836 protein-coding genes, 13 tRNA genes, 2 other RNA genes and 6 pseudogenes (2 of these 857 running past the window's edge) are annotated in these 903,110 nt (G+C 66.5%); 450 read left to right on the top strand and 407 right to left on the bottom strand.

Annotated features, from left to right (window positions below):
- Nucleotides 1-407, bottom strand: the 5' portion of a protein-coding gene (locus ACZ1H8_RS21380; protein ID WP_465179255.1) for an NfeD family protein. The gene continues 49 nt to the left of window position 1, outside the view; the window shows 407 of its 456 coding nt (coding positions 1-407); its start codon is at nt 405-407; its stop codon lies beyond the left edge, outside the window.
- Nucleotides 404-1,396: an SPFH domain-containing protein gene (locus ACZ1H8_RS21375; protein WP_465179254.1), complete on the bottom strand. Its 993-nt coding sequence runs from the start codon at nt 1,394-1,396 to the stop codon at nt 404-406. The genes ACZ1H8_RS21380 and ACZ1H8_RS21375 overlap by 4 nt, the downstream gene beginning before the upstream one ends.
- A 53-nt stretch (nt 1,397-1,449) precedes the next feature.
- On the opposite strand from ACZ1H8_RS21375, the gene ACZ1H8_RS21370 reads away from it, so the two are divergent.
- From ACZ1H8_RS21370 to ACZ1H8_RS21350, 5 genes are all read left to right on the top strand, one after another.
- Complete coding sequence (locus tag ACZ1H8_RS21370) at nt 1,450-2,265, top strand: HpcH/HpaI aldolase/citrate lyase family protein (protein ID WP_465179253.1); 816 nt, start codon at nt 1,450-1,452, stop codon at nt 2,263-2,265.
- A 9-nt stretch (nt 2,266-2,274) separates the two neighbouring features.
- On the top strand, nt 2,275-2,568 hold the full coding sequence (locus tag ACZ1H8_RS21365; protein ID WP_465179252.1) for a hypothetical protein: 294 nt from the start codon (nt 2,275-2,277) through the stop codon (nt 2,566-2,568).
- 70 nt (nt 2,569-2,638) lie between these two features.
- Nucleotides 2,639-4,096, top strand: a complete 1,458-nt coding sequence (guaB, locus tag ACZ1H8_RS21360) for an IMP dehydrogenase (protein WP_465179251.1) — start codon at nt 2,639-2,641, stop codon at nt 4,094-4,096.
- 54 nt (nt 4,097-4,150) lie between these two features.
- Complete coding sequence (locus ACZ1H8_RS21355; RefSeq protein ID WP_465179250.1) at nt 4,151-5,338, top strand: RsmB/NOP family class I SAM-dependent RNA methyltransferase; 1,188 nt, start codon at nt 4,151-4,153, stop codon at nt 5,336-5,338.
- 29 nt (nt 5,339-5,367) lie between these two features.
- A complete protein-coding gene (locus ACZ1H8_RS21350) occupies nt 5,368-5,892 on the top strand; it encodes a tetratricopeptide repeat protein (protein ID WP_465179249.1) in 525 nt (174 codons plus the stop codon).
- A 6-nt stretch (nt 5,893-5,898) separates the two neighbouring features.
- Here the strand turns inward: ACZ1H8_RS21350 and ACZ1H8_RS21345 are convergent, their stop codons facing one another.
- Nucleotides 5,899-6,951, bottom strand: coding sequence for a hypothetical protein (locus ACZ1H8_RS21345; protein ID WP_465179248.1), 1,053 nt, complete (start codon nt 6,949-6,951; stop codon nt 5,899-5,901).
- A 149-nt stretch (nt 6,952-7,100) separates the two neighbouring features.
- Between ACZ1H8_RS21345 and ACZ1H8_RS21340 the strand changes: the two genes are divergently transcribed.
- A complete protein-coding gene (locus ACZ1H8_RS21340; protein WP_465179247.1) occupies nt 7,101-7,727 on the top strand; it encodes a DUF1287 domain-containing protein in 627 nt (208 codons plus the stop codon).
- Between the two features lie 26 nt (nt 7,728-7,753).
- On the opposite strand, the gene ACZ1H8_RS21335 is transcribed toward ACZ1H8_RS21340, so the two are convergent.
- Both ACZ1H8_RS21335 and ACZ1H8_RS21330 read right to left on the bottom strand, forming a co-directional pair.
- Nucleotides 7,754-8,224: a hypothetical protein gene (locus ACZ1H8_RS21335; RefSeq protein WP_465179246.1), complete on the bottom strand. Its 471-nt coding sequence runs from the start codon at nt 8,222-8,224 to the stop codon at nt 7,754-7,756.
- A 57-nt stretch (nt 8,225-8,281) separates the two neighbouring features.
- Nucleotides 8,282-9,175 (bottom strand): hypothetical protein, encoded by an 894-nt coding sequence (locus ACZ1H8_RS21330; RefSeq protein ID WP_465179245.1) that lies wholly within the window; start codon nt 9,173-9,175, stop codon nt 8,282-8,284.
- A gap of 121 nt (nt 9,176-9,296) precedes the next feature.
- On the opposite strand from ACZ1H8_RS21330, the gene ACZ1H8_RS21325 reads away from it, so the two are divergent.
- Nucleotides 9,297-10,610 carry an SLC13 family permease gene (locus ACZ1H8_RS21325; RefSeq protein ID WP_465179244.1) on the top strand — a complete coding sequence of 438 codons (1,314 nt, stop codon included), beginning with the start codon at nt 9,297-9,299 and terminating at the stop codon, nt 10,608-10,610.
- On the opposite strand, the gene rsmA is transcribed toward ACZ1H8_RS21325, so the two are convergent.
- The 4 genes from rsmA to ACZ1H8_RS21305 all read right to left on the bottom strand — a co-directional run bounded on the left by rsmA (nt 10,607) and on the right by ACZ1H8_RS21305 (nt 16,212).
- On the bottom strand, nt 10,607-11,449 hold the full coding sequence (gene rsmA / locus ACZ1H8_RS21320; protein ID WP_465179243.1) for a 16S rRNA (adenine(1518)-N(6)/adenine(1519)-N(6))-dimethyltransferase RsmA: 843 nt from the start codon (nt 11,447-11,449) through the stop codon (nt 10,607-10,609). The two genes, ACZ1H8_RS21325 and rsmA, sit on opposite strands and share 4 nt — an antisense overlap.
- Nucleotides 11,446-12,459 (bottom strand): 4-hydroxythreonine-4-phosphate dehydrogenase PdxA, encoded by a 1,014-nt coding sequence (pdxA, locus tag ACZ1H8_RS21315; protein WP_465179242.1) that lies wholly within the window; start codon nt 12,457-12,459, stop codon nt 11,446-11,448. Before pdxA ends, rsmA begins: the two co-directional genes overlap by 4 nt.
- 17 nt (nt 12,460-12,476) lie before the next feature.
- Complete coding sequence (locus ACZ1H8_RS21310) at nt 12,477-13,805, bottom strand: peptidylprolyl isomerase (RefSeq protein WP_465179241.1); 1,329 nt, start codon at nt 13,803-13,805, stop codon at nt 12,477-12,479.
- Between the two features lie 109 nt (nt 13,806-13,914).
- Nucleotides 13,915-16,212, bottom strand: coding sequence for an LPS-assembly protein LptD (locus ACZ1H8_RS21305; RefSeq protein ID WP_465181446.1), 2,298 nt, complete (start codon nt 16,210-16,212; stop codon nt 13,915-13,917).
- Nucleotides 16,213-16,381: 169 nt separating this feature from the next.
- Here ACZ1H8_RS21305 and ACZ1H8_RS21300 point away from each other — a divergent pair, with 169 nt between their 5' ends.
- The 3 genes from ACZ1H8_RS21300 to ACZ1H8_RS21290 all read left to right on the top strand — a co-directional run bounded on the left by ACZ1H8_RS21300 (nt 16,382) and on the right by ACZ1H8_RS21290 (nt 19,069).
- Complete coding sequence (locus tag ACZ1H8_RS21300) at nt 16,382-16,822, top strand: DNA polymerase III subunit chi (protein ID WP_465179239.1); 441 nt, start codon at nt 16,382-16,384, stop codon at nt 16,820-16,822.
- Between the two features lie 103 nt (nt 16,823-16,925).
- The gene (gene ndk / locus ACZ1H8_RS21295) at nt 16,926-17,348 is read left to right on the top strand and encodes a nucleoside-diphosphate kinase (RefSeq protein ID WP_465179238.1); all 423 of its coding nucleotides are present in this window, start codon (nt 16,926-16,928) and stop codon (nt 17,346-17,348) included.
- 95 nt (nt 17,349-17,443) lie between these two features.
- Nucleotides 17,444-19,069 (top strand): NAD(P)/FAD-dependent oxidoreductase, encoded by a 1,626-nt coding sequence (locus tag ACZ1H8_RS21290; RefSeq protein WP_465179237.1) that lies wholly within the window; start codon nt 17,444-17,446, stop codon nt 19,067-19,069.
- A 9-nt stretch (nt 19,070-19,078) separates the two neighbouring features.
- Here ACZ1H8_RS21290 and ACZ1H8_RS21285 read toward each other — a convergent pair whose 3' ends face one another.
- From ACZ1H8_RS21285 to ACZ1H8_RS21265, 5 genes are all read right to left on the bottom strand, one after another.
- Entirely contained in the window at nt 19,079-20,470 is a 1,392-nt protein-coding gene (locus ACZ1H8_RS21285; RefSeq protein ID WP_465179236.1) for a sensor histidine kinase, read from the bottom strand.
- Nucleotides 20,467-21,186 (bottom strand): response regulator, encoded by a 720-nt coding sequence (locus tag ACZ1H8_RS21280; RefSeq protein WP_465179235.1) that lies wholly within the window; start codon nt 21,184-21,186, stop codon nt 20,467-20,469. Before ACZ1H8_RS21280 ends, ACZ1H8_RS21285 begins: the two co-directional genes overlap by 4 nt.
- Nucleotides 21,187-21,269: 83 nt before the next feature.
- On the bottom strand, nt 21,270-21,770 hold the full coding sequence (locus ACZ1H8_RS21275; protein ID WP_465179234.1) for an EF-hand domain-containing protein: 501 nt from the start codon (nt 21,768-21,770) through the stop codon (nt 21,270-21,272).
- A 171-nt stretch (nt 21,771-21,941) separates the two neighbouring features.
- On the bottom strand, nt 21,942-22,715 hold the full coding sequence (locus tag ACZ1H8_RS21270; protein WP_465179233.1) for a thioesterase family protein: 774 nt from the start codon (nt 22,713-22,715) through the stop codon (nt 21,942-21,944).
- Nucleotides 22,712-24,235: a class I adenylate-forming enzyme family protein gene (locus tag ACZ1H8_RS21265; RefSeq protein WP_465179232.1), complete on the bottom strand. Its 1,524-nt coding sequence runs from the start codon at nt 24,233-24,235 to the stop codon at nt 22,712-22,714. Before ACZ1H8_RS21265 ends, ACZ1H8_RS21270 begins: the two co-directional genes overlap by 4 nt.
- Nucleotides 24,236-24,320: 85 nt before the next feature.
- Between ACZ1H8_RS21265 and ACZ1H8_RS21260 the strand changes: the two genes are divergently transcribed.
- Complete coding sequence (locus tag ACZ1H8_RS21260; protein WP_465179231.1) at nt 24,321-25,112, top strand: SDR family NAD(P)-dependent oxidoreductase; 792 nt, start codon at nt 24,321-24,323, stop codon at nt 25,110-25,112.
- Between the two features lie 92 nt (nt 25,113-25,204).
- Nucleotides 25,205-25,696, top strand: coding sequence for a hypothetical protein (locus ACZ1H8_RS21255; protein ID WP_465179229.1), 492 nt, complete (start codon nt 25,205-25,207; stop codon nt 25,694-25,696).
- A gap of 50 nt (nt 25,697-25,746) precedes the next feature.
- Here the strand turns inward: ACZ1H8_RS21255 and ACZ1H8_RS21250 are convergent, their stop codons facing one another.
- Both ACZ1H8_RS21250 and ACZ1H8_RS21245 read right to left on the bottom strand, forming a co-directional pair.
- Entirely contained in the window at nt 25,747-26,454 is a 708-nt protein-coding gene (locus ACZ1H8_RS21250) for a glutathione binding-like protein (RefSeq protein ID WP_465179228.1), read from the bottom strand.
- Nucleotides 26,455-26,502: 48 nt separating this feature from the next.
- On the bottom strand, nt 26,503-27,717 hold the full coding sequence (locus ACZ1H8_RS21245; protein ID WP_465179227.1) for an MFS transporter: 1,215 nt from the start codon (nt 27,715-27,717) through the stop codon (nt 26,503-26,505).
- A gap of 170 nt (nt 27,718-27,887) precedes the next feature.
- Between ACZ1H8_RS21245 and ACZ1H8_RS21240 the strand changes: the two genes are divergently transcribed.
- The 5 genes from ACZ1H8_RS21240 to ACZ1H8_RS21220 all read left to right on the top strand — a co-directional run bounded on the left by ACZ1H8_RS21240 (nt 27,888) and on the right by ACZ1H8_RS21220 (nt 35,034).
- The gene (locus tag ACZ1H8_RS21240; RefSeq protein ID WP_465179225.1) at nt 27,888-29,111 is read left to right on the top strand and encodes an acyl-CoA dehydrogenase family protein; all 1,224 of its coding nucleotides are present in this window, start codon (nt 27,888-27,890) and stop codon (nt 29,109-29,111) included.
- Between the two features lie 52 nt (nt 29,112-29,163).
- Complete coding sequence (locus ACZ1H8_RS21235; protein WP_465179223.1) at nt 29,164-30,234, top strand: acyl-CoA dehydrogenase family protein; 1,071 nt, start codon at nt 29,164-29,166, stop codon at nt 30,232-30,234.
- Nucleotides 30,235-30,514: 280 nt separating this feature from the next.
- Nucleotides 30,515-33,247: a TonB-dependent receptor gene (locus tag ACZ1H8_RS21230; RefSeq protein WP_465179222.1), complete on the top strand. Its 2,733-nt coding sequence runs from the start codon at nt 30,515-30,517 to the stop codon at nt 33,245-33,247.
- 67 nt (nt 33,248-33,314) lie between these two features.
- Nucleotides 33,315-34,598, top strand: a complete 1,284-nt coding sequence (locus ACZ1H8_RS21225) for a spinster family MFS transporter (protein WP_465179221.1) — start codon at nt 33,315-33,317, stop codon at nt 34,596-34,598.
- Between the two features lie 64 nt (nt 34,599-34,662).
- A complete protein-coding gene (locus ACZ1H8_RS21220) occupies nt 34,663-35,034 on the top strand; it encodes a hypothetical protein (RefSeq protein WP_465179219.1) in 372 nt (123 codons plus the stop codon).
- Nucleotides 35,035-35,043: 9 nt separating this feature from the next.
- On the opposite strand, the gene ACZ1H8_RS21215 is transcribed toward ACZ1H8_RS21220, so the two are convergent.
- Nucleotides 35,044-36,285 carry a TetR/AcrR family transcriptional regulator gene (locus ACZ1H8_RS21215; RefSeq protein ID WP_465179218.1) on the bottom strand — a complete coding sequence of 414 codons (1,242 nt, stop codon included), beginning with the start codon at nt 36,283-36,285 and terminating at the stop codon, nt 35,044-35,046.
- Nucleotides 36,286-36,439: 154 nt separating this feature from the next.
- On the opposite strand from ACZ1H8_RS21215, the gene ACZ1H8_RS21210 reads away from it, so the two are divergent.
- The 5 genes from ACZ1H8_RS21210 to ACZ1H8_RS21190 are packed head-to-tail and all read left to right on the top strand — an operon-like array spanning nt 36,440 to nt 41,460.
- Nucleotides 36,440-37,723 carry an acyl-CoA dehydrogenase family protein gene (locus ACZ1H8_RS21210; protein WP_465179217.1) on the top strand — a complete coding sequence of 428 codons (1,284 nt, stop codon included), beginning with the start codon at nt 36,440-36,442 and terminating at the stop codon, nt 37,721-37,723.
- Nucleotides 37,724-37,763: 40 nt separating this feature from the next.
- Complete coding sequence (locus ACZ1H8_RS21205; protein ID WP_465179216.1) at nt 37,764-38,849, top strand: Zn-dependent alcohol dehydrogenase; 1,086 nt, start codon at nt 37,764-37,766, stop codon at nt 38,847-38,849.
- Nucleotides 38,846-39,868, top strand: coding sequence for a phosphotransferase family protein (locus tag ACZ1H8_RS21200; protein ID WP_465179214.1), 1,023 nt, complete (start codon nt 38,846-38,848; stop codon nt 39,866-39,868). The genes ACZ1H8_RS21205 and ACZ1H8_RS21200 overlap by 4 nt, the downstream gene beginning before the upstream one ends.
- Before the next feature lie 15 nt (nt 39,869-39,883).
- Nucleotides 39,884-40,648, top strand: coding sequence for an SDR family oxidoreductase (locus ACZ1H8_RS21195; RefSeq protein ID WP_465179212.1), 765 nt, complete (start codon nt 39,884-39,886; stop codon nt 40,646-40,648).
- Nucleotides 40,649-40,659: 11 nt separating this feature from the next.
- A complete protein-coding gene (locus ACZ1H8_RS21190) occupies nt 40,660-41,460 on the top strand; it encodes an SDR family NAD(P)-dependent oxidoreductase (RefSeq protein ID WP_465179211.1) in 801 nt (266 codons plus the stop codon).
- 21 nt (nt 41,461-41,481) lie between these two features.
- On the opposite strand, the gene ACZ1H8_RS21185 is transcribed toward ACZ1H8_RS21190, so the two are convergent.
- Entirely contained in the window at nt 41,482-42,540 is a 1,059-nt protein-coding gene (locus ACZ1H8_RS21185) for a DUF1176 domain-containing protein (RefSeq protein ID WP_465179209.1), read from the bottom strand.
- 43 nt (nt 42,541-42,583) lie between these two features.
- Here ACZ1H8_RS21185 and ACZ1H8_RS21180 point away from each other — a divergent pair, with 43 nt between their 5' ends.
- Complete coding sequence (locus ACZ1H8_RS21180) at nt 42,584-43,441, top strand: TonB-dependent receptor (protein ID WP_465179208.1); 858 nt, start codon at nt 42,584-42,586, stop codon at nt 43,439-43,441.
- 20 nt (nt 43,442-43,461) lie between these two features.
- Nucleotides 43,462-44,175 (top strand): TonB-dependent receptor, encoded by a 714-nt coding sequence (locus tag ACZ1H8_RS21175; RefSeq protein ID WP_465179207.1) that lies wholly within the window; start codon nt 43,462-43,464, stop codon nt 44,173-44,175.
- A gap of 11 nt (nt 44,176-44,186) precedes the next feature.
- Here the strand turns inward: ACZ1H8_RS21175 and ACZ1H8_RS21170 are convergent, their stop codons facing one another.
- The 5 genes from ACZ1H8_RS21170 to ACZ1H8_RS21150 all read right to left on the bottom strand — a co-directional run bounded on the left by ACZ1H8_RS21170 (nt 44,187) and on the right by ACZ1H8_RS21150 (nt 50,751).
- Entirely contained in the window at nt 44,187-45,071 is an 885-nt protein-coding gene (locus ACZ1H8_RS21170; RefSeq protein WP_465179206.1) for an acyl-CoA thioesterase, read from the bottom strand.
- Nucleotides 45,071-46,195, bottom strand: coding sequence for an acyl-CoA dehydrogenase family protein (locus tag ACZ1H8_RS21165; protein ID WP_465179204.1), 1,125 nt, complete (start codon nt 46,193-46,195; stop codon nt 45,071-45,073). The genes ACZ1H8_RS21170 and ACZ1H8_RS21165 overlap by 1 nt, the downstream gene beginning before the upstream one ends.
- Before the next feature lie 16 nt (nt 46,196-46,211).
- On the bottom strand, nt 46,212-47,372 hold the full coding sequence (locus ACZ1H8_RS21160; RefSeq protein ID WP_465181445.1) for an acyl-CoA dehydrogenase family protein: 1,161 nt from the start codon (nt 47,370-47,372) through the stop codon (nt 46,212-46,214).
- A 61-nt stretch (nt 47,373-47,433) separates the two neighbouring features.
- Nucleotides 47,434-49,467: a 3-hydroxyacyl-CoA dehydrogenase NAD-binding domain-containing protein gene (locus ACZ1H8_RS21155; protein WP_465179203.1), complete on the bottom strand. Its 2,034-nt coding sequence runs from the start codon at nt 49,465-49,467 to the stop codon at nt 47,434-47,436.
- Between the two features lie 63 nt (nt 49,468-49,530).
- A complete protein-coding gene (locus ACZ1H8_RS21150) occupies nt 49,531-50,751 on the bottom strand; it encodes a serine hydrolase domain-containing protein (RefSeq protein ID WP_465179202.1) in 1,221 nt (406 codons plus the stop codon).
- A gap of 156 nt (nt 50,752-50,907) precedes the next feature.
- On the opposite strand from ACZ1H8_RS21150, the gene ACZ1H8_RS21145 reads away from it, so the two are divergent.
- Entirely contained in the window at nt 50,908-52,653 is a 1,746-nt protein-coding gene (locus ACZ1H8_RS21145) for a class I adenylate-forming enzyme family protein (protein WP_465179201.1), read from the top strand.
- Nucleotides 52,654-52,659: 6 nt separating this feature from the next.
- Here ACZ1H8_RS21145 and ACZ1H8_RS21140 read toward each other — a convergent pair whose 3' ends face one another.
- From ACZ1H8_RS21140 to glpK, 3 genes are all read right to left on the bottom strand, one after another.
- Complete coding sequence (locus ACZ1H8_RS21140; RefSeq protein ID WP_465179200.1) at nt 52,660-53,490, bottom strand: EcsC family protein; 831 nt, start codon at nt 53,488-53,490, stop codon at nt 52,660-52,662.
- A 70-nt stretch (nt 53,491-53,560) separates the two neighbouring features.
- On the bottom strand, nt 53,561-53,935 hold the full coding sequence (locus tag ACZ1H8_RS21135; RefSeq protein ID WP_465179199.1) for a ribosomal maturation YjgA family protein: 375 nt from the start codon (nt 53,933-53,935) through the stop codon (nt 53,561-53,563).
- Between the two features lie 8 nt (nt 53,936-53,943).
- Nucleotides 53,944-55,404, bottom strand: a complete 1,461-nt coding sequence (gene glpK, locus ACZ1H8_RS21130) for a glycerol kinase GlpK (protein WP_465179198.1) — start codon at nt 55,402-55,404, stop codon at nt 53,944-53,946.
- A 113-nt stretch (nt 55,405-55,517) separates the two neighbouring features.
- Here glpK and ACZ1H8_RS21125 point away from each other — a divergent pair, with 113 nt between their 5' ends.
- The gene (locus tag ACZ1H8_RS21125) at nt 55,518-56,756 is read left to right on the top strand and encodes an AI-2E family transporter (protein WP_465179197.1); all 1,239 of its coding nucleotides are present in this window, start codon (nt 55,518-55,520) and stop codon (nt 56,754-56,756) included.
- Nucleotides 56,757-56,801: 45 nt separating this feature from the next.
- Nucleotides 56,802-56,878: transfer RNA gene (locus ACZ1H8_RS21120), tRNA-Asp, on the top strand.
- Between the two features lie 14 nt (nt 56,879-56,892).
- On the opposite strand, the gene ACZ1H8_RS21115 is transcribed toward ACZ1H8_RS21120, so the two are convergent.
- The 6 genes from ACZ1H8_RS21115 to ACZ1H8_RS21090 all read right to left on the bottom strand — a co-directional run bounded on the left by ACZ1H8_RS21115 (nt 56,893) and on the right by ACZ1H8_RS21090 (nt 59,040).
- On the bottom strand, nt 56,893-57,324 hold the full coding sequence (locus ACZ1H8_RS21115; RefSeq protein ID WP_465179196.1) for a DoxX family protein: 432 nt from the start codon (nt 57,322-57,324) through the stop codon (nt 56,893-56,895).
- A gap of 11 nt (nt 57,325-57,335) precedes the next feature.
- Nucleotides 57,336-57,584, bottom strand: a complete 249-nt coding sequence (locus ACZ1H8_RS21110) for a hypothetical protein (RefSeq protein WP_465179195.1) — start codon at nt 57,582-57,584, stop codon at nt 57,336-57,338.
- The gene (locus ACZ1H8_RS21105; protein WP_465179194.1) at nt 57,581-57,799 is read right to left on the bottom strand and encodes a DUF2842 domain-containing protein; all 219 of its coding nucleotides are present in this window, start codon (nt 57,797-57,799) and stop codon (nt 57,581-57,583) included. Before ACZ1H8_RS21105 ends, ACZ1H8_RS21110 begins: the two co-directional genes overlap by 4 nt.
- Entirely contained in the window at nt 57,796-58,350 is a 555-nt protein-coding gene (locus ACZ1H8_RS21100; RefSeq protein WP_465179193.1) for a 5-formyltetrahydrofolate cyclo-ligase, read from the bottom strand. Before ACZ1H8_RS21100 ends, ACZ1H8_RS21105 begins: the two co-directional genes overlap by 4 nt.
- A 205-nt stretch (nt 58,351-58,555) precedes the next feature.
- Nucleotides 58,556-58,858 carry a cell division protein ZapA gene (locus tag ACZ1H8_RS21095; RefSeq protein WP_465179192.1) on the bottom strand — a complete coding sequence of 101 codons (303 nt, stop codon included), beginning with the start codon at nt 58,856-58,858 and terminating at the stop codon, nt 58,556-58,558.
- Nucleotides 58,858-59,040: a hypothetical protein gene (locus ACZ1H8_RS21090; protein ID WP_465179191.1), complete on the bottom strand. Its 183-nt coding sequence runs from the start codon at nt 59,038-59,040 to the stop codon at nt 58,858-58,860. Before ACZ1H8_RS21090 ends, ACZ1H8_RS21095 begins: the two co-directional genes overlap by 1 nt.
- Before the next feature lie 184 nt (nt 59,041-59,224).
- On the opposite strand from ACZ1H8_RS21090, the gene tkt (ACZ1H8_RS21085) reads away from it, so the two are divergent.
- The 7 genes from tkt (ACZ1H8_RS21085) to ACZ1H8_RS21055 all read left to right on the top strand — a co-directional run bounded on the left by tkt (ACZ1H8_RS21085) (nt 59,225) and on the right by ACZ1H8_RS21055 (nt 65,866).
- Nucleotides 59,225-61,138 (top strand): transketolase, encoded by a 1,914-nt coding sequence (gene tkt, locus ACZ1H8_RS21085; protein WP_465181444.1) that lies wholly within the window; start codon nt 59,225-59,227, stop codon nt 61,136-61,138.
- Nucleotides 61,139-61,155: 17 nt separating this feature from the next.
- Nucleotides 61,156-62,163, top strand: a complete 1,008-nt coding sequence (gap, locus tag ACZ1H8_RS21080) for a type I glyceraldehyde-3-phosphate dehydrogenase (protein WP_465179190.1) — start codon at nt 61,156-61,158, stop codon at nt 62,161-62,163.
- Nucleotides 62,160-62,618 carry an MOSC domain-containing protein gene (locus tag ACZ1H8_RS21075; RefSeq protein WP_465179189.1) on the top strand — a complete coding sequence of 153 codons (459 nt, stop codon included), beginning with the start codon at nt 62,160-62,162 and terminating at the stop codon, nt 62,616-62,618. Before gap ends, ACZ1H8_RS21075 begins: the two co-directional genes overlap by 4 nt.
- Complete coding sequence (locus ACZ1H8_RS21070) at nt 62,615-63,805, top strand: phosphoglycerate kinase (RefSeq protein WP_465179188.1); 1,191 nt, start codon at nt 62,615-62,617, stop codon at nt 63,803-63,805. The genes ACZ1H8_RS21075 and ACZ1H8_RS21070 overlap by 4 nt, the downstream gene beginning before the upstream one ends.
- Complete coding sequence (locus tag ACZ1H8_RS21065; RefSeq protein ID WP_465179187.1) at nt 63,802-64,449, top strand: TIGR02466 family protein; 648 nt, start codon at nt 63,802-63,804, stop codon at nt 64,447-64,449. The genes ACZ1H8_RS21070 and ACZ1H8_RS21065 overlap by 4 nt, the downstream gene beginning before the upstream one ends.
- 125 nt (nt 64,450-64,574) lie before the next feature.
- Entirely contained in the window at nt 64,575-65,489 is a 915-nt protein-coding gene (locus ACZ1H8_RS21060) for a class I fructose-bisphosphate aldolase (protein ID WP_465179186.1), read from the top strand.
- Nucleotides 65,489-65,866, top strand: coding sequence for a putative quinol monooxygenase (locus ACZ1H8_RS21055; RefSeq protein WP_465179184.1), 378 nt, complete (start codon nt 65,489-65,491; stop codon nt 65,864-65,866). The genes ACZ1H8_RS21060 and ACZ1H8_RS21055 overlap by 1 nt, the downstream gene beginning before the upstream one ends.
- 25 nt (nt 65,867-65,891) lie before the next feature.
- On the opposite strand, the gene ACZ1H8_RS21050 is transcribed toward ACZ1H8_RS21055, so the two are convergent.
- On the bottom strand, nt 65,892-66,641 hold the full coding sequence (locus ACZ1H8_RS21050; RefSeq protein ID WP_465179183.1) for a DUF72 domain-containing protein: 750 nt from the start codon (nt 66,639-66,641) through the stop codon (nt 65,892-65,894).
- Between the two features lie 100 nt (nt 66,642-66,741).
- Between ACZ1H8_RS21050 and thiE the strand changes: the two genes are divergently transcribed.
- From thiE to ACZ1H8_RS20930, 24 genes are all read left to right on the top strand, one after another.
- Nucleotides 66,742-67,434 carry a thiamine phosphate synthase gene (gene thiE / locus ACZ1H8_RS21045; RefSeq protein ID WP_465179182.1) on the top strand — a complete coding sequence of 231 codons (693 nt, stop codon included), beginning with the start codon at nt 66,742-66,744 and terminating at the stop codon, nt 67,432-67,434.
- Between the two features lie 104 nt (nt 67,435-67,538).
- Nucleotides 67,539-68,171, top strand: a complete 633-nt coding sequence (locus ACZ1H8_RS21040; protein ID WP_465179181.1) for a M23 family metallopeptidase — start codon at nt 67,539-67,541, stop codon at nt 68,169-68,171.
- A 40-nt stretch (nt 68,172-68,211) separates the two neighbouring features.
- On the top strand, nt 68,212-68,775 hold the full coding sequence (gene efp / locus ACZ1H8_RS21035; RefSeq protein WP_465179180.1) for an elongation factor P: 564 nt from the start codon (nt 68,212-68,214) through the stop codon (nt 68,773-68,775).
- Nucleotides 68,776-68,876: 101 nt separating this feature from the next.
- A complete protein-coding gene (locus ACZ1H8_RS21030) occupies nt 68,877-69,692 on the top strand; it encodes an inositol monophosphatase family protein (protein WP_465179179.1) in 816 nt (271 codons plus the stop codon).
- A gap of 377 nt (nt 69,693-70,069) precedes the next feature.
- On the top strand, nt 70,070-70,444 hold the full coding sequence (locus ACZ1H8_RS21025; protein ID WP_465179178.1) for an NADH-quinone oxidoreductase subunit A: 375 nt from the start codon (nt 70,070-70,072) through the stop codon (nt 70,442-70,444).
- Nucleotides 70,435-70,974: a NuoB/complex I 20 kDa subunit family protein gene (locus tag ACZ1H8_RS21020; protein ID WP_346245986.1), complete on the top strand. Its 540-nt coding sequence runs from the start codon at nt 70,435-70,437 to the stop codon at nt 70,972-70,974. Before ACZ1H8_RS21025 ends, ACZ1H8_RS21020 begins: the two co-directional genes overlap by 10 nt.
- The gene (locus tag ACZ1H8_RS21015) at nt 70,971-71,882 is read left to right on the top strand and encodes an NADH-quinone oxidoreductase subunit C (protein ID WP_465179177.1); all 912 of its coding nucleotides are present in this window, start codon (nt 70,971-70,973) and stop codon (nt 71,880-71,882) included. Before ACZ1H8_RS21020 ends, ACZ1H8_RS21015 begins: the two co-directional genes overlap by 4 nt.
- Before the next feature lie 17 nt (nt 71,883-71,899).
- Entirely contained in the window at nt 71,900-73,111 is a 1,212-nt protein-coding gene (locus tag ACZ1H8_RS21010) for an NADH-quinone oxidoreductase subunit D (RefSeq protein ID WP_465181443.1), read from the top strand.
- Complete coding sequence (locus ACZ1H8_RS21005; RefSeq protein ID WP_465179176.1) at nt 73,108-73,446, top strand: nuclear transport factor 2 family protein; 339 nt, start codon at nt 73,108-73,110, stop codon at nt 73,444-73,446. The genes ACZ1H8_RS21010 and ACZ1H8_RS21005 overlap by 4 nt, the downstream gene beginning before the upstream one ends.
- On the top strand, nt 73,446-74,114 hold the full coding sequence (locus tag ACZ1H8_RS21000; RefSeq protein WP_465179175.1) for a complex I 24 kDa subunit family protein: 669 nt from the start codon (nt 73,446-73,448) through the stop codon (nt 74,112-74,114). Before ACZ1H8_RS21005 ends, ACZ1H8_RS21000 begins: the two co-directional genes overlap by 1 nt.
- 1 nt (nt 74,115) lies before the next feature.
- A complete protein-coding gene (locus ACZ1H8_RS20995) occupies nt 74,116-74,286 on the top strand; it encodes a hypothetical protein (RefSeq protein WP_465179174.1) in 171 nt (56 codons plus the stop codon).
- Between the two features lie 88 nt (nt 74,287-74,374).
- Nucleotides 74,375-75,679: an NADH-quinone oxidoreductase subunit NuoF gene (gene nuoF, locus ACZ1H8_RS20990; protein ID WP_465179172.1), complete on the top strand. Its 1,305-nt coding sequence runs from the start codon at nt 74,375-74,377 to the stop codon at nt 75,677-75,679.
- Complete coding sequence (gene nuoG, locus ACZ1H8_RS20985; protein ID WP_465179171.1) at nt 75,679-77,697, top strand: NADH-quinone oxidoreductase subunit NuoG; 2,019 nt, start codon at nt 75,679-75,681, stop codon at nt 77,695-77,697. Before nuoF ends, nuoG begins: the two co-directional genes overlap by 1 nt.
- The gene (gene nuoH / locus ACZ1H8_RS20980; protein ID WP_465179169.1) at nt 77,694-78,746 is read left to right on the top strand and encodes an NADH-quinone oxidoreductase subunit NuoH; all 1,053 of its coding nucleotides are present in this window, start codon (nt 77,694-77,696) and stop codon (nt 78,744-78,746) included. Before nuoG ends, nuoH begins: the two co-directional genes overlap by 4 nt.
- A complete protein-coding gene (gene nuoI / locus ACZ1H8_RS20975) occupies nt 78,743-79,228 on the top strand; it encodes an NADH-quinone oxidoreductase subunit NuoI (protein WP_346245995.1) in 486 nt (161 codons plus the stop codon). Before nuoH ends, nuoI begins: the two co-directional genes overlap by 4 nt.
- Nucleotides 79,229-79,261: 33 nt before the next feature.
- Nucleotides 79,262-79,873 (top strand): NADH-quinone oxidoreductase subunit J, encoded by a 612-nt coding sequence (locus tag ACZ1H8_RS20970; RefSeq protein WP_465179168.1) that lies wholly within the window; start codon nt 79,262-79,264, stop codon nt 79,871-79,873.
- Nucleotides 79,870-80,175 (top strand): NADH-quinone oxidoreductase subunit NuoK, encoded by a 306-nt coding sequence (gene nuoK, locus ACZ1H8_RS20965; RefSeq protein ID WP_465179167.1) that lies wholly within the window; start codon nt 79,870-79,872, stop codon nt 80,173-80,175. The genes ACZ1H8_RS20970 and nuoK overlap by 4 nt, the downstream gene beginning before the upstream one ends.
- On the top strand, nt 80,175-82,271 hold the full coding sequence (gene nuoL / locus ACZ1H8_RS20960; RefSeq protein ID WP_465179166.1) for an NADH-quinone oxidoreductase subunit L: 2,097 nt from the start codon (nt 80,175-80,177) through the stop codon (nt 82,269-82,271). The genes nuoK and nuoL overlap by 1 nt, the downstream gene beginning before the upstream one ends.
- A gap of 4 nt (nt 82,272-82,275) precedes the next feature.
- On the top strand, nt 82,276-83,865 hold the full coding sequence (locus tag ACZ1H8_RS20955; RefSeq protein ID WP_465179165.1) for an NADH-quinone oxidoreductase subunit M: 1,590 nt from the start codon (nt 82,276-82,278) through the stop codon (nt 83,863-83,865).
- Nucleotides 83,865-85,325: an NADH-quinone oxidoreductase subunit NuoN gene (nuoN, locus tag ACZ1H8_RS20950; protein WP_465179163.1), complete on the top strand. Its 1,461-nt coding sequence runs from the start codon at nt 83,865-83,867 to the stop codon at nt 85,323-85,325. The genes ACZ1H8_RS20955 and nuoN overlap by 1 nt, the downstream gene beginning before the upstream one ends.
- Before the next feature lie 47 nt (nt 85,326-85,372).
- Entirely contained in the window at nt 85,373-86,032 is a 660-nt protein-coding gene (locus ACZ1H8_RS20945; protein ID WP_465181442.1) for a biotin--[acetyl-CoA-carboxylase] ligase, read from the top strand.
- A gap of 14 nt (nt 86,033-86,046) precedes the next feature.
- The gene (locus ACZ1H8_RS20940) at nt 86,047-86,838 is read left to right on the top strand and encodes a type III pantothenate kinase (RefSeq protein ID WP_465179161.1); all 792 of its coding nucleotides are present in this window, start codon (nt 86,047-86,049) and stop codon (nt 86,836-86,838) included.
- 33 nt (nt 86,839-86,871) lie between these two features.
- Nucleotides 86,872-88,512, top strand: coding sequence for a ribonuclease J (locus ACZ1H8_RS20935; RefSeq protein WP_465179159.1), 1,641 nt, complete (start codon nt 86,872-86,874; stop codon nt 88,510-88,512).
- 4 nt (nt 88,513-88,516) lie between these two features.
- The gene (locus ACZ1H8_RS20930) at nt 88,517-88,786 is read left to right on the top strand and encodes a DUF1467 family protein (protein WP_465179157.1); all 270 of its coding nucleotides are present in this window, start codon (nt 88,517-88,519) and stop codon (nt 88,784-88,786) included.
- 157 nt (nt 88,787-88,943) lie between these two features.
- Here ACZ1H8_RS20930 and ACZ1H8_RS20925 read toward each other — a convergent pair whose 3' ends face one another.
- The 9 genes from ACZ1H8_RS20925 to ACZ1H8_RS20885 all read right to left on the bottom strand — a co-directional run bounded on the left by ACZ1H8_RS20925 (nt 88,944) and on the right by ACZ1H8_RS20885 (nt 100,357).
- Nucleotides 88,944-91,250 (bottom strand): coiled-coil domain-containing protein, encoded by a 2,307-nt coding sequence (locus tag ACZ1H8_RS20925; protein ID WP_465179155.1) that lies wholly within the window; start codon nt 91,248-91,250, stop codon nt 88,944-88,946.
- 93 nt (nt 91,251-91,343) lie between these two features.
- Nucleotides 91,344-92,021: a hypothetical protein gene (locus ACZ1H8_RS20920; protein WP_465179153.1), complete on the bottom strand. Its 678-nt coding sequence runs from the start codon at nt 92,019-92,021 to the stop codon at nt 91,344-91,346.
- 34 nt (nt 92,022-92,055) lie between these two features.
- Entirely contained in the window at nt 92,056-93,234 is a 1,179-nt protein-coding gene (locus tag ACZ1H8_RS20915; RefSeq protein WP_465179151.1) for a vWA domain-containing protein, read from the bottom strand.
- Nucleotides 93,235-93,276: 42 nt separating this feature from the next.
- Nucleotides 93,277-94,128 carry an AAA family ATPase gene (locus ACZ1H8_RS20910; RefSeq protein WP_465179149.1) on the bottom strand — a complete coding sequence of 284 codons (852 nt, stop codon included), beginning with the start codon at nt 94,126-94,128 and terminating at the stop codon, nt 93,277-93,279.
- A gap of 81 nt (nt 94,129-94,209) precedes the next feature.
- Nucleotides 94,210-94,833, bottom strand: coding sequence for a DUF6975 family protein (locus ACZ1H8_RS20905; protein ID WP_465179147.1), 624 nt, complete (start codon nt 94,831-94,833; stop codon nt 94,210-94,212).
- 631 nt (nt 94,834-95,464) lie between these two features.
- Nucleotides 95,465-97,495 (bottom strand): RNA polymerase sigma factor RpoD, encoded by a 2,031-nt coding sequence (rpoD, locus tag ACZ1H8_RS20900; RefSeq protein ID WP_465179145.1) that lies wholly within the window; start codon nt 97,493-97,495, stop codon nt 95,465-95,467.
- A gap of 43 nt (nt 97,496-97,538) precedes the next feature.
- Nucleotides 97,539-99,422, bottom strand: coding sequence for a DNA primase (dnaG, locus tag ACZ1H8_RS20895; protein ID WP_465179143.1), 1,884 nt, complete (start codon nt 99,420-99,422; stop codon nt 97,539-97,541).
- Nucleotides 99,419-99,850, bottom strand: coding sequence for an endonuclease domain-containing protein (locus ACZ1H8_RS20890; RefSeq protein ID WP_465179141.1), 432 nt, complete (start codon nt 99,848-99,850; stop codon nt 99,419-99,421). The genes dnaG and ACZ1H8_RS20890 overlap by 4 nt, the downstream gene beginning before the upstream one ends.
- 54 nt (nt 99,851-99,904) lie before the next feature.
- On the bottom strand, nt 99,905-100,357 hold the full coding sequence (locus tag ACZ1H8_RS20885; RefSeq protein WP_465179139.1) for a GatB/YqeY domain-containing protein: 453 nt from the start codon (nt 100,355-100,357) through the stop codon (nt 99,905-99,907).
- A gap of 143 nt (nt 100,358-100,500) precedes the next feature.
- On the opposite strand from ACZ1H8_RS20885, the gene carA reads away from it, so the two are divergent.
- The 4 genes from carA to greA all read left to right on the top strand — a co-directional run bounded on the left by carA (nt 100,501) and on the right by greA (nt 105,826).
- Nucleotides 100,501-101,664, top strand: coding sequence for a glutamine-hydrolyzing carbamoyl-phosphate synthase small subunit (carA, locus tag ACZ1H8_RS20880; protein ID WP_465179137.1), 1,164 nt, complete (start codon nt 100,501-100,503; stop codon nt 101,662-101,664).
- Entirely contained in the window at nt 101,661-101,795 is a 135-nt protein-coding gene (locus ACZ1H8_RS20875) for a hypothetical protein (RefSeq protein WP_465179135.1), read from the top strand. Before carA ends, ACZ1H8_RS20875 begins: the two co-directional genes overlap by 4 nt.
- Complete coding sequence (gene carB / locus ACZ1H8_RS20870) at nt 101,795-105,121, top strand: carbamoyl-phosphate synthase large subunit (protein ID WP_465179134.1); 3,327 nt, start codon at nt 101,795-101,797, stop codon at nt 105,119-105,121. The genes ACZ1H8_RS20875 and carB overlap by 1 nt, the downstream gene beginning before the upstream one ends.
- Nucleotides 105,122-105,349: 228 nt before the next feature.
- A complete protein-coding gene (gene greA, locus ACZ1H8_RS20865) occupies nt 105,350-105,826 on the top strand; it encodes a transcription elongation factor GreA (RefSeq protein WP_465179133.1) in 477 nt (158 codons plus the stop codon).
- A 252-nt stretch (nt 105,827-106,078) separates the two neighbouring features.
- On the opposite strand, the gene ACZ1H8_RS20860 is transcribed toward greA, so the two are convergent.
- The 5 genes from ACZ1H8_RS20860 to ACZ1H8_RS20840 all read right to left on the bottom strand — a co-directional run bounded on the left by ACZ1H8_RS20860 (nt 106,079) and on the right by ACZ1H8_RS20840 (nt 108,098).
- The gene (locus ACZ1H8_RS20860) at nt 106,079-106,291 is read right to left on the bottom strand and encodes a DUF4170 domain-containing protein (RefSeq protein ID WP_465179132.1); all 213 of its coding nucleotides are present in this window, start codon (nt 106,289-106,291) and stop codon (nt 106,079-106,081) included.
- A gap of 172 nt (nt 106,292-106,463) precedes the next feature.
- Complete coding sequence (locus tag ACZ1H8_RS20855; protein WP_465179131.1) at nt 106,464-106,790, bottom strand: hypothetical protein; 327 nt, start codon at nt 106,788-106,790, stop codon at nt 106,464-106,466.
- Nucleotides 106,791-106,823: 33 nt separating this feature from the next.
- Nucleotides 106,824-107,132, bottom strand: a complete 309-nt coding sequence (locus ACZ1H8_RS20850) for a DUF3618 domain-containing protein (protein WP_465179130.1) — start codon at nt 107,130-107,132, stop codon at nt 106,824-106,826.
- Nucleotides 107,129-107,479 (bottom strand): phage holin family protein, encoded by a 351-nt coding sequence (locus tag ACZ1H8_RS20845; RefSeq protein WP_465179129.1) that lies wholly within the window; start codon nt 107,477-107,479, stop codon nt 107,129-107,131. The genes ACZ1H8_RS20850 and ACZ1H8_RS20845 overlap by 4 nt, the downstream gene beginning before the upstream one ends.
- A gap of 13 nt (nt 107,480-107,492) precedes the next feature.
- Nucleotides 107,493-108,098 carry a hypothetical protein gene (locus ACZ1H8_RS20840; RefSeq protein ID WP_465179128.1) on the bottom strand — a complete coding sequence of 202 codons (606 nt, stop codon included), beginning with the start codon at nt 108,096-108,098 and terminating at the stop codon, nt 107,493-107,495.
- 115 nt (nt 108,099-108,213) lie between these two features.
- On the opposite strand from ACZ1H8_RS20840, the gene eno reads away from it, so the two are divergent.
- The 4 genes from eno (at nt 108,214) to ACZ1H8_RS20820 (ending at nt 112,821) form a co-directional block, all read left to right on the top strand.
- Nucleotides 108,214-109,488: a phosphopyruvate hydratase gene (gene eno, locus ACZ1H8_RS20835; protein ID WP_465179127.1), complete on the top strand. Its 1,275-nt coding sequence runs from the start codon at nt 108,214-108,216 to the stop codon at nt 109,486-109,488.
- A 56-nt stretch (nt 109,489-109,544) separates the two neighbouring features.
- Entirely contained in the window at nt 109,545-109,862 is a 318-nt protein-coding gene (locus ACZ1H8_RS20830) for an FtsB family cell division protein (protein ID WP_465179126.1), read from the top strand.
- Nucleotides 109,863-110,366: 504 nt separating this feature from the next.
- Nucleotides 110,367-111,416, top strand: a complete 1,050-nt coding sequence (pdhA, locus tag ACZ1H8_RS20825) for a pyruvate dehydrogenase (acetyl-transferring) E1 component subunit alpha (protein WP_465179125.1) — start codon at nt 110,367-110,369, stop codon at nt 111,414-111,416.
- Nucleotide 111,417: 1 nt separating this feature from the next.
- Nucleotides 111,418-112,821, top strand: a complete 1,404-nt coding sequence (locus ACZ1H8_RS20820) for a pyruvate dehydrogenase complex E1 component subunit beta (protein WP_465179124.1) — start codon at nt 111,418-111,420, stop codon at nt 112,819-112,821.
- A gap of 187 nt (nt 112,822-113,008) precedes the next feature.
- Here the strand turns inward: ACZ1H8_RS20820 and ACZ1H8_RS20815 are convergent, their stop codons facing one another.
- The 3 genes from ACZ1H8_RS20815 to ACZ1H8_RS20805 are packed head-to-tail and all read right to left on the bottom strand — an operon-like array spanning nt 113,009 to nt 116,123.
- On the bottom strand, nt 113,009-113,701 hold the full coding sequence (locus ACZ1H8_RS20815; RefSeq protein ID WP_465179123.1) for a TadE/TadG family type IV pilus assembly protein: 693 nt from the start codon (nt 113,699-113,701) through the stop codon (nt 113,009-113,011).
- Complete coding sequence (locus ACZ1H8_RS20810; protein ID WP_465179122.1) at nt 113,692-114,285, bottom strand: TadE/TadG family type IV pilus assembly protein; 594 nt, start codon at nt 114,283-114,285, stop codon at nt 113,692-113,694. The genes ACZ1H8_RS20815 and ACZ1H8_RS20810 overlap by 10 nt, the downstream gene beginning before the upstream one ends.
- On the bottom strand, nt 114,282-116,123 hold the full coding sequence (locus tag ACZ1H8_RS20805; RefSeq protein WP_465179120.1) for a pilus assembly protein TadG-related protein: 1,842 nt from the start codon (nt 116,121-116,123) through the stop codon (nt 114,282-114,284). Before ACZ1H8_RS20805 ends, ACZ1H8_RS20810 begins: the two co-directional genes overlap by 4 nt.
- A gap of 111 nt (nt 116,124-116,234) precedes the next feature.
- Here ACZ1H8_RS20805 and ACZ1H8_RS20800 point away from each other — a divergent pair, with 111 nt between their 5' ends.
- Together ACZ1H8_RS20800 and ACZ1H8_RS20795 are read left to right on the top strand one after the other, a co-directional pair.
- Nucleotides 116,235-116,894: a squalene/phytoene synthase family protein gene (locus ACZ1H8_RS20800; RefSeq protein ID WP_465179119.1), complete on the top strand. Its 660-nt coding sequence runs from the start codon at nt 116,235-116,237 to the stop codon at nt 116,892-116,894.
- A 45-nt stretch (nt 116,895-116,939) separates the two neighbouring features.
- Complete coding sequence (locus ACZ1H8_RS20795) at nt 116,940-117,431, top strand: EF-hand domain-containing protein (RefSeq protein WP_465179118.1); 492 nt, start codon at nt 116,940-116,942, stop codon at nt 117,429-117,431.
- Between the two features lie 31 nt (nt 117,432-117,462).
- Here the strand turns inward: ACZ1H8_RS20795 and trmFO are convergent, their stop codons facing one another.
- Nucleotides 117,463-118,788, bottom strand: a complete 1,326-nt coding sequence (trmFO, locus tag ACZ1H8_RS20790; RefSeq protein WP_465179117.1) for a methylenetetrahydrofolate--tRNA-(uracil(54)-C(5))-methyltransferase (FADH(2)-oxidizing) TrmFO — start codon at nt 118,786-118,788, stop codon at nt 117,463-117,465.
- Nucleotides 118,789-118,845: 57 nt separating this feature from the next.
- Between trmFO and ACZ1H8_RS20785 the strand changes: the two genes are divergently transcribed.
- From ACZ1H8_RS20785 to ACZ1H8_RS20775, 3 genes are read left to right on the top strand one after another with little or no spacing between them, the layout of a single operon-like run.
- Complete coding sequence (locus ACZ1H8_RS20785) at nt 118,846-119,466, top strand: lysoplasmalogenase (protein WP_465179116.1); 621 nt, start codon at nt 118,846-118,848, stop codon at nt 119,464-119,466.
- Complete coding sequence (locus ACZ1H8_RS20780) at nt 119,463-119,897, top strand: DUF488 domain-containing protein (protein WP_465179115.1); 435 nt, start codon at nt 119,463-119,465, stop codon at nt 119,895-119,897. Before ACZ1H8_RS20785 ends, ACZ1H8_RS20780 begins: the two co-directional genes overlap by 4 nt.
- A 15-nt stretch (nt 119,898-119,912) precedes the next feature.
- Nucleotides 119,913-120,305, top strand: a complete 393-nt coding sequence (locus ACZ1H8_RS20775) for a VOC family protein (RefSeq protein WP_465179114.1) — start codon at nt 119,913-119,915, stop codon at nt 120,303-120,305.
- Between the two features lie 2 nt (nt 120,306-120,307).
- On the opposite strand, the gene ACZ1H8_RS20770 is transcribed toward ACZ1H8_RS20775, so the two are convergent.
- Nucleotides 120,308-120,664 (bottom strand): DUF952 domain-containing protein, encoded by a 357-nt coding sequence (locus ACZ1H8_RS20770; RefSeq protein WP_465179113.1) that lies wholly within the window; start codon nt 120,662-120,664, stop codon nt 120,308-120,310.
- 101 nt (nt 120,665-120,765) lie between these two features.
- Complete coding sequence (gene gyrA, locus ACZ1H8_RS20765; RefSeq protein ID WP_465179112.1) at nt 120,766-123,504, bottom strand: DNA gyrase subunit A; 2,739 nt, start codon at nt 123,502-123,504, stop codon at nt 120,766-120,768.
- A 352-nt stretch (nt 123,505-123,856) separates the two neighbouring features.
- On the opposite strand from gyrA, the gene ACZ1H8_RS20760 reads away from it, so the two are divergent.
- A complete protein-coding gene (locus ACZ1H8_RS20760; RefSeq protein ID WP_465179111.1) occupies nt 123,857-125,095 on the top strand; it encodes a tetratricopeptide repeat protein in 1,239 nt (412 codons plus the stop codon).
- Between the two features lie 106 nt (nt 125,096-125,201).
- Here the strand turns inward: ACZ1H8_RS20760 and ACZ1H8_RS20755 are convergent, their stop codons facing one another.
- Complete coding sequence (locus ACZ1H8_RS20755) at nt 125,202-125,666, bottom strand: Lrp/AsnC family transcriptional regulator (RefSeq protein WP_465179109.1); 465 nt, start codon at nt 125,664-125,666, stop codon at nt 125,202-125,204.
- Between the two features lie 328 nt (nt 125,667-125,994).
- Between ACZ1H8_RS20755 and ACZ1H8_RS20750 the strand changes: the two genes are divergently transcribed.
- Nucleotides 125,995-127,347, top strand: a complete 1,353-nt coding sequence (locus ACZ1H8_RS20750) for a sensor histidine kinase (RefSeq protein ID WP_465179108.1) — start codon at nt 125,995-125,997, stop codon at nt 127,345-127,347.
- On the opposite strand, the gene ACZ1H8_RS20745 is transcribed toward ACZ1H8_RS20750, so the two are convergent.
- Nucleotides 127,326-127,402 (bottom strand) — tRNA-Ile (locus tag ACZ1H8_RS20745). The two genes, ACZ1H8_RS20750 and ACZ1H8_RS20745, sit on opposite strands and share 22 nt — an antisense overlap.
- A 99-nt stretch (nt 127,403-127,501) precedes the next feature.
- Here ACZ1H8_RS20745 and ACZ1H8_RS20740 point away from each other — a divergent pair.
- A tRNA-Pro gene (locus tag ACZ1H8_RS20740) sits at nt 127,502-127,578 on the top strand.
- A gap of 56 nt (nt 127,579-127,634) precedes the next feature.
- On the opposite strand, the gene ACZ1H8_RS20735 is transcribed toward ACZ1H8_RS20740, so the two are convergent.
- The 4 genes from ACZ1H8_RS20735 to ACZ1H8_RS20720 form a co-directional block, all read right to left on the bottom strand.
- Complete coding sequence (locus tag ACZ1H8_RS20735; RefSeq protein ID WP_465179106.1) at nt 127,635-128,996, bottom strand: outer membrane protein assembly factor BamB family protein; 1,362 nt, start codon at nt 128,994-128,996, stop codon at nt 127,635-127,637.
- Nucleotides 128,997-129,250: 254 nt separating this feature from the next.
- The gene (locus ACZ1H8_RS20730; protein WP_465179105.1) at nt 129,251-130,858 is read right to left on the bottom strand and encodes a GNAT family N-acetyltransferase; all 1,608 of its coding nucleotides are present in this window, start codon (nt 130,856-130,858) and stop codon (nt 129,251-129,253) included.
- A gap of 72 nt (nt 130,859-130,930) precedes the next feature.
- Nucleotides 130,931-132,247, bottom strand: coding sequence for a sensor histidine kinase (locus ACZ1H8_RS20725; protein WP_465179104.1), 1,317 nt, complete (start codon nt 132,245-132,247; stop codon nt 130,931-130,933).
- Nucleotides 132,237-133,640 (bottom strand): sigma-54-dependent transcriptional regulator, encoded by a 1,404-nt coding sequence (locus ACZ1H8_RS20720; RefSeq protein WP_465179103.1) that lies wholly within the window; start codon nt 133,638-133,640, stop codon nt 132,237-132,239. Before ACZ1H8_RS20720 ends, ACZ1H8_RS20725 begins: the two co-directional genes overlap by 11 nt.
- Nucleotides 133,641-133,781: 141 nt before the next feature.
- Between ACZ1H8_RS20720 and ACZ1H8_RS20715 the strand changes: the two genes are divergently transcribed.
- The 4 genes from ACZ1H8_RS20715 to ACZ1H8_RS20700 are packed head-to-tail and all read left to right on the top strand — an operon-like array spanning nt 133,782 to nt 138,543.
- A complete protein-coding gene (locus ACZ1H8_RS20715; protein ID WP_146233644.1) occupies nt 133,782-133,997 on the top strand; it encodes a hypothetical protein in 216 nt (71 codons plus the stop codon).
- Complete coding sequence (locus tag ACZ1H8_RS20710; RefSeq protein WP_465179102.1) at nt 133,994-135,313, top strand: efflux RND transporter periplasmic adaptor subunit; 1,320 nt, start codon at nt 133,994-133,996, stop codon at nt 135,311-135,313. Before ACZ1H8_RS20715 ends, ACZ1H8_RS20710 begins: the two co-directional genes overlap by 4 nt.
- 11 nt (nt 135,314-135,324) lie before the next feature.
- Nucleotides 135,325-136,005: an ABC transporter ATP-binding protein gene (locus tag ACZ1H8_RS20705; protein WP_465181441.1), complete on the top strand. Its 681-nt coding sequence runs from the start codon at nt 135,325-135,327 to the stop codon at nt 136,003-136,005.
- 36 nt (nt 136,006-136,041) lie between these two features.
- Nucleotides 136,042-138,543 (top strand): ABC transporter permease, encoded by a 2,502-nt coding sequence (locus ACZ1H8_RS20700; protein WP_465179101.1) that lies wholly within the window; start codon nt 136,042-136,044, stop codon nt 138,541-138,543.
- A 211-nt stretch (nt 138,544-138,754) separates the two neighbouring features.
- Here ACZ1H8_RS20700 and ACZ1H8_RS20695 read toward each other — a convergent pair whose 3' ends face one another.
- From ACZ1H8_RS20695 to ACZ1H8_RS20685, 3 genes are all read right to left on the bottom strand, one after another.
- Nucleotides 138,755-138,967, bottom strand: a complete 213-nt coding sequence (locus tag ACZ1H8_RS20695; RefSeq protein ID WP_110151699.1) for a hypothetical protein — start codon at nt 138,965-138,967, stop codon at nt 138,755-138,757.
- 225 nt (nt 138,968-139,192) lie between these two features.
- The gene (locus ACZ1H8_RS20690) at nt 139,193-139,423 is read right to left on the bottom strand and encodes a hypothetical protein (RefSeq protein ID WP_110151698.1); all 231 of its coding nucleotides are present in this window, start codon (nt 139,421-139,423) and stop codon (nt 139,193-139,195) included.
- A gap of 201 nt (nt 139,424-139,624) precedes the next feature.
- Complete coding sequence (locus ACZ1H8_RS20685; RefSeq protein ID WP_465179100.1) at nt 139,625-140,992, bottom strand: M20/M25/M40 family metallo-hydrolase; 1,368 nt, start codon at nt 140,990-140,992, stop codon at nt 139,625-139,627.
- A gap of 83 nt (nt 140,993-141,075) precedes the next feature.
- Between ACZ1H8_RS20685 and ACZ1H8_RS20680 the strand changes: the two genes are divergently transcribed.
- The 3 genes from ACZ1H8_RS20680 (at nt 141,076) to ACZ1H8_RS20670 (ending at nt 145,049) form a co-directional block, all read left to right on the top strand.
- Nucleotides 141,076-142,134 (top strand): 50S ribosomal protein L11 methyltransferase, encoded by a 1,059-nt coding sequence (locus ACZ1H8_RS20680; RefSeq protein ID WP_465179099.1) that lies wholly within the window; start codon nt 141,076-141,078, stop codon nt 142,132-142,134.
- 134 nt (nt 142,135-142,268) lie between these two features.
- Nucleotides 142,269-143,948 carry an energy-dependent translational throttle protein EttA gene (ettA, locus tag ACZ1H8_RS20675; protein ID WP_110151695.1) on the top strand — a complete coding sequence of 560 codons (1,680 nt, stop codon included), beginning with the start codon at nt 142,269-142,271 and terminating at the stop codon, nt 143,946-143,948.
- A gap of 108 nt (nt 143,949-144,056) precedes the next feature.
- Nucleotides 144,057-145,049: a M28 family peptidase gene (locus ACZ1H8_RS20670; protein ID WP_465179098.1), complete on the top strand. Its 993-nt coding sequence runs from the start codon at nt 144,057-144,059 to the stop codon at nt 145,047-145,049.
- A gap of 7 nt (nt 145,050-145,056) precedes the next feature.
- Here the strand turns inward: ACZ1H8_RS20670 and ACZ1H8_RS20665 are convergent, their stop codons facing one another.
- The 6 genes from ACZ1H8_RS20665 to ACZ1H8_RS20640 form a co-directional block, all read right to left on the bottom strand.
- Entirely contained in the window at nt 145,057-145,761 is a 705-nt protein-coding gene (locus ACZ1H8_RS20665; RefSeq protein WP_465179097.1) for a DUF899 family protein, read from the bottom strand.
- A gap of 56 nt (nt 145,762-145,817) precedes the next feature.
- On the bottom strand, nt 145,818-147,461 hold the full coding sequence (locus ACZ1H8_RS20660) for a M28 family peptidase (protein ID WP_465179095.1): 1,644 nt from the start codon (nt 147,459-147,461) through the stop codon (nt 145,818-145,820).
- Between the two features lie 90 nt (nt 147,462-147,551).
- On the bottom strand, nt 147,552-147,932 hold the full coding sequence (locus ACZ1H8_RS20655; RefSeq protein WP_465179094.1) for a DoxX family protein: 381 nt from the start codon (nt 147,930-147,932) through the stop codon (nt 147,552-147,554).
- A gap of 165 nt (nt 147,933-148,097) precedes the next feature.
- Entirely contained in the window at nt 148,098-148,379 is a 282-nt protein-coding gene (locus ACZ1H8_RS20650) for an acylphosphatase (RefSeq protein ID WP_465179093.1), read from the bottom strand.
- A 121-nt stretch (nt 148,380-148,500) separates the two neighbouring features.
- A complete protein-coding gene (greB, locus tag ACZ1H8_RS20645) occupies nt 148,501-148,977 on the bottom strand; it encodes a transcription elongation factor GreB (protein WP_465179092.1) in 477 nt (158 codons plus the stop codon).
- A 44-nt stretch (nt 148,978-149,021) separates the two neighbouring features.
- On the bottom strand, nt 149,022-151,022 hold the full coding sequence (locus ACZ1H8_RS20640; RefSeq protein ID WP_465181440.1) for a lytic transglycosylase domain-containing protein: 2,001 nt from the start codon (nt 151,020-151,022) through the stop codon (nt 149,022-149,024).
- A gap of 71 nt (nt 151,023-151,093) precedes the next feature.
- Between ACZ1H8_RS20640 and dapA the strand changes: the two genes are divergently transcribed.
- From dapA to ACZ1H8_RS20605, 7 genes are all read left to right on the top strand, one after another.
- A complete protein-coding gene (dapA, locus tag ACZ1H8_RS20635) occupies nt 151,094-151,975 on the top strand; it encodes a 4-hydroxy-tetrahydrodipicolinate synthase (RefSeq protein ID WP_465179091.1) in 882 nt (293 codons plus the stop codon).
- Between the two features lie 118 nt (nt 151,976-152,093).
- Nucleotides 152,094-152,576: an SsrA-binding protein SmpB gene (gene smpB / locus ACZ1H8_RS20630; RefSeq protein WP_110151688.1), complete on the top strand. Its 483-nt coding sequence runs from the start codon at nt 152,094-152,096 to the stop codon at nt 152,574-152,576.
- Entirely contained in the window at nt 152,542-153,126 is a 585-nt protein-coding gene (locus tag ACZ1H8_RS20625; protein WP_465179090.1) for a DUF2062 domain-containing protein, read from the top strand. The genes smpB and ACZ1H8_RS20625 overlap by 35 nt, the downstream gene beginning before the upstream one ends.
- Before the next feature lie 104 nt (nt 153,127-153,230).
- Nucleotides 153,231-155,309 carry a M13 family metallopeptidase gene (locus ACZ1H8_RS20620; protein WP_465179089.1) on the top strand — a complete coding sequence of 693 codons (2,079 nt, stop codon included), beginning with the start codon at nt 153,231-153,233 and terminating at the stop codon, nt 155,307-155,309.
- A 129-nt stretch (nt 155,310-155,438) separates the two neighbouring features.
- On the top strand, nt 155,439-157,832 hold the full coding sequence (locus tag ACZ1H8_RS20615) for a hybrid sensor histidine kinase/response regulator (RefSeq protein ID WP_465179088.1): 2,394 nt from the start codon (nt 155,439-155,441) through the stop codon (nt 157,830-157,832).
- Nucleotides 157,833-157,870: 38 nt separating this feature from the next.
- Nucleotides 157,871-158,224, top strand: a complete 354-nt coding sequence (locus tag ACZ1H8_RS20610; RefSeq protein ID WP_465179087.1) for a response regulator — start codon at nt 157,871-157,873, stop codon at nt 158,222-158,224.
- 1 nt (nt 158,225) lies between these two features.
- The gene (locus ACZ1H8_RS20605) at nt 158,226-158,951 is read left to right on the top strand and encodes a polysaccharide deacetylase family protein (RefSeq protein WP_465179086.1); all 726 of its coding nucleotides are present in this window, start codon (nt 158,226-158,228) and stop codon (nt 158,949-158,951) included.
- A 9-nt stretch (nt 158,952-158,960) separates the two neighbouring features.
- Here ACZ1H8_RS20605 and ACZ1H8_RS20600 read toward each other — a convergent pair whose 3' ends face one another.
- The 3 genes from ACZ1H8_RS20600 to ACZ1H8_RS20590 all read right to left on the bottom strand — a co-directional run bounded on the left by ACZ1H8_RS20600 (nt 158,961) and on the right by ACZ1H8_RS20590 (nt 162,821).
- A complete protein-coding gene (locus ACZ1H8_RS20600) occupies nt 158,961-160,391 on the bottom strand; it encodes a cell wall hydrolase (RefSeq protein WP_465179085.1) in 1,431 nt (476 codons plus the stop codon).
- A gap of 190 nt (nt 160,392-160,581) precedes the next feature.
- Complete coding sequence (gene cysK / locus ACZ1H8_RS20595; RefSeq protein ID WP_465179084.1) at nt 160,582-161,502, bottom strand: cysteine synthase A; 921 nt, start codon at nt 161,500-161,502, stop codon at nt 160,582-160,584.
- Nucleotides 161,499-162,821: an MFS transporter gene (locus ACZ1H8_RS20590; protein ID WP_465179083.1), complete on the bottom strand. Its 1,323-nt coding sequence runs from the start codon at nt 162,819-162,821 to the stop codon at nt 161,499-161,501. The genes cysK and ACZ1H8_RS20590 overlap by 4 nt, the downstream gene beginning before the upstream one ends.
- 220 nt (nt 162,822-163,041) lie before the next feature.
- Here ACZ1H8_RS20590 and ACZ1H8_RS20585 point away from each other — a divergent pair, with 220 nt between their 5' ends.
- From ACZ1H8_RS20585 to ACZ1H8_RS20565, 5 genes are all read left to right on the top strand, one after another.
- Complete coding sequence (locus ACZ1H8_RS20585) at nt 163,042-163,509, top strand: carboxymuconolactone decarboxylase family protein (protein ID WP_465179082.1); 468 nt, start codon at nt 163,042-163,044, stop codon at nt 163,507-163,509.
- On the top strand, nt 163,509-164,399 hold the full coding sequence (locus tag ACZ1H8_RS20580; protein WP_465179081.1) for a sigma-70 family RNA polymerase sigma factor: 891 nt from the start codon (nt 163,509-163,511) through the stop codon (nt 164,397-164,399). The genes ACZ1H8_RS20585 and ACZ1H8_RS20580 overlap by 1 nt, the downstream gene beginning before the upstream one ends.
- 65 nt (nt 164,400-164,464) lie before the next feature.
- Nucleotides 164,465-165,238 carry a TSUP family transporter gene (locus ACZ1H8_RS20575; RefSeq protein ID WP_465179080.1) on the top strand — a complete coding sequence of 258 codons (774 nt, stop codon included), beginning with the start codon at nt 164,465-164,467 and terminating at the stop codon, nt 165,236-165,238.
- A 141-nt stretch (nt 165,239-165,379) separates the two neighbouring features.
- On the top strand, nt 165,380-166,462 hold the full coding sequence (recA, locus tag ACZ1H8_RS20570; RefSeq protein WP_465179079.1) for a recombinase RecA: 1,083 nt from the start codon (nt 165,380-165,382) through the stop codon (nt 166,460-166,462).
- Nucleotides 166,463-166,700: 238 nt separating this feature from the next.
- On the top strand, nt 166,701-167,366 hold the full coding sequence (locus tag ACZ1H8_RS20565) for a glutathione S-transferase family protein (protein ID WP_465179078.1): 666 nt from the start codon (nt 166,701-166,703) through the stop codon (nt 167,364-167,366).
- A 310-nt stretch (nt 167,367-167,676) separates the two neighbouring features.
- Here the strand turns inward: ACZ1H8_RS20565 and ACZ1H8_RS20560 are convergent, their stop codons facing one another.
- The gene (locus ACZ1H8_RS20560; protein WP_465179077.1) at nt 167,677-169,014 is read right to left on the bottom strand and encodes a dicarboxylate/amino acid:cation symporter; all 1,338 of its coding nucleotides are present in this window, start codon (nt 169,012-169,014) and stop codon (nt 167,677-167,679) included.
- Nucleotides 169,015-169,101: 87 nt separating this feature from the next.
- Here ACZ1H8_RS20560 and ACZ1H8_RS20555 point away from each other — a divergent pair, with 87 nt between their 5' ends.
- The gene (locus tag ACZ1H8_RS20555) at nt 169,102-170,355 is read left to right on the top strand and encodes a M24 family metallopeptidase (protein WP_465179076.1); all 1,254 of its coding nucleotides are present in this window, start codon (nt 169,102-169,104) and stop codon (nt 170,353-170,355) included.
- A gap of 87 nt (nt 170,356-170,442) precedes the next feature.
- Complete coding sequence (alaS, locus tag ACZ1H8_RS20550) at nt 170,443-173,106, top strand: alanine--tRNA ligase (protein ID WP_465179075.1); 2,664 nt, start codon at nt 170,443-170,445, stop codon at nt 173,104-173,106.
- Nucleotides 173,107-173,151: 45 nt separating this feature from the next.
- Here the strand turns inward: alaS and ACZ1H8_RS20545 are convergent, their stop codons facing one another.
- The 3 genes from ACZ1H8_RS20545 to ACZ1H8_RS20535 form a co-directional block, all read right to left on the bottom strand.
- Nucleotides 173,152-173,667, bottom strand: coding sequence for a hypothetical protein (locus ACZ1H8_RS20545; RefSeq protein ID WP_465179074.1), 516 nt, complete (start codon nt 173,665-173,667; stop codon nt 173,152-173,154).
- Nucleotides 173,668-173,752: 85 nt separating this feature from the next.
- The gene (locus ACZ1H8_RS20540) at nt 173,753-175,540 is read right to left on the bottom strand and encodes a cation:proton antiporter domain-containing protein (RefSeq protein WP_465179073.1); all 1,788 of its coding nucleotides are present in this window, start codon (nt 175,538-175,540) and stop codon (nt 173,753-173,755) included.
- Between the two features lie 147 nt (nt 175,541-175,687).
- A complete protein-coding gene (locus ACZ1H8_RS20535; RefSeq protein ID WP_465179072.1) occupies nt 175,688-176,908 on the bottom strand; it encodes an NADP-dependent isocitrate dehydrogenase in 1,221 nt (406 codons plus the stop codon).
- Between the two features lie 158 nt (nt 176,909-177,066).
- On the opposite strand from ACZ1H8_RS20535, the gene ACZ1H8_RS20530 reads away from it, so the two are divergent.
- Nucleotides 177,067-177,795: a phosphatidylserine decarboxylase gene (locus ACZ1H8_RS20530; RefSeq protein WP_465179071.1), complete on the top strand. Its 729-nt coding sequence runs from the start codon at nt 177,067-177,069 to the stop codon at nt 177,793-177,795.
- Complete coding sequence (pssA, locus tag ACZ1H8_RS20525; RefSeq protein WP_465179070.1) at nt 177,792-178,622, top strand: CDP-diacylglycerol--serine O-phosphatidyltransferase; 831 nt, start codon at nt 177,792-177,794, stop codon at nt 178,620-178,622. Before ACZ1H8_RS20530 ends, pssA begins: the two co-directional genes overlap by 4 nt.
- Here pssA and ACZ1H8_RS20520 read toward each other — a convergent pair.
- Nucleotides 178,555-178,776 carry a hypothetical protein gene (locus tag ACZ1H8_RS20520; RefSeq protein ID WP_465179069.1) on the bottom strand — a complete coding sequence of 74 codons (222 nt, stop codon included), beginning with the start codon at nt 178,774-178,776 and terminating at the stop codon, nt 178,555-178,557. The two genes, pssA and ACZ1H8_RS20520, sit on opposite strands and share 68 nt — an antisense overlap.
- A 472-nt stretch (nt 178,777-179,248) precedes the next feature.
- On the opposite strand from ACZ1H8_RS20520, the gene rpsB reads away from it, so the two are divergent.
- The 20 genes from rpsB (at nt 179,249) to ACZ1H8_RS20420 (ending at nt 198,781) form a co-directional block, all read left to right on the top strand.
- On the top strand, nt 179,249-180,070 hold the full coding sequence (gene rpsB / locus ACZ1H8_RS20515; RefSeq protein WP_465179068.1) for a 30S ribosomal protein S2: 822 nt from the start codon (nt 179,249-179,251) through the stop codon (nt 180,068-180,070).
- A gap of 201 nt (nt 180,071-180,271) precedes the next feature.
- On the top strand, nt 180,272-181,195 hold the full coding sequence (gene tsf / locus ACZ1H8_RS20510; RefSeq protein WP_465179067.1) for a translation elongation factor Ts: 924 nt from the start codon (nt 180,272-180,274) through the stop codon (nt 181,193-181,195).
- Nucleotides 181,196-181,298: 103 nt separating this feature from the next.
- Nucleotides 181,299-181,895: a hypothetical protein gene (locus tag ACZ1H8_RS20505; protein ID WP_465179066.1), complete on the top strand. Its 597-nt coding sequence runs from the start codon at nt 181,299-181,301 to the stop codon at nt 181,893-181,895.
- 117 nt (nt 181,896-182,012) lie between these two features.
- The gene (pyrH, locus tag ACZ1H8_RS20500; protein ID WP_465179065.1) at nt 182,013-182,747 is read left to right on the top strand and encodes a UMP kinase; all 735 of its coding nucleotides are present in this window, start codon (nt 182,013-182,015) and stop codon (nt 182,745-182,747) included.
- Nucleotides 182,748-182,759: 12 nt separating this feature from the next.
- Nucleotides 182,760-183,317, top strand: coding sequence for a ribosome recycling factor (gene frr, locus ACZ1H8_RS20495; protein ID WP_465179064.1), 558 nt, complete (start codon nt 182,760-182,762; stop codon nt 183,315-183,317).
- A gap of 52 nt (nt 183,318-183,369) precedes the next feature.
- Nucleotides 183,370-184,101, top strand: a complete 732-nt coding sequence (locus ACZ1H8_RS20490) for an isoprenyl transferase (RefSeq protein ID WP_465179063.1) — start codon at nt 183,370-183,372, stop codon at nt 184,099-184,101.
- A 44-nt stretch (nt 184,102-184,145) separates the two neighbouring features.
- Nucleotides 184,146-184,883 (top strand): phosphatidate cytidylyltransferase, encoded by a 738-nt coding sequence (locus ACZ1H8_RS20485; protein WP_465179062.1) that lies wholly within the window; start codon nt 184,146-184,148, stop codon nt 184,881-184,883.
- On the top strand, nt 184,880-186,037 hold the full coding sequence (locus tag ACZ1H8_RS20480) for a 1-deoxy-D-xylulose-5-phosphate reductoisomerase (protein WP_465179061.1): 1,158 nt from the start codon (nt 184,880-184,882) through the stop codon (nt 186,035-186,037). Before ACZ1H8_RS20485 ends, ACZ1H8_RS20480 begins: the two co-directional genes overlap by 4 nt.
- The gene (locus ACZ1H8_RS20475; RefSeq protein WP_465179060.1) at nt 186,034-187,170 is read left to right on the top strand and encodes a M50 family metallopeptidase; all 1,137 of its coding nucleotides are present in this window, start codon (nt 186,034-186,036) and stop codon (nt 187,168-187,170) included. The genes ACZ1H8_RS20480 and ACZ1H8_RS20475 overlap by 4 nt, the downstream gene beginning before the upstream one ends.
- 90 nt (nt 187,171-187,260) lie before the next feature.
- The gene (bamA, locus tag ACZ1H8_RS20470) at nt 187,261-190,035 is read left to right on the top strand and encodes an outer membrane protein assembly factor BamA (protein WP_465181439.1); all 2,775 of its coding nucleotides are present in this window, start codon (nt 187,261-187,263) and stop codon (nt 190,033-190,035) included.
- Complete coding sequence (locus ACZ1H8_RS20465; RefSeq protein ID WP_465179059.1) at nt 190,035-190,808, top strand: OmpH family outer membrane protein; 774 nt, start codon at nt 190,035-190,037, stop codon at nt 190,806-190,808. Before bamA ends, ACZ1H8_RS20465 begins: the two co-directional genes overlap by 1 nt.
- Before the next feature lie 56 nt (nt 190,809-190,864).
- The gene (gene fabZ / locus ACZ1H8_RS20460; RefSeq protein WP_465181438.1) at nt 190,865-191,287 is read left to right on the top strand and encodes a 3-hydroxyacyl-ACP dehydratase FabZ; all 423 of its coding nucleotides are present in this window, start codon (nt 190,865-190,867) and stop codon (nt 191,285-191,287) included.
- Nucleotides 191,288-191,386: 99 nt separating this feature from the next.
- Nucleotides 191,387-191,620, top strand: coding sequence for a 50S ribosomal protein L31 (rpmE, locus tag ACZ1H8_RS20455; protein ID WP_346246837.1), 234 nt, complete (start codon nt 191,387-191,389; stop codon nt 191,618-191,620).
- Between the two features lie 141 nt (nt 191,621-191,761).
- Complete coding sequence (locus tag ACZ1H8_RS20450) at nt 191,762-192,646, top strand: LysR family transcriptional regulator (protein ID WP_465179058.1); 885 nt, start codon at nt 191,762-191,764, stop codon at nt 192,644-192,646.
- 70 nt (nt 192,647-192,716) lie between these two features.
- The gene (dgcN, locus tag ACZ1H8_RS20445) at nt 192,717-193,751 is read left to right on the top strand and encodes an N-acetyltransferase DgcN (RefSeq protein ID WP_465179057.1); all 1,035 of its coding nucleotides are present in this window, start codon (nt 192,717-192,719) and stop codon (nt 193,749-193,751) included.
- Nucleotides 193,709-194,698: an N-acetyl-D-Glu racemase DgcA gene (gene dgcA, locus ACZ1H8_RS20440; protein ID WP_465179056.1), complete on the top strand. Its 990-nt coding sequence runs from the start codon at nt 193,709-193,711 to the stop codon at nt 194,696-194,698. The genes dgcN and dgcA overlap by 43 nt, the downstream gene beginning before the upstream one ends.
- Nucleotides 194,695-196,263: an N-acyl-D-amino-acid deacylase family protein gene (locus ACZ1H8_RS20435; RefSeq protein WP_465179055.1), complete on the top strand. Its 1,569-nt coding sequence runs from the start codon at nt 194,695-194,697 to the stop codon at nt 196,261-196,263. Before dgcA ends, ACZ1H8_RS20435 begins: the two co-directional genes overlap by 4 nt.
- On the top strand, nt 196,260-197,501 hold the full coding sequence (locus ACZ1H8_RS20430) for a dicarboxylate/amino acid:cation symporter (RefSeq protein ID WP_465179054.1): 1,242 nt from the start codon (nt 196,260-196,262) through the stop codon (nt 197,499-197,501). Before ACZ1H8_RS20435 ends, ACZ1H8_RS20430 begins: the two co-directional genes overlap by 4 nt.
- Nucleotides 197,502-197,539: 38 nt before the next feature.
- Nucleotides 197,540-198,379: a TIGR02587 family membrane protein gene (locus tag ACZ1H8_RS20425; protein WP_465179053.1), complete on the top strand. Its 840-nt coding sequence runs from the start codon at nt 197,540-197,542 to the stop codon at nt 198,377-198,379.
- 9 nt (nt 198,380-198,388) lie between these two features.
- Nucleotides 198,389-198,781: a hypothetical protein gene (locus tag ACZ1H8_RS20420; protein ID WP_465179052.1), complete on the top strand. Its 393-nt coding sequence runs from the start codon at nt 198,389-198,391 to the stop codon at nt 198,779-198,781.
- A 3-nt stretch (nt 198,782-198,784) separates the two neighbouring features.
- On the opposite strand, the gene ACZ1H8_RS20415 is transcribed toward ACZ1H8_RS20420, so the two are convergent.
- Together ACZ1H8_RS20415 and ACZ1H8_RS20410 are read right to left on the bottom strand one after the other, a co-directional pair.
- The gene (locus ACZ1H8_RS20415; protein WP_465179051.1) at nt 198,785-200,059 is read right to left on the bottom strand and encodes an amidohydrolase family protein; all 1,275 of its coding nucleotides are present in this window, start codon (nt 200,057-200,059) and stop codon (nt 198,785-198,787) included.
- Nucleotides 200,056-202,125, bottom strand: a complete 2,070-nt coding sequence (locus ACZ1H8_RS20410) for a S9 family peptidase (RefSeq protein ID WP_465179049.1) — start codon at nt 202,123-202,125, stop codon at nt 200,056-200,058. Before ACZ1H8_RS20410 ends, ACZ1H8_RS20415 begins: the two co-directional genes overlap by 4 nt.
- A 127-nt stretch (nt 202,126-202,252) precedes the next feature.
- Between ACZ1H8_RS20410 and dacB the strand changes: the two genes are divergently transcribed.
- On the top strand, nt 202,253-203,701 hold the full coding sequence (gene dacB, locus ACZ1H8_RS20405) for a D-alanyl-D-alanine carboxypeptidase/D-alanyl-D-alanine endopeptidase (protein WP_465179047.1): 1,449 nt from the start codon (nt 202,253-202,255) through the stop codon (nt 203,699-203,701).
- 75 nt (nt 203,702-203,776) lie between these two features.
- Here the strand turns inward: dacB and ACZ1H8_RS20400 are convergent, their stop codons facing one another.
- On the bottom strand, nt 203,777-204,133 hold the full coding sequence (locus ACZ1H8_RS20400; protein ID WP_465179046.1) for a hypothetical protein: 357 nt from the start codon (nt 204,131-204,133) through the stop codon (nt 203,777-203,779).
- Between ACZ1H8_RS20400 and ACZ1H8_RS20395 the strand changes: the two genes are divergently transcribed.
- Nucleotides 204,123-204,257, top strand: coding sequence for a hypothetical protein (locus ACZ1H8_RS20395; RefSeq protein ID WP_465179045.1), 135 nt, complete (start codon nt 204,123-204,125; stop codon nt 204,255-204,257). The genes ACZ1H8_RS20400 and ACZ1H8_RS20395 overlap by 11 nt on opposite strands.
- On the opposite strand, the gene ACZ1H8_RS20390 is transcribed toward ACZ1H8_RS20395, so the two are convergent.
- The 3 genes from ACZ1H8_RS20390 to ACZ1H8_RS20380 are packed head-to-tail and all read right to left on the bottom strand — an operon-like array spanning nt 204,239 to nt 208,001.
- A complete protein-coding gene (locus tag ACZ1H8_RS20390; RefSeq protein ID WP_465179044.1) occupies nt 204,239-205,432 on the bottom strand; it encodes a dipeptidase in 1,194 nt (397 codons plus the stop codon). The genes ACZ1H8_RS20395 and ACZ1H8_RS20390 overlap by 19 nt on opposite strands.
- Nucleotides 205,433-205,452: 20 nt before the next feature.
- Nucleotides 205,453-206,457, bottom strand: coding sequence for a serine hydrolase domain-containing protein (locus ACZ1H8_RS20385; protein ID WP_465179043.1), 1,005 nt, complete (start codon nt 206,455-206,457; stop codon nt 205,453-205,455).
- On the bottom strand, nt 206,454-208,001 hold the full coding sequence (locus ACZ1H8_RS20380) for an MFS transporter (RefSeq protein WP_465179042.1): 1,548 nt from the start codon (nt 207,999-208,001) through the stop codon (nt 206,454-206,456). Before ACZ1H8_RS20380 ends, ACZ1H8_RS20385 begins: the two co-directional genes overlap by 4 nt.
- Before the next feature lie 283 nt (nt 208,002-208,284).
- On the opposite strand from ACZ1H8_RS20380, the gene ACZ1H8_RS20375 reads away from it, so the two are divergent.
- Together ACZ1H8_RS20375 and ACZ1H8_RS20370 are read left to right on the top strand one after the other, a co-directional pair.
- A complete protein-coding gene (locus ACZ1H8_RS20375) occupies nt 208,285-211,326 on the top strand; it encodes a TonB-dependent receptor domain-containing protein (RefSeq protein WP_465179041.1) in 3,042 nt (1,013 codons plus the stop codon).
- 105 nt (nt 211,327-211,431) lie between these two features.
- On the top strand, nt 211,432-212,649 hold the full coding sequence (locus ACZ1H8_RS20370) for a serine hydrolase domain-containing protein (RefSeq protein ID WP_465179040.1): 1,218 nt from the start codon (nt 211,432-211,434) through the stop codon (nt 212,647-212,649).
- Here the strand turns inward: ACZ1H8_RS20370 and ACZ1H8_RS20365 are convergent.
- From ACZ1H8_RS20365 to ACZ1H8_RS20340, 6 genes are all read right to left on the bottom strand, one after another.
- Nucleotides 212,609-214,201 (bottom strand): sensor histidine kinase, encoded by a 1,593-nt coding sequence (locus tag ACZ1H8_RS20365; RefSeq protein ID WP_465179039.1) that lies wholly within the window; start codon nt 214,199-214,201, stop codon nt 212,609-212,611. The genes ACZ1H8_RS20370 and ACZ1H8_RS20365 overlap by 41 nt on opposite strands.
- Nucleotides 214,198-214,920, bottom strand: coding sequence for a response regulator transcription factor (locus ACZ1H8_RS20360; RefSeq protein WP_465181437.1), 723 nt, complete (start codon nt 214,918-214,920; stop codon nt 214,198-214,200). The genes ACZ1H8_RS20365 and ACZ1H8_RS20360 overlap by 4 nt, the downstream gene beginning before the upstream one ends.
- Before the next feature lie 2 nt (nt 214,921-214,922).
- Nucleotides 214,923-216,584 carry a DUF4153 domain-containing protein gene (locus ACZ1H8_RS20355; protein ID WP_465179038.1) on the bottom strand — a complete coding sequence of 554 codons (1,662 nt, stop codon included), beginning with the start codon at nt 216,582-216,584 and terminating at the stop codon, nt 214,923-214,925.
- Between the two features lie 293 nt (nt 216,585-216,877).
- Nucleotides 216,878-217,396, bottom strand: a complete 519-nt coding sequence (locus ACZ1H8_RS20350) for a Dps family protein (RefSeq protein WP_465179036.1) — start codon at nt 217,394-217,396, stop codon at nt 216,878-216,880.
- A 113-nt stretch (nt 217,397-217,509) separates the two neighbouring features.
- A complete protein-coding gene (locus ACZ1H8_RS20345) occupies nt 217,510-218,532 on the bottom strand; it encodes an MBL fold metallo-hydrolase (protein ID WP_465179035.1) in 1,023 nt (340 codons plus the stop codon).
- Between the two features lie 66 nt (nt 218,533-218,598).
- Complete coding sequence (locus ACZ1H8_RS20340) at nt 218,599-218,886, bottom strand: UBP-type zinc finger domain-containing protein (RefSeq protein WP_465179034.1); 288 nt, start codon at nt 218,884-218,886, stop codon at nt 218,599-218,601.
- Nucleotides 218,887-219,085: 199 nt separating this feature from the next.
- On the opposite strand from ACZ1H8_RS20340, the gene ACZ1H8_RS20335 reads away from it, so the two are divergent.
- The 4 genes from ACZ1H8_RS20335 (at nt 219,086) to ACZ1H8_RS20320 (ending at nt 222,791) form a co-directional block, all read left to right on the top strand.
- Nucleotides 219,086-219,751 (top strand): sensor histidine kinase, encoded by a 666-nt coding sequence (locus ACZ1H8_RS20335; RefSeq protein ID WP_465179033.1) that lies wholly within the window; start codon nt 219,086-219,088, stop codon nt 219,749-219,751.
- Between the two features lie 95 nt (nt 219,752-219,846).
- On the top strand, nt 219,847-221,721 hold the full coding sequence (locus ACZ1H8_RS20330; protein ID WP_465179032.1) for a PAS domain-containing sensor histidine kinase: 1,875 nt from the start codon (nt 219,847-219,849) through the stop codon (nt 221,719-221,721).
- Entirely contained in the window at nt 221,718-222,377 is a 660-nt protein-coding gene (locus ACZ1H8_RS20325; protein ID WP_110154176.1) for a response regulator transcription factor, read from the top strand. Before ACZ1H8_RS20330 ends, ACZ1H8_RS20325 begins: the two co-directional genes overlap by 4 nt.
- 48 nt (nt 222,378-222,425) lie before the next feature.
- Nucleotides 222,426-222,791, top strand: coding sequence for a response regulator transcription factor (locus ACZ1H8_RS20320; RefSeq protein WP_465179031.1), 366 nt, complete (start codon nt 222,426-222,428; stop codon nt 222,789-222,791).
- 4 nt (nt 222,792-222,795) lie between these two features.
- Here the strand turns inward: ACZ1H8_RS20320 and ACZ1H8_RS20315 are convergent, their stop codons facing one another.
- Nucleotides 222,796-223,983: a benzoate/H(+) symporter BenE family transporter gene (locus tag ACZ1H8_RS20315; RefSeq protein WP_465179030.1), complete on the bottom strand. Its 1,188-nt coding sequence runs from the start codon at nt 223,981-223,983 to the stop codon at nt 222,796-222,798.
- Nucleotides 223,984-224,517: 534 nt separating this feature from the next.
- On the opposite strand from ACZ1H8_RS20315, the gene ACZ1H8_RS20310 reads away from it, so the two are divergent.
- Entirely contained in the window at nt 224,518-225,576 is a 1,059-nt protein-coding gene (locus ACZ1H8_RS20310) for a hypothetical protein (RefSeq protein WP_465179029.1), read from the top strand.
- Between the two features lie 3 nt (nt 225,577-225,579).
- On the opposite strand, the pseudogene ACZ1H8_RS20305 reads toward ACZ1H8_RS20310, so the two are convergent.
- The 4 genes and pseudogenes from ACZ1H8_RS20305 to ACZ1H8_RS20290 form a co-directional block, all read right to left on the bottom strand.
- Nucleotides 225,580-225,667, bottom strand: a pseudogene (locus tag ACZ1H8_RS20305) (IS5/IS1182 family transposase); the annotation flags it as partial.
- A gap of 193 nt (nt 225,668-225,860) precedes the next feature.
- Nucleotides 225,861-226,781, bottom strand: a complete 921-nt coding sequence (locus ACZ1H8_RS20300) for an LAPAL motif-containing putative phage structural protein (RefSeq protein ID WP_465179028.1) — start codon at nt 226,779-226,781, stop codon at nt 225,861-225,863.
- A 79-nt stretch (nt 226,782-226,860) separates the two neighbouring features.
- Nucleotides 226,861-227,541: a hypothetical protein gene (locus ACZ1H8_RS20295; protein WP_465179027.1), complete on the bottom strand. Its 681-nt coding sequence runs from the start codon at nt 227,539-227,541 to the stop codon at nt 226,861-226,863.
- A 12-nt stretch (nt 227,542-227,553) separates the two neighbouring features.
- Nucleotides 227,554-227,643 (bottom strand) — tRNA-Ser (locus ACZ1H8_RS20290).
- 167 nt (nt 227,644-227,810) lie between these two features.
- Between ACZ1H8_RS20290 and ACZ1H8_RS20285 the strand changes: the two genes are divergently transcribed.
- The 11 genes from ACZ1H8_RS20285 to ACZ1H8_RS20235 all read left to right on the top strand — a co-directional run bounded on the left by ACZ1H8_RS20285 (nt 227,811) and on the right by ACZ1H8_RS20235 (nt 238,840).
- Nucleotides 227,811-228,818: a lytic murein transglycosylase gene (locus tag ACZ1H8_RS20285; protein WP_110154181.1), complete on the top strand. Its 1,008-nt coding sequence runs from the start codon at nt 227,811-227,813 to the stop codon at nt 228,816-228,818.
- Nucleotides 228,819-228,940: 122 nt separating this feature from the next.
- Nucleotides 228,941-230,107: a D-alanyl-D-alanine carboxypeptidase family protein gene (locus ACZ1H8_RS20280; RefSeq protein WP_465179026.1), complete on the top strand. Its 1,167-nt coding sequence runs from the start codon at nt 228,941-228,943 to the stop codon at nt 230,105-230,107.
- A gap of 58 nt (nt 230,108-230,165) precedes the next feature.
- On the top strand, nt 230,166-231,149 hold the full coding sequence (locus tag ACZ1H8_RS20275; protein WP_465179024.1) for an AAA family ATPase: 984 nt from the start codon (nt 230,166-230,168) through the stop codon (nt 231,147-231,149).
- 54 nt (nt 231,150-231,203) lie between these two features.
- A complete protein-coding gene (gene metG, locus ACZ1H8_RS20270) occupies nt 231,204-232,712 on the top strand; it encodes a methionine--tRNA ligase (protein ID WP_465179023.1) in 1,509 nt (502 codons plus the stop codon).
- Nucleotides 232,709-233,488, top strand: coding sequence for a TatD family hydrolase (locus tag ACZ1H8_RS20265; RefSeq protein WP_465179022.1), 780 nt, complete (start codon nt 232,709-232,711; stop codon nt 233,486-233,488). Before metG ends, ACZ1H8_RS20265 begins: the two co-directional genes overlap by 4 nt.
- Nucleotides 233,489-233,600: 112 nt before the next feature.
- Nucleotides 233,601-234,365, top strand: a complete 765-nt coding sequence (locus ACZ1H8_RS20260; protein WP_465181436.1) for an MBL fold metallo-hydrolase — start codon at nt 233,601-233,603, stop codon at nt 234,363-234,365.
- Nucleotides 234,362-234,658 (top strand): hypothetical protein, encoded by a 297-nt coding sequence (locus tag ACZ1H8_RS20255; protein WP_465179021.1) that lies wholly within the window; start codon nt 234,362-234,364, stop codon nt 234,656-234,658. Before ACZ1H8_RS20260 ends, ACZ1H8_RS20255 begins: the two co-directional genes overlap by 4 nt.
- A 47-nt stretch (nt 234,659-234,705) precedes the next feature.
- Nucleotides 234,706-235,362 carry a retropepsin-like aspartic protease family protein gene (locus ACZ1H8_RS20250; RefSeq protein WP_465179020.1) on the top strand — a complete coding sequence of 219 codons (657 nt, stop codon included), beginning with the start codon at nt 234,706-234,708 and terminating at the stop codon, nt 235,360-235,362.
- Between the two features lie 31 nt (nt 235,363-235,393).
- Nucleotides 235,394-235,744, top strand: a complete 351-nt coding sequence (locus ACZ1H8_RS20245) for a hypothetical protein (RefSeq protein WP_465179019.1) — start codon at nt 235,394-235,396, stop codon at nt 235,742-235,744.
- 489 nt (nt 235,745-236,233) lie between these two features.
- Complete coding sequence (locus tag ACZ1H8_RS20240) at nt 236,234-237,925, top strand: ATP-dependent nuclease (RefSeq protein WP_465179018.1); 1,692 nt, start codon at nt 236,234-236,236, stop codon at nt 237,923-237,925.
- A 399-nt stretch (nt 237,926-238,324) separates the two neighbouring features.
- Nucleotides 238,325-238,840 (top strand): hypothetical protein, encoded by a 516-nt coding sequence (locus ACZ1H8_RS20235; protein ID WP_465179017.1) that lies wholly within the window; start codon nt 238,325-238,327, stop codon nt 238,838-238,840.
- A gap of 60 nt (nt 238,841-238,900) precedes the next feature.
- Here the strand turns inward: ACZ1H8_RS20235 and ACZ1H8_RS20230 are convergent, their stop codons facing one another.
- Nucleotides 238,901-239,428 (bottom strand): YcxB family protein, encoded by a 528-nt coding sequence (locus ACZ1H8_RS20230; RefSeq protein ID WP_465179016.1) that lies wholly within the window; start codon nt 239,426-239,428, stop codon nt 238,901-238,903.
- A 134-nt stretch (nt 239,429-239,562) separates the two neighbouring features.
- Between ACZ1H8_RS20230 and mazG the strand changes: the two genes are divergently transcribed.
- The gene (gene mazG / locus ACZ1H8_RS20225; protein WP_465179015.1) at nt 239,563-240,312 is read left to right on the top strand and encodes a nucleoside triphosphate pyrophosphohydrolase; all 750 of its coding nucleotides are present in this window, start codon (nt 239,563-239,565) and stop codon (nt 240,310-240,312) included.
- 101 nt (nt 240,313-240,413) lie between these two features.
- Here mazG and hflX read toward each other — a convergent pair whose 3' ends face one another.
- Nucleotides 240,414-241,703, bottom strand: coding sequence for a GTPase HflX (gene hflX / locus ACZ1H8_RS20220; RefSeq protein WP_465179014.1), 1,290 nt, complete (start codon nt 241,701-241,703; stop codon nt 240,414-240,416).
- 11 nt (nt 241,704-241,714) lie between these two features.
- A complete protein-coding gene (gene hfq / locus ACZ1H8_RS20215; protein WP_110154197.1) occupies nt 241,715-242,200 on the bottom strand; it encodes an RNA chaperone Hfq in 486 nt (161 codons plus the stop codon).
- A gap of 240 nt (nt 242,201-242,440) precedes the next feature.
- Here hfq and ACZ1H8_RS20210 point away from each other — a divergent pair, with 240 nt between their 5' ends.
- On the top strand, nt 242,441-242,758 hold the full coding sequence (locus ACZ1H8_RS20210) for a DMT family transporter (protein ID WP_465179013.1): 318 nt from the start codon (nt 242,441-242,443) through the stop codon (nt 242,756-242,758).
- A gap of 47 nt (nt 242,759-242,805) precedes the next feature.
- On the opposite strand, the gene ntrX is transcribed toward ACZ1H8_RS20210, so the two are convergent.
- Genes ntrX through dusB form a run of 5 tightly spaced genes read right to left on the bottom strand, consistent with a single transcriptional unit; the run spans nt 242,806 to nt 250,035 of the window.
- Entirely contained in the window at nt 242,806-244,182 is a 1,377-nt protein-coding gene (gene ntrX / locus ACZ1H8_RS20205) for a nitrogen assimilation response regulator NtrX (protein ID WP_465179012.1), read from the bottom strand.
- On the bottom strand, nt 244,179-246,434 hold the full coding sequence (locus ACZ1H8_RS20200; RefSeq protein WP_465179011.1) for a sensor histidine kinase NtrY-like: 2,256 nt from the start codon (nt 246,432-246,434) through the stop codon (nt 244,179-244,181). Before ACZ1H8_RS20200 ends, ntrX begins: the two co-directional genes overlap by 4 nt.
- A 60-nt stretch (nt 246,435-246,494) precedes the next feature.
- Nucleotides 246,495-247,961 (bottom strand): nitrogen regulation protein NR(I), encoded by a 1,467-nt coding sequence (gene ntrC, locus ACZ1H8_RS20195; RefSeq protein WP_465179010.1) that lies wholly within the window; start codon nt 247,959-247,961, stop codon nt 246,495-246,497.
- Nucleotides 247,958-249,061 (bottom strand): two-component system sensor histidine kinase NtrB, encoded by a 1,104-nt coding sequence (locus ACZ1H8_RS20190; protein WP_110154202.1) that lies wholly within the window; start codon nt 249,059-249,061, stop codon nt 247,958-247,960. Before ACZ1H8_RS20190 ends, ntrC begins: the two co-directional genes overlap by 4 nt.
- Complete coding sequence (gene dusB, locus ACZ1H8_RS20185) at nt 249,037-250,035, bottom strand: tRNA dihydrouridine synthase DusB (RefSeq protein ID WP_465179009.1); 999 nt, start codon at nt 250,033-250,035, stop codon at nt 249,037-249,039. The genes ACZ1H8_RS20190 and dusB overlap by 25 nt, the downstream gene beginning before the upstream one ends.
- A gap of 129 nt (nt 250,036-250,164) precedes the next feature.
- Between dusB and ACZ1H8_RS20180 the strand changes: the two genes are divergently transcribed.
- From ACZ1H8_RS20180 to ACZ1H8_RS20165, 4 genes are read left to right on the top strand one after another with little or no spacing between them, the layout of a single operon-like run.
- Complete coding sequence (locus ACZ1H8_RS20180; RefSeq protein ID WP_465179008.1) at nt 250,165-251,316, top strand: bifunctional 2-C-methyl-D-erythritol 4-phosphate cytidylyltransferase/2-C-methyl-D-erythritol 2,4-cyclodiphosphate synthase; 1,152 nt, start codon at nt 250,165-250,167, stop codon at nt 251,314-251,316.
- A gap of 18 nt (nt 251,317-251,334) precedes the next feature.
- Nucleotides 251,335-251,889 carry a hypothetical protein gene (locus ACZ1H8_RS20175; RefSeq protein ID WP_465179007.1) on the top strand — a complete coding sequence of 185 codons (555 nt, stop codon included), beginning with the start codon at nt 251,335-251,337 and terminating at the stop codon, nt 251,887-251,889.
- Between the two features lie 43 nt (nt 251,890-251,932).
- On the top strand, nt 251,933-252,481 hold the full coding sequence (locus ACZ1H8_RS20170) for a hypothetical protein (protein ID WP_465179006.1): 549 nt from the start codon (nt 251,933-251,935) through the stop codon (nt 252,479-252,481).
- A 7-nt stretch (nt 252,482-252,488) separates the two neighbouring features.
- Nucleotides 252,489-253,016 carry a CinA family protein gene (locus ACZ1H8_RS20165; RefSeq protein WP_465179005.1) on the top strand — a complete coding sequence of 176 codons (528 nt, stop codon included), beginning with the start codon at nt 252,489-252,491 and terminating at the stop codon, nt 253,014-253,016.
- Here ACZ1H8_RS20165 and ACZ1H8_RS20160 read toward each other — a convergent pair.
- Complete coding sequence (locus tag ACZ1H8_RS20160) at nt 252,950-253,438, bottom strand: type II toxin-antitoxin system RatA family toxin (RefSeq protein ID WP_465179003.1); 489 nt, start codon at nt 253,436-253,438, stop codon at nt 252,950-252,952. The genes ACZ1H8_RS20165 and ACZ1H8_RS20160 overlap by 67 nt on opposite strands.
- A complete protein-coding gene (gene lipA, locus ACZ1H8_RS20155; RefSeq protein ID WP_110154208.1) occupies nt 253,438-254,370 on the bottom strand; it encodes a lipoyl synthase in 933 nt (310 codons plus the stop codon). The genes ACZ1H8_RS20160 and lipA overlap by 1 nt, the downstream gene beginning before the upstream one ends.
- A 56-nt stretch (nt 254,371-254,426) precedes the next feature.
- On the opposite strand from lipA, the gene ACZ1H8_RS20150 reads away from it, so the two are divergent.
- Both ACZ1H8_RS20150 and ACZ1H8_RS20145 read left to right on the top strand, forming a co-directional pair.
- Complete coding sequence (locus ACZ1H8_RS20150; protein ID WP_465179002.1) at nt 254,427-255,056, top strand: carbonic anhydrase; 630 nt, start codon at nt 254,427-254,429, stop codon at nt 255,054-255,056.
- 82 nt (nt 255,057-255,138) lie between these two features.
- Nucleotides 255,139-255,726: a DUF805 domain-containing protein gene (locus ACZ1H8_RS20145; RefSeq protein ID WP_465179001.1), complete on the top strand. Its 588-nt coding sequence runs from the start codon at nt 255,139-255,141 to the stop codon at nt 255,724-255,726.
- Between the two features lie 6 nt (nt 255,727-255,732).
- Here ACZ1H8_RS20145 and ACZ1H8_RS20140 read toward each other — a convergent pair whose 3' ends face one another.
- Together ACZ1H8_RS20140 and aspS are read right to left on the bottom strand one after the other, a co-directional pair.
- Entirely contained in the window at nt 255,733-256,506 is a 774-nt protein-coding gene (locus ACZ1H8_RS20140; RefSeq protein WP_465179000.1) for a polyphosphate kinase 2 family protein, read from the bottom strand.
- A 70-nt stretch (nt 256,507-256,576) separates the two neighbouring features.
- Nucleotides 256,577-258,373 (bottom strand): aspartate--tRNA ligase, encoded by a 1,797-nt coding sequence (gene aspS / locus ACZ1H8_RS20135; protein WP_465178999.1) that lies wholly within the window; start codon nt 258,371-258,373, stop codon nt 256,577-256,579.
- 89 nt (nt 258,374-258,462) lie between these two features.
- Here aspS and rnd point away from each other — a divergent pair, with 89 nt between their 5' ends.
- Both rnd and ACZ1H8_RS20125 read left to right on the top strand, forming a co-directional pair.
- Nucleotides 258,463-259,638: a ribonuclease D gene (gene rnd, locus ACZ1H8_RS20130; protein WP_465181435.1), complete on the top strand. Its 1,176-nt coding sequence runs from the start codon at nt 258,463-258,465 to the stop codon at nt 259,636-259,638.
- The gene (locus ACZ1H8_RS20125) at nt 259,635-259,940 is read left to right on the top strand and encodes an I78 family peptidase inhibitor (RefSeq protein ID WP_465178998.1); all 306 of its coding nucleotides are present in this window, start codon (nt 259,635-259,637) and stop codon (nt 259,938-259,940) included. The genes rnd and ACZ1H8_RS20125 overlap by 4 nt, the downstream gene beginning before the upstream one ends.
- Before the next feature lie 10 nt (nt 259,941-259,950).
- Here ACZ1H8_RS20125 and ACZ1H8_RS20120 read toward each other — a convergent pair whose 3' ends face one another.
- Genes ACZ1H8_RS20120 through ACZ1H8_RS20105 form a run of 4 tightly spaced genes read right to left on the bottom strand, consistent with a single transcriptional unit; the run spans nt 259,951 to nt 265,482 of the window.
- Entirely contained in the window at nt 259,951-261,450 is a 1,500-nt protein-coding gene (locus tag ACZ1H8_RS20120; RefSeq protein WP_465178997.1) for a Ppx/GppA phosphatase family protein, read from the bottom strand.
- Entirely contained in the window at nt 261,447-263,624 is a 2,178-nt protein-coding gene (locus tag ACZ1H8_RS20115) for an RNA degradosome polyphosphate kinase (RefSeq protein ID WP_465178996.1), read from the bottom strand. Before ACZ1H8_RS20115 ends, ACZ1H8_RS20120 begins: the two co-directional genes overlap by 4 nt.
- The gene (locus ACZ1H8_RS20110; RefSeq protein WP_465178995.1) at nt 263,621-264,235 is read right to left on the bottom strand and encodes a P-loop NTPase family protein; all 615 of its coding nucleotides are present in this window, start codon (nt 264,233-264,235) and stop codon (nt 263,621-263,623) included. The genes ACZ1H8_RS20115 and ACZ1H8_RS20110 overlap by 4 nt, the downstream gene beginning before the upstream one ends.
- Nucleotides 264,232-265,482, bottom strand: coding sequence for a heavy-metal-associated domain-containing protein (locus ACZ1H8_RS20105; protein WP_465178994.1), 1,251 nt, complete (start codon nt 265,480-265,482; stop codon nt 264,232-264,234). The genes ACZ1H8_RS20110 and ACZ1H8_RS20105 overlap by 4 nt, the downstream gene beginning before the upstream one ends.
- A gap of 127 nt (nt 265,483-265,609) precedes the next feature.
- On the opposite strand from ACZ1H8_RS20105, the gene purM reads away from it, so the two are divergent.
- From purM to ACZ1H8_RS20075, 6 genes are all read left to right on the top strand, one after another.
- Nucleotides 265,610-266,704 carry a phosphoribosylformylglycinamidine cyclo-ligase gene (gene purM / locus ACZ1H8_RS20100; RefSeq protein ID WP_465178993.1) on the top strand — a complete coding sequence of 365 codons (1,095 nt, stop codon included), beginning with the start codon at nt 265,610-265,612 and terminating at the stop codon, nt 266,702-266,704.
- Between the two features lie 78 nt (nt 266,705-266,782).
- Complete coding sequence (purN, locus tag ACZ1H8_RS20095) at nt 266,783-267,304, top strand: phosphoribosylglycinamide formyltransferase (protein WP_465181434.1); 522 nt, start codon at nt 266,783-266,785, stop codon at nt 267,302-267,304.
- A complete protein-coding gene (locus tag ACZ1H8_RS20090; protein WP_465178992.1) occupies nt 267,295-267,672 on the top strand; it encodes an MmcQ/YjbR family DNA-binding protein in 378 nt (125 codons plus the stop codon). Before purN ends, ACZ1H8_RS20090 begins: the two co-directional genes overlap by 10 nt.
- 90 nt (nt 267,673-267,762) lie before the next feature.
- Nucleotides 267,763-267,936 carry a hypothetical protein gene (locus ACZ1H8_RS20085; RefSeq protein WP_465178991.1) on the top strand — a complete coding sequence of 58 codons (174 nt, stop codon included), beginning with the start codon at nt 267,763-267,765 and terminating at the stop codon, nt 267,934-267,936.
- A 43-nt stretch (nt 267,937-267,979) separates the two neighbouring features.
- Nucleotides 267,980-268,675 carry an endonuclease/exonuclease/phosphatase family protein gene (locus tag ACZ1H8_RS20080; RefSeq protein WP_465178990.1) on the top strand — a complete coding sequence of 232 codons (696 nt, stop codon included), beginning with the start codon at nt 267,980-267,982 and terminating at the stop codon, nt 268,673-268,675.
- Nucleotides 268,672-270,984, top strand: coding sequence for a patatin-like protein (locus ACZ1H8_RS20075; protein WP_465178989.1), 2,313 nt, complete (start codon nt 268,672-268,674; stop codon nt 270,982-270,984). The genes ACZ1H8_RS20080 and ACZ1H8_RS20075 overlap by 4 nt, the downstream gene beginning before the upstream one ends.
- Nucleotides 270,985-270,990: 6 nt before the next feature.
- On the opposite strand, the gene ACZ1H8_RS20070 is transcribed toward ACZ1H8_RS20075, so the two are convergent.
- Both ACZ1H8_RS20070 and ACZ1H8_RS20065 read right to left on the bottom strand, forming a co-directional pair.
- Nucleotides 270,991-272,553 carry a GH39 family glycosyl hydrolase gene (locus ACZ1H8_RS20070; protein WP_465178988.1) on the bottom strand — a complete coding sequence of 521 codons (1,563 nt, stop codon included), beginning with the start codon at nt 272,551-272,553 and terminating at the stop codon, nt 270,991-270,993.
- A gap of 116 nt (nt 272,554-272,669) precedes the next feature.
- The gene (locus tag ACZ1H8_RS20065; RefSeq protein ID WP_465178987.1) at nt 272,670-275,642 is read right to left on the bottom strand and encodes a TonB-dependent receptor; all 2,973 of its coding nucleotides are present in this window, start codon (nt 275,640-275,642) and stop codon (nt 272,670-272,672) included.
- Here ACZ1H8_RS20065 and ACZ1H8_RS20060 point away from each other — a divergent pair.
- From ACZ1H8_RS20060 to ACZ1H8_RS20010, 11 genes are all read left to right on the top strand, one after another.
- Nucleotides 275,641-275,817, top strand: a complete 177-nt coding sequence (locus tag ACZ1H8_RS20060; RefSeq protein ID WP_465178986.1) for a hypothetical protein — start codon at nt 275,641-275,643, stop codon at nt 275,815-275,817. The two genes, ACZ1H8_RS20065 and ACZ1H8_RS20060, sit on opposite strands and share 2 nt — an antisense overlap.
- Nucleotides 275,818-276,095: 278 nt before the next feature.
- Nucleotides 276,096-276,494, top strand: a complete 399-nt coding sequence (locus ACZ1H8_RS20055) for a LapA family protein (protein WP_465178985.1) — start codon at nt 276,096-276,098, stop codon at nt 276,492-276,494.
- A complete protein-coding gene (gene pyrF, locus ACZ1H8_RS20050; RefSeq protein ID WP_465178984.1) occupies nt 276,491-277,165 on the top strand; it encodes an orotidine-5'-phosphate decarboxylase in 675 nt (224 codons plus the stop codon). The genes ACZ1H8_RS20055 and pyrF overlap by 4 nt, the downstream gene beginning before the upstream one ends.
- A gap of 33 nt (nt 277,166-277,198) precedes the next feature.
- Complete coding sequence (locus ACZ1H8_RS20045; RefSeq protein ID WP_465178982.1) at nt 277,199-277,708, top strand: GNAT family N-acetyltransferase; 510 nt, start codon at nt 277,199-277,201, stop codon at nt 277,706-277,708.
- 16 nt (nt 277,709-277,724) lie between these two features.
- On the top strand, nt 277,725-278,351 hold the full coding sequence (locus ACZ1H8_RS20040) for a phosphoribosylanthranilate isomerase (protein WP_465178981.1): 627 nt from the start codon (nt 277,725-277,727) through the stop codon (nt 278,349-278,351).
- Nucleotides 278,352-278,353: 2 nt separating this feature from the next.
- Nucleotides 278,354-279,586 (top strand): tryptophan synthase subunit beta, encoded by a 1,233-nt coding sequence (trpB, locus tag ACZ1H8_RS20035; protein WP_465178980.1) that lies wholly within the window; start codon nt 278,354-278,356, stop codon nt 279,584-279,586.
- On the top strand, nt 279,583-279,879 hold the full coding sequence (locus ACZ1H8_RS20030; RefSeq protein ID WP_465178979.1) for a hypothetical protein: 297 nt from the start codon (nt 279,583-279,585) through the stop codon (nt 279,877-279,879). Before trpB ends, ACZ1H8_RS20030 begins: the two co-directional genes overlap by 4 nt.
- Nucleotides 279,876-280,664: a tryptophan synthase subunit alpha gene (trpA, locus tag ACZ1H8_RS20025; protein ID WP_465178978.1), complete on the top strand. Its 789-nt coding sequence runs from the start codon at nt 279,876-279,878 to the stop codon at nt 280,662-280,664. Before ACZ1H8_RS20030 ends, trpA begins: the two co-directional genes overlap by 4 nt.
- Entirely contained in the window at nt 280,661-281,515 is an 855-nt protein-coding gene (gene accD / locus ACZ1H8_RS20020; protein ID WP_465178977.1) for an acetyl-CoA carboxylase, carboxyltransferase subunit beta, read from the top strand. The genes trpA and accD overlap by 4 nt, the downstream gene beginning before the upstream one ends.
- A gap of 284 nt (nt 281,516-281,799) precedes the next feature.
- The gene (locus ACZ1H8_RS20015) at nt 281,800-283,119 is read left to right on the top strand and encodes a bifunctional folylpolyglutamate synthase/dihydrofolate synthase (protein WP_465178976.1); all 1,320 of its coding nucleotides are present in this window, start codon (nt 281,800-281,802) and stop codon (nt 283,117-283,119) included.
- A 113-nt stretch (nt 283,120-283,232) separates the two neighbouring features.
- Nucleotides 283,233-283,691 carry a DUF6628 family protein gene (locus ACZ1H8_RS20010; protein WP_465178975.1) on the top strand — a complete coding sequence of 153 codons (459 nt, stop codon included), beginning with the start codon at nt 283,233-283,235 and terminating at the stop codon, nt 283,689-283,691.
- Here ACZ1H8_RS20010 and ACZ1H8_RS20005 read toward each other — a convergent pair.
- From ACZ1H8_RS20005 to ACZ1H8_RS19995, 3 genes are read right to left on the bottom strand one after another with little or no spacing between them, the layout of a single operon-like run.
- A complete protein-coding gene (locus ACZ1H8_RS20005; RefSeq protein ID WP_465178974.1) occupies nt 283,672-284,178 on the bottom strand; it encodes a DUF2939 domain-containing protein in 507 nt (168 codons plus the stop codon). The genes ACZ1H8_RS20010 and ACZ1H8_RS20005 overlap by 20 nt on opposite strands.
- Nucleotides 284,175-284,927 (bottom strand): tetratricopeptide repeat protein, encoded by a 753-nt coding sequence (locus tag ACZ1H8_RS20000; RefSeq protein ID WP_465178973.1) that lies wholly within the window; start codon nt 284,925-284,927, stop codon nt 284,175-284,177. The genes ACZ1H8_RS20005 and ACZ1H8_RS20000 overlap by 4 nt, the downstream gene beginning before the upstream one ends.
- A 3-nt stretch (nt 284,928-284,930) precedes the next feature.
- Nucleotides 284,931-286,280, bottom strand: coding sequence for an AmpG family muropeptide MFS transporter (locus ACZ1H8_RS19995; RefSeq protein WP_465178972.1), 1,350 nt, complete (start codon nt 286,278-286,280; stop codon nt 284,931-284,933).
- 71 nt (nt 286,281-286,351) lie between these two features.
- On the opposite strand from ACZ1H8_RS19995, the gene ACZ1H8_RS19990 reads away from it, so the two are divergent.
- Nucleotides 286,352-287,482, top strand: coding sequence for an aromatic ring-hydroxylating oxygenase subunit alpha (locus tag ACZ1H8_RS19990; RefSeq protein WP_465178971.1), 1,131 nt, complete (start codon nt 286,352-286,354; stop codon nt 287,480-287,482).
- Nucleotides 287,483-287,491: 9 nt separating this feature from the next.
- On the opposite strand, the gene ACZ1H8_RS19985 is transcribed toward ACZ1H8_RS19990, so the two are convergent.
- Nucleotides 287,492-287,923 carry a response regulator gene (locus tag ACZ1H8_RS19985; protein ID WP_465178970.1) on the bottom strand — a complete coding sequence of 144 codons (432 nt, stop codon included), beginning with the start codon at nt 287,921-287,923 and terminating at the stop codon, nt 287,492-287,494.
- 193 nt (nt 287,924-288,116) lie between these two features.
- Between ACZ1H8_RS19985 and ACZ1H8_RS19980 the strand changes: the two genes are divergently transcribed.
- Both ACZ1H8_RS19980 and rsmD read left to right on the top strand, forming a co-directional pair.
- Entirely contained in the window at nt 288,117-289,514 is a 1,398-nt protein-coding gene (locus ACZ1H8_RS19980) for a pseudouridine synthase (RefSeq protein WP_465178969.1), read from the top strand.
- A complete protein-coding gene (rsmD, locus tag ACZ1H8_RS19975; RefSeq protein ID WP_465178968.1) occupies nt 289,514-290,065 on the top strand; it encodes a 16S rRNA (guanine(966)-N(2))-methyltransferase RsmD in 552 nt (183 codons plus the stop codon). Before ACZ1H8_RS19980 ends, rsmD begins: the two co-directional genes overlap by 1 nt.
- Here the strand turns inward: rsmD and ACZ1H8_RS19970 are convergent.
- Nucleotides 290,046-291,338: an MFS transporter gene (locus tag ACZ1H8_RS19970; protein ID WP_465178967.1), complete on the bottom strand. Its 1,293-nt coding sequence runs from the start codon at nt 291,336-291,338 to the stop codon at nt 290,046-290,048. The genes rsmD and ACZ1H8_RS19970 overlap by 20 nt on opposite strands.
- A gap of 118 nt (nt 291,339-291,456) precedes the next feature.
- On the opposite strand from ACZ1H8_RS19970, the gene ACZ1H8_RS19965 reads away from it, so the two are divergent.
- Nucleotides 291,457-291,642, top strand: a complete 186-nt coding sequence (locus tag ACZ1H8_RS19965; RefSeq protein ID WP_465178966.1) for a hypothetical protein — start codon at nt 291,457-291,459, stop codon at nt 291,640-291,642.
- A gap of 31 nt (nt 291,643-291,673) precedes the next feature.
- On the opposite strand, the gene ACZ1H8_RS19960 is transcribed toward ACZ1H8_RS19965, so the two are convergent.
- Nucleotides 291,674-293,317 (bottom strand): inorganic phosphate transporter, encoded by a 1,644-nt coding sequence (locus ACZ1H8_RS19960; RefSeq protein ID WP_465178964.1) that lies wholly within the window; start codon nt 293,315-293,317, stop codon nt 291,674-291,676.
- 123 nt (nt 293,318-293,440) lie between these two features.
- Between ACZ1H8_RS19960 and ACZ1H8_RS19955 the strand changes: the two genes are divergently transcribed.
- The 3 genes from ACZ1H8_RS19955 to ACZ1H8_RS19945 all read left to right on the top strand — a co-directional run bounded on the left by ACZ1H8_RS19955 (nt 293,441) and on the right by ACZ1H8_RS19945 (nt 298,366).
- Nucleotides 293,441-294,772 (top strand): class I SAM-dependent methyltransferase, encoded by a 1,332-nt coding sequence (locus tag ACZ1H8_RS19955; RefSeq protein ID WP_465178963.1) that lies wholly within the window; start codon nt 293,441-293,443, stop codon nt 294,770-294,772.
- Between the two features lie 44 nt (nt 294,773-294,816).
- Nucleotides 294,817-297,135 (top strand): ATP-dependent helicase, encoded by a 2,319-nt coding sequence (locus ACZ1H8_RS19950; RefSeq protein ID WP_465178962.1) that lies wholly within the window; start codon nt 294,817-294,819, stop codon nt 297,133-297,135.
- A gap of 67 nt (nt 297,136-297,202) precedes the next feature.
- On the top strand, nt 297,203-298,366 hold the full coding sequence (locus ACZ1H8_RS19945) for an aspartyl/asparaginyl beta-hydroxylase domain-containing protein (protein WP_465178961.1): 1,164 nt from the start codon (nt 297,203-297,205) through the stop codon (nt 298,364-298,366).
- 15 nt (nt 298,367-298,381) lie between these two features.
- Here ACZ1H8_RS19945 and ACZ1H8_RS19940 read toward each other — a convergent pair whose 3' ends face one another.
- Nucleotides 298,382-298,741 (bottom strand): WYL domain-containing protein, encoded by a 360-nt coding sequence (locus tag ACZ1H8_RS19940; protein ID WP_465178960.1) that lies wholly within the window; start codon nt 298,739-298,741, stop codon nt 298,382-298,384.
- Nucleotides 298,742-298,858: 117 nt separating this feature from the next.
- Nucleotides 298,859-300,592: a DUF885 domain-containing protein gene (locus ACZ1H8_RS19935; RefSeq protein ID WP_465178959.1), complete on the bottom strand. Its 1,734-nt coding sequence runs from the start codon at nt 300,590-300,592 to the stop codon at nt 298,859-298,861.
- 127 nt (nt 300,593-300,719) lie between these two features.
- Here ACZ1H8_RS19935 and ACZ1H8_RS19930 point away from each other — a divergent pair, with 127 nt between their 5' ends.
- Entirely contained in the window at nt 300,720-301,583 is an 864-nt protein-coding gene (locus tag ACZ1H8_RS19930) for an alpha/beta fold hydrolase (protein WP_465178958.1), read from the top strand.
- 41 nt (nt 301,584-301,624) lie between these two features.
- Here the strand turns inward: ACZ1H8_RS19930 and ACZ1H8_RS19925 are convergent, their stop codons facing one another.
- The 6 genes from ACZ1H8_RS19925 to hisI all read right to left on the bottom strand — a co-directional run bounded on the left by ACZ1H8_RS19925 (nt 301,625) and on the right by hisI (nt 307,003).
- Nucleotides 301,625-303,082 carry a PH domain-containing protein gene (locus ACZ1H8_RS19925; RefSeq protein ID WP_465178957.1) on the bottom strand — a complete coding sequence of 486 codons (1,458 nt, stop codon included), beginning with the start codon at nt 303,080-303,082 and terminating at the stop codon, nt 301,625-301,627.
- Nucleotides 303,079-303,570, bottom strand: coding sequence for a PH domain-containing protein (locus tag ACZ1H8_RS19920; protein WP_465178956.1), 492 nt, complete (start codon nt 303,568-303,570; stop codon nt 303,079-303,081). Before ACZ1H8_RS19920 ends, ACZ1H8_RS19925 begins: the two co-directional genes overlap by 4 nt.
- Before the next feature lie 100 nt (nt 303,571-303,670).
- On the bottom strand, nt 303,671-305,476 hold the full coding sequence (locus tag ACZ1H8_RS19915) for an acyl-CoA dehydrogenase C-terminal domain-containing protein (RefSeq protein WP_465178955.1): 1,806 nt from the start codon (nt 305,474-305,476) through the stop codon (nt 303,671-303,673).
- 18 nt (nt 305,477-305,494) lie between these two features.
- A complete protein-coding gene (locus ACZ1H8_RS19910; protein ID WP_465178954.1) occupies nt 305,495-305,920 on the bottom strand; it encodes a MerR family transcriptional regulator in 426 nt (141 codons plus the stop codon).
- Nucleotides 305,921-306,131: 211 nt separating this feature from the next.
- Complete coding sequence (locus tag ACZ1H8_RS19905; protein WP_465178953.1) at nt 306,132-306,647, bottom strand: hypothetical protein; 516 nt, start codon at nt 306,645-306,647, stop codon at nt 306,132-306,134.
- A complete protein-coding gene (hisI, locus tag ACZ1H8_RS19900) occupies nt 306,644-307,003 on the bottom strand; it encodes a phosphoribosyl-AMP cyclohydrolase (protein ID WP_465178952.1) in 360 nt (119 codons plus the stop codon). Before hisI ends, ACZ1H8_RS19905 begins: the two co-directional genes overlap by 4 nt.
- Before the next feature lie 117 nt (nt 307,004-307,120).
- On the opposite strand from hisI, the gene purF reads away from it, so the two are divergent.
- Nucleotides 307,121-308,581 (top strand): amidophosphoribosyltransferase, encoded by a 1,461-nt coding sequence (gene purF / locus ACZ1H8_RS19895; RefSeq protein WP_110152298.1) that lies wholly within the window; start codon nt 307,121-307,123, stop codon nt 308,579-308,581.
- Nucleotides 308,582-308,606: 25 nt separating this feature from the next.
- Nucleotides 308,607-309,317, top strand: coding sequence for an SDR family NAD(P)-dependent oxidoreductase (locus ACZ1H8_RS19890; RefSeq protein WP_465178951.1), 711 nt, complete (start codon nt 308,607-308,609; stop codon nt 309,315-309,317).
- A gap of 74 nt (nt 309,318-309,391) precedes the next feature.
- Here the strand turns inward: ACZ1H8_RS19890 and ACZ1H8_RS19885 are convergent, their stop codons facing one another.
- The 7 genes from ACZ1H8_RS19885 to ACZ1H8_RS19855 form a co-directional block, all read right to left on the bottom strand.
- Nucleotides 309,392-310,588 (bottom strand): serine hydrolase domain-containing protein, encoded by a 1,197-nt coding sequence (locus tag ACZ1H8_RS19885; RefSeq protein ID WP_465178950.1) that lies wholly within the window; start codon nt 310,586-310,588, stop codon nt 309,392-309,394.
- Between the two features lie 26 nt (nt 310,589-310,614).
- Complete coding sequence (locus ACZ1H8_RS19880) at nt 310,615-311,844, bottom strand: class I SAM-dependent methyltransferase (protein WP_465178949.1); 1,230 nt, start codon at nt 311,842-311,844, stop codon at nt 310,615-310,617.
- Between the two features lie 53 nt (nt 311,845-311,897).
- The gene (locus ACZ1H8_RS19875) at nt 311,898-313,238 is read right to left on the bottom strand and encodes a cryptochrome/photolyase family protein (protein WP_465178948.1); all 1,341 of its coding nucleotides are present in this window, start codon (nt 313,236-313,238) and stop codon (nt 311,898-311,900) included.
- 61 nt (nt 313,239-313,299) lie between these two features.
- The gene (locus ACZ1H8_RS19870; RefSeq protein WP_465178947.1) at nt 313,300-313,698 is read right to left on the bottom strand and encodes a GxxExxY protein; all 399 of its coding nucleotides are present in this window, start codon (nt 313,696-313,698) and stop codon (nt 313,300-313,302) included.
- Between the two features lie 56 nt (nt 313,699-313,754).
- Nucleotides 313,755-314,789: a 2-oxoacid:ferredoxin oxidoreductase subunit beta gene (locus ACZ1H8_RS19865; RefSeq protein ID WP_465178945.1), complete on the bottom strand. Its 1,035-nt coding sequence runs from the start codon at nt 314,787-314,789 to the stop codon at nt 313,755-313,757.
- Complete coding sequence (locus tag ACZ1H8_RS19860) at nt 314,786-316,660, bottom strand: 2-oxoacid:acceptor oxidoreductase subunit alpha (protein ID WP_465178944.1); 1,875 nt, start codon at nt 316,658-316,660, stop codon at nt 314,786-314,788. The genes ACZ1H8_RS19865 and ACZ1H8_RS19860 overlap by 4 nt, the downstream gene beginning before the upstream one ends.
- 74 nt (nt 316,661-316,734) lie before the next feature.
- Nucleotides 316,735-317,670, bottom strand: a complete 936-nt coding sequence (locus ACZ1H8_RS19855) for a histone deacetylase family protein (RefSeq protein WP_465178943.1) — start codon at nt 317,668-317,670, stop codon at nt 316,735-316,737.
- Between the two features lie 107 nt (nt 317,671-317,777).
- Here ACZ1H8_RS19855 and ACZ1H8_RS19850 point away from each other — a divergent pair, with 107 nt between their 5' ends.
- The 7 genes from ACZ1H8_RS19850 (at nt 317,778) to ACZ1H8_RS19820 (ending at nt 323,736) form a co-directional block, all read left to right on the top strand.
- A complete protein-coding gene (locus tag ACZ1H8_RS19850; protein WP_465178942.1) occupies nt 317,778-318,269 on the top strand; it encodes an RNA pyrophosphohydrolase in 492 nt (163 codons plus the stop codon).
- Between the two features lie 43 nt (nt 318,270-318,312).
- A complete protein-coding gene (locus ACZ1H8_RS19845) occupies nt 318,313-319,206 on the top strand; it encodes a DUF481 domain-containing protein (RefSeq protein WP_465178941.1) in 894 nt (297 codons plus the stop codon).
- Nucleotides 319,207-319,229: 23 nt separating this feature from the next.
- On the top strand, nt 319,230-320,438 hold the full coding sequence (locus ACZ1H8_RS19840; RefSeq protein WP_465178940.1) for a hydrolase: 1,209 nt from the start codon (nt 319,230-319,232) through the stop codon (nt 320,436-320,438).
- Nucleotides 320,438-321,448 carry an arginine N-succinyltransferase gene (locus ACZ1H8_RS19835; protein WP_465178939.1) on the top strand — a complete coding sequence of 337 codons (1,011 nt, stop codon included), beginning with the start codon at nt 320,438-320,440 and terminating at the stop codon, nt 321,446-321,448. Before ACZ1H8_RS19840 ends, ACZ1H8_RS19835 begins: the two co-directional genes overlap by 1 nt.
- Nucleotides 321,449-321,616: 168 nt before the next feature.
- A complete protein-coding gene (locus ACZ1H8_RS19830; RefSeq protein ID WP_465178938.1) occupies nt 321,617-322,870 on the top strand; it encodes an N-succinylarginine dihydrolase in 1,254 nt (417 codons plus the stop codon).
- 65 nt (nt 322,871-322,935) lie between these two features.
- A complete protein-coding gene (locus tag ACZ1H8_RS19825) occupies nt 322,936-323,148 on the top strand; it encodes a hypothetical protein (RefSeq protein WP_110151733.1) in 213 nt (70 codons plus the stop codon).
- 93 nt (nt 323,149-323,241) lie between these two features.
- Nucleotides 323,242-323,736 carry an Imm30 family immunity protein gene (locus tag ACZ1H8_RS19820; protein ID WP_465178937.1) on the top strand — a complete coding sequence of 165 codons (495 nt, stop codon included), beginning with the start codon at nt 323,242-323,244 and terminating at the stop codon, nt 323,734-323,736.
- A gap of 548 nt (nt 323,737-324,284) precedes the next feature.
- Here ACZ1H8_RS19820 and ACZ1H8_RS19815 read toward each other — a convergent pair.
- The 4 genes from ACZ1H8_RS19815 to ACZ1H8_RS19800 all read right to left on the bottom strand — a co-directional run bounded on the left by ACZ1H8_RS19815 (nt 324,285) and on the right by ACZ1H8_RS19800 (nt 329,169).
- Nucleotides 324,285-326,318, bottom strand: a complete 2,034-nt coding sequence (locus ACZ1H8_RS19815) for a S9 family peptidase (RefSeq protein ID WP_465178936.1) — start codon at nt 326,316-326,318, stop codon at nt 324,285-324,287.
- Nucleotides 326,319-326,380: 62 nt separating this feature from the next.
- Nucleotides 326,381-326,875 carry a DUF2497 domain-containing protein gene (locus ACZ1H8_RS19810; protein ID WP_465181433.1) on the bottom strand — a complete coding sequence of 165 codons (495 nt, stop codon included), beginning with the start codon at nt 326,873-326,875 and terminating at the stop codon, nt 326,381-326,383.
- 43 nt (nt 326,876-326,918) lie between these two features.
- Nucleotides 326,919-328,478: a TolC family outer membrane protein gene (locus ACZ1H8_RS19805; RefSeq protein WP_465178935.1), complete on the bottom strand. Its 1,560-nt coding sequence runs from the start codon at nt 328,476-328,478 to the stop codon at nt 326,919-326,921.
- 31 nt (nt 328,479-328,509) lie between these two features.
- Nucleotides 328,510-329,169: a protein-L-isoaspartate O-methyltransferase family protein gene (locus tag ACZ1H8_RS19800; protein WP_465181432.1), complete on the bottom strand. Its 660-nt coding sequence runs from the start codon at nt 329,167-329,169 to the stop codon at nt 328,510-328,512.
- A gap of 169 nt (nt 329,170-329,338) precedes the next feature.
- Here ACZ1H8_RS19800 and ACZ1H8_RS19795 point away from each other — a divergent pair.
- Nucleotides 329,339-329,412, top strand: a tRNA-Cys gene (locus ACZ1H8_RS19795).
- A 73-nt stretch (nt 329,413-329,485) separates the two neighbouring features.
- On the opposite strand, the gene ACZ1H8_RS19790 is transcribed toward ACZ1H8_RS19795, so the two are convergent.
- Complete coding sequence (locus ACZ1H8_RS19790) at nt 329,486-329,902, bottom strand: glycine zipper 2TM domain-containing protein (protein WP_110151729.1); 417 nt, start codon at nt 329,900-329,902, stop codon at nt 329,486-329,488.
- A 213-nt stretch (nt 329,903-330,115) separates the two neighbouring features.
- Here ACZ1H8_RS19790 and ACZ1H8_RS19785 point away from each other — a divergent pair, with 213 nt between their 5' ends.
- The 3 genes from ACZ1H8_RS19785 (at nt 330,116) to ACZ1H8_RS19775 (ending at nt 332,855) form a co-directional block, all read left to right on the top strand.
- The gene (locus ACZ1H8_RS19785) at nt 330,116-330,334 is read left to right on the top strand and encodes a hypothetical protein (protein ID WP_465178934.1); all 219 of its coding nucleotides are present in this window, start codon (nt 330,116-330,118) and stop codon (nt 330,332-330,334) included.
- Between the two features lie 82 nt (nt 330,335-330,416).
- Entirely contained in the window at nt 330,417-331,868 is a 1,452-nt protein-coding gene (gene cysS / locus ACZ1H8_RS19780; RefSeq protein ID WP_465178933.1) for a cysteine--tRNA ligase, read from the top strand.
- A 51-nt stretch (nt 331,869-331,919) separates the two neighbouring features.
- Nucleotides 331,920-332,855, top strand: a complete 936-nt coding sequence (locus tag ACZ1H8_RS19775) for a D-2-hydroxyacid dehydrogenase (protein ID WP_465178932.1) — start codon at nt 331,920-331,922, stop codon at nt 332,853-332,855.
- A gap of 12 nt (nt 332,856-332,867) precedes the next feature.
- Here ACZ1H8_RS19775 and rnk read toward each other — a convergent pair whose 3' ends face one another.
- A complete protein-coding gene (rnk, locus tag ACZ1H8_RS19770; protein WP_110150284.1) occupies nt 332,868-333,278 on the bottom strand; it encodes a nucleoside diphosphate kinase regulator in 411 nt (136 codons plus the stop codon).
- A 224-nt stretch (nt 333,279-333,502) separates the two neighbouring features.
- Nucleotides 333,503-334,147, bottom strand: a complete 645-nt coding sequence (locus ACZ1H8_RS19765) for an HD domain-containing protein (RefSeq protein ID WP_110150285.1) — start codon at nt 334,145-334,147, stop codon at nt 333,503-333,505.
- Nucleotides 334,148-334,473: 326 nt separating this feature from the next.
- Here ACZ1H8_RS19765 and ACZ1H8_RS19760 point away from each other — a divergent pair, with 326 nt between their 5' ends.
- A complete protein-coding gene (locus tag ACZ1H8_RS19760; protein WP_465181431.1) occupies nt 334,474-335,847 on the top strand; it encodes a class II 3-deoxy-7-phosphoheptulonate synthase in 1,374 nt (457 codons plus the stop codon).
- 81 nt (nt 335,848-335,928) lie between these two features.
- On the opposite strand, the gene ACZ1H8_RS19755 is transcribed toward ACZ1H8_RS19760, so the two are convergent.
- Nucleotides 335,929-338,232 (bottom strand): TonB-dependent receptor, encoded by a 2,304-nt coding sequence (locus ACZ1H8_RS19755; protein ID WP_465181430.1) that lies wholly within the window; start codon nt 338,230-338,232, stop codon nt 335,929-335,931.
- Between the two features lie 269 nt (nt 338,233-338,501).
- Here ACZ1H8_RS19755 and ACZ1H8_RS19750 point away from each other — a divergent pair.
- Nucleotides 338,502-338,576, top strand: a tRNA-Glu gene (locus tag ACZ1H8_RS19750).
- Between the two features lie 216 nt (nt 338,577-338,792).
- Here ACZ1H8_RS19750 and ACZ1H8_RS19745 read toward each other — a convergent pair.
- The 4 genes from ACZ1H8_RS19745 to groES form a co-directional block, all read right to left on the bottom strand.
- Entirely contained in the window at nt 338,793-339,779 is a 987-nt protein-coding gene (locus tag ACZ1H8_RS19745) for a TerC family protein (protein WP_465178931.1), read from the bottom strand.
- Between the two features lie 3 nt (nt 339,780-339,782).
- Nucleotides 339,783-339,953, bottom strand: a complete 171-nt coding sequence (locus ACZ1H8_RS19740; protein WP_465178930.1) for a hypothetical protein — start codon at nt 339,951-339,953, stop codon at nt 339,783-339,785.
- 317 nt (nt 339,954-340,270) lie between these two features.
- A complete protein-coding gene (groL, locus tag ACZ1H8_RS19735; RefSeq protein ID WP_465178929.1) occupies nt 340,271-341,890 on the bottom strand; it encodes a chaperonin GroEL in 1,620 nt (539 codons plus the stop codon).
- Between the two features lie 51 nt (nt 341,891-341,941).
- Nucleotides 341,942-342,256: a co-chaperone GroES gene (groES, locus tag ACZ1H8_RS19730; RefSeq protein ID WP_465178928.1), complete on the bottom strand. Its 315-nt coding sequence runs from the start codon at nt 342,254-342,256 to the stop codon at nt 341,942-341,944.
- Nucleotides 342,257-342,512: 256 nt separating this feature from the next.
- Here groES and ACZ1H8_RS19725 point away from each other — a divergent pair, with 256 nt between their 5' ends.
- The 5 genes from ACZ1H8_RS19725 (at nt 342,513) to ACZ1H8_RS19705 (ending at nt 344,563) form a co-directional block, all read left to right on the top strand.
- Nucleotides 342,513-342,749: a hypothetical protein gene (locus ACZ1H8_RS19725; RefSeq protein WP_465181429.1), complete on the top strand. Its 237-nt coding sequence runs from the start codon at nt 342,513-342,515 to the stop codon at nt 342,747-342,749.
- Nucleotides 342,746-343,015, top strand: a complete 270-nt coding sequence (locus tag ACZ1H8_RS19720; RefSeq protein WP_465178927.1) for an usg protein — start codon at nt 342,746-342,748, stop codon at nt 343,013-343,015. The genes ACZ1H8_RS19725 and ACZ1H8_RS19720 overlap by 4 nt, the downstream gene beginning before the upstream one ends.
- A 44-nt stretch (nt 343,016-343,059) precedes the next feature.
- Nucleotides 343,060-343,416: a hypothetical protein gene (locus ACZ1H8_RS19715; RefSeq protein WP_465178926.1), complete on the top strand. Its 357-nt coding sequence runs from the start codon at nt 343,060-343,062 to the stop codon at nt 343,414-343,416.
- A 119-nt stretch (nt 343,417-343,535) separates the two neighbouring features.
- Nucleotides 343,536-344,030, top strand: coding sequence for an Hsp20 family protein (locus tag ACZ1H8_RS19710; RefSeq protein WP_465178925.1), 495 nt, complete (start codon nt 343,536-343,538; stop codon nt 344,028-344,030).
- Between the two features lie 392 nt (nt 344,031-344,422).
- Nucleotides 344,423-344,563, top strand: a complete 141-nt coding sequence (locus ACZ1H8_RS19705) for a hypothetical protein (protein WP_465178924.1) — start codon at nt 344,423-344,425, stop codon at nt 344,561-344,563.
- A gap of 102 nt (nt 344,564-344,665) precedes the next feature.
- Here the strand turns inward: ACZ1H8_RS19705 and ACZ1H8_RS19700 are convergent, their stop codons facing one another.
- Complete coding sequence (locus tag ACZ1H8_RS19700) at nt 344,666-345,961, bottom strand: chloride channel protein (protein WP_465178923.1); 1,296 nt, start codon at nt 345,959-345,961, stop codon at nt 344,666-344,668.
- A 379-nt stretch (nt 345,962-346,340) separates the two neighbouring features.
- Between ACZ1H8_RS19700 and ACZ1H8_RS19695 the strand changes: the two genes are divergently transcribed.
- Nucleotides 346,341-347,282, top strand: coding sequence for a hypothetical protein (locus tag ACZ1H8_RS19695; RefSeq protein ID WP_465178921.1), 942 nt, complete (start codon nt 346,341-346,343; stop codon nt 347,280-347,282).
- Nucleotides 347,279-348,133: a sulfotransferase domain-containing protein gene (locus ACZ1H8_RS19690; protein WP_465178920.1), complete on the top strand. Its 855-nt coding sequence runs from the start codon at nt 347,279-347,281 to the stop codon at nt 348,131-348,133. The genes ACZ1H8_RS19695 and ACZ1H8_RS19690 overlap by 4 nt, the downstream gene beginning before the upstream one ends.
- A gap of 9 nt (nt 348,134-348,142) precedes the next feature.
- Here the strand turns inward: ACZ1H8_RS19690 and ACZ1H8_RS19685 are convergent, their stop codons facing one another.
- Entirely contained in the window at nt 348,143-350,074 is a 1,932-nt protein-coding gene (locus ACZ1H8_RS19685; protein ID WP_465178919.1) for an asparagine synthetase B family protein, read from the bottom strand.
- A gap of 12 nt (nt 350,075-350,086) precedes the next feature.
- Nucleotides 350,087-350,245, bottom strand: coding sequence for a hypothetical protein (locus tag ACZ1H8_RS19680; RefSeq protein ID WP_465178917.1), 159 nt, complete (start codon nt 350,243-350,245; stop codon nt 350,087-350,089).
- Between the two features lie 224 nt (nt 350,246-350,469).
- On the opposite strand from ACZ1H8_RS19680, the gene ACZ1H8_RS19675 reads away from it, so the two are divergent.
- A complete protein-coding gene (locus ACZ1H8_RS19675) occupies nt 350,470-350,754 on the top strand; it encodes a PqqD family peptide modification chaperone (protein WP_465178916.1) in 285 nt (94 codons plus the stop codon).
- 9 nt (nt 350,755-350,763) lie between these two features.
- Here ACZ1H8_RS19675 and ACZ1H8_RS19670 read toward each other — a convergent pair whose 3' ends face one another.
- The 6 genes from ACZ1H8_RS19670 to rpiA all read right to left on the bottom strand — a co-directional run bounded on the left by ACZ1H8_RS19670 (nt 350,764) and on the right by rpiA (nt 357,009).
- Complete coding sequence (locus ACZ1H8_RS19670) at nt 350,764-351,414, bottom strand: 2OG-Fe(II) oxygenase (protein ID WP_465178915.1); 651 nt, start codon at nt 351,412-351,414, stop codon at nt 350,764-350,766.
- Nucleotides 351,415-351,480: 66 nt separating this feature from the next.
- Complete coding sequence (locus ACZ1H8_RS19665; protein WP_465178913.1) at nt 351,481-352,239, bottom strand: HAD-IIB family hydrolase; 759 nt, start codon at nt 352,237-352,239, stop codon at nt 351,481-351,483.
- Nucleotides 352,240-352,300: 61 nt separating this feature from the next.
- A complete protein-coding gene (locus ACZ1H8_RS19660; RefSeq protein WP_465178912.1) occupies nt 352,301-353,110 on the bottom strand; it encodes a Cof-type HAD-IIB family hydrolase in 810 nt (269 codons plus the stop codon).
- A gap of 34 nt (nt 353,111-353,144) precedes the next feature.
- Entirely contained in the window at nt 353,145-354,131 is a 987-nt protein-coding gene (gene gnd, locus ACZ1H8_RS19655; protein WP_465178910.1) for a phosphogluconate dehydrogenase (NAD(+)-dependent, decarboxylating), read from the bottom strand.
- Between the two features lie 60 nt (nt 354,132-354,191).
- A complete protein-coding gene (tkt, locus tag ACZ1H8_RS19650) occupies nt 354,192-356,267 on the bottom strand; it encodes a transketolase (protein ID WP_465178909.1) in 2,076 nt (691 codons plus the stop codon).
- Nucleotides 356,268-356,298: 31 nt separating this feature from the next.
- The gene (gene rpiA, locus ACZ1H8_RS19645) at nt 356,299-357,009 is read right to left on the bottom strand and encodes a ribose-5-phosphate isomerase RpiA (RefSeq protein ID WP_465178908.1); all 711 of its coding nucleotides are present in this window, start codon (nt 357,007-357,009) and stop codon (nt 356,299-356,301) included.
- A gap of 200 nt (nt 357,010-357,209) precedes the next feature.
- On the opposite strand from rpiA, the gene ACZ1H8_RS19640 reads away from it, so the two are divergent.
- The gene (locus ACZ1H8_RS19640; protein WP_465178907.1) at nt 357,210-359,246 is read left to right on the top strand and encodes a S46 family peptidase; all 2,037 of its coding nucleotides are present in this window, start codon (nt 357,210-357,212) and stop codon (nt 359,244-359,246) included.
- A gap of 9 nt (nt 359,247-359,255) precedes the next feature.
- Here the strand turns inward: ACZ1H8_RS19640 and ACZ1H8_RS19635 are convergent, their stop codons facing one another.
- Both ACZ1H8_RS19635 and ACZ1H8_RS19630 read right to left on the bottom strand, forming a co-directional pair.
- The gene (locus ACZ1H8_RS19635) at nt 359,256-359,528 is read right to left on the bottom strand and encodes a hypothetical protein (RefSeq protein WP_465178906.1); all 273 of its coding nucleotides are present in this window, start codon (nt 359,526-359,528) and stop codon (nt 359,256-359,258) included.
- Nucleotides 359,525-359,977 (bottom strand): hypothetical protein, encoded by a 453-nt coding sequence (locus tag ACZ1H8_RS19630; RefSeq protein WP_465178905.1) that lies wholly within the window; start codon nt 359,975-359,977, stop codon nt 359,525-359,527. The genes ACZ1H8_RS19635 and ACZ1H8_RS19630 overlap by 4 nt, the downstream gene beginning before the upstream one ends.
- A 215-nt stretch (nt 359,978-360,192) precedes the next feature.
- Between ACZ1H8_RS19630 and ACZ1H8_RS19625 the strand changes: the two genes are divergently transcribed.
- From ACZ1H8_RS19625 to ACZ1H8_RS19595, 7 genes are all read left to right on the top strand, one after another.
- Nucleotides 360,193-361,788, top strand: coding sequence for a tyrosinase family protein (locus ACZ1H8_RS19625; protein WP_465178904.1), 1,596 nt, complete (start codon nt 360,193-360,195; stop codon nt 361,786-361,788).
- 182 nt (nt 361,789-361,970) lie between these two features.
- Entirely contained in the window at nt 361,971-362,417 is a 447-nt protein-coding gene (locus tag ACZ1H8_RS19620) for a hypothetical protein (protein WP_465178903.1), read from the top strand.
- 73 nt (nt 362,418-362,490) lie between these two features.
- Nucleotides 362,491-362,862: a nuclear transport factor 2 family protein gene (locus tag ACZ1H8_RS19615; RefSeq protein WP_465178902.1), complete on the top strand. Its 372-nt coding sequence runs from the start codon at nt 362,491-362,493 to the stop codon at nt 362,860-362,862.
- A 205-nt stretch (nt 362,863-363,067) separates the two neighbouring features.
- On the top strand, nt 363,068-363,940 hold the full coding sequence (locus ACZ1H8_RS19610) for a hypothetical protein (RefSeq protein WP_465178901.1): 873 nt from the start codon (nt 363,068-363,070) through the stop codon (nt 363,938-363,940).
- The gene (locus ACZ1H8_RS19605) at nt 363,933-364,937 is read left to right on the top strand and encodes a hypothetical protein (protein ID WP_465178900.1); all 1,005 of its coding nucleotides are present in this window, start codon (nt 363,933-363,935) and stop codon (nt 364,935-364,937) included. The genes ACZ1H8_RS19610 and ACZ1H8_RS19605 overlap by 8 nt, the downstream gene beginning before the upstream one ends.
- Nucleotides 364,934-366,637: a Dyp-type peroxidase gene (locus ACZ1H8_RS19600; protein WP_465178899.1), complete on the top strand. Its 1,704-nt coding sequence runs from the start codon at nt 364,934-364,936 to the stop codon at nt 366,635-366,637. Before ACZ1H8_RS19605 ends, ACZ1H8_RS19600 begins: the two co-directional genes overlap by 4 nt.
- A 29-nt stretch (nt 366,638-366,666) precedes the next feature.
- Nucleotides 366,667-368,031, top strand: a complete 1,365-nt coding sequence (locus tag ACZ1H8_RS19595) for a cytochrome P450 (protein WP_465178898.1) — start codon at nt 366,667-366,669, stop codon at nt 368,029-368,031.
- Between the two features lie 65 nt (nt 368,032-368,096).
- On the opposite strand, the gene ACZ1H8_RS19590 is transcribed toward ACZ1H8_RS19595, so the two are convergent.
- From ACZ1H8_RS19590 to ACZ1H8_RS19580, 3 genes are read right to left on the bottom strand one after another with little or no spacing between them, the layout of a single operon-like run.
- Entirely contained in the window at nt 368,097-369,563 is a 1,467-nt protein-coding gene (locus ACZ1H8_RS19590) for an efflux transporter outer membrane subunit (RefSeq protein WP_465178897.1), read from the bottom strand.
- 10 nt (nt 369,564-369,573) lie between these two features.
- Nucleotides 369,574-371,142 (bottom strand): MDR family MFS transporter, encoded by a 1,569-nt coding sequence (locus ACZ1H8_RS19585; protein ID WP_465178896.1) that lies wholly within the window; start codon nt 371,140-371,142, stop codon nt 369,574-369,576.
- The gene (locus ACZ1H8_RS19580; RefSeq protein ID WP_465178895.1) at nt 371,139-372,290 is read right to left on the bottom strand and encodes an HlyD family secretion protein; all 1,152 of its coding nucleotides are present in this window, start codon (nt 372,288-372,290) and stop codon (nt 371,139-371,141) included. The genes ACZ1H8_RS19585 and ACZ1H8_RS19580 overlap by 4 nt, the downstream gene beginning before the upstream one ends.
- A 91-nt stretch (nt 372,291-372,381) precedes the next feature.
- Here ACZ1H8_RS19580 and ACZ1H8_RS19575 point away from each other — a divergent pair, with 91 nt between their 5' ends.
- The gene (locus tag ACZ1H8_RS19575; RefSeq protein WP_465178894.1) at nt 372,382-372,825 is read left to right on the top strand and encodes a MarR family winged helix-turn-helix transcriptional regulator; all 444 of its coding nucleotides are present in this window, start codon (nt 372,382-372,384) and stop codon (nt 372,823-372,825) included.
- Nucleotides 372,826-372,837: 12 nt separating this feature from the next.
- Here ACZ1H8_RS19575 and ACZ1H8_RS19570 read toward each other — a convergent pair whose 3' ends face one another.
- The 4 genes from ACZ1H8_RS19570 to ACZ1H8_RS19555 all read right to left on the bottom strand — a co-directional run bounded on the left by ACZ1H8_RS19570 (nt 372,838) and on the right by ACZ1H8_RS19555 (nt 376,979).
- On the bottom strand, nt 372,838-373,857 hold the full coding sequence (locus ACZ1H8_RS19570) for a glycosyltransferase family 4 protein (protein ID WP_465178893.1): 1,020 nt from the start codon (nt 373,855-373,857) through the stop codon (nt 372,838-372,840).
- Entirely contained in the window at nt 373,857-375,470 is a 1,614-nt protein-coding gene (locus ACZ1H8_RS19565; RefSeq protein WP_465178892.1) for an alpha-amylase family glycosyl hydrolase, read from the bottom strand. Before ACZ1H8_RS19565 ends, ACZ1H8_RS19570 begins: the two co-directional genes overlap by 1 nt.
- Nucleotides 375,471-375,542: 72 nt before the next feature.
- Complete coding sequence (locus tag ACZ1H8_RS19560) at nt 375,543-375,941, bottom strand: hypothetical protein (RefSeq protein WP_465178891.1); 399 nt, start codon at nt 375,939-375,941, stop codon at nt 375,543-375,545.
- A gap of 123 nt (nt 375,942-376,064) precedes the next feature.
- Nucleotides 376,065-376,979, bottom strand: coding sequence for an iron-containing redox enzyme family protein (locus ACZ1H8_RS19555; protein WP_465181428.1), 915 nt, complete (start codon nt 376,977-376,979; stop codon nt 376,065-376,067).
- A 112-nt stretch (nt 376,980-377,091) separates the two neighbouring features.
- Between ACZ1H8_RS19555 and ACZ1H8_RS19550 the strand changes: the two genes are divergently transcribed.
- Nucleotides 377,092-377,319, top strand: a complete 228-nt coding sequence (locus ACZ1H8_RS19550) for a hypothetical protein (protein WP_465178890.1) — start codon at nt 377,092-377,094, stop codon at nt 377,317-377,319.
- A 279-nt stretch (nt 377,320-377,598) separates the two neighbouring features.
- Here the strand turns inward: ACZ1H8_RS19550 and ACZ1H8_RS19545 are convergent, their stop codons facing one another.
- The 3 genes from ACZ1H8_RS19545 to ACZ1H8_RS19535 all read right to left on the bottom strand — a co-directional run bounded on the left by ACZ1H8_RS19545 (nt 377,599) and on the right by ACZ1H8_RS19535 (nt 381,306).
- A complete protein-coding gene (locus tag ACZ1H8_RS19545) occupies nt 377,599-379,821 on the bottom strand; it encodes a hypothetical protein (protein ID WP_465178889.1) in 2,223 nt (740 codons plus the stop codon).
- 202 nt (nt 379,822-380,023) lie between these two features.
- Entirely contained in the window at nt 380,024-380,617 is a 594-nt protein-coding gene (locus ACZ1H8_RS19540; protein WP_465178888.1) for a hypothetical protein, read from the bottom strand.
- Nucleotides 380,614-381,306 (bottom strand): Crp/Fnr family transcriptional regulator, encoded by a 693-nt coding sequence (locus tag ACZ1H8_RS19535; RefSeq protein WP_465178887.1) that lies wholly within the window; start codon nt 381,304-381,306, stop codon nt 380,614-380,616. The genes ACZ1H8_RS19540 and ACZ1H8_RS19535 overlap by 4 nt, the downstream gene beginning before the upstream one ends.
- Before the next feature lie 253 nt (nt 381,307-381,559).
- Between ACZ1H8_RS19535 and ACZ1H8_RS19530 the strand changes: the two genes are divergently transcribed.
- From ACZ1H8_RS19530 to ACZ1H8_RS19520, 3 genes are all read left to right on the top strand, one after another.
- Entirely contained in the window at nt 381,560-382,114 is a 555-nt protein-coding gene (locus tag ACZ1H8_RS19530; protein WP_465178886.1) for a DUF4142 domain-containing protein, read from the top strand.
- A 61-nt stretch (nt 382,115-382,175) separates the two neighbouring features.
- Nucleotides 382,176-383,033, top strand: a complete 858-nt coding sequence (locus ACZ1H8_RS19525) for a glucose 1-dehydrogenase (RefSeq protein ID WP_465178885.1) — start codon at nt 382,176-382,178, stop codon at nt 383,031-383,033.
- Between the two features lie 384 nt (nt 383,034-383,417).
- Nucleotides 383,418-384,143: an MBL fold metallo-hydrolase gene (locus ACZ1H8_RS19520; RefSeq protein ID WP_465178884.1), complete on the top strand. Its 726-nt coding sequence runs from the start codon at nt 383,418-383,420 to the stop codon at nt 384,141-384,143.
- On the opposite strand, the gene pncB is transcribed toward ACZ1H8_RS19520, so the two are convergent.
- Together pncB and ACZ1H8_RS19510 are read right to left on the bottom strand one after the other, a co-directional pair.
- Nucleotides 384,140-385,423, bottom strand: a complete 1,284-nt coding sequence (gene pncB / locus ACZ1H8_RS19515) for a nicotinate phosphoribosyltransferase (RefSeq protein ID WP_465178883.1) — start codon at nt 385,421-385,423, stop codon at nt 384,140-384,142. The two genes, ACZ1H8_RS19520 and pncB, sit on opposite strands and share 4 nt — an antisense overlap.
- 27 nt (nt 385,424-385,450) lie before the next feature.
- Nucleotides 385,451-387,832, bottom strand: coding sequence for a membrane-bound PQQ-dependent dehydrogenase, glucose/quinate/shikimate family (locus ACZ1H8_RS19510; protein ID WP_465178882.1), 2,382 nt, complete (start codon nt 387,830-387,832; stop codon nt 385,451-385,453).
- 325 nt (nt 387,833-388,157) lie between these two features.
- Between ACZ1H8_RS19510 and ACZ1H8_RS19505 the strand changes: the two genes are divergently transcribed.
- Genes ACZ1H8_RS19505 through ACZ1H8_RS19485 form a run of 5 tightly spaced genes read left to right on the top strand, consistent with a single transcriptional unit; the run spans nt 388,158 to nt 390,788 of the window.
- Nucleotides 388,158-389,069, top strand: coding sequence for a manganese catalase family protein (locus ACZ1H8_RS19505; RefSeq protein ID WP_110150317.1), 912 nt, complete (start codon nt 388,158-388,160; stop codon nt 389,067-389,069).
- A gap of 4 nt (nt 389,070-389,073) precedes the next feature.
- Nucleotides 389,074-389,595: a ferritin-like domain-containing protein gene (locus ACZ1H8_RS19500; RefSeq protein WP_465178881.1), complete on the top strand. Its 522-nt coding sequence runs from the start codon at nt 389,074-389,076 to the stop codon at nt 389,593-389,595.
- Between the two features lie 6 nt (nt 389,596-389,601).
- Nucleotides 389,602-390,387 (top strand): ZIP family metal transporter, encoded by a 786-nt coding sequence (locus ACZ1H8_RS19495; protein ID WP_465178880.1) that lies wholly within the window; start codon nt 389,602-389,604, stop codon nt 390,385-390,387.
- Nucleotides 390,388-390,390: 3 nt separating this feature from the next.
- The gene (locus tag ACZ1H8_RS19490; RefSeq protein ID WP_465178879.1) at nt 390,391-390,603 is read left to right on the top strand and encodes a hypothetical protein; all 213 of its coding nucleotides are present in this window, start codon (nt 390,391-390,393) and stop codon (nt 390,601-390,603) included.
- The gene (locus tag ACZ1H8_RS19485; protein ID WP_465178878.1) at nt 390,600-390,788 is read left to right on the top strand and encodes a hypothetical protein; all 189 of its coding nucleotides are present in this window, start codon (nt 390,600-390,602) and stop codon (nt 390,786-390,788) included. The genes ACZ1H8_RS19490 and ACZ1H8_RS19485 overlap by 4 nt, the downstream gene beginning before the upstream one ends.
- Nucleotides 390,789-390,836: 48 nt before the next feature.
- Here the strand turns inward: ACZ1H8_RS19485 and ACZ1H8_RS19480 are convergent, their stop codons facing one another.
- A complete protein-coding gene (locus ACZ1H8_RS19480) occupies nt 390,837-391,556 on the bottom strand; it encodes a Crp/Fnr family transcriptional regulator (protein WP_465178877.1) in 720 nt (239 codons plus the stop codon).
- 437 nt (nt 391,557-391,993) lie between these two features.
- Between ACZ1H8_RS19480 and ACZ1H8_RS19475 the strand changes: the two genes are divergently transcribed.
- Nucleotides 391,994-392,497 (top strand): Ros/MucR family transcriptional regulator, encoded by a 504-nt coding sequence (locus tag ACZ1H8_RS19475; protein ID WP_465178876.1) that lies wholly within the window; start codon nt 391,994-391,996, stop codon nt 392,495-392,497.
- A gap of 61 nt (nt 392,498-392,558) precedes the next feature.
- Here the strand turns inward: ACZ1H8_RS19475 and ACZ1H8_RS19470 are convergent, their stop codons facing one another.
- A complete protein-coding gene (locus ACZ1H8_RS19470) occupies nt 392,559-393,419 on the bottom strand; it encodes a metallophosphoesterase family protein (RefSeq protein WP_465178875.1) in 861 nt (286 codons plus the stop codon).
- A gap of 154 nt (nt 393,420-393,573) precedes the next feature.
- Between ACZ1H8_RS19470 and ACZ1H8_RS19465 the strand changes: the two genes are divergently transcribed.
- Nucleotides 393,574-393,771, top strand: coding sequence for a hypothetical protein (locus tag ACZ1H8_RS19465; RefSeq protein WP_110150378.1), 198 nt, complete (start codon nt 393,574-393,576; stop codon nt 393,769-393,771).
- A gap of 191 nt (nt 393,772-393,962) precedes the next feature.
- On the top strand, nt 393,963-394,412 hold the full coding sequence (locus ACZ1H8_RS19460) for a hypothetical protein (protein ID WP_465178874.1): 450 nt from the start codon (nt 393,963-393,965) through the stop codon (nt 394,410-394,412).
- Between the two features lie 16 nt (nt 394,413-394,428).
- Here the strand turns inward: ACZ1H8_RS19460 and ACZ1H8_RS19455 are convergent, their stop codons facing one another.
- The 10 genes from ACZ1H8_RS19455 to ACZ1H8_RS19410 form a co-directional block, all read right to left on the bottom strand.
- Nucleotides 394,429-395,517, bottom strand: a complete 1,089-nt coding sequence (locus ACZ1H8_RS19455) for a S1C family serine protease (RefSeq protein WP_465178873.1) — start codon at nt 395,515-395,517, stop codon at nt 394,429-394,431.
- A gap of 13 nt (nt 395,518-395,530) precedes the next feature.
- Nucleotides 395,531-396,388, bottom strand: a complete 858-nt coding sequence (locus ACZ1H8_RS19450) for an HpcH/HpaI aldolase/citrate lyase family protein (protein WP_465178872.1) — start codon at nt 396,386-396,388, stop codon at nt 395,531-395,533.
- Between the two features lie 47 nt (nt 396,389-396,435).
- Nucleotides 396,436-397,518, bottom strand: coding sequence for a cysteine protease StiP family protein (locus tag ACZ1H8_RS19445; RefSeq protein ID WP_465178871.1), 1,083 nt, complete (start codon nt 397,516-397,518; stop codon nt 396,436-396,438).
- Nucleotides 397,505-398,278 carry an HAD family hydrolase gene (locus ACZ1H8_RS19440; protein ID WP_465178870.1) on the bottom strand — a complete coding sequence of 258 codons (774 nt, stop codon included), beginning with the start codon at nt 398,276-398,278 and terminating at the stop codon, nt 397,505-397,507. The genes ACZ1H8_RS19445 and ACZ1H8_RS19440 overlap by 14 nt, the downstream gene beginning before the upstream one ends.
- On the bottom strand, nt 398,275-399,405 hold the full coding sequence (locus ACZ1H8_RS19435) for a phosphoribosyltransferase domain-containing protein (protein ID WP_465178869.1): 1,131 nt from the start codon (nt 399,403-399,405) through the stop codon (nt 398,275-398,277). The genes ACZ1H8_RS19440 and ACZ1H8_RS19435 overlap by 4 nt, the downstream gene beginning before the upstream one ends.
- The gene (locus ACZ1H8_RS19430) at nt 399,402-400,397 is read right to left on the bottom strand and encodes an ATP-grasp domain-containing protein (RefSeq protein ID WP_465178868.1); all 996 of its coding nucleotides are present in this window, start codon (nt 400,395-400,397) and stop codon (nt 399,402-399,404) included. The genes ACZ1H8_RS19435 and ACZ1H8_RS19430 overlap by 4 nt, the downstream gene beginning before the upstream one ends.
- Before the next feature lie 73 nt (nt 400,398-400,470).
- Nucleotides 400,471-401,049 carry a TerD family protein gene (locus ACZ1H8_RS19425; protein WP_465178867.1) on the bottom strand — a complete coding sequence of 193 codons (579 nt, stop codon included), beginning with the start codon at nt 401,047-401,049 and terminating at the stop codon, nt 400,471-400,473.
- 101 nt (nt 401,050-401,150) lie between these two features.
- On the bottom strand, nt 401,151-402,233 hold the full coding sequence (locus tag ACZ1H8_RS19420; RefSeq protein WP_465178866.1) for a DUF475 domain-containing protein: 1,083 nt from the start codon (nt 402,231-402,233) through the stop codon (nt 401,151-401,153).
- A gap of 25 nt (nt 402,234-402,258) precedes the next feature.
- Entirely contained in the window at nt 402,259-403,431 is a 1,173-nt protein-coding gene (locus ACZ1H8_RS19415) for a TerD family protein (protein WP_465178865.1), read from the bottom strand.
- A gap of 19 nt (nt 403,432-403,450) precedes the next feature.
- Nucleotides 403,451-404,044: a TerD family protein gene (locus tag ACZ1H8_RS19410; protein WP_465178864.1), complete on the bottom strand. Its 594-nt coding sequence runs from the start codon at nt 404,042-404,044 to the stop codon at nt 403,451-403,453.
- A 248-nt stretch (nt 404,045-404,292) separates the two neighbouring features.
- On the opposite strand from ACZ1H8_RS19410, the gene ACZ1H8_RS19405 reads away from it, so the two are divergent.
- Nucleotides 404,293-405,660, top strand: coding sequence for an MFS transporter (locus tag ACZ1H8_RS19405; protein WP_465178863.1), 1,368 nt, complete (start codon nt 404,293-404,295; stop codon nt 405,658-405,660).
- A gap of 68 nt (nt 405,661-405,728) precedes the next feature.
- Nucleotides 405,729-406,490, top strand: coding sequence for a class II aldolase/adducin family protein (locus tag ACZ1H8_RS19400; protein WP_465178861.1), 762 nt, complete (start codon nt 405,729-405,731; stop codon nt 406,488-406,490).
- A 7-nt stretch (nt 406,491-406,497) separates the two neighbouring features.
- Here the strand turns inward: ACZ1H8_RS19400 and ACZ1H8_RS19395 are convergent, their stop codons facing one another.
- The gene (locus ACZ1H8_RS19395) at nt 406,498-407,298 is read right to left on the bottom strand and encodes a DODA-type extradiol aromatic ring-opening family dioxygenase (protein ID WP_465178860.1); all 801 of its coding nucleotides are present in this window, start codon (nt 407,296-407,298) and stop codon (nt 406,498-406,500) included.
- A gap of 94 nt (nt 407,299-407,392) precedes the next feature.
- Between ACZ1H8_RS19395 and ACZ1H8_RS19390 the strand changes: the two genes are divergently transcribed.
- From ACZ1H8_RS19390 to ACZ1H8_RS19370, 5 genes are all read left to right on the top strand, one after another.
- Entirely contained in the window at nt 407,393-407,878 is a 486-nt protein-coding gene (locus tag ACZ1H8_RS19390; RefSeq protein ID WP_465181427.1) for a (2Fe-2S)-binding protein, read from the top strand.
- Between the two features lie 108 nt (nt 407,879-407,986).
- The gene (locus ACZ1H8_RS19385; protein WP_465178859.1) at nt 407,987-408,979 is read left to right on the top strand and encodes an RcnB family protein; all 993 of its coding nucleotides are present in this window, start codon (nt 407,987-407,989) and stop codon (nt 408,977-408,979) included.
- A gap of 131 nt (nt 408,980-409,110) precedes the next feature.
- Nucleotides 409,111-409,803 (top strand): prolyl hydroxylase family protein, encoded by a 693-nt coding sequence (locus tag ACZ1H8_RS19380; RefSeq protein WP_110150326.1) that lies wholly within the window; start codon nt 409,111-409,113, stop codon nt 409,801-409,803.
- Nucleotides 409,804-409,810: 7 nt separating this feature from the next.
- Entirely contained in the window at nt 409,811-411,574 is a 1,764-nt protein-coding gene (recJ, locus tag ACZ1H8_RS19375) for a single-stranded-DNA-specific exonuclease RecJ (RefSeq protein ID WP_465178858.1), read from the top strand.
- Between the two features lie 50 nt (nt 411,575-411,624).
- A tRNA-Glu gene (locus ACZ1H8_RS19370) sits at nt 411,625-411,699 on the top strand.
- 333 nt (nt 411,700-412,032) lie between these two features.
- Here ACZ1H8_RS19370 and ACZ1H8_RS19365 read toward each other — a convergent pair.
- The 6 genes from ACZ1H8_RS19365 to ACZ1H8_RS19340 all read right to left on the bottom strand — a co-directional run bounded on the left by ACZ1H8_RS19365 (nt 412,033) and on the right by ACZ1H8_RS19340 (nt 419,688).
- Nucleotides 412,033-412,533, bottom strand: a complete 501-nt coding sequence (locus ACZ1H8_RS19365; RefSeq protein WP_465178857.1) for a hypothetical protein — start codon at nt 412,531-412,533, stop codon at nt 412,033-412,035.
- 38 nt (nt 412,534-412,571) lie between these two features.
- On the bottom strand, nt 412,572-413,858 hold the full coding sequence (locus ACZ1H8_RS19360) for a BNR-4 repeat-containing protein (protein ID WP_465178856.1): 1,287 nt from the start codon (nt 413,856-413,858) through the stop codon (nt 412,572-412,574).
- A gap of 80 nt (nt 413,859-413,938) precedes the next feature.
- A complete protein-coding gene (locus tag ACZ1H8_RS19355; RefSeq protein ID WP_465178855.1) occupies nt 413,939-415,384 on the bottom strand; it encodes a 2-dehydro-3-deoxy-6-phosphogalactonate aldolase in 1,446 nt (481 codons plus the stop codon).
- Nucleotides 415,381-416,295: a 2-dehydro-3-deoxygalactonokinase gene (locus tag ACZ1H8_RS19350; RefSeq protein WP_465178854.1), complete on the bottom strand. Its 915-nt coding sequence runs from the start codon at nt 416,293-416,295 to the stop codon at nt 415,381-415,383. Before ACZ1H8_RS19350 ends, ACZ1H8_RS19355 begins: the two co-directional genes overlap by 4 nt.
- Nucleotides 416,279-417,007, bottom strand: a complete 729-nt coding sequence (locus tag ACZ1H8_RS19345; protein ID WP_465178853.1) for an SDR family NAD(P)-dependent oxidoreductase — start codon at nt 417,005-417,007, stop codon at nt 416,279-416,281. Before ACZ1H8_RS19345 ends, ACZ1H8_RS19350 begins: the two co-directional genes overlap by 17 nt.
- A gap of 23 nt (nt 417,008-417,030) precedes the next feature.
- Nucleotides 417,031-419,688: a TonB-dependent receptor gene (locus ACZ1H8_RS19340; protein ID WP_465178852.1), complete on the bottom strand. Its 2,658-nt coding sequence runs from the start codon at nt 419,686-419,688 to the stop codon at nt 417,031-417,033.
- Between the two features lie 178 nt (nt 419,689-419,866).
- Here ACZ1H8_RS19340 and ACZ1H8_RS19335 point away from each other — a divergent pair, with 178 nt between their 5' ends.
- The 4 genes from ACZ1H8_RS19335 to ACZ1H8_RS19320 are packed head-to-tail and all read left to right on the top strand — an operon-like array spanning nt 419,867 to nt 423,969.
- Nucleotides 419,867-420,784, top strand: coding sequence for a dihydrodipicolinate synthase family protein (locus ACZ1H8_RS19335; protein ID WP_465178851.1), 918 nt, complete (start codon nt 419,867-419,869; stop codon nt 420,782-420,784).
- 2 nt (nt 420,785-420,786) lie between these two features.
- The gene (locus ACZ1H8_RS19330) at nt 420,787-421,953 is read left to right on the top strand and encodes a mandelate racemase/muconate lactonizing enzyme family protein (RefSeq protein ID WP_465178850.1); all 1,167 of its coding nucleotides are present in this window, start codon (nt 420,787-420,789) and stop codon (nt 421,951-421,953) included.
- A gap of 48 nt (nt 421,954-422,001) precedes the next feature.
- Nucleotides 422,002-422,724, top strand: coding sequence for an IclR family transcriptional regulator (locus ACZ1H8_RS19325; RefSeq protein ID WP_465178849.1), 723 nt, complete (start codon nt 422,002-422,004; stop codon nt 422,722-422,724).
- Nucleotides 422,725-423,969 carry an MFS transporter gene (locus ACZ1H8_RS19320; RefSeq protein WP_465178848.1) on the top strand — a complete coding sequence of 415 codons (1,245 nt, stop codon included), beginning with the start codon at nt 422,725-422,727 and terminating at the stop codon, nt 423,967-423,969.
- Here ACZ1H8_RS19320 and ACZ1H8_RS19315 read toward each other — a convergent pair.
- The 6 genes from ACZ1H8_RS19315 to ACZ1H8_RS19290 all read right to left on the bottom strand — a co-directional run bounded on the left by ACZ1H8_RS19315 (nt 423,966) and on the right by ACZ1H8_RS19290 (nt 432,299).
- On the bottom strand, nt 423,966-424,979 hold the full coding sequence (locus ACZ1H8_RS19315) for an alpha/beta hydrolase (protein WP_465178847.1): 1,014 nt from the start codon (nt 424,977-424,979) through the stop codon (nt 423,966-423,968). The two genes, ACZ1H8_RS19320 and ACZ1H8_RS19315, sit on opposite strands and share 4 nt — an antisense overlap.
- Before the next feature lie 396 nt (nt 424,980-425,375).
- Complete coding sequence (locus tag ACZ1H8_RS19310; RefSeq protein WP_110150338.1) at nt 425,376-426,278, bottom strand: NAD(P)H-dependent flavin oxidoreductase; 903 nt, start codon at nt 426,276-426,278, stop codon at nt 425,376-425,378.
- Entirely contained in the window at nt 426,275-427,426 is a 1,152-nt protein-coding gene (locus tag ACZ1H8_RS19305) for a thiolase family protein (RefSeq protein ID WP_465178846.1), read from the bottom strand. The genes ACZ1H8_RS19310 and ACZ1H8_RS19305 overlap by 4 nt, the downstream gene beginning before the upstream one ends.
- A complete protein-coding gene (locus ACZ1H8_RS19300; RefSeq protein ID WP_465178845.1) occupies nt 427,423-428,448 on the bottom strand; it encodes an NAD(P)H-dependent amine dehydrogenase family protein in 1,026 nt (341 codons plus the stop codon). The genes ACZ1H8_RS19305 and ACZ1H8_RS19300 overlap by 4 nt, the downstream gene beginning before the upstream one ends.
- 40 nt (nt 428,449-428,488) lie before the next feature.
- On the bottom strand, nt 428,489-429,967 hold the full coding sequence (locus ACZ1H8_RS19295) for a carotenoid oxygenase family protein (protein ID WP_465178844.1): 1,479 nt from the start codon (nt 429,965-429,967) through the stop codon (nt 428,489-428,491).
- A 70-nt stretch (nt 429,968-430,037) separates the two neighbouring features.
- A complete protein-coding gene (locus ACZ1H8_RS19290; RefSeq protein WP_465178843.1) occupies nt 430,038-432,299 on the bottom strand; it encodes a TonB-dependent receptor in 2,262 nt (753 codons plus the stop codon).
- Nucleotides 432,300-432,457: 158 nt separating this feature from the next.
- Between ACZ1H8_RS19290 and ACZ1H8_RS19285 the strand changes: the two genes are divergently transcribed.
- The 10 genes from ACZ1H8_RS19285 to ACZ1H8_RS19240 all read left to right on the top strand — a co-directional run bounded on the left by ACZ1H8_RS19285 (nt 432,458) and on the right by ACZ1H8_RS19240 (nt 442,026).
- On the top strand, nt 432,458-432,868 hold the full coding sequence (locus tag ACZ1H8_RS19285) for a nuclear transport factor 2 family protein (RefSeq protein WP_110150343.1): 411 nt from the start codon (nt 432,458-432,460) through the stop codon (nt 432,866-432,868).
- Between the two features lie 12 nt (nt 432,869-432,880).
- Complete coding sequence (locus ACZ1H8_RS19280) at nt 432,881-434,257, top strand: MFS transporter (RefSeq protein ID WP_465178842.1); 1,377 nt, start codon at nt 432,881-432,883, stop codon at nt 434,255-434,257.
- Nucleotides 434,254-435,474, top strand: a complete 1,221-nt coding sequence (locus ACZ1H8_RS19275; RefSeq protein ID WP_465178841.1) for an acetyl-CoA acetyltransferase — start codon at nt 434,254-434,256, stop codon at nt 435,472-435,474. The genes ACZ1H8_RS19280 and ACZ1H8_RS19275 overlap by 4 nt, the downstream gene beginning before the upstream one ends.
- An 80-nt stretch (nt 435,475-435,554) precedes the next feature.
- Nucleotides 435,555-435,983, top strand: coding sequence for a nuclear transport factor 2 family protein (locus ACZ1H8_RS19270; protein ID WP_465178840.1), 429 nt, complete (start codon nt 435,555-435,557; stop codon nt 435,981-435,983).
- Between the two features lie 2 nt (nt 435,984-435,985).
- Nucleotides 435,986-437,779 carry an AMP-binding protein gene (locus tag ACZ1H8_RS19265; RefSeq protein WP_465178839.1) on the top strand — a complete coding sequence of 598 codons (1,794 nt, stop codon included), beginning with the start codon at nt 435,986-435,988 and terminating at the stop codon, nt 437,777-437,779.
- Nucleotides 437,776-438,303 (top strand): nuclear transport factor 2 family protein, encoded by a 528-nt coding sequence (locus ACZ1H8_RS19260; protein ID WP_465178838.1) that lies wholly within the window; start codon nt 437,776-437,778, stop codon nt 438,301-438,303. Before ACZ1H8_RS19265 ends, ACZ1H8_RS19260 begins: the two co-directional genes overlap by 4 nt.
- Nucleotides 438,303-439,067 (top strand): SDR family oxidoreductase, encoded by a 765-nt coding sequence (locus ACZ1H8_RS19255; RefSeq protein WP_465178837.1) that lies wholly within the window; start codon nt 438,303-438,305, stop codon nt 439,065-439,067. The genes ACZ1H8_RS19260 and ACZ1H8_RS19255 overlap by 1 nt, the downstream gene beginning before the upstream one ends.
- A 31-nt stretch (nt 439,068-439,098) precedes the next feature.
- Nucleotides 439,099-439,899, top strand: coding sequence for a DUF1295 domain-containing protein (locus tag ACZ1H8_RS19250; protein WP_465178836.1), 801 nt, complete (start codon nt 439,099-439,101; stop codon nt 439,897-439,899).
- Between the two features lie 13 nt (nt 439,900-439,912).
- Complete coding sequence (locus ACZ1H8_RS19245; RefSeq protein WP_465178835.1) at nt 439,913-441,616, top strand: class I adenylate-forming enzyme family protein; 1,704 nt, start codon at nt 439,913-439,915, stop codon at nt 441,614-441,616.
- Nucleotides 441,613-442,026, top strand: a complete 414-nt coding sequence (locus tag ACZ1H8_RS19240; RefSeq protein ID WP_465178834.1) for a nuclear transport factor 2 family protein — start codon at nt 441,613-441,615, stop codon at nt 442,024-442,026. Before ACZ1H8_RS19245 ends, ACZ1H8_RS19240 begins: the two co-directional genes overlap by 4 nt.
- A gap of 13 nt (nt 442,027-442,039) precedes the next feature.
- On the opposite strand, the gene ACZ1H8_RS19235 is transcribed toward ACZ1H8_RS19240, so the two are convergent.
- The 6 genes from ACZ1H8_RS19235 to ACZ1H8_RS19210 form a co-directional block, all read right to left on the bottom strand.
- Nucleotides 442,040-442,954: a winged helix-turn-helix transcriptional regulator gene (locus ACZ1H8_RS19235; RefSeq protein WP_465178833.1), complete on the bottom strand. Its 915-nt coding sequence runs from the start codon at nt 442,952-442,954 to the stop codon at nt 442,040-442,042.
- Nucleotides 442,955-443,099: 145 nt separating this feature from the next.
- Nucleotides 443,100-444,626 carry a class I adenylate-forming enzyme family protein gene (locus ACZ1H8_RS19230; RefSeq protein ID WP_465178832.1) on the bottom strand — a complete coding sequence of 509 codons (1,527 nt, stop codon included), beginning with the start codon at nt 444,624-444,626 and terminating at the stop codon, nt 443,100-443,102.
- Complete coding sequence (locus ACZ1H8_RS19225; protein ID WP_465178831.1) at nt 444,581-445,357, bottom strand: SDR family NAD(P)-dependent oxidoreductase; 777 nt, start codon at nt 445,355-445,357, stop codon at nt 444,581-444,583. Before ACZ1H8_RS19225 ends, ACZ1H8_RS19230 begins: the two co-directional genes overlap by 46 nt.
- A gap of 146 nt (nt 445,358-445,503) precedes the next feature.
- Nucleotides 445,504-448,245, bottom strand: coding sequence for a M14 family metallopeptidase (locus ACZ1H8_RS19220; RefSeq protein ID WP_465178830.1), 2,742 nt, complete (start codon nt 448,243-448,245; stop codon nt 445,504-445,506).
- A 77-nt stretch (nt 448,246-448,322) separates the two neighbouring features.
- On the bottom strand, nt 448,323-450,815 hold the full coding sequence (locus ACZ1H8_RS19215; protein ID WP_465178829.1) for a S9 family peptidase: 2,493 nt from the start codon (nt 450,813-450,815) through the stop codon (nt 448,323-448,325).
- A 69-nt stretch (nt 450,816-450,884) separates the two neighbouring features.
- Nucleotides 450,885-453,689 carry a TonB-dependent receptor plug domain-containing protein gene (locus ACZ1H8_RS19210; RefSeq protein ID WP_465178828.1) on the bottom strand — a complete coding sequence of 935 codons (2,805 nt, stop codon included), beginning with the start codon at nt 453,687-453,689 and terminating at the stop codon, nt 450,885-450,887.
- A 369-nt stretch (nt 453,690-454,058) separates the two neighbouring features.
- Here ACZ1H8_RS19210 and ACZ1H8_RS19205 point away from each other — a divergent pair, with 369 nt between their 5' ends.
- Nucleotides 454,059-454,922 carry a helix-turn-helix transcriptional regulator gene (locus tag ACZ1H8_RS19205; protein WP_465178827.1) on the top strand — a complete coding sequence of 288 codons (864 nt, stop codon included), beginning with the start codon at nt 454,059-454,061 and terminating at the stop codon, nt 454,920-454,922.
- Nucleotides 454,923-454,931: 9 nt separating this feature from the next.
- On the opposite strand, the gene cobA (ACZ1H8_RS19200) is transcribed toward ACZ1H8_RS19205, so the two are convergent.
- The 8 genes from cobA (ACZ1H8_RS19200) to ACZ1H8_RS19165 all read right to left on the bottom strand — a co-directional run bounded on the left by cobA (ACZ1H8_RS19200) (nt 454,932) and on the right by ACZ1H8_RS19165 (nt 465,931).
- Nucleotides 454,932-455,735 (bottom strand): uroporphyrinogen-III C-methyltransferase, encoded by an 804-nt coding sequence (cobA, locus tag ACZ1H8_RS19200; RefSeq protein WP_465181426.1) that lies wholly within the window; start codon nt 455,733-455,735, stop codon nt 454,932-454,934.
- Nucleotides 455,722-458,325, bottom strand: coding sequence for a molybdopterin-dependent oxidoreductase (locus ACZ1H8_RS19195; RefSeq protein WP_465178826.1), 2,604 nt, complete (start codon nt 458,323-458,325; stop codon nt 455,722-455,724). The genes cobA (ACZ1H8_RS19200) and ACZ1H8_RS19195 overlap by 14 nt, the downstream gene beginning before the upstream one ends.
- Nucleotide 458,326: 1 nt before the next feature.
- A complete protein-coding gene (gene nirD / locus ACZ1H8_RS19190) occupies nt 458,327-458,662 on the bottom strand; it encodes a nitrite reductase small subunit NirD (protein ID WP_110150360.1) in 336 nt (111 codons plus the stop codon).
- Complete coding sequence (gene nirB / locus ACZ1H8_RS19185) at nt 458,659-461,172, bottom strand: nitrite reductase large subunit NirB (protein WP_465178825.1); 2,514 nt, start codon at nt 461,170-461,172, stop codon at nt 458,659-458,661. The genes nirD and nirB overlap by 4 nt, the downstream gene beginning before the upstream one ends.
- 224 nt (nt 461,173-461,396) lie before the next feature.
- Nucleotides 461,397-462,599 (bottom strand): alginate export family protein, encoded by a 1,203-nt coding sequence (locus ACZ1H8_RS19180; protein ID WP_465178824.1) that lies wholly within the window; start codon nt 462,597-462,599, stop codon nt 461,397-461,399.
- 53 nt (nt 462,600-462,652) lie between these two features.
- Nucleotides 462,653-463,915, bottom strand: coding sequence for a nitrate/nitrite transporter (locus tag ACZ1H8_RS19175; RefSeq protein WP_465181425.1), 1,263 nt, complete (start codon nt 463,913-463,915; stop codon nt 462,653-462,655).
- A gap of 220 nt (nt 463,916-464,135) precedes the next feature.
- Entirely contained in the window at nt 464,136-465,353 is a 1,218-nt protein-coding gene (locus tag ACZ1H8_RS19170) for a CmpA/NrtA family ABC transporter substrate-binding protein (protein ID WP_465178823.1), read from the bottom strand.
- Entirely contained in the window at nt 465,350-465,931 is a 582-nt protein-coding gene (locus tag ACZ1H8_RS19165) for an ANTAR domain-containing response regulator (protein WP_465178822.1), read from the bottom strand. The genes ACZ1H8_RS19170 and ACZ1H8_RS19165 overlap by 4 nt, the downstream gene beginning before the upstream one ends.
- A 147-nt stretch (nt 465,932-466,078) precedes the next feature.
- On the opposite strand from ACZ1H8_RS19165, the gene ACZ1H8_RS19160 reads away from it, so the two are divergent.
- From ACZ1H8_RS19160 to ACZ1H8_RS19145, 4 genes are all read left to right on the top strand, one after another.
- Nucleotides 466,079-466,975, top strand: coding sequence for an ABC transporter ATP-binding protein (locus ACZ1H8_RS19160; RefSeq protein ID WP_465178821.1), 897 nt, complete (start codon nt 466,079-466,081; stop codon nt 466,973-466,975).
- Nucleotides 466,976-466,989: 14 nt separating this feature from the next.
- Entirely contained in the window at nt 466,990-470,580 is a 3,591-nt protein-coding gene (locus tag ACZ1H8_RS19155; protein ID WP_465178820.1) for an ABC transporter permease/M1 family aminopeptidase, read from the top strand.
- Between the two features lie 100 nt (nt 470,581-470,680).
- Entirely contained in the window at nt 470,681-470,947 is a 267-nt protein-coding gene (locus ACZ1H8_RS19150; protein ID WP_346245530.1) for a DUF6356 family protein, read from the top strand.
- A gap of 22 nt (nt 470,948-470,969) precedes the next feature.
- A complete protein-coding gene (locus tag ACZ1H8_RS19145; protein WP_465178818.1) occupies nt 470,970-472,322 on the top strand; it encodes an FAD/NAD(P)-binding protein in 1,353 nt (450 codons plus the stop codon).
- A gap of 10 nt (nt 472,323-472,332) precedes the next feature.
- On the opposite strand, the gene ACZ1H8_RS19140 is transcribed toward ACZ1H8_RS19145, so the two are convergent.
- On the bottom strand, nt 472,333-472,935 hold the full coding sequence (locus tag ACZ1H8_RS19140; protein WP_465178817.1) for a TetR/AcrR family transcriptional regulator: 603 nt from the start codon (nt 472,933-472,935) through the stop codon (nt 472,333-472,335).
- A gap of 141 nt (nt 472,936-473,076) precedes the next feature.
- Here ACZ1H8_RS19140 and hppD point away from each other — a divergent pair, with 141 nt between their 5' ends.
- From hppD to ACZ1H8_RS19125, 3 genes are all read left to right on the top strand, one after another.
- The gene (gene hppD / locus ACZ1H8_RS19135) at nt 473,077-474,114 is read left to right on the top strand and encodes a 4-hydroxyphenylpyruvate dioxygenase (RefSeq protein WP_465178816.1); all 1,038 of its coding nucleotides are present in this window, start codon (nt 473,077-473,079) and stop codon (nt 474,112-474,114) included.
- 157 nt (nt 474,115-474,271) lie between these two features.
- Complete coding sequence (hmgA, locus tag ACZ1H8_RS19130; RefSeq protein ID WP_465178815.1) at nt 474,272-475,552, top strand: homogentisate 1,2-dioxygenase; 1,281 nt, start codon at nt 474,272-474,274, stop codon at nt 475,550-475,552.
- A 23-nt stretch (nt 475,553-475,575) separates the two neighbouring features.
- The gene (locus ACZ1H8_RS19125) at nt 475,576-475,929 is read left to right on the top strand and encodes a Rieske (2Fe-2S) protein (protein ID WP_465178813.1); all 354 of its coding nucleotides are present in this window, start codon (nt 475,576-475,578) and stop codon (nt 475,927-475,929) included.
- A gap of 6 nt (nt 475,930-475,935) precedes the next feature.
- Here the strand turns inward: ACZ1H8_RS19125 and ACZ1H8_RS19120 are convergent, their stop codons facing one another.
- A complete protein-coding gene (locus tag ACZ1H8_RS19120; protein ID WP_465178812.1) occupies nt 475,936-477,993 on the bottom strand; it encodes a M13 family metallopeptidase in 2,058 nt (685 codons plus the stop codon).
- A 100-nt stretch (nt 477,994-478,093) separates the two neighbouring features.
- Here ACZ1H8_RS19120 and ACZ1H8_RS19115 point away from each other — a divergent pair, with 100 nt between their 5' ends.
- Entirely contained in the window at nt 478,094-478,546 is a 453-nt protein-coding gene (locus ACZ1H8_RS19115; RefSeq protein WP_465178810.1) for a MaoC family dehydratase, read from the top strand.
- Between the two features lie 16 nt (nt 478,547-478,562).
- Nucleotides 478,563-479,792 (top strand): flavin monoamine oxidase family protein, encoded by a 1,230-nt coding sequence (locus tag ACZ1H8_RS19110; RefSeq protein ID WP_465178809.1) that lies wholly within the window; start codon nt 478,563-478,565, stop codon nt 479,790-479,792.
- Here the strand turns inward: ACZ1H8_RS19110 and ACZ1H8_RS19105 are convergent.
- The 9 genes and pseudogenes from ACZ1H8_RS19105 to ACZ1H8_RS19065 form a co-directional block, all read right to left on the bottom strand.
- Nucleotides 479,789-480,570: pseudogene (locus ACZ1H8_RS19105) on the bottom strand (IS5 family transposase). The gene ACZ1H8_RS19110 and the pseudogene ACZ1H8_RS19105 sit on opposite strands and share 4 nt — an antisense overlap.
- A gap of 76 nt (nt 480,571-480,646) precedes the next feature.
- Entirely contained in the window at nt 480,647-481,168 is a 522-nt protein-coding gene (locus ACZ1H8_RS19100; protein ID WP_465178808.1) for a hypothetical protein, read from the bottom strand.
- 46 nt (nt 481,169-481,214) lie between these two features.
- Nucleotides 481,215-482,681 (bottom strand): flavin-containing monooxygenase, encoded by a 1,467-nt coding sequence (locus ACZ1H8_RS19095; RefSeq protein WP_465178807.1) that lies wholly within the window; start codon nt 482,679-482,681, stop codon nt 481,215-481,217.
- A gap of 79 nt (nt 482,682-482,760) precedes the next feature.
- A complete protein-coding gene (locus ACZ1H8_RS19090) occupies nt 482,761-487,017 on the bottom strand; it encodes a translocation/assembly module TamB domain-containing protein (RefSeq protein WP_465178806.1) in 4,257 nt (1,418 codons plus the stop codon).
- Nucleotides 487,017-488,999: an autotransporter assembly complex protein TamA gene (locus ACZ1H8_RS19085; RefSeq protein WP_465181424.1), complete on the bottom strand. Its 1,983-nt coding sequence runs from the start codon at nt 488,997-488,999 to the stop codon at nt 487,017-487,019. Before ACZ1H8_RS19085 ends, ACZ1H8_RS19090 begins: the two co-directional genes overlap by 1 nt.
- Before the next feature lie 299 nt (nt 489,000-489,298).
- Nucleotides 489,299-489,745, bottom strand: a complete 447-nt coding sequence (locus tag ACZ1H8_RS19080) for a MarR family winged helix-turn-helix transcriptional regulator (RefSeq protein WP_465178805.1) — start codon at nt 489,743-489,745, stop codon at nt 489,299-489,301.
- A 264-nt stretch (nt 489,746-490,009) separates the two neighbouring features.
- Nucleotides 490,010-491,416, bottom strand: a complete 1,407-nt coding sequence (locus ACZ1H8_RS19075) for a coniferyl aldehyde dehydrogenase (RefSeq protein WP_465178804.1) — start codon at nt 491,414-491,416, stop codon at nt 490,010-490,012.
- Nucleotides 491,416-492,177, bottom strand: coding sequence for a prepilin peptidase (locus tag ACZ1H8_RS19070; protein ID WP_465178802.1), 762 nt, complete (start codon nt 492,175-492,177; stop codon nt 491,416-491,418). Before ACZ1H8_RS19070 ends, ACZ1H8_RS19075 begins: the two co-directional genes overlap by 1 nt.
- Nucleotides 492,178-492,196: 19 nt before the next feature.
- Nucleotides 492,197-492,688 carry an SH3 domain-containing protein gene (locus tag ACZ1H8_RS19065; protein ID WP_465178801.1) on the bottom strand — a complete coding sequence of 164 codons (492 nt, stop codon included), beginning with the start codon at nt 492,686-492,688 and terminating at the stop codon, nt 492,197-492,199.
- 99 nt (nt 492,689-492,787) lie between these two features.
- Between ACZ1H8_RS19065 and ACZ1H8_RS19060 the strand changes: the two genes are divergently transcribed.
- Nucleotides 492,788-493,786, top strand: coding sequence for a 2-hydroxyacid dehydrogenase (locus tag ACZ1H8_RS19060; RefSeq protein ID WP_465178800.1), 999 nt, complete (start codon nt 492,788-492,790; stop codon nt 493,784-493,786).
- Nucleotides 493,787-493,840: 54 nt separating this feature from the next.
- Here the strand turns inward: ACZ1H8_RS19060 and ACZ1H8_RS19055 are convergent, their stop codons facing one another.
- The 3 genes from ACZ1H8_RS19055 to ACZ1H8_RS19045 form a co-directional block, all read right to left on the bottom strand.
- Entirely contained in the window at nt 493,841-495,244 is a 1,404-nt protein-coding gene (locus ACZ1H8_RS19055; protein ID WP_465178799.1) for an NAD(P)H-dependent flavin oxidoreductase, read from the bottom strand.
- A gap of 65 nt (nt 495,245-495,309) precedes the next feature.
- A complete protein-coding gene (locus ACZ1H8_RS19050) occupies nt 495,310-496,440 on the bottom strand; it encodes a glycosyltransferase (protein WP_465178798.1) in 1,131 nt (376 codons plus the stop codon).
- A 53-nt stretch (nt 496,441-496,493) separates the two neighbouring features.
- A complete protein-coding gene (locus tag ACZ1H8_RS19045; protein ID WP_465178797.1) occupies nt 496,494-497,381 on the bottom strand; it encodes an alpha/beta fold hydrolase in 888 nt (295 codons plus the stop codon).
- Nucleotides 497,382-497,399: 18 nt separating this feature from the next.
- On the opposite strand from ACZ1H8_RS19045, the gene ACZ1H8_RS19040 reads away from it, so the two are divergent.
- The 11 genes from ACZ1H8_RS19040 to ACZ1H8_RS18990 all read left to right on the top strand — a co-directional run bounded on the left by ACZ1H8_RS19040 (nt 497,400) and on the right by ACZ1H8_RS18990 (nt 506,319).
- Entirely contained in the window at nt 497,400-498,746 is a 1,347-nt protein-coding gene (locus ACZ1H8_RS19040; RefSeq protein ID WP_465178796.1) for a protein adenylyltransferase SelO, read from the top strand.
- Nucleotides 498,747-498,830: 84 nt separating this feature from the next.
- A complete protein-coding gene (astD, locus tag ACZ1H8_RS19035) occupies nt 498,831-500,246 on the top strand; it encodes a succinylglutamate-semialdehyde dehydrogenase (RefSeq protein ID WP_465178795.1) in 1,416 nt (471 codons plus the stop codon).
- A 224-nt stretch (nt 500,247-500,470) separates the two neighbouring features.
- A complete protein-coding gene (locus tag ACZ1H8_RS19030; protein WP_465178794.1) occupies nt 500,471-500,686 on the top strand; it encodes a YdcH family protein in 216 nt (71 codons plus the stop codon).
- A gap of 8 nt (nt 500,687-500,694) precedes the next feature.
- Nucleotides 500,695-501,411, top strand: coding sequence for a Bax inhibitor-1/YccA family protein (locus ACZ1H8_RS19025; RefSeq protein WP_110153858.1), 717 nt, complete (start codon nt 500,695-500,697; stop codon nt 501,409-501,411).
- A 2-nt stretch (nt 501,412-501,413) separates the two neighbouring features.
- Nucleotides 501,414-501,734, top strand: a complete 321-nt coding sequence (locus tag ACZ1H8_RS19020) for a TFIIB-type zinc ribbon-containing protein (RefSeq protein ID WP_465178792.1) — start codon at nt 501,414-501,416, stop codon at nt 501,732-501,734.
- 203 nt (nt 501,735-501,937) lie between these two features.
- On the top strand, nt 501,938-502,723 hold the full coding sequence (gene cobA, locus ACZ1H8_RS19015; RefSeq protein WP_465178791.1) for a uroporphyrinogen-III C-methyltransferase: 786 nt from the start codon (nt 501,938-501,940) through the stop codon (nt 502,721-502,723).
- Nucleotides 502,720-503,016, top strand: a complete 297-nt coding sequence (locus tag ACZ1H8_RS19010; RefSeq protein ID WP_465178790.1) for a DUF2849 domain-containing protein — start codon at nt 502,720-502,722, stop codon at nt 503,014-503,016. Before cobA (ACZ1H8_RS19015) ends, ACZ1H8_RS19010 begins: the two co-directional genes overlap by 4 nt.
- 1 nt (nt 503,017) lies before the next feature.
- Complete coding sequence (locus ACZ1H8_RS19005) at nt 503,018-504,649, top strand: nitrite/sulfite reductase (RefSeq protein ID WP_465178789.1); 1,632 nt, start codon at nt 503,018-503,020, stop codon at nt 504,647-504,649.
- Complete coding sequence (locus tag ACZ1H8_RS19000) at nt 504,642-505,067, top strand: DUF934 domain-containing protein (protein ID WP_465178788.1); 426 nt, start codon at nt 504,642-504,644, stop codon at nt 505,065-505,067. Before ACZ1H8_RS19005 ends, ACZ1H8_RS19000 begins: the two co-directional genes overlap by 8 nt.
- Nucleotides 505,060-505,839 (top strand): phosphoadenylyl-sulfate reductase, encoded by a 780-nt coding sequence (locus tag ACZ1H8_RS18995; protein ID WP_465178787.1) that lies wholly within the window; start codon nt 505,060-505,062, stop codon nt 505,837-505,839. Before ACZ1H8_RS19000 ends, ACZ1H8_RS18995 begins: the two co-directional genes overlap by 8 nt.
- 144 nt (nt 505,840-505,983) lie before the next feature.
- A complete protein-coding gene (locus ACZ1H8_RS18990) occupies nt 505,984-506,319 on the top strand; it encodes a hypothetical protein (RefSeq protein WP_465178786.1) in 336 nt (111 codons plus the stop codon).
- Between the two features lie 27 nt (nt 506,320-506,346).
- Here the strand turns inward: ACZ1H8_RS18990 and ACZ1H8_RS18985 are convergent, their stop codons facing one another.
- A complete protein-coding gene (locus ACZ1H8_RS18985; RefSeq protein ID WP_465178785.1) occupies nt 506,347-507,858 on the bottom strand; it encodes a replicative DNA helicase in 1,512 nt (503 codons plus the stop codon).
- Between the two features lie 81 nt (nt 507,859-507,939).
- Here ACZ1H8_RS18985 and ACZ1H8_RS18980 point away from each other — a divergent pair, with 81 nt between their 5' ends.
- The 4 genes from ACZ1H8_RS18980 to dcd all read left to right on the top strand — a co-directional run bounded on the left by ACZ1H8_RS18980 (nt 507,940) and on the right by dcd (nt 511,595).
- Entirely contained in the window at nt 507,940-508,419 is a 480-nt protein-coding gene (locus ACZ1H8_RS18980) for a UPF0262 family protein (RefSeq protein ID WP_110153849.1), read from the top strand.
- 126 nt (nt 508,420-508,545) lie between these two features.
- Entirely contained in the window at nt 508,546-508,989 is a 444-nt protein-coding gene (locus tag ACZ1H8_RS18975) for a cytidine deaminase (protein ID WP_465178784.1), read from the top strand.
- 61 nt (nt 508,990-509,050) lie between these two features.
- Nucleotides 509,051-511,003 (top strand): sialate O-acetylesterase, encoded by a 1,953-nt coding sequence (locus ACZ1H8_RS18970; protein ID WP_465178783.1) that lies wholly within the window; start codon nt 509,051-509,053, stop codon nt 511,001-511,003.
- A 40-nt stretch (nt 511,004-511,043) separates the two neighbouring features.
- On the top strand, nt 511,044-511,595 hold the full coding sequence (gene dcd, locus ACZ1H8_RS18965; RefSeq protein WP_110153846.1) for a dCTP deaminase: 552 nt from the start codon (nt 511,044-511,046) through the stop codon (nt 511,593-511,595).
- A gap of 134 nt (nt 511,596-511,729) precedes the next feature.
- Here dcd and ACZ1H8_RS18960 read toward each other — a convergent pair whose 3' ends face one another.
- The 5 genes from ACZ1H8_RS18960 to ACZ1H8_RS18940 all read right to left on the bottom strand — a co-directional run bounded on the left by ACZ1H8_RS18960 (nt 511,730) and on the right by ACZ1H8_RS18940 (nt 514,922).
- Entirely contained in the window at nt 511,730-512,098 is a 369-nt protein-coding gene (locus ACZ1H8_RS18960) for a tetratricopeptide repeat protein (RefSeq protein WP_465178782.1), read from the bottom strand.
- A 250-nt stretch (nt 512,099-512,348) separates the two neighbouring features.
- Nucleotides 512,349-512,774 (bottom strand): ExbD/TolR family protein, encoded by a 426-nt coding sequence (locus tag ACZ1H8_RS18955; protein WP_465178780.1) that lies wholly within the window; start codon nt 512,772-512,774, stop codon nt 512,349-512,351.
- Between the two features lie 24 nt (nt 512,775-512,798).
- Nucleotides 512,799-513,269: an ExbD/TolR family protein gene (locus ACZ1H8_RS18950; protein ID WP_465178779.1), complete on the bottom strand. Its 471-nt coding sequence runs from the start codon at nt 513,267-513,269 to the stop codon at nt 512,799-512,801.
- 100 nt (nt 513,270-513,369) lie between these two features.
- Complete coding sequence (locus tag ACZ1H8_RS18945; RefSeq protein ID WP_465178778.1) at nt 513,370-514,155, bottom strand: MotA/TolQ/ExbB proton channel family protein; 786 nt, start codon at nt 514,153-514,155, stop codon at nt 513,370-513,372.
- 80 nt (nt 514,156-514,235) lie between these two features.
- The gene (locus ACZ1H8_RS18940) at nt 514,236-514,922 is read right to left on the bottom strand and encodes an energy transducer TonB (RefSeq protein WP_465178777.1); all 687 of its coding nucleotides are present in this window, start codon (nt 514,920-514,922) and stop codon (nt 514,236-514,238) included.
- 219 nt (nt 514,923-515,141) lie between these two features.
- Between ACZ1H8_RS18940 and ACZ1H8_RS18935 the strand changes: the two genes are divergently transcribed.
- Nucleotides 515,142-515,984, top strand: coding sequence for a hypothetical protein (locus ACZ1H8_RS18935; RefSeq protein ID WP_465178776.1), 843 nt, complete (start codon nt 515,142-515,144; stop codon nt 515,982-515,984).
- Between the two features lie 83 nt (nt 515,985-516,067).
- On the opposite strand, the gene ACZ1H8_RS18930 is transcribed toward ACZ1H8_RS18935, so the two are convergent.
- Complete coding sequence (locus tag ACZ1H8_RS18930) at nt 516,068-516,439, bottom strand: dihydroneopterin aldolase (protein ID WP_465178775.1); 372 nt, start codon at nt 516,437-516,439, stop codon at nt 516,068-516,070.
- A gap of 142 nt (nt 516,440-516,581) precedes the next feature.
- On the opposite strand from ACZ1H8_RS18930, the gene ACZ1H8_RS18925 reads away from it, so the two are divergent.
- Genes ACZ1H8_RS18925 through ACZ1H8_RS18910 form a run of 4 tightly spaced genes read left to right on the top strand, consistent with a single transcriptional unit; the run spans nt 516,582 to nt 519,473 of the window.
- Nucleotides 516,582-517,103 carry a GNAT family N-acetyltransferase gene (locus ACZ1H8_RS18925; protein WP_465178774.1) on the top strand — a complete coding sequence of 174 codons (522 nt, stop codon included), beginning with the start codon at nt 516,582-516,584 and terminating at the stop codon, nt 517,101-517,103.
- Between the two features lie 41 nt (nt 517,104-517,144).
- Nucleotides 517,145-517,714, top strand: coding sequence for a DUF1285 domain-containing protein (locus ACZ1H8_RS18920; protein ID WP_465178773.1), 570 nt, complete (start codon nt 517,145-517,147; stop codon nt 517,712-517,714).
- On the top strand, nt 517,711-518,301 hold the full coding sequence (locus ACZ1H8_RS18915; RefSeq protein WP_465178772.1) for a CoA pyrophosphatase: 591 nt from the start codon (nt 517,711-517,713) through the stop codon (nt 518,299-518,301). The genes ACZ1H8_RS18920 and ACZ1H8_RS18915 overlap by 4 nt, the downstream gene beginning before the upstream one ends.
- On the top strand, nt 518,298-519,473 hold the full coding sequence (locus ACZ1H8_RS18910; RefSeq protein WP_465178771.1) for a CCA tRNA nucleotidyltransferase: 1,176 nt from the start codon (nt 518,298-518,300) through the stop codon (nt 519,471-519,473). The genes ACZ1H8_RS18915 and ACZ1H8_RS18910 overlap by 4 nt, the downstream gene beginning before the upstream one ends.
- Here the strand turns inward: ACZ1H8_RS18910 and ACZ1H8_RS18905 are convergent.
- The 3 genes from ACZ1H8_RS18905 to ACZ1H8_RS18895 form a co-directional block, all read right to left on the bottom strand.
- Nucleotides 519,443-521,152: a putative bifunctional diguanylate cyclase/phosphodiesterase gene (locus tag ACZ1H8_RS18905; protein WP_465181423.1), complete on the bottom strand. Its 1,710-nt coding sequence runs from the start codon at nt 521,150-521,152 to the stop codon at nt 519,443-519,445. The genes ACZ1H8_RS18910 and ACZ1H8_RS18905 overlap by 31 nt on opposite strands.
- 73 nt (nt 521,153-521,225) lie before the next feature.
- Entirely contained in the window at nt 521,226-523,466 is a 2,241-nt protein-coding gene (gene parC / locus ACZ1H8_RS18900; RefSeq protein ID WP_465178770.1) for a DNA topoisomerase IV subunit A, read from the bottom strand.
- 82 nt (nt 523,467-523,548) lie between these two features.
- On the bottom strand, nt 523,549-524,481 hold the full coding sequence (locus ACZ1H8_RS18895; protein ID WP_465178768.1) for a LysR substrate-binding domain-containing protein: 933 nt from the start codon (nt 524,479-524,481) through the stop codon (nt 523,549-523,551).
- 154 nt (nt 524,482-524,635) lie between these two features.
- Between ACZ1H8_RS18895 and ACZ1H8_RS18890 the strand changes: the two genes are divergently transcribed.
- The 6 genes from ACZ1H8_RS18890 (at nt 524,636) to ACZ1H8_RS18865 (ending at nt 529,164) form a co-directional block, all read left to right on the top strand.
- A complete protein-coding gene (locus ACZ1H8_RS18890; protein WP_465178766.1) occupies nt 524,636-524,905 on the top strand; it encodes a UrcA family protein in 270 nt (89 codons plus the stop codon).
- Between the two features lie 371 nt (nt 524,906-525,276).
- Entirely contained in the window at nt 525,277-526,056 is a 780-nt protein-coding gene (purC, locus tag ACZ1H8_RS18885; protein WP_465178764.1) for a phosphoribosylaminoimidazolesuccinocarboxamide synthase, read from the top strand.
- A 6-nt stretch (nt 526,057-526,062) separates the two neighbouring features.
- Nucleotides 526,063-527,895: an acyltransferase family protein gene (locus ACZ1H8_RS18880; RefSeq protein ID WP_465178763.1), complete on the top strand. Its 1,833-nt coding sequence runs from the start codon at nt 526,063-526,065 to the stop codon at nt 527,893-527,895.
- Between the two features lie 72 nt (nt 527,896-527,967).
- On the top strand, nt 527,968-528,198 hold the full coding sequence (gene purS, locus ACZ1H8_RS18875; RefSeq protein ID WP_346245476.1) for a phosphoribosylformylglycinamidine synthase subunit PurS: 231 nt from the start codon (nt 527,968-527,970) through the stop codon (nt 528,196-528,198).
- Nucleotides 528,195-528,860, top strand: a complete 666-nt coding sequence (purQ, locus tag ACZ1H8_RS18870; RefSeq protein WP_465178762.1) for a phosphoribosylformylglycinamidine synthase subunit PurQ — start codon at nt 528,195-528,197, stop codon at nt 528,858-528,860. Before purS ends, purQ begins: the two co-directional genes overlap by 4 nt.
- Before the next feature lie 226 nt (nt 528,861-529,086).
- Nucleotides 529,087-529,164: transfer RNA gene (locus tag ACZ1H8_RS18865), tRNA-Pro, on the top strand.
- Nucleotides 529,165-529,364: 200 nt separating this feature from the next.
- Here the strand turns inward: ACZ1H8_RS18865 and ACZ1H8_RS18860 are convergent.
- Both ACZ1H8_RS18860 and ACZ1H8_RS18855 read right to left on the bottom strand, forming a co-directional pair.
- The gene (locus tag ACZ1H8_RS18860; RefSeq protein ID WP_465178761.1) at nt 529,365-529,781 is read right to left on the bottom strand and encodes a hypothetical protein; all 417 of its coding nucleotides are present in this window, start codon (nt 529,779-529,781) and stop codon (nt 529,365-529,367) included.
- Entirely contained in the window at nt 529,778-530,524 is a 747-nt protein-coding gene (locus ACZ1H8_RS18855) for a queuosine precursor transporter (protein WP_465178759.1), read from the bottom strand. Before ACZ1H8_RS18855 ends, ACZ1H8_RS18860 begins: the two co-directional genes overlap by 4 nt.
- 61 nt (nt 530,525-530,585) lie before the next feature.
- On the opposite strand from ACZ1H8_RS18855, the gene ACZ1H8_RS18850 reads away from it, so the two are divergent.
- The 3 genes from ACZ1H8_RS18850 to ACZ1H8_RS18840 all read left to right on the top strand — a co-directional run bounded on the left by ACZ1H8_RS18850 (nt 530,586) and on the right by ACZ1H8_RS18840 (nt 532,424).
- Nucleotides 530,586-530,662: transfer RNA gene (locus tag ACZ1H8_RS18850), tRNA-Arg, on the top strand.
- Nucleotides 530,663-530,884: 222 nt separating this feature from the next.
- A complete protein-coding gene (locus ACZ1H8_RS18845) occupies nt 530,885-531,469 on the top strand; it encodes an alpha/beta hydrolase (protein ID WP_465178757.1) in 585 nt (194 codons plus the stop codon).
- A 520-nt stretch (nt 531,470-531,989) separates the two neighbouring features.
- Nucleotides 531,990-532,424 (top strand): hypothetical protein, encoded by a 435-nt coding sequence (locus tag ACZ1H8_RS18840; protein WP_465178755.1) that lies wholly within the window; start codon nt 531,990-531,992, stop codon nt 532,422-532,424.
- A 70-nt stretch (nt 532,425-532,494) separates the two neighbouring features.
- Here the strand turns inward: ACZ1H8_RS18840 and ACZ1H8_RS18835 are convergent, their stop codons facing one another.
- The 6 genes and pseudogenes from ACZ1H8_RS18835 to ACZ1H8_RS18810 all read right to left on the bottom strand — a co-directional run bounded on the left by ACZ1H8_RS18835 (nt 532,495) and on the right by ACZ1H8_RS18810 (nt 540,989).
- On the bottom strand, nt 532,495-534,561 hold the full coding sequence (locus tag ACZ1H8_RS18835; RefSeq protein WP_465181422.1) for an ATP-binding protein: 2,067 nt from the start codon (nt 534,559-534,561) through the stop codon (nt 532,495-532,497).
- Nucleotides 534,538-536,343, bottom strand: a pseudogene (locus tag ACZ1H8_RS18830) (PAS domain-containing protein); the annotation flags it as partial. The pseudogene ACZ1H8_RS18830 and the gene ACZ1H8_RS18835, both read right to left, overlap by 24 nt.
- Before the next feature lie 71 nt (nt 536,344-536,414).
- A complete protein-coding gene (locus ACZ1H8_RS18825) occupies nt 536,415-537,308 on the bottom strand; it encodes a dienelactone hydrolase family protein (protein ID WP_465178753.1) in 894 nt (297 codons plus the stop codon).
- Nucleotides 537,309-537,424: 116 nt separating this feature from the next.
- The gene (locus ACZ1H8_RS18820; protein ID WP_465178751.1) at nt 537,425-538,744 is read right to left on the bottom strand and encodes an alginate export family protein; all 1,320 of its coding nucleotides are present in this window, start codon (nt 538,742-538,744) and stop codon (nt 537,425-537,427) included.
- A gap of 23 nt (nt 538,745-538,767) precedes the next feature.
- Nucleotides 538,768-540,168 carry a chromate efflux transporter gene (gene chrA, locus ACZ1H8_RS18815; protein ID WP_465178749.1) on the bottom strand — a complete coding sequence of 467 codons (1,401 nt, stop codon included), beginning with the start codon at nt 540,166-540,168 and terminating at the stop codon, nt 538,768-538,770.
- The gene (locus ACZ1H8_RS18810) at nt 540,165-540,989 is read right to left on the bottom strand and encodes a chromate resistance protein ChrB domain-containing protein (protein ID WP_465178747.1); all 825 of its coding nucleotides are present in this window, start codon (nt 540,987-540,989) and stop codon (nt 540,165-540,167) included. Before ACZ1H8_RS18810 ends, chrA begins: the two co-directional genes overlap by 4 nt.
- A 252-nt stretch (nt 540,990-541,241) precedes the next feature.
- Between ACZ1H8_RS18810 and ACZ1H8_RS18805 the strand changes: the two genes are divergently transcribed.
- A complete protein-coding gene (locus ACZ1H8_RS18805) occupies nt 541,242-543,314 on the top strand; it encodes a catalase (RefSeq protein WP_465178746.1) in 2,073 nt (690 codons plus the stop codon).
- A gap of 37 nt (nt 543,315-543,351) precedes the next feature.
- Here ACZ1H8_RS18805 and ACZ1H8_RS18800 read toward each other — a convergent pair whose 3' ends face one another.
- Genes ACZ1H8_RS18800 through ACZ1H8_RS18790 form a run of 3 tightly spaced genes read right to left on the bottom strand, consistent with a single transcriptional unit; the run spans nt 543,352 to nt 547,965 of the window.
- On the bottom strand, nt 543,352-544,275 hold the full coding sequence (locus ACZ1H8_RS18800) for a DMT family transporter (RefSeq protein WP_465178745.1): 924 nt from the start codon (nt 544,273-544,275) through the stop codon (nt 543,352-543,354).
- Between the two features lie 46 nt (nt 544,276-544,321).
- Nucleotides 544,322-545,593: an aminotransferase class V-fold PLP-dependent enzyme gene (locus tag ACZ1H8_RS18795; protein WP_465178744.1), complete on the bottom strand. Its 1,272-nt coding sequence runs from the start codon at nt 545,591-545,593 to the stop codon at nt 544,322-544,324.
- Entirely contained in the window at nt 545,593-547,965 is a 2,373-nt protein-coding gene (locus tag ACZ1H8_RS18790) for a TonB-dependent receptor plug domain-containing protein (RefSeq protein ID WP_465178743.1), read from the bottom strand. Before ACZ1H8_RS18790 ends, ACZ1H8_RS18795 begins: the two co-directional genes overlap by 1 nt.
- Before the next feature lie 541 nt (nt 547,966-548,506).
- Between ACZ1H8_RS18790 and ACZ1H8_RS18785 the strand changes: the two genes are divergently transcribed.
- Nucleotides 548,507-550,930 carry a TonB-dependent receptor gene (locus tag ACZ1H8_RS18785; RefSeq protein WP_465178742.1) on the top strand — a complete coding sequence of 808 codons (2,424 nt, stop codon included), beginning with the start codon at nt 548,507-548,509 and terminating at the stop codon, nt 550,928-550,930.
- Nucleotides 550,931-550,970: 40 nt separating this feature from the next.
- On the opposite strand, the gene ACZ1H8_RS18780 is transcribed toward ACZ1H8_RS18785, so the two are convergent.
- From ACZ1H8_RS18780 to ACZ1H8_RS18745, 8 genes are all read right to left on the bottom strand, one after another.
- Entirely contained in the window at nt 550,971-552,332 is a 1,362-nt protein-coding gene (locus ACZ1H8_RS18780) for a sensor histidine kinase (protein ID WP_465178741.1), read from the bottom strand.
- Nucleotides 552,333-552,334: 2 nt separating this feature from the next.
- Nucleotides 552,335-553,018 (bottom strand): response regulator transcription factor, encoded by a 684-nt coding sequence (locus ACZ1H8_RS18775; RefSeq protein WP_465178740.1) that lies wholly within the window; start codon nt 553,016-553,018, stop codon nt 552,335-552,337.
- A gap of 122 nt (nt 553,019-553,140) precedes the next feature.
- Nucleotides 553,141-553,995 (bottom strand): RDD family protein, encoded by an 855-nt coding sequence (locus ACZ1H8_RS18770; RefSeq protein WP_465178739.1) that lies wholly within the window; start codon nt 553,993-553,995, stop codon nt 553,141-553,143.
- Nucleotides 553,988-555,016 carry a stage II sporulation protein M gene (locus ACZ1H8_RS18765; protein ID WP_465178738.1) on the bottom strand — a complete coding sequence of 343 codons (1,029 nt, stop codon included), beginning with the start codon at nt 555,014-555,016 and terminating at the stop codon, nt 553,988-553,990. Before ACZ1H8_RS18765 ends, ACZ1H8_RS18770 begins: the two co-directional genes overlap by 8 nt.
- Complete coding sequence (locus ACZ1H8_RS18760; protein ID WP_465178737.1) at nt 555,013-556,308, bottom strand: DUF58 domain-containing protein; 1,296 nt, start codon at nt 556,306-556,308, stop codon at nt 555,013-555,015. The genes ACZ1H8_RS18765 and ACZ1H8_RS18760 overlap by 4 nt, the downstream gene beginning before the upstream one ends.
- Nucleotides 556,308-557,264 (bottom strand): AAA family ATPase, encoded by a 957-nt coding sequence (locus ACZ1H8_RS18755; RefSeq protein WP_465178736.1) that lies wholly within the window; start codon nt 557,262-557,264, stop codon nt 556,308-556,310. Before ACZ1H8_RS18755 ends, ACZ1H8_RS18760 begins: the two co-directional genes overlap by 1 nt.
- Nucleotides 557,251-558,396 (bottom strand): hypothetical protein, encoded by a 1,146-nt coding sequence (locus ACZ1H8_RS18750; protein ID WP_465178735.1) that lies wholly within the window; start codon nt 558,394-558,396, stop codon nt 557,251-557,253. Before ACZ1H8_RS18750 ends, ACZ1H8_RS18755 begins: the two co-directional genes overlap by 14 nt.
- A complete protein-coding gene (locus ACZ1H8_RS18745) occupies nt 558,393-559,013 on the bottom strand; it encodes a DUF4129 domain-containing protein (protein WP_465178734.1) in 621 nt (206 codons plus the stop codon). Before ACZ1H8_RS18745 ends, ACZ1H8_RS18750 begins: the two co-directional genes overlap by 4 nt.
- 136 nt (nt 559,014-559,149) lie before the next feature.
- On the opposite strand from ACZ1H8_RS18745, the gene ACZ1H8_RS18740 reads away from it, so the two are divergent.
- Nucleotides 559,150-560,013 (top strand): hypothetical protein, encoded by an 864-nt coding sequence (locus tag ACZ1H8_RS18740; protein ID WP_465178733.1) that lies wholly within the window; start codon nt 559,150-559,152, stop codon nt 560,011-560,013.
- Between the two features lie 26 nt (nt 560,014-560,039).
- Here ACZ1H8_RS18740 and ACZ1H8_RS18735 read toward each other — a convergent pair whose 3' ends face one another.
- Complete coding sequence (locus tag ACZ1H8_RS18735) at nt 560,040-560,249, bottom strand: hypothetical protein (protein ID WP_465178732.1); 210 nt, start codon at nt 560,247-560,249, stop codon at nt 560,040-560,042.
- An 86-nt stretch (nt 560,250-560,335) separates the two neighbouring features.
- Here ACZ1H8_RS18735 and ACZ1H8_RS18730 point away from each other — a divergent pair, with 86 nt between their 5' ends.
- From ACZ1H8_RS18730 to ACZ1H8_RS18710, 5 genes are all read left to right on the top strand, one after another.
- Nucleotides 560,336-561,487 carry an aminotransferase gene (locus tag ACZ1H8_RS18730; protein WP_465178731.1) on the top strand — a complete coding sequence of 384 codons (1,152 nt, stop codon included), beginning with the start codon at nt 560,336-560,338 and terminating at the stop codon, nt 561,485-561,487.
- 239 nt (nt 561,488-561,726) lie between these two features.
- A complete protein-coding gene (locus ACZ1H8_RS18725; RefSeq protein ID WP_465178730.1) occupies nt 561,727-562,455 on the top strand; it encodes a murein L,D-transpeptidase catalytic domain family protein in 729 nt (242 codons plus the stop codon).
- A gap of 130 nt (nt 562,456-562,585) precedes the next feature.
- Nucleotides 562,586-564,637, top strand: a complete 2,052-nt coding sequence (locus tag ACZ1H8_RS18720) for an NAD(+) synthase (protein ID WP_465178729.1) — start codon at nt 562,586-562,588, stop codon at nt 564,635-564,637.
- A gap of 194 nt (nt 564,638-564,831) precedes the next feature.
- Nucleotides 564,832-565,113 carry a hypothetical protein gene (locus ACZ1H8_RS18715; RefSeq protein WP_465178728.1) on the top strand — a complete coding sequence of 94 codons (282 nt, stop codon included), beginning with the start codon at nt 564,832-564,834 and terminating at the stop codon, nt 565,111-565,113.
- Entirely contained in the window at nt 565,110-565,844 is a 735-nt protein-coding gene (locus tag ACZ1H8_RS18710) for a polyamine aminopropyltransferase (RefSeq protein WP_465178727.1), read from the top strand. The genes ACZ1H8_RS18715 and ACZ1H8_RS18710 overlap by 4 nt, the downstream gene beginning before the upstream one ends.
- 13 nt (nt 565,845-565,857) lie before the next feature.
- On the opposite strand, the gene ACZ1H8_RS18705 is transcribed toward ACZ1H8_RS18710, so the two are convergent.
- The 3 genes from ACZ1H8_RS18705 to ACZ1H8_RS18695 all read right to left on the bottom strand — a co-directional run bounded on the left by ACZ1H8_RS18705 (nt 565,858) and on the right by ACZ1H8_RS18695 (nt 570,001).
- On the bottom strand, nt 565,858-567,804 hold the full coding sequence (locus ACZ1H8_RS18705; protein WP_465178726.1) for a glycoside hydrolase family 97 protein: 1,947 nt from the start codon (nt 567,802-567,804) through the stop codon (nt 565,858-565,860).
- Nucleotides 567,801-568,547: a GDSL-type esterase/lipase family protein gene (locus tag ACZ1H8_RS18700; RefSeq protein WP_465178724.1), complete on the bottom strand. Its 747-nt coding sequence runs from the start codon at nt 568,545-568,547 to the stop codon at nt 567,801-567,803. The genes ACZ1H8_RS18705 and ACZ1H8_RS18700 overlap by 4 nt, the downstream gene beginning before the upstream one ends.
- Nucleotides 568,548-568,648: 101 nt before the next feature.
- A complete protein-coding gene (locus tag ACZ1H8_RS18695) occupies nt 568,649-570,001 on the bottom strand; it encodes an MFS transporter (protein ID WP_465178723.1) in 1,353 nt (450 codons plus the stop codon).
- A 126-nt stretch (nt 570,002-570,127) separates the two neighbouring features.
- On the opposite strand from ACZ1H8_RS18695, the gene ACZ1H8_RS18690 reads away from it, so the two are divergent.
- Nucleotides 570,128-572,365 carry a glycoside hydrolase family 3 C-terminal domain-containing protein gene (locus ACZ1H8_RS18690; RefSeq protein ID WP_465178722.1) on the top strand — a complete coding sequence of 746 codons (2,238 nt, stop codon included), beginning with the start codon at nt 570,128-570,130 and terminating at the stop codon, nt 572,363-572,365.
- A gap of 43 nt (nt 572,366-572,408) precedes the next feature.
- On the opposite strand, the gene ACZ1H8_RS18685 is transcribed toward ACZ1H8_RS18690, so the two are convergent.
- The 6 genes from ACZ1H8_RS18685 to hutI all read right to left on the bottom strand — a co-directional run bounded on the left by ACZ1H8_RS18685 (nt 572,409) and on the right by hutI (nt 579,972).
- Nucleotides 572,409-573,659: a cysteine dioxygenase gene (locus ACZ1H8_RS18685; RefSeq protein ID WP_465178721.1), complete on the bottom strand. Its 1,251-nt coding sequence runs from the start codon at nt 573,657-573,659 to the stop codon at nt 572,409-572,411.
- A 106-nt stretch (nt 573,660-573,765) separates the two neighbouring features.
- Nucleotides 573,766-574,788 carry an oxidoreductase gene (locus ACZ1H8_RS18680; RefSeq protein ID WP_465178720.1) on the bottom strand — a complete coding sequence of 341 codons (1,023 nt, stop codon included), beginning with the start codon at nt 574,786-574,788 and terminating at the stop codon, nt 573,766-573,768.
- A 63-nt stretch (nt 574,789-574,851) separates the two neighbouring features.
- Complete coding sequence (gene hutU, locus ACZ1H8_RS18675) at nt 574,852-576,504, bottom strand: urocanate hydratase (protein WP_465178719.1); 1,653 nt, start codon at nt 576,502-576,504, stop codon at nt 574,852-574,854.
- A complete protein-coding gene (gene hutG, locus ACZ1H8_RS18670) occupies nt 576,501-577,301 on the bottom strand; it encodes an N-formylglutamate deformylase (RefSeq protein WP_465178718.1) in 801 nt (266 codons plus the stop codon). The genes hutU and hutG overlap by 4 nt, the downstream gene beginning before the upstream one ends.
- A complete protein-coding gene (gene hutH / locus ACZ1H8_RS18665) occupies nt 577,298-578,788 on the bottom strand; it encodes a histidine ammonia-lyase (RefSeq protein ID WP_465178717.1) in 1,491 nt (496 codons plus the stop codon). Before hutH ends, hutG begins: the two co-directional genes overlap by 4 nt.
- Nucleotides 578,785-579,972, bottom strand: a complete 1,188-nt coding sequence (hutI, locus tag ACZ1H8_RS18660) for an imidazolonepropionase (protein ID WP_465181421.1) — start codon at nt 579,970-579,972, stop codon at nt 578,785-578,787. The genes hutH and hutI overlap by 4 nt, the downstream gene beginning before the upstream one ends.
- A 52-nt stretch (nt 579,973-580,024) precedes the next feature.
- On the opposite strand from hutI, the gene ACZ1H8_RS18655 reads away from it, so the two are divergent.
- From ACZ1H8_RS18655 to ACZ1H8_RS18630, 6 genes are all read left to right on the top strand, one after another.
- The gene (locus tag ACZ1H8_RS18655; RefSeq protein ID WP_465178716.1) at nt 580,025-581,350 is read left to right on the top strand and encodes a formimidoylglutamate deiminase; all 1,326 of its coding nucleotides are present in this window, start codon (nt 580,025-580,027) and stop codon (nt 581,348-581,350) included.
- Nucleotides 581,347-582,003 carry a UTRA domain-containing protein gene (locus tag ACZ1H8_RS18650; RefSeq protein ID WP_465178715.1) on the top strand — a complete coding sequence of 219 codons (657 nt, stop codon included), beginning with the start codon at nt 581,347-581,349 and terminating at the stop codon, nt 582,001-582,003. The genes ACZ1H8_RS18655 and ACZ1H8_RS18650 overlap by 4 nt, the downstream gene beginning before the upstream one ends.
- A gap of 184 nt (nt 582,004-582,187) precedes the next feature.
- Nucleotides 582,188-583,669: a L,D-transpeptidase family protein gene (locus tag ACZ1H8_RS18645; protein WP_465178714.1), complete on the top strand. Its 1,482-nt coding sequence runs from the start codon at nt 582,188-582,190 to the stop codon at nt 583,667-583,669.
- Nucleotides 583,670-583,687: 18 nt separating this feature from the next.
- Nucleotides 583,688-584,008 carry a hypothetical protein gene (locus tag ACZ1H8_RS18640; RefSeq protein ID WP_465178713.1) on the top strand — a complete coding sequence of 107 codons (321 nt, stop codon included), beginning with the start codon at nt 583,688-583,690 and terminating at the stop codon, nt 584,006-584,008.
- Between the two features lie 189 nt (nt 584,009-584,197).
- Complete coding sequence (locus ACZ1H8_RS18635) at nt 584,198-585,250, top strand: bifunctional nicotinamide-nucleotide adenylyltransferase/Nudix hydroxylase (RefSeq protein ID WP_465178712.1); 1,053 nt, start codon at nt 584,198-584,200, stop codon at nt 585,248-585,250.
- Between the two features lie 62 nt (nt 585,251-585,312).
- Complete coding sequence (locus ACZ1H8_RS18630) at nt 585,313-586,713, top strand: nicotinate phosphoribosyltransferase (protein ID WP_465178710.1); 1,401 nt, start codon at nt 585,313-585,315, stop codon at nt 586,711-586,713.
- Here the strand turns inward: ACZ1H8_RS18630 and ACZ1H8_RS18625 are convergent.
- Nucleotides 586,710-587,888, bottom strand: coding sequence for an MFS transporter (locus ACZ1H8_RS18625; protein WP_465178708.1), 1,179 nt, complete (start codon nt 587,886-587,888; stop codon nt 586,710-586,712). The genes ACZ1H8_RS18630 and ACZ1H8_RS18625 overlap by 4 nt on opposite strands.
- 97 nt (nt 587,889-587,985) lie before the next feature.
- Between ACZ1H8_RS18625 and ACZ1H8_RS18620 the strand changes: the two genes are divergently transcribed.
- The 7 genes from ACZ1H8_RS18620 (at nt 587,986) to ACZ1H8_RS18590 (ending at nt 592,656) form a co-directional block, all read left to right on the top strand.
- Nucleotides 587,986-588,882 carry a LysR family transcriptional regulator gene (locus ACZ1H8_RS18620; RefSeq protein WP_465178707.1) on the top strand — a complete coding sequence of 299 codons (897 nt, stop codon included), beginning with the start codon at nt 587,986-587,988 and terminating at the stop codon, nt 588,880-588,882.
- 161 nt (nt 588,883-589,043) lie between these two features.
- Nucleotides 589,044-589,436 carry a 30S ribosomal protein S6 gene (gene rpsF / locus ACZ1H8_RS18615; protein WP_465178706.1) on the top strand — a complete coding sequence of 131 codons (393 nt, stop codon included), beginning with the start codon at nt 589,044-589,046 and terminating at the stop codon, nt 589,434-589,436.
- Nucleotides 589,437-589,450: 14 nt separating this feature from the next.
- Nucleotides 589,451-589,675, top strand: coding sequence for a 30S ribosomal protein S18 (rpsR, locus tag ACZ1H8_RS18610; RefSeq protein WP_010543816.1), 225 nt, complete (start codon nt 589,451-589,453; stop codon nt 589,673-589,675).
- Between the two features lie 12 nt (nt 589,676-589,687).
- Nucleotides 589,688-590,299 carry a 50S ribosomal protein L9 gene (gene rplI, locus ACZ1H8_RS18605; RefSeq protein WP_110153213.1) on the top strand — a complete coding sequence of 204 codons (612 nt, stop codon included), beginning with the start codon at nt 589,688-589,690 and terminating at the stop codon, nt 590,297-590,299.
- Nucleotides 590,300-590,412: 113 nt separating this feature from the next.
- Nucleotides 590,413-590,976: a hypothetical protein gene (locus ACZ1H8_RS18600; protein ID WP_465178704.1), complete on the top strand. Its 564-nt coding sequence runs from the start codon at nt 590,413-590,415 to the stop codon at nt 590,974-590,976.
- Between the two features lie 197 nt (nt 590,977-591,173).
- Complete coding sequence (locus ACZ1H8_RS18595) at nt 591,174-591,830, top strand: CAP domain-containing protein (protein WP_465178702.1); 657 nt, start codon at nt 591,174-591,176, stop codon at nt 591,828-591,830.
- 124 nt (nt 591,831-591,954) lie between these two features.
- Complete coding sequence (locus ACZ1H8_RS18590; protein WP_465178700.1) at nt 591,955-592,656, top strand: CAP domain-containing protein; 702 nt, start codon at nt 591,955-591,957, stop codon at nt 592,654-592,656.
- Nucleotides 592,657-592,668: 12 nt separating this feature from the next.
- Here ACZ1H8_RS18590 and mutL read toward each other — a convergent pair whose 3' ends face one another.
- Complete coding sequence (gene mutL, locus ACZ1H8_RS18585; protein WP_465178698.1) at nt 592,669-594,495, bottom strand: DNA mismatch repair endonuclease MutL; 1,827 nt, start codon at nt 594,493-594,495, stop codon at nt 592,669-592,671.
- Between the two features lie 148 nt (nt 594,496-594,643).
- Here mutL and ACZ1H8_RS18580 point away from each other — a divergent pair, with 148 nt between their 5' ends.
- From ACZ1H8_RS18580 to ACZ1H8_RS18535, 10 genes are all read left to right on the top strand, one after another.
- A complete protein-coding gene (locus tag ACZ1H8_RS18580; protein WP_110153219.1) occupies nt 594,644-595,684 on the top strand; it encodes a rod shape-determining protein in 1,041 nt (346 codons plus the stop codon).
- A gap of 19 nt (nt 595,685-595,703) precedes the next feature.
- Entirely contained in the window at nt 595,704-596,591 is an 888-nt protein-coding gene (mreC, locus tag ACZ1H8_RS18575) for a rod shape-determining protein MreC (protein WP_465178696.1), read from the top strand.
- Nucleotides 596,588-597,103 (top strand): rod shape-determining protein MreD, encoded by a 516-nt coding sequence (gene mreD, locus ACZ1H8_RS18570; protein WP_219997920.1) that lies wholly within the window; start codon nt 596,588-596,590, stop codon nt 597,101-597,103. Before mreC ends, mreD begins: the two co-directional genes overlap by 4 nt.
- 6 nt (nt 597,104-597,109) lie before the next feature.
- Nucleotides 597,110-599,104 carry a penicillin-binding protein 2 gene (mrdA, locus tag ACZ1H8_RS18565; protein ID WP_465178694.1) on the top strand — a complete coding sequence of 665 codons (1,995 nt, stop codon included), beginning with the start codon at nt 597,110-597,112 and terminating at the stop codon, nt 599,102-599,104.
- Nucleotides 599,101-600,225 (top strand): rod shape-determining protein RodA, encoded by a 1,125-nt coding sequence (gene rodA, locus ACZ1H8_RS18560; RefSeq protein ID WP_465178693.1) that lies wholly within the window; start codon nt 599,101-599,103, stop codon nt 600,223-600,225. The genes mrdA and rodA overlap by 4 nt, the downstream gene beginning before the upstream one ends.
- 111 nt (nt 600,226-600,336) lie before the next feature.
- Nucleotides 600,337-600,412: transfer RNA gene (locus ACZ1H8_RS18555), tRNA-Lys, on the top strand.
- A 373-nt stretch (nt 600,413-600,785) separates the two neighbouring features.
- Nucleotides 600,786-602,291 carry a TolC family protein gene (locus ACZ1H8_RS18550; RefSeq protein ID WP_465178691.1) on the top strand — a complete coding sequence of 502 codons (1,506 nt, stop codon included), beginning with the start codon at nt 600,786-600,788 and terminating at the stop codon, nt 602,289-602,291.
- Nucleotides 602,288-603,316, top strand: coding sequence for an HlyD family secretion protein (locus tag ACZ1H8_RS18545; RefSeq protein WP_465178689.1), 1,029 nt, complete (start codon nt 602,288-602,290; stop codon nt 603,314-603,316). The genes ACZ1H8_RS18550 and ACZ1H8_RS18545 overlap by 4 nt, the downstream gene beginning before the upstream one ends.
- Nucleotides 603,316-604,434: an ABC transporter permease gene (locus ACZ1H8_RS18540; RefSeq protein WP_465178688.1), complete on the top strand. Its 1,119-nt coding sequence runs from the start codon at nt 603,316-603,318 to the stop codon at nt 604,432-604,434. The genes ACZ1H8_RS18545 and ACZ1H8_RS18540 overlap by 1 nt, the downstream gene beginning before the upstream one ends.
- Nucleotides 604,431-605,567 (top strand): ABC transporter permease, encoded by a 1,137-nt coding sequence (locus ACZ1H8_RS18535; protein ID WP_465178686.1) that lies wholly within the window; start codon nt 604,431-604,433, stop codon nt 605,565-605,567. The genes ACZ1H8_RS18540 and ACZ1H8_RS18535 overlap by 4 nt, the downstream gene beginning before the upstream one ends.
- A gap of 21 nt (nt 605,568-605,588) precedes the next feature.
- Here ACZ1H8_RS18535 and ACZ1H8_RS18530 read toward each other — a convergent pair whose 3' ends face one another.
- Genes ACZ1H8_RS18530 through ACZ1H8_RS18520 form a run of 3 tightly spaced genes read right to left on the bottom strand, consistent with a single transcriptional unit; the run spans nt 605,589 to nt 608,870 of the window.
- A complete protein-coding gene (locus tag ACZ1H8_RS18530; protein WP_465178685.1) occupies nt 605,589-606,530 on the bottom strand; it encodes a family 43 glycosylhydrolase in 942 nt (313 codons plus the stop codon).
- Nucleotides 606,531-606,543: 13 nt separating this feature from the next.
- Nucleotides 606,544-607,689: an endo-1,4-beta-xylanase gene (locus ACZ1H8_RS18525; RefSeq protein WP_465178684.1), complete on the bottom strand. Its 1,146-nt coding sequence runs from the start codon at nt 607,687-607,689 to the stop codon at nt 606,544-606,546.
- Nucleotides 607,690-607,721: 32 nt separating this feature from the next.
- Nucleotides 607,722-608,870 (bottom strand): aldose epimerase family protein, encoded by a 1,149-nt coding sequence (locus ACZ1H8_RS18520; protein WP_465178682.1) that lies wholly within the window; start codon nt 608,868-608,870, stop codon nt 607,722-607,724.
- A 276-nt stretch (nt 608,871-609,146) separates the two neighbouring features.
- Here ACZ1H8_RS18520 and ACZ1H8_RS18515 point away from each other — a divergent pair, with 276 nt between their 5' ends.
- On the top strand, nt 609,147-611,858 hold the full coding sequence (locus ACZ1H8_RS18515) for a TonB-dependent receptor (protein WP_465178681.1): 2,712 nt from the start codon (nt 609,147-609,149) through the stop codon (nt 611,856-611,858).
- Nucleotides 611,859-611,900: 42 nt separating this feature from the next.
- Here the strand turns inward: ACZ1H8_RS18515 and ACZ1H8_RS18510 are convergent, their stop codons facing one another.
- From ACZ1H8_RS18510 to ACZ1H8_RS18495, 4 genes are all read right to left on the bottom strand, one after another.
- Nucleotides 611,901-613,160, bottom strand: a complete 1,260-nt coding sequence (locus tag ACZ1H8_RS18510; RefSeq protein WP_465178680.1) for a YihY/virulence factor BrkB family protein — start codon at nt 613,158-613,160, stop codon at nt 611,901-611,903.
- Between the two features lie 64 nt (nt 613,161-613,224).
- On the bottom strand, nt 613,225-616,335 hold the full coding sequence (locus ACZ1H8_RS18505) for a helicase-related protein (RefSeq protein WP_465178679.1): 3,111 nt from the start codon (nt 616,333-616,335) through the stop codon (nt 613,225-613,227).
- Nucleotides 616,332-616,940: a PRC-barrel domain-containing protein gene (locus ACZ1H8_RS18500; RefSeq protein ID WP_465178677.1), complete on the bottom strand. Its 609-nt coding sequence runs from the start codon at nt 616,938-616,940 to the stop codon at nt 616,332-616,334. The genes ACZ1H8_RS18505 and ACZ1H8_RS18500 overlap by 4 nt, the downstream gene beginning before the upstream one ends.
- 74 nt (nt 616,941-617,014) lie before the next feature.
- A complete protein-coding gene (locus tag ACZ1H8_RS18495; protein ID WP_465178676.1) occupies nt 617,015-617,794 on the bottom strand; it encodes a transglutaminase-like domain-containing protein in 780 nt (259 codons plus the stop codon).
- Between the two features lie 167 nt (nt 617,795-617,961).
- Here ACZ1H8_RS18495 and ACZ1H8_RS18490 point away from each other — a divergent pair, with 167 nt between their 5' ends.
- Together ACZ1H8_RS18490 and ACZ1H8_RS18485 are read left to right on the top strand one after the other, a co-directional pair.
- A complete protein-coding gene (locus ACZ1H8_RS18490; RefSeq protein ID WP_465178675.1) occupies nt 617,962-618,261 on the top strand; it encodes a hypothetical protein in 300 nt (99 codons plus the stop codon).
- 143 nt (nt 618,262-618,404) lie between these two features.
- A complete protein-coding gene (locus tag ACZ1H8_RS18485; RefSeq protein ID WP_465178674.1) occupies nt 618,405-618,809 on the top strand; it encodes a hypothetical protein in 405 nt (134 codons plus the stop codon).
- A 346-nt stretch (nt 618,810-619,155) separates the two neighbouring features.
- Here ACZ1H8_RS18485 and ACZ1H8_RS18480 read toward each other — a convergent pair whose 3' ends face one another.
- From ACZ1H8_RS18480 to trhO, 3 genes are all read right to left on the bottom strand, one after another.
- On the bottom strand, nt 619,156-619,686 hold the full coding sequence (locus ACZ1H8_RS18480; protein ID WP_465178673.1) for a dihydrofolate reductase family protein: 531 nt from the start codon (nt 619,684-619,686) through the stop codon (nt 619,156-619,158).
- A 1-nt stretch (nt 619,687) separates the two neighbouring features.
- Complete coding sequence (locus ACZ1H8_RS18475) at nt 619,688-620,017, bottom strand: hypothetical protein (protein WP_465178672.1); 330 nt, start codon at nt 620,015-620,017, stop codon at nt 619,688-619,690.
- 289 nt (nt 620,018-620,306) lie between these two features.
- Nucleotides 620,307-621,098 (bottom strand): oxygen-dependent tRNA uridine(34) hydroxylase TrhO, encoded by a 792-nt coding sequence (gene trhO / locus ACZ1H8_RS18470; protein WP_465181420.1) that lies wholly within the window; start codon nt 621,096-621,098, stop codon nt 620,307-620,309.
- A 133-nt stretch (nt 621,099-621,231) separates the two neighbouring features.
- On the opposite strand from trhO, the gene ACZ1H8_RS18465 reads away from it, so the two are divergent.
- Nucleotides 621,232-622,566, top strand: a complete 1,335-nt coding sequence (locus ACZ1H8_RS18465; RefSeq protein ID WP_465178671.1) for an ABC1 kinase family protein — start codon at nt 621,232-621,234, stop codon at nt 622,564-622,566.
- A gap of 12 nt (nt 622,567-622,578) precedes the next feature.
- Here the strand turns inward: ACZ1H8_RS18465 and ACZ1H8_RS18460 are convergent, their stop codons facing one another.
- Nucleotides 622,579-623,289 (bottom strand): SDR family NAD(P)-dependent oxidoreductase, encoded by a 711-nt coding sequence (locus ACZ1H8_RS18460; RefSeq protein ID WP_465178670.1) that lies wholly within the window; start codon nt 623,287-623,289, stop codon nt 622,579-622,581.
- Nucleotides 623,290-623,415: 126 nt separating this feature from the next.
- Here ACZ1H8_RS18460 and ACZ1H8_RS18455 point away from each other — a divergent pair, with 126 nt between their 5' ends.
- From ACZ1H8_RS18455 to ACZ1H8_RS18445, 3 genes are all read left to right on the top strand, one after another.
- On the top strand, nt 623,416-624,975 hold the full coding sequence (locus tag ACZ1H8_RS18455; RefSeq protein ID WP_465178669.1) for a cryptochrome/photolyase family protein: 1,560 nt from the start codon (nt 623,416-623,418) through the stop codon (nt 624,973-624,975).
- 88 nt (nt 624,976-625,063) lie between these two features.
- Nucleotides 625,064-627,178: a malate synthase G gene (locus ACZ1H8_RS18450; RefSeq protein ID WP_465178668.1), complete on the top strand. Its 2,115-nt coding sequence runs from the start codon at nt 625,064-625,066 to the stop codon at nt 627,176-627,178.
- Nucleotides 627,179-627,252: 74 nt separating this feature from the next.
- On the top strand, nt 627,253-628,881 hold the full coding sequence (locus ACZ1H8_RS18445) for an alpha-L-fucosidase (protein ID WP_465178667.1): 1,629 nt from the start codon (nt 627,253-627,255) through the stop codon (nt 628,879-628,881).
- A gap of 41 nt (nt 628,882-628,922) precedes the next feature.
- On the opposite strand, the gene ACZ1H8_RS18440 is transcribed toward ACZ1H8_RS18445, so the two are convergent.
- Complete coding sequence (locus ACZ1H8_RS18440) at nt 628,923-631,775, bottom strand: glycoside hydrolase family 31 protein (protein ID WP_465178666.1); 2,853 nt, start codon at nt 631,773-631,775, stop codon at nt 628,923-628,925.
- Nucleotides 631,776-632,053: 278 nt separating this feature from the next.
- Between ACZ1H8_RS18440 and ACZ1H8_RS18435 the strand changes: the two genes are divergently transcribed.
- The 4 genes from ACZ1H8_RS18435 (at nt 632,054) to ACZ1H8_RS18420 (ending at nt 635,529) form a co-directional block, all read left to right on the top strand.
- Nucleotides 632,054-633,517 carry a UxaA family hydrolase gene (locus ACZ1H8_RS18435; RefSeq protein WP_465178665.1) on the top strand — a complete coding sequence of 488 codons (1,464 nt, stop codon included), beginning with the start codon at nt 632,054-632,056 and terminating at the stop codon, nt 633,515-633,517.
- Nucleotides 633,518-633,711: 194 nt separating this feature from the next.
- The gene (locus ACZ1H8_RS18430; protein WP_110148775.1) at nt 633,712-633,936 is read left to right on the top strand and encodes a hypothetical protein; all 225 of its coding nucleotides are present in this window, start codon (nt 633,712-633,714) and stop codon (nt 633,934-633,936) included.
- Nucleotides 633,937-633,965: 29 nt separating this feature from the next.
- Nucleotides 633,966-634,490: a gamma carbonic anhydrase family protein gene (locus tag ACZ1H8_RS18425; protein WP_465178664.1), complete on the top strand. Its 525-nt coding sequence runs from the start codon at nt 633,966-633,968 to the stop codon at nt 634,488-634,490.
- A 94-nt stretch (nt 634,491-634,584) separates the two neighbouring features.
- Nucleotides 634,585-635,529, top strand: a complete 945-nt coding sequence (locus ACZ1H8_RS18420) for an NAD(P)H-dependent flavin oxidoreductase (protein ID WP_465178663.1) — start codon at nt 634,585-634,587, stop codon at nt 635,527-635,529.
- A 17-nt stretch (nt 635,530-635,546) separates the two neighbouring features.
- On the opposite strand, the gene ACZ1H8_RS18415 is transcribed toward ACZ1H8_RS18420, so the two are convergent.
- Together ACZ1H8_RS18415 and ACZ1H8_RS18410 are read right to left on the bottom strand one after the other, a co-directional pair.
- Nucleotides 635,547-636,011, bottom strand: coding sequence for a DUF1465 family protein (locus ACZ1H8_RS18415; RefSeq protein ID WP_465178662.1), 465 nt, complete (start codon nt 636,009-636,011; stop codon nt 635,547-635,549).
- A gap of 67 nt (nt 636,012-636,078) precedes the next feature.
- Nucleotides 636,079-636,273, bottom strand: coding sequence for a YdcH family protein (locus ACZ1H8_RS18410; RefSeq protein WP_110148785.1), 195 nt, complete (start codon nt 636,271-636,273; stop codon nt 636,079-636,081).
- 152 nt (nt 636,274-636,425) lie between these two features.
- Between ACZ1H8_RS18410 and ACZ1H8_RS18405 the strand changes: the two genes are divergently transcribed.
- Nucleotides 636,426-636,578: a YdcH family protein gene (locus tag ACZ1H8_RS18405; protein WP_110148771.1), complete on the top strand. Its 153-nt coding sequence runs from the start codon at nt 636,426-636,428 to the stop codon at nt 636,576-636,578.
- Between the two features lie 171 nt (nt 636,579-636,749).
- On the opposite strand, the gene ACZ1H8_RS18400 is transcribed toward ACZ1H8_RS18405, so the two are convergent.
- From ACZ1H8_RS18400 to ACZ1H8_RS18390, 3 genes are all read right to left on the bottom strand, one after another.
- Nucleotides 636,750-637,097, bottom strand: coding sequence for a PilZ domain-containing protein (locus ACZ1H8_RS18400; RefSeq protein WP_465178661.1), 348 nt, complete (start codon nt 637,095-637,097; stop codon nt 636,750-636,752).
- Nucleotides 637,098-637,209: 112 nt separating this feature from the next.
- The gene (gene dksA, locus ACZ1H8_RS18395) at nt 637,210-637,668 is read right to left on the bottom strand and encodes an RNA polymerase-binding protein DksA (protein WP_110148769.1); all 459 of its coding nucleotides are present in this window, start codon (nt 637,666-637,668) and stop codon (nt 637,210-637,212) included.
- Between the two features lie 525 nt (nt 637,669-638,193).
- On the bottom strand, nt 638,194-638,652 hold the full coding sequence (locus tag ACZ1H8_RS18390) for a host attachment family protein (protein ID WP_465178660.1): 459 nt from the start codon (nt 638,650-638,652) through the stop codon (nt 638,194-638,196).
- Between the two features lie 143 nt (nt 638,653-638,795).
- Between ACZ1H8_RS18390 and serS the strand changes: the two genes are divergently transcribed.
- The 6 genes from serS (at nt 638,796) to ACZ1H8_RS18360 (ending at nt 645,521) form a co-directional block, all read left to right on the top strand.
- The gene (gene serS / locus ACZ1H8_RS18385) at nt 638,796-640,082 is read left to right on the top strand and encodes a serine--tRNA ligase (RefSeq protein WP_465178659.1); all 1,287 of its coding nucleotides are present in this window, start codon (nt 638,796-638,798) and stop codon (nt 640,080-640,082) included.
- A 129-nt stretch (nt 640,083-640,211) separates the two neighbouring features.
- Nucleotides 640,212-641,210, top strand: coding sequence for a potassium channel family protein (locus ACZ1H8_RS18380; protein WP_465178658.1), 999 nt, complete (start codon nt 640,212-640,214; stop codon nt 641,208-641,210).
- Nucleotides 641,211-641,251: 41 nt separating this feature from the next.
- Complete coding sequence (locus tag ACZ1H8_RS18375) at nt 641,252-641,608, top strand: DMT family protein (RefSeq protein WP_465178657.1); 357 nt, start codon at nt 641,252-641,254, stop codon at nt 641,606-641,608.
- Between the two features lie 66 nt (nt 641,609-641,674).
- Nucleotides 641,675-643,003: a 30S ribosomal protein S12 methylthiotransferase RimO gene (gene rimO, locus ACZ1H8_RS18370; RefSeq protein WP_465178656.1), complete on the top strand. Its 1,329-nt coding sequence runs from the start codon at nt 641,675-641,677 to the stop codon at nt 643,001-643,003.
- Between the two features lie 109 nt (nt 643,004-643,112).
- The gene (locus ACZ1H8_RS18365) at nt 643,113-644,048 is read left to right on the top strand and encodes a hypothetical protein (RefSeq protein WP_465178655.1); all 936 of its coding nucleotides are present in this window, start codon (nt 643,113-643,115) and stop codon (nt 644,046-644,048) included.
- 78 nt (nt 644,049-644,126) lie between these two features.
- On the top strand, nt 644,127-645,521 hold the full coding sequence (locus ACZ1H8_RS18360) for a leucyl aminopeptidase family protein (protein WP_465178654.1): 1,395 nt from the start codon (nt 644,127-644,129) through the stop codon (nt 645,519-645,521).
- Here ACZ1H8_RS18360 and ACZ1H8_RS18355 read toward each other — a convergent pair.
- Both ACZ1H8_RS18355 and ACZ1H8_RS18350 read right to left on the bottom strand, forming a co-directional pair.
- Complete coding sequence (locus ACZ1H8_RS18355; RefSeq protein ID WP_465178653.1) at nt 645,518-645,718, bottom strand: hypothetical protein; 201 nt, start codon at nt 645,716-645,718, stop codon at nt 645,518-645,520. The genes ACZ1H8_RS18360 and ACZ1H8_RS18355 overlap by 4 nt on opposite strands.
- Before the next feature lie 191 nt (nt 645,719-645,909).
- On the bottom strand, nt 645,910-646,098 hold the full coding sequence (locus tag ACZ1H8_RS18350) for a hypothetical protein (protein ID WP_465178652.1): 189 nt from the start codon (nt 646,096-646,098) through the stop codon (nt 645,910-645,912).
- 78 nt (nt 646,099-646,176) lie between these two features.
- On the opposite strand from ACZ1H8_RS18350, the gene ACZ1H8_RS18345 reads away from it, so the two are divergent.
- Nucleotides 646,177-647,610, top strand: coding sequence for an MFS transporter (locus tag ACZ1H8_RS18345; protein ID WP_465178650.1), 1,434 nt, complete (start codon nt 646,177-646,179; stop codon nt 647,608-647,610).
- Here the strand turns inward: ACZ1H8_RS18345 and tpiA are convergent.
- Nucleotides 647,582-648,328, bottom strand: a complete 747-nt coding sequence (gene tpiA, locus ACZ1H8_RS18340; RefSeq protein WP_465178648.1) for a triose-phosphate isomerase — start codon at nt 648,326-648,328, stop codon at nt 647,582-647,584. The two genes, ACZ1H8_RS18345 and tpiA, sit on opposite strands and share 29 nt — an antisense overlap.
- Before the next feature lie 126 nt (nt 648,329-648,454).
- Between tpiA and ACZ1H8_RS18335 the strand changes: the two genes are divergently transcribed.
- On the top strand, nt 648,455-650,395 hold the full coding sequence (locus ACZ1H8_RS18335) for a peptidylprolyl isomerase (RefSeq protein WP_465178647.1): 1,941 nt from the start codon (nt 648,455-648,457) through the stop codon (nt 650,393-650,395).
- A gap of 7 nt (nt 650,396-650,402) precedes the next feature.
- Nucleotides 650,403-651,890, top strand: a complete 1,488-nt coding sequence (trpE, locus tag ACZ1H8_RS18330) for an anthranilate synthase component I (protein ID WP_465178646.1) — start codon at nt 650,403-650,405, stop codon at nt 651,888-651,890.
- Nucleotides 651,891-651,908: 18 nt separating this feature from the next.
- Here trpE and ACZ1H8_RS18325 read toward each other — a convergent pair whose 3' ends face one another.
- Nucleotides 651,909-652,340 (bottom strand): hypothetical protein, encoded by a 432-nt coding sequence (locus ACZ1H8_RS18325; RefSeq protein ID WP_465178645.1) that lies wholly within the window; start codon nt 652,338-652,340, stop codon nt 651,909-651,911.
- Between the two features lie 109 nt (nt 652,341-652,449).
- Here ACZ1H8_RS18325 and ACZ1H8_RS18320 point away from each other — a divergent pair, with 109 nt between their 5' ends.
- The 5 genes and pseudogenes from ACZ1H8_RS18320 to ACZ1H8_RS18300 all read left to right on the top strand — a co-directional run.
- Nucleotides 652,450-653,214: a phosphodiester glycosidase family protein gene (locus ACZ1H8_RS18320; protein ID WP_465178644.1), complete on the top strand. Its 765-nt coding sequence runs from the start codon at nt 652,450-652,452 to the stop codon at nt 653,212-653,214.
- Between the two features lie 44 nt (nt 653,215-653,258).
- Entirely contained in the window at nt 653,259-654,215 is a 957-nt protein-coding gene (gene pip / locus ACZ1H8_RS18315; protein ID WP_465178643.1) for a prolyl aminopeptidase, read from the top strand.
- A 262-nt stretch (nt 654,216-654,477) separates the two neighbouring features.
- Nucleotides 654,478-658,635 carry a DNA-directed RNA polymerase subunit beta gene (gene rpoB / locus ACZ1H8_RS18310; protein ID WP_465178642.1) on the top strand — a complete coding sequence of 1,386 codons (4,158 nt, stop codon included), beginning with the start codon at nt 654,478-654,480 and terminating at the stop codon, nt 658,633-658,635.
- An 81-nt stretch (nt 658,636-658,716) separates the two neighbouring features.
- Nucleotides 658,717-662,997, top strand: a complete 4,281-nt coding sequence (rpoC, locus tag ACZ1H8_RS18305; protein WP_465178641.1) for a DNA-directed RNA polymerase subunit beta' — start codon at nt 658,717-658,719, stop codon at nt 662,995-662,997.
- A 192-nt stretch (nt 662,998-663,189) separates the two neighbouring features.
- Nucleotides 663,190-663,458, top strand: a pseudogene (locus ACZ1H8_RS18300) (transposase domain-containing protein); the annotation flags it as partial.
- 35 nt (nt 663,459-663,493) lie between these two features.
- On the opposite strand, the gene ACZ1H8_RS18295 reads toward ACZ1H8_RS18300, so the two are convergent.
- Nucleotides 663,494-663,904, bottom strand: a complete 411-nt coding sequence (locus ACZ1H8_RS18295; protein ID WP_465178640.1) for a hypothetical protein — start codon at nt 663,902-663,904, stop codon at nt 663,494-663,496.
- Nucleotides 663,905-664,070: 166 nt separating this feature from the next.
- On the opposite strand from ACZ1H8_RS18295, the gene ACZ1H8_RS18290 reads away from it, so the two are divergent.
- Entirely contained in the window at nt 664,071-666,278 is a 2,208-nt protein-coding gene (locus tag ACZ1H8_RS18290) for a TonB-dependent receptor (protein ID WP_465178639.1), read from the top strand.
- 2 nt (nt 666,279-666,280) lie between these two features.
- Nucleotides 666,281-667,384, top strand: a complete 1,104-nt coding sequence (locus tag ACZ1H8_RS18285) for a PepSY-associated TM helix domain-containing protein (protein ID WP_465178638.1) — start codon at nt 666,281-666,283, stop codon at nt 667,382-667,384.
- 21 nt (nt 667,385-667,405) lie between these two features.
- On the opposite strand, the gene ACZ1H8_RS18280 is transcribed toward ACZ1H8_RS18285, so the two are convergent.
- From ACZ1H8_RS18280 to ACZ1H8_RS18270, 3 genes are all read right to left on the bottom strand, one after another.
- Nucleotides 667,406-668,713 carry a PepSY-associated TM helix domain-containing protein gene (locus ACZ1H8_RS18280; RefSeq protein ID WP_465178637.1) on the bottom strand — a complete coding sequence of 436 codons (1,308 nt, stop codon included), beginning with the start codon at nt 668,711-668,713 and terminating at the stop codon, nt 667,406-667,408.
- A gap of 2 nt (nt 668,714-668,715) precedes the next feature.
- Nucleotides 668,716-670,686 (bottom strand): TonB-dependent receptor family protein, encoded by a 1,971-nt coding sequence (locus ACZ1H8_RS18275; RefSeq protein ID WP_465178636.1) that lies wholly within the window; start codon nt 670,684-670,686, stop codon nt 668,716-668,718.
- Between the two features lie 83 nt (nt 670,687-670,769).
- Nucleotides 670,770-671,159 (bottom strand): hypothetical protein, encoded by a 390-nt coding sequence (locus tag ACZ1H8_RS18270; RefSeq protein ID WP_465178635.1) that lies wholly within the window; start codon nt 671,157-671,159, stop codon nt 670,770-670,772.
- Between the two features lie 74 nt (nt 671,160-671,233).
- Here ACZ1H8_RS18270 and ACZ1H8_RS18265 point away from each other — a divergent pair, with 74 nt between their 5' ends.
- The 3 genes and pseudogenes from ACZ1H8_RS18265 to ACZ1H8_RS18255 all read left to right on the top strand — a co-directional run bounded on the left by ACZ1H8_RS18265 (nt 671,234) and on the right by ACZ1H8_RS18255 (nt 673,589).
- On the top strand, nt 671,234-671,740 hold the full coding sequence (locus tag ACZ1H8_RS18265; protein ID WP_465178634.1) for a DUF1993 domain-containing protein: 507 nt from the start codon (nt 671,234-671,236) through the stop codon (nt 671,738-671,740).
- Between the two features lie 114 nt (nt 671,741-671,854).
- Nucleotides 671,855-672,205: pseudogene (locus ACZ1H8_RS18260) on the top strand (YciI family protein); the annotation flags it as partial.
- Nucleotides 672,206-672,329: 124 nt separating this feature from the next.
- Nucleotides 672,330-673,589 (top strand): RNA polymerase sigma factor, encoded by a 1,260-nt coding sequence (locus ACZ1H8_RS18255; RefSeq protein WP_465178633.1) that lies wholly within the window; start codon nt 672,330-672,332, stop codon nt 673,587-673,589.
- A gap of 3 nt (nt 673,590-673,592) precedes the next feature.
- On the opposite strand, the gene ACZ1H8_RS18250 is transcribed toward ACZ1H8_RS18255, so the two are convergent.
- The 3 genes from ACZ1H8_RS18250 to modA are packed head-to-tail and all read right to left on the bottom strand — an operon-like array spanning nt 673,593 to nt 675,673.
- Nucleotides 673,593-674,201: an ATP-binding cassette domain-containing protein gene (locus tag ACZ1H8_RS18250; protein ID WP_465178632.1), complete on the bottom strand. Its 609-nt coding sequence runs from the start codon at nt 674,199-674,201 to the stop codon at nt 673,593-673,595.
- Nucleotides 674,191-674,880 carry a molybdate ABC transporter permease subunit gene (modB, locus tag ACZ1H8_RS18245; RefSeq protein ID WP_110156124.1) on the bottom strand — a complete coding sequence of 230 codons (690 nt, stop codon included), beginning with the start codon at nt 674,878-674,880 and terminating at the stop codon, nt 674,191-674,193. The genes ACZ1H8_RS18250 and modB overlap by 11 nt, the downstream gene beginning before the upstream one ends.
- 1 nt (nt 674,881) lies before the next feature.
- Entirely contained in the window at nt 674,882-675,673 is a 792-nt protein-coding gene (gene modA / locus ACZ1H8_RS18240) for a molybdate ABC transporter substrate-binding protein (protein ID WP_465178631.1), read from the bottom strand.
- 117 nt (nt 675,674-675,790) lie between these two features.
- On the opposite strand from modA, the gene ACZ1H8_RS18235 reads away from it, so the two are divergent.
- Nucleotides 675,791-676,243, top strand: coding sequence for an MAPEG family protein (locus ACZ1H8_RS18235; protein WP_465178630.1), 453 nt, complete (start codon nt 675,791-675,793; stop codon nt 676,241-676,243).
- 21 nt (nt 676,244-676,264) lie between these two features.
- Here the strand turns inward: ACZ1H8_RS18235 and ACZ1H8_RS18230 are convergent, their stop codons facing one another.
- The 3 genes from ACZ1H8_RS18230 to ACZ1H8_RS18220 form a co-directional block, all read right to left on the bottom strand.
- Nucleotides 676,265-676,981: a hypothetical protein gene (locus ACZ1H8_RS18230; RefSeq protein WP_465178629.1), complete on the bottom strand. Its 717-nt coding sequence runs from the start codon at nt 676,979-676,981 to the stop codon at nt 676,265-676,267.
- 10 nt (nt 676,982-676,991) lie between these two features.
- Nucleotides 676,992-677,591 carry a hypothetical protein gene (locus tag ACZ1H8_RS18225; RefSeq protein ID WP_465178628.1) on the bottom strand — a complete coding sequence of 200 codons (600 nt, stop codon included), beginning with the start codon at nt 677,589-677,591 and terminating at the stop codon, nt 676,992-676,994.
- Nucleotides 677,592-677,653: 62 nt separating this feature from the next.
- Nucleotides 677,654-679,612, bottom strand: a complete 1,959-nt coding sequence (locus tag ACZ1H8_RS18220) for a glycoside hydrolase family 127 protein (RefSeq protein ID WP_465178627.1) — start codon at nt 679,610-679,612, stop codon at nt 677,654-677,656.
- Between the two features lie 87 nt (nt 679,613-679,699).
- Here ACZ1H8_RS18220 and ACZ1H8_RS18215 point away from each other — a divergent pair, with 87 nt between their 5' ends.
- Nucleotides 679,700-679,849 carry a DUF2256 domain-containing protein gene (locus ACZ1H8_RS18215; RefSeq protein WP_465178626.1) on the top strand — a complete coding sequence of 50 codons (150 nt, stop codon included), beginning with the start codon at nt 679,700-679,702 and terminating at the stop codon, nt 679,847-679,849.
- A 95-nt stretch (nt 679,850-679,944) separates the two neighbouring features.
- The gene (locus tag ACZ1H8_RS18210; RefSeq protein ID WP_465178625.1) at nt 679,945-680,277 is read left to right on the top strand and encodes a hypothetical protein; all 333 of its coding nucleotides are present in this window, start codon (nt 679,945-679,947) and stop codon (nt 680,275-680,277) included.
- Nucleotides 680,278-680,310: 33 nt separating this feature from the next.
- Here the strand turns inward: ACZ1H8_RS18210 and ACZ1H8_RS18205 are convergent, their stop codons facing one another.
- Entirely contained in the window at nt 680,311-682,794 is a 2,484-nt protein-coding gene (locus tag ACZ1H8_RS18205) for a TonB-dependent receptor (RefSeq protein ID WP_465178624.1), read from the bottom strand.
- 183 nt (nt 682,795-682,977) lie between these two features.
- Here ACZ1H8_RS18205 and ACZ1H8_RS18200 point away from each other — a divergent pair, with 183 nt between their 5' ends.
- Nucleotides 682,978-683,778 (top strand): hypothetical protein, encoded by an 801-nt coding sequence (locus ACZ1H8_RS18200; protein ID WP_465178623.1) that lies wholly within the window; start codon nt 682,978-682,980, stop codon nt 683,776-683,778.
- A 161-nt stretch (nt 683,779-683,939) separates the two neighbouring features.
- On the opposite strand, the gene ACZ1H8_RS18195 is transcribed toward ACZ1H8_RS18200, so the two are convergent.
- Genes ACZ1H8_RS18195 through ACZ1H8_RS18185 form a run of 3 tightly spaced genes read right to left on the bottom strand, consistent with a single transcriptional unit; the run spans nt 683,940 to nt 688,158 of the window.
- On the bottom strand, nt 683,940-685,469 hold the full coding sequence (locus ACZ1H8_RS18195) for a DHA2 family efflux MFS transporter permease subunit (protein WP_465178622.1): 1,530 nt from the start codon (nt 685,467-685,469) through the stop codon (nt 683,940-683,942).
- Between the two features lie 12 nt (nt 685,470-685,481).
- Nucleotides 685,482-686,690 (bottom strand): EmrA/EmrK family multidrug efflux transporter periplasmic adaptor subunit, encoded by a 1,209-nt coding sequence (locus ACZ1H8_RS18190; RefSeq protein WP_465178621.1) that lies wholly within the window; start codon nt 686,688-686,690, stop codon nt 685,482-685,484.
- Nucleotides 686,683-688,158 carry an efflux transporter outer membrane subunit gene (locus tag ACZ1H8_RS18185; protein ID WP_465178620.1) on the bottom strand — a complete coding sequence of 492 codons (1,476 nt, stop codon included), beginning with the start codon at nt 688,156-688,158 and terminating at the stop codon, nt 686,683-686,685. The genes ACZ1H8_RS18190 and ACZ1H8_RS18185 overlap by 8 nt, the downstream gene beginning before the upstream one ends.
- A 92-nt stretch (nt 688,159-688,250) precedes the next feature.
- On the opposite strand from ACZ1H8_RS18185, the gene ACZ1H8_RS18180 reads away from it, so the two are divergent.
- On the top strand, nt 688,251-688,883 hold the full coding sequence (locus ACZ1H8_RS18180; RefSeq protein WP_465178619.1) for a TetR/AcrR family transcriptional regulator: 633 nt from the start codon (nt 688,251-688,253) through the stop codon (nt 688,881-688,883).
- A 93-nt stretch (nt 688,884-688,976) separates the two neighbouring features.
- Nucleotides 688,977-689,052: transfer RNA gene (locus ACZ1H8_RS18175), tRNA-Thr, on the top strand.
- 40 nt (nt 689,053-689,092) lie between these two features.
- On the opposite strand, the gene ACZ1H8_RS18170 is transcribed toward ACZ1H8_RS18175, so the two are convergent.
- From ACZ1H8_RS18170 to glsA, 3 genes are all read right to left on the bottom strand, one after another.
- On the bottom strand, nt 689,093-690,025 hold the full coding sequence (locus ACZ1H8_RS18170) for a serine hydrolase (protein ID WP_465178618.1): 933 nt from the start codon (nt 690,023-690,025) through the stop codon (nt 689,093-689,095).
- A gap of 271 nt (nt 690,026-690,296) precedes the next feature.
- On the bottom strand, nt 690,297-690,488 hold the full coding sequence (locus tag ACZ1H8_RS18165; protein WP_465178617.1) for a ComEA family DNA-binding protein: 192 nt from the start codon (nt 690,486-690,488) through the stop codon (nt 690,297-690,299).
- A complete protein-coding gene (gene glsA, locus ACZ1H8_RS18160) occupies nt 690,485-691,408 on the bottom strand; it encodes a glutaminase A (protein WP_465181419.1) in 924 nt (307 codons plus the stop codon). Before glsA ends, ACZ1H8_RS18165 begins: the two co-directional genes overlap by 4 nt.
- 198 nt (nt 691,409-691,606) lie before the next feature.
- On the opposite strand from glsA, the gene ACZ1H8_RS18155 reads away from it, so the two are divergent.
- Nucleotides 691,607-691,903, top strand: a complete 297-nt coding sequence (locus ACZ1H8_RS18155; protein WP_465178615.1) for a DUF6916 family protein — start codon at nt 691,607-691,609, stop codon at nt 691,901-691,903.
- 18 nt (nt 691,904-691,921) lie between these two features.
- Here the strand turns inward: ACZ1H8_RS18155 and ACZ1H8_RS18150 are convergent, their stop codons facing one another.
- The 4 genes from ACZ1H8_RS18150 to ACZ1H8_RS18135 are packed head-to-tail and all read right to left on the bottom strand — an operon-like array spanning nt 691,922 to nt 694,088.
- Nucleotides 691,922-692,389 (bottom strand): GNAT family N-acetyltransferase, encoded by a 468-nt coding sequence (locus ACZ1H8_RS18150; RefSeq protein WP_465178613.1) that lies wholly within the window; start codon nt 692,387-692,389, stop codon nt 691,922-691,924.
- On the bottom strand, nt 692,389-692,940 hold the full coding sequence (locus tag ACZ1H8_RS18145; protein ID WP_465178611.1) for a phage tail protein: 552 nt from the start codon (nt 692,938-692,940) through the stop codon (nt 692,389-692,391). The genes ACZ1H8_RS18150 and ACZ1H8_RS18145 overlap by 1 nt, the downstream gene beginning before the upstream one ends.
- 16 nt (nt 692,941-692,956) lie before the next feature.
- Nucleotides 692,957-693,523: a phage tail protein gene (locus tag ACZ1H8_RS18140; protein WP_465178610.1), complete on the bottom strand. Its 567-nt coding sequence runs from the start codon at nt 693,521-693,523 to the stop codon at nt 692,957-692,959.
- 31 nt (nt 693,524-693,554) lie between these two features.
- Complete coding sequence (locus tag ACZ1H8_RS18135; RefSeq protein WP_110156143.1) at nt 693,555-694,088, bottom strand: phage tail protein; 534 nt, start codon at nt 694,086-694,088, stop codon at nt 693,555-693,557.
- A gap of 299 nt (nt 694,089-694,387) precedes the next feature.
- On the opposite strand from ACZ1H8_RS18135, the gene ACZ1H8_RS18130 reads away from it, so the two are divergent.
- From ACZ1H8_RS18130 to ACZ1H8_RS18115, 4 genes are read left to right on the top strand one after another with little or no spacing between them, the layout of a single operon-like run.
- Complete coding sequence (locus ACZ1H8_RS18130; RefSeq protein WP_181402492.1) at nt 694,388-694,555, top strand: hypothetical protein; 168 nt, start codon at nt 694,388-694,390, stop codon at nt 694,553-694,555.
- Between the two features lie 51 nt (nt 694,556-694,606).
- Nucleotides 694,607-696,514: an asparagine synthase-related protein gene (locus ACZ1H8_RS18125; protein ID WP_465178609.1), complete on the top strand. Its 1,908-nt coding sequence runs from the start codon at nt 694,607-694,609 to the stop codon at nt 696,512-696,514.
- Nucleotides 696,507-697,427, top strand: coding sequence for a hypothetical protein (locus tag ACZ1H8_RS18120; protein WP_465178608.1), 921 nt, complete (start codon nt 696,507-696,509; stop codon nt 697,425-697,427). Before ACZ1H8_RS18125 ends, ACZ1H8_RS18120 begins: the two co-directional genes overlap by 8 nt.
- Nucleotides 697,424-698,260 (top strand): sulfotransferase domain-containing protein, encoded by an 837-nt coding sequence (locus ACZ1H8_RS18115; RefSeq protein WP_465178607.1) that lies wholly within the window; start codon nt 697,424-697,426, stop codon nt 698,258-698,260. Before ACZ1H8_RS18120 ends, ACZ1H8_RS18115 begins: the two co-directional genes overlap by 4 nt.
- Before the next feature lie 4 nt (nt 698,261-698,264).
- Here ACZ1H8_RS18115 and ACZ1H8_RS18110 read toward each other — a convergent pair whose 3' ends face one another.
- From ACZ1H8_RS18110 to ACZ1H8_RS18090, 5 genes are all read right to left on the bottom strand, one after another.
- The gene (locus tag ACZ1H8_RS18110) at nt 698,265-698,546 is read right to left on the bottom strand and encodes a PqqD family protein (protein ID WP_465178605.1); all 282 of its coding nucleotides are present in this window, start codon (nt 698,544-698,546) and stop codon (nt 698,265-698,267) included.
- 28 nt (nt 698,547-698,574) lie between these two features.
- Entirely contained in the window at nt 698,575-700,236 is a 1,662-nt protein-coding gene (locus ACZ1H8_RS18105) for an ABC transporter ATP-binding protein (protein WP_465178604.1), read from the bottom strand.
- 86 nt (nt 700,237-700,322) lie between these two features.
- The gene (locus ACZ1H8_RS18100) at nt 700,323-701,654 is read right to left on the bottom strand and encodes a pectate lyase (RefSeq protein WP_465178603.1); all 1,332 of its coding nucleotides are present in this window, start codon (nt 701,652-701,654) and stop codon (nt 700,323-700,325) included.
- 64 nt (nt 701,655-701,718) lie between these two features.
- Nucleotides 701,719-705,027 carry a TonB-dependent receptor domain-containing protein gene (locus tag ACZ1H8_RS18095; RefSeq protein WP_465178602.1) on the bottom strand — a complete coding sequence of 1,103 codons (3,309 nt, stop codon included), beginning with the start codon at nt 705,025-705,027 and terminating at the stop codon, nt 701,719-701,721.
- A gap of 307 nt (nt 705,028-705,334) precedes the next feature.
- Nucleotides 705,335-706,366 carry a LacI family DNA-binding transcriptional regulator gene (locus ACZ1H8_RS18090; RefSeq protein WP_110156150.1) on the bottom strand — a complete coding sequence of 344 codons (1,032 nt, stop codon included), beginning with the start codon at nt 706,364-706,366 and terminating at the stop codon, nt 705,335-705,337.
- A 156-nt stretch (nt 706,367-706,522) separates the two neighbouring features.
- Here ACZ1H8_RS18090 and ACZ1H8_RS18085 point away from each other — a divergent pair, with 156 nt between their 5' ends.
- Both ACZ1H8_RS18085 and ACZ1H8_RS18080 read left to right on the top strand, forming a co-directional pair.
- Nucleotides 706,523-707,875, top strand: a complete 1,353-nt coding sequence (locus tag ACZ1H8_RS18085) for a pectate lyase family protein (protein WP_465178601.1) — start codon at nt 706,523-706,525, stop codon at nt 707,873-707,875.
- Nucleotides 707,876-707,955: 80 nt separating this feature from the next.
- Nucleotides 707,956-708,309, top strand: coding sequence for a cupin domain-containing protein (locus ACZ1H8_RS18080; protein ID WP_465181418.1), 354 nt, complete (start codon nt 707,956-707,958; stop codon nt 708,307-708,309).
- Nucleotides 708,310-708,563: 254 nt separating this feature from the next.
- Here the strand turns inward: ACZ1H8_RS18080 and ACZ1H8_RS18075 are convergent, their stop codons facing one another.
- The 6 genes and pseudogenes from ACZ1H8_RS18075 to ACZ1H8_RS18050 all read right to left on the bottom strand — a co-directional run.
- Nucleotides 708,564-710,132 carry a carboxylesterase/lipase family protein gene (locus tag ACZ1H8_RS18075; protein WP_465178600.1) on the bottom strand — a complete coding sequence of 523 codons (1,569 nt, stop codon included), beginning with the start codon at nt 710,130-710,132 and terminating at the stop codon, nt 708,564-708,566.
- 46 nt (nt 710,133-710,178) lie between these two features.
- On the bottom strand, nt 710,179-711,180 hold the full coding sequence (locus ACZ1H8_RS18070) for a PfkB family carbohydrate kinase (RefSeq protein ID WP_465178599.1): 1,002 nt from the start codon (nt 711,178-711,180) through the stop codon (nt 710,179-710,181).
- A complete protein-coding gene (gene kduD / locus ACZ1H8_RS18065) occupies nt 711,177-711,932 on the bottom strand; it encodes a 2-dehydro-3-deoxy-D-gluconate 5-dehydrogenase KduD (protein ID WP_465178598.1) in 756 nt (251 codons plus the stop codon). The genes ACZ1H8_RS18070 and kduD overlap by 4 nt, the downstream gene beginning before the upstream one ends.
- A 136-nt stretch (nt 711,933-712,068) precedes the next feature.
- Entirely contained in the window at nt 712,069-712,911 is an 843-nt protein-coding gene (gene kduI, locus ACZ1H8_RS18060; RefSeq protein ID WP_465178597.1) for a 5-dehydro-4-deoxy-D-glucuronate isomerase, read from the bottom strand.
- Between the two features lie 20 nt (nt 712,912-712,931).
- Nucleotides 712,932-714,380 (bottom strand): glucuronate isomerase, encoded by a 1,449-nt coding sequence (gene uxaC, locus ACZ1H8_RS18055; protein ID WP_465178596.1) that lies wholly within the window; start codon nt 714,378-714,380, stop codon nt 712,932-712,934.
- 250 nt (nt 714,381-714,630) lie between these two features.
- Nucleotides 714,631-715,944, bottom strand: a pseudogene (locus tag ACZ1H8_RS18050) (MFS transporter); the annotation flags it as partial.
- A 392-nt stretch (nt 715,945-716,336) separates the two neighbouring features.
- On the opposite strand from ACZ1H8_RS18050, the gene ACZ1H8_RS18045 reads away from it, so the two are divergent.
- The 14 genes from ACZ1H8_RS18045 (at nt 716,337) to ACZ1H8_RS17980 (ending at nt 730,067) form a co-directional block, all read left to right on the top strand.
- Nucleotides 716,337-717,461, top strand: coding sequence for an 8-amino-7-oxononanoate synthase (locus ACZ1H8_RS18045; RefSeq protein WP_465178595.1), 1,125 nt, complete (start codon nt 716,337-716,339; stop codon nt 717,459-717,461).
- Entirely contained in the window at nt 717,458-718,081 is a 624-nt protein-coding gene (gene bioD / locus ACZ1H8_RS18040) for a dethiobiotin synthase (protein ID WP_465178594.1), read from the top strand. Before ACZ1H8_RS18045 ends, bioD begins: the two co-directional genes overlap by 4 nt.
- On the top strand, nt 718,078-719,328 hold the full coding sequence (locus ACZ1H8_RS18035) for an adenosylmethionine--8-amino-7-oxononanoate transaminase (RefSeq protein ID WP_465178593.1): 1,251 nt from the start codon (nt 718,078-718,080) through the stop codon (nt 719,326-719,328). The genes bioD and ACZ1H8_RS18035 overlap by 4 nt, the downstream gene beginning before the upstream one ends.
- A 77-nt stretch (nt 719,329-719,405) precedes the next feature.
- Nucleotides 719,406-720,407, top strand: a complete 1,002-nt coding sequence (locus ACZ1H8_RS18030) for an SPFH domain-containing protein (protein WP_110156161.1) — start codon at nt 719,406-719,408, stop codon at nt 720,405-720,407.
- Nucleotides 720,408-720,411: 4 nt separating this feature from the next.
- Nucleotides 720,412-721,086, top strand: a complete 675-nt coding sequence (locus ACZ1H8_RS18025) for a DUF4178 domain-containing protein (protein ID WP_465178592.1) — start codon at nt 720,412-720,414, stop codon at nt 721,084-721,086.
- 7 nt (nt 721,087-721,093) lie between these two features.
- Nucleotides 721,094-722,476 carry a DUF4178 domain-containing protein gene (locus tag ACZ1H8_RS18020; protein WP_465178591.1) on the top strand — a complete coding sequence of 461 codons (1,383 nt, stop codon included), beginning with the start codon at nt 721,094-721,096 and terminating at the stop codon, nt 722,474-722,476.
- Nucleotides 722,476-722,619, top strand: a complete 144-nt coding sequence (locus tag ACZ1H8_RS18015; protein ID WP_181402494.1) for a hypothetical protein — start codon at nt 722,476-722,478, stop codon at nt 722,617-722,619. Before ACZ1H8_RS18020 ends, ACZ1H8_RS18015 begins: the two co-directional genes overlap by 1 nt.
- 12 nt (nt 722,620-722,631) lie before the next feature.
- Complete coding sequence (locus tag ACZ1H8_RS18010) at nt 722,632-722,844, top strand: DUF350 domain-containing protein (protein WP_110156164.1); 213 nt, start codon at nt 722,632-722,634, stop codon at nt 722,842-722,844.
- Complete coding sequence (locus ACZ1H8_RS18005; RefSeq protein WP_465178590.1) at nt 722,837-724,372, top strand: polyamine aminopropyltransferase; 1,536 nt, start codon at nt 722,837-722,839, stop codon at nt 724,370-724,372. The genes ACZ1H8_RS18010 and ACZ1H8_RS18005 overlap by 8 nt, the downstream gene beginning before the upstream one ends.
- Entirely contained in the window at nt 724,362-725,969 is a 1,608-nt protein-coding gene (locus ACZ1H8_RS18000; protein ID WP_465178589.1) for an FAD-dependent oxidoreductase, read from the top strand. Before ACZ1H8_RS18005 ends, ACZ1H8_RS18000 begins: the two co-directional genes overlap by 11 nt.
- A complete protein-coding gene (gene speD, locus ACZ1H8_RS17995) occupies nt 725,966-726,349 on the top strand; it encodes an adenosylmethionine decarboxylase (RefSeq protein WP_465178588.1) in 384 nt (127 codons plus the stop codon). The genes ACZ1H8_RS18000 and speD overlap by 4 nt, the downstream gene beginning before the upstream one ends.
- Before the next feature lie 61 nt (nt 726,350-726,410).
- Complete coding sequence (locus ACZ1H8_RS17990; RefSeq protein ID WP_465178587.1) at nt 726,411-728,327, top strand: asparagine synthase-related protein; 1,917 nt, start codon at nt 726,411-726,413, stop codon at nt 728,325-728,327.
- Nucleotides 728,320-729,246: a hypothetical protein gene (locus ACZ1H8_RS17985; protein WP_465178586.1), complete on the top strand. Its 927-nt coding sequence runs from the start codon at nt 728,320-728,322 to the stop codon at nt 729,244-729,246. Before ACZ1H8_RS17990 ends, ACZ1H8_RS17985 begins: the two co-directional genes overlap by 8 nt.
- A complete protein-coding gene (locus ACZ1H8_RS17980; RefSeq protein WP_465178585.1) occupies nt 729,243-730,067 on the top strand; it encodes a sulfotransferase domain-containing protein in 825 nt (274 codons plus the stop codon). Before ACZ1H8_RS17985 ends, ACZ1H8_RS17980 begins: the two co-directional genes overlap by 4 nt.
- 13 nt (nt 730,068-730,080) lie before the next feature.
- Here the strand turns inward: ACZ1H8_RS17980 and ACZ1H8_RS17975 are convergent, their stop codons facing one another.
- Nucleotides 730,081-730,365 carry a PqqD family protein gene (locus tag ACZ1H8_RS17975; RefSeq protein ID WP_465178584.1) on the bottom strand — a complete coding sequence of 95 codons (285 nt, stop codon included), beginning with the start codon at nt 730,363-730,365 and terminating at the stop codon, nt 730,081-730,083.
- Nucleotides 730,366-730,474: 109 nt separating this feature from the next.
- On the opposite strand from ACZ1H8_RS17975, the gene ACZ1H8_RS17970 reads away from it, so the two are divergent.
- Nucleotides 730,475-732,136 carry a tryptophan halogenase family protein gene (locus ACZ1H8_RS17970; protein ID WP_465178583.1) on the top strand — a complete coding sequence of 554 codons (1,662 nt, stop codon included), beginning with the start codon at nt 730,475-730,477 and terminating at the stop codon, nt 732,134-732,136.
- A gap of 101 nt (nt 732,137-732,237) precedes the next feature.
- Nucleotides 732,238-732,387 (top strand): hypothetical protein, encoded by a 150-nt coding sequence (locus ACZ1H8_RS17965; RefSeq protein WP_465178582.1) that lies wholly within the window; start codon nt 732,238-732,240, stop codon nt 732,385-732,387.
- Nucleotides 732,388-732,502: 115 nt separating this feature from the next.
- On the opposite strand, the gene ACZ1H8_RS17960 is transcribed toward ACZ1H8_RS17965, so the two are convergent.
- The gene (locus tag ACZ1H8_RS17960) at nt 732,503-733,402 is read right to left on the bottom strand and encodes a LysR family transcriptional regulator (protein ID WP_465178581.1); all 900 of its coding nucleotides are present in this window, start codon (nt 733,400-733,402) and stop codon (nt 732,503-732,505) included.
- Nucleotides 733,403-733,501: 99 nt separating this feature from the next.
- Here ACZ1H8_RS17960 and ilvD point away from each other — a divergent pair, with 99 nt between their 5' ends.
- Nucleotides 733,502-735,355 carry a dihydroxy-acid dehydratase gene (ilvD, locus tag ACZ1H8_RS17955; protein ID WP_465178580.1) on the top strand — a complete coding sequence of 618 codons (1,854 nt, stop codon included), beginning with the start codon at nt 733,502-733,504 and terminating at the stop codon, nt 735,353-735,355.
- Nucleotides 735,356-735,361: 6 nt separating this feature from the next.
- On the opposite strand, the gene ACZ1H8_RS17950 is transcribed toward ilvD, so the two are convergent.
- Nucleotides 735,362-735,445, bottom strand: a tRNA-Leu gene (locus ACZ1H8_RS17950).
- A gap of 154 nt (nt 735,446-735,599) precedes the next feature.
- On the opposite strand from ACZ1H8_RS17950, the gene ACZ1H8_RS17945 reads away from it, so the two are divergent.
- Together ACZ1H8_RS17945 and ACZ1H8_RS17940 are read left to right on the top strand one after the other, a co-directional pair.
- Entirely contained in the window at nt 735,600-736,085 is a 486-nt protein-coding gene (locus ACZ1H8_RS17945; protein WP_465178579.1) for a hypothetical protein, read from the top strand.
- Between the two features lie 76 nt (nt 736,086-736,161).
- Nucleotides 736,162-736,536 (top strand): SH3 domain-containing protein, encoded by a 375-nt coding sequence (locus ACZ1H8_RS17940; protein ID WP_465178577.1) that lies wholly within the window; start codon nt 736,162-736,164, stop codon nt 736,534-736,536.
- Between the two features lie 1,196 nt (nt 736,537-737,732).
- Here ACZ1H8_RS17940 and ACZ1H8_RS17935 read toward each other — a convergent pair.
- Together ACZ1H8_RS17935 and mscL are read right to left on the bottom strand one after the other, a co-directional pair.
- Entirely contained in the window at nt 737,733-739,241 is a 1,509-nt protein-coding gene (locus ACZ1H8_RS17935) for a YifB family Mg chelatase-like AAA ATPase (protein WP_465178575.1), read from the bottom strand.
- A gap of 102 nt (nt 739,242-739,343) precedes the next feature.
- Nucleotides 739,344-739,778 (bottom strand): large conductance mechanosensitive channel protein MscL, encoded by a 435-nt coding sequence (gene mscL, locus ACZ1H8_RS17930; RefSeq protein WP_465178574.1) that lies wholly within the window; start codon nt 739,776-739,778, stop codon nt 739,344-739,346.
- A gap of 149 nt (nt 739,779-739,927) precedes the next feature.
- On the opposite strand from mscL, the gene ACZ1H8_RS17925 reads away from it, so the two are divergent.
- From ACZ1H8_RS17925 to yihA, 6 genes are all read left to right on the top strand, one after another.
- A complete protein-coding gene (locus tag ACZ1H8_RS17925; protein ID WP_465178573.1) occupies nt 739,928-740,236 on the top strand; it encodes a PGPGW domain-containing protein in 309 nt (102 codons plus the stop codon).
- 97 nt (nt 740,237-740,333) lie between these two features.
- A complete protein-coding gene (gene rpmH / locus ACZ1H8_RS17920; RefSeq protein ID WP_066793417.1) occupies nt 740,334-740,468 on the top strand; it encodes a 50S ribosomal protein L34 in 135 nt (44 codons plus the stop codon).
- A gap of 86 nt (nt 740,469-740,554) precedes the next feature.
- Nucleotides 740,555-740,821 (top strand): ribonuclease P protein component, encoded by a 267-nt coding sequence (gene rnpA / locus ACZ1H8_RS17915; protein ID WP_465178572.1) that lies wholly within the window; start codon nt 740,555-740,557, stop codon nt 740,819-740,821.
- Nucleotides 740,818-741,030, top strand: a complete 213-nt coding sequence (yidD, locus tag ACZ1H8_RS17910) for a membrane protein insertion efficiency factor YidD (protein WP_465178571.1) — start codon at nt 740,818-740,820, stop codon at nt 741,028-741,030. Before rnpA ends, yidD begins: the two co-directional genes overlap by 4 nt.
- A gap of 49 nt (nt 741,031-741,079) precedes the next feature.
- Nucleotides 741,080-742,789 (top strand): membrane protein insertase YidC, encoded by a 1,710-nt coding sequence (gene yidC, locus ACZ1H8_RS17905; RefSeq protein ID WP_465181417.1) that lies wholly within the window; start codon nt 741,080-741,082, stop codon nt 742,787-742,789.
- Nucleotides 742,786-743,430 (top strand): ribosome biogenesis GTP-binding protein YihA/YsxC, encoded by a 645-nt coding sequence (gene yihA / locus ACZ1H8_RS17900; RefSeq protein ID WP_465178570.1) that lies wholly within the window; start codon nt 742,786-742,788, stop codon nt 743,428-743,430. Before yidC ends, yihA begins: the two co-directional genes overlap by 4 nt.
- Before the next feature lie 24 nt (nt 743,431-743,454).
- Here the strand turns inward: yihA and ACZ1H8_RS17895 are convergent, their stop codons facing one another.
- Nucleotides 743,455-744,246 carry a DUF3108 domain-containing protein gene (locus ACZ1H8_RS17895; RefSeq protein ID WP_465178569.1) on the bottom strand — a complete coding sequence of 264 codons (792 nt, stop codon included), beginning with the start codon at nt 744,244-744,246 and terminating at the stop codon, nt 743,455-743,457.
- 173 nt (nt 744,247-744,419) lie between these two features.
- Between ACZ1H8_RS17895 and ACZ1H8_RS17890 the strand changes: the two genes are divergently transcribed.
- A complete protein-coding gene (locus ACZ1H8_RS17890) occupies nt 744,420-744,755 on the top strand; it encodes a gamma-glutamylcyclotransferase family protein (RefSeq protein ID WP_465178568.1) in 336 nt (111 codons plus the stop codon).
- Between the two features lie 9 nt (nt 744,756-744,764).
- On the opposite strand, the gene ACZ1H8_RS17885 is transcribed toward ACZ1H8_RS17890, so the two are convergent.
- A complete protein-coding gene (locus ACZ1H8_RS17885; protein WP_465178567.1) occupies nt 744,765-745,325 on the bottom strand; it encodes a YqgE/AlgH family protein in 561 nt (186 codons plus the stop codon).
- Between the two features lie 99 nt (nt 745,326-745,424).
- Between ACZ1H8_RS17885 and ACZ1H8_RS17880 the strand changes: the two genes are divergently transcribed.
- From ACZ1H8_RS17880 to ACZ1H8_RS17870, 3 genes are all read left to right on the top strand, one after another.
- Nucleotides 745,425-745,907 carry a redoxin family protein gene (locus tag ACZ1H8_RS17880; RefSeq protein ID WP_465178566.1) on the top strand — a complete coding sequence of 161 codons (483 nt, stop codon included), beginning with the start codon at nt 745,425-745,427 and terminating at the stop codon, nt 745,905-745,907.
- A 74-nt stretch (nt 745,908-745,981) separates the two neighbouring features.
- The gene (locus ACZ1H8_RS17875) at nt 745,982-746,254 is read left to right on the top strand and encodes a hypothetical protein (RefSeq protein ID WP_110152089.1); all 273 of its coding nucleotides are present in this window, start codon (nt 745,982-745,984) and stop codon (nt 746,252-746,254) included.
- A gap of 127 nt (nt 746,255-746,381) precedes the next feature.
- Nucleotides 746,382-747,824 carry an AMP nucleosidase gene (locus tag ACZ1H8_RS17870; protein ID WP_465178565.1) on the top strand — a complete coding sequence of 481 codons (1,443 nt, stop codon included), beginning with the start codon at nt 746,382-746,384 and terminating at the stop codon, nt 747,822-747,824.
- Nucleotides 747,825-748,051: 227 nt separating this feature from the next.
- Here the strand turns inward: ACZ1H8_RS17870 and ACZ1H8_RS17865 are convergent, their stop codons facing one another.
- The 4 genes from ACZ1H8_RS17865 to ACZ1H8_RS17850 form a co-directional block, all read right to left on the bottom strand.
- Nucleotides 748,052-749,908 (bottom strand): M2 family metallopeptidase, encoded by a 1,857-nt coding sequence (locus ACZ1H8_RS17865; protein WP_465178564.1) that lies wholly within the window; start codon nt 749,906-749,908, stop codon nt 748,052-748,054.
- 60 nt (nt 749,909-749,968) lie between these two features.
- Nucleotides 749,969-750,730, bottom strand: coding sequence for an alpha/beta fold hydrolase (locus ACZ1H8_RS17860; protein WP_465178563.1), 762 nt, complete (start codon nt 750,728-750,730; stop codon nt 749,969-749,971).
- A gap of 127 nt (nt 750,731-750,857) precedes the next feature.
- Nucleotides 750,858-751,886 carry an aspartate-semialdehyde dehydrogenase gene (locus tag ACZ1H8_RS17855; protein WP_465178562.1) on the bottom strand — a complete coding sequence of 343 codons (1,029 nt, stop codon included), beginning with the start codon at nt 751,884-751,886 and terminating at the stop codon, nt 750,858-750,860.
- Between the two features lie 87 nt (nt 751,887-751,973).
- Nucleotides 751,974-753,113, bottom strand: a complete 1,140-nt coding sequence (locus ACZ1H8_RS17850) for a LysR family transcriptional regulator (protein WP_465178561.1) — start codon at nt 753,111-753,113, stop codon at nt 751,974-751,976.
- Nucleotides 753,114-753,222: 109 nt separating this feature from the next.
- On the opposite strand from ACZ1H8_RS17850, the gene ACZ1H8_RS17845 reads away from it, so the two are divergent.
- Nucleotides 753,223-754,365, top strand: a complete 1,143-nt coding sequence (locus ACZ1H8_RS17845; protein ID WP_465178560.1) for a GNAT family N-acetyltransferase — start codon at nt 753,223-753,225, stop codon at nt 754,363-754,365.
- Nucleotides 754,358-754,708 carry a helix-turn-helix domain-containing protein gene (locus tag ACZ1H8_RS17840; RefSeq protein ID WP_110152084.1) on the top strand — a complete coding sequence of 117 codons (351 nt, stop codon included), beginning with the start codon at nt 754,358-754,360 and terminating at the stop codon, nt 754,706-754,708. Before ACZ1H8_RS17845 ends, ACZ1H8_RS17840 begins: the two co-directional genes overlap by 8 nt.
- Here the strand turns inward: ACZ1H8_RS17840 and ACZ1H8_RS17835 are convergent.
- The 4 genes from ACZ1H8_RS17835 to soxR all read right to left on the bottom strand — a co-directional run bounded on the left by ACZ1H8_RS17835 (nt 754,683) and on the right by soxR (nt 758,431).
- Nucleotides 754,683-754,862, bottom strand: a complete 180-nt coding sequence (locus ACZ1H8_RS17835) for a hypothetical protein (protein WP_110152083.1) — start codon at nt 754,860-754,862, stop codon at nt 754,683-754,685. The genes ACZ1H8_RS17840 and ACZ1H8_RS17835 overlap by 26 nt on opposite strands.
- 230 nt (nt 754,863-755,092) lie before the next feature.
- The gene (locus ACZ1H8_RS17830) at nt 755,093-755,644 is read right to left on the bottom strand and encodes an aspartyl/asparaginyl beta-hydroxylase domain-containing protein (RefSeq protein WP_465178559.1); all 552 of its coding nucleotides are present in this window, start codon (nt 755,642-755,644) and stop codon (nt 755,093-755,095) included.
- Nucleotides 755,645-755,658: 14 nt separating this feature from the next.
- Nucleotides 755,659-757,839 (bottom strand): S9 family peptidase, encoded by a 2,181-nt coding sequence (locus ACZ1H8_RS17825; RefSeq protein ID WP_465178558.1) that lies wholly within the window; start codon nt 757,837-757,839, stop codon nt 755,659-755,661.
- A gap of 136 nt (nt 757,840-757,975) precedes the next feature.
- A complete protein-coding gene (soxR, locus tag ACZ1H8_RS17820; RefSeq protein ID WP_465178557.1) occupies nt 757,976-758,431 on the bottom strand; it encodes a redox-sensitive transcriptional activator SoxR in 456 nt (151 codons plus the stop codon).
- 92 nt (nt 758,432-758,523) lie between these two features.
- Here soxR and ACZ1H8_RS17815 point away from each other — a divergent pair, with 92 nt between their 5' ends.
- Nucleotides 758,524-758,925 (top strand): VOC family protein, encoded by a 402-nt coding sequence (locus ACZ1H8_RS17815; protein WP_465178556.1) that lies wholly within the window; start codon nt 758,524-758,526, stop codon nt 758,923-758,925.
- Nucleotides 758,926-759,015: 90 nt separating this feature from the next.
- On the opposite strand, the gene ACZ1H8_RS17810 is transcribed toward ACZ1H8_RS17815, so the two are convergent.
- The 6 genes from ACZ1H8_RS17810 to ACZ1H8_RS17785 all read right to left on the bottom strand — a co-directional run bounded on the left by ACZ1H8_RS17810 (nt 759,016) and on the right by ACZ1H8_RS17785 (nt 764,141).
- Nucleotides 759,016-760,635 carry a cation:proton antiporter domain-containing protein gene (locus ACZ1H8_RS17810; RefSeq protein ID WP_465178555.1) on the bottom strand — a complete coding sequence of 540 codons (1,620 nt, stop codon included), beginning with the start codon at nt 760,633-760,635 and terminating at the stop codon, nt 759,016-759,018.
- A gap of 83 nt (nt 760,636-760,718) precedes the next feature.
- On the bottom strand, nt 760,719-760,847 hold the full coding sequence (locus tag ACZ1H8_RS17805; RefSeq protein ID WP_465178554.1) for a hypothetical protein: 129 nt from the start codon (nt 760,845-760,847) through the stop codon (nt 760,719-760,721).
- A gap of 78 nt (nt 760,848-760,925) precedes the next feature.
- The gene (locus ACZ1H8_RS17800) at nt 760,926-761,315 is read right to left on the bottom strand and encodes a hypothetical protein (protein WP_465178553.1); all 390 of its coding nucleotides are present in this window, start codon (nt 761,313-761,315) and stop codon (nt 760,926-760,928) included.
- A gap of 126 nt (nt 761,316-761,441) precedes the next feature.
- Nucleotides 761,442-761,828 (bottom strand): 50S ribosomal protein L19, encoded by a 387-nt coding sequence (gene rplS / locus ACZ1H8_RS17795; protein ID WP_465178552.1) that lies wholly within the window; start codon nt 761,826-761,828, stop codon nt 761,442-761,444.
- Nucleotides 761,825-762,559 (bottom strand): tRNA (guanosine(37)-N1)-methyltransferase TrmD, encoded by a 735-nt coding sequence (trmD, locus tag ACZ1H8_RS17790; protein WP_465178551.1) that lies wholly within the window; start codon nt 762,557-762,559, stop codon nt 761,825-761,827. The genes rplS and trmD overlap by 4 nt, the downstream gene beginning before the upstream one ends.
- A 37-nt stretch (nt 762,560-762,596) precedes the next feature.
- Nucleotides 762,597-764,141 (bottom strand): serine hydrolase domain-containing protein, encoded by a 1,545-nt coding sequence (locus ACZ1H8_RS17785; protein WP_465178550.1) that lies wholly within the window; start codon nt 764,139-764,141, stop codon nt 762,597-762,599.
- Nucleotides 764,142-764,320: 179 nt separating this feature from the next.
- Here ACZ1H8_RS17785 and ACZ1H8_RS17780 point away from each other — a divergent pair, with 179 nt between their 5' ends.
- The gene (locus tag ACZ1H8_RS17780) at nt 764,321-765,394 is read left to right on the top strand and encodes a suppressor of fused domain protein (RefSeq protein WP_465178549.1); all 1,074 of its coding nucleotides are present in this window, start codon (nt 764,321-764,323) and stop codon (nt 765,392-765,394) included.
- 2 nt (nt 765,395-765,396) lie between these two features.
- Here ACZ1H8_RS17780 and ACZ1H8_RS17775 read toward each other — a convergent pair whose 3' ends face one another.
- From ACZ1H8_RS17775 to ffh, 5 genes are all read right to left on the bottom strand, one after another.
- A complete protein-coding gene (locus ACZ1H8_RS17775) occupies nt 765,397-766,239 on the bottom strand; it encodes a TIGR04222 domain-containing membrane protein (protein ID WP_465178548.1) in 843 nt (280 codons plus the stop codon).
- Nucleotides 766,236-766,817, bottom strand: a complete 582-nt coding sequence (locus ACZ1H8_RS17770; protein ID WP_465178547.1) for a glycine-rich domain-containing protein — start codon at nt 766,815-766,817, stop codon at nt 766,236-766,238. Before ACZ1H8_RS17770 ends, ACZ1H8_RS17775 begins: the two co-directional genes overlap by 4 nt.
- 502 nt (nt 766,818-767,319) lie before the next feature.
- Nucleotides 767,320-767,799 carry a ribosome maturation factor RimM gene (rimM, locus tag ACZ1H8_RS17765; protein WP_465178546.1) on the bottom strand — a complete coding sequence of 160 codons (480 nt, stop codon included), beginning with the start codon at nt 767,797-767,799 and terminating at the stop codon, nt 767,320-767,322.
- Between the two features lie 6 nt (nt 767,800-767,805).
- Nucleotides 767,806-768,231, bottom strand: coding sequence for a 30S ribosomal protein S16 (gene rpsP / locus ACZ1H8_RS17760; protein WP_465178545.1), 426 nt, complete (start codon nt 768,229-768,231; stop codon nt 767,806-767,808).
- Nucleotides 768,232-768,278: 47 nt separating this feature from the next.
- Entirely contained in the window at nt 768,279-769,772 is a 1,494-nt protein-coding gene (gene ffh, locus ACZ1H8_RS17755) for a signal recognition particle protein (RefSeq protein WP_465178544.1), read from the bottom strand.
- 279 nt (nt 769,773-770,051) lie between these two features.
- Between ffh and ACZ1H8_RS17750 the strand changes: the two genes are divergently transcribed.
- The gene (locus ACZ1H8_RS17750) at nt 770,052-771,698 is read left to right on the top strand and encodes a putative bifunctional diguanylate cyclase/phosphodiesterase (RefSeq protein WP_465178543.1); all 1,647 of its coding nucleotides are present in this window, start codon (nt 770,052-770,054) and stop codon (nt 771,696-771,698) included.
- A gap of 4 nt (nt 771,699-771,702) precedes the next feature.
- Here ACZ1H8_RS17750 and ACZ1H8_RS17745 read toward each other — a convergent pair whose 3' ends face one another.
- Nucleotides 771,703-772,281 carry a DUF924 family protein gene (locus tag ACZ1H8_RS17745; RefSeq protein ID WP_465178542.1) on the bottom strand — a complete coding sequence of 193 codons (579 nt, stop codon included), beginning with the start codon at nt 772,279-772,281 and terminating at the stop codon, nt 771,703-771,705.
- Between ACZ1H8_RS17745 and mtaB the strand changes: the two genes are divergently transcribed.
- The 4 genes from mtaB to ACZ1H8_RS17725 are packed head-to-tail and all read left to right on the top strand — an operon-like array spanning nt 772,282 to nt 776,070.
- Complete coding sequence (mtaB, locus tag ACZ1H8_RS17740; protein ID WP_465178541.1) at nt 772,282-773,514, top strand: tRNA (N(6)-L-threonylcarbamoyladenosine(37)-C(2))-methylthiotransferase MtaB; 1,233 nt, start codon at nt 772,282-772,284, stop codon at nt 773,512-773,514. It abuts the gene before it with no gap.
- The gene (ftsY, locus tag ACZ1H8_RS17735) at nt 773,511-774,446 is read left to right on the top strand and encodes a signal recognition particle-docking protein FtsY (RefSeq protein ID WP_465178540.1); all 936 of its coding nucleotides are present in this window, start codon (nt 773,511-773,513) and stop codon (nt 774,444-774,446) included. Before mtaB ends, ftsY begins: the two co-directional genes overlap by 4 nt.
- On the top strand, nt 774,436-775,056 hold the full coding sequence (locus tag ACZ1H8_RS17730) for a septation protein A (protein WP_465178539.1): 621 nt from the start codon (nt 774,436-774,438) through the stop codon (nt 775,054-775,056). The genes ftsY and ACZ1H8_RS17730 overlap by 11 nt, the downstream gene beginning before the upstream one ends.
- A 3-nt stretch (nt 775,057-775,059) precedes the next feature.
- Complete coding sequence (locus tag ACZ1H8_RS17725; RefSeq protein WP_465178538.1) at nt 775,060-776,070, top strand: 2-hydroxyacid dehydrogenase; 1,011 nt, start codon at nt 775,060-775,062, stop codon at nt 776,068-776,070.
- Between the two features lie 39 nt (nt 776,071-776,109).
- Here ACZ1H8_RS17725 and ACZ1H8_RS17720 read toward each other — a convergent pair whose 3' ends face one another.
- Complete coding sequence (locus ACZ1H8_RS17720; RefSeq protein ID WP_465178537.1) at nt 776,110-777,015, bottom strand: LysR family transcriptional regulator; 906 nt, start codon at nt 777,013-777,015, stop codon at nt 776,110-776,112.
- A gap of 143 nt (nt 777,016-777,158) precedes the next feature.
- Here ACZ1H8_RS17720 and ACZ1H8_RS17715 point away from each other — a divergent pair, with 143 nt between their 5' ends.
- Genes ACZ1H8_RS17715 through ACZ1H8_RS17700 form a run of 4 tightly spaced genes read left to right on the top strand, consistent with a single transcriptional unit; the run spans nt 777,159 to nt 781,464 of the window.
- Nucleotides 777,159-777,650, top strand: a complete 492-nt coding sequence (locus tag ACZ1H8_RS17715) for a DoxX family protein (RefSeq protein WP_465178536.1) — start codon at nt 777,159-777,161, stop codon at nt 777,648-777,650.
- 29 nt (nt 777,651-777,679) lie between these two features.
- Nucleotides 777,680-778,285 (top strand): (2Fe-2S)-binding protein, encoded by a 606-nt coding sequence (locus ACZ1H8_RS17710; RefSeq protein WP_465178535.1) that lies wholly within the window; start codon nt 777,680-777,682, stop codon nt 778,283-778,285.
- Nucleotides 778,286-778,288: 3 nt separating this feature from the next.
- Nucleotides 778,289-779,290 carry an FAD binding domain-containing protein gene (locus ACZ1H8_RS17705; protein WP_465178534.1) on the top strand — a complete coding sequence of 334 codons (1,002 nt, stop codon included), beginning with the start codon at nt 778,289-778,291 and terminating at the stop codon, nt 779,288-779,290.
- The gene (locus ACZ1H8_RS17700) at nt 779,290-781,464 is read left to right on the top strand and encodes a xanthine dehydrogenase family protein molybdopterin-binding subunit (protein WP_465178533.1); all 2,175 of its coding nucleotides are present in this window, start codon (nt 779,290-779,292) and stop codon (nt 781,462-781,464) included. Before ACZ1H8_RS17705 ends, ACZ1H8_RS17700 begins: the two co-directional genes overlap by 1 nt.
- 27 nt (nt 781,465-781,491) lie before the next feature.
- Here ACZ1H8_RS17700 and ACZ1H8_RS17695 read toward each other — a convergent pair whose 3' ends face one another.
- From ACZ1H8_RS17695 to pspF, 4 genes are all read right to left on the bottom strand, one after another.
- Complete coding sequence (locus tag ACZ1H8_RS17695) at nt 781,492-781,935, bottom strand: LysR substrate-binding domain-containing protein (protein ID WP_465178532.1); 444 nt, start codon at nt 781,933-781,935, stop codon at nt 781,492-781,494.
- A gap of 202 nt (nt 781,936-782,137) precedes the next feature.
- Nucleotides 782,138-782,524, bottom strand: coding sequence for a hypothetical protein (locus tag ACZ1H8_RS17690; RefSeq protein ID WP_465178531.1), 387 nt, complete (start codon nt 782,522-782,524; stop codon nt 782,138-782,140).
- 126 nt (nt 782,525-782,650) lie between these two features.
- Nucleotides 782,651-783,271 carry a superoxide dismutase gene (locus tag ACZ1H8_RS17685; protein ID WP_465178530.1) on the bottom strand — a complete coding sequence of 207 codons (621 nt, stop codon included), beginning with the start codon at nt 783,269-783,271 and terminating at the stop codon, nt 782,651-782,653.
- 132 nt (nt 783,272-783,403) lie between these two features.
- Complete coding sequence (gene pspF / locus ACZ1H8_RS17680; RefSeq protein WP_465178529.1) at nt 783,404-784,450, bottom strand: phage shock protein operon transcriptional activator; 1,047 nt, start codon at nt 784,448-784,450, stop codon at nt 783,404-783,406.
- A 398-nt stretch (nt 784,451-784,848) separates the two neighbouring features.
- Between pspF and pspA the strand changes: the two genes are divergently transcribed.
- The 10 genes from pspA (at nt 784,849) to ACZ1H8_RS17630 (ending at nt 788,830) form a co-directional block, all read left to right on the top strand.
- Nucleotides 784,849-785,517 carry a phage shock protein PspA gene (pspA, locus tag ACZ1H8_RS17675; RefSeq protein ID WP_465178527.1) on the top strand — a complete coding sequence of 223 codons (669 nt, stop codon included), beginning with the start codon at nt 784,849-784,851 and terminating at the stop codon, nt 785,515-785,517.
- Nucleotides 785,518-785,521: 4 nt separating this feature from the next.
- Nucleotides 785,522-785,794 (top strand): envelope stress response membrane protein PspB, encoded by a 273-nt coding sequence (gene pspB, locus ACZ1H8_RS17670; protein WP_465178526.1) that lies wholly within the window; start codon nt 785,522-785,524, stop codon nt 785,792-785,794.
- Nucleotide 785,795: 1 nt separating this feature from the next.
- Nucleotides 785,796-786,173, top strand: coding sequence for an envelope stress response membrane protein PspC (gene pspC / locus ACZ1H8_RS17665; protein ID WP_465178525.1), 378 nt, complete (start codon nt 785,796-785,798; stop codon nt 786,171-786,173).
- Nucleotides 786,174-786,204: 31 nt separating this feature from the next.
- Nucleotides 786,205-786,492 (top strand): hypothetical protein, encoded by a 288-nt coding sequence (locus tag ACZ1H8_RS17660; RefSeq protein ID WP_465178524.1) that lies wholly within the window; start codon nt 786,205-786,207, stop codon nt 786,490-786,492.
- Nucleotides 786,493-786,509: 17 nt separating this feature from the next.
- Complete coding sequence (locus ACZ1H8_RS17655) at nt 786,510-786,833, top strand: hypothetical protein (RefSeq protein ID WP_465178523.1); 324 nt, start codon at nt 786,510-786,512, stop codon at nt 786,831-786,833.
- A 16-nt stretch (nt 786,834-786,849) separates the two neighbouring features.
- The gene (locus tag ACZ1H8_RS17650) at nt 786,850-787,119 is read left to right on the top strand and encodes a hypothetical protein (RefSeq protein WP_465178522.1); all 270 of its coding nucleotides are present in this window, start codon (nt 786,850-786,852) and stop codon (nt 787,117-787,119) included.
- A 198-nt stretch (nt 787,120-787,317) separates the two neighbouring features.
- Nucleotides 787,318-787,590 (top strand): hypothetical protein, encoded by a 273-nt coding sequence (locus tag ACZ1H8_RS17645; protein WP_465178521.1) that lies wholly within the window; start codon nt 787,318-787,320, stop codon nt 787,588-787,590.
- A gap of 11 nt (nt 787,591-787,601) precedes the next feature.
- Nucleotides 787,602-787,850, top strand: a complete 249-nt coding sequence (locus tag ACZ1H8_RS17640; RefSeq protein ID WP_465178520.1) for a hypothetical protein — start codon at nt 787,602-787,604, stop codon at nt 787,848-787,850.
- Between the two features lie 147 nt (nt 787,851-787,997).
- Entirely contained in the window at nt 787,998-788,402 is a 405-nt protein-coding gene (locus ACZ1H8_RS17635) for a SufE family protein (protein WP_465178519.1), read from the top strand.
- A complete protein-coding gene (locus ACZ1H8_RS17630) occupies nt 788,399-788,830 on the top strand; it encodes a SecDF P1 head subdomain-containing protein (RefSeq protein ID WP_465178518.1) in 432 nt (143 codons plus the stop codon). The genes ACZ1H8_RS17635 and ACZ1H8_RS17630 overlap by 4 nt, the downstream gene beginning before the upstream one ends.
- Nucleotides 788,831-788,838: 8 nt before the next feature.
- Here ACZ1H8_RS17630 and ACZ1H8_RS17625 read toward each other — a convergent pair whose 3' ends face one another.
- From ACZ1H8_RS17625 to ACZ1H8_RS17580, 10 genes are all read right to left on the bottom strand, one after another.
- Nucleotides 788,839-789,261: a hypothetical protein gene (locus ACZ1H8_RS17625; protein WP_465178517.1), complete on the bottom strand. Its 423-nt coding sequence runs from the start codon at nt 789,259-789,261 to the stop codon at nt 788,839-788,841.
- 72 nt (nt 789,262-789,333) lie between these two features.
- A complete protein-coding gene (locus tag ACZ1H8_RS17620; protein WP_465178516.1) occupies nt 789,334-789,636 on the bottom strand; it encodes a thioredoxin domain-containing protein in 303 nt (100 codons plus the stop codon).
- The gene (locus tag ACZ1H8_RS17615; RefSeq protein ID WP_465178515.1) at nt 789,633-790,169 is read right to left on the bottom strand and encodes a J domain-containing protein; all 537 of its coding nucleotides are present in this window, start codon (nt 790,167-790,169) and stop codon (nt 789,633-789,635) included. Before ACZ1H8_RS17615 ends, ACZ1H8_RS17620 begins: the two co-directional genes overlap by 4 nt.
- Before the next feature lie 72 nt (nt 790,170-790,241).
- Nucleotides 790,242-790,622, bottom strand: an RNA gene (rnpB, locus tag ACZ1H8_RS17610) — RNase P RNA component class A.
- Between the two features lie 59 nt (nt 790,623-790,681).
- Nucleotides 790,682-791,380: an N-acetylmuramoyl-L-alanine amidase gene (locus ACZ1H8_RS17605; RefSeq protein ID WP_465178514.1), complete on the bottom strand. Its 699-nt coding sequence runs from the start codon at nt 791,378-791,380 to the stop codon at nt 790,682-790,684.
- Nucleotides 791,381-791,444: 64 nt separating this feature from the next.
- On the bottom strand, nt 791,445-792,299 hold the full coding sequence (locus ACZ1H8_RS17600) for a CheR family methyltransferase (protein ID WP_465178513.1): 855 nt from the start codon (nt 792,297-792,299) through the stop codon (nt 791,445-791,447).
- A 5-nt stretch (nt 792,300-792,304) separates the two neighbouring features.
- A complete protein-coding gene (locus tag ACZ1H8_RS17595; RefSeq protein WP_465181416.1) occupies nt 792,305-793,261 on the bottom strand; it encodes a chemotaxis protein CheB in 957 nt (318 codons plus the stop codon).
- Nucleotides 793,262-793,392: 131 nt separating this feature from the next.
- Entirely contained in the window at nt 793,393-793,758 is a 366-nt protein-coding gene (locus ACZ1H8_RS17590) for a response regulator (RefSeq protein WP_465178512.1), read from the bottom strand.
- A 64-nt stretch (nt 793,759-793,822) separates the two neighbouring features.
- Nucleotides 793,823-794,269 (bottom strand): chemotaxis protein CheW, encoded by a 447-nt coding sequence (locus ACZ1H8_RS17585; RefSeq protein WP_465178511.1) that lies wholly within the window; start codon nt 794,267-794,269, stop codon nt 793,823-793,825.
- Nucleotides 794,266-796,590, bottom strand: coding sequence for a chemotaxis protein CheA (locus ACZ1H8_RS17580; RefSeq protein WP_465178510.1), 2,325 nt, complete (start codon nt 796,588-796,590; stop codon nt 794,266-794,268). Before ACZ1H8_RS17580 ends, ACZ1H8_RS17585 begins: the two co-directional genes overlap by 4 nt.
- 272 nt (nt 796,591-796,862) lie before the next feature.
- Between ACZ1H8_RS17580 and ACZ1H8_RS17575 the strand changes: the two genes are divergently transcribed.
- A complete protein-coding gene (locus ACZ1H8_RS17575; RefSeq protein WP_465178509.1) occupies nt 796,863-798,086 on the top strand; it encodes an RtcB family protein in 1,224 nt (407 codons plus the stop codon).
- A 47-nt stretch (nt 798,087-798,133) separates the two neighbouring features.
- Here ACZ1H8_RS17575 and ACZ1H8_RS17570 read toward each other — a convergent pair whose 3' ends face one another.
- Together ACZ1H8_RS17570 and ACZ1H8_RS17565 are read right to left on the bottom strand one after the other, a co-directional pair.
- Nucleotides 798,134-798,775, bottom strand: a complete 642-nt coding sequence (locus ACZ1H8_RS17570; protein WP_465178508.1) for a histidine phosphotransferase family protein — start codon at nt 798,773-798,775, stop codon at nt 798,134-798,136.
- A gap of 110 nt (nt 798,776-798,885) precedes the next feature.
- Nucleotides 798,886-799,290 (bottom strand): M67 family metallopeptidase, encoded by a 405-nt coding sequence (locus ACZ1H8_RS17565; RefSeq protein WP_465178507.1) that lies wholly within the window; start codon nt 799,288-799,290, stop codon nt 798,886-798,888.
- A gap of 18 nt (nt 799,291-799,308) precedes the next feature.
- Here ACZ1H8_RS17565 and ACZ1H8_RS17560 point away from each other — a divergent pair, with 18 nt between their 5' ends.
- From ACZ1H8_RS17560 to mtgA, 3 genes are all read left to right on the top strand, one after another.
- Nucleotides 799,309-800,259 (top strand): RluA family pseudouridine synthase, encoded by a 951-nt coding sequence (locus ACZ1H8_RS17560; protein WP_465178505.1) that lies wholly within the window; start codon nt 799,309-799,311, stop codon nt 800,257-800,259.
- Between the two features lie 56 nt (nt 800,260-800,315).
- Nucleotides 800,316-801,218 carry an RNA polymerase sigma factor RpoH gene (rpoH, locus tag ACZ1H8_RS17555; RefSeq protein WP_465178504.1) on the top strand — a complete coding sequence of 301 codons (903 nt, stop codon included), beginning with the start codon at nt 800,316-800,318 and terminating at the stop codon, nt 801,216-801,218.
- Nucleotides 801,219-801,562: 344 nt separating this feature from the next.
- Nucleotides 801,563-802,225, top strand: coding sequence for a monofunctional biosynthetic peptidoglycan transglycosylase (gene mtgA, locus ACZ1H8_RS17550; protein ID WP_465181415.1), 663 nt, complete (start codon nt 801,563-801,565; stop codon nt 802,223-802,225).
- Between the two features lie 36 nt (nt 802,226-802,261).
- Here the strand turns inward: mtgA and ACZ1H8_RS17545 are convergent, their stop codons facing one another.
- From ACZ1H8_RS17545 to ACZ1H8_RS17510, 8 genes are all read right to left on the bottom strand, one after another.
- On the bottom strand, nt 802,262-802,540 hold the full coding sequence (locus ACZ1H8_RS17545) for a hypothetical protein (protein WP_465178503.1): 279 nt from the start codon (nt 802,538-802,540) through the stop codon (nt 802,262-802,264).
- Between the two features lie 67 nt (nt 802,541-802,607).
- On the bottom strand, nt 802,608-802,931 hold the full coding sequence (locus ACZ1H8_RS17540; RefSeq protein ID WP_465178502.1) for a YbaB/EbfC family nucleoid-associated protein: 324 nt from the start codon (nt 802,929-802,931) through the stop codon (nt 802,608-802,610).
- Between the two features lies 1 nt (nt 802,932).
- The gene (locus ACZ1H8_RS17535) at nt 802,933-804,588 is read right to left on the bottom strand and encodes a DNA polymerase III subunit gamma/tau (RefSeq protein ID WP_465178500.1); all 1,656 of its coding nucleotides are present in this window, start codon (nt 804,586-804,588) and stop codon (nt 802,933-802,935) included.
- A gap of 121 nt (nt 804,589-804,709) precedes the next feature.
- Nucleotides 804,710-804,804: signal recognition particle sRNA small type (gene ffs / locus ACZ1H8_RS17530), an RNA gene on the bottom strand.
- A 109-nt stretch (nt 804,805-804,913) separates the two neighbouring features.
- Nucleotides 804,914-805,270, bottom strand: a complete 357-nt coding sequence (locus ACZ1H8_RS17525; protein WP_465178499.1) for a hypothetical protein — start codon at nt 805,268-805,270, stop codon at nt 804,914-804,916.
- Between the two features lie 113 nt (nt 805,271-805,383).
- Nucleotides 805,384-805,719, bottom strand: a complete 336-nt coding sequence (locus ACZ1H8_RS17520) for a 2Fe-2S iron-sulfur cluster-binding protein (protein WP_465178498.1) — start codon at nt 805,717-805,719, stop codon at nt 805,384-805,386.
- Nucleotides 805,716-806,807 carry a cysteine desulfurase family protein gene (locus ACZ1H8_RS17515; RefSeq protein WP_465178497.1) on the bottom strand — a complete coding sequence of 364 codons (1,092 nt, stop codon included), beginning with the start codon at nt 806,805-806,807 and terminating at the stop codon, nt 805,716-805,718. The genes ACZ1H8_RS17520 and ACZ1H8_RS17515 overlap by 4 nt, the downstream gene beginning before the upstream one ends.
- Nucleotides 806,804-807,889: a cysteine desulfurase family protein gene (locus ACZ1H8_RS17510; protein WP_465178496.1), complete on the bottom strand. Its 1,086-nt coding sequence runs from the start codon at nt 807,887-807,889 to the stop codon at nt 806,804-806,806. Before ACZ1H8_RS17510 ends, ACZ1H8_RS17515 begins: the two co-directional genes overlap by 4 nt.
- Before the next feature lie 89 nt (nt 807,890-807,978).
- Between ACZ1H8_RS17510 and ACZ1H8_RS17505 the strand changes: the two genes are divergently transcribed.
- Genes ACZ1H8_RS17505 through ACZ1H8_RS17490 form a run of 4 tightly spaced genes read left to right on the top strand, consistent with a single transcriptional unit; the run spans nt 807,979 to nt 810,332 of the window.
- Nucleotides 807,979-808,635, top strand: a complete 657-nt coding sequence (locus ACZ1H8_RS17505; RefSeq protein WP_346248804.1) for an alpha/beta hydrolase — start codon at nt 807,979-807,981, stop codon at nt 808,633-808,635.
- Entirely contained in the window at nt 808,632-809,108 is a 477-nt protein-coding gene (locus ACZ1H8_RS17500; RefSeq protein ID WP_465178495.1) for a GFA family protein, read from the top strand. The genes ACZ1H8_RS17505 and ACZ1H8_RS17500 overlap by 4 nt, the downstream gene beginning before the upstream one ends.
- Nucleotides 809,109-809,149: 41 nt before the next feature.
- Nucleotides 809,150-809,404, top strand: a complete 255-nt coding sequence (locus tag ACZ1H8_RS17495) for a hypothetical protein (protein WP_465178494.1) — start codon at nt 809,150-809,152, stop codon at nt 809,402-809,404.
- Between the two features lie 4 nt (nt 809,405-809,408).
- The gene (locus tag ACZ1H8_RS17490; RefSeq protein WP_465178493.1) at nt 809,409-810,332 is read left to right on the top strand and encodes an ADP-ribosylglycohydrolase family protein; all 924 of its coding nucleotides are present in this window, start codon (nt 809,409-809,411) and stop codon (nt 810,330-810,332) included.
- Here the strand turns inward: ACZ1H8_RS17490 and ACZ1H8_RS17485 are convergent.
- Genes ACZ1H8_RS17485 through ACZ1H8_RS17470 form a run of 4 tightly spaced genes read right to left on the bottom strand, consistent with a single transcriptional unit; the run spans nt 810,329 to nt 811,882 of the window.
- Nucleotides 810,329-810,547 carry a DUF2093 domain-containing protein gene (locus tag ACZ1H8_RS17485; RefSeq protein ID WP_465178492.1) on the bottom strand — a complete coding sequence of 73 codons (219 nt, stop codon included), beginning with the start codon at nt 810,545-810,547 and terminating at the stop codon, nt 810,329-810,331. The genes ACZ1H8_RS17490 and ACZ1H8_RS17485 overlap by 4 nt on opposite strands.
- A gap of 1 nt (nt 810,548) precedes the next feature.
- Nucleotides 810,549-810,734: a hypothetical protein gene (locus ACZ1H8_RS17480; RefSeq protein WP_465178491.1), complete on the bottom strand. Its 186-nt coding sequence runs from the start codon at nt 810,732-810,734 to the stop codon at nt 810,549-810,551.
- Nucleotides 810,731-810,895 (bottom strand): hypothetical protein, encoded by a 165-nt coding sequence (locus ACZ1H8_RS17475; protein WP_465178490.1) that lies wholly within the window; start codon nt 810,893-810,895, stop codon nt 810,731-810,733. Before ACZ1H8_RS17475 ends, ACZ1H8_RS17480 begins: the two co-directional genes overlap by 4 nt.
- Nucleotides 810,896-810,913: 18 nt before the next feature.
- Nucleotides 810,914-811,882, bottom strand: coding sequence for a threonine ammonia-lyase (locus ACZ1H8_RS17470; protein WP_465178489.1), 969 nt, complete (start codon nt 811,880-811,882; stop codon nt 810,914-810,916).
- A 152-nt stretch (nt 811,883-812,034) separates the two neighbouring features.
- Here ACZ1H8_RS17470 and ACZ1H8_RS17465 point away from each other — a divergent pair, with 152 nt between their 5' ends.
- Both ACZ1H8_RS17465 and ACZ1H8_RS17460 read left to right on the top strand, forming a co-directional pair.
- Nucleotides 812,035-813,219, top strand: a complete 1,185-nt coding sequence (locus tag ACZ1H8_RS17465) for a type III PLP-dependent enzyme (protein WP_465178488.1) — start codon at nt 812,035-812,037, stop codon at nt 813,217-813,219.
- Nucleotides 813,220-813,362: 143 nt separating this feature from the next.
- Nucleotides 813,363-814,415 carry a 1,9-bis(guanidino)-5-aza-nonane synthase gene (locus ACZ1H8_RS17460; RefSeq protein ID WP_465178487.1) on the top strand — a complete coding sequence of 351 codons (1,053 nt, stop codon included), beginning with the start codon at nt 813,363-813,365 and terminating at the stop codon, nt 814,413-814,415.
- A 74-nt stretch (nt 814,416-814,489) separates the two neighbouring features.
- Here ACZ1H8_RS17460 and ACZ1H8_RS17455 read toward each other — a convergent pair whose 3' ends face one another.
- On the bottom strand, nt 814,490-815,368 hold the full coding sequence (locus tag ACZ1H8_RS17455) for a DUF1444 domain-containing protein (protein WP_465178486.1): 879 nt from the start codon (nt 815,366-815,368) through the stop codon (nt 814,490-814,492).
- 159 nt (nt 815,369-815,527) lie between these two features.
- Here ACZ1H8_RS17455 and ACZ1H8_RS17450 point away from each other — a divergent pair, with 159 nt between their 5' ends.
- Both ACZ1H8_RS17450 and ACZ1H8_RS17445 read left to right on the top strand, forming a co-directional pair.
- Nucleotides 815,528-817,231, top strand: coding sequence for an Hsp70 family protein (locus tag ACZ1H8_RS17450; RefSeq protein ID WP_465178485.1), 1,704 nt, complete (start codon nt 815,528-815,530; stop codon nt 817,229-817,231).
- Between the two features lie 70 nt (nt 817,232-817,301).
- Nucleotides 817,302-819,530, top strand: a complete 2,229-nt coding sequence (locus ACZ1H8_RS17445; RefSeq protein WP_465178484.1) for a hypothetical protein — start codon at nt 817,302-817,304, stop codon at nt 819,528-819,530.
- A gap of 34 nt (nt 819,531-819,564) precedes the next feature.
- Here the strand turns inward: ACZ1H8_RS17445 and lepA are convergent, their stop codons facing one another.
- On the bottom strand, nt 819,565-821,376 hold the full coding sequence (gene lepA, locus ACZ1H8_RS17440; protein WP_465178483.1) for a translation elongation factor 4: 1,812 nt from the start codon (nt 821,374-821,376) through the stop codon (nt 819,565-819,567).
- An 80-nt stretch (nt 821,377-821,456) separates the two neighbouring features.
- On the opposite strand from lepA, the gene ACZ1H8_RS17435 reads away from it, so the two are divergent.
- Nucleotides 821,457-821,942 (top strand): SixA phosphatase family protein, encoded by a 486-nt coding sequence (locus tag ACZ1H8_RS17435; RefSeq protein WP_465178482.1) that lies wholly within the window; start codon nt 821,457-821,459, stop codon nt 821,940-821,942.
- Between the two features lie 24 nt (nt 821,943-821,966).
- Here the strand turns inward: ACZ1H8_RS17435 and ACZ1H8_RS17430 are convergent, their stop codons facing one another.
- The 3 genes from ACZ1H8_RS17430 to pnuC are packed head-to-tail and all read right to left on the bottom strand — an operon-like array spanning nt 821,967 to nt 824,115.
- Nucleotides 821,967-822,536 (bottom strand): DUF4291 domain-containing protein, encoded by a 570-nt coding sequence (locus ACZ1H8_RS17430; protein WP_465178481.1) that lies wholly within the window; start codon nt 822,534-822,536, stop codon nt 821,967-821,969.
- On the bottom strand, nt 822,533-823,498 hold the full coding sequence (locus tag ACZ1H8_RS17425) for an AAA family ATPase (RefSeq protein ID WP_465178480.1): 966 nt from the start codon (nt 823,496-823,498) through the stop codon (nt 822,533-822,535). Before ACZ1H8_RS17425 ends, ACZ1H8_RS17430 begins: the two co-directional genes overlap by 4 nt.
- Nucleotides 823,495-824,115, bottom strand: a complete 621-nt coding sequence (gene pnuC, locus ACZ1H8_RS17420) for a nicotinamide riboside transporter PnuC (protein WP_465178479.1) — start codon at nt 824,113-824,115, stop codon at nt 823,495-823,497. Before pnuC ends, ACZ1H8_RS17425 begins: the two co-directional genes overlap by 4 nt.
- A 185-nt stretch (nt 824,116-824,300) precedes the next feature.
- On the opposite strand from pnuC, the gene ACZ1H8_RS17415 reads away from it, so the two are divergent.
- The 8 genes from ACZ1H8_RS17415 to ACZ1H8_RS17380 all read left to right on the top strand — a co-directional run bounded on the left by ACZ1H8_RS17415 (nt 824,301) and on the right by ACZ1H8_RS17380 (nt 834,159).
- A complete protein-coding gene (locus ACZ1H8_RS17415) occupies nt 824,301-825,275 on the top strand; it encodes a beta-propeller fold lactonase family protein (protein ID WP_465178478.1) in 975 nt (324 codons plus the stop codon).
- 21 nt (nt 825,276-825,296) lie between these two features.
- Nucleotides 825,297-826,601 (top strand): FAD-dependent oxidoreductase, encoded by a 1,305-nt coding sequence (locus ACZ1H8_RS17410; RefSeq protein ID WP_465178477.1) that lies wholly within the window; start codon nt 825,297-825,299, stop codon nt 826,599-826,601.
- Nucleotides 826,602-826,700: 99 nt separating this feature from the next.
- Nucleotides 826,701-826,777 (top strand) — tRNA-Pro (locus ACZ1H8_RS17405).
- A 115-nt stretch (nt 826,778-826,892) separates the two neighbouring features.
- Nucleotides 826,893-827,552 (top strand): hypothetical protein, encoded by a 660-nt coding sequence (locus ACZ1H8_RS17400; RefSeq protein WP_465178476.1) that lies wholly within the window; start codon nt 826,893-826,895, stop codon nt 827,550-827,552.
- Nucleotides 827,549-829,903: a hypothetical protein gene (locus ACZ1H8_RS17395; protein WP_465178475.1), complete on the top strand. Its 2,355-nt coding sequence runs from the start codon at nt 827,549-827,551 to the stop codon at nt 829,901-829,903. The genes ACZ1H8_RS17400 and ACZ1H8_RS17395 overlap by 4 nt, the downstream gene beginning before the upstream one ends.
- 43 nt (nt 829,904-829,946) lie before the next feature.
- Nucleotides 829,947-832,304: a hypothetical protein gene (locus ACZ1H8_RS17390; RefSeq protein ID WP_465178474.1), complete on the top strand. Its 2,358-nt coding sequence runs from the start codon at nt 829,947-829,949 to the stop codon at nt 832,302-832,304.
- A gap of 62 nt (nt 832,305-832,366) precedes the next feature.
- Entirely contained in the window at nt 832,367-833,647 is a 1,281-nt protein-coding gene (locus ACZ1H8_RS17385; protein ID WP_465178473.1) for a serine hydrolase domain-containing protein, read from the top strand.
- 74 nt (nt 833,648-833,721) lie between these two features.
- Nucleotides 833,722-834,159: a hypothetical protein gene (locus ACZ1H8_RS17380; protein ID WP_465178472.1), complete on the top strand. Its 438-nt coding sequence runs from the start codon at nt 833,722-833,724 to the stop codon at nt 834,157-834,159.
- Here the strand turns inward: ACZ1H8_RS17380 and ACZ1H8_RS17375 are convergent.
- Nucleotides 834,149-835,024 carry a DUF1444 family protein gene (locus tag ACZ1H8_RS17375; protein WP_465178471.1) on the bottom strand — a complete coding sequence of 292 codons (876 nt, stop codon included), beginning with the start codon at nt 835,022-835,024 and terminating at the stop codon, nt 834,149-834,151. The genes ACZ1H8_RS17380 and ACZ1H8_RS17375 overlap by 11 nt on opposite strands.
- Nucleotides 835,025-835,268: 244 nt before the next feature.
- Between ACZ1H8_RS17375 and dinB the strand changes: the two genes are divergently transcribed.
- Nucleotides 835,269-836,303, top strand: a complete 1,035-nt coding sequence (dinB, locus tag ACZ1H8_RS17370) for a DNA polymerase IV (protein WP_465181414.1) — start codon at nt 835,269-835,271, stop codon at nt 836,301-836,303.
- Nucleotides 836,304-836,440: 137 nt separating this feature from the next.
- Here the strand turns inward: dinB and ACZ1H8_RS17365 are convergent, their stop codons facing one another.
- Both ACZ1H8_RS17365 and ACZ1H8_RS17360 read right to left on the bottom strand, forming a co-directional pair.
- Complete coding sequence (locus ACZ1H8_RS17365) at nt 836,441-837,322, bottom strand: type II secretion system minor pseudopilin (protein ID WP_465178470.1); 882 nt, start codon at nt 837,320-837,322, stop codon at nt 836,441-836,443.
- Nucleotides 837,319-838,929, bottom strand: a complete 1,611-nt coding sequence (locus ACZ1H8_RS17360) for an ABC transporter substrate-binding protein (RefSeq protein ID WP_465178469.1) — start codon at nt 838,927-838,929, stop codon at nt 837,319-837,321. Before ACZ1H8_RS17360 ends, ACZ1H8_RS17365 begins: the two co-directional genes overlap by 4 nt.
- 83 nt (nt 838,930-839,012) lie before the next feature.
- On the opposite strand from ACZ1H8_RS17360, the gene ACZ1H8_RS17355 reads away from it, so the two are divergent.
- On the top strand, nt 839,013-839,642 hold the full coding sequence (locus ACZ1H8_RS17355; RefSeq protein WP_465178468.1) for a hypothetical protein: 630 nt from the start codon (nt 839,013-839,015) through the stop codon (nt 839,640-839,642).
- 21 nt (nt 839,643-839,663) lie between these two features.
- Here ACZ1H8_RS17355 and ACZ1H8_RS17350 read toward each other — a convergent pair whose 3' ends face one another.
- Genes ACZ1H8_RS17350 through gspL form a run of 4 tightly spaced genes read right to left on the bottom strand, consistent with a single transcriptional unit; the run spans nt 839,664 to nt 843,969 of the window.
- On the bottom strand, nt 839,664-840,887 hold the full coding sequence (locus tag ACZ1H8_RS17350; RefSeq protein ID WP_465178467.1) for a type II secretion system F family protein: 1,224 nt from the start codon (nt 840,885-840,887) through the stop codon (nt 839,664-839,666).
- Nucleotides 840,888-842,372, bottom strand: a complete 1,485-nt coding sequence (gene gspE / locus ACZ1H8_RS17345) for a type II secretion system ATPase GspE (RefSeq protein WP_465178466.1) — start codon at nt 842,370-842,372, stop codon at nt 840,888-840,890.
- On the bottom strand, nt 842,369-842,863 hold the full coding sequence (gene gspM / locus ACZ1H8_RS17340; RefSeq protein WP_465178465.1) for a type II secretion system protein GspM: 495 nt from the start codon (nt 842,861-842,863) through the stop codon (nt 842,369-842,371). Before gspM ends, gspE begins: the two co-directional genes overlap by 4 nt.
- On the bottom strand, nt 842,860-843,969 hold the full coding sequence (gspL, locus tag ACZ1H8_RS17335; RefSeq protein WP_465178464.1) for a type II secretion system protein GspL: 1,110 nt from the start codon (nt 843,967-843,969) through the stop codon (nt 842,860-842,862). The genes gspM and gspL overlap by 4 nt, the downstream gene beginning before the upstream one ends.
- A 9-nt stretch (nt 843,970-843,978) precedes the next feature.
- On the opposite strand from gspL, the gene gspG reads away from it, so the two are divergent.
- From gspG to gspD, 5 genes are read left to right on the top strand one after another with little or no spacing between them, the layout of a single operon-like run.
- Nucleotides 843,979-844,449, top strand: coding sequence for a type II secretion system major pseudopilin GspG (gspG, locus tag ACZ1H8_RS17330; RefSeq protein ID WP_465178463.1), 471 nt, complete (start codon nt 843,979-843,981; stop codon nt 844,447-844,449).
- 5 nt (nt 844,450-844,454) lie between these two features.
- Nucleotides 844,455-844,931 (top strand): GspH/FimT family pseudopilin, encoded by a 477-nt coding sequence (locus tag ACZ1H8_RS17325; RefSeq protein ID WP_465178462.1) that lies wholly within the window; start codon nt 844,455-844,457, stop codon nt 844,929-844,931.
- Entirely contained in the window at nt 844,928-845,287 is a 360-nt protein-coding gene (gene gspI / locus ACZ1H8_RS17320) for a type II secretion system minor pseudopilin GspI (protein WP_465178461.1), read from the top strand. Before ACZ1H8_RS17325 ends, gspI begins: the two co-directional genes overlap by 4 nt.
- On the top strand, nt 845,284-846,117 hold the full coding sequence (locus ACZ1H8_RS17315) for a type II secretion system protein N (protein ID WP_465178460.1): 834 nt from the start codon (nt 845,284-845,286) through the stop codon (nt 846,115-846,117). The genes gspI and ACZ1H8_RS17315 overlap by 4 nt, the downstream gene beginning before the upstream one ends.
- A gap of 11 nt (nt 846,118-846,128) precedes the next feature.
- The gene (gene gspD, locus ACZ1H8_RS17310) at nt 846,129-848,255 is read left to right on the top strand and encodes a type II secretion system secretin GspD (protein WP_465178459.1); all 2,127 of its coding nucleotides are present in this window, start codon (nt 846,129-846,131) and stop codon (nt 848,253-848,255) included.
- On the opposite strand, the gene ACZ1H8_RS17305 is transcribed toward gspD, so the two are convergent.
- Genes ACZ1H8_RS17305 through ACZ1H8_RS17295 form a run of 3 tightly spaced genes read right to left on the bottom strand, consistent with a single transcriptional unit; the run spans nt 848,249 to nt 849,707 of the window.
- The gene (locus ACZ1H8_RS17305) at nt 848,249-848,710 is read right to left on the bottom strand and encodes a hypothetical protein (RefSeq protein ID WP_465178458.1); all 462 of its coding nucleotides are present in this window, start codon (nt 848,708-848,710) and stop codon (nt 848,249-848,251) included. The two genes, gspD and ACZ1H8_RS17305, sit on opposite strands and share 7 nt — an antisense overlap.
- Complete coding sequence (locus tag ACZ1H8_RS17300) at nt 848,707-849,153, bottom strand: hypothetical protein (protein WP_465178457.1); 447 nt, start codon at nt 849,151-849,153, stop codon at nt 848,707-848,709. The genes ACZ1H8_RS17305 and ACZ1H8_RS17300 overlap by 4 nt, the downstream gene beginning before the upstream one ends.
- Nucleotides 849,150-849,707: a hypothetical protein gene (locus tag ACZ1H8_RS17295; RefSeq protein WP_465178456.1), complete on the bottom strand. Its 558-nt coding sequence runs from the start codon at nt 849,705-849,707 to the stop codon at nt 849,150-849,152. The genes ACZ1H8_RS17300 and ACZ1H8_RS17295 overlap by 4 nt, the downstream gene beginning before the upstream one ends.
- Nucleotides 849,708-849,875: 168 nt before the next feature.
- On the opposite strand from ACZ1H8_RS17295, the gene ACZ1H8_RS17290 reads away from it, so the two are divergent.
- Complete coding sequence (locus ACZ1H8_RS17290; RefSeq protein ID WP_465178455.1) at nt 849,876-852,347, top strand: PhoX family protein; 2,472 nt, start codon at nt 849,876-849,878, stop codon at nt 852,345-852,347.
- A 132-nt stretch (nt 852,348-852,479) separates the two neighbouring features.
- On the opposite strand, the gene ACZ1H8_RS17285 is transcribed toward ACZ1H8_RS17290, so the two are convergent.
- From ACZ1H8_RS17285 to ACZ1H8_RS17275, 3 genes are read right to left on the bottom strand one after another with little or no spacing between them, the layout of a single operon-like run.
- A complete protein-coding gene (locus ACZ1H8_RS17285) occupies nt 852,480-852,887 on the bottom strand; it encodes a hypothetical protein (RefSeq protein WP_465178454.1) in 408 nt (135 codons plus the stop codon).
- Nucleotides 852,888-852,936: 49 nt separating this feature from the next.
- A complete protein-coding gene (locus ACZ1H8_RS17280) occupies nt 852,937-854,244 on the bottom strand; it encodes an amidohydrolase family protein (RefSeq protein WP_465178453.1) in 1,308 nt (435 codons plus the stop codon).
- The gene (locus ACZ1H8_RS17275) at nt 854,244-855,650 is read right to left on the bottom strand and encodes an amidohydrolase (protein WP_465178452.1); all 1,407 of its coding nucleotides are present in this window, start codon (nt 855,648-855,650) and stop codon (nt 854,244-854,246) included. The genes ACZ1H8_RS17280 and ACZ1H8_RS17275 overlap by 1 nt, the downstream gene beginning before the upstream one ends.
- Nucleotides 855,651-855,873: 223 nt before the next feature.
- On the opposite strand from ACZ1H8_RS17275, the gene ACZ1H8_RS17270 reads away from it, so the two are divergent.
- The 4 genes from ACZ1H8_RS17270 to ACZ1H8_RS17255 all read left to right on the top strand — a co-directional run bounded on the left by ACZ1H8_RS17270 (nt 855,874) and on the right by ACZ1H8_RS17255 (nt 859,503).
- On the top strand, nt 855,874-856,542 hold the full coding sequence (locus tag ACZ1H8_RS17270; protein ID WP_465178451.1) for a dTMP kinase: 669 nt from the start codon (nt 855,874-855,876) through the stop codon (nt 856,540-856,542).
- Between the two features lie 107 nt (nt 856,543-856,649).
- Nucleotides 856,650-857,762: a fumarylacetoacetate hydrolase family protein gene (locus tag ACZ1H8_RS17265; protein WP_465178450.1), complete on the top strand. Its 1,113-nt coding sequence runs from the start codon at nt 856,650-856,652 to the stop codon at nt 857,760-857,762.
- A 72-nt stretch (nt 857,763-857,834) separates the two neighbouring features.
- Entirely contained in the window at nt 857,835-858,614 is a 780-nt protein-coding gene (locus tag ACZ1H8_RS17260) for an SDR family NAD(P)-dependent oxidoreductase (protein ID WP_465178449.1), read from the top strand.
- Nucleotide 858,615: 1 nt separating this feature from the next.
- Nucleotides 858,616-859,503 carry an SMP-30/gluconolactonase/LRE family protein gene (locus tag ACZ1H8_RS17255; RefSeq protein ID WP_465178448.1) on the top strand — a complete coding sequence of 296 codons (888 nt, stop codon included), beginning with the start codon at nt 858,616-858,618 and terminating at the stop codon, nt 859,501-859,503.
- Between the two features lies 1 nt (nt 859,504).
- On the opposite strand, the gene ACZ1H8_RS17250 is transcribed toward ACZ1H8_RS17255, so the two are convergent.
- Nucleotides 859,505-859,894, bottom strand: a complete 390-nt coding sequence (locus ACZ1H8_RS17250; RefSeq protein WP_465178447.1) for a MerR family transcriptional regulator — start codon at nt 859,892-859,894, stop codon at nt 859,505-859,507.
- 68 nt (nt 859,895-859,962) lie between these two features.
- On the opposite strand from ACZ1H8_RS17250, the gene ACZ1H8_RS17245 reads away from it, so the two are divergent.
- Nucleotides 859,963-860,715, top strand: a complete 753-nt coding sequence (locus ACZ1H8_RS17245) for a MauE/DoxX family redox-associated membrane protein (protein ID WP_465178446.1) — start codon at nt 859,963-859,965, stop codon at nt 860,713-860,715.
- Between the two features lie 32 nt (nt 860,716-860,747).
- Nucleotides 860,748-861,212 (top strand): MarR family winged helix-turn-helix transcriptional regulator, encoded by a 465-nt coding sequence (locus ACZ1H8_RS17240; protein WP_465178445.1) that lies wholly within the window; start codon nt 860,748-860,750, stop codon nt 861,210-861,212.
- Here the strand turns inward: ACZ1H8_RS17240 and ACZ1H8_RS17235 are convergent.
- From ACZ1H8_RS17235 to ACZ1H8_RS17225, 3 genes are all read right to left on the bottom strand, one after another.
- Complete coding sequence (locus ACZ1H8_RS17235) at nt 861,206-862,984, bottom strand: IlvD/Edd family dehydratase (RefSeq protein ID WP_465178444.1); 1,779 nt, start codon at nt 862,982-862,984, stop codon at nt 861,206-861,208. The two genes, ACZ1H8_RS17240 and ACZ1H8_RS17235, sit on opposite strands and share 7 nt — an antisense overlap.
- Nucleotides 862,985-863,133: 149 nt before the next feature.
- On the bottom strand, nt 863,134-864,543 hold the full coding sequence (locus ACZ1H8_RS17230) for a sugar porter family MFS transporter (RefSeq protein ID WP_465178443.1): 1,410 nt from the start codon (nt 864,541-864,543) through the stop codon (nt 863,134-863,136).
- Nucleotides 864,544-864,631: 88 nt separating this feature from the next.
- Nucleotides 864,632-865,699: a LacI family DNA-binding transcriptional regulator gene (locus ACZ1H8_RS17225; RefSeq protein ID WP_465178441.1), complete on the bottom strand. Its 1,068-nt coding sequence runs from the start codon at nt 865,697-865,699 to the stop codon at nt 864,632-864,634.
- A gap of 188 nt (nt 865,700-865,887) precedes the next feature.
- Between ACZ1H8_RS17225 and ACZ1H8_RS17220 the strand changes: the two genes are divergently transcribed.
- From ACZ1H8_RS17220 to ACZ1H8_RS17210, 3 genes are all read left to right on the top strand, one after another.
- A complete protein-coding gene (locus tag ACZ1H8_RS17220; RefSeq protein ID WP_465178440.1) occupies nt 865,888-868,305 on the top strand; it encodes a glycoside hydrolase family 3 N-terminal domain-containing protein in 2,418 nt (805 codons plus the stop codon).
- Nucleotides 868,306-868,443: 138 nt separating this feature from the next.
- The gene (locus ACZ1H8_RS17215) at nt 868,444-868,740 is read left to right on the top strand and encodes an endonuclease domain-containing protein (protein WP_465178439.1); all 297 of its coding nucleotides are present in this window, start codon (nt 868,444-868,446) and stop codon (nt 868,738-868,740) included.
- A 411-nt stretch (nt 868,741-869,151) separates the two neighbouring features.
- Complete coding sequence (locus ACZ1H8_RS17210) at nt 869,152-870,369, top strand: Gfo/Idh/MocA family protein (protein WP_465178438.1); 1,218 nt, start codon at nt 869,152-869,154, stop codon at nt 870,367-870,369.
- 141 nt (nt 870,370-870,510) lie between these two features.
- Here ACZ1H8_RS17210 and ACZ1H8_RS17205 read toward each other — a convergent pair whose 3' ends face one another.
- The 4 genes from ACZ1H8_RS17205 to ACZ1H8_RS17190 all read right to left on the bottom strand — a co-directional run bounded on the left by ACZ1H8_RS17205 (nt 870,511) and on the right by ACZ1H8_RS17190 (nt 877,394).
- Nucleotides 870,511-872,346 (bottom strand): glycoside hydrolase family 9 protein, encoded by a 1,836-nt coding sequence (locus ACZ1H8_RS17205; RefSeq protein WP_465178437.1) that lies wholly within the window; start codon nt 872,344-872,346, stop codon nt 870,511-870,513.
- A gap of 113 nt (nt 872,347-872,459) precedes the next feature.
- The gene (locus tag ACZ1H8_RS17200) at nt 872,460-874,130 is read right to left on the bottom strand and encodes a glycoside hydrolase family 43 protein (RefSeq protein ID WP_465178436.1); all 1,671 of its coding nucleotides are present in this window, start codon (nt 874,128-874,130) and stop codon (nt 872,460-872,462) included.
- Between the two features lie 205 nt (nt 874,131-874,335).
- Nucleotides 874,336-875,865, bottom strand: coding sequence for a tryptophan halogenase family protein (locus ACZ1H8_RS17195; RefSeq protein WP_465178435.1), 1,530 nt, complete (start codon nt 875,863-875,865; stop codon nt 874,336-874,338).
- A complete protein-coding gene (locus tag ACZ1H8_RS17190) occupies nt 875,862-877,394 on the bottom strand; it encodes a tryptophan halogenase family protein (RefSeq protein ID WP_465178434.1) in 1,533 nt (510 codons plus the stop codon). Before ACZ1H8_RS17190 ends, ACZ1H8_RS17195 begins: the two co-directional genes overlap by 4 nt.
- Nucleotides 877,395-877,762: 368 nt before the next feature.
- On the opposite strand from ACZ1H8_RS17190, the gene ACZ1H8_RS17185 reads away from it, so the two are divergent.
- Together ACZ1H8_RS17185 and ACZ1H8_RS17180 are read left to right on the top strand one after the other, a co-directional pair.
- On the top strand, nt 877,763-881,056 hold the full coding sequence (locus ACZ1H8_RS17185; protein ID WP_465178433.1) for a TonB-dependent receptor: 3,294 nt from the start codon (nt 877,763-877,765) through the stop codon (nt 881,054-881,056).
- 98 nt (nt 881,057-881,154) lie between these two features.
- Nucleotides 881,155-882,156 carry a cupin-like domain-containing protein gene (locus tag ACZ1H8_RS17180; RefSeq protein ID WP_465178432.1) on the top strand — a complete coding sequence of 334 codons (1,002 nt, stop codon included), beginning with the start codon at nt 881,155-881,157 and terminating at the stop codon, nt 882,154-882,156.
- Between the two features lie 52 nt (nt 882,157-882,208).
- On the opposite strand, the gene ACZ1H8_RS17175 is transcribed toward ACZ1H8_RS17180, so the two are convergent.
- The gene (locus ACZ1H8_RS17175) at nt 882,209-885,307 is read right to left on the bottom strand and encodes a TonB-dependent receptor (RefSeq protein WP_465178431.1); all 3,099 of its coding nucleotides are present in this window, start codon (nt 885,305-885,307) and stop codon (nt 882,209-882,211) included.
- Nucleotides 885,308-885,542: 235 nt separating this feature from the next.
- Nucleotides 885,543-887,708: an alpha-glucuronidase family glycosyl hydrolase gene (locus ACZ1H8_RS17170; RefSeq protein ID WP_465178430.1), complete on the bottom strand. Its 2,166-nt coding sequence runs from the start codon at nt 887,706-887,708 to the stop codon at nt 885,543-885,545.
- Nucleotides 887,709-887,857: 149 nt separating this feature from the next.
- On the opposite strand from ACZ1H8_RS17170, the gene manD reads away from it, so the two are divergent.
- The 4 genes from manD (at nt 887,858) to ACZ1H8_RS17150 (ending at nt 892,764) form a co-directional block, all read left to right on the top strand.
- The gene (manD, locus tag ACZ1H8_RS17165; protein WP_465178429.1) at nt 887,858-889,069 is read left to right on the top strand and encodes a D-mannonate dehydratase ManD; all 1,212 of its coding nucleotides are present in this window, start codon (nt 887,858-887,860) and stop codon (nt 889,067-889,069) included.
- Nucleotides 889,070-889,083: 14 nt separating this feature from the next.
- The gene (locus tag ACZ1H8_RS17160) at nt 889,084-890,238 is read left to right on the top strand and encodes an endo-1,4-beta-xylanase (protein ID WP_465178428.1); all 1,155 of its coding nucleotides are present in this window, start codon (nt 889,084-889,086) and stop codon (nt 890,236-890,238) included.
- A gap of 178 nt (nt 890,239-890,416) precedes the next feature.
- Nucleotides 890,417-891,694 carry a patatin-like phospholipase family protein gene (locus ACZ1H8_RS17155; protein ID WP_465178426.1) on the top strand — a complete coding sequence of 426 codons (1,278 nt, stop codon included), beginning with the start codon at nt 890,417-890,419 and terminating at the stop codon, nt 891,692-891,694.
- A gap of 35 nt (nt 891,695-891,729) precedes the next feature.
- Complete coding sequence (locus tag ACZ1H8_RS17150; protein WP_465178425.1) at nt 891,730-892,764, top strand: P-loop nucleotide/nucleoside kinase family protein; 1,035 nt, start codon at nt 891,730-891,732, stop codon at nt 892,762-892,764.
- Nucleotides 892,765-892,797: 33 nt separating this feature from the next.
- Here ACZ1H8_RS17150 and ACZ1H8_RS17145 read toward each other — a convergent pair whose 3' ends face one another.
- Entirely contained in the window at nt 892,798-893,145 is a 348-nt protein-coding gene (locus tag ACZ1H8_RS17145; protein ID WP_465178423.1) for an ArsR/SmtB family transcription factor, read from the bottom strand.
- A 100-nt stretch (nt 893,146-893,245) separates the two neighbouring features.
- Between ACZ1H8_RS17145 and ACZ1H8_RS17140 the strand changes: the two genes are divergently transcribed.
- Nucleotides 893,246-893,830, top strand: a complete 585-nt coding sequence (locus ACZ1H8_RS17140; RefSeq protein WP_465178422.1) for an alpha-ketoglutarate-dependent dioxygenase AlkB — start codon at nt 893,246-893,248, stop codon at nt 893,828-893,830.
- A 108-nt stretch (nt 893,831-893,938) separates the two neighbouring features.
- On the opposite strand, the gene ACZ1H8_RS17135 is transcribed toward ACZ1H8_RS17140, so the two are convergent.
- The 8 genes from ACZ1H8_RS17135 to ACZ1H8_RS17100 form a co-directional block, all read right to left on the bottom strand.
- Nucleotides 893,939-895,282 (bottom strand): lipopolysaccharide biosynthesis protein, encoded by a 1,344-nt coding sequence (locus ACZ1H8_RS17135; RefSeq protein WP_465178421.1) that lies wholly within the window; start codon nt 895,280-895,282, stop codon nt 893,939-893,941.
- A 179-nt stretch (nt 895,283-895,461) separates the two neighbouring features.
- Nucleotides 895,462-896,166 (bottom strand): NTP transferase domain-containing protein, encoded by a 705-nt coding sequence (locus tag ACZ1H8_RS17130; protein WP_465178420.1) that lies wholly within the window; start codon nt 896,164-896,166, stop codon nt 895,462-895,464.
- A complete protein-coding gene (locus tag ACZ1H8_RS17125; protein ID WP_465181413.1) occupies nt 896,163-897,257 on the bottom strand; it encodes an inositol-3-phosphate synthase in 1,095 nt (364 codons plus the stop codon). The genes ACZ1H8_RS17130 and ACZ1H8_RS17125 overlap by 4 nt, the downstream gene beginning before the upstream one ends.
- A 16-nt stretch (nt 897,258-897,273) precedes the next feature.
- Nucleotides 897,274-898,116 carry a CDP-alcohol phosphatidyltransferase family protein gene (locus ACZ1H8_RS17120; RefSeq protein WP_465178419.1) on the bottom strand — a complete coding sequence of 281 codons (843 nt, stop codon included), beginning with the start codon at nt 898,114-898,116 and terminating at the stop codon, nt 897,274-897,276.
- Nucleotides 898,117-898,493: 377 nt separating this feature from the next.
- A complete protein-coding gene (locus ACZ1H8_RS17115; protein ID WP_465178418.1) occupies nt 898,494-898,820 on the bottom strand; it encodes a hypothetical protein in 327 nt (108 codons plus the stop codon).
- 175 nt (nt 898,821-898,995) lie between these two features.
- On the bottom strand, nt 898,996-899,355 hold the full coding sequence (locus tag ACZ1H8_RS17110) for a hypothetical protein (RefSeq protein ID WP_465178417.1): 360 nt from the start codon (nt 899,353-899,355) through the stop codon (nt 898,996-898,998).
- 168 nt (nt 899,356-899,523) lie between these two features.
- The gene (locus tag ACZ1H8_RS17105; protein ID WP_465178416.1) at nt 899,524-901,398 is read right to left on the bottom strand and encodes an ABC-F family ATP-binding cassette domain-containing protein; all 1,875 of its coding nucleotides are present in this window, start codon (nt 901,396-901,398) and stop codon (nt 899,524-899,526) included.
- A gap of 47 nt (nt 901,399-901,445) precedes the next feature.
- A protein-coding gene (locus tag ACZ1H8_RS17100; RefSeq protein WP_465178415.1) for an acetyl/propionyl/methylcrotonyl-CoA carboxylase subunit alpha crosses the window boundary here: on the bottom strand, nt 901,446-903,110 show its 3' portion. It continues 324 nt past the right edge of the window; only the last 1,665 of its 1,989 coding nucleotides appear in the window; its start codon lies beyond the right edge, outside the window; the stop codon is at nt 901,446-901,448.

The raw sequence follows: 903,110 nt of genomic DNA, 5'->3' as shown, positions 1-903,110 counted from the left end.
ATCCGCACGCGCGCGCCGGCGGGTGCATCGAGCCCGCGCGCCGGCCATTCGCCGTCACCGACCCGCACCCGGCCCTCACCGGCGACGATCGCATGCGACACCGTGACCGTCTGGCCGATCAGCCTTGCTATACGATCGTTCAACAAGGGGTCGGCGCTGGGCACCGGGCGATCGACATACCAGCGGCGACCGATCGCAACCGCGACCGAGGATGCGACCGCGAAGATGCCGATCTCGACGAAGACCGGCAGCGGCAGGACCAGCGCGATCAGCCCGGTCGCCGCCGCGCCTGCGGCGATGAAGACCAGGAAGATGCCGGGAACGATCAGCTCGACGATCGCCAGAACCGCCGCCAGCGCCAGCCAGGCGATGCCCGGCTGCGCCAGGATGGCCTGCAGCTCGTTCATTGATTGGGCTCCGGCGTCAGGAACGGCTGCGGCCGCTCACGCCGCGGCGGCGTGGGCGGGGCGGGGGGCGTGGGACCATTGCCCAGCGCTTCCTTCGCCAGCTCGCCGATGCCGCCCAGCGTGCCGATCAGCTGCGTCGCCTCGACCGGGAACAGGATCGTCTTGGCATTGGGCGAGGTCGCGAACTTGGCGACCGCATCGACATATTTCTGCGCGACGAAATAGTTGATCGCGCTGGCCGACCCCTTGGCGATCGCGTCCGATACCAGCTCGGTCGCCTTGGCCTCGGCCTCGGCGGCGCGCTCGCGCGCTTCGGCGTCGCGGAAGGCAGCTTCCTTGCGACCCTCTGCCTCGAGGATCTTCGACTGCTTCTGACCCTCGGCGCGCAGGATCTCGGAGGCGCGGGTGCCTTCGGCCTCGAGGATGTTGGCGCGCTTTTCGCGCTCGGCCTTCATCTGGCGGCCCATCGCGTTGACGATGTCGGCGGGCGGGCGGATGTCCTTGATCTCGACGCGGGTGATCTTCACGCCCCACGGCGTCGTGGCATGGTCGACCACCGACAGCAGCCGCGCGTTGATCTCGTCGCGCTTCGACAGCGTCTCGTCCAGGTCCATCGAGCCCATGACGGTGCGCAAATTGGTCGTCGTCAGCTGGAGCAGCGCGACATAGAGGTCGGAGACCTCATAGGCGGCCTTGGCGGCGTCGAGGACCTGGAAGAACACCACGCCGTCGGTGGAGATCATCGCATTGTCCTTGGTGATGATCTCCTGGCCGGGGATGTCGATCACCTGCTCCATCATGTTCACCTTGCGGCCGACACGGTAGAAGAAGGCGGGGTAGAAATTCAGGCCCGGCGAGGCGACCGCGGTGAAGCGGCCGAAATGCTCGATCGTGTATTGATAGCCCTGGGTGACGATCTTGAGACTGGAGAAGAGGTAGAGGATCACGACGGCCAGCGCGAGCATGGCCAGGATAAACAGCGGGTCCATTGTCGATTCTCACCTCTCGCAAAACCGGTCCCTTGCTAGCATAGGCATTGGCCATGACCACAGCCCTTGCGCCCCGCACCGCCCTGTTCCTGCCCGCCTCCAATGCCCGCGCGATCGAGAAGGCGCGCGGCCTAGATGTCGAGATGGTGATCCTCGACCTGGAGGATGCGGTGAAGCCCGAGCAGAAGGACGAGGCGCGTGTGATGGCGGTGGCCGCCGCCAGCGAGGATTGGGGCAGCCGCATCTTCGCCATCCGCGTCAACGGCGGTGGCAGCGCCTGGCATGACGCCGATGTCGCGGCGGTGCGCGACAGCGCCTGCCGGCTGGCGGTGCTGCCCAAGGCCGAGTCTGCGGAACAGGTCGCCACGGTCATCGCCGCGCTGGGCGGTGCGCGGGTGATGGCGATGATCGAGACGCCGCGCGGCGTGCTCGATGCGGCCGCGATCGCCGCGGTGCCGGGCGTGATCGGGCTGCTCGCCGGCACCAACGACCTGAGGGCCGAGCTGCGCGTGCCCCCCTCGGCCGGCCGCGAGAGCCTGTCACATGCGCTCCAGTCGATCGTGCTTGCCGCGCGCGCAGCCGACATCTGGGCGTTCGACGGCGTGTTCAACGGTCTGGACGATAGCGAGGGTCTGGCCGCCGAGGCGCGTCACGGCCGCGCGCTGGGCTTCGACGGCAAGTCGCTGATCCACCCGAACCAGATCGCGATCTCTGCGCAGGCCTTCGGGCCGACCGATGCTGAACTCGCCGATGCCCGTGCGCTGATCGATGCGGCGACCGGCGGGGCCGAGCGGTTCCGCGACCGCATGATCGAGGCGATGCATGTCGACCAGGCACGCGCCTTGCTGGCCCGCGCCGATCGATCCTAGGATGATGTCATGGTGTTCGATCTTCGCGGCGCATTGCTGAAGAAGGAGGAAATCGAGTCCGCGCGGCTGATGGACTTCGAATTCCGCCTGCGTGCCCGGACGATGCGGCTGCTGGCGACCATGATCGGGCAGGCCCCCGACGCCATGGTCGGACAGATCGCGGTGCAGGAGGACGAGGCGATCCTCGCCGATCTGGAGGCCGCCCATCCCGATATCCGCGCCGCCTTCGCCGCCGCCCGAGACGAAGCGAGGCGCCAGCTGATTGCCGAGCGCGGCGATCCGACGCCGCATAAGCTGGCCTGACCCCCTAGCGTTTCCGGGAGGGCGCGTTTACATGGCTCGCCAACCTCCGACTCAGGACCTTGGCACCCACATGGAAATCCCTCTCGGCCTAACCTTCGACGATGTTCTGCTGCTCCCGGCGGAATCCGAAGTCCTGCCCAGCCAGGCCGACACCCGCACCTTCGTGACGAAGGAACTGGCGCTCAACATCCCGATCCTGTCGTCGGCGATGGATACCGTCACCGAGATGGACATGGCGATCGTCATGGCCCAGCTGGGCGGCATCGGCGTGCTTCACCGCAATCTCGACGTCGACCAGCAGGTCGAGGCGGTCCGCCAGGTCAAGCGGTTCGAGAGCGGCATGGTCGTCAACCCGATCACCATGACTCCCAGCGGAACGCTGGCCGAGGCGCAGGCGCTGATGGAGCGCCACCGCATCAGCGGCATCCCGATCGTCGAGGACAGCGGCAAGCTGGTCGGCATCCTGACCAACCGCGACGTCCGCTTCGCCGGAAACCCGGACCAGCCGGTTTCCGAGCTGATGACGCACGAGAATCTGGCGACCGTGTCGGTCGGCGTGTCGCAGGAGGAAGCGCGCAAGCTGCTCCACCAGCGCCGGATCGAGAAGCTGCTGGTCGTCGACGACGCCTATCGCTGCGTCGGCCTGATCACTGTCAAGGACATCGAGAAGGCGGTCACCTACCCGCACGCCACCAAGGATGCCGCAGGCCGCCTGTGCGTCGCCGCCGCGACCACGGTCGGCGACAAGGGGTTCGACCGCACCGAGGCGCTGGTCGATGCCGAGGTGGACCTGATCGTCATCGACACCGCGCATGGCCATAACCGCGACGTCGCGCGCGCGGTCGAGCGGGTGAAGAAACTGTCCAACCGGGTCCAGGTGATCGCCGGCAATATCGCCACCGGCGATGCCGCGCAGGCGCTGATCGACGCGGGCGCGGACGGTCTGAAGGTCGGCATCGGCCCCGGCTCGATCTGCACCACGCGCATCGTCGCCGGCGTCGGTGTGCCGCAGCTGACCGCGGTGATGGAAGCGGCCAAGGTCGCGCAGAAGGCCGGCGTGCCGGTGATCGCCGATGGCGGCATCCGCACCTCGGGCGACATCGCCAAGGCGCTGGCCGCCGGCGCGTCGAGCGCGATGATCGGTTCGCTGCTGGCCGGCACCGCCGAGGCACCGGGGGAGACCTTCCTGTACCAGGGCCGCGCCTACAAGGCGTATCGCGGCATGGGTTCGGTCGGCGCAATGGCGCGCGGATCGGCCGACCGCTATTTCCAGCAGGACATCAAGGACCAGCTCAAGCTGGTGCCCGAGGGCATCGAGGGCCAGGTCGCGTTCAAGGGCCCGGCCAAGGACGTGATCCACCAGCTGGTCGGCGGCATCAAGGCGGCGATGGGCTATACCGGTTCGCACACGATCGCCGAACTGCAGGAGCGCGCCCGCTTCGTCCGCATCACCAATGCGGGCCTGCGCGAGAGCCATGTCCACGACGTGACGATCACGCGCGAGGCGCCGAACTATCCGACGCGCTGATCCCCGCGTCATGCGGGCTTCCCGTCGCAGGGCTTTTCCTGTCTGGAGGGCGGCATGACCCCCTCCGCACGTGCCCAGGCCGCCATCGACCTGCTCGATCTGATCGTCGCCGCTGCGCGTGGGCAAGGGGCGGCGGCGGATACGATCATTGCGCGCTGGTTTGCGGGGCGGCGCTATGCCGGGTCGAAGGACCGGCGGGCGATCCGCGAGCTGGTCTATGATGCGATCCGTCTGGTCGGCGAGCCGCCGGTCAACGGGCGTGCGGCATTGCTGGCGCTGGCCGAGGGCTCGCCCGAGCTCAAGTTCGCCTTCGACGGGTCGCCTTACGGCCCCGCGACGATCGACCCGGCCGAGCCGGTGGCTGAGCCAGGCGTGGCGCCGCGCTGGCTGATCGCCGCGCTCGAGGCGTCGGGGCTGGACGCCGAGGAGCAGGCGGCGCTGCTGACCCGTGCGCCGCTCGATATCCGCGTCAACCGGCTCAAGGCGGATCCGCTGGGCGTGGCGGCGCAGCTGCCAGGCGCCGAGCCGCTCGACTTTGCGCCCGATGCGCTGCGCCTCCCCTCCGACACTCGCGTCGAGACCTTGCCCGCGTTCGAGCGGGGCGAGATCGAGGTGCAGGATGCGGGCAGCCAGCTGGTCGCGCTCGCTGCACGACCCGAGCGGGGTCAGCATGTCATCGATCTATGCGCGGGCGGCGGCGGCAAGACGCTCGCGCTCGCCGCGGCGATGGGCGGTCATGGCAGCATCCTGGCCTGCGACATCGATCGCGCGCGCCTCCAGCGCCTGCCGCCGCGCGCGGAGCGGGCTGGCGTGTCGATCATCGAGACCCGGCTACTCGATCCGGGCAAGGAAACGCAGCAGTTGGCCGACCAGACCGGCCGCGCGGACCTTGTACTGGTCGATGCGCCCTGTTCGGGCACCGGCACCTGGCGCCGCAATCCCGAGGCACGCTGGCGGCTCACCCCCGATCGGCTCGATCGCTACGTCGCGATGCAGCGCAATGTGCTCGACGTGGCGGCCGACCTCGTCCGGCCCGGCGGATCGCTGGTCTATATCGTCTGTTCGCTGCTCGATGCCGAGGGGGCGGGGCAGGTCGACGCCTTTCTGGCGGCGCATCCGGGCTGGCAGGTCGCGGCGCCCGAGTTCGAGGGCGGCACGGCTCGCGGCGCGGGCGTGCGCCTCACCCCGCTGACCCACTCGACCGATGGCTTTTTTGTCGCGAAACTGGTGCGGCAATGGTAGCGAAAACGACTAGAGTTTCGGAGATGGTGATGCGGTTCACTGCGATTTCGGCGGCGCTTGCGTTGATGCTGCTGTCGGTTTCCTCGGCCCTGGTCGCGCAGCGGCCCGACGATCAGATCGATCCGCGCTCGATCGCCCTGGTCAGCGAGGGCCGGGCCGCCCAGGCTGCAGGTAATTTCGATCGCGCCACCGACGCCTATGAAAGCGCGCTGGCGATCGATCCGCGCAACCGCGAGGCCTTCACCGCGCTGGCCGAAGTCGCCACTGCCCGCGGCCTGCCTGGCAAGGCAATCCGCATGTATGGCGAGGCGCTGCGCCTCGAGCCGAACGACGTCCAGGCGCTGCGCGGGCAGGGCGTGGCGATGGTCCAGAAGGGCGCGGTCGAACGCGCCAACCAGAATCTCGCCAAGATCAAGACGATCTGCGGATCCAAGGCGTGCGCCGACGGCACCATCCTGGCGGCGGCGATCGCCAAGGGCCCACCGGTGACGACCACTGCGGCGGCCGAGCCGGCGGCGGCGACCCCGGACAAGCCGGAGTCGGCGAAGCAGTAATCGGCCTCAGCTGGCGCTGCCGCCAAGGCGCTGCGCCAGCCATCCTTCCCAGTCCTTTTTCAGCCCGGCAACGGTGTCCGGCAGGTGAAGCCGTGCGCCGCTTGTCCTCAGCCAGCCGGCGCTGTCCTTGCCCGCTGCAAAGGCATCGGCGGCGGTGCGGAAGGCCGCGGGGTCACCGCTGCGATCGAGCACATAGTCGGCGAACAACCGCGCCTGGAGGTAGAAGCTGCCGGCGACCCGCGCGACGCGTGCCGCCTCTTCGCCGGTCAGCACGTTGACCGCGGTGCCCGAGGTCTTGGGAAGGTCGAGCCTGGGCAAAGCGGGGTGACCGCCCGACAGGAAGGTGCCGAGGTCCAGCAGCCGCGACTTCGCTTCGGCATCGCTGCCGCGGTAGATCGCCGCGAACTGGCTGCGGCGGCGCTCGGCCAGCGCATCGCTTTCCATCAGCACGGCCGCGGTCTCGTCCATCCAATCGGGTGCGGGGCCGCCATAATGATCGCCGCCCGTCGCGGTGGCGGCTGGCCAGAATGCCTTGATGAACCAGCCATGCCCGAGCTCGTGCGGGAAGGTCCCGGTTTCGGTATCGGCGAGTTTGGCCGGATTCCATTTCGCCGACTGCTGCGACAGCGCCGAGTCGATCAGTGCCCGGGTCTGTTCGGCGGTCAGGTTGCGCGCCGCCGCCTGGGCGGTCACCGCGCGGCTGATCGAGGCGCGATAGGCGTTCGCCATCTCTTCGGGAGAGAGCCAGGGCAGACGTGACACATAACCCTGCTTGTCCAGCACCGCATCGAGCGCGGCGTTTCGCGTACCGTCGCCGGTTTCGACCACGGCATAGGCCGGCACCTTTCGCCCGAAGCGCTGTTCGAACCGGGCCTCGCCGAGAGCCGCGAGCCGGGAGAGTTGCGCCGCGCGGTCGGCCGAGCCGGCGATGATGATGCCACCCGGCGTCGCGAGACAGCGCTGCGTCGAGGGAATCGCGGCGGCCAGCGCGTCGCACCGCGCCGGGGCGGCGGTCGGGATGGGCGTGACGACAGAGAAGAACAGCGCAGCAAAGATCATGATCGCTCCATGGCCAATCCGAGACGCACTATCGATGACTACATTTGTAGTCGTTGTCCAGCCGCGGCGCTTGAGGTAGGTTCCTTACCGGCGCGCGGCGCGCCCTTTCGGCGATGGTGCTGGACGATGACGATGAGCGAGCGAAGCTGATGGCGGAAACATCCGCGGACCCGATCGATCATGGCGTGCGCCTGTCGCGGCGGATGGTGGTTGCCGGGTTGATCGCTGCCCCCTGGGGCCTGCCGGCCGAGGCCGCGCCCGCGCGCTCCGCAGCGACGCTGATCGCGGCGGCGCGGCGGCAGGTCGGTGTTACGGTCGCCTATGATCCTGCCTATAGCCGCCTGGCCTTTCCCGGTGGCGACGTGCCGCGTGCCAAGGGGGTGTGCACCGACGTGCTGATCCGCGCCTATCGCGACGCCTTCGGGCTCGATCTCCAGGCGCTGGTCAATGCCGATATGCGCAGCGCCTTTTCGGCCTATCCCAAGCGCTGGGGGTTGAAGGCGCCCGATCGCAATATCGACCATCGCCGCGTGCCGAATCTGGCGGTGTTCCTGTCCCGCAAGCGGGCGCGACTTCCGATCCCCGCCAACGAGCAGGGCTGGCGGCCGGGCGATATCTTCACCAGCCTGATCGGCCGCCGGCTGCCGCATACCGGCATCGTGTCCGATCGGGGCCCGGGCTGGGTGATCCACAATATCGGCCGCGGCGCGCGCGAGGAGCGCGCGCTGTCGGATCACCAGCTGACGGGCCGCTTTCGCTGGGCGCTGGACGGCTGATCGTCGGGTGGAGAGACCGAGCCGTTCTACTTCGGCTTCGAATAGGTCAGCGTCACCATCGTCGTGCCGTCCTGCTGCGAGGCCATAGCCGACACCTTGGTGCCATTGCCTTCGGCCGACAGCATCGTCACCTGGTCGGACGGCACGTCGGAGGTCAGCTTCATTCCGTTCTTCGTGAAGGCGTCGCGGTAGAATTTGGTGACCGCAGCAGGCGCGTCCCTAGTCTCGAGACTGGCCACGGTGGAGGTGCCGCTATTCGTCTTGCTCTCGATCACAGTCTTGATCGTCGCGCCGGGATAGCGGGGCGCATAGGCAGGCAGTTCGGCCTTGTCGGCGGCGGCGCCGTCGACGGTGCGCATCTCGCCCTCGCTCGTCTTGATCGTGGCGGTGCCGGCCTTCTCGTCGCTGCTGTAGGTGGTGCCGGCGACCGTCGTCGACTCCTCGGACGAGTTGCAGCCGGCAAGAACGACGAGACTGGCAAGCATCAGGAAACGCATGGTGGAACCTCATCCTCGGTTGGGGGCGGAACTGCCCGATAAGTCGATTGCGTTGGATCAGCGCGCGCTGCGACGCTCGGTCGACGGTGTGTCGCCGCTTGCCACGTCCCAGGTAGCGATTACCTCGCCGGACGCGGCACTTTCGATCGCGACCTGATCGAAGACGACGCCGAGCAGGCAGACGGGCCGCCGGTCGCGGCCGCCCGGCTGGTGACAGCGCACCGGCCCCGTGCCGCCCGGCATGCCGGCGATCCGGCCGGACAGGCGCAGATGAAAGCCGCGCGACGTGTCGAGCCGGTCGTCCGCGATGCGTTTTGTGATCTGATAGGGCTGGCCGTCGCGACGCGCCTGACGCGGGCCGTCGGTCAGGAAGACCTGGCCGATCGCCAGCGTTTCCTCCGCCGGGGTTGCGGGCCCACCTTCTGCCTGTGGTGTCTGCGGACAGGCTTCGCTGGCAGTCCAGGGCCGGGGGATCCAGAACCCCTCGATCGTGGCGATCCCCTCAGGCGCGCTCTGGCGCCACCAATCTGCGGTAGCCCAGTCGGTCGGCGTCGCCTGGACGCGCAGGGTGCGGCGCTCGGCATCGTAGCGCCAGCGCATCGGGGCGGTGCTGGTCTGGTCGGCCGGACCGTCGCATCCGAACGGCAGGCGCAGCTCGAACCGCTTGCCGACCGCATCCGTCAGGCGATCGTCGATGCCGTCCCCCTGCGGGTCGGCGGCGAGGCGAGCGAGGTCGAGAAGCTCGGCACGGCCGATCATGGTGCGAACCACCGGCGGCGGCACCGGTGAGGGTGCGGCGAGCGGCGTGGGCGTCGCCACCGGTACCGGCGCGGTTGCGGTCCGCTCGCTGGTGTTGCGGCCCAGCAGGAAGCCGCCGCCGGCGAGCAGAATTGCCGCGGCGAGGGCGCCGGCAATGGCAAGGCGGCTGGTCCGTGAGCTTGGCTCCTGCATGAACTCTTGATAGCGAAACCTGGCGCAGCCTCCAGACCCTAATCGGTCGACATTTTCCGGCGGCGTCGAGGAGAGGCACGATCACGCGTCACAACATCACCGTCAGGCGTTTGGACTCGCGATGAACATCGACCAGATCCTGACGTTGCTGGTGCTGGCGGCCGTGGTGGCAGCGCTGATCTGGGACCGGGTCCGCTCGGACGTGGTCGCGCTGAGCGGCGCTGCGGTGCTGCTGATGACGGGCGTGGTCCGGCCGGTCGAGGTGCAGAGCGCCTTTGCCAGCCCCGCGATCCTCGCGCTGGCCTCGTTGTTCGTCATTGCCTATGCCCTCGAACTGTCCGGCCTGCTCGACCGCGCGATCGCGGCGGGGGTCAGGCTGTGCAAGCGAGCCGGGTCGGCCGGCATCTGGATGCTGCTGACGGCGATCGGATGCGTGTCCTGCTTCCTCAACAGTACCCCGATCGTGGTGCTGGGGGCGCCCGTGATCCGCGACGTCGCCGTGGCGATGAAGAAATCGCCCAAACTCTATCTGATGCCCCTGTCCTACATCACCGTGCTGACGGGCTGCTGCACGCTGATCGGTACCTCGACCAACCTGCTGGTCGACGACATGGCGAGCAATGCCGGCCAGCCGCGCTTCGGGATTTTCGAGATTACGCCGGTGGGATTGCCGATGGCGCTTGCCGGCGGGCTGTACCTGTTCCTGTTCAGCGCCCGGCTGATGCGCCGGAGCATCGGCCCGGACGATGCCGAGACGGTGACGACCGACTATGATCCCGACCTGACGATCGGCGGCGCCCAGGTCGGCCATGCGGAGCTGTTTGCCGAGCCGCGCCCGTTCCAGCCGGGCAAGGCGGCGATCGCCGGGGCGGTGTTCGTCGGCGCGATAGCCATCGCGGCCTTCGGCATCGCGCCGATCGCGGCCACTGCCTTTGCCGGGGCGGTGTTGCTGATCCTGCTCAAGGTCATCTCGGCCGACCAGGCCTATGGCGGACTGAAGCCCGACATCCTGATCCTGATCGCGGGCATGGTCGTGATCGGCATCGCGATGGACGAGAGTGGGCTGGCGGAGATCGCCACCCGCGCGCTGGTCGGATCGATGCACGAATTCGGGCCGCTGACCGCGCTGATCGTACTCTATCTCGCGACGATGGTGCTGACCGAGCTTCTGTCAAATGCGACCGTCGCGGTGCTGATGACGCCGATCGCGGTCGCGCTGGCCGAGAGCCTGGGGGTCAGCTCGCGCCCGTTCCTGGTCGCGGTGATGATGGCGGGCAGCGCCGCCTTTGCCACGCCGTTCGGCTATCAGACCAACGTCATCGTCTATCAGATGGCGGGCTATCGCTACATGGACTTCGTGCGGGTCGGACTGCCGCTGAACATCATCACCTTCGCGGTGGCGGTCGCGGCGATCACGATCTTCTTTCCGTTCTAGGACGTGCGCTCGCTCGAAAGGACACGGGCCAGTGCGACGAATTCGTCGACCGACACCGTTTCGGCACGGCGGCTGGAGTCGATGCCCAGTTGCTCCATCGCCGCCAGCGCACCGGGCACGGACTTCAGGCTCTGGCGCAGCATCTTCCGGCGCTGGCCGAAGGCGGCAGCGGTGAGGGATTCGAGCGTCTTGAAACGCACGCCCTCGGGTGCGTCGGTCGGCACGATATGGACGACCGCCGACATGACCTTGGGCGGCGGGGTGAAGGCCGAGCGATGGACGGTCATCGCGATCCGCGCGGTCGAGCGCCACTGCGACAGGACCGCGAGCCTGCCATAGGCGTCGCTGTCGGGCGTGGCCGCGATCCGTTCGGCAACTTCCTTCTGGAACATCAGCGTCAGGCTGGCCCACCAGGGTTTCCATTCCGCCGACAGCCAGCCGACCAGCAGCGCGGTGCCGACATTATAGGGCAGGTTGGCAACGATGTGCGGCTTGCCCGCGAACAGGGCAGGCGCGTCGACCTCCAGCGCATCGCCCTCGATCACGCGCAGCTTGCCCGGAAAGGCATCGGCCAGTTCGGCAAGCGCCGGGATGCAGCGCCGGTCGCGCTCGACCGCGATGACATTGCCGCCGGCCTGAAGCAACGCGCGGGTCAGGCCGCCGGGGCCGGGGCCGACCTCGAACACGTCCTGTCCGGCAAGGTCGCCCGGCACGCGCGCGATGCGGCCGAGCAACTGGCCGTCGAACAGGAAATTCTGCCCCAGCGCCTTGCTGGCCGAGAGGCCGTGGCGCTGGATGACGTCGCGAAGCGGAGGAAGATCGGGGAGCGAGTCGGTCACTGGCCTGCGCTGGCAGCGAGTTCGGCGCGGCGCAAGGCCGCCGAATGCGCCATGTGGATCGCGGCGATCATCGCGCCGGGATTTGCCTCATCCTTGCCGGCGATGCCGAACGCCGTGCCGTGATCGGGCGAGGTGCGGACGATCGGCAGGCCCAGCGTCATGTTGACGCCGTCATCGAAATGCAGCGTCTTGAGCGGGACTAGCCCCTGATCATGATAGGTGCACAGCGCAACGTCATAGCCGGCGCGGGCGCGGGCATGGAACATCGTGTCGGCCGCGAACGGTCCGACGGCGTCGATCCCCTCGGCGCGAAGCTGCTCGATCGCGGGTTCGAGAAACTCGATTTCCTCGCGCCCCAGCGCGCCGCCTTCGCCGGCATGGGGGTTCAATCCGGCAAAGGCGAGCCGCGGCTTCTCGATCCCGAAATTGCGGTACAGGCCGCGCGCGGTGACGCGGGCCTTCGCCACGATCAGCTCGACCGAGAGCATCGCCGGGACCTGGGCCAGCGGGACATGGACCGTAATCGGGACGACCCGAAGCGTCGGCCCGGCGAGCATCATGACTGCGTTGTCGACCGACACGCCACAGCGTTCGGCGACGAATTCAGTCTGGCCGGGATGGGTGAAGCCGATGCCGTAGAGCTGACCCTTGGACACGGGGCCGGTCACCAGCGCGCCGGCGGCGTCGGATCGGGTCAGGCCGACCGCCAGCTCCAGCGACTGGAGCGCGCAGCGGGCCCCCTCGGTATCGGGCAGGCCGGGAGCGATGTCGCCGCTGTCGGAGACCGACAGCACCGGCAGGGCAGTGTCGAATACGCCCAGGGCTTCGCGCGGATCGTCGATGCGCGCGACCGGACCCTGCCAGACTGCCTGCACCGCGCGGACATCCCCAATGGCGAAGAACGGCGCGAGGCTCTGTGCCTCGCGCGCCGCCCAGGCCTTGGCAGTGATCTCGGGGCCGATCCCGGCCGGGTCTCCCATTGCGATGGCCAGCGGGGCAAGACCGGTCATGCCCGCCGCCCCCCGCATCACCGATATTCGATCAGCGCGTCACGCCGCAGGTCGCGCATCATGCGAGAGGCGCGCAGGTTGGTGCGCTGGTCTTCCAGCTGCTCGCGGACCTGGTCGACCGACGGCTCCACATATTCGGTCGGATCGTCGCGGCCGCACAGCACCAGCACGCGCACGCCCTGTTCGAGCGAGCCGAAGGGCTGGGTGGTCTGGCCGACCTGGAGGTTGAGGATGATCTGCTGAAGCGCGGGCGGCAGGTCGCGGATCTTCATCGAATCGTTGTTGACCACCTCGGCGCCCAGATCCTTGGCGACCCGATCGACATCGCCGCAGCCCTTGATCCCGCGCGTGCCCTCGGCGAACTGCGCGGCGCGGCTCTGCGCCTGTGCCTCGCTGATCCCGGCTGGGAAGGCGATGGTCAGCTGCTTGAGGCTCAGCTTGGCATCGAGCGGGTCGGCAACGGCGATCTTGCGCTTCTCGGCCAGGTAGAGGACCGAATAGCCGCCCGGCACCTCGATCGGACCGGCGACCTGGCCGGGCTGCATCTCGCGGCCGGCGGCGGCCAGCTGATCGGGCAGCGTCGCGAGGCGGATCCATCCCAGGTCGCCACCGACTGCGGCGGTCGAGGACTGGGAATTGACGCGCGCCAGATAATCGAAGCGATCGCCCTTTCGCAGCTGCTCGATCACGCGCTGCTGCGCCGCGAACACCTCGTTGGCCCGGTCGGGCGTGGCGTTCATGTAGATTTCGAAGAAATGATATTCCTCGGTGCCGCGCGCAGCGCGCAGACGCTCGAGCATCGCATTGATCTCCGCATCCCCGACCGACACGTCCACGCGGCGGCGCAGCACGCGGCTCCAGGCAACCTCGCCCTCGATCTGGCGGCGGACCGAGCGTTCGGACGATCCGACCTGGCGCAGCCAGTTGCGCATCTGGTCGGGGCTGCGGTTCATGCGGCGACCCAGGCCGTTGAAGCTGCGGTCGATATCGGCCTTGTCGATCGTGATCTTGTCGGCGGCGGCCGCCTGGATCTGGAGCGTCTCGTCGATCAGCAGGCGCAGCACCTGAAGGCGGAGCTGGTCGCGATCCTGCGGCGTCAGCTTCCAGTCGTTGAGCGCGACCAGCCAGGCCAGGCGCTGCTCGACATCGGTGCCGGTGATGACATAGCCGTTCACCAGCGCAGTGGGCTTGCGGATGTTGGGATCGGCCTTGCCGAACAGCTGGAGGTTCGCAGGCATGTCCAGTCCGGACGGCGGCGGCGCAGTCTGGTCGTCATTCACCGTCTGAGCGGCGGCGGGCAGCGCGATCGCCGCCAGGCCAAGCATCAGCACGGTCTTGCGGGCCATGCGGATTGCGTTTGCAGCACCAGTCTTCACGTGGATATTTACCCTCATCCCATCCGGAGAATGCGGCGATTAATCGCCAATTGTGCCTGAACCAAGGCTTAGCGAAGCGCTACCGGCCCAGATTCTTGAACGACAGCGACAGGAGATAGCCATTGCCGCGTCGTGCGTCGCCGGTCGTCTGATAGTCGCGCCGCCACGTCAGGCCCAGCCTGAGGCAGTCATCCTCATAGGTCACGCCAAGCCGGTGACGCACCGGCTGGAAGCCGTCGGCGTCGGACAATATGTCCTCGTTGCGATCGGTCAAGTCGATCAGCATCGATCCCGACAGCGACCAGAAGCGCGCGACCTGCACACGGGCGCCGACCCGCGCTTCCTCGCGATCCTGAAGGTCCTCGAGCTCGGGGCCAATATTGCGGTTGAGGCGCAGATAGCCGAGCTGGACATAGCTGGCACGCGAACCGAGCGTCAGGTCGATCTCGTTGCGGCGGACCGCGAAATTGTCCTTGTCCAGCCGGTAGCGGTGGGTGAAGGTCACGAAGTCGCGGAAGCGCACCACGGTGCGGCCGACGAAGTCGGACACCTGGTCGCTCAGCCCCGTACCCTGGGGGAAGATCGACAGCTGGCCCGAGGCGAAGCGATAGCTCTGGCCGATATTGGCATCGATGCTGAAGCCCGGCAGGTACAGCGCATAGTCCACGCCCCAGGTCACACGGCTCGATCCCTCGAACCGGTCATAGCCGGGAAAGCGGTTGAGCGCGAAGAGGTTGGAATCCTCCAGGTCGACCGCGCGCGCGTCCTCGTTGGGGACGTTCAGGTTCGACACCTTGGGCGCGCCGACTACCTGCACGCGCGGGGTGATCCGCTGGGTCCCGCCCAGGAACTCGCCGACCAGCGGCCATTTCATGTCGAGTGCGACCGCGCCGACCGCGCGGAACTGGAACCCCTCGTCGCCGCGATAGCTCTCGACCGTGGTCAGCAGCGAATCGCGGGTGTTGTAGACATCGCCGCGGCCATAGGCGGTGAGGGTGATTTCCTGACCCCAGGCGGTCAGCCGGCGCAGGTCCCAGCGCAGCGAGGCGAAGGCGCGCTGCGAATCCTGGCCCACGTCGCGGGCAATCGCCAGCGTATTGAGCTGCATCTCGACCCGGCCGCCGATCAGGCCCTCGTCGAACCGCTTGCGATAGTCGATCTCGGGCAGGACGAAGGGCTGCAGCGCCTGGCGCTCTCCGACGCGCAGCGTCTGCACCGCCCAGCCATTGATCGCGAAATAGCTGTCGTCGGTGATCCGCTCGACACGGATATTGTTGCGCAGCCGGTCGTCGCGGCTGATGTCGTAGCGGCGCATGAAGGTGCGGTCGCTGGCGACGCGGATCGAGCCGCTGACGCTCCAATAGGGATCGAGCTGATAGCGGCCATTTCCGTCGATATAGCCGCGGAACGCATTCTTCGTCGTGAGTTCGGAGACCGGGACGGTCAGGTCGTCGGAGCGGCGGCTATAGGTCGCGTAACCGGCGATGCGGAACGCGCCGAGCGAGTTGAGCTCGCGATATTCGGCCTGCATCATCGGCAGCACGCCGGTATAGATGTGCGGCGTGACTGTCAGGTCGCGATTGGGCGCCAGCGCGAAGAAATAGGGGGCCGCGATCTGCAGCCCGTTCACCCGGGTGATGCGGACATCGGGCATCAGGAAACCCGAATCGCTGCGCCCGCCCGCGGGGTGCGAGAAGACGGGCAGCGGGATGGTCAGCAGATTGAAGATCGAGACGCGCGCCCCGGTATAGCGCAACCGCCCGCGATTGGGGTCATACACCACCTTCTCGGCGGTGATCTTCCAGCTCGGCTCCTTGGGACAGCCTTCCGAATTGGTGACCGAGCAGGGAGTATAAGCCGCGTTGCGGACGGTGATGATGTCGCCCTTGCGCTCGCCCTTCTCGGCGGCGATGCGACCGCCCGCCTCGAGCACCACCAGCATGTTGTCGACCACGCCGTCCTTCAGCGAGTCGGTCAGCTCGATCCGGTCGCCATAGGCCTCGTCCCCCTCCGGGTTGACGATGACGATATTGCCCTCGGCCACGACCTGGCCGGTCTTGCGGTTCCACACGACCTTGTCGGCGCGGAGCCGGTCGCTGCGCCGGTACATGCGCACGTCGCCGCTGGCGGTGACGGTGTCGACCCCTTCGTCATATTCGAGGAGGTCGGCGGAGAACTGGACCTGGTTGGGATCGTCGGGCGTCCCCGTGGGGGAGGGCGGCGCAGGCTCGACCGGGCGGTCCTGAAGATTGGCGGCGGGGACGTCCTGGTCCTGCGGCGCGACCTGTTGCGCGTCAGGCTCTGATGTCGGGGTAGAGGGTGCCGGTACAGGGTCGGCAGCTGGCGGCATGGTCTGGGCATGCGCCTGCGCCGTCATGCACAATGCCAGCGGCAGCGCACCCGAAAGCAACAGCGCAGTGCGCGTCACGTTCAATCCCACCTTTTTACTCACTCCCGCGCGACGCCTGATCTGCTGCCCTATCGCACCGGTTCGTGCGTCGCAACGTCGCGTTGCTCTCCAACGCACGAGCGGGCAAACAGGGGCCATGCAGGTCGATTTCTACCATCTGACACAGCTTCCGCTCGAGCGTGCCTTGCCACAGATCGCCCAGAAGATACTGGAAAGCGGCGGAAGATTGCTGATCGTGGCCGATGACGAGGCGCGCCGCGGACAGATCGACCAGCTGCTCTGGACCTATTCGCCGGAAAGCTTCCTCCCGCATGGCCAGGCGGGCGGCGAGGATGATTCGCGCCAGCCGGTGCTGATTGCCGGGTCGCCTGACCCGACCAATGGCGCACGGCACATCGCGCTGATCGACGGCATCTGGCGCGACGAGGCGCTCGATTTCGACCGCGCCTTTCACTTCTTCGACGAGGAGCGGATCCGCGAGGCGCGGGCGGCGTGGAAGGGGCTGGCCGAGCGCGACGGGATCGAGCGGCGCTACTGGAAGCAGAACGACACCGGCCGCTGGGAACAGGCGGCCTGACGCGACTGCATCATTATGGCATCTCCCGCGGGTTGCATCAGAGGCCGCCCGCGACTAGAGAGCCGCGACTTTTCCACAATCTAGCATATGGAGCCGCACGGCCATGGCCGCGACCCGGACCTTTTCGATCATCAAGCCCGATGCCACCCGCCGCAACCTGACCGGTGCGGTCACCAAGATGCTCGAGGAAGCCGGCCTGCGCGTCGTCGCTTCCAAGCGCCTCCTGCTCACCAAGGAGCAGGCCGAGGGCTTCTACGCGGTCCACAAGGAGCGCCCCTTCTTCAACGACCTGGTCAGCTTCATGACCTCGGGTCCGGTCGTGGTCCAGGTGCTGGAAGGCGAGAACGCCGTGCAGCGCAACCGCGACATCATGGGCGCGACCAATCCGGAGAATGCCGAGCCGGGCACGATCCGCAAGGAACTGGCCGAATCGATCGAGGCCAACTCGGTCCATGGTTCGGACTCGGAAGAAAATGCCGCGATCGAGATCGCCTATTTCTTCAAGCCCGAAGAGATTGTCGGCTGAACCCGGCTTCTCTCGAAGCTTTTCGGAAAAGGCCGGGGCGGCGCCTCGGCCTTTTTCATTTGGGGGCCGCCAGCGCCCCGGTCTAGGAATTTCCGATGCTGCGCCTGTCCGGCCTTTCCGTCCCGCTCGACCATCCGCCCGAGGCGCTGCCCCAGGCAATCTGTCGCCGGCTGGGCATCGAGGCCGAGGCGCTGCACGGTTTCTCGATCTATCGCCGCGGCAATGATGCGCGCCGGCGCAGCGCGATCCAGCTGGTCTATACGGTCGACGTCGAGCTGGCGGACGAGGCGGAGGTGCTGGCGCGCTTCGCCGGCGACAAGGATGTCCGGCCGACCCCCGACATGACCTATCGCCCGCCGGTCCGGGCGCCCGGGGGCTGGGGCGGGCTGCCCCCGGTCGTCATCGGCGCGGGGCCCTGCGGATTGTTCGCGGGGCTGATCCTGGCGCAGATGGGGTTCCGCCCGATCATCCTCGACCGCGGCAAGGTGGTGCGTCAGCGGACCAAGGACACTTGGGGCCTGTGGCGCCAGGCGAAGCTCGATCCCGATTCCAACGTCCAGTTCGGCGAGGGCGGGGCGGGGACCTTTTCCGATGGCAAGCTCTATTGCCGGGTGAAGGATCCGCGCTTTCTGGGCCGCAAGGTTCTGGAGGAATTCGTGCGGGCCGGCGCGCCCGACGATATTTTGTGGGAGGCGCATCCGCATATCGGCACCTTCCGCCTGGTCTCGATGGTCGAAAGCATGCGGCGAACGATCGAGGAACTGGGCGGCGAATATCGCTGGCAGACGCGCGTCGACGATATCGAGCTGGAACGGCTCCCCGATGGTCGTCAGGGCGTGCGCGGGCTGCACCTGCACGACGGCAGCTTCCTGGAGGCCGACCATGTCGTGATGGCAATCGGTCACAGCGCGCGCCCGACCTTCGAGATGCTGCACCGTCGCGGCGTCCATCTGGAGGCCAAACCCTTCTCGATCGGGGTGCGAATCGAGCATCCCCAGGCTTGGATCGACCAGGCGCGCTTCGGCAATTGCGCCAACCATCCCGACCTGGGTGCGGCGGCCTATAGCCTGGCGCATCACTGCGAGAATGGCCGCACCGTCTACAGCTTCTGCATGTGCCCTGGCGGCCGCGTCGTCGCGGCGACCTCGGAAGAGGGCCGCGTCGTCACCAACGGCATGAGCCAATATTCACGCGCCGAGTTCAACGCCAATTCCGGACTGGTCGTGGCGATCGACCCCGAGCGCGACTATCCGGGTGGCCCGCTGGCCGGCATCGATTTCCAGCGTCACTGGGAGGATCTGGCGTTCGTCGCCGGCGGATCCAGCTATCACGCGCCGGGCCAGACGGTCGGCGACCTGCTGGCCGGGCGCGCCTCGAGCGCGCTGGGTGAGGTGACGCCGTCCTACAAGCCGGGCGTGACGATGACCGACCTCGCGCACTGCCTGCCGCCGTTCGTGATCGAGGCGTTTCGCGAGGCGCTGCCGGTCTTCGGCCGCCAGATCCCGCGCTACGATCATCCGGATGCGATCATGACCGGAGTCGAGACGCGCACCTCGTCGCCGGTGCGGATCACGCGCGGCAAGGACATGCACAGCCTGAATGTCGCGCGGCTGTTCCCCGCCGGAGAAGGCGCGGGCTATGCCGGTGGCATCCTGTCGGCCGCCATCGACGGGATCAAGGCGGCCGAGGCGGTCGCGGCGAGCATCACCGCCGCGCGCTGACCCGCCGGGTCAGCGGCGGGGCAGGGCGATCGTCGCGACCAGCCCGCCGCCATCGCGATTGGCCAGGCTGATCTCGCCGCCTGCATCGCGCACGATCGCCTGCGCCAAGGCGAGGCCCAGCCCGATGCCGCCCGTCTCCCGGTTGCGCGATTCCTCCAGCCTGATGAACGGCGTGAAGACATGGCCCAGCTTGGCCTCGGGAATTCCCGGTCCCCGGTCGCACACCCGGATCGCCACGCGCTCGGCCGACGGATCGAGCACTACCTCGGCACCGCCGCCATATTTGACCGCATTCTCGATCAGGTTGCGCACCGCGCGCCGCATCAGCGCGGGCCGCAGGTGCATGCGCAGCTTCGGCGCCTCCTCGAAGGTTACCGGCTTTCCCAGGTCGCGGAAATCGTCGACCACCGCGTCGATCAGCGACGACAGGTCGACATCGATTGGCGGCTCGCTCGGTCGGCCCAGCCGCGCCAGCGACAGGATATCGTCGAGCGTCCGGTTCATCTCGTCGATCGTGTCGGCCATGCGCTGGCGATCCTCGTCGTCCTCGACCGATTCGATCCGCACGCGAAGCGCCGCCAGCGGGGTGCGCAGGTCATGGCCGATCGCACCGAGCATCCGGTCCTTCTCCTCCAGCATCGCGGTCACGCGGCTGCCCATGCCGTTATAGGCGGCGATCACTGACCGCACGTCGCGCGGGCCGCGCTCCTCGACCGGTTCGGTATCGCCGCCGGGACGGAAGTCGCGCGCCGCGGCAGCAAGCGTGCGCAAAGGACGGGCGATGCGCCGCGCGGCGAGCAGCACCGGGATCAGCACGCAGATATAGAGGATCAGCGTCTGCGCCGCGAGCTGCCATGCCAGCACCGAATCGCTGCGCGGCCAGGGGCTCGATGCCGCCAGCCACTGGCCGCTCTTGAGATGGGCCATGACATGAAGTTCGGCACCGAACCGGCGCATCCGCTCGAGCCGTTCTGGATTGAGCCGCCGGATCAGCGGCCGCCGCTCGTCGATCGGGCGGACGACCGCGACGACCTGGTCGACATCGACGCCGACCTCCCTCAGCTCCTTGAGGATCACGTCCTCGATGTCCGATCGGCGGTTCTCAGTCGGGATCTGGGGCGGCGAGGGGAGAAGCTGGACGCGGGTCCGCGGGTCGTAGCCGGGCGGGAGTCGGCGGCGACCATTGTCCGCCTGGCGCGGCTGGAACTCCGCGGGCGCATTGACCGCGCGGTCGGCCGCCCCGGCCAATCGGGTGGCGGCGGGCACGATGATCTGGCTGAAGAGAACGTTGCGCCGCTCGTTCAGCAACAGGCCGAAATTGATCGCTTGCGCCAGGAACAGCGCGGCCGCGACAATCAGGCCGATCTGGCCGGTCAGGCTTTTCGGCAGGAAGCGCTTCAAAGCCGGGTGACCTCGGACGCCAGCGTATAGCCGCCGCCCCAGACGGTTTTGATCAGCGTGGGATTCTTCGGATCGGCCTCGATCTTCTTGCGAAGGCGGCTGACCTGATTGTCGATCGCCCGATCGAAGGCGGCGGCCTCGCGCCCCTGGGTCAGGTCGAGCAGCTGGTCGCGGGTGAGCACCGCACGCGGACGCGTCACCAGCGCCAGCAGCAGGTTATATTCGCCGGTCGACAGCGGGAGCGACACGCCGTCCCGGTCGACCAGCGCACGCTCGCCCGTCTTGAGCACCCATCCGGCAAAGGCATAGCTGCCCGCCTCGGGCGCATTCTGGCGGGTGCCGCCCGCCTGGAGGCGACGCAGCACGACCTTGATCCGTGCCGCCAGCTCGCGCGGCGAAAAGGGCTTCACGACATAATCGTCGGCGCCCATTTCGAGCCCGACGATCCGGTCGGTTTCCTCGCTGCGCGCGGTCAGCAGGATCACCGGCGTGTCGCTGGTCTCGCGGATGTGACGGCACAGGCTGAGCCCGTCCTCGCCCGGCATCATGATGTCGAGGATCACCAGATCGATGGCATAGGCGGACATTCGCGCACGCGCGCCCTCCGCGTCGCCGGCCTGGGTGATGCGAAAGCCCTGCTTGGTCAGATACTGAGCCAGCGGTTCGCGGATCGAGCGCTCGTCGTCGACGAGAAGGATGTGGGGAATCTCGGACATGGCAGGGTGATAGCAACTCGTCGGGGGGAGGAAAGTGCCGGGGCGGGGGAGGAGGCAGGTCCCCGCCCCGGCGTTCCGGCAGGTCAGGCGCCTTGCGCGTCGCCCGAAGGTCCCGCCGGGGAGGTATGTGCGCCGCGGCGACCGCCCATCTTGCCTGCGGCATCGCGCAGCGCCGCGATCTCGGACGCGTCGATCTTGCCGTCCTTGTTGCGATCCAGCCGGTCGAAGGTGCGCGCAGCCTGGGCGCGCTGTTCATCCAGCGTGACCACGCCGTCGCCATTGGCATCGGCCGTGGCGCCCATCCGCCCGCCGCGACGGCCCTGGCGTTCGTCGGCGGTCAGCTTGCCATCCTTGTTGGCGTCCATCCGGGCGAAGCGCGCATCGGATGCGGCCATGAACTCCTGGCGCGTGATGACGCCATCGCCATTGGTGTCGGCCCGCATCAGCATGCCGCCGGGTCCGCGCCCGGGAGGCGCATCCTGCGGCGCTGCGGCCATCTGGTCGGTGGCGGGCGGATTGAGTGCATAGGCCGTTCCGTCCGCGGCGAGCGTGATGACGGCGGCGATGATCAGGGGCTTCTTCATTGCCGAACTCCCGAGAAAAGGGCGGTCGCGATGTCGACCGTGGCCCGTTTTCTGAAGCATGGCTGTCGCAGGCGTTTGTCAGGGGTTCAGCAAAATGTCGCAAGATGTCGCAGGCCGGGAGGGGCTTGGGGTGGGTCGGCTTCGGTCCTTGCGAGCCCTAGCCATCACCCCTCACGCAAACACCGCCACCGCCTGCATCGCCTCCGCAATCGGCTCACCGGCTGCGTTCCATATCGTCATCCGCTGGCTGGCGCCGCCATCGCGTGCCTGGTCGGAAATGGCGTGGAGCAGCCACCAGCCATCCTCGGTCGCGGGGGTCGGGGTGAGCAGGTTGATCTGCCAGTTGAGCGAGCTGACGGGTGCCTGCTGCCCCTCGATCAGCTTGAACGCCGCCGGCGGAAGCGCATCGCCGATCGCCATCATTTCGATCATCGGGTGCAGGGCGTCCCGCGCACGAAGGCGCGCCCAGCGCAGCCACTCGGCCTGGCCCTGGGCCGCCTTGGGATCGAAGAAATTGAAGTTGCCGGTGAAGAAGGTCTCCGGCCCCGTATGGAGTTCGGCATCGGCAGCTGGCGGGCCGAGCGGAGCGCGGGCGGCGACGTCATGGACGATGCGCGACGGCATCTGCGCCATGAAGATGAAGATCGCACGGTAGCCGAGGCCGGCTTCGGAAACGATATCAGCCTGGATATAGGCTGCGTTGCGTCCGCGGCGCAGCTTCGTCGCGGTGACGGTCACCTCGCCCGACAGCGGTCCGATGAACGCGACCTGCGCAGAGCGGAGCGGCGGCAGGTCGGGCTCGACCTGCATCGCGGCATGCAGCGCCAGTGCCGAGGACAGGCCGCCATAGGCGGTCCGCCCCTGGAGCCAGTCGGCGGGGATCGAGGTGACGAAGCCGGCGTCGCGCGGGCTGGCGGCGGCGAGGAGATCGGAAATCGGGGTCATGTCGTGAGATACCGGTCGCGCAGTTCGCGCTTCAGCACCTTGCCGATCGCGCTGCGGGGGAGGGTGTCGATCGCCTCGAGCGCGACCAGCCGCTGGGTCTTGCGGACGCGGGCATTGAACCAGTCGAGGATCGCCGCGGGATCGCCGTCGCCGACATAATAGCCGACCGGGCTCTCGCCCCACTCCGCCGAGGGGATTCCGATCACGGCGCAGTCGCGCACCTGCGGATGCTGGATCAGCACCGACTCCAGGTCTGACGGATAGATGTTGAAGCCGCCGGAGATGATCAGGTCCTTCTTCCGGTCCATCAGGACCAGGAACCCGTCCTCGTCGAACCGGCCCAGATCGCCGTGGCGCAGATAGGCATTGCCGTCGGCATCGTGCCAGATGCTCGCGGCGGTCGCATCGGCACGGCCGTGATAGCCGCTCATCATCGCCGCCGAGCGCCCCACGACCTCACCGGTCTCGCCGTGCGCAACCTCGTTGCCGTCCTCGTCGATCAGGCGGATGTCATGGCCCTCCAGCGGGCGGCCGACGGTGTGCAGCTTGTCAGGAAAGGCATTGCAGATCAGGATGCAGGTGCCGCCGCCCTCGGTCAGGCCATAATATTCGATCAGCAGTCCGGGCCAGCGCGCCACAATGTCTGCCTTCAGCTCGGCGCTGAACGGGGCGCTGGTGCAACTCTTGAACTGATAGCTGGACAGGTCGAAGTCGTCGAAATCGGGCAGCGCCATGATCCGCTGATACTGGATCGGGACCAGCATCGAATGGGTCGCGCGATGCCGCTCCGCAAGTTCGAGATAGGTGCGCGCGTCAAAGCGCGGCATCAGCACCGCTGCGCCGCCCCGCGCCAGCGTCGGCAGGAAGCTGACGAGCGTGGTGTTCGAATAGAGCGGCGTCGCGATCATCGTCACCGCATCGCGGAAACTGGCCGGCGACCGCCCGATATGCTGCCAGCGCATGCTGTGCGGCTGGACGATCCCCTTGGGCGTCCCGGTGGTGCCCGACGAGTAGATGATGTTGAAGGGGTCGGACGGTGCGATCGGGACCGGATCGGGAATGGTGCCATCGGGGGCGAGGAACGCGTCCCAATCGGCCCCCTCGGCCATTTCGTTGAGGGAGACGCGCTTCGCCGCGATCGGCGTGCCTGCGATCCGCTCGGCGCCATCGCTGTCGAGAAACAGCAGCCTGGCACCGCAATCGTCAATCATCGCCGCCAGCTGGTCGGGGGTCGCCGACGGCGCCAGCGGTGCGGGCACGCAGCCCGCGCGCAGTGCGCCGAGGAAGATGCCGCCATAGCGGATCGACGCGGCAGCCAGGATCGCGACCGCGTCCCCCTTGCCCAATCCCTCACGCTGCAGCGCCGCCGCGACGCGGTCCATCATCGCGTCCAGACCTGCATAGCCCAGGACCCCGGCCTCGCTGATCAACGCGGGCCTGTCGCCGCGTTCGATCGCGTTCGCCCGGATCAGGTCGGACAGCGTTGCGAAATCGCTGGCCAGCATCGCGTCTGCGTTCATTCACCCTCGCTCGTTGCGACCAGCGCTAGGCGAGCGGGGCGGCAAATGCCATACGCGATCTTCGAAAAAGTGGATGGAGCGTGACATGGCGGATGCGATGCAGGGCATGGCGGCGATCGTGACCGGGGGCGGCACCGGGATCGGCGCGGCCACGGTTCGGAGACTGTCGGCGCGGGGCGTGCGCTGCGTCGTCAATTACGCCAGCAGCCGCGACGAGGCCGAAGCGCTGGCGGGGGAGGTGGGCGCGATCGCGGTTCAGGCGGACGTCGCCGAGGATGCCCAGTGCCGCGCGCTTGCCGCGGCCGCGCTTGATGCGTTCGGCCGGATCGACCTGCTGGTGAACAATGCCGGCCGGACCAAGTTCGCCAATCACGAGGATCTGGACGCGCTGAGCGCCGAGGACTTCATCGACCTGTACCGGCTGAACACGATCGGACCGTTCCAGATGATCCGCGCCTGCGCCGATGCGATGCGCAAGGGGCCGGCGAGCGCGGTGGTCAATATCGCGTCGGTTGCGGGGATCTCGGGTCATGGATCGTCGGTCGCCTATGCCGCGTCCAAGGGCGCGCTGACGACGATGACGCAGAGCCTGGCGCGCGTTCTGGCGCCCGCGATCCGGATCAACGCGGTTGCGCCCGGCTATGTCGGCACCGGCTGGTTCGAGAAAAGGCTGGGCGCCGAAGGGTTCGCTGCGCTCAACCAGCGGATCGCCGCCGGCGTGCCGATGGCGATGGCGCCGATGGCCGATGATATCGCGGTCCATGTCGTCCATCTGCTGGATCCGGCCAGCCGGGCGCTCGCCGGGGAGATCGTACGGGTCGATGCTGGCGCGCATCTGGATGTCGGTCAGTCTCGCCGGCCGGGACGCGAAGGATAGGGCCATGCCTGCCTCGGAGCGGCGGGGTTCGTCATCCCAGGATCGTCCCGCGTCATCGCGCGTTTGCGGAGCGGACGGAAAACGGGGGCGGCATGGACGGAGCAGGCGTGATTGCGGGTGTCGTGGTGCTGGTGGCGCAGGTCGCCATCGCCTGCGTGGTCTGCATGGCCATCTATCGTGCGTGGAAGAAGCGATCCTCGGCAGTCGCGCGAGGCAGTCTTTCCGCCGGTCCAGACGGCGGCACGACCTTCCCGCTGATGGCCAGCTTTGCCGGCGTTCGCGGGCTCCCATGGTGGTTCGCGGTCGCGACCAACAATGCCCGCCCGTTGCTCGAGATACTCCCGTCGGGCCTGCGCTACCGGGTGATCCGCAAGCGGGAGCGCGCATTTTCCGAAATCGAGCGGGTCGACGTGCGGACCTTCTGGCAGACGGTGAACATCGACATCGCTTTTCGCGGCGCGTTGCTGACCATGGTCGGTAATGTCGGAACGCTGGAGCAGGCCAGGGCGGCGCTGGCGCTGTTCCCGCCCGGCGTTCCGCTGACGCCGCGGGCGCGGGCGGTGCTCGCCGGGGAAACGCCCTGATCGCGGTCCCCGGCCGTGGCGATGGCAGGGACCGTGACCGGACTGCGTGATCAGGGCTTCGGCGTGTTTGCTGCGGTCTGGCCGAACAGGACCGCCTTCTGCTCGTCGGTCAGCGGCTTGGCCTCGGCCTGGATCGTCTTGCCCTTCTCATAGGCGCGCTGCGTTGCCGGGCGGGCGGCGATCGCATCGAACCAGCGCTTCACATTGGGGAAGTCGTTGAGGTCCTGCTTGTGCGCCTCGTGCGGCACGATCCAGGGGTAGATCGCCATGTCGGCGATCGAATAGCCGCTGCCCGCGACGAACTCGCGGCCTTCCAGCCGGCGGTCGAGCACGCCGTACAGCCGGTTGGTCTCGTTCGTGTAGCGGGTAATGGCATAGGGCACCTTCTCGGGCGCGTAGATGTTGAAATGGCCATTCTGCCCGGCCATCGGGCCCAGCCCGCCCATCTGCCACATCAGCCATTGCAGGATGTCGGTCCGCTCGCGCAGCGTCTCGCCATAGAATTGGCCATGCTTGAGCGCGAGGTAGATCAGGATCGCGCCGCTTTCGAACACGCTGACCGGCTCGCCGCCATCGGCAGGCGCCGTGTCGATGATCGCCGGCATACGGTTGTTCGGCGCGATCTTCAGAAAGTCGGGCTTGAACTGGTCGCCGGCGCCGATGTTCACGCCGTGCAGCGTGTAATCGACCCCCGCTTCCTCGAGAAACAGGGTGATCTTGTGGCCGTTCGGCGTGGGCCAGTAGAAGAGATCGATCATCGCATCAGGCTCCCAGGGATGGAGCCCGCAAATGGGGTCCGCGTTTCGTTACGCAACCGGCTTTGGCAAGATTTTCCCGACGACCTTCGACAGGACGATCGCCAGCGCGGTGAAGGCGAGCAGCGACGCCATAACGAAATTGCCCGAGGGGAAACCGTTGCGCGCGCCGATCGACAGCGCATAGCCCAGGATCAGCGGCGACAGGATCGCGGCGATCGCCGACAGGCCCTGCATACCGCCCTGAACCGCACCCTGATGCGAGGCATCGGTGGCGCGCGACAGCAGCGCGTTGATCGAGGGGAAGACGAACCCCTGAAGCGCGGCGGGCAGGATGACGAGATAGACCAGCCAGCCCTGACGGATGAAGACATAGCTGAGGAAGACCAGCCCGGCGACGGTCATGCCGATCACCACCGTCTTTTCCTCACCGAAGCGGGTTATCGCCCGGCCGGTGACGAAGCCCTGGATCAGCGCCATCGACAGCCCCGATGCCGCCAGCGACCAGCCTATCTCGCGCGGGCTCCAGTCGAGCGCGATTTCCGCCCAGAAGGCCCAGGTCGCGGGATAGACCATGTGCGCGAATTGCCAGCAAAAGGCGGCGAGCAGCAGCCATTTGGCGGCTCCCGAACCCATCAGCGGGCGGAAGGCGCCGACGATATGCGCCTGGCGCCAGACAAAGGGGCGGCGCCGGTCGGCGGTCATCGTCTCGGGCAGCGCGAACAGGATCCAGATCGCGTTGATCCCCGCCAGCACCGCGGCGGCGATGAAGGGTGCGCGATTGCCGAACTCCGCCAGCAAACCGCCCAGCGCCGGACCGAGGATGAAGCCGATGCCGAACGCTGCGCCCATCAGGCTGAATGCCTGCCCGCGGCGCTCGGGCGGGGTGACGTCTGCCAGCACGGCATTGGCGGGTCCATAGACCGCACCCGCCAGTCCCGCGACCACTCGGCCGAGGAACAGCCATGCGATGGTGGGCGCCGCCGCCATCAGTGCATAGTCGGCGGCGAAGGCGAGCATCGACACGAGGATGACCGGGCGCCGGCCGATCGAATCGCCCAGGCTGCCCATGACCGGGCCGGCCAGGAACTGCGCTGCGGCATAGGCCGCCAGCATCCACACGCCGATCTCGGTCGCGCCGGCCAGCGTCATCCCGCTGAGCTGGACGATCAGGCTGGGCAGCACCGGCATCACGATGCCGAAGCCGATCGAATCGATCAGCACGGCCATCAGCACGATCGGTACGGCGCGGTGGTGAAAACGCATCCCAGTCTCCCCCGGGGACCAGCGACTCGTGTTTCGCCGACCGCCCGGCGGCACTGGAACATGAAAGGAACATTCGCGCAAGTGAAGCTGTCTTCACGCAGCACGCTTGACGCGGACGGAACCGTACCGCAAATTCGAAACCAAAGTAACGGCCATCGGGAGAGAATGTCTTGGCCTCCGCAGCAACAATCGACGCGCCGGCGACTTCGCTGGACGCGTTCCGCACCGAAGTCCGCGACTGGATCGCGGCGAACTTCCCGCAATCGCTGAAGGGCAAGGATCGCGGATTGTCCGCGGTCGAGGGCCCGGTCGAGGAGACGCCCGACGAGACACGGTGGCGCGAGGCGCTGGGCAGCAAGGGCTGGACAGTGCCGACCTGGCCCAAGGACTATGGCGGCGGCGGCCTGGGCCGGGCGGAGGCGCGCGTGGTCCAGGAGGAACTGGCCCGCGCCGGCGCGACCAATCCCGTCGCCGGCACGATGGGCGTGATGATGTTCGGCCCCACGCTGCTGGAATATGGTTCGGAGGAGCAGAAGCGCGAGCATATCCCGGCGATCGCCATGGGCACGGTCCGCTGGTGCCAGGGTTATTCGGAGCCGGGCGCGGGTTCGGACCTCGCCAGCCTCCAGACCTTCGCCGAGGACGCCGGTGACCATTATATCGTCAACGGCCAGAAGACCTGGACCTCGGGCGGGCAATGGGCCGACAAATGCTTCATGATCGTCCGGACGGACCGGTCGAAAAAGCATGAGGGCATCACCTTCCTGCTGTGCGACATGGACACGCCGGGAGTCGAGACACGGCCGATCCGGCTGATCTCGGGCGCGTCGCCCTTTTGCGAGACCTTCTTCACCAATGTCCGCGTGCCCAAGGCGAACCGCGTCGGCGAAGAGGGGCAGGGCTGGACGATCGGCAAGCGGCTGCTGCAGCACGAACGCAACAGCCTGTCGGGTGGTGGATCGACCGCGGGGCGGATGTTCGCCGGCCCGCCCTTGTCCGAAATCGCCAAGCAGGCGGTCGGGGTCGATGGCGAGGGGCGGATCGCCGATCCCGAGCTCCGCACCCGGATCATCCGCCACGACATGGAGGCGCGCGCCTTCATGCTGACGCTGCGCCGGGCGCAGATGGAGGCCAAGTCGAACCAGGGGCCGTCGGCCGCGACCTCGATCATGAAGAATGTCGGCGCGCGGATCATGCAGGAACGGTCCGAGCTGCTGATCGAGATCCGCGGCCTGGCCGGGCTGGGCTGGGAAGGCGAGGGTTTCAGCGAGGACGAACTGGCGCAGGTGCGCATGTGGCTCTTCGGCAAGGCGGTGTCGATCTATGGCGGATCGACCGAAATCCAGAACAACGTGATCGCCAAGCGCATCCTCGGGATGCTCGACCACCAGTGACACTTTGCCTGCGCAGCGCCGCGCGGCGCGCCGGGATGTGAGGATAGAGACAATGGCCGTACTGACCGAAGAACAGACGATGCTGCGCGACATGGCGCGCGAATGGGTCGACAATGAAGCGCCGGTGACCGCCTTCCGCAAGGTCCGCAATGCGGCGCCCGCCGCCGGCTATGACGAGGCCGCGTGGAAGGAGCAGGCCGAGATGGGCTGGGCCGGGGTGCTGATCCCGGAGGAGCATGGCGGCGTCGGCATGGGCTTCCTGTCGCTCGCGCAGGTTCTGGAGCAACTCGGCCGCAACCTGGTCGCGACCCCGTTGTCGAGCACGGCGGCGGCATCGAGCGCGATCCTGCTGGGCGGGTCCGACGCGCAGAAGGCGCAGTGGCTGCCCAGGATCGCCAATGGCGAACTGGTCGCGACGCTGGCGATCGACGAAGGTCCGCGCTTCGCGCCCGACCGCATCGAGACGCAGGTCGAGGGCGGGCGACTGACCGGCACCAAGGCGTTCGTCGCCGAGGGCGACAGCGCCGGGCTTTTCGTGGTCGCGGCGCGTGATGGCCTGTATCTGGTGAGTGGCGACGAAAGCGTGACCCGGTCGCGCCGGCACCTCGTCGATTTCCGCAGCCATGCCGAGATCCGCTTCGACGGCGCGCGGGCGGAGCGGCTGGAGGGGGGTGGCGACCTGCTGACCGCGGTGACCGACCGCGCCGCCGCCGCGCTGTGCGCCGAGATGCTCGGCATGGCGGAGGCAGCGTTCGCCCAGACCAACGACTATCTCAAGACGCGCGTGCAGTTCGGCCAGGTGCTGGCCAGCTTCCAGGCGCTGCAGCACCGCATGGCGAAGATGTTCACGGAGCTGGAGCTTGCACGATCCGCGGTCGAGGGCGCATTCGAGGCGATCGATGCCGGGCGGCCCGATGTCAGCATTGCGGTCAGCCTTGCCAAGGCGGTGATGAACGACACGCTCAACCTGGTCAGCCGCGAGATGGTCCAGCTGCACGGCGGCATCGGCATGACCGACGAGCATGATGCCGGCTTCTATCTCAAGCGGTCGCGCGTGCTGGAGGCGATGTGGGGAAGCGCATCCTGGCATCGCGAGCGCTTCGCTCGACTGAGCGGCTATTGAGCTTTCGCAAGGGGTGCCGTCGGCACCCCTTTCTTGTTGCGGCGCATTACCCGTTTCGAAGATCGGTTCAGTTCGGACCGATTGCCCGCGCTTTCCTATGACATTCCTGCAACACCTCAGAACAGTCCTGCTTTGCAACGCGTGTTGCGCTTGACGTCCTTCGCGTAAACCGGCTTATTCGAGTTTAGGGTATGGAGCCGAAAAGTGCTCCGGCCATGGTGGGAGAGAGATGATGATGCGGATTCGCCTTTTGTCGGCGTGTGCGGTTCCTGCGTTCGTGATGGCACTTTCGGCTCCTGCCTATGCGCAGGATGCCGACACGCAAACGCAGGCGCAGTCGCAGGATGACGCCAACAACGAGATCGTCGTCACCGCGCAGGGCCGCGCGCAGGTGCTGTCCGACGTTCCGGTGGCGGTCACCGCGATCGCGGCCGAGAACCTGGAGCTGACCGGAGCGACCGACATCCGCCAGCTCAACCAGATCGCGCCGTCGCTGCTGGTCTCGTCGACCGGTTCGGAGGCCAATGGCTCGGCCCGCATCCGCGGCATCGGCACCGTCGGCGACAACCCGGGCCTGGAAAGCTCCGTCGCGACCTTCATCGATGGCGTCTATCGCTCGCGTTCGGGCATCGGCCTGAACGAACTGGGCGATATCGAGCGCGTCGAGGTGCTGCGCGGTCCGCAGGGCACGCTGTTCGGCCGCAACGCATCGGCGGGCCTGATCAACATCGTCAGCAAGGCGCCGGCCTCGACCTTCGGCGCGGGTGCCGAGGCGACCTATGGCAATTACAATCTGTGGCGCGTCGGCGGCTATATCAACGTGCCGCTGGGCGACACGCTGTCGAGCCGCGTCGACGGCATCTATGTGAAGCGCGACGGCTATTATCGCGACGTCACCAACAACACCGACGTCAACGATCGCGACCGCTATTTCGTGCGCGGCCAGTTGCTGTTCGAACCGTCGAGCGCGCTGTCGGTACGGATCATCGGCGACTATACCAAGCGCAACGAGAGCTGCTGCGCCGCCGCGTTCATCGACGAGACGGTCGCACCGGCCAATCTCGGCCTGCTCAACCCGGCGACCAACCCCATCGTGCGCGTGCTGCGCGACCTGGGTCAGCCGCTGGCGGCGTTCACCAACGCCTATGACCGCAACATCTATACCTCGCCGGGCCGCAGCTATGCCGGCGAGACGCGCGACTGGGGCGTGTCGGGCCAGATCGACTATGATCTGGGCGGCGCCAAGCTGACCTCGATCACCGCCTATCGCGGCTATCACAGCGATCAGGGGTCGGACACCGACTATAGCTATGTCGATATCCTGTACCGCGCGGCGGACGGCAATTCGGCACGCGAATTCGGTACCTTCTCGCAGGAACTGCGGCTTCAGGGCGAGGCGTTCGGCGGCAAGCTCGACTGGATGGTCGGCGCCTATTACGCCAATGAAGACCTGACGGTCACCGACAATCTGCGCTTCGGCAGCCAATATGGCCGGTTCGCGGCGTGCCGCATCATCACCAGCGGCGCGCTCGCCTTCGCCTATGCGCCCAACGCCACGGGCTGCATCAACCCCGCGCTTCGTCCCACCGTGTCGGGCGCGTTCGGCGCGGCCGGGCCGCTGGTGCTGGCCGGGTTCGACCGCCTCGACGGGGTGCGCAATGTCGGCGACACGCTGTCGACCTATCGCCAGAACAGCTCGAACTACGCATTCTTCACGCACAATATCTTCGAGATCACCCAGGGCCTGAACCTGACGGTCGGCCTGCGCTACACCAACGAGCGCAAGAAGTTCGACGCGACCTTCGGCAACGACAATACCGCCTGCGCGGCGCAGCAGGCTGCGCTCAGCCCGCTGCTGGCCAATGCCGGCCTGGCTGCGGTCGCGGGCGGCCTGATCAACCTGACCTGCCAGGGCAATTCGAGCAGCGAACTGAATGGCGTCAGCATCAACCGCGAGCGCAGCGAGGACGAATGGACCGGCACGGCGATCCTGTCTTACAAGCCGACCGAGGACCTGATGGTCTATGCCAGCTATGCGCGGGGCTACAAGGCGGGCGGCTTCAACCTCGACCGCTCGGCGCTGAAGGGACCGATCCCCAGCTTCGCCAGCCTGGGCGGCGCACAGGCGCTGGTCGGCAACCTGGAATTCGACCAGGAAATCAACAACGCCTATGAAATCGGCCTGAAATATTCGACCGGCCCGTTCTCGCTGAACGTCGCGGCGTTCCGCCAGGACTTCAAGAATTTCCAGCTGAACACGTTCAACGGCTCGGTCTTCCTGGTCCAGAACATCAATTCGTGCGGCACCGACCTGAACGGCGCGGACCGCGACCAAAGCATCAACCCGGGCCTGCCGAACTATGTCGCGCCGACCGCGACCAACAGCAATCCGGCGGCGACGACCGGCGGCTGCGCGGCGGGCGACGTCAAGCCGGGCGTGCGGTCGCAGGGCGTCGAGGTCGAGGCATCGCTGGTGCCGCATCGCGACATCCGCGTCAGCCTGGGCTTCACCTATTCGGACACCAAATATCGCGACAATCTGATCGGCAACCAGCGCGGCACGCCGCTCGACCCGGCGCTGCGCCTGCTGCCCGGCGACAATATGTCGAACGCGCCGGAAATCGTCACCACCAGCAGCTTCGCCTGGACGCCGGAGATCGGCAATTCGGGGCTCAGCGCGCTATTCTATGTCGATGCGCGCATGACCGGCGACTTCAACACCGGTTCCGACCTGTTCCCGCAAAAGGAGCAGGACGGCTTCGTGCTGGCCAATGGCCGTGTCGGTATCCGCGGTCCGCAGCAGAAATGGGCGCTGGAATTCTGGGCGCAGAACATATTCAACGAAGGCTATACCCAGGTCGCGTTCAACTCGCCGTTCCAGCAGGGGCCGACCGCCGGCGCCGCGCTGAATTCGCTCTACAACAACGCGCGCTATCCGGGCGGGACGCAGATCTTCTCGGCCTATCTCGCCGAGCCGCGGACCTACGGCATCACCGGACGCTTCCGCTTCTGAGGCGACCGGACGGGAGGGGCGCGGACCGGCAGGTTCGCGCCCCTCCTCCCTTGTATGGAGTAACCGCATGCCAGCCATCGATACGCTCGCCCAGGATCAGCGGGCGCTGCGCCGCCGCGGGCTGACGCTGGCATTGCTCACCATCACCTATTTCTTCAGCTATATGGATCGGCAGATCCTCGCGATCCTCCAGGAGGACATCAAGCGCGAGCTGCTGCTGGCCGACTGGCAACTGGGCCTGCTCGCTGGCCTCGCCTTCGCGATCTTCTACGCGACCTTGGGAATCCCCGTCGCCTGGCTGGCGGACCGCGCCAACCGCAAGAACATCGTCGCGATCAGCCTGGCGATCTGGAGCGCGATGACCGCTTTCGGCGGCCTTGCCCAGAATTTCGGCCAGTTGCTCGCCGCGCGCATCGGCGTCGGCATCGGCGAGGCGGGGTCCTCGCCGCCCAGCCATTCGATGATCGCCGATCTCTATCCGCCCGAAAAGCGCGCAGGGGCGATGGGCATCTATTCGCTCGGCGTGGTGCTGGGCTCGGCGTTCGGCACGTTCATCGGCGGGCTGGTGGCGCATCATTATGGCTGGCGCGCGGCGATGTATGTCATCGGCCTGCCGGGCATCGCGCTGGCGGTGATCGTGTGGCTGTTCGTGGTCGAGCCGCGCCGCGGCCTGTCCGATCCGAACCAGGCCGCGGCGGCGGCCGCGCCGATCCCGCCGCTGCGCGACGGCTTTGCCGCGATCCTGCGCAACCCCGCCGCGCTCCATCTGGTGATGGCGGTCACCATCACCTCGATGATCGGCTATGGCCTGACCGCCTTCGGCCCCAGCTACATGCAGCGCTCGCTCGACTTCACCAAGGCCGAGATCGCGCTCTACATCGCGCTGCCCGGCGGCCTCTGCGCGACGCTCTCGGCCGTGCTGGGCGGGAAGCTGGCCGACCGGTTCGCGCGGACGCATGGCCTGCACATGCAAAGCACGATGGTCGCGGTGCTCAAGACCCTCGCGCTGCCCTTCACGCTGGGCTTCCTGCTGATCGACCACCCCGGCCTGGCGATCGCCGCCTATTTCATCAACCTGCTGCTCGCCAATTCCTATCTCGGCCCCAGCTTCGCGCTGATCCAGGGACTCGCGCCGGTGCGGCAGCGCGCCTTGTGGGCTGCGATCACGCTGCTGGTGATCAATCTGGTCGGGCTCGGGCTCGGGCCGACCTTGGTCGGGACGATCAGCCATGCGCTGCGCGGCCCGCTGGGCGAGGATTCGCTGCGCTGGTCGATGGTGCTGTTTGCCGCGGTCACGCCTTGGGCGATCTGGCATTACTGGCGCGCCGGCGTGCTGCTGCGCGAACGCTGACCTGCTCAGCCGGCGTTCACCCGGATATCGCGACACTGATCGAACTGATCCGGGAGACGCCGACGTGAAGATGCTCGTGACGATTGCCGCACTCCTGTCGCTCCCGGCCATGCCGGCGGCCGCCGCCCCACAACGCGGCGTGCCTGACACCTGCAGCCTGACCGTCTCGTTCGGCAGCTACGCGATGGGGATCGACCAGCCGGCGCTGCAGCGGACCCAGCGGCTGCTGAAGCGCGAACGGCTGGTGCGAAACGTCACCAGCCACCGCTGGGGCCGCGAGGGCGAGGTGACCTTGTGCGCGATGACCCGGCGGTCGTCGGATACGCGCCGGCTGTTCCAGCGCGTGAAGTCCAGCCTGCCGCGCGACCCGCGCGGACCGATCACGATCGAGGCGCGCACAGGGCAGAGCTTTACCGCCTCGCGCCCGATGCGCTGATCGCCCGGATCAGCCGCTCAGCACGCGGTCGTCGAACAGGCCATAAGCGAGGGTGGAGGCATAGAAGGCCACCGCCCGGTCGCGCGGCATGGTGCTTGCCCATTTGCGCATGTCGAACGCGGCATTCTGCATCGCCATCATCGCCTGGCTGGCGACGAGCGGGTCGATCGCCCGGATCGATCCCTCCGCAATGCCATCCGCCAGCATGCCGGCATAGCGGCGCGCGATCCGGTTCGACCGATCGATCATGACCTCGCGCTCGCGCGGGGGCAGGCCGGACAGGGCGGTGGTGCGCAGCAGCGGCCCCCGCTCGGAGAATTGCACGTCGAGCAATGTCGCCATGATATTCTCGAGCCGGTCCCAATAGGTCCCGCCCCGTTCCTCGGCGAGGCGCTGAGCATCGGCGATGATGTCGAAGCTGCGCTTGTAGCAGGCGATGACCAGCTCGTCCTTGGCATCGAGATGGTGGTAGAAGCTGCCCTTGGTGACGTTCAGCTCGCTCGCGATCTTCTGGACCGATGCGCCGCGATAGCCGAGCTCGTTGATCAGCCGGGTCGCCGCGAGCAGGAATGCCTCGCGGCCGGGCTCGGCCTCGTCATGGACAAGGTCGAGCAGGTGCGGTTGCCAGCGCGCGCCGGGCGCGGCGAAGCCATGGGTGAAGACTTCCATCAACCGCGCCTCGACGCGGGGATATTCGTCGATTTCGTATCGGGTCAGCCACGCGGTCAGCCAGAAGGTATTCTCCAGCAGGACATGCGCGCGCGCGCCGCGCAAATCGGTCTCCGCACGACTGCCCTCGCTGCCCCACAGGCTACGCGTCAGGCGGAACACCTCGCGCCACCCGGCGAGCAGGTCGCGCTTCACGTCCCCGTCCATCGCGCGCAGGTCCGACAGGATCGCCAGCGCCTTGGCCTCGCCGCGCGCGATCGCCGCCAACCGCTCGAAGTTGATCGAGAGATACCGCGCCACCCGCCGTTCCGGCGTCGGCTCGCGCAGCGCCTCGTGCAGCATCTCCTTCAGCTTTTCGAGCGTCTGCTCGAACGCCGCAGCGGCCAGGTCTTCCTTGCGCTTGAAATAATAGGTGACGCTGGTCGTGTTGAGCCCGACGCGCCGAGCGACGTCGGCGAAGGTCATGCCCTTCGCGCTTTGTTCGTTGATCGCATCGGCGGCGGCTGCAAGGATGGCGTCGCGCTTCGCCAGGAAGCGCTTGGTTCCCCCCTCCGCCGCGCTCGCTTTGTCGGGCGCGTTCATCGCACCACTCTAGCCAATTTGTCATAATCCAAAAGAGGCTTTTTGGAATTGTGCGATGCGCGACGAGCGACGTAATTTCAGGGATCAAATCGCTTTACCGAATATCGGGTACGCTCTAAGCCCCGAGTCCGAGAGCAATCAGGAGAGCGATGCCATGGACTTCACGCTGACCGAGCGCGAGACCTATTTCCGCGATCGCGTGAAGGCGTTCATCGACACGCGGATCCGTCCGCGCGATGCCGATTATCATGCCGAGGCGAAGTCCGGCGAACGCTGGAAGGTGAACCGCGTACTCGAGGAGGTGAAGGCCGAGGCGAAGGCGGAGGGGCTGTGGAATTTCTTCATGCCGCCGCATTCGGGCCAGGCGCATGTCGACGACAGTTTCGAGTTTCAGGGCACCCAGCTCACCAACCTCGAATATGCGCTGTGCGCCGAGGAAATGGGCCGGATCGGCTGGGCGTCGGAGGTGTTCAACTGCTCCGCGCCCGACACGGGCAATATGGAGGTGTTCCACCGCTACGGCAGCCGCGCGCAGAAGGATCGCTGGCTCAAGCCGCTGATGGAGGGCGAGATCCGCTCCGCCTTCCTGATGACCGAGCCGGCGGTGGCATCGTCCGACGCGACCAATATCCAGACCCAGATGGTCCGCGACGGCGATGACTATGTGATCAATGGCCGCAAATGGTGGTCGTCGGGCGTGGGCGACCCGCGCTGTGCGGTCGCGATCGTGATGGGCAAGACCAATCCAGATGCGTCGCGCCACGCGCAGCAAAGCATGATCCTGGTGCCGATGGACGCGCCCGGCGTGAAGATCGAGCGGATGCTTTCGGTTTACGGGTATGATCACGCCCCGCACGGGCATGGCGAGGTGCTGCTCGACAATGTCCGGGTCCCGGCCGACCATATCCTGCTGGGCGAGGGGCGTGGTTTCGAGATTGCGCAGGGGCGTCTCGGGCCGGGCCGGATCCACCATTGCATGCGCACCATCGGCGTTGCGGAGGAAGGGATCGAGGCGATGGCCAAGCGACTGCTCAGCCGCGTCGCCTTCGGCAAGCGGATCGCCGACCATTCGATCTGGGAACAGCGGATCGCGCGTGCTCGCATCGATATCGAGATGACCCGCCTGCTGTGCCTCAAGGCCGCCGACATGATGGACAAGGCGGGCAACAAGGCGGCGCAGCTCGAGATTGCGATGATCAAGGTCCAGGCGCCGACAATGGCGTTGCAGATCCTCGACGACGCGATCCAGGCGCATGGCGGCGGCGGCGTGTCGGACGATTTCGAGCTGGCGCACAACTGGGCGAGCCTGCGGACCTTGCGCTTCGCCGACGGCCCGGACGAGGTCCACAACCGCGCGATCGCGCGCAACGAGTTCGGCAAATATGCCGAGTTCAAGGCGGATCGCGCGTCGTCGGGGGATGTCGGCGTCAGCCGCTGAACCCCCGGCTGTCGCCCAATCGAAGCGGAATGGAGAGCGCATGAAGGCTGCAGTCCTGCGAGAGGCGAAGACGCCGTTGCAGATCGAGGAGGTCCAGGTCTCGAAGCCCGGTCCGCGCGAGGTGCTGATCCGCACCGCCGCGGCGGGCGTGTGCCGGTCCGACCTCCACTTTGCCGATGGCGCATGGCCCTATCCGATGCCGACCGTGCTGGGCCACGAGGCGGCCGGCGTGGTCGAGGCGGTCGGCAGCGATGTCGGCCATGTGAAGGTCGGCGACCATGTCGTGACCTTCTTCACTGTCTTTTGCGGTCAGTGCGAATTCTGCGTCAGTGGGCGGCCCTCGCTGTGCGTCGATCCCTCGACCCGGCGATCGGCCGATGCCGAACCCCGGCTGAAACTGGCCGACGGGACGCCGGTCAATCAGTTCATCAACCTGTCGGCATTTGCCGAGCTGATGCTGGTGCACGAAAACGCCTGCGTCGCGATCAGCAAGGACATGCCCCTCGACCGTGCGGCCCTGCTCGGATGCGCGGTGGTGACCGGTGCCGGCGCGATCTTCAACGACAGCCAGGTGCGGCCCGGCGAGACGGTCGCGGTCGTCGGTGCCGGCGGCATCGGGCTGGCGGCGATCAATGCGGCGAAGATCGCGGGCGCCAGTCGGGTCATCGCGATCGACCCGGTGCCCGAGAAGCGCGACCTTGCACTGCGCATGGGTGCGACGCATGCGATCGACGCCGGCGATGCCGATGTCGTCAAGCAGGTGATGAAGCTGAGCGACGGCGGCGTCCATTATGCGATCGAGGCGGTCGGGCGCGGCAATACGGCCGAGCTGGCCTGGAACGTCCTGCGCCGCGGCGGCACCGCGACGATCCTGGGCATGATCGCGCCGGGCAATATGGTGAACATCCCCGGGCCGACCTTCCTCAGCGGCAAGAAGCTTCAGGGATCGTCGCTGGGATCGACCCGCTCGCCGATCGACATGCCGCGGCTGGTCCAGATGTATCTCGACGGCGTGCTCGATCTCGACACCATGGTTGCCGAGCGGATCGGCCTGTCGGACGTCAACGACGCGCTGGAAAAGCTTCGCAAGGGCGACAGCGCGCGGTCGGTGATCGTCTTCCCATGAGCGATCTCGACGAAGCGAAGCTGGAGTCGTGGCTGGCGGCGAATGTCGCCGGATTTGCCGGGCCGATCACCGTCACCAAATTCGCGGGCGGGCAGAGCAATCCGACCTACCGGATCGATGCGAACAGCAGTGCATATGTCCTGCGCCGCAAGCCGTTCGGGCCGATCCTGCCCTCGGCGCATGCCGTTGATCGCGAGCATCGCCTGATCGAGGCGCTGCACCCGACCGGCTTTCCCGTCGCCCGGCCCTATGGGCTGTGCGAGGATGACGGGGTCATCGGATCGTCATTCTACATCATGGAGATGGTCGAGGGGCGCACATTGTGGGACGGGTCGCTGCCCGGCATGGCGCCTGCCGAGCGGACCGCCACCTACGACGCGATCACCGACACGCTGGCCGCGCTTCACCGGATCGACCCGGACGCGGTCGGCCTTGGCGATTACGGTAAGCCCGGCAATTATTTCGAGCGGCAGGTCGGTCGCTGGTCCAAACAGTACAAGGCCAGCCAGACCGACGACCTGCCCGAGATGGAGAAGCTGATCGAGTTCCTGCCGCGCACCGTGCCCGAGCAGACCCGGACCAGCATCGTCCATGGCGACTTCCGCATCGACAACATGATCTTCGCGCCGGCCCAGCCGCGCGTGCTGGCGGTGCTCGACTGGGAATTGTCGACGCTGGGCGACCCGCTGGCCGACTTCTCCTATTTCCTGATGAGCTGGGTCACCGAGCCCGAGAGCCGATCGGGGGTGATGGGGCTGACCGGGCCCGAGAGCGGCATCCCTACGCTCGAGCAGGTCGTCGACCGCTATTGCGCGGCCACCGGCCGCGACGGCGTTCCCGATCTCGACTGGTATTTCTCCTATAATTTGTTCCGCCTGGCGGGCATCGTCCAGGGCATCAAGAAACGGATGATCGACGGCAATGCGTCGAGCGACAATGCCGCCGCCACCGTCGCGCGCATGCCGGGCCTGGTCGCCGCGTCCTGGGAGTTTGCGCGACGGGCCGGGGCGCCGGCATAACGGAGGGACAGGGCAATGAGCTTGTTCGATCTGAGCGACAGGGTCGCGATCGTCACCGGGTCGACCAAGGGCATCGGCAGGGCATCGGCCGAGGCGCTGGTCTCGCAGGGCGCCAGGGTCGCGATCTCCAGCCGCAACCAGGATTCCTGCGATGCGGTCGCGGCCGAGATCAATGCCCGGTTCGGTGAAGGACGCGCGATCGCCATCGCCGCCAGCCTGTCCGACAAGGCGGCGCTGCAGCGGCTGGTCGACGGTACCCGCGACGCGTTCGGCCGGATCGACGTGCTGGTCTGCAACGCCGCGTCCAATCCCTATTACGGGCCGATGGACGGGATTTCGGACGACCAGTTCCGCAAGATCCTCGACAACAATATCCTCGCCAATCACTGGCTGGTGCAGATGGTCGCGCCGGAGATGCGCGCGCGGCGTGAGGGATCGATCATCATTATCTCGTCGATCGCGGGGCTGCGCGGCACGCCGGTGATCGGCGCCTATGGCATCTCCAAGGCGGCCGACATGCAGCTGACGCGCAACCTGGCGGTCGAGTTCGGTCCGGACAATGTCCGGGTGAACTGCATCGCGCCTGGGCTGGTGAAGACCGATTTCGCCCGCGCGCTGTGGGAGGATCCTGAACGGATCAAGGCGACCAACTCGAGCGTGCCGCTGCGCCGCTTTGGCGAGCCCGACGACATTGCCGGGGCGGTGGTGTTCCTCGCCAGCCGCGCGGGAGCCTTCATGACGGGTCAGGCGATGGTGATCGACGGCGGCGTCACGATCTGACGGAGAGACATATGGGCAGGTTTCAGGGCAAGTCGATCATCGTCACCGGCGCCGGATCGGGCATCGGCCGCGCCACCGCGACCTTGTTCGCGGCCGAGGGCGGGCAGGTGGTGGCGGCGGACAAGATCGACGCCGTCGACGCGACCGTCGCCGCGATCAAGGACACGGGCGGCACTGCGATCGCGGTGCAGATGGACGCCGGGATCGAACGCGACGTCGAGGATCTGGTCGCGCTGGCGTGCAGCGAGTTTGGCGGTCTCGACATCTTTTACGCCAATGCCGGCATTTCGGGCGGGATCACCGGGCTGTTCGAGTCCGACGTTGCACTGTGGACCGAGGTGCTGCGCGTCAACCTGATCGGCCCGTTCCTGGCGATCAAGCATGCCGCCCCGAAGATGGTCGATCGCGGGGGCGGCAGCATCATTTGCACCGCCAGTGTCGCCGGCCTTCGGTCGGGGGCAGGGGGACCCGCCTATTCGGCGTCGAAGGCGGGCGTGATCAACCTCGTCCAGACCAGCGCGCAGCAGCTGTCGGGATCGAACGTCCGGGTCAATGCGATCTGCCCCGGGCTGATCGAGACCGGCATGACCCAGCGCGCCTTCGACTATGCCCGGGAAAAGGGCGTCGAGGAAAAGATCGGCCGGCTCAACCCGCTCCGCCGCGCCGGCGTGCCCGAGGAGATCGGCCGGGTCGCGCTGTTTCTCGCATCCGACGAGGCAAGCTATGTCAACGGCCAGGCCTGGGTCGTCGATGGCGGACTGTCGTCCAGCCATCCGGTGACGCGCCAGGAGTTCGGCAAGACGGCGGCTTGAAGGCGGGCCGCGCCGATTCGATCACTGCCGCGACTGGAACAGCGTCGGCCAGTCGCCCGGATCGCCGAGGCCGCCGCAGGAATTCTGCATCGTCATCGCCGAGAGCTGGAAGGCGCGGCCATTCCAGATCCAGCTGGCCGACATGCCGCAATCCGCCATCGCCCGTCCGCGTGCGCCCATGCTCAACGTGCCGGTCTTGGGATCGAACCCGCCTTCGGTGAGATACGCAGTCTCGGCGGGATCGCTGGCGTCACCGCGATAGGGCAAGGGCGGGATCAGCCGTTCCGCCTTGCCGCCGCCGCGCGGCGCGATGAAGGCCAGGGCCGATCCCTGATAGGCGCCCACGAGACAGGGGATCAGGACAAGGGCGCGATTGTCGTCGAGCGCATGGGCTTCGGGCGGCTGCACCGTCTCGCCGCATTCTTCCTTCTCGAACAGCGCCTTCCAGTCGGTCCGGACGCGCTGGACCAGTCGGCTGTCCTCACCGGGTTCGAGGCGAGCCTGGACCGGATGCGCGGGGATGCGGGGAAGCGGCGGCGCTGCCGGAACCCGCGACGCGGGCTGCGCGCCCGGTCGGATCAGCGCGGTGACGCCGCCGATCCTGCCTTGGCGATCGTCGAGGCGGAGCATCGCCGCGCTGAACCCGTCGAGCGGGATCGATGCGTCGCCGCCCAGCGTGATCGTTTTCGCATTGCGCAACTTGCCGATCAGCGCACGGATCGCGGTCATGTCGGAACTGGTGACCGAACTGCCCTCCTCCCCGATCGAATGGCTCCAGGCCGATCCGGTCAGTCCCGCCGGCGCGCCGTCGATCCGGATGTCGCCCGGCACGAAGCGATCCTTGCTGCTGATCGTGACCAGGAGCGAGCCCGACGGACCGGCGTCGCGCTCGATCCGCATCTCCGATCCGATGCGGTCCTCATCGAAGCCCTTCGCGACGCAGCTCAGCATGTTGTCGCATGCGACGAACCAGCGCTGGTAGCTGTCATAGGACTGGATCGGTTCGAAAGACTGCGCGAGCGCGGATGCGGGACAGCCGGTCAGGGCGATCAATATGGCGTGCCCGACCGTCGACCTCATCGATTTCCGCATCTCGCCTCCCGCTCGTTCAATGGCTACGCCAGTGTCGCAGCGCAGAACGATACGGGTCCCGGAAATGATCCGGATTGGTGCCATCGCCTCGATTGACACGCTTATCTGCCACGCGCAGTCTTCCGCCAACGAGGGGGCGTGGGGCATGCGTGGACTTGTTCTCGGAATCGTCGCGGCGAGCCTGCTGATGGGAGCGGCGCCCGCATGGGCGCAGGACGGCAGTGAAGAGATCGTTGTCACGGGCATCCGGCGGATCGACCGCGATGGCGAAGACGACGTTCGGGAAAAGCCTGTCCCGGTCCCGGCCGCGGTGCAGATGCTTCGGCGCACCGCCGACTTCGCCGTCCAGCAGGTCATCGTCATCTCCGACACGATCGATGACGAAGAAGCGCGCAAGGAAGTCTATGCGATGACGCGCGGGGCGATCGGCCTTGCCGCTAGCTCGGGCGTCCAGCTGGCCAGCGGAGAGGTGGTCGTCGAGGCGCTGACCCCGGCCAACTACACCAATCTCGATATCGGTGATGACGAAGATGATGAAGAGGACGGGCAGGCAGTCAAGTTCCTGGTGAAGGTACCGCTGGCGCCCGGCATCGACGCCCGCACCGCACTTTCCCGGATCGAAAAGTTCCTCAAGGCGGTACCAGCGGTGGGTCGGGCCCAGATCAAGCCCTATAGTGAGCTGACGTTGTCGGTCGTGAACCCGGAGCAATATCGGACCGCGATCATCGACCTGATCGCCAAGGATACTGCCGCCACCAGTGCGCGCTTCGGTCAGGGCTATGGGGTGGAGGTCAGCGGGCTGGACCGGCCGATCCAGTGGAAGCGGGCGAGCCTGACCGAGATCCATTTGTTCCTGCCGTCGAGCAGTATTGTCCGGCCGCGCAACTGACCGGGCTCAGGGGGTAAGACATGACCATGATGTTCCGCTTCATGATTGCCGCCGCCGCCATCGGCGTCGCGGCTCCTGCTGTCGCGCAGGAAGTGATCGTCACTGCCAACAGGCGCAGCGCGGATACCGGCTATGTCGGACTCATCATCCCCGCGCAGCGTCCGATCATCGTGCTGAAACGGCCTGCGGATTATGTTGTCCAGGAAGTCCGCATTGCCGGGGACACGCGCGATGCTGCTGCCCGGGCGGAGGAAATCAACGCCACATTACGCAATGCGATCGCCGCTGCTCCGAAGGGCGGGGTCGAGCTTGCGGTCGGCAACTATGTCGTCGAACCGCTGACCTCGGCCAATTATCGCAACCTGTCCTATGGCTCCGACGGGCGCCCGGACACGTCGCAGACCTCCATCCTCGTCAAGGTCCGGCTGGAACCGGGCATGGATATCGCCGCGGCGAAGGACCGCGCCGCGCGTTTCGCGAAATCGGTCAACACAGTCGGGCGTTCGACGATAAAATTGTGGGGCGAACCGACGCTCAGCATCGTGAACCCGGATCAGTATCGCAGCGCGATCATCGACCTGATCGCCGCGGATGCGGCGAGCCAGGCCGCGAAGTTCGGCCCGACCTATGGGGTCGATGTCACCGGCCTGGACCGCCCGGTCGAATGGTCGCGCGCCGGCCTGACCGAGGTCTATCTCTATCTGCCGTCGAGCTACACCGTCACGCGGAAGTAGCCGCTTCCCGCTCAGTCGCGAACGCGGATCAGACCTTCCTGTGCCACGCTGGCGATCAGCCGGCCGTCGCGGGTGAAGATGCGGCCGCGGTTGAAGCCGCGGGAATGGCCCGACCAGGGGCTGTCGGTGGTGTAGAGCAGCCATTCGTCGAAGCGCATCGGTTCGTGGAACCAGATGGCGTGGTCGAGGCTGGCGGTCTGGACATTGCCGGTCATCCAGCTGACCCCGTGCGGCAGCATGCAGGTGCCGAGCAGGGTCATGTCGCTGGCATAGGCGAGCATCGCGCGGTGCAGCGCGGGGTCGTCAGGCAGGGGCGCGACGACGCGGAACCAGCTGTGCTGGACCGGTTCGGTGGGATCGGGCCGGAACCAGTTGCGCGGCGCGACCGGGCGGATTTCGACCGGGCGGGAGCGCAGGAAGAAACGGCGATATTTCTCCGGCACCTGGTCGCGAATTTCCTCGCGCAGCTCGCGCTCGGAGCGCAGCATGTCGGGGTCGGGCACATCGGGCATCGGGTCCTGATGGTGCAGCCCCTCGGCCGGCAGCTGGAACGACGCCGCCATGTTCAAGATCGGCTGGCCCTTCTGCATCGCGATCACCCGGCGCGTCGCGAAGCTACGCCCCTCGAAATCGCGCACCACGCGGTAGATGATCGGGTGGTTCTCGTCGCCCGGCCGCATGAAATAGGCGTGAAGCGAGTGCGCCGCCTTGCCATCCTCGACCGACCGCTGCGCCGCCTGCAACGCCTGGCCGATCACCTGTCCGCCGAACACCCGGCCGACCCCGCCCGGCTGACGCGGGCCGCGATACAGGTCGGTATCGATCTGCTCGACGTCGAGTAGCGCGGTCAGCTGTTCGACCAGTTGCTGCGGGGTCAGGGGCGTGTCGTCTGCCATCAGTATCCGGCTGCCAGCGCGATCTGGTTCGCGTGATAATTGGTGTCGCCGAACATCTCGGCCAGGACGCGGGCGCGCTTCATGTAGAAGCCGATATCATATTCGTCGGTCATGCCGATGCCGCCATGCATCTGCACCCCTTCCTGCACCGCCAGTGTGGTGGCAAGTCCCGTCATCGCCTTCGCCACCGCGACAGCCTCGGTCGCATCGAGCCCGGCATCGAGCTGCTGCTGTGCCTTCAGCACCGCGGCGCGGGCGACTTCCATCTCGCTGTAGAGATGCGCGGCGCGATGCTGCAGCGCCTGGAAGCTGCCGATCGCGACACCGAACTGCTTGCGCTGCTTGAGATAGCCATAGGTCAGGTCGGCGGCACCGGCGCCGACGCCGACCATCTCGGCCGATGCGCCGGTGCGCCCGGCGGCGAGCAGGCGGTTCAGCACGGTGCGCCCCTGATCGACTTCGCCGATCACCGCATCGGCGTCGACCTCGACATCGGCAAGCGTGATCCGCGCGGCGATGCTGGCATCGGCCAGCCGCTCGGGCGTGATGTCCAGACCGGCGGTCTTGGGATCGACCGCGAAGATGGTGACACCGTCAACATCGTCCGCAGTGCCGGCGGTGCGTGCCGAGACCAGCAGCAGATCGGCGACGTGACCATGGGTGACGAACTGCTTCACCCCCGACAGGCGGAAGCCATTGCCGGCGCGCTCGGCCTTCGCCGCCACCGCATCGCCGAACTTGCGCCCTTCGTCGAGCGCGAGTGCGGCGACCATCTCGCCCGCGACGATCCCGGGATACCAGCGCTCGCGCGCGGCACTTCCCTTCAGCGCCTCGACCGCCGCAACCGCGGTCGAGAGGAACGGGGAGGGGGACAGGTTGCGCCCGATCTCCTCCAGCACCAGACCGGCCTCGACATGGCCGAGGCCGAGGCCGCCATCGGTTTCGGGAACGAGGATGCCGGTGAAGCCGAGCTCGGCAAACTGCTTCCACAGGTCGCGCGAAAAGCCGGTCGGATCGTTGGCGTCGCGCAGCGCGCGCATGTGACCCACCGGGGCATGTTCCGCCACGAAATCGCGCGCGGTGTCGCGAAGCAGCGTCTGATCGTCGTCGAGATAGAGGGGCATGTCGGGGACTTTCGTGTCAGGCGCCGGGCAGGTCGAGGATGCGCTTGGCGATGATGTTGAGCTGGATCTCGCTGGTCCCGCCCTCGATCGAATTCGCCTTGGTGCGCAGCCAGGCACGGGCGGCGCTGCCATGGTTCGATGCGTCGCTTTCCCATTCCAGCGCGTCGCTGCCGCCCGCTGCCATCAGCAGCTCGTGGCGGGTCTTGTTCAGCTCGGTGCCGTAATATTTCATCATCGATGGCTGGGCAGGGTGCGCCTTGCCCGCCTTGAGTTCGTCGATGAACTTTTCCGACATGGCGGCGAAGGCCTTGGCCCGGACCTGGAACAGCGCGATCTGCGCGCGCAGGATCGGGTCGGTGCCGTTGCCCGCCGCCTCGACCAGCGCATCCTTGCCGCCGCCCGCCAGGCCGAAGCCCGAGATCATCTCGCGCTCATGGCCCAGCAGATATTTGGCGACGTCCCAGCCCTTGTTGAGCTCGTGGACCAGATTTTCCTTCGGCACCTTCACATTGTCGAAAAAGGTCTCGCAGAAGGGGGAATAGCCCGAGATCAGCAGGATCGGCCTGGTCGACACGCCTTCGCTGGCCATGTCGAACAGCAGGAAGCTGATGCCGCCCTGCTTCACGCTCTTGTCGGTGCGGACGAGGCAGAAGATCCAGTCGGCCTCGTCGGCATAGCTGGTCCACACCTTCTGGCCGTTGACCAGGAAATGGTCGCCCTTGTCCTCGGCCGAGGTCTGGAGCCCGGCAAGGTCCGATCCGGCATTGGGTTCGGAATAGCCCTGGCACCAGCGGATCTCGCCGCGGGCGATCTTGGGCAGATGCTCCAGCTTCTGCGCCTCGGTGCCATATTTGAGCAGCGCCGGCCCGAGCATCGAGATGCCGAAGCTGTTGAGCGGGTTGCGGCATTTCAGCCGCGCCATCTCCTCGCGCAGGATCTTGGTCTCGGCCGCGCTCAGCCCGCCGCCGCCATAGGCGCTGGGCCAGTCGGGCACGGTCCAGCCGCGCGCGCCCATCCGGTCGAGCCAGACCTTCTGGTCGGGATGGGCATAGACCGGGTTGCGCCCGCCCCAGGTGGTTTCCTTCTCGCTGCGCGGCGGGGTGCGCATCGTTGGCGGACAGTTCGCCTCCAGCCAGGCCCGCGTCTCGGCGCGGAAGGCCTCGAGATCCTCGCTCATCATCCTCTCCCGCATCGTCGCCGCCGCCGGCGGGTGCCGACGGCGACGCGATGCCTGTTCGTTACTTGTTGAAGCGCTCGCCCTTTTCGGCCTTTTCGCGCAGCAGCGGGGCGACGTCGAAGCCGTGCTTCTCCAGCCCCGCGACGATCTTCTTCAGCCCTTCGGTGTCGGCCCAGAACATCGGGCCGCCGCGATAGACCGGCCAGCCATAGCCATAGATCCACACCACATCGATGTCGCTGGCGCGCTGCGCCATGCCCTCGGCCAGGATCAGCGCGCCTTCGTTGACCATGGTATAGAGCGTGCGCTCGACGATCTCCTCGTCGGTCACCTCATGCTGGGCAGCACCGCTCTTGGCGCGGAATTCCTCGATGATCTCGGCGACGCGGGGCGAGGGGCTGGGGTTGCGCTTCTCGTCATAATCATACCAGCCCTTGCCCTTCTTCTGGCCCCAGCGGTCCTCGGCGGCCAGCGCATCGCGGATATTCTCGATCCTGGTCGGGTCGCGGTGCCATCCGATGTCGACGCCGGCGAGGTCGCTCATCTGGAACGGGCCCATCGGCATGCCGAAGGCGACATGGACGCGGTCGATCTGCTCGGGCGTGGCGCCTTCCATCAGCAGCTTCATCGCCTCGACCTGGCGCGGCATCAGCATGCGATTGCCGATAAAGCCATAGCAGACGCCCGCGACGACGGCGACTTTCCTGATCTTCTTGGCCAGCGCCATTGCGGTCGCCAGCACGTCGTCAGCGGTCTTCGCGCCGCGCACGATCTCGAGCAGCTTCATGACATTGGCCGGCGAGAAGAAGTGCAGCCCGAGCACGTCCTGCGGCCGCGAGGTGCTGGCGGCGATCTCGTCGACATTGAGATAGCTGGTGTTCGACGCCAGGATCGCGCCCGGCTTGGCGATCTTGTCGAGCCGGCCGAACACCTCCTTCTTGACGTCCATGCTCTCATAGACCGCCTCGATGATCAGGTCGCATTCGGACAGATCGTCGAAGTTCAGCGTCGGCTTCAGCAGACCCATCGCGCCTTCGACCTGCTCCGCGGTCATCCGGCCCTTGGCGGCGGTCGCTTCGTAATTCTTGCGCATCACGCCGGTGCCGCGGTCGAGCGCCTCCTGCGCCATCTCGACGATGGTCACGGGGATGCCGGCCGACAGGAAGTTCATGCTGATGCCGCCGCCCATCGTGCCGGCGCCGATCACGCCGACCCGCTTGATGTCGCGCAGCTTGATGTCATCGGCAATGCCGTCGATCTTGGCGGCCTTGCGCTCGGCGAAGAAGATGTGGCGCAGCGCGGCCGACTGAGTGCCCATGATCAGCTTCATAAAGCCCTGGCGCTCGAGCTGGACGCCCTCGGCAAAGTCCATGCCGGTGGTCTTCTCGATCAGCGCGATGATGTCGGCCGGCGCCTCATAGCCGCGGAAGCGCTTGGCGTTGGTCTTGCGGAACGTCTCGAACAGCTCGGGCGAGGCGCTTGCCTGCTTCTGGCTGGCGCGCGGCAGCGGTCCGCCGGCCGCTGCCATCTCACGCGCAAACGCGACCGCATCCGCCAGCAGGCTGTCCTCGCCCGCCAGGCGATCGACCAGCCCGGCATCCTCGGCCTTGGACGCGGGGATCGGGTCGCCTTTCGCCGCCATCTCGAGCGCCAGCTCGACGCCGGCGACGCGCGGCAGGCGCTGGGTGCCGCCGGCGCCCGGCAACAGGCCCAGCTTCACTTCGGGCAGGCCGAACTTCGCGCTCGGCACAGCGATGCGGTAGTGACAGCCCAGCGCGACTTCGCACCCGCCGCCCAATGCGGTGCCGTGGACCGCGGCCACGACCGGCTTGTCCAGCGCCTCGATCGCATCGACCAGCACCGGCAGCGACGGCTCCTGCATCGGCTTGCCGAATTCGGTGATGTCGGCGCCTGCGAAGAAGGTCTTGCCGGCACAGGTGATGACGACTGCCTTGATGCTGTCGTCGCTCTTCGCTTCCTCGATGCCCGCCTGGAGGCCCTGGCGCACGGCGGCGCCCAGCGCATTGACCGGCGGGTTGTCCGAAGTGATGATCAGGACGTCGCCCTGGCGGCTGGTGGTGATGGGGGAGGTCATGTTTCTCTCCGTTTCTGGATCAGGTCCGACAGGCGCCGGGAAAAGGGGTGAGGGGGCGCCGGCTCAGGTCAGCGCGGCATAGATCTGCGTCTTCAGCTCGCGGCGGATCGGGTACAAGCTCGACGGCGAAAACTGGGTCATGAACACCATGGTGATATGCTCGACCGGGTCGACGAAGAAGGCGGTCGAGAACATGCCGCCCCAATAATATTCGCCGACCGATCCTGGCACCAATGTGCGCGCCGGATCGGTGGTGACGGCGAAACCCAGCCCGAAGCCGACGCCGGCATTGGTCGCCTCGCTGAACAGCGACCGCGACATGCTCGCCAGGTCCGATCCGCCGGGCAGGTGGTTCATCGTCATCAGATCGATCGTCTTGCGGCCGATGATCCGCACCCCGTCGAGCTGGCCCTTGTTCAGCAGCATCGTGTTGAACCGGTGATAGTCGAGCGCGGTCGAGACCAGCCCGCCGCCGCCCGACAATAGTCGCGGCGGGGTCGCCCAATAGCTTTCGGCGCCGCGATCATAGATCACCCGCTCGCGGTTCGGCCCCAGCGTCCAGCAATCGGCCAGCCGGTCCAGCTTGTCCGCGGGCACCTGGAAGAAGCTGTCATGCATGCCCAGCGGCTGGAAGATCCGCTCGGCAAAGAAGCGGTCTAGCGGCATGCCCGACAGGCGCTGGACGATCAGGCCCAGCACATCGGTCGACACCGAATAATTCCACGCCTCGCCCGGCGAGAATTCGAGCGGCAGCTTGCCCAGCGCCGCGGCGAACTCGTCGAGCGTGAGATTGCCCCACCAATTCTCGATCCGGCCCTCGCGGTGCGCCGCGTCGATATTGCTGCGGTTCTGGAAGCCATAGGTGAGGCCAGAGGTATGGCGCAGCAGGTCGACCATCCGCATTGGTGTGAGCGCCGGCCTGGTCACGAACGGCACGCCCGCGCCGCCGCCGTCATAGACCGCCACGTCCTTCAACTCGGGGATCACATGATGCACCGGCGTGTCGAGCGCGACCTTGCATTCCTCGACCAGCATCATGAACGCAACGCTGGTGATCGGCTTGGTCATCGACGCGATGCGGAACAGCGTGGCCTCGTCGACCGTCTTGCCTCCGTCACGCGCCGCGCCCTGATGGCTGAAATGGACGATCTCGCCATCGCGCGCGATCAGCAGCTGGGCATGCGGCAGCTTGCCCGAATCGAGATAGCGGTCCTTCACGAACGCATCGATCCGCGCGAGCCGGCTGGGGTCGAAGCCATGCGATTCCGGCCGTGCGATCTTCATGCGTACTCCATACCCTTGTTTCGAATCTTGTCTCAAGCGTTTCCGCTCGTTGCGCATCCCCTATTGCCTTGAGTGCCGCTTGAATCAACACTAGGTCAATCAGGAATCACAGATCGCGGGACAAACCCGACATTCAACAATTGGAGAGATGCCGTCGTGTCGACCGATCCGATCGTGCCGCTGGACCCGAACTGGCCCAAGGCTTCCCTAGCGGAAATCCGCGCGCTGCTGACCGCTCCCGGCGCGAAGTTCGAACTCGACACGGTCGATATCGGCGGCGTGCCTACCAAGGTGTGGAAGAACGCGCCGCCGACGCTGCGCATCCTGACCCAGCTGGTACGCGCCTATGGTGCGCGAGAGTTCACCATCTATGACGACGAGCGCGTCACCTATGAGGCCAATTACCGCGCGGTGAGCCATCTGGCGCACAAGCTGCGCGAGATGGGGGTCGAGAAGGGCGACCGCGTGGCGCTGGCAATGCGCAACCTGCCCGAATGGCCGGTCATCTATTTCGCGTGCGTCAGCATCGGCGCGATCATCGTGCCCCTCAATGCCTGGTGGACCGGCGGCGAGCTCGAATATGCGCTCAACGATTCGGGTTCGAAGCTGCTGTTCGTCGATGGCGAACGGCATGAGCGGCTGAAGAGCTGCTACGACAAGATCCCGGCGCTGGAGCGGGCGATCGTCAGCCGGGCGCGCGGCGAGCTGGACGGCGCGACGCCGCTCGACGACCTGATCGGCACGCCCGGTTCCTGGGCGGCACTCGACGATATCGGCCTGCCCGAGGCGGATGTCCTGCCCGACGACGACGCGACCATCTTCTATACCAGCGGCACCACCGGCAGCCCCAAGGGCGCGCTCGGCACGCACCGCAACTTCGTCACCAACATCATGTCGAGCGGCTATACCGCCGCGCGCGCGATGCTGCGCCGGGGCGAGATCCCGCCCGAGGCGCCCGAGCACAAGACGATGCTGCTGGTCATCCCGCTGTTCCACGTTACCGCGTGCAGCGCGGCGATGATGACGCTGGTCGCGGCGGGCGGCACGATGATCTTCATGCGCCGCTGGGACCCGGAACAGGCGATGGAGATCATCCAGCGCGAGAAGGTCAATGCGACCGGCGGCGTGCCGACGATCGCCTGGCAGCTGATCGAGCATCCCAACCGCGCCAGTTATGACCTCTCCAGCCTGGAGAATATCTCCTATGGCGGCGCGCCGTCCGCGCCCGAGCTGGTCAAGCGCATCTATGAGGAGTTCGGCGCGCTGCCCGGCAATGGCTGGGGCATGACCGAGACGACCGCGACCGTCACCCAGCATACCGGCGAGGATTATCTGGCGCGGCCGAGCAGCGCCGGCATTCCGGTTGCCGCCGCGGACATCAAGGTCATGGACCTGGACGGCCGCGAGGAGCTGCCGATCGGCGAGGTGGGCGAGCTGTGGGCGCGCGGGCCGATGATCGTGAAGGGCTATTGGAACAAGCCCGAGGCGACCGCCGAGACCTTCGTCGACGGCTGGGTCCGCACCGGAGACCTCGCACGGATCGACGAGGAGGGGTTCCTGTACATCGTCGATCGGGCCAAGGACATCATCATCCGCGGCGGCGAGAACATCTATTCGTCCGAGGTCGAGGACGTGCTCTACGCCTTTCCCGGCGTCATGGACTGCGCGCTGGTCGGCGTGCCCCACAAGACGCTGGGCGAGGAGCCGGCCGCGGTCGTCCATCTGGCGCCCGGTGCCAGCGCCAGCGAACCCGAGCTACAGGACTGGGTCCGCCAGCGCCTGGCGGGCTTCAAGGTGCCGGTGAAGGTCCTGTTCGCGCCCGAGACTTTGCCGCGTAACGCCAATGGCAAGATCCTCAAAAAGGATCTGAAGGCGCTGTTCGTTTCCGACGCGGTCGCCTGACCGGAGTTACGTTGCGGTCTCCGGCTCGGATCCGGGCTTGCGGATCGATTGGACCATCCGCTCGAAACAGGCCTGGACCTGAGCCGGATCATGGTCGCGTTCCAGCCGGCGCAGGCGGAAGCGGACATGCGCCATCTTCTGGTAATAGCGGGTGAAGATCGGGTTGATCGCCGCGCCCGCCACTGCGCCCAGCAGCGGTGCGGCCTGGGCCACCGCCTTTTGCGACACGACCACGCCGAAGCGCGGCGCCACGCTGAGGATGATGTCGCCGATCGCCTTGCCCGTCAGCGCGGTGCGTGCGGCATAGAGGCTCATCTCCCGATCGTCATCGGCCGGCGACGGCCCGCCCATCGCGAAGACCGCGATACAGTCTGCGCGCACATCGGGCGCATCCAGATCCTCGCCATAGTCCAGCGCGATCTGCTGGATCGATCGCAGGATCAGCGTCGTCGTTGCGGGCAGATCGACCAGCACGGTCGTCATAGCGCCGCCGGCGCCGCCCACGGCACCGCTGAGCGCGGTGGCTGCCCTATGAAAGTGCTCGCCAGTGGTGTTCGACAATAGCCGGCCGACCCGGCCGCGATGGCGCTGGGGCTGGGTGGTGCCCGCCGCCGCCCAGGCCGCCTTCAGCGCCGTCGCCGACGCCTTCTGCACCATGTCCTGCCAGCCTTCGGGCAGGCGCGACAGCACGCTGCCCGTCACCTTTCCCGCGCGATTGGCGAGCTTCATGAACAGCGTGTCGGCGGCGATATGCGCACGGGCGATCGATTCGAGCTGATCCAGCTCGGCCGCGCTGAAGCCGCCGCACGAATTGCTCGCTCTCGCCTGCTCGATCATTGCCCGACTGCCCCTTCGCGATTCGCACCCTGTCGCCCGACCAGACGCATGGCGAACGAATCGGCTCCGCCTATCGCCTGCGGCCCGGCCAGCTGCGCTCGATCGCCACGACGATCAGCGCGCCGGCGGCATAGGCGAGCAGGTCATGGAGGTCGAAGCCGGTACCGAAGACGATCCGCGCGACCCGGTTGTGGCCCAGGCCGATCCGGTCGACGACGCCGAAGAGCTGGCCGAACTCGACCAGGAAGGCGATCGCCAGCGCGCAGATCGCCGCGGCGGTCACCCGCAGCCGCGTCAGCGTGCGCAGGCCGAGATAGACCAGGATGACCGCAAGCACGTCACCCAGATAGGGCCGCACGAACCGGTCGCGGACATAGAGCGCGATGACGACCTCGATCGCGAAGACGGCAAGGGCGAGGACGGCATAGCCGCGATGAAACTGCATCGATCGGCTCAGGGCAGGGTGCGTTCGATTGCGGATTTCCATCCGCTCAGTCGCGCGTCGCGCACCGCTCGGTCGACCCGCGGCTCGAAAGTCCGAATTGCCCCTCGCATCGTCGCCGCTTCCTCCAATCCCGCAAACCAGCCGCAACCGACGCCGGCGAGCATCGCCGCGCCCAGCGCCGTCGTCTCGGCGAAGTCGGGCCGTTCGACCGGCAGGTCAAGCATGTCGGCCAGATCCTGCGCGATCCAGTCGTTGGTCACCATGCCGCCATCGACGCGCAACATCGCCCAGTCCGCGCCGTCGGCGGCAAAGGCCTGTTTCAGGTCATGGCTCTGATGCGCCATCGCCTCCAGCGCGGCGCGGACGATATGCGCGCGGCCGGTCGAGAAGCTGAGCCCGGTAATCGCCGCGCGTGCCTCGGGCTGCCACCAGGGCGCGCCGAGTCCGGACAGGGCAGGGACGAGATAGACACCGCCATTGTCCTGGACGGATCGCGCGATCGCCTCGGTCTCCTGCGCGGTCTCGACCAGCTTCACCGAATCGCGCAGCCACTGGATCAGGCTGCCGGCGACGAACACCGACCCCTCCAGCGCATAGGTCCGCCGCCCGCCCAGCTGCCACAGGCAGGTGGCGAGCAACCGGTGCTTCGACGTCGGCTGGGTCGTGCCCGCATTGGTCAGGATGAACGCGCCGGTGCCATAGGTCGATTTGGTCTCGCCCTTCTTCAGACAGGCCTGGCCGATCGTCGCCGCCTGCTGGTCGCCGGCCAGGCCGCAGATCGGGATCTCGCCGCCGAACAAGGTCGTCGTCCCGAACGTACCGGCGCAATCGACGATCTCGGGCAGCGCGTCGCGCGGGGCGCCGAACATGTCGACCAGCCCGTCGCTCCAACCGCCGCTGCCCAGGCCCATCAACAGGGTGCGCGAGGCGTTGGTCGCATCGGTCACGTGGAGACCGCCGGTCAGCTTCCACACCAGCCAGCTTTCGACCGTTCCCAGCGCCAACCGGTCGCCCGCCTCGCGCAGCTGTGGCCAGTTCGCCATCGCCCAGGCAATCTTGGTCCCGCTGAAATAGGGATCGAGCAGCAAGCCGGTGCGCGCCTGGACGCCGGGTTCCTCACCCGCTTCCTTCAACTCGCGGCAGAGCGCCGCGCTGCGCCGGTCCTGCCAGACGATCGCCGGGGCCAGCGGCTCGCCGCTGACCTTGTCCCAGAAGACCAGCGTTTCGCGCTGATTCGTGATCCCGATCGCCGCGATTCGATCGGGGCCGCCGGCCTGCTCGACCATCCTGCGCGCGCAGCCGAGCGTCTTTTCCCAGATTTCGGCGGCGTCATGCTCGACCAGGCCGGGCCCCGGATAATGCTGTTCCAGCTCGGCGGAATGCGATCCGAGGACGGTTCCATCCGGTGCGAACAGCATCGCGCGGGTCGATGTCGTCCCCTCGTCGATGACCAGCAATATCTCTCCCATCCTGCGACGCTAGCGCAAGGGCAGGGCAGGCGGAAGTCATGTGGCGGGCGACATGATTGCTCGCTTGTTGCTGGCGACCGGCGCGATGTACATTGCGGCATGAGGTTGAGATCATGAACGATGCGGCAGATCAGGGTGTCGGACTGTCCCACGGTGCGGCGGCATCGACGGTGCCTGCGCCGGAGCCGGTACCGCCCAGTCCGCTGTTGCCCGAACCGACCGGCAGCGACGCGCAGCGCGACCGGCTGATCGCGTCGCTGACGCTGATCGCCGGCATCGGGCTGGTGCTGGCGCTTCCCTTCGCGCTGAAGGCGGGCAGCGAGTTCTTCCTCCCGCTGACCGCGGCGATCGTCATCGCGATCGCGCTGGTGCCGCTGCTGGAATGGCTGGAGCGACACCGCATGCCGTCGGCGCTGGCGGCGTTCACCTGCGTGTTGCTGTTCCTGCTGGCGGCGAATGTCGCGCTGGCGTCGATCGTGATGCCGGCGATCCAGTGGATTCGCGACCTGCCGGCGCGCATTCCCCAGATCCAGAAGAATCTCGCGCCGCTGATCGAGCTCTATGCGAATCTCGACCAGTTCGTGAATCGCACGCTCACCAATTTTGCGGCCGAGCCGATGAAGCAGCCTGCGGTGATGGCGGCGACGCCACCGCGCTCGCTGCTCGACCTGTTCGCCACCTCGGCGCCCTCGGCGATCATCGAGAGCTTCTTCGCGATTCTCGTCATCTATTTCTTCCTCTCGGGCTGGACCCGGCTGCGGCGCGGGGCGATCACCAGCCGCGCCAGCTTTGGCGGCGCGATGGCGACGGCGCGGGTGATCCAGGACGTGGTCGATGACACCTCGGCCTATCTGGGCACGATCACGCTGATCAACCTGACTTTGGGCCTGATCGTTGCCGGAGCGCTGTGGGCGGTTGGCATGCCCAGCCCGCTGATGTGGGGCGGCATGGTCGCGCTGCTCAACTATATTCCCTATTTCGGGCCGATCCTGGCGGCGTTCCTGATGGCGCTGGGCGGGCTGATGACCTTTCCCGACATCTGGTGGGCGCTGGCGCCGGCGGCGATCATGATCGGCGCGCACCTGATCGAGGCGAATGTCGTGACCCCGCTGATCGTGGGCCACCGCCTGACGATCAGCCCGATCCTGATTCTCATCTCGCTGAGCTTCTGGGGCTGGGTGTGGGGTACGCCGGGCGCGCTGATGGCGGTTCCGATTCTCATCATCGTGCAGACGGTGATGAACGCTGCGGGCAAGCCGGACATCGCCGGATTCCTGTTCGAGCATGGAACTTTGGTGGGGGATCGGGCCGCAAGCAGATTTCGTCGCACAAATCGCGATCAATCCGGTTGACACCCATTTGAGGGCCGGGTAGTGGCCGCCTCCTCGCTGGTTCAAGCGGGTGTAGCTCAGTTGGTTAGAGCGCCGGCCTGTCACGCCGGAGGTCGCGGGTTCGAGCCCCGTCACTCGCGCCATCGCCTTGAAAGGCTTAGTCTTTTCCAAGTGCGATGGCGTCGGCCCCAAAGCGGCCGCCGCCGATTGTAGCGAAGATCAGACCGAACAGGATCAGGCAGGTCGATGGCAATGCGCCGCGCACGCCCAGGTTCGAATCCACCATCGCAACCGCCACCGCGAAATTGATCGCGCAGACCAGTCCGGCCCAGCGAATCGCGAAGCCGGTCACGAATCCGACCCCGCAGAAAAATTGGGCCCAGACCGATAGTCGCGCGGCGATTTCGGGACTCGGAAAATGATGGCGCCGCACGAAGTCGACGAATTCGGCCATGCGCGCCGCGCTGACGATATTGTCCCACACGCCCCAGATCAGGAAGCCGCCGATCACCAGCCGGGTGACAAGAAGGACGATGTCGCCGCGCGTTGCCCAGCGCGGTTGCGCCACCAGCGTCCTCCACTCGGCCATCGATCTCTCCCTTATCGGTCGGTGCGGGTACGAATCCTGTCGATCACGAGAATCGGGGCGCCGATCGCCACCGCGACCAGGCACAGGGTCACGAAGGATGAGACGAGCGGCCAGCTGAACGACGGCCCCATGGTCAGCCAGGCAAGCCCGACCAGCGCCAGCGACACCAGGCCGCCGCCAAAGCCGAAGGTCGCGGCGACGACGATCGCCTCCCAGCGGCCGCCCTGCGACCCTGGAACGGGGCCCTGAGGGTCGTTCACCGCCAGCGGCCGAGCTCCATCCAGCGCAGCAGCGGCTTCAGTGGCAGGATCCACACGATTCCCAGCACCAGATAGATGATCAGCTGGACGAGGACGGGCAGCGACCCGATCTCCGCGGAAAAGGTCGCCACCAGCACGATCCACACCAGGATCAGCGTCAGGATGGCCATCATGCCGGCGGGCTTGCGCCAGGTGGGTTCGGGTCCGGTACTCATGTCTCCGGATGCCATAGCATGCCGCGCTCGGTAATGACCGCATGAAGCGGCACGTCCCAGATATCGGTCGGGATCGCCGGCACCTCCTGGACGCTCCACGCGCAGCCGACGCGCCATGCATCGGGAAAGCGGGCAAAGGCGCGGTCATAATAGCCCGCGCCCTGGCCGAGCCGCCCCAGACGCGAATCGAACCCGACCAGCGGCGTCACGATGATGTCGGGGACGACTTCCTCGGCATCTGCACGCGGCTGCTTCAGGCCCATCGGTCCGGGCGCCAGCGGTTCGGTCATGTCCCACAGCAGGAACCGCATCGGGGTGGCGCGGGTCGTGACATGGGGGAGGGCGATGCGACAGCCGCGCTCCGCCGCTGCGGCGGCGAGCAGGGTCGGATCTGCCTCGCTGCCGACCGCAATATAGCTGGTGACGACAAGTCCGGGACGCAGGCGTTCGAGAAAGTCGGGTGGCGCCATTATCCCGCTTTCCGATTCGCTCGCGAAACGGTCGCGTTCGGCGCGAAGGCGCGCCCGGAGTGCCAGCTTGTCGGGAATCATGCGGTCTCCCGTCGGTTCGAGGGTGAGACAGTGCGGTGGCGGGACCGCCCTGGCCGTTTGCCAGAATATCCTCTGACGCCCGTTACGTCAGGTGGGGACCATGTGCCGCAGACCAGGATCTGCACAGGGACAGCCCCCATGGATGATGAATAGCCTCAGGGATAATGCCAAGGCTCGTACCGGGCAGTACCCGCCGCCGACCTATCTAGGCGTCCTCATCGTCTTCCTCAAGGGCCGCGGCGACCGCTTCCAGTCGATCGGCGATCCGGTCGAGAAGAACCGGCGAGACGCCAGTCGATGGATGGCGCTGCGCCTCGTCGAGCAGGTCGGCCAGGATCAGCGCGAGATAGACCAGGGTCTTCTCCGCACTCAGCCCGCCCGAGGCACGCAATGCGGTCGCTGCATGCTTCTCCAGCAGCGATTCGAGATGCCGCAGATGCGGTTCGTCGCCGTCGCGGGCGGCGATGGTATAGCTGCGGCCCGCCACGCTCAGCGTGATCTCGGCCATTACTCGCCATCCCCTTTTTCGCGGGCGATCAGGATGTCGAGCGACTGGACCGCGTCCTCGATCCGATCGCGAAGCCGGGCATGACGCCGGGCGAGTCGTGCATGAGCAAAGGCACGCGACGCGGCTGCCGCCTCGATCCGTTCCAACGCCTTTTCGATGCGGTTCGATACAATGTCCGCCATGACATTTCGCTTACGATCCCCCCGGGGGCGCGGCAACCCGCTATCGTTGCGGGCGGTGACGCTATTCGGCGGAGCGGTTGACGCGCGCGCCCATGCGTCCCAAAGGCGTGCGCGCCAGCTATCCGGGGGAGTTCCAGTGACCGCATCTTTCACCGATTGCGCGAATGCGATCCGAGCGCTTTCGATGGACGCCGTGGAGGCGGCGAACTCGGGACATCCCGGCATGCCGATGGGCATGGCCGATGTCGCGACCGTCCTGTTCCAAGAATATCTGAAGTTCGATCCGACCGATCCGCACTGGGCGGATCGCGACCGTTTCGTGCTGTCGGCCGGTCACGGCTCGATGCTGATCTACTCGCTGCTCCACCTGACCGGCTATGCTCGCCCGACGCTGGAGGATATCCGCACCTTCCGCCAGGTCGGCAGCCCCTGCGCCGGCCACCCCGAGAATTTCGAGCTGCCCGGCATCGAATGCACCACCGGCCCGCTCGGTCAGGGCCTGGCGATGGCGGTCGGCATGGCAGTGGCCGAGCGTCACCTGAACGCAGGCTTCGGCGATGACGTCGTCGACCACCGTACCTGGGTGATCGCCGGCGACGGCTGCCTGATGGAGGGAATCAACCATGAGGCGATCGGCCTTGCCGGTCACCTGAAGCTCGGCCGCCTGATCGTGTTGTGGGACGACAACAAGATCACGATCGACGGATCGGTCTCGCTCTCGTCGAGCGAGGACATTCCGGCGCGCTACACCGCCACCGGCTGGCAGGTCGTCGAATGCGACGGTCATGACGCCGACAGCATCCGCGCCGCCTTCGACGCCGCGATCGCCGACGATCGGCCGACGCTGGTCCGCTGCCGCACGATCATCGGCAAGGGTGCTCCGAACCTTCAGGGCACGTCGAAGACCCATGGCTCGCCGCTGGGCGCCGGCGAGATCGCGGCCGCTCGCGAGACATTGGGCTGGGACCATGCCCCGTTCGAGATTCCCGAGGACATCCGCCAGGCGTGGCTGGATGCAGGCAAGCGCAATGTTCAGGGCCATGCCGACTGGTCGGCACGGCTGGCCGGCCATGCCGACCGCGCTGAGTTCGAGCGTCGCATGGCGGGCGACCTGCCGGCCGACTTCTCGCTCGACGATTATATCGCCGGCCTGCTCGCGGCGCCGCAAAAGGTCGCGACCCGCAAGGCGAGCGAGATGGTGCTTGACGCGATCAACGCGCAGATCCCCGAGACCGTCGGCGGCTCGGCCGACCTGACCGGATCGAACAACACCAAGACCAAGCAGACCGGCCCGCTGACCGCGGAGGATTATTCGGGCCGCTACGTCTATTACGGCATTCGCGAGTTCGGCATGGCCGCGGCGATGAACGGCATGGCGCTGCACGGCGGCGTCATTCCCTATGGCGGCACCTTCCTTGTCTTCTCCGACTATGCCCGTCCGGCGATCCGCCTGTCGGCGCTTCAGCAGACCCGCGTCGTCTATGTCATGACGCATGATTCGATCGGCCTGGGCGAGGACGGCCCGACGCACCAGCCGATCGAGCATGTCATGAGCCTGCGCGCGATGCCGAACCTCGAAGTGTGGCGCCCGTGCGACGTCATCGAGACTGCCGAGGCCTGGGCCGAAGCGCTCGCGACCAAGGCGACGCCGTCGCTGCTGGCGCTGACCCGGCAGAACCTGCCGCAGCTGCGCGAGCAGGCTGGCAACCTGTCGGCCAGGGGCGCCTATCGCCTCCGCGCCGCGCAGGCCGATCGCAAGGTCGTGCTGCTCGCGACCGGATCGGAAGTCGAGATTGCGGTCGAGGTGCGCGACGCCCTTGAAGCGCAGGGCATCGGTGCCGATGTGGTGTCCATGCCATGCTGGGAGCGGTTCGATGCGCAGGACGCCGCCTATCGCGCCGACCTGATCCCGGCGGACGCGCTGAAGGTCTCGATCGAGGCCGGCACGACCTTTGGCTGGGAGCGCTATGTCGGGACTGACGGCCTCAGCTTCGGCATCGACCGGTTCGGCGCCTCGGGCCCGGCGCCCCGGCTGTACGAGCTGTTCGGCCTGACCGCCGCGGCGATCGTGCCGCAGATCACAGAGAAACTGAACTAAGCAGGAGAAGCTGGGACATGACGAAGGTTGCGATCAACGGGTTCGGACGTATCGGCCGTCTGGTGGCGCGCGCCATTCTCGAGCGTGCCGACAGCGGTCTGGAACTGGTGACGATCAACGACCTGGCCGACGCCAAGTCGAACGCCTGGCTCTTCTCGCGCGACAGCGTCCACGGCAAATATCCGGGCACGGTCGAGGCGGACGGCAACGACCTGGTCATCGACGGCAAGCGCATCAAGGTGACTGCCGAGCGCGATCCGGCCAACCTGCCGCACGCGGAGAACGGCGTCGACCTGGTGCTGGAATGCACCGGCTTCTTCACCGACCGCGCCAGCGCCCAGAAGCATATCGATGCCGGCGCCAAGAAGGTGCTGATCTCGGCACCGGGCAAGAATGTCGACCTGACCGTCGTGTACGGCGTCAATCACGACAAGCTGGAGGCCGGCCACACGATCGTGTCGAACGCCAGCTGCACTACCAACTGCCTGGCGCCGGTCGCCAAGGTGCTGAACGACAGCGTCGGCATCGAGCGCGGCCTGATGACCACGGTCCACGCCTATACCAACGATCAGAAGATCCTCGACCAGATCCACCCGGACCTGCGTCGTGCCCGCGCCGCGGCGATGAACATCATCCCGACCACCACCGGCGCCGCCCGCGCCGTGGGCGAGGTTCTACCCGAGCTGAAGGGCAAGCTGGACGGCTCGGCGATCCGCGTGCCCGTGCCGGACGGCAGCCTTGTCGATCTGACCTTCACGCCGAAGCGCGACACGACCAAGGAAGAGATCAACTCGATCCTGAAGGCTGCGTCCGAGAGCGGCCCGCTGAAGGGCGTGCTGGTCTATTCGGACGAGCCTTTGGTCTCGATCGACATCGTCCACACCCCGGCATCGTCGACCGTCGACAGCCTGGAGACGGCGGTGATCGACGGCAAGCTGGTCCGCGTCGTCAGCTGGTACGACAATGAATGGGGCTTCTCGAACCGCATGGTCGATACCGCATCTGCGATGGCCAAGCTGGGGTGACCGGCACGCTCGCCGGCATCGCCCGCCATCAACGGAAGCGGGGACCGATCGAGACGATCGAATCGGTCAGGGTGACGGTCGAGCAGGGGATCGAGGGCTGCTATCGCGGGCCCTTGAAACCCGGTGGCAGGAACCGCCGCCAAGTCACCGTGATGGAAGCGGAAGACTGGGCGGCGGCCCTGGCCGAAGCGGGCGCCGACCTGCCCTGGTGGCAGCGGCGGGCGAACCTGCTGGTCGAGGGCGTCGACCTGCCCCAGACGGACGGGGCACGGATCCTGATCGGCGATGACGTGGTGCTTCGCGTCACCGTCGAATGCGATCCGTGTGTCCGGATGGACGAACTTCATGACGGGCTGCAGGCTGCGCTTCGGCCCGATTGGCGCGGCGGCGCCTGTGCGCGTGTCGTCACGGGCGGCGACATCAGGATCGGTGACAAGGTCAGGATCGAATTATGAGCCGTAATTTCAAGACGCTGGACGACATGGGTGAGATTGCGGGACAGCGCGTGCTGGTCCGCGAGGATCTGAACGTGCCGATGGCGGACGGGCAAGTCACCGACGACACAAGGCTGCGCGCCGCGGTACAGACGGTCGCCGAACTCGCCGATCGCGGTGCGAAGGTCGTGGTGCTCGCGCATTTCGGCCGGCCCAAGGGCCAGCGCAATCCCGAGATGAGCCTGGCGCTGGTGACCAAGCCGTTCGAGCAAGTGCTCGGCCGCCCGGTCCGCTTCATCGACGATCAGGACGCCGCAGACAGCATCGCCAAGATGGCCGATGGCGAGGTCGGCATCCTCGAAAATACCCGCTTCGATCCGGGCGAGGAGAAGAATGCGCCCGAGACCGTTGAACGTCTCGCGGCGCTCGGCGACCTCTATGTCAACGACGCCTTTTCGGCGGCGCACCGCGCCCATGCCTCGACCGAGGGCCTGGCACACAAGCTGCCCGCCTTTGCCGGCCGTCAGATGGAGGCCGAACTCGATGCGCTCGACAAGGCGCTGGGCAATCCCGAACATCCGGTCGCCGCAGTCGTCGGCGGTGCCAAGGTCTCGACCAAGCTCGACGTGCTCAAGCATCTGGTGGCGCAGGTCGATCACCTGATCATCGGCGGCGGCATGGCCAACACCTTCCTCGCCGCGCGCGGCGTCGATGTCGGCAAGAGCCTGTGCGAGCACGACCTGACCGGCACGGCCGAGGCGATCCTCGACGCGGCCGATGCGGCCAACTGCACCGTCCATCTTCCCTATGACGTGGTCGTGGCGAAGGAGTTCAAGGCGAACCCGGAGACGCGCACCGTCAACGTCCATGAAGTCGCGGCGGACGAGATGATCCTCGACATCGGCCCGGCGGCGACCGAGGCGCTGGCCGATGTGCTCAAGACCTGCCGGACGCTGGTGTGGAATGGGCCGCTCGGCGCGTTCGAGACGCCGCCGTTCGACACCGCGACCATGTCGCTTGCCCGCACGGCAGCAGCGCTGACGCGTGAAGGTTCGCTCGTGTCGGTCGCTGGCGGCGGCGACACCGTCGCTGCCCTCAATCAGGCCGGCGTTTCCGGCGACATGACCTTCATCTCGACCGCGGGCGGCGCCTTTCTGGAATGGATGGAAGGCAAGGAGCTGCCGGGCGTCGCGGCGCTGACACGATGAGCGCGCAGGTGGTCGGCCTGTTCGAGACCCCGGTGGTCATCGATGAGGTGCCGAACGCCGAAGCGCTCAATGCGGTGCTCAAGCCCACGATCCTCGATCGCCGGGCTGCGTCGCGCGGGGTGACCATCTCGAATATCGGCGGGTGGCAGTCCGAACATGACATGGTGCAATGGGGCGGCGATGCGCTGGACGCGGTCGTGCGCCATGTAATCGCGCTCGCTGATGCTCACTGCGTTGACATCGTGTCCCCGGCGGCGCCCCGGCACCGCTGGGGTACGGACATCTGGGCCAATGTCTCCCCGCCGCATGCCTCGAACCAGATGCATACCCATCCCGGAGCATTCTGGTCCGCGGTCTATTATGTAGACGATGGCTCGGACGGGAGCGGACCGGCCAAGGGCGGCGAACTGACCATCGAGGATCCGCGCATGCCAATGATCCTTATGACGATGCCCAATCTCCGGTTCCGGCGACCCGATGGTGCGCCGCACGAACCTCAGCTCGGGCTGCGGCCGAAAAGCGGACGCGTGATCCTGTTTCCCGGATGGCTCAATCACGGCGTGATGCCGCACGGTGGTCCGGGCGAACGCATCTCGATCGCGATTAATCTTCACCCTTTTCCCGGCGGTCAAGGCGCCGGCTGAGCCCCCGGGTCGAGCGAGATCTAGACCTTATTTCGCTGCAGGTGCGAACGTCACCGTTGTCAGCCTTTTCGCCTGCGAAACGGGAGGATAGGGACCGGTCCATCCGACCGAATCAGGGGATCCCAATGAGCATCACGCCCGTCGTCAAGGCCATTCTCGACAATTACGAGTCCGACAACCCGGGCGTGAAGGCGAACCTCGCCCGCATCCTGATGCAGGGGCGGCTGGGCGGCACCGGCAAGCTGATTATCCTGCCGGTCGACCAGGGCTTCGAACATGGCCCGGCGCGCAGCTTCGCGGTCAACCCGCCGGCCTATGACCCGCATTATCATTTCCAGCTCGCGATTGACGCAGGGCTCAGCGCCTATGCCGCGCCGCTCGGCATGCTCGAAGCCGGGGCAGGGACCTTTGCCGGCCAGATCCCGACCATCCTCAAGGTCAACAGCTCGAACAGCTGGGCCAGCGGCGCCAACCAGGCGGTGACCGGCGGGGTCGATGACGCGCTGCGCCTCGGCTGCTCGGCGATCGGCTTCACCATCTATCCGGGCAGCGACGACGTCTTCGACATGATGGAGGAGATCCGCGAACTGTCGGCCCAGGCCAAGTCGGTTGGTATCGCCACCGTCATCTGGTCCTATCCGCGCGGCGGCATCCTGCCCAAGTCGGGCGAGCTTGCGCTCGACGTCGGCGCCTATGCCGCGCACATGGCGGCGCTGCTCGGTGCGCACATCATCAAGGTGAAGCTGCCCAGCGACCATATCGAGCAGAAGGACGCGCAGAAGTCCTATGAGGGCACCGACTGGTCGAAGCAATCGGACCGCGTGCGCCACGTCGTCCAGTCCTGCTTCGCCGGGCGCCGCATCGTCGTCTTCTCCGGCGGCGCTGCCAAGGGCACCGACGCGGTCTATCAGGACGCGATCGACATCCGCGACGGCGGCGGCAACGGTTCGATCATCGGCCGCAACACCTTCCAGCGCGAGCGCGGCGAGGCAATGGCGATGCTCGACAAGCTCGTCCGCATCTACAAGGGCGAGGAATAATGGTATCGCGCCGCCCGGTGCTCGCCGGCCTTGCGCTGACGGTGCTGGGCGGCCCATCCTGGGCCGGGGAGATCGCGGGGATGGATGACACCGAACGCTATGGCCTGATCGGCAAGATGAAGGCCCAGCCGGGCAAGCGTGCCGAGCTGATCGCGATCCTCAGCAAGGGTACCCGCTCGATGCCCGGCTGCCAGGCCTATCTCATCGCCGAGGATGTGAAGGATGCCGACGGCATCTGGATCACCGAAGTGTGGGAAACGAAGCAGCATCACGCGGACTCGCTGAAGCTGCCCGAAGTCCAGGCGGCGATCGCCGAAGGGCGGCCGATGATCGCCGGCTTCGAGAGCCAGATCGAGACCCGTCCGATCGTAGGCTGATCCTGTTGTACGATCGTATAACTGCCTAGCCGAGCGTCTGACGCACCATCGCGCGGAGCGTCTGCGCGTCGGGAATCGCGGCGGTGTCGATGTCGTTGTTGAAATAGACCCAGACCGGTCGGCCGCTTCGGGCTTCGCCGGCGATCCAGTCGGCCCAGTCCCGCAGCACCGCGTCGCGGTAGCGGCCTTGATATTTCCCGCCGCCGCCATGGAAGCGCAGATAGGCCAGCGGCCCGGTGGCCAGCCGCGGACTTTCCAGCCCCGGCATGTCATGCACGCAGAACCCCGCCGAATAGCGGTCGAGCAGCTCGAAGACGGCGTCGCAATACCAGCTGGCGTCGCGAAACTCGAAGACCGCTCGCACGTCCTGGGGCAGCAGGCCGAGAAACGCTTCGAGCCGCTCCAGATTGACCCGAAACCGCGGCGGCAGCTGGAACAGCAACGGTCCCAGCGCGTCACCGAGGTGACGAACCGGCGCCATCATCCGCGCCAGCGGTTCCTCGCAATCCTTCAGCTTCTTCGCCAGGGTCAGGAACCGGTTGGCCTTCACCGCATAGCAGAACCCCTCCGGTGCCTGCTCGCGCCAGGCATCGAGCGTCTCCGCCTTGGGCAGGCGGTAGAAGCTGTTGTTGATCTCGACCGTGTCGAACTGCTCGGCATAATAGTCGAACCAGCGCTTCATCGGCAGCGTCTCGGGATAGAAGCTGCCGCGCCAGTGGCGATAATTCCAGCCGGAACAGCCGATGCGGACGGGAGCGGGAAGGGGCGGTTTCATCCGATCTCCGACGGTGCGAACCAAGGTCGGGGCTCAACGCAGTCGGGGCAGGAAGGATCGGCCCCTTGCGTCGATTTGCGATGCGGGCGATTGGGGCGGGATGATCGACGATGACGATGCTCCCGAATTCACCCCAGAGATCGCGGCCGAGTTCGCCGCCACTTTCAAGCGCGACGATCGCCGGCCGCCGTGCCAGCTCTATCTGATCTCTCCGCAGGACGTGACCGGCGGGTTCGATGAGCGACTGAAGCGTGCGCTTGGGGCGGGGCCGGTGGCTGCGTTCCAGTTCCGGGTGAAGGGCGTTGACCAGCATGAGGCGGCACGCCTGGCCGAGCCGCTGCGGCGGATCTGCGCCGACCATCAGGTCGCGTTCATCGTCAATGACAGCATGTCACTGGCCAAGCGTCTGGGCGCTGATGGCGTTCATCTGGGGCAGGGCGATGGCGATCCGCGTGAGGCGCGGGCGATGCTGGGGCCGGAGGCGCAGATCGGCGTGACCTGTCACGACAGCCGCCACCTGGCGATGGAAGCGGGTGAGGCGGGCGCCGATTATGTCGCGTTCGGCGCCTTCTACCCGACAACGACCAAGGACGTGCAGCATCGCCCCGAGCCGGCGATCCTGTCGTGGTGGACCACCTTGTTCGAAATCCCCTGCGTCGCGATCGGCGGCATCACCCCGGACAATGCCGTGCCGCTGATCGCGGCGGGGGCCGACTTCCTTGCGGTCGCGAATTCCGTCTGGGGCGGCGACGAGGAAAAGGCGGTCAGGGCGTTCGCCGAGTTGCTGGGATGATCCGCGCCGGATAGAATCGGTCGCAAGGTCGTTGTGCAGGTGAACCGATCCCTGCCGGAGCCTGTGCCGATGTCTCACCCGCGCTGTTCCACCCGGATCCGCCCGTGAAGGCGAGCACGCTGATCACCGCGATTGGTGCAGGCGGGCTGGTCATCATGGCAGCCTCGATGATCCGGATCGTGCCCGCCGAAACGCCCGCGGCACAGCCGACGCCGCATCCCTCGCCGGCGACGGCTTCCGCGAGCGCGGCGCCCGCGCGATCGGGCGCGCAGCCTGCGGGCGCGGCCTCGCTCACCGTTCCGGTGTCGGGGGTGGAGCGGTCGCAGATCACCGACAATTATGGCGACCCGCGCGGCGACGGGACGCGGGCGCATGAAGGGTGCGACGTGATGGCACCCGGCGGCACGCCCGTCGTCGCGGCGGCCGACGGGCAGGTCGAGAAGCTGTTCTTTTCCGAAGGCGGCGGCGGGATCAGCCTGTACGTCCGCTCGCCCGATCGCCTGTGGAGCTATTATTACGCCCATCTCCAGGGCTACGCACCCGGACTTCAGGAAGGGAAATGGGTGCGTGCCGGCGATGTGGTCGGCTATGTCGGCGATACCGGCAATGCCGGCGCCGGCAATTTCCATCTGCACTTCGGCGTTTCGCGGATGACCCCCGAGCAACGCTGGTCGCAGGGCGAGCCGGTCAACCCCTGTCCGATGCTGATGCTTGCCCCGGGCGGCGCGGGAAGCTAAAGGGCCGCCTCGCTCTTTCTCAAGCTACAGGCACGATCCCATGAAGATCAGCGGCGTGGACATCCGTCCCGGCAATATCATCGAATATGAAGGCGGCATCTGGCGTGCGGTCAAGATCCAGCACACCCAGCCCGGCAAGGGCGGCGCCTATATGCAGGTCGAGCTGAAGAACCTGCGCGACGGCCGCAAGAACAATGTCCGCTTCCGCTCCGCCGAAACGGTCGAGCGCGTGCGCCTCGACACCAAGGACTTCCAATTCCTGTTCGCCGACGGCGATGTCCTGACCTTCATGGACAAGGAAACCTACGACCAGATCACGCTGCCGCGCGACCTGCTCGGTGATGCTGCGGCGTTCCTGCAGGACGGCATGGACGTGGTGATGGAGCTGTATGACGAGGATCCGATCAACGTGCAGCTGCCCGACACGATCGAAGCGACGATCGTCGAGGCCGATGCCGTGGTGAAGGGCCAGACCGCTTCGTCCAGCTACAAGCCCGCGCTGCTCGAGAATGGCGTGCGCGTGATGGTGCCGCCGCATATCGCCAGCGGTACCCGTATCGTCGTCGACGTCTACGAACAGACCTACGTCCGCCGCGCGGACTGATTGACCGTCGGGGCGGGCCATGGTGCTCGCCCCTGCGGCGTTTCGTCCGCGCCGAGCGGGCGGCCACCCCAGCGCTTCCCAGGGGAAGCGGGAGACTATCCTTGGTTTCGCATTCCGGCATCATCACCGTCATCGAACGCGCCTGCCGCAAGGCCGGCCCGCGGCTGCGGCGTGACTTCAACGAGGTCCAGCACCTCCAGGTGAGCCGCAAGGGTCCCGCCGACTTCGTGTCGATCGCCGACAAGCGCGCCGAAGACACGATGATCGAGGAACTCCAGAAGGCGCGTCCCGACTGGGGCTTCCTGGTCGAGGAGCGCGGCGAGATCGCCGGCGATCCCGACAAGCCGCGCTGGATCATCGATCCGCTCGACGGCACCAGCAACTTCCTTCACGGCATCCCGCATTTCGCGATCTCGGTCGCGGTCGAGGATCCGCACGGGGCGCAGGGCAAGCCCGAGATCACTCACGGCTATATCTATCAGCCGCTGACCGACGAGAGCTTCTGGGCCGAAAAGGGCCGCGGCGCCTGGCTGCAGGACCAGCGGCTGCGCGTGTCGTCGCGCCGCCATCTCGACGAGGCGCTGATCGCGACCGGCATCCCGTTCCTGGGCCATGGCAATTTCGCCCAGTGGAGCCGCATTTTCGGTGCGGTCGCGCCGGAAGTCGCGGGCATCCGCCGGCTGGGCTCGGCCGCGCTCGACTTGGCCTGGGTCGCAGCGGGGCGGTTCGACGGCTTCTGGGAAGCCGATCTGAAGCCGTGGGACGTCGCGGCCGGCATGCTGCTGATCAAGGAAGCCGGCGGCTTCGTCACCGATTTCCGCGGCCAGGACATGGCGATGCAGCGCAACCAGTTCCTGGCGGCGAACGACGCCCTCCATTCCAAGCTGCACAAGCTGGTCGCCAACGCGCTGCGCTGAGGCGGCGGCGGGGGGCTGCCTACTGTCGGTGCGCTTCAGGGCCGCTGCATGAACACCCGGCGCTGGCTCGGCCAGCGCCGGGTTTTTCGTGGTCATGGCAGGGCGGGGCTATCGGGATGGAGCCCAGCGACGCGGGGCGCGACGTCTCGCGAGAGCCCAAAGGGCTTTCGCGGCTGGGCTCCGGCCTCCGCCGGAACGCGGCATGGTGCGCCGGGGACGCTTGCCGGAGACACCGATGGACTGTGTTTGCCCGAGGCACCGACCAGCTGGATCCTAACCTGTCCATAGTTGCGAGTCATTCTCATGGCTGCAGGCGTTGCGTCCCGGGGTTCAGAGTCCTAAAGCCGCCTCAGATTCCGCACTCGCGAGAAGAGACATTGATCGACCTTTCGCAATATCTGCCGATCCTGCTGTTCCTCGGCATTGCGCTCGTGCTTTCCAGCGCGTTCGTGTTCCTGCCGATGGTGGTCAGCCGGCTCACCGGCTCGCACAAGCCGACCCCGGAGAAGCTCACCGAATATGAGTGCGGCTTCCCCGCGTTCGAGGATTCGCGCAGTCAGTTCGACGTGCGCTTCTACCTCGTCGCGATCCTCTTCATCATCTTCGACCTCGAAGCTGCCTTCCTGTTTCCGTGGGCGGTGTCGGTGTTCGATCTGGGCTGGGTCGCCTGGATCTCGATGATGGTCTTCATCGCCGAGCTGACGCTCGGCCTCGTTTACGCCTGGAAAGTGGGAGCCCTAGATTGGGAGTAGATCTGACGCAGGCACCGCCTCCGGGCACGCTTCCGGATGTCGGCTTCCTCAACGACATCAACGCCGAGCTCAATGACAAGGGCTTCCTGGTCACCTCGACCGAGGAGCTGTTCCAGTGGGCGCGTACCGGCTCTTTGTGGTGGATGACGTTCGGCCTCGCCTGCTGCGCGGTCGAGATGATCCACGTCAACATGCCGCGCTACGACATGGAGCGCTTCGGTGCCGCACCGCGCGCGTCGCCGCGCCAGTCGGACGTGATGATCGTCGCCGGCACGCTGTGCAACAAGATGGCACCGGCGCTGCGCCGCGTGTACGACCAGATGTCCGAGCCGAAATATGTCGTCTCGATGGGGTCGTGCGCCAATGGCGGCGGCTATTATCATTATAGCTACAGCGTCGTTCGCGGTTGCGACCGGATCGTTCCGGTGGACATCTATGTCCCCGGCTGTCCGCCGACTGCCGAGGCGCTGCTGTACGGCATCATGCAGCTGCAGCGGAAGATCCGCCGCTCGGGGACGATCGAACGGTGAAGGCACCCGCACCCAGATACGCCGCCAATGACGGCGTGATCGACGCGGCGAAGGCTGCGCTCGGCGACATGCTGGTCGACACGCTCGATGCGGTCGGCGAAGTGACGCTCACGGTCGACCGGCCCCGGCTGGTGGAGGCGATGATCGCGCTGCGCGACACGCCGGGCCTGGAATATCAGCAGTGCATGGAAATCGCCGGGGTCGATTATCTCGACCGCGAAGAGCGGTTCGACGTGTGCTACATGCTGCTCAGCCTCACCCGCAACCACCGCATCCGCGTCCGCGTCATTACCGATGACGTGAAGCCGGTTCCGTCGGTAACGGGAATCTGGCCGGTCGCCGGCTGGCTCGAGCGCGAAGTGTACGACATGTACGGCGTGCTCTTCTCGGGCAATACCGACCTGCGCCGCATCCTGACCGACTACGGGTTCCAGGGGCATCCGCAGCGCAAGGACTTCCCGCTGACCGGGTTCGTCGAGCTGCGCTATTCGGAAGAAGCGAAGCGCGTGGTCTATGAGCCGGTCAAGCTGGCGCAGGACTTCCGCAATTTCGACTTCATGAGCCCGTGGGAAGGCGCCGCCTATATCCTGCCGGGCGACGAGAAGGCTGCCGGGACGGGGCCGGGCGATACGCCGCAGGGCAAGCCTGCGCCTGCGCCGACCCCCGCCGCACCGCCGCCGCCGCCCGTTCCCCAGGAAAAGGGTGCGCCGACGCCGGTGACCGCCGACGATGTGGTCAAGGCCGATGAAGCCGCAACCAAGGATGTCGAACCGAGCGCGAAGACGGCCAAGACCGACGACAGTCCGGCCGATACCGGCGAGGGCAAGGCTGAGCCGAAGCCGAAGCGCAGCAGGAAGCCCAAGGATCCCGACGTGGTTCCGACCAAGGGCAAGGGCCAGAACCAATGACCGATACCGTTCAGGGCATGATGGAACGTGGTGGACCGGAGAATCCGCCCACCGACGTCGAGATCCAGAACTACACGATCAACTTCGGCCCGCAGCATCCCGCGGCGCACGGCGTGCTGCGTCTGGTGATGGAGCTGGACGGCGAGATCGTCGAGCGGCTCGATCCGCATGTCGGCCTGCTGCATCGCGGCACCGAGAAGCTGATCGAGTACAAGACCTATCAGCAGGCGCTGCCCTATTTCGACCGGCTCGACTATTGCTCGCCGCTGGCGATGGAGCACAGCTATGTGCTGGCGGTCGAGAAGCTGCTCGACCTGGAAGTGCCGCTGCGCGCCCAGTATCTGCGCGTGTTCTTCGCCGAGCTGACCCGCATCTGCAATCACATGCTGAACCTCGGTTCGCATGTGATGGACGTCGGCGCGATGACGCCGAACCTGTGGATGTTCGAGATCCGCGAGGACTGCCTCAACTTCTTCGAGCGCGCCTCGGGCGCCCGCATGCACGCGAATTATTTCCGCGTCGGCGGCGTCCATCAGGACGTGCCGCTGAAGCTGCTGACCGATATCGGCGAATGGCTGGACACCCGCCTGCCGCAGCTGTTCGGCGACGCCATCAGCCTGGTGGCCGAGAACCGCATCTTCAAGCAGCGCAACGTCGACATCGCGGTCGTCAGCCGCGAGGATTCGATCAAATGGGGCTTTTCGGGCCCGATGATCCGCGGCGCGGGCATCCCCTGGGATATCCGCAAGTCGCAGCCCTATGACGTGTACGACCGGATGGAGTTCGACGTTCCCGTCGGCACCCGCGGCGATTGCTATGACCGGTTCATGGTGCGCGTCGAGGAAGTCTATCAGTCCGCGCGGATCATGAAGCAGTGCCTGGCGCAGATGCCCGAAGGCCCGGTCATGACGCTCGACCGCAAGGTCGGCCCGCCCAAGCGCGGCGAGATGAAACAGTCGATGGAAGCGCTGATCCATCACTTCAAGCTCTATTCGGAAGGCTATCACGTCCCCGCGGGCGAGGTATATGTCGCGACCGAGAGCCCGAAGGGCGAGTTCGGCGTGTATCTGGTCAGCGACGGCACCAACAAGCCGTATCGCTGCAAGATCCGTCCGACGGCGTTCAGCCACCTCCAGGCGATGGACTTCATGTCGCGCGGCCACATGCTTGCCGACACCACTGCCATCCTGGGTGCGCTCGACATCGTGTTCGGGGAGTGCGACCGGTGAGCGAGGCGCGCATCGCGACGGCGACGGCCATGATCGAGCGCTACAATGCGCAGGATCCCGATGGCTATGTCGCGCTGATGACCGATGGCGCGTGCGAGGCGACCTATCGCGGCGCGGTGCTGCGCGAGGGGCGTGAAGGCGTCCGCTCTGGCCTGGCCGACATGTTCGCCCAGTTTCCGGAGAACCGGGCCGAGATCCTCGGCTCCTATGCCCTGGGCGAGACGGTGGTCCTGCACGAGCGTGTGTCGCGCTCGGCCGATGCCGAGCCGTTCGAGGTGATGTCGATCTATTCTTTCACCGACGACAAGGTCGATCGGGTGGAGTTCATTCGCTGATGGCTGAGAAACCCCCTCTTCTCGATACGCCGGAGCTTCGCGAGCGCTGGGGTGCGTTCGCCTGGACCGCGGAGAATGCGGCCAAGGCTCAGGAAATCCTGGCACGCTATCCGGCAGGCCGGCAGCAGTCCTGCTCGATCCCGTTCCTCGACCTGGCGCAGCGCCAGGTGGGTGCGGAGACGCAGACCCAGGGCTGGCTGCCGATTCCGGTGATGGAGTTCGTCGCCGCGGAACTGGGCATGCCCTATATCCGCGTGCTGGAAGTCGCGAGCTTCTACACGATGTTCAACCTGCACCCGGTCGGTCGCTTCCATGTCCAGGTGTGCGGCACGACGCCGTGCTGGCTGCGCGGGTCGGACGATGTGTTCGAGGCGTGCAAGGCGCGTGGGCTGAAGAAGGGCCACACGACCGAGGACGGGCTGTTCACGCTGACCGAGGTCGAGTGCATGGGCAATTGCTCGTCGGCACCGATGGTCCAGATCAACGACGACAATTACGAGGATCTGACCTACGATCGCACGCTCGCGATCCTCGACGCGCTGGCGAAGGGCGAGACGCCCAAGGCCGGCACGCAGGAGCCGGGTCGCCATACGGTCGAGCCGGTGGGCGGTCCCACCACGCTGACCGCGATGGTCGACGCGAACCACGACTATCGGACGGAGTGGTAGGATGAACGCCGAGAACAAGAACCTGATCGTCACGGTCCTGGCCATCATCGGTGGCCTGGTAGTGCTGGGCTGGGTGCTGCGGGTGACGTTCGCGCTGATCGGCCCGCTGCTGCTGATTGCGGTCGCGGTCGGCATCTATCTGCTGTTCGTGAAGAAGGGGCCTGGTCGATGAACCCGGTCTGGATCGCACTGGCGGTCGTCTTCATCGGATCCCTTGTCGCGATCTTCGCCGGGATCACTGCCAGGAAGGGCAAGAACTAATGCTGGCGGACAAGGACCGCATCTTCACCAATCTGTACGGCTATCAGCCCTGGGGGCTGAAGGCCGCGATGGGGCGTGGCGACTGGGATCAGACCAAGGCGCTGCTGGAGATCGGCAACGACACGATCATCGACCGGATCAAGGCGTCGGGCCTGCGCGGCCGCGGCGGCGCCGGCTTCCCGACGGGCATGAAGTGGAGCTTCATGCCGAAGGAGCCGCGTCCCGATCGTCCGAACTTCCTGGTGATCAATGCCGACGAGTCCGAGCCGGGTTCGTGCAAGGACCGCGAGATCATCCGTCACGATCCGCACAAGCTGATCGAGGGCGCGCTGGTCGCCGGCTTCGCGATGCGCGCGCGCGCCGCCTATATCTATATCCGCGGCGAATATATCCGCGAGGCCGAGACGCTGTTCGCGGCGGTCAAGGAAGCCTATGACGCCGGCCTGATCGGCAAGAACGCCTGCAAGTCGGGCTATGACTTCGACGTGTTCGTCCACCGCGGCGCCGGCGCCTATATCTGCGGCGAAGAGACCGCGATGCTGGAAAGCCTCGAGGGCAAGAAGGGCCAGCCGCGACTGAAGCCGCCATTCCCGGCGGGTGCGGGCCTGTATGGCTGCCCGACGACGGTCAACAATGTCGAATCGATCGCGGTCGTGCCGACGATCCTGCGCCGTTCGCCCGAATGGTTCGCCAGCTTCGGCGCGGAGAACAACAAGGGCACCAAGCTCTTCCAGATCTCGGGCCATGTCGAGAAGCCGTGCGTGGTCGAGGAGGCCATGTCGATCCCGTTCCGCGAGCTGATCGAGAAGCATTGCGGCGGCATCCGCGGCGGCTGGGACAATCTGCTGGCGGTGATCCCCGGCGGATCGTCGGTGCCGCTGGTGCCGGCCGAGCAGATCATGGACTGTCCGATGGACTTCGACGGCCTGCGCGGCGTCGGGTCGGGCCTGGGCACCGCGGCGATCATCGTCATGGACAAGTCCACCGACATCGTGAAGGCGATCAGCCGGATCAGCTATTTCTACAAGCATGAGAGCTGCGGCCAGTGCACGCCGTGCCGCGAGGGCACCGGCTGGATGTGGCGCGTGATGGAGCGGCTGCGCACCGGCGACGCCGACATCAGCGAGATCGACACGCTGTTCCAGGTGACCAAGCAGGTCGAGGGCCACACCATCTGCGCGCTGGGCGACGCGGCCGCATGGCCGATCCAGGGCCTGATCCGTCATTTCCGTCCCGAACTGGAGCGCCGCATCGTCGAGCGCAACGGCGGCGGCGACACCGCATTCCAAGAGGCGGCAGAGTAATGCCAAAGCTTAAAGTCGACGGTATCGAAGTCGAGGTCCCCGCCGGCGCCACCGTGCTCCAGGCCTGCGAGGCCGCGGGCAAGGAAATTCCGCGCTTCTGCTATCACGAGCGGCTGTCGATCGCCGGCAATTGCCGCATGTGCCTGGTCGAGGTGAAGCCCGGACCGCCCAAACCGCAGGCAAGCTGCGCGCTGCCCGCCGCTGACAATCAGGAAGTCCGCACCGACAGCGCGATGGTCAAGGCCGCGCGCGAAGGCGTGATGGAATTCCTGCTGATCAATCACCCGCTTGACTGCCCGATCTGCGACCAGGGCGGCGAGTGCGACCTGCAGGACCAGTCGGTCGCCTATGGCCGCGGCCATTCGCGCTACACCGAAAACAAGCGTGCGGTGACCGAGAAGTATATGGGTCCGATCGTGAAGACGGTCATGACCCGGTGCATCCAGTGCACCCGCTGCGTGCGCTTCGCCGAGGAAGTCGCCGGCGTGGAAGAGATCGGTGCGATCTATCGCGGCGAGGACATGCAGATCACCTCCTATCTCGAAAAGGCGGTGACCAGTGAGCTTTCGGGCAATGTCGTCGACCTGTGCCCGGTCGGTGCGCTCACCTCGAAGCCCTATGCGTTTGAGGCGCGTCCGTGGGAGCTGAAGAAGACGCTGTCGATCGACGTCAGCGACGCGGTCGGCACCAATATCCGCCTCGACAGCCGCGGCCGCGCCGTGCTGCGCGCGCTGCCGCGCATCAACGAGGACGTCAACGAGGAATGGGCGCACGACAAGACGCGCCACCATGTCGACGGCCTGTCGCGCCGCCGCCTGGACAAGCCCTATGTCCGCAAGGACGGCAAGCTGGTCGAGGCAAGCTGGGACGAGGCGTTCGAAGCGATCGCGGCGGTGGCGAAGACCGTCGGCGCGAGCGTCGCGGCGATCGCCGGTGACCTGGTCGATTGCGAGACGATGTACGCCGCCAAGGCGCTGGTGGCGTCGATGGGCTCGACCCTGCTCGAAGGCCGCCAGACCGGCATGGCCTATGACACCAGCAATCTGGGCGCGGTCGCGTTCAACACGACGATCGCAGGCATCGAGGATGCCGATGCGATCCTGCTGGTGGGCAGCAACCTGCGCTGGGAAGCGCCGCTGGTGAACACCCGCGTGCGCAAGGCGATCAAGAAGGGCGCGCGCGTCTTCGCGATCGGGCCCGAGACCGACCTGACCTACAAGGTCGAATGGCTGGGCAACGATCTCGGCCTGCTGGGCAAGCTGCCCGACCGTGCGGCCGAGGCGATCGACGCGGCGAAGAAGCCGGTGCTGATCGTCGGCCCGGGCGCGCTGAAGGACGGCCACGGCCCGACGCTGGCGATGGCCGAGGGCTTCATGCGCGACGCGGCCGAGACCGAGGCGGCGTGGAACGGCTATAATGTCGTTCACCTGGCCGCGGCGCGGATGGGCGGGCTGATGCTCGGCTATGCGCAGAAGGGCGGCATTGCCGACATCGTTGCAGCGTCGCCGAAGCTCGCCTTCTTCCTGGGCGCCGACGAAGTCGATTTCAGCGCCTTCGCCGGCAGCTTCAAGGTCTATATCGGCCATCACGGCGATGCCGGCGCACACCATGCCGACGTCATCCTGCCGGGTGCGACCTATGCCGAGAAGCCGGGCACCTATGTGAACCTGGAAGGCCGGGTGCAGCGCGCCGATCGCGCCGTCTATGCCCCGGGCGATGCCCGCGAGGACTGGACGATCCTGCGCGCGCTGTCCGACAAGATCGGCCGGACGCTGCCGTTCGACAGCCTGGTCGAGCTGCGCGCGGCGATGGCGTCCGACGTTCCCGAACTGGGGCAGGAGGGTCTTGTCCGTTACGACTGGGCGCCGCCCAGCCTGGCGAGCTCGGCCAGCGGCGAGGTCGCCTATCCGGTCAAGGACTTCTATCTCACCAACGCCATCTGCCGTGCGAGCCCGACGATGCAGCGCTGCTCGGCTGAACTGATCCACGGCGAAGACTTTGCGGAGGCGGCGGAGTGACCGCGTTTTTTGAATGGCTCGGACTTCCGTTCGAGGCGGCCTGGCTGATCGCGACGATCGCGGGCATCCTGCTGATCGCACTGCCGCTGATGCTGGCGGTGGCGATGATCATCTATGCCGATCGCAAGATCTGGGCGGCGATGGCGCTGCGCCGCGGCCCGAACGTGGTCGGTCCGCTCGGCCTGCTCCAGTCCTTCGCCGACGGCCTGAAGGTGTTCCTGCAGGAAACGATCATCCCGTCGGGCGCCAATCGCGGGCTGTTCATCCTGGCTCCGATCATCACCTTCACGGTCGCGCTGATCGTCTGGGCGGTGGTGCCGTTCCAGGCGGGCGTGATGTTGTCGAACATCAATGTCGGCCTGCTCTACGTGCTCGCGGCCTCGTCGCTCGGCGTGTACGGCATCATCCTGGCCGGCTGGGCGTCGAACTCGAAATATCCCTTCTACTCGGCGATCCGCGCCGCGGCGCAGATGGTCAGCTATGAAGTCTCGATCGGCTTCGTCCTGATCGCGATCGTGCTGTGGTCGGGCAGTTTCAACCTGTCGGTCATCGTCGGTCAGCAGCAGGGCCATGTGCTCGGCTTCCTCAACGGTTTCGGGTTCAACCCGCTGCTGTTCCCGATGGCGGTGGTGTTCTTCATCTCGTCGCTGGCCGAGACGCAGCGCGCCCCGTTCGACCTGACCGAGGCCGAGTCCGAGCTCGTCGCCGGCTATCAGACCGAATATTCGTCGATGTCGTTCGCGCTCTACTGGCTGGGCGAATATGCAAACGTCATCCTGATGTGCACGCTGAACGCGACGCTGTTCTGGGGTGGCTACCTGCCGCCGTTCGACTGGGCGCCGCTCTATTACGTGCCGGGCATCCTCTGGCTGTTCGCAAAGATCCTGTTCTTCTTCTTCTGCTTCAGCTGGGTGAAGGCCACCGTCCCGCGCTACCGCTATGACCAGCTGATGCGGCTGGGCTGGAAGATCTTCCTCCCTCTGTCGCTGTTCTTCGTGTTCCTCGTTTCCGGGTACCTCATGGCCACCCGGGTTGGATTTGCCGCATGAGTATCGCCCAGACCATCCGGTCGTTCACGCTGTGGGAGTTCGTCAAGGCGCATGCCCTTACGCTGAAGTATTTCTTCAAGCCCAAGGCGACGATCAACTATCCGTACGAGAAGAACCCGATCTCGCCCCGCTTCCGCGGCGAGCATGCGCTGCGCCGCTATCCCAATGGCGAAGAGCGCTGCATCGCGTGCAAGCTGTGCGAGGCGGTGTGTCCGGCGCTGGCGATCACGATCGAGGCCGAGCCGCGCGACGACGGCAGCCGCCGCACGACGCGCTACGACATCGACATGACCAAGTGCATCTATTGCGGCCTGTGCCAGGAGGCATGCCCGGTGGATGCGATCGTCGAGGGACCGAATTTCGAATTCGCGACCGAAACCCGTGAGGAGCTGATCTATCAGAAGGACAAGCTGCTCGCGAACGGCGACCGCTGGGAGCGCGCAATCGCCGCGAACCTTGCCGCCGATGCACCGTACCGTTAAGCGCACGCCAATTCTCAGGGGCCGTTCGATTCCGTGATCCAGGTTCTAGCCTTCTACCTGTTCGCCATCGTCGTCGTCGCATCCGCGGCGCTGACGATCCTGTCGCGCAACCCGGTCCATTCGGTGCTTTGGCTCATCATGGCGTTCTTCAACGCCGCGGGGCTGATGGTGCTGGCCGGTGCCGAGTTCATCGCGATGCTGCTGGTCATCGTGTATGTCGGCGCGGTCGCGGTCCTCTTCCTGTTCGTCGTCATGATGCTCGACATCGACTTCGCCGAGTTGCGTGCCGGCGTGATGCGCTATGCCGCGGTCGGCCTGGCGCTGGCCGTCGCGCTGGCGGCCGAGATCGTCATCGCGATCGGCGCCTATTCGGCGGGCGGTCTCGAACTGGGTCGCCGCATCGCGCCGATCGAGGGCGCCGTGCCGAACATCGAGGCGGTCGGGCGCCTGCTCTACACCCGCTACCTGTTCATCTTCGAGGGTGCGGGCCTGGTCCTGCTCGTCGCGATGATCGGGGCGATCGTGCTGACGCACCGCCAGCGCGGCGACGTGCACAAGCAGAACATCAACCGTCAGATCAACCGCCGTTCGAAGGACGCCGTGCGCAAGGTCAATCAGCCCGTGGGGCAGGGGGTCGAGCTGTGATCGGCATCACCCATTATCTGGTCGTCTCGGCCATTCTCTTCACGCTGGGCGTGCTCGGCATCTTCATGAACCGGAAGAATTTGATCATCATCCTGATGGCGATCGAGCTCATCCTGCTGGCCGTGAACCTGAACTTCGTCGCCTTTTCGGCACAGCTTCAGGATCTGGTGGGCCAGGTGTTCGCGATGTTCGTGCTCACCGTTGCCGCAGGTGAGGCCGCGATCGGCCTCGCCATCCTCGTCATCTATTTCCGCGGCCGCGGCACGATCGCGGTCGACGACGTCAATCGGATGAAGGGCTGATGTCGGCGATTCATTTCATCGTCCTCCTCCCGCTGCTCGCAGCGGCGATCGGGGGCCTGTCGAACAAGGCGTTCGGGATCACCTTCCCGAAGCTCGTGACCACCGGCGCGCTGTTCGTCGCCTGCGCCCTGTCCTGGGTAATCTTCATCCGCTTCCTCGGCGGTGCCGATGCGGATGTGGCGCCCGCCTTCACCTGGATCATCTCGGGCGAGATGAACGTCCAGTGGGCGCTGCGGGTCGACGCGCTGACCGCGGTGATGCTGGTGGTGATCACCAGCGTCTCGGCGCTCGTCCACCTCTATAGCTGGGGCTATATGAGCGAGGATCCGGACCAGCCGCGCTTCTTCGCCTATCTGTCGCTGTTCACCTTCGCGATGCTGATGCTCGTGACCGCGAACAATCTGGTCCAGATGTTCTTCGGCTGGGAAGGCGTCGGTCTCGCCAGCTATCTGCTGATCGGTTTCTGGTTCAAGAAGCCCAGCGCGAACGCCGCGGCGATGAAGGCGTTCGTCGTCAACCGCGTCGGCGATCTCGGCTTCATGCTCGGCATCTTCGGCACCTTCCTGGTGTTCGGCACGATCTCGATCCCCGAGATCCTGGCCGCAGCGCCGGGCATGGCGGGGTCGACGATCGGCTTCCTGGGCATGCGCTTCGACACGATCACGGTGCTGTGCCTGCTGCTGTTCGTCGGCGCGATGGGCAAGTCGGCGCAGCTTGGCCTGCACACCTGGCTGCCCGACGCGATGGAAGGCCCGACCCCGGTGTCGGCGCTGATCCACGCGGCCACCATGGTGACCGCGGGCGTGTTCATGGTCTGCCGCCTGTCGCCGATGTTCGAGACGAGCATCGTGGCGCAGGGCGTGGTGACCTTTGTCGGCGCCGCGACCTGCCTGTTCGCCGCGACGGTCGGCACGACGCAGACCGATATCAAGCGCGTGATCGCCTATTCGACCTGTTCGCAGCTGGGCTACATGTTCTTCGCCGCCGGCGTCGGCGCGTACGGTGCGGCGATGTTCCACCTGTTCACCCACGCCTTCTTCAAGGCGCTGCTGTTCCTGGGTGCCGGCTCGGTGATCCATGCGATGCACCACGAGCAGGACATGCGCTATTATGGCGGGCTGCGTAAGCACATCCCGATCACCTTCTGGACGATGACCGCGGGCACGCTCGCGATCACCGGCCTGGGCATCCCGGCGGTGTTCGGCAACCATCTCGCCATCGGTTTTGCGGGCTTCCACTCGAAGGACGCGATCATCGAGGCGGCCTGGGCTGCCGGCTATCCCAGCGCCTTCTGGGTCGGCGTCGGCGTCGCACTGCTCACCAGCTTCTACAGCTGGCGGCTGGTGTTCCTGACCTTCTTCGGCGCGCCGCGCTGGGCCGGCTCGGAGCATATCCAGCACGCGGTCCACGATCATGGCCATCACCATGACGATCCGTCACAGGAAGATGCCGGCCACGCGCCGCACGAGGATGCGCACGGTCATGCGCACGACCACGACCATAGCCATCATCATGGCCCGGTCACCGGCACGGCGGGCTATCACCCGCACGAAAGCCCGCTGGTCATGCTGATCCCGCTGCTGGTCCTGACGATCGGTGCGATCGCCGCCGGCTTCGTGTTCCACGGCTTCTTCATCGAGGCGGAGACCGGTGCCGAGTTCTGGCGCGGTGCGCTGGCGTTCGACACGCACCTGATGCACGCGATGCACGAGGTGCCGACGCTGGTGAAGCTGTCCGCCACCATCGCCATGGTCAGCGGCCTGCTGATCGCCTGGCTGGCCTATGTGAAGAACCCGGACTTCCCCGCGAAGTTCGCCGACGCCTTCCGTCCGCTGTACCTGTTCCTGCTGAACAAATGGTATTTCGACGAACTCTACAATGTGGTGTTCGTGAAGCCTGCCCAGGCGATCGGCCGCTTCCTGTGGAAGCGCGGCGACGAGGGTACCATCGACCGGTTCGGGCCCAACGGGCTCGCCAGGCTGGTCCAGCTGGGCAGCGTCGGCGCGGTCCGCCTGCAATCTGGATATGTCTATAGCTATGCGTTCGTCATGCTGATCGGCCTCACTGCGGCCATCACCTGGTTCATGGTGGGCTGACCCGATGTTTGACGGTTTCCCCATCCTCTCCGTGATGCTCGCCATTCCCGCCCTGGCGGCGGTGGCCTGCATCTTCGTCGATGCCGAGCGGGCACGCTGGATCGCATTGGCGGCCACGCTGATCGATCTGGTGCTGGGCGCTTTGCTCTGGGCCAGCTTCGACCAGGGCCTGCATGCCGCGCAGTGGCAGTTCGTCGAGAATTATCCGGTGTTCGGCAGCTTCGCCTGGGCGCTGGGCATCGACGGCTTCGCGCTGATGCTGATCATGCTCAGCGTGTTCCTGATGCCGATCTGCATCCTGGCCAGCTGGCAGTCGATCGAGAAGCGCGTGCCGGAATATATGGCCGCCTTCCTGCTGACCGAAGTGCTGATGATCGGCACCTTCGCCGCGCAGGACATGCTACTGTTCTACATCTTCTTCGAAGCCGGCCTGATCCCGATGTACCTGATCATCGGCATCTGGGGCGGGGTGAACCGCATCTACGCCTCGTACAAGTTCTTCCTGTACACGCTGCTCGGCTCGCTCGTGATGCTGATCGCGATGCTGTACATGATCAACGTCGCGGGCACGTCGGACATTCCGACGCTGATGGCCTATGACTTCCCGCCAGAGGTCCAGACCTGGCTATGGCTCGCCTTCTTCGCCTCGTTCGCGGTGAAGATGCCGATGTGGCCGGTCCATACCTGGCTCCCCGACGCGCACGTTCAGGCGCCGACGGCAGGTTCGGTCATCCTGGCCGGCGTGCTGCTGAAGCTGGGCGGCTATGGCTTCCTGCGCTTCTCGCTGCCGATGTTCCCCGAAGCCTCGGCACAATTCACCTGGCTGATCTTCGCCCTGTCTGCGGTCGCGGTGGTCTATACCAGCCTCGTCGCGCTCGTTCAGAGCGACATGAAGAAGCTGATCGCCTATTCGTCGGTCGCGCACATGGCGATCGTGACCATGGGCCTGTTCGCCTTCAATGCGCAGGGTATTGAGGGCGCGATGATGGTGATGCTGGGCCACGGGCTGGTGTCGGGCGCGCTGTTCCTGTGCGTCGGCGTCATCTATGACCGGCTGCACACCCGCGAGATCGACCGCTACGGCGGCCTTGCGATCAACATGCCGAAATATGCCGTGCTGTTCCTGCTGTTCACCATGGCCGCGGTCGGCCTGCCGGGCACCAGCAACTTCGTCGGCGAGTTCCTGGCGCTGGCCGGCACCTATCAGGTGTCGACGACGATTACGCTGATCGGCACGACGGGCATCATCCTGGGCGCCGCATACATGCTGCTGCTCTATCGCCGGGTCGCGTTCGGCGACCTGACGAAGGACGATGTCCGGGCAATGCCCGACCTGAACCGTCGCGAGCTGCTGACGCTGGCGCCGATCGCCGCCGTGGTGCTGTGGATGGGCGTCTATCCGGAAAGCTTCATGAAGCCGATGCGCCCCGACGTCGCGCGCCTGGTCGAACGGATCGAGCGTGCCCGCCCCGCGGGTGACTCGCAGCCGACCCCGGGCAACCCCGCAGCCGCCAAGGCCGCTCATGGCGACCATCATGGCGCGGCTCCTGCAGCCGCTCACGGCGAACCCGCCGCAAAGACCGAGACGCATTGATGTCCTATTCGCTCCAGCTCGCAATGACCCTGCCCGAGATCATTCTCGGTCTGGGCGCGATCCTGCTGATGCTCGTCGCCGCATGGGGCGGGCAGGGCTCGTCCCGGTCGGTCAGCTATGCCGCGGTCGCCATCCTGGTCGGCGCGTTCATCGCGCTGTTCGGTCCGGCCTCGGCCGGCGGCACCGCCTTTGACGGGCTTTACCGCGCGGACATGTTCGCCGCCTTCTCGAAGGGCGTGATCTACATCGCCGCCGCAGTCTGCATCCTGATCGCGCCGGGCTTCTTCCAGCGCACCTCGGGCGACGACCTGCGTCCCGAATATCCGGTGCTGATGCTGCTCTCGACCGCCGGCATGGGCATGATGGTGTCGGCGTCCGACCTGCTCACCCTCTATGTCGGTCTCGAACTGCAGAGCCTTGCCGCCTATGTGCTGGCCAGCTTCATGCGCCGTGATGGTCGTTCGGCCGAAGCCGGCCTGAAATATTTCGTCCTCGGCGCGCTCGCCTCGGGGATGCTGCTGTACGGCATCAGCCTGGTCTATGGCTTCAGCGGCACCACGATCTTCTCCGGCATTGCCGAGGCCTATGCCGCGGCAGCGGGTGAGGGCGGTCGCTCGATCGGTCTGCTCGTGGGTCTGGTGTTCGTGTTCGCCGGCCTGGCGTTCAAGATCTCGGCCGCGCCGATGCACATGTGGACGCCGGACGTCTATGAAGGCGCTCCGACCCCGGTAACGGCGTTCTTTGCAAGCGCGCCGAAGATGGCGGCGATGGCGATGGCAGTCCGCGTCGCGATCGACGCGATGGGCCCGGCAATCGCGGACTGGCGTCAGATCGTCGTGTTCGCGGCGTTGGTCTCGATCATCTGGGGTGCGTTCGGCGCCATCGGCCAAAAGAACATCAAGCGGCTGCTCGCCTATTCCTCGATCAACAATGTCGGCTTCGCGCTGATCGGCCTGGCGGCCGGATCGCAGGCGGGCGTCGCCGGCGTGCTGTTCTACATGGCGGTATATGTCGTGATGACGCTGGGCTGCTTCCTGATCGTGCTGCAGATGCGCGATTCCCACGGGCAGCAGGTCGAGACGATCGACAGCCTGTCGGGCATGTCGACCACCCGTCCCGGTCTGGCGCTGGCGCTGGCGATCTTCATGTTCGCGCTGGCGGGCATCCCGCCGCTGCTCGGCTTCTTCTCGAAGCTGGCGGTGTTCAACGCCGCGGTCGAGGCGAACCTGTTCTGGCTCGCGGTGATCAGCATCATCGGCTCGGTTCCGGGCGCCTATTATTATCTCAGCATCGTCAAGCGGATGTATTTCGATGCCGCCGCGCCGAAGTTCGAGGGCACGCCGGGCCCGGTCGAGGGCGGCCTGATCGTCCTGACCGCAGCGGCGATCTCGCCGATCGGCCTGATCGGCCTGTCGTCGCTGTCCGCCTTCACCATGCTGGCGGCACGGTCGCTGTTCTGAGCGAGCGCGTCCGTACCGTCGCCGAGACGGGATCGACCAACGCCGATCTGGCCGATCTCGCCCGCACCGGCGCGCCCGAGGGCGTGTGGCTGCGGGCGGATCGCCAGACCGCCGGCAAGGGGCGACAGGGGCGGGCGTGGGAGTCTCCCCCCGGCAATCTGTTCGCCAGCACGCTGATCCGGCTGCGTTCGACCGATCCGACGCCGGCGACGCTGGCGCTGGTCGCCGCGGTCGCGCTGGAAGAGGCGGTTCGCGTATTCCTGCCCAGCGGGGCGATGCTCAAATGGCCCAACGACCTGCTGATCGGCGGGGCGAAGCTGTCAGGGATATTGCTGGAGCGCGTGGGCGACGCAGTAATCATCGGCTTCGGCGTGAACCTGGCGCATCACCCGGACGGGCTCGAGCGGCCCGTCACCAGCCTGGCGGGGCAGGGGATCGAACCGCCCGATCCGCAGCTTTTTGCCGAAACGCTGGCCGAGAGCCTGGAACGCTGGGTCGCGCGCTGGCGCGGCGAGGGGCTGGCGCCCGTGCGCGATCACTGGCTGGCGCGAGCGCATCGGGCGGGGACGGCGCTGACCGCACGCCTCGCGGACGGTAGCGCAATGGACGGGCTGTTCGGCGGACTGGACCGCGATGGCGCGCTCATCCTTCGCTTGGCCGACGGCACCAGTCATGTCATTCACGCTGCCGACGTGTTCCTGATCTGAGAAGGGCCGGATCCATGCTGCTTGCGATCGATGCCGGCAATACCAATATCGTTTTCGCGCTGGTCGATGTCGAGGCTGGCCGGGAAATCCGCGCCCGCTGGCGGATTGCCACCGACCCGCGCCGCACCGCAGACGAATATGCCGTCTGGCTCAGCCAGTTGCTGGCGCTCGAAGGCTATGAGCGCAGCGACGTCACCGCGGTGATCGTCGGTACGGTCGTGCCGCGCGCGCTCCACAATCTGGAAGTGCTTGCGAGCAAATATTTCCGCACCGAAGCGGTGATCGCGGGCAAGGGCGCGGCGCAATGGGGCTTCCCACTGGACGTCGAGGAGCCGAACAATCTCGGCGCCGATCGTGCGCTGAACGTCATCGCGGCGCATGCCAATCATCCGGGCGACCTGATCATCATCGATTTCGGCACCGCCACGACGTTCGACGTGGTCGATTTCCGCGGCGCCTATAAGGGCGGGGTGATCGCTCCCGGCATCAACCTGTCGCTCGACGCGCTGGTCAGCGCCGCGGCGAAGCTGCCGCGCATCGCGATCGAGGCGCCGCGCGACGCCAGCGTGATCGGCCGCAACACGGTCGACCAGATGCATATTGGCATCTTCTGGGGTTATGTAGCGATGATCGAGGGGCTGCTGGCGCGGACCAAGGCCGAGATCGGACGCCCGGCCAAGGTGATCGCCACCGGCGGCCTCGCCGTCCTTTTCGAAAAACACACCGATGTGTTCGACATGGTCGAACATGACCTTACCATCCAGGGCCTCGCAATGCTCTGGGAACGCAGCCATGGCGCCGGATGAGCGTCGGCTGGCGAAAGAATAGACAGGAAAACAGTGACTCCCGGTAACGAACTTCTCTTTCTCGCGCTCGGCGGCTCCGGCGAGATCGGCATGAACGTCAATCTCTACGGCACCCAGGGCAAATGGCTGATGGTCGATTGCGGCATCACCTTCGGCACGCCGGAATATCCCGGCGTCGACGTGATCCTGCCCGACCTGCAATTCATCGAGGAGCGTCTCGACGACCTGCTCGGCATCGTGCTGACCCATGGGCATGAGGATCATATCGGTGCCTTACCCTATCTCGCCGGCGACCTGGGCGTCCCGCTCTATGCCACGCCGTTCACCGCGGGCCTGATCCGCGGCAAGCTGGAAGAGGAGGGGATCGAGGACCGGGTCGAGCTGAACATCGTCGATGACGAACAGCCGTTCCAGATCGGCCCGTTCGGGCTGCGCTACGTTCCGCTGGCCCACTCGATTCCCGAGGGCAATGCGGTGCTGATCGAGACGCCCTATGGGCGGATCTTCCACACCGGCGACTGGAAGCTGGACGATGCTCCGGCGCTCGGCGGCTCCTCGACCGCCGAGGAACTGAGCGCGATCGGCGATGACGGTATCCTCGCGCTGGTGTGCGATTCGACCAACGTCTTCAATCCCGAGGCATCGGGGTCGGAGGCCGAGGTGCGCGAGGGCATCGACGAGGTCATCCGATCGGCCAAGGGCCGGGTGCTCGTCACCACCTTCGCCTCCAACGCAGCGCGGCTGCAGACGCTGGGCCAGGCGGCGATCGATACGGGGCGCCAGCTCTGCGTCGCGGGGCGCTCGCTCGACCGGATTCTGCGCGTCGCCAAGCAGACCGGCTATCTGCGCGACTTTCCCGACACGATCGATTTCGACACGGCGATGACCCTGCCGCCCAGTCGCGTGCTGATCGTCGCGACCGGCGGCCAGGGCGAGCCGCGCGCTGCGCTGGCGCGCATCGCCGACGGCACGCATGCGCTGAAGCTCAGCCAGGGCGACCGCGTCGTCTTCTCGTCACGCCAGATCCCGGGCAACGAGATCGCGATCGGGCGGATCATGAACGTCCTCGCCGATGCCGGGGTCGAGATGATCACCGACCGTCAGGCCTTCGTCCATGTCTCCGGCCATCCCGGCCGTCCCGAGCTGGCGGCGATGTACAAGTGGATCCGGCCCGAGATCATCCTGCCGGTGCATGGCGAGGCCCGCCACATCCACGAGCAGGCGCGCTTCGCGCAGGAACAGGGCGTGCCCCAGGCGGTCGTCCAGAAGAATGGCGACCTGATCCGTCTGGCCCCGGGCAAGCCGAAGAAGCTGACCGAGATCGCAGCCGGGCGGCTGGTGCTCGACGGCGACGTCATCCTGCCGGCCGACGGCACGACCATCGCCGAGCGCCGCCGCCTGTCGCTCTATGGCCAGATCTCGGTGGCGGTCGCCATCGACAGCTCGGGCAAGCTGAAGGGCGCGCCGGAGGTGCGCGTCCAGGGCGTGCCGGTCGAGGAGGATCGCGACCGCTTCATCGAGCAGGCGGCGCAGGCGGCCGCCGAGGCGGTGCGCGAAGAGCGCGGCAAGAGCGAGGAACGGCTGCGCGAGGCGCTCCGCCTCGGCGTACGACGCTGCGCGACGCGCTTCACCGGCAAGAAGCCGGTCGTCGACGTGCTGATCGTCCGGGTCTGACGCCATGCAGTTCCAGTCGGCCCTGGCGATCTACATGCTGTTCTGGACGCTGACGGTGTTCCTGGTGCTGCCGTTCGGCGTCCGTACCGCGCATGAGGCCCAGGCCGATCTGGTGCCGGGCCAGGCGGAAAGCGCGCCGGTCAACTTCAGCCTGAAGCGGGTGCTGATCCGCACCACGATCGTCTCGGCGATCCTGTTCGGGCTGTTCTATCTCAACTATGTCTATGGCTGGGTTACGCCCGAGATGCTCGACTGGGTCAATCACGGCCAGTGACGCGCGTCCCCTGCTTTAGGGCATAGTCACTGTTCTCCGGCGAAGGCCGGAGCCCAGTTACGGTGAGCGCGAGGGTCTTTATCCACTGGGTTCCGGCCTTCTTCGCCGGAACACGTTGCGTGATGGGACCGAAGGTGCCGGCCGCCCATTCGATCGATCAGCCGCGCAGCCGCTCGATCGCCTGAGCGAGCGCGACGTAGAGCTTGCCCATGTCCGACGACAGCAAAGTCACGCCCATCGACGACCCGTCGCGCAGCGCCAGGATCTGGCGCAGCATCGCCTCGAAATCGTGGATGTAGCGGTTGACGTTGTCCCGGAACTCCGGATCCTCGCCGTAAAGCTTCGCGACCTCGCGCGTTTCGCCGCCGTCCAGGATCCGAACGGCGCGACGGGTGAACACGCCGCGATCGCCCTTCAGATAGGCCGACCAGGCGCTGTCGCTCACTTCGGTCGAGAAGCGCTTGGTGATGTCGATCGAGGCCGAGTTCAGCGCCTCGATCAGCAGCGTGACGCGGCGGGCGAAATTGTCGCCATCCTGCTTCTCATGCTCGCTGCGCGCCCGCTCGATCTGGCGATCGATCTGGGCCGTGGTCTCGGCCAGCGCCAGCATCTGCTGGGTAAGGCGCTCGGAGGCGCGAGTGGTTGCGGTGACCGCCGCCTCGGTGGTCTCGGCCAGTTCCGTGAGCTGATGCCGGATCGGGCCGCCCACGGCGCGGTGCAGCGCGGCCTCGCCGGCCTGCTCCAGCGCCGCTTCGGCCTCGGGCACGATGCTGGCGAGCGTGGCGCGGGCGTGTTCGGCCGCCTGGGCCGACGTCTCGCGCACGCGCAGCAGCGTCTCGATCAGCTGCGGCGCTGCCTCGGCGGCAAAGCGCCGCGCGGTAGAGACGGTATCGTCGACGATCGATTCCAGCGCATCCGCCCGTTCACGCCCGTCGGACAGTGTTTCCAGCAGCTGGACCTGGGTCTTGGCCAGCGTGTCGCGCTGCTGCCGGACGACCTCGGCAATCGCCTCGATCGCGTCCTGCGTATGCTCCGCCGCCGAGACCAAGGCCAGCAATTCGGGCTTGCTCTCCGCGATCACGCCGCGGCTGACCTGAATGCGATTGTCGAGGCGCTCGAGCGCCGCCGGCAGCGTCTCGTCGATCTCGCGCGCGGCGGCATCGAGCGCGGTCAGCAGCGTCTCGGAGGTTGCGATGACCTCACGGGCGACCGCGTCGCCGCCGCGGATGGACGCGCTGGTCGTCTCGAACGCGGTGCCCAGCGTCTCGACCTGATCGGCGAGCGCACGGGTACGCTCCATGCCCAGCTCGTGGAGCATGTCGAGTTCGCGGTCCGCGCGTTGCGTGCCGTGCGACAGCGTGTCGAACAGCGCTTCGCCCCGGCCGCGCTCCTCGCCCAGCCGGGTGGAGATGCGGTCGATCGCCGCGTCGATGATCCGGATGCGCTGGGCAAGCGCCTCGGCGCTGTCCTTGCTGACCCGGTCAAGCGACGCCTGATTGGCCTCGAGCATCGCCAGCATCGCTTCTCCTTGCGCGGCGATCCCGCGGCGCGCCTCGTCGACCGCATGGGCGGCGCGGTCGAGCATCATGTCGACCGCCGCCGACATGGTGTCGGTAACCTGTTCCAGCCGGAGGCCGGCGGTGTGGGTGCTCGCTTCCATCCGCGCGATATGTGCGGCCAGACGGTCGGCCGCGCCGCCCGCCACGGCATCGGCCTCGCGACCGCGCTCGGACAGGGCGGTCAGCTGGGTATCCAGTGCTGCGGCACGCTCGCTGGCCATAAGACCCGCGGCCTCGACCCGGGACGCCATGCCCTGCATTTCGGAATTGGCCTTGGGCAGCGAGGCGAGCACGATGCCGACGCTCTTCTCGGCTTCGGCCACCGTGTCGTGCAGCGATCGGGTCGCGGCATCGACGATCCGCGACTGCTGGCTCATGTCGTTGGCCAGGCTGCCCATCCGGTCGGTCGCGGCCTCGCCCATCGCCATCAGCGCGGTCGTCTGGCGCGCCAGCTCAGCGCGGTTCTCTTCGATCCGGCGCGACAGCGTCCCGACGACGCGTTCGAGGCTCGCCGCCTCGGCGCGCATCGCTCGCGCGCTGTTGCCGAAGCGGCGCGCCTCGGCGGTGCTGCTGCGCATCGCGAGCAGGTAAAGGATGCCGATCAAGGCGGGCGGCACGCACAGCGCGGCGATCAGCTGGACGATCTGCGGCGCCGTCAGCGCGGCGCCCAGGCTGTCGCGCAGCAACCAGGCCATGCCCGCGAACCAGGCGATCGTCGTCAGGATGGCGATCGTCGGGGCGACCCAGCCGAACGAGCGTTCGACGTCCTCTTCTTCCCAGGCTTCCTGCAAGTAAGTCGGTTCCTCTTGGGGCGCGCTGGCGGTCGCCGCCGCCTCGTGACGCTGCGGAGTTTCGGCGACCTGAACGGTGGACGCGATGGGATGGATGCGATTGGCCCCTGTCATGAGGCCGGTTTACCATATTTCGCAGCCGGTCCAACTCCCGGCGGACGGCGAAAAAGCGTTAATCGTCCTGTGCGAGGACCGCACACCATCGCTTCATCGCATCGGATAGCCGCCGAATTCGAACTCCTCCGCAAGGATCCGGTTGATCCGGTCGATCTGGTCGCGGCGGAAGACTTGCGTCGGATCGATGCGATTGGACATGATGCCGGGCTTGGCATGGGGCAGGAGGATCGGTGCCAGGCCAAGCTCGCCCAGAAACGCATCGAGATCGGCCTGCAGCCGCTCGTAGCGCAGCGCGGTCGCGACCAGCTCTCCGGCGCGATTGCGATAGCGCCAGACGCTGCGCAGCTGCGGCAGGAAATCGTCCGCGGCTGCATCGAGCCGGCCCGCCAGGTTTTCGACCCCGCCCAGCGCCGAGATGACACGGGCATAGGGATCGCGCTCGATCCCGATCACGCGAAACCCGTCGACCGGACCGAACTCGGCCTCGATCGCCGCCAGCGGCATATGCGCCTTGTACCGGGCGGGCGGGCGCGACAGGCCGGCACGCCCCTGGCGGACCAGCTGGAGATAGGCCTGTTCGAACGCCGGATCGTCGGAATAATTGCCGCAAAAGCCGCCCATCGCCTGACGCCGAAGCTCGTCGGCGGGCACCATCGGGCTGGCAATGTCGTCGGGACCGCACAGCGTGGACAATGCCGTTTCGACGCTGGTCCCGGCTACCTTGCGCCCGCGCACGAGGATGAAGCCGTGACGACGCGACAGGATCATCGCGTGCGGCGCCGGTCGCTGTCGCGTTCGGGCATCAGCGCTTGCGGCTCAACTCGCGCATCGCGTCGTCCAGCCCGTCCAGCGTCAACGGGTACATGCGGTCGTGCATCAGTTCACGCAGGATCCGCGTCGACTGCGAATAGCCCCATTGGGTCTCGGGGATGGGGTTGAGCCAGACACAGGCCGGATAGGTGTTCACCACCCGCTGCATCCACACGCCGCCTGCCTCCTCGTTGAAATGCTCGACCGATCCGCCCGGATGGCTGATCTCATAGGGGCTCATCGCCGCGTCGCCGACGAAGATCACCTTATAGTCATGGCCATATTTGTGGAGCACGTCCCAGGTCGGGGTGCGATCGGTGAAGCGGCGCACATTGTCCTTCCACACGCCTTCGTACAGGCAGTTGTGGAAGTAGAAAAATTCGAGATTCTTGAACTCGGTCGTGGCTGCCGAGAACAGTTCCTCGCACAGCTTGATGAACGGATCCATCGATCCGCCGACATCGAGGAACAGCAGCAGCTTGACCGCATTGTGCCGCTCGGGCCGCATGCGGATGTCGAGCCAGCCCTGGCGCGCGGTTCCCTCGATCGTGGCGTCCAGGTCGAGCTCGTCGGCCGCGCCTTCGCGCGCGAAGCGGCGCAGGCGGCGCAGCGCGACCTTGATGTTGCGCGTGCCGAGTTCGCGCGTGTTGTCGAGGTTGCGGAACTCGCGCCCCTCCCAGACCTTCAGCGCGCGCTTGTGCCGGCTCTCGCCGCCGATCCGCACGCCCTCGGGATTATAGCCGCCATTGCCATAGGGGGAGGTGCCGCCCGTCCCGATCCACTTGTTGCCCCCCTGATGCCGGCCCTGCTGTTCCTCGAGCCGCTTCTTCAGCGTCTCCATGATCTCGTCCCAGCTGCCCAGCGACTCGATCTTCGCCATCTCCTCGGGGCTGAGATATTTCTCGGCGATCGCCTTCAGCCACTCCTCCGGAATCTCCGCCGGTGCGACCCCATAGGTCGAGGCGACGCCCTTGAAGACCTTGGCGAAGACCTGATCGAACCTGTCGAGCAGCCCCTCGTCCTTCACGAAGGTGGCGCGGGCCAGGAAGTAGAATGCCTCGGGCGTATGCTCGATCACGTCGCGGTCCAGCGCCTCGAGCAGCATCAGATGCTCCTTCAGACTGGCTTGGATGCCAGCGGCGCGTAGCTCGTCGAGAAAGGAAAAGAACATGCGTTCAGCACCAGCGTTCCGGGGCGTGGCCGCGCGACATGCTCAGCCCTTGTTCTGCTGGCGCCGGGCCATGAAGGCGAGGCGTTCGAACAGCATCACGTCCTGCTCGTTCTTCAGCAGCGCGCCGTGGAGCGGCGGGATCGCCTTGGTCGGGTCGCGATTTTGGAGGACGTCGAGCGGCATGTCCTCGTGCAGCAGCAGCTTCAGCCAGTCGAGCAGCTCGCTGGTCGACGGCTTTTTCTTCAGCCCCGGCACCTCGCGCAGGTCGTAGAAGATATCCATCGCCCGGCTGACCAGCAGCTTCTGGATACCGGGGAAATGGACATCGATGATCGCCTGCATCGTCTCGCGATCGGGGAATTTGATATAGTGGAAGAAGCAGCGGCGCAGGAACGCGTCGGGCAGTTCCTTCTCGTTGTTCGAGGTAATGACGACGATCGGCCGCTCCTTCGCGCGCACGGTCTGGCCGGTCTCGTAGACATGGAATTCCATGCGATCGAGTTCCTGCAACAGGTCGTTGGGGAATTCGATGTCGGCCTTGTCGATCTCGTCGATCAGCAGCACGGGCAGCTCGGGCGCCTCGAACGCCTCCCACAATTTGCCCTTGCGGATATAGTTGGCGATGTCGTGGACCCGGGCCTCGCCCAGCTGGCCGTCGCGCAGCCGGGCGACCGCATCATATTCGTACAGGCCCTGCTGCGCCTTGGTCGTCGACTTGACGTTCCATTCGATCAGCGGCGCGCCGACCGCCTTGGCGATCTCATAGGCGAGGACGGTCTTGCCAGTGCCGGGCTCGCCCTTGACCAGCAACGGGCGGCGCAACGTGACCGCTGCATTGACCGCAACCTTCAGGTCATCGGTCGCGACGTAACTCTGAGTGCCTTCGAAGCGCATCGGTGGTCCTTTGAAACCTGTTGCGATGCGTAAAGGGAAGGAGTGGGGGGTGGCAAGGGGCGGCGAGCGCGCCCGACGGGGTCAGAGCGCGGCGCGAGCGCCCGCGCGAGCCTCGAGAAGGTCGAACAGGCCGCGATGCTGGGCGAACAGCTGCTGCGCCCCGAACAGCATCGCACGCTCGATCCCCGGGTGCGCGATCAATGTGGCGACCACCGTCGCCGTCTCCTCCGGCGGAGGCAGAGCGCATGGCGACGCCGCCAGGCCAAGTCTGGCGACGCCGACCTCGAACAGATCGCGGATCGCGCGCCAGTCCAGCGCGAGTGCGAGCGCCGCGCCGGTCGCACATCCGGCTCGCGCCGACTGGGCAAGCGTCGCGATGGCATAGCGTTGCTGATGGGCCGCGGCCTCGCACGCTGCCTGGCCCGGGGTGCTGGGCGCAGATCCGGCCGCGGCGGCCAGTCGCACCAGCAGCTCGCGTTCCTCGGCAAAGGCGCGCGCGGCGCTTTCCAGCCAGCTGCGCTCGATGTCGTCGCGCGCCTGACGGACCGCATGATCGATCACGCCGGGATAGGCGCCGTGAAGCTGACAGAGATAATGCGCCGCATCGGCAAGGTCGCGGCCGGGCTCGGGATTGGCGAGCAGAGCCAGGTACCAGCGATGGCCCGCGACACCGTCCGAAATGGTCAGCGTATCCAGCGACTCCATGGCGCCGCCAGGCTTGGCGATCTGGAAGGAAGCAAGCGGCATAGGTCCTCGGGTATCAGCTCGGCGTTGCGCCGCTGCGGGCGCGACGCAACCATGCGCCACGGGGTGATACCGAACCCCCTAAGGACATGGTTAGCGGGCCGTTGACCATGTCCGGCGGGGCAGATGCTAAAGAGGATCATGGCCCTGATCGCAATCGTCGGGGCGGCCGTATGGGTGCTGACCGCGGCGCGCTCGGTTGTCGCTGACTCGTCCGGCCGTCGGCCGACCCACCCCATCCCCCTTCCTCGGAGGGAATCCGGCTTGTTCCGGGTGGGTCAGGCTCACCTCCTTGGAAGCAGGGCAATCGCATTTGGCTCAGACTGGCCATGTGCTCCGGCGTAGGCCGGAGCCCAGTCGCGCTGACCACGAGGTTTCGTGAGACCCGGAAGGGTTTCCCAACTGGGTTCCGGCCTTCGCCGGAACACGGATGTGCCGATAGATCCGCGCGGAACATCGAGATGCGATAGCCCGTGCCCGGAAGGGAGGGGCAGGGGGCGGGTGTCGCGGATTTGCGCCGACGCTTGCCACATACGAAAACGCCGGCCGGAGCCTTGCTCAGACCGGCGTTTCGCTGAACCGAACCTGTTCCTTACTGGTCGAGGAACGAGCGCATCTTGCGGCTGCGGCTCGGGTGCTTGAGCTTGCGCAGCGCCTTTGCCTCGATCTGGCGGATACGCTCGCGCGTGACCGAGAATTGCTGGCCGACTTCCTCCAGCGTGTGGTCGGTGTTCATGCCGATGCCGAAGCGCATGCGCAGCACGCGTTCCTCGCGTGGGGTCAGGCTGGCCAGGACGCGGGTAACCGTTTCCTTCAGGTTCGCCTGGATCGCCGCATCCACCGGGATGACCGCATTCTTGTCCTCGATGAAATCGCCCAGGTGCGAATCCTCCTCGTCGCCGATCGGCGTCTCGAGGCTGATCGGCTCCTTGGCGATCTTCATCACCTTGCGCACCTTCTCGAGCGGCATGCTCAGCCGCTCGGCCATTTCCTCCGGCGTGGGCTCGCGACCCTGCTCGTGGAGGAACTGGCGGCTGGTGCGCACCAGCTTGTTGATCGTCTCGATCATGTGGACCGGGATGCGGATCGTGCGCGCCTGGTCGGCGATCGAGCGGGTGATCGCCTGGCGAATCCACCAGGTCGCATAGGTCGAGAACTTGTAGCCGCGGCGATACTCGAACTTGTCGACCGCCTTCATCAGGCCGATATTGCCCTCCTGGATGAGATCCAGGAACTGCAGCCCGCGGTTCGTATACTTCTTCGCGATCGAGATCACGAGGCGCAGATTTGCCTCGACCATCTCCTTCTTCGCGATGCGCGCCTCGCGCTCGCCCTTCTGCACCATGTTCACGATGCGGCGGAACTCGATCAGCGCCATGCCGGTCTGCTGGCTGATCTCCGAAATCTCGGCGCGGATGCGATCGACCGCTTCGGACTCGTTCTCGACGAATGCGCGCCACTTCTTGTCGATGCCGGCGACCGTGGTCAGGAAGCTCTCGTCCAGCTCATGGTTGATATAGCGGTCGAGAAAGTCCTTGCGGCTCACCTTGTGGCGCTCGGCCAGGCGCAGCATCTGCCCCGCCAGCGCAGTCAGGCGGCGGTTGAAGCTGTACAGCTGGTCGACGAGATACTCGATCTTCGCCTGATGGAACTGGACCGACTCGACTTCGGCGGTCAGCTCCTCGCGCAGCTTGTGGTACTTGCGCTCCTCGGCCGAGGGCAGTTCGCCGCCGGCGGCCATCGAATCGAGCCGCTGCTGCTGGATCTTCGAGAATTTCTTGTAGACCGACGTGATGTTGGCGAACTTCTCCAGCGCCTGCGGCTTGAGCGTCTCCTCCATCTGCGCGAGGCTGAGGGTATTGTCCTCCTCCTCGTCGTCCGACGGGCGCGGGGTGCGCCGTTCGGTCATCGAATCCTCGTCGCCGTCGGCGGATTCCTCCTCGGGCTCGTCCTCTTCCTTGAACGAGGGGCCGGCATTCTTCTCGCTGATCTCGCCGTCATCGTCCTCGCCGTCTTCCGACAGCGCTTCCGGGGCGGGATCCTTCGACAGCATGGCGTCGAGATCCAGGATCTCGCGCAGCTGCATCGTGCCTTCGTTGAGGGCGGTCGACCAGGCGATGATCGCGTTGAAGGTGATCGGGCTCTCGCACAGGCCCAGGATCATCGTGTCGCGACCGGCCTCGATCCGCTTGGCGATGGCGATCTCGCCCTCGCGCGACAGCAGCTCGACCGCGCCCATCTCGCGCAGGTACATGCGCACCGGGTCATCGGTGCGGTCGACCGTTTCCTTCTTCTTCGCAGTCTCGAAGGCGGGGGCCGAATCGTCGTTCGAATCGGTCGACTCGGCTTCGTCCGCCGAATCTTCCTCCTGCTCGCCGTCTTCGCCAGCTTCCTCATTCTCGACGACGTTGACGCCCATGTCGTTGAGCGCCGACATGACGTCCTCGATCTGCTCCGAGGTCATCTGGTCCTGCGGGAGCATCTCGTTGAGCTGGTCGACCGTAATATAGCCGCGCTTCTTCGCGCGTGCGACCAGCTTCTTGATCGAGCCTTCGTTCAGATCGATCAGCGGCGCGTCGCCCGTCTCACCGGTATCCGCGTCCGCCATGTTCGCCTTCGCCATCTAAAATCCTCGAAAATCGGATGGCGGCTATTTTAACTGCCGCCTAATCGTCAAATTCCTCTTCATCCGCAAGCATCAGATTTGCAAGCCGCGCCTGGAGCTCCTGTCGCTGCTGCAACAGGGACACCTGGCGGGCGAACGCATCCTCGGTGAAATGCTCGGCAACCACTGAGGTTGCCTGCGCCAGGGCCGCATCCACCATGGGTTGCGTCACCATCACCTCGATCGCTTCCTTCAGATCCTCGCGCGCCCGGACTTCATCCGCCACCTGCGGCCTCGTGAACGAGAAGGGCAGCGTATCGGCCCTCAACAGATCGACAGCCACCTGATCGAATCCGGACCGCGCCAATATGGTGAGGATGCGCGCGCTATCAAGTTGCCGGTCCTCCAGCGCCACGTTGATCACCGCTTCGAACAATTTGCCCAGCGCGCCAGAGGCGGACCGAAGGCTGCCCAACACCTCCATATGCCGGGCGATTTCGGCGGGGTGGCGGATCAGACCGGCCAGCACCGCGCGGGCCAGGATCGGGTCGAGCCCGCCGGCATGGACGCTGCGCGCGCGGTCGGAGGGTGGCGGCTCGGGCGGTTGCCACTTGCCGGCACGGAAGCTGCCGCGGGTGCCGCCCGAAGTCCCGCCGCCGCCCTGGCGCGGGCGGAACTCGCGCTGCGGCGGCGCGAACAGCGCATCGGCGCGGTTGCGGAACTCGGCAATATATTCGTCGCGCACGTCCGGGTCGCCGATCGACTTGGCGAGCGCCATCAGCCGCTTCTTCAAGCCCGCACGCCGCTCGGGCGTATCGACCGGCTCGGCGGCCAGCTCGTGCGCCCAGATCCGATCTGCCAGCCCCTGGGGTTCGCCCAGCAGCGCCTCGAACGCCTGACGGCCGCGGCTGCGCACCAGATCGTCGGGATCCATCCCGTCGGGCAGAGTGACGAAGGCCAGGCTCTGGCCAGCCTGCAGCATCGGCAGCGCCCGGTGCGCCGCGCGGATCGCCGCCTTCTGCCCGGCGCTGTCGCCGTCGAAGCACAGCAGCGGAATGTCGGCCATTCGCCACAGCCGTTCGAGCTGATGTTCGGTCAGCGCGGTCCCCAGCGGCGCGACCGCCTCGGCGAACCCCGCCTGGGCCAGGGCGATGACGTCCATATAGCCCTCGACCGCAATCACCCGGCCGGCCTTGCGCGCCGCTGCCTGGGCCCGATCGAGATTGTAGAGCGTGCGCCCCTTGTCGAAGAGCGGGGTGTCGGGCGAGTTGAGATATTTTGGCTCGCCCTCGCCGATCACGCGTCCGCCGAACGCGATCGTCCGCCCGCGGGCGTCGCGGATCGGGATCATCAACCGGCCGCGGAACCGGTCGTACGGCTCCTTGTTCTCGACCGAGATCAGCAGCCCCGCCTCGACGAGCACCGGATCGCCATAGGCCTTCAGCGCATCCTTCAGCTTGCCGCGCGAATCGGGTGCGAAGCCCATGCCGAAGTCGCGCGCGGTCTCGGCACGGATCCCGCGGCGCTCCAGCACCGCGCGCGCCTCGCTGCCCTCGATCCCGTTCAGCTTCTCGGTGAACCAGGCGGCAGCATCCGCCATCGCCTCGTGCAGTCCCTTGGCCCGCTCCGCCTTCTCCGCCGAATGCCGGTCCTGCTCGGGCATCTCCATGCCCGCCGCCTGCACCAGCTCCTTCACCGCATCGATGAAGGGCAGGCCGCGCTGATCGGTCAGCCATCGGATCGCATCGCCATGCGCGCTGCACCCGAAGCAGTGGTAAAAGCCCTTGTCGTCGTTGACGTAGAAGCTGGGCGTCTTCTCGTTGTGGAACGGACAACAGGCACGAAACTCCCGCCCCGCCTTCTGCAGCTTCACCGACTTGCCGATGAGGCTGGAGAGCAGGGTGCGCGAGCGAAGCTCGTCGAGGAATTGGGGAGTGAGGCTCACCGACTCCCCCTCCCGCTTGCGGGAGGGGGCTGGGGGGTGGGCACCCGATCGCCCTCAAACGCAACGCCGCGATCATCAACCCGCGCGGCCGCCAGGATCGCCTCAAGCACCCCGGCCATATTCGTCGTCAAATCATTATTCCAGAACCGAATCACCTTGTAGCCTAGAGCCTCGATGCGCCGCGTCCGTTCGGCATCCCCATCGGACATGTCGCCATGCTGGCTGCCATCGAGTTCGACGACCAGCTTCACGCTCCGGCATGCGAAGTCGGCGAAATGCCCGGCAATCGGCATCTGGCGGCTGAATTTCAGTCCACCCAGTTGCGACTTTCGCAGTCGCGACCACAGCAACTCCTCGGCCGCAGTCGGATTGTTGCGAAGCTCGCGCGCCCGCTCGGTCGGCCGGCCAAGCCGATAGCGGGGGCCCACCCCCCGACCCCCTCCCGCATGCGGGAGGGGGAGAGGATCGGCGTCATCCATGGCTCACCCCAACGCCGCCTTCACCAGGCTGCTCGCCTTGCTCATGTCCAGCGTCGTCGCGTGGCGCGCCTTCAGTTCGGCCATTACCCGGCCCATGTCCTTCATGCCGCCCGCGCCCAGTTCCGCCTTGATCGCCTCGATCGCGGCGCGGGTCTCGTCCTCGCTCATCTGCTGCGGCAGGAAGCGTTCGATCACCGCGACTTCGGCAGCCTCGGCCGCGGCCAGTTCGGCGCGGCCGCCCTTTTCGTACATGTCGATCGATTCGCGGCGCTGCTTCACCATCTTCTGCAGAACCTCGACCACCAGGGCGTCGTCGTCGTCGGGCGCCTTGCCGGTGCGCGCCTCGATATCGCGATTCTTGATCGCGCTCTGGATCAGGCGGATGGCGGCCACGTCCTGCTTCTCGCCTGCCTTCATGGCGGTCACCAGCGCGGCCTTGATGTCGTCGCGAATCATGCGTCTCTCTGTCGATAGTCGGAAAGCGAAGCACGATAGACGAAGCGCGGCGGTGCGTGAACCGGTTGACGGGCGGGGGCAGGGGGTCTAGCGGGCGGGCCTTAGCGACATCGCCGCAATTCTAACTGGAGCGCCACCCCTCAATGGCCGAAGCCAAACCCATGTCCGTGCCCGCTGGAGCGACCGGAATCCTGGTGCTTGCGAGTGGAGACGTGGTGTTCGGACGAGGGTTCGGGGCCGAAGGCCAGGCCGTCGGCGAGGTCTGCTTCCACACCGCGATGACCGGCTATCAGGAGATCATGACCGATCCCAGCTTCGCCGGTCAGATCATCAACTTCACCTTTCCGCATATCGGCAATGTCGGCGCGAACCCCGAGGATATCGAGGCCGACGATCCCCATGCGCTGGGCATGATCGTCCGCGAGGACGTGACCGACCCGTCCAACTTCCGCAGCACCGAGCGGCTGGATGCATGGATGAAGAAGCACGACCGGATCGGGCTGGCCGGGATCGACACCCGCGCGCTGACCCGCCGCATCCGCATGGACGGCGCGCCCAACGGCGTCATCGCCCATTCGCCGACCGGCGAGTTCGACATTCCGCTGCTGCTGCAGATGGCGCGCGACTGGCCGGGGCTGGAGGGCATGGACCTGGCGATCACCGTCAGCTGCAAGACGCATTTCGGCTGGGAAGGCGGCGTGTGGCGGCTGGGCTTCGGCTATGATGGCGGCGCCGCGCAGGACGACCGCCCGCATGTCGTCGCGATCGATTACGGCTCGAAGCGCAATATCTTCCGCAACCTCGTCCAGGCCGGCGCCAAGGTGACCGTGCTGCCGGCAACCGCGACCGCCGAGCAGGTCCTCTCGTTCGATCCGGACGGCATCTTCCTGTCCAACGGTCCGGGCGATCCCGCCGCGACCGGCGACTATGCCGTTCCGGTCATCCGCGAGCTCCTCGACACCGGCAAGCCGCTGTTCGGGATCTGTCTTGGTCATCAGCTGCTCGGCCTCGCGGTCGGCGCCCGCACGACCAAGATGTTCCAGGGGCACCGCGGCGCCAACCATCCGGTCAAGCGCCTGTCCGACGGCACGGTCGAGATCACCAGCATGAATCACGGCTTCGCGGTCGAGACCGCGACGCTGCCGGCCAATGCCCGCGAGACGCATGTCTCGCTGTTCGACGGCTCCAATTGCGGCTTCGAGCTGACCGACCGCCCGGCGTTCAGCGTCCAGTACCATCCGGAGGCGAGCCCCGGCCCGCAGGACAGCTTCTACCTGTTCGAGCGCTTCGTCGGGATGATGCGGTGAGGATCACGCTGCTCGACCCGATGGGCCTGGGCACCGATGCCGTAACCATTTCGTATTTGAATTCAGACATTTGCCAGGCGTCGTTCAGTACGCCGCTTCATGTCCGCCTGTATCGCGAGAGCGCCAACTGATGCCAAAACGCACCGACATCTCCTCCATCCTCGTCATCGGCGCGGGGCCCATCGTCATCGGCCAGGCATGCGAGTTCGACTATTCGGGCACGCAGGCGATCAAGGCGCTGAAGGAAGAGGGCTATCGCATCGTCCTGGTCAATTCGAACCCGGCGACGATCATGACCGATCCCGAGCTGGCCGATGCGACCTATGTCGAGCCGATCACCCCGGCGATCGTGGCGAAGATCATCGAGAAGGAGCGCCCCGATGCGGTGCTGCCGACGATGGGGGGGCAGACCGCGCTGAACACCGCGCTGGCGCTGGCGAATGACGGCACGCTGGAGAAGTTCGGCTGCGTCATGATCGGCGCCGATGCCGAGGCGATCGACAAGGCCGAGGACCGCCAGAAGTTCAAGGAAGCGATGACCAAGATCGGGCTGGAAAGCGCCCGGTCCGCCATCGCTCATACCGAGGCCGAGGCGCTGGCGGCGCTGGAGACGGTCGGACTGCCGGCGATCATCCGCCCCAGCTTCACAATGGGCGGGTCGGGCGGCGGCATTGCCTATAATCGCGAGGAATTCATCGGGATCGTCCGCAACGGTCTCGACTTGTCGCCGACCACCGAGGTGCTGATCGAGGAATCGCTGCTCGGCTGGAAGGAATATGAGATGGAGGTGGTCCGCGACCGTGCGGACAATGCCATCATCATCTGCTCGATCGAGAATGTGGACGCCATGGGCACCCACACCGGCGACTCGATCACGGTCGCGCCCGCGCTGACGCTGACCGACAAGGAATATCAGATCATGCGCAACGCCAGCATTGCGGTGCTGCGCGAAATCGGCGTGGAAACAGGCGGTTCGAACGTTCAGTTCGCAGTCAATCCGAAGGATGGGCGCCTGGTTGTCATCGAGATGAACCCGCGCGTCAGCCGCTCTTCGGCGCTGGCATCCAAGGCGACCGGCTTCCCGATCGCCAAGGTCGCGGCCAAGCTGGCGGTCGGCTATACGCTGGACGAGATCACCAACGACATTACCGGCGCGACCCCGGCCAGTTTCGAGCCGACGATCGATTACGTCGTGACCAAGATCCCGCGCTTCGCCTTCGAGAAGTTCAAGGGCGCCGAGGCGACGCTCGGCACCGCGATGAAGTCGGTCGGCGAGGTCATGGCGATCGGTCGCAACATCCACGAGTCCATGCAGAAGGCGCTGCGCGGGCTGGAAACCGGGCTCGTCGGCTTCAACAATGTCGATCGCCTCGCCGGTGCGCCGCGCGCCGAGATCGAGGCGGCGCTGTCGGTCCGCTCGCCCGATCGCCTGCTGATCGCCGCGCAGGCATTGCGCGAGGGCTTCACCGAGGCGGAGGTCCACCAGTTCACCAGCTACGACCCCTGGTTCCTGGCACGCATCGGTGAGATCGTCGCCGCCGAGCAGCAGGTCTGCAAGGACGGCCTGCCGCAGGACGCAGCCGGCATGCGCCGCCTGAAGGCGATGGGCTTCAGCGACAAGCGTCTGGCCTGGCTGGCGCTCCAGTCCGCCAACATGCGCAGCGGCAGCGAGGCGATGGCGCGCAGCTCGGGCCTGATCGGCGAGGTCGTCCGCGCGATGACCGGCGCCGCGACCGAGGCCGATGTCCGCGCGCATCGCCACAAGCTGGGCGTGCGTCCGGTGTTCAAGCGGATCGACACCTGCGCCGCCGAGTTCGACGCGCGCACGCCGTACATGTACTCGACCTACGAGGCGCCCTTCTTCGGCGAGCCCGAGAACGAGGCGATGCCGTCGGACCGCCGCAAGGTGGTGATCCTGGGCGGCGGTCCCAACCGCATCGGTCAGGGGATCGAGTTCGACTATTGCTGCTGCCATGCCTGCTTCTCGCTGGCGGATGCCGGCTATGAGACGATCATGGTCAACTGCAATCCGGAGACGGTGAGCACCGACTATGACACCTCGGACCGCCTCTATTTCGAGCCGCTGACCGCTGAGGACGTGCTGGAAATCCTGCATGTCGAACAGTCGCGCGGCGAGCTTGCCGGCGTGATCGTCCAGTTTGGCGGCCAGACCCCGCTGAACCTCGCGCGTGCGCTGGAAGAGGCGGGAATCCCGATCCTGGGCACCAGCCCCGATGCGATCGACCTGGCCGAGGATCGCGAGCGTTTCGCCGCGCTCATCGCCAAGCTCGGCCTGCGCCAGCCGGCCAACGGCATCGCCCGCAGCCGCGACGAGGCGGTCGCGGTGGCCGAGCGCATCGGCTATCCCGTGCTCATGCGGCCCAGCTACGTTCTGGGCGGCCGCGCGATGGAGATCGTCGACGGCGTCCAGCAGCTCGACGACTATATCCAGACCGCAGTCCAGGTGTCGGGCGACTCGCCGGTGCTGATCGATCAGTATCTGCGCGATGCGGTCGAGGTCGATGTCGACGCGATCTGCGACGGCGATGACGTCGTGGTCGCGGGCGTGCTGCAGCATATCGAGGAAGCCGGCGTCCATTCGGGCGACAGCGCCTGCTCGATCCCGCCCTACAGCCTGCCGGCCGAGATCATCGCCGAGATCGAGCGCCAGACCGAGGCGCTGGCCCACGCGCTGAGCGTCAAGGGGCTGATGAACATCCAGTTCGCGGTGAAGGACGGCCTGGTCTATCTGATCGAGGTCAATCCGCGCGCCAGCCGGACGGTCCCGTTCGTCGCCAAGGCGATTGGCGTACCCATCGCCAAGATCGCCAGCCGGGTGATGGCTGGCGAGAAGCTGAAGGACCTGCCCAGGATCGATCGAGACATCGATTATATCGCGGTCAAGGAGGCGGTATTCCCGTTCAATCGCTTCCCCGGCGTCGATCCGGTGCTCAGCCCGGAAATGAAGTCGACTGGCGAAGTCATGGGAATCGATCGCGATTTCGCGACCAGCTTCGCCAAGGCGCAGCTGGGGGCAGGGACCGTGCTGCCGTCGTCAGGCACGCTGTTCGTCAGCGTCAAGGACACCGACAAGACCGTGATCCTGCCCGGCGTCCAGCTGATGGCGTCGATGGGCTTCTCGATCATCGCGACCAGCGGCACCGCGGCCTATCTGCGCGAGCACGGGCTGGAGGTCGCCGAGGTCAACAAGGTGGCGCAGGGCCGGCCGCACATCGTCGACCGGATCGTCGATGGCGAGGTGGCGATCATCTTCAACACCACCGAAGGCTGGCAGTCGCTGAAGGATTCGTCCGACATCCGACGCTCGGCGCTGAACCTGAAGATCCCCTATTTCACCACCGCGCAGGCAAGTATCGCCGCGGCGCAGGCGATCGAGGCGCTGGGCCGCGAAAGCCTGGGCGTGCGTCCGCTCCAATCCTATTACGCGGACCGGTAACCCCGCTGTCCGGGCTGCCGGGCACGCGGCATGGCAAATTCTCCAGTCGCTCCGTCCGGTTAGCCGGGCGGGGCGCCCGGGACTTGTGTGCGCGACCCTTGCGAAGCCCGTTTCGCAGGCTTATCATTCGCAAACGCACAATTTGGCTCCCCCCAACTTATCTTGGTGTGCGGGCGTCTCGTTTCATGGGACGCTTGGGAGAGACGTATTGACGAAGGACGATGTGTAATGGCCACGGTCGATAAGCTGCCGATGCTGGCGGAAGGCTATGAAAAGCTCAGCGAGGAGCTGAAACGCCTGAAAGCCGAACGGCCGTTGATCGTGGACGCGATCGAGGAAGCGCGCGCGCACGGCGATCTTTCGGAAAATGCCGAATATCACGCTGCCAAGGAGCGCCAGGGCCAGATCGAGGCGTCACTCGCCGATATCGAAGGCAAGCTGAGCCGCGCGCAGATCATCGATCCGCGCGAGCTGTCGGGCGACCGCATCGTGTTCGGCGCGACCGTCACGCTGCTCGACGAGGACGACAAGCCGATTCGCTACCAGATCGTGAGTGAGACCGAAGCGGATGCCAGCAAGGGCCGCATCTCGTACAACTCCCCGCTCGGCCGTGCGCTGATCGGCCGCAAGGTCGACGAGGATGTCGAGGTTTCGGTCCCGGCCGGCGACCGCTATTATCTGGTGTCGAAGATCGAGTTCATCTGATCTCGACCCGTTCGCAAACGGAGCGCCGGCACCTGCCTGCGCTCCGTTTTCGTTTGCGGGCAGCCGGTCGTCATTCGCTCGGCCTGCGGGAATCTTAATTCGCGCAGAGACGCAGAGGCGCGGAGAGGATGTGCCTGCGGCAGCCGTTTTGTCTGCCTGAGCAGGCCGGCTCCGGCGGGTCTCCGGACTAGCTCTCTGCGTCTCCGCGTCTCTGCGCGCAAATATTACTCTGCGCCTGCAGCGCAGGCGACTTCAGGCCTCGGGCTCGAGCAGGCGATGCAGGTGCACGACGACATAGCGCATCTCGGCATCGTCGACGGTGCGCTGCGCCGCGCCGCGCCAAGCCTTTTCGGCCTCGGCATAGTCGGGGAAGATGCCGACGATATCGAGCTTCGACGGATCCTGGAAATCGAGCGCCTGGGGGTCCTTCACGCGACCGCCGAAAACGAGGTGGAGCTTGCTCATGGAATGCCTTCCGGGGATGGAAATTTCGCCCCTCCCTTAACGGCTGGGGCAGGGGGCTCAAGTCCCCAGGCGCATTGCCTTCGCGGTTATGAGCGCCGGACATGAAAAAGGCGCGGATCGCGCCGCGCCTTTTCCCTTTGATACGGATCGGGGGCCGTTCGGCCCGGCCGGGTCAGACCTGGCGCGCGTCGCCCTTGTGCTTCGATGCGTCGATCACGTTGCCGATCAGCTGGCTGACCTTCTCCTTGGTCGATTCGCGATTGGGGATCAGCGCCTCGATCTCGGCGCGGCCCGCTTCCTTGGCTGCGGTGATCGTGTCGCTGGTGCGCTGCGCGATCCGCTGTCCGACGGGGGCAAGCACCTCGCGCTCTTTTTCGGTGCGCGGCAGCAGCGCGCCGGCGATCACGCCCAGTGCGGCGCCGCCCGCGACCAGCGCCAGCGGGTTCTGCGCCGCCAGGTCGCTCACGCTCCTGTTCTTTCGACCGGTCTCGTTCGTCATCGTCTTCGTCCTTTCGAATGCGCCGTTTCAGCGTCAACCCGCCTGCGAGGCATCGGTTTCACGCGTGTCCGCGGCTTTCTTTCGCTTCGTGAGTGCGCGGCTGATCCAGCCGCGCGACAGGAACAGGCCGACCGCACCCGCAACCGCTGCAGCGGCAACCGGACGCGCGCGAACCTCGGCCGCGCCCTTCAGTGCGACCGACTTGGCGCTTTCGGTGGCATTGTCGATCGCGCCCTGCGCCAGGGTCGACGGTTTCAGCCGATACTGGAGCTGGTTGATCGTCTTCGTCAGCCGCTCGCGCGCGGCCTTGGCGCGTGCCTCCGCCAGTTCGACATTGGTCATCGGAACAGCCCCATCACCCGCTTGACGTGGCGCCACGCCAGCCTGCCCATCAGATAGGCCGCACCGCCGCAGACGCCGACCACGATCAACGTGGCGAAGCCCGGCCCGACCAGCGGGATCAGCGTGAGCACCAGCCCGACCGACAGCGCGACGAAGGCGGCCATCATCAGCGTGGCCGCCGCCGCACCCATCCACAGGCTGGCCCGGACATCGTCCAGCCGCGACTGGGCGAGCGCCCGGTAATAGGCGATCTCGGCAGTCCCGACTGCCTTGGCATCCTCGACCAGCCGACCGAACAGCTCGCCCAGGCCTTCCTCGCCCGGGGGCGTCGGCTTCAGTTCGGGCATGCCTATGCCGCCCTTATGCCTGTACGCCGGCGCCGCTGGCTCCGCCCAGTTCGTCGCCCGTGGTCGGCTCCGGCACCTTGGTGGTCGTCCCGTCCTTAGGCTCGGGATCGGCCAGGTCGGATGCCGCGTCGATGCCCGACTTGACCAGGCGCGCCAGCACGAAGCCGACGGCCGCGGCCGCGCTGACCGCGATGACCGGGCTCTTCTTCACGAAGTCCGACGCGTCGGCGATCAGGTCGTCGACTTCCTTGCCGCGGATGCCGTCGGAGAAGCGGGTGATCCCGTCCGCTGCCGAGCGGGCATAGCGGCCATATTGTTCGCCCAGCCGCTCGTCGACGTCGTTCGCCGCCTGCTGGACCAGCTTGGCGACCTCGTCGAGGGCGCCGGTCGCCTTGTCCTTGTTCTCGCTGGCGAAGCTGCGCGCCTTGTCGGCCGCCTTGGCGCCCAGCTTGCTCGCTTCGTCCTTGATCGTCTGCGTCGCGGTACGCTTGGTCTCGCCGATTGACTCGTCCGCATCGAATGCCACGCCCGCATCGGTACCGCCGGTGGTCCGGGTCTCGAGAGCGGGATCCGCGTCGAAGCTCACATCGCCCGGGTTGATCGTGTTCTGGTCAGCCATGCCGAAGCCCTTCCTTGTTTCATGCCGAACAACCGCGCCAGCGTTTGCGAGTTCCCTTGCAAGTGGCTAGAGGCACGCCCGCAAGGCATCAGCCCTTACCTAGGGAGACCATTACGTGACCGCAATCATCGACATCCACGCCCGCCAGATTCTCGACAGCCGCGGCAACCCCACCGTCGAGGTCGACGTGATGCTCGAGGATGGCAGTTTCGGCCGCGCCGCAGTCCCCTCGGGTGCCTCGACCGGCGCGCACGAAGCGGTCGAAAAGCGCGACGGCGACACGTCGCGCTGGATGGGCAAGGGCGTCACCAAGGCGGTCGAGGCGGTCAATGACGAGATCGCCGACGCGGTGCTCGGCCTCGATGCCGAGGACCAGGCCGATGTCGACCGCACGATGATCGAGCTCGACGGCACCGCCAACAAGGGCCGACTGGGCGCGAACGCGATCCTGGGCGTCAGCCTGGCGGTGGCCAAGGCGGCCGCCGATGCCCGCGGCCTGCCGCTCTATCGCTATGTCGGCGGCGTCAACGCGCATGTCCTGCCGGTGCCGATGATGAACATCATCAACGGTGGCGAGCATGCCGACAATCCGATCGACATCCAGGAGTTCATGGTCGTCCCCGTCGGCGCCGCGAGCATTGCAGAGGCGGTCCGCTGCGGCTCGGAGATCTTCCACACGCTCAAGAAGAAGCTGTCGGAAAAAGGGTTGGCCACGTCGGTCGGCGATGAGGGCGGCTTCGCCCCGGCGCTCGCCTCGACCACGGATGCGCTCGACTTCATCATGAGCTCGATCGAGGCCGCCGGCTACAAGCCCGGCGACGACGTCATGCTCGCGCTCGATTGCGCCGCGACCGAATATTTCAAGGACGGCGCCTATCGCATGACCGGCGAGGGCAGGACCTTCACCCCGGCGGAGAATGCCGAATTCCTCGCCGATCTGTGCGCCCGCTACCCGATCTTCTCGATCGAGGACGGCATGAGCGAGGATGATTTCGAAGGCTGGAAGATCCTGACCGACCGTATCGGCGGCAAGGTCCAGCTGGTCGGCGACGACCTGTTCGTGACCAACCCGAAGCGCCTGGCCGACGGCATCGGTCGCGGCCTGGCCAACTCGCTGCTGGTCAAGGTCAACCAGATCGGATCGCTGACCGAGACGCTCGAGGCGGTCAGCCTGGCGCAGCGCTCGTCCTATACCGCGGTCATGTCGCACCGTTCGGGCGAGACCGAGGATGCGACCATCGCCGACCTGGCGGTTGCCACCAACTGCGGTCAGATCAAGACCGGCTCGCTGGCCCGCTCGGACCGGCTTGCCAAGTACAACCAGCTCATCCGTATCGAGGAAGAACTGGGCGATGCGGCGGTCTATGCCGGAAAATCGATCCTGAAGTGATTTGGGCAGCGCCTCATGGCTTGATTAACCTTCTCAATTGAGCGAAGAATCAAGCCATGGGGCGTCAAACCGGCCGTTTCCGTAACATCCTCCGCAGCGCGGGCCTGCCCGCGGTGGCGATCGTCATCATGGGCTTCTTCGGCTACAATGCCGTGCTCGGCCCGAACGGCATCATCGCCATGAAGGACGTGTCGCAGGAAGTCGGCACGCGCACCGCCGAATATCAGCAGCTTGACAAGAAGCGCGCCGAACTGCGCAACCGCGTCAACCTGCTCGACCCCCAGAAGGGCGCCGATCCCGACCTGGTCGAGGAACTGCTGCGCAAGCAACTCGGCGCCGCCCGCTCCGACGAGGTCGTCGTCAAGCTGAAATAGGCCAGGGCGCTCAGGTACGCTTTCCCGCGACGGTGTCGGTAGGGAGGCGCTTACCCAAGAAACCGCGTCACCCCGGCCGGAGTGCCGGGGTCCACCGATCCTCCATCCCGGCTCATCGGTTGCCGCAACTGGTGTCCAGCAGCGCTGGATGCGGACATCGCGCCACATCGCGCCTCCGGAATTTGCCGCCCAGTAGATGCCGGCACTTCGGCTGGTATGACGGCGGTGAGGTGCGGACGCGAGCCTCTACCAGCCCCTGATCCGACATGCGAAAGGCGCGGTCTGCGAGTTGTACCAATCCATGGCCGCCCGTTCACAAAATGAAACAATCGCACCGGCCAGCCGCACCAACCCGCCTCTCCCGCGAACCAATTCCCCGGTAACCGGTATCCGCTACGTTACCCTTGCACTCAACCCATGCGCGTTGACGTTGCGTCCGGGCCATGAACCCGCTTATAGGCACCCCCCTGACACCCCCTCCCCGGGAATGAGGATCATCTGATCGTGGCAAAAGCGCCGGCGAAGACGCCAACCCCCCAGCCTGCCGTATCCAATCGCGAACGGCCCAGCGAACCGGATCGGTACAAGGCTTCCAAGGAAGAGCTGCTCCAGTTCTACAAGGAAATGCTCCTGATCCGCCGTTTCGAGGAAAAGGCGGGCCAGCTTTACGGCCTCGGCTTCATCGGCGGTTTCTGCCACCTCTATATCGGCCAGGAAGCGGTTGCGGTCGGCCTGCAGTCGGCGCTGGACGGCGAGAAGGACTCGGTCATCACCGGCTACCGCGACCATGGCCACATGCTCGCTTACGGCATCGATCCCAAGGTGATCATGGCCGAGCTGACCGGTCGCGCCGCGGGCATTTCGCGCGGCAAGGGCGGCTCGATGCACATGTTCTCGACCGAGAAGAAGTTCTATGGCGGCCACGGGATCGTCGGCGCTCAGGTGTCGCTCGGCACGGGTCTGGCGTTCGCGCACAAATATAACGAGGATGGCGGCGTCGCCATGGCCTATTTCGGCGACGGTGCGTCGAACCAGGGCCAGGTGTATGAGAGCTTCAACATGGCCGAGCTGTGGAAGCTCCCGATCATCTATGTGATCGAGAACAACCAGTACGCCATGGGCACCAGCGTCAACCGCTCGTCGTCCGAGGATCAGCTGTACAAGCGCGGCGAGAGCTTCCGCATCCCCGGCATCCAGGTCGATGGCATGGACGTGCTGGCGTGCCGCGGTGCCGCCGAAGAGGCGCTTGCCTGGGTTCGCGCCGGCAAGGGCCCGATCATCCTCGAGATGAAGACCTATCGCTACCGCGGTCACTCGATGTCCGACCCGGCCAAATATCGCAGCCGCGAGGAAGTCCAGTCGGTCCGCGACAAGTCGGACCCGATCGAGGCGGTCAAGCGCGAGCTCGAGGCGATGGGCGTCAAGGAAGACGAGCTGAAGCCGATCGAGGCGGAAATCCGCAAGGTCGTCAACGCCTCCGCGGACTTTGCGGAATCCACGCCGGAGCCGGATCCGGCAGAATTGTATACCGACGTGCTGGTGGAGTCCTACTGAGATGGCGATCGAACTGAAGATGCCGGCGCTGTCGCCCACGATGGAAGAAGGCACGCTCGCCAAGTGGCTGGTGAAGGCCGGCGACACGGTGAAGTCGGGCGACATCCTGGCCGAGATCGAGACCGACAAGGCGACGATGGAATTCGAGGCGGTGGACGAAGGCACGATTGCCGAAATCCTGATCGCCGAGGGCACCGACAATGTGAAGGTCGGCACCGTCATCGCGACGCTGAACGGTGACGATGAGGAAGCCTCGCCGGCACCGGCTCCGGTGGCCGACAAGGCCGAGGCGCCTGCCACCGAGCAGAAGGCCGCCGAGTCCGAGACCGCGGAAACGCCCAAGAAGGCGGAGAGCGGCACGTCGAAGCTGGCCAGCGACAAGTCGGCCACCGTGCGCGACCCCGACCTGCCCGAGGGCACCGAGCTGATGAAGCAGACCGTCCGCGAGGCGCTGCGCGACGCGATGGCTGAGGAAATGCGGACCGATCCGCGCGTCTTCGTGATGGGCGAGGAAGTCGCCGAGTATCAGGGCGCCTACAAGGTCACCCAGGGCCTGCTCGACGAGTTCGGCCCGAAGCGCGTGATCGACACGCCGATCACCGAGTACGGCTTTGCCGGCGTCGGCACCGGTGCGGCGATGGGCGGGCTGAAGCCGATCGTCGAGTTCATGACGTTCAACTTCGCGATGCAGGCGATCGACCACATCGTGAACTCGGCCGCCAAGACCAACTATATGTCGGGTGGCCAGATGCGCTGCCCGATCGTGTTCCGCGGTCCCAACGGCGCGGCCAGCCGCGTCGGCGCGCAGCACTCGCAGAACTATGGTCCCTGGTACGCCAGCGTCCCTGGCCTGATCGTGATCGCGCCCTATGACGCGGCCGATGCCAAGGGCCTGATGAAGGCGGCGATCCGCAGCGAGGATCCGGTGGTCTTCCTCGAGAACGAGCTGCTCTATGGCCGCAGCTTCGACGTGCCCAAGGTCGATGACTGGGTCCTGCCGATCGGCAAGGCGCGCATCGTCCGCGAGGGCAAGGACGTCACGATCGTCAGCTACTCGATCGGTGTCGGCGTCGCGCTCGACGCGGCCGAGACGCTGGCGGGCGAGGGGATCGAGGCCGAGGTCATCGACCTGCGCACGCTGCGTCCGCTCGACACCGCGACGGTGCTGGAAAGCCTGAAGAAGACCAACCGCATGGTCGTGGTCGAGGAAGGCTGGCCGGTCTGCTCGATCGCATCGGAGATCGTCACCGTGGCGATGGAACAGGGCTTCGACGACCTCGACGCTCCGGTCCTGCGCGTCACCAACGAGGACGTGCCGCTCCCCTATGCGGCAAACCTCGAGAAGCTGGCCCTGGTCGACGCGGCGCGCGTCGTCGCGGCGGTCAAGAAGGTTACCTATCGCTAATTGGATCTGGGGCCGGGCGGGTTCCGTCCCGGCTCAGACCGACCTGTAGTTCGAAAGAGCGCTGTCCGGGATGCCGGGCGGCGCTCTTTCTGCATGAGGGCGGTCGCAGGAGATACGGACGGCGGGACAACCATCCCGAACCCCCCAGGCATTGAGCGCGCTGCAGCTGGCGATCGCCCGTGTGCGCCTAGGCGCTGTACAGATTGCAGGTCGAACGCGTTGCGGCGGGCGAGGGGTTGTAGAGCTGGGTCAGGTCGCGATTGTCGCGGACGATGAACGAGGCGACATATTGCAGCCGCCGCGGGGAGGCGAACCAGCCGTTTCCGATCAGCGGCGTGTAGAGGTAATTGACCTCGACGAACATCACTGCCGAGTTGGTTGGCGCGTTCACCTTGGCGCCCGCTTCCCCCATGCCGGTCGGGGCAGGCGTTCCTGCGTCGCTGGCGTTCGTGGTGGTGCCGGCGGTCGTGATGGTCGTGCCGTAGCTCGAATCATAGCCCGCCCCGCTCCTGGCGCCGATGCAGCGCTGCCAATGGATGCGCTGGGTGCCGCCCACATTCTCCAGGCTGGACAGGATCACCCGGCCATTGGCGGTCAGGTCGATGTTCTGGCCATGGGTGCGGGTGGCCTGCAGCACGTCATTCAGGTCGACCTCGCGCAACTGGACCGTCGCCTGGTTGCTGTACAGGCCGACGCGCGAGGCGTTGTCGGCAAGCTCGAGTGCCAGCTGGCTGAGCCTTTGATGGGTGATGGCCAGGTTGGTCAGTTCGACGCCCCACATGCCGGCGGTCAGGAACATGGGCAGGCCGAAGGCGAATTCGAGCAGGGTCACGCCCGAGCGATCCTCGCGGAACCGGCGAAGGAAAGGGATCAGTTGCATCGGTTCACCACCGTCGGCACTGCCTGGGACGCATAGGGCTGGTTCTTGAGCAAGGTGCTCGCGGAAACCGTTTCCTTGTCTGGCCAGCCCAGCAGCTTGCCGAGCGGGAACAGCCGGTCATAGGTCGCGGTCACGGTGTATAGCGTGACGTCGCTCGCGCCGCCCTGACCGGTCTTGCCCGGATCGGCGTCCCACCGCTGGTTGCCATTGATGTCGTCATAGCATTCGGTCGGATCGCGCCGTCCGTTTCCGTTGGTATCGGTGAAGCGTTCAGGCTTCATGTTGCTGAACGTCGAATAGCTCTTGCGGTCGAAGGTCAGCACCGCGCTCTTCGCGACCTGCTTCACCGCGGCGGTCACCTTGGCATCGATCACCGACGACTGCGCGGCCTCGATACCCGAATCGCGCCCGGCCTTCTGGATCGCGCCTTCCAGCACGGCGCGGGTATAGGCCTGGTAGGTCAGGTCCATCAGCCCGAGCAGCAGCACGACGAACACCGGCGCCAGGATCCCGAACTCGGTCACTGCGATGCCGCGCCGGTCGCGGGCGAACCGGCGCAGCGATCGGACCAGAGCGGCCGTCATTTGGAGAGCCGCAGCATCGCGACACGTGACGCGATCGACTGGAAGGCGGAGTTCAGCTCGGCGTCGCTGCTGGCGAAGAAGGCATGGGCCGTGCTCGACGCGCACTGCCTCATCTCGGGGGTCAGCGCCTGACCGAAGGCGATCACCCAGACGGTGATGTTGCGGTTCTTCGCCGCTTCGCACTCGGCAACGAACCGCGCATTGTGCCTGGTGGCGAGGATCGAGGAATTGCCGTCGGTCACCCGCTTGTCGTGGCGTTCGAAGCCATAGGTGCCGTACAGGTCATATTGCGGCTGCATGATGCCGTCGGTCATGAACACGATATGGCGAATCGGCGTCTTGCGGCCCGGCCAGGCTGCGGTGTCCGACGCGAAAGGGCCATTGGGGTCGAGGAAGCGGGTGCCCCAGATCATGCCGACATCATGGTAGGTATAGCCCATCGGCCGGAAATCGGGGTCGTTGAGGAAAGATGAGAGCTCGCTGCGGCTCATCTCGCGCAGGCGGCGCGCTTCCTTGCCGCAGGTATAGATGTTCGTGCTGCCCTTGGCGCCCAGATTCTCATAGGCGTTGCCGGCGGCGGCGGTGCTGGTGATTTCGATCGGGCCGACCTGGTTGTTTCGCTCGTAGATGATGTCCGGCCACATCGGACGCCAGCGAGTATCATCATTGGTTGCGGCGCGTGTGGGGTCGAGGTCATAGGGCAGCGCCGACTGGCTGAAGGATGCCCACGGGTCCGTGTGGCGCTCCTCGATGCACCCCTGCCATTTGCTCATGCCACTCGTCTTGCTCGGGTCACGAACCCAGTCGCCGCGGACATATTGCGAGATGTCGACCGGGAGCTGCCCGAAGCGATAATATTGCTGCCAGGTCTGCGTCGTGACGACGCAGTTCCCGTTGCCATTGCGGGTCGCCGTCCAGGCGACGGTCTTCGTCACATATTGTCCTGACGAATTATACCCGCTCGACGGCGTCCGGCTGGCATAGGCGTCGCAGCTGGTCTGCGAAATCCCGCTATAGGTGTTGCTGCTGGCACTTCCCGACCGTTGATCGGCGCTCGGCTCGCGTGTCTGATACTGGTAGGTCCCGGACATCAGGAAGCTGGACGGGATGATCTTCCCCACATTCACGGACGAGGAGTAGGGGACGATACCGTAACGAATCTTCGTCGACGCGTCGGCCGCGCTCACCATCGTGTCGTAGAAGTTCAGCACCGACGATCGCAGCGCCTTGATCCGCGCGTTGCTTTTCTCGACCGTGTAATAGCCGGTTGTGCCGTCGGCGCGGGTGTAGGTCTGGACCGACTGGCCGCTCGAACTGGTATTCGATGCCTCATAGGCCATCGACCCGGTGGTATCGAGCACGAACATGATGTCGAGATCGGCAACGTCGAAGCGTGCTTCGCAGGTCACCGAAATACGGGTCGGGCCGAACCCCATCATCTGGGTGAGCGTCATCGGCACCGTCACGCTGGCGCTGCCGGCGACCTGATTGTCGGCGGTCTTGCTGGGCGTGAACGACACCGAGCTCGACGCGAAGGTGCCGGCCTTGAAGTTGTTGTTGAAGAAGGCATTTGCCTGGTCCGTGGCGTTCTGATCCAGCGTCGTCGATGCGCTGCTCGACATGAACTTGCGGCCGGCGAGGACCCCGGCGTCACAAGCCTGTTGCAAACGTACCTTGACGACGTAGAGCCGGGCCGTGTCCACCGCCGAACCGACCAGCCCCAGCAGCGGGATCAGCGCGATCGCCAGCATCGCCAGCGTGTTGCCGCGCTTGTCGCGGGCCAGGCGCGTGAGGAACGCGGGAGCTCCGGATCGATTGCTGTCCTGTGATGCCGACATGCTGAATGCTCTTCCCCGATCAGGCCCGGACATGCGCCGGCTGGCGTTAATCGCGGGTAACCCGATGGGGTTAAGCGGGCGTTATCGATCTGCGCCGGACGGATGTGCCGCATGACCGCGCTGCATCCCGAGCGAGACTTGATCCTGACCTATGCACCGGCGGACGGTCGTGGGGCGCTTGCCGCGCTCCTCGCGCTGGACGATGCGCTGGCGCAGCTCCTTCAGACCACGCGCGAGCCGGCGCTGGGCCAGATCCGCTTGGCGTGGTGGCGTGAGCGGCTGGCCGACCTCGACGTCAAGCCGCCGCCGGCCGAGCCGGTGCTTCGCGGTATTGCCGATCATGTCGTGCCACGGGGCGTATCGGGCGCTTCGCTGGCGCCGATCGTCGATGGCTGGGAAGTCCTGCTCGAAGAGGACCTCGACGCCGATGCCTTGCAACGCTTCGGCGAGGGGCGCGGGCATCTGTTCGTTGCCGCGGCGCAGGCGATGGGTGCCGGCGACGATCCGCTTGCAGAGGCAGGGCAGGGCTGGGCGCTCGCCGACCTGGCGCGCCACCTGGGCAATGCCGGCGAATCGGAGATTGCGCGCGAACTGGCCCGACCGCGCCTCCAGGCAGCGATAGGGCGTCGCTGGAGCGGCGCGGGCCGCGCATTGGGGGCAATGGCGCATCTGGCACTGCGCGATCTCGACCTGCCTGCAGGCACGCCGGCGCCGGTCGGGGCACCAGGACGGCTAATGCGTCTGATTTGGTTCCGATTGAGCGGGCGCTGAGCGTCCGACGCGCTAGTCTGGTCCCGGGCCAAGGGGAGTCGGACGATGTGGCGATATCTTGTCGGAGCCGCGGGCGCGCTGGTGCTGGCGCTGGCGGGGATGTTCATGTTCCGCGGGGTCGCAGCGACCGAGGCCAGGACCGCACCGCCGCCCGCTCCTGCTGCGGCTGCTGCGAATGCCGAGGAAGGCCCGCTGCCGGCGGAGGCGCCGCGCGCCGCCGACAAGACGCGCGAGCAGAAGCGCTTCGACCGGGTCGACAAGGATCGCAACGACACCATCACGCGCGAGGAGTATCTCGCGACCCGGCGAAAGGCCTTTGCCAAGCTCGACACCAATGGCGACGGGCAACTGAGCTTCGACGAGTGGGCGGTCAAGACGACCACCCGCTTCGCCCAGGCAGACAAGGATCGATCGGGATCGCTGACCCGCGCCGAGTTCGCGACCACCGCGCCGAAGCGTCGTGCCGCTCAGCCGCGCTGCGCCTGTCCGAAACCGGCCGCAAGCCCCGCCGCCGACGACGGGAATGACGACGGCTGACAGGAGATGCTGACGGGCAGGTCGCCCAATTTCAGGCCGCGACCCAGTCCTTGAACGCGTCGCGAGCCCGCGACGTGTACATCAATTTCCGGTCTGCCTTCTTGCTCTTGCCTGGGATTGGCGGGAACAGCCCGAAATTGACGTTCATCGGCTGATAGGTCTCGACCTCGGCATCGCCGGTGATGTGGCGCAGCAGCGCGCCGAGCGCGGTCTGCGCCGGGGGCGGGGTCAGCTCGACACCCTGGAGTTCCGCGGCAGCAAAGCGGCCTGCGAGCAGGCCGATCGCCGAGCTTTCGACATAGCCCTCGCACCCGGTGATCTGCCCGGCGAAGCGGATATGCGGCGCCGATTTCAGTCGCAGCGTCGGGTCGAGCAGCTCGGGCGACTTGATGAAGGTATTGCGGTGCAGGCCGCCCAGCCGAGCGAACTCGGCATTTTCCAGACCAGGAATCGTCCGGAACAGAGCGACTTGCTCGGCATATTTGAGCTTCGTCTGGAATCCGACCATGTTCCACAGCGTGCCGTTGGCATTGTCCTGCCGCAGCTGGACGACGGCATAAGGCCAGCGCCCGGTCTTCGGGTCGTCGAGTCCGACGCCCTTCATCGGCCCGTAGCGCAGCGTATCGACGCCGCGCTCCGCCATCACCTCGATCGGCATGCAGCCTTCGAAATAGGGGACGTCCTCCCATTCGCGGAACTCGGTCTTCTCGCCGGCCATCAGCCCGGCGTGAAAGGCGAGATACTGGTCCTTGGTCATCGGGCAGTTGATATAATCCTTGCCCGTGCCGCCCGGGCCAACCTTGTTCCAGCGCGACTGGAACCAGGCAGTCTCCATGTCGATCGAATCGAAATGGACGATCGGCGCGATCGCATCGAAAAAGGCGAGCTGATCCTTGCCGGTCGCGCTGCCGATGCTCCCCGCCAGGCTTTCGGCGGTCAGCGGTCCGGTGGCGACGATGGTCAGGCCGCTTTCGGGCAGCGCATCGACCCGCTCGCGCACGATGGTGATGTTGGGGTGGCCTTCTAGCGCTAGGGTGACACCCTCGGCAAAGCCGTCGCGATCCACCGCCAGTGCCGAGCCCGCGGGGACCTTGTGCATGTCGCCCTGCGCCATGATCAGCGAGTCGAGGTCGCGCATTTCCTGATGGAGCAAACCGACCGCATTGCGCTCGGCATCGTCCGAGCGGAAGCTGTTCGAGCAGACCAGCTCGGCCAGCCGGTCGCTCTGGTGTGCCGGGGTCATGCTGCCCGATCCGCGCATCTCCGAAAGACGGACCTTGAACCCTGCCTGGGCAAGCTGCCAGGCGGCTTCCGAACCGGCGAGGCCGCCGCCGATGATATGGATATCGTGAGTCATTGCCCGCCAGATAGCGGCCTGCTTGGCAGAGGGCCAGCCGCCGGGCATGGTAACGCAATGCGCAGCACGGTCTTCACCTTCGCGCTGGCGGCCGGCGCCAGCTTTTATCTGAGCCGGTGGCTGATGGTGCCGCCCGATCTGCTGGTGGTGTGGAAGGGGGCGGGGGTCGCGCTGCTGGCGCTGTGGGCTGCCCTCCATGCGAGAAGCCTCGATGGATGGATGATCACCACGGCGCTGGCGCTATGCGGTCTCGGCGATGTCCTGCTGGAGACGCATGGCTTAGCGGTCGGCGCGATCGCATTTCTGGCCGCGCATCTGGTTGCGATCGGCCTTTACCTGCGCAACCAGGCGGTGCCGCTGTGGCACGGGCTGATCATCGCGGCGGCGGTCGTGGTAGTATCCTGGCTGTTGCCGGTCGAACGCGAGGCGGCGACAGGGGTGGCGGTCTATGCCGTAGCGCTGGGGTTGATGGCAGGCACCGCCCGCACCAGCCGCTTCCCTCGCTACAAGGTTGCACTCGGCGCGATGCTGTTCGTGCTGTCCGACCTGCTGATCTTCGGTCGGGGCGGGGCGTTCGGCACGACGATCCCCGAGTTGCTGATCTGGCCGACCTATTTCATCGGTCAGGCGTTGATCGCGCACGGCGTCGTCACGACGCTGGAGCGGGAGAAGGCATGACGCGCATCTTCACCATCGGCTATGAACAGACGACGATGGCCGATTTCCTGGCGGCGCTGAAGGCGGCCGGGGTCGAACAGGTGATCGACGTCCGCGCGCTGCCGCTGTCGCGCCGGCCTGGCTTTTCCAAGAGCATCCTGGCGGCCAGCCTGAAGGATGCCGGGATCGGCTATGTCCATCTGCGCGCGCTGGGTACGCCCAAGGCGGGGCGCGACGCCGCCAAGAAGGGCGATGTGAAGACGCTGCGCGCGGTCTATGACATCCAGCTCGGCCTGCCCGAGGCGCAGGTGGAGGTGGCACGGATGCGCGAGCTTGCCCGCGAGAAGCCGTCGGCGCTGCTGTGCTACGAACGTGATCCCTGTCATTGCCACCGCACGCTGCTGCTGCAGGCTGAGGGTGGCGACATGGACGTCGTCGATCTGGTTCCCTGAAGCAAAGGTCCCATCATGCTCGATCATGTCGGTTACACCGTGTCGGACATCGCCGCATCCAAGGCATTCTATGACGCCGCGCTGGCGCCGCTCGGCCTGTCGATCCAGATGACGGTCACGCCCGAGATGACCGGCGATGGCAGCAGCCATCTCGGCTACGGCCAGAGTGACAAGCCCGACTTCTGGATCGGCGATGCCGGTGGACAGGTCAGCAAGGGCACGCATATCGCGCTGGCCGCGGCCAGCCGAGCCGAGGTCGACGCCTTCTACGCGGCGGCGATCGCGGCAGGCGGCCGCGACAATGGCCCGCCGGGCATCCGCGCCCATTATCATCCCAATTATTACGGGGCGTTCGTGCTCGATCCCGACGGGATGAATGTCGAGGCGGTGTCGCACCGCCCCGAATAAGGTCAGCCGGTAACGGGCAGGGCGACGCTGCCGTCCGCCTCGCGGTGAAGCGGCGAATAGGCGGTCACGACCGACAGCGGAAGCTTCGCATAGATATGCGGGAACAGCTCGCCGCCGCGCGAGACTTCCCATTTCACCTCGTCGCCCAGCGCCTCCAGATCGACCGCGGCGATCCACAGGTCGGCACGGCCGGCGAAATGCTTGTCGAGCGTCCCCTGCAGCTGGGCGGCGGTCGAGAGATGGATGTAGCCGTCGGCGAGATCGACCGGCGCGCCGGCGAATTCACCGTCCTGCTCCAGCTGTTCCATCTCCTGGTCGCTCAGGATCTTGTAGGCGGTGGTCTCGGTGGGCGTGCTCATCGGTCTTCAACTCGCCGGTTCGGGTGATGGTTTCCGTGGGACAAGCGAAAGGCCGGGGATCGCTCCCCGGCCTTCCATCTTGTTCAGTGATCGTGCTGCGCTCAGGCCTCGCCCTCGGCAGCATCCTCGCCGATGATCGCGTCCGGCGTGGGTTCGCCTGCGACCGGACCGTCGCCGAGATTGGCCTCGGCCTCCTCTTCGCTTTCCTCGATCCGCGCCGCCGAAACGACATGCTCGTTGGTCGCGACGTCGAACAGGCGGACGCCGGCCGAGCCACGGCCCGTGACGCGCGTATCGCCGACCGACATGCGGATCAGCTTGGCCTGGTCGGTGACCAGCATCAGCTGTTCGCCATTATGCGCCGGGAAGCTGGCGACGACCGGGCCGTTGCGCTTGAGATTGTCGATATTGGTGATGCCCTGGCCACCGCGACCGGTACGGCGATATTCGAACGCCGAGGACCGTTTGCCATAGCCGTTTGCGCAGACGGTGAGGATGAATTCCTCGATCGCCTCGAACTCGGCCATCCGCTCGGGCGACAGGGTCCGCTCGCGCTCGCCTTCCTTCCACGGCGCAGCCTTCAGATAGGCTTCGCGCTCCTCGGTGGTCGACACGAACCCGCGCAGCACCGACAGCGAGATCACTTCGTCATCGCCCAGCAGGGTGATACCGCGCACGCCGGTCGAGTTGCGGCTCTGGAACTCACGCACATCGGTCGAGGCGAAGCGGATCGCCCGACCGCCGCGGGTGGCGAGCAGCACGTCATTCTGTTCGTCGAGCAGCGCGACGCCGATCAGGCGGTCATCGGTATCGTCACCCTCGAACTTCATCGCGATCTTGCCGTTCGACGGCACGTTGGTGAACGCATCCATCGAGTTGCGGCGCACCGACCCCTTGGCCGTCGCGAACATGACGTGGAGCGCGCCCCACTCATTCTCGTCCTCGGGCAGCGGCAGCACGGTTGAGATCGTCTCCCCCGCCGCCAGCGGCAGCAGGTTGATCATCGGCCTTCCGCGCGTGGCCGGCCCGCCCTCGGGCAGGCGCCACACCTTCATGCGATAGACCTTGCCGGCGGTGGAGAAGAACAGCACCGGCGTGTGCGTCGAGGTGACGAACAGGTTGGTGACGACGTCCTCGTCCTTGGTCGCCATGCCCGCGCGGCCCTTGCCGCCGCGGCGCTGCGCGCGGAAGGTCTCGAGCGGCGTGCGCTTGATATAGCCTTCCATGGTCACGGTGACCACCATATCCTCGCGCTCGATCAGGTCCTCGTCCTCGATCCCGTCGGCAGCGGCGGCGATCTCGGTCCGGCGCGGGGTCGCGTACTGATCGCGGACGAGTGTCAGCTCCTCGACCATCACCTCGTACAGGCGCGCGCGGTTGCCCAGGATCTCAAGCAGCTCGCCGATCGTGTGCGCCAGTTCGCGCAGCTCGTCGCCGATCTCGTCGCGGCCAAGCGCAGTCAGGCGGTGCAGGCGCAGGTCGAGGATCGCGCGGACCTGGACGTCGGACAGCCGATAGGTCTCGCCCGTCGCCTCGACCTCGACCGCCTCGACCAGCTTGATGTACGGCGCGATCTCGGCGACCGGCCAGTCGCGCGACAGCAAAGCCTCACGCGCGACGGCGGGGCTGGACGAGCCGCGGATGATGCGGACGACCTCGTCGAGATTGGTGACCGCGATGACTAGGCCGAGCAAGATGTGCGCGCGGTCGCGTGCCTTGGCCAGCTCGAACTTCGAGCGGCGGGTGATCACTTCCTCGCGGAACTTGACGAACGCCTCGACGATGTCGCGCAGGTTCAGCAATTCGGGGCGGCCGCCGCGGATCGCCAGCATGTTGGCCGGGAAGCTCGACTGGGCGGGGGTGTGCCGCCACAGCTGGTTCAGCACCACCTCGGGCGTCGCGTCGCGCTTCAGGTCGATGACGATGCGGACGCCCTCGCGCGAGGATTCGTCGCGAATGTCGCTGATCCCTTCGATCCGCTTGTCCTTCGCGGCCTCGGCGATCTTCTCGACCAGCGCGTTCTTGCCCTGCTGGAACGGGATCTCGGTCAGCACGATCGAACGACGTTCACCACGCTGTTCGGTGATGTAGCGGCTGCGCACCATGATCGAGCCGCGGCCGGTCTGATAGGCAGAGCGGCAGCCGGAACGACCGAGGATCTGGGCACCGGTCGGGAAGTCCGGACCGGGGACGATCTCCATCAGTTCCTCGATGGTGATCGCGCCATTGTCGATATAGGCGAGGCAGGCATTGACGACTTCGCCGAGGTTGTGCGGCGGAATATTGGTCGCCATGCCGACCGCGATGCCGCCGGCGCCATTGACCAGCAGGTTCGGAAAGCGCGCGGGCAGGACCGTCGGCTCGCTTTCGGAGCCGTCATAATTGTCCTGGAAGTCGACCGTATCCTTGTCGATATCGTCGATCAGCGCCGACGCAACCTTGGCCAGGCGAGCCTCGGTGTAGCGCATGGCGGCGGGCGGATCGGGATCCATCGATCCGAAATTGCCCTGGCCGTCGATCAGCGGGACGCGCATCGACCAGTCCTGGGCCATGCGGGCCAAGGCGTCGTAGATCGAGCTGTCGCCGTGCGGGTGATATTTACCCATCACGTCACCGACCAGGCGGGCGGACTTGCGATAGGGCCGGCCGGCGACATAGCCGCCTTCCTGCGCCGCGTGGAGGATGCGGCGGTGGACCGGCTTCAGACCGTCGCGGACATCGGGGAGCGCGCGCGCCACGATGACGCTCATCGCGTAATCGAGGTACGAGGTCTTCATCTCGTCGACGATCGAGATCGGCGTGATATCGGACGGGTCGGCGAGGGTAGTCTCGTCGGTCAAGGGATCGGGTTTCCGGTAGGTTGGTGTTGCAGTTTCATGGCGGCTCTAGCGGGCCGAGGCGTGACTGCCAAGCCTCGCGCCCACGCGTGCGCGCGCATGTGCGCGAGAGAACATGGTCCGGCGGCCGAACGGGAGTGCGCAGAACCCTGAATCCATGCATGATTTTCGATTCGTCCTGTGAAGGCACCGGTTCGTCATCGGAACGGATAGGAATCGATCGTTCAACGCTTGTTCACCCGACGATTGTCATTTCCAGGGAGCAATGCACGCGCTTGTACGGGGACGGCTGGGCCTCTAGAGCGTGCGCAGATCCCCCTACCAAGCGGCGACCCGTGCAGGAGAGTTTTAGATCATGAAGATGGTTTCGAAGCTGGCGATTGCCATGGCCCTCAGCCTCGGCGTCTCGGCGACGCCGGCCCTGGCCCAGAAGAAAGACGACAAGGCCCCCGCGATCAAGGTCAGCGAGGAGTTCCGCAAGCCCGCAGAGGCCGCGCGCGTCGCGATCGGGGCAAAGGACTGGGCGACCGCCGACACGCAGCTGACCGCCGCAGAAGCCGTCGCGAAGAACGACGACGAGAAGAATTACGCGCAGATCCTGCGCTTCGAGGTCGAGGTCAACCGCAACCCCCGCAACAACCAGCGCCTGATCGCGGCCGCCGATGCGATGCTTGCCAATCCGGCAGCACCGCAGGCCAATCTGCGTGCGTACAACTTCTATCGCGGCCAGGCGTCGTTCGAAATGAAGCAGTACGCCCAGGCCGAGCCGTTCCTGGTCAAGGCGCGCGAGCTGGGCATGAACAGCCCCGACGTGTCGCTGATGCTGGCCCAGATCTATGATTCGACCAATCGTCGTCCGCAGGGCGTGGTCGAGATGGGCAAGGTGATCGAGGCGGTGAAGGCTTCGGGCCAGCCGGTTCAGGAGAGCTGGTATCGCTGGGCAGTGTCGCGTGTCGCGGCTTCGGGCGACCGTGCTGCGCTCGCCGATTGGCAGCTGCGCCAGATCCGTGACTTCCCGACGCTGGCCAACTGGCGCCAGATCATCGTCCAGTATCGCAATTCGGTCGCCGGCGGCGCCCAGCTTGACCGCAACGCCAAGCTGGATGTCTATCGCCTGCTTCGCGGCACCGGCGCGATGGCCGATCTGAACGACTATCTCGACTATGCCTCGCTTGCCCAGTCGGCCGGTCAGCCGCAGGAAGCGATCGCCGTGATCGACGAAGGCCGCAAGGCGGGCAAGATCCCGGCGAACGAGCCGACCGCCGCGCAGATCGATCGCCTGTCGAAGGATTCGGCGGCCAAGGACGGTACGCCCGACGCGCTGGCCAAGGCAGCCAAGACCGGCAAGGAGCAGGCAAGCGTCGGCGACATCTTCGCCGCGACCGGCAATTATCCGCGCGCGATCGAGCTGTACCAGACGGCGCTGGGCAACGGCGCTGCCGCCGACCAGACCAACCTGCACCTGGGCGTCGCGCTGGCCAAGGCCGGCCGCAAGGACGAGGCCAAGGCGGCACTCGCCAAGGTCCAGGCCGCACCGCTGAACGACATCGCCAAATACTGGACGATGTGGATGGACCTGCCGCCGCTCAAGTAAGCGGCGTCGATCCGGAACAAGAAAAGGGGCGGCCATTCGGTCGCCCCTTTTTTCATTGGGTCATTGGGCTCAGCGCGATGCCGCCGGTCGCGGCCGGCGCGAAGCCTCAGGCGGGGACGGGAACGCCCGGCAGCGACTTCGACGTGCGGATCGTGAAGCTGGTCTTCACATGCGCGACGTTGGGCGCGGTGGTCAGGTGTGAGGTCAGCATGTTCTGGAAGGTCGGCAGGTCGGTCGCAACGATCTTCAGGATGAAGTCTATCTCGCCGTTCAGCATATGGCATTCGCGTACTTCAGGAATTTCGGCGACCAGCTTCTCGAACGCCTGAAGATCGGTCTCGGCCTGGCTCTTCAGGCTGACCAGTGCGAAGACGATCAGATTATAGCCAAGCTGGGCGGGTTCGAGTGCCGCATGATAGCCGCGGATCGCGCCGGCTTCCTCCAGCGCGCGGACCCGGCGCAGGCAGGGCGGGGCGGTCAGCCCGACGCGTTCGGCCAGCTCGACATTCGTCATCCGGCCATTTTCCTGAAGCAACGCGAGAATCCGCATGTCGATGTCATCGAAACGCATGTCGCGCGTTCACTCCCTTGTAACTGCAGCGTTGATGGATTGCATTCGTGCTGTTGTCATCGCGTTACGCATAATATTATTACAACGCAACGAATTTGTCCCGCATCGCGCCCGCCGTCAGGGTCGTATCGCACGAAGCGAAAGTCAGCCGCGCCAGCCCGAAGCAGTGACGCAAGCCAGTCCTCCAGTTCCCGGATATTCGCCAATTTGAGCAATTACGCTCTTGCGAAGATACGGCTTCGGGTTGCCAAGTTGCGCGCGCGGAACGAAGCGGCCCGGTGAGCTGCGCCGCAGCCACAGCAGAACCGACCGATAGGAATCAGGCGACTTGGGCATCATCGACGTCCCTCTACCCGCACGTGCAGCGGACGCAGCGGAATCGCTCGCTGCGCTGCTGAAGCGGATCGAGGCGTTGATGGCCGCCGAGGATGCGCAGGCACGCGATCGCACGGTACATCCGATCGGGCAGGGCGCCACCGAGGCACCGTTCGACCGGCCGACCGACCGCCGCGCGGCGCGATCGCCGACATCGGCTGCAATCGATGCCGGATCGCAGGATAACGCCGCTTCTGCTGATCCCGTCCAGGCCGCGGATGGCGAAGGCCCCTTCCGGATTGCCGATATAGTCGCGCGGATCGATGCATTCCGCCGTGAGCATGAGCGATCCGGCGGCGAAGCGCGCCAGGAGCCGCCGGTTCGGGCGCAGCGGTTCCGCTTCGAAACCGACAGCAGCGGCATGATCCGCTGGGTCGAGGGTGCGACTCGCGGGCCGCTGATCGGTCTTGCGCTCCGGCAGGACATGCTGCCGGTCGCGGCACCGTTGCACGATGTCCGAATCACTGTCGGCGGCGACAGCGACGCCGCTGGCCCCTGGCTGATCTCCGCGCTGCCGGCCTTCGATGCGGCGACCGGGCGGTTCACCGGCTATCGCGGTGCCGCGCGACGGCCGCGAAGCGCTGCATCCGCCGCGACGATGCCCGATCCGTCTGCGACGCAGATGGATTCGCTGCGTCAGCTGGTCCACGAGCTGCGCACCCCTGCCAACGCGATCGCGGGCTTTGCCGAGATGATCGAGACCCAGATGCTTGGGGCGGTCGCCGATCCCTATCGCCGACGCGCCGCTGTCATTCGGTCGGAGGCACGCGACCTGATCGGTGCGATCGACGATCTGGATCTGGCCGCGCGGATCGACGGCGGTGCGCTTTCGCTGGTGGCTGCGCCGGTGCGCCTGCGCCCCTTGTTAAAGGCGGCGGTCGAGGATCTGGCGCCGCTCCTCCTGCTGCGCGGCTCGGCGATCCGGGTGCAGGGGGAGGACGCCGCGGTCAGCGGCGACCGCCGCGCGATCGAACGGCTGGTCGCCCGGCTGATGGCGACGCTCGTATCGGCGAGCGGGCGGGGCGAGCAGATCGGTGTACGGATCGGTGCTGCCACAGACCGACAGGTGGTGGTGACGATCGACCGTCCGGCCGCGTTGGCCCATCGCCGCGGCAACGGGCGGCCGAAGCTCGACGAGGAGACCGGCGACACGGCGCAGCTCGGCACCGGCTTCGCACTGCGGCTGGGCCATGATCTGGCGCGCGAACTGGGCGGGAGCCTGTCGCTCGATGCGGATCGCGTGACCCTGTCGCTGCCTGCGGCACGAAGGTCTGACGAAGACGCTGGTGGGCCCGGCAGGACTTGAACCCGCAACCTAGCCGTTATGAGCGGCCAGCTCTAACCAATTGAGCTACAGGCCCCGCCAGCGCTGGCCGGCGATAGCGGAAGCGCGATGCAGTCCGCAAGATGGCGCGAGACGACTAGGCGCGGCGAAATTTCTCGTCTAAGCGCCGTCGCGTCGGGGAGTGGCGCAGCCTGGTAGCGCATCTGGTTTGGGACCAGAGGGTCGCAGGTTCGAATCCTGTCTCCCCGACCAACTGCCTGGCAGCGGTCGCTAGCTTGGCCGTCGGCCGGCCCTATGGCCGGCCCATCTCATTTCAGTTTTGCGGCATGTAGTCCGGTAGCGGTCGAGATGATCAGATAGCCCTCTGGGGTAATTGCCAGCGGACCACCGAAAGCGGTTTTCCAGGCCACTGGGAAATTGGTCTTTGTCAGGTCAACAGCGAACGTGGTGGTGGGGCTCGAAACGAACAGGTGGCTGTCGGAGACAATCACGTTGCTGGTGAGATTGCTGCTTCCGCCCACGTTGATGGAGGCGGAGACCAGACCGGTCGAGGCATCGATCACGTCGACGATCGTGCTCGACGAACGGGCAGCGTACACCCGGTCGGCCCGCACGGCCGGGTCTCCGACATAGCTGTATCCAGTGCGCCACAACGGCTTTTCCGCAAACAGCGAAAATGCTGCAATCGGGAGCGCGTCACCGCGCTGGCGATTGTCGGTAAAGACGTAAATGCGGCCCGCCGCGTCGAGCATCGGTGCGCCGACATATTCACCGAAATAGCTGATGAAATTGCGAGTGAAGAAGGGGTTCTGAATGATCTTGGCAAGAGTACCGTCCCGCTTCAGCACCACGATCGAGCCAGCCTGAAAGAAATAGACATATTGCTGGTCGACGGCGACGCTCTCGCCTTGCATGACATAACCGCCATATTGCGTCGGGTTGGTCGTGCTCCATATCCGGTCGCCAGTCGCGGCATTAGCATTGAAGATGGCGTTGCCGTAATAGCCTGAGGTAAAGAAGATTTCGTCGCCGACCATCGTCGGCATACTGCCGTCACTGAATTGGGCGTCATAGGTGGGCGTGCTGATATAGCCGCCAGTCGCGGCATTGATCACCTGCATCGGTGCGGCGCTCGACGTAGAATTATAGGTGATCGACGCGACGCGGCCGTTCGAATAGGCGGGCCCGTATGGGCGCCGGCCCACGGCATAATTCCCCTGGCCGATATCGAAGGTCCAGAGCACTGAACCGTTCGAAGTCGCTACGCTGTGCGTGTAGGTGTGATTGTCAGCGTGCAGGTCGTTGAAGAAAACGCTGCCCGCTCGCGCAGTTACTTCGCTGGGCGCCCCGTCCGTGGTGATCGTCCAAGCATCTGCGAAGTTCGCGGACACGAAGCTTGTTGGGACATAGCCCGTATGGGCGGGATCGCGCTGCAACGCCGACCAGTTTGCGTCTGCCGCAATTGGGATCGGCGTGGCCAGCGCTGTGGGCGTTGGCGATGGTGTTGGTGTTGGCGTCGGAGCGGGAGTCGGCGTTGGGGTGGGAGTCGGCGTCGGTGCGACGATAACCGTTCCGCCGCCAGAGTTCCCGCCCCCTCCTGAACTTCCGCCGCCACTGCACGCGCCTGCGAGCATGCACACCGAGAGTGCAATCAGCGCTGAATTTTTCATGTTTCCCCCAAGCAACTACCCCGTTCAAGGACTCCTACTGGATCGTATTCAATTTCACATCAATGCCATGTCACATTTTTTGTAGATTAATGGGTTTGTGACGTCACTTTTCGGACTGAACTGTCGCGATAGGCTGCAGATTTCGGCTTCGTCTTCTGGCCAACGGCGCGAGTGTCCGGCGAATATTCAGACGCGCAGGCGCGAGGATCGGGACGTAGTGATTTGCTCACGCCGACCAACTCCCCGGCTCTTCCTCACCCGCCGCCCGGCGCCTTCGTCCCGCGCGGCTTTTTGGGTTCGCGCCGGGTCACGCTGCGCGGGGGTTTCTTCCAGTCGATGCGGTAGAGGTCGAAGCGGCGGTCCGACAGGTTGCGGACGGTGCCTTCGGCGCGGGCCCAGGTCAGGTCGGCCAGGTTGACGTCGGCGATGGTCAGCGTCTCGATATTCTCGCTCGCCTCGGCGGCGATGCCGTCGCGGGCGAAGGGGAAGTCGCACGGGGTGAGGATGCAGGACTGGGCATATTGCACGTCCATATTGTCGACCCCGGGCAGGTTGCCGACATTGCCCGACAGCACCACGAAACACTGATTCTCGATCGCGCGCGCCTGTGCGCAGTAGCGCACCCGCATATAGCCCTGGCGGTTGTCGGTGCAGAAGGGGACGAAGATGATCCGCGCGCCTTCGTCGACCAGCCGGCGGGCGAGTTCGGGGAACTCGCTGTCATAGCAGATCAGGACCCCGATCGGGCCGACATCGGTCTGGATCACCTCGACCGAGCTGCCGCCCTTCACCTTCCACCAATAGGCTTCGTTGGGGGTCGGGTGAATCTTTTCCTGGGCGTGGACCGATCCGTCGCGCAGGCAGACATAGGCGACATTCTGGATGCTGCCGTCATCGGTCCGCGTCGGGTGCGATCCGCCGACGATGTTGATATTGTAGCGCAGCGCCATGCGCGACAGTTCGGCGACGATCGGCGCGCGATGCTCGGTCATCCGGTCGATCGCCTCCATCGGTGACAGGCCTGCAGGCTCGAACGACAGCAAAGATAGCGTGAACAGTTCGGGAAAGACAACGAAATCGGAGCGGTAATCGGCAGCGATATCAACGAAATATTCGATGTTCTGGACGAATTCCGCGAAGTCCTTCACCGCTCGGGCCTGAAGCTGGACGGTCGCCAGACGCACGCTCTCCACGTCGCGCGGCACACGGAAGGCGGCGGGCTCGCCCGGATCGACATAGGGATTGCGCCAGACCATGTGCGCGGCATAGCCGGCCGATTGCTTGTCCGACGGCAGGTAGCGGGGGAGCACGCCGATCGGGGCGAAGCCGTTGGCGATCTGGAAGCCGATGACGGGATCGCGGAACTCGCCGGCCTGGACGCGAGCGAGATAGTCTTCGGGCCCATCGACCTTGCGACGGACGCGGGCATAGCCCGGCATGCGTCCGGCGAAGACGATGCCGCGCAACTCCAGCCGTTCGGCCAGTGCGCGGCGCGCCTCGTACAGACGTTTGCCGATGCGCAGGCCGCGCATCCGCTCGTCGACCGCCATCTCGATCCCGTAGAGCCAGTCCCCGGTCGCATCATGGCGGCTGCCGAACCCGTCGCCGCTGATCGTGGCCCAGTCATGCGGGGCGAGCGCGACGGCTTCGTCGATCCGCGAGGAGGCGCAATAGCCGACCACCTGATCCTCGAAGATCGCGACGAATTGTCCTTCGGGGAAGTTGTTGATCTGGCCGCGAATCTGACCCGAGCTGTAATTCTCCGCATCGGGATAGGCACGGGCGATCAGGGACAGGATGCCGGGAATATCGGCGGGGACGGCGTTGCGGACACTGAGCCTGGCGGGGCTTTTCCTGGGCATGGTTTCTCCTTGGGGCCGGCGCATGAACGCACATCCCAGCCGATCGGAGCCATGGCCGGCGAACGCCGCGCCTCAGAGCAGGATTTCGAACCGGGCGCCGCCCAGCGCATCGTCCTTGAGATCGATCGTGCCGCCATGGGCGAAGACGATCTGGCGCACCAGATTGAGACCGACGCCGGTGCCGGTGGCGCGGGTGGTGAAGAAGGGCAGGAAGATGTCGCGACGCAGTTCGGCCGGGACGCCGGGGCCGTTATCTGCGACGGCGATGGCGACGTCCCCGACGCTCGACCGGTGCAGGTCGAGCAAAACGCGCGGCGCAGCGGCGTGCCCGACCGCCGCCTCGCCTGCGTTGCGCAGCAGGTTGATCAGCGCCTGGGCGATCAGGTCGGGATCGGCGTCGATCGCAAAATCGTCCGGGTCCACGCTGACATCGAGCGTGACGTCGGGACGCTCGGCGCGGAACAGCCGGGCGAGTTCGGCTGCGAAGGGTGCGGCCTGGAACGGGCGGCGGTCGACGACCGGCTCGCTCGCAACCTGGCGATAGCTGTTGATAAAGCGGGCCAGCCCCTCGGCCCGACGCTCAAGCGTCGCGACTGCCAGCCGCGCATCCTCGAGCCGCGGGTCGTCGACCTGCGCGATCAGGGTGGAGGCGGTCGCGGCGAGCGAGGTCACCGGGGTCAGCGAGTTGAGGATCTCGTGGGTGAGGACGCGGACGAGATCGGTCTGCGCCGCCATCTCGACCGCGTTGAGCGTTTCCTGGATCGGCTGGACGATCACGACATGAACGCTGTTGCCCAGTCGGGCGAGAGCGGCCGAGCGGACGATTGCGCGGCGGGCACGGCCGCCCAAGGTGAGGATCAGCACTTCCTCGCGCAGCAGTGCCGCGGTGTCGAGCCGATTGGCGAAGGTCGCGCCATAGCGGCGGAACGCGTCCTGGGTCAGCCCCTCATGTTCGGTGAACAGCCGCCGGGCGGCCTTGTTCGCCAGGGTGATCCGCCCGCCGGCCTCGACCGTGAGCAGCGGGACCGGCGTGTCGTCGACCAGCGCCTGGAGAAAGCCCAGTTCATCCACCGCGGCGCGCCGCTCGTCACGCAGCGCGCGCATCGTCTCGTCGAAGGCGCGGCCCATCGCGTCGAAGCCGGAACCCGAGCGCCCCCCGAAATGCGCCGATCCGTCACCATGGCGTAGCGCCTCGACGAAGCGGGCAACCTGCTGGTTGGTGCGTTGGACATGATGCCATAGCAGCCAGCAGGCACCGGCGATCAGCAGTGCGAGGACGATCCGCACTGCCGCCAGCCCGGGCGTCAGCACGGCCCAGGCCAGCGCAGCGAGCAGCAGCTGGACCAGCAGCAGCCGCAACACGAGCTGGACCGTGAAGTTAGAGCCCATGTTTTTCCATGCGGCGATACAGCGCGGCGCGCGAGAGGCCGAGTTCCGAGGCTGCGAGCGAGATGTTGTAGCCGTGCTTCAGCAACGCGCTTTCCACCAGCCGACGCTCGACGCGATCGAGATTGAGATCCTCGGTCGGCGCCGACACCACCGCCTCGCGCGACAGGCGAGGCGCGGCCTGGGCGGGCGGTGACAGCGAGAAATCGTCGGCGTCGAGTTGCCCGCCGCGCCCGAGGATGACGGCGCGTTCGACCGCGTGACGCAGCGCCCGGACATTGCCGGGCCAGTCATGCGCGACCAGGGCGCGCATCGCGCTGTCGGCGACGCGCGGAACGTCGCGCCCATATCGGCGCGCATAGAGATCGAGAAAATGGGCGACGAGCATCGGCACATCCTCGCGCCGTTCGCGCAGCGACGGGAGCAGGATCTCCACTGTGTTCAGGCGAAAGAGCAGATCCTGGCGGAACACGCTCTCGTCGGTCAGGCGCGCGTGCGACAAATTGGTTGCGGCGATGACGCGGATATCGACCGGCACCGACTTGTTCGCGCCGACCGGGGTCACCTGCCGTTGCTCCAGAACGGTCAGCAGCTTGGGCTGAAGGTGGAGCGGCAGGTTGCCGACCTCGTCGAGGAACAGGGTGCCGCCATCGGCCGCCTGGACCCGGCCGATGCGATCGGTCCGCGCGTCGGTGAAGGCGCCCTTCACATGGCCGAACAGTTCGGAATCGATCAGGTCCTGCGACACGGCGCCCAGGTCGACGGTCAGCATCGCCCGCTCTGCGCGGCGCGAATGGCGGTGGAGCGCGCGCGCGACCAGCTCCTTGCCGGTGCCATTCTCGCCCAGCACCAGCACATTGGCATCGGTCGGCCCGGCGCGCTGGATCAGCGAATGCACGCGCGCCATTGCCGGGGATTCGCCGAGTAGCGGAAAGGGATCGCCCGGCGCTGCGCTGGCCACCGCCAGCTTGGCCCGCTCGGTCCGGACCGCCCCGCGCGACCGGCGCAGTGTAGCGGCGGTGCGCACCGTCGCCAGGAGGCGCTCGTTCGACCAGGGCTTGGCCACGAAATCGGTCGCGCCATGCTTCATCGCCTCGACCGCGAGCTGGATCCCGGCATGGGCGGTGATCATCACCACCACCATGTCCGGATCGGCGGCGAGCAGACGGTCGAGCCAGGCCAGCCCTTCCTTCGCATCGGTCGCGCCGCGCGCGAAATTGGCGTCGAGCAACAGCACGTCGGGCTCGCGGCCAGCCATCGCCACGATCGCCTCCTCGGGCGAGCGTGCGGTGAGGACCTTCGCGAAAATCCGCTTAAGCAGCAACCGTGCCGCCAGCAGGATATCCTCGTCGTCATCGACGATCACGCAAAGATCGAATTCGGCACTGCTCCCCATGAACCCTCCGTACAACTGGTGTGCGGAGCCGGACAATCAATTTGCATGCCAGATCAGTCCGATGCTGGGGGCGACGGCGCCGATCGCAATTGGCACGGGTCCTGCAAAACACCTCTCGACAGCAAAGGCTGGAGGATGACGATGCGCGACAAGCCGACGATGACGAACTGGGGAAGGACGGTGCTGGTGCTCGCCGCCGCGCTGACCGCCGCGGTCTCGTTCGGTGCCCAGGAGAGCGGGCTGACGCTGGCCATGCAGCCGGGCGGGATGTCGGTGGAGCTTCGCGCGGCGTTCGTCACGCTGGCGTTCGATATCGGACGCGACTGTCCGGAAGCGGACACAAAGGCCGCGGCATGAGCGTGCTCAAGCTCAATCGCGCGAAGGAAGCCGAGGCGAGCGCGGCAGTGAGCGGCAGCGGCATGGACCGGGTGGTTGCGCGGCGGACGATCCCGAAACGCTACAAGATCGCGGCTGGCATTGCCGCCCTGATGCTGGTGGTTGCGGCGTTCATCTGGTTCGCGCCGCGCGGCGGAAGTCAGACGATCGATGCGAGCCGGCTGACAATTTCCGAAGTGCGCAACGGCACGTTCGACGATTATCTGCCGCTGCGCGCGCGCGTCACGCCGCTGCTGACTGTCTATATCGACGCGGTCGAGGGCGGCCGGGTCGAGAAGATGCTGGTCGAGGACGGGGCGACGGTGAGCGAGGGACAGCCGATCGCCTTGCTCTCCAACGCCGAACTCCAGCTGTCGACGCTGGCACGCCAGACCGAGGTCGAGCAGCAGATCAACAATATGCGCAGCCAGGAACTGGCATTGTCGCAGACCCGGCTGGGGAACGAGCGCGCGGTGCTAGAGGCCGAACTCGCGCTGCAGCGGTCGCGCCGGCAATATGAACGCGAGAAGCCGCTGGCCGAGCGTGGCTTCGTCTCCGGCCGCCAGTTTGCCGATACCGAGGACGAATATCGCTACCAGACGCGCCGGCTGGCGGTGCTGCGCCGGAGCCAGTCGACCGACGAGCGGCTGCAGGCGGGGCAATTGTCGCAACAGCAGCAGGCGGCCAGGTCGATGCAGTCGGGGCTGGCGATCGCCCGCGCCAATCTGGATGCACTGCAGCTGCGCGCGCCGGTGGCAGGCCAGTTGTCGGGCTTCTCCGTCCAGGTCGGCCAGTCGCTGCGCCGGGGTGAGCGGGTCGGTCAGATCGACAGCCCGGGCCGCAACAAGCTTATTGCCGGGGTCGACGAATTCTATCTCGGGCGCGTGCGGCTGCAGCAGAAGGCGACCATCGAGATGGGCAGCCATCGCTACGACGCGCGCGTGACGAAAATCTATCCGCAGGTGCAGAACGGCCAGTTCGAGGTCGATCTGCAGTTCGTCGGCGAGGAGCCGAAGGACATCCAGCGCGGTCAGTCGCTTCAGGCCAGGCTCACGCTCGGCGACTCCGCCCGGGCGCGGCTGATCCCCAATGGCGCCTTCTACAGCGAGACGGGTGGCGCCTGGGTGTTCGTCGTCGCCGCCGACGGGCGCAGCGCGGTGAAGCGGCAGGTCCGTCTCGGCCGGCGCAACAGTGACTTTATCGAGGTGCTCGAAGGGCTCGATCCCGGCGAACGCGTCATCACCAGCCCCTATACCGGTTTCGCCGACAAGGATCGGCTCGACCTGCAGGCCCAATGAAAGGATCAATGATGCTTCAGATGCGAAAGCTCGCGCGGGTCTACCGCACGGACATGGTCGAGACGACGGCGCTCGATGGGATCGACCTCGACATCGCCCAGGGCGAATTCGTGGCGATCATGGGCCCGTCGGGCTGCGGCAAGTCGACGCTGCTCAACCTGATCGGCATGCTCGATAGCCCAAGCAGCGGCTCCTATCTGTTCAACGGGCAGGAAGTGGCCGGGCTGGGCGAGGCCAGGCTGGCCGAGACGCGCAAGGCGAATATCGGCTTCATCTTCCAGAGCTTCAATTTGGTCGACGAGCTGTCGGTCCAGGAGAATGTCGAGCTGGCGCTGCTCTACCACGCGGTCTCGGCGGCGGAGCGCCGCCGGCGGGCCGAGGAAGTGATGGACCGCGTCGGCATCGCGCACCGCGCCCGGCACCGGCCGAGCCAGCTGTCGGGCGGACAGCAGCAGCGCGTCGCGGTCGCCCGGGCGCTGGTCGCCAGCCCCAGGCTGATCCTGGCCGACGAGCCGACCGGCAATCTCGACACCCAGCATGGCGAGGAGGTCATGCGGATGATCCAGCAGCTGAATGCCGAGGGGTCGACGATCGTGATGGTCACCCACTCGCCGGCGCATGCCGATTACGCGACGCGCGTCGTCAACATGCTGGACGGCCGGATCCTGCAGGAGCGCCGACGCGCCGCCTGAGGCACGCGTCGTTCGGATTGAGGGAGGAGACGCTTTATGTGGCGCAACTATCTGACGGTCGGCGTGCGGGCGCTGCTGAAGCATCGTACCTATGCGTTGATCAATATCCTGGGTCTGGCGATCGGCATGGCCGCCTGCCTGATGATCCTGCTCTTCGTGCGATACGAGTTCAGCTACGACAAGTGGCTGAATGGCGGCGAGAATGTCTACCAGATCCAGAGCTGGTACAAGAATCTTGGCACCGGGGGCGACCCCGAATTGCAGATGGCCCCCTATGCCGCGGGGCCCGCGATGAAGAAGGATTTCCCCGAGGTCGAGGCGTGGGTCTATGGCATGATCGCCAATCCGGTCGTGCTGAAGGACGGCGTTCCGAGCCGGTCGGAACGGTTCATGATCGCGAATGACGACCTGTTGAAGGTGCTCGATCTGCCGCTGGTTCGCGGCGATCGGCGGGCGCTTAACCAGCCCAATGCCGTGATCCTGAGCCAGGCCGAAGCGACGCGTCGCTTCGGAACCGAAGACGTTGTCGGCCGGACGCTGACGATCGTCGCTCGGGGCCAAAAGCGGGATCTGCGCATCACCGGCGTGTTCCGCGACCTGCCCAAATACTCCCATCTCGGCCTGAACGCGATCACCCGGCTCGATCTGCCCAGCTATCTCGGCGACGATCAGAGCATGATGCAATGCTGGGGATGCCAGGGCGGCTATATCTGGATGAAGCTGAAGCCCGGTGCCGATGTCGCGGCAATGCAGTCGCAAATGGCGGCGTGGGAAAAGCGCAACATCCCCGATCAGACATCGGGCACGATGCGCTACAATCCCGGCGACGATCAGGACTTCGTGCTGGTGAATGCGCGCGACATCCATCTCGGCACGGCGCAGGGCGGGGCGATGACGCCCGGCAACGATCGCGGCACGATCCTGACTTTTGCCGTGATCGCGTTGCTGATCCTGGGCATGGCGATCGTCAACTTCACCAATCTGGCCACGGCGCGGGCCAGCCAGCGTGCGCGTGAGGTCGCGCTTAGAAAGGTTCTGGGCGCGACTAGGGGCCAGTTGGTCCTGCAGTTCATCGCCGAATCGATCCTGATTTCGGCACTGGCGATGCTGATCGCACTCGCCCTGGTCGAACTGACGATGCCGGCGCTCGCCAATTTCCTGAACGCCGACATGCGGGTGTCCTATTTCGGTGCGGATGGTATCATCCTCCCGGTCCTGGCTCTGATGCTGGTCGTCGGGGTGTTGAGCGGGCTGTATCCGGCCTTCTTCCTGTCGCGCTATCAGCCGGCGCAGGTGCTGCGCGCCAACAAGTCGGCGGCCGAAACCGCGGGGGCAGGGCGGCTGCGCACCATATTGGTCGTCGGCCAGTTTGCGGTGTCGATCGGCCTGATCGTGTGCACTGCCGTCATCTACAGTCAGACGGTCTATGCGCGCTCGGTGGACCCCGGGTTTAAGCGGGACCATTTGCTGCAGGTGTCCGGGCTCGACCGCTATTCGATGCTGACCCGCGGCAAGGCGATCGAGGACCGCGTGCGGCGGATTCCGGGCGTCACCGCCGTCGGTCGCACCGGCATCGGCATCTCCACCCCGAACAACAGCAACACCAATGTTCTCGTCCCGGGCAACCCCCAGCCGGCGACGATCAACTATTATCCGGTCAGCGCCGGACTGAAGGACGCGATGGGCCTGTCGATGGTCACGGGTCGCTGGTTCGCGCAGGATCGCGAGGCCGATCTGATCGATCTGCCCTATCCCCCCGGCGATCTGGACGCGGAAAGAAAGGCGCAGGCGCGCGGCGGCGTGGTCGTGATCAACGAGATGGCGGCACGGCGGCTGGGCTTCGCCAAGCCCGAAGATGCCGTGGGCAAGCCGCTCCAGGTCGGGCTGCTCGACGACCGTGTCGGGATGATGCCCGTGCGGATCATCGGCGTCGTGAAGGATGCGCGCTTCCGATCGGTGCGCACCCCGCTGGATCCGATGCTCTTCTACGCGGCCAGCGAGCGGGAGTCGCACATGCTGGTACGCTTCGACGGCGATGCGCCGGCGGTGCGCCGCGCGGTCGAGCAGGCCTGGCTCAGCATCGCGCCCGACGTTCCGTTCCAGGCGGAGTATAGCGAGGATGTGATCGGCCGGCTCTATGCGGCCGAGGATGCACGGGCGAAGACCTTTGCCGGGTTTGCATTGCTTGCGGTCGTCGTTGCCTGTCTCGGCCTGTTCGGACTGGCCGCATTCACCGCCGAGCGTCGGACCAAGGAGATCGGGATGCGCAAGGTGCTGGGGGCCCGAACGATCGACATCGTCCGGCTGCTGGTCTGGCAATTCTCCAAGCCGGTGGTGATCGCCAACCTGATCGCGTGGCCGGTCGCCTGGTGGGTGATGCGTGACTGGTTGAACACGTTCGACGGCCGGATCAGCCTCACGCCGGCGCCCTTCATCCTTGCCGGCGGTCTGGCCCTGGTCATTGCCGGCGGCACCATCGCCGGACATGCCATCCGCGTCGCGCGGGCCAATCCGATCAACGCGCTGCGCTACGAATAGACGATCGCCAACGATCCGGTGGAGGTGCAGTCCCCCGCCACCGGCTCGGTCGCCCGGAACCGCATGGGGCGCCTGCCTTGCCCTGACGGTTCCGGGCGACACCCTGTGCCCGGTCGGTCACGGTGGCCGATAGACCGCAAAGAAAAAGGGCGCCCCGCGAGGGACGCCCTTTTCGCTGTCGATCCCGGCACGGACCCGCGCCGGGTGCGAATTACATCGCGTTCGACGAGTTCATCTCGACGACATTCGCCTCGACGGGGGCGACCACGTTGTCAGCCATCATGGTGGTGTTGGCATCGACCTGGACGTCGTTGATGACGACATCGGTGTCGTTGATGACGGTGGTGTTGTTGGTGTTCGACGGCGTGCAGGCGGCGAGAGCGGTCAGGCCGGCGGCAGCAGCAACAATGAGGACCTTCTTCATTTCGGTTGCTCCCAATGGAAACGTTTAAAGTTTCGCGGCGGCCCGAATGCCGGTCGCGAAATTCGTGCAATAACGGTCGTTACGCCTGCGTCAATTGCAATTCGATGGCCGGAATGCGGCCGTTTCGGATTGGATGCGCCGGTAGTTCATACCGCACTGCAAAACGGGGCGCCCCGAAAGGCGCCCCATGCAAAACCTCCATCCCTTCATGGGATGAAGAGAGACTTACTGCTTGTTCTCGAGAGCTTCGGCAGCGTTCTCGGCAGCGGCCTCGGCGTTCTCGAACGCATTCTCGGCAGCCGGCGTGGTCGCGTTGTCGCCCATCGCGTCATACATTTCCGCGTTGGCTTCCTGGTTCGCGATTGCGTTATCGACCGCAGTGTTGGTCGAACCGCCGTTGCAGGCGGCGAGCGAGACGAGACCGGCCGCCGCGGCGACGATAAGGACCTTCTTCATTCGATTGCTCCCAATGCAAAATTCTGTGCACGCCCCCGGTAACCCTACGGCGCGACGGGGGATTGAATACCGCAGCGCGCAACGGGGTCAATGTCAAATTCATCCAAGCGCAAGGCTGTGGACAAATTTCTGCCCGATTTGAGCCGCCAACCCGCCACGAACGCTTCGTCGACGTTGAGGTTCCGTAACGTCAGGCCGAGGTCAAGGGCGCGGCGTCACCGGCCCGATTTCCTCGGACGCGTTGGCGACGATCGACAGCATCGCAGTCCAGGCGGCGACGTTCTGGCGGAGCTGCTCGGGATCGATCTTGTCCAGCGTATCGTCAGGGGTGTGATGGAGGTCGAAATAGCGGCTTCCGTCCTGCGACAGGTCGATCGCCGCGACACCACGCTGCATCATCGGACCGACATCGGCCCCGTCGCCGGCAATGTCGCGACCGCGCGTGATTCCCAGCGGGAACAGCGCGGTGGCGAGCCGATCGCCGACCGCTGCAGCGGACGCCGGCAGGTTCACGTCGAACTTCCAGATTCGGTCGGCCCCGAAATCCGACTCGGCCGCCGCGACATGGCGTTCGCCCTTGTGCGCCTCGGCATAGGCGCGGCCGCCGAAGACGCCGACCTCCTCGGCACCGAACCAGACGACGCGAATCGTGCGGCGCGGCTGACCGGCGTCCATGATGCGCTTGGCGGCGGCGGTTGTGATGGCGACGCCCGAGGCGTCGTCGATTGCCCCCGTGCCCAGGTCCCAGCTGTCTAGGTGACCGCCGATCAGCACGATCCCGGCATTGGGATCGCTGCCCGGTACCTCAGCGATGACATTGCCCGAGTCGCGTTCTCCGACGAACTTAGGGGTCAGCGTCAGGCGGATCGTCACCGGTTTTCCGCGCTTCAGCACGCGTTCGAGCTGTTCCGAATCGGGCAGCGACAGTGCCGCCGCGGGAATCGGCTTGACCCCTTCGGACCAGCTGGTGCCGCCGGCATGGGGATTGCGGTGATAGTCGGTCCCGATCGAGCGGATCAGGATCGCGGCAGCGCCCTTGCGCGCCGCGACCGCCGGTCCGGCGCGACGAACTTGGCCGTAAGGACCATAGGAAGAGCCGTCCTGGGTGCGGTGCATCGCGTGGCTGACGAAGGCGATCTTGCCCTTCAGGCTGCCGTCGGGCGCCGCCTGGAGGTCAGCGAAGGTCGGGAAATAGACGATTTCCGCTTCGAGCGGGCGCGTGCCTGTCGAACCGGAATTGCCGAGTGCGGTCAGCACGAGCCGCTGGGGGAAGGGGCTCAGGATCTCGGCCTTTTCCTCGCCGCGCACCCACACGGCCATACGAAAGGGCTCGATCCGGACATTCTGGAAACCGAGCGCCTTCAGCTTTTCGACCGCCCAGGTGCGAGCACGCGCCTCGTCTGGCGTGCCGGCGAGCCGCGGTCCGATCTCGGTAGTAAGCCCTTCGGTAATGTCCCAGGCGATGTCGTCCTTGAGCGCTGCATCGCGCAGCTCGGCGGGCGAGGTCTGGGCCAGGGCCGGGAGAGGCAGGGCGAGGGCGGCGACCGCCGCGAGCAGGAAGGTGCGCATCGCGCATGGCTATCGCTGCGCGCTGGTTTTGCCAATCCGCCAAACGGCTTGTTCGCCCACGCCGCCGATGGCACAGCCCGACCATGAAGCCGGGCCCCGAGACGATCGATGCCTTTCTGCGCCAGGCGCAGGGCAATGCGCGGGCGATCTTCCGGGTGGCCGCGCTCCTCCGCACGCATGGCGACGATGTCCGCGCGACCGACCTGTGCTGCGACCTGCTTGCGCAGGGCGATCTCGATCCCGGGCTGGCGACCGAGATCCGCCGCTTCCTGAGTGTCGGCGTCCCCGACTGGCATCTCGTGATCCTGCGCGATTCGCCGCGCAGCGCAGCCTATGATGCGGCGCTGCGCACACTTGTCAGGCCCGGCATGCGGGTGCTCGAGATCGGTACCGGATCGGGGATCCTGGCGATGATGGCGGCGCGTGCGGGCGCGGCGGAGGTCATCACCTGCGAGCGCAATCCGTCGATCGCTGCCGCGGCGCGCGAGGTCATTGCGCGCAACGGCTTTGCCGACCGGATCCGTGTGGTGAACGTCCAGTCGGACGCGCTGGACCTGGATCGCGACCTGGGCGGCCAGCGCGCCGACCTGCTGATGTCGGAGATCATCAGCAACAATCTGCTGAGCGAGCATGTCCTTCCGGCGCATGAGGATGCGGTGCGTCGGCTGGTGAAGCCCGGCGCGCCGGTGATTCCGGCGCGGGGGGCGGTGCGCATCGCGCTGGTCGACGATCAGCGCGAACAGTCCCAGCCGCTCGGCGAGGTCGCGGGCTTCGACCTGTCGCCCTATAACCGCCTGGCGCCCGTCGTGCGCACGGCGCGGCCGAATGCAGCAGGGATCACGCTGCGCAGTGAGGCGATCGACCTGTTCGACTTCGACTTTTCCGGCCGGCGATACGAGGCGTCGGAGCGCGTGATGAACCTGCCGTCGCTGGGCGGGCGGGTGACGGGTGTGATCCAGTGGCTTCGGCTCGACATGGACGGGCAGGGGGGCATCTACGAGAATCGTCCGGGTCCCAGATCGGTCTCGTCCTGGTCGGCGATGGTGACCGCCTTTCCCGAGCCGGTCGAAACGGCAGCCGGCGAGCCGGTCCGCGTCCGCGGCACGCATGATTGCCGCAACACCGAGCTCTACCGCGCCTGACCCGCGCAACTGAGCCGGAGCCCGGTCCCGGCACGATGGACGACATCCCGGCCGCGTTGCCAATCGGCTCGCTCGTCGCTACATCGCAGCCGGATTTTCCCGCAGACAATTTTCCCGAAAAACGGAGCTAGCCCGTGGCAGCGCAATACGCCTTCGTCATGAAGGACATGACCAAAACCTTCCCCGGCGCGCCGAAGCCGGTGCTGAGCAACATCAACCTGCAATTCTACCAGGGTGCCAAGATCGGCATCGTCGGCCCCAATGGCGCCGGCAAGTCGACCCTGATGAAGATAATGGCGGGCATCGACAAGGATTTTACCGGCGAGGCATGGCCGGGTGAGAACATCACCGTCGGCTATCTGCCGCAGGAGCCGCAGCTCGATCCGGCCAAGACCGTTCTGGAGAACGTCAAGGATGGCGCGCGCGAGACCGCGGACATGCTCGACCGCTTCAACGCGATCTCGGCCGAGATGGGCGATCCCAAGGACGACACCGATTTCGACGCGCTGATGGAGGAGATGGGCGATCTCCAGGCCAAGATCGACGCAGTCGATGGCTGGACGCTCGACAACCAGCTCGAGGTGGCGATGGAAGCGCTGCGCTGTCCGCCGTCGGACTGGCCGGTCGACAATCTGTCGGGTGGTGAAAAGCGCCGCATCGCGCTGACCCGCCTTCTGATCCAGAAGCCGTCGATCCTGCTGCTCGACGAGCCGACCAACCATCTTGACGCCGAAAGCGTCAACTGGCTGGAAAACCACCTGAAGGAATATGCCGGCGCGGTGCTGATGATCACCCACGACCGTTATTTCCTCGACAATGTCGTCGGCTGGATCCTCGAGATCGATCGCGGCAAGTATTTCCCGTACGAGGGCAATTACTCGACCTATCTGGAAAAGAAGTCGAAGCGCCTGCAGCAGGAGGACCGCGAAGCGTCCGGCCGCCAGAAGGCGATCAACGACGAACTCGAGTGGATCCGCCAGGGGCCAAAGGGCCGCCAGACCAAGTCGAAGGCGCGTATCGCCAAGTTCGAGCAGCTGGTCGCAGCGCAGGAGAACCGGTCCCCGGGCAAGGCTCAGATCGTCATCCAGGTGCCCGAGCGCCTGGGCGGCAAGGTGATCGAGGCCAAGAACCTGACCAAGGCCTATGGCGAGAAGCTGCTGTTCGAGGACCTGTCCTTCTCGCTGCCGCCGGGCGGCATCGTCGGCGTCATCGGCCCGAACGGCGCCGGCAAGTCGACGCTGTTCAAGCTGCTGACCGGTCAGGAAACGCCGGATGCGGGCGAGATCGACATCGGCACGACCGTCCGCCTTGGCTATGTCGACCAGAGCCGCGACCATCTCGACCAGTCGAAGAATGTCTGGGAGGAAATCTCGGACGGGCTCGATTATGTGAAGGTCAACGGCCACGACATGTCGACCCGCGCCTATGTCGGCGCGTTCAACTTCAAGGGTCAGGACCAGCAGAAGAACGTCGGCAAGCTGTCGGGCGGCGAGCGCAACCGCGTTCACATCGCCAAGATGCTGAAGCGCGGCGGCAACGTGCTGCTGCTCGACGAACCGACCAACGATCTCGACGTCGAGACGCTGGCCGCGCTGGAAGAGGCGATCGAGAATTTCGCGGGCTGCGCCGTGGTCATCAGCCACGATCGCTTCTTCCTCGATCGTCTCGCCACCCACATCCTCGCCTTCGAAGGCAATAGCCATGTCGAATGGTTCGAGGGCAATTTCGAAGCCTATGAAGAGGACAAGCGCCGCCGCCTGGGCGACGCCGCGGATCGTCCGACCGCATTGTCCTACAAGAAGCTCACGCGCTGATACCGATTGGAGAAGCCCTGTCCCTCGGGATCGGGCTTCTCCGATAGATGCCGGTGACTACGGCTTATGGATCGCCTAGCCTGTTCCTGACACTGGGTGGGGGCGGCGATGATCAGCTGGCGGACGCGACTTGTTGCACTGGCGATCCTGTGCGGGCTGTTCGCGGCTCCGATCCTGGCGCTGCTATGGATGACGTCGTTTCCGGGCACCTCCTATCGAGGCGCATTTGCCAGGCTGAGCCCGTCGGAGGCCCAGCTTTCGACAAGGTTGCGGCGCCACGTCGAGGCGATCGGGCGCGAGCCGCACAATCTGGCGCATCCGGACGCGCTCGAGCGTGCGGCGGTCTACTTGGAGTCGACCCTCTCCGGCATGGGGCATCAGGTCCGGCGCCAGACCTTCCTGAACGGTCGGGCGCGCAATCTGGAGGTCGTGATCGCGCCGGCTCGGGCCGACGCCGCGACCCTGGTGGTCGGCGCCCATTACGACAGTGCCTCTGGAGCGCCCGGCGCGAACGACAATGGCAGCGGCACCGCCGCCGTCGTCGAACTGGCGCGCAGCCTGGCGGACCTGAAGGGCAAGGCGCCCGTTCGCATCAGGCTCGTCCTGTTCGTGAATGAGGAGCCGCCCTTCTTCAAGACCGAGGAAATGGGCAGCCTGGTCTATGCCAGGGCACTCAAGGCTTCCGGCGAGGCGGTGTCCGGCATGTTCTCGCTGGAAACAATGGGCTTCTACAGCGATCGGCCCGGCAGCCAGCGTTACCCGTTTCCGCTGAGCCTGCTCTATCCCGCCACCGGCAATTTCATCGCGTTCGTGGGTACCACCTCGTCGCGTCCGCTGGTGCGGCGCGCGGTCGGATCGTTTCGGCAGGTGGCGCGCTTTCCCAGCGTCGGCGGGACCGCGCCCGGCTTTGTGCAGTGTATCGACTGGTCGGATCACTGGGCATTCGAGCGTAACGGCTTTCCCGCACTGATGATCACCGACACCGCGCCGTTCCGCTATCCCTATTATCACAGCGTCGAGGATATGCCGGACAAGGTCGATACTGATCGACTGGCGCGCGTCGTGACTGGACTGGAACAGGTCATCCGTCGCTGGCGCTGAGCAGGCGTTAGTCGTAGCGAAGTTTGGGATACCAGTCGGTCCCGCGGCCCTCTGGGGTCAGGTCGAGGATCGACCAGAGGCTGGCGATATCGGGCGCGTCGCGCGGATCCTGGCCGGGGTCGGCCATCTCCATCCGCATCTCGCTCGCCCAGAACAGGCGCACAATGTCGCCGTCGCGGCGATAGACGGTGAGGGCGGGATATTCGCTGCCGTCGCCGGGAAGGACGCCCAGATCGTCCGGATACTCGTCTCCGACGGTCTGGAGGAAGTCGAGGTCGCGCCAGCCGCGTTCCTGCGCGAAGGCGATCTGGCGGGCGACCGGCGAGCGGCCGAGGATCTTCAGTGCCGCGCGCTGCTTGATGTCCGCCGCATTGCCGTTCACCGCGCCCAGCCAGTTGGTGCACATCGGGCACGGCCGCTCGCGCTGCGGCCCGTACATCCAGAAATAGGTGATCAGTGTGTCATGCGTGCCGAACAGGTCGAGCAGGCTGCGCTCGTCGCCATTGGCGTCGATGAAGCGATAGGGCTTCTCGATCACCGGACCGTCGGGAAGCCCACGGCGCTGCTCGACGACGCGCGTCATGTGGCGACGCAGTTCGATCTCCTCGGCCAGCAATGCCTGGCGCGCGCGCGCATAGGCCTCGCTCTCGTTGGCGAAGGTCGGTACGCGCGCTTCCGCCAGCATCTCCGCCGGTTTCAGGGATTCGGTCACAGATCGCCCTCCATCCTCTCATGGCCGGAAGTGTCGAGGTGCCGCCGTCCTGTCGCTCAGCGGCGGCGCGCCGCGCTTTCCTCCCGGATCTTCTCGAACTCGAATCCCTGCCGCCAGGTCGGCCAGTCGCGCGAATTGGCGATCCGGCTACCCATGGCGTGGAACAGGTCGATGTCCTGGGCGGCAGCCGCGAAGTTCCACCCCGCAGCCCAGGCATCGCACGCCTGATGATAGCATTTCATATAGCCATCGAGCCAGCGCTGACCGGCCGGCAGCCCTCCCTCGACCAGATCGGGTGCGCCGCCCAGTTGCATGATCAGCAGCGACGGGACGCCGCGCCGTGCGACCGAGAAATGATCGGCGCGGAAGAACAGGCCTTTCTCGGAGAAGGTCTCGGGGGTCACGACGCGCCCCTGCGTCCGCGCGGCGTCGGCCAGCATCGCATCGAGCGAGGAGTTGCCGTTGCCGACGAGCACGACATTCTTCGACAGCCCGCCGGTGTTGAGAATATCGAGCGTCAGGTTCGCGGCGGTCGTCTCCAGCGGATAGAGCGGGTGCGCGCCATAATATTCGGAGCCGAGCAGGCCGCGCTCCTCGCCAGTCCACAGCGCGAAGACCAGGGTGCGCTCGGGCCGCTTGCCCGCCTTGAACTGGCGCGCAAGGTCGATGACTCCGGCGCTGCCCAGCGCGTCGTCATTGGCACCGGGACGGACCGTGCCGTCGGCGGCCTTGCCATAGGCATCCCAATGGGCGCCGAACATCACCGTTTCCTGAGGATATTTCGACCCGGTCAGCTTGGCGATCACATTCCGGCTCTCGATCCGGTCGACCTTGACCGACAGGTCGGCGCGGAAGGGAATGTTCTTCAGCTCGACCGGGCGGAAATCGGCCTGGCGGGCCTTGGCGCGCAGCTGAGAAAGATCGAGCCCGGCGCGGGCGAACAGACCATCGGCGACGTCATGTTCGATCCAGCCCTGAAGCGCCAGGTTGCGATCCTCGGGGCCGCGGACGATGTCGTAATATTCGCCGTTATTGGCGGTGACCGTCGACCAGCCATAGCCGACCCCGGCGCTGTCATGGACGATCAGCGCGGCGACGGCGCCCCGCCGGGCCGCTTCCTCGAACTTGTAGGTCCAGCGACCATAATAGGTCATGCGGCGACCGCCGAACTTGCCGGCGGCGTCGTCGCCCGGCTGCGCCTCGAAATCGGGATCGTTGATCAGGAAGACTGCAACCTTGCCCTTCAGGTCGACGCCCTTGAAGTCGTCCCAGCCGGCCTCGGGCGCATGAACGCCATAGCCGACGAACACCATCGGCGCATCGATCGCGACCTTCGGCGCGGGCCGGACGGTGGTGACGCTGACCGACTTGAATTGCTCGGCCGCTTCGCCGCCGAAGGCCGTTGCGCCGCCCGCGATGCGGGTGTGGACCATCGGCACCCGCTGGGTGAAGCCGCCATCCTCGCCGCCGGGTTCGAGCCCCAGTGCCTTGAACCGCTCGACCAGCCAGGCGACGGTCTTTTCCTCGCCCGCCGTGCCGGGGCCGCGCCCCTCGAATTCCGGCGAGGCGAGGGTGCGCACCATCTCGGACAGCGCCGCAGGGTCGGTCTTGGTCGCCGGACCGGCGGACACGAGCAGGGCCGCGATGACGGGCAGGGGAAGCAGACGCGCCAGCGATGCCGACCAGGAGTGGGTATTCATGTTTTCGCTGTTTCCTCTGCCACTTGCGCGTCGATGTGCCGCCACCGCTAGCGCGGGGCGGCGCACCGGGTCAAATGGCGAGGCGCTGGTTCAGGGGCGCTTGCGGGCAGCGTCGACCGAAAGCGAACCGCCGCCGGCTGCTGCCAGATAGAGGAAGATGAAACAGAACAGCAGGATCGCCTCGCCGCCATTGGCCGCGGGAAAGAAGCCGCCGCCGGCATGGGCCAGGAAATAGCCGACCGCGCACATACCCGAGGCGATAAACGCCACCGGCCGCGTGAACAGGCCGAGCACCAGCAGCGCGCCGCCGACCAGTTCGATCGCTCCCGCTGTGTAGAGCAGCGGGTTGAGCGGCATGGGGAAGGGCGGGATGCCGAAGAATTTCGACAGGCCATGCTGAAGAAAGGCGAGGCCGGCGACGATGCGCAGCACGCTGAGCAGCAGCGGCGACCAGGAAGCAGGAATGGGCATTGCGGGAACTCCCGTTCGTGACAGGAGCGGAACGTCTCATGACGCCGGGCGATCGTCAATCGACGCCCGGGAAACGGAAAGTTGACGCAATGATCGCGATCAAGGTGCAAGCCTGTCGGGATCGCCTCTGCGCATTCGGCACGGAGGCGATCCCGATTGCACGGCTCAGACCGAAGCGGTGAACCGCTTGGTGAAGCCCTTTACCGGCTTGTCGGTGTCGGGCAGCGCCGACACATTGTCGACGCGCGCCATGGTTGGCCCCTCCCGGCAGGCTTCGACCAGCTGACCGATCGCCTCTTCCTCGCCATCGGCCAGGATCTCCACCCGTCCGTCACTCAGATTTCGGACCCAGCCGGTGAGGCCAAATTTCTTCGCCGTCCGCACGGTCCAGTCCCGATAGGTCACGCCCTGTACGCGTCCCGACACGAAAATACGCTGTGTCGCCATAGTCCCCTCGCTCACACGAGCCGGTCTCTCCCCGGCCCGGCGCGACCCTTAGCATGACCTTCGCAATGCGCAGCACGGCATCTGGTCGTTTCGCCGCAAGTGCGCCATTTCCCGCCGCTTTTCAGGAATAGGCGATCTCGATCACCTCATATTCGCGTTCGCCCGCGGGTAGCTGAACGCGGCGCAGGTCGCCTACCGACGCGCCACGCAGCGCGCGCGCCAGCGGCGAGTTCCATCCGATCCGGCCGGCGCCGGCATCCGCCTCGTCATCGCCGACCAGGGTCAGGGTGCGGTGATTGTCGTCCTCGTCCGCGATCGTGACCGTCGCGCCGAAGAAGACGCGGCTGCGATCCTCCTGCCGCGTCGGATCGACGACCTTCGCCGCCTTCATCCGCCGTGACAGCCAGCCGAGCCGGCGGTCGATCTCGCGCAACCGCTTGCGGCCATAGATATAGTCGCCATTTTCCGACCGGTCGCCATTGCCTGCTGCCCAGGCGATCGTGTCGACCAGCTTGGGCCTTTCGTCGCCGAACAGCTGATCATATTCACTCTTCAGCGCGGCATAGCCGGCCGGCGTGATGTAATTGGGGCGATCCATCGCGCCGCTATGCGACTGGCGACCGGCGGGCTCAAGCCCGGCGATCAGCCCGGCCGCTTGCCGAGATACCAGCTGAGATTGGCGGGCGCCTTGCTCCGCGCATGCTGCGGATTCATCAGGTCATAGACGACCGCGTTCTCGAGCACGCGCTGGACATAGTTCTTGGTCTCGAAGATCGGAATCTGCTCGACCCAGCGGACGACATCGACGCCCGACTGTCGCGGATCGCCATTGGCGCGCAGCCATTTGTTCACATTGCCGGGCCCGGCATTGTAGGCCGCGACCGCCAGCGGATAGCTGCCATAGAGCGACAACATGCGCTGGAAATAGCTGGAGCCAAGCTGGATATTGTAATCGGTATCGACGGTCAGCGCGTCGCGATTATAGCCCAGGCCCAGCTTGCCCGCGGTCTCGCGCGCGGTGCCCGGCATCAGCTGCATCAGCCCGCGCGCGCCGGCATGGCTGACCGCGGCGCGATCGAACTGGCTTTCCTGGCGCGCGATCGCGTGGATGATCGACCAGTAATCCTGCTGCGTCGCGGGGACTTTCACCGAGGGGTAGCCGGCGGCGGTATAGTCGGACAGACCATTCTCCAGCGCGCTGCGCCCGACCATCACGCCCAGGTCGGGCCGGCCGATCGCGCGGCTGAGCTCGGCTGCCAGGACATGGTCGTTATCGGTGGTCGCGTCGCGGGCGATCTGACGGATGAACAGGCCCTGCTCGTCATAGCGGTTGAGCGTGCCTAGAAATTGCGCGGCGCGCACCGTCTCGCGCCGGTAGAAGGCATCGCGAACTGCCGCGTCGGTGACGCGATTGGTCAGCACCGCCGGCGCGCGGAGCGGCCGGCCGAGCCGTTCGAGCGCGAGCTGGCCATAATAAAGGTCGGGAAAGCCCGAGGCGCGTTCGTAGAAGCCGGTGGCGGCTGCCTGCTGCCCGGCGGCTTCCGCGGCGCGGGCCGCCCAGTACAGGCCCTTCGACCGGGTCTGCGGCGTCTTCGAACCGCGGCCATAGCGATCGAACATCCCGATCGCGTCCTGCGGGCGGCGCAGATCGTACAACGCGACCGTGCCGGCCAGCCAGGTCAGGCTGGTATAATCGTCGCGCTCGCCCAGCGACTTGTCACTGACGTCGGTTCCGGGGGCATAGGCGTCGTCGACCTGGCTGGCGATCCGATAGGCGACGTCATACTGGCCGTCGGCCTGCGCACCCCGCGCGGCGGTCAGCAACACTTCGTACCATTTCTCGACATGGCCGGGCAGCGAGGACAAGCGGCGCGGCTGGGCAAGATAGGATCGCGCGGCCACGCCCTGATTATTGGCGCGCAACCAGGTCGCGCGATCGGCGATATAGCCGGGGTCGCTGCGGCCGACCGCCTCGACTGCCGCACCCTTGGCGGCCGCGTCGGCGGCGTTGGTGCGATAGGCGATGCGCGCCTCGAGCAGCGGGCGCCGACCGGGTGATGCCATGCCGAGCAGCCGCTGCGCCGCGACCGCCTGGCCCTGCCAGATCAGCATGTCGGCGCGGGCGTCGTAATCCTGGGGCGACAGCGCGCCGGAGAAGGCGCCGAGCAATCGGGCCTCGTCGGCCGCGCGCATTGTGCCGGCGCGCCAGGCGCGACGTGCCTGCTCCTCGGCTTCCGCGCGGCGGCCTGAGGCGGCAAGTGCCTCGGCATAGCGGACGCGGCCCGCGGCGGTCAGCGGCGGAAAGCGCTGGAAGAAGCGAACCGCAAGGCCCGGTGAATCGCTGCCGCTGGTAAGGACCGTCTCGGCCGCGGCACGGCGGCTGGTCTCGCCCGGCCAGCCGGGATGGGCGAGCAGGAAATTGGCATATTCGGCGAAGGGCCAATTGTCCGATTGCTGAAGCCGGCGCCATTGATCGAGCGCTGGCGCGATCTGGTCGGCCTGAACATAGGATGGCGCGCTCGGCAGCTCTCCGGCGAGCGCGGCTTCATACCAGGCAAGTTGCCCTGACATCATCTGCGACGAGACGGCGAGAGCGGATACGCCTACAAACAGGGCTGCGCTCTTGAGTACGGGAGCAAGCATGCTGGACATGATACGGAATCCCGCCCTATTGGCCACCCCTGAATTCTCGAAAAAGGGACATTTTCGCGATCATGTTCTCGGGCTCCATTCCTGCGCTCGTCACGCCGTTCCGTAACGGCAGCTTCGACGAGTCGGCGTATCGCGATCTGGTTGAATGGCAGATTGTCGAGGGATCCTCGGCGCTGATCCCGTGCGGGACGACCGGCGAGAGCGCGACCATGCCCAAGGACGAGCATTTCGAGGTGGTCCGCGTCTGTGTCGATCAGGCGAAGGGCCGGGTGCCGGTCATCGCGGGGGCGGGGTCGAACGACACCCAGGTGGCGATCGCCAATGTCCGCGCCGCGCGGGAAGCGGGCGCCGACGCGGTGCTCATGGTGCCACCCTATTACAACCGTCCGAGCCAGGAAGGCATCTTCCGCCATTTCGAGGCGGTCGCCGCGGCAAGCGATCTGCCGATCATGCTCTATAATGTTCCCGGCCGGACCGTGACCGATATCCAGCCCGCGACCATGGGCCGGATCGTCGCTGCCTTTCCGGGCAGGTTTCCGGCGGTGAAGGATGCGACCGGCAATCTGGCCCGCGTCAGTGAACAGCGCGCCGCCTGCGGGCCGGACTTCGTCCAGCTGTCGGGCAATGACGATACCGCGCTGGCGTTCAACGCGATGGGCGGGGTGGGCTGCGTGTCGGTGACCGCCAATGTCGCGCCGCGACTGTGCGCCGAGTTTCAGGCGGCGATGACGGCGGGCGACTATGCCAAGGCGCTGAGCTATCAGGACCGGCTGTTTCCCTTGCATGGCGCGATGTTCAGCGACGCGTCGCCGGGGCCGGTCAAATATGCGATGGGCCGGGTCCGCCCCGGGTTTCCGGAGGAATTGCGCCTGCCGATGACGCCGGCGAGCGAGGCGAGCCGGGCCGCGGTCGATGCGGCGCTGGCGCATGCCGGACTGATCTGACCGGGCAGCGACGAGTCGCCCGAGCACGGGCGACAAGCCCCTGCGATCGACCGGCTTGTCGGACGAAATAAAGACGGCGCTTTCCCTTTTCGTTTCGCCTCCCTACATCGCACCTCCCATGGCCCGTCCTCGTCCCGCAACATTCGACAAGGTAAAGACCGTCGCCGAGAACCGGCGCGCGCGTTTCGACTATTTCATCGAGCAGACCTATGAGGCCGGCATCGCGCTGACCGGGACCGAGGTGAAGTCGCTGCGCTTCGGCGAGGGCTCGATCGCGGAGGCCTATGCCGAGGTCAACGACAGCGGCGTGTGGCTGATCAACGCCAACGTCCCCGAATTTTCGCACGGCAATCGTTTCAATCACGAGGCGAAGCGCCCGCGAAAGCTGCTGCTGCACGAGCGCGAGATCAACAAGCTGCACGGCGCGGTCGCGCGTGAGGGCATGACGCTCGTCCCGCTGTCGATCTACTTCAATGGTCGCGGTCGGGCGAAGGTGGAACTCGCGCTGGCCAAGGGCAAGAAGACCCACGACAAGCGCGAGACGATCAAGGAACGCGACTGGAAGCGTGACCAGCAGCGGATCCTTCGCGATCGTGGCTGACGAGATCGATCCACGATCCCGTCTGCGGCGCTGGGTCGACAATAACGTACCGACCCGCGACTCGATCGAACAGAATCGCTGGCTGCGCCCGCTCGCGCACCGGCTGCTCCATTCGTCGCTGTGGCGGTTCAACCGAAGGTCGGTGCCGCGGGGCGTCGCGCTCGGCATGGTCACCGGCATCCTGGTGCCGATGGGACAGATTCCGGCATCGGCTCTGCTGGCGCTGCCGCTGCGCGCCAATATCCCTGCCGCGGCTGCGACGACCTTCTTCACCAATCCGCTGACCACCCCGCCGCTCTGGCTGTTCGCCTATTGGGTCGGCAGCCTGATGCTGGGCCAGCGCGCCGGCGGATCGGGCAAGCCGCCGGTCGAAGGGCAGGGCTGGTTCGATTGGCTGTTCAACGATGCCGGTCCCGCGCTGCTGCTAGGCCTGGTGACGGTCACCGCGGTCCTGACCGTGCTCGGCTATTTCGTCACACGGTTGGCATGGCGCTGGTGGATCGCCAGCAAGTGGAAAAAGCGCGCGCTTGCCCGCGCGGAAAAAGCCTAGAAACATTGCGGCTTAGGGCTGGACGCAGCGCCGGCCCGCTCGATTGACGAACCGTCATGGTGGCGTAAGACGGCGCATCCAGATTTCTGACGGGATATGCCCAAATGCGCCTTTCGCTGCTTTCCACTTCCATTCTGGCGGGCTCGCTGATGCTCGCTTCGTGCGCGACCGACCAGGCCGCACAGACTGCCGGTCCGGTGGTCGACGTCGTGACCCCGCCCCCGGCGCCCGAGCCGATGCGCCCCAAGCCGCAGATCGGTTCGTTCGGCTTCGACGAGGCGGGCATGAACCGCAGCACGGCACCGGGCGACAATTTCTATGACTTCGCCAACGGCACCTGGGCGAAGACCACCCCGATCCCGGCGGACAAGTCCAACTATGGCGCGTTCAACGTGCTCGCCGACCTGTCCCAGTCGCGCACGCACGAGATCCTCGAGGCGGTGAAGGGCGATCCCAATTCGAACATCGGCGCCGCCTATGCCGCCTTCCTCGACACCGCCACGATCGAGGCCAAGGGGCTGACGCCGATCGCGCCCTGGCTGAACCAGATCAAGGGGCTCTCGTCGAAGGCCGGCTATGCCGCGCTGCTGGCGCAGGCCGATCGTAACAGCGTGCCGACCCCGTTCGGCAGCTATGTCGGTCAGGACGACAAGCAGCCGGAGGTCTATGCGCTCAGCCTGTATCAGTCGGGCCTCGGCATGCCCGATCGCGACTATTATCTGTCGACCGACGCCAAGATGGTCGAGACGCGCGCCGCCTATCTCAAGCATCTGACCAATGTGCTGACGCTGGCCGGCGAGCCGAATGCCGCCGCCCGGGCCAAGGCGATCCTCGATCACGAGACGAAGATCGCGCGGGCGCACTGGACGCGCGTCGACAGCCGCGACGCGACGAAGACCTATAACAAGATGACCGTGGCCGACCTGACCCGCACCGCGCCGGGCTTCGACTTCAAGGCCTATTTCGCGGGCATCGGGGCGCCGGTCGACACGGTGATCGTGGCGCAGCCGAGCGCGGTGAAGGGCATTGCGGCCCAGGTCCGCTCGGCGCCGCTGTCGGTGCTGAAGGATCAGTTGCTGGTGCGCAGCATCGACGGCTTTGCCGACGTGCTGCCCGCGGCGTTCGACAAGGAGCAGTTCGCGTTCTACGGTACCACCCTGTCGGGCACGCCCGAGCAGCAGGTCCGCTGGAAGCGGGCCGTCGACTTCACCTCGAATGCGCTCGAGGACGAGGTCTCCAAGGTCTATGTCGCGAAATATTTCCCGCCCGAAACCAAGGCGGCGGCCGACAAGCTGGTGAAGAATGTCATCGCCGCCATGGGCCGCCGGATCGACGCGCTCGACTGGATGGCGCCCGAGACCAAGGTGAAGGCACATGCCAAGCTGGCGGCCTTCACGCCGAAGATCGGCTATCCGGATCGCTGGCGCGACTATTCGAGCCTGCGGATCGTACCGGGCGACGCGTTCGGCAACAATGTCCGGGCGAACAACTGGGCGCACGACTATAATGTCGGCAAGCTGGGCAAGCCGCTGGACCGCGCCGAATGGGGCATGACCCCGATGGAAGTGAACGCCTATGCCAATTTCGGCATGGTCGAGATCGTCTTCCCCGCCGCGATCCTGCAGCCGCCCTTCTTCGATCCGAATGCCGACGATGCGGTCAATTATGGCGGGATCGGCGCGGTGATCGGCCACGAGCTGAGCCATCATTTCGACGATCAGGGCGCCAAATATAACGCCGAAGGTCGCCTGACCGACTGGTGGACGCCGGCCGATGTCGCCGCGTTCAAGAAGCGGACCGATCAGTTGGTGGCGCAATATGACGCCTATGAGCCGCTGCCAGGCCTCCATGTGCAGGGTGCGCTGACGCTGGGCGAGAATGTCGCCGATCTGGCCGGTCTGACCGTGGCCTATGACGCATACAAGGCTTCGCTCAACGGGGCCGAGGCGCCGGTGATCGACGGCTTCACCGCCGACCAGCGTTTCTATCTCGGCTGGGCCCAGGTCTGGCGCCGCAATTACCGCGAGCCGAACCTGCGCCAGCGGCTGCTGACCGACCCGCATTCGCCGTCGGAACAGCGCGCTGCGGTCGTGCGCAACCTGGATCCCTGGTACGGCGCGTTCCAGCCCCAGGCCGGCCAGAAGCTGTTCCTAACGCCCGACAAGCGCGTCCGGATCTGGTAAGCCATAGCCGCCCCCTTTCGTCGGTCGAAAGGGGGCGGGATCATGGTGAGAGCAGGGCCGAACCGCCCGAGCGAACGAGATTTTCGTCGCTCTCTTGACCGCCAAGCCCCGCCGTCTCAACACCGGGACATGGCGACCCTTCCCGCAACTCCGCCCCCTCCGTCGCGATCGCTGCTGCCCCTGCTGGCAGCGGTGATGGCCGGGTTCGTCGCGGGGGCGGTGATCCTGCTGAGCCTGGGCGAACGGCCGGTGGCGATCGGCTTCGTCGCCGCGGGCATCCTTGCCGCGGGGGTGCTGGTCGCGTCGCGTCGTCTGTTCCAGACCGTCGAGACACCCGAGACGATCATCGACTGGTCCGTCGCCCACGCGCTGGCCGCCGCGTCTGACGATGCGCTTGCGGTGACGGACCGAGCCGGACGCCTGGTTTGCGCAAACAACCGCTACGAAGTCCTTTTCGCCGGATTTCCGACGCCTCCCGACTTGCCGATCGGCGAGATTGCCAATGCCCGGCTGACCGAGGCGGGCCATGCCGCATGGCGCGACGGCGAGGCGCGGATGGCTGGAATCCGGGTGTTCGGCGCGCCGGTGACGGCGCAGATCGCCCGGGTGGGCGAGGACACATTGGTCTGGCGCTTCATCGGGGTCCAGGCACTGGACCTGGCGGCTCAGGTGGAGACCTTGCTGTCGGGCCCGACCGGCGACCGGATGGGGGCCGGCGGGATCATGCTTGCGATGATCACTCCGGATGGGCGGGTCCGCGCCGCCAATCGTGTGTTTCGCGCACGCGCGACCGGCAATGCGGAGTCCAATGTCGTCGGACGCGATTTCGCCAAACTGCTCGTGACCGACACGACCGGTCGCGTGCATTTCGAGCGCGACGGCGTCGCCGGATTGCCGATCCGAATCCTGCAGATTCCCTTTCTGGACGGCGAGGAGGCGCCGATCCTCGTCTCGATCCTGGACGAGGAGCCTCAGAATCTTCCGGCGCCGGCGATCAGCGGAAATGCGGCAACGCACGTCCGGTCGCTGATCGCGCTCCTGCCTGCGGGCATGGCGTTGATCGACCGGGATGGGCGCTTCGTGCATATGAACGAGGCGTTCGTCCGCGCCACGCGGATCAGCACTTCCAATCCGCCGCTCTATCCCGGCGATCTGGTCGTGCGCGAGGACAAGTCGGCGCTGGCCGATGCGGTGCGTCGCTTCGCGGGCGGCGCCGCCCAGTCGGCAGAGATGACCGTGCGCCTGACCGATGCGCCCGAGGAGCCGGTCGCGCTGACGATTGCGGCCGCGCGAGGGCTGGGCGACGCGGCGGTGCTGATCAGCCTGAAGGATTCAGGCGAGGAAGGGAAACTGAAGCGTCAGGTGGCGCAGGCGAGCAAGATGCAGGCTGTGGGACAGCTTGCCGGCGGCGTCGCGCACGACTTCAACAATATCCTGACCGCGATCATCGGGCACTGCGACCTGATGATGTCTCGCCATTCGCCGGGCGACAGCGACTATGACGATATCCAGCAGATCCGTGCCAATTCGAATCGTGCCGCCAGCCTGACGCGCCAGTTGCTCGCCTTTTCACGCCAGCAGACATTGCGGCCTCAGGTGCTGCAGCTGCCCGACGTGATTTCCGAAGTATCGAACCTGCTGAAGCGGCTGCTGGGCGAGACCGTCCATCTGGAGGTCCGCCACGGCCGCAATCTCGGGCCCGTGCGGGCCGACCCGGGCCAGCTGGAGCAGGTGGTCGTCAATCTGGCGGTGAACGCACGGGACGCGATGCTGGCGCAGAATGAGCGCGGCGGCGGAACCGTGACGATCGAGACTGCGGCGGTGGCGGCGTCGCAAGTGCGCCAGATGGACGAGGATTTCCTGCCCGTCGCCGACTATACGTCGCTGCGCGTCGCTGACACCGGGGCGGGCATCCCGCCAGACATCATCGGCAAAATCTTCGAGCCGTTCTTCACCACCAAGGAGAAGGGCAAGGGAACGGGCCTCGGCCTGTCGACAGTCTATGGCATCATCAAACAGTCCGGCGGGTTCATCTTCGCCGGCAATCAGCCGTCGGGCGGCGCCGAGTTCGTCATCTACCTGCCAGTCCACACCGCAACCGAGAAGGTATCGGCCAAGCCCCAGATGCCGGCAAAGGAGCGGTCGCTCGACACCTGGGGCAGCGGAACGATCCTGCTCGTCGAGGATAACGACATGGTCCGCGCAATCGCGGAGCGGGCCCTGACCCGCCAGGGCTATACCGTCGTGACCGCGGAGAATGGCGAGGCCGCGCTGGAATTGCTCGATCAGGTCGAGCGCCCCGAATTGCTGATCTCCGACGTGGTGATGCCGTCGATGGACGGCCCGACCATGGCCCGGCATGTCCGCGAGCGCTACCCCGACCTGCCGATCCTGTTCATGTCGGGCTATGCCGAGGAACAGTTGCGCCGGTCGATCGATCTGGACAATGTCGCCTTCCTGCCGAAACCCTTTTCGGTGCAGCAACTTGCGGAAGCGGCGCGGGACGTTCTCGCACCGAAATAGCTTGGCCTCGGCGTGGCAATCTGCGAAGGCGGGCATCTATGTCAGTGCTCAACCGCATCCTGATCGTCGAAGACGAACCGCTTATTTCCATGATGCTCGAGGATTTCCTCGAGATGCTCGACCGTCAGGTTGCCGGCACTGCCGACAGCGTCTCGGGCGCGCTCGACCTCATCGACCAAGGTGGCATCGATGCAGCGATCATGGACGTCAACCTGCGCGGCGGTGAACAGAGCTGGCCGATCGCCGACCGGTTGGCGGCGGACGGCATCCCGTTCATCCTGGCGACCGGCGGCAGCGGTGAGACGGTGGTGGACGCGCACAAGGGCCGGCCGGTCCTCGGCAAGCCGTTCACGATGAACGCGGTCGAAAAGGCACTCGAGGCGCTCAACTGAGATGATGCGGATCCGCCGGCGGTGGTGGATCCCCGGCATCTTGCTGATCCTCGCGGCTGCGCTGGTGCTGGTCGCGTTCCTGACGAGCCGTGCACGCTGCTGGCAATGGGTCGGCACTTCGGTCTGCCGGGTGGAGACCAGCGAGAAGATCGTCGCGCTGACCTTCGATGACGGTCCGACCGCTGAGGGTGTCGACTATTTCCTTCAGACGCTGACGCCCGCGGGCACGAAGGCGACCTTCTTCCTGACCGGTGCCGACCTCGCCGCCAATCCAGGTCAGGCGCGTCGCCTGGTCGCGGCGGGTCACCAGATCGCCAATCACAGCTATCGTCACGAGCGCCTGTGGGGCCTGTTCCCCGATGCCTATGAAGGCGACATCCGCCGCACCGACGCGCTCCTGCGCCAGGAGGGCGGTGACGCGGCACTGCTGTTCCGGCCGCCCTATGGCAAGAAACTGACCGGTCTGCCGATCGCGCTTGCCCGCACCGGGCACCGCACGATCATGTGGTACATCGAGGATCCGGAGACGAGCGATCCGAAGGCGTTCGCCGATCGGGTGCTGGAGCAGGTCCGCCCCGGCTCGATCATCCTGATCCACGCCATGTACCGCCGCCGCGATACCGCGCGCCGGGCGCTGCCGCTGATCCTCACTGGCCTGAAGGACCGCGGCTATCGCACCGTGACCATGAGCGAACTGCTCAGCCTGGAGCGACCTGCCAACAGCTAGACGATCCCGTCAGCGTGACGCGGGCGTCGGGGTGGGTGCGGGGCCGGCGGCCTGCATGCTGAACCTGCGCTGCGCCCGTCCGGACCGGGTCGGTTCGATGACCGGCGCGGCAGCCGGGGGTGTCGGTATCGGCGCCGGCGTCGGTGCCGCCGCCGGCTCCTTGCGCCGTACGCCGCTCAGGCCTGCAGGGCTGGTCGGCTTGCCCTCGGCATCGACCGGCGCAGCCTCGACGGCGGGCGTCGCGGGACGGCCCAGCGGCTGGTCGCGCATGCACTGGACGGGGCTCGGCCGGCGATGGATCCGGCAGTTCCACAGCGCCTTGGCATAGCCGGTGTCGAGATCGCGCAGATAGCTGAATGCCATCGCCGACACCTGATTGCTGTCGAGCGGGAGCGCGCGCGGCGTCTGCGCGGCATCGGTCCAGGCCATGAACTTGCACTTCTTGCGCTCGCCGCAGGTGCGGATCGCCAGGCTGGCGAAATTGTCGGCGCTCATCCCCTTGGGCAGCGTGACGAGGAAACTGTCCGAATCCGCGGCCATCGCCTCGGGCACATCGGCCGCCTTGATCGAGTCCGGGTCGACCGAGGCAAGCGGGTCCAGCGACGCTTCGGGCTCCGCCGTCGTGCCCGGAGGGGCGCCGGGATCGCCGGAGAAGGATGCCGACAGCAGCGACATGCGCGCGATATTGGGCTCCGACCCCGCATAGCCGCGGTTGAACGCCGGCGGCGTGCCCCACCAGCCGGCCCAGCGGAAGAAGAGATGGGTGTGGACCTCGGTGATCTTCTCGAGGCTGGACGACCAATAGGGGACGACCCAGTCGGTGTGATAATGGGTGGCGTGGCCGACGGGCGCATAGACCGACCCGTTCAGCGCCATGCGCGCCACGTCGCGCGCGCGGTTCCATGACGCGGCGGCCGGCTTGTAGCGGAACATCGCGCCGTCGCAGGTGAAGGTGAATTGGCACCCGGTACTGCGTTCCCATCCCTGGAACACCACGCCGCACACGCTCTTGGGAAAGGCCGGATGACGCATGCGGTTGAGGATGACCTGTGCGACCGCGCGCTGCCCGACGACGTCGTTGCCCGCCTCGTAATAGACCGCGGCGGCCAGGCAATCGACCGCGCGTGCCTGGCTGTCGGCGCTGCCGGTGATGCGGAACGGCCGCGCCGCCGGATTGGGCTTGGTCGAGAAGGGGATGGCGGCATTGATCGACCGCGCATCGTCGGGATCGACCGCCTGCAGCTCGACCGGCTCGACCGGCGGCAGCTCGGTCCGGGGGACGACCCGGGTCGAGATCACCACCTTGGGCTTGTTGGTCACGACGACGCGCGGCGTGGTGCTGACGATCACGATCGGCGCGATGATCGCAGTCAGGCCGATCAGCAGCAGGATGACGAGCAGGGGCAGGGGCGTGCCCGATCGAATGGCGGCGATCTTCATGCGCGCAGTCCGGCTCTCAGCGTGCGACGGGCAGGTGAGGGGAAGTCGGACGGTCGGTCAAGATCATGCTCCATGGGGCGTCGGGCCGCGCGCCTTAACGCACGGATGCGCAAGTTGGAACCATGCCGAAATAACCAAGACGCCGGGCGGGATCGGCAAGTGGATCGACCCCGCCCGGACGGTCAGGCAATCAGGCTTCCGGAAGGAAATCGGGCACGCTCAGATAGCGTTCGCCGGTGTCATAGTTGAAGCCGAGCACGCGGCTGCCCTCGGGCAGGTCCGGCAGCTTCTGGAGGATCGCGGCGAGCGTCGCGCCCGACGAGATGCCGACCAGCATGCCTTCCTCGCTTGCGGCACGACGTGCCATATCCTTGGCCACGCCGGCATCGACCTTGATCACCCCGTCGATCGCGTCGGTGTGCAGGTTGCGCGGAACGAAACCGGCGCCGATGCCCTGGATCGGGTGCGGACCAGGCTGGCCGCCGGAGATGACCGGCGAGAGTTCGGGTTCGACCGCATAGACCTTCACGCCCGGCCACGCCTTTTTCAGCGTCTCGGCAACGCCGGTGATGTGGCCGCCGGTGCCGACGCCGGTGATCACCACGTCGATCGGGCTGTCGGCGAAGTCGTTGAGGATTTCCTGGGCAGTCGTGCGGATATGGATGTCGATGTTCGCACCATTTTCGAACTGCTGCGGCATCCAGGCGCCGGGGGTCGATTCGACGATCTCCATCGCCCGCTCGATCGCGCCCTTCATGCCCTTCTCGCGTGGGGTCAGGTCGAAGGTTGCGCCATAGGCAAGCATCAGGCGGCGGCGCTCCAGGCTCATGCTTTCCGGCATGACCAGGATCAGCTTGTAGCCCTTGACCGCGGCGACCATCGCCAGGCCGACGCCGGTATTGCCGCTGGTCGGCTCGACGATCGTGCCGCCGGGCTTCAGGCTGCCGTCCTTTTCCGCCGCCTCGACCATCGCCAGCGCGATGCGGTCCTTGATCGATCCGCCGGGATTCGACCGTTCCGACTTGATCCAGACTTCCGAGCCGGGGAACAGGCGCTGGACACGAATATGGGGCGTGTTTCCGATCGTCTCGAGGATCGTGTTCGCCTTCATGTGGTCATCTCCTTGGGGGGCAATTCCAGAGTTTCAGGGGGATCAAAGGTGCGTGCCCGCCGAAGTTCCGGAAATAGCCTGCCCCAGGCGATCGTGACAAGGATCGCACCGATCCCGCCGCCGACGACTGCGGCGACCGGCCCGACCAGCGCGGCAAGGAAACCGGACTCGGCTTCGCCCAGCTCGTTCGATCCGGAAATGAACAGGGTCGATACCGCACCGACCCGCCCGCGCATCTCGTCGGGCGTATAGATCTGGATCAGCGACTGGCGGACATAGACCGAGACCATGTCGGCCGCGCCCAGCACGAACAGCGCGGCAAGCGCCAGCAGCACGGCAGGCGCGAAATCGCTTCCCACTGCAGAGGGGCCGAGCGCCGGGACAAGCAACGGCGCCGACAGCCCGAACACGATGGTCGCGAGGCCGAAGACGCCGACCGCGATCAGCATCTTCCTGCCGACCTCGGTCTTGAGCGGACGCCAGGAGAAGATCAGCGCCGTGCTGACCGCGCCCAGCGCAGGCGCGGCGCGCAGATGGCCGAGCCCGTCGGCGCCGACCATCAAGATGTCGCGGGCATAGACCGGCAGCATCGCGGTCGCGCCGCCCAGCAGCACCGCGAACAGGTCGAGCGAGATCGCGCCAAGCACCAGCCGGTTGCGCCGCACATAGAACAGGCCATCGACCATCTGCCGCCACGGGCTGGTCGTGCTGACGACCTTCGTCCGCGGCACCGGGCCGATCAGCATCAACATCGTGAAGGACAGCAGGAACAGCGCGCCGGAGACTGCATAGGGCAGCCAGTCGGTGGCGGCATAGAGATAGCCGCCCATTGCCGGCCCCAGCACTGCCGCGCCCTGCCACGCGCTCGAACTCAGCGCGATCGCGGTCGGCAGGATCTCGCGCGGGACCAGATTGGGCGCCAGTGCACTCAGCGACGGTCCGGCAAAGGCGCGCGCCACGCCCAGCAGCGAGGCGATACCGAACAATGCGGGCAGGCTGACCGTTTCGGTCCAGGTCAGCCAGGCGAGGCTGAGCGCGCAGAACGCCTCCAGGGCGACCGCCGCGCGCGCGATCCAGCGCCGGTCGATCCGGTCCGCGACCCAGCCGGCGAACAGCGAGAGCAGCAGTAACGGGATGAACTGCGCCACGCCGATCAGCCCGAGCTGAAATGCCGCTTCCTTGATCCCCATGGTCCGGCGGGCAATGTCATAGACCTGCCAGCCGATGACGATGACCATCGCCATCTGTGCCAGGGTCGAAGCGAAGCGGGCGACCAGATAATAGCGGAAATTGGCAAATCGGAGCGGATGCTGAGCCATGATGCGCCTCTAGGCCTTTCGGCGCGGACCGCAACGCGCGATTTCGTTACCGCGCGTCTTTCCCGGTTGCGTATGGAAAGATGGTCCTCCGCCGGTCTCGCACCGGGAAATTATCGTCGGTTTGTCAGGTGGTTGTGAGAAATCGTCGGGCGCCATGTCACGATTCCCCACTGCCGTCTCGTCATGGCAGCGGGAATGCCCCCGACACAGGATCGTGACGATGACCGAACGCATGAACCCCTATCTCGCCCAGCCGCAGCTGACCCAGCCGCTGATCGACTTCGCGATGACCGCCGCAAAACAGAGCGGGATCGAGCCATCACTGCAGGAGCTGGTGAAGATCCGCGCGTCGCAGCTCAATCACTGCGCCATCTGCCTCCACATGCATGCCCGCGACGCGCGCAAGGCCGGGGAGAGCGAGATGCGCATCGTCATGCTGGACGCATGGCGCGAATCGCCGTTCTATAGCGCGCGGGAACGTGCGGCACTGGCCTCGACCGAGGCGCTGACCCGCTTGACGCCGCATGGCGTGACGGACGAGGATTATGCGATGGTCGAGGCCGAGTTCAGCGAAGCCGAACGGATCAGCCTGACGCTGATGATCGGCGCGATCAACGCGTTCAACCGGATCGGTGCCGGCTTCCGGCTGAGCCATCCGGGCAGCGCGCCGGCACGGGCGGCTGCCTGATGTCGGGCAGGGCAGGGGATCGCGGCGCGAGTGACGCGGCGGTCAGCTTCGATCCGCTGCGTCCCCGGCTCGCCCGGGTCGCCTATCGCATGCTCGGCTCGGTCGCCGATGCCGAGGATGTGGTGCAGGAAGCCTATCTCAAATGGCATGGCACCGATCGCTCGACCATCGTCGAGCCCGAAGCCTGGCTGCGCCGTGTCGTCACTCGCCTGTGCCTCGACCAGCTGAAATCGGCGCGGGTCCGGCGCGAAACCTATGTCGGGCCTTGGCTGCCCGAACCGGTGATCGAGGAGGATGACGGCGAGGTCGAGGACGTGACCCTGCCGCTGCTCCTGGCGCTTGAGCGGCTGTCGCCGCTGGAGCGCGCCGCCTTCCTGCTGCACGACGTCTTCGGCGTCGGCTTCGACGAGATCGCCTCGACCATCGGTCGCGAGCCCGCGGCCTGCCGCCAGCTGGCGACCCGCGCCCGCGCCCATGTCCGCGCCGACCGGCCGCGGTTCGAGGTGAGCGAGCCGCACGGGATGGACATTGCGCGCGCCTTCTTCGCAGCCTCGCGCAGCGGTGACATGAAGGGACTCAGCGCGTTGCTGGCGCACGACGTTGCCATGCATTCGGACGGCGGCGGGGTGCGGCCGGCGGCACCGGCGGTGATCGAGGGCGCCGATCTGGTGGTGAAGCTGCACAAGGGGCTTGCGGTGCTGCTTCGCAAGCAGCCGTCGCAATTGGTGCGCTATGCGCTGATCAACGGCCTTCCCGGCTTCGTGACGCGCGAGGCGGACGGGCTGATCCAGACGACCGCCTTCGACATTCGCGACGGCCGGATCGCGGGCATCTATGTCCAGCGCAATCCGGACAAGCTGAAGCATCTGGAGAGCGCGGCGCTGCATTGACGCGGTTCGGCCGCGGTCCCGATCGGGGCTGGCCGTGGCGGTGCCTGCCGACTATCCGCGCCGCGATGGATCTGTCGTACGAGCTGCTCGCCCTGTTGATGATGGTGGCCCTGGTGTCGGGAACGATCGACGCGATGGCGGGCGGCGGCGGGTTGCTGACCATCCCCGCGCTGATGGCGGTGGGCGTCCCGCCGGTCTCGGCGCTGGCGACCAACAAGCTGCAGAGCAGCATCGGCACCGCCTCGTCCTTCCTTGCTTTCTGGCGGGCGGGTCATGTCGATCTGCGTCGCTTCGCGATTCCCGCCGCCGCGGCCTTTGCCGGCTCGGTTGCGGGCGCCGTCACGGTCCAGCATGTCGATCCGTCGATTCTGGCGGGGCTGGTGCCGGTGTTGCTGATCCTGATGGGGCTCTATTTCCTGCTCGCACCGCCGATGAGCGATGTCGATCGCCGCGCGCGGTTCGGGCCGCTGGGGCTGTCGCTCGCCGTTGCCGGCGTCGGATTCTATGATGGTTTCTTCGGTCCCGGTGCGGGATCCTTCCTGATCACGGCGATGGTGGTGCTGGGCGGGCTGGGGCTGGTGCGGGCGATCGCCAATGCGAAGCTGCTCAACCTGTCGACCAACGTCGCCGGGCTGCTGGCGATGACGGCGGGCGGCAAGGTGATCTGGGTGATCGGCCTGTCGATGGCAGCGGCCAATATCGTCGGCAATCAGCTTGGCGCGCGGCTGGCGATCCGCTTCGGCGGGCGCGGCGTGCGGCCGCTACTGGTCGTGATGTCGGTGGCGCTCACGATCAAATTGCTGGCGGACCCGGCCAACCCGCTGCGCCATCTGTTCTGATCGCACACCCCGCCGGTCCATTCCGGACACTTTTTGTTCCAAAATCTCGGTTCCACTCTTGTTCCGGCGGAACAAATGGAATACGTGGTTTCCAACACGGTTGTACCCACGACCCAAACCGACTAGCGACGGGGACCTCGAATGGCTGCTTCACTCAAGGTGATCGACAACAAGATGGCGACTTCGAACGACCGTCAAAAGGCGCTGGACGCCGCGCTGGCACAGATCGACCGCGCGTTCGGCAAGGGTTCGGCGATGAAGCTGGGCTCGAAGGAGACGATGCAGGTCGAGGCGATCTCGACTGGATCGCTGGGGCTCGACATCGCGCTCGGCGTCGGCGGCCTGCCGCGCGGCCGCGTGATCGAGGTCTATGGACCGGAAAGCTCGGGCAAGACGACGCTGGCGCTCCACGTCATCGCCGAGGCGCAGAAGAATGGCGGCACCGCTGCCTTTGTCGACGCCGAGCATGCGCTCGATCCCGTCTATGCCAAGAAGCTGGGCGTCAACATCGACGAGCTGATCGTGTCGCAGCCGGATACCGGCGAGCAAGCGCTGGAGATCACCGACACGCTGGTCCGCTCGAACGCGATCGACGTGCTGGTGGTCGACTCGGTCGCCGCGCTGGTGCCCCGTGCCGAGATCGAGGGCGAGATGGGCGACAGCCATGTCGGCCTCCAGGCCCGGCTGATGTCGCAGTCGCTGCGCAAGCTGACCGGCTCGATCAGCCGCTCGCGCTGCATGGTGATCTTCATCAACCAGCTGCGCATGAAGATCGGTGTGATGTACGGCAATCCGGAAACCACGACCGGCGGCAACGCGCTGAAATTCTACGCTTCGGTCCGCCTCGACATCCGCCGTACCGGCCAGATCAAGGACCGCGACGACATCATCGGCAACGCGACCCGCGTGAAGGTGGTGAAGAACAAGGTCGCCCCGCCGTTCAAGCAGGTCGAATTCGACATCATGTATGGCGAGGGTATTTCGAAGATCGGCGAGATCCTCGACCTCGGCGTGAAGGCCGGTCTGGTCGAGAAGTCGGGCGCCTGGTTCAGCTATGACAGCGTCCGCATCGGCCAGGGCCGCGAGAATGCGAAGAACTTCCTGAAGGAAAATACCGAGCTTTGCGCCCGGCTGGAAGCCGCGATCCGCAACCGCACCGCCCAGGTGGCCGAAGAGATGATGACCGGCCCCGACGCGGATGACGGCGACGACGACGATCTCTGAGTAGGGCAGGGGCGGCCGAGCGCCGTCCCGCCTTCTCCCGACAGTTTCGGCCGCGCCGGCATGCTCGTGCCGGCGGTGGTCACGGGACCCGTCCCATCGGGAAGCCCGGCGCCCGCCCGCGCCGGGCTCTCGGTGTTGGCGGGAGGCGGTGTTTAGGACGTGCGGCACGCGGGCCTCGGACACGTCGACAATGGTTACGGCTTCGCTAGGCTGCCTGCAAAGGCCAAGGAGTCGCAACATGACGATCACCGTGCATCATCTGGAAAATTCGCGCTCTCAGCGGGTGCTGTGGCTGCTCGAGGAACTGGGGCTGCCCTACACGGTCATGCGCTATGAGCGGGACAAGGCGACGATGCTGGCGCCGCCTCAGCTTCGCCAGGTCCATGCTCTGGGCAAGTCACCGGTGATCACCGATGACGGACAGACGATCGCCGAGACCGGTTCGGTCATCGAGTATCTGGTCGAGAAGGCCGATGGCCGGCTAGGCGCGCCGGGCGGTCGCGTCGATGCGCTACGCTACCGCCACTTCCTCCATTATGCCGAAGGCTCGCTGATGCCGGTGCTGTTCGTCACGCTGGTGCTCGGCAAGGTCCCGCTGCTGGGCAAGGTCGCGCTCAAGAAATTCCGGCCGATGGTCGACGTCCATCTCGACTGGATCGAGTCGGAACTGGCGACCCGCCAATGGTTCGCCGGCGACGAATTCACCGCGGCCGATGTGATGATGAGCTTCCCGCTCGAGGCAGCGGTGACGCGATCGGGCGCGACCGAAGGCCGCCCGGCGATCAAGGCCTGGCTCGACCGCATCCACGCCCGCCCGGCCTATCAGGCAGCGCTGGAGAAGGGCGGGCCTTACGCCTATGCCTTAGGTTCAGGTCGAGAACCGGGCAGCCACATAGCGGGGTAGCGGACTCCGACGTCACCAAAAGCTCGCCGATTAGGCCTTGAGAGGCCCAAACGATTAAGGCCCCCAAATCCTCTCCCGGAGGGAGAGGGGGACCATGCGCAGCATGGTGGAGAGGGAGTTGCCTCAAACGGGACCTGCGTTGGTGGGAAATCCCTCTCCACCGCTTCGCGGTCCCCCTCTCCCTCGGGCAGAGGATTGTCGCTTTGGATCGACGCGTCAGCGATATCGAACTGGCTGCGCGCGGGGCCACTTCCCCAAACTATCCGATATCGTTCAGCCTCGAAGTCCCGAGAAGCGGTCCCGCCGCAAATCACCCCCGCGGCGTCTCGCCATAATCCTCGAACTTGTCGACCTCCGGCGTCACCGGCGTACCGGTCGCGGGGACGATATCCATGTCGGGCGGCTGCGGCGTGTCGAGCTGGCCTTCCCAGCGGGCGACGACCGCGGCGGCCACGGCATTGCCGACGACGTTGGTCGCGGTGCGGCCCATGTCGAGGAAATGGTCGACCGCCAGGATCAGCAGGATGCCCGCCTCCGGAATGTCGAAGTGCGACAGCGTGCCGGTGATGACGACCAGGCTGGCGCGCGGCACGCCGGCGATGCCCTTGCTGGTGATCATCAGCATCAGCAGCATGGTGATCATCGTGCCCCAGTCGAGCTGGATGCCATAGGCCTGGGCGATGAAGATCGACGCGAAGGTCATGTACATCATCGAGCCGTCGAGATTGAACGAATAGCCCAGCGGCAGGACGAAGCTGGCAATCTTGGGCGGGACGCCGAACCGGTCGAGCGCGTCGAGCGTGCGCGGATAGGCGGCCTCGGACGATGCGGTCGAGAAGCCGAGCAGGATCGGATCGCGCAGGTAGCGGAACAGCGTGCCCGTGCGCCGGCCGATGACGAGGTAGCAGGCGCCCAGCAGCACCGCCCACAGCACGACCAGGCCGATATAGAAGCTGCCCATGAAATAGGCGAGCTGGCCGACCACGCCGAACCCCTTTGTCGCCAGCGTGCGCGCGACGGCGCAGAACACCGCGATCGGCGCGAACAGCATGACATAGCCGGTCACGGTCAGCATGACCGACACCAGAGCCTCCATCCCGCGCACGATCGGCGCGCCCTTTTCCCCCACCGCGGCCAGGCCGACGCCGAAGAACAGCGAGAAGATGACGATCTGGAGAATGTCGTTCTTCGCCATCGCGTCGATGGCGGAGGTGGGGATCAGGTGGATGAAGAATTTCGCGGCATCGAAGCCGGAGCGGTCGACCCCGCTGGCGGCATCGCGCGCGGGCAAAGCCAGGTTCACCCCGACGCCCGGCTCGAGCAGATTGACCAGCAACAGGCCCAGCGTCAGCGAGACCAGGCTGGCGGTCACGAACCACAGGAACGCCTTCAGCCCGACCCGGCCGATCGCGCCGCCGCCGCCCATATGGGCGATGCCGACGACCAGCGTCGAGACCACCAGCGGCGCAATGATCATCTTGATCAGATGCAGGAACATCTGGGTCGGGATGTCGAGATAATAGGCGATGTCGGCCAGTTGGCTGGAGCCTGCGCCGCCATTGTCGTCCAGGCTGATGTTCAGAACCCAGCCGATCAGCCCGCCGAAAATCAGGCCGGCGAGAATGAACCAGGTTAGTCGCTTGCCCACTCGGGATCCCCTTTACACACGTGCGCGCAAGGAAGGGGATTGTTGTCGCCGGGTCAAGGACCGTATCGCGGCACCAGGAGGAACCCGATGACCCTGACCCGACGCTCGCTGATCGCCGCTGCCGCCACCTTGCCCTTGCTCGGCGTCCCGTCGCTGCTGCGCGCAGCGGAGCCGGATCTCGACGCGCTGCAGGACCTCACTCGCGGTGCGGTGCCGATCGGTCCCGACGAGCGCGCGCGGCGCGTCGCCCGGGCCCAGGCGCTGATGAAGGCGAACGGGATCGGCGCGGTGCTGATCGAGCCGGGGTCCTCGCTGATCTACTTCACCGGGGTGCGCTGGAGCCGCAGCGAGCGGCTGACCGCCGCGATCCTGCCGGTCGAGGGCGAGCCCTGCATCGTCACCCCATTCTTCGAGGAGCCCTCGGTGCGCGAATCGCTCGGCATTCCGGCCGAGGTGCGCGTCTGGCAGGAGCATGAGGATCCGCTGGCGGTCGTGGCCGGCTTCCTGACGGACCGGCGCTTGGCGACCCGCCCGGTCGGAATCGAGGAAACGGTGCGCTATTTCGCGGTCGCGGGGCTGCAGCGCGCGCTGCCCACCGCCAGGCTGGTCCCGGCCAATCCGGTCGTGCGCGGCTGCCGGATGATCAAGACTCCGGCCGAGATCGCGCTGATGCAGCTGGCGACCGACGTGACGATCGCCGCCTATCGCTTCACAATGCCCAGGATCGAGGCGGGCATGACCCCGGCACAGATCGGCGCGCTGATGAATGCGGCGACGGCGAAACTGGGCGGACGGCCCGAATTCGCGCTGGTCCTGCTGGGCGAGGCGGCCGCCTATCCGCACGGATCGGGCAAGCCTCAGGAAGTTCGCCGTGGCGAGATCGTGCTGATGGACTGCGGCTGCACCGTCCAGGGCTATCAGGCCGATGTCTCGCGCAGCTTCGCCTTCGGCGAGGCGATCGCGGAACAGCGCAAGGTCTGGGACCAGATGCGCCGCGGCCAGCAGATCGCCTTCGATGCCGCGCGCATCGGCGCGACCGCCGGCAGCGTCGATGACGCGGTCCGCGCCTATTATGCGACGCTTGGCTATGGTCCCGATTACAAGCTGCCCGGCCTGTCGCACCGCACGGGCCACGGCATCGGCATGGACGGGCATGAGCCGGTCAATCTGGTCCGCGGCGAGACGACCCGGCTGGCGGCGGGCATGTGCTTCTCGACCGAACCGGGCATCTACATCCCCGGCAGCTTCGGTATCCGGATCGAGGATTGTTTCCACATGACCCCGGCGGGCCCGAAATGGTTCAGCGAACCGCCCTCGTCGATCGACCGGCCGCTCGGCTGACGCATCCGGGCAACAGCCATGCGATCCGATCGCGCTCATCGAAGTGTTTCACTTGAGCGAAGCCGCGCTCGGCCCTAAGTCGCACGCATGACGTCCACCAACGATATCCGCCGCTCGTTTCTCGACTATTTCGAAGGCCAGGGCCATGCCCGGGTGGCGTCGGCGCCGCTCGTCCCGCACAACGACCCCACGCTGATGTTCGTCAATGCGGGCATGGTGCCGTTCAAGAACGTCTTCACCGGGCTCGAGACGCGCCCGTACAACCGCGCGACCAGCAGCCAGAAGTGCGTGCGCGCCGGCGGCAAGCATAACGACCTGGACAATGTCGGCTACACCGCCCGGCATCATACCTTCTTCGAGATGCTCGGCAATTTCTCGTTCGGCGACTATTTCAAGGAACAGGCGATCACCCACGCCTGGACGCTGCTGACGAAGGAGTGGGGCATCCCCGCGGCGAAGCTGACCGCGACCGTCTATCACACCGACGATCACGCGTTCGACCTGTGGAAGAAGATTGCCGGCCTGCCCGAGGAGCGGATCATCCGCATCCCGACCAAGGACAATTTCTGGGCGATGGGTTCGGACGGCCCGTGCGGTCCCTGTTCCGAGATCTTCTACGACCATGGCGATCACATCTGGGGCGGCCCGCCGGGATCGCGCGAGGAGGATGGCGACCGCTTCGTCGAGATCTGGAACCTCGTCTTCATGCAGTTCCTGCAGGAGAATGACGAGATCATCGGCGACCTGCCGCGGCCCAGCATCGACACCGGCATGGGGCTGGAGCGCGTCGCCGCCGTGCTGCAGGGCGTGCACGACAATTACGACACCGACACGTTCAAGGCGCTGATCGCCGAGAGCGGCGCGCTGACCGGCACGGTGACGACCGGCGACAATCAGGCGAGCCACCGCGTGATCGCCGATCACCTGCGTTCGGCCGGGTTCCTGGTCGCCGACGGCGTGCTGCCGGCCAATGAAGGCCGCGGCTATGTGCTTCGCCGCATCATGCGCCGCGCGATGCGCCATGCGCATCTGCTGGGTGCCAAGGATCCGCTGATGCACCGCATGGTGCCCAGCCTGGTCGCCGAAATGGGCGCGGCCTATCCCGAACTGGTCCGCGCGCAGCCGCTGATCGAGGCGACGCTGCTTCAGGAGGAGACCCGCTTCCGCCAGACGCTGTCCAACGGCCTGCGCCTGCTCGACGAGGCGACCCAGGGCATGGGTGAGGGCGATACGCTGCCCGGCGCGACTGCGTTCAAGCTCTACGACACCTATGGCTTCCCCTATGACCTGACCGAGGACGCGCTGCGCGGCCAGGGCCTTCAGGTCGACCGCGCCGGTTTCGACGCGGCGATGGCCGAGCAGAAGGCCAATGCCCGGGCCGCCTGGAAGGGGTCGGGCGCGAAGGCGAGCGAGGAAGTCTGGTTCGACATTGCCGACGAACTCGGCGGGACCGAGTTCACCGGGTACAGCTCGAGCGAGGGCGAGGGGCAGGTCGTCGCGCTGGTCAAGGACGGCGCGCGGGTCGACCGCGCCGCCGCGGGCGATTCGGTCGTCATCCTGACCAACCAGACGCCCTTCTACGGCGAATCGGGCGGCCAGATGGGTGACGCCGGAATCATCAGCGGCGACAAGGGTTTGCGCGCGACCGTTGAGGATACGTCGAAACCGCTGGGCCGCCTTCATGCGCATCACGCCACGATCGAATCGGGCGAGATCGCGGTCGGGGACAGCGTTCATCTGGCGATCGACGTGGCGCGCCGGGATCAGTTGCGGTCGAACCACTCGGCCACGCACCTGCTGCACGCCGCGCTGCGCCACCGGCTGGGCGCGCATGTCACGCAGAAGGGCAGCCTGGTGGCGCCCGATCGGCTTCGCTTCGATTTCTCGCACAATTCGGCGCTGAGCGCGGACGATATCGCCGCGATCGAGGCTGAGGTAAACGCCCATATCCGTGCGAACCAGGAAGTCTCGACCCGGCTGATGACGCCCGACGACGCGGTCGCCGCGGGCGCGATGGCCCTGTTCGGTGAGAAATATGGCGACGAGGTTCGCGTGCTCTCGATGGGGCTGGGCGAGGATACGTCCTATTCGGTGGAGCTGTGCGGCGGCACCCATGTCAACGCGCTGGGCGATATCGCGATCTTCAAGATCATCTCCGAAAGCGCGGTGTCCTCGGGCATCCGCCGGATCGAGGCGCTGACCGGTGACGCTGCGCGCATGTGGCTGACCCAGCGTGACGAGCGGCTCCGTGAGGCCGCTTCAGTGCTGAAGTCGACCCCGGACGAGGTCCCGGCGCGTGTCGCTGCGCTGCTCGACGAGCGCCGCCGGCTGGAGCGCGAGCTGGCCGAGGCGAAGAAGGCACTGGCGCTGGGCGGCGGAGCCGGTTCGGCACCGGCGGCGGGTCCGGAGCAGATCAACGGCATCAACTTCTCGGGCCAGGTGCTCGACGGCCTGGAGCCCAAGGCGCTGCGCGGTGCGGTCGACGAGGCCAAGACGCGGATCGGTTCGGGCGTGGCCGCGCTGGTCGCGGTCAATGACGGCCGCGCGTCGGTTGCGGTCGGCGTGACCGACGATCTGGTCGGCAGCCTGAGCGCGGTCGATCTGGTCAAGGCAGCGGTCGCTGCGCTGGGCGGGCAGGGCGGCGGCGGCCGTCCCGACATGGCCCAGGGCGGCGGACCCGATGGCGACAAGGGCGCCGAGGCGATCGAGGCGGTGAAGGCTGTCCTCGCCCAGGTGCGCGCCGCGGCCTGATCGCCGGGAACGGGCCGGGCGCTCATCGCGACCGGCCCGGTTCGCTTACATGCCGGTGCGGTAGCCGTCCTCGGGCGACACCCAGATGGCGCGCTGGCGCAGATCGGCGGTGTAGACGCCGTTGACGGTGACGTCGGAGATCAGGACATTACCTTCCGCCTTGTCGCGGTAGCAGCGCTTCTTGCCCGCCAGCGGCTGGAGCGCGGCCATGATCCGCGGCCGCACCGTCGCCTCGACCGCGGCGGTCACGGGGGCGCTGTCCTTGGTCAGCCGCCCGGCGTTGAAGTCGGCGGGGCGGACGACCGAACAGACCGCACCATCCTCGATCGTGCCGCTGGTCTTGTAGTCGATCACCACCAAGGGCGCGAGATTGACCACGCCCGAAATGGCTGCATCGAACCCGCCATCGTCGCGCACCGTATAGCGCACGATCGTCGCGCAGGTCCTTGCCGCGACATCGGGCTGGACGCAGCGCAGCTTGCCCGCGCGCGCGGGCGCCAGCGGATCGGCATCGGCCTGGCCCCCGAGAAGGGCGGCGATCAGCAACGCGGCTTCGATCATGGTCTTTCCTTCGCTCGGTTGGCGGCGGGACTTGGGCCCATAGCCGCCGGCGGATGTCACCCGCCTGAACTGCACCGGTTCGGCGTCACGCGCCAGCCTCGACTTCGCCGCCCCGGCGAACGCGGCGGATGCGGGGTTCGCGTTCCAGCCCGGCGGCTTCCTTGATCGCCTTGCGCATCCGGTCGCGTTCCTCGTGGATCGATGCGATCACTGGGCCGACGGCAATGCCGAGATCGACCAGCAGCGCCTCCGACAATTGCAGTGAGCTTTCCAGCGTCTCGGGCACGGCATCGGTGGCGCCTGCCTTGTAGAGTTCGGCGGCGTGCTTGGCGTCGCGGGCGCGGGCGATGATCGGCAGATTGGGCACCCATCCGCGGACGCGCCGCGTCAGCCGCACCGTCAGTACCGGATCGTCCATCGTCAGGATCAGCGCCTTGGCATGGCCCAGGTTCAGCCGGTCGACCAGCTCGGCGCGCGTCACGTCGCCGAACATGACGGTGTAGCCCTCCTTCCGGGCCATGTTGACGTTGTCAACATCGGCATCGACCCCGATATAAGGCAGGTCATGCCGCTCGAGCATGTCGGCGATCGTCCGACCGACCCGGCCGAAGCCGATGACGACCGTCCCGACCTGGCTGGCGTCGATCTCGACCCGCGACGCGGCGGTATCGACCTCTCGCCGCTCGATCCGCTCGGCCAGGATCCGCCCGACCTTGGCCAGCACCGGCGTCATCGTCAGGCCGATCGCGGTGACCGTGGTCCAGAAGGCCATGCTGTTCGGGCTGAGCAGCCCGGCCGCGCCGGCGACGCCCAGAACGATCAGCGTCGTCTCGGACGGGCTGGCCATCAGCACGCCGGTCTCCGCCGCCGTGCCGGTGCGCGCGCCGGACAATTTCAGCAGGCCCATCGTCACGCAGGTCTTCACCACCATCACCAGCAGGCTGGCGCCGAGCAATGTCGCCCAGTGATCGATCACGAATTCCAGGTCGAGCCGCATGCCCACGGTGATCAGGAAGACGCCGAGCGCGAGCCCCTTGAACGGCGCGGTGATCGCCTCGACCTCGGTATGATATTCGGTCTCCGCAATCAGCAGGCCTGCGATCAGCGCGCCGACGATCGGCGACAGGCCGGCGGCGGCGGTAGCGAGGCTGGCGGCGATCACCACCAGCAGGCTGGCGGCGAGGAACAGCTCCGGGCTCTTGGTCCGCGCTGCCTGGCCGAACATGCGAGGCAGCAGGAAGCGCCCGCCGACAAAGAGTATTGCCACGGTCACCGCGCCCTTGGCCAGGATCATCAGCAGCGGCGCCCAGCCGGCGGCGCTGGCGGCAGGCGCCATCGCGCCGAGCAGGAAGATGATCGGGACCAGCGCCAGATCCTCGAACAACAGCATCGCGAAGGCGGCGCGGCCCACGGCGCTGGTCGTTCCCGCGAGCGGCACCACCAGCGCGGTCGAGGACAGCGCCAGCGCAAGGCCAAGCCCGACCGCACCACCCGCGCTGAGCCCGGTGAGGTACAGGGCCGCAGCGAGGATCAGCCCCGCGCCGAACAGCTCCGCCGCGCCGACCCCGAACACCAGCCCGCGCATCGCCCATAATCTGCGGAACGACAGCTCCAGGCCGATCGAGAACAGAAGCAGGATGATGCCGAACTCGGCGAACGGCTCGATCGAGTGCGGGTCGGAGATGGTGAAATAATAGAGCCAGGGCGCATAGTCGACCAGCTTGCCGAGGCCGGCTGGACCCACCAGCAGCCCGATCAGGATGAAGCCGATGACCGGGCTGATCCGGAACCTGGCAAAGGCGGGGATGACGATCCCGGCCGCGCCGAGGATCACCAGCGCGTCGCTGAAACTGCTATTCTCCAGGCTGAGCATGACGGCATTAAAGCGTCTCGTTCCGCGCTTGTCATGATGTCCATTGGCGAGCCGGCAGAAAAAGTCGCGGTGTGGCGCGTGCTCGATAAGAAAAAGGCCGCGACACCCGGGGTATCGCGGCCTTTTCCATCGGTCGGAGCCGGGGGCTCAGTTCCAGCTAGCCATCTCGGTCTCGAGATTCTCGCGGATCGCCTCGAAGAACTGCTCGGTGGTCATCCAGGGCTGATCCGGACCGATCAGGATCGCGAGATCCTTGGTCATCTTGCCGCTCTCGACGGTCGACACGCAGACCTTCTCCAGCGTCTCGGCGAAGCGGGTGACGTCGGGAGTGTTGTCGAACTTGCCGCGGAACGACAGGCCCTGGGTCCAGGCGAAGATCGACGCGATCGGGTTGGTCGAGGTCGCCTTGCCCTGCTGATGCATGCGATAGTGGCGGGTGACGGTGCCGTGCGCCGCCTCTGCCTCTACTGTGCGGCCATCCGGCGACATCAGCACCGAGGTCATCAGGCCCAGCGAGCCGAAGCCCTGCGCGACGGTGTCCGACTGAACGTCGCCGTCATAGTTCTTGCAGGCCCAGACGAACTTGCCGTTCCACTTCAGCGCCGATGCGACCATGTCGTCGATCAGGCGGTGCTCGTAAACGATGCCGGCTTCCTTGAACTTGTCGGCGAATTCGGCGTCGAACACTTCCTGGAACAGATCCTTGAAGCGGCCGTCATAGGCCTTCAGAATCGTGTTCTTGGTCGACAGATAGACCGGCCACTGGCGCGACAGGCCGTAGTTCAGGCTGGCCTTGGCGAAGTCGCGGATCGATTCGTCGAGATTGTACATGCCCATGGCGACGCCGGCCGCCGGGAAGTCGAACACCTCATATTCCAGTTCCTGGCCGTCGGTGCCGACCCACTTCATGGTCAGCTTGCCGGCGCCGGGCACCTTGAAATCGGTCGCGCGATATTGGTCGCCGAATGCGTGACGGCCGACGACGATCGGGTCGGTCCAGCCCGGGACCAGGCGCGGTACGTTCTGGATCACGATCGGCTCGCGGAAGACGACGCCGCCCAGGATGTTGCGGATCGTGCCGTTGGGCGACTTCCACATCTTCTTGAGGCCGAATTCCTCGACGCGTGCCTCGTCCGGGGTGATCGTCGCGCACTTCACGCCGACGCCATACTGCTGGATCGCCTTGGCGGAATCGATCGTGACCTGATCCTCGGTGGCGTCGCGATTCTCGATCGAGAGGTCGTAATATTTCAGGTCGATATCGAGATAGGGCAGGATCAGCCGCTCGCGAATCCACTGCCAGATGATCCGGGTCATCTCGTCGCCGTCGATCTCCACGACCGGCGTTGCCACCTTGATCTTCGCCATATGCTCGCTTTCCTGTCTATGGGAGGTTTGGCGTGGTCCCTAGGAGCAAAGCGGGCAGGGGATCAAGCGCCCTGGCGCGTTTCGTCGCGGGAACCGGGCGCCGCACATCGCGCTTTCACAAACTAGGCAAGCGCAAGAGAGGCGGCTAGACGCAGCGGATGGCATCCCTAGACAAGCCCCCCGTCGGCACCACCACCGTGAAGTGGCGGTTCCCCAGCGTTCATCCCGAAGGCCGCAAGTTCGTGGCGATCGCGCTGGTCATCACGCTGATCGTGTTCTGGTTCACCGATCTGCTGATCTGGCCGATGCTGGGCATCACCCTGTTCATCGCCGCCTTCTTCCGCGATCCCGTGCGCGTCACGCCGCAGGGCGACGGGTTGATCGTCTCGCCGGCCGACGGGCTGATCACGATGATCGAGCGCGTGCCGCTGCCGCGCGAGCTGGCCGGGCCGAACGCGCTGGGCGACCAGCCGATGGTGCGCGTGTCGGTGTTCATGTCGGTGTTCGACGTGCACATCAACCGCACGCCGATCACCGGCACCGTCCGCCAGGTCATCTATGTGTCGGGCAAGTTCCTCAACGCCGACCTCGACAAGGCGAGCGAGGAGAATGAGCGGCAATATTTCGTGGTCGAGGACCGCAACGGCGTGCGCGTCGGCTTTACCCAGATCGCCGGCCTGATCGCTCGCCGCATCCTTGCCTTCACCAAGTCGGGCGACATGGTCGTCGCCGGCCAGCGCATCGGCCTGATCCGTTTCGGCAGCCGCGTCGACGTGTTCGTGCCCGAAGGCTATGGCATCAACGTCGCACTCGGTCAGCGCGCCGTCGCGGGCGAGACGGTGCTCGCCGCGCGCGGCATCGCCAATGCGAGCGGCGTCGCCCAGTGAGCGATCCCTTGCCCCGTCCGGCGCGGCGCAAGCGCGCACCGCGGGCCCAGCGGGGCATCCCGCTTCGCGCGATCCTGCCCAATGCGGTGACCGCACTGGCGCTGTGCTTCGGCCTGTCGGGAATCCGCTTCGCGATCGGCGGGATGTGGGACACGGCGGTCGTCATGGTGCTGATCGCCGCCGTGCTGGACGGGATCGACGGCCGCATCGCGCGCCTGGTCCGCGCCGAGAGCCGGTTCGGGGCCGAGCTGGACAGCCTGTCCGACGCCATCTCGTTCGGCGTCACGCCGGCGCTGATCATCTTCCTCTGGTCGCTGCACGATGTGCCGCGGATCGGCTGGCTGGTCGCCCTGGTCTATGCGCTGTTCTGTGCGCTGCGCCTGGCGCGGTTCAATGCCCAGATCGATCAGACCGAGCAGCCGCACAAATCGGCCGGCTTCCTGACCGGGGTTCCCGCGCCGGCGGGGGCGATGCTGGCGATGGTGCCGATCTATCTCTGGCTGGTCACCGACCTGCCGCTGTTCCGCGAGCCGATGCTGGTCGCGCCCTGGCTGTTCCTGGTGGCGGTCCTGATGGTGTCGAGCATCGCCACCTGGTCTGGCTCGGCGCTCAAGCTGCGCCAGCGCATCCGGTTCGAGGCGATCGCCGTGCTGGTCGTGCTGGCCGCCGCCATCGTCTCGGCGCCCTGGCAGTCGCTGACCGCGATCGCGCTGATCTATCTCGGGTCGATCCCGTTCAGCGTGCGGTCCTATCGCCGGGTCAGGCGGTTGCGCGCAGCCGGGCAGGCACCTGCATCCGCAGCGGAACCGAGCGTCCGCGAACCGTGACGCGCGGCTGCTGAGGCAGCGTCGGCGCGATCACCGGACCATAGCGAAGCATGAACAGGATCCGGCCCATGCGCGGCCGGACCGTCTCGACGATCGCCCAGAGCGAAGCGGCCGTCACCGCGAGGAAGAACATCGTCCCGAGAAGCGTCACCATCGTACGTTCCTTTGCAGTCACCGACCTGGCCGGTGTCGAGCCCTTTATGTTCCCTCAATGTTTCCATTGTCAATGTATTTGTTCTCATGATGTTCGCGGCGTTCCGCATGAGCATCGAGCTCGCAATGCACTGGCTAGTATCTTGTTCCACAACGGGAATTTCCGCTGCGCCGAAATGACGCGCGCATGAGTCGATCCGAGGCTTCACGACCATGATGACGTGACGGAGGAACATTTCCTGCGCTCGCGGCGGCCGAGCAGGCGCTCGCAGCGCTTGCAAACATCCCCACCGATCCCGATGTACCAACGCTCACGGCGCCACCGTGAACGGCCATTCCGCGCAAATGCTTGCATTCCGTTCGGCTTGGCGCTAACGGCGCGCCCTCAACCCCGCATGGGAAGCATCATAACCCGGTGCCAGGCATTGCCTGGTGCACGCTTCCCAGAGGAACAACCGGAAGGATATATCCCTATGGCGGCACCTGTCGTCTCCATGCAGCAATTGCTCGAATCGGGCGCGCACTTCGGCCACCAGACGCACCGCTGGAACCCGAAGATGAAGCCCTACATCTTCGGCGATCGCAACGGCGTCCACATCATCGACCTCTCGCAGACCGTGCCGCTGTTCGCGCGCGCGCTCGAGTTCGTCTCGTCGACCGTCGCCGGCGGCGGCAAGGTGCTGTTCGTCGGCACCAAGCGCCAGGCCCAGGAAGCGATCGCCGATGCGGCGAAGCGCGCCGGTCAGCACTATGTCAACCATCGCTGGCTGGGCGGCATGCTCACCAACTGGAAGACCATCTCGAACTCGATCAAGCGCCTCAAGGCGCTCGAAGAGCAGCTCTCGGGCGACACGCACGGCCTCACCAAGAAGGAAGTGCTGAACCTGACCCGCGAGCGCGACAAGCTCGAGCTGTCGCTGGGCGGCATTCGCGACATGGGCGGCGTTCCCGACATCATGTTCGTGATCGACGCGAACAAGGAAGAGCTGGCGATCAAGGAAGCCAACACGCTGGGCATCCCGGTCGTCGCGATCCTCGATTCGAACGTCTCGCCCGATGGCATCGCCTTCCCGGTTCCGGCGAATGACGACGCCAGCCGCGCGATCCGCCTGTACTGCGAGGCCGTTGCCGTCGCCGCCAGCCGCGGCAACCAGGACCGCCAGGCACGCTACGGCGTCGACCTGGGCGCGCAGGAAGAGGCTCCGGTCGAGCCGGCCCTGAGCGAGCCGGAAGCGCCTGCCGCTTCGACCGAGCCGGCTGCGGCCGCCGAAGGCGAGCGTCAGCTCGACGCCTGATCCGCGTCGCGGAACTGTCATGCGGGAAGGGTAGCGGCGTCGCACCCTTCCCGTTTCGCCCCGGGCCAGTCGCGGGGCGGTTCCTTCGCCGGGATCGCGCCAGTCGCGCGCCGGCGAAGATGCGCCCCTCGACACGCTCGGGGCGAACGGAATTTTCTGAACAGCGTCGCGCATGGGCGCGACCATATCGAGGATAGAGACATGGCCGAGATCACCGCTGCTGCCGTGAAAGAGCTCCGCGAAAAGAGCGGCGCCGGCATGATGGACTGCAAGAAGGCGCTGGCCGAGAATAATGGCGACATGGAAGCGGCAGTCGACTGGCTGCGCACCAAGGGCCTGGCCGCTGCCGCGAAGAAGTCGAGCCGCACCGCGGCCGAGGGCCTGATCGGCGTTGCCGTCGCGGGTCCGAAGGGCGTCGCGATCGAGGTCAACTCGCAGACCGACTTCGTCGCGAAGAACGAGATCTTCCAGAACTTCGTCCGCGACGTGACCGCGATCGCGCTCGAAAAGGGTGACGATCTGGCCGCGCTGAAGGGCGAGGCGATGCCGCAGGGCGGCACCGTCGAAGAGGTGCTGACCAACAACATCTCGACCATCGGCGAGAACCAGGTGATCCGCCGCCTCAAGGCGGTCGAAGTCGCCAAGGGCGCCGTCGTTCCCTATGTCCACAATGCTGCAGCCCCTGGCCTCGGCAAGATCGGCGTGCTGGTCGCGCTGGAATCGGACGCGGGCGCTGACGTGCTCGAGCCGCTGGGCAAGCAGATCGCGATGCACATCGCCGCTGCCTTCCCGCTGGCGCTGGACGAGACCGGCCTGGACCAGGACGTGATCGAGCGCGAGCGCGCGATCGCGACCGAGAAGGCGTCGGAGAGCGGCAAGCCGGCCGAGATCATCGCCAAGATGGTCGAGGGTTCGGTGAAGAAGTTCGCCAAGGAAAACGCGCTGCTCAGCCAGCTGTTCGTCATGGACGGCAAGACCCCGGTCGCCGACGTCGTCGCGAAGGCGGGCAAGGACGCCGGCACGACCATCGTGCTGAAGGACTATGTCCGCTTCCAGCTCGGCGAAGGCATCGAGAAGGAAGAAAGCGACTTCGCAGCCGAAGTCGCGGCAGCCGCCGGCCTCTGAGCGTCGGCTGAAGGATCGACGGGCGCGGCCGCCATGCGGTGGCCGCGCCCGTTTTCATGTCCCGCCGGCTTGGCGGGGCAGGGGGCGGGCGCTAGGCAGCGGCATGATCCTCGCGCCCGTGCTTCTTCTCCTCGCCGCGTCACCGGCGATGCCGCCCGATCCGGAGGCGCATGCCCGCAGCCGCGATGCCAGTTGCACGCCGGCGCTCTTCGACATCACCGCGCTGCCCGATGGCAGGCGCAACTATCGTGACAAGCGCAGCAGGCGGGCATTTCCGTCGTCGGTGGGACGGCTGACGCTGGTCGCCTGTGCCGTCGGGCCTGAGGGGTTCGAAGTCTATTACGAGAGCGACCCGGCCAACCCGGTCCATGAACGCTGTCCCCAATTGTTCCAGATCCGCTATATCCCCGACCACGGAAGCGAGGCACGCACTGCGGTCGAGGCACTGACGCGACAATGGGGCGGCGGGGCCAACCCCGCGTTCGGCACGCGGCGCTTCGGCAGCGGCGACCATCTGGTCGAGGTGCGCCATGCCAGCGCCACTACGGTCGAGGAGCGCGGCCGCGTCCGCCGCACCCAGTTCGCCTATGACCGCGACGGCGCGCTGGTCCTGGGCGGCGAGACCAGCCTGGAGGATCCGATGTGCAACCAGGCATCGCAGAACAGCCAGACCTTCCTGCGTGAATTTCCCTGGTTCTGACGCCGATCTCGATCCGGCTCGGTTGAAAATCCGCGCGATCTGCATCCCATCTTCGCTTGGCATCCCGGGCGGTCGCATCTAAGGTCCGCGCCGCTCCCCAACAGCATTACGGAACTCATGACGCTTCCCCGCTTCAAACGCATCCTGCTCAAACTCTCGGGCGAGGTCCTGATGGGCCAGGGTCAGTTCGGCATCGACCCGGCGACCTGCGAGCGCGTCGCGCTGGAAGTGAAGGCGGCCAAGGAAAGCGGCCTGGAAATCTGCATGGTCGTGGGCGGGGGCAATATCTTCCGCGGCCTGGCCGGTGCGGCGCAGGGCTTCGACCGCGCCTCGGCCGATTATATGGGCATGCTGGCCACCGTGATGAACGCGCTGGCGATGCAGAATGCGCTGGAAAAGGTCGGGGTCGATACCCGCGTCCAGTCGGCGATCCCCATGGCCTCGGTGTGCGAGCCCTATATCCGCCGCCGCGCCGAGCGGCACATGGAAAAGGGCCGGGTGGTCCTGTTCGCCGCGGGCACCGGGCTGCCCTTCTTCACCACCGACACGACTGCGGCGCTGCGCGCGGCGGAGATGAACTGCGAGGCGCTGTTCAAGGGGACTTCGGTCGACGGCGTCTATGATGCCGATCCCAAGAAGGTCGCCGGCGCGACGCGCTATGAATCGCTCAGCTTCGACCGCGTCCTTCAGGACAATCTGAAGGTCATGGACGGCACCGCCGTTGCGCTGTGCCGCGACAACGACATTCCGATCGTCGTGTTCAACATCCGCGAATCCGGCAATCTCGCCGAGGTTCTGGATGGGCGGGGCACCTCGACGATCGTCCGCAACGAACCCGAATCGAACGCATAAGGAGAGCCCGCAATGGCCGCCTACGACAAGTCCGACCTCGAACGCCGCATGAACGGTGCGGTCGAAGCCCTGAAGCATGACCTGGCGGGTCTTCGTACCGGTCGCGCCAGCACCGCATTGCTCGATCCGGTGACGGTCGAAGTGTACGGCGCGCACATGCCGCTGAACCAGGTCGCCACCGTCTCGGCACCCGAGCCGCGCCTCCTGTCGGTCCAGGTCTGGGACAAGTCCAATGTCGGGCCGACCGACAAGGCGATCCGCTCCGCCGGGCTCGGCCTCAACCCGATCGTCGACGGGCAGACGCTGCGCCTGCCGATCCCCGACCTGACCGAGGAGCGTCGCAAGGAACTGGCGAAGCTGGCTGGCCAATATGCCGAAAAGGCCCGCGTCGCCGTGCGCAACGTGCGCCGCGACGGCATGGACAGCCTGAAGGTCGATGAGAAGAAGGGCGTGTTCAGCGAGGACGAGCGCAAGCGCCACGAGACCGAGGTGCAGAAGCTGACCGACGCGACGATCGCCGAGCTGGATGCTGCGGCCGCTGCGAAGGAAAAGGAAATCCTGGGCAAGTGAGCAACTTGTCCGGCCTTTCTCATTCTGACTTCAAGCGGATCTAGGTCGGCCTATGGCCACCAGCGCCGTTCCTTCACCCAAGACGGGCGCCGTCCCGCGGCACGTTGCCATCATCATGGATGGCAATGGTCGTTGGGCGAAGAAGCGCCTGTTGCCGCGCATCGCCGGGCACAAGCAGGGGGTCGAGGCTGTCCGCCGCGTCAGCCGCGCAGCCCGCGCGATGGGGATCGAGGTCCTGACGCTCTACGCCTTTTCCTCGGAGAATTGGCGGCGCCCGGCGGAGGAGGTCAGCGACCTGATGGGTCTGCTGCGCCTGTTCCTGAAGCGCGAGGTCGAGGAACTGATCTCCGAGAATGTCCGGCTGAAGGTGATCGGCGGATGGCAGGCGCTGCCGGCGGATCTGGTCGAGATGATCGAGCAGGTGATGGTGCGCACCGCGTCGAACACTGGCCCGATGCTAGTGATCGCGCTCAACTATGGCTCGCAGGCCGAGATCGTCGCCGCGACCCGGCGGCTGGCGGAGCGTGTCGCGGCAGGGGAACTGACCGCCGACCGCATCGACGAGGCGATGTTCGAGAGCGAGCTGGCGACGCATGACCTGCCGCCGCTCGACCTGATGATCCGCACCTCGGGCGAGCAGCGCCTGTCGAACTTCCTGCTGTGGCAGGCGGCCTATGCCGAGCTGTTGTTCGTCGATGCGCTGTGGCCCGATTTCAACGCCGACACGCTGGCCGACGCGATCGACCAGTTCAGCCGCCGGCAGCGCCGGTTCGGCGGGTTGTGAGCCCCAGTCCCGATCTTCCCAGGCGATTATCGGCTGCGATCGTGATGATCGCGGTCGCGTTCAGCGCGCTGTGGTGGGGCGGCTGGATCTTCTTCGTCCTGGTCGCGGTCGGCGGCATCCTGATGGTCTATGAATGGGCCAATCTGGTCGGGGCCAATGACGGCCAGCGCAGGCTTGCCCAATATGCGCTGACGGTTCCGATCGCCTTGATGTCGCCCGCGGCGGCGGGCCCCGGTTTCCTGGCGCTGGGCTTCATCATCGGCGCGATGTTCTTCGTCGGGGCGGTGACTCGGCATTCGCGGCTTGCCTGGGGCATGCTCTATGTCGGTATTCCAGTGCTGGCCCTGGTCACGCTGCGCGATCAGCCCGATGCGGTGACGCCGTCGGGCTTCCTGCTGACGCTGTGGGCGATGGCGCTGGTCTGGGCCAGCGACAGCGGCGCCTATTTCGCCGGTCGCGCGATCGGCGGGCCGAAGCTGGCGCCGTCGATCAGCCCGAACAAGACCTGGGCGGGGTTCTTCGGCGGCGTGGCCGCGGCCGCACTGTTCGGGGCGGTGCTGGCCGCCTGGTTCCATCTTCCGGTCGCCCTTGCCGTCGCGACGCCGTTCCTGGCGATGCTGTCGCAGGCGGGCGACCTGTATGAAAGCCATCTGAAGCGGGTGGCCGGTGTCAAGGATTCGGGTACGCTGCTGCCCGGTCATGGCGGACTGCTCGATCGGCTGGACGGCCTGGTCGCGGTCGCGCCGGTGGCCGCGCTGCTGGTGGTGCTTCTGCTGCGATGAAGACGGTGACGATCCTGGGGGCGACCGGATCGGTCGGAAGCTCGACGCTCGACCTGGTCGAACGCGAGCCCGAACGGTTCGAGGTCGTGGCGCTGACCGCAAATTGCGATGTCGAGAAGCTCGCCGCTGCGGCGGTCCGCACCCGCGCGAAGATGGCGGTGGTGGCCGACGAAACCTGCCTGGACGGATTGCGCGAGCGTCTGGCCGGCACCGGGATCGAGGCACGCGCGGGTGTCGATGCGGTCTGCGATGCGGCGCGGATGGGCGCCGACTGGACGATGGCGGCGATCGTCGGAACGGCCGGGCTGAAGCCGGTGATGGCGGCGCTCCAGGCCGGGGGCACGGTTGCGCTGGCCAACAAGGAATCGCTCGTGTCGGCAGGTGACGTCGTGATGGCCGCGTCGCGTGCCCGCGGCACCACGCTGCTGCCGGTCGATTCCGAGCATAATGCGGTGTTCCAGTCGCTGGAGGATGGGTCGCCGGATCGGATCGCGAAGATCATCCTGACGGCGAGCGGTGGGCCGTTCCGCACCTTCTCGCTGGACGAGATGAAGGCGATCACCCCGGCGCAGGCGGTCAAGCATCCCAACTGGTCGATGGGGGCGAAGATCTCGGTCGATTCCGCGTCGATGATGAACAAGGGGCTCGAGCTGATCGAGGCATTCCACCTGTTCCCGGTGAGCGCCGACCAGCTCGACGTGATCGTCCATCCGCAGTCGGTGATCCACTCGATGGTCGAATATGTCGACGGATCGGTGCTCGCGCAGCTCGGCGCGCCGGACATGCGAATCCCGATCGCGCATGCGCTGGCCTGGCCCGACCGGATGAAAACTCCGTGCGAGCGCCTGAATCTCGCCCGAATTGCCCGGCTCGATTTCGAGGCGCCCGATTATGAGCGGTTCCCCTGTCTGGCGCTGGCCCGTGAAGCGCTGAAGGCGGGGGGCGCTCGTCCGGCAATCCTCAATGCGGCGAATGAGATCGCCGTCGCGGCGTTCCTGGCGGGCAAGGTCGGTTTTCTTGAAATTGCCGCAATCGTTGCCGATACGCTGGGCCGCTACGATCCGCCCGCACCGGAGACGCTCGACGCCGTGCTGGCGGTCGATGCGGAAGCCAGGCGGGTGGCGATCGAGCGAGTGAAGGACTGCGTCGCTTGAGCCAATCCCCCGGCATCCTGATGATGGTCATCGCCTTCGTCCTGGCGCTGGGCCCGCTCGTCTTTTTGCACGAGCTTGGCCATTATCTCGCCGGACGCTGGTTCGGCGTGAAGGCCGAGGTGTTCTCGGTCGGCTTCGGGCGCGAGATTGGCGGCTTTACCGATCGTCGCGGCACGCGGTGGAAGTTCGGTGCGCTGCCGCTGGGCGGCTATGTCCGCTTCGCCGGCGACATGAACCCGGGCAGCCAGCCCGATCCCAAATGGCTCGAGCTTCCGCCGGCCGAGCGGGCGAAGACCTTCCAGGCGAAGCCGCTGTGGCAGCGCGCGATCATCGTCGCGGCCGGCCCGATCGCCAATTTCCTGATCGCGATCGTCATCCTCGGCGCCTTTGCCGCTGCCTATGGCACGATCACGATCCCGCCGGTCGCCGGGCCGGTGAAGCCGGGTACGCCCGCCGCTGTCGCGGGGCTTCGGGAAGGCGACCGGATCCTGTCGATCGGCGGGCGTAAATTCGACAATTTCAACGATATGGCCGCCTATACCTCGATGCGCGCGGGCATGCGGGTCGAGATCGACTATGTCCGCAATGGCCAGCAGGCGCGGACCGAGACGGTGATCGGCCAGGACGTGTCGACCGACCGGTTCGGCAACGAGATGCGCCGCGGCATCCTGGGCATCGGCGCGCCGTCGGAGATCGTCCGCTCGACCGTTCCGATCTGGGAAGCTCCGGTCGTTGGCGTCCGGCGCACCTTCTCGCTGGTCGGCCTGATGGTCGACGGGCTGGGACAGCTGATCGCGGGCCGCGTTCCGGTCAGCGAACTGGGCGGGCCGATGCGCATCGCCAAGATGTCCGGCGAAAGCCTGTCGCTCGGCTTCGAATCCTTCGTGGTGTTCGTTGCCCTCATTTCGATTAATCTGGGCTTCATCAACCTGTTGCCAGTACCGATGCTGGATGGCGGACACCTGTTGTTCTATGCCATCGAGGCGGTGCGACGGCGCCCGGTCGAGCCGCAGGTGATGGAATGGGCCTTTCGCGGGGGGCTGGTCGCGATTCTTGCATTGATGCTTCTGGTGACATTCAACGATCTGGGTGCCTTCGGCGTGTGGAGGAACTTGGCCGGCTTGATCGGCTGACGCGCTTGGGGCAGGGCGGTGCACCGCCGTGCGGACCGGCTGGATGATTGATTTCCGACTAGGGTGGGTTTGGTGACTGCTAAAAAGGCGATGATTATGGGCGTGAGCGCCAAGACGCTCCTCGCGGGCACGATTTTGTCGGCCGGCGTGGCGGTGATGCCTGCCGGCGCGCAGACCGCCCCGGCTGCGCCTCCGGCGGCCGCTCCGTCGGCTGCCCCCGCGGCCCCACCGCAGACGGTGCCGGCGGTTGCGCCCCAGGTGCAGCGCACGATCCGCTCGCTGCGGGTCGAGGGTGCTCAGCGCCTCGAGCCCGAGACGATCCTGTCCTACACGCAGCTGCGCGTCGGATCGTCCTACACCAACGAGACGATCGACCAGGCGATCAAGGACCTGATCGCGTCGGACCTGCTGGCCGATGTCGAGATCCAGGGCGTCGAGACGGGCGACATCATCGTCCGCGTTCGCGAGAATCCGATCATCAACCGCGTGATCTTCGAGGGCAACAAGCGCCTGAAGAGCGACAAGATCACCAAGGAAGTGAAGCTGGCGCCGCGCCAGATCTTCACCCGCACCGCGGTTCGCGCCGACGTGGCGCGCATCGTCGAGCTGTATCGCCGGCAGGGCCGCTTCGCCGCTCAGATCGAGCCGAAGATGGTGATGCTCGACCAGAACCGCGTCGATGTCATCTTCGAGATCCGCGAGGGGCCGAAGTCGAAGGTTCGTCAGATCAACATCATCGGCAACGAGGTGTTCTCGGACGGCAAGCTGCGCGGCGAGATGGCGACCAAGACCGCCAGCCTGATGCACATCCTGAGCTCGAACACGAGCTACGACCAGGATCGCATGGCCTATGACCAGCAGAAGATGCGTCAGTTCTATCTGACCGAGGGCTATGCCGATTTCCGCGTCGTGTCGGCCGTCGCCGAGCTGACGCCGGACAAGAAGGACTTCATCATCACCTACGTGGTGGAAGAAGGTCCGCGCTACAAGTTCGGCGATATTACCGTCGACAGCGCGATCCGCGACTTCGACGACAAGCGCATGGCCGCCAGCCTTTCGATCAAGAAGGGCGACTGGTACAATGCCAAGGCGGTCGAGGACACGGTCGAGGGGCTGAGCGAGACCGCCGGCCTGTTCGGCTACGCCTTTGCCGACGTCCGCCCCGAGTTCCAGCGCGACCGTGAATCGCTCACCATGTCGCTGAACTTCCACATTGCCGAGGCGAACCGCACCTATATCGAGCGGATCGAGATCACCGGCAACACCCAGACCCAGGACAAGGTGATCCGCCGCGAGATGCGCGTGGCCGAGGGCGACGCCTTCAACACCTTCCTGGTCAAGCGGTCGCAGGATCGCATCAACTCGCTCGGCTTCTTCCAGGACAAGTTCGAGATCGAGCGCAAGGAAGGCTCGGCACCCGACCGGATCGTGCTCGCGGCCAATGTCGAGGAACGCGCCACCGGCGAACTGACGCTGTCGGCCGGTTTCTCGAGCCTCGAGCGATTCATCCTCCAGGCGTCGATCCGCCAGCGCAACTTCCGCGGCAAGGGTCAGACGCTGTCGGCGTCGGTCGATTATTCGAGTTATTCGAAGTCGGTCGAGCTGGGCTTTACCGAGCCCTATCTGTTCGACAAGAATGTCGCGCTGGGCGTCACGGTCTTCCGCCGCGACTTCAACGCGTTCAACTATATCGGCTCGGACCGCAACACGACCTACAGCCAGATCTCAACCGGTGCCCAGGTGGTGGCCGGCGTGCCGCTGACCGAATATTGGACCTTCTCGGGCCGCTATTATCTGGCGCAGGATGACGTCACGCTCAACGAGGCGAACTTCTACACCAATGGCCAGTGCGACCCGCGTAAGGCCGGCATCTATTACTGTGACGCTATCGGTACGCGTACCACCTCGCTGGTCGGCCTGTCGCTGATCTATGACAGCCTCAATAGCCGCCTGCGTCCGACGCGCGGCCAGCGCGTCGTGCTCGGTGCCGACTTTGCCGGTCTCGGCGGCGATGTCCGCTATGCCCGCGGCCGGTTCAACGCCAACAAATATTGGGGCCTGGGCAGCGGGTTCATCTTCTCGCTGGCGGCGGAAGGCGGCTATATCCACTCGTTCGAGGGGGATCGCGGCAACGGCATCGACAGCGTCCGCATCACCGACCGTTTCTATCTGGGTGAACCGCAGTTCCGCGGCTTCGACATTCGCGGCGTCGGCCCGCGCGTGCTGCGCGTCTACTACACTGGCGATCCGAAGCTGGGTACCCAGGCGCTGATCACCGACCGCGAACAGTTCCAGGACGACGCGCTGGGCGGCCGGGCCTATTATCTGGGCAAGGCCGAGCTCGAAATTCCGCTGGGCGCCGGTGCGGCAGAGATGGGCCTGCGTCCGTCGATCTTCATCCAGACCGGGGCGCTTTGGGGCGTTCGCCAACCGGCCAAGACCATCGTCTTCGACCAGGCGAAGGGCGGTCCGAACGGCACCACGCCGCTGTTCAATGCCGACGGTTCGCCCACGTTGCTGCCGAAGGACAATCCGATCAAGGATTCGTTCGGTCGACAGCTTTATACGGTCAGCCTCAGCGACCCGGTCAACGGAGGCTCGCAGACGACGTGCCAGGTCGGCTATTCGGCGACCTCGGGCGGTCCGTGCGTCGGTACGTCGATCAACGCGATCTACAACATTCCGATTCAACCCTTCTACGAGCAGTTCCTGGGCAATTCGGCCCGGCCGCGTCTCTCGATCGGTGCCGGCGTGAACTGGAACTCGCCATTCGGCCCGCTGCGCATCGACATTTCCAAGGCCCTGCTGACCCAGCCGGGCGACGACCCCAAGCTATTTACATTCAACGTAGGGACCCAGTTCTGATGACCAGCAAGTTCATTCTCGCGGGCGTTCTCGCAGCCCCCGCCATCCTGGCCGCCGCGCCGGCCGCCGCCCAGAGCCAGGGGATCGCCACCGCGACCCCGGCACTCGCGATCCTTCAGTCGAAGGCCTATCAGGCGGCGATGCAGCAGATCAGCACCGCGCAGAAGCCGGCGATCGACCAGATCAATGCCCGCCAGACCGCGCTGCAGACCGAAGTGCGTCCGCTGTACCTGCAGATGGACACCAACAAGGACGGCCAGGTGTCGCAGCAGGAGCTGCAGGCCGCGCAGACCGCCCGCAACCCGGTGCTGAACACGATCCAGACCGCCGAGCAGAAGGCCGAGGCCGACATCAACCGTCTCAGCGTGCCGCTGATCCGCGCGCAGATGTTCGCGATCGAGAAGATCCTCGAGAAGTACGGCACGGCGCAGACCAATGTCGTCAACGCGCGCAAGATCAGCGTCATCCTGGCGCCGTCGGCGGTGCAGTACGGCCCGCAGGGAACCGACGTGACCCAGCTGATCGTCGCCGAGCTCGACAAGGTGGTCCCGACCGTCGCAACGACCCCGCCGGCCGACTGGAACCCGTCGCAGACCGTGGCGAACGTGTATCAGCAGGTCCAGGAGCTCGAGAACCGCATCGCCCAGGTCCAGGCGGCTCGCCAGCAGCAGGCCCAGCCGGCAGCGGGTGCAGCTCCCGCCGGCACGCGCCCGGCAACGCCGGCACCGGCTCCGGCCCGTCCCGCAACCCAGACGCCGCCCCCGGGCCGGTGAGCGAGGCGGCAGCGGCTGCGGGTACCGATATCGGCCCGCTCGACATCGGGCGGGTGATGGCGGCACTGCCGCATCGCTACCCGCTGCTGCTCGTCGATCGGGTCGAGGAACTGATCCTCGACCAGCGCATCGCCGCGATCAAGGCGGTGACGATCAACGAGCAGTTCTTCCTCGGGCATTTCCCCGGTCGTCCGATCATGCCGGGCGTGCTGATCGTCGAGGCGCTGGCGCAGGCCGCCGGCGTGCTCGCGGTCGAGTCGCTCGGCCTGGCCGGGTCGGGCAAGCTCGTCTATTTCATGAGCATCGACGGGGTGAAGTTCCGCAAGCCGGTCGAACCCGGCGTGCTGCTCCGCCTCGAGGTCGAATTCGTCCAGAAGCGGTCGCGCGTCTGCAAGTTCGTCGGCAAGGCGAAGCTGGGTGACGAGATCGCCGCGGAATGCGAGTTCACCGCCATGATCGCGGATCCGCCCAAGGCCTGAGGCCCGGCGGATACCGCCAAGGTTGCGCTTCGGCGCGCGTGCTGCTACGCGCGCGCCTCCGCTGCTGGTCGGAACCAGCGGCTTTTCAAGGAATTCGACGTGAAGAAGAACATCCACCCCGATTACCACACGATCAAGGTGCAGATGACCGACGGCACCGTGTACGAGACCCGCTCCACCTGGGGCAAGGAAGGCGACACGATGCAGCTCGAAATCGATCCGCTGGCGCACCCGGCATGGACCGGCGGCCGTGGCCAGATGCTCGACGCAGGCGGTCAGGTGGCTCGCTTCAACAAGCGCTTCGGCGGTCTGTCGCTCGGCGGCAAGAAGTAAGACGGAGTTTCGCGTGGCTGCGGCCGTCCGGCGCCATGCGCGGGCGGGTCGCGGTCACGTGTCCGGCTGTCTGCGGACAGCCATTCGCTGTGAGCGGCCACGCCGCTTTTCCCGCGCGGCGCTTGGGTCTAGGCTGACCCGATGAACCTTCGACACATCGAGATTTTCCACGCGGTCTATGTCAACGGATCGGTGAGCGCCGCCGCGCGCGCGCTGAACGTCTCGCAGCCTTCGGTCTCGAAAATGCTGCGCCATGCCGAGAGCCTGCTCGGTTTCCAGCTGTTCCAGCGCACCAATGGCCGGCTGGTCCCGACCGAGGATGCGCACGCGCTGTTCACCGAGGTCAGCGAGATCCAGGACCGGGTCCATGCGCTGCGCGAAGGTGCCCGCAACCTGCGCCGCGGGTCGGGCGGCACGCTGCGCGTCTCGGCGCTGCCGTCGCTGGCGCTGTCGGCGCTGCCGACTGCGGTCTCCTGGTTCATGCGCACCCATCAGGACGTGAAGTTCGACCTCCAGACGGTCCATCACGACGATCTGCTGCGCAAATTATACGAGCGTGAAACAGACATCGCGATTGCCTATGAGGTGCCGCCGGCGACGCCGCTCGGCAATCGCTGGCTGGGCGAGGGCGAGTTGGTGCTGCTCTACCGCGAGGAGGACATGCCCGACGCGCCGCCGCGCATCGAGCTGGAGGCGCTGCGCGGAAAGCGGTTCATCAGCGTCGGCAATAGCGGGCCGATCGGCCAGATCTTCAACCAGGAACTGGTGCGGATCGACCTTGAGCTGGACGAGATCGTGTCGGCACGCACCTTCTACATCGCAACCGCGCTGGTGAGGCAGGGGGTGGGGATGACGATCGTCGACAGCTTCACGGCGCAGGCGTCGCTGACGCCCGGCCTGTCGATGCGCCCGCTGCGGCCGCAGATCACCTTCGACGTGCAGGCGATGTTCCTGCTCAACCGCCCGCCCACGGCGCTGGCGACCGATTTCCTCAAGACGCTCGCCCAGGTCATCAACCTGCCATAACGGAAAAGCATATCCGCCGTGGCAGAGACTATGATGGTCCGGCGACCGGGCAAGTTACGGTCGGATCAACATGATACCAGCACCCTATCTCCTCTATCTCGGCCACAGCACCGACTTTGCGGGCATCAAGACCTCGCGCGGTCTGGCCGCCTTCCGCCCCGATGACTGCGTCGGCGAATTCCGCCACGACGATTGTCCGCTGACCCTCGGCCTGCCGCGTCTGACCATCGCCGAGGGCGCTGCGAAGGGCGCGAAGACGCTGGTGCTCGGCATCGCCAATTCCGGCGGGACGCTGGGCGGCGACCTGGTCGAGGATGCCGCCGCAGCGCTGGAGGCGGGGATGAACGTCGCCGCCGGGCTGCACCAGCGGCTGCGCGACGTGCCGCGCCTGGCCGAACTGGCGAAGGCGAAGGGGCTGCAGCTGTTCGACGTGCGCGACGCGCCGGCGAACATGGTGGTGGGCAACGGCAATCCGCGCGCCGGCCACCGGCTGCTGACCGTCGGCACCGATTGCTCGGTCGGCAAGATGTACACGACGCTGGCGCTGACCGAGGGGCTCCGTGCCCGCGGCATCACCGCCGATTTCCGCGCGACCGGCCAGACCGGCATCCTGATCGCGGGATCGGGCGTACCGATCGATGCGGTGGTCGCCGACTTCATCTCGGGCGGGATCGAGATGATCACCCCGGCCCGCAGCGATGACGGCTGGGACCTGATCGAGGGGCAGGGGTCACTGTTCCACCCCAGCTTCGCCGGCGTCTCGACGGGGCTGCTTCACGGCGCCCAGCCCGAAGCGATCGTGATGTGCCACGATCCGCTGCGCGAGCATATGCGCGGCATCCCCGGCCGCAAGCTGCCGGGGCTGAAGGAATGCCTGGAAGCGAACCTTCAGGTCGCGCGGCTGACCAGCCCGAATGTCCGTGCGGTCGGAATCTGCCTCAACACGTCGCAGATGGACCCGGCCGAGGCGCGTGACCTGTGCGCGCGGACCGCCGATGAGCTCGGCCTGCCGACGACCGATCCGATCGCCTTCGGCACCGACATCATCCTCGACGAGCTGCTATGCCTCGCTCCCTCCGCGCGCAGCACGACCGCTTCGCGCTGAGCCGCCCGTTCCGCATCTCGCGCGGGGTCAAGACCGCGGCGGATGTGGTGACGGTGACGATCGCGCAGGGCGATGTCGCCGGGCGCGGCGAGGGCGTTCCCTATCCGCGCTATGGCGAGAGCATCGAGAGCGCGCTGGCCGAGATCGAGACGGCGCGCGCCGCGATCGAGGCAGGGGCGACCCGCGACGATCTGCTGACGACGATGCGGCCGGGCGCGGCCCGCAACGCCGTTGATTGCGCACTGTGGGACCTGGAGTCGCGACTGTCGGGCCGCAGTGTCGCGGCGATGATCGGCAATCCCCAGCCCGAAATGCTGGCAAGCGCGCTGACCATCGGCATCGACCAGCCCGGCGCGATGGGGGCCGCGGCGCGCGAGATCGCCGGCGCCCCGCTGATCAAGGTGAAGGTCAACACCGACGCACCCGACACACAGCTTGCCGCGGTTCGTGCGGCGGCGCCCGATGCGCGGCTGATCGTCGATCCCAATGAAAGCTGGGACGAGGCGCTGGTGCGCGCGATCCAGCCGCTGCTGGTCGAACTCAGGGTCGACCTGCTCGAACAGCCGGTGGCGGCCGAGGATGATGGCTGGCTGGAGGGCTTCACGCCCGATATCCCGATCTGCGCGGACGAATCCGCGCATGTCGCAGGCGATATCGATCACCTGGCGCGGCGCTATCAGGTGGTGAACGTCAAGCTGGACAAGACCGGCGGCCTCACCGCGGCGCTGCTCCTGGCCCAGGCCGCACGCTCCCGCGGCCTGGGCCTGATGACCGGATGCATGATCAGCAGCTCGCTGTCGATCGCGCCGGCGCTGCATATCGCGCGCATGTCCGATTTCGTCGATCTTGACGGGCCGATCTGGCTCGGGGAGGATCGGCCGGGCGGGGTTCGCGACCGGGACGGCTATCTGGTTCCGCCCGAACCGGGTTTCTGGGGAATGGCATGACGGCATGGCGCACGGCGCTCCTGTGTGGATTCGCGGTACTGACGCTGGGCGCGGCCGACGCGCCGAAGGTCGAGGCGGACTTGCTGATCCGCGGAGGTACGGTCTATAGCGGGTCGGGCGAACCCTTCGTTGGCGACGTCGCGGTCCGCGGCGACCGGATCGTCGGCGTTGGCAAGGCGCTGAAGATCGCCGCGAAGCGGACGATCGACGCGCGCGGCATGATCGTCGCACCGGGCTTTATCGATCCGCACACCCATATGGGCGACGATCTGGCCTCGGACGATCCGGCCAAGCGACTGATCCCGGCCTTCCTGATGCAGGGCGTGACGACCGCGTTCATCGGCAATGACGGCGGCGGGACGCCCGAGGTCGGCAAGCTGCTGGAAAGCGCGGCGACGAAGCCGGTCGGGATCAACTACGCCTCCTATGTCGGCTTCGGCGCGGTCCGGTCGCAGGTGATCGGCGCCGACGATCGCGCCCCGACCGATGCAGAGATGACGGCGATGAAGGGGCTGGTCGGCTCGGCGATGTGCCAGGGGGCGCTGGGCCTCTCAACCGGTCTGTTCTATGCGCCGCAAAGCTTTGCGAAGACAGGCGAAGTTGTCGAACTGTCGCGCGTCGCAGCGGCGCATGGCGGCGTCTATGACAGCCATATGCGCGACGAATCCAGCTATACGGTCGGGCTGGTCGGTGCGATCGAGGAGGTGCTGACGATCGCGCGCGAGGCGTCGATCCCCGCGCATATCGCGCATATCAAGGCGCTGGGCGTCGACGTGCAGGGCGAGGCACCGCAGATCATCGCCAAGGTGGAGGCCGCGCGCGCTGCGGGGCTGAACATCACCGCGGACCAATATCCCTGGTCGGCATCGGGCACGAGCCTGGTCGCTTCGCTGATGCCGATCTGGGCGCAGGATGGCGGGCGCCCGGCGCTGCTGAAGCGGTTCGACGATGCAGCGCTGACGGAAAAGCTGCGCGCCGGCATCACCGAGAATCTGCGCAAGCGCGGCGGGGCGGACAAGCTGCTGATCGTCGAGGGCAAGTATCTCAACCGCACGCTGGCCGATGTCGCGAAGGAGCGGGGCGAGGACCCGGTGACGGCCGCAATCGCGGTGATCCGCATCGCCGATTCCGGCGTCGTCTCGTTCAACCAGAGCGAGGCGGACATCACCGCCTTCATGAAGCGGGCTTGGGTGATGACGGGATCCGACGCATCGGGCGGCCATCCGCGCGTCTATGGCAGCTTCGCGCGGAAATATGACAAGTATGTCAAGGCGGAGCATGTCATCAGCCTGAAGGAGTTTGTCGAGCGCAGCGCTACGCTGACCGCCGACTGGTTCGGCCTTGAGGGGCGCGGACGGTTGCGCGCCGGGAATTTCGCCGACATCGTCGTGTTCGATCCGAAAAGCTACGCCTCGCAGGCGACCTATGAACAGCCGACCCGGCTTGCCTCGGGCGTCCGCACCGTCGTCGTCAACGGCGTCCTCGCGGTCGACAATGGCGCGCTGACCGGCAAGGCCGCGGGCCGCGCACTGCCGCACAGGCCGAAGCCCGGCAGCTGCCCATGAGCTGGTGGTTCGCGGTGCCGCTGTGGAAGCGCGTGCTCGGCGCGCTTGCGCTCGGCCTCGTCTTCGCGATCGTCTGGCCGGCAGGCACCCCCTATGTCGCCTTCATGGGCGACCTGTTCGTCCGCGCGATCCGCATGCTGGTCGCGCCGATCGTGCTGGTCACGATCGCTGCCGGGATCACCGCGCTGGCCGATCCCAAGCGGCTGGGCGGGCTGGGCGGCAGGACGATCGGGCTGTTCGCGCTGACCACCGCGGTCGCCGTCTCGATCGGCATGCTGGTGGCGACGCTGATCCAGCCGGGGGTGGGCGCGCCGCTCGGCACCGCGACCGCGCACGCGCTGGGCGAGCCGGTCACGCCCTATCAGCAGCTGATCGGCATCATTCCGCTCAACATCGTCGACGCGCTGGCCAAGGGCGACATGCTCGCGCTGATCTTCGTCGCGATCCTGGTCGGGTGCGGCACGGTGGTGGCGGGCGAGGCGGGCAGGCCGTTCGCCGCCTTGCTCCAGTCGACCTCCGCCGTGCTGCTCAAGATCGTCACGATCGTGATGGAGGCGACCCCGTTCGGCGTCTTCGCGCTGGTCGCCAACGCCGTCGCGTCCAAGGGCGTCGAGGTGTTCGTCAATGTCGGCTGGCTGGCGCTCGCCGTCGTCGTCGGTTCGCTGATCCAGATCCTGCTGGTCCACAGCCTGATCCTGAAATTCTTCGCGCGCCTGCCGCTGCTGCCCTATTATCGCGGCATCGTCGATGCGCTGGTCGTCGCCTTTTCGACGGCGTCGAGCGGCGCGACGTTGCCGGTGGCGATGCGCGTCGCCGAGCAGAATCTCGGCATCGCCCGGCCGGTCTATTCGACCGTGCTGCCGCTGGGCGCCAGCATCGGCAAGGACGGGACGGCGATGTATGTCGGTCTGCTCAGCATGTTCGCGTTGCAGGCGTTCGGCGTAGCGCTGACGCCGACCGTCTATGGTCTGGTGCTATTGACCGGGGCGCTTGCCGCCTTCGGCACGGCGCCGGTGCCCTCGGCCTCGCTGTTCATGCTGGCGGCGGTGCTGTCCGCGGTCGGCGTGTCGCCCGAGCAGACGGCGTTGGTGGTCGGCTTCGTCCTGCCGTTCGACCGGCTGCTCGACATGACCCGCACCGTGCCCAGCGCCAGCGCCAACCTTACCGTCGCGACGACGGTCGCGCGCTGGGAAGGCGAGCTCGACGAAACCGTGTACCGATCGACCGCCGACGCCTGACGGAACCGCGGGTCCTGCCCGATGGTTTCAAGGGCGGAATGATCGACCGAGCCGCCACCCCCAATCGCGACTATGCTTTGGGCCTGGCGCGCGCCTTTGCCGGCGCGATCCTGTTCGGCCTGCCGCTGCTGATGACGATGGAGATGTGGACCATCGGCTATAGCGCGCAGCCCGGGCGGCTGCTGGCGTTCCTGATCGCCAATTTCGCGGTGCTGGTGGTATTGTCGCGCTTCGGCGGGTTCGAACGCACCTCCACGCTGGTCGAGGATGTGCTCGACGCGCTTGCCGCCTATGCCGTCGGCATCTTCGCGGCGGCGCTGATCCTGACGCTGTTCGGGCTGATCGGGCCCGAGCTGTCGCCGTCACAGGCGATCCGCATGATCGCGGTCCAGAGCGTCCCCGCCAGTTTCGGGGCGATGATTGCGCGCAAGCAGTTGAGCGGCGACGAGGAAGAGGAAGGCGATGAGGATCGGGACGCACGCTCGGCGGGCTATGCCGGGCAGCTGTTCCTGATGCTGGCCGGCGCGCTGTTTCTGGCGTTCAACGTGGCGCCGACCGAGGAAATCCTGCTGATCGGCTACAAGATGAGCGCGTGGCACGGCATCGCGCTGCTGGCCTTTTCGCTGGTGCTGCTGCACGCACTGGTCTTCGCGATCGGCTTTACCGGGCAGGAGGAAGCGCCGGAGGGCTATGGCGCGTGGCGTCTGTTCCTCGCCTTCACCTTGCCCGGCTATGCCATCGCGCTGATCGCCAGCTCTTATGTTTTGTGGACGTTCGGCAGCCTGGACGGGCTGGGTCCGGAGGCGGTTGCGGGTGCGCTGGTCGTGCTCGGTTTTCCCGCGTCGATCGGCGCGGCGATCGCCCGGCTGGTGGTCTAGGAGATGGCGATGGACGATCGCGAGGGGGACGCAGGCGGCCGGACGCCCTTACTCGAATGGATCGCGGCCGGCATCGGCCTGATTCTGGCGATCGGCATGTTCGGTCTGCTCGCCAAGGAAGCGCTCTCCGGCGAGTCCGAGGCACCGCCAGTGATCGAGGTGGTGGCGCGCAAGGTGACGCCGGTCAGCACCGGCTTCGTGCTGGAATTCGAGGCGCGCAACCGATCGACCGCGCCGGCCGCAGCGGTCGTCATCGAGGGCCGCGAAGCCGGAGGCAGCACCAGCACCGTCACGATCGATTATGTACCGGCCAAGGGCACCGCCACCGGCGGGTTGTTCGTCAAGGCGGATCCGGCGAACGGGCCGATCGAGTTGCGCGCGGTCGGCTACCAGAACCCCTGACGCCTAGCGTGCGGGGAGGGCGATCTCCTTGCCCGATACCCAGACTCGCCGCACCTGATAGATATCCTCGATCCGCTGGTCGGGCATGCCACCGATCAGCACCAGGTCGGCGCGCTGGCCGGGCAGGATGCGGCCTTGGGTTGGGGCTTTGCGCATGATCGCCGCGCTCGTCGCGGTCGACGCGCGCAGCGCCTCGGCCGGCGTGAAGCCCAGCGACACGAACAGGCGGATCTCGCGGATCAGCGAGATGCCGGGATAGACGCCGCCGATGCCGGTATCGGTGCCGGTGGCGATCGGGATGCCCGCCTTGTGCAGGATGCGCAAATTCTGCTGGAGCATCGCCCAGCGCTTCGCCGCAAAATCGGGCACCGGCTCGATCGGCCGGGCCAGTCGTGCTTCCTCACGCGCGCGATCCTGCGGGCGCAGCCGGACCCATTCGACGTTCAGGAACTTGCGGTCCTGTTGCGGCTCATAGACCGCCATGGTCGGGATGTAGGCGGTGCGGTGGCGCTTCATCAGCGCGATCAGCTCGGCGTCCGCGGGCAGATCGCCGATGCCATGCGCCAGCGCATCGACCCCGGCGCGCGCGGCGATCTTGGCGCCGGCCAGCGTCACCGTATGCGTCACCACCGGCACGCCCTGCGCATGCGCCGCCTCGACGATCGCGGTCAGCGTGGGCAGGTCCATGCTCGGCCGGTCCTCATCGCGGCCATAGCGCCAGCCATCGGTGAACACCTTGATGACGTCGGGCCTGTACGGCAGCAGCCGGGCCATCTCGGCGCGCGCCGCCTCGGCAGTGGTGACCTGGGCAGTGATGCTGTTGGTGAAGTCGGACTCGGTGCCATGACCATGCGGCACGCCCAGCCGCAGCGCGAGCGACAGATGCGGCAGCGGGGCGGAGAGGCCGCGGATCTGCGCCAGCGTCTCCTGCCCGACCGAAAACTCGTTCACCGAGGTGACGCCGGCGGCGAGATAGGGGCCGTAGCCGGTGGCGATCGCGTCGGCCGACCCGAAATACTCGCCCGGGGTATGGATGTGCAGGTCATGCAGGCCCGGGATCAGCGTCATGCCCCGACCCTCGATCACCTCGGCGTCGCCGGCCTTCAGGTGAGATCCGACCTGGACGATCCGGTCGCCGCGGATCAGCACGTCGCGGACCTGGGCCGGCCGACCACTGCCGTCGAAGACGCGCGCGCCGTGGATCAGCGTGGCGCGTTCGGCGGGCGCGGCGCCGACACAGCTGAGGGCAGCGGCCAGGGCGAGGAAAAGGCACTTCATGGCCGCTTGTCCTTCAGGTTGCGGTTCAGGAAATCGACCGTCGCGCGGTAGCTGGTCAGCCAATTGCCCCAGACGATGAAGTCGTGCCGATCGCCGGGAAAGGCCAGATCCTCATAGCGAATGCCGCGCGCGGCGAGTTCGCGGGCGAGCAGGGTGGATTGGGCAAAATCGACATTCTTGTCGTCGTCGCCGTGGATCAGCAGCACCGGCGAGCGCCAGCGGTCGATCGCGGCGATCGGCGACGCTTCCCACTGAAGCCGCCGCGCCTTGTCCTGCGCCTCGGGCGACTGGCTGTTCGACGGGCTGCGCAGCAGCGAATGGACGCCGTGAAAATCGACACCCGCGGCGAACAGGTCGCTGTCGCGCGCCAGTGCCAGCGCGGTCAGGTAGCCGCCCCAGCTTCCGCCCCAGATGCCGATCCGCCTGGGATCGACATGGCCCTGCGCCGCCAGCCAGCGTCCGCCCGCGACCACATCGCGATATTCGGAAGCCCCGTCGCGGCCCGTCTCCGGCGCATCGCGGAAATCGCGGCCATAGCCGGTGCCGCTGCGATAGTTGATCGACAGCACGTCATAGCCCTGCGCCGCCAGATGCTGGTTCAGGATATAGGCGTTGGAATAATAGACATAGGGGTGGAAGCCGAGCAGCATCTGTCGGCGCGGCCCGCCATGGACGAAGATCACCGCCGGATGCCGGCCGCTGCCCGAGGCGCGGAACAGCTGGGCGTGGACGGTGACGCCGTCCTCGGCAGTGTAGGTCACCGGCTGCGGCTCGACGAAGCGGCGCAGCGCAGGCGCCTGGCCGAGCGCGGTCAGCCGCCCGCCGGAGATTCGCACCGGATGCGCCGGCTGCGAGGCGCTGGTCGCGATGGCCGCCAGCGTTCCGCCCGCAAAGACCGGCAGGGACTCGCTGCCGGTGCCGCCGGTCAGCCGGACGAGCTTCCCGTCCGGGCCCAGCTGCCACAGATGGCGGCGATCGGCCTCGTCGCGATTGGCGGCGAACACCAGGCTGCGCCCGTCGGGGGCGAGGATGAAGGTCTCGACCTCGAACGCCCCCGGCGTCAGCTCGCGCGGCTCGCCGCCCTTGCCGGCGTCGATCGCATAGGCATGGAGCCAGCCGCTGCGCTCCCAGGGGAAGATCAGCCGGTCGTCGCGCGTCCAATAGAGGTTGCGCATCCGCGTGCCGGCATAGCGGCGGCCCATCCCGGCCGGCGCACGCCACAAGGTGCGGGTCGTACCGCTCGCGACGTCGGCGATGCGCAGCGACCAATAGGGGCCACCCTCGGCCCCGGGGCCGCCGGGCGGATCGAGATACTGGATGAACGCGACCTGCCGGCCGTCAGGCGAGAAGACCGGCTCGACCGAATAGCCGAGCGCCGGGCCGAACCGCTTCAGCGCGCCCGAGGCGGGGTCGAGCAGCGTGACGAACGCGTGGTCGCCCTGATTGTCGACGAACAGCAGCGTCGCGCCGTCGGGCGACCAGTGGAGATCGCTGGCGGTGCCACCGATCACCGACACCCGCCGGGCGCCGCCGGCGTCGTGCAACCAGATCTCGCCGCGGCGGACGAAGGCGATCCGCGCGCCGTCGGGCGAGAAGGTCGGCGAATGGCCTTCGCCGATCGCGACCGGATCGGCGCCGGGACTGGATTGAAGCCAGAGCTGCTGCTTCGGCACGACCGCCTCGGCCGCGGCGTTCAGCGGGGCGCCGTCGGGGAACTCGTCATCGCCGCCCTTGACCCAGGCGAGGCGCTGGCCATCGTCGCTGATCGCGACATGATAGAGCGGCTGGCCGTCATCGCTGCGGTATCGGGTGACCGGCTCCGCCGGCTTGCCCGCATCGGCGACCCACAGGTTGCGCACGCCGGCCTGATTGACCACCCAGGCGAAGCGTTCGCGATCCTTGGCCCCGGTCAGGCCGTTGGCGAAGGGAAGCGCCAGCGCCTCGGCGAGCGGATCGGATGCTCGGGGCGTGGACGCCGGCGTGGCGGCGGGCTGGGCCGCCAGTGGCGCTGCCGCGATCAATCCCAATGCGCCGATCGCGCCGCGAAGCCAGTTGTGCAGACCCATGGCGGCAGACTAGGCGGCGGCACGATCCGGGCAAGCCATCAAACCCGCAACCATTCCCGGCGGTTATGGCCGCGCCAAGGCTCTGAATGAATTGCGTCGGCAGGTTTTGGCTCTAGGGTCGCGCCCCATGAACAAACCGGTTCTGGCGCTCGCGCTTCTCGCCTCCGCTTCGCTCACTCACCCGGCCCTGGCGCAGACCGCGCCGGCGCTGCAGCAGCGGGTGGAAACCGTGCTCGCGACCGCCGGCCCCGGAGTCCGCTACGGCCTGATCGTCACCGATGAGGCGGGGCGCGAGATCGTCGCGGTCAATCCCGACCAGCGCTTCATTCCCGCATCGAACACCAAGATGTTCACGACCGCGGCCGCATTCCACCTGATCCCGGCGATCGACCAGCCCGACGCTGCCGGCGGCGCGGCCGTGCGGATCGAGGGGCGCGACGTGGTGCTGGAAGGGCGCGGCGACGCGCGATTGTCGAGCGCGGCCGACTGCGTCACCGATTGCCTCGCCCAGCTCGCCGACGCAGTCGCGGCGCGCACCAAGCGGGTCGAGGACGTGGTGGGCGACGACACCCTGTTCCCCGACCAGCGCTGGAGCCTGGGGATGAGCTGGAACAACATCCCGTCGCGCTACGGGACCGGCATTTCGGCGTTGACGCTGGACGATAACGAGATCGCGCTGACGGTGACGCCGGGCAGTGTCGGCCAGCCGCCGAAGATCGAGAGCCTGGGCTATTACACGATCGACAATCGCGCGGTGACGGTGGCCGATGGCGCCACGGACCTCGGCTATGATCGCTACCCTAATAGCATGATGCTGCGCATCACCGGCACGATCAAGGCGGGTGCTCCGGCGGACACGCTGCGCGTCGGGATCGACGATCCGGCCCATTATGCCGCCTGGCGGCTGAAGGCGCTGCTCGAGGCGCGCGGCGTGCGGGTCACCGGCCTGGTGATGTCGCGCCATCGCACGCCCGAGGCCAGCGACGATCCCGCGATCCGCAAGGGCGCGCCGGTGGTCCGGCCGCCCAGGACCCAGCCGCTCGCCGCACTGACCCCACCGCCGCTGGCCGAGGATCTGACACTGACCAACAAGGCCAGCCAGAACCTCCACGCCGAACTATTGCTGCGCCGGGTCGCTTTGGTGCGCGGCACCGGATCGACGCAGGACGGCCTGGCCGAGGTGCGGACGATGCTGGCGACCGCGGGGGTGCCGCGCACTGCCTATGACTTCTCCGACGGGTCGGGCATGTCGACCTATAACCGGGTCGCGCCGCGCGGCATGGCGCGCTTCCTCGGCTGGATCGCGGCGCAGCCCTGGGGCGCGGCCTATCGCGCCACGCTGCCGATCGGCGGCAGGGACGGGACGCTCAGCCGCCGCTTCCGCGGCACCTCGCTGGAGGGGCGGGTGTTCGCCAAGACCGGCACGATCAACGCAAGCAACGCGCTGTCGGGCTGGATGGTGGCGAAGAGCGGCCGCACGCTGACCTTCTCGGCCTATGCCAATGACGTGCCCGACGGCGTCAACGCCACCCAGGCGATGGACGCCGCGCTTGTCGCGATCGCCGAGGCGAACTGACCGGCGCTGGGCCGCGCTGCGTCAGGGCCGGCTTTGCCTGGTGCCGCCGGTCGACGAGCTTCGACCGGGTGCGCTCTATTTGTAACGAACCATCCTCAGGAATCTGAGGGATTCAGCATCGTCTTCATACCAGTTCTCGGCATCTTTCATGAGACGATCGTCATAGGTCAGAGTTGCCAATCTGATCGCATAGGGCCTGACCCGTTCCTGATAGTCCAGGTCCGTGAACTTCCGTTCCATGTGCAGCCCGACGTAGAATTTCAGGTTGCGCTTGTCGAAAGCGATTTCGTGCCCGGCGGCGTCCTCGTCGTAGATATATTCGAGGATCCCGGCCTTATGGCAGGGCTTCCTGAACAGGCCTTCCTGATCGGACAGGATGAAATCGATGACGGTCGACCGGTGCTCGTTGCCGAGGAACTTCATGATCGACACGATCGAATTCCTATCGGCCGAGCATGCCGCGGAATTGGCAAGAAATGGCGAGAGCATCACCGCGATAATCAAGCCGATGACCGCAATTCTTTTCATCTGGCGGGATCAGCGCCTGGCAGCATAGGCCTCCGCCTGGCGCAGCAGGCGCAGTGCGTTGCCGCTCCAGATCTTGGCGATGTCCGCCTCGCTATAGCCTTCGCGGCGCAGCCGGGCGGTGATGCGGGGCAGGGCGGTGATGTCCTCCATCCCGCGCACCCCGCCGCCGCCGTCCCAATCGGCGCCGATGCCGACATGATCGACGCCCATCACTGCAATGGCATGGAGCAGGCTCTTCATGAACAGTTCGAAGTCGGCGCCGGCATAGGGATCCCTGGCCAGCGCCGCGGTGCGGTCGGCGATCAGCTTGCGCTGGTCGGCATTGCTGAGCGCCCACCACCCGTCCTGCCGGTCGGAAACGGCATTGCGCGCCTCGTTGCGGTCGCCGGCGACCAGATAGACGCTGTTGATCTGGAGCACGCCGCCCGACTTCGCCAGCTTGCGCATCCGGTCGTCGTCGAGGTTGCGCGGATGGTCGTAAATGGCGCGCGGCCCCGAATGCGACAGGATGATCGGCGTCTTCGACAGCGCCAGCATCTGGTCGAACACCGCGTCCGAGGCATGGCTGGCGTCGAGCACCATGCCCAGCCGGTTCATCTCCGCCACCCATTGCCTGCCGAGCGGGCTCAGGCCGTTCCAGCGCGGCTGGTCGGTGGCGCTGTCGGCGAACTGGTTGTTGCGGAAATGGACCGGGCTGGCCATCCGCACGCCCATGTTGAAGAAGGTCTGGAGCAGGCCCAGATCCTCGCCCAGCGGATAGCTGTTCTCGATACTCTGATAGACGATGCGCTTGCCAGCCTTGTGCAGCCGATCGGCATCGGCCGCGGTGGTGGCGAAGGCGAGCTTGTCGGGATTGGCGGCGACCACCCGCTGGATCCACATCGCGCGGGTCAGCGCGCCGTCGCGTGCCTTGGCATAGCCCGCCGGGGTCAGCTCGCCCTGCGCGGTGTAGATCACGAAGAAGCCGCCATCGAGCCCGCCGGCCTCCATCCGCGGCAGGTCGACCTGGCTCTTGTCGAAGCGCCAGTCATGCCAGCGATCGAACCGCCAGCCGGGATGTTCGAAGAATTCGGGCGTATCGAGGTGGGTGTCGAGCACCAGCATCTGTTCGTGGATCAGCCTATCCTCGGCGCTGACCTCGTCATCGGCGGCGCCGGTGAGCGCGAACAGCAAAGGCAAAGCGAGCAGCGTCCTGGCAATCATCGTCTTTCCCCTTTTCCTGATCACGCAAAGGCAGCGGCGACCGCGTCGCCCGTCTCGGGCCGAAGCTCGAAGATGCCGCTGTCGAAATGGCGGGTCGGATGGACCCGGTTGGTCAGCAGCGTCCAGGCGATCCCGCGTTCGAAATCGACCCACAGCCCGGTGCCGGTGAAGCCGGTATGGCCGATCGTCTCGTTCGAACAGCCCTGGCCGCCCGACCAGCCGGCGAACTTGCGTTCCCAACCGCAGGTCCGGTGGTCGTAGAAGGGCGTGCGGATCGCCTCGATCATCGCCGGGCTGGCGCCGCTGCCGTCGAGCAGGCCCCGGGCGAAGTCGAGCACGCCGGCGACGGTGCCGAACAGGCCGGCATGGCCCGTCTGGCCGCCCATCGCCGCGCAATTCTCGTCATGCACCTCGCCCTTCAGCACGCGGCCGCGCCACATGCACCGCTCGGTCGCGACCGCGGGGCCGGGGGGCGGGCCGAAGCTCAGCCCGTCGCCCAGCGGCCAGTCGCCCAGCGGTCGTCCGGTGATCCGCTCGACCGCGATGCCCAGCAGGATGAAATTGATGTCCGAATAGACCGGCGGCCCGTGCCGCCATTCACGCTGCAGCACGAAGGCGCGCAGCCGGGCGGGATCGTCGCCATAGGTGTAGATCGGCTCGACCGCGGGAAAGAAGCTGCGATGCGCGAGGCAGTCGCGAAAGCTCAGCTTGCGCTCGGCCGCATTGGCGACGTCATACTGGCGCAGGTCGGGGATCGCGTCGGTCAGCGGCCGGTCGAGATCGATCAGCCCCCGGTCCGCCAGCGTCAGGATCATCGTGGTGGTCGCGACGACCTTCGAGACAGAGGCGAGGTCGAACCAGTGATGCTCGGTCAGCGGCTCGGCCTCGGGCACCAGTGCGGCCATGCCCGCGGTCCGCGTCCAGCGTTGCCCGTCGGCGGTCACCACGCCCAAAGTCGCACCGGGAATGCGCCCCTCGGCAAGATAGCGCTCGGCGGGCGCGAAGGCGCTGTCGATCGCGCTCATGCCCGGTCGTCCGGGCGCGGCGTCGCGCGGGCGACGATCGGCAGGAAGAGCAGGGCGGCCAGGCTGATCACGCCCGATGCGAGGAAGAACATGTCGAACCCGTTATAGCCCGCCGCGTCCAGCCGCTCGATCACCGCGCCGCCCGCGCCCGACAGGAGGCGCGAGAGCAGGAAGGCGAAGCCCGACAGGAACGCATATTGCGCCCCCGGATAGCGCGGATTGACCAGCATCGAGAGGTAGACGACGAACACCGCCCCGGCCATGCCGTTGCCGAACTGGTCGAGCGCGGTGGCGATGTAGAGCGCCAGGTCGCTCTTGGGCACATGCGCCAGCCAGACGAAGCCGAAATTGCCGAGCGCGGCGAAGAAGGCGCCGATGCTGAGCGTCACGGCGAAGCGCAGCTTGGTGGTCATGAACCCGCCGATGCCGACCCCGACGATGCTGGCGATCAGCGCGACCAACCCGTCGGCCAGCCCGATCTCGGTCTTGGTATAGCCCAGGCTCAGGATCATCGGCTTGGACAGGTTCAGCGCCAGCACATCGCCCATGCGATAGACCGACACGAACGCCATCAGCGCGATCGCGGTGAAGCCGTAGCGCCAGAAGAAATCGATATAGGGGCCGATCGCGGCGGAGTTGCGGATCGTCGAGTCCGGCCCCGCCTTGCGGATGCGCGGCAGGGCGATCGCCATCAGGACGAAGGGCAGCATGCAGATGCCCAGCACCCAGGGGGTCACGTTGGTCTTGCTGCTGAACCCCATGCCGCCGGCGGCCTCAAGCACGACCCAGCCGATCGCGGCGGTGCCCAGCGCGACCAGGCCGAGGATCAGGATGCTCGCGACGATGCCGGTCAGCAGCGCGACCACCCGGCCGCCGCCATGCGCCGGATCGCGCCGCATCGCCGCAAGGATCGGGAAGGGGATGAACGCGGCGACCGCGATCAGCAGATAGGAGGATGTCCAGCCCGGCAGGATGCCGACCGACCCGAGCGTGGCGGAGAAGCGACCGGCCTGGTCGGCCAGCAGCAGCGCGCCGCTGCCCGCCGCGACCATCGCGGTGCGATAGCCCCATAGATTGGCGGCGGCGACCGGACCCTGTTCCTCCTGGGTCGGCGCCAGCTCGATGCGCCACGCGTCCGCCGCGACCTCCAGCGTGGTGGTCCAGAAGGCGAGCAGGATCGCGAACAGCGCGGTCAGTGGCAGGCTGGCATCGGACGAGGTGAACGCCATCGCCAGCATCGAGGTGAAGATGCCGAGCTGCGACAGCATGATCCAGCCGCGTCGCTTGCCCCAGAAGCGGCCAAAGCCGGGAATGTCATAGCGGTCGAGCAGCGGCGCCCACAGGAACTTGAAGGTCGGCAGCAACTGCACCCAGGCGAAGAAGCCGATGACCGCCAGCGCCACGCCATGTTCGGTCAGCCGCGCCGACAGGATCGTCGAGAACATGTAGAAGGGCAGGCCGGCCGAGAAGCCGAGCAGGACATACAGCGCCATGCGCGCGCCGCGCGACTGCACCACCGGCGCGGTCGCCGCGATTCCACTCATTTTGGCGTCAATCACGCGTAACGCCTGAAATCGTCGGACAAATTCACGTGCATCTCAAGGTTCCCGCACCCGGTTTCGCACAGGTTCCAGCGACGCGGCGGGACAGTCAATGCGCTTTATCCCGCGACTGTTGCCGCGACATCACGCTTTCAAGGGGCGCGGGGGCAGCGGATGCCGACAGGTTATGGCGGGCGGAACAGAAACTATGGCGCGCCGCAACATTCTTGTTACTTAATATCGGGGTACGCATCGGGGAATGCGGGGGTACAAGGGGGTTTAGCACATGGTACGATCGACGTCGCTTCGACTGGCGCTGGTTACGGGAACGGCGCTGATTGCCCTTGCCGCATCGCCTGCAGCGTTCGCACAGGAAGAGGATACGCCACCGGCGGTGACACCGACCGGCGCGGCCACGCCGCAGACGGATGCCGATAGCGGCGACGAGGCGCAGGGTAACCAGATCCTTGTCACCGGGTCGCGCATTCGACAGAATCCGAACAACAGCGCCTTGCCGCTGCAGGTCATCACCACCGAAGAGATCGAGCGAAACGGGATCAGCAGCCCCGAGCAGCTGATCATGTTCCTGAGCACCAACGGCTCTGGCGCGGACAATCTCGCTTCGAATTCGGATGTGACGACCGGCGCGCAGCGCGGCACCAACGGCCTGTCAGCCGCCAATCTGCGCGGTCAGGGCTCGGCCGGAACGCTCGTGCTGCTGAACGGACGACGCGTTGCGGCGCACGGTTTGTCCGGCTCGGCAGTCGACGTGAACCAGATTCCCTTCGCTGCGATCGAGCGCGTTGAAGTACTCAAGGACGGCGCATCGGCGATCTACGGCACTGACGCCGTCGGCGGCGTGATCAACTTCATCACCAAGAAGAACTTCACCGGTGTCAGCCTCTCGGGCTTCGCCGATAAGACCGAGGCGGGGGGCGGCGACATCTATCGCGTCTCCGGACTGGTCGGCTATGGCAAGCTGGAAGAAGACGGCTTCAACGTGATGGCCGGCGTCTCTTACAGCTGGAACAAGATCCTGCGCGGGTCGCAGCGCGATTTCGTGAACGGCAACCAGCCCAATCGCGGCCTGTCGATCGACACCCGCGGCACGCCGACGGCGACGATGTTCCCGCTCAATCCGAACACCGGCTATTTCCCCGGCGGCACGCTGCTCGGCGCGACGGACGCAAAGAATGGCACCTACATTCCCAACCTGTACTTCCCCGGCACGACGCAGCTGGCAAATGGCGGCATCAATCCGCTCGATGCTCCGGGGGGTGCCGGGTGCGAGACGATGGACGGCGGCATGGCCTATGACGAGCAGCTGTGGAATGCTCCCGGCGCCCGCTGGGCATGCGCCTGGGACACCGGGCGGGCCGCTGTCATTCAGCAGCCGATCGAGACGCTGACCTATTATGGGCGCGGCGTCCTGAACGTCGGCGGCGGCCATCAGCTCTCGGTGGAGATCGCCGGTTCCAGCGCGGATTCTGCGAAGAGCTTTTCTAACGCCCAGGTGTCGACGAACACGACCAACCTGCCAGTCGTGTTCAACCGCAATGCGCTGACCGCGGCCACCTATGACGCGCTATATGGTCAGCTGGTAACGGCGTTCCAAGGCTCTCCGGGGCTGGGTAAGCTGCAGGAGAACTATGGCAAGCCCATTGCCTATCGCTGGCGCTGCGATGTTTGCGGCCCGCGCGAATATGTAACCAGCACCAAGACCTTCCGGACCGTCGTCGGCCTGGAAGGACCGATCGGTGGTCGCTGGGATTATCATACCGGGGCATCTTACGCGAAGTCGGAGAGTTCGTCGCTGCTCGGCAGTGGCTATTATTACCGCGGCACCACGGCCACCGGGGCCAACGACCCGAACGCACCGCGCGCCGAGGGTGCCACCTATCGAGGTCTTTTCGGCGTATTGATGAGCGGTCAGCTCAACCCGTTCCTTGCACCCGGGCAGCAGCAATCCTCCGCGGGGCTGGCAGCGCTCGAATCGGTTTCCGCCCGAGGTGAGACGCTGTACGGCGGCCGATATGAGGTCGCGCAGTTCGACGGCTCGGTGGCAGGCCCGCTGTTCGGAATCTGGGGTGGTGACGTTCAGCTTGCCGCCGGCATCGACATTCGCCGGGAAACCTACAGCTTCAACGGATCCGAAGCCGCGGCGGCAACCGCGCCGGTCATCTTCCTGGCGGCGTTCGACAATGTGAACGAGCTCACCCCAAAAAGCCGTACCGTCAAGGCGGCATATGCCGAGGTCCTGTTCCCGATCCTCCCGGAACTAGAGGTCACCGGTGCCGTCCGTATCGATGATTATACGGGTTTCGGCAGCACGACGAATCCGAAGGTCTCGGTCAAGTTCCGGCCGATCGAGCAGGTGATGTTCCGCGGATCTTTCAACACCGGCTTCCGGGTGCCGACCTTCAATCAGATCTTCAACGGCGTTACCGAGTCGCCTTATGCGGGAAGCGATCTCGCCGATCCGATCGCCTGCCCGGGCGGCGTGCCGAACGTCACCAACCCCGCCTGCGCGTTCATTCGTCCGGACATCTACACCGGCGGAAACCTTCAGCTTGGACCTGAGACTTCAAAGCAGTTCAGCGCCGGCATCGTCCTCCAGCCGGGTCGCGATTTCAGCTTCTCGGCTGATTTCTGGTCGATTGCGGTCGACAACACGATCCAGTTGCTGACGCTGCGTCAGCTGATCGAGAATGCCGACCTGTTCCCGGATCGGTTCCTGCGCGATCCGGTCGACAACTCGATCCAGGCGATCGATCAACGCTGGATCAACGCGGGTTCACGTCGGACGCAGGGACTCGAATTCTCGGCCCGCGGTGCGATCGACGGCTTGGGCGGGCGTTTCTCGTTTGGCGGCGATGGTACGCTGTTGCTCAAGAAGCGCGAAAAGCTGACCGCAGCCGCAGAATATGGACCGAGCCTGATCGGCGTGTTCACTTTCGCCGGGGACCTGGGCAATCGCTGGAAGCACACGGCATTCCTGAACTATGCGACCGGCCCGCTGAACCTGACGTTCACGCAGATATTCCGTTCTGGATACAAGAACGGGGCGCTGCCGGGTATCGCGGCCGGTACGATCACGCGCCCCGACTATAACGAGTTCGTCGAAGATTATATCATCTACAACGCGGCGGTAAGCTACACCGGCTTCAAGCCGTTCAAGATCACGGCAGGCGTCCGCAACGTCTTCGACACCGATCCACCCTTCGCCATCACCTATGACGGCAGTACGGGCGCCGGCGGCAGCTGGGAACCGCGCGTCGCGGATCCCCGGGGCCGCTCGTTCACGCTCGCGCTCGAAGCGAAGTTCTGACGAGGTCGGGCTAAGGCCGATGGATCCGGCCCACGTCCTTTGAACATGATAGGCGGGCGGGGGGGGGCAACCCTTCGCCCGCCTTTGTGAAAGTGGGAGCCCGTATTGCTTCTTCCCCTCGCATTGATCGCCGGCGCGCATGCAGGTCCCGTCGCCGACCCCGATCCCCCGCGCCCCGCGGCGATGGTGCGCGTGACCTTCGACCGCAAGGGCGAGATCGCAATCCTCACCCGCGGCTTCGCCGATGTCGCCGCGGGCCGGCCGGTCACCGCGGACGATCCGGTGCGGGTCGCCTCGATCTCGAAGCTGGTGGTGAGCATCGCCGTGATGCGGCTGGTCGAGCAGGGGCGGCTCGATCTCGATGCCGATGTGTCGCGGCTGCTTGGTTGGCGCCTGCGCAATCCAGTGTTTCCCGACGTGCCGATCACCTTGCGGTTGCTGCTGTCGCACCGATCGAGCCTGGTCGACGGGATCGACTATGTCCTGCCGCTCGACGCAGACATGCGCACCGCGCTGGCCGACCCAAAGGCATGGGACGCGTCGCATCCGCCGGGGCGCTGGTTCCGCTATACCAATCTCAACTTCCCGGTGATCGCGGCGGTGATGGAGCGCGCCACGGGCGAGCGGTTCGACCGGCTGATGGACCGGCTGGTGCTGCGGCCGCTGAAGCTGCAGGCCTGCTATAATTGGGAGAGCTGCGCCGCGCCGGTCGCTGCCCGGGCGGTGGTGCTGTACCGCGAGGGCAAGCCGGTCCGCGACGACAATCGCGGCGCGAAGCCCGTCTGTTCGGTCACGCCCGCCGCCGATGGCAGCTGTGACCTGGCGCGCTGGCGCGCCGGGGCGAACGGCGCGATCTTCTCGCCCCAGGGCGGGCTGCGCATCTCGGCGCGCGATCTGGCGAAGATCGGACGGCTGCTGCTCGGCCGCGGCACCGTCGACGGCGTGCGCATCCTGTCGCCGCGCAGCGTAGTGCTGATGTCGACGCCATCATGGACCTATAATGGCGCGGGGGGCGAGGGCGCCAATGGCGATATCGGCGCTGACTCCTCAGTCGATGCGCCGACCGGTGGCTTCACCTGCAGCTATGGCCTGGCGGTGCATGTCCTCGCGACGCCAGTCGCGGGCTGCCATGACGATCCGTTCGGCGACGGGGTGCGGCGCTTCGGCCATTCGGGCGACGCCTATGGGCTGAAGTCCGGGCTGTGGGTCGATCCCGTGTCGGGCACCGGCGTCGCCTATTTCGCAACCGATGTGCCGACCGACCGGCCTGGCCGATCGGCCTTCACCCCGACCGAGGAGGCGCTGGCGTCGCCGCGACGCTGAGCTCCAGCACGAAGCAGGCGCCACCCGCCTCCGCCTCGCCCAGCCGGATCGACCCGCCCGATGCCTCGACCAGCGAGGCGACGATCGACAGGCCAAGGCCGGTGCCGCCCTCGGGCCGGCGGGTGGTGAAGAACGGCTCGAAGATCCGCTCGCGGTCCGCCGGGGCGATGCCCGATCCGTCGTCGCACAGGGTGAGGACGACCCGGTCGCCCTGCCGCTCGCCGGTGATCCGAAGCAGGTGCGCGCCGGCCTGGCGGCTATTCTCGGCAAGCGTGGTGACGATCGCCTCGATCGTATCCTCGGGCATCGCGACGTCCAGCGGCTCGGGCAGCGCGACGGTGATGCGGAAGGCGTCGCTGCCCATCGCATCAGCCACCCGCGCCAGCACCGCCGACAGCGGCGTCGCCGCCGCCATGTCGTGCCGCGTCATGTCCGCCCGCGCCAGTTCGAGCAGCCGCGTCACCAGCGCCGACAGCCGCTCCGCCCCGGCGTCGGCGTTCGCCAGGAAGCGGCGGCGCTCCTCCGGCGACATGGTCTCGTCATGATCCTCGAGCAGCTCGATCGCGCCGCGAATGCCGGCCAGCGGCGTCTTGAACTCGTGGCTCATCGCGTGGGCGAAATCGCGCAGATAGCGCGAGCGGCGGTCGATGGCCTCGGCCATCGCGGCAAAGTCGCGGTACAGGCCCTGGATCTCGATCGCCGCGGTCGGCGAGGCTTCCGGCACGCTTCCGCGCCCTTTCGCCAGATCGCGCGTCGCCGCGCTCAGCGCCTCGATCGGGCGGGCGATACCGCGCGAGATCAGTCCGCTCAGCACGATCAGCGTGATCAGGATCAGCAGGACGCCCAGCGCGATCTTGCCGCGATCGTCATACATGCCCTTGAACAGCGTGCGCGCCGATCGCGACAGGAGCAGCACGCCGACCACGCGGCCCTCGACGATGATCGGGCGGGTGTGGTCGATGCGGATCGCCGCCGCGCGCGACAGCCATTCCAGCTCATAGACCGGGCGATAATTGCCGCGTCGCCGCAATACGGTATCCGATTTGCCCGCAAGCGCGGCGCGGATTTCGGGGAGCGCGGCATAGCTGCGGCCTGCCTCGGCGCCGTTGACCACCCGGCCATTGGCGTCGATCAGCGTCAGCGAGGCAGCGGTCGTCTGTCCGGTAACGGCAAACACCGGCACCAGCCGCGCGGCGGCGCCACTGGCGTCGGCCCGCACGGTTCCGCCATCCGCCACGCCCTGCGGCCGGACGCCCAGGATCGGCGTGGCGTTCAAATCGATCCGGGGAAGTTCGGGGTGATAATCCTGCTCGTCGGGAGCGGCGAGCGGCGGCGCGCCCGGCCAGACGGCGCGCGCGGTCGCGACAAGCGCGGATCCCTGCGCGATCAGCTCCGCTTCGGTCTGGCGCACCAGCGTATTCTCATAGACGCGCAGGAACACCGCGCTGATCCCGGGCAGGGCTGCCACGAAGAACAAGGTCGCGAACAGGATCGTGCGCAGTCGCAGCGGGGGCCAGCGCCGCTTGATCGCCTCCTTCAGCCGGCCGATCACCCGCCGCCGCCGGTACAGGGGCCAAGCCGATAGCCGATGCCGGCGCGCGTCTCGATCACGTCGCTGCCGCCCACCGCGCCGAACTTGCCGCGCAGGTTGCGGATATGGCTGTCGATCGTGCGGTCGGTCACCGCGAAACTGGGGCCGTGCAGCCGGTCGATGATCGCATCGCGGCTGAACACCTTGGTCGGCGTGCCCGCCAGCAGCTTGAGGATCGAGAATTCGGTGACGGTCAGTGCCACTTCGCTGCCCGCCCAGTCGGCGCGCCACCCGTCGAGATCGAGCGACAGCCGGCCGTGGCGCATCGCCGGTTCCGCCGCCTCGACCGCCTCGCGCTGCCCGCCCGTGCGGCGCAGGATCGCCATCACCCGCGCCACCACCTCGCGCGGGCTGAACGGCTTCACGACATAATCGTCCGCGCCCAGCTCGATCCCCAGCACCCGGTCGATCTCGTCGTCGCGCGACGACAGGAACAGGATCGGCACGTCGCCCTCGGCACGCAGCCGCCGGCAGACTTCCAGCCCGTCCATCCGCGGCATGTTGATGTCGAGCACGACCAGGTCGGGCGCATGGCTGTGCGCCATCGCCAGCGCCTGCTCGCCATCGGGCGCCTCGATCGACTCCAGCCCGGCCTTGGCCAGCGCGAAGACGAGGAGTTGTCGGATATGGGGATCGTCATCGACGACGAGGATGGTGCGGGACATTGCCGGCGGGATCATCATCATCGCGCGGCTCCCGTCAACGGCGAGGGTGTGGGGGAGGGTGCGGGTGGCGCCTCGGCCGCGGGCGCAGGGGTGGCAGCCTCGGGCGATGCGGCGGGCTCAGGCGATGCCTCCGGCTCCGGCGGCACCGGCGGCGGTGCGGGATTGGGCGTGCCGTCACAGCCGCGGCCCCATCGTGCCTCGGCCGGTGACGGAGGCTTCGGTCCCAACACGGCATCGACCGCCGCCAGCCTGCGGGCGTTGCGCCAGGTCCAGCTGTGCCAGTCCGACTGGCTGTACTCCACGCTGTTCAGGATATCGCTGCGCACGGCGCGGATGCGGTCGCGCAGGGCCGGCGCGGTGGCGCGCGTCTCCAACTCGGCAAGCGCAGTCAGTGCCGACGGCCCCTGCTGGCGCAGGTAGCACAGGTCGAGATGCTGTCCGGCGCCGCCGACCTCTCGCGCATGCCGGACGTTCCAGTGCGCCGCGATCGCGCCGAGATCGGTCGCGCATCCTGCCGCCAGCACCAGCCCGGCGGCAAGCGCATTGCGGTTGATCAGCCAGGACGACGACTTGCCGGCCAGCAGTCGCCAGCAGATCAGCACGAGTCCGACCGCGACCAGCGCCATCCACGCCAGCGCGGCGATGCGCAGCTCGGTCAGCGAGAAGGCGCGGACATAGTCCCAGGTGCGCAACATCGACGACGCCACCAGCAACAGATTCTGCGCCACCCACAGCGCTACCAGCGCGCGGATCGCCGGACGCTGCGCGCTCTCGCTGCCGGGACGCAGCACGGTCAGCACGAACAAACCGGCCAGCAGCGCGGTCGCGATCAGCGAATAGGCGCCGCGATGCGCATAATCGGCCAGCGTGACCTGCCCAGGAAGCGGCGCGGCGCTCCACAGGAAGACGATGTCCGACAGGTTCTGGAGCGCGAAGATCGCGTTGAAGGTCAGCAGCGACAGGGTGATCGACACCGGCGGCACCTTCAGCCAGCCATCGCCCAGGCTGAGTTCGCGCAGCTGGACCCGGGTGGCGAAGGGATGGGGACGCAGCGTCGGCCAGACGGCCAGGCCGATCAGGCCGGCAACAAAGGCCTGGGGGATCAGCCCGAGCGGCGAGGCAAGCTCGACCTGCTGGAGCATCGCGCCGATCAGCGGATTGGCCCCCGCGAACAGCGCGACGAACACCGCCCCGCCGATCACCGGCAGCGCCAGCACCGCCGCCACCTGGGCGATGCGCGTCTTGCGCCGACGCGTCCGCATCTTCGCCAGCCGCTTCGCATCGAGGATCGGACGCGCCAGGCCATAGCCGGTCGCGAAGACCAGCCGGTTGCACCAGCGCCAGGCATCGTCGAACCGCCGGCGCGACAGCAAAGCCGCGCTGCCGATCGCCGTCCAGAACAAAGTCCATTTGGCAAGCCCGGGAGCATCGACCAGCGTGACGGCGAAGAACAGCGCGACCAGCACCGCGATCATCGCCTGACGGCTGCGCCGCACCGGGCGAACCGCCACCACCAGCGCAGCCGCCCATGCAAGCGCGAACCCGCCGAGGGTGGCCCCGATCCACTGATTGTAGAACAACCAGCTGCCCAGGATCATCAGCAGCCCGGCGGCCACTTGCTTGATCGCGAAACTCCCTCGCGCCGCACCTGCCAATCGCATCCCGACCATCTCCTTCATCCGGAGACGGCAATCGCCGGGGCGGATCGAGAGCCGATCGTCGGCGCGGTGAGATGTCGGTGCAGATTCGGTGCAGGCGCCCAAAATCCTCTCCCCGGAGGGAGAGGGGGACCAGCCGCAGGCTGGTGGAGAGGGGGTTCCCCCAAGCAAGACCTGCGTGGTGCGGAAACTCCCTCTCCACCGCTTCGCGGTCCCCCTCTCCCTCCGGGAGAGGATTTTTCAGTGTCGTCAACCGCTTGGCGGCGCGGTCCCGGGGAGGGGCCGGGGGGAGGGACCGCGCCGCCGCTGGCCGGTCAGCGGATGACCGCGGACCGGCAGCTTTCGTAGAGGAACCAGGCGCGGCGCTCGGTCTCGTCGATCCACACCTCGATCAGGCTGGCGGTGGCGACGTCATGATAGGTGTCGCACAGCTCGTGCACCCGGCGCATCTCTGCGACCAACTGCTTGTTGTCGCCATGAAGTTCGGCGAGCATGTCCTGCGGATCGACATAGGCCTCGTTATTGTCGAGGATGCGCTGGCGCCCCGCGATGTCGGAGATCGATCGGATCGTGGTCCCGCCGATCTTGCGCGCGCGCTCGGCGATCACGTCGGTCATCGCGAAGATCTGGTCGCCCTGCTCGTCGAGCAGCAGGTGCCAGTCGCGGAAATTCGGGCCGCTCATGTGCCAGTGGAAATTCTTGGTCTTCAGATATAGTGCGAAGACATCTGCCAAAAGCCCGCCAAGGCCTGCAGAAATGTCGCGGGTCGCGTCCGCGCCCAGATCGGTCGGCGTGCCCAGGAAACGCTCCGCGAGTGACACCGTGTTCGACATCGTCTTTCTCCTCATCCGGGGCAGGGTCGATGTCCTGCCGACAGGACAAGAGATACGGACCGTTCCGGCCGCGCCAATCCAAACCAAGGTTTGGGGCGGGCTGTACGCAAGGCTTAGCGGTCGCGCAGGAAGAGTCGCCGGTTGCCGCCATCGCCGCTCAGGTCGAAGCTCTGGCCCGGCAGGGCGGCGGGGAAGCGATCGGGCGCGATGCCGCGATCGGCCAGCGTCCGGGCGAGGAGCGTCGCGGGCTCCTCGCGCGCCTCGTCGGTCAGCTGCAGGCTGCCCCAATGGATGCCGATCGCGCTGCGCGCCTCCAGGTCGGTCATCATCCGCACCGCTTCCTCGGGGTCGGTGTGCTGGTCCGCCATGAACCAGCGCGGGGCATAGGCGCCGATCGGCAGCAGCGCGACATCGGCTGCGCCGCATCGCTGGCGCATGTCGCGGAAGATCGCGCCGTCGCCATAGCCGGTGTCGCCGGCGAAATAGAGCCGCCCGGCGGAGCTGTGGAGGATGAAGCCGCCCCACAATGCCATGCGGCGGTCGCCCGGGCGGCGGGCGGACCAGTGGTGCGCAGGCACGATATCGGCATGGGCGCCCCCGGGCAGATCGATCCGGTCCCACCAGTCCCCGGCGACCACGCGCGCCTCCGGCACGATCCGCCGGACGATGGCGTCATTGCCCAGCGGGGTGACGATCAGCGGCCGGTGCGCGGCGTGCAGCCGGCGCAGCGTGTCCGCGTCGAGATGATCATAGTGGTTGTGCGACAGCAGCACCGCGTCGATCGGCGGTAGCTGGTCGAACGCCACGCCCGGCGCGGTCACCCGCCGCGGCCCGGCGAAGCGCACCGGACTGGCGCGGTCCGACCAGACCGGATCGGTCAGCAGGTTCAGCCCCGCCGCCTGGATCAGCAGCGTGGCATGGCCGACCATCGTGATCCGCAGCCCGTCGACGCGCGCATCCGGGATCGCCTCGGTCACCGCCACCGACTTGGGCCAGGCCGCGGCCTTCTCGCGCAGCTTCCACTGCATCACCTGGTGCAGCGAGCGGTCGGTATCGGGATGGCCCGGATTGAAGAAGCGCAGCCCATCGAAATGATCGGTGACCGGGCCCTGATAATAAGGATTGGCGCGTGGCATCTGGCGATCGGTCCCCTTTGCCGCCCGAGATGGGGGCAGGGCGGCGCGACCGCCAGTGCCGGCCGGTCAGCCGTCGACAAAACGCGGGATCGGCCCCCATTGCGGGGTCTGGTCGGGCAGGTCGACCTCGACCTCGTCGATATAGCACCAGCCCCAGCCCTGGGGCGGGTCATAGCCCTCGATGATCGGATGACGGGTGGCGTTGAAATGGGCGCGCGCGTGGCGGTGCGGCGACTGGTCGCAACAGCCGACATGGCCGCAGCTGCGGCACAGGCGCAGGTGGACCCAGGGACTGCCGATCTTCAGGCATTCCTCGCATCCTTTCGCGCTGGGGGTGACATCGGTGATGGTCATGCTGTGTCGGCACCCGGTCATCGCATCCTCCTGAAGCAGTACATGCCCTATCCAAACCGCTCCGATCGCCCATGACTATCATATCAAGGTCTGACCGAACGCCGGGTCGCGCCAAACCTGAGTATGATAGTCGCTCGCCCGGCATCGGCGGATAAGGGCGCATTCCCACCGTCCCGGCGGCAGGCAGAAGGGCCAGGCGATGCGCATGACGAACGGCTTCACCCCATCGGCGACCGGAGCGGTCGCGGTCCTCCCGCCGATCGGCGATCCGACCGCCGCGGACGAGATGAACCACCGCATCGCCAACAGCCTGCAACTGGTGATGGCGATGGTCTCGGTCGAGGCGCGGGCGGTGCTGGACCCGCATGCCCGCGCGGTGCTGCAGATGACCGGCCAGCGGATCGGCGCGATCGCCAATGTCCACCGCCATCTGTACCGCAGCCATGCCGCCACCCATGTCGCGCTCGGCGACTATCTGGAGGAACTGGCCGGGGATCTGGAGCAGGGATGCGGACAGGGCGCGGTCGGGCGGCAGGTCATGGTCGATGCCGATGCGGTGGTGGTGCCGCCCGATACGGCAAGTTCGATCGGCGTGCTGGTGTCCGAACTCGTCGCCAATGCCTGCAAATATGCCTATGCCGCCGATGCGCCCGGCGACATCCGCATCACGCTGACCGCGATGCCGTTCGGCGGCTATCGCCTCCAGGTCGAGGATCGCGGCGCCGGCCGGGGTGACGGCGCGGCGCGGGGCAGCGGCATGGGATCGCGGCTGATCGAATTGATGGCCGCCCGGCTGCGCGCGGCGCATTGCTGGCAGGACGCCCGGCCGGGCACCCGCTTCGTCCTGATGTCCGGCCGCCCATGAGCGATGCGACGCCCGCGCGGTTGCGCAATCGGGCCGGATCGTTCAGCGTCGAACCCGTCTGGACGCGCTGGGCCGGACCATGGCGAGGGGCTGACATGACGCGGAACGGGTGGCCGGTGCGATGGGAAGTCGCCGCGGCAGGACTGGCGGCGATCGCCATCTTCACCCTCGACGTGCTCAGCCCGCTCCAGGGCGCGATCGCGGTGCTGTACATCACCGTCGTGCTGCTGGTCGCCCGGCTCAACCGCCGCGATCCGGTGGTGGTCGCCGGGGTGGTGTGCGTGCTGCTGGCGGCGCTCGGCTATGCCGTCAGCCATGGCGACGAGCCGCTGGACGGCGCGGCGATGCGCCTGACCGTCAGCCTGTTCGCGATCGCCATCACCACCATCCTGTCGGTGCGCGACCGTTCGGCGCGCGACACGCTGGCCGAACAGGCGCGCACGCTCGAACTCACCCATGACACCGTCATCATCCGCGATGCCGCCGATCGCATCCTCTATTGGAACGAGGGCGCCGAGCATCTCTATGGCTGGCGGCGCGACGAGGTGATGGGCCGCCGTGCCGCCGACGTGCTGCAGACCCGTCTGGACGGGCGGGGCGAGGGCCCGGATCGAACGATGGCCGATGGCGGCAGTTGGTCGGGCGAGATCAGCCGGGTGCGCAAGGATGGCGAGCGGATCGTGCTCGCCAGCCGCTGGCTGGCCCGCAACGACAGCCGCGGCCGCGCGATCGGGGTGATCGAGACCAGCGCCGACCTGACCGAACAGCGCCGCGCGGCCGAGGCGCGGCGGCGCGCCGACCTGCGCTATCGTTCGATCTTCGACGCCGCCGGCTTCGCGATCATGGAGGTCGACTGGCAGATCGCGGCCGACATGGCGGCATCGGGCGCGCCGGTCGACGAAGGCTTTGCCCGCATCGTTGCGGACCAGTCGCGCGTCGGCGACGCCAATCGCGCGGCGGCGCAGATGTTCGGCCTGTCGGATCGCGAGCAGCTGGTTGGCGCACTCACGGTCGCGCACCATACCCAGCACGGGGTCGAGACGCTCGTCCAGATCCTGGCCGCGCTGCTGGCAGGCGAGACGATCGTCGAGCGCGAGACTCGCTTCCTGCGCGCCAATGGCGAGCCGATCGACGTCGTGCTGCGCGTCACGCTGCCCCATGGCGAGGATGCGTGGCGCCGGGTGCTGGTGATGGCGATCGACGTGACCGAGCGCAACCGGACCCAGGCGCGGCTGGTCGAGGCGCAGGCCGAGCTGACCCATGTCGCGCGGATGACCACGCTCGGCCAGCTGGCCGCGTCGATCGCGCATGAAGTCAACCAGCCGCTGTCGGCGATCATCACCTATGCCAAGTCGGGCAAGCGCTGGCTGAAGCAGGAGGCGCCGGGGGCGGGGGAGGTTGCCGACTGTCTCGACCATATCGCCTCGAACGGCGTGCGCGCCGCCGAGGTGATCGACCGCGTCCGCCGCCTGGCGCGCAAGGCCGATCCGCGGCACGGCGAGGTCGATCTTGCCGCGATCGTCGAGGAGACCGCCGCGCTGCTCCACCGCGAGCTCGACGCGAACCGGGTCGCGCTGTCGGTCGATCTTCCCGACGCGCTGCCGCCGGTCGCGGGCGACCGGGTGCAGGTGCAGCAGGTGCTGATGAACCTGATGCTCAACGCGGTCCAGGCGATGGCGGGGATCGACCCCGATCGCCGCGCGCTGTGCGTCTCCGCCCGCGTCGAGGGGCCGCTGCTCGCGATCGAGGTGCGCGACCGCGGGCCCGGCATCGCCGGCGAGCCCGAGCATCTGTTCCGCCCTTTCTTCACCACCAAGGACGAGGGGATGGGCATGGGCCTGTCGATCTGCCGCGCGATCGTCGAACAGCATGGCGGCAGCCTGACCGCGGCCAATCATGACGCGGGCGGGGCGACCTTCCGCGTCCGGCTGCCCGTCCCGATCGCCCAGCCCCGGGGAGAAGCCGCATGACCGCGCCCGTATCGCCACCCGCCGCGACCGTGTGCATCGTCGACGACGATGCCGATATGCGCGGATCGCTGAGCAGCCTGTTCCGTTCGACCGGGATGCAGGTTGCCCTGTTCGACAGTACCGACGCCTTCGTCGCCGCCGGCGTGCCCGCGGGCCCAGCCTGCCTGGTGCTCGACGTGCGCCTGCCGGGAGAGAATGGCCTCGATTTCCAGGACCGGCTTGCCGAGCTGGGCATGGCGATCCCGGTCGTGCTGATGACCGGGCATGGCGACATCCCGATGACCGTACGCGGCATGCGCGCCGGCGCGCTCGATTTCCTGCCCAAGCCGTTCAGCGACGACCAGATGCTCGAGGCGGTCGATCGCGCGATCGCGGCCGACCGCGCGCGCCGTGCCGAGGGGGAGGGCGTGGCGAAGCTGCGCGAGCATCACGCCCGGCTGACCCCGCGCGAGCGCGAGGTGATGAGCCTGGTCGTGACCGGACTGATGAACAAGCAGGTCGCGGCGCGGCTCGACCTGTCGGAGATCACCGTGAAGATCCACCGCGGCAATGTGATGCGCAAGATGGAGGCGCAGTCGCTCGCCGATCTGGTGCGCATGGCAGAGGCGCTGGGCGTGCGCGACGCCAGCATCCACCGGTTCGCCACCCCCGCCTGATCCGGCATTTTCTGCGGCAGGTGCGGCCGCCATCCAGGAGTATCCCCAGTGTCCACATCATCAGTCATCGCGATCGTCGACGATGACGCCGGCGTGCGGGGCAGCCTGGACAGCCTGATGCGATCGGTCGGCATGACCACGCGCGCCTTTTGCAGCGCCGAGGATCTGCTGGCGTGCGACGATCAGGCCGAGCTCGCCTGTATCGTCACCGACCTGCACATGCCGGGGATGAACGGGCTGGAGCTCCAGGCCGAGATATTGCGCCGCGGTTGGCTGCACCCGCTGATTCTGATGACCGCCTTCCCGACCGACGCCGCGCGCGATCAGGCGATGGCGGGCGGCGCGCTGGCGTTCCTGACGAAGCCGATCGATCCCGACTGCCTGCTCGACGCGATCGAAGCCGCGGTCCACTGACGGGTCAGCGCCGGCGCAGCACCGCCTTGGCCCCCAGCGCGAAGAAGCCCGCGACCAGGCCCCAGAAGGCCGAGCCCAGCCCCCACAGCGCCAGGCCCGACCCCGCCGCCAGGAAGGTGACGATCGCCGCATCGCGCTCGTCGGCCACGCCCAGCATCGTCTCGATCGACCCGATCAGCGCCGGGATCAGCGCCGCGCCGGTCAGCGCCGCGATCGCCGCGGGCGGCAGCGCGAGGAACAGCCGCACCAGCGCGGGCGCGAAGGCCGCCAGCACCAGGTAGAAGCCGGCATAGATCAGCCCGACCGTCCAGCGCCGCCGGGCATCGGGATGCGCGTCCTGGCTGGTACAGATCGCCGCGGTGATCGCCGCCAGATTGACCGCATGCCCGCCAAAGGGCGCCACCGCGACGCTGGCGATGCCGGTTCCGATCAGCAGCGGTGCCGGTCGCGGCGCATATCCGGCACTGCGCAGGACGACGAGCCCGGGCAGGTTCTGCGACACCAGCGTCACCAGGAACAGCGGCAGCGCGAGGCTGACGAGGGCGCGCACATCCAGCGCGGGCAGGACGGGCGCCAGCGTGCCGAACAGCGGCCCCGGCGGCAGCGCGGTCAGGTCGCCGCGCACCAATGTCAGGACGATGCCGGTGACCAGCACGAGCAGCAGCGCATAGAGCGGTGCCCTGAGCCGCGCGATCAGGAACACCGCAACGATCGCCGCGACCAGCAGCGGATCGACCCCCGCTGCCCGGAACAGCCCGAGGCAGAAGGGCAACAGCACCCCGGCCAGCATCGCCGATGCGACCGATGCGGGGATCCGCTCGGCCAGCCGCCCCAGCGCGGGCAGCAGCCCCAGCACGACCGTCAGCGCGCCCGCCACCGCAAACGCCCCGACCGCGACCGGCCACGCCATCCCCGGCGCGCTCGCCGCCAGCAGCGCCGCGCCCGGCGTCGACCAGGCAAGCACCACCGGCATCCGCAACCGCCACGACAAGAACCCTCCCGCCAGCGCGATCCCCAGGCACAGCGACGTGACCGCCGACGCGGTCTGGGTGACGTCGCCGCCCAGCGTCCGGATCGCCTGCACCACCAGCGCCACCGTCCCGCCAAACCCGATCACCGCGGCGATCAGCGCGGCGGACCAGCTGGGCAGGGGTGGGAGCGAGCGAAGCACGGCTTCCCCGTAGCGGATCATCTTGCGGGTTCAAGTGGGATGCACAGGGCGCGGTCGGCGGGCGTTCGACTGCCGATGTCCCGTCGCTGTCCCGGGACTGTCCCGTCCCTGTCCCGTCCCCGGCGCGGCGTGTCTTTGCCAATGCTCCCTTGCTCGCGATGCTTCCGACCGGCTGCCCCACCCACCCGTCACCCCGGCTGCAATGCCGGGGTCCACCGGGCAGCGCGTCCCGGAGATGCGGCAGGTGCGGTCGCAATCGTCTGGCGGGCGGGGCGGACGGTGGCGCATTCCCCGGCGGCCGGGATGGAGGCTGGGTGGACCCCGGCACTCCGGCCGGGGTGACGGTCGTGTTGGGGGGAGCAGTTTTCAAACCAGGGCCGTAAACGCCCACCGCGACCCACCGCCCAACTCAATCTCACCCCCCGTCATTCCCCGCACGACTGTGCGCTCCGCAACGGAAACTGGATTCCTCTTCTATCCCCTTGGTCGCCTTGAGGACCTTGACCGCCTTGATGGGGTCGAGTGGCCGGGTCCGGGCGACTGCGAGGTGGTGCGATGGAGGATGCGTCGGGTGCGGGGAAGGCGAGGGGCGGCTGTTTCTTCGTCCTCGGCCGCGATCTGTGGGAGCGGGTGTGGCAGGCGGAGACGGGCAACCGCATGACGCTCGCGCTGGTATGGCTGGTGCTGCTGGCGGGCACCGGCAGCGGCCATGCCCGCACCCGCTGGTCGGCCAAGGCGTGCGAGACGCATCTCGGCATCGGCAAGCCGCGCGCGCGAAAGGCGATCGACGAGCTGATCGCCGCCGGGCTGGTGACGCGCAGCGCAAGCTGGACGAAGCTGCGCCCGGTCTATGACCTGCCCGGGCTCGACCGCGATGCCGATCCGATCTTCCTGCCGGTCGCGCTCGTCACCGGGCTGGCGGGGGAGACGCCGGTGCTGCGCCGGGTGCGCGAGACCGGCGACCCGCTGGCGCTCCGGATGCTGATCGACCGGTACGGGCTGGTGGCGACCGACGCGACGCATGGCGTGCCGATCCATGCCTATCGCGGCGGACTGGTCCCGGCTGGAGAGCAGGACAGCGCGCTCGCCGGCGCGGTCGGAAGCTGGCACCTGTGGACCATCCGGTCGGGCATCTTCCGCCTCGCCGGGGGGAGCTGGACCGACCCGCACTGCGAAGCCGAGGCCGAGGAGCCCTGGCGCAGCTTCTGGGCACGGATCACGCTGCTGACGCGGATCGGCGCGGTGCGGGAGGAAGGCTGGCTGTTCGACGGCCAGTCGCTCGATGCCGAGCCGATCCTGCCCTTCGGCGCCGACCCTGACAGCGACAGCCCTGACGCTCGCGCCGCGGTGCACGCGATGACCGAGGCCGGCGTCCGCCTGCTCGAGCGGCTGCCCGCCGACCGCATCACCGACGACGGCGCCGGCCGCATCGTCCCGCTGCCGCGCCACCATCAGGCGCCGGCCTATCGCCAGGTCCTGCGCATGCGCGTCGAGCCCGATACGCCGGGTCGGCGACTGGCGTGGAAGGCACGATACGCAGGGATTGCCGAGGCACAGGCGCGGCATGAGCGGATGCTGGACGAGATGCTGCTGGGGGTGCCGAAGAGCAGGTGAGGCGTCGCAGACGAGCCGGTGCCATCGTCTTCCAGCCGAAGGTTCTCTCGACGACACAACGCCGGGGCAAGACCCTTCGCCCTTTCGACCCGATCTAACCACACCAGCGGGCGTTGGTGCCTTGGTGCCTTGGTGCGCGTAATGCCCCAAGGGCCGGGGTGCTACGCAGCCGTGTTGCGGCGGCAGTCCCTCTAGGGAAACGCACCGAAACAGAGCCTGGTTGGTCGGTTTGTGGCCAGGCTGAAAAAGGGCTTTGGTGCGTTGCCTGAGAGGCGTGGTCATTTTCACACGCCGGGGAGCGGGGTCTGCTTCGGCGCCGGGATGTGCTGCTCTACCTTCACGATGACGTATTCGGTGCGCAGCCCACTTGTGGTCAGCCATTGATCCATACGCACGATAACGACCAAGTAATCCTCTTTGGAGAACGACTCCTCTGACGCATCCACCCGCGCCCAGAACGCTTCGTCTTCAATCTCTGCCTGTATGGTCTGCGCGCCATTAGACAGCCGCCACTTGCGCCCCCGATCAAAGAACAAGCGTTTGATCTGGTAAGTGGCTCTGAACTGGTCCGACGAACTTGGTTCACTACCGGCAGCCGCTACAAAGGACGGCGCTTCTGCGGCTTCGATCCGTTCATCGACTTGGCCTTGCTTCTCTTCGAAGCGTATTTCTTGAACGCCTCCGTCCCGCAGCGGCTCCGTAAACTTCTCGAGTGGCTGGCGAACGGATGGTTCATCCACCAATCTAGCAACCGTTGGATGGACAATTATCTCATCGCCATCCTCGGCAATGAGGGTTGTGTTACCGTCCTCCAATACAATCTGCTTGGCCACACGCCTTCCACGAAGCCAACGCACGGTCTGAATCAAACCTTTGCCGCCAAGCTTCGCGGCGTCTTTGACGGTTATGCCGAGCAGCCCGAGCAGCGAAATCGTTACTGAGCCTTGCGGCGTCATTGCCCAAGCAATGGTCGCATCTTTGATGCCGTCCAACCAATGGACCGCAATCCCCACGTCGAAGCTGCCGCGCTTCACGTCCGACTTCACTCGGACCTTGACCCTGCCAGGTTCGCCAGTGCGGATTGCATCGGCATTTTCGATCAGCTTGCCCAGTGCGAGAAGCGAGGACGCAAGTTGCGTCACGTCCATCTCGCCGTCTTCCACAGCAGGACCATCATATACGACGCGGAAGTGATCGCCCGTCATTCGGCCTGACTATCTACCTCGGTGCAGCCTGTCTATCGCTGCCAGCACCCTGCGCCCTGAGGCGTGGGGTGCTGTTCGCTCACGTCTTGGACGCGCGCAGCTGAACGATTATGTCCGCTATGGTCAGCGAACCGGAGCGCAACCCCTCAACGAAGTAATCTGCCCACGCACGATAGTTGGCATATTCCGCAGGCGACATAGCGGCCAAGTCGCGCTTCAACTCCTCATCGCCTAGGCGGCGCTCATCCGCAATACCGGCCTCCTCCTCCGCTACCATGCGCTCGAATTCAGCGTCATCACGGGCGCGCTCTGCCCGCCATCGCTCGTCCTCCCGCCGCATCTCTGCGTCGAGTTTCTCACGGAATTTGGCGAAGGCGGGCAACCGGCGCGGCCAAGGTACGCGGCCGGGAGTGGGACGCATCCGCGTTACCTCAGCGAGTACCTGCTCTTCAATCCGAAGCAATTCGGATTCTAACGCGGCTAGTTCGCTGATTCGCTCATCTCGTCTGCGCTCGTGATACTCATTTCGTTTGCGGTTCGTTGCGAGATTTGTTTGAACTGGGTAGCTGTTCCATTCGTGATTACGATAATACCGAGCCGCGAACGCATCAGGGTCACGCTCGTAGTCGTCAACTCGCGCACGGCTCTGCTCATAGTTCTTTTCGGCATACACTATGCCAAGCCGCTTCTGTCGTACGCGCTCTTGAGCTGCACGAATGCGGGCAGCCAAACGCTTTGGCAAATCAGGTCGTTTCGCCATTTAACCCTCGGCTGGCGGAAGAGGTGGGATTCGAACCCACGGTGAGCTTGCACCCACGGCGGTTTTCAAGACCGCTGCCTTAAACCACTCGGCCACTCTTCCGTTGGCGCGTGCGCTAGCGCGGGGGAGGGGGTGAGCGCAAGCGGGCAGAATTGTTGATGAAACGTTGGGCCGGGGGCTTCATCCGCGGGAATCGCTGTGTCACTATGCCCGACATGCTCAAATTCGGTGTTGCGTTGCGTGGATTGGGGGCCGTCACCCTGGCGGTAATGACGACGGTGGCGCTGCCGTCCTGCGTCCAGGCGCAGCAGAGCGCGCCGCTGAGCGAGGCGGGGTTCCAGGCCTATCTGCCGCAGCTGGCGCGCGAGGCGGCGGCGGCTGGGGTCAGCAAGCGCGCGATCGACATGGTCATCCCGACGCTGACCTATAATGCCCGGGTGGTCGAGCTGGACCGGCAACAGCCCGAGACCAGCCCCAATGCCCGGATCCCGGCGTTCGAGCCCTATCGCCTGCGCCATGTCGACGCGTCGCGCATCACCCGAGGCCGCGCCGCCTATCAGCGTCAGCGCCCGCGCCTGGCCAGCATCGAGCGCGAGACCGGCGTGCCCGAATCGATCATGGTCGCGATCTGGGGGCATGAGACGAATTACGGGCGGGTGATGGGCAATTTCGACCTGCCCCGCGCGCTGGCCAGCCTGGCCTATGAAGGGCGAAGGCGCAGCCTGTTCGCGGGCGAGTTCATCGCCACGCTAAAGATGATCGACCGCGGCGTGCCGCGCGAGAAGCTGGTCGGCAGCTGGGCCGGGGCGTTCGGCGGGCCGCAATTCCTGCCCTCGGTCTATCTGCGGCTGGCGCGCGACGGCGACGGCGACGGCATGGCCGATATCTGGACCAGCGAGCCCGACACGCTTGCCTCGATCGCCAATTATTTCGTCGATGCCGGATGGCGGCCGAACCAGCCCTGGGGCTTTGCGGTCAGCGTGCCGGCGGGGCTGAACCGCGCGGCGATCGCGGGCAAGGTCACCTCGCCCCGGTGCCCGCGGGTGCATGAGCGGCACAGCCAGTGGAAGTCGCTGGCCGAATGGCGGGCGATGGGGATCGTGCCGATCGGCCGGTCCTGGCCCGACGAGCGGATCCAGGCGACGCTGCTCGAGCCCGACGGCCCGGGCAAGACCGCCTATCTGTTGACCGGCAATTACCGCGTCATCCTCGATTACAATTGCTCGAACTTCTATGCCCTGTCGGTCGGCCTGCTGGCCGACGAGGTCGAGCGCTAGCGCCGCCGCGCACCCCGCTTCGTGGTGCCGGGATCGTCCCGGCGCCGCACGGGTCTTCACCCGGCGGTGATACCCGCCTAGGAAGGTCCGATACCCCCGTTTGCGTTGGATTCGAGATCTCCATGAAGAAGTTTATCGCCGCTGCGTCCCTGTTCGCCGTTTCGCTGGCCATGCCGCTCCAGGCGGCGGCACCGGTGTTCGATACGCCGGCGCCCATCGCCTATATGGTCGACCTGACGACCGGCGCGGTGCTGTTCTCCAAGGATGCCGATCGCCGCATCCCGCCGGCGTCGATGGCGAAGATGATGACGGTCTATGTCGCCTTCGACCTGATCAAGCAGGGCAAGCTGAAGCTCGACCAGAAATTCACCGTCGCGCCCGAGACGTGGCGCAAGTGGCACGGGCCGCAGGCGGGATCGACCATGTTCCTGGAAACCGGCGAGCAGGTGAGCGTGCAGGACCTGCTGTACGGCATCGTGACGCTGTCGGGGAACGACGCCTGCGTCGTGCTGGCCGAGGGCGTGTCGGGCACCGAAGAGGCCTTCACCAACCTGATGAACCAGCAGGCGAAGAAGCTGGGCCTGACCAACAGCCATTTCGGCACGTCGAACGGCTGGCCGGACGAGGGCCGCACCTATGTGACCGCGCGTGACCTGGCCAAGCTGGCCCAGGCGACGATCCAGGATCATCCGCAGCTCTACAAGCAGTTCTACAGCCAGCATAACTACACCCGCACGCTCAGCACCGGGCAGGTGATCAAGCAGGACAATCGCGATCCGCTGCTGGGCGTGGTCGCGGGCGCCGACGGGCTGAAGACCGGCCATACCGAAGAGGCGGGCTATGGCTTCACCGGTTCGGCCGAGCAGAATGGCCGCCGGCTGGTGATGGTCGTCGCCGGGCTCGACACCTATAATGGCCGCGCGGCGGAATCGGTGAAGTTCATGAACTGGGGCTTCCGCGCCTGGTCGCCGCACAAGGTCGTCGCCAAGGGCCGCAAGGTCGGCGATGCCGAGGTTCAGGGCGGCGGTTCGGCGCTGGTCGGCCTGGTCGCGCCCAAGGATCTGGCGGTCAGCGTGCCCAGCGGCACCACCCCGTCGATGCAGGGCAAGATCGTCTATACCGGCCCGATCAAGGCGCCGATCAAGGCCGGCGACCATATTGCCGACCTGGTGATCGCCACCGCCGATGGCGGCCCGCAGACGCTGCCGCTGGTCGCCGAGACCGACGTGGCCGAGGCGGGCTTCTTCCGCCGCGCCTGGCTGGGCTTCTGGGGCATGTTCGGGCTTTGAGGCGGTGCGCCGGGCCTGACGCCGCGATAGCGGCCGGGCCCGCGACGAAGAGGGGGCGATGACCGATCTGATCGGCAACGAAGCGGCGCGTGCCGCGCTTGCCGCCGCAATGGCGTCGGGCGCGCTGCACCATGCCTGGCTGATCGCCGGCCCCGAGGGCGTCGGCAAAGCAAGCTTCGCGCGGATCGCGGCGGCGCGGCTGCTGGCCGAGGCTGCCGAGCCGGGCCGGCTCTCGCCCGGCTGGGACATTCCCGAGACCAGTCAGACCGCGCAGCTGCTGGCGGCCGGCGCGCATCCCGATTACCGCGAGATGCGCCGCCTGCCCAAGGATCCCGACAAGCCCGACCAGGGGCTGGCGCGGTCGATCCCGATCGCCCAGGTGCGCCAGCTGATCGCCAGCTTCGCGACCAAGCCGAGCTTTTCGGAGCGCCGCGTGGTGGTGATCGATTCGATCGACGAGGTCGAGCGCCCCGGCGCCGCCAACGCGCTGCTCAAGGTGCTGGAGGAGCCGCCCCAGGGCACGATCTTCCTGCTGGTCAGTCATTCGCCGGGCCGCCTGCTGCCGACGATCCGGTCGCGCTGCCGGCTGCTGCGCTTCGATCCGCTGGCGACGGGCGAGGTGGCGGCGATCCTGCGCGCCGAACTGCCCGATGCGACCGCCAGCGAGATCGACGCGCTGGTGCGGGCAGGGGAAGGGTCGCCCGGCCGCGCGCTGGGCTTTGCCGGGCTCGACCTCGCCGCGCTGGAGGCGGACATGACGCTGATCGCCACCACCGGCGATCCGTCCAACGCGGTGCGCGCGCGGCTGGCCAAGCTGCTGGCGCTGAAGGCGGCGCAGCCGCGCTACGAGGCGTTCCTCGAGCGGTCGCCAAGCTTCATCGCCGAACGCGCGCGGACGCTGTCGGGCGAGCCGCTGCGCGTGGCGATCGAGGCGTACGGCGCCGCGCGCAACCTGGCCGGCGCGGCGCAGGGCCTGTCGCTCGACGCCAGCGGGACGGTGTTCGAGATGGGCGGGCTGATCGCCCGGCTTGCCAAACCCTGATTTCGCGTGTCGAGAGGGGTGACTTACCGCCCCGATTTCTCCTAGAGCGCGCGCATGTCCCGACCCTATTATCTCACCACGGCGATCCACTATCCCAATGGCCGGCCGCATATCGGCCATGCATATGAGATGATCGCCGCCGACGCGATCGCCCGGTTCCAGCGCGCCCAGGGGCGCGAGGTCCGGTTCCAGACCGGCACCGACGAACATGGGCTGAAAATGGTCAAGACGGCGCGCGACCGCGACATGACCGCGCGCGCGCTGGCCGATGAAATGTCCGGCTATTTCCACGAGATGGCCGACGCTCTGGACATCAGCTATGACCGGTTCATCCGCACGTCGGAGGCTGATCACCACGCGGCCAGCCAGGCGATCTGGCAGGCGATGGCCGATGCCGGCGACCTGTATCTCGACCGCTATGAAGGCTGGTATTCGGTCCGCGACGAAGCCTTTTACGAGGAAAAGGAACTGGTCGAGGGCGAGGGCGGGCAGAAGCTCTCGCCTCAGGGCACGCCGGTCGAATGGACCGCCGAGGAGACCTGGTTCTTCCGCCTGTCGAAATATCAGCAGCCTTTGCTCGACCTCTATGCGGCGCAGCCCGACTTCATCCGCCCGGAGTCGCGTCGCAACGAGATCATGCGCTTCGTCGAAGGCGGGCTGGTCGACCTGTCGGTCAGCCGCACCAGCTTCGACTGGGGCGTGCCGGTGCCGGGATCGCCGGGCCATGTCATGTATGTCTGGGTCGATGCGCTGACCAATTACCTGACCGGCGCAGGCTATCCGAACGATGCCGCCGCGCTGGAGAAATGGTGGCCGGCGGAACTGCACCTGATCGGCAAGGACATTGTCCGCTTCCATGCGGTCTATTGGCCCGCCTTCCTGATGTCGGCGAAGCTCGCGCTGCCGAAACAGGTGTTCGGCCACGGTTTCCTGCTCAATCGCGGGGAGAAGATGTCGAAGTCGGTCGGCAATGTCGTCGATCCGATGGAACTGGCGCGCCTCTACGGCGTCGATGCGCTGCGCTATTTCCTGCTGCGCGACGTCAGCTTCGGCAATGACGGCACGTTCAGTGACGAGGCGATCGTCACCCGCGCCAATGCCGATCTGTCGAACAGCTTCGGCAATCTCGGCCAGCGCGTCTGTGCCTTCATCGCCAAGAATCTGGACGGCAAGGTCGAGGCCGGCCGCGCCGATCCCGCCGACGATGCGCTGCTGGTCGAGGTCGATGCCGCCTGTGCCGGCTTCGCCAGGGCGTTCGAGGATCTGTCGCTCAGCCAGGGCATCGAAAGCTGGATGACCGGCGTATTCGCCTGCAACCAGTATATCGACGTGCAGGCACCCTGGGCGCTGCGCAAGACCGATGCCGAGCGGATGCACGCCGTGCTGTCGACGCTGCTGAAGGCGATCCACCGGCTCGCCGTGACGATCCAGCCGGTCATTCCGGGATCGGCGGCGAAGCTGATCGCGCAGCTGGGCCATGATCCGGCGACCGGCACCTTCAACATCACCGCGCCGACCCCCATCTTCCCCCGACTGGAACTTGGCACGGCGGAGGAAAAGTGAGGCTCGCGGACAGTCACTGCCACCTGAACTACAAGGGGCTGGCCGAGACGCAGCCCGAGGTTCTGGCGCGGGCGCGGGCGAGCGGGGTCGAGGCGATGCTGAACATTGCCACGCGCGAGAGCGAGTGGGACGATGTGCTGGCGGTGGCGGAGCGCGAGGCGGATGTCTGGGCGACGGTCGGCATCCATCCGCATGAGGCCGACCAGCATCCAGATGTCGACACCGCCAAGCTGGTCGAGCGCGCGCGCCATCCGCGCGTCGTAGGCATCGGCGAGACCGGCCTCGATTATTATTACGACCATTCGGACCGCGACCGCCAGCGCGCCAGCTTCCGCTCGCACATCGCCGCCTCGCGTGCGCTGCAGCTGCCGATCGTCATCCACACCCGCGATGCCGAGGAGGATACCGCCGCGATCCTGCGCGAGGAGATGGGGAAGGGGGCCTTTCCCGGCGTCATCCATTGTTTCACCGCCAGCGCCGCCTTCGCCGATATCTCGCTCGATCTCGGGCTCTACATCTCGATCTCGGGCATCGTGACGTTCAAGAGTGCGAAGGACCTGCAGGACACCGCAGCGCGGCTGCCGCTGGACAAGCTGCTGATCGAGACCGACGCCCCGTTCCTCGCGCCGGTCCCGCATCGCGGCAAGACCGGCGAGCCGGCCTTCGTCGCCGACACCTGCCGCTTCCTGGCCGCGCTGCGCGGCGAAAAAGCCGAGGATCTGGCGGAGGTTACCCGCCAGAACTTCCACACGCTCTTCAACAAGACCCACGGGTGAAGCAAGCGCAACGCGTCCCCCTCCCGCTCGCGGGAGGGGCTAGGGGAGGGCCTGTCCTCTCTAAGGTTGCGCTGCTTGGACACTCCCTCCCGCAAGCGGGAGGGGAGAAATGATGAAACTCCGCATCCTCGGCTCCGGCACCTCATCCGGCGTCCCGCGCATCGGCAACGACTGGGGCACCTGCGACCCCGCCGACCCGCGCAACCGCCGCAGCCGCGCCTCGATCCTCGTCTCGACCGAGACCACCCGTATCCTGGTCGACACCAGCCCGGACATGCGCGAGCAGTTGCTGGCCGCCGATGTGATCGATCTCGACGCGGTGATCTGGACCCACGACCATGCCGATCATTGCCACGGCATCGACGATTTGCGCCAGGTCGCGCATCACACGGGCAGGGCGATCCCCGGCTTTGCCCGGCCGTTCACGCTCGACCAGCTCCGCACCCGCTTCGCCTATGCGTTCTTCGGCCGCGGCGGTTATGAGGCGACCGTGAACGGCGCCGAGCTGCCCGACCGACTGACGATCGGCGACATCTCGATCCAGGTCGCGGACCAGCCGCATGGCGGCATCACCTCGGCCGGCCTTCGCTTCGAAAGCGGCGGTGTATCAATCGGTTATGCGACCGATTTCAATATCATGACGAACGGGATGCGCGGAATCTACCGCGATCTCGACCTGTGGGTGGTCGACGCGCTGCGCCATGCGCCGCACCCGACGCATCCGCATGTCGGCGCGACCCTGGGCTGGATCGATGAACTTGCGCCGCGCCGCGCCGTTCTGGTCCATATGGACAATTCGCTCGACTATGCGACGCTGGCCGCCGAACTGCCGCCGGGCGTCGAGCCTGGCCATGACGGGCTGGAGATTGCGCTGTGACGGAATTCGACACGATGCGGCTGGTCTATCTGCTCGCAGCACTGGTGCTGGTCAGCAGCGCCTTCTGGGGTCAGCGGTTTCAGCTTGGCACCATGCTGCGCCTGGGGCTGATGTGGGCCGGCATCTTCCTGATCGCCTATCTGATCGCCGACAATCGTCATGCGATCGGTCGGGCGATCGGCATCCTGCCGGCGGAAAGCGTGCCGGCGGAGGATCGGCCGGATTCCGGTGACGACCGCCCCCGGTCCGACATCGTCCTTCTTGGCAATGCGGATGGCGCGGGCAGGGCCTGACCCCGCCGTTCGGCATTTGTTCAGCCTCGACGGGGTAGGGCATTGCCATGGATAATCAGTTACTTGTCCTGGTCGCCGCAGTGCTGGTGCTGCTGTTCGCAGCGCGGCTCGTGTCGGGCGGGTTCAGCCTGCGCGGGCTGGTCCATGGCCTGCTGACCTGGGCGGCGATCGGGCTGATCGGCTTCATCGCCTTCACGCATCAGCGCGAGATCGCGGCGTTCCTGTCGCGCATGTCCGACGGGATCGGCGTCGAGCAGCAGGTCGTCCAGGGCGACACGGTCCGCATCCCGATGAGCCGCGACGGCCATTTCTGGGCAAAGGTGAAGATCAACGGCGTCGAGCGCCGCATGCTGATCGACAGCGGCGCGACGCTGACGGCGATCTCGGTGCGCACGGCCGAGGAATCGGGCGTCGAGCCGGGCCGGATGCCGGTGGTGCTGGAAACCGCCAACGGATCGATCCAGGCCCGCAGCGGTCGCGCCGAACGCGTCGAGATCGGCCCGCTGACGACGCGCAACCTCGACGTGGTGATTGCGTCGAACTTCGGCGAGTTCGACGTGCTGGGCATGAACTTCCTGTCGCGGCTCAAATCCTGGCGCGTCGAAGGCAAGACGCTGGTGCTGGAGCCGGCAAAGGCCGGCGACAACGAACGCCGGCGCGGAACGAGCCGACAACGGCAGGCCGAGGGCGACGGGACGGTGTAGCCCTCGCTCGTGCCATCGCTAATTTAACATAATGTATATTATCGTTCTGAGGTTCTATGATGAGAGTGAGCGCAACCGCGACTGTCCTCGCTCCACCAGGATTGATTTGTCAGGTCATCTTGAGCCCACGTCACTGGTCCGAACCTTGGCCCGCAAGCGTGTTCAGGTCTGCGGATTCCCCGACGGCCGCACCAAGGTACGCCACTGCGGCCTGATCCTGCGCTGGCGGGTTCGCAACACGATGCAGCGCGAGAACCAGACCGAGATCGTGGACAACAAACGGCCCCGCGCGGCCTGCGCCATGGCGCAGGCCTTGCAGAGCGCCCACCCGCACCGGCATCGGAACACCGACGCACCAGTTCGCCGCTCTCGCCGTCGGTAGGCGTTTCGCCAAGTGGCGCGCTGCTCCGGATAAAGGGCGCGTGGGCAGCGCGCCCAAAGGCGGCCGGGAAGACCGCCTCTCCCCCGCTCACGCCTCGGCGGGACACCTCCATCGAGGAAGCGCACGCTTTCCACTGACGGCGGCCGGTTCGATCACGCCGATGCCGGGCGTTCCTCTGCAGTCCGCGACTTCCCGAAAGCGGTCGCTCGTTAATAGGACGCGGAACGCCTGAGACTGGGACTTAGCTGCCGTTCGTGAGCCGGACCGGGAATGACAGGTCCCCATCCAACACCAGCCATTCCCGAAGCCGCGATAGTCGTTTCAAGACTGCGCGCGACTGGCAGGTAGGAGATTGCCGGGTTCGGAGAAACGAAGGTAAAATGCTGCCGTTCGAATAAGGTGGTGCGTACCGAATGATACTCCCCGGCCAAGCGATTCGCATTTGCCAAATTTGAGCCGGCGGCATAGCAATGACGACGGTACATTCGCTTGTGGGGGGCTGATTTGCAGATTAAAAATATCAGTGTTCGAGGGTATCGCACCATCAAAGATGAGCTTAGCGTTCCATTGGATGACGCAATTACATTAGTAGGCCCCAACAATGCAGGAAAAACAAATACACTAAAAGCTATTCAGCTGTTTTTCACTGGATATGAAAATAAATTGAACTATTCTTTTGATAAAGATATATGCAAAGGCGAAAAATCGCTTCGAACTAACATACAAATGACAATCAGCGATTTTGAAACGGGCGCAGATAGTGACACTACTGATTTAATTAAACAAATTAGATCAACGCTAGACATTTCCACTGGTTCAGAATCAGAGATAATTTTGTATCTTACTTTTTCGGAAAATTCTAAACCTGTTTATCGTGTTTTTCCGAACGCGAAGCGGCCAAAAGGAAGTGAAGGTGTAGCTTATTCTAGGTTAGAAAAGAAACTTTTTGAAAGCATTCTATCAAAGTTCTCAATACACTACATTCCTTCTGAAAAAAGTATTAGTGACCTTTACGAAGGTCTCGTTATGCCATACTTGTTTCAGCGGATGCACGCTGAGTTGGCTCCGAATTTATCATCTCTTGATTCCGCGCTGAACAAAGCTTCCGATGAAATTAATGAAGTATTAGAAAACGGCGGACTTGGCTCTTTCAAAACATCTTTCGAACTTCCTAAAACTCCAAGCGATTTTTTTCGAAATGTTGAGTTTAACTTGAAGGATGTAAATACGACTAGCGTCTTTCAGAAAGGCATGGGAATTCAGTCTGCGGTTTTGTTGAGCAGCTTTTGCTGGATTTCCCGACAGGAAAGGTCATATGGCAAACTTCCTTTATGGCTCCTTGAGGAGCCAGAATCTTATCTGCATCCGCAATTGGCTAATCAGTGCCTGAGCCTTTTAAAAACCCTATCTGCTCACTCCCAAGTAATTGTAACCACCCATTCGCTTGGCTTTGTTCCTCAAGACCCGGAAAAAGTCTTAGGCGTGAGTTCAGAGTCAGGCTGGACGAAAGCAAGTCAGTTCAAAACTTATCACGAGGCTACAAAGCAAATCCGAAACTCGCTCGGCGTGAAATTTTCCGATTACTATAATTTTTCAAAGTTTAATATTCTAGTTGAAGGCCAAACCGATCGGAAGTATCTAAATCTAGTTATAGAGGCGGTGAGAGCAAATGAAGCTGAGGCGAAAAATTTCCCTACACTCCTATCGAATGGCCTGAGCGTCCACGATTACGGCGGCGTGAAAGGTATCGAAGGCTTTTTGCGCGCAACGTTCGAGTTTATCAGAGCTGAGCGAGCTTCAATCTCTTTGCTCGATGGGGACGATGCAGGAGATAAGGCACGAAAAGATTTGCAACAATTTTTTGGCCGGAAAGACATCCCGTTTCAGCCAAATGCAGACTTCATAATCATTAGAGACCGCTTTGCTATTGAAGGTTTATTGCCAGATGAGTGGATCAAAGAGGTAAGTACCGCTCATCCGGGATGGTTAGAGGGGTACGCAGAAGACGCAGCCGGCGCAATCCTTCCCTTTAAAGTAAAAGACAATAGCAAAGAGCAATATTTTAACTGGTTTAAAAGCAAGGCGTCCGATTCAGACCTTAAAGAATGGTTTGACCGTTGGCGGCCGATATTTGAAGTTTGCGAAAAATCACTTAAAAGACAAGGTGAGATACTTTATTAATAACAGGTACTTTGAGATGATTAGCGAGTGCCTGAGGTTGGATTAATGAGTAGAGATTGTCCGACACTGAGATATTCATTTGCACCACCAAACGGCCAACTTGGGCACGTAGTCGATCGGCAGCCGTTCAATCGGCGAAGGGCAGTTTCAGCTTCACAGGTTGTTTCAGTGGCTGCACCGCAGCGGCCTGAGTTGGTCGCTAGCCGCCGCTTCGCTCGTCTGGGATTAACGGCAGCTGCGGCCGTGAGGCTCGACCCCAAGATACAGCCAACCCTCCGCCAGCACATGCGTCTGCAAACGGGCGCGTGTCGCGCGATTGGCTCCCTACCCTCACCTATGCGCCAAGCCAGAACGTACCTATACCCGTCCCGGCGAGCAGCGGAATTCGAGGAGGGCGTGATGCGCCATTGGGCTTCGTCGGCGGCGGTCACAGCGGCCATCATGACCTCCAGCTCAGGCTCGGCGAGCCCCGGGCCCGCTGTGGCTTCAGGCATCTATGTTCGCGACATGCAACGGGAAGGCGGTGCCTTTGACGCGATCGAGCGCGCGGTTGCCGGTCTTCCCGACGCCAAGCGCCCTTTCCTCCGCTCAAGGCTGCTCAAGTCGGTTGCCGCGTACAGGATCAGACTCTCGAGTACAGGCAACCGGGTCTCGATCGTGTATGACGCCAAGGCCCCTATCGTTCTTTGGCTCGGCGGGGAGCCGGTCAGCTGGAAGCTTGCCGAATGGTTCGTCTACGACGTGTCGGCGAAAGCGGATGGCGACGCGATTTCGCTGACCTTCCTTGGCTCGGACGGCGAGCGCACCGTCGTGTATCATAGCGTTGGCCGGGACCTGGTGGAGGAGACGAGCATCGTCACCCCCCTGCTCTCTGCGCCGATCACGTACAGGCTCGTCTATCATCGAGCGAACTGACCGGATCGACGATCCGAGCCGCGCGCTGCGGTTGATCTCGGGCGCCGCCACCTGACCGTCTCAGCCATCGATGATCCGCTGGCCCGCGGCATTGCTATAGTCGCGGATCGACGCGATCTGCTCTGGGCTCAGCACGCGCGTCGGGACGAAGTTGGAGATCACCTCGCTCTGGCGGAAGATGATCGCGTAGCGCCCGAATATGATAACCGTGAAGTCGCGCCATTCGAACCGGGCACTGCCGCGGGCAGAGGTGAGCGCGATCCCGGCGTCGGACCATTCGGCGACGGTGGCGTCATGCAGCGACTTTTGCTGCGCGTAGATCCGCCGCACCCGCTTCGGCATGCGCAGATAGGCGGAGATGAAGATGCCGGTCAGCAGCGCCAGCCAATAGGCGCCGCCTGCAAGGGCCGCGAGCAGCGGCGGCGCCAGGTGCAGCAGCCATGCGATCAGCGCCGCCGCCCCGCCGATGAGCGCGCCGCCGATCGCATAGGCGCGGATCACCCGCGCCGACTTCCAGGTCGTGATCAGGTTGAGCCGATAGACCTGGATCAGATCCTCTACGGTTGGTGTGAAGGTGACCGATTGCATGTCGCCGGGGTGGCAGAGCGATCGAGGCGGGACAAGTGCCCTCCCCCTTCCCCGCCGCGCGGCCGGCACGCCATGGCGCCGCGCGGCCGTGCCTGATACCAGCGCGTCGACACCCGTTTCGAAAGGCCCGCCGCATGACGACCGTCTCCATCCAGCGCCTCGTCGAGATCATGGCGCGGCTGCGCGATCCGCAGACGGGATGCGAATGGGATACGGTCCAGACCTTCGCGACCATCGCGCCCTATACGATCGAGGAAGCCTATGAGGTGGCCGACGCGATCGAGCGGGGCGACATGGCCGAGCTGAAGGACGAGCTGGGCGACCTGCTGCTCCAGGTCGTGTTCCACAGCCGCATGGCGGAGGAGGCCGGCCACTTCACGCTGCAGGATGTGGTCGACGCGATCAGCGCCAAGATGGAGCGCCGCCACCCGCACATCTTCCAGGGCGCCGAGGCGGGCGGCCACCATCTGTGGGAGCAGATCAAGGCGGAGGAACGCGATCGCAAGGGCGCCAGCAGCGCGATGGACGGCGTCGCGCTGGGCCTGCCCGCGCTGCTGCGCGCCGAAAAGCTCCAGAAGCGCGCCGCGCGCACCGGCTTCGACTGGCCCGACCCGAGCGGCGCCCGCGCCAAGGTCGAGGAGGAACTGGCCGAGGTCGAAGCCGCCGGCGACGACACGCGCGAGGAGGAGATTGGCGACCTGCTGCTCGCGGTGGTCAACTGGTCGCGCAAGCTGGGCTATGATCCCGAAGCGGCGCTACGGGCGGCAAATGCCAAGTTCGAGCGCCGCTTCCGGGCAATGGAAGCGATAGCGGGCGAGGCGTTCCCGACGCTCGACCTCGATGCGCAGGAAGCCTTGTGGCAGCGGGTGAAGTCGAAAGAGTGAGGCTTCTCCCCTCCCGCTCGCGGGAGGGGTCGGGGGAGGTCTTGTTACCCATTACCGACCTGAATGGGGAGGACATGCCCTCCCCCATGCGGGAGGGGAGTTTAGCCGCGCTGCAGGAACCGTTCGTGGTCGCGCGGGGCCATGCGGACGTCGTAGATCGCCTTGTCGCCCTCGATCGACTGGTCGAGCACTTCGCCATGCTGGTGCAGCCAGGCGGCGGCGGCGCCGTCTGCAGGGTCGAGTTCGAAGCGGAAGCGGCGATGGCCGTGGGTCAGCTTGGCGGCGACGGCGGTGATCAGGTCGTCGACCCCCTGCCCGGTCCAGGCGGAGATCGCCACGACATCCTCGCGGCGGCGCGCCTCGACCAGCGCGTCCTCCAGCGCCTCGCCTTCCAGCAGGTCGATCTTGTTCCACGCCTCGAACCGCGGGGTCGTCTCTTCGACGCCGATTTCCTGCAGCACCTTCTCGACATCGGCACGCTGCGCCTCGCTGTCGGGATGGGCGATGTCGCGGACATGGATCAGCAGGTCGGCCGACACCACTTCCTCCAGCGTCGCCTTGAATGCGGCGACCAGCTGCGTCGGCAGTTCGGAGACGAAGCCCACCGTGTCGGACAGGATCGCCTTGTCGATGCCGGGCAGCTGGATCTGGCGCAGCGTCGGATCCAGCGTGGCGAACAGCAGATTCTCCGCCATGACGTCGGCGCCGGTCATCCGGTTGAACAGCGTCGACTTGCCGGCATTGGTATAGCCGACCAGCGCGATCACCGGCCAGGGCGCGCGCTGGCGCCGGTCGCGGTGCAGCGTGCGGGTGCGGCTGACCTGCTCCAGTTCCTTCTTGAGCCGCGCCATCCGGTCGCGGATCAGCCGACGGTCGGCCTCGATCTGCGTCTCTCCGGGACCGCCGAGAAAGCCGAAGCCGCCGCGCTGCCGCTCGAGGTGGGTCCAGCTGCGCACCAGCCGGCCCGCCTGATAGTCGAGATGGGCGAGCTCGACCTGCAACCGGCCCTCGGCGGTGCGCGCGCGCTCGCCGAAGATTTCGAGGATCAGGCCGGTGCGGTCGATCACCTTGCAGCCGAGCGCGGTTTCCAGGTTGCGCTGCTGGATCGGCGTCAGCGCCGCGTCGAATACTGCCAGCTGAAGCTCGCGGTCGCGCACCGTCTCGGCCAGCGCCTCGACCTGGCCCGACCCTATCAGCGTTCCCGCCTTGGGCTGGCGCAGGCGGAAGGCGGCCTTCTCGACCACCTCCACGCCGATCGCCAGTGCCAGGCCGGCCGTCTCCTCCAGCCGCGCTTCGGCGTCGCGCGAACTGACCCCGATCTCGGGATAGATGACGACTGCCCTTGCGCCGCGCGTGAACTCGCTGGCGTCGCGTTCGAAACCGGTGCTCATCGGGGACCTACTCAGTCCTCGCCATTCTGTTCCTCGGCCAGGTTCAGCGGGTGTGCCGGCTGGATGGTCGAGACCGCATGCTTGTAGACCAGCTGGGCCATGCCCTCGCGCTGGAGCAGCATGCAGAACAGGTCGAAGGCGGCGATCTGGCCCTGGAGCATCACGCCGTTCACCAGGAACATGGTGACGTTTTCCTGCTGCTTGCGGACCGCGTTCAGGAAGATTTCCTGGAGGACCGGGTTCTTGGCCTGATGCTCGCCAAGCTGGTCGAGCAGCGCCTCGAGATCGACCGCGCCCGAGGGCATGATCGTCGAGATGGCATGCTTGTAGATCAGCTGGGACTGGCCGTCGCGGCGCAGCAGGACCGAGAAATTGTCGAACCAGGTAACGATGCCCTGGAGCTTGACGCCCTTGACCAGGAACATGGTGACGGGGGTCTTGGACCGGCGCAGCGAGTTCAGGAAAAGGTCCTGCAGCGAAGTCTGTTTTTCGGCCATCGATGGGCTCCAATGTTCTTGGCGGGATCTGTCCCGCTGGGCGCCGTTTCCCGGCGTCGGAGTCGCGCCACCGCTGGCGCGCGTCCATAATCTAGGATGTCCCGCACCCGGCGTCCACCTCTGCTTGCTTGAACCGGCGCGCCGCCTTGCCTAGATGGGGGCGTTGCGAGGCCACGCCCTCCCCCGCGATCCTGCGGGCAGAAGTCCGGGACGGCCCGGCCCTTTCAAGAGGAGGGCTCGATGGCCTGGATTGCATTGCTCGTCGCCGGTCTGTTCGAAGTGGTGTGGGCCTATTTCATGAAGATGTCGGACGGGTTCAGCCGCCCGCTCCCCACCATCGCCACCTTCGCCTTCATGTTCGTCAGCTTCGGCCTGCTCGGCTGGGCGATGCGCCAGCTGCCGCTGGGCACCTCCTATATGGTGTGGACCGGCATCGGCGCGGTCGGCGCGTTCATCGTCGGCGTCGTCCTGCTGGGCGAGAGCGCCAGCGCGATGCGCATCGCCGCGGCGCTGCTGATCGTCGCCGGCATCGCGATGATGAAATCCGCGACACCCTGAATGCCCGGATTCCGCCCTGTTATACGACCGTATGACAGGGCGGAGACTCAGTCCTCGCGCGTCTCGGTAATGCCGAGCAGCTTGAGCTTGCGGTGCAGTGCCGAGCGCTCCATCCCGATGAAGCTGGCGGTGCGCGAGATGTTGCCCGAGAAGCGGCGGATCTGGATGCGCAGATATTCGCGCTCGAACGACTCGCGCGCTTCCTTCAGCGGGGCGCCCATGATCGCATTGGTGCCCATGCCATTGTCCATCTCCGGCTTGCCGAGCACCTCGGGCGGGAGCAGGTCGAGGTCGATCCGGCCGATCCGGTCACCCGGGGCGAGGATCACGGTACGCTCGACAACGTTGCGCAGTTGGCGGACATTTCCCGGCCATTCATAGCTTTGTAGCGCAACCATCGCATCGGGTGCGATCTCCGGCGTCGGCACGCGGCGCTCATTGGCATAATGCGCGACGAAATATTCGACGAGCACGGGGATGTCCTCGCGCCGGTCGGTCAGCTGGGGCAGCGCCACCGGCACGACGTTGAGCCGGTAGTAGAGGTCTTCACGGAAGCGTCCCTCGGCAATCTCGGTCGTCAGGTCGCGCGAGGTGGCGGAGACGACGCGGACATCGACCTTGACGATGCGGGTGCCGCCGACGCGGCTGAAGCTCTGGTCGGTCAGCACGCGCAGGATCCGCGCCTGGGTCGCGATCGGCATGTCGGCAATCTCGTCGAGGAACAAGGTGCCGCCATGCGCCTGTTCGAGCAGGCCGGGGCGGACCAGGTCGCCATTCTCTTCGACGCCGAACAGCTCCTCCTCGACCCGCTCGGGCGTCATCCGTGCCGCGCTGACGATGATGAAGGGGGCGTTGGCCCGCTGGCTCCAGCCATGGAGCAGGCGCGCCGCCACTTCCTTGCCGACGCCGGCGCCGCCGGTGATCAGCACGCGGCTGCCCATCGGCGCGACGCGCTTCAGCGTGGCGCGGACCGAGTTGATCGCGCCCGACACGCCGGTCAGGTCGGTGTCGCGTCCGGCCGAAGCGCGCAGCGAGGCGACCTCGCGCCGCAGCCGCTCGGTCTCGGTCGCGCGTTCGACCATCAGCAGCAGCCGGTCGGCCTCGAACGGCTTTTCGATGAAGTCGGCAGCACCGCGGCGGATCGCGGCGACCGCCGTGTCGAGATTGCCGTGACCCGAAATGACCAGCACCGGGATCGAGGGATCGCGCCGCTTGATCTCGTCGAGCAGTTCCAGCCCGTCGAGCCGCGACCCCTGGAGCCAGACGTCGAGCAGGACCAGGCTGGGCCGGCGCTCGGCGATCGCCTCCAGCGCCTGGTCGCTGTCGGCGGCGCCGCGGGACTCATAGCCCTCGTCCTCCAGCACCCCTGCCACCAGTTCGCGGATGTCGCGTTCATCGTCGACGACGAGGATATCCAGGCTCATGACTTCGCGTTCCCACGGGTAAGCGCCGCGGGCCGTATATCGGCCCCGTCGGCGGGTTCGGTGTCGCTGCCCGCCATGGTGGCGAGCAGTTCGGTGTCGAAGCAGATGGTGACCACCGTCCCGCCGCCCTCGCGGTCGGTGAAGGCGATGGTGCCGAAATGCTCCTCGATAATCTTCTTGACGATCGCCAGGCCCAGCCCGGTGCCGCGGCTGCGCGTCGTCATATAGGGTTCGAAGATGCGGTCGCGCTCGACCGGAAGGCCGATGCCATTGTCGGTCACGGTCAGGATCAGCCGGCGCCCGTCATCGTCGCGGATGCTGAGCTTGATCTCGCCCTGCGGCAGGGCAGCCCCCTCCCCGCGCCCCTCGATCGCCTCGACCGCGTTCTTGACGATGTTGGTCAGCGCCTGGCCGATCTGGCGCCGGTCGGAGACGAGATTGGGCAGGCCGTCGGGCATGTCCGTCTCGAACCGGATCGCGGGATGCGCGACCTCGTGCAGGAACATCGCCTGGCGGGCGATGTCGATCAGCGACTCCGGCCGGAAGATCGGCTTGGGCATGCGCGCGAAGGACGAGAATTCGTCGACGATGCGGCGAAGATCCCCCACCTGCCGGACGATCGTCTCGGTCAGCCGGGTGAAGGTGGTGTCCTCGGCCTCGATCTTCTTGCCGTAACGTCGCTGCAGCCGCTCCGCCGCCAGCTGGATCGGGGTGAGCGGGTTCTTGATCTCGTGCGCGATGCGCCGGGCGACGTCGGACCAGGCGGCGCGGCGCTGGTCGAGTAGTTGCTGGGTGATGTCGTCGAAGGTCAGCACCTGCCCCTCGTCGTCGCGGGTGATCTTCACCGCCAGCGTGCGCGGATCGACCCCCGAGGACACCTGAACCACCGCCTCGCGCTCCGCCCCGTCCAGCAAGGCGTCGAGTTCGGGCGCTACCGCGACCAGCGGCTTGCCGACCGCGCCCGCATCCTGGCGCAGCATCGCCATGGCCGAGGTGTTGATCAGCTGGATGCGCCGGTCGCCCGCGATCGAGATCACGCCGGCGGTGACGCCGGTCATCACCGCCTCGATCAGCGCGCGGCGGCTTTCGGACTCGGCATTGGCCGCGACCAGCGCATTGGTCTGTCCCTGCAGCCGCTCGGTCATGCGGTTGAACGCATTGGCCAGCACGCCGACCTCGTCCTGGGTCTTGGGCTCGGGCACGCGCACGCCCAGATTCCCCTCCGCGACATCGCGGGCGGCGCCGACCAGTTCGGTGATCGGCCGCACCAGCCGGTCGGCGACGCGCAGCGCGATCACGACGACGATGCAGATGACGATCAGCGAGATGATCAGCAGCGCGATGTTGAACTGAAGCTGCAGCGCGCGGGTACGCGTCAGCAGCCCCTCATAATCGGTATAGACCGCACGCACCCGCTCGAGCCGCCCTGCCATCTGCGCGGCGCCGACTTCGCGCGTAGAGAAGAGAAAATAGTCGGTGCCGAGCACTCGTGTCAGCGAATAGATGCGCTGCGGATTGGTCCCCGTCACGCTCTGCTTGCCGCCAAGCACGGCCTGAATATCGGCTCGCTGGATGTCTAGCGCTGGGCTGCGATCCGAATTCTTCACTACTGCCTGAGTAATGATCTCCCCCTTGGGGCTGATCGTGAACAGGATCGAGTTCGCCAGGCTGCGCTGGAAGACCTGCAGTCCGAAGGTCGACTTGAATTCCTCGCTGTCGGTTGCCCAGCCTTCCTCGTTGAGCATTCGGTAAACGTCGCTCGCCATCGCGACATTCTCGTTCTCGACATAGCTCAACAGCTGCGCATAGGATTCCTGCGCCAGTTTCTGCGTGTTCTCGAGCATCCCCTGGGTGCGACCGGAGAACCAGAATTCGGCGCCGTACTGGAACAGCAGCGAGGCGATCACCGCCAGCAGCACGGTCGGCACCGCTGCCAGCAGCGAGAAGATCGCGACCAGACGGACGTGGAGCGCGCCGCCGCCCAGCGTTTCGGACGTACGACGCTTCGCCACGCGCCGGCCGATCAGCACGATCAACGATCCGAAAGTCGCCAGATTGGCGATCAGCAGCAACGCGACGAGCGGCGGAGTGAGCAACTGATCGGTCTGATCCTGACCCGACAGGACAGCCCAGGTGCCGCCGGCGACCGCGATCGCCAGCGCCAGAACGGCAAGTTCGATCGCGGGGGTAACCGCGAACCAGCGCTTCCTTAGCGTCGGTTCCTCGATTACTGGCGTCGTCGCGGCATCCATCGTGACATGGCTACAACAGGATTGTGGCCGAAAAAACACATAATCGGCGTCAACCTGTCGCTATTCGGCACCATCCGGTCGGCCGCCAACGCCATTGGCGACGGCGATGCCCAGCGTGTCGAGCCGCTTGCGCAGCGTGTTGCGATTGATGCCGAGCGCCCGGGCGGCGCGGAGCTGGTTGTGGCCGTGCCGCGCCAGCATCGCCTCGATCAGCGGGCGCTCCACCTCGCCGATGATCCGATCGTACAGCGAGCCATCGTCCAGCGCGTCCGGATCCTCGATCGCGATCCGGTCGAGCCGGGCGCGGACCGCGGCCTCGATGCCCGGATCGCGCGCGTCGAGCTGCTCGCCGCTATGGACGCTCGCTTCGCCCAGCGCGCGGCGGATGCCGGCGGCATCGACCCATTCGTCGCGACTGAGGGCGGCGAGCCGGCGCATCAGATTCTCGAGCTGGCGGACATTGCCCGGCCAGTCATAGCGTTCGAGCACCGCGACCGCGTCGGCATCGAGCTGCTTGCGCGGCAGGCCGTTCTCGGCGGCGCGGTCGAGGAAATGGCGCGCCAGCAGTGCGATGTCCTGGCGACGCTCGCGCAGCGCCGGCAGTGCGATGGGCACGACGTTCAGCCGGTAGAACAGGTCCTCGCGGAACTGGCCCGCGGCGACCAGGCTCGGCAATTCCTTGTTGGTCGCCGCAACGATGCGGACGTCGGCGCGGATCGGCCGCGCACCGCCGACGGTGGTGAACTCGCCCGACTGGAGCACGCGCAGCAGGCGCGTCTGCGCGTCCATCGGCATGTCGCCAATCTCGTCGAGGAACAAGGTGCCGCCCGCCGCCTGCTCGAACTTGCCCGCGACCCGAGCGGCGGCACCGGTAAAGGCACCGCGCTCATGGCCGAACAGCTCGGCCTCGATCAGCTCGCGCGGGATCGCCGCCATGTTCAGCGCGACGAAGGGGGCGCGCTTGCGCGGTCCCAGATCGTGGATCGCCTGCGCGACCAGTTCCTTGCCGGTGCCCGATTCGCCCATCACCAGCACGGTCAGGTCGTTCGACACGACCCGGGCGATGACGCGATAGACTTCCTGCATCGCGGGCGACCGCCCGATCAGCGAGGGGCCGCCGATCAGTTCGGCCTCGCTGGCATCGGCTGGGCCGCGGCGGCCGCGGGCGATCGCGCCGCGCACGGCCTGGGCCAGCGCATCGAGGTCGAACGGCTTGGGCAGATAGTCGAAGGCGCCGACCTCGGTCGCGCGCACCGCGGTCGCCAGCGTGTTCTGCGCCGAGAAGACGATGACCGGCAGGTCGGGATGCTCGCCCAGCAGCGTCGAGACGAGGTCGAGCCCGTTGCCGTCGGGCAGCACGACGTCGGTCACCAGCACGTCCGGCCGGGCCAGGCGGAACTCGCGGCGGAACTCGGCGACGCTGGCGGCGGTGGTGACGCGGTGCCCCTCGCGCTTCAGCGCGGCGGCGACGACGGTGCGAATGGCGCTGTCGTCGTCGACGACCAGGATGGAGCCGGGCGTGGTCACTTGGGGGCCCTCGGAAGCAGGATGCGGAAGACGGTGGATTCGCTGTGCCCGGTGCGTTCGCGAGCGTACTGGATGATGCCGCCCATGTCGCTGACCAGCTTCTCGACCAGCGGCAGGCCGAGTCCCTTGCCCTCGGGCTTGCCCGAGACGAACGGCTCGAACAGATGCTCGGCAATGTCGGGCGGCGCGCCGGGGCCGTTGTCGGTGACCGATATCTCGATCGGTAGCGGCTGGCGCGGCCGTCCCTGCCCCGTGCTGGCCGACATGCCGTGGCGATAGGCGGTGCCCAGGATGATGCGCGGCTGGGCGAGTCCACTCAGCGCCTCGGCCGCGTTCTTCAGCAGGTTGAGCAGCACCTGGAGAAAGGCGTCGGGATCGATCAGCACGCCGGGCAGCGAGGGATCGAACCGTTCCTCGACCACCATGCCGCGGGCGAAACCGGTCAGCGCCACGCGCCGGGCATGGTCGAGCAGCGGATAGACATTGGTCGGCGCCAGCTTGAGCGGGCGGGTGTCGGTGAAATCCTGCATCCGGTCGATCAGCGCGACGATGCGGTCGACCTCGGTCGTGATCAGTCCGGTCAGCTCGGGATTGTCGCCCCCGCCCATGCCGAGCAGCTGGGCGGCACCGCGAATGCCCGACAGCGGATTCTTGATCTCGTGCGCCAGCATCGCCGCCGCGCCCACCGCGGCGCGGGCACCGGCGGCGCGATCGGCGCCGTGGCCGGTCCGGCGCGGGGCGTGGTGCAGCGTGACGATCCGCCAGCCGGGATGATCGGCCACCGGCGTCTCGACGAAATCGACGCGGATGCGCTGTCCCCGGATCGTCTCGACCTCGACATCATAGGCGGCGAAGCCGTGGCCGTCGCGGCGATCGGCATAATCGTCGGGCGGCAGCAGCACCGTGTCATAGGGCTGGCCGGCCATCGCCGTCTCGCTGTGATTGAGCAGCAATTCGCACGCGGCATTGGCATGGGCGATGCGGCCATCGGGATCGATGACCAGCACGGCCACCGGCAGCGCGGCGAACAGGTCGCCAAAGCCGGGGCCCGGCACCGGCGCCGGTTTCTTGCGGATCAGGCGGCCGCGCGCGAACGCCATGGCGCGTAGAATTCGTCGAGCATGCCCAGGACGGTGACGGGATCGGCAACCTTGTTCACGGCATTGCGGAACTCGGCCGAGCCATGCAGGCCCTTGGTGTACCAGCCGATATGCTTGCGCATCATGTTGACGCCGACTTCGTTGCCATAAAGACTCAGCGAGTCGATGTAATGCGATCGAATGATGTCATATTGTTCGTCTAGCGACGGGTCGGCACGCTCGCCCTCGCCCGACAGCGCATCCATCACCTGGCGCAGGATCCAGGGCCGGCCATAGGCGCCGCGGCCGATCATGACGCCGTCCGCGCCCGACTGTTCCAGCGCGGTGCGAGCGTCCTCGACCGAGCAGATGTCGCCATTGGCGATCACCGGGATCGACACCGCGTCCTTGACCTTGCGGATGAACGCCCAGTCGGCGGTGTCGCGGTACATCTGGTTGCGGGTGCGGCCATGAACGGTCACCATCCGACAGCCCAGATCCTCGGCGATATGGGCAAGCTCGGGCGCATTCAGGCTGGAATGGTCCCAGCCCATCCGCATTTTCAGCGTGACCGGCACCTTGACCGCCTTGACCACCGCCTCGACCAGCTTGGCCGCCAGCGGCAGGTCGCGCATCAGCGCCGATCCGGCATCGCCATTGGTGACCTTGCGCACCGGGCAGCCCATGTTGATGTCGACGATCGCCGCACCGCGATCCTCGCTCAGCTTCGCCGCCTCGCCCATCTCCTTCGGCGTGCAGCCGACCAGCTGCATCGAGACGGGTTCCTCGATCGGGTCCCATGCCGCCTTCTGGATCGACTGGCGCGTCTCGCGGATCGCGGCCTGGCTCGCGATCATCTCAGTCACGTTCAGGCCGGAGCCATAGCGCCGCACGACCCGCCGGAACGGCAGGTCGGTCACGCCCGTCATCGGGGCGAGGATCACCGGCACGTCGATCCGCACGGGACCGATCTGGATGGGAGCGAGCGTCGTCATGATCTGCCTGAAAATTAGGCAGAGGCATCTACGCGCCCCTGCGTGGATTGGCAAGTTCGGGATCATTGCGGACCGGCCGCGGCGATCGACGCTCTGGCGGGCGCAACCGCCTTGCGCTACGGCGCCGCCATGGGGAAGCCGAAGACCGTCGCGATCATCGTTGCCGCTGGCCAGGGCACACGCGCGGGCGGCAGCGTGCCCAAGCAGTTCGCCCCACTTCTCGGACGGCCGCTGCTGGCGCACAGCCATGCCGCGCTCGCGGCGCATCCGGGGATCGACGCGGTGCTGGTCGTGATCGGCGACGGGCAGCAGGACGCGCTGACCGCGGCGCTGGGCGATGTGGCTCATGTCATCGGCGGCGCGATGCGGCGCGACTCCGTGCGGCGCGGGCTGGAGGCGATCGAGGCCGACCGCGTGCTGATCCACGACGCCGCGCGCCCGTTCCTGCCCGCCGTGGTGATCGACAACCTGCTGGCCGCGCTGGACACGAATGCCGGCGCGGTCCCTGCCCTGCCGGTTGCAGATACGCTTGCGCGCAGCGATGACCGCGACGGCCTGGGCGACACGGTGCCGCGCGACGGTCTGGTCCGCATCCAGACGCCGCAGGCGTTCCGGATGGACGCGATTCTGGCGGCGCACCGCGCCTGGCCGGCGGATCGCGAGGCGACGGATGACGCACAGATGCTGCGCCATATCGGGCGCGAGGTCGCGCTGGTTCCCGGAGATGCGATGCTGGAGAAGATCACCCACCCCGAAGATTTCGCCGCGGCCGAGGCGCGCCATGCCGCGACGCTGAGGGTGCGCAGCGCCCAAGGCTATGACGTCCACCGCTTTGCCGAGGGCGAGGAACTCTGGCTCGGCGGCATCCGCATCCCGCACAGCCGCGGCCTGTCGGGCCATAGCGACGCCGATGTCGCGCTCCACGCGATCACCGACGCGCTGCTCGGCACGATCGGCGCGGGCGATATCGGCATGCACTTCCCGCCAAGCGACGCACGCTGGCGCGGGGCGGCCTCGGCCCGGTTCCTGGAGCATGCCGCCGAGCTGGTCGCCGCGGCGGGCGGGATCATCGACTTTATCGACCTGACGCTGATCTGCGAGGCGCCGAAGATCGGCCCGCACCGCGAGGCGATTCGCGAGAGCATCGCGTCGATCCTCAAGCTGCCGGCGCGCCGGGTGAGCGTGAAGGCGACGACGACCGAGAATCTGGGATTTACCGGCCGCAGCGAGGGCATGGCGGCACAAGCGGTTGCAACGATCCGGGTCGCCGATCCGGACTGACACAGGGGGACATGGGGCATGATCAGGAAGAATATGCTGGCCGCCGTCGCGGCTTGGGCAGCGATTGCCGCCACGGGCGCGCATGCACAGACGTCAGTCAAGAATGCGACGGAGAAGCCCTGCGTCACCGAGCAGGAGGCCGGCGCTTTCGTCGTCCTGATGCTGCCCGGCATGGTGCGTGGCGTCACCCGCATGTGCACCAAGATGCTGCCGAAGGACGCCTATCTGCTGACCAGCGGCAAGGCGCTGGCGGCGCGGTTCGAAGCGGCGGCCGAGAAATCGAAGCCGTTGGCCGATCGCGCGATCGCGCGCATGTCGGGAGCGGGCGACGATGAGGTGATCGCCGGCGGCGCCTCCGCGCTGGCTCCGATGGGCGAGCTCATGCTGGCAAGCGCGGGCAAGAAGCTTGACGCCGCCGGATGCGGCAAGATCAATCGCGCGCTTCAACTCATCGATCCGTTGCCGGCGGAAAATCTGTCCGAACTGATCGCGATGCTCATCGATCTCGGCCTGTCGAGCGACAAGGGGAGAGACAAGGACGCGCCCTTCGCCATTTGTAAGCCGTCCCGCTGACCGGTATCGGCGTTCGCGGCATGTCGATCTCTGGAGCAAGAGCATGATTCGCAAGGGTTTCATCGCCGTCGCCGCGAGCTGGGCGGCGATGACCGCGACCGTCGCCCATGCCCAGACGTTGGGCGGCCGCGCGACTCCGTGCCTCGATGCACCGGAGGCCGAGGCCGTCATGCTGCTGATCGCGCCCGGCGCGATCCGCGGCGTGACCCAGGCCTGTTCGCGCTATTTCGTCTCCAGCGCCTTCCTGCCCGGCGCGGGCGGGCGGGCGATGCTGGGCCGCTATGAACAGGCCGCGCGCGGTGCCGAGGGTGCGGCGGGCAGCGGCATCGCCAAGCTGCTGGGCCTGCCGCCCGCCGCCGCCGCGGTGCCGGGATCGTCTGCCGGCTTCGCATCGCTGGCGCAGATGATGGTGCTCGGCAATCTGGAACGGGTCGATACCGTGCGCTGCTATGCGATCGACGGTCTGTTCCGCGCGCTCGACCCGCTTCCCCCGCGCAATCTGGCCAGCGTCCTGACGCTGGTTGCCGAATTGGGCTCGAAAGAGCAGCAAAAGCCGCTGCCGATCACCATATGCCCGCGAAAGGCACGTTGAGACCATCATGGATACCCTGCTTCCCGCCGAACTGGTCGCCGCCGCGCGCAAGGTGATCGACGCCAATCGCGCAGCCGGCCGCCGCGTGGCCGTTGCCGAGAGCTGCACCGGCGGCCTCGTCTCTGCAGCACTGACCGAGATCCCCGGATCGTCCGACGTGTTCGAGGGCGGCTTCGTCACCTATTCCTATGGCGCGAAGACCGAATTGCTGCGCGTCAGCAGCGATGTGCTGGAAACCTTTGGCGCGGTGTCGATCGCGGTCGCCTGGACCATGGCCCAGAATGCGCTGAACAAGACCGGCGCCGACGTGTCGGTGGCGATCACCGGCATTGCCGGCCCCGATGGCGGCAGCGAAAAGAAGCCGGTCGGCACGGTTGTGTTCGCGCGCGCCGAGAAGGGCGCCGATCCGGAGAAGATCGTCGCGAACTCGCGCAAGTTCGACAATAATGGCCGCGGCGGCGTCCGCCTTCAGGCGGCGCTGGTCGCGCTCGAATTGCTGATGCCGGAGCCGGTCGCCCCGACCGAAGCGCCGTAAAGCCGCGCGGCGCGCTCCTCGAACGCGTTGACCATCTTGCGCACCGCCCGGTCGAATACCTGACCGGCCAGCATCTCGAACACGCGGTTCTTGAACGCGAAATCGACGCAGAACTCGACCAGCGATCCGCCATTGCCGTCGGAGCGGAAGGTCCAGTCATTGTTGAGATATTTCAGCGGCCCGTCGACATAGTCGACGCGGATATGACCGGGCCGGTCCTTTCCCACGCGCGAGGTGAAGCTCTCGCGCAGCCCCTTGAAGCCGACGATCAGGTCCGCAACCATCTCGGTCTCGCTCTGCGAACGGACGCGCACCGCGGTCACCCAGGGCAGGAATTCGGGATAGCGGGCAACATCGGCCACCAGCTCGAACATCTGCTCGGGCGTATAGGGAAGCGCCCGCGTCTCTTGATGCTTGGGCATCAGGCCCCTGCCGCGACCTTGCCCAGCTTGGCATCGCGGGCTGCCTTCATCTTCGCGAAATCGTCGCCGGCATGATAGCTGGAGCGGGTCAGCGGGGTCGACGCCACCAGCATGAAGCCCTTGGCGCGACCGATCGCGCCGAACGCCTGGAACGCCTGGGGCGTGACGAACTCGGCGACCTTGGCATGCTTGGGCGTCGGCTGGAGATACTGGCCCATGGTCAGGAAATCGATGTCGGCCGAGCGCATGTCGTCCATCACCTGGTGCACTTCCAGCCGCTCCTCGCCCAGGCCGAGCATGATGCCCGACTTGGTGAAGATCGTCGGGTCCAGCTTCTTGACCGACTCGAGCAGGCGCAGCGACGCATAATAGCGCGCGCCGGGGCGGATCGTCGGATAGAGCCGGGGCACTGTCTCGAGATTGTGGTTGTACACGTCGGGACGGGCGGCGACGATCGCCTCGACCGCGGCCTCGTGCTTGTTGCGGAAATCCGGGGTCAGGATCTCGATTGTCGTGGTCGGGTTCGAGCGGCGGATCGCCTCGATCACCTTCACGAACTGCGACGCGCCACCATCCTTCAGGTCGTCACGGTCGACCGAGGTGATGACGATATGCTCCAGCCCCATCTGCGCCGCGGCATCGGCGACATTCTGCGGCTCCATCGGATCGACCGCGCGCGGCATGCCGGTCTTGACGTTGCAGAAGGCACAGGCGCGGGTGCAGGTGTCACCCAGGATCATGACCGTCGCGTGCTTCTTGCTCCAGCACTCGCCGATGTTCGGACAGGCCGCTTCCTCGCACACCGTGGTCAGGCTTTTCGACCGCATCAGCTCGCGCGTCGCGGCGAATCCGGCCGAGGTCGGCGCCTTCACACGGATCCAGTCGGGCTTGCGCTGACGTTCGGGACGCGGGGTCTGGGACAGGTCGTTCATGCCTGCGCATCTAGCGATGGGTTGAAGGGGATACAACACACGCTACAGGAAAGCGCATGGGCGACATCAAAGAACTGATCGACGGCTATCGCCGATTCCGTGGCGGCGAATGGCAGGAGCAGCGCGAGCGCTGGGCGCAATTGCGCGAGGGGCAGAGCCCGCGCGTGATGGTGATCGCCTGTTCGGACAGCCGAGTCGATCCCGCGACCGTCTTCGACACCTCGCCCGGCGAGATCTTCGTCGTGCGCAACATCGCAAATCTGGTCCCGCCGTTCGAGCTGGGCGGCGGCCGCCACGGCGTCAGCGCCGCGCTGGAATTCGCGGTGACGCAACTGGAAGTGTCGGACATCGTGATCCTGGGCCATGGCAGCTGCGGCGGCGTGCATGCGGCACTGTCGCAGCAGTTCAAGGGCGCACCGGCGGGGCGCGGCGGCTTCATCGCTCACTGGGTCGACATGCTCGACGAAGCGCGCGAGCGGATCATCGCCCAATATGGCGAAGGTCCCGAGGCGATCCGGGCGATGGAGCTGGAGACCGTCCGCGTCTCGCTCGCCAATCTGCGCACCTTCCCCTGCATCCCGGAGCGCGAGGCCGCCGGCACGCTGACGCTGCACGGCGCCTATTTCACCGTTGCCGAGGGCGTGCTGCACCTGATGGATGAGTCGGGCGCGTTCGCGCCGGCCTGACGGTGGCCGGATAGAGGCAAGGGGCGGTTGCCACCCGCCCCCTGCCCTGTCACTCTCCGGATTCAGGCGGGGGGGAACAGGCATGATCGGATCGTTTCGGCACAATCTGGCAAGACTGTTCCAGCTGGGCGGGCGATCCTCGCCGGCGCAGTTCTGGCCCTATATGATCGTGATGATCCTGCTGCAGATCCTCGCCACGATGGTGCCGGTGTCATGGGTGGTGAACGAGACCTTCGCGAACATCCAGCGCTTCGCCGCGGCAAATCCGGATCAGGCGACAGTCGTCCAGGGGCCGGACAGCTACTCGGTCGAGATCGATGGATACCACCCGGAACTGATGCCCGGCATCCAGAATTTCGCCATCGTCGCTGGTGTGATCCTGCTTCTGTTCCTGCTGCTGACCGGACCGGCGATGATCCGGCGGCTCCATGACAGCAATCGAAGCGGCTGGTGGCTCCTGCCCACGCTGGTGACGCTGGCCATCGGCCTGGCAGGAACGCCGCTGTTGGTAAACGGCGGCCTGAAGGGCGAAGAGCCGTCGCTGTTCCTGTTCGGCCTGCTGCTGCTCAACAACCTGGTCTATCTCTCCAGCCTGCTGGTCATGCTGCTGCTGCTGATCGCCGACGGGACGCCGGGCCCGAATCGCTATGGAACGCGCTCGCCCGAATGAGCGCGCCTAGAGCTTGAGCGCCTTGCGCGCGACCTTCTCGACTTCGGGATCCAGCTCGGGCGGGTCCATCGGCACGCTCTTTTCCAGCCGCTCGGCGATCGCGGTCAGCGCGGCGATGCGGCCCGCCTTCTTGTTGTTGCCGTCGATGACGATCCAGGGCGCTTCCCTGGTCGAGGTGCGTTCGAACATCTCGCGCATCGCCTCCAGATAGGCGTCGCGCTTCGCCCGGTTGCGATAATCGTCCAGGCCGGTCTTCCACCGCTTCCACGGATGCTCCAGCCGGGCGCGCAGCCGCTTGTCCTGTTCCTTCTGCGTCACATGGACGAAGACCTTGACCAGCGTCGCGCCGGTTTCCGCCTGCTGCGCCTCGAATGCGGTGATCTCGTCATAGCCGCGCTTCCAGTCGCTCTCGCTGGCAAAGCCTTCGACCCGCTCGACCAGCACGCGGCCGTACCAGCTGCGATCGAATACGGCGATATTGTGCTGGGCGGGCAGCCGCTGCCAGAAGCGCCACAGGAAATGGTGCGACAATTCCTCGGGCGTCGGCGCGCTGATCGGCCAGACCTCGAAATAGCGCGGGTCCCATTCGGCGGTCAGCCGCTTGATGATCCCGCCCTTGCCCGCGGCATCCCATCCCTCGAACAGGATGATCGCGCGCCGCTTGTGGACGATATGCGCGGTCTGGATATGGCTCAGCCGCTTCTGCAGCTTCGCCAGCGCCTCGTCATAGTCGCCGTCATATTTGTCGCCGGCTTCGTAATCGCTGAGATCGATGGTCATGGGCACAGACATGCCCTCCCCCAGCCCCTCCCGCAAGCGGGAGGGGAGCGGACAGGTCAGCGCTCAGGCCTTAACCGGCCTTGGGGCCGTCATTGGCCAGCTTGATGTGGAGTTCCTTCAGCTGCTTCGGCGAGACCTCGGCGGGGGCCTGCATCATCAGGTCCTCGGCCTTCTGCGTCATCGGGAAGACGATCACCTCGCGGATGTTCGGCTCGTCCGCCAGCAGCATGACGATGCGGTCGACGCCCGGGGCCGATCCGCCGTGCGGCGGGGCGCCGAACTTGAACGCATTGATCATGCCCGCGAAGTTGGTGTCGACCTGCTCCTGGGTGTAGCCGGCGATCTCGAACGCCTTGTACATGATCTCCGGACGGTGGTTCCGGATCGCGCCCGAGGACAGCTCCACGCCGTTGCACACGATGTCATACTGATAGGCGAGGATGTCGAGCGGGTCCTTCGTCTCCAGCGCTTCCATCTCGCCCTGCGGCATCGAGAAGGGGTTGTGGCTGAAGTCGACCTTCTTCGCGTCCTCGTCATATTCGAACATCGGGAAATCGACGATCCAGCAGAATTCGAAACGGCTCTTGTCGATCAGGTCGAGCTGATCGGCGACGCGGGTACGCGCCAGGCCGGCCAGCTTGGCTGCCTTCAGCTCGGGACCGGCGGAGAAGAAGATGCCGTCGTTCGGGCCCAGGCCCATCGCCTCGGCGATCGCCTTCATGCCATCCTGACCGTGATTATTGGCGATCGGACCGCCGAATACGCCGTCCTTCTGCGTCGCATAGCCCAGACCCGGGAAGCCCTCGGACTGGGCCCAGCTGTTCATCTCGTCGAAGAACTTGCGGCTCTTCTCGTGCGTGTTCGGCGCGGCGACCGCGCGGACGACATTGCCTTCCTCCACCATCGAGGCGAAGCGGCCGAAGCCCGATCCCTTGAAGAAATGGCCGACGTCATGGACCAGCAGCGGGTTGCGCAGGTCGGGCTTGTCGCTGCCATATTTCAGCATCGATTCGCGGTACGGAATCCGCTTGAACGGCAGCGGCGACACGGTGCGGCCCTTGCCATCGAAATCGGCGAATTCCTCGAACACGCCGTGCAGCACTGGCTCGATCGCGGCGAATACGTCGTCCTGGGTCACGAAGCTCATCTCGAAATCGAGCTGATAGAATTCGCCCGGGCTGCGATCGGCGCGCGCATCCTCGTCGCGGAAGCACGGCGCGATCTGGAAATATTTGTCGAAGCCGGCGACCATCAGCAGCTGCTTGAACATCTGCGGCGCCTGCGGCAGCGCGTAGAATTTGCCGGGATGGACGCGGCTGGGCACCAGATAGTCGCGCGCGCCCTCGGGGCTGGACGCGGTCAGGATCGGCGTCTGGAACTCGGTGAAGCCCTGGTCGATCATCCGCCGGCGCAGCGACGCGATCACGTTCGAACGCAGCACGATATTCTTGTGCAGCCGCTCGCGACGCAGGTCGAGGAAACGGTTCTTGAGGCGGATTTCCTCGGGATATTCGGCATCGCCGAACACCGGCAGCGGCAGCTGCGCCGCGGCCGACTGGACGGTGACGGTGGTGGGATAGATTTCGATCTCGCCGGTCGCGAGCTTCGGGTTCAGCGTCTCGGGCGAGCGGGCCGCGACCTTGCCGGTGAAGGTCAGCACCGACTCGGCGCCACAGCCATCGACGATCGGGTAGAGTTCGGAGCCCGTCTCGACCACGATCTGGGTGATGCCGTAATGATCGCGCAAGTCGACGAACAGCACATTGGCATGCTCGCGCGTGCGGTTCACCCAGCCGGAAAGGCGGACTTCCTGGCCGACATGTTCGGCGCGAAGGTCGGCGCAGGTGTGCGTGCGATAGGCGTGCATGGCTCTCGTCTCGAATGGCGTACGGAAAGGCGGGCGCATCAGCGCCAAGGGCTCTTTTGTCAACCCGAAGACATGTCTATGGCGCCATGATGCATATTCATGGTCTGATCGAAGACAGCGCGACCCTCGCCAATCTCTGTGCCCGGCTCTCCACCAAACCCTATGTGGTGGTCGATACCGAGTTCATGCGCGAGAATACCTACTGGCCCGAGCTTTGCCTCATCCAGATCGCCGACGACGAGGAGGCGGCGGCGATCGATCCGCTGGCCCCGAACATCGACCTTGGCCCCCTGCTCGACCTGCTGACCGAGAATGAAGAGGTGCTGAAGGTCTTCCATGCCGGCGGCCAGGATATCGAGATCGTCTACAACCTGACCGGCAAGACGCCGCACCCGTTGTTCGACACCCAGGTCGCGGCGATGGCGCTCGGCCAGGGCGAGCAGATCGGCTATTCGAACCTGGTCGACACCTATCTGGGCATCCAGGTCGACAAGGGTGCGCGCTTCACCGACTGGAGCCGCCGTCCGCTGGACACGCGCCAGATCGACTATGCGATCGCCGACGTGACGCACCTGTCGAAAATCTTTCCGCGGATGCTCGACAAGCTGCGCAAGACGGGGCGCGGCGTCTGGCTCGACCAGGAGATGGAGCGGCTCGCCGATCCCGAGAATTACCGCAACGATCCCGAACAGGCGTGGCACCGCGTCCGCATCTCCAGCCGCAAGCCCGAGGTGCTCGGCCGGTTGAAGGCGCTGGCCCGCTGGCGCGAGCAGGAAGCGCAGGGCAAGGACCTGCCGCGCGGCCGGATCATCAAGGACGAGACGCTGGCCGACCTGGCGGGCAATCCGCCGCGCAAGCAGTCGGACCTGGGCAAGGTGCGGGGCCTGTCGCCCGCATGGTCGGGCAATGACATTGGCGGACGGCTGATGGCGGCGCTGGAGGCGGCGAAGCCGATGACCGCGGCCGAGATGCCGCTGCGCGACGATCGCAAGCCTGCGCTGGGCAAGGACGGGGCGCTGGTCGCCGACCTGCTGAAGCTGCTGCTGAAGATCCGCGCCAAGGAGATCAACGTGGCGGCGCGCCTGCTCGCCCGCTCCGAGGACCTGGAGTCGCTGGCGGCCGGACAGCGCGAGGGGCTGCCGATCCTCGACGGATGGCGGTTCGAGCAGTTCGGGCGCGACGCGCTGGCGCTGGTCGAGGGTCAGCTTGGGTTCACGGTCAAGGGCGGAAAGCTCAAGATGACCCGAACCGAGGAGCCTTTATGATTCGCATCGCCCTGCCGCTGGCCGCCGTCGCCCTGATGGGATGCACTCCGACCGCGACGACGACGGTGCCCGGCCCCGCCGTTCCGCCCGCCGCGAAGACGCCGTGCGGCGCCGAAAAGGTCACCCAATATGTCGGCCAGAAGCGCAGCCCGGCGATCGAGCGCGAGGTTGCCCGCCTGTCCGGCGCCAAGGCGATCCGCTGGATCACCCCCGGCATGGCAGTGACGATGGATTATCGCGAGGACCGGCTGAACGTCGACGTCGACAGCGACGGGATGATCACGGCGGTGCGTTGCAGCTGACCGGGCCGGGTCAGGCATCCACTTCATGGGTGCGGCCCAGCGCCGCTGCCAGCGCCTTGTGACGCTTTTCGACCGCCTCGCCGTAAAGCGGGCGGTCGTTGGGCTCCAGGACCAGCCATAGCGACTGGTCGTCCAGCGCGAGCCGTGACCGGCGCAGCGGTGCCGCGACGCCGCCGCTGAGGCGCTGGCCCAGCCGGATCGCCAGGCCCCAGAGCCGCGCCTGATCGAGCATCTCCTCCGGCGCCATGTTGCCGATCGGATCCGGCGTGTCGGTCCGCCCGCCCAGCGCGGTGTGCAGCGCCTGGGCAAGGACGGCACGCCCCGTCCCGTCGATGCCGACCCAATTGCCGTGCAGCGCCACCTCGACGCCGCGTTCGGCGCGATATTCGGGATTGGCGCGCCAGCCCACATCGGCCAGCAGACAGGCGGTGTGGCGCAGCCGGGCGAGATCGGCCGGCTCCTGCTCGAACAACGGGTCGATCCAGTCGTTCAGCAGGTCGCCATGCTCGGGAAACCGCCCGAGCACCTTGCCCTCCTCGCGCGCGGCGACGATCAGCGGATCCTCGCGCCGCTGCTCCGGGGTCAGGCGGGAGAATAACAGGCCCTCGCGCAGGCCATAGGCCGACACGATCGTCCGCGTCGACCCGAGATGCTTGAGCACGCTCGCCAGCAATGCGGTGGCGTCACCCAGCGTCGCGATCCGCCCGGTCGACAGGTTCGGGACCTGCTTGAGCCGCGCCTTGGTCACATGGCTGATCGTGCGGCCGAGGCGGGTGACCTGCTCGGCCGAGATCGGATATTGATGGACGATCGGCAGCGGATAGCCGGTGATCGACATATCGAGCTGCGCGAGTGCGCGCCACGACCCGCCGACCAAATAGAATGGCAGGTCCTTGCCCCGCCCCTTCCATCCGGCTTGCTCGATCATCTTGCCAACACGCCGGTCGAGCGCCCCCTGCCCCTTTGCGCGGATCGCCGCAAGCCGCAGCACGCCGAGCGGGAACGAGACGCGATCGGTCACGGCACCGGCGACCACGCGCACCAGCTCCAGCGAGCCGCCGCCCAGGTCGCCGACGATGCCATCGGCATCGGGGATGCCGGACAGCACCCCCATGCCCGACGCCATGGCTTCCTCTTCGCCGCTCAGCAGCTCGACGTCGAGGCCGAGGCGCTCGGCAGTGTCGATGATCTCCTGCCCATTGCTCGCCTCGCGCACCGCGGCGGTCGCGACCACGCGCAGTTCCCCGACCTGCATTTCGCGCGACAATGCGGCGAAGCGCGCGAGCGCACCGCGCGCCATCGCCATTGCGGCGGCATCGATCGCGCCGGTCTCGTTCAGCGATCGGCCGAGCCCGGCCAGCACCTTTTCGTTGAACAGGATCACCGGCAGCCGCGCCGCGCCCTGATAGACGACCAGCCGGATCGAGTTCGAGCCGATATCGATGATGCCGACGCGGTTCGCGATCGTGGCTGCCGCCTGACGGGGCTTGCGGAACGGGACCGTGTTCATTTCTTCTTCTTGCGCGAACGCTTGACGGTCAGTTTGGGTACCGAGCGCGTCTTTTCCAGCGCGGCGCCGCGTCCGGACAGCGACGGATTGGTCATGAAGTAGCGGTGCAGGTTGAACGGCGTGTCGCCCGCCTCAATCCGGCGGTAGCGCCCATCGGCCAGCAATTCCCAGCTCTGTTCATTGTCGTTGATGTTGGCGACCATCACCTGGTCGAGCACCTGGTCGTGCACCGTCCGGTTGCGGATCGGCAGCATGTACTCGACACGGCGATCGAAATTGCGCGGCATCCAGTCGGCCGACGAGATGAACAGCTTCGCGCCGTCATTCGGCAGGGTCTTGCCGTTCCCGAACGCCCAGATGCGGCTATGCTCCAGGAAGCGGCCGACGATCGACTTGACCCGGATATTGTCCGACATGCCCGGCACGCCGGGCCGCAGGCAACAAACGCCGCGCACGACCAGGTCGATCTCGACCCCGGCGCTGCTCGCCTCGTACAGCTTCTCGATCACCGTCGGATCAACCAGCGAGTTCATCTTCGCCCAGATCGTGCCGGGATGGCCGGCGCGGACCTGGGCAATCTCCTCGTCGATCAGCTCGACCAGCCGCGCGCGCAGCCCGTGCGGCGAGATGTCGAGCAGCTCCAGCCCGACCGGTTCGACATAGCCGGTGACATAGTTGAACACCTTGGCCGCATCGCGCCCCACCCGCGGATCGGCGGTGAAGAAGCTGAGATCGGTATAGATGCGCGCGGTGATCGGGTGATAATTGCCGGTGCCAAAGTGGCAATAGGTGCGAAAGCCCTTCTCCTCGCGCCGCACGACCATCGAGATCTTGGCGTGGGTCTTCCAATCGATGAAGCCATAGACGACCTGGACCCCTGCCCGCTCCAGCGCGGTCGCCCAGAGCAAATTCTGCTCCTCGTCGAAGCGCGCCTTCAGCTCGACCACCGCGGTCACCGACTTGCCCGCCTCCGCCGCGGCGATCAGCGCATTGATCACCGCCGACTGCTTGCCCGCGCGGTACAGCGTCTGCTTGATCGCGACGACGTCCGGGTCGGCCGCTGCCTGGCCGAGAAAGGCCAGCACCACGTCGAAGCTTTCATAGGGGTGATGGACGACGATGTCCTTCGCCCGGATCGCGGCGAAGCAATCGCCGCCATATTCGCGGATCCGCTCGGGGAAGCGCGGCGTATAGGGCTGGAACTTCAGGTCGGGCCGATCCTCGTCGACCAGCATCGCCAGGTCGCCGACGCCCAAAAAGCCGCCGGTCTCGGTCAGCAGCGCCTCGCTGCCGCCCAGTTCCTCGAGCAGCACATCCTCGAGCGCGCCGTCGATCCCCTCTTCCATTTCCAGACGGATCACGCGGCCGCGGCGGCGGCGCTTGATCGCGCTGCGGAAGGTCAGGACCAGATCCTCGGCCTCCTCCTCGATCTCGATATCGCTGTCGCGCAGCACGCGGAACGCGGCCGACCCGAACACGTCATATCCGGGGAAGAGCAGGTGGGAGAAACGCTTGAGCAGCGTCTCGATCGTCACGTAGCGCGCGACCTTCTTGCCCGGCAACCGGACGAAGCGCGGCATCGTAGTCGGCAGCAGGACCAGCTCGCGCACCGGCTCATGGTCCGACTGGCGGATCAGGTCGAAGATCACGCTCGACCCCTGGTTGGGGATGAACGGGAACGGGTGCGCCGGGTCGAGCGCCTGGGGCGTCAGGATCGGGAAGACCTGTTCCTGGAAATGGCGTTCCAGCCACGCCTCGGTCTCGCCGGTGATCGCGGCGGCGTCGAGCACCTCGATCCCTGTCTCGGCCAGGTCGCGGCGGATGTCGTTCCACACCGCCTGCTGATTGTCGACCAGCGCCGCCGCTTCCTCGACGATTGCGTCGAGCTGCTGGGTCGGGGTCAGGCCGTCGGCCGACCAGGCCTCGACCTTCTGCAGCTCCTGCGCCTTCAACCCGGCGACGCGGACCATGAAGAATTCGTCGAAATTGCTGCCCGAGATCGACAGGAAGCGCAGCCGCTCGAGCAGCGGGTGGGCGCGGTTGCACGCCTCCTCCATCACCCGGCGGTTGAACGCCAGCCAGCTCAGCTCGCGGTTGAAATAGCGTTTTCCCTCCAGGGGATCGGCCGCCACCCCCTCGCTGGGGTCCTCGATGGCGGCAGTCGTCGTCGTCATTCTGTCTCGCTCCCATGGTCGGACAGCAAGCCGTGCCGCACCAATGTTACGCGCGCATGAGCGATCGACAAGCGCGGGCTGCGCCGCTCATAGGCGTCGTTCTCCAACGCATCGGCAACGCGGATCAGGGCGACATGGCTCCGCTCGACCCGCTTGGCGAGCCACTGGATCAGGTCGGGCTTGTAGAGCAGCATCCGCCGGTCGAAGAACTTGACCAGCAGCAAGGGCACCAGCGGGTCGTCGGGCGGTCCCAGCTGCATCAGCGGGGTCGCCGCCATGCGCGACCTCAGGTCGGGCAGCTTCACCTGCCAGAGCTCCTCGGCGACGATCAGCAGCGGCTTGTGATCGGCCTGCGCCTGGTTCCAGGCATGGAAGATCGCGGTCTCGCTGGCCAGATCGGCATCGTCGATCAGCGATCCGCCGGTCTTCGCCGCAAAGATGCGCGCCAACAGGCTCTTGCCCGATTTGCGCGGACCGACCAGCAGTCCGGCCATCACCGGCCAGGTCGCCCAACGCTCGAGCATCTGCACCGCGCGCGCGTTCGACTCGCTCACGATGAATTCGGTTTCGCTCGCCTCCGGTATGACGAGCGGCAGCGCGAGCTGGGTCATTCGCCCTTCGGGGTAGCCGATGGCGTTGCAGCGGGCGCCGCGCCGCCGCCGCCCGGACGTCGGATGCGCAGCACGCCGGGGCCCTCCTGGACCTGCCAGCCGCGGCTTTCCAGCGCGGACCTCAGGCTGCCGATCGATCCGTCGTACCGGACGCTCATGACCGAGATGCCGCCCAGCGCCAGGCTGGTGGTGCTGGCCGCGCGGACGCCGGGAATGCCCCGCACGCCCGATTCGGCCGCATTGACCGAGGATGCGGTCGGGGTCTCGATCTGGACGGTATAGCTGGAGCCGGTGTCTGCCGCGCTGGGCGTCGGGGTCGGCGTTTCGGTGAGCTCGTCCTCGGTCTCTTCCTCGACCGGCTTCGCCTCGACCGGGCGGACGGCAAGCATCGGGTCTAGCCGCAGCTGGCCGCCGGCGAGCGCTGCCTGATAGGCCTGGTCGATCCGCTGGATGCCCTGGTCCAGCATCGAGTCGAGCCCGTCGCTCGTGTCGACGCGCAGCGCGAACTGGGTGACCAGCACGCGGTCGGGCCCGTGGCTGGCGGTGAACACCGCGGTCATCGGCCCGCCGGGATAGTCGCTGCGCAACTGGACCTCGGCGATCAGAACGTCGGCCGCGCCATATTGATCGACGATCGCGCGCCACCAGCCGCGACCGCGCCGGGTGATCTGACCGGCGTTGATCAGCAGCGAATCCGGACCCGTCGCCCGCGGACGGACATAGTCGACCGTGCTGTTGGAGCTGCGGAAGCGGGTCCAGGCGGCGTTCCAGGCGGTCTCGCGCTCGAACACGCGGCCGGTTCCGCCCGACCATTGGACCGGGATCAGCAGCATCGGGGTCGATCGCGACACCTGGGTCGCGACGCCCAGCAGCGCGCCCGCCTTGTTGCGGTCGAACAGCACGCCCAGCTTCGCGATATAGCGTTTCGGGCCGATCTGCTCATGTTCGACGACGATGCCGGTGACCATGCCGTCCAGCGTCGAATCGGGCAGGGTCGACGCCTTGCCCGTCAGGCGCTTCGACAGCATCTCCCAACCCTTGCGCTGGGCGACGCGCCAGCCGCCGACCCGTGCCGCTTCGGCGGTGGCGCCGCGGACATCGACATCGACCCCCGACACTTCCAGGCTCGGCGGCTCGCTGGCAGACGGGTCGGGCCGGCTGCGCTGCGCCATCACGCCGCCCGCCGCACCTGCGATGAGCAGCGCGGAGGCAAGGCCGTACAGAATGGGGGAGCGCCGACGGATCATTCCGCGCCCTTTTGGCGAAGCGGGGGGCGAAAACCAAGCCCATTTGTCCAATGCGAGCGCCGGACATCGGACGAGCCGGGCAACGGACGACTTGATTCGCACGGCAGTTGTTCTAGGCGCTCCCGACATGAGCGATCCCGAAAGCTACACCTACGCCCAGGCGGGCGTATCGATCGAAGCCGGCAATGCGCTGGTCCGCGCCATCGCCCCCCTCGCCCGTTCGACGCGCCGGCCCGGCGCCGATGCCGATCTGGGCGGGTTCGGCGGCGTGTTCGACCTGAAGGCGACCGGCTATGCCGATCCGCTGCTGGTCGCCGCCAATGACGGCGTCGGCACCAAGCTGAAGCTGGCGATCGACAGCGGCCGGCACGAGGGCGTGGGCATCGACCTGGTCGCGATGTGCGCCAACGACCTGATCGTCCAGGGCGCCGAGCCTCTGTTCTTCCTCGACTATTATGCCAGCGGCAAGCTGGAGGCGCAGGTCGCCGAGACGGTGATCGCCTCGATCGCGGAAGGGTGTCGCCAGGCGGGCTGCGCGCTGATCGGCGGCGAGACGGCCGAGATGCCGGGCATGTATGCCGATGGCGATTACGATCTGGCCGGCTTCTGCGTCGGCGCGGTCGAGCGCGACCGGTTGCTCGACGGGTCGAAGGTCGCCGCTGGCGACGTTATCCTCGGCCTCGCCTCGACCGGGGTTCACTCCAACGGCTTCTCGCTGGTCCGCCGCCTGGCCGCGGACAAGGGCTGGAAGCTCGATCGCCCTGCCCTGTTCGACCAGGAGGTGATCCTGATCGACGCGCTGATGGCACCGACCCGCATCTATGTGAAGAGCCTGTTGCCGCTGGTCCAGGCGGGCACCATCCATGGCCTGGCGCACATCACCGGCGGCGGCCTGCTCGAGAATATCCCGCGCGTCCTGCCGGCGACCTGCCATGCGGTGGTCGACGCCGATGCCTGGGACCAGCCGCGGCTGATGGCGTTCCTCCAGGCCCAGGGCAATATCGAGCCCGAAGAGATGGCGCGCACCTTCAACTGCGGCATCGGCATGGTCGCGATCGTCGCCGAGGCGGATGTCGCCGCGGTGACCGAGGCGCTCCAGGCTGCGGGCGAGACGGTCCACCGCATCGGCACCGTGACCGAGGGGCAGCGCGGCTGCACCGTTCGCGGCAGCCAGGAAGTCTGGGGCGCCCGGGCCGACTGGAGCGCGACGCACCATGCGTGAGCACGGCCTGCCCCTCCCGCAAGCGGGAGGGGAGCAGTGAAAAAGGTCGGCATCCTCATTTCCGGTCGCGGATCGAACATGATGTCGCTGGTCGAGGCATCGCGTGCGCCGGATGCACCCTATGAGGTCGCGCTGGTCGCGAGCGACAAGCCCGATGCGGCGGGCCTCGAATGGGCGCGCGTGCAGGGCATCGCCACCTTCTCGCATTCGCCCAAGGGCATTCCCAAGGCCGAATATGAGACTGCGATCGACGGTGCGCTGCGCGAGGCCGGGGTCGAGGTGATCGCGCTGGCCGGCTATATGCGGCTGCTGTCGGACGATTTCGTCGCGCGCTGGCGCGGGCGCATCCTCAACATCCACCCCTCGCTGCTGCCCAAGTACAAGGGTCTCGACACGCATCGCCGCGCGCTGGTCGCGGGCGACATGGTCGCGGGCTGTTCGGTCCATGTCGTGACCGAGGAACTGGACGGCGGCGAGGTGCTTGGCCAGGCCGAGGTGCGGATCGAGGCGCGCGATACCCCCGAGACGCTGGCCGAACGCGTGCTGAAGGAGGAACATCGGCTGTACCCGCGGGTTCTGGCCGAGTTCCTATGCCGCTGAGCCAAGATCCCGACGCCGCCCTGGCCAAAGTGCGCGACATCGCGCTGGAGCTCCCCGAGACCGAGGAGCGGCCGAGCCATGCCCAGCCGACCTTCTTCGCGGCGGGCAAGATGTTCGCCCAGTTCCGCCACGACCATCATGGCGACGGGCGCACCGTGGTGATCGTCAAGACCGGCGATGCCGACGAAGCCGCCACGCTGATCGAGAACATCCCCGATCGCTACAGCCGCCCGGCCTATTTCCGCGCCGGCTGGGTGGCGATCGACCTGGCTGCCAAGGATACCGACTGGATCCATGTCGGCGACCGCATCGCCCATAGCTGGGAGCTGGTGGCGCCGCGGCGTCTACTCGAAGCGGGCGGGCGCTGAAAAAACCGGGATATTTCGCGCCTCGCGCGTGTTTCTTCGCGAATGCCGGCATCGGGACCGGGTCGCGCAAAGGAAACGGACGAGGCGAACATGCACATCACCACCAGCAGCGAACCCGGCGTCGCCACCGCCGAGCAGGGACAGGTGTTGCTCGACGGACCCGCGGGTGTCGCCACTGCCATGACCCCCGATGCGGCCGAGCAGACCGGCCACAATCTGATCGCCGCCGCGGCGCAGGCGCGCCAGCAGGAGCCAGGCGCCTGATCCTCTTGCGCAGACGCCGCCCGAACCCGCATAGCTGTCCGCGATGATGAAGGTCGCCAGCTATAATATGCGCAAGTCGATCGGAACCGACCGACGCCGCAAGCCCGAGCGGACGCTTCAGGTTCTGTGCGAGATCGATGCCGACATCGTCGCGCTGCAGGAGGCCGATCGCCGCTTCGGCGCTCGCGCGGCGGTGATGTCCGGACACCTGTTGGCCGAGCATAGCGATTACAAGGCGATCCCGTTCGGCGCGCGCGCGGCGAGCATTGGCTGGCACGGCAATTCGATTCTGGTGCGCAAGGACGCACAGGTGCTCGATTCCGAACAGATCCACCTGCCCGCGCTCGAGCCGCGCGGCGCGGTGATGGCGGACGTCCGCTTGAACGGCACCATCGTCCGCATCGTCGGCATGCATCTCGACCTGTCAGGTCTGTGGCGCCGGCGACAGGCACATGCGATCATCACCCACCTCCAGGCCAGCACCAACCAGTATCCGACGGTCCTGATGGGCGACCTCAACGACTGGACCGCCAATTCCGGCTGCCTGAAGGATTTTGCCCAGCATTTCGCCTTTGCCGCGACCGGCCGCAGCTTTCATGCGCGCCGCCCGGTCGCGCGGCTCGACCGGATCATGGCCTCGCCCGAGCTGAGCTTCACCGACGCCGGGGTGCATGACAGCCCGGCGTCGCGGACGGCGTCGGATCATCTGCCGGTCTGGGCGACGCTGGAGAAGGCGTGAGCGATACGATCCACGAACGCGAGCTGCGCCTGGCGCTGGTCTGCTATGGGGGCATCAGCCTCGCCGTCTATATGCACGGCATCACCAAGGAGATCTGGCATCTGGCACGCGCCAGCCGCGCCTGGCGCGATGGTGACGGCGATCCGGGCGGCGGCAGCGAGGCAGTCTATCACGCGATGCTGGCCGAGATCCAGGAGACGACCGGCATCCGGCTGAGGGTGATGGTCGACATCATCGCCGGCGCCAGCGCGGGCGGGATCAACTCGGTATTCCTGGCCCAGGCGATCGCCACCGGCCAGTCGCTCGACCCGCTGACCCAGCTGTGGCTCGAGGTCGCCGATGTCGAGGCGCTGCTGGCGCCCAGCCAGGCGCCGTCGCACCGGCTGGCCAAGATCTGGGCGACGCCGCTCGCCTGGCTGATCTCCAACCGCAGCAAGACGATCGATGCGACCGTGGAGGTTGCGGCGCGCGAGGAAGTGCGCGCGAAACTGGAGAAGTTCGTCCGCTCGCGCTGGTTCGAACCACCCTTTGGCGGCAAGCAATTGCTCCACATGCTGCTGAACGCGTTCGACGCGATGCGCGACGCGCCTTCGGGCAAGCGCTTGCTGCCCGCCGGCCAGCCGCTCGACCTGTTCGTCACCGTCACCGATTTCCGCGGCCATTCGGAGCGGCTGCGGCTCAACAGCCCGCCCCAGGTGACCGAGACCGAGCACCGGCTGGTGTTCGCCTTCACCGATCACGGACAGGAGGCGGAGGGCGATTTCGCCCATCGCTGTGAACTCGCCTTCGCTGCCCGCGCCACGTCGAGCTTCCCCGGCGCCTTCCCGCCCTTCACCGTTGCCGAGATGGACGAGGCGATGGCCGAGCGCGACATCCGCTGGGCAGGTCGCGACGCCTTTCTCGAACGCGCCCTGCCCCATCAATGGGCGGACAATCGCGCGGAAAAGGCAGTGCTGATCGACGGGTCGGTGCTGGCCAACGCGCCCTTCCGCCCGGCGATCGAGGCGCTTCGAGAACGCCCGGCGCGTCGCCAGGTCGATCGCCGCTTCGTCTTCGTCGATCCCTTTCCCGACGGCCGGCTCGAACTCTATGGCGAGCGCAGCGACGACAAGCCGGGCTTTTTCCAGACGATCATCGGCGCCCTGTCCGAACTGCCGCGCGAACAGCCGATCCGGGACAATCTGGAGGAGATCGCGACCCGATCGGACCGTATCGAGCAGATGCTGGCGATCCTGACCGAGATCCGCGCCGAGGTCGAGACGCAGGTCGAGGCGTTGTTCGGCTACACGCTGTTCCTCGACTATCCGACGCCCAAGCGCCTCGCCGCATGGCGCCGCCGCGCCCAGGTCGCCGCCGCAGCCAAGGCGGGCTATGGCCACACCGCCTATGGCCTGTTGAAGGTCAACGGCGCCGCCGACCGGACCGCGCGGCTGCTCTATGCGATCGGCGAGCAGAAGGGCCCCGAGCGGCTGCGCGAACTGCGCGAGGCGGTCACCCGCACCATCCACGCGCGCGAGCAGGACCGGTTCGGCGCGACCTTGTCGAGCGGAGCGAGCCCGGCGACGCTCGACTTCCTGCGCGAGCATGACCTGGCATTCCGCATCCGCCGGTTGCGGCTGCTCGCGCGGCGGCTGACCGATATCGACCTGCCCGGCTCGCACCAGGAATTGCTGCCGATGCGCGAGGCGATCTACGACTCGCTCGCCGCCTATCTCGATTGCAAGCGGACCGATACGTTTGCCGACCTGAAGCCGATGGTGCGCGCGATGACCAACGATGCCGGCCCGGTGCTGGACGAGCTTGCCAGGCGGATGAGGCTGCGCGAGCTGGACGCGGAGGCCGATGCCCGCCTGTCGGACGGCTTTTCGCAACTGTCACGCGAGCTGCGCCGCCCGCTGCTCTTGGCGCATCTCGGCTTCCCGTTCTTCGACATCGCCACGCTGCCGATCCTGCAGGGCGAAGGGGTCGACGAGTTCGACCCGATCCGCGTCGATCGCATCGCCCCCGACGATGCCTGCGCGATCCGCAGCGGCGGGGCGGAAAAATCGTTGAAGGGCATCCAGTTCAACAGCTTCGGTGCCTTCTTCAGCCGCGCCTACCGCGAGAATGACTATCTCTGGGGCCGGCTGCACGGGGCAGACCGGCTGGTCGACATCATCCTGTCCACCCTGCCCCCGTCCAACTGCCTGCCCCAGACCCGCATCGCCGAGATCAAGCGCGCCGCCTTCCACGCGATCCTCGACGAGGAAGAGCCGCGGCTGAAGTCGGTCCCCGGGCTGTTCGAGGAATTGCGCGCCGAGATCGGCTGACCCGGATCAGCGCTTTACCGGAGTCAGTGTCGCGAACACCACGTCATTGGTCCGCATCGGCACGGCGATGCGATAGCGCCCGTCGGCGCCGATGCGGATCATCTGGTCCTTTTCCGGCACGTCGCGGGTCAACTGCTGCAGCTCGGCAAGTTGCGCGGCGCTCAACGTCTTGGGCGATCCCATTTCGAGATAGCGGCTCTGCGCGTCGTTCGCCTTGAAGCCGGTCCGGCGCAGGGTCAGGCGATAGGATCCGGGCTTGAGACCGGCGAAGATCAACTGCGCATCGGGCAGCTTTTGCGACGGCAGCAGCCGGGTGAAGAAGGGCCGGTTGCTGACGTCCTGGTTCGGCAGCGTCCAGTTCCACAGCAGCACGCCGGTGCGCCCGGCTTCGGTCGCGGCAAGCACCTGACCGTCGCGGACCGGGATCTCGCGGCCTCGAAGCTCGTGAAGATATTTATAGGCGAACCAGGCGGGCTTGCGGATTCCCTCGCGGTTCATCAGCCCGAAGCCGCCATGAAACGGCGTCGGCGGCGGTCCGGCTTCCTCGAACAGGTCGCTATAGGTCCAGTAGCTCATGCCCTGGGCCAGCCCGCGGGTGTCGCGCAGCTTGGTCAGGATATAGGGCGCGCTGATATAGCTGTCATGGACGGGATCGCGCGGATTGTAGCTGACGCTCCATTCGGTGAAGAACAGCGGCAGGTTCGGAAAGGCCGAGGCCTGGATCTCGGCGCGGACCTTGCGCACATCGCTGACGATCGCGTCCGGTCGGGTCGACAGGCGGTTGTCGTCCTCCCCCTTCTCGTCGAGGAAGCCGCCATCGACGCCGTAGGTGTGGGTCGCGACGAAATCGACGGGCAGCTTGCGGTCCGCCGCAAATTTCAGGAACTCGGGCACCCAGGCCGCGCCCGCGGTCGCCGGGCCGCCGACACGCAGGGTCGGGTCGATCGCCTTGATCGCGCGGGCGGTCGCCGCATAGAGCTCGAAATAGGCCTGCTGGTCGCCGTTCTCCCAGAAGCCGGCCAGGTTCGGCTCGTTCCACACCTCGAAATACCAGCTGCGGACTTCCTTCTCGCCATAGCGTTTGCGCAGGTGGCGGACGAACGCGTCGACCAGCGGCACCCAGGCGTCGAGGCGGGGGTGCGAGGTATTTCCCTTCCAATAGAAGATCGTCTGGCTCGATGTCGCCATCGCCTCCGGGCTGAACCCGAGCTCGACAAACGGCTTGATCCCGCGTGCCAGCATCGCGTCATAGAGTTCGTCGATGCGGGTCCAGTCATAATGGATCCGGCCGTCGCGGATCTTCACCGTGCCGAGCACGTCGTGGAAGATCCCGTGGAAGCGCAGGTAGCGAAAGCCCAACTCGTCCCTGGCGATGCGCAGCTGGTCCAGACTGTCCTTGCGGATCAGCGTGCCCGGATAATCGGCGCCGACCGACAGGTCGAACGACCGGTCGAGCGGTGCGCCGGCGCTGCGGACATCGACCTCGATCGTTCGCGTCGCTGCCGGCTGCGACGTCTGCGCCAGCGCCGAAGCCGGAAGGAGTGGCGCAGCGGCGATGGCAATCCGCATAACGGCACGGCGGACGGCGCGATGGGTCATGGTCAAAGGTCGGGATCTCGCATTTCGTTGAGGCGTGATTGGCGTGGCATCCGGGCGCAGGCCGCACCCGGATGCCATTGCCCGGGTCAGAACGCCAGGTTGATCCCCATGCTGATCCGCCGGTCGCTCTGGAACCAGCTTCGCCCGACCAGGTCCCCGCCGGGATAGCCACCCATCAGCGTCCGCTGGGTCGATGCGGTCAAATTGGTACCCTGGATCCCGAACGAGAACTGGTCGGTCACCTTGAAGCGGATGCCGGCGTCGAGCGTGCCATAGGCGCCGCCATAGACGGGCAGCGCAATCTGGGTCGTCCCGGGCGTGCCGCCATCGAGATCGGTGATGACCCCCGGCGCGCTGAAGTAATTATAGGCGGGGTTGGTGCCGTTGCTGTTGGTCGACTGGAGATATTTCGACCGCCACGAATAGGCGATCCGGACCGAGAAGGGATTGCGTTCGTAAAGCAGCGCCGCATTGAAATTATGCCGCGACAGGCCGACCAGCGGCGCGTCGTTACGCAGCGCGCCATTGATGTCGCGGTACACGTCGCCCGGGCTCTTGCTGTCGATGAAGGTATAATTGCCCTCGAACCCGAACCCGGCCCAGGCACCGGGCAGCATGTCGAGGAAGAAGCGCCCGCCAACCTCGATTCCCTTCACGGTCGCCGCCTCGGTCGAGTTGGAATAGTCGGACGCGGCCGCCGCGACGGTCTCCCGGGTACCGTCGGCGAAGACAACCGAGACATCACGCTGGGTGAGCGAGAAGACCGGCAGGTTGGTGATCCGCTTGTAGAAGGGGGCGATGTGGAAGGCAGTCCCCGCGCGGCCATAATATTCGAATGAAAGATCGAAATTGTTCGACAGGGTCGGTTTCAGCAGCGGGTTGCCAGTTTCCGCGGTAAAGTTGGTGAAGATGCCGGGCTGACCCTGGACCGGGTTGCTCGTGGTCGCCACGCCGACCGAGCCCGATGCGCGCAGGGCATAGAAGCTCGGCAGGTCGAGCGTCACATTATAGCCGGCGCGGATCTTGATCCGGTCCGAAGGCGAATAGTCGAGGTTGATCGACGGCAGGAACCGGGTGAACTCGGCCTTGCCGCTACGCGGCACGGCGTCGCTGCTGAGCGTGACGATCTGGCCATTCCGGATAAAGGTGTTGCCGTTCTGGCGGATATAGCCTTCGCCCGCATTCTTGATGTTGACCACGCGCAGGCCGACATTGCCCGAGATGGGTGACCCGCCGTCGCGCCCGCCGAACCGGACCAGCGCGTAGCCCGCGAGATTCTCCGTACGGTTATCGACCCGGTCGTCGGGCAGAACAAAGCCGACCGGCCGGATCCCCGACTGGCCGCCATAGCCGGTGACCGGCAGCGGCCCGGATGCCGAGCAATCAAATTCGGTGCCGGGAGGGCAGAAGCCGGCCGGGGGCGGCGTGGTCAGCTGGATGCGGTCGAGCCGCGACGCCAGTTCTTCGGTCGCGAAATAGAGATTGCCCGGCAACGTGGTGTTGCCGCGGAAGAAATCGTCGAACACGTGCAGCGCCACGTCGCCCGGTGCGGCATTGGCATAGGTCAGCTGCGGATCGCCATTCCAGCCGCGACCGAGCGCCGACCAGTTATAGCCATTGGCATAGTCGCGCTCGGTCCGCTTGGCATAGCGACCGCCGACCTTGATCGACCGGAGGAAGCCCTCGTCGAAGCTGTACTCGGCATCGAGCTGCCCGGCGTCGAGCCGCCCGGTATTGTTCTCGTTATGCGGCATCGATGCCGACCAGAAATAGTTGGCCGGGTTCGCGAACGAGGCCTGGGTCGCCGGCAACACGGTGATCCGCGGCAAGTCGCCGGTCAGGTCCATGCCGAAGCCCTGGCCGAAGCCGAGATCGCGGAAGATGTCGAGCCGGTCATAGACCTGCTTGGAATCCACCCGCTGGAGCGAGCCGCGAACCGACAGCGGCCCGTCGCTGGGCGCCCAGGCGAAGGACAGCGAATAGTCGCGCGTCACCGTATTGCTCGCGACATAGCCCTTGTTGCCGCTGCTGGTGACCTGCCCCGTGCTTGGCAGGAACGTCGCGGTGTCGCGATTGAACAGTGAGTCGGTCTTCAGCAGCAGTCCGTTGGCATCGAACGTGCTGGTCGCCGGATCGACCGCCAGCGTCTGCGACGAAACCTGAGCGCCGTAATCGCTCGACTTGCTCTTGTACCGCGACTGGAAGAAGGTCGCGGAGATGGTCAGGTCCTCGGACGGCGCCCACTGGACCGCGCCGTAAATGCCGTAGCGGCGATACTGGAATGCCTCGTCGCCATAGGTGAAGCCGCCGGGGATGTAATAGTCCGAATTGTTGATCCGGGTGCGGAAATAGGGCTCGGTCCGGATGAACTGCGACAGCGAGCTGAACTGGCTATAGGCGAAGTCGGCCAGAATGCCGATCCGGCCGATACCGGTGTCAAAAGTATCGGTCAAAAGCACCGACCCCATCGGGTCGGCCTCCTGCGCCATGTCGCCCATGCTCAGCTCGGCGGTGCCGGCGATATGGAAGCCGCCATCATAGTCGAACGGCATCTTGGTCCGCAGGTCGATCTGTCCGCCGGTGCCGCCCTCGATCAGGTCCGCGGTCGATGCCTTGTACACGTCCACGGCCGACATCAATTCGGGCGTGACGTCGCTCCACAGGATCGCGCGGCCATTGTTCGCGCTGAAGATCTCCCGCCCGTTCAGCCGCGAGGCGACGCCGGTCAGGCCGCGAACCTGTACGCCCGAGCCCTGGACCGAGAAGTGATCGGGGTCGCCGAGGGCCGCGAAGCGGACGATCGAGACGCCCGACACGCGCTGCAGCACTTCGGTGATCGAATTGTCGGGCAGCTTGCCCGCATCGTCGGCAACCACCGAGTCGACGATCGTCTCGCTCAGCCGTTTGCGCTCGTCGGCAGCCTGAAGTGCGGCGCGGCGTCCGGTGACAACGATGTCGTTCTCGGGGTCGCTCGATTGGTCGTCGGCGATCGGGGCCGCCTGGGCGCTGTCCTGGACCGGGTCCGCTGCCTGTGCGTGGCCGGGTGATGCGACGGCCATGGCGGCGACCGCGAGGCAGGAACCTCCGCTGCGCAACAGGAGGCGCAGCGTCTCCAAGGATGGCTTCGCCGACGCGATCTCGATCATGGTCATCTTCCCCTCCGATACGCGCTTCGAGGCGCGATTTGTCCCTGCGGCGGCGTGCAGTGATACCGCTACCAAAGGATTAATCTGATTTGTCAGCTGCATCAACTCGCAATCGTCTTATCAATCGGATCCGCCCGGCGCTGCGTGCAAGTATCTGAGGTAAAAAAACTTAATTCCGATTGGGAGAGCCCGGACGATTGCTTGACGCGATTATCGCGTTGCAAATGGAACGTTCACAGAACTTCGGACGTCAGCGAGGCCAGCCGCCGAGTCGTTCCGATGGCTCGAGCCGGGTCCGACCCTGCACTGGAAAAATCGGACATGGAGGCCTAAGACGGCGGCACGCGACAGATGGAAGGGAGCGGAATGCGGTTTCTGAAGGTCCTGTTCTGGCTCCTGCTGGGCGGCCTCGCCGCGGCATTCGTGATCTACAATGGTGAGGAACGCGTCAGCCTGCATCTGTGGGGCGGCCTGATTGCCGATATCAGCCTTCCTTTGCTGATCGTGCTCGTCTTCCTGCTGGGCTTCCTGCCGATGCTGGGTCTCTATCACGGCCTGCGCTGGCGCAGCCGTCAGCGGATTGCCGGGCTGGAACGCGCGATCGCCGATCTGCGCGCGGTGCCTGCCGCGCCTGCCCCCGCCCCCTCGATCGCCGCCGCGGAGCCGGTGCGGATTTCGCCGCCCGCCGCGCCCGCTGCGTCGGCGTCGACACCCCCCGCCCCGCCCCCGCCGCCCGCATCGCTGTTTCCGGAGACTGCAGCGTGAGCGGCCGGATCTATGTCGCGCTCGACACGCCCGAGCTCGAGAAGGCGAAAGCGATCGCGACGCGCGTCCGCAACCATGTCGGCGGGATCAAGCTGGGCCTCGAATTCTTCATGGCGAACGGCCGGCACGGCGTTCACGAGATGGCCGAGATCGGATTGCCGATCTTCCTGGACCTGAAATTCCACGACATCCCCAATACGGTCGCGAAGGCGATTCAGGCGCTGCGCCCGCTCGATCCCGCGATCCTGACGGTCCATGCAGCCGGAGGCCGGGCGATGCTGGAGGACGCCAAGGCCGCCGCACCGACCGGGACAAAGGTCGTCGCGGTCACGATGCTGACCAGCCTCGACCCCAGCGATCTCAGCTCGATCGGCCTGAAGCCAGATCCGCACGAACAGGTGCTGCGGCTGACCGAACTGGCGCGCGAATCCGGCGTCGACGGCATCGTGTGCTCGGGCGCCGAGGTGGCGGCCGCCAAGGCGGTCTGGCCGCAGGGCTTTTTCGTCGTCCCCGGGGTGCGTCCTGCCGACGGGCATCATGGCGATCAGAAGCGGGTGGTGACGCCGCGCGGGGCGCTGGACGCCGGCGCCTCGATCCTGGTGGTCGGCCGACCGATCACCCAGGCCGAGGATCCCGACCAGGCTGCCCGCGCCATCGAAGCGACGCTGTAGCGCCTCGCCCGCGGCCCAAGCGTCGATCGTCCCATGACCCCGGACATCCGTCCCGCCCATCTCGCCGACCTGGCCGAGCTCCACCGGGTGATCGAGCGCGCCTATCGAGGCGACAGCGCGCGCGCCGGCTGGACACATGAGGCCGATCTGATCCCCGAAGGCGACCGGACCGATCCCGCGACGCTGGCCGGGCTGGTCAGCGATCCCGCCAGCCGGCTGCTCGTGGCGCTCGACGGCGACCGGATCATCGGCTGCGTCAATGTCCAGGATCGCGGCGGCGGGACCGCGTATCTCGGCCTGCTGTGCGTCGACCCGACGCTTCAGGCAGGCGGCGTCGGTCGACACCTGGTCGCGGCCGCCGAGCGCACGGCGCGCAACGGCTTTGGCGCAGTGCGGATGGAGATGACCGTCATCGAACAGCGGACCGAGCTGGTCGCCTGGTATGAGCGGCGGGGCTACGCCGCATCGGGCGAGCGGCGTGACTTTCCCGTGCCGATGGATCCGCCATTGTTCATGACGGTACTGGTCAAGCCGCTCGGCTGAGGCCTATGGCCGCGCCATGCCTGTGACAGCCAAGATCTGCGGCCTGAGCACCGCCGCCACGCTCGATGCGGCGATCGCCGGGGGCGCGAGCCATGTCGGCTTCGTCTTCTTCCCGCCCAGCCCGCGCCATCTGGCGTTCGACGCCGCGCGCGGGCTTGCCGCGCGTGTGCCTGGGCGGGTACGCAAGGTGGGCGTGTTCGTCGATCCCGACGACGCGACAATCGAGGCTGCGCTTCTGGCGATCGACCTGCTGCAGCTTCACAAGACCGCGCCCGAGCGCGTCGCCGCGATCCGCGCGCGGACCGGTCGCGAGATCTGGGCGGCGGTTGCGGTCAAGCGCCGCGAGGATCTTGCCGCCGCCGGAGCGCTTCGCGGCGCCGCCGACCGCATCCTGTATGATGCCAAGACGCCGGAGGGTGCTGCCTTGCCCGGCGGCATGGGGCTGCGTTTCGACTGGGAGTTGCTGCGCGGGTTCGCCCATCCCCTGCCCTGGGCATTGTCCGGCGGGCTCGATCCCGCCAATGTGCGCGAGGCTGTGGCGGCAACCGGCGCGACCCTGGTCGACGTTTCGTCTGGCGTGGAGAACGCTCCGGGCGTGAAGGATATGGACAAGATCGCCGCATTCCTTAAGGCACTGAGCTGATCATGACCGCACCGAACTCCTACCGCGCCCAGCCCGACGATCGCGGGCATTTCGGCCAGTTTGGCGGACGCTTCGTCGCCGAGACGCTGATGCCGCTCATCCTCGACCTCGAGCGCGAATATCGCGCTGCCAGGGCCGATCCGGCATTCAAGGCCGAGTTCGACGACCTGCTCGAGCATTTCGTCGGGCGGCCCAGCCCGCTTTATTATGCCGAGCGCCTGACCGATCATTATCGCGGGCGCGCCGCGCCGGGCATGGGCGCCAAGATCTATTTCAAGCGCGAGGAGCTGAACCACACCGGCGCGCACAAGATCAACAACTGCATCGGCCAGATCCTGCTGGCGATCCGCATGGGCAAGACGCGGATCATCGCGGAGACCGGTGCCGGCCAGCACGGCGTTGCGACCGCCACCGTCGCGGCGCGCTTCGGCCTGCCCTGCACCATCTTCATGGGCGCCAAGGATGTCGAGCGGCAGAAGCCCAACGTCTTCCGCATGAAGCTGCTGGGTGCCGAGGTTCAGCCGGTGACCTCGGGCGCACAGACGCTGAAGGATGCAATGAACGAGGCGCTGCGCGACTGGGTCGCGACCGTCGACAACACCTTCTACATCATCGGGACCGCGGCCGGGCCCCATCCCTATCCGGAGCTGGTCCGCGACTTCCAGAGCGTGATCGGAACCGAGACGCGCGAGCAGATGCTGAAGGCCGAGGGCCGCCTGCCCGATTTGCTGATCGCCGCGGTCGGCGGCGGATCGAACGCAATCGGCATGTTCCACCCTTTCCTCGACGACAGCGACGTCGCGATGCTGGGGATCGAGGCGGCTGGGCACGGCGTCGAGACCGGCCAGCATGCCGCCAGCCTGACCGGCGGCTTCCCCGGCATCCTGCACGGCAACCGCACCTATCTGCTCCAGGACGAGGACGGCCAGATCGCCGAGGCGCACTCGATCTCCGCCGGCCTCGACTATCCCGGCATCGGCCCTGAGCATAGCTGGCTGCACGAAAGCGGCCGCGTTGCCTATCTGCCGATTACCGACACCCAGGCACTCGACGCGTTCCAGCTGTGCTGCAAGCTGGAGGGCATCATCCCGGCGCTCGAAAGCTCCCACGCGCTGGCAGCGCTGGAGACCAAGGCACTGGAAATGCGTGACGATCAGATCATCGTCGTCAATGTGTCGGGTCGCGGCGACAAGGACATCTTCACCGTCGCCGAGGCGCTGGGGTTCGACCTATGAGCGACACGGTCTTTTTCCTCGCACCACTCGTCGCGCTGATCGTGATCCCGATCCTGCTGTATGCGTTCACCTCTTATGAGGCGCCCCCGTCGATCGGCGCGTCCATTGGACGGACAGTGCGCGACGCCATCATGATGGCGACTGCCATTTCTGGTCTTTCATGGGTGACCGCCGGCAACCCGCTGGCCGATCAAGCCCCTGCCTCGCTGGTGGGCATCGTATCCGGCGCCGTGTTGCGGATTGCGATCGACGCTATCGTCCTTCGTCGCGAAACGCGGCGGGTGACGCTGTGAGCCGCCTCGCCTCTGCATTCGCCAAGGGGCCGGCGCTGGTCTGCTTCATCACCGCGGGTGATGGTGACACCGCTGCCAATCTCGATGCGCTGGTCTCTGGCGGCGCGGACGTGATCGAGCTGGGCATGCCGTTCACCGATCCGATGGCAGACGGCCCCGCGATCCAGGCGGCCAATCTGCGCAGCCTGGGTGCCGGCACCACCACCGCCGACGTGCTTGGCATCGCCCGCGCCTTTCGCGAGCGCCATCCTGATGTGCCGCTGGTGCTGATGGGCTATGCCAATCCGATGACGCGGCGCGGGCCCGACTGGTTCGCGAACGCCGCCGCGGATGTCGGCATCGACGGCGTGATCTGCGTCGATATCCCGGCGGAGGAGGATGACAGCCTCGGCGAGGCGCTCCGCGCCGCCGGCGTCGCCAATATCCGTCTCGCCACGCCGACCACCGACACCGCGCGGCTGCCTGCGGTTCTCCAGGGTGCCAGCGGTTTCCTCTATTATGTGTCCGTCGCCGGCATCACCGGGTTGCAACAGGCGGCGCAGACCTCGATCGAGGATGCCGTCACGCGGCTGAAGGCGGCGACCGATCTGCCGGTCGCGGTCGGCTTCGGCGTCCGCACCCCCGACCAGGCCGCAGCGATCGCGCGCGTTGCCGACGGCGTCGTCGTCGGCTCCGCGATCGTCGAGCTGGTGGCCAATCACGGGCAGGATGCGCCTCAGGCGGTCCGGACCTATATCCACTCGTTGAAGGCGGCGATCGACGCCGCGACCAAGGAAACAGCATGACCTGGATCAGCCGCGTTCGTAACGCGCTCGCCTATGTCACCAAGCGTGAGACCCCCGACAATCTCTGGCACAAGTGCAAGGGTTGCGGGACGATGGTGTTCCTGAAGGAATTGCAGGACAATCAGAGCGTCTGCCCGCATTGCGACTTCCATGAGCGGATTGGCCCGGCCGAGCGCTTCGCCGCGCTGTTCGACGAAGGCAGCTTCACCGTCCTGCCGGCGCCCAAGGTCGCCGAGGATCCGCTGAAGTTCCGCGACTCCAAACGCTATGTCGACCGGCTCAAGACCGCGCGGACAGACACCGGCGAGCCTGACGCCTTCCTGAACGCCAGCGGCACGATCCAGGGTCGCCATGCCGTGATCGGTGTCCAGGACTTCGCCTTCATGGGCGGATCGATGGGCCAGGCCGTGGGCGAGGCGTTCATCGCCGGCGTCGAGTCGGCGATCGGCGCGCGGGCGCCCTATATCGTGTTCACCGCATCGGGCGGCGCGCGCATGCAGGAAGGCATTCTCAGCCTGATGCAGATGCCGCGCACCACCGTCGCGATCGAGATGCTGCACGATGCCGGCCTGCCCTATATCGTCGTGCTGACCGACCCGACCTCGGGCGGGGTGATGGCGGCCTATGCGATGCTCGGCGACGTCCAGATCGCCGAGCCGCGCGCGACGCTCGCCTTTACCGGCCGCCGGGTGATCGAGAACACGATCCGCGAAAAGCTGCCCGACGATTTCCAGACCTCGGAATATTATCGCGAGCACGGCCTGGTCGACATGGTCACCCATCGTCACCAGCTGCGCGAGACGCTCGGCCAGTTGATCGGCCTGCTGTGCGAAGGGCGCAAGGCGGCATAGGCAAGTTGGTGGTCGATGACCTCCGCATTGTTGGAAATGCGGCGCGATCACCCCGATTTCCCCGTCACCCCGGCCGAAGTGCCGGGGTCCACCCATCCTCCATCCGACGCGCTCGGACCGGGCGTGCCGAAATCATCAAGGCGACCTGCCTGCCCTCCCCGCAGCTCCGGGAACTGCCGACCGGTGGACCCCGGCACTTCGGCCGGGGTGACGAGCGGGTTGAGGCGAGGTTGCGCTAACCAAGCAGGCCGACCCCAAGGGTCGACACATGAGAAGCCCCTGACATGCCCGATCATGCCCGATCCACCGATCCCGCCGTCCAGCGCCAGCTCGATCGCCTCTGGGCGCTCGGCCCGGGTGCCGATGTCCTCGGGCTGGACCGGGTCACCACGCTGCTCGACCGGCTGGGCAACCCGCACCGCTCCCTGCCGCCGGTGTTCCACGTCGCCGGGACCAACGGCAAGGGATCGACCTGCGCCTTTCTGCGCGCCGGCCTGGAGGCGGCGGGCAAGCGCGTTCATGTCTATTCCAGCCCGCATCTGGTCCGCTTCAACGAGCGCATTCGGCTGGCCGGCACCCTGATCGAGGACGAAGCGCTCGCGCCGTTGCTCGAGGAAGTACTCGATACCGGCGGCGATATCGGCGCCAGCTTCTTCGAGGTCACGACGGCGGCCGCGTTCCTTGCCTTTTCCCGCATCCCCGCCGATGCCTGTGTGATCGAGGTCGGCCTGGGCGGTCGGCTCGACGCCACCAACGTGCTTCCGCCCCCTGCGGTCGCCGGCATCGCCCAGCTTGGCATCGATCACCAGGCATTCCTCGGCAACGATGCCGAGACGATTGCGGGGGAAAAGGCCGGCATCGCCAAGCGCAGCACGCGGCTGGTGACGATGCGCTATCCTCAATCGGTCGCCGCGCGGGTGGCCAGCGTCGCCAACGCCGCCGGAGCGACCGTGCTCGCCGAGGGCAGCGCGTGGCGTTACTCGGTCGTCGGAAACGAACTGCGCTATTCGGACGCGCGCGGACCGCTGATAGCACCGCTGCCCGCACTCGCCGGGCCGCACCAGCCGGCAAACCTGGCGCTGGCGATCGCGATGATGCGGTTCCAGGATCCGCTACGCCTGTCGCCCGACGCGATGATCGCCGCCGGCCCCAATGCCCGCTGGCCGGCGCGGATGCAGCGGCTCGGCGCCGGACCGCTCACGGCGCAGGCGCCGGAGAGGGCCGAGGTCTGGCTTGACGGGGCGCACAACCCCGCCGCCGCCGAAGTCATTCGCGATGCCATCTGGGCGATCGCCGCCGGGCGTCCGATCCATTTGATCCTGGGCGTGCTCCTGAACAAGGATGCGGAGGATCTGGTGTGGCGTTTCTCCAACATCGCCGCGTCGCTCACCGCGGTGCCGGTGCCGGGTCATGAGCATCACTATACCGGCCACCTCGCCGAGTTGGGGCGCGAGATGAACATCCCGGTCACGGAGATGGCGGAGGACGTGCCGTCGGCGCTGGCGATGCTGCCGCGTACCGGCGAGCCGAGTGTCGTCCTGATCCTCGGATCGCTCTATCTCGCCGGCACGGTGCTGGAGGCGAATGGTGAGCTGCCGGACTGATCCCGCAGCAGACTGACGGCGCGATTGCCCCGGTCATCGCATTGCCATTTATTGCGATTGACTATCAATAGCGCATTAGGGAGACTGGCTTCGTACCTGACGGAGTCTCTCGAATGGCCGCAACGTCGACGCTCACCACTGCCCTGCCCGCGCTGCAATCCGACGATCCGGGCGCGCGCCTGCTGTTGTTCGGCATTCGCCAGATGGGCGCGCACGGGCTGAACGATGCCTGCGCTGCGCATTCCTTCGTCACCGCGTTCGGCAAGGGGTTTCAGCGGCCGCTGCTGCTGCTGCGCGCGCTGATGTCGGAGATGTCGGCGGCATCGGCCCGGCCGATCCAGATCGCCCCCTGGTGCTGTGCCCGGATGACCGCCGCCGAAGCCGGTATCCTGACCGTAATCGGCAGGGTGCGAACCAATCCGGAGGCCGCAGGGTTGTTGCTGGCCGACCTGACCGGGCTGCGCGACGCGGCGAGCCTGCTGACGACCGCACATGCGCTGTCCAACGCCTTTGCCGATATGGGCCTGCCGATCCCGGCGCAGCCCGGCGGGATCAGTTGGACAGAGGCCTGAAATCGGACGGAAGCTTCACCGCCGACAATTTCCACCCCAGGCCGTGGCGGCGGAAGACCAGTTCGCCGCCCTGCCCGTCGGGCTTCACCAGGCGAAACTGGTCGAGCCCGTCGCGGCGCATCGCCATCTCGCTGGCGCGCATGCGGAACGGCGTTTCGGGCGCCGCAGCCTCGGCGGCGAAGATCGCCTCCAGCCCTTCGGGCCGGACCACCGCATCCGCCACGCCGTCGGTAATCGCGCCGATCACCAGGCTTTCGCCCAGCCGCCCACGGGTCACGCCCTCGGCACGAAGCTTCTCGCGGAGCTGACGCCGGATATCCTCGCGCAGCGCCTCATAATCGAGATGGCTCGACAGCGCGGCGGCATCGCGCGCCTGGGCGGCATTGCGGATCTGATGCAGGGTCAGCCAGGGCGAGCCGAAATACCAGCCCGCGACGAGGACGACGAGCGTGGCCACGCCCGCGACGATCCAGCGGCGCAGCGTCATGCCTGCCCCCGCAGCGTCTTGAGCTGGTCGGTCGCCCAGCGATACATGCCCGCCTCCGCCGCGCGCTGGTGCCGGTCGAGATGGCGCATCCGCTGCTCGACTTCCTCCAGTATCCGCCGCGCCTTCGCATCCCATCCCCGCTCGATCAGCAACGCGGCATAGCGGCAGCGCGCCTCCTCGCCCGGCAGGCGGGTGACGATATCCTCATAGATGCCGAGCGCCTCGTCCTTCCGGCCCAGATGATCGAGTATCCGGGCGCGCAGCAACAGGTTGCGGTCGCGCTCGCTCTGCGATCCGCGCTCGCCGATCGCGTCGAGCAGCGCCAGAGCCTCGCTCGCCTGCCCCGCCTCGAACAGCGACTGGGCCAGCCGCGCCTGATTACGCGGATCGGGATCGCCGGCGCTGCGCCGGATCCCCTCCTGGAACAGCGGGATCGCCTCGTCATGCCGGCCGAGATCGGCAAGCGCCTCGGCCAGCCGCAGCCGGTTCGCCGCGGTGTCGGCCAGGTCCAGCGCCTGCCGCGCGGCCCGCACCTCGCGCTCGGGATCCAGCGCATGGACTACATTGGCCTTGGCGCTGCGCACATGGCGATTGCCCTGCATGCCGGGCAGCACCTCGATGATGATATAGGCGATCGCGCTGGCGACCGGAAGGAAGATCAGCGCGGTCAGCCACAGCGTGTTGCGCCCGGTGCGGAACAGATGGACGATGCAGGCCACCTGCAGCGCGATGACGGCGAGATAGGGCATGGCTCAGCCTGCCGCCTTGGCATCGGTCGCTGCGGTGGCCTCCTCGGTGACGGTGCCGGCGCTGCCGATCGAGCGATCGACCAGCCCGGTGCGCATCATCCACCAGAACAGGAAAACGCCGGGAAGCGCGACCACAGTGGTGAGCAGGTAGAAGTTCACATAGCCCATCGCCTCGATCAACCCGCCTGCAGTGGTGCCGGTGACGAACCGCCCGACGATGCTCGCCGCGGCCGAGATCAGCGCATATTGCGCGGCGGTGAAGCGCAGGTCGGTCAGGGCCGAGAAATAGGCGATCACCACGACGCCGCCGATGCCGCTGGCGATATTCTCGAACCCGATCGCGCCCGCCATGCCCCAGTTGGAATGGCCGGCCGCGGCCAGCCCGGCAAAGCTCAGGTTCGAGACCGCCATGAGGATCAGGCTGAGCATCACCGAGCGCTTCATGCCCATCCGCGCAAACAGGAAGCCGCCGATGAACACGCCGATCAGATAGGCCCAGAAGCCGATCGCGACGTCGTAGAAGGCGATCTCGTCATTGGTGAACCCGAGATCATTGAACAGGAGGCGGAAGGTCAGGTTCGCCAGCGTATCGCCAACCTTGTGGACCAGGATGAAAAGCAGGACGATCAGCGCGCCCTCGCGCGAAAAGAACTGGACGAAGGGACCCCAGACCGCCTTGAACACGGTCACGAAACCCTTGCGCTCGGCCGCCTCGCGGTGGCGCGTCGGTTCGCCGACGATCAGCCCCGCCAGCATCGCGGGCAGTGCGAAGGCGGCACAGGCCAGATAGCCGACCTCCCATCCCCAGCGCGCCGATGCCCATAGCGCGAGCGCGCCAGCGCCGGCCGATCCGATCCGCCAGCCATATTGCGACATGCCCGATCCGACGCCCAGCTGGCGCGGCTCCAGGATCTCGATGCGATAGCCGTCGATGACGATATCGAATGTCGACCCCGCCACACCGACCAGGATGGCGGCGACCGCGGTGGCATAGATATCGGCCTGAGGATCGATGAATGCGAGATTGGCGACGGCCGCGATGACCATCAGTCCCGCGACGATCAGCCACGATACGCGCTGACCCAGCCGGCCGAGGATCGGGATCGGCACGCCGTCGACGATCCATGCCCACAGGAACTTCAGATTGTATACGAGGAATGCGAGGCTGAATGCGGTGACGGTCTTCTTGTCGATCCCGTCCTGTGCCAGCCGCGTGGTCAGCGTCGCGCCGATCATGGCGTAGGGAAAGCCCGAGGACAGCCCCAACGCCAGGGCGGCGAGCGGCGCCTTCTCGAAATAGGGTCGGATGCCGTCCCACCAGCTTCCGCCCTCTCGCGCCACCACGTCGTTCATTCGGCCTTGCCCCTCCCGGAAAACGTCGTGAAACTAGCGACAAACCCGGCGAATGCCAGAGGGAGAGGAGCATGAACGCGCGCACCCCCACACCGGGCCAGCTTGCGCTGGCCGCATCGCTTGCGACGGGCGGTTCGCGGGATGCGACCGGCATCAGCCATGTCGATGCCGCCGCCTATCTCAGCCAGGCGCACTATGACGCCGAACAGGCGCGGATGTTCGGCCGACTGCCGCTGGTGATCGCGCCCTCCGCTTTGCTGCCCGAGCCCGGCATGGCGATCCCGCATGACGGCTTCGGCAAGCCCTTGCTGGTCACGCGCGACAAGGACGGACAGGCGCATGTCTTCCTGAACGTGTGCCGCCACCGCGGCACGCGGCTGGTCGAGGGGTGCGAGGCGGTGACGGCGCCCCGGCTGGTCTGTCCCTATCATGCCTGGACCTATGCGCTGGACGGCCGCCTGATCGGTCTGCCACGGCCCGACAGCTTTCCCGGGCTCGACAAGGCTGACTACGGCCTCCGGCGCCTGCCGACGCGCGAGGCGGGCGGGTTGATCTGGTTCGCCTTCGACGAGAATGCGGACTTTGCCGAGCCCGAATTGCTCGCCCGCGATTTCGAGGCGTTCGACCTGGCCGGACAGCATCTCTTCCGCCGCCGGACCCATAGGGTGAAGGCGAACTGGAAGCTGATCATGGACGCCTTCCTCGAATCCTATCACGTCACAAGGCTGCATGCCGCGACGATCGGGCCGTATTTCAAGGACGGGCTCACGACCGCCGACACGATCGGGTGGCACCAGCGCTCGGCGGTTGGCCGCGACTCGGCCAGCGAGGCGCTGTCGTCGAGCGACTGGGCGGTGTTGCGCGGCGCGATCACCTATACCTATCAGATGTTCCCTGGCACCGTGCTGGTGGTCAGCCCCGACTATATCAACCTGATGGTGCTGATGCCCCAGGCGGTGGATTGCGTGCTGGTCGAGGATTTCATGCTGATCCCCGAGCCGCCGCAGAGTGAAAAGGCGCTGGCGCATTGGGAGCGGAGCTGGGCGCTGCTCGACGGCGGCGTGTTCGCGTCGGAGGATTTCCGCGCGGCCGAACTGGGCCAGCAGGGAATCGCATCAGGGAGCATCGACCGGCTGACGCTGGGCACGCTGGAACGCGGCGTTCGCCACTTCCACGACGCGGTCGCGGCAGCACTGGCCTGACGCAGACGGTCAGGCGGCCTGGAGAAACAGGCTGAAGCTCACCGGAATCTTGCGCGGCTTCTTGCCGTCGGCCACCGCCTCGATCGCATTGATCGCGCCCAGCAGGTCACGCTGCGGATAGGGCTTGGCCAGGCAACCGGCGGCAAGCGCCCGGGCGTCGCCCGGACATTGACCGGTCACGAACAGGACCTTGATGCCCTTGTCGAACGCGGCCTGCGCGACGCTGACGCCGCTGCCGTCGGCCAGTTGCACGTCGAGCAGCACCAGGTCGATCTCCGGTGCCTCGTCGATCATCCGCAGCGCGTCGGCCACCTTGTCCAGCGTCCCGACGATGCCGAAGCCGCATTCGCGCAGGAAATGCTCGGTATCGAAGGCGACCAGAGGCTCGTCTTCGACCACCAGAACCTGTTCGATCCGCCGCTTCTTCTTTCCGAACAACATCTGGACCGCACTCACCCGATACGCTGGAACGACAGTGTAACGTTTACGCCGATTTCCGGTGCCGCAAAAATTTTGTCTGCGGACGATAAATCGCTATAGGCCGGCAGTGTCTTCCACCAGTGATAGAAATCAGCAGCGCATTGCGAAGCTGCTCGCCCGTGCCGGAATCGCGTCGCGTCGAGAGATCGAGCGCATGATCGCCGAAGGGCGCGTCGCGCTCAACGGCGTCCGCCTCGATACGCCCGCGACCCTCCTCACCTCGCTCCACGGCGTGACCGTGGACGGTCATCCGGTAAAGGAAGCCGCGCCCGCGCGCCTGTTCCGCTATCACAAGCCCGCCGGGTTGCTGACCGCGGAACGTGACCCAGCGGGCCGCCTGACCATCTACGATCGGTTGCCTCAGGGCTTGCCCCGGGTCATGCCGGTCGGCCGGCTCGATCTGAACACCGAGGGGCTGTTGCTTCTCACGACCGACGGCGAGCTGAAGCGCGAACTCGAACTGCCGTCGAGCGGTGTCGAACGCAGCTACCGCGCGCGCGCTTATGGCGATGTCAGCCAGGCCCAGCTCGAGGATCTGATGCTCGGCATCGAGATCGAGGGCGTGCGCTACGGATCGATCAACGCCAATCTCGAACGGCGCACCGGTGCCAATCTATGGATCGAGATGACACTGACCGAGGGCAAGAACCGCGAGGTCCGCCGCGTGCTCGAGCATCTCGGGCTTCAGGTCAGCCGTCTGATCCGCACCCGCTATGGCCCCTTCTGGCTGGGCGACCTGCCCGTCGGCGATGTCGACGAAATCCGCCAGGCCGACCTGATCACCTTCCGCACGGTGCTGGGCAAGCCCGGCGGCGGCAAGGCGGCGTCGAACCTCCAGTTTGCGGTTCGCCAGCGGGTCGAGGCCCCCGCACCCCGGCCCGAGCCGGTGGATCTCGTGCGCAAGCCGCGACCTGAACTTTACCAAGGGCGCAGCCGTCCGGCGCGCGAGCCCGAACGTCCGACCAACCGGCCCCTCGCCCGGCCCCCGCGCGACGATCGCCCACGCGCCGCGACCACGCGTGCCGACAGCTTCTCGCCGCGCGGCGAGTCGCGTCCCGACCAGCGCTTCGGACGCGCCGACCGCGCGCCTGAAGGCAAGGCGCGCGCGGCCTTCACGCCCCGTGGCAAGGCCCCTGCCCGCGGTGAGCCGCGCACCGGCGAACGGCCCGATCGCGAGCGGCGGTCTGGCGCAGGCGAAGGCCGCCCTGGCGGCTTCGCTTCCCGGCGCGGTGCTCCCGCCCACGGAGAACCCAGGACCAGCGAGCGTCCGGACCGCGAGCGGCGCCAGTCGCCGGGGGAAGCGCGCACCGGCAAGTTCACCCCGCGCGTGACGCCTGGTCGCTCCGATCGCCCGTCGCGAGAGGAGGCGCGCACCGTCGACAAGCCGGCCCGCGCCGCCCGGGCGAAGGCACATCGCGACACGCTGAGCCCGCGCGACGGCGATTTCGTCGATCGTCCCCGCACCCCGCGCCCGCCCCGTCCCTCGCGCGGCCCCGCCGGCGGCCGCGGCAAGCCCTCACCGGACAAGCGTCCGCCGAGGACCCGCAAATAATGCGCGTCATCTCCGGATCCTGGCGCGGTCGCCCGCTTGTCGCGCCCAAAGGCGACACCACGCGCCCCACCGCCGATCGCACGCGCGAGGCGCTGTTCTCGATGCTGGCCAGCCGCATCGGCAGTTTCGAGGAGCTTGCTGTCGCCGACCTGTTCGCCGGATCGGGCGCGCTGGGCATCGAGGCGCTGTCGCGCGGCGCCGCCTCATGCCTGTTCGTCGAGCAGGACAAGGCCGCGCTCGACGCGCTGCGCGCCAATATCGCGAAGCTGGAGGCGAAGGGCGCCGATGTGCGCGCCGGATCGGTCCTGGCGCTCGGCCCCGCGCCGAAGCCGGTCGACCTGATCCTGATGGACCCCCCCTACGGCACCGGCGCCGGCCTGGTCGCGCTCGACAAGCTCAGCCGCCTCGGCTGGACCGGCCCGTCGACCTGGATCAGCATCGAGACCCAGCGCGACGAGGAAGTCGCCCCTACGGGCTTCGACATCGACGTCAGCCGCGTCCACGGCAAGGCCAGGCTGACGCTGCTGCGCCCTACGCCTGCCGCAGGCTAGCCTTCCCGATCAGCGCGAGCCCGACCATGCTCAGCAGGCCGGCGCCCGCCAGATAGGCTCCGACCAGGCCGATCCCGCCCTGCTTCACCAGCGTCTCGGCGATCAGCGGGGTCAGGCCGCCGCCGATGATGCCGGCGAGGTTGAAGGTCACCGACACCCCGGTATAGCGCACCCGCGCCGGGAACAGGCTGGGCAGCCATCCGCCGAGCGGACCATAGACCAGTCCCATCACGAACAGCCCGCACACCAGCCAGGCGAATACGCTGCCCAGCGTGCTGCCGATCAGCAGCCACATCGCCAGCCCCGCCAGCATCGTCGCGCCGAAGCCGAGGAACAGCACTCCGCCGCCGCCCGCCTTCCATTTGTCGGCCAGCGTGCAGGCAACGACGATGCCCGCCGCCATGAACAGGATCGCCACCAGCTCGACAGCCAGGAACGTCTCGCGATCGAACCCCATCGTCTTGGTACCGTAGCCGATGATGAACACGGTCGAGATGTAGAACAGTGCGAAGCAGGCGACCGCGCCGACCGTTCCGGCAATGGTCGGGCGCAGATGGTCGCGCAGCAACTCGCCGATCGGCACCTTGGGGGGCGGCGCCTTCTCGGCAGCCTTCAGATAATCGGGCGTCTCGGTGATCTTCAGCCGGACCCAAAGGCCAAGCCCGACCAGCGCCGCGCTGGCCAGGAACGGCAGGCGCCAGCCCCAGTCGCGAAACTGCTCGTCGCTCAGGATCATGCCCAGGATCAGGAAGAAGCCGTTGGCGGCGATGAAGCCCACCGGCGCGCCCATCGGCGGAAACCCGCCATAGCGGTAGAACCAGCCCTTGGGCGCATTCTCTACCGCGAGCAGGCTCGCCCCGCCCCATTCGCCGCCAAGCCCAAGTCCCTGCCCGAAGCGCAGCAGGCACAGCAGCACCGGCGCGACCCAGCCGACCATCGCATAGGTCGGCAGGAAGGCGATCAGCACGGTCGAGATGCCCATCAGCATCAGCGACGCGACCAGCGTCGACTTGCGCCCCATCCGGTCGCCGAAATGGCCGAACAGGATCCCGCCCACCGGCCGCGCGAAAAAGGCGACGCTGAACGTGGCGTAGGAGGCGAGCACCTGAAGCTCGGGATTTGCCGAGGGAAAGAACAGCGTCGGGAAGACCAGCGCCGCCGCGGTCGCGTAGATATAGAAGTCGTAGAATTCGACCGCGGTGCCGACCAGGCTGGCGAACAGGATGCGGCGGTGCGAGGCAGGGCTCGCGGAGGCTATGGCGGCTGCGGACATTCAACTCTCCCGTGACACGCCTCGTCGCGCCGACCGGAGGCGGGGTCAAGGCTTGTTCATCCTGCCGTCAGGCTTCGCTGCCTAGCTTGCCGGACAGGCGGCACCAATGGAGGCGGACATGCGCGAGCAATCCACGGGTAAACGGCTTCTTTCCGCTCTGGCGCTGGCGCTGCTGGCGGGTTTCCTCGTCTATATCGCCAACCCGGTAAAGCTGCTGAAGGCCGATCTCCGCACCGATGCGAAGCGGTTCGTGCTGAGCATCGAATATGGCTCGCACCTGATCGACCAGGTCGACCGCCGCTAGGCTCGCTTGCAGGCCGTTCTTGATCCCGGCGTTAGCCGATGCCGTTGGCCCGGACGATCGTCAGCAACAGCCAGTAGAGCCCGCCGGACAGCATCATCGCGACCGGCAGCGTCAGCAGCCATGCCGCGGCAAGCTGCAACAGCGTGCGCGTCTGCAGGCCCGCACCATTCGCGACCGACGCGCCGGCAACGCCGGACGACAGGATATGCGTGGTCGATACCGGCAGGCCGAGCCGGTCCGCCGCCAGGATGGTGCACGCCGCGACCATCTCCGCCGATGCGCCCATGCCATAGGTCATGTGGGTCTTGCCGATCTTCTCGCCCACGGTGATCACGATCCGCTTCCACCCGATCATCGTGCCGAGCCCAAGCGCGATCGCGACGACGATCTTCACCCAGAGCGGGATATAGCGCGTGCCCGCCTCCAGCTTGCCTTGATAGGCGGTCAGCGCCGCGGTGTCGGCCGCGCTGACATCCGCCGGCGGCTTCTTGGTGATCAGCTTGGTGCTGTCGAGCACCAGATACATGTCGGTGCGGACATTGCTGGTCGCCTCGGCCGGCACCTTGCTCAACGAGCCGTAGCTCTGCACCCGCTGGGTCAGGTCGCGCGACAATGTCTCCAGCGCGGCCCAGGTCTGCGGGCCATGGACCTTGCGGTTCTGAAGGGCGCCGGTCAGTTCCGCGCGGGCCTGGTCGATCGGCAGCGTGATCGCACCGGCCCGGGCATCGAAGATCGTCGTGGCCGCGTTCGCCGTCTGGACGAAGGCAGGCGTGTCGGCGTCGGACAGGGTGCGGTTCAGCGCATAGGCAGTCGGCGCGCAGCCGATCAGGATCAGCATGATCAGGCCCATGCCCTTCTGACCGTCATTGGATCCGTGGCTGAACGACACGGCGGTGCAGGTAAAGATCAGCAGCGCGCGGATGCCGCGCGCCGGCGGCGCATTGCCCTCGGGCGCCTTGTAGAGCTTGGGATTGCGCACCAGCATCCGCAGCACGAAGAACAACAGCAGCGCCGCGAAAAAGCCGATCAGCGGCGCCATCCACAAACCGGTCAGCACCTTCTGCGCCTGGCTCCAGTCGACACCGGCGGTGCCGCCGCGCGATCCCGCCTGGATCAGCTGGTTGGCGAAGCCAACGCCCAGCACCGAGCCGATCAGCGTATGGCTCGAACTGTTGGGCAGCCCGACATACCAGGTCGCCAGGTTCCACAGCACCGCGGCGATCAGCAGGGCGAAGATCATCGCAAAGCCCGCGGCCGATCCGACATTGAGGATCAGGTCCACCGGCAACAGCGTGATGATCGAATAGGCAACGGCGCCGCTGGCGAACATCACGCCCAGGAAGTTGAAGATGCCCGACCAGACCACGGCGACATGCGCTGGCATCGAATTGGTGTAGATCACCGTAGCCACGGCGTTGGCGGTGTCGTGAAACCCGTTCACGAACTCGAAGCCCAGCGCGATCAGCAAGGCGACCGCCAGAAAGGCGAAGACGCCCATCGCCAGATGCTCGCCGACACCGGCGGTGTCGGTCAGCACGCTCCATCCCGCAAAGACCAGTCCGCCGACCAACAGGCCGGCGAACAGGAACTTGGCGATCGGGTGCGTATCGTGATCGAATCGTCGCGCGGTCGACGTTTCGTTCTGCGGAGCCTGGTCCAGTGCAAGGGTCGCCATGATGAGCGCGCCTGTGCGGGCGAGGTGTGACAATGTCATGACGGATCGATGACAGCTCGGCATCTCCTGTCTGACCGATCGATAGTCTTGGCCGGAGTGGGAGGATCGACTAGCCAGGCTTTCGTGACCTCAGCCGAAAAGAGCGCGCTCGTCCGCACCTTCCGACACCGGGCCGATCGCGCCGTCGCGGCCAACGAAACGGTTCTGCATGAGCTGCTGCGCGACCCCGATGTCGATCCACGCTGGGTCGAGCGTGCAGGTTGGCAGTCACTGCGCGACGCCGGGCGAGTGCCGGACGCGCAGGCGCCGTGCGAGGCCTGGGCGCGGTGGCTGGAGGATGACGCCTTTGCTCGCGACCTGCTTTACCAGACCCAGTTGACGCTGGTCGAGATCGAACGTCCGCTGACCCGACTGCGCCGGTGGCTGTTACTGGAGGATCGCCATGCGGGTTTCCCGCGCACCAGGGCGGCGCTGATCGCGCAGGCGGCGCATAATGGCGGAGTATGGCTGTTCGATGCCGAGGAAGAGGTTGCGCTGGCGCACGCGCCCGACTTCGCCGCGGCATGGTTGCCGCCCCTGCCCGGCCTGCCCGCACCCGATTATGCCGATCCGGTCACCCGCGCCGTGGCGGCGCAATATGCCGGCTGGCCCTATCCGGTATGGCAGCGGGCGATGCACGATCCGCCCGGCGGGCTGGATCGGCTCCGTGCCGATCACGGCATCACTCCGCTCGCACCCGGCGCCCGCCTGCTCGTCGCAGGCTGCGGCACGGGGCGAGAGGCTCAGCGGCTGGCAACCGACGCGCCCGGCGCGCATGTCACCGGCATCGACCTCAGCCCGACCTCGCTGGCCTATGCCCGGCAGCGGTGCGACGCACCCAATCTCGACCTCCGCGAACTCGACCTGCACCGCGCCGTCGAGATCGGCCCCTTCGACCATATCGCGAGCAGCGGCGTGCTCCATCACCTAGCAGACCCGGAGGCCGGCTGGGCTGCACTGGTCGCGGCGCTGAAACCCGGCGGCACCATGCGGGTGATGCTCTACAGCCGGTTCGCGCGGATGCAGGTGCGTGCGGCCCGCGCCCGGATCGCCGACCTGATCGGCCAGCCCGTATCGCCGGCGCTGGTGCGGCAGGTCCGCGCCCGCTTCATCGACGAGCCCGACCATTCGATCGTGCGGTCGGTCGACTTCCATTCGATGGGCGGCGTCCACGACCTGCTGCTCCACGCGCATGAGGATGCGTTCGATGTGCCGCGCATCGGGCGGGCGATCGAGGCGCTGGGGCTCGGCCTGCTCCAGATCGACCTGCCCAGCCGGGCGGCGCGCGATGCCTGGCGCGCCGATCACCCGCATGATCCGCACGTCCGGGACCTGCCGGCGCTTCACGCCTGGGAAATGCGCAACCCCCGGGCCTTCAACGGCATGTACCCGATCTGGTGCGTCAAGCGCGGCTGACTGGCAACTTGCCCTCGGGGGCCGCGTTCCCTAACTGTTCGCCGATGAGTCTTCCCGCCGAAACCCAGGATCCGCCCTATCTCAAGGGCCTGAACGCGCCGCAGCGCGACGCCGTGCTCACGACCGAGGGGCCGGTGCTGGTTCTGGCCGGTGCCGGCACGGGCAAGACCGCCGCGCTGACCGCACGGCTCGCGCACCTCCTGTGGACGCGCAAGGCCTATCCCAGCGAGATCCTGTCGGTCACCTTCACCAACAAGGCGGCGCGCGAGATGCGCGAGCGCGTCGGTCGGCTGGTCGGCGATGCGGTGGAAGGGATGCCGTGGCTCGGCACCTTCCACGCGATCGGGGCCAAGATGCTGCGCCGCCATGCCGAGCTGGTCGGGCTGCAGAGCAATTTCACCATTCTCGACACCGACGACCAGCTGCGCCTGCTGAAACAGCTGATCGTCGCCAACGACCTCGACGAAAAGCGCTGGCCCGCGCGCCAGCTTGCCGGGCTGATCGACGGGTGGAAGAACAAGGGGCTGGTGCCGTCCGACCTCGATGCCGGCGAGTCCGAACTGTACGCGAACGGCCGCGGCCAGTCGCTCTATGCCCAGTATCAGGACCGGCTGCGCGCGGTAAATGCGTGCGACTTCGGCGACCTGCTGCTCCACATGCTGACGATCCTGAAGACGCATCGCGACGTGCTGGAACAGTATCAGCAGCGCTTTCGCTACGTGATGGTCGACGAATATCAGGACACCAACAGCGTCCAGTATCTCTGGCTCCGCCTGCTGGCGCAGGAGCGCAAGAATATCTGCTGCGTCGGCGACGACGATCAGTCGATCTATTCGTGGCGCGGCGCCCGGGTCGAGAATATCCTGAAGTTCGAAAAGGATTTTCCCGGTGCCAAGGTCATTCGCCTCGAACAGAATTACCGGTCGACGCCACACATCCTGGCCGCCGCATCGGGCGTCATCGCCAACAATTCCGGCCGGCTCGGCAAGACGCTGTGGACCGAGCATCAGGAGGGCGAGAAGGTCAAGGTGCTCGGCATCTGGGACGGCCCGGAGGAAGCGCGCCGGGTTGGCGAAGAGATCGAGGGGCTTCAGCGCGGCGGCCTCAGCCTCGACAACACCGCCATCCTGGTCCGTGCCCAGCACCAGACGCGCGAGTTCGAAGACCGCTTCATCGCGATCGGCATGCCCTATCGCATCGTCGGCGGCTTTCGCTTCTACGAACGCGCCGAAATCCGCGACGCGCTCGCCTATCTGCGCGTGGTCGCGCAGCCCTCGGACGATCTGGCATTCGAACGCATCGTCAATGTGCCGAAGCGCGGCCTGGGCGACAAGGCGCTGGCCAAGGTCCACCAGCTCGCCCGCGCGGGACAGCTGCCGCTGACGGTCGCCGCCGCACGCATCCTCGATACCGACGAGCTGACCCCGCAGGCGCGCCGCAGCCTCGGCAATCTGGTCGGCGACATGGCCCGCTGGCGCGTGATGGGCGACACCCTGCCCCATCCCGAACTGGCGCGGATCATCCTCGACGAGAGCGGCTATACCGCCATGTGGCAGGCCGATCGCTCGGCCGAGGCCGCGGGCCGGCTCGAAAACCTCAACGAACTCGTCCGGGCGATGGAGGAATATGAGTCGCTGACCGCGTTCCTCGAGCATGTCAGCCTGGTGATGGACAATGAGGCTCAGGCGGAGGAGCCCAAGGTTACGATCATGACCATCCACGCGGCAAAGGGCCTGGAATTCGACACGGTGTTCCTCGCCGGATGGGAGGAAGGACTATTCCCGTCGCAGCGCGCGCTCGACGAAGGCGGGCTCGCCTCGCTGGAGGAGGAGCGTCGCCTTGCCTATGTCGCGATCACCCGTGCGCGGCGTCAGGCGATCATCCTCCACGCCGCCAATCGCCGCATCTACGGTCAATGGACCAGCTCGCTGCCCAGCCGCTTCATCGCCGAGTTGCCCGATGCGCATATCGATGCGGAATCGACCATGACCGGGGGCGCCAGCCTGTGGCAGGCCAACTGGTCCGACCGCAGTGATCCATTCGCCGATGTCGGTCGCGGCACGGGTCGCGGCCCGGGCTGGCAGCGCGCCGCAGGGGTCGATGCGAAGAATCCGGGCGGCAGCTTCACCTCGCGGACCTTCACCCGCGAACAGCCGCGCATCGTCGAGAGCCGCGCCAGCGCCGTCAGCTTCGGTGCGAAGCCGCGCGGCGACCTGTCGCTGGGCATGCGCGTGTTCCACCAGAAGTTCGGCTATGGCACGATCGCCGAGATCGAGGGTAACAAGCTCGAGATCGACTTCGAGCAGGCCGGGCGCAAGCGGGTAATGGACAGCTTCGTCAGCCTGGGCTCCACCGCCGACTGAGCGAGCGCCCCGTCCGCACGCGCCGGTCGATTGACGATCCATCGGCCGCCGGGCAGCATGACCCCGCATGACCGGCGATCCCCGTTCCCAGTTCGAAGCGCTGACCGGCGCGGGCATCCAGGCATTCCGTGCCGGCCGCGCGGCGGAAGCGCGATCCTTGTTCGAACAGGCGGTTGCGATCACACCCCCGCCGGGCGCGCGTCGCCCTTGGGCGATGCTTGCCCAGGCCTGCCGTCAGGACGGCGACCCGGTGGCGGAAACCGCAGCACTCGAAGCCGCGCTCGCCGAAGATCCCCGCGCGCTTGGCGCGCTGCTGATGATGGGGGATCGCAAGCGGATCGACGGCGACGACCGCGCCGCGACCCATTTCTTCCGCGCAGCGATCGCCCTGGCGGGCACGGGCCAGCCCGCACCGGGCATGGCACCGATGATCGACGGTGCGCGGCGATTTCTCGCCGATGCCGGACAAAGGTTCGAGGCCCATCTGCTCGCCGGCATCGACGGCGGACAGGGCGGACAGCGCATGGCGCAGGCCGTCGACCTGCTGCTCGGCCGGACCCAGCTCTATCTGCAACAGCCGTCCATGTTCTACTTTCCCGGCCTGCCGCAGCGTCCCTTCTACGAACGCGAGGAATTCGACTGGCTGCCGCAGCTTGAGGCCGAGGCGCCAGCGATCCGCGCGGAGCTGGAGGCAGTGCTGGCGGGCGAGGACGGATTCCAGCCCTATGTCGAGCGATCGCAAGGACGCCCCGCCCCCGCCAATGCGTTGCTCGACGACCCCAGCTGGAGCGCGTTCTTCCTGTGGAAGAATGGCGAACCCGTCGCGGCCAATGCGGCGCGCTGTCCGGTGACCATGGCGGCGCTCGCTGCCACGCCGCGCCCCATGATCGCCAACTGGTCGCCCATGGGGCTGTTCTCGGTCCTGCGTCCGGGCACGCATATCCGGCCGCATCACGGCGTGCTCAACACGCGCCTGATCTGTCACCTGCCGCTGATCGTCCCGCACGGCTGCGGCATCCGTGTCGGTGCCGAGACGCGCGAATGGCGCGAGGGCGAGACGCTGATCTTCGATGACAGTTTCGAGCACGAGGCGTGGAACCGCGGTGATGCGACCCGCGTGGTGCTGCTGTTCGAGGTCTGGCGACCGGAGATCACGCCCGAGGAACAGGTCGCGCTGACCCGCATATTCGAGTTGATCGATACCTATCAGGGCCTGCCGGACGGGTCCTGAAGACGGTCCGCCAGCTCAGGCGGCGGCGGACTCGCTGTTCGGCTCGACCTTCATCAGCGTCGCGTTCTCGTACTTCATCGCTTCCGGCTCGAACAGCGGGTGAATGTCGAACGGACGCTCGATCAGCTTGATCTCGCTCAGGCCGTCGACCTTGAACGTGCCGAGCTTCACTTCGCGCGGCAGCATGCCTTCCAGCGACACGGTGATCGCATCGATATACATGCCGGCGTTGCGGGTATAGACGATGTGCGGCGCCAGGATCATGCGCTTGCGGTTGTACGTCACCGAGACGCAGCGCTGCCGCACCACGGCCTCGAACAGGGCCATGGCAGGGTTGGCGGGGGTGCTGTCAGCGTTGTCCTGATTGCTATCCATCAAACCCTAATAGTCATTATGTTGCATTGCAGCAAGACCCTGCAGTGATCAGGCGGTTAATAGGATCTCCGGGCAGCGGTTCCCGGCGGAGCATGGACGGCTCCGCCGGACAAGCCTTTAGAAAACCGCGCGCGCCGTCTCCTCGCCCATCATGACACGGCGAACCAGCGGGATCGGCGGCCCGCCATAGCTGAGGAACTGGTCGTGGAACCCCTTCCACGCCTGACGCCCGCCATGTTTCGCGGTCCAGTCCTGGCGCAGCCGGCGGATCATCAGCTTGCCCAGCGTATAGTTGAGATAGGCCGGGTCATAGGTCCCGCGCGCCGCCTGCTGCCGGGCATTGCCGGCATCCTGATAGCATTGCTCGCGGAACATCGTTTCCGACTGCGCCTGGGTCATGCCCTGCGCATGCAGCCCGATCGCCGAGAGGAAGCGACAGTTGCGCAGCAGCGCGTTGGACAGCTGGCCGATATGGACCGCCGGGTCACCCTCGCCCAGCCCGGCTTCCCACATCATCTCCTCGCTGTAATGCGCCCATCCCTCGGCAAAGGCATAGCCGACGAACAGCCGGCCGAAGAGCGACTTGGACCGGTTGGCGTGGAGGAACTGCAGGAAGTGGCCCGGCATCACCTCGTGCACCGTGGTGAACAACAGGTCGTCCTCGCCGGGGATATAGGCGGCCTGTTCGGCCGCGCTCCATTTCGGGTCGGGCGGCGAGATATAATAGATCGACGGGATGCCCTTCTCGAACGGTCCCGGCGGATCGATATAGGCCGAGTTCTGCCGGTTATAGGGCGGGCTCTCGCGCACCAGCGCCTGTTCGGTTCCAGGAATGGTTACCAGGTCGTGCTTCACGACAAAGTCGCGCAACTCCGGGATCTGGCGCGTCGCCGCAGCGACCGGACCGCCCTGAGGCTTTTCGGCATTCATCTTTGCGACACAGGCCGGGATGTCGGCGCCCGGCGCATATTTGGCGCATTCGGCGATCAGCGCGTCGCGATTGCGCTTCAGGTCCGCCTTGCCGATCGCTTCGAGCTGATGGAGCGGGATGTCGACCGCCTCGGTCGCCTTCAGCATGCGCGAGAAACGATCGCCGCCCATCGCATAGTCCTGCGTCGCGCTGCCCTCCAGCGTCGCCAGCCAGGCATCGAGCTCGCGCATTGCCTTGCTCGCCTCGGCCCCGGCCGATTTCAGCGCCTGTTGCAGCGCCGGATCCTTGACCGCGGCAAAGGCGCGGATCGCGTCGCCGCCATAATAATCGGCAAATCCCGCGAACGCCGACCGGCCATAGGCGATGAAGCTGGCCGGCATCGGCGCCTTCAGATTGGCGCGGATGTTCTTCGCCGCCGCGGGCACATTCTGCAGGAAGGCGGTCATCGCCTTGATCCGCACCTCGGGCGCGGCATATTCGCGTGAGACATAGGTGTTGGGGTCCAGCCCGCCACCGACATACCAGGCCGGATTGCGATGCGGCTGGTCGGCATCCTCCAGCCAGAACAGCTGCCCTTCGGCGACCTGGATCACATAATCGCGCTCGAACGCCTCGTCTCCGGTCAGCCCGGTGAAGCCGCGCGCGCCCTGGATCGTTGCGCGCAGGAAATCGCCGCGCGCCTTCAGTCCCGCCGCGCTCCAGTCGGCCAGCTTGCCGTCGAAATCATGGCGCCCCTGATAGACCGCGAAGGACGGGTCGATCGCGAACCATTTCTCGATCGCATCATCGCGGAACTTCGCCCAGTCGGTCGCAGCCGGTGCCTGCTGCGCCGCGGCGCTATTGTCGCTGCTGTTGCCGCCGCCCGTCGTGCAGCCTGCCAGCGCCAGCAGCGCGGCCCCCGCCAATAACCCGACTCGCATGAAACTCTCCCAAAGTGCGACGGCATGCTGGCACCGTGCGATGGGGCGCGCCAGCGGCGAAGCGACGAGTGGAACGCCCCGCCCGGCGGCGCCGTTTCAGGACCTCACCGAACCGGAGAGTTTCCCGATGCCCTATATCGAAACCCGCGATGGCACCGAGCTGTACGTCAAGGAATGGGGCGACGGCCGCCCCGTGATCCTGATCCATGGCTGGCCGCTGTCTGCCGACAGCTGGGACCCCGTCGCGCTGGCGCTGGCGGAAAGCGGCTTTCGCGCCATCTCGTACGATCGGCGCGGGTTCGGCCGCTCGGATCAGCCCTTTGACGGCTATGATTATGACACGCTCTCGGACGATCTCGCCGACGTGATGGACGCGATGGAGGCGGACGAGGATGCCAGCCTGGTCGGCTTCTCGATGGGCGGCGGCGAAGTCGCGCGCTACATGTCGCGTCACCAGGGCAAGGGCGTGGTCTCGACCGCGCTGATCGGCTCGATCGTGCCCTATATGCTGAAGACCGGCGACAATCCCCACGGCCTGCCGCGCGAGCAGTTCGACGAGATGATCGACGGCATTATGCAGGACAAGCCGGCCTTCTTCGCCAATTTCTTCAAGCAGTTCTTCGGCGTCGGCATGCTGTCCAGCCCGGTCAGCCAGGAAGTGCTCGACTGGGCCTGGGGCATCGCCAACCAGTCGGGGCTGAAGCCCGCGGTCGCCTGTGTCGACGCGTTCGGCGAGACCGATTTCCGCGGTGACCTGTCGTCCTTCACCGTCCCGACGCTGGTCATCCACGGCACCGGCGACGCGATCGTACCGGTCGAGATCGCCCGCAATGCCGCCGCCAATATCCAGGGTGCCCAGCTGATCGAATATGACGGCGCGCCGCACGGCCTGTTCGTGCCCGAGCGCGACCGGATGATCGACGACCTGCTGACCTTCCTCGGCGCCACCCATGCCGGCGCGCCGACGACCGGCAGTTTCCAGCAAGCCTGAACGATCATGCCCCGGCCGATGTGCCGGGGCAGTTTCGCGCCTCACGCTCGCTCGATCAGTGCATTCGCCAGCGCGACAGCGTCCGCCGCGTGCGCGTCCTCGACATGCGGGCGGTGCCGCTGCGCGCCCGCGGTGTCGACCTGGACCGACGCGACGCCCAGCAGCCGCTGGAGCGGGCCGCGGCGCACCGTCACCACCTGGACGCTGCCATAGGGGACGACCCAGTCACGCCGCTTCAGCACGCCGCGCATCACCTGCAGGCTCGTCTCGCGCAGCGCATAGCGGTGGAAGCGGCGCAGCAGCAACGACACGCCGACGATCACCGGAACGGCCACAAGCCCAAGCAGCGCCCAGCGCGTGACGAAGCTGCCGACCGCGACGATCGCGATGATGAACGGCACCGCCTTGGACACGAACGACCGGATGACATGGGCGAAGGCGACCGGCTTCAGCCCCGGGACCTCGAACCGCGGCATACCCGCCGCATCGACGATGCGCCCGATCTCGTCATCGGTCGCGAACGGCGCCATCTCCTGCCGCCCGCCCGTGTCGTTGCTGCCGCCCAGCGACTGGAACTGCAGCCCGGCATAGCCGAACAGGCCGGAGACCAGCGGCCGTTCGACAACCGCCAGCTGGATGCGGCGGATCGCGATCACCACCTCGCTGCGCGTCAGCAGCCCGCGCACCCGGCGGAACCTGCCCTCCCCCAGGGTCAGGCGAAATCCGAATTCGCGGACGAAGGTCGCGACCAGTCCGCTCAGAAAGCCGAGCAGGAGCAGCAGCAGCGCTATCGCCAGCACGACCATCACCCCGATCCCAGCCGATGCCTGCGCCCCGGCGCTGTCGACCCAGCGCTCGATATCGTCACGGTCGATGGGCAGCAGATCGTCGACAAACTGGAAGATGCCGAACAGCGCCGCCATCCACACCAATGAGAAGCTGAAGGCGCCGAACAACAGGATCCGGCCGGGCGACATGGCAAAGAGCGGTAGATCCGGCGTGACGATCGCCGGCTCGCCGTCCGCACCCGCCTCAACCGGCCTGGCAGCAGCGCGCACGCTCCCTTTCAGCGTCTCGCGCAGTCGCTGCGCCTCGGCGGTGCTGACGCTGTCCAGCGTGCCCTCGTCGGAATCGCTGCCGCCCGTCTCGATCCGGACCGAGACGACGCCGAACAGCCGCTGGAGCAGCTTCTGTTCGATCGACACGTCCTGGATGCGCTCCAGCGGGATGGCGCGGCGGCTGCGGCTGATCAGCCCGCGCTCGATCACCAGCGCGTCCTCGTCGATCCGGTAGGTGAAGGTCCGCCACGCGATCCAGGCGCCCAGGATCGAGAAGAGAACGATGCCGCCGCCGACCGCCAGCACCACCCAGCCCTCGCGTGCGACCGCCAGCGCCGGGATCGCGACAATCCAGGAGGGCAGCCGCCGAATCCAGCCGAGAAAGATCGTGACGGGATGGAGCCGGCGGCGGGCGTCGGCCTCGTTCAGGTCGTCGTTCACGCGTCGATGCTGCCGATCTGGATGCGGATCGCATCGCGGATTTCCTCGGCGGTGTCGCGGGTGACGCCGGGCAGAACGACCACGCTCGCCTCGGTCCCCGCGGTGTGCAGGCTCAGCGTCGACACGCCGAAGATCCGCTCGAACGCACCCTGGCTGACATCGATATGCTGGACGCGCGAGACGGGAACGATGGTGTGGACATGGATGAGCCAGCCATGCGCGACGTGCAGTTCGCGGCCGGTAAAGGCATAGCCCCATCGCCGCCACCGCCGCCCGGCACTCAGGATCATCCAACCGGCGAGCAGCGCCGCGACCAGCGCCGGCAGCCAGAGCGGCAGTCCGGCTTCGGCAAAGATGTCATCGAACACGAAGAGCGGCAGCGCGATCGCGGGGGCGAGCAGCACGCCGGAGGTAATCAGCGCGCGCAGCCGCATGACCTGAAGCTGCCCGCGCTCGAGCGGGTTGAGAGGAACGATGTCGATAGCCATGCGCCCGCTTATGCCCGCGCGCGCAGCTTTCTCAAGCCGCTTGCAGAAAAGCGCAGGCGCCGCCTCGATCCCGAAGCGGCGCCTGGCCTAACCTTATGGCTCAGGCGGCCTGGAACATCTCCGGATCCAGCGCCATCACCGCTTCCGACCCTGCCTCGATCTTGCGACGCAGCGCGCCGGCATCGGGCATGATCCGCTCGGCAAAGAAGCGCGCCGTGACCAGCTTCGCCTCATAGAATTTGGCATCCTCGCCGCCGCCGGCCGCCAGCGCCTCGCTCGCAGCCTTGGCCATGCGCAGCCACATCAGGCCCAGCGCGACGATCCCGGTCAGCTGCATATAGGGATAGGCGCCGGCACCGACCTGGTTCGGATTGGTGAAGCCGTTCTGCGCCAGCCACATCGTCGCCGCCTGAAGCTGGCCATTGGCCTTTTCAAGCGCTTCGGCAAAGGCCGCCAGCTTCTCGTCGCCCTTCGCCGCGGCGGTTTCCTCGCCGACAACGCGGAACAGCGCCTGGACCGCGCGGCCGCCATTCTGGGCCAGCTTGCGCCCGACCAGATCCATCGCCTGCACGCCGTTGGTGCCTTCGTAGATCATCGCGATCCGGGCATCGCGGACATATTGCTCCATGCCCCATTCGGCGATGTAGCCATGGCCGCCATAGACCTGCTGCGCATTCGTCGCGACGGCATAGCCGATATCGGTGCCGACGCCCTTGATCACCGGCGTCAGCAGCCCGACCAGATCGGCGGCAAGCTGACGCTCCTCCTCGGTTCCCGCGGCATGTTCCAGATCGACCTGCAGCGCCGCCCACAGGCATAGCGCGCGCAGGCCCTCGGTCTGCGCCTTGGCCTCCATCAGCATGCGGCGGACGTCGGGATGGACGAACAGCGGATCGGCCTTTTCCTGCGGCTCGCTCGGCCCGGTCAGCGCGCGGCCCTGACGGCGGTCGCCGGCATATTGGACGGCATTCTGATAGGCAGTCTCGGCGACGCCCAGACCCTGCAGCCCGACGCCCAGGCGCGCGGCGTTCATCATGATGAACATCGCCGCCAGCCCCTTCATCTCCTCGCCGACCAGCCAGCCCGTGGCGCCGTCATAGTTCATGACGCAGGTCGAATTGGCGTGGATGCCCATCTTGTGCTCGATCGACCCGCACGACACCGCGTTGCGCTCGCCGATCGACCCGTCGTCATTGACCAGGAACTTGGGCACCACGAACAGCGAGATGCCCTTGCTGCTCTCCGGCGCGCCCGGCGTCTTCGCCAGCACCAGATGGATGATGTTGCTGGTCAGGTCATGCTCGCCCGACGAGATGAAGATCTTGGTGCCGGTGATGCGGTAGGAACCGTCCGCCTGCGGCTCGGCGCGGGTGCGGATCAGGCCCAGGTCGGTGCCGCACTGCGGCTCGGTCAGGTTCATGGTGCCGCCCCATTCGCCGGACACCATCTTCGGCACATATTTTTCCTGCTGCTCGGGCGATCCCTTCACCAGCAAAGCGGCGATCGCGCCATGCGTCAGCCCCGGATACATGGCGAAGGCCATGTTCGACGAGATCATATATTCCTGGAACGCGGTCGACACGACATGCGGCATGCCCTGCCCGCCAAACTGCTCCGGGGCGCTCAGCGTGCCCCAGCCGCTTTCGACGAACGCCTGATACGCCTCCTTGAACCCCTTGGGCGTGGTGACGCTGCCATCGTCATGGCGGGTGCAGCCTTCCTGATCGCCCGACTGGTTGAGCGGGAACAGCACCTCGGACACGAAGCGCCCGCCCTCCTCCAGCACGGCGGTGACCACGTCGGGGGTCGCATTCTCGAACCCGGGCAGGTTCGCATAGCGATCGAGCCCGATGACCGAGTCGAGAATGAAGCGCGTATCGCGCACGGGCGGCGTGTAGTTCGGCATTTCAGGCGGTCCTCATCCTCAATGTGCGGAGTCGCTGCTTTTGAGCAGGTCGACGAATTGGCTCAGTTCCTCGATATGGGCGTCGATATCGCGCTTCTGCGCCTCGAGCAGCGCGATGCGATCGAGGCAGCGCTCCAGCGTCACCTGACGCTGGACCTTGCGGCCGTCACCCACATCATACAGGTCGATCATCTCGCGGATCTCGGCCAGGCTGAACCCGACGCGCTTCCCGCGCAGGATCCAGGCAAGCCGCGCCCGGTCGCGATGCGAATAGATGCGCGCAGTGCCCCGCCGCTCCGGCCCGATCAGCCCCTCGTCCTCGTAGAAGCGCAACGCCCGGGCTGTGACCCCGAACTCGGTGCACAGGTCCGAGATGCTGAAATTGTCGCGGTCGGTCCGCGGCTCGATCGGCGCAAGCGCCTCGATATGGATGGCTGCTCCCATGACAAGGAAGCTAGTTTCCCTTTACGTGAACGTCAATGGCGTCACTTCTCCCCTCCCGCTTGCGGGAGGGGTCGGGGGAGGGCCTGTCGCGGGAGCTTGCGCGGGAGAACACGCCCTCCCCTAACCCCTCCCGCAAGCGGGAGGGGGATAGCTGCGCCTCTCCACAACCTGCTCCCCTCCGTGGTAAGGGAGGGGAGCACGGCGCGCGTGCCTACCCTCCGCAAACCGCCTTGCCGCTCGGATCGCGCAGCGCTCGCGCCTCGGAGGTGGAACCGCTGATCCGCTCGGCCTCCAGCGCCGAGAAGGACGCCCGCCCACTGCACAGCGCCGCGCAGCCATCGGGAAGCGCAGCGGGAAAGTCGATCCGCTCCCCGTCCAGCTTCGCCTCGAACGCACAATCGCGCCCGCCCGGCGCACGCAACTCGACCTTCAGTGCGCCGCCGGTGGGCGTCGCCGTCCCCTGCCCGCTGCATCCGTTGCGATCGCCATAATCGACGAATGCGCCGATCCGGTAGGCGTCGCCATCGGCGACGATGCACAGCCGGTCGGTGTCGCGCGCATAGACGCCGGCGAGGTCGCGGTCGCCCGGATCGCGCACCAGCCCGCGCTCGACCGCCACGGCCTCCAGATCCCGCGGCTGCCCGGCCTTCGCGCCGCCCTGCCCGTCAGTGCCGCCGCCCGAACAGGCGGCCAGCAGAAGCGCCGCGATCAGCGCCACCGCCTTCATAGGCGCTCGAGCCGCCCGTCGCGCACCACGCGATAGAAGCAGCTCGGCTCGCCGGTGTGGCAGGCCGGGCCCATCGGATCGACCCGCATCCAGATCGCATCCTGATCGCAATCGACGCGCAGCTCGCGCACCTTCAGCACATGGCCCGACGTCTCGCCCTTCTTCCACAGCCGGGTCCGGCTGCGCGACCAGAAGGTCGCCTCGCCGGTCTCCAGCGTGGCGGCCAGCGCATCGGCATTCATGTGCGCGACCATCAGCACCTCGCCCGAATCGGCATGGGTGGCGACCGCGGTCACCAGTCCGGAGGCATCATATTTCGGATCGAGCACCAGCCCGGTTTCGCGTTTGTCGGCCATGTCCCACCCCCTAGCGAACCCCGGTTTCCGGGGCGAACAACAAATTTGTGACGGACGGGCGACAAACCGGAACCCACCCTATATAGGGCGGCAACCGTAACCGAACCCATAGGTACGATGCTTACCACCAATCCGTTCGACGACGACAAACTCCGCGAGGAGTGCGGCATCTTCGGTGTGTCCGGCGCAGAAGGCGCCGCCGCCATGGTCGCCCTCGGCCTGCACGCCCTGCAACATCGCGGCCAGGAAGCCGCGGGCATCACCAGCTTCGACGGCCGCATGTTCCATACGCATCGCGCCATGGGTCATGTCGCCGGCAATTTCGACCGCGACGAGACGATCCGGCCGCTCCACGGCACCACCGCCTGCGGCCATGTCCGCTATTCGACCACCGGCGAGACGTCGCTGCGCAACGTCCAGCCGCTCTATGCCGAACTGGCGACCGGCGGCTTCGCGATCGCGCATAACGGCAATATCTCCAACGCGATGCGCCTGCGCCGCGACCTGGTGCGCCGCGGCGCGATCTTCCAGTCGACCTCGGATACCGAGGTGATCATCCACCTGGTAGCCACCTCCTCCTATCGCACGCTGATCGACCGCTTCATCGACGCGCTGAAGCAGGTCGAGGGCGCCTATTCGCTGATCTGCATGACGCCGGAGGGCATGATCGCCTGCCGCGATCCGCTCGGCATCCGTCCGCTGGTGATGGGCAAGCTGGGCGATGCGATCATCTTCGCCTCGGAAAGCGTCGCGCTCGACGTCGTCGGTGCCGACTATGTCCGCGATGTCGAGCCGGGCGAGCTGGTGATCGTCAAGGGCAAGGACATCCAGTCGCACAGCCCGTTCGCGCCCCAGGCGGCGCGTCCGTGCATCTTCGAATATGTCTATTTCTCGCGCCCCGATTCGATCTCGCAGAACCGGTCGGTCTATTCGGTGCGCAAGGCGATCGGCGCACAGCTGGCGATCGAGGCCCCGGTCGAGGCCGACCTGATCGTGCCGGTGCCCGATTCCGGCGTGCCCGCCGCGATCGGCTATGCCCAGCAGTCGGGCATCCCGTTCGAGCTGGGCATCATCCGCTCGCACTATGTCGGCCGCACCTTCATCCAGCCGAGCGCCGAGGTCCGCCATCTGGGCGTCAAGCTGAAGCATAATGCCAACAAGGACCTGATTGCCGGCAAGCGCGTCGTCCTCATCGACGATTCGATCGTGCGCGGCACCACCAGCCTGAAGATCGTCCAGATGATGCGCGACGCGGGCGCCAGCGAGGTACATCTGCGCATCGCGTCGCCGCCGACCCGTCACAGCTGCTTCTACGGCGTCGACACGCCCGAGCGCGAGAAGCTGCTGGCCGCCAAGCTGGACGTCGAGGGCATGACCGGCTTCATCCATTGCGACAGCCTGGCGTTCATCTCGATCGATGGCCTGTACACGGCGCTGGGCGAACAGGGCCGTTCGGGCCAGAAGCCGGGCTATTGCGACGCCTGCTTCACCGGCGACTATCCGACGACGCTGACCGATCAGGACGAACTGGCGCCGCCGGTCGATCAGTTCGCGCTGCTCGAAGAACGCGTGAGCTGAGCCTCACCCTCCGGATCAGGACGCCATGACCGACAAGCCCCTTTCCAATCGCCTCGCGCTCGTCACCGGCGCGAGCCGCGGCATCGGTGCCGCGACCGCCATCGCGCTCGGTGCTGCCGGCGCACATGTCATCCTGACCGCGCGCACCGTCGGCGGGCTCGAGGAAGTCGAGGACGCGATCCATGCGGCGGGCGGCTCGTCGACCATCGCCCCGCTCGACCTGACGGAGAATGACAGCATCGCCAAGCTGGCCCAGGCGATCGAGGGCCGCTGGCCCGCGCTCGACTTGCTGGTGCTGAACGCGGCGACGCTCGGCAATCTCAGCTCGGTCCCGGCGATCGACGGCAAGGATTTCGCCCGCGTCCTGACGCTCAACGTCAGCGCCCAGGCTGCGCTGATCGCCGCGTTCGACCCGATGCTGCGCCGCGCCGAGGCGGGAAAGGTCATCGGCCTGACCTCCAGCGTCGGCCGCACCGCGCGCGCCTATTGGGGCATGTACGGCGCGTCCAAGGCGGCGTTCGAAAATCTGGTGCTCAGCTATGGCGAGGAAGTCCGCAACCTCGGCGCCATCCGCACCGCGCTGATCGACCCTGGCGCCACCCGCACCCAGATGCGCGCCCGCGCCTTCCCTGGCGAAGACCCGGCGACGCTGAAGGGCCCCGAAGTCGTCGCCGACCGAATCGTCGCGCTGGCAGTCTCGGGCTTCGACGCAGGGCATTTCGAGCGGGTCGAGTGACCTGACAGGCGGGGCTGGCGCCAGCCCCGCCCTGTTCTCCGGCGAAGGCCTGAGCCCAGCTGCAATGTCGCCAGCTATCGCTGCGCAGCCGCCTCGAACAATCGATCGAGAAACGCCGTCCGGGCCTGGCCATAGGCGGGGTCGCTCGCCTTGGGTGCCGCCGCCGACACCGCGATCACCACGCGCGACCTGGGGTCGACGCGGATCGTCTGGCCGAAAATGCCCTGTGCGCCGAACCTGCCCTGCGGGTAGGTCCACCATTGATAACCATAGCCATAGCCCGGGGTGCCGGTCTGCGCATGCGCCCGGGTCGACTCCGCGAACCAGCCCGCCGGGACCACCCCCTTGCCGCCCTCCAGTGCGAACTGCCCCATCCGCGCATAATCGCGCAGGCTGACCGACAGGCAGCAGCCGCTGACCTCGTTGCCCGACGGATCGACCATCCAGAAGGCGTCCTGCTCCATGCCGAACGGCTTCCAGACCTTGTCGCTGAGATAGGTCGCCAGCGGTTTGCCCGTTGCGCGGCGCACCAGCACGCCGATCAGGTTCGTCTCACCGGTCTTGTAGACCCATTTGCTGCCCGGCTCGAACTCGCGCGGCAGCTTGCGCATGTAGAAGATGGTCGGGTCCTGACCCGCCGGCACCGGCTCGAGAAACATGCGCGCCACGTCGGACTTGGGGTCGGTATAGTCCTCGTTCCACTTCACGCCCGACGTCATCGTCAGCAACTGGGCGATGGTGACGCCGTCATAGCCGCTGCCCGCCAGTTCGGGGATGTACCTGGTCACCGCCTCGTCGACGCTGCGGATATGGCCGTCGCGGATCGCGGCGCCGACCAGCGCGGAGGTGAACGACTTGGCGACCGAGAAGCTGGTGTAGCGGCCCTCTGGCCCATAGCCGCGGGCATAGCGTTCCAGCCGGACCTTGCCGTCCTGAACCACGATCAGCCCCGCGACATTCTGCTGCGCGATGAAGGCATCGACCTCGCTGTCGGCGATCGGCAGCGGCGTTCCCTTGGGAAGCGCGCGGACCCTGGTGCCGTGCTGGACGATGTTGCCCGGAAAGATCCGCTCCATATGCGGGAAGTTCGCGTCGCGCTGCGCTTGGGACCAGAACAGGATCTCCGCCCCGACCTTGCGCAGGCCCGCCGTGTCGGTCGCGTCGATCGGGACGAGCGTCGAGCGGATCGCGACGGAGCCGGCACCTGCCCCGCGATCCTGCGCGCACCCGGCGAGCGCAAGCGCCCCTGCCAACAGCCAGACTGCCCGCATCATTCTCTCCCTGCTCTGCTGCCGGGCTATTCCCGGATCAGCGTGACCTGCGCGACGTCGATCCCGCCGCCGCGGAAACCGCCTTCGCAATACATCAGATAATAGCGCCACAAGGCATTGAATCGGCTGTCAAACTGGGACGGAAGCCGCCCGGTCGACACCGCCGCATCGAAATTCTCGCGCCACTGCTTCAGCGTCTCGGCATAGTCGAGCCCGAAGCTGTGATGATCCGACCAGGCAAGACCGTGACGCGCCGCGATCGCGCGAAACTCGCTCTCGCGGATCAGCAGGCCGCCGGGGAAGATATAGCGCTGGATGAAGTCGACATTGTCGGCATAGCCGTCGAACATCGCATCGTCGAAGCTGATATACTGGATCGCCGCCCGCCCGCCGGGCTTCAGCACGCGCGCAATCGTCGCCAGATAGCTGGACCAATATTCGCGCCCGACCGCCTCGACCATCTCGATGCTGGCGACCGCGTCATAGCGACCGGTGACGTCGCGATAGTCGGTCAGCGAGAAATCGACGCCGTCGATCCCGGCGGCCGCGATCCGCGCCTCGCCCCAGGCCTTTTGCTCGGTCGACAGGGTGATGCCGTGCACACGCCGCCCCGCCTTGCCCGCCGTCTCGGCGAACGAGCCCCAGCCGCAGCCGATCTCGAGGATATGATCGCCAGCCGCCGTCCCGGTCCGTTCGAGGATCGCGTCCAGCTTGCGCTGCTGCGCCCGCTCCAGACTATCGCCCGCGGCGAAGATCGCGCTCGAATAGGTCATCGAGGGATCGAGCCATTCGCGGTAGAAGTCGTTGCCCAGGTCGTAATGGAAATGGATGTTGCGCCGCGACCCCGATCGGCTGTTGCGCCGCAGCCAGTGGCCGGCGCGCTTCGCCAGCCGGGTCAGGCCCCAGGCGCGCGATCCGGACGCCAGGCCGGCACGGTTCAGGCTGAAGATCGCGAAAACCTGGACCGGGTCGGGGCTGGCCCATTCGCCTTTCGCCCAGCCTTCGTACCAGCCCGACGACCCCGACGTGACCAGCCGCAGGATCGCCCGCCAGCTGCGGATCTCGACCACCGCCAGCGGCCCCTCGGCGCGTCCGCCCAGGATGCGGCGCTCGCCGCCGGGCAAGGTCACGTCGATGCTGCCGGCGTCGATGCCGTGGTCGATCCGGTCGATCAGCCTGACGAATATCGGCCCGAACCAGTCGAGCATTCCCCGCCCCACGCGGTGGTGGTCCCTGTTGCCCATCGGCGCATTCATGGGAGATCCATGCACCGGTCCGGCGACCGGCGAAACAGGAAAGTTGAGCGGCCTCAGCGCAGCGCGCGGCCCGCCGCCAGCGCCCGCTCGCGCGCCTCGCGGTGGCCGATGATCTTGTCGGGATAATCCCTGGGACGGAACACCGGATCATGAATGTCGGCGTCGCTCAGGTCGCGCAGTTCGGGCACCCATTCGCGGATATAGCCGGCGGCGTCGAACTTCTCCGACTGGACCAGCGGCGCCATGATCCGCCCCCACATGTTCGAATCCACGCCGGTGCCGGCGACCCATTGCCAGTTGACGCTGTTGTTGCCGTAGTCGGCATCGACCAGCGTGTCCCAGAACCAGCGTTCGCCCTCGCGCCAGTCGATCAGCAGATGCTTGATCAGGAAGCTGGCGGTGATCATCCGCACCCGATTGTGCATCCACCCGGTCGTCCAGAGCTGGCGCATGCCGGCATCGACGATCGGATAGCCGGTCCGCCCCTGTTGCCAGGCCTTCAGGTCGGACGGGCTGCGCCGCCATTTTATCGCATCGAAGGCGGGGCGGCCGTTGACGTCGCCATAATCGGGCAGCGCGAGCAGCAGGCTGGCGGCGAAATCGCGCCACGCCATTTCCTTGCGAAATTTCTCGGCATTGCGCGCGCCGTCCAGCCGGTGCCACAGCGTGCGCGGGCTGATCTCGCCGAAATGGAGATGCGGCGACAGGCGCGATGTGCCCTCGACATCGGGCAGGTCGCGGCGCGCCTCGTAGTCGACGACCTCGTCGGCAAACTCGTCGGCGCGGCGCAGGGCCGTTGCTTCGCCCGGATCCCAGTCGGCGAACCCCTTTGCCCAGTCGGGCCTGGTCGGGAGCAGGTCCCAGTCCGCCAGCCGATCGCTCTTCGGCCAGTGCGCGGGCGCCGGGATCTGCTTCGGCGCGGGCAGCGGGTCGCCCGGCGGCATGCGCTGGCTCAGCGCGCGCCAGAAGGCGGAATAGACGCGGTACTGGCCGCCCGATCCGGTGACGATCTCGCGCAGCGGCGCCAGATGGTTGCCGTCATGACGGCAGAGCCGGTCGCCGAGCGCCGCCTCCGCCTCGACCCACCAGGGTTCGTAATGGCGATTGGTATGGATCGTGGTGGCACCCGTCTCCTCGGCCAGCGTGGCCAGCGCCTCCGCCGCACGCCCGCGCCGCAGGATCAGCCGCGATCCCCTGGCCTCCAGCGCCTTGGCAAGCACAGCGAGCGAATGGTGCAACCACCAGCGCGACGCCCCACCCATCCGCCATTTCCCGGGCGCCTCGTCGTCCAGCACATAGACGGGAATCACCGCCCCCGCCTCGGCGGCGGCCACCAGTGCCGGCTGATCCTGCAGACGAAGGTCCTGGCGCAGCCAGAGGATGGAGGGGGTCATTCGGGAGGGGTTCGCTCGTGCTATGTTAATCTCGCACAAAGACACAAAGACACGAAGAAGTTCACCCTTGGGGCGCGAAATAGTTGTTCCCGAGACGTCGGACGCCGTCCTTGAAGGTCGGAGCACCGAAATTCATGAGGAGCCCCAGCGGGAGATCGAGCAGGCGGAGATAGGTCAGCACCTGCTTGGCGTGAACGGGAGCGTGTGCCTCAGTTGACTTCAACTCGATCAGCAACCTGCCTTCCACCAGAAGGTCGGCGCGGAAGCCCTCCTCGATCAACAGGCCACGAAAGCGAATGGGCACTGGTTTCTGCCGCTCGACGCTGAGACCGCGCTCGACAAGGCTGTGAAACATGCAGACCTCATAAACCGATTCCAGCAAGCCAGGCCCTAAGGCCTCATGAAGCTTGAACCCGCAATCCACCGCCACGCGTGCAAGCTGTTCGATCTCCGTTTCCACAGCCCCTCTTTGTGCCTTTGCGTCTTTGTGCGAGCATCACCTTTTTCTAATCCCGATCACTCCGCCCGAGGTTCCTTCTCGACCATCCAGGTCTGCCCCTTCGACACCAGCTTCTGCAGGTCGGCGACCTTGCCCTCGCTCGCCGCGCGGTTCTGGGCGACCACCGCACTTTCGAAGGTCGGTGCCGGATCGTCGTACAGCACGCCCAGCGCCATCGGAAACGGCCCGAATTCCATCTCGACCAGCAGATGCGCGATCATGCGGTTGGTGCGGTCATGGACCAGCACCCCCGCCGCCTGCCACGCGCCATCGACGACATCGACCACGCGCAGCGACAATGTGCCGGGGTCGAGCGCCAGGCCCTTCGCCCCACCGGCGAACAACAGAGGTTCGCCATGTGCAACCCAGAGCTGGTTCAGCGCAGCATTCGGCTTTGCCGTGAAAGATTCGAACACATCATCATTATAGACGATACAATTCTGGAATATCTCGACAAATCCGGTGCCCGGATGCGCATGCGCCGCCTTCAGGATTGCTGGTAGTCCCTTGTGCACGTCGATCCCGCGCGCAACGAAACGGGCACCGGCGCCCAGCGCGAAGGCGCAGGGTTTTGCCGGGCGATCGACCGATCCGAACGGCGTCGAGGGCGATCGCGTGCCCTCGCGGCTCGTCGGCGAATATTGCCCCTTGGTCAGGCCATAGATCTCGTTGTTAAAGAGAAGGAACTGACATTTCAGATTCCGTCTCAACAAATGCATCGTGTGATTGCCGCCGATCGACAGCGCGTCGCCGTCGCCGCTGATGATCCATACGTCGAGCTCGGGATTGGCCAGCTTGACCCCCGTCGCGACCGCCGGCGCGCGGCCGTGGATCGTGTGGAGGCCATAGGTTTCCATATAATAGGGAAAGCGCGACGAGCAGCCGATGCCGCTGACGAACACCGTGTTCTCCGGCGTCGCGCCGATTTCCGGCATCGTCCGCTGGACCGCCTTGAGCACGGCATAATCGCCGCAGCCGGGACACCAGCGCACCTCCTGGTCGGTCTCCCAGTCCTTGGGGCTGCTGGCGCGGACGGGCGTAATCTCGTTCATGCCAGTGCCTCCTCGATCGCCGCCTCGATCTCGGCGATGGTGAAGGGCTGGCCCGACACCTTGTTATACGGTCGTGCAGCAATCAGAAACTGGTCGCGGAGCAGAGTCTTCAGCTGCCCCTTGTTCATTTCGGGAACAAGCACCCGCTCATAACCCGCTAACAACGGGCCAAGATTTTTCGGCAGCGGCCAGATATGCCGGATATGGACATGCGCCACGTCCACCCCGCGCCGCCGGGCGCGCCGGACCGCCTGATGGATCGGGCCATAGGTCGAGCCCCAGCCGATAACGACGAGCCGTCCACTCGCTTCGCCGAGTTCAACCTGCTGGTCGGGCACGTCGATCCCGGCGATCTTGGCGGCGCGCAGGTCGGTCATCGCCTGATGGTTGGCGGGGGAGTAATCGATATTGCCCGACCCCTGCGCCTTCTCGATCCCGCCGATGCGGTGGAGCAGGCCGGGCGTGCCGGGCTTGACCCAGGGACGTGCCAGTCGATCGTCGCGGGCATAGGGCTGGAACCGCTCGCCCTCCATCGGCGCCTCGGTGCGATGATGCACCGGGAAGGGCGGGTAGCTGCTCATGTCCGGCACCTTCCACGGCTCGGCCGCATTCTGGATATAGCCGTCGGTCAGCAGCATGACCGGCGTCATGTACCGGGTGGCGATCCGCACCGCCTCGATCGCGACGTCGAAACAGTCGGCGGCGGACCGCGCTGCCAGCACCGGCAATGGCGCATCGCCGTTGCGGCCATAGACCGCCTGATACAGGTCGGATTGCTCGGTCTTGGTCGGCAGGCCGGTCGACGGGCCGCCGCGCTGGGCGTTGACGATCACCAGTGGCAATTCGGTCATGATCGCCAGCCCGATCGCTTCGCCCTTCAGCGCGATGCCCGGCCCCGAGGAACAGGTGACGCCGAGCGTCCCGGCATAGGCAGCGCCCAGGGCAGAGGCGACCGCGGCGATCTCGTCCTCCGCCTGGAAGGTGGTGACGTCATATTCCTTGTAGCGCGACAGCGTGTGGAGGATCGCCGAGGCCGGCGTGATCGGGTATCCACCGAAGAACAGCTTGAGATCAGCGAGTTGCGCGCCGGCAATCAGACCCAGTGAGAGCGACTCCGCGCCGGTCACGGTCCGGTATAGGCCGGGCTCGGCGGGAGCGGCGGGCACATGATGGCGGCGCATCGGCCCGGCCAGCTCGGCCGTCTCGCCATAGGCATGGCCGGCGTTCAACGCGGCGATATTGGCTTCGGCCAGCTGCGGCGCCTTGGCGAACTTGGCCTTTAGCCACTCGACGATCGGCTGCCGGTCGCGGTCGAACATCCACAGCGCCAGCCCCAGCGTCCACATGTTCTTGCAGCGCAGCGCCTCCTTGTTGCCCAGGCCGAACGGCTTCACCGCTTCCAGCGTCAGCTGCGAGATGTCGAGCCGCATCAGCTGCCACTGCGCCAGCGACCCGTCCTCGAGCGGATTGGCGGCGTAGCGCGCCTTGTCGAGGTTGCGCTGGCCGAACTCGCCTTCGTCGGCGATGATCAGGCCGCCGGGCTTCAGCACGCCGATATTGGTCTTCAGCGCGGCGGGGTTCATCGCGATCAGCACGTCGGGCGCATCGCCGGCGGTATCGATCTGCGTCGATCCGAAGTTGATCTGGAAGGCCGAAACCCCGAACAAGGTGCCCTGCGGCGCGCGGATCTCGGCAGGAAAGTCGGGGAAGGTCGCCAGGTCGTTGCCGGCCAGCGCGGTGGAGAGGGTGAACTGGCCGCCGGTCAGCTGCATGCCGTCACCCGAGTCCCCGGCGAAGCGGACCACCATCGCTTCGGGCGGCGGATCCGCGGAAGCTTCGTCGGGCGTCAGCATATGCGTGGCGGTGGCCATTGGCTCCTCCCCTGCGTGCGTGCTCGCGCTCTTCAAACCCTGCGGCGCGTTGGTCGCACCGTAGGAAAATTCCTTCACACTTGCAAAGCTTGCCCGGCGACGGCCGCGCGCCCCTCGGCAATGCCGTCCGCGAGCGCCAGGATCGAGGCGACATGCCGCTCGGCGACCTCCATCGCGTCCTGGCCATAACCGCCGCCCAGCGCGCTCGCGATCGGCAGTCCGCGCCGGGCGAAGAAGCTGCCGATCCAGCGATCGCGCGCGACCAGCCCCTCCCGACTGAGCGCCAGCCGGCCGAGCCGGTCGTCGGCATAGGGGTCGACCCCCGCCTGATAGAGGATCAGGTCCGGCTCGAACGACGCGACCAGTGGCGGCAGCGTGTCGGCCAGCGTCGTCAGATAGGCGTCGTCGCCGGTGCCGTCGGCGAGACCGATGTCGAGCGTCGACACCGCCTTGCGCACCGGGAAATTCTTCTCGGCATGGATCGAATAGGTGGCGATGTCGGTGCGGCCCGCGGTCAGCGCGGCGGTGCCGTCGCCCTGGTGCACGTCGCAATCGACGATCAGCACGCGGTCGACCACCGCCTGCTCGACCAGCCGGACGGCGGTCAGCGCCAGATCGTTGAATACGCAGAAGCCGGCGCCGGTATCGGCCAGCGCATGGTGGCTGCCGCCAGCGCTGTTGGCGGCATAGCCGCGCTCGAGCGCCAGCAGCGCCGCCAGCCAGGTCCCGCCCGGCACCATCTGCGCGCGCAGCGCCACCTCCGGCGTGACGGGAAAGCCGATGCGGCGCGCCTTTTGCGGCGGCACCCGTGCCTCGATCACCTCGGCGACATAGTCGGGATCGTGCGTCGCCTCCAGCCAGTGCCGCGGCATCGCCTCGGGCTCATGCCATTCGAAGACATCGCCCCGGGCGCGCAGCAGGTCGCGCACCAGTCCGTTCTTGTTCCACTGATAGGGACTGCGCGACGGCGCCGGGGCGACATAGGCCGGATGGTGAACGATCGGGATCACCCGGCCAATGTAGGCGCACTCAGTGTCGCTGGTAAGCCGTTGAGAAATGGCCCGCCACCTGCGCCGGACTCTTTCGTTTGCGATCCCGAAAGGGTAAGGCGACCGCCATGACCGACCCCGCCTCGCTTCCCTATCGCCCCTGCGCGGGCGTGATGCTGATGAACCGCGACGGACAGGTATTCGTTGGCCAGCGGATGGATTCGACGATCGAGGCCTGGCAGATGCCGCAGGGCGGGATCGACCCGGGCGAGACTGCGCATGACGCCGCGGTCCGCGAGCTGTGGGAGGAGACCGGGGTCGCGGCCGAACTGGTCGAACTGGTTGCGGAGGCGCCCGAGGAGCTTCGATACGACCTGCCCGACGATCTGATCGGCAAGGTGTGGAAAGGCAGATGGCGCGGGCAGCGGCAACGCTGGTTCCTGTTCCGCTTCCTGGGCGATGATGACGCCGTCAACATTGCGACCGAGCATCCCGAATTCCGGGCATGGCGCTGGGTCGATCCTCGGGAACTTCCCGAACTGATCGTTCCGTTCAAGCGTCAGCTCTATACCGAGCTTCTGTCCGTCTTTGCTGAGGCACTTGCCGCCGAAGCGCGCTGATCGCGCCCTTTTCGTGCCCCGATGTCGCGTTAACGGAGAACCCATGCGCGCCCTGCTCCTGGCCCTCCCGCTCCTCCTCGCCAATGCCGAGGGCGATCCCGAGCCGATCCCGGAGCCGATCAAGGCGATGCTGGATGCCGCCATGGCGTCGGGCAACGAGGCCGAGGTCAACACCATCGTCAAATATGCCCGCAACGCCGTGCCCGAACATGGCGACGCGATCGCGCGCATCGCCACCGACTGGCGCAACGACCGGCGCGAGAAGAGCATGCAGCGGATCCGTAACGCGGGCGTGTTCGATCTGGTCAAGGGCCGTGCCGAGCTGGGCGCCTATGTCACCACCGGCAATGCCAATAATGTCGGCGTGACCGCGGTGATCGACCTGCGCCGCGAGGGGCTGGAATGGCGCCACAAGGTGAAGCTGCAGGCCGATTACCAGGAGAGCTTGGGGATCGTGAACCGCGAGCGCTATCTGGCGGCCTATGAGCCGAACTGGAAGTTCGACGAGCGCGCCTATCTCTATGGGTCCGCCCAATATGAAAGCGACCGGTTCCTGGGCTTTTACGACCGTTTCTCGGTATCGACCGGGGCCGGTTACAGCGCGATCAAGAAACAGGGGCTGAAGCTGGATCTCGAACTGGGCCCGGCATTCCGGCACACGCGATTCACCGACGGGGTGATCGAAAGCTACCCCGCGGCGCGCGGCAGCGTCGATGTCGACTGGAAGCTGTCGCCCGGCCTGACGGTGCGCCAGAACGCCTCCGCCTATCTGCAAAAGGCCAACAGCACCGTCACCAGCAAGTCCGCGCTGCTGGCCAAGCTGATCGGCCCGCTCTCGGCGCAGCTGTCCTATACGATGCAATATGAAAGCGCGCCGCCGTTCGGGCGCGTGTCCACCGACACCACCAGCCGCGCCGCGCTCGTCGTGGATTTCTGACGCAGGGCGCGTTAGGACGCGTCATGAATGCGATAAGCGCGATCGAATCCGCCGCGATCGACCATGTCGGCGCGGCGCCCATCATGGAGAGGACACAGGCCTGGGTCGCCGTGAACAGCGGCACGCGAAACCTGGACGGCCTGGCGACGCTGGCGACGATGCTGGCGGACAGTTTCTCGGTCCTGCCCGGTACGCTGGCCCTGGTCGATCCCGCGCCGGTCGAAAGCGTCCTGTCCGACGGCAACGTCCAGGCGCTGGATCATGGCCGGCACCTGCACCTGGCGGTTCGCCCCTACGCTCCGCTCCAGCTGTTGCTCACCGGCCATATGGACACCGTCTATGGCGCCGATCACCCGTTCCAGAGCGGCAGCTGGCGCGAGGACGGCAGCTGGAACGCGCCGGGATGCGCCGACATGAAGGGCGGGCTGGCGCTGATGCTCGCCGCGCTGGAAGCAATCGAGGCGAGCCCGCTGGCGGAACGCATCGGCTATGAGGTGCTGATCAATTCGGACGAGGAAACCGGATCCTTTTCGTCCGCCGCACTGATCGCCGATCGTGCGCGGGGCAAGCATGCCGCGCTGACCTACGAACCCGCCGCCCTGCCCGACGGCACGCTGGCGGGCGCACGCGGCGGCACCGGCAATTTCTCGCTGATCGTGCGCGGGCGCAGCGCCCATGCCGGCCGCAATCCCGAGGAGGGGCGCAATGCACTGGTCGCCGCGGCCGATCTGGCGCTGCGACTGGCCGAGGCGCGCTCGCCCGGCCTCGCGGTCAACCCGGCGAGGATCGAGGGGGGCGGGCCGAACAATGTCGTGCCCGATCTCGCCATCCTGCGCGTCAATTTCCGGCCGCGCGATGCCGCCGCCATCACCCGCGCGCGCATCGCGATCGACACCGCCGTGGCGATCGTCGCGACCAAGCACGACGTCCGGATCGAGGTGCATGGCAGCTTCAACCGCCCGCCCAAGCCGATCGACCCGGGCGCGGAAAAGCTGTTCGCGCTGGTCAAGCGGGTCGGCGCCGACCTGGGCCTCGACATCGCCACCCGGGATTCGGGCGGCGTGTGCGACGGCAACAATATCGCCGCGTGCGGCGTACCGGTGGTCGACACGATGGGCGCGCGCGGGGGCGCGATCCATTCGCCCGACGAATATCTGATCCCGGAGAGCCTGCCGGAGCGCGCCGCGCTGTCGGCACTCACCATCCTGCGACTAGCCGAACGGGGCCTTTAATGACCTTCATCATCCGCGCCGCGCGCGAAGACGATCTTCAGCATCTGTACGAGATGGCCAAGCTGACCGGCGGCGGCTTCACCAACCTGCCGCCCGACCGCAAGTCGCTGAGCGCGAAACTGGAGCGCAGCGCCGCCTCGTTCGCGCGCGATGACGAGAGCGTGACCGACGAGCTGTTCGTGCTGATGCTGGAGAACAGCCAGACGGGCGAGGTCCGCGGCACCTGCCAGATCTTCACCCGCGTCGGCCAGCATTGGCCTTTCTACAGCTACCGCATCGGCATCGACACCAAGTACAGCCAGGAGCTGAACCGCACCTTCCGGTCCGAACTGCTGAACCTGACCAACGATCTGGGCGGGTGCAGCGAGGTGGGCGGCCTGTTCCTCCACCCGGGCGAGCGTGCCGGCGGCCTGGGGCTGCTGCTCGCACGCAGCCGCTATCTGTTCATCCGCAATCACCGCGAGCGCTTTGCCGACCGCATCCTGGCCGAGCTGCGCGGCGTGATCGACGAGGGTGGCGGCTCGCCCTTCTGGGACGGCGTCGCCGGCCGCTTCTTCGGGATGAATTTCCAGGAAGCCGATCAGTTCAATGCGATCCATGGAAACCAGTTCATCGCCGACCTGATGCCCAAGCACCCGGTCTATACCGCGATGCTACCCGAGACCTCGCGCGCGGTCATCGGCCTCCCCCACCCCAGCGGCCGCGCCGCGATGCGGATGCTGGAGGGCGAAGGCTTTCACTTCGAGAATTATATCGACATCTTCGACGGCGGCCCGACCATGACCGCCCGCACCAACCAGGTGAAGACGATCCGCGAGGCGCAGACGGCCAAGGTGGTCGAGATCGGCGAGGGCGGCAGCGCGGCTCTGGTGTCGGTCGGACGGCTGGCGGACTTCCGCGTGGCGCAGGGCACCGTGAGTGTCGGCGACGACGGGGTGACCATCGATGCGGCAAGCGCGCAGGCGCTGGGGGTCGAGCCGGGCAGCGAGGTGACGCATGTCGCGCGGTGAGACCGGCTGTCAGCGCTCCACCCCTCCCTGGAAGGGAGGGGCCAGGGGTGGGTTACTGTCGGACTTCGGATTGGTGGCCGGTATTTCGAACCTCGCGGGCCTACCCACCCCCAACCCCTCCCTTCCAGGGAGGGGAGCGCGTTGCGTCCGTGGGACGGGGATCGCCGCATGATCACCGAGATCAATTTCGACGGCATCATCGGCCCGAGCCATAATTACGCGGGCCTCAGCCCCGGCAACCTAGCCGCCACCAAGAACCGCGGCGGCGTCTCGCAGCCGCGGGCGGCGGCGTTGCAGGGGATCGCCAAGATGCGCGCCAATCTGGCGCTCGGGCTGACCCAGGGCATCCTGCTGCCGCACGCGCGACCCGATCATCGCTGGCTCGCCAGCCTCGCCACCCGCTACGACCAGGCAGCGCCGCACACCCGGGCGCAGGCGCTGTCCGCCTCGGCCATGTGGGCGGCCAACGCCGCCACCGTGTCGCCCGCAGCCGACACCGCCGATGGCCGCTGCCATCTGAGCGTCGCCAACCTGATCACCATGCCGCATCGCAGCCATGAATGGCCCGAGACGCTGGCGCAGCTCCGGATCGCCTTTGCCGACCCGGCCTTCGTCGTGCACGGCCCCGTCCCCGCCCCGTTCGGCGACGAGGGGGCGGCCAATCACATGCGCCTGGCGACGAGCCACGATGCGCCCGGCGTCGAGATCTTCGTCTATGGCCTCGCCGGCGGCGCCTTTCCCGCGCGCCAGCATTTCGACGCCAGCGCGACGATCGTCCGCCGCCACGGCCTGGACCCGGCGCGCACGCTGCTGGTGCAGCAGTCCGACGCGGCGATCGCGGCGGGCGCGTTCCACAATGACGTGGTTGCGGTAGCCAATGGCCGCGTGCTGTTCGCGCATGAGCAGGCATTCGAGGACCGCGACGGCTTCTACCGCGACCTGCGCGCCGCCTTTGCCGAGGCCGAGATCGTCGAGGTGCCCGCCGCGAAGGTCAGCCTGGCCGACGCGATCCGATCCTATCTGTTCAATGCCCAGCTGGTGACCCTGCCCTCAGGCGAAACCGCGCTGATCGTGCCGAGCGAGGCGCGCGAGACCGAAAGCGTATGGTCCTGGCTGCAGGACCATGTCGCCGGCAACGGCCCGATCCGCCGGGTCGAGGTCGTGGATGTCCGCCAGTCGATGGCCAATGGCGGCGGCCCCGCCTGTCTCAGGCTGCGCGTCGTCGCGGACCCGGCCACCGTCGATCCCCGCTTCCTCGTCGATGCCGCCAGGCTGGATACGATCGCTTCGGTGGTCGAGGCGCACTGGCCCGAGGCGATCCGCCAGGACGAGATCGGCGATCCGGCACTGATCGGCCGGATCGAGGCGGCGCGCTGCGCGCTGCTGGAAACGCTCGGAACTGTCGAGTTAATTGACAGGTAACCATCTTCGGGCGGCCGGATTCGGCGGAAAACCGTAACTGGCCCGCGGCTTGCTAGGCAGTGATCATGCTTAACAAGATCGGCCGCCTGTTCACCATCAAGACCAAGTTCGAGGCCTATCTGGTCATCTACGGCCTGGGCACGGGCGCGGTCGAGCGCGGCATGCACTATCTCGACCGCTATCCCGGCTATGGCGGCTGGCTGCTGTTCCTCGTCTGCCCGATCGCCGTCTTCATGGCAGGCGCAAAGATCCTCGACAGCATCGAGGCGGAAGGCTGAGCCGCGCTCACCGGCCAGCGCAGTGGCCGTTCGATTTCGCTGCTCTTTCGGACATCCTTAAGCGTCCAACCAAGGCCGTCGGAGGAAAACGGCATGTCCGTTCCCGCCCCAGTTGCGGTCATTCATGTTTCGGGGCAAATTGGGCTCATGCTCCAGAACGAACTCAGCAATCTGCGGCGGGTGATAGCTGATGGCGGGACTGCGTTGGAGATCGATGAAGCGCTCCTGCCCCTGCTCACACATTCGGACCCATGCATAATCTCACCAATCCTGACGCTTCTTAACGAGAGTGGCGATCAAGATGGCATGTGGTCAATACTTCACACTGCTGAGTCGTTCGATATATCGCCGTATGTAACAGGTTTATTGGCGGCCCTACCTTCACTCTCTAAAACCTGTCCTTGGTGGGCTCAAACTCTCGTCATTCGCGTTCTTAACTCAGAAAAATATACTGCTGAATTGAGCTGCCAGCTACGCGATACATCCGCGCGAACGAAAGAAGTCGCTGCTGCTATCTGCGAAAAACTTGGCAAAGACCTGCGCTTCCACGCATCGGCAGCGGCGGTGCTCGCGGCGATAGGGGTATAGAGCTACCCTTCCGCTTTCCACCCACTTGCCGCTGCACCGGGCCGCATGTGACACTGCTGGGATGAAAAGGTTATCCGCTGCGTTCATAGGGGTGGCGCTAATTTTGGCCTCAGGCTGCCACAGGCGAGAGCCAGAGATCTGCCGCTCCTCTCCACCGGAGAATTCCGAACAGTACGAGAGCTGGGAGAGAGCTCTCTCAGCGGCCCACTGCCAGCATTTGCCTGGAGACCAACCCGCGCCCGCGAATCTATCTCACGTCGGCAAAGGTGGCTGACGAGATCGCCGCACGCGAACGGGACGTCCGCTTTCCACCACCTTCGGTCATCCGCTGGAGGAAGCTTCCTTCATCCATGGAAGGGCGCTTCCGGCGCGACCGATCGAATGAACGGCCAAAGGTGGTGGTAATATGAGCCGCACTCATCGGCCAGCGCAGTAGCCGTTCGATTTCTCTCCCGACTGGGTTCCGGCCTTCGCCGGAGAACAGGGTTGCGCAAAGGGTGACTGCCGCGAGCCCGGCCGAGCCATGCTCCGCCGGGCCCGGCCTCAGGTCACTTGGCGGTGCCGGTGTACTTGTCGAGCCAGCCAAGCACTTCGCTGTACCATTGCATCGAGTTCTTCGGCTTGAGCACCCAGTGGTTCTCGTCGGGGAACACGACCAGCCGCGACTCGATGCCGCGGCGCTGGAGTGCGGTGAAGGCAGCCAGCCCCTGCGTGTATGGAATGCGGAAGTCCTTCTCGCCGGTGATCACCAGCTGCGGCGTCTTCCACTTGGCGACATGGTGGACCGGGTTCCACTTCTCATATTCCTCGGCCGCCTCGTAATAGGGCTTGCCCCCATGTTCCCACTCGTCGAACCAGAGCTCCTCGGTCTCGTACGCCATCGCGCGCGCGTCGAACACGCCGTCATGCTGGACGATGCACTTGAACCGGTCGGGCCACTGGCCCTCGATCCAGTTCATCATATAGCCTCCATAGGAGGCGCCGAGCGCGCAGGCATTGTCCGCCTGGAGCCAGCCATATTTGTCGGTCGCGGCCTGAAGGCCCTTTTGCAGGTCCTCGAGAGGCCAGCCGCCCCAATTCTTGTTGATCGCGTCGGTGAAGGCCTGGCCGTAACCGGTCGAGCCGTGGAAATCGACCGAGACGACGGCATAGCCCGCACCGGCGAACACCGCCGGGTTCCAGCGATAGGACCAGCTGTTGTTGCTCGATCCCTGCGGTCCGCCATGGACGATGAAGGCGATCGGCGCCTTCGCCCCTTCCTTCAGCGACGCCGGCTTCACCGCATAGCCCCACACCGTGTCGCCATTGGCACCGGGGAAGCTGAACCGGCTTACGGTCGGCAGGTCGATCCCCTGTAGCCGCGCGGCATTGACCCGGGTCAGCCGAACCGGCGCCTTGCCCGACAGGCTGTAGAAATCGTCGGGCGCCAGCAGGCTGTTCATCGAATAGAGGACGCCCTTCTTGGTCGGGACGACCGCCGAGACCACGCCTTCCTGCGTGAGCCGGCTGACCTTGCCGCTCTTCGCATCGACCGAGAAGATCGGCTCTTCCTGCGTATCCTGCGCGGTCACATAGAGTTTGCGGCTGTCGGGCGACCAGGCGATCGAGGCGACCGAACGGTCCCAGCCCTCGGTCAGCGCGCGCACCTTGCCCGTGGCGATCTCGCGCAGCATCAGCACCTGGCGATCGGCTTCATAGCCCGGACGCTTCATCGCCGCCCAGGCGAGCCATTTGCCGTCGGGCGATACCGCCGGCAGCGTGTCGGTCGCATCGTTGTCGGCGGTCAGATTGACCGGCGCGGCCGATCCGTCCGCCGGCACCGAGAAGATGTCGAGATTGGTCGACAGCGGCTCGATCCGCCCCGCCTCGCGAAGCGCAAAATAGACGGTCTTGCCATCGGGCGACCAGGCAAGCTCCTCGCCGCCGCCAAACGGCTTGGACGGGGTGTCGCCATCCAGCGATCCGCTGAGCGGTACCGCATTGCCCTGTCCGTTCAGCGGAACGACGAACAGCTGCGACCGGTCGCCGTTCGACCAGGTGTCCCAGTGACGCACGAACATCTTGTCATAGACGCGCGCCGACCCGGCATTGGCGTCTTTCTTGACCATTGCCGGCTCGATCGTCGGCGCGCCCGGCTTGCGATCGGCCCAGACCAGCGCGCGGGTGCCGTCGGGCGACAGCTTGAAGCCGCTGAAACCGCCGGGCGGCGTGACCAGCACCGTCTGCGGGCCGCCGGTGATGGCGACCGACGCGATCATGTCGGTGCCGCCCTTGTCCGACTGGAAATAGACGCGGCCGTCGGGACCGAATTGCGGACCGGTCTCGTTGACGTCGGGTTCCGCCACCAGCTTTTCGGGGGCTGCGCCCTTGGTGTTCAGGTCCAGCTTCCACAGGTCGAACCGGCCGCGATTGTTCGGAAGGTCGGTCTCGCGCTGTTGCCAGACGAGCCAGCGGCCGTCGGGCGAGACCACCGGCGCGCCGACGCGCGACAGCTGGGCGACATCCTCGATGGTCAGGTCACGGGCCGCGGCGGGGGCGGCAGCGAAAGCGAGCGCGACGCCCGCGAGCAGGAAGTGCTTCATGACCTGCGGTTCAAGCAGATGGTGACGATTGATACAAGACGGCCCGGTCGTCCGGGCCGGGGTCAGCGCCCGGTGATGCGCGAGATTTCGCGGGCGACCATCGATTCGACGATCTGCGGCAGATTCTGATCGAGCCAGTCGCGCAGCATCGGCTTCAGCATCTCGCGCACGGTCTCCTCCAGCGTCATCGCACCGGCCGAGTCGGGCTTCACCGCGATCCGCGACAGCGCCTCGAGCGGAACGCGGCTGGCCTCGGCGACGCGATCGGACAGGATCGGGTCGGGCCCGCTGCGGCGCGATGCCTCGCCGGCAGACGCCGCCGATCCGATCGGCAAAGGTGCGGGTTTCAGCCGGTCCTCGACCAGCTGGTTGAGCTCCAGCACCTCGTCCAGGATCGACGAACTGGGATCGCGCGGTGCCTCCGTGCGGGGTGCGATGCCGGGGGCCGCCGGGCGGCGCGAACGTGCTCCGGTCGCCGCATCGCCTTCCTCGGCGATGATGCGTTTGATCGACGAGAGGATCTCCTCCATCGACGGTTCGGAACTGACATCCCCCATGGTCACCAGCTTTTCGTGAGCGACAGGTCGCGGTGTCCCCTGATCAGGGATTGTTACCGCGACTGTCAACCGGCCTGGTCAACAATGGGTCCGACACGGGCGTCACCGCCGGGTCCTGCGGCGGGGTCTGATTGGTCCGGGTACCGCGCGCCTTGGGCGCCGGCCCGTCGGCCCAGTCGGAGATATTGCCGCGAACTTCGCGATAATTGGACAGCGGATCGTAGAGCGGCCCGCCGTCGAGCCCCAGGTCCTGCGCCTCGGCCTTGCCCATCGACGACAACAGTGTGAAGCCTGCGACATAGGCGTCGCGCTCGGCAGTCACATAGGTGACCTGCGAGTTGAGCAACTCCTGCTCGGCGTTCAGGATGTCGAGAATGGTACGGGTGCCGACGCTATTCTCGGCACGGACGCCCTCAAGGCTCAGCCGGTTGGCATCGACCGCGACTCGTGACGAATCGATGACGCGCAGCGAGGATTGATAACCGGCATAGGCCGACCGCGTCTGGGCGATCACGCCGCGCTCGACGAAGGTGACCTGCTCCATCGAGATTTCCTGGCGCGCCTGGGCCTGGCGCACCTCGGCGGCGGGGCGGCCACCCTGGAACAGCGGCATCGACAGGTTGACGCCGGCGGTCGTCGACCAACCGTCCCCGGCAACGCCGGCGCGCACGGCCTGGTCGGTCAGCGACCCGAGATTGTTGAAATAGCTTCCGCCCGTCACGAGGCTGACCCGCGGCAGGCGCCCTGCCCGCGCGACCCGGACGTCATAGCCGCTGGCATCGCGCAGCTTCTGCGCCGCCTCGAGATTAGGATTGTTGGCGACGGCGATATCGACCGCCGCCTCGACCCCGCTCGGCAGGCCGGGGAGCGGCGGCGGCGGCGCCAGCACGCCCGGCGGGGTGCCGACGACGCGGATGAAGGTCTCGCGGCTGCCGATCAGCCGAGCCTCCGCGGTGCGCAGCTGGCCCTGCGCCAGGGCGAGTCGCGCCTCCGACTGGGCGACGTCGGTGCGGGTCAGATCGCCGACCTCGAACCGGTCGCGGCTGGCCTGGAGGTTGACTTCGAGCGCGCGGACATTCTGCTGGTTCAGCCGGACGATCGCCTCGTCGCGGATGACGTCGACATAGGCGGTCACGACCTGGGTGAAGATGTCGGCTTCGGTCGCCCGAAGCTGCGACCGGCCCGCCTCGACCCTGGTTTCGGCCGCACGGACCGAGTTGCGAACCGCGCCGCCGGCATAGACGGGCAGGGACAGGTCGATGCCCGCCTGGGCGGTGCGGGCGGGGCCGAGGCCCTGATTGGTGTTGTGCAGCGTCTCGGTAAAGCCGCCGGACGAGTTCACGCCGGGCAGGCCCGCCGACCGGGCGATCGGAACGCCTTCATCCGTCGCACGAAGGTTCGCGCGCTCGCCCTGAAGATCGGGATTGCCGCGATAGGCGAGGATCAGCGCGTCGCGCAGCGTCATGGTCGGCTGCGGCGCGGGCGCGGGCGTTTCCGCCTGTACCCGCGCCGGCGCCGTCGTCCGCGAAGTGCTGGTCTGCGCCGCCGCGGGAACCGCGATCGCCGCCAGGCTCACGCCCAGATACAGGGTATTTAGTCGCATGAGCCTCATCTTTGCACCGCTCGGAAACTGGTCAGAATTGGAACGTCTTCACCTTCTCGAACCCCGGGAGCACCGCCACCTCGATGTCTGCGAACGGCACCAGGCCGAAATGGCTGCCGGACTTGCGGCCGGTCGCCAGCCGGGTGACGCCGCGATCGACGATGCCGGTCGCCACGCGGCCGCCATCCTTGAGCTGCGCCATCACGCCTTCGGGCATTTCCTCGACCGCGCCGTCGACGACGATCAGATCATAGGGGGCATTCGCCGCCCAGCCCTGGTTGAGCGGTCCCTCGACCACGGTGACGCCAGCCTTGCCGGCCAGCGCCTCGCGCGCCAGCGCCGCGAGTTCGGGATCGGATTCGAGCGCGGTCACGCTGCCGGCCAGGTCGGCCAGGATCGCGGCCGAATATCCGCCGGCCGCGCCGATCACGAGCACCGCATCGTTCGGGGCAACCTGCGCCTCGGTCAGCAGCCGGCCGATCACCAGCGGCGAATTGTGGCGCCGGCCGCCGTTCAGCGGCAGCAGCGTGTCGCGATAGGCAATCTCGCGATGTTGCTCGGGCAGGAAACGCTCGCGCGGTTCGGTCGACATCGCCTCCAAGACGCGCGCGTCGTTGACCGAATTGGTGCGCAGCTGGCTGGCTACCATGGCGTGGCGCATCGCGTGCGCGGCATCGGTCGTCGGGGTCATATTCACTCCGCCTGTCTGGCACAGCCGTGTTAGCCATGCAATACACTTGTTGGGTTCGGGGCTATGTATAACGCGACTTCGCCGACGCCAAGCGATGTCCGCTCCGATTTTATCGCAACTGTGGTTGACAGGACGCAATGGTCCTGCGCATTCCGCCCGCTCGCTTCGAGGCCCGATGGCGGAGTGGTGACGCAGAGGACTGCAAATCCTTGCACCCGGGTTCGATTCCCGGTCGGGCCTCCATCTTCGCGAGGCGAACGAAAAAGGCGTCCGGGTATCCCCGGACGCCTTTTCCCTGTGCGCCGCGCGTGACGACTCAGCGGCGATAGTAGCTGTCGCGGCAGCTGCTCTTCTCGACCTCGTTACCCAGCAGCGCGCCGGCACCTGCGCCGATGATCGTGCCGGTGGTGCTGCGGCGGCTCCAGCGGCTCGAGCCGCGACCGATCTCGCCACCCAGCAGTGCGCCGACCACGCCGCCGACGATCGTGCCGGTCGTTCCCGAGCGGCAGCGGTCACCGCGATAGTAACGGCGATCGCGGCGATAATCGCGATAGTCCTCGCGATATGCCCGGCGATCATAACCGCGGTCATAATAGTCGCCGCGATAGCCCTGATCGTAATAGGACGACGGCGCGTCGTAATAACCATAGGCCTGGGCCGAAGCCGGAGTAGCGGCCAGCGCGCCCATCAGGGCAGTGCCTGCGATCGCCGCGGAATACAGCATCTTCTTCATGGTCAAACTCCCCGGGGTGCGATGATCGCTCCCGTTATTGGCGGTTCTAGCGACTCGCTCATGCCGCTTCGCTGAATGCGTCCGTTATGTGACGTTCACCTTGCCCGGCCCCGCATCGCGCCTCGTCGACGCATCCCACCGCCCTGCCCCCGGCGATGCGGAACAAAAGCCGATTCCTTCCGTTTCGGCAGAGATCATCACGGAGGGCTGCCAATGTACGCTTTCGGTATCCGACAGACAGAAACGGGCACCCGGATCGGCTATCGGCAGGACCAGGCGACCAGCTGCCCCGATTGCGGACAAAATCACTGGCTGGTCGGCCGCCAGACCGTCGAATGCGCCTATTGCGCCACCGCCCTGCCGCTGATCGCCAGCCAGCGCCCCGGCATCGGCATCATCGCCCCCCGCCCCTTCGAGTCCGCCGCCGCCTGAACGCCGGCATCGACGCGACGGCTGGTCCCCGAGCGTCGGATACGCCATTGCGCGCGGCGCGCACGCCGGTAAGACACGCGCCATGCACGGCGCCGAACTCACGCTTTACAATTCGATCACCCGCAGCCTGGAGCGGTTCGAACCGCTCGACCCCGAAAAGGGCGTGCGCGTCTATTCATGCGGACCGACGGTCTATTCCGATCCGCATCTGGGCAATCTGCGCGCCTATGTGTTCACAGACACGCTGAGCCGGGTGCTGAGCTGGAAAGGCTATCCGCTCACCCATGTCATCAACATCACCGATGTCGGCCATCTGACCTCGGACGCCGATGCCGGCGACGACAAGATGGAGGCGGCAGCGAAGAAGCGCGGCCAGAGCGCCTGGGACATCGCCCGCCATTATGCCGATATGTTCCGCCGCAACCTGGCCGATCTGAACATCCGCACGCCGACGCACATGCCGCTGGCGACCGACTATGTGCCGAAGATGATCGCCTTTGCCGAAGCGATCGCGGCGAAGCATTGCTACGAACTCGATTCTGGCCTGTACTTCGACAGCAGCACGGTGCCCGATTACGGGCGACTGGCGGGATCGCAGGACGATCAGGGCGAGGCGCGGATCGATCCGGTCGCGGGCAAGCGCCATCCGCAGGACTTCGCCATCTGGCGCAAGACGCCGGCGGACGAGACGCGCCAGATGGAGTGGGACTCGCCCTGGGGCCGCGGCGCGCCGGGCTGGCACCTCGAATGCTCGGTCATGAGCAGCGAATTGCTGGGCCTGCCGTTCGACATCCACACCGGCGGGATTGACCACCGCGAGATCCACCATGTCAACGAGATCGCCCAGAACCAGGCGCATTGCGGCTGCGGCGACAGCGGCGCGCGCTTCTGGATGCACAACAACTTCCTGGTCGACCGCGGCGGCAAGATGTCCAAGTCCAAGGGCGGCATCGCCACGCTGGAGGCGCTGGTCGGCCGCGGCGTGCACCCGATCGCCTATCGCCTGATGTGCATCAGCGCCCATTATCGAAGCGAGCTGGAGTTCAGCACCGACAATCTCGGCGCGGCGCTGACCCGGCTGAAGCGGCTGGTGATGGCGGTCGGCAAGCTGAAGGACAAGGCGAAGGGCGATGGCACCCCTGCCCAGCCCTATCTGACCCGGCTCGACGAGGCGGTTTCCGACGACCTGAACACGCCGCGCGCGCTCCCCGTGCTCGACGAGCTGATCGACGACAAGAGGTTGTCGGCCGAGGACCGGCTGGCCACGCTTGCCGAGTTCGACCGCGTGCTCGGGCTTGACCTGATCGCGCTGGACCGTGCCGCGTTGCGGGTTCGCCCGGCGACGGCGACGCTGAGCGCCGAGGAGGTCGAGGCGCGGCTGGCCGAGCGTCGTCAGGCGCGCGTCGACAAGGATTTCGCGCGGTCGGACGCAATTCGCGACGAACTCGGCGCTGCGGGGATCGATGTCATGGACGGCGATCCGCTGGGCTGGGACTGGAAACCCCTGCTGTCGGACCCCGAGACTACCGACTGATCGCGACACCGCGGGATTGCAGTCACGCGCCGGTCGGGTAGCTTGCGGCCGATGAAAGCCGTGCTTCCCGCCCTTGCCCGCCCGCTGATCGAGCCTCGCCTGCCTGCCGGCGTCGAGGCGCACTGGTTCGCCACCACCGACGAGGCGCGCGCGATGGTCGCCGATGCCGAGATCGGCTGGCTCGACAATAACCGGCCCAACGAATGGGCGCGCAACGTCGAGGCGGCGGGACAGCTCAAATGGCTCTCGACCATCTATGCCGGGCTCGACGCGCTCGACACCGATCTGTTGCGCGGGCGCGGCACGCGGGTGACCAACGGCAGCGGGGTCAATGCGCATACCGTCGCCGAATATGCGGTGATGGGCGCGCTGGTCGCCGCCAAGCGGTTCGACGAGGTGGTCCGCGCCGCCGATCGCCATGAATGGCCGAGCGATGCGCCGGGCAAGCAGGAACTCTTTGACAGCGACGCGCTGGTCATCGGCTATGGCACGATCGGCCGGCTGATCGGCGAACGGCTGACCGCGTTCGGGACGCGGGTGACTGCGGTGACGCGGTCGGGGGCGGACGGCACGCTGACCCCGGACCAGTGGCAGGCAAAGCTCGGCAGCTTCGACTGGATCTTCCTCTCGGCGCCGTCGACCGACGGCAGCCGGCACATGATCGGCGCGGCAGAGCTTGCGGCGATGAAGCCGAGCGCCTGGATCGTGAATGTCGGTCGCGGCGACCTGATCGACCAGGACGCGTTGATCGAGGCGCTGACGAAGCGGCGGATCGGCGGCGCCTTTCTCGACACCGTCACGCCCGAGCCGCTGCCGTCCGACCATCCGCTGTGGCGCGCGCCGAACGCGATCCATTCGATGCACCTGTCGGGGCGCAGCCAGACGCGGATGTTCCTGCGGGCGGCGGCGCTGTTCGTCGAGAATCTCCACGCCTATGTCGCCGGGCGCCCGCTGAAGAACGAGGTCGATCTGGCCGCGGGCTATTGACGCGGCAGCGGATCAGCCCCGCTCGACCCGCACCACCCGCAGCCGGTGCGCCGCGCCGTCCCGGTCGGGCCACAGGATGGTGCGCCCGGCGCGCATGCCGATCAGGCCGGCACCGACTGGCGTGAAGACCGATACCTTGCCGGCGGCGATGTCCGCCTCTCCGGGATAGACGAGCGTGACGGTGCGGGCGGCACCGCTGTCCTCGTCGACGAATTCGACGCGGCTGTGCATCGTGACGATGTCAGGCGGCAGCGCATCTGCGCTATGGACTTCGGCGCGGTCGAGTTCGGCCAGCAACAGCGCGGCCTGGGGCGACTGGCGCGCCGAAGGTTCGAGCGCGAGCGCGTAGAGCGCGTCGCATTCGCGGTCGATCAGGTGGATGGGCGGACGTGCGTCGTCCCCCACGAGCGGTGCAGTGGCCATGATGATTCCATTCGGTCGGGTGGGCGCAGCGCGGCCGAAGGCGGCCTCGCGCTGTCGTTCAGATGTGAGAGAACCCGGACCTCATGGGACACAGCCCGCAGGCGAGGCCCGGGCTAGCCGCGCGCGGCGAGCTGACCGGAATGCATGCGAAACCGCAGGAATGTCGCGAAAGCGTACATGGGCCGGAACATGGGGGTAACGACGGCCGGTGTCAAACCCGGCGCTCAGTCGCGTGCGAGCAGCTCGGCAATGCTCCCGTCTTCGCGAAGCCGGTCCTGTTCCCAGCGCATATTGGCGCGGGCGCGATGCTCGAGCGCGTCGGGGTCCAGCCCTTGCGCGACCGACAGGCGATGGAGCAGCGGCACACCGCACAACTGGTCGAGCACCGCGACGCGACCGGCCCGATAGGCAGGTTCGGGATGCATCGCATATTCGTCGCGGATCGCCAGCGCGTAGCGGCGATAGGCAACCCGATCCGCGGCGAGGATCGACAGGTCGAGATCGACCATGATCCGGGCCAACGCGTGATCGGTCGCATGGCCCTTGGTCGCCATGACACACGTCTCGAAGTCGCGCATCTCGTCTTCGGGCCATTGCAGCAGCGCGAGGCCGATATCGGCGCTGCGGCGCTCATTGTCCCGGGCGAGCGGATCGTAGAACAGGTCGTGGAGCCAGATCGAATAGCGCAGGATGCGATGGTCCCGCTCGGACAGCTTGTGGGCGAATGCGGCGTCCAACCCGTCCAGCAGATGCCGGACGTGATCGAGATTATGATAGGCAAGCGCGCTGTCGGCAAAGCGCTCCACGAGCAGTGCCCGTATCAATGGCGGCATATCAGCGACCAGGGTGCGAACGTCGTTCTCGCTCATGCAGTCATTCTACTCACCCGGCTTAGAACATGCCAATCACCCGATTTGGGTGATCGGGAATAAAGCCTCTTGCCTTCGTTTACCCCTCAAGGGTAAGGGGGCGCATGACTACGACATTGGCAGGCACCAAGATCCGCCGTTTCCGCGAGGAACGCTCCCTTTCACGCGCCGCGTTCGGCGCTTGGTATGATGCGCCGGGCAGCACCGTCCAGGGATGGGAAGATGATGGCAAGCGTGCGAACGCGGTCGTCGTCAACCAGATCGCGGCCAATGGCATCGCGCATCATCAGGACTGGTATGTCCAGGTGAACGCCGCCGCCAACGACATCGGCGCCAAATGGTCGCCGTCCAGCTGGCAGTCGGCCGAGGCGCGCCAGCTTCCCGTCTATCCGGACGCCAAGGCGCTGGACGCGGCGACGACCCAGATCGCCAGCTTCCCGCCGCTGGTGTTCGCCGGCGAGGCGCGCAGCCTGACCGCCGATCTCGCACGGGTGGCGGAGGGCAAGGCCTTCCTGCTGCAGGGCGGCGACTGTGCCGAGAGCTTTGCCGAGTTCCACCCGAACAACATCCGCGACACGTTCCGCGTCATCCTGCAGATGGCGGTGGTCCTGACCTATGCGTCGAAGCTGCCGACGGTGAAGGTCGGTCGCATGGCCGGCCAGTTCGCCAAGCCGCGGTCGGCGGATACCGAGACTATCGATGGCGTCGAGCTGCCCAGCTACCGCGGCGACAATGTCAACGACATCGCCTTCACCGCGGCGTCGCGCATTCCCGATCCCCAGCGGATGATCCAGGGCTATTCGCAGTCGGCGGCGACGCTGAACCTGCTTCGCGCCTTCGCCAGCGGCGGTTATGCGAACCTGCACCAGGTCCATAAATGGACCCATGACTTCATGGGCAACACCCCCTGGGCGAAGCGCTATGCCGAGATGGCGGCGCGGATCGGTGAGGCGCTGGACTTCATGCAGGCATGCGGCATCGATGCCGACAGCGTGCCGCAACTGAAGGCCACCGACTTCTACACCAGCCACGAGGCGCTGCTGCTCCCCTATGAGCAGGCGATGACGCGGCAGGACAGCCTGACCGGCGACTGGTACGATACCAGCGCGCACATGCTGTGGATCGGCGATCGCACCCGGTTCGAGGGATCGGCGCATGTCGAGTTCCTGCGCGGCATCGGCAATCCGATCGGGATGAAGTGCGGCCCCAGCCTGGAGCCGGACGCACTGCTGAGGCTGCTCGACACGTTGAACCCGCATCGCATTCCCGGGCGGATGACGCTGATCACCCGCTATGGCCATGACAAGATCGAGGCCGCCCTGCCCACGCTGGTCCGCGCGGTGAAGCGCGAGGGTCATTCGGTGGTGTGGAGCTGCGACCCGATGCACGGCAATGTCGTCAAGGCCGCCAATGGCTACAAGACGCGCCCGTTCGACCGGATCCTGGCCGAGGTGCGCGGCTTCTTCGCGGTGCACCGCGCCGAGGGCACGTTCGCCGGCGGCATCCATGCCGAGATGACCGGCCAGAACGTCACCGAATGCACCGGCGGCGCGGTCGAGATCACCGAACAGGGTCTGGCCGATCGCTATCACACACACTGCGATCCGCGCCTGAATGCCGGCCAGTCGCTGGAACTCGCCTTCCTGCTGGCCGAGATGCTCAATGCGGAAATGGCGGAGCGGCGCAAGGCTGCAGCCTGATCCGGCCCCACGGCAAAAAGAAAGGGCCGGCGGAGCGATCCGCCGGCCCTTCTTCATATTCGCTGTCCGCCGGCGCGAGGCTTAGCGGAAGCGGCCGTTGAACGAGATGCCGATGATGCGCGGCTCGTTCAGCACGGCCGCCATGTAATTCTCGATCACGCCCTTCAGGTTCTTCTCGTTGGTGATGTTGCGCGCGAACGCCGCGATCTCCCAGGCACCGTCGCCGCCGGCATAACCGACCTTCAGGCCACCTTCGAAGTTGCCGTTCGCGGTGAACTCGTCGCTGTCATAAAGCACGAAATTCTGCTTGCCCTGCACCGTCCAGTCGGTGGCGATGAAGAACTTGCCGTCATCGCTGACCGGCAGGTCGTAGCGCGCCGAGAAGTTGATATTGTATTCCGGCGCGTTGGGCAGCGGATTGCCGTCGATCTGGGCGAAGACCGCCGGCGCGCCGAAGATGGTGCGGGTGATCGTCGGATCCTTGACGGTGCAGACCACCTGCCCGCTCAGCGCGCAGACCTGAGCATAGACGCGCTTGTCCTGGATCTCGGTGTGCAGCAGGCTGAGGCCGGCCGAGAAGGTCAGGTTCTGGATCGGGCGCCAGTCGGCCTCCAGTTCCACGCCATAGGCCTTGGCCTTGTCGGCATTGAACAGGACGCCGTTGCCGTTCGAGTCATTGCCGTTCAGCTGGATGTCGTCGACCGTATAGTAGAAGGCGCTGCCGTTCAGCCGCAGCGTGTTGCCCAGCAGGTTGCTCTTGAAGCCGGCTTCCCACGACAGGATCGTTTCCGAATCCGCAGTGGTGAAGTCCGAGTTGAACACGGCCGAACGCCCCTGGATGGTCGGCCCGCGGAAGCCCGAGGCGACGCGCGCATAGAGGCTGAAGTCCGGGTTCACCTGATACAGCGCCGACAGGTCCCAGCTGGGCTTGGTGTCGGACAGGCGAACATAGCGGCGACCGGTATAGGTCACGACGCCCGCCGCGGTGTCGGCGGTCTTGAGCAGGCGGGTTTCCTTGGTGTCCTCGGTCACGCGGCCGCCCGCGGTGATCGTGAACTCGGGCGTCACGGCATAGCTTGCCTGGCCGAACAGCGCCCAGCTGGTGTTGACGTTGTGCAGGCGCACCCAATTGTTCGGGTTGCGGTTGGTCGTGAGAAACCAGGCGCGCTGGTAGAAGTCGGTGGTGTCGCGCGAGTCGAAATAGAAGCCGCCGACCTGCCACTTGAACGGACCGGTGCCGTCGCTGGCGAGGCGCAGTTCCTGCGTCCACTGATCGAGACCCTCGACCTTGCCCATCGACTGGCCGAAGCCGACTCCTCCGAAGTTTGCGGCCGCGCCGCCATCGGTGTCGCCGCGGCTATAGCCGGCGGTGGTCTCGTAGCCGGTGATCGAGGTCAGCGTGACGCCGCCGAACTCGTACGCCGCGTTCAGCGAGCCGCCATAGGTGGTATAGCCCTGCGGGTTGTTCGCGGCCTCGTCGAACGCGACCTTGTCGCGCGCGACATTGCTGACGTCGTTCGAGCCCTTCTTCAGCGCGCCGCGCAGGAACAGGGTCGAGGTGCCGTCATAATCGCGGACATGGCCCGAGGCGAGGATCGACAGCTGCTCGGTCGGCGTGAACAGCAGCTGCGCGCGCAGGTCGCGCTCGTCGAAGCCGCCCATCGCCTTCTTGCGCGGGCTCAGGGTGCCGTCGGCGCTGGGGCCGACATAGGTGTTGTCGACCCAGTCGTCGCGATGCTGGTACAGGCCCGACAGGCGGAAGCCGACCTTGCCCTCGACCAGCGGACCGCCGACGCCGGCGTCGATCGCGATGCTGTTATAGCTGCCATAGGAGGCGGTCACGCGGCCGTCGAACGACTCGGTGTTCGGGCGGATCGTGTCGATCTTGATGATGCCGGCGGTGGTGTTGCGGCCGAATAGCGAGCCCTGCGGACCACGCAGCACTTCGACCTGGCGCACGTCATAGGCCGGGTTCGACTTCAGCACGACATGCTCGAGGATCACGTCATCCTGGATGATCGACACCGGCTGCGACGCGCCGAGATAGAAGTCGATATTGCCAAGGCCGCGAATATAGAAGCGCGGGAAGATGCGGCCGGTCGTCGTCTCGGCATAGAGGCCGGGGACGCGGCCCGCCAGCGACAGCAACGTGTCGTCGCCGCCCGCCTGCGTATCGCGCGCCAGGTTGCTGTCGATGACCGCGACCGACAGCGGCACGCGCTGAAGATTTTCGGAGCGGCGCTCGGCGGTCACGACGATCTCGGTCAGGCCGGTGTCGTCGGCCTGGGGCTCGCTGGGCGCGTCCTGCGCAGATGCGGGCGCGGCGGCGACCGTCAGGCTGCCGATGGCAGCGCCAAGCAGCAGCAGCGACTTGATCGGGGGAATGCTATTCACAGGTGTTCCTCACTGAATGCGGCCTTCGCCGCGTGTCAGGGGCACATGCCGGTCCATCGCACCGATCCCCTTCCGATCGGCACATGGTTCCTCATCATTTCGAATTGGCCCGGCATCCGCCCCGCGCGGGTCGCCTAGGCCCGGATTGCGACCCTATTGTTACACGATGCGATCGATTTTCGGGCAAAGCGCGCCGATTGAGGCAACATCCCGCTTGACGCCCCTCCCCACCCCGGATAGAGGCCCGCTTCCACCGCGTTGGCCCCTTCGTCTAGCGGTCAGGACGTCGCCCTCTCACGGCGAAAACACGAGTTCGATTCTCGTAGGGGTCACCAACGGTTCAGGCGCCTGGCAGCGCGTCATCAGCGACAATTTCCAGTTCACTGCGGAAGCGCAGGCAGCGTTCTGCGCGCCCGCGGCCCCGAGAGCCGCGGTCCGTTCTCGGTGCACCGCGATGGTCGCGGTCGTCGCGCAAGCGCGTGATCCGACCTGCGGCCGCCTCCATGTCGCGAAGCGCATCGGCTGGCGGTCCAAACCGCCAGCCGGCACACTCATGCAGGGTCGATCGCGACCGTTCGTCCGCGCGTCTTCCACAGCGACCAGGCGATGCCACCCGCCAGGATCGCGAAGGTGATGCCGAGGGAGACCGGGGGCGGGATCTTGGCGAGCCCCAGTGCGTCTGCCACGAAAATCTTCGAGCCGATGAACACCAGCAACAGGCTCAGCGCATATTTGAGATAGTGGAAACGCTCCACCATTGCGGCAAGCGCGAAATAGAGCGCCCGCAGGCCGAGGATCGCGAAGATGTTCGACGTGTAGACGATGAACGGATCGGTGGTGATCGCAAAGATCGCGGGAACCGAATCGACCGCGAACACCACATCGACAAACTCGATCATCACGAGCGCGAGGAGCAGCGGCGTCATGAACCTTGCGTCGCGACCGGTTTTGGCGTCCCGCTGCCTTACCCAGAAATGCTGTTCATGCAGCGTATCGGTGACGCGAAAGCGACGACGCACCCAGCGCAGCAGCGGCGATGCGCCGACGTCATATTGCTTGTCGGCGTTCAACCACATCTTGATGCCGGTCAGGACGAGGAAGGCAGCGAAGAGATAGAGTACCCAGCTCCACGTCTGAACTGCCGCGGCCCCGAAGCCGATCATGATCGCCCGCAGCACGATCACCCCCAATATGCCCCAGAACAGCACCCGGTGCTGATAGCGACGCGGAATGCCGAAATAGGCGAAGATCATGGCGATGACGAAGACATTGTCCATCGCCAGGCTTTTCTCTATCACGAACCCGGTGACGTAGTTCATCCCGGCGGTGGCGCCCATATACCACCAGACCCATGCGCCGAAGCCGAGCCCGAGCGCGATGTAGAAGGCCGACATTGCGAGGCTTTCGCCCACGCCGATGTCACGTTCCTTTCGGTGCAGAACACCCAGGTCGAGTGCCAGCAGCGCGCCGACGATCGCGACAAAGCCGAGCCACATCCAGACCGGTTTGCCCAGCCAGAGAAGCGAGAGCAGTTCCATGGCTCACCTTCCGGCCGGAATGAGGGAATGACCAAGCCGCGAGCGCAGCCGGTGCTTGCGCTTCCACAGCAGCATCAGCCGCCACGGGTCGGGTTGGATGCGTGCCCGCTCGAGCTGCAGCATCTCATCGATCCGCTGCGCCGCGAGCATGACCGTGAACGTGAAAGATTTCATGTCTGCCGTCCTCCTGTGTGCGTTGCACTCGATCGGATGACAGCGCGGTGAAGCAGCAACGAACATGCACCGGTGTCACCCGATGCGGTCCGACATCGTGCGCCGCCGCCAGCGACGCACCAGAGGGGCCCGGTCCGCGGCATCGAACATAACCGCGGCCGGAGACGGGTCAAGATGCGATTGGCAGATGGTCGAAGGCGAACTCTGGGCGGGCAACAGGAACTCGTCGATGCTCCCCACGGCGTTCACCGCGTGCGCGGATCGGCTCGACACGGGGAAATCGATGGGCCCGGCGGCGCCGGACCCATCGCTTTCGCTCAATAGTCCATCGTCGGCATTGGCGCGGACTTCTCCTCCTTGGGCAGTTCCGCGACAAGCGCCTCGGTGGTGATCAGCAACGAGGCGACCGAGGCTGCATCCTGCAGGGCAGTGCGCACGACCTTCGCAGGGTCGATCACGCCCGCCTTGACCAGGTCTTCATAGTCGCCGGTCGCTGCGTTGAAGCCCCAGTTATATTCTGCGCTCTCCAGCAGCTTGCCGACGATCCAGGCGCCGTCCTCGCCGGCATTCTCGGCGATCTGACGCGCCGGCGCCCGAAGCGCACGACGAACGATGTCGATGCCCGACTGCTGATCGTCGTTGCTTGCCTTCAGGCCATCGAGCGCCTTCAGGCCGCGCAGCAGCGCGATGCCGCCGCCCGGCAGAATGCCTTCCTCGACGGCAGCGCGCGTGGCGTGCAGCGCGTCGTCGACGCGATCCTTCTTCTCCTTGACCTCGACCTCGGTCGCGCCGCCGACCCGGATGACCGCGACGCCGCCGGCCAGCTTGGCCAGCCGCTCCTGCAGCTTTTCGCGATCATAGTCGGACGTGGTGGTCTCGATCTGCCGGCGGATCTGCGCGACGCGGCCATCGATGTCCGCTTTGGAGCCGACGCCATCGATGATGGTCGTGTTGTCCTTGTCGATCACGACCTTCTTCGCGCGGCCGAGCATCGACACGGTGACATTCTCGAGCTTGGTGCCAAGCTCCTCGCTCACGACATTGCCGCCGGTCAGGATCGCGATATCCTCCAGCATCGCCTTGCGACGGTCCCCGAAGCCCGGTGCCTTGACCGCAGCGACCTTCAGCCCGCCGCGCAGCCGGTTGACGACCAGGGTGGCGAGCGCCTCGCCCTCGACATCCTCGGCGATGATCAGCAGCGGACGGCCCGACTGTACCACCTTCTCGAGCAGGGGGACCAGCGCCTGGAGATTCGAGAGCTTCTTCTCGTGGATCAGGACATAGGGGTCGTCGAGCTCGACGCGCAGCTTCTCGGTGTTGGTGATGAAATAGGGCGAGAGATAGCCGCGGTCGAACTGCATGCCGTCCACGGTCTCGAGCTCGGTCTCGAGACTCTTGGCTTCCTCGACGGTGATCACGCCTTCGTTACCGACCTTTTCCATTGCTTCGGCAAGGATGCGGCCGACTTCGGCGTCGCCATTTGCAGAGATGGTCGCGACTTGCGCGATCTCGCTATTGGCGCTGACCTTCCTGGCGTGGGATTCGAGATCCTTGACCACTGCGCGGACCGCAAGATCGATGCCGCGCTTGACATCCATCGGGTTCATGCCCGCGGCGACCGCCTTCGACCCTTCGCGAACGATTGCCTGGGCCAGAACGGTGGCGGTGGTGGTGCCGTCGCCGGCCTTGTCGTTCTGCTTGCTGGCGACCTCGCGCAGCATCTGCGCGCCCATATTCTCGAACTTGTCGGCCAGCTCGATTTCCTTGGCGACGGTAACGCCGTCCTTGGTGATGCGCGGCGCGCCGAAGCTCTTCTCGATCACGACGTTGCGGCCCTTCGGACCCAGCGTCACCTTCACTGCATTCGCAAGCGTATCCACGCCGCGCAGCATGCGATCACGCGCGTCCGACGCAAATTTCACTTCCTTGGCAGCCATCTTGGCTAACTCCTTTCTCTTGTCCTTCCTGAAGGTTGAGGATTGGAATGACTATGCCGCCTGCTTGAGCTCGGCGACCGGCTCGACGACACCCAGGATATCGCTCTCTTTCATGATCAGCAGCTCCTCGCCGTCGATCTTGACCTCGGTGCCGGACCATTTGCCGAACAGGATTCGGTCGCCAGGCCGAACGGTGAGCTCGATCAGCGTCCCGCTATCGTCGCGAGTGCCCGGGCCGACCGAAACAACTTCGCCCTCCTGGGGCTTCTCTCTGGCGGTATCGGGGATGATGATGCCGCCCGAGGTCTTCTCCTCGGCTTCGATGCGGCGGACGACCACACGGTCGTGCAAGGGGCGGAAATGCATGCATAACCTCCTATTGCAAAACATGGATGTGATGTGCCGGCGCCATCCGGCACCGAGCGGCGGTGAATTAGGAAAACAGATTTTTCCGTTCAAGAGCCGGAACGAGATTTTTTAGCACTCGTTGGCACAGGGTGCCAAAAGTGCGCATTGAAACTGGATCAAGGGTCTTGACCGTCGTGTGCGGTGGACCAAAATCAGCGTCGGCGGCACCAGCCGGCCCATGGAAAGGAGCGACAGCAAGGAAAGGAGGACAGCCATGTCGCAGCCCGTTTCCCGTTTTCTTCACCCCTTCGACGTCGCGCGTCATCCCAGCCTCGAGCCGGAAGTGAAGCGCGCCATTCTGGCCCGATGGGCATCAGACCGGTCCGCCGTTGCCGGCAAGCCGGCATTGCGCAAGCCGCCCGGCACGAGGCGATCGATTCCGGTCGACGATATCTTCGCCGCCCTGCGTTCGCTCGATGGCCAGGCCGGAGCGGGCCGCGCGTCGCAATGACCGATCGCGCTTTCCTCGCCCAGCTCGACGGCTATGGACTGACATTTGCGGAGATCCATTATTTCCGCCCCGACGCACCGTCGCTGCTGCAGCTGTTCGCCTGGCAGGAATATGATCTCGCGCCGGACTTTCCGGTGCTGCTCGAATTCCTGGACCACTGGCGACGCGAGATCGACGGCGCGTTGCACTCGATCCGGATCGAGCATGAGCGGCTGATCCGGCCAGCCGAGTGGCGCGCCGTCGGTGGCGTCATATCGGTGCAATGACCCGCGGACCGCTTCGCCGCTGGCGCGAACGGGGCGGGCGCGTCGTGCGCCTGACGCTGCCGTTCGAGGACATTATGGACTTCGCGCTCGCCCTACTTTCCGTGAGCCCCGGCGAGTTGGAGGCGCTCGGCTGGACGTTCGCCGACCGGAAGCGGTTGCTGGATCATTTCCTTGCCTCGGGCAAGGCGGCGCAGGGCGTGTCACGCGACGCGCTACCAACGTTCCCGATCGAACTCGCCATCCCGCAGCGGGACATCTCCCTATTGCAGCACTTCGCACGACGGGAGCTGCCAAAGGCGGCCAGTAACGCCGCGATGCTCGATCGCGTGCTCGACGCTCTCAATGCCGGGTCCCATCGATCGACTAAAAAATCCTTGCAGACGCCTCGAAGGGGTTCTTGAAAGCCGTTTGGCCCGAACCACATTGCCGCCGGCGGATGCCAAACCGGATCCGGTATGGAGAGCGTCCGCTCTCTCGGACGCATCTTCATAGACCTCGTTGCTCATTGGAGGACTTGGATATGAGGACCAATTACGACTTTGCGCCGTTCCGGCGCTCCACTGTCGGCTTCGACAGGCTGTTCGACCTGCTCGAAAGCGGGTTCACCACCCAGATCGCCGACAGCTATCCGCCGTTCGACCTCGTTCGCGACGGCGACGACCGCTATCGGATCACGATGGCGGTGGCCGGCTTCCGTCCGGACGAGATCGATGTGACGGCCCAGCAGAACATGCTGGTCGTGACCGGGCGAAAAGCGCACGGCGATGACAGTCGGTATATCCATCGCGGAATCGCTGCTCGCGATTTCGAGCGCCGCTTCGGACTTGCTGACTATGTGCAGGTGAAGCATGCCCACCTTGTCGACGGCATGCTGTCGATCGAGCTGGTGCGCGAAATCCCGGAGGCGATGAAGCCCCGCAAGATCGCAATCGGCGCCAGCGGCGACAATGCCCGCCGGATCGAGGATCGCTCGGACGGCCGGGGCGCGGAAGCAAAGCAGCTCGCAGCCGCTTGACGTCTGTCGGGCCCGCCGCATCCGCCGGCCGGCGGGCCATTCGCTGACTCCGCGACGCTCCGATTCCCGTCGGCGGTGCGTTTTGCCTGAAGCGCGCTCCAACAAGGAGCGCCACTCTAGATCCGGCGTCGTCTCTCATGGGAATTCGGAAGCGGCCTGAGCCGATCTATACAATCGCAGCCGTTCGATTTTCGTCCGGTACCATGGTGCGGCGTCACGCGGATGAACAATGGTCTCCAGGACCGGATCAGTTCCGTCAGACGAGGCAAAGCAGGGTTTCCGTTCGACCGACTTGCCGACGGACATGCGGAGCGTTTAGTGGCGGCCCGTGTCAAACGCGTTCAACGTCGGCGGTTCAGTCAATGATGGTCAGAAGCGGTAAGGACCTCGCAGTGGCATTGTCATGCCTGGCGATCATAGGAACGGCCATTTATTTCGACTGGCGCGCCGCCTTGCTGATGTATGTCGCGTGGCTGCTCGAGGATCGAATGCTCCGCAAGCCGGACCATAACCAGACACCGCACGATCATTAACTTGAACGATAGCAGGATGTTGGTCGTTACCGAGCCGGCAGCGCAGGACCCAGTCGACGTGATCGTCGCCCGGCGCGCAGCTCGACCAGCGAAGCTGCCGTTTCAACCTTTCGACACGATATCGCGATCGGCTGCCGGTGCGCTCTCCGAAAGTGCGTAGCGTTGCGCCAGGTCGTGATACAGGCGCTGCTTGCAAACCAGCTGGGCGGAAAATTCGGCCATCAATGCTGCGGCGACCAGCGGCAGCATCAGGCCGCGGCTCGCCGTCGTTTCGGAAATGATGATCACCGCGGTCAGGGGCGCGCGAACGACCCCGGTGAAATAGGCAACCATGCCGAGCAGCACGATCGCGCCCGGGGGATAGTCTGGCAGCAGGAGGCGCACCATGTCGCCGATCCCGGCGCCCACGGACAGCGACGGCGCGAAAATGCCTCCAGGCAGCCCCGACACGGCCGTCGCCAGCGTCGTCACGAACTTCGCGGCGCCGAACCAGATGGGAACATCGCCCCCGGCGATCAACGCATTCGCCGCCTGATAGCCTGTTCCCCATGTCATCGAGCTGGTCACGCCCAGCACGGCGACGACCGTTCCGCAAAGCAGCGCAAAGCGGACCGGGTGCGCGCGAAGCCAGCGCATCGGCGCGATCTGGGCACTGCCGGCGGCGAGCATCAGGCGCGAGAACAGGCCGCCCGCCAGTCCACCCACGACCCCCGCCACCGGTGCTGCGACCATCGCCTGACCGACAGTGAGCGTCTGGCGCATGCCGCCGAAATAGACATAGTCGCCGGCGATCCCAAGGCTGACCATGCCGGCGATCAGGACCGCCGTCATCACGAGCAGGGTCATGCGCTGTTCATAGGCGGCCGCCAGCTCCTCGATGGCAAAGGCGACCCCGGCCAGCGGGGTGTTGAACGCCGCCGCGACGCCCGCCGCACCGCCGGCGATGAATACCGAGGCGCGAAGTGGGATCGCCATCAACCGGTGCGCGTAGCCCATGATCGAGGCGGAAACCTGAACCGTCGGTCCCTCACGGCCCACCGAAGCCCCGAGCAGAAGGGCGCCGATGGTCAGCAGCATCTTCGACGCGACGGTGCGCGCCGAGACGAGTTCGGCCATGCCCTGATCGGGATTGCGCGAGGCTGCCATCACCTGGGGAATCCCTGACCCGCTGGCGGTCGGGGCGAATTTGCGGGTGAGCCAGGCCAGAATGGCGAAACCGGCGGGCGTCGCGATCAGCGGCGCCCACCACCAGCGCCTGGCGAACGCGCTGAACTGCTCCCCTGCCCAATCGGCGGCCTTCGCGAAAACCAGGGCAATGAGCCCGATCGCGATCGCCCCGCCAAGAATCGCGATCCGCCGCCGCCAGACCAGCGCACCCGGGCCATGCCGACGCAGCACTGTGCTGGCGCGTCTCCGCCATTCCTGTTCGGGCGGCAAGCTAGGTCGCCCTGACTGTCGATGGCCCTGACAAAGCGACGGGAAGCATCCCGTTCAACGGCATTTGCGGATGGGACATGAGCGAGCGATCATTGCGGGGGGAAGAGAGTGGTACGACGCCTTATATGCCGTGACGGCAGCCCTGACCATGATTACGGCCAGCGACCGTTATTGAGGCACCGACTGACCGGGTCGCGCTCCGCTGCATGCACCGCGAAAGGGATAAGCGGACCCAGGCGAAATCTGGAGGCGCTGGCGCTCGGACATCGGGCCAGGCGCATTTGCAAAGCGCCGGATCCAGCCTGTACAGCCACATCTCCGGGGTGCCCGCGAGCGAAAGGTGAGTGACGGATCTGTGACGGGAATGGCGGGCGACCATCATCTTTGCGGCTGGCGCGTGCGCAGCGAGTGGCCGCTTCCGGAACTCCTCCCCTGGGCGGGTGACGATCGGCCGGCGGATATCACCATTCGGCTCGGCACGGTGCCGGCGGAGCTTCCCGGCCAAGTGCGGAAGAACCCGCTGGTCCAGGTGAACGACCGGAACTGGCTGCGCTACACCGTTCGCAACGTCGCCGACTATCTGGTTCGCGACGGCAACGAGGTCATCATCGACACGCCGCATCCCGCTGGAACGCCCGACGTGGCGCTGTTCCTGCTGGGATCGGTCCTCGGCTTCCTGTGCCACCAGCGCGGGCTGCTGCCGCTTCACGCAAGCTGCGTGTCGATCGACGGCAGGGTCGTCGCGTTCGCCGGGCAATCCGGGTCAGGCAAGTCGACCATGGCGGCGCTGTTCCTCGCCCAGGGCGGGCAATTGCTGTCGGACGACGTCACGGTGATCGACGTCCATGCCGAGGGTGGGCCGGTGATGTTGCCCAGCTTCCCGCGGCAGAAACTGTGGCGAGACACGCTCGATGCGTTCGGCATCACGCCGGGACGCTATTTGCGCAGCACGGTCGATCTCGAGAAATTCGACCGACCTGTAACCGCGTCCTTCACCGCCACGCCACAACGTCTGGACGGCATCTACCAGATGCATCCGCGCATGCGTGAAGGCGCGCCGCGCCTCGCCCCGCTGGACGGACTGCCCGCGGTCCGGATGCTGTACGAGAATATCTATCGCCGTACCGCCGGCGCGCTGCTCGGCCATTCGGACCGCATCTTTCAGGATTGCACGCTGCTCGCCCGGGCATTGCCGCTCCAGGCGCTGGTCCTGCCCGACGGGATCGAGGCCGTGTCGCGCATGGGACCGGATCTGGGGCAGCTCCTGGCAGAGGCGCGATGACCCCGGCGCCGACCAAGGACAATGTCTGGCTGGCGTCCTATCCCAAGTCGGGCAACACCTGGATGCGGATCGCGCTGATCACGCTGCGTGGCGGGGGCAAGGCGATCGACCTTGGCGGCATGATCAATTCGATCGGCGTCTTCCTGGCGATGCGCCACCGGCTCGACATGGCGCTCGACATCGACTCCTCCGATCTCTCGCCGGAGGAGGCGCAGCTGCTCCGGCCCAAGATCTACGGGCTGATCGACACCCAGGCGCGCAAGACGACGATCTGGAAGATCCATGATTGCTGGGAACGCACCGCGGATGGCGAAGCGATGTTTCCGGTGGAGGCCACGGCACGCGCAATCTATCTGGTCCGCGATCCGCGCGATGTCGCCGCATCCTTCGCGCATCATTTCGAGATGGACGTCGACCGGGCGATCGCGGTCATGGGCGATCCCGACTATCGCGTCGCCGCCCGCACCGACGCCTCGCATTTCCATCTGCCCCAGCGCTATTCGAGCTGGAGCCGGCACGTGACCAGCTGGATCGACCAGTCTGGTCTCGATCCGCTCGTGATCCGTTACGAGGACATGGTGGCGGACTTCGCAGCCAGTCTGAAGCGCGTGGCGGAAGCGCTTGGCTGGCAATGCGACGATGCCGAAATCGAGGCGACCGTCTCGTCGACGCAATTCGACCGCCTGCGCGATCAGGAACGCGCCGGCGCCTTTCCCGAAGGTCTGCGCGGCGGGCGCCTGTTCTTCCGCCGCGGCATCGCCGGAGGCTGGCGCGACACGCTCAGTTCCGCACAAGCCGCGCGGATCGAGCGCGATCATGGCGAGGTCATGGCGCGCCTGGGCTATCTCTGAGCCCCTCGTCTATCCGTTCGAGCCTTCGACCCAGCGGATGAAGCGCCCATAATGAATGCCCCGCCCGAACAGGTCGAGCATGTCCGACGCCCGCGCCATCGCCGCATCTGCGTCCTCGGGCCAGTCCTCCGCGACCGCGCGCAGGCGTGGCAGGTCGACCATGGCGCGCGCCGCCGGCGACGCCTCCAGCCGATCGAGTTCCGCCATGAACGTGGGGCGCAGCTTCGTGAGGCGGTGGAACCAGTCGCCATTCTGATAGCCGCGCTTATGGTTGTTCACGACCTGCGGTGGCAGGCGGTCGGCGAGGACTTCGCGCGCAAAGGATCGCGGCTGACCGCCCCGCTGCCAGATCTCGGTGGGCAGCGCGAGGCAGAATTCGACGAGCCGGCGATCGCCCAGAGGATCGCGCAGGTCGCATCCGCTCACATAGGGATGGCCGGCCAGCCATTGGCTCTGCGACCAGTGTTTTTCGAGATAGGCCAGGCGAAAGCGCCGGTCGCGATCACCGCCGCTGCCCGAAAACAGCACCCGTTCGGTGATCGCATCCGCATCGACCGACGCAGCCAGCGTATCGGTCGCCGACGATCGGAGCCGCCACGCCCCGTGCGTGCCGCGCAGACCCCGCACACTTTGCCGGATGCGCGGGGAAACCGCATAGGCAATCAGCTTCTGCTGGATCAGCGGCCAGAGGCGATTGCCGCTGCGCCGCAACCCTCGCAGCTGTCGCGCCAGTTCGACGAAGCGCCCCGACATCGCGAGGTCGGCAAGTAGCGCCTCGCTGGTCCAGGACAGGGTGAGGTTCCCTGCCCCGCCGGTCAGCACGACGGACGCGCCCAAATCCTTGGTGCGGGCATAGAGCGGCTGCCACGCGCCGAAATTGGTGAAGTTGCGCAGCGGGATGCCGAATTCCCAGAACAGCCGGGTCGCATCTTCCTCGCCCGACGTCAGGTCGCCCGATGCGACGGCATGCGCGTCGATATTCGGGTAGAGCGCGGCCGTGGCCTTCGCCAGCGGCACCTCGTTGAAGAAGCCGCGAGGACGCTCGCGGGGAAGCGGCGTGGCGGGATCTGGGAAGGCGGTGAGCGTGTGAAGCGTGCCGGGATCGAGCAGCCGAGCCGCAGTTGCGGCGATGGCCGACGAATCGAGCCCGCCCGAGAGCTGACAGGCGACCGGATCCGACGCCCGCAGGCTGGCGCCGACCACCTCGTCAAGGACCTCATGCGCCGCCGCGACATAGTCTCGCGGATCGCGGTGGCGGATGCGACGGCCAGGATCGGGCTGCCAATAGCGACGGATCGTGTATTTCCCATCGCGCCAGATCAGATGGCTCGCCGGCGGCAGGCGGAAGACGCCCTGAAACGGCGTCAGGCCGGCCGGCATCGCCCGCGCCAGCAGCAGATGCGCCATCGCCGTCTCGTCGATGCGGCGCTCCATCCCTGGAAAGGCAAGCACGGCGATCGGCCGGGTTGCGAAGCACAGTCTTTTGCCATCGTCATGTGCGAAGATCGCGCGTCCGCCGGTGGAATCGACCGCCAGCACCAGGCGGCGCTCGACTTCGTCCCACCAGGCTAGGGCAAAGGCCCCGACAAAGCGCGCACAGGCATCGACGCCCCAGCGTTCGAGCGCGGCCATCGCCATACCGCCATCGCCGAGACGGGCGGCCTGCGCCGCTTCCAGCCCGAGCGCCTCGATCAGCGACTCGCGATTGTCCAGCCGCCCATCGAAGACGAAGCGCGCCGTGCCGCCGGCAAAGGCGGCTGGCAACCGATCCAGTCGATCCTCAGGGGTGAAGGCGCGCGGGACATGGACCAGCGCGGCGTCATCGCCGCGCCACAGGGAGGCCCTGCCCCCGCCGCCATAGGTTGCGGCAATGCTGCCAAGCCGCTCGGCGTCCCGCGGATCGGCCGAGCGCGCGCCGGCCAGACCAGCGAAGAACGACATTCGCGGAGAAGATCAGCTCCCGGTGGGCGAAGGCGAGAAGGTGCCGTCGCCCGGAGCGATCAGGCCGTTATTCTGCGTCTGCGCGGCCGGCAGGATCTCGACCTCGGGGGTCTGCCACGGCAGCTTCGCCGCACCGGTTTCCTCGGACGTGGTACGCGTGATGTCGGTCATCTTACTGTCCCTTTTTCAGCCGATCGTACGGACATAGCCCAATGCTCGCTGTGGCGCCGAGCGGCGCCGCATCGCTCCATGTCGTAGCGCTCTAGCACATCTGGAAAGAACAATGCATGTGCGAAAACAGAGTTTCATGGCGAAAACGAGTGGTTATTACAGCGCGTGCTGCGTCGGGATCAGGTCTCGAAGGCGGAACGGCAATCAAGGATAGTGACGGTCAGATGGCGGAACGGACTTTTCGGCGCAGCGACGGGCTGTTGAGCGCCTCGGTCGATGACGAGATCGTGATGATGAGCGTCGATGCCGGCCAATATTATAATCTGAACGCGATGGGCGCACAGATCTGGCAGCTGCTCGAGACGCCGAAGACGGTGGACCAGATCGTGGCGAGCCTTGCCGAAGCCTATGACGCCAGCGACGCGACGATCCGCGCCGAGGTCGGCGCCTTTCTCGACAAGATGGAGCGCGAAGGCGCGCTGGAGACGACAGGCGACGCGCAGGCCTGAGGCTCGACTTCAGCTGTCCCTCGGCGCTGCGGCGGCTTCACGATTATACCAGCAGTTGATCGCGAAGCGTGACTGCGCAAACTCTCCGTCCGGCAGGGATACCGGCCGCACCTCGTGCGGTGCCCAGGCGGGGAAGAGCAGCAGCCGATCGTGCACCGGCTCGATATCGGCGAAGGTGCCGCCCTGTTCTGCCGGGCGGATCGAATGCAGGCGCAGGTCGCCGCCCGAAAAGCCCTTGGGCGTCGCGTGGAAATAATAGACGCCGGTCAGCGCGCGATCCCGCCCCGCCCGATCGCCGCCGGTGAAGGTATCGATATGCCGGCGATAAAAGTCGCCATCACCATGCGCCGCCATCTCCATCGACAGGCCGGCAAGCGCGAAGGGCGCAAGGCCAAGCGTCTCGATCGCGCGCGGCAGCATGGTGCGGAAGCACGCGTCCACCTCCCCTGCCAGGTCGCCGAGGTCGCGCATCGTCCGCGAGCTGCGGACGGCGATATCGGTCCTGCGCTCACGATTGCCGAAGGTCGAACCGGCGAACTGGTCCTCATGCTCCTGCGCGAAGGCAAGCAGCCGATCGGCCAGACCCCGCCCGAACGCACCGTCGATGACGAGGTGCGGCGGAAGCGCGGCAAAGCTGCTCGGACGGGTCGCGGTCATCATCGAACCATAGCGAGAAACGCGAACGGGTCGAATCCCGACGACATCGTGGCGATCGGGAGGTCGCTGCTAGTGCGCAGCGTCCTGCAGCCATGACGTCAGCGCGCGCAGCACGTTTGCGGTTTCGACCGGATCTCGCACGGCCACGGTATCGATGCCTGCTGCCCGGACCGGGTCGTCGTTTCCGCCCGGATAGATGGCGTCGCCCAGGAACAGGATCGCGTCGCGCGCCACGCCGCTCTGCTCGACCAGCCGCTCGATCGCATAGGCCTTGTCGACGCCCTTGCCGGTGATGTCGATCGAGGTGGCGCCGCCGATCCGGATCGAGACATCGGGCAATGCCGTCACCAGCCGCTGCTGCAGCGCCTTGCGCTTGGCGAGGTCGGGGTCCCAGGCCTGTTTCTCGGCGAGCGGGGCCTGCTGTCCCAGCGCGGAGAAGGTGATCTGGCTGCCGCGATCCTCGATCTGCTCGCCCCAGATGCGCTGCGGGATCAGTCCGGCGTCGGCTACCGTCTGGTTCAGCGCCGCGAGGATCCGGTCGCGCTGATCGGTCGAGAAGGTTTCGGCATAGATTTGCGTCCAGCGGCGATCGACGAAGCGATAAAGCTTCGCCCCGGTCGTCGGCATGACGAACAGCCGATCGAGCCGCGCGCCGGCGGGCAAGCGCTCGACCAGCTGCGTCTCGAACTGCGGCCAGTCGCCGCCCGAGATCACCGCGACCATCGCGATGTCGAGCATGCGCCCGAGCAGTGCGGCCATGTCGGGCTGCAGCGGCTGCTTGCTCTCGGCCAGCGTCCCGTCGAGATCGAAAGCGATCAGCTGCTTCATATCACCGCGCACCTGATTTCGGCGAGATCGCAGCGATCCGCCGCTACCACCGGCACCCCGCTCATCCGGCGAGCAGCGGCAGCAGGATGCGGTCGATCGCCCGGGCGACACCGTCCTCCTCGTTGCTCCCGGTCACCTGCATCGCCGCCGCGCGCACTTCCTCGGGCGCCTGGCCCATCGCGATCGACAGGCCGGCGCGGGCGAACATCGGCAGGTCGTTGCGCTGGTCGCCGATCACCGCGACGCGGTCGAGCGGGACCGCCATCGCCTCGGCCAGCGCGGCGACGCCGTCACCCTTGTTCGCGGCCGGGGCAGTGATGTCGAGATAATAAGGCTGCGACCGGGCGACATTGGCGTCGGCGCCGAGCGCTTCGGCCACGTCCGCCTCCAGCCCGGCCAGCATCGCATGGTCCGACGACACCGCGACGATCTTGTCGCTGTCCTCGGCAAGGTCCGAGAGATCGGTGCACAGCACCGGTTCCTGGTTGGAGGACACGCGCTCGCGCGGGGTATAGTCGTCATCGAGCCGGTCGGTGAACCATTGCCCGCGCGCGAACAGCCAGCGGATGACGCCCGGCCGGTCGATCAGGTCGAGCGTGCGGGTCACCACCTCTGGCGCCAGATGCTCGGCCGACAGGATCGTCCCGTCCGGGCGCAGGATGGTTCCGCCGTTGAACGCGCCGATCGGCGCCGTCAGTGCCAGTTGCTCGGCGATCCACAGGATGCCGCTGGGCGGTCGGGCGCTGATCAGCGACACCGGCACGCCGGCGGCGATCAGCCGCCGCACGGCGTCGATCACGGCCGGGCTCAGGCTCTTGTCCGGCCGCACCAGCGTCCCGTCGATGTCGGAGATGAACAGCCGCGGGGTCATCGGGCGGGAAACCCCCGCGTCCCTCGCCTGTCGATCACTGCGGCATCTCGACATGCCCGCCGAACCCGAAGCGCATCGCCGAGAGCAATTTGTCGCCGAACGTGCCTTCGACCCGGCTGCGATAGCGGGCGAACAGCGCGGCCGAGAGGACATAGGCGGGAACCGCCTCTTCCATCGCCGCATCGATCGTCCAGCGGCCCTCGCCCGAATCCGCGACCTTGCCGCTATAGCTATCGAGCGCCTGATCCTTGGCCAGCGCATCCGCCGAAAGGTCGAGCAGCCAAGAGGAGATGACCGAACCGCGCCGCCACACTTCGGCAATGTCGGTCAGGTTGAGATCGAAGCGCTCGTCCTCGGGCAGCCGGTCCGACGACTTGCCCTTCAGCACGTCGAAGCCCTCGGCATAGGCCTGCATCAGGCCATATTCGATGCCGTTGTGGACCATCTTCACGAAATGGCCCGACCCAGCCTCGCCGGTATGGATATAGCCTTTCTCGGCACGCGGATCGCAGCCTTCGCGGTTCATCCGGTTCGGCGTCTGGGGGATGGTTCCGACGCCGGGGGCCAGCGCCTCGAAGACCGGATCGAGACGATCGACCGTCGCCTTGTCGCCGCCGATCATCATGCAGAAGCCCCGGCTGAGCCCCCAGACGCCGCCCGAAGTGCCGACATCGACATAATGGAGGCCGCGTTCGCCCGCGACCTTCGCACGCCGGATATCGTCCTTGTAGAAGCTGTTGCCGCCATCGATGATGATGTCACCCTGCTCCGCGATGCCCATCAGCTGTTCGATGGTGGTCTCGGTCGGCTCGCCGGCGGGCAGCATCACCCAGAAGATGCGCGGCGTCTCCAGCTTGGCGGCGACATCCTCCAGCGAGGTCGCGGCCGTCGCGCCATCACCGGCCAGCTTCTCCACCGCCTTGGCATTATGGTCGAAGCCGACGATCTCGTGGCCATGCTCCATCAACCGTCGCGCAATCCCGGCGCCCATCCGGCCGAGGCCGATCATGGCAAGACGCATGTGTTCTTCCTTTCACTCGATCACAGATTTGGCAGGGCGACCGCCGCCGCCCTCCCGAGGTCATTTTGCCCGGTCTAGCAGCGTGCGGGCCTGTTCGACGATATGGTCGACGGAGAAACCATATTTCTCCTGCAGCTTGGCGAGCGGTGCCGATGCGCCGAAGGTCGACATGGTGATGGTCGCGCCGTCGCTGGTGACATAGCGGTCCCACCCCATCGATCCGGCCTGCTCGACGGCCAGCCTGGCGGTGACCGATGGCGGCAGCACGGTTTCGCGATAGGCCCGGTCCTGCTTCTCGAACAGATACCAGCTCGGCAGCGACACAACGCGCGAGCGCACGCCCTCGCCGGTCAGCCGCTCATGCGCCTCGACCACCATCGGCAGCTCGGACCCGGTTCCGATCAGGATGATCTCGGGATCGCCACCCTCGGCATCGCCAAGGATATAGCCGCCCTGCTCCAGCCCGTCGGCCGAGGCGTAGCGGCTGCGGTCTAGCGTCGGGATCGCCTGGCGCGAGAAGATCAGCGCGGTTGGCTCATGCGTATGTTCCAGCGCGACCCTCCACGCGACCGCGACCTCGTTCGCATCGCCAGGGCGGATCGTGTCGAGCCCCGGAATGGCGCGCAGCGTCGCGAGATGCTCGATCGGCTGATGCGTCGGCCCATCCTCGCCCACGCCGATCGAGTCATGGGTGAAGACGAAGACCACCGGCAATTCCATGATCGCCGCCAGCCGGATCGGCGCGCGCATATAGTCGGCGAAGACCAGGAAGGTGCCCGTGTAGGGCCGCAGATAGCTGAGTGCCATGCCGTTGGCGATCGAGCCCATCGCATGCTCGCGCACGCCGAAGTGCAGGTTCTTGCCGGCATAGTCGCCTGGCTCGAACGACGACGCCCCCTTGATGTCGGTCTTGGTCGAGGGCGACAGGTCCGCCGCCCCGCCGAGCAAGGCGGGAATGTGCGGCGCGACTGCGTTCAGCACCTTGCCGCCGCTGTCGCGCGAGGCCAGTCCCTTGGCGTCCGCATCGAAGCTGGGGATGGCGTCCTGCCAGCCCGGCTTGACCTTGCCCCGGCGCAGGTCGTCGATCTCGGCGGCTTCCTGCGGGAAGGTCTGGCGGTAGCGTTCGAACAGCGTTTCCCAGGCCTCGCGAGCCGGGCGCCCGCGATCCGAGACCGCGCCGCCGAACGCCTGGGCCACGCCTTCCGGCACCAGGAACTGCGCATCCTCGGGCCAGCCATAGGCGCGTTTGGTCGCGCGGACATTGTCCTCGCCCAGCGCCTCTCCATGCGCCTTTTCCGAGCCCGCACGCGGCGAGCCCCAGCCGATGACCGATCGTACGACGATGAAGGTCGGACGGTCGTCGGTCGCCTTGAACGTCTTGATCGCCTCCGCCAGCGCCGCGGTGTCGTTGGCATCGTCGACATGGAGGACCTGCCAGCCATAGGCCTCGAAACGCTTGGCGACATCCTCGTCAAAGGCCAGGTCGGTGCTGCCCTCGATCGAGATGCGGTTGCTGTCGTATATCCAGCACAGGTTCGACAGCTTGAGATGACCGGCGACCGAGGCCGCCTCGCCGGAGACGCCCTCCATCATGTCGCCGTCGCCGCACAGGACATAGACGTCATGGTCGAACAGGTCGAAGCCGTCGCGATTGTACCGTGCGGCCAGAGCGCGTTCGGCGATCGCCATGCCGACCGAATTGCCGCAGCCCTGGCCCAGCGGCCCGGTGGTCGTCTCGACCCCGGTGGTCATGCGATATTCGGGATGGCCCGGCGTCTTCGAGGACAGCTGCCGGAACTGGCGGATATCGTCGAGGCTGACTGCCGGCTCGCCCGTGGGGCGACCATCGGCATCGATCTCGCGCACCCCGGCCAGGTGCAGCACGGCGTAGAGCAGCATCGAGGCGTGACCGACCGACAGCACGAACCGGTCGCGGTTGGGCCAGTCAGGCGTGGCAGGATCGTAGCGCAGGAAGCGGGTCCACAGCGTGTGTGCGACCGGCGCCAGTGCCATCGGCGTGCCCGGATGGCCGCTATTGGCCTTTTGCACCGCGTCCATCGACAGTGTGCGGATCGTGTCGATCGCCAGCCGCTCGGGCGATCCATCCTCGTGAAATGTGTCTGCGCTATCGGTCATGGGTCGGGAACTCCTGGGTCGCGGTGCGCGGCTATGCCTCGCGGTCGCGGGGATCGGATCGGGTTTCGAATGCAATTTCGCCGGACAGGTCGGCCAGGTACAGGGCGTCGATCTCGGTCACGAACAGGCCGTGACCGAACACGCCTGGGATCGCCGACAGCGCAGCGGCGAGCGCCGCGGGATCGGCGATCGCGTCGAATTGGCAATCGAGGATCGCATTCCCGGAATCGGTGATGAACCCGGCCTCCGCCCCGCGGCGAGGGACCGCGGTGGCACCGAGATCGGCGATTCGCGCAGCCACGAACGCCTGTGCCGCGGGCAGCACCTCCAGCGGAACCGGGCGGCGGCCGAGGCGCTGCACCCGCTTGCCGGCATCGGCAACAGCGATGTTCCGGCGTGCCATCGACGCGACGATCTTCTCGATCAGCATCGCCCCGCCCCCGCCCTTGATCGCGCGAAGCGCCGGGTCGATCTCGTCGACCCCGTCGATGCACAGATCGACTTCGCTCAGTCCGGCGAGCGGCACGATCGGAATGCCTGCCGTCCGAGCGGCGGCTTCGGTCTGGCGAGACGTTGCTACCGCGGTCACGGCAAGCCCTTCGGCGACGCGGCGGCCCAGCAGTTCGATGACGAAGGCTGCGGTCGATCCTGTCCCCACTCCGATCATCATCCCGGGGCGCACTTCTTCGACCGCGGCGGCAGCAGCCCGCCTCTTCATCTCGTCCGGCGAAGCTTCGACCATGGCGCAGAAACGAGGATCGGACAGTGCAGTTCCGCAACTCGGGGACTTGGAGCGCGCACCAGCGACGAACGACGCCCTCGCTGCGCTACCTCGACGACTGGCAAAAACATGACCGGAACATCACCAAGATTTAATGATACATCATCTCGCAATCTGTTAGCGATTGGAGCAGTCGAACTATCAATCGGAACTACACCGTCATGCGAGTGTCTCCCCTGATCGCCCTGCTTGCGGCTTCCTGCCTCACGACCCCCGCCCTTGCCGATGAAGGCATGTGGACGTTCGACAACTTCCCGGCGGCCAAGGTGAAGGCGGAATATGGCGTCACGATCGATCAGGCATGGCTCGACAAGGTCCGCGGCGCCGCGGTCAGGCTCTCGGGCGGCTGCTCGGCTTCGGTCGTGGGCGCGCGCGGCCTGGTGCTGACCAACAATCACTGCGTCGCCGAATGCGCGCAGGACCTCTCGTCCAAGGGAGATGACCTGTACACGCACGGGCTGGTGACCGCGCGCATCGAGGAGGAGCGCAAATGCCCGGGTATGCAGGGCGAAATCCTGGAAGGGATCACCGACGTCACCGCCCAGGTCCGCAGTGCCGGAAGCGGCCGCACCGGGGCCGCTCTGATCGAGGCGCGCACCGCCGCGATCGGCGCGATCGAGCAGAAAGGATGTGCCCAGTCGCCCGCAACCCTTCGCTGTCAGGTGGTCGACCTCTATCATGGCGGCCAGTACAAGCTGTACCGCTACCGCAAATATGACGATGTGCGGCTGGTTTTCTCGCCCGGCGTGCCGACCGCCTTTTTCGGCGGCGACCCCGACAATTTCAACTTCCCGCGCTACGCGCTCGATGCTGCGTTCCTGCGGCTCTACGACGGCGGCAAGCCGGCCGCGACGCCGCAGCATCTGCGCTGGAACCCCGCGCCGCCCACCGCTGGAGAGCCGGTCTTCGTCGCGGGCAATCCGGGCGGCACCGACAGGCAGCTGACCGTCGCCCAGCTCGAGCGGCAACGCGACCGAACCGTGCCCCTCGCGCTGGTCCGCCTCGCCGAGCTTCGCGGTCGCCTGATCCAGTTCGGCAGCGAGTCCGACGAGCATCGCCGGCTGGCGCAGGACCTGCTGTTCGGGATCGAGAACAGCTACAAGGTCTATTATGGGCGGCTGCTGGCGCTGAACGATGCCGGCTTCATGGCCGGCAAGCGCGGGTCGGAGGCGGCGCTTCGCAGCCGGGCCGGGCTCAGCGACGATCCCTGGCAGCAGATCGCCGATGCGCAGGCGAAGGCGGATACGCTGAACCTCGACTATAGCTATATCGCGGGCGGGCCGATGGGGTCGTCGCTGTTCGAATATGCCCGCGCGCTGGTGCGGGCCGGCGCCGAGCGCGCCAAGCCGTCCGGCAAGCGCGCCTCGGGGTTCACGGACTCGCAACTCGCCCTGCTCGAAAAGGAATTGCTCGACCCGACGCCGGTGTCGCCCGAGCTGGAGCAGCTGGTGCTCACTTTCTGGCTGTCCAAGGCGCGCGAATATCTCGGCGCCGACGGCAGCGGGACGAAGTTGCTGCTCGGCAAGGACAGTCCGGAGACGTTGGGGGCCGCGCTTTCCAGGTCACGGCTCGGCGATCCGGCCTATCGCAGGCAGTTGTGGGAGGGCGGCGCGGCAGCCATTGCGGCGTCGGACGACCCGATGATCGTCTTCGCCCGCCGCATCGATCCCGAAGCGCGCCGGCTCCAGGCGGCCTGGAACGACGCAGTGGCGGGTCCGACGGTCGCCGCGAGCGAGCAGATCGCGCAAGCCCGGTTCAAGGTGTTCGGCGACAGCCTGTATCCCGACGCGACCTTCACCCTGCGCCTGTCCTATGGCCGCATCGCCGGATGGGACGAGCACGGCAAGCCGGTCCCGCCCTTCACCTATTTTGCCGGATTGTACGATCGTGCAACAGGCCAGGATCCGTTCAAGCTCGATCCGCGCTGGATCGCGGCGAAGGATCGGCTGAACCCCGGGACCGTCTTCAACATCAGCACGACCAACGACATCATCGGCGGCAATTCGGGATCGCCGTTGATCAACGCGAAAGGCGAGGTGATCGGGGCGGTGTTCGACGGCAACATCCACAGCCTGGGCGGCGATTATGGCTATGACGCCGCCACCAACCGGGCGGTATCGGTCTCTGCCGCGTCCGTCAGCGAGGCCTTGCGCAAGGTCTATGGCGCAAATGCCCTTGCCGACGAGCTGGGGGTCTGAGGCGTAGGGTCAGGCGGGATCGGGATCGGCGCCAGGGACCAGTTTCGACTTGCGCGGGCAGCTGAGGTGCGCGCAGCCGCTGTCCGGCTGACGATCCGGCCGGGCGGGGTCCGGCGGTCCCAGCGGAATTGCGAGCCAGTGCCGTTCGCCCCCGGAGCATAGCGACACCCATGCCAGTCTCGGCAGCGCCGCGGCTGCGGGCGTCGCGACCAGCACCGACGCGGCGAACCATGCCAGCCCCGCCGCCCCCGCGTGGCCGAGGGATCGGATCGCGGGCATCATGCCGACAGGATGTTCGATCGGAGTGTTCGCGCCGGCGGCGCGTCCGAATGGCCGACCGCAACGAACGACGCCGTTACACCCGCCGGCGAGTGCGGGCCATGGGCGTTCACCCGAATGACGGTGCCGACGAGGCAGCGTTTCTGGTCGATGCCCTCGGGCCAGTCGAATGCGGCGACCCCGCGATAGTGATAGCGCCACCCTTGCGTCGCCGTCCCGGCGATCCCAAGCCCGATCAGCGCGAAGCCGGCACCGTCCCGATCCTCCTCGCCGTCCAGCGTCAGCGCATAGCCGGTGCCCATGCCGAGCGCCCCCGTGATCCGGCCCTCGCTCGTCTGTCGAAGGTCGAATATCCCTTCGCCGAAGATCAGACCGAGCGCGGCCTGGGCGTCATCGCCGACCAGTGCGGTGTCGTTGCGGTAGCTGCGATAGGTCCATTTGCCCGCGATCATCGACCTGCCCCCTCTCTCAAGTAAGCTGACGACAACCATGGAGTTTCACAAGACAATCTCCAGTCGTTATCCAGAGTGCTATCGGACCTGCTCATTGCCATACTGGCATGAATTGTCGCCGAACCGGCAGGATTTTTACTCGATTATGCGACTCGATTGCGCTGGACGACTCGTTTTCCGAAGCGAATACAGTCGCCATTCGGAGGGGAACCATCATGGCCACGACCGCTACGCCGCGCATCCGCCGCTCGCTGACCGACATCCAGGCCGACTATGACGCCGGCAAGACCACGGAACTCGATACGCTGATGCGCGCCTGGCGGGCGATCAAGGCGCTGCCGCCCGAGGACCCCAATTCCTTCTTCACGATCGGCGGCTATCACGGCGAGCCGTTCGGCGGGCCGGGCGCAACCAATCCAAGCTGGTGGGGTGGCTATTGCCAGCATGGCACCGTCCTGTTCCCCAGCTGGCATCGGGCCTATCTCTACCGCATCGAGGAAGCGTTGCGGACCATCCCCGGATGCGCGGACGTCACCCTGCCCTTTTGGGACGAGTGCAGCGAGGACGCCCGGACGAACGGCATTCCCCGGGCGTTGACCGATGAATTCTTCACGCTGGACGGCGAACGAATTCCCAATCCGCTGCGATCGTTCATCCTGCCCGTCGACATCGTCGATCAGGTCGAGGGCGACAATGCGCTGTACAGCAAGGCGGCGGGATACGAGACGGTCCGCTTCCCGCTGTCGGGGCTGGTCGGAACCCCGGCGGACCGCGCGGCGACGGCCGCGCACAATGCGCAATTCCCCGACCATGCCACCAATGTCGCCCTGCTCAACGCCAATATCGTGACCTGGCTCAACACCAAGTTCAGGCTCGACGGAAAGACGCGCGGGCAGATCGCCTATCGCTTTCAGCAATGTATGGACGCGCCGACCTACACGCTGTTTTCCAATACCACGTCGATGACGAACTGGAACAATCTCAATCCCGACAAGCTGGTGTGCGCGCTGGAGAATCCGCACAACTACATGCACCTGGCCGTCGGCGGGTTCGATGTGCCCGGACAGGGCAATGCCTCGCTGATCCGCGGCGCCAATGGCGACATGGGAGAAAACGACACGGCGGCGCTCGATCCGATCTTCTACTTCCACCACTGCTTCATCGATTACGCTTTCTGGATCTGGCAGCAGCGCCACGGCGCGACCGACAGTTTCACGATCGACGCCGGCGACCCCGGCGCGGTCTATAGCGCTGGCAATAACCAGCCGCCCAACGGTGCCGATCCCGATGCCGGCATGGACATGACGACACCGCTGGACCCGTTCAAAAAGCCGGACGGCACCCCCTTCACCACCGCCGACTGCATCAATATCGAGACCCAACTCGGCTATCGCTACGGACCCGGATCGCTCGACACCTATGCCACGCAGCAGTTGCTGGCGGCCGCGGTGCCCGAACGCGCGACGCAGGACCGCACCGTGCACGTCGCCGGGATCGACCGCACGCGAATCCGCGGGTCGTTCCTGGTCGCGGCCTATGCCGAGGTGAATGGCGAACGCCAGTTGATCGGCCTCGATCCGGTCCTGAGCCGCTGGCATGTCGAGGGCTGCGCGAATTGCCAGAACCATCTCACCGTTTCGTCGGACTTCATCCTGCCTCAGGACCATGGCGGCGTGACGGTGGAGGTCCATACCCGGCGCGGCCTGGCATCGGCCGGGCGTGTCGCACCCGACGGGTCGCCCAAGCGCGCCATGCTGGCAGAGGCAGACATTGCCGCCGCCCCCGCGGCCTTCACCATCGAGATCCGCTGAACATATTGCGCCTCCGTCCGGCCGCGCCAAAGACGATAGTCATGATCGCCAAGTGAACGTTCACCTGAGTGCAGCCCGTCTATCTTGGGCGGCCCTGGATTTTTATTTGAAGACACCAGTGTCCGGCAATTGCGGACTCCAATTGTTAGCGATATCACCTCTGCAAAATCGGGAGAGGAACGATGCGTCTACTTTACGGGGTCGTCGCGCTCGCGGCGCTTTGCTATGCCGGAAGTGCTTATGCGCAGGGCACACCGCCGCCGGCCGCGAGCCCCGCGGGCGGCGTGGGCGGTGGCGGTCCGCCCGAGTTCCGCGGACCCGACGAACGGGTGCTGGATCTCAACCGGATGAACGACGACGTGAACCGTCGCACGCCCGGCAAGACAAATTCGTCGCGCCCGGTTCCCGCGCGGCCGGAAGACGTCATTCAGGGCAGCGACGTCCGCGATTCCAAGGGTGTCGTGATCGCATCGGTGGAGAAGGTGGGGAACGGCTTTGCAGTGCTCGCCAGCCCCGGGGGCAGGATCGAGGTGGAATTCGCCTCACTCGCGGTCAATCACAAGGGGCTGCTGATCAACATGCCCAAGTCCAAGTTCGACGCGATCCTGGCGGGCAACAAGCCCAAGTGATCGACGCGGCGTCGGCGGGATCGAGGACGTCCCGCCGACGCGGCCATTCCGTCTTGCAGCCGATGAGCAAGCCATGAGCCATGTCGATCTCGAACGCTTCGTCGCGAGCTGGTGCGCGGCGTGGAATGCGCATGACGTCGAGGCGGTGCTCGCCCATTTTCACGACGACGCCGTATTTGCGTCCCCGTTCGGCAAGCGGGTCTTCGAGGGCAGCGACGGCGTCTTTCGCGGCAAGGCGGAAATCCGCCGCTACTGGACGACCGCGCTCGCGATTGTCCCCGACCTGCACTTCGAAGTGATCCGTTACTGCGTCGGCGTCGATGCGGTCGTGATCGAATATCGCAACCAGCGCGGCGTCGTCGTCGACGAAGTGCTGATCTTCGAGGGCGACCGCATCGGTCGGGGATACGGCACCTATCCCCCCGAAACCCTGCCGTCCGACTGACCGTCACGTCTGCACCCGGCGTTACAGGCGAAATGCATGTTCGCTCGACGGTCGCGCCAATCGAGTCCAAATCTGCGTGAACGTCTTGTCTCCGGACCAGACGGCAATTTAGGTTATCGATCAATCGCGGAACAGTCTTTCGTGAGCCGCGCATAATATTGCGCCCACGAATAGTTGCCGCGTTGATCCACGGGGGGATCGCGACATGAGCAATCTGGCCGGAAAAGCCTATGGCATGAACGTCATCACGCCGATGCGGCCGCGTCGGACGTGGATCAACAACCTGCTTTTCATGGCGTCGCGCGCCTTGCCCAAGACGCTGTCGGGGCTTCTCGGCCTCGGCTTCATTCACTTCGCGCGCTGGGTCATCATCCGCCGCGACCAATGGCCGCAGCTCGGCCAGCCGCCGGCCGATCTCGCCAATGATTACATGCTGTTCTGCAGCAACTTCAACGGCACCTGGGATCAGTATATCGACGCCTTCGCCGACGGCATTCCCGGCGGGCTCGACCTGTTCTGGTATTCGAGCACCAAATATCCCAACTCGATCCCGATCACGCCGTTCAAGAACTATATCCGGGCCAATCAGGTCGATACCGCCTATTATTACAACGCGACGCCAGGCAGCGGGCAGCGCGACGTCAAGCTCGCGCTGAAACTGGGGCATGAACTTGCCCGGATCGCCGACCAAGCCGGCGTGCTGCGCGACAGCGAACTTGCCTCGGCGTTCGAGCGGCTGCTGATCGCCAATCAGGGCGGGCTCGGCGCACCGGGCTATGCGCCGATCGCGAGCTGCGACACGGCGGCAGCAGATCGCAACCGCGCCGACGCGGAACTGGGGCTGTGGGGCGCTCGCGGCACAGGTCCGATCGAGGCCGAACGCGATCTCGAGCCGATCCCGATGCAGGCAGTCCTGGCCTCCGCCGCCGGCGACGACGACGCGCAGCAGGCAGCGGTCAAGGCGGTGGCCGATGCGGTGCTTGGATCGCGCAGGCCCGGCGATCCGCCCAAGGCCAAGGACCCGGACGATCCTGCCCCGCCGCCGCCGGCCGCTTCCGGGGAGGCGACCAATGGCTAATATCGATGTCTGCAGCTATTTCTTCACCGCTGCGATCCCGGTGTGCAACGAAGGCATCGTCGAGCATGACGGGATGAAGAGTTCACCCATCCATGTCGTGCGCCAGGTGCTGGAAACGCTGCCGACCGCGCTGCAATCGCATGCGACGCAGGAGATCGGCATCAACAGTCCGTTCTCGCGCAATCTGAGGACGCATTTCACCCGCTTCATCGTGCTCGACCAGCCCTATTTCAACGGCCGGGATCACAGCAACGCACTGGTCAACGCCGCGATGGGGACGAACCTGCTCGACCCGCAGCCGGTCGATCAGATCCCCTGCCCCTATATTCTGTGGACGATCGATTTCGACCTGCTCGAGCCCGCCGGCGAAGGCGAGCCGGCGCGCTATCTGGAGGAACTCTGGCGGCAGATGGAACGCGAGCTGCGGTCGATCTTCCAATATTGCTATGCGTTCGACACGGTGACCGACGCGGCCAGCTTCGCGCGCTACATGATGCGGTGCCAGGTCGAGACGACCATGCCGTTCCACGATTACTGGTATGTTCCGCCCAAGCTGAAATCCATTTCCTTCGCGGGCCTCGCCGCGATCCCGGTCATCGGCCTGGTGCTGCTTGCGGGGACGCTGATCGCATGGCTGCTGCGCCTGACGGGCTGGGCCTGGGCGACCGGCTTCGCGACCTGGAGCGGTTGGACATGGGCGCCCTGGGCCGGCCTCGCGCTGGTCGTGATCGGGGTGGCGATCGGCTATTACCGCGTCCTCAGATGGGGCGCCCGCCCCTATCCCGCCGCGCCCGGCGCCGATCTGCGCCACGTGCTCAAGGGCCTGTACCTGCAACAGGCGTTCACCCGCTTCGCCATCGCGCAGCAGAATCGCGATCCCGCCGAGTGGGGCGCCGCCTTCCGCCAGTTCCTCGAGCTCCACCGCCCCGCCGATCTCGACGGACCGACCCAGCCCGCGGGCGTGATCCGCAGCACCTTGTCGGAGGATGCGGCATGACCAACGCGGCCAATGCGGCACCCGCCGCGACGCTCCTCGACCTTGCCGACATCCAGGGCGGGATCCTGCGCACCTATGGCGACGGCTTCCCCAAGGGCCGCAATTTCTACCTGACGGTGCGCGACGCGAGGAAGGGCCGCGCCTTTGTCGAGGCGCTGCGCCCGAAGATCACCACCGCCGCCCGCTGGAAGGATCCCAATCGCGAGGAACCGCTGCTGCGCACCCGCAATCCGCGGGTCAAGGACATCGCCCGTGCCGAGGGTCTGCCCGACTATCCCGGGCGGGTGCAATTGTGGAAGCCGAAGGTCACGCTCAACATCGGCTTCACCTTCATGGGGCTGCTCGCGCTGGGCGTCCCGACGCGCACGCTGCGCGGCATGCCCGACGAGTTCATCGACGGCATGGAAACCCGCGCCGCCATCCTGGGCGACGATCCTTTCCTGAAGCAGCGCGACGCGGTGTGGCAGGACTCGAAGGGCAACAAGCGCGTCCATATCGTCCTGACGCTCTATGCTCAGATGAACCCCGACGGGACGGCATGCGACGAATTGCAACACGAGAGCGACGCCATCGTCGCGCTGTGCGACCGCCTGCGCGGCGGAGTCGTGCTGCTCGACGGCGTCGGCCCCGACAAGGGCAGATGGCAGGACCTGTCGGCGGTCATGCGGCAGGATGGCGATCGTTGCTGGCCGACCAACAAGGAGCATTTCGGCTTGTCCGACGGGTTCGGCGATCCGGTCTTCTCGGGCCAGTTCTCGGGCGAGGCGGAGCGGCTGCGCGTGGCGGGCGGCGGCAAGCTGATGGCCGACGGCAGCTGGCAGCCACTGGCCACCGGCGAGTTCCTGCTCGGCTATCCCGACGAGGCGCAGGAAATCCCCGGCGCGGCCATGCCGATCTCGTTCAGCCGCAACGGCACCTTCATGGCCTATCGCAAGCTGCACGAGGCGGTCGGCACCTTCCACGACTATGTCGACGATCAGGCCGGTCGCTATGCCCGCATGTTCCAGGTGCCGCATGACGAGGCCGTGCTGACGATCAAGGCGAAGATGGTCGGGCGCTGGGAAGACGGCGTCCCGCTCATGGTTGCGCCGACCTATGCCGCGTGGCGCCGCTTCGTCGCCGAGCTCGATCAGGCCCGGGCCGCCGGCGACAAGCCCAAGCTTGCGGAGATCGCGCTGCGCTTCACCAACTTCACCTATGCCGCCGATCCGGTAGGTTCGAAATGCCCGCTGACGTCGCATCTGCGCCGCGCAAATCCGCGCGATACGCTGGGCCCCACCTTCGATAAGACGGGCCGCTCGCTCGACGGATCGGCGATCATCAACCGCCGCCGCATCCTGCGCCGCGGCCTGCCCTATGGCGCGTTCGACCGGAGCGCGCCCGATGTCGGCGGCGACCATGGCATCATCTTCATGGCGCTGTGCACCAGCCTGTTCCGCCAGTTCGAGTTCGTCCAGCAGCAATGGATGCAATATGGGCTCGACTTCAATGCGGGCAGCGATACCTGCCCGGTGATCGGCAATCACGCAGTGACCGATGAGCCCAAGCTGGTGATCCCGGTCGATCCCGATGCCGGTCGCCTGCCCTTCATCTGCGACCGGCTGCCGCAATTGGTCGAGCCGCGCGGCGGCGATTATTTCTTCCTGCCGAGCATGACCGCGCTGCGGATGATCGGAATGGGGATCATCGACCCGACCTGATTTGAGGCCCGTTCGAAGAGGAGGCGCCGATGCAATGGCTGCTCAACCTGCCGATCGTCCTGTGGCGCCGGCTGCTGCTGATCGTCCAGGGACTGGGTGCGCTCGCGGCGCTGATCGGGAGCGGGATCTCGGCGCTGTTCGGCAAGGGCGGCACTGCCGGCAGCCGCATCGGCGTTGCACTGACCGGGCCTACCGGACAGCGCCGGGTGTTCGCGCTATTGCGGCTGGTGCAGCCCAATCTGGTGCTGAACCGGCGGACGATCAGCTCGTACGAGAATAACGGCATCACCGCACTCGCGACGCGCCGGTCCGACGTCACCGACATTCTGTCGCGCGATGAGGATTTAGGCGTCGTGTATGCCCCGCGGATGAAGATGATCACCGGCGGCGAGAACTTCTTCCTGGGGATGCAGGATACGCCGCGATACACCCGCGACGTCTCCAACATGCGTCTGACGATGCGGCGCGAGGACGTGCCGGTGATCGTAACGCCCTATGTCGAGGCCAGGTCGGCCGACATCGTCGCGATGCTGCCCGGCGTGATCGATGTGCCGCAGGCACTGACCCAGCCGGTCGCGGCGGGGTTGCTCGACCGGTACTTCGGCACGCCCGGACCGTCCGAGGCAGCGATCGCCGAATGGACCACGCTGCTCTTCTGGTATCTGTTCATCGACCTGAAGGCCGATCCCGAGCTGGATGCGCGGGCCCAGAGCGCGGCTGCGGAGTTCCGCGCGTGGCTGGACCGGCATATCGCCGCGCGGCGCGCATCGGGGGAAATACGGGACGATGTTCTCGGCCGGTGCCTGGCAATGGGCAGCGCCGACATGCCGGGGATGACCGACCTCGATATCCGCAACAACCTGATCGGGCTGCTGATCGGCGAGCTGCCGACCCTGTCGGCGACCGCCAATCTGGCGCTCGACGAGCTGCTGAACCGTCCGCACCCGTTTGCCGATGCCTGTGCCGCCGCGCGCGCGGGCGACGACGATCTACTTGCGGCGCACATCTTCGAGGCATTGCGCTTCCGCCCGCTGAACCCGGTCGTCTATCGCCGGGCGATGCGCGACACGACGATCGCCAGCGGCTGGCTGAGGCGACGGCGCATCCGCAAGGACAGCATCGTGATGGCGTCGAACCTGTCGGCGATGTTCGATCCGCTGGCCGTCCCCAGTCCTGCGCGGTTCCGGACCGACCGGCCCTGGGAGACCTATATGCTGTGGGGCTATGGCATGCACACCTGCTTCGGCGCGCACATCAATCGCGCGGTGTTGCCCGCCATGCTGAAGCCGCTGCTGGCGCGCCCGAACCTGCGACGCGCGGCGGGTGCACGGGGCCAGATCGATACCGACGGCACGCCGTTCGCCCAGCATCTCCACCTCGAGTTCGACAGCTAGGCTCGGGCAGAGGATTCCCGCCCGACGCGCTGACGGTCTCGATGGTCGAGGCGCTCCGCTAACGATCAGCTGGCGTCGGACCAGCCGAGCCCCAGCGCCTTCTGCAGCGCGACGAAATCATTGGTCAGCGCGGCGACGGCCGTCGCGACATTCTGTTCGGCGACGACCCGCTGCCGCTCGGCATCCAGTGCGTCGATCAGCGTTGCGGTGCCGGCGCGCTGGCGCTGCTGCATCAGCTCCGACGCGCGCTGCGCCGAGGCACGAACCTGTTCGAGCGAAGCGATCGCGCGGCGACGGCTGCCGAACCGGGCCAATGCATCCTCGGCATCGCGCAGCGCACCGAGCACCGCCTGACGATATTGCGCCTCGGCCTCGTCGCGGCGCCCCTCGGCCTGGCCGACGCGCGCCTTGCCGCGGCCGAAATCGAGGAACTGCCATTGCAGCCGCGGCATCGCCAGCGCGGTCAGATTGTCGAGATCGACCAGGTCCGAAGGCGAAGTTCCGCCCAGCCCGATCATCCCCATCAGACTGATCCGGGGAAAGCGTGACGCCTCGGCCACGCCGATCTGGGCGGTGCTTGCCGCGAGATTGCGCTCGGCCGCGCGGATGTCGGGCCGGCGCTTCAGCATCTGTTCGGGATCGCCGATCGCGATCTGCGCCGGAGGAAGTGGGACCGGGCTCGACGGGTCGAGCATCGCGTCGAGCGCACCCGGCCGGTCGCCCGCCAGCACCGCGAGCGCATTCTTCAGCGCGACGATCTCGGCCTCGATCGGCACCGCCTGCGCCTGGGTTGCGCGCAACTGCGTCTGCAGCCGCTCGACATCGAGATCGGACGACGCCCCGCGGCTGCGACGCTGCTGGACCAGGCCGAGCATCTGTTGCTGAAGCGCGGCGGTCCGCTGCGACAGCGCAAGCTGCGCCTGGCGGTCGCGCAGATTGACATAGGCCTGGGCGATGTCGGCGGTCAGCTGGACCTGGGCATCGGCGACATTGGCCTGTGCCGCCTCGACCGAGGCGCGCGATGCCTCGACCGTACGCCGGCTGCCGCCGAACAGGTCGATTTCCCAGCTGGCGTCGAAGCCGAGGTTGAAGAAATCGAGCGAGCCGAGATCGGGCGCGCCGGCATTTGCGCCGCCGCCGGAATTGCCGCCGCCCGACCCCTCGCCGCCCAAAGAGCCAAGATCGAGATTGGGCAGTTCGGCATGGACATACATGCCCTGCGCGCCCAGCGCCGGCGTCCGGTTCGCACGGTCGAGGCGCAGCGTGGCGCGCGCCTGGCGGAGCCTGGCCTGGGCGACCGCGACACTGGGGCTGGACGACAAGGCGCGGCGCTCGATGTCGTTGAGCGTCGCGTCGTTGAACGCGGTCCACCACTCGGCCACGCGCGGTTCGGCGGTGACGAAATCGGGCTCGGCGCGGACGAAGCCGGTCGCCGGAGTCGATCCCGGGCTGGCGGGCGGTCCCTTGTAATCTGGACCCAAGGTGCAGCCCGAGACGAGCGCAATCAAGACGAGCGGAGATAGGCGGCGCATGAGCATGTCCTCAATGCATGGCGATCGGCCCGTCCTTCGGGAGCGGGCGCAGGAACAGGACGAGCGGGGTGATCATCAGGATGCCAAGCGTCAGCAGCCAGAAGATGTCATTATAGGTCATCACCAGCGCCTCGCGCTGAATGGTGCCGCCCAGGCTCAGCATCGCCGCCTCGGCACTTCCCAGCGATTGTGAGAGACCGGAGACATAGTCCTGAACGCCTGGTGCATTCGCCTGAAGCGACTCCTCGATCCGGCGGGCATGGAAATAGCTGCGCTGGTCCTGGATGGTGGCGAGCATCGCCAGGCCGATCGATCCGCCCAGGTTGCGCGCGGCGTTGAACAGCCCGGCGGCATCGCCGGCATAGCGCGTGGGCACCGAGCGGATGGCAGCCTGATTGAGGAACAGCATGACGAAGATCGTGCCGACCCCGCGGAGCAGCTGGGACTCGGTGAAGGCGCTGCCCGTCGACTCCGCGGTCAGCCCGACGTCGAGGAAACAGCTGAGCGCCATCACCGCCATGCCGAAGCTCACTGCAATGCGGATGTCGATATAGCGCATCATCAACGGCGTGAACGGCATCAGGATCAGGCTGGGTATGCCCATCAGCAGCAGCACTTGCCCCGCCTGAAGCGCGTTATAGCCGGCGATTATCGAGACGAATTGCGGGATGACATAGGAGGTGCCGTACAGCACGACGCCCAGCACCACCGCCATCGTCGCGACGCTGCCGAACTGGCGATCGAGCAGCAACTGGAGCCGGATCACCGGCTTTCGCGCGAACATCTGGCCCGCCGCGAGCAGTGCGAAGCCGAATGCCGCTACGAATGAAAGCTGCCAGATGAACGCGGACTCGAACCATTGTTCGCGCTGCCCCTCTTCCAGTACCACGGTCAGCCCACCCAGGCCGAGCGCCATGCCGGCGATGCCCAGCCAGTCGGCCTGTCGCAGTTCCGACCAGTCGGGCTTTTGATAGGGAAGACCGATCAGGAGCAGCGTGACCAGGATGGCGCACACCGGCACGTTGAGAAAGAACGCGTAATGCCAGCTGACCGACTCGGTCAGCCAGCCGCCCACCAGCGGACCGATGACGGGCCCAATGATCGCGGTCACGCCGAACATCGCCGTGCCGATCGGCTGCTGGCGCGGCGGCAGGCGGGTGGCGATGATCGTCATCGCGGTGGGGATCAGCGCGCCGCCCGTCAGCCCCTGTCCTGCCCGGCCGATGATCATCATCGTCAGGCTGGTCGACAGGCCGCACACGACCGAGAAGACGGTGAACAGCGCGCAGGCGAGCAGCAGGAAGGTGCGCAGGCCGAACAGCCGCTCGAGCCAGGCGCTGAGCGGAATGATGACGATCTCGGCGACCAGATAGGAGGTCGCGATCCAGGTGCCTTCGGTGCCGCTGGCACCGATCTCGCCCTGGATCGTCGGCAGTGCCGAGTTGACGATCGAGATGTCGAGCGTCGCCATCAGCGCGCCGAGACTGCCGGCGGCGACCGCCAGCCACGCGCTGAGATCCGCTTTCTCCGCAGGTGCCGAGGCCATGGACGCCGGAGCCGGGGCGGCGGCGGCGCTCACTGGCGGCCTTTCGTCCGCTGCTCCTGCTCGCGCTCGATCGCCTCGCGCGCGCCCTTGGCCGATCGGGTGTCGACGCTGACCTCGACCGACATCCCGGGGATCAGCAGCTTGCGCGTCTCCGGCCCGACATCGATCGCGATGCGCACCGGCACGCGCTGGACGATCTTGGTGAAGTTGCCGGTCGCGTTCTGCGGCGGCAGCAGCGAGAATTGCGCGCCGGTGCCGGGCGAGAAGCTCTCGACACGCCCGTGGATGCGAACGCCCTCCAGCGCATCGACCGAGACGCTGACCGGCTGGCCGATCCGCATCAGACCGAGCTGCGTCTCCTTGAAGTTCGCGGTGACATAGATTTGCTGGACCGGGACGATCGACATCAGCCGCACGCCGGGCTGGACGAACTGGCCGGGCTGCACGGTCTTGCTGCCGACGCGGCCATCGACGCTCGCGCGGATCACGGTTGCGCCCTGGTTGACCCCGGCCGCGCTCAACTGCGCCTCGGCCGCGCGGCGCTGCGACTGGGCCTGGCCGATCTGGGCCGACAGCGTGCCGACGCGGCGGCGCGCGGCGACGAGCTGCGCGCGGGTGGATGCGACCTGCGCCGCGGCCTGGCGTTCCTGATCGCGGAGCTGGGCCAGCCGTTCGCCGGTCTCGGCACCGCTGGCGGCCAGCGGCGCATAGCGGGCGACCTCGTTGCGCGCGAAGGCGTGGCTGCTGGTGGCGGCGGCGAGCTGCGCCTCGGCGCTGTCGATCGCGGCCTGTTGTTCGCGGATCTGGGCGCGTACGCCCTCGGCATTGGCGTCGGCCACGCCGATCTGCGCCTCGGCCTGACTGACCTGCGCCTGATATTCGCGACCGTCGATCTCGACCAGCGGGTCGCCCTTGCGCACCCACTGATTGTCCGTGACCAATACCCGCTCGACGCGACCGCTCAGCTTGGACGAGACGATGACCGCGTCGCTCTGGACATAGGCGTCATTGGTCGACTGCTGATATTTCCCATAGGTCTGGTTGCGCCAGTACCATAGCCCGCCACCGAAGATCACCGCGACGAGAACCGCCAGCAGGATCAGCCGGACGCGGGGATTTTTTAACGGGGAGGTTCGCTGCGGCGGTGAACTTTCCGCCGTCTGCGCGTTCTCGTCGGACATCGACTCATCCAAATGCGACCCAAGGACAGCGCGCCCCTTACGCCTGTTGCAGTTAATGGCAATACCATTTATTGAGGGTCCTCACTAAATCATGAGCGACCTCGACTTTCTCGCCAAATCCTACGGGATGCTGTTCCTGCGACTGCACCGGCTGCTGGACCGGCGCATGGCTGCGAGCGGCGCGTCGCTTGCCCGGACCAAGTTGCTGATGTGCCTGGAGAAGCAGGGGCCGATGCGTGCCGCGGACATCGCCGAGTATCTTGGCATGGCGCCCCGGTCGGTGACCGAGGCGCTGGACAAGCTGGAGCGGGACGGCTTGCTGCTGCGCAGCCCCGACGCGAACGATCGCCGGGTAAAGCAGATCACCATAACCGACAGGGGCAAACAGGCGATCGCCGCGACGGAACCGCTGCGGGTCGACTTGGTCGACACGGTCTTCGGCAGCCTGGATGCGGAGCAGCGGGCAAGCCTGGCGACGATCATCGCCACGATGGACGCAACGGTGGATGAGATCGAGGGTGAAGACCGCGCCTGATCGCGCTGGCGGTCAGACCGCTGAACCGCCGAGGATCTCTCGATACAGGGCGATATAGGCGTCGGCCATATGGTCGATGCTGAAACGCTCCTCTACCGCGCGGCGACAGGCAGCACGGTCGATCTCACCGACGCGCTCGATTGCCGCCTCCGCTTCCTCCAGCGAGTCGACCAGAAAGCCGGTGACGCCGTGCTCGATCAGTTCGGGCATCGATCCGCGGCGCGTGGCGATCACGGGCGTGCCGCACGCCATCGCCTCGATCACCGACAGGCCGAACGGCTCGTCGAAATTGATCAGGTGCAGAAGTGCCGCCGAACCGCCCAGCGCATCAATCCGCGCCTGTCCCCCGACCGCGCCGTGATAGCGGATCGCGTCGGTGCCGAGCGCGGGTTCGACATGGTCGCGGTGATACTCGCTGTCCTGAATGATACCGTACATGTCGAGCGTCCGCCCGCTGCGCCGCGCAGCCTCGATCGCTTCGCGCGCGCCCTTGTCCGGGTGGATCCGGCCGAAGAACAACAGGCCGTCGCTCCCCTCCGCGTTGAAGGTGAACTGGTCGAGCGGAATGCCGTGATGGATCGTCGCGGCATAGTTCAGGCGCGGGTGGCGGTCAGCGTCGCTGATCGCGACATAATGGATGCGATGCTGGAACGGCTCGTACATCGGCAGGATGCGATCCGACGAAAAGCCGTGGATCGTCGTCACCATCGGCGTGTCGACCAGTTCGGAGAAGGCGTGCGCGGGAAAGTCCGCCTGATTGTGGATGATGTCGAACCGATTTGCCTGGGCGAAGACGTGCGAGAGGTGACGGAACTCCCAAACCTTCGCGTCGACCGCGGGATCATCGTTATAGGGCGCCGGGACGATGCCATCGAGGGCCGCCTCGGTCACGCTGTCCTGCGTGGCGAATAAGGTGACGTCGATGCCGCGCGCGACCAGCGCCTCGGTCAGCAGGCTCGTCACCAATTCCCACGGCCCGTAATGCCGCGGCGGCGTGCGCCAGGCGATCGGCGCAATCATCGCAACCCGCATCAGGCGGCCACCAGGTCGAGGATCATCGCTTCGTTTCCATTCAGGGTGCCGTCGAGCACTCGCGCGTCGAGGGTGGAGAGTAGCAGGCGCGGCACGCCGGCATCATCGGGCAACAACAGCCGCCTGGGCTGGTCGGTGAGGTTGAGCGCGATCAGCAGCCGCTGGTCGCCATGGCGCCGCTCGTAACAGAGCACGTCCGTGTCCGATGCCATGAGCGCGAAGTCGCCGACCGCCAGCGCCGGTTTTTCACGCCGCAATGCGAGCAGGCGGCGATAGAGTTCGAGCATCGAGCCCGGCTCACCATGCTGCGCCGCGACATTGCGGGTGCGCCAGTCAGCGCCGAGTGGCAGCCAGGGCTCGGCTGTGCTGAACCCGGCATGGGCCGTCGCATCCCACTGCATCGGAGTACGTGAGCGGTCGCGCCCCAGCCCCATTCCCGGCTGCCTGATGTCCTGCGGGTCGCGGATGCGGTCGGGCGGGATCGCCACCGGACCGATGCCAATCTCGTCGCCCTGATAGAGCGTGGGGGTGCCGCGCAACGTCAGCAGCAGCATTGCCGCCACCCGCGCCTGCGCCTCGCCCAGACGGGCGGCGATCCGCGGCGCATCATGACTGCCCATGACCCAGTTCGGCCAGCCGCCCGGCGGCAGCGCGTCTTCATAGGCAGCGATCATCGCCGACAGCGCGGCCGCGTCCCAGGGCGTATCGAGCAGCTGGAAATTGAACGGCAGGTGCACCCCGGGCGCCTCGCGCCCGTAATAGTGCATCAGCGTGTCGAGCGGCAGGCAGATCTCGCCGACCAGCAGGCGATCGCCATAGCTGTCGGCGAGCGTGCGGAAGGCGGCGGCGATGTCGTGCACCTCGGGCTGGTTGGCCGAATGCAGCTGCAGCACCTTCAGTTTCTCGCCCAGTTCGGGGCGATAGTCGGGATTGGGCGGATTGTCGGGCAGCCCCTCGGCCTTCACCATGTGCCAGAGGACATCGATGCGGAAGCCGTCGACGCCGCGGTCGAACCAGAAACGCAGCACGTCGCTCATCGCGGCGCGGACGTCCGGGTTGCGCCAGTTCAGGTCCGCCTGTTCGCGCAGGAATGCGTGAAGATAATATTGGCCGGTATGGGCATCATATTCCCAGGCCGACCCGCCCATGTCGCTGATCCAGTTGTTCGGCGGGCCGCCATCGGGTGCAGGATCGCGCCAGATATACCAGTCGCGCTTCGGATTGTCGCGAGACGATCGGCTTTCGATGAACCAGGGGTGCTCGGTCGAACTGTGGTTCGGGACGAAGTCGAGCAGCAGCTTCAATCCGCGTGCGTGGATCGCCGCCAGCAGGCGGTCGAAATCGGCAAGCGTGCCGAACAGCGGCTCGACCCCGCAATAATCGGCCACGTCATAGCCGAAATCGGCCATGGGTGAGGGAAAGACCGGCGAGAGCCAGATCGCATCGACGCCCAGCGACGCGACATGATCGAGACGCTGCTCGATCCCGCGAAGATCGCCCACCCCGTCGCCGTCGCTGTCCTGAAAGGATCGCGGATAGATCTGATAGATCACGCCCGGTTCCCACCAGGGCGCGTTCTTGCCGCTCTCGTTCGTCACATCGCTCGCCCGCATCCCCGGCACAATGCATCGCCGCGCGAATGGCTCCGGGCCTACCGCAAGCAAGGGCGATTTCCCGCCTGAAGACTATTCGGACAGCCCGTCGAGATAGGCGATCGCATCGAGCAGCGCGATCCCGCCAAGTGCCACCAGCGCGATAGCGGCATCGCGGCGCGGGCCGTTTCGCGTCAGCAGCACCGGAGCCACCTCGGCCATGTCGAGCAAGTCGGACGCGACCCGCCCGCCCAGCGCCATCTGCCGGCCCGCCTGGACCAGGCTGCTCTCGTCGAGGATCTCGCGCAGGCCACTCGCACGGACCGGTGCGCGCCTTTCTTCCAGCCCCAGTGAGCGTCCCAGCGCACCGGGCGCGGCGAGTTCCGCAAGGCCCACCGCAATGCTGAGCCAGCCATAAGCCCGCGCGAGCGGTTCGGCAGGCTTGTCGGCGTCTTTCGACGCAACCGGGGAGTCGACCGCAGAAGTCATCATGCCACCTGTGACGAACGCAAGGCCGGCGTTAACGGCGTTGGCGCGCCGCCGTTCCCGGACGGGAAAGATGGGAGACCTTGTAGAGCCGCCGGCGACCCGGAAAGCGCCGCGATCGGCGACGCCTCAGGCTGCAACGAGCTCGGGCACCGGCGCCTGTACCGACCCGGCGCCCTTGTCCCACAATTCGGTCCGGTAGCGCTCGAAACAGCGCGCGCCGCAGCGCAGCCGGATCAGCGCACCTTCCGCCATGGCGGTGGCGCGGCGCGGGTCCTCCGCCACGGCCGGACGAATGGCCTCGCGGTTCCAGTCCTCGCTGTGCTTGACGTCGAGCACTGCGTGGAGCGTGAAGTAGCGCGCTTCTTTCGGCGTGAGCCCAACGCGCTTGAGCCCCTCGGCGACGAGCGCCGCACGCCTGGGGGCGGTCAGTTCGATGACGCCGAGCGCGCCGACCGAATGCCATGCATAGCGCCGGTTGACCGCCATCGCGGTCATCGCATTGGCCAGCGACAGGCTTTCCCACACGGTGTTCTCGATCACCGGCTCGACCTGCAGCGTCTCGACCAGCGCGTCGAGCATCGGGCCGTGCATCCCCTTGGCGGTGCCATGGCCCATCTCGTCCCAATAGTTGCGGGCCAGCTCCAGCTTTGGCAGCGTCGGCAGCTTGACCTGGGTCATCGCGACCAGATCGTCGAACCCGGCCTCACCTGCGGCCTCCTGCTCGAAGAACCAGCGCAACTGGTCGCGATCGGCCTCGGTTGCCAGCCACGGGAACAGCGGATCGCCCTGCCCCGGGCCGTTCTCCTTCAGCGCCTCGAACCATTGGATAAAGCCCTCGACATCGGTCGGGGCGGCGGCGGCTTCCTCGGCCACCTGCGCACGAAGCGTCTCGATGAATGCGCCCTCACGGCGCGCGGTACGGGCATCCTGACCCATGCGGTCGAGCCAGTCGGCGGTCGGAAGACCGGGCGCGAGACGCTCGCGATTCCAATAAGCGAGTTCCCGCTGGAACGAGTCCGTGAAGAACTGCGACCTGACCATTTCGATGCGGTGATTAAGACTGGACAAGGGGAAGCTCCTGGATCTGGACCGGCTCAACGTCCTGACTTGCCCAGTGTTCCCTTCATTACATATGCTAAGGGATTGCTTTGAAATGGAAACGAAACCGCTGCGGCGGTGCGATGGATTATTGACCGCGCAGGTTTGCGCCGCGCGAAATCACCTCAATTTCGACAACCGGTCTCGCCGTACCATCGCGGCGATGCGGATGCCCGGCCGGCTGGCCGCTTGTTCCCAGGGCGCTTGGTCGATCGACGGGATGACGGGCTCCCGAAGGTTCGCCCGTCAGTTCCGGAATATCGGCATCGCTGGCGCCGTCTGAGACAAGCGTTCGCGGCTTGGCCGCTGCGCCTGCTGGTTTGCCTGTTCCTGCGCCAAGCTCGTCGGGCGTGCGCCGGCGGAGTTGGCGGGCTTGGGATCGTCACTCATGATGGATCTCGATTGCTAATGGGTCCCAACCGAAGCCGACTCCGCGATGTTCCATCCCGTGCCGGCAATTCCGCCATGTCTGGACGATTTTCATGTCGTTCGCATGACGTCGTCAGTCGAACCGCAAGAAGCGGATGAACTCCGCAAATCGAGGTCGTTCAACCCTAAGTCATTACTCCCAGGTCAGCACGACCCGGCCGTTGGCGGGAATATGGAAATCGATGCGGTCGTCGCTGCTGTCGCGTGATCGGATCTGGTCGCCGCCGGCCGCCATCACGCTGACCTTGCCCAGCTTGTGCCGCTTGCGCCGGACCAGGCTGAGCAGCGCGATACAGGTCTCCCCGCCGTCGAGCTCGATCGACAGCGCCCGGTGGCCGGTCCGCTCGATCGCCCGAATGAAGTGGTTGCAGAACAGGTTGAACGGCGCACCTTCGATCTGATGGAAGGAGCGCGTGGCGAAAATGAACGCGCCGCCAGCGCCGTAGATTTCCTGACCGATCTGGCCCGGCGACTGGCCGTCGCCATAGAGATCCTCCAGCGGAAAGGAGAGATTGGGGTCGAGCTTGCCGCTCTGGTGCTCGCCGTCGTGCAGGATCTCGCGCGGCAGCGTATCGGGGAAATAGTGCCAGGCGCGGTGCAGCGCATATTTGCAATATTCGCTGATCAGCATCCGTACCGCGGGGTCGAGGTCGGGCCCGCTATAGGCGAGGAACTCGTCGAAGCCGGCAAAACACTCGAAACACTCGTACATCGCCATATAGGGCGCTTCGTGGAGACAGGTCGCGCCCAGGAAGTTGTTGTAATGAACGGCGTTGCCGATCTCTGACTTCCAGATCTCGCAATTGTGGAACAGGCCGGCAATCCAGACATAGGCCTGGTCGAGATAGTCGCGATCGTCGAGGATGCGCCATAGCCGGACGCAGGCAACCGCCCCCCAGACGGTCAGATTGGCCTGATACATCAGGTCGAAGCGCAGCCCGCGCGCGGCATCGAGCGACGCGCGCGCCTCGCCGACATAGCGTTCCTCGCCGGTCAGCTGGTACAGCTGGAGCATCAGATAGGCATAGATGCCGTTGACGTCGGTCTGGCCGAACCGCTGATCGCCGCGCTTTTCCGTGATGACCGAGAAGTCGTTGATGTCATATTCGATCGGCCAACGATAGTTGAAGTGATGCGCCGAGCGGATGCCATATTCGACCGACTTGAGCAGGAGCCTCGCAGCATCCTTGTCGTCGTCCAGCGCCAGCCGCCCCAGATTGATCATCGGGTGATAGAGATACCAGGAATCGACCGTGTCGGGGTTCTTCTCGTCGCCGACATTGGGCAGGAAACGGCGCAGCGTGCCGACCTTCGGATCGTAGAATTTCGCGACGCCCTTATGCAGTTCCGCCTCGAGCGGAACAGGCTCGCCGCGCCATTTGCCGAAATCGTGTAGCGCCGACACGAGCGACAGCTGCACCATGACATCGGGCACCTCGCCCTCGACATAGGGCATCACATATCGCGCGCCATAGTGGCGGACGGTCGCGACCGGCGCGTCCTCAAGGTCGCGCAATGTCCGCTCGGCACGCCACATCCAGTCGCGATACTCGATCGGCGGAAGGTCGAGCGCCTTGTACGCCGTTCCCATCATCTGCAGGAACTGCTGCGCCATCTCGCGCTCATTGTCCCCGGCCCAGTCGCGGAACACGAGGATGGTGTCGGACAGGGCGATCCGTTCGCCCCTGGCGAGCGCCGCGGCTGCAGCACCCTCCGGATCATGCGCTGGCGGGAGATAGCCCAGTTCCGGCCATTCTCCGCCGACCACCCCGTCCGGCACGGTGCCGGTCGCCCGGAAATAGGGATTGAGCGCCGTCAGATTCTGGAAATAAAGCACGCTTCCGAAACGCGGCTCATCGAGCCGGAAATAGACGATGCCCGCATTGATCCCCCGCTGCGCCGCCTCGACATTGCCCTTGGCCTTCAGCGGCAGGCCCCGATCATCCAGGACATAGAGATCGCGCGGCGCAAACGGCAGATGCAGCGTCGTGCCCGGTTCGAAATCGGTCGAGACACGAAGGCGGTGCAGCTCCGCGCTGCTTGTCTGGAAGGCCACGCGGTGCCGGCCGAGCGCGCTTTCGATCTCGACGGCAAAGGTCTCGTCCGCGCCTGGCGACGCCTTTCGACAGCTAAAGCCCGGAACGGGCAGATAGGCAGCGCGCAATGCCAGTCCGCCCTTCCCGTCACGCCGAACGATGGTCCACAGCGAGTCCTGCCCGGCCGCGACCTCGACCGAAAGATCGCCGAGGCGGAATGTGCCGATCGCCGACATCGAACCCGCGCGCAGTTCTTCGGCCAGCGCCAAAATCTGCGGGCTCAGCGTGATGTCCGCTTCGCGCTCCTGCACCCGGGTCATGCAGCACCTCCGCGCTGACGGGAGTGGCCACGGCCGTGGCCCGAAGCCGGGCTGGGAGAAGGATCGTGCTTCATGTGACCTCTCGATCTGCAGGCGCCTGCCATTTCGCGGCGGCTTTACGTGCCCGCGCGACGCCGGTTCCGCGAACGCGACGAACCGATTCACCCAGGTTACCCGACGCTTGATGGCGATCGGATCAGGGTCAGGATCCGATCGAGAAGCAGCTTCCCGGCAGGATGATCGTGCAGTTGCGCCACCCATCGCCACGGTCGACCGTCAGCGATCCACGCAGATCATAGGTGAAGGCAGGCTCCAGCCATTCCGGGGATTGAGTCGGCTCCCCGGCCATGCCGACCTGCTGCCAACTAAGTTCCATCGCGGAACCGCTATAGGCAAGGCACCAGAGCATCGTCGTATCGCCCGAGCCGTCGGTGGCCAGGTCGTGCATCGCGAGAGCGACCAGGCCAGCTGCGGCCGGCAGAAGCCGCACCGACGGTCCGATCAGGCTGATGCGGCTCGATGCGTCGCCGCAGTGCCGGGCCAGCAGGCTCCGGATCAGCGGTTCCAGCTCCGCGCCGCGGGGATGCTCGGTCGCGCGCAGCCTGGCCAGCGCGAAGGCTTCGGCCCGTGCAGTGATCAGGCCGGGATCTTCGTCCTGCCTCGCCAAACGGCGAACCAGCGCCAGTGCCGCGGCGAGCGAATTACGCAGGTCGCGGACCTGTTCGTCATGCCGTCGAGGCTCGCCGGCCAGCAGGCTCGCCAGCATCGGCTCAATTCTGCTGCTCGGATCGTTCATGACGGTGCCGGCGCCGAGAGATAGGTCGGGTCGAACATCGCGATCCGCTGGAGCGCTGCCGGGTCAGGCAGGCAGATCTGCCGCCCGGCGACGACGATCAGATTGCGCTCGCGCAGGGTCTTCAGAACGCGGTTGACGTGAACCGGGGTCAGGCCGCTCGCTTCGGCGAGATCCGCCTGGGTAATCGGCATGGGCAGGCGGTCCGGCCCCGCCAGGCCGATCGCGTGCAACCGATGCCGGAGTTCGCACAGCAGATGGGCGATGCGTTCGATCGCGCTGCGCTGACCAAGGCTCACAATCTGTTCGCGCTGGATCGCGGCGTCCACAAGCATTTGCGTGATCAGGCCCCGGGCGAGCCGCGGATGCGCTTCGATCGCAGTCATCAGATCCGCTCTGGCAATTTCGGCATGGCGAACCCGGGTCAGCGCGAGGATGGTGTGATCCGCGCGCCCGCTGGCCGGCGGATAGAGGCCGGTCAGATCGCCGGGCAACAGAAAGCCGAGAATCTGGCGCCGACCGTCGGGCAGCGTCCTGCCGCGTGCCGCCCAACCTTCCAGGATCACGGTCGCACCGCCCGCGTCTTCCCCTTCGCGGACCAGATCGTGCCGCGCGTCGGTCCACCGCGCGACTGGCGCAGCCAGACCCTCGAGCAGGCGCTGCTGCGCCCGACTCAGCGGCGCGAACGTCATGATCCGCTGCGAGAAGCTATTATCGATCTGAACGAAAGCCGGTGAATTCATGCAGCGGGTCAATATCGAACTCACGCGGATCCCTAATTCACCAGTGTTAATTCAATGTGGACGAATGCAAGTCCGCAACTTGACCGGCACTCGTTCAGGAGAACCGGTCACACAACATGGGTTAATGGTCCACTAGAACATTGATTTATTTGAAACTCTTCATCCTCGGAGGTGTTGAGCGCCGACCAGGATGGAGGTGGACATGACATTCCCGAGATATTCCGCGATCGGCGCCGGACTGATGCTGCTCGCGACACCGGCCGCAGCCCAGCAGATGGCCCCGGCAGGCGGTCAGCAAACGGCGCCTTCAGCGCCCGATCAGGCGATGCCGCGCGATGCCGCAGGCTATGCGGTCAAGGCAGGTGCAAGCGACCTGTACGAGATCCAGTCGTCGCAGCTTGCCAGAGAAAAGGCGTCGAGCGACGGCGTCCGGCGCTTCGCCGCAATGATGGTCGATCATCACCAGGGCACCACGCGCCAGTTGATGGCAGCTGCCCGCCGTGCAGAGCTGACCCCGCCCCCGCCGCGGCTGGAACCGCATCAGGAGGCGATGATCACCCAACTGCGCGGCCTGTCGGGCGAGGCATTCGATGCCGAATATCTGCGGCAGCAGCGGCTTGCCCATGATCAGGCGCTCGCGCTCCACAGCGGCTATGCCGAAAATGGCGACGTACCGGCGCTTCGGGATACGGCGCGCGCCGCGGTGCCCATTGTCCAGCGCCATATCGAGATGCTGCGCAACATGCCGACGCGCTGACCGCGCGCGGGCGCCGCCCGACCCAGCCCGCCGGGCGGCGCTTCAGCCACGGAGATCCAGAATGACCGACGACCCGACGCCACCGCTTCCCGACCAGCAGCAGCCCGTGCCGGGCACGACCGCCGCTATGGATCCGCCGCCCGATCATGGCGAGGACAGCTATCGCGGGTCCGGCCGGCTCGAGGGCAAAAGGGCGATCATCACTGGCGGGGACAGCGGCATCGGACGGGCGGTCGCGATCGCCTTTGCCCGCGAAGGGGCGGATGTCCTCATCGCCTATCTGAACGAACAGGAAGACGCGGAGGATACCGCCCGCCTGATCCGCGAGGCAGGGCGGACCGCGATATTGGTGCCCGGTGACATCCAGTCGGCCGATCACTGCCGCGACATCGTGCGCCAGGCGGCCGAGGAATTCGGCCGGATCGACATCCTGGTGAACAACGCCGCGCATCAGATGACCTATGACGCGATCGAGGACATTCCCGACGAGGAATGGGAAGCCACTTTCCGCATCAACATCCATGCGATGTTCTATCTGTCGAAGGCGGCAATCGCGCACATGGAGGCGGGCGGATCGATCATCAACACCAGTTCGGTCAATGCCGACATGCCCAAGCCGACATTGCTCGCCTATGCCGCGACCAAGGGTGCGATCCAGAATTTCAGCGCCGGTCTGGCCCAGTTGCTTGCGGACAAGGGCATCCGCGTGAACTGCGTCGCGCCCGGTCCGGTCTGGACACCGCTGATCCCCTCGACCATGCCGCCCGACCAGGTGCGGAATTTCGGGAAAAGCTATCCGATCGGCCGCCCGGCCCAGCCGCGCGAACTGGCGCCCGTCTATGTCATGCTGGCCAGCGACGAGGCCAGCTATGTCTCGGGCGCGACCGTCGCCGTGACGGGGGGACAGCCCATTGTCTGAGGTGACGCCCCTTTCCCCTTACCCATCGATCGCCCCCGCCCGGCAGGGACCGCATGCGGGTCGCCAAGCCGGCCTCGTCGCGCTCGTTGCCGCCATGGGCGGTGTCGCACTCGCCGCGCTGTGGGTCCGAAGCAGGACGCCACAGCGGCTCGGCGGCGCGGACGGCATCGAGCCGGCCCGGATGCCGGGCAGCGCTGGCGATATTCATGTCGCTGGCGCAGTGGAGCATGGATCGAATGGGCGCCTTCCCAGGCCGGCGGCCGGCCGAGGATGACGCTCAACATCCATCACCTCAATTGAGGGACCTCCTGCCCCTGGGGTGGGCAGCTCTTCGACGGGTCGAGCCACGGCCTGGTTCGTGGACACATTGTTTGTCACTGCCTGTTGATCGAGACCGATACCGGGCTGGTGCTGGTCGACACCGGCTTCGGCACGCGCGATATCGCCCATCCAGGCAGGCTCGCGCGCTTCTTCCGCAATCTCAACAATATCCAGCTGCGCCCCGATGAGACCGCACTGCATCAGGTCCGTCAGCTGGGCTTCGATCCCCGCGACGTGCGGCACATTGTCGTCACCCATCTCGATTTCGATCATGCTGGCGGACTGGAGGATTTTCCCAACGCCGCGGTACACGTCACCGCGCGTGAGAAATCGGTGGCCGATGCGTGCGATGGCGGGCTGTTCGTCGGCACCCGCCGCTATCGCACGCGCCAGTGGAACGATGTCGCCGACTGGCGGCTCTACCCGATGGGCGGCGGCGAGCCCTGGCTCGGCTTCGACGCGGTGCGACAGCTGCATGGGCTTCCGCCCGAGATCCTCCTCGTTCCGCTGGCCGGGCATAGCTGGGGCCATGCCGGGGTCGCGATCTCCACTGGCACGGGCTGGCTGCTTCACGCGGGGGACGCCTATTTCCACCGTGACGAGATCCACCTGGTGCGCCGCAAATGCCCCGTCGGGATGCGCGGCTATCAGCGGATGATGGAGGTGGATCGCACGGCACGACTGACCAACCAGAACCGGTTGCGCAGCCTGCACCAACGCCACGGCCGTGACGTCGCGATCTTCTGCGCGCATGATCCGGTAGAGTTTGAGGCGCTGGCGGCGCGCTAGACGCTGTCTGGGGCGAACACGCGACGATAGCGCTCGACCGCGTCGGCGCGACCGGTCGCCTTCTCGGGATTGTCCGAAAGCTTCACCGCCGGCCGCCCCTCGGCCTCGATCACCTTGCACACCAGCGACGGCGCGGCGAGCGCGGTGCTGCCGGTCGGATCGCATCCGGCAAAGTCGTTGGTCAGCCCGGTGCCCCAGCCAAAGGCGGTTCGCACCCGGCCGCGAAAGTGCAGCAGCGTGCGCTCGATCGACTCCGCGCTCATCGAGTCCGAGAAGATCAGCAGTTTCTCGCGCGGGTCGCGCCCGTGCCTCTGCCACCAGGCGATGATCTCCTCGCCGCCCTCGATCGGCGGCGCGCTGTCGGGGCGGAAGCCGGTCCAGTCCGCGACCCATTCGGGCGCGTCGCTCAGGAACCGCGTCGTGCCGAACGTGTCGGGCAGCGCGATCAGCAGATTGCCCGAATAGAGCTCGGACCATTCACGCAGCACCTGATAGGGCGACGCGGCCAGCGCCTCATCATCGGGCGCCAGTGCCGCGAATACCATCGGCAGCTCATGCGCATTGGTGCCGATCGCCTCGAGATCATGCTCCATCGCCAGCAGGACGTTGGACGTGCCCGTGAGCCGATCCCCCAGCCCTTCCTTCAGCGCCTCGACGCACCAGTTCTGCCACAGGAAACCGTGCCGCCGGCGCGTGCCGAAGTCGGACAGGCTGAGGTCCGGCAGCGTCCTGAGCCGCTCGACTTTCTCCCAGACGCGCGCTTTTGCACGAGCGTATAATATGTCGAGCGCGAAGCGCCCATGGTGGCGCATCAGCGCGCGGGAGCGGAGTTCGTTAACGATCGCGAGCGCGGGAACTTCCCACATCGTGACATCGCACCACGGGCCCGAGAAGCGCAGCGCATATTGGCCGTCCTCACGCGCGAGATCGTAATCGGGCAGGCGAAAGCGCGACAGCCAGTCGAGAAAGTCGGGAGCGAAGATCCGCTCGACCCCATAGAAGCTGTTGCCCGCCAGCCAGATCAGCTCGCGCTCGGTAAGGCGCAGCGTCCGGGCATGGTCGAGCTGCGCGCGAAGCTCGCCCTCGTCGACCTCGTCGGCGATGCGGATGCTGCGCGAGCGGTTGATCAGCGCGAAGGTCACCGCGACGTCGCGGTGATTGCGCCAGATCATCTGGAGCATCAGCAGCTTGTAGAAATCGGTGTCGAGCAGGCTGCGGATGATCGGGTCGAGCCGCCAGTTATGGGCATGAACCCGGGATGCGATGTCGATGACGCTCATGCGCTCGCATCCCGGGCCCGGCCGCCCTTACGGCAGCGCATAGGCAACTACCTCGTCGCTGATCGGGGTTTCCATGAAATGATGTCCCCCGGGATAGATCACCAGATATTGCTTGCCGTTGACCGAATAGGTCATCGGCGTCGACTGGCCGCCGCCCGGCAGGACGTCGGTCCAGAGCGTCTTGCCGGTCTGGAGGTCGATCGCGCGGATCAGATTGTCGGTCGCCGCGGCGATGAAGATGACGCCGCCGGCAGTGACCACCGCGCCGCCATTGTTCGGGGTCCCGATGTCGAACGGCAGCATTGACGGGATGCCGAACGGCCCGTTGGTCCGCGCGGTGCCGAACGGACGGTCCCAGATCGTCTTGCCGGTCGCCATGTCGATCGCGCGAATCCCGCCATAGGGCGGCCGCTTGCACAGCATGCCGGTGAAGGGCAGCCGCCAGCCGGCATTGACGTCGATCGCATAGGGCGTGTTCGCCTGCGGATCGCCGGCGCCCTCGGCCCCGCCGATCCGGCCGCGGCTCTGGTCGCGCGGCGCCCAGCCCCGCCGGTTCGCCTCGGCACGCGGGACCAGCCGGACATAGTTCGGCATGTCGTTGTAGTTCGCGACGATCACGCCACGGCGCGGATCGACCGCGACCCCGCCCCAGTCCGTACCGCCGTTATAGCCGGGATACTCGATCGATCGCCGATCGGCCTCGGGCGGGGTGTAGAAGCCGCGATAGGCGGCGCGGCGGAACTGGATGCGGCAGATCATCTGGTCGATCGGCGACATGCCCCACATGTCGCGCTCGGTCAGGTCGGGCTTGCGCAGCGTGTGCCACAGCGACACCGGCTGCGTTGCCGCGCGCTCCGACGGCTCCACTCCGCCGCCGGGCACCTTCATCTCGCCGATCGGGGTCAGCGGCCGGCCCGTCGCCCGGTCGAGCACATAGATGTCGCCCTGTTTCGACGGCAGCACCAGCGCCGGCGTCCCGCGCCAGTCGACCAGCGTCGCCTGCGCCCCGAAATCATAGTCCCACACATCGTTGCGCACCGCCTGGAACCGCCAGCGGGGCTTGCCGGTGGTCACGTCGAGCGCGACCAGCGAGGTGGCGAACTGGCGCTCCTGCGGCCGTCGCAGGCTGGAATAATAATCGGCCGCGGCGTTGCCCATCGGCAGATAGACGAGCCCCAGCGCCTCGTCGCCGCTGGCGATGGTCCACATGTTCGGGGTGCCGCGCGCCCAGATCTGGCCGGTCGGCGGATAGCCGTTCCAGCCCGGGTGCATCATGTCCCAGGCCCAGCGCAGCTTGCCCGTCACCGCGTCGAACCCGCGGATCACGCCCGACGGCGCCCAGCGATCCTGGCCGTCCAGCACCTGGTGCCCGGTGACGATCACGCCTCGAACGATCGTCGGTGGCGAGTTGATCGAGACATAGCCCGGCGGGGTGTCGCCCATGCCGATCCTGGTATCGACCTCGCCATTCGTGCCGAAATCGGTGCAGCGCTGCCCGGTGCGGGCATCCAGCGCGAACAACCGGGCGTCGAGCGTGGGCAGGATGATGCGCTGCGCACAGGCCCCGTCCGCACCGGGCACCTGATAATAGCTCACCCCGCGACAGGCGGCGGTATAGGGAATGGCGTCGTCGGAGACGCGCGGATCGAAGCGCCAGCGCTGGCGCCCCGTCGCCGGATCGAGCGAGAGGACGATGTTCTTGGGCGTGCAGACGAACAGGCTGTCGCCGATCTTCAGCGGCGTATTCTCGGCGCCATAGGTATTGCCTGCCGCCTCCGAGGGAAGATCGCCGGTGTGGATCGTCCAGGCACGCTTCAGCGATCCGACATTGGCGGGGGTGATCTGCGCCAGCGGCGAGTAGCGCCGCGCGCTGTAGCTGCCGCCATAGGCCGGCCAGTCGTCCCCCGCCTGCATCGGTGCCGGATCCGCCATCGCCAGCGCCGGCGCCGGCAAGGGGCCCGAGGGGGCGGGATCGTTGAGGCGCGCGAAGATGACGCCAAGGACGGCCGTCGCCAGCACCGCCGCGGCGCTTGCCCCCAGCCCCAGCTGCCAGCGTCGCGGCGCGGTAGTGAGCGTCGGCATGACGAGCAGCACGGCGATCAGCAGGACCAGCGGCGCGATCACCCGCGGGACCAGCGCCCAGCCATCGGTCCCGACCTCGAAAAAGGCCCAGATCACGGTGGCCGCGAAGACGACCAGGTAGATCCATCCGCCCAGCAGCCGCCGTCGCGCGAGCAGAACGCCCGATGCGATCATCGCCAATCCGGTGATCAGATAATAGAGCGATCCTCCGAGCGCGGCGAGCCAGGCGCCTCCGCCGGTGAGGACGATCCCGATCAGCGCGACGATGATGCCGACGATCAGGGGCGAGACGGGACGGCGCGGTGCGCCCGGCGGCAGGCTGGCCATGGTGAAACCTTCAGCACAAGGTTGATCGCCTTAAATCCGCACGGCTGCGGCAACGTTCCACCGGATCAACAAAATCGCGCAAGCGCCAGATCGGCAGAGACGCGCGTCTTCAGGGGGGTCGAGGCACTGGATTGATCGACCGGGCCGATGACCTTCCTGCCCCATGTTATAAGTTTTGCCAAATATATGTGTGGCAGACCAACGCACCGACCTCGGGGAGGTACAGGACAATAACATGTCATTGAGATTGAAATTATTCTTTTAGAATCATGACCAGAAACTCTGCCCGGTCCATCCGGTTGGTTGGCGCGACAGGAGTTTCTTCATGTTCATGCACAACAAGCGACTTCAATACACCGTTCGCGTTTCCGAACCCAACCCCCGGCTGGCCTGCATGCTGCTCGAGCAGTTTGGCGGCGCCGATGGCGAGCTTGCCGCCGCGATGCGCTATTTCACCCAGGGGCTTGGCGACGAGGATCCCGGCCGGCGCGACATGCTGCTGGACATCGCGACCGAGGAACTCAGCCATCTGGAAGTGATCGGGTCGATCATCGCGATGCTGAACAAGGGTGCCCGCGCGCAATTGTCCGAAGCGCAGCAGGAGGAAGCCGAGCTGTTCGCGATGGTCGGCCAGACCGGCACCAGCGCGAAGGAGTCGCTGCTGTTCGGCGGCGGCCCCGCGCTGATCGACTCCGCGGGCGTCCCCTGGACCGCGGCCTATGTCGACAGCCGGTCCGAGCCGACCGTCGATCTGAGGTCGAACATCGCCGCCGAGAGCCGGGCGAAGATCGTCTATGAACGGCTGATCAACATCACCGACGATCCCGGCATCAAGGACGCGCTCGGCTTCCTGATGACTCGCGAGATCGCGCACCAGAAGTCGTTCGAGAAGGCGCTCTATTCGATCGAGAACAACTTCCCGCCGGGCAAGCTGCCGGGGATGGAGCAGTTCGCGAATGTCTATGTGAACGCGTCGCAGGGCGAAGGCGACATGCAGGGCTCGTGGAACTCGGGCGAGCAATGGGAGCGGATCGACGATCTGGAACAGACCATGCCGATCGACGGACGTGAAGGCGATGCGTCGGTGACGCTGGACGCCGACGATCAGGCTGCGCTGAAGCAGATGATGCTGCGCACCCAGTCCGATCCGTCGGCCGAGCCGATGACTGGTGCCGAACTGGGGGCAGGCCCTGGTGCCGGCCGCGTCCAGACCCCCGCCGGCGTGGTGGAGGAGTAAGCGCATGGCAAGCCAGGCAATCGAAACCGCGCGGGACCTGTACGTCACCGGGCTGAAGAACGCGCATGCGCTCGAGCATCAGGCACTCGCGCTGATGGACCGGCAGATCGAGCATCTGATGAACTATGCCGATGTCGAGCAGGCGCTTCGCTCACACCGCGGCGAGACCGAGCGTCAGATCGAGCGGCTGGAACGGCTGCTCGAGGCGCAGGACGCGAGCCCTTCCGCGGTGAAGGACATGGCACTGAGCCTCAGCGGCAATCTGGCCGCGCTGGGCCACAGTTTCGCCCCGGACGAGATCATCAAGAACAGCCTCGCCAATTATGCGTTCGAGAGCTTCGAGGTGGCGACCTATATGTCGCTCATCACGCTGGCGGAGGAAGCCGGCGTTCCCGACGCGATTCCGATCCTGGAAGAAACGCTGCGCGAGGAGCAGCAGATGCAGGCGCTGGTGGCCAAGGTGCTGCCGACGATCGTACGCAAGTTCGTGTCGCTGCGCGCGACCGGCGAGACGGCGAGCCACTGAGGCCGGATGAGCTCGATCGTCGCGGCAGGCACGCTGGCCAGTCTATGTGCCGGGATGGCGACCGCCCTGGGCGCCATCCCCGTCCTGCTGATGAAGCCTCCCAGTGCCGAGCGGCAGAACCTGCTGCTCGGCTTCGCCGCCGGCGTAATGATGGCGGCGAGCTTCTTTTCGCTCATCCTGCCGGCGATAGAAGCGGCACGGGAGGGCGGATCGAGCCAGGCGGGCGCCGCGGCGCAGGCTGCGGCGGCGGTCCTGCTGGGCGCGTGGATCATCGCGCGTCTCAATCACTGGCTGCCGCCGTTCGAGCAATTGGGACTCGGCCCGCCGGGCATCGCCGCGCGTGCCTCGTTCCGGCGCGTCTGGCTGTTCGTGGCGGCGATCATGCTGCACAATTTCCCCGAAGGCATGGCGGTCGGCGTCAGCTTCGGCACGGGCGACTTTGCCGCAGGGCGCATCACCGCCTTCGGCATCGGCCTGCAGAATATCCCGGAGGGACTGGCGGTCGCCGTCGCGCTTACGACGATCGGCTACAGCAAGCGCGCCGCCGCCCTCACCGCTGCGGCATCGGGCCTGATCGAGCCGGTCGCCGGCTTCATCGGCGTCAGCATCGTCACGGTGGCGCAGGCCTTCCTGCCCTGGGGCCTGGGACTGGCCGGCGGCGCGATGATCTATGTCGTCGTCTCGGACATCCTGCCCGATGCGCATGCGCGGATCGGCGGCGGCGGCAGGGTGACGGCCGGTCTCATGACCGGTCTCGCGGCGATGATGTTCCTCGACACGACCTTTGGCTGAAGAATGGAGAAGGACATGACGACAGGCAGACCCGACCATAAACCCGAAGACGCCGACGGCATCCCGATGACCGGCGAGGAAGATCCGCTCGCCGAAGTCGATCAGGGCGTTTTCAGCGAAAGCGTCGCAACCTTTGCCGAGAGCGAGCGCGACGCGGGCAACGATCCTGCCGATAGACCGGACACTTCGAACAGCAAGACGGGAGACGAACGATGATCGAGGGACTCTATGGCCTGATGACGATCGTGGGGCCGGTACTGTTGCTGGCAGTGCTCGCCTGGGCGATCCTCAACAACCGCACCTCCAGGCGGCAGAAGCAGGAAACCGAAGAGGCGACCCGGCGGCTCTACAAGGAACAGGGCAAGGCCGACCGGGCCCGCGACGCGGGAAGCGAGCCATGAGCCTCACGCGCGAGACCGGCCGCCGCGTGGGTCGTCTCGCGCAGTCGGTCAGTTCAGCAGGCGGGAAGGCCGATAGTCGACCAGCCGGGCCAGTCCCTCGCGGTCATGAAGTTCGACGTTGCTGCTCCGCAGGGTCAGCACATCCTCGCGACGCATCGTCTGGAGCGTGCGCTTCACATGGACGCTGGTCAGCCCGAGCAGGTCGGCAAGGAAGTCCTGGGTCAGCGGCATCCGGAAATGGCCGTCTCGTGTCAGCCCGCTAACCTCGAGCCGCGCCTGCAGTTCGATCAACAGATCCGCGATACGCTCATAGGCGTTCAACCGCCCCAGCCGGGTAATCTGTGCCAGGAGCTGATGCTCCTCCAGCGCGATGGTCGCGTCGTATACGGTAAGCAGCCCGCTGTCGGATGACACGTCGCTGCGCCTGGGCAGGCGCGCCATCGACAGATCGGTCAGTGCGATCACCGTCGAAGCGGCATGGGAGTTGCGCAGCGGACAGACCGCGACCAGTTCGCCGGGAAGAATCAGGCTGAGGATTTGACGGCGCCCGTCCTTCAATTGCCGGACATGCGCCGCCCATCCGAAAACGAGCAGCATCGGGCTTGGCAGCAGATCGCCTTCACGAACCAGTTCCGATCGCGCCACGACCGGACGTGCACCGGAGATGGCAGAGTCGATCAGCGACAGGTCGTCCGGATCGAGCGCGGCGAGCGTCTCGAGGCGGCTGCGGATGGGGCGAGCGTCTACGAAAGTGGCAGCATGAGTCATGCTCTTCGATGCTCCGATCCTGGGGCCAACGGACCGGCCGCCAAAAGGTTGCGCCCTGCGCCGAGCCGCAGCAGGCGCTCGGCGAACCGAAGGGCAAGACGGGCCTGCGCGTCACGGCGACAATAGGGCTTCTCACCGATCGACCCGATGAGAACATGATCTCGCAGCAGTCAGGTGGTTTGCGGCGATCAGATCACGCTGCAGCCACAACCACCAGCGAGTGGACACTAACCCTGATCCAGATCAGCTCGACAAAAGATGTCCGAACATTGGCGAATTCATATTTTCGCAGATGATCCCGGATAAATACGTAAACCAATCGATTTCCATCCCGCCGACTGTTGCATTGACGCGCAACAAGCGACATGAACGGCGGAGGTGGGGAATAGTGTTGGGCTACGGAATCTAGGGCGCCCGTAAAGTATAAGGATAACCCGATGTCGGATGAAACTACCTTGAACGCCGTGGAGCTCGCCACCGAGCTGACGATCGCGTGGCTGGGAAATCAGAATAATCGGGTTCAGGCCGATGATGTTCCTGCATTTCTTCGCGCGATGCATGCCACGATCGCCGAGCTTTCCAGCGGTACCGCCGGATCGTCGGAGACCGACGCAGGTGATGTTGCGGCAGGCGAGAGCTACACGCCGGCCGTGTCGGTGCGCCGGTCGCTCTCGTCGAAGGACCATATCATCTCGATGATCGACGGAAAGCCGTACAAGACGCTGCGCCGTCACCTGTCGACGCATGGGCTCACCCCGGAACAGTATCGCGAGCGCTATAATCTGAAGCCCGATTATCCGATGGTCTCCGAGACCTATTCGGAGCAGCGTCGCGAGATGGCGAAGAAGATCGGTCTCGGCGCCCGTGGCCGTGCTGCCCGGGCACAGGCATCCGATACGGGCAATCCGCCGGCGAAGCGCGGCCGTCCCAAGTCGGCCTGACCCCTTCCCGCGCCGCGCGGTTTCTCGCGCGGCGCCTTTTTTCGCTCGCTGCTCCTTGCGGTCATGCGACCGCGCGCGGCTTGGGGACCTGGTTCAGCTCGTGCCGGACCCAGTCGCCATCGGTGAAGCAGTAGCGGACATGGTTGCCGCGCTCGAACGCGGTACCGTTCCACACCACGACCTGAAGCTCGATATCGTCGCGGCCGGTGGTGTGAATCCAGTTGAAGCTCTGGGGCTCGTCATTGCGCAGCCGGGTCGAGGTCGTCGTCCCGGCCTGGATGACCAATGCGCCGCCCGGCTTCTCGACCATCTTTCGCGCGGATTCGGCATAGGTGCGGTGGAAGTGACCGGCCAGCGCGATCCGCACGCCGGCCTCGCACACCGCATCGACCGCTGCTCCATGGCTTCCCACTGCCTCGCTCAACTCATTGCCCTTGCCGATCGGCATCGAGAACAGCGGGTGATGCGTGACCAGAATCCGCGTCTTGTGGGCCGGGACCTGCGCGAACCGGTCGCGCAGCATCGCGATCTGCTCCGAATTCAGCCTGCCGTCCTTGAAGGTGAGCGACCGTGCGGTGTTGAGGCCCAACACCGCGACATCGTCATCCTCGAACCAGGGACAGAGCTGGTCGTCGATATAGCGGCGATAGCGGTTGAGCGGGGCCAGGAAGCGCCGCGCCACGTCGTAGAGCGGAATGTCGTGATTGCCCGGCACGACCAGCAGCCGGTGGCCCGCCTCTCGCAGCCGTGCCAGCCAGTCGGACGCCGCTCGGAACTGGGCCACCCGTGCGCGCTGGGTCAGGTCGCCGGAGACGATGACGAGGTCGGGCTGCGCCTCGGCCAGCCAGGCATCGACACCCGCGACGATTGCGGGGTCATTTGCACCGAAATGAATGTCGGAAAGATGTGCGATACGGGCCATGGCAGCTTAACGAGAAACGGCAATGTCGGTTCAACGCGTCGCCAAGACAGGCATCGGCGCCAAAATTTTCGCGAGGGCTCGAAAGCGGAGAACGTCTTTGCCCGCCATGCGTTGTCGGATGCGGACCGCGCATTCGCGCAATCTGGAGATCATCATGACCGAAGAGACCGCCGCTCCGACCTCGAACGGCAAGACCGCGCTGACCGACGACTTCCGCACCCATTTCTCGGGCGATGCGCCGCTGACCGAAAAGGCCAAGGGCTTTGCCAAGGCGCGTCCCTGGACGAGCGCCGCCCTGCTGGGCGTGGCCGCGATCGCGGTGCTCAACACGCTGCGCGGCAAGCGCGCCTGATCGACCCGGGGGCCCGCCAGCGCGGGCCCCTTCGTCCCCCGGGGTTTGGCGGCCGTGGCGTGCGCCCTATATCGCATGGAAGAACGCGTCCGCGCCTTTCCCGATCGGGATCGAGCACCTATAGCGGGCGCACATGTTTGGCCCCTTCGGGAATTTGGTTAGCGATGGCGTCGTCCTTCTGGGATCGGTTGATGAAAGCGCTGGGTCCGGCGCCGGCTCCGACGGCCACCCCGCCCGCTCCGCCCGCAGCCGATCCGTCACCGACGATCGATCCGCGCGACGAGCGCATTCCCGATGTCTGTCGGCCCAAGCTGTTCCAGATCATCGGCATGATCGAGGAAACCGAGACGCTGGCGCAGCGCCATGCCAAGTTCGCGCAATATGTCGGCGAGGTCCGCCAGATGCGCGACCAGCATCTGCCCAAGCTGGTCACCAGCTATATAGACATCCCGGCGCAGCACCGCGCGGAGATCTTTCGCCGCACGGGCAAATCGGCCAGCTTCGTCCTAAACGAAGCGCTCGACCGGATGATCAAGCGGCTCGACGAGATGGGCAAGTCGATCGCATCCGACGACATCGACACCTTCACCCAGAATCTCGGCTTCATCGAATATCGCTACGGCGACAGCCCGTTTTCCTGAGCGCGCAGGGCGCTCGTCAGAACGCCACCTCGATCTGAACCACCCCGCGCCGCAACCTGTTGGTCAGTTCGCGCGGGCTCATCCCGTCGCTGCTGAGGTTCGTCGGTAATTCGAAGCCATGTGCCGACAGCAGTTCCTGGACCAGGCACGCCTTGATAGCGAAGTTCACATTTTCCGAATTGGCGCCGTGATCGCGCACATTCTGGTGCGCGAGCGACGCGGCGGTCACGCCGACCAGCCGCCCCTGCTTGTCGACCACCGCGCCGCCGGATGAACCCGACCCGATCGGCGCGCTGAACTGGAAGCGGGACAGGTCGCCGCCCAAGCCCTTCAGCCCGGACACATGACCGCCCGTGACCTTGAGGTCGGCACCCAGCAGGTCGCTGAGCGGATAGCCGGCCGCCATGATATCCTCGCCCAGCCAGACGGGATCGGCGATCCGCACCGGGATCGGATCGCCGCTGAATTCGCCCTCGATCAACGCCAGGTCATGCATCGGGTCGACGCCGACCACGCGGCATGCGTCGCGCGCGACCGGTACGCGAAAGCCGGTCGCGTCCTCCAATACATGCTCGTTGGTCACGATCAGCGTCGGCGTGACCAGGATGCCGCTGCCGCTGCCGCGTCCGCCGCGTGAGGGCGGCAGGTCGCGATGGCCAGGGACATCGGTCGGGGCGCTGCGCTCGCGCCGCGGCGGCTCGATATTGCGCGCCCGGGCATAGGCATCGATGCCGAAGGCGTGACCCTCGTTCGATGCCTTCAGCCGGGTGACGCCATCCTTGCGATAGAGCTGGCACAGGATGATCGAGCGCAGGCTGCCGATCGGCTCGGGCATCGACCATTCGTCGCTCCCGATCCGCATGCGCGCGGGATAGACATCATTGGCATGGCCGACCGCGGTATCCTCGAGAAACACGAGGATCTCGGCATCGTCGCCGTGCCGCGACAGGTTGCGGAAGACCTGCCATTCGCCCTCCGGCTCGGGATCGACGAAGCGGCCGTCGCGCGTCACCAGCGCCAGCCGGACCTGAGGCCGCAGGTTCAGCCTGAACCGGATCTCGTCGCCGTCATAGCGGATCCGCTCGCCCGCCTTCAGCTCGCTCATTCTGCTCCCCTCCTCAGGCAGTCAACCGCACATCCGTTCCCGGCACGGGAGCGCTGTCATCGGTGCCCCTGACACCGAACCGCTCCGCGCGACGCAGGATCGTCTCCGCCCAGGGCGAATGCGTCTTGGGCTCGCACATGCTGCCATTGACCGAGAAGACGCCATCCGCATCGGGCCGCAGCAGCGCATGTGCCTCGGCCAGCTCGAACTCGCTGACCATCAGCCCGCGATTGATGACCGCCGCCTGGCGCGGATGGATGATCGTCTTGTTGAACATGCCGTGATCGATGTCGCGGTCGAACTCGTCCGCCAGCAGCGAGTCCGACAGGAAATGCTCGAACACTGGCGCGCTGACCGCAAATCCGGCCGGGATGAAGCTGGTCACGATCGATCCGATCACCCCGCCAAGGGGGCCTTCATAGGCGGTGTAGCGCGGCGAGCGGCGGGCGTTCAGCAAGGCCAGCAGGTCGTTGCCGCCGATCCGCACCATATCGATCGTCGCCGGGCTTTCGAGCAGCATTGCGCGAACCTCGCCAAGCTGCGACGCATCGAACGCGATCCTGGTCTCGACCGTCGGCATGACGCTCAGCCCGGCATGGGCCGCGGCCTCCAGCCAGTCGGGAAGCGACGCCGGATCGGCCTTGGGAACGACGATACCGCGCACCCCGCTCAACGCGCCGAGGCTTGCAAGACGGCGCAGCAGGCCGGGTTCGCGGAAACGAACATAGAGCGGCGGCGCCTGGTCGGTGGCGGCGGCCAGCAGGATCGGGAGCGCCGCGGCCGCAGCCTCGACCTCATCGTCCCGCACCGCATCCTCGAGGCAGATCACGCCGGCGGCGAGCCCCGGCACCTCGCCCTTGACCAGGGCCATGACCGCAGACCGCCGCGTGGCGGGAGCGTAAAGGGTCGCGCCAAGCATCATTCGCTGACTTTCCGGATAATGGTGATGGACCGATAGGGCGAGTTGTCTGGCATCGGATCGATCCGCAAGCCGCGCTCGGCGGCAAGGTGCCGGAGGTGGGCGAGATCGGGATCGTCCCCGGCGGCAAGGAAGAGGCGGTCGGGCATCCGCCGCAGGATCGCGCGGGTGGACTCGGCGATGCCGGGCTTCACCCGGTTGCGGTCGGTGATGCCGTGATCGACCATGATCCGGTCGACCGTCGCGCGGCCCCGGGCCGCAACCGTTGCCGGATCCTCGATCGTGCCGGTACCCGGCATCGGGACCGCGGCCTCGATCGCGTCGATGAACTCGGCGCTTCGATCGGCGGCTTCATGCTCCGCCAGATACAGGCAGGCATGATAGTCGCCGGGCGCGACATAGCGGCTCGACAGCACGGTGCGGCTGATAAGCCCGGACACGATCCCGTTCAGGATACCCGACGGGATCAGATAATCCTCATGCGTCGCGGCAATGTCCGCCACCCCGGCCGGGTCCGCCACGACGGCAAGCAAAGGCACGAAATCAGGGACATGCGCCAGCGACGCGTCGAGCTCGCCGCGGATCGCCCCCTTGCCGGTCCAGCCATCGACGAACACCACGCTGGCCGGGTTGCGTTCCGCGCGGATGGTGGCCAGCGCCACGTCGTCGATCCCGCGATCGCGGATGATCGAGATCGAGTAATGGGCAGCGTCATGGCCGCGGCGGCGAAGCTCACGAAGGAGCAGCACCCCGATCGGCGTCCCTGCCCGCGCCAGGCTGACCAGCGTGGCATTGCCGCCCACGCGCGCGACGATGCGATCGGCCAGCACCGAGATATCGGCACGCAGCCTGCCGGCGTTGCGGGCCAGCGCCGCCTCGTACAGTTCGAGATAGCGCGCGTCGGGCACCTGCTCCGGCGAGAGCATCTCCGAATAATGGCGCCGGCCCGACTGGATCGCATCTTCCTTAGCCTCGACCGAAGTCAGGGCGATCCGCGCAGGCTTGATGAGGAACTGGACATCGTCCGGCGAATAGCTGCCTGAGAAGCGCGGGGCCGCCCGCTCGGCCTTACGCGGCTGCATCGAGCTCGACCTGCCGGATGCTTTCCGCAATCTGCCCGCGCGACGGGGTCATCATGTAATCGCACTCGCTGAGGAAACCGATATCGGAATGGCTGTCGCCCATCCCGATGACCGGCGCGTGCGGATGCTCGGCGCGGATGCGGTCGAGCAGGAAGCGCACCGCCGCTCGCTTGCCCAGCCAGCGCGGCATGATCGCCAGATTGTTGCCGTTGAGATGGATCGCCCAGCCCTCGCCAAGCCGAGCGCGCATCGCAAGGCCCAGCGGCGCCAGCGCCGCTTCCTCGCGCGCCTCGTGCTTCACCACGATATACAGGGTCAGCGGCGCTTCCCCCTCGATCGGCTCGTCCACGATCCAGTGGCGATAACCGCCGGCATCGCCGATCTCCGCCTCCAGCAGCGCATAGGCCGATGCCACGTCCAGCGCGCTGTCCGCCTGAACCGCGCGAACCTGGGCCAGCCAGTCGCGATCGACCTGCCCGTCGGGGCCGACGATCAGCCCGCCATGCGCACAGACCGCCTCGGCCCGCCAGTCGATATCGACGCGGCGAAAGGCGTCGAGCGACCGTGCCGTCACCGGGATGACGGTGCCCAGATCGAACAGGCTGGCGAGCATATGCTGCTGGCGCCGGGTGAAATAGCCCGAGGGCGATCCGTCGATCAGGCGGCTAGCCAAGGTCAGCCCTTCGCTCTGGTCCTCGGGCACCTTGCGCCGGGTGCCGAACAGGCAATCGTCGAGATCGGTCAGGATGAACGGCTTCACTTCGATACCTCGACGATATGGATCGACACGGGTCGGGCGGCATCGCGCGCCGCCTCCTCCAGCTCCGCACGCTGGCATGCAATGCGCTCGACCACGCAGACGATCGCATCCGGATCGGACAGGAAAAGATTATAGGCGAAACAGGGCGCACCCGATCCGTGCGAGTCGCTGAACGCGTGCCGGCTGGTCATCGCTCCACCGAGCGCCGCGGGCGAGCGCGTGATCGACTGAAGCACGCAGCGATGCCCTTCGGCCTCCAGCCGCTCGGCGACCAGCAGCGCGTCATAGCCATTCTCGCCATCGGCCAGCACTACGACCCGCGATTTCGGCGCAAGCTGTGGCAGCGGCGGGATCGCCCGAACGAGGTCCCGATAGCCGGTCCGAGCCGCCGAGGCGCCTGCCACCGTCTCTCCCGGCCGGTTGAGCCGGGCCTCGGGCGCCGGTGCATCGAAACCGGCAGCGTTATCGGCTTCCCAGTCGATCGCGCCCCGCATCAGCGACAGGCGGCCGGCGCGAGCCTCGGTCCAGTCGGCAATGACCAGCTGATAGGCGCACTTCAGCTGCGGCAACCGCTCGCGAAGTGCGGCTTCGAGCGCGTCCATCGTCAGCCCGGTGGAGGCCTCGTCGTCGATCAGCACCAGCGTTGTTGTACGATCGATCAATTTCCGATCGGCCTCGTCAATCGGGGCGTGGACGATATGCGTGCTGGCGTGGCTATGCGCCTCTTCGAAGCGCAGCAGCACCTGGAGGTCGGGCGCGGTCTGGCGGGTGGTCGACAGGAACAGCGCCGGAGCATCGTGCCTGCAAGACCAGGCGGCATGAACGCCCTGCCCCAGCCCGATCGCCGTCTCCGCCATGCCGATGAACAGCACCGGGCCGTCGCCCAGGTCTGGCAATTGGCCGGCGAGCGCCGCCATCGTGTCGCGCATGACTTCAGGTCGCGTCGGAAGATGGCGCCCGATCAGCTTGGAAACGATGAGGAAACCGCGCTTCCGGTTCAGCCGGCTGGCGAGGTCGAAGACCCCGGCCGGATCGGTCATGACGCTGTCCGGGTCGATCGCAACGTGCATCGTGCCCGCATCGAGCACGAAGTCGTGCCGGTGCGGCAGCGGGGTCATCAGGTTCATGCCGCCCTCGCCTGCACCGGCATCGCCAGTTCGCGCCGCTCGCCGACCTGGACGATCGCGTCCACCGCGGGGCGCGGCACGTCGGCGGGCTTGAGGCGCCCGGTCAGCAGGCGCGTCCAGCTTTCGACGAGCCGGGCGCCGGCCAGCTCGCTGTTGACGATGCCGCCGGCGGCGCGGGGATTGATCTCCAGCACGCGCCAGCTGTCGTCCACTGCCTTGCGATACTGGATGCTGGCCAGCCCGTTCAGTCCGAAGCGGCCGGCGAGCATCGCCGCATGGGGCAGCATGACATGGTCGTTGGCGATGTGCTGGACGCCGATATCGGTCTTGGTCCGGGCGACGCCGTGAAGCAGTTCGCCGCGCCACATCAGCAGGTCCATGCTGACCTCGGGCCCCGGCAGCCAGGGCATCAGCACATGCGGGATCAGCGTGTCGCTGCGCTCCGCCTCGGCCACCAGCCAGCGGAACGCGGCAAGATCGATCTCACGACGATCGGGCTCGGCCAGTTGCGACAGGGCGGTGCCGGGCACCAGGCGCCAGAAGCCATGGCCGAACACGCCCACCTCCGGCTTGGCGCAAAGGGAGCCGAATGGCGCGAGGCGTGCGACCGCATCATCGAACTCAGCGAGGGTCGCGAAGCGCTCGGTCGGCAGCGCGGCGTCATCGGCCCAGTTGGCCAGCGTGGTCGCGAAGTCCGCCTTGCTGGCGATGGTCGCGAGCGCGTCGGTGCCCGCCGGCAGCTCGATCCTGTCCGGTGCGAGCGCGTCAGCGAACAGCGCGTGGCGGCGCTGCGGCCAGACGATGTCGATCCGGTAATCGGCCACCATCTGCGCTGCTTCGATCGCCGTTTCCGGCTCGGGCAAGCCTGTGACGCGGCCGGACGAGGCCGGCAGCTGCCGCTCGTTCATGAACAATTCGAGATCGGGGTCGGCGGCCAGCATCATCGGTGCCAGCTCGCGAATGGAGAATCCCCGATTGATCCACAATCGCACTTCGTCGTGTTCCCTGCATGAAGACGGGGAGCGGTGCGCGAGCCCCACTCCCCGTCCCGAGTTCCGGTTGACGTCAGGCGGCGTCGAGGCCGTAGATGCCCGCGACCGCGGCCAGGCCGCCGGCCTTGCCCTGGCCCATCGCGTTGAACGACCAGCCGCCATCCTTGCGATAGAGTTCGGCGAAGATCATCGCGGTCTCGGTCGAGGCGTCCTCGGTCAGGTCGAAGCGCAGCGCCTCCTGGCCGTTCGCCGCATCGACGACGCGGACATAGGCGGACTCGACCTGGCCGAACGACTGGCGGCGCTGGTCGGCCTGGTCGATCGTCACGATCACGACTGCCTTGGAGATGTCGGCCGGGAGGCGGGCGAGATCGACCTTGATCGTCTCGTCGTCGCCATCGCCTTCACCCGTGCGGTTGTCGCCGAGATGCTCGACCGCGCCGCCGAACAGCGACTTGTTGTTGTAGAAGCAGAAATGCTCGATGCCCTTGGCCTTGCCGTCGGCGCCGCACAGGATGACCGATGCGTCGAGATCGAACTCGGCGCCGTCGGTCTGGCGCACGTCCCAGCCCAGGCCGATCTGCGCGACCGTCAGGCCGGGGGCGGTCTTGTCCAGGCTGATGCGCTGGCCCTTGGCGAGTGAGATGGCCATAATCGTCCTTCCTCTAGTTTCGTTTCATTTCGTTTCCGGCGATCGCGACACGAGGTCGCTGGTCGCTGCCGGAATGCGACCGGTTATCTTCGGACAAGGTTTCAGTTCGGTGTCACGATCTTCCCGTTGGGGAGGACACCCTCACCATCCTCGTCATCGAGATATTCTTCCGGATGGCGGCGGCGATGCGCGACCGAGCTGCGCCAGGCAGCGGCGATCAGCAGCGCGCCGATCAGGCCGGTGACGACCTCGGGAATGTGGAAGCGCACGCTGAGCAGCATGATCGCGGCAAGCGCGATGATCGCCCAGAACGCACCATGTTCCAGATAGCGATATTCGGCGAGATGGCCGCCGCGAACCAGCGCGATCGTCATCGAGCGGACGAACATCGCGCCGATGCCAAGGCCCAGGGCGATGATCAGGATGTCGTTGGTGATCGCGAACGCGCCGATCACGCCGTCGAACGAGAAGGAGGCGTCGAGGAATTCGAGATAGACGAACCCGGCCGCACCCGACCGAACGACCTGCCCCGCCTCGTCCTTGCTGCTCATCATGTCGCCCAGCAACTGGACACCGAAATAGACGGCGATACCCGAGACGGCGGCAATCAGGAACGAGACCTGCTCGTCCGGCGGGCACAGGAACGAGACGACTCCGGTGATGACCAGCGCGGCGACATAGGGCCCGAACGGAATGCTCGACAGCGCCGCTGCCGGCTTTTCGAGGAACGGGATCCAGTGATGCTCCTTCTCGCCCGACAGGAAGAAGTTGAGACCGACCAGCAGCAGGAAGGCGCCGCCAAAGCCCGAAATGCCGATATGCGCGCCGGTGACGACCGCCTCGTAGCGCTCGCGGTCGGTCAGCGCGATGTCGAGCGCCGCCCAGGGCGAGATCCAGCCGGCGATGCTGACGATCGCCAGCGGGAACACGATGCGCATGCCGAACACCGCGATCGCGATGCCCCAGGTGAGGAAGCGCCGCTGCCACACCGGGTCCATGTCCTTCAGGACCGTCGCGTTCACCACGGCATTGTCGAGGCTGAGCGAGGTTTCCATCACGCCCAGCACGCCCGCAATGAAGACGAGCTGCAACGCCATCTGAAGCCCGCCCTGGCTCCAGCCGATCCATCCTGCCAGCGCGAGGCAGACGATGGTGAAGACCAGCGACCCCCCGAAATTCTTCATCAAGCCCTTCATGTTTCCCCCAAACCTATTTCCGTCCTGCGGCCCAACGCAGGAAGATGCCGATATCGTCGGCATATTCTCTCTGGTCGCGGTACATCCGCATCCAGTTGGTCAGCTTGAGCTGACCATTGTCATTGTCGATCAGCGCGAGCCCGCACAGCGGCAGCCGGCTGCCATGCTCGCTCATCTGGACGATCACCTCGGGATTGTCCGGGATGCGCAGCGTCGCGACGGCATCGGTCTTCTGCCAGTCGGGTACGCCCTCATAGATGAGCGCGAACACGCCGAGCCGCTTGATCTTGTCGAAGTAACGGCCATTGACGCGGATCGTTTCCCCGCCGGTGACCGATCCGGTGCGATCGTCCCCCGAAAGCTGGATGAACGGTTCCTGGTCGTAATTGCCGAACTGGCGTCCAAGCGCCTGGATGCATCCCTTGAAGCCGTCGTGGAATTCGAACATGCAGCCCAGGTCGAGATCCACCGAGCCGCCGCCGAAGAAGCCGCGCTTGCCCTGGTTCCAGTTGAGGTTGAGCTCGATCTCGCCGAACGACGCGCCCTTCTTCGCCAGGCTGATCGACTTGCTCTTTTCGAGCGTGATCTTCTGGAGGCTGATCGGCGCAGCGGCCGGCGGCGGCGGCGGTGGGACCGGAGCCGGGCGCGGCGCCGCGGCGGGCGCCGGTGCCGGCACGGGCGCTGGCGCTGCAGGCGCGTCCACCTCGCCACCGAAATGACCGATCAGTTCGGCCAGCCCGCCGTTGAAGCCCTGCGCGATCGTGCCGAACCGCCATGCGCCATTATGGCGATAGAGTTCGACCAGCATCACCGCCTTCTCGGCCGACAGGACCGCGCCCGCGTCGAAAGTGGCGTTGCCGGCAGTCACGATGATCGGTCCGCATTGCGCGACCGGGACATCGTCATGCGTCGCCGTGATTACGACACGCTCGATTTCCGCCGGCAAGGCCGCGGTATCGATGTCGAACCGCGCCGACGCGGCGTCCGACGCCAGCCGGATCTCGCCGCGCGGCGAGGACGGGTTGCTGAAGAGGACGACATAGCGATCGTCCCCGATCTGGCGCCCCGCCTTCAGCCCGAAGGCGGCGATGTCGGTCCCGGCGCGGCCGAAATCGACGCGCACCTGGACCGACGCTCCCGCGCCGAGATCGGCCAGCGGGCGCTTCTCGCCCTTGCCAAGCTGCATGATATCGCCCTCGGGTCGTTCAGTAGGACGCGACGATCCGGTCGAGCTGACCGGCCATGTCGTGGAAGGTCCGGCCGGCGGCGCGCTCGCCAATCGCCTTGAATTCCCAGGTCGATCCCGTCTTGCGCACCGCGCCGAGCACCAGTCCGGTGTGCGACCCCGCCTCGGACAGCGAGATGCGGCCGAGTTCGGTGCCGCTATTATGGTCATAGGCGCGGCAATAGGCATTATCGACGCGGTCGAACGCATCGCCCGTGAAGCTGTTGACCGTCAGGACCAGCGTATCGACATTCGGCGGCAGGTCGTTCAGCCGGACGACGATCGTCTCGTCGTCGCCATCGCCCTCGCCGGTACGGTTGTCTCCCGAATGCTGGATGCTGCCGTCCTGGCTGCGCAGCTGGCGGAACCAGACCGCATCGACCATGTCGCGGCCGGCATAGACGAGGCAGGACGCATCGAGATCGATGCTGTCATTGCCGCCTCCCAACAGGCCCTTGAGGAATCCGCCCGACTTGCGGACGTCCCAGCCCACGCCGAACGCGACGACGCTGAGGCCGTCGCCGCCGGCCTTGCTGAGCGAGATCTTCTGGCCCTTGGAAAGACTGATCGCCATCTTCGCAACTCTCCCTAGTCATTACGCAAAAAGGACATGCGCAACCCAATGGGCCGGACACGAACGTGTGCCGGCTCATTCCCCGTCGCCCTCGGTTCACAAAGCCTAGCCGAAATCCCGTCCCCGGCAAGCGACTTGAGTTGAGACGCATGAATTGCCGGTCGACCCAGATAAAGCCCTGGCGGCAAGCACCTGTGGCCGACGCGACTGCTGGACTCCGGCGCAGGTCCGATTATCGACTGCGCCCGGTGACTTCGAATGTTCCGCCCGATTCCGGACGACCCACGCGCCTGCGGCTGCTGCTGTTCGCGTCGGGCGACTTCGCCTTCAATCTCTATTGGCAGAGCGTCGCGCTGTTCCTGCTCTTCTATTACACCGACGCGATCCGGCTGCCGGTCGAGACGGCTGCGCTCACCTATCTGATCGCGTCGATCTGGGACGGGATCGTCAACCTGGTGGCCGGAATGGTGGTCGATGCCGGCGGCGCGCGGCGGGGCCATTCTCGCTGGCTGGTGCTGGGCGCTGCGCCGCTGGGGCTGTCCTTTGCCATCATGTATCTGCCGCCGCCGGATGTCTGGTGGGCGGCAGGTCTGGTCCTGCTCGGCCATATCCTGTTCCGCACCGCCTATGCGTTCGTGAACGTACCCTATCTCGCCATGTCGGCGCGGATCAGCCAAGATAGCGGCGACCGCGCGCTTGTGGCCGGGCTGCGGGTGCTGTTCGGCACCGCCGCGCTGTTCGTGGTCACGCAGGGCCTCATGCGGATCGGCGGCTGGTTCGCCGCCGGCGACATCGCCCATGTCTATTTCGCCGCCGCGATCGCCTTCGGCCTGATCGGCACCGCGCTGCTCGTCCTGGTCGGCTGCACCGTGCGAGAACTGCCGGTCGGCGATCGCGGACCAGCACCCTCACTGGCGCAGTGCGTCGCGAGCCTGGCGAGCAACCGGGCCTTCCTGACGCTCAGCGGTGCGATGATGGCGATGGTCGCGGCGTCGACCGTGCTGAACAAGTCGGTGCTCTATTACTATAAATATCTGCTCGGCGACGAGGCGGCGGGGCGCGACGCGCTGGGCATGATGGGCCTGGCCGGCGTCGCCGCGGTGCCAGTCTGGATCCTGGCGCGGCGGTGGCTGGGCAATCGCGGCACCTGGTTCCTCGCGACCGCGGCCGGGATCGCGATCCTGATCGGCTTCGCGATCGCCCATCCGCTGCGGACCCTCTCCACCCATTCGTTCATGATGGGGCTGCAAATGGCGATGACCGGGCTCAACATCATCTTCTGGGCGATGCTGCCCAACACGATCGAATATGGCGAACGGACAACCGGGCTGCGCGTCGAGGGCACGGTGTTCGGCCTGGCGGCGCTGCTTCAGCGCATCGCGATCGGCGCGGCGACCGGGCTGTTCGGCACCGCGCTCGCCTCGGTCGGCTATGTCGCCAATGTGCCGCAGAGCGCAGCCACGCTGGAAGGCATCCGCTGGTCGGTCATCCTGTTGCCGATCGGCTTCTTCGCGCTGTCGGCGGCGGTGATGTGGTTCAATCCCCTCACCCGCCACGCCCATGCCGCGATCGTCGCCGAGCTCGAGCGGCGGCGCAGTCAGCCGGGCGCGGGCTGAAGGCGAACAGTTGCCGCCGGGGCTGCGTCCGTGGCATACCGCGATTACGAAAGATCGAGGAGAGGATCATGGCAACCGCGCTCCAGTCGCGTCCGCAGGTCACCGAGGCAGAGTGGGAAGCGCGCCAGCAGCTCGCCGCCTGCTACCGGGTGTTCGACATGCTCGGCTGGTCCGAGATGATCTACAACCACATCACGCTGAAGGTGCCGGGCGAGGAAGGCGCGTTCCTGATCAACCCGTTCGGGCTGCACTTCAGCGAGGTGAAGGCATCGAACCTGGTCAAGATCGACATCGACGGCAACAAGCTGGACGACAGCCCCTACCCCGTGAACCGCGCCGGTTTCGTCCAGCACGCGCTGTTCCACCGCCATCTGCCCGATGCGCATTGCATCATGCACACCCACACCACCGCGGGCATGGCAGTGTCGAGCCTCGAGGGCGGGCTTCAGCCGGTCAATTTCTATGCGTGCAATTTCATCGGCCAGCTCGCCTATCATGATTTCGAAGGCGTGACGGTGCGGGACGAGGAAGGCGAGCGACTGCTCGCCAATCTGGGCGACAAGCGCATGATGCTGCTGCGCAACCACGGCATCCTGGTCATGGGCCGCACCCTGCCCGAGGCGTTCATCAAGCATTGGTCGCTGCAGCGCGCCTGCGAGATCCAGGTCGCGACACTGTCGATGGGCCGGCCACTGCCGGTCTCGGACGAGGTCGTCGCGGTCCATCAGCGCGACCTGCACATGGCACAGGTTCCGGGTGGGCCCGGAGCGGCCGACTTCGCGGCGATGGTCCGCCTGGTCGACCGCACCGACAAGAGCTGGCGCGACTGAGCGAGGCTCAGCCGAACCGGTAGCCCGAAACGACCCAGCCCATCACCACGTCGCGATAGTCGCGGACCGCGGGGTCGGCGCCGCCCGCTCCCAGCGCGACCATCAGCGGCAGGAGATGCTCCTCGCGCGGATGGGCGAATTGCGCATGGGGAAGGTCGGCCCAGGCCGCGACACGCTCTGCCCGGCGCGCGGGATCAGCGTCCGTTACGGCTGCGGTAAGCGCATCGTCCCATTCGCCGGCAGTCGCTGTAACCTGCGGTCCGCGGGCACGCAGATTGTGGAAGCTCATGCCCGATCCGACGATCAGCACGCCCTCATCGCGCAGCGGGGCGAGTGCCCGGCCGATCGCGATGTGCGCCGCGGGGTCGAGATCCCGGCGCAGCGACAGCTGGACCAGCGGAATATCGGCACCCGGGACCGCGACCATCATGGGAATGAAGACGCCGTGGTCCCAGCCCCGCTCGCGTTCGATGCCGACCGGAAAGCCGGCAGCCTCGATCAGCGCTTTCGCCCGCAGCCCGATATCGGGCGCGCCGGGCGCCTGCCAGTCGAGGCGATAGGTGTGTTCGGGAAAGCCGTAATAGTCGAAGAGCAGGGGCTGACCGTCGCCCAGATGAACGGTGACGTCCTTCTCCTCCCAATGGCCGGAGACCAGCAGGATCGCCCTGGGGCGCTCGGGCAGGCTGGCGATCAGTCCGGCCAGATAGGCCTGCATCGGGCGCCACATGGGGTCGGGTGGTCCGCCGTCCGGGTCCATGAAGAAACATGGGCCGCCGCCGTGCGGGATGAAGAGCGTGGGTTGGGTCATGCACTTGAATGTCGAGATGGACGCCGGTTCGTTCAATCTTCGATCCGGAAACGACCCGTTTCGGATCGGCGACTTTGAAGCTAGGACCGATGCGATGACGCGCTTCACCGTGAACAACAAGCCGGTCGAATATAAGCTGGACCCGCGCACTCCGCTGCTATGGGCGCTGCGCGATGCCTCGAACCTGACCGGCACCAAATATGGCTGCGGCACGGGGACATGCGGCGCATGCACGGTCGATATCGACGGCACCGTGCGGCTGGCGTGCCAGGAACCGATCGGAGCGCTGGAAGGCACGTTCGTGACGACGATCGAGGGCTTGTCCGAAGATCGCAGCCATCCGGTGCAGCAAGCCTTTATCGCCGCCAATGTTCCACAATGCGGCTACTGCATCCCCGGAGTCGTGATGGCGGCATCGATCCTGCTGCGAAACAACCGGTCGCCTAGCGAGGCCGACATCAAGGAAGCGCTGACCAATATCTGCCGCTGCGGCATCTATCCGAGGCTGATTTCCGCAATCGAGCACGCAGCGCGGATCTCACGCGGTGAGGAGAACGTTCCTGGTTTTGAAAAAAGTTAAAGCTTTCAATCTGCTGTCAGTACAGTTCAGCCTGATGACATACCGGTTCATCTAGACGCCAACTGTACGAGAGCACCGGCACCCCGCCGGACGAGCGGAGACGAGACAATGTTCAAGCCCATCATCGCGGCACTGATCGCCGCAACGGCCCTGGTGCCGCCTGCGCTTGCGCAAGATCGGGGCCGGGGCGACCGCGGCGGCGGCGAATGGCGCCAGCGGTCCGACAATGGCGGCCAGCGCCAGCAGGCGCCGCAGCAGCGCAACTGGAACCGCGGCGATCGCGGTCAGCAGGGCTGGACCCGCCCTGCCCAGCCGCAACAGCAGCCGCCCCGCGGCAACTGGCAGCGACCGGACCGGCCCCAGGCACAGCCCGGCCAGCCGGCGCAGCGCCCGCAGTGGAACGGCAATCGCGGCAACTGGCAGCGCCCCGATCGCCCGCAGGCGCAGCCGGGTCAGCCCGCACCGCGCCCGCAGTGGAATGGGGATCGCGGCAATTGGCAGCGTCCCGACCGTCCCGGTCAGCCGAACGGGTGGAACCGCGGCGATCGTGGTCCGGGCGGCGCCTCGGGCGTGGTCGGACCGCAGCGTCCGCCGAACCAGGACTGGCGCAACCGCGATGGCCGAGACGGTCGCGACCGCAACTGGGGCAATCGCGGCCAGAACGGGCGCGACTGGCGCAACCGCGATGATCGGGGACGCTGGGACAATAACCGCGGATCGCAGTTCAGCCGCCGCTATGGCGACTGGCGCGACAATGACCGCAACCGTGGATCGTGGAACGACAGTCGGCGCTGGTCGAATAGTTGGCGGCGCGACAATCGCTACAACTGGCGGAACTATCGCAATTCGAACCGCAATATCTACCGCCTACCCCGCTATTACGCGCCGCGTGGCTATAATTACGGATATTCGCGCTTCTCGATCGGCGTGACGTTGGGATCGCTGCTGTTTGCGCCAGATTACTGGATCAACGATCCGTTCTACTACCGCCTTCCGCCCGCCTATGGCGCCTATCGCTGGGTGCGTTACTATAACGACGCGCTGCTGGTCGATATGCGGACCGGGACGGTGGTCGATGTCGAGTATGACATCTTCTGGTAAGCGCCGCTCATCGTCGGCGACGTCGACTGAAAAGCCCGGTCCGCGCAAGCGGGCCGGGCTTTTTCGCATGGCGGCCGAGGAAATCGGGCGGCCCCTTGCCAATCCGGTCGCGCGGCGCAATCTGGGACGCGATGAGTCTGTTTTCCCGCAAACCCAATGACGCGGCGCTGCGCGCCAAGGCAGCGCGCAAGGTCACCGAGCGGCTGGAGTCCAACCCCGCGATCCGCCGCGCCCCGGTCGAGGCGGCGCAACTCTATCTCTATCCCAACTATTTCAGTGATGCGCAGTGCGAGACGCTGATCAGGCTGATCGACGCCAACCGGCGGCCCTCGACCCTGCTCGCGACGCATGACGACCCGGAATTCCGCACCTCCGAAAGCTGCGATCTCGATCGCTGGTCGCCCGAGATCGAGCCGCTCGACAACGGCCTGGCCGATCTGCTCGGCATTCCCCATGCACAGGGGGAGACGATGCAGGGTCAGCGCTATGCCCCCGGCCAGCAGTTCAAGGCGCATTGCGACTATTTTCACGAGCAGCAAGGTTATTGGGCGGACATGGTCAATGCCGGTGGGCAGCGGACCTGGACGGCGATGGCCTATCTCAACGATGTCGAGGAAGGCGGCGCCACCTGGTTTCCGCGCGCCGGCTTCCGCGTCGCGCCTAAGAAGGGCCTGCTGGTCATCTGGAACAATATGAAGCCCGACGGGACGGGCAATTTCGACACGCTGCATGAAGGCATGCGGGTGATCGAGGGGACCAAGTACATCATCACCAAATGGTTTCGCGAACGCGACTGGGTCCGCACCAGCTTTCCGACCTATTGAGCCGCCGATGACGCTCGTTCTCAACGTCCAGCGCTCGATTTCCGGCCAGGCCTGGCGCTGGCGCGGGCTGGCGGCGGATGCCCGCGATGCCGGATTTGCCCCCGACGATCTGGTAACGCAGTTGCTGCTCACGCGGGGTTGCCCGCGCGAGGAACTCGAGGCCCACCGCTCGCCCAGCATCCGAGCGTTCATGCCCGACCCCTCGATCTTCCGCGACATGGACCAGGCCGCAGACCGGCTGGCGGATGCGGTGGAAGGCAAGGAACAGGTCGCCATCTTCGGCGACTATGACGTCGACGGTGCGACCTCGGCCGCGCTGCTGATCCTGTTGCTGCGCGACCTGGGGCTGGAGGCGAAGCCCTATATCCCCGACCGGCTGATGGAAGGCTATGGCCCGTCGGGCGAGGCGCTGGTGCGGCTGCGCGGCGAAGGCGCCAGCCTGATCGTCACGGTCGATTGCGGCGCCCAGGCGTTCGAGGCGCTGCAGATGGCACGCGATGCCGGCGTCGATGTGATCGTGTGCGATCATCACAAATGCGCCGCCGAGCTTCCGGTCGCGCATTCGCTGGTCAATCCCAACCGGCTGGACGAGGTCGAGGGTGCCGAACATGGCCATCTGGCGGCGGTGGGCATGGCGTGGCTGCTGGGTGCGGCACTGGTCCGCACGCTGCGCACACGCGGCTATTTCAAGGCGCGGCCCGAGCCGCGGATCCTCGACCTGCTCGACATCGTCGCGCTGGGCACCGTTGCCGATGTCGCATCGCTGCGCGGGCTTAATCGGGCATTCGTCGCGCAGGGGCTGAAGGTGATGGCGCAGCGCCGCAACTTGGGGCTGACCGCACTGATCCAGGCATCGCGACTGACCCGCGCGCCGACCTGTTCCGACCTGGGTTTCGCGCTGGGGCCGCGAATCAATGCGGGCGGGCGGGTCGGCCGGTCCGATCTGGGCGTTCGCCTGTTGACGACGCGCGATCCGGACGAGGCGCGCGCGATCGCCGAGGAGCTGAACCTGCTGAACGAGGATCGCCGAGCGATCGAGGCGGAGGTTCAGCGCGCCGCGGACGAGTTGGTCGAACGCCAGGCGAATCGCGCGGTCGCGGTTGTCGCGGGCACCGGCTGGCACGCCGGCGTGATCGGTATCGTCGCGGGCCGGCTGAAGGAGAGGCTGGGCCGCCCTGCCCTCGTCATCGCGCTGGACGACGGGATCGGCAAGGGATCGGGACGGTCGATTCCCGGCGTCGACCTGGGCGCTGCGATCCTGGCGGCGAAGGATGCCGGATTGCTGATCGCGGGCGGCGGCCATGCGATGGCCGCGGGCGTGACCGTCGCCGAATCGCAGGTCGATGCGCTGTCGGAATTTCTCGAGGAACGGCTGTCGGAGCGAATCGCGCAAGCGATGGGCGACCGCGCGCTGCTGCTCGATGCGGTGCTCGCACCCGGTGGCGTCAATCCGGAACTCGTGACAGCGATGGAGGCCGGCGGCCCGTACGGCATGGGCTGGCCCGCGCCGCGCGTGGTGGCGGGCCCGGTGGGGATCATCAAGGCGGATGTCGTGGGCAGCGGCGGCCATGTCCGGCTGGTCGTCTCGGGTCAGGACGGTCGCAGCCTGAAGGCGGTCGCCTTCCGCCAGGCCGAGACCGAACTGGGCCAGGCGCTGCTGTCCGCACCGCGTCATCGCAAGTTGTGGCTCGCCGGAAGGGCGAAAATCGACGACTGGGGCAGCCGCCCGGCTGCCGAATTGCATATTGATGACGCGGCATGGGCAGATTGACTTGACGAGTGCCGGAGCTTTCCGTAACCGGCGGCTCCACGCTCCGGCATGGCCCCTTCGTCTAGCGGTTAGGACGCGGCCCTTTCACGGCTGAAACACGGGTTCGATTCCCGTAGGGGTCACCACCTTTGATTTTTTCAAAGGTTTGGATGAGCGATTTGCGATGCCGTCTCGCACAATGTCCCACGGCATTCGCACGCCGGCTATCGTCTGACTGGCCCTGTCGCAGCCGTCAAAGTCGCACGCTTCGAATCGCGACTTTCCCCTGACGCGCTCCCCCGACATGTGACCGATCTTGTGTAGAGTCGGACGCGAAAGTGTCGGACGGAAGGAACATGCCCGGCCGCACTCGAAAGCGGGCGGAAGGCCGCCAATCGATATCGCCGGCCAATGTTCACGGATATGATATTATCGCCTCGACCGCCCATCATCCGCGGTCGGGACGACCCCGCCCCACCTCAGCATTCGGGATCGAGGCAGCGTTCGATGGTTTCCCCGTCGGCCGATCGCGCTGCAGCCTCGGGGATGACAATGGTTGGCGACTCCCGATCGGTCGTTGATGCCGATCGCTCGTCAGCAATCCCTTCTTCGAGCTTCAGTTGCTTGCGGCCGGCCGGTGTCGCGAAGGTTGCGGAGGCGGAATCAACCGCGACGAGCGTCCAGCCGGCCCTGAGCTGCTGATCGAGCGCGACCGACAGGATCGACCCGTCCGCAAGCCTTAGTTGAGCCGTCGATGCTCGGCCGTGGAGCAGGACGCCGATCAGGGCTGGCTCGGCTTCAACGGCGACGTGCGTAGGCGACGCCAACGGCACCGGGCTGGGGGCCGTGACGACGACACTGCCGCCTTGGGACGGCGTGTCCCTCGGTAACAGGAGCAGCGCGGACAATAGCGACAGGCAGATCAGGATGCCGACGCTCAGCCAGCGGAGCGGGTGGGTCCGGGTCATGATGGTCTCCAAGGGGCGCTCCGGCGGTTCCCCGCCGGAGCGCAGCGATCTCAAGGCAGAACGTCGCCGATCGTCATGATGTAGACGCGGCCGCGGTTCGCATCGATCTGGGTCGGTGCTGCGGCGTAGATGACATCCTGGGTGGTGCCGGTCAGGATGCCGGAGATGCGCGAGACGCCGGGCTGGCCCGTCGCCACGGGTCGCACCGCCCAGCCTGGGCTCTCCGCCGCCATCAGGCCGACCCCCGACACGGTGAAATAGACGCGGGCACGGGTCCCGTTGTGCGTGGTCTCCACCGCCGCCGGCACGTTGTTCGACGCGGTGTAGATCTTCACCTTGTCGCTCCAAGCGGACCCGTTCCAGCGGATGCGATAGACGTCGTAGTTGAGTGCGTTGGAGCCTCCGGCGGTGCGATAGCGATAGGCGATGCTCGGCCTGGCATATTGATCGACCGTCAGCCCGGCAGCCTGGATACCGACCCCGTCGTTCGAGTTGTTCCAGACTTCGCCCGTCCCCAGCCCCTGGAACAGCAGGTTCGGCGTTGCGCGTGTCGCGGGTGCGCTGAGCGCGGTTCCGTTGGCGGTCCGGAACACGCCCGCTCCCACATCATATTTCAGATAGGACCCGTAGTGCCGGAGCGCGCGCGGGGTGCCATAGGCCCATTCGAAGGCGATATGAACATTGCCGGCATCGTCGATCTTGAGGTCATCGGGATAGACGAAATTGGTATTTTCACGCGCGAAGATTCCGACCCTGGACCAGCTATCGGTCGCGTTGGTCCAGCGATAGAGCTCGCCCTGCCCCGCCCCGCCGAAGTGATTGCGGATGATCAGGTACAGATCACCATTGGGTGCATGCTCGGCGATGGGATAGGTAGCGCCGACAGCGCCGGGCATGCTGCCGATCCGTCGCAGCATGCCCGTGGGATCGTTGGGTGCGCTGGAGCGGAAATAGCGCCAGTCGTCGACATGATGATCGGCCCAGACATGGATGTAACCGTCGCCATCGACCGCGATCGTCGGCTGGTCGTGGCCGACATCGTCCTCGTGGCTCCAGACATTGCCGTTCTCGTCCTTGAGAAAGCCGATCGTCCAGTTGCCGGTGCCCACCTTGACGCCGATCTTGATCCGGTGCGTGCCCGCAGTGTCGCCGGGCGAGTTGAACGCGACATAGGTGGTGTTGCCCTTGACCACCATCGGACGCCACCATGCGGCCTGATTGGAGGAATCGGTTTCGGCCGGAACCATCTCCACACCGACCTGCGCCGCGGCGGGCTGGCTGGCGAGCAGGGCAAGCGGGTGCAGCAACGCAGTGCGTAGGATCCAACGCAAGCGCATGACATCTCTCCTATCTGTTTGTTTTGGGTACTCGGTACGCGTCTCCTTGGACTTCGTGGGCGCCCCCGCGCTTGCCGCCTTCAGTCGAGGCTGATGGCAAAGAGCCCGCCGGCGTGCGGATGCCTGGGAAGCACGTCCGGGCTCAGCCGCATCCGCGACGTGGACACGAGCAGACCGGCCGGGCTCAGCGCGACGCTGCTGACATTCGGAGCCGGGACGGCAATCGTGCGCAGCACGGCACCGTCGGGCGCGAGTTCCGCGACACAGGAGCCGCCCCACATCGCAACCCAGAAATGGCCGTCGGGGCCCAGGACCATCCCGTCCGGCTTGCCCGGAACACCCATGAAGTCGCTGACGATCACCGGCTCGCCCAGCGACCCTTGGGCCACGTCGGCAGGATAGGCGATCAGCGTGCGATGCAGCGTGTCGATGACGAACAGCGTGCGGCCGTCGGGCGGAAACGCCATCCCATTGGGAACCCCCAGGCCGTCTGCGACCCGTCGCGGGACGTCGCCTGGCCCGGCCGCGTGGAAGATCGCGCCCCGCCCGCTCAATATCGCCTTGTGCATCGCACCCGCCCACAGCCCGCCAGCAGGATCGGTCGCGAGGTCGTTGAACCGGCATCCCGCATCGAGTGGCGCTGCGGGACCGGAAGTCAGCGTCTCCGCGGTGAACGAACAGAGGCCAGTCTCGAGCGTGCCGACAAGCCCGCCGCTCGGCGAGACGGCGAGCCCATACACCGCCTCGTCGGTTGACCGTTCGCTGAGCCCGCCCTCGCCATAGGCGAACAGGCGCCGTGTAACCGGATCGGTCCAGTGGACGCTGCCATCGGCAAGCACGCAGGGCGATTCGCCGATGACGGCAAGCGGGTTGGCGAGGAGCCGGACCGGATCCGCGCGGCCGATCGCTTGGGCGAGCTCCCTCGCGCGCTCGCCGACCGCTTCGGCCGAACTGCCGGGCCGGTACAGGTCCGATCCGATGCCGAATGCGGCGATCCTGGCACGCCTGAACGCCGCGATCGTGTCCGGGCCGACGCCGCCTACGGCGACCAAGGTCGTTCCGGCGGGCAACACGGTGCGCAAGGCGGCGAGTTCGTCATACCGACCAGCAGCGGGGAAATATTTGAGATACCGGGCGCCCGCGGCAAGCGCGGCAAATGCTTCGGTCGGCGTCGCGCATCCGGGTAGCGGGACCAGATCGTGCCCGACCGCCGCGGCGATGACTGCGGCGTTGGTGTTCGGGGACACGCAGAGCGTCGCCCCGGTCCCCGCCAGCCGCGCCACCTGTTCGACTTCGGTGACGGTGCCTGCCCCGATGACCATCCGGTCGCCGAAATGCCTCACCAGCAGCGCGATCGTCGCGAACGGATCGGGCGAGTTGAGAGGAACCTCAGCGACGCGTACGCCGGCGGCGTACAGGGCCTCGACCAGGTCAACGGCTTCGGCGGTTCGCAGCCCCCGCAGGATTGCGACGATGGGCAGGTCGGCGAGCGCGGCGTCCAGACGGCCGCCGGCGTTGTCGCTCATTTGGCCGCGGCCAGGTGCAGTTGGCGAAAGCCGAGCACGCAGGCTTCCCGGGAATCCATGAACCGGGTCTCGATGCCGGCCGCCCCCAGCGCTGCAGCATAGAGCCGCGACAGCGGGCCGTTGCCAATCAGCGGGACGACCTGGTCGGCCACGTCCGGGCACAAGGCAGTCGCGTCCGCAATCTCCGATCCGATCAGAAGGCCGCGCAGATAGGATGCGCTGTCGCCGCGGGCCAGGGCGCCCCGGATCACGCGGGCACGCGCTCCGAAGAGCAATGTCCCAAGCCCCAGATTTCGCGCTCGACCCGCCTCGACCCCTTCGAGAAAAGCGGCGCCAATGGCGGCCTCGCCCTCGACGATCGAGGCGAGTAGTCCCTGCCCTGTCAGCCGATCATAGATCTCACCTGACATGGCGGTGAAGAAATCGAGGATCCGGCCACCCTCCATTCGCACCCATTTGGTATGGGTCCCGGGCAAGGCGGCGATGCCGTCGACCGGCATGGCAGCCGCCAGGCCGAGCAATTCGACTTCCTCGCCGCGCATGATGTCGGGCGCGCCGTCGAAGCGCCGGCTGCAGGCAATGCCAGGTACGATCGTCACCGGCACCGATCCGATCGTGGTTGCAATGGTGGCGCTGGCAACCGCGTCGCCGCCTGCGGGAGCCTCCGCATAGGGTGCTTCGGCCCAGCCGATATTGGAACCGATCATGCCGGAGGCGTAGACCGCACCATGCCCCGGCCAGCGTGCTGCGAGCGCGTCCATCATCTCCGCCATGCCGGCGCGATCAAGCGAGGCGACACCGCGCGGCTCGGAATGTTCGTCCGTGACCGCGCCGTCGCCGGCGATGCGATAGGCGCGGAAGTTGGAGCTTCCCCAGTTGACGCCGACAATCTCTTCAGCGCCGCGTGACACTTGCCCCTCCATCGATCGAATGGACGGCGCCGGTGATCCAGCCGGCGCGATCCGAGGACAGGAACAGCGCCAGCTCGGCGACCTCTTCGGGTAAGCCGAGCCGCCCGAGCGGGTGGCGTCCTACGTTGGCCTGACGCGCCTGGTCGGGATCGTCCTGAAGATCGAACGAGCCGCGCAGCAACGGCGTGTCGATCGATGCGGGAGCGATCGCATTCACCCGGATACGATCGGGGGCGAACTCCAGCGCGGCGGTTCGCATCACACTCTCCAGTGCCGCCTTGCTTGCGGCATAGGCGGCCAGGCTGGGCGTCGCGAAGCGGGCATTGATCGAGGACAGAAGCAGGATCGAGCCGCCCCCGCGCTCGCGCATGCCGGGCACGACATGACGCATCAGGCGAACGGCCCCGACGACATTGACGTCGTAAATGTCGGCATAGGTTGCCGGCGCCGTGTCCAGCACGCCGCCGGGCGACGAGACGGCGGCGGCATGGACCAGGATGTCGACCCGCTCCAGCTGTGCCATCGCGCGCGCCACGGCGTCATCGGACCGAAGATCCGCGGCAATCGAGAGATCGACGCCCGCGGCTTCGGTCAGGTCCAGGCCCGCGACGCGCGCCCCGGCCGCGCGGAACCGGGCGGCGATGGCCGCACCGATCCCGCTTGCGGCACCGGTCACCAGGGCGACCCTTCCGCCCAGTTCTCTATCGTTCACCGTCACGCTCCCCCGGCTGTCGCTCAGAATTTGAGGCTCACGCTCGCCTTGTACATCCGACCGAAGAACAGGTTGGTACGAAGCGCCTCCGGCGAACCGTCATAGGTGCGCTGATGTTCGTTGAGGAGATTGTTCGCCTCGAGGTTGAGCGACACGCTCGGCGTGATGTCGTAGCGGAAGGTTGCCGACAGATCGGTATAGCTGTCATTGTAGATGCCGGTCGCCGCACCCGAGAGGCCAACCAGATAGTCGTCGCGCCAGTTATAGGCGACGCGCAGCGAGACCGGTCCCTTCTCGTAATAGCCGATCAGGTTGGCGTTGTTCTTCGACAGGCCTGGGAAGGACAGCACGCGGCCGACCGCGTCGCGGATCGGCGTGGACGAGTCGATATAGGAATAGGTCGCGACGATGCCGAAGCCGTCGAACGGGTCGGGCAGGAAATAAAAGGGCAGCTGGACCAGCGCCTCGATCCCCTTAACCTTCGCCCCGTCGCCGTTGATGCGGCGATTGATCAGATAGTTGACGTTGGCATAGACCTCCGGGCTCTGCTGCGAGACGATGAAGGTCGAGACGTCCTTGTAGAACAGGCCGACCGAGACCAGCGCCTGCTTGCCGAAATAATATTCCAGCGACGCGTCGAACTGGTTGGCCTTGAACGGGTCGAGATTGGGCGCACCGCCACTGCCGCCGCCGGGCGACACCTGAACGCCGCCCACGAACACCGCGGTGTTGTTGAGCGTGATGCCGTTGTTCAGATCGGCGGTGTTCGGAAAGGCAACGACCTTGGCCGCGCCCAAGCGCAGGATCAGATTCTCCGTCAGGCCGGCGCGGATCGTCGCCGAGGGCAGGAACTCGTCATCCTTGCGCAGGAAGGTGGTCGGCGTGACCGATCCGGTCGCACCGATCAGGTTGCCGATCGAGGCCAGGTCGCGGTGCAGGTAGCGCACGCCGATATTGCCGGTCAGGTTGATCCCGCCTTCGAAGCCGAACTCCAGCTTGGCATAGCCTTCGTAGAACTTCTCCTTGATCTGATAGGTCCCGGCGAGGGCTGTGGTCGTCGCGGCGGGGTTGAGACAGGCGGGCGCCTGCGAGAAGGCAGGGAAGCCCGTCCATGCGCCGCAACCGTCTGCGAGCAGGCCGTTGCCGACCAGGTAGGAGCGGGTGAGCCCGTCAAAGTCCCCCTTGGCGAAGTCCGGGTTGGAACGCAGTGTCAGGAACTGCGACAACTGGGTCGCCGGAATGCCGCCGGTCGGACGGATATCGGCGAGCAGCGGGTCCACCTGGGTGTCGAGATTCTGATAGCGCACGCCGACCCGGAAGCGGTCGAGGAAGCCCTCCCCCAGTTTGACCGCCCAGTCGGTCCGCGCGGCCAGCGCGCTTGTCTTCGCCCGGTAGAGATTGTCGAACAGGATGGTGGCGCGCATCTGCGCGGGATCGCGCACATCGATGCCGCTGATCGTGTAGGCGCCCAGTTGACCCTTGGAGAAGTCGAAGGTCGTCGTCGGGGTGATCGTCGTCAGCGGCTGGAGGCGCAGATAATCCTGGTCATAACTCGAGGTCGACCGGTTGTACGACAGCTCGGCGCTTGCCTCGATGCTCTCGGTCACATCGAACTGGCCCTTTAGCGCCGATGACCAGACGTCCGCCTTGGTGTCGGCGAACTCGCTGTTGGTCAGGACCGGGGCCGTCGACGTGCCCGAGATCAAGACGTTGTTCTGCGAATAGGTCGCGTTGGTCAGCCCGGTCTGCGGGTTGAAGGACAGCCAATAGCGCTCGCGATCGGAAACCAGCTTGGAGTAGAAGCTGTCGAGCGTGATCTCGACGCCGGGCGAGGGTTTCCACTGGATGACGCCGTCCAAGCCGAACTTGCTGCGAGTCTCGTCGATCTCCTCGGGACGAACGTCCGAATGGCCGAAATGGCTCGTCCCGCCCGAGGTGAAGCGGGTGTAGCCCGAGAAAGTGTCCAGCCCTTGCTGCGACAGACGACGGCGGGAATAGGAGGCCGAAACCAGCACGCCCAGCGTGTCGCCAGCGAACTTGGTCGAGGCCAGCCCGAACAGCTCGAAGCTCGGCTTCTCGGTCAACGTGTCGTAGCTCGCACCGCCGCGCACGGCGACCTGGCCCGGCCCGTCGAGCGGCTTGCGCGTCTCGATATCGATGATGCCGCCCAGTGCGCCGGCAACATCGTCCGCGCCCGCCAGCTTGGTCACCTCGAGGCGGGAAATCAGTTCCGATGGAACCAGCGAGAGGATGCCATAGGTGGAACTGCCGAGCTGATCGAGGCCGACACCACCGCGGCCGGTCGCGTCCATGATCTCGCGCCCGTTGAACAGATAGACGTTCTGGCGGAGGCCGCGGACAGAGATATTGGTTCCCTCGGCGATGCCCCGGTCGACCTGAATGCCGGACACGCGGGCCAGCGATTCCGCGACGTTGCGATCGGGAAGCTTGCCGATGTCGTCGGCGACGATGGCGTCGACGAACTGGACCGAGTCGCGCTTGATGTCGCGCGCTGCGCCAAGGCTCTGGATGATGCCGGTTACGACGATCTCCTCGACCGGCTCCTCGGCAGGCTCGGAGGCCGCGGGGCTGGCTTCCTGCGCAAGCGCAGGCGCGCCGGCGAAAGCGGCGGAAATCAGCATGCTCGAGGCAAGCAGGCTGCGAATCAGTCGAGTCTTCATGGCCGTCCCCTCCACAGTTTCATGGCTTCTTCGGGCAGCGACCCGTGAATGCCGTTCGTTCTATATATCGCTATTAAAGCACCACATATGCCGGTGCAATACTGATTTAGCGCGTTGACAGCGAATTTTTCGAAGATCATATGACACATATAGCAACATTAGATCAGGGGAGGATGCGTTGAGTGAATTGAAGGGGGTCCTTCCGATCCTGCCGACGATCTTCACCGATGCAGGCGCAGTCGACGAAAACGGGATGCGCCGGGTTCTCGACTACATCATCGATTCGGGCGCACAGGGCGTGGTCTTCCCAGGTCTGGCGAGCGAATATGACATGCTCTCACGCGAGGAGCGGCTGCACCTGACCGCGCGGATCGGCGAGTGGCTCGACGGTCGCATCCCCTTCGTCGTCGGCGCAAGCACCGAGGACAGTGAAGAGGTCATCGCCTATGCCGAGGCCGGCGCGCGCACCGGTGCAGCCGCGGCAATGATCCTCACGCCGAAAGTCTTTGCCGGCGACGCGGCGGGCATGCAGCGCTTCTTCGAGGCGGCGCACGCCGGATCCGGCATCGCGATCATGGTCCAGAACGCACCCGCGCCGATGGGGATCGGCATGAAGCTGGACGACGTCGCCGCGCTCGCGCGCGCCGTGCCGGGCATCCTGTACGTCAAGGAGGAAGCGGCGCCGTCTGGCCAGCGGATCACCGAGCTGAGCGAGCTTGCCGGAGACTCGCTCGCGGCGGTGTTCGGCGGCGCGGGCGCGCGCTATGTCATCGACGAGCTGGTGCGCGGCGCGCGCGGCACGATGCCCGCCTGCGAGATCACGGAGGTTCATGTCGCGATGCTGGATGCCTTCGCCGCGGGGCGGGTCGAAACCGCGCGCGACCTGTTCGAGCGCAGCCTGCCGCTGCTGAGCATGCAGGCGGTGTTCCGCTGGCGACTGACCAAGGCCGTGCTGCAGCGCCGCGGGCTGATCGACAGCACCTATACCCGCGCCCCCGGCCCGGCGCTCGACCGCTACGATCAAGCCGAACTCAATACCCTGCTGGCACGGATGGGCGACCTCCTGTCGATCCAGGCACCCGGCATGGCGGCCTGACCATGCGGATCGCGGCGGTCGACTGCTTCATCGTCACGGTTCCGCGGGACACGCCCTATCTCGGGCCGCTGGCCGCGGGGGAGCGCATCAATTCGCGCGGCTATATCGTCCGACAGGGCAATGGCACGATCTACCCGACCGTCGATCGCTCGATCGTCGTCCGGATCACCGATACCGAAGGATGGGTCGGCTGGGGCGAAACCTACGGGATCTGTGCGCCGCGCGCGACGTGCGAGATCATCAACGACCTGCTCGCACCGGTCCTGATCGGTAGCGACGTCAGGGATCCCGCATCGACCTGGGACCTGCTGTACGGGCTGATGCGCGTGCGCAACTGCTCGACGGGATTCCATATCGATGCACTTGCAGCACTCGACATCGCGCTATGGGACCTGTCGGCCCGGCGTGCCGGCCAGCCGGTGCACGAACTGATCGGCACGCGCCTGCATGACGCGATCCCCAGCTACCTGTCGGGCCTGCCGGCGGCCACCCTGGCCGAGCGCGTTGCGCTGGCGCGGCAATGGCAGGACCGCGGCATGACCGCGTTCAAGTTCGCAGCCGTGGTCAGCCATGAGGGCGTCGTGGCGGAAATGGCGGCGCTGCGCGACGCGCTGGGGCCCGAGGCAGACCTGCTGATCGATCTCCACTGGAAATATGATGCGGCGCAGGCGCGCGACCTCATCAGGCAGCTCGTCCCCTTCGCACCCGGGTTCGTCGAGGCACCGCTCAAGCCCGAGGACATGGCAGGTCTCGCCGTGCTGGCGAAGGAAAGCCCCATTCCGGTGGCGGCGGGCGAGGAATGGTATACCGGCTATGAGGCGGCCAACCGCCTCGCCTTCGGACCCGTCGCCTATCTCCAGCCCGAAATGGGCCATACCGGCATCACCCAGTTTCTGCGCATCGCCGAGATCGCCGCGTCGCACGATATCGCGATCGCGCCGCACGCGACGATCGGCACGGGCATCTTCCTTGCGGCAAGCCTGCATGCGTCGGCGACGATTGCCGGACTCTGGAAACATGAGTGGCAGCATTCCGTGTTCGAGCGCAATCTGGCGCTGCTCGACACCGACATGGGTCATGGTCCCGCCGGCTATCGCCTCCCGACCGGGCCGGGCCTGGCGGTCGAACCGGGCGACGCCTTCTGGGCGGCGGCGGAGCGCGTCACATGATCCACGACCGCCTGTGCAGGAATGCGCGATCGTGCATAGAGTGCGGCCATGCGCGCTAAACTCAATGCCCAGCCCAATCAGAGCCTGATCGACGGCATCGCCACGCTTCAGGCCCTCGCCACCTCGCCGGAGCCGGTCGGCTCGCGCGAGCTTGCCCGTCAGCTCGACATCGATCCGACAAAGATCAACCGGCTGCTCAAGACCCTCGCCTATCTCGGCATCGCCCGGCAGACGGCGAACCGCAAATATACTGCCGGCCCGGGCATGCATGTGCTGGCGGCGCAGAGCCTGTTCGCCTCAGGCCTGATCCGGCGGGCCCTGCCCGTGCTCGAGGGGCTTCGCCGCTTCGGCCACACCGTCGCGCTCGGCGTGCTGTGGGGGGACAATGTCAGCTATCTGTTCCACGCGCCGCCGGGGATCGAGGCGTCGCGCGGCCTTGGCCGCATCGGCCTGCTGCCGGCAACGACCAGCGGCATCGGCATCGTCCTGCTCTCCGAACTCGACGATGAGGATGTCCGGGAGCTCTACAAGGACCGAGAGATCCCGATGTTTCCGGGAGGGATCGACCAGCTGCTCGCCAAGCTCGCCGAGGTTCGGCGGCTTGGCTATGCGCGCGTCCATGTCGCGGACGAGCGCGATCATCACGTCGTCGCGGTATCGACCGGCGATCCGGCGCATGCCGGCATCGCGCTCTCGGGATGGATCCCGGAATCGGCCACCGAGCCGCTGGTCGTCGCCCTGCGCGAAGCGGCACCTGAAATCGGGGGATAGATGACTGACACGGTAGTTCCGACGGGCACGGCCGGGCCGCCCAACCGACTTCGCTGGGCGATACTGGCACTGTTGTTCGGATCGACCGTACTCAACTATGTCGACCGCCAGACGCTGTCGATCCTGGCGCCTTTGGTCCAGCGCGAGCTCGCCATCGACGATATCGGCTATGCGCATATCGTCCAGCTGTTCCTGATTGCCTATACCTTTGCCTATCTCGTATCGGGCTGGCTGACCGACAGGCTCGGGACCCGGATGGCGCTGGCGCTGTTCGTCGGCTGGTGGTCGCTGGCGAATATCGCGACCGGGTTCGTCCGCAATGCGACGCAGCTGGGCGCGGCGCGCGCGATGCTGGGCCTGGGCGAAGCCGGCAACTACACCGCGGCGCCCAAGGCCGTGTCCGAGCATTTCCCGCCACGCGAACGCGGCTTCGCCCTTGGCCTCTATACGGCCGGAGCGATGGTCGGCGCGACGATCGCGCCGCCGCTGATCGGCTGGCTCGCCCTTACCTATGGCTGGCGCGAGGCGTTTGCCGTCACCGGAGCATTGGGTTTCGTCTGGCTGATCGGCTGGCTCGCCGTCTATCCGCGCGACAAGCGCGATCATGCGGTGGCGAAACAGCCAACGCCTTGGAAGGCGATCATTCGCGAACGGCCGCTCTGGGGGCTGGCGCTGTCGCGCATGCTCGCCGACCCCGTCTGGTACTTCTACCTGTTCTGGTTTCCCAAATATCTTGCCGGAGAGCGCGGGCTCGATCTCTCTGCCATCGCGATGACGGCCTGGATCGTCTATCTCGCAGCCGATTTCGGCAGCGTCGGCGGAGGACTGTTTTCGGGGCGGCTGATCCGCCGCGGCATGACGCCTTCCCGGTCGCGTCTGGCCGGAATGGCCTGTGCGGCGGCGCTGGCCCCGCTCGGCATGCTGATCGCCACGGATCCCTCGATTCCCATGACCTACGCGATCGCCGCAACCGTCGCGTTCGCGCACCTGATGTTCCAGACCAACATCAGCACGCTGGTCGTCGATCTATACCCGACGCGCGTGGTCGCCACGATCTTCGGCATCGTGGCAGCAGGAAGCGGACTGGGCGGGATCTTCTCGACGCAATTGGTCGGGATGCTTGCTCAGTCGCATGATTATGGCTTGATCTTCCTGCTGATGGGCGTGCTCCACCCGCTGGCCGTGCTGGTCGCGTGGCTCGCAGTCCGCAGCCAGCCGAGTTCGGAGTTGCGCTCCGCCGGCTAGTCCAGAGCGTTGCGGATCTGCCAGGCGCGGGCGAGGTTCGGCCAATCGGACATCGGCCAGGCGGGATTTCCGCGCAGCCCGAGGCCATGCGCGCCATCTTCGAAAAGATGCATGTCGATCATGCCGCCCGACCCGCGGACCGCCCCGAACAGACCCAGCGCGTGGTCGACCGGCACCACGCGGTCGTGCACCGCATGCGCCAGGAAGATCGGCGGAGTGATGCCGGGCAGGCGCTGATCGAATGACCAGGCGGCGGCGGACGCGTCGCTAGGGTCCTGCCCGAGCAAGGCAAGCTTCGATCCGGTATGCGCGCCGGCTCCCATCGACACGACGGGATAGAGCAGGATCGCGCCGTCGGGCCGCGTGAGCAGGCGATCGGCGCCATCGATCACCGGATAGGTGCGCTCATAAACCTTGGTGCACAGGCTGATCGCGAGGTGGCCGCCCGCCGATCCGCCAAGCACGCTCACCCGCCTGGGATCAACCGTCCATCGCCCCGCCCCGCCGGCTCGGATCAGCCGCATTGCCCGTTGGGCATCTTGCAGGGCGACGAGCGGCCCACCGCCCCAGCGATCCGCCGGCAGCCGATAGCGCAGGACGAATGCGGTGACGCCGATCGAATTGAACCAGCGGGCAACCTCATAGCCTTCCCGATCGATCCCGACCCTGGAATAGCCGCCGCCCGGCAGGATCAGCACCGCGGCGCCGCTGGGCTTCGGAGAGGTGAAATGGGCAAGAACCGGACGAGTCACATGTTCGGCCACGCGGTAGCGGAGTCCGGCCGTGTCGGTCTGGTCGTCGATCGCCTCGACGATATCGGGTACGGAGCCGCCGGGCATGCGCCCTTCGGGCCATAGCGGAATGAGGCCGTCGGGTTCGCGCGTATCCTGCGAAAAACGGGCGAAGCCGTCAGCACGCGCTTGAGGCTTCAGCTCATGTGCGATGGCTGCCCCTGGGGCGATCGCCGCCATCGCGAGAACGCCCCGCCGGCTCGGATGGGTAACGGACATGCGACCTCCATTCATGGTCACAAGCCTAGTTACCACAATGCTAAGAAAGCAACACCGATGTGGACGAACCCAACATATTCACGCTATCAGGTCGTATTACGATGCTATTTTGGCGCCACAGCGCATAGCCGAGCTACTAGTGCATGGCCGACCGAACGCTGCGATTGCCCCCATGAGGCGGGGCAATTGCATTTGGTTTGAAGCGGCCCCGTGCTCCGGCGCAGGCCGGAGCCTAGCTGCGGGGAGCACGATGGCTTTCGAGAGCCGAAATGCTCTCCCAACTGGGTTCCGGCCTTCGCCGGAACACGGAATTGCCGATAGACGCGGTCGAAACCCCAAATGGGATTGCTCCCTCTAGGTGCCGTGCAGCCGAGGGCGAGATTCAAAGGCGCGAGCCTAAGACAGTCGCGTGACCGCGTCGCGATATTCGGTCTCCAGCTCGTCGATGATCCTCACGAGCGGTGTGCGCTGCCGGACGGCGTCGACGCCCTGCCCGGCCGACCAGATATCCCGCCAGCGTCCGACTGCCGCCCCGGCCTCGTAGTTTCGATCAGGGCTGCCCCCCCCGCCTGCCAGATAGCCCGCAGCCGCCAGGCTGTCGCGTAGCCATGAGGCCATGGTTCCCGTCACCCGGTCGCTCAGCACGATGTCCTCGATACTGGCGGCCACCACTGCCCGCTTATAGTCCGAGCCGGCAAGGCTTTCGTCGCAGGCGATGAAGCGCGTGCCCATGCATGCGAGGTCCGCACCTGCCGCCCGTGCCGCCGCGACGCCCGCGCCATCGCCGATCCCGCCACCGATCGAAAGCGGGCCGCGGTGGAATTGCCGCACCGCCGAAATGAAGGCGAAGGGTGAAAGGTGTCCGGTATGGCCACCGGCTCCTGCGGCTAGGCAGGCAAGTCCGTCGGCACCGGCGGCGAGTGCCTTGCGGGCGAGCGCCACGTTCGGCACGTCGGCCATCACCATTCCACCATAGCTGCGCGCCGTTGCGACCGCCGCCGCCGGGCTGCCCAGCGCGGTGATCAGCACCGGGGGGCGATATTTGGCGATCAGCGCGAGATCGTCGGCGAGGCGCGGATTGCTGGAATGGGTGATGACGTTCACTGCCCATGGCCGGCCATCGACCCGCGCGGCGATCTCCGCCATCCAACGATCGAGTTCCGCCGTCGTTCGGCAATTGGGCGTCGGAAATGCGCCGAGCACGCCGGCCTGGGCCGCGGCCACCACCATCTCGACGCCCGACACCAGGAACATCGGCGCGACCAGCACCGGCAGCCTCAGACCCTTGGCAATGTTCATCCCGAAATCCGTTCCACGATCATCGCCGCCCCGATCCCCGCCGCACCGGTCACGACCACCAGCCCGTACCGACCGTCGTGGACGTCAAGCACGTCGAGCAGGCTCGACAGCAGGATCGCGCCGGTCGCGCCCATGGGATGGCCCTTGGCCAGATGGCCGCCGCCGACATTGACCCGCGCAGGATCGACCTCATGATCGCGCAGGAATTTGGCGATCACGACCGCGAATGCCTCCATGAACTCGATCGCGTCCATATCGGCAAGCGTGAGCCCCGCGCGGTCGAGCACACGCGTCATCGCGTCGAAGCCGGCGAGCAGCGAATCGTCCACCGATCCGCCGCATTGCGCATAGGCGACGATCCGCGCCCTGGCGCCTTCGGCCTTCCCCGACAGCATCGCTAGCGCCGCCCCGTCGCACATGGGCGGGGCATGAGCGAGGGTCAGGCGCGGCTCGTACGCCGCATCGCCGAGCGCAGCGGCATAGGCATCGCGAAGATCGGCAAATGCCGGCTCCATCGCGCCCGCCATCTCGGCGGTCATGCGTCCCCGGATGCATTCGTCCCGTTCCAGCCCGCTGACGCGAATGCGCGAGGCGATCAGCCCGGGCTCGGCTTCGGCGGCTGCGGCCGCTCGCTGGGATGCGACCGCCACTGCGTCCATCGCCGCGCGATCGATGCCCAGGCGGGTCGCGAGGCGATCGGCCGACAAGGCGACCGGAATGTAGCGCGCGGGCGGATCAAAGCCGTCGTCTTCGTAATAGCGCGCCTGGTCCGCCATGAACGGCACCTGCGACATCATCTCGACACCGCCGGCCAGCGCCCGATCGATGACGCCGGTCTCGATCAGTGCCGCCGCCTGGCCGATCGCGACCAGACCGGAGGTGCAGTAGCTGTTGAGCGTCTGAGCCGCGACCGGGTCGGGCAGACCCGCCGCCAGTTTCGATACCTCGGCGATATTGCCGCCCTGCGCGCCGACCTGACCGACGCATCCCAGCATCAGTGCATCGGCACGTCGCGGCTCCGCGCCACGCGTATCGAGCGCCTCGACCAGGGCAGCGACCAGCCCGTGCGGTGTCTCCCCCGCCAGGCCGCCGTCCGCCTTCGCCTTGCCGCGCGGGGTGCGCAATGCCTCGCGGATATAGACGGTCATATACTGTCTCCCGAAAGCGGCGCGCGCCATGCCGCCGGATGCGGATAGGCGAAAAAGCCGGGGGGTGCGCCGACGACATGGGGAATGGCGGCCAGCGCGACAGCAACCGTTGCGTCGGTCAGGGCGCGGGCGCGCGGCATGGCAGGATCGCCCTCGTCGATCGACAGCGTCATGCGGACGTTCGGCCGCCCCTCGATCGCGATGGTCCAGTGCGCCGCACCTGCTTCAGGGTGGAGCGACGGGTCGGCTGTCCACAGGATCGCCAGTTCGATTTTCGCCCCGCTGTCAAGTATCGCAACCCAGCGCCAGCGCGTTGCCGCCACCCGCCCGGCCGCGATCGTCCCCGCGGCGACGGGAATATCGCGCGGCGCCCGGGTGAGTTCGTGCGCCGGATCGATCCTCGCAATCCCCTGCCCCAGCCCCTGAGCCGCGAGGTGCAGCACTTCGGAGAAGAGCTGGGTATAGAGCTGAGCAAGCGGCCCCTGGGTGATGTCGGCCGTATCGGGATCGCTGCCGAAACCCATCAGCCCGAACACGAAACCGGGCGACGCCATGGCCGAGGCATCGACCGTTTCGTGAACGCGCACGGCATCCAGCCGGCTGCACAACCCCGTTGCCGCCAGCGCGATGCGCTCGACGATCACGCCCGGATTGACGCCCAAACCGGCAAGCGTGCTGCCGCCCGTCAGGCAAGCGGCGCGCAGCGGATCGGCATAGTCGGGCGCATGTGCCCAGGGCGCGTGGAAGCCGGCGATCGAGATCACGTTCTTGCCCGACGCCAGCAGTCGTTCGACATCGCCGTTCATCGCCGCATAGGGCAAGGTGATGCGCGGCATGTGAAGCACCACATCGGCGTCGAGCGCCAGGATGGCCGCAATATCGCTGGTCGCGGTGACCCCCACCGGGTCGCGCCCCGCCAGCGTGCCCGCATCCTGCCCTGCCTTATCGGCCGAATAGACATGACATCCGACGAGTTCGAGGTCGGGATGGTCGATCACCCGCCGCAATGCCGTTCTGCCCATCGACCCGGTCGCCCACTGCACCACGCGATATACCACGAGGTCAGACCGCGCGCCCTGTTTCGATGAAGCTGCGGTCCGCCCATACCGAATGCGTCCCGCTGCTGATCTTGTGCGGCAGCGCGATGCGGCACACCGGGCCGGCCGCAAGGTCCTTCGCGTCGATCAGGATGCATTCCGACGTGCCGCGATTTTCATCGATCACGAAGCTGACCAGATAGCCGTCATCCTCATCGACCGCGCCGATGCGCGGCGCAAACGGTGCTTCGCTGGCGTAGCGTCCCTCCTCCAGCATCAGTTCGGTCGTCTCGCCGGTCTGCAGGTCATGCTTGACGAAGCCGTTGAACAGGAACCAGCCCGGCTTCGCGGTGACCGAATAGACATAGCGATAGGGTTTGCCGGCGTGACGGGCGTTCATCATTCCGAACTCGACGATCCGGTCGGACAGCCGCTGCTCGACGGTTTCTCCCGTCTTGAGGTTGAAGCGCCAGCGGTGAAGTCGGCTCTTGAAGCTGTGCATGTCGAGATAGGCCATGAGGTGCTCATGCCCCTCGACTGCGCCCTCGGTCAGCGGCGCCGGGGTCGGCTCCTCCTGGAAATAGCCGTCGACCACGATCTCGTCGCCATCCTCATAGGCGTTGACGAAGTGGAGCGCATAACAGGGCGCCGCCTCGAACCAGCGGATATCCTCGGCCCCGCCATGCCGCGGGATCACCGCGAAACGCGACGGCAACGAATCGTGGAAGCGGACCGCATGGATGTCCCGCTCCAGAAGCCTCTCATCCCAGAAGGTCGGCAGGTCGTTGAGGATCGAATAATGCTCGGTAAACGCCATGTCGTGCGGCAGGCGTGGCCCCGGCAACGCGACGGGCACATAGGATTTGAGCCGCCCGTCCGCACCGACGACGCCATAATGCATATAGGGCGGGTGCTTGGAATAGTTGAAGAACAGCAGCTCGCCCGTCGTTTCGTCGACCTTGCAATGCGCCGAGACGCCGTCGATCGGTGCCCAGGGTGCGACGCCCAGATCCTCCAGCGTATCGGGATCGATCTGATACGCCTCGCCGCACTGGTAGAAGGTCGCCAGGATCTTCCCAGCATGGACGACCACGTCGGTCGAGGCGCTGTCCTTGATCGCACCATGCGCGCCGAAGCCAGGGCGCTTGGCGGTGCTTACCGGATCCGCCAGCCCGCCCCATAGCGACTCGCCCGCCTCCTGCTCGGCCGCGAAGCACCGCGTCCGCACGAAGCGATTGCCATAGCGCACGCGACCATTTGAGAATTCGATGCGGTGCAGCATCGCGTCCCCGTCGAACGGATGATGCCGGCCCAAGGGCTGATGCACCTGGTTCTCGGTATTGCGGATGTACATGCCCGCGATATCGGTCGGCACCGCACCCTCGATCACTTCCAGATCCTCCGCGTCCACCTCCTCATGCAGCGGGGTCCAGGCGCCGGTCAGATAGGGATGGTTGCTCGGCTTCAGACTGGTGACGATCGGCGGATGGCGAAACAGTTTCATGGACGATTTCCTTTTGTGGTCGCCGTCTGGGAGCAAGCGTGGCTCGCGGCCTTGATCGTGGCGAGCGGCATCAGAACCGGGTCGACAGCCGCAGGCCATAGGTGCGCGGCGCACCATATAATGACGATTCGTCCCCCAGGAACGGGATCACGCTGACGCGGTAGAGCCGGTTGGTCAGGTTCTTGGCCCAGAGCGAGAGCGCCCAGCCATTATCCGCTGCGCCAATCCCGATCCGGGCGTTGAGCAGCCCATAGCCCGGCTCGGCATTGGTGTTGTCGGGACCGTAGAAGAACGCGTCCTGATAGACATAATCGACATGCGTCCGCAGCGCGAGGTTGGTGCCGAGCGGCAGCGTATGATCGGCGGCTACCGAATATTGGAAATCGGAGGTCCGCGGCAGCTTGTTGCCCGTGAAGTCCAGGTTGCGACCCTGATCGATATAGTCGAGATATTTGGCGTCGATGATCGACCCCGATCCCGACAGCGTCAGGGTTTCTGTCACCGCGACGGTCAGTTCGCCTTCGACGCCGCGGATCCGCGCGTCGGCGGCGTTGGCGACGACGGTGGTCAGCAGCACGTCGTCGAGCTGCTCGACCTGCAGATCCTTGAAGTCGAGCTGGAACGCGGCGAGGTTCAGGCGAACCCGGCGGTCGAAAAAATCGCTCTTGATGCCGATTTCATAGTTCCAGGCAGTCTCCGGATCGAACGGACGTAGCGCCGTGGCCCGATCCGGGGTCGCCGATTGCCAGCCGCCGCCCTTGAAGCCGCGGGCAGCCGAGGCATAGAGCAGGATGTCCGGGGTCGCCTTGAACTCGACGGCGAAACGCGGCGTCACCTCGCGCCAGGTCTTATCGACCTCGACGGCATAGGGTTCGCGAAGCGGCGCCGGCGACAGGATGTCGCCCGGCTGGCCGAGACTCAGGATGCGCGCCTCGCCGTCCATCCGCTTCTTGTCGACGGTATAGCGCGCGCCGGCAGTGACGGTCAGTTGCGGGGTGATCGACCACGACACTTCGCCGAAGGCCGCATAGTTCTGCGCGACCCCGACCTGGTCGAAGATATTCTCGCCGTCGAGGCTGTCGCGCGTGCTGCCCGGTCCGCCCGGCAGGAAGCTTTTCGCAGTGTTGCGCGAGCTGCGATCGGTCTCCTCACGCAGATAATAGAGGCCGGCCAGCCAGCGCAGCGCCCCCGTGCCGTTCGACGCGATGCGCAATTCCTGGGTGATGCCCTGGTACTTCTCGAACTGGGTCAGCACCGAGTCGGTGAAGGATGGCGGCGACCCGGCACCCGCCTGGCTGTAGCGCTGCCCGGAATCGCCGCCGCGCAATGCGGCGAGATAGGTAAAGGTCGCGAAGTCCGCGTCATAATCGACGCGGCCGGTGACGCCGTAGGTCTTGCGCCGGTTGAACTGGTCATAAGGCGTTTCGGTCGTGCGCGGGTCCTTTGAACGCTGGCCAGTCGTGATCGGCCCGATCCCCGGCCGCGTCGGATCGTCGACGGCATGACGGGCCTGACCGCCGCCATTGTCGCTGCTGAAATCCCCGATCAGGTTGATCGTCAGGTTGCTCGCCGGCCGCGCAAGAAACGACAAGCGCGCACCATAACTGTCGAGATTTTCCAGCTCCTGCCCGTTGACGATGTTGCGGCTGAAGCCGTCATGCCGGTTGGTGTAGAGCGCGACGCGCGCCGCGATCGTCTCGCTTAGGGCTCCGGTGGCGTAGCTCTCCGTCTGGATGCTGTTATAGTTCCCGACGGAGATGGACACCCCGGCCGCAGAGCTGAACTTGGGCGCGGCGGTGACGAGGCTGACCGCGCCGCCCACCACATTCTTTCCGAAGATGGTGCCCTGCGGTCCGCGCAACACCTCGACCCGCTCCAGGTCGAAGATCGGCGGCGTCGCCGACCCGCGGCGGCCGATATAGACCTCGTTGAGGAACAGGCCGATCGAAGGGTCGGCGGTCGCGCTGTTCAGCCGGACTGTGCCGACGCCGCGGATAAAGGCTTCCTGCTCGAGCGAGCTTTGCGACTGGAACGTGAAGCTGGGGGTCCGCCCGGCAAATTCGGATAGGTTGACGATCTGAGCGTCGCGAATCGTGTCCCCGTCATAGGCGGTGATCGCGATCGGCACGTTCTGCAAGCTCTCCTCGCGCTTGCGAGCGGTGACGACGATATCGCTGACCTGCGGACCGTCGGCGTGCGGACGCTCCTCCTCGGGCGCAGCTTCCTGCGCCAGGGCGGGCGCGCCCATCAGTATGGCAGCAAGGCCGGCCGCGAGGCCGGTCGAGGTCAACATCGAACGAATCACGCCTTTGCGCAGGTCGCCAATCATCATGCTCTCCCTCATAAATCGCGCGGCTTGTGCCGCGACGCTTATCAGTCGTTTTATGCAAGTAGGTTCATATGGGGTCGCTTGCTTGTCAAGACTTACTTGTTGACATGCGCGCATCGGGCCGTCAGGCTACTTGCATAAACAGACTATGGGAGAGGCGCATGTCCGTATCGGATGAGCGGATGATTGCCGTTGGTCACGAGATGATCGACGCATGGAACGACATGGACTGGGACCGCGCCGCGTCGTTGATGACCGAGGATGCGGTGCTTCACTCGATGATGATCGATCCGATTGTCGGACGGGATGCGATCCACAAGCGCATCTCCGGGCTCGGCGCACTCGCCGACAGCATCGCGCTTGAAGTGCGCAATATCGGCGTGATCAACGGCACGCTGTACATGGAACGCGTCGATCGATTTGTGTGCAAGGGCAAGCCCGGGGCGACGCCCGTTTGCGGCGCACTGGAATTCGAGGGCGACAGGATCAAGGTCTGGCGCGAATATTATGACCGCCACCATCTGCTGAGCGAGATGGGCATGGCGCAGGATTTCGATTCGAGCACCCGGTAGGGGGCGCCGCACATGGCCACCGCCGCCCCGCCCCCTGTCTCTGCCACACTGCAGGTGGCGGCTGGCAACTGGCCGTCGCCGACGCGCAGCTGGTTCGCGGTCGCGGTGCTCACGCTTGGCTATGTCGTCTCGTTCGTCGACCGCACGATCCTCAGCCTGATGATCGACCCGATCAAGGCCGATCTCGGGCTGAACGACACCCAGATCGCGCTGCTGCAGGGGCTGGCATTCGGGCTGTTCTATACCGCGATGGGACTGCCGATCGGATGGCTGGTCGACCGGATCTCGCGCAAGCGGGTGATCGGCGTGGGTGTCACCTTCTGGTGCCTCTCGACCGCCGCCTGCGGACTGGCAGGCAATTTCTGGCACCTGTTTGTCGCGCGGATGGGCGTGGGTGCTGGCGAGGCGACGCTCTCTCCGGCCGCGATCTCGATGATCGGCGACACCTTCCCGCCCGAGAAGCGCGCCTTTCCGATCAGCGTGTATTCGATGGCCAGCTCGATCGGCGCGGGACTGGCGCTGATGGTGGGCGGTGCGGTGATCGGCGCGATCGCAGCCAGTCCGGAAGTGGTCCTGCCGGTCATCGGCGCCGTGGCGCCTTGGCAGGCGACCTTCATCATCGTCGGACTGGCGGGCCTGGTCGTCGTCATGCTGCTCGCCTTCGTGACCGAGCCGGTACGCCGCGATTTGCCGGCGCCCGCACAGGCCGGCACCGGCCTGCTCGCCCATATCCGCCGATATCCCGGCTTTCACCTGCGCCATCTGGGCGGCATGTCGCTCTATTGCATATTGATCTACGGCGTCCTGTCCTGGATGCCCGCCTATTTCATGCGCAGCTTCGGCTGGAGCCCGGCGGAGGTTGGCCTGCGCTACGGCTTCGTCGTTCTGGTCTTCGGAGGCTTCGGCCTGTCGGGGGCGGGCTGGCTCGCCTCCCATCTCGCGCAGCGCAGAGTCGAGGCAGCAAGTCACAAGGTCACCGGCTGGTCGATCCTGCTGGTGACGCCCTTCATGGTCGCCGCCTGTCTTGCCCCCTCCGGCTGGATCGCGCTGGCCATTCTGGTGCCGGGTCTGATCTTCTTTACCGCGTCGGGCGGGATCGCGGTTGCCGCCCTGTGCGAGGCGGCGCCGGGCACGCTGCGCGGTCGCGTTGCCGCGCTCTATTTCTTCACGCTCGGCATCGTCGGCCTCACCATCGGGCCGGTCAGCGTCGCGCTGATCACCGAATATGTGTTTCGCGATCCGCAGGCGCTCGGGCCGGCGATCGCAGTCGCGGCGGGCGCGCTCGGGCCGGTGGCCGGACTGCTCGTCCTGTCCTCCGTCGGACCGTTCCGGCGCGCAATCGCGGCAATGGCCGCGACCACCCGACATCCGCAGGAGCAGCAGATATGACCTATATTCTCGGCGGGTGGCAGACCGACTTCGCAGCCAATTGGGCGCGCGAGGGTAAGGATATGGCGGACATTTTCGCCGAAACGCTGCACGCCGGCCTTGCCGCAGCACAACTCGATGCCGGCGAGATCGAGGTGGGACATGTCGGCAATTTCGTCGGCGAGCTGTTCGCGGGCCAGGGTCTGCTGGGCGGCTTTTTCGGCGAGGCCGATCCGGCGTTGGACGGACTTCCGACTGCGCGGCACGAGGCGGCATGCGCATCGGGCTCGGTCGCGATCATGGCGGCGATGGCAGACCTCGAATCCGGTCGCTACGACCTTGCCTGCGTCATCGGGCTCGAACAGATGCGCAATGTCCCGGGGCTCACCGCCGCACAGCATCTCGGCGCCGCAGCCTGGAACGGGCATGAATTCGGCGACGCGACCTATGTATGGCCGCGTGCCTTTTCCGATCTCACGCAGGAATATGATCGCCGCTATGGCATCGATCCGCGGCATCTGGGTCGCATCGCGGAGGTCAATTTCGCCAATGCGCGCCGCAACCCCAATGCGCAGACGCGCGGATGGCAATTCACGCCGGAGAGCTTCACGGCCGACGACGACGCCAATCCGGTGGTCGAGGGGCGCATTCGAAAGACCGACTGCGGACAGGTGACCGATGGCGCCAGCGTCATTTTCCTCGCCTCTCCGCGTCGCGCCGAAGAATATGCCACGCGACGCGGGATCGCGATCGATCGCTTGTCGCGCATTTCGGGCTGGGGCCATCGATCCGCGCCGATTTCCTATGCGCGCAAGATCGCAGACTCCGATGGAGCTACCCACGTCTTTCCGCAGGTGAAGCGGGTGGCCGAGGAGGCTCGCTCGCGCGCCGGCTTGCCGATCGAGGCGATCGACGCGTTCGAGGTCCATGACTGTTTCACCACCACCGAATATATGGCGATCGACCATCTCGGCCTGACCGCGCCCGGCGAGGCATGGAAGGCGATCGAGTCCGGCGCGATCGAGATCGGCGGCGCGCATCCGGTCAATCCCTCGGGCGGACTGATCGGCGGCGGGCACCCGGTCGGCGCGACCGGCATCCGCATGGCACTCGACGGGCACAAGCAGGTGATCGGTACCGCGGGCGACTATCAGGTCGAAGGCGCAAACGCCGTCCAGACACTGAACATCGGAGGATCGACCACGACAACGGTCAGCCTGATCGTCACGCGCGAGTGATCCACCGACGAACCCTGATGATCGGGAGCGCGGCCCTGTTGTGGGTCGAACCCCTCCCGGCATTCGCGAAGGAGAGAGAGATGACCGACCATGTTGCGACCCTGCGTCGCGTGATCGAAAGCTGGCACCGCGCCGACATCGACGGCGTGCTCGCCTGCCTCCATCCGGACGTGGTCTGGAACAATTCCGGCGGCATCCGGGCGCCGCTTCAGGGGCGCGACGCGATGCGCAAGGCGCTGGAGGCGATGAAGGGCCGCATCACAAACAATCGCTGGCGGCTGTTCGACGTGGCACAGGTCGGCGACACCGTCTGGATGGAGGGGGTCGACGAATTCGACACTGCCGACGGTATCCGGGTCGCCATCCCCTATTGCGGCATCCTGAACTACGAAGACGGCCTGATCCGCAACTGGCGCGAATATTTCGACGGCCGGTTGCAGGAGAACCAGCTCGCCGGGCAAGGCGTCAGCGAACATGTCGAGGCGATGCTTACGCGGCCGGCGGTCTGACGATGGCCGCCGCCGCCCCGCCGCCCTTCCGCGAAGCGCGGCTGATGCCGGTCGATCTCTCGCTCGACCGCCGCGACGATGGCACGATCCTGCTGGCGACGAAGATCGGGCTGGCGGAGTTCGATTCCAATCTGCCGGCAGCGTTTATGCGTGCCGCACAGGTACAGCCGGACAAGCCCGCCCTGGCATGGCGCGAGGCCGGCCGTGATGGCTGGCGGACCATCACCTATGCCGATCTCAAGCAGCGCATCGACGCGGCGACGCAGTGGCTGCTAGATCATGCGCCGGCGGGCCGGCCGCTGCTCCTCATCGCCGATAACGGACTTGCCTTTGCGGTGATGAGCTTTGCCGGCTGGGCGGCTGGTCTGCCGGTGGTGCCGGTCAGCAGCGCCTATGCCGCGCTGGGCGGCGATTATGGCCGGCTGGCGCATGTCGTTCGGAAGACGCGCCCGGGCGTGATCGTGGCGGGCAATGCGGCCCGCATGGCCGACGCGATCCAAAAGCTCGACACCGGGGACGCGCTGATCGTGACCGACGTCCCCTCGGCGATGAGCGCGCGGGCAATCGGACTCGACGCACTTTACGCGACCGCACCTACCGACGCGGTCGCGGCAGCGATCGACGCGATCCAGCCGGACGATATCGCCGTCTATATGCTGACCTCGGGCTCGACCGGCCTGCCCAAGCTGGTCGAACTCAGCTTCGACAATCTCGGCGCCAATACGATCCAGTGCCGCCAGATGGTCGGCGAGGCCGCGGGGTGGCACGATGCGATGCTGGACTGGCTGCCTTGGCATCATGCCGCTGGCGCATCGGTGCTGCGGAACACGCTTACCGAGGGCGGCACGCTCTATATCGACGACGGCAAGCCGGTGCAGGGCCTATTCGAGGAATCGATCCGCAACCTGCGGGAAATCGGGGTCGGCTTCTACAACAACGTCCCGATGGGCTATGGCATGCTGGTCGAGGCGCTCGAGCGCGATCCGGTGCTCCGCCGCACCTTCTTCTCGAAACTTCGAGTGATGCTCTATGGCGGTGCCGGGCTGAGCCAGCCGGTCTACGACCGGCTTCAGGCCGCCGCGATCGCAGAGACCGGCCATCGCATCATGCTGACCTCCGGCTATGGCGCGACCGAGACGGTCTCGGCGTTCATGGCGATCTATTTCGAGACGGACCGCGTCGGCATCGGACTCCCCGCCCCCGGCGCCACGGTGAAGCTCGTACCGCAGGGCGATCGCTTCGAGGTGCGCGTCAAGGGACGGATGGTTACGCGGGGCTATCTCGACGAGCCGGACAAGACCGCCGCCGCCTTCGATGAGGAGGGCTTCTACCGGACCGGCGACATGGCGGTGTTCAACGATTCCGATCGCCCGGAGGCCGGGCTCGCCTTTGCCGGGCGAGCGGCCGAGGAATTCAAGCTGTCGAGCGGCGCATGGGTCTATGGCGGCGCGCTGCGCGACCAGTTGCTAAAGGCGCTGGCACCGATGGTCCGCGAGCTGGTGCTGTGCGATGCCGACCGTCCCTATCTCACGCTGCTCGCCTGGCCGGCGCCATCCGCATCTCGCACAGACATTGCGGCGGCCCTCGCAGCATTCAACACCGGTCAGCAGGGCAGCGCGTCGCGCATCCGCCGCGCGCTTCTGCTGGACGAACCGCCCAGCGCCAATGCGCACGAGATGTCGGACAAGGGAACCGTCAACCGCCGCGCGGTGATCGATCGCCGCGCCGATCAGGTCGCGCGCCTCTACGCCGACACGCCCGACGCCGACATCATCGATCTGGGAGACGCCCAATGACCGACCCCGCCCTCCAGGCGCTGCTCGACCGGCAGGCCATCACCGACGTCATCAACCTCTATCTGCGCGGTGCCGATCGCGCCGATATCGATCTGATCGCCGCCGCCTATCACCCGGACGCAATCGAGGACCATGGCGGCGTCTTCAAGGGCCCGGCGTCCGACTATGTCGCGCTGATGGCCAAGATGCTGCCCCGTGCCGGGATCATGAACCATCTCGCCACCAATCTGGTGATCGAACTCGATGGCGAGGTCGCCCATGCCGAACATTACATCCTCGCCTTCGCGCGGATGAAAAAGGATGGCGAGACGTTCGACACGCTGACGCTCGCCCGCGCGCTCGACCGGTTCGAGCGTCGCGACGGCCTGTGGAAGATCGCCCATCGCCGGCTGGTATGGGAATGGAACCACGAGATGCCCCATGCGGAAAGCTGGGGCCGCGGACTGATGTTTCCGCCCGGCACCAATCTGGTGATGAGCGCGAAGAAGCCGAACGACAGTCTCTACAAGCGGGATGCCGCCTGATGGCCACGCAGATCGAAGGCGCGACCGCACTCGTCACGGGCGGAAATCGCGGGATCGGCGAAGCGTTCGTTCGTGCATTGCTGAATGGGGGCGCGGCGAAGGTCTATGTCGGCACGCGGGATCCGGCCAATGCAAGCCATCTGGCGGCGGAAGGCGGGGAGCGGGTCGAGATCCTGACGCTCGACCTGGCCGATCCGGAGCAGATCCTGGCGGCCGCGCGCGATGCCGGCGATGTCTCGATCCTGGTCAACAATGCCGGCGCCTTTCTGAACCAGCGGCTGATCGGTGCCGAGACGATCGACGCCGCACGGGCGGAGATGGAGGTCAATTATTTCGGCCTGCTCGGCATGTGCCGCGCCTTCGCCCCGATCCTGAAACGCAATGGCGGCGGCGCGATCGTCAATGTCCTGTCGTCCGGTGGACTGGTCGCGGTGCCGGCGATGGGCGGTTACAGCCCATCCAAATTCGCCGCGCGTGCGGCCAGCACCTCGATCCGCGCCGAACTGGCAAAGCAAAGGACCTCGGTCACCGCGCTGATCGTCGGATCGGTCGACACGCGCATGGCCGCGCATGTCGAGGGCGCGAAGGAGCGGCCCGAGGATATCGCGCGCATTGGCCTGTCCGCGATCCGGCGCGGTGCCGACGAGATCGACACCGACCGCATGGCGATGGAGGTCCGCGCCGCGATGGCCCGCGACCCCAAGGCGCAGGAACGCGCGCTGGCGCGGATGCTCGACATGGACAGCATTTCGACCGGGCGCTGATCCGGCGATCGAAAGGGGGAGCGAAACGGCAATGGCAATCGTGCAAATCCTGGCGATCAACGCGCTGACGGTCGTGATCGCCTTCACCCTGCTCTGGGCGATCTGCGCCTCGATCCGCGACGTCACGATGGTCGATGCCTGGTGGGCGCTGGGCATGGCCTTGCTCGCACTGGCGACCTTCGTTCAGCTTGGCGGCGGAACCGACCGGCGCGTCCTGCTGCTCTCGCTCTGCCTCGTCTGGGCCGTCCGGCTGGGCGGCTATCTCTTCTGGCGCTGGCGCGATCACGGTCCTGACCGTCGCTATGTCCGGATGATGGAAAAGGCGCAGGAGAAGCGCGGCTGGACCTATGGCAAGGCGTCGTTCTGGCTGGTGTTCGCGACACAGGCGCCGCTCCAGTTCATCGTCGCCCTGCCGGTGATGCTGGGGATGATCCAGGCCGAACCGGCCGCGCTCGGGACGATGGCCTATGTCGGCGCGGCGCTTGCGATCTTCGGCATCGCCTTCGAAAGCCTGGGGGACTGGCAGCTGACCAGCTTTCGCAAGAACCCGGCGAACCAGGGCAAGGTGCTGTCGACGGGACTGTGGCGCTACACCCGCCATCCCAATTATTTCGGTGACGCCTGTGTGTGGTGGGGCCTGTTCCTGATCGGAGCGGAAACGGCGATCGGCTGGTGGGCGCTCCCGGGGCCGCTGCTGCTCACCTGGACGCTGATGAAATGGTCCGGCGCACCGACGCTGGAGTTCCGCATGCGCAAGACCAAGCCCGACTATGCCGACTATATTGCGAGCACCTCGGGCTTCGTCCCCTGGCCGCCCAAGCGCGCTGCCTGAACGGAGAGCCGAGATGCAATTGACGCCGCAGGACAAGGTCGACGACTATACCGCCCGGGGCTGGTGGGGCGACCTGACGCTCGACGACTGGCTACAGCGCAACCGGCGCGAGGTTCCCGACCGATTGGCACTGGTCGATCCGGCAAACCGCGCCGATCTCGACGGGCGGCCGCCCCGCCGCCTGACCTGGGGCGAACTGGGCGAGGAGGTCGACCGCGTCGGTGCGGCGCTGCTCGACTGCGGGTTGGGCAAGGACGATATACTCACCTACCAGCTGCCCAATATTGCCGACACCGTGAGCCTCGCGCTCGCGGCCTCGCGCATCGGGGTAATCATCTCGCCGGTGGCGATGCCCTATCGCCGGCACGAGCTGACCCATGTCGCCGACACGGTTCGACCGCGCGCGATCGTCACGCTGGCGACCTTCGCGGGCTTCGACCATTCGGCGATGGCGCTCGACGTCGCGCGGGATCGCGACTGCCAAGTACTGGTCACCGGCGGGCATGCAGTCGAGGGGACGATCGACCTCGACGCCCATATCGCCGCCGCCGATCCTGCGCGCGCCGCTGCCTATCATGACGCGCAGCCGATGCGCCCGGCGGAAGTCTTCACGATCTTCTGGACGTCCGGCACCGAAGCGCGTCCCAAAGGCGTGCCGCGCGACCAGAACCAATGGATCGTCAACGGCCAGATGGTCGCGGAGGCGGCCGACATCCGCGATGCGGAAGTGCTACTGAACCCGTTCCCGCTGATCAATATCGGCTCGTTCGGACTGGTCACGCCGTGGCTGATGAAACAGGGCACGTTGGTCCTCCATCATCCGTTCGATCTCCAGCTGTTCCTACGCCAGATCGTCGAGGAGCGGGTCAATTACACCATCGCCGCCCCTGCCATCCTCACGGCGCTGCTCAAGGCGCCGGGACTGCTCGACAGCATGGACCTGTCCTCGCTGCGCGCGATCGGATCCGGCTCGGCCCCGCTTTCACCTTTCATGATCCAGGGATTTGCGGAGCGCTATGGGATCGAGGTGTGCAACATCTACGGGTCGAACGAAGGCGCCTCGCTGTTCAGCGACGCGCGCTCCATGCCCGATCATAGCGAGCGTGCCCGCTATTTCCCGCGCATGGGGGTGGCGGGGATCGACTGGCCGGGCAGCGTCAGCCACGCGATGATCCAGACACGGCTCGTCGATCTCGAGACCGAAACCGAGATTACCGAACCCGGAAAACCCGGCGAGCTGCGCTTCCAGGGGGCGGCGACCTTCGGGGGCTATTGGGATGATCGCGAGACCACTGCGAACGCCTTCGACGCACACGGGTTCTACCGCACCGGCGACCTGTTCGAGATTGCCGGGGACGGGCCGGCGCCGCGCTTCTATCGCTTCGTCGGTCGCTGCAAGGAGATCATCGTCCGCGGAGGGGCCAACATCTCGCCGGCGGAGATCGACGACCTGCTCGCCGGCCATCCCGCAATCAAGGAAGCCGCCGTGGTCGGACTGCCCGACGATCGGATGGGCGAGCGCATGTGCGCGGCGGTCGTTCCGGTCGATGGTGAACAGCCGGATCTCGCGGCGATCACGGACTGGCTGGAGCAACGCGGCCTCGCGCGCTTCAAATTGCCCGAGCAGCTCGTGCTGCTCGACGCGCTGCCGCGCAATGCGATGAACAAGGTGCCGCGCCGCGAACTGCGCGCCCTGATCCTGGACCGACCTGCTTGACCCGCCATGCCATGTTCGCGCGGCTGGTGACGGCATGGAATGCGGGCGACATCGACGGCGTGCTCGCAGTGATGACCGACGATGTGCGCTGGCACGTCGCTGCGGGCGCTTTCGCCCCATTAGAAGGCAAAGCCGCGGTCCGCGTCTTCCTCATTCAGTTGCGATCCGACATGGCTGAGACACGCTGGCGCATCCTGCGCCACGCCGAGGATGGCGATCTGCTGTTCGTGGAGGGCGTCGATGCCTATCGCCGCACCAACGGAGTCGAGATCGCGATGCCCTATGCCGCGGTGGTCGAGTTCGAGGGCGACCGGATCGCGGCGTGGCGCGATTATCTCGACACGCGCCGGATGGAAAAGCTGCGCGCAGGCGAAGACGCACCCGACCATGTCCGCGCGTTGACCAGCTGAACTGCCCCCTGCCCTATGGCAGGATCGTCGAGGTCACCGTCACCTCGGCATGGCACTGGTCGCAGGTGATGCGCGGCCGCAGGACCTGACCGCAGGGCCGGTGCGTGAGAATTTGCGGCGGCCCCTTGTCTCCCGCGAGCCAGCGGTCGCCCCAGCGGATCAACTCGACGATCAACGGAAACAGATCGCGCCCCTCGGCAGTCAGGCGGTACTCGAACCGCTCGGGCTTTTCCTGATAGCGGACCCGCTCCAGGATTCGCAGCGCCACCAGGCGTGCCAGCCGTTCCGAAAGGATGTTGGGCGCCACGCCCAATTGCTCCTCGAATTCGCCAAACCGGCGCGTGCCACTGAACGCCGAGGCGATGGTCTGCGCGATCCAGCGATCGCCGAGCACTTCCAGCGCCCGCTCCAGCATCTTTTCATGCGGATCCAGCTTGCCGCGCTCGACCGAGGAACGCCGCTGTGCACGCGGCGCCTGGGGCGGTTCCAGCCCTGCCCCCGGCCCCTCGGTTGCGAACACATCGCGCGGAACCACCTCGCCATCGCAGGACGCGCAGCGCAGTTCGGGAGTGAAGACGTGCCCGCACTCATGGCGAAGCGAGTGGATCGGCGCCTCGGGATCGGGAAACCAGCGCTTTTCCCAACGAATGATCATCAGCGACGCCCCGAACAGGTCGACGCCCATCGGGGTCAACCGATACTCGAATCGCAGCGGCCGCTCCTGATACTGGGCTCGCCGGAACACGCCCGCATCGACCAGCCGTCCCAGCCGATTGGTGAGCAGGCTTCGGGCGATCCCGATGCGCCCCTGAAACCCTTCGAACCGCTTCACCCCGCCAAAGGCAAGATACAGGATCATCAGCGTCCAGCGATCGCCCAGAACGTCCAGCGCGCGGCGTGCGGAATTGGAGGGGAATTGGTGGAGCAAATTGTCGCCGTTCAGGGCTGATGCGGAGGGGAACTTCTATAACCGAACTCGCTAACGCGATTTGGCAACTGAACCAATGCAAAATCTCGGCTGCCGGTCAGGATCGATCAACCGACCCGTTCGATCCGTCTCCTGCTGGTCCGGATCAAATTGCTGCCTGCCGCAGTGCGTTACGGTCGATTTTTCCGATGGCGGTCAGAGGCAGCGCGCTGCATATGGTCACGCTGCGAGGCATCAGGTGGCGCGCCACTCGTTCTTTGACCCAGTCGAGCAGTATCGCCCCTTCCAGTTCGACACCGCCACGCGGCACAACATATACCGCCAGCCGCTGGCCAAAGTCTGGATCCGGGACGCCGATCGCTACCGCCCGAGCCACCCGCGGATGGGTGATGAGGACGCTCTCCAACTCCCATGGATTGGCGTTCTCGCCGCCGGAGACGATCATGTCGTCGGTCCGGCCGCGCAGGAACAGGCGGCCTGACGGGTCGCGATATGCCAGGTCTCCCGTCTGGATCCAGTCGCGAGCGGCTACTGATGCGGCGTTGCGAACAAGTAGCTCGCCCTCTTCGCCAAGTCGGATGTCTGCGCCCCACACCGGCCGGCCGATCGTTTCGGGCGCCTCCGCCAGATCCTCCGGCTGTGCGAGGGCCGCAAGTCCAGCCTCGCTCGTGCCGTAGAGGTTGAACAGACTGCCCCCCAGACGCTGCCGGCATTCTCGCACTAACTCCACATCCAGCGGGGCGCCGCCTGACACGACGCAGTCCAGCGAGTCGAGTGGCGCCGGCACTGCCAGCAACCGCCGCAGAACCGTCGGCACCGCCACCAGCGTGTCGATCCGTTCGGCGTCGATGAGCGCGGCGGCAGCTTCGGCATCGAGCCTCGGTCGCAGATGCACCGTCCGCCCCAGCGCAAGAGCAATCACCAGCGACGCGAGGCCGAAACCGTGAAACAGCGGCACGGTCACCAGGACTGCCTTTCGCTGCTCCATCCGCAACGCAGCGACGAGGTGCAGGAACAGCCGAAGCATGCGTCCGGGCGCGACCGCGCGGGCAGCGGCTTTGGGCAAGCCGGTCGTTCCGCCGGTCAGCACGACGATCTCCCCGGACGATCGCCGGGGCAGATCGATTTGCAACACGGTGCCTTGCAAGAGCAATTCGGCCGGATCGACTATCTGGATTCCGCTGGTCGGCACGGTTGCGTCACGGCTAGCGATTACCCGGTCGACACCGTGCCGGGCCAGCAGCTGCGAAAACTGCGACGCCGGCAGGCCTGGATTGATCAGGACCGCGCGCGCCCCCAATCGGGACAGGGCAAGCAAAGTGCGAACGAAACTCAGGCCGTTCGCCGCGGCGATGCCCACGGGCGTTCCGCGCCCGACGCCATGATCCCGGCTCAGGACGGCGGCAAGCCGTTTGGCCTGATCGGCAAGCGCCGTGTAGCCGACACGCTCGGACCCGTCGTCGATGACCCCGCCCGGGCAGACCCGCGCACCCATCCGGACGAGCGCAATCAGGTTGACGCCGGACCGCGCTACCGAACGTCCAAGCGTTAGCAGCGCGACCGGAGAGAACAGGCCCGATCGCAGCGCGCTCGAAATGATCCAGCGGCGTGAAGGCCCCTGCCGCTTCAGCGCAACGCGCTCCGCTCTCGCCAGTCGGCGATCGGCTCCCACGTGCTTCTCGCGAGTGCGACCCCAAGCTGAGCGGGCGGCAGCCACCAGGGCCGCCAGCACCGCGGACGCCGCAGCATCGCGGCGACGATATGCAGAGCAGCCTGTTCCGCAGTCATCGCCGGCATCCGGTCATAGGCGCGCGTCGGCGCGATCATCCGCGTGCGAACCAGCGGCAGGTATATCGAACTCACCGCGACACCCCGCGCGCGCAATTCGGGCGCAGCGCTGCGCAGCCATTGGTCGAACGCCGTCTTGGACGCCTGATAGGCGGCCCAGCCGGGCGCGGGCGGCAGGAGGACATTCGCCGCGGAGACGTTGATGATCTGCCCCCTTCGCTCGATCAGCGCCGGTATGGCAGCGAGAGTCAGGCGGCATGGCGCGAGATAGTTGACCGCGTTGGTGCGGGTCGCGTCCTGGGGCCGATCGAGCGAGGCCATGACCGGGCGCCGGATCGACTTGCCTGCATTGCTGACGAAGATGTCGAGCGGAGGGAGGGTCGTTATGAGCCGCTCCACCGCCTCGGCATCACTGAGATCGCAAATGTAACTGTCCGCGGTGCCGCCATCCGCGGCGATTTCGCGCACCACTTGCGCCAGCCGGTCGGCGGTCCGCGCTACGAGCAACAGCCGGGCACCCGCCCTGCCCGCGATCCGCGCCACCTGCTCGCCAATCCCGTAACTCGCGCCGGTGACCAGGATGGTTCGCCCCGCCAGGCTGCGGCTAAGCGCCATCACGTCCAGCCGAGGCGACGGAAAAAGCAACCTTTCGAGGATCGTGGGCACCACATCACAATGCAGCGCTTCGTCCTTAAGTAAAGCGTACCGACGTGCCCCCGATCGCTACGCAGGTCCTGCGGATCCACGCATGGCGCCCTTGGTCACCGCTCAGCCGCGCCATACAGCAGCGCGTTGAACAGCAATTTATAGGTTCCGTAGGACTGAGCGCGTTGCGCGACCTCCGGTCCCATCAGGAACAGCTTGCCGCGACCGATATCGACATCGGCGACGGCAATGGTGCCGGCCAGCTTCTCCTCGCCGACCGCCCATCCGCTGCGCAGCAGGTCGCGCCCCTCGAACCAGGAGACGGTGCGGACGGTGCCCTTGCCCGGCACGGGCTTGAAGCTTTGCGAGGACAGGAAGAACATGTCGGCCTGGTCCGGCATGCCGAAGCCCAGCGGCTGGCTGTTATCGATCCGCGCGCGAAGGATCGATCCGGGAATGTAGAAGTCGCGCGGTTCCAGCGGCTTGTCCTCGCCATCGACCCGCCGCGACAGGGCGGCGCCGAGCGGCGCCTGCATCAGTTCGGCCAGTCGCCCCGAGCTGCCGATAGCGACGACCGCGCCGCCGCCCTCCACGAAGCGTGCAACGGCGGGCACGGTCCTGGCGTCGGTGACCTGGCCGAGCATCGCGCGCATCCCCGGCGGTGTGTCGCTCTCCTCGGGCTGGCGCGGCGCGCGGTCGCCGCCCCAGGCGCCCTTGGGCGGCAGGGCGTCGTCGGCGAACAGCAGCACGTCATAGTCGCGCTGCAAATTGCCTGCGTCGAGGCGTTTGGCATAAACCTGTTCATAGGGGAATTCGAAGCGCTCGAGCAGCCAGCGGGTCCAGCCGGCGGGCATCAACCCACCCCAGCGGTCGACCAGCCCCACCCGAACCGGTTTCAAGGCGATCGAAGCGCCAGCCGGTCGTGCGGCAACGGCGTGCGCATCGATCCCCAATTCCGCCACCGCGCGCTCGAGGATCGCCCTCGCCTTTGGCGATGCTGGCACCCAAAGGGCGCCCGGTTGCAGTGCCGTGTCCCCCGCCCCGACCGCCCCGGTCATCCAGCGCGCGGGTACGCCCGCCTTCAGCAGGCGGTTGGTCAGGATGAAGCTGTTGTTGGTTTCATGCCCGACCAGCCATCCGGCCATACCGCTGCCCTGGATCCGGCCCGGCGGCGGCGTCATCACCTCACCCACCGGCGCAGTCGGCGCTTCGAACGGGTCGAGCACCCGGTCGAATCCGACCCCCATCTGGTACGCAAGTGTGTACCCGGTAATGTCATAAGGCGCCTGGGGCGGGCCGCCGGGATATTCGGTATCGTGGGGATGATCCTGCGGCTCGAACATGTCAAGCACGTGCGGACGATAGGCCTGCGCCGTGCGGACGACGAAACTACCGGCTGGATAGTGTTTGCCGCCCGCGGTGAATGCCTGATCGGCGCGCTCGACCTCGACGCCCGCCTTGATCAGCGCGTTGAGGAAGGTAATCGCCGTGGGCAGATCGCGTTGGTCGGCCGGCAGGATATAGGCGCGCGGATCGCGCTCCGCCGGAACCTGGGTCAGTGTCGTGTAGAGTGCGGGATCGATCTTCTTCGCCCCCCGCCCGCTGTCGCCTTCATCCTTGAACGGGGCCGCGGCCTTCAGACGATCGACCTTGGTCGGCGTCATCGTCCAGCTGTCGCGGCTGCCCCGCGCGATGCTGTTCGCGCCCATCCGCCAGATGTTGAACAACAGCCGCTCGCGGTTGCGCGAGGCATAGTCCATCACCGCACGGTTCAGGCTCCACTGATAATCGAGCGAGTCCTGGAGGTGCCAGTCGCGCGGCGCGATCGGCATCGGCTCGTCGCCCCGTGGCAACTGGGTCGCCGGCACCAGCGGGATCTTAGCGGGCGTCGGCCCGCCGATGATCTCGGTCAGCAATCCGATGCTGTTGTGGAAATACGAGACCGAGCGTTCCATGCCATTATGCCAGGTCGAATAGCGCGCGGCGCTGCGCATGCCGGAGCCCGCCTTGCCCTCCGCGATCAGGCGGGAATGCATCGCATGCCCGACCTCGCTCAGCTGCGACATCACGATCGGATCATAGTTGAAGTTGAACGGGTCGCGGAACGGCGGAACGAACACCACCATGCCCTCAGGGCCGGTCTGGTGCTGGTTATAAACGATCTGCGGATACCATTGGCGAAACAGGACCCGGTTGACGTTCTCGGTCTCGGGCATCTGCGCCATGTAGCTGTCGCGATTGTTATCGTGCCCGATATATTTCTGGTACAGTCGCGGCAGCGTTTCGAAGGTCCGCTTCTTGGGATCTGCGCTTCGCATATACCAGTCGCTGACCAGCTCCATCCCGTCGGGATTGTCGTGCCCGAACAACAGGATGCAGTCGTCCAGGATCCGCATCGTCTCGGGGTCGGACTCGCTCAACATGCGGTGAATGACCTGTAGCTGGCCCTGCGAGGTCACCGTCTCCGTCGCGTGCATGCCGGCGTCGATCCAGACGATCGCCTTGCCGGTCTGGGCCAGCGTCCGCGCTTCCGCCTCGCTCACCCGGCCGCGGGCAAGTTTCTCGGCAGTTGCGCGATAGTCGTCGAGCTTCGCGAGATTTGCGGGCGACGATACGATCGCCATCCACTGCGTCCGCCCTTCGGCCGTCTTGCCGATATCGACGAGGCGGATGCGATCCGACTCGCTCGCAAGGCGCTTCAGATAGGCTTCGTATTCGCTGTAGTTGGCGAGATAGTAATCGCTGCCGATCGGCTGCTTGAAAAAACCTTCGGGGGCGGTGACCGGCTTCGACGCCTGGGCAAAGGCGGCGGGCGAAAGCAACAGGGCGGACGCGGGCAGCAGCAAACGAACCTTCATCGGCGGACTTCCTCATCCAGAACCATGTGCAGCGACCTGCCGGAACTGCGCGAAGCGGTTCCGGCAGGGGGGGACATTCAGTCGGCCTTCTTCACATATTTGTCGAACCAGTCGAATGCTTCCGCCAGTACATGGAGGCGGGTTTCACGGGCCGCATAGATGTGATCCTCGAACGGCAGCATCTCAAGCTTGGCGGTGCCGCCCAGCCCCTTCATCGCGTGGAACAGACGCTGCGACTGGATCGGGAACGTCCCGGTGTTGCTGTCGATTTCGCCATGAAAGATCAGATAGGGTTCGTTGATCTTCGTCGCCTGCATGAAGGGAGACATTTTGGTGTAGACTTCCGGCGCCTCCCAATAGGTACGGCGCTCGCGCTGGAAGCCGAACGGCGTGAGCGTGCGGTTATAGGCACCGTTCAGGCCATAGCCGGCGGCGAACAGATCGCTGTTGGCAAGCAGGTTCGCGGTCATGAAGGCGCCGTAGCTGAGCCCGGCAACGCCGACCCGCTTGGGATCCGACACGCCCTTGGCGACCAGCATGTCGATGGCGGCCTGCGCATTGCCGACCAGCTGTTCGACATAGGTGTCGTTCGCCTGCAGCCCGCCGACGATCGGCATCGACGCGTCCGCCAGCACCGCATAGCCCTGCGTCAGGAACAGCATATAGTCCGTCGGCGTGCGCGGAGAGGTCCCGGAATAGGCGTAGGACGTGCCCCTTACCTGTCCCGCACCCTTCACGTCTGCGAACTCGCGCGGATAGGCCCAGATGATCGTCGGGAGGCGATCACCCTTCTTGTAGTTGGGCGGAAGGTACAGCGTCCCGCTGAGCGGCACACCGTCGGCGCGGGTGTAGTTCACCAGTTCCTTGCTGGAATAGCTGAGCGCGCTCGCCGGGCGCTTTATGTCGGTCAGCGCAGTCTTCCGCGCGCCGCGGCCGAGCTGGTGAAGATAATAATTGGCGGGCGTCAAGCTGGTCTGATAGCGGGTGACGATGCGGCTGGCTTTGTCGTCCAGCACATCGACGACTTCCTCGTAATTCGCTCCCTTGGTGGTGAACAATCGCTCGGTCGCCTTGGTCGCCAGGTTGAAGCGCGACAGGAACGGATGGTCGCCGTCCGGTGACCCGCCCTCGCCCGTCAGATAGATCCAGTCGCCATCCTGGCGCAGCACGGTGCCTGCGGCAGCACTCCTCGTGATCGGCGTGCCCGGATCGCCATACCAGTTATCGTCGTTGTGCGACCACAGCAGCGCAGGCTTGGCGCCGTCTGCACCGTTCGCGTCGACCAGCCACATCTTCGTCTCGCGCGTGCCCCAGGCGAACTGCTTCACGAGCATGCGGCCGGCGTCCTGGGTGAAGGCGAACAGATCGCGCGACTGATAGCCCGGGCCGGTCGAGACGATGCGATCGGTGGTGCGGAGCAGTTCCTTGGCGCTCCCGTTGAATGGGGCGCCGAGCAGCATCACGCGGTCGCGATATTCCGCCGCCTGCTTGGGCTCCCCCTTGTCCAGCGGTTCGACATAGAGCAGCGCGGGCGTCGCCGAGGGCCGCCAGGCGAACCCACGCGGACCGGCACCGGCCCATCCCAGGCTCTCGGGCCCACCGCTGTTCATCGGCACGCTGGCGACATGCTGCACGACCGCGCCCGAGGCGGACAGAATGTCGACCTCCTTGGGGAAACGGTTGGCCGGGACGAGATAGGAATAGGGCGCGGCGATCCACACCGACAGCAGGTAGTTGCCGTCGGGCGACGGGGTCAGTTCCTGATAGATGGCCGGCTTGCCCAGCGGGGTCGCGCTGCCGGTACCGATGTCGACGATGACCGGCTGCGACGTCATGTAATAGTCGTACAGCGTCTCGTCGAACTTGCTGGTGAGCGTGTTGGTGAAGGTCCAGACAGGCGCCTTGCTGCCGTCCGTCTCCTGGATCGACGGTCCGGTCGGGACACCCGGCGTCGGTACTGGGCCTCTTCCCTCGGGGATGAAATGGCACAGCAGCCGCGCGGCATCCATCCAGTGGCACGGCGCATCCGACTGGTAATCGATGCTGCGGGCGGTGTTGATCACCGGCTTGGACAGCGACCGCGCAGCGCCGGTCTGGACATCGACGACCCAGAGTTCGACGCCGGTCGGGACGGTGCGGAGAAAGGCGAAGTTGCGGCTGTCGGGCGACCACATTGGCGGGCCGAGTTTTGCATTCGGAACCTCCAGCGCGCGCTTGGCCTGGGACTTCAGGTCGACCAGCGTGTAGCCGGTCCCCTGGCCGGTATAGGACGAGTGCAGGTCATAGGGGTCGAGATCATAGGGGCCGTTCGTCGCAACATTGACGCGGACCCCACCCAGCCTGGCCATCGGCGCAGCGCGGTCCTCGATGGTCGGCATGCCCTTCAGCGCGGTCAGGACCAGCCATTGGCCATCGGGGCTGGCGCTCGCCTCCGGGGGCGGCGCGGTGTCGAGGATGTCGACGACCGTCTTTGGCGGGAGGCGATAGCTGTCCTGCGCATGGGCAGTGAGCGGCTGGATCATCGCCACCGCGGCGGCGCTGGCAAGAAGAATGCGGGTAAGGATCGTCATCGGCTAGCCCCCTGATTGCGGACATGGATGGAGCAGGGTGCGGCCGACAGCCGCACCGTGCGATTGTGCTCAGAAGTTCTTGGAAAAGCCCACGTAAAAGAACCGACCGACATTGTCGTACAGGGAGCCGTCGAACGCGCCGGTATAGGTGGACGGAGTTCGCGGCGGCTTCACATCGAACAAATTGTTGACCACCAGCTGCAGCGTCAGATCGCCGGGCAGCGTCTGGCTGACGAACACGTCATTGTAGAAGCGCTTCGCCACCTTGAGGAAGCCGTTATACTCGTCGCTGCGCTGAACATCGAGGCTCGAGCCGCCGATGTAACGCAGGTTCCAGCCGAGGTTCAGCCCACCTTGGCGATAGGCGGCGCTGAACGTTCCGCGCCAGGTCGGATCGTCGAACTCGCCATCCTCGATCAGCAGGCTGGTCGGATCGTTGATGTCGACGAATTCCTCGAGCCGGTCGAGATAGGTGACCGTCGCCGTCAGGCTGAGCCGCCCGGCCAGACCCGAGCTGATCCGGTCGAGCGTCGTGTTGTAGTTTACGGCGACATCGACGCCGCGGGCGTCCAATCTGCCGATGTTGATCTGGCGCAGGTCGATATTCGACACGACGAACGGGTCGGCAACCCCGGCAAGATTGCCGCGCGTGACAAGCGCGCAGAACGCGTTGTCGAGCGTGGCGGAGTCGACGCAGTTGTCGACGATCGTGTTGCCGTCCAGCGTCTGGATCGCGTCGTCGATGCGGATCTGCCAATAGTCGGCCGAGATCCGCAGGCCTGCGATCGGGCTGAACACGATGCCCGCCGTCCAGGAATTCGACGTTTCCTCGGTCAATGCCGGATTGCCGCCGAGCGCGGTCGGCAGCGCCAGCGCCGCCGCCGGATCGACCCAGCCGACCGGAATGCCGAGCGCCCGGCAATTGGCGAGGCGGTTCGGTGCGAGGTTGATCTGCGTCGCGTCGCACGGATCGGCGGTGATGTTGAGCGTGCCGAGCGTGTCGGGGCTGTACAGCTCGACGATGTTCGGTGCCCGGACGCTGCGTGATCGCGTGACCCGGAAGCGCAGCGCATCGATCGGCGCCCATTCGCCGCCCAGCTTCCATGCGACGGTGCTGCCGATCGTGTTATAGTCGGAATAGCGCACCGCGCCTTCGACCTGGAGCGAGCGGATGAAGGGAATGTCCTTCAGCAAGGGAACGACGACCTCGGCAAAGGCCTCTTTCACCTCGCTGCTCGCGTTGACCGGCCCACCGCCATTATCGGTCCGATACAGCAGCCCGCGCGCACCCAGCCCGTCGTCCAGCGTGCGCAACTGATCCTTGCGATATTCGCCACCGACCGCAACGCTCAGCGGACCGCCGGGCAGTCTGAACAACTCGCCCGTCGCCTGCACGCCGATCAGCGTCTGTTCGTTGGTGACGTCGCGCTGGAAGGTGTGCTGGAAATAGGCCTGCTGCGCGTCGGTCAGGCGGCCATCGAACACGCTGATCGGGGTACAGCCGGCGGCGCGCGCCGATGCGCTGCTGCACATGATCTGGCCTGACGCCGGGTCCCGGATCGCGTCGACCGCCTCGAAAAACCTGCTTTCGATGCGGGTATTGAACGTCTTATAGTCCTGATCGCGCCGGCCATATTGATAGAAGGCCTCCCAGTTGATCCGGTCGGCAATGCGGCCGCGCAGGCCGGCAGCGGCCGTGTAGGTGTAGCGCGAGTTGCTGTACTGCTTGTTGCCGTAGATCTCCTCGCCCTCATAACCCACGGTCAGCGTTTGCAAGCCATTGGCATCCATCAGGGAGGTGACGGCGGACGGCAGCGTCGGATTGTCCCGGCGCAGCACCAGGCTGCTGTCGAAATAGCTCTGGCCGTTGGTATTGGTGTCGGAATAGGAAAATTCGAAGTCGACGAAGGCAGTGACCGACGGCGCGACCTCATAGGTCAATCCGCCGATCGCGGCGAACGCCTCACGGGGATTGCGAAGGTTACGCTCGCGGCTGTTATAGCCATAGGGCCCGCCGCTACATACCGTGCCGTAGCAATTCGGATTGGTCAGCGGGACCAGCGCGTCGTCATAGAAATAGCGCTGCCCGCGCACCACGAAGGTCGGGACATAGGAATTGCCGATCGTGTGCGGGTCGGTGATGACGATGCGATCCGCAATGCCGTCATTCGGGCCGGTGTTGAGCGGATTGGCAACGAAGGTCAGCGCACCTGAGCCGGACGTATAGTCGCGGTCGGTGTATCGCAGGATTCCGCTTTTCTGATAGGTCACGCCCAGGCTCGCCGACCCGCGACCATCGGCAAAACTGCCGCCGCCGCTGGCGGAGATCATGTAGGTTTCCGCATCGCCGCGATCGGCAATGCCGAGGCGGCCGGTGATGTTAAAACCCTTGAAGTCGTCCTTGAGGATGATGTTGACCACACCCGACACGGCGTCGGCGCCATACACCGCCGACGCGCCGCCGGTGATGATCTCGACCCGCTCCACCATCGTCGCCGGGATCGAGGAGACATCGACCTGCGACCCCTCTCGCGATCCCGATACCCGGCGTCGTCCATTCACCAGAACCAGCGTTCGATTGGTGCCCAGCCCGCGCAGGTTCACGAAGGTCGCGCCGATGTCGCGCTGGAACGTGTCATTGCTGGCGCCCAGGCCGACACTGATCTGCGGTGTTTGAAGCAGCACGTCGCCGATATCGTTCAGGCCGGTTCGTGCGATCTGGTCCGCGCTTATGACGGTGGTCGGCGTCGGCTTGTCGAACCCGGTGCGTGCCACGCGCGATCCGGTGACGACGATGGTGTCGGTCGGCGCCTCGGCGTCCTGGCCCGGTTCGACCTCCTGGGCCTGGGCGGTGGATGCGACGGCCAGCGCCATCAACGCGACTGCTGAGAACAAATTGGGGCTTCATGAAAAGCAACCCCCAATCAATGTGCCGCGGGGGCCCTCCCGATGATCTCGGATCCCGCGGCAAGCACTGCCTTTCGAACATTCTCTCCTGGAAGCATTCGGCTGCGTATCGGACGGCAGGCGCTTTAACTCATGATTTCGGGATTATGCCGGCGTGCCCCCATCGCCCTCCGCAACAAAAGGGTCATAAAATACATGGGCCTCGCCTGCCCTCGTGATCGGGACTTTGTCCCGCGCCATCGGGCCATTTCGACGATCGGTGAGAGTTCACCAAGTTCGTTCGCACTTGCAAAAATATGTCTAGTGACACCGAAATGGTGTTGTTAAGTTTCAGACATGGAGCAGTTTGCGATTCCGATCGATTGCGACGTCACTGCGCGGCCCGTCATGGTTCGTGCCGTAAACTGCCCTTCCAGACTGCGGATCCCGCCCCATTCCCATGGCCGCGCGGAACTCGTTTATGTCAGTTCCGGGGCATTATCGCTGACATCGGCGGACCGGATTTTCACGGTGGCGACACAAAACGCGCTGCTGATCCCCCCCGGCACAGTGCACGACATGCGCGTCCTCGCCGATACCCATGTCCTTAGCGTCTATGTCACCGTAGCGTCCGAGTTGTGGCACCAGGATTGCCGCAGCATCCCATTGCCACCCCTGCTGCACGAACTCATGCAGACGGCAGTCGGCCTGCCCCCGAGCTACAACCCGAACAGCCGCGACGGCCGGATCATGGACCTGATCCGCGAGGAGGTCGAACTGCTGATGGCGCAGCCGCGGCTGCCAACGCTCAGGACGCCAATGCCCAGCGACGCGCGCCTGTCGCGCCTGTGCCGCCGCCTGCTTGCCTCACTCGACCGCAACTGGTCGATCGACGAAGCGGCGCTGGCCGCGGGCATGGGACGACGAACCTTCACCCGCGCGTTTCGCCACGACATCGGGATCAGCTTCGCCCAGTGGCTATTGCACGCCCGGCTCAATGCCGCCGTGGTACGATTGAACGCGGGCGCATCGATCACGCAGGTCGCATTCGAATGCGGGTATAACAGCCCCAGCGCCTTCGCGGCCACCTTCAAGCGGTGTCTGGGCGTACCGCCATCGGATTATCAGGCGACCGGCGACACCGGGACCTTCGCCGCGCAGCCGAGCCGGCTGAATGCCGGCCGGCCGACACTTGTCCGCGGCGCGTCAATGACAACCTGAATTCTTTCCTCACTCGGGCGGCTTGTGGTCCGAGACAAGTAAGGCATTTGAGCGAACTCCATGGTTCGCCACCATAGTCTGGCGCACGGCCTCACCGAACAGCAGCAATGTCGGATCCCCATTTGCGAACGACGCGACGCCCAGGTGGAGCAGGTCAAGGCGCGTGAACAACAAGCGTTCCTCGGGCAGGCTGACATTCGCCGCGATCAGGACCGGCGTCTCCGGCGGCATCCCCTGCCCCATCAGCCCGCGTGCGACGTCGCGCGCCACCTCGCGACCCATATAAACCGCCAGGGTCGCGCCGGGATCGGCGAGCGCCGCCCAGTCGAGTTCGAGCTTCTCCCCGGCGCGCGCATGGGCGGTGATGAATTGGAGGCGTCGCGCCAAGCCGCGCAGCGTGAGCGAGATGCCCGCATTTGCGGCAAGGGCGCTGGCTGCTGTGATCCCCGGGCAAACGCGCACCGAGATACCATGCGTGCGAAGGTGGGTCATCTCCTCCGCCGACCGAGCGAAGACCGACGGATCGCCGCCCTTCAATCGAACGACCCGCTCTCCATCCAGCGCGGCAGCAAGCAGCATGTCGTTGATGCTCTGCTGATCCCTGGAATGCCTGCCCGATCGCTTTCCGACAGGAATGAGGCGGGTCCGCGCTGGCACGAGATCCAGGACGCCCGGCCCAACCAGCGCATCATAGAAGACCACGGTTGCCGCCTGGATCAGGCGCTCCGCCTTCCGCGTCAGCAGGTCTGGGTCTCCGGGACCAGCGCCGACCAGCCAGACTTCGCCGGGCAGGATCGCATCAGCCATTTGCAGTCTCCTTATGCTCGCCCAGCAGGCGCTGGATCGCGGGTCGGCACGATCCGCAATTGGTCCCGGCCGACAAGGCCCCGCCCACGGCCTCGACCGTCGTCAGTTGCTGACCGGCGATCGCCGCGAGGATGGTCTTGAGTCCCACATCGAAACACACGCACACGATCGGTCCGCGATCCGGCGCCGGGGTGGCCGACCGGCCCGCCAGCAACTCGATCGGCGACGCCGTGTCTGTCGCGCTCAGCTGGGCGATCAGCCACTCGCGCGGGGGCAGGTCGCCGGTCGAAAGATAGAGCACCGCCACCAACCGGCCATCGACGACCACCGCCTGGCGGCTCTGTCCGCGAGAGGCGTCGACCGCCTCGATCCGCTCCCCTGACGGCAGCAGCTGGCGCATCAGTTTTGCGGGATCGCTATCGCCCGCCAGTTCCACCAGCCAGCCATTGGCAACCCGGACGCGCGTCGCCCAGAGCGCATCGATGGTCCCCGGATCATCGCGGGTGATCAGAAAGGCGCGCCAGGCGACCTCGACACGCGCTACTGCCGCCGGCGTCGACTTGAACCCCGGCTGTCCCGAATGCGGATCGACCAGCGGGCGCGGTAGCAGGCCTGTTCGCCCGCCGGTGGACTGGCGATCGGTCCAGTGGATCGGCGTGAAGATCTCGCCCCGGCGCTGATCGGTGCTCATCGCGGCTCGAAACACGCTCTCGCCCTGCGGCGTGGAGACGCGAGCGAGGTCGCCCTCGCCGATGCCGAGCGCCGCCGCGTCCTCGGGGTGGATCTCGACCAGCGGCTCGCGCCGGTGATTGCCCAGCTTCGCCGACAGGCCGGTTCGCGTCATGGTGTGCCATTGATCGCGGTAGCGCCCGGTGTTGAGGGTCAGCGGCCAGTTGGGCAAGGGTGCCGCCAGCGCCATCTGCGCCACCGGCACCAGCCGGGCGCGACCGCTGGGTGTCGGGAAACTGCCATCGACGAAGGGGTGACCACCCCAGCGCCACGGGGTCATCGCATCATAGTCGGCATTGCCGATCGCCGAGTGGTGCCCGATGTCGAAGACCCGCGCCCCGCCATTGCCATAGGTCGAGAGCCGGGCATGCTCGCGGTAGATATCGGCGGGGCGGCTATAGGCGAACTCGCCCACCCAGCCCATGCGGCGGCCGACCTCCTTGATGATCCACCAGTCCGGCCTCGCTTCCCCCGGCAGGTCGAACAGGCGGCGCTGGCGGCTGATCGTTCGCTCCGAATTGGTGACCGTTCCGTCCTTCTCTCCCCACCCCGCCGCGGGCAGCTTCACCTGAGCGAAGCGGCTGGTGTCGGTATCGGCGATGCAATCGGAGACGACGACAAAGGGACAGTCGGCAAGGGCGTCGCGAACCGCGCCCGCGTCGGGCATCGAGACGGCGGGGTTGGTCGCCATGACCCACAGCGCCTTGATCCGCCCCTCCGCCATGCTGCGGAACAGATCGACCGCCTTCAGCCCCGGTTTGGCCGCAACCTGATCGCTGCCCCAGAAGCGAGCGACCCGTTCGACATTCTCCGGCGCGAAGTCCATGTGCGCCGCCAGGGTCGAAGCCAGTCCGCCGACCTCACGGCCACCCATGGCGTTGGGCTGGCCCGTGATCGAGAAGGGCGCCGCACCGGGCTTGCCGATACGGCCGGTCGCGAGATGGACGTTGATGATGGCGTTGACCTGGTCGGTCCCGCGCAGCGACTGGTTCACGCCCTGGCTGAAGAGGGTCACGGTTCGCGGCGTAGCGGCGAAGAGTTCGAAGAAGCGCCTGAGATCGGCGGCCGGGACATCGCAGGTCCGGGCTACCGACCACAGGTCGCTCCCCTCTCCCACCATGTCCCAGAAGTCGTCGGGGACGTCGACGCTTCGGGACAGGTAAGCCTCGTCGATCACGCCCTGGGCTCGGCAATGCGCCAGCAGACCGTTGAAGAGCGCGACATCGCTGCCCGGCCGGATCGCCAGATGCAGGTCGGCGTCGGCACAGGTTTCGGTCCAGCGCGGATCGACCACGATCAGCCTGGTGCCGCGCGCCGCGCGTGCCGCCATGATCCGCTGATAGACGACCGGATGGCACCAGGCGGTGTTCGAGCCGACCAGAATGATCAGATCGGCCTGGTCCAGATCGTCATAGCTTGCGGGCACCACATCCTCGCCAAAGGCGCGCAGATGCCCGGCCACCGCGCTCGACATGCACAGGCGCGAATTGGTGTCGATATTGGCCGAGCCGATGAACCCCTTCATCAGCTTGTTGGCGACGTAATAATCCTCGGTCAGCAGCTGGCCCGAGACATAGAAGGCGACGCTGTTGGGCCCGTGGCGCGCGATCGCGTCGCGGAACCGCTTCGCCACCAGGTCAAGCGCCTTGTCCCAGCTCGCCCGCTTGCCGTTGATCTCGGGATGGAGCAGCCGGCCCTCGAGACTGGTGGTCTCGCCCAGATGCGTCCCCTTCGAGCACAGGCGGCCATGGTTTGCCGGATGCGCCGTGTCGCCGGCGATCGTGACGCTGCGCTCGCCGGTGACGGTCGCGGCGATGCCGCAGCCGACGCCGCAATAGGCGCAGGTCGTGCGGATCGCCTTCTCCATCTCAGGCGGCCGCCAGCGCGGCGGCGCGGCCGATCAGCACCCGGCCCGACACGATCCGCACCGGCACCGTCGGGGTGCAGCCGCGATCCTCGCCCTGTGCTTCCCCGCTCGCGAGCGCGATGTTCCAGTTGTGCAGCGGACAGGTGACGCTGTGGCCATGGACGATGCCCTGGCTCAGCGGCCCCTTCTTGTGCGGGCAGCGATTGACCAGCGCGAAGACGCGGTCGTCGCCGGTGCGGAATACCGCGATCTCCTCGCCGCCGGCCACCGGCACCGTGCGGGCGCCGCGGACCGGGATCTCGTCGAGGCGGCCGATATCGAGCCAGTCGGGGGTCATGCGAGTTCTCCCTGCGGATGGAATTCGGCCATATGGCTGTGCTGGACGCGCTCGACGCCCGCCGCGCGTTCGGCCCACGGGTCGTCCTGGCTGAAGCTCTGCGAATAGAGGAAGCGCTCGGCCAGCGCGTCGCGACCCTCGTCATCCTCGACGATGCGCGCCTTGATATAGTCGATGCCGACCCGCTCGATCCACGGCGCGGTGCGCTCGAGATAGCGGGCTTCCTCGCGGTAGAGCTGCACGAAGGCGGCGCAATAATGCATCGCCTCGGCTTCGGTCGCGACCTTGCAGAGGAAGTCGGTCGCGCGGACCTTGATCCCGCCATTGCCGCCGACCGACAGCTCATATCCGGAGTCGACACAGACGACCCCGAAATCCTTGATCGTCGCCTCCGCACAGTTGCGCGGACAGCCGCTGACCGCGATCTTGAACTTGTGCGGCATCCAGCTGCCCCAGGTCATCCGCTCGATCCGGACGCCAAGGCCGGTGGAGTCCTGGGTTCCGAAGCGGCACCATTCCGACCCGACACAGGTCTTCACCGTGCGCAGCGACTTGCCATAGGCATGTCCGGAGACCATCCCGGCGGCATTCAGGTCGGCCCAGACCGCAGGCAGATCCTCCTTGCGGATGCCGAAGATATCGAGCCGCTGGCCGCCGGTGACCTTGACCATCGGCGCGTTGAACTTCTCGACCACGTCGGCGATCGCGCGAAGCTCGCGCGGGCTGGTGATCCCGCCCCACATGCGCGGCACGACCGAATAGGTGCCGTCCTTCTGGATGTTGGCGTGCATCCGTTCATTGACGAAGCGGCTCTGCTGGTCGTCGACATATTCCCCGGGCAATGCACACAGCAGATAGTAATTGAGCGCCGGGCGGCACGAGGCGCAGCCGTCGGGCGTACTCCAGTGCAGCTTGTGCATGACCTCGGGGATCGAGCGCATGTCCTGCGCGACGATTTCGCGGCGGACATCGTCATGGCCGAAACTGGTGCATTTGCACATGGTGCGTGGACCTGCCTCGACCTCGTCGCCCAGCGTCAGCGCCAGCAGCGTCTCGACCAGGCCGGTGCACGACCCACAGCTTGCCGATGCCTTGCACCCTGCGCGCACCGCATCGAGGCTGCTTGCCCCCTTGCCGATGCAGGCGACGACCTGGCCCTTGGTCACGCCGTTGCAGCCGCAAATCTCGGCATCGTCCGAGAGCGCCGCAACGGCCGCCTTAGGGTCCGCCTGCCCCCCTCCCGAGGCGAAGGCCTGGCCGAAGATCAGCACATCGCGCAGATCGGACACGTCCTCCTGCTTCTTCAGCAGATCGAAATACCAGCCGCCATCGGCGGTATCGCCGTACAGCACCGCACCGATCACCCGGTCGTTGCGCAGGACGACGCGCTTGTAGACGCCGCGCGAGGCGTCGCGCAGCACGATGTCCTCCGAGCCGTCGCCGCCCGAAAAGTCGCCCGCGGAGAACACATCGAGGCCCGCGACCTTCAGCTTTGTAGAGGTGACCGACCCGCGATAGCCACTCGGACGCTCGACCAGGCCGTCGGCCAGCGACCGGCACATGTCGAACAGCGGCGCCACCAGGCCATAGACATTGCCGTCATGCTCGACGCACTCGCCGACCGCCAGGATCGCCGGGTCGGACGTGACCATATGATCGTCGACCTGGATGCCGCGACCGACCGCGAGCCCGGCCTCACGCGCCAGCCGGACATTCGGGCGGATACCCACCGCCATCACCACGATACTTGCCGGGATGACGGTGCCATCCTTCAGCAGCACGCCGCGAACCTTGCCATTGCCGTCGTCGAGAATTTCGGCGGTATCGGCGCCGGTCAGGATCGTCTGACCCCGCGTCTCCAGCGCGGTCTTCAGCAGCCAGCCGGCCGCCTCATCGAGCTGGCGCTCCATCAGCGTCTGCATCAGGTGAAGCACCGTGACCTTCATCCCGCGCAGGCTGAGCCCATGCGCAGCCTCCAGGCCGAGCAGGCCACCGCCGATGACAACCGCGTCACCGCCCCGGTCGGCTGCCGCAAGCATCCGGTCGACATCGTGCATGTCGCGAAAGCTGATCACACCGTCAAGCGTGTGTCCCGGACAGGGAATGATGAACGGGTCGGATCCGGTCGCGATCAACAGCCGGTCATAGGCAACGCTGCGACCCGAGGCGGCGGTGACCCACTGTGCCGCGCGATCGATCGCGACCACCGCGTCGCCGGCGATCAGCTCGATGCCGTTGTCGCGGTACCACTCATGCGTGTTGAGGATGATCTCGTCGAACGTCTTCTCACCCGCCAGGACCGGCGAGAGCATGATGCGATTATAGTTCACATGCGGCTCGGCGCCGAAGATCGTCACGCGGTAGCGTCCCGCATCGCGCGCCAGCAGTTCCTCGACCGCGCGGCATCCGGCCATGCCGTTGCCGATCACCACCAGATGCTCGCGCCGCGGCGGGATGCCGGGTGCGTCCCCGCTCTCCTCGCTGCTCCAGCCGTTCCCCGAAAACTCCATCTCGCCTGCTCCAAACGCGAAAAGGCCGCCATGCGGGTCACTTCCGAAGAAGTGCTCGCATGGCGGCCTTGCCAATCACCCTGGACGGGATGCCCGTCCGATGCACTGCGATCTTCCGTCAGTGGAAGCTGCAGCTATGTCTCGTTCGGGCAGCGTTGCCCGATGCCGGCATGATGCGGATTACAGTCGACACGATCAAGTGTTATTTTTGCAATGCAGCATCTTCAGAATGCCCAGTCGACCTGAAGCCATGCCTTTTGCGTGTCGGTCGCGAACCGGTCGGCGTCATAGTCGGCATAACGGGCCGAGAGGGTGTAACGACCGATCTTGGCGCTCGCGAGCAGATCGAATTCGTCGCCATAATGGCGCACGCTGCGGTCGCTGTCGAAGCGATGATAGCTTGCATGAAAGGTCAGCGCCTTGAACGGTCCCGCGACGGCCTGGTTGAAACCGATACTCGCATAGGCATCGCGCAATCCGTCGGGCGGGGTGATCAGGAACTTGTCCGCCCAGCCGTTGAACTTGAACAAGGTCCCCACGGGAGCCTGGAACGACGTGAGGGCAACCCCTCGATCCGCGCCCAGCACCTCCTGCCCCGCGCTCAGCCGAAATGCCCCATAGTCCAGCGAGCCCTCGATCAGGCGATAGTCGGCGGTATAGCGGTTCGGGTTGCGGTCATAGTCGCGCTGTCGCGCACCGCTCAGCTGATAGCCCAAGCTTACCGGCCCAAACTTGCGCGACCCCGCCAGCCGGGCGCCGAAGGTCTGGCTGGACAATCGGAACCCCTGCACAGCCGCCTCGTCCTGATCGACCAGATAGGCAAAGCCCGTCACCTTGCCGATCGGGGAGGCATAGGTGAGGTTGGCGAAGACATTGTTTCCTGACACGGCACGCTGACGGGCGCCGACACCGTCGACCCCCCAGATCGTCCGCACGCCCCAGGCATAGCTGACATCCGCCTTCAGACCGGCCACTCCGGTCCATTCGACGCGCACGGCGTCGAAGGTCTGGCCATTCTGCCGAAACGCTACAGCCCCGACGAACCGCTCGTCATCCAGCGCGATCCGCTGCCTGCCGAGCGTCACCGTCAGCGGCTTGCTGCGATATTGAAGCTGCGCGCGGTACAGCGCGACATTCTCCGGATCGGCGACGATCGGCCGCGTCGATGCTCCGTGCAGGCCATCATCATAGCGATCGACGATGGCCAGATTACCCTGTGCCTCGACCAGCGCTGCGATCCGCCCGCGGGTGGCGGACACGCCAGCGCGAACGCGGAACGTGACCGCATCGGCGGTGTCCGCCAGGCCCTGTTGGTCGACATGTTCGGAGCGTAGCCGTGCCTCGACCAGTGGCTGGACGGCCAGATCCTGGGCATGCGCTCCCCCTGCGGCGACCAGGGCGGCCGCCGTTGCAAATGCAGTTTTCATCGGATTTCCCCCAAGCCCGCACGGGCGGCAGCACGCCGCCCGTGCGCCGACTGTCAGATGCGGACGCCGTCTGCCGCGCCCCAGCTGCCGCGCCAGCGCGTCTTCACCATTGCCAGCCCGGCAAAGGCGAGCAGCGCCAGCGCCGCGAAGACCAGGAAACCCGACTGATAGCTGCCGGTCAGCTGCCGTGCGACGCCCAGTGACGAGGCCAGGTAGAAGCCGCCGACACCGCCCGCCATGCCCACGAGCCCGGTCATCACGCCGATCTCGCTGGCGAAGCGCTGCGGTACCAGCTGGAAGACCGCGCCATTGCCTGCCCCCAGTGCCAGCATCGCGACCACGAACAACCCAAGTGCTGCCGTGACGGTCGTCGCGCCGCTAACGCCGGCGAGCGCGAAGGCAGCGACGATGAACACCACGCCAAGCGTCTTAACCCCTCCGATCGCATCGGCCAGCGCCCCGCCCATCGGCCGCACCAGCGAGCCGGCGAACACGCACCCCGCGGTGCAATAGCCCGCCATGATGGTGCTCAGCCCGAATTGATCGGTGAAATAGATGGTAAGCGACGCCGCCAGTCCGACGAAGCCGCCGAACGTCACGGCATAGAAGCCCATGAACCACCAGGCATCGGCACGCTTCAGCGGCTCGAAATAGTCGAAGAGCCGCTTCGGGGCGGGTGCACCCGGCGGATCCTTCGCCATGATCATATAGGCGATAAAGACGATCGTCAGCGGGATGCAGGCCAGGCCCAGGACCGAGTTCCAGCCGAACATCTTGGCCAGCGCCGGCGCGAACAGCGCGGCGAGCACCGTGCCCGAATTGCCCATGCCGGCCAGCCCCATTGCCTTGCCCTGATGCTCGGGCGGATACCAGCGGCTGGCCAGCGGGAGCGCGATCGCGAAGCTGGCACCCGCGAAGCCGAGGATGACACCGAGCGCAAGCGTGCCCGCAAAGCTGTTCACGCCCATGATCCATGCGAACATCAGCCCGGCGATCACGATCACCTGACTGATCGCGCCCGACCGCTTCGGGCCGATACGATCGACCAGCAGGCCATTGACCACGCGCAGGATCGCGCCGGCCAGGGTCGGTGTCGCGACCATCAGCCCCTTCTGCGCGGCGGTCAGTTGCAGTGTCTTCGCGATTTCGGGCGCCAGCGGCCCGAGCAGGACCCAGACCATGAACGCCAGGTCGAAATAGAGAAAGGCGGCGATCAGCGTGGGCGTATGCCCGCTCGACCAGAATGCCGATCGCGCCCGAACCGGTCGCGGATCGACATCGCTGCCGCCACCTGCAAAGGCGTATCCCGCCTGCATCACTTCCGTCATCTTCATCGCCGCATTCCCCGGTGCCGCGCAGGCACGAAAAAAGCCGCTTCCGACCCGCCGCCCGAAAGGCAGTGATCGGACAGCGGCTTTGCTGTCGTGTGATGGAATGTCAGGCCTTCATCGGCCGAACTTTCCGCTGACGTCTCCCCGTCCCTGGGCGACTCTCAAAATCTGACGGGACATGCGACTCTTCGCAAGTGCAAAAAATTCAATCGTAGCGATCCGCCTGCAACGCATTGAGATAGGCTTCGATCGCATCGGGATCGAAGGTCCGCCCGTCGAAGAAGCGATCGGGTGCCAACGTGAGGCTGCCGCTGTGACTGCCCGCGCTCAACGGCGCCTCGGTCGCGCCTTCGACCTTCATGCTCGCACCGGGCATCGGAATCCCCTCACCTGCCAGCGCGCGGCGGTACAGGTCGGAGCGGAAGACGCCGGCGGCCGCGCGCTCCGCCTCCGTGCTGGGATCGACCATCTTCCAGCGAACGAATTGCGAATAGATCCACAGTGCCTGGCTGCGCCACGGAAAGTTCGCTGCACCGCGGTAGAAGACGGTGAAATCGGGGATTTCGACCGGCTCCTCGCCTTGTCGCAGCGGCATGCGTCCTGCGAGCGCGTGCGCGATCAGCCGCGGCGACTGATCGAGATAGGAGGGGCGTGCGAGAAGCTCTGACACGGCATCGCGATTTGCCGGGTCGTCGCACCAGGCCGCAGAGCGCGACAGGGCACGAAGCAGGCGGTCGAGCGTGTCGGGGTTGGCCTCCGCCCAGTCAGCCCGGGTCGCGAGCACCTTTTCGACGCCGCGCTTCCAGATATTGACCCCGACGGCGGCGATCTCCCCCAGCCCGGAATCGACTGCTACGCTGCTCCAGGGTTCGCCGGCGATGAAGCCGTCAATCTCGCCCGCGCGAAGCGCCTCGGTCATCAGCGAGGGCGGCAGCACCCTGAGCGTCACGTCGCGATCGGGATTCACGCCGGCAAAGCCCAGCCAGTAGCGCAACATCAGAGCGTGGCTGGAGAAACGATGGACGATGCCGATCACCGGCTTGCGGAAATGCAGGCCGATCGCCGCGGCGAAGTCGTGCGCCGTCGCCACCGGATCGTCGATCCGGTTGCGCGACACCGGATCGAGCGCCGCGGCAAACTCGGCCGATAGGGTCAGCGCATTGCCATTGTCGTTCAACTTGAACGGTGCGGCGATCGCACAAGGCGTCTGGCTGAGACCCAGCGTCACCGCCACGGCCAAGGGCGCAAGCAAGTGCGCCGCCTGCACCTGACCATAGACCAACCGGTCGCGCACCGTCGCCCAGCTGGTGTCGCGTACCAGATTGAGCGTGATCCCCTCGGCCTTGGCGAATCCCATCTCGGCGGCGACAATGATCGGAGCACTGTCGGTCAGCGGCAGAAACGCAATCGACAAAGGCGTCATGACTTGCCTCCCAGCAGCCCGGCGGTGGTGATCAACGCTTCGGCGACATCCACCACGCGGCGCCCCTGATTCATCGCGGTCGTGCGCAATAGGGTATAGGCTTCCGGCTCGCTCAACCCCCGGCTCTCCATCAGGATCGACTTCGCCTTGTCGATCGTCTTGCGCGAGGCAAGTTCGGAGCGCGCGGCATCGAGTTCGGTCTGAAGCTTGGAAAAGGCATGGAAGCGGCGGATCGCCAGGTCGAGGATCGGCTTCACCCGATCCTTGCGCAGGCCATCGACCACATAGGCCGAGACGCCTGCGTCGATCGCGGCACCGATCATGTCGTCGTCGCTCTGGTCGACGAACATCGCGATCGGCCGCGCCAGCGCACGACTGACTGCCAGCATCTCCTCCAGCGAATCCCGACTAGGGTTGCCCAGGTTCATCAGCACCACGTCGGGCGCCATCCGCTCCAGCCGCGCGACGAACGCACCGGTCGGCGGCACCACCATGATGTCGTCAAACCCCGCGTCCCGAAGCCCCTCTTCGAGAATGGTTGCGCGCAGTCCGCTCTCGTCGATGATGGCGATGCGCAATTGGGCTCCCCGTTGGCTGGCTCCACCTATGCTGCTTTGCAGCGAAGTCGACAAGATCGTGAGTGTTCAAGCATCACACCAGCTTCAGCTGCTTTACCTTTGTAAAACACCCGTTATGGTCTGCGCATCACATACGGGGGAAATCGCATGTTGGACCTGAAGCAGCTCACCCATGTCTATCCCAACGGGACGCGGGCCCTCGACGATGTCACCCTTTCCATTCCCAAGGGGATGTTCGGCCTGCTAGGCCCGAACGGTGCGGGCAAGTCGACGCTGATGCGGACTGTGGCCACGCTACAGAGCCCAACCTCGGGCAGCGTGACCTTTGGCGACATCGATGTAGTGCGCGAACCCGAACGGCTTCGCCGCACGCTCGGTTATCTTCCGCAGGACTTCGGCGTGTATCCGCGCGTGTCGGCCTATGACATGCTCGATCACATGGCGGTGCTGAAGGGCATTGCCTCCGCGCGCGAGCGCAAGGACACGGTCGAGACGCTCCTCAACCAGGTCAATCTGTGGACCGTTCGCAAGAAGGCGATCGCCGGCTTCTCCGGCGGCATGCGCCAGCGCTTCGGCATTGCCCAGGCGCTGATCGGCAATCCCGAACTGATCATCGTCGACGAGCCCACCGCCGGTCTCGACCCCGAGGAGCGCAACCGCTTCCTCAATCTGCTGGCCGAGATCGGCGAGAATGTCGTCGTGATCCTGTCGACCCATATCGTCGAGGATGTCGCCGACCTGTGCCCGCGCATGGCTGTGCTCGCGGCCGGGCGGATCCAGCTGGAGGGCGCACCGCTCGACCTGATCGCGCGCGCCCGCGGAACCGTCTGGGCCAAGACGATCGATCGCAGCGAGCTCGACGCCTATCGCACGCGCTATGAAGTGATCTCCACGCGCCTGTTCGCGGGCCGCACCGTCGTCCACATCCTGTCGCCCCAGGATCCCGGCGAGGGATTCAGCGCGGTCGATGGCGGGCTGGAGGACGTCTATTTCTCCACGCTCGCGCAAAGCCGCCGCCCCGTCACCGACGCCGTCGCGGCCTGAGCGGAGACACCGGCATGTTCGGAAAGATCGCGAGCTTCGAGCTTCGCTACCAGCTGCGCAATCCCGTCTTCTGGGTCGTTGCGATATTGTTCTTCCTCCTCGCCTTCGGCGCGATGACGGTAGAGCAGATCCAGATCGGGTCGGGAAGCAACGTCCACGCGAACAGCCCCGAGGCGATCGCGCAGATGATGCTGATCCTCTCGCTGTTCTTCATGTTCGTCACGACGGCATTCGTGGCGAACATCATCGTGCGCGACGACGAGAGCGGCTTCGGGCCGATGGTCCGGTCGACGCGGGTCTCGAAATTCTCCTATCTGATCGGGCGTTTCACCGGCGCGGCGGTGGTCTGCGCCATCGCCTTTGCCGCGATCCCGCTCGCCATCTGGCTCGGGTCGATGATGCCGTGGCTCGACAGCGAGACGCTCGGGCCCAACCGGCTGTCCGACTATCTCTACGCCTATTTCCTGCTCGGTCTGCCCAACGTGCTGTTTACCGCGGCGATCTTCTTCGCGGTCGCCACGATGACGCGGTCGATGATGTATTCCTATGTCAGCGTCGTCGTCTTCCTCGTTCTCTACTTCGTGCTGATGAGCGTTCTTCGCGCGAAGCCCGAGTTGCGCGAGATCAGCGGCTATATCGAACCGTTCGGCCTCGCTGCCTTCTCCAACGTCACCCGATACTGGACCGCGGCGGAATCGAACGCGATGATGCCCGCCTTCACCGGCCCGTTGCTCGGCAACCGGCTCATCTGGGGCGTGGTCGGGCTCTGTGCGCTGGTGGTTGCCTATTGGCGCTTCTCCTTCGCGGAAAGGGGCGTGTCCGCCCGCAAGCTGCGCAAGCAGGCACGCAAGGCGGACAAGCTGGCCGCGACCCAGCCGCAGACCGTCGAGACCCTGCCCCCCGCCCGCCCGGAAGCAGCCGCATGGACCCAGCTGTGGCAGCGCTGCAGGTTCGAGATGGGTCTGGTCTTCCGCAGCCCTGCCTTCCTCGTCCTGCTGATGATCGGCATGTTCAACACGATAGGCGGGCTGCTGTTCGCCAACGAGATCTACGGCACGCCGTCGCGACCGCTCACCTTCATTACGATCCAGGACCTGCTGGGCATGTTCGGGATCATCCCGATCATCATCGCCATCTATTATTCGGGCGAACTGGTCTGGCGCGATCGCGACCGCAAGATGCACGAGATCATCGACGCGACCGCCCTGCCCAACTGGGCCTATATGGTGCCCAAGACGCTGGCGGTCACCGGCGTGCTGTTCGCGACGCTGCTAATCTCCGCTGTCGCCGCCATCATCATCCAGCTGGCACGCGGCGTGACCGACATCGAGATCGGCCAGTATCTCGCCTGGTATCTGTTGCCGATGACGATCGACATGGCGATCCTCGCCGTGCTGGCGGTGTTCGTTCAGGCGATCAGCCCCAACAAATATGTCGGCTGGGGGATCATGGTGGTCTACCTCGTCGCGACGATCACGCTCAGCAACATCGGCTTCGATCACCCGCTCTACAATTACGGCACCACCGGAACGGTGCGCTTCTCCGACATGAACGGCGACCAGGTCGGCGGCGCGACGGCGTGGTGGCTGCGGCTCTATTGGGGCGCCTTCGCGCTGGCGCTGGCGGTGCTGGCGCATCTCGTCTGGAGGCGCGGCACCGAGACTCGGCTGCGTCCGCGACTGTCTCGCGGCGCGCGCCGCCTGGCGGGCACGCCCGGGCTGATCCTGGGCGCGGCGGTGGCCGTCGCCGCGGTCAGCGGCGGCTGGCTCTACTATAACATGAATGTCCTGAACGACTATCGCACCCGCGATGGCGAGGACGAGCGGCTGGCGAATTACGAGAAGAAATATCTGAAGTACGAGACGGTCCGCCAGCCGTCATTGACCGACATTCGCCTGAACGTCGATCTGCACCCGTCGCGCCAGCAGATGACGACGACGGGGGAATATCGCTTCGTGAACGACACGGGCGCGCCGCTGAGCGATCTTCACGTCCGCTTCCCCGACCGGTCGGGCAAGCTCGCGAAGATCGCGGTCCCGGGCGCGACGCTGGCGATGGAAGACAAGGATTTCGACTATCGCATCTTCCGCTTCCCCAAGCCGCTGGCGCCGGGTGCGGTAGGAACGGTCAGCTTCACCGTGACCCGTGAGACGCGCGGTTTGCGGGCGAACAATCTCGATACCCGCTTGGTCGGCAACGGCACGTTCCTCAACAATTTCGAGATCGCTCCCGCAATCGGCATGGACCGCCAGGGCCTGTTGAGCGACCGCGTCAAGCGCCGCAAATACGGGCTGCCCCCGGAACTGCGCCAGGCGAAGCTGGAGGACCTGTCGGCGCAGCGTCGCAACTATCTCGGCAACGCCTCCTGGGTGCGCAGCGACATCACCATCTCGACCGAGGCGGGTCAGACCCCGATCGCGCCCGGTCGCAAGGTAGCGGACACGACCAATGGAGACCGCCGGACGGCGCGGTTCGTCTCCGATGCGCCGATCCTGGCCTTCTTCTCGATCCAGTCGGCCGATTATGCCGAGAAGTCGCTGGACGCCGATGGCGTGCGTCTGACGGTATTCTATGATCGCAAGCATCCGTTCAACGTCGACCGGATGCTCGCCGCGCTGAAGAGCTCGCTCGGCTATTACCAGGCCAATTTTGGCCCCTATCAGTTCGATCATGCGCGGATCATCGAATTCCCGGGCTACCAGCGCTTCGCCCAGGCGTTCGCCGGGACGATGTCCTATTCGGAATCCTTTGGGTTCCTCGCGAACAACAGCGATGCCGACAAGATCGACTATGTGACCTATGTCACCGCGCACGAACTGGCGCACCAATATTGGGCGCATCAGCTGATCTCCGCCGACATGCAGGGCGGCACCATCTGGGTCGAGACCATGGCGCAATATTCGGCGCTGATGGTGATGAAGCAACTCTATGGAGCGGACAATATCCGCCGCTTCCTGAAGTATGAACTCGACAGTTATCTGCGCGACCGAGGCAGCGAGGCGATCGAGGAACTGCCGCTCGAGCGCGTCGAGAACCAGGGCTATATCCATTATCGCAAGGGATCGCTGGTGATGTACCTGCTCCAGGACCGGCTGGGCGAGGACCGGGTGAATGCGATGCTGCGCCAGAAGCTCGCCGAGCACCGCTTCAAGGGCGCGCCCTACCCGCGCTCTACCGAACTGGTCGACGGCTTCCGCAGCCTGGCCCGCAATGCCGAGGAGCGGCAGCTGGTCGACGACCTGCTGACCCGGATCACCCTGTACGACCTGAAGGCGAAGACAGCGACGACGCGCAAGCTGGCCGATGGTCGCTGGGAAACGACCCTGACGGTCGAGGCGGCCAAGGCCTATGCCGACGGCAAGGGCAAGGAAAGCGCCGCACCGCTGGCCGACCGGATCGATATCGGCCTGTTCGACCAGAATCCGGGCTATGGCGTGCTCAAGAAGTCAGACGTGATCTCGATGACGCGCGAACCGGTGCGGTCGGGCGCGCAGCGGATCAGGATCGTGAGCAACCGCCATCCCGCCTTTGCCGGGATCGATCCCTACAACAAATATGTCGATCGCAACGGCGACGACAATGTCATCCCGGTCACTTCAAGCTAGGATTGCGTCAGAGGGGAGACGGCGTCTCGCGACGCGGTTTCCCCTTTTCGCCCCGCGCTGCTAGGAAGGGGGCGACACAGATAATAGCGGGTAGCCCACCATGTTCGATCGCGTATTCCTGTCCCACCCCCGCAGCGTCGGCGAGACCTATGTCGAGCATGCCGGCGTTGCAGGCCGGTTCGGCGCGACGATGATCGTGGGCGGGGTTGCCTGCCTGATCCATGCAGTGCTGCCCGCAGTCTTCCCCCGCGCCGCCAGCGATCGGGTCAAGCGTCTCTACGCGCAAATGGTCGCCCGTCAGCCCAATGCCCCGGCGATGCGCCAGGCGCACCGCGACCCCGAATGGCAGATCGAGTACGAGATCTGACCGCTTGAGATCCGGGGGGATTATGAAGATCGAACATGTCGCCATCATCGGCGGTGGCTTTTCGGGCACGCTTCAGGCGATCAACCTGCTGCGCCATGACGGGCCGAGAGCGACGCTGATCGAGCGGGCGCCGCGTCCCGGCGTCGGTCTTGCCTATGGCGCGGCGCATCCCAGCCATGTGCTGAACGTCCGCGCGGGCAATATGAGCGCCCTGCCCGACGATCCGGGCCATTTCGTCCGCTGGCTCGAGAGCCGCGGCGTGGCAGAGCCGACCACAGCGTTCATTCCGCGCGTAACCTATGGCGAGTATCTGCAACAGATGCTTGAAGAAACCCGCCGATCGGCGGGGGACCGGTTGACCGTGGTCCGCGGCGAGGTCGAGGATGTGGACCTTGTCGGAAGCGGCGCCCGGCTGCGGCTCCAGGATCGGACGATCGATGCCGATGTCGCTGTGCTGGCGGTCGGCAACTTGCCGCCCCACGTCCCGCCCGGGCTCGATCCCGATGCGCTGTCGGCCGATCGCTACATGGGCAATCCCTGGGATCCGGGCATCGCCGATGGGCTCAGCGAACAGGACACCGTCCTGATCATCGGCACCGGGCTGACGATGGTCGATGTCGCACTCACCCTGGATGCGCATGGCTATAAGGGTCGGATCATCGCGCTGTCGCGGCGCGGCCTCCTGCCCCGGTCGCATGGACCCGGCGCGGATTGGGCGAAGATCGACGAACGACCCGATACCGTCGCCTCCGAACTGCTGCACCGGGTACGTGCCCGCGCGGACGCGATCGGTTGGCGCAACGCGGTCGACGAACTCCGCCCCTTCACCCAGCCGATGTGGGGCAACGCCGACGAGGATCAGCGCGCGCGCTTCCTGCGCCATCTTCGCCCCTGGTGGGATGTCCATCGCCACCGCCTGGCGCCCGAGGTCGATGCACGTCTCCAGGCGATCATCGATCGCGGCCAACTGATCGTGCGCGCCGCCAAGACCCTGTCGTTCGAGCCCTCCGACAATGGCGTGAGCGTCGCTGTGAGACCGCGCGGCACCGCCGAGGTGGAAACGCTCTCGGTACGGCGCATCGTCAACTGCACCGGCCCGCTGACCGATCTCGCCCGGACCACCGAACCGCTGCTCCGAACGCTGGCCGCGCGCGGCACGATCCGCGCGGACGCCGCAAAGCTCGGGATCGCGGTCGACAACCAGGCTCAGACGATCAATGCCGAGGGGAAGATCAACCGCTCGCTCTATGCGCTCGGTCCGATGACGCGTGGCGCTTTCTGGGAAATCGTAGCGGTGCCCGATATCCGCACGCAGACTTGGAACCTCGCGCGGCGCCTGTCGAACGCGCAATGGGTGGGCGGCGAAGGCCTTTAGGCCGGCGCGATCAGAGCATAAGCCCTTTGGCAAGCAGCGCGCCGTGGCGGCGGGTGAGGATGCGCGTGCTTTCATAGGGCGCGCCCTCGATCAGCCACTGCGTCAGCAAACCCATGTACATCGACCGAAACGAGAGCACCAAGGTTTCGGCCGGCAGCGCGCGCCGCATGCCGGGCCGCGCGAGCAAGCGTTCGAAAAGCGCCTCGATCGCCAAATCGAGCGCGCGGAGATGATTGGCCAGGTCGGCGGGCATCGCGTCGCTACCGAACAGCCGGCAAAGGAATGTCCGGACGCAGGGACTATGCGGCGCCTTGCGCTCCAGCAATATCCAGGCCGCGGCGTCGATCGCCTCGGCCACGCTCATCCCTTCTTTCGGGAGCAGGGCGATTTCGCAGAACGCCTTGCGATCTGCCTCGATCAGCAGGGCAATCGCAATATCGTCCTTGCCGTCGAAATGCGTATCGACCGTCGCCTTGCCGATCTGAGCTTCGGTCGCAATGGCGTCGAGCGTCACGCGCTCCATGCCGTCACGGTCGGACAGACGAGCAGCGGCCGCGACGATGCGCCCGCGGGTATCGACCCGCTCTCTCTCCTTCAGCTTGACGACAGCCATGACGCATCATGCCCCGAAACTCGGCCTTGATGCAAGTTATCCACAGGCTGTTGAAAACCACTCCGGGTAACTCAGGTTGATATAGTATCATTTGACACCAAATCGACGATCGCCTAACCGCACCGCATGATGGAGGCGACCATGACCGATCCGACAAATCCGCTTGGCCTGAACGGCTTCGAGTTCGTTGAATTCACCTCGCCCGATCCCGAGGCGATGGCGCGGCAGTTCGAGCAGCTTGGCTTCGTCCCGACGCACCGTCATCCCAGCAAGAACATCACCCGCTACAAGCAGGGTCGCATCAACCTGATGCTCAACCGCGACGAGGCTGGCCGCGTCGCCGCCTTCCGCGGTGAGCACGGACCCTCTGCCAGCGCGATGGCGTTCCGCGTCGCCGATCCCAAGGCGGCGCTGGAATGGGCGCTGGCGCATGGCGGCAAGGCGACCGACGAGGATGACACGGTCATCCAGGGCATTGGCGGATCCTATCTCTACTTCATCCAGGATGAGGTCGACCTCTATGCCGACTGGGCCGAATTCCCCGGCTGGCAGCAGGCCGAGGCGGAGAACAATGTCGGTCTCGACCTGCTCGACCACCTGACCCACAATGTCCGTCGCGGCCAGATGCGCGTGTGGAGCGAATTCTATCGAACGCTCTTCGGCTTCGAGGAGCAGAAATATTTCGACATCAAGGGCCAGGCGACCGGCCTGTTCAGCCAGGCGATGATCGCGCCCGACAAGGCGATCCGCATCCCGCTGAACGAGAGCCAGGACGACAAGAGCCAGATCGAGGAGTTCATCCGAGAGTATAAGGGCGAGGGCATCCAGCACCTCGCGCTGACCACGCCGGACATTTTCGACACGGTCGAGCGGCTGCGCGAGCGCGGCGTCAAGCTGCAGGACACGATCGAGACCTATTACGAGCTGGTCGACAAGCGGGTCCCTGGCCATGGCGAGGATCTGGAGCGGCTGCGCAAGAATCGCATCCTGATCGACGGCAATGTCGGCGACGAGGGCATCCTGTTGCAAATCTTCACCGAGAATATGTTCGGGCCGATCTTCTTCGAGATCATCCAGCGCAAGGGCAATGAAGGCTTCGGGAACGGCAATTTCCAGGCCCTGTTCGAGAGTATCGAGCTCGATCAGATCCGCCGCGGCGTAATCAAGGTCGACGCGTAACGCTTTTTGCGTCATGCCCGCATCTGCGGGATTCGGAACGACACGGACCATGCGGCATCCAGGCGGTGCCGCCCGAGTTGGAGAGGGAGAGCCGGGGGAAGCGCGCGAGTAGCGTTGGCGTTGCTTCACCCCGGCCAAATCCAGGAAATCACCCGGCATGACCGACTATTTCCCCGGTTTCGGCAACCATGTTTCGACAGAGGCGGTCGCGGGTGCGCTGCCGATCGGCCGCAACAGCCCTCAGCGTCCTGCCTTCGGCCTTTATGCCGAGCAATTGTCAGGCACGGCCTTCACCGCGCCGCGCCACGAGAATCGCCGCTCCTGGCTGTATCGCCTGCGTCCCAGTGCCGAACATCCCCCCTTCGCGCGTTACGAGGGCGCCGCCCGCTTTGCGCCAGGTACAGTGGACGCCCCCCTGCCCCCCAACCGGCTGCGCTGGAACCCGATCGAGGCCCCCGCCCCCGGCACCGACCTGATCGATGGCATGACGACGATGCTGGTCAATCGCGATCCGGCGGACCTGGAGGGCGTCGCGGTCCATATCTATGCCGCCAACGCCGATATGGAGACGCGGGTCTTTTGCGACTCGGACGGCGAGCTCCTGTTCATCCCGCAGTCCGGCCGCCTGACGCTGCTGACCGAGTTCGGCCGGGTCGAGATCGCACCCGGCCAGATCGCGCTGGTCCCGCGCGGCGTCCGCTTCCGCGCGCTCCTGCCCGACGGCGAGGCGCGGGGCTATGTCGCGGAAAATCACGGTGCGCTGTTCCGCCTGCCCGATCTCGGCCCGATCGGCGCCAATGGCCTGGCCAATCCGCGCGATTTCGAGACGCCGGCCGCCTGGTTCGAGGACCGCGACGAGCCGTTCGAAGTCGTCCAGAAGCATCTCGGTAGCCTGTGGACCACCCGCATCGAACACAGCCCGCTGGACGTCGTCGCCTGGCACGGCAATCTGGCGCCCTGGCGTTATGACCTGGCCCGCTTCAACACGATGAACACGGTCAGCTTCGACCATCCCGATCCGTCGATCTTCACCGTGCTGACCTCACCCAGCGATGTGCCGGGCCGCGCCAATGCCGACTTCGTGATCTTCCCGCCGCGCTGGATGGTGGCGGAGGATACGTTCCGCCCGCCCTGGTTCCATCGCAACGTCATGAGCGAGGCGATGGGCCTGATCCATGGCGCCTATGACGCGAAGGCGGACGGGTTCGCGCCGGGCGGCCTGTCGCTGCACAATCTGATGGCCGGCCACGGTCCCGATGTGACCAGCTGGCGGGGCGCGACCGAGGCCGAACTGAAACCGCACAAGATCGACGGGACGATGGCGTTCATGGTCGAGACGTGCTGGCCGTACAAGCCGACGCACTATGCGCTCGACCGCGCCCAGCCCGATTATGAAGAGGCGTGGCGCGGCTTTCCCAAGGCGCAACTGCCGCGCTGACGCGGGCAGAGCCTGCCGGTTCGATGGAACGCCTCTCCGCCACCCCCGCCGGCATCGCACTCGGCCCGCTCGATCTCGTGGCAGATGGTGCCGCGCGCAATTTCGTACTCGAGATGCGCACCGGGCGGTTCCACGGCTTCGTCGTGCGCAACGGCAACGCGGTCAGTGGCTATGTCGACCGATGCCCGCATATGGGCTTGCCGCTCGCGCAGGAACTCGACCGCTATCTGACCGCAGACGCCTCGCTGATCCAGTGCAGCTGGCACGGCGCGCTGTTCCGCATCGATGACGGCACCTGCGTCGGCGGACCGTGCACCGGGGCGGCGCTGACGCCCTGGCCGGTCACGGTCCGCGACGGGGTGATCGTCACCGCCTGAGGCGGGTCACCACACTTTCACGCGCTTGTCCGGCGCCAGATACAGTTTCTCGCCGGGCTTCACCCCGAACGCGTCGTACCAGGCATCGATGTTGCGTACCGTCATCGCCCGCCAGCGATCGGGCGCATGGCCATTGGTCGCGACCTGCTGGCGCAATGCCGCCTCGCGCGCCTTGGCCCGCCAGCTCTGGGCAAAGGCTAGGAAGAAGCGCTGGTCGCCGGTCAGCCCGCCGATCACCGGCGCGTCCTTGCCCCCCAGCGACGTCCGCCACGCCTGATAGGCGGCCGCCAGCCCCGCGACGTCGGCGATATTCTCGCCCAGCGTCAGCTTGCCGTTGACGTGGAGTCCGGGGAACACTTCATAAGCATCATATTGCGCGACCAGCGCCGCGCCCTGCGCCTCGAAATGGGCCAGGTCTTCCTTGGTCCACCAGTTGCGCAGCCGCCCCTCGGCATCGAAATCCGCGCCGAGATTGTCGAAGCCATGGCTGATCTCATGCCCGATGATCGCACCGATCGAGCCATAGTTGCTCGCGGCGTCCGCGGCGGGATCGTAGAAGGGCGCCTGCAGGATCGCGGCCGGGAAGTTGAGCGCATTCTGCAGCGGCAAATTGACCGCATTGACCGTCTGCGGCGTCATCCACCATTCGCCGCGATCGACAGCCTTGCCGATCTTCGCCAGCTGATGCGCCGTCTCCGCCTTTTCGGCGCGGCGCAGATTGCCGACCGGATCGTCCGCCTTCACCTCCAGCGATGAATAGCTGCGCCACGTCTCGGGATAGCCGATGCCGACGCGCATCGTCTCGATCTTCTTGCGCGCCTCGGCCTTGGTCGCCGGCGTCATCCAGTTCAGTCCCGCGACCCGATCGTCGAACGCCTTCAATATGCCCTTCACCATCATCTGGATGTCGCTCTTCGACGAGGCGGGGAAATATTGCTCGACGTAGAGCTTGCCCATCGCATCGCCCAGCCAGGCATTGACGCTGGCGATCGCACGCTTGTCGCGCGGCCGCTGCTGCGGCGTGCCGCTCAGCGTCTTGCTGAAAAAGTCGAAATGTGCCTGGTCGATCGCGGCCGGCAGCACGTCGCTGACCTGATTGATGCGGTGGAAAGTCAGCCAGTCCTGCCAGTCCTGCAGCGGCGCGTTGGCGACCAGTTTGGCGACGGCGGTGACGGTTGCCGGCTGCCACACGATGAAGTCCTGCTGGCTGGCAAGCCCGGCGGCATTCCAGAAGCCGTTCCAGTCAACCCCCGGCGCCTTTACGGCGAAGTCGGCCTTCTTCCAGGGATTGTTCGCCTTGTGCGCGTCCTGGCTGGTGACATTGTCGGTATGCGCCTGGGCGATCCGCGTCTCCAGCGCCAGGATTCGATCCGCACGCGCCGCCGGGTCGCTGACACCTGCCAAGCCCAGCAGCTGCGCGACATAGGCCTTATAGGCGTCACGAATCTTCACCATCTCCGGCTTGGACGAAAGATAATAGTCGCGGTCGGGCAGCCCCAGCCCGCCCTGCAGCACATAGGGCACGGTCGTGTCCGGCCGGTCGAACGACTGGCTGACGAACAGCCCGAACAGATTCTCGGTCTCGAAATTGGTCGCGTTGAGCGGATCGACATCGACCCGTACATTGCCGCCGAGCATTGCCGACAGGGCGTTCTTGTCCTTCAGCGCGGCGATCGCTGCCAGTTCGCGCTGCAACGGCGCCATGCCCCGCTTCTCGATGCCCGCGGTATCGGTGAACGCCGTGTACCAGTCGGCGATGCGCCGCTGATCGGTGCCCGCCGCCGCCTGCGCCTTGATTGCGGCCTGAACGATCGCGACGGTGTTCGCCTCGGCCTTGTTGAACACGTCGAGGAAGACGCCGGTGCGCGATCGATCGGCCGGGATCTCGGTCCGATCACGCCAGCCACCGTTGGCATATTCATCGAAATCGTCACCCGGCTTCACCGACTTGTCGAGGCCGGATACATCGACGCCGATTTCGGTGCCCTTGGGCGGCGTATTGGCGGCCGGGGTGCAGGCCGAGGTCGCCAGTAGCGCGGCGAGAAGCAGGATCCGGGTCTTCAACGAGTCTCTCCAGCATGAGTGTATGGCTCAATCGCTACACCCGCCCGGCAGGTCATGCCAGCCACTTCCCATGTCTCAATGTCGCGGCTAGGCACAGGTCATGGCTGGACGATTTTTCGATGAGTGGCAGGTCGGCGATACGATCGAGCACGAGCTGCGCCGAACGGTGACCGAGACCGACAATCTGCTGTTCTCAACCATGACCCATAATGCCCAACCGCTGCATCTCGATGCCGAGGCGGCGAAGGCAAGCGAGTTCGGCCAGATCCTGGTCAACGGCACCTTCACCTTCAGCCTGATGGTCGGCATCTCCGTGGGCGACACCACGGTTGGTACGCTCGTCGCCAATCTCGGCTACGACAAGCTGGTGATGCCCAAGCCGGTCTTCATCGGCGACACGCTGCGCGCCACCAGCGAAGTGGTCGAGCTCCGCCCGAGCAAGTCGCGCCCGGGCCAGGGAATCGTCACCTGGAAGCACCGGATGTTCAACCAGCGGGACGATCTGGTCTGCGAATGCCTCCGCTCGGCGCTGCTGCGGAGCAAGGCCGCCTGATCCGCGTTATGCGGCGATGAGCGACTGGGATTTCGTGATCGTCGGCGGCGGTGCTGCAGGTGTTGCGGCCGCGCGGCGCGTGGCGGACGCGGGACGCAGCGTGCTGATCGTCGAGGCTTCGACCCGGCTGGGCGGCCGGGCGCATACGGTGGTCCGCTCCGGACTGCCACTCGACCTGGGATGCGGCTGGCTGCACTCGGCTCAGCATAACCCCTGGGCTCGGGTTGCCGGGCAGGCCGGGTTCGCGATCGATCGCGACCTCCCCCGCTGGATGGACCAGTGGCGCGATCTCGGCTTTTCACGCGAGGAACAGCGCGACGCGTCGCGCGCGTTCAGGGCATTCGAGCACAAGATGCGCGACGCCCCGCCGCCCAGCGACCGGGCGGGCGACCTGATCGACCCGGCGGACAAGTGGAGCCCGTATCTCGAAACGCTCAGCGGCGTGATCAACGGGGCCGGGCTCAATCGCCTCTCGGTCGCCGATTACCTGGCCTATATGGACGCGGCGACCGATACCGACTGGCGGGTGGTCGATGGCTATGGCACGCTGGTGGCCTCGCATGCCGCCGGGCTGCCGGTCGCTATGGGGACGTGCGTCACGTCGATCGATACCGACGGCACAAGGCTGTCGATCGAAACGTCGCGAGGGCGCCTGACTGCCGGTCAGGCAATCATCACCGTCTCGACCAATATACTCGCGTCCGGTGCCATCACGCTCCCCCCTGTCTTTGCCGATGTACAGCACGCTGCCAGCCGCCTCCCTTTGGGTGATGCCGACAAGCTTTTCTTCGAAGTGGAAACGCCCGACGACCTGCCGAGCGACGGCCATCTTATGGGCAATCCCCATGCCGCCATTACGGGGAGCTATACACTTCGTCCCTTCGGCCGCCCCGTCATCGAATGCATGGTCGGCGGCGACGCGGCGCGGACGCTGTGCAGCGCCGGCTTTCAGGAGGCTGCCGAGTTCGCGATCGGCGAACTGGCTGAGCTGCTCGGCAGCGACTGGCGGCGACGGCTGAAACTGGTCGCGGCATCGGCATGGGGGCGGCACAGCTTCGTGCAGGGTGCTTACAGCCACGCCCTGCCGGGTTGCCACGCCGCCCGCCGGCAATTGTCGATGCCGGTCGACGCGCGGATCCGGATGGCGGGGGAAGCCTGCCACGATACCGACTTCTCGACCGCGCATGGCGCCTATGAGACGGGGATCACCGCAGCCGAGGCCCTGATCAAGGGCATCGACCCCTAGGCGCTGTTGACAAAGTTAGGCAACCACCTGCGGATAGCGGCAAGATTGAGGAAACTGGCGAACGACAGCGCGGTTTTGTCGTAGCGGGTGGCGATGCGGCGTTGATGCTTGAGGTGGCCGAACATGCGCTCGATGCGGTTACGGTCTCGGTATCGACGGAAGTCGCAGGCGATGTGTTCGCGCCGGTTGGCCTTTGGCGGGATGATCGGCAGGATGCCGCGCATCAACAGGTTCGCCCGGACCGCATCGCCGTCATACCCTTTATCGGCCAGCAGCGCCTTGGGCTTGTCGACAGGCAACGCCATGAGGTCATCGACAGCGCTATAATCCGATGCCTCCCCGCCAGTCAGGATGAAGCCAAGAGGGCGTCCCTGATTGTCACAACGGGCGTGGACTTTGCACGTAAAGCCGCCGCGTGATCGACCAAAAGCCTCCTTATGAGTCCCCCTTTAGCGCCCGCTGCCGAAACATGGCCGCGAACCGTGGTGCTGTCGATCATGTGCTGCCAGTCGTCGGTCAGCCCGAACTCGACCAGCGTGGCCAGCATCGCATCCCAGACGCCTTGTTCCGCCCAACGCCGGAACCGCACATAGACCGAGTTCCACTTGCCGTAGCGCTCGTGCATGTCGCGCCAGGGGCAGCCAACCCGCAGTACATGCAGCATCCCGTTTAGAAATCGCCGATTGTCATGGGCAGGGCGCGCCTTTCGGCCTCGCTCGGACGGCAGCAGCCCTTCGAGCACCGACCATTCCTCGTCCGTCAGATCGCCACGCGCCATCGCCGCCCCCTGCAAAGAGCAGCCTTGAATCAGAGATAAGGTCGTTTGGGAATCCACTTTGTCAACACGACCTAGATCAGACGTCCTTTTTCTTGGCATAGACGTCGACGGTCGCCAGACAGCGCTCGTAATAGTCATAGCCCTCGCGGGGTACGTCCAGCGTCACCTGAGTCACTTGCTTGCCCTGATAGGTCAGGGTCAGCGACTGGGCGGCGCGGATGAGCGACAGGTAGGATCGCTCCGAACTGTCGAGGAACAGGCCGATGCCCGGCTGCATCTCGCCCCCGGCATTGCCGAAGCCCGTCGCCTCGAAATCTGCGGTGCCGATGCGCACCGTCATTGCCATCTGGCTGCCGCCCTTGATCCAGTCCCAGGCGGGATTGGCGAACGCAAGATAGACGTCGCCGGGATTGTCGCTGTCGGAGATACGGACGCTGGTCCCGTCGGCCCGCTCTGTCGCAATCCAGCAGCTCTCATCCCAACCATAGACGGTCCAGCTTCCGAACCGCTTTTCCGGGAAGCTCTCCTCCGCCGCGGCGGCAGGTGCGAGCGCGACAAGCAGCGCCGCTACCCCCGAGACTTTGGCGAAACCGATCATCGTCGCTCCTCTACAACTCACATCGCCGCGCCCCGCTGTCCCGCGATCAGGCGGCGGCGGAGCTTCGGGGCGCCGGATTGGAAAACTCCATGTCCGTGTCGATCGACCCATAGCGCAGCGCCATCAGGTCGCGCGAGTAATTCTGGTTGAGCCGCCACGGCTTGCGGGCCCCCTGACGCGGAAACTTCGCCATGGCGCGCTGAACATAGCCGGAGGTGAAGTCCAGAAACGGCATCTCCTCGACCGGCGCGCTGAGCCGCGGCGTCGCCTGCCGCATCCCGCGCTTCCTCATCGCCTTGAGCAACCGGCAGACATATTCGCTCGTCAGGTCGGCCTTCAGCGTCCACGACGCGTTTGTATAGCCGAACGACAATGCCAGATTGGGCACGTCGGACAGCATCATCCCCTTGTACGTCGTCCGCGTCGACAGATCGATCGTCTCGCCATCGACGACCAGAGGAATGTCGCTGACAAGCTGCAACTCCAGCCCGGTCGCAGTGACGATCAGATCGGCGGGCAGGATCTCGCCCGTCTCCAGCTCGATCCCCTCCTTCACGAACCGGCGGATATGGCCCGTGACCACCTCCGCCTTGCCGCTGCGCAGCGTCGCGAACAGGTCCGCGTCGGGGACCAGACAGACGCGCTGGTCCCATGGATTGTAGCTCGGTGTGAAATGCGTCTCGACGTCGTAATCGGAGCCCAGTTCGTCGCGGACCATCTGCACCATGTGCGCCTTCACCTTGTCGGGGCGCTTCCGGGCAAGTCGATAGAAGAACTGCTGGAGCAGAACATTCTTCCATCGCGTGACGCCATAGGCGGCCTTGGCGGGAAGCACACGGCGCAGGCCATTTGCCACTGCGTCCTGCGACGGTCGCGACACGACGTAGGTCGGCGACCGCTGGAGCATGGTGACGTGCGCCGCCTGCTTGGCCAGTTCTGGCACCAGCGTGACCGCAGTGGCGCCGCTGCCGATGACGACGACCCGCTTGTCCGCATAATCGATATCGTCGCTCCAGAATTGCGGATGGACGATCCGGCCGGAAAAATCGCTGACCCCCTCGAACTCGGGCGCGAAGCCGCGGCTGTAATTATAATAGCCCGTGCACATGAAGAGGAAGCCGCAGGTGTATCGGCGCTCCTCGCCATTCTCCATCGCGGTCACCCGCCACAAGGCGTCTTCGGTCGACCATGAGGCGGACGTCACTCGGGTGCGGTAGCGGATGTGATCGTCGATCCCGTGCTCGGCCGCCGTCTCCTCCAGATAGCTCAGGATCGACGGGCCGTCGGCGATCGCCTTGGCGTTGGTCCACGGCTTGAACGAGAAACCGAGCGTGTACATGTCCGAATCGGAGCGGATGCCGGGATAGCGGAACAGGTCCCAGGTCCCGCCCAGCCGGTCGCGCCCTTCGAGGATGACATAGCTGCTGCCCGGACACCTGGTCTGCAGGTGATAGCCGGCTCCGATCCCCGACAGGCCCGCCCCTACAACGACGACATCGAAATGCTCCGCCATTCGCCTCTCCCGCTTGGCTGCGCCATGCTTACACAGGTGTAAGCAGCGCAGCCAAGGTCAAAAGCGTGTCCGCGGCAACTCAATAGTCACGGGAGTAACGCAGGCTGACGCTCGACCCGCCGAACGACCCGGTCTGCGACAGGATCGACAGCGACTTGGTCAGCGCCACTTCCAGCTGGGTCGCGGCGAAGCCCCGGGCGTCGGTGATCACTTCGATATAGATATCGTCGGTAATGTACTGGCCGGCCGCCAGCGCGGTGCCGCGCCCGGTCTTGTCGTCCGCGGCAAGCACGCGCAGCCGGTCGATCCCGGTCGCCGAGCGCAGCTTGCCCAGCGGGTTCAGGCCGCCACCGCCGCCGCGCAAGGAATTGAGCGACGATGCCAGTTGAAGCGCCTCGACCGCCGACAGATTCGTCACCGAACTGCCGAACAGGATCCGCGACAGCACCTCTTCCTGGGGCAGCGACGGCGTCGAGGTGAAGCTGATCCTGGGCTGCTGCGCGGTGCCGGAGATGTTCAGGATGGCGGTCACGCCTTCGGCAGTGGTCGTCGCGGCGATATCGATCGTCGGATTGGTCAGCTGCGATCCCTGGAAGCTCACATTGCCTCGGGTGAGCGTGAACCGTCGCCCGGCAAACTCATAGGTTCCGCGAACCACTTCCGCCGATCCGGTGATCCGCGGCGCAGCCGAGGTCCCGCGAACGAACATGGTGGCACGCCATTCGGACTCGAGGCCCATGCCGGACACGAAGAGCTGGTTGTCGGCCGACACGCGCAGGTCGAGGTTCCACAACCCCATCTTCTCCGCCTCGGCGCGCTGCTCCGGCGTCTCGAACACATCGGTCTTGCGCCGCACCCCGGTCAACACCGGCACGTCTGCGGCACCCTGGAGAACGATCTCGTATCGGGCTTCGGGAATGTTGAGACGGCCCTGGATGCGATTGCCCTGGCTGTCGCGGATCACGCGGATCTGACCGGTCGCCGTCGCACCCAGCGCCTCGCTGCGCGCCAGTCGCGCATTGTTGAAATCAGCGGTCACGTCCATCGGGAAGCCCTGGCTGGATGACAGGCCGATCGTTCCCCGCGCCTTCAGCGTGCCATCGCCGGCGACCGCGCTGATATCGTTGATGACCAGCTGGTCGTCGGTGAACCGCCCGTCGATGCTCATCTTTGACAGGCGCGTGCCGAAGGTCTCATTCTCATAGGTGAGATTCGATGCCCTCACGACACCCCTCAGGTCGGGGCTCTGCACCGTGCCGCTGAAATCGGCGGCGATCCCGACCGGTCCCTCGACATGCTGGTTCGCCAGGCCTGCGAGCGAGAACAGCACCGATCCCGGGCCGTTATAGCGCAGGCCGCCGGAGAGCGGCGCGGCCATCAGCCGTTCCGTCCAGCTTCCGGGGCCACTGGGCACCGGGCGCAGATCGGCGACCACCCGGCCGACCGTCGTCGAACCACGCCGGATCAGCGCGCGCGTTTCCGCACCACTCGGCCCCAGCTTGCCGACCACGACCATGTTCACCGTCTCGGAGACCTGGCTGATGCTCGCACGGGTGAAGTCGGCGACCTCGATCCGCATGTTCGCGGTCGGAAAATCGCTGCCCTCGGCCTGGGCGAAATCGACGCTTCCGGTCGCACTTCCGCCGATGCCCAGTCCGGGAACGAGTGCGTTCACGACGGCCAGATCGACCTGATCGACGCGAAGTTGCAGCGACATGCCGTCGCCATAGGTGCCGGCGATCCGCGCGGTGCCGCGGTCGAAGTTCAGGCGCGTCGGGAGCAGACGGAAGCGTTCCTGTTCAAGCGCAATGCGCGCGGGCGCGCCGTCCGGAGTCCGGAAGCCCACTCCGCTGTCACGTCCGCTCAGCGCGACCAGCCACTCGTCCGGCTTCAGCCTGGCATTGACCGCCAGATTGAACGGCACGCCCGACGACCCGTCGATATAGGCCTGGGCAGTGCCGTTGCCGCCTTTGTAGTTCACCTTCACGCGCGCCGTCTTGACGGTGAACGCGCCGCTGCGAAGCGCAGCCACCTGAGCGTCCGCGACGATTTCCGGCGTGTCGGCCAGGACGATGCTGCCGGTCACGATCGCGCGGCCGATCGTCAGCGCCGCCATTCCGGGGATCTGCGCATTGGTGGCGCGGGCATCGAAATCGGCCCGCTGAAGCTGACCCTGAGCCGACAGCCGCACATTGCCGTTCGCGCCCGATCCCGAGAAGTCGACCCGCCCCTCGAACGAACCTGCCGCGGTCTGCTGAATGCGGCCCGTGATGTCCATACCGGCAAAGCGCGCGGATCGAATCTCGACCGCAAGACGGTTTGCCGTCTCGATAAGGACGTTGGCGGTGAACGGACCGTAGTTGGTGCCGCCCTTCGCCTCGACCGCATAGGCGCCGCTGGGCGTTCCCTTTATTACCGCCTCGAGATCGACCAGGCCGACCCCGAGCCCCGGCCGGGCGACGCGAAGCGCGATCGTCGGCGCGGTGAGCGATCCAGTGACTCGTGCGCTCATCGGACCATATTCGGTCGAGACTGCGTCCGCGTTCAACGTCAGCGCGCCCTTTGGATCATAGCGACCAGAGCCGTTGGTCACGCGGAACTTGGGCGCGGTCATCCGGACGTTCGAAAAGGTGATGATCCCGTTCTGATCGAACCCCACCTGAGCCGACGCCACGGCATTGCCGCCCAGGAACTCGCGCACGCCGTCGCTATAGATGCGGGCGCTCTGCCCTGCGATCTGCCCGCGAATGCCCCAGCCGCCGCCGGGCGCCGCGTAAAGCTTGGCATCGGTCGTCAGATTGACGACACCGATGCCGTCGATCTCATAATCATTGACCCGGCCCTTCAGCGCGCCGGTGTATCGGCCTTCGCTGATGTCGGCGACAACGACCGCGGTCGCCGCGATCCGGTCGGACCGCAGCTTGAGATTGTCCGACAGGATCTGGTCGCCGGAAATGGCGAGATCACCGTCAATCGTCAGATTCGTGACCAGCCCGCCCACGGCGGCGTTCAGGCCGGCGACGCGCGCGGCGCGCGCCTTGACCGGCACCAGGATACGGTCCGCATCGACGCGCGCCTTGCCTTCGGCATAAAGCCGCTCGGCACGCATCTCGCCAAAGCCCAGTGACGCGGCCTGCAGCTTGTAATCGACCACCGGACGCGCAAACTGACCGTTCAGGAGCATCGAGAAACGGACGTCGCGGCCGTTGACATTCTCGGCGATCGCACCCGGCGTCAGCAGCATCGCCTCGGCTCGAAAATTTCCGAACTGGCTCTGCGCAAAGTCCAGCATGCCATTGGCGGTGACGTCGATCGCGCTGGAACGCAGATGCACTTTGGTGTCGGCCCGGCGATCATTCCACGCCACGTCAAGCGCGACATCGACCCGCGGAGCGCCCAGTCGCTCGACGGGACCTTTTATGTAGAGGCCAGGGTTGGCGGTCCCGCGAATGCTGTAGGTGCCGCTACGTGCCGCGACGTTCATGTCGGCGATCGTCTCGCCGCCCAGCGTCCCCACTGCCTTGCCGTTCCAGTTGCTCCAGCTACCCTTGCCGCCAAGGGCGAAGGTCACCGGCTTGTCGAGGCCGGCCAGTCCGGTGATGAAGCCGCCAGCGGGCGCGTTCACGCGCATGTCGATGTCGAGCTGATTGCGGTCCGGGACCGCGTCGATCTTCACCAGCGCGCGGTCGCCGCCTGCAACGCCGGGGCCGCTCAGCGTGCCGGCATCCGCGTCGATCTGCGCGCGTCCGCCCGCCAGATGCGCCTTGCCCTTCAGCATGGCGATATGCCGCTGGCCGGTCACCGCGGTGCCGATCTCGATCCGCGCGATGTCCAGCCGTGCGATGTCGATCGCGATGTTGGGCAGGGTCGGCGCGTTCGGATCGGTCGGGGTGGCCTTCAGCTCGGGCAACCGGTCAAGCCGCACCAACGGGCTGGTCAGCGATCGGATATCGACATGATTGGAGAGAAACTCGAAAGGCCGCCAGTCGAGCGCGATCTCGTCAGCGGACGCGAAAATTCCCTTGCTGTCGCGGACCTGGACGTCGCGCAGCACCATTGCGCCGTAGATCGATCCGTCGATCCGGCCGACGCGCACATTCAGCCCGGACTCCAGCGTATAGTTGCTGAGTTGCCGCGCGAGGAAGTCACGTCCCGGACCGGTGTTGATGCCCAGCATCACGCCGACGACCAGCACGCCCAGGACGGCGATGATGATGCCCAGCCATTTGGCGATGCGGCCGGCGACCGAGCGCCGCTCGCGGATTATGATGGTTTCGGTCGGGCTCTCATCAACGGGCTCGGTCGTCGCGGGCGTCTGGGGCTCGTCGGTCGCCATCAGAATGCCTGTCCGATCGAAATGTAGAGCGACACGCGCGATTCACCCGGCTTGCGGTTGATCGGCGTCGCCACGTCGACGCGCAACGGCCCGAAATTGGTGTACATCCGGCCACCGATGCCCGCGCCGAAGCGGATATCCTTGCCGGTCGGCGCGACACCGTCATACACCTGACCGGCATCGATGAACGGAACGATGCCGAAATTGCCGAAGCGATAGCGCGCCTCGATCGCGAATTCGTTGAAGCTGCGACCACCCACGGGGCGACCGTCTGGCGAGCGCGGACCCAGTTCCTGATAGCCGAAGCCGCGGACCGATCCGCCGCCGCCGGCATAGTAACGCCGCGAGGGCGGCAGGTCGTCGCGGTCGATGCCGGGGATCGAGCCGACCCGCGCACGTCCCGCCAGGACGATGCTGCTGGTGATCGGATAATAGGCCGTGCCCTCCAGCATCAGTCGGGCATAGGGCCGCGCCGCGCCGCGCACCGACGTCTCGGGACTGACATTCGCCTTGATCCGATACCCGCGAGTCGGGTTCAGCAGGTCGTCCGACCGGTCATAACCGAGGAAGGTCGGAAGCGCAGCGATCAGCCAGGTGCCGCGATCGCGCGCGCCGATGTTGAAATTATACCGGTCCTCGTTCGAGCCGACGATCTCGAACCCGTAGAAATAGGTCCAGCGCTTCTGCCAGATCGGGGTCGAATCATAGGAGACGCGGGCAGTCAGCGAACCGGTGAAGCTCTCATAGGCATCGAAGTCGCTGTGATTGGCGCCGACCGAGAAGCTGAGCGTCCGGTCGCGCTGGCGCCAGTTCGAGCGGCGGAAGGTTGCCGTCGCGCCTTGTTCCTGCGTGCCGATCACGCCGGTGCCGATCAGCGCGCCCTCGGGCGGGAAGAGGTTGCGGTGCGTCCAGCTGCCCTGCAACCGGATCCCCTGCCCGGTGCTGTAGCCAAGTTCACCGGCCAGTGTCCGCGGACGCCCGGCGACCTGACGGACGAGCAGATCGACATATTCGGTTCCATCGGGTGCCATCTCGCCGGTGCGGACCGGCTCGACCGAGACGGTCGAGAACTGGCTGGTCGCGATCAGCGCCTCGCGCACATCGTCGACCTTGCGGCTGTCATAGAGGTCACCCCGACGGAACCGCGCGAAGATGTTGAGGTGATCGATGTCGAACACCTGACGGCGTCCCGTGGTCTGGAACCCCCGGAAACTGGAACGCGGACCAAGGGTGACCGGCAGCGTATAGTCGCCAATATGGGTGTCGTCATCGAGCAGGATGTCGCGGTCGCCGACATCCGCGAACGGATAGCCATTTTGCGGCAGTTTCAGACTGAGGTTGGCCTCTGCGGCCTGAACGCGCTCCGCTTCCAGCGGGTCGCCGGTCTTCAGCGGCAGGTTGCTGGTGAGCAGGTCGGCCGGTGTCGCAGGCGCCGCGTCGATGTCCACCGCCCCGAGCTTGTACAACGGACCGGGCGTTGCGGTGATGGTGACCGACAGCTGGCGCCGGTTCCCGGCGCTCTGCTCCACCGTCGAGATGGCGGTGGCGTCGTAATAGCCGAGCGACTGCATTAGCCGCACCGCGAGCTTCTCGTCCTCGACAGCTCGCGCGTTGACCATCGCGGCATTGGCGGCCTTGCCTTTGCCTCGGCGCAGCGCGGAGAGTTCGCGGAAGCGATCCTCGGCATCGATCGCGTCGAGACCCGTTGCGCTCCAATTGTAGAAGATTACGACACTCTTGCTGTCCTTCACCCCCGCAATCTGGGTCGGGGGATCCAGCTTGAACTGATCGAGCGGAGGCAATTCCGCCGCGAATTCAGGCTCTTCCGGTTTGATCGCCTCCAGCGTTTCGGCAAGCGATCGGCCCAGTTCGGCGAGTGCGTCATCCGCCGCTGGCGCGTTCTGCGGCAATGCGCTGAGCGGTGCGTTCAAATCGTCGTCCACCTTGGGCAGGGCCGCTTCGAACGTGGCATCAGGCACGATGACGTCCTGCGGCGTCTGTCGCGTTGGATCAGGCGATGGGGAGGATGGCGGCGCGCCCTGCCCCGGTGCGCCCGGATCCGCAATCTGGGCACAGGCGATCCCCGGCAGCAACGCCGCGCCGGCAAGCGCCGCAACGCAAATTCCCTTATAGCTGACCCCGCTCAAACCGACCCGCTCACGCCTCCCTCGGATGCCGTATGGACGGACATCCCCGCCTCCGTAACGACCCAGACCCGAATTGGGTCCGGGGTTTTTGCAAGCCCTTCATTTCAAAGGAGACTTGCAGAGTTGGGCAAGTTTCACCCGCGCAAGGCCTCCGCGCCAAGCTGGATCCGATCGAGCATCTCGCGAAACCTGTGGAGTTCCTCGGGATCGATGCCGGCGAAGATCCTGCGCTCCATTTCCAGCGCCTTCGGCGCGATCTGTTCATAGAGCCGCCACCCCTCGTCACTGAGAGCCAGCAGGTGCGAGCGTTGATCTTCGGGATTGGGCGCTCGATCGACCAGCCGGCGATCCGCCAGCGCAATCGCGGCGCGGCTGACGGTGACCTTGTCCATATGAGTACGCCCGCAAAGCGCCTGCTGACTCATCGCTCCATCCTCGGCCAGAACTGCAACGAGCCGCCATTCGGATATCTTTAGGCCGAACAGCGCCCGATATGCATCGGCCACTTTATCGGAGACGAGGTTGGAGACGATGGACAGGCGGTACGGGAGAAATTCATCGAGTTTCAGCGTGGTGGGCATGCCCCTATGTTCCCGTCAGATCAGGTCGTTGCAACTGCAACCGATCACGATTGCAGATTTTGCAATGCTACCGGTAACATTTCGCACTTGCGGAACGATCCGCTGCGTTGCACAAAGATCGGGCCTTTCAGGCATCCTCTCCTAAGACTTTCCAAGGCCGTCCTTCGGGGCGGCCATTTTTTTATTCATGCGTGGCGCCATCGTGCGATCTGGCGGAAGCGCCGGCGGCCCTGTCCCCCTAGTCCGTCGGCGCTTCTCCGCCCCTCATTTCATCTGCCGCGCGATCGCCTTGCGCGTGGCCGCACCATAGGGCGGCTTGAGCCCGGCCAGCTTCGCGACGTCGATCCTTGGCTGGCGATAGACGCTGCGGGCATGGCTGAAGGTCTGGAAACCAGCCTTGCCGTGATAGGCGCCCATGCCCGACGGCCCGATGCCGCCAAAGGGCAATTCCTCCATGCTGACATGGAAGATCACATCGTCCGTAGTGACGCCGCCGGAGATGGTGCGGTCGAGCACCCTGCCCCGCTCCCCAGCGTCGGTTCCGAAATAGTAGAGCGCCAGCGGCCGATCCCGCCGATTCACTTCCGCGACGGCATCGTCGATCGTGTCGTAGCGTCGCACCGGCAGGATCGGGCCGAAAATCTCCTCCTGCATCACCGTCATGTCGTCGGTCGCGCCGCGGATGATGTGAAGCGGCATCTTGCGCGCATTGGACCCAGCGAAATCCTCGCTCGCCGGATCGACCCGGATCACCTCGGCCCCCTTTGCCCGCGCATCGTCGATCCAGGTCGACAGGCGCTCGAAATGCCGGTCGTTGATGATCGAGGTGTAATCGGGATTGCCGAGCACCGTCGGATAGAGCCTCGAGGCGGCGCGGGTCAGCCCGTCGATTACCTCGCCCTCGCGCTCGGCGGGCACGAGCATATAGTCGGGCGCCAGACAGATCTGACCTGCGTTCATCATCTTGCCCAGCACGACCCGTTCGGTCGCCTGCGCCAGATCCGCCGACCGGCCGACGATGACCGGAGACTTGCCCCCCAGTTCCAGCGTGACCGGCGTCAGATTGTCGGCCGCGGCATGGAGGATGTGGCGACCGATGCCGGTCGCGCCGGTGAACAGCAGATGGTCGAAGGGAAGCTCGGAAAACGCCTTGCCGACCTCCGGCCCGCCGCTGACGAAGGCTAGTTCCTCGACCGTGAAATAGCGGGCCGAAAGCTCCTCGAACAGCGCCGCGACGGCCGGGGTGAACTCGCTCGTCTTGACCATCGCGCGATTGCCGGCGGCGAAGACCCCGGCTAGCGGGCTCATGACCAGATTGACCGGGAAGTTCCACGGCGCGATCACGCCGACCACGCCCTTGGGCTGATAGTCGATGCGCGCCTTCGCGCCCAACAGTCCGAGCGGGAACATGACCGGCCGGCGTTCCGACTTCGCCCATTTCCCGACATGCTTCAGCGCATGCTTCAGCGGCGAGATCGACGCGATGATGTCGGTGATCATCGATTGTTCGCGGCTGCGGTGGCCGAAATCCTCGCTCAACGCGTTGCAGAACCGGTCGGCATTGTCCGACATCATCGCGATCGCGCGTTTCAACCTGTCGCGTCGGGCCTCGATCGGCACCGGCAATTCCGCCATGAATGCCGCACGCTGACGCTCCAGGATATCGCGCATCACCCCATCCCCTCCCATATCTGGCCGAGCCAGGTCATCCAGGCCGCCGCCGCGAGCATGACGCCCAGTGGAAGCCGATCCTGCATGCCCATCGGCTTCCCGCCAAGCCTCAATGCTGCGATCGCCCCGAAACCTATCATGCAGGCGACCAGCAGCACCAGCGGCAAGGCCTGCCAGCCGAGCCACAGCCCGATCGCGCCGAACAGTTTCGGATCGCCACCGCCCAGCCCTTCGCGCCCGCGAAGGCCGCGATATCCCGCCGCGACCGCCATCAGCGTGGCATAGCCAGCCACTCCACCGATGAGCCGATCGGGAAGCGGTGCTCCGATGCCGGCGAGCCCGATGATCAATCCGGTCGCTGCGAGCGCCGCGTTTAGGATATTGGGAAGCCAGAAGGCAGCTAGGTCGAGCGCCGCAAGCGACAGCAGCAGCCAGCCGAACACGGCGCCGGCCACACCTTCGATACCCGGCGCGACCAGCCCGCAGGCGATACCGATGCCGGCGCCGAGCAATTCGGTGACGGCATGGCTGACCGGGATCGGAGCACCGCATGCCGAACATCGGCCGCGCAGCATCGCGAAGCTCAGAATCGGGACCAGTTCGTACGGGCGAAGCGGCTTGCCGCAACTGTCGCATGCCGACCGGCTCGCTCCCGCGATGGATCGGGCGCGGGGCCAGCGGATCGCCAGCGTCGCGATGAAACTGCCGAACACCGCGCCGAGCGTACCCAGAAGCATCGGCCAGGAGGCATCAGGGATCATCGGCAGTGCCGCGGCCCCGTCACGGCACGGTTTCGTTGGGTTCGGTTCCCCAGATCCGCGACTGTTCGACATAGCCGCCACGGCCACGCGCATCGAAATAGCACCAGCCGTCCGAACAGCGGCTGATCCGCCCCACCACCCCGGGCGCTGCCCGCCAATTGACCTTGGCGCTGGATCGCGGCTGGGCACGCAGTTCGACGATCTGACCGGTGACGATCGCCGTGCGCCTGTCGCTCAGCAGGTTGACCTGCATCCAGCCTTCGGTCCCGTCCGGGTCCTGCACCTTGCGCCATTCGCCATAGATATCGATCACCCGGATCGGCAGGTCAGACCGTTGATACAGCCAGCTTGCGGGATAGTTGCGCCCCGGCCCGGTGCGCATCCGCGCCTTGCCTGCGGTGATCGAGGCGAAATAGGGCGGCTTGCGCTGCTGTGCCCAGGCCTCGCCGGCGCCCAGCGTCATCAGACCCAGCGCCGCAACGCCGAGGATGATCGAGCTACCGAGCCGCATGTCTGAAACCCCCGAAAAAAGCCGTTCCCGTGCTTAGCCCGAGCGGCGGCGACGCTTCAACCCGTTGACTGCCCTCCCTGTCCGGCCCAATCCATCGCCATGACCAGTTCTGCCCGGCCTTCGCGACCCAGGGTCATCGTAACGCGCGCGCTTCCCGACAAGGTGGAGGCGCGGATGGGAGAGCTGTTCGACGTCTCGCTGAACCGCGGGGACGTCCCGCTCGACCGGGCGCAGTTGGAAACCGCCGTCGCCGAATGCGACGTGCTGGTGCCGACGGTTACCGACGTGATCGATGCCGACCTGATCGCGCGCGCGGGCGACCGCCTGAAGCTGATCGCCAATTACGGAGCGGGCGTCGACCATATCGACCTGAAGGCTGCGCAGGCTCGGGGCATCGTGGTCAGCAACACGCCAGGCGTCATGAGCGAGGACGCAGCCGACATCGCGATGGCGCTGATCCTGGCCGCCCCGCGCCGCCTGGTCGAGGGCGACAAGCTGGTGCGCGACGGCAAATGGACCGGCTGGAGCCCGACCAGCATGCGCGGCCATCGCATCGGCGGGCGGACGCTCGGCATTCTCGGCATGGGGCGTATCGGTCAGGCCGTCGCCGCCCGCGCCCGCGCATTCGGGCTGCAGATCCACTATCACAACCGCCACCGGGTGCCTGCCGTGCTCGAAGGACAGCTCGGCGCAACCTGGCATGCCACGCTCGACAGCCTGGTCGAGGCGGCGGACATCCTGACGATCCATACGCCGCACACGGCAACGACCGAACATCTGATCGACGCGCGGCGGCTCGACCTGCTCGGGCCGGATGGCTGGCTGATCAACACGGCACGCGGAGAGATCGTCGATCCCGAGGCGCTCATCGGCGCGCTGCAGGACCGGCGGATCGCGGGTGCCGGCCTCGACGTCTATGTCGACGAGCCGCAGGTCGATCCGCGGCTGGTGGCGCTCGACACCGTCATCCTGCTGCCGCACCTCGGCGCCGCGACGTTCGAGGCGCGCGAGGCGATGGGCGCCAAGGTGGTGCTCAACATCCGCATGTGGTCCGGCGGGGACCGCCCGCCCGATCAGGTGCTCGAAGGCTGGCTCTGATCCTGGCGTGAGCCATCAGGCGCCCCTCTCCCGATCGGAAGAGGGGCTCCGGACTCAGTCGCCGGTCAGGATCCGGTCGACCAGTTGCTTCACCGTCGGCACGAACCCGTTCGAATAGAAGGGATCGCGCTTGAAATTATAGGCGGCGTGGCCGGCGAACATCAGATTTTCGTCGGTCGGCCCGCCATGGGCGATGTCCTGCAGCGTCTTCTGGATGCAGAAGCTGCGCGGATCGGCCAGGCGTCCGGTCGAGTTGGTCTCGGTGTCCGCCCAGGACGAGAAGGCGCACTGGCTGAGGCAGCCCATGCAATCCGCCTGGTCCTTGCGGATGATGCCCTGTTCCTCGGTGGTGACGAAGACTAGCGTATTGTCGGGGGTCTTGAGTGCGGAGGTATAGCCCAGGCCATACCATTCACGTGCGCGCAGCAGGTCGTTGCGCGTGACCCAGAAATTCTTGCCCTTCACCCCGACATCGAGCTGGAAGGTGTGGTCGCCCGCTTCCTGCGTCGAGAAGGGGATCTGCCGCTCGCTGCGCGCCTCGAGGTTGCGCAGGAACGGATTGCGGACCGCAGAAGAGTAGAATCCGGTCGGAGAGAAGCGGTGCAGCAGGACGTCGCCCGGCTCGACTTCCATCAGCTTCGACTTCCAGCCGGCCGGGATCGGGCTTTCCTGGGTCAGCAGCGGGCGCGTGCCGAACTGGAACGCGATCGAGCCCAGCTCTGGATTGTCGATCCAGTCGTTCCAGTCGCGCAGATACCAGACGCCGCCGGCCATGATGATCGGCACGTCGTCGGAAATGCCACCTTCGCGCATCACCGCGCGCAGTTCCTTGACGCGGGGATAGGGATCCTGCGGCTTCAGCGGATCCTCGGCATTGGACAGGCCGTTATGGCCGCCCGCCAGCCAGGGATCTTCATAGACCACCGCCGCCAGCCAGTCGGCCGCCTTGCTGTACGCACGCTTCCACAGCGCGCGGAAGGCGCGGCCGGAACTGACGATCGGCAGATAGTTGACGTTGTAGGAAGCAGCGATCTCGCTGAGCTTGTAGGGCATGCCCGCACCGCAGGTCACGCCGGCCACCAGGCCGCGGGTCCGCTCGAGCACGCCGTGCAGGACGCGCTGGGCACCGCCCATTTCCCAAAGGACGTTGATGTTGATCGCGCCCTTGCCGCCGGCGATATCGAAGGCACGCTTGACCTGCTGGACCGCGCCTTCGATCGCATAGGCGATCAGTTCCTCATGACGTTCACGCCGCGTCAGGGCCTTGTACACCTGCGGGATGATCTTGCCCTCGGCATCGTAGCTGTCGGCGTTCACCGCGCTGACCGTGCCGATCCCGCCCGCGGCTGCCCATGCCCCCGCGCTTGCGTGATTGGTCGCCGCGACACCCTTGCCACCTTCGATCAGCGGCCAGACTTCACGACCGCCGTACATGATGGGCTTAAGACCCTTGAACACTTTTCCTCCAACCTAAAACGCGCGCGACGCTAGCCGCATTGCCCTCGCGATGCGAGGATTATCCGTCAGCCCAGGATTCCGGGCCGGCCGACCGCTTGAGAATATATCTCGGCATAGGATCGGATCATCCCGGCCTCGTCGAACAACGCTTGAGCCCTCGACTGGTTCGCCTTGCCCACCCGCTCGCGCTCGTGCGGGTGCTGGGCGAGGATTTCGATCCGGTCGCGGATACCCACCGCATTGCGATCCTGGACCAGATAGACCTGGTTCAGGTCCGATACCATCGTCGCAATATCCCCTATGGCCGGCGCGACGATCGGCAGACCGGCCGCCATCGCCTCCAGCACGGCCAGCGGGGCCTGCGCGCTCTTAGACGACAAGGCGAAGATATCGAACAGGCCGAGATAGCGGTGCGGATCGGGAACGAAGCCCGTCAGAATGACCTTTCCATCGAGCCCCATCGCTTCGATCGCGGTCTGGATCGCGCCGCGCTCCGGCCCCTCGCCCACGATGACCAGCTTCATCCGCGTGTTCATCCCGGCAACGGCATGGACCAGCATCGGCAGGTCCTTGACCTCACGCAGCCCGGCGACCGTGCCGATGACGACCTCGCCCGGCTTGGGCTTCAGCATCGGCAGCGCATTCGCATCGGGCTTACGCGTGAAGTCCTTGGTCGCGACACCGTTCGGCACGTAGCGCAGCCGATCCATCGGCACGCCCCATTGGTGATAGCCGATCGATTCGAGCATCCGGCTGGGCACGACCAGTCCGTTGGCCGCCTTCAGCGCGATCTTGCGATAGGTGTTGCGCACCGGGTTGAGGCGAAACGCTTCATCGGCATTGAAGCCGTCCTCATGATGGACCAGCGGCGGCACGCCCTTGCCGAAGACCCGGGCAGCCATCGCGCCATCGATCGCACCCCAATTATAGCTGAGCACCAGGTCGAAGCGGCGCATGAACCGGGCGATCGATTCGTAGCGGCGGGCCGAGGGGCGTCCCGTCAGAAGCGGGGGATCCTGCGCAATCTCGTACTTCACCCCCGGCGCGATGGCGTCCCGGGCGCCGAGCTGGTCGGGCATCGAGGACACGATCGTGTGCCGGGCGCGGTCGCCAAAGGCATTCATCAGACGGACCGAGCGTGCTTCCTTGCCGCCAAGGTCGAAACTCGAATGCAGATGCAGGATGTGGATCGACATGAGTTCGGGCGCTTAACGGGGAAATTCGCCCCCGTCATCCCGTACCGCCAGGGTCAGGCGGCCGGTTGCAGCTTCGCGACCTTCGCCAGAAGCATATCGATCGCCTTGACCGCCTCGGGCTCCTCCAGTGTCGGCGCATGGCCGACATCCGCCACCGTGACGAGTTTCGCGCCCGGTGCCCGCTCGACCATCTGCGTCGCCACCCTCTCGCTCAGGATATCGGACCGCGCGCCACGCACCACCAGCAACGGCTTGCCCTTCAGCGCATCGATCGTCGGCCACATGTCCGGCCCGGCCTCGTTGCCGGGGACGCGGAACGGCTCGGCGATCTTCATGTCGTAATCCAGGACGATCCGCCCCTGGCTGTTGAGGCGATAGAGCCGCTTCGCCATGCGCAGCCAGTCCTCGATCCTGTAGCCGGGATAGACATCGCCATTGCCTTCGGCGACCGCGCGCGCCGCATGCATCCAGGTCGGATGCTGGACCGCCTTGCCGACATAGGTGCGGATGCGGGCAAGCCCGCTGGCATCGAGTTCGGGTCCGACATCGTTCAGCACCGCACCCGCCACCCGCTCGCGGTCGGTCGCGGCCAGCAGCATGGTGACGATCCCGCCCAGCGACGTACCGATGGCGACGAACCGCGGGATCTTCAGTTCGTCGAGCAGTGCCTCGACATCCTGGAGATAGGTCAGCGGCACATAGGTCATCGGGTCCTTGGCATAACCGCTCTCGCCGCGCCCGCGGAACTCGACAAGCAGCACCCGCCACTCCCCCGCCAGCCGCTCCGCTACCGCCTCATAATCCCGCACATTGCGCGTCAGGCCGGGAAAACAGACGATCGGCGGCCGGTCGTCGCGGCCTGGATAATCGCGATAATGCAGCCGAATTCCATCCTTCGACCACCAGAAGCCGTCCGTGTAGCTGTTGCGCCGTTCACCCATCGACCCCCATATCGCCGCATGGACTTCTCTCCGCAACAGGCGATCCTCGAACTCGGACCCGCGCTTTACGACCCGGTTCGGCCTGCCGACTTTCCGCAGGCGATCCTGCGCTTTCGCAACGACCGGGCGGCCGCAACCATTGGCCTCGACGCGCTGAGCGACGAGCAATGGATCCGTCATTTCGGCCGGTTCGAGCCGTTGCCGGGCAGCCTCGAACAGCCTCTGGCGCTGCGCTATCACGGCCATCAGTTTCGCGTGTACAATCCGGAGATCGGCGACGGGCGCGGTTTCCTGTACGCGCAGATGCTCGACGACAGCGGCCGCCTGATGGATCTGGGGACCAAGGGGTCGGGGCAGACTCCCTATAGCCGCTTCGGCGATGGTCGCCTGACGCTCAAGGGCGGCGTGCGCGAGATCCTGGCGACCGAGATGCTGGAGGCACTGGGCGTCTGCACCTCGCGCAGCTTCTCGCTGATCGAGACCGGCGAATCGCTTCACCGGGGCGATGAACCCTCCCCAACCCGCTCATCGGTGCTGGTCCGGCTGAGCCACAGCCATATCCGCATCGGCGCATTCCAGCGCGCGGCCTATCATCAGGACGAGGAGTCGCTCCGGCGCCTGACCGATTACGTCCTCCGCAATCTCTACCGCGAGACCCCGGGCGCGGAGCCGGCCATCCAGTTGCTTGATCAGGCGGTCGCCCGCACCGCCCGGCTGGCAGGGCAATATATGGCTGCCGGCTTCGTCCACGGCGTGCTCAACAGCGACAATATCAACCTGACCGGGGAGAGCTTCGATTATGGTCCCTGGCGGTTCGCGCCGACTTGGGACGTGGCCTTCACCGCCGCATATTTCGATCAGAACGGCCTGTACGCCTTTGGTCGCCAGCCCGAGGCTATCCACTGGGACGTGATGCAGCTGGCCGTATCGCTGCGGCTGATCGCCGAGTCCGATCCGCTGATTGCGACGCTGGAGACGTTCGGTGACCGCTATCAGGCGGGCGTGATCGAAGCGATGCTCTGGCGGTTGGGCGTCAAACCGCGCGACGGGGCCAGCGACCTCGCGCTGGTACAGGCGCTCGAGCGGGGGCTGCGCGACAGCCAGGTTCCGATCGACCGATTCTTCCAGGATCATTTCGGCAGTCGCCCACCCGACGGCGCCGAGTTCGAGGAACTGCGAAGCCGGCTCCAGTCCTATGCTGCGCGCAAGGATCGAGATCATCCCTATTGGTCGGATACCGAACCTTGCTCGATGCTGATCGACGAGGTCGAGGCGATCTGGTCGGCGATCGACGAGCGCGACGACTGGAACCCGCTTCGCGTTAAGATCGACGCGATCCGCCGTATGGGCCAGGCACTTGCCTGAGAACTGAGGCAGCGGGGGGTGGCGCGGCAGGGCCAATTGACGCAAGAGACCGAAACCTATCATCCAACCGACGCACGGAACCGAATGACTGGCCAGGACCTCATTTCGATCGAACCCGCAACCGGTGCCGAACTGTGGCGCCACCCTGTGGGAGATGCCGATGTGGAGGTCGCGGCAGCACGCGCCAGCTGGGTCGGCTGGGCGAAAACGCCGCTCGCCGATCGCATCGAGGCGCTGCGCCGCTTCGCCGATATCGTGCGGGAGCGCGGCGACGCGCTGACCGATCTGGTGGCGCGAGAGACAGGCAAGCCGGTCTGGGAGGCGCGGACCGAAGTCGACAGCGTCATTGCGAAGGTCGAAATCTCGATCACCGCCTATTCACAGCGCACCGGGGAGCAACGCACCGACGGCCCCATGAACAGCCGGATGGCGGTCCGGCACAAGCCGCACGGCGTGCTGGCGGTTCTGGGCCCGTATAATTTCCCGATCCACCTGCCCAACGGCCATATCGTGCCGGCGCTGCTCGCCGGCAATGCCGTGGTGTTCAAGCCGTCGGAAAAGACCCCGGCTTCGGGCGCCTTCCTGGTCGACTGTTTCCATGCGGCAGGCATTCCCGAAGGATGCGTCCGCCTGCTGATCGGGGGTCCGGACGCGGGCAAGGCGCTGGCTGCACACCCAGATATCGACGGGCTGTTGTTCACCGGGTCGGCACCGACCGGGATTGCGATCAATCAGCAGTTCGCCGCGCGGCCGGAAAAGATCCTGGCGCTGGAAATGGGCGGCAACAATCCCATCCTCGTGTGGGACGCGCCCGATCTCGGGGCCGCGGCGGTGCTAGTGGTGCAATCCGCCTTCACGACCGCCGGGCAGCGTTGCACAGCGGCACGCCGGCTGATCGTGGACGACAGACTGTACGACGCGCTGATGGCTGAGGTCGTATCGCTTGCCAGCCGGCTGATCGTCGATCACCCGCACGCCGATCCGGCACCATTCATGGGCCCGGTGATCGATAACGCCACCGCGGATATGCTGATCGGCAGCTTCACCGGGCTCATCGAAAGGGGTGGCCGACCCCTGCTTCCTCTTTCACGCCCGATCGCAGGCCTGCCATTCCTCTCTCCCGGCATCATCGACATGACCGACGTTGGCGACAGCCCCGACGTCGAGCTGTTCGGGCCGATCCTCCAAGTCTATCGCAAGAGCAGCTTCGAAGACGCGATCGCCGAGGCGAACAATACGCGCTACGGTCTATCTGCCTCGCTGATCAGCCAGGATCCCGACCTCTATGACCGATTCTGGACCGACATTCGCGCCGGTATCGTCAATTGGAACCGGCCGACCAGCGGCGCCTCTTCCGCGGCTCCGTTCGGCGGAGTGGGCTGGTCGGGCAATCACCGACCGAGCGCCTTCTATGCGGCGGACTATTGCGCATATCCCGTTGCCAGCGCCGAAATCGAGCGGGCGAGCGCATCGATCGGCGTCGGCCTGAGAGACGCCTGACGGATCACAGCGCTAACCGCCGTAGAGCCCCTTGAAACCGACCCGCCGCACGCCTAATTATCGGAGTGCGGGACCGGGCCCCTCTGGCGGCGGTCTTCTTCGGAAGGCGCCGTGATGTCGGACCGCATCGAGCTGGCTCGGTGCAGGTTTGATGGCTGATCGGTCCCAAACCTCCAAAGGCAACCGGGTCTGCTCGATCGATGAACCATCGATTGGAGTGGCATATGAGTGACCTGGTACAGCGGCTGATCGCAGCCCATCAAACCCTGAACCGCGAGATCCGGCGCGAGCTGGCGCGCCGACTGCCCGACACGCTCCGTCTGGCACGGCTCAAGAAAGAGCGACTCGCCGTCAAGGATCGGCTGTTCCGGCATTTCCCCGACGCAAGTCACATGCACCGCGTGGTCCGCAGCGCTCTGGGGCGCGCGCGTCACGCCTAGGAGTCCCCATGGAAAACCTCTCGCAATTCAACAGCAGAGCCGCAGCCGGCGCGCAGGCCCGCTTCGACGAAGGCCTGCGTCGCCACATGCTCGGCATCTATCGCAATATGGGTATTGGCCTGCTCGTCACCGCCCTCGTCGCGCTGGCGGTCGCGTCGACCCCGGCGCTGACCGCGCTCATCTTCGGCACCCCGTTGAAGTGGGTGGCGATGTTCGCGCCGCTGGCCTTCATCTTCTTCTTTCAGTTTCGCATCGAGAAGATGACCACCGCAGGCGCCCGCGCCGCCTTCTTTGCCTTCGCCGGGGTGATGGGCGTGTCGATGGCCGCGATTTTCCTTGTTTTTACCGCGACCAGCATCGCCAGCGCCTTTTTCGCCGCCTCGGCCATGTTCCTCGGGCTCAGTCTGTGGGGCTACACCACCAATCGCGACCTGACCGGCCTGGGCAGCTTCCTGTTCATCGGCCTGCTCGCGGTGATCGGCGTGAGCATCGTCAACCTGTTCCTGGGTTCGTCGACGCTGCAGATCATCGTCTCCGCCGTCGGTGTTCTGGTGTTCGCCGGTCTGACCGCCTGGGACACGCAGCGGCTAAAGAGCGAATATATCGCCTATGCCGGCCATGAAGGCATCGAGAAGATGGCAATCATGGGCGCGCTGTCGCTGTATCTAAACCTGATCAACATGTTCCAGCTGCTGCTGAGCCTGTTCGGTCAACAGGAGGATTGATCATGACTGCCAACGGACTTCCCTGCCCGGTTTGCCGCACCAACCTCGTCATGTCGGAGCGCCAGGGCATCGAGATCGATCACTGTCCGAATTGCCGTGGAGTCTGGCTGGACCGCGGCGAGCTGGACAAGATCATCGAGCGCAGCACCGCGGCGTTTGCAGCGCCCGCCCAGCCCGCCGCCCCGGCGCCGGGCTACCCGCCACAACAGTCGTTCGAGCCGCGCGCGTCGCACTCCGACGACCGCTATTACCATGACGATCGTCGCGGCCAAGGGTACAAGCAGAAGCGCCGTAAGTCGTTCTTCGAGGAACTGTTCGACTGATCGGCTGATCGAACGCCGCAACCGCGCCGAATGAAGCATGAACGCGCCGGCCCTTTTCGGAGGGCTGGCGTTTTCGTGTCGAGCAGCGCTCGGGGCGGCACTGCGCCAGGCAGGGCCCCGGAGACGCCCCGCTATAGTTCGGCTACGGCAGGCCCAATCATCCCTCCGTTGCCCTTCGCCGTCCGGCGGCCCATCTGCCTCGCATGGCAAGCCTTCTTGATCCTTCCGCGCGCGGGCGCGTGATCCTTGTCGGTGCCGGCCCTGGCGATCCGGGCCTGCTGACCGTTCGCGCCGTCGAGGCGCTGCGCCAGGCGGACGTGCTGGTCCATGACGGGCTGGTCGATCCGCGCGTGCTCGATCTCGCCCCTCACGCCCACCGCATCTCGGTCGCCAAGAGCCGGTCGAAGCACACCGTGCCGCAGGACGCGATCAATGCGCTGATCGTCGCCCATGTGAAGACCGGCGCCATCGTGGTGCGGCTGAAGGGCGGCGACCCGTTCATCTTCGGGCGCGGCGGCGAAGAGGTCGAGGCGGTACGTGCCGCCGGCCTGCCGGTCGAAGTGATTCCCGGAATCTCCGCGGCGCTTGGCGCGGCGGCGGAATTCAACCTGCCGCTGACCCATCGCGACTGGTCGAGCGCGGTCAGCTTCGTCGCCGGCCAGTGCAAGGGGCTGAGCGAACAGGACTGGTCGGGTCTTGCCGGCAAGGGCCGCACGCTGGTCATCTATATGGGCGTCGCGACCTGCCCCGACATTGCCGACAAGCTGATGGCGGACGGCGTCACCCCGGACATGCCCGTGGCGGTGCTCGAGCGCGGCACGCTGGACGGCTCGCGCGCGCTGCGCACGCTGCTCGCCGATCTTGGTCCGATGGTCGAGCGCGAGCAGGTGAAGAGCCCCGCGATTATCATCGTCGGCGAAGTCGTGATGCTCGCCGATGCACAGGACAGACTGGTCGGCTGGGCCAAGGCGGCGGAGGCACTCGCATGAAGCTGCTGACCGGAAACGATCTCGCCAGCGGCGACGTCACCTGGTGGACCGGTCAGGGCTGGTCGCGCCATGTCGAGGATGCGGTCGATGTGGGCGACCAGGGCGAGGCAATCGCCCATGCCGAGGAAGGCGCCCGGCGCGTCAACGGCCCCTATGTGATCGACGCGACGCAGACGCCGGAAGGCCCCCGCCCCGCGCATATCAAGGACCGCATCCGCGCGCTCGGCCCGACCGTGCGGCCCGACCTGACCCTCAAGCCCGCCGACCCCAATGCCGGCAGCTGGGTGATCTGACATGTACAAATATGACCAGTATGACCAATCGATCGTGGATGCCCGCGTCGAGGAGTTTCGCGACCAGGTGACGCGCCGCCTTGCCGGCCAGATCACCGAGGATCAGTTCAAGCCCCTGCGGCTGATGAATGGCCTCTATCTTCAGCTTCACGCCTATATGCTGCGCGTCGCGGTGCCCTATGGCACGATGGACAGCCGCCAGATGCGGATGCTTGCCCATATCGCGCGCAAATATGACCGCGATTACGGCCACTTCACCACGCGCCAGAACCTGCAGTTCAACTGGATCAAGCTGGAGGACGCACCCGACATCCTCGCCGAGCTGGCGACGGTCGAGATGCATGCCATCCAGACCTCGGGCAATTGCATCCGCAACATCAGTTCGGACCAGTTCGCCGGCGCCGCGGCGGACGAGATCACCGATCCGCGTCCCTGGGCCGAGTTGCTGCGCCAGTGGAGCACGTTCCACCCCGAATTCAGCTATCTGCCGCGCAAGTTCAAGATTGCGGTGATCGCCGCGGACGAGGACCGCGCGGCGATGCGGCTGCACGATATCGGGCTGCAGATCGTCGAAAAGGACGGCGTGCTGGGCGTCAAGGTCTTCGTCGGCGGCGGCATGGGCCGAACCCCGATGATCGCGCCAGAGGTCAAGGACTTCGTGCCGTTCGAGGACTTCCTCAGCTACATGGAAGCGTGCCTGCGCGTCTACAATCGCTATGGCCGGCGCGACAATATCTACAAGGCGCGGATCAAGATCCTGATCCACGACCTCGGCGCGGAGGAATATGGTCGCCAGGTCGAGGAGGAGTTCGCCAAGGTCAAGGCGCTGGGCATCGATCCGCCGCGCGCCGAGTTGGACCGGATCGCCGCCTTCTTCGCGCCGCCGGCGTTCGAGACCGGACTGAGCGACGAGATCGACCGCAGCGACCCCGACTTCGCGTTGTGGCTCGATCAGAATATCGCCGCGCACAAGCAGCCCGGCTATTCCATCGTCACGATCAGCCTGAAGCCGCGCGGCGGCATCCCGGGCGACGCATCTTCCGCGCAGATGGATTTGATGGCTGATCTCGCGCAGCAATACAGCTTCGACGAGCTGCGCGTGACGCATGCGCAGAACATCGTCCTGCCGCATGTGCGCAAGGCCGATCTCTATGCGATCTGGCAGAAGCTGGCGGAGGCGGGTCTTGCCGAGGCCAATCTCGACCTGATCAGCGACATCATCGCCTGCCCCGGCCTCGACTATTGCTCGCTGGCCAATGCCCGGGCGATCCCGGTCGCCCAGAAGATCACCGAGCGGTTCGCGGATCTCGACCGGCAGCGCGACCTGGGCGAGCTGAAGCTGAAGATCAGCGGCTGCATCAATGCGTGCGGCCACCATCATGCCGGCCATATCGGCATCCTGGGCGTCGACCGGAAGGGTACCGAGAATTACCAGTTGCTGCTGGGCGGTTCGGGCGCCGAGGACGTCAGCCTGGGCAAGATCACCGGTCCCGGCTTCGACGAGGACGGCATCGTCGATGCGGTCGAGAAGACGACCGACGTCTATCTGCGCGAGCGCCAGCCGGGCGAGCGCTTTCTCGATACCTATCGCCGCATCGGCATGGAGCCGTTCAAGGAGGCGCTTTATGGCTGATCTTCTGCGCTACCGCGACGACGAGGCGCATGACGAGCCGGCGGTGACGATGGACGCCTTTCTTGGGCAGTCAAACGCTACCGCCGTCCGGATCGAGGCGGGCGACGATGTCGCCCCGCTGCTGGGCAGCCTGGATCGCATCGCGCTGGTCGAGGTGAGCTTCCCGAAATTCCGCGACGGTCGCGGCTACTCCACCGCGCGCATCCTGCGCGAGGCGGGCTATGTCGGCGAGCTTCGCGCGCAAGGCGACGTGCTGGTGGACCAGATCCCGCTGATGCGCCGCTGCGGCTTCGACAGCTTCGCGCCCGAGGCGGAGATCGACCCTGCCACGCTGGCGGCTTCGCTGGCGCGCTATGAGTCCGTCTACCAGTCGGCGGCCGACGGCCAGATTCCGGTCTGGAAACGTCGCCATGGCTGAAGCGGACGCACACGGGATCGCCCGGCAACGGGATGTGATCGACGTGACGCCGCGTTTCACCGAGGCGGACGCGGTGCGCCTCAACAACCGGTTTCGCGGCACCGACACCCAGGACATGCTGCGCACCGTTCTTCATGAGCGGATGCTGGGCGAGGTCGGAATCGTGTCGTCATTCGGTGCCGAGTCGGCAGTTCTGCTCGACCTGGTCGCCACGATCGATCCGACCGTGCCGGTGCTGTTCATCGATACCGGCAAGCATTTCCCCGAGACGCTGGCCTATCGCGACACGCTCGCCGCGCGTCTGGGGCTGCGCGACCTTCGCATCCTCACGCCCGATCAGGCGATCATTGCCAAGCGCGACGAGACCGGGTTGCGCTGGTCCTATGATCCCGACGGCTGCTGCGAGATCCGCAAGGTCGCGCCACTGGAAACGGCGCTGGCGACATTCGACGCCACCATCACCGGGCGCAAGGCGTTTCAGGCAAGCACGCGCAATGCCCTGCCCCGCTTCGAGCTCAACGGCGATCGCCTGAAGTTCAATCCGCTCGCCACCTGGACGAAGGCCGATCTCGACGCCTGGTTCGAAAATCGCGGTCTGCCGCGTCACCCGCTCGAGGCGCAGGGTTATCTGTCGATCGGCTGCGCACCGTGCACCAGTGTCGTCCGTCCTGGCGAGGATCCACGCGCCGGGCGCTGGCGCGGCTGGGAAAAGACCGAGTGCGGTATCCACGATCCCACCGCCGACAACGATCCCAACCTTCCGGTCTTCTGACGACCTGCCGGATCATTGCGTCTAGGCCGTTGACGCGCCCGGCATCCCGGACCTAGCCTGTCTACGACGCCCTATGCGCGACAGCGCGCCGGTTCCGATCCGTTGCGCCATCGCCCGTTCAAGAGGGTCGCAAGGAGGTTGAGGATGGACCGGAGCCAGAAGGAGCAGGCAATCCGCCTGCATGAATGTCTCGACTATATCGGCCTGCGGGCACAGGCGACCTCGGTCGGTTTGCTTCAGCTGTGCGCCGAGCTTGTGGCAGTTGGCGTCCTGGACGACGACGCAGTCGAACGGATCAAGAGCGCGATCCAGCATGACATCACGGTCTCCCGGGCTCGCAAGCATGGTCAGCTCGAATTCGAAACGGTGCTGCGCCAGCGGCTCGATGCAGTCTTCCCGAAGAGCAGCGACCCGCGCATCGGTATCCGCGTCGGAACGATCGGCGACATGAAGAACGCTCTGGAGCCCGCCCAGGCCTGACCGGCGCCGCGGCCAGCGCACCGCACGCTATTCGTATTCGGGCGAATAGTCGCTGTGCGCCAGGTCGCTGAACTTGGTGAACTGACGATCGAAGCGCATGTGCACCGATCCGGTCGCACCATGGCGCTGCTTGGCGATGATCACCGTCGCCTTGTTTGCGACCTCCAGCTGCTTCGCCTGCCATTCCTCATAGGCGATGCGCTGCTCAGGCGTCTCGGTGCCGTCCGGCACCTTCGTCGGCGCCTTGAAGTCGTGATAATATTCGTCGCGATAGACGAACAGTACGATATCGGCGTCCTGCTCGATCGATCCGGACTCGCGAAGATCCGATAGCTGCGGCCGCTTGTCCTCGCGGCTTTCCACCGCACGGCTGAGCTGGGACAATGCCAGCACCGGAACATGAAGTTCCTTCGCCAAGGTCTTCAGGCCACGGGAAATTTCCGAAATTTCCTGCACACGGCCATCGCCCTGGCTGCGCCCGGATCCGCTCAGCAGCTGAAGATAGTCGACGATGACCATGCCGATCTTGTGCTGGCGCTTCATGCGCCGCGCACGCGTGCGCAGCGCAGCGATCGTCAGGCCGGGCGTGTCGTCGATGAACAGCGGCAATCGCTCCAGATCCGCCGCGGCCCGGGCGAATTTCTGGAACTCGGCCTGGCTCAGCTGGCCGGTGCGCAGCTTTTCCGAAATCACCTCGGCCTGCTCGGACAGGATACGCATCGCCAGCTGGTCGGCCGACATTTCGAGGCTGAAGAACGCGACCGGCGCACCGATCGACTTTTCCTCGGCGATGCCGGCGTCGAGGTCATCCATCCAGCGCTTCGCCGCATTGAACGCGATGTTGGTCGCAAGCGAGGTCTTGCCCATGCCCGGACGGCCGGCGAGGATCAGCAGATCCGACCGGTTGAAGCCGCCGGTCGACGCGTTGAGGTCGGTCAGCCCGGTGGTGATGCCCGAGATGCCGCCGCCCGAGTTCATCGCCTTCTCGGCCTGCTTGACGGCAAGCGTCGCGGCGCGGGTGAAGCTCTTCGCTCCGCCCTCGGCATCGCCCTTCTCGGCGACTTCATACAGCTTGAGCTCGGCGACCTCGATCTGCTTGGCGGGATTGATATCCTTGCTGGTGTCCAGCGCGCCATCGACCATGTCGCGTCCGACCGTCACCAGCGCTCGAAGCATCGCCAGATCATAGATCTGGTCGGCGAAAGCACGCGCGCCGATGATGCTGGCCGGATTGCCGGTCAGCTGCGCCAGATAGGCCGGCCCGCCCAGTTCCTTCATCGCCGGATCGGCGGCGAACAGCGGGCGCAACGTCACCGGAGTCGCAAGGCGATTGTCACCGACCAGGAACGAGATCGCCTCGTAGATACGCCCGTGCAGTGGCTCGAAGAAATGCTCGGGCCGGATCTTCTGCAGCACATCCTCGGCGATGCGATTGTCGATCATCATCGCACCGAGCAGCGCAGCCTCGGCTTCCACATTCTGGGGAAGCTGGACGGTTTCGGGCGCGGCGGGCATCGGCAAGGGAATCGGCTGGACCATGTTCGGAACCTGTGGGGGAGACCGATGATAGCATCAACCTGCGCGCTTGTGGAAAATGTGGAATGAACGGATAGGCAGGGCATGGCCGATCCGCGGATCATCGATGTCACCCTGGACGAGCGCACGATCCTGTGGCGTTCGGCCGATATCGAGCAGGAGCGGCGGATCGCGATCTTCGACCTGATCGAGGACAATCACTTCGCGCCGGTCCTGCGCAACAGCGACTATGCCGGCCCGTTCAAGCTGCACCTCAGCGTCGAGGAAGGTCGGCTGGCGCTGCAGATGATGCGCGAGGACGGTTCGCATCTCGAAACATTGGTGCTCGGGCTTGCACGCTTTCGCCGCCCGATCCGCGATTATTTCGCGATCTGCGACAGCTATTACCAGGCGATCCGCAACGCGACCCCGGCGCAGATCGAAACGATCGACATGGCCCGGCGCGGGATCCACAATGATGCCGCGCAGCTGCTCAAGGATCGGCTGGAAGGCAAGATCGAGGTCGATTTCGACACCGCGCGCAGACTGTTCACGCTCATTTGCGTTCTGCATATCAAGGGATAGGTCATTGAAAACGCGCCATTAGGCGGCATTAGACTTGGAACTTCGACAAGCTGGGACCGATATGGCACGCTTGCGGGTTCCGCCGAATCCGACAGACGGGCGGATCAAGCAGGGACAGGCACGCGAATGAATGATGTGACCCCGGAGCAATTGGTGGCCGAAGCGCGCGAGGCTGCCCGAAACGCCTATGCGCCCTACTCGCGGTTCGGTGTCGGCGCCGCGGTGCTCCTCGCCGACGGTACCATCGTGACCGGTGCGAACTTCGAGAATGCGAGCTACGGACTGTCGCTGTGCGCCGAGACCGTCGCACTCGCCACGGTCAATGCCCAGGGCCGGATTGCCGATGTCGTTGCGATCGGCGTGATCGGCGGACCGATCGGTCCCGAAGGCCCTACCGGCGACAAGCCTGTCAGCCCGTGCGGCCGATGCCGACAGATCATCAACGAAGCGGCGGCGATCGGTGACCGCGACCTGCCGGTCCATTGCGGCGCGGCCGAAGGCGACGCCATCCGCAGCTGGCGCATTTCCGAACTGCTCCCGCAGGGCTTCGGCCCGCGCGACCTGCTTTAGGTCTTGCCGATCCCCGGCGCATCGGCTTTGCAGGGGGCGAACACGTGGCGGGGAGATGGCAGTGAAGGTGATTCCGGGCATGAGCGCGGCGGCGGCTGCGCTGCTATGGGCGCTTCCGGCGGCGGCCCAGGATGTCCCGTTGCTGGCCCCGCTGTTTCAGGATCATGGCGTCCTGCAGCGGGACAGGCCCCTCCCCGTCTGGGGCAATGCCGCCCCCGGCCAGCCGGTCGAGGTCGAGATTGCCGGCAAGTCGGCCCGCGCAACGGCGGACGCCGCAGGGCGCTGGCGCGTCGAGCTTCCCGCGCTTGCGGCGGGTGGCCCATACACGCTGACGGTCCGCGCCGGATCGCGCTCGCAGACTGCCAGCGACATCCTGATCGGCGATGTCTGGCTCTGTTCGGGGCAGTCGAACATGGAGCTTTCGGTCTCGCAAGCGCTGAACGCGCATAGCGAGATCGCCAACGCCAACGATCCCATGATGCGCCTGATCACCGTGCATAAGGACTCGGCAAGCGCACCCCTCGACCGGTTCAAGCATCCGCTGGCCTGGGAGCCCGTCACGCCCAAGACGATCGGCGAGTTCAGCGCGGCCTGCTATTTCATGGCTCGGGATCTGAAAGCGCGCCAGAAGGTGCCGTTCGGACTGATCGACTCCACCTGGGGCGGCACTGCGATCAACGCCTGGCGAAGCGCCGGCTCGCTCGTCGCCGACGCGGTGGCGAAGGGCGACGCCGAGTTGCGCGCGCTCTATCAGCGCGATCCCGCCGCGGCCGCCCGGCAATGGGGTGAAGGCTGGATGAGTTGGTGGCGCGAACGCAGCGGTGACGCGGCCGGTCGCGAGCCCTGGCAAGCGAATGCCCCCGGCCAATGGCTCAAGCTGCCCGCTTTCGAGCTTTGGGAAGGCTGGGGCGTCCCGGCGATGGAGAATTATAACGGCATCGTCTGGTACCGGACCGAGATCCGGCTGACCGCTGCCCAGGCAAAGAAGGCGACCGGCATCGAGCTGGGTATCGCCGACGACATGGATGTCGCCTTCGTCAATGGCGTCCCGGTCGGGTCGACGAATGTCTGGAACGAGCAGCGCAGCTATCGGCTCGCGCCGGGTCTTCTGAAGGCGGGCGTGAACCGGATCACGGTCGGCGTCATCGATACTGGCGGCGGTGGCGGCATGTACGGCAAGGACGCCCCGCGTCTGATCAGGTTCGCAGACGGCACCACCCTCGCCCTGCCGTCGGCATCCGACTGGCAATATCGCGCGACCCCCGGCATCGGCGATTCGCCGCACACTCCGTGGGAGAGCACATCTGGGCAGTCCGGGCTCTACAATGCGATGATCGCGCCGATCGGCCCCTATCGGTTGCGCGGCGTCGCCTGGTATCAGGGAGAAGCCGATACCGGCGCCGCTTCGGGCTATGCGACGCGCCTGGCCGGGTTGATGTCGGGCTGGCGCAGCCAGTTCGGCGATCCCCAATTGCCATTCCTGATCGTGCAGATCGCCGGTTGGGGACCGCGCAATGCGGTTCCAGTGGAAAGCGGCAATGCCAGTATCCGCGACGAGCAGCGTCGCGCGGTCGCGACGGATCGCAATGCGGCGCTGACCGTGGCAACCGACTTGGGCGACGTATGGGACATCCACCCCGCCAACAAGCAGGAGGTCGGCCGCCGCCTGGCGCTCGGCGCTCGCGCCAAGGCCTATGGCGAGCAGATCGGCTATTCGGGTCCGTGGCCGGTCGAAGCGCGCCGCCTGGGCAACAGCATCCGGGTCACCTTCACCGGCGCGGACGGTCCGCTCCAGGCCTGGTCGGCAAGCCGGCCGATCGGTTTCGAACTCTGTGGGGCGGCCTATGCCAGTTGCCGCTTCGTGGAAGCGAAGATCGATGGCGCGACGGTCGTGATCGATGCCGCCGGCGGCGGCGCGGATCGCGTGCGCTACTGCTGGGGCGACAGTCCGGTGTGCACGCTCTACGATCGTGCCGGACTGCCCGCCACGCCGTTCGAACTCAAGGTCGAATAGCCCCCTTGCCCGATGCTTCCCGAGCCGCGAAAGCTGCGCCATGATCCTTTCAGACCGCTGGATTCGCGACCAGGCAACGCAACACGCGATGATCGAACCCTTTGTCGAGGCGCAGCGCCGCGAAGGGTGCATCAGCTATGGCCTGTCTTCCTATGGCTATGACGCGCGCGTCGCCGACGAGTTCAAGATCTTCACCAATGTCGACAGTGCCGTAGTCGATCCGAAGGATTTCGACTCGAACAGCTTCGTCGATCGCAAGACCGACGTATGCGTCATCCCGCCAAACAGCTTCGCGCTGGCGCGAACGGTCGAGTATTTCCGCGTGCCGCGGGATGTGCTGGTGATCTGCCTCGGCAAGTCGACCTATGCGCGCTGTGGCATCATCGTGAACGTCACGCCGCTCGAACCCGAATGGGAGGGCCATGTCACGCTGGAGTTTTCCAACACGACCCCCCTGCCCGCCAAGATCTACGCGAACGAGGGCGCGTGCCAGTTCCTGTTCCTCAAGGGCAACGAGCCCTGCGAGACCAGCTATGCCGACCGGGCGGGCAAATATATGGGTCAGCGCGGGGTAACGCTCCCGCGGCTTTGAGGCCGCGGACAGCTTAAGAAAGGGTAGTCAGTCCAGTCGCGCGCCTCAGCATGCAGCGTTGCAGGTCGCCGATGTAGGAACCAGGCAAGCGTTGAGGGATCGCCGGGCCAAGCCCGGCGCCCGCTTGCGGCCGATCAGCGCTGGGTAAACTGAACCGTCTCGAGGCGGCGAAGCCCGACATTGGCGATCGCGTGCGATCCGGCCGTGCGCTCGGCACTCACATCCATCAGCACGTCATTCTGAGCGATGACCCGACGATACAGGCCCCGGGCCTCGCTGATACGCCCGGTCTGTGAATAGACCGCGGCAAGGTTCAGCAGCAACTCGGGACGATCGGGGTAAATCCGCAATTCCTGAAGCAGGCGTCGCTCCGCCGTCGCATAATCGCCTTGCACGATGGTCGCCTTGGCAACTGGGTCGCCCGCCGGAGTCTGCGCCTGGGCAGGGGCGGCGAGCAGCATCAGCGGGGCCGCAATGCCGAAAGCCATCAGCGAAACACGCATGCCATCCTCCATCCTATGTGACGTCACCGCGTATTTTTGGTGACTCTTTGATGTCGGATTTGTGACACTTCTGTTTCAGGCTGACAATTGCGAACATCGCAAGCGCCGCGCGCGAATGCATCACATGCAGTCACCCACTTGACGGGCGGACAGCTCAGACAAACCGCAGCCATCGCCCAACGCAAAAGAGGCGACCCGAAGGCCGCCTCTCTCATCACCTGCGCCTAAGCGCGGTGGATATCGGATCGTCTTAGAAGACGCTCGAATACTGGTCGTTGCCGACGAAGCCGAGCTTGGTGACGTTCGCGCGCTTCACGATCGCAAGCACGTGATCGACCTTGTCATACTTTGCGTCGGGAGCCGGCTGGAAGTGCAGCTCGGGCTCCGGATTGATGTTCTTCGTGGCTTCCAGATACTGCTGCAGGGTGACATCGTCCACCTGAGCGCTGTTCCAGAATACGTTGCCATTGGCATCGATGAAGATCTTGTTCTTCTCAGGCTCGACCTGCTGGACTGCGTCCTTGGGCGTCTGGGGAAGATCGATCTTAACCGCGTGGGTCTGGATCGGGATAGTAATGATGAACATGATCAGAAGCACGAGCATGACGTCGATCAGCGGCGTCGTGTTCATCTCGTTCATCGGTTCGCCGTCGTCGCGGCCACCGCTCATTGCCATGTGATTAACTCCTTAAACGGTGGCTCAGAGGGACGAGTTGGGCGGCGGCTCGGAAATGAAGCCGACCTTGACGAAGCCCGCGCGCTGCATGGTGAAGATGGTCCCACCGATGCACTTGTACGGCGTGTTCACGTCGCCGCGGATATGGACTTCGGGAAGCTGGTCCGCTCGCGTGATCGTCCCGACCCGGTCAATTTCCGCCTGCAGCTTCTTCGATGCACGATCCAGCAATTCTGCGCTGCTCACCGGGGACAAGCCCCAATAGACCTGGCAGGTGCCGTTTCCATCAGCGCGAACCGCCAGCAGGACGTTCTCCGGCTTGGTCTCGGTCGGCTCGAACACCACCTTCGGCAGTTGCAGTTCGACCGACTGCACCACCACCGGGATCGCGATCAGGAAGATGATCAGAAGCACCAGCATGACGTCCACCAGTGGCGTCGTGTTGATGTCCGACATCGGTTTTTCTTCGGCGTCTCCGCCTACATTCATCGCCATTGGCGCATTCCTATCTTACGCATCCTGTCCCCGGGCAAATCGCCGGACCGGTGCCGCGCGGCAGAGGCAAGTCTGTCCGCGCGACCCGGTCCCGGTCGATTTACGCGGTGGTCGAGGCCTGCGGGGCCTTCGCCACCGGAGCGGCCGGCTTGCGAGCCGCAGCAGCTGCCGTCGACGAGGTCACCGGACGAACGCGGCCGTCCGAAGCCAGGTAGCCGAGCACGTCGTTCGAGAAGCCGCTGAGCTGCTCGGCGATCGCCTTGTTACGGCGCTGCAGCCAGTTATAGGCCAGCACCGCGGGAACGGCGACGACCAGGCCGAGCGCGGTCATGATGAGCGCCTCACCGACCGGACCTGCGACGGTGCCGATCGACGCCTGGCCTTCCGCACCGATCTTGATCAGCGCGCGGAAGATGCCGACGACGGTACCGAACAGACCGATGAACGGTGCGGTCGTGCCGACGGTCGCGAGGAACGCCAGGCCACCGCCCAGCTGCGAGTTGATCGACGCTTCCGAGCGGGTCAGCGAACCGTGCAGCCAGTCGTGAGCCTCGACCGGGTCGGTGAGCTCCTTGTACTGGTCCTGGGCCAGCAGCGCGTCGTCGACGATCTGGCGATAGGCCGAGTTCTTGGCGAGCTTGGCCGCGCCTTCGCGCAGGTTGCCCGAGGTCCAGAAGCTGGCGCGGACGCGCTTGCCCTGGTTCAGGATCTTCTGCTGCTCGAACACCTTGGTGAACAGGATGTAGAGCGAGAAGAACAGCATGCCGACGAGGATGACGGCAGTGGCCCACGAAATGACGCCGCCTTCATTGAGGGCGTGCAGCACGTCGAAATCGGCGGGAGGAGCGCCAGCACCGGCCCCGGCAGCGAGAATGGTCGTGAACATGTTTGATTCTTTCCTCTGAGAATTGCTTGTCGTTCAATCCGGCGCGCGAATGTCTTCGCCGCGCCGGTCACCCAAATCGATCAGTTCGTCGGCATCTTCCACGTGAACCGGCCGGGCCAGCTCGCGGGAATCTTGTTACCACCCGCGTCCTCGGCCGGATTGAACCGGGCGCGGCGGCGAAGCAGCGAACACGCAGTGTTGTCGAGCAGCGACGAACCACTGGACGAGGTCACGGTGCAGTTCGTGACCTTACCGCTTGCATCGACGTCAAGACGCACGCCGGTGGTGCCTTCGCTCTCCGAGCGAAGCGCAGCTGCCGGATAGTCGTCATTCGTCACCCAGCTCTGCGGCTGACCGCGCGGCGTGAGTTTCTTGGCAACCCGCGGCGGGGCGGGCGGTGCAGGCGGCTGCGGCGGCGCGGGCGGAGCCGGCGGCGCGGGAGGCGACGTCGGGGGCGGCGGCTGCGGCACGTTGGTGGTCTGGATGGGCGGGGCCGGAACCGGCACCTGCACCACTGCGGGCGGCGTCACGACCTGGGTCGGCGGCGGCGGCACCGGCGAATCGGGCGGCGGCGGCGGCGGCGGCACTTCCTCAGGCGGAGGCGGCGGGTCCTGCACGTCGAAGACGTCCAGTTCCTCGGTCTTCTCCTTGATATATTTCATGGCCAGTCCAGTGACGAAGACATAGCCCAGGACAGCCACGAGCACAGCGACCACAACGATCGCTACCACCCGGCTTCCTGCTACATTACGGTCAGCGTAAGCCATTCGGCACCGTCACTCCTCTATCCCGTTTTGCGACCCGCGAAGCGCTTGTCACCAGCGCACGGAATCACCCGCCGTTCGAACAAGCCCTCGGCAGACCCCGAGTCTGTATCGTCCGACACAGGGCTACGCAAACGCTTTGTCGGACATTTCCCCTATAGAAGGGCCGCGCTTCGGAATTATTTCTGTTTAACATCGGCACATTCCGGTAACGACACCGGCATGACGCACAAGAAGACCCTGTTCTTTTGTTGCGCCGCAGCATTGACGGCGCCGCTTTCCGCCAACGCCCAGACGGCCTCCCCCGCCGGCCAGGCAGCCCCCCTCCCCGCCGGCCCCAGCTATGCCAGCATCGCCCGGCAAGTTCTTGCTTCGCCGCTGGTGATCGATGGCGTCGTCCGCAGCGCAACGCGCGTCAAAGACGCCGAGGCGACCGGTCTCGCTGCTGGGCGCGCACGCTTCTATGTCGAGATCGACGTCACCGCGCTGATCCGCGGCACCGGGGCGATGGCCAGTCGCGTGGCCTATCTCGTCGACGTTCCGCTCGACGCTCGGGGTCGCGCGACGAAATTGAAGCGACTGCGGGTTCTGGCTTTCGCTCGTCCTGTACCAAATGCCCCGGATCAGGTCCAGTTGACTGGCGTGGATGCACAGATCCCATGGACTCCAGAGGTCGATTCGCGCGTTCGCGGCATCGTCCGTGAGGTGCTGGCAGCGGACGCGCCTGAAGCGATAACCGGTGTCGGCAACGCATTTCACGTCCCCGGCTCGCTTCCCGGCGAGGGCGAGACGCAGATTTTCCTGCTGACCGGCAGCGGCCAGCAAATCTCGCTGCAGGTCCTGCGCCGTCCGAATCAGCAGCCGCGCTGGTCGGTTTCGACCGGCGATTTCATTGATGAGTCGGCCGGCGCTCCGCGGCGCGATACGCTGCTTTGGTACCGGCTCGCCTGCGGCTTGCCCCCCGAACTGCCCCAGACCGCCCTCGAGGCGGGCGATCCCGAAAATGCTCGGATCGCGCGAGAGGACTATCAGTTCGTGCGCGAGAGCCTCGGCCCCTGCACCTGATCGACGACGGCACCGCTTCGCAGCTCCGGGGCAGGCGAAGCGGTGAAGATCTGGCGACGCCATGACGTCGCGGGGTTCAGATGTTAGCGGCGGTGACGAACCAGGGTGATGCCGATGGCTTCGCCATTCTCCGAAATGGCAAGCTTCACGATCTTGACCTGAACGCGCTTCACCCGCTCGTCCGATACGAACAGCGTCTCGCAGATATGGTCCGCCACGCCCTCGATCAGCGTGAAATGAACCCCCTGGGGAAGCGCCGTGGTCGCCGCGTGCTTTAGGTCGATATAGCTTTTCGACGCGCTGAGCGGCGTGTCTGGCAGGAAATGCTCGGGAATTGCGAGATCGACCGTCATCGAGATCCGGAGAGGTTGTGGGAGATGCGTCTCTTCGGAATAGATTCCGGTCAGCACCTGGACTTCGAGGTCGTGCACCTCGAGCTGTAGAAGATCGTTCACGCGGCTGTCCTTGGAAGACTGGCCCGCGCCCATAGCAGAAGCAGGCCTGACGCAAAGACGATTCAGCTTGCGTCAACCGCGTGCGGGTCTAAAGCGCGCCGCCCCGGCTCAACTGCCGGAGAATGTCGGAGGATTATTCGAAGTGATCGCACTGGTTCCGCTTGCCCAGGTTTCTCCTCAGGCCGTCGACGCACTGCTCGACAAGGCTTTCGGGGCAGACCGACGCGCGCGAACCGCCTATCGCATCCGGTCGGGAACCACCGCGATCGAAGCGCTCAGCTTCGCGGCGGTCGAGGCGGATGGCACCCTGCTGGGCACGATCCAATGCTGGCCGCTCCTGCTGCGCTGCGATCGGGGGGACTCGGCCCCGCTCATCATGGTCGGACCGGTCGCGGTCGAACCTTCCGCACAGCGCGACGGCATCGGGCGGACCCTGATGGCGCGCGCGCTGGAAGCAGCCTCGTCAAGCCATATCGACGGCGCGGCAGCTCTCATGCTGATCGGCGATCCTGAATATTATGGCCGCTTCTTCGGCTTTACCGCCGACCGGACCGGTCGCTGGCGCGCGCCCGGCCCCGTCGAGGCGCGCCGGCTGCTGGCGCTGGGCGATGAAGTTCCGGATTGTGCCGGCGAACTCGGCCCACGTGTGCTTCAGCCCGCCTGACACGGTTTGCGCTGTCGTTCGGCCTCGCCTAACGACGGCGCATGCCCACACCTCCTCCACCGGATTTCGCCACCCTTTCGCTGGCGGAGATTGCCCGGCTCGTTGCCGAGCAGAAGCTGCCGCCCGTGGAGAAATGGAATCCGACCCATTGCGGGCACAGCGACATGCGGATCGCGCGGGATGGCACCTGGTATCATCAGGGCTCCCCGATCGGCCGCGCAGCCATGGTGAAGCTGTTCTCGACCATATTGCGCCGCGAACCCGACGGGTCCTTCGTCCTGGTCACTCCGGTCGAGAAGCTCGACATTGAGGTCGAGGACGCGCCGTTCCAGGCGGTCGAGCTCAAGGCCGAAGGCGCGGGTCGCGACATGCGGCTTGCCTTCCGGCTCAACACCGACGAACTGGTCACCGCTGGTCCGGGGCACGAACTGCGCTTCGAAGGCTCGCGGCCCTATCTGCACGTTCGCCGCGGACTCGAGGCGCTGGTTACCCGCACGGTGTATTACGAACTGGCGCAGATCGCGCTTTCGAACGGCAGCGAGCCGCCCGGGCTCTGGAGCAATGGCAGCTTCTTTCCGTTCATCGCGGAAGAGCCGGAGGGTGCGCAGTGACGCTCTCCGCCAGGCTGCGCGACGCTCTGGAGGCGCCGCACGAGCCGATTCTGCTGACCGGCGATCATCACGATTTCGATCCCGACGCGGTGACGAGCGCGGCGGCGGTACTCGTCGCGGTGACCGACCGGTCCGATCCCGGCATCATCCTCACTCGCCGAACCGAGACGTTGCGGCGTCACGCCGGTCAGGTGGCCTTTCCCGGCGGGCGGATCGACCCCGAGGATGGCGGTCCCGTCGCCGCGGCCCTGCGTGAGGCGGAGGAAGAAATCGCCCTCCCCCGCTCCCGCGTCGACGTGATCGGCACGGCCGACTTGTATCGAACCATCACGGGATACAGCGTCACCCCCGTGGTCGGCGTAATCGCACCCGACCTGCCCCTTGTGCCATCGGAAGCGGAGGTCGCCGAGCTGTTCGAGGTCCCGCTCGGCTTCCTGTTCGACGAGAGCAATCATAAGGAGGGCCGCGCCGTCTATGCCGGCCAGGAACGACGCTATTACGAAATGAACTGGCAGGGCCATCGCATCTGGGGGGCAACCGCGGCGATGATCGTCAATCTGTCCCGCCGGCTCCGGTGGGCAGCATGATCCTTCCCGCAACCGACTGGCGCGACCGCGCCGGCCTTGACGAGCTTGCCTCCGTGCTGGGCGAAGCGCGCTTCGTCGGCGGTGCGGTGCGCGACGCATTGCTGGGCATCCCCGCCGCCGATATCGACATTGCCACGCCGCACTCGCCGGACGAGGTCATGCGCCGGCTGAAGGCGGCCGATATTCGGGTCGTTCCAACGGGAATCGACCACGGAACCGTCACCGCGGTGCTGGAAAGCGGACCGGTGGAGGTCACGACGCTTCGCCGCGACGTCTCGACCGATGGGCGGCGCGCCACGGTCGCCTTTACCGATGACTGGCGCGAAGATGCAGCGCGGCGCGACTTCACGATCAACGCGCTCTACGCCGATCCGGCGACCGGCGAGATTCATGACTATTTCGGCGGCCTGGACGATCTCGACGCACGACGCGTGCGCTTCATTGGCGATCCGCTGCAGCGTATTGCCGAGGACCACCTGCGGATCCTGCGCTTCTTCCGTTTCCTTGCGCGGTTCGGCGACACGCCGGACGCGGCGGGGCTCGAGGCATGCACCCACCGCGCCCGCGACCTCATGGCGCTCAGCCGAGAACGCATTGCGGACGAGTTGCTGAAGCTTCTCGTCGCGCGAGACGCGGTGCGTGTTGTGGCGCTGATGGTCGAGCGCCGCATCTTCGACTCCGTGCTGCCGGAAATCGATGCCGCCGGAGCAGCCAGGCTAGAACGGCTGGCCGAGCGGGAGCAGCAGTCGGGAATTGCACCACATGCCATTCGCAGGCTGGCGGCGCTGATTCCCGCCGAGGCGACCGTGGCCGAGCAGATCGGCGCGAGGCTCAAGCTATCCAACGCCCAAAAGCGCCGGCTGACAACCGCAGTGGCCGCGCCCGCCCACCCGGCGAAACCCCTCGCCTATCGCGTGGGAGTCGACAGCGCGATCGATCAGCTGCTGCTCTCCGATCGACCGATCGACGAGGTGACATTGATCTGCGACTGGGAGCCTCCGAGCTTCCCGCTGTCGGGCGGTTCGATTGTCGGCCGGGGAATCAAGGCCGGCCCGGAGGTCGCACGACTGATGCGGCAGGTCGAGGATCTATGGGTTGCCGAGGATTTTCCCGATGCGTCGCGGGTCGATCAACTCACGGATCAGCTATTGCGCTCGACCAGCAGTCGATAGGCTTGATCACCAGATATCGGACGGCCGAACAGATAGCCCTGCCCCTGTGTGCAGCCCAGCGCCGCCAGCCGCTGCGCCAGATCGACCGTCTCGACGCCCTCGGCGATCGTCGTCATGCCAAGCGCCGACGCAAGACTGAGGATCGCGCGAACGATCGCAACCTTGTCCCGGTCTGCGACCATGCCTGACACGAAGCTGCGATCGATCTTGAGGAGATCAATCGGCAGCTTCTGAAGATGGGCTAGGTTGGAATAGCCGGTGCCGAAATCGTCCATGGCCAGCGTCGCGCCCATCTCCTTGAGTGCGATCATGACCCGCGCGACATGATCGGGATCGATGCCGATAGCGCTTTCGGTCAGTTCGAGCGTCAATTGGTCCGACGGCACCGCATGCCGCTCAAGCGCCGCGCCGACCATCGAGGGCACGTCATCACGCTGAAGCTGGATCGCGGACAGGTTCACCGAGACCCGCACATCGCATTTCGTGCCTGCGGCCGCGTTCCAGCTGGCGAGGGTCCGCGCCGCCTCGTCCGTCGCCCAGCGTCCCAACGGGACGATCAGTCCCGACTCCTCGGCGACCGGGATGAACTGGTCCGGCGACAGGCAGACGCCGTCATCGCCGGTCCACCGCGCCAGCGCCTCGAACGACACAATCCGGCCACTGGCGAACTCGCAGACGGGCTGGAAATGGAGCGTCAATGCGTCCGTTTCGATTGCCTGTCGCAGGCGGGTTTCCAGCCCGAATCGCGCTCGCGCAAGTTGCGATGCGCTGGCGTGATAGGTTTCGACCCGCCCCGACTGTCGCGATCGCTTCAGGGCGATCTGGGCATTGCGTACCAGATCCTCGCAGTCGTCATGACGGTCGGATCCCAAGGCGATCCCGATCGCGCAATCGACTCGGACTTCGAATCCCGACAAGCGAAAGGGCACGGACAATGCCGTACGGATGCGCCTGCCGACCTGACGCGCATCGTCAATCCCGCCGTCCGCCAGCATCAGCACCGCGAACTCGTCGCCATTCAGTCGCGCCAGCACGTCCCCAGCGCGCAACAGTCCCTTCAGGCGCCGCGCTACCGAGATCAGCAGTTCATCGCCGGCGAGACCGCCCATCGATGCGTTCACCCGGCTGAAGCGATCCAGATTGACCACGAGCACGGCGTAGCTGGCCGCACGCTCCGGCGGCACCAACCGCTCAAGCGCATCGCTGAAGCCGACACGATTGGCGAGACCGGTCAGGCTGTCGGTCATCATCTCGCGGCGCAGGCTTTGCTCGGTCCGCTGTTCCGCTGTCTGGTCGATCAGCGTCACCAGCGCCCTGTCGACACCCGGCACACCGGACCGCCGTGCGAAACTGACGCGAAAGTAGCGGCAGTCGATCTCGTCGCCGAACCGCCACATGCTCTCGGCGTGGCAAAGGTCGGACGCGAAGAAGTCTCTGAGCGCCGGCCCCAGCAGCCGTGCGACGGGCGACTCGGCGGCGACACAGCCGAATCCCGCCTCAACGAAGCGACGATTGACGGCGGGGAAGGCGAACTCGCCGCGCTGCTGCACGATGACCGCCGCCGGGATCGGCATCAAATCGAGCATCGCGACCGCTTCGCTCTGGCTGCACGCGGCCGGCGCCGCCGGTCCATCGGGCCGGATCGACATCGCTTCGCGAGTGAGCGTTAGCGGTACCATCACGAGGATGGGCTAACGCCGATTAGTTAAGCGGCGCTAAAGTTCCCCGGCGTAAAGCGCCATTCTTGACCGATCAGAATTTATTGTCCCGCGGGAACCCGGTCGGCGGCATCCGGCCGGCGGCACCGCGCGCAGCGCGCCACGGCGTCAGATCGGTCTCCGTCCGGACGCGGCCCGTCTCGCCACCCATCGCCCAGCTGAGGCCATCCGCCATTCGGAAAGTGCGCACATCCGACAGCCCGCCATCCCGGTAACGCTGCAATTGTACGCCCTGCCCGCGCGCCAGTTCGGCAACCTCCGACAGAGGATAGACCAGCATCTTCCGATTATCGCCGATCACCGCGACGCTATCGTCCTCCTGCGGTATCGGACGGACGATCCGCAACTGCGCGCCGGTGCGCGGCGTGACCACCTGCTTTCCCTTGCGCGTCTCGGCCAGCACATCCTCGGTCTTGACGATAAAGCCGCGGCCGTCGCTGGCCGCGACCAGCAGCCGGCTGGCGGAATTGGCCGGAAGCAGCGCCAGCACCTGTCGGTCGCCGTCGAGGTCGATCATCAGCCGCAGCGGCTCACCGAACCCGCGTCCGCCCGGCAGCTTGTCGGCGCCCAGCGTGTAGAAGCGGCCATTATCGGCCGCGAGCAGAAGCTTGTCCGTCGTCTGCGCATGGAAGGCGAGGAACGGCCCATCGCCTTCCTTGAACTTCAGCGCCTCGCCGCTCAGCTGTTCGACATGCCCCTTCATCGCGCGGATCCAGCCGCGCGCGGACAGGATGACGGTGATCGGCTCGCGTTCGATCATCGCCTCCAGCGGGATGTCGCGCGCCGGCGCGGCCTCGATCACCGAGGTGCGGCGCTTGCCCAGCAGTGTCTCTGGACCATAACGGTCGCGCATCTTGCCAAAATCGCGCTTGAGCCGGGTGCGCTGCCGCGCGTCGGAACCCAGCAATTGCTGAAGCTCGCCCTGCTCCTTCAGCAACGCGTCGCGCTCACGCTTCAGCTCCATCTCCTCGAGCCGGCGCAGGCTCCGCAGCCGCATGTTCAGGATCGCCTCGGCCTGACGGTCGGTCAGTTCGAACTCGGCAATCATCACCGGCTTGGGCTCGTCCTCGGTACGGATGATCTCGATCACCCGGTCGAGATTGAGGAAGGCGATGATATAGCCGCCGACCAGTTCGAGCCGGTCGGCGATCTTGTTCAGCCGATGCTCGGCGCGGCGCCGCAGGACGACGAACTGATGCTCGACCCAGGCGGCGATCGCATCGCGCAGGCTCATCACCCGTGGGGTCCGCGCCTTGTCGAGCACGTTGAGATTGAGCGGGACTCGCGATTCGAGGTCCGACAGCCGGTACAGGCTCTCGATCAGCGTTTCGGCATCGACCGTGCGGCTGCGCGGCTCCAGCACGATGCGGATGTCCTCGGCGGATTCGTCCCGGACGTCGCCCAGGATCGGCAGCTTCTTCTCGTTGATGAGATCGGCGATCCCCTCGATCAGCTTGCCCTTGGCGACGCCGTACGGGATCTCGGACACAACCAGGTGCCAGCCGCCGCCCTTCTCGATCACCTTTTCGATCCGGGCACGCACGCGGAAACTGCCGCGTCCGGTGTCATAGCTCTCGGCAATGGCGGCCGGGCTATCGACGACGATACCGCCGGTCGGGAAGTCGGGCCCCTTCACGAACTCGAGGACGTTCGCCTGCGGGTTGTCGATCAGCGCGGTGGCCGCATCGAGCAGTTCGGCCGCATTGTGCGGCGGAATGCTCGTCGCCATGCCCACGGCGATGCCCTGCGCGCCATTGGCCAGCAGATTGGGGAACGGCCCGGGGAACAGCTCGGGCTCCTCGTCCTCGCCATTATAGGTGGCGCGGAAGTCGACCGAATTCTCGTCCAGCCCCTCCATCAGGTCGATCGCGACCTGCGTCAGCCGGGCCTCGGTATAGCGATAGGCCGCGGCGTTATCGCCGTCGATATTGCCGAAATTCCCCTGCCCGTCGACCAGCGGGTAGCGCAGCGAGAAGGTCTGGGCGAGGCGGACCATCGCGTCATAGACCGATGCGTCGCCATGCGGGTGATATTTGCCGATAACGTCGCCGACGACGCGGGCGCACTTCTTGTACCCTTGGCTCGGGTCCAGCCGCAGCAGCCGCATCGCCCACAGCAGGCGGCGATGAACCGGCTTCAACCCATCGCGAACGTCCGGCAGCGATCGCGCCGTGATCGTCGACATGGCGTAGACGAGATAACGCTCGGAAAGCGCGCTATCGAAGGGGACATCGGACGAGCCGTCGGGTTCGGGAAGATCGGTGTCGAGTGCCATTCTGTTCTCGTCTCTAGCAACCGTTCATGCGGGTGGCGAGGCTGGGCCGAGGATTTTTCACGATGGCGGCCGGCAACGCGCTTCAATCCTCGTTGCGAACCGGCACCAGCGCGCCGAACGGATCGTCGCCCAACGTCGCCTTAACCTCCTCCAGGATCCAGTCGCGAAAGGCCCGCACCTTGGGCAGGTTTCGCTTCGCCTCGGTATGGACCAGCCAGAATCCGTTGCGATAGCTTACGAAATGCGGGAGCGGCTGGACCAGTTGGCCCGATGCGAGCGCCGATTGCCACATCGGCGGGCTCAGGATCGCGACGCCGTGCCCGGCGATCGCCGCGTTGCCGTCCAGGATCTGCGATTCGAACCGGATGCCGGGATGCGCAGTTCCCTCGATTTCGCCCGCCGCGGCGGAGTCGAACCACAGGCTCCACCAATCATCCTCGGGTGACAGAAGCGGCAGGCGAAACAGGTCCTGCGGCGTGCGCACCGGTGGATGCCTGTCGAGCAGCAGCGGGCTGGCGAGCGGCGTCACCGGCATCCGCATCAGGAAGTGCGAGACCAGCCCCGGCCACGGTCCCGGCGCGCCGCGGATCGCGACATCGGCGTCACCCGCGGCCATGTCGACGATCGCATCGCCGACATTCAGCCGCACCGCCAGCCCTGGCCGCGACACCTGGAATCCGCCCAGCCGCCCGGCCAGCCAGTTGGTCGCCAGCGTCTGTGGCGCACTGACGGTCAGCACTGCCTCGCTCTCGGCCCGAACCGATCCGAACGCTTCGCCCATCGCGTCGAAGGCAGCGCTGACCTGCGGCGCGATCCGCCGGCCATGATCGGTCAGCGCGATGCCGCGCCCGCTACGCGCGAACAGCGGGGCGCCGAGACGCTCCTCGAGCAGCTTCATCTGATAGCTGACCGCCGCCTGGGTCATCCCCAGTTCCTCGGCCGCGCGGGTGAAATTGCCGTGACGCGCCGCCGCCTCGAACACGCGGACGGCGGCAAGGGGCGGAAGGCGGCGCATTGCCAAACGATAAGCCTGACTTGCAGATCCTGTCCAACCATTTGTTGGCGCCAGCGTTTCTTCAGGCGCAAATGAGGCGGGTCGCCGAAAGGCATCAACCGGAAGCTGGAGACCCAAGATGCTGACCCTCGCCTCACTCATCCTAATCGCAACCGTGCCTGCGCCACAGTCCTCCGACACCCGGGTCGTGCGGGTGGCCCATCATGACCTCGACCTCTCAACGGCCCGCGGCCGGGACGAACTCGACCGCCGGATGCGCCGCGCCGCCGCGGCCGCCTGCCCGAATCCGGGCTATACCGACGCTGCCACCGCCCGCCGCATTCGCGCCTGCGTCGCCACTGCCCTTCGACAGGCAGCACCGACGCGCGAACGGCTGGTCGCACAGGCCAAGCCGCGCCCGATCGCCATCGCCGGCACGCGATAGTACCCCGCGAGCCGGTGCGTGCGGGCGGTGGGCCTGAAAGCCGCCCGCACATTCACAAGTCCGATTGATCGATACTACGCGCCACGACTGACCGTCCCAGTGGCTGGCACGCAGAGATCAACTCTCCTCATGCCCGACTGGCAGGGCTCGATCAGGCATTCGCGCGCCCACATCACCGAACCTCACGCGCCACGCCCGGGTGCACGCTTCCACATCAGCCGGTGAGCACGTCGGAATCCCCCTGTCCGTCCCCACGATGCTCGATTGCGCCATGGCAGGCGTTTCGGTATAGGCGCAGCCTTTCCACGGCCCCTGCAGCCACGCGGTGACCCGCGCCGCCGGGGCGATGCATTTCAGGGGTATCCGCCGACATGGCACGCCGCCGGCAAATCTACGAAGGCAAGGCCAAGATCCTGTACGAGGGTCCTGAGCCCGGCACGCTGATCCAGTATTTCAAGGACGACGCAACCGCCTTCAACGCCCAGAAAAAGGGCACGATCAATGGCAAGGGCGTGCTGAACAACCGGATCAGCGAGCATATCTTCACGATGCTCGGCACGATCGGCATCCCGACTCACTTCATCCGCCGCCTCAACATGCGCGAGCAGTTGATCCGCCAGGTCGAGATCGTCCCGATCGAGGTCGTGGTGCGCAACGTCGTCGCCGGATCGCTGTCGAAGCGTCTCGGGATCGAGGAAGGCACGCCGCTTCCCCGCACGGTCGTCGAATATTATTACAAGGATGATGCGCTCGGCGACCCGATGGTCACCGACGAGCATATCCTCGCCTTTGGCTGGGCGACGCAGGAAGAACTGCATGACATGGCCGACATGGCGATCCGGGTTAACGACTTCATGTCGGGCCTGTTCGCCGGCATCGGTATCAAACTGGTCGATTTCAAGCTCGAATTCGGTCGCATCTGGGACAATGACTATCCCCGCATCATTCTGGCGGACGAGATCAGCCCGGACGGCTGCCGCCTGTGGGACATCGCCTCGGGCGAGAAGCTGGACAAGGACCGGTTCCGCCGCGACCTGGGCGGCGAAGTCGAGGCCTATCAGGAAGTGGCCCGTCGTCTCGGGCTGTTTCCGGAAGGGGACGACTCGGCCGTGCTCGACCTGGAAAGCCACCGGAAGCGCCGCGGCAAGTAAGCGCCGATGCGCGCCGCAGGGGGCGCCGCGCGCCATCTGACCTATCGGCCCGAGATTGACGGACTGCGAGCGATCGCCGTTGCCGGCGTGATCCTGTATCACGCCGGCTTCGCCTTCATCCCGGGCGGCTTTCTCGGTGTCGACATCTTCTTCGTGATCAGTGGCTATCTGATCTCGGCAAACATCCACAAGGATCTGGAAGCAGGCGATTTTTCGTTTCGCCGCTTTTATCTTCGCCGCATCCGGCGGATCCTCCCCGCGCTTCTGGCGGTCAGCCTGATCTGCGTCCCCTTCGCCTGGTGGCTGATGCTGCCCGACGGGCTGGAGAATTTCGGTCAGTCGCTCGTCGCGACTGCGCTGTTCGCCAACAACATGCTGCTGATCGAGACCAGCGGCTATTTCGAGCCCGCGATCGCGTTCAAGCCGCTGGCACACAGCTGGAGCCTTGGCGTCGAGGAGCAATTCTACCTCGCTGTGCCGCTCCTGCTCTGGGCAGGCTGGCGGATCGGCCGCACGCGCGGCATCACGGCTGCGACCGCCCTGGCAACAGCGCTGAGCTTCCTGCTGTGCCTCGTTCTGGCGCGGACCGAGCCGGTTCAGAATTTCTTCCTCCTGCCGACCCGCGCCTGGGAATTGGGCGTCGGTGCGCTGGCCGCATTTGCCACGTCCGCGCTTCGGGCCAGGGTGCCGGAGCGGCTCCATGCGCTGCCCGCCACGCTGGGCGTCTTCGCAGCCTGCGCGCCGCTGTTCCTCTTCACCGAGGCGATGGGGCTCCCCGCCGCACCCACTCTGATCCCCGTGCTGGGCACGGCGGCGGTCCTGATCTTTGCCCATGGCGGCAATAACCTTGGCCGCACGCTTGGCGCGCGCCCCCTGGCGGCCCTCGGCCTGATCAGCTTCAGCCTTTATCTGATCCACTATCCGGTGTTCGCCTTCGCGCGGATCGCCAGCCTGGAACCACCCTCGCCGGCACTACTCGGCGCGCTGATCGTCCCGATCGCCTTGCTATCCTGGGCCTGCTGGGCGTGGGTCGAACAGCCTTTCCGGAACGCGGCGAAGATATCCACTCGATCGACACTGATGGCGACCGGCATCGCAACGCTCGCCGCCATCGCGATCGGGCTGCTCTTCCACGCGACATCGGGCTTCTACCGCAACTGGCCCGAACTCAGCCGCGACGATCCCGGCGCGCTGGGCCACGCCAACATCGCCTATAATCTCGAGCCCGAACGCTATCTTGGTGCCACCCTGCCCGAGCATCGCGGCGCCAGGGCTCGCGTGCTGATCCTGGGCGACAGCTTCGCGCGCGACGTCGTCAATATGGGCCTGGCCGCGGGCGTGTTCGATCCTGCAGCGATCCGCCTGACCCGCGTCCGTGCCTGCCACAACCGGGTGGGGCGCCAACTTCGCACGATCCTGGCCCGGGCTGATCTCATCATCCTGACCCGCCGCTATGAGCCGGGCGACGCTCCCTGCATCGCGGCGCTGGCAAAGCTGCTCCAGGCGAACAGCAGCGCGCCGGTCGTGGTCGTCGGCCCCAAATCGTTCGGCTGGAACAACGATGCCGTCATGCGGCTCGCCCCGACGATCCGCTACGCCTATCGCGCGCTGCCCGACCCGGAGGTGCGGGCAATCGATTCGGCGCTGAGGCGCAGCCTGCCGCCCGGCCATTATGTCAGCATCCTGGGCCTGATCGGCGATGCGCAGGGCCGGGTGCCGGTGTTCACGCCCGACCGCAAGTTCATCAGCCAGGACCGCCTGCACCTGACCCGCGCCGGCGCCGCCTGGCTCGGTCCGCAGCTTTTTGCCCAGCCCGAGCTCGCCGGCGCGCTGCGCTGACTCGCCGCTGAATCGAGCGGTATCGCTATTTCCGATTGCGGCGACTCGATCCGATCGCCATAGGCGCGGGGCATGAAGCTTCGCATCATCGTAACGCTCAAGAATGGCGTGCTCGACCCCCAGGGCAAGGCCATCCAGCACGCACTCTCCGGTCTCGGCTTCGACGGCGTCGACGATGTCCGCGCCGGCAAGATCTTCGAACTGGATCTCGCCGACGGCACCAGCGACGAGGCAGTGGACGATATGTGCCGCAAGCTGCTCGCGAACACCGTGATCGAGAATTACCGGGTCGAAAAGCTGTGAAGACCGCGGTCATCGTCTTCCCCGGATCGAATTGCGACCGGGATATCGCGGTGGCCCTGGAAGATGTGACGGGCACGAAGCCCGCCATGGTCTGGCACGGCGACAGCGACCTTCCCGACAATCTTGGCCTGATCGCCCTGCCCGGCGGCTTCTCCTATGGCGACTATCTGCGCTGCGGCGCGATCGCCGCACGGTCGCCGATCGTGAAGGCGGTGGTGGCGGCGGCGGAGCGCGGGACGCCGGTCATCGGGATCTGCAACGGCTTCCAGATCCTGACCGAGACCGGCCTGCTGCCCGGCGCGCTGATGCGTAATTCGGGGCTCGACTTCGTCTGCCGCGACGTCGCACTGACCGTCGACAACAGCCAGTCGATCTTCACCAGCGGCTATCAGGCCGGCGAAGAGATCCGTCTTCCGGTGGCGCATCACGACGGCAATTATTTCGCCGATGCCGAGACGCTCGACCGGATCGAGGGCGAAGGCCGCGTCGCCTTCCGCTACGCCGAAAACGTCAACGGATCGGCCAGGCAGATCGCCGGCGTCATCAACGCGCAGGGCAATGTCCTGGGCATGATGCCGCACCCCGAACGCCGGATCGAGGCAGCGCATGGCGGCGACGATGGCCGTCGCCTGTTCGAGGGACTGCTCGAAGCCGTCGCCTGATCGCGGCCGCTCGGGCGGCGCCCACCGAATTTCACTGCAAGATTGGACGTGTCGTCAGGCTTAGCCGGCTGCATCGTTGCGCCGATGATCTGCGATTTACCAAATAGGCTTGCATATCGTTTTCGACTCGGGCATTGATCGACCATCATGACCGACGTGATTCTCCGTTCGCGACCGCGACCCGCCACCCACCGACATTGACGGGCGGCACAGCTACGCCTGTCTTCAGGGTGTAGCTCAAGAGAGTCAGAGCGCCCGCCTTGGGAGCGGGAGGTTGCAGGTTCGAGTCCTGCCATCCTGACCAGATCCTCGAAAATCCAGCCTTTACGCTGCCTTCAGGTGTGGCCGAACGCAATGCAGTGCGCGGCCGGTTTGTGGTTCCGGTGCAAGCGGGTGCAAATCCCGCCGGTCACCCCTGAGGGCAGCGGGCCCGAGCTAGGGAAATATGCGAAGGTCCGGCGACGCAGATCGCTGCGCTGACCGAACCGTGACAGCGAAGATTTGCTAACCGATCTGGTTAGCAGGCCCGTCGTCGTGCGGCTTGTCGTCGGGCTTCTCACCGAATATCGGAGAAACTCGGGCCAACGCCAGGATCGCCAGTGGCCAGAACATCGTGTTCCACAAGTCATGCCAGCTGAGCGGCAGGCTGACCTCAAGCGGCACGCTCGTCATCAGCCCGTCACGAACGTCCCAGAGTTCCCCGGCAAACGCGATCGCGAAGACCAAAGCCGCTGGCTTCCAGCTGCGCAGCGACCAGCGGAACAGCCAGGCGCTCCCGAACAGCAGGACAAGCGCGATATAGACGTGCAGCGCATCCTTCTCGAGGCCGACATGGTCGACCACCCATGTCTTGCTTTCCTGGAGGAGGGTCGTGCCCGGCTTGATGACGGCGGGTGGGTAGACGATCGTTCGGTTGCTCACACACGCGTCCGGAAGGGAGTGAAATCGGTCCCGTCGTCATAGACGTCGACGCCCTCGCGGCGCTTCAGCCAGTTGACGACCAGATAGGTCACGGGGGTCAGCAGCACTTCCCAGCTGACCTTGAGCACCCACTGCGTCACCAGCACCTTGAGCACCAGCGCATTCGTCCACCCGACTGCGCCAAGAAAGGCGAGCGGGTAGAAAATCAGGCTGTCCACCCCCTGCCCCACCACCGTCGACCCGATCGTCCGCGACCAGAGATGCCTGCCGCCAGTCCAGATCTTCATCCGCGCCATGACATAGGAATTGACGAACTCCCCGGCCCAGAAGGCGCAGACCGACGCGAGCACGATCCGCGGCACCTGTCCGAAGATCGTCTCGTACGCCGCCTGATTGGTCCAGTCGGGTGCAGGCGGCAGGGCAACGACAACCCAGGACATGAACGCCATGAACAGCACCGCAGCCGTGCCGGCCCAGATCACCCGGCGCGCACGGGCATAGCCATAGACCTCGGTCAGCACGTCGCCGATCACATAGGACAGCGGGAAGAACAGGATGCCCGCCCCGAACGGCCAGTAGACGTCCCAGAGCGGCAGCCAGATCTGCGCCACCTTCCCTGCGCCGATCACGTTCGACAGCAGCAGGATGGCGACGAATGCGGCCATCACGAAATCATAATAGCGGAAGTGACCGCCGGCGATCTCGCGCGCGCTGGCCCGCGCAGGCCCCTCCTCAATGCTCATGAGAAAGCTGTATGATCCCGGTTCACCCGCGACGCAATCCGCGCTAGGCGGGTCGCAACGCGCGCCCGTAGCTCAGTTGGATAGAGCACGAGCCTTCTAAGCTTGGGGCCGCTGGTTCGAATCCAGCCGGGCGCGCCATTTTTCGTCGATTAGCGGGCAAACTGCGCCGGTTGCGCAAAAGCGATGCGTCCCGATATACCCGGCGACCTCCCTGTCGGAATCCCGACGGAAGCCCGCAAGTAAATGCGAACCTTTTTCTTGGTCACGAGTTTTACTTGAGCTCGATAATCAACAGATTCCAGGGACACCTCTCGACGCAGATCGAAAATCTTTCAGTCGGACAGTCAGAAGGATGGCAGCATGGGCAGACGCTTCGGATCAGCTACCGCCGACGTCAACAAGCCGATCTTCATCGGGGGCGGCGGGGAAGGATATTTGGTCTTCGGGCGAGATCTCACCGAGGAAGTTGAACCCTATATCAAGTTACGCAAGGGAGGTGGAAACTTCTATACGCATTGGGATGACAGCAAGGTCGCGGGCGCTGTCCGCGCCACCCACGCCGCAGGCAGGCCAGTGATCTTGATCGGCCATAGTTGGGGCGGTTCCGACGCTATTGCAGCGGCTCGACGGGCAAGGGGCGAGAACATCATCGTTGATTTGCTGATAACGATCGATCCGGTGGGCCAGCCAAATTACCTGATCTGGAGTGCGGGAACGTATAAGGGCATCGCACGTCACTGGGTTACCGTGATCGCAGACAAGCCAGGCATACAAGCCGGCGATCCCGTCGCCCATGCCTGGGGCAAGACGCCGATGGCGATACAACATTTTGCAAACCGTATCATCCGTGACACGAACGCCGCCCACGCAGATTTTCAAATAATGATGACAACTGCGGGAGCCGAAGCGCTCATTGCGAATGTTTATCGGGCGGCACCGAGATGAAGCGGGTAGGCCTTATGATATGTGCCGGTCTGCTCACCGCTTCATGCGACAGGTCGGACTATGTCATCGATGTGAAGCGCACGCACATCGAAAGCGTCGAACGCCTCGGCGGAAGCGGATACTTTGTCGTCGACAAGGTATCGGCCGACACCATGGCCAAATATGGGGATGTTTATGTGCTAGGGCGGATGTGTCCGGACGATTCCTGCAAGACGATTACGGTGGGATCCCTTTCCAAATACGATCCAATACCGGTTGAGGACGGCGTCAGATTAAATTTGGAATTATGGCCTATTTTTGAATCCGATGAGGATCACCCCCCTTTCTGGCTAGGGAAGATCGCCTGTTTTAGGGTAGAAGCAGTGCAGGGGTTCATGGGCAGGACAGGAAGGTCGAATTGGCACTGCTCCACACCATCAAGCAAGGGCTAGATGGATCCGAGCCTCATCCTTGACGCACTCCATCCCGTGGCCTGATCGCGATGCGGCACGGCGGACGCGTCTTGTCGGGCGATGCAGCGATGACACGTTCAAACCTGTTGATATTGGCCAGCCTGCTGACCGCTTCATGCGACCGGTCGGACTATGTCATCGATCTGAAGCGCACGCATATAGAAAGCGTCGATCGTCTCGGTGGAAGCGGATATCTTGTCGTCGACAAGGTATCGGCCGACACCATGGCCAAATATGGCGATGTCTATGTGCAAGGACGGATGTGTCCGGACGATTCCTGCAAGACGATCACGGTAGGAGGCCTTTCCCAATATGATCAAATACCCGTTGAAGACGGAGCCAGATTTAATTTGGAGTTATGGCCCATTTTTGAATCCGATGCAGATCACCCCCCTTTCTGGCTAGGGAAGGTGGCCTGCTTTAGAGTAGAAGCAGTGCAGGGATTCATGGGCAGGACAGGCAGGTCGAGTTGGAACTGCTCGGTAACATCAAGCAAGCGCTAGACGAATTCGAACCCTACCCCAGACAGCCCGACCGAATCACCTGCCCTGACGGCGTTGCATCACGGCGGAGCTACTGTTGCGCCGCTCCTCCCGATCCTTCAGCTTGCCTCGCGATACTCGCGGCGAGATCGGCCTGTCGGAACGGCTTGACCAGCCTCGGCAGGTCGGGCGCGATCCCTTCGGCCTCGGCATAGCCTGATACGATCAGGATACGCGTATCCGGCAATCGCCGGATCACCTCGCGCGCCAGGTCCGTGCCGTTCTTGCCGGGCATCAGGTGGTCGGTGACCAGCAGATCGGGTCTCAGGCCGCCGTCGAGCAGGTGCAGCGCGTGTTCGCCCGATCTCGCTTCGACCACGTCGAAGCCCAGGTCGATCAGCATGTCGGCGGTGCTGGCGCGCACCACATCCTCGTCGTCGACGACCAGCGCGACCCCCGCCCCTAAACGCGGCACCGTTTCCTCGGCATGGTCGGCCGCTGCGACATTTTCCTCCGTCGTCGGCAGCCACAACTGGACATCGGTACCCAGGCCCGGGCGACTCTCGATCGTCAGCGCCCCGCCAAGCTGAGCCGCGAGACCATGGACCATCGAGAGCCCCAGCCCGGTGCCCTTCCCGATGCCCTTGGTCGAGTAGAAGGGCTCGACCGCACGCCGCATGGTCTCGGCGTCCATGCCGACCCCGGTGTCGGCGACCGACAGCCTAACGTAGCGGCCCGGCTCAAGCCCGGCGGCATTGCCATGACCGATCTCGACTGCGCTCGCCGAGATGCTCAGCCGCCCGCCATCGGGCATCGCGTCGCGCGCGTTAACGCTCAGGTTGAGGATGGCCATTTCCAGCTGGTTCTGGTCGGCGAGCGCCGCGGGGAGATCGTCGGCAATCCCGACCACCACGCGGGTTTGCGGACCGGAGGTGCTGGCGACCAGATCGGCCATGCCCCGGACAAGTGCGCCGACATCGATCGCCCGGGCTTGCAGCGGCTGGCGGCGAGCGAAGGCGAGCAGGCGCTGGACCAGCGTCTTGGCGCGTTCGGCCGACTGCAGCGCGCCGCCGATCAGCCGCTGTTCGCGCTCGCCGCCCACGCCCTTGCGCTGGAGCATGTCGAGGCTGCCGATGATGGGGGTCAGCAGGTTGTTGAAGTCGTGCGCGACGCCGCCGGTCAGGCTGCCCATCGCCTCCATCTTCTGGCTCTGACGCAACGCTTCCTGCGCAGCTGCCAGTTCCTGCTCGGCGCGCAATCGATCCGATATGTCGTTGGCGAGATGGAACGCGCCGATGATGCGGTTGTCCGCATCGCGGAGCGGCGTGTAGCTGATCTCCCAGCAGGGCTGGCCATATTCGGGACGGCCAAATTCCTCGACGACGGTGAATTGCTCGCCCGACAGCGCTCGGCTCATCAAGGCACGCATCGTCACAGCTTGTTCGGGGATGAACAGGTCGGGAAACACGTCGCCGATCCTCGTGTCGAAACCGTTGACCCGCCTGAACTCGTCATTGTGCGCCTTGTTGAAGGCGATCAGCCGATAGTCGGTATCGAACGCGCAGATCGGCGAGGTCGTCGCCTCGATGATGTCACGGCTGAGGCGCAGTTCCGCGGTGCGCTCGGCCACCTGGCTCTCGAGGCTCTCGTTCAGTTCGCGCAGCGTCTCTTCCCAGCGTTTGCGCGCGGTGATGTCGTTGAACAGGATCGCCACCAGGTTATCGCCCGGCGCGCCGGTGGGAAAGGCATGGACGTCGAACCACCGCCCCATCGGCTCGGCATGATTCTCGAACCGGATCGCTTCCCCGGTCGCGGCGACCCGGCCATAGGTTTCGAACCAATGTTCCTCGAGCCCGGGTACTGCCTCGCGCACCCATTTCCCGACCAGCCCACCCATGCCGGTCTGGCGTTCGAATGCCGGGTTCATCTCGATCAGATTGTAATCGATCGCGCGCCCACTCTCGTCGAACTTCATCTGGGCAATGGTGAAGCCGACATCGACCGCTTCGAACAAGGTGCGATATCGCGCCTCGCTCTCGCGCAGGCGTGCCTCGGCCCCGATCCGCTGGACATGGGCCCAGCACCGCTCGACCACGGCCTCGACCAACTTGACCTCATCCTCGCGCCAATCGCGCGGACGATCCTGATGCACCGCCATCATGGCGACAAGGCGATCGTCCTTGACCAGCGGACAGCAGATGATCGCGTCGATTCCGATCGACTGGAACATCTCGCCTCCGTCGGCAGGAGCAAGCTCGGCACCGACATCGCGGACCAGCAAGGTGCGGCCGCCGCGCATATCGGCAACCGCGCGCGAGCCGAACAGGTCGAGGCTGTAGATTCCGGCCGAGCTCGCAATTCCCGGCGCGGTAAAATCGTCGCGAATGATGAACCGGTCGCTGTCGGCATCGACATCGGCATAGGCACAGCGTGAGGCGCCGAGTTGGAGTGCCAGCAATCTGGCCGCCGCCATCATCGCGGCCGGGGCGTCGTCTGCGGCCTGCAGCGCCTCGTCGAGCTCACGAAGGAACCGCAGCCGTGCCTCGCTCTCATGCAGCGCCTGGGTGGCAAGCTTGCGCTTGGTGACGTCGATCGCGGTCCCGACGACGCGCAGGCATGTCCCGTCCTCGGCAAAGATTCCGCGGCCCTTTGCCGCGACCCAGCGGATCAGACCGTCTTCCTTGCCGACAGTGCGATATTCGACATCATAAAGCGCACGCGCATCCGGGTCACAGGCGGCAGCGTACGCCGTCCCGGTCGCGTCGCGATCGTCAGGGTGCAGCCCGAAGTAGAAATCCTGCATCGATACCGGCACCTCGGCCGAGATGCCGAACATCCGTTTGACGATCGGCGGCCAGATCAGGACGTCGTTCACGACATCGACATCCCAGAAGCCGATCTCGGCCGCCTGAGTGGCCAGTCGCAGACGCTCCTCGCTGATCGTCAACGCCGCGCGGCTCTCCTGCCGCTCGGTGACATCCAGCATTGCGCCGATCATTCGCGTCGCGCGGCCGTCGTGATCGCGAATGACATGGCCGCGATCGAAGATGCTGGCGAAGCTGCCGTCCGCACGCCGGAACCGGTACTCGTCGCTCCAGCTCGTGGCGGCGCCCTCGATTGCGGCATGGATGCTGCGATCGATCCGGTCGCGGTCCTCCGGATGGATTTGCGCAATCCACCAGTCCCCGGTCGGATCGACTGCGGTCAGAGCATGGCCGAAGCTGATCTCCAGTGCCTCGTTCCAGACGACATGATTGGTCGCGAGATCCCAGTCCCACACCGCGTCATTGGTCGCGCGCGCGACCAGTCGATAACGTTCCTCGATTTCGTCCAGCGCCCGCTCCGCCGCCGCGCGCCGGCGTACGGTCTCTGCGAGATGCTCTTCGCGCTCCGCCTGTTCGGCAAGCTCGCGGCGTAATTCGAGCTGGGTCATCACCTGGCGTGCAAGAACCTCGAGCACAAGGCGCTGGTGCGGGGAGATGCCTTCGGGCCTGGGCGCGCGGTCGAGCACGCACAGCGTGCCGATCGGCAGGCCGGCGGCGCTGCGCAGCAACGCCCCGGCGTAGAAGCGCAGGCTACCCTCCGCGGTCACCAACCTGTTCTCGGCCAGCCGGGGATCCTTGCGTGCGTCGGGAACCACCATGAAGTTGTTCTGCAGGATCGCGTGCGCGCAAATCGACACGTCGAGCGGCAGCTCGCGCTCGCCGATGCCGAGTTCGGCCTTGAACCATTGCCGTTCGCTCGCAAGCAGATTGATGACCGCTATGGGCGCATCGAAGGTTTCCGCGGCAAGGCGTACGATATCGTCGAACTCGGGTTCTCGCGGTGTATCGAGCACCTGATAGCTGTCCAACGCCGCGACCCGCTCAGCCTCGGTCCAGGACGGCGTGCCAGTTCCCGCAAGTGTGGTCGATTTCTCGCTTCTGCCATCCGGGTTCATGCGTCACAGCTAGCAGCGATCGTTCGCCGCAACACCTGCTATCTGGCGCGACATCGGTAAGCGGGCCAATTTCACGGCATGTCGGGAATCGATCCGAGGAAACGCTCGACAATCGGTCCCCATTTCAGCGAGCCGTCGCGACCGAAAAACAGGTGGTGGCCGTCCTCGCCGAACGCGCCCACCGCCTCGAATTGCGCCTTGCCGCCAGCCTGATTGAACGCCGTTGCCATGGATGAGGCGAGTTCCGGGCTGAAATAGCTGTCATTCCTCGCCGCGATCCACAGCACCGGCGAGGTTGCCGTTCGGCCATAGCGCGAGGCGGCATCGATCAGCCGCTCCGGGTGGCAGTTGCTGTCAGGCTTGTCATGATAATGACCCCCGCGACCGCCTGCCATGTCGATGAAGGCCGCGACATGCGGATGCCCGATGCTGTCATAAGCCAGGGTTCCCCAGCCGCCCGCCGACTGGCCCACGACGATGACGCCGTCCGGATCGAGTTGCGGCAATCTGGCAAGCGTCTCGACCATCACGTCGAGCTGGCGCGCGGTTTCCATCCCCGCCCTGTAGAAGTCAGCCTTGTCGCATCCGTCATAGCCCTCGGTCCAAGGCCCTCCCGTTGCGCCGTAGCCGAGCCTGAGCAGCAGCGCGACGGCGCGGCGGCGATGCAGGAACCACTGAACCGCTTCGCTATGGCAACCGGCGAGGAGCATCGTCGGCCGGTCCGCGGCGCTGGGCGGAGAGCCATGGGCGATCACCACCAGCCGCGGCTTGCTGACACCTTCGGGCAGGCACATATGGCCCTGCATGGCGAAGTGATGGCCCGCCCCGTCGTCGATCGGGATCTTCAGGGCAAAATTGCGTGCCTCGACCGGATTGGCCATCCCGGGCGCAGCGTTCATCACAGAGATGATGCAGACGGTCAGGACAGGCCGCAGCGCGGCCCGAAACTCCTTGAACGCATTCACGACAAATCAGCCCCGTAAGAAGAGGTGTGATGCGTTCGCCCCATGATACCGGTCTGCGAAACATCTGTCATGGCCGATTATGCCGGGACCCTCGCACCCGGACCGACCGATCGCGGTCAAAACGCCGCGGTGGCGTTCAGCGACACGTAACGCGTCCACCGTCCCGGCGGCGCGTTCGGCGCCTCGCGAAGGAACCTGCCCTTGGCAAGCAGCACCGTGTCGACCTCCAGCCGCAGTCCTTTAGCGAGGCGGTGTCGCAGGCGGGCGTCGATCTGCGTCCCGGCATAGCTGCCTGAACGGCCGCTCGGATCGCGCACGCCTGTGGTCGAGAAGCTGTCTTCCCGCGCCGCCAGCCAGAGGGGTCGCAGGGTCATCAGCACGTCGGTACGCGCACCGGGCGTCGCCTCGACGCGCAGCCCGGGGCTGATGACGTTCGTTCGGCCGAACGCCGCGTAGATGCCGGAGGGAGCCAGTTCGGCGCGGCGCATGCCGAACAGCGTATCGAACCGTCCATAGGTCCCGCCGGGGCCGTCGCCGCTGGCATGATCATATTCGATCGCCACGCGCGGCTTCCACCCGGCCCCCAGGGTGATCCCGGCATCGGCATGGAGAAACCAGGCGCGAACCTGCTGACGCGGCGCGGCCGCAGAAAGGCTCGTCGAGACGTGCCCGGTCTGGAACGCGCCTTCCAACTCGACATCGACGCGGCCCGGCGCCGGGTCGGTCATCAGTCGCAGCGCAACCGTGTCGAGCGCGCGATCACGCGTCGGACGTCCCGGCCGGTCGTGCTCACCAAAATGAAAAAAGGAAAGCTCGGCGGTGACCGGTCCGATCGCGCGAGATTTGCTTGCCACCCCGCCCCACAGGACGAGATCGAAACCCTCACGGTCGATCGCCACCGCGTTGCGCAGAACCCGCGCCGGATCGTCGGGCCTGCGTTGCTGCGGCAGCGTGTAGATCAGCGTCGCGCGCCACCCGCCGCGCCAGCCGAGATCGGTGCGAACGCCGGTATAACCATTGGTCGTGTTGCGATAATCGTCCGCCGCCACCAGCCTCCGCGAGCCGAGGTTCAGCGTGAACCGGCCCAGCTGGAGCAATCCAGTGCTGCCAGCGCCGAACAATCCGTTGCCGCGAACTTCTGCGAACGCCTGGACGAACTCGACTGCGTTCACTTCATTGGCGGTGATCGGGGAGCCCGCATTGCCGCCATAGACCCGGCTGTCCCACAGTTCCGCAGCAAGGCGGACCGGCCCGTCGCGATACTCGCCGAGCAGCGTGGTGCGCAGGTTCACCAGCCGGTCCGACTCGTTGAAACCCGTCCGTGCCTGGCCGTCGATCGCCTCGATCCGGAACCGCGTCGTGCCCGAGATCGAAAAGCCTTCGGGTGGAGCCGTCTCCTGCGCCTGCGCGGATAGGGCGAGGCCACACGCGACCATGGCTGTGCTCCACCGGAGACGCATCAGGCAATCCAGCCGACCAGATGAAGAATCACACCGGCCCCGGACACGGCAAGCAAGGTGGTGATCACCCCTGCGCGCAGGACGAAGATCGCGATCACTGCCAGCACCGTCAGCGCCAACGCCCATGGGTCCAACGTCGCGATCAGCGGCGCGTCGAAGCGGATCGGCCCCAGTAGGACAGGCGCGGTGGCACGGAACAGCGTATGCAGCGCGAACCACACCGCCAGGCTGAGCACCACGCCGACCACCGAGGCGGTGATCGCCGACAGCGCACCCGATACCGCCGCGTTGCCGCGCAACCGCTCGATGTAGGGCGCGCCCAGGAAGATCCAAAGGAAGCAGGGCGTGAACGTTACCCATGTCGCCAGCAGCCCGCCCAGCGTCGCCGCCAGCAATGGATCGAGCCCTGTCTCGCCGCGAAAGGCGCCCAGGAAGCCGACAAACTGCAACACCATGATCAGCGGCCCCGGTGTCGTCTCCGCCATCCCCAGACCATCGAGCATCTCGCGCGGCTGAAGCCAGCCATAGTGCTCCACCGCCTGCTGCGCGACATAGGCAAGCACGGCATAGGCGCCGCCAAACGTGACCGTCGCCATGATCGAGAAGAAGGTGGCGATCCGGCTGAAGACATTGTCAGGACCGAGCAGCACCAGCAGCGCAAACACCGGCACCAGCCACAGCGCCAGCCAGATGACCGTGGTGCGCAGCGTCTCACGCCAGCTCGGCCTTGCATGGTCCGGCAATTCTTCACCCAGCAGCGTATCGGCATCCGCGACCTGCGGCCCGCTGCTGGCCCGATGCCCGCCACCGCCGCCGAACGCCGCCCAGCCCGCGCGCGTCGACCACCATCCGACAAGGCCCGCGCCAAACACGATCACCGGAAACGGCACGCCCAGACAGAAGATCAGCACGAACGCCGCGGCAGCGAGCAACCGCGCACCAATGCTCTTCAGCGCTCGGCTGCCGATCCGGATCACTGCCTGGACGACGACCGCCAGCACCGCCGCCTTCAGCCCGAAGAACAGCGCCGAGACGATCCCCACCCGGCCATAGAGGACATAGATCCAGCTGAGCGCCATGATCGCAGCCGCCCCCGGCAGCACGAACAGCACGCCCGCGACGATTCCGCCCCAGGTCCGGTGCATCAGCCAGCCGATATAGGTCGCGAGTTGCTGCGCCTCCGGCCCCGGCAGCAGCATGCAATAGTTGAGCGCGTGCAGGAACCGCTGCTCGCCGATCCATCGCTGCTCCTCGACCAGGATGCGATGCATCACCGCGATCTGGCCGGCAGGCCCGCCGAACGAAAGCAGCGCGATCCGCAGCCAGACCGGAAAGGCCTGGCCGAGCGTGATCGGCGCGGGGCGGAACGGCGCAGATGCGCCTGCGGGGGTGGCGGTCATGCCCGCGGCTCGCGCGGCTGGTGCGAACTCCAGTCATGCGTTTCGCCGCGCGCATCGCGACACCATCGGTACAGCGCATCATAGACGGGCATGCCCGCCTCCAGCTGTTCCAGATCATCCGCATGATTGCGAGACAGGCCGAGCGATACCGCGAGCAGCCCCGCCGCCTCGGGCGCCAGGTCCGGCCTGCCCGTATCCGCGCCCCGTACGATCGCGGCCAGATGGCCCAGTGCCGGAAAGGCACCCAGACCCAGTTCATCGACCATCAGGTCGAACGTGCATCGATCGCCGCGATGGCTCCAAAATACCGCCTCATGCGCAATATCGAACGGCGTAGCCTCCAATTCCCGGGCCGCGTTCAGCACGTCCGCCGGCGGTACGAACAGGAAGCGCGCTTCCGGATCGATGAAGCGCCGGATGAGCCATGGACAGGCGATGCGGTCGACCTTCGGTCGGGCACGCGTCACCCACAAGGTGCGCCCCTGCCCGTCGCGTCGCGGTAATCTGGCCGCCGGGATCAGCGGCAGGTCGGCCGCGCACCACGCAGCATGGCCGCCGTCCAGCGCCTCGGCCGCCACGCCCTCGCTGCGCAGCCATGCGGCGACGCCCGACGCAGCGCCCCTGCCATCCTCATCGACGATCACCGAAGCCAACCCGGCCAGCGTCGCGGCCCAGCGATCGACTTCGCGCCCCGACCTGGCGATCGATCCGGGAATGAGAGATTGGCGTGGCGTCTCGGCCAGATCGATGATGACGGGTGCGGTGGGCAAGCCGATCAGGCGGACAAGCTTGTCGGGTGCGATGGTATTCAACAGGGGCATGGGCGTCCTTCCGCAAATTCAGGACGCGATGCTTCGGCTGTCGCCTCGTGGGGAGACCGCCGTCCCCATCAGGCGATTTAAGCATCCGGCTTGGCAAATTGTCAACGCGCTGCGGCTGTTCCCCGACGCCGACTTCATGTTAGACATCTCTATCCCGACGATCCGGATAAATGTTTGCATCATCAGGGAAATAGCACCCCTATCATACGTTACCCCGATAGCGCCGGCCTGCGGCCATCGAGGGAAATCATCATGACCGATCCGATTACACGCACCACCGGCAATGGTGGCGAAACCCACCAGCACGCGCAAGACGAGGCGGTGCTGACGACCAATCATGGCATGCCGATCTCGGACAATCAGAACAGCCTGAAGTCCGGCGAGCGCGGCCCGACGCTGCTCGAGGATTTCATCCTCCGCGAGAAGATCTTCCATTTCGACCATGAGCGCATCCCGGAGCGGATCGTCCATGCCCGCGGATCGGGCGCGCACGGCGTGTTCGAGGCGACCGACGACATCAGCGACCTGACCCGCGCCGCGGTGTTCACCAAGGGCGAAAAGACCGAAGTCTTCGTGCGCTTCTCGACAGTCGCCGGCGGTGCCGGATCGGTCGACACGCCGCGCGACGTGCGCGGCTTTGCGGTCAAATTCTACACCCGCGAAGGCAATTGGGACCTGGTCGGCAACAACATCCCGGTCTTCTTCATCCAGGACGCGATCAAGTTTCCCGACCTGGTCCATGCGGTGAAGATGGAGGCCGATCGCGGCTATCCCCAGGCCGGCAGCGCGCACGACACCTTCTGGGACTGGGCGTCGCTGATGCCCGAGACGACCCACATGCTGATGTGGGCGATGTCGGACCGGACGCTGCCGCGCAGCTTTCGCACGATGGAGGGGTTCGGCGTCCACACGTTCAAGCTGGTCAATGCGGAGGGCAAGGCGAGCTTCGTCAAGTTCCATTGGAAGCCGAAGCTTGGGCTGCAATCGACGATCTGGGACGAGGCGCTGAAGCTTCAGGCGGCGGACAATGACTATCAGCGCCGCGACCTGTTCGAGGCGATCGACACCGGCGCCTTTCCGGAGTGGGAACTGGGCATTCAGGTGTTCGACCAGGCCTTCGCCGATGCCCAGCCCTACGATGTGCTCGATGCGACGAAGCTGATCCCGGAAGAGGATGTGCCGGTGCGGATCATCGGCCGGATGACGCTGAACCGCAACGTCGACAATTTCTTTGCCGAGACCGAGCAGGTCGCGTTCCTTCCGACCAACATCGTGCCGGGCATCGACTTCTCGAACGACCCGCTGCTCCAGGGGCGGCTGTTCAGCTATATGGACACGCAGAAGTCGCGGCTGGGCACGACCAACTTCCACCAGATCCCGGTCAACGCGCCGCGCTGCCCGTTCGGCAATTTCCAGCGCGACGGACTGATGCAGACGCAGGTGCCCAAGGGTCGCGCCAATTACGAGCCGAACAGCCTGGCCGCGCACGGCGAGGAAGGCGGCTCGCGCGAAAGCCCAACGCGCGGCTTCGCCACCGCCAATGCCGCCACCGGTCCCGACGAGACGGGCGACAAGCTGCGCATCCGCGCGGAGCGATTCGCCGATCACTATAGCCAGGCGCGCCTCTTCTACCGCTCTCAGACCGAGAGCGAGCAGGCGCATATCGCTTCGTCCTTCGTATTCGAGCTGTCCAAGGTCGGGCTGCTCGACCAGGTGCCGCCTCGGATGGTGGCGAACTTGCGCAATGTCGACGAGGACCTGGCCAAGCGGGTTGCGGATGGCCTGGGCATCGACCTTCCGCCGAAAGCCGAGCCTGCGCGCGAACCGGTCGACATGAAGCCATCCGAAGCGCTGTCGATCCATCGCAACATGAAGGAAACGCTGGAGGGGCGTGCGGTCGGCATCCTGATCGCCGACGGCACCGACGCGGCGGCGCTTGATGCGGTCATCGCCGCAGTCGATGGCGCCAAGGGCAAGCCCGTGATCGTCGCGCCGAAGGTCGGCGGTGCGAAACTGTCGGACGGTAGCACGCGCAAGGCCGATGGCCAACTGGCGGGCACCCCGTCGCAACTGTTCGACGCGGTGGCGGTGGTCCTGTCGGAGGACGGCTGCAAGGCGCTGCTGAACGAGGGCGCGGCGGTTCAGTTCGTGATGGACGCATTCGGTCATCTCAAGGCGATCGGTGCAAGCGATGCCGCCCAGCCGCTGCTCGACAAGGCAGGCGTCGAGACGGATGACGGCGTCACCGGTCTCGACGACGGGTTCGTCAAGGCCGCGGCCCGGCGCTTCTACGACCGCGAGTCCAAGGTGCGGACGCTCGCCTGATCCGGCGCGGGCGCCCGGTCCATCGCGGCCGGGCGCCTCAGGCCCGTCTTGGCGCCCGCGTCACCAGCCAGATGCCGACGCACACCAGCAGCAGCGCCGCCAGGTAGCTCCAGCTCAGCAGCGATTCGCCCAGGAAGATCGCCGACAGCGCCACCCCGAACACAGGGATCAGGAAGTTGAACGCGGCGATGAGTCCTACCGGGTGATGCTTGAGCAACAGGCTCCACACGGCGAAGGCGATCGACGACAGCAGCGCCATGTAGAGTAGCAGCGCGCCCGATGCGATGTTCAAGCCGTCGAGATGGCCGCTGCCCGCCACGCCGCCCACGGTCAGAATAAGCCCGCCGATCAGCAGCTGCCAGCCGGTCATCACCATCACGTCCATGCCGCGCGATAGATGCTTGCCATAGATCGAGGCCGCCGCCAGCACGAAGGCCGCGATGGTGACGAACCCCTCGCCCAGCAGCGCGAAGTCGAAGCTGAAACTGCCATGGCGCAGATTGACCACGACGACACCGGTAAAGCCGATCAGGCAGCCCAGCGCCTTGCGCGTGCTCAACCGGTCGTCCGAATAGATGAAGTGCGCCAGTACCACGCTGAAGAACACGCCGGTCGCGTTGAGGATCGACGACTTCACCCCGCTGGCATGCGCCAGCCCGATATAGAAGAAGACATATTGCGCCGCGGTCTGGGTCAGGCCCAGCAGCGCGACCTGTCCGAAACTGCGATCGCCCATGTCGAAGATGGGCCGGCGCAGCGCAGCGGCGACCAGCAGGAGGATCGCACCCGCCAGCGCGAACCGCACGCCTGCGAACAGCATCTGGCTCGCCACATCCGACGCGCCGATATGGAGCATCGCATAGCCGCGCTTGATCGCCGGATAGGCGCTGCCCCACAGCGCGCAGCATAAGGTGGCCAGCGCGAACACGCCCATACGGGTCTGATAGAAGGGTCGGGTCACGGGGCTCGCTTGGAAGGGGTTGGTTCCGCGCGGCGCCAACCGTGCGCTACGCGTCGAACGTCCGCGCCACCTCCGCAATCGCGGCGGCAACGGCGTCCATCTGCGCCATATCGTTGAACAATGCAGGTGTCACCCGCACGCACGCGCCCTGCGCCACGCCGGTCCGGTGGACAGTGAAGATCGCATGCCGCTCCAGCAGCCGCGCCGCCAGCCGGGCATTGTGCGCCACACTGGTCACGCCCGCCAGCCGGAACGAGGTGATCGCCCCGTGCAGTTCGGGATCGTCGGGCGTCAGCACCTGAACCCGCTCGATCCCCCTCACCTGCGACACCCAGCGATCGCGCAGCGCGCGAAGCCGCGCTTCACGTCGCGCCGCGCCGATCCGCGCATGAAAGGCGACCGCCTCGGGCGCGGTCAGGATCGCGGCGAAATCGCTCGTTCCGGTATGCACCCGCGCCGCGATTCCCATGGCGCCGTCATTCGCCGGATCGGGATCGATCCGGTCTAGCGCAGCCTTGCGGATATGGATGGCGCCAACGCCCAGCGGCGCGCCCAGCCATTTGTGGCAGTTCACCGCGACGAAATCGCAGTCGAGCGACGCGATATCGCCATCGACCTGATACCAGCTGTGCGCGGCATCGACGATCGCATCGATCCCCTTGGCCCGCGCCAGTGCGGCGATCTCCCGCACCGGGATCGCCAGCCCGGTGCGATGACTGACCCGCGTGAGCAGCACCATGCGGATCGCGGGATGCGCCGCGAACGCCTCGGCATAGGCGTCGATCAGCCCCTGCTTGGTTGCCGGCTCGGGCAGCGCGATCCGCACCACCCGCACGCCCCGCCGCGGGCCCAGGCTTTCCATGCACGCCTGCATGCTGTCATAATCGAGATCGGCATAGAGCACCGCATCGCCGGGCTTCAGCCGGTTATAGCCCAGGATCAGCGCCTTCAGCGCCTCGGTGGCGTTGCGGGTGAAGGCCATCTCCTCGACCGGCACCCCCATCGCACCGGCGACGCTGGCCCGCGCCGCCATCCAGTCGGGTGCCATCGTCCGCCGGGTGTAGAAGCTGGTATCGCGATTTACCCGCCGTACCTGTTCTTCATAAGCCTGCAGCACCGGCCGCGGCATCATCCCCCAATTGCCGTTCTCGACCTGAATGACCTTGTCGGTGACGTCATATTCCCTGGCGATCCCGCGCCAGAACGCCTCGTCTTCGCCATCGAGCGAAGCGGCGGCCGCACCACCCGCGTGCGAGACAAGCGGCACGGCGATGCCCGCACCGAGCAGCCCCCGCCGACAAATGCGGCCGCCCGCCATCAGAAGGTCACCCCAAGGCGGACATAATATTGGCCGCCGTCGGTGTCGTAAGGAGCGTTGCGCGAATAGATCAGCCCGCGCACCGCCTGGTTCGTCGCCTCGTCGGGATAGCTGTCGAACACATTCTCGGCGCCTGCGCGCAGCGAGAAATGCTCGTCGAACCGATAGCCCACCGAGATGTCGAACAGCGCCATGCTCCCGAACCGCTGGAACAGCTCGCCGGTCGCATTTCCCGACACATCGGTCCAGGGGCCGTAGAAGCGCCCCCTCGCCAGCACGTCGAAACCGGCAATCTCATAGCCCAGCGTGGCGGTCGCGTTGGTCGTGGGCAGGCGCTCTTCGAATACGCGACGCTGGGTGTCGTTCGGCACCGCAGCGGTCGCCCCGCTCAGCACCTTCGTCCTATTATAGTTGAGCGCCAGATTCGCATTCACCCGGCCCCCGAACAGCGCGCGCGCATAGCCCAGCACCACGTCGATCCCGCGCGTGCGGGTATCGAAGTCGTTGGTGAAATAGCTGACAGAGGTGAACCCTTCCGGATTGGGGAAGCTCGTCGGCACCGCAAAGGTGCGCGACTGGCTGAACCGGTCGGTAAGCGTGATCTGATAGGCATCGACGCTGCCGGTCAGGCCAAAGCCGGTGCGGAAGGTCAGGCCGGCAGTGATCGTCTTGGACTTTTCCGGGGTCAGCGGTTTGGCACCCAAGGCGATCGCCAGCGGGTCGCTGGGCGACAGCCGCCCCTGGGTAAAGATCGTCAACGTATTCGTATCGAGCCCCTGGGTCGTCGCCCGCGTGTTCAACTGCGCCGGGGTCGGCGCGCGGAAGCCGGTCGAATAGGTTGCGCGAATACCCAGCCCGTCGACCGGATCGATGCGCCCGGCAAGCTTGTAGTTGAACGTGTCGCCGAAGGACGAATAATCCTCGTAACGCCCGGCGGCGCCCAGCGTCACCATCTCGACCGGCTTCCACTCCATGTCGACATAGCTGGCGTAGCTGGTCTGGCTCCAGGTCCCGACCCGGTCGGGCCCGAAGCCGGGAAAGCCGTTCGATCCCGAAGCCAGGCCGGTGGCCGCTCCCGGGCCGATCAGGTAGGACGCCACGTCGCCCGCCATGACCTGATAGGTCTCCCGGCGACGTTCGGCACCGAAGGCGATGTTGATCGGCTCGCCCGACCCGACCGGCAGGCGATAGACGAAGTCGGCGTTGAGGTTGAACTCGCGCTGCTCCAGCGCGCCGATATAGAAGTTCGTCGGGCTCAGCGGGCCCATCGATGCGTTCAGGCTTTCCTGCATGCCATAATCGATGGTGCTGCGGCCGTACGAAGCGCTCAGATCATAGGTGAACGCATCGCTCAACGACCCGCGAACGCCGCCATTGGTCTGGATATCGTCATAGTCGGTCGAGAAGCGCGGGGTGAACCCGGCCGGATAGAGAGTGCGGAACGAGAAGCCCGGAAAGACCGTGCTGGCATTATAGACGCTGCCGGTGCCGACCGGATTGCGCCAGTTGAAGTCGGTGACGCCCTCACCCGACTGTGCGGTCGCAAAGCCATAAAGCTCGAACGCGTCGGAGAATTCATATTTCGCATCGACCGCGCCGCGAAGGCGGGTCTCGTCGGGCTGGCCCCAGCGCTGGACCGGATTGGGAACCGCCAGGCCGGGATTCGCTGCCTGGAAGGCGATCGCATCGGGCCGCTGGCGGGTGCGCGAGGTGGCCTCAGACTTGTCATACTGGCCGGTGAAGACGATGCTGCCGCGATCACCCAGCGCAATGCCGCCGCGCATGCCGCCGCGATACTCGTTGCCGTCGCCCTGATAATATTGCGAGAACTGGGCGAAGCTGTTCATGCCCGGCTGGTCCTCCAGGATGATGTTGATCACCCCGGCGATCGCATCCGATCCATATTGCGCGGCTGCACCATCGCGCAGCACCTCGATCCGCTTGATCGCCAACGACGGGATGCTGGCGATATCCACCGACTGCGCGCCGCGCGTCCCGAGCAGCGCGGAGCGGTGGTAGCGCTTGCCATTCACCAGCACGAGCGTCTGGTCCGACGACAGGCCGCGCAGCGTTGCGGGACGGACGAACGCCTGACCGTCCGCCGCCGGCAGCCGCTGGACGTTGAACGAGGGCAGCAACTGCGCAAGCGTATCGTTCAGGTCGCCCGACACGCTCGATCGAACGAGTTCCGCCGGCAGCGCGTCGACCGGCGCCAGCGTGTCGAACTGCGTCCGCGATCGGTCGCGGGTGCCGGTGACCACGATGATATCCTGTTCGCCATCGACATGCGGATCGTTATCGACCGGCTGTGCCATGGCGGACACGCATGCGAATTGCAGCGCGATAAGGCTCGCGCCTACGAGAGTTTTCATTGCTTCCCCTGATGTGCTGTTGGCCGCGCAGAGCGTCGGCCCGGCAGCAGCTAGCGGGGAAGCGTTACAGTCCGCGGGCCGGATCGTGACAGTTCGAAGCGCCGCCATGCAGATCCGGTGACAGGACGGTGGCACAGGCGGATCGCGCCAATGCCGCCGGACCCACACAGGCTGCCGTTCGCTGCGCGCCGTCAACCAACCCGAATATGAGCGACCACCCGATCATCAGCGATCTAAAAAAACCTGGAACGCTCCACCCTTGGTGACAAGCGAGGATCAAAATCATTTCACCATCTGCGAATATACCAAAAAACAGTGCAATTTGTAACACATCAAATATTTGATATTCGATGCGTGAGGCAAAACATATATATAACTAATCTATCCACAATACAATATTTTCATAACGCTCTTACAAGATGTAATGAAAATGTACGGACTGCTATTTTAATGTTTCATTCAATGAAACATTAGTGTCGCCGATAGTACTTAGAGGCCCGCCTCGCGAACCGGCATCAGCTGGACCTATGCGGGGAATGAAATGCGAAACATCAAAGGGTCTTTTATCTCGGCGCTTCTTGGCGGTGCCGCCCTGGCGGCGATTGCCTCCCCTGCCCTTGCGGCGGGCACCGGGCCGGACGACGCGCCGAAGGCGGACAGCGTCGCGGCACAACCTTCCGACGACACCGGCGCCGGTGACGACGGCCAGCTGAACGAGATCGTCGTGACCGCGACGAAGCGTGAGACCAACCTCCAGAAGACGCCAATCGCGATCGCGGTCGTCAACAGCGAGGCGCTGGCCAATCGCCACGTCCAGAGCCTGCTCGACCTGGCCGATGGCGCCGTGCCCAGCCTGCGCGTGGCGACGTTCGAGGCGCGCCAGACCGCCCTCACCATCGGCATCCGCGGCATCGTTCCGCTCGATGCGAACCAGCCCGCCCGCGAACAGGGCGTCGGCGTCTATCTCGACGGCGTCTATCTCGGTCGCCAGCACGGCCTGAACGCCGCCCTGTTCGACATCGACCGGATCGAGGTGCTGAAGGGCCCGCAGGGCACCTTGTTCGGCCGCAACACCGAAGGCGGCGCGCTCAGCATCGTGTCCAAGGCGCCGACCGGTGAGTTCGACGGGCGGGTGACCGCGGGCATCGCCAATTATGGCGGCTATAACGGCGCGCTGCACGTCGACCTGCCCGAGGTCGCCAATGTCGCGGTGAAGGTCGACGGCGTCCTCCAGTATCAGGGCCCGACGACCAAGAACCCGCTGGCCGGCCAGACCGGCTGGAACTATTTCGATCGCCGCGGCCTGCGCGTCGCCGCCCGCTGGACCCCGACGAGCAACATCACCGCCGACCTATCCTACGACGTCGGCTATGACGCGAATTCGCCGTTCTACAGCCAGCTACTGAACGTCAATCCCAATGGCTGCACCGCCGGTCCGGTGACCGCCGGATCGACCTGCGTCCTGCCCGGTACGAACACCACGACCCTGAGCGGTTCGGTGAAGCCGGTGCCCTCGATCGTCGTGGTCAACGGCACGTCGCGAATGGACGTGGCGGACATCGGCGTGCCGCAGCAGCCCAGCGTCGACCGGACGCATGGCTATACCGCCAATCTGCGCTGGGACGTGGCGCCGGGGCTCGAACTCCGCTCGATCACCGCATGGCGCGGCGTCAGTTCCGAACAATGGGACAATAGCGGCGGCGCGCACCGCCCGCCGGTGTACGCCCCGGGCGGCGCGTTCAGCCGCTACAGCTTGGCCGACCTGTATCAGCACCAGTTCAGCCAGGAACTCCAGGCGGTCGGCCATTCGGGCGCTTTCGACTATGTCGCCGGTCTCTATTATTTCAACGAGAGCGCCCGCGACGATGCCGCGACGCCGAACTCGAACACGTGGAACTCGACCGGCACCGGCTACACGATCAACGACCCGACTTCGCAGCAGCCAGGCAGCCGCTCGATCGACCGCGCCAGCCGTGCGCTTGCAAAAAGCTATGCGGTCTTCGGCCAGGTCACCTATTCGCCCATGGACATTCTCCACCTGACGCTGGGCGGCCGCGGCACCTGGGACGACAAGTCGGGCGATCTCTACATCGTCAACAACATCGCCCGCCCCTACACCTATGAACAGCATAGCAGCCGGTTCAATCCGCTGGTTGTGCTGGCCTGGGACGCGGCGCCGAACATCAACGTCTATGCAAAATACTCGACCGGCTACCGCGCCGGGGGCGCCAGCTCGCGATCGGTCACCTATCGCCAGTTCGGGCCGGAGGATGCGACGTCGTACGAGGTCGGCGTGAAGAGCGAGTTCCTCGACCGCCGCGTCCGGCTAAACCTTGCCGGCTATGTAATGGACCGCAAAGGCAGCCAGGTCGATTTCAGCTCGGTGTCGTTCGATGCGATCACCAACTCAAACCGCAATACGGTCGAGACGATCAACGCCCCGGGCACCACGAAAATCCGCGGCATCGAGGCGGATCTAACCGTCAGCCCCGCCCGCGGACTGACGCTCAACGCTTCCTATGCCTATACCTATACCGACATCCCGCCGGTGCTGAACCCGTTCACCGGAGTTACCCAGAAGGTCTATATCGTCTACACGCCGCGCAACGCGGCGAGTGGCGCGATCGACTATTCGACCGAGGTCGGCGGCGCGACGCTCAAGCTGCATCTGGACGGCAACTATGCCCAGTCGACCCAGAGCTTCGACCAGTTCGCGACGAAGAACGATCCGTCCTTCATCGTCAACGGCCGGATCTCGCTGGCCGATATCGACCTGGGTCGCGGCGGCAACAAGCTGACCGTCGCCGCCTGGTCGCGTAACTTGTTCAACGAGGCGCATGTCTATCGCCGCGATCCGTCGAACAGCCTGCCCAGCCTGACCGGCAGCATCAGCAACGTGCTGGGCGACTACGGCAACTTCAACGCGCCGCGGACCTTCGGCCTAGAGGGCACCGTGAGCTTCTGACGCGAGAGGAAGTGAACCTTCAGGGGTGGCGCCGATGGCGTCACCCCTTTTTCATGTCCGGTACTTCGGCAGCTCGCGGCAACAACATCGACACCGCCAGGCCGGGGTCGGCATCGACCAGTTCGACGCTGCCGCCATGCAGCCGCGCGATCGCCGCGACCAGCGGCAGCCCCAGGCCATGGCCGGGCCGCGAACGGCTGGCATCCACCCGCCCGAAGCGGCGCAGCGCCACGTGCTGCTGGTCCGGCGCGATCCCCGGACCGTCATCGGCGACGCGGAGCGTCACATGGCCCGCATCGACATGCACCGACACGTGGATCCTGCTGCCCGCCGGCGTGTGGCGGATGCCGTTCTCGATGAGGTTGATCAGCGCCTGGCTGAGCAACTGGCGATCGCCGACCAACGGAGCAGGCTCACCCGCCGTAACGATCACCTCGCGGCCCTCCTCCTCGGCGATCGGCGCCATCGTGGTGCCCACCTCCTCGACCAGCACGGCCAGATCGATCGGAGCAAACCCCGCCCGCCGCGCACCGCCCTCGATCTCGGCAATACGCAGCATCGCGGCGAACATCGCCAGGATCTCGTCGCTCTGCTCGATCGCCCGGTCGATCTCGTCGCGCAGTCCGTCATCCACGGCACGACGCGAAAGGCGAAGCAACTGTGCACGCAATCGCGCCAACGGCGTGCGAAGATCATGCGCGATGTCGTTGGACAAATTGCCGATTTCCACCATCAGCTCGCCGATCCGGTCGAGCATCCGGTTGAAGGTCTGCGCCTGGCGGTCGAACTCGCTGTCGCTGCCGTCGGTCGGGACGCGGCGCTGCAGGTCGCCATCGATGATCGCATTGGCGGTCGCCCGAAGCGCCGCGATCCGGCGCGACACGATCCGCCCGAACAGGAAGGTCGCGGCGATCACAACGACGATGATCGACCCGAACCCGATCAGGTAGATTCGGATGCGCTCGCTATTATAGTGATCGAACGGCTCGGTTTCCGCGATGGTCGTCAACGTCATGCCGTTGCCGATGTCCCGCACCAGCGCTCGGCCGTGGCTCAGCCCCTTGATCTGGTCGCTCTCGCCGATTGTGGAGAAGCCGATCGGAAGGCGCCGATCGAGTCTGACGTTCCCCGCAATGTGCCAGCCCGACCCGTCACGAAGCTCGAACCCGATATCGCCCGTGTCGCGCTGCTGGGCGAACTCCTCGATCCGTGCGGCGATCCGAACCGGATCGACCGGTGATGGTCCGATCACGTTGCTGCTCTCGGTGGCGATGCGCTGGTCGACCAACCGTGCGATCGTCGACCTGCTCGCGGCATTGACCATCAATCCGGTGGCGATCGTCACCCCGAGGAAGACCGCCAGGAATGCGGCGGTCAGCGCCTTGAGCGAGCGCAGGCGCACGCTCAGCCCTTCAGCGTGTAGCCGACGCCGCGCACCGTCAGGATCGGATCCTCGCCGCCATCCGCCATCAGCCGCACCCGCAGCCGGCGGATATAGGTGTCGACGATGTTGGTCGTCGGCTCGAAGTCATAGCCCCAGACCCGCTCGATCAGCATGGCGCGGGTCATCACCGTGTCGGCATTGCGCGCCAGTTCGGCCAGCAGGTTGAACTCGACCTTGGGCAGATCGATCGGCTTGCCGTCGCGCCACGCGCGGAACTTGGCCGGGCTGATCGTCAGGTTGCCGGCGCGCAGCGTGTCCGCATCGCGCTCGACATTCCAGCGTCGCGCGCGGATCAGCGCGTGGAGGCGCGCATTCAGTTCCTCCGCGGCAACCGGCTTGACGACATAATCGTCCGCCCCCGCCTCCAGCCCCTCGACCTTCTCCACCGATCGGCCGAGCGCGGTCAGCATGATGACGGGCACGATCACGCCCTCGCGGCGCAGGCGGGTCAGGACCGACACGCCGTCGAAGACGGGCAGCATCCGATCGAGGATGATCGCGTCGAACGCGGCATCGGCTACCGCTCCGATCGCGGCCTGACCGTCGGGCGCGACGATGATGCTGTGGCCGAACGTCTCCAGTTCCTCGACCATGCTCGCGGCAAGCGTGGCGTCATCTTCGACCAGCAGCAGGTTGAGGCCCATTCGACTCTCGCAGGTTAGGAGAACCTCCTAATCCTGCCCGGAGCACCGGCATAGCCCGCATTGCCCGAAAGGCGGATTCCTGAGCCTGTATTTTGCTCGATCCGGATCACCGGTCGGGCTGCTCAGGCCTGCTCATATTTGTTCGCGCGGCGCTTGCCGAACAGCATGTTGCGCTCGAGCCGCTGGCACAGCGCGGCATAATAGGCCTGGAGGAATTCCATCTCGTCCCCGCCTCCGGTCCATCCGATCCGCCGCTGGATCGCCTGCGCGACCACGATCAGCGACAATTCGTCCTCGCGCCTCAGCACTTCCTCGAGCTTCTGGAGCTCGAACTCGCCATAGGCCGCCAGTTGCTCCTCGGTGAAGATGAAGCTGGGCTCGACATGCGGCTGGACCACGCTGACGCCCAGCTTGCGCCGCGGCGTGCGAACCACCCAGGTGCCGGCGATCAGGTCGCCGACGCGCATGCGGTCGCGGTTGAACAGCGGGAAGAAGGTGAACAACGCGACCCAGGCCAGCGCGGCATAGTTGGTCCAGACATCGGCGCTGTTGGGGAAGAAGGCGTTGCTGAGCAGGAACAGGAACGGGATCCCCACCTCGATCTCGCGGATCGCGTTGCGCGCGACGACCGCCTCGCCGCTCAACCGCCCGCCGTCGCGCGACACAACGCGCAGGCGCAGCGCACGCTTGCCCGGCGTTGCCGCGCGCGTCCCCAGCTCGAACGCGACGAAATAGCCGCTGCGAAGGAAGAAGAAGACCAGCAGGATGATCGAGAACAGATATTCCCCGCCCGAAGCTCGACCCGCCATCACCAGTGCGCTGGCGATCAGGACCAGGATGAACGCGGCGAAGATGATCGCCGCATCGATCAGGAAGGCCGCGGCACGTTCGCCGGCGCTGCCGAGCGTCAGCCGCAGGTCCACGCCCTCGGAGGTGATGAACTCGCGATGCAGGGTGCGGGGCGGCTTGTCAGCCATGGGTGCCGTCCTCGCCGCGCAGCGGCATGACGTAGAAATAGCAAACCCATAGCACCAGCATGATCCCGCCGATCCCGAACCTGGCACCGTCGCTGCGGATCAGCTGGCGGCCGAATCCTTCGAGCAGGCCGGCCAGGACCAGCATCATCACGACCCCCAGCATCGCGAAGCCGGTGGTCCGGCCCGCGGCGATGATCGATTGAAGCCGGCTGAGCCGCCCGGGAAAGGCTGCCGCCCAGCCGATGCGCAGCCCCGCGCCTCCGGCGATCACGATCGCCAGGATTTCGGTCGTGCCGTGGATCGTCAGCCAGCCCGCCAGGTTCCAGCCAAGATCCTTCGGAATATAGACCGCCATCAACGCGCCGAGCATCGCGCCGTTCGTGATCAGCAGCAACAGCGTCGGCACCCCGAAGGCGAAGCCGAGCGCATAGCAGCGTAGTGACACCCAGCTGTTGTTGAGGAACAGCTGCGTCGCGAACAGCCCGAGGAGTCCGCCGGTATGACCCGTGTTGGAATAGAGTCCGTTACGCAGGAACTCCTTGCTAGCCGTCGGGTCACGACCACCGGCAAAATCGGGGGAGATCACCGCATTGAACCAGCTGGGATCGGCGCGCACCAGGAAATAGGCCGCGATCGCGCCCAGGAAGAAGGTCAGCGTCGCCAGCGCGGTCTCGCGCCAGATGGCGCGCACCGACCGCGGCCAGTCGCGGCCGAAGAACTTGGCCAGCCGCCCGAGCAGCGGCGCGTGGACGCCATAAAGAATGAAATAGGCGCGGGTCGACAGCGACTCCAGATAGGCGACGAGGTCGACATCGAGCGAGGTCTCGCGCGCAACAGACAGCGACGACAGCGTCGCGCGGTAAAGCACCGGCAGCTCGAACAGATCCTCGTCGGATAGCGAGGCCGTCTTCCCCTTCTCGATCCGGTCGAGCAGATGTTCCAGTCGCAGCCAGTCGGCCTCGCGCGCCTCGCGAAAGCGCAGCGCGCTGCCGGTTGGAGCGTTGGGAGCAAGCGCGCTCACAACAGGTTCCTCCGCTTGAATTCGAGATATTGGCGGACCAGCGCGGGGCCGACCTCGCTATGCCGCGCTTCGACGACATGGATACCGATGTGGCGCAACCGCGAGATCACCAACCGGCGCTCGCGCAGCAGCGCCGCCGCGGTGACTGCCAGCGCGACATCGTCCACGCCCTGCGGCTCGGCCTCCGCCATCTCCTCCAGTTCGGCGTCGCGCAGCACGACGAACAGCACCAGATGGGTTCCGGTCAGATTGGCAACTGCGCGCATCATCAGCTCGGCACCGGTCTGGTCGGTGAATTCGGTGAACACGACGATCAGCGATCGCCGGTTGAGCGACCCGGCGAGCGTCGCGAGGCCAAGCGTGTGATTGGTCTCGGCAGTCGAATAGTCGAGCTCGGCGGCCAGTCGCTGCATCAGCGGAAACGCCTGCACGCTGGACACCAGTCCCGAAGAGATGCGGGGCCGCGAGTCATAGCCGAACAGCGCGACGCGGTCCCCCAGGCGGAGTGCCGAATAGGCGGCGAGCAGCGCGGCGGAAATGGCGCGATCGACCCGCGGCAGCCCCGCGACCGGTTCGCACATCACGCGCCCGGAATCGATCGCGAACACGATATTGTTGTTACGCTCGATGCGGAACTCGCGCGCCAGCAGCTGGAGATGGCGGGCGCTGTGGCGCCAGTCGATCGATCGGCGCTCCATGCCGCTGCGCCATTCGGTCAGCGCCTCGAACTCGCTGCCCTCGCCGCGATCGATCCGCGCCATCTCCGCCATCTGCGATTCGCGCAGCATCACCGACGCGCCCTCGCGGACCGATCGGATGTCGGGCGTGACCATGACGGTCCGGTCGAGCGCAGTCTCGCGCTGCTGCCAGGCCAGGCCCATCGGCCCGGTCCAGCGGATCCAGAGCCGCTCGACCGCATCGCGTCCCCTCCGCACCGCGGTAAAGGGGATCGCGACCTGCCGCTGCGCACCGCTGAGCGAGGCGCGGTTATCGGCAACCGGGACGAGCCGACGGCCGGTGCCCAGCGCAACCTCGGTACCGTTTGGCAACGCGCTCTGGGGATCGACCGTGACCGTCACGGTCAGCACCTGCCCCACCTCGACCGCGCCGGCGCACTCGACTTCGGTCGCCGGCGCCCTGCCGGACATCAGCCAGTCGAGGAAGATCAGCGTGAGCGCGACCAGGATCCAGACCAGACCAACATGCCAGAACGCCGGCGCGAAGATGCCGACCAGCAACCCAAGCGGGGCGCCGGCAGCCATCAGCAATACGCCCCGGCGGGTCGGGATCATCAGCGCGGCGCCTCGGTCTGCTCGATCAGTCCGGCCAGAATCGTGTCTACCTTGCGTCCGTCGATCTCGGCCGCAGGCGACAGGATGACGCGGTGGCGCAAGGCAGCGGGCGCCAGCGCCTTCACATCGTCGGGCAGGACATAATCGCGCCCGGCCAGCGCAGCACGCGCGCGCGCCGCCGCGGCCAGCATCGCCGCCGCACGCGGGCTCGCGCCGGTCTGCAGGTCGCCTGTCGATCGCGTCGCCCGGATCAGCCGCACGACATAGTCGATGACCTCGTCGGCCAGCGTATTCGCCGCGACGATATCGGCAGCCGCCCGAATGGACGCGGCGTCGGCGACGCGGGCGACGCCCCATTCGTCGGGCTTGGGCATGCCGAAGCGATTGCCATGCGCCGCCACGATCCGCCGCTCTTCCTCGGCGCTGGGATAGCTGAACTCATATTTGAACAGGAAGCGATCCAGCTGCGCCTCGGGCAGCGGATACACGCCCTGATTCTCGATCGGATTCTGCGTCGCGACGACCATGAACCGGTCGCTCAGCTTGTGATCCTCGCCGTCGATCGTGACGACCCGCTCCTGCATCGCTTCCAACAAGGCGGCCTGGGTCTTGGGCGGGGTGCGGTTGATCTCGTCGGCCAGCAGCAATTCGGTGAAGATCGGCCCGCGGGTCAGCGTGAACTGCGACGTCTGGAAATTGAAAAGGTTCGATCCCAGGATATCGCCCGGCAGCAGATCCGGGGTGAACTGGATACGCCCATAGTCCAGCCCCGCGGCGCGCGAGAAGCACTGCGCGAGGAACGTCTTTGCCGTGCCCGGGGGGCCTTCCAGCAGGATATGGCCCGAGGCGAACAGCGCCACGAGCATCAGCTCGACCGCCTCGTCCTGTCCCACCACGCCCTTGGCGATCTCGGCACGGATGCTGTCGCCCAGCGCCTTCACGTCATCGATGGTCACGGGTCACGGTCCTTCTCCAGCTGTACAGGTCACGCACGGCAGCCATCAGCCGGCGGGTATCGGCGGCATCGGTCGCGCGCGCGGCGATGCTCGTAAAGGGTTCGCCGTCGCGATTCAGGCGGTCGAGATACTGGTCGAGCTCCGGGCCGTTCAGCCCAGCTGGTGCGCCGGTTGCAGCGGCCACCGCCTCGCGGGTCAGCGCGACGTATCGCGCGCCGGTGCGATGCCGCCGGCGCGCCAGGCGCAGCAGCGCCACGCCATTCTCGGCAATGGCGCGCTTGCCGAACGCAACCTTGCGCTCTTCATGCGCTGGCGGGCCGAAGCGGCGGGCGGCGTGGAGCGCCGCGAGCAGGGTCGCCAGACCCAGGCACAGCGTGAACGGCAAATAAGGCGGCTCGAACGCCAGCTTCAGCAGGCTCGGCCCCTTGCCCAGCCCGACCAGCGTCAGGTCGAACAGGATCGGTTCTTCCTGGATCTCCATCTCGTCGAGGATCGCCCGCGCGCGCTCGGCGCCCGCCAGCGTCTTGAGGCCCATATTGTTGAGCGCATCGGGATCGGCGAGGATATACAGTCCGTCTTCCCCGACGGCAGCCAGCAACGCGCCGCCCGACGGTCCCTTCACGAGCGGCTCCAGCGTCGGACCATCGATCGTGCGCCCGCCCGCACTGTCGCGGACCTGTGCCTTGACGATACCGTCCAGCATCTTGTCGACCGTCTGGGTCGGGATCGCCCCCGCATCCCGCACCCAGCCCGGACGCGTCGGCAGTTCGAACGCGAAATGCTTGGGCAGGATGAGCAGCGTCTGCCGCCCGTCGCGCCGGTCGATGATGCGCTTGAGCTCCTTGGGATCGACGCCCAGATTGGGCGTCAGCACCAGCAATCCATCGAAATAGACGTCGTTCGGATCCCGGCTGGTGCCGGCGGTGCTGCCTGTCGCCTGGGCCAGCTGGATGATCCCGGAGAAGCCGACTGCCGAGTTGGACAGCGCGTGGCCGCCGGCGTCGCGCTGCGGCCGCAGGTCGCCTTCATAGGCGGACAGGAACATGAAGGCGATGAAGGCCACGATCGCAACGATCGCAACGATCGCGACCGTTCGCCCCTTGAACAGAGCAGAGTCTCCCGTCGCGCTCATGCCCAGCTGCCCTTCAGCGCAAAGGCGTCATAGGCACCGCGTGCTTCTTCCCACGCTTCGCGGCTGAGGCGACGTCCGGCGAACAGGCTGCGTTCGACCGCGGCGGCCATCACCTGGAACGTCTGGCGCACCGGCCCGGGCAGCGCGTCGATCATGCCGATCTCGCGGCTGGTCAGTGCGGGTTTCAGCAGCTTGGGCTTGCGCTTGCGGATATCGTCGAGGCTGCGATGGAGCAGGAGCCGGGCGGCCTCTTCATACCGCCCCTCGGCGGCGAGCGCATCGGCTTCGGCAAGCAATGCGCGCGCCTGTTTCTCCTCGGGCCGCCACTCCGCCAGCTCATGCTTGACCGCCGCCGGCGCCTCGCGCTGACTGCGATTGCGGATCATCGCGCGGACGACCACGAACAGGACCAGCGCGGCAAACAGGCCGATCGCGACCCACATCAGCCAGCCCGCAGAGGTGCCAAGGTTGCCCAGCCACTCCAGCCAGGGCGACGATCGCGGCGGCGGGGGCTGCATCTGCGGTGGCGGGGGCAGGTCGAACTGGATGTCGCGATTGGCGAGCAGGCGCTCATGCGCCTCCGCGATCCCGTTCGCCGTCGAGGCTGAATTCGCCACACTGTCCCCTTCCCCACCGACTTCTAGTACAGGAGCGGGCAAGTTGAAAGTCGCAGAGGACTGGACAGTCCCGCTGATTTTGTTCAGCTTTTTTCAGAATGGCCGACGGGGGGCGACGGCTGGCAGGGGGAAGTTCATGGCCTATCTCGCTGACGAGCGCGGACGATTCGAGATTTCGACCGTCATCTCGCGCACCTTCGACTCGATCGGTGCGAACGCGCCGCTGTATCTAGGCGCATCGCTCGTGCTGGCCGGAGGACCGCCCTTCGCGACGATATGGTGGGCCCGGAAATTTGGATGGGCTGACGCGTACGACATGGCAGAACGTTCGGAGACTTTCGACTTCTGGCTGCCCTATCTGATTATCGGGCTCGTTGGACTGCTGACCACCGCGATACTCCAGATCGCGCTGTCACACGCGACCTTTCGTCGTCGTGCCCGCCAGCACGTTGCGGCGAGCGAAGCGCTCGGCCTGGGGTTGTCGTTGATGTTGCCGGTGGTCGCAATCATCCTGATGACCTGGATCCTAACGATACTGATCTACTTGGTGGCAGCCGTCCTGATGACCCTGATGGCACGGTGGATAATACCGGGTTACACGCTGCCATTACTTGCATATGCAATCATGTTGACGTCCGCGATCATCGCGCTCTTGCCCTGGATCCGCTGGTCGGTTGCGGTGCCGCTGTACGTGTTCGAGCGCGAAGGGCTGATCGAAGCGTTCGCAAGAAGCTGGACACTGACCAAAGGATCCGGATTCCGGATCTTTCTCGCGATGCTGCCCTTCTGGATCGGCGCAACAGTCTTGGCGCTGCTCCAGATATTCCTGGGCCAGGCCACCAAGGGCATGTCGAGCCCGCTGGTCATCTCGCTGGTCGTCGGGACGATCAACGCGCTGGTCGCAATGGGCGGCATGACCATGCTCGCCAGCGTGATGCTGGAACTTCGCGACGCCAAGGAGGCGGTGCCGGACGGGGATTTGACCGCGATCTTCGCCTGAGGCGTCGATCGCGGCCGGGGGACGGATTACTTGCGGTTGCCGCGCCAGTAGAGCAGCGCCGCCACGACGGCGGCCGAGCCGACGCCGATCGCGGCACCCACGCCCAGCTGACGGTTGGTCGGCGCGCGGCGCTTGATATCCGCGGCAAGCTGGCGGACAGCAGCGAGCGTCTCGCCCTCCTGCTTGTCCTCAGCGGGGTTGGTCTCCGGGGTTTCGCGGGCTTTATCGGTGCTCATCACGGTCTCTCGTTACGCTTCCAGCCTGAACCCAGGGCTAACGATCCCGTTGCACGAATGCAATTTATGCATGTTAGGGTGAGCCCATGAACCCGATCTACGCAGCGATGGGCACCACCATCTTCGAAGCCATGTCCGCTCGTGCGCGGGAGACCGGGGCGATCAATCTCGGCCAGGGATTCCCCGACGGCCAAGGGTGCGAGCCGGTCGTCGAGGCCGCAGCACGGGCGCTGCGCGACAGGTCGAACCAGTATCCCCCGATGCCCGGCCTGATCGAGTTGCGCCGCGCCGTCGCCGACCATTATGCCCGTCATCAGGGACTGAACCTGAGCCCCGACGAAGTCATCGTCACTTCGGGCGCGACCGAGGCGCTGGCAACCAGCTTCCTCGCGCTGATCGAGCCGGGCGACGAGGTGATCTGCCTGCAGCCGCTCTATGACGCCTATGCGCCGCTGATCCAGCGCGCGGGCGGCGTGCCCCGTTATGCCAGGCTGGAGCCGCCGCACTGGACGCTGGACCGCGCCGCACTGGAGGCGCTGGTGACGCCGCGCACGCGCTTCCTGCTGATCTGCAATCCGGTGAACCCCGCCGCGAGCATGGTCGGCGCCGAGACGCTGGCCGCGATCGCCGATTTCTGCGTCGCGCACGACCTGATCGCGATCTGCGACGAGGTCTGGGAACATGTCACCTTCGACGGCGCCCGCCACCTGCCGCTGATCGGCTTTCCCGGCATGCGCGAGCGCACGGTCAAGATCGGGTCGGCCGGCAAGATCTTTGCGCTGACGGGATGGAAGGTCGGCTGGATGTGCGCCGCCCCGCCGATCGCCCGCGTGCTGGCCAAGGCGCATCAGTTCCTGACCTTCTCGACCCCGCCAAATCTGCAATGGGCCGTGGCCGAGGGGCTGGCGACGCAGGACGCCTGGGTTCAGGACACGCGCCACCGCTTCCAGCGCTCGCGCGACCGGCTGGCGGAAGGACTGGGCACGGCTGGCTATGTCACCCTGCCCAGTGCCGCGACCTATTTCCTGACCATCGACCTCGCGGCCTCCGGCATCGCGATGGACGATCGCAGCTTCAGCGAAGCGCTGATCGAGGCGGGTGTCGCCAGCATCCCGGTGTCGGTCTTCTACGCGGAAAATCCCGTGACGAACGTCGTTCGCCTGTGCTTCGCCAAGGACGATGAAACCCTCGACCGGGCGATCGATCGATTGACTGCGTTTCGGTCGACGCTGGGATGATCCACGCGATGCGTCGAAGACGTTTGGAAAGCGCGTATCGAATGGAGCGATTCTGCGTGACAGCCTGTATCGTTCCCGAACCAACCACTGACTCAGTTCGGAAATAGGGTCCCGACTCGGCGAACCGGGCCATCGCTGCGGCGAATGGCGGAGATTGTGGCAGCATGTCAGCAATTCGCACCCGATCTATGTGGTACATATTTCCACAGCGGGAAAACGAATTGGGCACGACCGAAGCTATGAAGTCTCTCGACGCGGTGCAGACGCGCCGGACCCTCATCAAGACCGGGCTGATCGCCGCTGGCGGCGCCGTGGTGACCGCCTGCGCTCAGCGATCGGTACCGATCGCCGCGCTCCCAGCACGCCTCCCTGCCGCACCCCAGCGGCCGGCCGGGGTCGAGATGGCGGCTGCCCAGATCCAGGCCAGCCCGGCCGCCTCGCATCGTCCCGCACCAACGGGCGTGCGCCCCGAACTGTTCCGTCAGGCGATCGCCTCGCTCAACCGCCACTCGATGCGGATCGCGTCGCATGATCGTATCGCTATCGCCGACTTCGCCATCCCGTCCTACCGCCCGCGCTTTCACATCGTGAACCTCGGCACGGGCCAGGTCGAGACGATGCTGGTCGCGCACGGGGTCGGCTCCGATCGCGAGCATACCGGCCTGCTCCACAATTTCTCGAACGTCGTCGGGTCTGAAGCGACCTGCGAAGGCGCGTTCCTCACCAGCGACTATTATGTCGGCAAGCACGGCACGTCGCAGCGGCTGGAAGGGCTCGACCCGACCAACAATAATGCGCTGGACCGCGCCATCGTCATCCATGGCGCCTGGTATTCCAACCCCGACATGGTCGCGAAATGGGGCAAGCTGGGCCGCAGCCAGGGCTGTTTCGCCGTTGGCGAACAGGACCTGTCCAGGCTGTTCGAGCGGCTTGGCCCCGGCCGGATGATCTTCGCGTCCAAGGCCTGACGGGAACGGTACGCCGATCGCGGGGTTGGCACGGGACCGCGCCAGCGATTAGGACGGCGCGCAACCCGTACCGCTCCCGCCGGCGCTCGATCGAGCACGTCGCCGGGCGCTCAGGAGGCGTCCCGCACCGATGGCCGATATCCATGACTTCTATTCGCTCCACCGCCAGGGGATGATCCGCGCGGGCGTGTGCACGCCCGTCGCAACCGCCGGGGACCCTGCGACCAACGCAGCCTCGACCATCGCACTGGCGCAAGCGGGCCATGCCGAGGGCGCGGACCTGCTGGTCTTCCCCGAACTGAACATCACCAGCTACGCGATCGACGACCTGCACATGCAGGACGCGATCCTGGCCGCGACCGAGGCCGGCATCGCCAGCATTGTCGAAGCCAGCCGCACGCTGAAGCCCGTGCTGGTGGTCGGCGCAGCCGTGCGCCGCAACGGGCGCATCTATAATTGCGGGATCGCGATCGCGCGCGGCCGCATCCTGGGCGTGGTGCCCAAGAGCTTCCTCCCCAACTACCGCGAATATTATGAGAAGCGCTGGTTCGCGTCTGGCGCGGGGCTGACCGGCCTCGACGTCCAGCTTGCGGGCCAGACCGCACCGTTCGGCACCGATCTGATCTTCACGGCCAGCGACCTTGCCGACTTCGTCTTCCATATCGAGGTCTGCGAGGATTACTGGGCCCCCACCCCGCCTTCCACGACCGGCGCGCTGGCCGGGGCGCTGGTGCTCTGCAACCTCTCCGCATCGAACATCGTCGTCGGCAAGGCGCGCGAACGTGCGCTGCTTTCCGCATCGCAATCGGTCCGGACCGCCTCCGCCTATCTCTATTCGGCATCGGGTCCCGGCGAGAGCACGACCGATCTTGCCTGGGACGGCCAGGGCGAGATCTACGAACTGGGCGAATTGCTCGCCACATCGCAGCGCTTCGATCTGTCGACCGAGACGGTCTATGCCGATCTCGACCTCGAACGATTGCGGCTGGAGCGGATGCGCACCGGCACGTTCAACGACGCTGCCGCAGCCGCGGGGCACCCCGAGACGCGGTTCCGGCGGATCGCGTTCGACCATGGCGCCGATCGTGCCGATCTGGGCCTGCGTCGCGCCATTCGCCGCTTTCCGTTCGTGCCCAATGACCCGGCCCGGCTGGCCGACGACTGCTACGAAGCCTTCAACATCCAGGTCGAGGGGCTACGCAAGCGGATCGAGTCGACTGGGGCCAAGCGTCTCGTGCTGGGCATCTCGGGCGGGCTCGACTCCACCCATGCGCTGATCGTTGCTGCCAAGGCGATGGATCGGCTCGGGCGTCCGCGCACCGATATTCTCGGCTTCACCATGCCGGGTTTCGCGACCGGCGACGATACCAAGGGCAATGCCTGGGCGCTGATGGAGGCGATCGGCATTACGGGCGAGGAGATCGATATCCGCCCGGCGGCGCGGCAGATGCTGTCGGACATGGGCCATCCCTATGCCGATGGTCAGCCCGTCTACGACGTCACCTTCGAGAATGTTCAGGCGGGGCTGCGCACCGATTACCTGTTCCGCCTGGCCAATCAGCGCGAAGGGTTCGTCGTCGGCACCGGCGACCTGTCCGAACTGGCGCTGGGCTGGTGCACCTATGGCGTCGGCGATCATATGAGCCATTACGGCGTCAATGCAGGCGTGCCCAAGACGCTGATCCAGCATCTGATCCGCTGGACGGTCAGCGATGGTCAGTTCGAGGGCAAGGCAGCCGAGGTGCTGACCGCGATCCTGAACACCGAAATCTCGCCCGAACTGGTTCCGGCGGATGCCGAGGGCAAGATGCAGAGCACGCAGGACCGGATCGGCCCCTATGAGCTGCACGACTTCTTCCTCCACTATGTCGTCCGCCATGGGCTGCGCCCGTCCAAGATCGCCTTCCTCGCCTGGCACGCCTGGCGGGACCGCGATGCCGGCGCCTGGCCCCAGGGCTTTCCAGATGCCGGCCGTAACCAGTATGACCTGCCGACCATCGCCAACTGGCTCGAAAGCTTCCTCTGGCGCTTCTTCCAGACCAGTCAGTTCAAGCGATCGGCACTGCCCAACAGCCCCAAGGTCTCGGCGGCCGGGGGCCTGAGCCCGCGTGGCGACTGGCGCGCGCCGTCCGACGGAGTGGCGAAGCCGTGGATCGAGGAGTTGCGCGCGAATCTGCCGTGAAGCCCGCGCGGGGCCGCCGAGAGGAAAGATAATCGTCCGCAGTCCAATACGTTGTCGGGCACATCGTACAAGCCGTTGCACCTGAGGCCGCAACGCTTCACATCGGTTACGGACGGGTCCTGGCTTGGGCATTATGTCCGATTGCCCGGCGCGGTGGCGCCACCCATCTGAACGATGGCGAAGGAGTGCACAGCATGGCGAATGACCGTCCGGTCGCAATGGCCGAGTTCAAGCGGATGATGAAGTGGATCGCCCTGGCCGGCGTCCTCATGGTCGCTGGTGCGCTCTGGTATCTGTCGCTCTATGTCGAGCTGAACTTCGTCATCGTTACTGCGACGATTGCCGGCGTTTTCCTGTCGGTACTGCTCGGATGCGGACTTTTCGCTGCTGCGTTTTTCAGCGACAAGAGCGGGCATGACCAGTCGGTCACCAATGCCACCCGCCATGCGGAAGAGAAGGACGGCCGATCGGGATGACCCTGCCAAGCGCGCTGACGCGGTTCGAGACCGATCTGTTCGTTCCCAGTTATCATCCGATGCGCAGCGGCAACTGGACGCTCAGGGTTGGCGGACATGCGCTGATGCAGGGCTATTGGAGCCCGGCGCGCCTCGTCAGCGACTTTCCGGTGCTGATGCGAGGCACGGAAACTTGGATGTCGATCACCCCGCTCGAACTCGAAAGCCAGGAGATCGGCATCCGACTGGCGCACGGGCATGTGGTAATTCTGGGGCTCGGGCTCGGCTGGGCGGCAGCCGCCACCGCGATTCTGCCCGAGGTGACGCGCGTGACAGTGGTCGAGCGCGATCCGGACGTGATCGCGCTGCATCATGAGCTCGACATCTTCGCCCAGCTTCCGGTCGAGGCGCGCGCGAAGGTCCATATCGCGCAGTGCGATGCGCTGGACTATCGGCCCGACGTGCCGGTCGACCTGTTGATGCCCGACATCTGGCTGTGGCTGGTCAGCGACGGGCGGGTCGACGAAGTGCGCCGGATGCAGGCGAACATGGACGCGCGGTCGATCTATTTCTGGGGCCAGGAGCTCGAGCTTGCGCGTCACGCCCGCGCCGCCGGGCGCGAGATCGACGCGGACGGGATCGCCGCGGTCATCGCCGACTGGGACCTGCCGATCATCGGCACCGACTGGCCCGACTATCCCGCGCTGGTCCGGCAGGTCAGCGACCGCTGGATGGGCGATCGCTGGTTCTGAACGGCCCGACGTCCTAGCGGAACGTCGCCACCGCGCCGCCGGTCGGCTTGAGCACCAGCTCCAGCGTTTCACTGCCGCCGATGCTGCGCTCGATCTTTCGTATCGCATCCGGCGCGTCGCCATCGGCCCATAGCGTCATCGCGTGGCGCTTTCCGCCCAGGAAGGACAGCGGCAATCGAACCGTGCGGCCGCTCTCGTTGTTGAGCACGCCCAGATACCAGTTCTTCCCCTTGCGCCGGGCGACCGCGACATAGTCGCCCACCTCGCCGGCGATGAAGCGGGTTTCGTCCCAGCTTGCCGGCACGTCGCGCAGGAACTCGAACCCGGCCGGGCTCTCGGCATAGGTGTCGGGGCTGTCCGCCGCCGCCACCAGCGGGCTGTCATACACCACGTACAGACCCAGGCCGTGCGCGCGCGTCGTCTGCACGAACGGCAGGTCGTTGCGGATGCGGAACTGTTCCGGCGATACGTTGCGGAAGCCGCCCGGCGTATAGTCCATCGGGCCGAGCAGCCCGCGGGTATAGGCGAGCATCACGTTGTTGCCCGCCGTCGCGCGGCGGCTCCACTTGTTATACTCCGCGCCCATCACGCCTTCCTGCGTCATGAAGTTCGGATAGGTGCGCGCCAGTCCGCGCGGCGGAAAGGCGCCGTGCAGGTCGACCATCAGCTTGTGACGGGCCGCCGCCGCGAGCAGCTTGGAGTACCAGTTGACCATCCACTGGTCGTCGCGGTCCATGAAGTCGACCTTGATGCCGGCGATGCCAAGCCGCTCATAGAGTGTCAGCGCCTCCTCCATCTGGTCGTCCAGCGCTTCCCAATGCGCCCACAGCCACAGCCGGACGTTCTTCGTCTTGGCATAGGCGGCGACCTCCTCGATGTTGATAGGGTCGTTCCAGCGGGTGATGTCGACGCCTGGGCGACGCACGCCGCCGCCGCCCGCACCGGCGTACCAGCCCTCGTCGATCATCGCATAGGGCCAGCCATTCTCGGCCGAGAAGTCGATCAGCGCCTTGGCGACCTCGGTGCTGGTCCGCTTGCCGGGCAGGCGCGCGATCACCGGGCCGCTCCACCAATCCCAGCTCGTCATGCCGGGCTTGATCCAGCTGGTGTCCTCGATCCGGCTGGGCGTCGACAGCGTCGTGATCAGGGTCGAATCGATCAGCTGCCCGACCTTGTCCGCGAGCATCACCACGCGCCACGGCGTGACGATCGGGCTGCCGACGCGGGTGCGGACCGCGATCCGCGGATCGTTGATCGAGGGCGACAGCTTGACCTGGAGCCCCAGCCCGCCGTCGCCTCGGCCCGTCAGATACATGCCGGCAAAGTCGAGCAGATCGGCCTCGGCGATCGCAAAGCCCGCCTTTCCGGTCTCGCAGACGAACGGCATGTCGAACAGGTTATGGTCGCGGGTGCGGCTGGTATCGACCGGATCGAATTCGCCTTCATGGCTCGACCCGAACTTGCCGACGTTGAAGCCCCAGCATTTCCACGGCTCGGGAAAGTTGAAGCCGGTCCGTTCGTAGCGGACGATCGCAGCCGCGGTCTGCGGCTGCACCGGCACGACGGTGCGGAAGGCGACGCCGTCGTCATAGGCGCGCAGGACAACATCCATTCGGCGCTTCGCCCCGCCCTTCTCGACGAAATGGACGGTCAGCTGATTGTGGTGGTCCCTGCCCTGCGCCGCCTTGCCGACGACGATCGGATAGACGCTATCGGCGCTCTCCTTCTCGGCGCCGGTCATGGTCATGCCATAGCCGAGGCTGTCGGCATCGAGGTCGAGCGCGATCGGCGAATTGGCGATGATCGTCGCGCCGTTGCGGGTGACGCGATAATGCGGCGTCCCATTGGCGTTCAGGCCGATGGTGATCCTGTTGCTGCCATCGGGCGAGGCCAGTTCCTGGACTTGCGCCCAAGCGGGCACCGCCGCGGCCAGCGCGGCGATGCAGAGCAGCGGCCTCATGCCTTGCGCGCGACCAGCAGCGGCGTCAGCACGCCTTCCATCAGGGCATAGCCTTCCGGGCCCGGATGCACGCCATCATGGGCAAGCCCGGCCTTCATCGCGCCCTTTTCGTCGGCAAGCACGGGGGTATAGTCGACGAAGGTCTGTCCCTCCTCGCGCGCGAACCGGGGCAGCCAGGCGTTGATCTCACGGATGCGCGGCACGGTTGCCAGACCGGGGCGCCAGGGAAAGCCGTCCGCCGGCGGGGTGGACGCCAGCAGGACTTTGATCCGGTTCGCCTTGGCGACCGCGACCATCACGCGGAAATTGTCCTGCGTCTGGCCGAAGGTCATCGGCCCGGTATTGCCGGCAATGTCGTTGGTCGCGGCCATGATGTGCACGAAGCGGGGGCGCAGTGCGACGACATCGGCCATCATCCGCAGCACCATCTGCGGCGTGGTCTGCCCGCCAATGCCGCGGCAGATGCGGCCCGGGGTGAAGAAGGCGGGATGCTTGGACTGCCAGCCCTCGGTGATCGAGTCGCCCATGAAAACGATGTCGACCGGCCGGCCGCTGGCCTTCACTTTCGCATTGTCGGCGGCATAGCGGCGAAGCCCGGCGAAATCCTCCAGCTTCTCGCGGTTGCGCCGTTCCGCGTCGCTCTCCTGCGGCGCGGGCGCTGTCTGGGCGGAGGAGGACGAGGCGAGCGCCATCAGGCCGAAGCCCGCCGACCCAGCAATCAACCGACGACGATCCACCTTCATCAACCCCTCCATGCGACCGAGTGCCGCATGCTGTCGCACCGGGGATCGATGTCCGCAAGACCGGAAACGGAGCGCCCGATCGACGCCCCGTTTCCCAACCGTCAGTGCATCGAGACGACCGCCGCTCCCTCGCGCTTGGCCACCGGCGCGCGGCCCGCGGCGATCGCGAACAGGCACAATGCGATGTAGCAGGCGGCCGGCACGACCAGCGCGAAGGCATAGCCGTGCGATCCGGAGACCGCACCGACGAGCAGCGGCAGGACCGCGCCACCGACGATCGCGGTGCACAGCAGGCCCGACGTGGCCTCCTGGCTGGCGGTCGAGCGCTCCAGCGTCAGGGTGAAGATCACCGGGAACATGATCGAGTTGAACAGGCCGATCGCCAGTGCGACGAAGCCTGCGTCGACGCCGCCCACCAGAACGACGAACGCGCACATGCCGGCAGCGATCGCGGTGAACAGCGCGAGCAGGACCCAGGCGCGGACGAAGCCGAGCAGCACCGACCCGATCGCACGGCCGACCATCGCGCCGCCCCAATAGAAGGCGACTGCCTTGCCGGCTTCCTGAAGCGAGACGCCGGGCACGCCGTCGCTGCCCATGGCAAGGCCGAGCAGCGGCACCGAGAAGGGCGCATCCGACTGGCCCCAGATCGCGTCGTTGTTGAGGAACAGCGCCATCTGGGTGCCGATCGCGACTTCGGCGCCGACATAGAGGAAAATGGCGAGCGCACCGAACAGTGCCCAGCGCGACGAGAGGGCATCGGCGATCATCGCGCCCAGGCTGCCACGAGCCTCCGCGGTCGAAGGCGGTGCGGCGCGGGTGATGACGCTGCGGCTCAAGAAGAAGAAGATCGCGAGCAGCGCAATCAGGCCGCAGATGTACAGATAGGCGGAATCGATGCCGCCCAGCGCCTGCTGGCGAACCGCCTCGGTCACGACGGTGCCCGGCTTCACCTCGACACCCTCGAGGAAGAGGTGCGCGCCGATTAGCGGGGCCAGGAACGTGCCGAGCGAGTTGAAGGTCTGGCTGAGCGTCAGGCGGAAATGGCTGTAGCGCGGATCGCCAAGCGCCGCCGCCAGCGGGTTCGCCGCGACCTGAAGGATCGTGATTCCGCTGGCCAGGATGAACAGGCCGATCAGCACCAGCGTGAAGATGGCAAGGTTCGCCGCCGCCAGCATGACCAGGCAGCCGACGATCATCGTGCAGAGCGCGATCAGGATCGTCGGAATCGACTTCAGCCGTGCGAGCAGCGACGCGGCCGGAAAGGAACAGGCACCATAGGCGATGAAGAAGGCGAAGGCGGCAAGCTGCGCCTGCACGTCGGTGAGCGTGAAGATGCCCTTCACCGCGGCGACCAGCGGGTCGACCAGCGCGGTGATGAAACCCCATGCGAAAAACAATGTGGTCACGCACACGAACGCGATCGTCGTGCTCGAACTTCTCTGGCCCTTCATTCCTAGCTCCCTGCTCAAGGCTGCCGCGGGTCTTCGATCGACGGACCCACTGGCGTAATCGTCCCTTGCCCGATATGACTCATTCTGACAACGCTGACAAATAGCGGACAATTCTGGGAGAGAAAAATGGGTATTCGCCGCACGCTCGCATTCGCAACCCCGCTGGCTGGATTGGCCGCGATCCTGGCCTCCACATCGCTGACCGCGCAGACCAGCGGGCCGGCCCGGTCGGCCGTCAGCCATCCCTGGTCGAATCCGAAGCTGGACCCCGATCGCCGCGCCGACCTGCTGGTCGCGCAGATGACGACCGAAGAAAAGCTGACCCTGGTGTTCGGCTATTTCGGCAGCGACTTCCCGCCGAAGAAATATACCGCCCCTGCCGAGGCGCGGCCGGGCAGCGCGGGCTATATTCCCGCAATCCCGCGCCTGGGCATTCCGGCCCAGTGGCAGACCGATGCGGGCATCGGCGTCGCGACGCAGGGCGGCGCCCCGAACAAGCGCGGCCGTACCGCCCTCCCCTCAGGCCTGGCGACGACCGCCAGCTGGAATCCGGCGCTCGCCTATCAGGGCGGCGCGATGATCGGGCGCGAGGCGCGGGCGTCGGGCTTCAACGTGATGCTGGCAGGCGGCGTCAACCTGATGCGCGAGCCGCGCAACGGGCGGAACTTCGAATATGGCGGCGAGGACCCGTGGCTGGCCGGCGTGATGGTCGCCGAGCAGGTCCGCGGCATCCAGTCGAATCACGTCATCTCCACGATCAAGCACTATGCGGTGAACGATCAGGAGACCGACCGCGACACCGGCAATTCGGTCATCGGCGATACCGAAGCGCGCATGTCCGATCTGCTCGCCTTCCAGTTCGCGATCGAGCGGTCCGATCCGGGATCGATCATGTGCTCGTACAACAAGGTCAACGGCACGCATGCGTGCGAGAATGACTGGCTGCTCAACAAGGTGCTGCGCGACGATTGGGGTTTCAAGGGCTATGTGATGTCCGACTGGGGCGCGACCCATTCGACCGTGGCCGCTGCCAAGGCGGGCCTCGACCAGGATTCGGGCTTCCCGTTCGACAAGGAGGCCTATTTCGGCAAGCCGCTGGCCGATGCGGTCGCGCGCGGCGACGTGCCGATGGCGACACTGGACAAGATGGCGCACCGCATCGTGCGGTCGATGTTCGCGCACGGCCTGTTCGAGCATCCGATCACCGCCGCGCCGCATGACCTGCCCGCGACGATGCTGGCCGAACACGCCAAGGTGACGCGCGCGGATGCCGAGGAAGGCGCGGTGCTGCTGCGCAACGAGAATGCGCTGCTGCCGCTGTCGCCCAAGGTGAAGCGCATTGCCGTGATCGGCGGTCGTGCGGACAAGGGCGTGATCGCGGGCGGCGGATCGTCGCTGGTCTATCCGGTCGGCGGCAATGCCGTGCCCGGGCTCGAGCCGACCTTCTGGCCGGGACCAGTCATGTATTATCCCAACGCCCCGCTGGACGCGATCCGCCGCCAGGCACCGGGCGCCTCGGTCTCCTATGCCGACGGCACCGACCGCGCCGCCGCGGTCAACCTCGCGGCGCAGAGCGATGTCGTCATCCTCTATGCCACGCAGTGGTCGGGCGAGGCGTTCGACGTATCGCTGACCCTGCCCGACAATCAGGACGCGCTGATCTCGGCGGTGGCAAAGGCCAATCCGAAGACGGTCGTCGTGCTGGAAACCGGCGGACCGGTGTTCACGCCCTGGGCGAGCGAGGTCGGCGCGATCCTCGAGGCGTGGTTCCCGGGTACGCAGGGCGGCGACGCGATCGCCAACCTGCTGTTCGGAAAGGCCAATCCGTCAGGCCATCTGCCCGTCACCTTCCCCCGCTCGCTCGACCAGCTGGCCAAGCCGTCCGAGCCCAACAAGGGCGACACGGTTTACAGCGAAGGCGCGACGGTCGGCTACAAATGGTACGACGCCAAGGGGCTGGAGCCGCAATATCCGTTCGGTTTCGGCCTGTCCTATACCAGCTTCGCCTATTCGCGCCTCACCGCGCGGCCGCAGGGCGGATCGATCCGCGTGAGCTTTGCGGTGCGCAACACCGGCAAGCGGGCCGGCAAGGACGTGGCGCAGGTCTATGTCGCCGGCAATGGCTGGGAAGCACCGAAGCGGCTTGGCGGCTTCCGCAAGGTCGAGCTGAAGCCGGGCCAATCGCAGACGGTCACGCTCGACATCGATCCGCGGCTGCTGGCGACCTGGGACGCGGCAAGCCATTCGTGGAAGGTCGCGGGCGGCAGCTACGAGGTGCTGCTGGGCGAACATTCGCGCGACGTGAAGGCACGCACCCGCGTGACGGTCGCGGCGCGGACGCTGCCGGTCGGCTGGCGCCCCTGATCGAGCTTGGCCCCGGCAGCGATGCCGGGGCCACCTTGTCCGTTCAATAGTCGCGCCATTCCTCGCGCATCTTGTTCTTGAACCAGAGATAATCGGCGTCGCTGTTCGGATCGAACCGCGCGATGTCCCATTTCTGGAGGTAATCGAAATACGGCCAGTGCACGTCGTTGGTCGCGGCATATTGATAGCACTGGATCGTGATGCAGGGCTCGGTGCCGGTATTTTCCAGCTTGTGGAACTGGTTGAGCCGCGCCGAGATCCACGCGACCTCGTTGGTGTCGAACTTCTGCGTTCCGAACGGCGTCTCGTGATGGCAGGACAGCATCGGGAACAGGTGGACGTCGATCGCGCCGTTCAGCACCTTGATCACCGCATCGGCGCCGCCATGATCGTGGATCGGCGAATAATGGTTCGACGGCCAGATCTCCATCACGAACGGGATCCCCGGGGACTCGCCCTGGTTGCCGCCCAGGGTGATGCGCAGATAGGTCGCCAATGGATCGGGCTCGCCGAACTCGCTCGCCTTCTCCTTCAGCTTTTCGAAGCACCACAGGCCTTCTGTGTTGATGCTGTTGGCGATCGCCTTGGAGAAGTCGGGGAAGTCCGGCGTGTCGAGGACGAAGCTTTTGCCGGCGACATTCTCGTACAGTTGCTGACAGGCAGGTGTGAGGTTCGCCGGAACCGCCACGCGATCGGTGGTGAGCGCGACATCGTCCATCGTGATTTCGTCGTGCGACACGACGCGCATCGGCGTCGCCCAGGCGACCGGATCGCGCCAGATCTCGGCCTCGCCGCGCACCTCGGCGCGCAGGTCCACCGTCGTCACATCGCACAGCCAGTGCAGCGGATCGGGTGCGCCATCGGTCGGCTTGGGCGCCAGCTCATAGTCGAGCAGCATCGTCTCCAATCGCATCTCGCCCTTGCCATAGCGCAGCCGGCGATTGTGGCAGTCGATGCTGAACCAGTAGGGGCACAGCGGATCCACATCGAGACCCACTTCGGGCATCCAGTCGGGGCCGACGTCGAGCCGCACCAGCGTATGCCATTCGCCGTCGCGGAATGTTGACAGCGTCACCTCACCGAAGCCGACGTCCCAGCGATAGCCCGGTGCGCCCCAGCATTCGGCGCGCAGCACGACGCTGAAACGCCTGCGCTGCGCGACCGCGAAGGCGATCGTCCCCTGCCCCTTGACCGGCAGCCGCGCCTTGCGCGGTTCTCCGGCCTCGTCCGCCTCACCCGCGCCCAGCAGCAGCCGTGCGGGCACGCTCATGAAATCACCGATTGCGTTCGCCATGACATCCTCCCCCAGTTGGAGCCGCGGAGCCTAGGCGGCACGACCAGAGAGGCAATCGGCGAGCGGCGCTAAATTGAAGCCGTTTTCGAGCTATTATACGATCGTATCACAAGCGGATACGGCGCCCCTCGCTCGCGCTCTGGCGGGCGATGTCGATCAGCCTGAGGCCCGCAACCGCATCGGCGGGATCGACCGGGACCGAGCCCTTGCCTTCGATGGCGCGGGCGATGCCGGCATAGAAACGCCTATAGTCGCCGCGTTCGGACATGATCGTCTCGCTAGACCCGTCGGTGTGCCACAGGACGCCGTGATTGGCGGGATCGTCGATGCCGAACTCCGGCGCCGAGGCGCTGCCGCCCGCACGCATCCAGGGTTCCTGCGGGTCGAGGCCGTGCTTCACGAAGCCTGCCTTCATCCCGTGGAGCGCGAAACGCGGCCGACGTGCCATGACCAGGCGCGACGCCGAGAGGATCACCCGGCGCTGACCATAGTGAAAGGTCAGGTCGAAATAATCGTCGGAGTGGGCGCCGTCGCGCTGGATCGCCAGATCGCCGGTGACCGCCTCGGGCATGCCGAACAGCACCAGGGCCTGGTCGATCAGGTGTGGACCAAGATCGGCGAGCATGCCGCCGCCCGGCTCGTTCCGGTCGCGCCAGCGGCTGGTCACTTCGGGGCGGAACCGGTCCCAGCGGAATTCGGCAAGGCGGATATCGCCGAGCACATCGGCATCGATCAGCCTGCGCACCGTCAGGAAGTCGGCATCCCAGCGGCGATTGTGAAACGCGCTGAGGACGAGCCCCCTGGCAGTCGCCAGCGCGATCAGCGCCTCGCCATCCTCCACTGTGATCGTGAAGGGCTTGTCGATCACGACATGCTTGCCCGCCTCCAGCGCCGCGCGGGCGAGCGGAAAATGGCTGTCATTCGGCGTCGAGATCGCGACGAGGTCGATCGACGGGTCGGCGATCAGCGCCTCGGGGCTGGTCACCGCAACCGCCGAATAGCGCTCGCGCACCAGATCGAGCTTGGACGTCGCGATCGCCGCGAGTTCGAGTTCGGGGACCGCATCGATAAGCGGGGCGTGAAACGCCATCCCGCCCAGGCCATAGCCGATCACTCCCGCGCGGATCATCACCGTCTCCCTCACCTGCCGATCACGCGCTCGCCTTCTACGTCGGCGGCGATGTTTTCAAGGTCACAGGCTCGGCAGGTTCAATCCCTTCTCGCGCGCGCAGTCGATCGCGATGTCGTAACCGGCATCGGCGTGGCGCATGACGCCGGTCGCGGGGTCATTCCACAGCACCCGCTCGAGCCGCCGGGCGGCGTCCTCCGTGCCATCGGCGACGACGACCATCCCCGAATGCTGCGAATAGCCCATCCCGACCCCGCCGCCATGATGCAGCGACACCCAGGTCGCGCCGCTGGCGGTGTTGAGCAGCGCGTTGAGCAGCGGCCAGTCCGACACCGCGTCCGATCCGTCCCTCATCGCCTCGGTCTCGCGATTGGGGCTGGCGACTGAGCCGCTGTCGAGATGATCCCGGCCGATCACCACCGGCGCGTCGAGCTCGCCCTTCGCCACCATTTCGTTGAACGCCAGACCCAGCCGGTGCCGGTCGCCCAGCCCGACCCAGCAGATCCGCGCCGGCAGTCCCTGAAACTGGATCCGCTCGCGCGCCATGTCGAGCCAGCGGTGGAGGTGGTGGTTGTCAGGCAGCAGCTCCTTCACCTTGGCATCGGTCTTCCAGATGTCCTCGGGATTGCCCGACAGCGCGGCCCAGCGGAACGGCCCGATCCCGCGACAGAAGAGCGGCCGGATATAGGCGGGGACGAAGCCGGGAAAGGCAAAGGCATCGGCAACGCCCTCGTCCTTGGCGACCTGGCGGATATTGTTGCCATAATCGAGCGTCGGGACGCCCATGTGGTGGAAGTCGAGCATCGCCTCGACATGAACCGCCATCGACCTGCGCGCGGCCGCCTCCACCTCGTGCGGCGCGTTTTCCCGCCCGGCGAACCATTGATCGAGCGTCCACCCAATCGGCAGATAGCCGTTGATCGGATCATGGGCAGAGGTCTGGTCGGTCACGACATCGGGCCGGATGCCGCGATACACGAGTTCGGGCAGGATCTCGGCCGCGTTGCCGAGCAGGCCGACCGACACCGGGGACGTCGCGGTGCGGATGATGTCCAGCGCCTCGTCGATGCTGGTGGCGCTGCGATCGAGATAGCCGGTCTTCAGCCGCATCTCGATGCGGCTCGGCTGGCATTCGATCGCCAGACATGAGGCGCCCGCCATCGTCGCCGCCAATGGCTGGGCGCCGCCCATGCCGCCAAGCCCCGCGGTCAGGATCCACTTGCCGCTCAGGTCGCCACCGAAATGCTGGCGCCCCACCTCGACAAAGGTCTCGTACGTGCCCTGAACGATGCCCTGCGTGCCGATATAGATCCACGACCCGGCAGTCATCTGGCCGTACATCATGAGCCCCTTGCGATCGAGCTCGTGAAAATGGTCCCAGTCCGCCCATTTGGGCACCAGGTTGGAATTGGCGATCAGTACGCGCGGCGCATTCTCGTGCGTGCGGAACACACCGACCGGCTTGCCCGACTGGACCAGCAGCGTCTGGTCGCCGTCGAGATTGCGCAGCGCGGCGACGATCCGGTCATAGCTTTCCCAGTCGCGCGCGGCGCGGCCGATCCCGCCATACACGACTAGGCTCTCCGGCGCCTCGGCGACGCGCGGGTCGAGATTGTTCATCAACATTCGGAGCGGCGCCTCGGTCAGCCAGCTCTTCGCGGTCAGATCGGGTCCGGTCGGTGCCTGGATATGGCGGGCATTGTCGATGCGGGTCATGTCTGGCTTTCTGCGAAACTGATGCAAGCGGAGAGGATCGGGAGGAGCACCGACTGCATCGGCGCGGCGCGCGCCTCGTCCCAGGCGGGCGGCCAGTCATAGGGGCCGACCTCGTCGAGATAGCCGCGCATCGCCAGCTCCATCTGGATCGCGTGCACACCCTTGGCCGGCTGGCCGTAATGACGGGTGGTCCAGCCGCCCTTGAACCGGCCGTTGGTGATCCAGCTGCCGCCGCTGCGGTCGCAGATCCGCTCGACCGCGCGGGTCAGCGCATTGTCACAGGATCTGCCGTCGTTCGAGCCGATGTTGAACTGCGGCAGTTCCCCGTCGAACAGCCGGGGCGCGAAGCTGCGGATCGAATGCGCCTCGTACAGCACGATCGCCTTGTGCCGGGCGCGGAGCCGATCGATCTCGCCCTGAAGCGCGGTGTGGTAGGGTTCGAAATAGAGACGCTTGCGCCGCTCGATTTCCGCCGCATCGGGTTCGCGACCGGGACGCCAGAGCGGTTCGCCGTCGAAGGTCGTCAGCGGGCACAGGTCGGTGGTGGTCTGGCCGGGATAGAGCGACACGCCCGACGGATCGCGGTTCATGTCGATCACCGTGCGCGAGATCGTCGTGCGGAAGATCGTTGCGCCGAGTTGCCGCGCAAAGTCGTAGAGCCGGTCGATATAGAGATCGGCATCATAGCGTGCCCGCTCCACCGAATGGACATCGCCCAGCAGATCGTCCGGCACCTCTGTTCCCGCATGCGGGATCGAGACGATCAGCGGTGCATCGCCGCGGACGATGCCGATCATTGCTCCACTCCCGGCAGGTCGGTTTCGAGTTCACGCAGCAACGACCGTGCGACGGCCATGTCGGGCGCGAAATGGCGATCCTCCTCCAGCGTGGGGACGCGATCGCGCAGGATCGCGCGAGCGCGCTCGAGCCGGTCGCTGGACCTGAGCGGCGCGTGGAAGTCGCATCCCTGTGCCGCCGCCAGATATTCGATGCCGATCACATGACCGAGATTCCCTGCCATCGCCAGCAGCCGGCGGGCGCCATGCGCGGCCATCGACACATGATCCTCCTGATTGGCCGAGGTCGGGATCGAATCCACGCTGGCGGGATAGGCACGCTGCTTGTTCTCCGACACCAAGGCCGCGGCGGTGACCTGGGGGATCATGAAGCCCGAATTGAGTCCCGGATGCGGCGTGAGGAATGCCGGCAATCCCGACAGCGCCGGATCGACCAGCATCGCGATCCGTCGTTCGGACAGGCTGCCGATCTCGCAGATCGCGAGCGCGATCATGTCGGCGGCGAACGCCACCGGCTCCGCATGGAAATTGCCGCCCGACAGTGCCTCACCCGTATCGGCGAAGATCAGCGGGTTGTCGGTCACGCCATTGGCCTCGACCTCCAGCGTCGCCCCCGCCTGGCGCAGCAGGTCGAGACAGGCGCCCATCACCTGGGGCTGGCAACGCAGGCAATAGGGATCCTGAACCCGCTCGTCGTCGATCCGGTGCGACGCGCGGATCGCCGACCCGGCCATCAGGTCGCGCAGCGCCCCCGCTACCTCGATCTGCCCGCGATGGCCGCGCAGGCTATGGATGCGCGGATCGAACGGCGTGTCCGATCCCTTTGCCGCCTCGATCGACAGCGCGCCGGTGACCAGTGCGGAGCGAAATAGATGCTCGGCCTCGAACAGGCCGGCAAGCGCATGGGCGCAGCTGAACTGCGTGCCGTTGAGCAACGCCAACCCTTCCTTGGGACCCAGTGTCAGCGGTTCGAGCACCTCCCGCGCGGCGCGGCGCCCACCGTCGACGACCACCTCGCCGACGCCGATCATCGCCGCGGCCATATGCGCCAGCGGCGCCAGGTCGCCGCTCGCCCCGACCGATCCCTGTCCCGGGATCACCGGCATGATATCGCGGGCCAGCATGTCGGCGAGCATCGCGATGGTCGCGGGGCGCACGCCCGATGCGCCCTGCGCCAGGCTGCTGAGCTTCAGCGCCAGCATCAGCCGCACCACCGGCAGCGGAACCGGATCGCCCACGCCCGCGGCATGGCTCAGCACGATGTTGCGCTGAAGCGTCTCCAGGTCCTCGTCACCGATCCGGACGCTCGCCAGCTTTCCGAAGCCGGTGTTGATGCCATAGACCGGTTCGTGCCGCGCCAGGATCGCCTCGACAGCCGCGGCGCTGGCCGCGACCGCATCGTTGCACGAACGATCGAGCGTCGGGCGCGCCCCCTCATAAATGGCGCGCCATTCGGAAAGCCTCACCTGGCCCGGTCGCAAGATCATCGTCCTCCAATCACTCTGCTGTGAAGCGGGTTGAACCCGATCCGGTAGACCAGCTCGGCCAGGCTCCCGACGTCCCAAATTGCAAGATCGCAGGCCTTGCCCGGCTCCAGCGTCCCCACCTCACCCTGCAAGCCAAGCGCCCGGGCGGCATGGCGCGTCACGCCGAGCAGGCACTCCTCGACCGTCAGCCGGAACAGCGTGGCACCCATGTTCATCACCAGCAGCAGCGAGGTGAGCGGCGAAGTGCCGGGATTGCAGTCGGTCGCGATCGCGATCGGCACGCCGGCGGCGCGAAGCGCATCGACCGGCGGCAGCCGGGTCTCGCGCATGAAATAGTATGCCCCGGGCAGCAGCACGGCGACGGTGCCCGAAGCCGCCATTGCTGCGACGCCTGCATCATCGAGATGCTCGAGATGATCGGCCGACAATGCGCCATGCCGTGCCGCCAGCGCCGCGCCATGCTGGTTGGACAGCTGTTCGGCGTGGAGCTTGACCGGCAGGCCGTGCGCGGCCGCGGCCACGAATACCCGCTCGGTCTGGGCGGGGGTGAAACCGATGCCTTCGCAGAACACATCGACCGCATCGGCGAGACCGACCATCGCGGGCATCATCCGGTCAGCAACGAGATCGACATAGCCATCGGCAGCGCCACGATATTCCGGCGGAAGGGCATGGGCGCCAAGGAAGGTGGTACGGACCCGCACGTCGCGCACGGACGCCAGTGCCCTTGCCGCGCGCAGCATCTTCGCTTCATCGTCCAGCGTCAGGCCATAGCCCGACTTGATCTCGACCGTGGTAACCCCTTCCGCGATCAGTGCGTCGAGCCGCGGCAGGCTGGCCGCGACCAGATCGCTTTCGCTCGCTGCGCGAACCGCGCTCATGGTCGAGACGATCCCGCCGCCGGCGCGCGCAATCTCTTCGTAGGAGGCGCCCTGCAACCGAAGCTCGAACTCGCGCGCCCGGTCGCCGGCATGGACGAGATGGGTATGACAATCGATCAGCCCGGGCGTGATCCAGCGGCCCTCGCAATCGATGCTCTCGATCGCATCGGGCGCTTCCGCCTCGCCGCCGACATGGATGATCCGGCCATTGCTCGCCGCAATGCAGCCCCGCTCGATGATGCCGAGCCCGGCGCCGGTCATCGTCGCCAGACGGGCGTTACGCCAGATCCGATCGGCAGGAATCGTCATGCGGGTTGTGTTGGACATGCCACCCAATATGTCTAGACATATTCGCATGACACTCTGGTTTGAGACGGCGTGGATCGAGGGCGGCTGGTCCGATCGCGTGCGATTGAGCATCGCCGATGGGCGCATCTCGCATGTCGAGCGGGACGTCGATCCGGAACCTTCGGATGAGCGCCATGCGATCGGCGTGCCGGGACTGCCCAATGTCCACAGCCACGCGTTCCAGCGCGGCATGGCCGGTCTCGCTGAACGCCGGGCACCGGGCGGCGACGATTTCTGGTCGTGGCGCGATCTGATGTATCGCTTCGTCGAGCGGATCACGCCCGAGGACCTGCAGGCGATTGCGGCCCAGGCCTATGCCGAGATGCTGGAGACCGGCTTCACCCAGGTCGGCGAGTTCCACTATCTCCACCATCTGCCCGACGGTACCGCGAGCACCGAGATGGCCGCGGCGATCGCCGAGGCGGCGCGCGGGGCGGGCATCGGCTTGACCCTGCTCCCGGTCTTCTATGCACAGGGCGGATTCGGCGGCGCCCCTGCTCGGCCGCAACAGGCCCGGTTCGTGACCGATCCCGATGGCTTCGCGCGACTGGTGCAGGACAGCCGCGACATCGTTGCCGACCTGCCGGGCGCTCATATGGGCATCGCGCCGCACAGCCTGCGCGCTGCGACCCTCGATCAGCTTCGAGCGATCCTGCCGCTCGCCCAGGGCGGTCCGGTCCATATCCACATCGCCGAGCAGGTTCGCGAGGTCGAGGATTGCCTGGCCTGGAGCGGCCAGCGCCCGGTCGCGTGGCTGTCCGACCGGATGCCGGTTGGGCCCGACTGGACGCTGGTCCATGCCACCCACCTGACCGAAGCCGAACGGCGCGTCATCGCGCAAAGCGGTGCAGTGGCGGGGCTCTGCCCGATCACGGAGGCCAATCTGGGCGACGGGCTGTTCCCCGCCGCGGTCTATCTCGCCGAAGGCGGCGCGATCGGGATCGGCAGCGACTCCAATGTCCGGATCGATGCCGCGGAGGAGCTGCGCCTGCTCGAATATGGCCAACGCCTGACTGTGCGTGCGCGCAACATCCTGGCCAGCGACGCACGACCGGCGACCGGCGCACGACTGTTCCAGGCAGCGCTCGACGGCGGCATTCGCAGCCTGGGCATTCCGGGTGACGAGGCGAACTATGTCGCACTGAACGCGCAGGACCCGGCCTTTGCCGATCGCAGCGGCGACACGCTGATCGACAGCTGGATCTTCGCCGCGCGCGCGCCCATCGATTGTGTCTGGCACCGCGGCGTCAAGCGGGTCGCGGGCGGCCGACACGTCGACCGCGATGCGATCGGGCAGCGCTACCGCGCCGCGCTGGGGCGGCTGGTCGGGTGACGATCGAGGCGAGAATCCACGCCGAGATCGAGTCGCGGATCCGATCGGGCGAATGGGCGCCCGGGACCCGCATCCCGTTCGAGCATGAATTGGTGACGCAGCATGGCTGCGCCCGCGCGACCGTCAACAAGGCGCTGACGCGGCTGGCGCGCGAGGGGCTGATCGAGCGCAGGCGCCGCGCGGGCTCGTTCGTCGCCCGCCCCCGCATCCGCTCCGCCGTGGTCGAGGTGCCCGACATCGGCGCGTTGATCAGCGCGCGGGGTGAGGCCTATCGCTGGCAGCTGGTGTCGCGCGAGCGCGCAGGCGAGAGGCTGGAGCTCAGCGGCGTCCACCATGCTGGCGACCGCCCCTTTGGCTGGGAAAGTCGCTGGCTCGACCTGACCACCGTGGTCGAGGCGGAGAGCGTGGATTTCGAGGTGAACGCGCCGGGCCGATGGCTGCTCGACACGGTGCCCTGGACCGATGCGCGTCACCGCATATGCGCGATCGGCGCCGGTCCGGTCGAGGCGCATCATCTGGCGATCCCGGAGGGAGCGCCGTGCCTGAAGATCGAGCGCTGGACCTGGCGCGCCGGCGCACCGGTGACCCATGCGACCCAGATCTTTCCTGCAGACCATTATGACCTGATCGAGGATTTCGGTCCGCGAGAATAAATTTCTGTTGTTCCGCGCTCCCCGGAATTATCGGGTTTCGACCGTAAGTGGTTGAGGAACGAAACAGAGCGATCGTCCGTTCCGGCGCGGGGCTTTCCGAAGAGATACCTAGCACAGGAGCGGCGAACCGTGTATCGAGCGCGACCAAGCGTTGGCGGTTTCAGGGTAGAGTAGAGACATGCAGATGCAGAGTAAGAAAGCGTTGGGACGCGTTGCGTTCCTGGTGGGGGCCGGACTCGTGGCCGCGCCGTTGGTCGCGCAGCAGGCGACACCCACCCCCTCTCCCACCCCCAGCGGCACGCCGCAGACGGTTCAGGCCGTTCCGCAGGCCGCCCCGCTTCCCCAGCTGAGCCAGGGTCAGGCCTCGCAGCTCCTGACGCTGTTGAGCGAAGCGCGTTATGCGCATGGACTGGTCCATGACGCGGCCCCAGTTACTGATCCCGCCAGCAACGACGAACTGGTCCGCGCCGCGCTCGACTATGCCCGCGCGGTCCATAGCGGACGCCTTGCCCCCGAGGATTTCCAGAGCGACTGGGCGCTGCGCCCCGCCCCCTATGACCCGATCCCCGCCTTCACCGATGCGGTGAAGCGCAACCGCATCAAGCAGTGGATGGACTCGCTGCCCCCGCCCTATGCCGGCTATGACGGGTTGAAGGCCGGGCTCGACACCTATCGCCGCATCGAGGATGCGGGCGGCTGGAAGCAGCTTGCCGCCGGCCCCGATATCGGCCCCGGCGCCACGGGCGCGCGGGTGCTGGCGCTGCGCCAGCGCCTGGCGGTCGAGGACAGCCAGGTGGCTACGACCGGCGACACCTATAATGCCGAACTGACCGAGGCGGTGAAGCGTGCGCAGCGCCGCTATGGCCTGAACCCCACCGGCACGGTCGCGGCCCAGACGCGCGCCGCGCTGAACGTGCCGGCCAGCCAGCGGGTCCGCCAGATCATGGCGAACATGGAGCGGTGGCGCTGGCTGCCGCAGGAGCTTCCGCGCAACCGGATCCAGGTGAACATCGCCGCGGCGGTGCTGACGGTGTTCGAGGGCGATCAGCCGATCACCTCGATGCGCGCGGTGACCGGCGCCCCGGGCGGCCGCGAAACGCCGATGCTTCAATCGAAGATCCATTCGATCGTGCTCAATCCGCCCTGGAACGTGCCGACCGGCATCGCCAACAAGGAATTGTTTCCCAAGGGCGCGGCCTATCTGGCGCGCAACGGGTTCAAGGTGATCGGCAGCGGCGCCGGCCGCCGCCTGCAACAGCAGGCCGGACCGCAGAGCGCGCTCGGCCGCTACAAGTTCGATTTCGACAATCCGTTCGCCGTCTATCTGCACGACACGCCGAGTCAGTCGACCTTCTCGCGCTTCGACCGGCTCGCCAGCCATGGCTGCGTCCGGCTCGAAAAGCCGGCGGCGCTGGCGCGGCTGTTGCTGCGCAACGATCCGAAATGGACGCCCGAGGCGATCCAGGCGACGATCGACGGCGGGAAGACGACCCGGGCGCAGCTGCGTCCGGAAGACGAGGTCGCGGTGTACCTGCTCTACTGGTCTGCCTATGCCAGCTCGAACGGCATCAATTTCCGCAACGACCCCTATAGCTGGGACAAGACGCTTGCGACGCGCATCGAACGCCGCTCGGCCATCCAGGCCGGTGTGGTCAAGGGACGATAAAGGGAAGCATCACCGATCATGAAGAAGACCATCCGCAGCATCGCTCTGGTTTCGTTCGGCGCCCTGGCGCTTGCCGCCTGCTCGGGCAGCAACGAGACGAACCAGGTTTCGGTCGACACCAACGTCACCAACGTCGTCGAGACGCCGGTCGAGACCGCGCCAGTCGAGACCAATGTCGTCGAAGCCACCACCCCGATCGCGAACGCAGCGCCGATCCCCGAGCCGGCACGCGATACGGTCAGCGAAGCGCAGCAGACCGCCGAGGATGCCGATGCGACCGGCCTGACCTCGCGCGTCGATCGCGGCACGACCGACGAGTCGGGCCAGCCCGCCCAATAAGGTTCGGCAGATTGCGTCAGGCGGCGCGCGGCGAAAGCCGGGCGCCGTTTGCATGTCCGGAACCGGCGATCCGTGCGGAAATCGGCGACGGACCGCGTGCCCCGCCCTTGCGACTCGAACCGCGCGGGCCTAACATGCGTTTGTCGATGGGGAGTCCATCGGCACCAGACTTTTTCGAGGGAGCCTCGAATGCATGCGAACGAATTCAGCGTCTTCATCGGACGCTTTCAGCCCCTGCACATCGGCCATGAACATGTGGTGCGGCAGGCGCTTTCCCGGACCAGCCATGTCATCGTCCTGATCGGATCGGCCAATGTCGCGCGCGATCCGCGCAACCCGTTCACCTATGACGAGCGGGTGGCGATGTTCCGCAAGAGCTTCGCCTATGAAATGGCGAACGGTCATCTGATCATCGAGCCGCTGGACGATCACCTCTATTCCGACACCGCCTGGTGCGCCGAGGTCCAGGCGCGGGTGAAGCGCATCGCGCTGTCGGTCGGGACGGGAACGGGCGACGACGACACGCCGCGCGTCAGCCTGGCCGGTTACGGCAAGGATGCCACCAGCTATTATCTGAAGATGTTCCCCGAATGGGAAAATATCCAGATCGACAGCCAATATGGCACGTTCAGCGCCAGCGACATCCGCCAGCAGTATTTCCAGCGCATTCCGGCGGTGCCGCGCACGATCCTGTCCCCCGGCGTCGCCGAATGGCTCGACCAGTTCGCGCTGGGCGAGGAATTCCGCACCTTGCTGGCGGAGCGCGAATATCTCGATGCCTATCCCGCACAGTGGGGCAAGGGGCCGTTCGTCACTGCGGACGCGGTGGTGATCCAGTCGGGCCACATCCTTCTGGTCGAGCGGGGCCGCCTGCCGGGCAAGGGGTTGCTGGCGCTGCCGGGCGGGTTCGTCGATCCGGCCGAGCGCGTGCGCGATGCGGCGATCCGCGAACTGCGCGAGGAAACCGGCATCAGCGATGCGAAGGGCCAGATCCCGCCGGCGATGCTCGCATCCTTCATCGACGACAGCCGCACCCGCATCTTCGACGCACCGGATCGCTCGCTGCGCGGGCGGATCATCACCCACGCCTTCCTGTTCCGCCTGCCCGAACGGCGCAGCCTGTTCACGGTCAAGGGCGGCGACGATGCCGCGCACGCCCATTGGTACCGCGTCGGCGATCTGAGCGCGGAACAGTTTTTCGAAGATCACTGGTCGATCATCAACCTGATGGCCGACCTCTGAAATCCCCGAGCGCCGGGGAGTCCGGTGCGCGGGTGTCCACCCGAATGTGAGGAGTTCACATCATGACGAACCTGATCCTGGCGACCGACAGCTACAAGCAGAGCCACTTCCGCCAATATCCGCCTGAGGCGCGGACGATCAGCGCCTATGTCGAGGCGCGCGCCAATCCCTTTGCCGACGAGCTGATCTTCTTCGGCCTGCAGGCGCTGCTGCTCGGCGCGCTCGCCGACCCGATCGACCAGGCCGACATCGACGAGGCCGAAGCGGTCTGCGCCGCGCACGGCGTGCCGTTCAATCGCGCCGGATGGGACGCGATCCTGGCCGATCATGGCGGGTTCCTGCCGCTCGAGATTAGCGCGCTGCCTGAGGGCAGTCTGATCCCCAGCGGGGTGCCGATGGTACAGGTCGAGAATATCGATCCGCGCATGCCCTGGCTGGCGACGTTCATCGAAACCACGCTGCTTCGCGCCATCTGGTATCCGAGCACGGTCGCGACGCTGAGCGGCAAGGCGAAGCGGATCATCCATGCCGGGCTGGTGCGCAGCTCCGACGATCCGATGGGCCAGCTGCCCTTCAAGCTGCACGATTTCGGTGCGCGCGGCGTCTCTTCCGCCGAGAGCGCGGCGCTGGGCGGGCTGGCGCATCTGGTCAATTTCAAGGGCACCGACACGATGGAGGCGCTGGCCGCCGCCCGCCGTTTCTACGGCGCGACCGAGATGCCGGCCTTCTCCATCCCCGCCGCAGAGCACAGCACGATGACCAGCTGGGGCCGGACCCGCGAGGAAGCCGCCTATGCGAACATGCTGCGCCAGTTCAAGGCCGAGGGGAAGACGGTCGCCGTCGTCTCCGACAGCTACGACCTGGACAATGCGGTCGCCAATATCTGGGGCGGCAGCCTGCGCGACACCGTGCTGGGCGATGGCGGGACGCTGGTCGTCCGGCCCGACAGCGGCGATCCGGTCAAGACGCCGGTGCGGACACTTCACACGCTGTGGGAGAAGTTCGGCGGAAGCATCAATGCCAAGGGCTTTCGCGTCCTCGACCCGCATGTCCGCCTGATCCAGGGTGACGGCATGAACATCGACAGCATCGCCCGGCTGGTCGACCGCGTGGTCGAGAGCGGCTTCGCGATTGACAACATCGCCTTCGGCATGGGCGGTGGCCTGCTCCAGCTGGTCAACCGCGACACGCTGCGCTTCGCGATGAAGGCCAATGCGATGCAGGACGATGCCGGCACCTGGCACGATGTCAGCAAGACCCCCGCGACCGATCCGACCAAGGGATCCAAGGCAGGGCGTCAGGCGGTGATCGAGGAAGGCGGGCGGCTGGTCGCCCGCCGACTGGATGCAGTGGCACCGGGCGCCAGCCTGTTGCAGCCGGTGTGGCGCGCGGGCGAGCTGCTCCGGCGCGTGACGCTGGACGAGGTCCGCGCGCGCTCCGAAGCAGCATTGCTCGCCGACTAACCGACCTGCGCAAGCCCGGCCGGTGCCCCGTGCGCCGGCCGGCGACGCGTGACCAGCACCAGCGCCAGTCCTGCGCCCGCCATCAGCGCCGCCGCGACCGAGACAGCGCCATAGCCCAGCCCCAGTCCGATCACCCCGCTGCCCGCCGCCGCGCCGATCGCATTGCCCAGGTTGAACGCGCCGATATTCATCGCCGATGCGAGGTTCGGCGCATCGGCCGCCGCGTTCATCACCCGCATCTGGAGCGGCGGGACCAGCGCGAAGCTGGCGATGCCGATCGCGAACAGCAGCACCGCGGCGGCAATCGCCGACTGCATCACGAACGGGAAGACGAGCAGCAGCAGGATCTGCGTGGCCATCGCGACGATCAGCGTCCGGTCGACCGACCGGTCGGCAAAGCGGCCGCCCGCCCAGTTGCCGATCGCCAGACCGACGCCGAAGATCATCAGGATCAGCGTGACCGCGAGCGATGACGCCCCCGCCTCGCCCTCAAGGATTGGAGTCACGAAGGTGAACAGCGCGAACATCGCGCTGAAGCCGATCGCGGTCAGTGCGAGCGCCAGCAGGACGTTGCCGCGCTTGAGCACCGCCAGCTCCGACCGGGCATCCCCGCTGGCATTGGGCAGCGTGGCCGGCAGCGATGCCCAGAGTGCCATCATCGTCAGCACGCCCAGGCCGGTCGTCCCCCAGAAGGCCGCGCGCCAGCCGAGATGCTGGCCGATCCAGGTGGCCAGCGGCACCCCGGCAATCGTGGCGACGGTCAGCCCGGTGAACATCGCCGCCACCGCGCTCGCCTGACGCTCGGCGGGGACGAGCCCCGCCGCAACGACTGCGCCGACCCCGAAAAACGCGCCGTGGTTGAGCGACGTGACGATCCGCGACACCAGCAGCAACGCGTAGCTGTCGGCGATCGCCGAGAGGAAATTGCCGAGCGTGAAGATCGCAGCCAGGCCGATTAGCAGCGTCCGCCGTGGCACCCGCCCGGTGGTCAGCGTCATCAGCGGCGCGCCGATCAGCACGCCCAGCGCATAGGCGCTGACCAGCAATCCGGCAGTCGGGATCGATACGCCCAGGTCGGCGGCCATCACCGGCAGCAGACCCATGGGGGTGAATTCGGTAACGCCGATGCCGAAGGCGCCGGTCGCCAGGGCCAGCAGCGGAGGATTGATCTTCACGGTCTTGCACTCCAAATCGTTCGGGGCACAAGTGGACCTGCGACATCGCACCGTGTACCACCGTTTCCGGCGAAACATCTGTGATCGGAACGCACAAATGCCACGCGAGCGGATCGACCGGGCGAGCGAGATGGAGGTGTTCGCGACGATCGTCGAGCGCGGCAGCTTCTCCGCCGCGGCGCGCCTGCTGGGGCTGACCCCCTCAGCGATCAGCCGCGTCGTCTCGCGGCTCGAGGGTCGGCTGGGCATCCGCCTCCTGTCGCGCACCACCCGCGCGCTTGCCCTGACGCCCGAAGGCGAGGCCTATCACCGTTCGGCGCTGCGCATCCTGCGCGACTTGGAGGAGACCGAGCGGTCGCTTGCCGATCAGGCCGCGCCGCGCGGGCGGCTCCGGGTCAGCGCGACCCTGGGCCACAGCCGCAAGGTGATCATCCCGCTGATCCCCGAGTTCCTCGAACGCTATCCCGGGATCCAGCTCGATCTGAGCCTGACCGACACGATCATCGACCTGATCGAGCAGCGCGCCGATGTCGCGATCCGGATCGGTCCGCTCCTCGACAGCCCGCTGATGGCGCGGCGGCTGGCGGAATCGACCCGCACCGTCGTCGCCTCCCCCGCTTATCTCGCCCGGAACGGCGTCCCGCAGGTGCCCGAGGACCTGCTCGACCATAATTGCCTGGGCTTCAACTTCCGCCGGGCGGAGCCACGCTGGGCGTTTCGCCGCGGCGACGAGACCTTTCTGCTCGCGGTGCGCGGCAATATCGAGGTCAACAGCGGCGAGGCGATGGTGCAGCTGGTCCATGCCGGCATGGGAATCGCCCGGGTCGGCAGCTTCCATGTCGCAGAGGATATCGCGGCGGGTCGTCTGGTCGCGCTGCTGGAGGAGTATAACCCGCATGATGTCGAGACCATCCATGCGCTGTTCGCGGGTGGCGCGACGGTGCCGGCGCGGGTACGCGTGTTCATCGACTATCTGGCCGAGAAGCTGCGCTGATGTGTGCCGCCCGCCGCTTGCATTGCCCCGTCGTCTCCGCTAAGGGCCCGCCTTCGCTCATCAGGAGTCCGCTCCCGCATGCGCGATAGCTTGATTGAACGACAGCCGGAGGGGCGTCACACGGGGTGACGTCAGCGATCGGCCAACAGTGAGAAAGATGCATGGCTCTTTACGAGCATGTGTTCCTTGCGCGCCAGGACCTGGCACAGGCGCAAGTGGACGCACTGGCGGAAGCCGCCACCAAGATCGTCGAGGACAACAACGGCAAGGTCGTCAAGACCGAGACCTGGGGTCTTCGCAGCATCGCCTATCGCATCGCGAAGAACCGCAAGGCGCACTATGTCATGCTCGAAATCGACGCGCCCGCAGGCGTGGTCGCCGAGCTGGAGCGCCAGACGCAGATCAACGAAGACGTCATCCGCTACATGACCGTCAAGGTCGATGCGCTGGAAGAAGGTCCGAGCGTGATGATGCGCAAGGGTCAGGACCGTGAGCGTCGTGGCCGTCGCGAGCGCGACGATGCCGGCGGCAACACCGGTTTCAGCGGCGAATAAGGGAGTAGAGACACATGGCACGACCCTTTTTCCGTCGCCGCAAGAGCTGCCCCTTCTCCGCGAAGGACGCTCCCCGGATCGATTACAAGGACGTCCGTCTGCTGCAGGGCTTCGTGTCCGAGCGCGGCAAGATCGTCCCGTCGCGCATCACCTCGGTGAGCGCGAAGAAGCAGCGCGAACTGGCCCAGGCCATCAAGCGCGCCCGTCATCTGGGCCTGCTGCCCTACATCGTTAAGTAAGGAGCGCCCGACATGGACGTCATTCTGCTTGAGCGCGTCGAAAAGCTCGGCGCCATCGGCGACGTGGTGAAGGTGAAGGACGGGTTCGCCCGCAACTTCCTCCTGCCGCGCAAGAAGGCGCTTCGCGCCAACGAAGCCAACAAGAAAGTCTTCGAAGCCAATCGCGATCGTCTGGTTGCCGAGAACGCAGCCCGCCGCACCGAGGCCGAGAAGGAATCGAAGACGCTCGAGGGCGTTTCGGTCACCCTGATCCGCCAGGCATCGAACGCCGGTCAGCTCTACGGCTCGGTCGCGGTTCGCGATCTGGTCGACGCGCTGGTCGCCGATGGCCACAAGGTCAACAAGAGCCAGGTCGTTCTGGACAAGCCGATCAAGTCGATCGGCCTGTACAACGTCAAGGTCGCGCTGCACCCGGAAGTCGCCGTCACCGTCAAGGTGAACGTCGCCCGCTCGCCGGAAGAAGCCGACATGCAGGCGCAGGGCGTCGACGTGATGGCCGCGATGTTCGAGGAAGGCCGTGACACCACGGGCTTCGTCGAGGATTACGATCCGAACGCCGAGCCGGGCGCGACCGCCGAAGTTCAGCCGGAAGCGGCCGACGAAGGCGAGACCGCCGAGGGCTGAGCCGTTCGACGATCAGGAAATCAGGCCGTCCCGGATCTTCCGGGGCGGCCTTTTTCTTTTGCATCCAGTCGCATAAGGATCGTGCTTCGGGCATGACGACAGGGACGAAGCGCATGATGAGGACGATCGCGGCTCTGGTCGCCCTGACCTGCGCATCCTCGGCATGGGCACAACAGGCCCCTGTGAGCACCGCCCGGCCCCAGGACATGACACAGCGCGAGCCGCGCCCCGCCGACACCCAGGCGCCGGCCCCGGCGCCGGATCGCGACTGGGTCGGCGCCTGGTTGATCCTGCCGATGAGCACGACCGCCTGTCAGGCGACCAGCCAGATGGGCGATTCCGCGACCTTCGTCAGCTATATCGAATTCGAGAAGGAAGCGCCGCGCCTGGTCCTGCTCAACGACCGCTGGCGGCTGAGCAAGGGTCAGGCCTTTGCCGCGACCCTGTCCTGGGACGGATGGCAGACGAGCGTTCCGCTCAGCTTTTCGGCGGACCAGACCCCGTCGGGCCGGTCGGTGCTTGGCGCCGCCCTCCCGGTCAGCTTCAGGCCGGGAGTGGTGGCCAGCGGACGCTTTGCGCTGCGCATCCCGGCGCTGGGGCTCGACACCCAGATCGGCTTTCCGCAGGGCGCGACCCCGATGTTCGATGCCGTCACCCGCTGCAATGCCCAGAACTGATGGTATTTCATCGACGCCAGGCACGAAAAAGGGGCGTCGCGGAAAGATGACGACGCCCCTTCTCTCGGGTGACGGTGAAATGTCGTGTTAAGGACAGGTCACGCACGCTCCGATCACCGCAGCGAGCGGGATCAGTGCGAGCATCACGGGCAGCACCTGTTTCATGTTCTTACCTGTCGCCTTGTTGACTTGACCGAATGAACGTCCGGACCGCCCCAAGGTTGCGCGCGGCCGGCGCGGCACTGGCCGCGCTCCTTCTCGCATCGGCCGCAGCCCCGCCGACCGCCCCGGTTTCGCAGCAGCGCGCGCTGGAACAGGCCATCCTCACCGAACTCAATTTTGCCCGCGCCAACCCGCGCAGCTATGCCGAGCGGCTGCGCAGTTACCGCAATTATTTCCGCGGCAAGATCGTCTATTATCCCGGCAATCCCGACGGGCTAATCACCGCCGAGGGAACGGCCGCCGTCGACGAGGCGATCCGGGTGCTCGGCCGCCAGCAGCCTGCTCCGTCGCTGACTGCCGCACCACTGCTCGCCCGCGCCGCCGCCGACCATGTCGCCGAACAGGGGCCGCGCGGCGCAACCGGACACACCTCGGCCAACGGCAATCGCGCCGCCCAGCGCGTCACCCGCCGCGGCGGCGGGACCTACGTGGCGGAGAACATCACCTACGGCCCGCCCAGCGCGGTCGAGGTCGTGCGCCAGCTGATCGTCGACGACGATGTGCCGGGTCGCGGACATCGCCGCATCGTCTATGCCGCCGAGCTGCGCCATGTCGGCGTGGCCTGCGGCCCGCACCGGCGCTATCGCATCATGTGCGTCATGGTCCTCGGTCGCACGCCCGATGGCAGATGACCGCCGGCGGTTTGGCGGATCGTGGAATTACCAACTGTCCTGACCCTGCCCTGACGCGCTAGGTCCGGCCTTCTGATTTCCACGGCGGCTTCCGTGCGCGGCCCGGTTTCGAGGGGGATCTGGTGTGAAGGCATTGGTGGTTGCCGTCGCGGCGCTCGGTGCGTGCTGGACGATGGTCGGCGGCATGTCCGATCCCGCCGCAAGGGTCCCGCTCGAACAGCAGGTCCTGTCGCAGCTCAACTGGGCGCGCCAGCATCCGCACGATTATGCCGATGCGCTGCGCGACTATCGCCGAACCTTCGACGGTGATCTTCTCTATCTGCCAGGACAGGGCGTCGCGATCGCGACCAGCGAAGGCACCGACGCAGTGGACGAGGCGATCGCCTTTCTCGAGCGTCAGGACCCGCTGCCGCCGCTCACGCTCGATCAGGTGCTGACGCTGGCCGCTCGCGACCATGCGGACACCCAGGGGCCGGTCGGAACGGTCGGGCATGGTTCAGCCGACGGCGCCTCGCCCGGCCAGCGGGTCAAACGCCGCGGCGGCGGCATCTATGTCGGCGAGGGCATTTCCTACGGCTTCGACGATGCCGCCCAGGTCGTGCGTCAGCTGATCGTCGACGACGGCGTACCGGGCCGAGGTCATCGCCGGCTGGTCTATGACCCCAATTTTCGCTTCGCCGGCATAGGCTGCGGCGCGCATCGTCGCTACGGCCATATGTGCGTCATCGATTTTGCAAGGACGCCGCGCGGCGATGCGGGTGATCCGTCGCCGCGCCGCCGGATGGTCAATGGCAAGATGCAATGGGTGCCGAGCACGGTAGACTGAAGCAATCGGGCACTATTTCCGCCCAAACAGCTTCTCGATATCCCCATGCGCCAGCTTCACCCAGGTCGGGCGCCCGTGGTTGCACTGGCCCGAATGGGGCGTGACCTCCATCTCACGCAGCAGCGCGTTCATTTCGGCGACCGACAGCACCCGGCCGGCGCGGACCGATCCGTGGCAGGCCATGGTCGCGGCGACGTGATCGAGCTTTTCCTTCAGGCTCAGCGCCTCGTCGAAGCTTGCCAGTTCATCGGCCAGGTCGGTGACGAGGCCGTGGACATCGCCCTGCCCCAGCAAAGCCGGCGTCGCGCGAACCAGCATCGCGCGTGGGCCGAAGCGCTCCAGATCGAGACCGAATTCGGCCAGTTCCGCGGATCGTGCTTCCAGCCGGTCGCAGGCGGGTTCGTCCAGCTCGACCACCTCGGGCAATAGAAGCTGCTGCGAGGCGACACCGCCGGCCGCCACCGCACGGCGCATCCGCTCCAGCACCAGTCGCTCATGCGCGGCATGCTGGTCGACCAGGACCAGCCCGTCCTCGGCTTCGGCAACGATATAGGTCCGTGCCACCTGCCCGCGCGCGACACCCATCGGGAAGCGGTTCGTCTCGGGAACCGGACTATAGGCAGCCTCGGCCCGCGCCTGGGGTGGCGGGACATAGCTGCCGCGCGCCTCCGCAACGCGCGACTGGGTCAGATGATCGACGGGCGTATAGGGTGCGCTCGCGCCCTCGCCGAAGGCGAAGGACGGTGCGGGAGCCGGCGGCGACCAGATTGATCCCTGACCGCTGTCGGGCGCGGGCGGCAGCGATCCCGGCTGCCACATGTCGAGCGCGGCCTCGCTCGGGCGCTGCACGCTGCGATGCCCCGCGGCGTCCAGCGCCCGGCGCAGGCCGCTGACGATCAGCCCGCGCACCAGCGACGGGTCGCGGAACCGCACCTCCGTCTTGGCGGGATGGACGTTCACATCGACCTGGTCGACGGGCACGTCGAGGAACAGGGCGACCACCGGATGCCGGTCGCGCGCCAGCATCTCGGCATAGGCACCGCGCACCGCGCCTACCAGCAGCCGATCCTTCACCGGCCGCCCGTTGACGAACAGATATTGGTGATCGGCGACGCCGCGATTGAAGGTCGGGATTCCGGCCACCCCGCCCAGCACCACGCCCTCGCGCTCGAAATCGATCGCGACGCTGTTCTCGGCCAGCGCGCGGTCGGTCAGGCCGGCAACGCGCTCGGGCTGGGTCTCACCGCCCTGCACGCCCAGCACGCGGCGTCCGTCATGCTCGACTGAGAAGGCGATATCGGGCCGCGCCATCGCCAGGCGCTTCACCACATCCAGGCTGGCGGCGTACTCGGCCCGCGACGAGCGCAGGAACTTGCGCCGCGCCGGCACGCGCGCGAAGAGCTGCTCGACGCGCACCCGGGTGCCGGGCGGCAGCGCCGCCGGGCCTTCGTGCAGTTTCTGACCATTATCGACGCTCAACGCCCAGCCTTCCGCGCCGCGCACGCGACTCTCCAGGCTCAGCATCGCGACGCTGGCGATAGAGGGCAGCGCTTCGCCGCGAAAACCCAACGTCGTGACTTGGTCGATCTCGTCGTCGGGCAGCTTCGAGGTCGCATGACGCTCGAGCGCGAGGGTCATTTCGGGCGGGCTCATGCCGCATCCGTCGTCAGTGACTTCGATCAGATCGGTGCCGCCCGCGGCGAGGCGCACGGCGATCCGTGTGGAACCTGCGTCGATCGCATTTTCCACCAGTTCTTTCAGCGCGCTGGCAGGGCGTTCGACCACTTCACCGGCGGCAATCCGGTTGACAAGATGCTCTGGGAGACGGCGTATTGACACGACCGACGCTCTAGCCCAAGCGGCGGCATTCCGCGACCCGCATCCGCCAGAAAACCGAGGCTGGAGTCGATCCACCCCGGTCGGGTCGGGAATAATTATGTGCGAACAGCAGCGCCGTTCGGGCCGGGGCTGCAGGACGGGACGGTTGATGGTTTTCTCGCGCTTTTTCAAATTCATGTCGCATGACATGGCGATCGATCTGGGTACGGCGAACACGGTCGTCTACCTGCGCGGGCGCGGGGTCGTGCTGAACGAACCGTCGGTCGTCGCGGTCGAGACGCTGAACGGCGTTCGCAAGGTCAAGGCAGTCGGCGACGACGCCAAGCTGATGATGGGCAAGACCCCCGGCACGATCGAGGCGATTCGGCCGCTGCGCGACGGCGTGATCGCGGACATCGACGTCGCCGAACAGATGATCAAGCACTTCATCCAGAAGGTGCATGGACAGCGTCGCTTCATGCGCTGGCCCCAGATCGTGATCTGCGTGCCCTCGGGCTCGACCTCGGTCGAGCGCCGCGCGATCCGCGACGCCGCGTCGAACGCGGGAGCGAGCCAGGTCTTCCTGATCGAGGAGCCGATGGCGGCCGCGATCGGTGCCGACATGCCGGTCACCGAGCCGATCGGCTCGATGGTCGTCGATATCGGCGGCGGCACGACAGAAGTCGCGGTGCTGTCGCTGCGCGGCCTCGCCTATTCCACCTCGGTCCGCGTCGGCGGCGACAAGATGGACGAGGCGATCGTCTCCTATGTCCGCCGCAACCACAACCTTCTGATCGGCGAAGCCACCGCCGAGCGGATCAAGCAGGAAGTCGGCGTCGCCAAGCCGCCGGCGGACGGCATCGGACTGACGATCCACATCAAGGGCCGCGACCTGGTCAATGGCGTGCCGAAGGAAATCCAGATCAACCAGGGCCAGATCGCCGAGGCACTGAGCGAGCCGGTCGGCACGATCGTCGAGGGCGTTCGCATCGCGCTCGAGAACACCGCGCCCGAGCTGGCTGCCGACATCGTCGACCAGGGCATCGTCCTGACCGGCGGCGGCGCGCTGCTGGAAGGCATCGACGAGGTGCTGCGCGACGAGACCGGCCTGCCGGTGACGGTTGCCGAGGACCCGCTGACCTGCGTCGCGCTGGGCACCGGTCGCGCGCTGGAAGATCCGGTCTTCCGCGGCGTGCTGCTCGCGGTCTGACAAAGGGACTTCGGGGGACATGGCGCCGCCACGCAACCGGCGCCCCGGCTTTTCCAGACGGGCGCAATACGGGCTCTTCCTTGGCTATGTCGGCGCAGTTGCCGGAGCGCTGATCGGCGCTGTCCTGCTGCTGCTGTCGTTCTTCAACCCGCCGGCCTATGCCGCCGTGCGCGGTTTCTTTGCCGAGATCACGACGCCGATCTCGTCCGGGTTGGCCTGGGCGACGAGCGGCGTCGCCGGCGCGCCGCAGGGCGTGTCGCAGCATTTCAACGTGAAGGCGGAGAATGAGCGGCTGCGCAAGCAGATTGCCGACGACGAGGCACTGGTCGCGCGCGCGCGCACGCTGCATCAGGAAAATCGCCGGCTGCGCGCGCTGCTTCAGGTTCGCGACGTCACCACCGATGCGGTCATCACCGCACGGTTGGTCAACAGTTCGGCCTCGTCCACCCGCCGCTATGCCACGCTGAACGCCGGATCCTGGCAGAAGGTGGAGCGCGGCCAGGCAGTGCGCGAGGCAGCGGGACTGATCGGCCAGGTGATCGAGACGAGCCCCAATACCTCGCGCGTGCTGCTGATCATCGACCCCGACAGCAATGTGCCCGTGCGCCGTACCCGCGACGGCATGCCCGCGATCGCCAAGGGGCGCGGCGACGGGCTGCTCGATATTCGCGCCGCAGGTCTGTCGAACATGATGTTCCGACCGGGCGACGTCTTCGTCACCTCCGGCACCGGCGGCATCTTTCCGCCGAACATCCCGGTCGCCAAGGTCGTCACCAATCAGCGCGATTCCGCGGTGGCCGAACCGTCGGCGGATCCCAACGCGCTCGACTTCGCGATGGTGCAGCGCATCTACCTGCCGCCCCCTGCCCCCAGCCCGACCCCGACGCCCGGGGGCGCGGCCAAGTGAGGCGTCCCGCGCCCTTCATTCCCATGGGCGCCCGCGACGGTCAGTATCGGGCCCGCTGGCTGGCTCCGCTGTCGGTGATGCTCGGCTCGATGGTGACCATCCTGCCGTTCATCGCGACCTTTGCCTGGCTGCCGCCCTTCGGGCTGATCATGCTGCTCGCCTGGCGGCTGCACCGCGCCGATACGCTGAAGGTCTGGGCGGCGGTGCCGCTCGGCCTGTTCGACGACATGTTCAGCGGCCAGCCGATGGGCAATGCGATGCTGTTGTGGACGCTGACGTTCATCATGATCGACGTGATCGACACCCGGCTGGTCTGGCGGGACTTCTGGCACGACTGGCTGATCGCGGCGGGCGGCATCGCCTTCTGCCTGATCGCGGGGCGGCTGATCGCGACCGATATCGGCGCCCATGTCGAAACCACCTTGCTGGTGCAGATCCTTGTCTCGACGGCACTTTTCCCGCTCGCGACGCGCTTCTGCGCTTGGCTCGACCGCGATTTCCGGAGAAGCTGACCCGCGATGCGGATCACCGAAGCTGCACAGACCTATAGTTTCTCCCGTCGCGCCGTGCTGCTCGGCGGGATCCAGGCAGGCGTGGGCGTCGTGCTGGCGGGTCGCATGACCTATCTCGCTGTGTATGAGAACAGCAAGTACAGTCTGCTCGCCGACAGCAACCGGATCAGCTCGACGCTGACTCCGCCGCGCCGCGGCTGGATCGTCGACCGCAACAACAAGCCGCTGGCGCTGAACCGCACCTCGTTCCGCGTCGACCTGATCCCCGACCGGATCGAGGACAAGACCAAGATCGTCGCACAGCTGACCGAGATCCTGAAGCTGACGCCCGAGGAAGAAGCGCGGGTCGAAACCGACCTGAAGCGCGCGGCTGGGTTCCAGCCGGTCCAGGTGGTCGAGAATCTCGACTGGGAACGCTACGCAGCTGTCAGCGTCCGCCTGCCCGAGCTGCCCGGCGTCCAGCCGAGCCAGGGCTATGCCCGCTATTACCCGCTCGGCGCGGGCTCGGCGCATCTGCTCGGCTATGTCGGTGCGGCATCCGCCGAGGACTATCGCAAGCTTCAGGACAAGCTGCTCATCACCCCCGGTTTCAAGCTCGGCAAGGACGGGCTCGAGAAGATGGAAGAGGGCGAGCTGCGCGGCAAGCCCGGTGCCAAGCGGGTCGAGGTCACCGCGCGCGGACGTCTGGTCCAGGAATTGGAAACCCGCCCGGACGTGCCGGGCAAGAACGTCAAGCTGACCATCGATCTCGGGCTGCAGGAATATGCCGCCCGCCGCCTGGGCCCCGAATCGGGCTCGGCGGTGCTGATCGACCTGCAGACCGGCGGCATCCTCGCCTTCGCGTCGATGCCGGCCTATGATCCCAACAGCTTCTCCGACGGGATCAGCCGCTCCGAATGGGCGATGCTGCGCGAGGATGAGCGCGTCCCGCTGATGAACAAGGTGCTGCAGGGCCTGTATCCCCCCGGATCGACCTTCAAGCCGGCCACTGCGCTGGCCGCGCTGGGCGGCGGCGTCGATCCCAACCGGGTCGTCTATTGCAATGGCGGCTATCAGCTCGGCAATCGCCGCTTCGGCTGCCTCGGCCGGCACGGGCCGATGACGCTCCACACCGCGATCGCGCGCAGCTGCAACACCTATTTCTACACGGTGGGCCGCGACGTGGGCCCCGACGCGATCGCGGCGTCCGCGCGCAAGCTGGGCCTGGGCGCGGAATATCCGCTGCCGCTCCCGTCGCAGAAATATGGCACCGTGCCCGATCCCGCCTGGATGCTGCGCCGGCGCAAGACCAATTGGGCGGTCGCCAACACGCTGAACATGGCGATCGGCCAGGGCGACCTGCTCGTCACGCCGCTCCAGCTGGCGGTGCTTGCCGCGCGGGTGGCGTCGGGGAAAGACATCAAGCCGCAGCTGCTCGCGGATCGCGCACATGGCGGCGCTCCGCTCGATTTCCCGCCCGAACATCTGGCGATGGTCCGCTCGGGCATGGACGAGGTCGTCAATGGCCATGGCACCGCCGGCCGCAGCAAGCTGCCCTTCCCCGACATCCGCATGGGCGGAAAGACCGGTACTGCGCAGGTGCGGCGCATCGCCGGCGGTGCGCGCGGCGGCATGAACGTGCCGTGGAAATATCGCGACCACGGCCTGTTCGTCTGCTTCGCGCCGGTCGACAATCCGCGCTACGCCGCATCGGTGGTGATCGAGCACGGCATGTCCGGATCGGGCGCCGCCGCCCCGGTGGCGCGCGACATGATGACCTATTTGTTCGATCCCGAACTGGCGATGAAGCGGCTGGCCGAGCTCGAGACCGGATGGGGCGGCGATTATCGCGCACGGATGGAGGCGCGCGCCGCGGCGTTCCGCGCCGCCCAGGCGACTCCGCCGCCGCCCCCGCCGGAGGATGCCGCCAGCGCCGCGGAAGCCACCGCGTCCGAAGCCTCGAACGCCACTGCCCGCTCCGCCGACACCGCGGCGAGCCGATCCGGGGAAGCACCCGAATGAGCCAGCTCGATCTCGGCCCGGGATTCGTCCCCTCCCCCGTCGCGCAGATGCCGTGGAAGATCATCCTGCTCGTCATCGCGATCGGGATGTTCGGCCTCGTCGTCCTCTATTCGGCGGCCGGCGGCAGCCTTCAGCCCTGGGCAATGTCGCAGGGCGTCCGCTTCTTCATCTTCCTGGCGATGGCGCTGGTCCTGTCGCGCGTGCCCGAAAGCGTGTGGGCGATGGCCGCGCTGCCGATGTATGTCGTCATCCTGGTGATGCTGGTCGGCGTCGAGGCGCTGGGCGCGGTCGCCGGCGGCAGCCAGCGATGGCTCGACCTGGGCTTCATCCGCATCCAGCCGTCGGAGCTGATGAAGCCGGCGATCGTGCTGGCAATGGCGCGCTTCTACGAGATGCTGCCAGCCTCCGACATCCGCAAGTTCAGCGCGATCTGGCCCGGCCTGATCATGATCGGACTCCCCGCCGGCCTGGTCATGCTCCAGCCCGACCTGGGCACCGCGCTGATGATCACCGCGGGCGGGGTGACGGTGATGTTCCTGGCGGGCATTCCGTTGCGGCTGTTCATCGGCAGCGCACTGATCCTCGCCATCTCGGCGCCGCTGGCGGTCAATTTCCTGCTCCACGACTATCAGCGCAACCGCGTGCTGATCTTCCTCGATCCCGAGAGCGACAAGCTGGGCACGGGCTATCACATCAGCCAGTCCAAGATCGCGATCGGATCGGGCGGAGTCACCGGCAAGGGCTTTCTCCAGGGGACGCAGAGCCATCTCGACTATCTGCCCGAGGGTCATACCGACTTCGCGCTGGCGACGATGATGGAGGAATGGGGCCTGATGGGCGGCGTCTTCCTGATCCTGGCGTTCGGCACGCTGATCGGCTGGGGGATCAATGTCGGCGTTCGCGCCAAGAGCCGCTTCGCCCGGCTGACCGCCGCCGCCCTGTCCTCGACCATCTTCTTCTACTGCGCGATCAACATGGGCATGGTCATGGGCCTGGCCCCGGTCGTGGGCATCCCGCTGCCGATGATCAGCTTTGGCGGCACGGCGCTGATGACCGTCATGATCTGCTTCGGCATCCTGATGTCGATCGACCGCGAAAGCCGCAAGGTCAGCCGCTGGTGACCTTTTTTCGCTTTTTTCAAATTAGGGTTTGCAATCCCCGAACAGGATGGTAATCGGCCGCTCCCGACGGCGGGCGCAACACCAAGAAGCGCCTCCCAAACGCCCCGGAATGGACGCATAGCTCAGTTGGTAGAGCAGCTGACTCTTAATCAGCGGGTCCTAGGTTCGAGCCCTAGTGCGTCCACCATCCTCTGTTATTGACAACAGGTATTGCGAGCAGGCTCTAAGCCGGACGGGGCAGCCAGGCCACCGTCGCTCGTTACGGCGTCGCGCCTGCCATATAGTCGGATCGGATACTGCGGATCGGTCAATCAAGTCTGCGCAGCAGCACGAAGAAGCTGCGCCGGGTCGGTTCGGCTCCACAGGATGCCGAGAAGACTGGTTGCAGGTCGCCCCGCGGTTCCCGCCATTTGCACCACCGCCGCGCTTTCGGAAGCCGATCGCGGCATCGCCGCGATTTGGGATAATCGCCCTCTCCCCTATCCTTTTCCACATTTACAATAACCGGCGGCAGGCCGAAGGATGGCCCCGCGGCAGCGAAAGGATCGAAGGGGGCAAGGATGGGCACGGAGCGGGTCATCGCGGCGGTGCTGCTGCTCGTCCCCGGTGCGACCTTGGCCGAAACAACAGCCGCACAGCAGGTGGCGGCCCCTGCTCCGGTGGCGCTGACCTTCGACAATGCCCAGGCCCGGTTCGAAGCACAGTCGGCGGCGCTCAGCGGGGCCGACAATGCGACGACGGCGGCCCGTGAGACCGAGGCCGCGGTTCGGACGCTGCGCCGCCCGCTGGTGACCGCATCGGTCCAGTATATCGAGTATCAAAAGACGCTGGCGGTGGATCTCTCCGGGCCGAAGGCCGACGCGCTCGGATCGACCCAGCAATTCCTCGCGGACCTGCCGGGCACTTTCCCGCCCGGCTATCAGGACATCGCCTCGCAGGTCACCGGGCGGCTGTCGCAGGCGCTGCCCGGCCTGTTCTCGGCGATCCCCGACGAGCTATCCTATCGCTACCGCGATGACGTGTTCCGCCCGACGGTGCAGGCGGTCATGCCGATCTATAGCGGCGGCGCCATCCCGGCGGTGCAGAACGGCGCCAGGGCCGGTGTATCACTGGCCGAGGCACAGGCCGACCAGTTGCGCGACGCGTCTCGCATCAACCTGATCCGACTCTATTTCGGGCAGCTCGCCGCCCAGTCGCTGGAGGAATCGGCGCGTGAGTCGCGCGATGCGCTAGCCAGCCTGTACAGCGACGCACAGAAGATGGAGGCGGCCGGGGTGACCCCCCGCGCGCGGACGCTGGAGGCACAGGTCGCGCGCGACACTGCCGAACGCGCCTATCAGCGCGCGGCGCTGGCGCACGACACCGCGCGCCAGGAGCTTGCCCAGGCGCTCGACCTTCCCGCGGTCCAGCCGACGACGGCGCTGTTCGTCCAGTCCCGGCCGATCCCGACGGTCGAAAGCTTTCTCGGCCGCGAGGAGCGGCTGCCGCAATCGCGCCAGGCGGATGCAGCGACCGATGTCGCGAAGGCGGGCGTCGACCTGGCTCGGTCGCGCTACCTGCCCCAGGTCTATGCGTTCGGCGAGTATAACCTCAACCGTGACCAAGCACTTCCGACCGAGCCCGACTGGGTCGTCGGCGTCGGCGCGCGCATCACGCTGATGTCCAACATCGACCGCGGCCATACGCTGGCGGCTGCCCGGGCGCGCCAGGCGGCCGCGCAGGATGGCGCCCGCGAGGCGCGCAAGAGTGCGGCCAGCGCGACCCGACGCGCCTGGGATCTGACCGAAAGTGCCCGGCGCTCCTTCCTCCTGCTCGACAGCAGCATCGCCGCGGCGGAAGAGAATTTGCGCGTTCAGCGTGTGGCGTTCCGTGAGGGCGAGGCGACGGTAACCACGGTGCTCGGGGCGGAGGCGGCACTGGCGAACGCCCGGGCGCAGCGGATCGCGACCGCCTATGAATATGACCTCGCCCTGGCCGGCCTGCTGGCCTCGTCGGGTCAGCTGGACAATTTTTCCGACTATCTCGCGCGTGCCGACATCCGGGTTGCGCCGGAGCCCGTGCGATGACCGACCCCGATCCTGTTCCCGACCCCGCTCCCGAGGCATCCCGGCGGTCTCCGCGAATGCGCTGGCTGCTCTATGCCGGCCTGCTGGTCGTCGCGCTGCTGCTCGCGCTTGGGCTGTGGCTTGCCTCGCGTCCGGCCAACCCGTCGCTTCAGGGACAGGTCGAGGCGGACTCGGTCAACGTCGCCACCAAGGCGCTGGCGCGGATCGAGGCGATCCGGGTCGAAGAAGGCGACCGGGTGAAGCCCGGCGACGTGCTGGCGACGCTGGACAGTCCGGAGATCGCCAACGGCCAGCAACAGGCCGACGCCGCGCTCGACAGTGCCCGCGCGGCGCAGGCGCTGACCGACGAAGGCGCCCGCGCGGAGGACATAGCCACGCTGCGCGCGACATGGCTGGCGGCGCAGGCGCAGGCCGATCTTGCCGCGACCAGCAGCCGCCGCGCCGACCGGCTCTATGCCGAAGGCGTGATCGCGGCGCAGCGCCGCGACGAGGCACATGCTGCCCGCGACAGCGCCGGACGCAACGCCCAGGCAGCCAGGGCGCAATATGAGAAATCGCTGGCCGGCGCCCGTCCGCAGTCGAAGGAGATCGCCGCCGCCCAGGTCCGTATCGCAGCCGCCAACGCCGCGACCGCTGGCGCGCTTCGGAAGGAAACCCAACTTGTCTCGCCGATCGGCGGCGAGGTGTCGCGGCGGCTGGTCAAGGCGGGCGAGATCGTCAGTCCGGTGCTGCCCGCGATCCAGATCATCGACGTCGATCATCCCTTTGTGCTAGTCAACGTGCCCGAGAGCCAGTTCAAGGGCATGACGCGCGACCGCATCCTCGTCGGTCGCGTGCCGGCGCTGGACCGGACCATCCGTTTCCGGGTCCAGCATATCGCGCCGCAGGGCGAGTTCGCGACCTTCCGTGCCGACCGGCAATCGCGCGGCTATGACGTGCGCGCGTTCGAGATCAAGCTGCGCCCCGCCGAGCGCGCACCGGACCTGAGGCCCGGCATGAGCGTGCTTATCGACTGGCCACAATAATGGCGTTCGTAGCGGGCCTGCGCAGCGAACTCGCCCGGCTCGCCCGCAACCGGCTCGACCTGGCGCTGCTGACCGTGATGCCGGCCATCCTGTTGCTGTCGATGGCGGCGATGATCTTTCCGGGATCGTTGAGCGAACTCAAGGTCGTCGTCGTCGACCGCGACGGCGGCCCGGTCGCGCGGGCGATCCTGCGCACCCTCGACGCCTCCCCCCGGCTGCGACTTGTCGGCGTCACACCGCAATCGGCCGACGCACTCGCCGCCGTGCGGCGCGAGGAAGCACAGGCGGTGCTGATCATTCCGCACGATGTCGGCAGCCTGCGATCGCCCCAGCCGGTCGAGATCCTCTATCAGGCGCAGTTCCTCGCATCGGGATCGCTGGCATCCACCTATCTCCAGCTGGCGGCGGCCGAGGCGCTGGGGGAGGCAGCGACCGAACAGGGACGGCTGATCGGGCCCGGCGCGCCCGGTCAGGTCACCGGCATCCATGTCCGCCTGCTGGGCAATCCGACACTCAGCCTCGAGTGGTATCTCGGACTGTTACTCGGACCCGGCGTGCTTCACCTCGCCATCGCAGTCACGACCATCGCCTCGCTTGGCAAGTTGATGGAAGGCAAGTCCTTCGCCGCCTTCGCACGCAGAACGCCCGGGCCGGCCGCCTGGCTGATCGGCCGGATGACGCCGCATGTCGTTGCGGGCACGCTGTGGGGCACGCTCTGGATGCTGTGGCTCATCCTCGCGCGTGGCTACCGGCTGGAGGGCAGCCTCGCGATCCTGCTGGCGGGCATGGTCCTGCTGTTCGTCGCCACCGTCTCGATCAGCCTGTTCATGATCGTCGTCACGCGCGAAGTTGCAACCGCCTTGTCAGGTGCGGTGATCGTCGCAGGATCCGCACTTGCCTATTCGGGGGCGTCGTTGCCGGTCAACGGCGCCTCCTGGTTCGTCCAGCTGTGGAACGCGGTGCTTCCGCTCACCCATTATCTGCGGCTTCAGATGGACGAGGCGATGGGGGCGTCGCTCCGGCCGATCCTGGTCGAGGCAGGCGCCCTGCTCCTCTATCCCCTGTTGCCGGGCGCGATCGGCCTGTGGCTGGTCGCTCGCGCGGGCAAGCGGGCATGAAGCGCTTCCTGGCCGCGTTCGAGGCGACCTTCTTCGAAGTGCTGGGCGCGCGCGAACTGCTGTCGCTCGCGATCGTCTCGGTGATCTTCTACGCCTTTTATTACCCCGCACCCTATTCGCAGCAGCAGGCGCTGGCGCTGCCGATGGTGACGGTCGATCAGGACCGCACCCCATTGTCGCGCGCGATCGTGCGCGGGCTGGGCGACAACCGATCCGTCCAGATCATCGCCGAGGTTCCCGACCTGATGGCCGCGCGCCAGCTGGTGCGCGACCGGCAGGCCGACGGCATCCTGTATCTGTCCAAGGGGTTCGAAGCATCCGCCCTGGCCGGGCGCCCCGGCGCGGGCGTCGCGGTGATCGTCAACGGCACCTATTTCGCCCGAGCCCAGGGGGTCGCGCGCGCATTGGGCGAGGTCATCGCCGACCAGGCGAAACGCGTCGCGACGCGGATCGGCATTGGCGAGGATCGCGATCCCGCCGCGCTGATCCGACTGCAGCCGCTGTTCAACACGACCGGCGGCTATCGCGACTATGTGTTCCCGGCGATCGCCAACATCATCCTGCAGCAGACCTTGCTGTTCGCCGCCGCCCGCCTGATCGCCGAGCGCCGCCGCCGCGGCCTGGTGCGGCAAGGGGGCGCCGACGCCGTCGGCACCTGGGCGGCATTCGTGCTGCTAGGCTGCTTCGCCGGCCTGTTCGTGTTCGGCTTCGCCTTCTGGATCCAGGATGTGCCCCGCGCGGGCAATGTGCCGGGCTTGCTGGTCGCGCTGCCGCTGTTCGCGGCAGCCGTCAGCGCGCTCGGGCTTTGGCTCGGCAGCTTCTTTCGCAACGGCGACGACGCGCTCAAGGTGCTGATGCCGACGTCGCTGCCGCTCGCCTTCCTCGCCGGCTTCGCCTGGCCGCTGGACGAGATGCCCGACTGGATCGCGACGCTGGCCTGGCTGTCGCCGGCGACCGCGGCGATGCACCTGTTCGTCCGCCTCAACCAGATGGGCGCCTCGCTTGCCGAAAGCAGCGGTCCGTTGATGATCATGACCGCCCTGGCGATAGCCTACGGCCTGTCCTGGCTCTGGCGATCGAGGCGACGCAGCGGTGAAGCCGCGCAACCCGCGCCCGCTACCGAGACCGCCTGACCGGCAGCCCCTGCCAGATGCCTATTTGCCGCCGCCCATTTCGATCGGCAGGATCTGGCCGAACTTGTCGTAGCTGATCGGCTGGATCGCGACGCGGCGCTCGTCGCTGTACGGACCGTTGCCCTTCTTCCCTTCCCAGCGATGATAGACGATCTGCCAGTTGCCCGCCGGATCGCGGACGAAGCTGTGGTGCCCCGGCCCCTTGTACTTGCGGTTGCTCTCGAGGATCGCGCCCCGATATTTCCATGGGCCAATCGGGCTCGGCGCCATCGCGTAATGCACTCGGTAGCTGGCGTCGTTCCACTTTCCGCCGCTGTACGACAGATAATAGATGCCGTTGCGCTCATGCATGAACGGCCCTTCGGTAAAGGCCGGCGGCTGGTCGACTGAAACCTCGCGCGCGATCGTCACCATGTCGGGGTTGAGCTCGAACACGCGGAGCTTCGCGCCCGCGCTGCCCCCGGCATAGAGATAGGCCTTGCCCGACTTGGGGTCGACGAACACGGCGGGATCGATCGCCTCGAACCCGTCGCCTCCGGTCAGCAGCGGTTTGCCGCTGTCGGTGCAGGGACCGGCCGGCCCGCTGCAGGTGGCGACGCCCAACCGGCTCGGCGTCGGGTTCTGCGGACCGACCGAATAGTAGAAATAATAGCGGCCGTTCGCCTTCACCATATCGGGCGCCCAGAGATAGTGGCGCGACGCCCGGTCGTCGCGGATCCATCCGATATCCTTCTGCGCGATCAGGTCTCCGCTGCGCACGAAGGTGACGCCGTCGGGGGAGCTCCACGCGCTCAGCCGCTCGCCCTGCCCGGCCGAGGTCGGGTAGATCCACAATTTGCCGCCGTCATAATCGGCATCCGGATCGGCACCGACCAGCACTGACTTCACCTCCTGAGCCGCCGCCGGAGCGGCGCACAGCGATCCCGCCAGCGCCGCGATCAGCGCCCTGCGAAGCTTCGACATCGGATGTGCTCCCTCAGTAGACCGTCGGCGGCACCACGCCCTTGGGCGAGGTGGCCAGGCGGCGGATCAGGTCGGTCTCGGCCTTGCGGTACGGGGTGCCGTCGTTGCGGAACACCTCGTGGAACCAGATCGTCGGCTCCGCCTTGGTGTACGGCTTTTCCCAGCTGTCCCACGGGAAGCGGGTCTGCGACTTGCCGTCGACAAAGCCCCAGTTGAACATGCCGATGTTCATCCGCTTGCCGATCGGCAGCGTGCCATCAAAGGTCGATCCGTTGCCGCGCGCCATATATTCGGTGCACAGCACCGGGCGGCCATAGCTCAGCATCTGCTTCGCGCGACGTTCGAACTGTTCGGGCCAGTTATAGTCGTGGAAGCTGTTGATGTCGCTGCGGCTCACCTGGATCCGCTCGACCGCGTCGAGGCTCGCATGCTTGTCCCAGGTCTCGCCGATCCACAGCCCGCTGGTCAGCGGCTGGGTCGGATCCGCGGACTGGGCCCAGTCGAACACCTTGTCGAGCAACCCGGCGACCAGTTGCGTCTTGTTCGGGGTCGGCTTGTAATTGCCGCCGCCACCGTTGTTCGGCTCGTTCCACACGTCCCATGCCAGGATGCGATCGTCCTTGGCGAAATGCCCGACCACGTCCTTCACATAGCCTTCGAGCTTGTTGTACTGGCTCTTGTCGGCGAGCCGCGCGGCGCCCGGCGCCTGCATCCAGCCGGAGTTGTGGACGCCCGGGATCGGCGGGCGCTGAGGTCCGGCGACCGGGTCGGGATCCCAGCAGCTGTCGAACAGCACGAACATCGGACGGATCTTGTGCTTGGCCGCGATCGTCAGGAACTGGTCCATCCGCCGCTTCAGCCCCTCGGGATCATTCTCCCACAGCATGTTGTGCAGATAGACGCGCATCGTGTTCATGCCGAGGCTCTCGGCCCAGCCCAGTTCCAGATCGATCCGAGCGGGATCGAACGTCTCGGCCTGCCACATCTCGAACTGGTTGATCGCATTCGCCGGATTGTAGTTGGCGCCCACCAGCCAGGGCTGCTTGTCGTACCAGGTCTTGGCGGCGGGCTTGCTCCAGATGTCGCGCGCGTCCGCGGGCGCGGCGGTCGCCAACAGCGCGAACGCCGTCGAGGCGATAAGGAATGTACGGCGAAGCATCGTGTCTCTCCTGAAAGTCGGTTCTGCGGCGCTCAGCGGCGCGGCGCGGCCTGACCGGTGGTCAGGCGATAAGTCATGACGTTGCGATAGGTCTGGCCCGGCTCCAACCGCGCCGATCCGAAGCCGGGGCGGTTGGGCGTATCCGGAAAGATCTGGGGCTCCATCACGATGGCGTCGCCACCTCGATAGACGCGCTTGGCCTTGCCGTGGCTGGTGCCGTCGAGGAAGTTGCCCGAATAGAATTGCAGGCCGGGCTGGTTGGACCACAGTTCGAACCCGCGGCCCGATGCCGGATCCTGCACCCGCGCCATCAGATGCTGGTCTGGCGTCACCGTGCGGCCGATCACCCAATTATGGTCATAGCCGCGACCCCAGACGATCTGCTGGTCGCGCGCGTCGCGGACCCGCGCCCCCACTGCGGTGGGGGTGCGAAAATCGAACACCGTCCCGCGGACGGGCCGGATCTCCCCGGTGGGGATCGCGCCGTCGTCGGTCGGGGTATAGCCCTGCGCCGGGATGGTCACGACATGCCCCATCGCGCCGTTGGCCGACCCCTCGCCCGACAGGTTCCAATAGGCATGGTTGGTGATGTTGACGATCGTCGCCCGGTCAGTCGTTGCCTTATACTCGATCGTCAGGTGGTTCTGCTCGTCGAGGCTGTACGTCGCGTCCACGGTCATGGTGCCGGGATAGCCCTGATCGCCATCGGGGCTGACATAGCGCAGCGTGACCGATGCGGTCGGGCCGGAGCGTACCGACACGACGTCCCACAGCACCTTGTCGAACCCCATGGTCCCGCCATGAAGCGAATTGACCCCGTCATTGACCGGCGTTTGATACTGCCTGCCGTCCAGCGTGAAGCGTCCCCGCGCGATCCGGTTGGCGAAGCGACCGACGGTGCTGCCGAAGAATTGCGGCTTCTTCACATAGGCGTCGATCGTGTCGTAACCGAGTGCCACGTCCGCCTTGCGCCCATTGCGATCGGGCATGATCAGTGACTGGAGCGAGGCACCATAGGCAATCACCGTGGCCGAGACGCCGCGCCCATTGGTCAGCGTCACCGAGGGCACCTGCCGCCCGTCTGGCAGCTTGCCGAATGTCGAGCGCTTCGCCTCCGCGGCCAGCGTCGGAGACGCTCCGAACGCGAGCGCGGCAAGTGCCGTTGCCGCCAAGATCCTCATCCCCTGCATCCCTCATCCTTTTCTCGTTGCGCGCGCCAATGGCTCCCACACAGCCCGGGAGACACGCATCACTAGAAAACATATATATCGGATAAAATAAAGTCCTGGTTGTGATGATTTTTCGGGCAAAACTGATCCAAGCTTCTAGGAATGTTGCCGAAAAAGCACAGCGTCGTATAGATATGATAAATCACTTGTAACTGCCGGTCATGGCGCAGTATGGCGACCCCGTAACCCCCTTACGAAAAGGGGGCTGGACATTTGGGGAGGTGGCCCATGCGCCGGAAAGCATTTATTCTCAGCTCGACTTCGTTTCTCCTCTTCGCAGGGGCGGCTCCCGCCTTCGCGCAGGATACGCCACCGGTAACCAGCGCCGAGCGCGATCAGGGCACGCCCGCTGCGGCCGCCGACGAGGGCGAGGAAATCGTCGTTCAGGGCATTCGTCGCAGCCTTCAGAGCACTCAGGCAATCAAGCGTGACTCGATCCAGCAGGTCGATTCGATCGTCGCCGAGGATATCGGTAAGCTGCCCGACATCGCCGTATCCGACACCGCGGCCCGTATCGCCGGTGTTCAGGTCAATCGCTCCGGCGGTGAGGCCTCGGGCGTGCTGGTGCGCGGCCTGCCCGACTTCACCACGACCTATAACGGGCGCGAGATCTTCACCGCCGAAACTCGCATCGTCGCGCTGCAGGACTTTCCATCCTCGGCGATCACCGCGCTGGAAGTGTACAAGTCGACGACCGCCAATCTGGTCGAGGCAGGTCTGGCCGGCCTGATCAACGTGCGCTCGCGGCGTCCGTTCGATTATGACGGGCTTGAGATTGCGGGTTCGGTCTGGGGTGTTCACACGGCGGAAGCCGGCGCGGTCACGCCCAATGGCAACATCCTGATCAGCGATCGCTGGGACACGGGGATCGGCGAGATCGGTATCCTGGCCAATGCCTCGTTCACCAAGCTGACCTATCTCGACACCCAGCCGTCCAATACCGATTTCATCGCCGATCCGGAGATCAACGGCCAGCGCGTCCGCCTGCCCGATATCGCGCGTCTGAATTACAACAGCGGCACGCGCTGGCGCCCGTCGGTGAACGTCGCCGCGCAGTGGCGGCCGAACAGCAGCCTCGAATTCTATATCGAGGGCCTCTATCAGGGCTTCCGCCACCAGATTTCGGACCGCAATTTCGAAGCGCCGCTTTATGGCGGAACGGTCACCGATCTCCAGTTCCGCCCGGGCACCAACCTGGTGTCGAGCGGCGTGGTCACCGGATCACCGGGTGCGATCTTCTCGTTCCAGGGCGCGACCTACAATAAGACCGACACCTATCAGGGGGCGATCGGCGGCATCTACGATTCCGGCCCGCTGCGCATCACCGCCGACTTCGCCCGCACCGAGAGCACCTTCGTCGGCTCGACAGAATCGATCGACCGCACGGTGCGCGGCGTGCAGAGCGTCGCGTTCGACCTCGAACGCCCGGGCTTCACCATTCCGACGCTGAACCCGGCCGATGCGAGCAACTATTATTTCGACGGCCTGTATGAAGAGGCGCAGCGCTCGACGGGCCAGGACTATCAGGCACGCCTCGACGTCGAATATCAGCTCGACGCCGGGCCGCTCCGTTCGATCCAGCTTGGCGTGCGCTATACCGACCGCGATGCGCACCGCGAATTCGGCAACCGCTTCTCGGGCTTCCGGTCGCGCAACATCCTGCAAAGCGCGCTGCCCCTCGAGATCGGCAGCGTCCAGGCGGGTAACCGCGCGACGCACGACAATTTCTCGACATGGCTGGCCCCTACCTATGACAGCGTGCGCGACAATCTCGCGCAGCTGCGCCAGTTCGTGATCGACCTGGGCCCGCGCGACAGCGGCTTCGGGACGTTCACGACCGGCGCTGTCGATCCGAACCCCGAATCCCGGTACGACGCGAACGAGAAGACCTATGCCGCCTATGGCCAGATCAACTACAAGTTCGGCGACTTTGCCGATGGCGTGATCGGCATGCGCGTGGTCAAGACCAAGGTCAGCATCGACGGCACCTCGCTGATCGTGCCGGACGCCGGAGGCGCCGCGGTGCCGACCCCGGTCTCGGCGGAACGCGACTTCACCGATTATCTGCCCAATGCCAGCGTGCGCTTCCACCTGACCGACAGGGTGCAGCTGCGTCTTGCCGCGACCCAGACCCGCACCCGCCCGACCTTCGGCCAGCTCAACCCCTCGGCGAATCTCGGCCAGCCGGGCAATCAGCCCAATCCGAGCGATCCCTACACCAACGCGCGGCGCGGCGGCGGCGGCAATCCCGATCTCAAGCCACTCGAATCGAACAATTATGACGCGTCGCTCGAATATTATTTCGCGCCGGCCGGCTTCGTGTCGGTCGCCGCGTTCCGGCGGGATCTGAACGGCTTCATCCAGAATGAGGACCAGCGCTTCATCGATCCGGTGCTGGGCCCGATCATCCTGTCGCGGCCGATCAACACCGGCAAGGGCCGGATCGACGGTGCCGAGGCTCAGGTCTCGACCTTCCTCGACTTCGCGTTCCTGCCCGACTTCCTGCACCGGTTCGGTGTCGCTGCGAACTACACCTATCTCGACGCCAAGACCGGTTTCCCGACCAGTTCGGGTCAGCTGACGCTGGATCGCATCCTGGGCGTCTCGAAGCACACCTATAATGTGGCGGTGTTCTACGAGAGTCCGGCGCTGTCGCTGCGCATGTCGTACAACAAGCGTAGCCAGACGCTGGAAACGCGTCAGGATCGCGGCAATGACGTCTATCTCGAATATGGCGAGCCGGCGGCCCGTCTGGACTTTTCCAGCAGCATCAACTTCGCGAAGAACACCGCCTTCTTCTTCGATGCGACCAACCTGCTGGGCGATCCGTACCGGGTGACGCTCAGTTCCGCACGCGACGGTGCGCCGCGCGCGGACTATGTCCGCTTCCTCCGTTACGAGGAGCGGACCTTCACCGCGGGCCTGCGCTTCCGCTTCTGACGCGCGTGAGGGGCGACGGTATTTCGCCGTCGCCCCGCCAGGTCAGTCCTCGCTCGCCTCGACCCGCTCGCGGCCGAACCAGGCGAGCGCCCCGGCACCTGACAGCAGCAGCACTCCGGCAGCAGCACGCCCCCGCCGTTTCAGCAGCATCAGCCCGCCCGTCGCCATCAGCGTCGGCAATCTGGCTGGAATGCTCAGCCCGGCGAGGCGACCCGCCCGCGCCGATGTGCGGGCCACCGCATAGTCGGCGACCAGTGAGGGCCGGTCGGGTGTCTTCGCCGGCACCGCTTTCTCTCCAGGATCCGCGGTCGCCGAGTTCGGACCGGGGCCTGCCTTAGGGTCAGGCTCCGGCCCGCTGGCGACGGTATCCGCCGCGAAGGCACCGCGCTGGCCCATCGGCCGTTCCACACCACGCGTCGTGTCGCGCACCGTCTGGCGCTCCAGCTCGCAGTTCAGCTCCGCGCCGAGCAGCAGGACATAGGCGGAGAGATACAGCCAGGTGAGCAGCACGATCGCCGCGCCCAACGAGCCATAGGTCGCGTCGTAATTGCCGAAATTCGCGACATAGACGCCGAACCCCAGCGTCATGATCATCCAGCTGATCGAGGCAAGCACCGATCCCGGAGTCAGCCAGCGCCATTTCGCCTCATGGCGATCGGGTGCGAAGCGGTAGAGGCTGGCGGCCGCCGCCGAACCGAGCGCGGCCATCGCCAGATACGAGACCAGCTTGCCGATCACGATCAGGAAACCCGGCGTCCCGGGCAGCAGCGCCTCGAGCCCGGCCATCGCCGCGATCGACAGGATCGCGACCACCGCCAGCACCGCCGCGACCGCCGTGATCCCCAGCGCGACCAGGTTCAGCTTCACGAAGCCGCGCGTCTCGTCCTCGTCATAGGCGATGTTCAGCGCGGTGATGATCGCCGATGCGCCCTTCATCGCCCCGTACAGCGCGATGCCGATCGCCAGGATGAGCCCCAGCCCCTTCTTGCCGTCCGACGTCTCGACGATATTCGCCAGCTGCTCGCCGATCAGCCGCGCGGCATCCGCCGGCATCATCGACGTCAGTTCCTGCATATGCTCGACCACCGTCACGGGGGTCGCGATGATGCCATAGCTCAGCACGACCGCGCCCAGCATCGGCACCATCGCCAGCACCGCGCAAAAGGCGACGCCCGACGCGATCAGCCCGATATTGTCCTGCCCCGACTCCCGCCACGCGCGCAGCAGCACGTCCTTCCATCCCGCGGCCGGGATGGCCCAGGGTGTCACCGCATCGCGGCCATGTCCTTGTGATGCTGTCATTCCTGTCCCCTGTCGATCAGGACGAACCAGCGGACGGGCACTCCGTTCCGGGAAGGATCTGGTCTCAGGCCGCCAGTTTCTCCAGGAGATGCTGGACCTTCTCCACCGCCTGCCCGTCCTCGACCGGCTCCAGCAACAGCCAACGCCCGTTGCGATGGACCAGCCCGATCTCATCCGCCGACGCCTCGAATTCCGGCCGCGGCGTCAGGGCGATCGCCGAGGGGCCGGCATCGACCCGCGCGACATGCGCATGACGCGCGGCGACGCCCAGCCGGACATGCGCGATCAGCGTGGCCGCCCCCTCCGGAAGCGGCCCGAACCGATCGACCAGTTCCTCCTCGAACGCATCGATCTCGGCCTCGCTCGTCAACCGGGCGACGCGGGCATAGAGCGTCAGCCGGACATCGGCCTCGGGGATCCAGTTTTCCGGCAAGGTGCCGCCGCCACCCAGGTTGAGCTCGGGCGCCCATCGCTCCACGGCCTCGCCGCGCGCCCGGCGCAGCGCTGCGCCCAGCAGATGCTGGTACAGGTCGATGCCGATCAGCTTCATATGCCCCGCCTGGGTATCGCCCAGCAGGTCGCCGGCACCGCGAATGTCCAGGTCGCGCGCGCTGATCTCGAATCCTGCGCCCAGCCGGTCGAACGCCGCCAGCGTGCGCAGCCGCTTGAGCGTCCGCTCGCCGATCGCATCCTCCTCGCGCGTCAGCAGGATGACCTGGCCGCGCCGGTTGCCGCGGCCGACCCGCCCGCGCAACTGGTGAAGCTGTGCCAGGCCGAACCGGTCCGCGCGCCACACGATCATCGTATTGGCCTTGGGCACGTCCAGCCCCGCTTCGATGATGTTGGTGGCGAGCAATATGTCGCCCTGCCCTTCGGCAAAGCCGACCATCGCCGCATCGATCTCGGCGGCCGGCATCTTGCCATGCGCCTCGACCAGAGTGAGTTCGGGCACCGCCTTTTTCAGCTTTGCGGCGACGCCGGCCATGTCCTCGATCCGCGGCACGACGACGAAGCTCTGCCCCTTGCGTCCCTTCTCGCGCAGCAGCGCGGTGCGCACTCGGGTGTCGTCATACTGGTCCAGGCTGGTGCGGATCGGCTGGCGCCGCGCCGGCGGCGTGGCGATGACCGAGATTTGCTGCAGTCCGACCAGCGCGGTCTGCAGCGTGCGCGGGATCGGCGTCGCGCTCAGCGTCAGTAAATGGGTCTCGCCCGACCCGCGCAGCTTCGCCTTGTCGGCGGCACCGAAGCGCTGCTCCTCATCGACGATGACGAGCCCCAGTCGGGCGTAGCGCACGCCCTTTGCCATGACCGCGCCGGTGCCGATGACGATGTCGATGCTGCCATCGGCAAGACCGGCCTTGACCGCCTTCTTCTCCGATGCGCTGGACAGGCGCGACAGGCCGGCAACGGTCAGGCCGCTGCCCTCGAAGCGGCGCTGGAAACTGGCCAGATGCTGGCGCACCAGCACGGTCGTCGGCGCGGCCAGGATCACCTGATGCCCGGCTAGCGCCGCCAGCGCCGCCGCGCGCAGTGCGACTTCGGTCTTGCCATAGCCGACATCGCCGATGACCAGCCGGTCCATCGGCTTGCCGCTGGCGAGGTCGGCCCGGACCGCGGCGATCGCCCGCGTCTGATCGGCGGTCTCGTTGAACGGGAAGCTGGCGGCGATCCGCTCATAGGCGGCGGCATCGGGCGCGAGCACCGGCGCCTCCAGCTTCGCGCGCGCCGCGGCGATCGCGGCCAAGCCCGCGGCGCTTTCCTCGATCGCCTCCTGGATCTCGGCACGGCGCTTGATCCAGCTCGACCCGTCGAGCTTATCGAGCGTCACGGCGCCCGGATCGGCACCATAGCGCCACAGCCGGTCGCATTCGTCGACCGGCACCAGCCGGCGTGCGCCGCCGGCATATTCCAGCGCGATCATCTCCCCGCCGGGATTGGCCGGATCGGGCTCCAGCCCGATGATCATGCCGACACCGTGATCCTCATGAACCACGACGTCGCCGATCCTGATCTCTCCGCCGCGAAGCAGGACCTCGGCATGCGAGGGCGGCGCGTCTCCGCTCGACGCCCGGCTGCCGAGCAGATCGGCGGCGGCGATCAGCACGATCCGGTCGTCGACGAAACCGGCATGGACCGGCAGTTCGATCCGCCCCGCCTCGCCCGCGTTCAGCTGCTCTACCGCGCTCCAGTCCGGCAATTCTGCCAGGCTCAGCCCCAGTCGCTTGGCAACCCGCCCGCGAAGGAAGCGCAGGTCGCGCTCATGCCCGGCCAGCACCAGCGCGCGCGTTTCCAGCAACGGCCGGACGAACCGGTCCATCGTCGCCATCGGCGAACGCGCCTGCGAAAAATGCGGGATCTCCTGCCCCGGCTCGCCAATCGACAGTGGCTTACAGCTGGCAATCTCCTGAGCCCAGCTGGCGTCGTCGATCGCGTCGAACGCAGCCTCCCGGCCGCGAGCGGCATCGGCGGCCAGCTCCAGGAACCGCAGGCGTCGCCGGTCAGCACGCTCGGACAGGAAGAGCCCGGCGGGCTTCAGATGCGCCAGGATCGATCCCGTCTCCTCGCTCTCCGGTTCGGACGCCCGGCCGATCTCCAGCATCTCGATCTCGCCAACGCTGCGCTGGGTGATCGGATCATAGCTGCGGAGTGCCTCGACGCGCCCCTCGGCGATGTCGATCCGCGCCGGCATGCCGGCATCTGCCGGGAACAGGTCGATCACATCGCCGCGAACCGCCATCTCGCCGGGCTCGTCCACCCGGTCGTCGGCGATATAGCCAAGCTCGAGCAGCTGGTCGGGAAAGGTCTCGAGATCGATCGCGTCGCCGGCACGCAGCAGCGGCGGCGCGCGGTCGAACGCCTCGGGCGGCGGATAGCGGCGGGCGGCCGCCTCCCCGCTCATCACGCAGGCAAGGTGCGGGCGTTTCTTCTCCTGCTGTGCCACACGCAGCGCGCGGAGTGCCGCGACCCGCGCGCCGATATTGGCGGGCGAAGCAGGCGCCAGATCGCCCGGCAGCGTGTCGCTGGAGGGGAGGAAGATCACGCGCGCCTTCGGCGCCATCGCCCGCAATGTTGCCGCCAGCGCCTGCGCCTGCTGGTCGTCATCGGCCAGGCACAGCATGTCTCGGCTGGACAGCTCGCGAACGATCCGGCTGGCGATCCATGCGAGATTGCTCATGCCGCCCGCTCCCGCACCGGCTCGGCCTCGGCCGGCCACTCGCCTGCCTCCAGCGGTTCGATGGCCTCGAACTCGGCCTTCGCCATGCGCAGCGTCAGCTCGTCGCATCCGAATGCGATCCGCCCGTGCGGCACGGCGCGCAACTGCTCCTCGATCCCGCCGATCCCGCCCGAGGCGACCACGACATAGCTGATGCTACCGGTGTCGCATTCGATCAGCGATTCCACGCCCTTGCCGACCGCCTCGCCGGCCTGGTCGACGACCTGCTTTCCCGCGATACCGGTCGCGGTGAACAGGGTGGGCGATGCCGACCGGCGGCTGGCATGGGTGGCGGACTTGCCGCCATCCTCATAGACGCTCTGCCGCCCCAGCCAGCGCCAGATGCCGACCAGGTTGACCACGGTCAGAAACGCATTGCTGGCGACCAGATTATTCTGGCCCGACGTCAGCCCGACGATCGACCAGCAGATCGAGCCCACGGTGAACACCACGAACCCCCATCCGGTGACCCGTGCGCCCAGATTGGCCGCGGTCATCATGGCGGCGATCATCGTCGCGACCGGCGCGACCCACCCTGCGATCGTTTCCAGCTTCTGGCCCTCCACTGGCCCCGGGACGGGGTTGGCGAGCAGCGCTAACGGTATGAGAAGTCCAGAGTTCCCCGGCTTTCCGGCGTCACTCAGCTGGCCTCGGTCACCTCGACCGACTGGGCGTTGAACGATGCGAAGCCATAGGAGGTCATGAACGACACATCGGCGGCGTCGCGGCCGACGCCGATCTTCGCCATCGCCGATTCATGCGCCATGCCGGTCGCATCGACCAGATGCCATTCGCCGCCCAGGAACACCTCGGCGACCGCATGGAAATCGGGCGGATCGACGCCCAGCGCATAGACGCTGGCGATCCGCGCCGGAATGCCGGACGCACGGGCCAGCGTGATCATCACATGCGCATAGTCGCGGCAGATGCCCTGCCGGCGCACGAAGGTGTCGAGCGCGGTCGTCTCCGAATTGCTGACGCCGGGGACATAGGTGAAGCTGTTGTGGATCCAGTCGCGCATCGCGACGATGCGACCACCGCCGCGATACTTGCCGAACTCCGCCTCGACAAAGGTCTGGAACTCGTCCGACGGGCAGTATCGCGACCCCATCAGATACTGGATCGTCTCCCCCGGCAGGTTCCTGAACTCGATCTGCGGAAGCTGCCCGCAATCGGCGACCTTGCGCTGGATCGCGACCGTCGCGCTGTAGGTGACCGTCATCCGGCCCTCGGCGCGGACCCAGATGCGCTCGCCGATATTATCCTGCGCCGCAACGCGCGCGAAATGGTCGCGCGGGATCACGTCGATATGCGCGGTTTCGACGAATTGCTCGGGGATCATCGCTGCCTCGACCTGGAGCAGCACATCGGTGGGCCGCTCGAACGAATAATCGAGCATCGATCGGATGGAGAGTTTCATTGCGCCGCAACGTATCAGAGACTGATCCGTGCCGGGAAAAAATGAAATCGCCATAATGCACGATGCCCGCATCCAGCGCCGCCTTGGCCGCTTGCTTGATACCCGCCAATTAGGCCGAATACGCATCTTCTGGTATCTTCCAACTCGGGGGTGCCTGGAGGTGAGCCGTGACATACCTGATCCCCTTCGCACTTGTCGGTGCCGTCTTCACGACCGAGACCAATTCCCAGGACGTAGTCCCGGCACTCGATCCCGGCGCGATGGTCGGCTGGACCGGCGGCGAGGCCGCCCGCTACAGCAATGAACGCCGCGCCGGCACGAACCGCACCCGAGCGCGGATGAGCCCGAAGGAAGCCCAGGCCCGCCGCAACTGCGCCCGCAAATGGACGATCCGCACCCGGCTCGGGCGGGATCACCCCCAGGTGAAGCGCCTCTTCGCGCTATGCCGCCAGGCGGGTTATTACTGAGGGTCGGGGTGGGTCGAAAATAATAAAGCGATGGAGGCGTTTCGGATGCGTCGATGATAGATACTCGACTTGCCGATCAACCCCCGCCCCTATCGGCGCGTGCCTGGCCGATCGCGTTCGTCGTGACGGCTGGCTATGGCCTGATGCTGTTGGGGATCGACGCTGGCCAGTCCCTGGAACTGCTCCACCCCGCCCTCGCGCCCCTGACCGCGCTGGGCGGTCTTCTCGTCTACTGGTCCTTCCTCTGGCTGATCGCCTTACGCGACCCTCGCATTTGGCGCGATCCGGTCCGCTTCGCGGAGCATCTTCAAGGCTGGGCTAAAAGAACAGCGCGTCCGGTGCCGGATGCCGCAGAGAGAGAACGCCTTCGCCTAAGCGCGCAGCATGCGGGCGGCATTGCCCTGGCTCAGCAAGGCGGCTTGATCGCGGGCGTTGGCGCCGGTGTGACCTTTCTCGACCATGGCGGATTCTCCGCCATCCTGGTGTTCGGCGCGACCATGCTGATCGTCGGACTGGCGCTGCGCCGATGGCTGGTCGACGAGGAATAGATCAAAGGTCGGAATCCAGTTCGTTCAACCGCAGGGAGGCATCCACGAAGACATCATACAATCTATTTTTTCCGATGCTGTCTGGTATATTTTTCGTGGCCATGACTAGTTCATAAATTAGAAGCGGATTATCTACCATTGACCATATATTCTTCTCGCGGGTCGACCGCTCCAAACATCCACTCTGATTTTTGTTTTATGTGCAATTTCGTAATGGCAGCCATTTTCTGCGCTGCCGCCTTAGCATTTTATTTGATCTAATTATTCGAATAAACTCTGGTCGGCGATTTGTTAAGCCTTGACGCGAACTCGGGCGCAATGTCCGCGCAACTCTCTTGCTCCACGATCAGGCCGGCACATAGCGCAACCGGATCACATCATCGCCGATGCGATCCGACGCGATCAGCCGCAATCGGGGACGCGGACCCGCGAACAGCGGCTTGCCGCTGCCAAGCACGACCGGATGAACGTACAGTCGATACTCGTCGACCAGGCCGAGCTGCCCAAGGCCATGCGCCAACTCGGGCCCCGACACCTCGATTTCGCCGTCCAGCCTGGCCTTCAGACCGCGCACCTCCGCCTCCAGGTCCCGCCCAAGCAGCGTAGCATTCGAACCCACCGATCCAAGCGACCGGGACACCACCCATTTCAGAGTCTCCCGCCATGCCGCGGCATAGTCGCGCTCGGCATCGCCCCATTCGGGATGCTCGTTGTCCCAATAGCGCATCACCTCATACATGCGGCGGCCATAGAGGCTGGCGGAGATGCTGCGCTGATCGTCAATGAAATGGCGAAACAATATCGGGTCCGGCGCGAACCCTGTGTGATCGACATAGCCGTCCAAGGACTGGTTCAATGCGAATACGAGCTTTGCCATTCTAGCACCTGCTTATGGTCGAACGCCCGTCGATGCCGGTCACCGTCAGACCTTCCGCGGCAAGATCGGCGAGCAGTTCCCCTGACATTTCAGTCGCTCCGATCAGGTCTATCCGCCGCCACGCCGGATAATGGTCGTCTAGATTCCAGATGACGCGCTGAATTGCGACGTCAGTTATCGCCCCACCTTCCGCACAAAATACCGCACTCGAATCGTCGAGATCCTTTCTGTAACGATCGAACCAGAGGCGCTTCATCGGACTTTCGACGATCCAAACTGCACCGCTGGCTTCGCCATCATTGGCGAGATCGAAGATTAGCGTCACGTCCATGCGGCAGATCTTACTTTCCGAAAACAGCGTAGCCAAACCTTCTTTGATTGACTGCAAGCTCGCACATCACTGCACCAGCAGGATCCCGCTGTTCGGCGGATAGGCCCATTCCAGTCCGCGATCGGTTACCACGCCACTGTCCTCCAGCGGAATCTTGATTTGCGGCCGCCCCATTCGGGAACCGGGGTGTAGAGAACAAGCCCCAACTCCCGTTCCCCTGAGCGAGTTGGAAGACGCTGCGCAATTCTGACTCAAACACCCCCTCCACGAGCTTGTCTCGGGGAGGAATTCAGGTGCAGCCCTCGCAACCGCGCTCGGTCACCGAAGTCTGGCACGCGGGGCACAGGCGGCGGTCGCCGGGTTCCAGGCCGGGCTTTACCGTCACGCGCTGGTCGAAGACGAAGCACTCCCCTTCCCAGCGGCTCTGCGCTGCGGGGATCTGTTCGAGATAGGCGAGGATGCCGCCCTTGAGGTGATAGACCTCGTCCAGCCCCTCGGCCTTCAGGAAGGCGGTCGATTTCTCGCAGCGGATGCCGCCGGTGCAGAACATCGCGACGCGGGGCATCGGCCCCTCCGCCTCGAGCGCCTTGCGGAATTCGCGGAACCAGTCGGGGAATTCGCGGAAGCTGCGCGTGTGCGGATCGATCGCCCCCTGGAAGGTGCCGAGCGCGACTTCATAGGCGTTGCGGGTGTCGATCACGATCGTGTCGGGCGCCTCGATCAGCGCGTTCCAGTCGGCCGGCTCGACATAATGGCCGACATCGGTGAGCGGATCGATATCGGGCTGGCCCATCGTCACGATCTCGCGCTTCAGCCGCACCTTCATCCGGTCGAACGGCATGGCCGGGGCACGCGACAGCTTCACGTCCAGACCGGCGCAACCCGGCAGCGCGCGAAGGTGGGACAGGACCGCGGCGATTGCCGCATCGTCGCCGGCGATGGTGCCGTTCAAGCCCTCCGAGGCAATCAGCACCGTACCCCTGATCCCCAGTTCGTCGCAAAGCGGCCGTAGCTGCTCGCGCAGCGCCGCCGGATCCTCGACCGGCGTGAACTGATACAGTGCGGCGACCTGGATCGGCATGGGGGACGTCACTTCTGAACCTGCAACTCTCTGGAATTCCAATCCCGGCTCCCTAGTCGATCGAGCGCCGTTCGTCGCGGCGGAATTACCAACACCGGCGGGAACCGACGCGCCGGTCCCGCGCTGTTCGCGCATGCAGCAGGATGATGAGGACAGGAAGGCGCGGCACCGCGCGGTGCCCAGCGGCAGGATCGCGCGACTGGGTGCCTTTGGGCGGCTGGCGGGCGGGGTCGCCGGCGGCATGCTCGCCGAAGGAGCGCGGCGGCTGGCCGCGGGCGAGCGACCCAGGATGGGCGACCTGGTGCTGACCCCGGCCAATGCCGCCCGGGTCGCGGATCGGCTGTCGCATCTGCGCGGCGCGGCGATGAAGCTGGGCCAGATGATCTCGATGGACGCTGGCGATGTCCTGCCGCCCGAGTTGTCGGCGATCCTCGCCCGCCTGCGCAACCAAGCGTACCGCATGCCGCCGGCGCAGCTCGACCGGGTGCTGCGTCAGGAATGGGGCGCGGACTGGCGCCGGCGGTTCCGTCATTTCGAAGCGTCGCCGATCGCGGCGGCATCGATCGGACAGGTCCACCGCGCCACCCTGCCCGATGGTCGGCAGCTGGCGATCAAGGTTCAGTATCCCGGCGTGGCCGAGAGCATCGACGCCGATGTCGACAATGTCGCCACGCTGCTGCGCGTGTCGGGCGTCCTGCCGCAGACGATCGACCTGAAGCCGCTGCTGAGCGAGGCCAAGCGACAGCTGGCGGAGGAGGCCGACTATCTGCGCGAGGGCGAGCAGATGCGCCGCTATCGCGCGCGGCTGGAGGGCGATCCGCGCTATGTCGTACCCGTGATCGAGGACGCGCTGACGACGCCGCGGGTGCTGGCGATGAGCTATGTCGAGGGACAGCCGATCGAGTCGCTGGCCGACGTGGACGAGGCGGATCGGGACCGGGCGATGACCGCGCTGGTGACGCTCGTGTTGCGCGAGCTGTTCGAGTTCGGGGTGATGCAGACCGATCCCAATTTCGCCAATTATCGCTGGCAGCCGGACAGCGGCGCGCTGGTGCTGCTCGACTTCGGCGCGACCCGCGCCGTGCCCGCCGGCACGGCCGATGCCTATCGCCGGCTGATCGCGGCCGGCCTGTCGCGCGACCTGGGCGCCGTGCGCGATGTCGCGATCGAGACCGGGTTCATCGGTGCCGCCGCCGCGGAGGCGCACCGGCCGGCGATCGACCGGATGATCGCGGCAATCGATACTGCGCTCAACCGGCCCGGTCCGTTCGACTTTGGCGACCGTGCCTTCGTGCCGGTGGTCCGCGACGAGGCGCGAGCGATGATCGCCGACAAGGCGACCTGGCACGTGCCCGATGTCGAGACGCTGTTCGTCCAGCGCAAGGTGAGCGGCACCGCGCTGCTTGCCGCCCGGCTGAAGGCGCGGGTCGATATTCGCGGGCTGGCGGCGTCGCTGGCCAGCGGCTGAACGCGGCCGGGATCAGGGCGCGATCGGCGATCCGTCCCAGGCGAAGATGCCGCCGCTGTCCGCCGGTTGCAGGCCGTCAATGACCGCGATCAACTGCGCAGCGGCGCGTTCGGGCGGGAAGAGCTTCTCCGCCGGCACCCGTCCGCGAAACGGCGCGCTCAGGCCTGTTTCGACCGTGCCGGGATGCAGCGCCACGCAGAGCGCCTTGGGACGCGTGCGACCGATCTCGATCGCGGCGGTGCGCACGATCTGGTTCAGCGCGGCCTTCGACGCGCGATAGCCATACCAGCCGCCCAGGCGATTGTCCGAAATGCTGCCCACCCGTGCCGAGAGGCAGGCGATCACGCTTCGTCGCTCCCGGGCAAGCTTCGGCGCGAAGTGTCGAAGCGCAAGCGCCGGACCGATCGTGTTGACCTGATACTGCCGCATCAGCCAGTCGGCATCGAGGTCGCGCAGAGCGCGTTCCGGACCGAGTTCCCCTTCGTGCAACAGTCCGGTGGCAACGATCACCAGATCGATCTCGCCGTGGATCGCTTCCGCTGCCGCCGCGATGCTGTCGGGATCGGCGACGTCGATCCGGTCTGTCCGCACGGCCGATGTTTCCGAGCGTGGGGCGCGCCGCGACAGTGCGTGAACGGTCGAATAGCGGCCCGACCGGGCGATATGATCGACACAGGCCCGGCCGATCCCGCCGCCTGCCCCGATGACGATTGCCTGCTGCATTGGTACTCCCAGGGAACTTGCGCCGGGGGTTCCGGCATTTGGTGACATGGACAAGCTTCTTCATGCCGCGCTCCGGCCACAACGCATGACTGCCGCCGCGGATCACGCCCGGTCGAAGCGACCGGCATGACGGTCCTGACCCCGGTGCTGGGCGACCAGCTGTCGCAGTCGCTGGCCAGCCTGCGCGACGTTGATCGCGGCGAGGCGGTCGTGCTGATGATGGAGGTGTGGGACGAGGCGACCTATGTCCGTCATCACAAGAAGAAGATCGCGCTGATCTTCTCGGCGATGCGTCATTTCGCCGAAACGCTTCGGGCCGAGGGCTGGACGGTCGATTATGTGACGCTGGACGCGCGCGGCAACAGCCAGAGCTTTACCGGCGAGGTCGCGCGCGCGGCGAAGCGGCACAGGGCCAGCGCGGTCCGCGTGGTCGAGGCCGCCGAATATCGCGTGCGGCAGCACCAGGACGAATGGGCGGACCGCACCGGACTTCCGGTCGAGATCCTGGGCGACGACCGGTTCGTCTGCCCGCTGCTCGACTTCTACGCCTGGGCACAGGGTCGGCGCGAATATCGCATGGAATATTTCTACCGCGAGATGCGCCGCCGCACCGGTTTGCTGATGACCGGGGACGGCAAGCCCGAAGGCGGTCGATGGAATTTCGACGCCGAGAATCGCGGCACGCCGCCGCGCGGGCTCAATTATCCCCCGCCGGAGAGGTTCGAGCCCGACGAGATCACCCGCGAGGTGCTGGCGCTGGTCGCAGCACGGTTCGGCAAGCATTTCGGCGATCTGGAGCCGTTCGGCCTGCCGGTCACGCGCGATCAGGCGCTGGTCGCGCTGAAGCATTTCATCGCGACCACCCTGCCCGATTTCGGCCGGTACCAGGACGCAATGGTGACCGGTCAGGACTATCTCTACCACAGCAGCCTGTCGCTGTGCCTCAACCTCGGCCTGCTCGACCCGATCGAGGTCTGTCAGGCGGCCGAGGACGCGTATCGCGCAGGCGACGCCCCGCTCAATTCGGTCGAGGGGTTCATCCGCCAGATCATCGGCTGGCGCGAATATATTCGCGGCATGTATTGGTGGGACATGCCGAAATTCGCGGAGCGCAACGCGTTGAAGGCGACCCGGCCGCTGCCCGACTTCTACTGGACCGGCGACACCGAGATGCGCTGCCTGAAGGAGAGCATCGGCCAGACCAGGCGCGAGGCCTATGCCCATCATATCCAGCGGCTGATGGTGCTGGGCAATTTCGCGATGATGATCGGCGTCGATCCCAAGGCGATCTCGGACTGGTTCCTGGTCGTCTATTTCGACGCCTACGAATGGGTCGAGCTGCCCAATGTCGTCGGCATGAGCCAGTTCGCGGATGGCGGCATGATCGCGTCGAAACCCTATGCGTCGAGTGGCGCCTATATCGACCGGATGTCCGATTATTGCGGGCGGTGCCGGTATAGCGTGAAGCTGAAGACGGGCCCCGACGCCTGCCCGTTCAATGCGCTCTACTGGCATTTCCTGGCGCGACACGAGAAGCGGTTCGCCGGCAATCCGCGAATGTCGAACATGTATGCCACGTGGCGGCGGATGAGCGCGGAGAAACAGGCCGATTATCTCGCCAGCGCCGAGCGCTTCCTCGAGACGCTGGAGCCGGCCGGCGACGGCTGGGCACGGTCGGGCGGATGATCGCGCCCCCTTGCCGATCCCGGCAATTGCGCTACACGAACGGCTCCTTCCCCAGGAAACAGACCAGACCTTGCCCGAGGAGTCTCCTGTGGACCGTGCCCGTTTGACCATCGACGACCGTATCGCCGCCTTCATCGATGATGAGGTGCTGCCCGGCACGGACGTGGATCGCGAGGGGTTCTGGGACGGGTTCGCCGAACTGCTCGCCGATCTGGCGCCGCGCAATGCCGAATTGCTGGCGAAGCGCGACGCGCTGCAGGCGCAGATCGACGATTGGTATCGCGCCCGCGCCGACCAGCCCTTCGACGTCGCGGCGCATGAGGCGTTCCTGCGGGAGATCGGCTATCTGGTGCCTGAGCCGGAGCCGTTCGCGATTCAGACCTCGCGCGTCGACGCCGAGCTGTCGATGATCGCCGGGCCGCAGCTGGTCGTTCCCGTCACCAATGCACGCTATGCGCTGAACGCCGCCAATGCGCGCTGGGGCAGCCTGTACGATGCGCTCTACGGCACCGATGCGCTGGGCGACCTGCCGCAGGGCAAGGGCTATGACCCGGCACGCGGGGCGCGGGTGATCGCGCGGGCCAAGGCGCTGCTCGACCAGGCCGCGCCGCTGGCCGAGGGCAGCCACGCCGATGTCACGGGCTATTCGGTCGAGATGGGCGAGCTGGTGCCCGCGCTGGCGGACCGCAGGGCGTTTGCCGGCTATCGCGGCGACCCCGCCCACCCCTCGGCGATCCTGCTGCGCCATCACGGCCTGTATCTGGAAATCCAGATCGACCGCGACCATGCGATCGGTGCCGGCGATCCGGCCGGCATGTCCGACCTGCTGGTCGAGGCGGCGGTATCGACGATCATCGATTGCGAGGATTCGGTCGCCGCGGTCGATGCCGAGGACAAGCTGCTCGCCTGGCGCAACTGGCTGGGGCTGATGCAGGGCAGCCTGAGGGCGTCCATCGCCAAGGGCGGCGTGACCAGCGAGCGCAGCCTCGAGCCCGATCGCCGCTATACCCGCCCCGACGGCGAAGGATCGGTCACCCTGCCCGGCCGATCCGCGCTGCTGGTCCGCAATGTCGGGCATCACATGCTGACCGATATCGCGACGCTGGACGGTGCGCCGGTGCCCGAGACGATGCTGGACGCGGTCGTCACCACGCTGTGCGCACTGCACGACGGCAAGGGTGCGGTTCGCAACAGCCGCAAGGGATCGATCTATATCGTCAAGCCCAAGCTGCACGGGCCGAAGGAAGTCGCCTTCGCCTGCGAGCTATTCGGCCGGGTCGAGGCGCTGCTGGGGCTGGCGCCCAACACGGTCAAGATCGGGATCATGGACGAGGAGCGCCGGACCTCGGTCAATCTCGCCGCCTGCATCCACTCCGCGCGCGAGCGGGTGGTGTTCATCAATACCGGCTTTCTCGACCGCACCGGCGACGAGATCCACACGGCGATGGAAGGCGGCCCGATCGTCCGCAAGGAAGCGGTTCGCAACACCGCCTGGATCAAGGCGTACGAGGCGCGCAATGTCGGCATCGGGCTGGCCTGCGGACTGAAGGGCAAGGCGCAGATCGGCAAGGGCATGTGGGCCGCGCCCGACCGGATGGCCGACATGCTGGCGCAGAAAATCGGCCATCCCCGAAGCGGCGCGACGACCGCCTGGGTCCCCTCGCCCACAGCAGCGACGCTGCACGCGCTGCACTATCACGAGGTCGATGTCTTCGCGGTGCAGGACGAAATGGCGAAGGCGCCCGCGACCGGCGACCTCGATGTGCTGCTCACCCCGCCACTGACGACCGGCACCAGTTTCGCGCCCGACGAGATTGCCGAGGAACTCGACAATAACTGCCAGGGGGTCCTCGGCTACGTCGTGCGCTGGGTCGATCAGGGCGTCGGCTGTTCCAAGGTGCCCGATATCCATGATGTCGGGCTGATGGAGGACCGGGCGACGCTGCGCATCTCGTCGCAGCATATCGCCAACTGGCTGCGCCACGGCGTGGTGAGCGAGGCGCAGGTCGACGAGACGCTGCAGCGGATGGCGGCGGTGGTCGATCGCCAGAATGAAGGCGATCCGCTCTATCGGCCAATGGCACCGGGCTTTGACGGGCCGGCCTATCGCGCGGCACGGGCGCTGATCTTCGAGGGCCAGGCGGCTGCCAATGGCTATACCGAGTTCGCGCTGACCGAGTGGCGGCAACGGGCCAAGGGCTGACGCGGGCGGCTTGTCGGTTCAACAGGTTAGCGGTACCATTTCCCATAGCAGCTGAGCCAAACCGGCGTCGCGTGGTGGGGAGATGGTCGCTGGTTACGAGACGCAAACTGCTGGGCGGACTGGGTGCCGCGCTGGCCGGATCGACGGTCGGCGCGGGCGCACGGGCTGAGGTGCCGGCAAACTGGTCGGCGATCGCCGCCACCTGGCAGGTGCCTGAGTGGTACCGCGACGCCAAGTTCGGGATCTGGGCGCATTGGGGGCCGCAATGCGTGCCCGAACATGGCGACTGGTACGGCCGGCAGATGTACCAGCAGGGCAATCCCTTCTATGACCATCATCTCAGGACCTATGGCCATCCGGCCGACACCGGCTTCATCGACATCATCGGCCGGTGGAAGGGCGAGAAATGGGACCCAGCCTATCTCGCCCGGCGCTATCGCAAGGCAGGCGCGCGCTACATCATGGCGATGGCCAGCCACCACGATAATCTCGACCTCTTCGACAGCAGCCATCACGAATGGAACTCGGTCCGGGTCGGGCCGAAGAGGGACCTTGTCGGCACCTGGGAGAAGATCGTCCGGGCCGAGGGGCTGCGCTTCGGCGTGTCGAACCATTCGAGCCATGCCTGGCACTGGTGGCAGACCGGCTATGGCTATGATCCCGAAGGCCCGCGCGCCGGCGAGCGCTACGACGCGTTCCGGCTGACCGCCGCGGACGGCAAGCACAGGTGGTGGGACGGGCTGGACCCGCAGCAACTATATGGCGGCCCGGCCATGGTGCCGCCCGCGGGCATCCGCTCGATCCCGGCGATGAACGATTTCCACGAGACGCATAGCGGCCGGTGGATGGAGTTCATCCCCGACGCGCATCCGCATTTCGTCGCCCGCTGGCTGATGCGGCAGAAGGAACTGGTCGAGAAATACCGCCCCGACCTGATCTATTTCGACGATTACGGCATGCCGTTCGACAGCATCGGGGTCGAGGCGCTGGCGCATTATTACGGCCAGGGTCTGAACCGCGACGGCAAGGTCGATGTCGTCGCCACCGCCAAGCGGCTGAGCCCCGAATTGCGCCGCGCGATGGTAGACGATGTCGAGCGCGGCTTCGTCGAGGATATCCGCCCCCTGCCCTGGCAGACCTGCACCTGCATCGGCGACTGGCATTATAATCGCTGGCGCTATGAGGCGAAGGCCTATGTCCCCGCGCGCGAGGTGATCCAGCGGCTGTGCGACATCGTCTCGAAGAACGGCAATCTGCTGCTGTCGATCCCGGTGCGCGGCGACGGGTCGATCGACAGCGAGGAAGAGAAAATCCTCGACGACCTGACCCGGTGGATGGGGCGCAACGGCGATGCGGCGATCTTCGGATCGCGGCCATGGCGCCGGTTCGGCGAAGGTCCGACCCGGCCCGGCGGCGGCATGCACAGCGAGGGCAACGTCAAGTTCTCTGCGGGCGATGTACGGTACATGGTCAATCGCGGCGCGCTGTACGCTGCCGTGCTGGTATGGCCGGAAGACCCGCTGACGCTGACCGCACTCGGCAAGCAGGCGCTGCCCGATGCCGTGATCGAGCGGGTGTCGCTGGTGGGCGGCGGAACCGTGCGGACCGAGCGGACCGATGCGGGGCTGACGCTGACGCTGCCTCGGGCGAAGAGCGGGGAGATGATCCCGGTCCTTCGGATCGAGGGCCGCGGGATCGCATAACCGCTACCGGATGCGCGGGCGCGTCCGGTAGCGGTCGGCGGTCATTTGCGGCGGATCGTCACTTCCTTGCCGTCATAGGTGACGAGCGTCGCGCCATTTTCGGCAAAGTCGGGAGCGACCGCCTTGTCCGGGCCGTGGAAGCGGACCGACACGGCGCGCTTCGCGGCCATGCCGGGGAAGCTGCCCTGGCGTGCGCCGATGGTCAGCGTGCCGCTCGCCTCGTTCCAGCTGATCGGAATCCGAGCGAAGGCGCCCTTCTTGTAGCCGGGGCTCAGCCCGTCATCCTCGTACAGCGAGAAGCTGCCGTCCTTGCCGGTGAAGACGTGGAGGACGATCGGCCCGTCGGGCTGCTCGCCGGTCCATTGCAGCGCAGGTCCGGTCGGCACGATCGATCCGGCACGCACGAACAGCGGCATGCGCTCGCGCGGCGCGTCGGCCTTCACGACCTGCCCGCCCTTCAGGAACGCGCCGGTGGCGAAGTCATACCAGTCGGCACCCGCCGGCAGATAGACGTTGCGGCTGCGCGCGCGGAACTCGGTGACCGGCGCGACCAGGAACGCCGGGCCGAACATATATTCGTCATCGATGCCCCAGCCGCGCTTGTCGGCCGGGAAATCCATGACGAGCCCGCGCATCATCGTGCCGTCCTTGTGCCAGGTGTCGGCGGCGACGGTGTAGATATAGGGCAGCAGGCGGTAGCGCAGCCGCGAATAGTCGACCATCGCGTCGTACATCGCCTGATCGCCCTTCGCGATCTCGTAGATCTCGCGCTTCGGCGTCTCGCCATGGCTGCGGAACAGCGGGCTAAACGCGCCGAACTGGAACCAGCGCAGATTGAGCTCGCGCCATTCGGCGAGATGCTCGGGCTCTTCCTTGGTATAGCGATCCTCGACCGCGAAGCCGCCAATGTCATGCGTCCAGTTGGGGACGCCCGACATGGAGAGATTGGTGCCGGCCGAGATCTGGTCGCGCAGATCGTCCCAGCGCGCCGCGATGTCGCCCGACCACAGGGCCGAGCTGGTCCGCTGCGTCCCGCCAAAGCCCGAGCGGGTCAGGATGAAGGGCCGCTTGCCGGGCTGCGCCACGCGCAGACCGTCCGCCACGCCCTCACCGTGGACCAGCGGATAGCTGTTGAAGAAGGCCGCGCCCGGGCCCTGCGCGGTCGGGCCCATGCGCTCGGCCCGCTGCTCGATCGACAGGTTCGAGTGGATGTCGGGCTCGGTCGCGTCCATCCACCAGGCGTCGAAGCCCTTGTCGACCAGTTGCTCCTTCATCTGGCGGAAATAGATTTGGCGCGCTTCGGGGGCATAGGGATCATAGTCGGTGTTGAGATAGCCCGGGCCGACCCAGTCCTTTTCCTTGGCCTCGAGATTGCCCTGGTAGAGATAGCCCTTGGCCGCCAGTTCCTGCGCGTTCTTGGTATTGGGATAGAATTTCGGCCAGACCGAGATCATGATCCGCGCATTCTGGGCATGGACCTCGTTCACCATGCCGACGGGATCGGGGAAACGCTTCTTGTCGAACTCGTGGCTGCCCCACTGGTCCTCGGGCCAGTAGAACCAGTCCTGGACGATGCTGTCGAGCGGGATGCGGCGCTTGCGATATTCGCGCACCACGCCCAGCAGTTGCTCCTGCGTCTCGTAGCGCTGGCGGCTCTGCCAGAAGCCATAGGCCCAGAGCGGCATCATCTCGGCCTTGCCGGTCAGGTGGCGATAGCCGCCGATGACACCGTCCATATCGGCACCGGTCACGACATAATAATCGAGCCCCTTGGCCACTTCGGACGACATCCACAGCGAATGGCGGTCGGGCGCGGCCAGCGGATCGGAGTGGAACAGCGCGAGATAGCCGGCATTGGGCTCCCACTCGATGCGGATCTCGACCGGCTTGCCCTTGGTCATCGGCAGGTCGAAATTGCGGAACCAGGGATTCCAGTTCTGTCGCCAGGCGTTCACCACTTCCTTCCCGTCGGCGAACACCTTGATGTAGCTCGACGCATAGAGGCGGAACTTGTGCGTGCCGGTGACGTCGGGAGTCACCGTGCCGGTCCAGACGACCTGCTGCTTGCCGACGACGACGCCGGCGGTGTTCTGGCCGCTCTGCGGGCTGGCGACGGTCTCGGCCTTGGCCGCGGCCGGCCAGTTCTTCTGGTCTTTGATGAACTGATAGTCGATGAACGCTTCCTGCCGCGTCACCGCCAGCTTGTCGCCGAGATAATAGTCGGCCTTCCAGCCCGGCTTGCCGCCGCTGCTGACGCGAAGCCCCTGACCGACATGGGCATAGGGCGTGGGATTGCCGAAGCGGGTGATCGAGTTGTTGTCCCACAACAGCCCATAGCCCTTGGTCGATGCGACGAAGGGGATGCCGATGTCCATATTGTGCTGGGCGAGTTCGACGTCCTCGCCATTGTAATTCATCTGCCGGTTCTGATGCTGGCCCAGGCCATAAAAGCCCTCGTCGGTGGCGCGGTTGAACTGCTGGCGGATGGTCAGATAGCCGGGCGTCGCCGACTGGCCGAAGGTACCGCGCGGCGATTCCGCCAGCACGATCTTGCCCGCTGCATCGCGGAAGCGGACATTGCCGTCCGACAGGCGGATCTCGGCGGTCGCGCGCGGCAGCTTCAGCGTGACGATGCCCTTGGCGGTGCTGACCGCCGGCTGGCCCTCGGGCTTGGCGGTAACCATCAGGCTGTCGGGCACGTCGATCGTCTCAAGCGGAACCGCGGTGACGCGGAACGCGGCGTCGCCATAGGCGAGCACGCGGACGCGCTTGGCCGGTCCGGTATCGGGCGTCACGATGACGCCATGCGGCACCTGCACCACGTCCGAGGCGAGCGCCGTTCCGCCCCACAGCGCAACCGTCAGCGCCGCCAGTCCCGTCAAACCCTTGATCACCTGATTCTCCCCTCCGCGGCCGATCGCCGAGCCCTTTCCAGGCCCTGTCGGCTGAATGGTAACGCTAACTTCATAACGGCTTCGCCCGCCGCGGCAAAGGCGCAGACGCGATCTTATTTGATTAATGCGATAAAACGGTAACATCGAATCGAGCCGTCGCTATCCCGGCTGGAAGGTCGAATGGCAAAGCTACCCGTTTCCAGCCGATCACGATCGACCGCGCGGGATCGACACCATTCCCCCTGCCCTGCGCCCGATCACGGACCTATATCGCAACCATGACTATCCCCGCCCTGTTCCAGATCGACCCGCGCGACAGCGTGGCCACCGCCCTTCGCGACGTCGAGGCCGGCGAGACCGGGCTGGGCGTCACCGTCGCCGCTGCCGTGCCCAAAGGACACAAGGTTGCGGTCAAGGCCGTGGCGACGGGCGCACCGGTGCTGAAGTTCGGTTTCCCGATCGGCACCGCAAGCCGGGACATCGTGACTGGCGAGCATGTCCACACGCATAATGTGACGACTGCACTGAAGGGAAGCGGCGACTATGCCTATCGACCCGCATCTCCGCCGGAAGCGCATGCCGACGGCCGCAGCTTCCTGGGCTATCGCCGGGCGGACGGACGCGTCGGTACCCGAAACGAGATCTGGGTGATTCCGACCGTCGGCTGCGTCGGGCGGACCGCGCAGAAGATCGCCGAGCGTGCCGCCGCGAAGTTCGGGGGCCGGGTCGACGGCGTGCATGCCTTCCCCCACCCCTTTGGCTGTTCGCAGCTGGGCGACGACCTGCGCGGCACCCGCGATATCCTGGCGGCGCTGGCCAACCATCCCAATGCCGGCGGCGTGCTGATCGTCGGGCTGGGGTGCGAGAACAATCAGACCAGCAAGATGATCGAGGGGATCGACCATCCCAACCTCCGCACGATCGGCGCGCAGGCGTCGAGCGACGAGATCGAGGAAGGGCTCGCGCTGGTCGCCGAACTGATCGAGGTCGCCGCGAAGGCCAAGCGCGAACCGGCGCCGCTGTCCGAGCTGGTGCTGGGTGTCAAATGCGGCGGGTCGGACGGGTTTTCGGGCCTGACCGCAAATCCTCTGGTCGGCCGCATGAGCGACGCGGTGACCGCCGCGGGCGGCAGCGCGATCCTGACCGAAATCCCGGAGATTTTCGGCGCCGAGCAATTGCTGATGGAGCGCGCCGCAAGCGAGCAGGTGTTCGACGAGATCGTCGGGCTGGTGAACGACTTCAAGGCGTATTTCGTTCGCCATGGAGAGCCGGTGTCGGAGAACCCGTCCCCCGGCAACATTGCCGGCGGCATCACCACGCTGGAGGAAAAGTCGCTGGGCGCGGTGCAGAAGGCCGGGCACGCCACCGTCACCGATGTGCGCCATTATGGCGAACGCGTCCGCACGCGCGGGCTGACGCTGCTGGAGGCACCGGGCAACGATGCGGTATCGTCGACCGCGCTGGCAGCCGCCGGCGCCACGGCGATCCTGTTCACCACCGGGCGCGGCACGCCGCTTGGCTTTCCGGTGCCGACGATCAAGATCGCCTCGAACAGCGATCTGGCCGCGCGCAAGCCCGGCTGGATCGACTTCGACGCCGGACTGGCGCTGACCGACGGGATGGCTAAGGCGGCAGATGCGTTGCTCGACACGATCTGCGCGGTCGCATCGGGCAAGGAGACCGCCGCCGAACGCAATGGCGAGCGCGAGATCGCGATCTGGAAGCGCGGCGTCACCCTGTAGCGAGTCGCGTTCGAGACGGAGTACAAGACGAAACAATACTAAGTATTCTTACTTAATATTGCCTGTTCTCCGATACTTGCGACGCCGACAAAGAGACGAACCGAAACGAGTATAGGGGCGGATTGTGCGATGCGGCATTGAAACCGGAGCCGCGGAACCGGTAAGCAGAGCCCGGCTATTACCGGGTGGGTAGGATGACCGAGTTCTTCATTTTCATGTACGCGATGACCGCCTTTTTCGTCGTGACATCCATGCGCCGTAACCAGATCGAGCAGCGGTCGTCCTCGCCTGCGCTGACGCTCGCCGGCTGGGGGTTGTTCTCGCTGTCGTCGACGCTGGCGGTGCTGATGGCCGCAGTCGCGGTCGCAATCGCGCTGGGCATGCAGGTTCCGCTGGGGACGGTCGAGTCGCTGTTCTAATTCGTGCGTCCGTCCGATAGGGTGGGCGCATGCCGCTTTACGAAATCGGGGGCAAGCGCCCCACCGTCGCCGACACCGCCTGGGTGGCGCCCAGCGCCGACCTGATCGGCGACGTCCAGTTGGCCGAAGACGCCTCGGTCTGGTTCGGTGCCGTGATCCGGGCCGACAACACCCAGATCACCGTCGGCCGGGGCAGCAATATCCAGGACGGGGCGATGCTTCATTCAGATCCCGGCCAGCCCTGCATCGTCGGCGACGAGGTGACCGTGGGCCATCATGCCGTGCTGCACGGATGTACCGTCGGCGATCGGACACTGATCGGCATGGGCGCGACAATTCTCAACCGGGCGGTGATCGGCGAGGATTGCGTCGTCGGAGCCGGCGCGCTCGTGACCGAGGGCAAGGTCTTCCCGCCGGGCCATCTGATCGTCGGCAGTCCGGCCAAGGCGATCCGCCCGCTGGACGAAGCCACGATCGCCTTCCTCAAGGTCTCTGCCGCCACCTATATTCATAAGCAGCGCGAATATCGGCAGGGCCTGACCCGAGTCGATTGAACGCCGCCGCCGACAATCGCAACATGACGCCAGCCTGCCGTAGCGTCCGCCGACCGGCTCTCGACAGCCATTCCGGTTGCGCTATGAAACCTGCATGGCCCTGCCCCCGATCTTCGACCGCCTGCGGCTTCCCGTCATCGGATCGCCGCTGTTCATCATCTCGGTTCCCGACCTGGTCATCGCCCAGTGCAAGGCGGGGATCGTCGGGTCGTTTCCGGCGCTGAACGCCCGGCCGCAGAGCCAGCTCGACGAATGGCTGCAGCGGATCACCGAGGAACTCGCAGCCTGGGACCGCGACCATCCCGACACGCCCGCCGCCCCCTTCGCGGTCAATCAGATCGTGCATCGATCCAATACTCGGCTGGAAGAGGATCTGGCGACCTGCGCCAAATGGAAGGTCCCGATCGTCATCACCTCGCTGGGCGCCCGGCCCGAACTGAACGATGCAGTTCACGGCTGGGGCGGCATCACGCTGCATGACGTGATCGACGATCGCTTCGCTCACAAGGCGATCGAGAAGGGCGCCGACGGCCTGATTCTGGTCGCGACGGGCGCAGGCGGCCATGCAGGGCGGCTCAATCCCTTCCCGCTGGTGCAGGAGGTGCGCGACTGGTTCGACGGACCGGTGATCCTGTCGGGCGCCATCTCGACCGGGCGATCGATCCTGGCCGCGCAGGTGCTGGGCGCCGACCTTGCCTATATCGGCTCGCCCTTCATCGCGACCGAGGAGGCCAATGCGGTCGATGCGTACAAGCAGGGCATCGTCGACGGCCGTGCGGAGGACATCGTCTACTCGAACCTGTTTACCGGGGTTCACGGCAATTATCTGCGTGCCTCGATCATCTCGGCAGGTCTCGATCCCGACAATCTGCCAGTCAGCGATCCCAGCCAGATGAATTTCGGTGCGGCCAAGGCATGGAAGGACATCTGGGGATCGGGCCAGGGCATCGGCGCGGTGCGTGCGGTAGAACCCGCGGCTGCGTTGATCGACCGGCTGAAGCGCGAATATGCCGAGGCAAAGGCTGCCGTCCCCCGCTGAGCGCCGATCTCGGGCGCTCAGAACGCCCTGGACAGACGCTCGAGCATCGACCTTGCGGGGCCGGGATCGACCGGCTCCGGCTCGTCCAGCGCGGTGTCTAGCCGGGCGACCCGTCGATACAATTCGATGCTGCTGCGCATGATCGCGGCCGCCTGCTCCGGCATCGACGCCAGCACCGCCTCGTCGGTATCCGGCGCCGGGCCCAAGCGGCGGGCCGGAGCCAGCGCCTCAGCCGCTCCGATCTCTCCGGCATCGACGGCGCGGCGGGTCAGCAGCCACGCGATGACATGCATCAACCGCGTCGTAACCTTCAGCGACTCGCAGGAAAAGGCAACCCGGTTGGCGGGCACCAGCGCATGGCGCTCGCGGCGACCGATCTCTTCGAAATAGGCGCGCGCTTCATCCGCCAGAAGCAGCGCCTCGACATGCAGCGAGTCGGCCAGCCGGCGGTGAAGCAGCGAGGTTCCGATTGCGCTCGTCATGACCGCCATGCTGCCACAGCGCGGCGGCGAACAGAATGGGAAATCTCCAGCACAAGCCGTTGCCAGCTCAGGCGATGATGTCAGGGATCAGCTGGTCTTCCAACTGGGCGATCTCGTCCTTGAGCATCAGCTTGCGCTTCTTGAGACGTGCGATCTGCAGCTGGTCGCCCCCCATTGCCAGCAGCGCCCCGATCGCTGCGTCGAGATCGCGGTGCTCGGACCGCAGCCGTTCGATACGGTTCAGAATCTCGCGCTCTTCCATGCCCCTCTCCTGCCCGAACACGGCCGCGGCGCGCAACGGGCCATCGCGGCTTTTCGCCATTTCGCCGAAAGGCATCGAAACCCCCGAGACAAGCGCGCGTAAAGATGATCTACTTACGCTCCGGCCTTGAACATCGAAGGAGGAAAACATCCATGAACACCGCACATCTCTCGGCGCTCAACGCCAAGCATGAAGTGCTCGATCAGCGGATCGCAGCCGAGTCGCAGCGACCCCGTCCGGATGACATCCTGATTGCCGACCTGAAGCGCCAGAAGCTGCGCGTGAAGGAGGAAATGGAGCGCTAAGGGCTCACCTGGCGCGATCGAAAGAAGCCCTCACCCCCGGCAAGCTTGCCGGGGGACTGTGGCACCTCAAACTTCATGACATCGCAGGATTTGAGCGACATCCCGGAAGTGTCGGTCGATCGATCCCAGGATGACGAAGGTGGCGCCCCCCTGATCTGGCGCGCCCGGACGCTACAGTGCGGGCCAGGCCCCGTCTTCCACGCGCCGGCGCGCTGCCAGCGGATCGACCGGTCGATCGAATTCGACCCCGATCCGCCCGTCGGCAGCCCAAGCGATACGGCCGCCGATCCAGCCGATCCCGCGAATTTCGATCTCGACGACCGTGCCGGGGGAAACCGCCTCGCCATAGACGGCCATCAGCCCGCCGGGAGACAGGTTGCGGATGCGGATCGTCGCATCGTCGCGTCCGGATATTCGCAATGTCGCGAACAACATCAGGCTGTCGCGACCGGCACTGCGCTGGCCGGAGGATTCTTCCTGTCCCGATGTCTCGGGAGGCTCAAACGACACCTGGTCCATTCAGACTGCTCGAACGTGGATTGCCATCGCGCGAACTAGAGCAGGAACCGGTGTCGAAAGCGTTAATCCGCGACAGGCGCGGACGTCTCCGCCCACCCGTCCGGTCGAACGCCTATTCCTCGCGCGAAACCTTTTCGTTGCGCTCGTGGCGTTCCTGCGCCTCGACCGTCATCGTCGCGATCGGACGCGCCTCGAGCCGGCCCAGCGAGATCGGTTCGCCCGTCACTTCGCAATAGCCATATTCGCCGTCCTCGATCCGGCGAAGCGCCGCATCGATCTTGGCGATCAGCTTGCGCTGGCGGTCGCGGGTGCGCAGCTCGATCGACCAGTCGGTCTCGCTCGACGCGCGATCGGTGAGGTCGGCCTCGCGCAGCGACTCGTTCTGCAGATGCGACAACGTGCCGGCGGACTCGCGATGGATCGCGTCCTTCCATGCCAGCAACTTCTCGCGGAAATATTCCTGCTGACGCGGATTCATGAAGGGCTCATCGGCGCTGGGCCGGTACCCATCGTTCGCGGCGCTCGGCGGCGCCTGCTCAGGATCTTCGACTCGTCCCAAAACCGAAGCCATATCCCACTCTCTCCAACGCGGTCTCGCGTTCGCACGCCGTTGGAGACCGCCTTTGCCCGCAGCGCCTATAAGCGCGCGTGAAATCGTAAACAAGCGGGCGAATCACGTAAAAAATCGCCGTCAAATATCCTTTAAGACAGGGGAAATTAGCTGGGAGTGAACGCCAGGACCGGGTGACCCGATAATTGTCGGCCAGTAACAACATGGTATCCGGGCCGACCCCCATCGACTTTCAGCGCTATCCGGCGGGAACCATAGCACGCAGTCATTGGTGTCGATTTGCTCGCCAAGTATGCGGGAATATCACCTCAATTGCCACGATGCACACCGCCGGCCATATTTCTTTGTGCACCGGCTTGATGCCGAACCCGATCACGTTGGCGATGAGGTTGGACCATCGCTGAAGTCCGTCGGCTCGGCGGGACATTGCGCGGTCTGCACGCGATCGTGACGAAAGCAGGCGACGGAGTGCGGCCGGAGAACACGGGCGAACCAGTGCCCGCCCGTGCCCTCATGCTCGGTCGATTATTCGGCCGCGGCGATCAGCGCCTCGATCTCCGAGACCGGGTGCTTGGTCAGATCCTTGTCGAGTTCGCCAGTCAGCCGGTCCGACACTTCCTTGTGATAATGTTTGCGCAACTCGCCCAGCGTACGGGGCGGCGCAACGACGATCAGCGATTCGAACTCGCCGCGCAGCGCGCGTTGCTTCAACAGCTCCGCCGTCTCCGCCGCGAACCGGTCTTCCTCCTGCTGGTGGAAATCGGTTTCGTCGACATTGCTGCCCGAGGTCCAGTTGGCGCCGCCGGTGCGAGTCGACGATGCCCGCCCGGCCAGGTCGGTGGACTGATCGAGGTCGGACGGATTCTGATCGATCAGCTTCTTCTCGATCTGAAGGTCGAGGTGCTCGGCATCGCCCTCGTTGCGGAAGAACATCATCTTCCGGCCATCGGCGACGACGACAAAGGCGTTGTGGGGCACGCGCATGGAACTCTCCTCTAGGTTGTTGCCCGACCAACGCCCCTCAGCCGATCAGGGTTGCGACGCGAGGCCCGGGATCATGCCGAGTTGCGCCGACCAGCCCCAAAGCCGGGTTGCGCCCGCCGCCGCCCCCGCTAAATGCCGAGCCCATGCATGACATTCGCTTCATCAGGGAAAATCCGGGCGCATTCGACGAGGGCCTGGCCCGGCGCGGCCTCCCGGCTGCGGCCGCCGGCATTGCCGCGCTCGACGAGCGCCGCCGCGCATTGCTGACCGAAATCCAGACCGGCCTTGCGCGCCGTAACGAAGCGTCGAAAGCGATCGGCGCCGCCAAGGCGCAGAAGGACGAAGTGACGGCCCAGGCGCTGATGGCCGAGGTGACGGGGCTGAAGGAGCGGCTGCCGTCGCTCGAGGCCGAGGAGAAGGGCATCAGCGACGAGCTCAACGGCCGTCTCGCCTCGCTGCCCAACCTGCCGCTGGGCGACGTGCCCGAGGGTGCGGACGAGAATGACAATGCGCTGATCCACGCGCGCGGCGCTCGCCCCGAGTTCGGCTTCGCTCCCCGCGAACATGATGCGATCGGCCCGGATCTCGGGCTGGATTTCGAGACCGGTGCGATGCTCGCCGGATCGCGCTTCACCTTCGTGCGCGGCTCGATGGCGCGGCTTCACCGTGCACTCGGCCAGTTCATGCTCGACACGCTGACCGGCGAGCATGGCTATGAGGAAACCGTGGTGCCCCTGATGGTCCGCGACGAGGTCATGTTCGGCACCGGCCAGCTGCCCAAGTTCGCCGAGGACAGCTTCCAGACCACCGATGGCCGCTGGCTGATCCCCACCTCGGAGGTCAGCCTGACCAACACCGTGCGCGAGCAGATCCTGAGCGAAGAGGCGCTGCCGCTGCGCTTCACCGCACTCAGCCCGTGTTTCCGGTCCGAGGCCGGCGCCGCCGGCCGCGACACGCGCGGCTATATCCGCCAGCACCAGTTCGAGAAGGTCGAGATGGTGTCGATCGTCACGCCGGAGACATCGGACGACGAGCATGAACGGATGACCGCCTGTGCCGAGGATATCCTGACCAAGCTGGGTCTGGCGTTTCGCCGGATGAAGCTGTGCACCGGCGACATGGGATTCTCTGCCGCCCGCACCTACGACCTCGAAGTATGGCTGCCCGGCCAGGCGCGCTATCGCGAGATCAGCTCCTGCTCGACCTGCACCGATTTCCAGGCGCGCCGGATGAACGCACGCTACCGCCCCGGCGGCGAGAAGGGCACGCGCTTCGTCCATACCCTGAACGGATCGGGCCTGGCGGTCGGACGCACCGTCGTGGCCGTGGTCGAGAATTACCAGCAGGAAGACGGATCGGTCGCGGTTCCCGAGGTGCTGCGCCCCTATCTGCGCGGACTGGACCGGTTCGAGCGCGTCGCCGCTTCCTGAACGCCTGCCGCTTGCGCTATAGGCGGCGGTCCACTGGGCTAACGACACTGTGCCCAGACAAAAGGGAGGGAATCCGGTCATGACCGACACAGGCCGGCCTCGCCCCCTGCCCCGCCTGGCGCGACGTTGATGCGTCCGCCAGCCATCCTCAAGCGCAAGTCCAGTCTGCCGGTCTGGGTCTCGATCGGCTGGCGTGTGGTGGCGGTGCTGGGGTTGCTTGCGCTGGCGATCGGCGTCCACTGGCTGGAGCGCGACGGGCTGCGCGACAATGCCGACGGGCATGTCAGCTTCCTCGACATCATCTATTTCACCTCGATTTCGATCACCACCACCGGTTATGGCGACATCGTTCCGGTCAGCGACGCGGCCCGGATGTTCGACGCGCTGGTCGTCACGCCGATCCGCGTGTTCGTGGTGCTGCTGTTCCTCGGCACGGCCTATAATTTCGTGCTCAAGCGTACCTGGGAGAGATGGCGGATGGCGATGATCCAGCGCAACCTGACGGGCCACATCATCATTGCCGGCTATGGCAAGACCGGCTCCGAAGCCGTGGACGAGCTGGTGGCGCGCGGCGAGCGGCCGGATCGCTTCGTCGTGATCGACACCGACGCGGATGCGCTCGCGGCGGCCAAGGCGTCCGCCTGCATAGTGATGCAGGCGGACGGCACGCGCGACGAGGTGCTGAACCAGGCCCGCATCGGCCAGGCCCAGTCGATGATCGTCGCCGCCGGCCGCGACGACACCTCGATCCTGATCACGCTGACCGCGCGTCACCTGGCACCCGAGCTGCCGATCAGCGTCATCGTGCGCAACGAGGACAATGAGCTGCCGGCGCGCGCCGCGGGCGCCACGACCGTGGTCAATCCGGTCAGCTTCGCCGGCCTGCTGCTGGCCAGTTCGTGCAATGGGCCGCACATCGCCGACTATCTGACCGACCTCGCCTCCTTCCATGGCCAGGTCCAGCTGACCGAGCGAAACGTGACCGGCGACGAGGTGGGCAAGCCGCTCAGCACGATCCAGACCGGCATCGGCCTGCGCCTGTACCGCGACGGAGTCGGCTACGACCGCAAGGCGCCCGAGGCAGCGGCGCTGGAGGCAGGCGACATGATCGTCGAGATCGTCAGCTGATCCCGGCTTGACGCGGCGCGCAACCGGGTGATGGTGCGGGCATGTTCAGCCCGCTCACCGCCCGCATCCTGCCGATCGCCATGCTGGTCATGTCGAATATCTTCATGACCTTCGCCTGGTACGGCCATCTGAAGCACAAACAGGCGCCCCTGCTGGGGGTGATCCTGGTCAGCTGGCTGATCGCCCTACCCGAATATCTGCTTGCGGTACCCGCCAATCGCTGGGGCAGCGACGTCTATTCCGCGGCGCAGCTCAAGGGCATCCAGGAGGTGATCACCCTCACCGTCTTCGCGATCTTCTCGATCGTCTGGCTGGGGCAGAAGTTCACGATCAACCACGTCATCGGCTTCGTGCTGATCGCGGCCGGCGCCATCTTCATCTTCCGCGCGCCGGTGTGATGCGCGCGGCTGCGGAACAGCCACAACTAGCTTTTCGCGCGAAAATCCCTATGTCGCCCGCCAATCATGGCAACCAAACTTCCTGAAGCGCCGCGCGTCGGCATGGTATCCTTGGGCTGTCCCAAGAACCTGGTCGACAGCGAACGCATCCTGACCAAGCTCCGCTCGGACGGCTATGCCATGTCCGCCGATTATGCCGGCGCGGACGTGGTGCTGGTCAACACCTGCGGCTTCCTCGACAGCGCCAAGGAGGAAAGCCTCGAGGCGATCGGCGAGGCGATTGCCGAAAATGGCCGCGTCATCGTCACCGGCTGCATGGGCCAGGAAGCCGAGACGATCCGCACGCGCTTCCCCAACGTCCTCGCGGTGACCGGCGCGCATCAATATGAGCAGGTGGTCGATGCGGTGCGCGAGCATTCGCCGATGCCCGCCAATGCCTTCCTGAACCTGGTGCCGGAAAGCGGGCTGAAGCTGACCCCGCGCCACTATAGCTATCTGAAGATCTCGGAGGGCTGCAACCACCGCTGCGCCTTCTGCATCATCCCGTCGATCCGCGGCGATCTGGCCAGCCGCCGGCCCGACGCGATCCTGCGCGAGGCGGAAAAGCTGGTCGAGGCCGGCACGCGCGAGCTGCTGGTCATCAGCCAGGACACCTCGGCCTACGGCGTCGACATCCGCAAGGAGCCGCGCATGTGGAAGGGGCAGGAAGTCGTGCCCCACATGACCGACCTGGCGCGTGAGCTCGGCAGGATCGCGCCCTGGGTGCGACTCCACTATGTCTATCCCTACCCGCATGTCGACCAGGTCATCCCGCTGATGGCCGAGGGGCTGGTCCTCCCCTATCTCGACATCCCGTTCCAGCATGCCAGCCCGCGCGTGCTCCGCACGATGCGCCGCCCGGCCAACGAGGCAAAGGTGCTCGAGCGGCTGAAGACGTGGCGCGCTATCTGCCCCGATATCGCGATCCGCAGCTCGTTCGTCGTCGGCTTCCCCGGCGAGACCGAGGAGGATTTCCAGTATCTGCTCGACTGGCTCGACGAGGCCCAGCTCGACCGGGTCGGTGCCTTCCGCTTCGAACCCGTGGAAGGCGCGGCGGCCAATGCCCTGCCCGATCCGGTGCCGGAGGCGGTCAAGGAAGAGCGCTATGCCCGGATCATGGAGAAGACCGCCGCAATCTCCGCGGCGAAGCTCCAGGCGAAGATCGGTCGCACGCTGGAAGTGATCATCGACGAGGTCGGTGACGAAGGCGCGACCGGCCGATCGCAGGCCGACGCGCCCGAGATCGACGGCGAGGTCCATCTGCGTGATGCCGGACATCTTGCCCAAGGCGACATCGTCCGGGTCGAGATCGAGGATGCCGACGATCACGACCTGTTCGGCGTCCCGCTCGCCTGACACCGGTCGGCGCCGCGCCATATCCGCGACGAACAGGGTCATGCCCGCTGGGAATTATGCCAGCGGCCCCGCCGTGCCTATGATGGCCCGAAAAGCCAAATGAGGTCGCATGATCCGTCGCGCGCTGCTCGCAGCCCTGTGCCTTAGCCTGTCCGCTGCGGCGTCGCCCGATATGGCGCCGGGCGCCACGCGCATCACCCGCGTCGATCCGCTCCGCATCGACGACGACGATTTCGCGCGTCACCGCGATCCCGCCGAATGGCGCGGACTGAAGGTGGAGAAGATCGAGTTCCGCGAGGAGCGCGCGAAGTGGCGGCTGTGGCGGATCACCAGCCAGGCGAAACCGCGCGGCCCCTTGTGGTTCGTGCCGCACGACAATGAGAATGGCGGGTTCGAGGCGGCGCTGGTCTCCATCCGCAACTATGGCGGCACGATCGTCGCGGTCGATGCCGGCATCGCGCCGGACCATGACGGACAGCGGTTCAACTATGCGGTCGATTACGGCAAGCCCGTCGATCCCAACCGCAATTTCGACACCGCCCTGCCCGGCTATGCTCGCCGCATCCGGCAGACCCACCGCCCCGGCGACGGCCCGATCATCGCGCTGCACAGCAATCAGAAGGGCTTCGATACCCGCGAGTCCAAATGCAACAAGTCGGACCCGCCGGGCAACGGGATCATCTCGATCCGCTATTGCGACGATTTCTACACGCCGCACCCGTCGCAGACGCGCAGTTTCCCGTTCGATGATGACGACACCGTCGCCTTCGTCACCCATGCGACAGGCCGCGATCCTGCCCAGGCGTTTTGCTGGAAGCTGACCGAGAACGACTTCAACGTCGTCCAGGAACGGGTCGTCGTCACCGACGGATCAGCCTCCAACTATGCGGTGCTGCACGGGCTCGACTATCTGAACTTCGAGACGCTCGACAGCGGCAACGAGCCCGCGTCGCTCGCCGACCAGCGCGACCGGCTGGTGGCGATGATCGACCGCGCGCTGGCGCTGTGTGCGCCGGAGGTGACACGGGTGACACGGGCGCGCTGAACGGGGCGTTTCGCGCGTGCGGCCCTAAATCTGGTTTCCGGGCTGGTCGATCGGCGCGAGCGTGCCTAAATCATCGCCATGCCTGATCCAAACACGCTCGTTCAGCCCGATCGCGGCCAAGCCGCTCGCGCCATCCACCTCGTCGATGCCAAGGGTTTTGAGGCCTGGCTGACCGCGCAGCCGCCGCGCCACCGCGCCGCGGTCGTCGCGCAGAAGCTGGCGCCCACCCCCGGTGCCAGCGCGATCCTGCCCGGTGACGCTCCGGACGACTGGTCGGTCGTGTCGGTCGTCGGGAACACGGACAAGCTGACCCATTGGTGCCTCGCCCGACTGTCGGAGACGCTCCCCGAGGGCACCTACCGCGTCGAGGGCACCGAGCCCGGCAAGGCGATCTATGGCTGGCTGACCGCCCAGTACAAGTTCGACCGCTACAAGAAGAAGGACGACAAGGCGCAGGGCCCGCGCGTCCTGCTCACCGGCGATCCGGCGCGGATGGACGAGGCGGTTCGCCTCGCCGCCGTCACCGTCAAGCTGCGCGACTGGATCAACACCGGCGCCAATGATTTCGGCCCGGCCGATGTCGAGGCTGCCGCCGCCGAGATCGCCAGGGCGCATGGCGCAACGCTCACCGTGACCAAGGGCCCCGAGATCGAGAAGGGCTATGGCATGATCTGGGCGGTCGGCAAGGCAGCCGGCAAGGGCCGCGAGCCGCGCCTGATCGAGATCGAATGGGGCAATCCCGACCATCCCCGTGTCGCGATCGTCGGCAAGGGTGTGTGCTTCGACTCGGGCGGTCTGGACATCAAGCCGGCCGCGGGCATGCGCCTGATGAAGAAGGACATGGGCGGTGCGGCGCATGCGCTGGCCATCGCCGAGCTGGTGATGGGCGCGCGCCTGCCGGTCCGGCTGCACATGCTGGTCCCCGCGGTCGAGAATTCGATCTCGGGCGAGGCGACGCGGCCCGGCGACGTGATGCAGTCGCGCAAGGGCGTGACCGTCGAGAACAGCAACACCGACGCCGAGGGTCGCCTGATCCTGGGCGACGCGCTGACCAAGGCGGCGGAGTCCAATCCCGAACTGGTCATCGACTTCGCGACGCTGACCGGCGCGGCGCGCGTGGCGCTCGGCACCGATCTCCAGGCGCTGTTCGCCAATGACGACACGCTGGCCGGCGAGTTGATCGCCGCCGGCGAGGCGGAGGCCGATCCGATCTGGCGCCTGCCGCTCTATGATCCGTACAAGGACATGCTGAAGTCGGACGTCGCCGACATGCTCAACGCCGCCGAGTCCCCCTGGGGCGGCGCGCTGACCGCGGCGCTGTTCCTCAAGGAATTCGTCCCCGAAAAGGCGCAGTGGGCGCATCTCGACATCTTCTGCTGGCAGGGTTCGCCCAAGCCCGGCCGTCCCAAGGGCGCCGACGCCGCCGGCCTGCGTGCGGTGTGGAAGGTGCTGAAGGACCGCTACGCAAGCTAGGATCGACCGGCCCCCTCCCCGTGCGCGAGGGGGCCGGTCATCCCCAGCTGAGATGGCGCGAAGAAGGGCAGCATCTCGGTCGAGACGCGCCCGTCGGCGCCCCAGATCCGGTCGCCCCAGCCCGCGACACCGCGCCCGTCGCGCGAGACGGTTGTACGGTAGCGCGCATCGATCCATGGGATCAGGTCGCGGACCATGAAGTCCTGCCAGTTCCCCGTTACTCCCGATTGACGTACCAGCTTCCTCCGGCAGGAGTCGTGAAGTCCGCCGTGACGACGATCGCCCCCCCGGAATGGCGCGACGCGCGATCGCCGCGTCGACTGTGGCCGCCGCGTCGTTATTAGCCAGATCCACCGATCGCCCGCGAAGAAGTCGGTCAGGTAATAGATCACCGGAAATCGCCGGTCGGCCTGGGAATAGCCTTTGGTAAATAGAAGGTCACACCGCGTTCCAACGGTAAACCGAGCAGATTTCCCTCAAGGCTGGGCGTCTGGATCCGGTGATGCTCGACCGTCCCCGCCGCTGCCGCGCCGGCCATGACGACGAGCGCGAACCAGCACAGAATGCGACGGACCATCGCACCCTTCCCTCCCGATCATGCAGATATCGCTTGGTCCGTTTGCCTCCCCAATGGTGAAGGTTCGGCTGGTCTGCGATGAGGAGATGGTTCAGAATTCGCCGCGTGACCTCGACCACGACCGATCCTTCAGCCCGAACGTCACCCGCGGGTAGGTCCAGCCCCGCGCTGACCCTGGTCGCCTGCATCCTCGCGTCCAGCCTCGCCTTCATCGACGGATCGGTGACCAACGTCGCCCTGCCCGCGATCGGTGCCGACCTGCGCGCCACCCCGGCCGAGCTGCAATGGACGATCAACGCCTATATGCTGCCGCTGTCGGCGCTGCTGCTGCTCGGCGGCGCGGCGGGCGACCATTATGGGCGGCGCCGGCTGCTGATCCTCGGCATCGCGCTGTTCACGATCGCCTCGCTCGGCTGCGCGCTCGCCAGGGATCTCGAATTGCTGCTCGCCGCCCGGGCGCTGCAGGGGATCGGCGCGGCGATCCTGCTGCCCAACAGCCTCGCCACGCTCGGCCATGCCTTTACCGGAGAGGCGCGCGGCAAGGCGATCGGCACCTGGGCGGCGGTCGCGGCCATTGCCGGCGCGGTCGGCCCGCCGCTGGGCGGATGGCTGGTCGACACGATCGGCTGGCGATCGATCTTCTACATCAACCTGCCCATCGCGCTGGTCGCGATCGGCATCGCCTGGCGCTGGGTCGGCGAAAGCCGCGCGGGGGAACAGCCGCTCGACTGGCCCGGCGCCGCCAGCGCGACGCTGGCGCTCGGCGCGGTGACCTGGGGCCTCACAATCTGGTCGAGCCGCGGGACGCTCGATGCCGAAGTCGTCGGCTCGCTCATCGGCGGCCTCGTCCTGGCCGGCCTGTTCGTCTGGATCGAGCGGCATCGGGGATCGCGGGCAATGATGCCGCTCGACCTGTTCGGGTCGCGCGCCTTCGCCGGGCTCACGATCCTGACCTTCTTTCTCTACGGCGCGCTTGGCGGGGTGCTGCTGCTCCTGCCCTATGTGCTGATTGAGGCGAGCGGCTATACCGCGCTTCAGGCCGGCATGGCGCTTCTGCCGCTGCCGCTCGGCGTAGGCCTCGCCTCGCTGCTGATGGGACGGCTGACCACCCGCCTCGGCCCGCGGCTGCCGCTCACCTTCGGGCCGATGGTGGTCGCGATCGGCTTCGCGCTGATGCTGCTGGTCGAGGAACAGGCCAGTTACTGGACCCAGGTCCTTCCCGGCGCGACGCTGATCGCGCTGGGCATGTCGTGCGTCGCCGCGCCGCTGACCACCGCGGTGCTGGCCAGCGTCGACGATCGCTACACCGGCACCGCGTCGGGGTTCAACAGCGCGGTCGCGCGCGCCGGCGGGCTGATCGCGACCGCGGTCGCCGGCGCAGTCATCGCGTCGGCCGGCGCCGCGCTCGTCTCCAGCTTTCACATCGCATCGCTGGTCGGCGCCGCCACTGCCCTGTTATCGGGCGTGGCGGCGTATCTGACGCTCAGCCCAGGGCGGCCGCAGCCTCGATGATCGGCACGAACTTCTCGGCAGTCAGGCTCGCGCCGCCGACCAGCGCACCATCGACATCGTCGACCGCCAGGATCGATCCGGCATTCGCACCCGTGACCGACCCGCCATACAGGATGCGGATGCCGCTGGCGGCCTCGCCCACCATCATCCGCAGCTTGGCGCGGGCGATCGCATGGATCGACGCGATCTCGTCCAGCGTCGGCGTCCGCCCGGTGCCGATCGCCCAGCGCGGCTCATAGGCAAGCGTCAGCCAGTCGGGCGCGGCGCCGTCGGGCAGCGACTTCTCGATCTGCGACTGGACGATCCGCTCGGCCCGCCCTGCATCGCGCTCCGCCTCGGTCTCGCCGCAGCACAGGATGACGCGCAAGCCATGCCGGCGCGCCGCCGCCGCCTTGGCCCAGGCGTCATGGCTCGTCTCATGCTGGTCCGCGCGCCGCTCCGAATGGCCGACGATGGTCAGCGCCGCGCCCAGTTCGGCCAGCATCGGCGCGGAGATGCAGCCGGTATGCGCACCCTTGTCGGCATCGTGCACGTCCTGCGCGCCGATCGGCATCCCCCCGGCGATCGCGATGGCGGGCTCGATCAGGGTGAAGGGCGGGCACAGCGCGACATCGACTCCAGGATTCGCCCGCGCCGCCGCGGCGATCGCCGCGATCTCGGGCAGGTCGCCCTTCAGGCCGTGCATCTTCCAATTGCCGGCCACCAGCTTGCGGCGCATATCCTTCTCCCTGTGCTAAATCGCTTGCAGCGGCGATAGAGGGCGGATCGCCCCTCGCGCAAGCTTGATGGCTGGCGGTGCTCGCCCTAAAGCAGCCTCGACGCTTCCTCGAACGAACGGTCCCTGATGCTCGGTTTCTTTCGCAGTTTCGCCAAATCGCGTGGCGGTCTTATCGTGGTGTTCCTGCTGCTCGGTCTGATCGCCGTCGCCTTCGCGCTGGGCGATGTGACCGGACTCGGCAACCCCGCCGGCCCCAAGGGCAACGTCGTGGCGACCGTCGGCAAGCAGAAGATCACCGACACGCAGGTTCGAGAGGTGATCGACCGATTCATCACCGCATCGCGTCGCAACGGCCAGAACATCACGATGGAGCAGTTCCTGGCCGAAGGCGGGCTCGACCTCGCGATCAACGAGCTGGTCAAGTCGGAGGCCCTGAAGGAGTTCGGGGAGCAGACCGGCATCCAGGTCGACAATTCGGTGATCGATGCCCAGATTGCGAACACCCCGGCGTTCCAGGGCGTGGACGGCAAGTTCAACCAGGATCAGTTCAACCGCGTGATCGCCGATGCGCGCATCTCGGCCTCAGCGCTGCGCGACGACTTCGCCCGTGAGCGGCTGGAAACCTGGCTGCTCAACTCGCCGGCGCCCGGCACGTTCATGCCGGCCAAGTTCGTCGCCCCCTATGCCGCGCTGCCGCTCCAGCGCCGCACCGGCGAGTTCACCCTGTTGCGCTGGCAGGACTCGGCCTTTCCGGGTGAGCCGGACGACAAGACGCTGGCGGCCTATTACAACGCCAATCGCGCAGCCTATATGATCCCGCAGCGTCGCGTGATCCGCTATGCGCTTGTCCCCAAGGATTATTTCGCGACGCGTGCGGCTCCGACCGAAGCCGAGATCGCCGACGCCTATCGCAAGTCGGCCGACCGCTTCGCCGCGACCGAGAAGCGTACCGTTCGCCAGCTCGTGATTCTCGATCAGGCCGGCGCCAACAGCGCCGCCGCCGAGGTCAAGGGCGGCAAGTCGATCACCGAAGTCGCGCGCGCCCGCGGTCTCGAGCCCCGCGCCTTCGAAGCGGTCGACAAGGCTACGCTGACCAAGGCCAGCTCCGCCGATGTCGCCAACGCCGCTTTCGCAGCCCCGCAGGGCGGCGTGGTCGGGCCGGTCCGCGCGCAGGGCGGCTATGTCGTGCTGCAGGTCGAGAAGGTCGAGAAGATCCCGGCCAAGACACTCGACCAGGCGCGTGCCGAGCTGACGAGTGAACTGACCACCGCCAAGACCATCCAGTCGCTGGCCGCGCTGCGCCAGTCGCTCGAGGACGGGATCGGCAATGGCCAGACCTTCGACCAGCTGATGCAGGCGAACAAGCTGACCCCGCAACAGACCGCGGCCATCACCTCCGCCGGCGTCAACCCTGACGATCCCAACAGCAAGCCCGACCCGGCGCTCCTGCCGATGGTCCAGGGTGCCTTCGGCATCGATCCAGACTCGCAGGATCCGGTCATCGCGCCGCTCGACCAGGAAGGCGGCTTTGCCGTCGTCGCCCTGTCCCGCGTCGTCCAGCCGGCCGCCCGCCCGATGGCAAGCATTCGCAAGCAGGTTCGCGACGACTATCTGAAGGCGGAAGCGCTGAAGGTCGCCCGCGCCAATGCCCAGAAGCTGGTCGGCGAGATGAAGAAGGGCGTGCCGATGGCGCAGGCGATGGCCAATCTCGGCATTCGCGGCGTGCCGCCCAAGGCCTTCGACGTGAAGTTCGGCGACCTGACGCCGCAGGCTGGCCCGCAGGCCCAGCTGGCGTTCAGCATGCCGGCCAAGAGCGCGAAGTGGGTCCAGGCACCCGATGGCAGCGGCTATTTCGTGGTCCATGTCGCGACGATCCAGGAAGGCGATGCCCGCGGCAATGCCCAGCTGATGGCTGGCGCCACCACCGCGCTCGCTCGCACGACCGCCGTCGAGCGCCGCGAGAGCTTCCTCGAGGCGATCAAGCGTCATGTCGGCGTCACCCGCAACGAAGCGGCGATCGGCACCCTGCGCGCCAATCTGCTCCAGACCGGCACCGCAACCCGCTGAGGCCATCATGATCGAAGGCATTGACGCCGCCAGGACCGCGCTCGCGCAAGGGCGCCCCGCGCTCCTCTGGCGGCGTCAGGTCGCCGACACCGACACCCCGGTCGCGGCGGCACTGAAACTGATCGAGCCGGGCCGGGGCGACTTCCTGCTCGAATCGGTCGAGGGCGGATCGGTCCGCGGCCGCCACAGCCTGATCGGTCTCGCCCCCGACCTTGTCTTCCGCGCCACCGGCGATCAGGCCGAGATCAACGCGGCATGGCTGACCGATCGCGAGGCCTTCGCGCCATGCGCCGCGCCGACGCTCGACGCGCTGCGCGCACTGGTGGCCGAGTGCCGGATGGACGTGCCGGCCGAACTCCCCCGGGCGCTTGCCTGCCTCGTCGGCTATTTCAGCTACGAGACGATCGGCCTGGTAGAGCGACTGCCTCGCCCCGCCGAGAACCCGATCGGCGTGCCCGACATGATCTTCGTGCGACCGACGGTCGTGCTGGTCTTCGATCGTCTGGCCGATACCCTGTTCATCGTCGCCCCGGTCTGGCCCGGCCAGGATCCGGACCGTGCCGCCGAGCGGATCGATGCGACCGCGGCGCGACTGGCCAGCGCGGCGCTGCCTGCCCCGGTCCGTCTCGATCCGGCCGAAATCGCCATGACGCCCAACCTAACCCCTGGCCGCTATGGCGAGATGGTCGCCCGCGCCAAGGAATATATCGCGGCCGGCGACATCTTTCAGGTCGTGCTGGCGCAGCGCTTCTCCACCCCGTTCGCCCTGCCGCCGTTCGAGCTGTATCGCGCGTTGCGCCGGATCAATCCCTCACCCTTTCTCTATCATCTCGACCTGCCCGGCTTCTCGCTGACCGGCTCCAGCCCCGAAATCCTGGTGCGCGCCCGCGATGGCCAGGTGACGATCCGCCCGATCGCCGGCACGCGTCCGCGCGGCAAGACCGCGGCGGAGGACGAGGCGAACCGCACCAGCCTGCTCGACGATCCCAAGGAATGCGCCGAGCATCTGATGCTGCTCGACCTCGGCCGCAACGATGTCGGCCGCGTCGCCGAAGCGGGCAGCGTCCGCGTCACCGACAGCTATACCGTCGAATTCTACAGCCACGTGATGCACATCGTGTCGAACGTGGTCGGCCGGCTGGCGCCCAGCAAGGACGCGCTAGACGCGCTGTTCGCGGGCTTCCCCGCGGGCACCGTCAGCGGCGCGCCGAAGGTCCGCGCCTGCCAGGTCATCGCCGAGCTCGAGCCCGAGACGCGCGGCCCCTATGCCGGCGGCGTCGGCTATTTCTCGCCCGACGGATCGATGGACAGCTGCATCGTGCTGCGCACCGCGCTGGTGAAGGATGGCATGATGCACGTCCAGGCCGGGGCGGGCATCGTCGCCGACAGCGATCCCGTCTATGAACAGCGGGAATGCGAAGCGAAGGCGGGTGCGCTGTTCGCCGCCGCGCGCGAGGCGGTCGCCCGCGCGGGAGAGGCCGGGTTCGGGCAATAGCCCGACCCGGCACCGCCCTTATTTGTCGTCGTCGTCGGGTGCCTGCTCGCGCGCCGCGCGCGCCTTCGCGTCCAGCCGCTCCTGATACCATTGGCGGATCATCTGGCGGTTGCATCCGGTCTGTCCGCCCGTCCCGATCGCCGAGCAGCTGTTGGGCAGGCCGGCGCGATTGACTTCTTCGACGGTTTCGAAGCGATTGCTCCAGGCCTGTCCTCCCGGACCTTCGGCCGGCTTGTTGCGAAACCGCTTCGGAATTCGATAGGGCGAATCGCCGCCATCGGCGCAGACGACGATCTCGTCCGGGTCGCTCGATTTCGGGCATTGCTCGCTGCCGAACAGGATCACGCTGCGCACGCGCTTGGGCGGATTCTGTGTCTGGCTCGCATCCTGTGCCATTGCCGGGAACGCCAGAAGCATCAACGGCGCGGCAAGCGCCAACTTCAGTACCATGAAACCTCCACTCAACGCCCCGTTAAACGCCCGTGCGCCGCGCACAGTTGCCCGGCATTGTGACCTGAATGCGGCTTGTTTCGGCGGATTTGCCGATTAAGTCGGCGCGATGACGACGATCGCCCGGTTGCTTGCCCTGGCCGCCCTCCTCACCCTGTCGGCATGCGGCGCGCCGACCAGCCGGAACGGCATCGACGCGGCCTGCTCGGTCGCCGAGTTCGAGGGAAGCGAGTTCACCCTGTGCCAGGCCAGGCCCGGCAAGCACGACCTGATGCTGGTGAACAAGGGTGAGAGCGGCGCGCCGATGCGCAATTTCGACACGCTCGACCGTCGCCTGGGCGATCGCTTCCCGCGCCTGGCCTTCGCGATGAACGCCGGGATGTTCGACGGCAAGGGACTGCCGATCGGCTATTATGTCGAGGATGGCGCCGTCCAGGCGCCGCTCAACCGACGCTCCGGCCCCGGCAACTTCCACCTCAAGCCCAATGGCGTCTTCTACGGCGATGCGCGCGGCTGGCACGTCGTCACCACGGAACAGTTCGCCGCCGGCAAGCCCGATCATGTCCGCTTCGCCACCCAGTCGGGCCCGATGCTGGTGATCGGCGGCAAGCTCCATCCGCAGTTCGCCGACAACGGCACCTCGCTGCAGATGCGCAACGGCGTCGGCGTCGCGCCGGACGGATCCGCCTGGTTCGCGATCAGCAACGAGCCGGTGTCGTTCGGCCGCTTCGCTCGCCTGTTCCGCGACCGGCTGAAGACACCCGACGCGCTGTATCTCGACGGGTCGGTCTCCCGGCTCTGGGATCCGGTCAGCGCCCGCAAGGATTCGGGCGCGGAGATCGGGCCGATCGTCGTGGCCCTCCAGCGCAACTGATCCCGCCCCTTCCCTTGCCGACGAAAATCAGGAAGCATGGCGCCATGCTCAGGACCCTCTATCCGCCGATCGACCCCTATGAAACCGGCATGCTCGATGTCGGCGATGGCCATTCCATTTATTATGAGCGGTGCGGCACGCCCGGCGCCAAGCCCGCGGTGTTCCTGCACGGCGGCCCGGGCGGCGGCATCTCCCCGGCGCATCGCCAGTTGTTCGATCCCGATCTTTACGACGTCCTGCTGTTCGACCAGCGCGGCTGCGGCAAGTCCACGCCGCATGCCGAGCTGGAGGCGAACACGACCTGGCATCTCGTCGCCGACATCGAACGGCTGCGCGAACTGGCAGGGGCCGCGCAATGGCTGGTCTTCGGCGGGTCCTGGGGCTCGACCCTGGCCCTTGCCTATTCGCAGAAGCATCCCGAGCGGGTGAGCGAAATCGTGCTGCGCGGCATCTATCTGTGCACCCGGCCCGAGCTCGACTGGTTCTATCAGTTCGGCGTCTCCGAACTCTTTCCCGACAAATATGAGCGGTTCGTCGCCCCGATCCCGCCCGAGGAGCGCGGCGACATGCTGGCCGCCTATCACCGCCGCCTGACCAGCGGCACGCGCGAGGATCAGGTCGCGGCCGCGCGTGCCTGGAGCCTGTTCGAGGGCGAGGTCGTCACCCTGCTTCCCGACCCCAGCCTCTCGGCCCAGCATGACGAAGGCGACTTCGCCCTCGCCTTCGCCCGGATCGAATCGCATTATTTCGTCCATGGCTGCTGGCTGGAGCCCGACCAGCTGCTGAAGGGCGCGCAGACGCTGCGCGGCATTCCCGGCACGATCGTCCATGGCCGCTACGACATGCCCTGCCCGGTCCGCTACGCCTGGTCGCTGCACAAGGCATGGCCAGAGGCCGACTTCCACCTGATCGAGGGCGCGGGCCATGCCTTTTCGGAGCCCGGCATACTCGACCAGCTGATCCGCGCGACGGATCGTTATGCGGGCAAGGCCGCCGATTAGGGCGGCCGAGGGCAGCTGGGAACATTTGACCCCCGAGTGCATTTGACACCCGCTGACCCCCTCCCTATATCGCAGTCACGCCACGGATCCGGGAAATGACGCGCCGTCGCGCAGCGTGTCGATCGAATAGGACTGGGGCATCTACAGGACGCCGAAGCTGCCGAATTCCAAACGGGAAGTCGCGCAGCTTTTTCGCGTCCTGTCGCACGTCCCGGCCCCGGACAGGGGCACCGAAATTACGGCTGACGAGGCAAAAACACCCATGGCAACCAAGGCAATCGAGGGCGGCACCGTTAAGCGCCGCATCCGCAAGGTGTTCGGCGACATCCACGAAGTGGTGCAGATGCCGAACCTGATCGAGGTTCAGCGCGAATCCTACGAACAGTTCCTGCGTTCGGACCCCTCGATCGGCTATGTGTCGGGCCTGGAAAAGACCCTGCGCTCGGTCTTCCCGATCCGCGACTTCGCGGGCACCGCCGAGCTCGACTTCGTCACCTACGAGCTGGAAGAGCCCAAGTTCGACGTCGAGGAATGCCGTCAGCGCGGCATCACCTATGCGGCGCCGATGCGCGTTACCCTGCGCCTGATCGTGTTCGAGGTGGATCCCGATACGGAAGCCCGTTCGGTCCTCGATATCAAGGAGCAGGACGTCTACATGGGCGACATGCCGCTCATGACCGAGAACGGCACCTTCTTCATCAACGGCACCGAACGCGTCATCGTCAGCCAGATGCACCGCTCGCCGGGCGTGCTGTTCGACCATGACCGCGGCAAGACCCACGCCTCGGGCAAGTATCTCTTCGCGGCGCGCGTGATCCCGTATCGCGGCTCGTGGCTCGACTTCGAGTTCGACGCGAAGGACATCGTCAACGTCCGTATCGACCGCAAGCGCAAGCTGCCGGTGACCACGCTGCTCTATGCGCTGGGCCTGAACGGCGAGGACATCCTCAACTATTTCTACAACCGCGTGACCTTCCTGCGCGGTCCGGGCGGCTGGCAGATCCCGTTCCAGCCCGAGAACTGGCGCGGCGCCAAGCCCGCCTTCGACATCGTCGATGCCAAGTCGGGCGAAGTCGTGTTCGCGGCCGGCCAAAAGATCAGCCCGCGCGCAGCCAACAAGGCTGCCAAGGACGGTCTCGAGACGCTGCTGATCCCGACCGAGGAAATCTTCGGCCGCTACAGCGCCTATGACCTGATCAACGAGACCACCGGCGAAATCTATATCGAGGCGGGCGACGAAGTGTCGGCCGAGAATCTCGAGAAGCTCGACAAGGCCGGCATCGACCGGATCGAACTGCTCGACATCGATCACATCGCCACCGGTCCGTGGATCCGCAACACGCTCGCGGTCGACAAGGCCGAGGAGCGCGAGCAGGCGCTGTCCGACATCTACCGCGTCATGCGCCCCGGCGAGCCGCCGACGCTCGAGACCGCGGAGTCGCTGTTCGCCGGCCTGTTCTTCGATCCGGAGCGCTACGACCTGTCGGCCGTGGGCCGGGTGAAGCTGAACATGCGCCTCGAACTCGACGCGCCGGACACGGTGACCACGCTGCGCAGCGAGGACATCCTGGCGGTCGTCAAGACGCTGGTCGACCTGAAGGACGGCAAGGGCGAAGTCGACGACATCGATAACCTGGGCAACCGCCGCGTCCGTTCGGTGGGCGAGTTGCTGGAGAACCAGTATCGCGTCGGCCTGCTGCGCATGGAGCGTGCGGTCAAGGAGCGCATGTCGTCTGTCGACGTGTCGACCGTCATGCCGAACGACCTGATCAACGCGAAGCCCGCGGTCGCTGCGGTGCGCGAGTTCTTCGGTTCGTCGCAGCTGTCTCAGTTCATGGACCAGACCAACCCGCTATCCGAAGTGACGCACAAGCGTCGCGTTTCGGCCCTCGGGCCGGGCGGTCTCACCCGCGAGCGTGCGGGCTTCGAGGTCCGCGACGTCCATCCGACCCATTATGGCCGCATCTGCCCGATCGAGACGCCGGAAGGCCCGAACATCGGTCTGATCAACTCGCTCGCGACCTTCAGCCGCGTGAACAAGTACGGCTTCATCGAGACGCCGTACCGCAAGATCGTCGACGGCAAGGTGACCAACGAGGTCGTCTATCTGTCGGCGATGGAAGAGGCCAAGCACACCATCGCGCAGGCGAACGCCGAGCTCGATGGCGAGGGTCGCTTCCAGGAGGAGCTGGTTTCGGCGCGTCAGGCAGGCGAATTCCTGATGGCGATCCCCGACACCATCACCCTGATGGACGTGTCCCCGAAGCAGCTCGTCTCGGTCGCAGCCTCGCTGATCCCGTTCCTGGAGAACGACGACGCGAACCGCGCACTGATGGGTTCGAACATGCAGCGTCAGGCCGTGCCGCTGGTGAAGGCGGAAGCGCCCTTCGTCGGCACGGGCATGGAAGAGACCGTGGCACGTGACTCGGGCGCCGCGATCGGCGCACGCCGCGCCGGCATCGTCGATCAGGTCGACGCGTCGCGCATCGTGATCCGCGCCACCGGAGACGTCGAGGCCACCGAGAGCGGCGTCGACATCTACTCGCTGATGAAGTTCCAGCGTTCGAACCAGTCGACCTGCATCAACCAGCGTCCGCTGGTGAAGGTGGGCGACGTCGTGAACGAAGGCGACATCATCGCGGACGGTCCGTCAACCGAGTTCGGTGAGCTTGCCCTGGGCCGCAACGCGCTCGTCGCGTTCATGCCCTGGAACGGCTACAACTATGAGGACTCGATCCTGATCTCCGAGCGGATCGTGAAGGACGACGTGTTCACGTCGATCCATATCGACGAGTTCGAAGTGATGGCCCGCGACACCAAGCTCGGGCCCGAGGACATCACCCGCGACATCCCGAACGTCGGCGAGGAAGCGCTGCGCAACCTCGACGAGGCAGGCATCGTCTATATCGGCGCCGAAGTGGAGCCGGGCGACATCCTGGTCGGGAAGATCACCCCCAAGGGTGAATCGCCGATGACCCCGGAAGAGAAGCTGCTTCGCGCGATCTTCGGCGAAAAGGCCTCGGACGTTCGCGACACCTCGCTGCGCCTTCCCCCGGGCGTTGCCGGCACGATCGTCGACGTTCGCGTCTTCAATCGGCACGGCATCGACAAGGACGAGCGTGCGATGGCGATCGAGCGCGAGGAGATCGAGCGCCTGAAGAAGGACTCGGACGACGAGCGCAACATCCTGAACCGTGCGACCTGGTCGCGCCTTCGCGAGATGCTGATCGGCCAGGTCGCGACCGCGACGCCGAAAGGCATCAAGAAGGGCTCGGAGATCGATCAGGACCTGCTGGACTCGGTCGACCGCCACGAATGGTGGAAGTTCGCCGTCCAGGACGACAAGGCGCAGAGCGATCTGGAAGCCGTCAAGGCGCAGTATGACGAGGCGGTGAAGCGGATCACGGACAAGTTCCATGACCGCCGCGAGAAGCTGGAGCGCGGCGACGAGCTGCCGCCGGGCGTGCTCAAGATGGTCAAGGTGTTCGTCGCGGTGAAGCGCAAGTTGCAGCCGGGCGACAAGATGGCCGGCCGTCACGGGAACAAGGGTGTGATCTCGCGGATCCTTCCGCAGGAGGACATGCCGTTCCTCGCCGACGGTACGCCGGTCGATCTCGTGCTGAACCCGCTGGGCGTGCCGTCGCGCATGAACGTCGGTCAGATCTTCGAGACGCATCTCGGCTGGGCTGCCCGCAACCTGGGCATGCAGGTCGCGCAGGCGCTGGACGAATGGCGCGAAGCCAATCCGGACGCGCAGCCCGGCGAGATGCCGGACGCGGTCAAGTCGCGCCTGATCGAGGTGTACGGCGATCACTATGCCGCCGACATCGAATCGCGTGACGGGTCGCAGATCGCCGAGCTGGTCCAGAACATCCGGACCGGTGTCCCGATGGGCACCCCGGTGTTCGACGGCGCGCGGGAATCGGACGTGTCCGACATGCTGACACTGGCGGGCCTCGATACGTCGGGCCAGTCGACGCTGTATGACGGCCGCACCGGCGACGCGTTCGACCGCAAGGTGACCGTGGGCATCATCTACATGCTCAAGCTCCACCACCTGGTCGACGACAAGATCCACGCGCGTTCGATCGGGCCGTACAGCCTAGTCACCCAGCAGCCGCTGGGCGGCAAGGCGCAGTTCGGCGGTCAGCGCTTCGGCGAAATGGAGGTGTGGGCGCTTCAGGCGTACGGCGCCGCCTACACGCTGCAGGAAATGCTGACGGTGAAGTCGGACGACGTGGTCGGACGTACCAAGGTCTACGAGGCGATCGTCAAGGGCGACGACACGTTCGAGGCGGGCATTCCGGAGAGCTTCAACGTTCTCGTCAAGGAAATGCGTTCGCTGGGCCTGAACGTCGAGCTCAAGGCTCTCGAGGAAGCCACGGACGACGGCGGAGATCTGGCCGAGGCAGCGGAATAAGGGCTCGGGCGCTGCCTCGCGGCGGCGCCCACCCTCCCCTGCCCACCCAAGGAATTTGACCCTCCCGAAGGGACGACAGAAATGAACGAACTGACCAATTTCGCGAACCCGGTCGCAAAGCCGGAAACCTTCGACCAGATCCAGATCGGTATCGCTTCGCCGGACCGTATCCGCAGCTGGTCGTTCGGTGAGATCAAGAAGCCCGAGACGATCAACTACCGCACGTTCAAGCCCGAGCGTGACGGCCTGTTCTGCGCGCGCATCTTCGGTCCGATCAAGGATTACGAGTGCCTGTGCGGCAAGTACAAGCGCATGAAGTACAAGGGCATCGTCTGCGAGAAGTGCGGCGTCGAGGTCACCGTCTCGAAGGTCCGCCGCGAGCGCATGGGCCATATCGAGCTGGCCGCCCCGGTCGCGCACATCTGGTTCCTGAAGTCGCTGCCGTCGCGCATCGGCCTGCTGCTCGACATGCAGCTCAAGCAGCTCGAGCGCGTCCTGTACTTCGAGAGCTACATCGTCACCGAGCCGGGCCTGACCCCGCTGGAGAAGTATCAGCTCCTCACCGAGGACGAGCTGCTCGACGCGCAGGACCAGTATGGCGAGGACGCCTTCTCCGCCGGCATCGGCGCGGAAGCGGTCAAGATCATGCTCATGGACCTCGACCTCGAGGGTGAGCGCAGGGACCTGCTCGAAGAGCTGGCGACGACCAAGTCGGAGCTGAAGCCCAAGAAGATCATCAAGCGGCTGAAGGTCGTCGAGAGCTTCATCGACTCGGGCAACCGCCCCGAGTGGATGATCCTCGACGTCGTTCCGGTCATCCCGCCCGAGCTGCGCCCGCTGGTGCCGCTGGACGGCGGCCGCTTCGCGACCTCGGATCTGAACGATCTGTATCGCCGCGTGATCAACCGCAACAACCGCCTGAAGCGGCTGATGGAACTGCGCGCGCCGGACATCATCGTCCGCAACGAAAAGCGCATGCTTCAGGAAGCCGTCGACGCGCTGTTCGACAATGGCCGCCGCGGCCGCACCATCACCGGTGCGAACAAGCGTCCGCTCAAGTCGCTGTCCGACATGCTCAAGGGCAAGCAGGGCCGCTTCCGTCAGAACCTGCTCGGCAAGCGCGTCGACTATTCGGGCCGTTCGGTCATCGTGACCGGTCCGGAGCTCAAGCTGCACCAGTGCGGCCTGCCCAAGAAGATGGCGCTCGAGCTGTTCAAGCCGTTCATCTACGCCCGTCTGGACGCCAAGGGTCTCTCGATGACCCTGAAGCAGGCCAAGAAGTGGGTCGAGAAGGAGCGCAAGGAAGTCTGGGACATCCTGGACGAGGTGATCCGCGAGCACCCGGTTCTGCTGAACCGCGCGCCGACGCTTCACCGTCTGGGCATCCAGGCGTTCGAGCCGGTGCTGATCGAGGGCAAGGCGATCCAGCTTCACCCGCTGGTCTGCTCGGCCTTTAACGCCGACTTCGACGGTGACCAGATGGCCGTCCACGTTCCCCTGAGCCTCGAGGCTCAGCTGGAAGCGCGCGTCCTGATGATGTCGACCAACAACATCCTGTCGCCCGCGAACGGCAAGCCGATCATCGTTCCGTCGCAGGACATGGTGCTGGGTCTCTATTATCTGTCGATGGAGAAGACCAACGAGCCGGGCGAAGGCATGCTGCTCGGCGACATGGCCGAGGTGCACCAGGCGCTCGACGCCGGCGCGGTGACCCTCCACACCAAGATCGTCAGCCGCGTTCCGCAGACCGACGAGGACGGCAACCAGTACCTGAAGCGCTACGAGACCACCCCGGGCCGCATGCTGCTCGGCGAGTGTCTGCCGAAGTCGCACAAGGTGCCGTTCGAGACCGTCAACCGCCTCCTTACCAAGAAGGACGTGGGCGACGTGATCGACGAGGTCTATCGCCACACCGGCCAGAAGGAGACCGTGCTGTTCGCCGACGCCATCATGGCGCTGGGCTTCCGTCACGCGTTCAAGGCGGGCATCTCGTTCGGCAAGGACGACATGCTCATCCCGGCCGAGAAGGTGAAGCTGGTCGACGACACCCGCGAGCAGGTGAAGGACTATGAGCAGCAGTATCAGGACGGCCTGATCACGCAGCAGGAGAAGTACAACAAGGTCATCGACGCCTGGAGCCGCTGCGGCGACCAGGTGGCGTCGGCCATGATGGACGAGATCAAGGCCGTTCGCCGCGACGAGGCGACCGGTCGCGAGCTGCCGATCAACTCGATCTACATGATGGCGCACTCCGGTGCCCGTGGTTCGCAGGCCCAGATCAAGCAGCTGGCCGGCATGCGCGGCCTGATGGCCAAGCCGTCGGGCGAGATCATCGAGACGCCGATCATCTCGAACTTCAAGGAAGGTCTGACCGTCCTTGAGTACTTCAACTCGACCCACGGCGCCCGCAAGGGTCTGGCCGACACTGCGCTCAAGACGGCAAACTCGGGTTACCTGACCCGCCGTCTGGTCGACGTGTCGCAGGACTGCGTCGTCATGGAAGAGGATTGCGGTACCGAGCGTGCGCTCGAGATGAAGGCGATCGTCCAGGGCGGCTCGACCATCGCGTCGCTCGGCGAGCGCATCCTGGGCCGCACCACGGCCGAGGATGTGGTCGATGCCAAGACCGGCGAAGTCGTGATCCCGTCGGGCACGTTGCTCGACGAGGCCGCGGTCGCACGGATCGAGGCGATCGGCGTGCAGGGGATGAAGATCCGCTCGCCGCTGGTCTGCGAGGCGCAGTTCGGCGTGTGCGGCAAGTGCTACGGGCGTGACCTCGCCCGCGGTACGCCGGTGAACATCGGCGAAGCGGTGGGCGTCATCGCCGCCCAGTCGATCGGCGAGCCGGGCACGCAGCTGACCATGCGTACCTTCCACATCGGCGGCGCGGCTCAGCTCAACGAGCAGTCGAACCTCGAAGCCACATCGGACGGCACGATCGAGTATCGCGACCTGCGCATTATCGAGGACCAGCGCGGTCGTCGCGTGGTGCTCAGCCGCTCCGGCGAACTGGCGATCGTCGACATGGACGGCCGCGAGCTGGCGGTGCACCGCATCCCCTATGGCGCGCACGTGCTGTATGACGATGGCCACATCGTCAGCCAGGGCGACCGCATGGCGGAGTGGGATCCGTTCACCATGCCGGTGATCACCGAGACGGGCGGTACCGCCAAGTACCAGGACCTGGTCGACGGCAAGACGCTGACCGAGCAGGTCGACGAAGCGACGGGCATCACCCAGCGCGTCGTCACCGAGAACCGGATCACCGCCAAGAAGGAGGATCTGCGTCCGCGGATCACCCTGCTGGACGGCAATTCGGGCGAGGCCGCACGCTATATGCTGGCGCCCGGTGCGGTGCTGTCGGTCGAGGACGGTGCAGAGGTGAAGGCAGGCGACGTGGTCGCCCGTGTCGCCCGCGAGTCTGCCAAGACCCGCGACATCACCGGCGGTCTGCCGCGCGTCGCCGAGCTGTTCGAGGCACGCAAGCCCAAGGAAAACGCGATCATCGCGAAGGTCTCGGGCCGCGTCGTTTTCGGCAAGGACTACAAGGCCAAGCGCAAGATCGGGATTCAGCCCGAGGACGGCGGCGAGGTCGTGGAGTATCTGGTTCCGAAGTCGAAGGTGATCGACGTTCAGGAAGGCGACTATGTCAAGCGTGGCGACAACCTGATCGGCGGCTCCCCGGATCCGCACGACATTCTCGAGGTGCTCGGCATCGAGCCGCTCGCTGAATATCTCGTGTCGGAAATCCAGGAAGTCTATCGACTCCAGGGCGTGAAGATCAACGACAAGCACATCGAGGTGATCGTTCGCCAGATGCTGCAGAAGGTCGAGATCACCGACGGCGGCGACACCACGCTGCTGGCCGGCGAACAGGTCGATCGCGAGGAGATGGACTCGATCAACGCGAAGCTCGAGAGCAACCAGCAGCCTGCACAGGGCAAGCCCATCCTGCTCGGCATCACCAAGGCGTCGCTGCAGACCCGCAGCTTCATCTCGGCGGCGTCGTTCCAGGAGACCACCCGCGTCCTCACCGAGGCTGCGGTCCAGGGCAAGCAGGACACGCTGAACGGCCTCAAGGAGAATGTGATCGTCGGTCGCCTGATCCCGGCGGGTACCGGTGCGGGCATGAACCGCCTGCGCGTGGCGGCCACGTCGCGCGATGCGGCACTCCGCGTCCAGCAGCGCGCGCTGCAGGCAGCCCTGATCGCGCCCGAGAGCGCGGCTCAGGAACATGCAGCCGAACTGGCGCGCGACGTCCGTGACGCGGGCGGCACCGGCAGCGATCCGCTGGCGAGCGTCGTTCCCTCGGGCACCGGCACCGATGCCGATGCCGGCGAGTATCTGAACGAAGGCGAGTAATCGCCCCGTCCAGCGCCTCGCGTCGCTGAATAAAAAGAGCCGCCGCCCGGGATGCCGGGCGGCGGCTTCTTTTTTGTCGGCTAAGCGTCCGGGACGTGTGAGCCGCCCGGCGCGGGGATTATTTCGGCGGTTCTAGGGGATGGCGGTTCCGCTCCGCGCTGAGGTAAGCGACGTCTGAAGACCCCCTGGCTGGAGATCGACAACAACATCGCCGAACGCGCGATCCACAGCATCGTGATCAGCCGCAAGAACTGGCTGTCCGCCGGATCAAAGGCGGGCGGCCAACGTGCCCCCGCGATTTACAAGGTGATCGAGACCTGCAAGCTGAACCTGTCGAGCCGCAGTCTTACGTCGCTGACGTCATCGCCAAAATCCCCGGCAACTGGCCTGCGGCGCGTTGGGACGAGCTCATGCCGTGGCACTGGCGCCCAGACTTCGAGACGATCGCCGACGCCGCATAGGCATGTCGCAATTCGCCCCAGTTGCGGAAGGTCCTTTAATTTGGGTCGGCAGCGAGAATCGCCGTCCCGCCCGATCGAAGAGCGCTTTCAACCTCACTAGCGAAGCGTTCGATATCAGAATAGACACACAGGAAATCGGTCGAGACCCTGCGAGTTCGATCGTCGTCGGCCGCCAGTGACACTTGAACTCGCAAGGTCCCGCGTCGATCATCTGGACTTATGACAAGTGCCAGTAATGGCCCGTCCTCAAGCTCTTCTCCAATTGTCAGCGCGACGGGGATCGCAATCGGGAAATTAGCCAGCGCATCCAAGAATTTCCGCACTTGGCCTGTGAACACGACATACCCTGTCTCACCTGAAAAACCGCTAGCCGAAACCATGGCATCAAATTGTCCGAGGTCATCGCCTCCCTCGAACCAGAGGGTGAGTTTATTCTGGTCGGACATAAGCCAAGGCTAGCGGAAGCCATGGTCACTTTCCATCGGTTATCATCGTTCCGCGGTTATCAGACCACGCTTATCCTGAGGTCGGGACCGGGCGCCCTCATTACGGCGGCAACGCTCTAATGCGAATTGTTTGCATTAGCCGATCTGGCCTGCTAGCCGCGCCGCCATGTCGCTTCATTCCCTGCCGCTGGTGGCGCTCGCACTGCTCGTTCCGACCCTTGCCCAGGCGCAGACCCAGGATCCGAGCGCCAGTCCGGCGGCCGGGGAGCAGAAGCTGGAGGACCTTGACGACGAGATCGTCGTCACCGCCGCGCGCACCATCCTGCCGCCTTCTGCCCTCCCCCTGACGATCGACATCATCGACAAGCAGACGCTCGACCAGCAGATGGCGATTGCCGGTTCCACCGTCGATGCGGTCGCCCTGCTGACCCCGTCCTTCTCGCCCACCCGCCAGAAGCTGTCGGGATCGGGCGAGACGCTGCGCGGCCGCTCGCCGCTCTATGCGATCAACGGCATCCCGCAGACGACGCCGCTGCGCGACGGCAGCCGCGACGGCTTCACCATCGACGGCTTCTTCGTCGATCGGGTCGAGCTGATCTATGGCTCGAACGCGCTTCAGGGCGTCGGCGGCACCGGCGGCATCGTCAACCAGGTCACCGTCGGCGCGCCGCGCAAGGAAGGCCTGTCGGGCCGTATCCTGGTTCAGGGCACCGCCGACACCGGCTTCCATGACGACGGGCTTGGCGGCAAGCTGGGCGGGCTGCTCCAGTATCGCTCGGGCCGGTTCGATGCGACGATCGGCGGCGTCTATGAAAAGCGCGGCGCCTATTATGACGGCGACGGTCGCCGGATCGGAATCAACCTGACCCAGGGCGAGACCCAGGATTCACAGACGACCAACGGCTTCGCCCGGCTCGGCTATGCCGTTTCCGACACCGCCCGGCTCGACCTGATCGCCAGCCGCTACGAGATGAAGGGCGATGGCGACTATATCGCGCTGGCCGGCAATCGCCTGACCGGCGTCCCCACCTCGGCGATCCGCGGCGACGCCCCGGGCAAGCCCGCTGCCAGCCGGACCGAGAGCGTCGCGCTGACCTTCACCGACACCAATCTGGCGGGCGGCAATCTGATCGCCCAGATCTTCTTCAATCGCACCCACGACACGTTCGGTGGCGAGATAAACCCGATCGCGACCTTCCAGGATCCGGCGCTCGATCCCAGTTTCAAGCTGTTCGACCAGTCCGAGAACCGCTCGCGCAAGCTGGGCGCCAAGCTCAGCTACGAACGCGCCCTGCCCGGCTTCGAGGACCTGACCGCGACGATCGGCGTCGATGCGCTGACCGACAAGACCGAACAGCGGCTGATCGCCACCAACCGTGTCTGGGTGCCGCCCAGCAGCTTCCGCAGCATCGCCCCCTTCGCCCAGGCCAATCTCAAGTTGTTCGACGGCATGCTCCGCCTCGCCGGCGGTGCGCGGTACGAGAATGTCGAGATCCGCATCGACGATTATCGCACGCTCGCCTCGACCACCTTCGTCAATACGGACCCGTCCACCTATGGCGGCGTCGCGGTTTCGGGCGGCCGCCCCAGCTTCTCCGACCTGTTGCTCAACGGCGGCGTCATCATCGAGCCGGTCAAGGGCATCCGCGCCTATGCCAGCTATGCCGAGGGCTTCACCGTCCCCGACATCGGCCGCATCACCCGGTCGATCAACCGACCGGGCGTCGACCTCGACAATTTCCTCGATATCAGCCCGATCATCTCGAACAATCGCGAGATCGGATTCGAAGTGAAGCGCGGCCCGCTCGATGCCAGCGCAACCTATTTCTGGTCGTCCAGCGACAAGGGCCAGTTACTGATCGCCCGCCCCGACCGCATCTTCGACGTCCAGCGCCAGCGCGTCGAGATCAAGGGGCTCGAACTCAGCCTGCGCTTCGCACTCCCGGTCGAAGGGCTCCGCGTCGGGGTCGGCTATGCGCATCTCAAGGGCCGCTATGACAGCGACAGCGCCAATCCCGACGGGATCGTCGACACCGATCTTGACGGCGTCAACATCTCGCCCGATCGCCTGAACCTGTCGGCCAGCTATGCCCGCGGGCGGCTCGCGGCGCTGGTCCAGACCAATTTCTATCTGGCGCGCAGCTTCCACGGAAAGGCCAACCCCGATCCACGCAACGATTTCGGCGGCTATACGCTGACCGACGCCAGCATCCGCTATGATATCGGCTTCGGCGCGCTGTCGCTGAGCGCGCTCAACCTCTTCGACAAATTCTATATCGATTACAGCAGCGATACCCGGCTCCCGACCGACAATTTCGCCTTTTTCGCCGGACGCGGGCGGACCCTGACGCTCGGCTGGGACTATCGGTTCTGACGATGCGGCTGCTCGATCTCCTCCATCGCTGGACCGGCGGGCTGCTCGGGCTGGTCCTTGCCATGCTCGGCCTGACCGGCGCGATCCTGGTCCACCGCTTCGCCTGGATCCGCCTGCCCCATGCCCAGGATCCGCTGGCCGGAGACGTCGAGACGATCGCAGCGGCGACGCGAAAGCTGATGGCCGAGGGCGGCGGCAAAGTGGACGGCATCATCTATGCCAACCCCGATTTCGGCCTGCACCTCTTGCGCACCGGCGAGGGCAGCGGCGCCTATGCGGATCAGGCCGGCAATCTGGTGGCCAGCTGGCACAGCCAGTGGGAGCGCCCCGAGCTGTGGATCTTCGATCTTCACCACCATCTGCTTGCCGGCGACACGGGCGAGACGGTGATCGGTATCGCCGGACTGGCAGCGATCTTCTTCGTCGTCTCGGGCGCGATCCTGTGGTGGCGCACGCGCCGGACCTTCAAGTTCAAGCTGTGGCCCGCGCGGATGAGCCGTCCCGCGATCGTGATGCATCACCGCGACCTGGGCATCGTCATGGCGCCCTTGCTGTTCCTGTCCGCGCTGACCGGCACGATGATGATCTTCAAGCCCGTCGCCAATCTGGTCACCGCGCCCTTCTCCTCGGCGGCCGAGGTGAAACAGTCGATGACGCCGCCCAAGCTGATCAGCGGACCGCTGAACCCAGATCTCGACCTGACCGCGCTGCTACGCACCGCCGCGCAGCGCTTCCCCGGTGCGGAGTTCCGTATCCTGTCGCTGCCGGCGAAGCCCGGTGCCCCGATCACGCTGCGGATGCGCCAGCAGGCCGAATGGCTGCCCAATGGCCGCACTACCCTGTGGTTCGACGCATCGACCGGACAGATGCTGGCCGCGCGCGACGCCCTCACGATGCCGATGGGTGCACAGGTCTTCAACACCGCCTATCCGCTTCACGCCGCCAAGGTCGGCGGCCTGGCCTATCGCCTTGTCATGACCCTTTCCGGCCTCGCCATGACGCTGCTGGGCAGCTTCGCGGTGTGGACCTTCTGGTTCAAGCGCCCGAAGAAGCGTCCTGCACGGCGGCCGACCGCCGTCATGGATCAGCAGGCTGCCGCCCGCTGATCCCGTGCGGAGGGGCCGACCTTAACCCGTCTGTCGCGTGCGCAGCCGCCGCCACCCCGCCTCACCGAGCAGCGCAGCCAGCATCGTCAGTCCGGTCAACGGCAGCGCAACTGCCAGGACCAGCATCGCCGCGGCCAGCCCGCGCTCGCGACGCGGGTCGCCGCGGGGCGGCTCGCGCAGTCGGCCGTCGCGGCGGCGCTTCCACCACATCACCGTGCCGGTGATGCCCAGCACCCAGATGGCGATGCAACCGAACAGCATCAGCAGACGGTTGAGTTCGCCATATTCCTGGCCCTGATGGACGGCGATGCCCCATTCGATCGCGTTCGCGCCCGCGCCGAAGTCGGCCCGGCGGGCATCCTGGATCACCGCGCCGGTCGCGGCATCGAGATAGACGGCATGCGCCTCCTCGGCGCGCGTGGCGAGGTGCGACACCAGATAGGGCGCACCGGGGCGAGCCGGCAGCGTCATCGTCCAGGGCGCGGTCATGCCGACCCACTGCGCGCGCGACGCGATCAGGTCCGGAGTGACCGCCACCGGCCCCGAGGATTGCGGCACCGGCGCCGACTGCATCGACCAGGGCAAGGTCGCCTTGCCGCCATGCCCCTCATGGCCCTCATGCTCGTCATGCACTGCCGCCTTCGGCCCCGGTCGCTCGGGCCGGCCAAGCCCCTGCGCGGCGACCCATTGGTTCAGCTTGGCGCCGGCGAACACCGTCCAGGGCATTCCGGTGACGGCCAGGAACAGGACGACCGCCGCCGCGAGGATCCCGATTGAGCCATGAAGGTCGCGCCAGAACAGCCGGCTGCGCGGCCGGCCGCGGAGCCCGATCGCCGGCGATCCTCCGCGCGGCCACCACAGGATCAGCCCGGTGATCACCAGCATGATCGCCCATCCCGCGACGATCTCGACCAGCGCATTCCCCACCGGACCGGTGATCGCCAGGCTGTGCAGTTCCTTGATCGTCGCCATGATCCCGCCGCCTGCCGCGGTGCCGAGCAGCACCCCGCGATAGGGATCGACGAACCCCAGTCGCTTCGATCCATCAGGCATCTGCAGCGTGACGCGCCAGCTTTCGTCAGCCCCCGCGGGCCGCGTCACCTGGGTGACGCGACCGCCCGAGGTCCGCTCCGCCGCCGCGATCAGGGCAGTGACCGGCCTGGCCGGAACCGACGCCTCGACCTGACTCCAGCTGCGATAGACCTGCCGCTCGATCTCGGGCTTGTAGAGATACAGGCCGCCGGTCACGGCCAGCCACAACATGACCGGCAGGACGACGATCCCGGCATAGAAATGCCAGCGCCAGGCGGTGCGATAGAGGTTACCCATCTTCAGAACCTCGCACGCAGCCCGCCATAAACGGCGCGGCGCTCAACGGGATAGAAGGCAACAGTTTCCGCGCTGGATTGCACGACGGCGGAAATATCGCCGATCGCGCGCTTGCCGGTCAGGTTGCGCGCGTCGAGGAACAGCGACACCTTGCCCAGATCGGCTTCGGCACCCAGCCCCAGCAACGCGTAACCGGGCACCTTCACCGTATTGCGGTAATCCGCCCACGCGCCCTGCGGCACCCACTCCACCCGCGGGGTCACGGCGAAACGCGCGGTGCCGAGCCTCAGTTCGCCACGCCACAGATGCTCCGGGACGACCGGCAACCGGTTGTCGCGATACTGGGCGTCGTCGCGGAAGCGGAAGTCGCTGTAGAGATAGACCTGCCGCAGCGTGGCCCATGGCGTCAGCGCCAGCGCGAGACTTGCCTCGACGCCCTGATGCCGGGTCCGATCGGCATTGAAGGTCGCGGCGGGAATGGTCGGAGCGGTCGTGAACTGCAGCATCTCGCCCGTCAGGTCGGCGCGGTACAGGCTGAGATCCCAGCGCGCGATCCCGCGCGCGCCGCGCGTGCCGATTTCGATCGTCCAGGCGCGTTGCGGATCGAGCGGGACGAAGCCCGCCAGCGGCGCCTGGACGAGTTCGCCAAAGCCGGGGAATTCTGCCGAGCGGCTGTAATTGGCATAGACCTCCGCGCCTGCCAGCGGCGTCCACGACAGGCCGAGCTTGGGGGAGAAGGCATCATAGCTTTGGCGCGCGCTGTTGGTGGGAACCCGAACATTGTCGATATCCCGCGTCGCGTTCGATTGAACCGCGCCGCCGATCAGGGTCAGGCCCGCGATCGGGGTAATGCGCAACTCGCCATAGCTGTTGATCGTCTGCGCCCGCTGCCACACCTCCGCGGTCGGAGCTCCGCGCCTGCCGCCGACATTGACAAACTGGCGGGCATGGACGGTCCCGAACCGCGCCTGGGTGCCGACCACGATCTGGGTCGGCATTCCCGCGAGCTGCCCGGACCAGTCATAGCTGGCGAAGATGCCGCGATCGTCCGACTTCTGGTCGATCACCTGAAAGATCGGGTGAAACAGCTGCTTGGTATTCCAATAGGCGCCGAACGTGACCCTCCCCGCGCCGAGGTCGACGACGGTCCGGTTCTGCAGCCGGATCGAATCGATGTCGCGCGCCTGATCGCCGGCACTATTGGCGGGCAGCGATTGCGCGGGATTGGTCAGCGCCTGAGACAATGTCAGCGAGCCCGGCAGCTCCTGCCGGATATGGTTGATCGAGGCGTAGAAACGCGTCTCGATCCCCTCGCCCAGCCGCAGCCCGGCATTGCCGTTGAAGCGCAGCGCGAACCGCTCCGCATGGTCGCGGTCACCGTCGGAACGGTCGAGCGTCACCGCGGCAAAGGCATCGCCCGCCCACTGCGACACACCATAGGCCAGCTTGCCGCGCACCGTGTCGAAGCTGCCGCCGTCCAGCCGCACCTCCAGCCCGCTGGCGCTGCGACCGGTCGGCGTCACGGCATTGATCGCGCCGCCCAGCGTCGATCCGCCGAAGCGCAGCGCGTTGCCACCGCGATAGACCTCGATCCGCTCGAAGACCTGCGGGTCCAGCTCCTGGAAATCGCCATTGTCGTCGGCAAGGTTGATCGGGATGCCGTCCTGCAGCAGCGTCAGCCCGCGCATGTGGAACCCGCGGCTGATGCCCGATCCGCGGATCGAGATGCGGACCTCCTGCCCGAAGCGCGGCTGGGCATAGATGCCGGGCGAGAAGGCGAGCGCGTCGCGCAGCGATACGGCGACCTTGTTCTCGAACTCCTCGGCCGGGACGATGTCCGATCCGCCGGGCGGCAGGTCGATCGGCACCCGTTCGCCGAGAACGATGATGTTGGGATCCGCCTGCACCTGGGCAAGGGCGAAGGAAGGAATGCCGCAGGCCAGCCCCGCGAGCAGCAACGCACGAAGTTTCATTGATGTACCACCTCTGATGCGCGCCGGCGCAGGGGCGCCGCACACGCAGGATCACGACCCGGGCACCTGCCGGGTATCGGAATTCAGAGGATGGCGGGTGGTCCGGTCGAGGGCGGTGGCGGAGCGGCCAGGCCTCTGCCGATGGAGACGGCCGACAGGCGCGAGCGGGTGTCGGCGATCGCCGCCGCGACGGGGGCCACGACCGCAGGCACGTCGCTGCCCAGCATCGCCTGGGCCATGCCGGCGAAGGCGCAATGCTCGGCCGTGTTCGACTCGCCCGGCTTCTCCTTGTGAATGCGGCCTTCGCCATCGACCCATGCGGTCGAGACCATGCCGCCGGTACACAGGGTCACGGCGAAGGCGCCGCTGGTCGCGGGCATCCAGCCGGCCGGGATCATCGCGCGCACCGTCAGCGCCAGCGCGATCAGGGTGATCGCGATCGGGGTGCGAAGAAAGGCGCGTGTGCCGGTCACGCCGCCGCGCTAGGCGCTTCGCCGGGCGCTGTCCACCTCTCGACTTGCGACCCCCGCAATCCTATTTTCGGGTCATGGCAACCGAACTCTATGATCTGACGATCCCGGCCTTCCTCCGCGGATTCGACGCGCTTTCCAACCTTCTGGAGAAGGCGCGTGCCCATGCCGATGGCTGCAACATCCCCCATGAGCGGCTGCTGGAAGCGCGCCTCTACGAGGACATGGGCCCGCTGACCTCGCAGGTGCAGCGCGCCAGCGATGCGGCGAAGTTCACCGCGGTACGGCTGGGCCAGATCGACAATGTCGTGATGCCCGACGAGGAAAAGAGCTTCGACGAACTCCAGGCGCGGATCGCGAGGACGGTCGAGTTTCTGCGCTCGGTCGATCCGGCCGCGATCAATGGGCGCGAGGATGCCGATGTCGAGCTGAAGACCGCCAAGAAAAGCTTCGCCTTCAAGGGCCGCGCCTATGCGCTCGAATTCGCCCTTCCCAATTTCTACTTCCACCTGACCACCGCCTACGCGATCCTGCGCATGAAGGGCGTGCCGGTCGGCAAGATGGATTATCTCGGCGGACTCTGACCCCTCGCGACGGGGCCGCAAAAAAAATTCGTCGAGGCTGTCGAATCCGCCAGCGCTCGCTCGTCGTCAGATCGGGAACACGGCAATCGTTGTTCCGCAGCAAGGAGATCGAAGATGCGCGTGATGGTATTCGTCAAGGCGACCGAGGATAGCGAAGCGGGTCGCATGCCCACCCCCGAGTTGCTCGAGGCGATGACCAGCTTCAACGAGGAACTGGTCAAGGCCGGCATCATGCTGGGCGGAGACGGGCTGAAGCCCTCGTCCTTCGGCAAGCGGGTGGCATTCGACGGCCCCGGCCGCACCGTGATCGACGGCCCCTTTGCCGAGACCCGCGAGCTGGTCGCCGGCTACTGGCTTTGGGAGGTCAAGGACATGGACGAGGCGGTCGAGTGGGTGAAGCGCTGCCCCAACCCGATGTTCGGCCCCAGCGAGATCGAGATCCGCCCCTTCTACGAGATGGAGGATTTCGCCGAAGTGCTGACGCCCGACATCGTCGAGCGCGAGGCAAAGCTGCGCGACGAAACCGGTAACTGAGCGATCCTGGCGGCCGCCGCTTGTCCTCGCCGCGTGAAGGCGACAGACAGGCGGCGTGGCGGCGAGCGATAGTCATCGAGCGATCGAGACGGTGTTCCGGATCGAACAGGCGCGGCTGATCGCCGGCCTGGCGCGGATGCTGCGCGACATCGGCCGGGCGGAGGAGCTGGCGCAGGATGCGCTGGTGATCGCCCTGTCAGAATGGCCGAGGACGGGCATTCCCGACCGCCCCGGCGCCTGGCTGATGGCAACCGCAAAGCGCCGCGCGATCGACGATCTGCGCCGCGCCCGGATGATCGAGCGCAAGCATGCCGAGATCGGGCACGATCAGGGGAGCGATCGCACGACCGACGTCGAGGCGATCGAGGCGGCGATGGACGACGATATCGGCGACGAGCTGCTCGGCCTGATCTTCACTGCCTGTCACCCGGTCGTGCCGACCGACGCGCGGATCGCGCTCACGCTGCGCCTGATCGGCGGCCTGACCGTCGAGGAGATCGCCCGCGCATTCCTGGCCACCGAGCCGACCATCGCGCAGCGGATCGTGCGCGCCAAGAAGACGATCGCCGCCGCCGGGCTGGCGTTCGAGGTTCCGCACGGGCCGGAGCGCGGCGCGCGGCTCGTCTCGGTGCTGGAGGTCGTCTATCTGATCTTCAACGAGGGCTATGCCGCGACCAGCGGCGACGACCTGGTCCGCCCCGCGCTCTGCGCCGAGGCACAGCGGCTCGGGCGGCTCCTCGCCGGCCTCGCGCCCGATGAGCCCGAGGTCCACGGCCTTTTGGCGCTGATGGAAATCCAGGCGTCGCGCCTCGCTGCCAGGAGCGCCCCGGACGGCAGCTTCGTGCCGATCACCGAGCAGGATCGCGGGCGCTGGGACCGGCTGCTGATCCAGCGCGGTCTTGCTGCCCTCGCCCGGGTCAAGGCGCTGGGCGGCGCGGACGGTCCCTATGCGCTTCAGGCAGCGATCGCCGCCTGTCACGCACGCGCGGCCACCGCCGAGGCTACCGACTGGCACCGCATCGCCGGCCTCTACGACCGGCTGCGGCAGGTGATGCCCTCGCCGATCGTCGACCTCAATCGCGCCGTCGCACACAACATGGCGTTCGGTCCCGAGGCGGGGCTGGCGCTGATGGACGCGCTGGCCGAGGCGGAGGCGCTGCGGGGATATGCGCCGCTGCCCGCGGCCCGCGGCGACTTGCTGTTCCGCGCCGGCCGCCTGGCCGAGGCGCGCGAGGCCTTCCACGCCGCCGCGGCGCTCACCCGCAATGCCCGCGAGCGCGCGTTCCTGCTCGCGCGGGCCGAGGCCTGCGGCTAGGGTTCAGCCCATCTCGACGATGCGATTGCCCAGCCGCTCGGCCTCGCCGCGATCATGCGTCACCATCAGGATCGGCAGCTTCACCTCGTCACGCAGCCGCTCGATCACCGTCATGATCTCCTCACGCCTGGCGCGGTCAAGCGATGACAGTGGCTCGTCGAGCAACAGAAAGGCGGGGTCTGACAGCAAAGCCCGCCCGATCGCCACCCGCCGCGCCTCGCCGCCCGACAGGCTGCGCGGCCAGCGGTCGACCAGCGGCGCGATGCCGAGAAAGGCGATCACCTCGTCCACGCCCAGCCCCCCGGCATCCTCGCGCCGTCCGTAGAGCAGATTGGCGCGAACCCGCAGGTGCGGAAACAGCCGCGCCTCCTGGAACACATAACCCACCCTTCGGCGCGCGACCGGTACGTCTGTTGTACGATCGTACAAGATCGTGCCGCCCACCCGGATATGGCCGTCATCCGGGGTCAGCAGCCCCGCCACCATGTTGAGGACACTGGTCTTGCCGGCACCCGACGGGCCGAACAGCACGGTCAGCCCCTCGCCCGGCTCGATCCGGCAGCGGACCTCGGTGTCGCCGAGCCGCTTGGTCACCTCGACGTCAAAGGACATGCATCCGCCTCCCCGCGCGGCGGGCGATCAGTTCGGAGGCGACGAGCGCGGCGAGCGAGAGCAGGACCGAGATGATCGACAGCCGCAGCACCATCGCCTCGCCATCGGGCATCTGCAGCGCCGAATAGATCGCAAGCGGCAGCGTCTCGGTCTCGCCGGGGACGTTCGAAACGAAGGTGATCGTCGCGCCGAACTCGCCCAGTGCGCGCGCGAAGCCGAGCACGACCCCGGCGACGATCCCGGGCAGGCTGAGCGGCAGCGTGATCGTGCGGAACACCCGCCAGGGCGATGCGCCCAGCGTGCGCGCGGCGCTTTCCAGCCGCAGGTCGACCGCCTCGATCGACAGGCGCATCGCGCGGACCATCAGCGGCAGCGCCATGACCCCCGCGGCGATCGCGGCGCCGGTCCAGCGGAACAGCACGGTGACCCCGAACATCCGCTCGAGCAGGCCCCCGACCGGGCCCTCCGGCGCGAAGGCCAGCAGCAGCAGCCAGCCGGTCACGACCGGCGGCACGACCAGTGGCAGATGGACCAGTCCATCGAGCAGGACCCGCCCCGGAAAACGTGCACGTGCAAGTATCCAGGCGAGCGCAAAGGCCAACGGAAGCGTGAACAGGACTGCGGCAAGGCCCACCTGAAGCGACAGGAGGACGATGCCCCATTCGGCCGGGGTCAGCATGTCATCCGGTCGTGAAGCCGTGGCGCGCGAAGATCGCCCTGCCCTCGCGCGAAATCAGGAAGCGGCGAAACCCCTCGGCCTCGGCATGGGTCGATCGCTTCAGCCGGGCGATCGGGTAGCGGATCGGCGGATGACTGTCGGCGGGGAAGACCCCCGCGATCCGCACCCGGCGCGAGGCACGGGCGTCGGTGGCATAGACCACGCCGTACCGGGCGGCGCCGCGCTCGACCAACGCGAGGGCGGCGCGGACATTCTCGGCGCGGACCACGCGCGGTGCCAGACGCGGCCACAGGCCCAGCCGCTCGAACGCAGCCTTGCCATAGCGTCCGGCCGGGACCGATGCGGGATCGGCCATCGCCAGCCGGCCGGTGCCGAGCAACGCCGGCAGCGGCGAACCGCGCTGGAGCGGGACGGCGCGACCGTCGCGGACGTGGGCGACGAGCACCAGCCGGTTGCCGAGGAAATCGACGCGGCTGCCCGGGACGAGCAGCCCGCGGCGCTGGAGATCGTCCATCCAGGCCTCGTCCGCGGACACGAACAGGTCGGCCGGAGCACCGGCCGCCGCCTGGCGCGCGAGTGCCGAGGACGCGGCGAAGGAAATCACCGGCCGGGCATGCCCCTTGCGCGCCCAGACGTCCGCCGCCTCGGTCATCGATTCCTGGAGGCTGGCGGCGGCCAGCACGATCGGCGCACCGCCGCCCCTGCCCTGCGCCATCAGCGGTGCAGCCGCCGGCACCAGAAGCAGCAGGCCGAGCGTCAGGACGATCAGCAATCGGAGGAGCGGGCGGAGCATGCGCCGGGTTTAGCGGATCGGGGCCGGCTGTCGAGCAGCACTGCGCCCATCGTGGGCTTGCCTTCGCATCCCGCATGGCGCAGCCTCGGTCCGCAAGGATGTGGAGGAGGGGAACTCATGCATCACTCGAACAGTGCCGCAATCCTGGCACCGGTCGTCGTGCTCGTCGGCTGGACGCTGATCATGCTGGTATGGACGCTCGCGGTTCGACTGCCCGCGCTGAAAAAGGCGGGGATCGACATGTCCAGAGTCTATGGCACCCGACCCAATCAGCTTGACGGCCTGCTTCCCGAAAAGGCGCAGTGGCCGGTGCACAACTATATGCACCTGGTCGAGCAACCGACCCTGTTCTACGCGATCGCACTCACCCTGGCGTTCACGCATGCCGGCGGCGGGTGGAACCCCTGGCTCGCCTGGGCCTATGTCGGCCTGCGCATCGTGCACAGCCTGGTCCAGGCGACGATCAACCGGGTCGCGATCCGCTTCCTGCTGTTCCTGCTGTCGACGCTGGTGCTGATGGCGCTGACGCTGAAGGCCGGGATCGCGATCTGGTGGCTCGGGGGATGGTGAAGCGCCCCCCGCTCCGCCCGTTTATTTGCGGCGATAGAAGCCGGTGAAGCTGACGTTCAGGCCGCCGCACTGGTTGTTGTCGCGCGCGATCAGATAGGGACCGCGACGGACCATGCGGATGCTGCACGAATCTTCGTCGCTGGCATTGTAGGGAAGCGTCTTGTCGTCACCCTCGGTGAAGGCGACCACCCCGCCGACCGGGCGCGCGGTGCCCTTGATCTCGCCGAGATGAACCGCGCCATTTTCGCGCCGCCATTTGTCGCCCATGCCCCAGGTCGCGTCGCCGGAGATCTGCAGCATGCCGCCGCCCGCCGCCTTGATCGTGATGTCCTGTTCGGGCGCGGACCAATGGCCGACCCAGTCGTTCGGCTGCTGTTCGGAGGCGGGCAACGGGGCGAGAGCGGCGGCGGGGAACCAGCCGATCGTGGTGCTGCCGCGCGCGTTCACAAAGCCGGCGCAAACGAACGCGCCCTCGCGTTTGCCGGTCACGACCACGTCGCCGGGAACCAGATAGGCCTTGTCCTGACATGCCGCGCCGGCCGCGGGGCATTGCGCCTTGAAGACGCGGTCGATCACGAAATTGACGCGCGGCTTGCCCGGGGTGACCTTCGCAACCTGGACGTCATCACCATTCACATCGAGCCATCCGCATCCTGCTGAGGCAACCGATGGCCAGGCGATGCACAGGGCCAGCGCAGCACCGAAACCGGCCCTGCTACGCGGATCGAAACGCTTCATTCGGTGGTCCTCATTTTGGTGAGCGATAGGCGCCCAGGCGGATCGGCTTTCGAGGGTCGGCGCGGCGCACCGTCCTTCCATCGGAGACCAGCGCCTCCGCGTCGGGAGCGCTGCTGTCGTTCAGGCGCCAGCTCTCGTATATCTCGCTGCGCCAGAGAAAGGCGCGCTGGGCGCGATCGAAGCGGAACGTGATGAAATCGGTCCAGTGCTGGCCGCAGGCAACGCTGTTCTCGACCGTGAAGGACCGGCCGCTGACGGCGATGCTCCCCTGATCCTCGTCGAACGGGTCGCATTGCCCGCCCTCGTCCGCACGCAGCACGACATCGTCGTTGCGGTCGATCAGCACCGCCTTGCCCGCGGTCAGGCGATAGACGAGCAGCGGCCGCGCGGGTGCGGGGCTCACGCCCGCCTCCTGTCGGCGAACCGCGGCGACGATGCAGATCCGGGTCGGCGGATCGAAGCTGTCACTGCACGCGGCCGCGCGCACGATGTGGCCGGCAGGAAGCGCCGCAATCACGCTTTGCGGGACGGTCGGTGCGGGCTGAGCCGACGCGAGGGATGCACCGAAGATCGTGAGCAGTACCGAACCCGATATCGCCGATCGCTTCATATGCTGCACCCCTGTCGCCTCGAAGGTGCATAACCCCGAACGCGCGGCCGGGTTGCAGTCGATCAGGCGCGTGCGGGCTTCACCCGCCAATAGGTCGCATAGCGTTCGTGCGCGATCCGGTGATAGGGGATCAGCCGGACGGGCGTTCCGTCGGCTGCAGCGAGGGTGAATTCGAGCGGCCGGCCTGCCGGACGGATGCCCTGCGCCAGAGTCTGAGGGTCCCCCGCAAGCGTCGGCACGGCGAAGGGTTCGGCGTTATACTCGCCATATTTGCGCTCGTTGACGACGATGTCCGATCCCGGCGCCAGACCGTCCCGCCCGAAGGCGCCCGCGAGCACCAGCGGGCCATAGGTGAAGGCGGCGATGTCGGCGGCCGCAGGCGCTGTCTCCACCCCCGGCCGCATCTCCAGGCGAAGCTCGACGCGGTCGCCGTCGCGCCACTCGCGGTCGATCTCGAGAAAGTGCGCCGGGGTCGACGAGCGCAGCGCCTGCGCGCCGTTGACCAGCACCGTCGCGGTCCGGCTCCAGCCGGGATGGCGCAGCTTCAGCGTCATCCGGGTCGGCCGCTTCAGCGTCCAGCGCAGCCGGGTCGTCGGCTCGTCGGGGAAGCTCGTCTCCTGTCGCAGCACCGCGCCCTTTTCCGCCCAGCTGACCGACGAGGGGATGAACAAATTCACATAGATCGACGACGCGTCGTGGAAGTAAATCGAATCGCGATATTTGACATGGTTCTCCATGCCGGTGCCGGTGCAGCACCAGAAGCTGTCCTCGGGCGTGTGATAGAGCTTCATGTAGCCCGGCCGCGCGCCCTGGAAATAGGTCGCCATCCCGCTGTCCGGATCCTGCGAGGCGAGGATGCCGTTGTAGAGCGTGCGCTCGTAATAGTCGGCGTAGCCGGGCTGCGGATCGTGGAGGAACAGCGCCCGGGTCAGCTTCAGCATATTGTGCTGGCAGCAGGTTTCCGATCCCTTGGCCGAGAAGACGTGATCCCCGAGATCGGCCATCGCGAAGAAATGCTCGTTGTCGCCATGCCCGCCGGTCGCGAACGACCGGGTGCGCGCGACGGTGCGCCAGAAGAAGGCGGCGGCATCGCGATAGGGCGCCTCGCCCGTCGCCTCATAGACGCGCTGGAAGCCGACGATCTTGGGCACCTGGGTATTGGCGTGCAGCCCGTCGAGATGATCGCGCCCCCGCGCCAGCGGTTTCAGTATCGCCTGGTGCGAGAAGCGCCGCGCCAGCGTGCGATAGTCGGCGGTGCCGGTCATCAGATAGAGGTCGGCATAGATCTCGTTCATGCCGCCATGCTCGGTCTCGAGCATCGTCTCGAACTCGGCGTCGGACAACGGCCGGGTGGCGACCACGCCCCAGTCGGCGAGCCGCAGCAGCACCGCACGTGACGGCGCGCTGTCGGCGAGCAGCACGGCGTCGCGCAGCCCGGCATAAACCTTGTGCAGCGTGTACCAGGGGACGCCCGTGATCTTCTCGCCGCGCAGGTGCGCCGTGACCAGCGCCGCGCCCTTGGGGAAGGCGCAGACCAGTCCGCTGTTCGACGCCTTCTGGCACTCGGCCAGTTCGCCGGCGATATAGTCGATCCGCTGGCTATAGCGCGCGTCGCGCGTCGAGGCCCAGGCGAGCGCGCAGGCGGACAGATAATGACCGAGCGTGTGGCCATGGCAGTTGATGTCGGCCCAGGTCTCGACCGATTCCCAGCCGCCATAGACCGGCGCCTTGGGCTCGAGCCCCGCATTGACCCGGAAATTGTGCAGCATCCGGTCGGGTTCGAGCCGCATCAGATAGGCTTCGGTCATCCGCTGGGCATGGAGGAACGGCCCCTCGCTCAGCGTGACATCGGACATATCGAAGGGTTGGAGCCTGGCAACCGGCCGCGCTGCGTCCTGCGCATCCTCCGAAGCCATAGGCGGCATCGGCAACGCAGCGCCGCATCCCGCCGCCAGAGCACCGGTAGCCGCAGCGCTCAGGAACTCGCGGCGCGAATGGCCTTTCATGCTGCACCCGGTCATCGCCATCCCCTCCGCAAGTCTTGTATTTGTCGGACTATAGCGCCGCGACTCGATGAGGCAAATCGCTGCGACGCGCGTTGTCGCGGCATGGCGCATCGCAAACCGAACCTCCCGACGAAGCTCTGCGTCGCCTGCCAGCGCCCCTTCGCCTGGCGGAAGAAATGGGAACGCGACTGGGACGCGGTGAAATATTGCTCGGACCGCTGCCGGTCGTCGGGTGCGCCACGCGCGCAGTGAGATCGACCGGCACGCACGAGATCGGGCGCACATGACGAAGCCAAGTCGCCATTGATGCGTTTGCCTGGGGACGGTCGAAAAACGAGGGGATGCCGATGATCACCGCTGTTGCAACCTTGCTCCTGACGGCGTCGGCGGTCCCACCTGACCAACCGCGCTGCTCCTCCTTCGCCACCCTGTCGGCGGCGGATCAGAAGCAATATCGCTCCCGCTACCGCTTCCGCGTGCGCACCAAAGGCAAGGCCGTGGCCGAAGAATGGGTTCGTACGCAGGTGTGCCCAGAGGCCCGCGCGGCCATCCGCAACAAGCGACGCGGACAGCCGACCGACAAGCAAGGCCGCCCGTGCAGGAAGACCCGGACCGAGACGCGACCCGTCTCGAGCGGCGGGAGCATGACCATGATCCCCCGGCAGGTTTGCGTTCGATGATTGCCGGCTAGCGCGTCACGAGCAGAACCTGCATTAGAACAGCCGCCGCAGCGACAGCGTCACCGTGCGCCCGACCGGCTCCATATAATCGCGCTGGAATCGGTTGGGGACCAGGCCATTGCCGTCGGTCACGCGCTGGCGCGCATCGGTCGCGTTGTCGATGTCGAGGCCGAGACGCAGTTTGCGCGCCCATTTCTGGTCCTTCAGCACCTCGCCCAGCCCGACATAGGCGCCCAGGTTCAGCTTGAAGAGCGAGGCGAAGCGCAGATTGCCTGCGGGATCGTCGCTGAGGATTCGGTTGGGCGCCTGGTACCAGGCGTTGAAGGTCAGCCCCATGCCGCGGTGATTGATGCCGCCATAGGCATAGCCATAGAAGCGCGGCATCCCCCAGCCGCGCACCGTGTCGCCCGCCAGCAGGTCGAGCTCAGGCGTGCCAGGGCGCAGTTGCAGTCGGTCGCTGAATTTGAAGCTGGGGCCGATGCCGCCATAATAGGTCGAGGATCGCGGCGGCTTGCCCGGCGCCGGCGGCGCCTTGGCGAACTGCCCGGTGACGTTGACCGTCACGTTCAGCGTCCGCACCTCCTCGACGTCGAAATTGATCGGTTGATAGATGACCGAGGTCAGCCGATCGTTGGCGTCGCGGACGAACAGGTCGGGCAGGATCGCCTCGGTCTGCGGCGTGATCGCCTGGACGGTGCCGGTCTGGTCGCGGATCGTCGTCGCCTCATAGGTCGCGTTGATCCGCCATTCGCGCTTGGCGAAAGGCTTCAGCGAGACGGTGAACGAGCGGACGAGGCGGCGTTCCGCCAGCAAATCGGGATTGCCGCCGGTGACCAGCGTCGTGATCTCGGTGCGACCCGTGCCGAAATCGAAGACGGGCACGTTCGGCACGCGGGTGACCGGAGTCGATTGCTGGGCCATGTCGGGCGCGGTCGCGCTCCGGCGCAGCGCGGCGATGAACTGGACGCCCTTGAACGGCCCCCAGGACAGGCCGAGAACGCTGTCGTCCAGGCTGCCGAAGCCGCCGACATGGCGGACATTGAGCGACGCGTTGACCGACAGGTCGCCGACGGCCGACAGGACATTCTCGCGCCGCGAGGTGAGCGGTATGTCGACCGCCAACCCGCCCTCGACCCGGGTCCGGGCCAGCGAGAGGTCGGACGGCACCACCCCGCGCAGCGACGAGACCGCGCTGTCGCGCGAGACCTCGGCCGTGGCGGTGACGGTCACCTTGCCGGCGGGCAGCCGGATCGGGGCGTTTGTCGCCACCGCCTTCGCGCTGGTGGTCCGCGTCCGCTGGACGATCCGGTCGACCAACAAGGTTCGCAGTTCAGGCGACAATGGTGCGAACGGATCGGCACCGGCGGCAATCGCGTCGTTCGCGGCGGCCACGTCGAACCCGCGATCGACGACGGCGGCAGTCCGCTTCTGATCGAAATTGGCAGTGACGTCCCAGCGCCAGCCGGCGGTCGCACCGCGCAGCAGCGCGCCGGCACTGAGGTCGGTCACCTCCTGTGTCTGCCCCAGCGGCGCGGCCTCGATCAGGTAGCGATTGAGCACCACCGGACCGCCGAACGGCGAATAGGGATTGCCGGCGGGGATCGATAGCCGCACGCCCGCGGGACCCAGGAGCGAGCGGTCGCGGCTGTGCCCGGCGGACAGGCTGATCGATCCGGACAGGGTCTCACCGATACGATCGGCGATGACCGCCTCCGCCTTGATCGCCTCGGTACCGGGCGCGAGCGTGCGATAGGGGCTGGGATCGAACAGCCGCGGGCGATTGCCCGCCGCGGCATAGGCGGCCAGCGAATCGCGATCGGCGGATGCGACGGGCACCGGGGCAATGGTGACGGCCTGGCCGGCGGCGGCCGACAGCGCCGGGTCGATCTCGCCGGCACCGACGCCGGTAATGTTGCCGATCGCGTCGAACGGGACATCGGGATCGGGCAGGATCGAGCGATCGGTCTGGAGCAGCGCATCGACGCGGCGCACTTCGAGCCCCAGCGTGACGCGAGCACCGTGGTTGAGCCGGGTAAGCCCGATATTGGCCTTCTGCGTCGTCGTTCCGCCGCGGGTCGCGGTACCGGCACTCGCCTTCACCTCGAGCTGGCGGAAGCGCGCCTTGGTGATGAAGTTGACCAGGCGCCGGGTCGGCGGAAAGCCGAACTTCAGCGCTGCCTGTTCGGGCATGACCTCGACCTTCTCGATCGCCTCGGGCGGGAGCGAGGCAATCTCGGCATAGCCGGACACGCGCTGCGCGTTCAGCAGCAGGATCGGCTCGGCACCGTCGGCGCCCCGCGTCGACCCGCGGATCGCCTGGAGCAATTCGGGAATGGTCGTGGCCCCGGTCGCGGCAACCGCGGCGGCGTCGAACTCGGCCAGCGGTGGCAGGTCGGTCACCGCCGATCCGCGCTGGCCGATCACGACGATGTCCGACTGGGGCTGTCCGTCGTCCGACGGGTCCGGCGCGACCGGGCCCGGCCCGGGCGCATCCTGTGCCAGTGCCGGAGCAGCCAAACAGCAAAGCAGGCTCAGCGCCGAAGCGTTCGATGCCAGCTTAACGCACACTCGCCTTCGCAGGAGCCGCAACACCATCCCCCCACGTGACGCGTCGACCGCTGGATAGCGGGCACGCCCCGCTTTGGCGAGAGCAGATCGATCCGTTTCGCAACCGAAAGCCTCGCGGACGGTTGATGGAACATGGCCACCGTTCACGACCGCTCCCAGCCCGTCTCGGCGCCCAGCCGTGCGGCCCCGCTGATCTGCGCAATTGTCCAGATCCTCATTCCGCTCCTGCCGCTGGCCGGCATCGGCCAGCCGATCGGGGACCAGTCCGACGATGCCCGAACGCTGATCACGCCGGCCGGCTGGGCCTTCTCGATCTGGGGCGCGCTCTATGCCGGGACGCTGGTCTTCGCCGTGTATCAGGCACTTCCCGCGCGGCGCGATGACGCGCTGCTGAAATGGATCCGCTGGCCGGCAGCAGGCGCCTTCCTCGGCAACGGCCTGTGGGCGCTGTACACGCAGAGCCTGGGCCTCGGCGCGGCGTCGGTTGCGATCATCCTGTTCACCCTGCTGTGCCTGCTCGCCTGCTTCCGCGTCTTCGCGAAATGGCCGGTGCCCTTCACCGCCGGGGAACGGTGGTGCGCAGTCCTGCCGCTCAGCGCGCTGGCCAGCTGGCTGACGGTGGCGTCGACGGTCAACATCGCGGCATCGCTGCGCTTCTACGGGATCGAGGGCGGCAGCGATGCGCCGATGATCGCCGCCGGCGTATTGGTGGCAGCGGGTCTGATCGTGGCTGCGGCGCTGCTGTCGGCGCGCGGCAATCCGCCCTATGCGGTCGTGTTCCTGTGGGCATTGTCGGCGATCCATGCCGCCGGTGGCCAGGCCGATCCGGCCGTGGCGACCGGCGCGGCGATCGCAGCGGTGCTGGCGATCGCCGCCACGCTGATCGGCCTGCAGCGCGGCGGCTGGCGGCACTGGTCCGGCGCGGCGAAATAGAGACGGCGTCCGAAAAGCTCGACTGGCTCGCACAAAGGCGCAAAAGCACGAACTAAGGTCAGGAAATCAGGGATCTTCCCGCCCTAAACGCTTCAGGTGATCGCTGGTCCGAACCGGTCGAAGCGTTCGGCCCGAAGTCCGGACCAGCGATCATTGGCGGGCTAGTGCGCCGCGCTGGTATCGACCGGTCTGGCGGGGCGTGGTGTCAGCCAGATGATCATCGCCGCACCGGCAAAGATGAAGGCGGAGAGCAGGAAGACATGGTTGGTCGCCAGCGCCAGCGATTGCTGGTCGACCTGCTGGGCGATGGCGACCCGGATCTGGTCGAGCGACCAGCCCTGGGCAGTCATCGCCGCGACCGTGTCGTCGGTGTTCAGGCGCGAAACGATCTCGCTGCGGGCGACGACCGCATTGTCGCTCCAGATCGTCGCCGAGATCGACGTGCCGATCGCGCCCGCCATGGTCCGCATGAAGCTCATCACGCCCGCCGCCGACGCAGTCTCCTTCTCGTCCACCGCCGACAGTGCCAGCGTCGTCAGCGGAATGAAGAAGAAGGGCATGCCGAAGCCCTGGATCAGCTGCGGCATGGCCAGCGTCCAGAAATCGGCGCCCGAGGTCCAGCCGACGCGCAACAGCGAGGTGAAGCCGAGCCACAGGATACCGAAGCAGACCAAAGCCCGCGGGTCGACCCGGTTGGTCAGGCTGGCGACGATCGGCGCCATGATCACCGCGCCGACACCGGTGAACGCTGTGGCATAGCCGGCGTAGGTCGAGGTGTAGCCCAGGCTGGTCTGCAGCCATTGCGGGATGATCACCGCCGAGGCGAAAAAGGCGGCAAAGGCGAAGGACAGCGAGATCACCGCCACCGTAAAGCCCCGGTGGCGGAACACCCGGACATCGACGATCGGCTGATCGTCGGTGAATTCCCACACCAGGAACACGACGACGCCGATCGCGGCGATCAGGCCGAGCACGACCATGAACGGATCGCCGAACCAGTCATGCTCGCGACCCAGGTCGAGCAGCAGCTGAAGCGCGCCGATCCAGATGACCATCAGCACCAGCCCGCCGCGATCGACGCGCAGCCGCTCGGTCGGGGTCTCGGCCGTGCGCAGCAGGCGGAAGGCACCGAAGGCGCACAGCGCGGCGACGGGAATGTTGATGAAGAAGATCCAGTGCCACGACCAGCTGTCGCTGATCGTGCCGCCCAGGATCGGGCCGAGGATCGGCGCGACCACGGTCGTCATCGCCCACACGCCCATAGCCTGGGCGCGCTGTTCGGGCTTGAAGATCTTCATCAGCAGCGTCTGCGACAGCGGCATCAGCGGGCCGCCGCACAGCCCCTGGCCGATACGGCACGCGACCAGCATGCCGAGCGAGGTCGAGATGCCGCACAGGAACGAGAACAGGCCGAAGCCGATCATGCCGAAGGTAAAGGTGCGCACCACGCCGAAGCGCCCGGCGAGCCAGCCGGTCAGCGGCACGCAGATCGCCTCCGCCACCGCATAGGAGGTGATGATCCACGTCCCCTGGCTGGCGGAGATGCCGAGGCTGCCCGAGATATGGGCGACCGAGACGTTGGCGATGGTGGTGTCGAGCACCACCATGAAATTGGTGAGCGCCAGCACCGCCCCCGCAAGCAGGAGGCGCATGCCGGTCAGCGGCTGAACCGCCTCCGCTTTTGCGTTCATGGCGACGCGTCCTCAGTTTCCGGAGATATCGATCTCGGCGTCCATCGACAGGCCGACCCGCAGCGGATGCTCCTTCAGCTGCTTCGGATCGAGCGCGACGCGCACCGGCACGCGCTGGACCACCTTGATCCAGTTGCCGGTCGCGTTCTGCGCCGGGATCAGCGCGAAGGACGATCCGGTGCCGCCCGAGAGGCCGACGACGCGGCCGCTATAGGTCACCGACCCGCCATAGAGGTCGGAGGTCAGCGTCACCGGCTGACCGACCTTCACCTTGGCGAGCTGCGCCTCCTTGAAGTTGGCGTCGACATAGAGCGAGTCGACCGGAACGATCAGCATCAGCGTCGCCCCCTGGGCCACGCGCTGGCCGACCTGGACGTTGCGGCGGGTGACGATGCCGTCGATCGGCGCGCGGATTACGCTGCGGTCGAGTCCGAGCTTCGCCTGGGCGAGCTTTGCCTGAGCCGCCAGCACCTCCGGCGCGGTCGCGACGGTCGTGCCGTTGATCAGCGCATTGTTCGCCGCCAGCTGGCCGGTAGCGGCGCCGCGGGTCGAGCTTGCCTGGGCGACGCCGGCACGGGCGAGTTCGACATTGGCGCGCGCCGACGAGAAGGCGGCGGTCGCCGAGGTCAGTTCGTCGCCCGAAACCGCGCCGGCGGGTGCCAGCTTGCGGCGGCGGTCGAGATCGACGCGGGCCTTCTCGTAATCGGCCTGTGCCGCGACCAGCTGGGCACGGGCACGGGCGATATCGGCGTCGCGCGCGCCGACCTGGGCGGCCAGCGCGGCGCTGGTCGCCGAGGTCTGGCCGTACTGGCGACGGGCCTGGGCGAGGTCGGCCTCGGCCTGAGCCACGGCGATGCGCGCGTCGCTGTCGTCGAGCACGACCAGGATATCGCCCTTGCGGACGCGCTGGGTGTCGCTGACGCGCACTTCGGTGACCTGGGCCGAAGTCAGCGGCGTGACGCTGGCGGTGTCGGCGCCGACATAGGCGTTGTCGGTGCTGACATAATGGCTGCCGACCAGCACATACCAGCCGCCATAGCCGGCACCGGCGATCAGTACCGCCGCGGCGATGCCGCCCAGCAGCTTCCGCCGCTTCGACTTGCGCTCGACCGGAGCGTCTTCGGCGGGTGCGACGTCGGCCGGGGTGCCGCCTGACGCTGCGCCCTTCGCGCGAGCGTCTTCGGTAGATGCCGTGATGAAAGCGGGATCGGCGTCAGCCATGGTTCGGGTCCTTGCGTGCGGCCGCAGCCGCAGTGTCCTGTTGATCGGTGAAGCCGCCGCCCAGCGCGCGCACCAGCGCGACGTCGAGCGAGAAGGCGCGGGAGTCGAGATCGGCGACCATCGCCCGTGCCTGAAGCACGCGGTCCTCGGCGGTCAGCACTTCGAGGAAGGTCGACAGCCCGCCCTGAAAGCGGAGCTGGGCGACATGATAGGCCTGTTCGGAAGCGGCGAGCGCTTCGCGCGCCTGGCCGAGCCGGGTCGCGAGCGCGGTGCGGCTGGTCACCGCATCGGCGACTTCGCGATAGGCACCGACTACGGTCGAGTCATAGGTCGCTACCGCCTCGTCATAGCGGGCGCGTGCCTCGCGGTAGCGACCGGCGGGAAGGCCGCCGCGGAAGATCGGCAGGCTGATCGCCGGGCCGACCGAGCCGAAGGTCGAGCCGCCGTCGATCAGGTTAGACAGGCCGAGCGACTGGAGGCCGATCAGCGCGCTGAGATTGACTGAGGGGTAGAAATCGGCGCGGGCGACGTCGATCCGCTTGCCCGCGGCCTCAGCCCGCGCGCGGGCCGATGCGATGTCGGGACGGCGGCCGATCAGGTCGGTGGTGACGCCAGCGGGCAGCGCCCCGACCGCAGCCACCCGGGCGGGCAGCGCGATCGACAGGCCGCGATCGGGGCCCTTGCCCAGCAGTGCGGCGATGCGGTTGCGGGTCAGGCCGATCGTCTCGTCGGTCGCGGCGATGTCGGCGCGGGCCATCGGCACCGCGGCATCGGCCTGTTTCAGCTCGGCCTGGGTGTCCAGCCCGGTGGCGACACGATTGGCGACCAGCTGCTGCGTCTTCAGCCGGACGTTCAGTGCCTCCTGCTGGATCGCGCGCTGGGCGGTGAGCCGGGCGAGATCGGCATAGGCGCTGGCGATGTTGGTCGACAGCACGAGCCTGGCCTGCTCCACGTCGACGCGTGCGGCCTCCGCCTCCGATGTGGCCGCGGCCAGCGCGGCGCGGTTCTTGCCCCACAGGTCGAGATCGAAACTGAGCGTCGCGGCGATGCGGCCATTGTCGTTCCACCCCTGCGGCACGAAGTCGCGGGGGATGCCGTTATTGTAGCTCTGCTTCGCCATGTTGGCGCTGGCATCGACGCCCAGCGTCGGAAGGCGTGCGGCGCCCGCCTGCTGCGCGAAACCCTGGGCAGCGCGAAGGCGCGCAGCGGCGGCGGCGAGATCAGGCGATCCGGCCAGTCCCTCGGCGATCAGCGCGTCGAGCTGCGGGTCGCCATAGCCGGCCCACCAATTCGCCGCGGGCCAGTCGGCCGACGGCGACTCGGGCGCAAGCGTCTGGCTCGACTCGACGGTCGCAGCGGTGCGGAGTTCGGGCCGCGGACCGAGCTGCGGCACACTCGCACACCCGGCAAGGAGGGCGGCCGCCAAAGTTACGGTCGCAAGCGTTCGGGGAACAGGATGTAACGTCATTTCCACTCAAACCCGTACTAGGGGGTACGAAAATCGCCCCTGCGCCTGACGACAACGCTTGTCAATATAAAAGTGTACGCTATAGTACGGTGATGCTGAGCGACCAGAAAGCGCCGGGCAGGAGAGAAGCCGCGAAGCAGGAACGCCGCCAGGCGATCCTGGCGGTTGCCCGACATTCCTTCCTCGAAAACGGCTATGCCGCGACGTCGATGTCGGCGATCGCGTCGCAGCTTGGCGGATCGAAAAGCACCTTGTGGGGCTATTTTCCCTCAAAGGAGGATCTGTTCGCCGCGGTGCTCGACGATGCGACCGGTGCGTTTCGTGCGGTGCTGCACGACGTATTGGCGCCGGAAGGGGATTTCGCGGAGACGGTCCACATCTTTTGCCGTCGCTTCATGGAGAAGATCACGCGTCAGGATGCGTTGCAGCTCCACCGGCTGGTCGCCGCGGAGACGACGCGCTTTCCCGAGGTCGGCCGCATCTTCGCCAGCCGCGGACCCGAGCCGACGCAGCAGTTGCTGGCAGGCTATCTGACCGCGCAGATCGCGGCGGGCCACATGCGCGACGAGGATCCGGTCCGCGCGGCCGGGGCGCTGGTCAGCCTGTGCACCGGGCGGTTCCACCACCGCCTGCTGTGGGGAACGGTGACGGTACAGCCCGGGGATGTCGAGGCGGAGGCGGACTATGCAGCGCATGTGTTCCTGAGCGCCTTCGCGGTGGCGTGACCGAACCAGGCGATTTCTGCCCCTCCCCAGCTTGACCGCGCCCGCCGATTTGCGCACACGCCAGCGGGCAAGACGGCCCGACGGCCGCGCGATGCCGGATTAGCTCAGATGGTAGAGCAGCGGTTTTGTAAACCGAAGGTCGCGGGTTCGATCCCTGCATCCGGCACCATCCTGTCCCCTTCCCCCTGTAAGCGCCCTGGACTCGACACTCAGCGTGTCGTCGCCACGATCGCGCGCGAGACGTCGCCCATCAGGCGCATGCGGACCGGGATCGGCTCGCGGGTGCTGGCGATCATCACTGCCACCGCATAGCGCCGCCCGTCGGGAGCGACGAGCAGACCGATATCGTTATAGCCGGTGGACAGCGTGCCGAGATCCTGGCCGGTCCCAGTCTTGTGCGCCAGCGTCCAGCCCGGCTTCAGTCCCGATTTCAGGCGCAGCGGTCCGGTACGGCTGGCGCGCATCAGGGCCAGCAGGTGGCGGGTCGATGCAGGGCTGAGCAGCTTGTTGTCCGCCAGCAGCGACAGGCCGAGGGTGATACCGTTGGCGGTGGCGCCGTCATAGGGGTCGTCGAGATAGCGCTGCAGCGCCTTGCTGCGCGCCTCGTAGCTCATCGCTGCGCGAGCCTGGAGGAAGCCCCAGCCGCCCGCCCATTCGGGACGCCAACGCAGGCCTGCGGTGCGTGCCTGAAGCTCGCGCTCACCGGGACCGAAGCCGACGCCCTCGATTCCCTTCGCCGCGAGCATGCGGCGGATCGCATCCGGGCCGCCCACCTTCCACAGCAGCACGTCGTTGCAGGTATTGTCGCTGAGCGTCATCGCGCCCTGCAGCAATTCGCCGATCGTGGTGCGATAGCCCTCCGGGCCGACCTTGGCGCGGATCGGCTGGTGGAACAGGGTCAGGTCGGACCGTTTCACCACCACCGGATCGGCGAGCGACAATCGCCCTTCGTCGACCGCAGCCATCACCGCGATGCCGACCCATAATTTGCTGACGCTCTGTTGAGGGTGGGGCCTGTCGCCGTTCCACGCGACGCTCCATCCCTGATCGATGTCGCGGACCGCGATCGCGACCTGCCCCTTGAACGATCCGCCCAGGGCCTGGATCGCGTTCAGCAGCCCGGCCGGGGCTTCGCGCCGCACCGGCGCTGGCCGGCTTGTCTGGACGGGGGGCGCGGCCTCGACCGAAATCGGCGGGGGCGACGGCCTGGCCGCCGGAAGCGTGGGCGCAACGCTCGACGGGACACAGGCCGCCAGGGCCGACACGGCCGCCAGCGGGGCGATCAGTTTGAAACGCGGTGCAACGAGCAAGAAACTTTACCCCTTTTTCATCTTGTTAGGCGCTGCGCCACGATCGGTGAAGGCGCCGGTCGACGCCCTGCCCCGCTGCAGCGACCGTTGAACGCCGCCCGGCTCAGCCGTCGCCGACGGTCAGGCCCGCAAAATCGTCATCCACCTTGCCGGCAAGGCCCGGCACCTCGTCCAGCTGGCGAAGGGCGGTGAAGCGGCCTCGCTCCTCGCGGTAGCGGACGATCTCGAACCCGTGCCCCTGGAGCACGGGGACGGCGTCGAGTTCCTCGGCCGAAGCGGTGTTGATGTTGGTCATGCCTGTCCCCCGTTCAGCGGCGGGCCGAACACCGACCAGCCAGTGCGACTGGCGAGCATTTCCAGCGCGCGGACGCCGAGGATCGAATTGCCGTGCTGGTCCAGATTGGGCGACCAGACCGCGATCGAGGCGCGCTCAGGTGCGATGGCAAGGATGCCGCCGCCCACGCCGCTCTTCGCAGGCAGGCCGACGCGGACGGCGAAGTCGCCCGATCCGTCATAATGGCCGCACGTCATCATCAGCGCGAGCACCTTGCGCATGCGCCGCGCCCGATCGGCATCCGCCTCGTCCTCGCCGTTCAGCCGGGTGCGGCTGAGGAACAGGCCGGCGCGCGCAAGGCCGCCGCAATCGACCGAGATGGCGCATTGCTTGGCATAGGACTGCAGCACCTCCTCGATCGGCGCGTTGATATTGTCGTGGTGCTTCATGAAGCTGAGCATTGCGCGGTTGAGGTGCCCGCCTTTGGTCAGGACGTCGTCGTTCAGCTCGATCGGGCGCCCGTCCAGTTGCTCGCGCATCAGATCGATCACCATGTCCTCGCTCGCATGGGTCTCGACGAGCATGTCGACGACAACCAGCGCACCGGCATTGATAAACGGATTGCGCGGGATGCCGCAGGTCCGCTCGAGATCGATTACCGAATTGAACGGGTCGCCGGACGGCTCGCGGCCGACGCGCTCGAACACCCGGTCGCCACAGGCACGCAGCGCGAGGTCGAGCGCGAACACCTTGGAAATGCTCTGGATCGGGAACAGGATGTCCGCGGCACCGGCGGTGATCACGCCATCGGCAGTCGCGATAGCGATACCGAAGGGGCCCGGCTTGGCAGTTTCGTCCTTGGCGTCCGCTTCGGCCTCGAACTTCGCGGCATTCGCGGTAATGTCGTCGGCAATCTCGCCAATCATTTTCTGAAGATGCATCGCGCGGTAACGTTCCGATGCCGCAACGGGTCCCTCGACCGACCCCCATCGTCGCATGGAGGTCGTCCCCTTGATCCACGAGCCGCGATGCGACACAGTTGGGGAATCCCCGGAATTCTGTTGATATCGGGGTCGTTATGGACTGGTCCGACGAACAAGCGGCGCTTTGAAACGCCGTGCTCGTCATTGGGGGATGGAATGCTCGATACGCTTACGGCCGACAGCTTCGAACCGCATGTGAACACCGGTTTCACGGTGAGCATGGACGGTTATGACGACGTGCTGACGCTGGTGGCGGTGGAGCGGGGCAAGGCGGCCGGCACCTCGGCACGCGAGCCGTTCAACCTGACGTTCCACGGTGCCCGCACCGACATGCATTTCAATCAGAACGTCCTGCCGTTCGAGCATCCTGTGCTGGGCAGGATCGAGATTTTCGCAGGTCCGTTCGGCAAGAACGAGGACGGCACCTTTCGCTATTCGGCGACGTTCTACTGACCGCCCCGCCGGCCCCGATCAGGGACGCCAGGTCATCATGATGTCGCCGCCCTCGACGCCGGTCTCGACAAAGCCCTTGCGCAGATAAAGGCGGCGCGCCCGGTTTTCCGGCCGGACATGGAGATGGACCGGACGGTCGGCGCGGCGCGCCTCGGCCAGGACGCGGTCGATCAGCATGCCGCCGATCCCCTGCCCCTTCGCCTCGGGCAGAATCGCGATATCGACGATGCGGCGCCCCGCCATTTCGCGCGCGAGGTAGAGGCGACCCACCGGGACGCCGCGCCGTTCGACGATCGACCAGTCGGCGTCGAGAAACGCCGCGCGATAATGGCGGCGCTGCAAATCATATTGCTGGGCCAGCAGCAGGTCGATCGCCTGAGGCGGCAGGCCGGCCGCGGCGAACTCGTCGATCCGCGTCGATACGAAAAGACGGCGGAGGAATGGTTCATCCTCCGCCGTCTCCGGTCTCAAGTCGATTGCGCGCATCAATTTCGGGCGGGGAACGCACCATAGAGCGCAATGCTATAGTTCAATGCGAGAAAGGGCTGGCGATTCTCGTGCGGCTGGCTGCCGCCCTGAACGCCGACGGTCGCAGGATGCAGCGTCGTATCGCCATTGGTGATGCCATTGCGCCACGCGGTCGCGGCGGAGGTCGCATGGTACATGAAGCGCGACACGAAATAGCCGGCGGTCGGCACATTCGTCTGGTTTGCCGCGGTCGTGGGCTGAACCCGCGTCGTCACGCTGTGTGTGTGGGAGGGCATCTCGGTGCTGAGTAGCGTGTGCGAGTCCTCACCGCCCTGCTGGCCGAGCACGGTCTGAAGTTCGGGACCATTGCCCACGCCGACGGGAATGCGACCGCGCAGATCGGGTAGCGCGAAATTTGTCTGGCCGTTGCCGCCATAGGTGGTGCCCAGGATCGAGAACAGCGCGGTGTTTTGCGCGATCGAAATCAGCTGTCCCGAACAACTCGCCCATTGATAGGGGGGATAGCTGAAGGCGTAGGGCCGGATCTCGCCGACAAAGGGTTCGGTCATTGCCGCTCGCTCCTGTTCAGTTCTGGCTGGGGAAGATGCCGTACAGCGCGATGATGAAATTCACCGCGAGATAGGGCATCAGATTGTTGTGCGGCTGGCTGCTGCCCGAATTGGTGAGCGTGTTCGCGGGCAGTGCCGGCGTGTTGGCCGTGACCTGATTGCTCAGATAGAACAGGCTGTTGCCGACCTCGGGCGAGTTGGGATTGGCCAGGCCGGGGCGCGCAAGCACCTTTCCGTTCGGGTTGGACGTGGTGGCCGGCGTATCCCACGCATTGATCGAATGGGTGTGCGCCGGGAGATTGGCCGTGAGCAGTGTAACCGCCGCGCTACCGCCGACCGATCCAAGCGGTCGCGAGGTCAGGCCCGGTCCGGCCGACCCGTTCTGCGCGCCGACAGCAGCACGGCCGCGATAGTCGGGCAGGCCGAACGTCGTCACGCCGTCGCCGCCGAAGGTCGTTCCGATGAGCGCATAAAGCGTATCGTTCTGCGCGATGGAGAGAAGTTGGCCGTTGCAGAGCGCCCAGCCGACCGGCGCAAAGGTTCCAGCGAAAAGCTTCAGCTGGCCAATATAGGGTTGAGACATGGTGGTTCCCCGATCCTGCTGAAGGCGATGGTCAGTTGCGCGACGGGTACACGCCCTGCAGCGCGATGAAGTAATTCATCGCCTGATAGGGCTGCATGTTCGAGTGCGGCGTGTTCGACCCCGCCGCCTGACCGCCATTGCCCAGACCGACCGTCGCCCCCATGGGATCGGCATAGGCGTTGAGGTTTCCGATCCCTGCGCGGTTGACGTTTGCAAGATAGGCCCCCGCCGGCGACGCACTGTTGCCGTCCTGGGTCGTGACCGCGAGCAAATGGGTGTGCGCCGGCATCTGCTGCGTCGTCAGCGTGACGCTTTCCTGCCCACCGGTCTGCCCGTAATTATAGGTCGGGCCGTTCGGCCGGCTGCCGACGCCGAGCCCTACGCGTCCACGCATATCGGGAAGCGCGAAATTGTTCACGCCGTTGCCGCCATAATAGGTGCCGAGCAACGAGAACAACGCCGTATTCTGATTGATCGCCAGAAGCTGCCCGTTGCAGAACGCCCAGTATCTCGGTGCGAAATTGAACGGCATCAGCCGGATTTCGCCGATATAGAATGACGACATGAGCTCCTCCCGTTTCTTAACGCGGGAGCGCCGATGATCGCGTCTCCCCCATGCCCCGACCGATTCAGGACATGCGGATGGATCGCGGAAAGACAGCCCCCCGGCATTTCCACCCGAACCAATTGCCCCATCGGTCCAGATTGACGCCCCATGTAGGCTGGACGCGCCCCTGCTCGTCAAGCGGAATCTTTGCAGGATTACGCAGATCGGGAGTCGTGACGAACGAACCATTTGCCTTGCGGCGCTCACATGATATTGGACCGCTTCTGCAGGGAATGTGAAGTAATTGGGGGCCTATCGTGATGAAGCATGACCAGACCGAAGCCATGCAGGCAGAGACCGCCCGCCCGCGCTGGCGCGCGCCGCAGCTGAAGGTCGAAAGCGTGACCGAGATGACGGCGATCGATCCGGTTCCGGCACCGCCCAGCGACCCGTCCATCTATCCGGGCCTGGGTTTCAACAGCTGATATCGCGCGGCCGCCACCGGCCGCGCTCCTTGTGCTGACGGATTTGAGTCGATGGGCCGGCTGGTCGGGATCATTCGTCTCGACGGCGGGCCGATCGACCGGTCGCTGATCGAGCGCTGGCGCAAGCCCGCCGGCGAGTTTCGGCCGGACCGCGTCCGCGCCGAGGACAATTGGGCCTTCGCCCAGCAAACCCTCCCCTTTCGTCGCGGCGACTCCGCCGAGCCCCAGCCCTTTCGGGCCGCAGATGACGCGCTGACGTTCGTCGAAGCCCGGCTGGACGATCGCGCGACGCTGCGCGCGAAGCTCGGTTTCGGCGGGCGCCGGCCGAGTGACGAAGCGATGGTCGCGGGGACGGTCGAGCGGGGCGGCCTGGGCGCCGCCGAATCGCTGAACGGCGACTTCTCGCTGATCCACTGGGACCCGAAGACACGCACGCTGAGCCTGATGCGTGACATTTTGGGACAGCGCGGCCTTTATTATCATGTCGATGGTCCGGTGGTCCGCTTCGCGACCTCGTTCCACCTGCTGCTGGCGCTGCCCGAAGTGCCGCGCGAGATCGACGATCTTGGCCTGGTCGATTCGCTGCTGGGCGCGAGCGAGGCGCCCGATCGCACCGCCTGGCGCGGGATCAAGCGCGTGCCGGCAGGGTGCGTCGTCACCCTGACTGCCGATGCAATCCATACCCGGCGCTACTGGTCGGCCGAGGCACTGCCCAAGGTTCGCTTCGCCCGCGACGACGACTATGTCGAGGCGGCGCGTGAGTTGCTCGACAATGCCGTCGCCAGCCGGCTGCCCGAGCAGGGTTTGCTCGCCACGACCCTGTCCGGCGGGTTCGACTCAGCCGCGCTGACCGCCACCGCCGCCCGACTGCTCGGCGCGCGGCGGCTGACCGCCTATACGCGTGTGTCGGGCGCCCCCCATCCCTATCGCGGTGCGCTGGACGACCGTGCCTTCGCCGCAATGGTCGCGGCTCAGCACGACAACATCGACTGGGTGGTGCTCGATCAGCTCTATCAGGCGCCCCGCGATACCGGCAGCGAATGGGAGTCGGCCCGGATGGGCATGCCGACCAATGCCTTTGCCCGCAGCTGGAACGAGCCGATCCACAATGCTGCGACCGCGCAGGGCGCGCGCACGCTGTTCGTCGGCTATATGGGTAATGCGACCCTGTCGTGGAGCGGCTTCGGACTGGCCTATGAGCAGGTCCGCCAGGGCCGGCTGATCGCCGCGGCGCGCGACGTGATCGCGACCGCCAGAGCGGAAGGGCGGCCGATCGCACAGGAGCTGAAGCTGACGCTGGGCGCTGCGATCGAGCCGAGGGCGCTGCGGCAATGGCGGCGTCGGCGCTCATCGACGCATCGCTGGCCGAACCAGGGCTGGCTCGCGCTGTCGCCGGACTTCCTCCAGTCAATCGACTATGCCGCGCATATGGACAGCGTCGAGCATCGCAACCTCGACAGCGTCGCCCTGCCCGGCCGCACGCTTCGCGCCTCATTGCTGGTGGGCGAAGCGCGGCTCGACCAATATGCCTATCTGCGCGGCGAATGGTCTTTCGAGATGCTCGACCCCTATACCGACCGTCGGCTGGTGGAGTTCACGCTGGGCCTGCCCGAGAGCCAGTTCGCCCGGCGCGGCACGCGGCGCTGGCTGGCGCGGCGGGCGCTGGCCGACCGGCTGCCGGCAGAACTGCTGGCCCAGACCCGGCGCGGGCGTCAGATCGGCGAATGGTATCACCTCGCCAGCCTGCGCCGCGAGCATACGATCCAGGCGGTCGAGCGGATCGCGAAATCGCCGCTGGCCAGCCGGGTGCTCGACGTGCCGCGGCTACAGCGACTGGTCAACGACTGGCCAAAAGACGCGGAGGCCGCGCGCGCCAGCGAGGGCGGACACCGTGTGGCATTGCATCAAGGGGTGGTGATCGGATCCTTCCTGTGCTGGTACGAAGGCAATAATGGCTGATCCTGTTCACGATTACGCGCTGTGCGGCTGGCATGTCGAAAGCGCGATTCCCCTGCCCGAGCTTCCCGGCTGGACCGGGGCCGAAGGCGCGCCCGAGGTCGAGTTCGTCCTGGGACCGTTGCCCGACCGGCTCGCCGATCCCGTCTTTGCCACGCCGATGCTCCAGATCGACGGCACTGGCCGCGCGCTGTACCGGATCCCGGCGGTTGCCGCCTTCCTGGTCGAGGGCGGGACGCGGGTGACGATCGACCCGGTGCTCTCCCCGGATGCGCCCGATGTGCGGCTGTTCCTGCTGGGCAGCGTGTTCGGGCTGCTGTGCCATCAGCGCGGCGTGCTGCCGGTCCATGCCGCGGCGGTCGACATCGATGGCGAGGCAGTTGCCTTTGCCGGCGCGTCGGGCGCGGGCAAGTCGACGCTGGCCGCCGCCTTTCGCCGGCGCGGCTTCACCCTGTTCGCCGACGATGTCACGCCGATCGCATTCGACCCGGTCCGTTTCCTCCCCGGCCTGCGACGCATCCGGCTCTGGTCGGACTCGCTGGCGGCGGCGTCCGATTGGGAAGGCCAGCCGATCGAGCGCTGCCGCGACGGGATCGAGAAATTCGCGCGCGCGTTCGACGACGGGTTCCACACCCGCGCGCTGACCCCGCGCGCGATCTTCCACCTGCGCGACCAGGCCGAGGGCGATGTCTCGTTTCGGCGGCTTCAGGGCGGCGCGGCGATGCAGCAGCTGTGCCGGCAGGTCTATCGCTGGCGATCGCTGGTCGCCTTTTCTGGGCAGGCCGAGGCGCTGAGCCGCGCCGCCCGGGCGGCGGGCGCGATCCCGCGGCATTTCGAGCTGAGCCGCAAGATGGAATTCGATCGGCTGGACGACACGATCGACGCGATCGTCGCGACGGTGCGGGCCAGCCGGTGACCGGCGCGGTCTGGCTCGCCTCCTATCCCCGATCCGGGAATACCTGGACGCGGCTGGCGCTCAGATCGCTTCAGGGCGGCGGCGAGGAAATCGGATTTGCCGATATCGGCCGCTTCGGCAAGCTGTCGACCCGTCGCGAGCTGATCGACCGCGCGCTGGAAGTCGATTCGGGCATGCTGACCGAGGCGGAGACGCAGGAATTGCGGCCCGACATGCATGAGGTGCTCTACGCGCATGCCGATCCGCCGCCGCTGGTGAAGACGCACGACGCCTGGCTCGCCACCCCCGGCGGCCGTCCGATCTTCGATGCGCGCTTTACCCATGCCGCCATCTACCTGATCCGCGATCCGCGCGACGTGGTGCTGTCCTGGGCCAGCTTTATCGACTGGCCGGTGGACAACACGATCAATTTCATGGCCAATCCCAAGGCGAGCCTCGGCCATGCGACCGACCAGATCGGCATCCAGGTCCGCCAGACGATGGGCAGCTGGTCGAGCCATGCGCTGAGCTGGATCGACGAGTCCGGGCTCGCGCCGCTGGTGATCCGCTATGAGGACATGCTCGCCGACCCCGCAAACGCGCTGGCGCGGATGGCGGCGCATCTCGGCTGGACGGTCGATGTCGCGGCGATCGACGGCGCGGTCGAGACGACGCGGTTCGACCGGCTGGCAGACCAGGAGACGCGTCACGGCTTCACCGAAAAGGGCACGCGCACCGACCGCTTCTTCCGCAGCGGCGTGGCGGGCGCCTGGCGCGAACAGCTGTCGGCCGAACAGGCCGGGCGGATCGAGCGCGATCACGAAGCGGTGATGACCCGCTTCGGCTATCTCTAACTCGTCAGGCTTCGGTCCAGATAAGCCGGTTTTCGGCCAGCTTGGCGAGGAACGCCTGGGTATCCGCCGCGACAGCATCGGCCGGCCCGTCGAAATGCGCCTGCAGCTCCGCGATCAGCGCATCGACGCGCTTGGGATTTTCCAGCCGGCGCCAGATCTCGCTGCCGACCGCGTCCATGCCGTAATAGCGGCCATCCTCGATGCTGATCAGCACGATCTCGCCATCCACCTCGGTGGCGATGGCGTCGGCGGTGCGGATCAGCGTGGCGGAGGGGGCGAAGGTCATGCGCGCGGCCTAGCAGAGCGGGCGAGCATCAGCCAAGCACCTTGCCATCCTCGACCCGGATCACCCGATCGCACCAGGCCAGGCTCTCTTCACGGTGCGAGATCATCAGGATGGTCGGGCGCGGATCGAGCGCCTTGAGCCGGGTGAGCAATGCCGCCTCGGCCGGCGCGTCGATCGCGTTCGCCGCCTCGTCGAGCACCAGCAGCCGCGGCTTGCGGAGCAGCGCGCGGGCCAGCCCGATGCGCTGGCGCTCGCCGCCGGACATCAGCGTGCCGCGCTCGCCCACCACCGTGTCCAGACCCTGTTCGAGCCGCGCGACGATCTCGGTCGCACCTGCCAGTTCAAGCGCGGCGGCGATCTCGGTATCGCTGACCTCGGGCGTCGCCCAGGTGAGGTTGCGGCGGATCGTGTCATGGAACAGGAAGCCTTCCTGCGAGACATAGGCGATGCGTGTGCCCCAGCCCGACCGGTAACCGCCCTCCAGCGCGACACCGCCGACGCGAACTTCGCCCGATTGCGGCGTCAGCAGGCCGACGATCAGGTCGATCAGCGTCGTCTTGCCCGCCCCCGACGGGCCGGCCACGCCGATGAAGCTGCCGGGATCGAGCGTGAGCGTCGCATCGCTGACGCCGCGGCCGCCCGGATGGCGATAGGTGGCGGCATCCAGCATGATCGGTCCAGCGGGAGGCTCGACCGGATCGGGCTGGCCATCGGCGCCGCGACGGAATTCCGCCTCCATCGCGCGGACCGCCTCGAAACTGGGAAGCGCGAAAACGAATTGCTGGCCGGCCTGATAGAGCTGCATCGCCGGGCCGCTCATCCGCCCAAAGACGAGGACGAGGGTGATGAGGATCGCCGGCGTGACCTGCATCCAGCCGAAGCCGATCAGCACCACGCCGGCCCCCAGCAGGCTGGAAACAATCGCGAAGATCAGCCGCCCGCGTGCCTGACGGCGCTGGAATTCGAGCTGGTTGCCGCGGATCTCGCGCTGGATCGTCTCGAACTCGGCGACGAAGCTTGCCTGGGCGTTCTGGGCGGCCGCGGTCTTCAGCCCGGAAAGGAAGCCGGCGGCGTTGGCCATCATCGCCTGGCCGGCACCGACCAGCCGCGATCCGATCTCTCGCGTGCGATCCTGCGTCGCCAGGAATACCAGCCCGCCGATGCATAGCAGGACGATCGCGACGGCCGCGAGACCTGGCGCCAGCGTGAAGGCGATCGCCGCCTGGATCACCAGCATCGCCCCCAGCACCACGCCCTGGACCATGAAATAGGAGGCGGAACTCAGCCGCTGGATCTCGGTCGTGATCAGGTTGGTGACGCGGGCATGGCGCAGGCCGACGACCTGGCTCCACGACGCCTGGGCCAGCGCCTGCATCGCGCGATTGCGTTCGGATTCGATGAAGCCGGTCTGAAGCCGGCCGATCGCCATGTCGCGGGTGTAGAGGGTGACGGCGCGCAGCGCGCTCAGCAGCACGAAGGCGGAGATCAGCGCGGCCAGTTGCTGAACCGGCGTCGTCAGCCCGACCTCACGCAGCGTCGAGGAGATGACGCCCGAGCCGCCCTCGACCACCACGCCGATGATCGGAACGAGCAGCAACAGTCCGGCACCGTCGAGCACCGCGCCTGCCGCGACCAGCAGGCCGGCGCGAACGCCGCGCCAGCCGGCATAGCGCGCGAACGCCCCGGTCATGCCGCCGACCGCGCGCCGCAACTCGGCTATTCTGGAAATCACGCCCCTGCCCATCGCCCCGGCTTAGCGGTGCGCCGCGACCCTGCCTAGCGCTTCCCCGCCGCCGCCTCGGCCAGCCAGTCCTCGAGATTGGTGAAGCCGTCGCGGTCGCGATCGGCGGCGCCATCGGCTGGGTCGCGGGGGTTGAGGCCGTTGGCGCGTTCCCAGGCGTCGGGCATGCCGTCGCCGTCGCTGTCCTTCGCCGCCTCACCCGCCGGCAGATCGGGCCAGCCGCCGACCTGCGCCTGGCTGTCGATCAGCGCGCCGCCGCGCGACCGCACGCTCTCGACGATGCGCGTGTCCACGGAGTCTCGCCACAGCGACGCGCCGGCAGAGGCAAGGACGCGCTCGAACGCCGACGCATCTTCGGCGACCGGCGGCGCCTCGGCCGGGGCGGTCAGGCGGTTCTCTGGCCCGGTCAGGCCGGTGACGAGGCTCCAGGGATCGGTCGGCAGCTGGCCGTCCATCCGGTTGCCCGCGAACCAGCCGCGCCCGCCGGCGCTGGCCTCGTCAAAGGCGATTCCACCCTTGCTGGCGGGGCCTCGGACATAAAGGTTGCCGACGAAATTATAGGTCGAGCGGCTGACCTTGTCGGCATTGTAGCCCGCATGACTACCCGCCCAATTGTAGAAGACATTGGCGCGGATATCGAAGACCGCACCTTCCGGATCGATATCGGGATCATTGTAATTGCCCGGACGCGGCATGCGCGCGCGGTGGTGCGCCCAGAGATTGTGGTGGAAGCTGATCCGCGCGCCGAACCCCGACCGCAGCAGCGAGCCATAGCCGTGCGCGCCCTTGGCATGGCCCGACCGGTTGAGCGATTCGCCGATGATCGACCATTGCACCGTGACGTCGCGAACCACGCGTTCGGGATCCTTGCCCGGAGCGCCGACCGACAGCGTCTCGTCGACCGACCAGCTGGCCGAGACATGATCGAGGATGATGCGCCGCCCGGCCACGACCGACACCGCGTCGCTTTCGACATGCGATACGTCGCCCAGACGGGCGCGGATGAAGCGGATCACGACATCGTCGGCGGCGACCAGCAGCGGCTGGTCGCGCAGCGTGATGCCGCCGCCCGGCGCAGTCTGACCGGCGATGGTGATGCGCGGCTCGACGATCTTGAGCGGCTTGGCGAGGCGGATCGTGCCGGCGACCGCGAAGACGATCGTCCGCGGCCCCTTGGCCTCCACCGCCTCGCGCAGACTTCCCGTGCCGCTGTCGGCGAGCGTGGTGACGGTGAAGACGCGCCCGCCGCGCCCGCCGAGTGCGTGGGCGCCCGCCCCCTCGGCACCGGGAAAGGCAAGCGTCACGGATTGTGCCAGCGCCGGGCCCGCGGCGGTCAGGGCAAGCGCGATCAGCGCGGGACGGTGCATGCGTGTCACCCTTTGTCGGAGGAAGCGGGGCGGCACGGTCGAGACCGCACCGCCCCGGACAAGATCAGAAGATCAGCCGGGCGCCGACGGTGATGACCCGGCCGGTGCTGGCATAGGTCTGGGTCACCGGATTGGCAGAGTACATGGTGCGATACTGGGTCTCGTTGGTCAGGTTGCGACCCTCGAGCGTCAGTTTCGCAAAGGGCGTCACGCTGAAGGCGATCGCCGCGTCGATGTTCAGCGTATTCTCGTTATAGCCGAAGTCCGCCAGCACCGGCGAGTTGCAGGCCGCCCCCGCATTGGTGGTGGTGCCGACGCTGCACGTGCCCGTCGCCAGCGGGAAGCGGTTGACGTAGCGGGTGCGATAGGCGCCCGACACGCGCGCCGAGAATACGCTGTCCTCATAATAGAGCGTCGCGTTGAACGAGTCCGGCGAGGTGTTGAGGAACGGCCCCTCGGCGAAGGTGTTCACCGCGGTCGATGCGGTCCCGGTCTGGGTCGTGGAGAGCGTCGTGCCCGTCAGGTAGCTCAGGCTCGATTCGATATGGGTGTAGTTGGCGGTCACGCCGAACTTGTCGAACGGCGCCGGCAGGAACCAGAAATCGGTCTGGAGATTGACCTCTACACCCTTGATCGTGCCGCCCGGCGCGTCCTGGAACTGGCGGATCGCCCAAGTGCCGCCGGCCTGGGTATAGGCCTTCAGCGTCGGGCTGGTCATCGACTCGACGATCTGGTTGTAGATGGCCGGCTCGAACACCGACGACAGCGGCGCCTCGCCCGCAATCTGCTGCGGGAAGCTGTCGAGCGTCTTGTGGAACAGCGTGATCGCGACCAGCCCGTTGTTGCGGAAATAGCGTTCGAAGCTGAGGTCGAAATTGGTCGCGCGGAACGGGCTGAGATAGGGATTGCCCACCGTCACCGCCGGCGCCGCGCCCGAGGCGTTGAGGCCGCTAGCGAACGAGGTGGTGCCTGGCGTCAGGCTGGCCAGCTGCGGTCGCGAGATCGTCTGCGACGCGGCGAAGCGGACGATGAAATTCTCCATCGGCTCCCAGTTGATGTTGGTCGCCGGCAGCCAGTCCCAATAGTCATGCCGCGCGGTGACCGGGATGCCGAGCACCCCGTCGGTGCCGCCGACATTGCCCTGTCCGGTGACGCGGGTGTTGGCGACGCGCAGGCCGGCATTGCCGCGCAACGGGCGGCCGAACAGGTCGAGCCGGAAATCGACCTGGAAATAGCCCGAGACATCGCGCTCGCTGACCGAGTTGCGCTGACGCCCGTCGGCGACGGCGCGATAGTCACCCCATTTGTTGACGCAGTTACAGTTGATCCCGAACTGTTCGATGAAACGGTTGAGATCGGGCGCGTAGAAGCTGGTCGGCGTACCGGGCGTGACGTTCAGCCCCTGGCCGAAATTGATCGTCTGGCCCAGCGCGGTGATCGGGATGCCCGCCTCGACCAGCGTCGGGTTGATTGCCTCGATATCCTGGGCGCGGCGGCCCTGATCGCTTTCGAAGGCGAATTCCTTGTAGGTGCCGCCGAACTTGATCGTCATCTCGGGCAGCGCTTCGAAGGTGAAATTGCCCCGGGCGACGCGGAATTCATTATCGACGCGCGTGTTGAAGTAGCGGATCGTCGACAGGCCCTTCACCAGCGACCAGCTGCCCGGATCGGCAACGTCGAAGCCGGGGGTGAAGACCGGCATCTTGTCGCCGCCGCGATCGTCGAAGACATAGCCGTCGCGGTCCATCGCATTGAACTCGGCGAGCAGGCCGGTCGCCCGGAATTCGGATTTGGACCAGCCGAGCGTGCCGTCGAACACCAGTCCCGCCGCCAGGTCCTGGCGCAGGTTCAGCGTCGCCTGCTTGAACTCGGTGCGGCCGAACTGCGCGTCCGACGTGCTGCGCCAGTCGACATCGTCGAGCGCCAGATAATCGGCCTGGCCGGCGGCGTTGACATGGGCGGCGCGGATCTTGGTGTTCGGGCGGCCGATCAGCTCGTTGTAGAAGCCGGTGCTGTTTGCGGTCGGCACGTAACCCGGCGAGCGCGGATTGTTGTAATAATCATAGGGGTTGAGGTTGTTCGGGTTCAAGCTGTTGAGGAACCCGGGCAGCACTGCATTGCCGCTGAGCAGTCCGTCGCAGTCGATCGTCGCGCTGGGTACGCAGTTCGGATAGAGCGCGACCCGGTCGGCATTGCCGTTGGTCGTGCCCAGCGCCCGCAGCGTGCCCTGCGTCACGCGGGTGTTGGTGCCGTTGCGGTTCAGGCCGATCGTGGTGATCGAGTTGGAAATGCTGTCCTGATCATAGCGCGAGAAGACGCCGTCCAGCGTGATCTCGGTATGCTCGCTGGGCCGCCACTGGGCAGTCGCGGTCGCGCCGAACCGCTCATAGCTCAGTTCCTGACGACCGATCGACGGCAAGGCCGGGATGATCGTGGTCGGCGTGATCAGCGCATAGGCGGCAGGATCGGAACCGAAGGTCGGTCCGCTGCCGCCCGGGCGGGCGAAGCCGAAGGTGGCCGGGGTGACACCGTTCAGCTGCGAATTGCGATAGGCATATTCGAACTGGCCGATGTTGCGGCGATAGGAATCGATCTGCTGGTCCTGCTTCTGATAGGCGGCGGACACCAGCACGCCGAAAGTGTCGGTCACCCGCACCGAGGCGAGGCCGGTCAGGCGCGGGTTCCAGGTCTCGCCATTCTCGCGATATTCGGCGTCGGCGCCCAGCAGGAAGCGGCTCTTCTTGTACGCCAGCGGCCGACCGGTGGTCAGGTCGATGATCGCGCCGAGCGAGCCCTCGTCATTCTCGGCGGCCGTGGTCTTGGTGATCTTCACCCCGCCGAAAAGTTCCGAGGCGAAGGTGTTGAAGTCGAAGCCGCGGCTGCGATTGGCGCCCGCGTCCGACTGGTTGCCGCCCGCCACGTTCAGCGCGTCGGCGCCGTTCAGCCGCACCATCTGGAAATCGCCGCCAAGGCCGCGAATGGTGATGCTGCGCCCCTCGCCATTGTCGCGATCGATCGAGATGCCCGGCAGGCGCTGTATCGATTCGGCCAGATTGGCGTCGGGGAAATCGGCGATATCCTCGGCGGTGATCACGTCGACGATCTGGTCGGAGCGACGCTTCTCGTTGAGCGCGCTTTGCAGCGAGGCGCGGAACCCGGTGACGACGATCTCGTCGCCCTGCCCGCCCTCGACATCCTGGGCCGGCGCATCGTCCTGGCCATGAACGACGCCGATCGAGGCGGTAACCGGTGCACCGTCCTGCGCCTGAGCCGGGTTCGCGAGCATCGCGATTCCCAGTGCGCCCAGCGCCGCCGTTCCACGCAGCGTAGTCAGTCCGCGGCGCAAGCGCGCCGCACGATCGAGATCCAGCATTTCAAGCCTCCCCTGGCCAGTTTTCAGCGCCAAGCCCTTGCAAAGGCTTGCGTCCTTGATGACCGACGGGATGTCGAGCTGGGCGCACCGCACCGTGCGCGCCGGGCGATCGAGCCGCCCTTTCCTCCCCCATCAGCCCCGCGACTCTTCCGGTCGCATAGGACGCAAGCGCTTCGAAACGCCTGGTTCACTTCTTTTTGTGGGCAGGAGTCGATTTCAAGTCAACCGGTGTCATCGCGAAATCGGTTGCATGTTGCGCGAAGAATAGCCGCAGTCCGCCGTCAGGGCGCGCCGCGACGCGGGCGCGTCAATCGCGCCGAGGCGGTGCGACCGAGGCGCGATGGATCAGGGTGGAGGGGAACAGCGAGGGCTCCTCGCTGGCCAGATCGTCGCCGAAGAAATCGGCCAGCAGCTTGAGCGCAGCCGAGCGCGCCATCGAGATGATCGGCCAGTGAACCGTCGTCATCGGCGGCCAGATGTGCGACGCGATCGCAGTATCGTCGAACCCGATGATGCTGAGATCCTCGGGCACGTTCATCCCCCGGCGGCGCGCTGCGTGGAGCGATGCGGCCGCCATTTCGTCGTTCGAGGCGAAGATCGCGGTCGGCCGCGGCGACAGGTCGAGCAGCCGGTCGGCGGCGGCAAGGCCGGTCTCGAACGTGTAATTGCCATCGGCGATCAGGCTGCGCGGCAGCTTGATCCCGGCGGCAGCGACCGCCTCCTCGAATCCCTTGCGCCGCTCGCGCGCGGAACGGAATCCGTGCGGCCCGGCGATCAGGCCGATGCGCGTATGGCCCAGCGAAATCAGATGGTTGACCGCTTCGCGCACCACCTCGCTGTCGTTCGACGCGACCATGTGCTCGGGGGTGTCGAGCGTGGTCGATCCCATGCGGACATAGCGGCAGCCAATCTCCTGGCAGACCTGCGCCAGCATGTCATTCTCCGACACCGGCGGCAGGATCAGCACGCCGTAGAGGCGCTGGCGCTCGAGGAAATTCTTAACGTCGGCCAGCATCGTCGACGATCCGCGATCGATCGGCCGGACGATCAGCTCGAACTCGGTATCGCGGATCGCCTCGAGGATGCCGGCCTGGACGTTCATGACCATCTGGGCATTGGGATTGTCGTGGATCAGCCCGACCAGGAAATTGCGGCGGAGCGCCAGTGCCCGCGCCTGGACGTTGGGGACATAGCCGATGTCGGCAATGACCTTCTCGACCTTCGCCCTTGTGTCGCCATTCAGCAGCGGCGACCGGTTGATCACGCGGCTGACGGTCTTTTTCGAGACGCCCGCCAGACGCGCGACATCGTTGATGGTTGGCTTGCCCATGCTGTTCATCGCTCGACGCTACACTGTCGCGCGGGACAAGGCGAGACTGTCCGGCGGACAAGAAGCCGGCACCGCAAAATCGGGGTCTTGCGGAGGCGTTTCGCCGGGTATACCCGTTTAGGTAACCGGTGACATGGTCACCCAGTCCAAGCGGAGAGGCCCCTGATGAAGAAGATCGCCCTGTTTCTGGCCTGCCTGATCGCCGTCCCCGGCGCGGCGATGGCGCAGGCCGCATTTCCCGGCGCCGTCGGCCCGGCGGCGGAGACGGTCGGCGGGCGCGGCGGCCAGATCATCCGCGTGACCAACCTGAATCCTAGTGGCCCCGGATCATTCAAGGCAGCGGTCGAGGCCAAGGGTCCGCGAATCGTCGTGTTCGACGTGGCGGGCGTCATCGACATGAAGCGCGAGCCGATCGAGATCCGCGAACCGTTCCTGACGATCGCGGGTCAGACTGCGCCCTCCCCCGGTGTCACGCTGATCAAGACGGGCATCGACGTCCGCACGCACGACGTGATCATCCGCCACATCCGCGTCCGCACCGGTGCAGACAACCAGCCCAAGCGCAGCGGCTGGGAAGCCGACGCCTTCTCGACCGTCGCGGCGCGCAACGTGATCATCGACCACAATACGTTCAGCTGGGCGATCGACGAGAACATGTCGGCCAGCGGCCCGCGCTTCACCGGCAACAGCGTCGCCGACTGGCGCAACGGCACCAGCCGCAACGTCACCTTCTCGAACAATCTGGCGGCCGAGGGGCTGGCCGATTCGAGCCATCCCAAGGGCGAGCATTCCAAGGGGTCGCTGGTTCACGACAACACCACCGGCATCGTCTTCTACCGCAATGTGTGGGCGCATAATGTCGAGCGGCATCCGCTGGTGAAGGGCGGCGCGCAGGTGCTGATGGTGAACAACCTGATCTACAACCCCAAGCACCGCGCGGTTCACTATAATCTGATGGCGCTGGAATGGGGCGATCATCCCTATGTCACCGGCCAGATCACCGCGATCGGCAATGTGATGCGCGGCGGCAACGACACCGACAAGGACCTGCCCTTCCTGATGATCGGCGGCGACGGCGATCTCGATTATTATGGCCGCGACAATCGCGCGGTCGACCTGCACGGCAACAAGCTGCCGATGTTCGGCCGTTACGGCGAGACCAGGGCGAAGATTGTCGAGAAGCAGGCGCCGATGATGTCCACTGCCGGCATGACCGTGCTTCCGTCGGGCCAGGTCGAGACCAGCGTGCTCGCCACTGCGGGCGCCCGCCCCTGGGACCGCGACGACGACGATATCCGCGTGCTTTACTTCGTCGCCGAAGGTCGCGGCTTCGTGATCAACGACGAGAAGGAAGTGAGCGCCTATCCCTCTTACGGGGCGGTGTTCGCGCCGTTCAACGAGGCCGAGTGGAACCTTGACACGATGGAGCCGAAATCGGGTCGCTATCCGGGGCAGAAGGGCCCGATCCAGGAGCATCTGAGCCCGCGCGACGCCGACATGCGTCAGGGCGCCAAGTGAGCGCGCTGCTGGCGCTGGCGGTGGCGTTCCTGCCGGTGCAGGACGCCCCGCCCGCTCCGGCGGCCGCCAAGGCACCGCCGATGGTCGTGATCGACGAGCGCGACACGATGCGCCAGGAACCGACGCCGCACGGCAAGATCGGGATCAGCACGGCCTATCGCATCAGCGACGCCGCGCCCCAGCCGCGCACGATGGAGTTCCGCAAGCGCATCCTGCCGCCGGGCGCCGCGATCGGCCTGCACCCGATCGCGCATGACGAGGTCTATTACGTCCTGTCGGGCGAAGGCGACGTGACCTCCGACGGCGTGACCAGGAAGATGGGGCCCGGCATGGCCGCCTATCTCTATGACGGCGCGGTCGTCGGCATCCGCCAGACCGGCAGCGCACCGCTGGTGCTGATCATTTCCTATCCGGTGACGGCCGCGAAGGACTGAGCAGAGTCTTTTTAGATTAGCTACTTATCTCCTCTCCGGAGGGAGAGGGGGACCGTGCGAAGCATGGTGGAGAGGGGATATCCTCAGGCGGACTGGACGGAGTTGGAGAGCTGGCTAAATCGGGAAATCCGGATCGGGCTGTTCTCAACTAGAGTACATCGCTCGCGTATACTCCCTCTCCACCAGCCTGCGGCTGGTCCCCCTCTCCCTCCGGGAGAGGATTATATTTCCCGATCAACTGCTTAACTCCTTCGTCAACTGCCCGGCTGGATATAGGGCACGCGGGCGAACAGTTCGCGTTCCCATTTGCGTGGGTCGTTGACCGCGCGGCTCGCGGTGTCGAAGACCATCGTCGCGCGGCCGGGCAGCGTATAGGCGGGCCAGGCTGGCACGCCTTTCCCCGCCGGGCGGCCGGTGCGCGCGACCGCGGCGAAGGCAGCCATCATCTGGCGGCTGAGGCGCTGCGCCGCGGGCCCGGTGCCGCTGATCGATCCTTCCGCGCCCAGCGTACCGAACACCAGCGGGATGTCGCCGGTATGTGGTGCCCCGCGCTCGGGCTTCACCGGCGACTGATAGTCGAGCTGATAGACCCAGGTCGCCTTTGCCCCTGCCGCGGCGCGCGCATCGGCCTCGATCACCTGCCCCGGCCAGCTGCGTCCCGCGGTGGTCGCGCGGTAGAAGATTGCCTCAGGCGTGTCCTGCGGGAAGCGGCGGCGATATTCGCTCACCACCCATTCTGGCAGGATGTCCATGCGCAATTCGGGCGCCATCGTCGCCGCGAGATTGTCCCAGTTCAGCGCCCTGATCCGCGGAGAATCGGGCGAGATGAACGCGCGCGTCTCGTCGCGGGTGTTGCCCAGGATCATCGGCATCGCGTTCGACTGCGGATTGGCGTCGGGCCAGAAGGGGTGACGCGACAGCCATTTCATGTCGAGCACCGGCCCGAAATAGACGCCCCCGCCCAGGATCGGGTCGGTCGCCTCCAGCGCCTCGACCAGTCTCTCGACCGGCAGGTCCAGCAGCGGCGACAGGTCGCTCTCGCGCACGCCCAGCTTCGCGAGATAGGCCTGGGTGCGACGCGTGGCGTTGAGTGGGCCGGAGGCGGTGACCTGCTGGCCGCTCATCGTCGCGGCGGAGTGGAACAGACCCTTGGCGGCGGGCATGCCCATCATCGTCGCGATCTTGGCGCCGCCGCCCGACTGGCCGAAGACGAAGACCCGGCCGGGATCCCCGCCAAACGCGGCGATATTGTCGCGCACCCATTGCAGCGCGAGGATCAGGTCGAGCTGGCCGACATTGCCGCTGTCGGCGAAACGCGGGTCGAGCCGGGCGAGATAGAGATAGCCCAGCGCGTTGAGCCGGTGGTTGACGGTGACGACGACCACATCCTCGCTCGCCGCCAGCACCGCACCGTCATTCTGCGGATCGGTGACCGATCCATTCGAATAGGCACCGCCATGGATGTAGAGCATCACCGGCTTGCGCGCCCGCGACGGCGCGCCCGGCGTCCAGACATTGAGGTAGAGACAGTCTTCGCTCTGCGGTCGATAGGGCCCGCGCTGGGGACAGACCGGTCCGAAGTCATGTGCCGGCCGTCGCAGCCCCGGCGTCGCGAAGGCAATCGGCGCGCGGAAGCGCGGGCCATTGCCATAGCGGATGCCGCGAAAGCGCCAGACGCCGCCGACCGCGTCGCCCTCGAAAATACCGCTCGGCGCCGTCACTACCGGTGCGCCTTGCGCGAACGCACGCGATGGCACCAGCGTCAGGCCCAGCCCGCCGGCAATGCCGCCGGCCAGCACCGAACGTCGCGAAACTGCGTCCATCATCCTCTCCCGAACTTCAGGCGTACCGGCGAGAGGCCGCCCTTTCCTATCTGCGAACGTCGAGCCCTTCGCCGAATGCGGCAAGGTCGGCGCGGGTGAACAGGCTGGCGTCACCCGGCAGCGAATGCTTGAGGCAGGTCAGCGCCAGACCGGCCTCGGCCGCCGCCTTGGCATCGCCGCATTCCAGCAGGCCGTGCAGCACGCCCGCGGCAAAAGCGTCGCCGGCACCGATCCGATCGACGATCCCGGCGACCAGCACTTCGTCGGTCTGGTGCGCACCCTCGCGCGTGTCGATCCGCGCCGCGATCCGGTGGCTGTCGGCATCGTCGACATGGCGCGCGGTCGAGGCGATCAGCTGGAGCTTCGGGAAGGCGTCGAACGCAGCCTCGGCCGCCTCGCGCCGGCGCTCCGACCCGTCTCCCGAAAAGGGCTTGCCGAGCAGCAATGAGATGTCGCGGTGATTGCCGAACAGGACGTCGGCATGGCCGATCAGCCGGCTGAGCACCGCGCGCGGATCGCTGTCCCAGGCCTCCCAGAGTTTCGCGCGGTAATTGCCGTCGAACGACACCGGGATGCCGCGGTCCGACGCGGCCTCTGCGGCAGCGATGGCTGCTTCCGCCGTATTGGGGCCGAGCGCCGGAGTGATGCCCGACAGGTGAAGCCGGGTCGCACCGGCAAGCGCCGCGTCCCAGTCCCAGGCATCGGCACCGCGCAGCGCGAATACCGAATGCGCACGGTCATAGACGACTTCCGACGCGCGCAGTCCGGCGCCGGGGGTCAGGAAATAGAGACCCAGCCGGCCAGGCTCGACCGCGATCGTCGAGGTGTCGACGCCGCGGCGGCGCAGCTCGCCGGTCACCGCGCCGCCCAGCGGATTGTCCGCGACCGCGCTGATCATGCGGACCGGATGGCCGAGGCAGGCGAGGCCGGTGGCGACATTCGCCTCGGCCCCGCCGACATTGACCTCGAGCTTCGGCGTCTGAAGCAGCAGCTCGCGCCCCGGCGGCGACAGCCGGAGCATCAGCTCCCCGAAAAAGGCGATGGTCATCGCGCCAGCCAGCCGCCGTCGACCGCCAGGACATGGCCCTGGACATAGTCGGATGCGGACGAAGCGAGGAACACCGCCGCCCCGCCCATGTCGTCGGGCGAGCCCCAGCGCGCGGCGGGGATGCGGTCGAGGATCGACTTGTTGCGATCGGCATCGGCCTGGAGCGCCGCGGTGTTGTTGGTGGCGATATAGCCAGGCGCGATCGCGTTGACGTTGACCCCCTTCGACGCCCATTCGTTCGCCAGGATCTTGGTCAGTCCGCCGATGCCCGACTTGGACGCGGTATAGCTCGGCACGCGGATGCCGCCCTGGAAGGTCAGCATCGAGGCGATGTTGATGATCTTGCCGCGGCCCTGCTTCACCATGTGGCGGCCTGCCGCCTGGCACAGGAAGAACACCGACTTGAGGTTGGTGTCGACCACCGCGTCCCAATCCTCCTCGGTGAAATCGAGGCTGTCGTTGCGGCGGATGATCCCGGCATTGTTGACCAGGATGTCGAGCCTTCCCAACTTGTCCACAGCCTCGTCCACAACCCTGTCCACAGGCTCGATGGTCGAGAGATCGGCCGAGATGATCTCGGCGCGGCGGCCCAGCGCGCGCGCCTTTTCGACGGTGTCCTCGGCCGGGGTACGGCCCACCGCCGCAATGTCGGCACCCGCCGCGGCGAGCGCCAGTGCGATGCCCTGGCCGATGCCGGTATTGGCGCCGGTGACGACCGCGACGCGGCCGGTGAGATCGAAGGGGTTGGTCATTCCACATCCTCTCCCCCTCCCGCCTGCGGGAGGGGGTCGGGGGGTGGGCCCCCGCTATCCGGTAACGATAGCGCTCGTATCGGCCGGGAGCCCACCCCCCGGCCCCCTCCCGCGCGCGGGAGGGGGAGCAGGAGATTTACGCCAGCTGGCAGATGTCCAGCACGTTCATGTCGGTATAGTCCTGGTTCTCGCCGGCCATCGCCCAGATGAAGGCGTAGGACTTGGTGCCCGAGCCCATATGGATCGACCAGGGCGGGCTGATCACCGCTTCCTCATTGGCCATGACGATGTGGCGGGTCGCCTCGCCCTCGCCCATGTAGTGGAACACGCGGTCCTTCTCGAGATCGTCGAGCTCGAAGTAGAAATAGATCTCGCTGCGGCGCTCATGGATGTGCGGCGGCATCGTGTTCCAAACCGAACCCGGCTTCAGCACCGTCAGGCCCATGACCAGCTGGGCGCTGTCGCACACGCCGGGGATGACGAGCTGGAAGATCGTGCGCTCGTTCGATTCCTCCAGGCTGCCGCGATCCAGCGCGTTGGCGTCGGCAATCGACAGCTTGCGCGTCTGGAAGCCCTTATGCGCCGGGCACGACGCCAGGTAGAAACGTGCGCCCTCGCCCGAGAACTGCACGTCCTTGGCGCCCATCGTCACATAGACGCAGTCCTTGTTGCCGAGCGTGAAGACTTCTCCGTCGACAGTGACGGTGCCTTCGGCCTTGCCGACATTGACGACCGCAAGCTCGCGACGCTCGAGGAACGGGTGGCCGGCCGCGGACGCAGGCTCGGTCTGCGCCGGAAGCGCGACCGGGGTCGCACCGACCAGCACGCCGCCGATCACGAAGCGGTCGGCATGGGTGTAGTTGAGCACGCACTCACCCTCGCGGAACAGGTCCGAGATCAGATAGCGGTCGCGCAGCTCGTCATTGGAAACGCACTCCATCATGTCGGGATGCGTTGCATAATAGGTACGGTCGAACATGGTCTGCTCCGATTGGAAGGTCAGGCTGCCGCCGCGACGGGCGCGGGGGCGGGTTGGTCGAGCTTGTACGCCTTGCGCACCAGCCCGTTGGTAAGGTCGTAGGCGAGTTCCGCCGCTTCCCAGTCGAGCATGCGGCCCTCCGCCACCAGCCGGGCGAGGAAGCCGCAATCGATGCGGCGCGCGACGTCGTGGCGCGACGGTATCGACAGGAAAGCGCGGGTATCGTCGTTGAAGCCGACGGTGTTGTAGAAGCCGGCGGTCTCGGTCGTCATCTCGCGGAAGCGGCGCATCCCCTCCGGGCTGTCGTGGAACCACCAGCTGGGGCCGAGCTTCAGGCAGGGATAATGACCCGCCAGCGGCGCCAGTTCGCGCGCATAGCTGCTCTCGTCGAGCGTGAAGAGGATCACCGACAGCTCGGTCGAGGTGCCGAACCGGTCGAGCAACGGCTTGAGCGCCGAGACATAGTCGGTGCGCATCGGGATATCGGCGCCCTTGTCGCGCCCATGGCTGGCGAACAGGCCGCCATTATGGTTGCGGAAGCTGCCCGGATGGATCTGCATGACCATGCCGTCCTCGACGCTCATCGCCGCCATCTCGGTCAGCATCTGCGCGCGGAACAGCTCGGCGTCCTGCGGGGTCCAGCGGTCCGACAGGATCGTGCGGAACAGCCGCTCGGCCTCGTCATGCGTCAGGTTCGCGGTCTGCGCGGTGACATGGCCGTGATCGGTCGCGGTCGCGCCCGCCGCGCGGAACTCCGCGCGACGCTTGCGGTGCGCGGCCAGATAGCCGTCCCAGCTATAGACGTCCTCGCCGGTCTTCTCGGCGAAGACGCGCATCGCGTCGCCGAACTGCTCATGCTCGACATCGATCACCGCGTCGGGGCGATAGGTGGTGACCACCCGGCCCTGCCAGCCGCTGGCCTGGATCGCATGGTGCGGGGACAGATCGTCCTGTGGCCCCTCGGTCGTGGCAAGGAAACCGATGTTGAACCGGTCGAACAGCGCGCGCGGCTTGAACGCGTCGCTGGCCAGTTGCTCGTTGATCCGGTCGTAATAGAGGTCGGCGGTCGAGGCATCGAGCGCGACGTCGAACCCGAACACCTCGCCGAACACATGGCTGAGCCACATGCTGGACGGGGTGCCGCGGAACAGGTGGATATTCTCGGCCAGGATCCGCCACGCCTTGCGCGGGTCATGGGCGGGCACGCCATTCTTGTCGGGCACGCCCAGGTCCGCCAGCGCGATGCCCTGCGAATAGAGCATGCGATAGAGATAATGGTCGGGCGCCAGCAGCAGTTCGGCCGCATTCGACCAGTTCTCGTTGGTCGAGAACCAGGTCGGATCGGTGTGCCCGTGCGGGCTGATGATCGGCAGCCCGGCCACCTCGCGGTAGAGCTCGCGCGCGATGCTGCGCGTGCGCTCTTCCGCGGGGAGAAGCCGGTCGGGATCGAGCTTCAATGGCCTGGACATTCGAACTTCCTTACGCTTGCTTTTCGCGGAACATGACGTTCGCGAGGATACCCAGCACTGCGACTCCGGCAAAGGCGATCAGCAGGCCGTAATAGGTGCCGTCGGACAGGCAGGGCGATGTCGGGCCCATCCACACCGGGATACACTCGCTGCCCGGCGCGCGCTTGCCGGTGGCGAGGAAGATGATCACCGCGATCAGCCCGGAGATCGAGGCGATGATCACCGCCCAGGGCGTCGAGCTGCGGAACCTCTCGACACGCTCGAGCCGCGGCGCCAGCAGATGGACCGACAGGACCGCGAGGAAATATGCGGCGCCCGCAACCACGAACAACGGGGTATAGGTGCCCAGCCGGTCGAGCACGTCGCCCGCATATTTCGACATGATCGCGCCGCCGATCGCACCGGCGGTGCCGCCGATGCCGATCACCGCACCCACCGCGAACCGCGGGAAGGTGTCTGACGGAACCGCATAGAGATTCGCCGAAAAGCCCTGATGCGCCGCGGCGGCGATGCCGATGATGACGACGCTGACCCACAGGTTCGGCACCGAGGTGGCGAACACGACCGGCAGCACGAACAGCGCGCAGACGAACATCGTGATCTTGCGCGCGCGATTGACGTCCATCCCGGCCTTCATCAGCCGCCCCGACAGCCAGCCGCCGGCGATGCTGCCGACGTCGGAGATCAGGTAGATGGCGCCCAGCGCGAGCACCGCGGTCGGCGTGGTCCAGGTCTTGAGGTCGACGCCGTATTGCGTACCGAGGAAGCCCGGCAGCCAGAACAGGTAGAACCACCAGATCGGGTCGATGAAGAACTTGCCGAGCGCGAATGCCCAGGTCTCACGCGTGGCCAGCAGCTTCAGCCACAGGCCCGGCGTCTTGACGTCGGGATCGGCCGGATCCTGGTTGATATAGGCCAGTTCCTCGGCGCCGACGCGCGGGTGCTTGGCGGGATCGTCGCGATAGATGGCCAGCCAGGCGATCAGCCACAGCACGCCGAAGATGCCGGTGGCGACGAACACGGTGCGCCAGCTCATATGGAGCTGGGAGATCATCACATAGACGATCAGCGGCGTCAGGATCGCGCCGACATTCGCACCGGCGTTGAACAGGCCGATGGCGAAGGCGCGTTCCTTCTGGGGGAACCACTGGGCGACCGACTTCACGCCGGCGGGAAAGTTTCCGGATTCGCCGATGCCCAGGCCGAAGCGGGCGAGCGCGAACTGGGTGACGCTGTACGCGCCGCCATGGGCGATATGCGCGATCGTCCAGATGACCACCGCCACGGCATAGCCGAAGCGTGCGCCAACCACGTCGACGACCTTGCCGAAGCCGATATAGCCGATGGCATAGGCGACCTGGAACCAGACGACGATGTCGGCATAGGTCCGCTCGTCCATGTGGAGCGAGGGATCGTCCATCATCGTGGGCTTCAGCAGCCCGATCATCTGCCGATCGATATAGTTGATCGCCGTCGCCGCGAAGAGCAGCGCGACCACCATCCAGCGATAGCGGCCCATGCGTTCGACGGTCGCGGCGATCGTCGCCTCACCGTTACTCGCCATACCCCTCTCCTTCCTCGTCCTTTTGCCCGTTCCGCCGCCCGACCGTGTCTCCCCGGCCCGTTTGGCCCCGGGGCGACGCCGGCCATGGCGCCAGTCGAAATCCGTTGCCCATGTGCCGGGCATGTCCGCGATCGGGGCCATGCCCGATCCTGGCGCAGCATCGCGTCGCGCGTATGTCAGTCGGCCGTCCGGCCGACGCGACGCCACGGATTGTTAGCGCTACCGTCCAATCGAGGGAACCCAAGAGTGCCGGCCTTTCGAATCGCTCTACCCGGCCTTCGGCTCTTTTCCCCACGGGGATGCGCCGATAGGCTCGCCTGTGCTACCGGTGTCAGCCGAGCGCGTCAACGCGGCATTCGTCAGCGCGCGGCTTTGGCGCTAGGGGCCACGCCGTGACTCGCCTTGCCCCGCTCCATGCCGATCTTGCCCTGCTGACCGAGCAGGGCCGCCGCCGCTCGCTTTCACCCCGCGCCGGGCTCGACTTTGCCTCGAACGACTATCTGGCGCTTGCCGGCGATCCGCGCCTTGCCGCGGCGGTACGCGCGGCGATCGATCGCGGCGTGCCGATCGGGTCGGGCGGATCACGCCTGCTGCGCGGCAATCACGAGGAGCATGAGGCGCTCGAGGCGGAGGCGGCTATTTTCTTCGGGACCGAGGCTGCCTTGTGGTTCTCCAGCGGCTTCGCCGCCAACGCCGCACTGCTCGCCACCCTGCCGCAGCGTGGCGACCTGGTGGTGCACGACGCACTGATCCACGCCAGCGCGCATGAAGGGATGCGACTGGGCCGTGCCGAGCGCGTAGCCGCCGCACATAATGATGCCCAGGCATTCGACGATGCGATTCGTGGCTGGCGCGATGCGGGCGGGACGGGGCGCCCCTGGATCGCGGTCGAGAGCCTCTATTCGATGGACGGCGACCGCGCCCCGCTCGACGCGCTGGCCGAGGTGGCGCGACGGCACGAAGCGATGCTTCTGATCGACGAGGCTCATGCCACCGGCGTGTTCGGGCCCGATGGCCGCGGCCTGGCCCATGCACTCGACGGGCAGGAGCATGTCGTCAGCTTGCGCACCTGCGGCAAGGCGCTGGGATGCGAGGGCGCGCTGGTCACCGGCGCGGCGGTGGTGCGCGACTTCTTGGTCAATCGCGGGCGGGGCTTCATCTTCTCGACGGCGCCGTCGCCGCTGATGGCGAGCGCGGTGCGCGAGAGCCTGCGCATCCTGGCCGACGAGCCGCAGCGGCGCGAGGCGCTGCACGCGCTGATCGCCGAAGCCGAGGCGCTGCTGGCGCCGCGCGGCGTCGCCCCGGCCGGCTCGCAGATCCTGCCGCTGATCCTGGGCGACGACCGCCGGACGATGACGGTCGCCGCCGCGGTGCAGGCCGCCGGGTTCGACGTGCGCGGCATCCGCCCGCCGACGGTTCCGCCGGGAACCGCGCGGCTCCGGCTGTCGCTCACCCTCAACGTTACCGCGCAGGATATCGCGCGTCTGGCGGACACGCTTCGGGAGACGCTGGCATGAGCCGCACCTTCGTCGTCACCGGCACCGATACCGATGTCGGCAAGACGGTGTTCGCCGCCGGGCTCACGGCTGCGCTCGGCGCATTCTACTGGAAGCCGATCCAGGCGGGCACCGACCAGGGCGGCGACAGCGGCGCGGTGGCGGCGCTGGGCGTCGATCCGGCGCGCATCCTGCCCGAGGCCTATCGCTTGGTCACCCCTTGCTCGCCCGATCTGGCGGCGGAGATCGACGGCGTCGTGATCGACCCGGATCGGCTGGTGCCGCCGCAGGTGGACGGGCCGCTAATCGTCGAGGGTGCCGGCGGCGCGCTGGTGCCGGTAACCCACGACCTGCTCTATGCCGACCTGTTCGCACGCTGGCAGCATCCGGTGATCCTTGTGGCGCGGACCGCATTGGGCACGATCAATCACAGCCTGCTCTCGATCGAGGCGCTGCGCTCGCGCGGCGTGCCGATCCACGGCATCGCCTTCATCGGCGACGCGGTCGAACATAGCGAGGCGACCATCGCCCGGATCGGCGGGGTCCGCCGGCTCGGCCGCCTGCCGCGGCTTGCCACGCTCGACGCACCGTCGCTGGCCGCAGCCTTCGCCGCCGGCTTCGACCTCGGGGATTTCGCATGAGTTCGCCGGTCTGGCACCCCTTTACCCAGCATGGCCTCAACGAGCCGATCCCGCTGGTCGAGCGCGCAGAAGGTGCCGCGCTGTATACCGCGGACGGCCGCCGGATCGTCGACGGGATCTCCTCCTGGTGGGTGACGACGCATGGCCATGCCCATCCCAGGATCATGGCCGCGATCGCCGATCAGGCGGCGCGGATGGACCAGATCATCTTCGCCGGCTGGACGCATCAGCCCGCCGAGGATCTCGCGCGCGCCCTGACCGCGATCATGCCGCCCGAGCTGACCCGGGTCTTCTATTCGGACTCGGGATCGACCAGCGTCGAGGTCGCGCTGAAAATGGCGCTCGGCTACTGGGCCAATCGCGGTGAGGCGCGCCACCGCATCCTGGTGATGCAGCACAGCTATCATGGCGACACGATCGGCGCGATGTCGGTCGGCGAGCGCGGCGTGTTCAACCAGCCCTATGGCCCGCTGCTGTTCGATGTCGGCACCCTGCCCTTCCCGGTCGCCGGCACAGAACAGGCGACGCTCGACGCGCTGGAGGCGGCGTGCCGCGAGGCGCCGGCCGCCTTCATCGTCGAGCCGCTGCTGCTCGGCGCGGGCGGAATGCTGATCTATTCGCCCCGGGTCATGGCCGAGATGGCGGCGATCTGCGCGCGCCACGACGTGCTGTTCATCGCCGATGAGGTGATGACCGGATGGGGCCGCACCGGCACGCTGCTGGCCTGCGAACAGGCGGGCGTCGTCCCCGACCTGCTGTGTCTGTCCAAGGGGCTGACCGGGGGCAGCCTGCCGCTGGCGGTGACGATGGCGCGTGAGGCGATCTATGACGCGCATCTGTCGCAGGACCGCGCACGGATGTTCTTTCATTCGTCCAGCTACACCGCCAATCCGATCGCCTGCGCCGCGGCCAATGCCAATCTGGCGATCTGGCGCGACGAGCCGGTGCTCGAGCGGATCACGGCACTGGCCGAGCGTCAGGCGGCGCGCCTGTCAGCGCTCGAAGGCGTCCGCAATGCGCGGCAGATCGGCACGGTGACCGCGATGGAGCTGGCGGACGATCAGGGCCGCTATTTGTCCGATCTCGGCCCGCGCCTGCTTGCCTTTTTCCGCAACCGCGACCTGCTGCTGCGACCGCTGGGCAACACCGTCTATGTCATGCCACCCTATTGCATCGACGATGCCGACCTCGATCGCATCTACGCGGCCATCGCCGAAGCCTGCGCGATTCAGGCCAGCCCGAATTAAATCGACGCTGTTCATTACGATTTCCATTTCGCGACGGGCATGATGCCATTATCCTTTCAACCGTAACGGAGGACCGGATGGGCATTCTCGATTTTCTTTCGAAGCAGTTCGTCGAAGTCATTGACTGGCAGGAAAAGCCCGGTGAGCTGGCGCTGCGCTACGCAATGGATAACCGCGAGATCAAGAACGGCGCGCAGCTGACCGTGCGCGCGGGACAGATCGCGTTTTTCTATAATGAAGGCGTGATGGCCGACGCGTTCCGCCCCGGCCTCTATACGCTGGAGACCGCCAACCTCCCGCTGCTCACCGCGCTGCGCAACTGGGACAAGGGCTTCGCCTCGCCGTTCAAGGCCGATATCTATTTCTACACCCAGAAGGAGCAGGCGGGCCTGAAATGGGGCACCGCCCAGCCGATCACGGTACGCGACCGCGAATATGGCGCGCTGCGCATCCGCGCCTTCGGCAGCTATTCCTTCCGGATCGAGGATGTGCCGACCTTCGCGGTCAAGATGATGGGCACGCTCGACAAGCTGCGCGTCGACGATATCGAACCGCAGCTGCGCGGCGCCATCTCGACCGCGATCGCCACGGCGCTGGGCGGCGGCGACACGGCCTTTATCGACCTGGCGGCCGACCAGACTAGATTGTCCGAAAAGCTGATGGCTGCGGTCCAGCCCGCCTTCGCGCAATGGGGCCTGTCGTGCACCAGCTTCTATGTCGAGAGCCTGTCGCTGCCCGAAGAGGTCCAGGCGATGCTCGACAAGGCAAGCTCGATGCGCGTCGTGGGCAATCTCGACCAGTTCGTCCGCTTCCAGAGCGCCGAGGCGATCGAGACCGCCGCTGCCCAGTCGGGCGGCGTCGCCGGAATCGGCGCGGGCGCCGCGGCCGGCATGGCGATCGGCCAGAGCATGGCGGGCGGGATCGGCGGCGCGGCCGCGCCCCAGCCGGCGGCTCCGGCCGCGCCGCAGGAGGATGCGTTCGCGCAGATCGAGAAGCTGCACAAGCTGATGACTGCCGGGGCAATCACCCAGGAGGAGTTCGACGCCAAGAAGGCCGAGCTGATGGGCCGCATTCGCTGACCCCATGAGCCTGACCATTCCCTGCCCCAATTGCGGTGCGGAAGTCGTGTTCCGCTCCGCTAGCCTGCCGTCGCGGGTGTGCGACTATTGCCGATCGCTGCTCGTGCGCAGCGATGCGGGCGTCCAGGTCGTCGGCCAGTCGTCGCCGCTGCCGTTCGACATGAGCCCGCTCCAGATCGGCGCGCGGGGGCAGCTGGGCGACCATGGCTTCGAGACGGTCGGCCGCATTCGCTGGGGCTGGACGGACGGGGCGTGGAACGAATGGCTGCTGCTGGCCGGCAACGGCAAGACCGCCTGGCTGGGCGATGCGATGGGCCAGTTCATGCTGATGCAGGAGCGTGAGCTGGCCAGCGTGCGCAGCCGCCAGATCCAGATGATCGCCGAGGGCCGCGATGCGCGGCCCGGCGCCGAGATCCAGATCGACAAGGAGCGGATGACGGTCGTCGACGCCCGCGATGTAATCTGCCTGTCGGCAGAGGGCGAGTTGCCGTTCACCCCGCGGCCGGGATGGAAATTGTACAGCGTCGACCTCCGGGGGCGCGACGGCGGCTTCGCCAGCATCCAGCGCGACGAGGCGGGAACCAGCTATTATCGCGGCCGCTATGTCAGCCTGGAGGAATTGAAATTCCGCGGCCTGCGCCGCTTCGAAGGCTGGACGCTGCCCGACTATGCAGCCTGAAACGCCCGTGAGCGACGCGCAGCCGGCCGGCCCGCGCCTCGAACCCTCGCCCAGCGCGACGGTGCTGACCTGCCCGTCCTGCGGCGGCAGCGTGAAGCTGCGCGCCGCCGGCTTCTCGGTGACGGTCGGCTGCGAATATTGCGGCTCGCTGCTCGACGTGACCAACCCGACGGTCAAGCTGCTGGTCGAGGATCACCGTGCCCGCGCCGAACTCGCCATCCCGCTGGGCACCCGTGCCACACTGCGCGGGATCGAATGGGAAGTCGTCGGCTATCTGCGTCGGTCCGAACGCGGCGCCTATGGGTGGGAAGAATATCTGCTCTTCAACCCCTATCGCGGCTATCGCTGGCTGATCGCCAACCGTGGCAGCTGGAGCCTGGGCGAAATGCGCACCGACGCGCCCAGCGGCAGTTCGGGCACCATCCAGATCGATGGCGAATCCTACGAGCCGTTCTTCGCCAGCGGCACCGCCCAGGTCGATTATGTGCTGGGCGAATTCTACTGGCGCGTCGCAAAGGGCGAGACGGTCAGCACCGATGACTGGGCGCGCCCGGGCTTCATGCTGTCGCGCGAGAAGAACGCGCATGAAATCAGCTGGACGCTGTCGGAATGGCTCGAACCGGACGAGATGAAGGCGTTCGGCGTGACGCCGCCCAAGCGCATCTGGCCGCCGCTGCCGCACCAGCCCTCCCCGCACCGCGCCTGGCTGAAGCGCGGGTGGAAGGTCGCGCTGGCGGCGATCGTCGGCCTGTTCTTGGCGATGACGATATTCGGCGGCTCGCGCGAACTGGTGGACCAGACGCTGTCCATTCCGCGCACCGGGGCGGAGGCGAGCAGCACGATTGGCCCCATCACGCTCAATCGCCCCTATCAGAAGGTCGAGATCCGCGCCGACGTCCCGGCACTCGAAAATGGCTGGGTCGATCTGGACTATCGCCTGGTCAACCGCGCCACCCAGCAAAGCTATCAGGCCTATGGCGCCGCCGAACGCTATTCGGGTCGCGACTCGGACGGATCGTGGAGCGAGGGATCGCGCGACAAGGAGGTCTCGGTCGCCAGCGTGCCGGCGGGCACGTACGACCTGGTGGTCGAGTATAAGGGCAATCGCTGGACAGATCCCAATGCTCGCAATGGCGTGTCGCTCAGCGTCACCGGCATCGGCTCATGGGATTCGCGCGGCAGCGACGATGGCGGGTGGATGGCCAGCGCCGCCGACCCGCAATTGCGGGTGCGGGTGTCCCAGGGCGCGCTGTTCTTCGGCAATTTCATCATCGCCCTGTTGCTGATCGGCATACCGCTGATCTGGGTGGCGCTGCGCCACCTCAGCTTCGAGAGCTCGCGCCGGTCGCAGAGCGATTTCGCCGGCGGCGATGACGAGGATGATGATTGATGGGCAAGATGTTCGTCTATCTGCTGTGGTGCGTCGCCGTGATCGGCCTCTACCTCACCTCAGGCATCTTCGCCTATTCGCCCTTTGCCGACGCCGGCCGTGCCGGCGCCGCGCGGGGCTATTACGGTCCAACGCACAAATAAGGGGAACAGGAAATGGCTACGACCCTCCCGCAGGTGATCGCCACGCTCGTCTATTCCGGCCTCGGCATGCTGGTCTTCGTTGTCGGGTTCGTCGTGCTCGACCTGCTGACGCCCGGCAAGCTGTGGGAAGAGATCGAGGAAAAGAAGAACCTTGCCGTGGCGGTCTTCGCCGGCATGGTGGCGATCGCCCTCGCCATCATCGTCGCCGCCGCGATCCATGGCTGAGGCAGATCCCGGAAGTCCGCCGATAAAGACGTCCGCGCCCGCCGCGGCGCTGCTTGCCTCTGCCTTCGTCGTCGCAACCTGCGGCCTGATCTACGAACTTCTGGCCAGCACGCTGGCCAGCTATCTGCTGGGCGACAGCGTCACCCAATTCTCGACCGTCATCGGCAGCTATCTGTTCGCAATGGGGATCGGCAGCTGGTTCTCGCGCTATGTGAAGCGCGACGAACTGCGGCTGTTCGTCCGGGTCGAGTTGCTGATCGCGCTGCTCGGCGGCTGTTCGGCGGCCGCCCTTTTCCTGCTCTTCCCGGTGATCGACCATTTCCGGGTGGCCTTGTACGGGCTGGTGCTGGCGATCGGCTTTCTCGTCGGGCTCGAGATCCCGCTGCTGATCCGCATCCTGCGCGGCTATGATTTCCGCGAGGTCGTGTCGAACGTGCTGACCTTCGACTATGTCGGCGCGCTGGCGGCCAGCCTGTTGTTCCCGCTCGTGCTGATGCCGCATCTCGGCATGATCCGCACCGGCTTCCTGTTCGGCATCTTCAACGCTGCGGTCGCGCTGGCGCTGTTGTTCGCGCTGCCGCGCACCAGCCGGTTCCGGATGGAGAAGATCGCCTCGATCCTGCTGCTGATCGGCCTGGGCGCCGGGTTCGTCGCGTCCGAGCGGCTGCAGCGCTGGGCCGAGGTCGCCAGCTATGGCGAGCCGGTGATCTATGCGGTCAGCTCGAAATTTCAGCGGATCGTGCTGACCCGCCGCAACGACGACCTCCGGCTCTATCTCAACGGCAACCTGCAATTCTCGTCGCGCGACGAGTATCGCTATCACGAGGCACTGGTCCATCCGGTGCTGGGGCGGGTCGAGAGCCCGCGCAACGTGCTGATCATGGGCGGCGGCGACGGACTGGCCGCGCGCGAGGTGCTGAAATATCCCAGCGTCCAGCATCTGACGCTGGTCGATCTCGACGGCGAGATGACTGCTCTGTTCTCGCGCAGCGACATGCTGACTCGGCTGAACGGCGGATCGCTGACCAACCCGAAGATGAAGGTCATCAACGCCGACGGCTTCCGCTGGGCGCGCGAGGCGACCGGACGCTATGACGCGATCATCATCGATTTTCCCGATCCGGTCGATTACTCGGTCGGCAAGCTCTATACCGAGACCTTCTATCGATCGGTGCGCAAGCTTCTCGCGCCCCGGGGGATGATGGTGGTGCAGAGCACCTCGCCGCTGGTCGCGCCCAAGGCGTTCTGGACGGTAGCGACGACGCTGGAGGCGGCCGGGCTCCAGACGCGCGGCTATCATGTCTATGTCCCCAGCTTCGGCGAATGGGGCTTTGTCCTCGCCTCGGCCGGGCCAATCCCGGAACATGCCCGCATCCTGCCCGGTGGCCGGTTCATCACGCCCGAGATCGCCGATCGGCTGTTCGATTTTCCGCCGGACATGGCGCGCCGTCCAACCCCGGTGAACCGGCTCGACAACCAGGCGCTGGTGCGCGAGTTCGACGAGGCCTGGGGCCGCTATGAAGGCTGACCGCCGGGCGGTGCTGGGAATTGGTGCGGGCGTGGTTGCGGCGGCAGGCGCAGGCCTGGCCTATGGTCTTCGCGACGACCTGCTTCCGGCAGGCGACCTGTCCGGTGCCGACATGGCGCGCGGACACCGGCTGCGCGACGGCGGCTTCCCCGCGCCGACCCGGCACGAAGACGTCGATCTCGTCATCGCCGGCGGCGGCGTCGCCGGCCTGGCCGCCGCCTGGCGGCTGAAGGATGCCGGGTTCGACCGGTTTCGCCTGCTCGAGCTGGAGGATACGGTCGGCGGCAATGCCCGCAACGGCCGCAACGCCGTGTCCGCCTATCCGCTCGGCGCACATTACCTGCCGGTCGCCAATCGCGAGGCGGGTGCGCTGCGCCATATGCTGCGCCAGTTCGGGATGATCACCGGCGACCGCGACGGCGTGCCGGTCTATGATCCGGAACAGCTGTGCGCCGACCTTCAGGAACGGCTGTTCTGGCAGGGCCGCTGGCAGGAAGGGCTGATCCCGCGCACCGGCCTGTCCCAGCGCGACAAGGCGGACCTCACCGCATTCGACAAGGCGATGCGCGACTTCTCCACGCGCATCGGCAGCGACGGCAAGCCCGCCTTCGCGCTGCCCATGGCCTATAGCTCGCGCGACGAGGATCTGCGCGCGCTCGACCGCCTCAGCTTCGCGGCATGGCTGGACCAGCGCGGCTGGCACTCGCCGGTGCTGCGCGCGCATATCCGCTATGCGACGCGCGACGATTACGGGACCGAGCCGGGCGAGGTCTCGGCCTGGGCAGGCATTCATTATTTCGCTTCCCGCCGCGGCTGGGCGGCCGATGGCGCCGGCGGCAACGAGCTGACCTGGCCCGAGGGCAATGGTCGGCTGGTCGCGAGGATGGCCGCGCAGTTTCGCGACCGGATCGCCTCGGGCCATATCGTCCACAAGGTGGCGCGCGACGGCGACCGCGTCCTGATCGACAGTTTCGATGCCAAGGCGGGGACCAGCATCCGCACCACGGCGCGCGCGGCGATCCTCGCCATGCCCCATTTCATCGCCGCGCGGGTTGCACCCGAAATCGGATCGGCCAAGGGGCACAGCTATGCGCCCTGGCTGATCGCCAACGTCACCGTCGACCGCCTTCCCGGCGGCCCAGGCGTGCCGCTGGCCTGGGACAATGTGTCGACCACCAGCAACTCGCTCGGCTATGTCGTGGCGACGCATCAGGGGCCGAACGCGATCTCGCCGGCCAGCGTGCTGACCTGGTATCTCCCTCTGTCCGACATGCCGCCCACGGTCGCGCGCCGACTGCTGGTCGAGCGGCCGGCGGACGAGTGGAAGCGGATCGTGCGCGACGACCTGCTGGCGATGCATCCCGACATGGATGACGCGATCCGGCGGATCGACCTGTGGCGCTGGGGTCATGCGATGATCCGTCCCACCCCTGGCTTCCTCGCCCGTGCCGATGCGGCTCCCCCCGCCCCGCCCCTCTATCTGGCGCATAGCGACCTGTCGGGCCTGTCGCTGTTCGAGGAAGCCCATTATCGTGGCGTCCGCGCCGCCGAAGCTGCGATGACCCAGCTCGGCCATGCCCATGAGAGCCTGTTGTGACCGCGACCCCATCCTATCAAGGCATTCACCTGATCGCCGACCTGCACGGCGCGCACGGGCTCGATGACGAAGCGCTGATCGGCCGCTGCCTTGCCGACGCGGCGGTTGCCGCCGGCGCGACGCTGATCGAGACGCGGCTGCATCACTTCGGGCCGGGTATGGGCGTGACCGGCGTTGCGCTGCTCGCGGAATCGCACATCTCGATCCACAGCTGGCCCGAGCATCACTATGCCGCGGTCGACATCTTCATGTGCGGCGTCGCCAATGATCCCGACGCGGCGCTGTCGCTGATCGCCGAGGCACTGGGCGCACGGATCGAGAATCGCGTGGCGCTGCGCCGCGGCTATGGCGCGCTGACGCCGAGCATCGCGGCGCGCTGACACCGTCCTTCCGGAAGCGTTGACGATTTGCGCGACCGGCCGATCCGGTTATGGACCGGATATGAGCGACTTCGCCGGCATCATCCGCAACGACGGCGGCCCCGTCGATGATCCGACGGTGGACCGGCTGCTTCGCTCGCTCGACGGCAGTGGCAAGCCGCGCGCCTGGCGTCCGGACCCGAGCTGCGCGTTCGTCGAGCGCCGCGGTTTCGCCAGCCATGACAATGGGTCGAAGAATCCGCCGATCCAGCGCAGCGAGGGTCGCGTGATCCTGGCGACCGCCTGGCTGTCCGACCCGCGCGGCGTTCGCGACGCGCTCGCCCTGCCCGGCAACGACGTGCCCGATCACCGCACGCTGCTGGCGCTGGCGACCGATCGCTGGGGGCCGCTGGCGGCGGCCGAGCGCCTGCACGGCGACTTCGCCGTGGCACAGTGGGACGAGCGCGATCGCCGGCTGACCATTGCCCGCGACGCGCTGGGGTCGCGCCCGGTTTATTATGCCGCGCTTCCCGGCATGATCGTCTTCGCGACCACGCTCCAGGCGATGATGGCGCTGCCCCAGGTGCCGCGCGACCTGGACGAGGTGATGCTGGCGCACAGCCTGACGCTGGCGATGCAGGATCAGGAACAGACGCTCTACGCCCATATCCGCCGCGTGCCGCCGGGCGGATCGATCCGCTGGCAGGACGGCCGGCTCGAGACCGCGCGCTGGTTCACCGCCGACGGGATCAAGCCGGTTCGCTATGCCCGCGACGACGACTATGTCGAGGCGGCGCGCGAGCTGCTCGACCGGTCGGTCGCGGCGCGGCTGTCTCCGGATGGCCGCACCGGGGTGACGCTGTCCGGCGGGTTCGATTCGACCGGCGTCGCCGCGACCGCCGCGCGACTGATGGGCGACAGGCCCCTGCTGGCCTTCACCCGTGCCGCCGGCGCCGATCATCCCGAAGAGGGGATCGACGAGCGACGTCTGGCGGGCGTGCTGGCCGCGTCCTACGCCAATATCGAGTGGAACGTGATCGACGACACGCGCGAGAATCCGCGCGACGTCGAGCCCGAGATCGAGATGGGCGCGCTGCTGGTACCGCGCCGCGGCAGCTTCAATGGCACCTGGTTCGAGAGCCTGTTGATCGAGGTCGACCGGCGCGGCGTCGACGTGCTGCTGAACGGCGGGGTCGGCAATTCGACCCTCTCCTGGGAAGGCAGCCCCGATTATGCGGCTCGGCTGAAGCGGCTCCAGCTTCGCGGCCTGTACCGCGACCTGCGCGCGATCGGGCGACAGCATGGCCTGTCGCCGGCGCGCGTCGCGGCAAGCGCCGCTTGGCTGAGCCACGCGCCGCGCAGCTGGCAGCGCTGGGCGAACAACCGCCGCATCGGCAGCGACAAGCCTTGGCTCGACCATTGCCTCGTCTCGCCCGCTTTCCTCGACGAGGTCGATTATGCCGCCGAGGGCGAGCGGCTGGGCCACGACATCCCCTTTCGTCCCGATTACGACAACCGCGAGCTGCGCCTGCGGATGCTGCAGGGACAGACGGGGCGCGACATGGCCCCCTTCGCCCGGCGACGCTGGGCGGGTGCCCGGCGCGATCCCTATCACGACCGGGCGATGGTGGAATTCACCCTGGGCATTCCGGGCGACCAATATTGGCGCAACGGCACGTCGCGCTGGCTGGCACGCCGCGTGCTGGCGGACCGCGTCCCGGCCGAAATCCTATCGCAGCGCCGCAAGGGCCGCCAGTCGCCCGAATGGTATTATCTCGCCACTCGCCGGCTCGACCAGACCGCCGAGGCGATCGAGCGGGTGGCGCGATCCCCGCTGGCCTCGCGCGTGCTCGACATTCCGCGGATGCGCGAGATCATCGCCACCTGGCCCAAGGATGCGGAGAGCGCGCGCGACCTGCGCGTGCTGTACGGCCATGCGCTGAACCGGGCCATTTCGATGGGCGGCTTCCTGCGCTGGCACGAGGGAAGCAATGAGTGACGTGACCTGTGACTATTCGCTGTGCGGCTGGCGGCTGGCGAGCGCGATTCCGCTGCCCGAGCTTGGCCCGTGGGACGGCGACGACCGCGCGCCGGAGGTGCGCTTCGTGCTCGGCGACGTGCCCGCCAGCCTGGACGAGACCCTGTTCGAGACGCCGATCGCGCAGGTCGGTGCCGATGGCCGCATCCGCTTCGAGATCGACGGGATCGCCGCCTATCTGGTCGAGGGCGGCAATCACGTCACCATCGCGCCGCAAATGGCCGTGGACGCGCCCGACATCCGCCTGTTCCTGCTCGGCACCGGGCTCGGCTATCTCTGTCACCAGCGCGGTATGGTCCCGATCCATGCGGCCAGCGTCGAGATCGACGGGCGGGCGGTGATGCTCGCCGGATCCTCCGGCGCGGGCAAGTCGACGCTCGCCTCCGCCTTTGCCCGGCGCGGTTTTCCCGTCCTGTCGGACGATGTCGCGCCGCTGACCCTGGCCGGTCCTGCCCGGATCCTGCCCAGCCTGCGCCGCATCCGCCTGTGGCGCGATTCGGCGCATCATGCCGGCTGGTCGGAGGGCGATTTCGAGCCGTGCCGCGAGGATCTGGCCAAGTTCACCCGCGCGCTGGGTGACGCCCATGCCGACCGCGCACTCGAACCTGCGGCGCTGTTCCATCTGCACCATAGCGAACATGGGTCGGACGAGATCCGCTTCGACCGGCTGCGCGGCGCGGTGGCGGTCTCGGCGCTGCGCCAGCAAATCTATCGCTGGCGCGCGCTGGCCGGGCTCATGACCCCGGCGGGGGCTCTTCGTCGCGCCGGTGCCGCCGCCGAGCGCATCCCGCGCCATTTCGAGATCCGCCGCCCGATCGACTTTCGCCGGCTGGACGACACGATCGACGCGATCGTCGAGACGGTGCGGGCCGAAGCGTGAGCGGGATCCGCTGGCTGGTCTCCTATCCGAGATCGGGCAACACCTGGACGCGGCTGGCGCTGTGGACGATCCGCCACGGCGAACCCGCGGCGCTCGACCGGCTGGGCGAGTTTGGCCAGATGGCGCTCAGCCGCAAGCGGATGGACATGGTCCTCGACTGCGACACCGGGCTGATGACCGCGGACGAGGTCGAGCTGATCCGGCCGCATTTCCACCGAGCCCTCGCCCCCACCGAGCCGCTGGTGAAGGTGCATGACAGCTGGCGACTGAACCGACGGGGCCTGCCGGTCCACGATGCCGACGTCACCCATTCGGCACTCTATCTGATCCGCGATCCGCGCGACGTGGCAGTATCCTGGGCGCGGTTTCGCCATCGCTCGATCGACTGGGCGATCGACTTCCTCGCCGATCCGAACTCGGCGGTCAGCGGCAGCACCAGCAAGCTGTTCACCCAGACGCCGCAGCATGTCGGCAGCTGGTCGGGCCACGCCACCAGCTGGATCGACCGGAGCGGCCTGCACCCGCTGGTGGTGCGCTATGAGGATCTGGTCGCGGACACGTGCGGCTGGCTGGCCGCGATGGCTGAACGGCTCGCCTGGCCGGCGAGCGATGCAGTGATCGACATGGCGGTCGAGGCGACGCGCTTCGACCGGCTGGCGCGGCTGGAGCGCGAGACCGGCTTTCCCGAACATCCGCGTGGCACCCATGCGTTCTTCCGGCAGGGCCAGGCGCGCGGCTGGCAGGGCGCACTCACCCCCGCCCAGGTTGCTCGGATCGAGCGCGACCATGGCGCCGTGATGGAACGCTTCGCCTATCTCTAGGCGCGGCCTCCGCTCAATGGGTGGTGAGCAGCCCGCGATCGGACAGCGTGTTGACGAAGGCGAACGCCTCGCGCTCGATCACGGCCTCGTCGCCCTTGAAATGGCTCTTCAGCCCCTCGACCAGGTCGCCGACGCGCACCGGCTGCTGCAGGCGTCGCCAGACTTCGCTCCCCACAGCGTCGAGTCCGAAATAACGGCCGGTCGACACCATGATCAGCATGATCTCGCCATCGACATCGCTCATGATCGCGTCGGGGGAAGCCGCAATAACGGCGTCGGGTGCCAAGGTTTCGCTCATGGACTCGAGCCTTAGCAAGCTGCAGGAACTTGTAAATCTGCCATTGTCTGCGGGTTGATCCCGGCCGGCCGGCGGCGCATGGACTGTCGGACGCGCAAGGGGAGCAGCGATGGCCAGGCCGATCCGCAACATTACCATTGTCGGCGGGGGTACCACTGGCTGGCTTGCCGCGGCGGTGCTCAACCATCGGCTGCAATGGGGCTATGCCCATCCCGACGGCGTTTCCATCACTCTGATCGAGTCCCCGGACGTGCCGATCATCGGCGTCGGCGAGGCGACGATCCCGGGCATGCGCCACACGCTGAATTCGATCGACGTGGACGAGGCCGAATTCATCGCGAGGACCAACGGGACGTTCAAACTGGGCGTCAAGTTCGACGACTGGCACAAGCCGGGCGGGCCGAAGCGCCAGAGCTATTTTCACCCCTTCACCGGCGGGCTTCAGGTCGGCGGGCGCAATCCCGCCGCCTCGCTGCTCGCCTATGGCCTGCCCGACGGCGTCAACGAGGACGACCAGCTCGGCAATCTGGTCGGGCACGGGGTCGCCGCCGCACTGGCCGGCAAGTCGCCCAAGCGCACCAGCGACCGCGCCTATAACGGCGCGCTCGGCTATGCCTATCATGTCGATGCGCGGCTCTTCTCGGACTTCCTGCGCGAGGTCGCGGTGGCGCGCGGCGTCACCCATGTCAGCGACACCGTCCAGTCGGTCGAGAAGGATGAGCGCGGCCATATCTCCGCGCTGAACCTGGAGCAGGGCGGCCGGCACGAGATCGAGCTGGTGATCGATTGCACCGGCTTTCGCGGCCTGTTGATAAACGAGGCGATGGGCGAGCCGTTCGAAAGCTTCGCCGACTATCTGCCCAATGATCGCGCCGCGGTGGTCCAGATCGCGCACCGCGAGGGCGATCTGCTCGAGCCTTTTACCACCTCGACCGCGATGGAGCATGGATGGCGCTTTCGCATCCCGCTCCAGTCGCGGATCGGCACCGGCTATGTCCATTCCAGCGCACATGTCGACGAGCAGGCGGCGATCGACGAACTGGTCCGCTCGCTGAACGGGGCCGAGCGGCTGACCGATCCGCGCATCATCCGCACGCGCAACGGCCGGTCGCGCCGGTCCTGGGTCGGCAATTGCGTCGCCTTCGGCTTGTCGTCGGGGTTTCTCGAGCCGCTCGAATCCACCGCGATCCAGTTCGTCGACTTTGCCTGTCGCCGCTTCCTGCAATGCCTGCCCAGCAGCGACTTCGAGCCCGCGGCGATCGCCAAGTTCAACGCCCAGATGGCGGGGCTGTACGACGATGTCCGCGACTTTCTCGGCCTGCACTTCACCTTGGGCGACCGCGACGACACGCCCTATTGGCGGTCGATCCGCCACGATGTGAAGCGATCCGATCAGCTGGAGCAATGCCTTGCGCTGTGGCGCGACGCGCTGCCCGATGTCTATGATCCCCGGCCGAACGACGTCTTCACCTTCTGGAGCGTCTCGGCCGTGCTGTTCGGCAAGGGCTTTTATGACGGCCCGCCGCGCGTGGGGACCGACCTGCTTCCGCGCGAGGTGTGGGACAATTATGTCCGGCGCTTCCTGCGCCTGCGTCCGCCGCTGCTCGACATCATGCCGGATCACGCCGCGGCACTGAAGGCGATCTGCGAGACTGCGGAGTGCGGCGCCAGCGCGTCACGACCGCCGCGCGCCGCCGTCTCGCCGACCATGGGCTTCGCACTTGGCCCGCCGGTGCCGGTAATGAGCCCCGACATCAATGCCGCAGCGTGACGTCGTTTTCGCCAATTCGGGTAATTTGAGTAATTGACCTGATTGCCAATAGTCACGGACAAAGTATAACCCCGCGCAGTTGTTCAAGGGGGATCGAGACCATGACGAATTCGCCCAACGCCGTCGACACCCGCCCCGAGTGGCGGACTCCGACGCTGATCGAGGACCATGTCAGGGACTCGACCCGTCACGACTTTACTGCGGACATCGACAATTACGAGGGTGATAACCCCGTCAACTACGGGAGCTGAGCAGGGCACTCGGCTGAACGGTTGAGCCGGTGTCCCGGATCCGGACGCCGGTTTTGTCTTATCTGCATGCGACTCGCCGCGTCTGTGGCTTATCCGCAGTGCATCTAAACTAACTTCAGTGATCTTCATCGATCGACTTGAGGAACGACCTGAGGGTCGGTGAGGAATCTTCCCCCCGCCATGCGAGCCCTGTTTCCAGCATCGGCGCAGTCTTTCCCAGCGGCAGATAGCGGACGCCGGTTCGCGCAAGATGCTGGAGCGAGCGCGGCACCAGCGCCATGCCGATTCCCGCCGATACCAGGCTGATGATCGTCTGCATCTGGATCGCTTCCTGCCGGATGCGGGGCTGTCGCCCGCGCGACCGGTAATAGCCGGTCACCAGATCGTGAAAGTCGGGGGACACGCGCGCCGGAAACAGGATCAGCGGCTGGTCCATCCACCCCTCCCCGCGCAGCATCGACGCAACCGGTCCCAGTCTCCCCTCGGCCAGCCACGCCTCCGGCACCGCCGCCATCAGCGGCTCGGAGAGGAGCGGGCGATAGGCAAGCTCGGCCGGCAGTGCCGGGCGGGTCGGGATCAGGATCCCCGCATCGGTCCGGCGCGCCAGCAGCGCCTCGATCTGGACGTCGCTCGTCGCCTCGATCAGGTCGATCTCGACATCCGGGAAGCGGCTCGAATAACGCTGCACCAGATCGGGAAGCACGCTGTAGTCCGCGGTACTCACGAACGACAGGCTCAGCCTTCCCGCCTCCCCCGTCAGCAGGCGCCGGGCGATCTCGGGCAGCGCCGCGAGTCCCGCCACCGCCGGCCGGACATGCTCGAGCCAGCTTTGCCCGAAGGGCGTCAGCGCCACGCTGCGCCGCGTCCGCTCGAACAAGGCAGCGCCCAGTTCGCGCTCCAGCGCCTGGATCGACTGGCTGAGCGGTGGCTGGGTCATGCCGAGCTGCGCGGCGGCGCGGCCGAAATGCAGCGTGTCGGCAACGGTGACGAACTGGCGAAGCTGACGCAGGTCCATTGATATCTCCTGCGACCCAATAGCGCGGGAACAATATATTTCACAACTGATGCACACGCGCCTAGCTTGCGACGATCAGCGCAGCTTCAGGATCCGGACATGCCCCATTATCGTTCCCGCACCAGCACCCATGGCCGCAACATGGCGGGCGCGCGCGGCCTGTGGCGCGCGACGGGCATGACCGACGAGGATTTCGGCAAGCCGATCATCGCCATCGCCAACAGCTTCACCCAGTTCGTACCCGGCCATGTCCACCTGAAGGACCTGGGCCAGCTGGTCGCGCGCGAGATCGAGGCGGCCGGCGGCGTCGCCAAGGAATTCAACACCATCGCGGTCGATGACGGCATCGCGATGGGTCATGACGGCATGCTCTATTCGCTGCCCAGCCGCGACCTGATCGCCGACAGCGTCGAGTACATGGCGAACGCGCACTGCGCCGACGCGCTGCTGTGCATCTCCAATTGCGACAAGATCACGCCGGGCATGCTGATGGCGGCGATGCGGCTGAACATCCCGGCGATCTTCGTCTCGGGCGGGCCGATGGAGGCCGGCAAGGCCGATATCCGTGGCAAGACCGTGGCGCTCGACCTGGTCGACGCAATGGTCGTCGCGGCGGACGAGAGCTATACCGACGAGGAAGTGAAGGTGATCGAGCGGTCGGCCTGCCCGACCTGCGGCTCCTGCTCGGGCATGTTCACCGCCAACAGCATGAACTGCCTGACCGAGGCGCTGGGCCTGTCGCTGCCCGGTAACGGATCGGTGCTGGCCACCCATTCGGACCGCGAGCGGTTGTTCCGCGAGGCGGGGCGCACGATCGTCGACCTGGCCAAGCGCTGGTACGAGCAGGACGACGCAAGCGCCCTGCCTCGCAACATCGCCAGCTTCGCCGCGTTCGAGAATGCGATGAGCCTGGACATCGCGATGGGCGGATCGACCAACACCGTGCTCCATCTGCTCGCCGCGGCGCATGAGGGCGGCATCCCCTTCACCATGGCCGACATCGACCGGCTGTCGCGACGCGTCCCCTGCCTGTGCAAGGTCGCGCCCGCCAAGCAGGACGTCCATATGGAGGATGTCCACCGCGCCGGCGGCATCATGGCGATCCTGGGCGAGCTCGAGCGCGCCGGGCTGGTCGACGCCAGCCTGCCGACCGCGCATGCGCCGACCCTGGGCGATGCGCTCAACCGCTGGGACATCGGCCGGACCAATAGTGACAGCGTGCGCGACTTCTTCAAGGCAGCGCCGGGCGGCGTGCGCACCACCCAGGCGTTCAGCCAGAGCAATCGCTGGCACGATCTCGACACCGATCGCGCGACCGGCGTGATCCGCGACGTCGACCATCCCTTCTCCAAGGATGGTGGGCTTGCGGTGCTGTACGGCAATCTCGCGCCCGAAGGCTGCATCGTGAAGACCGCAGGCGTCGACGAATCGGTGCTCACCTTCCACGGCACCGCCCGCGTGTATGAAAGCCAGGACGCGGCAGTCGTCGGCATCCTGGGCAACGAGGTGAAAGCGGGCGACGTCGTCGTCATCCGCTACGAAGGGCCGAAGGGCGGGCCGGGCATGCAGGAAATGCTCTACCCGACCAGCTATCTAAAGTCGAAGGGACTGGGGAAAGCCTGCGCGCTGATCACCGACGGGCGCTTCTCCGGCGGCACTTCGGGCCTGTCGATCGGCCATGTCTCCCCCGAGGCGGCCGAGGGCGGGCTGATCGCGCTGGTCCAGACCGGCGACCCGATCGTGATCGACATCCCCAATCGCGGCATCCGCCTGGACGTGGACGACGCGACGCTCGCGCACCGGCACGAGGAGATGGTCGCCCGCGGCAAGAAGGCGTGGAAGCCGTTCGGCCGCAAGCGCAACGTCTCGCCGGCGCTGCGCGCCTATGCCGCGCTCACGACCAACGCCTCACGCGGCGCGGTGCGCGACGTAAGCCAGGTCGAACATGACTGAGAGACATGGTGCGGGCGGTCGGACTCGAACCGACAAGGATCTCTCCGGCGGATTTTGAGTCCGCTGCGTCTACCATTTCGCCACGCCCGCAGCGAAGCGCCGGTGCCTAGCCGACGCTTCGCCGCTGGGCAACCGGCTCCGGAAAAATCAGCGACGGGCGTTGCGCCGGGTGCTCGACCGGACCCCGGCTCGCCCGCCTTCGCGGCAGCACGCACACTTCCGTGGTGCCCCCATTGTTCCGGCTATGGCCGACACCTATCGTCGATCCATGGACATACCAACGATCTCGCATCCCCCGTTTCTGGTCTCGCATGAGGTACTTAACGACCGAGGCCTACAGATCATCCTGGAGGAACGGAGCGGATCAGGTCCTGCCGAAACCGGTCCTTTTGATGATTTCGTTTCATATGAGATTATCGCGGCGCCCGGAGACGGAATCTACCAGGTGAGTTGGCCGGTCGTCGTCTGCTTCGCAGTCAGAGGCGACCCCTTCCCGACGGGAGGAGCTGCCAAGGTCACGATATCCGAAATAGGCAGCGACACCGCATTTCTCGAATGGGTCAGGAGCGAATCAAACGCGTCGCCGGAATATATTGCCTTGATAAGCGGCGGGTTCGACGAGCCTGCCGAGTTGCGGCACTGGGTGATCAATACGATGGAGGCGCATTTCGACGTGGCAGCAACCGCGCCGCCGCGGGTCGTTCGCCTGGGCCCAGCTATAGGCAACTAACTGCCAGTATCGGCCGTTGGGCGTCGCAGTTTCGAGAGCCCCAGCGGACCTTGGTCAAACATCACTCGGAGGATTCATGCTCGCATTCACCCTCGCCATTGCCCTCGGCACCGCAGCCCAGGCGGCACCCCGCCCCTCGACGCCGATCATGATCGAGGCGGGCGACCTCGATCCGTGCAGCAACGGCGTGGTGCATGGCCTGAAGGCCGCAGGCGATGGCTTCCTGTCGATCCGCAGCACGCCCTCGACCAAGGGCCGCGAGCTCGACCGCCTGTACAATGGCGCCGACGTGTACATCTGCGCACAGAAGGGCGACTGGATCGGCATCGTCTATTCGCACAAGGGCGGCAACTGCAACGTCACCTCGCCCTGGCCCAAGACCATGGCCTACACCGGCCCCTGCCGCTCCGGCTGGGCCCACCGCCGCTGGATCGAGCTGACGGCGGGGTGAGATGCGGGCCGGGAGCAGCTTGGGGAGAATTCGCGTGAGTTTGCTAAGGTGGCTTACAGGGGCGAGAAACCGAATGCAGACATCCGCGCCCGCACAAGCCGGGTGCTGGTGGTCGCTGCCGAACTCGGTCGCGGTGGCGGCCGGAAAGGGATTCACTGTGCCGGTCGTAGGCGAATCAAGGTTTCAAAGCGCTCTGAACACGATTTGCGGTGGTAAGGTAGCCCAAGGGCAGGATCGTGAGATCGCTGCCGTCCTCCGCTTCGAGAACAACAAGCACGACCCCCACGCGATTAGCGTCCACATTCAGGGGGCACAGGTTGGTTCGATAGCGAAGGCATCAGCGCAGGAATTGCGGAGCCAGATCGCCCGTGTGAGCCCGCGGCACCACGCCATATCCTGCAAAGCAAAGATGGTTGGGGGTTGGAAAGATGGCGAAGAGGAGGGCCATTTCGGAGTAAAGCTGAGTTTATCGCAACCCCTGCGGGTTGCCTAGCTACGGTCATCGCTGGTCCGGCTTCACCGGTATCGAGCGATTATCCTGATCGTATGTTAGCGCTCGAAGCTTTGGCAGCGCGACCCTTAACGTGACCGGCTCGGGGTCACCTCGCTGCGCGCGGATCAGCTTTGCTCGCCCGTTAAAATAAGCGGTCACTATCGCTGCAATCCCAAGACCCGCGCTACCCATCCCCCGCCCAATTGATGTCAGCATCAGCATTTTCCTGGCCTTTCCCTGGCGCTCGTTGCGCTAAGGGCTCCTCCTATCGAGCCAGTTTTCCGCTTGTTACCGCCGTCAGGAAAAGCCCATTCCTGAAAGTCAGTGCCCACCATCTTCATCATGCCCTCACGGTCAGCGAGAGTGCGTTTACAGTGCAGGATCGCATTGTGGAAAACTCGCGCTGTTCACCTGCGCCATTTTGCAGTCGATGCCCGAGATCATCAATATTGACAGCGTGCAGCAGGCGCGTGGCGTTTCGCCCACTGGTGGTCGGTCCGCGTCTAGTCAGGACGGTCGAGAGCATGACTACCTTGGTGAGCTCCGAAGGTCACCGCGACAGGCGCGTCGATGCGCATGCGCGCCAACGATTTCCGACGCCTTTTTGCGGTTGTAGTGAAGGGCTAGCGCTGAACTTTTGCAGAATGCGTTTCAACGATTAAGGTAAAATTCCGCACCAAATCCTCGGGATGAATCTTAATTGTCAGTTCGTCGGCGCCCGGCGGCGATAGCTTAGCGCCTCCGCCACATGGATCCGGGTGACCTCTTCCGACCCCGCGAGATCCGCGATCGTTCTCGCCACCCGCAGCACGCGCGTATAGCCGCGGGCGGACATGCGCATCGCCTCCGCTGCCTGGGCCAGCAGCTTGCGGCCGGGCTCGTCGGGGGTCGAGAAGGCGGTCAGCACCTCGCCGTCCGCTTCGGCGTTGGTTCGCGCCGTCACCTCGGCATAGCGCGCCGTCTGGATCGCGCGGGCGGCGGCGACGCGGTCGGCGACTTCGGCGGATCCTTCCACTGGCGGCGGGAGGATCAGGTCGGCGGCGCTGACCGGCTGGACCTCGACATGCAGGTCGATCCGGTCGAGCAGCGGCCCCGACACCTTGGCCTGGTAATCGGCGGCGCAGCGCGGTGCGCGGGCGCAGGCGAGCGCCGGGTCGCCGAGATGGCCGCAGCGGCACGGGTTCATCGCCGCGACCAGCTGAACGCGGGCCGGGAAGGTCACATGGGCGTTGGCGCGGGCGACGCTGACCGTGCCGGTCTCGAGCGGCTGGCGCAGCGAATCGAGCACCGCGCGCTGGAATTCGGGCAGTTCGTCGAGGAACAGCACGCCGAGATGCGCCAGGCTGACCTCGCCCGGCTTCACCTTCAGCCCGCCGCCGACCAGCGCCGCCATCGACGCCGAATGATGCGGGCTGCGGAACGGCCGCGTCCGCGTCAGCCGCCCGCCGTTCAGCGTGCCCGCCACCGATCCGACCATCGACACTTCCAGCGCCTCGGCCGGATCGAGCGGCGGCAGGATGCCGGGCAGGCAGGACGCGAGCAGCGACTTGCCCGCACCCGGCGGACCGCACATCAGCATGTTATGTCCACCGGCCGCGGCGATCTCCAGCGCGCGCTTGGCCACTTCCTGGCCGCGCACCTGGTTTAGATCGGGCCCGAACGCCGCCTCCTCCGCTTCGCCCGGGGGCGCGTCTGGCAGCAATTGGTGTCCCTTGAAATGGTTGATCAGCCCGATCAGGTCGGGTGCCGCGATCACCTCGACCATCCCGGCCCAGGCTGCCTCCGACCCTTGAGCCGCAGGACAGACCAGCCCCTTGCCGATCTCGCCGGCATGGATCGCGGCCAGCAGCACCCCGGCCGACGAGGCGACCCGCCCGTCCAGCCCCAGTTCGCCGACCACGACATAGCCGGCGAGCGTCTCCGCATCGGCAACGCCCATCGCCGCCAGCAGCGCCAGCGCGATCGGCAGGTCGAAATGCGATCCTTCCTTGGGCAGGTCGGCGGGCGACAGATTCACCACGATCCGCTTGGGTGGCAGCGCCAGTCCCATCGCCGCGATCGCGCCACGCACCCGCTCGCGGCTTTCCGCAACCGCCTTGTCGGCCAGCCCGACGACGTTGAACGCGGGCAGCCCGGGGATCAGCTGGACCTGCACCTCGACCGCGCGCGCCTCCAGCCCCAGATAGGCGACCGTCGATACGCTGGCGACCATGACTGCTTCCCCCGTTTGCGGGGAAGCTTAGCGGGCTTTGCGCGGGCGGGAACCGAACCCCTCCGGAATGGATCAAAGTCCGTTCCAGAGGGGAGGAACGCGTCAGTCGCGGCGGCGCAGTTCGTCCCGAATCTCGCGCAGCAGCGCGATGTCGGCCGGCTCGGCGGCGGGCTCGGCCGGCTTTTCCTCGGGTTTGGGCATGATCTTGTTCACCGCGCGCACCAGCAGGAAGATGATGAACGCGACGATCAGGAAATTGACCGCCACGGTGATGAACGAGCCATAGCCGAGCAGCGGGACGCCGGCCTTCTTCAGCGCGGCATAGTCGCTGGACCCGACCAGATTCGCCGGCACCTCGCCCAGCACGATGAAATAGCTGGAAAAATCGAGACCGCCCATGACCCGACCGATCAGCGGCATGATGATGTCGTCGGTCAGCGACGTGACGATGCGGCCGAACGCGGCACCGATGATCACCGCGACGGCGAGATCGAGCACGTTGCCGCGTGCGATGAACGCCTTGAATTCCTTGAGCATGATCGAGCTCCCTCACTGAAACGCCTGGGGAGGGTCGCACCCCCGCCATCCGGCGTCAACGCAGGCCCTGCGCCAAGGATGCGACGAACAGAGGCCGCGAAGCGCCCGACCGTATTGCCCGACCATGACACCCTCCCCACATCGGCCTCATGAAGGACCAGGCCCGCCATCCCGCGCTGCGCATCGCCCTGCTCTGCCTCGGCTTCCTGCTGCTGGCGATCACCCCGCTGGTCGGGCCGATTCCCGGCCCCGGCGGCCTGCTGACCTTTGCCGGCGGCATGATCCTGATCCTGCGCAACTCCAACTGGGCGCGGCGGGTATTCGCGCGGACCAAACGGCGCTGGCCGCGATTCGGTCATTATGCCGACATGGCGCTGCGCCGGCCGAGCTTTCACCGTCGGCGCGAGCGGAACAGGCTGGCCCAGGCCGGCGCGGGTTTCGGCGACGCACCGCGTTGAGTCCGCGTTGACTTGAAACGAGTCGCTGTATATGGGCTCCCGACGCGAGGCCGCCCCTGTGGCGGCCCTTTTCTATTCTGAATTTCGAGGATGAGCCATGAAGCGGACCTTTCAGCCGAGCAACCTGGTGCGGGCGCGCCGGCACGGCTTCCGCAGCCGGATGGCGACCCCGGGTGGCCGCAAGGTGATCCGTGCGCGTCGCGCCCGCGGCCGCGCCAAGCTGTCGGCGTAACTGCCGTAGGCCAGCCGTCTGCAGGGCTTTCGGGCCTGAAGCAGCGCAAGGATTATCTGGCTGCAAATGCCGGGCGTCGCGCGCCGATGCCCGGCTTTGTGCTGCTTGTGCGCGACCGCGCCGACGGCACGGACGATATGCGGATCGGCATCACCGTATCCAAGAAGGTCGGCAACGCCGTCATCCGCAACCGGATGAAGCGGCGCTTCCGCGCGCTTGCGCGCGAGGTCCTGCCCGAGTCGGGCCTGGCAGGGGCCGACCATGTCCTGATCGGCCGCAGTGGCGGCATCGAACGCGACTATGACGCGCTGCGCGCCGAACTGCTCAAGGCATTGGGGCGCGTCCGGCGATGATCGCCCGCCTGCTGATCCTGATCGCGCGAGGCTGGCAGCTCGGCCCCTCGCTCATTCTCCCGCCCAGCTGCCGCTATGCGCCCAGCTGTTCGGCCTATGCAATCGAGGCGCTGCGCCGCTATGGCGCGGTGAAGGGCAGCTGGCTCGCCATCCGGCGAATCGCGCGCTGCCACCCTTGGGGCGGCCACGGCTACGATCCCGTGCCGTGACGCGAACCATCTTTCCGAGGAAGACGTGGTGACAGAAGACAAGCGGAACATGGTCATCTTCGTGGTGCTGGCGGCAATATTGCTGTTCGCCTGGACGCCATTGGTGAACATGATCTCGCCGCCGGCAAATCCACCGGTCACGAAGATCGAGAAGGGCAAGTCGGTCCCCCTCCCCGCACCCGATTCCAACCCGGCAGCCAATACGCCGCAAGCGCTGCGCGACCGCGCGCTGGTCCTGGCGGAATCACCGCGCGTGGCGATCGATACGCCCAAGCTGAAGGGCTCGATCAACCTCAAGGGCGCCCGGATCGATGATCTCGAGCTCAAGAGCTACGACGAGACGGTCGCAAAGGACTCGCCGCCGGTCCGCCTGCTCTCCCCGGCCGGCGCCGCAGGCGCCTATGTCGCGCAGTTCGGCTGGAACGCCTCGGGCTTCCAGGCGCCGAACCGCGACACGCTGTGGACCGCTGATGCGCCGACGCTGACCCCGCAAAAGCCCGTTACGCTGACCGCGACCAATGCGACTGGCCAGCGCTTCGCCATCACCATCGCGGTCGACCAGAATTATATGTTCACGGTGACCCAGAAGGTCGCCAATGTCGGTGCAGGCCCGGTCGTCGTCCAGCCGCGCGCTGCAGTCACCCGCGCCGAGCAGACCAAGGACGTCGATCAATGGGCCGCCAGCGTCGGCCCGATGATCGTCCAGAACCGCGCCGCCAATTATCTCGATTACAAGGAAGTCGGCGAGGCCGGATCGAACGGCCTGAAGTTCGACAATCGCGGCGGCTGGGCCGGCTTTACCGACCATTATTGGCTGACCGCGGTCATTCCGAACCAGAATGCCGATGTCGAGCTGCGCCAGATCCAGAACCCCGACAAGAGCTATCAGGCCGAATATGCGCTGAAGACGCCGGTCAGCCTCGAGCCGGGCAAGCAGACGACCTACACCAGCCACTTCTTCGCCGGCGCGAAGGAAGTGAAGGTACTCGATGCCTATGAGGCGGACCTCGGCATCTCGAAGTTCGGCTATGCGATCGACTGGGGCTGGTTCGGCATCATCGAGCAGCCGATCTTCTACTATCTCGACTGGCTGTTCCGCCTGGTGGGCAATTTTGGCCTGGCGATCATCCTGCTGACCTTCACCATCCGCCTGCTGCTGTTCCCGATCGCCCAGCGCCAGTTCGCCTCGATGGCGGCGATGCGCGTCCTCCAGCCCAAGATGAAGGCGCTGCAGGAACGCTACAAGGACGACAAGCCGCGCCAGCAGCAGGAGATCATGAAGCTGTACAAGGAGGAGAAGGTCAATCCGCTCGCGGGCTGCCTCCCGATCCTGCTGCAGATCCCGATCATGTTCGCGCTGTACAAGGTGCTGCTGCTGACGATCGAAATGCGCCACCAGCCCTTCGTGCTGTGGATCAAGGATCTCAGTGCCCCCGATCCGGCCAATCTCGGCGCCCTGGCCCATATGGCGGGGTTCCAGCTGCCGGCCTTCCTCGCGCTGGGCGTCGTGCCGGTGCTGCTGGGCGTGTCGATGTACTTCCAGATCAAGCTGAACCCGGCGCCGATGGACGAGATGCAGAAGCAGATCTTCTCGCTGATGCCGTGGATGCTGATGTTCCTGATGGCGCCGTTCGCGGTCGGCCTGCAGGTGTACTGGATCACCTCGAACATCGTGACGATCGCGCAACAATGGTGGCTGTACCAGAAGCATCCGGTGCTGTCGCAAAAGCCCGAAAAGCCCGAAAAGGCAGCCAAGTGAGCAAAGACCTGTTCGACCCCGAACTGGTGGAGGCGGCGCGCAAGATCTTTGCGGGTCCCGTCGCCTTCCTCAAATCGGCGCCCGAGCTGCGGCACCTGCCCTCACCCGACGTGCCCGAGGTCGCCTTTGCCGGCCGCTCGAACGTCGGCAAGTCGTCGCTGCTGAACGCGCTGACCAACCGCAACGGCCTGGCGCGCACCTCGGTCACGCCGGGGCGCACGCAGGAGCTCAACTTCTTCGACGTCGGCGATCCGCTGCGCTTCCGGCTGGTCGACATGCCGGGCTATGGCTTTGCCAAGGCGCCCAAGGATGTCGTCAAGAAGTGGCGCTTCCTGGTGAACGACTATCTGCGCGGGCGCGACGTGCTGAAGCGCGCGCTGGTGCTGATCGACAGCCGCCACGGCATCAAGGATGTCGACCGCGAGGTGCTCGAGATGCTCGACACCGCGGCGGTCAGCTATCGCATCGTCCTGACCAAGGCCGACAAGATCAAGGCGACCGAACTGGCCGATGTCGAGGCGCGAACCGCGGAGGAAGCGCGCAAGCGTCCCGCCGCCCATCCGCAGATCCTGACCACGTCCAGCGAAAAGGGCATGGGCATCGCCGAGCTGCGCGCCGCGGTGTTCGAAGCAGTCAGCTGAGCCGGTCCACGACCGCCGGTCGGATCAGAACAACAGGGTCTTGCGATGCATCGTCCCGTCAGGGGCGATGCTCTCGTTCTTGACCAGCTGCTGCGTCCCCTTGGCCAGCCAGAAGCGCGCCGGCTTCTGGTCCGGCCGATTATAGTCGGTCTCGACCACCCAGCAGGGAATCCCCCGGCCGTCCGGTGATGCGAGCGTCTCCTCGCTCGCCACTCGCCAGACATAGCGCGCGGGCTGGCCGCCCACCGGGTGGAAGAAGGGGATCGACACTGCATAGCCGCGCGTCAGCGGCAGCGTCTGCAACAGCTCGATATCTGCCTCGAAATTGAACATCGGCTCGGCAAAGTCGATCTTCAGCGCTGCGTGGGCATTGTCGGGCAGGTCGGCGAGCCCGACGAGCGCGGTGGGCGTGAAGCGGAAGCCCTCGACCAGCGTCTTGCCCTGTGCCTTGGTGATGCGGACATGCGTGTCCGGGCGAAAGGTGCCGATGTCGAACAGAGAATCGCGCGTGACCAGGCTGGGCTCCCTGCCCGTTCCGTCCCAGCGCTGGACGATGCGCAGCCGCTCGACCCCATCGATCCGCTCGAGCCGCACCTCACGCTGCCACACATCGGTCGCGACATGCGCACCATCGCGAAGCTGCGACCGGAGATAGGTGCGCGTGCCCGGCTTCAGCAGCGAAAAACGCGGCAGCGGGTCGCCCACGCTCAGTTTCACCGGATCGCCAAGCCTCGCGGGTGCAGCGCGTGCCGCCAGCGGTAGTGCGGCGGCGGCCGCGATCATCGAGCGACGGGTCAGGCGAGGCAGATCGATCATAGGCAACCTCCGGGTGGCAATGTCGCAAAATTACGCAGTGGTTACGCCCGCGCAACGTCGATCGGCTCCGACCCGGACCGATCCCGGATGCGGTAGGTGGCGCACGTGGCTTGCCGAGTTGCTGCCGTCGCGCGAAGATCAGCGCGCCGCGTCTGCCAGAAAGCTTTCCACCAATGATCCACCGCATCTTCTCCTATGGCACGCTACAACTGCCCTCGGTGCAGCAGGCGCTGTTCGGACGGCAAGTGCCGATGGCCGAGGATCGGCTGCTGGGCTTCGCGACCGAGACGATCACGATCACGGATCCCGACGTGCTGGAGGCAAGCGGAATCGAGACGCATCTGGCACTGGTGCCCGCGATCGATCCGGCAGCGGCGATCGACGGGCGCACGCTGACGCTGAGCGATGCCGAACTGGCCGCGGTCGACGTCTATGAGGGCGCGAACTACACCCGTGCCGAAGTGACGCTGGCGTCGGGCACGCTTGCCTGGGTCTATCTCAAGGCCTGACCGGGCGGCTCAGGCGGTGCCTGTGCTGCTGGCGAGCATCCGCGGGTCGATGCCGGCGGCGGCGAAGCCGGTCTGCCAGCGCGCCTCGGTTTCGACCGAATAGATCAGGTCGGTGTCGCCGCGCATGCTGAACCAGCCATGGCGGGTCATTTCCTCGTCCAGCTGGCCCTCGCCCCATCCGGCATAGCCGAGCGCGACCAGCCAGTCTCGCGGCCCGGTGCCCTCGGCGATCGCGCGCAACACGTCGATCGTGCCCGACAGCGCCCAGCGGCCGGCGACGTCGATCGTATCCTGGCCCTGCCAGTCGGTCGAATGCAGCACGAAGCCGCGCCGCGGCTCGACCGGCCCGCCGAAATGCACCGCGACGTCGGGCGCCTCGCCCGGCTCGATCTCGAACTGGCGCAGCAGGTCGTGCAGGCCGACCCCGTCGATCGTTGCGCCGATGCCGATGCCCATCGCACCTTCCTCGTCATGCGCGCACATCGCGATGATCGCATGTTCGAACTGGGGATCGCCGATTCCGGGCATCGCGAGCAGGAACTGGCCGGTGAGAAACGGTGTGGAGTCCATGTCGGCTCAACATATCTCTCCCATTTCAGGTCCGCTACGCTTGAAAAAGATCCGTCACATGTCGAAGGGGGATCCACAGCATCAAGCCAGGAGAGTCCGATGACCATCAAGGTAGGCGACCGCGTCCCCAATGTCTCGTTCGTGAAGGTTACCGCCGATGGGCCGGAACCGGTCGATTCGGACTCCTTCTTCGCCGGCCGCCGCGTGGCGCTGTTCTCGGTACCCGGCGCCTTCACCCCGACCTGCTCGGCCAAGCACCTGCCGGGCTTCGTCGAGAAGGCTGATGCCCTGAAGGCAAAGGGGATCGACGAGGTCGCCTGCACCGCGGTCAACGACGCCTTTGTCATGGGCGCCTGGGGCCAGTCGAGCGGCGTCGAGGGCAAGGTGACGATGCTCGCCGACGGCAATGGCGCCTTTCCCCGCGCGGTCGGCCTGGACATGGACGGGACCAAGTTCGGCATGGGTATTCGCGGCCAGCGCTTGTCGATGGTCGTCAATGACGGCGTCGTCGAGCAGCTGAATGTCGAGGGTCCGGGCGAGTTCAAGGTCAGTTCGGCCGAACATATGCTCGAGTCGCTCTGAGTCCGCGCTCTGCCGCGGAACCGCGCGTTCGAGTTGGAGTTGACCGAGGGCAATTCCACGAAAAGGATTTCCCAATGGCCACGGAAACCAACTCGAACACCACCGGCGGCACGACCGCGAACGACGATTCGAAGACCCTGCTCGAACAGGCACAGGGCGTGCTTGGCGCTGCCCAGGAGAAGATCGGCGGGGCTTTCGAGTCGACCGTCGAGGCGGTGAAGGAGCATCCCGTTGCGGCGGCAGCCATCGCGGCCGGGACGGTCGCAGCGGTCGGCGCCGCCGCCTATGGCATCAGCCAGCTGGGCGGCAGCGAGGACGATCAGCCCGCCAAGACCGGAAAGAAGTAACTGGACAGCCCCTCCGCCCGCGGGCGGGGGGCAACCGTCCTATCCTTCGGCTCGACTGGCCGCTGCCGCGAGCCTGCCGATATCTGCACGTCTTGCCAGCGTCATCTTTGCGCATTAGCCGCATAAGATGACTCAAGCAGAAATGATCGTAGCCGAACTGGATCGGCTCTACCGCGGCTCTGTCGAGCGACTCCAGGCCGCCCTCCACCGCTATCTCCAGGACGGGACGCCGCCCGATCCCAAGAGCCGCAGCGACGGCTCCTTCGCCTATCCCGAGATCCGCGTGATCTATCGCGGCGGCAATGATCGCCCGGCCCCGCCCCGCTCGTTCGGGCGGCTGGTCGATGCCGGCGACTATCGCATCAGCGTGACCAAGCCGGCGATGTTCCGCGACTATCTGATCGAGCAGCTGACCTTCCTGATAGAGGATTTCGACGTCCAGGTGGAGGCGCATTCGGGCACGCAGGAAATCCCCTTTCCCTATGTGCTCGACCCCAGCCACGCGATGAACCTCGACCAGGTGTCGGCGTCCGAACTGGCGCGGCATTTCCCCGCGACCGAGCTGGCGCATATCGGCGATGAGATCGCCGACGGCCTGTGGCGCGTCGATGAGGTCGATCCGATCCGGCCGCTGGCGTTCTTCGACGGGCTGCGCACCGATTTCTCGCTGGCCCGTCTGCGTCACTATACCGGCACCCCGGTGGAGCATGTGCAGCAGTACATCCTGTTCACCAACTATCACCGCTATGTCGACGAATTCGTTCACTGGGCCTGCGCCCAGCTGGGCGAGGGCAGCCGTTTCACCGGCGTGTCCGGCGCCGGCGGCATCGTGATCGAGAGTGCCGAGGACAAGGAGCGGCTGGTCACCGACAGCGCGTGGCGCCGTCACCAGATGCCCGCCTATCACCTGATGGCGCCGGGCAATACCGGCATCACCCTGGTCAATATCGGCGTCGGCCCGTCCAATGCGAAGACGATCACCGACCATCTGGCGGTGCTGCGCCCCGAGGCATGGCTGATGATCGGCCATTGCGGCGGCCTGCGCCCCAGCCAGCGGATCGGCGACTATGTCCTCGCCCACGCCTATCTGCGCGATGATCACATCATGGACGATGTGCTGCCGCCCGAAATCCCGATTCCCGCGATTGCCGAGGTCCAGCTGGCGCTGGCCAAGGCGGCCGAGACGGTGTCGGGCCAGTCGGGCGACGAGCTGAAGCAGCGGCTGCGCACCGGCACGATCGTGACCACCGACGATCGCAACTGGGAACTGCGCTACTCGCAATCGGCGCTGCGCTTCTCGCTGAGCCGCGCGGTCGGCGTCGACATGGAATCCGCCACGCTGGCGGCGCAGGGCTATCGCTTCCGCGTGCCCTACGGCACGTTGCTGTGCGTGTCGGACAAGCCGCTCCATGGCGAGCTCAAGCTCCCCGGCCAGGCCAACCGCTTCTACGAGCGCGCCATCGCCGAGCATCTCAAGATCGGGATCGAGACGGTCGAACAGCTCCGCCGCGAGGGCGCCAAGCTCCACAGCCGCAAGCTGCGCGCGTTCAACGAACCGCCGTTCCGGTAAGGGCGGCCTATTCTCCTCCCCAGGAGCCTGCGGCTCCGGGGGAGGGGACCGCGATGCGCAGCATCGTGGTGGAGGGGGCTGCAACAGAGGTGGTGGACCCCCCTCCACCATTCGCTGCGCGATGAACAGGTGAGATTGCCCCCGGCAATCTAAGCCCTGTGCGGGGCACAGGGCGACCTGTTCATCCCCCTCCCCCGGATGCGCAGCATCCGGGGGAGGAAAGCTGGTTACCAACCCGGCGTCTGGCCCTTGTTCTGCTCGTCGAGCCAGGTCTTCAGCGGTGCGAAATATTCCATCATCGCCGCGCCCGAGATCTCGCGGGTTCCGGTGAACGCCTCCAGCGCATCGGGCCAGGGCTTTGACGCGCCCATCTCGAGCATCTTGTTCAGCCGCGCGCCGACTTCCTTGTTTCCGTAGAAGCTGCAGCGATGCAGCGGCCCCTTCCAGCCGGCCTGGTCGCACGCCGCCTTGTAGAACTGGAACTGGAGCAGCCGCGCCAGGAAATAGCGGGCATAGGGCGTGCTCGCCGGGATGTGGTACTTGGCGCCCGGATCGAACTTGTCCTCGCCGCGCGGCACCGGCGGCACCACGCCCTGATATTGCAGCCGCAGCGCATTCCACGATGCCTGGTAGTTCTCCGGCTTGGTCTCGCCCGAGAAGACGCCCCAGCGCCACTTGTCCATCAGCAGCCCGAAGGGCAGGAACGCGACCTTGTCCATCGCCTGGCGCAGCAGCAGCCCGGTGTCCTTGTCCGCGCTCGGTACCTTGGACTGGTCGAGCAGCCCGATCTGGACGAGATAGTCGGGCGTGATCGACAGCGCGACGAAGTCACCGATCGCCTCGTGGAAGCCGTCATTGGCGCCGTTGCGGTACAGCATCGGCTGATCCTTGTACGCGCGCTGGTAGTAGTTGTGGCCCAGCTCATGGTGGATGGTGACGAAGTCGTCGGCATTCACCTTGATGCACATCTTGATGCGCAGATCGTCCTTATCGTCCAGATCCCATGCCGAGGCATGGCACTGGACCTCGCGGTCGGCCGGCTTCACGAATTGCGAGCGCTGCCAGAAGGTCTCGGGGAGCGGCGCGAAGCCGATCGACGAGTAGAAATTCTCGCCGCCCTTGACCATCTTGAGCGGGTCATAGCCCTTGGCCTTCAGCAGATCGCCGACATCATAGCCGAGATCGCCCGCCCCCGGCGGCGCGACCACGTCATAGATATTGCCCCATTCCTGAGCCCACATATTGCCGAGCAGGTCGGCGCGGATCGGGCCGGTGCGCGGCTGGACCGCGTCGCCATATTTCTTGTTCAGCTGGGTGCGGACATAAGTATGCAGCGATTCATAGAGCGGCCGCACGTCGGTCCACAATTTGTCGACCAGCCTGGCGAACTCCTCGGGCGGCATGTCATAGTTCGACCGCCACATCGCGCCGGTATCGGCAAAGCCAAGCTCGTTCGACCCCTCGTTCGCCAGCGTGACGATCTTGGCATAGTCCTGCCGCATCGGTGCGCCGACATTGTCGTGCCAGCTGACCCACATCTCCTTCAGCTCTTCGGGGTTGCGGTTGCTCCCCATCTCGGCCTCGATGTCGCTACCGCTGATCGGCTTGCCCTTCAGCATGCCCTTGCCCTTGCCATAGGCGGACGAGATGCGGGTCGAGAGTTCGGACAGCTCCGCCGCGGCGCCCGGGCGGGTCGGCGCCGGCAGCACGATCGCGCTGCGCAGGATGTCGAGCATCCGCTTGCTGTCCGGCGACAGGCCCTTGGCCTTGGAGAAATGCGCCGCCTCCAGCGCGAAGCGGACCGCCATCTCGGTCCCCCGCGCGCCGTAATCGGCGACCAGCGCGTCCGTGTCATCGGTAATGAATGTTGCGTTGATCCAGGCGACGCGGCTCGCCATCAGGTTGAACGCGGCATATTCGCTCTGCGCGCGGGCGAGAAAGGCGTCGGCCTCGGCGGCGGTGGGGACGGCAGTTGCGGCGGGTTTTGCGGCAGGCTTAATGCGAGCGCTGGTCTGGGCGGACAGCTGTGACGGCACAATTAGGGTCGCGGCGAGCGCGAGAATGGACAGGCCGGAGCGGATCATGAGGCTGCTTTCGAACGGTTTATCGGATGGCGCGGACACTGACCGCCACCCCCGCCCCGGTCAAGCCGCGAGGAACTCCGCGATCGCCCGGCCCAGTTCCGGCCGCGTCACCGCGCTCATGTGATTGCCCGGAATCTCGACCAGCGTGCCGGCCGGCAGCAGCTCGGCCAGCTCGCCCGCCGGGCCGTTGTCCTCGTCCTCGACGCCCGACAGCACCAGGGTCGGCTGGGCGATCGCCGCGACGTCCTCGCGCGGGGTGTCGACGAAGGTGTCGAGGATACGCAACAGCGCCTCAGCATCGCCGCCGGTGGTCTTCAGGAACGCTTCGGTCAGCCATTCGGGCGTGCCGCGCTCGAAGCTGCCGAGATTGGTGAGCACCCGGCGGAAATAGCCGCCGCGCCCCTCGGTATCGGTCAGCCCGCGCAGTCCCATGCCCGAGATCACCACCCGGCGCGGCGTCGCGCCATTGGCCAGCATCCGCACCGTCGTGCGCCCGCCGAGCGAATAGCCGCCCAGGTCATAGTCGCTCAGGCCGAGATGCTCGATCAGCCCCAGCCCGTCGCGCATCAGCACGTCGGGCGGATAGGAGGCCGCGTCGTGCGGCCGCGCGCTCTGCCCATGGCCGCGCAGGTCCGGCATGATGACCCGGAAGCCCCGCTCGGCGACCTTCTCGGCATGGCCGTAGCGGATCCAGTTGACGAAGGCCGTCGAGAAATAGCCGTGGATCAGCACCACGGGCCGCCCCTCACCCATTTCATGCCAGGTGAGCTGAGTGCCGTCGAAGCTGTTGAAATGATGGGTTTCGGTCGGGATATTCGCCACGTCGGGTCCAGTCTATCGGGATGCCCCGCCTGTGTAGGTAGGCAAGGCCGGCCCCGCAACCGCGCGCGCGGCGCTCATCGAGGCGGGCCGGCCCGACGATGTGCCGGGCCGGCCGTCACCTACGGTCTTAGTCGGCCTTCTTCAGGTGGCGACGGCCGAGCAGTTCGGCGATCTGCACCGCGTTCAGCGCCGCGCCCTTGCGCAGATTGTCGCTGACGCACCACAGCGCCAGGCCGTTCTCGACGGTCGGATCCTCGCGCACGCGGCTGACGAAGGTCGCGAATTCGCCGACGCACTCGATCGGCGTGACGTATCCGCCATTCTCGCGCTTATCGACCAGCATCACGCCCGGCGCCTCGCGCAGGATCTTCTGCGCATCTTCGGCCGACAGCTCGCGCTCCAGCTCGATATAGATCGCCTCGGAATGGCCGACGAACACCGGCACGCGGACGCAGGTCGCGACGACCTTCACCTTGGGATCGAGGATCTTCTTGGTCTCGACCACCATCTTCCACTCTTCCTTGGTCGAACCGTCGTCGAGGAAGGAGTCGATGTGCGGGATCACGTTGAACGCGATCTGCTTGGTGAACTTCTTCGGCTCGGCGGGGTCGCCGACGAAGATGTTGCGCGACTGTTCGAACAGCTCGTCCATGCCGCTCTTGCCCGCGCCGGATACCGACTGATAGGTCGCCACCACCACGCGCGTGATCGTCGCCGCATCGTGCAGCGGCTTCAGCGCGACGACCATCTGCGCGGTCGAGCAGTTGGGGTTCGCGATGATGTTCTTCGCCGTATAGCCGTCGATCGCGTCCGGATTCACCTCGGGCACGATCAGCGGCACGTCCGGGTCCATGCGGTACAGCGACGAATTGTCGATCACCGTGCAGCCGGCTGCGGCGAACTTGGGGGCGTAGATCTTGGTCGCATCGGATCCGATCGCGAACAGCGCCATGTCCCAGCCTGTCGGATCGAAATGCTCGATGTTCTGAATCTTGTACTGTTTACCGGTCTCTCCGAAATCGACCATGTCACCGGTCGAACGCGACGAGGCGAGTACCGCCAGATCGTCAATCGGAAACTCGCGCTCGGCGAGGATGTTCAGCATTTCACGCCCGACATTGCCGGTGGCGCCTGCGACCACGACACGGTAGCCCATTTCAATTCCCTATTCAGCATGCGGCGGGGATGCGCCGCCGCGTGCGGCAATGGTCTGCCGCACGCCCTCCGTAAAGGGCCTTTTGCTTTATCCTCTATTAGCCTCGCTGCGGCGCGGCTGCGCCGGCGGGTCGCCGGGGCGGATATCGACGCGGGTCGCCAGGTCCTCGAACAGCTCGACGACGTCGGCGCGGCGCCGCTGGGTGCCGGGGAATTCGTCGGGGTGAACGAACTCATCGGCGAACCAGGGATAGCGCTCGCCGTCGAACGCCTGCTTCACCCAGTCGACCGTCGCCCGGATCGCCGGCGAGTTGCGCGCCGAATCATGATAATAGATCCACAGGTCGAAGCGCAGCTGGAACGGCAGCGTCAGCGGGATCATGTCGCGGGTAATCGCGCGGACATAGGTCGGGAAGGCGGCGATCCCGGCCCCGTTCATCACCGCCCAATAGACCGACATGGACGAGTTGGACCGGATCGGCACGAAGCCGGGCGGCCGCTCGGTCCCGAAGAAGAAGTCGACCAGGCTGGCATTGAGCCCCGCCCCGGCCTGCTCGATGAAGCGATGATTGCGGCGCAGGTCGGGAAAGGAGGTCGGTTGGCCGAACTCGCGCAGATAGCCCTGCGAGGCGAACAGCATGAAGTGCAGCGCGCCGATGCGCGCGCGCACCAGCTCCGGATTCTGCGGCTCGCTGAAGGTGATGCCGACATCGATCTCGCGGCTGCGCTCGGTCCCCGCATCATAGCTGTGCTGAAGCGAGATGGTCAGCTCGGGCACCTGTTCGTTCAATTCCATCAATCGCGGCGTCAGCCAGACGCTGCCCAGTGCCTCGGTACAGCCGATGCGGATTTCGCCCGGCTTGATCAGCACGTCGCCGCGATGATCGGACTCGTGCGCGGCCGAATGGTGCATCTCGCGCGCGACCGAGGCGACATCCTCGCCTGCATCGGTCAGCGTGACACCCTGGACGTCGCGGCGCATCAGCGTCGCGCCCGCCTCCTCCTCCAGCCGTTCGACCCGGCGGCGCAGGGTATTGACCGACAGGCCGCTGGCGACGGCCGCGGCGCGGAAGCTCAACGCGTCGCACACCGCCAGAAATGCCTTCAGGTCGTCCCATCGCACGCGCTGCGCAAAGGCTCGTGCCCGGTGGGCGTTCCACGCCGGAACGGGCCGTTCCGAACTTGGGATCACCTGCTTTTCCGTCACACCCGATATGCTGCCGTTCATCGCCATCTTCCGTCCAACCCGGAATGGAGCCTGTCAAATGCGACCCGATGTTATCGCTAAACCTGACCATAATCTTGGACGGATTCGCTTCTCCGAACAAGCGGAACGCTTGCTCGAAGGTTTCAAGCATCTCGAGGAAGATCGCAGGCTCGCGACCTGGGCGGAAATAGAGACGCTGTTGGCAAGCGCGCCGACCGATTTCGAGATTGCGAAGGTCGAGAGCGTGCGCCGCATCTGGGAGAAGAATCCCGGAGCCTTCTGGCGGTTCGGACCCGAGCAGTGCGAGCAGCCCGGTGCTTTCTGCTATCTTCCGCTGAATGCCGAAGGCGCCGCGGCGATGGTCGCCGGCACGCTGAACGGGCTCGATCCCGATCCGGCGCTGATCGTGCCGCAGGGCGAGGATCCGGTCGCCATCTATTTCTGGCTGACCATCACACCGGGCAAGTTCGTCAAATGCCTGCCCGCCCTGGCCCGCTGCCTCGAGGACGCGTCATCGCAGGCGGTTCCGATCTTCTCGCGCGCGGTCAACGATCATGCCGCGAACCTCAATCGCGGTCTGGGCTTCGTCGAGGCGGCGACCATCTATCCGGGCGCTCCGGACTGGCTGCTGGTGATCCTGCCCGAGGGCAAGGCGCCCGAGCCGAAGCGCGCCAGCGCAATCACGATCAGGATGGTCCGCAATTTCGAGGATATGGCGATGATCTACGCCATTCGATCCTCGACCTATCTCGCCGAGCAGTTCTGCCTCTATTCGGAGGAGTTCGACGGCAACGACTTCTGCTCGACCCAGTTCATCGGCTTCGTCGATGGCGATCCCGCCGGCTGCATCCGGATGCGCTATTTCGGCGACTTCGTGAAGCTGGAGCGGCTGGCGGTGCGCCGTGAATATCGCCACACCCGCCTCGCCTTCCGACTGGTCCGCGAGGCCGCTGCACTGGCGCGCCGCAAGGGGTTCACCAAGGCTTATGGCCATGCCCGCGAGGATCTGGTCCCCTTCTGGCGGATGTTCGGCGGGCGCGAAATGGACCGCCCGGCGTTCCGCTTCGCCGATTTCAACTATCGCGAGATGATGTTCGACCTGGGCGAGGTCGATAAGGACGCAATCCGCCTCGGCGTCGATCCGCTCGTCTCGATCCGGCCCGAGGGCGAATGGGACCGGCTGGGCCCGCTCGAACTCTCCAATCTGCGCCCCAGTCGGGCACAGCTGATCAAGCAGCACACCAAGACCATCGGGGGAGCCTCGAATGCCTGAGACCACGACCGACCTGTCGCCGCTGCAGCGCGCCCAGGCGCTGTACGACCTGCGGCGCGCGCGGGAGCCTTTTTTCGGTCCGAACGCCGACCTGTTCGGCGAACCGGCCTGGGATATCCTGCTCGACCTCTATATCGCGCAGGAACGCGGCATCGACACCTGCGTTAGCGACGCCTGCATCGGCGCGTGCGTCCCATCCTCGACCGGCATCCGCTGGCTGGCGATTCTGGAGGAGCGCGGCTTGATCGAGCGCGAGTCCGACCGGTTCGATGCGCGTCGGCGCTCGGTCCGCCTGACCAAGCGCGCCCGCGAGGTGCTTACGGCCTATCTGCTGAGCTGCTGACCACCACGTCGAGCGTCGCCGCCTGCGCGCGCAGGATCTCGAGCCCGGTATGGATGTGCACGCTGGCCAGCGACTGGCCGGCGGCATCGCTGAGCGCCAGCACTTCCTCGCCCAGCGTCAGGGCCCGATCCAGCAATTCTTTCTCGGCAAGCACTCGATATTCCTTTTTGGTTGGGGCGACCGTCGTTGCGGTCTCCTCCCTTGGATCGAGTGCAGCCTAATCGCGAGCCATATCTGGCCCGTTTCGGGCGGATTAACTCGCCGTCATATGATGAATCGCCCGTAAACCAGCGCAGCCGCTCGACTAAATGCTGCAGCCGCGAAAACGAAAAAAAGATGCCGGTTGAGCCCGGCGGCCTGCCCGCTGATATCGATTGCAGGATTTCAGGCGGGGTGATTCGCCGGCAGCACGTTGCAGATCAGATGCACGCGCCGCGTATCGCCCATATTCACCACCGCATGGCGACGCAGATTGTCGAATTCATAGACCTGTCCCGCGGCGAAGTGGAAACTATCGTTCCCCACCTCGAACCGGACGCGCGGGTTGGTCAGCACCGCCAGGTGACAGCGATGGGTGTGGGTCAGCAGGTCGCCGGCATCGACATGGCGCGGGATCGCGGTGTCGGGCGCCATCTCGGTCAGCATCAGCCGGGCGATGCGCCCGCCATGATGGTCGGCAATCGCCCGGCCACAGGCGAGCACGGCGGCCTGCAGCTCGGGCGAGGCATCGTCGATCCGCTCGATCACCGGCGGCATGCCCGGCTCCAGCGCCTCCAGCCAGACGAAGCGGATCGTGCGAGTGCTGCGATGGGCCGGAAACCGCTCCTGCCGACGCGACCAGATCTCCCAGACCGGGTCATCCTCGCCCGGCAGCGCGGCAAGGATCGCGTCGAGCGGCCAGGCGAAGAGCGGGATCACTCCCTGCGACAGCCGCATCGACGCGCTCCCCTTCAGTTCTTCGCCGGCGCGACGCGGTCGAGGAAGTCGAGGATCGTGTTCCACAAATGCTCGCTGACCCCCGGTCCGCCAACGCGGTGCGTCTGGCCCGGATAGAGCATCAGTTCGAACGGAACCGCGGCGCCCTGCATCTTCGCCATCATCACCGTCGAATGATCGAGCACGACGTTGTCGTCGGCCATGCCGTGGATCAGGAGCAGCGGATCACGGATCTTGGTCGCGTCCTGCACCGTGTCCGAGACCTTGTACGCCTCCGGTACGACGCGGGGGTCGCCCATGTAACGCTCGGTATAGTGGGTGTCGTACAGCTCCCACTTGCTGACCGGCGCGCCCGAGACGCCGGCGGCGAACACGCCGGGCGCGGCCTCGAGCATCTTCAGCGTCATATAGCCGCCATAGGACCAGCCATAGGTAACGATACGGTCCGGATCGACCTGGGGCAGCGTCTTGAGATAGTTGGCACCCGCCACCTGGTCGCGCACCTCGATCGATCCCATCGCCTGGTAGATCGCATCCTCGAACGCCTTGCCGCGATTGGCCGAGCCGCGATTGTCGATCTGGAACCAGATATAGCCGCGATCGACGATCGCCTGCTGCAGCGCCCCGCCCCAGGCGCGCGAGACGGTCTGCGAATGCGGACCGCCATAATGCTGGAAGAACACCGGATAGCGCTTGCCGGCTTCCATCGGCGGGGTGATCATCTCCCAGTGCAGCGTCGCACCGTCCTCGGTCTTCAGCGTGCCGAAGCTGCGCTGGCGATGGTTGGCGAGATAGCTGTTATACGGGTGTACAACATCCTTGACCGAATTCTCGTTGACCCACGCGACACGTTTTCCGGCCGGATCTGCGAGATAGACCTGGGGCGGCTGGTCGGGGTTGGAGCGGGTGACGATCACCCGCGTCGCGGCCTTGTCCATCGTCGCCATGTTCCACCAGCCCGGCTCGGTCAGGCGCGTGGCTGCACCGCCCTTGAGGCTGATCGAATAGAGATGGCGCTCCAGTACGCCGTCCTTGTTGCCCAGAAAGAAGATGCGGCCGGTCTTCTCGTCGACGCCCGCGACCGAGAAGACTTCCCAGTCGCCCCGGGTCAGCTGCGTGAACTTGCCCTTGGCCCAGCGGTAGAGATGGCCGTGGCCGTCGCGCTCCGACCACCAGATCAGGCTGCCGTCGCTCAGCGGGGTGAAGGCGTTGGACAGGTTGACCCAGCTCTTCTCCGCCGCCTTCTCGGTGAACACCACGCGCGAGGCGCCGGTCGCGGGATCGACCGCGAGCAGGTCGAGCGTCTTCTGGTCGCGGCTCTGGCGCTGGACGTAGAGTGTCTTCGCATCGGGCGCCCATTTGACCCGGGCGAGATAGATGTCGCGCTCGGCGCCCAGGTCGACCTTCACCTTGTTGCCGCCGTCCGGGCCCATCAGCCAGAGCTCGACCAGCACATTGTCGGTACCCGCCTTGGGATAGCGCTGCTGATAGATGCTGGTGCCGTCCGCGCCGATCGCCGCGCGGGTGACGATGCCGACCGGGCTCTCGTCGAAGCGTTCGACGGCGACACGGCTGTCGTTCGGCGCCCACCAGTAACCGGTGAAGCGATCCATTTCCTCCTGGGCGACGAACTCGGCCTCGCCCCAATGGATCGTCCCCTTGCCGTCGCTGTCGGTCAGCACGCGCGGCTCGCCGCCCGTCATCGGCAGCACCGCGAAATTCTGGTCGCGAACATAGCTGACATAGCCGCCCGCCGGGCTGACCGCCGCGTTCAGCTTCGCGCCCGCCGCCGCCGGCAGCTTGCGCACCTGGCCATCGAGCGAGGCGAGGAACAGCTCGCCCTCCAGCGGGACCAGGATCGACTGCGCGTCGGGCGACCAGTCATAGGAGACGATCCCCTTGGTCCCGCCGATGCGCGCGCGCTCCATCTGCATCTTCTCGGCCTCGGACGCCTCGGTGCCCGATCCGACCTTCTTCGAATCGACCAGCATCCGCCACTCGCCAGTGCGGGTATCCATCGCCCACAGGTCGAACCGCTCCTTCTCGTCGGCGCGGTTGCGCAGCAGCGTCAGGTAGCGGCCGTCGGGCGACAGCTTCATCGCGCGCGGCTGGGTCCCGGCAAGATCGGGGCTGGCAAAGACGCGCTTGAGGCTCAGCGCCGGTGCGACTTCCTGCGCCTCAACCTGCATCGACATGCCTCCGGCCGCAAGCAACGCCACACCGATCAACCATTTCCGCATTCTCGCAAACCTCTGGGGGAAGATGTCCCGCAACCCACGGGGATCGCTCGCCTAACACGCCCCGGCGCGCAAAGGCAAAGCCGCGCGGCTCTTAATCGCCCTGCGCACCGATCGTATAGCGCGGCCCTGCCCCGCTCAGCCCGGCGCGGTCTCCGGGATTGTAGAGCGCGCACCGGTCGAGCGACAGGCAGCCGCAGCCGATGCAGCCGTCCAGCGTCTCGCGGGTGCGCTCCAGCGCGGCGATGCGCCGGTCGATCAGCGCGCGGATGCCGCTGCTGATGCGTTTCCAGTCGGCAGCGGTCGGCGTGCGCCCCTCGGGCAGCTTCGCCAGTTCCGCCGCGATCTGCGGCAGGGTCAGCCCGAGCTGCTGCGCGATCAGCGCGAAGGACAGGCGGCGGATCGCCGAGCGGAAGAAGCGGCGCTGTCCGCCAGCGGTGCGGAACGAGGCAACCAGCCCCTTCTCCTCGTAGAAGCGGATCGCCGAAACCGACAGACCGGTCCGCCGGGCCAGGTCGCCGATCGTCAGCACATCTTGCGAACTGGCCATGCCGTACCTCCTCGGAAATTTACCCCTTGATCTCAACTTAGGTTGAGGTTGTAGCTGCCTGACGCATGGCAACAACCGCAAGAGGAAAATCCATGCATCCCGCCCCTGCCCGTTCCGCAGCCCCGTTCATCGAGCACATCAACCTGACCGTGCGCGATCCCGGGGGGTCGGCGCAGCTGATGTCCGACCTGTTCGGCTGGTATGTCCGCTGGTCCGGCCCCTCGGTGCTGGGCGGACGGTCGATCCATGTCGGCGACGATCGCTGCTATGTGGCGCTGTACACCCGTGACGGCGCCGACACGCCGGATGACGTGTTCCGCAAGGGCAATCCGCTCAATCATATCGGCATCCAGGTCGAGGATATCGATGAGGTCGAGCGCCGGGTGATCGCGGCGGGCCTGACGCCCTTCATGCACGGCGATTACGACCCGGGCCGGCGCTTCTATTTCCTCGACCCCGACGGGACCGAATATGAGATCGTCAGCTACGCCTGAGCGTGCGGGGTAATCGGGGAATGCCGGAATGTGCCCCCAGACCGGCATTCCCCGCCCATCGGCCGATCGGCCGACGGGATCTCGTGTCGCTCAGCAGTTGCAGAGGCTGAGCATGCGCGCCGCGATCTCGCGTTCGCCCATCACCACCTCGGGCACGCCTGCCTTTTCGAGGAAGGCGACCTCGGCGTCCGAATGGGCGCGGGCGACGATCTGGAGCCCGGGGTGGAGCGCCTGCGCGCGTTCGGCGATCGCGCCGCCCTCGAACCCCTCGGGGATCGCGATCAGCAGCCGGCCGGCGTCGCGGATGCCGGCGGCCAGCAGCGTGTCGTTCTCGACCGCATTGCCATGGACGACGTCATGCCCCGCCGCCTCGGCCTCGCGCATCATGTCGGGCTGATCCTCGATCACGATCACCGGCTTGCCGCGCTTCTTGAGCTCGCCCGCGATCAGCTTGCCGACGCGGCCATAGCCGATCAGCACGACATGCCCCTTGTGCTCGCGCGGCTTCGGCGCCTCGCGGTGCGCGACCTCGGGCGATTCCTGCCGCTTGGGCACCAGCGAGAAGATGAAGGGGTTGAGGAAGATCGAGATGATCGCACCCGCCAGGATCAGGTCGCGCCCCTCGGACGGCAGGATCGCCAGGCTGGTGCCGAGCGAGGCGAGGATGAACGAGAATTCGCCGATCTGTGCCAGGCTGGCCGCCGCGGTGACGGCGGTGCGGCTGTTATGGCCCAGCGCGCGGACGATCGCATAGGCAGCCAGCGACTTGCCGACGACGATGATCAGCACGGTCGCGATGAGCTGGAGCGGCTGGTCGATCACCACCGCTGGATTGAACAACATGCCGACCGACACGAAGAACAGCACCGCGAACGCATCGCGCAGCGGCAGCGTCTCCTCGGTCGCCTGACGGCTGAGCGGGGTTTCGCCCAGGATCATGCCGGCGAAGAAGGCGCCGAGCGCGAACGACACCTGGAAGACGAAGGCGGCGCCGAACGCGACGCCCAGCGCGATCGCCAGCACCGCCAGGCGGAACAGCTCGCGCGAGCCGGTATGCACCACCCAGTGCAGCGCCCAGGGAATCACCTTGCGCCCGACCAGCAGCATCAGCACGACGAAGCCGATCACCTTGAAGATCGTGCCGGCGATCGGCGCCAGCAGTTCCGCCGCGGTCGCATCGGGGCTGTTCATCACCTTGGCCAGCACCGGCAGCATGACCAGCGCCAGGACCATTGCCAAATCCTCGACGATCAGCCAGCCGACCGCGATGCGGCCGCGTTCGGTCTGGACCAGATTATGCCCCTGCAGCGCGCGCAGCAGCACCACCGTGCTGGCGACCGAGAGAGCGAGGCCGAAGACGAAACCGGCGAACAGGTTCCAGCCCAGCGTCCAGGCGAGGCACATGCCCATCAGCGTGGCGACAGCGATCTGGACGATCGCGCCGGGCACCGCGATCTTGCGGACCGCGAGCAGGTCCTTGAGCGAAAAGTGAAGGCCGACGCCGAACATCAGCAGGATCACGCCGATCTCGGCGAGTTCGCTGGCCAGTCCGGCATCGGCAACGAAGCCCGGAGTGAAGGGTCCGACAACGACGCCGGCGATCAAATAGCCCGCGATCGGCGACACCCGCAGCCGATGCGCGAGCGCACCGAAGCCGAAGGCGATCACCAGGCCGGCCACGATCGTGGCGATAAGAGGCGTGTGGTGCATGTATGTCCTTGTTCGGTCGCCGCACTCCGCGGCGTGCGCCGGGCCGGATCAGCGTCCGGCCCGGTCGGTCGTCAATCGATGCGCTATTCGGCAGTCGCGCCCAGCAGGGCGGCCAGCGCCGCAGCCGACCCGGCGATGCCGGACCAGACCGCGGTGATGAACCACCAGGGCGGGCGCTTCTGCTTTTCCTCGCGAATGTCTTCGATGTTCATTGGCTTTCCTCGACAAGGGGGTCCGTCTGGCGAACCCACGATTTCGAAAGCACGGCCGGTCGGGCCGCGGGAGGAAAGTCAGGCGATCGGGGGTGCGCGCGGCCAGGCCGATGCATCAGGGACGGCGCCCTTCAGCCGCGGGTCGGGCGCAGGCCAGTCGGCCTGGCCGGTGTAGGGCGACATGGGGAGTGCGACCGTCTGCGCCATCACCCGATCGGGCAAATCGATGCCGAGATCGGTGCGCGTGGCATCGTCGTCACGCACGCTGGCGGCGGCACGCGCCTTTGGCGTCGCAGCGTTCAGCGCGACCAGCGTGGTCGAGGGATTGAACGCCGAGCCCAGCGGTGTGGTCAGCGGCGCGCCGACCGGAACCAGCGCGCAGAACAGCGCGACGACCATCGACATCCACAGCGACGCGACGTGGAGCCGAAGCTGTGTCGCGCGCGAGAGGAGGGTGGCCCGGTTCATGCCTGCCATTCTAGAGGAACGGACCCGATTCGGCAAAGTTTCAGGGGCGAAACGCACGCTTTCCAAACGCGAACGGGGCGCGGAAGCCAAAGCCTCCGCGCCCCGCGCTTGTACCGTTGCTCGCGCTTACTCGGCGGCAGCTGCCGTCGAGCGCGGATCGCGACGCTCGGCGATACGCGCCGACTTGCCGGTGCGACCACGCAGATAATAGAGCTTCGCGCGACGCACGACACCGCGGCGAACGACCTCGATCGAATCGATGTTCGGCGAATAGAGCGGGAAGACGCGCTCGACGCCCTCACCGAACGAGATCTTGCGGACGGTGAAGTTCGAACCCATGCCCTTGTTCGAACGCGCGATGCACACGCCTTCGAAGTTCTGAACGCGGGTACGCTCGCCTTCAACAACCTTCACGCCGACCTTCAGCGTGTCGCCGGGACGGAATTCCGGAATCTTCTTCGCCTCGTTGAACTTGGCGATCTGCTCGGCTTCGAGCTGCTGGATGAGGTTCATTGGTCAGTCCTCTTACGTTGCCGCGCGCCAGAGGGAGACTGGACCCGAGCGCCCTCATGGCGCTCCCAAAGATCCGGCCTCCGTGACCGTGTATCGCTCTCGGCCATGGCGCGACGCCAGGCTTCGATCTTCGCATGATCCCCCGATCGCAGCACTTCGGGGATCGTGCGCCCTTCCCATTCAGCGGGCCGGGTATATTGCGGATATTCGAGCAGCCCCGTTTCGAAGCTCTCGTCCATGCCGCTGGAAGGCGCGCCCATTACTCCGGGAATGAGGCGAATGCAAGCGTCGAGCAGGGTCAGCGCCGCCATCTCGCCGCCCGACAGGATATAGTCGCCGATCGAGAGTTGTTCGATCTCGCGCGCCTCGAACAAACGCTCGTCCATCCCCTCGAACCGGCCGCACAGGATCACCGCGCCGGGGCCCGTCGCCAGGTCGCGCACGCGCTGCTGGGTCAGCGTCGCGCCGCGCGGCGTCATCGCCAGCACCGGACGGCCGGGCTCGACGCTGTCCAGCGCGCGGGCAAGCACGTCGGCACGCATCACCATCCCTGCCCCGCCGCCAGCCGGGGTATCGTCGACCGAGCGGTGCTTGTCGGTGGCGAAGTCGCGGATCTGCACCGCCTCCATCGACCACAGCCCCTCGCGCAGCGCACGGCCGGCCAGCGAGACGCCGAGCGGGCCGGGAAACATCTCTGGATACAGCGTCAGGACGGTGGCAGCGAAGGTCATGGCGCGCCTTTCGGGGCTCCGGCCGCGCTTGGCAAGCTCAGGGCTGTTTCGGGACGACCGTGAAGCGCAGCGCCTGCAGCGTGACGGGGGTGGTCGGCGCGAGCAGGATGTGACCGTCGAGCACGCCCTTCTCGCAATTCCAGCGGAAGGTCGCGCTGAGCGCCCCCGTGGCGGTCAGCGGCTCGGCACGCGGGCACGCGCCCACCAGTCCGCGCAGCCGCGCGAACTCGGTGCGCCAGTTGGCGGCGGAGCGGTCCATCAGGAAGTTCATCGCCAGCGGCAGGCTGGTCACGTCGCCCGAGGCATAGGCGGCGCGCGCCTGGTCATGGATCCTGGCGAGCGCCGGCGTCGCCGGGATGGCCCGCGGCGTGAAGGCACCGGCGTCGTTCAGGAGGAACGCCGCGTCCCAGGCGAGGTCCGCCGCGCCGGTATAGGTGCGGTTGGTGAAGACGAAGAGGCCGACGCCGTAATCGGGGAGCAGCAGCACATGACTGCCATAGCCGGGATAGCCGCCGCCATGGTGCATCATCCGCCCCAGCTGGCAATCCTGGGCGACGCGGAAGCCCATGCCGTACGCCTCGGACTGGACGCAACCGCTCTGCGCGGTCGATCCGAAGCGGCGGCGGGTGCGCGAGAAGTTCGACCCCTCCGCCATTTCGCGCAGCGTCGCCCGGCGCACCGCGCCGCGGTCCGCGCCGTCGCGCGCCGGAGTGCCCGACAGGAGGAAGGCGACCCATTTGGCATAGTCGTTGGCGCTGACCTGAAGCCCGCCCATCGCGCCGAACGCACCGTGCTTCATCGTCGGCTCTTCCAGCCAGGCGCCATTCTCCCAGCGATAGCCGATCGCCCGGCGCGCCAGCGGCCATTCGCCGACCTCATAGCCGGTCGAGGTCATGCCCAAGGGCTTCAGGACCGTCCGCTCGACATAGGTGCGGTACGGCGTGCCCGAGACGTTGGTGACGATCCGGCCGAGCAGCGCATAGCCGAAGTTCGAATATTCCATCGCGGTGCCCGGCGCGCGGGTGAAGGGGACGCCGGCGCGGATCATCCTGGTGAATTCCGCCTCGGGCAGCAGCTGCTGGCGATCGCCCCAGGGATCGTCGGTGACGAAGCCGGCAGTGTGGTTGAGCAGGTCGCGCACGCGGATCCGCGGCGAATCCGGGGTCGGATATTTCCAGCCGCGCATCTCGGGCACATATTTCTCGGCCAGGTCATCGAGCGAGAGCTTCCCGGCATCGCGCAGCGACAGGATCGAGAGCGCGGTAAACGCCTTGGTCATCGACGCGATACGGAACAGGCTGTCCGCCGTCACCGGGCGCTTGTCGGTCATATCCTGCACGCCGAAGCCGCGGACATGGACCAGCTTGCCATTGGCGACGATGCCATAGACCAGGCCCGGGGTCGGATTCTGCTTCTGGAAAGTCTCGAACATCGCATCGATCCGCGGGACAGCGGCGCGGATCACGGTCTCATCGGCAGGCGCCGTCTGGGCGGCCGCCGGAAGTGCCGTCAACGCCGTCGAAACCGGTGCCGTAGCGAGGATCGCCGATGCGATGCGGCCGATGATCGTGACGTTGCGCATGAAGCCTGCCCCCTTGTTGTGCGTCTCCCGTCCGCAGGGGTAGCCGAGTCGGACCCCCGCGATAACCCCCGCCCCGGCATCGCGGTTCGCCCCATGGTCCGCCCGGATCGTCGTGCGTCGGGTTTCGGTGCGCCCGAGCCGGCGGTTAGCAGGGTTCGAACGCAGTAGGGAACGAGCGGATGAGCGACAGCGATACGGACGAGGCACCGGGCTGGGAAGCGATCGATGCGGCGATGGACCGGCTCTATCCGGGCAAGGCGCCGCTGCATTTCGGATCGGTCGTCCCTGCCTTTCTTGGCGGCAATGATCCGCTGAACGGGATCAGCGCCTGGAAACGGCTGGATCCCGTGCCGCACTGGCATTTCGTGACCTATGGCTTTTCCGAGCTTTACGACAAGGAGAGTGAGGATCCCGAGGAGAGCGGCTTCGGCTTCGAGCTGACGATGCGCGTCGCCTGCACGCCCGATGCGGAGACGCCGCCGGCCTGGGTCATGAACATGCTGCAGAATCTGGCGCGCTATGTGTTCAAGAGCGGCAACCGCTTTGCCGACGGGCATTGGCTGAACACCAACGGCCCAATCGCGCTGGAAACGGGCACGCAGCTCGCCTCGATCGCGTTCATCGCGGATCCCGAGCTGCCGGCGATCGAGACACCCAATGGGCGCGTGACCTTCCTTCAGGTCGTCGGCCTGACGCTGGACGAGGAGGCCGCAGTCAAGCGGTGGAATGCGCGCAAGCTGCTCGAGACGCTGGCGCCGCGCATGCCGCTATGGATCACCGACCTGGATCGCGGATCGTTGCTCGACGACCCCGAGCTTGCCCGCGCTGTCGAGGAAGGATCGCGCCGGGAGGGATCGTCCACCGGGATGATCTATCTCGAACGGCTCGACTGGAGCACGCACAAACCGCTGCTGCGCAAGCCGTTCACCGAAGTCACGCTGGGCGCCAATCATGTCACCAACCTGGTGGAGATGCTGGGCATGCGGCTGCCGTTCGGCAAGGATGTGACGCTGATGGGGACCGAGCCCGGACGGGTGGTGCGGATCGTCGCCGGCGAGGCCGATGCGGTGACCGCGGCGAGCGACACAATGCTGAAGATCGCGTTGCGTAGGGAGACTGTGGCAGCGATGGCGGCTGCGCTCGCGCCGAAGGCCGGTCGCTATCGGGTGCCGGGGTTCGATGCGCTGGCCTGGGCGGTCGAGCCGACCGAGATCCGCAACCAGCAGGGTGAGGTGGTCGAGGTCATCGGCTGAGCTCAGCTGCCGCAGCCACCACAGCCGCCACCGCCGCAGCCGCCTCCCCCGCCGCTGTCGCCGCCGCCGCCGTGGCTGCCGCCGTCGCTGGAGCTGGAGCTGGAGCTGTCATTGCGCGCGCGGTGATAGTCGCCCCAGATCGTGGCGAGGAGCACCGAGGTCCCGAACAGCGCGACCGCCAGCCCGATTTCGTCCCGGGTAGGGGCACGGCGCATCCGGTCGAAGCGGCTGCGCGCCTCATCCATCACCGCCTGCCCCGCGCGGGTGCGGCGATCGACCATGCAGAAGCGGATCAGCGCGAGGACCGCGGTCAGGATCAGCAGCGCGGTGAGATAGCCCACCGGCCGCTCGCGCTGCGTGCCGATCTCCCATTTGATCGCGCCGAAGACGATCAGCAGGAGATAGGGCAAGGTTTGCCACAAGCGCATCGCCAGGACCGAACGTTCGGTCATCAGCTTGCCGCCCCGGATCAGGCGCTGGCGCACCGGCCAGGCATGCGGCTCGACCTCGGCGGTGAGGGTCCGCCATTTCGCCGGGCCGTGGACCTCCAGCACGCTGCGCTCGGCTTCCGAGCGCGCGGGGTGGCTCGGGTCGGTGGTGAACAGGCCGCCGGTCGTGAGGGTGATGGCATTGGCAGCGAACAGCCGCGCGATGATCGAGTCGGCGAACCGTCGGGTGCCGCCGGCCAGATAGGCGAATTCGTCGGGATCGGTGATCGGGATGGCGCTGCCCCGGGGGCGCAGCCGGGCGGGAATCGCAAATCCCGCATAGATGGTGAGCAGCAGCAGGCCGCAATAAAGTGTCAGGAAAGGGCCGCCGGTCCAGTCGAAGGGGCCGTAACTCATATAGGCATTTCACTCCATTGGATGAGGATGACAAGGATGATCATGACGACCGCAAGGGCTGCGCCGCGCAGCATCGTGCGTCGGGAGAGGATGATATGGTCGCGCGGGTGGACACGAACCGCCTTCGGATCCTCGATCAGGCGGCGCGCCGCATCGGGCCAGAGATCGGCCGGGGGCGTGCCGAAACTCGCCTCATAGCTTTTGAGCGTCGCGGCATATTGTTCGAAGAAACGCTGCTGCTCCGCGCTGCCGCCCGCAGTGGGCCCGTGATGGAGCGGGCGGCCGAGGATATCGGGGCAGAAACGCTCCCAATAATCTCGGGTGTAGGTCAAATGGAGGTGCCAGGCCTGGTCGACCGCATCGGACGGGGTGACCGGGTGGCCGGCAGTGACGGCGAGGTAGCAGAAGCGGCGATATTCGCCGAGGACGCGATCGGCCTCGGCCAGCGTCCAGCCATTCTCGCGCGCCAGCCGCTGGGTGAAGCCGAGCGCAGCGTCGTCGGGGCCGATGCGGTAATGGCGGAGCCGGTCCCAGAGGTCCGGGTCGGTGAGGCAGGAAGCAGCTTCCGGTTTGCCCATCTGAATTCCTATTAACCCGGAGGAGTTACAGGATTAGGACATGCCCGAACTGTCCCCTCCTCCCCAGCAGCCTGCGGCTTCGGGCAGCGCAATCGCATCTGGAGTTTGCGAGCGGGTGAATCGGCAATTTGCGTGTTTCGGGGCAAGCCGGAACCCAGTTGGAAACGCCTCTGGGGGGCCGCTAAACCTTGTGTCCACCGTAGCTGGGCTCCGGCCTTCGCCGGAGCACGGAGCTGGTTTGAGCCAAATGCGATTCCCTGGGCTTTGGGGGAGGGGGATTAACAGGTCGCCCTGTGCCCGGCACAGGGCCGAGATTGCCGGGGGACAATCTCACCTGTTCATTGCGTAGCATCGTGGTGGCAGTGGCAGCCACGGCTGTTGTGGACCCCCTCCACCATTCGCTGCGCGAATGGTCCCCCTCCCCCGGATGCGCAGCATCCGGGGGAGGAAACGGATGGGACAGTTTCGAAAAGAGAGCCGGATCCGCCCCCCCCCCGCCCGCTCAGGCGTCGGCGAAGTCGTCGGCGACGACCAGGCGGTCGCTATTCCATTCGGGAACGGCGTGCGCTTGCATCGGCAGCATGAAGCGCTTGCCGTCGGGGCGTTCGATCTCGATCACGTCGCCCGCGCCGTAATTGTCGATCGCGATGACTCGGCCGAGGTCGGCGCCGCTGGCGCTGACGGCGGGCAGGCCGAGCAGGTCGACATGATAATATTCACCCTCGCCGAGCGGCGGCAGGGCCGAGCGCGATACGGTGAGTTCGGTGCCGCGCAACGCCTCTGCGGCGTTGCGGTCAGCGATCTCCGCGAACCGCGCGATCGCGCCGTTCGAGCCCTTGCGAAGCGACTTGAGAGTCAGCGCACCGGCGTTGAACGCCTGGTGCGCCGACAGATCCTCGGCAAAGACCTTGAGGCGGACCTCGCCCGTCACGCCGTGCGCGCCGATGACGACGGCCAAGGTGACGGGGCGATCCACCGGCATCGAGCCTTAGCCCTCTGCCTGTTCCTCGGTGGCTTCGGCGGCCGGAGCCTCCTCGGCCGGAGCGGCTGCTGCTGCAGCGGCTGCTTCCTCGGCTGCCTTGGCCTTCTCGGCACGCTCTTCGACGCGCTCCTTGGCCTTCTCGCCCGGCTCGGCCTTCTTCGGGTTGTTGCGCGCTGCGCGCTCCTTCAGGCCGGCCGCATCGAGGAAGCGGGCGACGCGGTCGGTCGGCTGCGCGCCGACGCTCAGCCAATGCTTGGCGCGGTCGCTGTCGAGCTTGACGCGCTCGGGCGAGTCCTTGGCGAGCAGCGGGTTGTAGGTGCCGATCTTCTCGATGAACTTGCCGTCGCGCGGGCTGCGCGCATCGGCGATGACGATGCGGTAATAGGGACGCTTCTTAGAACCGCCGCGCGAGAGACGCATGGAGAGAGCCATTACTTCACTTCCTTAGTTGATCTGAACTGTTGAAACCGAAAACGAACTTACTTTTTCTTCAGGAAATTCTGGAAGCCGGGGGGCAGCTTGGGCATGTCGCCGCCGCCGGGAAGGCCGGGAAGCCCGCCGCCGGGACCGCCCATCTTGCCCATGACGTCGCCCAGCTCGGGCCCGCCCATGGCGTTGCCGAGGCCGCCCATGCCGCCCTTGCCAAGCATCGACATCATGCCCTTGAGGCCGCCCATCTTCTTGAGCCGCTTCATGGCGGTCTGCATCTCCTGATGCATCTTCATGAGCTTGTTGACGTCCTGGACGGTCGTGCCGCTGCCCTTGGCGATGCGGATCTTGCGCTTGGCGTTGATCAGCTCGGGCTTGGCGCGCTCCTTGGGCGTCATCGAGGTGATCATCGCGTCCATGCGCAGCAGGATGCGCTCGTCGACATTGCCGGCGGCCATCGCCGACTGTGCCTTCTTCATGCCGGGGATCATGCCGGCAAGCGCGCCGATGCCGCCCATCTTGCGCATTTGCGCCAGCTGGCTGCGCAGGTCGTTCATGTCGAACTGGCCCTTGGCCAGCCGCGACGCCATCTTCTCGGCGTCTTCCTGCTCGATCGCCTGCGCCGCGCGCTCGACCAGCGAGACGACGTCGCCCATGCCGAGGATGCGGCCGGCGACGCGCTTCGGGTGGAACGGCTCGATCTGGTCGAGCTTCTCGCCCATGCCGGCGAACTTGATCGGCTTGCCGGTGACCGAGCGCATCGACAGCGCGGCGCCGCCGCGCGCGTCGCCGTCCATGCGGGTCAGCACGACGCCGGTCAGCGGAACCTGGGTGCTGAAGCTGGTGGCGACGTTGACCGCGTCCTGGCCGGTCAGCGAGTCGACCACGAGCAGGATTTCCTGCGGCTTCGCGATGTCGGCGACCGCCTTCATCTCGTCCATCAGCGCCTGGTCGACATGGAGTCGGCCGGCGGTGTCGAGCATGACCACGTCGAAGCCCTGGAGCTTCGCCGAGGACAGGGCGCGCTGGGCGATCTCGACCGGCTGCTGACCCTTGACGATCGGCAGCGTCGCCACCTCGGTCTGGGTGCCGAGGACCGCCAGCTGCTCCTGCGCCGCCGGGCGATTGACGTCGAGCGACGCCATCATCACCTTCTTGCCCTGCGTCTTGCTGATCAGCTTGGCGAGCTTGGCGGTGGTGGTGGTCTTGCCCGAGCCCTGGAGACCGACGAGCATGATGACCGCAGGCGGGGTGACGCCCAGGTTCAGCTCAGCCGTGTCGGGGCCCAGCATGTCCACGAGCGCGTCATGGACGATCTTGACGACCTGCTGACCCGGGGTGATCGAGCGCAGCACCTGCTGGCCGATCGCCTGTTCGGTCACCTTGTCGACGAATTCGCGCGCGACCGGAAGCGCGACATCGGCCTCCAGCAAGGCGATGCGGACTTCGCGCATGGCGGTGCGGACGTCGGCCTCGACGAGCGCGCCACGACCCTTCAGGCGATCGAATACGCCGCCAAGCCGTTCGCTCAGACTCTCGAACATGAGACTCGTTTCACTCCAAATTCCGCCCGGGTTCCGCCAAACGCAAAACACGCCGGCGGACGAAACCTCGTCGGCCGGCGTCGCCCCTCGGGACGATCAATGTCGCGCGTTCCTTGGAACGGTCGGGGTGGCTCATAGCCGCGAGATGGGAAAAGCGCAACCCGATGCAAGTCCATCCTGACGGAAGCCGATTATTACCGATCCGCGTCTGCGCTTAACCGCTTCTATACCCCGCACGTGCCAGAGCCGTCGCCTGATCGAATTGAGGAGACGTCCGGCATGGCGCTGGATCTCGAAAATGACGTGCATGACGACAGCAAGACGAACAGCGGCAAGAAGGACAGCAATGTCGTGACCGGCGCGATCAGCGTCGCCTCGATCCTGTTGTTCGTGGGGACCGGCAGTTCGGTGCTGTCCAAGACGGTGCAGCATTATTTCGCCGGCGGCGAGCCGGTGGACCGCACGCTGGTGATCGCGCTGCTGCTGAACGTGGCGCTGATCCTGTTCGGCTGGCGCCGTCATGAAGCACTGCGTGAGGAAGTGCGCGAGCGGGCGGAAGCCGAGGAACGGGCGCATCTGCTGGCGAGCCGCGACCCGCTGACCGGCTTCCTCAATCGCCGCAGCCTGGCCGAGGAAGGCGCGGCGATGTTCGTGCGCGCCCAGCGCCGGCGCAAGGCGATGGTGCTGATGATGCTCGACCTCGATCATTTCAAGGCGATCAACGACATGCACGGCCATGCGGTGGGCGACGCGCTGCTGCGTGCGGTGGCGGCCGAGATCCGCGCCGCGGTGCCCGCCGCCGCGCTGACCGCGCGGATGGGCGGCGACGAATTCTCGTGCGGATTCCTGTTCGATCCGACCCAGCCCGAGATGGTCGAGCGGATCGGCGAGCGGATCGTCAGCCGGATGGCCCAGCCCTTCGACGTCGAAGGCCTGCGCCTGCACATCTCGTGCTCGCTGGGCGTCGCGCGGTCCGATTTCGAATGCACCAGCATCGATGCACTGATGCGATCGGCCGACATCGCCATGTACCAGTCGAAGAAATCGGGCCGCAACCGGCTGTCCTGGTTCGACCAGTCGATGGAGCGCGAACTCCAGGCGCGCAACGAACTGGAGACCGCATTGCGCATGGCGATCCCGCGCCACGAGATCGTTCCCTATTTCGAGCAGCAGGTCGACCTGGCCAGCGGCCGGCTGGACGGGTTCGAGGTGCTGGCGCGCTGGGAGCATCCGCGGCGCGGGCTGCTGAGCCCTGCCCTGTTCATCCCGATCGCCGAGGAAACCGGGCTGATCGCCGAACTCTCGCTGTCGATCATGCGCCAGTCCTTCCAAGCGGCGCGCGACTGGGACCCGGCGCTCAGCCTGTCGGTCAACCTGTCGCCCTGGCAGCTGCGCGACGCATGGCTGGCTCAGAAGATCATCAAAGTGCTGACCGAGACCGGCTTCCCCGCGCATCGGCTGGAGATCGAGATCACCGAAAGCGCATTGTTCGACAACCTCGCTCTGGCCCAGTCGATCGTCGGCAGCCTGAAGAACCAGGGGGTGCGGATCGCGCTGGACGATTTCGGAACCGGCTATTCGTCGCTCGCCCATCTGCGCGCCCTGCCCTTCGACCGGATCAAGATCGACCGCAGTTTCGTGACGACGATCAACGACAATGCTGATTCGGCGGCGATCGTGAACGCGATCGCGAAGCTGGGCGACAGCCTGAACCTGCCGGTCACCGCCGAGGGGGTGGAGGATGCCGCGATCGAGCAGCGGCTGCGCGCCGTGGGCTGCGCCAAGGCCCAGGGCTGGTATTATGGCAAGCCGCTGTCGGCGGCGGGCGTGCGCCGCCTGCTGGCGGAACGGCGGCTGCTCGTCCAGCAGGTGCCGGTTGCCTCGGGACTCGTCGTGGAAGTGCCCGGCCAGCGGCTGGCCGGCTGACGCCTCACCAGTCGACCGGGTCGCTCGCCAGCCAGTCGCGCTCCTCCGGGGTCGACTCGCGGCCGAGCGCAGCGTTGCGGGTCGGGAAGCGGCCGAAGCGCCTGATTACCTCGGCATGCTCATGCGCGAAGTCGAGCGAGTCCGCCTTGCCGAGCTTTTCGAAGCAGCGGACGCTGAGCGCCTGGATCTCGAGATCCTCGGCATGCATCAGCGGCATGTAGAGAAACTGGCGGCGCTCCTGCGGCAGCCCCTCGTCCCAGCCGGCGACCAGCGCGAGCGCGGTCAGCTCCTGCGCCAGCGGGTCGGCGGCAAACGCCTCGGCGGTGCCGCGGTGCAGGTTGCGGCTGAACTGATCGAGCAGGATGATCGCCGCCAGCAGCGTGTCAGGATCGTCGCGCCAGCCGGCAGCGCCGCTGCCCAGCACCAGATCGCGCAGCGGGCCGAACAGCTCGCGAATCTCCGCATCGAGCGAGTCTGAGCGGGCAAACCATTGTTCGGGCATCACCAGATCGAACCAGAAGCCCAGCACCTCCTGCGCCTTCGCGTGGACATCGAGGTCCGCCAACCCTAGATCGTCCGCCAAATGCCGTTCTCCTCACCACATGTCGTCAGCCTCGGATGTCGCTTGAACCTTGCCGAAAGCGAAACGATCCGTTCGCTTCTGACAGGGCGAGACACCGTCGTGGTGAACAGTTGCGCGGTGACCAACGAGGCGGTCAAGCAGACGCGCCAGGCGATCCGCCGCGCGCGGCGCGAGCGGCCGGACGCCGAACTGGTCGTCACGGGTTGCGCAGCACAGATCGATCCGCAGGCCTTTGCCGCGATGCCCGAGGTCGACCGTGTGATCGGCAATGCCGAGAAACTGCGCGCCGACGCCTGGGCGGCGGGCGATGCGGTGGTGGTGCAGGACATCATGGCGGTGCGCGATACCGCGCCGCACCTGGCGGCCAGCTTCTCGACCCATGCCCGCGCGTTCGTCGAGGTGCAGAATGGCTGCGACCATCGCTGCACCTTCTGCGCGATCCCGTTCGGGCGCGGCAACAGCCGCTCGGTCGGCGCGGGCGCGGTGATCGACCGCATCGCCGAACTGGCCGAGCGCCATGCCGAGATCGTGCTGACCGGGGTGGACCTGACCAGTTACGGCCATGACCTGCCCGGCAGCCCGAGCCTGGGCCAACTGGTCGAGCGCGTGCTGCGCCATGTGCCGGGGCTCCGACGGTTGCGGCTGTCGTCGCTCGACGGGATCGAGATCGACGACCGGTTGTTCGAGTTGCTGACGCAGGAGGCGCGGGTCATGCCCCACGTCCATCTGTCGCTCCAGGCAGGCGACGACATGGTGCTGAAGCGGATGAAGCGCCGCCATGGCCGTGCCCAGTCGGTCGCGCTGGTCGAGCGGCTTAAGGCGGCGCGCCCTGACATCGCGATCGGCGCCGACCTGATCGCCGGCTTCCCGACCGAGGACGAGGCGATGTTCGCCAACACGCTGGCATTGATCGACGATTGCGACGTGGTGCACGCGCATATCTTCCCCTACAGCCCGCGCGCAGGCACGCCGGCGGCGCGGATGCCGCAGGTGGCGCCCGATGTCGTGAAGGCGCGCGCGGCGGCGCTGCGGGCCGCGGCGCAGCGGCGGCGATCGGCCTGGCTGCAAAGCCTGGTCGGCAGCACGCAGGAAATTCTGGTAGAGCGTCCGGGAGACCGGGGCCATGCGGCCAATTTCGCCGAAGTGCGGCATGGCCCGAATGAAGTTGGAGCGATTGTGCGAGTGAAGATCGAACGTGTCGAAGACGACAGGCTGCGGGGCGGAATCGCATGAGCGGGAGCTGGCATGAGCGCCTGCTGGGCGGGTTCAAGCGCACGTCGGACCGGCTGCTCGGCAATCTGGCCGGGCTGCAGCTTGGCAGGCTTGATGAAGCGACGCTCGACGAGATCGAGGAGGCGCTGATCGCGTCCGACCTGGGCCCTGCGACCGCGGCGCGCGTGCGCCAGCGCCTCGCCGACGGCCAGTTCGAAACCGGCATGGAAGAGCTTGGCATCCGCCTGATCGTGGCGGAAGAGATCGAGAAGGTCCTGACCCCGGTCGCGAAGAAGCTGGAGGTCGAGGCGTTTCCGCGGCCGCAGGTGATCCTGGTCATCGGCGTCAACGGATCGGGCAAGACGACCACCATCGCCAAGCTGGCCAACCTGCTGATCGAGCAGGATTACGGCGTCATGCTTGCCGCCGGTGACACATTCCGTGCCGCCGCGATCGGCCAGCTGCGCACCTGGGCCGAGCGGATCGGCGTACCGATCGTCTCAGGCCCCGAAGGCGGCGACGCGGCGGGGATCGTGTTCGAGGCGGTGAAGCAGGCGACCGAGACCGGCATCGACGTGCTGATCGTCGATACCGCCGGCCGCCTTCAGAACAAGCGCGAGTTGATGGACGAACTCGCCAAGATCCGCCGCGTGCTCGGCCGGATCAACCCCGCCTCGCCGCACGACGTGGTGCTCGTCCTCGACGCGACCACCGGCCAGAATGCGCTGAACCAGATCGAGGTCTTCAAGGAAGTCGCTGGTGTCACCGGGCTGGTGATGACCAAGCTGGACGGCACCGCGCGCGGCGGCGTGCTGGTCGCGGCGGCCGAGAAATACGGCCTGCCGATCCACGCGATCGGCGTGGGCGAGAAGGTTGACGATCTGCGCCCGTTCAATCCCAGGGAAGTCGCCCGCATCATCGCCGGCGTCGAGGAACTGAGCAATGGCCGCTGACACGCGCAAACCCGTTTCACCCGGCCTGCGGATGCTGATCGATTTCGGCCCGCTGGTCATCTTCTTCGCCACCAACTGGCTGGCGCCGGGTGCGCAGATTGCAAAGATCCTGGCGGCGACCGCCGCATTCATGGTCGCGATGGGCCTGGCGATGGCGCTATCCTGGTGGAAGACCCGCCACATCTCGCCGATGCTGTGGATCTCGGGCATGCTGGTGCTCGTGTTCGGCGGGCTGACACTGTATTTCCACGACCAGACCTTCATCCAGATCAAGCCGACCATCGTCTATTCGATGTTCGCGATCATCCTCGCCTATGGCCTGTTGACCGGCAAACCGCTGCTCCAAGCGCTGCTGGAAAGTGCCTATCCCGGCCTGTCGGCCAAGGGATGGCGGTTGCTGACGATCAACTGGACCGGCTTCTTCGTCGCCATGGCGGTGCTGAACGAAGTGGTGCGGCACATGGTCGACTGGGACCAGTGGCTGACCTTCAAGACCTGGGCAGTGATCCCGATGACGCTCGTCTTCGCGATGCTCAACATCCCGATGCTGCTGAAGCACGGGCTGCAGCTCGAAAAGCCGGCCGACGCGCCGATCCCGCCCGAGGGCTGAGCAATGCGCGTCGCGGTCTTCGGTGCGCGGTCCTATGACCGCCGGTTCCTCGACAAGGCCAATGCGGCGCATGGCCATGACCTGCGGTTCCTCGAGCCCGGCTTGAGCGAGGACACGGTTGCGCTGGCGCAGGGCAGCGACGCCGTGTGCGTGTTCGTGAACGACCGGCTGGACCGGCCGGTGCTGGAGGCACTGGCTGCGATGGGCGTCCGCCTCGTCGCGCTTCGCTGCGCCGGATTCAACAATGTCGATCTGGAAGCGGCCGAGGCGCTGGGCCTGCCGGTGGTGCGCGTGCCGGCCTACTCGCCGCATGCGGTGTCCGAATTCACCGTCGCGCTGCTGCTGGCGCTAGACCGGCGAATCCATCGCGCCTGGTCGCGAACGCGCGACAATAATTTTGCGCTCGACGGGCTGGTCGGCCGCAACCTGCACGGACGCGTCGCGGGGGTGGTCGGCACCGGCAAGATCGGCGCGCTGGTCGCCCGCGCGCTGCGCGCCGGCTTCGGTTGCGAGGTGCTGGCCAGCGACCTAATCGAGGATCCGGAGCTGACCGCGATCGGGGTGCGCTATGTCCCGCGCGAGCAGCTCCTGCGTGAAAGCGACATCGTCACTCTCCACTGCCCGCTGACGCCCGAGACGCGGCACCTGATCGATGCGGAGATGCTGGCGGCGGCGCGGCCGGGGCTGATCCTGGTCAACACCAGCCGCGGGGCGCTGGTCGACACCCGGGCGCTGATCGAGGCGCTGAAGCGCGGCAGCATCGGCGGCGTCGCGCTCGACGTGTACGAGCAGGAAGCGGACCTGTTCTTCAAGGACCTGTCGGGCGAGATCGTCCAGGACGACATCCTCCAGCGGCTGCTGACCTTCCCCAATGTGCTGCTGACCGGGCATCAGGCGTTCCTGACCGAAGAAGCGCTGACCGCGATCGCGGAAACGACGCTGGAGAGCGTGTCGGACGCCGAGGCGGGGCGCCCGCTCACCAATCAGGTGACGACGGACCGATTGAGGGAGTAAGCCTGACACGGTGAGGTCGTCGAACGGACGTCGTGTCGCTTACAGCCTCCCCTGCTCCTGAAGATCCTCGAATAACTCGGCCAACCAATCGGCAAACACGCGCGTCCGCGGGGAGATGTTGCGATGGCCGGGATGGAGGATCGATATCGGCATCGGCGGTGGCGGATTGTCCTGGAGGACCGGGACCAGGTCCCCCGCATCGATCTGGTGCTGCACCCGGTAGCGGGGAACCTGAATCAGCCCCAGACCGGCGACACCTGCCGCGGTGTATATCTCGGCCCCGCGAACGGTGACATCGAACGGGAGCAGGATCTCTTGCAGCGCGCCCTCCACCTCGAAGTCGAGGGCGTAGGGCTGACCGGAAGCGGAGGCCACATAGGCAACCATGCGATGCGCGGCGAGATCCGCCAGCACGGAGGGGACCCCGAACGTTTCGAGATAGCCAGGGCTGGCCAGTGTGAGTTGCTCCGCCTCCGCCACCTTCCGTCCGACCAGCGACGAATCCGGCAGCGTGCCGGCACGGAGCACGCAGTCCACGCCTTCCTCGACAAGATCCACCATGCGATCGGTCTCGCTCAGGCGAAGGTCGATTGCAGGGTAGCGGCGAATAAAGTCCGGAAGCGCGGGGAGGACGAAGAAGCGCGCGAGCGTCCCCTGCATGTCGATCGCCAGAGGGCCCCTTGGTTCGGAGGCCCCGAAACCGCTCTCGATCTGGTCGAGATCCGACAATAGCTGAACGCAGCGCCCATAATAGAGGGTGCCGTCGTCCGTCGGCCGGACGGCACGGGTCGTGCGCTCGAGCAGGCGCGTTCCGAGATGCGTTTCCAGCTGCTGAATGGCCCGGGTCACCGTCGCGCGGGGAAGTCGCAGATCCCGGGCGGCGCTCGCAAAACTCCCCCGCTCCACAATCCGCACAAAGAGCCGCATGGTTTCGAAGCGATCCATGACTATGCGAAATGCGCCGTTCCCCCTCGCGCATCAACCATCAATTGTTGACGCTTGTGGAATGGTGAATTCAAGTACCCGTGCTTGAGTTGAGCGGGCCTGCCGATATCGTTGTCTTCAGTGAAGCAGTCGAGGAAATGGCTATGCCCGAACTGTCAATCCGCTCGACGACGCGAGAGCACCGGTTGCTCTTCCCGTCGCTCGCTCGCTTCTATGCTCGCGGAGGAACCGCCAGCTATGTCCTGCTCAGGATAGCGTTCGGCCTCACGATCGCGACGCACGGCGTCCCCAAGCTGACGGGCAGTGCCCATGGCACCATGGCCAATCCGCTGGCCGGTTCGACCAGCCTCATCGAGACCGCGCTGGGCCTCCCCTTTGCGCCGCAATTCGCGATGTTCGTGGCACTGCTCGAGACCTTTGGCGGGCTTGCGGTCGCTGTCGGCTTCGCGACGCGCCTCTTCGCGCCGATGCTGGCGGTGCAAATGGCGGCGATCTGCCTTGCACTCGGGCCGACCTATCCCTGGATCGATCGGGGGATCGAATACCCGATCATCCTCGGCTTCATCGCCCTGCTCATCTCGATGAACGGTGCGGTCGCCTGGTCGGTCGACACTCGACTGGGGCGCGAGCTTTGAACCGGGAAAACCCTGTCGGAAGCCGGCCCGTGGCGACGGGACTCGAGATCACCCGCCGCGAGACGCTGCAAGCGGGAGCAATTGTCGGCGTGGTGGGCCTGGTTCCGGAGGTGCGGGCTGAGCAATCCGCCGATGCGCCGGTGCGCCCCCGCGAGAACGGTGCCACGATTGCGATCTCGACGCGCATCAATGGCGCACCCGTTTCGATCGACATCGACGCACGGGCGTCGCTGCTTGACATGCTGCGCGAGCGGCTTGGGCTCACCGGCGCCAAGAAGGGATGCGATCATGGGCAATGCGGCGCCTGCACCGTGCATCTGGACGGGCGCCGCGTCGCGTCATGCCTCACCATGGCCGCCAAGACCGATGGCCGCGAGATCGTCACGATCGAGGGGATTGCCGATGGCGACGCGCTTCACCCGATGCAGCAGGCCTTTATCGATCACGACGCCCTGCAATGCGGCTATTGTACGCCCGGGCAGATCATGGCCGCGATCGCCTGCGTCCGCGAGGGGCATGCCACATCGCGCGACGAGATCCGGGAATATATGAGCGGCAATATCTGCCGCTGCGGCGCCTATGTCGGGATCGTCGCCGCCATCGAGCAAGCCTCGACCGAGATGCGGAAAGGCTGAGTCATGCAGCAGGTGACCTATCTCCGCGCGCGCACCACCGCCGAGGCAATCGCCGCCTTCGGGCGTGCCGGGTCCGGCGCGCGCTACATCGCCGGCGGGACGACGCTCTATGACCTGATGAAGCTCGGGGTCGAGCGACCGGTCCACCTGATCGATATTTCCGCCATCGAGAATGCCGATCGGATCGACACGCGTGGCGATCACCTGTTCTTCGGGGCAGCTGCGCTGATGGCCGACGTTGCGGAAAACCCCGTCGTGCGCCGCGACTATCCCGTGCTTTCCGAAAGCCTGTGGAAGGCCGCATCACAACAGCTGCGCAACATGGCCACCGTTGGCGGCAACCTGCTGCAGCGGACGCGCTGTCCCTATTTCCGAAACGGCGCAGGCGGCATCTATCCCTGCAACAAGCGCGAACCCGGCTCGGGCTGCGCCGCGATCGGCGGAATCGATCGCGGCCAGGCGGTGCTGGGAGCCAGCGCGGGCTGCACGGCGGTGTCCCCGGGCGACTGGCCGGTTGCGCTGACCGCGCTGGACGCGAGCGCGGAACTGAACGGGTCGGGAGGAGCACGCAGTGTCCCGATCGCCGACTTCTATCTCCTGCCCGGATCCACCCCGGAGCGCGAATTTGCGATCCTGCCCGACGAGATCATCACCGGCATCAGCGTGCCCAGGACGGCGGCCGGTCGACACTCGACCTATCACAAGATCCGGGACCGCGAATCCTACGCCTTTGCTCTGGTGTCCGCCGCCGTCGCACTGAAGCTCGATCGCGGCCGGATAACGAAGGCGCATGTCGCTCTTGGCGGTGTCGGGACCAGGCCGTGGCGCGCCCGGCAGACCGAAGCGCTGCTCGAAGGCAGCGAGCCGGCCCGGGACATCGCGCTGACCGCTGCGCGCGCGGCGTTCGCGGAGGCAAAACCGGGGGCGCAGAACCGGTTCAAGATCGAACTGGGCGCGCGCGCGATCGCCGATGCCGTCGTCATCGCAGCGGAAAGGAACGGTTGATGTCGCTCGAACCCAACCCCGATCGCCCCCGGATCGATGCGCGGGAGAAGGTCCTGGGCACGGCGAGGTTCGCGGCCGACCGGGCGGTGCCCGGCCTGCTTCACGCGATGACCGTTCCCGCCGCGATCGCCAAGGGCGACATTCTGGGAATCGACGTCGAGCGGGCCTCGCAGGTAGCGGGGGTCGTCCGCATCTTCACATGGCGCGACTTCGCCGACATCCGCGAAACCCCGGCCACGCGCGGTGGCGGTGGCGACAAGCCGGGCTATCAACCGATGAAGCGGCCAAGCGTACGCCATCGCGGAGAAGCGGTCGCGCTCATCGTTGCCGAAACGCTCGAGGCCGCGATCGAAGGCGCCGAAGCCGTGAGCGTCCGATACCGGGCGGTGCCCTTCACCGCGGCTCGCGATCAGCCGGGTGCCGAACGCGAACCCGTCAAAGTCGATCGCGAAGCCGGCGATGCGCCGGCGGCCCTTGCCGCGGCCGCCAAGAAGCTGGACGTGACCTATGTCCACCCGCAGCATCATCACAATCCGATCGAGATGATCTCGACCACCGCGTCCTTCGTCGACGGGAAGATCGTCGTGATGGAAGGCACGCAGAACGCCGCTGCCTTCAAGTTCGGCCTTGCCGGGATGCTGAGCCAGGACCCGCAATCGCTGGACTCGAGCAGCCCCTATGTCGGCGGGGCATTCGGCCAGAAGAATCAGCTCCAGCAGCAGACGGCATTGGTCGTGCGGGCCGCGATGCTGTTGAAGCGGCCCGTCAAACTGGTGATGCCACGCAGTCAGTTGTTCCACACGGCGAGCTACCGGCCGCTCAGCGAGCACCGGGTCCGGGTGGGCGCGAGCAACGAGGGCAAATTCGAAGCCGTGCTCTACGATGTCGAGCAACAGAATAGCCGGTTCGATCAGTTCGAAAGCGCTCATGGCGAACATGTCAGCCGCATGTACGCGACCCCCAACTGGCGCTCGACCAACCACCGCGTCCGGGTCGATGTTCAGGGACCGGCACATCAGCGCGCGCCGCACGAGCATCCTTCGAGCTATGCGACCGAATGTGCCTATGACGAACTCGCCTATCAGCTGGGAATGGACCCGCTCGAGCTGCGCCTGCGCAACGACGCGGAGATCGACCCGATCACGGGCAAGCCCTTCACCTCGCGCCGGCTCGCCGAATGCCTGAAGCGAGGCGCCGAGCGGTTCGGCTGGGCCCGCCGCCGGCAGGCGCCGGGTTCGATGCGCACGCGCGACGGCATGCTTGTGGGACTGGGCGTCGCCGCCGGCGCCTACAAGGCGTCGATGTCGCCGGCCGTGGCGAAGCTCCGCGTGAACGCCGATGGCACGTCACGCCTCGCCATCACCGGCCATGAGTTCGGTCAGGGCATGCGCAGCGCGGTGGCGGCCGAACTCATCAACGTCCTCCGGATCGATCCTGACAAGCTGGAGATCGCACTCGGCGAAACGGCGGTCGCGCCCCAGCACATCACCGTGGGCTCCTGGGGGTGCGCCAGCGCCGCACCTGCCGCGCGGGCGGCGGCACAGCTCCTACGCTCGCGCCTGGCCGAACTGGTCGGAACCGAGCGGGCGGCCGGACCGGTGCACACGGCGCTCGCCAAGGCGCGACGCCCCTTCCTCGAGGTCGAGGTGTCGCAGGCCGGGCTCGGCCAGTCACCGACGGCGTTCGAGCGGCTGAACAAGGGCCTGCCCGCACCCGTCGGGCCCGACTATGAGCGGTTCACGGCGTTCAGCTGGATCGCGCATTTTGCGGAGGTGCATATCGAGCCCACGACCTGCCGCGTGCGCGTACCGCGCGTCGTCAGCGTGTGCGACTGTGGTCGCGTCCTGAACCACCGAACGGCGGAGAGCCAGGTGCGCGGCGGCGTCGTCTGGGCTTTCGGCGCCGCGCTGCGCGAGATCGGGGAAGTCGATCCGCGCTTCGGGCGGGTGCTCAACAACGACCTTGCCGACTATGTCGTACCGGTGAATGCCGACATCGGCGAGATCGAAGTCGAGTTGCTCGACGAGCCGGACACCAATCTCAACATTTCCGGCGCGAAGGGGATTGGCGAGGTGGCGATGGTCGGCGCAACCGCCGCGATCGTCAACGCGGTCTATCATGCGACCGGCAAGCGGATCCGCCACCTGCCGATCCGGATCGAGGATCTTCTGTAACGTGAGGGGGGAGCGGAGGAGTCCGCGTCACTGCGCCTCGATCTCGGCAGCGCGCGCCTCGACGAGGCGATCGATGTTGCGCAGGAAAACCGCCAGGATCGGCGACGGGTTGTCGGCACGGTACCCGGCCGCGATCTCGATCACGGGGCCGTTTCCGGCGAGCGGGCGGCTGACCAGCGAGGCAGGGAGCAGTGCCTTCACATAGGCGGGGAGCAGTGTGACCCCCTTCGTCGAGGCGACCAGCGAGATACCGGTCGCATAGCCGTCGAGGAAATGCGTCGGCATCATCGTCAGCCCCCGCTCGCGAAAATAGCGGTCGGTAATGCCGCGCAGGACGTGCGGCGTATCGGCATAGCCGATGAACGCGCGCGGATCGATGTCTTGGGGATCGATCTCGCGCCGCGTGGCGAGCGGATGTTCGCGCGGCAGGACGACCACGATCGGCTCATGCGCGATGATCTTGTAGGTCACGTTCGGCGCAGCACCTGATGACGCTGCTCGACGCCTGGTCGCCGCCCTGCCCGGGCTTGTGCCTCTATTATTCGCGCAACAGGCATCCGCCGGCGGCGCTCCGCGCGTTCATCGAGGTCGTGGGGGCCACGGGCAGGATGGAGGCTTGCGAGCCGGTTGCTGGCGGTACGCCCCCTTCGACAGGGCTGCCTCCTGAGGCGTCTCAGCGTGGCTTGCTACGGGCGGCGGCAACGTCGTTGCGCAGCAGATTGCGCCTTGTGGCCAGTTCGGCCGCCTCGGAGTCGCTCGTACCGCCTCGACCGTAGCGGTCGGCAAGCGTGCCGATCTGGTTCGCTTCCTGTTTCAGCCGCCGGGCCGTCCGGCGGTCGATCTCGCCATTGGCGAGCGCGCGGTCGATATCGCTTCGGATGCGGCGGATCTCGCCCGCGCCGGTCGAGGGCGCTTCGGTCATGACAAGGTCCCGCGGAAGGCGCGCATCGCGCGGTCGAGGCTGGGCCAGGCTCTTGCCGCCCGGCCCGCCCCAGATCTGTGCCGAAGCCGGCACCGCCGTCACCATCATCATCGGAACCACCGCCAGCCAGACTCGCATCCGTCCCTCCTGCCACTGGATAAGGCAGGCTCTGCCTGACGCGTTGAATGCGCGATGAACCGACGCCCAACGAAAAGGGGCGCCGGACTTTCGCTCGGCGCCCCCTTCAATCGATCGGTGTCGCGATCAGCCCTGGTCGGCGCGGCTCACGCCCTGGCCATCGAGATTCTGGGCGACGAATTCCCAGTTGATCAGGTTCGCGCTCAGCACGTCGAGATACTTGGGACGGGCGTTGCGATAGTCGATATAATAGGCGTGCTCCCACACATCGATCGTCAGCAGCGGCTTCATGCCGTCATAGACGACCGGCGTGTCGGCGTCATGCAGCGAGGTCACCTTCAGCGCGTCGCCGTCGAGCACCAGCCAGCCCCAGCCGCTGGCGAAATGGTTGGTCGATTCCTCGACCAGCTTCTTCACCAGTTCGTCGGCCGAGCCGAAGCTGTCGTTGATCATGTCGGCGAGCTTGCCCGACGGCGCCTGCTTCTCGGGCGAGAGGCACTGCCAGAAGAAGCTGTGGTTCCAGATCTGGGCCGAGTTGTTGAACAGGCCCTTGTTGCCCTGGTCCTTGGCCGCCTTGATCACCTGCGACAGGCTGGCATCGGCGAGGTCGGTGCCCGCGATCAGGCCGTTGGTCTTGTCGACATAGGCCTTGTGATGCTTGCCGTGATGGAACTCCAGCGTCTCGGCAGACATGTGCGGAGCCAGTGCGTCGGCTGCATAGGGAAGGGCTGGAAGTTCGAAGGCCATGATACTCTCCGTTGCTGGCAAATCGCGGGGAGAACGAACTCCCGCGCGTTCCGGTCCCTCCTAGGCCAAGTCTTGCGGTGAAGCACCGAAAAATCGTTGCAGAGCGCAAACGAAATCTGGGTGCGCGGTTGCTCAGCCGCCGGCGGTCAGCAGCTCGTGGCGCTTCAGCGCGTGACGCAGCTGGTCATAGGTCAGGCCCAGCACCTCGGCCGTCGCGCGCTGATTATAGCGGCATTCGGACAGCGCACGCAGCAGCAGGTCGCGCTCGAACCGCGCCACGCGCAGCTTGAAGTCGCGGATATCCTCTTCGGGCTCGGGCTGCGGCTGGGCGGTGGCGGTCGCGTCGACGATCTCGAGCTGCGGCACCATCGCCGGCGCCGCGGCCGAGTGCGCCATCGGGCGCGGACGGAAGGGCGACTGGAACGGGTCGATCTCGATCGCGTCGATCGGTCCCTCGCGCTCCCAGCGATAGACGGCGCGCTCGACGACGTTGCGGAGCTCGCGGACGTTGCCGGGCCAGTCATAGCGTTCCAGCTCGTCGCTGGCGCGCGCGCCGAAGCCGGGCCAGTCTTCCCAGCCCATTTCCGACGCCATGCGCCGGCCGTAGAATTCGGCGAGCACCATCACGTCGCCAGGTCGTGCGCGCAGCGGCGGCAGCGTCACCACCTCGAAGCTGAGCCGGTCGAGCAGGTCGGCGCGGAACTTCCCCTGCTCGACCCGTGCGGGCAGATGCTCGTTGGTCGCTGCGACGATGCGGACATCGACCTGGAGCGGACGCGACGAGCCGATCCGGGTGATCTCGCCATATTCGACCGCGCGCAGCAGCCGGTCCTGCGCCGCCATCGACAGCGTGCCGAGCTCGTCGAGGAACAGCGTGCCGCGATGCGCCTCCTCGAACCGCCCCGCGCGCGCCTTGGTCGCACCGGTAAAGGCGCCGGCCTCATGGCCGAACAGTTCGGCCTCGATCAGCGTCTCGGGCAGAGCGGCGCAGTTCATCACGACCAGCGGCTGGTCCCAGCGTGGCGACAGGCGATGGAGGCGCTCCGCCACCAGCTCCTTGCCGGTGCCGCGCTCGCCAATCACCAGCACCGGCCGGTCGAGCGCCGCGGCGCGGCTGGCCCGCTCCAGCGCGTCGAGAAAGGCAGAAGACTGGCCGATGACCTGGGTAGTGCGCTCCATGCCGAATGCTTGGGGAAATTTCCCAACTTTTGGCAAGTGAAAAATCCCGACCCTGCCGCGCACATCGCGAAGAATGGCGGAAAACCGTGGGTTTCAGCACTTGGCACGCATCCTGCTAAGTATCAGGCAAGCCCGGCAACGGGCGTGAGATACAAACTTCAGGTTCAGGGAAAACGACAATGACCTACCAGCCCAACTATTACCGCAACGCCTTCGCGGCGGTCGTCTGCACCCTCTTCACCGGCATCGTCCTGATGGCATCGGTGGTCGGTCCGGCAGCCAACGCGCTGGCCTAACCAATCGCTTCGCTCGCCGACCCCTATCGGCGAGCGATCCCCCGGCGGGAGAGAGGCCCCCTACTCCCTCCCGCCGGTACGAAGTTTCGAAGGAGCAAGCATATGGGTATCTTTTCGCGAACCCGGGACATCATCGCCGCCAACGTCACCGACCTGCTCGACAAGGCCGAAGACCCGGCCAAGATGATCCGGATGATCATCCTCGAGATGGAAGAGACGCTGGTCGAGGTTCGCGCCAGTGCCGCCCGCACCATCGCCGACCAGAAGGAAATGCGCCGTCACATCGCCCGCCTGGACAAGCTCCAGGAAAGCTGGACCGAAAAGGCCGAGCTGGCGCTGTCGAAGGACCGCGAGGATCTGGCCAAGGCGGCGCTGGTCGAGCGCCAGAAGGCAGCGGACATGTGCGATCAGCTGCGCGAGGAGATCGCGGTGCTGGACGAGACGCTGCAGGCGTCGGAAGCCGACATCCAGAAGCTCCAGAGCAAGCTGCGCGAGGCCCGCACCCGGCAGAACTCGATCACCGCCCGGCTGGAAAGCGCCAACAACCGCGCCAAGCTGCGCGAGGTGACCAACGGTCCGCGGATGCAGGACGCCTTCTCGCGCTTCGATGTGCTGGAGCGCCGGGTCGACATGGCGGAGGGTCGCGCCGATGCGCTGGGCCTGGGTGCCGAGCCGAAGACGCTGGAGGAAGAGATTGCCGAGCTGCGCTCGTCCGAAAAGGTCGACGCCGAACTGGCAGCCCTGAAGCAGCGCCTCGCGAACAAGGACTGAGCCGATGGAAGAGGTGTTCTTGCCCATCATGATCGTCGGGATGCTCTTCATCGGGCTTCCCTGGGTGATCTTCCACTATATCACCAAGTGGAAGACCGCCGCGACGATCACCGGCGAGGACGAGAAGCTGCTCGACGAGCTGCACTATCTCGCCCGCCAGCTCGAGGAACGGCTCCAGACGGTCGAGCGGATCATCGCCGCCGACAATCCGGACTTCCGCGCCACGCCCCGCATCGGCTCAGAACAAGAGCCCTATGATTTCAGCAGGAGGAACTAAGATGTCCGCCAGCCGTACCAAATTCTACCTCGACAAGCAGAATGGCAAGCTGTTCGGGGTCTGCTCCGGCCTCGCCGACTATACCGGGATCGAGGCGCTCTGGCTCCGGATCGGCGTGATCCTGCTGACCATGATGACCTCGGGAATGGTGGTGGTCGCCTATTTCCTGATCGCGATGATGGCGCCGGCCAGGCCGCGCGACCTGTACGAGGACCGGGAAGACCAGAAATTCTGGCAGGGCGTTCGCTCCAACCCGCGCCGCTCCACCGCCGAGGTGCGGTCCAAGTTCCGCGACATCGATCGCCGCCTGGCCGATATCGAGATGTACTATACGAGCCGCAACACGCGCCTCGCCGACGAAATCGACAGCCTGCGCTGAACCCAGCAGCGGCTGCACAGGGAGAAGAACAATGAACGGCGGACAGGCAATGGTTCTGGGGATCGTGCTGATCTCCACCATGGGCTGGCTGATCTCGAGCTGGATCCGGGCGAAGCACGGCTACCCGATCGAGAATGAATGGACCGGCATGACCAGCAAGACGGGCCCCGATGCGGACCGAAAGATCGAGCTGCTGAGCCGGGAGAATGAACGGCTGACCGGCCAGATCTCCCGCCTCGAAGAGCGGATCGCGGTGCTCGAGCGGATCGTCACCGATCCCGCAGAACGCACCGCCCGCGAAATCGACAGCTTGCGCTGAAGAAAGGGACGATGGAAATGACCGAGAAGCTCGTATTCATCCAGGGCCTGTTCCCCCTGATCGCCGTCATCGTCTCGGTTGCGATCGCCGGATGGGTCGTCACCACCTGGCTGCGGATCAAGAACGGGTATCCGCTCGACGGCAGCTGGGGCCAGGCGCTCTATCCGAAGAACAACGACGAGACGGTCGAGCGGATCAAGCTGCTGAGCCAGGAAAATGCCCAGCTGCGCGCCGAGCTCGGCTCGATCAAGGACCGGCTCGCCAATGTCGAGCGGATCGTGACCGACAGCAGCCACGCGCTGGACCGCGAGATCGAACAGCTCCGCGGCACCCGCAACTGACCAGACGGAGGACCTCATGCCCACATCTGTCCTGTTTTTCTTCATGATCGTCGTCGGCCTTCCGATCATCGGCGCCATGAGCGTCGGGGCCTTCAAGCACTGGCTGGAACACAAGGAGAAGATGGGCCAGTTGATCGCCGCCCAGACCGCCGAGAAGGCAGCGCAATATGCGGCCCAGACCGAGCGGCTGGAGCAGCGGGTCCAGGTGCTGGAGCGGATCGTGACCGACAAGGGCCTGGAACTCTCCGACGAAATCGAACGGCTGCGCGATCAGCCGCTGAACTGAAGCAACGACATCAACCGGGACCCAGGTCCCGAAATCGAGGATAGCGAAATGATCATCGTCTTTGGCGTGCTCGCCGCGATGTGCGGCGGGATGATCTGGCTCGCCGAGAGCCGCGACCGCCCCCGCCGCCGCGCCGAGCGCGAAGCCGCCCTGCAGCCCGCCGAGTAACCGGGCAGGACCCAGAAGAGGACCACTGCAATGAACCCGTTCGAAATGGTCATCGGCATTGTGCTGATCGTATCGATCGCCAGCGTACTCAAGGCCCGCTTCGGCGTCCGCACGGACAAATGGGGCGGCGAATATCAGGTCGATACCAAGCGCGACGACGCGGAGAGCCGCATGCTGCGCGAGGAAATCCGCTCGCTGAAGGAGCGCATCCAGGTGCTCGAGCGGGTCATCACCGACACCGAAACCGGCGCCAGCCGCCTCGACCGCGAGATCGAGCAGCTGCGCGACAAGAACCGCGTCTGACGGAGGACATCATGACCACCGACGCCAATCTCTACCTCACCCTCGCCGCTTCCGGCCTTGCCGGCCTCGGCATGATCACCGCCGCCGGGCTCTCGGGCTGGCGCAGCTGGCTCTCGCTGAAGCGTGACGAGCTGCACGAACGCCATGCCGCCGATGCCGGCGCCAGCGGCGCCCCGTCCGCCGGATCGCGGATCGAGATCGCCGACCTGAAGGAACGGCTGCGCAAGCTCGAGGCGATCGCTGCCGGCGTCGACCTCTGACCCAACCGCGTCACCCCGGCCAACGGCCGGGAACCGCGGCGTGAATGCGGGGCACCTATCCCGGCCTGACTGCCTTCACGCCGCGGTTGTATTCCCGGACCCAGGTCCGGCATTGGACGGACCGCCGCCCGGCGCTATAGGCCCGGCATGCCGAGCCTGACCGACATCCAGGAAGAATATGAGTTCCTGGACTCCGACGACCGCTACCGCCTGCTGATCGATCTGGGTCGCGCGCTGGAGCCGATGCCCGATCCGCTGAAGACCGATGCGACGCTGGTGCGCGGATGTTCGGCGGCGGTGTGGGTCTATCCGACGCGGGCCGATGACGGGACGCTGCATTTCCTCGCGGATTCCAACGCGGCGATCACCAAGGGGATCATCGCGCTGGTGCTGACCACGGTGCAGGATCGCAGCCCGGCGGAGATCGCCGCGACCGATATCGAGGGCGCACTCGCGCCGTTCGACCTTCGCAATCAGCTCAGTTCGAACCGGACGCAGGGCATTCCCAACATGATCGCCCTGATCCGCGAGACCGCGGCGCGCTACGCATGAGCGCCCCGTTCCTCCTGCCGCTGGCGCTGCTGGCGATGGCGCCGCAGGACCCGCCCTGCCCGCCGCTCCCGAAGTTCGATATGGAAGACCAGCGGGATTGGGAGTCCACCGAGCTGACGGAGCCCGGCGGCGCTGGCCTCTGGATCGGCGGGATGCCGGTTGCGCCCAGCGAACTGCGGTCGGTGAGAGTGTTCAACGACGAGTTTGCAGGCTGGAGCGTCGAGATGGTCCTGTCGGACTATGCTCGCGCGCGGTTCGGCTGGATTTCGACCTGCAGATTGCACCGGCCGCTAGAGATCAGCCTGAACGGCAAGATGATCTCGCGTCCGATTGTCCAGGAGCCGATCCTCGGCGGCACGGTCATCATCACCGGCAATTATCAAGAGGCCGAGGCACGCGAACTGGCCAGGACGCTCAAGCCGGACTGAACCTCAGGCTATTTCCCGAACGCCTTCACCGCGAAGGCGCAACTGTCGGCGCTGCACTGTTTCATCTCGACACGGATCCGGTAGGTGCCCGGAGCGTCGATCGTCAGCACCGGCAGTGGATCGTCATTGTCGTCCGAGTCGACCAGCTTGCGCTTCGAGTCGGTGGCGGAGAGGTTGAGATCGTCGCAGCGCGCGTCGCAGGCGCCGATGATGCTGAAGCTGGTCGCCTTGGTCAGCTTGACGGTGACTTCCTGGCTGGCGCCGCGGGCCAGCGTACCGCGCGTTTCCCAACCGGTCGCGGTCTGACCGGTGCCGACCAGATTGGCTTCGGCATCGGCAAGGCGTTCGGCGACGCCGTCTCCCTGGGCCGCGGCGGGTATAGCGGCAAACAGCAGCGACGCGGCAAGGCCTGCCTGAGCAAGCATCTTCATCCTGGGCACACTCCATCAAACGGAAACCGCGATGTCGGGTGCCGACCCCGCCGCGTCAATGGGTGCGGGCGGCTATCGCGTCAGGCCGAGTTCGGCAGCCACATCGTCCAGGTCCGCCCCCTCGGGCACCAGCAGCCATTCGCGGCTCGCGGCACCGTTGACGACGGTCACCGCGCCGCGCGGGCAGACGCCCAGGCATTTCACCTCGACGATCCCCGCATCGGCCTTGCGACCCTTTTTCAGGCTCAGATGCTTTCGCAGCGCCTTGGCCAGCGGCGCCTTGCCCTTGGGGCCGAAGCCGCCATCCAGCTTCTTCGAGCATTTGGCACAGACCAGGACGGCGTTCGCCCAGTTGGAGCGGACCTGGCTTTTCAAGCCGGCTTCCAGCTCCGCCGTTCCTCGGCGAGCTTGAGCACGTCATAGGCGGCCTGGATCGCCTGAAAGCGCTTCGCCGCCTCCGCGTCGCCGGGCTTCACATCCGGATGGTTCGACTTGGCGAGCCGGCGCCAGGCGAGCCGGACCGCCTCGAAATCGGCATCGACCTCGAGGTCAAGCACTTCCAGCGCGCGAATCTCGTCGCGCGAGCGGCTGCCGTCGCCTGGCCCGGCCCAGCTGTTATGCCTGGATTCGGCAAAGCCGGACGCGTCGCGCCGCTCGTCCGCCTCGCGCTGCGCAGCTTCCTCGGCGGTCAGTCCTTCGAAATAATTCCAGTTACGATTGTACTCTGCGGCGTGGGTTTCGCAGAAATACCAGCGCTCCGGGCTGTTGGGCGATTTGGGCGCGGGGCAATTGCCGGGCGCCTCGCAGCCATGGCGGTCGCACAGCCGCACGTTCACCGCCTCACGCTCGGCGCCATAGCTGCGCCAGCGAGGAAAGCCCCAGTCGGAAGATCGCGTCGGACGTGCCATCGTGTCGCAGATAGACATTCGTCCCGCCCGTGCAACCCACGGGGGGCGCGCGACGGGCCTGTCGCGGGGTGAAACGCCAGAGGGCCTGTAAGCCGGGTTCTGTCCACCCCCGAAGGGGATAGGCGACCATTCCTCTAGGCGACGGATCGCTCCGCCGCTCAAGCAACCAACCCGGGCACCGGGCCGGAACTGGCCCATGTGGCGCCCCTATTCGGTCTTGCTCCCGGTGGGGTTTACCATGCCGCTTCCGTTACCGGTCGCGCGGTGCGCTCTTGCCGCACCCTTTCACCCTTGCCCTTACCCTGGCCCGAAAGCCGGGGCAGCGAGCGGTTTGCTCTCTGTGGCACTTTCCCTGGGGTCACCCCCGGCGGGCATTACCCGCCACCGTCGTTCCGTGGAGCCCGGACTTTCCTCGCGCACCCGATGGGTGCCCGCGGCCGCCCGGCCCTCTGGCGGAGATGCAGATAGCGGGAAATGCGCAGGATGGAAGCCCCGGCGAACGCAGCAGCGCTTCAGTCGTCGCCCTGCGGCCTAGGCAGCAGCAGCGCCAGCAACAGGCATCGGCACTCCATGTCGATGTCGCCATCGATCATCTCGGGCCGGAAGCGGCGCTGGAAGGCGGTGACCGCGGCGCGCGCATCGGTCACGTCATAGCCGAAACGTTCGAGCGCCAGCATGAAGCCCGCATCGCTCCAGCCTGGATCGACCAGGTTGCGCGTCGGCCGCGGCAGCGCCAGCCGGAGGCGGGCAAGCGCATGCCAGTTGAACAGCTCGCCCGGGTCCTGCTTGCGCGCCGGGGCGACGTCCGAATGGCCGACGACATTGCCGCGGGTGATGCCGTAGCGTTCCTTGATCTGCGCCACGAGCGGGATCAGCGACGACATCTGCGCGTCCGGAAACGGACGATAGCCATGTTCGTGTCCGGGATTGACCAGTTCGATCCCGATCGAGGCCGAATTGACGTTGACCACGTCGCGCCAGTGCGACTTTCCGGAATGCCAGGCGCGATGTTCCTCGGCGACCAGCCGGTGGATCGTCCCGTCCTCGTCGATCAGATAATGGGCGGAGACTTCGGATGCGGGATCGGTCAGTCGTGCCAGCGCCGCCTCGGCGCTCTCCATGCCCGTATAGTGCAGCACGATCATGCTGACATCCGCATCGCGCGCGTTGAAGTTGGGCGACGGCGTGTCGAGGATGTCGAGGTCACTCATCGCCCGCCACGCTACCGGGCACGGGCGTGCGATGCCAGTGGCGATTCCGCGACAGCATAGCGGCTCAGCCGATCGGGCAAGGCATCTCGTCGCGCATCGCGACCGGCTGATAGAAGCCGCGAAACGCCTCGCTGGGGACGAAGCGGTCGGTCTGGCCGATCACCGTCTCCCCGGCGCCGAGTACCAGCAGCCCGCCGGGACGCAGCACGCGCGCCAGCCGGTCGAACACCTGCCGCCGCAGCGGCGCGGAAAAATAGAGCAGGACGTTGCGGCACAGCACGATGTCGAAACTGCCCGGCGGCGCCGGATCACTGACCAGATTATGCGGGTGGAACCGGACCCGACGCAGCAATTCGGGCAGCGCCGTCCAGTCGGTGTCTTCGCCCTCGAACCAGCGCATCATCCGGCGGACCGACAGGCCGCGCTGGATCTCGAACTGGGTGAACCGCCCGGCTTTCGCCCGTGCGAGCGCCCCGGCGGACACGTCGGTGGCGATGATCTCCGGCATCTGGCCATGGGAAAGCTCGCGCTCGGCAAACAGGATCGCCAGGCTGAACGGCTCCTGTCCGGTCGCGCAGCCCGCCGACCAGATGCGCAGCCGCTTGTGCGGCGCCTCGCGCTGAAGCTCGCGCGCGGCGTCGGCCACCTGGTCGAGCGCGGCGGCATCGCGGAAGAAGCTGGTTTCCTGGTTGAGCAACGCATCGACCACCTGATCGGACAGGTCACCGGTGCGGGCGAGGATCAGCTGCGCGATCAGTTCGTCCAGCGTTGTCAGCTTGAGTTGGCGCAGCAACGGCTTGAGGGCCGTCTCGATCCGCCACGCACGCGTCGCATCGATCTGCTGCCCGGTTCGCTGTTCGAGCAACGTCGCGATCATCGCATTGGCGCTGGACGCAGAGCCCGGAGCGACGCGCGGCATGACGATCAATTCGGCCTCCGCCGGCTGGCGACCAAGCGGCCGATCTCGTCGGGCGGAAGCATGGCACTGGCGCGACCGGCCGCGGCGATGGCACCGGGCATGCCCCAGATGACCGAGCTTGCCTGGTCCTGGACGACGATCTGCGCCCCCGCGGCCGCGAGATCGCAGGCACCATCGCTGCCGTCGCGCCCCATGCCCGACAGGACGATCCCCAGCGCGCGCGGCCCGAAGGCCCGGGCAACCGACTGGAACATCGGGTCGACCGACGGCAGGCATCCGCTGCCGACCCGCTCGCGCGTCAGCCGCACCGCCATGCCGACGCTGGTGCGAACCACCCGCAGATGCGCATCGCCGGGCGCGACGATGATCCGGCCGGGCAAGATGCGCATCGAGTCGGTGGCAATGTCGCACGGGCGGCCCGAGATCCCGGCAAGCTGGGCCGCGAAATAGCTCATGAAGCTGGCCGGGAGATGCTGGGTGACCAGGATCGGCAAGGTGAAGCTGGCGGGGATCACGTCCAGCAACTGGCTGAGCGCGTGGATGCCGCCGGTCGAGGCGCCGATCGCGACTATGTCATAGTCCTCGGCCAGTGCATGGCGGACGAAGGGCTGTCCGGGGAGGTCGGGCGCGGGCTCGAACAGGCGGTGCAGCTTGTCCTCGAGCACCTCGGCAAAGCGCCCGCCGAACGCGCCGATGCCGGGCTTCACCAGCGTGTCGGCAGCCCCCAGCGCCAGCGCCTGGATCGCAGCTGCTGCGCCTTCGTCGGCGGCGTGCGAGCACACCAGCACCTTGGCGCCCGCGCCCGCCGCCAGGATGTCGGGCAGCGCGGTCAGGCCGTCGACGCCCGGCATCTCGATATCGAGCAGCACGACTTCGACCGGACTGCGCGCCAGATAGTCGAGCGCGGCGCGGGCGTCGGGCACGGCCCCGACCACCATGAAGCGCCGGGTGCCGTCGATCATCCGCGCCAGTACCGATCGCGCGACCACCGAGTCGTCGACGATCAGTACCCGGGCCGGCGCGCCGTCGACGGCACATCGGCGAATGTCGAACTGATGTCCCACCTGCAGCGCCTTTTCCCGAACCCGCGCGATCAGGCGACGCCGACGATCTGAAGCTTGCTTTCCAGCGTCTCGCGATCGAACGGCTTCATCACATATTCGTCGGCTCCCGCCTCGATCGCGGCGCGGATATAGGCCATGCCGTTCTCGGTCGTGCAGAACACCACCTTGGGCTTGTTGACGATGTCGCTGGCCTTCAGCGCACGAAGAAAGTCCATCCCGCTCATCACCGGCATGTTCCAGTCGAGCAGGACCACGTCGGGCACCGCCGCGTGACAGCTGTCCAACGCCTCGCGGCCGTCACCTGCCTCGCGCACCTCGAAATCTAGCGTTTCGAGGATATGCCGCGCCACCTTGCGGATGACCTTGGAATCGTCGACGACCAGACATGTCTTCATAATTCGAGCTTTCCCTGCTGGGATCGTTTGACGGCATCCTTGCCCGCAAAGCGTAAGCGGCGCGTTAATCGAGAGGGCGACCCGACGGGCCGCCCGCCGGTCCAGCGACCAGGCAGCCAAGGTCGATCGCCAGCACCGGTTCGCCGTTCCGCTCCACCATGCCGCGTCCCGCCTGGCGCCAGGCGCGATCGAGCGTAACGCCCCCGGCCAGCGGCACCATGTCGAACGGCGCGACATCGTCGAGCGCGTCGACCAGCATGGCATAGTGATGCCCGTCGACCCGCGTGATGACTGCGCGTCCGCCGCGTTCGCCAGGGCCCGCGAGGCCAAGCGCCGCCTGGCTATCGATGACGGTCACCACGCGGCTGCGCAGCGCGGCGAGGCCGCGGACATGATCCGCGGCGCGCGGGATCGCGGTGACTTCGCCGATATCGACTACCGATTCGACCTGGCTTGAGTCGATTGCCACCGGCCGGCCGGCAATTTGCGCGATCAGGTACAGCGTGGTCATCGAAGGGCTCCCGTCCGGGCCTCGATCGCGCCAAGCAGCGCGGCGCGATCATAGCGATAGATGCTGTCTTCGCCGGCATCCGCCGCCTTGCGGCGGCGCAGCCGGACGACAGGCGCGGGGGATTGGGGCGGCGGCGCCTCGTCCGCCGACAGGACGACGGCAACGCCCTCCCCGATCGCGGCCTGGGTCGCGACGCGGTAGCCGGCACCTTCGAGCAGCGGCGTCAGAAACGAGGCCATCCATCCGTCGGTATCGCCCGACAACAGGCAGAGCGGGCGCCGGTCCGCATCCGAAACGTCGCGGCCATGTTCCCCGAAGAGCCAATAGCCGTCGAGCAACTCGACCTGCTCGCCATCCAGCATCGCCACCCCCCCGATGATGCCGGGCAACGCCGCCGGCGCGATGTCGCCGCGCAGCACGACGATGTCGATCGCCTCGTCGATCGCATAGGCGAGTTCGCTCTCGCCGTCCTTGAGCCGGAGGATGCACGGCCGCGCCGCGACCAGATCGGACTGTGCGACCAGCGGGAGCAACTGACCGTCGATCGCCAGGCGGTGCCGTCCGGCCGAAAAGCGGATGCAGTCCGGATCGACCTGTTCGACCCGGTCGACGATCGCCAGCGGCACGGCGCGCCGCACCCCGTCGAGATCCTGGAACAATAGCGCAGGCAACCCGGGATCCTCCGCCTCGGCCTCGGCTCCGTCCGCATCCTCGAACCGGTCGTCGCGACTGAAGTCCAGGCCCGCCTCACTTGCCAGTCCGGCACAATCGAGCATCAGCATCGGAAGTCCGCTGTCGGGCAGCGTCTGGCCCGCATAGAGGCCGGTGCACATCACCGCGGGCGAGGCCGGCTTGATGACTAGTTCCTCATTGTCGAGCACCGTGTCGACCGCCAGCGCATAGCTGCCGGTGCCGACGCTGATGATCGCCAGCATCTGGCCCATCGCATCGGCGGCCGCGACGTCGCGCTGAAGCCCGAGCAGATCCGCCAGCCCGACCAGCGGCATGCGGCGGTTGCGTACGCTGGCCATATGGCTGTCACCGATCCGGTCGATGCGGATCGCGTCGCCGCGGTCGGTGACGATTTCCTCGATCGCCTGGCGCGGAATGGCGAAACGCTGAGTGCCGACTCCGACCACGATCGCCGAGATGATCGACAGCGTCAGCGGCACATGGATGGCGATCCGAAGCCCCCGGCCCGGCACGCTGTCGAGGTCGACCCGTCCGCCAATCTGTTCGATCGACGATCGGACGACATCCATGCCGACGCCGCGGCCCGAAATCTCGCTGACCTCGTCGCGGCTCGACAGGCCCGGTTCGAAGACCAGCGCCAGCTTGGCCTTTTCGGGCAGTTCCTGCAGCTCGCGCTCGCTGCGCTGACCGGTGGCGACCAGCTTGCGGATCAGCGCATCACTGTCGATCCCGCGGCCGTCGTCGACGATCTCGATGATGATCTGGTTGCCCGACTGGCGTGCCGACACGATCAGCCGCCCGGTCTCGCGCTTGCCCGCCCGGCGGCGCTCCATCGGTCCCTCGATACCGTGATCGATCGCGTTGCGCACGATATGGACCAGTGGGTCGCGCATGACCTCGATCATCTCGCGGTCGAGCTCGACATCGGCGCCCTCGACCTGGAGCCGCACCGACTTGCCGAGCGACGCGGCGGTGTCCCGCACGATGCGCGGCAAGGCGGAGAACAGGGCGTCGATCTTCTGCATCCGCGTGCGGGTCACCGTGTCGCGCATCTCCCCCACGGTCAGCGACAACCGCTCCAGCGCCGCCTCGGCCGCGGGATCGATCTCGCCCTGGCGCAGCCGCCGTGCCAGCTCGTTACGCGCCAGCACCATGTCGGACATGCCCGACATCATACGGTCGAGCAGGTCGACATTGAGCCGGATCGACCGCGCAGGCGCGCGCTGGACGGCGGCGGCCGGGGCCGCAGCAACTTCGTCCGTGCCCCGGGCAAGCGCAGCGATCAGCGGCGCGTCGCCGGCCGCCTCGACACTGGCGCCCGAATCGATCGCCTCGACCAGTTCGCCGATACGGTCGACGATCGCCAGTACCGCATTGACCATCGCCCGGTCGGGCATGCGCTCTCCGCTGCGCGCCTGGGCAAGCGCATCCTCGGCGGCGTGGCTCAGCCGCCCGAGCCGCGGCAGATCGAGAAAGCCGCAGCTTCCCTTGACCGTGTGGACGAAGCGGAAAATCGCGTCGAGCCGCGGTCGGTCGCCGGGATTCGCCTCCCACGCGACGATCTCGCCCGACAGGGCCTCGAGCGTCTCGCGCGTCTCGGCGATGAATTCTTGAAGCAGGTCGTCCATGGTGCCCCGGGCAATTGCGCACGGCGACCATGGCGGCACAGGGTTAATCCTGGGTTATTGAGCCCCCTTCCCTTTTCGCCCCCTGCCCGCTATCTGCCCCGCCCATGAGCAACTCGCTTCGCCTCGTTCGTATCAAGGTCGCCGCCACGCGGTGACGGACGGGGCGCGCTGCACCCGTCAGGGTGCCGCTCTCCCCGAGGCAAGAGCAACAGGATCCGGCTTCGCCGCGATCCGCACCCCTGATCCCGTGCAGCGCGTGACAGGAGTGAATGATGAGCCAGTTTTCCATCCATGACACCCACGGCGCCCCGCTGAAGCTGTGGGACAGCGCCGGGCCGTTCGAACCCGCGGCGATGCAACAGCTTCGCAACATCGCCGGCCTGCCGTTCGTGTTCCGCCATGTCGCCGGCATGCCCGACGTCCATCTGGGCAAGGGCGCGACCGTCGGATCGGTGATCGCGACACAGGCCGCGATCGTGCCGGCGGCGGTGGGCGTCGATATCGGCTGCGGCATGATCGCGACCCGAACCTCGCTGACCGCCGCACAGCTCCCCGACAGCCTGTCCGCGATCCGTGCCGAGATCGAGCGTGCCGTTCCCAAGGGGATCGAGACCAGCCGGACCGCGAACCATGCCAAGGGCGGCTGGGCGATCACCCCGGCGTCGGTCGCGCGCACCTGGTATGAGCGGTTCGAGACGCGGTGGCGCGCCATCGTCGCCAAACATCCGCGGATCGACGGCAAGACCAGCGACCAGCTGGGCTCGATGGGCGGCGGCAACCACTTCATCGAGATTTGTCTCGATGAGGAGGATCGCGTCTGGGTCATGCTCCACTCGGGATCGCGCGGCACCGGGAACCGCATCGGTACCTATTTCATCGATGCCGCCAAGGAGGGGATCGCGCGTGAACGGCTGGACTTCCACCTGGCCGATCGCGACCTGGCGTTCCTGAGCGAGGGCACGACGCTGTTCGATGACTATGTCGAGGCGATGCAGTTCGCGCAGGACTATGCCATGGTCAATCGCGAGATCATGATGCTGCGCGTGCTCGAGGCGCTGCGCAAGCATTTGCCCGCGTTCAAGACCGACAAGCAGGCGATCAACTGTCACCATAATTATGCGGTGCGCGAGATCCATTTCGGCGAACGCGTCTGGGTGACCCGCAAGGGAGCGGTGCGTGCCGGCGCGGGCGATATGGGGATCATCCCGGGATCGATGGGCACCGGCAGCTTCATCGTCGAGGGACTGGGCAACGAGCAGAGTTTCTGTTCCTGCTCGCACGGCGCCGGCCGGCGGATGTCGCGCGGCGAGGCCAAGCGGCGCATCTCGCTGGCGGAGCATGTCGAGGCGATGAAGGGGATCGAGGCGCGTATCGACGAAGGCGTGCTCGACGAAAGTCCCGCCGCCTACAAGGACATCGGCGCGGTGATGGCGGCGCAGGCGGATCTGGTGGCGGTGCGCCACCGGCTGCGCCAGATCGTCAATATCAAGGGGTGAGCGACCGGCCGGCACATCCATCGCGGATGGGTCGGCCGGACTGCCGGTCAGGCGATATCGAACGCCGCGCCGAACAATAGCACTTCGGCGTCGGGATCGCTGACCTGCAGCTCGCCGCCGCCCTGGGCGACCAGGGCGTGGACGAGGTGCGCGGCTGCCGCACGCGGGGTGATCGACGCGTCACCCTGGCCGACCAGCGCGTTGCGCAATTCGGGGTCCAGTACGATGCGCGGCCCGTCGGCGCGCACCACGATCTCGACCTGGCCCTCGATCACTTCGGCGCCGATGTCGAGCTGGCCGCCGCGGATCAGCGCGTCGCCGGCGATCAGTGCGAGGTTGAGCAGGACCTTGATCGCCTGCTTCGCCATCACCGGCTCCTCAACCATCCAGCCGATCCGGACGCGGTGATTGTCGCCGAACAGTCCCTCGATCGCGGCCTGCGCCTCGCGCGTGTCGACCGTCTCGCCGAAACCCCCCGCCGCACCGAACGCCAGGCGGAAGAATTTGAGCTTGTTGGCGCTCGCCCGCGCGCTCTCGTTCAGCAATTCCAGACAGCGCTGGCGCATCTCCGGATCCTGCTCGTCAGCGAGCAGCTCCAGCCCGTTGTTCAACGCGCCGACTGGGCTCAGCAGGTCGTGGCACAGCCGGGAACAAAGCAGGCTCGCGAAGTCGGTCGGGCTGATGTTCAAAGGGCTAGGCTCCAATCTTTCCACCCCTTTGGAGCAGTGTCCCCCGCCCCGCAACCCGGCGCTGCGGCCAGCGGTGCGAAACCCTCGGTCCGACTGCGCCGCGCCGGAACTCAGACGAGGACGAGTTCGACCGGATCGAAGCGATCATGCACCGCACCGGCGGCAACCGCGCGGTGCAGGGACTGGCGATCTGCACCCAGGATCAGCCACAGCTTGCCGTCCGGCTCCGCCATCGCGGCATCCGTCGGCGACGGCTCCGGGTCGCCGCTGGGGTGCGAATGCCAATAGCCGATGACGCACGGTCCCCCGGCGCGCTCGGCCCGGAGCGCGGCGAACAGGGCCGCGGGGTCAATCTCGAAGCGATGTTCGGGTGTATCGGCGACATTGTCGGTGGTCTGGAACCCATCGATTTGGTCTGCGTTTCCGAACAACAGACCACAGGCTTCCGCCGGCCATGCAGCCGCGGATTCCTGCCGCAACGCGTCCAGCAGACCCCTTGAAATCCTGACCCTCATTCCCATCTTCATTAAAACATGAGCCGGGGGGTTTCCATCATCGAAGCGCGCATTTCGGACCTGGCCGATGGCTGGCGTCTCGACCGTGCGCTTGCCGATGCTCTGCCCACTTTGTCGCGTGAGCGGGTGAAGGCGCTGATCTCGACCGGACAGGTCACGGGACCGGCCGGACTGATCCGCGATCCGGCGCGCAAGGCGGCGGGCGGATCGACCTTCACCATCGTCGTGCCCGACCCGGAGCCCGCGCATAACGAGGCGCAGGACATTCCGCTGGTGGTGGTGTTCGAGGACGAGCATCTGATCGTCATCGACAAGCCCGCGGGCCTGGTCGTCCACCCGGCGGCCGGCAATCTGGACGGGACGCTGGTCAACGCGTTGCTGCATCACTGCCAGGGCAGCCTGTCGGGAATCGGCGGCGTAGCTCGGCCGGGGATCGTCCACCGGATCGACAAGGACACGTCCGGCCTGATGGTCGCGGCGAAGACCGACCGGGCGCATATCGGGCTGGCGTCGCAGTTCAAGGCGCACAGCATCGACCGCCGCTACAAGGCGATCGTCGGCGGCGTGCCAGGTGCCGAAGGCACGGTGAATGCGCGGCTCGCGCGGTCGCCGGTCAATCGCAAGAAGGTCGCGGTCGTGGGCGAAGGCGTCGGCAAGCATGCGATCACCCATTGGCGCAAGATCCGCCAGATGCATGACGCGGCGCTGGTCGAATGCCGGCTTGAGACCGGGCGGACGCACCAGGTGCGCGTTCATATGGCGTCCATCGGCCATGCGCTATTGGGTGACCCGGTTTATGGAAGCACGAGGAAGTCGCACCGTGCCTTATTGGAAACCCTGGATTTCCGTCGGCAGGCCTTGCACGCGGCCCGACTGGGGTTCATCCATCCGGTGAAAAGCCACGCTTTGTCGTTCGAAAGCGAAATGCCTGCCGACATGCAGGAACTGTTCGATAACCTCATCGTATGATTTTCGGCGCCCTGTCCGGCGTGGCAGTGGTGGCCCAGTGAAAGGGAGAAGAGATCATGGCTAGCGGAAGCAACGTCCCGGCGACGATCCCCGCACTTGGCGGAGAGGCCAGCCTCAACCGCTATCTGGCCGAGATCAAGAAGTTTCCGATCCTCGCGCCCGAGCAGGAATATATGCTCGCCAAGCGGTTCCAGGAACATCAGGACCCCGAAGCGGCGGCGCAGCTCGTGACCTCGCACCTTCGTCTCGTGGCGAAGATCGCGATGGGCTATCGCGGCTATGGCCTGCCCGTGTCGGAACTGATCTCCGAGGGCAATATCGGCCTGATGCAGGGCGTGAAGAAGTTCGAGCCCGATCGGGGGTTTCGTCTGGCGACCTATGCGATGTGGTGGATCCGTGCATCCATCCAGGAATTCATCCTGCGCAGCTGGTCGCTGGTGAAGATGGGCACCACCGCGGCGCAGAAGAAGCTGTTCTTCAACCTGCGCCGGATGAAGGCGAAGCTCGATGCGTTCGAGGACGGCGATCTGCGCCCCGAGGACGTGGCGAAGATCGCGACCGATCTGGGCGTGACCGAGGACGAGGTCGTGTCGATGAACCGTCGCATGGCGATGGGCGGCGACACCTCGCTCAACGTCTCGATGCGCGAGGATGGCGAGGGCCAGTGGCAGGATTGGCTGGCGGACGATGCGCCGCTGCAGGATCAGGTCACGGCCGAAACGCAGGAAGCCGAAGTCCGGCACGAGATGCTGGTGAGCGCGATGGACGATCTGAACGATCGCGAGCGCCACATCCTGACCGAGCGTCGCCTGACCGACGATCCCAAGACGCTGGAGGAACTCTCCCAGGTCTATGGCGTGTCGCGCGAGCGGGTGCGCCAGATCGAGGTCCGGGCGTTCGAGAAGCTGCAAAAGGCGATGATGCGCCTGGCCGGCGAGAAACGCCTGCTCACCGCCTGAGCCGGTGACCCGGTGAAACGCGAACGGCAGCTGCCCCCGGGCGGTTGCCGTTTCGTTTATGGAACGGCAATGAGGGGCGCATGAGCGACCGCCGCGACGATCCGGGCACCGGCCCTTCCAGCGCGCCGCGGCGCGACTGGCATCGGCCCAGGCTCGATCCGCTTGCGCTGCCGCCGGGCGACGATCCGGTCGACCCCGAAGAAGCCGCCGCATATTCGTCATCGAACCAGCCCGCCGCCGCGCCCCCTGCCCCATCCCGTTTCCGAGATCCGATCGTGCCAGCCTCAACCGCAAAACCACCCAAGGCGCCGCGCAAGCGCCGGTCCTGGCCGCGCCGGATCGCCATGTGGATCGTCAAGGCGATCCTGGCCTTCATCCTGCTGTCGCTGGTGATGGTGACGATCTTCCGCTTCGTGCCGCCGCCGATCACCTGGACGATGATCGGCGACGTCTTTGCCGGGCATGGGGTGCGCAAGAGCTGGATGCCGCTCAGCCAGATCTCGCCCAACATGGCGCGCGCTGCGATCGCGGCGGAGGATGCGCGCTTCTGCGAGCATCACGGCTTCGACTATCGCGCGATCGCCGCTGCCGCGGCGCGAAATGCGACCGGCAAGAAGCTGATCCGCGGCGGATCGACGATCAGCCAGCAGACCGCGAAGAACGTCTTCCTGTGGCAGGGCGGCGGCTATGTCCGCAAAGGGCTGGAGGCTTGGTTCACGCTGCTGATCGAGAATATCTGGGGCAAGCGGCGGATCATGGAAGTGTATCTCAACGTCGCCGAGACCGGCATTGGAACCTACGGCGTCAACGCCGGATCGTTGCGCTATTTCAAGCATGACGCGTCGACCTTGAACCCGCGCGAGGCGGCGCAGATCGCTGCGGTCCTGCCGTTGCCCAAGAAGCGCGCCGGGATCGATCCGAGGGGCTATACCCGCCGTTACGGCAATTCGATCAATGCGCGGATCGGGGTCGTCAGGAACGACGGGCTCGACGCCTGCCTGCGCTGAGGATCAGCGCGGCGCGGCATCGAGCCCGGGTTCGTCTTACTTGGTTTCGCTGGTAACGGCGTCGCCGACCTTGTCGGCGGTGCGCTCGACGCTCTTGGCGGCGCCGGCCACTGCGTCGGTGCGGATCGCGTCATTCTGGTTCTGGTTAAACAGATAGACCGCGCCGATCGCAACTGCGACCAGCAGGATCACACCCATCAGCACGGCAAAGCCGCCACCGCCGCTGCGCTCGACAACAACGGTGCGGTCGCCGCCGGTTTCGGTCACGCGCTCTGCGGTCACGCCGTCGCTGCGCTCGGTAACACGATCGACCATCTCCAATCCTCCTATTGGTTTATTGCCGCAGCAACAGAGGAGGACGGGAGATGGTTCCGCAGGCGGTTCAGAAGGGCAGCTTGAACCCGGGCGGCAAAGGCATGCCGGCGGTCATCTTGCTCATCGCTTCCTGCGACGCGGCATCGGCCTTGGCGCGGGCATCGTTGAACGCGGCGGCCAGCAGATCCTCCAGCACGCCCTTCTCACTCGGGCTCAGCAGCGAATCGTCGATGTCCATGCCGATGATGCGGCCCTTGGCGGTTGCGCGGATCTTGATCAGCCCGCCGCCCGACGCGCCCTCGACCTCGATCGTGTCGAGATTGGCCTGAGCCTTGGTCAGTTCGGCCTGGACGTTCTGCGCCATGGCCATGATGTCTTCGAGACTCTTCATTTCACGTTCCTGTCTTGGACCAGCCGAGCAACTCGGCCCCGGGAAAGGCTTGCATCGCCGCAGCCACCAGGGGCGACCGCAGCACGGCTTCGCGTTCCGCATTGGCCAGATCGGCCTCACGCTCACGCAACGTCTGTCCCCCCGTGTCCGATCCCGTCAGCAATTTCCAGTTGGTGCCGGTAATTTCCCGCAGCGCGGCCGAAAGCTCGCGGACGAAATCCTGCGGCAGCGGGCGCGACGACGAGAACTCGACCTCGGTCCCTTCGAACCGGATCGGGCGGAGCAGGTGCCGCACCTGCTCGGCAAGCTGATAGCGGCGATTTTCTTCCAGAAAGTCGGCCAGCTCGGCGAGGTCGCGGGGAAGGCCCGCAACACTGGCCTCGGGCGCGGCACTTGCCGCCGGCGCGTCGCCGGCCGGTGCGGCGGGCGCGCCGGTGACGTTGACGCTGATCGACCCGCTGGCGATCTGACGCGCCAGATCGCCGGGATCGGGAAGCTGCGAGGCATGGACGACACGCAGCAGCGCCATCTCCGCCGCCTCGATCGGCAGCACCGCCTTGGCGACCTCGTCATGGCCGCGCAGGATCAGTTGCCACAACCGATGCAGCATCGGGAAGCTGAGCCCTGCGGCCCAGCGCTCCAGTGCCTTCACTTCCTCGACCGACTGGGCCGGGTTCGCTTCGGTCCCGAGCTTGATCAGTGTCGTGGCATGCACGGTCTCGAGCAGGGTGCGCAGCACCGCCTGCGGATCGACGCCCAGATCATATTGACCGCGCAGCGCATTCAGCACGCCGGGCGCGTCGCCGGCCAGCAGCAGCCCGAACAGGTCGCGGATCGCGCCGCGGTCGGACAGGCCGAGCATCGCCCGCACCGCCTCGGCCCGCACCATATCGCCCTCGATCCCGGCATGGGCGATCGCCTGGTCGAGGATCGACAGGCCGTCGCGCGCCGACCCCTCGGCCGCGCGCGCCACCAGCATCAGCGCCTCGGGCTCGGCCTCGACGCCCTCGGCATCGCAGACGCGCGCGAAATGCGCGGCCAGCTTGTCCGCCGGGATGCGGCGCAGGTCGAAGCGCTGGCAGCGCGACAGCACCGTGACCGGCACCTTGTTCACCTCGGTCGTGGCGAACAGGAACTTCACATGCGCCGGCGGCTCCTCCAGCGTCTTCAGCAGGCCGTTGAACGCGGCCTTGGACAGCATATGGACTTCGTCGATGATGTAGATCTTGTAGCGCGCCGACACCGCCGAATAGCGCGATGCCTCGATGATCTCGCGCACATCGTCGATGCCCGTATGGCTGGCGGCGTCCATCTCAATCACGTCGATATGGCGCCCCTCGGCGATCGCGCGGCAGGGCTCGCACACGCCACACGGATCGATCGTCGGCCCGCCCTGCCCGTCCGGGCCGATGCAGTTCAGCGCCTTGGCGATCAGCCGCGCGGTCGAGGTCTTGCCGACCCCGCGAACCCCGGTGAGCAGAAAGGCATGCGCCAGCCGGTCGCGCCGGATCGCATTGCCCAGCGTCGTGACCATCGCATCCTGGCCGATCAGCTCGCTGAACGTCTGGGGCCGGTATTTGCGGGCGAGGACGCGATAGGCCTCGGGCTTGTGCGGCTGAGGCGGCTCATCGAGGCCAAGGAAGGAGTCGTCGGACATCGCGATCCTGTTAGCCGCTCGGATCGAGGATGTCGAAGCCGGAACGTGCGATCGGCGCGGCGTCAGGCACTCAACGGCCATCCCGAAAACCGGGTCGAACCGAGGCGAGACTGTCGTGATTGAGGTGGGAGCCGGACGACCCGATACGAAATCGTTGCGGCTGCTTCCTTCCGGACCTGACCGGGTTGGCGACGGCACCGTCCGCCCGACTCCCGCGGCGCATATGGGCGAAGCCGCCGGATCGCGCAAGGGGGCGGCCCGTGGAAGGCCGCCCCCTTGTTTTCAGCACCAGTCGCTGGTGTGAGTGTCGTTGGCGTACAGGGTGTCAGCGCCAGCGGCGAACGCGATGACAGTCGCGATAGCTGCGGCCATAGCGCCATACCGTGCGGCACTCGCGCGCCCAATAGGAGCGGCGGCCGTCGCGATAATAGCGCCCACGATTATAGTAGCGGCGATCCCGATAGTAACGGCCGCGGTTATAGTAGCGGCGATCCCGATTATAGCGGCGCCGGTCATATCGACGCTCGCGACGATCGCGCCAGTCCTGACTGGCAATCGCGGAAGTACCCGCCACGGCGCTGACCGCGGAAACGGCGCCGACCGACGATGTGTTTGCGGTGGCCGTTCCGGGAACTGCGAAGGCGGCCAGTACGGCTGCCGCCGCAAGGGACAACATCTTCATACTATACTCTCCTGTACACGCGGGTCTCACATCCGCCCGTTATGGACGCTGAAACCCATGTTTCGGTTCCCGCGCACATGTTTCCGTGACATGTCAGGAGTATTGATTTGCGATCAGCGGCCCTGCATGTCGCGATGTTCCGGTGGCATCCGCACGGTCAGTCCGTCGAGTTCGGGGCCCAGCACGATCTGGCAGGCCAGCCGGCTGGTGCGAGTCGCGCCGGTCGCGAGGTCGAGCATATCCTCTTCCTCCTCCGCCGCAGCCGGCAGGCGCGCGAAATCGTCGGCGGCGACGATCACATGACAGGTCGAACAGGCCATCTGCCCCTCGCACGTGCCCTCCAGCGGCTGGCCATCGGCCTGCGCCACTTCGAGCAGCCGGTCGCCCTCTGCCGCGGACACCTCGCGCGTGTCGGCACCGTCGGCGCTGACGAAGCGGACGCGGATCATGCGGATACCCGCTGCGCGCGGGCAGCGGCGTCGATGCGATCAAGAGCTTCCATCAGCGCCTCTTCGCCGGTGTCGCGGCCAAAGCCAAGCCGGATACTCGAGCGCGCCTGCTGATCGCTCAACCCGATCGCGCGCAGCACATGGCTGGACCGGCCCGATCCGCTGGCGCAGGCCGACCCCGCGGAGAAGGCGATGTCCCGCAGGTCGGACATCAGCCGCGCCACGTCGAGCCCCTCGTGGCGCAGGTTGAGGTTGCCGCGATAGCGGTGCTCGGTGCTGCCATTGACGGTCCAGCCCGCGCCGAGCCGTTGCAGAGCCAGGCCAAACAGCCGCTCGACATGATCGCGATCGGCCCCGGATCGAAGCCCCGCGACCCGCGCCGCAGCGCCGAACCCGGCGCACAATGCGGGCGACAGCGTGCCCGAGCGACCCGCCGCCTCCTGTCCGCCGCCGTGCATCAGTGGATCGAGCGCCACGCCGTCGCGCATCCACAAGGCGCCGATCCCCTTGGGACCGTGGATCTTGTGCGCCGATACCGCGACCAGGTCGCAGCTCTCGGGAATGGCGACCCGGCCATAGCCCTGCACCGCATCGCACAGGAACAGGGCGCCCGCCGCGTGCGCCAAACTTGCCAGCGCCTCGATCGGCTGGATCACGCCGATCTCGTTATTGACCACCATCGCCGCGACCAGTCCGGTCTCGGGCCCGATCGCCGCGCGTGCGGCTTCGAGATCGACCAGACCGTCGCTGCCGACCGGCAGCACGGTTACCGACCGCCCTGCCCGCCGCTCCGCTTCGACGGTATCGAGCACCGCGGCATGCTCGGTCGCCAGCGTCACGAGTCCGCCGCTGGTGCCCTTGATCGCCCAGTTGAGCGCCTCGGTCGCGCCGCTGGTGAAGCTGACGCTTCCACCCGGCGGCAGCAGCGCGGCGACCTGATCGCGCGCCACCTCGACCGCGGCGCGCGCCTTGCGACCCGCCGCGTGCGGCGAATGCGGGTTGGCGTAATTGTCCTTCAGCCAGGGCAGCATCGCGTCCAGCGCCTCGGGCGCCAGCGGGGTCGTCGCCTGATAATCGAGATAGATCATGCCGCGCGCGACCCGGCCTCGGCGGCGATCGCTTCCCAGGCATCGGCGAAGCGGCGCAGCTCGTCCGGGGTAGTGCTCCATCCCGTGCTGACGCGGATCGTGTGCGACGCCATCTCCGGATCGACGCCGAACGCCTTCAGCACGCGGCTTTCCTTCAGCGTCCCCGACGCGCAGGCACTGCCGGCGGACACGGCGAATCCCTTCATGTCGAACCGCATCAGCTGCGCCGCGGCGCTCAGCCCCGGCATCGCCACCGCCAGGATATGCCCGACGAAATCGCCATGTCCGCCGACGGCGATACCGCCGGCAGCGTGAATGCGACGCCGCATCTCGAAATCGGCGTCGTGCAGCGCCAGGTCGGGCGCCACCGGGGCCATCAGCGCCTCGATCGCCGCGGCGAACCCCAGCGCGGCCGGCAGATTCTCGGTCCCGCCGCGATAGCCATATTCCTGCCCCCCGGTCGGGTCGAGCTGACCCAGGTCGCGCACCAGCAGCGCACCGATCCCCGGAGGCCCGCCGATCTTGTGCGCAGAGATCACGATCATGTCCGCCTGGGGCAGGAAGATCCGCCCGCCCCACTGGACGCAGTCGCTGACCAGGATGCCACCGCCCTCGCGGATCGCCTGGTCGAACCGCTCGATCGGCTGGACCTTGCCGGTCTCCGGATTGACCCGCTGGATCGCCACCACCGGCGTACCCCCGCCAGCCAGCAGCTCGGCAACCGCCTGTTCATCGACATCGCCTGCGACATCGACCGGCAGGACGCCAGCGCCGGGCGCGGCACGGAATACTGCGTCATGCTCGACCGCCGAGATCCAGCGCCGGCCGCCCCGCGCGCGCTGAAGGACAATCGACAGCGCCTCGCTGGCGCCGCTGGTGAAGATCAGCGTGTGCTCCCACCCCAGCGCCGCCTTGATCCGCGCGCGCGCATCCTCCAGCGCCGCGCGTGCCGCACGACCCTCGGCATGGGGCGAACTGGCATTGGCCCAATGCAGCATCCCCTCGATCATCGCCTCGCGCGCTTCGGGGCGCATCGGCGAGGTCGCGGCGTGATCCAGATAGATGCGGTGGGCCAAGTTCATCGTTCCAATTGCGTAAAGAGGGGTGCTGCCTATATAGCGCGCAACTTCCCGCGCTCCACCGGAGCCCCAGAATTCAAGCAAGGTCCTCGATGCCCGAAGTCATTTTCCCCGGTCCCGAAGGCCGCCTCGAAGGCCGCTTCGCCCCCGCTCCCAAGCCGCGCGCACCCGTCGCGATGATCCTTCACCCGCATCCCAATGCGGGCGGCACGATGAACAACCACATCGTCCAGGAGCTCTACAAGACGTTCCAGCGCCGCGGCTTCGCGACGTTGCGCTTCAACTTCCGCGGCGTGGGCAAGAGCCAGGGCGTGTTCGACAACGGCATCGGCGAACTGTCCGACGCCGCCTCCGCGCTCGACTGGGTCCAGAGCTTCCACCCCGAGGCGTCGACCACCTGGGTCGCGGGCTTCGGCTTCGGCGCCTGGATCGGCATGCAGCTGCTGATGCGCCGGCCGGAAATCCGCGGCTTCATCTCGGTCGCGCCGCCCGCCAACATGTTCGACTTCTCGTTCCTCGCGCCCTGCCCCTCCTCGGGCATCATCATCCAGGGCGAGAATGACGAGGTCGTCACGCCCAGCGCGGTGCAGAAGCTGGTCGACAAGCTGCGCACCCAGCGCCACATCACCATCCATCACGACACCATCCCGGGCGCGAACCATTTCTTCGAGCACGAGATGCGCGAGCTGATGGGCAGCGTCGACCGCTATCTCGACATGCGGCTCGATCCCAACTCGCCCATCCGTTGACCGGAGCGGCGCGACGGGGCATCACGGCGACGGGCGGCTGCCAGTGCGGCGCCGTCCGCTACCGGGCCGACGCGATGCTCGACAGCGCACATCTGTGCCATTGCCGGATGTGCCAGAAGGCAAGCGGCGGGCTTTTCGCGCCTTTGGTCGCCGCACCCGACGATGCGCTTCACTGGACGCGCGGGACCCCGTCGATCTTCATGAGCTCCGAGCGGGTCGAGCGCGGCTTCTGCGCCGCCTGCGGCACCCCGCTCTTCTACCATTCGCTCGACACCGGGCGGACCAATCTGATGATCGGCACGCTCGACGACGCCCCCGCCTTTCCGCCCCGGGTCCAGATGGGCAGCGAAGCGCGCATGCCCTGGTTCGACACGCTGCCGGCGCTGACCGACCAGGGCGAAACCGGCGCCGACGACCCCGACTGGGCCGAGGCGATCCGACGCAGCAACCGCCAGCATCCTGATCACGACTGAGCGCGATTGAGCCGGTCCGCGCGATCGGTTAGGCTCGGTTCATGGACGATCCGAACAAGCCGCTGTTCCGCTATACGCCGGGCCATTCGATCCTCAGTGCGCGACCGCTGACGGGCGCCGCCTGGGGAATCGCCGTGTTGCTCCTGCTGGGGCCGATCGTGGCGATGTTCGTGGCAGGCGCACTGACCCCGGGCCAGGGCGCCGGTTGGCCGTTGCTGACGATCGTCGTCACCGGCACCGTCGCCTGGATGATCGCCAAGCAGATCCTGAAGACCCGCAGCGCGCCCGCGCGCTGATCGGGTGACCGATCCGGCGCTGATCGATCGCGCGGTCGGCGCGCTGATGGGGCTGGCCGCGGGCGATGCGGTCGGCACCACGCTGGAATTCAGCCTGCGCGATCAGGGGCCGGTCGTGACCGACATGGTCGGCGGCGGTCCATTCGCGCTGAAGCCCGGCCAATGGACCGACGATACCGCCATGGCGCTGGCGCTGGGCAACAGCCTCGCCGATCGCGGCGGCTTCGATCCGGTCGACTGCATGTCGCGCTTCGTCAACTGGTATCGCTGGGGCGCGTATAGCTGCACCGGCACCTGTTTCGACATCGGCATCGCCACGCGTTCCGCGCTGGAGCGGTTCGAGGATGAAGGCGATCCGTTCGCCGGCTCGATCGATCCGCGCAGCGCCGGCAACGGATCGCTGATGCGGCTGTCGCCGGTCGCGATCTTCGGCGCGTATCGCGGCAAAACAGAAACGACACGGATCGCGCGCGAGCAGAGCCGGGTGACCCACGGCGCCGAGGAATGCCTGGCGGCGTGCGAGGCCTATGCCCTGCTCACCCGGCGCGCGATTCTGGGCGAGGGCCGCGACGCGGTGCTGGCTCCGCAGGCTTCGAATCGATCGGACCGCATCGCCGCAATCCTTGGCGGTGCGTGGCGCGGCAGGCCGCGCGAGGCCATCTCGTCCAGCGGCTATGTCGTCGACAGCCTCGAGGCGGCACTGTGGTGCGTCGGCACGACCGAGAGCTTCGAGGAGGCGATCCTGCTGGCCGCCAACCTCGCCGACGACGCCGACACGGTCGCCGCGATCACCGGCCAGCTGGCGGGTGCGCTATATGGTGCGAGCGGCATTCCCGCGGACTGGCGCGCCAGACTTGCCTGGGCCGACGAGATCGAGGCGCTGGCGCTTCGCCTGCTCGGCACGCCGCCGACGGACGGGCCTGCCTAGTCTTTCTTCACGTTCCTCGCGCCGCCAGCCAGCAAGGCGGCGGTTGCCTCCGCGGCACTGCGATAGGCTTCCTGATGCTCCGCACTCCAATAGACCAGCTCGTCCAGCGGGATCGGCTGGCCGCTGACGGCGCACAGGACAAAGTCGCCCCGGCGCATCACCTGGAAATCGGAGGCGCCGTAGAGGAGTTGCGCGGGACCGCGGTTGGAAAGCATCTCAGACCGTCCAGATCAGAACATTGACGACAAGGACGAACGCACAGGCGAGCATCAGGATGCCCTTTTGACGGTCGCCCCGCTTTGTGATCATCCGCCAGCCGCCCCAGGCAAGCACCACTGCGGCGATCACCAGGACGCTGAGCATCGTGCCGGCGAGCGCGCCGAGTTGACCCGTGCCGCTCACAGGACCCAGTCCGTCAGCAGCACGATGCCCAGGATCGCCGCGGCGAACACCGCCATCATCCGCACGTCACGGCGATAGATGATGAGCAGGACGCCGTACACGACATGGCCCAACGCCCATGCCACGCCGCTCAGCATGTTCGCCAGGATCGTTCCCGCCACCTTCTGCACCTTTCGTCCTCAATCCGTCCCGGCCAGCACCCGCACATAGGCCGCGGGATCGGCATTCCCTCCGGAGAGGATTACCAGCGTCCCCGGCGTCGCCTTCACCTTCCGCGCGAGCAGCGCCGCCAGCGCGGCCGCGCCGCCCGGCTCCACCACCAGCCGCAGCGTGCGTGCCGCCCAGCGCTGGGCGGCGCGCACCTCCGCCTCGCTCACCGCCCGTCCCGTCGCCCCGCGACGCGACAGCACGTCGAAGGTCAGCGGCGAGACGCGCGGTGTCTGCAGCGCGTCGCAGGCCGTGGGCGGCGGATTGTCGCGCACCGGCTCGATCCATCCCGCCTCCAGGCTGGCCCGCATATCGTCCCAGCCTTCGGGCTCCGCAAGCACCAGTTCGGCCTCGGGCAGCGCGAGCGCGATTCCGGCGGCCAGTCCGCCGCCGCCGCACGGTACGATTACCTGGTCGAGATCGGGCAGCTTCAGCTCGACCATCTGGCTGAGCGACTCGATGCCGACGCTCCCCTGCCCTTCGATGATCCAGGGATCGTCGAAGCTGGGCACCAGCGTCGCGCGGCGCGCATGCGCCAGGTGCGCGGCGATCTTCTCCCGGCTTTCGGTCGCGCGGTCGTATTTCACCACCTCGGCGCCCATCGCCATCGTCGCATCCAGCTTCACCTGCGGCGCGTCCGCCGGCATCACGATCACCGCCGGGATTCCCAGCCGCTTCGCCGCCCAGGCGACTCCCTGCGCATGGTTGCCTGAAGAGAAGGCGACGACGCCGCGATCGCGCGTTTCGGCGTCCAATGCGGTCAGCCGATGCCATGCACCCCGTATCTTGAACGCCCCGACCGGTTGCAGCGTCTCGGCCTTGAACGAAACCCGCACTCCGTGGATTTCCGCTGTCAACAGAGGTGTTTGCGGCAAAATCGCCGCCACCTTCGCCGCCGCGTCGCGCACCCCGGCCCGGGTCGGTTGTCGCACAATAGTCACTATTCACCCCCGACGGAAAAATACGGTGCGAGAATCACTTTACACAGGGACTCACCGACCCTAAATGCCCGCTTCCCGCTGCCCCATGGGACTTCCAACCGCAAGGCAGCTTTGTTCAACGACAGCCGTAAGGCACTTGGAGGTCCCTTGAATTGCACAAGCACCATAGCGCGCTGGGGCTAGCGACTGCCCTCCGACCGGTCCAGCCGGTCACGCTCATCCGTCCGCATGCCGCATCGCGTGCCGCCCGCTTCTTCGTGGAGAAGTTCCCGGGCCGCTCGATGTATGCCGTGAAGGCGAATCCGAGCCCGGAACTGATCCAGATCCTCTGGGACAACGGCATCACGCACTACGACGTCGCCTCGATCGCCGAGGTTCGTCTGGTCGCGCGGACGCTGCCCGACGCCACCTTGTGCTTCATGCATCCGGTGAAGGCGGAAGAGGCGATCACTGAAGCCTATTTCACGCATGGCGTGCGGGTCTTCAGCCTAGACAGCATGGAAGAGCTGGACAAGATCGTTCGCGCCACCCGCGCCGCCGAGGACCTGACGTTGTGCGTCCGTATCCGCGTGTCGTCCGACCTGTCGAAGCTGAGCCTTGCGTCGAAGTTCGGCGCAATGCCGGGCGAGACCAAGGACCTGCTGATGGCGGCCCGCCAGGCAGCCGATGCCCTGGGCATCTGCTTCCATGTCGGCAGCCAGGCGATGTCGCCCGACGCCTATGCCCAGGCGATGGAGCGCGTTCGCGCCGCGATCGTCGAGGCGGGCGTGACCGTGGACGTCGTCGACGTCGGCGGTGGCTTTCCCTCGACCTATCCCGGCATGGAGCCTCCGCCGCTCGAGCTGTATTTCGAGACGATCCACCGTGCGTTCGAAAGCCTGCCGATCAGCTATTCGGCTGAGCTGTGGGCAGAGCCCGGCCGTGCGCTGTGCGCCGAATACAGCTCGCTGATCGTGCGCGTCGAAAAGCGCCGCGGTTCGGAACTGTACATCAACGACGGCGCCTATGGCGCGCTGTTCGATGCGGCACATATCGGCTGGCGTTTCCCGGTCCAGCTCCTGCGCGAGCCGGATTCGAACGCCCGCGACATGGAGTTCAGCTTCTACGGGCCGACCTGCGACGATCTGGACCATATGGCCGGGCCGTTCATGCTCCCTGCGGACATGGCTGCCGGCGACTATATCGAGATCGGCATGCTCGGCGCCTATGGCTCGGCCATGCGCACCGCGTTCAACGGTTTCGGTTCGGACGAGACGATCATCGTCGAGGACGAGCCGATGGCCAGCCTCTACGTACGCACGGAACAGGCTCCGGTCTCGAACGTCGTCAAGCTGTAACGCATCTCTGCTCCACCACCCGTCATCCCGGCACCTGCCGGGGTGACGGCTGGCAGTCGGCGCATCGCATCGCTATGCGTCGCGACCATCGGGTTTCCGCGTCCCCTATTGAATGACGGCGGCCATGTAGGAAACGGATCGACATGACCGACACCATGATCAACGACACCCGCAAGGCGGAGCTTCTCTCGAAGACCGTCAAGCATATCGACATCAAGAGCTTCGACGCGCGTCCGATCGTCGACGCGATGGCCGACATGAGCTTCACCAGCCGCGACCTGGGCCGCGCGACCAACATCTACAACCAGATGCTGGCCGACAAGGACTGCACCGTGTGCCTGGTCATCGCAGGCTCGACCTCGGCCGGCGGCTGCATGGACCTCTATGCCGAGCTGGTGCGCAACAACATGGTCGACGTGATCGTCGCCACCGGCGCCACGATCGTCGACATGGATTTCTTCGAAGGGCTTGGCCACAAGCACTATCAGGCGCAGGAAATCCCCGACGACGACACGCTGCGCTCGCTTTATATCGACCGCATCTACGACACCTATATCGACGAGCAGCAGCTCCAGGACTGCGACTTCACGATCAACAAGATCGCGAACGAGCTGGAGCCCAAGGCCTATTCGTCGCGCGCGTTCATCCGCGAAATGGGCAAGTATCTCGTCGAGCACGGCAAGAAGGAGAACAGCCTCGTCAAGCTCGCCTATGAGCATGACGTGCCGATCTTCTGCCCGGCATTCGTCGACAGCTCGGCCGGCTTCGGCCTGGTAAAGCACCAGGTCGACCAGATGAAGGCGGGCAAGCCCTATCTGATGATCGACGCGGTCGCGGACTTCCGCGAACTGACCGACATCAAGATCAAGGCGGGCGAGACCGGCCTGCTGATGATCGGCGGCGGCGTGCCGAAGAACTTCATCCAGGACACGGTCGTGTGCGCCGAGATCCTGGGCCATGAGGATGTCGCGGTCCACAAGTACGCCGTACAGATCACCGTCGCCGACGTGCGCGACGGCGCCTGCTCGTCCTCGACGCTGCAGGAAGCCGCCAGTTGGGGCAAGGTGTCGACCGCGATCGAGCAGATGGTGTTCGCCGAGGCCGGCTCGGTCATGCCGCTGCTGGCCAGCGACGCCTATCATCGCGGCCTGTGGAAGGACCGCCCGAAGCGCGCCTGGGCGAAGCTGTTCGCCTGATCGCACAGCGCGGTTAGTAAATGTAGAAGGGGCGGTCGGACAGAGGTCCGGCCGCCCTTTTTTTTGCCGCGATCTCAGTCGAGCACTGCCCAGCCATTGCCGGTCCAGCGATAGATGCGCGTCGACACCGAACGCTGCGCACCGTGAAAGGCCTCGCCCACGAGTTTGCGAAGTTCTGGCAGATTAGCGGTCGAGCGCCGCTGAACGAGAACGCCGACATCCTCGGGCACTGCGACCAAAATCTCCCCGCCCGACCGGCGGACAAGCTGGTTCCAGCCGTCATGGTCGAGCATCAAGCTCGACATATAGGGGTCATCGATCAGGGCGATGGCGCCGTCCTTCAACTCGACGTCGCGACCGATCTTCGGTAGCCCGGCCAGCACCTGTTCACGGCCGATCAGCCAAGCGCCGGCGACGCCGAGCTTCAGCGGATCCAGCTCGTCCGAGCTGACGACCGCCATCGTGCGCGGGTAATCTGCCACCAGCATGGCGCACAGGCCCGGCGCAAGTGTCTCGATGACCGGCGTCCGCTCGCCGCGCTTGAAAACATTGATGATCTGATCGCAATAGTCGGAGCCCCGCACGACGACGCGCAGGCGCTCGCGCGTGAGCGGCGGGGGACCACCGCGCTGCTCGACCATTCCGGCGACGTAATTCGCCTTGGTGGTCTCGCACGCCTCGGCCGTGTTGCGTTCGCAGAACTGATGGATGCGATCGAGATAGAGCGTCGCCGGCTCGCGCCGTTGCTCGCCCGCATCGGCCGGGTCGGGATCGGGCGGATCGATCGACAGTTCGAGCGGTCCAGCCACCCGGACCTTGTCGGTGCCCACCTCGGCCCTGAACCGTTTGGCGACATCCTGCGTGAACACCTCCGGGTCGATTCTCGACTGGGCCGCCGCCGTACTGGGCAGGATCAGCAGGGCCGCCGCCAGCACGAAAAGCGTTTGTCTCATGATCCACCCCCCACCTCGATCTAGCGCGGATCGGGCTCTCCGGCGAGCCCGAGCGTGAAATCTGATGCGGGCGCGAGGAGACACTCCACCCCGGCAACGCAGCCATCTGGAAAATGCGAACTGCTCCCGCTAACCTGTGTGAAACTGGGGATAGCAAGCGTGATCATCGGTATCGACCTCGGCACCACCAACAGTGCCGCAGCAATCTGGCACGACGGCAAATCGGTACTGGTGCCGAATGCACTGGGCGACCTGCTGACCCCGTCGGCGGTGTCGATGACCGAGGCGGGCGAGATCCTGGTCGGCATGGCTGCGCGCGAGCGCCAGCCGACCCATCCCAAGGACACCGTCACCGCCTTCAAGCGCTATATCGGCACGCAGCAGAGCGTGACCCTGGGCAAGCGCAAGTTCGATGCCGAGGAACTGTCGGCGCTGGTGCTGCGCCAGCTGAAGGCGGATGCCGAGGCCTTTACCGGCGAGACGGTCACCGGGGCGGTGATCACCGTCCCCGCCTATTTCAACGACCGTCAGCGCAAGGCGACGCGCCGCGCGGGCGAGATTGCAGGCCTCGAGGTCAAGCGGCTGGTCAACGAACCGACCGCCGCCGCGCTCGCCTTCGGCATCCAGACCCGCGAGCAGGAGCCCTTCCTGGTGTTCGACCTGGGCGGCGGCACGTTCGACGTGTCGATCGTCGAGGTGTTCGAGGGTGTGGTCGAGGTGCGCGCATCGTCGGGCGACAACCGGCTGGGCGGTGAGGATTTCAACGCGGTTCTGGTCGATCTGGTCCGCCGGCAGATCGATCCCGACAAGGCGCTCGACAAGGCGGATCCGGTCGTCCTGGCCGAACTGCTGCGCGCAGCCGCCGAGCGGACGCGGCGCAAGCTGAGCGAAGCCGACGAGGCCGAATTCGCCATCGTCTGGAACGACCAAAGGTTCGAGACCAAGGTGACGGCCGCCGAACTCGAGACTGCCTGCGCCTCGCTGCTCCAGCGGCTGCGCGACCCGGTCCTGCGCTCGCTGCGCGACTCGAATATCCGCGTCGAGGCGCTGAGCGAGGTCGTGCTGGTCGGCGGATCGACGCGCATGCCGATCGTCCGCCGCGCGATCACCCGGATGTTCGGCCGCTTCCCCAACGCCACCGTCCACCCCGACCATGCGGTCGCGCTGGGCGCGGCGGTGCAGGCCGGGCTGCTCGCCAAGGACGCGGCGCTGGACGAGATCCGCCTCACCGATGTCTGTCCCTTCACCTTGGGCATCGAGGTGGCGGAGGAGGATGGCCGCGGCGGCATCCGCTCCGGCCTGTTCTCGCCGATCATCGATCGCAACACGCCGATCCCGGCCAGCCGCGTCGGCAGCTACAGCACGATGTCGGACCAGCAGCGCGAGATCCATCTGGTCGTCTATCAGGGCGAGGCGCGCGACGTCGCGTCCAACGTCCGGCTGGGCGACCTGCGGGTGCAGGTGCCGCCCAAGCCGCGCGGCCAGGTCCATATCGAATGCCGCTTCACCTATGACACCAGCGGGATGCTCGACGTCGACGTCACCGTGCCGGCGACCGGCGTGACGCGCAATCTGGTGATCATGGACCAGGCCGACACGATGACCGAGCGCGAGATCGCCGAGCGGCGCGACGCGCTCGCCGCGCTCAAGATCCACCCGCGCGAGGAAAGCGAGAATGCCGCCGTGCGCGCCCGCGCTGCCCGCTGCTACGAAAGCTTCCTGGGCGACGCGCGCGACATGGTCGGCCGCTGGATCACGCAGTTCGACTCGGCGCTCGACACGCAGGACCCGCGCATCATCCGCGAGGCGCGCGAGCAACTCGTCACCGCGCTCGATCAGCTCGAGGGCGAGCGCTACCTGTGAACGACGCCCGGATCTGGGCGACGCTCGGTGGCGCCGCTGACTCCCTTCCGGCATCCGTCCGCGCCAGCCGATGACCTGGCGTCACCCCTGCTGGGACGAACTGGGGATCGAGCCTACCAGCGATCAGCGCGCGATCCGCGTCGCCTATACGCGCAAGCTCAAGGCGATCGATCCGGAGAACGATCCGCAGGCCTTCATCGCGCTGCGCGAGGCTTATGAGCGTGCGCAGCAGCAGGCCGAGTGGGTCGATCTCCCCGATGAGGACGAGGAGAGCAACGACGACGATGTCGCCTCGCTGTCGCTGTACGAGGAGGAGGACGCCGCGGGTTATGCCTATAGCCCGATCACCGGCGCGCGGGTGCCGATCGACGACAGCCGACCCGATCCTGACGCGCCGTGGCGTGCGCTCCACGATCTGCTCCTGCCGGACGGCACCCGCCGTCAGCCGCCATTCGACGAGGCGTGGCAGCGCGAGCTGGGAGACGCGGTCGATGCGGTCCTGGCCGATCCGCGGCTGGAACAGGTAGGCTTTCAGGCGGACGCGGATCGCTGGCTGGCCGAGCTGCTGGCGCGCGCCTGGCCGGCCTCGGACGCGATCCTGCTCCGGCTGGCAAAGGCGTTCGGCTGGGATCGCCGGGCGGAAGGTTCCGCGTACCAGTCGCCGGCAATCGACTATATCAATGCCCGGCTCCGCGACGCGGACCCTTATGGGGCCGCCACCGCACCAGAGATTACCGCCGCGTCCGCCCCGGCGCCTTCCGCGGCGGTCCCTCCCGCCCCGCTGACCGCGCCGCTGTTCGAGCCTGAATGGCGGCCGGACGACACGGTCGATGTCACGCCGGAAAGCCCGGACACGGAAGCGAGCCAGCAGCAGTTCGAGCGCAGCTGGCGACCGGGCGGGTCAGGCGACCTGTCCTTCGGCCCGTCCGGCGCGCCGTCCCAGACTTCTTCCGCGCCACAACCTTCTCCCTGGACGCCCCTCAGCGTCGAGGCTCATGCCGAGGCGCTCGCGGCGCTGTTGCACGACCGTACAACTGCTGACGGCTCGTGGCCGACCGCAGCGCAGCGCGAGGCGATGCTGGGCCACTGGCGCGCGATCACCGCCGACCCGCGGATGCAGGACATCAGCTTCTTCGACGAGGCCGATCGCTGGTTCGCGAACCAGATTTCACGCGCGATTCCCTGGTCGGATCCGCTGGTCATCCCGGCGACCGAATTTTTCGGCTGGATGGCGCAGGAAGGCACGATCCGCCAGGACTGGGCCCGCGACGAACTCACGCGGCGCTACCGCACGCTGAAGTTCATGGCCGAGGTCGAGCAGCCCGGGCATCCCCTCAACCCCGCCTGGCGCGACCTGGTCTCGCCCGGCGGCGACACATCGACGGGGCGCGTGCCCAAGGCGCAGGTGCGCGAGCTGCTGACGCGCGTGCGTGAGGAGTTTCCCGATCTCGAGGGATGTTTCGACGCCGAACGGCTTGACCATTGGGAGCGGCGGCGCAATGTCGGCAAAGCGTCGGGCGGTCGGGGAAGCAGCTGGTCCGCATGGATCTTCCCGATCCTGTTTGCCGCATTCCTGTTGATCCGCGCCTTCACCGCCCCGACCGAGGACCGGTCGCCGCCCGTCACGACCGAGACACCGTCTCAGGAACGTGGCACGCTCCTGACCGCCGCACCGCAGCCGCTCGGCGATCGCGACGAGGATCTCGATCGCGCGCTGCTGGATGTGAACATGAACCTGGACATGGCCAAGATCGGCCTTCTGAACGCGCCCCTCGCAAAGACGCTTGCCCGGCTTTGGGACAGCGAGCGCAAGCGCGGCGGAAGCCGTGCCACACTGGGATTGGCCGTCCGCAACACGATCGATCAATGGTTGCGCAACGGCTACAGCAATGCGGCCGCGCCGCTGCTGAAGGACTATTTCCGATTGCAGATCGAGACCGCTGGCGGGCTGAAGCAATCGCCTGAGGCCTGCCTTGCCTTCCTCAAGCAGGGCATTCTCCCAAAGGATCCGTTGAAAACCGTGCGCTACCGAACAGCGCGCCAGAAGCTTGAGGCACGGGTCGTTCTGGAAATGGGAGAATGGCGGGGCGACACGCCCTCGACCAACGGCAGGTTCAGCATACCGGGCGGGGTGTACGAGGCCGCCCGGAAACGCGCCGGCCTTAGTGACGAGGCGATGTCAAACGCGTTGATGCAGAAGGGGTCGGCGAAATCGCAATGCGACGCCCATCTGGCGTTGTACGAAACCGTCGTGAACATGCCCGATCGCGATGCGCTGAAGCTGCTGCGCCGGATGTAGCGGTCGCGGGGCGCCTCCGACGCCCCGCTCCTGCTCAATTATCGTCACCCATCCGCAGAGCGGCGATGAAGGCTTCCTGCGGAATCTGCACCGAGCCATATTCGCGCATCCGCTTCTTGCCTTCCTTCTGCTTGTCCAGCAGCTTGCGCTTGCGGCTGATGTCACCGCCATAGCATTTGGCGGTCACGTCCTTGCGCAGCGCGGCGATCGTCTCGCGCGCGATCACCTTGCCGCCGATTGCCGCCTGGATCGGGATCTTGAACAGGTGGCGCGGGATCAGGTCCTTGAGCCGCTCGCACATGCCGCGGCCGCGCGCCTCGGCGCTGGCGCGGTGGACGATCATGCTCAGCGCGTCGACCGGCTCGTTGTTCACCAGGATCGACATCTTGACCAGGTCGCCCTCGCGGTGGCCGATCTGCTCGTAATCGAAGCTGGCATAGCCGCGGCTGATCGACTTCAGCCGGTCGTAGAAGTCGAACACCACCTCGTTGAGCGGCAGTTCATAGGTCAGCTGCGCGCGGCCGCCGACATAGGTCAGGTTCTTCTGGATGCCGCGGCGATCCTGGCACAGCTTCAGGATCGGCCCGAGATATTCGTCGGGCACATAGATCACCGCGTTGATCCACGGCTCCTCGATCACGTCGATCCGGTTCGGATCGGGCATGTCGGCCGGATTGTGCAGTTCGATCTGCTGGCCCGCCGCCTCGCCCGCGGCCTTTGTCAGCTTGAGCTGATAGACCACGCTCGGCGCGGTGGTGATCAGGTCGAGGTCATATTCGCGGCTGAGCCGCTCCTGGATGATCTCGAGATGCAGCAGGCCGAGGAAGCCGCAGCGGAAGCCAAAGCCCAGCGCTGCCGACGTCTCCATCTCGAAGCTGAACGAGGCATCGTTCAGCCGCAGCTTCTGGATCGATTCGCGCAGCTTCTCGAAGTCGTTGGCATCGACCGGAAACAGGCCACAGAACACCACCGGCTGGACTTCCTTGAAGCCCGGCAGCGCCTCGGCAGCCGGCTTCTTGGCGTCGGTCAACGTATCGCCGACGCGTGCCTGCGCGACTTCCTTGATCTGCGCGGTGATGAAGCCGATCTCGCCCGGGCCCAGATCGGGCAGCTGCTCGATCTTGGGACGGAAACAGCCGACCCGGTCGACCAGGTGCAGCGTGCCGGTCTGCATGAACTTGACCTGCTGGCCCTTGCGCAGCGTGCCTTCCATGACGCGCACCAGGATCACGACGCCCAGATAGGGGTCGTACCAGCTGTCGACCAGCATCGCCTTCAGCGGCGCAGCAGGGTCGCCCTTGGGCGCCGGGATCCGCTCGACGATCGCGTCCAGCACTTCCTCGATGCCGATGCCCGATTTGGCGCTGGCCAGCACCGCGTTCGACGCGTCGAGCCCGATGATCTCCTCGATCTCGTTCTTGACCTTTTCGGGCTCGGCCGAGGGCAGATCGATCTTGTTGATGACCGGGATGATCTCGTGATCATGCTCGATCGACTGATAGACATTGGCGAGCGTCTGCGCCTCGACGCCCTGTGCCGCGTCGACCACCAGGAGCGCACCTTCGCACGCCGCCAGGCTGCGCGACACCTCATAGGCGAAGTCGACGTGACCCGGCGTGTCCATCAGGTTGAGGACATGCCCCTTCCATTCCAGGCGCACGGTCTGCGCCTTGATGGTGATGCCGCGCTCCTTCTCGATGTCCATATTGTCGAGCACCTGGGCGCTCATCTCACGCTCGGTGAGACCGCCGGTGCGCTGGATCAGACGATCGGCGAGCGTCGACTTGCCATGGTCGATATGCGCGATGATCGAGAAGTTGCGGATCTTGGAAAGTTCTGTGGCCATGATTCCGGGCGCGTTAGCAGGGGTGAGGGCCATTGCGAAGCCCTGCCCGCTCCGGCACCCTGTCGCAGAGGAGAGGCGGCATGCGAATATGGGCGATGATCGTGGCGGCGGTGCTGACGCTGAGCGGTACGGGCATGGCGGTGGCCGGGCCGGAAAGCGCTCCCGTCTATGTGATGCGTCACCTCGATACGCCCGAGGGGGAGCGCGATCCCGACCTGACCGAGCGCGGGCAAAAGGGTGCCTGGGCGCTGGTCGAATGGTTTCAGGGCAAGCCGCTGTCGGTCATCTATGTGAGCAACTTTCGCCGCACCCGACAGACGATCTCGGCGCTGAACGGCGAACGCCAGATCCGCCTGCGCCTCTACGACCCGGCCGACACACCCGGACTCTTGGCGCGGGTGAAGGCAGAGACGGGTTCCGTGCTGATCGTGGGGCACAGCAACACCGTGCCCGATATCGTCGAGCAGCTCGGCGGGGAACGCCCGGCCGCCCTCGCCCATCCCGATTTCGGCGATGTCTGGACGATCGACGGCAAGACGACCCGGTGCGATCGCCTGACCTATTGAAAGCGCGGCGCTCCCAGACGACCGCTAGGTGTCGAGCGGATAGGCCCGCTCGACCGGCAGTCTGGCGCGCGCCTCATCCAGTTCGCGCCGCTGCACCAGCGCGTGAATCTCGTGCGCCAGCGGCGTCACGTCGCTGATTGCGACGGTCCAGGCATCGACATAGCGCCCGACCGCCTCGCCCCCCAGCCCGATCTGGATCGCCCGATGGGGCAGCGGCTGGTGGTGAAGGTCGCGCTCCGGATCCCATTGGACCCGAACTGGCCGCTCCTGCTTGAGCCGATCATAGGCCTCGCGGCTCATGCCCGGTTCGGGATGACTCGAGCAACTGTTCGCCAGCGCCCATTCGAACCCGTCGCGACTGATGTCGACCGCCAGGATGCGGGCCTGGCCGGCATCCTTGAAGCCCCATCCGGCGCGGTACATCATCCAGAGGAAGGACGGCTTGATCCACGTCATCCGCTCCCGCTTGAACGGCGCGACGAAGCGGCCGGCGGCGAGCGCGGCATCGGCGATCTCGTGGCTATAGGCCTGATAGACGCGGATCTTCGCGGCGTCGAACTGCGCGCGGATCTGCTGCATCGGTATGTCGCTCATAATCCCGCCTCCTTGATCGCGGCCAGCGCGGACTCGAACCGCGCCTCCCCCTCGCCCTGCACCAGCACCCAGTGCACGCCCCTCGCCTCGAGAACGGCACGCGATATATCGAAAAAGCGCTGCCGCTCCGCCGCATCGGCGAAGAAACGCGTGCCGTCGTCGATCCAGGGCAGGTCGATGTCGAGCAGCAGATAGAGGTCGGCGGTCCGGTCCCAGCCGGCGAACCAGGGATCGACGCTCCCGAACAGCATCTCTGCCCAGGCCTGGGTCATGAGCGGATCGGTATCGAGGATCAGCCGCCGGTCGCACTGGCGCAGCAGCGCCTGCGTCATCGCGTCATGCGTTCGCGCGATCTCGATCAGGTCGGCCACGACCAGCTCGTTGCCGCGAAAGTCGCACCAGGTCCGGCCATATTCCGGCACCATGTGCGTGCCGAAATGCTCGGCGAGCAGCGCGGCCAGCGTCGACTTGCCCACGCTCTCTGGCCCGTGGAGGCAGATGGTGCGGGCATAATAGGGCCGTACCGGGATCGGCAGGTGGCGCCAATTGCTCCAGGGATCGGCACGGATCGCACTGGCGGAGACCGGCACGGCGTCGCGCCCGGGATCGACCGGGTGGAACACTGCGCCCAGTTCCGCCGCCAGCCGCTCGCCATAGGCTTCGGACGCGAACACCCGGTCGATCGGCTCGGGGTGCGCCGCGCGCGATATGCCGCGCCAGATGTCCCAGAAGCCGGGATGCTCCTCGGGCGCCTGCGGCACCACTGCGTCGTGGCCGACCACGCGGCAGTCGGGAAACAGCTCGCGCATCCATTGCAGCCGCAGCGGCCCCGGGATCGGATCGTCGGGCAGCCAGCAGACCAGGATCGTCAGCTCGTCGACCAGCGCCCGCGCCGTCTCGCACATCAGCACATGGCCGTTATGCGGCGGCATGAACTTGCCGAGCAGGAAGCCGCGGGTCACGCCGTGGCCCGCGCCCGGGCAGCACTGCGCCACTGGAGAAAGCCGGCAACCGAGACCGCGAGGAAGATCGCGTAGAGGCCGGCGGTCGGCACCAGGCCCTTCACCGCGAACAGCGGAATGGCGAGCAGGTCGACCATGATCCACAGCAGCCAGCTTTCCAGATAGCGTCGCGACTGGAGGATCTGCGCCGCGACGCTCAGCATCGCGATCGCCCCGTCCCACCAGGGGAAATGCGCATCGGTCAGCGCATGCATCATCGCCCCCCACAAGGCGGTCGCGACCAGGCAGCCGAGCAGCCAGCCGTGCCAGGCGCGTGACGTGAGGCGCTGCACCGCCACTTCGCCCAGCGCGGCGCGCGACTGCTGCCAGTTCCACCAGCCGTAAATCTGGACGACGAAGAAGAAGATCTGGAGCAGCGCATCCGAATAGAGCCGGGCGCCGAGGAAGACCCAGCCATAGAGCGCAACCATCGCCAGCCCGAAGGGATAGTTCCAGATGCTGCGCCGGACGATCAGCACGACATTTGCCAGCCCCAAGACGGTGGCGACATATTCGATCGGGCTGAACCCGACCCACTGCGCGAACTGGGAAAGCATGTCGGTCGGGGGCGCACTCACCCGGCCTGCCTAGCAGCCCGTTTCGCATGGGGTCGAGAGGGATTGCGGCACATGGCTTGCGCATCGGCTCGTTCGGCCGGTTGATCCGCACGGCGAAGCCCCGGCGGCGGCGCGTCTTTCCCCGATCGGGGGTTGCGCACCGCCCGAGGCCCGTTACCATCCGGTGCAAAGAACGGGAGAGGCCGATGCGTGTCTGGTTTCCTGTCCTCGTCGCGGCGATGGCCGCGACGCTGACCCCGGCGGTGGCCCAGCCGACCGGCACCCTGCTGGTCGGAAACAAGGGCGAGAATACGCTCAGCCTGATCGATCTTGCCGACGGCAAGGAGCTTGCGCGCCTGCCCACCGGCCCGATGCCGCACGAGATCGCGATATCCCCCGACGGGCGCCAGGCGGCGGTGGTCGCCTATGGCGGATCGACGATCGACGTCTTCGACCTTGCCAGCCGGACGAAGCTGCGCAGCATCGACCTCGCCCCGAACCAGCGGCCGCACGGCCTGCTCTGGCTCAGCGACGGGCGGATCGTCGCCACGGCCGAGGGAAGCAAGTCGGTGGCGATCGTCCATCCCTCGGGCGAGGTCCGATCGATCGCGACCGATGCCGAGGGATCGCACATGATCGTGGTCGCGCCCGACCTGCGCCATGCCTATGTCGCCAATATCGGCTCTGGCACGGTCAGCGTGCTCGACCTGACCGCAGGCCGCAAGCTTCGCGACATCGCCACCGGCGGCAAGCCCGAGGGGCTGGCGCTGGCGCAGAATGGCAGGGATCTGTGGGTTGGCGACCTGTCCGCGCCGCGGGTCCAGGCGTTCGATACCGCAACCGGCGCGAAGCTGGCGGAACTCGCGGTCGATCCGGTGGCGATCCGTGTGCTGGCCAGCCCGGACGGCCGCTGGATCGCGACCAGCAACATCGCCAGCGGCACGGTCAGCCTGATCGACCCGGCGACGCGCATGCTGGTCCGCAGCTTTCCGGTGTCGGGAACAAAGGATGCGGGCCAGGTGACCCTGCTCTTCTCGCCCGACGGCAAGCATCTCTACGCTGCCGAGACCGGCCGCGACCAGGTCGCCGAGATCAACCTGGCCAGCTTCGCGGTCACCCGCCGCCTTGCCGCCGGCAAGAATGGCGACGGCCTCGCCATCGCCCCGCCCCCGAAACGCTGATCACAGGACAAGGAGCCAGCCATGCGTCACATCGCGATAATCGGATCGGGACCGGCGGGCTATTACACCGCCGAGGCGTGCCAGCGCGAATTTGGCGACTCGGTGCGGGTCGACATCATCGACAAGCTGCCAGTGCCTTACGGCCTGATCCGGACCGGCGTGGCGCCGGATCACCAGTCGATCAAGGGCGTGTCACGCCGGTACGAGACGACCGCGCTGACCGACAATGTCCGCTTCGTCGGCAATGTCGCGGTCGGCCGCGACATCACCATCGACGAGCTACGCGACCTGTATGACGCGGTGGTGCTGGCGACCGGCGCGCCGCTCGACCGGCCGCTCGAGATTCCCGGTGCAGACCTGCCGGGCGTCGTCGGATCGGCGGCGTTCGTCGGCTGGTATAACGGCCATCCCGATTTCGCCGGCCTGGCGCCCGCGCTGGAGGGCACCGGCGCGGTGGTGATCGGCAACGGCAACGTCGCGATCGACGTCGCCCGTATCCTCGCCAAGACCCCCGCCGAGTTCGAGGGATCCGATATCGTCGGCTATGCCCTGGCCGAGCTTGCCCAGTCGAAGCTCGACACGGTCACCTTGCTCGGCCGGCGCGGTCCGCACCAGATCGCGATGACGCCCAAGGAGCTGGGCGAACTCGGCCATCTCGCCCGCGCGCAGCCGATCCTCGACCCCGCCGACCTGCCCCCGGTCGAATCGGATGCTCCGCTCGACATCAGCCATCGCAAGTCGCTGTCCCACCTGCGCGAGTTCGCCGCGGCACCGCGCGCGTCGGACAAGCCGTTCCGCATCGTGTTCGATTTCTTCGCCATGCCGATCGCGATCGAGGGCGACGGCCGCGCCGAGCGGGTCATCGTCGAACGCACCGCGCTGGACGAGACCGGCCATGCCGCGGGTACCGGCGAAACCTATGCGATTCCCGCCAGCCTGGTGGTCAGCTGCATCGGCTATCGCACCCCGCCGATCGAGGGCATTCCCTATGACGAGGCCGCCGGCCGCTTCGCCAATGACGAGGGCCGCATCCTGCCGGGCCTCTATGCCGTGGGCTGGGCCCGGCGCGGGCCGACAGGCACGATCGGCACGAATCGCCCCGACGGGTTCGCGGTGGTCGAGAAGATCGCCGCGGACCTTGCCGATGGGTCGGGCAAGGCCGGTCGCCCCGGACTCGATTCGCTGCTTGGCGAGCGCGGTGTCCAGATCGTGACCTTCCGCGACTGGCAGAAGATCGAGGCTGCCGAGAACGCCGCCGCCCGCAGCGGAGCGCCGCGCGAGAAATTCACCAGCATCGAGGCATTGCTTGCCGCGCGAGAAAGCTGATCCGAACCGCTTGCGCGACACGTCAGGCCTCGTTATAGGCGCGCCTCCAGCATCGATCCCGCCCCTCCGAAGGGCCGCTGAAAGGGACCGATACTCCGTCGGGGAGTAGCTCAGCCTGGTAGAGCACTGTCTTCGGGAGGCAGGGGCCGGAGGTTCGAATCCTCTCTTCCCGACCATTTTCTTGAAATGCTGGCAGCCAAGCGGGATGAACATCCCGTGCGGCCGCTGCTTCTTCTCCTCATCGCGATTCTCTCCCTCGCTGGATGCCGTCGGGCGCCGCCCGCGTCGCACTTGATCGCCTGGGCCTGGGAGCGCCCGGAGGATCTGCGATTCGCCAATCCATCGGTCGAGGTCGCGGTGCAGCATGGCTTTATCGAACTGCGCGGAACGACGCTGTTCGTGCGCGGCCGGCGCTTCCCGCTGAAGGTCGATCGCCCGCCCTCCACCGTGACCGTCCATGTCCAGATCGACCATGAGCGCCCGCTGGTCTGGTCGCCCGAGCTGCGCCGGCGGCTGGTCGCGGCGATCGTCGATCATGCCACGCTGATCCCCGGATCGCGCGTGCAGCTCGACTTCGAAGTGCGCGAGTCCGAACGCCCTGTGCTGCTCGACACCCTGTCCGACCTGCGCCGCTCCCTGCCCGCCGGCACCTTCCTGTCGATGACCGCGATCGCCTCATGGTGCGATCACGAGACCTGGTTGAAGGACGCGCCGGTCGACGAAATCGTGCCGATGCTGTTCCGCATGGGACCGCGTGGCAAATATCTGTTGAAAAGCCTCGAAAACGGGGAAGATTTCCGCAATCCGCGCTGCCGCACCGCATTGGCGATTTCCACCGACACGCCTATCGTCAGGGCACCGCCAGGCCGGCGAGTCTATCTCTTCAATCCCGGCAGCTGGACCCCGGCGGATCTCGACAGGGCACGGCAGACCGTGGAGGCGTGGCGATGACGGCGTGGCGTCGGTGGCGTGTGGCAATTGCGGCGGCGGCCTTGGTGCCGGCGGCGCCTGCGCTTGGGTCGGGTGGCCCCGCACCCACGCCGACCTTCATCGACCACACGGGCGGCAGCGAGGCGGAGCGAAAGCGTCTCTTCGATGGGCAGATGGGCGTGCTGCTCGCCTCCGCCTCGGACGGCATGCTGCTGATCAACTGGCGACTTCTTCATGGTCTTCCGGTGGGCGTCGGGAACGGCGTACGCCTGACCAGCAGTTGCTGCGATTGGGAGCCCTATGGGACGCCCGATGCCGGGATCGAAAGATGGCTGGCGGTGAGAAGTCGGGTGGCCGGTGATGCACCGAACCGGATCAATCCTGAGCGGCAGGTCTGGGTCGATTATTACCAGTGGCAATTGGCCTGTTTCCGCAGCGCGTTCGATACCGCAACGTCGGCGCTCGAGCGACGCATCGCGGCCTATGGACCCGCCTCGCCATGGGTCCGTGCCTGGCTTGCGGCTCAGGATGCCGTGTTCCAGGCATGCGATGGCACCACCGTCGAGTTGCCTGAACTGGCGGCGAATGCGCCCGCGTGGTTGAGAAAAGACCGTGCCTATCAGCAGGCGGCGCTCGATTTCTATTCCGGCCGCTATCCACAGGCAGCGGATCAGTTCGCCACCATCGCCAGGGACCGTCACTCTCCCTGGCGTCGCTATGGCCTCTATCTCGCCGCTCGCTCTCTCTATCGCGATGCCCTGCAGAATCCCGACAAGGTACATTATGACCGCGTGTCCGTTGCGGTGAATGCCGTGCTGTCGTCGAAGGACGATCTTTTCGGCAAGGATGACGCGCGCGGAATCCGGCGGGCGATCGATTTCCGGCAACGTCCCCTGTCCTTGCTCGCCACGGTCGAGCGGGAGCTGAACGCGCCCAGCCTCCCGTCGGACGCCCCGGTCGCCCTTGCCGATTACATGCGAACAGCGAGAGACAACGCCTCGCCGCCTCCCTTCGCCGACTGGGCGATGACGCTGAACGACGAGTTTGGCTGGCCCGACGTCGAAGCGGCCAAGGCGCGTTGGGCGGAAACGCTCGACCTGGGATGGCTGTTGATCGCCACGCAGGAGCCGACGCGCGCCGAAGCTGTGGCACGCGCGCGTAGCCGCTTTACGGAAAGCGGTGATGTCGCATGGCTGCTCGCGGCACTTGCCATGGCTCCCGCCACGGACCCCACAGCCGCTTCGCTGGTCGCGGACGGGGAGGCGATCCGCGAGGGTCACCCGGGTTGGCTCACCGCGCAATATCACATCGCCAGATTGACGATCTCGACCGCCGACCCGGCAAGGATCAGAGCGCGCATCGATCCGATCCTGGCGCGGCGAAACCTGAGCCGGACGGACCGGAACCTGTTCCTCGGCATTCGGGCGCAGGTCGCAAGTTCGCTGGACGACTTCGTGCGCTTCGCCGTCCGCCACCCGATATGCACATCGACGAAGCCCGACACCTGCGTCGAGGACGGGTATCCGGAAAATGACTCATCCCTGGCGCGAACCGATCAGGGGTTTGTCGGGCTGGGCGAAGACGCTCGCGCACTTATCGACCGGATGCCGCTAGCGATGCGTGCCGGCCTCGCTCGCCATCCCGGCCTGCCGGCACCGCTGCGCCTCGATATCGCCCTGACCAGTTTCGGTCGCGCCGTGGCACTGCGCGACGACCGGATCGTCGACCAGTTGGCGAAGGACATGGCCGGCCTGATGCCGGAAATGCGTGCCGACTGGCGGCGTATCGGTGGCACGCCCTCCGGCTCGGCAAAGCGATTTGCGGAACTGGTGACGATGTCCCGCCTGCCTGGACTGACGGCCGATCTGGCCACGTACCAGCGCACTGCCCCGATGGGCTACTATGGCTATTGGCAAGCTTGGGCCGTCCCGGCTCCCGCCTCGCGTGTGAAGGCGTCCTACCCCGAGCATTACCAATATAACGCGGATGGGATTTGGCGCGTCGGGGATGAGCCCGATTATATCTGCCGGGGCAAATGCGGCGCGGGCGGGTTTCCGCTTCACCTCCCCCAGTTTCTTGCCCGGGCGGTGCCCCAGGCCGAGCGCGAATATGCCAGGACCATTCTGCCGCGTCCCGATTACGGGAAGGACTACCCAGCAAATGCGAGCTTCCTTTGGGAAGAGCTGCTCGATCATGCTCGCGCCAATCCCCGCGATCCGCGATCTCCCGAGGCGCTGTACAGGTTGATCCGCATCGCGCGCTGGGGCGGCGATCACGATCTGCTGGGCAAGCGCGCCTTCGACTTGCTGCATCAGCGCTATCCCGGATCCGGCTGGGCCGCGAAGTCGCCCTATTGGTACAAGGGACTATAAGATGAAGTCGGCCTGGCGCGGCATAGCCCTTGGATCTACGGTCTTGTTGGCGGCGCTGCTGCTCGCCGAACCCGCGCTCGGGTCGGGCGATCCGATCGCCGGGCCGACCTATGTCGACGAGCGCGGCGGGACGCCTGCGGAGATTAAGCGTTTCTTCGCGGGGCGTGCGGGCGTGGTCCTGGTCGCCGGAACCGACGGGATGTTGTTCGCGAACTGGCGGTTGCTGCACGGACTTCCGGTCGGATCGAGCGCAGGAGCGAAGCTGGCCAAGCGATGCTGCACGATGGAGGCCTATGGCGAAGAGCGCCGAGGCGTCGAAGGCTGGCTGAAGGCGCGGCAGTTGGTAGCCGGCAGTCCCGAAATCGACAGCTACCTCCGCCTAGGGCGGGTGACGGAGGACTATGTCTATCAGCCGATATGCCTGGGGGACGCATTCGACACGGCTACCGCCACGCTGACGGATCGGGTTCGGCGCCATGGCGGCGGCTCGCCGGCGGTGCGCGCCTGGGTCGCGTCGCAGGACTTGGTATTCGCCTCGTGCGACGGGTCCGCCCATTCGCTTCCGCCCCTTCCGGCTGACGCACCCGAATGGCTGCGCAAGGACCGTGACTATCAGCAGGCTGCGCTCGCGCTGTACAGTCGCCGCCTCGACGACGCCGCGCAGCGCTTTCGCGCGATTGCGCAGGACCCCGCCTCTCCGTGGCAACCCTATGGCCAGTATCTGGTCGCACGCGCGCAGTTCAACGCTGCGATCGAGGCCCCTAGTGCCAGCCGCTTCGCTGCGGCTCGCGCCTCTGCCCAGGCGGTAATCGATGCGCCTGGAGATGTGTTCGGCCGGGTGGCCGCGCGCTCGATCCTTCGCGCACTCGACTATCGGCAACATCCAGCCGAGCTGCAGCGTCAGCTCGATCAAGAGCTGACGGTTCGCACCCTTCCCGGCGATGTCGACATGGCGCTGCGCGACTATGTAACGCTACGGCCTCCAGGCGTCAGCTTGCCCGACCTGGCCGACTGGATGAGCACGATTCGTGGCAATCCACCAAATCGCGCCTCCCTGGTTGCGGAGCAGGGCTGGCTCGCGGCCATCGGACTGGCATGGGTCGTGGACGCGCTGGACGAAACTCCGGCGGAGTCCGCGCTCGAACATGCAACGACGCGGTGGAAGGAGAGTTCGGACACGGCATGGCTGGTGGCCGCGCTGGCGCTGACCCCGGGCAACACTTCCCACCCAGCCAGCATCATCACCGATGCACGGCGGGTGCCGGCGACAAATCCCGCTTGGCTGACCGCACAATATCATCTTCACCGGCTGACCATCGACTCGGCGAAGCCCAGCGATCTGCGCAGCAGCATCGATTCGATCCTCGCGCGTCGCGACCTGACACGGACAGATCGCAACCTGTTCATGGGCCTGCGCACCCAGGTGGCTGTCGACCTGCGCGATTTCATTCGAGCGTCGCTACGTGAGCCCTATTGCCGCGAGAGCGATCCGCGCCCCTGCACCTCGATCTACGATCCCAATGGCGACATCACCCTTGGCCACCGCGCGGCCGGCCCGGTCGGGTTCGGCGAGGATGCGCGGGCGATCATCGACCGCATGCCGCTGGCCATGCGCGCCGAAGTGGCACGTGATGCCAGTCTGCCTGCCGAATTGCGATTGGACGTCGCGCTTACCAATTTTGCGCGCGCGGTGGCGCTTCGAGATGGCCGAACCGCAGAGCTTATGGCGGGTGATCTGGCTCGGCTGCTCCCTCAGCTCGGTGCGGACTGGCAGCGGGTCGTGACAAGCCGCGGATCCGCCAAGCGTTATGCGCAGCTTTTCGCCATGGCCAAATTGCCGGGGCTGCGTCCGGACCTCGCCACCTATTATCGGCCCCGCGGGACGGTGCGGCAGTTCAAGGGCTATTGGGCGCGCTGGATGATATTCCCGGCAGGTGCGGACCCCCCCGGGACCGAGCGGCCACCTGCACGAAGCTACAATGCCGACAGCATTGCCGGGCGGTACGACGTCACGATGGAAGGCTATAGCGAGGGTGGTGAAGACGATCTGGTGTGTCGCGGGAAATGCGGCGCGGGTGGGCGCCCCATCCATCTCCCACGCTTCGTCGCCGAGGCACAGCCGCGGGAAACGATCGAACGCAGCCGCTACCTCGCGGACGGCGGCTATCTGGATGAACAGGCTCAATATCCAGCCGGCACCGTGGTTCTGTGGGATGAACTGCTCGATCAGGCCCGGGCCAACCCGTCCGATCCGCGTTCGCCCGAGGCACTCTATTGGCTGATCCGTATCGGACGCTGGGGTGGCGACTATAATCATCTCAGCAAACGCGCCTTCCAGCTGCTGCACAAGCGCTACCCGGGATCGATCTGGGCAAAGCGGTCGCCCTATCATTACGACTAAGAGCGCCGTTCCCCATCGGTCGGCAACGGGATAAGCTCGCGCAAAATCAGGAGGGGATTCTCATGCTTCAGCCACGCCTTGTGCTTGCCGCCCTGTTGCTTGTGCCAGTGACAGCGTTGCCGGTGCCGGCCACCGCACAGGCGACTGCGGCCAAGCGGGTGAAGATCGACAAGGCGCGTATAGAGCGGGCGCTGGCGGCGATGGTGAAGGACCAGCGCGCGGTCGGGGTCTCGGCGCTCGTGTGGCAGGGCGGGCGCGAGCGCTATTTTGGCGCTGCCGGCCTGGCCGATCGCGAGGCCAACCGGCCGATGACGCGCGATACTTTGGTCCAGATCTTCTCGATGACCAAGCCGGTGACCGGCGTGGCGCTGATGCAGCTGTGGGAACAGGGCAAGTTCGGGCTGGACGATCCCGTGTCGCGCTACATTCCCGAATTCGCCGATGCGCGCGTCTATGCGGGCAAGGACGCGGCCGGCGTGCCGCTCTATCGGCCCGCCACGCGTCCGATGACGATTCGCGACCTGCTGCGCCATACCGGCGGCCTGACCTATGGCAGCGACGACAATCCGGTCGATGCGCTGTTCCGCACCGCCGATCCGCTAAACCTCGACAACGACCTCGCGACGCTGACGAAGCGCATCGCCGATCTGCCGCTGGCGTTCGATCCGGGCACGCAGTGGCGGTACAGCGCGTCGGTCGACATCCAGGGACGGCTGGTCGAGATCTTCTCGGGCCAGACGCTGGAAGCCTATGTCCGCCAGCATATCTTCGAGCCGCTGGGGATGAAGGATTCGGGGTGGACCCAGCCTGCTGACCGGTTCGGCCGGCTGGCGATCGGCTATGAAAAGACCAAGGACGGCGCGCTGGTCCGCCTGCCCGAGGAACGGGTGAAGGCGGGCAATTTCGCCGGCCACCGGCTCACCATGGGCGGCGCCGGCATCGTCGCGTCGATCGACGATTATATGCGCTTTGCCCGGATGCTGCTGAACCACGGCACGCTGGACGGCGCGCGCATCCTCAAGCCCTCGACCGTAAGGCTGATGAGCACCGACCAGCTCGATCCGCGCATCACCGAGCGCTACTGGTTGCCCAACAAGGGCGCGGTCGGGTTCGGCTTCGACTTCGCGGTCCGAGTGTCGCCGCCGAAAAGCGCCGAGGAGGCGCGCGGCGCGGTCGGCGAGTTCTTCTGGGACGGCGCGCTGTCGACCCTGTTCTGGGTCGATCCGGCCAACGACCTGGCGGCGGTGTTCTTCGTCCAGCGCTTCCCGTTCGACGGCACGCTGCACCACGACATTCGCGAGGCGGTGTACGGCGCGGACTATCAGGGGCCACCGGGCGACTGAGGCGTCGCAGGGACCATGGAACGGCGCGCCGCCCTTCTGCATTACAGCGGCTCGGCAACGCGGGAGGTTCAGCCGTGTGGGTGCTGTTCTGGCTCGTGTCGGTCGCAATCAACGGCTGGTTGCTGTTCGTCGTCCCAAACAGGGTCGCGCCGCGGACGCTGCTGAAGCGTGCGATCGTCGTTGCCGCCAGCGCGCCGGTCGGCGCGGTCGCGATCATCCTGGCGATGGCCGCCACCAGGATAGACCCTTCGGGCGATTTCGGTACGCCGCTGTTCCGGCTGTTGCTCGCGATCGAGGTGCTGATGCTGGTCACGATCGCGCACATGATCTTTCGCGGGATGATCGAGACCGTCACCGCCTTTCACCGTCAGAATAACAGCGGGAATCTCCATCGTTTCCCGGTGAGCTTCCTGATCCGCTACCCCCGTCAGCTGGCGCTCTTCGTTGCCTGCCTGTGGCTCGGCGGCGGCACGCTGATGCTGTACGGGGTCTGGTTTCACCTCACGGTCTGACCGACGGCCCGCCGCAGTCCACGCCGATGGCCGTCAGCCGGCCGTCGCTCCAGCGCAGCACCTGGCTGCTCAGCGCATAAGGCGACTGCGCGACGATCTCCTGCGCGATTTCCGCCAGTGACTCCGCCATGTCCGGGTCGCCGGCGTCGCCGATCAGCACCTCGTCGCGCGCCGGCACGGCCAGCAGGATCGGCCCGTCGATCGGCACGCGGTTGCGCCACTGGTCGAGGATCAGCAGCATCGACGCATCGTAATTCCGGTCGAGCCGCACGACATATCGCCCGTCATGCCCCTTGATCTCCATCTCGGGCAGTTTTCTCGCCAAGTTGGCCAGCGCGGTCTCGTGCAGCCTGGCTTCGTCCAGTCCCAGTTCCTCCAGCAAGTCGGAGGTCACGAATTGCATCATCGCGTCGGTGTCGAGCGCATAGGCCACGACCAGGTCGGCGACGAGCGGGCGGATGATGAATGCTGCCCGGGCCGGGTCGAGCCCGCCGCCCTCGATCTGGCGGCGTGCGATGTCGACCCACTCGACCGGCTTGATGACCGGGAGCAACTGCCGCGGGTCGGGCGCCTCCGCAGGTGAGTCGAGCGCGAGCGCCTCGTCCATCTGTTCCGACATCAGCTGATCGAGCGGCTCGCCGCCAACAAAGCGTGTGTAATAATTGCCGAAATACTGCCGCGCCTCGATGCCGCCCGGCGTCTTCCACGCGACATGGCTGTTCGCTGCGTCGGCACCGACTTGAGCGTCGACCGGAATACCGGGAAAGCGCCCGCTGACATAGTCGGCATAGCGGCGGACATAGTCACCATGGGAAAGGACCCGGTCCGAACCTCCCCCACCGAACAGCTTCTTCAGCAGCGACATCGCGATCCTTTCCTGTGGCGGCCGATCGAGCAGCATAACGTCCCGCCCCGGCGATGCGTGCCGGCGCGCCGCCGCACCGCGATCTCGCCTCATCGACCTTGACGGCGCCGCCAATTCGCGGTTTGTTCCACCAGACGGGGATCGCTTCGCGGCTTCATGCCGCGCGCTCCGCCAGCGACGACGAACACGATTGACTGATCCAGCCTCGCCCTATGCGGACAGCCGCAAGATCATCCATGTCGACATGGATGCCTTTTTCGCGTCGGTCGAACAGCGCGACTTTCCGGAGTTGCGCGGCAAGCCAGTGGCGGTTGGCAGCGCCAGCGGGCGCGGGGTGGTGGCGGCGGCCAGCTATGAGGCGCGGCGCTACGGCGTGCGGTCCGCGATGCCGTCGGTTACCGCGCAGCGCCGCTGTCCCGACCTGATCTTCGTGCCGCACCGGTTCGACGTCTACCGCGCGGTCTCGCGCCAGATCCGCGAGATCTTTCTCAGCTACACCCCGCTGGTCGAGCCGCTGTCGCTCGACGAGGCGTATCTCGACGTCACCGCCAATCTGCGCGGCCTGCCCTCCGCGACCGCGACCGCCAGCGAGATCCGGGCGCGTATCCTCGAGGCGACCGGGCTGACCGCTTCCGCCGGCATCTCGTACAACAAGTTCCTGGCGAAGCTGGCGTCGGATCAGAACAAGCCCGACGGCCAGTTCGTCATCACCCCCGCGACCGGCCCGGGGTTCGTCGCCACCCTGCCCGTGTCGCGCTTCCACGGCATCGGCCCGCGCACGACCGAGAAGATGAAGCGGCTGGGGATCGAGACCGGTGCCGACCTGCGCGACAAGGACATCGCCTTTCTCCAGGCGCAGTTCGGCAAGGCGGGGCGCTGGTATCACGCCATTTCGCGCGGCGAGGATCACCGCGAGGTGACGCCTGATCGCCCGCGCAAATCCTCGGGCTCGGAGACAACCTTCGCGACCGACCTGACCACGCCCGAGGCAGTCGAGCCGCCCCTGCTGGTCCAGGCGGATTCGGTATGGGAGTGGTGCGAGCGCACCGGCGGCCGCGGCCGCACCGTGACGGTCAAGGCGCGCTATTCCGACTTCCGCATCGTGACGCGCAGCCGCACGCTGAACGCCCCGGTGCAGGACCGCGCGACGCTGCACGAGGTGAGCCTGGCGCTTCTGCGCACGCTGTACCCATTGCGGCTGGGAGTGCGGTTGCTGGGCGTGACGGTGTCGGGCTTCGGCGAGGGGGATGCGGAGCCGCAGCTGAGTTTGCTGGAGTAACCCTTTTCCTCCCCCGGATGGACCAGCAGCAGGCTGGTGGAGGGGGTCCACAACAGACGTGGCAGCCCCCTCCACCACCCCGCTGCGCGGGGCGGTCCCCCTCCCCCGGAGCCGCAGGCTCCTGGGGAGGAAACGGGTTACTTCTTCTCCACGAAGGGCGGCGCGTCGGGGGGCACTGCGGCGTTGCGCCAGCGTTCGATCGGCAGCACCTGCGCCTTGCCTTCCTGATCGAAGCCGCGCTTCATCAGCGTCGCGACCTGCTGGGTCGTGCCGCCGATGCGGACGCGGGTGCGAACCCAGAAAGTGGTCGAGCGGAACGAGGTGCCGAACGGGATCGTCGCCTTCTGGTCGACCAGGTCGGCGGCGGTCAGGAAGCCCTTGCGACCGCGCAGCTGGACCAGCCGCTGCGCCACCAGCGGGTCGTTGAACAGGATGGTCAGCAATTCCTGATCGGCGGAATTGAGGTTCACGGTCGTCTTGCCGGGCAGCGCGGTCAGTATCCGCTCCAGCCGCTCGCGCACCGCCGGCTCGATGTCGAGCAGGCGCAGCGGGCGCAGATCGGTGACCGGGCCCTGCAGCCGGACGAGCTGAATCAGCAGGTCGATCTGGTGATCGGGAACCCCCACCCGCGCGGCGATCGTCTGGAAAAGGATCAGCGATCCCGCCTCGCCGCTGCGCACCGAATTGATGTTGAATCGGCCCTCGGCATCGGAGATCGCCAGGTCAAAGGTGCCGCCCTCGATCGGTGCGCCGCTTTCGGACAGCTTGCCCCAGGGTTCGGCGGGATAGTCGGCCTCAGGCGATTTCTCCAGGTCGCGGCGCAGTCCGACGATGGCCGACAATTCGCCGCCGCGCGCCACCGCCAGCGCCCGCGCCGCCTCTCGTGCGCGCAGTCCGCGGTCCAGCGCGACTTCCTCGCGTGTGATCAGCAGCAGGACCATCCCCGCCGCGATCGCTACGAACATCAGCACGTTGATCAGGATCATGCCCTGTTCGTCCTGCGGCACGTCGCGGCTCACTGGCCGTCTCCCCGCGTCGGCAGCACGATGATGCGCCGCAACTTGCCCTGGGTCCCGCCGCGATTGCCCGGCCCCACCTCCAGCTCGACCTCGATCGCGCCGGGCCAGCGATTGGTCTCTTCCTCGTTCACCGGCCAGCGATCGACCCAGCGCCCGCCATCGTAGAAGCGCCAGCGTGCGGCGGTGACCCCGGTCAGCAAAGGCTGCTGCGCCCGCCCGATGCCGCGGACCAGTGCGCCATCGTTCACCGCATAGAGCACCTCCGCCGACTGGCCGCCGGTTCCGGGCGCGACGCGGCTGAACTTGACCTGCCCGCCCTCGCCGCTGACCTGGCCGGCCGAAATCTGGTCGATGTCGCTGGTGATGACGAACATCGTGCGCTGCAGCTCCGCCAGCCGGTCGAGGCGCACCTCGGTCCGGCCCTGAACGTTCAGCACGCCCTGGACGAGCGCGAGCCCGGCCGTCGCGATCAGTGCGAACAGGCCGAGCGAGATCATCAGTTCGATGAGCGTGAACCCGGACTCGCCGGGCCCACGCGGATCGTCGGTCATGCGCCCGAGCTCCACCGCCACCGTTTCATAGCCCGATGCACGGGCGCGCAGGATCGCGAAGTCGCGCGCGACGCTGCCGTCGGTGCGGAACCGGACCGGTCCGGTCACGCACTGGAAGCCCTGCGCGCTGAGCAGGCCCGCGGGCGTCAGCGTGTTCGAGTTGCGCAGCGAATTGGCGATCCCGGCGGCATCATAGGCAAGCGCGGCGATCGTGCCCGGATCGCCGCCGACCCGGCCGGCGAACTCGCTGGCGAAGGTACCGAATGCCTTGGGATCGGGGCTGGCGATCCACGCCCCGTCCAGCGCGGCGAGCGATTGCGGGCGATGGTCGAGCCCCTGGAGCGTACCGAGCAGCTGGACGCCGCTGTCCTTCAGCGCGCGCGCCGCTGCCACCACCGTCTCGCCATTGCCGGGCAGCAGCACGCCATCGGGCGCCTCGCCGACATCGGGCAAGGGCTGGCCCGCCTGGATCTCGATCGACCGGATCGTCATGGCCAGCTCGCCCTCCAGCTTGCTGGCAGCCAGCGCCGCCGCGCTCGACCAGGGCGAATGGTCGTCGATCACCACCACGCTGCGCACGCCGCGCGAGCGTGCATAGCGCAGGATCGCGCTGGTCACCTGCGCCGCGGTGATGCCGAAGATATAGGTACCGGGCGCGCGCAGCACGCTATCGTTGCTGAATGCAACGATCGGCACCCGGCCGGCGACCGTCGCCGAGACCGCAGGCACCTCTTCGGCGAGCAACGGGCCCAGGATCATTGCCGGGTTCTTCTTCAGCGCCAGCGTCGCCGCCGCGGCGGCTCCGGCAGCCGTCCCCTGGGTATCGAACGCCTGCACATAAGCGCTGTTTTCCGCGAGCAATGCCGCGGCCCGCATGCTAGTGCCCAGCCGTGCCCGCTCACCCGAGAGCGGAACGAGCAGGGCGATGGGGCGCTTGTCCTTCTTCTCGCCCGCTGCCAGGGCCAAAGAGGGAAATGCGACCGATGCCGCCGATGCGACCGCTCCCGATGTCAGGAGGTTCAGCAGGTCCCGCCGATGCAGGGATTCAAGAGGCACTCGCGACTCCGATCGCACGTCAGACTGTTCGGCGCGACATTATCCGCTTCGCCGTCCTGGGCATAGCCGCTTACGCCGTCGCGATGGTCGCGACCATCCCGGCCAGCGCGGTGTTCAAGAACCGGCCGTGGCGATCGGGCGTGTCCGGCACGATCTGGAACGGCGAAGTCGGGGTTGCCGGCGGCAGTACCGCGCAGTGGAGCTGGTCGCCGCTGCGCTCGCTGCTCGGCCTCGGCTTTGCCGCCGACTGGAAGCTGACCGGCCCCGATACCGAGCTGGGCGGTCGCGTGATCGCGCATCCGGGCAGCACGACGTTCGACAAGGTCAGCGGATCGGCCAATGCCGGCCTGCTCTCGGTGCTGAAGCCCAACATGCCGTTCAGCTGCGACATGACCGCGCAGGTCGACATGCCACGCGCGGTGACGGGCGGTGACGACCAGATGATCCAGGCGCGGATCCTGACCGATCCGGGCAGCTGCGGCGCACGCGGGCTGGCGGCCCGGGCGCAGGTGCCCTCGCTGCTGTTCAGCGCGGAAAAGGTCGGCGACGTCACCCGCATACGGCTGGCCCCCGCCACGCAGCGCATGACGACGCTGATGAGCGGAACGCTGAGCGAGGCCGGCGATCTGGAGCTGAGCATGACGCCCGAGGGCGCACGGATGCTTCCCTTCCTGCCGCTGCCGCCGGGTACGCCGATGCGGATGAAGCTCTGACCGGCGGTCGCCCGCCGCGCGTCAGACGCCGACCAGATTGTTGAGGTTGATGATCGGCAGCAGGATCGACAGCACCATCAGCAGCACCAGCCCGCCCATCACCAGCAGCACCAGCGGCTCGACCAGCGCGACCAGTGCGGTGACCAGACCGTCCAGTTCGCGCTCCAGTTCGCCGGCGGCGCGGCCCAGCGCCGGCGCCAGCTTGCCCGAACTCTCACCCGACGCGACGATCGCGATCAGCATGCTGGGAAACACCCCCGCCTCGGTCATTGCCGCGCGCAGGCTGACGCCTTCGCGCACGCGCTGTGCGACATGGAGCGCGCGGTCGCGCACCCAGTGGTTGGGCGTGACCGCCGCCGCGGCGTGGATCGCCTCGACCAGTGGCACCGCGCTGCCGACCAGCGTAGCCAGGCTGCCCGCGAAGCGCGCGGCGTTGAGCTGACGGCTGAACCGCCGGATCGGCCGGCGATCGATGAATCCCTTGTGCAATCGCAGCGTGTTGGCCGGCACCCGCCGCCAGCGCTCGAACGCCAGCAGCAGCAACGCGATGGCCAGCAGCAGGTAGAGTCCAAAATTCTGCAGGAAGCCGCTGACCGCGATCAGCGCGCGGGTCAGGAATGGCAGCTCGGCACCGCGCGAGACGAACACCTTCACGATGTCCGGCACGACATAGACCATCAGCAGCACCATCATGCCCAGCGACACCAGCGCCAGCAGCGCGGGGTACAGCAAGGCGAGTTGCAGCTTCTGGCCGTTCGCCTGCCGGTTCTCGACGAACTCGGCCAGGTGATAGAGCACGTCGGGCAGCTTGCCCGAGGATTCGCCTGCCGCCACCGACGCGCGGTAGAATTCGGGAAAGGCCTTGGGATATTGGCCCAGCGCCGAGGCGAAGCTGCGCCCGTCCAGGATCGCGCCGCGCACGCCGAGCAGGACCGAGCTGACCTGCGGCTGCTCGCTCTGCGCGCCGACCAGCCGCAGCGCTTCCTCGATCGAGATGTCCGATCCGACCAGAGTCGAGATCTGCCGCGTTACCGTCGCCAGCGCGCGGGCGTTCATCCCGCGGTTGAAACTGGGCAGACCGATGCGGCCCAGCGACGCGCGGCGCTCGCCCGCCGGCTCGACCGACAGCGGCAGCAGCGCCTGTTCGCGCAGCATCGCCCGCGCCGCGGCGGGCGACGATGCCTCGATGATTCCCTTCTTCGCCGCACCGGTCCGGTCCGCGGCCTTGTAGGCGAAGGCAGGCATTTACGCCTCTTCCCTCACCACGCGCGCGACTTCCTCGACCGTGGTCACGCCCGCCCGCACCTTGGCGACGCCGTCATCGACCAGCGCCGGATTCTCCTGGCGGGCATGCGCCTCCAGATCGGCTTCGGACGCGCCGTCATGGATCAGCTTCTGGAACCGATCATCGACCGCGACGACTTCGTACAGGCCGGCGCGGCCGCGATAGCCCTCGCCGTGGCACTCGGCACAGCCATTGGCGCGCCACAGCGTCTCGCCGGGGCGGATCGCGTCGCCGAGCAGCAGGGCGTCGCCCTCGCTCGCCACATCCTGCGTCCGGCAATTGGGGCACAGCCGGCGCACCAGCCGCTGCGCGCACAGCCCGACGACCATCGGCGCCAGCAGATAGCGCTCGACCCCCATGTCGATCAGCCGGGTGACCGATCCCACCGCGCTGTTGGTGTGGAGCGTGGACAGCACGAAATGGCCGGTCATCGACGATCGCACCGCGACCTGCGCGGTTTCCTGGTCGCGAATCTCGCCGACCATGATGACGTCGGGGTCCTGGCGCAGAATGGCCCGCAGCCCGCGCGCAAAGGTCATGTCGGTGCGCGGATTGACCTGGGTCTGGCCGATGCCGGCCAGCTCATACTCGATCGGATCCTCGACCGTCATGATGTTGCGCTTCCGGTCGTTCAGCCGGTTGAGCGCGGCGTAGAGCGTCGTCGTCTTGCCCGAACCGGTCGGCCCGGTGACCAGCAGCATGCCGTGCGGCCGTTCCAGCAGCCGGGTGAAGACGGTGCGGTCGCGCTCGCTCATGCCGAGCACTTCCATGTCGAGGCGCAGCGATCCCTTTTCGAGGAGACGCATCACCACCCGCTCGCCATGCTGGGTCGGGATGGTCGACACGCGCGCATCGACATCGTGCCCGCCGATGCGCAGCGTCACGCGGCCGTCCTGCGGCACGCGCTTCTCGGCAATGTCGAGCTTCGCCATCACCTTGATGCGGCTGACCAGCAGCGGCGCCAGCGCGCGTTGCGGCTCCAGCATGTCGCGCAGCACGCCGTCGACGCGGAACCGCACCACCAGGCGCTTTTCCTGCGTCTCGATATGCACGTCCGACGCGCCTTCCTTCACCGCCTCGAGCAGCAGCGCGTTGATCAGGCGGATGACGGGCGAATCGTCGCGGCTGTCGAGCAGGTCGTCTACCGCAGCGGCGCTATCGGCCAGCGCGGCGAGGTCCATGTCGCCCATGTCGAGCTCGGCCGCGGCACCGGCGCTTCCGCTATAGGCGGTGCTGAGCGCGGTATCGAATTCGGCATCGCTCAGCGGGACGAAGGCGGCGGCAGGCGCCACGCGCTTCACCTCCAGCATCGCGTCGAGCGTGATACCCGGCCGGTGAAGACAGGCAATACCGCTTCCCTCCGGGCGCAGCAGCACGCCCTGGCGACGGGCATAGCTATAGGGCAGCAGCGGGACCGTGCTGGCGACGGCGACATCATCGATCATTGCGCGAAATCCACGACCGCGCTGATCCGGCCGGGTCCGGTCTGGCGCTTCATCTCGACCCGCTTGACGCGCAGCCGGCTGGTCGCCCCCAGATCGGCGAGCCACGACATCACCGCGTCATAGGGTGCATCGGCGATCGTCGCCCGAACACCGTCAGGAATGGTCGAGACCTGCACCGGCACCGACATGGCGGCGGCGGAGCTGTTCACCACTTCGGCGGCACCGCCGCTGCGCTGCGGCCGCTGAGGGGCAAGCGTTCCGGCGGCGCGGATGCGCGCATTGATCGTCTCATAGGTGCGGATATCGGCATAGGCCTTGGCCCGCGCATTCTGCAGCGGCAGCAGGATGCCGTAGAACAGCACGACCGCACCGATCAGCGTCGCCATGCTCGCGAACAGCACGCGCTCGCGTCGCGACCGGGCGCTCCACCAGGCGTCGAAACGGGCGATCGCGGCCTCGATGCCGCTGCGCTGGATGATCCGGACGATCACAGCGCAGCCGCCGAGATGCGGACCGATCCGTCGCTCGCCTCGGTCACCGTCGCCTTGATCCCGGCATTCTGGAGCGCGGCACGCACGCGCGCCGCCTGCCCCGGCTGGCCGTCGATATCCATCACCAGCGTCTCCGACTGGAATTGCATGCTGCGCGCATTGATCGCACCCAGCGGCGCCAGCGCCGACGACAGGCGCGACACCAGCGGAATGAAGCTCTGCGGCGCCGGTCCCGGCCCGGTCGGCAGCAGCGTGGCCACGCTGACCGCGAGATCGCCCTGCAGCGAAGTGCCCGGCGCCACCTGCTGGATCAGCGCGCGGGTATCGGCCTCGCGGCGGTCGGCAATCATCCGCAGCGCAACCGTGTCGGCCAGCGCGATGCCGGCATGCGCCACGGCACCCGCCGCGACGATCCATGCCGCGCGCCGCCAGGCATTCGACACCGGCCGCCCACGCCGGGCATAGAGCCCCTGACGCAGGTCGATCGCGGGCTTGCGCAGCCGCTGGCCCAGCGGAATGCTGTCGATGACCGTGCCGGTGACCGGCAGGTCGCCCGGATGACGATCGTTATAGGATTGCAGATTGGGCCGGCCCGCCGCCTGCCACGCAGGCTCCAGCATCACCTCGTCACAGGCGAAGCCGGCGCCGTCGGCGGCGCGGACCAGCGCGCGATGCTTCCACAGCTCGACCGTCCAGCCGGCATCGCCCTCGGGCCTGGGCAGCGTCAGCGCGTCGGGCACCATCGCGGCATGCGCCAGTCCGGCGTCCTCAGCGGCCAGGACCCAGCCCGCCATCACATCGTGCCGGACGACCGCGACCAGATAGCGTTTCGGCGCGACCTCCTCGCCGATCGCGAGATGCACCGAATCGATCGGGTCGGCGATCCGGTCCTCGATCGCGAAGGGCAGCGCCTCCATCCGCTTCGCGCGGTTGGACAGCGGCAGGTCGACCGCAAGCAGCAGCACCTGCTCCGTCGGCACCAGCAAGGTTGCGGGGCCGTCAGGGTCGTTTATGATCGGACCGCTGCCGGCGAGCGTCCACACGCCCTCAGCACGCCGGTCGGCATGCGGTTCGACTGTAACATTGCTTTCATGGACAGAACGCATGGGATCGCGATGCGCATAGAATTACGACAGTTCAAGGACAGCGTGACATCACGCGACAATAACCGCAAGCCGGTGCCGCAATCCGAAGCCGGCCTGACGCTGATCGAGATGATGATCGTGCTGGTCATCATCGCGGTCGTCGCCGGCCTGGTCACGGTCAATGTGATGGGTCGCCCGGATGAGGCACGCGTCACGACCGCCAAGGCGGACATCAAGACGATCTCCAGCGCGCTGGCGATGTACCGTCTGGACAATGGCGACTATCCCACCACCGAACAGGGATTGAAGGCGCTCGCGGTGCAGCCCTCGCCGGCGCCGCCCGCCTGGCGCCAATATGTGCCAGAGCCGCCCAAGGATCCCTGGGGCCGCGACTATGTCTATCGCAACGAGAATGGCGGCTTCACGATCGTCTCGCTGGGCAAGGACGGCAAGCCGGGCGGCGAAGGCGTCGACGCCGACATCAGCGGCACTGGCCAATAGGGCCTGTGCGGGGGGGACATGCCATAGCGCCCGGGGAAACCGGGCTGACGCTGATCGAGATGATGATCGTGCTGGTCATCATCGGCGTTTCGGCCGGCGCGGTCGTGCTCGGCATCGGCAGCGCGACCCGCGCGCCGACGGTCGAGAGCGAGGCACGCCGGCTCGCGACCGTGCTTCAGTCGGCGTCGGACGATGCGATGCTGGGCGACCGGATGATGGCGTTCACCGTGACCGACGACGGCTATGGCTTCGCCACGATCGGCAGCGACGGGAAGACGGTGATCAGCCCGGACAAGGCCCTCGCTTTTCATCAACTGCCCGCCGGCATGGTGATGACCGTCAGCGTGAAGCCGCCGGTGATCCTTGGGGCCGATGGCGCCGGCGAACCGATGACCGCCAGCATCCAGAGCGGGCGACAGAATTGGGTCGTGACCTATGACGGGATGACCGCGGGCGTGATCCAGGGGCAGCCAGAGAAATGAGCGAGGATGACGGCTTCTCGCTGATCGAGGCGATGGTCGCGCTCGCGGTGCTGGCGATCGCATCGGTCGGGCTGATGCGCGCGGTCGAATCGCATATCGATTCGACCCGCGGGCTGGAACGGCGGACGATCGCCATGTGGGTCGCCGAGAACCGCCTGGCCGAGATCGAACTGGGCATGGCGACGGGCGGCGAGGCCCAGCCGGTCGACATGCTGGGCCAGCAATGGCGCGTCGATGTCGAGCGCACCCGGACCGACGATGCCGAGATCAACAAGATCCGCATCCGCGTGTTCCAGGGTCAGGAGAAAGCAGCGCTTGCAACGCTGGACGGCTTCGTGGACGGAAGGCGCGGATGATCCTGCCCAGCCTGACCCCTCGCCAGACGCGCACCGCACTCAACCTGCTGACCGCCGGGATGGTGATTTCGGTCGCCTGGGCGCTTGCCGGGCTGACCTGGCGGCTGGCCGGCCATGCCGGGACTGGCGCGATCATGGTCCCGTCGGGCCGGACCGCACCCGGCGCGTCCCCGGACATCGCGCCGGTGCTGGCGCTCTCCCCCTTCGGCAAGGTGGCGGTCAGCGACGCGACGCGGCCGACCGCACTGCCGCTGATCCTGCAGGGCGTGGTCGCCGCGCAGCCTGCCGAGCTTTCGACCGCCTATATCATCGTCAGCGGAGCGCCTGCGGCGCCCTTCCATATCGGCGACAATGTCGGCGGCGGGACGATCCAGGCGATCCTGCGCGACCGCGTGATCCTGTCCAACGCCGGCCAGACCGAATATCTCGCCTTTCCCGACCCCAACGCACCGCCGCCCGCCGAAGGCGCCAACCCCAGCCTGCCAGGCGGCCCGCCACCCTCGGTCACCGGCACACAGCCGCCGCCCCCGACCAATCGCGCACCCAATCTGCTCGACGGTCCGCCGCGCGGGGGCGCCCCCGCCGCGCCGTCGACCGCAGCGATCATGCAGCGGTTCAACGCGACCCCGGTCGACGGCGGCTACCGCGTCGGCAACGCCGCGCTGCCGGGGCTCAAGGCGGGCGATGTGTTGATGTCGGTCAACGGCACGCCGCTCAGCGATCCTTCGGCGGCCGGCGCCGCCTTTACCGCCGCACAGGGCAGCGGCTCCGCCACCATCCAGGTCATGCGCGACGGGAAGCCGATGACGCTGACCGTGCCGCTGAAGTAAAGAGAGCATCCGTGACTGCGATTCGTTCGACCTTCGCCCTGATCGGGCTCGCCTCGCTGGCGCTCGACGCTACCGCGGCCGCCGCCCAGGCGGTGCAGGCGCCCGCCCCAGCCCCGCAGGATGCCGATGTCGTCATCAACATGCGCGGCGTCGAGATCGCCGATGTCGCCGACCAGGTGTCGCGCATCACCGGCCGCACGCTGATCCTCGATCCTGCCGTGAAGGGCCCGGTCACCGTCACCTCGGCCACGCCGCTGTCGCCCACCGGGGTTTGGGAGCTGTTCCAGTCGGTACTGCGCGCCAACGGCTTCGCGGCGGTGCGATCGGGCCGGGCGTGGCGCATCGTGCCCGCGGCCAATGCCGTCCGTGAGGGCGGCGTCCCGTCGCGCGGCGCATCGGGACAGGCGCTGGTGACGCGCATGGTGCGGCTCAGCAACGTGCCCTCGGCGGAAGTCGCGCGCGTCGTGCGCCCGCTGGTCGCGACCTTTGGCAGCGTCGAGCCGCTGACCAATCCGAACGCGATCGTCGTCACCGACTATGCCGACAATGTCCGCCGCATCGAATCGATCGCGCGGCAACTGGACAGCGGCAGCGGATCCAGCTTCGCCAGCATCGCGCTGCGCAACGGCAACGCCCCCGATGTGGCGCAGACGCTGACGACCGTGCTGGGCGACGGCGTGCGCGTCGCATCCGACGTGCGCAGCAACACGGTGATCGTGCGCGGCATGCCCGCGGTCGTCTCCGAGGCCCGCCGCATCGCCGCATCGCTCGACCAGCCGGGCGGCGCGACGCCGATCACCCGCATGTTCCGCCTGAACTATGCCGATTCCGAATCGGTGACCGAGGTGCTGCGCGGCATTCTCGGGCAGGAAGGCGAAGCGTCCAATCCCGTCGCGCGGTCGCTGCGCCAGCAGGGCGGCAGCCGCCTCAACCAGCTCGGCCGGCGCAACACGTCGCCGCTCAATTCGCTCGCGACCAACAATGCCAACACCAACGCCGCCACCGCGGCGATGACCGCCAATGCGCTGGGCGGCAACAGCGGCCTGGGCAGCACGTTGGGCGGCCAGTCGCAGGGCCTGGCGGGCGGTAATAGCAGCTCCACCTCGGGCAGCGGAACGACCCCGGCGCAGGGTTTCTCGACTCCCGACGTCACCATCCAGCCGGCGCCCGAGCTCAACGCGATCGTCGTGCGCGGTACGCCGGCGGTGATCGCATCGATCGAGCCGCTGATCACCGATCTCGACGTGCGCCGGCCGCAGGTGGTGATCGAGGCGGCGATCGCCGAGATCACCGGCGACACTGGCGAGCAATTGGGCGTGCAACTGGGCTTCGGCGGCGCACAGCTCGGTCTGCGCAGCGGGGGCGGCACCTCATTCTCGACCGCCGGCTCCTCGCTCGGGACGATCCTGACCGCGCTGGGCGTGCCCGCCGGCCGGGTGCTCGGCGAGGGGCTGACCGCGAACATCAACATCACCGACGATTTCGGCGTGCTGGTTCAGGCGCTGGGCACCTCGAGCAAGTCGAACCTTCTGTCGGTGCCTCAGGTGACGGTGCTGGACAATGAAGCGGCGGAGATCGTCGTCGGCCAGAATGTCCCGTTCGTCACCGGATCGATCCTGACCAACAGCAACTCGGCGACCCCCTATACGACGATCGAGCGCCAGGATGTCGGCATCACGCTGCGCATCATTCCGCGGATCAACGCCGGCGACACCGTCCGGCTCGAGGTCAGTCAGGAAGCCTCGACCATCGCCACCGGCCTGACGGTGCAGGCGTCAGACCTGATCACCAACACCCGCACCATCACCACGACGGTGCTGGCCGACAATGGCCAGACGATCGTGCTGGGCGGCCTGGTCGCGGACGATTATCTCGAGGCGCGGCGCCAGGTGCCGATCATCGGCGACATCCCGATCGTCGGCGAATTGTTCAAGAGCCGCCGCGAGTCGCGTTCCAAGCGCACGCTCTTCATCTTCCTGCGCCCGACCATCCTGCGCGACAGCCTGGATGCGGAGTCGGTAACGGCGAGCAAATATGCCCGGCTGCGCGCCGACGAACTCGACAATGGCCGCAACACCAGCCTGTTGCTGAAGCCCCAGGCGCCGCGCCTGACGGTGGAGATCGACGGGATCTACTGAGCGGGCGGCGATTCTTCGTCGCTTGCCGCCGCGGCTCCGTCCGCGGTGGGCAGCGGCACACGCACCCGCTGGGCGCCGCGGGTGAAATAGCCCGCGTCGATCGACAGGCTTTCCAGCTTCCACCCGTCGACGCTGGCACCCACCGCCAGCGTGCGAGTGCTTCCCTCGACAGTCTTCACCAGCGCGACCGCGTCCTGGTCCAGCCGCCCGACGATCCCGACCAGCGCGGGCGCATCCTGTGGTGCACTCTCCGTCGCCAGCCCTGCCGGCGCGGCGAACAGCGTCCGCTCATAGGCGGAGGACAGCGCCGGCGCGGGCGGCGCGGCGATCGGCGCAGTGGACTGCCGCCGCGGCGCCTCCGCCTGTCGATCGCCTGGCACCACCAGCGCAAGCGGCATCGCCACCGCGAACAGTCCCGCGACCGCCAGCGCGATCCGCTCGTTCCGCGCGATCACGGCTTCACCGCTACGGCGTCGCCGCTCAGCCGCACCCCGCCTTCGATCGCCGCGAGCCGCCAGCTGCGCATCCGCACCAGCGGCGCCTCGCGCTCCAGCGCATCGGCCAGCGCGATCACCGCCTTTTCCGGACCCGAGATCCTGAGCCGGATCGTGATCAGCGCGCCGACCCCCTGTACCGGCACCGCTTCCTCGACCAGCACACCACCGCTGCGCGCGCGCTCGCGGATCTGCGCCACCAGCGCCTGCGGATCACTCAGTGCCAGTCCCTTGGCGACCAGCGGCCCACGCGCCGCGGGCGGTGCCGCCAGTGCAGCGCTCAACGTCGCCCTCTCCTCACGCGCCGCGCCGAGCCTGCCCAGCGCAGTCCCGACCGAGGGCGCCAGCGCCAGCAGCAGCGCCAGCCCGCCGCCCACGCCCCAGGCGATCGGCGAGTCCTTCATTCGCCCCGCTCCTTCAACGAGACGATCATGCCCTGGTCCGACTGGCGCTGTCCGGCGTCGCGCAGCCCGGCCAGCACCGGCTCGCGCCTCAGCGCCTCGCGCAACCGGTCGGGATCGGCCGCAGCTACCTCGACCTCCAGACGTCCGGCAGCATTGCGCTCGACCCGGACCAGCGACGATTCGGGCGGGATCGCCCGCGCCAGAGCGTCGAGCGTGACGCCCGCCCCCGGTCGCCGCACCAGCGCCACCAGCGTCTCGCGATCCGCCGCCGCCTGCCGCTCGGCCGCAATCCGCGGCGCCAGCTTCTCGCGCAGCGCCGCCGCATCGCCCCTCGCAGACGCGCCTGCCCAACTCGCCGCCGCCACCGTCAGGATCGGCCCCAGCGCGATGATCCCGGCGAGCGCTGCGGCGACACGCCAGTCGCCGCCCTGCCCCGCCTCGCGCGGTTCCTGCACCTCGACCGCGACCGGCGGCGCACGCCGTGCGTCGATCCGCGCCCGCGCCGCGTCTGCGATGCGCCCGCTCAGGCTGGTGCCGGGTCGATCCTCGCTCATCCTCGCGCCGCTGGCGCAAAGCCGGGGCGAAGGCAAGAGCCGTCATCAACCTGTCCCCATACCGTCATCGTAACGACTTCGCGCATGCATCACCGCGCAATCCACGCCTCGCAAAGCGGCGGTCGATTCGGGCGCGCATGCCCGGAGCGCAAAGGGGACTTGCATCCAATGACCGAGATCAGCTTCGGCTATACCGACGGCGACGTCGACACCAATATGAGCGCGACCGAGTCGCTCAACGACATGGTCGCCCAGCGCTATTCGCGCCGCGAGATGATCCGTAACGGCAGCGTCGCGCTGACCGGCGCCGTGTTCGGCGGCTCGGTCCTGGCGGCTTGCGACAGCGACGACAACTTCTCCACCAATCCCGCCCCGGTGGTGACGGCCGGCTCGAGCGGGGCGACGACAGCCGGCCGCGTCGTCACGCTGACCGGCGCCGCGGGCGACAATGCGACCATCACCGGAACGGCCTGGACCCAGGTTTCTGGCCCGACCGTCTCGCTCAGCACGCCGTCTGCGCTTTCTACGACGTTCATCGCGCCCGCGGTGTCCACTGCGACTGACCTCGTCTTCCGCTTCGCCGCAACGGACAACAGCGGTAACACGACCACCACCGACACGACCGTCCGGGTCAGCCTCGCCGCGCTGGGCTTCACCGCGGTCGCGAAGAACAAGAACGACGTCGTCACCGTGCCCGCTGGCTACACCGTCCAGATCGGCGCGCGCCTGGGCGACCCGATTGCCAACGGCGTTGCTGCCTTCGCCAATAACGGCACCGACACCAATTATGCCCAGCGTATCGGCGACCATGGCGACGCGCTGTCCTGGTATGGGCTCAGCGCCGCCGGCGCGCGCGACGACAGTGCCTCGACCCGCGGCCTGATCGTTCAGAACCACGAGAACATCAATCAGCAGTATCTCCACGTCGCCGGCGCGACCACGACCGGCGGCGCCCGCCCCGAGGCGGAGGCGCTCAAGGAGATCGAGTGCCACGGCCTGTCGGTCGTCGAATATGCTGAAGGCGCGAACCGCCAATGGGCCTATGTCCAGGCGAGCAGCTTCAACCGCCGCATCACGCCGAACACGCCGGCGGTATTCAACGGCCCGGTGCGCGGCACCGACTTCCTCAAGACCGCCTATTCCAAGGACGGCACGACCGGCCGCGGCACGATCAACAATTGCGCCAATGGCCACACCCCCTGGGCGACCAACCTGACCTGCGAGGAGAATTGGGCCGGCTATTTCCGCCGCTCGGGCGACAATGCCGCGCGCACGGTCAAGGAACTGACCGGTCTCAGCCGCTACGGCGTGACCAGCAGCACCGGCAGCTATGGCTGGTCGAGCGTCGTCGCTGCGGACTCCGCCAACACGACCTTCCGCCGCTGGGACGCGCGCGCGACCGGCGCCGATGCGCTGGCCGATTTCCGCAACGAACCCAATCAGTTCGGCTGGGTGGTCGAGGTCGATCCGTACAATCCGTCGGCCGCGCCGCGCAAGCGCACCGCGCTGGGCCGGATGGGCCATGAAGGCTGCTGGCCCGGCAATTTCGTCGCCGGTCGCAAGCCCGCCTTCTACATGGGCGACGATTCGCGCCGCGAATATCTGTACAAGTTCGTGTCGGCCACGGCCTGGTCGGCGGCCGATGCCACCAATGCGGATCGCCTCGCGATGGGCGACAAGTATCTCGACGCCGGCACGCTGTACGTCGCGAAGTTCAACGCCGACGGCACCGGCACATGGCTGCCGCTGGTATTCGGCACCGGCCCGCTGACCGCCTCCAACGCCACCTATCCCTTCGCCAGCCAGGCGGACGTGCTCGTCCACACCCGCCTTGCCGCCGACGCGGTCGGCGCGACCCCGATGGACCGTCCGGAATGGACCGCGGTCAATCCGGTCACCGGCGAAGTCTATCTGACGCTGACCAACAATAATGCGTCGCTGCGCCCGCTGAACGGCACGGATGCCGCGAACCCGCGCCACTATAACGACCCCTATGGCACGGCGGGCAGCGCCCAGTACGGCAACCCCAACGGTCATATCGTCCGCCTGCGCGAGGATGGCGACACGACCGAGGCGCTCAGCTTCAAGTGGGACATCTATCTGTTCGGCGCCGGCGCGGATCTGGATCCGGCCAACATCAACCTGTCGGGCCTGACGGCGGACAACGACTTCTCCAGCCCGGACGGCCTGTGGTTCGGCCGGCCGCAGAACGCCTCGGGCCTGGTCAAGCCGGTGCTGTGGATCCAGACCGATGACGGTGCCTATACCGACGTCACCAACTGCATGATGCTGGCCGCCATCCCGGGCACCGTCCAGGACGGCACGACCAAGACGATCACCAACACCGGCTCGGGCGGCGCCACCGCCACCCAGGCGACCCGCATCGGCGCAGCGGCAACCGCCGCCACGCTGAAGCGCTTCCTGGTCGGGCCGGTCGAGTGCGAGATCACCGGCGTCGATTCGACCCCGGACGGCCGCACGCTGTTCGTCGGCATCCAGCATCCGGGCGAAGGCGGCACGCCCGCCGCACCGACCAGCCACTGGCCGGCCAGCCAGTCGGGTACGGCCGGCGCCACGGTACGCCCGCGCTCGGCGATCGCCATCATCACCAAGAATGACGGCGGCGTCGTCGCGCTCTGATCCGAGCTCAGCGAATGCAAAAAGGGGGAGACCGGGCAACCGGCCTCCCCCTTTTCTATTCCCTCACTCTGCGCCCCAGGAGCCTGCGGCTCCGGGGGAGGGAAAGAACCTAACGATCGGCTCGAACGCCGTTCAGTTGTCCGTCCGACTGATGATGTTCACCGTCCCGTCGGGCTTCACCGTCAGCAGGTGGAGCGTCCCGTCCTTGCAGGTTGCGCGCCAGGCCGGCTGGCCCTGGTAATCGTCGACCCGCTCCGACTTGGTCACGCCGTCGCAGCGGAAGCCCGAATCCATGATCGCGCGGACGAACGGGATGTTGCGCTGGCTCTCGGTCATGCCCAGCACGGTCGCCAGCGCGTTGCCCTGCTCGGCGCCGTTGCCGACCATCGCTTCCTCGTTCAGCGCGGTCTCGTCTGCCGGCACCACGATGTCGCCCGGCTGGGCCAGGTCGTTGGCGACCGTCTGGTTGTTCGTCGTGCCCGACGAGCATGCCGTTGCCAGCAATCCCGCGGCGACGGCGCCGATCCATGCCTTATTCATGGTAATCTCCTTGTCCGTTCTGAATGCCTTGCCCGCCGACGCGGTTCCGTCAGCGCTCATAGGCCTTGGGCAGGCCCTTCTCCTTCGGGTCCCAATAGCGATCGCGCAGACGAGTCTGGCGATTGGTCAGCGGCTGTTCGACGCCGTCGATGAACACGGTCACCGCCGCCGTTCCGACTTCAAGCGGATCGCCGTCCCAGACCACGACATCGCCGCGCCGTCCGGCGCGCAGCGATCCGAACTCGTCGCCCATGCCGATCGCCTCGGCCGGCTTCGAGCTGATCGTGGCGAAGGCCGCGCCCCAGTCGAGCCCGTTCGCCCCGGGAATGCGGTTCAGCGCCACCAGATTGCCGGCATATTGCTTCACCAGCCGCGCCTGTCGCGCCTCGTCGTCGTTGATCATGCCGATGCCGACGGTCACCCCCGCCGCCTTCAGCCGGCCGATGTTGGACTGGGTCGCCGCCAGCGATTCGAACGATGCCGGCAGGTCGGCCAGCGCGCTGGCGATCACCGGCACGCCCGCCGCGGCGATCTCGCGCGCGACGGTCCACCCCTCGGTCGCGCCGACCAGCACGATCCGCAGCTGCGGCATCTCGCGCTTCAGGCCCAGCACCACCAGGATGTCCGATCCGCGCTCGACATGGATCAGCAACGGCACCTTGCCCTGGATCACCGGCTGCAGCGCCTCTGCATCGGCGCGGGTCAGGAACGCATCCTTGCCGCGATCGACATAGCTGGCCGGGTTGCGCGCATAATCTCGCGCCTCGAACAGCGCGTTGCGTAGCGTGGCATAGGCGGCCGGACGGCTACCTCCGCCATTGCCCGCGCCGGTCTCGCCATATTCCAGGAACTGGAAGGCGCGCGGCTTGGTCACCGCGTCCATGTCGGCACCCAGGTCGATGACCGCGCCCTGCCCGCCGAAGATCGATCCCGAGTCGCCCGGGGCCACGACCGCGCGGGTCACCCCTTCGGAGCGGTTGAGCGCGACCGCGCTGGTCTTCGGGTTGACCGCGGGGGCGACGTCCAGCGCCGCATGGAAGGGCGAGTTGCGCGCATTGGCATCGTTGGTCTCCGACACGCCATCGACCTCGACGATGCCCAGGCGGGAGAAGCCGGCAAAGATGCCGGGCGAGACCCATTTGCCCTGCGCGTCGATCACGCGGACGCCGGCGGGCACGGCGACGCCCTGCCCGGCCGCGACCACGCGGCCGGCGCGGATGACGACGGTGCCGCCATCCACCGGCGCGGCGCCGTCGCCGATGACCAGCTTGGCATTGGTGATCGCGACATCCTGCGCGAGTGCGGGCGCTGCGATGGCGACGGCCGCCGCTGCGGCCGAGAGGAGCAGAGCCTTCATCACTTCACGTCCCCCTCGCCCGGCTGGCCCAGTTCGAAGTCGGACACGGGCCGCAATTTCGGATTGTTCGCATCGTACAGCAGCGCGCCGTCGACCCAGACCATCTGCGGCCGGGTGTAGACGCTGAACGGATTGCCGTTCCACAGCACGACATCGGCCATCTTCCCGGCCTTCAGGCTGCCGGTCCATTTGTCGATGCCCAGTGCCTTGGCCGGATTGATCGCCAGCCAGCGCCACGCCGTCTCCTCGCTGATCGGGAAGCCCGCGCGAATGCCCGCCTGGCGCGCCTTGGCGACTTCCTGGTTCAGCCGCTGGATGCCGTTGGCGTCGTCCGAATGGATCATCGCGCACGCGCCTTCCTTTTCCAGGATGGCGAGATTTTCGGTGATGGCGTCATAGGATTCCATCTTGAACCCCCACCAGTCGGCCCACACCGCCGCGCAGGTGTTGTTGGCCTTCAGCAGGTCGGCGATCTTGTACGCCTCGGTCGCATGATGGAAGGCGGTGACGCGGTATCCGAACTCCTTGGCCATATCCATCACCAGCGCCATCTCGTCGGCGCGGTAGCAATGGTTCTGGACCAGGATCTCGCCGTCCAGCACGCCGCGCAGCGTATCCATCTGGATGTCGCGCGCAGGCGGCTCGCCCCCCTTTTCCTCATATTTGTCCCAGCGGCGGCCATATTCGACCGCCTTGGCCCAGGTTGCGCGATCGACCGCGATATTGCCCATCCGGGTCGACGGCGCGCGCTGGCGCCCGCCATAGACGCGCTTGGGATTCTCGCCGCACGCCATCTTCAGGCCATAGGGTGCGCCGGGAAACTTCATCCCCTGCGCGGTGCGGGCATACACATTCTTCAGCACGACCGACCGGCCGCCGAACAGATTGGCCGAGCCCGGCAGGATCTGCAGCGTGGTGACGCCGCCATTGGTCAGCGCGCGCGAAAAGCCGGGATCCTGCGGCCAGACGCTATGCTCGGCCCAGACCTCGGCCGTCACCGGGGCGGTCGCCTCGTTGCCATCGGACAGCGCCTGAACGCCGGGCGAGGGATAGTCGCCCAGATGGCTGTGGATGTCGATCACGCCGGGGGTCACGTAATTGCCCTTGCCATCGACGACGGTCGCGTCTCCGGCGGCCAGGTCGCGGCCGACCGCGACGATCTTGCCCTCGCGGAACAGCACCGACCCGCCGTCGATCCGGCCGCCCTCGCCGTCGAGGATGACCACATTGGTGATCAGCGTCGGACGCCCGGGATAGGCGCGATAGGTCGAGGGAAACGGGTCGTGATTATAGCCCTTGCCCTTGCCGGGTCCTTTCGCCGCCGGCTCGGACGATGCCGTCCGCGGTTTCGAGCCTTCGCTCGCGCAGGCGGCAAGCGACAGCGCCGCCCCCGCCAACAGGATCATTCTGACCACCAATGTCTCTCCCCTGGTTCCGGACGGTTCGGAACCGTCATGACCGCCTTGATGGCGGTTTGGACCGGCGCATGGCAAGCACGAAGGCGCGCGCGGGCCTTAAGGGCGAGCCTTTTCAACACCTGATCGCCCTCTCTTGCGGATGGCATCACGCGACGGTGACAAGCGATAACCCTGCGCCTAGGAGGGGGCGTTGCAAAGGGAGACGAACCGCGTGGGACTGCTGATCGCGATCGAAGGCGCCGACGGCGTGGGCAAGGCGACCACGGCTGGCATGCTGTGCGAGACGCTGAACGCGATGGGGCGCAGCGCCACGGTCATCTCCTTCCCGCGCTATGGCAACACCGTCGGCGGCGTCACGATCGGCCGTTTCCTGGCCGGCGACATGCCGGTTCCCGTCACCCCCAAGGCTGCGGCGGTGCTCTATGCGCTCGACCGGCTGGAATCGCGCGACCACATCCTGAAGGCCCAGGCGACGCACGACATGGTCATCTTCGACCGCTATGTCGCCTCCAACATGGCCTATCAGGGCGCGAAGCTGGACGGGGACGCCGCCGATCTGCTCGCGTGGATCGCCGAGTTGGAAACCGGGCAGTTCGCCCTGCCCGTCCCCGACCTCAATATCTATCTCGACACGCCGTGGGACCTGGCCCGCGCGCTGATCCTGCAAAAGGCGCAGCGCAGCTATACCGACCGCAGCTTCGACGAGCATGAGTCGGACGCGGCCCTGCAGTTGCGGGTCCGCCAGATGTACGGCCAGATCGCTGCCGCCGGCCTGCTCGGCCGATGGAAAACCGTACAGGCCAGCGCGGATGGCGAAATGCGTGCCTCCGCGACCATCGTCGCAGAGATCATCGACCATATCAGCGTCGCCGCGCGCTGACCCCAGTTTCCAGAACGCTTGACAGCCGCCCCCGCGCGCCACAATGGTAGCGCTATCAAACAACGATCATTGGGCGGGGATTGATCTTGGAAGCGTTCACAGCTGAAATGCTGCCTGTCGACATTGCCGACGCCGTACTGGTCGGCCGTCTCCTGCTCGACTCTGGCCCCAGCCCCGTCATCGTCCGCGGCGGCGTGGTCCATGACGTGTCGCGTCAGGCGCCGACGGTCGCCGACCTGCTCGAGCGCGACGATCTGACCAGCCTGTCGGGCGATGAAATTGGCCGTGTCGAGGATCTCGATCCCGCAAGGCTGCTCGCCCCGATCGACCTGCAATGCGTCAAGGCGGCAGGCGTTACCTTTGCCCTTTCGGCAATCGAGCGGGTGATCGAAGAGCGCGCGCGCGGCGACTCCGACCAGGCCTCCGAAATCCGCGGCGATCTTGAGTCGCGCGTCGGATCGGGCATCCGATCGGTCGTCCCCGGCACGCCCGAGGCCGCCAGCCTGAAGGCAGCGCTGATCGAGGCGGGCATGTGGTCGCAGTATCTCGAGGTCGCGATCGGCCCCGATGCGGAGATCTTCACCAAGGCGCCGGTGCTGTCGTCGGTCGGCTGGGGTGCCGAGATCGGCGTGCGATCGGACAGCGACTGGAACAATCCCGAACCCGAAGTCGTGATGATCGTCGACCGCAGTGGCACGATCCGCGGCGCGACACTTGGCAATGACGTCAATCTGCGCGACTTCGAGGGTCGCTCGGCCCTGTTGCTGGGCAAGGCCAAGGACAATAACGCCTCGACCTCGATCGGGCCGTTCATCCGCGTCTTCGACGACCGCTTCACGCTCGACGATGTCCGCGCCGCGGAGATCGACCTCGTGATCGAGGGGCCCGAAGGCTATCGGCTCGAAGGCACCAACAAGATGAGCCAGATCAGCCGCGATCCGACCGAACTGGTCCGCCAGGCGCTGAGCGAGCATCAATATCCCGACGGCTTCGCGCTGTTCCTCGGCACCTTGTTCGCGCCGATCCAGGACCGCGACCATCCCGGCCGCGGCTTCACCCACAAGACCGGCGACCTGGTCAGCATCTCCAGCCCGAAGCTGGGCAAGCTGGTCAACCGCGTCACCACCAGCAAGGCCGCCGCCCCCTGGGCGTTCGGCATCCGCGATCTCATGCGCAACCTGGCCGAACGCGGCCTGCTTGCCCAGCCCGTCAATGGCTGAGCGCCTGCAGCCCGCGCGCCGCGGCTGCCCCTCAAGTTTCTGGAAGACCCTCGAATGTCGGAAGCCGATCCCATGACCACCACGCTGACCCGCGATCTGCGCGCGATCTACCCCAGCCTGGAAGGCAAGCGCGTGCTGATCACCGGGGGCGGATCGGGAATCGGCGCGGGGCTGGTCGAGGGGTTCGTCCGCCAGGGGTGCGACGTGACCTTTTTCGACATCGCCCAGGCGGACTCGGAGGAACTGGTCGCCAGCCTGTCGGGCGCGGCGAAGACACCGGTGTTCCACCATATGGACCTGACCGACACCAAGGCGCTGCAAGCGAAGATCGCCGAAGCGATTGCCGAGGCTGGCGCGTTCGATATCCTGATCAACAATGCCGCGAATGACGATCGCCACACGATCGACGAGATCACCGAGGATTATTGGGAAAACCGCCTCAACGTAAACCTCAAGCACCTGTTCTTCTGCGCCCAGGCGGTGATTCCGGGCATGCGCGAACAGGGCGGCGGCGTGATCGTCAATCTCGGCTCGATCTCCTGGCATCTCGCGCTGGAAGGGCTGACGCTCTACCAGACGGCCAAGGCGGCAATCGAGGGGCTGACGCGCAGCTTCGCACGCGAACTCGGCCCCGACAATATCCGCTCGGTCTGCATCGTGCCGGGAAATGTCCGAACCCCGCGCCAGCTGAAATGGTACACGCCCGAGGGCGAGGCAGAGATCGTCAACGCCCAGTGTCTCAAGGGGCGCCTGGTCCCCGATGATATCGCCGCAATGGCGCTGTTCCTCGCCTCCGCCGATGCTCGGCTGGTGACCGGCCACACCTATTTCGTCGACGCGGGCTGGCGCTGAGATGACCGTGCAGCGCTCCGAGCCCGTCAGCGTCTGGCAGCTCGGCGCGCCGCTGGGCGAAGGTCCGGTGTGGGTGCAGCGCGACCCGGCGCTGTGGTTCACCGACATCAAGAGCCACCGCATCCACCGCTTCGACCCGGCGACAGAGGTGAAGACCAGCTGGGAAGCGCCCGACCAGGTCGGCTTTGCGCTGCCGATTGCCGGCGGCGGCTTCGTCGCGGGCCTCAAGACCGGCCTTGCCCGGTTTGACGAGCGCAGCGGCAGCTTCACGCCGTTGGTCGATCCCGAGCCTGCCTTGCCCGACAACCGGCTGAACGACGGCACGGTCGATCCGCAGGGGCGGCTGTGGTTCGGAACGATGGACGATCACGAGGCGGCCGAGACCGGCACGATCTGGCGGCTCCACGCCGATGGGAGTTGCGTGGCCGAAAGCCCCAATTACTCGATCACCAACGGCCCCGCGCTCAGCCCCGATGGCCGCACCCTGTATCACACCGATACGCTGGGCGGGTTCATCTATGCCTGCGACGTCGGTGATGACGGATCGCTGTCGAACCGCCGCCTGTTCGCCACCATTCCGAACGAGGAAGGCTATCCCGACGGACCCACCGTCGATGCCGAGGGGTGCGTGTGGACCGGGCTCTACAAGGGCTGGGCGGTGCGCCGCTATTCGCCCACCGGCGAGCTGCTCGAGACGATCCGTTTCCCGGTCAGCGCCATCACCAAGATCGCGTTCGGTGGCCCCGAGCTGAAGACGGTGTTCGCCACGACCGCGAACAAGCATTGCAGCCCCGAGGATCTGGAGGCCGAGCCCCAGGCCGGTGACCTGTTCTCGTTCGAGGTCGACGTACCCGGCCTGCCCGGCGTGGAGGTTTCGGTCGGGATCTAGCTCAGCCGAACGCTTCCAGGATCGGGCACGGGCCGCGGCTGGCGGCGCACTGGCCCGCCAGCCTGCGCAGGGAGGCACGTGCTGCTTCCAGTTCGGCGATCTTCGCGTCAAGCGCGGCGATCCGCTCCTCGGCCAGCGCGCGGGCGCGGCCATGGTCGTGCCCTGCATCGAGTTCGAGCAGCTCGCCAATCTGTTCAAGCGTGAAGCCGGCGGCCTGGGCCGAGCGGATGAAGCGCAGCCGTCCGACCGCCGCATCGTCATAGCGCCGGACGCTGCCTGCGCCCCGCGGCCGATCGGGCGTGCCCAGCAGGCCGCGGCGCTGATAATAGCGCACCGTCTCCACCCCCACCCCGCCCGCGGCGGCCAGTTTCGCGATGGTCAGTCCCGCCATGTCTTGACTCCGTACCATGGTACGGACCCCATATGGTCCGGCGACGGTTGAGCCGCAAGGAGACCCCGATGACCGACGCCGCGCCGAAACGCGCCATTCTCTATCGCATGGTATTGCCCGACCATGTCTGCCCCTATGGCCTCAAGTCGCTGCATCTGCTGCGCAAACATGGCTATCAGGTCGAGGATCGCCCGCTGCGCACCCGCGCCGAGACCGATGCGTTCAAGGCAGAGCATGGCGTGAAGACCACGCCACAGACCTTTATCGACGGACGACGGATCGGCGGCCATGATGACCTGACCGCCTTTCTCGGCAAGCCGGTGCGCGATCCCGACGCGACGAGCTATCGCCCGGTAATCGCGCTGTTCGCCATGACCGCGCTGATGGCGTTGGCGGCGAGCCAGGCGGTCCATGGCACACCCTTCACGATCCGCGCGGGCGAGTGGTTCATCGCCTTCAGCATGTGCGTGCTCGCGCTGCTGAAGCTCCAGGATATCGAGCGTTTCTCGACCATGTTCCTCAACTACGACCTGCTCGCGCGGCGCTGGGTGCCCTATGGGCGGATCTATCCCTTTGCCGAGGGTGGCGCGGGGGTGCTGATGGTCGCCGGGGCGCTGACCTGGCTGTCGGCGCCGGTGGCGCTGGTGATCGGGACGATCGGCGCGGTGTCGGTGTTCAAGGCGGTCTATGTCGACCGTCGCACGCTGAAATGCGCGTGCGTCGGCGGGAGCAGCAATGTGCCGCTCGGCTTCGTCTCGCTGACCGAGAATGTGATGATGATGGCCATGTCGATCTGGATGGTATTTGGTCCAGTTCATTGACTATAGCGTAGATTGACCATAGGAAATTTCCTATGATCCAACACGTCCCCTACTGGTCCTATGTCGTGCTGCCCGCGCTGCTGCGAAATGCGCGAACCACATACGGCGAGGCGATGCGCAAGGCGCTGGCGGTCGTCGGCTGCGAGGACATGCCGCGCAGCGGGATGTACGTCGTCGGTGCATTGTCGCACGGCGACCTGAAGCTGGGGACCATCATCACCCAGATGGGCGTGTCGAAGCAGGCCGGCGGGCAGCTGGTCGATGCGCTGGTGCTGCGCGGCTATGTCGAGCGGGCGGTCGATCCCGAGGATCGCCGCCGCTTCGTCCTGACGCTGACCGATCGCGGTCGACGGGCGGCAGCGGCTCAGGCGATCGCGCGCGATGCGATCGACGAGGAACTGGTCGAGCGACTGGGCGAGGACAAGGTCATGCACGCCCGCGAGGTGCTCGGCACCCTCATCGACCTGCGCCATGAGGGTGCCGAAGCGGATCAGTGATTGTGGCGCGGCACCGTGTTGCTGGTGCCGCGATACTTGACCGCGAATTCCAGCGTGCCGCCCTGCCCCAGCTGGCCGGTCTTTTCGCGGAACAGCTCTTCCCAGGGCGTCTGGCTCTCGGGGATCGGCGGTGCCGGCTCGGCCTTGCGCCGGGCGATCTCGGCCTCGTCGACCAGCGCGTCGCAGCTGCCGCTGTTCAGGTCGATGCGGATCGCGTCGCCCGTGCGAAGCCAGGACAAGCCGCCGCCCACCGCGCTCTCGGGTGAGGCGTTGAGGATCGACGGGCTGTCCGACGTACCCGACTGGCGACCGTCGCCCAGCGTCGGCAGGCTCATGATGCCCTTCTGGATCAGGTGATCGGGCGGCTGCATGTTCACCACCTCGGCCGAGCCGGGCCAGCCGATCGGGCCGGAACCGCGGATCACGAGGATGCAATTCTCGTCGATGTCGAGCGCGGGATCGTTGATCCGGTGGTGATAATCGTCCGATCCGTCGAAGACGATCGCCCGCCCCTCGAACACGCCCTCGGCACCGGGACGCGAGAGATAGCGTGCCCGGAACTCGTCGGAGATCACGCTGGTCTTCATGATCGCCATGTCGAACAGATTGCCCTTGAGGACGAGGAAGCCGGCCTTTTCCTTCAGCGGGGCGTCGATCGGCCAGATCACCTCGGGATCGCGCACCGCGGCGTCGGCGACATTTTCGGCAAGGGTGCGGCCGGTGACGGTCGCGACCGAACCGTCGAGCATCCCGGCCTCGACCAGCATGCGGATCACCGCGGGGATGCTGCCCGCGCGGTGGAAGCGTTCGGACAGATATTGCCCCGCCGGCTGCATGTTGACCAGCAGCGGCAGGTCATAGCCGGTCATCCAGTCCTCGGGCGTGATCTCGACCCCGGCATGGCGTGCCATCGCGATCAGATGCGGCTGGGCGTTGGTCGAGCCGCCGATCGCGGTCAGCAGCTTGATCGCGTTGAGGAAGCTGGCGCGCGTCAGGATCTTTGACGGGCGCAGATCCTCATAGGCCATGTCGACGATGCGCTTGCCGGTCTCATACGCCATCTGGCCGCGCTCGCGGTAGGGCGCCGGGATCATCGCACAGCCGGGCAGCGACATGCCCAGCCCCTCGGCCAGGCTGTTCATCGTCGAGGCGGTGCCCATGGTGTTGCAATGGCCCGCCGACGGCGCGCTGTCGGTGGCGCGGCGCAGGAACTCGGCCTCGTCGATCTCGCCCGCGGCCATCTTGCGGCGGCTGCGCCAGATGACGGTGCCCGAGCCGACCAGTTCGCCCTCGTGCCAGCCGTCGAGCATCGGCCCGCCCGACAGGACGATCGCGGGAATGTCGACGGTCGATGCCGCCATCAGCGACGACGGCGTGGTCTTGTCGCAGCCGGTGGTCAGGATCACCGCGTCGATCGGATAGCCGTTCAGGATCTCGACCAGCCCGAGATAGGCCAGGTTGCGGTCGAGCGCCGCGGTCGGACGGCGACAATTCTCGAAGATCGGGTGAAGCGGAAATTCCATCGGCACGCCGCCCGCCGCCAGGATGCCTTCGCGTGCACGCTTGACCGTCTCCAGATGGATGCGGTTGCACGGCGCGATGTCGCTGCCTGACTGGGCGATGCCGATGATCGGCTTGCCCGACATCAGCTCGTCGCGGGTGATGCCGTAGTTCATGAAGCGCTCGAGATACAGCGCGGCCATGTCGGCGCGTCCGGGCGCGGCGAACCATTCGCGGGAGCGGAACGGGCGTGCGGGCGTGCGGGTCGTCATGTGATGCTCCAGTAACAATCCTCCCCAAGCTTGTCTCGGGGAGGGGGACCAGCCAAAGGCTGGTGGAGGGGCGTCGGGAGGGCGTCCGGCGCCTTCGGCGCCGCCCCTCCACCACCCCCTCCCCCGGCGAACCGGGGGAGGATTTTGGATCAGCCTTCCATTGCCTCGAGTTCCTTGCCCTTGGTTTCCCTGATGAACTTCTGGACGAGGAAAATGCTGATCAGCGCGCAAACCGCATAGAAGGTGTAGGCGCCGGCGAGGCTGTGCGCGGCCATTCCGGGGAAGGTCTGCGCGATCAGATAGTTGGCGAACCACTGGGCGAAGCCGCAGACCGCAAGTGCGGAGCCGCGGATCTGGTTCGGGAACATCTCGCCCAGCATGACCCACATCACCGGGCCCCAGGAGACGTTGAAGAAGACGACATACAGGTTGGCGGCGATCACCGCGACCATGCCAAGCTGGGTCGACAGGACCAGCTTGCCGTTCGGATCAAGCGAGCCCTGGCTGAACGCCCAGACCATGACGAACAGCGTGATCGTCATGCCGACCGAGCCGATCAGCAGCAGCGGCTTGCGACCGATCCGGTCGATCACCGCAATGGTGATGAAGCAGGCAGCGATCGAGACCACGCCCGAGCCGATGTTGATCAGCAGTGCATCGCTCTCCGTAAAACCGGCCAGCTGCCACAGCGTTGCGCCGTAATAGAAGATCACATTGATGCCGACGAGCTGCTGGAACACGGCCAGCAACAGGCCCGCCCAGACGATCGAACGGATGCCGAGGAAACCGCCGCCGGCCGGAGCGAGAATGTCGCGCAGGCTGGGGCGATGATCGCTGAAGCTGGCGCGGATTTCGGCCAGCTTGGCCTTGCCCGCAGTGCGCCCGAACAGGTCGGTCAGCACCTTGTCCGCCTCCGCGTCGCGGCCCTTGGCCACCAGGTAGCGCGGGCTTTCCGGGATGAAGAACAGTGCGATCAGGAACACCGCGGCCGGGATCGCCTGCATCAGGTACATCCAGCGCCACGCCTCGATCCCGCCCCAGAAGGGCTGGAGCGACGAGCCGGCGGCACCCGCCAGATAATAGTTCACCAGGAACGCCGCGGTCAGGCCGGTGATGATCATCACCTGCTGCACCGTGGTCATCCGGCCGCGAATGTTTGCGGGGGCGACTTCGGAGATATAGGCGGGCGAGAGGACGCTGGCCGCGCCGACCGCCATGCCGCCGATAATGCGGGCGATGACGAAGATGGTGTGGTCATGGGCGAACCCCTGGACCAGCGCGCCGCCGAGGAACAGGATCGCGGCGATCCGCATCACGTTGCGGCGACCGAGCCGGTCGGCGAGCGTGCCGGCGCCGAACGCACCGATCACGCAGCCGATCAGCAGCGACCCGACGGTGAAGCCGACGCCGTTTTCACTGAGCAGAAATTCGGCCTTCAGACCGTCCTGCGTGCCGTTTACGGCACCGCTGTCATATCCGAAAAGCAGGCCGCCGATCGTCGCCACCGCGACGATGGCGCCGATCAGGCCAAGATTGGTCCTGTCCGCCGTCTGATTCATTGGTTCCCCTCTCCTAAACCCGCCCGCACGGGCATGTTAGCGGTAACGGTTACGGCATCACCGGGGAAAAGCAAGGGTCCCCGATCGATTAGCGCGCGCCGGACTGCTCAGGCGGCGGACCGGAGGACTCGCGCACGATGAGTTCGTAATCAAGCACTTGCTCGTCGAGTTCGGCCATCTCGCCGCAACGCTGGGTGCGCAGCCCGGCGAGGAGCAGGTTGAGCGCGGTCTCCGCCATCGCCGCGGTCGGCTGGCGGATGGTCGTGAGTTCGGGCCAGACAGTGGTGGCAAGCTGGGTGTCGTCGAATCCGACGATCGTCAGGTCGTTCGGCACGTGCAGACCGCGGCGATGCGCGACACCCACCGCGGCAGCGGCCATGTCGTCGTTAGAGGCAAAGATCGCGGTCGGCACCTGGGCGCGGTCGAGCAGCCGCTCGGTCGCGACGATACCCGAACGGAAGGTGAAATAGCCCTGTTCGACCGGCATGTCCTTGAGGTCGAGCCCAGCCTGTTCGATCGCCGCGAGGAAGCCGCGATAGCGCTCGGCCGACGAGCTCTGGTTCGGGTTGCCGCGGATGAAACCGATCCGGCGATGGCCGAGCTCCAGCAGGTGCCGCGTCATCGCCGACGCAGCACCGAAATCGTCGATCCGCACATTCATGCTGTTCTCGGGCGCCAAGCCCATCGCGACCGAAACCCAGGGGATACCCGCCGCCTCGAGTTCGGCGCGGACCGGCGCCGCCTCGGACAGCGGCGGCGGCAGGATGACGCCCTCGACCGAGGTCGAGGCGAAGCTGCGCGTCGCCTCCGCCTGCTCGTCGGCGCGTTCGCCCTCGCACGCCTCGAGCACCAGATGGCATCCGGCACGGCGTGCCGCGGCCAGCGCGCCGATCAGGAATTGGGAGAGATAGGCAGCCGACGGGTTGGAATAGAGCAGGCCGATCTGGGTCGCCTCCCCCGCCGCCAGGCTGCGCGCGGCGCTGTTCGGCGAATAGTTCAGCTTCTCGATCGCGGCCAGCACCGCCTCGCGCGTGGTCGCGCGGACATTGGACCCGCCATTGACGACGCGTGACACGGTCATCGCGGACACGCCGGCGGCGCGTGCGACATCCTGCACGGTCACGGTGCCGCGGCTGCGGCGGCTCGGTTTGCTCAAGCAGGTCCCTCCTGTCGCGGGCATAGGATTGCCGCATATCAAATGCAATAAAGTTGCGGAGGCGCATCGTTCGAGTTGACCAGGGCCTCCCCCCATCTATAGTTGATAGCGCTACCATATTCAGGCGCCCGGGTCGGCGCCGCACGCGAAGGCGCGAAGCGCGCCACGTCCACAGGGAGAGGAAGTTCATGATCGTTTCCGGCCACGCGCGTCGTCGCATCGCGTTCCTGGCGGCCTTCGCCGCCGTCACGCTGGTTCCTGCCACGACGCCTGCCGCCTTCGCGCAGACCGCGGCGAAGAAAGCCGACAAGCCGATCTACAAGGATGCGACCCAGCCGGTCAACGCGCGCGTCGAGGATTTGCTGAGCCGGATGACGCTGGACGAGCGCATCGCGCAGCTGGTCGCGATCTGGGAGCATAAGGACCGCATCCAGACCCCGAACGGCGATTTCGACCCGGCCAAGGCGAGTGCCGCCTTCCCCAACGGCCTGGGCATGATCTCGCGCCCGTCGGACCGCCGCGGCGTGACGCCGCCAGCCCCGGGGAGCGCCGGCGCCGCCGCGGGCGTGCGCAATCGCAGTCCCGAAGAGACGGTCACCTATATCAACGCAGCGCAGAAATGGGCGGTCGAGCGCACCCGGCTGGGCATCCCCATGTTCATGCACGAGGAAGCGCTGCACGGCCTGGTCGCAGCCGAGGCGACCAGTTTTCCCCAGTCGATCGCACTAGCCAGCAGCTTCAACCCGAAGCTGGTCGAGAAGGTCTTCGGCGTCGCCGCCCGCGAGACGCGTGCGCGCGGCGCCAATCTGGTGCTGGCGCCGGTCGTCGACGTGTCGCGCGATCCGCGCTGGGGCCGGATCGAGGAAACCTATGGCGAGGACCCGCATCTGGTGAGCGAGATGGGCCTGGCCGCGATCCGCGGATTCCAGGGCACCACCCTTCCTCTGGCGCCGGACAAGGTGTTCGTCACGCTGAAGCACATGACCGGCCACGGCCAGCCCGAGAATGGCACCAACGTCGCTCCGGCGCAGATCAGCGAGCGGACGCTGCGCGAGAATTTCTTCCCGCCGTTCGAGCGCGCGATCGAGGAACTGCCGGTGATGGGCGTGATGGCGTCCTATAACGAGATCGACGGCGTGCCGAGCCATGTGAACCGCTGGCTGCTGACCGATGTGCTGCGCGGCGAATGGGGCTTCAAGGGCGCGGTGATCAGCGACTATTTCGCGATCCGCGAGACGGTGAGCCGCCACAAGATGTTCGCCAACGTCAAGGAAGCGGCGGTGCGGGCGATGGACGCGGGCGTCGATGTCGAGACCCCCGATGGCGAGGCCTATAACCACCTCGCCGAGCTGGTCCGCGAGGGCAAGGTGAGCGAGGACCAGATCAACGTCGCGGTGCGCCGCGTGCTGAAGATGAAGTTCGAAGGCGGGTTGTTCGAGAACCCCTATGCCGACCCCAAGACCGCCGGCCGCAAGACCGCGACCCCGGACGCGGTCGCGCTGGCGCGCGAGGCGGCGCGCGAGTCGATCGTATTGCTGCGCAACGCGAACGGGCTGCTGCCGCTGAACAGCACCGGCATCAAGCGGATGGCGGTGATCGGCACACACGCACGCGACACCCCGATTGGCGGCTATTCGGACATTCCGCGCCATGTCGTCAGCGTGCTCGAGGCGATGCAGAACGAGGGCAAGGGCAAGTTCCAGGTCGATTATGCGGAGGGCATCCGCATCACCGACCACCGCGAATGGTCGAAGGACGCGGTCGAGCTGGTCAAGCCCGAGGTCAACGACCAGCTGCGCGCCCAAGCGCTGGAAACCGCCAAGGATGCTGATGTCATCGTGCTGGTGCTGGGCGGCAATGAGGCGCTGAGCCGCGAGGCCTGGGCCGATAATCACCTGGGCGACATGGAAACGCTCGACCTGGTCGGGCCGCAGGACCAGCTGGCCGAGGCGCTGATCAAGACCGGCAAGCCGGTGGTCGTGGTGCTCCTGAACGGTCGCCCCTATTCGGTCAATTACCTGGCGAAGAACGCGCCGGCGCTGATCGAGGGCTGGTATCTGGGTCAGGAAACCGGCAACGGCCTGGCCGATGTGATCTTCGGCCGGTACAATCCGGGCGGCAAGCTGCCGGTGACGATCGCGCGCAGCGTCGGCCAGCTGCCGGTCTATTACAATGCCAAGCCGACCGCACGCCGCGGCTATCTGTTCGGCGACACCTCGCCGCTCTATCCGTTCGGCTATGGCCTGTCCTACACGACGTTCGACATGTCGGCGCCGAAACTGGCATCGGCCTCGATCGGGCTGAGCGAGAGCGTCAACGTGTCGGTCGACGTGACCAACACCGGCCAGCGCGAAGGCGACGAGGTCGTCCAGCTCTATGTCCGCGACGACGAGGCCAGCGTCACCCGCCCAATCAAGGAGCTGAAGCATTTCCAGCGCGTCACGCTGAAGCCCGGCGAGCGCAAGACGGTGACCTTCACCCTGACCCCGCGCGACCTGAGCTTCTGGAACCTCGACATGAAGCGCGTCGTCGAGCCGGGCACGTTCACCATCTCGGCCGGTCCGAACTCGGTGGATCTGAAGACGACGACGCTGACGGTGAAGTGAACGTCTGACGAGGGGCTGGACGACGATCGTCCGGCCCCTCATTGGTCCTTTTCTGGGATAGCGCGGTGGAGAGGGAGTATTCGCAAGCTCACCGGTCCGCAGGGCACGATCCGCCGAGCCAAGCAGCTCCGCCGGGCGATGTCGCTGCCGGAAGTGCTGCTGTGGCGCGAACTGCGCAAGCGGCCCGGTGGACTGAAGTTCCGGCATCAGCATCCGGCCGGTCCCTATATTTTCGATTTCTACTGCGCCGAGATGGACCTGGCGATCGAGGTCGATGGCGAAGCGCATGATCGGGGAAATCGACCGGAGCGCGATCTTGCGCGGGACACGTGGCTTTCAGTGCGGAAGGTGCGGGTGTTGCGGATCCCGGCCAGAGATGTGCTGCGGGATCTGGACGCAGTAATACTCCACATTGTGGCCACCGCGCGGGAGTGATCAACGGGATTGTCAGGTAAGCAGCTGTTTTAATTTACAAATCCTCTCCCGGAGGGAGAGGGGGGACCAGCCGCAGGCTGGTGGAGAGGGAGTATCCCCAAAAGATGACTGCGTGCGTGGAAACTCCCTCTCCACCGCTTCGCGGTCCCCCTCTCCCTCCGGGAGAGGATTTTTCCATTGCGCTCCAAATACTTCGCTACGTTTGCCGGGCACGCGAGGCCTGGAACGACGATATCTGGGACCCGCCCTTGCCAAACCCCAACCGTAAGTAGGCGGGAAGTACCAGCGCTCTGCTTGAACCACCCCCGGAACGGCGCCGAAACCTGTTCGTAGAGCCTCTCGGGCGCGCTACGTTGCGTCTGTCAGCGGCCGGTGCTGGGTCCGACAATTCATGGGCGAAACGGGAGAGCGATGATGGTCGACAATGGGATGACCCGGCGCGGGTTCATCGAGGCGGGAAGCGGTGTGGTGGCAGCGTCGCTCGTGGCGGGGCCGGCAGCGGCGCAGGCTCAGGGCGGCGTGCGGGCGACGGGGCAGAAGATGCCCGACGGGGTGAAACTCCCCGCCTCTCCGCCGCGGCGCAAGCGCCCTGACAGCGTCGGTTTCGCGATCGTCGGGCTGGGCGGATATGCGCTCAACCAGATGATGCCGCGCTTCGACCAGTCGGAGCGGTGTCACATCGCCGCGATCGTGTCGGGCAACCCCGACAAACTGCGCCAGGTGGGCGATGCGTACGGCGTCCCGCAGGATGCGCGCCTATCCTATGACGCGTTCGACCGGATCGCCGCCGACAAGCGGATCGATGCCGTCTATGTCGTGCTGCCGACCGGGCTGCATGCCGAATGGGTGATCCGCGCGTTCGCCGCGGGCAAGCATGTGCTGTGCGAGAAGCCAATGGCGCTGAGCAGCGCCGATTGCGAGCGGATGATCGCGGCGGGCAAGCGGGCGAACCGCAAGCTGATGATCGCCTATCGATCGCATTTCGAGCCCCACAATGTCGAGGCGATGCGGCTGATGTCGCAAAAGGCGGTCGGCGACATCCGGCTGATGCGGACCGAGCAATCCTATCGCATGGGGCCCACGACCCCGAGCGAGAACTGGCGCACCAGCCGCGCGCTGGCCGGCGGCGGGCCGCTGGAGGATTACGGGCTCTACGGGCTGCAATCGGCGCTCTACCTGACCGGCGAGATGCCCGAGAGCGTCAGCGCCACGACCTTCCGCCCCGCCAACGACCCACGCTTTTCCGAGATCTTCGCGCATGTCGCGTCGCAGATGCGCTTCCCCTCGGGCGCGGTGGCGCAGCTGGTCACCTCCTATGACTCTGCCGGCATCAACTTCGCCCAGGTGCGCGGGACGCAAGGCGTGCTGCAGATGGACTCGGCCACCGGATATTCGGGACAGAAGATGCGGATCGAGGGACCCAATGCGCGCGACCTGACGCCGGGCGACCCGAGCGTCCAGTTCGCCGGGCAGCTCGACCATTTCGCCGATGCGGTGCGCGACGGCGCGACGATCAGGACGCCGGGGGAAATGGGATTGCGCGACCTGCGGTTGATCGAGGCGTTCTATGCGTCGGCGAAGGATGGGCGGACGGTGAAGCTGGCGCCCGATGGCCGGATGCTGGGGTGAGGATTTGCGGCGGAGACGCCGCGCAACGGTAGCGACGAGCGGCGCGACGCCCTGAACGCCAGTTACCCGACCCTTTTCCTCCCCAAGGGCCTCCGGCTCCGGCGGGAGAAAAAGGGTTGCGTCAGCTCTTCGCCTGCCAGTTCACTTCACCCGATTGCCCCCCTGCCCTTCGCGCGCATCCAGCCACGCCGCGACCCAGAAGAGCGGCGCGTTCCAGTTGATCGCGACTTCATTCAGCGCATAGGCGTGCACGTCATCCGCCCAGCAGCGCATCGGGGCGCAATTGCCCTTCAGCCTCTCGGCGACCGGATCGGACATGGCGGTCGAGTTGGGACCGCCCGAGATCACGCCCGGGGGCGGGCCGGGGAGCCTGGGATCGAGCGAGGGGGCCCAGAAGCGGTGGTGCGGGTGGGCCATCGATCGTGCGCCGAAGCCGCTGACATAGGATTGGTCGAGCGGATTGCGGCCGAGCAGATAGTCGAGCGCATCGACCACCGCGCCGCGATACTTCGTCTTCCCAGTGATGTCATAGGCATAGGCCAACATGATCGCGCGGTTGGTCAGGGTCGAGGTCGAGCCCCAGGGATAGCCGCCCGCCGGCGCATAGGGGATGTGATAGCCGGTCTGCTCGCGCTCCGCAGCGAAGCGATCGGCGACCTGCACCAGCGTCTTGCGTGCCTGGACCGCTTCGGGCGCGGCTTCGGGCAGCTTGACCAGCGCCAGGGTGCCGAGCGCCGCAGTGCGTGGCCAGCCGGGCTCGCCGGGATCGGCGGTGAAGTGCGGCGAGGCGCGGACGACGTCGCGAAACTCGGGCTCGCCGGTGGTGAGGAGCAGTTCGGCCGCGGCCCAGTAGAATTCGTCCGAGACGTCACTGTCGCCATAGCCGCCGCTGCCGTTGAAGTCGCCGACGGCATAGATTTGCGGGTTGCGCTTCGCCGCTGCCCAGGCGCTGCGCGCGGCAGCCAGGCAGCGCGCGGCGAAGGCGTCGTCGACACCCTTCCACAGGCGCGCGCACTGGGCGGCGGTGGCGGCGAGGTTGAGCGTGGCCGAGGTGCTGGGCGGATAGAGCAGCCGCTCCTCGCGGTCGTCGGCCGGGCGGGTCGGCAGGCCGGTCCAGTTGCGGTCGCCGACCTTGAGATGCGCCATTCCAGAGGCGTCGACATCGGTGAGCACCACCCTGGCGTCGCGGGCGAAGGGGCCGACCGGGAGCCTCGCACGGGTGCCGGCGGGGACCTGCATCGACAGGAGGAACGCCATCTCGTAGCGCGCCTCGTCGAGCAGGTCGTTCACGCCATTGCCCGCCTCGGGGATCTTCAGCCGGCCATCGGCGAAGGCGGGGCTCTTCAGATGCTCATAGGCGTCGAGCAGCGTCCACAGGCTGATGCCGCCGTTGACGACATATTTGCCCTGGTCGCCGGCATCGTACCACCCGCCAGTGACGTCGAGCGTGTAGGCGCAGCCGGGCCAGTCGGTGCCGCGCAGGTCGCGGCCCTTGAAACAATGGACAACCTCCTTCGTGTGCCCGGCCGGTCGGGCCCATTTGGCGCCGACATAGCGCGCCTCGATCGGGATGCCGGCGCGCTGATGGTAGAAAAAGGCAAGCGCGTCCTCGGCCAGAGTGCCGCGGATATCGGGGCCGATGGCGAAGGGGCGGCTTTCGAGCGCGCCTGCCTTCAGCACATAGCCTTTGCCAGTGCCGGTGAAGCGCGTGAAATCGATGATGTGGACCGGTTCGCCGGCCAGCGCGTCGGGGCCGTGGACGATCGTCTGGCCCGATGCGGCGACGGTGCCGTCGGCGGCGATCAACTGCCACGCGATCGGAGTGGCGCTGTCGCTGGCCAGCATCGCGCGCTTCTGGCCGGTGGGGGTGACGCCGAGCTGATTGAGTCGGATGCCGGGAATTTTCTCCTCCCCCGGAGCCGGTGCTCCGGGGGAGGGGGACCGTTCGCGCAGCGAATGGTGGAGGGGGTTCGCCACGACGGTTGCGGACCCCCTCCACCAGCCTTCGGCTGGTCCCCCTCCCCCGGATGCGCAGCATCCTGGGGAGGAGAAGGTGACGGCGATGGCGGTACCGAGGAGAAGAAGGCGCATCATTGTCCTGAGCGTGCGTAGGGGCCGAAGACGGTGCCGACGAAGCCGCCGGCGCTCTTGGTGCTGAACTGCTTGGCGTCGAGCGTGCCGAGCGTCTGCCACCGGCCCTGGGTCGTGGCATAGGCGAAGACATAGTCCTTGCCCGAGGCGGTGACGCGCAGCCAGACGGGGGCTCCGGGCTTGGCGGTCAGCGGGGCCGAGGCGAGGATGCGGCCGGGCTTTGGATCGCTCGCCCCTGCCCGGTTCTCGATCAGCACCACGGGCTTGCCGCCCTCCATGCCGATGCCGACAAAGCCCCAATACTCGTCGCTCTGCAGCGCGGCGAGGCCGGCGCGGTCGCCATTCTTGCCGGGGGTGAAGCGCACCACGGTGGTGGCGACGGCGTTCATGTTCTGCTGGCGCCGGCCGAGGAAGGACGGATTGGCATTGTCGCCCAGCCCATCGGGCCGGGCGGTGAGAACCAACGCGCCCTTGTCGAAGCGGTACCAGTCGCTCTTCGGGTTGCGCATCATCATCCAGTAGGCGGGCAGTTTCGGCCCCGCGAACTCGTCGCGCACCGCAAGCGGGCCCGACATCGGAGTGCCCTTTCCGGCGGGAAGCGCGGGTTTGGGGTGGACATAGGGGATCGGCTTGCCGCGTTCGAGGATGACGGGCCAGCCGTCCTTCCATTCGACCGGCAGCAGGAAGGTCTCGCGCCCGGTATTGTAATAGTCTCCCTCATAGGGGCGCACCGCGAGGAAGGTCGCCCACCATTTGCCGTCGGGGGTGGTGACGAGCTGGGCATGGCCGGCCGAGGTGATCGGATGGGCGCGGTCGCGCGGCAGGTCGCGCTGGGTCAGGATCGGGTTGCCCGGGCCGGGCGTCCAGGGGCCGAGGACCGACTTGGACCGCAGGATGACCTGGCTGTGCCCCTCGGCGGTGCCGCCCTCCGCGGCGCTGAGATAATACCAGCCGTCCTTGCGGAAGATGTGCGGCCCCTCGATCCAGATCGGCTTGGTCCGGATGTCGACGCCGCCATCGACGATCATCGTACGCGGGCCGAAGGTCTTGAGCGCCTTGAGGTCGAATTCCTGGACCCATAGCGCGCGGTGCCCCTGATATTGCGGCGGGCCGGCAGGGGCGTCGTTGTTGATGATCCAGGTGCGGCCGTCATCGTCGAAGAACAGGGACGGATCGATCCCGCCCTTCAGGTCGGGGAGGAACACCGGGTCGGACCAGGGGCCGGTCGGGTTCTTCGCGGTGATCACGAAGTTGCCGCCGCAATCGACGCAGGTGTTGAGGATGTAGAACAGGCCATCCTTGTGCTGGATCGTCGGCGCGAAGACGCCGCGCGACAGGCCCAGCTGCTTGAAGTCGAGCTGCCCCGGACGGTCGATCGCGTTGGCGATCTGGGTCCAGTTGACCAGGTCGCGGCTGTGGAAGACCGGGATGCCGGGGAAATAGCTGAAGGTCGAGGTGACGAGATAGAAATCCTCGCCGACGCGGGTGACGCTCGGGTCGGGATAGAAGCCGCCCAGGATCGGGTTGCGATAGTCGCCCGGTCCCTGCTTGATCGTGGTGTCGACGGGGTCGGAGCCGCGATAGTCGAACCAGTCGAACCGCGCGGTCTGCGCGCTTGCCGGCACCGCAACGCCCAGCAGCAGGGTGGCCAGAATCGCCATCCGCATCATACTCTCCCTCTTCGTTTCGTTACCGCTACCATGGCGGACGGGAACGCGAGTGTCGAGCGGGTTGGACGGTAGAATCCTCTCCCCGGAGGGAGAGGGGGACCATGCGCAGCATGGTGGAGAGGGGGTCGCCTCACACGAGACACCGCACTGTTTGGAAACTCCCTCTCCACCGCTGCGCGGTCCCCCTCTCCCTCCGGGAGAGGATTTATTGTGGTTTTAGAAGATCATCCGAGGCGCAGTGCTTCGCAATGAAGTCGAAATGGTTCGGCATCCAGTCGACCGAGTTGCGGATCGCGCGGCGGATCTGGGACATGCGGTCGAGGAACACCGGTTCGGGCATCTCGTCTACGATCGGGTCGTAGCGCCCGGGCGTCAGCCCCTGGCCCATCATCACCGCGAACCAGCTGGTGTCGTTGAACAGTTCGTCATGCTCGCGGAACACGCGGCCGGTGGAGCGGAAGATCGCGATCTTTTCCTTGAGATAGTCGCTGACCTCCATCGTCCGGCAATGGTCCCAATAGGGCGTGTCGTCGCGCTCGGTCGCGTGATAATGGAGGATCAGGAAGTCGCGGATCTTCTCATATTCCCAGGTCATCCAGCGATTGTAGAGATCGATCTCCGGCTGCCCCATCGATCGGGTCGGCAGCAGGGTCATCAGCCGCGAGATGCCGACCTGGATCAGGTGGATGCTCTGCGACTCCAGTGGCTCCATGAACCCCGCTGCCAGGCCAATCGCGACGACGTTGCGGTCCCAGCTCTTCCTGCGGCGTCCGGCGGTGAAGCGCAGCGGCAGCGGATCGGCCAGCGGTTCGCCGTCCAGATTGGCGAGCAGGATCGCGGTCGCCTCGTCGTCGCTCATATGCGCCGAACTATAGGCATGGCCGTTGCCGAGCCGGTGCTGGAGCGGGATGCGCCACTGCCAGCCGGCCGGGCGTGCGGTGGCGCGGGTGACGGGATTGAGCGCGCCGCCCAGGGTGCAGGGCACGGCGACCGCGCGGTCGTTCATCAGCCAGTGCGACCAGTCCTCATAGCCGGCCTTCAGCGTCTGTTCGATCAGCAGGCCGCGAAAGCCCGAACAGTCGACATAGAAATCGGCCTCGATCGTCTCCCCGCCCTCCAGCGTCACGGATTCGACGAAGCCGGTCTCGGCATGCTGGGCGACATGGGCGATCCGCCCCTCGCGCCGCACCACGCCGCGTGCCTCGGCATAGTCGCGCAGATAGCGGGCGTAGAGGCCGGCGTCGAAGTGGAAGGCATAGGCGATGTCCGCCAGCGGCGAGTTGCCGGCATCGGGCACCGGGCGCGAGAATTTGGCATCGGCGGCGCCGAGCGACTGGAGCGAATAGTCATCGAGCCGGCCGCCATGCCCTTCCTTCAGCGCGCGCAGATAATAGGGGTGGAAGGATACGCCCCCCATATCGACGCCATAGGGGCCGAAGGGGTGGTAATAGCGGTCGCCGATCCTGCGCCAGTCGACGAACTCGATCGCCAGCTTGAACGTCGCCTTGGTCCGGCGGACGAAATCATCCTCGTCGAGGTTCAGCAGCCGGTTGAAGATGCGGATCTGGGGGATGGTGGATTCGCCGACGCCGACCGTGCCGATCGCGTCGGATTCGATCAGCGTCACCTTGGTGAAGCCGTCGACCAGGAAGCGCGACAGCGCCGCCGCGGTCATCCAGCCGGCGGTGCCGCCGCCGACGATCAGGATATGGCGCAGGCGATTGTCCTCGGTCATGCAGGAACCTTCAGGTCGGGTCGGGCGGCGGCATTGCGAGCCAGCCAGAGATGGTGCGGCGGCATCGCGTCGGTCGCGCGGGCAAAGGCGGCGCGGATCCGGTCGAGCCGGTCGCGGACCGCCGCGGGATCGATCGCGTCGACCAGCGGATCCCAACCGCCTGGCATGATTCCCTGCCCCAGCAGCACCGCGACCCAACTGGATTCGGCGAACAGCTCGTCCTCGTAGCGGAAGAAGCGCCCGCGCCCGCGGAACAGATCGATCTTGCGCGCCAGCGTCTCGGGCACTGCCATCTCGCGCATCCGCCGCCACAGGTCGCCGGTGCGGCGGCGGTTGGCGTGATAATGGAGGATCACGAAGTCGCGCACCTGTTCGAGTTGAAGGATGCTCAGCCGGTTATATTCGTCGCGCTCGACGGGCGAGAATCCGCGGTCGGGGAACAGCGCCAGCAGCTTCGAGATGCCGCTCTGGATGAAATGGATCGAGGTGGATTCGAGCGGCTCGATAAAGCCCGAGGCGAGGCCAAGCGCGACGCAGTTCTTCGCCCACATCGCTTCGCGCCGGCCCGCCTCGAAGCGAATCAGTTGCGGATCGCGCAGCGGCGCGCCGTCGAGGCTGGCGAGCAGAGTGTCGCGCGCCGCATCGTCGTCGATATCGTCGCTGCAATAGACATAGCCATTGCCGGTGCGATGCTGGAGCGGGATGCGCCATTGCCACCCCGCCTCGCGCGCGGTGGAGCGGGTATAGGGGGTGATCTCGGCACCCGCGGCGGCGCAGGGCACGGCGACGGCGCGGTCGCATTGCAGCCAGTGGCGCCACGAAACCCAGCCGGTCTTCAGCGCATCGGCGATCAACAGACCACGAAAGCCCGAACAGTCGATCCAGAGTTCGCCGGCCATGCGGCGGCCGCCCTCCAGCGCGACGCTCTCGATAAAGCCGCTGTGGCCGTTCAGCGCGACGTCGACGATTCGTCCCTCGACCCGCTCGACCCCGCGGGCCTCGGCGTAGCTGCGCAGGTAGCGGGCATAGAGGCCGGCATCGAAATGATAGGCATAGGTCAGCCGCGAGCGGGCATCGTTTGGATCGGCGACCGGCGGTATGAAGCGCCCGGCGCGCATCGCGGTGGCGCACAGATTATAATCCTCGATCCCGCTCGCCTCTCCCCTCTCGACCAGCTTTCGCCAGTAATGATGGAACTTCACGCCTTCGATATCGAAGCCGAACTCGCCGAACGGGTGGGCATAGCGATGCCCCTCCTGCGTCCAGTCGACGAACTCGATGCCCAGCTTGATCGAGCCCTGGGTCTTGCCGAGGAAATCGGCCTCGTCGATGCCGAGCAGCGCGTTGAAGCTGCGGATCGGGGGGATCGTCGCCTCGCCGACACCGACGGTGCCGATCGCATCGGACTCGATCAGCGTGACCCTGACCCGGGTCGGAATCAGCTTGGTCAGCGCCGCCGCCGCCATCCAGCCTGCGGTCCCGCCGCCGACGATCACGACGTGGCGAATCGGCTCCTTCGCGCCGCTCACCTGCGGCCCGTCGCGTCGCTGTCAGCGATGAGGATGTGCCCCGCGAGCATCTCGCCTCTCCTCTCCTCCACTCGTGTTAGCGTTCGCCTTTGCGCCGCGTCAACGCACTCACTCCCTCCGCGCAAAGCATCAAGAGGGCCGGTTCGGTTGCAATAAAGTCACGCCGGAATGATTTCCAGATACCGCTAACAATGTGTCTTGATCTTTTCGGCAAACCTCCGTTACCAATATGGCAATAAGAACACGGCGTCCGAAAGCGGACGACCATGATAGCGCTACCGGGCGCGCCATAGGGGGAGGAAAGCTTGATGATCAGGCTGGATGACGTTCGCATTGCGTCCGCGATCGGGACGCGCACTTCGACAGCATTGAGGACGGGCGCATCTGCGCTGGCACTTGCCCTGCTCGCCGCGGGCGCGCCCGCCTGGGCGCAGGACGCATCCCAGCCGGCCGAGCCGCAGGACCAGGCGCCCCCGGAGGCGGCGGGCGACGAGATCATCGTCCAGGGCTATCGCCAGTCGCTGCAAAGCGCCCAATCGATCAAGCGCAATTCGGACGTGATCGTGGACTCGGTCACGGCCGAGGATATCGGCGCGCTTCCCGACCGGTCGGTGACCGAGACGCTGCAGCGCATCCCGGGCGTGACGATCAACCGCTTCGCCGCCGGCGTCGACCCGGATCACTTTTCGGTCGAAGGATCGGGCGTCGTGGTCCGCGGCCTCACCTATGTCCGCTCCGAATTCAACGGTCGCGAGGCGTTCAGCGCCAATAACGGCCGGTCGCTGAGCTTCGCCGACGTGCCGTCGGAAATGCTGGGCGGCGTCGATGTGTTCAAGTCGCCCTCGGCCGACCGGATCGAGGGCGGCATCGCCGGCGTCGTCAATCTGCGCACCCGCCTGCCCTTCGATGCCAAGGGGCTGGTGGTCGCCGGATCGGTCGAGCTGAACTATGGCGACTTCCTCAAGAAGACCGGGCCGAACCTGTCGCTGGTCGTCAGCAATCGCTGGCAGACGGGGATCGGCGAGTTCGGCCTGCTGGGCAGCGCCTCCTATTCCAACCTGAAGAGCCGCGCCGACCGCCTCCAGGTGTCGAGCTTCCGCATCCGCAACCTCTATTCGGACGGCGACGTCAACGCCAACGACGGCACGACCGTCGCCGGCCGGGTGATCTTCCCGCGCGGCGCGGTGATCGGCAGCCAGGAATTCGACCGCGAACGCTATGGCTATTCGGCCGCCGCCCAGTGGCGCAGCAATGACGGCAGCGCCGAGGCGGTGTTGCAGTTCCTGCGCTCCGACGCGCGTCAGGCGTGGAACGAGCACACGATTGAGATCGCGACCGACAATGTCTCGAACAACGGCGATTCCCGCCGGGTGCCGGGCACGACGCTGAATTTCGACGAAGACGGCATGTTCCAGAGCGGCACGATCACCGGTCCGACCGGCTGGCGCGCCGACCAGAATACCGGCGCCGCGCGCGTGCCGATGCTCGGCCTCCAGTCGAACAACATCGCCCGCTTCCACGACGAGAAGCTGGTCACCGATGACCTCGCCTTCAACTTCAAATGGACCGCGAGTGACCGGCTGGCGCTGTCGTTCGACTATCAGCATGTGAATTCCTCGACCTATGTCGCGGACCACACGCTGTGGAATTCGACCTATCAGAACGCGTCGATCGCCTTGAACGGCGACAAATATCCGACGATCGCCTTCCTGCCGCCGCAGGTGTGCAGCGGTCCCGCCGCCAATTCACAGGATCCGCCGGGCGGTGATTTCGACTGCGCCGGCTTCGGAAGCCGCGCGGGCGAGAATGCCACGCCGGGTGCGCAATATTCGCCGGCCTATTACGGCGCGGGGCACACCAGCTTCACCGATCCGTTCAACAGCTTCGCCCGTGCGGCGATGGACCATCTCGAGGACAGCAAGGGCAATTCGGACGCGTTCCGCCTCGACCTGGACTATACCTTTCCCGATGACAGCTTCATCAAGTCGATCCGCGCCGGCGTACGCTATGCCGACCGCGATCAGGTAGCGCGCTTCTCCACCTACAACTGGGGTCGCCTGTCCGAACAATGGGGCAATGACGGCCCCGTCTGGCTCGATGATCCGGTCGACAACGTCATCGGCGGAACCGGCGGCACGGCAATCGGCCTGAACGCCAACGCGCCCTATTATTTCAGCAATTTCATGCGCGGCAAGGCAAGCAATCCGGCAGCGGATGGCCGCCAGTTCTACGCCAGCAACATCATCCAGAATTATTCGGACTATGTCGCCTATGCCTCGGCGATCAACCGCGAATGGGAGGCGACCAACAACGAATGCCCCGACGGCCTGGCGCGCAATGGCGGGTGGAACCCGCTGGCGCTGCGCTGCGATGTCGTGGCCGGCACACCCTTCCTGCCTGGCGAGATCAATCCGATCCGCGAGCAGAACAAGGCCGCCTATATCATGGCGCGCTTCGACCAGGAGTTCGGCAACGGCATGCGCCTGACCGGCAATATCGGCGTGCGCTACTCCAACACGAAGCGCAATTCACAGGGGGTGAAGCAGTTTACCCGCGGCACCGTCTTTCTGGCCTCGGAGACCACTTGCCTGACGCCGCCGACCGACGGCTCGGCGGCGCAGGGCTTCTGCACCTTCGACGCCGCCACCCGCCAGCGGGTGCGCAATTTCCAGAATGGCGCATTGCTGGAATCGCCGGGAGAGTCGACGCTGGAATACTGGTTACCGAGCTTCAACGCGAAGCTGGAAGTGGGCGGCGGGCTCCAGTTCCGCGCCGCCTATTTCAAGGGTGTGGCGCCGCCGGCCACCGGCCTGATCCGCAATTTCGGCGACATCCGCGTCAATGCCATCCAGAACACCAATCCGGACGGCACCCTGATCCCCGACAGCTGGCGTCTTCAGGCGGACATCAACCAGGGCAACCCGTTCCTGAAGCCGGTGGAGGCGGACAATTTCGACCTGACCGCCGAATGGTATTTCTCGAATGTCGGCCAGCTGACCTTCTCGGGCTTCTACAAGCGCCTGAAGAACGTGCTGACCAACGAGACCTTCCGCACGACGATCACCAACAATGGAGAGACGTTCGATGCGCTGGTCACCAACCCGGCGAACGCGACCGAGACGGGCACGATCAAGGGGTTCGAGATCGCCTATCAGCAGACCTTCGACTTCCTGCCCGGACCGCTGAAGGGGCTTGGCTTGCAGGCCAATTATACCTTCGTCGACTCGCAGGGCGTGCCGCAAAGCACGCTGTCCGAAACCGATCCCGATGTGGGAGCGGGCCGCGTGACCACCGTGCGGCTGGAAACGCTGCCGCTGCAGGGACTGTCGAAACACTCGTTCAACATCACGCCGTTCTTCGACTATGGCCCGCTGTCGCTGCGTGCCACCTATTCGTGGCGGTCGGACTTCCTGCTGACGATCCGCGACGTGATCGTGCCGAACGATCCGATCATCAACAAGGCGACCGGCCAGCTCGACGCGTCGATCTTCGTCAACCTGACCAGCAACATCAAGCTGGGCATCCAGGGATCGAACCTGCTGAACGAGGTGGTCAAGACCAAGGCGGTAATCACCGGCCTGAACGGCGAGAATGTTGAGGTCCCGCGCGGCTGGTACATGAACGATCGCCGCGTGGCAGGCATCATCCGCTTCAATTTCTAGAGCTTAGCGAGGTACACCCTGCCCTGGCGTCGCCGGTCCCGACCGGCGGCGCCTCTTTTTTTGGCCCCTCGCCCGCCAATGTCGCTAGGAAGCCGGGGATGACACCGATCCGCGAACTCCGCGACCTCTCCCCCGCCACCTTCCGCGACGAGGTGGTCGACCAGTATGAGCCGGTCGTGATCCGCGGCGCGGCAGCGCACTGGCCCCTGGTCGAGGCGGGAAGCCATCCGGCCTCGGCAGGTGCCTATCTGCGCCAGTTCGACCGGGGCAGCACGGCCGAGGCGTTTGTCGGCCAGCCGGAGATCCTCGGCCGTTACTTCTACACTCCCGACATGCGCGGCTTCAATTTCGAGCGGCGCAAGGGGCCATTGGCGGCACTGCTCGCCACGCTCGAACAGGTCCATGACAGCGATGCGCCGCCGTCCATCTATGCCGGCGCGCTGGACGCCGATTCCACGCTGCCCGGCCTGTCGGATGCCAATCCGATGCCGCTGGTCGAGGGGCTGGACGCGTCGCCGCGTCTGTGGATCGGCAATGCCAGCATCGTCAGCATCCATTTCGACGCGTCGGACAATGTTGCGGTGGTTGCGGGCGGGCGGCGGCGCTTCACCCTGTTCCCGCCCGACCAGGTCCATAACCTCTATGTCGGCCCGCTCGACCATAATATGGCCGGCCAGCCCGCCAGCATGGTCGAACTGAACAATCCCGATTTCGATCGCTATCCGCGCTTTCGCGAGGCGCTGGCCGCGGCCCGGGTGGCGGAACTCGAGCCCGGCGACGCGATCTTCATCCCGGCGTTGTGGTGGCATCAGGTCGATGCGCTGTCGCGGTTCAACCTGCTAACGAATTACTGGTGGGCGGATTCGCCCGACATGCCGGCGCGGATGGAGGCGATGGTCCACGCCATCCTGGCGGTGAGCCATTTGTCCGAGCCGCGGCGCGAAGCGTGGCGGGCGATGTTCGACACCTTCGCCTTTCGCCGCCACGGCCACCCCGCCGAGCATCTGCCGGTGGAACAGCGCCGCGTGCTGGGTGAGCCGAGCCCCGGCTGGCGCAGCTATCTCAGGCAATATCTGCTGCGGGGCCTTCAGCGACCCTGATCAACCTCGAGGCAACGGACGGCACCCCCCGTGGGCGCCGTCCGTACCGTCGTCAGAAGCTGCCGCGAACGCCGATCAGCACCGTGGTGCCGGGGGTGTACTGGTTGAACGTCGCTTCCGGGAACTGGAAGTAGCTGCGAAGCTTCGAGTTGGTGAAGTTCTGGATGTCCAGCGTGAGCTGCGGTGCATGCTCCATGCCGAACACCTCCTTCAGGTCGAGGCTCGCCGACATGTCCCACTGCTGGTAGTCGTCGCTGAACAGGCCGGCCGCGACGATTCCGTTCTGGTTCAGGCCGCTGCTCTGCGACCCTTCGCGGAACGTCGTCGAGACGCGTACATTCACCCCGCCATTCTCGTAATATCCGATGATGTTGTAGGTGAAGGGCGCCACGCCAAACGCGGTCGCCGGTCCGTCGCTGCGCTGATCGACCAGGGTCGCATTGGCGTTGAAGCCGAAGCCGCGCACCCCGAACCGCTCGGTCAGGAAGTCGAGCGGCTGGACCCACTGGAATTCCAGGCCGTTGACGGTCAGCTTGTTGGGCACGTTGACCTGCGACTGGACCTGGATCTGAGCCGCGGTCGGACCGCCGCGCAGGTCGATGGCGGCACGCTGGGTTGGGTTCAGCGAGTCATAAGTGATCCCGTACTGTGCCAGGAACGAGAAGGGCTGGGTCACGATCTGGTTGGTGGTGAAACCGGTCAGCGATTTGCGGAACGCGCTGAACGCGATTAGCCCCTCGCGGCCGGTATAGAGCTCGAACCCCAGGTCGATATTGTTCGAGAAATAGGGGTTCAGCGCCGGGTTGCCGATCGTCGCGGTCGCCGCCGAGGGATCGCCGAAGCCGACGCCCGGCAGCTGCGCCGCCGGATCGGGACGGGTCATCGTCTTCGAATAGGCCGCGCGGACGATCGCATTGTCGGCGACATTGTACGCGACCGTCACCGCGGGCAGCCATTTGTCATAGCTGTTCCGCGTCTCGACGAAGTTGGTCACATTGGGATAGCGCGAGCCGTCGGGAATCTGCGTCCCGTTCGGCAGCGTGTTGCGCGGATCGCTGATCGATACGCGCCCGCCGATCGTCTGGTCGGTCCGCACATAGCGGACGCCCAGATTGAAGCGCAGGTCGTTGCCGCCGACCTGCTGCGTGCCGTTGACGGTGACATAGCCGGCCCAGGACTTTTCGTTGATCAGGCCGCCGCTGGCACCGGTATTCGACCCGCCCGATTCGGGCGCATTGTCGTGGTAGAAGTCATAGTTGGACGCCGCCTTGAACCGATCCCAGTCGAGGGTCACGAAGCCAGCGCGGCCGGGCATCAGGAAGCTGGGAAGCTGTGCCGCAGGGATCAGCGAGCCGCCATAACTGACCGAGCCGGTCTGGCCCGACGTGTAGCCGGTGCCATAGCCCGGATAATTGGGATAGCCGCCCACGCCCGGCGTGATCTGTCCGGCGGTCTGGCCCAGGCACGGCGGCTGGCCATTGGGTCCGGGCAGGTTGATGCTGGGGTTGCCGCCGCAGACCGCATTCTGCCACGCGCCGCTATTGTCGAACCCGCGGATCCGGCGGGTGACGTCGTCATAATTGCCGCCCACCTGGACGCTCAGTGCGGAGTCGCCCCAGGTCAGGCTACCGCGCAGACCCTTGGTCTCGTTGATCCGGCGCTCGTCCTGGATGTTCACGCGCCCGCCGGCCCAGACGAAGTTCGCCGGATTGTTGAGGTCGACGCTGGCGTCGATCGTCGGCGCGCCATTGGGGTTGTACTTGTAGGTCACGGTCGTGCCGGCACCCAGCGCCGTCACCGGGCCGGCGGTCGGCACCTCGCGGTGGAAGGTGCTGCGCGTGTAATTACCCTGGAACGACAGCTTGAGCTTGTCCGCGATTTCCCACTCCACGCCCGGGTTCGCGCTCCACAGCTCGGTGGTCTCGATGAACGGGCGATATTCCAGGAAGAATTGCGAGTTGGCGTAGGTCCCCTCGGTCACCAGGCAGCCGGCCGAGCAATCGGCGCGGTCATATTTGGTCTGGGTCGGGATGATCTGGCTGTTGCGCACGATCCACGCGATGTTCTCTCGCCGCAGGTCGTTGAACTTGTAGCCGTACAGGCCGTCGACATAGAAGTTCAGCGTATCGCTGGGGCGCCATTCGGCGCTGACGATGCCGTTGATCCGGTCGCGGCGGCCATATTGCGCCGAGAAGCGGCCGAGACGCGGCAGCAGGCCGTTGTCGATCTGCTGGATCGTCGCGCCGGGGTTGTTCGCCAGCAGGAAATCGCGGTCGATGACGGTTCCTGCGGTCAGCCCGCCACCGGCACCCGCGGGAACGGTCGCCGGGATCGTCCAGTTGCCGCCGCCGGTCGAGTTGCATCCGGTCGCCGCGCCGCACTGGGCCGCGGTCAGCGCCGGGTTGGTGAAGCCGATCGTCTCATAGCCGCGATTGTCGGTGTACAGCCGCTGCGCCGAAACACCGACCAGGATGCCCAGCGTATCGGTGGTGGTGCTGGCGATCAGCGATCCGCGCGCACCCAGCTTGTCCTCGATCCCCGAACGGACCGCCTGGACGTTGTAGGTCAGCCGCGTGCCCGGCCGGTCGAACGGGCGGGCTGAGCGGATGTCGATATTACCGGCGGCGCCGCCCTCGAGCAGGTTGGCGGTATAGCTCTTGTTGACCGTCAGCTTCGTGAACAGGTCGGTCGGGAAGAAGCTGAGATCGACCGATCGGTCGGTGCCCTGGGCATCGGTCGCGCCCGACGACGACACCGCGATCGGCGCGCCGTTCAGCGTGACGTTGGTGAAGTTCGAGCCCAGGCCGCGGATCGCGACGTTGACGCCCTCGCCATTCACGTCGCGGTTGATCGTGATGCCGGGGATCCGGTTGAACGATTCCGCAATGTTGGTGTCGGGGAACTTGCCGATGTCGGTGGCGAAGATCGAGTCGGTGAAACCAACCGAGTCGCGCTTGGCGTTGGTCGAGCTCTCCAGCGAGGCGCGATAGCCAGTGACGACGATGTCGGTCGGCTCGTCGGCCGGGGCTGCGGCCTGGTCCTGCGGCGCAGGCTCGGTGGCGGTCTGGGCGAAGGCCGGCAGTGCCGTTCCGGCCATCAGCAACGCGGTCAGGCCAAGCACGCCGCGCGCAGAATTCTTCCTCGGATTCATAACGTCCTCTCCCCTCATCATGGTCACGTTAGCGCTACCATCTTTTGTATGAGTTTTTATCGATTCGAAAAATTCGGTCAAGCCCCGACGAAAAGGCCGGGATGCAACTGGTCGTTTCGATCGCTCCGCACGGCGCGACGCGGGCGCCGATTCCGGGATTCACCCGTGAGCAGGCGCCCTGCCCGGCAGGCGGCGGAAGCGGCAATCCGCGATGCGGATCCCGCCTCCGCTGTGCCTATTTGCCGTTGCCAGGCGCGTATTTGCTGTCGATCGCCTTGTACCAGTCGAGGTCATGTGGGGGCGGCGCATGGCCGGCCGGCAGCGGCAGTTTCGAGATCGACTGGAAATAGGCGATCGAGGCGTCGCGCCACCATTTTGCCTCGTCATGCTGGATCGCCAGGAAGTCGCGAACCTCCGCCCAGCGTTGCGGGTCGACCTTGCCCTTCAACGAGTCCCAGCGCGCCTGCATCGCCGCCACCTCGCCGACACCGCGGTCGTAACGGACGATCAGTTCGTCCCACAGCGTCCGGCCCGACGCCATCCGGTGGCTCCACGGCACATGGTGGAACCACAGCAGCAGAGTCTCGGGCACGCGGTCCAGGCTGGCATAGCGCGCCGCGACCGAGGGGGCATATTGCGAGACCGCGTCGCTACCGGTCTTCGTCCGGTCGAAGCCGATCCCGCGCTGATCGGCCTTGTGATAATAGACCGGGTTCCATTCGGGCCGGGCCAGATCGGAGACCCAGGGCGCGGGGCCGTAATGATGGCCGGTCGCCATCAGATGGCCCAGCCCCAGCGGGGTCATATAATCGACCACCGCCTCGCGCGATCGCATCATCATGTCGGTCACCCCCTGGTCCACTGCTTGATCGGGACCCCAGGTCATCCGCGTCCAGTCGGCGGCGATCGCCTGCGCTTTGCTGTCGGGATCCCACGCCATACGCCCGAAGGCGTACCAGTTGGCCTGGTCAAACTGCGATCCCGACCAGTTGCGGTCGGTGCCGATATTGGCGACCCCGGCCATGCCGGTCAGGGCCCCGGGTCGCACCCGGGTTTCCAGCACATTTGCGACGGTTCGCCCGGGGCGGGGGCGGCCGGTATCGCTTTCCAGCACCTCCTCCCACATCGTGCCGAGATAGGCGAGGTGCGTGGCGAAGCCGAGATATTCCTTGGTGATCTGGAATTCCATCATCAGCGGCGTGCGCGGCATCGCGCCGAAGATCGGATGGAAGGGTTCGCGCGGCTGGAAATCGATCGCGCCGTTCTTCACCTGGACCAGGACATTGTCGGCAAACTTGCCGTCCAGCGGCACGAAGTCGGTATAGGCCTGCTTGTGCCGGTCCTCGGGATTGTGCGGTTCATAGACAAAGGCGCGCCACATCACGATGCCGCCATGCGGCTTCACCGCTTCAGCCATCATGTTGGCGCCGTCGGCATGGGTGCGCTTGTAGTCGCCCGGCCCGGGCTGGCCCTCCGAATTGGCCTTGACCAGGAAGCCGCCGAAATCGGGGATGACGCGGTAGATTTCGTCGCTGCGCGCCTTCCACCAGGCGCGGACGGCGGGATCGAGCGGGTCGGCGGTCTTCAAGCCGCCCAGTTCGATCGGAGCGGAAAAGCGCGCGGTCAGATAGACGCGGATGCCATAGGGGCGGAAGGTCTCGGCCAGTATCCTGACCTTCTCCAGCCATTCGGGGCGCAGGATATCGGCATTGGCGTTGACGTTGGTGAGCACCACGCCGTTGATGCCGATCGAGGCATTGGCGCGGGCGTAGTCGGTGTAGCGCGGGTCGCGGAAGCGCGGCAGCTTCTGCCAGTCCCACAGCGATTCGCCCGAATAGCCGCGCTCGACATAGCGATCGAGATTGTCCCAATGGTTGAGCACGCGCACGTCGAGCTTCGGCTTGTCCGACAGGTCGATCGCGTCGACCGGCTGACGAAGCTGGATGCGCTGAAGATAGCGGAAGGCGCCGTAGAGCAGGCCGATATCACTGTTCGCGGCGATCACCGTCGCGCGCCGGCCATCGATCGTGACCGAGCGAATCAGGAATCCCTCACGACCCAGCCCGGACAGGTTCAGCCTGAGCCGCGCGACGATCGGCGATCCGCCCGGCGTGCCGATGACGATCGTACCGTCTCCGGTCACCCGGGCGGCGCTCGCCGGGGCCTGGCCGAGCATTCCCTCCAGCCCGCGCCGCAATTCCCGAGTCGCCGCATCGATCGTCTCGCTGCGCCCCTCCGCGACGATCGCCGTCGCCAGCGGCCGGTAGCGCGCCTGAGCCTCGCTTTCGATCATGCGGTAGCGCAGCCACAGGTCATAGCCGTCCTCGGCATGCGATTCGCCGGCCGTGCCGAAAACAAGTGCCAAAAGGCAGAAAAGCTGGAAAAACAGCCGCATCGTCATCCTCTCGCCCAGGCGGTTCATTCCCGCCGTTGACAAAGGCGATAGCATGGCGTTGTTGGTAGCGCTATCATCAGACAATATGATTTCAGCACGGATAGGAGAGACAAGGATGCGGGCACGCGACGCACAGCGCCAGCGCGGGACGAACAATGACTGAGATCGTCTCTGCGCGCGTCATCGTCACCTCGCCCGGGCGGAACTTCGTCACCCTGCTGATCGAGACGAAAGACGGAGTCACCGGCATCGGCGACGCCACGCTGAACGGCCGTGAACTGGCGGTCGCCAGCTATCTCGAGGATCATGTCATCCCCTGCCTGATCGGTCGCGATGCGCACCGGATCGAGGATATCTGGCAGTATCTGTACAAGGGCGCCTATTGGCGGCGCGGGCCGGTGACCATGTCGGCGATCGCCGCGGTCGACATGGCGCTTTGGGATATCAAGGGGAAGGTCGCCGGGCTGCCGGTCTACCAGCTGCTGGGCGGGGCGAGCCGTGAGGGCTGCATGGTCTATGGCCATGCCAATGGCGCGGACATTTCCGAGACGGTCGAAAATGCGCTGCGCTATCAGGAGCAGGGCTACAAGGCGATCCGCCTGCAATCGGGCGTGCCGGGGCTGAAGGCGACCTATGGCGTGTCGAAGGACCGGTATTTCTACGAGCCCGCGGATGCCGCGCTGCCGACCGAAAGCCTGTGGTCGACCGAGAAATATCTCCGCTCGGTCCCGCCACTGTTCGACGCCGCGCGCGAGGCGCTGGGCTGGGACGTGCACCTGCTGCACGACGTCCACCACCGACTGACCCCGATCGAGGCGGGGCGGCTGGGCAAGGATATCGAGCCCTATCGCCCCTTCTGGATGGAGGACGCGACGCCGGCCGAGAATCAGGCAGCGTTCCGCCTGATCCGTCAGCACACCACGACGCCGCTGGCGGTTGGCGAGATCTTCAACTCGATCTGGGACGCCAAGCAGCTGATCGAGGAACAGCTGATCGACTATATCCGCGCGACCGTGGTGCATGCCGGCGGCATCACCCATCTGCGTCGCATCGCCAGCCTAGCCGACCTGTATCAGGTCCGCACCGGCTGCCACGGCGCGACCGACCTGTCGCCGGTCAGCATGGCGGCGGCGCTGCATTTCGGCATTTCGGTCCCGAATTTCGGGGTGCAGGAATATATGCGCCATACCGAGGAAACCGACGCGGTCTTCCCCCACGCCTATCGCTTCGAAAACGGGATGATGCATCCTGGCGACACACCGGGTCTTGGCGTCGAGATCGACGAGGTGCTGGCGGCGAAGCACGAGTACAAGCGCGCCTATCTGCCCGTCGCACGGCTCGAAGACGGAACGATGTTCAACTGGTGACGGAGAGGATTGCCATGACGGGAATGACCCGCCGCGGGATGCTGGCGGCCGGTGCGGCCGGCGCCGCGCTCACCATTGGTGGTCCTGCGCTGGCCCAGGCGGCGCCGGCCGGCATCGATGCAGTGGCGCGGCGCAAGGGTCTGCGCTTCGGATCGGCGGTCGCCTGGGGCGCGCCGGGTGCCGATCGCGCCAGCTTCGCCAATCCCGCCTATGCCGCGATCCTCCAGCGCGACTGCGGGCTGGTCGTGCCGGAGAATGAGCTGAAGTGGCAATGGACCCGGCCCGCCGCCGACCGCTACGACTTCAACCACTGCGACCAGATCGTTGCCGAAGCGGTCAAGCGCGGCATGAGCGTGCGCGGCCACACGCTGTTCTGGGCGCCCGAGAAATGGTTTCCGAAATGGCTGGTCGGCTATGATTTCGGGTCGCAGCCGGCCAAGTCGGCCGAGGCACTGCTGGCCGGCCATGTCCGCACCGTCTGCCGCCGCTATGGCACGCAGATCCATTCCTATGACGTGGTGAACGAGGCGGTCGAGCCCGAGACCGGCGCGCTGCGCGACACCGTCGTCACCCGCGCCTTTGGCAGCGGCGAGGCGATGCTGGACCTGATGTTCCACACCGCCAGAGCCGAGGCGCCGCATGCCGAGCTGGTCTATAACGACTATATGAGCTGGGAGCGCGGCACCGAGGACGAGACCCATATCAAGGGCGTGCTCAAGATGCTGGAGGGGTTCCGCAAGCGCGGGACGCCGGTCGACACGCTGGGCATCCAGTCGCACATCCGCCTGCTGAAGGACGCGCCCGTCGCGGAGATCGTCCGCGAATCGAGCGGGCCATGGCGCACCTTCATCGATGCCGTGGTCGGCATGGGCTATAAGCTGGCGATCACCGAATTCGACGTGAACGACAAGAAGGCGCCGACCGACATCGCGGTGCGCGACCGGATGGTCGCCGATTATGCCGGTGCCTATCTCGAGCTGATGGCCTCCTATACACAGCTGCGCGAGGTGCTCGCCTGGGGGATGGTCGACAAATATAGCTGGCTGACCGGCTTCGACCCGCGCGCCGACAAGCAGATGATCCGCGGCTGTCCCTATGACGCCTCGTTCAAGCCCAAGCCGTTGCACGCCACGATCGCGCGCGTCCTGGGCGAGGCGCCAGCCCGATAGGCTCGCGATAGGTCCGCTTTGGCAGCGTAACGATCTTGGCAGTCGCTCTCCGCTGGGCTAGCGGCGCAGGTGGAACGGTCGCAGCTCCGGACCGGGACGGCGCAACAAGCGCGCCCGGCCTTACGAACTTCATGGGGGTGGAGTCATGCGCAGGATCGTTGCATCTATAGGACTCGGCATGCTGGTTTCGGCCTGTTCGGGAAATCACGGGACGCTGAACATCAGCTGCCCGCAATTCGACAAATTCACCCATGACGTGCCCTTCTCGTCGCTGGAGCGCGAGATCCACGGCCTGCCCCCGCGCGGCGGACCGCAGCTGGAGGCGACGCCTAGCGACACCGACATGCTGACCCGGATCGATCGCGCGACGCGCCCGCCCGAGGGGCTGACCAGCGCACGACCCGGCGGCCCTACCCAGCCGGTTCCGGCGGTGCTGATGCTGTCCGGCGGCGGGCAATGGGGCGCTTTCGGCGCGGGCTTTCTCGACCAGATGCGGCTGAACGGCACCCTGCCCGACGCGACCTTCATCAGCGGGGTCAGCACCGGCGCGCTCCAGTCGCTGTTCGTGTCGATCGGCACGCCCCAGGCCTATGCCGAACTGCTCCAGGCCTATGCCCCTGCGAAGGAAAGCGACATTGTCGATCGCGGCGGGTTCCTGCGCGTGATCCTGAAGGGGTCGATGGCCGGCCTCGCCCCGCTCCAGGGACGGATCGAGATGGCGCTGTGCCCCGATGCGGTGGTGGATGACCCGACCAGGCCCTGCGCGATCGACGCGCTGAAGGCAATGCGCGGCCCCGATGGCCAGCAGCGCAGGTTCGTTTTGATCGGTTTTGTCGAGGCGGCCAGCGGCACGTTCAAATATGTCGATGTGGTCGAGCTGGCGCAGCTGCCGCGACGCGAGGCGCGGACCTGCATCACCGGCGCCGCACTCGCCTCGGCGGCGATGCCGGTCAATTTCCAGCCGGTGCAGATCAACGGCGTCACCTATTTCGACGGCGGCACCCGCGCATCGGTGTTCGAGGCCAATGTCGCAGCTTCGGTCGAGGCGGTCAGCAGCCGCGATGCCGCCGCCCCAACGCCCCCGGGCCAGCCCGCCCGCCGTCGCGAGCCGCTGTTCCCCATCTATGTCATCCGCAACGGCCCGACCACGGCCGAGCCCGATCCCGACATCAACAGCAAGAATGGCGCGGTCGACGCGGCGCTGCGGGCGGAGTCGATCCTGGTCAACCAGCTCGAGGTGAACTCGATCGCGGTGATCCGTATCGAGCATCCGCGCGGGCCGCTGCGCATGGTCAGCGCCGATGGGTACAAGGCGGTGCCCTGCGTGAAGCCGGGGGGCGGGGTGATGTTCGCGCCCGAATTCATGAAATGCCTGACCGCGTTCGGCCGGACGAAGGCGAATTCGCCGCAGCCCTGGATCGAGCTGTCTGAATTGGCGGTTTCTCCGCGCCGTTAGGGTGACGCGCCGGTCGGGCGTGCTAAGGATTGTTCATGCGTGTTCCGGCCGGTCCGTTGCTGAGTGAAATCGTCGAGCGTCGCGAGTTGGACCATGCGACGCTGATGCGGCTGGCCGACGCAATTTCCGCCTTCCATGGCGCGGCCGAGCGCGCGCCGGGCGGCGGCGCCGCTGCGATCGATGCCGAGCTGCCACAGCAGCGGATCGAATGGTCGCGGCACGCGCAGGCGCTGGACGCGCGCGCAGCCCATGGCCGCTTCCGGCGCGGGCACGGTGCGCTGACGCTTGACCAGATCGCGCTCGGCGAAGCCGGCATCGATCTGGGCGAGGGCAATGACGTCGGCGTAGACATCCTGTTCGACCTGGCCGTGCTGCTCGAGGATCTGCGCTGCCGCGGTCTCGGCGTTGCGGCGAACATCGTGGCCAACCGCTATGTCGACCTGCTGCCCCAGGGCGCGCGCGGCTGGTCGCTGCTGCCGCTATTCGTGTCGCTCCACGGCCATGACGACGCAGTGCTGGCCGAGGCATCGCCGCGGCTGCTCGCGCTGGGCGGGCTTTCGGGCACCGGCAAGAGCACCCTCGCCCGCTCTCTCGGCGGCCTGATGGGGCGTGCGCCGGGCGCGCGGATCCTGCGCAGCGATGTGTTCCGCAAGCGGCTGATGGGCCTGCCGCCCGAGGCGCGGCTGCCCGCCTCGCATTATACCCAGGCGAACGATGCCGACACCTGGGAGGCGCTGTTCGAATCCGCCGACGACCATCTGTCGTGCGGCACCAGCGTGATCATCGACGCAGTCTTCATGCGCCGCAGCGAGCGCGATATTGCCGAGATGCTGGCCGATCGCTGGCGCGTGCCGTTCACCGGCATCTGGCTGGAGGCGCCCGAGCGCGACCGGATCGCGCGGGTCAATACGCGGTCGGGCGACGCGTCCGACGCCGGCGCCGACGTGGTGCGCGAACAATCCCGCCGCTCGATCGGCGAGCTTTATGGCTGGCACCGGATGAAGGTGAACCGGCCGCAGGAAACCGTGGTGGCCGCCGCCCGCGCGGTGATCGATCGCCCGCGACGCTGAGAAGAAGCAGCGCGGCCTCCGCCGCACCGCAGATCAGGCAGCGGCGCTGCGCCTCGCCGGGACTTCGGCCTCGGCATCAGCCTCGACACCGCCATTCGCGAACATGTCCTGCAGCGCGTCCAGGATGCGGATCACCTCGTCGCTCGACAGCGAATAGAAGATCGTCTGGCCCGATCGGCGCGCCTTGACCATGCCTTGGCGCCGGAGCAGCGCAAGCTGCTGCGAGACCGCGGTGTCGCGCGAGCTGGTCAGCCGCGCGAGTTCACCAACGGACTTCTCGCCTTCCCACAAATGGCACAGGAGGAGAAGGCGGCTACGGCCGGCGAGCGCTTTCAGGAACACCGAAACGCGGTCGGCAGATTCAATCAACTCGTACTTCACAAAGGTCTGCTAGGGGGTCGGGACCGGCGATGCAACCCGCTATCTCTCGGAAAAAACTGGATATTGTTGCGAGAACATGAAGTAACTCTATATATCAGCTATGACGCCTAACCCCATCGATTTGTTCGGCTATCCGGCCCTCCGCGGCCTTGAAACATGTCTGGAACATGTCCCGCATGATGCTGAGGGCGCACTCGCAAACGAGATCGACCGACTGGATTTGGCGCCATTCCGCTTTCAGCAATGGACCGGCAGGCGGCTGACGACCTCGTTCGGATGGCGCTATGATTTCGAAACCGGCGGATTTGAGCGCGCCGAACCCATCCCCGACTGGCTGCTGACCGTCCGCGACAGCGCCGCGCGTTTCGCCCGCCTGGCGCCCGATGCGCTTGAACAGGTGCTGCTGACGCGATACGATCCGGGCGCAGGCATCGGCTGGCACCGCGACCGGCCGGTGTTCGAACATGTCGTCGGCATCTCGCTGGGCGCCGAAGCCACCCTCCGCTTCCGCCGCCGCAAACCCAGCGGCGGCTTCGATCGCCACTCGATCGACCTGCCGCCACGCTCCGCATACCACCTGTCGGGCGAGGCGCGCTGGGACTGGGAACACAGCATCGCCCCGATGGAAGCGACGCGCTGGTCGATCACCTTCCGCAGCCTGAGGGGGGCTGCATCCGTCGGGTAGGTCGACGGCGGCGACGAAATATTGACATGCTAGTCTGGATCATGCGCGTCCTCGCGGACCTGACATTATTCGGGAAGGGCCGCGGATGCCCCTCGGCGAAGGCAATGCTCAGGGCCGCGGGTGCCCTACAATCGCGGTCTCTCGGCGTGTGAAGAACCACAACAACGCCACCGCGACGCAAGCGTCCATCAGCATCGCCAGAGCGCCGCCGACCATTCCGATGCTCGGCAACAACAGGGCAAGTAGCCCCATCAGAATGAGCAGCGCCGCGCCTCTGACCAGAAGTAATGTACCCATGCGGCCTCGAGCCATAAGCGCCGGCTCGAAACTGACGCCGATCAGTTGTACCGCGGCGGCGGCACCGAGAATGACGAGCGCCGGGAAGGCGGGGAGGTAAGCCGAGCCACCGATCAGATAGAGCGCGGGCTTGCCGAGAATCGATACTGCGCCAAGGACGGCGAGCCCCCCGACCAAGGCGGCCTTGTTCGTGCGGCTCAGCAACGTCGCCACCGCGGCCCCACTTTGGCTCACGCTGACCCGCGCCAGCTCTGCGTACAGCGAGCGGCTCAACATTTCGGCAAGGACGAGCAATGCCTGCCCGAGTTGGTGCGCCAACCTGAAATAGCCGGCAGACGTCGCCCCGACCGTATAGCCCACGACGAGCAAGGCCACCTGCTGGCTCGCCGCGGAGAATGCCGAACTCAGATTGTTGAACAAGGTGAAACGCCAATAGCCAGGATAGGCGCGCGGGACGCCGACGATGTCCGCGAGGACGGGCTTCGACATCTCTGGTGCGATTCTGTACCAGAACAGGCCCCAATATGCAGCCGCCGTCGCGATCTCCGCTACCGCCCACGCCCACAGGAAGCCATCGATGGTTGCCCCGGCAAACACCGCGACAAGCGCACCGATCATTCGGAAGACAGGGGTCGCCGTTTCGGCAATCGCACCGTCACGAAAGCGATCATATAGCCGCAATGCCCCAATCGCGGTCGAGCGCACGGTAAGCAAAAGCACGGCCCCGAAGAGAATCGCGTGATTGGCGGTGCTCTGCGTCCACCGGAAATGCGGCGCGAGCGCGCGGACGATCAGGGCCAGGATGGCGCATCCCGCAAGCGCTGCGACCAACTCGAGGAGAATGCAGAACCAGAGCAGCGCGGAAACCTGCGCCTTCCTGCCTTCCAGCATCGAAGCAGTGCCCCAGCGCAAGACAATCTGCCAGCTCTGGAAACCGATGATCAGTACCATCCCTTGGGCCAATACCAGGATCAGTGAAAACTGACCAAAGCCGGCCGCGTGCAGCGCGCGCGCAGCCATGGCGAGGTAAATCAGACTCAGAAACGCGCCAACAATCTTCGAGATCAGCAGCCAGCCGGCGTTCCGGACGGTCCGGACCAGCGGCGTCTCCCCCTTGAGCCTGCCGATGATGGAGATGGTCCGTCGATCGGTCACTGGATCATGGACTTCAACAAATCGACTTGCGGCATGCTATGGCATCCAGGAATTGTCATCGCGTTCGGGTTCATTGGCGGGCTATCTCAACCGAGAGCTCGCGACCTTTCGGGCAGAAGCGAGCGCCGGCGCAGGGCTTGAATTGCTCAACGATACCGGCCCTGCACGCTGGTCCGACGTCACCTCTTCTGGCGCAACCATGCCTCTGCCTTGTCCAGGGCGGCCTGATCATCGACATCGATCCAGTCGAGGTCGCTGCAATCCAGGGTGAGCGCGCCCTGCTGACTGGCGAGAACGCGCATGCCTTCGGTGATCGAGGGATCCTCCAGGCCGTGCAGGGCGGTGAACAGACCCGCCCCGATCGCGAACACGCCGGTGTCGAAACAATCGTAGGTGTCGATCCCCTTCCCGATCGCGACGATCCGCTCGCCTTGCGTCTGCACGCACGTGACATCGTCAAGGTCGACCCAGTCGCTCTCGATACGGCGGTCGATCGCCAATCGCGCGCCGCCCGCGGCTCCCGCCCGTGCGACGCGGCGATACAGTTCCGGTTCGACCAGATGATCGCACATCGCAAGCAGTGCTTCCGTACCGGCGACGTGGCCATCCGCCGCCAGGACCGAGACGCCATTCGGCTTGCGGTGGTCGGCAACTCGGACCGTCTGGACGGCGATCGGATAGGTCGCCGCCGCAAGGTGCGCCTCGATCTGATCGGCACCATAGCCCAGCACCACCACCACACGCTCCAGGCCCGCCTCGGCGAGCCCGAACAGCGCATGGTCGATCAGCGGACGGTCGCCGACCGGGCAAAGCGGCTTGAGCGGGGCGGCGGAGCGGAGGCGACTGCCTTCGCCCGCCGCCAGCAGGATCGCCGTGTCGATCATGCGCGCTGCAGGATGAAGTCTTCCACTGCCTGTGCCGCAAGATCGTCCGTCATCTGCGTGCGGGGATGCTTGCAGAAATAGGCGGACGCCGCGTCGATCGGACCCGCCAGCCCGCGATCCTTCGCCAGCTTCGCGCAACGGATCATGTCGATCGCGACGCCGGCGCTGTTCGGGCTGTCCTCAACGGAAAGACGCAGTTCGAGGTTCATCGGGATGGCGCCGAACATCGTGCCCTCCATCCGCAGGAAGCAGACCTTGTTGTCGTTCTGCCAGGGGACATAGTCCGACGGGCCGATATGCACGTTCTCGTCCTCGAGCCGCTCTGCGGCGACCGACTGCACCGCCTCGGTCTTGGAGATCTTCTTGGACGCGAGCCGGCGATGGTTCGACATATTGAGGAAGTCGGTATTGCCGCCGGTGTTGAGCTGGTAGGTGCGCTCCAGCTTGACGCCGCGTTTCGCGAACAGATCGGTCAGCACGCGGTGGACGATCGTCGCACCCAGCTGCGCCTTAATGTCGTCGCCGATGATGGGCACTCCGGCCTGCGTGAAGCGATCGGCCCATTCGGGATCGCTGGCAATGAATACCGGGATGTTGTTGACGAAGGCCACGCCGGCCTCGAGCGCGCATTCGGCATAGAACTCGCTCGCGGTCTGCGATCCGACCGGAAGATAGTTCATCAGCACATCGGTTTTCGACGCGCGAAGCACCGCGACGACGTCTTCCTTGGTCGGCTCCTGGGCGTCATTGAGCAGGAAGGTCCGGTCGTCCGGATAGTCCGCCATATGCTCCGCGACGCCGTCAAGCACCTTGCCCATCCGCACGATGGTGCCGGTCGGCTCCACAGAGGGGGCGAACACCGCGGTGCAGTTCGGCTTGGCGAAGATCGCCTCCGCGACGTCCTTGCCGACCTTGCGCCGGTCGACATCCCAGGCCGCCACGACCCGGATATCGCTCGGGCGGTATCCACCCAGATCCAGGTGCATCAGGCCCACGGCCTCGTTCGTGCCTTCGCGGTAATAGGACAGGCCTTGGACCAGCGAGCTTGCACAATTGCCGATGCCGACCACGGCGACATTGATACTCGTCATTGCTTCTTCACTTCCTTCAAGTCGATTTAAGCGTTGAGATTGAGTCGAGCCGGGCCAGTTTCCGCTCGACATTCCGGTGCCACGCCAGGCCGATCAGCAGGATCGCGGAAAGCGGGACGAGCTCGAACCACCAGAACCACCGCGGATTCCCGGCCAGGCAGGCGAGGAAGATCGCGTAGACGCGGACATTCGCGCTGAGCAGGCTCATCAAGCGCATCGGCTTGGCCGCCGATGCGCCATAGGTAGCGATAAGCTTGCCCGAACCCGAGCGGGCGGCGAGGACACTATCGAAGGGCCGGGCGAACCGCTCCAACACGCCTGCCACTCGATCGTACAGCCGCACCAACGGGTTGTGGCTCGGGGCCTGCTGGACCGGGGCCGCAACGCCCTTGCACCGGCGGTGAAAGCGCGCGCGTTCGCTTTCGTAAAGGTTGGACTGGAGTGCATGGGCAGCGCCGGCCCCCACCGCCAGCACCCAGCCCTCGACCGTACCGATGGACGATGCGATCACGACATAGATCAGGATGAACACCCCGTGGTCGCACAGCCCGTCCAGCGCGCGACCCAGCGGACTTGCCGTGCCGGTGGCCCGCGCAACCATGCCGTCGAGCCCGTCCGCGACCAGCCACGCGATCGACAATGCCAGGCCGAGCACCGCATAGGGCCAATGCTGCCAATGGGCATAAGCCAGCGCCGCCAGCGCGCCGAGGATCAGCCCGCCGATCGATACGGCGTTGGCCGAAACGCCCCGCGCAACGAACCACGGCAGCAGAACACGCGCTGCAGGGTGAATGAGCCAGAGGTTGGTTGGATCCTCGATCCGGCGATCCCGCGATCGGTCGATCAGAGGAGGTGTCATCGAAATGTCATGTACAGCGTGACCGGGATGCGCAGCAAGCGAATTAGAACAGCTTCAGAACTGGCAGACGTGATTCAACCGCCTGAGTGCGAGGTCCGAGGCGGATCGCTCGCCTTGCCATCGCGTCGATCACGCACGAGAGGCTCTTAACAGCTCCGTCCCTGGACCGCGAATCAAGCGGCGCTGTGACGCGCGAGAACGACACTCAGCTCCAAGCATGACCCGATAAGGCCACCACCGACGCCCTGGGCAGCTAAGGCAGCAGTCATGGATGAGTTGAATCGTCGCACCTCTGGAAACTGGTCCCTAAAGGATCGACAACCGCCCACCAGTCTCGGTCATTCAATATCAGGTCGGAGGCGGCACGCGCCCGCGACCTAATTGACACCCCGCGCCTGACGCCGGGCGACGACCATCGCGGCGGCGTCCTGTGGCGACCGGTCCTCCAGATCCTGCAGGAACCAGACGCGCACGCGATCGCGCTTGTATTCGCGGGTCCAAACCTGGGCGACAAGCTCGCGACCGCTGCGACAATAGGGCGCGATGATCAGGCCGATCGTCATCGCATCGGACCGATCGTCGTCATTCTCCTCCGCCGCCTTGGCCAGGCACGCGAAGTAGGTTTCCATTGCCGCGCTTCGCTCTTCCTCGGTCGCCGGCGTCCGCTGGATCACCGCCGCCAGAGCCAGCATCACCAGGATCATCGCCCACCTCCCCATTCATGCCTCTACGCGGACAGGCACAGAGGCCTGTCGCGGGTAAGCATAGCGGATCATACCAGGAACGGAGCGACAGCGCATCCGATCCGGATACATCTGGGCGGCGGCCAGCAGGCGAGCGGGAGAGAGGTCGCGGTTGCCTCGGCTGGCGGCTCCTGCGCTACCGCTCGACCGACCAGCGCTGCTTCTTCGGCTCGTAGATCGCGGTCGTGCCGATCTGCACGCCACCATTGTCCGTCCACAAGGTGGGGCCAGCGCCGCTCACGTCGAATGGAGCGGAGTCGACCCGCTTTCCGTCCGGCAGGTGGAGGCGGGCATAGACCAGCTGGTCGGCAATGGAATGCGTGGCCACCTGCCACCGCGTGGCGCTACGGAGCTCCAGCGCGTAGCGACCGTCGGGAGAGGTTCTTGTCTCGAGCGTCTTGTCGCCCGATGGCAGATAGGTGCCCAGGGAGACGGCGACTGTCGCGGAGGCCAGCGCGCCGATGATTGCCAGTCTTCTGTTCCTGGTGAGGGGCATCACGGGAAATCCACGATTACCGGCCTTGGGGAAGCTTGCGCTGCTCTATGTTACTGAAGATGGCGACATCGCCGCCTCTGGCAAAGCGTTATCATGGCAGGAACGATCCGCATCGTTCACGAAGGACAGCGTCCAGCTTTCCGCCGGCCTCCTCGGCCCCTGCGACGATCAGCCCGCAGTGATCGCCTCGGCCGCTTCGCTTGCCTCCATCCACAGTGCCTCCGCCTCGCCGATCTGCGCATCGAGCGCGGCGCGGCGCTTCATCAGGTCGGTCATGGTCAGCTTCGTCAGCGATGCATCGGCGGAGGACGGATCGAACATCGCCCGGTCGACCGCGCTGCGCTGTTCGTTCAGGCTGGCCAGTTCCGCCTCTGCAGCCTTGGCCGCCTTGCGCATCGCAGTGGCGCGCTCGCGTGCCTCGGCGGCGGCGCGGCGGGCATCCTTGCGATTGACCTTGGCCTCGCTCTTGCCCTCGCCCTGCGGCTCCTTGGCGAGGACGAACTTGATATAGTCCTCGATCGATCCGTCGAACTCGCGCGCGGTGCCGCTGTCGACCAGCACCAGCCGGTCGGCGGTCATCTCCAGCATGTGCCGGTCGTGGCTGACGATCACCACCGCGCCGCTATATTCGTTCAGCGCCTGGACCAGCGCCTCGCGCGCATCGACGTCGAGGTGGTTGGTCGGCTCGTCGAGGATCAGCAGGTGCGGCGCGTCGCGGGTGATCAGCGCCAGCGCAAGCCGCGCGCGCTCGCCGCCCGACAGCTTGCCGACCTTGGTCGTCGCCTTGTCGCCCGAAAAGCCGAACCGGCCCAGCTGGCCGCGCACCGCCGACTGGCTGGCGCCCTTCATCAGCCGGGTCATATGGTCGAGCGGGGTATCGTCGCGGTCGAGCTCCTCGACCTGATACTGGGTGAAATAGCCGACCTTCATCCGGCCGCTGGCGTTCATCTCGCCTTCCATCGGCGTCAGCTGCGCCGCCAGCAGCCGCGCCAGCGTCGTCTTGCCGTTGCCGTTACGGCCGAGCAGCGCGATGCGATCATCGGGATCGAGCCGCAGGTTGAGCCGCTGCAGGATCGGCTTCTCGCCATAGCCGACCGTGGCCATGTCGAGCGTGATCAGCGGCGGGCGCAGCTCCTCCGGGCTGGGGAAGCCGAAGGTCAGGCTCGGATCGTCGAGCAGCTCGGCGATCGGCTGCATCCGCGCCAGCGCCTTGGCGCGCGACTGGGCCTGTTTCGCGGTCGAGGCGCGGGCCGAGTTGCGGGCGATATAGTCCTGCAACTTCTCGCGCTCGGCCTGCTGCTTGGCACGTGCCGAGGCGAGCTGTGCCTGGCGCTCGGCCCGCTGGCGCTCGAACGCGTCATAGCCGCCGGGATAGAGCCACAATTTCCCGCGCTCGAGGTGCAGGATGTGGTCGACGACATTGTTCAGGAAGTCGCGCTCGTGGCTGACGATCAGGATTGTCGCCGGATAGCTCTGGAGGAATTCCTCAAGCCACAGCACGGCTTCGAGGTCGAGGTGGTTCGACGGCTCGTCGAGCAGCAGCAGGTCGGGCTGCGAGAACAGCAAGGACGCCAGCGCCACGCGCATCCGCCAGCCGCCCGAGAAGCTTTCCAGCGGGCGGTGCTGCGCCTCTTCGTCGAAGCCCAGGCCGACCAGGATACGCGACGCGCGCGACGGTGCGGCATGCGCGTCGATCGCGTTCAGCCGCTCATGGATCTCGCCCAGCCGGTCGGGGTCGTGGCTGACCTCGCTTTCGGCAAGCAGCGCGGCGCGCTCTTTATCGGCTGCCAGCACCGTCTCGAACGGGGTGGCGTCGCCGCCCGGCGCTTCCTGCGCGATATAGCCCAGCCGCCGGCCGCGCGGCATTTCCGCCGCGCCGGTATCGGGCTCCAGCTGTCCGGCGATCACCTTGACCAGGGTGGTCTTCCCGGCGCCGTTGCGGCCGATCAGGCCGATGCGGCCGCGCGGCGGCAGGGAGGCGGTGGCGCCGTCGAGGATGGTCCGCCCGCCAAGGCGGACCGTGATGTCGGACAGGTTGAGCATGATGGCAGGCGCTTAGGGGTTGCGGGTGATTCCCGCTAGTGCCCGCGTCACTCGCCCGCCGGTTCGACCCGCACCAGCACGCTGCCCTCGGTCACCTGGGCCCCGGTCGACGCATTCAGCTCGGCAATAGTGCCGTCGAACGGCGCGGTCAGGCCATGCTCCATCTTCATCGCCTCCAGCGTCAGCAGCCGCTGGCCCTTGGTCACCGCCTCGCCCGCCGCGACCTCGACCGCGGTGACCCGGCCCGGCATCGGCGCCAGCACCGCGCCGTCCGACGCCGCCCCTGCCCCGGCCGATCCGCGCGGTTCGGCGATGCGCACCGCAAACAGGTCGGCGGCGCGAGAGACCAGCACCGCGTCGCCCCAGGCGGTCAGCTCGATCGGCCGCCCGGCATCGCGCCCCTCGCCCACGCCGCGCTCGTCATATTCGTAGATCGGTCCGATCTCGCGCGCATCGAACTCGACGACGCTGACCTCGCCCAGGCTCTCGACCGCGACCCGCACCCTGGCTGGTGCGTTCAGGCGGAAACCGGCCAGCCCGACCGGGTCCCGCCGGTCCTCCTCGGTCGACAGAATCATGCCGGTCCAGAAGCTGGGCGGCGTCTCGTCGCGCTGGGTCATGTAGAGCCCGGCGGCGGCGGCGCGGATCATGTCGTCATCGGCGCGCTCGGGCCCGCGCAGGTCGTCGAGGCGCTGCTCGATCAGCCCGGTGGTGACCGCGCCGCTGCGCACCGCGTCCAGGCTCAGCAGCCGGTCGAGGAACCCCGCATTGGTCCGCACCGGCCAGACGAGCATCGATCCCGCCGCGGTCGCCAGCCCCTCCAGCGCCGCCTCGCGCGTCTCGCGGTGGACGATCAGCTTGGCGATCATCGGGTCATAATAGGGACTGACCTCCGCCCCCTGCTCCACCCCGGTATCGATCCGCAGACCGTCATCCTCGGGAAAGCTCAGCAGGTCGAGCGGCCCGATCGAGGGCAGGAAGCCGCGATCGGCATCCTCGGCATAGAGCCGCGCCTCGACGGCCCAGCCGTCGATCACGAGTTCGTCCTGCCGCTTCGGCAGCGGCTCGCCACTCGCCACGCGCAATTGCCACTCGACCAGGTCCTGGCCGGTGATCGCCTCGGTCACCGGATGCTCGACCTGGAGCCGCGTGTTCATTTCCATGAACCAGATGCGGTCGGAACGCAGTCCATTACTTGCATCTGCAATGAATTCGATGGTCCCGGCGCCGACATAATCGACCGCCTTGGCCGCGCGCACCGCCGCGGCACAGATCGCCTCGCGCGTCTCGGCATCCATCCCCGGCGCCGGTGCTTCCTCGATCACCTTCTGGTGTCGCCGCTGCAGCGAACAATCGCGCTCGAACAGGTGGACGACATCGCCATGGCTGTCGCCGAACACCTGCACCTCGATGTGCCGCGGCGAGAGGATGTACTTCTCCAGCAGCACCCGGTCGTCCCCGAAGGACGACGCCGCCTCGCGCTTGCAGCTGGCCAGCGCGTCCATGAACGCTGCCGCCTCGTCGACGCGGCGCATCCCCTTGCCGCCGCCGCCGGCGACTGCCTTGATCAGCACCGGATAGCCGATCGCATCGGCCTCGGCCTTCAGCCGCTCGGGCGATTGGTCGTCGCCGAGATAGCCGGGGGTGACCGGCACGTTGGCCGCGATCATCCGCGCCTTGGCCGCGTCCTTCAGCCCCATGGCACGGATGCT

The sequence above is a fragment of the Sphingomonas sp. BL-S-25 genome (assembly GCF_055521555.1).
This window is presented reverse-complemented; position numbering and strand designations above follow the sequence as displayed.

What these genes read in the sequence shown, in the direction of transcription:
- ACZ1H8_RS20000 (WP_465178973.1), bottom strand. Translation starts at nt 284,927, where the DNA reads ATGCCCTATCTCGCCGTCATCGCGCTGCAGGTGGCCTGCATCGTCCAT.
- ACZ1H8_RS18140 (WP_465178610.1), bottom strand. Translation starts at nt 693,523, where the DNA reads ATGTCTCAACCCTATATTGGCCAGCTGAAGCTTTTCGCTGGAACCTTT.
- ACZ1H8_RS19535 (WP_465178887.1), bottom strand. Translation starts at nt 381,306, where the DNA reads ATGACGTTCGCGCCGCTGAGTCGGGCGCAGCAGCGCCTGCTCGAGGGT.
- ACZ1H8_RS19045 (WP_465178797.1), bottom strand. Translation starts at nt 497,381, where the DNA reads ATGGGTGAACGGCGCAACAGCTACACGGACGGCTTCTGGTGGTCGAAG.
- ACZ1H8_RS20590 (WP_465179083.1), bottom strand. Translation starts at nt 162,821, where the DNA reads ATGGCTCAGCATCCGCTCCGATTTGCCAATTTCCGCTATTATCTGGTC.
- ACZ1H8_RS18350 (WP_465178652.1), bottom strand. Translation starts at nt 646,098, where the DNA reads ATGGTCCGTCGCATTCTGTGCTGGTTCGCGCTCGTCGTCATGGCCGGC.
- ACZ1H8_RS19580 (WP_465178895.1), bottom strand. Translation starts at nt 372,290, where the DNA reads ATGTCCGACGAGAACGCGCAGACGGCGGAAAGTTCACCGCCGCAGCGA.
- ACZ1H8_RS19285 (WP_110150343.1), top strand. Translation starts at nt 432,458, where the DNA reads ATGTCCGTATCGGATGAGCGGATGATTGCCGTTGGTCACGAGATGATC.
- ACZ1H8_RS20490 (WP_465179063.1), top strand. Translation starts at nt 183,370, where the DNA reads ATGGCCACCAGCGCCGTTCCTTCACCCAAGACGGGCGCCGTCCCGCGG.
- ACZ1H8_RS19445 (WP_465178871.1), bottom strand. Translation starts at nt 397,518, where the DNA reads ATGCAGCCGCGTAAGGCCGAGCGGGCGGCCCCGCGCTTCTCAGGCAGC.
- ACZ1H8_RS19330 (WP_465178850.1), top strand. Translation starts at nt 420,787, where the DNA reads ATGCGGATCGCGGCGGTCGACTGCTTCATCGTCACGGTTCCGCGGGAC.
- ACZ1H8_RS17520 (WP_465178498.1), bottom strand. Translation starts at nt 805,719, where the DNA reads ATGATCCGCGTCCGCTTCGTCAGCGCCGACGGTGCCGACACGCGCGAG.
- ACZ1H8_RS21260 (WP_465179231.1), top strand. Translation starts at nt 24,321, where the DNA reads ATGGCGGATGCGATGCAGGGCATGGCGGCGATCGTGACCGGGGGCGGC.
- ACZ1H8_RS17460 (WP_465178487.1), top strand. Translation starts at nt 813,363, where the DNA reads ATGACCGACACCATGATCAACGACACCCGCAAGGCGGAGCTTCTCTCG.
- ACZ1H8_RS18600 (WP_465178704.1), top strand. Translation starts at nt 590,413, where the DNA reads ATGATGAGGACGATCGCGGCTCTGGTCGCCCTGACCTGCGCATCCTCG.
- nirB (WP_465178825.1), bottom strand. Translation starts at nt 461,172, where the DNA reads ATGGAGTTTTCGGGGAACGGCTGGAGCAGCGAGGAGAGCGGGGACGCA.
- ACZ1H8_RS21170 (WP_465179206.1), bottom strand. Translation starts at nt 45,071, where the DNA reads ATGGCAGACGACACGCCCCTGACCCCGCAGCAACTGGTCGAACAGCTG.
- ACZ1H8_RS20325 (WP_110154176.1), top strand. Translation starts at nt 221,718, where the DNA reads ATGACCGCGCCCGTATCGCCACCCGCCGCGACCGTGTGCATCGTCGAC.
- ACZ1H8_RS18960 (WP_465178782.1), bottom strand. Translation starts at nt 512,098, where the DNA reads ATGCGTGTTTCGCTGATGGCTTTCGGCATTGCGGCCCCGCTGATGCTG.
- ACZ1H8_RS19260 (WP_465178838.1), top strand. Translation starts at nt 437,776, where the DNA reads ATGACCGACCCCGCCCTCCAGGCGCTGCTCGACCGGCAGGCCATCACC.
- ACZ1H8_RS19810 (WP_465181433.1), bottom strand. Translation starts at nt 326,875, where the DNA reads ATGGGGGATGTCAGTTCCGAACCGTCGATGGAGGAGATCCTCTCGTCG.
- hutG (WP_465178718.1), bottom strand. Translation starts at nt 577,301, where the DNA reads ATGATCGGCATCGTCCGCGGCGATGCACCGCTGATCGTCTCGATCCCG.
- ACZ1H8_RS18540 (WP_465178688.1), top strand. Translation starts at nt 603,316, where the DNA reads ATGGCGTTCGTAGCGGGCCTGCGCAGCGAACTCGCCCGGCTCGCCCGC.
- ACZ1H8_RS17505 (WP_346248804.1), top strand. Translation starts at nt 807,979, where the DNA reads ATGCCCGAAGTCATTTTCCCCGGTCCCGAAGGCCGCCTCGAAGGCCGC.
- nuoI (WP_346245995.1), top strand. Translation starts at nt 78,743, where the DNA reads ATGAGTATCGCCCAGACCATCCGGTCGTTCACGCTGTGGGAGTTCGTC.
- ACZ1H8_RS20760 (WP_465179111.1), top strand. Translation starts at nt 123,857, where the DNA reads ATGAAGATGGTTTCGAAGCTGGCGATTGCCATGGCCCTCAGCCTCGGC.
- ACZ1H8_RS18025 (WP_465178592.1), top strand. Translation starts at nt 720,412, where the DNA reads ATGAGCCTGACCATTCCCTGCCCCAATTGCGGTGCGGAAGTCGTGTTC.
- ACZ1H8_RS20380 (WP_465179042.1), bottom strand. Translation starts at nt 208,001, where the DNA reads ATGAGTGGAATCGCGGCGACCGCGCCGGTGGTGCAGTCGCGCGGCGCG.
- ACZ1H8_RS18165 (WP_465178617.1), bottom strand. Translation starts at nt 690,488, where the DNA reads ATGACCAACATCAACACCGCTTCGGCCGAGGAACTCGACGCCGTCCCC.
- ACZ1H8_RS20060 (WP_465178986.1), top strand. Translation starts at nt 275,641, where the DNA reads ATGGCGGCGACCGCGAGGCAGGAACCTCCGCTGCGCAACAGGAGGCGC.
- gap (WP_465179190.1), top strand. Translation starts at nt 61,156, where the DNA reads ATGACGAAGGTTGCGATCAACGGGTTCGGACGTATCGGCCGTCTGGTG.
- ACZ1H8_RS19460 (WP_465178874.1), top strand. Translation starts at nt 393,963, where the DNA reads ATGAAAGCGCTGGGTCCGGCGCCGGCTCCGACGGCCACCCCGCCCGCT.
- ACZ1H8_RS17810 (WP_465178555.1), bottom strand. Translation starts at nt 760,635, where the DNA reads ATGCACCACACGCCTCTTATCGCCACGATCGTGGCCGGCCTGGTGATC.
- yidC (WP_465181417.1), top strand. Translation starts at nt 741,080, where the DNA reads ATGGTCATCTTCGTGGTGCTGGCGGCAATATTGCTGTTCGCCTGGACG.
- ACZ1H8_RS18945 (WP_465178778.1), bottom strand. Translation starts at nt 514,155, where the DNA reads ATGTTCACGACCATTCTCGCTGCCGGGGCCGGTGCTGGCGCTCCTCCC.
- ACZ1H8_RS19420 (WP_465178866.1), bottom strand. Translation starts at nt 402,233, where the DNA reads ATGAAGAATTTCGGGGGGTCGCTGGTCTTCACCATCGTCTGCCTCGCG.
- ACZ1H8_RS17605 (WP_465178514.1), bottom strand. Translation starts at nt 791,380, where the DNA reads ATGAGTGACCTCGACATCCTCGACACGCCGTCGCCCAACTTCAACGCG.
- ACZ1H8_RS17315 (WP_465178460.1), top strand. Translation starts at nt 845,284, where the DNA reads ATGATCCTGCCCAGCCTGACCCCTCGCCAGACGCGCACCGCACTCAAC.
- hisI (WP_465178952.1), bottom strand. Translation starts at nt 307,003, where the DNA reads ATGGCCGACAAACGCGAAACCGGGCTGGTGCTCGATCCGAAATATGAT.
- ACZ1H8_RS17150 (WP_465178425.1), top strand. Translation starts at nt 891,730, where the DNA reads ATGCGTGTTCCGGCCGGTCCGTTGCTGAGTGAAATCGTCGAGCGTCGC.
- ACZ1H8_RS20115 (WP_465178996.1), bottom strand. Translation starts at nt 263,624, where the DNA reads ATGACGACGACGACTGCCGCCATCGAGGACCCCAGCGAGGGGGTGGCG.
- ACZ1H8_RS20505 (WP_465179066.1), top strand. Translation starts at nt 181,299, where the DNA reads ATGATCCTCGCGCCCGTGCTTCTTCTCCTCGCCGCGTCACCGGCGATG.
- ACZ1H8_RS17855 (WP_465178562.1), bottom strand. Translation starts at nt 751,886, where the DNA reads ATGGGCTACCGTGTCGTGGTCGCAGGCGCCACCGGCAATGTCGGGCGT.
- ACZ1H8_RS19720 (WP_465178927.1), top strand. Translation starts at nt 342,746, where the DNA reads ATGACCGATCGCGCTTTCCTCGCCCAGCTCGACGGCTATGGACTGACA.
- ACZ1H8_RS19835 (WP_465178939.1), top strand. Translation starts at nt 320,438, where the DNA reads ATGACCTTCATCATCCGCGCCGCGCGCGAAGACGATCTTCAGCATCTG.
- ACZ1H8_RS21275 (WP_465179234.1), bottom strand. Translation starts at nt 21,770, where the DNA reads ATGAAGAAGCCCCTGATCATCGCCGCCGTCATCACGCTCGCCGCGGAC.
- ACZ1H8_RS19150 (WP_346245530.1), top strand. Translation starts at nt 470,681, where the DNA reads ATGTTCGATCGCGTATTCCTGTCCCACCCCCGCAGCGTCGGCGAGACC.
- ACZ1H8_RS19020 (WP_465178792.1), top strand. Translation starts at nt 501,414, where the DNA reads ATGACTGCCAACGGACTTCCCTGCCCGGTTTGCCGCACCAACCTCGTC.
- kduD (WP_465178598.1), bottom strand. Translation starts at nt 711,932, where the DNA reads ATGACCAACCCCTTCGATCTCACCGGCCGCGTCGCGGTCGTCACCGGC.
- ACZ1H8_RS20925 (WP_465179155.1), bottom strand. Translation starts at nt 91,250, where the DNA reads ATGACAGGGGCCAATCGCATCCATCCCATCGCGTCCACCGTTCAGGTC.
- purM (WP_465178993.1), top strand. Translation starts at nt 265,610, where the DNA reads ATGAGCGATCCCGAAAGCTACACCTACGCCCAGGCGGGCGTATCGATC.
- ACZ1H8_RS18365 (WP_465178655.1), top strand. Translation starts at nt 643,113, where the DNA reads ATGATCCGTCGCGCGCTGCTCGCAGCCCTGTGCCTTAGCCTGTCCGCT.
- ACZ1H8_RS20345 (WP_465179035.1), bottom strand. Translation starts at nt 218,532, where the DNA reads ATGCCACGCGCCAATCCTTATTATCAGGGCCCGGTCACCGATCATTTC.
- ACZ1H8_RS19935 (WP_465178959.1), bottom strand. Translation starts at nt 300,592, where the DNA reads ATGCGAGTCGGGTTATTGGCGGGGGCCGCGCTGCTGGCGCTGGCAGGC.
- ACZ1H8_RS19965 (WP_465178966.1), top strand. Translation starts at nt 291,457, where the DNA reads ATGCGCGAGCAATCCACGGGTAAACGGCTTCTTTCCGCTCTGGCGCTG.
- parC (WP_465178770.1), bottom strand. Translation starts at nt 523,466, where the DNA reads ATGGCACTCGACACCGATCTTCCCGAACCCGACGGCTCGTCCGATGTC.
- ACZ1H8_RS20415 (WP_465179051.1), bottom strand. Translation starts at nt 200,059, where the DNA reads ATGAAGTGCCTTTTCCTCGCCCTGGCCGCTGCCCTCAGCTGTGTCGGC.
- ACZ1H8_RS19305 (WP_465178846.1), bottom strand. Translation starts at nt 427,426, where the DNA reads ATGACCGTCTATATCCGCGAGGCATTGCGCACCCCGCGCGGCAAGGCG.
- ACZ1H8_RS20285 (WP_110154181.1), top strand. Translation starts at nt 227,811, where the DNA reads ATGACGACGGTGGCGCTGCCGTCCTGCGTCCAGGCGCAGCAGAGCGCG.
- ACZ1H8_RS18535 (WP_465178686.1), top strand. Translation starts at nt 604,431, where the DNA reads ATGAAGCGCTTCCTGGCCGCGTTCGAGGCGACCTTCTTCGAAGTGCTG.
- ACZ1H8_RS21335 (WP_465179246.1), bottom strand. Translation starts at nt 8,224, where the DNA reads ATGCGTTTCCTGATGCTTGCCAGTCTCGTCGTTCTTGCCGGCTGCAAC.
- ACZ1H8_RS18680 (WP_465178720.1), bottom strand. Translation starts at nt 574,788, where the DNA reads ATGATCCGCGCGGGAGTGATCGGCTATGGCCTGGGCGGGATGGCGTTT.
- ACZ1H8_RS17895 (WP_465178569.1), bottom strand. Translation starts at nt 744,246, where the DNA reads ATGATCGATCTGCCTCGCCTGACCCGTCGCTCGATGATCGCGGCCGCC.
- glsA (WP_465181419.1), bottom strand. Translation starts at nt 691,408, where the DNA reads ATGCATCTTCAGAAAATGATTGGCGAGATTGCCGACGACATTACCGCG.
- ACZ1H8_RS19530 (WP_465178886.1), top strand. Translation starts at nt 381,560, where the DNA reads ATGACATTCCCGAGATATTCCGCGATCGGCGCCGGACTGATGCTGCTC.
- ACZ1H8_RS17685 (WP_465178530.1), bottom strand. Translation starts at nt 783,271, where the DNA reads ATGGCCTTCGAACTTCCAGCCCTTCCCTATGCAGCCGACGCACTGGCT.
- ACZ1H8_RS20280 (WP_465179026.1), top strand. Translation starts at nt 228,941, where the DNA reads ATGAAGAAGTTTATCGCCGCTGCGTCCCTGTTCGCCGTTTCGCTGGCC.
- ACZ1H8_RS17300 (WP_465178457.1), bottom strand. Translation starts at nt 849,153, where the DNA reads ATGAAGGACTCGCCGATCGCCTGGGGCGTGGGCGGCGGGCTGGCGCTG.
- ACZ1H8_RS18460 (WP_465178670.1), bottom strand. Translation starts at nt 623,289, where the DNA reads ATGCAGCAGGCAATCGTCATCGGGGCAGGCGGCGGGATCGGCCGGGCC.
- ACZ1H8_RS18030 (WP_110156161.1), top strand. Translation starts at nt 719,406, where the DNA reads ATGGGCATTCTCGATTTTCTTTCGAAGCAGTTCGTCGAAGTCATTGAC.
- modB (WP_110156124.1), bottom strand. Translation starts at nt 674,880, where the DNA reads ATGCTGACCCCGGCCGAATGGGGCATCGTCCTCCTGTCGCTTCAGGTG.
- ACZ1H8_RS17155 (WP_465178426.1), top strand. Translation starts at nt 890,417, where the DNA reads ATGCTGGTTTCGGCCTGTTCGGGAAATCACGGGACGCTGAACATCAGC.
- ACZ1H8_RS18525 (WP_465178684.1), bottom strand. Translation starts at nt 607,689, where the DNA reads ATGCTTCGCCGTACATTCCTTATCGCCTCGACGGCGTTCGCGCTGTTG.
- ACZ1H8_RS21105 (WP_465179194.1), bottom strand. Translation starts at nt 57,799, where the DNA reads ATGAGTACCGGACCCGAACCCACCTGGCGCAAGCCCGCCGGCATGATG.
- ACZ1H8_RS20335 (WP_465179033.1), top strand. Translation starts at nt 219,086, where the DNA reads ATGCGCATGACGAACGGCTTCACCCCATCGGCGACCGGAGCGGTCGCG.
- ACZ1H8_RS17105 (WP_465178416.1), bottom strand. Translation starts at nt 901,398, where the DNA reads ATGCTCAACCTGTCCGACATCACGGTCCGCCTTGGCGGGCGGACCATC.
- ACZ1H8_RS17615 (WP_465178515.1), bottom strand. Translation starts at nt 790,169, where the DNA reads ATGGCACGTCCGACGCGATCTTCCGACTGGGGCTTTCCTCGCTGGCGC.
- groES (WP_465178928.1), bottom strand. Translation starts at nt 342,256, where the DNA reads ATGCATTTCCGCCCCTTGCACGACCGTGTGGTCGTCCGCCGCATCGAA.
- uxaC (WP_465178596.1), bottom strand. Translation starts at nt 714,380, where the DNA reads ATGTCCAGGCCATTGAAGCTCGATCCCGACCGGCTTCTCCCCGCGGAA.
- ACZ1H8_RS18505 (WP_465178679.1), bottom strand. Translation starts at nt 616,335, where the DNA reads ATGAGCAATCTCGCATGGATCGCCAGCCGGATCGTTCGCGAGCTGTCC.
- gspE (WP_465178466.1), bottom strand. Translation starts at nt 842,372, where the DNA reads ATGATCGATGATGTCGCCGTCGCCAGCACGGTCCCGCTGCTGCCCTAT.
- ACZ1H8_RS18180 (WP_465178619.1), top strand. Translation starts at nt 688,251, where the DNA reads ATGCTGAGCGACCAGAAAGCGCCGGGCAGGAGAGAAGCCGCGAAGCAG.
- ACZ1H8_RS19615 (WP_465178902.1), top strand. Translation starts at nt 362,491, where the DNA reads ATGAGCCATGTCGATCTCGAACGCTTCGTCGCGAGCTGGTGCGCGGCG.
- ACZ1H8_RS17295 (WP_465178456.1), bottom strand. Translation starts at nt 849,707, where the DNA reads ATGAGCGAGGATCGACCCGGCACCAGCCTGAGCGGGCGCATCGCAGAC.
- ACZ1H8_RS18070 (WP_465178599.1), bottom strand. Translation starts at nt 711,180, where the DNA reads ATGACCATCGCCTTTTTCGGGGAGCTGATGCTCCGGCTGTCGCCGCCG.
- alaS (WP_465179075.1), top strand. Translation starts at nt 170,443, where the DNA reads ATGACGTCCACCAACGATATCCGCCGCTCGTTTCTCGACTATTTCGAA.
- ACZ1H8_RS17230 (WP_465178443.1), bottom strand. Translation starts at nt 864,543, where the DNA reads ATGAATCAGACGGCGGACAGGACCAATCTTGGCCTGATCGGCGCCATC.
- ACZ1H8_RS17635 (WP_465178519.1), top strand. Translation starts at nt 787,998, where the DNA reads ATGCCGAGCCTGACCGACATCCAGGAAGAATATGAGTTCCTGGACTCC.
- ACZ1H8_RS19540 (WP_465178888.1), bottom strand. Translation starts at nt 380,617, where the DNA reads ATGAACGATCCGAGCAGCAGAATTGAGCCGATGCTGGCGAGCCTGCTG.
- ACZ1H8_RS18295 (WP_465178640.1), bottom strand. Translation starts at nt 663,904, where the DNA reads ATGTCCGACCAGAATAAACTCACCCTCTGGTTCGAGGGAGGCGATGAC.
- smpB (WP_110151688.1), top strand. Translation starts at nt 152,094, where the DNA reads ATGGCCCGTCCTCGTCCCGCAACATTCGACAAGGTAAAGACCGTCGCC.
- ACZ1H8_RS17525 (WP_465178499.1), bottom strand. Translation starts at nt 805,270, where the DNA reads ATGAAGATGTTGTCCCTTGCGGCGGCAGCCGTACTGGCCGCCTTCGCA.
- ACZ1H8_RS17825 (WP_465178558.1), bottom strand. Translation starts at nt 757,839, where the DNA reads ATGTCGATGCAGGTTGAGGCGCAGGAAGTCGCACCGGCGCTGAGCCTC.
- ntrX (WP_465179012.1), bottom strand. Translation starts at nt 244,182, where the DNA reads ATGAGCCTGGATATCCTCGTCGTCGACGATGAACGCGACATCCGCGAA.
- ACZ1H8_RS19995 (WP_465178972.1), bottom strand. Translation starts at nt 286,280, where the DNA reads ATGAACGACGTGGTGGCGCGAGAGGGCGGAAGCTGGTGGGACGGCATC.
- dacB (WP_465179047.1), top strand. Translation starts at nt 202,253, where the DNA reads ATGAACAAACCGGTTCTGGCGCTCGCGCTTCTCGCCTCCGCTTCGCTC.
- ACZ1H8_RS20600 (WP_465179085.1), bottom strand. Translation starts at nt 160,391, where the DNA reads ATGAAGATCGCCGCCATTCGATCGGGCACGCCCCTGCCCCTGCTCGTC.
- ACZ1H8_RS17715 (WP_465178536.1), top strand. Translation starts at nt 777,159, where the DNA reads ATGCCCGAACTGTCAATCCGCTCGACGACGCGAGAGCACCGGTTGCTC.
- hmgA (WP_465178815.1), top strand. Translation starts at nt 474,272, where the DNA reads ATGACCGACTATTTCCCCGGTTTCGGCAACCATGTTTCGACAGAGGCG.
- tsf (WP_465179067.1), top strand. Translation starts at nt 180,272, where the DNA reads ATGGCCGAGATCACCGCTGCTGCCGTGAAAGAGCTCCGCGAAAAGAGC.
- ACZ1H8_RS17275 (WP_465178452.1), bottom strand. Translation starts at nt 855,650, where the DNA reads ATGATCCTGTTGGCGGGGGCGGCGCTGTCGCTTGCCGCCTGCGCGAGC.
- ACZ1H8_RS18950 (WP_465178779.1), bottom strand. Translation starts at nt 513,269, where the DNA reads ATGGCGATGAATGTAGGCGGAGACGCCGAAGAAAAACCGATGTCGGAC.
- ACZ1H8_RS20715 (WP_146233644.1), top strand. Translation starts at nt 133,782, where the DNA reads ATGCGCGACAAGCCGACGATGACGAACTGGGGAAGGACGGTGCTGGTG.
- ACZ1H8_RS20465 (WP_465179059.1), top strand. Translation starts at nt 190,035, where the DNA reads ATGACCAGCAAGTTCATTCTCGCGGGCGTTCTCGCAGCCCCCGCCATC.
- ACZ1H8_RS18880 (WP_465178763.1), top strand. Translation starts at nt 526,063, where the DNA reads ATGCGCGCCGCAGGGGGCGCCGCGCGCCATCTGACCTATCGGCCCGAG.
- ACZ1H8_RS19920 (WP_465178956.1), bottom strand. Translation starts at nt 303,570, where the DNA reads ATGGCTATCGACATCGTTCCTCTCAACCCGCTCGAGCGCGGGCAGCTT.
- ACZ1H8_RS19555 (WP_465181428.1), bottom strand. Translation starts at nt 376,979, where the DNA reads ATGGTCAGGTCGCAGTTCTTCACGGACTCGTTCCAGCGGGAACTCGCT.
- ACZ1H8_RS17110 (WP_465178417.1), bottom strand. Translation starts at nt 899,355, where the DNA reads ATGCCCCTCACCAGGAACAGAAGACTGGCAATCATCGGCGCGCTGGCC.
- ilvD (WP_465178580.1), top strand. Translation starts at nt 733,502, where the DNA reads ATGCCCCATTATCGTTCCCGCACCAGCACCCATGGCCGCAACATGGCG.
- ACZ1H8_RS20805 (WP_465179120.1), bottom strand. Translation starts at nt 116,123, where the DNA reads ATGTCGGCATCACAGGACAGCAATCGATCCGGAGCTCCCGCGTTCCTC.
- ACZ1H8_RS19095 (WP_465178807.1), bottom strand. Translation starts at nt 482,681, where the DNA reads ATGGCGGAGCATTTCGATGTCGTCGTTGTAGGGGCGGGCCTGTCGGGG.
- ACZ1H8_RS19195 (WP_465178826.1), bottom strand. Translation starts at nt 458,325, where the DNA reads ATGGAGAAGGCGATCCGCACGACCTGCGCCTATTGCGGCGTCGGCTGC.
- bioD (WP_465178594.1), top strand. Translation starts at nt 717,458, where the DNA reads ATGAGCCGCACCTTCGTCGTCACCGGCACCGATACCGATGTCGGCAAG.
- ACZ1H8_RS18010 (WP_110156164.1), top strand. Translation starts at nt 722,632, where the DNA reads ATGGCTACGACCCTCCCGCAGGTGATCGCCACGCTCGTCTATTCCGGC.
- ACZ1H8_RS21190 (WP_465179211.1), top strand. Translation starts at nt 40,660, where the DNA reads ATGGGCAGGTTTCAGGGCAAGTCGATCATCGTCACCGGCGCCGGATCG.
- ACZ1H8_RS17935 (WP_465178575.1), bottom strand. Translation starts at nt 739,241, where the DNA reads ATGGTCGCCAGCGTATCGACGGTCGCCTATCTGGGGCTGGAGGCGCGC.
- ACZ1H8_RS20690 (WP_110151698.1), bottom strand. Translation starts at nt 139,423, where the DNA reads ATGAAGAAGGTCCTTATCGTCGCCGCGGCGGCCGGTCTCGTCTCGCTC.
- ACZ1H8_RS21365 (WP_465179252.1), top strand. Translation starts at nt 2,275, where the DNA reads ATGGTGTTCGATCTTCGCGGCGCATTGCTGAAGAAGGAGGAAATCGAG.
- ACZ1H8_RS21215 (WP_465179218.1), bottom strand. Translation starts at nt 36,285, where the DNA reads ATGAACGCGCCCGACAAAGCGAGCGCGGCGGAGGGGGGAACCAAGCGC.
- ACZ1H8_RS20830 (WP_465179126.1), top strand. Translation starts at nt 109,545, where the DNA reads ATGGGGCGTCAAACCGGCCGTTTCCGTAACATCCTCCGCAGCGCGGGC.
- ACZ1H8_RS18840 (WP_465178755.1), top strand. Translation starts at nt 531,990, where the DNA reads ATGACACGTTCAAACCTGTTGATATTGGCCAGCCTGCTGACCGCTTCA.
- ACZ1H8_RS17575 (WP_465178509.1), top strand. Translation starts at nt 796,863, where the DNA reads ATGAGCCAGTTTTCCATCCATGACACCCACGGCGCCCCGCTGAAGCTG.
- ACZ1H8_RS19025 (WP_110153858.1), top strand. Translation starts at nt 500,695, where the DNA reads ATGGAAAACCTCTCGCAATTCAACAGCAGAGCCGCAGCCGGCGCGCAG.
- nuoN (WP_465179163.1), top strand. Translation starts at nt 83,865, where the DNA reads ATGTCCTATTCGCTCCAGCTCGCAATGACCCTGCCCGAGATCATTCTC.
- ACZ1H8_RS17255 (WP_465178448.1), top strand. Translation starts at nt 858,616, where the DNA reads ATGACCGTGCAGCGCTCCGAGCCCGTCAGCGTCTGGCAGCTCGGCGCG.
- ACZ1H8_RS19210 (WP_465178828.1), bottom strand. Translation starts at nt 453,689, where the DNA reads ATGGCGCTGGCCGTCGCATCCACCGCCCAGGCCCAGGAGGTCGAACCG.
- ACZ1H8_RS20230 (WP_465179016.1), bottom strand. Translation starts at nt 239,428, where the DNA reads ATGCAATCGGTCACCTTCACACCAACCGTAGAGGATCTGATCCAGGTC.
- ACZ1H8_RS19080 (WP_465178805.1), bottom strand. Translation starts at nt 489,745, where the DNA reads ATGCCCACCACGCTGAAACTCGATGAATTTCTCCCGTACCGCCTGTCC.
- ACZ1H8_RS18085 (WP_465178601.1), top strand. Translation starts at nt 706,523, where the DNA reads ATGAAGAAGATCGCCCTGTTTCTGGCCTGCCTGATCGCCGTCCCCGGC.
- ACZ1H8_RS21090 (WP_465179191.1), bottom strand. Translation starts at nt 59,040, where the DNA reads ATGGCGGACATTGTATCGAACCGCATCGAAAAGGCGTTGGAACGGATC.
- ACZ1H8_RS19820 (WP_465178937.1), top strand. Translation starts at nt 323,242, where the DNA reads ATGTCCGTTCCCGCCCCAGTTGCGGTCATTCATGTTTCGGGGCAAATT.
- gspL (WP_465178464.1), bottom strand. Translation starts at nt 843,969, where the DNA reads ATGCGTTCTGTCCATGAAAGCAATGTTACAGTCGAACCGCATGCCGAC.
- ACZ1H8_RS19280 (WP_465178842.1), top strand. Translation starts at nt 432,881, where the DNA reads ATGGCCACCGCCGCCCCGCCCCCTGTCTCTGCCACACTGCAGGTGGCG.
- ACZ1H8_RS19945 (WP_465178961.1), top strand. Translation starts at nt 297,203, where the DNA reads ATGACCGGCGATCCCCGTTCCCAGTTCGAAGCGCTGACCGGCGCGGGC.
- rpsR (WP_010543816.1), top strand. Translation starts at nt 589,451, where the DNA reads ATGGCACGACCCTTTTTCCGTCGCCGCAAGAGCTGCCCCTTCTCCGCG.
- ACZ1H8_RS17285 (WP_465178454.1), bottom strand. Translation starts at nt 852,887, where the DNA reads ATGAATAAGGCATGGATCGGCGCCGTCGCCGCGGGATTGCTGGCAACG.
- ACZ1H8_RS18035 (WP_465178593.1), top strand. Translation starts at nt 718,078, where the DNA reads ATGAGTTCGCCGGTCTGGCACCCCTTTACCCAGCATGGCCTCAACGAG.
- ACZ1H8_RS18235 (WP_465178630.1), top strand. Translation starts at nt 675,791, where the DNA reads ATGCATCACTCGAACAGTGCCGCAATCCTGGCACCGGTCGTCGTGCTC.
- ACZ1H8_RS17805 (WP_465178554.1), bottom strand. Translation starts at nt 760,847, where the DNA reads ATGAACATCGAAGACATTCGCGAGGAAAAGCAGAAGCGCCCGCCCTGG.
- ACZ1H8_RS19270 (WP_465178840.1), top strand. Translation starts at nt 435,555, where the DNA reads ATGACCGACCATGTTGCGACCCTGCGTCGCGTGATCGAAAGCTGGCAC.
- rnpA (WP_465178572.1), top strand. Translation starts at nt 740,555, where the DNA reads ATGCCCGGCTTTGTGCTGCTTGTGCGCGACCGCGCCGACGGCACGGAC.
- ACZ1H8_RS17280 (WP_465178453.1), bottom strand. Translation starts at nt 854,244, where the DNA reads ATGAAGGCTCTGCTCCTCTCGGCCGCAGCGGCGGCCGTCGCCATCGCA.
- ACZ1H8_RS17220 (WP_465178440.1), top strand. Translation starts at nt 865,888, where the DNA reads ATGATCGTTTCCGGCCACGCGCGTCGTCGCATCGCGTTCCTGGCGGCC.
- ACZ1H8_RS19875 (WP_465178948.1), bottom strand. Translation starts at nt 313,238, where the DNA reads ATGACCCCCTCCATCCTCTGGCTGCGCCAGGACCTTCGTCTGCAGGAT.
- ACZ1H8_RS21370 (WP_465179253.1), top strand. Translation starts at nt 1,450, where the DNA reads ATGACCACAGCCCTTGCGCCCCGCACCGCCCTGTTCCTGCCCGCCTCC.
- ACZ1H8_RS18220 (WP_465178627.1), bottom strand. Translation starts at nt 679,612, where the DNA reads ATGACCGGGTGCAGCATGAAAGGCCATTCGCGCCGCGAGTTCCTGAGC.
- ACZ1H8_RS20575 (WP_465179080.1), top strand. Translation starts at nt 164,465, where the DNA reads ATGGATCTGTCGTACGAGCTGCTCGCCCTGTTGATGATGGTGGCCCTG.
- ACZ1H8_RS17965 (WP_465178582.1), top strand. Translation starts at nt 732,238, where the DNA reads ATGACGAATTCGCCCAACGCCGTCGACACCCGCCCCGAGTGGCGGACT.
- ACZ1H8_RS17430 (WP_465178481.1), bottom strand. Translation starts at nt 822,536, where the DNA reads ATGAGCGACATACCGATGCAGCAGATCCGCGCGCAGTTCGACGCCGCG.
- ACZ1H8_RS20850 (WP_465179130.1), bottom strand. Translation starts at nt 107,132, where the DNA reads ATGACCAATGTCGAACTGGCGGAGGCACGCGCCAAGGCCGCGCGCGAG.
- rpsF (WP_465178706.1), top strand. Translation starts at nt 589,044, where the DNA reads ATGGCTCTTTACGAGCATGTGTTCCTTGCGCGCCAGGACCTGGCACAG.
- ACZ1H8_RS20190 (WP_110154202.1), bottom strand. Translation starts at nt 249,061, where the DNA reads ATGGCGTTCGCGCGCGGCCGCCTGATCCGCAAGAAACCGGCGCCGGTG.
- ACZ1H8_RS20655 (WP_465179094.1), bottom strand. Translation starts at nt 147,932, where the DNA reads ATGCCCATTCCTGCTTCCTGGTCGCCGCTGCTGCTCAGCGTGCTGCGC.
- ACZ1H8_RS20680 (WP_465179099.1), top strand. Translation starts at nt 141,076, where the DNA reads ATGAAGCCGGGCCCCGAGACGATCGATGCCTTTCTGCGCCAGGCGCAG.
- ACZ1H8_RS19805 (WP_465178935.1), bottom strand. Translation starts at nt 328,478, where the DNA reads ATGCGACTAAATACCCTGTATCTGGGCGTGAGCCTGGCGGCGATCGCG.
- ACZ1H8_RS21175 (WP_465179207.1), top strand. Translation starts at nt 43,462, where the DNA reads ATGACCATGATGTTCCGCTTCATGATTGCCGCCGCCGCCATCGGCGTC.
- dgcN (WP_465179057.1), top strand. Translation starts at nt 192,717, where the DNA reads ATGATACCAGCACCCTATCTCCTCTATCTCGGCCACAGCACCGACTTT.
- tkt (WP_465178909.1), bottom strand. Translation starts at nt 356,267, where the DNA reads ATGACCGATAGCGCAGACACATTTCACGAGGATGGATCGCCCGAGCGG.
- ACZ1H8_RS19690 (WP_465178920.1), top strand. Translation starts at nt 347,279, where the DNA reads ATGACCCCGGCGCCGACCAAGGACAATGTCTGGCTGGCGTCCTATCCC.
- ACZ1H8_RS18425 (WP_465178664.1), top strand. Translation starts at nt 633,966, where the DNA reads ATGCCGCTTTACGAAATCGGGGGCAAGCGCCCCACCGTCGCCGACACC.
- ACZ1H8_RS19145 (WP_465178818.1), top strand. Translation starts at nt 470,970, where the DNA reads ATGAAGATCGAACATGTCGCCATCATCGGCGGTGGCTTTTCGGGCACG.
- ACZ1H8_RS20275 (WP_465179024.1), top strand. Translation starts at nt 230,166, where the DNA reads ATGACCGATCTGATCGGCAACGAAGCGGCGCGTGCCGCGCTTGCCGCC.
- pspB (WP_465178526.1), top strand. Translation starts at nt 785,522, where the DNA reads ATGGAAGAGGTGTTCTTGCCCATCATGATCGTCGGGATGCTCTTCATC.
- ACZ1H8_RS18430 (WP_110148775.1), top strand. Translation starts at nt 633,712, where the DNA reads ATGACCGAGTTCTTCATTTTCATGTACGCGATGACCGCCTTTTTCGTC.
- cysS (WP_465178933.1), top strand. Translation starts at nt 330,417, where the DNA reads ATGCACGGCGCCGAACTCACGCTTTACAATTCGATCACCCGCAGCCTG.
- ACZ1H8_RS18735 (WP_465178732.1), bottom strand. Translation starts at nt 560,249, where the DNA reads ATGAGCACCGATAAAGCCCGCGAAACCCCGGAGACCAACCCCGCTGAG.
- ACZ1H8_RS19290 (WP_465178843.1), bottom strand. Translation starts at nt 432,299, where the DNA reads ATGATGATTGGCGACCTGCGCAAAGGCGTGATTCGTTCGATGTTGACC.
- hutU (WP_465178719.1), bottom strand. Translation starts at nt 576,504, where the DNA reads ATGACCCGCATCGACAATGCCCGCCATATCCAGGCACCGACCGGACCC.
- ACZ1H8_RS20070 (WP_465178988.1), bottom strand. Translation starts at nt 272,553, where the DNA reads ATGCGGATTGCCATCGCCGCTGCGCCACTCCTTCCGGCTTCGGCGCTG.
- purF (WP_110152298.1), top strand. Translation starts at nt 307,121, where the DNA reads ATGCTTACCACCAATCCGTTCGACGACGACAAACTCCGCGAGGAGTGC.
- ACZ1H8_RS20670 (WP_465179098.1), top strand. Translation starts at nt 144,057, where the DNA reads ATGATCAGCTGGCGGACGCGACTTGTTGCACTGGCGATCCTGTGCGGG.
- ACZ1H8_RS19275 (WP_465178841.1), top strand. Translation starts at nt 434,254, where the DNA reads ATGACCTATATTCTCGGCGGGTGGCAGACCGACTTCGCAGCCAATTGG.
- ACZ1H8_RS19470 (WP_465178875.1), bottom strand. Translation starts at nt 393,419, where the DNA reads ATGGCCCGTATCGCACATCTTTCCGACATTCATTTCGGTGCAAATGAC.
- nirD (WP_110150360.1), bottom strand. Translation starts at nt 458,662, where the DNA reads ATGACCCCCGACTGGCTCGATATCGGCCGCCTCGACGAGATCCCGGTC.
- recA (WP_465179079.1), top strand. Translation starts at nt 165,380, where the DNA reads ATGGCTGCTTCACTCAAGGTGATCGACAACAAGATGGCGACTTCGAAC.
- ACZ1H8_RS18620 (WP_465178707.1), top strand. Translation starts at nt 587,986, where the DNA reads ATGCCACGCGAGCGGATCGACCGGGCGAGCGAGATGGAGGTGTTCGCG.
- ACZ1H8_RS18935 (WP_465178776.1), top strand. Translation starts at nt 515,142, where the DNA reads ATGACGCACAAGAAGACCCTGTTCTTTTGTTGCGCCGCAGCATTGACG.
- ACZ1H8_RS20435 (WP_465179055.1), top strand. Translation starts at nt 194,695, where the DNA reads ATGACGGCATGGCGCACGGCGCTCCTGTGTGGATTCGCGGTACTGACG.
- ACZ1H8_RS21290 (WP_465179237.1), top strand. Translation starts at nt 17,444, where the DNA reads ATGCTGCGCCTGTCCGGCCTTTCCGTCCCGCTCGACCATCCGCCCGAG.
- ACZ1H8_RS17375 (WP_465178471.1), bottom strand. Translation starts at nt 835,024, where the DNA reads ATGTCGCTGCTGAAGAAGCTGTTCGGTGGGGGAGGTTCGGACCGGGTC.
- ACZ1H8_RS21050 (WP_465179183.1), bottom strand. Translation starts at nt 66,641, where the DNA reads ATGAAACCGCCCCTTCCCGCTCCCGTCCGCATCGGCTGTTCCGGCTGG.
- ACZ1H8_RS18520 (WP_465178682.1), bottom strand. Translation starts at nt 608,870, where the DNA reads ATGAGGATCTTGGCGGCAACGGCACTTGCCGCGCTCGCGTTCGGAGCG.
- ACZ1H8_RS18690 (WP_465178722.1), top strand. Translation starts at nt 570,128, where the DNA reads ATGGGTATTCGCCGCACGCTCGCATTCGCAACCCCGCTGGCTGGATTG.
- ACZ1H8_RS19990 (WP_465178971.1), top strand. Translation starts at nt 286,352, where the DNA reads ATGAACGCGCGCACCCCCACACCGGGCCAGCTTGCGCTGGCCGCATCG.
- ACZ1H8_RS20180 (WP_465179008.1), top strand. Translation starts at nt 250,165, where the DNA reads ATGGGGAAGCCGAAGACCGTCGCGATCATCGTTGCCGCTGGCCAGGGC.
- ACZ1H8_RS20535 (WP_465179072.1), bottom strand. Translation starts at nt 176,908, where the DNA reads ATGGCGAAGATCAAGGTGGCAACGCCGGTCGTGGAGATCGACGGCGAC.
- ACZ1H8_RS20045 (WP_465178982.1), top strand. Translation starts at nt 277,199, where the DNA reads ATGACCCCGGACATCCGTCCCGCCCATCTCGCCGACCTGGCCGAGCTC.
- ACZ1H8_RS19865 (WP_465178945.1), bottom strand. Translation starts at nt 314,789, where the DNA reads ATGAACGAGATTACGCCCGTCCGCGCCAGCAGCCCCAAGGACTGGGAG.
- ACZ1H8_RS20545 (WP_465179074.1), bottom strand. Translation starts at nt 173,667, where the DNA reads ATGATCGAAGCCGCGTTGCTGATCGCCGCCCTTCTCGGGGGCCAGGCC.
- ACZ1H8_RS17650 (WP_465178522.1), top strand. Translation starts at nt 786,850, where the DNA reads ATGCCCACATCTGTCCTGTTTTTCTTCATGATCGTCGTCGGCCTTCCG.
- ACZ1H8_RS18715 (WP_465178728.1), top strand. Translation starts at nt 564,832, where the DNA reads ATGGCGAATGACCGTCCGGTCGCAATGGCCGAGTTCAAGCGGATGATG.
- ACZ1H8_RS20700 (WP_465179101.1), top strand. Translation starts at nt 136,042, where the DNA reads ATGTGGCGCAACTATCTGACGGTCGGCGTGCGGGCGCTGCTGAAGCAT.
- ACZ1H8_RS18795 (WP_465178744.1), bottom strand. Translation starts at nt 545,593, where the DNA reads ATGGCGGGCGGCCGCATTTGTCGGCGGGGGCTGCTCGGTGCGGGCATC.
- ACZ1H8_RS18200 (WP_465178623.1), top strand. Translation starts at nt 682,978, where the DNA reads ATGGCCACCGTTCACGACCGCTCCCAGCCCGTCTCGGCGCCCAGCCGT.
- ACZ1H8_RS18400 (WP_465178661.1), bottom strand. Translation starts at nt 637,097, where the DNA reads ATGGACCAGGTGTCGTTTGAGCCTCCCGAGACATCGGGACAGGAAGAA.
- ACZ1H8_RS19575 (WP_465178894.1), top strand. Translation starts at nt 372,382, where the DNA reads ATGAGCGACCTCGACTTTCTCGCCAAATCCTACGGGATGCTGTTCCTG.
- gspG (WP_465178463.1), top strand. Translation starts at nt 843,979, where the DNA reads ATGCGCATAGAATTACGACAGTTCAAGGACAGCGTGACATCACGCGAC.
- ACZ1H8_RS18455 (WP_465178669.1), top strand. Translation starts at nt 623,416, where the DNA reads ATGACGGTCCTGACCCCGGTGCTGGGCGACCAGCTGTCGCAGTCGCTG.
- tpiA (WP_465178648.1), bottom strand. Translation starts at nt 648,328, where the DNA reads ATGCGCCGCAAGCTGGTGGCCGGCAATTGGAAGATGCACGGCCTGAAG.
- pip (WP_465178643.1), top strand. Translation starts at nt 653,259, where the DNA reads ATGCTCAGGACCCTCTATCCGCCGATCGACCCCTATGAAACCGGCATG.
- ACZ1H8_RS17485 (WP_465178492.1), bottom strand. Translation starts at nt 810,547, where the DNA reads ATGCTTTCCAACCGCGGTCCCGCGCAACTCCTCTACGGCGCCTCCGAT.
- ACZ1H8_RS17495 (WP_465178494.1), top strand. Translation starts at nt 809,150, where the DNA reads ATGGACGATCCGAACAAGCCGCTGTTCCGCTATACGCCGGGCCATTCG.
- ACZ1H8_RS19110 (WP_465178809.1), top strand. Translation starts at nt 478,563, where the DNA reads ATGAGCGACTGGGATTTCGTGATCGTCGGCGGCGGTGCTGCAGGTGTT.
- ACZ1H8_RS18905 (WP_465181423.1), bottom strand. Translation starts at nt 521,152, where the DNA reads ATGGTACCGCTAACGCTCACTCGCGAAGCGATGTCGATCCGGCCCGAT.
- ACZ1H8_RS18225 (WP_465178628.1), bottom strand. Translation starts at nt 677,591, where the DNA reads ATGAAGCGATCGGCGATATCGGGTTCGGTACTGCTCACGATCTTCGGT.
- greA (WP_465179133.1), top strand. Translation starts at nt 105,350, where the DNA reads ATGGCCACGGTCGATAAGCTGCCGATGCTGGCGGAAGGCTATGAAAAG.
- ACZ1H8_RS17385 (WP_465178473.1), top strand. Translation starts at nt 832,367, where the DNA reads ATGCTTCAGCCACGCCTTGTGCTTGCCGCCCTGTTGCTTGTGCCAGTG.
- gnd (WP_465178910.1), bottom strand. Translation starts at nt 354,131, where the DNA reads ATGCGTCTTGCCATGATCGGCCTCGGCCGGATGGGCGCCGGGATTGCG.
- ACZ1H8_RS20355 (WP_465179038.1), bottom strand. Translation starts at nt 216,584, where the DNA reads ATGAAGGAGATGGTCGGGATGCGATTGGCAGGTGCGGCGCGAGGGAGT.
- ACZ1H8_RS21000 (WP_465179175.1), top strand. Translation starts at nt 73,446, where the DNA reads ATGGCTGAGAAACCCCCTCTTCTCGATACGCCGGAGCTTCGCGAGCGC.
- ACZ1H8_RS19960 (WP_465178964.1), bottom strand. Translation starts at nt 293,317, where the DNA reads ATGGCGACCCTTGCACTGGACCAGGCTCCGCAGAACGAAACGTCGACC.
- ACZ1H8_RS18475 (WP_465178672.1), bottom strand. Translation starts at nt 620,017, where the DNA reads ATGGACGTGACGCTAATCTTCGATCTCGCCAATGATGGCGAAGCCAGC.
- kduI (WP_465178597.1), bottom strand. Translation starts at nt 712,911, where the DNA reads ATGTTCGACCGTACCTATTATGCAACGCATCCCGACATGATGGAGTGC.
- ACZ1H8_RS20450 (WP_465179058.1), top strand. Translation starts at nt 191,762, where the DNA reads ATGAACCTTCGACACATCGAGATTTTCCACGCGGTCTATGTCAACGGA.
- efp (WP_465179180.1), top strand. Translation starts at nt 68,212, where the DNA reads ATGAAGATCAGCGGCGTGGACATCCGTCCCGGCAATATCATCGAATAT.
- ACZ1H8_RS19340 (WP_465178852.1), bottom strand. Translation starts at nt 419,688, where the DNA reads ATGAAGACTCGACTGATTCGCAGCCTGCTTGCCTCGAGCATGCTGATT.
- ACZ1H8_RS17250 (WP_465178447.1), bottom strand. Translation starts at nt 859,894, where the DNA reads ATGGCGGGACTGACCATCGCGAAACTGGCCGCCGCGGGCGGGGTGGGG.
- ACZ1H8_RS18985 (WP_465178785.1), bottom strand. Translation starts at nt 507,858, where the DNA reads ATGGTCCAGCCGATTCCCTTGCCGATGCCCGCCGCGCCCGAAACCGTC.
- ACZ1H8_RS18190 (WP_465178621.1), bottom strand. Translation starts at nt 686,690, where the DNA reads ATGGCTGACGCCGATCCCGCTTTCATCACGGCATCTACCGAAGACGCT.
- cysK (WP_465179084.1), bottom strand. Translation starts at nt 161,502, where the DNA reads ATGAAGGCGAACACGATCCTCGAGACGATCGGAAACACGCCCCATATT.
- ACZ1H8_RS17395 (WP_465178475.1), top strand. Translation starts at nt 827,549, where the DNA reads ATGACGGCGTGGCGTCGGTGGCGTGTGGCAATTGCGGCGGCGGCCTTG.
- ACZ1H8_RS17940 (WP_465178577.1), top strand. Translation starts at nt 736,162, where the DNA reads ATGCTCGCATTCACCCTCGCCATTGCCCTCGGCACCGCAGCCCAGGCG.
- ACZ1H8_RS20565 (WP_465179078.1), top strand. Translation starts at nt 166,701, where the DNA reads ATGACGATCACCGTGCATCATCTGGAAAATTCGCGCTCTCAGCGGGTG.
- ACZ1H8_RS20145 (WP_465179001.1), top strand. Translation starts at nt 255,139, where the DNA reads ATGATCGGATCGTTTCGGCACAATCTGGCAAGACTGTTCCAGCTGGGC.
- ACZ1H8_RS17775 (WP_465178548.1), bottom strand. Translation starts at nt 766,239, where the DNA reads ATGAGTTACGGCCCCTTCGACTGGACCGGCGGCCCTTTCCTGACACTT.
- ACZ1H8_RS20395 (WP_465179045.1), top strand. Translation starts at nt 204,123, where the DNA reads ATGATCGACACGATCGAATTCCTATCGGCCGAGCATGCCGCGGAATTG.
- ACZ1H8_RS18325 (WP_465178645.1), bottom strand. Translation starts at nt 652,340, where the DNA reads ATGGTACTGAAGTTGGCGCTTGCCGCGCCGTTGATGCTTCTGGCGTTC.
- ACZ1H8_RS20605 (WP_465179086.1), top strand. Translation starts at nt 158,226, where the DNA reads ATGATGCGGATCCGCCGGCGGTGGTGGATCCCCGGCATCTTGCTGATC.
- ACZ1H8_RS17350 (WP_465178467.1), bottom strand. Translation starts at nt 840,887, where the DNA reads ATGCCTGCCTTCGCCTACAAGGCCGCGGACCGGACCGGTGCGGCGAAG.
- ACZ1H8_RS20010 (WP_465178975.1), top strand. Translation starts at nt 283,233, where the DNA reads ATGGCCGCAACGTCGACGCTCACCACTGCCCTGCCCGCGCTGCAATCC.
- ACZ1H8_RS19595 (WP_465178898.1), top strand. Translation starts at nt 366,667, where the DNA reads ATGCAATGGCTGCTCAACCTGCCGATCGTCCTGTGGCGCCGGCTGCTG.
- ACZ1H8_RS20685 (WP_465179100.1), bottom strand. Translation starts at nt 140,992, where the DNA reads ATGCGCACCTTCCTGCTCGCGGCGGTCGCCGCCCTCGCCCTGCCTCTC.
- ACZ1H8_RS18015 (WP_181402494.1), top strand. Translation starts at nt 722,476, where the DNA reads ATGGGCAAGATGTTCGTCTATCTGCTGTGGTGCGTCGCCGTGATCGGC.
- ACZ1H8_RS18855 (WP_465178759.1), bottom strand. Translation starts at nt 530,524, where the DNA reads ATGAGCATTGAGGAGGGGCCTGCGCGGGCCAGCGCGCGCGAGATCGCC.
- ACZ1H8_RS19415 (WP_465178865.1), bottom strand. Translation starts at nt 403,431, where the DNA reads ATGCAGCTTGGCAAGGGCGAGAAGCGCCCGCTGGCCGATCTCGGCGCG.
- ACZ1H8_RS17625 (WP_465178517.1), bottom strand. Translation starts at nt 789,261, where the DNA reads ATGAAGATGCTTGCTCAGGCAGGCCTTGCCGCGTCGCTGCTGTTTGCC.
- ACZ1H8_RS20640 (WP_465181440.1), bottom strand. Translation starts at nt 151,022, where the DNA reads ATGCTTGCTCCCGTACTCAAGAGCGCAGCCCTGTTTGTAGGCGTATCC.
- ACZ1H8_RS17780 (WP_465178549.1), top strand. Translation starts at nt 764,321, where the DNA reads ATGAGCGACAGCGATACGGACGAGGCACCGGGCTGGGAAGCGATCGAT.
- ACZ1H8_RS18595 (WP_465178702.1), top strand. Translation starts at nt 591,174, where the DNA reads ATGAACGTCCGGACCGCCCCAAGGTTGCGCGCGGCCGGCGCGGCACTG.
- ACZ1H8_RS17945 (WP_465178579.1), top strand. Translation starts at nt 735,600, where the DNA reads ATGGCCGACACCTATCGTCGATCCATGGACATACCAACGATCTCGCAT.
- ACZ1H8_RS20785 (WP_465179116.1), top strand. Translation starts at nt 118,846, where the DNA reads ATGCGCAGCACGGTCTTCACCTTCGCGCTGGCGGCCGGCGCCAGCTTT.
- ACZ1H8_RS19205 (WP_465178827.1), top strand. Translation starts at nt 454,059, where the DNA reads ATGGAGCAGTTTGCGATTCCGATCGATTGCGACGTCACTGCGCGGCCC.
- ACZ1H8_RS17870 (WP_465178565.1), top strand. Translation starts at nt 746,382, where the DNA reads ATGACTCAAGCAGAAATGATCGTAGCCGAACTGGATCGGCTCTACCGC.
- ACZ1H8_RS17130 (WP_465178420.1), bottom strand. Translation starts at nt 896,166, where the DNA reads ATGATCGACACGGCGATCCTGCTGGCGGCGGGCGAAGGCAGTCGCCTC.
- ACZ1H8_RS18720 (WP_465178729.1), top strand. Translation starts at nt 562,586, where the DNA reads ATGGCCGATATCCATGACTTCTATTCGCTCCACCGCCAGGGGATGATC.
- ACZ1H8_RS19775 (WP_465178932.1), top strand. Translation starts at nt 331,920, where the DNA reads ATGAAAGCCGTGCTTCCCGCCCTTGCCCGCCCGCTGATCGAGCCTCGC.
- ACZ1H8_RS20695 (WP_110151699.1), bottom strand. Translation starts at nt 138,967, where the DNA reads ATGAAGAAGGTCCTCATTGTTGCTGCTGCCGCCGGCCTGACCGCTCTC.
- ACZ1H8_RS20920 (WP_465179153.1), bottom strand. Translation starts at nt 92,021, where the DNA reads ATGATCCTGTCGCGTCGTCACGGCTTCATCCTCGTGCGCGGGCGCAAG.
- rpoB (WP_465178642.1), top strand. Translation starts at nt 654,478, where the DNA reads ATGGCAACCAAGGCAATCGAGGGCGGCACCGTTAAGCGCCGCATCCGC.
- ACZ1H8_RS17415 (WP_465178478.1), top strand. Translation starts at nt 824,301, where the DNA reads ATGCGTGTCTGGTTTCCTGTCCTCGTCGCGGCGATGGCCGCGACGCTG.
- ACZ1H8_RS20385 (WP_465179043.1), bottom strand. Translation starts at nt 206,457, where the DNA reads ATGAGCGCGATCGACAGCGCCTTCGCGCCCGCCGAGCGCTATCTTGCC.
- ACZ1H8_RS17875 (WP_110152089.1), top strand. Translation starts at nt 745,982, where the DNA reads ATGGCCACGGAAACCAACTCGAACACCACCGGCGGCACGACCGCGAAC.
- ACZ1H8_RS19825 (WP_110151733.1), top strand. Translation starts at nt 322,936, where the DNA reads ATGCTTAACAAGATCGGCCGCCTGTTCACCATCAAGACCAAGTTCGAG.
- ACZ1H8_RS19485 (WP_465178878.1), top strand. Translation starts at nt 390,600, where the DNA reads ATGATCGAGGGACTCTATGGCCTGATGACGATCGTGGGGCCGGTACTG.
- ACZ1H8_RS18810 (WP_465178747.1), bottom strand. Translation starts at nt 540,989, where the DNA reads ATGCCCCTGTTGAATACCATCGCACCCGACAAGCTTGTCCGCCTGATC.
- ACZ1H8_RS19675 (WP_465178916.1), top strand. Translation starts at nt 350,470, where the DNA reads ATGGCGGAACGGACTTTTCGGCGCAGCGACGGGCTGTTGAGCGCCTCG.
- ACZ1H8_RS17445 (WP_465178484.1), top strand. Translation starts at nt 817,302, where the DNA reads ATGACCTGGCGTCACCCCTGCTGGGACGAACTGGGGATCGAGCCTACC.
- greB (WP_465179092.1), bottom strand. Translation starts at nt 148,977, where the DNA reads ATGGATCGCCCCAATTACATCACGCCGGCCGGCTATGCCGCGCTGAAG.
- ACZ1H8_RS19220 (WP_465178830.1), bottom strand. Translation starts at nt 448,245, where the DNA reads ATGAAGGTTCGTTTGCTGCTGCCCGCGTCCGCCCTGTTGCTTTCGCCC.
- ACZ1H8_RS17705 (WP_465178534.1), top strand. Translation starts at nt 778,289, where the DNA reads ATGCAGCAGGTGACCTATCTCCGCGCGCGCACCACCGCCGAGGCAATC.
- ACZ1H8_RS19940 (WP_465178960.1), bottom strand. Translation starts at nt 298,741, where the DNA reads ATGGATAGCAATCAGGACAACGCTGACAGCACCCCCGCCAACCCTGCC.
- ACZ1H8_RS17160 (WP_465178428.1), top strand. Translation starts at nt 889,084, where the DNA reads ATGACGGGAATGACCCGCCGCGGGATGCTGGCGGCCGGTGCGGCCGGC.
- ACZ1H8_RS20390 (WP_465179044.1), bottom strand. Translation starts at nt 205,432, where the DNA reads ATGATTGCCAGGACGCTGCTCGCTTTGCCTTTGCTGTTCGCGCTCACC.
- ACZ1H8_RS19225 (WP_465178831.1), bottom strand. Translation starts at nt 445,357, where the DNA reads ATGGCGCTTAGCCGCAGCCTGGCGGGGCGAACCATCCTGGTCACCGGC.
- ACZ1H8_RS18630 (WP_465178710.1), top strand. Translation starts at nt 585,313, where the DNA reads ATGACGAACCTGATCCTGGCGACCGACAGCTACAAGCAGAGCCACTTC.
- ACZ1H8_RS17925 (WP_465178573.1), top strand. Translation starts at nt 739,928, where the DNA reads ATGAAGGACCAGGCCCGCCATCCCGCGCTGCGCATCGCCCTGCTCTGC.
- ACZ1H8_RS17510 (WP_465178496.1), bottom strand. Translation starts at nt 807,889, where the DNA reads ATGAACTTGGCCCACCGCATCTATCTGGATCACGCCGCGACCTCGCCG.
- ACZ1H8_RS17590 (WP_465178512.1), bottom strand. Translation starts at nt 793,758, where the DNA reads ATGAAGACATGTCTGGTCGTCGACGATTCCAAGGTCATCCGCAAGGTG.
- ACZ1H8_RS20855 (WP_465179131.1), bottom strand. Translation starts at nt 106,790, where the DNA reads ATGACGAACGAGACCGGTCGAAAGAACAGGAGCGTGAGCGACCTGGCG.
- ACZ1H8_RS17885 (WP_465178567.1), bottom strand. Translation starts at nt 745,325, where the DNA reads ATGGACTCCACACCGTTTCTCACCGGCCAGTTCCTGCTCGCGATGCCC.
- ACZ1H8_RS18725 (WP_465178730.1), top strand. Translation starts at nt 561,727, where the DNA reads ATGAAGTCTCTCGACGCGGTGCAGACGCGCCGGACCCTCATCAAGACC.
- ACZ1H8_RS21230 (WP_465179222.1), top strand. Translation starts at nt 30,515, where the DNA reads ATGGCACTTTCGGCTCCTGCCTATGCGCAGGATGCCGACACGCAAACG.
- ACZ1H8_RS19050 (WP_465178798.1), bottom strand. Translation starts at nt 496,440, where the DNA reads ATGTCGATCCACATCCTGCATCTGCATTCGAGTTTCGACCTTGGCGGC.
- ACZ1H8_RS18645 (WP_465178714.1), top strand. Translation starts at nt 582,188, where the DNA reads ATGCAGAGTAAGAAAGCGTTGGGACGCGTTGCGTTCCTGGTGGGGGCC.
- ACZ1H8_RS19400 (WP_465178861.1), top strand. Translation starts at nt 405,729, where the DNA reads ATGGCAACCGCGCTCCAGTCGCGTCCGCAGGTCACCGAGGCAGAGTGG.
- tkt (WP_465181444.1), top strand. Translation starts at nt 59,225, where the DNA reads ATGGACGCCGTGGAGGCGGCGAACTCGGGACATCCCGGCATGCCGATG.
- ACZ1H8_RS18005 (WP_465178590.1), top strand. Translation starts at nt 722,837, where the DNA reads ATGGCTGAGGCAGATCCCGGAAGTCCGCCGATAAAGACGTCCGCGCCC.
- ACZ1H8_RS17260 (WP_465178449.1), top strand. Translation starts at nt 857,835, where the DNA reads ATGACCACCACGCTGACCCGCGATCTGCGCGCGATCTACCCCAGCCTG.
- ACZ1H8_RS17435 (WP_465178482.1), top strand. Translation starts at nt 821,457, where the DNA reads ATGCGAATATGGGCGATGATCGTGGCGGCGGTGCTGACGCTGAGCGGT.
- ACZ1H8_RS20120 (WP_465178997.1), bottom strand. Translation starts at nt 261,450, where the DNA reads ATGAACACGGTCCCGTTCCGCAAGCCCCGTCAGGCGGCAGCCACGATC.
- ACZ1H8_RS21245 (WP_465179227.1), bottom strand. Translation starts at nt 27,717, where the DNA reads ATGCGTTTTCACCACCGCGCCGTACCGATCGTGCTGATGGCCGTGCTG.
- carB (WP_465179134.1), top strand. Translation starts at nt 101,795, where the DNA reads ATGCCAAAACGCACCGACATCTCCTCCATCCTCGTCATCGGCGCGGGG.
- ACZ1H8_RS18465 (WP_465178671.1), top strand. Translation starts at nt 621,232, where the DNA reads ATGCAGCAGGATGATGAGGACAGGAAGGCGCGGCACCGCGCGGTGCCC.
- ACZ1H8_RS20295 (WP_465179027.1), bottom strand. Translation starts at nt 227,541, where the DNA reads ATGGCGAAACGACCTGATTTGCCAAAGCGTTTGGCTGCCCGCATTCGT.
- ACZ1H8_RS19815 (WP_465178936.1), bottom strand. Translation starts at nt 326,318, where the DNA reads ATGAAGCACTTCCTGCTCGCGGGCGTCGCGCTCGCTTTCGCTGCCGCC.
- mscL (WP_465178574.1), bottom strand. Translation starts at nt 739,778, where the DNA reads ATGCTCAAGGAATTCAAGGCGTTCATCGCACGCGGCAACGTGCTCGAT.
- ACZ1H8_RS17115 (WP_465178418.1), bottom strand. Translation starts at nt 898,820, where the DNA reads ATGATCCTGGTGATGCTGGCTCTGGCGGCGGTGATCCAGCGGACGCCG.
- ACZ1H8_RS19320 (WP_465178848.1), top strand. Translation starts at nt 422,725, where the DNA reads ATGACTGACACGGTAGTTCCGACGGGCACGGCCGGGCCGCCCAACCGA.
- ACZ1H8_RS20080 (WP_465178990.1), top strand. Translation starts at nt 267,980, where the DNA reads ATGATGAAGGTCGCCAGCTATAATATGCGCAAGTCGATCGGAACCGAC.
- manD (WP_465178429.1), top strand. Translation starts at nt 887,858, where the DNA reads ATGACTGAGATCGTCTCTGCGCGCGTCATCGTCACCTCGCCCGGGCGG.
- ACZ1H8_RS19395 (WP_465178860.1), bottom strand. Translation starts at nt 407,298, where the DNA reads ATGACCCAACCCACGCTCTTCATCCCGCACGGCGGCGGCCCATGTTTC.
- ACZ1H8_RS20720 (WP_465179103.1), bottom strand. Translation starts at nt 133,640, where the DNA reads ATGGGGAGCAGTGCCGAATTCGATCTTTGCGTGATCGTCGATGACGAC.
- ACZ1H8_RS21125 (WP_465179197.1), top strand. Translation starts at nt 55,518, where the DNA reads ATGAACGATGCGGCAGATCAGGGTGTCGGACTGTCCCACGGTGCGGCG.
- ACZ1H8_RS17290 (WP_465178455.1), top strand. Translation starts at nt 849,876, where the DNA reads ATGACCGAGATCAGCTTCGGCTATACCGACGGCGACGTCGACACCAAT.
- chrA (WP_465178749.1), bottom strand. Translation starts at nt 540,168, where the DNA reads ATGACCGCCACCCCCGCAGGCGCATCTGCGCCGTTCCGCCCCGCGCCG.
- rpoC (WP_465178641.1), top strand. Translation starts at nt 658,717, where the DNA reads ATGAACGAACTGACCAATTTCGCGAACCCGGTCGCAAAGCCGGAAACC.
- ACZ1H8_RS20910 (WP_465179149.1), bottom strand. Translation starts at nt 94,128, where the DNA reads ATGCGCTTCGAAGGCACTCAGAGTTACGTCGCGACCGATGACCTGAAG.
- ACZ1H8_RS20090 (WP_465178992.1), top strand. Translation starts at nt 267,295, where the DNA reads ATGCCGCTGAGCCAAGATCCCGACGCCGCCCTGGCCAAAGTGCGCGAC.
- ACZ1H8_RS20650 (WP_465179093.1), bottom strand. Translation starts at nt 148,379, where the DNA reads ATGGCGACACAGCGTATTTTCGTGTCGGGACGCGTACAGGGCGTGACC.
- ACZ1H8_RS21200 (WP_465179214.1), top strand. Translation starts at nt 38,846, where the DNA reads ATGAGCGATCTCGACGAAGCGAAGCTGGAGTCGTGGCTGGCGGCGAAT.
- ACZ1H8_RS21355 (WP_465179250.1), top strand. Translation starts at nt 4,151, where the DNA reads ATGACCCCCTCCGCACGTGCCCAGGCCGCCATCGACCTGCTCGATCTG.
- ACZ1H8_RS19170 (WP_465178823.1), bottom strand. Translation starts at nt 465,353, where the DNA reads ATGACGCCTTTGTCGATTGCGTTTCTGCCGCTGACCGACAGTGCTCCG.
- ACZ1H8_RS19495 (WP_465178880.1), top strand. Translation starts at nt 389,602, where the DNA reads ATGAGCTCGATCGTCGCGGCAGGCACGCTGGCCAGTCTATGTGCCGGG.
- ACZ1H8_RS19450 (WP_465178872.1), bottom strand. Translation starts at nt 396,388, where the DNA reads ATGGCCCTGGTCAAGGGCGAGGTGCCGGGGCTCGCCGCCGGCGTGATC.
- ACZ1H8_RS17630 (WP_465178518.1), top strand. Translation starts at nt 788,399, where the DNA reads ATGAGCGCCCCGTTCCTCCTGCCGCTGGCGCTGCTGGCGATGGCGCCG.
- trmFO (WP_465179117.1), bottom strand. Translation starts at nt 118,788, where the DNA reads ATGACTCACGATATCCATATCATCGGCGGCGGCCTCGCCGGTTCGGAA.
- ACZ1H8_RS20430 (WP_465179054.1), top strand. Translation starts at nt 196,260, where the DNA reads ATGAGCTGGTGGTTCGCGGTGCCGCTGTGGAAGCGCGTGCTCGGCGCG.
- ACZ1H8_RS17640 (WP_465178520.1), top strand. Translation starts at nt 787,602, where the DNA reads ATGACCACCGACGCCAATCTCTACCTCACCCTCGCCGCTTCCGGCCTT.
- ACZ1H8_RS18485 (WP_465178674.1), top strand. Translation starts at nt 618,405, where the DNA reads ATGCTGTTGGGGATCGACGCTGGCCAGTCCCTGGAACTGCTCCACCCC.
- ACZ1H8_RS17850 (WP_465178561.1), bottom strand. Translation starts at nt 753,113, where the DNA reads ATGAACGGCAGCATATCGGGTGTGACGGAAAAGCAGGTGATCCCAAGT.
- ACZ1H8_RS19590 (WP_465178897.1), bottom strand. Translation starts at nt 369,563, where the DNA reads ATGCGCCGCCTATCTCCGCTCGTCTTGATTGCGCTCGTCTCGGGCTGC.
- ACZ1H8_RS19950 (WP_465178962.1), top strand. Translation starts at nt 294,817, where the DNA reads ATGAGTCTTCCCGCCGAAACCCAGGATCCGCCCTATCTCAAGGGCCTG.
- groL (WP_465178929.1), bottom strand. Translation starts at nt 341,890, where the DNA reads ATGGCTGCCAAGGAAGTGAAATTTGCGTCGGACGCGCGTGATCGCATG.
- ACZ1H8_RS20315 (WP_465179030.1), bottom strand. Translation starts at nt 223,983, where the DNA reads ATGATCCGCTACGGGGAAGCCGTGCTTCGCTCGCTCCCACCCCTGCCC.
- ACZ1H8_RS19325 (WP_465178849.1), top strand. Translation starts at nt 422,002, where the DNA reads ATGCGCGCTAAACTCAATGCCCAGCCCAATCAGAGCCTGATCGACGGC.
- gspI (WP_465178461.1), top strand. Translation starts at nt 844,928, where the DNA reads ATGAGCGAGGATGACGGCTTCTCGCTGATCGAGGCGATGGTCGCGCTC.
- mtgA (WP_465181415.1), top strand. Translation starts at nt 801,563, where the DNA reads ATGTGGATCGTCAAGGCGATCCTGGCCTTCATCCTGCTGTCGCTGGTG.
- ACZ1H8_RS19500 (WP_465178881.1), top strand. Translation starts at nt 389,074, where the DNA reads ATGGCAAGCCAGGCAATCGAAACCGCGCGGGACCTGTACGTCACCGGG.
- ACZ1H8_RS17985 (WP_465178586.1), top strand. Translation starts at nt 728,320, where the DNA reads ATGAGTGACGTGACCTGTGACTATTCGCTGTGCGGCTGGCGGCTGGCG.
- ACZ1H8_RS19725 (WP_465181429.1), top strand. Translation starts at nt 342,513, where the DNA reads ATGTCGCAGCCCGTTTCCCGTTTTCTTCACCCCTTCGACGTCGCGCGT.
- ACZ1H8_RS17355 (WP_465178468.1), top strand. Translation starts at nt 839,013, where the DNA reads ATGGTCGCGACCATCCCGGCCAGCGCGGTGTTCAAGAACCGGCCGTGG.
- ACZ1H8_RS18495 (WP_465178676.1), bottom strand. Translation starts at nt 617,794, where the DNA reads ATGAAACTCTCCATCCGATCGATGCTCGATTATTCGTTCGAGCGGCCC.
- yidD (WP_465178571.1), top strand. Translation starts at nt 740,818, where the DNA reads ATGATCGCCCGCCTGCTGATCCTGATCGCGCGAGGCTGGCAGCTCGGC.
- ACZ1H8_RS20235 (WP_465179017.1), top strand. Translation starts at nt 238,325, where the DNA reads ATGCGCCATTGGGCTTCGTCGGCGGCGGTCACAGCGGCCATCATGACC.
- ACZ1H8_RS19740 (WP_465178930.1), bottom strand. Translation starts at nt 339,953, where the DNA reads ATGAAATCTTTCACGTTCACGGTCATGCTCGCGGCGCAGCGGATCGAT.
- ACZ1H8_RS19905 (WP_465178953.1), bottom strand. Translation starts at nt 306,647, where the DNA reads ATGAAGGCGGTGGCGCTGATCGCGGCGCTTCTGCTGGCCGCCTGTTCG.
- ACZ1H8_RS18125 (WP_465178609.1), top strand. Translation starts at nt 694,607, where the DNA reads ATGGGCCGGCTGGTCGGGATCATTCGTCTCGACGGCGGGCCGATCGAC.
- metG (WP_465179023.1), top strand. Translation starts at nt 231,204, where the DNA reads ATGTCCCGACCCTATTATCTCACCACGGCGATCCACTATCCCAATGGC.
- ACZ1H8_RS20105 (WP_465178994.1), bottom strand. Translation starts at nt 265,482, where the DNA reads ATGATCCGTCGGCGCTCCCCCATTCTGTACGGCCTTGCCTCCGCGCTG.
- ACZ1H8_RS19765 (WP_110150285.1), bottom strand. Translation starts at nt 334,147, where the DNA reads ATGAGCGAGAACGACGTTCGCACCCTGGTCGCTGATATGCCGCCATTG.
- thiE (WP_465179182.1), top strand. Translation starts at nt 66,742, where the DNA reads ATGATCGACGATGACGATGCTCCCGAATTCACCCCAGAGATCGCGGCC.
- ffh (WP_465178544.1), bottom strand. Translation starts at nt 769,772, where the DNA reads ATGTTCGAGAGTCTGAGCGAACGGCTTGGCGGCGTATTCGATCGCCTG.
- ACZ1H8_RS19620 (WP_465178903.1), top strand. Translation starts at nt 361,971, where the DNA reads ATGCGTCTACTTTACGGGGTCGTCGCGCTCGCGGCGCTTTGCTATGCC.
- ACZ1H8_RS20860 (WP_465179132.1), bottom strand. Translation starts at nt 106,291, where the DNA reads ATGAGCAAGCTCCACCTCGTTTTCGGCGGTCGCGTGAAGGACCCCCAG.
- ACZ1H8_RS21270 (WP_465179233.1), bottom strand. Translation starts at nt 22,715, where the DNA reads ATGACCCCGATTTCCGATCTCCTCGCCGCCGCCAGCCCGCGCGACGCC.
- ACZ1H8_RS20250 (WP_465179020.1), top strand. Translation starts at nt 234,706, where the DNA reads ATGGATAATCAGTTACTTGTCCTGGTCGCCGCAGTGCTGGTGCTGCTG.
- ACZ1H8_RS19435 (WP_465178869.1), bottom strand. Translation starts at nt 399,405, where the DNA reads ATGAACCTGATGACCCCGCTGCCGCACCGGCACGACTTCGTGCTCGAT.
- ACZ1H8_RS18695 (WP_465178723.1), bottom strand. Translation starts at nt 570,001, where the DNA reads ATGAAGGGCCAGAGAAGTTCGAGCACGACGATCGCGTTCGTGTGCGTG.
- rimO (WP_465178656.1), top strand. Translation starts at nt 641,675, where the DNA reads ATGGCAACCAAACTTCCTGAAGCGCCGCGCGTCGGCATGGTATCCTTG.
- trhO (WP_465181420.1), bottom strand. Translation starts at nt 621,098, where the DNA reads ATGCCGATCCAGGTCGCCGCACTGTATCAGTTCACGCCGGTCGAGGAT.
- ACZ1H8_RS19380 (WP_110150326.1), top strand. Translation starts at nt 409,111, where the DNA reads ATGAGTCTGTTTTCCCGCAAACCCAATGACGCGGCGCTGCGCGCCAAG.
- ACZ1H8_RS17545 (WP_465178503.1), bottom strand. Translation starts at nt 802,540, where the DNA reads ATGGTCGATCGTGTTACCGAGCGCAGCGACGGCGTGACCGCAGAGCGC.
- hppD (WP_465178816.1), top strand. Translation starts at nt 473,077, where the DNA reads ATGACCGATCCGACAAATCCGCTTGGCCTGAACGGCTTCGAGTTCGTT.
- ACZ1H8_RS20175 (WP_465179007.1), top strand. Translation starts at nt 251,335, where the DNA reads ATGATCAGGAAGAATATGCTGGCCGCCGTCGCGGCTTGGGCAGCGATT.
- ACZ1H8_RS20085 (WP_465178991.1), top strand. Translation starts at nt 267,763, where the DNA reads ATGCACATCACCACCAGCAGCGAACCCGGCGTCGCCACCGCCGAGCAG.
- ACZ1H8_RS17720 (WP_465178537.1), bottom strand. Translation starts at nt 777,015, where the DNA reads ATGGATCGCTTCGAAACCATGCGGCTCTTTGTGCGGATTGTGGAGCGG.
- ACZ1H8_RS18390 (WP_465178660.1), bottom strand. Translation starts at nt 638,652, where the DNA reads ATGCGCGTGCCCCACAACGCCTTTGTCGTCGTCGCCGATGGCCGGAAG.
- hfq (WP_110154197.1), bottom strand. Translation starts at nt 242,200, where the DNA reads ATGGCCGAAAAACAGACTTCGCTGCAGGACCTTTTCCTGAACTCGCTG.
- ACZ1H8_RS17125 (WP_465181413.1), bottom strand. Translation starts at nt 897,257, where the DNA reads ATGACGAGTATCAATGTCGCCGTGGTCGGCATCGGCAATTGTGCAAGC.
- ACZ1H8_RS20170 (WP_465179006.1), top strand. Translation starts at nt 251,933, where the DNA reads ATGATTCGCAAGGGTTTCATCGCCGTCGCCGCGAGCTGGGCGGCGATG.
- ACZ1H8_RS19100 (WP_465178808.1), bottom strand. Translation starts at nt 481,168, where the DNA reads ATGATCGGTTTCGCCAAAGTCTCGGGGGTAGCGGCGCTGCTTGTCGCG.
- ACZ1H8_RS19860 (WP_465178944.1), bottom strand. Translation starts at nt 316,660, where the DNA reads ATGGCCACCGCCACGCATATGCTGACGCCCGACGAAGCTTCCGCGGAT.
- ACZ1H8_RS17140 (WP_465178422.1), top strand. Translation starts at nt 893,246, where the DNA reads ATGACGCCTAACCCCATCGATTTGTTCGGCTATCCGGCCCTCCGCGGC.
- ACZ1H8_RS18420 (WP_465178663.1), top strand. Translation starts at nt 634,585, where the DNA reads ATGGCCCTGCCCCCGATCTTCGACCGCCTGCGGCTTCCCGTCATCGGA.
- ACZ1H8_RS19310 (WP_110150338.1), bottom strand. Translation starts at nt 426,278, where the DNA reads ATGAACATTGCCAAGGGTCTGAGGCTGCCGGTGCTGGTCGCGCCGATG.
- ACZ1H8_RS18275 (WP_465178636.1), bottom strand. Translation starts at nt 670,686, where the DNA reads ATGAAACTTCGTGCGTTGCTGCTCGCGGGGCTGGCCTGCGGCATTCCT.
- astD (WP_465178795.1), top strand. Translation starts at nt 498,831, where the DNA reads ATGACTGGCCAGGACCTCATTTCGATCGAACCCGCAACCGGTGCCGAA.
- ACZ1H8_RS17540 (WP_465178502.1), bottom strand. Translation starts at nt 802,931, where the DNA reads ATGAAGAGTCTCGAAGACATCATGGCCATGGCGCAGAACGTCCAGGCC.
- ACZ1H8_RS17180 (WP_465178432.1), top strand. Translation starts at nt 881,155, where the DNA reads ATGACACCGATCCGCGAACTCCGCGACCTCTCCCCCGCCACCTTCCGC.
- ACZ1H8_RS20485 (WP_465179062.1), top strand. Translation starts at nt 184,146, where the DNA reads ATGATCGCGGTCGCGTTCAGCGCGCTGTGGTGGGGCGGCTGGATCTTC.
- ACZ1H8_RS20755 (WP_465179109.1), bottom strand. Translation starts at nt 125,666, where the DNA reads ATGCGTTTCGATGACATCGACATGCGGATTCTCGCGTTGCTTCAGGAA.
- ACZ1H8_RS19360 (WP_465178856.1), bottom strand. Translation starts at nt 413,858, where the DNA reads ATGCGCTTGCGTTGGATCCTACGCACTGCGTTGCTGCACCCGCTTGCC.
- ACZ1H8_RS20940 (WP_465179161.1), top strand. Translation starts at nt 86,047, where the DNA reads ATGCTGCTTGCGATCGATGCCGGCAATACCAATATCGTTTTCGCGCTG.
- ACZ1H8_RS21310 (WP_465179241.1), bottom strand. Translation starts at nt 13,805, where the DNA reads ATGGCCCGCAAGACCGTGCTGATGCTTGGCCTGGCGGCGATCGCGCTG.
- carA (WP_465179137.1), top strand. Translation starts at nt 100,501, where the DNA reads ATGGCCGAAGCCAAACCCATGTCCGTGCCCGCTGGAGCGACCGGAATC.
- ACZ1H8_RS20915 (WP_465179151.1), bottom strand. Translation starts at nt 93,234, where the DNA reads ATGTTCTTTTCCTTTCTCGACGAGCTACGCGCCGCTGGCATCCAAGCC.
- ACZ1H8_RS18920 (WP_465178773.1), top strand. Translation starts at nt 517,145, where the DNA reads ATGCCCACACCTCCTCCACCGGATTTCGCCACCCTTTCGCTGGCGGAG.
- ACZ1H8_RS19915 (WP_465178955.1), bottom strand. Translation starts at nt 305,476, where the DNA reads ATGCCGAACTACACGCCGCCCGTGCGCGATACGCGCTTCATTCTCGAC.
- ACZ1H8_RS21280 (WP_465179235.1), bottom strand. Translation starts at nt 21,186, where the DNA reads ATGTCCGAGATTCCCCACATCCTTCTCGTCGACGACGAGCGCTCGATC.
- ACZ1H8_RS18895 (WP_465178768.1), bottom strand. Translation starts at nt 524,481, where the DNA reads ATGCGCCGCCTTCCGCCCCTTGCCGCCGTCCGCGTGTTCGAGGCGGCG.
- rnd (WP_465181435.1), top strand. Translation starts at nt 258,463, where the DNA reads ATGCATATTCATGGTCTGATCGAAGACAGCGCGACCCTCGCCAATCTC.
- ACZ1H8_RS19570 (WP_465178893.1), bottom strand. Translation starts at nt 373,857, where the DNA reads ATGCGGGTTGCGATGATTGCGCCGATCGCCTGGCGCACGCCGCCGCGG.
- ACZ1H8_RS20555 (WP_465179076.1), top strand. Translation starts at nt 169,102, where the DNA reads ATGACCCTGACCCGACGCTCGCTGATCGCCGCTGCCGCCACCTTGCCC.
- ACZ1H8_RS18280 (WP_465178637.1), bottom strand. Translation starts at nt 668,713, where the DNA reads ATGGGTAACCTCTATCGCACCGCCTGGCGCTGGCATTTCTATGCCGGG.
- ACZ1H8_RS18820 (WP_465178751.1), bottom strand. Translation starts at nt 538,744, where the DNA reads ATGGTCGCGTGTGGCCTCGCCCTATCCGCGCAGGCGCAGGAGACGGCT.
- ACZ1H8_RS19625 (WP_465178904.1), top strand. Translation starts at nt 360,193, where the DNA reads ATGGCCACGACCGCTACGCCGCGCATCCGCCGCTCGCTGACCGACATC.
- ACZ1H8_RS19790 (WP_110151729.1), bottom strand. Translation starts at nt 329,902, where the DNA reads ATGAAGAAGATGCTGTATTCCGCGGCGATCGCAGGCACTGCCCTGATG.
- ACZ1H8_RS18510 (WP_465178680.1), bottom strand. Translation starts at nt 613,160, where the DNA reads ATGACAGCATCACAAGGACATGGCCGCGATGCGGTGACACCCTGGGCC.
- ACZ1H8_RS21250 (WP_465179228.1), bottom strand. Translation starts at nt 26,454, where the DNA reads ATGATCGATCTCTTCTACTGGCCCACGCCGAACGGCCACAAGATCACC.
- ACZ1H8_RS18090 (WP_110156150.1), bottom strand. Translation starts at nt 706,366, where the DNA reads ATGAACAGCATGGGCAAGCCAACCATCAACGATGTCGCGCGTCTGGCG.
- ACZ1H8_RS18710 (WP_465178727.1), top strand. Translation starts at nt 565,110, where the DNA reads ATGACCCTGCCAAGCGCGCTGACGCGGTTCGAGACCGATCTGTTCGTT.
- ACZ1H8_RS17785 (WP_465178550.1), bottom strand. Translation starts at nt 764,141, where the DNA reads ATGCGCAACGTCACGATCATCGGCCGCATCGCATCGGCGATCCTCGCT.
- ACZ1H8_RS18635 (WP_465178712.1), top strand. Translation starts at nt 584,198, where the DNA reads ATGCATGCGAACGAATTCAGCGTCTTCATCGGACGCTTTCAGCCCCTG.
- ACZ1H8_RS21210 (WP_465179217.1), top strand. Translation starts at nt 36,440, where the DNA reads ATGGACTTCACGCTGACCGAGCGCGAGACCTATTTCCGCGATCGCGTG.
- ACZ1H8_RS19295 (WP_465178844.1), bottom strand. Translation starts at nt 429,967, where the DNA reads ATGAAACTGTTTCGCCATCCGCCGATCGTCACCAGTCTGAAGCCGAGC.
- purS (WP_346245476.1), top strand. Translation starts at nt 527,968, where the DNA reads ATGAAGCTTCGCATCATCGTAACGCTCAAGAATGGCGTGCTCGACCCC.
- ACZ1H8_RS21165 (WP_465179204.1), bottom strand. Translation starts at nt 46,195, where the DNA reads ATGCCCCTCTATCTCGACGACGATCAGACGCTGCTTCGCGACACCGCG.
- ACZ1H8_RS17195 (WP_465178435.1), bottom strand. Translation starts at nt 875,865, where the DNA reads ATGACCGAGGACAATCGCCTGCGCCATATCCTGATCGTCGGCGGCGGC.
- rpsP (WP_465178545.1), bottom strand. Translation starts at nt 768,231, where the DNA reads ATGGCTCTCTCCATGCGTCTCTCGCGCGGCGGTTCTAAGAAGCGTCCC.
- ACZ1H8_RS20585 (WP_465179082.1), top strand. Translation starts at nt 163,042, where the DNA reads ATGACCGAACGCATGAACCCCTATCTCGCCCAGCCGCAGCTGACCCAG.
- ACZ1H8_RS18000 (WP_465178589.1), top strand. Translation starts at nt 724,362, where the DNA reads ATGAAGGCTGACCGCCGGGCGGTGCTGGGAATTGGTGCGGGCGTGGTT.
- ACZ1H8_RS20340 (WP_465179034.1), bottom strand. Translation starts at nt 218,886, where the DNA reads ATGACCATCACCGATGTCACCCCCAGCGCGAAAGGATGCGAGGAATGC.
- ACZ1H8_RS17700 (WP_465178533.1), top strand. Translation starts at nt 779,290, where the DNA reads ATGTCGCTCGAACCCAACCCCGATCGCCCCCGGATCGATGCGCGGGAG.
- ACZ1H8_RS18975 (WP_465178784.1), top strand. Translation starts at nt 508,546, where the DNA reads ATGAATGATGTGACCCCGGAGCAATTGGTGGCCGAAGCGCGCGAGGCT.
- ACZ1H8_RS19125 (WP_465178813.1), top strand. Translation starts at nt 475,576, where the DNA reads ATGGAACGCCTCTCCGCCACCCCCGCCGGCATCGCACTCGGCCCGCTC.
- pncB (WP_465178883.1), bottom strand. Translation starts at nt 385,423, where the DNA reads ATGAGCGTCATCGACATCGCATCCCGGGTTCATGCCCATAACTGGCGG.
- ACZ1H8_RS19215 (WP_465178829.1), bottom strand. Translation starts at nt 450,815, where the DNA reads ATGACGATCCTTACCCGCATTCTTCTTGCCAGCGCCGCCGCGGTGGCG.
- ACZ1H8_RS19255 (WP_465178837.1), top strand. Translation starts at nt 438,303, where the DNA reads ATGGCCACGCAGATCGAAGGCGCGACCGCACTCGTCACGGGCGGAAAT.
- glpK (WP_465179198.1), bottom strand. Translation starts at nt 55,404, where the DNA reads ATGGGAGAGATATTGCTGGTCATCGACGAGGGGACGACATCGACCCGC.
- ndk (WP_465179238.1), top strand. Translation starts at nt 16,926, where the DNA reads ATGGCCGCGACCCGGACCTTTTCGATCATCAAGCCCGATGCCACCCGC.
- ACZ1H8_RS19030 (WP_465178794.1), top strand. Translation starts at nt 500,471, where the DNA reads ATGAGTGACCTGGTACAGCGGCTGATCGCAGCCCATCAAACCCTGAAC.
- ACZ1H8_RS17580 (WP_465178510.1), bottom strand. Translation starts at nt 796,590, where the DNA reads ATGGACGACCTGCTTCAAGAATTCATCGCCGAGACGCGCGAGACGCTC.
- ACZ1H8_RS17515 (WP_465178497.1), bottom strand. Translation starts at nt 806,807, where the DNA reads ATGATCTATCTCGATTATCAGGCGACGACCCCGCTGGCGCCCGAGGCG.
- ACZ1H8_RS18785 (WP_465178742.1), top strand. Translation starts at nt 548,507, where the DNA reads ATGCGAAACATCAAAGGGTCTTTTATCTCGGCGCTTCTTGGCGGTGCC.
- ACZ1H8_RS18415 (WP_465178662.1), bottom strand. Translation starts at nt 636,011, where the DNA reads ATGACGAGCGCAATCGGAACCTCGCTGCTTCACCGCCGGCTGGCCGAC.
- ACZ1H8_RS18215 (WP_465178626.1), top strand. Translation starts at nt 679,700, where the DNA reads ATGGCGCATCGCAAACCGAACCTCCCGACGAAGCTCTGCGTCGCCTGC.
- ACZ1H8_RS17830 (WP_465178559.1), bottom strand. Translation starts at nt 755,644, where the DNA reads ATGCGGCTGTCGCAGGGAGTGATCCCGCTCTTCGCCTGGCCGCTCGAC.
- ACZ1H8_RS19510 (WP_465178882.1), bottom strand. Translation starts at nt 387,832, where the DNA reads ATGGCCAGCCTGCCGCCGGGCGCACCGCGCCGTCCCGTCTCGCCCCTG.
- rpsB (WP_465179068.1), top strand. Translation starts at nt 179,249, where the DNA reads ATGGCGGCACCTGTCGTCTCCATGCAGCAATTGCTCGAATCGGGCGCG.
- soxR (WP_465178557.1), bottom strand. Translation starts at nt 758,431, where the DNA reads ATGGCCAGTTCGCAAGATGTGCTGACGATCGGCGACCTGGCCCGGCGG.
- ACZ1H8_RS20410 (WP_465179049.1), bottom strand. Translation starts at nt 202,125, where the DNA reads ATGGGTCTGCACAACTGGCTTCGCGGCGCGATCGGCGCATTGGGATTG.
- ACZ1H8_RS21235 (WP_465179223.1), top strand. Translation starts at nt 29,164, where the DNA reads ATGGCCGTACTGACCGAAGAACAGACGATGCTGCGCGACATGGCGCGC.
- ACZ1H8_RS21345 (WP_465179248.1), bottom strand. Translation starts at nt 6,951, where the DNA reads ATGATCTTTGCTGCGCTGTTCTTCTCTGTCGTCACGCCCATCCCGACC.
- ACZ1H8_RS17890 (WP_465178568.1), top strand. Translation starts at nt 744,420, where the DNA reads ATGATCCACCGCATCTTCTCCTATGGCACGCTACAACTGCCCTCGGTG.
- ACZ1H8_RS21300 (WP_465179239.1), top strand. Translation starts at nt 16,382, where the DNA reads ATGCAGGTCGATTTCTACCATCTGACACAGCTTCCGCTCGAGCGTGCC.
- ACZ1H8_RS19505 (WP_110150317.1), top strand. Translation starts at nt 388,158, where the DNA reads ATGTTCATGCACAACAAGCGACTTCAATACACCGTTCGCGTTTCCGAA.
- ACZ1H8_RS18845 (WP_465178757.1), top strand. Translation starts at nt 530,885, where the DNA reads ATGGGCAGACGCTTCGGATCAGCTACCGCCGACGTCAACAAGCCGATC.
- ACZ1H8_RS18250 (WP_465178632.1), bottom strand. Translation starts at nt 674,201, where the DNA reads ATGTCCTTTGACGTCGAGGTGACCAAGCGGCTCGGCGACACCGAGGTC.
- ACZ1H8_RS19490 (WP_465178879.1), top strand. Translation starts at nt 390,391, where the DNA reads ATGGAGAAGGACATGACGACAGGCAGACCCGACCATAAACCCGAAGAC.
- ACZ1H8_RS17840 (WP_110152084.1), top strand. Translation starts at nt 754,358, where the DNA reads ATGCCTGAGACCACGACCGACCTGTCGCCGCTGCAGCGCGCCCAGGCG.
- ACZ1H8_RS20885 (WP_465179139.1), bottom strand. Translation starts at nt 100,357, where the DNA reads ATGATTCGCGACGACATCAAGGCCGCGCTGGTGACCGCCATGAAGGCA.
- ACZ1H8_RS20845 (WP_465179129.1), bottom strand. Translation starts at nt 107,479, where the DNA reads ATGCCCGAACTGAAGCCGACGCCCCCGGGCGAGGAAGGCCTGGGCGAG.
- ACZ1H8_RS19680 (WP_465178917.1), bottom strand. Translation starts at nt 350,245, where the DNA reads ATGACCGACATCACGCGTACCACGTCCGAGGAAACCGGTGCGGCGAAG.
- ACZ1H8_RS20260 (WP_465181436.1), top strand. Translation starts at nt 233,601, where the DNA reads ATGAAACTCCGCATCCTCGGCTCCGGCACCTCATCCGGCGTCCCGCGC.
- ACZ1H8_RS19000 (WP_465178788.1), top strand. Translation starts at nt 504,642, where the DNA reads ATGGCTGATCTTCTGCGCTACCGCGACGACGAGGCGCATGACGAGCCG.
- lepA (WP_465178483.1), bottom strand. Translation starts at nt 821,376, where the DNA reads ATGGCCACAGAACTTTCCAAGATCCGCAACTTCTCGATCATCGCGCAT.
- ACZ1H8_RS19525 (WP_465178885.1), top strand. Translation starts at nt 382,176, where the DNA reads ATGACCGACGACCCGACGCCACCGCTTCCCGACCAGCAGCAGCCCGTG.
- ACZ1H8_RS19155 (WP_465178820.1), top strand. Translation starts at nt 466,990, where the DNA reads ATGTTCGGAAAGATCGCGAGCTTCGAGCTTCGCTACCAGCTGCGCAAT.
- ACZ1H8_RS21195 (WP_465179212.1), top strand. Translation starts at nt 39,884, where the DNA reads ATGAGCTTGTTCGATCTGAGCGACAGGGTCGCGATCGTCACCGGGTCG.
- ACZ1H8_RS19410 (WP_465178864.1), bottom strand. Translation starts at nt 404,044, where the DNA reads ATGGCGATCAGTCTTTCCAAGGGCCAGAAGATCTCGCTCAGCAAGGCC.
- ACZ1H8_RS20350 (WP_465179036.1), bottom strand. Translation starts at nt 217,396, where the DNA reads ATGTCGAACACGGTGTCACTCGCGGAGCGTTTCCTGGGCACGCCGACC.
- ACZ1H8_RS18980 (WP_110153849.1), top strand. Translation starts at nt 507,940, where the DNA reads ATGGCCGATCCGCGGATCATCGATGTCACCCTGGACGAGCGCACGATC.
- ACZ1H8_RS17865 (WP_465178564.1), bottom strand. Translation starts at nt 749,908, where the DNA reads ATGATCCGCTCCGGCCTGTCCATTCTCGCGCTCGCCGCGACCCTAATT.
- ftsY (WP_465178540.1), top strand. Translation starts at nt 773,511, where the DNA reads ATGAGCGGGAGCTGGCATGAGCGCCTGCTGGGCGGGTTCAAGCGCACG.
- ACZ1H8_RS19670 (WP_465178915.1), bottom strand. Translation starts at nt 351,414, where the DNA reads ATGATGACCGCGACCCGTCCGAGCAGCTTTGCCGCGCTTCCGCCGCAC.
- ACZ1H8_RS20055 (WP_465178985.1), top strand. Translation starts at nt 276,096, where the DNA reads ATGCGGTTTCTGAAGGTCCTGTTCTGGCTCCTGCTGGGCGGCCTCGCC.
- ACZ1H8_RS19605 (WP_465178900.1), top strand. Translation starts at nt 363,933, where the DNA reads ATGGCTAATATCGATGTCTGCAGCTATTTCTTCACCGCTGCGATCCCG.
- ACZ1H8_RS18285 (WP_465178638.1), top strand. Translation starts at nt 666,281, where the DNA reads ATGCGGCTGCTCGATCTCCTCCATCGCTGGACCGGCGGGCTGCTCGGG.
- ACZ1H8_RS18185 (WP_465178620.1), bottom strand. Translation starts at nt 688,158, where the DNA reads ATGACGTTACATCCTGTTCCCCGAACGCTTGCGACCGTAACTTTGGCG.
- ACZ1H8_RS18230 (WP_465178629.1), bottom strand. Translation starts at nt 676,981, where the DNA reads ATGAAGCGTTTCGATCCGCGTAGCAGGGCCGGTTTCGGTGCTGCGCTG.
- fabZ (WP_465181438.1), top strand. Translation starts at nt 190,865, where the DNA reads ATGGCGGCACTGCCGCATCGCTACCCGCTGCTGCTCGTCGATCGGGTC.
- ACZ1H8_RS17215 (WP_465178439.1), top strand. Translation starts at nt 868,444, where the DNA reads ATGTCGCTGCCGGAAGTGCTGCTGTGGCGCGAACTGCGCAAGCGGCCC.
- rpmH (WP_066793417.1), top strand. Translation starts at nt 740,334, where the DNA reads ATGAAGCGGACCTTTCAGCCGAGCAACCTGGTGCGGGCGCGCCGGCAC.
- ACZ1H8_RS21340 (WP_465179247.1), top strand. Translation starts at nt 7,101, where the DNA reads ATGGCGGAAACATCCGCGGACCCGATCGATCATGGCGTGCGCCTGTCG.
- ACZ1H8_RS17600 (WP_465178513.1), bottom strand. Translation starts at nt 792,299, where the DNA reads ATGCCGCGCGTCGCTCCGGGCTCTGCGTCCAGCGCCAATGCGATGATC.
- ACZ1H8_RS21150 (WP_465179202.1), bottom strand. Translation starts at nt 50,751, where the DNA reads ATGAAGATCGCACGGCCGGAATCGCATGGCTTCGACCCCAGCCGGCTC.
- ACZ1H8_RS17585 (WP_465178511.1), bottom strand. Translation starts at nt 794,269, where the DNA reads ATGACCACGCTGTACCTGATCGCGCAAATTGCCGGCCGGCCGGTGGCA.
- rnk (WP_110150284.1), bottom strand. Translation starts at nt 333,278, where the DNA reads ATGGCCACTGCACCGCTCGTGGGGGACGACGCACGTCCGCCCATCCAC.
- trmD (WP_465178551.1), bottom strand. Translation starts at nt 762,559, where the DNA reads ATGACCTTCGCTGCCACCGTCCTGACGCTGTATCCAGAGATGTTTCCC.
- ACZ1H8_RS20710 (WP_465179102.1), top strand. Translation starts at nt 133,994, where the DNA reads ATGAGCGTGCTCAAGCTCAATCGCGCGAAGGAAGCCGAGGCGAGCGCG.
- ACZ1H8_RS18940 (WP_465178777.1), bottom strand. Translation starts at nt 514,922, where the DNA reads ATGGCTTACGCTGACCGTAATGTAGCAGGAAGCCGGGTGGTAGCGATC.
- serS (WP_465178659.1), top strand. Translation starts at nt 638,796, where the DNA reads ATGCATGACATTCGCTTCATCAGGGAAAATCCGGGCGCATTCGACGAG.
- ACZ1H8_RS20660 (WP_465179095.1), bottom strand. Translation starts at nt 147,461, where the DNA reads ATGAATACCCACTCCTGGTCGGCATCGCTGGCGCGTCTGCTTCCCCTG.
- trpE (WP_465178646.1), top strand. Translation starts at nt 650,403, where the DNA reads ATGATCGAAGGCATTGACGCCGCCAGGACCGCGCTCGCGCAAGGGCGC.
- mrdA (WP_465178694.1), top strand. Translation starts at nt 597,110, where the DNA reads ATGCGGATCACCGAAGCTGCACAGACCTATAGTTTCTCCCGTCGCGCC.
- ACZ1H8_RS17170 (WP_465178430.1), bottom strand. Translation starts at nt 887,708, where the DNA reads ATGACGATGCGGCTGTTTTTCCAGCTTTTCTGCCTTTTGGCACTTGTT.
- ACZ1H8_RS18545 (WP_465178689.1), top strand. Translation starts at nt 602,288, where the DNA reads ATGACCGACCCCGATCCTGTTCCCGACCCCGCTCCCGAGGCATCCCGG.
- ACZ1H8_RS19385 (WP_465178859.1), top strand. Translation starts at nt 407,987, where the DNA reads ATGTTCAAGCCCATCATCGCGGCACTGATCGCCGCAACGGCCCTGGTG.
- ACZ1H8_RS18515 (WP_465178681.1), top strand. Translation starts at nt 609,147, where the DNA reads ATGCGCCGGAAAGCATTTATTCTCAGCTCGACTTCGTTTCTCCTCTTC.
- ACZ1H8_RS21265 (WP_465179232.1), bottom strand. Translation starts at nt 24,235, where the DNA reads ATGAACGCAGACGCGATGCTGGCCAGCGATTTCGCAACGCTGTCCGAC.
- ACZ1H8_RS17800 (WP_465178553.1), bottom strand. Translation starts at nt 761,315, where the DNA reads ATGAACCGGGCCACCCTCCTCTCGCGCGCGACACAGCTTCGGCTCCAC.
- ACZ1H8_RS20725 (WP_465179104.1), bottom strand. Translation starts at nt 132,247, where the DNA reads ATGGGCTCTAACTTCACGGTCCAGCTCGTGTTGCGGCTGCTGCTGGTC.
- ACZ1H8_RS18655 (WP_465178716.1), top strand. Translation starts at nt 580,025, where the DNA reads ATGACACTCTGGTTTGAGACGGCGTGGATCGAGGGCGGCTGGTCCGAT.
- ACZ1H8_RS20125 (WP_465178998.1), top strand. Translation starts at nt 259,635, where the DNA reads ATGATTCGCATCGCCCTGCCGCTGGCCGCCGTCGCCCTGATGGGATGC.
- ACZ1H8_RS19075 (WP_465178804.1), bottom strand. Translation starts at nt 491,416, where the DNA reads ATGCGCGATATCCTGGAGCGTCAGCGTGCGGCATTCATGGCGGAATTG.
- ACZ1H8_RS17235 (WP_465178444.1), bottom strand. Translation starts at nt 862,984, where the DNA reads ATGACGACCCGCACGCCCGCACGCCCGTTCCGCTCCCGCGAATGGTTC.
- ACZ1H8_RS19635 (WP_465178906.1), bottom strand. Translation starts at nt 359,528, where the DNA reads ATGATGCCCGCGATCCGATCCCTCGGCCACGCGGGGGCGGCGGGGCTG.
- ACZ1H8_RS19355 (WP_465178855.1), bottom strand. Translation starts at nt 415,384, where the DNA reads ATGAGCGACAACGCCGGCGGCCGTCTGGACGCCGCGCTCGCCGACCTG.
- ACZ1H8_RS19660 (WP_465178912.1), bottom strand. Translation starts at nt 353,110, where the DNA reads ATGACCCCGCGGCTGTTCATCTCCGACATCGACGGGACGCTGGTGCGG.
- ACZ1H8_RS17730 (WP_465178539.1), top strand. Translation starts at nt 774,436, where the DNA reads ATGGCCGCTGACACGCGCAAACCCGTTTCACCCGGCCTGCGGATGCTG.
- dusB (WP_465179009.1), bottom strand. Translation starts at nt 250,035, where the DNA reads ATGACGACGCTCGCTCCCATCCAGATCGGTCCCGTGCGGATCGACGTG.
- ACZ1H8_RS20705 (WP_465181441.1), top strand. Translation starts at nt 135,325, where the DNA reads ATGCTTCAGATGCGAAAGCTCGCGCGGGTCTACCGCACGGACATGGTC.
- ACZ1H8_RS19455 (WP_465178873.1), bottom strand. Translation starts at nt 395,517, where the DNA reads ATGAGCGAGCTGAAGGCGGGCGAGCGGATCCGCTATGACGGCGACGAG.
- ACZ1H8_RS20040 (WP_465178981.1), top strand. Translation starts at nt 277,725, where the DNA reads ATGCCTGTGACAGCCAAGATCTGCGGCCTGAGCACCGCCGCCACGCTC.
- ACZ1H8_RS19785 (WP_465178934.1), top strand. Translation starts at nt 330,116, where the DNA reads ATGTACGCTTTCGGTATCCGACAGACAGAAACGGGCACCCGGATCGGC.
- accD (WP_465178977.1), top strand. Translation starts at nt 280,661, where the DNA reads ATGACCTGGATCAGCCGCGTTCGTAACGCGCTCGCCTATGTCACCAAG.
- ACZ1H8_RS20480 (WP_465179061.1), top strand. Translation starts at nt 184,880, where the DNA reads ATGAAGACGGTGACGATCCTGGGGGCGACCGGATCGGTCGGAAGCTCG.
- ACZ1H8_RS17960 (WP_465178581.1), bottom strand. Translation starts at nt 733,402, where the DNA reads ATGGACCTGCGTCAGCTTCGCCAGTTCGTCACCGTTGCCGACACGCTG.
- ACZ1H8_RS20520 (WP_465179069.1), bottom strand. Translation starts at nt 178,776, where the DNA reads ATGGTGACGCTTCTCGGGACGATGTTCTTCCTCGCGGTGACGGCCGCT.
- ACZ1H8_RS19480 (WP_465178877.1), bottom strand. Translation starts at nt 391,556, where the DNA reads ATGACTCATGCTGCCACTTTCGTAGACGCTCGCCCCATCCGCAGCCGC.
- ACZ1H8_RS21160 (WP_465181445.1), bottom strand. Translation starts at nt 47,372, where the DNA reads ATGAGCGAGGATCTCGAGGCCTTCCGCGCCGAGACGCGGGCCTGGCTG.
- ACZ1H8_RS21135 (WP_465179199.1), bottom strand. Translation starts at nt 53,935, where the DNA reads ATGCAGTTTCATCGCGGCTATGCCGTCCTCGCCCTTGCCGTCTTCGCG.
- ACZ1H8_RS18955 (WP_465178780.1), bottom strand. Translation starts at nt 512,774, where the DNA reads ATGGCAATGAGCGGTGGCCGCGACGACGGCGAACCGATGAACGAGATG.
- ACZ1H8_RS17595 (WP_465181416.1), bottom strand. Translation starts at nt 793,261, where the DNA reads ATGATCGACGGCACCCGGCGCTTCATGGTGGTCGGGGCCGTGCCCGAC.
- ACZ1H8_RS19800 (WP_465181432.1), bottom strand. Translation starts at nt 329,169, where the DNA reads ATGACCCCGACGACCGATGCCGCGCACGCGATGCGCCACGCCATGGTA.
- rodA (WP_465178693.1), top strand. Translation starts at nt 599,101, where the DNA reads ATGAGCCAGCTCGATCTCGGCCCGGGATTCGTCCCCTCCCCCGTCGCG.
- ACZ1H8_RS18705 (WP_465178726.1), bottom strand. Translation starts at nt 567,804, where the DNA reads ATGAGGCCGCTGCTCTGCATCGCCGCGCTGGCCGCGGCGGTGCCCGCT.
- ACZ1H8_RS19390 (WP_465181427.1), top strand. Translation starts at nt 407,393, where the DNA reads ATGACGCGCTTCACCGTGAACAACAAGCCGGTCGAATATAAGCTGGAC.
- rpoH (WP_465178504.1), top strand. Translation starts at nt 800,316, where the DNA reads ATGGCTAGCGGAAGCAACGTCCCGGCGACGATCCCCGCACTTGGCGGA.
- ACZ1H8_RS19910 (WP_465178954.1), bottom strand. Translation starts at nt 305,920, where the DNA reads ATGGGAGCAGCCATCCATATCGAGGCGCTTGCGCCGATCGAGCCGCGG.
- ACZ1H8_RS18360 (WP_465178654.1), top strand. Translation starts at nt 644,127, where the DNA reads ATGCCTGATCCAAACACGCTCGTTCAGCCCGATCGCGGCCAAGCCGCT.
- ACZ1H8_RS17265 (WP_465178450.1), top strand. Translation starts at nt 856,650, where the DNA reads ATGCTGCCTGTCGACATTGCCGACGCCGTACTGGTCGGCCGTCTCCTG.
- ACZ1H8_RS20795 (WP_465179118.1), top strand. Translation starts at nt 116,940, where the DNA reads ATGTGGCGATATCTTGTCGGAGCCGCGGGCGCGCTGGTGCTGGCGCTG.
- recJ (WP_465178858.1), top strand. Translation starts at nt 409,811, where the DNA reads ATGACGCTCGTTCTCAACGTCCAGCGCTCGATTTCCGGCCAGGCCTGG.
- pdxA (WP_465179242.1), bottom strand. Translation starts at nt 12,459, where the DNA reads ATGACCGGTCTTGCCCCGCTGGCCATCGCAATGGGAGACCCGGCCGGG.
- rpiA (WP_465178908.1), bottom strand. Translation starts at nt 357,009, where the DNA reads ATGGTCGAAGCTTCGCCGGACGAGATGAAGAGGCGGGCTGCTGCCGCC.
- ACZ1H8_RS17990 (WP_465178587.1), top strand. Translation starts at nt 726,411, where the DNA reads ATGAGCGACTTCGCCGGCATCATCCGCAACGACGGCGGCCCCGTCGAT.
- purN (WP_465181434.1), top strand. Translation starts at nt 266,783, where the DNA reads ATGATGTCGCTGGTCGAGGCATCGCGTGCGCCGGATGCACCCTATGAG.
- ACZ1H8_RS19180 (WP_465178824.1), bottom strand. Translation starts at nt 462,599, where the DNA reads ATGAAAACTGCATTTGCAACGGCGGCCGCCCTGGTCGCCGCAGGGGGA.
- ACZ1H8_RS20200 (WP_465179011.1), bottom strand. Translation starts at nt 246,434, where the DNA reads ATGGATGCCGCGACGACGCCAGTAATCGAGGAACCGACGCTAAGGAAG.
- ACZ1H8_RS20610 (WP_465179087.1), top strand. Translation starts at nt 157,871, where the DNA reads ATGTCAGTGCTCAACCGCATCCTGATCGTCGAAGACGAACCGCTTATT.
- ACZ1H8_RS19845 (WP_465178941.1), top strand. Translation starts at nt 318,313, where the DNA reads ATGCGCGCCCTGCTCCTGGCCCTCCCGCTCCTCCTCGCCAATGCCGAG.
- ACZ1H8_RS17655 (WP_465178523.1), top strand. Translation starts at nt 786,510, where the DNA reads ATGACCGAGAAGCTCGTATTCATCCAGGGCCTGTTCCCCCTGATCGCC.
- ACZ1H8_RS20780 (WP_465179115.1), top strand. Translation starts at nt 119,463, where the DNA reads ATGACGCGCATCTTCACCATCGGCTATGAACAGACGACGATGGCCGAT.
- ACZ1H8_RS21350 (WP_465179249.1), top strand. Translation starts at nt 5,368, where the DNA reads ATGCGGTTCACTGCGATTTCGGCGGCGCTTGCGTTGATGCTGCTGTCG.
- ACZ1H8_RS20300 (WP_465179028.1), bottom strand. Translation starts at nt 226,781, where the DNA reads ATGACGGGCGATCACTTCCGCGTCGTATATGATGGTCCTGCTGTGGAA.
- ACZ1H8_RS19475 (WP_465178876.1), top strand. Translation starts at nt 391,994, where the DNA reads ATGTCGGATGAAACTACCTTGAACGCCGTGGAGCTCGCCACCGAGCTG.
- ACZ1H8_RS18750 (WP_465178735.1), bottom strand. Translation starts at nt 558,396, where the DNA reads ATGAGCGCGACGGGAGACTCTGCTCTGTTCAAGGGGCGAACGGTCGCG.
- ACZ1H8_RS19550 (WP_465178890.1), top strand. Translation starts at nt 377,092, where the DNA reads ATGGAAACGAAACCGCTGCGGCGGTGCGATGGATTATTGACCGCGCAG.
- ACZ1H8_RS18095 (WP_465178602.1), bottom strand. Translation starts at nt 705,027, where the DNA reads ATGCTGGATCTCGATCGTGCGGCGCGCTTGCGCCGCGGACTGACTACG.
- ACZ1H8_RS18075 (WP_465178600.1), bottom strand. Translation starts at nt 710,132, where the DNA reads ATGGACGCAGTTTCGCGACGTTCGGTGCTGGCCGGCGGCATTGCCGGC.
- ACZ1H8_RS20110 (WP_465178995.1), bottom strand. Translation starts at nt 264,235, where the DNA reads ATGACCCAGCTCGCGCTGCCGCTCGTCATACCGGAGGCGAGCGAAACC.
- ACZ1H8_RS21095 (WP_465179192.1), bottom strand. Translation starts at nt 58,858, where the DNA reads ATGGCCGAGATCACGCTGAGCGTGGCGGGCCGCAGCTATACCATCGCC.
- ACZ1H8_RS17410 (WP_465178477.1), top strand. Translation starts at nt 825,297, where the DNA reads ATGCGTCACATCGCGATAATCGGATCGGGACCGGCGGGCTATTACACC.
- hflX (WP_465179014.1), bottom strand. Translation starts at nt 241,703, where the DNA reads ATGAGCACCGGTTTCGAACGCGACGCCAGCGAGTTCACGCGCGGCGCA.
- ACZ1H8_RS19710 (WP_465178925.1), top strand. Translation starts at nt 343,536, where the DNA reads ATGAGGACCAATTACGACTTTGCGCCGTTCCGGCGCTCCACTGTCGGC.
- ACZ1H8_RS17770 (WP_465178547.1), bottom strand. Translation starts at nt 766,817, where the DNA reads ATGGGCAAACCGGAAGCTGCTTCCTGCCTCACCGACCCGGACCTCTGG.
- ACZ1H8_RS18550 (WP_465178691.1), top strand. Translation starts at nt 600,786, where the DNA reads ATGGGCACGGAGCGGGTCATCGCGGCGGTGCTGCTGCTCGTCCCCGGT.
- ACZ1H8_RS18835 (WP_465181422.1), bottom strand. Translation starts at nt 534,561, where the DNA reads ATGGCGGTGCATCAGGATCGTCCGCGCGATTGGCGCGAGGATGAGGTC.
- ACZ1H8_RS19640 (WP_465178907.1), top strand. Translation starts at nt 357,210, where the DNA reads ATGCGAGTGTCTCCCCTGATCGCCCTGCTTGCGGCTTCCTGCCTCACG.
- ACZ1H8_RS20065 (WP_465178987.1), bottom strand. Translation starts at nt 275,642, where the DNA reads ATGGCCGTCGCATCACCCGGCCACGCACAGGCAGCGGACCCGGTCCAG.
- ACZ1H8_RS21010 (WP_465181443.1), top strand. Translation starts at nt 71,900, where the DNA reads ATGATGGAACGTGGTGGACCGGAGAATCCGCCCACCGACGTCGAGATC.
- ACZ1H8_RS18760 (WP_465178737.1), bottom strand. Translation starts at nt 556,308, where the DNA reads ATGATCCCGACCCGCCGGGGCGTATTGCTGATGGCTGCCGGCGCCCCG.
- dksA (WP_110148769.1), bottom strand. Translation starts at nt 637,668, where the DNA reads ATGGCTTCGGTTTTGGGACGAGTCGAAGATCCTGAGCAGGCGCCGCCG.
- ACZ1H8_RS17815 (WP_465178556.1), top strand. Translation starts at nt 758,524, where the DNA reads ATGCATCCCGCCCCTGCCCGTTCCGCAGCCCCGTTCATCGAGCACATC.
- ACZ1H8_RS20150 (WP_465179002.1), top strand. Translation starts at nt 254,427, where the DNA reads ATGGGCGACATCAAAGAACTGATCGACGGCTATCGCCGATTCCGTGGC.
- ACZ1H8_RS18155 (WP_465178615.1), top strand. Translation starts at nt 691,607, where the DNA reads ATGCTCGATACGCTTACGGCCGACAGCTTCGAACCGCATGTGAACACC.
- bamA (WP_465181439.1), top strand. Translation starts at nt 187,261, where the DNA reads ATGATTATGGGCGTGAGCGCCAAGACGCTCCTCGCGGGCACGATTTTG.
- ACZ1H8_RS18380 (WP_465178658.1), top strand. Translation starts at nt 640,212, where the DNA reads ATGCGTCCGCCAGCCATCCTCAAGCGCAAGTCCAGTCTGCCGGTCTGG.
- dgcA (WP_465179056.1), top strand. Translation starts at nt 193,709, where the DNA reads ATGCCTCGCTCCCTCCGCGCGCAGCACGACCGCTTCGCGCTGAGCCGC.
- dapA (WP_465179091.1), top strand. Translation starts at nt 151,094, where the DNA reads ATGTTCTCGGGCTCCATTCCTGCGCTCGTCACGCCGTTCCGTAACGGC.
- ACZ1H8_RS19140 (WP_465178817.1), bottom strand. Translation starts at nt 472,935, where the DNA reads ATGGCTGTCGTCAAGCTGAAGGAGAGAGAGCGGGTCGATACCCGCGGG.
- ACZ1H8_RS18775 (WP_465178740.1), bottom strand. Translation starts at nt 553,018, where the DNA reads ATGGGCCTCAACCTGCTGCTGGTCGAAGATGACGCCACGCTTGCCGCG.
- ACZ1H8_RS19840 (WP_465178940.1), top strand. Translation starts at nt 319,230, where the DNA reads ATGAATGCGATAAGCGCGATCGAATCCGCCGCGATCGACCATGTCGGC.
- ACZ1H8_RS20330 (WP_465179032.1), top strand. Translation starts at nt 219,847, where the DNA reads ATGACGCGGAACGGGTGGCCGGTGCGATGGGAAGTCGCCGCGGCAGGA.
- rplI (WP_110153213.1), top strand. Translation starts at nt 589,688, where the DNA reads ATGGACGTCATTCTGCTTGAGCGCGTCGAAAAGCTCGGCGCCATCGGC.
- ACZ1H8_RS18480 (WP_465178673.1), bottom strand. Translation starts at nt 619,686, where the DNA reads ATGGCAAAGCTCGTATTCGCATTGAACCAGTCCTTGGACGGCTATGTC.
- ACZ1H8_RS21255 (WP_465179229.1), top strand. Translation starts at nt 25,205, where the DNA reads ATGGACGGAGCAGGCGTGATTGCGGGTGTCGTGGTGCTGGTGGCGCAG.
- ACZ1H8_RS19745 (WP_465178931.1), bottom strand. Translation starts at nt 339,779, where the DNA reads ATGGAACTGCTCTCGCTTCTCTGGCTGGGCAAACCGGTCTGGATGTGG.
- ACZ1H8_RS18790 (WP_465178743.1), bottom strand. Translation starts at nt 547,965, where the DNA reads ATGAAAACTCTCGTAGGCGCGAGCCTTATCGCGCTGCAATTCGCATGC.
- ACZ1H8_RS18580 (WP_110153219.1), top strand. Translation starts at nt 594,644, where the DNA reads ATGGTTTTCTCGCGCTTTTTCAAATTCATGTCGCATGACATGGCGATC.
- ACZ1H8_RS18700 (WP_465178724.1), bottom strand. Translation starts at nt 568,547, where the DNA reads ATGAAGGTGGATCGTCGTCGGTTGATTGCTGGGTCGGCGGGCTTCGGC.
- ACZ1H8_RS19300 (WP_465178845.1), bottom strand. Translation starts at nt 428,448, where the DNA reads ATGGGCAGAACGGCATTGCGGCGGGTGATCGACCATCCCGACCTCGAA.
- ACZ1H8_RS19880 (WP_465178949.1), bottom strand. Translation starts at nt 311,844, where the DNA reads ATGAATGCGCCGATGGGCAACAGGGACCACCACCGCGTGGGGCGGGGA.
- ACZ1H8_RS18740 (WP_465178733.1), top strand. Translation starts at nt 559,150, where the DNA reads ATGGCCTATCTCGCTGACGAGCGCGGACGATTCGAGATTTCGACCGTC.
- ACZ1H8_RS21185 (WP_465179209.1), bottom strand. Translation starts at nt 42,540, where the DNA reads ATGAGGTCGACGGTCGGGCACGCCATATTGATCGCCCTGACCGGCTGT.
- ACZ1H8_RS21225 (WP_465179221.1), top strand. Translation starts at nt 33,315, where the DNA reads ATGCCAGCCATCGATACGCTCGCCCAGGATCAGCGGGCGCTGCGCCGC.
- ACZ1H8_RS19425 (WP_465178867.1), bottom strand. Translation starts at nt 401,049, where the DNA reads ATGGCCATCTCACTCGCCAAGGGCCAGCGCATCAGCCTGGACAAGACC.
- ACZ1H8_RS17750 (WP_465178543.1), top strand. Translation starts at nt 770,052, where the DNA reads ATGGCGCTGGATCTCGAAAATGACGTGCATGACGACAGCAAGACGAAC.
- ACZ1H8_RS18210 (WP_465178625.1), top strand. Translation starts at nt 679,945, where the DNA reads ATGATCACCGCTGTTGCAACCTTGCTCCTGACGGCGTCGGCGGTCCCA.
- ACZ1H8_RS20030 (WP_465178979.1), top strand. Translation starts at nt 279,583, where the DNA reads ATGAGCGACACGGTCTTTTTCCTCGCACCACTCGTCGCGCTGATCGTG.
- ACZ1H8_RS20840 (WP_465179128.1), bottom strand. Translation starts at nt 108,098, where the DNA reads ATGGCTGACCAGAACACGATCAACCCGGGCGATGTGAGCTTCGACGCG.
- ACZ1H8_RS20730 (WP_465179105.1), bottom strand. Translation starts at nt 130,858, where the DNA reads ATGCCCAGGAAAAGCCCCGCCAGGCTCAGTGTCCGCAACGCCGTCCCC.
- pspC (WP_465178525.1), top strand. Translation starts at nt 785,796, where the DNA reads ATGTCCGCCAGCCGTACCAAATTCTACCTCGACAAGCAGAATGGCAAG.
- frr (WP_465179064.1), top strand. Translation starts at nt 182,760, where the DNA reads ATGGCCGCCTACGACAAGTCCGACCTCGAACGCCGCATGAACGGTGCG.
- ACZ1H8_RS19685 (WP_465178919.1), bottom strand. Translation starts at nt 350,074, where the DNA reads ATGTCGTTCTTCGCTGGTCTGGCCGGCGCGCGCTCGGCCGATCCGCGG.
- ACZ1H8_RS19065 (WP_465178801.1), bottom strand. Translation starts at nt 492,688, where the DNA reads ATGCGGCTCGGTAGCTCGATCATCCTCGGCGTTGCGGCGCTGGGTCTG.
- ACZ1H8_RS17240 (WP_465178445.1), top strand. Translation starts at nt 860,748, where the DNA reads ATGATCCAACACGTCCCCTACTGGTCCTATGTCGTGCTGCCCGCGCTG.
- rpoD (WP_465179145.1), bottom strand. Translation starts at nt 97,495, where the DNA reads ATGGCGAAGGCGAACATGGCGGACGCGGATACCGGTGAGACGGGCGAC.
- ACZ1H8_RS18910 (WP_465178771.1), top strand. Translation starts at nt 518,298, where the DNA reads ATGATCCTTCCCGCAACCGACTGGCGCGACCGCGCCGGCCTTGACGAG.
- ACZ1H8_RS20810 (WP_465179122.1), bottom strand. Translation starts at nt 114,285, where the DNA reads ATGACGGCCGCTCTGGTCCGATCGCTGCGCCGGTTCGCCCGCGACCGG.
- ACZ1H8_RS19610 (WP_465178901.1), top strand. Translation starts at nt 363,068, where the DNA reads ATGAGCAATCTGGCCGGAAAAGCCTATGGCATGAACGTCATCACGCCG.
- ACZ1H8_RS19890 (WP_465178951.1), top strand. Translation starts at nt 308,607, where the DNA reads ATGACCGACAAGCCCCTTTCCAATCGCCTCGCGCTCGTCACCGGCGCG.
- ACZ1H8_RS17560 (WP_465178505.1), top strand. Translation starts at nt 799,309, where the DNA reads ATGAGCCGGGGGGTTTCCATCATCGAAGCGCGCATTTCGGACCTGGCC.
- dinB (WP_465181414.1), top strand. Translation starts at nt 835,269, where the DNA reads ATGGATGCCTTTTTCGCGTCGGTCGAACAGCGCGACTTTCCGGAGTTG.
- ACZ1H8_RS20425 (WP_465179053.1), top strand. Translation starts at nt 197,540, where the DNA reads ATGATCGACCGAGCCGCCACCCCCAATCGCGACTATGCTTTGGGCCTG.
- aspS (WP_465178999.1), bottom strand. Translation starts at nt 258,373, where the DNA reads ATGCACGCCTATCGCACGCACACCTGCGCCGACCTTCGCGCCGAACAT.
- ACZ1H8_RS20995 (WP_465179174.1), top strand. Translation starts at nt 74,116, where the DNA reads ATGAACGCCGAGAACAAGAACCTGATCGTCACGGTCCTGGCCATCATC.
- ACZ1H8_RS19070 (WP_465178802.1), bottom strand. Translation starts at nt 492,177, where the DNA reads ATGATCCCTGATGCCTCCTGGCCGATGCTTCTGGGTACGCTCGGCGCG.
- ACZ1H8_RS20580 (WP_465179081.1), top strand. Translation starts at nt 163,509, where the DNA reads ATGTCGGGCAGGGCAGGGGATCGCGGCGCGAGTGACGCGGCGGTCAGC.
- ACZ1H8_RS21115 (WP_465179196.1), bottom strand. Translation starts at nt 57,324, where the DNA reads ATGGCCGAGTGGAGGACGCTGGTGGCGCAACCGCGCTGGGCAACGCGC.
- guaB (WP_465179251.1), top strand. Translation starts at nt 2,639, where the DNA reads ATGGAAATCCCTCTCGGCCTAACCTTCGACGATGTTCTGCTGCTCCCG.
- ACZ1H8_RS21140 (WP_465179200.1), bottom strand. Translation starts at nt 53,490, where the DNA reads ATGATCGAGCAGGCGAGAGCGAGCAATTCGTGCGGCGGCTTCAGCGCG.
- ACZ1H8_RS18135 (WP_110156143.1), bottom strand. Translation starts at nt 694,088, where the DNA reads ATGTCGTCATTCTATATCGGCGAAATCCGGCTGATGCCGTTCAATTTC.
- ACZ1H8_RS19885 (WP_465178950.1), bottom strand. Translation starts at nt 310,588, where the DNA reads ATGCGGGCAGTCTGGCTGTTGGCAGGGGCGCTTGCGCTCGCCGGGTGC.
- ACZ1H8_RS21305 (WP_465181446.1), bottom strand. Translation starts at nt 16,212, where the DNA reads ATGACGGCGCAGGCGCATGCCCAGACCATGCCGCCAGCTGCCGACCCT.
- ACZ1H8_RS19465 (WP_110150378.1), top strand. Translation starts at nt 393,574, where the DNA reads ATGACCGAAGAGACCGCCGCTCCGACCTCGAACGGCAAGACCGCGCTG.
- ACZ1H8_RS20905 (WP_465179147.1), bottom strand. Translation starts at nt 94,833, where the DNA reads ATGGAGTCGCTGGATACGCTGACCATTTCGGACGGTGTCGCGGGCCAT.
- ACZ1H8_RS20800 (WP_465179119.1), top strand. Translation starts at nt 116,235, where the DNA reads ATGACCGCGCTGCATCCCGAGCGAGACTTGATCCTGACCTATGCACCG.
- ACZ1H8_RS18080 (WP_465181418.1), top strand. Translation starts at nt 707,956, where the DNA reads ATGGTCGTGATCGACGAGCGCGACACGATGCGCCAGGAACCGACGCCG.
- ACZ1H8_RS18105 (WP_465178604.1), bottom strand. Translation starts at nt 700,236, where the DNA reads ATGACCGGGGCGTTCGCGCGCTATGCCGGCTGGCGCGGCGTTCGCGCC.
- pspF (WP_465178529.1), bottom strand. Translation starts at nt 784,450, where the DNA reads ATGGAGCGCACTACCCAGGTCATCGGCCAGTCTTCTGCCTTTCTCGAC.
- ACZ1H8_RS21100 (WP_465179193.1), bottom strand. Translation starts at nt 58,350, where the DNA reads ATGATTCCCGACAAGCTGGCACTCCGGGCGCGCCTTCGCGCCGAACGC.
- ACZ1H8_RS19630 (WP_465178905.1), bottom strand. Translation starts at nt 359,977, where the DNA reads ATGATCGCGGGCAAATGGACCTATCGCAGCTACCGCAACGACACCGCA.
- ACZ1H8_RS20420 (WP_465179052.1), top strand. Translation starts at nt 198,389, where the DNA reads ATGGACGATCGCGAGGGGGACGCAGGCGGCCGGACGCCCTTACTCGAA.
- ACZ1H8_RS19830 (WP_465178938.1), top strand. Translation starts at nt 321,617, where the DNA reads ATGATCACCGAGATCAATTTCGACGGCATCATCGGCCCGAGCCATAAT.
- ACZ1H8_RS21155 (WP_465179203.1), bottom strand. Translation starts at nt 49,467, where the DNA reads ATGACCTCCCCCATCACCACCAGCCGCCAGGGCGACGTCCTGATCATC.
- ACZ1H8_RS18145 (WP_465178611.1), bottom strand. Translation starts at nt 692,940, where the DNA reads ATGACCGAACCCTTTGTCGGCGAGATCCGGCCCTACGCCTTCAGCTAT.
- rplS (WP_465178552.1), bottom strand. Translation starts at nt 761,828, where the DNA reads ATGAACCTCATCCAGCAGCTCGAAGCCGAGCAGATCGCCAAGTTCAAC.
- ACZ1H8_RS19060 (WP_465178800.1), top strand. Translation starts at nt 492,788, where the DNA reads ATGACCAGTTCTGCCCGGCCTTCGCGACCCAGGGTCATCGTAACGCGC.
- ACZ1H8_RS20540 (WP_465179073.1), bottom strand. Translation starts at nt 175,540, where the DNA reads ATGCTCAGCCTGGAGAATAGCAGTTTCAGCGACGCGCTGGTGATCCTC.
- ACZ1H8_RS19545 (WP_465178889.1), bottom strand. Translation starts at nt 379,821, where the DNA reads ATGACCCGGGTGCAGGAGCGCGAAGCGGACATCACGCTGAGCCCGCAG.
- ACZ1H8_RS19565 (WP_465178892.1), bottom strand. Translation starts at nt 375,470, where the DNA reads ATGCGGGCGAGCGATGTGACGAACGAGAGCGGCAAGAACGCGCCCTGG.
- ACZ1H8_RS18345 (WP_465178650.1), top strand. Translation starts at nt 646,177, where the DNA reads ATGAGGAGATGGTTCAGAATTCGCCGCGTGACCTCGACCACGACCGAT.
- ACZ1H8_RS21070 (WP_465179188.1), top strand. Translation starts at nt 62,615, where the DNA reads ATGAGCCGTAATTTCAAGACGCTGGACGACATGGGTGAGATTGCGGGA.
- ACZ1H8_RS21330 (WP_465179245.1), bottom strand. Translation starts at nt 9,175, where the DNA reads ATGCAGGAGCCAAGCTCACGGACCAGCCGCCTTGCCATTGCCGGCGCC.
- ACZ1H8_RS17535 (WP_465178500.1), bottom strand. Translation starts at nt 804,588, where the DNA reads ATGTCCGACGACTCCTTCCTTGGCCTCGATGAGCCGCCTCAGCCGCAC.
- ACZ1H8_RS18770 (WP_465178739.1), bottom strand. Translation starts at nt 553,995, where the DNA reads ATGGCTGACAAGCCGCCCCGCACCCTGCATCGCGAGTTCATCACCTCC.
- ACZ1H8_RS19115 (WP_465178810.1), top strand. Translation starts at nt 478,094, where the DNA reads ATGGCTGGACGATTTTTCGATGAGTGGCAGGTCGGCGATACGATCGAG.
- ACZ1H8_RS17455 (WP_465178486.1), bottom strand. Translation starts at nt 815,368, where the DNA reads ATGAGACAAACGCTTTTCGTGCTGGCGGCGGCCCTGCTGATCCTGCCC.
- ACZ1H8_RS18150 (WP_465178613.1), bottom strand. Translation starts at nt 692,389, where the DNA reads ATGCGCGCAATCGACTTGAGACCGGAGACGGCGGAGGATGAACCATTC.
- nuoL (WP_465179166.1), top strand. Translation starts at nt 80,175, where the DNA reads ATGTCGGCGATTCATTTCATCGTCCTCCTCCCGCTGCTCGCAGCGGCG.
- ACZ1H8_RS18805 (WP_465178746.1), top strand. Translation starts at nt 541,242, where the DNA reads ATGACCGATCCGATTACACGCACCACCGGCAATGGTGGCGAAACCCAC.
- ACZ1H8_RS19005 (WP_465178789.1), top strand. Translation starts at nt 503,018, where the DNA reads ATGTACAAATATGACCAGTATGACCAATCGATCGTGGATGCCCGCGTC.
- ACZ1H8_RS18405 (WP_110148771.1), top strand. Translation starts at nt 636,426, where the DNA reads ATGAACACCGCACATCTCTCGGCGCTCAACGCCAAGCATGAAGTGCTC.
- ACZ1H8_RS20530 (WP_465179071.1), top strand. Translation starts at nt 177,067, where the DNA reads ATGGCATCCCTAGACAAGCCCCCCGTCGGCACCACCACCGTGAAGTGG.
- ACZ1H8_RS17645 (WP_465178521.1), top strand. Translation starts at nt 787,318, where the DNA reads ATGAACCCGTTCGAAATGGTCATCGGCATTGTGCTGATCGTATCGATC.
- mazG (WP_465179015.1), top strand. Translation starts at nt 239,563, where the DNA reads ATGACGACCGTCTCCATCCAGCGCCTCGTCGAGATCATGGCGCGGCTG.
- ACZ1H8_RS17120 (WP_465178419.1), bottom strand. Translation starts at nt 898,116, where the DNA reads ATGACACCTCCTCTGATCGACCGATCGCGGGATCGCCGGATCGAGGAT.
- ACZ1H8_RS18265 (WP_465178634.1), top strand. Translation starts at nt 671,234, where the DNA reads ATGGCAACCGAACTCTATGATCTGACGATCCCGGCCTTCCTCCGCGGA.
- ACZ1H8_RS17175 (WP_465178431.1), bottom strand. Translation starts at nt 885,307, where the DNA reads ATGAATCCGAGGAAGAATTCTGCGCGCGGCGTGCTTGGCCTGACCGCG.
- purC (WP_465178764.1), top strand. Translation starts at nt 525,277, where the DNA reads ATGGCACGCCGCCGGCAAATCTACGAAGGCAAGGCCAAGATCCTGTAC.
- ACZ1H8_RS17200 (WP_465178436.1), bottom strand. Translation starts at nt 874,130, where the DNA reads ATGATGCGGATGGCGATTCTGGCCACCCTGCTGCTGGGCGTTGCGGTG.
- rimM (WP_465178546.1), bottom strand. Translation starts at nt 767,799, where the DNA reads ATGCCGGTGGATCGCCCCGTCACCTTGGCCGTCGTCATCGGCGCGCAC.
- ACZ1H8_RS19010 (WP_465178790.1), top strand. Translation starts at nt 502,720, where the DNA reads ATGAAGCTGCTGACCGGAAACGATCTCGCCAGCGGCGACGTCACCTGG.
- trpB (WP_465178980.1), top strand. Translation starts at nt 278,354, where the DNA reads ATGACCGCACCGAACTCCTACCGCGCCCAGCCCGACGATCGCGGGCAT.
- ACZ1H8_RS18730 (WP_465178731.1), top strand. Translation starts at nt 560,336, where the DNA reads ATGAACCCGATCTACGCAGCGATGGGCACCACCATCTTCGAAGCCATG.
- nuoG (WP_465179171.1), top strand. Translation starts at nt 75,679, where the DNA reads ATGCCAAAGCTTAAAGTCGACGGTATCGAAGTCGAGGTCCCCGCCGGC.
- ACZ1H8_RS19665 (WP_465178913.1), bottom strand. Translation starts at nt 352,239, where the DNA reads ATGAAGCAGCTGATCGCTTTCGATCTCGACGGGACGCTGGCCGAGAGC.
- ACZ1H8_RS20955 (WP_465179165.1), top strand. Translation starts at nt 82,276, where the DNA reads ATGTTTGACGGTTTCCCCATCCTCTCCGTGATGCTCGCCATTCCCGCC.
- ACZ1H8_RS18995 (WP_465178787.1), top strand. Translation starts at nt 505,060, where the DNA reads ATGGCTGAAGCGGACGCACACGGGATCGCCCGGCAACGGGATGTGATC.
- ACZ1H8_RS21060 (WP_465179186.1), top strand. Translation starts at nt 64,575, where the DNA reads ATGAGCATCACGCCCGTCGTCAAGGCCATTCTCGACAATTACGAGTCC.
- ACZ1H8_RS20160 (WP_465179003.1), bottom strand. Translation starts at nt 253,438, where the DNA reads ATGCCCAAGCATCAAGAGACGCGGGCGCTTCCCTATACGCCCGAGCAG.
- nuoF (WP_465179172.1), top strand. Translation starts at nt 74,375, where the DNA reads ATGCTGGCGGACAAGGACCGCATCTTCACCAATCTGTACGGCTATCAG.
- ACZ1H8_RS20770 (WP_465179113.1), bottom strand. Translation starts at nt 120,664, where the DNA reads ATGAGCACGCCCACCGAGACCACCGCCTACAAGATCCTGAGCGACCAG.
- ACZ1H8_RS21325 (WP_465179244.1), top strand. Translation starts at nt 9,297, where the DNA reads ATGAACATCGACCAGATCCTGACGTTGCTGGTGCTGGCGGCCGTGGTG.
- ACZ1H8_RS18100 (WP_465178603.1), bottom strand. Translation starts at nt 701,654, where the DNA reads ATGCACCGTCCCGCGCTGATCGCGCTTGCCCTGACCGCCGCGGGCCCG.
- ACZ1H8_RS17725 (WP_465178538.1), top strand. Translation starts at nt 775,060, where the DNA reads ATGCGCGTCGCGGTCTTCGGTGCGCGGTCCTATGACCGCCGGTTCCTC.
- ACZ1H8_RS17210 (WP_465178438.1), top strand. Translation starts at nt 869,152, where the DNA reads ATGATGGTCGACAATGGGATGACCCGGCGCGGGTTCATCGAGGCGGGA.
- ACZ1H8_RS20245 (WP_465179019.1), top strand. Translation starts at nt 235,394, where the DNA reads ATGTATATTATCGTTCTGAGGTTCTATGATGAGAGTGAGCGCAACCGC.
- mreC (WP_465178696.1), top strand. Translation starts at nt 595,704, where the DNA reads ATGGCGCCGCCACGCAACCGGCGCCCCGGCTTTTCCAGACGGGCGCAA.
- ACZ1H8_RS20620 (WP_465179089.1), top strand. Translation starts at nt 153,231, where the DNA reads ATGCGCCTTTCGCTGCTTTCCACTTCCATTCTGGCGGGCTCGCTGATG.
- ACZ1H8_RS20310 (WP_465179029.1), top strand. Translation starts at nt 224,518, where the DNA reads ATGGAGGATGCGTCGGGTGCGGGGAAGGCGAGGGGCGGCTGTTTCTTC.
- ACZ1H8_RS18685 (WP_465178721.1), bottom strand. Translation starts at nt 573,659, where the DNA reads ATGGCGAACGCAATCGGTGATTTCATGAGCGTGCCCGCACGGCTGCTG.
- ACZ1H8_RS18120 (WP_465178608.1), top strand. Translation starts at nt 696,507, where the DNA reads ATGGCTGATCCTGTTCACGATTACGCGCTGTGCGGCTGGCATGTCGAA.
- ACZ1H8_RS20615 (WP_465179088.1), top strand. Translation starts at nt 155,439, where the DNA reads ATGGCGACCCTTCCCGCAACTCCGCCCCCTCCGTCGCGATCGCTGCTG.
- ACZ1H8_RS17690 (WP_465178531.1), bottom strand. Translation starts at nt 782,524, where the DNA reads ATGCGAGTCTGGCTGGCGGTGGTTCCGATGATGATGGTGACGGCGGTG.
- pspA (WP_465178527.1), top strand. Translation starts at nt 784,849, where the DNA reads ATGGGTATCTTTTCGCGAACCCGGGACATCATCGCCGCCAACGTCACC.
- ACZ1H8_RS18435 (WP_465178665.1), top strand. Translation starts at nt 632,054, where the DNA reads ATGACTATCCCCGCCCTGTTCCAGATCGACCCGCGCGACAGCGTGGCC.
- ACZ1H8_RS19250 (WP_465178836.1), top strand. Translation starts at nt 439,099, where the DNA reads ATGGCAATCGTGCAAATCCTGGCGATCAACGCGCTGACGGTCGTGATC.
- rsmD (WP_465178968.1), top strand. Translation starts at nt 289,514, where the DNA reads ATGCGCGTCATCTCCGGATCCTGGCGCGGTCGCCCGCTTGTCGCGCCC.
- ACZ1H8_RS18410 (WP_110148785.1), bottom strand. Translation starts at nt 636,273, where the DNA reads ATGGAAGAGCGCGAGATTCTGAACCGTATCGAACGGCTGCGGTCCGAG.
- ACZ1H8_RS19600 (WP_465178899.1), top strand. Translation starts at nt 364,934, where the DNA reads ATGACCAACGCGGCCAATGCGGCACCCGCCGCGACGCTCCTCGACCTT.
- ACZ1H8_RS19850 (WP_465178942.1), top strand. Translation starts at nt 317,778, where the DNA reads ATGACCGACCCCGCCTCGCTTCCCTATCGCCCCTGCGCGGGCGTGATG.
- ACZ1H8_RS19175 (WP_465181425.1), bottom strand. Translation starts at nt 463,915, where the DNA reads ATGCAGGCGGGATACGCCTTTGCAGGTGGCGGCAGCGATGTCGATCCG.
- ACZ1H8_RS20775 (WP_465179114.1), top strand. Translation starts at nt 119,913, where the DNA reads ATGCTCGATCATGTCGGTTACACCGTGTCGGACATCGCCGCATCCAAG.
- ACZ1H8_RS18290 (WP_465178639.1), top strand. Translation starts at nt 664,071, where the DNA reads ATGTCGCTTCATTCCCTGCCGCTGGTGGCGCTCGCACTGCTCGTTCCG.
- modA (WP_465178631.1), bottom strand. Translation starts at nt 675,673, where the DNA reads ATGCTCCGCCCGCTCCTCCGATTGCTGATCGTCCTGACGCTCGGCCTG.
- ACZ1H8_RS18530 (WP_465178685.1), bottom strand. Translation starts at nt 606,530, where the DNA reads ATGTCGAAGCTTCGCAGGGCGCTGATCGCGGCGCTGGCGGGATCGCTG.
- ACZ1H8_RS20360 (WP_465181437.1), bottom strand. Translation starts at nt 214,920, where the DNA reads ATGATCCCGCCGGCAATGTCCCGCACCATCCTCGTCGTCGATGACGAT.
- ACZ1H8_RS19930 (WP_465178958.1), top strand. Translation starts at nt 300,720, where the DNA reads ATGCCCTATATCGAAACCCGCGATGGCACCGAGCTGTACGTCAAGGAA.
- ACZ1H8_RS18375 (WP_465178657.1), top strand. Translation starts at nt 641,252, where the DNA reads ATGTTCAGCCCGCTCACCGCCCGCATCCTGCCGATCGCCATGCTGGTC.
- ACZ1H8_RS19265 (WP_465178839.1), top strand. Translation starts at nt 435,986, where the DNA reads ATGGCCGCCGCCGCCCCGCCGCCCTTCCGCGAAGCGCGGCTGATGCCG.
- ACZ1H8_RS18110 (WP_465178605.1), bottom strand. Translation starts at nt 698,546, where the DNA reads ATGACCTTCGCCCCCTCCGCCACGCTGATCCGCACCGCCGACGCCATC.
- ACZ1H8_RS19315 (WP_465178847.1), bottom strand. Translation starts at nt 424,979, where the DNA reads ATGTCCGTTACCCATCCGAGCCGGCGGGGCGTTCTCGCGATGGCGGCG.
- hutH (WP_465178717.1), bottom strand. Translation starts at nt 578,788, where the DNA reads ATGATCTTGCGACCGGGCCAGGTGAGGCTTTCCGAATGGCGCGCCATT.
- ACZ1H8_RS18990 (WP_465178786.1), top strand. Translation starts at nt 505,984, where the DNA reads ATGGACCGGAGCCAGAAGGAGCAGGCAATCCGCCTGCATGAATGTCTC.
- ACZ1H8_RS21055 (WP_465179184.1), top strand. Translation starts at nt 65,489, where the DNA reads ATGGTATCGCGCCGCCCGGTGCTCGCCGGCCTTGCGCTGACGGTGCTG.
- ACZ1H8_RS17970 (WP_465178583.1), top strand. Translation starts at nt 730,475, where the DNA reads ATGGCCAGGCCGATCCGCAACATTACCATTGTCGGCGGGGGTACCACT.
- ACZ1H8_RS17880 (WP_465178566.1), top strand. Translation starts at nt 745,425, where the DNA reads ATGACCATCAAGGTAGGCGACCGCGTCCCCAATGTCTCGTTCGTGAAG.
- pyrH (WP_465179065.1), top strand. Translation starts at nt 182,013, where the DNA reads ATGACGCTTCCCCGCTTCAAACGCATCCTGCTCAAACTCTCGGGCGAG.
- ACZ1H8_RS20005 (WP_465178974.1), bottom strand. Translation starts at nt 284,178, where the DNA reads ATGACGCTGCGCCGCTGGATCGTCGCGGGCGTGGCCACGCTCGTCGTC.
- ACZ1H8_RS19970 (WP_465178967.1), bottom strand. Translation starts at nt 291,338, where the DNA reads ATGTCCGCAGCCGCCATAGCCTCCGCGAGCCCTGCCTCGCACCGCCGC.
- ACZ1H8_RS20375 (WP_465179041.1), top strand. Translation starts at nt 208,285, where the DNA reads ATGGTACGATCGACGTCGCTTCGACTGGCGCTGGTTACGGGAACGGCG.
- ACZ1H8_RS17245 (WP_465178446.1), top strand. Translation starts at nt 859,963, where the DNA reads ATGACCGACGCCGCGCCGAAACGCGCCATTCTCTATCGCATGGTATTG.
- ACZ1H8_RS18195 (WP_465178622.1), bottom strand. Translation starts at nt 685,469, where the DNA reads ATGAACGCAAAAGCGGAGGCGGTTCAGCCGCTGACCGGCATGCGCCTC.
- ACZ1H8_RS20930 (WP_465179157.1), top strand. Translation starts at nt 88,517, where the DNA reads ATGCAGTTCCAGTCGGCCCTGGCGATCTACATGCTGTTCTGGACGCTG.
- mtaB (WP_465178541.1), top strand. Translation starts at nt 772,282, where the DNA reads ATGCCGTTCTCCTCACCACATGTCGTCAGCCTCGGATGTCGCTTGAAC.
- ACZ1H8_RS21375 (WP_465179254.1), bottom strand. Translation starts at nt 1,396, where the DNA reads ATGGACCCGCTGTTTATCCTGGCCATGCTCGCGCTGGCCGTCGTGATC.
- ACZ1H8_RS19560 (WP_465178891.1), bottom strand. Translation starts at nt 375,941, where the DNA reads ATGATGACTTCTGCGGTCGACTCCCCGGTTGCGTCGAAAGACGCCGAC.
- lipA (WP_110154208.1), bottom strand. Translation starts at nt 254,370, where the DNA reads ATGAACGACCTGTCCCAGACCCCGCGTCCCGAACGTCAGCGCAAGCCC.
- ACZ1H8_RS19245 (WP_465178835.1), top strand. Translation starts at nt 439,913, where the DNA reads ATGCAATTGACGCCGCAGGACAAGGTCGACGACTATACCGCCCGGGGC.
- ACZ1H8_RS21065 (WP_465179187.1), top strand. Translation starts at nt 63,802, where the DNA reads ATGAGCGCGCAGGTGGTCGGCCTGTTCGAGACCCCGGTGGTCATCGAT.
- dcd (WP_110153846.1), top strand. Translation starts at nt 511,044, where the DNA reads ATGATCCTTTCAGACCGCTGGATTCGCGACCAGGCAACGCAACACGCG.
- ACZ1H8_RS19980 (WP_465178969.1), top strand. Translation starts at nt 288,117, where the DNA reads ATGATCGCCGAAGGGCGCGTCGCGCTCAACGGCGTCCGCCTCGATACG.
- ACZ1H8_RS20820 (WP_465179124.1), top strand. Translation starts at nt 111,418, where the DNA reads ATGGCGATCGAACTGAAGATGCCGGCGCTGTCGCCCACGATGGAAGAA.
- ACZ1H8_RS19160 (WP_465178821.1), top strand. Translation starts at nt 466,079, where the DNA reads ATGTTGGACCTGAAGCAGCTCACCCATGTCTATCCCAACGGGACGCGG.
- ACZ1H8_RS17975 (WP_465178584.1), bottom strand. Translation starts at nt 730,365, where the DNA reads ATGAGCGAAACCTTGGCACCCGACGCCGTTATTGCGGCTTCCCCCGAC.
- ACZ1H8_RS18335 (WP_465178647.1), top strand. Translation starts at nt 648,455, where the DNA reads ATGCTCGGTTTCTTTCGCAGTTTCGCCAAATCGCGTGGCGGTCTTATC.
- ACZ1H8_RS17660 (WP_465178524.1), top strand. Translation starts at nt 786,205, where the DNA reads ATGAACGGCGGACAGGCAATGGTTCTGGGGATCGTGCTGATCTCCACC.
- ACZ1H8_RS19985 (WP_465178970.1), bottom strand. Translation starts at nt 287,923, where the DNA reads ATGTTGTTCGGAAAGAAGAAGCGGCGGATCGAACAGGTTCTGGTGGTC.
- ACZ1H8_RS20815 (WP_465179123.1), bottom strand. Translation starts at nt 113,701, where the DNA reads ATGCAACTGATCCCTTTCCTTCGCCGGTTCCGCGAGGATCGCTCGGGC.
- ACZ1H8_RS21205 (WP_465179216.1), top strand. Translation starts at nt 37,764, where the DNA reads ATGAAGGCTGCAGTCCTGCGAGAGGCGAAGACGCCGTTGCAGATCGAG.
- ACZ1H8_RS17565 (WP_465178507.1), bottom strand. Translation starts at nt 799,290, where the DNA reads ATGAGGGTCAGGATTTCAAGGGGTCTGCTGGACGCGTTGCGGCAGGAA.
- ACZ1H8_RS20165 (WP_465179005.1), top strand. Translation starts at nt 252,489, where the DNA reads ATGGATACCCTGCTTCCCGCCGAACTGGTCGCCGCCGCGCGCAAGGTG.
- ACZ1H8_RS20140 (WP_465179000.1), bottom strand. Translation starts at nt 256,506, where the DNA reads ATGACCATCGATCTCAGCGATTACGAAGCCGGCGACAAATATGACGGC.
- ACZ1H8_RS19090 (WP_465178806.1), bottom strand. Translation starts at nt 487,017, where the DNA reads ATGGCGACCGACGAGCCCCAGACGCCCGCGACGACCGAGCCCGTTGAT.
- ACZ1H8_RS19040 (WP_465178796.1), top strand. Translation starts at nt 497,400, where the DNA reads ATGGACTTCTCTCCGCAACAGGCGATCCTCGAACTCGGACCCGCGCTT.
- cobA (WP_465178791.1), top strand. Translation starts at nt 501,938, where the DNA reads ATGGCAAGCCTTCTTGATCCTTCCGCGCGCGGGCGCGTGATCCTTGTC.
- ACZ1H8_RS20015 (WP_465178976.1), top strand. Translation starts at nt 281,800, where the DNA reads ATGCCCGATCATGCCCGATCCACCGATCCCGCCGTCCAGCGCCAGCTC.
- ACZ1H8_RS18355 (WP_465178653.1), bottom strand. Translation starts at nt 645,718, where the DNA reads ATGGTCCGCGACCTGATCCCATGGATCGATGCGCGCTACCGTACAACC.
- ACZ1H8_RS20210 (WP_465179013.1), top strand. Translation starts at nt 242,441, where the DNA reads ATGGCCTGGATTGCATTGCTCGTCGCCGGTCTGTTCGAAGTGGTGTGG.
- ACZ1H8_RS18640 (WP_465178713.1), top strand. Translation starts at nt 583,688, where the DNA reads ATGAAGAAGACCATCCGCAGCATCGCTCTGGTTTCGTTCGGCGCCCTG.
- ACZ1H8_RS20735 (WP_465179106.1), bottom strand. Translation starts at nt 128,996, where the DNA reads ATGAAAAATTCAGCGCTGATTGCACTCTCGGTGTGCATGCTCGCAGGC.
- ACZ1H8_RS18320 (WP_465178644.1), top strand. Translation starts at nt 652,450, where the DNA reads ATGACGACGATCGCCCGGTTGCTTGCCCTGGCCGCCCTCCTCACCCTG.